The sequence below is a fragment of the Streptosporangium sp. 'caverna' genome, from assembly GCF_003203775.1.
In the GTDB taxonomy this organism is placed as follows: domain Bacteria; phylum Actinomycetota; class Actinomycetes; order Streptosporangiales; family Streptosporangiaceae; genus Streptosporangium; species Streptosporangium subroseum.
The window spans coordinates 6,053,446-6,976,191 of sequence record NZ_CP029711.1; the positions used below are offsets into that span (position 1 = coordinate 6,053,446).

The window sequence follows — 922,746 nt, forward strand, 5'->3', positions numbered from 1 at the left end:
CTACGGGGCGAGCCCCGACTTCTTCATGTATTCCAACATGCTGAAGAAGCTCGGGCTCCCGCACGCGCCGCCCGCCGCGTCGTGGTCGCCCGACTCCAGACGCGTGCTGACCCACCGGACGGTTCAGCGGGGAGTCCGGCAGACGCATCTGGTGGAGTCCATGCCGGACGACGGCGGCGCGCCCAGACTGCTGACGCTGCGGCAGCCGTTTCCCGGAGATGATCGGTTTCCCCTCGCCGAGCTCGTCGTGCTCGACCTCGCGGAGGGCAGGGTCGTACCGGCACGGGCGGAAGCGGTGGCGATGCCGGTGATGTCGCCGATTTTCATGAAGTGGGCGTGGTGGGCGGAGGACGGCTCCGCGGTGTACTACCTGAACCGGTCGCGCGACATGCGCACTCTCCGGCTGCACCGGCTCGATCCCGGCACCGGCGAGGTCGCGACCGTGCTGACCGAGACCGGGGACACCCGGGTGGAGCCGTCCCAGCAGCCGACGCAGCGGCCCATGGTGCGGGTTCTGTCCGGCGGGAAGGAACTGCTGTGGTACTCCCAGCGTGACGGCTGGGGCCACCTCTACCTCCACGACGCGCACTCCGGTGAGCCGCGCGGGCAGGTCACCTCGGGGCGGTGGGCGGTGCAGGAGATCCTGCACGTCGACGAGGCACGGCGCGTGGTGTATTTCGTCGCCTCCGGGCTGGTCGCCGCGGATCCGTACCGCCGGTCGGTGTGCCGGGTCGGGTTGGACGGCTCCGGCTTCGCGCGGGTCACCGGCGACGACCTGGACCACGTCGTCATCGTGCCGAACGGCGGGGAGTATTTCATCGACTCGGCATCCGTCACCGACTCACCGCCGTTGACCACCGTGCGCGGCTGGGACGGGCGAGTGATCGTCGAACTGGAGCGCGCCGACATCACCCGGCTCACCGCGACGGGCTGGACTCCCCCCGAACGGTTCCGCGTCAAGGCGGCCGACGGCCGGACCGACGTCTACGGTGTGCTCTACCGGCCGCACGGGTTCGATCCCGACCGGCGTTACCCGGTCGTCGATCACCCCTATCCCGGACCGCAGGCCAACCGGGTGAGCCCGTCCTTCGATCCCGGGTTCTTCGGTCCCGACGCCGAGGCGACGGCCGCGCTCGGGTTCGTCGTGATGGCCGTGGACGGACGGGGCACTCCCGGGCGGAGCAAGGAGTTCCATGACGCCTCGTATGGGCGGCTGGCCGACGCGGGCGGCCTTGCCGACCACGTCGCGGCGCTGGAGCAGCTGGCGGCGACCCGGCCGTGGATGGACCTCGACCGGGTGGGGATCTTCGGCCACTCCGGGGGCGGATTCGCCGCCGTCCGGGCGATGCTGGACTTCCCCGACGTCTTCAAGGTCGGGGTCTCCGAGGCCGGTACGCACGACAACCGGTACTACACCCTGGGATGGGGCGAGACGTACGACGGCCCGTACGACGAGGAGACCTACGCTCGCGCGTCCAACGTCGACATCGCCGACAGGCTGGAGGGAGAACTGCTGCTGATCCACGGCGGCCTGGACGAGAACGTCTCCCCCCACCTGACGCTGCGGCTGGTCGATCGCCTCATCGCCGCCGGCAAGGACTTCGAGATGCTCGTCGTCCCCGGCGCGGAACACATGTTCTTCGGCTACGAGAGCTACGTCGCCCGGCGCAGGTGGGATTTCCTGGTACGCCACCTCAGGTGAGCCGAGAGGAGCCGAGGGTGACGGCGGCGATCTCGCGCACCGTCTCGACGGTCGCGTCAGCGCCGCGCCGCGCCGCCTCGGCGAACTCCTCCTCGCCGAGTGCGGCCCGGGTGGCCGCCTCCACCCGGGCCGCGTCGGGCTGGGACAGCTCCGGCGTGCCGCGCACCGCGGCGCTCGCCGCCAGCAGCCGGGCGGCCTCGTGCGGCCTGCCCCGGTGCAACGCCAGGTCCGCGATGCCGACCAGCGTCTGACTGATCGTCGGTGCGCTCCTGGAGCGCAGCGCCCAGACGAGCGCGTCGGCGTGGTGGGCGCGGGCCGCGTCCAGGTCGCCCTCGCCCGCGTCCAGATATCCCAGCGAGCCGCGGATCATCGCGCGGAACTGCCAGTTGACGGTGAGGTGCCGCGACAGCTCCTCGGCGCGCGTCAGCTGTGTCCGCGCCGTGCGCGGCTCACCGGTCCAGCGGGCGAGCTCCGCCTTGGCGTAGGCCACGGCGACGAGCGCGTCGGGCAGCCCGATCCGCTCGGTGTCCCGCTCGGCCTGGGCCATGGCCGCCGCGCTGCCCTCCGTGTCGCCGAGCAGCCATCGCAGCTGGGCCAGTCTGAGCCGCATCAGCCACACGTCCTCGCCGGGCACCACCTCGGTGACGGCGGCGACGGCCTGCTCGTAGCAGGAGACCGCCGTGGCCAGGTCACCGCGCCACTCGGCCAGACCGGCCAGCGCCGTGAGCGCGGACGAGATCCCCAGTCGCTCGTCGAGGGCGCGAAACTCCGCCAGGGCCGCCTGAAAATCGGCCTCCGCCTCGGCGTGCCGGCGGCCGGCGGCGACCAGTGTGAGGGCTCGGTTCAGCCGGGCGGTCGCCCGCACCCACGGGTCCTCGTCGGCAAGCGGATCCACCGCGTCCACCGGCGGCGCCGTGGGAGTACGGGCACCCCACGGCACCCGGCCGAGCGCCCCGACGAGCCGCAGCACCGGATGACGGTGCTCCGTCCGCTCGGCGAGCCGTTCCGCCGTGGCCAGCCAGTCCCTGGCCCGGCTCTCGTCGCCGAGCCCGTTGAGCTCGAACAGCGCGGAGATCGCACAGGCCGTCGCCCGTACCTCGTCGTCGACCGCGCCCGGCATCGCCAGCGCCTCCGCGGCCAGCGCGGCGCCCTCCGCCTTGCGACCGCTGAGCGCCCAGTCGAGGTACCAGTACCAGCCGGCCGCCGCCACCAGCCGTACGGCGGTCCGCGCGTCGCCCGCCGCGATGGCGCCGCGCACCGCGGCGTTGATGTTGTCGTGGTCGGCGGCGAGCCGGGGCAGCCAGAGCAGTTGCCCGGCGCGGCGCAGGTGCGGATCGGCGGTCTCGGCCAGCTCGACGAAGCAGGCGGCGTGCGCCCGGCGGATCCGGTCCCGCTCGCCGGCCTCCTCGAGCCGCTCCAGGCAGTACTCCCTGATCGTCTCCAGCATCCGGTAGCGCTCCGTCCCGTCGCCGGAAGCCACCAGCAGGGACTTGTCGGCCAGCGCGCCGAGCAGGTCGGGCACCAGGTCGGCCGGGACGGCGCCGTCCATGCACACCCGCTCGGCCGCCTCCGCCGTCGCGCCGCCGGAGAACACCGCGAGCCGCCGCAGCAGCGTCCGTTCCTCCTCGGCCAACAGGTCCCAGCTCCAGTCCACCGCCGCCCGCAACGTCCTGTGCCGGGGCAGTGCCGTCCGGCCACCGCCGGTGAGCAGCCGGAACCGGTCATCGAGCCGGTCGGCCAGCTGCTCGGCGGTCATCGTGCGCAGCCGAGCCGCGGCCAGCTCGATGGCCAGCGGCATGCCGTCCAGCGCCCGGCAGATCCGCACCACGGCCGGTGCCGTGCGCTCGCTCACCGTGAACCCGGGACGGGCCGCGCCCGCCCGGTCGCTCAGCAACCGGACCGAGGGGTGGGACAGCGCCTCGGCGGCACCCGCGTCCCGTGGCGGCAGGCCCAGGGGTTCGACCGGCCACAGCGCCTCACCGACGATGCCGAGCGGTTCGCGGCTCGTCGCCAGGATCCGCAGCCGTGGGCACTCGCCGAGCAACCGATCCGCCAGCGCCGCGGCCGCGCCGATCAGATGCTCGCAGTTGTCCAGCACCAGCAGCGCGCTCCGGGTGCGCAACGCGGCCGCGAGCCGGTCGATCGGCTCGCCCACCGGCGCCCGGCCGGTCAACGCCTGCTCCCGAACCCCCAACGCGGACAGCACCGCCTGCGGCACATCGCCGCCGTCGCCGACCGGTGCGAGCTCCACCAGCCACACCCCGTCGGTCATCCGTTCGAGCAGCGCGCGCGCCGTCTCTCCTGCCAGCCGGGTCTTTCCGGAACCGCCCGGCCCGGTGAGTGTGGTGAGCCGGTGCTCACCGACCAGTTTTCCGACCTGGGCGACCTCGGAGTCCCGGCCGACGAAGCTGGTCAGCCCGGCACGCAGGTTCGTCCGCGACCGTCCGTCCGCCTCGGCCTCCGGCACCGGTCGCGCCGCGACGCCCACCTCACCGCGCAGCACCGCGGTGTGCAGCGCGGACAACTCCGGTGACGGGTCGGCGCCCAGCGCCTCGGCGAGTGTTTCCCGCGCGCGTTCGTAGACGGCCAGCGCCTCGGCCGGTCGCCCGGCCGCGCAGAGCGCACGCATCAACGCCCCGGCCGGCCGCTCCCGCAGCGGATGCTCGGCCACCAGCGACGTCAGCTCCACGGTCAGCTCACCGCCCCGCCCCAGCCGAAGATCCGCCTCGATGCGATCCTCCACCGCCACCAGCCGCAGCTCGGAGAGCCGGGCCACCGGCGCGGCGAAGAAGTCCGCGTCCGCCACGTCCATCAACGCCGGACCACGCCACAGCCCCAGCGCCTCACGCAGGATCCGCGCGGCCGCGGCGGCGTCATCGGCCAGCGCGGACCGGCCCGCGGCGACCAGGCGTTCGAAGCGCGCCACGTCCACCGCGTCCGGCTCGATCGCCAGGCGATATCCGGCCGGATGGGACTCGATCCGCGCCTCCGGCAGCACCCGGCGCAGCCGGGACGCCAGCGCCTGCAGGGCGTTCACCGCCTTCACCGGCGGGCGCGAACCCCAGACGCCGTCGACCAGCCGCGCCGTGGAGACCACCCGGTCCGGCTCCAGCGCCAGCACGATCAACAGCGTCCGCAGCCGGGCGCCCGCCATCTCCGTCACGGCACCGCCGTCGGCCCGGACCTCCAGCGACCCCAACATCCCGATCTGCACGTAACCGATTCTGCCGGAGCGGCGCCCACGCCGGTGAGAGCGACCTCCCCGGCATGGGCGGATGCGGTGCCACGCCGTCTCCTCGCGGCACCACGCCCCCGTTCCGCTCCGCACTCGCGGCGTCCTCGCTCAGTTCCCGTACAGGACCGCACGCTCGCAGCGTCCTCGCTCAGTTCCCGTACAGGACGCACGCTCGCAGCGTCCTCGCTCAGTTCCCGTACAGGACGCACGCTCGCAGCGTCCTCGCTCAGTTCCCCCACGGGACCGCACGCTCGCGGCGTCGTTCAGTTCCCGTTTAGGACCTCGCGCAGCCGGGGGACGAACCCTTCGGGGTCGTCGGCGAAGGCGATGTGGCCGCCGGGGAAGGCCGTCGGCTCCGTGCCGAGCGCTGCGGCGAGCGCGATCGACGTGCGATCGCAGAACTCGCCCGCCGAATCGTCCCCGACGCCGACCACGATGCGGGTCGGCCCGGCGCGCAGGGCGGCGATGTCGGGCTGCCAGCGGGCGGTCGCGCGCATCTCGTGCATGAACCAGAAGCGCTCGTCCGCGATCTCCTGCGGGTCGGGCTCGGCCGGAGCCTCCTGGGGCGCGCCGGCGGACTCCTCGAACTCGGGCATCGTGATGTTGGCGTTGACGAAGAACTTGCCCCAGGCACCCGGGACGTCGCCGGAGGCGTAGGTGGCGATGATGTCCTCGATCGCGGCGTCGCGTTCCTCGCGGTCGTCGAGCAGGCAGTTCAACGGGGCCTCGTGCGCGATCACCGTGTGCACCTGCTCGGGGTGGGCGAGGGCGAACGCCAGCGAGGTGACGGCTCCGCCGCTGGAGCCGAAGACCGCGGCCGGGCCGGCGTCGAGGTGGGTCAGGATCCGGGAGAGGTCGTCGGCGCGCATCTCCGGGGTCGAGTCCTGGTCGGGGTCGTCGAGGGAACTGCGGTTGACGCCCCGCGGGTCGGTGGTGAGCACGGTATGGTCGGCGGCGAGCAGGTCGGCCAGCGGCGCGAAGTGCGCGGCGTGCATCGGAGCGCCGATGAGCACCACGAGGGGGCCCTGGCCACGCACCTCGTAGTGCAGTGTGGCGTCGGGGACCTTGAGGGACCCGGCGGTGACGGTCGTCGTGTGGTTCATCAAAATCTCCTGGGGCGGCGCTGTGGTGCTTGGTCGAAGGGAAGACTCCCGCCGTGGGGCAGAATCGTCGTTTGTGAGCGAAGTTTTTTCCGCACGGACCGCCGGCCCGGCCGCGCCGGGCGTCGAGGACCCCGATCTGGCCCGGGCACGTGACGGAGACGACGCCGCGTTCACCCGCCTCGTCCAGCCGTTGCGCCGGGAGCTGCACGCCCACTGCTACCGGATGCTCGGCTCCACCCACGACGCCGACGACGCCCTGCAGGATGCCCTGCTACGGGCATGGCGGGGGCTCGCGCGCTTCGAGGGCCGCAGCTCGCTGCGCTCGTGGCTCTACACCGTGGCCACCCGCACCTGCCTGGACACCGTCGAGACCCGTGGCAGGCGGGCCCTGCCCGTCGACCTCGGCCCGTCCAGCGACCGCGCCGTGGTCGGCGACGCCCCGCTGACCGATGTCGCCTGGCTGGGCCCCTACCCCGATGCGGGCCTCGGCGACGGACCGGCCGGTCCGGGCGCGCGCTACGAGCAGCGCGAGGCCGTCGAGCTCGCCTTCGTCGCCGCGCTGCAGCACCTGCCGGGCAACCAGCGGGCGGCGCTGCTGCTGTTCGAGGTCCTCGGCTTCTCCGCCGCCGAGATCGCCACCACGATGAACACCTCGACCACGTCGGTGAACTCCGCCCTGGCCCGAGCCCGCAGGGTCGTCGCGGAGAAGATCCCTCCTGCCACCCAGCAGCGGACGCTGCGCCAGATCGACGACGCCCGGGTGCGGGAGATCGTCACCGGCTACTCCGCCGCTCTGGAACGCGGCGACGCCGACGCCCTGGTCGCGCTGCTCACCGAGGACGTCACCTGGTCGATGCCGCCGCTGGCGCACTGGTATCGCGGCCTCGAGGCCGTCACCGATTTCGCCGTACGGATCCCGCTGACCATATGCGGAAACTGGCGTCACCTGCCGACCGGCGCGAACGGCCAGCCCGCCGTGGCCGGCTACCTCCGGCACGGCGACACCGGCCCGCACCTCGCCTGGTCGATCGACGTGCTGACCCTGCGCGGTGGGCGAATCGCCGAGGTCACCTCGTTCATCGGCCCCGGCCACTTCACGCCCTTCGGGCTGCCCGCCTCACTGTCCTGACCCGGGAGCGGTGCCCGGCCGGACGGCGGGCGGTGACGGCCCGGACGGGCCTCCATTCGGCGCGGCCAGGCCCCGGCCCCGTCCTCCAGGCGAGGTTCCGATCCCGCCCCGGGCGGTGCGGTACCCCGGTTCGCGAGGAAGCTCCAGGGAGGTTCCGACCCCGCCCCAAGCGGTGCGTCAGTGCCCCGGTTCGCGAGGAACGTCCGGGGAGGGAGGGTCGAAGGGCGAGACCAGGCGCCCTTCGGCCATGCTCTGCTCGAAATTGTGCCGCATCGCCTCGGCATCGTGGAGGTGTGGGAAGGGCTCGTCGGCCGGGGGCTCGACGCCGAGGAAGTCGCACAGCGGTCCCCACCCCTCGGCGACGTCGAAAACGAGCAGGCGATCCGCGGGCAGGCTGTCCCTGACCGTGGCCACATGCCGGCGGAACACCTCGACGGCGTGCTCCTCGTCCGCCACGCCCTCGCCGAAGCGCCAGCCCTCACCGAAGGTGGACCTCCCTATCATGCCCAGCACCGGCTGGAGGCGCACGATCGCGTCCAGCCCCGGGGGAAGACCCCCCGGGGTGTCCGGGCCGGGGGCTCGGCCGATCAGATTCTGGAAACTGACGTACCACTGGTGAGGATCGCGGACGGTGAGGATGACCTTGGCCTCCGGGTAGGCCTCGGCCTCCTCCCGCCAGAAGTAGCCGGCCGGCCAGTCCATCGACGACCGGTAACCCTCGAACACCCGATCCCAGTCGACAGGCGTGCCGGAGACGACGGAGAGCCACCTGTCGACCTGCTCGGGGTGCGCCATCACCTCGAACATGTGATGGCAGGGTCCGAATCCCAGCCGTTCCAGGGCCGCCTTGAGCGAGGTGGTCCCCGTACGCGGGAATCCCGCGCCGATCACTTCCAGCATTTGTCGTGTCCCGTCGTCAGCCGTCATCCGGTCGGCACTGGCACATCCTCCAACGATCATGCGCCATCCAGGCTGAATGTCCCCCTATATCGAAGAATGTACGCGTCCCGCCGGATTCGGGTCAGCGGACGGCTCTCAGGGCGTCGACGATGCCGGAACCGTAGAAGCCGTTACGGGGCCCGCTGCCCTCGCAGACCTGCTTCTCGGTCACCGTGGCGTCCGAGAGTCTCCTGGTGTAGGTGGAGGCGGACGCGGTGGGGCAGGACATCCTGGTCGCGGAGTTCCTGAGGTGCTCCTCCACCACGGCCGGGTCGAGCGTCTTGCCCCCGTGCACCCGGTCGGAACGGCCGAACCTGCTGACGATCAGCGCGGCCACGCCGGCCGCGCGGGGCGACGCCATCGAGGTGCCCTGGAGATACTGGTAGTAGCCGCAGACGGTGCCCCTGCAGTCGCGGACCACGTTGGCGACCTTGGGCGTGCCGTCGGGGTTGAGCTGGCCGCGTGCCTCGGCCACCGCCTTGGGATAGGCCGCGAGGGTCGCCAGGGAGACGTCACGGGTGCCGGCCTCGGTGTCGAAGACGTCCCCACCGGGCGCGGCGAGGTCGACGTAGCCGTTGCCGTAGTCGGAGTAGTACGCCTTGCGCCCGCTGATGGCGGTCGAGGAGATCGAGATCACGTGGTTGCCCTCGGTCGGCATGGAGACGCAGCTCGGCGTGATCCTTCGCTTGTAGGGGACCTCTCCCGGTGCGCCGGCCACGTCGGGACTGGACGCGTCCGTGAGTTCCTTGGTGTAGTCGGTGGCGCCGTTGCCCGCGGCCGATATCAGGGTCACGCCTCTGTCGTGGGCGTAGTTGAGCGCCCGCTGGGTGGCCTTGATGATCGTGGCCTGCTCCAGCCGGTCGGCGGGAGAGTCGGCCGGATTGTCGGTGCAGTTGAACAGCCACGGATCGATGTAGTAGCTCATGTTGACCACGTCGACGCCGACGTCGCCGGCGTAGGTCAGCGCGTCCACGGTCGGCTGCAGGAAGAAGAGACCGGAGTCCTGACCGACCCGCAGGCTTACGATCGAGACCTTGGGAGCCACGCCCGCGATGCCGAGCTGGTTGATCGGGGATGCGATCGACGACGCCACGTGCGTGCCGTGGTCTCTCTCGTCGACGTCCGACGGGTCGTTGCAGGAGTGGTCCGGCTCGGCCTCGCATGAACCGTCGAGCGCCTTGCCGTTGGCGTCGACGGGGATGTCGACGGTGAAGTTACGGCTCAGCCTGTGGTTGAAGTTCGGGGCGATGTCGGGGTGGGAGGCGTCCACGCCGGTGTCGAGGATGCCGACCAGCACCCCCGGGTCACCCTGCTGGTGCCGGTAGGAACCGGCGACCGTCGCGTGGATCTGCTTCATGTCCCACTGCAGCTCCGACAGCGGCTCGGCGCCGGGTGCCGGCTTGCCCAGCGGTCTGTCCGGGGATCCGCCGGCTCGCATGCCCGGTGGCCTGCCCGAGGGTTTGCCCGATCGCATGGCCAGCGGCCTGCCCCGTACGGGACCGGCCGGGGCTCCGTCGCCCGCTCTCTCGACCGCCCCTTCCGGAGCGGCCTCGCGCGTCTCGGCCTGCCTCCGGGGAGCCGGCACACCGCTGATGGAACGATTGTGGGCGACTCCCTCGATCGAGCCGCTGTCGCGCACCGCGCCGGCGAAGCCCGCGTTCGTCGTGGTGATCGTGGCGACGCCGACCGCGCCGTTCTCCTTGACGATGGTCCCGCCCGCGGATTTCACGGCCCGCCGGGCGTCGGCGGCGCTGACACCTTTTTTGTAGAGGACGACGTACTCCGTCTCCACACCGGGTGCGGCTCCCACCTTCCAGGCTTGCGCCGGGGGCGCTGACCCGGCCGCCGCGAGAGCTACGACAGCGGCGATGACGATGACGCCTTTCACACACACCTCCGTATAATCGGAATATCTCCCCCACCAGCGTGAATTCACGCACGGCATTAATTCCTACATGAAGGAAATTGCCGTCAAGGCACGACAAAACCAGCGAATATTAAATATTCCACCGTCCGTATAACCTGTTCATCAACTACCTCCAGCGTGGATACCCGGTTCTTCAGGGCCGGGAGGAAACGCGGCACGGTGCCGCGCCTCCGGGTAGGTGGTGTAGGCGTAGCCGTCCGCACGTTGAAGCAGCCGGACGTAGCGGTGGTTGATGCCCTGCACGAGATCGTGTCGGGTGCGGATGTTAAAACTGCCGGTGGAGCGGACCGCGACCCGTCCGGTATGTGTTCCGGCTTTCTTACCGGTGGGCACGACAGCCCGGACCAGGTCACCGGTCTGGAAACCCCGAATGGTCTTGGTGCGGGGCAATGCCAGCCGCGGGAAGCCGTACTTATCAGCTCGGGTGCGGGCATACGTTCCGCGCCCGGTCGCCTTAACGACCAGTACCACGCGCGGCCAGGTCGTGACGGTGTCGGGGTGACGCCGCAGCGGATGGGTGCCGTCTGCTGCGATCTCCCCTCGCCCATGTTTCACGCCAGTGCCCGGCCGGGCCGGGAGTCGGTGAACCGTTTCGTCCCCATCCCCGGGGTTGTCTGCTCCCACCGATTCCAGAGCGGCAGGCTGAGGAAGCACCTGCCGGTGGGTCTTCTCACTCACGGGAAACGTAGTCAATCGAATGCACCTCCTTCACAATGATCGACTGGGGCTGGTCAACGCAGGGCTTCAAAGCGCCTGATGGCGCCTCAAGCCCCCTCCTTCAGGAGGGGATCGTTGACCACACCGAGGTAATCACGACAGAGAATTCCTACACCAGAATTGGGGCGACGGCGCCGAGTTTCCTCGGGTAAAAATCGCGTCAAAACGCAGACAGCGGCGCTTCCCTCGTCATTGCGGCCGGGAAAACGGCGTATGCGGCGGTATTAAATACACGAGACCGGCTCGGACGCCCGCTCCATTATCGCCCTTAGCCCCTCGGATGCCTGCCCCGTCGATAACCCGCCCCCTGGACATCCGGCTCATCACCGGTACGGTCGCCGGCTCCACGCCTCACGGCGCCCGTTCCACGCTCCTGCGCGGCCTCCGTCCCGCCGATGCCCGGCGCGCGAACGGAGGCCGCGCAGGCGATCAGCCGGGCGGGCCGACCTGCTCCTGCCGTCCTGGCAGTGAGCTCACGTATGAGATGAGCGCGCGGAGCGGGCCGGAGAGGTCCTGCTCGCTCACACGCACCGTGCGGGCACGGTCCTGATCCTCCACGGTCACCTCGTAGTCGAAGCGATCGGGCCGCGGGTCCGAGTCACTCTCCCGCCCCGGTGGCCCGAACAGCCCGGACTGTTCCACCTTGGCTCGCAGCGTCGCGGCGTCCTCGGGCGTCAACGACGCCGAGTCCACCGAAATTATCGTGACAAGACCGGCGAAACCACCGCCGCGCACAATCGTCACCTTCATACGGACAATCCTAGACGAATGCCTTTTAAAGGACTCCGACCTGCTGCCATGCGCCACGCACCTTCTTCTGTTCGTCACCGTCGACACCGAACAGTTCTCCGGCCACTTCCACGGTCGCCGCGGCCGCTTCCAGGAAATCGGAGCGGGGCCCCAGCCGCTCGGTGAGCGTGACGTACCAGATCCGGCCGGCGTGCTCCCAGGCGTTTCCTCCGATGGCGGTGGCCGCGAGGTAGAAGGCGTGGTTGGGGATGCCCGAGTTGATGTGGACGCCGCCGTGGTCGTTCGCGGGGTTGCCGTCGTCGGGCAGGTTGACGTAGTCGTCCATGTGCGCCGGCTGGTTGTCCCGTCCGCCGCCGGAGGTCGACCAGGCGGTCCCCGGCGCCCTCAGCGAGCGCAGGGCCGTCCCCTGTAGGGCGCTGCCCAGAATGCCCCCGCCGATCAGCCAGTCGGCCTGCTCGGCCGTCTCCCCCCGGCTGTACTGCTTCACCAGGGAGCCGAAGACGTCGGAGAAGGACTCGTTCAGCGCGCCGGGCTGCTTACGGTAGACCAGCTGCGCCGTGAACTGGGTGATGCCGTGGGTCAGCTCGTGGGCGATGATGTCGATCGCCTTCGTGAGAGATCCCTTGAGGAAGACCTGCCCGCTGCCGTCGCCGTAGATCATCTGAAAACCGATCCAGGCGGCGTTGTCGTAGTCGGTCTCGTAGTGGACCGAGGACACGATCTCCAGCCCGTTCCCGTCGATGCTGTCTCGCTTGAAGATCTCCCGGTAGAAGTCGTAGGTGGCGCCGGATCCGTCGTAGGCCTCGTTGACCGCGTCGTCGTCGGACGGCGAGTCGCCCTCCCCTCGCACCTTCCGCCCCGGCAGGTGGTAGTCGCCGGCGTTCTCGGCGTCGTAGATCGTCCGGACCTTCCCCGGCGCGGGGGCCACGTCCGCGATGGTGAGGCTGGACCGCAATCCGCCGGCGATCACGGCTCGTTGCGCTCTTCCGGTCTCCGCCATGTCCCGGGTCCTGAGCGCCGCCTCCCGCTCTTCGGGGCTGCCGTTCTCGGCGACCGCGTCGAGGAGGTCCGGCGGCGCGATGCAGCACATGGGCATGTCTTTGAAAGTGGTCATGGCTCAAGAATCGCCTCCGTTTTTGGCAGGCGCACGGGTATGGGGCTACTCATGGAGACCAGTTGATTACGGTTTTCTAAGGTCATGAGGACCGGGGTAAACAGGTCGCACCGAAAAGCAGGTCTCGACGGGCCGGTGAGCAGCGAGATGCTCGAGTGACAGATGCCGCGCCGGTGAGTGTGAGCGAGGCCGGACGCCGGGGCGGAGTATGCCTTCCGGATACCGGCATGAGAAGGTGCATCTGCTCGGCGACGGATTCGTGACCACGCCCAGGGAATCGGGCGGGACGGAGGCGGCGGTGCTGGAGGACGTGGAGGACAGGGCGTCAGGGGAGCCGGTCCCCCCGGGAGTCGGCGGCGACCACCGGGCGGCCGTGGCCGGAAGAACCATCGAGTCGACCGGGACGGTCCGCGCATGACGTCATTGCTGGCCATAAGCGATCTGCACATCGGCTACCAGGAGAACCGCCGCATCGTCGAGGAGATACGGCCCACCTCCGACTCCGACTGGCTGCTGGTGGCCGGAGACGTCTCCGAGAAGGTCTCCGACGTCGAATGGGCGCTGCGGCTGCTCGGCGACCGGTTCGAGAAGGTGGTGTGGGCACCGGGCAACCACGAGCTGTGGACCCATCCCAGCGACCCGGTCCAGCTGCGCGGCGAGGAGCGCTATCGCCACCTGGTCGAGGTGTGCAGGGACCTGGGGGTGGTGACGCCCGAGGACCCCTACCCGATCTGGACCGGACCCGGCGGGCCGGTCACCGTCGCCCCGCTGTTCGTGCTGTACGACTACACCTTCCGCATGCCCGGCGTCGCCACGAAGGAGGAGGCGCTCGCCCTGGCCTACGACAAGGGCGTGGTCTGCACCGACGAGATGCTGCTCCATCCCGACCCGTATCCCTCCCGGGACGCCTGGTGCGCGGCCAGGATCACCGAGACGGAGCGCCGTCTGGAGGCCCGCACGCCCGGCGTTCCCACGGTGCTGGTCAACCACTATCCGCTGGTCCGCGACCCCACGCTGATCCTGTACCACCCGGAGTTCGCGATCTGGTGCGGCACCGAGCGCACCGCCGACTGGCACCTGCGCTTCGACGTGCACACCATGGTCTACGGCCACCTGCACATTCCCCGGACCACCTGGTACGACGGCGTCCGCTTCGAGGAGGTCTCCCTGGGTTACCCCCGCGAATGGCGGCCCCGTTCGACCGTCCCCGGGCAGCTCCGCCAGATCCTGCCCGTACCGGAGCGCGCCTCATGATCGAGAAGATCCTGCCGTCCTGGGTGGCGAGCGCGGAGGCATTCGACGACCCGCCCGGCGTCACGCTGTTTCCCGAGGAGGAGGCCGTCATCGCTCGCGCGGTGGACAGGCGGCGGCGCGAGTTCACCACCGCGCGGCACTGCGCCCGCCAGGCCCTGGCCCAGCTCGGACTGCCCGCGGTGCCGATCCTGCCCGGCGAGCGCCGCGCCCCCGAGTGGCCCGACGGGGTGGTCGGCTCCATCACCCACTGCGCCGGATACCGCGCCGCCGCCGTGTCCCTGGAGGCCCTCGCCGTCGGCATCGACGCCGAACCTCATGAGCCGCTTCCCGACGGCGTCCTGACCGCCGTCTCCCTGGAGGAGGAGCGGGACGCGCTGGCACGGCTCGGCGGTCGGATCCACTGGGATCGGATGCTGTTCAGCGCCAAGGAGAGCGTCTACAAGGCCTGGTTCCCGCTGGCCAGACGCTGGCTCGGCTTTGAGGAGGCCCACATAACCCTCGATCCCTCGGGCGCCTTCACCGCCCGCCTCCTCGTCCCCGGCCCCCTGGTGGACGGCCGGGAGCTGACCGGCTTCACCGGGCGCTGGCTGGTGACCGACGGCCTGGTGATAACCGCCATCGCGCTCCCGAAAAGCCCCGCACACCAGACGTAGCCGGAAGATCCCGGTTCGCGCGAGGCGGGTGTCAGGGCCCGGCCCGGCGCCCGTGCCCTGATCTCACGGGCGCGGGCCCGCTCTCTGATCGCACGGGGTTCAGGCGCGGGCCCGCTCTCGCCTCGCGCGGTGGCTACGGCTCGCCGATGAATCGTTCGCCCGCCTGTTCGATGCGCTGGATCTCGGCGCGGAAGAAGCGGGCGAGTTCGGCGCACGCCTCGGGGTCGACGGGACCGCCTTCACGTTTGGGCAGGTCGGGGTAGGGGCTGCCGATGACGAAGATGTTCTCGTCGTTGAAGTTGTTGGCGGGCGCCGTGTAGTTGAACGATCCGGCGACGACGACGGTCTCGTCGATGACCATGAGCTTGTGATGGAGCTTGCCGAAGGCGGAGCTGCGTTTGGGGAAGTAGAGCTCGATGTGTGCCCGGTCCAGGTCGTGGGTGGCGGCCCACTTCTGGGCGCCCTGACCGGGATCCATCGCGCCGGTGACGGTGCGCTTCGCCTCGGCCAGCGCGATCATCGTGTCGTCGATGCCGGAGGATCCGGAGAAGGTGAAGATGGCGAAGTCGACGCGCTGGGTGGCCTTGAGCATCTGCTTCATGATCTCAAGCTCGGGGGCGTGGTCGGGGGCGAAGAGCACCTTCACCGGGATCCCCGCGAGGTTGTAGGCGGCGGGAACCTTGCCGTGGATGCCGCGGCCGAAGCTACCGGCCCGGATCTGCTCGAACTCGGTGCCGTACTCGTTGCAGATGCGGGCGTCGTGGAAGACGACGATGTGGTTGAGGTTGCGGTGGCAGTCGGTGTCGGTGAAGTTCGCCGACCCGGACAGGGTGGCCGAGGTGGGAAAGGTGCGCCCGCGGTAGTCGCGGATGACGAACTTCTGGTGGAAGATCGCCGGGTTGTAGTCGGCTTTGACGTCGACGCCGCACCGTAGCAGCGCGGCCAGGATCCGCCGGTTGGCCTCCAGGCTGCGGGTGCCGGGCTCGGCCCCCCACTGGACGCGGCGGCGCGCCGCCGCGTCGTCCTCTCCGGCATGCACGGTGACGACGGGCAGTTTGGCGGTGAGCAGGTAGTCCTGCTCCAGCACGATGCGGACGCTCACCCCGCGGAAGCGAGCGTCGAGGATGGCCTGGGCGATCGGTTCGGAGTCCAGCTCCTGGACCGCGATGTCCAGGGAGTGCCGGGCGCCGCCGATGAAGTCGACGATCACACCCTCGAGGTTGTCGGCCGCTCCGAGCTCGGCCGGCCCGACGAACGCCTCGATCTTGTTACCAGCGAATGCTGCCATGGCGTCAGAGTGACAGTCCGTTGAACTCCCATCAAGGTTTCACGAACCATCCCGCCCAGGTGTCGCGCCGACCTGCGACGCCTCCGGATCCTCATCGCTCATCCTGAAGATCGAGAAGCTCTCGTACGAGTGGCGGATTCCTTGAGCGAGCGTCCGGAGACTCGGGTCACCGCCCGCCACGCGCCCGCCGAGTCCTGGACGCACCCACTCAGGACGCAGCAGCGCTCCTACCACCGCCCCGGGGGCGAACAGTGATCGTCAAGCCCGAGATGTGAAGTCGTACAAAAATCGGGTATAGCGGGCTTAATGAATACAAAAGACTGGTTTCTCAACGGTAAGGAGCGTGGCAATCCGGCGTCCGGGATCGATGCCCGGAATGACGATGGGCTGGCCTGGTCGGACGGCAACACGGTACGGCCCATCCCGCACGGCGCGCCGTACTTCACCGAGTTGTTCGCCCGCGTCAAAGAACTGGGCGCCGGAGACCTGCTGCTGTTCACCGACTGGCGCGGCGATCCCAGCCAGAGGCTGGACGGCCCCGGCTCGGAGGTCGCCGGAGTGTTCGCGGCGGCCGCGCGGCGCGGGGTCGTGGTGAAGGGGCTTCTGTGGCGTTCGCACTGGGACCGGCTGCGCTTCAGCGAGGCCGAGAACCGCCATCTCGGGGAGGACATCGAGGCCGCGGGCGGGGAGTGCCTGCGTGACATGCGGGTCCCGCCCGGTGGCTCGCACCACCAGAAACTCGTGGTGTTGCGGCACCGCGCGGACCCGGAACGCGACATCGCCTTCGTCGGCGGGATCGACCTGTGCTGGGGCCGCCGTGACGACTCCGCTCACGAGGGTGACCCACAGTCCTCCCCCATGGCCAAGGTGTACGGCGCCCGCCCGCCGTGGCACGACGTCCAGGCCGCGATCCAGGGTCCGGCCGTCGGCGACGTCGAAGCCGTGTTCCGGGAGCGCTGGGAGGATCCCCAGCCGCTGACCCGCAACCCCCTGCACCGCCTGGCCGACCTGATGCGCCACGAGGACACCCTGCCTGACCCGCTGCCGCCGCAGTTTCCCGACCCGCCCGCCCGCGGGCCGCACTCCGTACAGCTCCTGCGGACCTACGCCCACCGCCGGACCCGTTACCCGTTCGCCCCGCAGGGAGAGCGCAGCGTCGCCCGCGGCTATCTCAAGGCCCTGCGCCGCGCCCGCGCCCTCATCTACATCGAGGACCAGTATCTGTGGTCTCCCCAGGTCGCCCAGTCCTTCGCCGACGCGCTGGAGGCCAACCCGAACCTGCTGATGATCAATGTCCTGCCGCTCCATCCCGACCAGGACGGGGCGCTCAACAGCACTCCCCAGATACTGGGCCGCGACCAGGCCCTCTCCATCCTCAAGCGCGCGGGCGGAGACCGCGTCGCGGTGTACGGGGTCGAGAACCGGGAGGGCACCCCGATCTACGTCCACGCGAAGGTCTGCGTCATCGACGACGTGTGGTCGACCATCGGTTCGGACAACTTCAACCGCCGGTCCTGGACCTACGACTCCGAGCTCACCTGCGCGGTGCTCGACGGGACGCCCGACGGCAGGGAGCCCCTGGATCCGGGAGGCCACGGGGACGGCGCACGCCGCCTCCCGCGCGACCTGCGGCTGACCCTCGCGCACGAACACCTCGAAGTGACCGACGCCTCCGACACGGATCTCCTCGACCCGAGCGCCTTCTTCGCCGCCTTCGCCGACTCGGCCGCCGCCCTCGAACGCTGGCACGCGCAGGGCCGCCACGGCCCGCGCCCGCCTGGACGGCTACGGCTGTACGAGACCTCGCGCATGTCGCCCTGGACCAAGGTCTGGGCCACCCCGTTCTACCGGCTCGTGTGCGATCCCGACGGACGCCCGCGCACCATGCGCCGCAGCGGCCAGTACTGAGGAGGTCACGGCGAGCCGTTTCTCCCCTTGTAGTTGTTCCATACCTGCACGCAGTAGGCGTAGCGCCAGTCTCCCGGGTCCAGATGCTGGCAGGCATAGGCCGCACTGACCCCGCCGCCACCTACCCGGCTCTCCTTCGCCCCGGGTGCCGGGACCCTGGTCCTCGGCGCCACGGGCGCCTGCGAAGTCCTCGGTCCGGCCTTCTCGGCCGGGGCGGTTCTGGCCTTCGCCGCCGGCGTGTTCCTGGTGTTCTCGGCCGGCGCGTTCCTGGCGCTCGCGGCCGGGGCGCTCCTGGCGTTCGCGGGCGGCGCGCTCCTGGCGTTCGCGGCCGGCGCGTTTCTGGCTCTGGCTGCCGGTGCGGTTCTGGTGTTCTCGGCCGGGGCGCTCCTGGGGTTCGCCGCGGGTGCGGTTCTGGCTTCCTCCGCCCGCGCGGGCCCGGCGCTCTCGACGTCCCTGGATCTCCCGGTGGTTTTCGGGGCCCTGCGCATCTCCCAGCGCCTCTCCCCCCGATCCCCCTGATTTCCACCGTGCGCTCCCCCGTCGGAGTTGGCGAGGGGACGGGACGCCCGCGCCGGGAGCGACGCCGCGGACTTCCGTCCGCGCGCGGTTCTCCTCTCCCGCTCACGCTCGGCCGAGGCCCTCGCGCCCGACGCGGGTGCCGGCGGGGCCGGAGCCCGCGAGTGGGAAGGGGCATTCGGCGTGGCCCCGGAGGTGGGCGGAACCGTCGCGTCATGACCGGTGAGGGAGCGCCGGGCGGTGGGTCCGGGCACCGCCTCGACCATGGGCGGGTCGGGCGACGGGGACCAGCCGGACAACCAGATGCCCGCGCCGGCGGCGGCGAGGAATCCGACGATCAGCGCGGGCCTCAGGAGCTGGTCACGTGAGATCTGTGACCACGGCCGGTCCCAGCGACCCGGTGGCGGAGGCATGGAGAACGGACGGCTCTCGATATCCACCCATGATCGGCGAGTGGACGGATCGGAGACGCCGCCCGTCTCGCCGGCGGTCTCGGCCCATGGCGGTTCGCCGAACGGGCACTCCCTGACCAGCGGCTCGACCGGCATGACCGGCGGAACCGGCATGATCGGCGGCTCAATCGGCCTGACCAGCGGCTCGACCGGTTCGACCAGCGGCTCGACCGGCGCGGGCGACGGCAGATCTCGTGACTCGGTGTACGGCATGCGGCCACGCTGTCTCACCCTCAGACCGTGGCCGTGGGTTCGATCATGCTCACTGTGCATCTCGCCTCCCGTATCACGTCTGATCTCCCCCAGCCTGACGAAAGTCACGCGCCGCATGGGGCTACTGACAGTGCGTCATTATCGATCCGTTACCAACAGCAGGTTCCAAAGAGGGAAAAATGCAGTGAAAGGCCGCCGTCATCGCCGGGGAACGTGACCGCTGTCCGGCCGGACGACCCACCACGCATTACCCGCAAGATGCCCGTCCCGCCGTGGAGAGCCGCTACTGATCTTGGTGCTGTGGCCGCAGGAAAGGCAAGGACCCGCGCGTTCCGACACGCGACCCGCCGGTCTCCGGCACGCGGCCTGTGATCGATCCGACGACCGCCACCGCCCGGCGCGTCGAGCCGTGACGGATCAATGCCCGGCCGCCGCGGGAATCCCCGGCGGGCACGCGTGTTGATGTGAGGGTGAACGCAGCACTGCAGGCGACGCGGCTGTCGGTCCTGGACCGCTCCCTCATCCGCCAGGGTCAAGATCACAGCCAGGCGCTACGCGACACCGTACGGTTCGCGCGGGAGGCCGAGTCCCTCGGCTATCACCGGTTCTGGGTGTCGGAGCACCACGGCGTGCCGGGGGTGGCGGGCTCGGCGCCGACGGTGCTGGCCGCCGCCGTCGCCGCCGCGACCTCGCACATCAGGGTCGGCACCGGCGGGGTGATGCTCCCCAACCATCAGCCGCTGGTCGTCGCCGAGCAGTTCGGAGTCCTCGAATCGCTCTATCCAGGCCGCATCGACATGGGCCTGGGCCGGTCGGTCGGCTTCACCGGTGGCATACGGCGCGCGCTCGGCCACGACAGGCGCGACGCGGAGGAGTTCGGCGCCCAGCTGGACGAGTTGCTCGGCTACTTCACCGGCGGTCAGAAGGTGTATCCGGGCGTGCACGCCTTCCCGGCCGAGGGGCTTCGGGTGCCCGTCTACGTGCTGGCCACGGGCGCCGGGGCGGACGTGGCCGCCGAGCACGGGCTACCGCTGGTGATTGCGGCGGTGGGCGGCGAGGAGCGAATGCTCCAGGCGATCGACCGTTACCGCGGGCACTTCCGGCCTTCGGTCTGGTCGCCTCGGCCGTACGTCATCGTCTCGGCCGCGGTGGCGGTCGCCGAGACCACCGAGCTGGCCGGTCGGCTGCAGATGCCCGAGGCCTGGTCGATCGTCCACTCCCGCACCCGCGGCTCCTTCCCGCCGCTGGCCCCGGCCGGGGAGATCCTCTCCTCGACCATGACCGCCAGGGAACGCGCTCTCTTCGAGGAGGCCTGGAAGGGACAGATCCACGGCACCGAGGACGAGGTCGAGGCCGCGCTGGGGTCCCTGGTCGAGCGCAGCGGCGCCGAGGAGGTGCTGATCACCATGAACACCTTCGACCAGGACGAGCGGCTCGACTCCTACCGTCGCCTGGCCCGCCTGGCCCATCCCGCCGGATACCCCGCGGTCACCGCTCCGGCGGCTGCGCGGGCGGCAACTCCGTAGACGAGGACTCTGCAGACGGCGGCTCGGGCTGAAGCTCGCCGAACGGCTCGGGCTGGAACTCGTCGAACTCGGCCTCGTCGAAGGACTCGTGCCGCTCAGACGGGTTGGCCAGGTCGATCAGGTGCCGCACCGGGGCGCTGTCGAAGAACGCCGTGAAAACACCGACCACCCCCTCCCCCAGGGGACGGAACGCCTCCATCGCCGTATGCGCCTGCGCGCCGACTTCCTGCAGCAGTTCCTCGAAAACATGAGGCATGGGCGGTGTCGGCAGCGTGAGCCGTGCCTTCGGCGGAGTTTTTTCAGGTGGTGCCCAGCGCATGGAGTCGTCACTCATGGCGAGCCATTCATCGACGACTCCGTCGATGGCGTCGAGCACGTGATCGGGATCGCTTGACATAGCGGCTCCCCCCGGTGGCTGAGTCCGATACAGACGACGTTACCGCGTCTCGTTCCGAGGAGGGATGGGAGCCCCGGACGGAAAACCCCGGGCGGACGCCACCGATGTGGCCGGTGAGAGCGGCGGTGCGGATGAAAACAGGGGTGACCCGTGCGCGGATGGGCCGACCATGCCCGGCGATCGCCGCAGCCGCTGAAAACGAATATGAATCTCGCCCGGGATAGGCGATAGTCGGCCGGTGACACAGACGGGGAAACCGGAGCGCGAGGCCGCGTCTCCGCTACGGCGAGACCGCAACTTCAACGTCTTCTGGGTCGCCCAGATACTTTCCGTCACCGGCGACTCGTTCGCGTACATCGCCATTCCCCTGCTGGTGCTGCACGTGACCGGGTCGGTCACCCAGATGGGTCTGCTGACCGGTGTGGCCGGTGCCGCGTCGGTCTTCGCCGGGATCTTCGCCGGGATCCTGGTGGACCGCCTTGACCGGCGGACCCTGCTGATCTGCTGCGACCTCGCCCGGATGGTGCTGTACGGGCTCATCCCACTGGCCTGGGCGTTCGGCCCGCAGATCTGGCTGCTGTACGTGGTGCTGCCGATCAGTGAGGCCGTCGGGACGGTCTTCCAGGTCACCTACTTGACACCCTCCTCTGCTTGAAAGCAGGGGATTCCAACGGCGACTATCCCCCATGAAGAAGGAGGTCGCGTTGAGGTTCGCGGTTCACCGGCCCGCCCAACAGCAAGCCTCCCCGCGCAGCCACCGCATGCCCCACGGCGGTATCTCGAACATTCTTCGCCGCATTAACGTCAGCATGATCCCGATGCCGGCAGGCCACCCACAGGAAAAGAGCTTGGCTCTCGCGACTCTCCCTGGCCATATGCCCACAAGCATTACAAGTCTGCGACGTATACCGCGGATCGATCATCCGAACCCGATCCGGAGCCTTGTCCTGCACCCGGGCCACCAACCGACCCCAGCCGTTGGCGAGAATGCCCCGATTCAACCCCGCCTTCTGCCGCACATTCGTCCCCGGCGCCTCAACGGTGCCCTTCGCCGACCGGGTCATGTTCGAGATCTTCAGGTCCTCGACCGCGATTACATCGAAGCGGCGGGCCAGATCGGTGCTGGTCTTCTCCACCCAGTCCTTACGCCGATCACCCTCCCGCGCCCTCAACCTCGCGATCGCGACCTTGACCGTGGCGCGCCGTTTCGATCCGCGCTGGGCCCGGGCCAGGCGGCGCCGCAACCGCAACAGCCGCTTCTCTTCAGCCTGGCTCAGGCCAGGCACGCTCAGCAGCTCACCGGTGGACAGCGCGGCCGACACGGTGACGCCCCGGTCCACGCCGACGGCCGCACCGGTCCCTGGAGCGGGGATCGGCTGGGGGACGATGGCGAACGCCACATGCCAGCATCCCGGGTGATCCGGAAGGACTTGGCGTCCTCGACGGGGCGCGACCAGCGAAACCGCACCCACCCCACCTTCGGGATCTTCACCTCGCCCACCTTGCGGGAGACGCGGCGCACATCGCCGGGCTTGACCGCGACGATCCGGAACCCTTCGCTTCGGCCGCGCCGTCGCCAGGTCGGTCTGCGGTGGGTTTTGCCGTAGAAGTTCGCCATGGCCTGGTGGAAGTCCTTCAGCGCCTGCTGCTGGACGATGATCGATCCAGCGGCAAGCCACGTGCAGGCGGCGCGCGCCTCAGTGAGCTGACGGCACTGCTCGGCAAACCCCGGCGCCGACGCGCGGCCGCGCTGCCAGTGGGCGTGCTGTTCTACGGCCAGGTTCCACACATATCGGGCATGTCCGCAGTGTTCCAGCAACGCCGCCTCTTGAGCGGGCGAGGGCTGCAGCCGGTAGCGCGACACACCGAGCAACCTACAGACCCCCACCGACAAAAACCGGAGACCACCATGCCCGCCGACCGTTCCGCGTTTCCTCCCCGCCCTGAGGGACGGGGCCTCCACGCTGCAGGTACTCGGTGAGTGGCGACCGACGCTCCGGCAGGTGACGGCCGAGCGTACGACGCCCCGCGAGAGGAGACGTCGGCCACCCCGGCGGATCATGCGGCTCAGGAGGGTGAGCCGCCGCCTCGTCATCTGGGAGAGCCCGCCAAGGCGTGGGAACGCTTCGGCCGGCGCCGAAGTGTCCGGCCCCTAGCGTTCTGGTCATGACTTCCGATTCACCGGTCGTGAGCCGCCACGCCGAGGTGCGCGCCGTGCTGGCCGACCCCCTGTTCACCGTCGATCCCGTACCCCGCCCGCCGTTCGCGCTGACCGTGGCGTGGCTGCGCGGCGCGGTCGGCCGCTTCGCCGAGGGTGCCGTGCACGACAGGCGCCGGGCCGCGGGCGTGGCGGTGTTGGCCCGGCTGGACCCGGACGCACTGCGCGCCGAGGCGTTCCGGCTCGCGTCGGAGGACCCCGAGTCCTCAGAGTTGGTTCCGGTGCGGGTGCTGGCCGTCGCGCTGGGGATCCGGGCCGAAGACGGGCCGCGGGCCGTGGAGGCCGTCGCGACGATCGCCCCGGCCTACCTGCCTGGACCGGGCGAAGTGGATACCGAGGCGGCCGACGAGGGCCTGGTACGGCTCTCGCATCTGCTGGGCGATCCGGATCCGGAGCGCCTGGCCGTACTGGCGGGGCTGCTCGCCCAGGCGTACGGCGCGACGGCCGGGCTGGTCCGCGGCGCGCTGGCCGCCGAGCCGGTGCCGTGCACGGTGGAGGAGTTACTGGCCGAGACGCTGCGCTTCGACCCTCCGGTCCGGGTGCTGCGCCGTACGGCGGCCGGGGAGGGGAGGGCCGTGGTCCTCGACGTGGCGGCAGCCAACCGGGATCCGGAGGTGTTCGCCGATCCGGACCGCTTCCAGCCGGGGCGCGAGCCGCAGCATCTGACGTTCGGGGCGGGTCCGCGGAGCTGCCCGGCTCAGCGGATCGCGCTGGCACTGGCAGCCGGGGCGGTCGAGGCGGCCCGATGACGTCCGTACAGGGGCACCGGGCCGTGGACGGGATCGAGCCTCCTGGCACGAGCGCGATCCGGGGCGGGGCCGTCAGGTCCTGGCGCTCAGCTGCGGATCGGTGATCCCACCGGGGCAGGCCAGTCCGGCGATGTCCCAGCCGGCGTGCCGGGCGCCGGCCTGGTAGGCGCTCTCGTAGAAGGCGAGTACGGCGGCGCGCGGGTCGGGTTCGGACCGGGCGTCGTCGTAGCGGAGCACGGCCAGGTGGTTTCCTCGTTGTGCGATCCACTGCGCGGCCTCCGGCAGCAGGGGCTCGCTGTCCAGCCCTTCGGGCTCGGGAGCGGTGTAGGAGTAGAAGGCCGGCTCACCGAAGGCGTCGTCGCCGAACCAGAACCCGGAGCTGATCACCTCCCGGGAGTAGGCCTCCCTGGTCACGGGGTCGACCGCGGGCGGCTGGTCGACCTGACGCTCGGAGAACCGGGTGCAGGCGATGTCAAAGGTGTGCCAGAAGTGGTGCACCGGACTGACCTTGCCCGAATAACCGGCCGCGAACTCCTCCAGCACCAGGTTCACCTGGCTGAGGACCTGCCAGTAGCGGGTGACCCTGGCGGGATCGTAGGCGGCGTGCTCGGTGTCCTCGGCGAACGGCCGTCCGGAGTCGGGCAGATCATACGGCCGGGGTATGTCCATGTTCACCCGCACGCCCAGGGCTCCCAACGCCCACAGGACACCCCGGTAGAAGGACGCCACCGACTGACCGTGGAGCGGAAACGACACCGCCTGGCCGTCCGCCGTGGTGACGATCAGTTGGTGACCGATGAAGTCGAAGTCGATCGCGAAGATCAGATTGCTGTCCGCCTGTCCCATGGGGCGAGTGGTGAGACCTCGCCCGGTGAGATGGAACGGCACGTTCCACCAGTGGTTACGCCGGACCCCCGCGGCGAGCCGGATCTTTCCTACCACCTGGCAGAACCGGTGCAGCGTGGCCTTGGTGTCCTGCCACTCGGCCAGCGGTATCGCGGGAAACAGCTCCATGACAGCAGCGTTCCCTCACCGTTCACATCGAAGACCTGGTCAGACCCACGTAAAAAAGATCTTCATACGATCATGCCGAGATCATGGATGGAGATCGGCGCTCTCTGTCCTGGCTCGCTGAAACTGAAACGGATCAGCTGAAGCAGATCAGCGAACCCGACGTGTCGGCTCAGGTGATCCGATGCGGCTCAGGCACCATGATGCGGGAAGCCTCCACGGCAGTAAGGGGAAGCGGTATGCCGATCTCTACTTACCTGCGGTGGTTGCGGAATCACGTCGGTCGCGATCTGGTGCTGATGCCCGGGGTGACCGGAATCGTCACCGATCAGGAGGGGCGCGTTCTGCTGGTCGAAGACATCAGCACCGGCTGGTGGGCTCTGCCCGGAGGGGCGATCGATCCAGATGAGCGGCCCGCCGACGCCATCGTCCGGGAGATGCGGGAGGAGCTCGGTGTCGAGGTCGAGCCGACAGCCGTGCTGGGCGTGCTCGGAGGGCCGGAACTGACCGTCGAGTATGGCAACGGTGACCGCGTCCAGTACGTGACCACGGTTTTCGCCTGCCGGGTCATCAGCGGTGAGCTGATGGCCGACGGAGAGGAACTGGCGCAGTTCCGCTTCGCCGCTCCCGAAGAGCAGGCCGAGATGCTCGTGGCACCCTGGGTACGGCACGCCCTAACCGTGATCAATCCAGGCGCCTCCGAGGCGTGGTTCGATCCACCCGCCTCTTCCACCGTGGTGGCGTAGGCCTCGTGGACGATATCCATAGGCATGCGCAGATCCGATCGAGGCCAAGCCGCCTTGGCGAGGAAGCATTCGCTGGGGCGAACGACTCGTCTCTTCAGCCGCGTGAGGGCTCCGTCTCATCGTCATCAGCACGGATTCGTGACCAGTGCTGGCGCGGCGCGAAGCCTTCCCGCCGCAGCCCACCCTGTGAATCCAGCCGATCACAGCACCGGTGAGCCTTTTAGAATCGGCGTATGACGCCTGACAAGCTGGTCGGTCTTGCCATCGATGTCGCCGAAGAAGGGTTGGTCGCGGGCGAGTTGCCGATCGGCGCCGTGGTCGTCATGGGAGATGTCGTCGTCGGCCGCTCCCATACGCAGGAAAAGGGCCAAGGGCGGCGTATCGCGCACGCCGAGCTCTTGACGATGGAGGAGGCGGATCGACGACTCGGCTGGGAACCTCGTTCCGCGCCGCTGCGACTGGCCGTCAATCTTGAGCCCTGCCTCATGTGTCTCGGTGCGGCGATGGCGCTCGGCGTCTCGGAGATCTACTACGGCCTTGAATCGCCCGGCGACGGGGCCGCAGGTCTGCCCGCGCTCTGGCAGCCGACCACCCCGGACATGCCCTTCTCGCATCCTCCGAAGCTGATCGGCGGCCTCCGGCGAACACAGTGCCGCGCCCAGTTTGCCCGTTACGCCGATACAGCGCGGGAGTCCGGGTTCCAGCGGTGGGCTCGCACCTTGGCTGATCTGCCGGAGTGACGATGACACCCGCGCCACCGCGCACCTCACCCGGGCCCGGCAGGGGATGAGCTACTTCCTCTCCCCAACTTCGCGCCAGAAGCAGGGGGGCGGGAAACCGGGAAATCCGAGTAATGATCTTTGGGCAAAAAAGCTGTTATCGTGACCGGCTTCGAGCGAGGGGCGAAACAGACACATGACATCGAGCACATTCCGCATCGGGGGCGAGCGCAGCGTACGGCGGCTCGGGTTCGGGGCCATGCGCCTGCCGACCGAGCCCGGACCGGGTCGGGAAGCGTCCATCGCGGTGGCCCGACGCGCCGTCGACCTGGGCGTCACACTGATCGACACCGCGCACCTGTACGGGTGGGGTGCCAACGAGGAGCTCCTCGCCGAGGCGCTGTATCCCTATCCCGACGACCTGCTCATCGCGACAAAGGTCGGGGTCGCGCCACCGAACCCCCCGCACGACGCGGAGATCTGCGGTCGGCCGGACTTCCTGCGGGATCAGGTCGAGCAGGGCCTGCGCCGGCTTCGGGTCGAACGGCTCGAGTTGCTCCAACTGCATCGCATCGATCCGAAGGTGCCGCTCGCCGACCAGCTGGGGGCGCTGCGCGAACTCCAGGTCGAGGGCAAAATCGGCCATCTCGGGCTGTCCGAGGTCACCGTCGCCGAGCTTGAGGAGGCGCGGCAGATCATCGACGTCGTGAGCGTGCAGAACCGCTACAGCATGCTCGATCGCGAGCACGAGGCCGTGCTCGACGCCTGTGCCGCGGCGGGGATCGCCTTCCTGCCCTGGCGGCCCGTCTACCCCGCGGTATCGGAGGCGACGGCCGAGATCGCCGCCGTGGCGGCCGAGCTCGGCGCCACCGCGGCGCAGGTCTCGCTCGCGTGGCTGCTCGACCGTTCGCCGGTCGTGCTGCCGATTCCAGGCACCGGCACGATCGCCCATCTGGAAGAGAACGTCGCCGCGGCGAGTCTGCGGCTGAGCGGCGATCAGTGGCGACGGCTCGATCGGCTCCAGCCGCGATGAACCATTCGGGGAATCGATGTTGAGCACGCCGCCAGAGCCCGGCTGATCGCGGCCCTCGACGAGGTTGCGCGGCCACAACAAGGTTCGTTGTGCTGGGCTCGTGCGTGGTTCTGGGCGAGGCGGTAGGGGTCGGTGCCGGTTTCGATGATGGTGCCGTGAGCAGATCAGGGCAGACCGATCCCGTCCAGACGGTGGCGTATCACGGCCATCGCATCGGCGACGCTCCGCTGCCCCAGCAGCACGCCGGTGCCCAGCCCGGCCGACATGGCAAGGAGGGCGGCGGCCTCCAGGCGTGGGTCGGTGCCCTCCGGTATGTCCCCGGACCGCTGTGCCCGCCGTACCTGCTCGGCGAGGAACTCCTCCAGCGCGTCGGGCGCGGCCATGAAGGGCTGCTCCCTCAGGTCGGCGTCGGTGACGGCCAGCACCGCGTACGAGGTGTAGACGAGATGGAGGACTCGGCTCTCCTCGTCGGTGGGCAGGGCCTGCGCCAGGACGGTCTCGATCACCTCACGCGGTCGCGGACCGGTGCCGAGCGTGTCAAGCCTCTCCTTGACCCGCAGGGCCAGCCGCTCGGCCAGGTGCCGCAGCGCGAACAGCATCAGCTGTTCCTTTGTCTCGAAGTAGTGCTGCACGAGGTGCAGTGAGACGCCGGCCTCGGCGGCGACCGCCCGCATCGTGGCGGCGTGCAAGCCGTGCCTGCCTGCGACCCGCAGCAGCGCCTCGGTGATCTCGCGGCGTCGTCTATCGCGGTCATCCCTGCGGACCATGGATCCTCACCTGTCGACACGCGTTCCCATATTTGGTACAAGTGTATAGGGTACAAATGTACCATTTTGATGAGCGACGTGAGGCGGGCTCATGACGGACGGCGGCACGCGCAAGCAGATCGGGCACTTCATCAGCGACGGACCCCGAAAGAAGTTCCTGGAGGCCTACGAGCAGGCGATGTCGCTGTGGCCCCGGCCGTACGACCGATTCGACGTCGAGACCGCATTCGGCACCACCCGCGTCTACCGGTACGGCACCGCGCAGGCGGAGCCGATCGTCCTGCTGCACGGGCACGGCGCCAACGCGTCCAACTGGTACCTGCAGATCGCCGCCCTCGGGCAGAGACATTCCGTCTACGCGATCGACACGATCGATGACCCCGGCGGCAGCGTGCAGCAGGCTCCGGTGACCGGCTCCCGGGACGCCGCCGCCTGGCTCGACGAGGTTCTCGCCGGTCTCGGGCTGGAGCGGGTCCACCTGGTCGGGATGTCGTACGGCGGATGGCTCGCCCTCAACCAGGGCATCTACGGCCCAGCCCGGCTGGCCACGCTCACCCTGCTCGACCCCGGCGGCCTGGAGAAGGTGCCGCTGAAGTTCATGGCCAACATGGCCGTGAGCGCACTCGCCATGGCCGCCCCGCGACGGTGGCGGCCGGCCCTGGCCCGGCTGCTGGCCAGCCACGCTCTGACCGAGCGTCCCGAGATCATGAAGCCAGTCATGATCGGCGCCCGTTCGTTCCGTCCCAATCGCGGTCCGGCGCGCCCCTTCACCGACGACGAACTGCGGCGTGTCACCGTGCCCGTGCAGCTGATCCTGGGAGGCCGCAGCACTTTCGTGCGGCCCGCCCGTGCCCTCGCCCGCGCCACGGAACTACTCCCCGTCGCCCATGCCGAGATCGTGCCGGGTGTGGGCCACGCCGTACCGCTGGAACGGCCCGGCCTCGTCAACGAGCGCATCCTTACTCTGGCCGAGAAGGCGGCCGTCTCCGATGCGGATGGCGGGTGAGCGACCCCGTCACCGTGTCGTCGCGATCCCGGGCCGCTACCGATTCACCACAGGAGATCGACTCCATGGAGCTCGGCGCCCACGCCTGGTGGTTTCAGGGATTCTCCACTCTTCGCCGAAAGCCGACAAGCCCTGTTCGTGATGGTCAGGTCAGCAGTTCCTGAACGGTGGTTTTCAGATCGGCCATGGCTGCGCGGTAGAAGCGGGGCCCGTAGGACACTCGCGCCACGCCCAGTTCCCGGAGCGTGGCCAGGTCCAGGTGTTCACCGGTGTTGCCGTTGACCGGGCCGGGCAGTTCGGTGACAAGGGTGGCGATGTCGCGCTTGTGGCGCACGCCGATCGGGTAGACGCAGTCGGCGCCGGCGTCCAGGTAGAGCCGGCCCCGTCGTGTCGCTTCCGCCATCCGATCCGTTTCAGGTATCCCGCCGGCAGGTAGGAAGGCGTCGACGCGGGCGTTGATGACGATCGGGACTCCGGCATCGTCTGCGGCGGAGCGGACGTCCGCGAGCCATTGGGCGTGCGCACCGGCCTCGACCAGGCCGCCCGCCCGATGGTCGGTGTCCTCCAGGTTGCAGCCGACCGCGCCGATGTCCAGCAACCGGTCCACCAGTTCACGCGGCCGCATGCCGTATCCCGCCTCGGCATCCACCGTGACCGGGACCGACACCGCCCGGGCGACCCGCCCGGCCGCGGCGAACATCTCCTGCCACGGCGCGCCCTCACCGTCGGGATAACCGAGCATCGCCGAGATGGCCGCGCTGGCAGTGGCGACCACGGGAAACCCCGCTTCGGCCACGATCGTCGCACTGGCCGCGTCCCACGCGTTGGGCAGCACGAGCATCTCTCCGCCGTGTAGCTCGCGAAGCCTTTCGGCGCGCGCCTTCAGATCCGTCACGTCAGCGGTCATCGATATCCTCCAGGTCAAACGTCATAGGGGTGGTATGCAGATCAGCGGGCATTTTCGGCGAACGCCTGTTCACCCGGTGGCATCGGCCGTCGGCGGAAGTCCGCACAGCGGGAACAGATCGGCGTCGAGGAACGCGACGATCCGCGCGATGCCCGTGGTGGTGACGGTCAGGACCTGAAGCGCGTGCGGCCGGTGGACGCCATCATGGTCGCGCGCGTAGGACCCGAACGCGGGCTGCCCGTTGATGCTTGCCGAGACCATCCGATAGTCGCCGGCGGCCACGATTCTGGCGGCGAGGAACCGTCCGACCGCCTCCCGGCCGGCGTACCAGGTCGGGATAGGCGGCATCTCCCACATCGCGTCGTCGGTCAGCACCCCCATCAGGGCGGCGATGTCCGCGTTCTCGAAGGCGGCGGCGTATCGGTCGAGCAGCGCCCGCAGGTCCGGGTCGGCCGGTTCGGCGATCCCGTCCTCGGTGGGCGCGATCTGGCTGAGTTGCGCCCGTGCGCGTTGCAGGGCGCTGTTGACGGCAGCGGTTGTGGTTCCGAGCAGGTCGGCGACCTCGACCGCCCGCCAGGCCAGAACGTCGCGCAGGATCAGCACGGCGCGCTGGCGTCCGGGCAGGTGCTGCAACGCGGCGATGAACGCCAATCGCATGGTCTGCCGCGCCTCGACGACGACGGCCGGATCGACGCCGAACAGCGTGTCGGGAGCGGGTTGCAGCCACGACACCTCCGGCAGTCGCGGGCCCGGCGGGTCGCCCGGGTCGTCGCTCGGGCCGCCCAGTCCGGAGGGCAACGGCCGGTGGCTCTTGCCCTCCAGAGCCTTCAGGCACGCCCGGGTCGCGATCCGGTACAGCCAGGTACGCAGCGAGGAACGCTCCTCGAAACCGCCGTAGCCGCGCCACGCCCGCAGGTAGATCTCCTGGACCAGGTCCTCGGCGTCGTGGATCGAGCCGAGCATCCGGTAGCAGTACGCCAGCAACTCCCGCCGGTACGGCTCGCTCAGCCGGGCGAACTCCTCGTCCGGCCTGGTGGCGGGCGGGTCCGTCCGTCGCTGTGCGGTACGCGTCATCGTCTCTCCACTCATCCCATCGGCCACATCATGACGACCATCGCCGCGGCCATGAGCGCGTGGGCCAGATGGGAGATCCGATCGGTGACGCCCGGTCTCGCGCCATCGGAGCCGGATCGTAGGCCGCGGAACAGGAACCACCCGCCGGCGCCCGCGAACACCAGGACGAGCGTCCACCTCAGCGGCATGGACTCAATCATTATCATCCGATGACTCCCGTGATTCGAGACAGAGCGGCGACGCCTCGATTCGGAGGCTCCGCCCGACCGGCCGTCAACGGCTCAGTGGTGGGCGCAGTGAGAAGGGCCCGCTTCGCTGCCGTACGTGTCGTGGTAGGGCCATTGGTTGACGTAGCGCGGGCGGAGCATGGGGGTCAGGTCGAGAAACTGGTAGGTACCCATCATGAACTCGGTGCCCCGCCCGTACGTCGTGTAGGTGTGGAAGACGGTGTCCTCGTCGCGGACGAAGACGCTCAGCGCCTGTCCGTCGCCGTTCACCACGAACGCGGTTTTCATGCTGCGCTCCAAGGTCGCCTTGTCCTTGTAGTTGAACTCGACGGGCGCGACGGACTCGTCGTTGGTGACGTGGAAGTCATAGTTGAACGCGCTCCCGGCCGAGGAGTACCACGGGATGGTCCAGCCCATCCGCGCCTGAAAACTCTCGATCTCCGCCAGTGGCGCACGGGAAACGAGCACCAATGTGGTGTCACTGGCGTGCAGATGCTCCAGGCGGCCCACGCTGTCGATGGTGAACGAGCAGCTCGGACAACCCTCGTCCAAGCTCTGAGTTCCACGTGCCCTGGCTGCCGAGTTGTTCCACATGAAGTGATAGACGATGAGCTGGCGGCGGCCCTCGAACAGGTCGACGAGGCGTGCCTTACCCGTCGGACCTTCGAAGACATACTCCTCCTCCATTCTGACCATCGGCAGTTCTCGGCGCTGTGCGGTGACCGCGTCCTGCGCCCGCATGACCTCCTTCTCCCGCTCGAGCAGCTCAAGCCGGGCTGCCAGCCACTCGTCGCGCGACCCTATCCGCGGGGATGCCATCGCCTTCTCCTTCTGCTCGGACGACCTACTCAGACGACGCGGACGGCACCGAAGTCCGATCCGCGCCGTTCGTGGTCTACCTGTACAGAGGCGGCCGGCCTCGAAAACTCATCGGACCCGGCTCCGATGTGACGCTCCTCACAGCGTGGAAGGACTCAACCGCCGTGAGCAAATGCTCATCTCTGTTCGCCGCGGCCCGGTTCGGCGAAGCTCACTCTGGCGTCGACCTGTGGCTCGGCGAGAATACGAAGGTCGAGGGCGTCAATTCCCTTTGGTTCGTATGCCCGCTCGGGTCTGATCTTTCGATTCGCCGTTCTCCTAAATTACGGGGTGGCCGACGATGGGGTCATGCCGTCCACCGGCCCTCGTGCCGTTCTCTCCGCGGCGCCTCCATGGACCTATTTCATCGGGAGCGCCGTCTTCCACTACCTTGGCCCCGCTTTCGCCGTGCTCCTGTTTGCCAGGCTCGCCCCGCTCGGGGTCGCGGCACTGAGGATCTGGAGTGCCGCACTCGTTTTCGCGCTCTGGCGTCGCCCCTGGCGGATCCTCGCCCGGCTCGACATCGAGGGCCGTCGTACGATCATCGTCTGGGGCGCGGTGCTCGCGGCCATGAACGTCTGTTTCTACCTGGCGATCGCCCGCGTGCCCCTGGCCACCGTCGCCGCGATCGAGTTTTTGCCGGTCATCGTGCTGGCCGCGCTCGGCGCCCGCACGGCACGCAACCTCGCCGCACTCCTGGCAGCCGTCGGCGGTGTCTACGTGCTGACCGGCATCCGGCTGGCCGGAGAACCGCTGGGGCTGGTGTTCGCCTTCGCCAACGCGGTGCTGTTCACCGTCTACATCGTGCTGGCCCACCGTACGGCTCGGCGTCTGCGCGGCATCAGCGGCATCGAGGGACTGGCCGCCGCCATGCTCGTCGCCTGTGTGTTCGTCACGCCGATGGGCATTTGGCAGGCCGCTCCCGCGGTGATCGAGCCGGTCACGCTCGTCGCCGGAATCGGGGTGGGGATCTGTTCGTCGGTGATCCCGTACGTGTGCGATCAACTCGCCATGGCACGCATGGCCCGTTCCACGTACGCGCTGCTGGTGGCACTACTCCCCGCCACGGCAACGGTGATCGGCATCGTGGTGCTCCGGCAGTTCCCCTCATTCGCCGAGCTCGCCGGGGTCGGGCTCGTGGTGCTCTCCGTCGCTCTCCACCGCGAGCTTCAGGCTCCTCCAGCCAAGAGGTGGTTCGGGGGTACGACTTTCGCTCAAGACCGGACAGCGCGACCTGCGCGTTGACAGGATGAATCGCGATCCGCTTTCCGGTGAACCCGTCGGATCAGGTTCGACGGCCGCGGACCGGTCCTCTGGCGTCGTAGTCCAGCCGAGCCTGCTCGACCTTGCCCAGATTGATCGACCACCCGGCGAGTGATGCGAACAGCGGCGCCAGGCTTCGCCCCAGTTCGCTGATCTCGTCTGCTCCTGCTGACCTCCCCCGACTTCATGGCGAACGGCGATCTCAGCAAGGTTATGAATGTCGCGCGAGCGGCCGACGTCCGGCGGGTCGTGTTGCTGTCCTCCCAGGGCGTGGGCACGCAACGCCACCCCTCGGATCTGGAAGACGCCGTCAGGCAGTTGGGCCTGGAATGGACGATGCTGCGGCCGGGCAACTTCAGCTCCAACACGCTCCAATGGGCCGATTCGGTCCGCACCCAACGGGCGGTCGCGGCGCCGTTCGGCGACGTCACGCTGCCGGCCATCGATCCGGCCGACATCGCCGAGGTCGCCGCCGTCGCACTACGCGGGCCGGGCCACGAAGGCAACATCTACACGCTGACCGGACCGGCGCCGATCTCACCCCGGCAGCAGGCCGCGGCGATCGGGGACGCGCTGGGCGAGTCGGTGCGGTTCATTGAGTAGAGCCACGCGGAGGCGCGGGACCAGATATGCCCGAGCCGGTCGTGGAGACCACCCTCGGCGCCCTCGGCGCACCGTCCACCGCCGAGCAGCGCGTCAGCCCTGATGTCGAGCGGCTTCTCAGCCGGCCGCCCCGCACCTTCGCCGAGTGGGCGACGCGCAATATCGCAGCCTTCAAATAACCCGGTCCGGAGAAGAAACCCTCACCGGACGCTCACGACGGCCCCGAGATCGTCGATGCCGACCTCGGGGCCGAGGAACGCGGGAACAAGGTACGGCCCCGTGGAACGGCGGCGCGACACCAGCTGGTCGTAGCCGAACTGGATGGCGTAGTCGGCCTGGCCGGTGTCGCTGACCACGCCGGCCGAGCGCACCTCGCTGTGCGAACTCCTCGAACGCGCCACCGCCGTCCTGGCCCAGCAGACCCCCCAGGCCGAATCCAGGTCCGCCCCATCGCTCAAATGATCGCTCTGTCCGAAGACCGACGAGAATGTCACCACCGTCAGGTGATGACAGACGATCCTTTACAACGATGAGCCGCAGCGCCAGGACGAAAAGGCTCATTGTCCTGGTCCGACGGACACGGATGCTCTGGACTCATCACGATGGAGATCAAAAAGGAGGTGCTTGGACAGACGCCTTGAGGCACGATCGAAGCCGACTTGTCCACGCCTGCTTACGGAGCTCCCATGACCGGTCCAGCCATAGATCCCGATGAGGTGGAAGTCGCGTTGACCGGTGGCGGCCGAACGGCAGTCAGCCGACGGGGCCAGACGGTGCTTCGGGGGACCGGCCCCTGGTCACGTAGCGTGCACGCCCTGCTGAAACACCTGGAGGAGGTCGGCTTTACCGGCGCGCCCCGCGTGGTGGGAGACGGGTTTGATGGTTCCGGCCGGGAGGTGCTGACGTATCTCGAGGGTGAGTTCGTGCATCCGGGGCCCTGGAGTGACGATGGGGTAGCGCGCCTGGGTGTTCTGCTCCGTGAACTCCATGAGGCCGCCGCTTCCTTTCGGCCGCCGCCCACGGCGGTGTGGCGACCCTGGTTCGGGCGAGCGATGGGCGGGGAAAGACGTGTCATCGGACACTGCGACACCGGACCGTGGAACATTGTCGCGCGCTCAGGTCACCCGGTGGGGTTGATCGACTGGGAAGTGGCGGGTCCGGTGGATCCGCTGGTGGAACTGGCGCAGATGTGCTGGCTCAACGCACAACTGCACGACGATGACGTGGCTGAGCGGGCCGGGCTTCCGCCTCTTGGGACACGTGCCGGCCAGCTACGGCTGATCGTCGACGGCTACGAACTGTCCGCGGAGCAACGGTCCGGGTTTTTGGACACGATCATCGAAGTGGCCGTGCAGGATGCCGCCGACCAGGCGATAGAAGCGCGGGTGACACCGGATAGCAAGGATTGCGAGCCGCTGTGGGGTATGGCATGGCGGGTCCGGGGAGCAGCGTGGATGATGCGCAACCGTCGGGCCCTGGAGCGCGCATTGCACTAATACTCATACACATCAGAGAGCCCATTTCATCCTGACGACACAGGTCGCAGGGTTGTCGTGGATTCCGGGCCGGAAAGCGACTGCCGTGTCGTGCCTGATTACAGAGCGATGATGCCGGCGTGCGTCGGCTGAAACTCGCAGGCCCCGAAGTAGAAGTCCTTCATGTCATCGTCGAAGTCGACGTGGAGCCATTCGCACTTGGCTGCGCGGGCCTCTCTGACGGCGATGGCGATGAGTTCGGTCCCGACACCGTGCCGCCGGGCTCTTCCCGTCACGAGGGTGTCGAGGATGAAGGCGTGGACGGCGCCGTCCCATGCCACATTGACGAAGCCGACGAGTTCGCCGTTCTCCGTGGCGCAGACCCATCCGAGGCTGTGCCGGTTGACCTGAGCCCACCAGTCGTCCTGCAGGGGCGCATGGCCGAAACCCTCCGCGTGGAGGGCGTTGATCGCCGTATTGTCGAAGTGGCCTCGCCATTCGTATGCAATCGTCACGGAGCGACCGTAGGAGGAGACCCACACCATCGGCAACGAGTTTTAAGTGATCTCATCCCAACCCGGTAGCGCAGGTCGCGGGTGCGTTGCGGGCCGCCGGACGTGGTGCCGGAATAGAGAAGCCTCTGGTAAAAGAGTTGCCAACTAAGATCAACTATCACGCCAGAGGCTCGTATGCTGTTTTATCATGCTGCGCTGCCATTGCCACCCCGGACCCTGACCTGCCGAGGCAAGCCGCCATCACAAAAGACGGTCCGGGTGTGCTCTCCAGCGCGCCACCTCACGATGGTCGAGCCACGTACGCTGTCTTGGCGTCGGCCGAGAACCCGCAGGCTCTGTAGAAGGCGTGGGTCACAGGCTTGCGCGAGCCCGTCATCAGCATCGTCTTGTAGCAGCCCGCATCCCATGCGGCTTGGAGTGTGCCGGCCATGATCTGCCTACCCAGGCCTGTGCCTCGCCGCGATTCCTCGACGACGACGTTCTCGATGACGGCGTAGGGCGATGCCGATCGGGTGATGTTGGGGATCACGTTGAGGTACGTCGTGGCGACGACAACCCCATCCAGTTCGAGCACGAAGAGATACAGCGCTGGAGAGCCCAGGATCTGCTGGAAAGCCGCTGCATCGGATCCGTCCTTCAGAACCGGATCGTCGGGCTGCAGTTGCCGGTAGAGGCGGATGATCTGATCGAAGTCGCCAGGCCGAGCCTCACGGAACATTCCTGAAGCGTAACCAACACGCTGAGCCTTTCCCATCGCGGGTAGCGGCCGGTCTCGGCCTGGTGCGGCACGAGGATGACCTGCACGATCGCGGTCGCGCGGTGCGGGCAGCGGCGCAGCTTGGCCGGGATCTTCCGGTGCTGCGCGGCTCCCGGTGGGGGCATCTGCTGTCTCACCGGAAGCCTCGTCTCCATCGATCTCCGGGCTACGGACACCCATTGTGACCAGCACGATCAGGATGGAAAAGCCTCACTGTCGGCTGACGTTACGACGTGGCCGGTTCCGGGACGACGCCCCACATCAACGTAGAGCCCTTCAGCAGTTGCTCCGTGGCCCTGATCCCGGTCAGGTGCTCGATGAGCAGGAAAGCCGGCCCTCGGTAGAGCCGGGGACCCGATGGGTAGAGCCTGTCGATCTCCGCCATCGTGTCCACGAGTTCGTCCGGGATCTCCGTCATATATCCGTCATCGCCGCCCCAGGCGAATCGGATCTCGCCGTCCTCACACCAGTAGAAGTAGTCCATGTCCTTGATGCCGAGTGCGGCTTGGGAGACGAGGCGGGTGCCCTCGGAGAGTTCAGTGATCACGTCTTCGCGGGTGCCGAGCCAGTCAGAGTCGAAAACGAACGTCCAATCGCCGATGGCGGTGACGCCGAGAGGCTTCTCAGAGCGTGAGTAGTAATCCGGGTCGTCGGGAAAGGGACCCGGCGTGAAGTCCTCCCATCGACCGCCGAGGCGGGCAACCACCTGTTCGGGCATGGCACGGATGTAGAGGAAGCTGTAGCACTCCTCGGCGTATTCGCCGCAGAGCCAAGAGACATCGAGGGGCTGCATGGTCATGTCGTCATGCTGCCAGCCGCCACCGACAGACACGGAACTCGGTCGTCACGGGCCGATGGGACTGGGCGCGATGCGGCGTGACGCATCCCCGGCCGGCGTGAACCCAGGATTCCAACGATCGGTGAGCTTTTTCATCCTCCCCGTCGGACGGCTCGGGAGCACCAGCGCTGCGATCCCGGCGAGCGCCCTGAGCGGAGTGGCGAGAAATGAGTATAACCCTACTCATGTCGAACTAAGCGGTGACAGTTACGGTGAATTACCAGAATGGGGATGCCATACACCAACATTTAAAAAGGAGAAAGATGGCGCTTTCCACCTCAAATGGATTGCGACGCAAGGGTCGCAATCCACGAATTGCAATATATGCCGCGATAGGGCTGCTGTTCGCTATGTTGCCGGCGTTGAATTCTTCGACGGCTTCCGCTGCCACAAGCGTCACGCTCACGCTTCGCATCAACAATGTGCTGCAGATCGAGAACCCGGACACCGCGGCGGGCGACGGAGACTACTTCCCCGAGGTCCGCATCGGTGACGGCCCACTGGAGCGGCGCGGTGTCGTCGAGGACGACGTCTTCTCCCCCGGCTGGCAGTTCACGCAGACGGTGAACCTACCCGCCGGACAGAGCAGCGTGCCGATCCTCATCCGGTTGTGGGACGAAGACTCCGGTCCCACCGAAGGTGGCGACGACAAGATGGACATCAGCCCTCTGAACGATGACGTCGATCTCGATCTCGTCTATTACGACACCGTCGAAGGCAACTCCTGGTCGGGCGATCTCCTGAACAGCCTCACCGTGGGCCAGGGCGACGGCGACCACGGTTTCCCCGACAACAACGACGGCAGGAAAGCCCGGATCGACTTCAGTATCTCCAACGGCACCAGCGTCGACATCGACGGCGACGGGATTCCCGACGCCGTGGAACAGCAGGACGCCGTCTACGGCCCGGACGGCTTCAAGGTGGCCGATCTCGTCGGCCTGGATCCGTGCCGGAAGTCGGTCGTCGTCCAGATCGACTACATGAGCGATTCCGGCCATTCACACGAACCCGACCCCAACGCGATCGGTGAGGTGAAAGCCGCCTTCGACGCCGCGCCGGTTGACGCGGTGTCGCCCTGCCCCTACCCCGGGGATCACAAGGCGACGGGAATGGACTTCATCCATGTCCGGGGCAAGGCGATCGGCGAGCAGCCGGTGATGAACTTCGAGGATGAGGATCTCGCCGACGACTACCGATCCGCGCGGAACGCCGATTTCAACTTCAGCCTCGCCATCTACGCCCACTACGCGATCTTCGCGCACGATCTCAAGGCCGGAAGCGACAGTTCGGGTCAGTGCTGCGAACCGGAACGCGGCCACAACAAGGACTTCCTCGTCACTCTCGGTTCGTGGACCGGCGGCGTGGGCACGACACGGGACCAGTCCGGCAGCATCATGCACGAGCTCGGGCACGCGCTCGGCCTGGATCACGGCGGAAGCGACGACACCAACTACAAGCCCAACTACCTGAGCGTTATGAACTACTCCTTCGATCCGGACGGCATCCCGACCGGCCCGGGGGGCGCGCCGGACCGCCTCGACTATTCCCGCGCCTCTCTCCCCACGCTGAAGAAGACCGCGCTGCTGGAGCCCAATGGGATCGGCGACGGCACCGACATGACCAGCTGGACGGCTCCCGATAAAAGCCCCCAGTTCGGGCGCGGCAACACAGCGCTCAACTGGAACAACAACGTCGACCCGACGACCATGCTGCCGGTAATCGACCCGAATCCGGTGGACGTCAACATCAACGCCGGAGACGACGCCGCCACCCAGCGGACCGAGCTCACCGGGCACGATGACTGGCGCAGCCTCAAGTTCAGAGCCGCCGCCGCGCAGACCGCCAACGGGGCCGGCGTCAACCACGGCCCCGATATCGGCTTCGACACCGTCCAGAAGCGGCGAACCGCCTTCCGTGACTTCTACGACCCCGACGTCACGGTGACCAAGACCGTCGACAAGGCCGATGCCAAGTCCGGTGACACCCTCGGTTACACCGTACAAGTGAAAAACGCCGGGAAGGGTACGGCGACCGCGGTCGGCCTCGCCGACGCCTTCCCCGACGCCACGACCGCGACGCGGTCGCTGCCCAACCTCAGCCCGTCCGCGACCGCGACCGAGTCGTTCACCTACCTCGTCCCCTGCGCTACCGAGGACGGGACGAAACTCACCAACAAGGCCACCGCGACCGCCGCGAACCTCGACGGCGGCCCCGAGGCGAACACGACGAACAACACCGGAACCGCCGCCACCACGGTGCACGCACCGCGACTGACCCTGACGAAGAAGGCATCCCCGACGGTCAACGCCGGCGAGGCGATCACCTCCACCATCACCTATGCCAACACCGGCAGTGACGGCGCGTCCAACGTCACCATCACCGACACACTGCCGGCCGGCGTCTACTACAGTCCGGCGCTCGACCTGGGCACCGGCCCGAAGCCGAACTCCGTGACGCTCAACGCCGACGGCACCCGGACGCTGGTCTGGAACGTGGGCAACGTGCCGGCCACGTCCGGCGACCGGACGATCGTCTTCACGGCGCGGCCGACGCTGCTGGCGCTGTCGGGCGCGACCTACATCAACAAGGTGTCCGTGAGCTACAAGAGTGCCGGTGGGGCATGCACCTTCGCCCCGGTCACGGCCTCGGCGCAGACCTCGATCACCGCGGTCGCGCCCAGCAGGCTGCCGCTGCTCTCGACGCTGTGGGGACTGCGGACGGACCTGAGGACGGCCGAGGTGCTGTCCCGTGTCCAGGCCACCGACACGCGCTTCGACGGGGCCGACAACTCCGCGGCCAACGGCGCGTTGTCCCAGCAGGAGGCCTCGGCCGTCCTGTTCCTGCCGGTGACGCAGCCGCGCACCGTGCGGGCGGAACTGCTGGCCACCATGTTCAACCTGGCATCCCGCCGGATCAACGCGGGCACCGCCGTCAGCACGCTCACCATCCGCGGCCTGGGCCTGAACACGGTCGGCGACGCCGTCCGCTACGCCCAGGCCACCCTGGCCCAGCCACCGACCCTGTCCAACCTCATCCGCTACACGAACACCACCCTGGTCCTCACCGAGATCAACTCAGGCGTGGCGGAACGCTACTAGTCAGTGCTCCAGACTGTCGGGTCTGTCCGGCGGGCGGCGAGTGGGCGCCCGCCGGACAGACCCATGATCATGGGAGCTTGGACGCGGCCGGGCGGGTGCCGTGATAGGCCACCTGCGGCCGGAGCGGATCACCCGGCGGGATCCGGGGGTGGTCGAACCGGTCAATCTCCGTCAGCCCCAGCCGGCGCATGACGGCCTGGGATGGTTCGTTGAGGACCGCGGTCAGGGACCAGATCTCGGGCAGGCCCATGTTGTCGAAGGCGACGCCGAGTGCGGCCCTGGCCGCCTCGGTGGCGTATCCGTGATGCCAGGCGTGCCTGGCCAGCCGCCAGCCGACCTCCAGGCCGCCGGCGCCGGGCACACCGTCCGGCAGCGTATTGAGGCCGGTGAAGCCGATGAACGTGCCGGTCGCAGCCACTTCCAGTGCCCAGAATCCGAACCCCTGCCGGTCGAAACGCGTCTCGATCGTCTCGATCATCGCGTCGCTGGCCTCACGGTCCAGCGTGTTCGGGAAGAATCGCATGGTCTCGGGGTCGGCGTTCAACTCGGCGAACGGTGCCCGGTCGGACTCCTGCCAGCGTCGCATGATGAGCCGCTCGGTCTCCATCCGATCGAATCGCACACTTGTCGTCATAGCTTGATCATGGACGGTACGCGGCGTATACCGCAGGCCCTGCCCATGATCATGGGAGGTCGGGCCGCCCTCAGGGCGATCTTCGGTCACGGGTCCACTCCGGCCTTCCCGGAAGCCGGCCAGGGCATCGGGCCGGCGGCCGAGCCGGTACAGCGCGGTCAGCCACCTCAGCCCTCAGCGGACGGCCGCTTGAAGGTTCCCCTCCGCTGCCGTTGCACTCGGGGTGAGGTGATGGGTGACAGCCCGCAGTTCCATGGTCAGCCGTATAGTCTGCGCCGATCTGATGACAGAGATCCGATGCAGCCGATGGCCCGCCGGCTCGGAGCGCAGGAAGGCAGGCTCCGCTCCGGGACCCGGTTTCTCCTCGCGCAACGGGGTGAAACCTGACATCACCGCAGGTGAAGCGGGGAAGGATCTCCGTTAGGCCCGATGGCGGATCCGGACAGTCCGCCGCGGCCGTCGTGGTGAGGGGATGCGTCATGGCCATACTCCGGGCGGGATCGGGCGTCCTTCGCCGTAAGCCCATCGAGCACATAGAGGAGCCCGAGGCCGTCGGGGGCGAGCAGCTCACCCGCGTGCTGGGACTGTGGCAGCTCACCGCGATCGGGGTGGGCGGCATCATCGGCGCGGGCATCTTCACGCTCGCGGGGGCCGTCGCCAACGGCATCGCCGGCCCCGCCGTCGTGGTGTCGTTCCTGATCGCCGGGGTGGCGAGCGCGGCGGCGGCGTTCTCCTACGCGGAGTTCGCGGGGCTCATCCCGAAGGCCGGGTCCGCCTACACCTACGGTTACGCGGTCCTCGGCGAGCTGGTGGGCTGGCTCATCGGCTGGGACCTGCTGCTGGAGTACACCGCGATCGTCGCGGTCGTCGCCATCGGCATCTCCGGCTACTTCTCGTTCCTGCTCGACGCTTTGGGCGTCGAGATACCCGCGTGGATGCTGGGGGCTCCGGGGACGGGTGCGGGGCACCGGGTGGACCTGATCGCCGCCCTGCTCTGCCTGCTGATCGCCTATCTGCTGAACCTCGGCATGAGAAACGCGGCCCGGTTCGAGATGGCCGTCGTCGCGCTGAAGGTCGTCGTGGTGCTGGTGGTCATCATCGTCGGATTCTTCTTCGTCAACCCGTCCAACTACACCCCCTTCTTCCCCTACGGCATCGGTGGTGCGTTCACGGGCGCGGCCACGGTCTTCTTCGCCGTCTTCGGCTACGACGCCATGAGCACCGCGGCGGAGGAGTCGAAGGACGCGAGACGCCACATGCCAAAGGCGATCATGTACTCGCTCGCCATCTCGATGGTCCTCTACGTATTGGCCTGCCTGGTGCTGACGGGCATGCAGAAATACACGGAGATCGACAGGGAGAGCGGCTTCTCCACCGCGTTCAGCTCGGTGGGCCTGTACGGCCTGGCGAACGTGATCGCGGTCGGGGCGATCATCGGCATCCTCACCGTCATGTTCACGTTCATGCTCGGAGTGAGCCGCGTGTGGTTCTCGATGAGCCGGGACGGGCTGCTGCCGAAGTGGTTCGCCAAGACGCACCCGACCCGGCACGTGCCGACCCGCGTGACCTGGATCGTCGGCGTCATCTCCGCGATCCTGGCCGGTTTCCTGCCCATCGTGCAGGTCGCGGAGCTGACCAACATCGGCATCCTGCTCGCCTTCGTGGTCGTGTGCGCGGCGGTGATCGTGCTGCACTACAGACGGCCCGACCTGCCCCGGACCTTCCGCTGCCCCGGCATGCCGGTCGTGCCGGCGGTCGGCATCCTGTTCTCGCTCTGGCTGATCACCTTCCTGCAGTGGCAGACCTGGGTACGCTTCGCGGCGTGGTTCGCGATCGGCCTGATCGTGTACTTCGCATACTCCTACCGGCACTCCGAGCTGGCCAGAGCCGAGGCGGCCGCGTCCGGGGGCGGGGACTCCGACGACGGGGCCCCGGCGAGCGGGACGCCGGCGGGCGGCTGAGGGCCGATGAGCCCGACGAACATGGTCTGGTGGAGCGTCTGGACGTGGCGGCGCGTGACGTCGACCGCCTTCAGCGGATCACGGCCGGCCAGGGCCGCGACGAGCTCGGCGTGCTCGCCGTTGGACTCCCGCAGGTAGTCCAGCGGGTACGGCAGGTAGTAGCGGTAGAGCTCCCGCAGGACCGGGCCGTACTGGCCCACCGCCGACGGCAGCCCGGTGGCCGCCGCGATCGCCGTGTGGAAACGCTCGTCGCACGTATGGAACTCGGCCCAGCTCGAAACCTGGTCCATCTGCGCCACGAGGGCCTCCAGCTCCTCCAGCTGCCGCGGCCCCGCGTTCGACGCCGCCAGGTGCGCGATCCCGCACTCCAGCAGCAACCTTTCGTCGATCAGCCGGTGGACCTCGTCCGCGGCCGACCGGTACGCCTCGATCTCGAGGACCCGGCCGGTGACGGGCCGGTGGGCCACCAGGGTGCCGCCGGTCCGGCCGCGTCGCCGTTCCAGGACGCCTTCGTCGCACAGCGACACGAGCGCGCGCCGGGCCGTGATCTCTCCGACGCCGAGGGAACGGGCGATCTCGTCGGTCGGCGGCAGCCGCTCCCCCGGCTTCAGCAGGCCGAGGTCAACGGCCATGGCGATGCGGGCGCGGACGGTGTCCAGCGCGTTGAGCCGGCGGATACCCGCGAGAACGGGGGCTTTCAGCGCGGTCAGGGGGCTACCAGGCGTCATCCCATCACCGTACTCGCCAGAAAACAGTTCATTGTGAACACTATTGATTTAACTGCTCAGAATGAGCTATTTTCACATCTCATAGCTCGGAAGCCAGAAATCAGGTGTCACGTGTCCCGCCCTCTTCCCGTCGCACTCGCCCAGGCGGCGCCCCACCCGATCGACGGGTCGATCTCGGATTTCGCCCGGGAGGTCGAGGCGCTCGTCGCGGATTTTCCCGAGGCCCGTTTTGTCGTCTTCCCCGAGCTGCACCTGCACGGCGCCCGGACGCCGCCCCGCCAGAGGACCGCGGAGCTGGAGGCCTCCGCGGAGCCTCTGAACGGGCCGCGGTCGAAGGTGCTCGCCCAGCTCGCCGGTGATCTGAACATCTGGCTGGTGCCCGGCAGCGTCTGCGAGCGTGGGGAGAACGGCGCGCTGTACAACACGGCCCTGGCCTTCTCCCCCGAAGGCCGGCTCGCGGCCTGGTACCGGAAGATCTTCCCCTGGCGACCGTACGAGCCCTACCGGCCGGGCGACCGTTTCGTGGTCTTCGACGTCCCCGGAGCGGGCCGGGTCGGCTTCGCGATCTGCTACGACGTCTGGTTTCCCGAGGTCGCGCGCCACCTCGCGTGGATGGGCGCGGAGGTCATCGTCAACCCGGTCATGACGACGACCTCCGACCGTGCCCAGGAGCTGGTGCTGGCACGCGCCAACGCGATCGTGAACCAGGTCTACGTCGTCAGCGTCAACACGGCCGCCCCCACCGGCACCGGCCGCAGTCTTGTCGTCGATCCCGAGGGCCGGGTCAGGGTCGAGGCGGGCGAGGCGCCCACCGTGCTCACCGACGTCCTCGACCTGGACGACGTCACGCGGGTGCGCAGGTACGGCACCGCGGGCCTCAACCGCATGTGGGACCAGTTCGGTCCCGCCGACGACCCCCTCGAACTCCCCCTGTACGGCGGGCGCATCGACCCCGCGCGCTGGAAACCAGCGGACAACTGACCCCTTCCGGAGGGAACCTCGCCATGCAAGCCAGCGAACCAACTTTGAGGCGAGCCCTCACGCTCAGATCCGTCGTCCTGTTCGGCCTGGCCTACATGACGCCGCTGATCGTGCTCGGCATCTTCGGCATCGTGGCCGAGACGACGAGCGGCGCGACCGCCGCCGCGTACGCCGTCGCCCTGGTGGCCATGCTGTTCACCGCCCTCAGCTACGGCAAGATGGCGGCGGCGTATCCGATCGCCGGGTCCGCCTACACCTACGTGCGGCGGACCATCGACTCCCGGGTGGGCTTCCTCGTCGGCTGGGCGGTGCTGCTCGACTACTTCTTCCTGCCCATGGTCATCTGGCTGATCGGCGGCGCCTACCTGTCCGCGCAGTTCCCCGGCGTCCCCTCCTGGCTGTGGATCATCGGCTTCATCGTCGTGACGACCGGGCTCAACCTGCTGGGCATCAAGGTGGCGGCCAGGGCCAACTCCCTGCTCATGATCTTCCAGATCCTGGTCCTGGCCTTCTTCGTCCTGCTGTCGATCGGTCACCTGGTCGGCTCGGACGGCGCGGGCGCGCTGGTCGACCCGGCCCCGTTCTTCAACTCGGCCACGACCGTGACCGGCATCTCGGCGGGCGCCGCCATCGCCGCCTACTCCTTCCTCGGCTTCGACGCGGTCACCACCCTCACCGAGGAGACCGTCGAACCCACAAAAACGATCCCGCGGGCCATCCTGCTCATCGCGCTCATCGGGGGCGCCATCTTCGTCCTCGTCGCCTACTTCACCCAGCTCGTGCACCCCGGCAGCACCTTCACCGACTCCTCCTCGGCGGCCTCGGAGATCGCCAAGACGATCGGCGGCAACCTGTTCGGGGCGGTCTTCCTCGCCGGTCTGGTCATCGCCCAGTTCACCTCAGGCCTCGCCGCGCAGGCCAGCACCTCGCGGCTGCTGTTCGCCATGGGACGCGACTCCGTCCTGCCCCGCAGGATCTTCGGCTACATCCACCCCAGGTTCCGCACGCCCGCGTTCAGCATCCTGCTCACCGGCATCGTCGGAATGATCGCCCTGCGCCTGGACGTCGCCACCTCGACGTCGTTCATCAACTTCGGGGCCTTCACCGCCTTCACCTTCGTCAACCTCAGCGTCATCGCCCTCTACCTCCGCGAACGCCGCGCGGGGCGCCGGCCCGGGATCCTGCCGTACGTCCTGGCACCGGCGATCGGCGCGATCGTCGACGTGTGGCTGCTCACCAAGCTCGACGGCAACGCCATCATGCTCGGCCTGATCTGGCTCGTCGTCGGCGTGGTCTACCTCGCCTACCTCACCCGCCTGTTCCGGCTCCCCCCGCCCGAGATGGAGTTCACCGAGGAAGAGCCCGCTCCCCCGGCCCACGTGAGCTGAACCGGCCATCCGACCGGCGCTCCGGGCCACGCGGACCGGAACCGGCCGGGCGAACGGCGCCGCCGGGCGCGGCGCACGAACGCGAGCGACCGGCTTCGCTCCGCCGTCGTCTCACCCGCCGGTGCCGATCGGCCGGTGCTCGGCGCCTCCGGGACCGGTCGACCGGTGGCTCGAATCACCTTCGAGATCGGTCGGCCGGTGCTCGGGTCCCCGCAGGGACCGGCCGGGGTCGTTACCGGGTCTGGCTAGTAGCCGGTACTACTGGCGCTCGGCGAGCTTCCGGGTGTGGTCTCGGCGCCCCGTGCCTGCTCCAGCAGCTTCAGGTGCTCCTGCACGACCGGCTTGGCGTCCGTGGCGACCTGCTTCACCTGGGCGGAGGAGCCGTCCTGCAGCTCGGTGTTCACGGCGGCGAGCGTCTCCCGGTGACCCATGATCTCCGTGGTTATCCACGCGCGGTCGAAGGCCGCTCCGTTCAGTCCCGACACCTTGTCGAGCACGGCGCGCTGCTTGGGGCCTGGCCTGTCGGGCAGCTTCACGTCGAGTGCCTTGGCCACCCTCTGCACGCTCTCGTCGAGCTTCGTGTGATCGGTGACGAACTTGTCGCCCAGGTCACGGACGGTCTGGTCGCTCGCCTTGTTCTGGGCGGTCTTCCCGGCCTCGATCTCGGCCAGGTTCGCCCGGTGCGCCTGGACCAGGAAATGCCTGTCCTGGTCGTTGGGAGCCGGTTGAGCGGCGACGGCGGCGGCGCCGCTGACCGTGCCACCCAGCACGAGGACGACGAGGGCCAGCAGGGCGAGCATTCTCTGAACCATGAGGACCTCCGGCGATCAGCTCATGAGTGGAATCAACTACCCCTCCCCTATGCACGCATATTTGCCGATATAGCGACATGAACTCGTAAATGATGCCCAAAACTCCCTGAAGCGCTTCACCTCCGCGCGGCAAAAGAACAGCGCGAAAAACGAGGATCCCGTACGGCTCCGCGGTCGAGGTCGCGGAGCCGTACGGGATCAGGGGCGGATGGCTCACGGCGCCGGTCGCGCCTCCGGAAGAGGTGATCCACGGCGCCGGATGCCGTCGAGCCGTACGGGATCGGAAGAGGGAGTCAGTTGTTGTCGACGAACTGCTGGGCGAGCTGCTGTCCGAGGGTCACCGCCTGCGAGTGGTTCTCCTCAGTCGCGATCTTGGTGCCCGAGCCGGTGAAGACGATGTAGGTGACACCCGTGTCGATGCCGCCGTTGCTCGGGTCGGGGTTGATGCCCAGGTCGGCGGCCGCCCGGTAGGACGCCTCCCCGATGATCTCGCTCGGCCCCGTGTCACCCACCACGGCGTACTCGATCTGGCCGTTGTAGATCATCGCCACGACCGTGCCGCAGCCGATTCCCTTGGTGGTGTAGTTCCAGATGCCGCTTGAGCTCGGCACCACCACGTACGGCAGCTGCGCGGCGTTGAGCGCGGCGCCGCCGCTCGTCTCGCAGGCGGTCTCCGGCAGGAAGCAGCAGTCGGTGTCCTCGTTGCACTGGGTGGTACGGACGCCGTCACAGTCGATGTCCATGTCCGCCTTCCAGAACACCGCCCCCGTCTTGTTGCACACGGCCACGGTCGCGCTGCCGACATCGGAGTCGGTCTTGTACTTGCCGTTGGAGATCTGACTGCAGGTGGTGACCTTCGCGAGCAGCTGGTCGGCGGTGACCCCGCCGCCCGCACCGCTCGTGGTGCCGGTGACGACGGCGCTGCGCGCGGACTCGTTCCCGGCGGCGTCCACCGCGGAGATCGTGTACGAGTGCGTCGAGGAGGCGGCCAGGCCGCTGACGGTCGCGCTGGCGGTGGCCGGGCCGGCCTTGAGCGCGGTGCCCTCGTAGACGCGGTAGCCGGTGACGGCGACGTTGTCGGTGGAGTCGTTCCAGGCGAGCGAGATGCTGCTCGCCGAGGTCCCCGTCACCCTGGGAGAGGCCGGGACGGTCGGCGCCTGGCCGTCGCTTCCGCTGGAACCGCTGACGGCGAGCCTGTCGACGTTGGGCCCGCCGAGCGCGTCCGTGCCCGTCGCCCGGATCGTGTTGACCCCGGCCTTGAGCGTGACCGCGACGGTGGCGTCGGCCCAGGTGTCCCAGTTGGCCGTGGCGGGGAAGGCCTTGCCCGCGGCCGACACGGTCCCGTTGACGGAGATGTCCATCGGGCGGGGCGCCGGGGTGCCGTTGGCGTACCGGAACGTGAGGGTGTGGGCTCCTGCCGAGGCGACGTTCACCGTCCACTCGATGGAGCCGCCGGGCGCGTTGACGTAGTCGACGAAGCCGCTGCCGGTGAAGCCGGTGTGGTTGGTGGCCACCGTCGCCTGCGAGAGGGTCGCCGCCTCGGCCTGGTAGTCCGAGGCCGGCGCGTCGGCGGCGACGACGTCGAGATAGTCGAGGTTGGGGTTGCCGTTGTCGGTCGTGGCGGAGATCCGGATCCTGTTGGACCCGGCGTTCAGCGAGGCGGTGAGGGTCGAGGTGGCCCAGGTGTCCCAGTTGCCGGTGCCGTTGAAGGCCCGGCCGGCCGAGACGACCGTGCCGTTGACCGAGACGTCGGCGGACCGGTTGACGGCGACGCCGTTCGCGTAGCGGAGGACCAGGGTCGCGCTGCCCGCCGACGGGACGTTCACCGCCCACTCGGTGTAGCTACCGGCGAGGTTGTCTCCGTTGACGAAACCGGTCCCCGAGAACCCCGTGTGGTTGGCCTCCACGAGTCCCTGGGAGACGGTCGCGCTCTCCGCCTCGTAGCGGTTCGTGGCGGCTTTCGCCGACGCGGCCGTGAACACCGGCGAGACGAGCGCCAGGAGAACGGAAAGTATCAGGACGGCACGGGGCGGGCGCCGGAGCGCCGATGTGGCTGGATACACGACTTGCCTTTCTGCCGAGCCGTACGCTCCGCTGCCCCCGAGCTGGGCGAGCCGGCCAAGCATCTTCGCTGATGGCGAGGGCCGATAGTCCGGCCAGATAGTTAGGAAAGCTTCCTAATGAAAAGAGATCTGACCACTCCGGCGTCATGGGAGTCAAGGGGTAATCAAAGACCTGAATCCGCTTCTGTCACGCAGGCGTCACTGACCTGCGGAGCAAGACCCGCGACGCTCGAAAAAAAGCTCTCCGGAGCCGCGGACGGCCTTCGCGACCCTCGATTCCCCCGGAATCCTCAGGCCGCCGTCTCATCCCAGGGCGGTCCCGAGCACGCTGGGCGCCTCGACCAGGGACGGGCCGTACCAGGTCAGATGCCGGCCGCTGACCAGCGCGGCCGGTATCGCGGGAAAGAATCCGGGGCCGTCCTCCGCGGTGAAACGGTAGGGCTCGTCGGGAAGGACGACGAGGTCGGCTCCCGCCGCCAGCAGGTCGGGCAGGGCGATCTTCGGATAGCGCTCGGCGTGGCCGGCGTAGAGGTTGCGGACGCCGAGCCTGAGCAGGAGGTCGCCCGCGAAGGTGTCGCGCCCGAGGACCATCCACGGTTTACGCCAGATGGGGATCACTGCCCGCCGTACGCCGGTGGTCCGCGGAGTCGGCCATGCCCGTTCCGCGGCGGCGAGCCAGTCCGGCTCGGGCAGGCCGCAGGCCATCGTCAGCATCCGGCGCAGGGAGGCGAAGGCGTCCTCCAGCGTACGGATCCTCGTCACCCAGACCGGCACCCCCATCGACCGGAGCGCCTCCAGGTCGGCGAGGCGGTTCTCCTCCTCGTTGGCCAGCACCAGGTCCGGCCGGAGGGCGACGATCGCGGGCACATCCGGGTTCTTGGTGCCGCCGATCCGCCGTACGCGCAACTCCGCGGGGTGGGTGCACCAGTCGGTCGCGCCGATCAGCAGCTCCGGGGCGGTCTCGGCGAGCGACTCAGTGAGCGACGGGACGAGCGACACCACGCGGCGCGCGGCACCGTGCGGCGTGAACGGAGTGCCGAGGTCGTCGAGCAGCATCGAGATCCTCCGTTCACGGAGCGGAACCGGCCTGGAAACGGCTCTGGGCTTGTCAGGGTACGACGCTTGTCAGGGTACGACTCAAACGATGCCGCGCCGTGTGCGAACGGCCGGTGAAGGCACCCCACCTCGCCCCCTTGGGTCGGAGCGCTGGGTCGGAGCCGGGAGCGCCCCTCTTGAAACGTCATCGTCACCGGAGTCGGCCCGCGAATCCGACCAGGCGGCGCGAGCGTCTGTCCGCAGGCGTCAGGGACCCGGGTCCGGGCTGCGAACGCGGCCCGGACTAGGGTCGTGGTATGCGCATCGTGTCGTTGCTGCCCGCGGCCACCGACCTCGTCGTGGAGCTCGGTCTGGCCGCCGACCTGGTGGGACGTACGCACGAATGCGACTGGCCCCCGGAGGTGGTCGCGTCCGTCCCGGTGGTGACGGCGGCCGTTCTCGCCGCGGACCGGATGAGCAGCCGGGAGATATCCGACGCCGTGGGAGGGGCATCCCACCGGGGCTCGTCGCTGTACACCCTCGACGTCGAACGGCTGGCCGAGCTTGCTCCGGACGTGGTGCTGACCCAGGATCTGTGCGACGTGTGCGCCGTCTCCTACACCGAGGTGTCGCGGGCGGTGCGTGTTCTCGACGCCGGACCCCGGGTGATCAGCCTGGAGCCGCACACCCTGACCGACGTACTGGAATGTCTCGAAAGCGTGGGAGAGGCGCTGGGCGTGCCGGAGGTGGCGACCCGGCGGGCCGATGAGCTGCGTGGCCGGCTCGCGGCCGTGCACGGCACGGTCACGGGCCTGCCGCGTCCGCGGGTGGCGGCGATCGAGTGGCTGGATCCGCTCTGGCCCGCCGGTCACTGGGTTCCCGAGCAGATCCGTCATGCCGGAGGCGAGCCGCTCCTGGCCGAGGCCGGAGAGCACACCAGGCCCATGGAGTGGCAGGCCCTGCGTGCGGCTCAGCCGGATGTGATCCTGCTGATGCCGTGCGGCTTCACCCCGGAGCGCACCGAGTCCGAGTGGCGGCTGCTGACCGGCCTGCCCGGATGGGCGGACCTGCCCGCGGTGCGCGGCGGGCAGGTGTGGGTGCTCGACGGACCGGCGTATTTCAACCGGCCCGGCCCGCGGGTGGTACGGGGGGTCGAGGTCCTCGCCCACGTCCTGCACGGAATCGCCGCCGACGTCCCCGTCACCCGCGCCGAGGCGCGGCGCGTACGCCTGGCCTGAGCACGTCCTGTGACCGTCGGCACGAGAAAGGGTGCGGCCTTGGGACACGTTCCGGGATGACGAAGCGCCCCCTCGGGTGATGTGGGTGGCGGCCCGGCCGCCACCCACACGTTCTACCTGATCGTTATCTTCTCGCCGGGCTCCCGGGCCTGACCAGGTGTCACGCGCGGGTCGGCGTGACGTGGTCGGACGAGGCGTGACCCGTCAGGCAAGTTCGGTACGGCGTCCGCCGGGGACGACGGATCAGACCCAGATGGGCGGAAGGTTGGGCTTGCACCCCGCGACCGTGCAGATGCCGGCCGTTTCGGCACACCACGGCCAGCAGCTCGCCAACCCGGTGGCGATGGTCACCGTGCACACCGGGGTGCTGTCGGCGCCTTCCGCGCCCATCAGCGTGAAGCTGATGTCGCCGGAAGGGTGTTCCACGCCGTCCTCGCGGAAGTCGGGGTCCTTCCAGGACCGGACCAGGTCTCGGGCTTCTTCCATCGACATGGGGTTCCTTTCTACGGTGGGTGGTGCTTTCAGGTCGCGCGACGGGCGCCGCGCAGCTAGGGGAGAGCCGGGTGCGCGACTCCGGCGTTCTCGAAGGTGGTCGCATCGGCGAAAAGCTCGTGGTAGGCGCCGGGCCGGTTCACCAGTTCCTCGTGTTTCCCGCGCTCGGCCACCCGGCCTTCCCGCATGACCACGATCTCGTCGGCGTTCCGGATGGCGCTGAGCCGGTGCGAGATGACGATCCTGGTCACCCGCAGCGCCGACAGCGCCGCGTCGACGCGCCGTTCGGTCTCGGGGTCGAGGTGGCTCGTCGCCTCGTCAAGGATGAGCAGCCTGGGCCTGTGGACCAGCGCACGGGCGAGCGCCACGCGCTGGCGCTGCCCCGCCGACAGCGATGCCCCGCCTTCGCCGACGGTGGTCCGATACCCCATGGGCAGGCGCAGGACGTCCTCGTGCAGTCCCGCCATGGTGGCGGCGTCGACGACGTCGGCGTCCGTGGCATCCGGGCTGCCGAGCGTGATGTTGTCGCGGATCGTGCCGTTGAACAGGGACAGCTCCTGAAGCACCGCGCCGCATCCACGGCGCAGCTCGCCGACGTCGAGGTCGTCGACGGCGATGCCGTCGTGGCGGATCGTGCCCGCCTCGGCTCGCAGCAGGCCGAGTACCAGCAGGGCCAGCGTGCTCTTCCCCGAACCGGTACGCCCGACGACGCCGAGCTTGGCCCCGGCGGGCACGGTGAACGACACGCTCCTGACCACGGGCGGTGACTCCGGCGCGTACCGGAAGGTGACGTCGCGCGCCTGTACGGAGACCGGCCTGCCGCCGGGGAGCAGTTGGTCGCCGCTGATCTCGGGAGCCGAGTCGAACACGTCGTAGATGCGCTCGATCTGGCCGCGAAGCATGGAGAGAAGCTGGATGACGCCCACGAACGCCATCAACGGCGAGAGCACCGACATGGCCAGCGTGTTGGCGGCGAGCATGGAGCCCAGGGACATCTGACCGCCCAGCACCAGCCATACACCGCACCACAGCAGGGAGAGGGGAGCGAGCATGGACAGCGCCGTCTGGCCGCCCTCGAACCAGGAGGTGGCCCGGCCTCGGCGCAGCATGGCCACCTGGTAGGCGCCGAACAGCTCGTGCCAGCGCCGCCGCGCCTGCGTCTCCACCCCGTTGGCCTTGACCGGAAGCATCGCCTGGAGTGCCTCGATCAGGTAGCCCTGCTCCTCGGCGCGGGCGGTCAGCTCCCGCTGCGTGAGTACGCTCACCCGGTTGTAAGAGCTGAGCATCAGGCAGATCTGCAGGGCCGCGAGCGTGCCGACGATCAATACGTACCAGGGGCTGATGAAGGTGAGGGCCGTGACGTACACGATGAGCAGCACCCCGTCCAGGCACATCGTCAGCGCGTGCTGGGTGACCGCCTCCCGGCCCGTCGACACGCTGCTGAGCCGCATCAACAGGTCTCCCCGGCTCCGTTGGAGAAAGAAGCCGAGCGGCAGGCGCAACAGGTGGGTGACGAACCGGCCGGTCAGCTGTTCGTCCGCGAGCGCCCGGAGCCTGAGCAGCATCCGGGACCGGAGGATGCTCAGCGCCCCCTGCATGACGGTGATCCCGAGGACCGCGGCGCCCAGCACCCCGAGCAGGTCGTGGCGTCCGTCGGGCACCAGATGGTCGACGACCACCTTGGTGGCCAACGGCAGCGACAGCCCGAACACCTGCAGGGCGGCGGCCAGGAGCAGGATGCCGAGCAGGATGCGGCGCCCGCCGGCCACGCCGATGAACTCGCGCAGGTATCGCATGAGCATTCTCTGCCGCAGCGGGGTGCGGCGCCGGACGAAGTCCTCTCCGGGCCGGGCATCGATCACGACCCCGCCGTACTGCTCGGCGAACTCCTCGCGGGAGAGGGAGCGCCGTCCTTTCGCGGGATCGACGACGCGGACCCGGGTCCGGCCGGCCCGCTCCACCACGACGTAGTGATGCTTCTCCCAATAGGCGATGACGGGGTTCTCCAGCGGCGTCGCGAGCGGGTCCTCGACGCGCTCCACGGTGGCCCGCATCCCGTGCTGTTCGGCCGCCGCGACGAGACTCGCCGGCGAGACGCCGTCGCGGCCGGGATCGAGCAGGTCCCGGCACCCGGAGACCGACGTGTCCCTGCCGTGGTGGCTGAGCACCATGGCGAGGCATGCCGCGCCGCACTCGGTACGGGTCATCTGGAGGCGGACGGGAACACGGTGGCGCACGGCTTCTCCTCGGGAAAAACGCGGGACGACGGCGACGGCGGCACGGCAGGCGGCGCGGGATCAGCCGATCGGCGGTTCGAGGAGGAGCACCGACGGCACCCGGTCCGGGAAGGCGTGGCGCAGCAGGCCGTGCCCGATGCCGGCGAGCCCGCTCATCAGGCCGGGAGTGGGCACTCCGGCAGGTGTGCCGCAACGCGGGCCGGATTCGAGCTGGTCCAGCACCACCCCGAGGCGACGGTCGCGCGCTTCGACCAGGTCGGTACGGCCGGCGGCGATCATCGTGGTGACCAGTTCGAGGTTGCCGAGCTCCCCGTGGCAGAGGCTGTGCCCGCCCAGCGCCGTCGGACTGGCCAGGAACGATGCCAGCGCGAGGTCGAGATCGGCCGTCAGCGCCCGGGCGTCGGCCGCGAGGCCACCGGTGACCCCCCGCCGCAGCAGGTCGGCGCGGGCCAGGCCGATGCCCGGCGCGCCGTGACACCATGCCTGCATGGAAGCGGGCGGCGTGTCGTCGGCGCGCTCTCCGGGAATGTCCCGATAGTCGGGCCAGTTGCGGACGTGCGGGTCGTACAGGTCACGTTCGTAGGCGAAGGCGGCACGCGCGGTCTCGGCGTAGCGCGCACCCGCCGTGGCGCCGTCCGGCGTCGCGGCGAAGCGTGCCAGCGCCCAGCCGATGCCGGCGCCCCCGTGCGAGAAGCCGGTGAGGGGCAGGGAGGACGATATCGCGCCCGGCCAGGCGACACCCCGCCGTTGCGGTCGGGCGGTCTCGACCAGGCGGTCGGCGCACGCGCGTGCCAGCCGTAGGGCGACGGGCAGCCCCGTCGCCTCGTGTACGGCCAGCAACACGCCGAGAGCGCCGGCGGCGCCGCCGATGACGTCGAACATCTCGTCGATCGGGATGGATTCGGTCAGTGAGGTCACCAGCGGTTCGATCGCGTCTCCCAGGGAGGGGTCGCCGAGTTCCCGCGTCAGGTGCGTGAGCGCGTACGCCAGACCGCCGTATCCGGAGAACGGGCCGCACGTCGTCATGGGGGTACCGGCCGGTGCGTTCACGACAGAGTCGACGATCTCCGGCAACGGTGTCAGGGCGCGGCGGGCCAGGTCGGCGTAGCGATCGTCACCGAGGACGGACGCGGCCTGGGCCAGGAACAACGCGACACCGGGAATTCCGCTGTAGAGGTCGAGCCGTAGCGGATTGACCATCCATTGGGATTCCTGAATGAGATCGATGCCGAGCCAGTTCACCCGCGAGCCGTCGGCGTGCGCGATCGCGGCCACCTGGTCCGCGATGCCTCGCACGGCGGCGAGGACACGCTCGTGGTCGAGGGCCGCTGGAGACGGGGAAACGGCCGGCTCCACCGGAAACGGGCCGGCGCCGACGAGGGCGGCCTGGTCGGGGCGGGTCGCCATCGACGCCTCGATGATCCACTCCTGCTGGGCCCGGTCGCGCGCCCCCATCGCCCGGACCTTGTCCATCGCATGCGTCAGGCTGTCGTGGTCCAGCACGCCGGGCATTCTCACGCCCCGGCCGTTCCACAGGTCTCGCGTCGCCGGGCGGGTGGTGAACATCGGGACGTCCCCCGACCACAGCTCCTCGCTCTCGACGGGCACCAGCGGGCGACGGATCGGATCGTCGGCCGCGAACCCCCAGAGGAAGTCGAAGACGCGCTCACGGTCGAGGGCGTCGCGCAGCACATCCGGATGGGTGGACTCCACGAGCAGCGTTCCGTAGAGCCGGGTCGCCCGCATCACCACGCGGATCTCGTCGTTGGCGAAGCGTTCCAGCAGGCCGCCGGGGCCGACCAGCTCGGAACGGTTGGAGACGATGGCCTCGTACCCGTCCCGGAACCCGGAGGTCAGCTCGCTCACGAAGTGCGCGGGGTTGACCACGTGGCCGTCGACGCTCGGGCGGTTCTGGCTGCCGGGGAAGAGGATGTTCTCGCGGGTGAGATGCATCTCGTCGGTCCCGGAGCCGCCCCAGCCGACGACCTTGAACGGCAGCGGCTGCCCCGCGTCGCCCCCCACCCCGCCCATGTCGATGGCGTCACCGTCCTCGCTCCACAGGACGGACGGCAGCAACCCGATACGGGAAACGGACTCCGCCAGCACGGAGACGGCCGGGTCGCCGTTCATCCAGTCCAGCCCCGAAGGGCGCGGAACCCTCGGGTGGAACACCGCCTCGAGATCCACCAGGACCGGCTGGTCCCCGTTCGCGATGAGGTTCTCGTAGTGGAAGTCGGCCCCGTCGAGGGCGTAGAGCAGTGCCAGCAGGGCGCCTTGGCGGCGGTAGAACAAGCGGGCCCCGTCGACGTTCTCACAGGGGCTGTGCTCGACGAACTCCACCCAGCCGTACCGGCCGCGGTCCACGACGACGAGGGACCGCAGGCCGTAGCCCGGAAGGCGCTCGTCCAGCCAGCGGATCACGTCGTTCACGTGCCGGTGCACCGCCAGCGGACGCGGCTTGTACACCAGGCGGGCACCGCCGGCGAACCGCAGCAGCCCCACCGCCCGCCCGCCCTGGTGCAGGTCGCCGATCCCGCCGCCCATGTGCACCTCCACCAGGCGGCCGGGGTCCTCGCCGCCGAGCACCGAGGTGACGATCTCGGCACGGTCTTCGGCCAGCCTGACCAGCAGCTCGTGGTACGCCTCCACCGCCTGGTCGCAGGCCTGGGCGAGCAGCCGCGCCAGGACCACGTACTCGGACATCAAGCCCACCAGTGCGTCCCTGGTGGAGAAATGCTCGACAAAGGACCAGAACCGTTCCCGCGCCGTCTCGCCGCGCAGCCGATCGGTGACGCGCAGCACGTTCAGCTCCAGAACCAGCGTGCGGCCTGCCAGCGTGGTCAGTTGCTGCCCCAGTTGCGTGGCCAGCTGATGGCTCAACTGGTGCACGTCGACCAGATCGTCCAGCCCGTCGGCACGTACGGCGGCGACGACGAAGCGGCCGACGGCGACACGAAGGAACGGAGAGACGATCTTCAGGAAACCGACCTGCCAGGCCGACTCCTCATCCGGCGGAGGAATCTCCTCGGGATGTATCGCGGACTCGGCGGGCATCGCGCGGAGCACCGCCTCGACCGTCTCGGCCCAGGCCGGTCGGTCCGTCGTCGGCGCCGCCCGGTCGGCGAGATCCCCCGGGTCCTCCGCGAGCAGCGCGAGCAGCCTGTCGACGTCCAGTCCGCGCTCGTCCAGCAGCCTGGCGAAGTGGCCGTCCTTCCCCAGCCCGGGAGAGCCCCTCCAGCGCTCCAGCCTGCGGCGTGCCCGCTCCAGGCGCTCGTCCTCCGCCGGTCGCGCGGGCTGCCCGGACAGCCGGAGCCGCTCCGCCAAGGTGAGACCCGCCGCCCACCAGTGTGGCGGCAGCCCTGCCGGCGTGTCCTGAGCCAGCGAACCGGGAGCAGCTGACCGCGCGTCGACAGAACCAGCCTGGGGCATGGCGATTCCTCACTGATTGATCCAGCAGAGCCGAAACCCCGGGCGGCATCACCTCCGGCCCAGGACCGAAATAAGCATGAATCCGCTGGTATCAGACAGCATCCGTTGAACTACGTAGTATCTGTTGAATTACGTAGTCGCTGTCACCGCCAGGCCGGTCGCCGCCACGGCTGTCGGTCCGCGCACCGGCGCCGCGCCCGGCAGCCGAGAATCCGACCTGGGGATACCGCGGAATCTCCGGGGACGGCCGGCATGGGCCGGCAAGCGGGCGCTTCCACGATCTGGAGGATCCTGCACGATGCCGGCGTCGATCCCGCCCCGTGACGGAGGCCGGGTTACGGGCACCCACAGGTCGTACGTCTGCGAGACGTCTTCCGCCGTCGCTATTTCCATCCGGTGCAGTACGTCTTGCCCGATCGGCTGGAACAGAGATCCCACTGCACGTCTTTCACGGGACCGCCGATGGACCACTCGAAGTCCGCGTGCTCCCCGTTCGAGACCTCGGCCCATGGATCACGCTCGGCGTAGTGAACCTTCCAGACGCCGCCCACGTTCTTCCGGTAGGCGATCCGCAGCCAGGAACGGGACTCGTACTGCTTGGTGTCCTGCGCGCTGCCACTCGCGGTGGCTGTCGTCCCATTCCAGGAAACGGATCCGCGAGCCCATGCGTAGTTGGTGCTGATGTTCAAGGAGTGTCCGCCGGAAGGCGGCGGCTGTGGAGCTTCGCTCGAAGCTTCCGGCTGCCGCGGCGAGTCCGACGCCGTGAGTGGCTTGTCCGTAGGCTGCGTGGTCATCGCCTTGCGCGTCGGCTTCGGCCGCCGCGACGGGGCCGACGAGGAAGACGACGTCCGCGGAGCTTGGTGCGTCGATTCCGGCCGCCGCGACGGGGCCGATCCCGTGGACGAGGACCCGCCCTTGGCCGGCTCGGACGCATCGGCGGACGCCGGCGCCGGTGCCGATGTGGTTGGCTCCGGCGCGGGAGGGGCGGTGGTGTTCGAAGCCATCGCAACCGGCGTCGAAATCAATCCGCCGACCACGATGTGATCCTTACGGGACTGTACGACCGCGAACACGATGCCGATGACAAGGACCGGTACGGTGACCGCCGAAGCGACGATCACCCCCCTGCCTCGGCCACGCGGCCGGACCGGGTCCGTCGGCGCCGAGGCGGCACCCGGACCGGGAACGTGGCTCGGCGGCGAAACCCGGCCGCCCGTGGTGCCAGGGTCGAGGCCAGGCTCCCCCGGTCCCGTGCCATGCGATGCCGGGCCGACGGCGTGGGGGTTGGGAGATCGCCGGTGATCGCCGGTTGCATCGGCGGGCCGGGCGTCCGCGGAGACCTGAGGGTTGTGCCGCGGTCGGAGGTGCCTGGTGGTGAGCCTGGCCAACAGCTCCTGGGGCGTAGGGCGGGCATCGGGGTCCTTGGCCAGGCAGGAAAGCACCAGGGACTGTAAAGGATCAGGGACGCCCGTAAGATCGGGATCACGGGTCATGATGGCGTGCATCACGGCGGGCGGGGTGACTCCGGGGTACGGGACCTGACCGGTGGCGGCGAACACCATGGTGGAGGCCCAGCTGAACACGTCGGAGGCCGGGGCGGCGACCTGTCCTTGGAACTGTTCAGGGGCCATGTAGGCGGGAGTGCCCACTATCCCGGAGCGAATGGTGACCTGGTCCAGCAGCCGGGCGATGCCGAAGTCGATGACCACCGGGCCTTCCGGCCCCATGATCACGTTGGCGGGTTTGAGATCGCGGTGGATGATCCCGGCCCGGTGGATCGCCTCCAGAGCGGTCAGCGTGGCGACCGCCAAGCGCTCCAGGCCGCTGCCGGTCCGCGGCCCCTCGCTTTTCACCAGCTCCTGGAGCGAGGGTCCGGGAATGTACTCGCTGACGATGTAGGGACGCTGTCGAAAAGTGCCCACGTCGAGGACGTTGGCGGTGCAGAAGGTGGCCACGAGACCGGCGATGTCCGTCTCCCGGGCGAACCGCCGGAGCTCGTCGGCGTCGGCGGCCATCCGGGCGTGCAGCACCTTGATGGCCACCGGTACTCCGGAGGGTGAGTGACCCAGGTAGACCGTGCCCTGCCCGCCCTCTCCCAGCACACCGGCAAGGCGGTAGGGCCCGATCCGCTCAGGTCCCTCGGGCTCCAGCGGGCTCGGACTGGACAATCGCCGACCCTTTCAACGACCAGCAGGATAATTCAGGCACTCCGCGGAAACCTCGTTGACAGAAGAGGCCCCCCGAGAACGGTGAAAGAGCGTCTGTCTCTCGCATGGCAAAGGTCCGCCCAACGAGAAACCGTCGCCACCCTACCGAACCGCGCAGCCTGAATGTGATCGCAATCCGCCCATTCGGCGGGTTCGTTGAGGTTCCGTTCGGCTTGATCGCAGAGCACGCTCCTCGTCCCCGATGACGGACGAGGACCGGCGGCGATATCGACATGCCACCGAATGTCATTGCGCCTAAGGTCTCCCAGATGATGCTTTCTCATGACGTGGCCGGCGATGGCCCGGTGCTGGTGCTGTTGCATTCCGGGGTGTGCGATCGGCGCATGTGGGATCCGCAGTGGGCGGCCCTGCTTGATGCCGGATACCGGGTGGTCCGCTGTGACTTCCGTGGGTTCGGCGAGTCTCCGGTGGCGGACCGCCCGTACGACGACGCCGAGGACGTCGCGGATCTGCTCGGGAGCCTCGGCGTCGAGCGGGCGGCGCTGGTGGGGTCCTCCTACGGCGGAAAGGTGGCCCTGGAGGTGGCCGCTCGCCGGCCGGACACGGTCACGGCCCTGGTGCTGCTCTGCTCCGCTCTACCCGGGCACGAGCCCGGCGACGTGCTGCGATCCTTCGCCGAACAGGAGGAGGCGTTGATCGAGGCCGGTGACATCGCGGGGGCCGTTGAGCTGAATGTGGAGACCTGGCTGGGCCCCGAGGCCGACGACGCGGCTCGAGAGCAGGTCCGCCGGATGCAGCGGCGCGCATTCGATGTGCAGTTGGCCGCAGCGGAGGAGTTCGCACCGGCCGAGGCGGAGGTGGATCTTTCGCTGATCACGGCCCCATGTCTGGCCCTGTCCGGCGGCCACGACCTGCCCGACTTCCGGGAGATCGCCGCCCGGCTGCCGAAACAGCTCGCCGACGCCCGTCATCGCGAACTGCCCTGGGCGGGTCACTTTCCCAACCTGGAACGGCCCGCCGAAGTGACGGACCTGCTGACCCGGTTTCTGCACGCAACGGTCCCGGCCCGCTGAGCACGATCGGCCTCACGCTGCGGGTGAAGCACAGCTCGACCTTGTTCTCTGGCCATCGCGACAGGGTCCGAGAAACGATCACGCGTAACCGGGGAAGCGGTCTTGACGTGGCCCCGCACCTGCCTGACCAGGCCTATCCGTGAATACCCCTGTCTCGACCTCGTGGTCAGGCCCGCGACGTGACCGGCGTGCCGTTCGGGTCAGCCTCTGACTGGAGCGGCCGTCCGTCTGACCGATCCTGCCCGCGATTGTCCCGGCCGGGGTCTTCCGGCGTTCAATCGGCATGTCGCGGATGTCGCGGCTGATGGAACGCCAGGAAGGTACGGCAGATGACCGAGTTCGTGACTCTCGACGGCGGGCGGATCGCCTGCGATGTGATCGGCGATGGCCCGTTGGTGGTGCTCTCGCATGGCATTGGTAGCGGGCGGCACGACTATCGCCATCTCGTACCGTTGCTGGCCGATGCGGGCTACCACGTGGTGAACGTGGACATGCGCGGGCACGGAGAGTCCAGCCTCGGCTGGCCGTCGGTGACCGGGAAGGCGGCCATCGGCCGCACCGATGTCGCCGGTGACCTGCTCGGGGTCATCCGGCACTTCGGCGGACCCGCGGTGATCGTCGGGCACTCGCTGTCCGGCGGCGCCGCCACCATCGCCGCGGCTCAGGCGCCGGAACTCGTCACCGCGATCGTGGAGATCAACCCGTTCACCAGGACCCAGCGACTGGACGTCGGCGCGCTGTTCACCGTCCGGCGGTATCGCCGCGGTCTGACGCGGCTGATGGGGACGCTGCTGTTGAAGTCCCCGAGGTTGTGGCGCGGCTACCTCGACATCGCCTATCCCGGCAAGCCGGACGAGTGCCGTCGTCACATCGACGGCCTGATGACGGCACTCCGGCAGCCCGGCCGATGGGAGGAGTTCATGAAGACCGGCAAAACCACTCCGGCCGACGCCGAGGCGCATCTGCCCGGAGTACGGTGTCCCGCGCTGGTGATCATGGGCTCCGAGGACCCGGACTTCCCTGACCCGGTGGCCGAAGGCGAGGCGATCGTCGCGGCCATGCCTCCCGGTATCGGCCGGGTCGCCGTCGTCGACGGCGGGCACTACCCGCACTCGCAGTTCGGCGATCAAGTCGCCGAACTGATCATTCCCTTCCTGCGGAATCATGCCGGCAAGCCGGTGCGGCAGGTTGGGTGATCGGCCCGGCCGACCGGTCTCGTGATTCACCGGGCGAGCCGTTCCGCCACGATCACACGCGTGCGACAGTCATGCCAAATTACGGCAAAGCCCTCAATAACAGCCAAGATAGGGACATGCCAGCGCTTCGCACCGTTGTCCTCGTGGTCTACGACGGCATTCAGCTGATCGAGCTGGCTGGTCCGATGGACATCTTCGGTGCGGCGAACACCGCGATCGGAACCACGGTCTACCGTCTGGTGACGGCGTCGCCACGTGCCGGCGCCGTCACCGTCGACAATGGCCTGACGGTGCAGGTCGAGCACTCGCTGCGGGAGATTGCGTCCGGCGACGACGAGATCGACACGATGATCGTGATCGGCGGCAACGGGGTCTTCGACCCGACGGTGTCCGCCGAGGTGGTCCGGGAGCTTCCGGCACTCGCTCGGCGGTCGCGCCGCGTGGCCTCGGTCTGCGCAGGATCGCTGCTCCTGGCCGCGGCCGGGCTACTCGACGGCTACCGTGCGACGACACATTGGTGGTCGACCCGGCTGCTCGCAGAGCGTTTCCCGCGTGTGCTCGTCGAACCGGACCGGATCTATGTGCACGACCGGAGCCGGTGGACCTCGGCGGGGGTGACCGCCGGCATCGATCTCGCGCTGGCCCTGGTCGAGGACGACCACGGCACCGAGGTTGCGCAGTTGATCGCCCGCTGGTTCGTCGTCTTCACCCGAAGGCCCGGGGGCCAGGCACAGTTCAGTACCCAACTGCGTGCGCAGCCCGCACGGACCCCGGCGATCCGGGCTGTGCAGCAATGGCTGCCCGACCATCTGGGAGAAGATCTGAGCGTGGCCGTGCTGGCACGGCGGGCGGGGATGAGTGAGCGGAGCTTCGCCCGTGCCTTCCGCGCCGAAACCGGCAGCGCCCCGGGCGCCTTCGTGGAGAGCCTGCGTGTCGAGGCGGCCCGCCGCCTGCTGGAGACGACGGACCTGACCGTCGGCGCCATCGCCAGGACGGTCGGCTACAAACACGGCGAGACACTGCACCGGGTCTTCGCCCGGCACCTGACCACCACCCCGGAGCGATACCGGCAACACTTCTCGACCGGCGCCTCGACCTGACCACCGCGGTCCGCCTCGGACATCCTTGGCATTCCGCTATGGACAAACGTGCGGACCGACGTGCAGCCGGGGTGGACGCGGTTGGCGTCCACCCCGGCGTTTCACGGTGTCGTACGGCCCGCTCGGGGGCTGACCTGAGCTACTCGCAGGGCCAGTCGCTCAGGATCCGTTCTTGACCTTGGCCGTGTCCGGACCGTCGCCCGCAGACGGCACGACCTGGATGGTCTTCGAGGTCGTGATCGGTGCGAGCGAACTGTCGTCGGTATAGGCACGCATCGAGTCATTGGTCACCGACACCGACACCGAACCGGCATTCAGCGCGGTGAGCGTCCGGGTCCGCGGATCGAAGATCGCGACCTTGCCCGCATCACGGGCCTTCTCCACGGCGTCCTTGCCACCGCCGATCGCCAGGGTGTCCGAACCGTCCCAATCGACCGACATCGGATAGCGCAACGGCACCACCCGCGTACCCGCCCCCACACCCTGCGGCTGCACGATACTGCCCGAAAGCTGCACCGCCTTACCCACCTCGACCGAGGCCGGAGCCTCCAGCGTGATGGACTGCGCGAACGCACGCACATTCGCCTCGATCCACTGCTCATCCGCGTTCTGCCGCGAATCGACCGACCAGTCGACCCACCCGGTGAAACCACCACGGTCCGGCGTACCGTACGGATCCTTACCCGACGACGGCAGCACCATGTACGGCACCCCCTCCACCCGGTGAACATTGGCGATCTGAGCGTGGGATCCGACCATCGCCGCACCCTTGCCGCTGACCTCACGGAAACCGGTCAGCATGCTCTCGATCAGCGCGACCTCGTCGCGGTCACCGAGCTGGCTGGACTTCGTCTCGGCCGGGTCATCCACCGGGTGATGGGCGAAGACCATCACGTTGTGCACCGAGGTGTCCTTCTCGGCGTCGGCGAGCGCCTGCTGCATCATCGGCAGCTGGTCCCACGCCGTGCCGCGCAGCGAGCCCAGGGAGCTGGCCAGCAAGATGAACCGGGTGCCCTTGTGATCGAAGGTCCGATACGGCCGGCCGAACTCGTTGGTGAAGTTCGTCAGGTCCGACTGGACATTGTTCAGACCGTAGGACTCGTGGTTGCCCGGCACGTAGTAACACGGGATCGTGCCGGTCTTCGCATCCGGCGTGCTGTTGGCCGCCGGCTCCTGACCGACCGCGATGAGGTCACAGCCGGCGTCGGTGAGCACCTGGCGGGCCAGCGCGAGGTCTTGGGGCAGGCCACGGTCGGTGATGTCACCGTTGAGCACCAGCAGGTCCGGCCTGGTGGCACGGATCCGCTTGATCGCCGCCGTCGCGACCTGGGTCAGCGCCGGGTTGTCGGCCGTGAACTGCACGTCCGACAGCGTGGCGAACTGCCAGGTCTTGTTGCTCTGCAGCAACGAGCCGTCCTCGGAGATCAGCGCATCGGGCTGCAGAGCGGGCTGAGCCGGCAGATCGATCGAGGTCGGGATGTCGGCCTCGACGCGGTCCAGGACGAAGGTGCCCGCCTTCTGCTGGGCGATGCTCGTGTTGATGCCCTGGATGCTATTGATCGCGATCGGGAACGCCGTGTTGGCCGGCAGCGTCCATGTCGCGTACTGCCAGTCGCTGCTCGCGGTCAGGGCGGTGCCGTAGATGCCGGTGCTCTTGCCGTTGGCGTCGTAGTAGAGCAGGTAGGTCAGGCCGTTCGGCACGCTGATGCTCGACTTGATCCGTACCCGCAGGCGCAGCGGCTGGCCGGGCACCGAGATGCGCTGGGCCGCCGACGCCGCCGAGATGCCCACGTTGCGCATCGCGTTGAAGTCGATCCGCAGCCCGTCGGGGTCGGCCGAGAGCGTCGTGGCCGCGGTGCTGTTGTTGCGCCAGCGGGCCAGCACGTCGTCGTCGAAGTCATACAGTGTCTGGGTCTGGACGCCGATCGTGATCGGGAGCTTCACCGACGTGCCGGCGACCGAGACGGTCAGGAGCGTGCTCGCGTTGACCAGTGGGGTGATCTTCAGTTTGCCGTCCGCGAACTGGATGTCGACGACGTTGTGGTCGTAGTCCAGGTCGAGGTCGCGCGGGTCGATCGGGGCCGTGTAGCCCTGGTCGTCGCGGCCGGTCACGGCGACGGTGGCCGCGGCGGCGGGCGTGGCGTCGGCGATCGACAGGCGCTGCGAGGACAGCTCCAGGCTGTCGAGCGGGTGCAGGACGGTGATCTGCTCGCGCCCGGCCTCCCGGCCCACGTGCGCTTCGACCTTGAGCACACCGTACGGCTTGGCGATCTTGGCCGGGGCCGTGACCGTGCCCTTCTCGACGGATGCTCCGGGCACGGCCCATCCGACGGACTTCGGATCGATCGTCACCGCCGTCTGGTGGTCGTCGATGCCCTGCGCGACGAGCGCGCGGCGCAGTCCCGGGAAGACCTTCAGGTCACCGTCGGCCGTGGCCGAACCCGGCGCGGGCTTGATGAGGACCTCGTGCGCCTTGCCGTCGCCCTTGGAGACGAACACGCCCACGCCGTTCGTGTTGCTGCGTTCCCCGCCGTCGGACGGGGTGTTGCGAATGGTCACCTGGTCCTCGCCGAGCGCGCGGGCGACCATCTCGCTCGAGCCGCCGCTGTCGAGGATGACCGCGGTCTGCACGCCCATCGCGACCATGCCACGGGCTACCTTGTCGACCGTGACACCGCCCTTGCCGGTGCCGCCCGGGCCGTTCCACTGGCCGAGCACGAGCGTGTGCCCGCCGTCCTTGAAGCCGAACGAGGTGCGCGGGGAGATCGCGGTGTTGTCCAGGCCGGCGCGGGGCTTGCCGTTGGAGACGACGATGCCCTCGCCGGTGCCGCCGTGGCCGAGCGCGAACTTCATGGTCCTGGCGACCGGATCGGCAAGCGCCCAGCTGAGCGTCACCGGGTCGCCGGGCTGCAGCGCGCGGATCGCGGTCGCCGCGGCGTCGCGTCCGACCAGGTAGAACCCGTCATCCGGGATCGTCCCCGAGCCCGCGGGGGCGTTCGGGGTGACCGAAACGACCTTGTTGTTCCGGACCAGCACCTCGGCGAGGTTCTGGTCCACGCCGATGAACGGGCGGTTGCGGCTGTAGGTGCCCCACGCGGACGTGAACGCGACCATGCCGTCCGCGGGTACCGGGTGGGGTTCGGGGTCCGCGGCGTTGACCGACAGGACCTTGTGGTCCGTGCCCGCGAAGTTCGCGGACGCGTTGACCGTGGCGTTCACGAGCTGGGCGATGCCGTCCTGGCTGACGCCGACGTGCGGGAGCACGTCGGCGGCTTCCGGGCCGCCGATGTTGGCGGTCTTGAGCAGTTGCCCGTTCTGGATCTCGATACCGTGCGCCGCGGTGGAGTTGCCCAGGTCGTAGAAGTCGCCGTTGACGCCCGCGACGGCGCCGGCCTTGTTGGCGGCCACGCTGAGCGGCCCGCCGGAAGCGACCGGTCCGGCGGTCAGCAGATCCGTACTGACCGCGCTGTTGGACAGATCAACGGTCAGGAACCGCGCGTTGTACCAGCCGTTCTGGTCGAGCGCCTGCACATGCTGCAGGTTGATCCCCGGACCGATCTTCTCGGTCGTGTTGGTCAAGGGAAGTCCGCCGGTGACCGGCGCGGGCTGACCCGCGTCCGCGTACGCGGCGGCCGGGAAGACGGCCAGCACGGTCGCTGCGGCGAGCGCCACCAGCAGTGGCCTCGCAGCCTGATGGTTCAAGACCATCGATCTCATATAAACCTCGGCTCAGGAGATGAGCGGAGGCAGTGACACCTCCGCTACACCCAATTGGATCAAGGGCGTATACCTGATCAAAACGGTCAATTCGGGCCTGCGGATGACGCCACTTCGAGCAGGTGGTGAACCCGGGCGGAATAGGCGGTCTCACCCACGGCGGCAGACTGCGGCTTATCCGCCGAGCGTTTCGACGATCTTGCCGTTGGCGCGTGCCCGCCGTCCTTCTATGCACTTGGCGTACGCGCGGAAGCGCATCGACGCCGTGCCCGGCCTCCTGGGCACCTCGGCCTTGGTCGGCAGGAAGGCCTCGGACAGGCTCGCGTCAGTGGTCCAGCAGGCGGTTGATCACCGAGCCACTACTCCGGCATGCCGTTTCGGGATGGTCATCGATCCGACCGATCCTGCTGACGCCGTTTCTGGCGACGTCCCCGGCCAGCCGGGTTACATCCTGGAAACGGCTATGGCAAGAGATCACGTGATAGATCCGCATCCTCGTCACGGCAAATGATGCGATCAGCCCGTCCTGCCGGGATACGTCAGTCACGATGCCGTCAACGGTAGCGGTCCAACTCCCACGGATCGTGAGCGCTGATGACCGAAACCTCATCGCCGTGGTCGCGGACGAGTTCGCGCAGCCGGGCCTGAGTGCCGAGCCGGAGGTCGCGGTGGACTTCCGAGCCGGTCTGCACGAAGTCGAGAAGGGGGTGCGGATGCGGATCTTTGTCGAGTTCCCGGTGGTAGTAGTAGGCGTCACCGCAGTGCAGGAGCCAGCGATCGCCTTCGCGCACGGCGACTCCGGTGTGGCCGGCGGTATGACCGCCGAGCGGGACCAGCCGTATCTCCGGCGGCAGGCCCTTCGGCTGAACGGAGGTGAATCCGAACCACTCCTCGCCCGGCTCGGCAGTGTAAGAAACCCACTTCGGGCCGTGTGCCCAGTGGGCCGGGCGGTAGCGGAAGCTGGGCGCCTCGGTGGTCGCCGCTTCGAGTTCGGCGGCAAGGACACGGACCTGGGCATCTGGAAAATCGGGCAGGCCACCGCAATGGTCTACGTCGAGGTGGGTCACGATGACGTGGCGTACATCGTCGGGCGAATATCCCAGCCGGGCGACCTGGCGAATGGCGGTCTCCTCCTCGGCCAGTACGGGCTGAGCCATCTCGACCCAGTCGGAGCCGAGGGTGCCGCCGGGGTCGCGGACGTCGTCGAGACCCAGGCCGGTCTCGACGAGGACCAGGCCGTCAGAGGCAGTCTGGCCTCGATGAGCTCTTCCGGCGCGCTGGTTCCAGTCATGGATCTGCCCTGCTTTGATTCCCTAGAGGGAATTGTCGCCATACCGCGGCAGATCACAGGATATGCGCCATGAACAACAACTATTCGGTGTCCATCGTCCGCCTGTACGCAGACAAAGACGGCGAGTCACACTTCAGTGATGAGAGCAGCCCCCTTGTCCTGGCCGAGTTCGCCCCGCCCGCTCCCGCCATCCTGGTCTCGCCTGCCGCTGCGGCAAAGCGGTCATTGTTCCTCGCCCTCCCGGACGAGTGGTCAGGCGCGGCGCATCCCGCACCTCACGGGCAGCTCATGGTGATGATGAGGGGCGCGATCGAAGTGACGGCCAGCGATGGCGAAAGCCGGACATTCGCGGCTGGTGACGTGATCCTGATTGAAGACACCACGGGCAAGGGGCACACGACCAGGAGCGCGGCCCCCGACGCACTCGCCGTGGTCATTCAGGCCTAGAAGACCAATGAAGATGCTGGGGGTCTAACTTCGCCGCAAATGATGGCGGGGTCAGACTGGGTGTTAGGCAAGGTCACTGGATTGTGGAGCTGGTCGGGCCGGATGTGTGGGTCACCTGCCGGGAGCTGATCCCGGCAGGCAGCGTGTTCGCGTTCCTGGCCGAGCACCGCGAGGAGTTGTTTCCCGGCGACATGTTCGCCGACATGTATCCCTCACTCAACGGGCGCCCGAGTATGCCGCCGCAGGTGCCGGCCGCGGCGGTGGTGTTGCAGACCCTGCAGGGGGTCTCAGACTTCGAGGCGGCTTGAGGAGTTGCGCTGTGACCTGCGGTGGAAGGCGGCCTGCGGGCTGGGCTTGCATGACAGCGCCTTCGATCCGTCACTGCTGACCTATTTTCGGCGCCGCCTGGCCCGCTCGGCCGATCCGAGACGGATCTTCAGCGCGGTCGGCGCGGTGGTCGCCGCGACCGGCGTGTTGACCGGACGGACGCGGCGAGCGCTGGACTCGGCGGTCCTCGATGACGCGGTGGCCATCCAAGACACCGTCACCCAGCTGATCGCCGCGATCCGCCGAGTGATCCGCGAGGTCCTCGGCGCCGCGCCGATCGCCGCCGCCCGGTGCACCGCCTGCGACTACACCGACCCGGCAAGCCGCGCATCGCCTGGAACGACGCCCCGGCCCGGACAGCGTTGGTGGATGCGCTGGTGAGCGACGCGATCGCTGTGCTGGCGAACTTGCCGGAGCAGGCACTCGGGGACAAGGCCGCCGACGCGGTCGGCCTGCCGGCCCTGGTCGAAATTCGGATCTTCAGGCAAGCTGCGGGCTTCGCGTCTACACGATGACACCGCGTAGGTTGAGCCCGGCCAGGTAGCCGCCCGAGGTCGTCGAAGCGAAAGGCCGGCCCCCGCCGCCCCTTGATGTGGCTGATGCAGCGCTCGGTAGGACCTCATCGTGGTGGACGGGAGGCCGCCGCGGGAGGTCCGCCTGTTGCGATGGGCCAGGCCACCTGTGGCCGAGACTGAGAGGCTCATCAGCATCTCTCAGTCTGATCACAGGCGGAGCCGTGGATCCTACGGCCATGACACAAACAACAGTTCCTCCGCCACCCCGCTGGGCGCGTGTCGCCGGAACGGTGGGCTGGGCGGCTCCCATTCTCGGATTCGTGCCGTTGCACATCCCCTGGATGCTCGGAATCCCGTTCCTGGCCAATGAGGCGAGCTTCGACGCCTGGTATCACGGCCGCGCTCACGGCACGGAAAGCTTCCCGGAGGACGGAATCCTGGGCATCCCCGCGGGTGCCGTGTACCTCGGGGTGCTGACGCTGCTCGCCGTCCTCGGCGGAATCCTGTCACTCGGTCTGATCAGCGGCTGGGGACTGGTCTATCCCCGGTGGATCCCCGTACTGGGCGGACGCCGGGTCCCACCATGGTTCCCGCTCACCCCGACCGTCCTGGGCTCGGCCCTGCTGGTGGGCTACTCGCTCACCCTGCCCGTGCAGATCCCTCGTGCCATCGCCGAGGCGAGTCCCGACGATCCGTTCACCCTGACGGGTGCGTTCGTCGGCCTGCCGGTCTTCCTCGCATGGATGATCGCGCTACCGGTCGCCGGCTGGTCGTACTACCGGCGCACCCGGCGGGTCACCACGACCGCCGCCGGCTGACCACCGGCGGCACCGCGGGGATGCCACCAGGGCAACGCGCTCCCCTTCCGTTTGACATGCGTCCCTCACCGGAGCTAGTTTTTTATCACTCACTAAAAAACGCGGGCACCGGCCGGCACCGCGAATCCGAAGGTCGTCAGAGGCCCCTGCCGTCTCCCCGGCGAAGTCTCTCGACGACGCGATGACACACCACTTCCGATGGGTATCCCTTGATGAGTTCCTTTGCCCTGCACGCCGGTTCGTTGTTCGACGGATTCACCGCCTCCGGTCCGGCCACGGTGTACGTCACCGGCGACCGCATCGTGCGTGTGGACCGCACGGGTGCACTGCCCGCCGACGGCAGCAGCGTCATCGACCTGGGCTCGCAGTCCTGCCTGCTGCCCGGCCTCATCGACAGCCACACCCACCTCGCCTTCGACGCCGGCCCGGACCCCGTGGCCTCGCTGGCCGCGACCGATGACACGGACCTGCTGACACACATGCGGGCCGCCGCCCGGTCCGCCCTGCATGCGGGCATCACCACCATTCGCGACCTCGGTGACCGCGACTACCTTTCGTTGACCCTTGTCGAAGAGCTGGCCCAGCACCCGGAGCAGGGCCCGGAGATCCTCACCTCCGGGCCCCCGCTGACGACGCGAGGCGGTCACTGCCACTTCTTCGGCGGTGAGGTCGAAGGCCCGGAGGCACTGCGAGCCGCCGTACGCGAACGCCACGGCCGCGGCTGCGCCGTCGTCAAGATCATGGTCAGTGGCGGCAACCTGACGCCCGGTTCGGTGCCGCCGCACGCCTCGCAGTACGGCTTTGAAGACCTGCGCGCGGTGGTGGACGAAGCACACCGGCTCGGGTTGCCGGTGGCCGCGCACGCCCACGGTCTCCAGGCCATCAACGACGCGCTCAGAGCGGGTGTCGACAGTTTGGAGCACGTCAGTTTCCTCACCCCCGACGGAGTGGGTTCCGACCCCGATCTACTCGACGCCATCGTGGAGAGCGGCAGTTTCGTCAGCCTGACGCTGGGCTGGGATCGCCGTATGGCGGTCGAACTCCCCAAGGCCATAGCCGCGCACATCGAGGAGATCCTCACGGTGTTCCGAGACCTGCACAAGCTCGGCGCCAAGGTCGTCATCGGTTCGGACGCAGGCATCGCCCCGGACAAGCCCCACAACGTCCTTCCCCACGGAGTCGGTGACCTGACCCGGCTGGGTGTCTCTCCCCTCGACGCGCTGATCTCGGTGACCAGCATGGCGGCCCGGTTGTGTCGTGTGGAGGGCCGCAAGGGACGAATCGCCGCCGGCGCCGATGCAGACCTCCTCGCCGTCAACGGCAACCCCTCCCAGGACCCCGCCGCTCTCCTGGATGTGCGGGCCGTTTTCCGGGCCGGTGTCCGCGTGCGATGACCACACGCATCGCGGCACCGCCCCGCCTCGCGTTCGATGGCCGGCCTTACGGCTGGTCAGATCGGGATGCGATACAGCGGCCGGGTGGCGTCGAGATACCGCTCATCGATGAGACGCCCCGAGATGCGACCCGCCAGGATGAGCCAGTTGTCCAGCCACAGTCCCAGACTGCCCACCGGACTGGCCGGACCTCCGGAGAATATGTCGACCAGGCCGGGGCGACTTCGCGTGAGGCCTTCGGTGTACGCGTGGAAGGGCCAACCGGGGTCGGCGATGTCGATCGGGCTCTGCCGCCCGTCCGTGCTCCCATCCGAATAGTACAGATCGTGCACACCCAAGCCATGGGGCTCCCACACCACCTGGACGAACTTGCGCCCGCCGGCGGCCAGCAGGTCGGTGCGCAGACGCGGCCCGGCGATGGTGATGGCGTGGCTCCAGCCGGGGGCGTGCTCACCGAGCCAGACGAGTTCCTTGAACGCGTACGGTTCGTACTGCCGCATCGCCTCGTCGAGCCCGCAGGGCACCGCCGTCGCCGGGTCGGAGCCCAGGATGCGGGCGATCTCGTCGGGATCGTCGCCCTCGATCCAGGTTCCGGCGAACATGTCATGGAACCCGCGCGCCGAGAGCAGGGGCCACTGCTCCTCGTACGTCATGAGGTCCTCGCTTCTACCGGGACCCGGCACAGGGTGCGTCGTCCGGCGAGCCAGTCCCGGTCGATGAACCGGCCGGTGATCCGCCCGACGGCGATCAGGTGGGGATCGAGGTCGTCCTCGTCGCCTTGGTCATCGTTGAGATCCAGGTCATCGAGCCCCTCCTCGCGGTAAATGCCGGCGATGCCGTAGAACTCGTCGATCTCCCTCACGTAGCAGAAGTCGAAGATCCTCCGCCCGGGCAGGCTCAGGTCGGATGCCGCACCGGCGAGCACCAGAGCGAACGTCCAGCCAGGCGCGTGCTCGCCCATCCAGAGGATGGGAGTACGCGCGTCCGTGCTGCTCCAGCGCAGCGCGGTGGCCAGGTCGCATTCGAGCGTCGCGGTGGGGTCGATCTTCAACTCGGCGGTGATCGCGGCGATGTCGTCACCTTCGATCCACGCGGCCTGGAAATCCCCCCGCAGCCCTGCGGCGGTCAGCAATCCCCACTGGCTCTCTTCAGGAAACAGTTCCACCCAGCACCTCAATCCAGAAAATGGTGGAAGGCATCGTATACCGATCAAGAAATGCGGGTGCGACGGAGCGCGAGGGGCTTTTCGGGCGCGGCCCATGAGATATTTCGATCGACCGTGGTTGGAGTTGCCGCAATTTCAAAAGAGCGACTTCCGGGAAGTGATGGAGCGAGAACTTCTGAATCGTGGGTGCCCAACCGGGCGGCCCGCCCAGAATGCGGTTCATGAAGTCCCGCTCCGCCGCGGCCAAGGGCCTCTGACCCCATGACCGCGGCTCCCGGCCTTCCTCATACGGTGGTCCGGCCGGACGACCGGGCGTCTCCCCCATGTTCAACCGGGTGAAAACCGTTCGATCATGAGGGATCGATCCTCCGTGCCGCCCCCTTTCGCGGGCGGGTCCCGGAGCTCGTCACCAGGCGACGGGCAGGGCGTCGACCCCGTAGACGATCGAGATCTTCCGGAACGGGATCTCCTCGAACGGCACGGCCAGGCGCAGCTCCGGGAAACGCCGCAGCAGCGCCGGCAGCGCGATGCGCAGCTCCATCTGGGCCAGAGGCGCACCGACGCAGCGGTGGATGCCGTGCCCGAAGGCCAGATGGGAGGCCGCCTCACGGCCGGGGACGACGGTGTCCATGTCGGGGCCGAGCGCCGGGTCGCGGTTGGCGCCGGTCAGGGAGCACAGCACCATCTCGCCCTTGGCGATCGGCTGCCCGGCCAGAACAAGATCCTCACGGGCGAAACGCGGGAAGGCGACCTGCACGACCGTCAGGTAGCGCAGCAGTTCCTCCACCACCTCCTCGACCTGGTCGCCGTCGCGGACCAGGGCGAGATGCTCGGGGTTGCGCAGGAGCCACAGGACGCCCAGCGCGAGCATGCTCGTGCTGGTGTCGTGCCCGCCGGTGAGCAGGCCGTCGGCGAGACCGGCCAGCTCCCGGTCGCCGACCTGGTCGCCGTGCTCGCGCAGCAGCATGCCGAGCAGTCCTTCGCCCGGGTCCTTGCGCTCGCGGGCGACCAGCTCCGTCAGGTAGGACATCGAGTCGTTGACCGCCTGCAACGAGGCCTCGGGCCCCGCCGACAGGTCGAACCGGTCGGTGCTCAGGCGCAGGAAGTCGGCACGGTCGGCGTGCGGCACGCCCAGCAGCTCGCAGACCACCAGCGAGGGGATGGGCAGCGCGAAGGAGGGCACCAGGTCGGCGGACGAACCTGATCTCTCCATCGCGTCGAGATGCTCGGCCACGATGGCCTCGATGCGGGGCTCCATCCTGCGCAGCCGCCGCATGGTGAACTCCGGCGTGAGCAGCCTGCGCAGCCGGGTGTGCTCCGGCGGGTCGCGAAAGCCGAGGCCGCCGGGGTCCTCCTGCGCGGACCCGACGGCCGTCACGTTGCCGAAGTCGTTGCTGAACCTGCCGGTGTCGCCGAGTACGGAACGTACGTCGTCGTAACGGGTGGCCAGCCATACCGTGGATCCGCCGGGCATGTGCAGCGGGCAGACGGGTTGTTCGTCGCGGATACGGCCGAGCTCGGCCACCGGGTCCAGGCCGTCACGCATGAACTGCATGAGCGGGAATTCTGTCTCTGACATCGGATCAGATCCTCATTGTCGCAGGAGGGAGGTTTTGTCATGCCAGGCGGCGGCGTGGATCCGCGCGGATCTCGGGCCGGCGTGAGGGGCGATCGCCTGGGGCGTCAGCCGTACGGTGTGCGAACCCCTGCTTTCCAGGGGTGCTGGTGGTTCCAGCCCGGCTTGTGGGTGTTCCTGGCGTCCGGGGCTCCGTGGAAGAGGAGCCCCGGACGGTGGAGGGCAACGGTCACGGCGGTTGCCGCGGCCGACGATCTGCGGTTGACCCTCCGGGATCCGGACGCGGCCGGTGAGAGCCGTGTGGGCGCCCCGGGTGAGAGGTCGGGCCTGTCAGGACAGCAGGGTCTCCCCGATCCATCCGCTGGGTGAGCATCCGGGTGGGATGGCGAACACGGCGGAGCCGATGGGTGTCGTCCACTGGTTGAGGAGGTCGGCTTCGGCCAGGCGTTTCTGGATGGGGAGGAACTGCCGGGTGATGTCGGCCTGGTAGGAGGCGAACAGGAGCCCGGAGTCGGCGTGTCCTTCGGGGGTGAGGCCTTCGTCGTAGTTGTAGACCCGGCGCAGGATGCGCAGACCCGGGTCCTGGACGTGGGCCCGGCGGATGTGGGCCTGTTCGGAGATGACGGGGAAGCCGGCCGGGGTGAGCCGGTCGAAGTCGGGTTCGTCGTGCTCCTTCCGGCCGGTGAGCGGGGCGCCGGTGTCCAGGCGGCGGCCTATGGTGAACTCCCTGGCGACCCGGTCGGCGGCGTCCCAGGTCTCCAGCTCCGCGCGGATACGCCGCAGGACCAGGGTCGTGCCGCCGCGGAGCCAGCCGGGGCCCTCGCTCACCCATACGGCCCGGTCGAAGTCGGGGGTGCCGGGCTGGGGGTTGACGGTTCCGTCGAGCTGGCCCATGAGGTTGCGCTGGGTCAGAGCGGGGGCCTGGGTCTGCGGGCTGTGCCGGAAACCCCGCTGCGTCCAGCGTGCCCGGGTGAAGGATCGGGCGTCCTTGATGATCATTCGTAGGGCGTGGGTGAGAGCGAGGGCGTCGTCGGCGCAGATCTGCAGCAGCAGGTCCGCGCCGGTCCACTCCTTCCTGAGCTTGTCGATCGTGAATGCCGGAAGGGGCGCGATCGACGCGGGGCGCCGATCCCGCACCCCGGCCGCCTCGAAAAGCCCTGGACCGAAGCCGAAGGTGACGGTCAGCCGGGAGGGCAGCACCGCCAGCTCCGGCTCGGTGTCGGCCAGCGCGGGCCGGCCCCCGGTCAGCCGCCGGGCGTCGTCGGTGAGCAGCTGCATCATCCGCACCACCGCCTCCCGATCGGTGCCCGGGAGCAGGTCGAGGCCGACGAAGACCGCGTGGGCCTGCGGCGGCGTCGCGATACCCGCCTGGTGGAGGCCGTGGAAGGGCTCCACCGCCAGGCCGCCGGCGACATCCGACGCGATCCCGGCGGGAGCCGTCCCGGAAACGGAACGGCCTGAGAAGACGGCCTGCTCGGGGGCGCACGCGGCGAGGGCGCCGACCGCGGTGGCGGCGCCCCCCGCGAGCAGTCCCCTGCGGGTCAGCTGGGGTTCTCGCATCAGCCGTCACCCATGCCGGGCTGGTAGTCCTCCTTGGCGCCGGCGAAATCCTTGCCGACCGCGGTGAACGCCACCTTCCCGCCGTCGGCGAGGGTGAGGGTGAAGGGGATCCGGGCTCCCGGCTTCACCTCTTCGGTGACGCCCATCAGCATGATGTGGTCGCCACCGGGCTGGAGCCGGTACGTGCCGCGGGCCGGGATGACAAAACCGCCTTCCTTGGGGCGCATGACCATCTTGCCGCCGGAGTCCGCGATCTCGTGCAGCTCGATCATCGGTGACAGAGGAGAGGTCGCGGAGACGACCGTCACGGCGGCTCCGGTGCTGTTGACCAGGGTGCCGAAGGCGGTGGTCATGCCCTTCTTGACGGTCTTCACCCACGGATCGGTGATCGTCAGCCCGGAGGCCGTCGCCGAAGGGGTGTCCGCCACGAGTTCCGGGCTTTCCAGGGCGGCCGCGGGTGCGGGGCCTTCCAGCGCGGCCGACGACGTGGTCGTGTTCTGGGAACCGCATCCGCTGAGCGCCGTCACGGCCGCGAGCAGGATTCCGGCAGGGGCAACACGAGGAGAAAGCACGTTGATGCCTTTCTTCTGGTCTTCTGGTCTTCTGGCTGGCGCCGGCAGGCCGCGGCCGAATACCGCCTCGATATGGCCGTGCCGGACGGACAGCCCGGGATTGTCACGCAGGTTCGATCCACCGAGCGGCCGGATGACGGCTCGGTCCATGCCCGCGCGTGCGGGCTCGGGAGCGAAGTGATGTCCCCCCGGCGACCTGGACGGTCAGCCGGAGGTGAAGGTGACGGACCGGGGAGGACCACGCCGGCTTACGGCGTGACGCAGGATCGCCGGACGGAGGATCTCCGGCTCGGCCGTGCATGGTGTGAGGAAAGAGGCGTACGCGGGATCGGCGTGCACGATGAGCACGAGGCGGAGCCGTACGCCGAGACGCCGCAGCATCGCCCAGAGAGCCGCCTCCCCGCGCGCCAGCCACAGGGAGGTCAGCCCGACGGCCCAGCCGTGCGTCACCAGCATGCCCAGGCCGGGCAGCAGCGCCGAGTGCGCGTGCCCGGCCATCTCAACGGGGGACGCGGCGTGTGCGAAGGAGAAAAGCAGGTGCAGTGCGACCTGCAGAGCGACAAGAACCGGCAGGATCACGGCCGTCGTGCGTTCGCGTCCCGACACGGCCAGGGCCGCCAGGAACGCCAGCGCCAGCCCGCCGGCCGCGCTCGACGCGGAGACCGAGCTTCCCGCGAGGACGTGTGCCGTCACGCTCAACCCGAGGCAGACCGCGGAGAAAGCGGCGGCGCGGGCGAGGCGGAACGTCAGGCCTGCCGGCGTGGCCGGGGGAATCACTCCGCGCTTCCGGACCGGTCCGGGCGGGAGGTCCGGAGCCAGACGCCCGCGCCGATTATCAGGATTACGGCAAGGGCGACCCACACCCAGCTCGAAAGGCCCTGGGCACTCTTCTGGTCACCGGCGGAGACCGGGCTGGGCAAGGTCTGCCCGGACGTCGACGCGGCGGCGGGCGGCGCGGAACTCGCGGCGGACGACGACGCCGAGCCGGTCACGGTGAAGGGGATCTCCCCTTCGATCGGGTGCCCGTCGGAGGAGACCACCCGCCAGGCGATCACATATTTGCCCTGGGGCAGCTTTTCCGGAACCTCGGAGGTGACCTTGGGCCCGGCAGCATGTGCTTTGCCGATGGCCACGGGCCTGCCCCCCGCCCCGCGCAGGACGATTGTGGGAAACAGGACGTGGGCGCTGAACTCCAGCTTGATCTGCCCGACGGTTGAGACCTCGGCGTCCCTGGCCGGGGAGCTGCTCTTCAGGCTGTCGTGGGCGAGCGCGGCGGGCGCGGCGAGCATGAGGAACAATCCGCAGCAGAGCGTCGCCAGAACCGTCCTGCGAATGAATCGTGGCACATATGCCATCACGGGCTCCAAAGGAAACTCCCGGTCCACGCCGTCGTCGCGGATCGGCAAAGCCTGGAGGACGCGCTTCGGCGGAGGAAGGAAGCGCCTGGTCACGGGGCACCCCGGCCGCCGGACCTTCCAAGTCCCTCAGCCGGCGTGTCGTGCCGGGGGCGGACCACGCCGCCGCAGCACGGGGAGGATCTCCCAGCCGCCGTACGGCCGGACGTCGGCGGCCGGTACGGCCTGCCACGCGGGCGGCGTCACCTCGGGGGCACCGGCGAGGAGCCGCCGGATCACCGGCCTCCGCCCGCCGTACAGACGGATCATGAGCCAGAGCGCGCTCTCGCCGCGATACAGCCACCATCCCGTGCCCAGCGCCACCACAAGGTGGATCGCCGCCATCCCCAGGCCGGGGTGAGCGTGATCGGCGGAGACCGTCATGTGCGGCGCGGGCGCGGCCCGGCTGAACAGCTCGTGCAACAGCACCTGGGAACCGATGGTCGCGGCGAGCACGACTTCCACGCCACGCTCACGTCCGTTGAGCGCGTACGCCACGCCGAAGGCGATCATCGCGCCGAGAACGGCCAGATGTGGCGGGAGCGGCCCCCCACCGGCCAGGGCGTGGCCGCCCGCGGAGACCACGATGCACAACGTCGCGAAGACGATGGCTCGTGGCACGCGCAGTGCCGACGCCGCAGAGGTCACAGCCGCCATCCTGCCAGTCGGGTGGCCCACCTGGAAAACCGGGATCGGGACCCGCGCTCAGGCACGCCGACGCGGATCTCCGAACGAATGGGCTCCATGCCCGGGGATCCACGAGGGATCCGGAGGGCTGCGCCGGCGTTCGAGGGGCCGGGTAAACCACATCTCCGCCTGTCGTCGGGATCATTACCGATGATCAATGAACGGAATCGTTTCGCGCGGGAAAATCCGCGCGGTTCAGACCTGGTCGCATAATCCGGAATCGCTCATTCGAGTTCATTAAGCAAGGTTGCCCATTTCGCAACCAGCCGTTTCAATGAGGTCATGGAGCTGCGCGCAGACCCGGTCTATCGACTGGGCTACGCCGTCATGGGATTGTTTCCGATCCTCCTGGCTCTTTGGTGCATACAAATAGCGCTTGACGTCGAGCTCCCTTTTCGATCAGCGGACTTTCGGAACCCTCCGCCGGAGCGTCTCCTGCCCGCCGCCCTCATCGGCGCGCCCCTGCTGGCTCTCGGTTTCCTCCTCGTGGCACGGGCCTGGTCAATAGGAGTCACCTGCACCGACGAGGTCATCGAGATAAGCGGCCGTCTCTGGACCCGCAACATCCCGACCAGCAGGGTCACCGGTATTCATCGCGGCTTCCTCGGAGGGGTCTCCCTCCGCTGGAAAGATCGGAAGGGGCAGTCGCGCCTGACCCGTGTCTCCGCGTTCTCCGCCCTCTCCTTCAGCGGGGAGGCGGCCCTTTTCGCGGAGCACAACACGCGGTGCGTCGACGCCCTGGAAAACTGGATCGATCAGCACACCTCGCCCCCGGATTCCCGGCCTCCTCGATATCGGTAGAGGGCGTCCGAGTGGTGGGCAGCGACTCGTGACGTCGTCGGGAAATGGGCGCAGTGGCTCGTTGTGCTCCTGATCTGGGGTGTGGGCCTGAACGCCGCCGGCGCGGCGTGGCTGAAGCGGGAAAGCCGCTTGGCACCGGCTCCGGCCTCCTCGGCTTCGCCGTCACCGCAGGACAGCAACGATGACAGCACTCCGAATGGGATGCATGCGACGCACGAGACCTGAGCCGGGAACGGGGGTGACGGCCTCCGACCGGTGACTCCCCGCCTGATGGGCCGGTGCCGGCGCGGCTACGGCGGCCTGCCCGCATGGGCGAGGATGGCTGCATGAAATGGACCCGCGCCGTACATCATGTGGAGTCGCTGGCGCAGGAGTGCGCCGAGATGGCCACCCGGCCATCCTCGATCTTCCCGTTGCGGGTGACCCAGATGTGGGCGGTCGCAGACCTCCTCGGTCCGCCGCGTGACCTGGAGACCGTGACGGTCGCCCTGTGCGTCGACCTTCCGGCCGACGAGGTCCCCTGGTGGAGCGAACCGCCCGGCGCGCAGCACTGGGCGAACGCCACCCGCCTGGCCAAGAACCCGGTGCTGGTCTGGTGGAGATCCGCACACGTGCCGGTCTGGAACCACCGCATCGATCGGCCGGCCCTGGTCTGGGACGACGCGGGCGGGGTGCGGGAGGAAACGCTGGCCGCCCTGCGCGACGGGCGCGGCGAGACCGTCCGCTCGGCCGCCCCCGCCGACGATCTGCTGTCGGCGCGGGTGCACGAGGAACTGGCGGTCAGCCTGCGCGCCCTCCGCGCGTGCACGCGGACGTACGAGAAACGGCGCTGGAGCCCGGGGAAGCTCGAACCGGTCGCGGACGCGCTGTGGCGAGCCGGCGACGGTTACCTCGACGTCCTCGACGCGGTGAACCGCACGTAGCCTTCCCCTGCCGGACGCCCGGATCCGGATGCGGCCGCCTCGGCTATGTCACCGGTTGGGCGTCTCGGTAGACACACGCACGGCGGGAAACGTCACCGGTTGGGGACCTCGGCAGGCACCCGTGCGGCGAGAAAGGTCGCGGAGCGGCGGAGCCGGAACCCCAAGGACTCGTACAACTTGATCGCGTTCGTGTTGTCGGCCGCGGCGTGCAGGAAGGGCGTCTCCCCGCGCTCCCGGATACCGGCGGCGACGGCATGCACCAGCCGGGTCGCCAGCCCCTGACCGCGGAAGGCCTCGTCGGTGCAGATGGCGCTGATCTCCGTCCAGCCCGGCGGGTGCAGCCGTTCGCCGGCCATCGCGACCAGCGCGCCGTCGCGGCGGATACCGAGGTAGACGCCCAGTTCGATCGTACGGGGCAGGAACGGGCCCGGTTTGGTGCGCTCGACGAGATCGAGCATCTCGGGCACGTCCTTCTCCTCCAGCCGGACGGCCTCGTCGTCCGGCGCGGCGGCGATACCGTCGTCGACCAGTTGGACACCGGCCAGGCGCATCACCACCTCCCAGTCGTCCGGCGGCGGGACCGCCACGCCGGCGAGCGGAACCAACGCCCCCGGACCGGCCAGCGCGGCGATGTCGTTCCAGTCGGCGGCGTCGGGCTCCAGCGGCAGCGCGACGAACGGCGAGACGTCGACCGGGTAGCGCAGCACGTTGCCGCGCCGTTCGGCGAAGTGGGCGTGGGGCCCCGTCAAGGACGACCACGCGGGGTTGTCCAGAGGATGCGGCTCGCTCACCGGGCCACCTCGATGACGAACGCCTCCGCCTCCGGGCCGCCGTACCGGGTGAACGCGTACGCCTTGGGCATCCGATCCTCCATATGCCTGCTATTCCTACATGAATAGGAGAAATAATCGCATCGCGCCGCCCTTTATTCCTCCGTTCTCCCTCTTGGCGCCGCGCGGCTCGACGCGGCCATGCCGCCCGCCGTCCGATTGCCGGGCCTGAGGTCATGGGCGCTCACGACGACCGCGCCTCACGGACCTCCCTCTCCCCGATCGGCAGCCGATTCGGGGTAGCGCGTGCGCAGCAGCCCGCGGCAGAGGTCGGCGTTGCCCTCGATGCCGACCCGCACGGCGCGGGCGAAGCGCAGCCGTGGCACGGCCTGCTCGGCGGGGATCGGCTCCCCGCGCTCGTCGAGAAGCAGCGGCGACCCCGGCGAGCAGTCCAGCCCGAGTTCGGCCCGGCGGCGAAGCAGCCGGGCCAGCTCCGGGGACTCCGGGGCGTCGCCCAGCCGTAGCCGCACGGGTTTCCGGCCCTCGGCGGCCAGCCGGGTGCACAGCCGGTCGAGGCTCGCCAGATAGGCCTTGCGCCGGAACGTCAGGCGCAGTCCGTCGAGTTCTTCGCACGCCTCGCCGGGAAAGGACCCGGCGAACCCCGCGGCCTCGGCCACACCCGCGTTGATCTCGTCGGACGCGAAGTGGTCCTCCAGCAGGATCTCCGCCGCGACCACGCCCGGGACCGCTCGCACCGCGTCACGGGCGTCGGCGACCATGAGGTAGGCGAAGTTCGGCGCGCAGAAGTAGGTCGGCAGCCGGAGCCGTACCGACACGCGCCCTTCGCGGACCTCGGCCTCCCTGACGAACCCGAGCTCGGTGATCGGCTCGTCCAGCTCCGGATCCCGCACGGTCGCCAACGCGTCCCATATCCCGTCGCGGCCGGGAAGCGGCACGCTCGTGCCGTCGCCTTCGACGACCCCGTCGCGGTCGGGAGACGACACGCTCACGCCGGCGCCTTCGGCCCGGATCCGACGGGCTCGCCGCTTCCCACATGGGCGTCCGCGACCTCCAGCCCGGGCGGCACCGGGATGTCGTAGAGCCGGGCGACGTTGAGACCCAGGATCTTCTTCTTCACCTCGGTGGTGATCTCGCCGTACTCCCCGCGCATGTCCTCCGGGATCTGGAAGTCCACGAACCGTTCGATGAGCCACTTGGGCGTCCAGATCGCGTAGTCGCTGGCGAAGGTGAGCCGGTTCTCGTCGAGCCAGTACAGCAGCTCGCCGAGGATCTGGGCGAAGTAGCGCGGCCTGGTGTGGATGAACGGCAACACGACCGCGAGCCCGGCGTAGACGTTGGGCTCCTGCGTGGCGATCCAGCAGAAGTCCTCCAGCCTGGGCAGCCCGCAGTGCTCGACGACAAACGTCAGCTCCGGGAACGCGGTCGCGACCTCGTCCACATCGGCCACGTCGAACGCGTCCCGGTTGAGCGGGTAGATCGTCGGCCCCTTGTGGACGTGGATGTTGCGGATCCCGAGCTCATGGCATTTTTCGAGGTACCGGTAGGACCACGGGTCGGACAGTTTCCAGCCCTTCGACGCGCCCTTCCACTCGGCGGTGTAGAGCTTGACGCCTTTGAGGCTCCAGCGTTCGGCCAGCGCCTCGAGCCTGTCGAGCCCCTCCTCGCCGTCGCGCGGATCCCACGACCCGTTCACGATGAACCTGTCCGGGTGTTTCTCCGCGAGCGCCCCGTTCTGCTCGGTGGTGTTGAAACCGTTCACGTAGAAGTCGGTGAGGTAGGTCGGTTGGAAGATCGCCTTGTCCACGTAGCCGACCTCGAACAGGTCGTGCAGGACCCGTTCCTCGCTCTGCCGCCAGAAATCCTCCAGCGACCAGACCTCCGACTCCGGCGAGAGATTGCGGTGGTAGTCGTAGAAGCAGTTGATGAAGCCCTCGCCGTAGCGATTGGCCTGGTTCGACGGTCTGGCGTCCCAGAAATGGATGTGCCCGTCGACGATGAAGTACTTCTGACCGTCCTTTTCGTACATCTCAACTCCTTGACGGTACGAGGATTCCGCGGCCCCGCAGGCGACCGCTCTCCAGGTCGTCCATGGCGTCGTTGACGGCTTCCAGCGGATACGTCTTGGTGTGCAGGCTGACCTTCCCCTGCGCGGTGAGGGCCATCAGCTCGTCCAGGTCGTTGTAGGAACCGATGAGGTTGCCGATCACGTTGATCTCGCTGGAGATGACGTCGATGGTGGGGATCTCGATGCGGCCGCCGTAGCCGATCACGAAGTACGAGCCCGCGCGGCGCAGCATCCTCACGCCCTCGGCTTCGGCGCCCCCTTCACCGACGAAGTCCAGCACCACGTGCGCGCCCTCCCCGCCGGTGAGGTCGGCGACCGCGTCGACCTGCCCGCCGTCGGCCTGAACGGTGTGCGTGGCGCCCAGCTCCCTGGAGAGTTCGAGCGCGTCCGGTGACCGGTCGACGACGATGATCTCGGCGGTCACCATCGCGGCCAGGCACTGCACGCCGATGTGGCCCAGCCCACCGGCGCCGATCACCACGACCCGCGTGCCCGGATAGAGCAGCGGCACCGCCTTGCGCACCGCGTGGTAGGCGGTGAGGCCCGCGTCGGCCAGTGCGGCGACGTCCACGGGCCGCAGGGAGGGATCCAGCTTGACCACGGTCCGGGCGTTGGTGAGCAGCAGCTCGGCCATGCCTCCGTCGGCGTCGATACCGGGAAGCTTCGAGTTGGCGCAGTGCACGTCGTCGCCCGCGCGGCACGCCCGGCACAGTCCGCAGGTGGCGACCGGGTGCAGGATGACCGCGTCACCGGGCTCGACGTTCGTCACGGCCGAGCCGACCTCCCGTACCCAGCCGGCGTTCTCGTGCCCGATCGTGTATGGCAGGGTCACCCCGGACTTCTCGGCCCACTGGCCTTCGACGATGTGCAGGTCCGTACGGCACAGGCCGGCCCCGCCGATCTCGACCAGCACGTCCAGCGGCTCGCCGACCTTGGGGTCCGGGACATCCTCGACGACCGGACGTTTGTTGTACTCATGTACTCGTACGGCTTTCATCGTCACTCCCCGGCCGCCGAAGGTTGTCATTCGATCGTTGGTACGGTCACCGGCGGCGGTCAAGGCTGAGATTTCACACAGCTGGATATTTGCCTGATATTTCACATAGCTCGAATTTCCGGGTGATTCCCGGACCGATTCACCACGCGGCTCCGGTAATCCTCGACGGACCGATTCCCGGCCCGCCGGTGTCAACGCCGGGTTCCGCGGCACGACCGCCCGGGGTCATCGGGAGGGGAGACCGGCATTGGCCGACCGGCCAGGACCTTGGAAGTGACAGGGTGAACAACGGAGAGTTACTTTAGATAAACGCAGAGCGATCGGGGTACGTCTCCTGTCCGTCCGTTCCCTTACCCCGGGAGATCTTTGATGCAGGTCAGCCGCCTACTCTCCGCCCTCTCCGTCACCGTGTTCAGCGCCGTGCTCATCGGATGCGGGGGCGGCGCGGACGCCGCCGCCCCGGCCGCGACCGTCCTCGCGCCCCCGGCCGCCGCCACGGCCGCGAATGACAACACGGCGAAATCCTCGAAGGTCGCCGAGCCCGATCCGGAGATGAAGACGCTGCCCAACGTGGTCGGCCTGAATCTGCAGGACGGGCAGAACGCCATGCAGACCGCGGGCTTCTCCCTCCTGGACGACAAGGACGCCACCGGCCAGAACCGGTTCCAGATCCTTGACCGCAACTGGGTGATCACCGAGCAGGATCCGGCCGCCGGCCAGGAGGCCTCTACCGACACGAAGGTCACCCTGTACGCCAAGAAGTACGGCGAGTAGGGCGAGGGGCCGTGCGGAGGCGGCACCTGCCGCCTCCGGCCCGGTCCGGGGACTTCGGGTCCCCGCACCGCGACGCCCGGACCGGGCCGGTCCGGGGTCCTCACCCCCGTCGGTCACCGCGATGTCAGAACGGGCCGATCTGGGATCTTCACTGCGACGTCAGGACCGGGCCGTTCCAGGTCAGCTCGTCGAGGTTGACCACGATGGCGTCCTGGGTGCTGCGGGCGATCACCACGATCGCCTCCAGGTCGGGGTCGGGGTTCTCCTCGCGATGCGGAACGTAGGGCGGCACGAAGATGTAGTCGCCCGGCTTGGTGTCGATGCGCACCTCCACGGGTTCTTCCCCCTCGATGTCGACGAAGACGAACGACGGGGTGCCGCTGACCACGTAGATGGCGGTCTCGGACTCGCCGTGGTGATGGTTGGCCGAGGCGGTGGCCGGGGCGACGTGGGTCTGGCCCATCCACAGGCGGCTGGATCCGACGGTCTTGCCGCTGATCGCCGCGCGGCGGTGCATGCCACCGGTCTGGGCGGTCTCCGAGGTGAGCCCGCCGGGCGCGATGTGGTGCAGTCGCCGGTGGAACGGGTCCTCGGGAATGGTGATCGGCATCAGGATCTCCTGGTCTCGTTGGAGGGGTGCGGCGCGAGCACACCGAAGTCTCCATCGTGGTACAGCAGCGGGGGGTGGGCCGAGTCGACGTGGCCCTCCACGACCCGGCCGACGATCAGCCGGTGGTCTCCCGCGATGAACCGCTCCTGGATACGGCAGAGCATCCACGCGGCCGTGCCGTACAGCAGCGGCTCTCCCGTAGGGAGGGATTCCCAGCGTTCCCGGTCGCCGAACCTGTCCGCCCCCTTCCGGGCGAACAGCTCGGCCACGTCCCGCTGGCCGCCCGCGAGGATGTGGACGACGAACCCGTCCGCGTCGCGGATCGCCGGCCAGCTCGACGAGCCGACCGAGATGCCGAACGACAGCAGCGGCGGATCGAGCGACATCGAGGTCAGCGAGGTCGCGGTGAATCCGACGGGCCCCGGGGCCGTGATGACGGCGACCCCGGCGGCGTGCCTGCGGAAGGCGGCCAGGAAGACGTCGCGCGGCCGTTCGCCGCCGTCGATCGTCTCGGCGCTCATCGGCCGCCCTCCTCTGCGCGACGTGCGGCCCACGGCGGCGTGCCCGCGACATCGCCGAACGGGGGCGAGGGATCGAGGCCGGCCGGGTGGGGGGTGAGCCTGACCTGCCCGCCTCCGGGGGTGACGTGGCAGGCGCCCCGGCGCGACGTGGTGGGTGTGTTCACGCGCCGACGCTCGCGGGTTCGCGCCGGACAGCGCCCTGCCGGAGCAGCGGGACCAGCTCCTCGCCCCACTGCACGACGTCGTCCACGGGCTCGAAGCCGCGGATGAGGAAGGTCGTGACGCCGAGGTCGCGATACTTCAGCAGTGCCTCCGCGACCTGCTCGGCGGTGCCGACCACGGCCGTGGAGTTGCCGCCGGGGCCGGTCAGGTTGGTCACGCCGTACCAGAGCCGCTCATCGTGCACCTCCTGGCCGGCCCCCTGCTCCTGGAGCCTGGCGGCCCCGACGGAGGTGGACTCGCCGCGGCCCTTGCCCCAGCTCCACGCGCCGCCGCCGACCCGCTCGGCGGTCGCCGCCCTGATCCGCTCGGCCCGTTCCCACGCCTCGGCCTCGGTGGCGGCGACGATGGGGCGGGTGGACAGGCTGAAGGTGATGTCCCGCCCGTGCCTGGCCGCCTCCGCCCGGACCTGCTCGATGCGCTCGGCGGTCTGGGCCAGCGGCTCGCCCCAGAGCATGTAGACGTCGGCCTGCTCGCCGCCGACCTGGACGGCCACCGGGGAGGCTCCGCCGAAGTAGAGCGGGATATCGGCCCTGACCGAGCTGTAGGCGCCCTCGAACCGGTAGAACTCGCCCTCGTGGTCGAAGGGTTCCGCCGAGGTGAGCGTACGGCGCAGCACGGCCATGAACTCGCCCGTGCGCCGGTAGCGGGCGTCGTGGTCGAGGAAGTCGCCGTCGCGGCGCTGGTCGGCCTCGTCGCCACCGGTGATGTGGTGGATGGCGACCCTGCCTCCGCCGGTGAGCTGGTCCAGGGTGGCGAGCTTCCTGGCCACCAGCGTCGGGGTCACGAAGCCGGGGCGGTGCGCGATCAGCACGCTCAGCCGCTCGGTCGCGTTCAGGACCGAGGCGGCGACGGCGAACCCGTCGGGCGAGGACGCGCCGTAACCGATCAGCACCCGGTCGAACCCCGCCTCCTCGTGGGCGCGGGCGAACCTGGTCAGGTAGGGCGGATCGATGGGCGGGCCGTCGAGGAAGGACCCGTGGGTCTCGGAGAACTCCTTGGTGCCTACCATGCCGAGAATCTCGATGGACATGTGAATGCTCCCTAGCGCAGAACGGATCGGGGGACGAGGTTGTCGTAGGCGGCGGGACGGGGCGGGTCGAAACGGACCCCGGCGGGCTTACGCATGGGGTCGGGCCGGACGAATCGCCCGTGGGCGATCCGGCTCTCCCGGGTGCTCACGAGACCGACGAACTCGACCATGGCCGGGCTCCTTCCGTCGTGGGGTCGATGCCGGCCTGTCCGGGCCAGGTGCCGGTGTGGTGGCAGGCGGCCGTGCGTCCGTCCCGGACGACCGGCAGGGGCACGACCGAGCAGGCCTCGGTGGCGAACGGGCAGCGATGGGCGAAGACGCACCCGTCCGTGGCACCGGTCGAGACCGCCCGGAGCCGGTGGAGGGGGTGGCGGGCGGTGCCGGTGACGCGGGGGGCGGAGGCCACCAGCAGGGCGGTGTAGGGGTGGCGGGGGTCGTCGAAGACCTCGCCGATGGGCCCCTCCTCGACGATCCGGCCCCGGTAGAGGACCGCGACCCGGTCGGCGACGCCCGCCAGGGAGCTGAGGTCGTGGGAGATGACGACCACGCCGACGCCGAGCCGGTCGCGCAGGTCGTCCAGGAGGCGCAGGATGTGGTTGCGGTTGGAGGCGTCCAGCGCGCTGACCGGCTCGTCGCAGATCAGCAGCGACGGCTCGCACACGATCGCGCGGGCGATCGAGACGCGCTGACGCTGCCCGCCGGAGATCTGGCCGGGTGTCCTGCCCAGGAGTTCCGGATCCAGGCCGACGAGCTCCAGCGCCGCCCGCACCTTCTCCGCGCGCTCCGCCGGGGGGACCCCCCGCACGGCCAGGCCCTCGCCGATGACGGTCTCCACGTCGTGGTCGGGGTCGAGCGAGCGCAGCGGGTCCTGGAAGACGAACCGCACCGTGCCCGTACGGCGATGCGCCCGCAGCGCCTTCCCGCCGAGCGAGGAGATCTCGGTCCCCTCCACCTCCACGGAGCCCGTGTCCGGACGGATGAGTCCGACGACGGTCCTGGCCAGGGTCGTCTTTCCCGAGCCGGTCTCCCCCACGATCCCGACGATCTCCCCGGCCCGGACCGTGAGGTCGACCTCCCGCAGGATCGGCACGGCGGGCCTGCCGAGCGACACGCTCACGCCCCGTACGGCCAGCAGCGGCGCGCTCATCGGACCGCCCTCCGCGCCTCGGCGCCGACGGCCACCGCGTCACGCCCCGCCGTACCGGACGACGGGCCGGCCGCGCCGTTCGAGGGAGCGTCGGTGAGGAAGACGTCCTCGGGCCGGGCCCCTCCGGAGGCGTCCTCGGGCCGGATCCCTCCGGCCGTCCCCGCTCGGAGGCAACGGACCTCGCGGCCGTCGGGGTGGACGCCGAGGGGAATCGGGGCCGACGAGCAGGCGTCGACGGCGAGGGCGCAGCGGGCGGCGAAGCGGCAGCCCGGCAGGTCCGCGCCGGCGGGTGGCGGCTGGCCGGGGATGACCTCCAGGGTGCGCCGGCCCCAGTCGCCGACCGAGGCGACCCGGAGCAGGGCCTCGGTGTAGGGGTGCCGGGGGTTGGCCAGCACCTCCTCGGTGGGGCCCGACTCGACGATCTCACCGCCGTAGAAGACGACGATCCGGTCGCACAGGGCCGCGATCACGGCCAGGTCGTGGGAGACGCACACGATCGACAGGCCGCGCTCGGCGCGGAGGCGGGCGAGGAGTTCGAGAACCTCGGCCTGCACGGTCACGTCGAGCGCGGTGGTCGCCTCGTCGGCGATCAGCAGCTCGGGGTCGCAGGAGACCGCGACGGCGATCAGGACGCGCTGCAGCATGCCGCCCGACAGCTCGTGCGGATACTGGCCGTAGACCCGGGCCGGGTCGTTCAGGCCCATGGCGGTGAGCAGCTCGACGGCGCGTTCACGGGCCTCGCGCCGCCCGAGTCCGAGCTTGACCCGGAGCACCTCGGAGAGCTGGCCGCCGACCGGCAGCGACGGGTTCAGGTAGGAGGCGGGGTCCTGGAAGACCGCGCCGATCCTGCGGCCCCGGATCGCGAGCCACTCCCGGCGGTTCGCCCGGTTCAGGTCGTGGCCGCCGAATTCGATCTCCCCGGAACTCACCGCGCATCCGGGGGCCAGCGCGCCGAGGACCGCGCGGCAGGTCAGGGTCTTGCCGCTGCCCGACTCGCCGACCAGGCCGACGGCCTCCCCGGGCGCCACCTCGAAGGAGACCCCTCGGACGGCCTCCGCCCGGCCTGCCGAGACGGTCACGCGCAGGTCGCGCACGCTCAGCAGCGCTTCCGGTGCTTCCGGTGCTTCGGCCGGTGCTTCAGCGAACATGGAGCTCCTCGCTCTCGGTGTGGAGGCCTGTCGTGTCGCGGACGGCGTCGGCGAGCGCGTTGAGCGCGCCCACGGTGATCATGATCACGAGGGCGGGCGCGAGCGGGGCCAGCGGCCTCTGGTGGAGGTATCCCAGGTCGCTGGCCAGCATCCCGCCCCAGGTGGGGGCCGGGGGTTCGACGCCGATGCCGAGGAAGGAGAGGGAGGAGACGACCAGCAGGGCCGCCGCGGACGCGCCGGCCGCGGTCACCGCGATCGTGGGCAGCACCTTGCCCGCGATGTGGGTGCGCAGGATCCGGGATCGGGACGCGCCCAGCAGTTCGGCCGCCTCGACGTACTGGGCTCGGGTGAAGCTCAGCGCCGCCGTACGGGTGACCCGGTAGAACACCGGCGCGAGCAGCAGGCCGATGGCGGCCATCGCCTGGTGCAGGCCGTTGCCGACGATCCCGGCCACGGCGATGGCGAAGATGACAAACGGCAGCGTGAGCAGCGCGTCCGCCACCCGCGCCGTCGCCCACTCGAAGCCCCTGCCGAAGAAGATCGAGGCGAGACCGGGGACCGCGCCCAGGACCAGCCCGACGGCGACCGCCTCGACCGCGCCGGCGATCGACAGGCCGGCGCCCGCGAGGAGACGGCTGAGCACGTCGCGGCCGAGGTAGTCGGTGCCGAGCAGGTGCTCGCCCGACGGCCCCAGCAGGCGGAGCCGCGGGTTCTGCGCGATCGGGTCGTAGGGGGCGAGCCAGCCGCCGAACACGGCGATCAGGAGCACGACGGCGAGGATTCCCAGGGACAGCTTGACCGAGGGCAGCCGCCACGCGCGGGAGAAGGAGGTCATCGCGCACCTCGCAGCCTGGCGACGACCCCGTTGACCACGAGGTTGGAGACGAGCACCAGCGCGATGGTGGCCAGCAGCGCGCCCTGGACCACCGGGACGTCGTGCTTGAGCGCCGCCTCACCGGTCAGCCGGCCCAGGCCCGGCAGGGCGAACACGGCCTCGGTCACCACCGCTCCGCCGATCAGGCGGGGGATGTGCACCCCGAGTACGGTGATCGCCGGACCGGCGGCGTTGCGCAGCGCGTGCCGCAGCAGCACCCGCCTGGCGGGGAGCCCGCGGACCACCGCCCCGGTCACGTAGTTCTCCCGCAGCGCGGCCACCAGGCCGGTGCGCAGCTGCCTGGCCAGGTCGGCGGCGGTGTCGAGGCTGAGCGCGACCGCCGGGAGGGTGATCAGCCGCAGCCACTGGACGGGGTCCTCGCCGGGCGGCACGTATCCGCCGGACGGGAACACCGGAACGATCACGGCGAACACCACGATCAGCCCGATGCCGGCGACGAACGCGGGGAGAGTGGAGGCGAGCGCGCAGACGGCGGTCACGATCCGGTCGAACCTGCCGCCGTTGCTCACCGCCGCGCCGATGCCCGCCGTACCGCCGGCCAGGACCGCGATGAGCACGGCCAGGCCGGTGATCGACAGGTCCACGGGGAGGCGCTCGGCGATGCTCTCGGCGACCGGGATCTGGGTGAACCAGGAGCGGCCCAGGTCGCCGGTGAGCGCGTGGCCCAGCCAGGTGACGTACTGCTCCAGGAACGGGCGGTCGAGCCCGAACTCGTGGCTCATCCTGGCGATGTCCGCCGGAGTGGCGGTCTCTCCGAGTACGGCGGCCGCCGGGTTGGCGTCGCCGAGCGCGCCCAGCCCGTAGGTGATGAAGGTGGAGGCGAGCGCGACCACCGCCAGGGCGGCGGCCCCTCCCGCCCATCCCCGCCACCGGCGGGGACCGCGGGTCACCAGGACGGGGGCTCCCAGGGCCGGGGCGCGCGTCTGCAGCGACGTCATGGGGTCGCCACCTTGACGCCGTCGAAGCGCTGCACGGCGAAGTTCGTCGGCAGCGCGCTCACCTTGGGGTTGCGGGCGAAGATCCGGGGTGTGCTGAACAGCCAGACGTTGGGCAGCTCCCTGACGCCGATGGCGGTCGCCTCCTGGATCGCCTTGGCGTAACCGGGGTCGTCCAGCGGCGTGGTGCGGATCTTGTCGAACTGCTCCAGCAGGGCCTTGGGCGTGTTGCGGCCGGGGTTCATCAGGCCCTCGGGCCCGTAGACGACGCCGAGCGCCTGCAGCGGCGACTCGCGGCCGACGAATCCGTCGGGGGCGAGGGCCACGTTGTGCCGGACGTAAACGAGCTGGGTGTGCTGCGCCGGGGCGATGAGCTTGATCGTGGCCCTGATCCCGGCGGCCTTGAGCTGCTCCTGCACCTGCTCGGGCAGTCCCTCGGGCTCCGAGGTGGTCAGCGGGATGTCGATGCCGCCGGGGAAGCCCGCCTCGGCGAGGAGTCGTCTGGCCTTGGCGGGGTCGTAGGGGTAGAGGTTCTCCAGCTCGGGGTTGTAGCCGGCGTGACCCTTGGGGAACGGCTGGACGTTGACCTCGCCCACCCCGAAGCCGGTGGTCTCGAGCAGGGCCTTCCTGTCCACCGCGTACTTCAGGGCCTCGGTCACCTTGGGGTTGTCGAACGGGGGGATCTTGTTGTTCACGTCGAGGACCCGGACGGTGAGCGACGGGATGAGGTCGACCTCCAGCCCGGCCGCCTTGGCCGCGTCGATCTGGGCGGCGGGCAGCAGCGCCACGTCGAACTGGCCGGACTGGAGCCCGGCGACCACCGTGGCGGGCTCGGAGATCGTCTTCAGCTCGAACTTGGCCAGGTGGATGCCGGCGACGTCGTAGTAGGACGGGTTGCGGTCCAGGTTGGCGTGCGACCCCGGCACGAGCTGGGTGAGCGTGAACGGCCCGGCGCCGGCGGGTTTGGTGCTGACGGCCTTGGCGTCCGCCTCGAAGGCCCGGGGATTGACGACCATGCCGGTCTTGCCGGCGAACAGGTTGGGGATCTGGTAGTCGGAGCGGTCGAGCAGGACCTCGAACTCGGTGGGCGAGACGACCCTGACGTCCGTCACGCCGTGGAGCTGCGAGGCGATCAGCGAGTCCTTCTGGTCCCGGCCGCGCAGGATGCTCTTGCGCACGGCGGCGGCGTCCAGCGGGGAGCCGTCGGAGAAGGTCAGCCCGGCCCTGAGGGTGAAGGTGACGCTCTTGCCGCCGTCACCGTACTTCCAGCCGCTCGCCAGGCCCGCGACGGCGCCGCCCTTGTCGTCCAGGCGCGTGATGGCGGCGTAGACCAGGGAGAGAGCGTTGACGTCGTTACCGGCGCTGGAGGTGACCGGATCCCACGTTGTGGGAAGAGTCCATCCCCATCTGAGGGTCCCTCCCTCGCTCCGATCTCCGGAGGTGGCCGACTGAGTGCCGCCACCGCAGGCGGTCAGCGCGAGAACAACCGATAGAAGCAGGGCCAGTGGTCGCAGAAGCCGACGGACAGACATGACGGGGTCCTCTCACGGGAACGAGTTAGATCCCACATGGCAAGATCTTCATTCCACATAGTAGTAATCCCCTAAAAACCCGTCAAGAGTGTAGGAAATAGGTTTTCGCCGTAAGGTGGACGGGTGGATCTGATGAAGCCGAAGCTGGAAGACGCCACCCGCAGGGGCACCCAGGCGATCGAACGCGCCATCGCGGTCCTGCGCGCGTTCGAGCGGTCGGCGACCCTCTCCCCCACCGAGATGGCGCAACGGCTCCATCTGTCGGTCAGCACCGCGCACCGCATCATCCGCGCGCTGCACTCCGCGGGGATGCTCGGCCAGGATCCCGTCACCGAGCGCTACCACCTCGGCATCACCACCGCCACGCTGGGCCGCCTGGCCCTGGAGCGACTCGGTGCGACCACGATGCTCCCGGAGCTGGAACGGCTCCGCGACCTGACCGGGGAGGCCGTCAACCTGGGGGTGCGGATCGGCGACGAGGTGGCCGTGCTGCTCCAGGTCCCGTCCCGGCAGCCGCTCCGCTACGAGCAGGAGCCCGGCCAGCGCAACCCGATCCACGTGTGCGCGATGGGCAAGGCGCTCCTGGCGTTCGGCGACCCCCGGGTGGGCATGGAGGAGCCGTTCGCCCGCTACACCGACGCCACGATCACCACCCGCGCGGGGCTGGACGCCGAGCTGGACCTCATCCGTGCCCGCGGCAGCGCCGTCAACCACGAAGAGCGCATCGTCGGCGTGCGGGCCGTCGCCGTACCGATCCGCGACGGCCACGGAAACGTGCTGGCCGCCCTGGCCATCCAGGGCCCCGCCGTACGGCTGGGCGACGACCGGCTCCCCGAGCTGACCGCCGAGCTCGTCGCCACCGCCCAGCGGCTCAGCGTCGGCCACCGCCTCTACGTCACCCCGCCCGCCCACGCCTCGGCGGCCGGCTCATAACCTCGTAACGGAGCGGGTCCCGCCGCCGCGTGTACGCCGACCGGCGTAGTCCGGACGTCACCCTGCGGCCGACGCCGGGCGGCGCGCCCCGTCGCATGATGAACGGGCAGGGAGCCCGGTACGCAGAACCAACGCCGAGACCACGCCTGAGCGCGGGCTTTCGGTGGGCTCCAACCAAGACTCGGGAGCCTGAGATGTCCGCACTGACAACGCCGCGGCTCGCGGCGAGCGGGATCTGGACCCGCGGACGGCGCATCGAGCGGATCTGTTTCGCCCTCGGCGCGGCACTGATCGGGGCGGGGATCTTCCACCTCGCGGTGTTCGCCGTCGACGGCGGCCCGTGGTACGGCCCGGTGTCCTGGCGGAAACCGTTCACTTTCGGGCTCTCCTTCGGCCTGACACTGATCACGGTCGCCTGGGTCGCCTCCTACCTGCGGATCGGTGAACGCCTCCGCGTGATCCTGCTCGGCGTCTTCGCGGCCGACTGTTTTGTGGAGGTCGGCGGGATCACCCTGCAGGCATGGCGGCGCGTGCCGTCGCACATAAACATGGAGACGCCGTTCGACACGGCGGTCTCGATGATGCTCGCGGTTGGCGGTGGCGTGCTCATCGTCATCCTCGGCACCCTGGCCGTAGCCGCGTTCCGTGCGAGCCCGAACCTCGCGCCGAGCATGCGCCTGGCTCTGCGCGCCGGATTCGCAACCCTGGTGATCGGCCTCGTCACCGGCGCGGCGATGATCGCCCGCGGGGTGACGCTGGTCAACACCGGACACCAGCAGCAGGCCTACGACGCCGTCGGTTTCCTCAAGGCCGTCCACGGTGTGAGCCTGCACGGCGTCCTGGTCCTGCCCGCCCTCGCCTGGCTCCTGTCCTTCACGCGTTGGGACGAGAGCCGCCGCACCCGCGCGGTGGCGATCGCGGTGGCGGGCTACGGCCTGGCCATCGCCGCCGCTCTGGCCTACTCCCTGCAGCGTGTCTGAGGCGCGGGGCGGCCCGGGGTGTCGATACAGCGTGCCGCTCCGCGTCCGGCAAGGCCGGGGATCACCACTGACGCGCCCGGCCGACGTCGTGTTCAGGACCGCTCGCTCCGGGATCCGATGGTGAGGTCTCAAACCCGCCAGCCCATCGTCGTGATCGCTGCTGGACTGGGCGCGTGCCCACAACCACCTCCCCCGCCCCCGCGTCCGCCCTGCCGACCCGATCGCCGCTGATCGGTTGGCTGGCCGTTGTCTCCGTGATGCTGGGGATCTTCTCGATCGTCACCGCGGAGATCCTGCCGATCGGCCTGCTGACGTCCATCGGGTCCGGTTTCGACATCTCCGACGGTGCGGCGGGCCTGATGATGACGACCCCCGGCATTCTGGCCGCGATCGCCGCCCCGACGGTCACCGTCGCGACCGGGCGACTCGACCGGCGCCTGATGCTGTGCGCCCTGATGCTCCTTCTGGCCATCGCGAACTTCCTCGCGGCCGCCGCACCGGCCTACTGGGTCATGATGATCTCCCGCGTTCTGGTCGGGCTGGTCATCGGTGGTTTCTGGTCGATCGGCGCCGGCCTCGCCGTGCGGCTGGTGCGAACGGAGCGGGTCGGTACGGCGACCGCGGTGATCTTCTCCGCCGTCCCGCTGGGATCCGTGCTCGGCGTACCCGCGGGCACCCTCATCGGGCACCTCGCGGGCTGGCGGACGGCCTTCGTCGTCATGGGGGTGATGACGGTGGGGGTGTTCCTCGCGCTGATCGTGCTGGTGCCGCCGCTGCCCGCCGTTCAGGTGACGCGGTTGAAGGTTCTTGGCGATCTGTTCCGCAGTGCCGGTGTCCGGGTCGGGCTGGTTCTGACGTTTCTCATAGTGCTAGCCCATTTCGGGACCTACACCTATGTGACCCCTTTCCTGCAGCAGGTCACCCGGGTAAGCCCCGGTCTGATCACCACGTTCCTGCTCGCGTACGGCGTCGCCGGCGTCGTCGGCAATTTCATCGCGGGCGTGACGGTGACACGTAGCCTGCGGGCCACGTTTGTCGTCAGCGGCTGCATGCTCGCCGGTGCGACCCTGCTGCTTCCGGTCCTCGGCGGGGGAGATCTCGGCGCGATCGTGCTGCTCGTCGTGTGGGGGCTGGCCTATGGCGCCGTCCCGGTCTGCTCGCAGACCTGGTTCTCCATCTCCGCCCCCCACGCGCCGGAGGCGGCCTCCATCCTCTTCACCTCATCCTTCCAGGCCACCATCGCCGTCGGAGCCCTGCTCGGAGGTGTCGTGGTGGACGCCGCCTCCCCCTCGACCGTCATGGTGCTCGGCGGAGCGATCGCGACCCTCATGGTGCTGACGATCACTGCCGGCCGAGCCGTACCCGAAGCGGCGTCACCACGTTCGGGTGTGAAGTGACCCGACGTCTGGATCCTCCCCCGCCGACCTGTTAATGCCTGAGTTCCCTCATGCCTAGTCCTCGCTGCCGGCCTTGCGGACGCCGAGTTCGTAGAGGCGGTCGAGCATGTCGGCGGGGTCGGCGTAGACCCGGAAGGCGCCGGCGCGCTCCAGCTCGTCGCGGCCGTAGCCGCCGGACAGCAGGCCGATCCCCAGCGAACCGGCCCGGCGGGCGGCCAGCAGATCCCACACGCTGTCCCCGACGACCATCGCGGCCCTCGGGTCGACCTTGAGCAGGGCGGCCCCGGCGAGGAAGAGGTCGGGGTCGGGCTTGGCGTGGCGCACCTGATCGCGGGTGATCATCGGGGCGTCCTCCGGAAGCTTGAGCATGCCGAGCGCGAGGCGCGCCGTGGCGGCGCGGCCGCTCGTGGCGATCGCCCACGGCACCCCGCGGGCGGTCAGCTCCGAGAGCAGCTCGATCGCCCCGGGCAGGGGGCGCACCGAGTCGGCCTGCTCGGCGTAGGCGGAGGCGTGCGCCTTCTGCAGCTCCTCGATCTGCTCCTGGTTCAGCGACAGGCCCGTCTCCCGGAGCAGCGCGGTGACGAACAGCCCGCCGCTCATCCCGATCCGCCGGTGGATGCGCCAGACCGACAGGTCGATGCCCAGCCCGGCCAGCGCGGAGCGCCAGGCGATCACGTGCTGGTAGACGCTGTCGATCAGCGTGCCGTCGAGGTCGAAGAGGAAGGCAGGCGTAGGCGGATCCGGATATGTCAGTTCCTGGCTCATACCGCCGATTGTCCGGGAGAACCCGCAGGTCACCGGAGGCCGGGTCCCGGAGACCGGACCGGCCGAAGGCCCAGGACCGGATGCCGGGACGGAGGCGAAGGTCCGGTGCCGATACTCGGGGGTGGAGCGGGGGCGAAGGCCGTACCGGCAACCTGGCTAAGCGGAAATAAAGCTCCGCTTAGCCAGGTTGCCCTGGTTATGGCTGAAGACAATATCCGCGGCGTGATTCGCGGCTCCGCCGAGGTTCCCCTGTCGATCCTCGAACTGGCCGTGGTCGGTGCCGGAGTGACCCCCACCGAGACCCTGAAGGCGAGCACCGAGCTCGCCAGGCGAGCGGAGGAGTGGGGATACCACCGGATCTGGGTGGCCGAGCACCATGGCATGCCTTCCGTGGCCAGTTCCTCCCCCGCGGTGCTGATCGCCCACCTGGCGGCCGCGACCAAGAGCATCCGGCTGGGATCGGGTGGCGTGATGCTTCCCAACCACGCTCCGTTGATCATCGCCGAGCAGTTCGGCACCCTGCACGCGCTGCATCCCGGCCGCATCGACCTCGGGCTCGGCCGGGCCCCCGGGACCGATCCCGCCACGATGCGGGCGCTGCGCCGGCACGGCCAGGACGCCGACGACTTTCCCCAGCAGCTGGCCGAGCTGACCGCCTTCCTGGACGGCGCGTTCCCCGCGGGCCACCAGCTGGAGAGGGTCGTCGCCACCCCCCGCTCGCCCGAGTCGGGACGCCCGCCGATCTGGCTTCTGGGCTCCAGCGGCTTCAGCGCCCAGCTCGCCGGCATGCTCGGCCTGCCGTTCGCGTTCGCCCATCACTTCAGCGCCGCCAACACCGTTCCCGCCCTGGATCTGTACCGGTCGTCCTTCCAGCCCTCCAACGTGCTCGACCGCCCGTACTCGATGATCGGTGTCTCCGCCGTCGCCGCGGACACGTCCGAGCAGGCGCTCCGCATGGCCCGCTCGGGAGGGCTGTCCATGATCCGCCTGCGCCGTGGAGCTCCCCAGCCGGTTCCCACGCCGGAGGAGGCCGAGGCCTACCGGTACAGCTCGATCGAGGAGGACTTCCTCCGCGACTACCTGTCCAACGTGGTGTACGGCGACGCCGCCGAGGTGCGGGACGGGCTGGAGGAGCTGCGCAAGCGCACCGGGGTCGACGAGCTGATGATCACCACGATGGTCCACAGCCCCACGGACCGGATCCGCTCCTACGAGCTGGTCGCCCAGGTCTACGACCTCCCCGGAGCCTCCGGCGAGCGCCCCGCGTCCTGAGCCGGAACCTCTGACGGAACGGGGCCCCGCCGCTCTGGGGCAGAACCTCCGACAAACGGGCCCCGCCGTTCCGCGGTGACGAGCGCTCGCCGCCCTGAGGCGGAATCTCCGACGAACGGGGTCCCGCAGTTCTGTGACGGGGCCCCTGGTGAGTGATCGCAGCCCTGATACGGCCCCCCGCCGGGGCATCCACCGCCCTGGAGGCCTTGTCGATCACCGCGTGCCGCCCCTGACGCCTCCTCGCATATGTGCGGATAACACCACCAATCTCCACAGAATCTGCACGGGAGGCCGCTACGCTCCCGGTTCATGATCAGATCAAGATGGCTGAGCCTGCTGGTCTGGCTGGTGGTGGCGCCGTTCGCGGCGTGGGCGGTGCTCAGGGTCGGTGGCTGGACACCGGTGTGGCAGTGGATCGCGCTGGTGGCGTTCACGCCGTACGTCGCGGCGGCCTCGGTGGTGGCCCTGATCCTGGCCCTGGGGCTGCGCCGCCGGGTGGCGGCGGCCGTCGCCCTGATCGCGAGTGTGGCGCTGGCGGTGACCGTACTCCCCCGGCACTTCGGCGACGGTGACCAGCCCGCCGCGGACGGGCGGCTCCGGGTGCTCGCCGCGAATCTGGCCGTGGGCGCGGGCGACACCGAGGCCCTGATGACGCTCGTTCGGACCCTCGATCCGGACGTGCTGACCCTTCAGGAGCTCACGCCCGCCGCGCGCGGGCGCCTGGACAAGGCGGGACTGCGCAAGACAATGCCCCATGTCGTCGACCGCGCGGTCGAAGGGGTGTCGGGGTCGGGCATCTACTCCAAATACCCCCTCACCGAGAAACCGCTGATCGCGCTGGGCAGGTTCCGGCAGGCGCGAGGGGTGCTCAAGCACCCGAGCGGCCACGAGATCGAGGTCGTCTCCGTCCACCCCTGCGCGCCGCGCGACGGCTCCAGGGCGCCGTGCTGGGCCGGCGGGCTCCGGGCGCTGCCCAGGGCGGGTGGGCAGCTGCGGGTGCTCGCCGGCGACTTCAACGCCACCCTCGACCACAGCCCGATGAACGACCTGCTCGGCAGCGGCTACCACGACGCGGCCGACGCCACCGGGAACGGCCTGACGGCCACCTGGCCGCAGCAGAGCTGGGAGTCCGTTCCCGGTGTGACGATCGATCATGTGCTGGCCGACTCAAGAATGGCGATCAAGGCCTACGGCGTCCACGCCCTGCCGGACACCGATCACAGCCCGATCTTCGCCGAACTCGGCCTGCCCCGGTTCACGGGCCGCTGAGATCGACGCGGCCCGTCTCCGTTCGGGGGCACCGAGATCAGTGCGATCCGCTCCCCGTTCACGGGCCGCCGCGACCCATGCGTGCGGCCCCCGGTTCATGGGCCACCTGGATCAGTGCGGTTCACCTCCATCCGCAGGTCGCCGAAACCGGTACGGTCCGCCTCCATACGCGAGCCGCTGAGATCGGTATGGTCCGCCTCCCTCTGCGGGCCGCCGAGATCGGTGTGGTTCACCTCCATCCGCGAGCCGCCGAGATCGGTGCGGGCGGCCGCTCTCCGCGAACGGAACCCCCCGAAAAACAGAACGAGGGCGACAACGGCGTACGGCACCGCGGAGACGGCGAAGATCGTGGAGTTCCCGGTCACCGTCGAGGCCGCGGCGTAGCCGCCGTAGAAGAGGATGGCGATCACGTCGACGCCCAGCCCCGCCAGCGAGGTCACGGTCGCGCGGGCCGGTCCCGTGATGCTCTGCTGTAGCCGCACGGCGGTCAGCACGCTCGCCATCTGGAAGGCGCAGAACGCCGCCGCGATGACGAAGAACCCCACCGCGAGCCCGCTGACCGCTCCCACGGCGAGCGCCAGCGCCCCGAATCCGAGGATTCCGGCGAGTTTCCGGTCCGTGAAGCGCCGCCCGGTCGCCGCGAGCACACCGCCGATCGCGGTTCCGGCGGAGACAAGCAGCAGCAGGAGCGGTACGACGTGCTCGGTGACGCCGGTGTCGACCGCGAGCAGGGGAACGTACTCCTCCAGCGCCCCCCACAGGGCCGTCACCACGGCCACCAGCAGCAGCGCCCGCCGTATCGACCTGCCCGCGCGCACCTCCCGCAGCCCGTCTCGCAGGATCGCGGCGTAGCCGCCCGGTGACGTCTCCTCCTCTCCCTCCTCGGTCTTCCCACCCCGCTCGCGATGCTCGGGAAAGGTCGTCGCGACCGCCGTGGCGAGCACGCATGACAGGACGCTGGCGGCGCCGACCAGCGGGTAGCCGCCCAGGGCGAACAGCGGGGCGGCCACGGCCATGGACGCCATGACGGCGGCGGTGGCGATCGCGTGGGCGCGACCGGTGATCGCGGCGTAGCGGTCGGCGGCGCCCAGGCGGTCGAGCTCGGTGTAGACCAGCGCCTCCGTCGCGCCCGACTGGAGCGCCCCCGAGGTGCCCCACAGGACGAAGCCCGCGGCGAACACCCAGTAGGAGGGGGCCACGACCCACAGGGCGAAGCCCGCCGCGGCCAGCAGCGGCGCGAGGGCGAGCAACCGGCGCCGCGAGACGACGTCGGCCCACACTCCGGAGGGGACCTCCGTCACGATGGCGGTGACCGACCAGATCACCAGGAGTGAGGAGATCTCCGCGGTCGACAGGCCCGTATCGACGAACAGCAGCGCATAGAACGGATAGAGCAGGATGAATTCATCGAAAAAGGTGTAGGCGTAGAACGTCGCGGCCAGGCGCTTCGCGCGCGCGTCCTGTGTGTCGGGCGCACGGAGAAAAGAGATGTTCATGAGGTCCTTCTCACGGGGACTGTGCGGACTCGGGATGCTCGGCATCTCCGGGGGGTCCGCGGCAGCGTGTCCCGCCTCGACCTCTGGTTGTGGATCAATGTCGCCAGGTCATGACGCCGACTTTACAAGCGACCCGCCCGCCCTGTCTCGCCCTTATCGGGATGAGAAGTTCGGCTCCGCGATCGGCCGGGGGCGGATCGCCGTGGTCACAGCGCCAACCGGCCATACGAAGACCACAAAGGATCGAGGCTATGTCACGTATTCAGTGAATGCGGCTGTTGTGGCTCGGGCGCGCCAGTCGGTGACGACGTTGACGAGCGCCGGCCGGCCCGAGTCGACCTCGGCCATGGCGCGCTCCAGGGCCGGTCGGATGTCATCCGGCTTCTCGACGTATTCGCCGTATCCGCCGAGTGCCTCCGCCATCTTGTCGAAGCGGGTGTAGCCGAGCTCGCGCCCCGGCCGCTCTTTCTCGGGGTCTCCCGTCCAGCCGCCGTTGAGACTGATGACGACAAGGATCGGCAGTTCGCACCGGACCGCGGTGTCGAACTCCATCGCGTTCATACCGAACGATCCATCCCCGTGGAGCACGATGACCGGCCTGTCCGGGCAGGCCACCTTCGCCCCCAGGCCGAGCGGCAGGCCCACGCCCATCGTGCCGAATGTTCCTGAATTCAGTCGATGTCGTGGCACGTAGGTTGGAATGACCTGCCTGCCATAATTGAGGATTTCCTGGCCGTCGACGCAGAGAATGACCTCGCGGTCCATGAAATCACGCAGCTCGCGGCAGAGCCGGAGCGGATGGATCGGCACGGCGTCGTCGGCGAGCGTTCTTTCGTGTTCGGCGAGCTTGGATCCGTTCTGCTCCGCCAACCGGTCGCGCCAGGCGGCGAAGTTCTTCCGGGTGACGCGGCTGCGGATGGCGCCCGTCAGCTGCGTCAGGGCGGTCCTCGCGTCGGCGACCACACCCACGTCCAGCCGGCGGGGGCTGGTCGCGATCTCCTCGGCGCTGATGTCGATACGGGCGATCTTCGCGTCGGCGCCGAACCGGGGCGGGGAGGCATGACCGATGATGTAGTTCATGCGCGTCCCGACGATGAGGATCAGGTCCGCTTCGCGGAAGGCCGTGGAGCGAACCGCCGGATAGCAGAGTTCGTGATCTTCCGGGATCGCACCCCGGCCCTGCGGCGTCGTGTAGAACGGGATTCCGGCGGCCTCGACGAACGTCTGAAGCTCGGCCTCCGCCTCGGACCACAGGACGCCCATGCCGGACACGACGACGGGTCTCTCCGCCTCCGCGAGCAGGTCGGTGAGCGCCCGGACCTCGGCGGGAGCGGCGGCCGGGCGCGGTCGCCCGGCCGGGTCCCAGGGTGCGGGCCATTCGACCCTCTCCTCGTCGACCTCCGCGAACAGCACGTCGGCCGGCAGGTCGAGATAGACGGGTCCGGGCTTCCCGCTCATCGCCTCGCGGATCGCACGGTCGAGAAGCTCGGGGATTCGCTCGGGACGGTGAACCCGATCAGACCACTTGGTGCAGGGCGCGAGCATCGCCAGCTGGTCGATTTCCTGAAACGTTCCCCTGTGGCTCTGCGACTCCGGTGAGGACCCGCCCAGCGCCACCACGGGTGTGCAGTCGGCGAAGGCGTGCGCGACCCCGGTGATCAGGTTGGTCGTTCCGGGCCCCGAGGCCGCCATGCAGACGCCGGGGCGGTTGAGCAGCCTCGCGTAGGCGTGGGCGGCCATCGCCGCGGCCTGCTCGTGCCGTACGTCGATGCCCCGCAGGCCGAGCGCCAGGGCGGCGGACTCGACCGACAACATTGGCGCACCCATAATGTAGAAGAAAGTGTCGACGCCCTGTTTCTGCAATGCGCGTGCGACCAGATCAGAACCGGTTAATGCCATTGATATCAGCCTCCACCCGATCAACTCCGTCGCCGGTCATCTGCGGCCGATCAGGCTTCCATGATACATTGGAGGGCCAAGATCATAATTTACGGAAGACGCTCAGTCATTATATGGACCGCCAATGACGGCCGATCCTTTTGACAACCGGATATCGCTTTCCCGTCTGCATTACGACATCGCTTTCTGCCGGTCCGGGCGGCGATCTCCTCCAGCGTCCCGTTGCCGGCCTCGCGTTCCGTTCTGGCTTCGGGAGGTAAAAGCGCGGCAAGGCGGAACGGGTCCGGCGATACGATGTTTTTGCCCGCCGGCGGAGCACACCAGAGAGAATCCGAACGCGGGAGGGTCGCATGGGTGATCTCCTCAATATCGGCGAAGTTCTCACGGCGAACGCCAGGTTCTTTCCGAAAAAGGTCGGCATTCGCGACCTGGAAAGAACTCTGACGTTCTTCCAGTGGAACGCGCGCTCCTGCCGGCTCGCCAATGCGCTTCTCGGGCTCGGCCTGCGAAAAGGCGACCGGGTGGCCGTCCTCGCCTTCAACTGCCTGGAGTGGGCGGAGATCTACGCCGCGACCGCGAAGGCGGGCCTGGTGGCCGTTCCCGTCAATTTCCGTCTTCTCGGGCCGGAGATCCGCTACATCGTCGAGAACTGCGAGGCCGCCGCCCTCATCGTTCAGGACGACCTCGTGGGCTCGGTCGAGGAGATCCGGTCCGAGCTCCCGATCGCGCCGCGCAACTACATCCATTTCGGCCGGAGCGTCTGCCCGCCGGGCTACCGGGGTTATGAGGACCTTCTCGCCGCGGCCCGGGACGGCGAGCCGCGCGTCCCGGTGCGTCCCGAGGATCCGTGGACGCTGATGTACACCTCCGGCACGACGGGGAAACCCAAGGGCGCCATCCGCAGCCACAGGGGCATCGCCCTGCTGTCCTTCACGACGGACATCGAGCTGAGCCTCCGCAGGGACGACAGCGCGCTGCTGGTGATGCCGATGTTCCACGCGAACTCGCTCTACTTCTTCAGCGCCTTCACCTGCCGCGGGGCCGCCTGCTCGATCTACAGCAGGAACAGCCTCGATCCCGAGCACCTGGTGCGGACGCTCGCCGAGGACGGGGCGACCTTCACGTCACTCGTGCCGACGCACTACGTCATGATGCTCGACCTCCCCGCGTCCGTCCGTGAGAAACACAACGTCGACCGGGTCAGCAAGTTGATGATCTCCTCGGCGCCCGCATCCCGCGAGACGAAGCTGGAGACCATGGAGTTTTTCAGGAACTCCGGTCTGTTCGAGCTCTACGGGTCGACGGAGGCGGGCTTCGTGACGATGCTCCATCCCGACGAGCAGTTCACCAAGCTCGGCTCGGTCGGCCGCGAATACGTCGGCTCGGCACCCATCAGGCTGCTCGACCCGGATGGCGACGAGGTCGCCGACGGCGACGTCGGCGAGTTGTACTCGTGCAATCCCCACACGTTCGACGGCTACTGGCGGCTGCCGGAGAAGACGGCGGAGGCGTTCAGGGGCGAATACTGCACGGTCGGCGACATGGCCCGTCGCGACGCGGACGGATACATCCATCTCGTCGACCGCAAGAGCAACATGATCATCTCCGGGGGCGAGAACATCTACCCCTCCGAGGTGGAGGCCCTGCTCCGCTCCAATCCGAAGGTGAAGGACGTGGCCGTCATCGGCGTCCCCGACCCCAAATGGGGCGAGCGCGTGCACGCCGTCGTCATCCTGCGCGACGCGGCGTCGTCCTCGCCCGACGAGCTGCTGGCCTGGTGCAAGGACCGCATCGCCGGATACAAACGGCCGCGATCGCTTTCGATCATCCGCGAGGAGGAGATGCCCAGGACCGCCACGGGCAAAGTCCTGTATCGCGAGCTGAAAGCCGGGTTCGCGGCGCTCCCTGACGTCCGGAACTCCCGGTCCTCGAGGTGAACCGGTGGCGGCCCCTGACGTTTCCGGCCGGCGTGCCGCGTTCGCGCACCGCCGAGGCCGGACCGCCGCAGGTGGCGGGAAATAAGGCAGAAAAAGATGATATGCCGGTGCTACTCTTCCGGAGCCGACCGCGGGACTCCGGTGCGACTTCCGGAACCCGCCTGTGAAGCGATGATTCGCAGTTCGTGCCCCCATTCCCCGGTCGGCTCCCAGATCAACCCGGAGACGGAGATCAAGGCTCACCTCGAGACCATGGCGGATCTGATAGCCGCCGACGACGTCCTGCTGTTCGTGAACGCGGCGATCACCTCCACGGGCCAGCGTGAGTTCCACTCCGGTGCGGGCGAGCAGGGCCTCTCGCTGGACTTCCTGCATCGCTACCTGCTGGGCAACTACCGCGACCTGTACGCGGCCACCCTCGCCCTGGACGTCAACGACCACAACGCCGTACTGATCGCCCGGAACCTGCTGGCCACGAGCGCGGAGGCGGACCCGGACCAGCGTCGCGCCGAGGGGCGCCTGATCGCCCGGCGGCTGGCCCTGCTGCCACCGCCCCGGGTGTACGGGCTGTTCCGCGAACTGCGCCGCGCCAAGGTCAACAACCGGCGTACAAGAGCGATCATGCGGGACTGGCTGGCCGCCCGTCCCGACCTCGCGTTCGACGCGGTGAAATACCGCGCCGCCGTCAAGGACGCCGTCCGCCATGCCCACCTGAGGCCGGGTGGAGAGCTGGGGCCGTTCCTGTTCACCCCGCACCGACCGGCCGCCTACACCACCCCGATCCTGGAGACCTGGCGGCGGGCCCACTACGAGCAGGCCGCGCTGTACAGGCTGCCCTACACGGTGGCGGAGGGGTTCGCGGCGAAGCACCACATCGCACGCGCCGCGTTCCTGGAGCGCATCGCGCCCCGGCTCACCCGGCTGGAGCGCCTGCGCCTGCAGGAGTCGGCGCGCACTCTGGGGGCTGACGCGGTGCGGGCAGACCTGGCCACGATGCCGCTGACCCGGTTGGCGTCATACGTACTCGCTCTCTCACCGGACGATCGCGTGCACCGCCGCGCCGAGCTGACGGCGGCGCTGCGCACGGCCGCTCGGCGCAGCGCGGGTGACCAGGCCGGGCGCTGGGGCGCGGTGGTCGCCGTCCTCGACGACAGCTTCTCCTCGTACGGCTCGGGGCACAAGCGCCGCCGTCCGCTCGCCGTCGCGCTCGCCTGCCATTTCCTTCTGGAGGCGCTGGCCTCCGAGTACACACCGCTGTGGCTTTCCGGCCGCTCGGACGCACTGCTCGCCCGGCCGTACGGGGCGACACCGCTCGGCGAACGCATCCTCGACGGCCTCGACCTCCGGCCCGAGCGCCTTCTCATCGTCTCCGACGGATGGGACAACTCACCGCCGGGGCTCGCGGGAGAGGTGCTGCGGATCTGGCGCACCCGGCTCGACCCCCACCACACCTGCGCCATCGTGCACCTCAACCCGGTGTACGACGCCGCCGACTTCGACGTACGGCGGCTGGCGCCCACCGTCCCGACCGCCGGGATCCGCGACGCCGAGAGCCTGGTCGCCCTGGTGGAACTGGCTCGGTTCGCGGAGGGGCGCACCGGGCTCTTCGAACTACATGCCCACCTGGCACGCCGCATCGAGGAGTTCCTGCGGGAGGACGACGCATGACGGATCTCGCCCTCACCGGGCTGCTCACCCGCCCCGCGCAGGCATGGGGCGGCGTACGGCTCGTCCCGCTGATCCGCGAGCAGCCGATCGAGGACCTGCGGCTCGACGTCCGGCTCTACGACGCGGAGTTCGGCGTTGTGAAGGTGGACTCGCGGACCGTGTACTCCTCCTACATCCCTCACGGGTTCGTGGCGAACTGGACGAGTGACGCCACCCCCGCCGCGGCGTACGGAACCCAGCTGCGGGGACCGGCGGAGCGTGACCGCACGCCCAGCCGGATGCCGCTGCGGTTCCACCGCCGTATGGCTCGCCGTGCCGACAAGAACCGGCTGCGTTTCCTGCCCCTGCACCTGGCGCTCGAGGGGTACCTGGCACTGCACTTCGGCGGACCGGAGATCGCGTGGGAGGAATGGTCACGCCGCGCGATCAACCGCGGGCTCTCCCCCCGCGTCGAGGAGGCGTACACCGGCGCGGCGGTCAGAGGCCTGCAGGACGCCCTTCGCGTCTTCGAGATCCACCCCGGCCAGTGCGGCGTCCTGGTCTACGCCGCGGACGCGCTCGCCGCCGCGTTCGTGGTACCGCACCCCGATGACTACCGTGCCCTGCACTCCACCCTCATCCATGACCTGTACGGCGAGCTGATCTACCACTACGCGATGCTCAGCATGCCGGTAGCCGATTTCCACGCCCGCATCGCGGACGCGACGGTACGGTCGCTCGCCGATCTGCGCGCCCGGGCCCGTCAGCAGCAACAGGAGTGGGCGGCCTTCCACGACCAGGTCATGGCGGGCGGGCTGCTGGGCACCGGCTACACCTATCAGCGCGTCTACGACATGGGCGACTACCGCCTGTCCCGCTTCCTGCCGCCCTTCGAACGGCAGCGCGAGAACCACATCGGCGAGCTCATCACCGACGGCACCGGCCGGCTCGCGTACCTCAAAACGTTCCGTCTGTCGGAGAACCAGGTTCGCCGCGGCCATCTGCTGACCCAGCTCGCCGCCGCCGACTGGAACCTCGCCGACACCGCCGCCGCACTCGGCGTGACCGAGCCCCAACTCGGCCTGCGCATCAACGCCGCGGGCTTCGGCCACCTTCTTCGCCAGGACGTCCTTGACCGCTACCGCGCTCAGGCCCGCCCCGGTCGCCGGTGACCCTCGATCCGACGGCTCGATCGGCTCACTGGTCGCGGACCGGAATCGGCTCAAAGCGGTGGCGTCGCAGTCTGGAGCGGGTGGGTGTTACCTCCGTCGACCTCCCGATCGTCGGAAATCCGGTTGCGGTCGCGCCACGCCGTACCGGACCATGAACGCATGTTCCGGCACGCCACTCTCGCGACGCCCGCCACCGCGGGCGCGCCGAGGCGTGCCTCGATGCCCGCCGTGCAGCGGCTTGACGGCGCGGAGCGCTGACCCTTTCCCGTGAGTCCTGGGTGACCCGGCGGGGAGGGGTCGGCCGAGTCCGGGTCACCGCCACAGGCGAGCGTCGAAGGAACAGAGATCATGGCCAAGCAGGCCTATGTGCGCAACAAGCCGCACCTCAACATCGGCACGATGGGACACGTCGACCACGGCAAGACCACGCTCACCGCGGCGATCACCAAGGTGCTCAGCGAGCGGGGCGGCGCGAAGTACGTGCCGTTCGACCGGATCGACCGGGCACCCGAGGAGGCGACACGGGGCATCACCATCAACATCTCCCACGTCGAGTACGAGACGGCCACGCGCCACTACGCGCACGTGGACATGCCCGGCCACGCCGACTACGTGAAGAACATGATCACGGGGGCGGCGCAGCTCGACGGGGCGATCCTGGTGGTGTCCGCGCTGGACGGGATCATGCCGCAGACCCGCGAGCACGTGCTGCTCGCGCAGCGGGTGGGCGTCGAGCACGTCGTGGTCGCGCTCAACAAGGCCGACGGGGCCGACCCGGAGCTGGCCGACCTCGTCGAGCTGGAGCTGAGGGACCTGCTCGCCGAGCACGGCTATCAGGACGTGCCCATCGTCAGGGTCTCCGGGCTGCGGGCGCTGGAGGGCGACCCGGAGTGGGTCGCCTCCATCGGGGCGCTGCTCCAGGCGGTCGACGACCACGTCCCGGTCCCGGTCCGATACACCGACGTTCCGTTCCTGCTGCCGGTGGAGAACGCGCTGACCGTCACCGGACGGGGCACGGTCGTCACCGGGGCGATCGAGCGCGGCACCGTCAAGGTCGGCGACACCGTCCAGGCCGTCGGGCTCGGCGAGGGCTTCACCGCGGTGGTCACCGGGGTCGAGACCTTCGGCAAGACCATGGAGCGGGGCGAGGCCGGTGACAACGCGGCGCTGTTGCTGCGCGGGATCCGGCGCGAGCAGGTACGGCGGGGTCAGGTGCTGGTCGCGCCCGGCACCCAGCGCGCCCACCGGCTGTTCGCCGCCCGCGTCCACCTCCTGACAGGTGAGGAAGGCGGCCGGAGTACGGCTGTCGCGACGGGCTACCGCCCGCAGTTCTATCTGCGGACGACCGACGTTCCGGGCCGGATGGACCTGCGCGGTGACGGTCTCGCCCTGCCCGGCGAGACCGTCGAGGTCACCGTCGAGCTCGGCAGGCCGGTGGCCCTGGAGACCGGGCTCGGCTTCGCCATCCGCGAGGGCGGCAAGACCGTCGGTGCGGGTACGGTAACGGCCCTGCTCGACTGATCCGGGCCCGCGGGGATCGCCCCGCGGGCCCAAGATCAGGACTTGCCCGTCCACGGGACCGAGGAGCAGTCGCGCAGGAATCAGCGGTAGCGGATCCGGGGGCTCAAGCTCGGGTCGGGAAGGATCCGCGCGGATCGAACGGTAAGCGGTGTGGTCGGCCGGTGGCCGGTCGTCGCAACCGATGCTGGATCGTGCGGCCTCCCCGAGGTGGGCGAGACGGCGCTGATGCCCTGTCCTGGCCAAGGGTGAATGTCATCGGTTGTAGAGCCTCCGTGCCCACAGGTATCCGGCCAGGGCGATGACCGCGCTCCAGACGGCCGCCTCCACGAAACTGGAGCCGGCGGGGCGGCCGGTGAGCAGCGCGCGCAGGGTCTCGATGACGGAGGTGAACGGCTGGTGCTCGGCGAACCAGCGCAGTCCGGTCGGCATCGACTCGGTCGGGACGAAGCCGCTGCCGAGGAAGGGCAGCGTCATCAGCGGCATCGGCAGGTTGCTGGCCGTGGTGACGCTCTTGGAGACCATGGCGAGCGCGACCGACAGCCAGGTGATGGCGAAGGTGAACATGACCAGCACGCCGACCACGCCGAGCCAGGCCGGCGCCGAGGCGGACGGGCGGAAGCCGATCAGCACGGCCACTCCGGTCACCACCGCGATCGCGATGAACGTCTGCACCATCGCGCCGAGCACGTGCCCGGTGAGCACCGAGACGCGGGCGATGGCCATGGTCTTGAACCGGGCGATGATGCCCTCGGCCATGTCGGTGGCCACCGAGATCGCGGTCCCCTGCGCGGCGCCCGCGATCGTCGTGATCATGATGCCCGGAGTGAGGTAACCGGCGTAGGCGGTGCGGTCGCCGCCGATGCCCGCGCCCATGGTGCCGCCGAAGACGTAGACGAACAGCAGCAGGAACACCACGGGAACGGCGGCGAACGTGAGGATCAGCGAGGGGTAGCGCCAGATGTGTTTGACCTGGCGGCGCAGCATCGTCGCCGAGTCGGTGATCGCTCTCATCGGGAGGGCTCCTTGGTCAGGGTGAGGAAGACGTCGTCCAGGTCGGGGGTGTGCACCGTCAGCCCGGCGACGTCGACGGCCTGGGTGTCCAGCCACTCCAGGAGGTTCCTCAGCGTCTTGACGCCGCCGGAGCCGGGGATCTGGGCGGTGAGCGCCGCGTCGTTGCGCGAGGTGGCTCCGATGTGCGGGACCGCCCTGCGGTAACCGTCGGCGTCGGCGAAGCGCACGACGATGTGGCCGCCGGGGACCAGCCGCTTGAGTTCCTCCGGGGTGCCCTCGGCCACCAGCTCGCCCTGGCTGAGCAGGGCGATGCGGTCGGCGAGCTCGTCGGCCTCCTCCAGGTACTGGGTGGTCAGGAAGATGGTCACGCCGTCCTGCTCGACCAGTTCCCTGACGATCTGCCACATGGTGCGGCGGCTGCGCGGGTCCAGGCCGGCGGTCGGCTCGTCGAGAAAGATGATCTTCGGTGTGCCGACCATGGTCATGGCGAGGTCGAGCCGGCGGCGCATGCCGCCCGAGTAGGCGGCCACCGGCTTGCGGGCGGCGTCGGTGAGGTCGAAGCGGTCCAGCAGTTCACGGGTGCGCCTGCTACCGCAGGAGCGGCCGAGGTGGAGCAGGTCGGCCATGAGCCGCAGGTTCTCCTCTCCGGTGAGCAGGTGGTCCACGGCGGAGAACTGGCCGGTGACCCCGATCGCGGCGCGCACCTTGTCGGGTTCTCCGGCCAGGTCGTGCCCGGCCACCCAGATCTCGCCGGCGTCGGCCTTGATCAGGGTGGACAGGATCTGCACCGTGGTGGTCTTGCCCGCGCCGTTGGGGCCGAGCAGGGAGAAGATCGTGCCCTGCGGGATGGTGAGGTCGATGCCGTCCAGGACGCGGTGCGAGCCGTATGACTTGCGCAGTCCCGTCACCGAGATCGCGGGGACGGCGTGGATGGGGCCGGGGGTCTCGACGGTGCGCATCGTGCTCAACCCCGGTCCCGGGTGACGGGCAGGCTGCGCACGCCGTAGATCTGCGAGGGGCCGGTGCGCAGCGGCGCCTCTTCCGCCGGTACGGCGAGCCGCGGCGCCAAAAATCGGGTGAGCAGCGCGGCGGCCTCGGGGGCGGGGGTGAAGGGGCAGGCGGGTGCGCGGTCGAAGGACGGGGCGACCGGCTCTTCACGATAATACGTGTTCGGCATATATTGAAAGCTACGTTGCATTCAAAATAAACGTCAATCAATGACTGCACGTAACAGCAGGTAAATGCGGGAAAATTGATGCAATGACGCTACGCCTGAATGCAACGAACTGTTGCAATGAATGGCGGCGAACGCAATAATGGCGTCATGCCAGGAGGAAGGTTGACCCAGCAGGATCGTCAGCGCATCGCGACCGGCCTCGCCGAAAGACTCTCCTACGCCGAGATCGCCAGGCGGCTCGACCGGCCGACCTCGACGATCAGCCGGGAGATCGGCCGCAACGGCGGCCCCGGCGGTTACCGGCCCGAGCGGGCACACCGGGCGACGGAGCGGCGGGCGCGGCGTGGCATGCCGGCTCCCCCGCCCTCGGCAGGGCCGCCGGACGGCAAGGCGGGCGAGGTGGGAGACGGGGCCATCGAGATGGCGGTCGGGATGGGGCTGCCGAAGATGATGGCGCGCGTGCTCATCGGCCTGTGGCTGAGCGAGGACGGCAGGCTCACCGCGACCGAGCTGACACGCAGGCTGAAGGTCAGCCCGGCCTCGGTCTCCATGGCCGTGAGCTATCTGATCCAGCAGGGGCTGATCAGGCGCGAGCGCGATCCGCAGCGGCGTCGCGACATCTACGTGGTCGACGACGACGCCTGGTACCACTCGATGGTGACCGGCTCGCGGCAGACACTCGAGGCGGCGCAGGCCGCGAAGGCGGGGGCGGAGGCGCTCGGGCTCGACACGCCCGTGGGGCGCCGGCTGGCCAGGGGCGGGGCGTTCCTGGAACGGATCAGCCTGGACACGCTGGAGTCGGCCGAGCGCTGGCGCGACCTCCTGTCGTGATCAGCCCAGCGGGCCGGCTGCCGGGCTTGCGCGGCCTTTACATTCGATGAGCCCTGGATCGATCATTGACTTTCCAGATCAGAACGGAACGTCACATCAGCTGACCGTCATCCGTGGTGACCTGTGAAAACGCCCTGCTCTGCGGCTGGGACGGCTTCGGAAGCACCGGGCCGGCACAGCGACGAACCGACGACAGATGGAGACGACATGGCCATCGCCTGGGACGTACCGGGCCTGCCCTTCACCCTCTCGCCGTCCTCCGAGGAGGCATGGACGATCGCCGGGACGCCCACCACGGTGACGGCCTCTGCGGCCCCCCACAGCGACATCTTCATCGACCCGGGGGCCGGCACCCAGCTCAACGCCGAGTCGATGCTCAACGCGGCGACTCTGCTCGGCGTTCCCCCGGACGGTGACTTCCAGTTCAGCGCCCGCGTCACCGTGGAGTTCGCCTCGACCTACGACGCGGGGGTGCTGCTCCTGTGGATCGACGACCGCCACTGGGGCAAGCTCTGCTTCGAGTTCTCCCCCGACGGCGAGCCGATGATCGTCTCCGTGGTCGCCCGCGGCGTCGCCGATGACGCCAACGCCTTTGTCGTCGACGGCCGGACGGTGTGGCTGCGGGTCTCCCGGATCGACCACACCTTCGCCTACCACGCCTCCCTCGACGGGAAGACCTGGCGGATGATCCGCTTCTTCGCCATCGACGGCACGTCCACGCCCGCCGCGATCGGCTTCGAGGCGCAGTCGCCGACCGGTGACGGGTGCGTCGTCACCTTCGACGACATCCGCTTCACGCGTGAGCGCCTGGGCGAACTGCGCGACGGCTCGTGAGCCGAGCGAGCGCGGCACACTCCCCGACGCGCCTCTTGGAGATCGTGGCCTCGACGTAGGTCGCTCACCGGGCTCGTCGGCGCGATCAGAGACCATGACTGATTTCGGTTTCCTCGCGCCGTTCACCTTGGCAGAACGCGCTGGGACCCGGAGCCCCCGTGCGAACTCAGAGGGTCGAACCGCGCCTTCCTCCCGCTCACCTCCGAGGGCTGACTCCCTCCATGGTCAGGCCGAGCAACCGGTGCGCCTCGGCCGCGGGGTCCGGGTGGTGTTCCGTGACCAGGACGATGCCCGTGACCAGAGTGATCAGGTCGGCTGTGGTCACGCCCGGCGCCACCGCGCCGGCCCGCGCCGCGTGCCGCAGCAGCGGGTCGGCCGCCCCGGTGAGCTTCGCCGAGCAGGCGTTCACATGTTCCGGGTCGTCCATCCCGTCCTGGACCAGCGCGTCGGCCATGCCCCGCGCGGAGGCGGCGTACGTGGTGAGCGCGCCCAGCCAGTCCAGCAGCGCGGCCCGCGCGTCGGCCGCCCCGGCCAACTCCGCGGCGCGGGCGCACAGGGCCTCGATCCGCTCGCTGAACACCGCCTCCAACAGCGCGCGTCTGCCGGGGAAGTGCCGGCGCACGGTGGCCGATCCGACTCCCGCGGTGCGGGCGATCTGTTCCAGGGAGGCGTCGGCGCCGTGCGCGGCGACCTCCTCCTCGGCCACGGCGAGGATCCGCGCGTAGTTGCGCCGGGCGTCGGCGCGCTGGACGGTCATGGCGTCATCTCCGAGCTTGCTAAATGGCGGGGCCCTCCGTATCGTACCGGAATATAAGTGGCGGGCCTCGCCATTTAGCTGTGCATCACCACCCGAGGAACACCATGACCACAAACTCCGCACCCGTCCTGGTCACCGGCGCCACCGGCCGCCAAGGCGGCGCCACCACCCGTGCCCTGCTCGCGATGGGCATCCCCGTACGAGCCCTGGTCCGTGATCCCGCGACCGACCGGGCGAAGGCCGTCGAGGCGCTCGGCGCCGAGCTGGTCACCGGCGACCTCGACGACCGCGACTCCGTGACCCGGGCCGCCGAAGGAGCTCGCGCCGTCTTCTCGGTGCAGATGCCCGACATGAACGGACGCGTCTTCGAAGGCGAGTTGGCCCAGGCCGTCAATCTGATCGAGGGCGCGAGGGCCGCCGAGGTGCCGCAGTTCGTGCACACTTCCGTCTCCGGCGCCGGGCAGCACACCGAGGAGCCCGGCTGGGCCGAAGGCCGCTGGGCCGCGATGGAGCCCTACTACACCACCAAGGCCGGCATCCAGGACCGGGTCCGCGAAGCGGGCTTCACGCACTGGACGCTCATCAAGCCATGCTTCTTCATGGAGAACCTCCTGCCCTCTGAGGCGTTCCTGTTTCCCCGCGGCGTCGAGGGCGGCCTGGTGAGCATCCTGAAGCCTGGGACCCGGATGTCCCTCGTCGCGGTCGACGACATCGGCCAGGCCGCCGCCGCCGCGATCACCGAGCCCGAGCGGTTCGACCGTGTCGAGCTGGAGCTGGCCGGCGACTACCTGACGATGACCGACATCGCCAAGATCCTCTCTCGCAGCCTGGGAACCGAGCTGGCCGCACCCGACATGACCCTGGAGGAGGCCATCGCCGCCGGGATGCCGGCCGCGGGCGCCAGCCACGAACGGACGAACGTGGTCGGCCAACCCGCTCGCCCGCAGTACGCGCAGGCCCTGGGCATCCCGCTCACCAGCTTCGAGGAATGGGCGGAGAAATACCTGCGGGCCACGGCCTGACGCCGTCCGGGGCCGGTCGCTCTGTTCGTTCCTCGTCCAGGCCGAGGTCTTCGGGCGCATCCCCATCCGCTCGGCCGAGCAGGCGAAGATGCGGACCGGCGCTCTCGTCGTAAGGGCACGGCCGGGATTCTGGGCGACGTCAACGAGTCACATGACCTGGATGACGTGCTTTCCGCGGACGCCGCCGGCTTCCAAGGCGCGGTGCGCGGCGGCAATGCGAGCGAGGGGATGGACGGTGTCCACGACGGGACGGATGTCGCCGTTCTGCGCATACCGGGTCAGTTCGGCGAACAGCTCGTGCCGGGGATTACCGCTGAAGAAACGCACCCGCCGGGAGCCATGGATGGTCGAGCCGAGGATGTATGAAACGCCGGCGAGAAGATTTTCGACATCGAAGGTGATGGCCACCATGCGTCCGCCGGGAGCCAGCAGCCGACGATAAGCGGGGTGCTGAGTGCCGACGGTGTCCATGACGACGTCGAACGTGCCCAGTCCGGACGTGTGGGTCGTCTTGTAGTCGAGGACCTCGTCCGCGCCCAGACCGCGGACGAAGTCGAGGTTCTTCGGGCCCGCGAGCGCGGTGACGTGAGCACCGAAGGCCTTACCGATCTGGACCGCGACACTGCCGACACCGCCACTGGCGCCGCGCACCAGGAGGCGTTCGCCGGGTTTGAGACGGGCCTTGTCACGCAGGGCGGTGATCGAGGTCGTTCCACCCGCCAGCAGGGAGACGGCCTGCACCAGGGTGAGGTCGCCGGGGGCAGGGGCTATCTGTCGAGGGTGGACCGCCACGTACTCCGCCGCGCTGCCGAACGTCGCCCGTCCCAGCAATCCCCACACCCGCTCTCCCTCCCGCATTCCGGTCACCGAGGGGCCGACCTCGGCGATCTCTCCGGCGAAGTCGAGCCCCGTGCGCTTGGGGAAGCGGCGCCCCGTCACCAGCCGCATTTTTCCGGCCCGGCCGGCCAGCTCGCCGCCGTTGACGCTGGCCGCGTGGACGCGGACCAGCACCTCACCGGGCTTGACGTCCGGCACGGGCACCTTGCCCTCGTACAGCACCTCCGGGGGGCCGTATCGGTCATAGAGGGCTGCGCGCATATCGTTCACGGCTTCGTCCTTTTCTGTCTCGGAAGCAGCGAGAGAAAAAGGATGTTTCTGCTCGCTCAACCACGTTAATGCCGTAAACGGATGACATCGTCCACTTACGCTAAAGTGAGAGACATGCCTGCTCAGCCCTCTCGGAAGCCGGACCGGTCACCCGCTTCCGCCGATGAGCCCCGTTCCCCCGCTGCGGCTACAGGGCTACGCGCCGACGCCCGGCACAATCGCGACCGCATCCTTGCAGCCGCCCGCGAGGCATTTACGACTCAGGGAATCGACGTACCCCTCACCACGATCGCCCGCCGCGCCGGAGTCGGCGCGGCCACCCTCTACCGGCGCTTTCCCACCCGCGCCCATCTCGTCACCGAGGCCTTCGCCGAACAGCTCGCCCTCTGCGTCACGGTCCTCGACGAAGGACTGGAGGACCCCGACCCCTGGCACGGATTCTGCTCCGTCATCGACAAGGTGTGCACCATGCAGGCCACCGACCGGGGCTTCACCGCCGCGTTCCTCTCCCAGTTTCCCGACGCCGTCGACTACGACCGCGAACGCACCCGCGCCGAGAAGAGCATTGCCCGTCTGATACAGCGTGCCAAAGACGTCGGGCAGTTGCGCGACGACTTCGACCACACCGACATCACCCTCCTGCTCTTGGCCAACAACGGCATCGTCGGAGAGTCACAGCAGGTCTCGCTGGCCGCATCCCGACGCCTGGTCGCCTACCTCCTCCAGTCCTTCCATGTCGGCCACACCGCACCCCTGCCTCCGCCCGCACCGCTCGGACTGCACCGGATCCATCAGCCCCCGCCCTGCGACTGATCCGGCGGATCCTGCGTCGCCTACGGCGCGCCAGTCTCGACGCACTGCTCTTCGGCACCGATATCCCTTGCCCATGTGCCCCTCGGCCGTTCGCCGACAGCGACCTGGACGTCGTACTCAGAGCGACATGACCGGCCCGGTTTCGTCGCTCGGCGGCGCCCGCCGTGTTGGCCCTCCACTCGGGACGGCTTACCGGTGTCGGCTCTCTCTCGGTTTTCCACCCGGGGTCATTCCCAGGTGCTCCAGCAGGAGTCCTTCCCGGGTGGACCAGGGGCAGATTTCCGCGCGGGTGGCCCCGCAGGCTTCCATCAGGGCTTCGGCCACCAGCGCGCCGGCGAGGGACTGCTCGGCGCGGTGGCCGCTGATGCCCGGCAGCTCACCGCGGCCGGCCGTGTCGGTGCCGGCCAGCAGGGCGAGCGACGCCCGCAGCCCGGGCAGGGTCAGACGCCGGCGTGCGTACGCCGGCTTGCCGCCGCCGGCGGCGGCGGCGAGCCGGGCGAGCTGCGTGAAGGTCTTGGAGCAGGCCACAACACGCCCGCCCCGCTGGGCCTGCGGCAGGTCGGGCAGTTCGCTCAGGACGTGGCGCAGGTGCTGTCGTACCTCCTCCAGGCGCCGTCTGGAGGAGGGGCCGCCGGGCAGCCATTCGCGGGTGATCCTTCTGGCGCCGAGCGGCAGCGAGTACACGATGCGAGGCTGCTCGCCGGTGCCGGCGGCGATCTCCACGGTGCCGCCGCCGATGTCCAGGACCAGCAGCGGGCTACTCGTCTGGTTCGCCCAGCGACGGGCGGCGACGTACGCCAGCCGCGCCTCCTCCTGGCCCGACATCACCTGCAGGTGGGTGCCGGTGGCTTGGGCGACCCGGGTGATGACCTCGTCGCGGTTGGGCGCGTCCCGGATGACGGAGGTGGCGAACGCGAACACCTCCTGCCGCGAGTCCGCCCCGCCCATCGCCTTGGCCACCGCCCGCTGCACGCTGCGCACCCCGCGTTCACTCACCCGTCCGTCCGGGGTGAGCATCTGGTGCAGCCCCAGCCGCACCTTGCAGGACACCATCGTCTCCAGCCCCGCCTTCTTCCGCGAGGGTCGGACCACGATGAGGAGAGCGCTGTGGCACCCGACGTCCAGTACTCCCGCTTGCCGCATCCGCACCGCCCTTTCCGTCCAGCGGGCCAACGTCCCGCACAGGGATGATCGTCCTCCATCAACCGCCCTCACGGGTCCAGCAGCGCGCCAAAGGACGGTCGAGTGTTCACACGGCGGACCGAGCACGAGGCCCCGGCCGAGCCGGCGAATGCGGCCCGTCTCCGGATCCGCCCCTGCCCTGAGCCCTGTAGATCAATCCACTCATCGGATGCGTCTGCCCTTCGCGGTATCCGCCGGGGACCGTGGAGAAAACGGCGCCTCTCCGATCCCGGCTGCTTGACATGGAGCAGTGCCATTGCCCTCCATCCGAATCAGGTGAGCCGCTGCCGACGCCGACGTGTGCTTCGGAAAGGTGCCGCGCTAGCCGTCCGGTACGGCGGAGCCGTACACCATGGTGTCGACGATGTCCTCGACGACGGGCCGGGTGACGCTGCCGGCAGGCGCGCTGACCAGGGCGAACAGGGCGCTGCCGTAGAGCGCGATGAGCGCGGGGACCTTCTCGCGCGCGATCCTCAGCCCCAGCTGGTCGTGATACTCGGCGGTGAAACGCACCGCGACCTCCTGCAGCCCCGCCAGCGCTGCGGCCAATGCAGGGCGGCGCACCGCCTCCAGTTGTAGCTCGAAGATCGCAAGGTAACGGTGGCGCAGGGTGGTCGCCGCCGCGAGCAACGACCCGGTCAGCATCTCCACCAGGTCGACGCCGCCCGCGGGTTGGTGCTCGGCCGCCCGGTCCATGTCGGCCAGGTGGAGCTCGACCACCCGCTCGGCGGCGGCCACCAGCAGCGCCTCGCGGCTGCGGAAGTAGTTGGACGCCGTGCCGGTCGGCAGCCCCGCCTCCTTCTCCACCGCACGATGGGTCACCCCGTGCACCCCCGAGGCCGCCAGCAGGTCGATGGCGGCATCCGTCAGGGCCTGGCGGCGGGCTGGATTGGTGGGCGGCACCCTGCCATGCTACCAATAACCGTAGTAGTACGGTCGTAGTGAATGGAGGGATGCCATGCGTGTCGTCGTGGTCGGTGCCGGGCTGGGCGGGGTGGTGGCCGCGGTGGGCCTGCACCGCCAGGGGCATCGGGTGACCCTCTACGAGCGGAGCGCCGAGCTCCGCGAGGCGGGCACCGGCGTGGTGATCATGCCCAACGGGCTCCGGGCGCTGGAGGAGCTCGGCTACGACACCGAGGGACAGTCCACCCCCGCCCGCAGCGCCGGGCTGCGCGACTGGCGCGGGCGGCCGCTGCTGATCACCGATGCCGTGCGGGCACAGCGAGAGGTCGGGTCGATGATCGTGGCCGACCGGGCGAAGCTGCACCGCACCCTGCGCGCCCCGCTGCCCGCCGAGGCGGTGCGGACCGCGACCCCGGTGGAGCGACTGGAGCCCGGCGCGGACGGAGTGGCGGTGTTCAGCGGCGGCGAGCGCGTCACCGAGGCGGACGCGGTGATCGTGGCCGACGGGATCGGCAGCAGGCTGCGCGGGCAGCTGTTTCCCGGTCACCGCGGGTTGCGCAGGATCGGCCGCATGGACCTGCGCGGCACCCTGCCTCACCCCGCGGGGCTGGACGTGGAGGAACTGCTGGCCGGCATCCTGCTCGACCGGCGCACCGGGGCGATGTTCGGGCTGTTCCCCATCGGCTCGGACCGGCTGTACTGGTTCACCGACTCCGTGCTGCCCGAACCCGTCCCGGGGCCGAAGGAGGCACGCGAGCAGATGCTGGCGCTGATGGCCGACTGGCACCCGGCCGTCCCCGCGCTGCTGTCGGCCACCGCGGCCGACGACGTCTACGTCGACCCGATCGCCTGCCTGGCCGAGCCGCTGCCGGCGTTCGCGACCGGCAGGATCGCGTTGCTCGGCGACGCCGCGCACGCCATGACGCCCGACCTCGGGCAGGGCGCCAGCCAGGCCTTCGAGGACGCCGCCGCGCTCGCCCGCCACCTGTCGGGGGCCGGGCCCGCCGAGGTGGCCGAGCGGCTGCTGGGTTACGACGCTCAGCGCCGCCCGCGCGCCAACCGGCTGATGCGGGCCGCGGAGCGGCAGTCGCGGCTGACCTCGCAGACCGGGGTCGCCGCCTGGGCGCGTGACACCCTGCTGCGCGCGATCCCGGCCCGCCTGGCCACCCGGCAGCTTGCCGCCATCTGGTATGCCTAGATGAGTGATGCCATGCATGACGTGCGGTTTCAGTGGTCATAGACGGTCAGGGACCGTAGGACGGGTGCTTCGATGCGGTCGTTTCGCCAGATCACTGTGGTCAGGGCGAGAAGGAGTCGGCCTCCTGCCGACATGAGTGGTCGACGTTCAGGTGCAAACGACGCCCGGAGGTCAGCCGGGCGGCTCCGCCAGCCGCTCCGGCCGGGTCCAACTGACCCAGCCACGCTCGCGCAGCAGGCCCAGAAGCCGCTCCGCCCGCGGATCGAACTCGACGGCGAGTGCGTCCAGAAGGTCAAACGGTAGACCGTCGTGCGCCACGTCGCCGGGGTTGATCTCGCCGGAGGTGTGTGCCTGCTCGGCCAGGCCGGCGGCCATGAGGTCTGCGACTTCCTCCAGACGCGGGTGGTCGTCCGCGTCGCTTTCAGAGAGCTCCGACAGGACCCGATAGAGCCAGACGCGTTGCGGGTCATCGAGCTCCGCGAGTTTCCCGGGCATGACCTCGCGGATGCTGTCGGGCCAGCGAGCCGCAACCAGGATCCACCCGTCCCGCTCACCCTCCACCACCCGCTCTGACACCCCGATCTCCCGAAGCCGATCGAGAAAGACGACCACCTCCGGCGGGAGCACCAGACTGTCCCCGGCAGCGAGCTGCGCGATCTGCTTGCGGCTGATCTCAAGCCGTTCGATCCCCTCGCGCAGGTGGCTGTCGATCCTTTGGACCGCTTCGGCAAAGGTCGAGGCGTCGGCTTCGAGCATCTGACCGATCTGAGACAGCGGCACGCCGGAGTTGGCGAGGGTGCGAATCTTGATGAGGGACACGACTGCCGTCGCGCCATACCGCCGGTAACCCGAGGCATCCCGCTCCGGCTCGGGCAGGAGTCCGATCTGGTGATAGTGCCGCACCGCCCGCACCGTGACGCCGGCATACGCCGCCAGTTGACCGATCGTCAGCATGCTCTGATTCTGCCCTCAACTCGCCCAGAACCGGTCGATCCGGCTCAGGAGATCCTGCGACGGTAGGAGATGCCGGCGAAGGTGTAGGCGACGACGAGGATGCCGACGCACCAGGCGAGGGCGATCCAGATGTCGGTGCCGACCGGCTGCTGGGTGAACAGGGCGCGGATCGTGTTGACGATGGAGGTCACCGGCTGGTTCTCGGCGAAGGCGCGCAGCGGGCCGGGCATGGTGTCGGTGGGCACGAACGCCGAGCTGAGGAACGGCAGGAAGATGAGCGGGTAGGAGAACGCGCTCGCACCGTCTACGCTCTTCGCGGTGAGGCCGGGGATGACGGCGATCCACGTCAGTGCCAGGGTGAACAGGATCAGGAGGCCGGCGACCGCGAGCCAAGCCGGCACCCCCGCCCCCGAGCGGAAGCCCATGAGGAGAGCGACGAGTACGACGGCCACGAGCGAGATCAGATTGGCGATCAGCGAGGTCAGCACGTGCGCCCACAGCACCGACGACCGTGCGATCGGCATGGACTGGAAGCGCTCGAAGATGCCGTTTTTCATGTCCAGGAAGAGCCGTAATGTGGTGTAGGCGATGCCCGAGGCAATCGTGATCAGCAGAATGCCGGGCAGCAGGTAGTTCACATACGAATCCGAACCTGTTTTGATCGCACCGCCGAACACGTAGACGAACATCAGCATCATGGCGATCGGCGTGATCGCGGTCGTGATGATGGTGTCCACGCTGCGCGTGATGTGGCGCAGGGACCGTCCCAGCAGAACGGTCGTGTCGCCGAAAAAATGCTTGGTCATCGTTGTTCCTCGCTCGTCCGTGCCGACGCCGCGGTCACTGCCCGGCGTTCGCCGTCCTTGCCGTCGGCACCGACGACGGCAAGGAAGACGTCCTCGAGGGAGGGCTGTTTTTCGACGTATTCGACCTTGGCGGGCGGAAGCATCTGCTTGAGCTCGGCCAGGGTGCCGTTCACGATGATCCGGCCCTCGTGCAGGATCGCGATCCGGTCGGCGAGATGTTCGGCCTCGTCCAGATACTGCGTGGTGAGCAGCACCGTCGTCCCCTGCCCGGCGAGTTCCTTGACGGTCTGCCACACCTCGATGCGCGCCTGGGGGTCCAGCCCGGCCGTCGGCTCGTCGAGGAAGATGACCGGCGGACTGCCGATGAGGCTCATCGCGATGTCCAGGCGGCGGCGCATGCCCCCCGAATACGTCGCCACCCTCCGCGCGGCCGCCTCGGTCAGCGAGAACCGCCTCAGCAGGTCATCCGCGATCGCGCCCGGGTCCTTGAGGTGCCGTAGCCTGGCGACCAGCGCTAGGTTCTCCCGCCCGGTGAGGATGTCGTCGACGGCGGCGAACTGCCCGGTGAGGCTGATGGACTCGCGGACGTTCGCGGGCTGTGTGGCGACGTCGAAGCCGTTGACTCGGGCCGTCCCCGTGTCGGCCTTGAGCAGTGTGGACAGGATTTTCACGACCGTGGTCTTACCCGCCCCGTTGGAGCCGAGCAGGGCGAAGATGCCGCCCCGCGCCACGTCGAGGTCCACGCCGCGCAGCACACGCAGTTCCTTGTACGACTTCTCCAGGCCCCGCACATGGATCGCAGGGCCCTGGACCTGATTGGTTGTCGGCGGGATGCTCATGGCAGCCAGCATCGAGGGTTGACGCAGCGTCAAGGTCAAGCCCGCAGGCGAGAATTCTGCGGCCAGGGCGAGGGTGAGCGGTGAGAGGTCGCTGACGGTCCGGTAGGCGATGTCGGGCCGAGGGTGGCGTCGGCGAAATCAACGGAAACAATTCAGTGTGAGCTGGGCGCGATCCGGGTTAGGATTGCGCCCAACAGCGACGACGGAGCCGAGTAACACCTCGACCACCGGAGTTGGAGAGAGCCGCCGGCAGCTGCGAAGGCGGACTCCGACCGGGGTGTGAAGACCCTCCTGAGCTGCGGGGAAGAACGGCCCTCGGGCCCAGTAGAGTCCCGCCGAATCGCCCACGTCAAGGGTTTGCAGAGGCTACGCCGCACGAGTCGGTGGCGTAGCGAAGGTGTGGTGGTACCGCGAGGATCCCGCTCGCCCACGCCTCTCAGGGGACGCGTTGCGAACCAGAGGAGGCACCATCATGCAACGCATCCTGTCCACCCAGCTGTCCGCGCATATCGGCGAGACCGTACGCATCGCGGGCTGGATTCATCGTCGCCGGCTGTTGAAGTCGGTCGCCTTCCTGATCCTGCGCGACGCCGCCGGCCTGACCCAGATCGTCGTGTCAGAAAAGGCCGCCCGCGCTCAACTGGAGAACCTGCCGGAAGAGACGACGGTCACCGTCGTCGGCACGGTCACCGCCGAGCCGTCCGCACCGGGCGGCGTCGAGATCACCTCGCCGGTGATCGAGGCGTTGACCGACCCCGCCGAGCCGGCGCCGTTCGACCTCTACCGGCCCGACCTGCGTGCGAGCCTGCCGACGATGCTCGACCACGCGCCGGTCGCGCTGCGCCACCCGAAGCTCGCCGCCACCCACCGCATCAGCGCGGCCGCGGTCGGCGGGTTCCGTACGGCGCTCGAGGCGATGTCGTTCGTCGAGATCCACACCCCGAAGATCGTGGGCACGGCGACCGAGAGCGGCGCCAACGTCTTCAAGCTCGACTACTTCGGCCGTCCGGCATACCTGGCGCAGTCCCCTCAGCTCTACAAGCAGATGATGGTCGGCGTCTTCGAGCGGGTCTACGAGGTCGGACCGGTCTTCCGCGCCGAGCCGAGCGACACCGCCCGCCACCTCGCGTCGTACACCTCCCTCGACGCCGAGCTGGGCTTCATCGAGGACCACCGTGACGTCATCGCCGCGTGCCACGCGACGGTCGGGGGCATGCTGGCCGGCATCCGCGCCTCGGCCGGTCCCTCGCTTGAGCTTCTCGACGTCACCATGCCCGCGCTGACGGAGAAACCCGTGGTGGTGCACTTCGCCGACGTGCTTGAGATGATCAGCAAGGCGACCGGTCAGGACGTGACCGCCGAGCCCGACCTCGCGCCGGCGCATGAGCGCTGGATCGGCGAATGGGCCTTGCGCGAGCATGGCTCCGACTTCGTGTTCGTCGAGGGCTACCCGACCGCGCATCGCGCGTTCTACACACATCCGGACCCGGAACGGCCCGGCTACTCACGCGCGATCGACCTGATCTTCCGTGGCCTGGAGCTGGTCAGCGGCGGCCAGCGGTTGCACCGGCACGCCGACTACGTGCGGGCACTGACCGCGCGCGGCGAGAGCGACCTGTCGGCATACTCGGGATACCTCGACGCGATGCGCTACGGCATGCCGCCGCACGGCGGCTTCGCCTTCGGGCTCGAACGGTTCATGGCACGCCTGCTCGACGTGCCGAACGTACGCCAGGTCACGCTGTTCCCCCGCGACCTGCACCGGCTCTCTCCGTGAACGACGCCGGTGAAGCCCTCGCGGATCGTTGAGCCGAAGACCCGCGGGCGCGGCGGCGACCGGGCACCGGCCTAGGGGGTTGAGCAGCAGTGGTACGGCGGTTGGCACCGAGATTGTTCTTGCGCGCCAACCGCCGTACCGCTGTTCCCCAAGGCCCTCCGCGGGCACTGCTCAGTGATCGGTGATGAGCGCGCCCACGGCGGCGCCGGGGCATCGCCACGCGCCCGGCGGGCATGTGCTCGCGCCGGCGCACGGTCTACACGCGGGGCGGCCGGCCGGTTACCGCCACACGATCTTCTTCGCCGAACGGCCGGGATAAACGACGATCAGGTGCTCCTCGACGGGCGCGTCCATGTCGTCCTCGTCCCACTCGAACGCGCGGGCGTAGACGCGCATCCGGTAGCGGCCGGGGCCGTCGACGGCCAGGTTGGGCAGCGGCCGGATCGCCCCGCTGTCGCCGCCCTCGGGGTACGACGGCACGACCAGGCGGCCGCTGCGGCTGACGACGCCCACCTCGACCACCTGCTCCCAGCCCTTGAGCCGGAGAGGCGGGGCGGCGCCGAACGCCTTGACCGTGACGCACATCGGCGCGTTCTCGCCGTAGGTCGTGATGGCGGCACTGCTGCCGGCGGCGTCGATGAACCCGTCGTCGATGGCCTCGAAGATGTCGCCGCCCGCGCCCTCGGTGTCGTCCCGGTCGTCGAAGACGGTGTAGCCGCCCCCTTCGAAGAGCAGGTACGCGGCCGTGCCCTGCCGCCTGGCCCGTAGCCTCGGCCAGGGGTCGGCGCATCGGGCGTTCATCTCCGCCTCCCACGCGACCTGCTCCCGCTCCCCCTCCCGCTCCTGCTCGGCCTGTTCACGCGCCCTGTCCGCCCGCTGCCGGGCGACGACGCCGGGGCACAGGAACTCCAGGGCGTCGCCGAGCTCGGCCACGTCCGCCGATCCGCCCGCCCGTTCGAGCAGCGCCTGCTGCCCCTCGACGCCGGGCACCGCGCACAGTTCCTTGCCGTACGCCAGGATGCGCCGGTCCGGCAGGTCCTCCGGGAACATCGACGTCCCCGTGTGGGCGCCGTCCCTGGCGAGGCAGAGGAACGCCTGTTGCCGGTCCTCCGGCCGGGTGTCGGCGTAGGAGCGGATCTGATCACGGCAGCCCTCGTCCGCACCGGTGAAGCTGAACCGGGCGTCTCCCTCGGCGCCGACCACGACGAGCGGCAGCACGAGCGCGGCGACGGCGGGCAGCCGCGGCCCGCGACCGGTGACGGGCCGCGTGGCGGTTTCAGCGGCGGGCATGTCGGCGGGCCCGGCGAGCTCGTGCGCGGTGCGCACCAGCCACAACGCGGTGAGCACGCCGAGCGCGTACGCCACGAGCCACGGGCCGTCGAGCAGCAGCCGCTCGCTCTGGAAGGCGAGGCTGAGCAGGGGGGAGGCCAGCGAGGCGACGAGGGCGATCCTCCCGATGTTGATCGTGGCGTCGCTCCACCGCCCGTCGCGGCGCTGCCCGACGAGGATCATCACCGTCCAGCCGAAGCCCGCCAGTCCCAGCAGGCTGGTCACCTGGAGGCCGGGGCCGTCGAGGAAGAACAGCGGCGCCGGGGACAGCACGCCGATCAGGCCGAGCGCGAGGGCGATCGCCCGGAACCAGGCCGAGACCCCGGAGACGACCCGCACCAGCAGGATCATCGTGGCGGCCCATACGACCAGGCTCGCGACGTCCTCCACGGTGTCGGACAGCTCTTCGACGAGCTCCCAGAGCGCCAGGTCACCGGCGACGCCCGCATAGAGCAGGCGCCGGAGCCAGACCACGTCGCGCGGCAGCCCCTCGGCGCGCGGCAGCGCGGGACCGCGCAGCATCTGCCAGAGCACCCATGCGTTGAACCCGCAGATCCCGGTGAGCAGGGGCCTCAGCCAGGGCCCTGCCTCCGCGAACATGGTCCACGTCGTGGCCGTCGCGGCCATCGACAGCGCCGACAGGTCGCCGGACACGGCGACGACGGCCACGGCGGCCAGGTAGAGCGCGACGACGACGGCGGCCACGCGCCCGAAGCGGTATCGGCCGGTGGCGGCCCAGATGTGAGTGAAGATGCGGATGATCTTAGCGGTACATCTTGGACATCCGTTATGTCGCGCCATTCATGAATGCAACACCGCGCGAGTTCCGGAGAAAGGTCCACCCCGTCGCCCTGCTCGCCCGCGTACGTGACAACGGCTTGCACCCGGGCCGGGGAGCGGAGATCATGGCCGAAAGGATGACCCACGAGAGAGGCCGTCGCCGCGGTCCGGGATCTTCTTGTTTCCCGATCATTACCCGACATGGCGTGTAATGATGTAAACATGGCCACACTCTTCGAACATGCCGGTGGGCTCAAGGGTCTCCGCCGGTTCAACGAGATCTTCTACAGCAGCGTCCTGTCCGACCCGCTGCTCCAGCCGCTCTTCGGCGAGGGTCGCCCCCATCACGTCGAGCACCTGTCGGCCTTCACCGCGGAGACCTTCGGCGGCCCCACGACGTTCACCGACGAGATGGGCGGGTTCCTGGGGCTGATCGCGGTGCACCGCGGCCTGAAGATCACCGAAGAGCAGCGACAGCGGTTCGTCGACCTGTACATGGCGGCGGCCGACGAAGCCGAGCTGCCCGATGACGCGCCCTTCCGGGAGGCGCTCCGCTCCCACGTGGAGTTCGGCACGCAGGTGGCCAAGCAGAACTCCCACGCCGAGACCGACGACCAGCTGCACCCCCTGCGCGAGGTCCCGCACTGGGACTGGCCCGCGCCCCACGGCGACCACGCGTGATCAAACCCTCTCTACTCCGTTAGCCGGACCGCGCCGTACGCGTGCCGTTCGTAAATCATGGCGTTCCGGGACAATGCTCTCCCTGGGCCGGATCGTCTCGACGAGGCGCTGGGCCAGGCGCCGCCGTACGGGGCCCCAGTCCCAGGGGCTCTGGTTGACGAACTGCTGGAGACACCGGCCGACGGGCCGGCCCATCACGTGGTCGGAGATCCGGCGAATGGATTTACGCCCCGGCACGGAGACCAGTCCCTGGACATAGACCTCGCCCCATCGGCGCTGATCCGATCGGAGGAAAGAATGGAAGAGGTCTTCACATAAAGGCGAAAACCATACGCCTCAAGAAGCCAAATCTGAGTATATGGCCATAAGGCCGTTCCTATATATCCGAATTACCCTCATTTACAATAATGGGCAACCTGCGTCCGGGTAACAGAAGGCGTTTTATGATGGCACCGCCACTTCTATTCAGCGGCCGGGCCCCGGCGCCCCACGAAAGAAGCCGCCCCCCGGCGTGGGGAGCGGCTCCAAGGACGGTCCGACCTGCTCACCTTCCCTCCGCGACACGATCGGCCGCGCGTCCCGCCGCGTCCAGGCGGGCGCCCTCCAGGAACTCCGGCGTCTGCAGGGACTCCAGCCGCTCCTGCCCGTTACGGAGCCAGATCTCCGCGACGCCGCTCCGCAGCGGCTCGTCCTCGTCCTTCCAGAAGGGGATCCTGGCGTCGACGAGGTACTTCCCGATCTGCGGAGTCTTGCCGCGAACGAGACGGCGTGCACCTTCAGCCAGTACTGCTGGAGTTCCTCTTCCGCCATCCCAGGTTTGGGTGCCGCGAAGATGAGTTGATGAATCACCGCGTACCTCCGTCACTGCCGACGTGGATCTCGACGGTAGGAGCGTGGGAGGGCGCGCGAGAAGCGCGCGGACCGCCGCCGTACTGACAAAGTCGAGTCGGCCCGGCACTTGTCCAGGTCCCCCGGGGCGGCGGCCTCCGGACCCGGCCGGGTTTCCGGCCCGGGGTTTCCGGCTCGGCGAGAACGGGCTTGCACGCGGGGCGGACGGCGTGCATCATTGCGGACATGATGATCTATGGAAAGGGCGACCACCGCCCCAGCCGGTGAAGCCCGGCACCTGGAAGCTGGGTGACGCCCCCGTCGGCGACGGCCCCACCTTCCTCGCTCACGCACTCGAGATGTCCCTGCGGTACGGCGCCGGCCCGTGGCCCGAAGAGGCTCAGCTGCTCCCCGACGAACCTCCTCGCGCCGACGACGGCGGGGTGTTCATCGGCACCGCCGTACTGGACGGGATAAGGACCCATCACTTCGCCCCCGGTTCCGACCTCGGAGCGGTCGGCGAGATCGCCGACCTGATGCAGTCCCTCGTCACCGCTCCACCGCGCCCGGGCGACCTGGCCCGGCTGCACGAGCGGGCGGCGGACCCACCCGCGCTGGACATCGCCGACGCTCTCCTCGACGAGCTGCGGCGCAGGCGGCTGCCGAGGGACCGGCTGCACGCCGTGGGACTGCATCTGGCCGAGCACGGCACCCGGCGCAACGCCACGAAGATCGGGCTCGTGCTCGTCGGCGCCTGCGGTGACAGCCGCGACCGCGGCCTGCTGCTCCTCCTCGGAGCGCTGGAGGAGTTCACCCTCTACGCCGTGGTCGCCCTGACGCGCACCCAGCCCGACCCGCGGCGGGCGGTATACGAGCTCGCCCGCCGCGTCCGGGACTGGGGCCGCATCCATGCCGTCGAGCGGTTGGAGGGCTGCGACGACCCGGAGATCAAAGCCTGGCTCCTGCGGGACGGCTTCCGCAACGGGATCATGGGGGAGTATCTGGCCCACCTCGCCGCGACGACCGGTGACCTGTACTCCGCGCTCCTGGAATCCGAGATCGACGACGACCTGCTCGACGGCGCGGGCGGGATCCTGTCCGCCCTCGCCCTCGGCGGCCCGGCCAAGGACATGACCGACTACGCGGACGCCGTACCGGCCCTGAGCCGGTACGCGGAGCTGATCGACTGGCACGAGGCGACCGTCGGGCGGCTCAACCACCTGCTCGGCATCGTCTGGTTCCTGCGGCGTCCCCTGGAGGGACTGGACTGGTCCGACGACGATCTTCAGGTGCTGCGTGACCGCTACGAGGAGTTGCTGCGGCAGCCTCGATGGCAGGACCTCGTTCTCGACCACCTGGCGGATCCGTTCCGGGAGGACTTCGCCGCCGCGCTGTGGACGGCCTCCCGGCTCGGGTTGCCGGTGGTCCCGCAGGCCATGGCGTACCTGGATCTCAACCCGCTCGACCAGCACGCCTGGTACGTCGCGATGGAGAACGCCACCCCCGCCGAGGCCGCGCTCCTCACCGGCCTGGCCGAACGGCTGCTCCCGCTGGAGGAACTCGCCGACGGTCCGGCCGACCACCTCGGTTTCGGCCCCGGCCACGAGGCGGACTGGATTCTCAACTCACTGGTCAGCAGTCTGGGCGCCTTTCCCGGGACCGGTCTGCCGCTGATCCGGGTGGGCCTCGCCACCCGGATCACCCCGATACGGCGGGCCGCGCTGAACGCCCTGTCCACCTGGCCGGCGGAGGCCGTACCCGAGGAGGTGCTCGGGTGGGTCCGGGCGGCGCTGCCCGGCGAGCCCGACGACGAGGTCCGCGAGCAGATGGCCACCCTCACCGCCGGGAGGACACGATGACCCACGGGGCGCGACGACCACGGGAGCGATGACGACCGCGGGGATGTGACACCGGCCGCGGGAGCACGACGGTCGCGGGCGGGACCCGGTGGAGGCACCGGGCCCCGCCCGCGCGGGAGCGGGCCGTCGCGGTCCGTACGGGCAGGCGCCGTTTACCGTCGGCCCCCGCCCGCGGGAGCGGGCTCCTGCGCGGAGTCCCCCGGAAGGGCGGACGAAAGCCAAGGTCGTAGGGGTTACCTGCCCCGGCGGTGACAACATGACCGCCTCGAAACAAGTTGTCAACGTCGTGCCCGGACACGGAAACTAGGTGGTCGCCCGCACCGCGGGTGACGGTGATCCGACGGGGCGTCCGGCCAGGAGCGGGGCACGGAAAACCAGTTGACGGGGGATCTAGCCTTAGCTGGCCCTTCATCCCGTAAGGCGATCACCTTAACTGAAGACCGTGAGGAGCGTGCTGCCTGCTGATGCCCCCTGATACAGCAGTCCCCGATCGAACGTCCGAAACACCACTGCCTGAGCCCTCCTCCCCGCACCGCAGCAGGATGAACTCGCTGTGGCGCATGAAGTCCTACCTCCGCCCCTACGCCCTCCGCCTGGCCCTCATCTGGCTGCCGTCCCTCGGCGCGGTCGGGATCGGCATCGTCATCCCGCTGGTCGGCAAGGAGATCATCGACGGCCCCGTCGCCCGGGGCGACACCGGGGCGCTCCTCCCCCTCTCGCTGCTCGCCCTGGCCCTGGGCGTGCTGGAGGCGCTGTTCGTCCTCCTGCGGCGGTGGTTCCTGGCCGATGCCGTCCTCGGCCTGGAGACCAGCATCCGCGACGACCTCTACCAGCACCTGCAGCGACTGCCGATGAGTTTTCACGGCTCCTGGCAGTCCGGCCAGCTGCTGTCCCGCGCGACGACCGACCTGTCGACGATCCGGCGGTTCCTCGGTTTCGGTCTGCTCTTCCTCGTCCTGATCACCCTGCAGATCATCACGGTGACCTGGCTGCTGCTGCAGATGTACTGGCCGCTCGGCCTGCTGGTCGTCGCCTCGGTGGTGCCGGTCCTGGTCACCTCCCTGAACTTCGAGCGTCAGTACATCACGATCTCCCGCCGGGTCCAGGACCAGCAGGGCGACCTCGCCACGGTCGTCGAGGAGTCCGCGGCCGGGATCCGCACGATCAAGGCCTACGGCCGCCGCCGGTACGTCTTCGGCACCTTCGACGAGGGAGCCCTCAAGGTCTACGAGACCTCGATGGAGAAGGTACGGCTGTCGGCCAGGTTCTTCACCTTCCTCGAGGTCATCCCGAACATCACCCTCGCGCTCGTGCTGCTGCTCGGCGCTCTCGCCGTCGGCTCCGGCTCGCTGACGACGGGCTCGCTGGTGGCCTTCACCACGCTGATGCTGCAGCTGGTCTGGCCCATCTCGGCCCTCGGCTTCATCCTGACGATGGGCCAGGAGGCGATGACCGCGGCGGACCGGGTCATGGAGGTGCTCGACACCGAACCGGACATCGTCGGAGGCACCGGGGTGATCGAGAACCCGCGCGGCCACCTTCGCTTCGAGGGCGCGGAGTTCCGCTTCCCCGGCGCCGCCGAACCGGTGCTCCGCGACGTCTGGCTGGAGGTACGCCCTGGCGAGACGGTGGCGATCGTCGGCGCGACGGGGTCGGGCAAGACGACGTTGACCGCCCTGGTGCCCCGGCTGTACGACGTCAGCGCGGGCCGGGTCACGATCGACGGGCACGACGTCCGGGATCTGTCGTTGCCCGCGCTCCGCTCGATGGTCGCCACGGCCTTCGAGGAGCCGACCCTGTTCTCGATGAGCGTCAGGGAGAACCTCACGCTCGGGCGGCACGACGCCACCGAGGAGGAGATCGCGGAGGCGGTGCGGATCGCCCAGGCCGGGTTCGTCCACCAACTGCCGTGGGGTCTGGAGACCAGGATCGGCGAGCAGGGCATGTCCCTGTCCGGCGGTCAGCGCCAGCGCCTCGCGCTGGCCCGCGCCGTCCTCAGCAGGCCCCGCATCCTCGTGCTGGACGACACCCTGTCCGCCCTGGACGTCGAGACCGAGGCCCTGGTGGAGGAGGCGCTCCGGCACGTGCTGCGCGACGCCACCGGGATCGTCGTCGCGCACCGGGCGTCCACCGTACTGCTCGCCGACAAGGTGGCACTGCTGCTGGACGGCACGATCGCACACGTCGGCCACCACCACGAACTGCTGGCGAGCGTGCCGGAGTATCGCGCCCTGCTCTCCAGCGACCCGGACATCGAGGAGGCCGTGCGATGAGCCAGACCAGAGCCGAAGCCGAGAACGAAGCCGAGGACGACGGGAGCGTCGGAACCGCCGCAAACGCCGGGAGCGTCGGGAACGCCGGGAGCAAGGCCGGACCGGAGACCGGGACGGAGGCAGAGACCACGACCGGGACCGGCCCCGAGACCGGTGAGCAGGACTGGCGCGGCGTCGCCGCCGAGGATCAGGACGAGCTGTCCGAGCAGGTGTCCTTCCTGCTCCGCAGCCGGTCCAGGCGGCTGCTCGGCGAACTGCTGCGCCCGTACCGCAGGGAGATCATCCTGCTCGTCTCGGTCATCGTGCTCTCCAACGTGGCCGCGCTCTCCATCCCCTACCTGATCAAGGTGGGCATCGACTCGGGCATCCCCCCGATGCTCGCGGGCAAGGAGCCGACCACGCTGGTGACGGTCGTCGCGGTGATCCTGACAGCCGCGATCACCCAGGCCGTGACCCGGATGGTGTTCCTGCGGATGGCCGGCCGCATCGGTCAGAACATCCTGCTGGAGTTGCGGCGCCGGGTCTTCGACCACTTCCAGAAGCTGTCGCTGTCCTTCCACGACAACTACACCTCGGGCCGGGTCGTCTCCCGGCTCACCTCCGACATCGACGCCATCTCCGAGATGCTGCAGTCGGGCTTCGACGGTCTCGTCACGGCCGTGCTGACGCTGGTCGGCACGGCGGTCCTGCTGCTCGTCCTGGACGTTCCCCTGGGCCTGGTCGCCCTGCTGCCGCTGCCGATCCTGCTGCTGTTCACCCGCTGGTTCCGGCGGCAGTCGAGCCTGATCTACCGCAGGACCCGCGAGACCGTGGCCCTGGTGATCGTCCACTTCGTGGAGTCGATGACCGGCATGCGCGCGGTCCAGGCGTTCCGCAGGGAGCCGCGCAACCAGGCGATCTTCTCCCAGCTGAACGTCGACTACCGGGACGCCAACAAGCAGAGCATGCAGCTGATCGCGGTCTTCATGCCGGGCGTCAAGCTGATCGGGAACGTCACGATCGCGGTCGTCCTGTTCTACGGCGGATGGCGGCACATCGACGGCCACATCGAGATCGGCGTGCTCGCCGCGTTCCTGCTCTACCTGCGCCAGTTCTACGAGCCGATGCAGGAGATCTCCCAGTTCTACAACACCTTCCAGTCGGCCGGCGCGGCGCTGGAGAAGCTCTCCGGCGTGCTGGAGGAGCGCCCGGAGGTGGCCGAGCCCCGCGACCCCGTGGCGCTGGAACGGCCACGCGGGGAGGTCAGGTTCGAGGCGGTGGAGTTCTCCTACCTGGACGGCACCCCCGTGCTGCCCCGGATGGAGCTGACGGTCCCGGCGGGGCAGACCGTGGCGCTGGTCGGCACCACAGGGGCCGGCAAGACCACGCTGGCGAAGCTGGTCGCCAGGTTCTACGACCCCGTGGCCGGCCGGGTCCTGCTGGACGGCGTCGACCTGCGTGACCTCGGCGAGGACACGCTGCGCAAGGCGGTGGTGCTGGTGACCCAGGAGAACTTCCTGTTCTCCGGCTCCGTCGCCGACAACATCCTGTTCGGCCGGCCCGGCTCCACCATGGCCGAGGTGGTCGAGGCCGCCCGGTCCATCGGCGCCCACGACTTCATCTCGGCGCTTCCCGAGGGGTACGACACCTCCGTCGGCAAGCACGGCGGACGGCTGTCGGCGGGTCAGCGGCAGCTGGTGGCGTTCGCCAGGGCCTTCCTCGCCGATCCCGCGATCCTGATCCTCGACGAGGCGACCTCCAGCTTGGACGTCTCCAGCGAGCGACTGGTGCAGCGGGCGATGCAGACGATCCTCGCGGACCGGACCGCTCTGATCATCGCTCACCGGCTGTCGACCGTGGAGATCGCCGACCGGGTGCTCGTGATGGACGGCGGCAGGATCGTCGAGGACGGCCCGCCCGACCGGCTCATCGCGGATGCCGGCCGCTTCGCCGGCCTGCACCGCGCCTGGCTGGACAGCATCTCGGAACACCAGGGCATGCCCGACTAGCTCGGTGCCCGGGGATGAGGGGTTCAGGGTATATCCGCACTTCAGTGCGTAAAAATGCGCGCTCGGTCACTTTTCCGGGCAAGCAGTGAACCCTGTCCGCGAGGTGCGCGTATTTCCCTGTGGAACGACACGGACGATCCTTCCACGGCCAGAGAAAAGGGACAGCATCCTCATGAGCACCCGGCGATCACACAGGCACCGGTCTCTGGCCGCAGTCGTGTTGATGTCCACCACACTGATCGCCGGGTGCTCGGCCGCGGCCGACGTGTCTCCGCCTCCCGCGGGCGCGGCGGCCAACGCGGCCGGTGCGCCCACCCGGGTCGAGGCGGACGTGCGTTTCTCCCAGGAGATGATCACCCATCACTGGCAGACGATCCAGCTCGCCGAGCTGGCGGCCGACCGGAGCACCGACACGTATGTGCGCGAACTGGCGGAGAAGATCAAGCAGGGCGAGTCGGCCGACATCGAGCTCATGTCCGGCTGGCTCCGGTCGTGGAAGGTCGAGGTCCCGGCCAGGAACGACGATGCCCTCCACGAGATGCCGGGCATGCTGTCCGCCACGCAGGTCTCATCCCTGAAGAGAAGGTCCGGCGCCGACTTCGACAAGCTGTGGCTGAGCGTGCTGGGCAAGCACCTCGGCAGCGGCGTCCAGATGGCGCAGGTCGTGGTCGCCCTGGGACAGCACGGTCCGACCGGTGACCTGGCGAAGAAGATGGTCGCCGACCAGAGCGCCCAGATCTCGGAGATCACCGAGCGGCTCGCCTGAGCCGGCGAGCCGCTCGGACTCGGCCCGCCGTCTCTGCGACCCGTTCGGCCGTCGGCCCCCGACCCGTTCGGCCGTCGGCCCGTTCAGCCGTCGGCCCCCGACTCGCCGCCTCTTCGACCCGCCGCCCTCGACCTGTTCGGCCGTGGGCCCGTTCAGCGAGTGGAGCCCGCCGCCCCCTCCGCGACCGGACCTCGGTCCAGACCCTCGATCGCCTCGACCGACTCGTTGTCGCGGTCGCGGCGGTACTCGCGGAGCGAGTAGGCGATGGACGCCGCCCAGATGACGGCGATGGCGAGGTAGGCGGCGGTCTGAACGTTGCCGGGGGCATCGATCATGTCGCTGCGCAGCAGGGTGCGCACGTTGGTCAGGATGATCACACCGCCCACCGCCGAGCCCAGGATGCGCGGCGGGATGTGGCGCACCAGCCAGGCGGCGATCGGGGCGGCGATGACGCCGCCGAGCAGCAGGACGGCGACCCAGGCGAAGTCGATGTTCTCGGAACCGAGACCGAAGAAGAAGCCGACGCTGGCGGCGATGGCGACGAGAAACTCGCTGGCGTCGATGGAGCCGATCACCTTGCGCGGCGCCAGGCGGCCGCTGGCCAGGATGGCCGGGGTGCCGACCGGCCCCCATCCTCCGCCGCCGGTGGCGTCGACGAAGCCCGCGACCAGGCCGAGCGGTCCGAGGAAGCGCTTGCGCAACGGCTTGCCCAGGTTGCCGCGCGGCAGGCCGAAGGCGGTGAAGCGGATCAGGACGTAGGCCCCGAGCACGAGCAGGATGATCGACATGATCGGGGCGGCGACCTCGGTGGAGAGGCTGGAGAGGAAGGTCGCCCCCGCGAACGCGCCGGCGGCGCCGGGGATGCCTATCTTGGCGACGACCTTCCAGTCGATGTTGTCGAAACGCCAGTGGGAGATGCCGGAGGCCAGGGTGGTGCCGATCTCGGCGAGGTGGACGGTGGCCGACGCGGCGGCGGGGTTGGTACCGACCGCCAGCAGCAAGGTCGTCGAGGTGACGCCATAGGCCATACCCAGGCTGCCGTCGACGAGCTGCGCCAGGAAACCGACGATGCCCAAGAGGATGAGTGCGCGCAAAACCGCCACCTTCCCGCTTTCCCTACTCCATTGATAGGAATTATCCTAAATTAGAGCCAGAGAACCATCAAGGCGTATCGCGGGTCAGCGATCTCATGCGTTGGCCTTTTTGCTCTGTAATTTGTCATCACTTGCTATAAAGCTCCCCGCCGCCCACCCCATTTCGATCATCGGTGACGACCGAGATGTCCACGGAGTGCCCCGTTGGGCGCGGAGCCGCCGTCACGCCTCCGTCACCCGGTGGCGAACTCCGCCTCATGACGCGCCGGCGCCGCCGTTCGATCGGAGACGGCGGTGGCGCGCCGGGCCCGCTGGGCATAAGCACCTAGGCGACGAACGAGCCCGCCCTCGACGGCGGCGACGCGAAGAGGGCACATCCTCGTCGTGGAGGACCAGGCGGATCCGGCAGGAAGGCACCACCGCGTGACGGCTCGAAACGACGATCGACCAGAAGGCCGGCCCGAGCCCACCCGGACGAGCGGGGGCACGGACGCCGGAAGTACGGGAGCCGGAAGTACGGATGCCGGAAGCGTCGCTCACCGCGGCGTGCGGGACGCCGGCGTGACGACTCCCGTGGTGCTCGCGAGCGGTCATCTGGTCGACAGACCCGATCGGCCGAGTCCCCGCTTTCCCCCCTCACGCGTTCCGTGGGTGACGGACCTGGTGGGTGGAGCCCTCGACGAATGGCGCGTCGGGCCGGGCGCGATCGTGATCTGCGGCGGCGCCCGCGGCGCGGACATCATCGCGGCCGAGGAGGGGCACTCCCGCGGCGCCCGCGTCGTGCTCTGCCTCGCGCTGCCACCCGAGGAGTTCGAACGACGCTCGGTGGACCTGCCGGGCACCGAATGGCGTGAGCGGTTCCGTCGCCTGCTCAAGGTCGCCGAGGTCAGGCAGTTGCCCGAGGGGGCAGGCGACGCGTCCGCCGACGGTGAGGTGTTCGACCGCGCCAACGAGTGGATGATCGACATGGCCCGCCGTCTCGCCCGCAGGCCGTACGCGGTCGTCGTCTGGGACGGACAGCCGGGCGACGGCCGCGGCGGGACCTCCGACCTCATCCGGCAACTGGGCTATCCGGCGGACGATCCGCGCATACGGGTGATCGACCCGACGCCGCCCGGATGAGCACGTCGGTGAGGGGTCAGTCCGCTCACTCCTTCAGAACTCCTTGAGTGCCCTGTTCGGGGCCTCGAATGCCGGCTTCGCCATGGAGGCGGAGATCCTCAGAAACAGCAGGGTGCTGCCACCGTGTAGGGCGGCAGGGCGGGAGAGCGCTCTCCAGAGAGAGTGGACCCAGGCATCGGGAGCTGTCAAGACTCAGCCCTCGACCAATCCGAAACCCGCTGTTCACGCGGGGGAAACGGGATCACGAAGGGAGTGGTGCCCCTCCGCCTTCCGCGGGCGTCGTCCACCGGGCGATCCGGCGGTCAGAGAGCGCTCCCTGAGCGTCCATCTTCCCCCGATTTTGCGCACCCAGTGGTTACACGGCGATAACAAGACGGAAAAATCCGCCCATTAGGGGATTTAATCCCTTCTAAGTGGGCTTCAAGACGGGGAACAGCCGGGAGGAGGCTTGACAGCCCCTGATGCACAGGGGCACTCTCCATCTGGAGAGCGCTCTCCCGTCACGCCGCCCTGCACCGCGGCAGACACCCCGCTCCAAGGAAGAGGCCGTGTACCCATCCCGAAGTCCTGGCAGGCGCCCCCGGGGCCTGCTCGCCACCCCGATCGCGGTGACCACATCCGGTCCCGCCGCCGTCGGCTTGGCCACGTCCGCCGGCAGGATGCCGGCGGCGGTCAAGGACGTGACGGCCTCCTCCTTCTCCGAAGACGCCGCGCACAGCCCGGCCGGCCTCCTCGGCGATCCCCACCAGACAGGACCACCGACCACCTCGTGCGGGCACCCCCGATGATCACTGAGGTCTGAGGCCTCCGGGCCCGTCCCCGCCGGGACGGGCCCCACAGCCCCGGAGGCCTCTCGCAGATACAGCGGTCATGCCGCTCACGCACCACGGAAAACCGGCTCCGGCCTCCACCCAGCCCGGGGTCACGACCGATTGAGAGAACGACTGTGCAGATACGAAAGCTCGGCATCATCGCGATAGCGGGAGCGCTCACGCTCTCCGCCGCCGCCTGCGGCGGCGACGACACCGGATCCGGCGCGGCCGGCGGATCCACGGAGGCCGCGCCCAAGACGCTCACCTACTGGGCGTCCAACCAGGGCACCAGCCTGGACAACGACAAGCAGGTGCTCCAGCCCGAGCTGGACAAATTCGAGAAGCAGACCGGGATCAAGGTAAATCTCGAAGTCGTTCCCTGGGCCGACCTGCTCAACCGGATCCTCGCCGCCACCACCTCCGGGCAGGGCCCGGACGTGCTCAACATCGGCAACACCTGGTCCGCCTCGCTGCAGGCCACCGGCGCCTTCGTCCCCTGGGACGACGCGCTGCTGGCCCAGGTCGGAGGCAAGGAGCGCTTCCTCGGCCCGAGCCTGGCCGCCACCGGCGCCGCGGGGCAGCCGCCCACCGCGCTCCCGATCTACGGGATGACCTACGGCCTCTTCTACAACAAGAAGCTGTTCAGCGAGGCGGGCATCGCGGAGCCGCCGAAGACCTGGGACGAGCTGATCGCCGACGGCAAGAAGCTCACCAAGGGCAAGCAGTGGGGCCTGGCCGTGGAAGGTGCCAGCGTCAGCGAGAACGCCCACCACGCCTTCATCTTCGGCCAGCAGCACGGCTCGGACCTCTTCGACGCCACCGGCAAGCCCCAGTTCGACTCTCCCAAGCAGGTCGCCGCGATCAAGCAGTACCTGGACCTGATGGCCGTACACAAGATCGTCAACCCGAGCAACGCCGAATACTCGAACGGCACCGAGGCCGTCCAGGACTTCACCTCCGGCAAGGCCGCGATGCTGATGTGGCAGTCCATCGCCAGCCAGACGAAGGCCGCCGGCATGACCGAGGACGACTACGGCCTCGCCCCCATCCCGCTGCCCGACCCCGCCCAGGGCGGCAAGCAGGTCAACGGCATGGTGGCCGGCATCAACCTGGCCATCTTCAAGAGCAGCAAGAACCAGGACGCGGCCCTGCAGTTCGCCAAGTTCATGACGAGCAAGGAGACGCAGCAGACCCTGAACAAGACCTACGGCTCGCTCCCCACCGTCACGGACGCCTATGACGACCCGGCGTTCCAGACTCCGATGATCAAGACCTTCCAGGAGATTCTCGGCACCACGGCGGCCCCGCTGCCCCAGGTGGCCGAGGAGAGCCAGTTCGAGACCCTGGTGGGAACGGCCATGAACAAGATGTTCGCGGACGCGGCCAGTGGCACGGCGATCACCGATGAGTACGTCAAGTCCAAGCTGACCGACGCGAACGAGCAGATGCAGGCCGGCGGCTGATCTCTTCGCTCCAGACGCGGTGCCGGGCGGCGATCCGCCCGGCACCGATAACCTATTTCACGAGATCGAGATGATGTTCATGGTCGTGTCCACCACGCCCCGCCCCGATGCGGGGCGCGGGGCCGGTCCGCCTTCCGGCGCCCCGCATCGGCGCAGAGGAGGGCTGTTCGCCCGGATCCCGGTGCGGTTTCGCCGTCTCAGCCTGCCGTACCTGCTGATCCTTCCGGCGATCCTCCTGGAACTCCTCATCCACGTGGTGCCGATGGTGATCGGCATCTGGATGAGCTTCCTCAAGCTCACCCAGTTCTATCTCCGGAACTGGTCGGCCGCTCCGTCCGTGGGGCTGTCCAACTACCGCATCGCCGTCGACTTCGACTCCGCGGTGGGCAGTTCCCTGCTCCACTCCTTCTTCGTCACCGTCGTCTTCACCGTGCTGACGGTCGCCCTGTCGTGGCTGCTGGGCACCATGGGGGCGGTCCTGATGCAGGGCGCCTTCCGCGGCAGGGGCGTGCTCCGCGCGCTGTTCCTGGTCCCCTACGCGCTGCCCGTCTACGCCGGGGTGATCACCTGGAGCTTCATGCTCCAGCGCGACTCCGGTCTGGTCAACCACATCCTCGTCGACCAGCTCCACCTGGCCGACGCCGGTGACCGCCCGTTCTGGCTCATCGGCGACAACAGCTTCATCTCGCTGATCGTGGTCTGCGTCTGGCGGACCTGGCCGTTCGCCTTCCTGGTGCTCATGGCCGGGCTGCAGAACATCTCCGGCGACCTCTACGAGGCCTCCGCGATCGACGGGGCCGGCTGGTGGCGGCAACTGCGCTCGATCACCATGCCCATGCTGCGCCCCGTCAACCAGGTCGTGGTCCTGGTGCTGTTCCTGTGGACCTTCAACGACTTCAACACGCCCTACGTGCTCTTCGGGAAGTCAGCTCCGGAGCAAGCCGACCTGATCTCCATTCACATCTACCAGAGCTCGTTCGTCACCTGGAACTTCGGCTCCGGCTCGGCGATGTCCGTGCTGCTCCTGCTGTTCCTGCTGGTGGTGACCTCCATCTATCTGGTGGCGACCTCGCGAAGGAGGAGCGATGCGTGAGCCCCGCTGGCTGCCCTGGGCCCGCTGGATCGGTCTCGGCTTCCTGAGCCTGTTCACGCTCACCCCGATCTACGTGATGGTGACCTCGGCGATCAAGCCGCTGAGCGACGTGCAGGGCGACTTCCACTGGCTTCCCACCACGATCAGCCTGCGGCCCTTCGTCGACATCTGGAAGACCATCCCGCTGGCCCGTTACTTCGGCAACAGCCTCGTCGTGGCGACGGTCGCCTCCCTGGCGTCGGTGACGGTGGCGATCTTCGCCGCCTACGCGATCAGCCGTTTCAAGTTCCCCGGCCGGAGGATCTTCTCCGTCACCGTGCTGTCCACCCAGATGTTCCCCGGCATCCTCTTCCTGCTGCCGCTCTTCATGATTTTCGTGAACCTCAGCAACGTCATCGGCATCAATCTCTACGGCAGCCTCACCGGGTTGATCATCACCTACCTGACCTTCTCGCTGCCGTTCTCCATCTGGATGCTGGTCGGCTACTTCGACTCCATCCCCATCGCGCTGGACGAGGCCGCCCAGGTCGACGGCAGCGGGCCGATCGGCGCCCTGATGCGGGTGGTCATCCCCGCCGCGATGCCGGGCATCGTGGCGGTCACCGTCTACGCCTTCATGACCGCGTGGGGAGAGGTGCTCTTCGCCTCGGTGATGACCGACGACTCCACCCGCACCCTGGCCGTCGGGCTGCAGGGATACGCCACCCAGAACGACGTCTACTGGAACCAGGTGATGGCCGCCTCCCTCGTGGTCAGCATCCCCGTAGTGGCCGGTTTCCTGCTCCTGCAGCGCTTCCTGGTGCAGGGCCTCACCGCGGGCGCGGTCAAGTAGCCCGCCGGGCGAGACCGCGTCACACCCGTTTTCACCTCAAGGAGAGCTCACATATGGATTCGCAGTCCGCCTTCGGCCCCGACTTCACCTGGGGCGTGGCCACCGCGGCCTACCAGATCGAGGGCGCGGCCCAGGAAGACGGCCGGCTGCCCTCTATCTGGGACACGTTCAGCCACGTCCCGGGCACCATCGACAACGGCGACACCGGCGATGTGGCCTGCGACCACTACCACCGCTGGCCCGAGGACCTCGGCCTGCTCGGGAAGCTCGGCGTGGACGCCTACCGCTTCTCGGTGGCGTGGCCCCGGGTGATACCGACCGGTTCCGGCCCGGTCAACCCGAAGGGGATCGCCTTCTACGACCGGCTGGTCGACGGCCTCATGGAGGCCGGGATCCGCCCGTTCGTCACTCTCTACCACTGGGACCTGCCGCAGGGGCTGCAGGACCTCGGCGGCTGGCCTGAGCGGGACACCGCCTACCGCTTCGCCGAGTACGCGGCCGTGGTCGCCGGTGCGCTCGGCGACCGCGTCACCGACTGGACCACTCTCAACGAGCCGCTCTGCTCCTCCTGGCTCGGCCACCTCGAGGGCTCGATGGCCCCCGGGGTGACCGATCTGACCGCGGCCGTGCGCACCTCCTACCACCTGCACCTCGGCCACGGTCTCGCCACCCAGGCGATCCGCGCCTCGGCGCAGCGCACCCCGTCGATCGGAATCGTCAACAACCTGAGCCCCTGCGAGCCCGCCACCGACAGCGATGAGGACCGGGCCGCCGCCGAGCGCGCCGACGGCCACATCAACCGCTGGTGGCTCGACCCGATCGCCGGCCGCGGCTACCCCGAGGACATGGTCAAGCTCTACGGCGTCGACCTGCCCATCCAGGAGGGCGACCTGGAGACGATCGCCGCCCCGCTGGACTACCACGGGGTGAACTACTACTTCCGCCAGATCATCGCCGACGACCCCGGCGGCCCCGCCCCGCACATCCGCCAGGTCGAGGTGCCCGGTGCGACGACCACCGCGATGGGCTGGGAGGTTCACCCCGAGGGGCTCGAGCAGCTCCTGCTGCGCCTGACCCGGGAGTACGGGGCCAGGCAGATCTTCGTCACCGAGAGCGGTTCCGCCTGGAACGACGTGATCGATCCGGCCGGTGTGATCGACGACCGTGAGCGCGTCACTCATCTGGAGGGCCACCTCGCGGCCTGTGCCCGCGCGATGGACCAGGGTGTCCCCCTGGCCGGATACTTCGCCTGGTCGCTCCTGGACAACTTCGAGTGGGCCTACGGCTACGACAAGCGCTTCGGCCTGGTCCACGTCGACTTCGACACCCAGGTCCGGACCGTCAAGGCCAGCGGCCACCGATATGCCGAACTGATCCGCGAGAGCAAGGCACGTTCCCAGCCGTGACCCCAAGGGATTTCCCGCCGTACGGGCGGAGCCTCGGGGGCATTAATAAGATCACATCTTGACAGCGGCGAAAGATCCGAACTACTAGTGGTAAAGGAACCTTTTAGCGTCCAATTCTTTCTGTACGGTAAACGCCGTTCCGGTCTTTCCGGATAAAGCCGCGAGAAGGGGGTCTCGTGCAAACCCCCTTCGCCGCCCTACGCGTGACGTTCGCGATCCTCGCGGCCGGCACTCTGGTGGTGGGCTATGTGGGAATGCATTCCTACCTGTCGCTCCACACCGAGTTGGCCCACTCCCCACTCGACGTCCTCTACGCCACGCTTCAGCTCTTCGTCCTCGATCCGCCCTCGTTCGAGGCGGCGGATCCACTCCCCTGGACGTTGCAGTTCGCGCGCTTCGCCGCTCCGGCCGTGGCGATCTACGCGCTCATCGAGACCACGCGCCTGCTGCTGACGGCCGAGATACGACGGCTGCGAGCACGTGAGTCCCGGCATCACACCGTCGTCTGCGGGGACGGCCCGGCCGCGCAGGCTCTGATCCAGAAGCTTCACGCCGCGGGCCGCCGCGTTGTCGTCGTCACCACGACGCCGGTCTCCATGACGGGTTATCCCCGGGTGCTCCACGTGACAGGAGACCCGCGCGATCCCAAGGTGCTGCGGGCGGCGGGAGTGCACCGCGCGGAAGTCCTCTACGCGTGCGAGGCGGGCAGCTTCACGAACACCGGGATCGTCATGGCCGCCCACACCCTGGCGGAGACGACGCCGGGAGTGCTCAGGGCGTACGCGCTGATCCCGGACCTGGATCTCTGCACGGCGCTGCGGGCCCGCCGGCTCGGCATGCCCGACCCGCCCGGCCTCCGCCTCGACTTCTTCAATCTCGACCAGCTCGCCGCGCGCGTGCTCCTCGACCGGTATCCCGTGGAGGAGTGCCTGCCGATCACGCTGATCGGCCTCGACGACTTCGGCCTCGCGCTGATCGTCGAGCTGGCCAGGCGCTGGCGGCTGCGGGATCCGTCCACGCGGCCCCCTCTGCCCGTGACCGTCGTCGACACCCGCGCGGAGACCATCCTGCCGGTCCTGCGCCGGCGGTACGAGTTCGTCGACGCGAACCTGGATCTCCGCACGGTGGATCCCGGCCGCCTCGACCAGGGCGTCTACGTCCCCGCCGACCCGCCCCACCGGGTGTACGTGTGCCATCACGACGAGGACCTGGCCCTGAAGACCGCGCTGACCGCCCTTCGGCTGTGGACGCGGGCGCCGAAATCGATGGTGATCAGGGTCGAGCAGGGCATGGTCGGCGACGCCTTCGACGGCCTCAACCTGCTGGAGAACCTCAACGGCACCCTTCACGTGTTCGCCGTCACCGACGAGGCCTGTGACCCCCAGCTGATCGGCGAGGACCTGATCGAGCAGCTGGCGAGGGCGATACACGAGGACTACCTCCACGAATGCCTGATCAGGGGCGACTCACCGCACGGCAACACCGCGATGGTCGTCTGGGACGAGCTGCCGGCGTCGTTGAGGAAGGCCAACTGCGATCAGGCCGCGGACATCGGACGCAAGCTCAAGGCCATCGACGGGGTCCTCGCTCCACGGGTCGATCCCGAGTTCGCGTTCGCCTTCACCCCCCAGGAGATCGAACGGCTCGCCGTCATGGAGCACCAGCGCTGGGTGCGCGAACGGGTCTCGGACGGCTGGACGTACGGCACTCTCCGCGACGACGACGGCAAGCGTCACCCCGACCTGGAGGACTGGAGCCGCCTGCCGGAACCCTCCCGGGAAAAGGATCGCGCCGCCGTCCGCAGCCTGCCCGGCATCCTCGCCACGACGGGTTTCCAGATCGTCCGCATGAGCGACAAGGATCGCTGAGGAACGGCGAGTCAGCGGCTCTCCCCGGCCAGCCATTCGGTGAATCTCCGCGTGAACAGCCCGGGCAGCCCGCCGGTGTGCATGAAGACGACGCGGGTGGTCCGGCCGATGCGCCCCGATCGGCGCGCGGCGAACAGGCCCGCCATCGCCTTCGCGGTGTAGACGGGGTCGAGAAGGAGCGCGTCCGTACGCGCCGCCGTGAGCAGGGCTTCGCGCGCCGCCTCGCTCGGCACGCCGTAGCCGCCCCCGGTCTGGCCGGTGTCGAGCTGGCAGGATCCGCTGGGCCGGGACAGCCCCGCCATCGCCGCCGCCGCCACCGCGAGGCCCTCCACCGCCGGGGCCAGGGCGGGACGCGCGCCGACGTCGACCCCCAGGACCCGGCAGTGCTCGCCGAAGCCCGCGACCAGGCCGGCGTGCGTCCCGCCCGAGCCGGTGGCCACCACGACGAGGTCGGGATCGATCAGGTTGTCGAGCTCCCGCGCCACCTCCGCGTACGAACGGGCGCCGAGGGCCGAGGAGCCTCCGATCGGGAGCGCGTACGGCCGGCGGCCCTCCAGGGCCAGTTTCTCGCTGTGCTCCTGGATGGCCGACTCCAGCTCGGCGTAGGGCAGGACGGCGCCCTCCACCCAGTGGATCGTGGCCCCCAGCACCCGGTCGAGCAGTACGTTTCCGCCCGGGTCGAACGAATCCGGCCGGCGGGTGAGCAGCAGCTCGCAGTCGAGCCCCGCGATGTTGGCCGCCGCGGCGGTCATGCGGGCGTGGTTGCTCTGGGCGCCGCCGCCGGTCACCAGGCAGTCGTACCCGCCTTCCAGCGCGTCGGCGAGCAGGACCTGAAGCTTGCGGGCCTTGTTGCCGCCACCGGCGAGACCGGTCAGATCCTCGCGCTTGACCCACAGGCAGCTCGGGTCCATGTCGAGTGCCTCGGCCAGCCGGGGCAGGCGGTGAACCGGCGTCGGCGACACCGTCATCAGGTGGGTCATCGCTCTCCTCCAGCGTGGACGGCTCGGCGTTCGCACCGGGGAGGCGACGCGGCACGGGGCCGCACCTGTGAGGTGGTGGCCCCCGCCTGCGGGTGGGGGCCGGTGGGCCGTCGTCGTCCGCCCTTCTGGGCCGTCGCGGGACCATCGGGCATCCGGATCCGTCCGGATGCCCGATGAGCGATACACACCGTCCTCCCGATCACGGATCCGGACGCCCGGTGGGCGATGTCCACACCGTCGCCCCGGTCACGGATCCGGATGCCCGGTGTCCATACCGTCTTCCCGATCACGGAGACGCCCACCCCGGCGAAAAGGCCGGACGCCCTACCTGGCCCCGGCGAGCATGCCGTGCGGGTCCAGCACGAACTTGGACGCGGCTCCCTGGTCGAACTCCTGGTACCCCTGGGGGGCCTGGTCGAGCGGGATCGGGATGGCGTTGACCGCCTTCGCGATCTGCACCCGGTCGTTCAGGATCGCCATCATCAACTGGCGGTGGTAGCGCATCACGGGACACTGGCCCGTGGTGAAGCCGAGCGACTTGGACCAGCCGAGACCGAGCCGGATGGACAGCGATCCGTGCTTGGCGGCCTCGTCCGAGGCGCCGGGGTCACCGGTCACGTACAGGCCGGGGATGCCGAGTGCGCCACCCGCGCGGGTGATCTCCATGAGCGAGTTGAGCACGGTGGCGGGACGTTCCGTCCCCGCGTCGGCACCGTGTCCGCGAGCCTCGAAGCCGACGGCGTCGACCCCGCAGTCCACCACGGGCTCGCCGAGGATCTGCTCGATCTGGTCCTTCGGGTCGCCCTGGGACACGTCGATGGTCTCGCAGCCGAAGCTGCGGGCCTGTGCCAGGCGTTCCTTGTTCAGGTCGCCGACGATCACCACGGCGGCTCCGAGAAGGATCGCCGAGGCGCCCGCGGCGAGCCCGACCGGACCGGCTCCCGCGATGTAGACGGTCGATCCCGGCTTCACCCCGGCGCTGACGCAGCCGTGGTAGCCGGTCGGGAAGATGTCCGCGAGCATGGCCAGGTCGAGGATCTTCTCCATCGCCTGTTCCTTGTCCGGGAACTTGAGCAGGTTCCAGTCCGCGTAGGGGACCAGGACGTACTCGGCCTGTCCTCCGACCCAGCCGCCCATGTCCACGTAGCCGTACGCCGAGCCCGGGCGGTCCGGGTTGACGTTCTCGCAGACGTCCGTCTTGCCCTCCTTGCAGTTGCGGCAGCGACCACAGGCGATGTTGAAGGGCACGGAAACGAGATCGCCGACCTTGATGAACTCCACGCCGGGACCGGTCTCGACGACCTCGCCGGTGATCTCGTGGCCGAGGACGAGTCCGTGGGGCGCGGTGGTCCGGCCTCGGACCATGTGCTGGTCGCTACCGCAGATGTTCGTCGCGATGGCCTTGATGATCGCGCCGTGCGGGACCTTACGTCCCACGTTGGCGGGATTGACCCCCGGCCCGTCCTTGAGCTCGAATTCGGGGAAGTCGGTGGTGTGCACCTCGACCTTGCCCGGTCCCTCGTAGACGACACCCTTATTGCCCGGCATAACGTTTTCCTTCCTTGCCGAAAGCGCCTGTAGGTCGGCCGTTTGGCCGCTGTCACGCAGTCCTGCGATCACCTCCCCGCCCCGGCGGCCCGGATCGCGGAAGCGTGCCGGACTCGACGTGATCGGAAAGATGATCGGCCCGGCTCGGCCGACCGCCGGCAGAGGACGGCGACGGAGAGGGACCCACCGACGAGCCGGGCCACGAGGTGGTCCGGAACCTCTCGCCAGGAGAACCGCCGGTCCACGGCGGGTGCGCCGGTGACGGCCGGATTGACACGCGCCGGAGGTGCCGCCGAATGCGTGGACGACCGGAACGACCACTACGAGGGAGAGGGACAGGGCCTGTTCCGGCGTGGTCCAACCGGCTTTTACCCACAAAGAGCGCGGCGACAGCGGAACCCGGGCCGAAGACGATGAGCGGCGTCGTCTCAATGGCTTCCGCGAACAGTCTCCTCAGCAGGTAATCTGCCATCGCTCCCTCCGAAGACGATGGTTCCCTTCAGGATCAAACATATACCTGTCGGTCATAGCGGACATTTATGGGCATTCTTTACTATTCGGGCGATGATATTCGGCAGCGGCGATGCGTCTCGTCCATCCGCTCGGTGAGGCCTTTGCGATCAAGGTGCTCCAGCAGCGGCACCGCGACCCTGCGGCTGGTGTTCAGGGCCTGCCTGGCCTGACTGACCGTGAACGGCTGCGGCAGGCGGGCGAGCAGTTCCACCGCCCTGGCGTCCGCGCCGGGCAGCAGCACGATCCCGTCGGCCACGCGGAACAGACCCCCCGCCCTGACGGCCGCCGCCAGCTCCCGGGGGCCCAGCCCCAGCTCGGCCAGCCGCCCGGCCTCCGGCGCCAGGAAGGGACGCGCGGACAGCTCCGCCCCGAGCCGCTTCACGGCCAGGGCCACCGGCGCGGGCAGCCCCGCGGGCCCGCTCATGATCCGCCCGTCGGTCACGGCGAGCGGTGACCGCACCAGCGCCGCGACCAGCCGCCGGTCGGGCAGGCCGAGCTCGTGACGGGCCGCCTCCAGCGGCAGTCCGGGCTCCAGCGGGTGCTCCGCGGCATGCCGCCGCACCTCCTCGGCCAGCCGCTCCCCCAGCCGTGCCCAGTACGCCGGATCGGCGTGCCAGTCACCGCACACCGGCGCCCCCGCGGGGGCGCACCCCATGGCCAGCAGATCGCCCGCGCGCAGCAGCCGGTGCGTGCCCAGCAGGAACGCCTCATCCGGTACGGCCGCCGCCAGCAGGGCCGCGCGATCCCGTGCCGCGCCCCTGCGGCGCAGCGCGGGCGGGCGCACGTCCAGCACGCTCGCCCCGGCGAGCACCCTCACCTCACCCTGGTCACGGCCCGGGTCACGGAGCAGCAGCACGTCGCCCACGTGCAGCGGCAGCGGCGCGGCCAGGCGTAGCCGTACGATCTCCCCGCCGAGCGGCCGTACCTCGCACACCACCGCCGCCGACCCGATGTGCGCGGTCAGCCGCCTCGGCAGGTCGCGCCCGTCGAGCGACGATGGGCCGCGGGTGGCGCGCGACCGTAGATCATGCTCGGCGGGCATCGGCGGGCCGTCCGGCGGACCTCCGCCCGCCCCTGCTGCTCCGGCTGCGGAGAGCCGTACGTCGACCAGGTCGGTATCCGTCCACGCGCCGGGTGTGACCAAGGCCTGGCCCCGCTCGGGAACGGCCCGGCCGCGAAGGTTGAGCGCCACTCGCGCCACACCCGTCGCCGAGGTCACCTGCTCCTTCAGGCACTCCAGCGCCCGGACCCGCACCGGCCCGCCGGGAAGCGCCAGCTCGTCTCCGGTCGCGATCGTGCCCGCGGGCAGGGTTCCGGTCACGACCGTGCCGCTGCCGCGCACGCTGAACGCCCGGTCGATCCAGAGCCGCACCGGCGCCCCGGGATCGGGCTCGGGCAGCGTGGCCACCAGCCGGTCCAGCGCCTTTCGCAGCTCGTCGAGCCCCTGGCCCGTGCGCCCGCTCACCGCCAGCGCCGGGGCCCCGCCCAGGCCGCTCGCGGCCAGGCGATCCTGTGCCTGCCGGACGGCGGGCGCGGGGTCGGCGAGGTCGGCGCGGGTCACCACGAGCAGGCCGTGCCGTACGCCGAGGGCCTCCAGCGCCACCAGGTGCTCCTCCGACTGCGGCATCCAGCCCTCGTCCGCCGCCACCACGAACATGACGGCGGGCGCGGGGCCGACCCCGGCCAGCATCGTGGCGAGGAACCGCTCGTGTCCGGGCACGTCCACGAAGGCCAGCCGCTCGCCCGAGGGCAGCGTCGTCCAGGCGTAGCCGAGCTCGATCGTCAGCCCCCGCCGCCGTTCCTCCTCCAGCCGGTCGGGCTCCATCCCGGTGAGCGCCCGCACCAGCGTCGACTTTCCGTGATCGACGTGGCCCGCGGTGGCGACGACGTGCATCAGTCACCCACCCCGAGAACCATACGCAGGACGACGTGCATCAGTCACCCACCCCGAGAACCATACGCAGGACGACGTGCATCAGCCGCTCACCCCGAGAACCATACGCAGGACAACGTGCATCAGCCGCTCACCCCGAGGACCGCGCGCAGCACGTCGCCGTCCAGGCCGGCGGGGACGGACCGCAGGTCGAGCAGGAGCCGCCCCCTCTCCACCCGTCCGACGATCGGGGGTGCCCCGGTCCGCAGCGGTACGGCGAGCCGCTCGGGCAGGCTGATCGCGGCGCTCGGCAACGTCACGCCGGGCGCTCCCCCGCCGCCCACGGTCGCCTCGCTCGCCACGGCTCTCGCCTCGACTCCGGCCGTGACCAGCTTCGCGGCGAGTGCCTCGGCGCGGTCGCGCAGCGTCCCCGGATCGGCGTGCAGCGCCTCCAGGACCGGGGCGGCGGGACCGCGCAGGGTGGCCTCCAGCGCGGCCAGGGTCAGCTTGTCCACCCGCAGCGCACGGGCGAGCGGATGCCGCCTGCACCGTTCGACCAGGTCACGGCGGCCGAGCAGCAGACCTGCCTGCGGCCCGCCGAGCAGCTTGTCGCCGCTGGCCGTGACCAGGTCGGCCCCGGCCTTGAGCGCGCTCACCGCGTCGGGCTCCCCGGGCAGCAGCGGCTCCCTGGCGAGCAGGCCGGAGCCGATGTCGGCCACGACGGGCACGCCGAGCGCCGAGAGCCTCGCGAGCTCCGCGATCTCGACCGAACCGGTGAAACCCTCGACCCGGAAGTTGGACGGGTGCACCTTGAGGACGAATCCCGTCTCCGGCCCGACCGCCGCCAGGTAGTCCGCGTACGAGGTGCGGTTGGTGGTGCCCACCTCGCGCAGCCTCGCTCCGGTGGAGACGAGCAGGTCGGGAATGCGGAACCCGTCCCCGATCTCGACCAGCTCACCCCGGCTGATCACGATCTCCCGTCCCGCGGCGAGCACGGTGGCGACCAGCACGAGCGCGGCGGCGTTGTTGTTGACCACGTGCACGTCCTCGGCGGCGGGGACGGCCCGCGCGAGGGCCTCCATCGCACCCCGTCCCCGGCGGGCCCTGGCCCCGGTGTCCAGATCGAACTCCACGTCGGTGAAGCCCGCGGCGGCCACCGCCGCCTCCGTCGCGGCGGCCGACAGGGGCGCCCGGCCCAGGTTGGTGTGGACGAGCACGCCGGTCATGTTGATCACTGCTCGCAGGCTCGCGGCGTACGGCGGAAGCGCCGCCACGGCCGCGTCCGCGACCTCCTCGGGGTCGAGCCCGCCCTGCCGTACCCTCCGCTGGGCCTGCGCCACGGCGTCCTTGACGACGGTCCGGCCCAACCGCCCCTCCGCCGCGACCAGCCGCGGATCGGCGAGCACGACGTCGGTGCGCGGCACGTGCCTTCGTGAGTTCACAGTTCGAAAATAGAGCGGAGGCGGACGGGAATCGAACCCGCCAGGCCGAGAATTTCGGGCCGCCGGTTCTGAGGGCCCCAGATCGGGCACTGGCCCTGCGGCCCGTTTACGGACGTACTTCGATCGTCCCCGCCGCAGCTTCAGCCTGCCGGGAGCGACCATTACCATCGCCGCTGCGCGGCGCTACCTTCGAGTACTCAAATATCAACATCAGAACGATTTGGTCGTTAAAATCATCCATATCGATAAATATCATTATTTTTAGTTTTATAAATCGCAAGGATCGACGAAGCGACTCTCCCAAGGGGAGGTGCATGCGAGGCGGATCCGGACGTCTCCTTTCCTCTCCTCAACCGGCGACGCGGCACTCCCCCGGCGGCAGCGGCCGGAGCCATTCACGCGTGTTCCTGATCTACCGCTGCCCCCCTCACACCCGGCATATGGCTGTGAAAGGAACGCATGAAGAGGCGATTATTCACCGTTGTGCTCGCGACACTCGCGCTGACGATCTCACTCTCCCCGCCGGTCCTCGCGGAGCCCTCCGCCACGCGGCCCACCACTTCGGGACGGCCTCCCTCCGCGCCGATCCGGTGGGCGGAGTGCGGCACCACCCACAAAGGCGAGTGCGCGACCCTGAAGGTGCCGATCGACGGGAAGAAGCCGGGCGGGCCGACCTTTGACCTGGCGATCGGCCGGCTCAAGGCGCTGGACCCGGCCAAGCGGATCGGCGTGCTGATCGTCCACCCGGGGGGCCCGGGCAGTTCGGGAATCGACTCGTTCATCCTCGACCGCGTCATCTCCGACAGCGATCCGATCCGGCAGTACTTCGACCTCGTCAGCCTCGACCCACGCGGCGTCGGCCGCAGCACCCAGGTGGTGTGCAGCGAGGACCTGGTCTACCGGACGCCGAACTCCTATCCGGCCGACGAGGCCGCGTATCAGGCGTTCCTGCGGTTCAACGCGGAGCTGTCGAAGGACTGCCGTGAACGGACCGGCCCGCTGTTCGACAGCGTGAACACCACCAACGCGGCCCGCGACGTCGACGCGATCCGGGTGGCGCTCGGCGAGCGCAAGATCAGCTTCTTCGGGATCTCCTACGGCACGCAGGTCGGCCAGCAGTACGCCGAGCTGTTCCCGGGGAACCTCCGCGCGATGGCGATCGACTCCAACATGGACCACAGCATCACCTCCGCGTGGCAGTACCTGAAGGCCTCGGCGGAGAACTTCGAGGGCAGCTTCCTCGACTTCGCCAAGTGGTGCGGCGAGACCCCGACCTGCGGGCTGTACGGCCGGAACGTCGTCGACGTGTGGGACTGGCTGCACGCGAAGGCGGCGGCCGGCGAGCTGACCTACTCCGACGGATACCGGGTCTCCGACGAGGAACTCCGGCGGGAGCTGTCCTACTACATGCGCGACCCGCGCACCTGGTTCGATGCCGCCGGCTGGCTGAGGGCACTCGCCAGGAACGCGCCCCTGCGGTCCGAGGCCGCCACCAAGGTGGAAGTGATCAACAACGCCTACTCCGCCATCCAGTGCTCCGACTGGACGTGGGACGTCAGGAGCTTCTCCCAGCTCGACCGGTATCGGCGGCAGCTCGAAAAGGTCGCCCCGCACACCAAGCTCTCGCCGTTCTGGTTCGACGTGGTGAGCTGCCTCAACTGGCAGGGCCCCGTGTCCAACCCGCAGCGCCGGCTCAAGATCAGCGGCAACCCGCCCGTCCTGATGGTCACGGCCCGCCATGACATCGCCACCCCGAACGCGTGGACCTACGCGGCCGCGCGGCAGATCCCGCGGTCGGTCGTGCTCGAGTACGAGGGCGTCGGCCATCTCCAGTTCCTCAACAGCGTCTGCGCCCACGACAAGATCGTGAAGTATCTGATCGAGCTCAGGACGCCGCCGCGTGGCACGCGCTGCGCCCCCGAGTATCCGACACAGCCGGCCGCCGTGGCGGACTCGACAGGGAAGCAGCCGCTCACCCGGACCGGCCACCCCGTTCACGCCCGCTGAAGCCGACTCTCGACATTTTCCCCGGTAGAACGTGCAGCGGAGGCGGACGGGAATCGAACCCGCCAGGCCGAGAACCTCGGCCTCGTCGGTTTTGAAGACCGCGGGGGCCACCAGGCGCCCAGACACCTCCGCGCGAGAACCTACCAGCAGCCGCGTAAAGACAGGCCGTTCCCCATCCAATGTGCACGGCTGATCCACAGAGCGAATGCGAAAGCTCAGTCCGCCTGAAAGCGGACGGTCATCCTGCCTCCGGCAGGTCAGCCATCTCCGTATGAAAGGAATCTCGTAGGCGGGTGGCCGACCGTCCGTCACGTCGGTCAGGTCGTCGCCGGTGAAACCGAGGATGAACCGGGGAATCCGCCGACGTGGATGACGGCCCTTGAGGATGGCGCGGAACGGTGGATCACCAAGGACCTTTCGCGCTCCCTCCATCGAGAAGTTCTGCAGCCCTGTCGCCACCACTCGGCCAATGGGCAACTCAGCCCCGCCGAGTACGAACCTCAGCAGAAACTCAAAAATACGCAAAAATATAATTATGCTGTTATATACCCCAAAATCTTATATAGCTACCAAACTAGGTCAATTCGGGATAGCACGGACGCCTAGCGCTTCGAGAGGTTGATCAATGAGCCACGACGCCGTATGGGTACGGAGCGTGACAGGCATACAAATGCACCACACCACAGACCTCCAGGATGCCGGCCGGTTTCTGGTCAACGCAGCGATGGCGCTACGGGCCGCGTACGTACGGACCGGCGACGATCGGTACTCCAGCCTCGCCGCTCAGCTCAAGGCCGTGGCGGTGAAGGCACGGATGCTGGAGACCCAGGCCCGGGCAAGCTTGCACGGACTGCATGCGGCGGATCCTGAGCAGTTCGTCCGTTGCCGCGAGGGAGAAGACCCGTGGCCCGACGAAATCCAGGCAGGATTCGTTCCGCGCCACACCTGCAGAGATCAGTGCCTTTACCACGACCACGATGTTCTCAACGCGATCATGCAGTGCACATGCGGACAGTCCCCGTGCCGGGCATGTGCCATCGGCGGTACCCCCTGAGGGGCGAACCGCACCGGGTTCGATACATCAGACCTTGGCAGACCATGAGATACCCCGGGCGACCTATGGGGCACCACGATCGACGCCGCCGGGCGTCCCGGCACCTCCGCGAGAGAACTCGCCCGTAAGTGGGTAGGGCTCGAGGTCGGCAGGCCGGACGGCGGCGCGCCGCTCTCCACCAGGGAGGATCCGACATGACGAGAACGACGGCGGAGTCGGGCGCCTCGACGAGCCCCACCCCATCGGGGCCGGGCGCCGTCCGGCTGACCCAGTACGCACACGGAGGCGGCTGCGCCTGCAAGATCCCGCCCGGCGAGCTGGAGGCCGTCGTCGCGGGTCTCCTGGACGGGGTTGAGGGCCGGGTTCCCCTCTCCTCCCCCACCGGCGAACTGATCATCGGGCTGGACGACGGGGACGACGCCGCCGTGGTCCGCATCGAGGGCGGCCGGGCGATCGTGGCCACGGCCGACTTCTTCACGCCCGTGGTGGACGACCCCTACGACTGGGGGCGGATCGCCGCGGCCAACGCCCTGTCCGATGTCTACGCGGTGGGCGGGGAGCCGCTGGTGGCGGTCAACCTGCTCGGCTGGCCCCGGGACGTCCTGCCGCTGGAGCTCGCGAAGGAGGTGCTGCGCGGCGGTCTGGACGTGGCGCGGTCCGCGGGCTGCCACGTCGCGGGCGGCCACAGCGTCGACGATCCCGAGCCCAAGTACGGCATGGCCGTCACCGGCCTGGCCGATCCCGGGCGGCTGCTGCGGATCGACGGCGGACGGGCGGGCCTGCCGATCTCCCTCACCAAGCCGCTCGGCATCGGCGTGCTCAACACCCGGCACAAGGCGACCGGCGAGGTCTTCCCGCAGGCCGTCGCCGCGATGACCACCCTGAACCGCGACGCCTCCCGGGCGGCGCTCGCCGCCGGCGCCGGGTGCGCCACGGACGTGACCGGGTTCGGCCTGCTCGGTCACCTGTACAAGCTGGCCAGGGCGAGCGGCGTCACGGCGGTGGTCGACGTGGCGGCCGTGCCGTACCTGGAGGGGGCTCGCGAGGCCGTGCGGGACGGCTACGTCAGCGGCGGAACCCGCCGCAACCTGGCCTGGGTGGAGCCGCACCTGGACCCGGGTGGCTTCGGCGAGGAGGACCTGCTGCTGCTCGCCGACGCCCAGACCTCCGGCGGCCTGCTGGTGGTGGGCGAGGTTCCCGGAGCCCCGGTCGTCGGCGAACTCATCCCCCTCGACGGCCCGGCCCTACGGCTGCGCTGAGCGATCCCGGAACCGTCACACTGCGTCTCCTCCCGGAGAACCGGTGCCCGTCGTCCAAAGCCGGAGCTTGTCGGGGTTGAGCACCGCCCAGATGTGCTTGATCCGGCCGCCCGCGACGTCGAATGCCAGCACCGACACGGTGACGCCACCTTGCTGGGCCACCAGACCGGGCTGACCGTTGACCGTACACTCCAGGATCGCCACGCCGGGCGCCGTACCGGCCCGATCGGCGAAGAAGCGCGCGACCCGCTCGGCGCCTTCGACCGGGTGGAGCTCGGCGCCGACGAGGCCGCCGCCGTCGCCGGTCGCCGTGGCGTCGGAGGCCAGCAGGCCGACGAGGGCGTCGATGTCCTTGGCCTCCCACGCCCGTTTGAAGGCTCCGACGATGTCGGCGCGCTGGGCCACCGGAATCGCGGGAGCCTGCGACGCGCGGATGCGGCGGCGGGCCGAGGAGGCCAGCTGGCGGCAGGCCCCCGGGGTACGGCCGACGATTCCGGCCACTTCGACGAAGGAGTAGCGGAAGACGTCGTGCAGGATGAACGCGACGCGCTCGGCCGGGGTCATCGAGTCGAGCACGACCAGGAAGGCCATACCGACCGACTCGTCCAGGGTGACCCGGTCGGCCGGATCGGCCGCGCCGCCCCACCGCCCGCCGACCCACTCCGTACGGTCGGGCAGCGGCTCGGGGATCCACTGGCCCACGTAGCGCTCGCGGCGGGCCCGTGCCGAGCCGAGCAGGTCGAGGCAGATGCGGCCGGCCACGGTCGTCAGCCAGGCGCCGGGGGATTCGACGGCCTCCCGCTGCTGTGGGGACATGGCGTACCAGCGGGCGTAGGTCTCCTGGATGACATCTTCGGCGTCGGCCAGGGAGCCGAGGAGCCGGTAGGCGAGATTGGTCAGCTGGTTCCGCTCGCTCATGATCGCGCTCAGGCTCGGATCGAGCCGGTCGTCTCCCGGCTCGGATGGGATGGTCATGGTGTCGCCGACTTTCCTTGGTCGCATCTTCCCTCACCCGGTTCGACGAGATATCGCACCGAACTGTGAGGCCGGCGAATCACCTGACATTCCGGAGGGTTGCGTCGTCGTATCGGTGAACCGAACGCGAAGGAAGGAAAACGATCATGGAACCCGTGAACGCCGCGATCATTTATTACAGTGCCACAGGCACCGTGCACGCCTTGGCGCAAGCCGTCGCGGAGGGCGCGGAGAAGGCCGGCGCCCACGTGCGCCTGCGTAAGGTCGCCGAAACGGCTCCACCGGAGGCGATCGGCGCCAAGCCGGCCTGGGCCCAGCACCTCCAGGACACCGCCGACGTCGCCGAGGCCGCCCTCGACGACCTGGAGTGGGCCGACGCGGTGCTGTTCGGCACCCCCACCCGCTTCGGCAACCCGACCAGTCAGCTCAGGGCGTTCATCGAGACCACCGGTGGCCTGTGGTACCAGGGCAAGCTCGCGGGCAAGGTGTATTCGGCCTTCACCGCCTCCAACACCGCCCACGGCGGACAGGAATCCACCCTCCTGGCACTGGGGAACACGTTCTACCACTGGGGCGGCGTCATCGTGCCCCCCGGCTACACCGACCCCGTCCAGTTCCGGTCGGGCAATCCCTACGGCACCTCCCACGTGGCCGGCGATGGCCCGCCCAACGACGTGTCCCTGGAAGCGGCCCGTCACCAGGCCCGCCGCGTCGTCGAGACCGCCGCCGCGCTCAAGGCCGGCCGCGCCGCCTGATCCGGCCCGGAACACCGGCGGGGCCGGCACCGGGGCGCCGGCGAGGATTCAAAATGCGAGGAACCGTCGAAGCGCCTCACATTTCAGAAGCCGCCTCGTCGGACCACCGAGACCACAGGGACCGTCTCCAGGCGAGCTGGTCGCGGTCGGATTTCTTGAACACGGAGGATGCGATGACTTCGAACGATTCCGAGGTTAGGGCGCTCTTGGAGAGTCGAGTCGATGCCTGCCAGGCAAAGGACATCGATCGACTCATGTCACTTTATTCTTCCAACATCGTTTATTACGATGTCGTCCCCCCTCTTCGGTTTGCGGGATCCGATGAGGTCCGCCGCAATTTTTTGCGGTGGTTCGATGAATACGACGGCCCCATCGGCCTGGAAACACACGGCCTGACCGTTACGACGAGCGCGGATGTCGCGTTCGCGCACATGCTTCACCTGGACACCGGGACGCGCAAGAACGGGCTTGGGGGCGCGGTGTGGCTACGGTCGACCGTTTGCTGCCGACGGTCAAGCGACACGTGGTTGATCACGCACGAACATATCTCGCTGCCGATCAACCCTGATCGTTCATGGGTCCTGGAGGGCCGGCGCACGGAGCCGGGCTGATGTGTGGTTATGGCGGGCCTCCTCTGAACAACGGGTAAGCCGTAGGCAACCGCCGTGAGCTCCATACGGGGTGTGGCCCTCTGGGGCGTGCGGCGCGATCCGGCTTTCGTCCGGCGCCGTTCAGGCCGGCCGGGTGTGCACCACGGTCCTTGCGAACAGCGCGGCGTGGCGCGTGGCGCGACCGCGCGCGGCTTCGCGCTGTTCGGGCGAGGCGTCGGCGTGCATCCACAGCATCCTGGCGTGCGCGATGGGGGCGAGCAGGGAAAAGGCGAGGTCGTCGGCCGTGCCGACGTCCGCGCGGACCTGGCCGTTGTCGAGCCAGCGCCGGCACACCGTGGCGAGGTGGGCGAGGGCGTGGTCGATGCCGCCGCTCAGTACGGGGTCGTGCATGAGGCCGTCACGGGCGCCGAGGCTGACGAGCTGCCGGGCTTCGGGTGTGTCCCAGGCGGCGAGGACGGCCGCGGTGAACTCCCGGATGTAGGAGACGGGGTCGCGGTCGGCGAGCTCCGCGTCCAGCGTCTCGATCGCCACGACCGTGACGTTCGGGCCGGCCAGAGCCATGGCCGCATCGAAGATCGCCTGCTTCCCGGCGAAATGGGCATAGAGCACGCTCTCGCTCAGCCCGACATCGCGGGCGATGGCGCGAATGGACGTGCCGGCGTAACCGTGCCTGGCGAACAGCTTGAGCGCCGAGCGGAGCAGGGCGGTCTTGGTGTCGCCCGCCTCCGCCTTGGGCGGACGGCCTGGGCCTCGCCGCACCGGAGTCGTGATCGGTCCTTCTGCGTGCATACCCCATGTCTATCAGCGCGACGATCTCTTGAAAATAATCGAACGATCGATTAATTTTCATCCATGACGACTCACCAGATCTTCGAGCAAGAGGTGTCCGAGCGACCGGAGGGATTCCGCGGACCCGACCTCACCCCGACCGGACTGGAGTTCCTGCCTCGCGAGCTGGGATCCGGCGCCTACGGGCTGGTGGCCGGCCGGCCGCCGAAGGACAACAGCGGCGTGATCTTCGGCACCGAGGCCGCACTCGTCGTGGACGCGGGAATCACGCCGGAGATCGCCCAGAAGCTGCAGAGGCTCGCCGGTGAGCTGACCGGCGCACCGGTTCGCTACCTCGTCAACACCACCTACCACGGCGACCACACATTCGGGAACATCGGCTTTCCCCCCTCCGTCACGATCGTCTCCTCGCGTGCGAACCGGGACAGCATGAAGGACCTTCAGCGCGAGAAGAACAACCGGTCCGAGAGCATGTACGGCGACGACGCGCTGCTGGACGCGGTCACCACCTGGCGCACACCGGATCTCGTCTTCGACTCCTCCTGCGAGATCGACCTCGGCGGCGGCCAGATCGTGCGGCTCCACTCCTTCGGACCGGGCAACGGGCCGGGCGACACCGTGGTCTATGTGCCCTCCGCCCGAACGGCGTGGACCGGCAACTTCGTCTCCCACGGCGGTGTGGCGATGCTGCTGCAGGGCGGCCCCGTCCCCTACATCGAGTCGCTGCGGCGGATGCGGGCGACGCTGCCCGAGCTGGAGACGATCGTGCCGGGCCACGGACCGGTGGGCAACGGCCCCGTCGCCGTGTCCGAGCTGATCGTCTACCTGGAGCGGCTGGACGCGGAGGTCCGCGCGGCCGTGCGCGGCGGGAGGAATCTGGAGGAGACCTACGCCGCATGCACCGACCCGTTCGCGGACGGCCTGCCGGAGTCACTGATCACGGCCCTGGCCGGCTACGACCTCCCGCAGGATCTCGTGCGCGCGGGTTTCCGCGAGGTGGCACGCCACCTGCACCGTCTCAACGTCCTGATCACGTACCGCACATACGAGAACCGGCTCGGCTGACCGAGCGCACACATTCGCTGCCCGGTCCGGCCCGCGCCGTGCGCGGACAGGCGGCGCGAGCGCCCACCCTATGGCCGCGCCGGGACCGAGGCGGGTTCTCCGGCTTCGAGGCGCTGCCGCTGCGGCACCACCGTGTACTTCGGATCCGCGGCCGACAGCCTGCCGGCCTCCAGCGCGCCGAAACGGACGCACAGGGAACCGGCGGTGAGGGCGAGGCCGGAGAGCGCGGTGAGGGTACGGCTGCGCCCGGCGACCGTGGCGAGCACGCCTCCACCGGCCGTGAGGACGCGGGCCGCCCGCATCAGGCGGCCCGCCCTGCCCAGCTGGTACGGCTCGCCGACCAGGCCCAGCCGGTGTTCCATCACCGTCCCGGCGGTCGTCTCCATGACGGCCCCCAGCGCGGCGACGGCACGGGCCGGGCCCGCCTCGACGCGGGGTGTGGCCAGCATGCCCACCGCGCCCGCGCTGGCCAGGGCGCTCCCCGCGAACAGGAACGGCAGTTCCCTGTGTGCCTCGTGCCAGGCGGGTACGGCGGTGTCCGCGAGGAGCACCGCGGTGTAGGTGGCCATCAGCGAGCCGGTCACCGCGGTGGCCAGGACCGCGGCGTCGCCGGCGGCGGGCAGGAGTGCGGTGATCGCGGAGGCGGCGGGCAGGGTGGTGGTGATCCTGGAAGTGGCCGCGGGCAGGGCGGCGGCGACCGCGGAGGCGGCCGCGATCGCCGCCAGCCCGCTGTGGGCGGTCAGGATCCACGAGCCCATGCTCATCGGCGAGGTGGGCTTGAACACCCGCAGCATGTTGAGGAACCGTTCCGGCCTGCCGAGCTCGGCGGTCAGGAAGCCGGCGCCGACGGTCGCGCCGAGGGCCGCCGTGACCCTGGCGGTGAGCGCGAGGCGGTCGCGCCCGGTGAGCGCGGCCATGGCGGCCATCACCGACGCCGCCCCGGACAGCCCTCCCAGATAGAGATAGACCGGCATGTGGGGTTCGTGCCAGACCGGAGCCTTGATCACCGGCTGCCCGTAGTAGGACCGGAACTCGGCCTCCGGCACCATCGTGTCCTCCCGCATCAACGCCCCCGTCCCCGGACGCCGGCCCGGCCGCGATCGATCACCTTGAGAGCCTCCCGGACAGCGACCCCGTGACCGCTCCGGCCGCGATCGATCTTCCTGAGAGCCTCCCCGACGGAGCCGAGGTGACTCCCCCGGGCCCCGACCTTCTCCACGATGCCCCCGGCGAGGAAGGACACGGCCATGGCGCCGACCAGGGAGACCGCGGCGCCTCCGGCCCACCGCCACATCGTGGGCAGGTCGCGGGTGGTCACCACCGGATCGGGCGGCAGGCCGTACACCTCGGGCTCGTCCAGCAGCAGGAAGAACGCGCCGTCTCCGCCCACGCCGTCGTCGGGACTCGCGCCGTAGAGCCGGGCCTCCGGCCTGCCCTCCTCGTGCAGCCGCTCCACCCGTTCCTCGGCGCGGAGCCGTAGCTCGTCCAGCGGGCCGAACTGGATGGAGTCGGTCGGGCAGGCCTTGGCGCAGGCCGGCTCCAGCCCGCCGAGCTGGCGGTCGTAGCACATCGTGCACTTCCAGGCCCGGCCGTCGCGCTCCCTGCGGTCGATCACGCCGTAGGGACAGGCCGGTACGCAGTAGCCGCAGCCGTTGCAGATGTCCTCCTGCACCACCACCGTGCCGAACTCGGTGCGGAAGAGCGCTCCGGTCGGGCAGACGTCCAGGCACGCGGCATGCGTGCAGTGCTTGCACACGTCGGACGACATCAGCCAGCGCTCGATCGAGTCTGGCCCCGGGACGTCGGCCTGTCCCTGACTCTGGCTCAGGTTACCTGCCGATCCCTGGCCGTGGTCGTGGCCGCTTGTCCGACCGCCGGCCTGTCCCTGGCTCTGGCCGCCTGCCCGGCTCTGGCCGTCGTCCTGTCTTACCGGCCTCTGCTGCTCGATGAAGGCCACGTGACGCCAGGTGTTCGCCCCCAGGCTCCCGGTGTTGTCGTAGGAGGTCGCCCGGAAGACGAACCCGTCGTCGGGCACGTCGTTCCACTCCTTGCAGGCCACCTCGCACGCCTTGCACCCGATGCAGACGCTGGTGTCGGTGAAGAAGCCGTACCTATTACCTGGTGCTATGTCCATCACGGGAAACCCTCGAATGATGAGTGTCCAAGTTATGGCCCTGACCTGGGCGAACGCTAAGGCGTCTCTGAGCGGCCTGCCCGGGTCGAAGCGGGACAAACCTTTCAACGGCCGTTGTGACGAACTCGGCCACAGATTCCCCTGACAACGCGAACGGCCCCAAGCCGGTGCTCGAACACCTGCTCAGGGCCTTGACCCCCACCTGCAACACCAGGAGAGGACCCATGACCATTAGTAGCATCCCCGAGCCGGAGGACGTCTCCGCGCTGATCAGCGAGGCCGAGGCGCTCCTGGCGGCCAATGCGCCGGTTGAGCAGCCCGCCACCACCGCCCTGTCAGCGACTGTGACCGGCGAGACCAAGCGCGTGCGCCAGCTGAGGGCCGAGGTGGCCGAGGCTCACCTTCTGGCAGACCTCCAGGACGACGACACCCCGCTGATGCTCGACTCCCCCAAGGTGCGCAAGCGCCGCCGGGCCGCCCACGAGGCCGCGCGGCTTCACGAGCTGGCCCAGGACCCGATGATGCGCGCCTGGCAGGCCTCGCGGATGCGCAAGCTGCTGGTGGGCGCGTCCATGGTGTCGCTGGCGCTCGCGCTGAGCTGGTCCACGGCCGGTGTCCAGGTGTTCGCCTCCGAGGGTGCCCCGGCCTGGTCTCCGGCCTGGGTGTTCGCCTGGCTGGTCGAGCCCTTCATGTCTCTGGCCCTGCTGGTCGTCGTCGGCGCTCGGGCCTACATGGGCACCCATGGCCAGCCGATCCAGTCCAAGACCTTGACCCGGATCGAAATGCTGTTCCTCGGGCTCACTCTCGGCATGAACGCGTGGAGGCACCTGCCCGGCGTGGCCGCCGATTTCAGCCTCTCCACCCTGGTGCTCCACATCCTCGGGCCGGTCGTTGCGGTGGCCATCGTGACCGCCCTGCCCATCATCCTGGCGGCCTTCACGACCCTGGATCACGGCGCCCCGAAGGCTGCCCCTGCCCTCTCCCCGGCGACCAGTCGGACCCCCTCCCCGAAGGTCTCCCGGAGGGTCCCCCCGTCTGTCTCTCCGACGGCCTCTGACCAGCAATCGGATAGGCGATCGGTGACCTCTCCGCGTGGCCGCTCCCTGGGCGACCACCGGACGGAGCTGACGATCCTGATCGCGAACGGTGCTCTCCCGGCGAAGCCGTCGGCGGAGGCCATCCGGAAAGCGCTCGGCTGCGCGCGGGAAACCGCCGCACAGCTCCGCGACGAGCGCCGTACCCCCTGACGAAATCGGCCCCGGTTGGTGCTACGAACACCGGCCGGGGCCTTGGTCCAACACCTGCGAAACCAGGAGTGAACCCAATGGCCATCATCCCGCGCCAGACCGTGAAGCGCAGCATCCTCGGCGGCCTTGTGTCCCCCTTCCCCTCCCCGACTGCTGAGCCGCATGACATGACGGTCATCGAGGGCCGGATCGTTGACGGGCCCGATTTCCCCGCCGGTCGGCCGCTGTCTCCGCAGGATTCGGGCGCCCTGGTCTATGCCGCCAGCGTGACCGGGCACGGTGCTCTCAAGACGCCGCTCCACACCTGGGAACGTGCCTGGGACTGGGCGAAGCTGGCCCACCTCCGGGAGGGCGGCACGCACCGCGGCCAGGTGGCCGAGCGGCACGCGGCGGCGTACACCAAGCTGCAGCAGGACCGTACCCGGCGAGCGAGTGTTGTGGCCAAGGCTGCTGCGCTCCCCTGGGTCACCCGGGCGAAGGTCGGCAGGTTCCCCGTCGCGCTCGGGACCTGGGGCGCGACCGCTGGCGAGGTCGTCCACATCGCGCAGCCCACGAACCAGTTCCTCGTCACCTTCATCGGTGGACTCAACGGCCTGCTCGCCGACGCGGTGGCCGCCGTCGCCAGCCTGGCCAGCCCAGTTGCTCTGCCCGCTGTCGGGCTCTTCGGCCTGGCCGCTGTCGGTGGCAGTGTCCGGCGTGAGCACGACCGGCGCCGCCGGCTGCTGCTGGTGCGGGACGGCTCCGACGTCGGCATCCGCGAGGGCGGTGGGCTGCTCACGGCCATCCCTATCGCCGACTGCTCGACTCCTGCCGTGGCCATGGAGGCCGTACGGCGTGCGCTGGCAGTCGAGAAGATCAACGTCCGCCCGCTGTCGGCCGCCACTACCCCGTGGGGTTGGGAGGTCCTGGTCCAGATGCGCCAGGGGCAGCCGGGCGACATTACCCGGGCCGCTGCTGACCTGGAAACGCTCCTGGACGTGCGTGAGGCCGGTGTGCTCGTCACTCCCCACCGCGACCGGCGGGCCCGCGTCACCCTTCGGATTGTCGAGTCGGACCCGTGGGCGGACATGCCGTCCGTGCCTGACTACGCAGGGGTAGACCGGTCCGTTCGCCAGCCGATCTGGCTCGGCCAGAGGCTCGACGGTGTCCAGGTCCTCACGGCGTTCGCCAGCAAGCACAGCCTGATCCTGGCCGCGTCCGGCGGCGGCAAGTCCATCATGCTGCGGCTGATCGCTGACGGCCTGGGCGCGGCCGAGGACACCCACATCTGGGACCTGGACCCCTCGGGCGTCGGGCAGGCGCCACAGGCGGCCGTCATGGGCCGGGTGGCCCTGGATCCGGATGACTGTGAGCGGGCCCTGACTGATGCCGTGGCCATCGCTGTGGCGCGTACGCGGCTGCTGCGCAAGCTGGGCATGGGGGACGCGTGGGCGACCTCGCCGGAGCGTCCGGCGCTGGCCGTGATTGTCGATGAGTTCCCGCGCTTGACCCCGGCCGGGAAGGCGGCGGCCGTGACACTGCTGCGGATCGGCCGGAAGGTGGCCGTCTTCCTGCTGTTTGCCTCCCAGGACCCGAAGAAGGACGTACTCGGGGACAGCATCGCCGGGCAGGTAGCGTTCCGCGCGGCTGGTCCTGGCCTGGCTGACTGGCAGGCCGATCTGCTGTTCGGCGCCGGGGCGAAGGCGCGCGGCTGGGACCCGGGCCGGTATGCCCCTGCGACCAGCCAGGACCAGCCGAACGATGCCGGGACGTTCTACGTGGCCGGTGCCGGGGATGAGCTGGCCCTGCCCATGAAGGTGGGTTACATGTCGGGCGCCGTGGCGCAGTCCCGCGCCGAGCGGTATGCGGAGCTGGGCCGGTGCCCTCTGCTGGACAGTGCGACGCTGGCCGCTGCTGGGCTGGACGCGGTCGACGTCTACGTACGCAGGGAGGCTGACGACGTCGTGGCCGCCCTGGTGGTCGAGCCGGAGCCGGTTCCTGACGAGGCTCTGGCGCTCCTGGAGTCGATCGCCGACGACGTCCAGGCCTGGCCTACGGAGTGGGTGCCTGCCTCCGAGCTCGCCGTGATGGCCGCGTCCCGCATGGGGCTGGCGCCGGGCAAGGCCACGGAGATGCGTGTGGCCGCGCTGCTGGACGGTGCGGGCATCCCGACCCGGCGCCGGTCGACGGGCCTGGTTCGACCACGTCCGGCGCTGCTGATGGCTGCCGGGCGGGACCTCGCCACCGTGGCCTAGAGCTACGGAGCGTGTCAGCCGGCAATCGGAGCGTCGGTCTGCACGGTGTCGACCACGTGTAGACCCTCGTGCAGACCGCATGACCTGGAAAAACAGCTCTTTGGGGCTGCCGTGCAGACCAGACACCGGGGAGAGGCCTGGGACCGGTGACCTGCAGAAACAGGCAGTGGCCACCCTCCCCTCTCCTGCGGGTGTCCATCGGAATGGCGACCACTCTCCGAAGCCGTTTTCCCCGTCCGGGAGAATCTCCCAAGACCTGAGAAGAGGACCGTGAGCAAGCTCAAGATTTTGTTCGGGGCAATCATCGCCCTCATCGCCCTGGGCGCCCTGACCGACGCCTGCGACGATCGGCCGCGCTCCCTGGCGAGCGTTCCCGCCATCCCAATGACGACGACGGCCGCCAGCCCGACGCCTGCTCTCCCGCCGGAGGCTGCGCGGTTCTACGCCAAGCACAAGACCATGCCGAACGTGTCCGGGTGGACGCTGACACGAGTGGCCAAGCTCTTCAATCCGGTCCAGGGCACGGTGTTGGTGGCCACGACAGCGGACGCCAAGATGGCCGTCGGCCAGCAGAAGGTCACGAAGCAGCTGCCGAAGAAGGGCGCCAGGCTGGCCGCTGGCCAGACGGTCAAGATCTGGGTTCGGTACGGGACCAAGCGGCCTACCCCCAAGAGGTCCATCACTCGGCCGGACGTCAACGTGCCTGACCGGGACAGCAACCGTGACCGTGGCGAGAGCAAGTTCTGTGGTCGCCACTGGTGGTGCTGAGCACCTGGCCTCGACCTGCTGCCGGACCCGTTACACACCAGATCAACCACACAACAGAAAAGCCCCGGCGAGTGCGGCAAACACTCCCGAGGCACGGCACCGGAGGGTTAACTCCTGATGCACGAACAGCGTAACAGCCGCGATTTAAACCGCACGGTTTCGTCCTTCGCGCCCACCCCGGTTCCCTTGGTGGTGGGCGCCTGATGGGCTACCCGATTTACCGCGAGGTTATGGACTTCGCGCCGGACACCCTGACGCACCGCGAGAAGCTGGTTGCGCTGGTCTTGGCCGACGACGCCAACGACAACACCCGCACGACGTGGAACAGCGTCGTGGACCCGAAGATCCTGCGCCGGGCCATGGTCAAGAACGACCGTGACATGCGGAAGATCCTGACCAAGCTCAAGGACGCTGGAGTCCTGGAGCAGGTAGTCAGCGGCCACAGCGGAAGCACCGCCAAGTTCCGCTTCCTGCCGCTCGCGCTGGCTGTGGATAACTCTGTGGACAGCGACGCTGAAGGCGGTTCGATTCGGACCGCCTTTGAGGGAGACACGGACGGGAAGCCGGTTCTTTCTGGACCCCCTTCTGAGGGAGAAGGCGGTTCGATTTGGCACGGAAGCCGGTTCGATTTGAACCGCCCTACTCCTCTTACTCCTCATAACTACTCTTCCTCTTCTTCGCCGACCGACACGAGCGCACCGCACCACCACGAAGACGAAGAGATCGCCAAGGGGCAGAACCTCGACAACCCCACCCCCACCTCGCCGCCAGTCGTTGATCTCGCGGTCGAAGGCGCGGCGCGGCACATCGTCGACAGGCAGATCGGCATCGACCGGGAACAGGCCCGTGCCGTCGTAGCTCTCCTCGGCAGGGAGGCGGCGGGTCGTGGAAACCCTGTCGGTGCTTGGTCCCGCTACATCACGCAGTTCAGCAACGACCAGCTCCGCGACGCGCACGCCCGCGCCGCCGCAAAGGTCGACAGGCCTGCCGCTGCCCTGACGGCGCCGAAGGTCGAGTGCGACGAGTGCAAGCGGCCGGTACTCCAGGCCGGTCTGTGCGGACCATGCCGGGGCGAACAGCAGCCGGAGCAGCGGTGGCCGGATGCGACGGATCGCGGCGTTGCCATGGCGCGGGCGCTGCTGTCCCGCGCCGCAGCAGCGGCCCAGTAGGCCGTAAAAGGCCCCAGAGTCGCCGCTGAGAGCCTCACGGTTATCAGCAGCCGAGAAGGCCACAAAGCCCCTGGAATCACGAAAAGAGGCTCCAGGGGCTGTAGGTCTAGCAGGGTCTGGTGTTGACGCCGAGGCGATTTCGAGGCTCAGGAAGCGCTGTCCAGTTCGTCAGCGCGACGCCTAAGCTCCTCGGCGCTGTCGTCCCAGTCAGGCCCGTGGAAGTAGAGGTCGTGGCTGGCCGCGCGCAGCAACTCAGCGTCATCAGGGCGCTGGAGGCAGGCCAAGCGGTAGGTGAGGTTCCTGGCCCAGACCGGAAGGTCCCCGGTGAGGTCCGGGATCGTTTCACGGATCATCATCATGATCGTGTCCGCGTCCGCGAAGGTCAGCGCCTCGATGAAGTCCCGGGTGGCGGCGTTGAGGTCGCTCCCCGGGCGGTTCGGGTGCTCCGGGGCGGGGCAAAGATCGAGGGCTAGCTCGGTGAGACTCTTCACGAAACTGATGATCCCAGGCTGGGATTTGGACCCGGGTGCCTGACCGACAACTGGCCGTTTTCGGGGACCGGGTGCCGCAGCTCAATGCCCTCGACGCACCCCGGACAGGAGACCTTCGATGACGGGTCAAAGGGGATCGGCCACGTCGGCGAGTGCACCGGCCGGACAAGCAGACTGCACACAGCCTCGGTAAGAGGTCGATCGGTCCTGGACGTCGGCACGGCATGCCGAACACCGTGGATCGCCCGGAGCTTGACCGGGTAGGCCTCGAATCCGACCGTGTAGGAAACCGGCTCCGGCTCCAGCTGTCCCGCGCTCGGCGTGGTCACCACGTACAGGTCGTCCACGTGGACAGACCACTTCGTCTGCCCCGGGAAGCCGCGTATGGACTCGTCCATCTCGACCAGGGCGTAGGTGGACGTCCCGCGCGGCACAAGGCGGTCGACGGTTCCAGGCTTGCCGATAAGGTCCCGGGCTGAGCGTGTCCTGGCGTGGCTGTGGAGCAGGGTGTCCACGATGACGCGGCTGCCTACCGATACCCAGCCAGTCATACGGGACCGCTGATCTCTGCCCATTCTTCGTCGGTGACCCGGCGCACACCGAGCTCGTCGGCCGCGCGGTTGAGCTCGTCTCTGGACACCTGCCAGCGACGGGCAAGGGCGATGGCGAGATCCCTCTGCGCCTCCGTGCTCATGGCGCCTGCAGCTTGGCTTGGATCCGGCGGACGGTCTCCACGATCCTGTCGAGAGCTTCCTCGACGTCCAGAGTCACGGCGGTTCCGTCGGGCCAGTAGCGCACCGGCCGAGGCAGCCACGGCGCGGGCGGCATCGCCTCGGGGATGTCGTCGGTCATATCGTGTTCCACGGGTCGGACCTCCAGTGCCCGATCAAGGGCCTGTCACGGCGTTCGCGCGCTGTGGCAGGCCCGTTTCTATGGGCCACCACCGTAAATCCAATAGATAGCCATGTATAGCCATACAGAGCTTCCCATGGGTTGATGCAGGCCAACGTGGCCATACGTTGACCGGCATGACCGAGGTCCCGCCGTTTGAACACGATCCGGAGAGCGCCGATTACGTCTACGTCGCGCTCGCGGATCACATCCAGGCGCGCATCGAGGCCGGAGAGCTTCGCCCTGGCCGCCGACTGCCAGCCGAGCGGGACATGGCATCTGAGTACGGCGTGGCCTACATGACGGTCCGCCGGGCCACGAAGGAGCTCCGAGATCGGGGCCTGATTCGAACCGTCGTCGGCAAGGGAACGTTCGTCGTCGACCGCAGCAGCTCGAAGGATGAAGAGGTCTGACGCAGACGAGCCGGATCCGCGTCACCGCCTGCTGAAACAGTTACTGGGTGCTCGGCCGCGGAATCGCCCCTGAGCGGCGCCGTGTCGACGGCCTAGCGGACGATTCCCCAGGTCAGACCGGCCTCTGTGAGCCATTGTGGGACCTGGCATCGGCAGAGCTCGGGAGAGTCGGCAGTTGGGATGTTGTTCCGCGTTCCGCCTGGCGTTATCCCAACTCCGCGCGGGGTGGTTTCCGGGAAAAGGCAGGGAGCTGCTCGGGCGAGATAGTAAGTACAAGGCCCTGATCGCGCAGTCCGCTGTCGGCCACATCGCCAGCTCCGAGTGGCGCAGGCGTGGCATCAGCGACGCTCAGATCCGGCTGAGCCTGACCGATGGCCTGCCTGAGCAGGTCCACAGCGCGAGGGCCTTCCTGACCCACCGGCTCACCGTAAAGCTGCCTCCAGCGCCCGTGCAGCGATCCAGTGCCGTGACCGTTTCGGCGATGCCGGAGTGCATCCAGTGCGGTCGCCCTGCCCCTCGCGGTGGCTCGTGCGGCTGGTGCTCCCGCAAGACTTCCGGCCAGGCGGCTGCGGCCGTCTCGGAGACGAAGGCGCGCGGGCCACTGCGAGATCAACATGCTGGCGGAGGGCATCCTGCTCGGCCGCGCCCGGTAGGCCAATTCACATTGAGCTGTCCGGCCCGTCCGCTGGATCATCACCAGGTCGCGCCATGCCACATGTTGAAGATCACGAATTAGCTCCAAATCTGGGCGTGCGGCTTGGAACGTGTGAAACTGACAGCCCGGATTACGCGATAAACGAGTGATTGGTCCACAACAAGTTCACATGGCTGCGACGAACCCCCCTAAGCCGCTGCTGGACAACAACCCCACGACCGGGGAGGATGCCGGCCTGTCGCCGGTGCCCGAGCCCGGTCAAGTGGTCAACGTGCGCGGCTCCATGTGGGCGGTGACTTACGTCCGTCCACAGGGCCTGCCGCGTAGCCCGGCCGATGAAGGCGTTGCCCACCTCACCCACGTCGTTGGGCTTCAGTCGTTGGAAGAGGACCGCCTGGGTGAGGAACTCGCGGTCGTCTGGGAGCTGGAGGTGGGCCACACCGTCGCCCCCGACCAGAGCCTCCCCGAAAAGATCAGTCCCGACGCCTTCGACGACCCCAACACGCTCGCGGCGTTCGTGGACGCCGTCCGCTGGGGCGCGGTCACCTCCGCCGACGCCAACTCCTACCAGGCGCCGTTCCGTAGCGGCGCCAACGTGGAGGCCTACCAGCTCGAACCGCTGCGCCGCGCCCTCCAGTCCGCCAGGACGAACCTGCTCCTCGCCGACGACGTCGGCCTGGGCAAGACCATCGAGGCTGGGCTGGTTGTCCAGGAGCTGCTGCTGCGACACCGCGCCCGCTCCGTGATCATCGTGTGCCCGCCGAGTCTCGCTCTGAAGTGGCAGGACGAGATGCGGGAGAAGTTCGGCCTGGACTTCGTTATCGTCAACAGCGACCTGATGGCCAGGGTCCGCCGCAGCCACGGGCTGAACGCGAACCCGTTCCGCCTCTTCCCTCGGGTCATCGTCAGCATGGCCTGGCTCCCGACACTCCGGGCGCAGCGCCTCCTTCGCAACGTCTTCGCCGACGTGCGGAACACGGCCCGCCGGTTCGCCTTCGACGTGCTCGTAGTGGACGAGGCCCATCACGTCGCGCCCGCCGGTCCCACCGCGTCGGCCGGAGGCCGCGGTTATGCGGTCGACAGCCAGCGCACGATCGCCACCAAGTCGCTGGCAGAGCGATGCGAGCACCGGCTCTTCCTCAGCGCGACCCCGCACAACGGCTACCCGGAATCCTTCACCGCGCTCATGGAAATGATCGACGGGCGGCGGTTCAGCCGGGGCGCGAACCTTGACGAACGGGCGCTGCGGGAGGTGGCGGTCCGCCGCCTCAAAGGAGACTTGAAGGACAAGGGATTCAAGACCCGACAACTGAAGAAAATCGTGTTCACGCCGAGCGCCGACGAGCAGCGGCACTTCGCCATGCTGGAGGAGATCCTCATCAGCAGCGCCCGCGCCAACGGCAAGGGCCGCTCCGGCGACATCGTGGCCATGCTGCTGAAGAAACGCTTCCTGTCCAGCCCGTGGTCGTTCGCCCTCACGCTGGGGCTGTATGAGGCGTCGGGCTCGGCCGGGCACCAGTTGCAGCTGGACGATGAGGACTCCTACTACGAGGAGGTCCTCGGCAGCCGGCAGTCCGACGAGGAGGAAGGCGAGGCCGAGCAGCCAGAGTTCACCGCCCTCCGGCAGAGCAAGGGCTCCGACCCGCTCGTCACCGGGACCAGCCAGGACATCGCCACCCTGGTCGAGTGGGGGCGTCGCTATGAACACCGGTCCGACTCCCGACTGGAGGCGTTGATCGGATTGCTCGACCCGGTCTGCCGTCCTGACGGCAAGGCCTGGTCCAACGAACGCGTCGTCGTGTTCACCGAGTACGCCGCCACGCTGGAGTGGATCGCCGGAATCCTCAGGCAGCGAGGCTACAAGGACGTCCTGGAGACCATCCAGGGATCAACGCCCGTTGACGCACGCGAGGACATCCGCGCCCGCTTCACCGAACACCCCTCGAAGCACAAGGTTCGGGTGCTGCTCGCCACGGACTCCGCTGGTGAGGGCATCGATCTGCAGGACCACTGCCACCGGCTGGTCAACTTCGACATCCCGTTCAACCCGTCCCGGCTGGAGCAGCGGATCGGCCGGATCGACCGCTACGGCCAGCAGCAGACCCCGGAGATCTACCACTTCGCACCCACCATCAACTCCACGACGTATGCGGCCGACATGGACTTCATGCGGCGGATCGCGGAGAAGGTCGGCAACGTCGCCCACGACCTCGGCTCGGTCAACCCGGTCATCGACGCCGAGGTGCAGAATCACTTCAGCCCGACGGGCACATCACGCCGGTCGCGGCCGTCTGCCCCCGACGACGGTAACGCGATCATCAACCGGGTGCTCGCGGGTGGGATCGAGCTGAACCGCCGCCTAACCGAACTGTCACGCACGTACTCCGACCGCAAGGCCGAGATGCATTTGACGCCCGCCAACGCGCGGCGGGTTGTGGACACCGCGCTGGCGCTCGCCGCGCAGCCGCCGCTCATCGAGGTCGGCGATGTGGACACCGACGCGCAGGTGTTCCAGGTGCCCGCGCTCGGCTCCGCCTGGCAGCACGCGCTCCGCGGCCTCGACACAAGGCTCAATCCGGGCAAACTCCGCCCGATCACCTTCGACGACCAGGCGGCGCAGAGCCGCTCCGACCTCGTCCATATCCATCTCGGCCATGCGCTGATGCAACGGTCGGCCCGCATCCTGCGCAGCGCCCTGTTCAGCGTCGACGCACCGGTCCACCGGATTACCGCGGTGGTGGTCGAGGACCTGCCCCAGTCTTGTGTCGCCGCCGTTTCCCGGCTCGTCCTTGTCGGCAGAGGCGGTCTGCGCCTCCACGAGGAGGTCTTCCTCACCGGCATCCGGGTCCACGGCCAAGCCCTGGCCGAAGCTAAGGCCGAGCAGGTCCTCGACGAGGCGCTGGACGCCGAGAACCTCGCCTTGGCCGGCGAGCCGCTCCGCGCGTCGCTGGCGGAGCTGTGGAACACCGACGTGTCCCGGCTCCGGACCAGGCTGCTGACCGCGATGGCGCGCAAGGCCGAGAACCGGCAGGAGAAGGTCACCGAGGCGCTGCAAGCCCGCAGAGACTCCGACATCACCCGGGCCCGGGAAATCTTCGCGGCGTTCCGCGTCAATCTCCGCGAGTCCCATGACCGGCTGAGCGCGGAGATCCGGGCCCAGGAGGAGGAACAGCTGTTCACCGACGATCAGCAGGCCCAGCGGCGGCGGGACCTGCGCGCCATGGAAGACCGGCTGGCCAGCCTCGACGAGGAAGAGCTCCGCGAGGTCGCGGCAATCGAGGAGCGCTACGCCGACATCAAGCCACATGTCTCGGCCGCGGCCGTCGTGTTCGCCCTCACCCCGCAGGACGCCGAAGCCGGGAGGATCCGGTGACCACGTTGACCAGAGACCGCAGGCATGCCCCTACCGTCGCCGATCTGCACCGCGCCTGGCTCGAACTCGTCGACGCCGACGGCCCTTTTCTCGCGGTGCCGCCGCTCAAGCGGGTCTGGCAGCAAGGCATGCCCCAGCCCGACCCCGACGCGGTCGCCGCGCTGAAGGACGCCAAACCCGCCTTCGAGAAGGCGTGGGAGAATTGGGACCGGCACCGCGACGACGCCGCGCTCGACTTCTACCGGGATGCCCGGGACACCTGGGTGGAGATAGTCCTCCGCGACGTCCTCGGTTGGGCCGACACCTATGTCTTCGGGGCCTCTCGCGTCGAGGTCCGCTCACCCAACCATGCCGTCACCGTGAGCCCGACCGGCGCCCTAGTGCACGGCGAGGTGACTGACGCGCTCGTCCTCGTTGTCGATCCCGTCGAGTCGCTCCGCGATCTGCTCGACGACGGCTGGGCGACCAGCCCGATCGACCGGATGGAGGAGCTGCTCCGCTCCGGCGGCGTCCCGATCGGCGTCGTCACCGACGGGCGCTGGTGGGCCATCGTCAGCGCCCGCGAGCAGACCATGGTCGCCTCCGGCATCGTGGACGCCCAGACCTGGATCGAAGAGCCCCAGACCCGCAACGCCTTCATCGAGCTGCTGCAGCGCCGCCGGCTGCTCGCGGGCAAGCCGGAGGACCGGCTGACCGCGCTGTTCGGCGAGTCGGTCGCCGCCGCCGAGGAGATCACCGAAGCGCTGGGCGTGGAGGTACGGCGCGCCGTTGAACTCCTCGTGCAGGCGCTGTCAGAGGCCACGCTGGACACGGTACGGCGCGGCGAACCCGACCCACTGCCCCGCAACCGGGCCGACGTCTACGAGGCCGCCGTCACCGTGATGATGCGGGTGGTCTTCCTGCTGTTCGCCGAGCAACGTGGCCTGCTCCCGCAGAGCCGCCTGTTCACCATGGGGTACGGCATCAGCGACGCCCTGGAAGAGCTCGACGCTCGCGCCCGCGAGGAGGGCACAGAGGCTCTCGACGCCACCCACCTGACCTGGCACCGGCTGCTCGCGACCTCCCAGGCGCTCTACCGGGGCGCCTCCTTCGAGGACCTGCGGCTACCCTCCTACGGTGGATCCCTCTTCGACCCCACTCGGTTCCGCTTCCTCACCGCGCGGAGCGAACAGGGCACCCTGTCCATCACCGTCAGCGACCGGATCATGCTCGAAATCCTGCGAGCGGTGCAGGTCGCCCAGCTCAAAGGCCAGCCCGCCCGGCGGATCTCGTTCTGCGACATCGACGTCGAGCAGATCGGCTACATCTACGAAGGCCTCCTCGGCTACTCCTGCGAGGAGGTCCGCGAAGTCACCGTCGGCCTGATCGGCACCCCCGGCGAGGAGCCGGAGATCCCGCTCACCGTCCTCGAAGACCTCGCCGCCGCCAAGCGGACCGACACTGCTCTGGCGGACGCCATCCTGGCCTGGGCCAAAGAGAACCAGCCCGCCGCCAAACCCCCGACCAAGGCCGCGCTCGCCAAGGCCATCCGCACCAGCGACCAGGTCGAGGACACCGAGCGCGCCCTCCGCGCGGTCACCAAGGACGAGGCGCTGCGCGACCGGCTCCGCCCGTTCATCGGGATCATCCGCCGCGACCTGCGCGACCGGCCATTCGTCGTCCTGCCCGACGGTGTGCTCGTCATCGAAACCCCATCGCGGGCCTCGGCGGGCGCGCACTACACCCCCCGCTCGCTCGCCGAAGAGGTGGTACGGCACGCCCTGGAAGCGCTGGTCTTCGACCCGGGCCCGCACCAGGTCGCCGACCCCCATTGCTGGCAGCCGGTGTCGTCCGACCGGATCCTCGACCTCAATATCGCCGATATCGCGTGCGGCTCCGGCGCGTTCCTGGTCGCCGCGGCCCGCTACCTTGCTGCCCGGCTCGTCGAGGCCTGGCACCGGGAGGGCGCAGCCGTCGGCACACCCCACGACCTGCACACCCACGCCATCCGTACGGTCATCGCGACCTGCCTGTATGGCGCGGACATTAACGCGATGGCTGTGGAGATGTGCAAGCTGTCGCTCTGGCTGGTCTCACTAGACCCGAAGTTGCCGTTCTCCTTCGTCGACGACAAGGTCCTGCACGGCAACTCGTTGCTTGGAGTGACTGACAAGCGTCAGCTCAAGGAGATGCACATCGATCCGGCCACGGCCAATGCACAGCTGTCGTTGCTCGGTATCGACATCGACGACGTGCTCGCCAAGGCAGCGAGGCTGCGGCGACAGCTTGCCACCGAGGTCGATGATGCAGACCCGCAGCGCTCGGCGACGACCAAGCGCCGCCAGTGGCGCGACTACCAGGAGCTGGTCGCCGACCTCACCGACATCGCCGACGGCGTGGTCGCTGCCGGACTGCGTTGGGGCGGCAAGCCAGGCAAGCTGCTCCGCGAGGCGTACGAGAACCTGCGCATCGCTATCGAGCTCGCTCACCCTGCCGGCAACGAGACTTGCGACCGGAAAATGCTCGACGCGATCGTGGCGGCTGGGCTCAACCCGACCGTCCAGACCGACTATGACCGCTGGAAGCCGCTCCATTGGACCATCGCCGTCCCCGACGTAATGGAACGTGGCGGCTTCGATGCCATCATCGGCAACCCACCGTTCCTCGGAGGCCAGAAGCTCACCGGATCGATGGGCACCAACGTCCGCGACTGGTTCGTCAACGTGCTGGCCAGCGGCCAGAAGGGCAGCGCCGATCTGGTGGGTTACTTCCTGCTCCGTGCCATGTCGCTGTTGACCGCACGCGGGAATCTCGGGCTGATCGCGACCAACACGGTCGCTCAAGGCGATACCCGGCAGGTCGGCCTCGACCAGATGGTCGCCGCCGGTTTCACCCTCACCCGGGCGATCCAGAGCCGATCCTGGCCGGCTGCGAGCGCGAACCTCGAGTACGCGGCCGTTTGGGGCACTCGGCGGCAGGTCCCGGCGTCCGTACCCCGCGTATCCGACGACGTTGAGGTGGAACGAATCTCGACGTTGCTTGAGCCCGACGGATGCGTCGAGGGCGCACCGGTCCGGCTGATCGAGAACACCGGTACCGCCTTCCAGGGCTGCATCGTCCTGGGTATGGGCTTCGTGCTTGAGCCCGAGGAAGCTTCCGCGTGGAAGGACGCCGACCCCAGGAACGCCGAGGTCCTGTTCCCCTATCTCGGTGGCGAGGACCTTAACTCGCGGCCGGATGCATCGCCGTCTCGCTGGGTGATCGACTTCAATGAGCATGCCGAGTCGGAGGCTCGGCGGTACCGCCTGCCATACGAGCGGGTACTGGAGCTGGTGAGGCCGGAACGAGCCAAGAAGCCGAAGGCAGTGCGGAACGCGCCGTGGTGGATCTTCTTGCGCTCACGTCCAGCCATGCGGAAGGCGATCGCGGGGCTGGAGGAGGTGCTCGTCATCGCCCTCGTCAGCAAGACAGTGATGCCGATGCGTGTCCCGATCGGCCAAGTGTTCAGCCACAAGCTAGGCGTCTTCGCGACGGACTCGTTCACGGATCAGGCGGTATTGTCATCGAGCCTGCACCAGATATGGGCGATCAAATATGGTTCCACGATGCGGGCCGATGTGAACTACTCGCCATCAGATGTGTTCGCGACCTTCCCGCGTCCGGAGCAGAATGAACAGCTTGCCGAGATCGGTAGGGCCCTCGACACCGAGCGGCGGAAGATCATGCTGCGCCGGGAGCTCGGCCTGACCAAGCTCTACAACCTGATCAATGATCCGGAGATCGAGGACTCGGCCGACGCTGATGTGGCACGGATGCGGGAGATCCATGTCGAACTCGACGAGGCCGTCATGGATGCCTACGGCTGGGGCGACCTCTACCTCGGTCACGGGTTCCATACGTACCGGCAGATGACGCGCTGGACGGTGAGCCCGGCGACGCGGGTGGAGATCCTAGACAAGCTGTTGGAAGAGAACCTTCGCCGCGCCGCGCTCCAAGGCGAGGCGCCCCCTCCGGCCGAGGACGAGGCTGAGGGGGATGGCGAATGAGCACGCCGCAGATCCCGCACCACGAGCAGCGGCAGTTCCGGCTGGCACATGAGCCGGACGATCAGTCGTGGACGGCTCGGGAGAACCTTGTCGACATCCTCGAACGTGAGCTGCTTGGGCCCGCCGGCGGGCCTGAGGAAATCCTGGACGGTGTCCCGGACTCCGCGTACCTGGTCGGCCGGATCGCGCCAGTCCGGCTGACGACGAGCAAGGATGATCCAGAGGACGCGGAGTCCGGTGAAGCCCTTACCGATGTCGGAGACGCGATCGACGCCGAGGAGAGCCGGGGCGTGCCAGTCACGGCGGTGGATGACAGCACCGCGGGCTCGGATGAGGACAACGTCGAGGACGAGCCGCAGAAGCGCGGGTTGATGATCCCGGCGTCGATGGGGCTGCGCTTCCAGGTCCCCTTTGACCTGGACTCGTTCACAGTCACGTGCACGTGGGGGATGTACGAGCCGGTCAAGGAGAAAACTGAGGACAAGTCAAATCTCCGCCGGTACAAGCGGATCCCCATCGAGATCCCGAACGTGGTCAAGGTCGCCGATCTCGATCAGGGGACGACGAAGAAGATCTTGTTGAAGGACAAGGTGGTCTTGCAGATCGACCGGTATGACGACACCGAAGGCGGGCGTCGACTCATCGAGGTGGCGCTCTGCAACGACCGGGAGACCCCGCGCAAGATCCCGGTCGAGGCGTGGCTCTACCAGACGAAGGTTTCGGTCCATGCCGATGGCGCCGAGGTTTTCCTGCCGGTCTGCGATGTACTCGAAGACGATCGACGTGAGCGCGATGACGAGCTTCGGCGGCTGAATCTGCAGTACCGGGACCGGCTGGAGTTCGCCATCGGGCGCACCTGCTCGGTCGACTGGAAGGTGGCCGCCGGGGTGCGTCGGGCAAGCGCGGTCTGGACGGCCTGGCTGCCCATCTGCGAGACGCCGCAGGTCACCGCCGAAGAGGTCGGCGAGGCGCTGCTGAGCATGGAGAGCCTGGCGACGGCCGGTATCGAGGAGTTGCGGGTGGGTCTGGAACCCATCGTCCGTGGCTACGCCGCCTGGCTCGACGGTGAGCAGCGCCGAGCGGAAGCGCTCCCCGCGCACCTGCGCGACGAAGGCCTGGACGCGGTCAGCGAGGCCCGCAAGGTGCAGAAGCAGCTCGCCGAAGGACTGGAGCATCTGCTGACTGACGCCGAGGCGCTGCGCTGTTTCCGGTTCATGAACCAGGTGATGGCCGACCAGCGCATCCACTCGCAGATCGCCCAGGGGCGTGCGGCGAATCCGAAGCTCAGCATCGAGCAGGCACGCGCAGTCGTACGAGAAGTACCCAAGTACGCGCACTGGCGCACCTTCCAGCTCGCCTTCGTGCTCATGCAGCTGCCGCTCCTGACCAATCCGGCAGCCGAGCGGCGCAGCGGCGACCTTGCCAAGGCGCAGTTGCTGTTCTTCCCTACCGGTGGTGGCAAGACCGAGGCATACCTTGGCCTCGCCGCGTACACCTTCGCGATTCGGCGACGTCAGGGGATGCTGGACACCCCGGATGGACAGCTCGATGGGCGATCCGGGATCGCCGTGCTCATGCGGTACACGCTGCGGCTGCTGACCGCTCAGCAGTTTCAGCGGGCTACGGTGCTGGTCTGCGCTGCCGAGATGGAGCGGATCAAGGACCCAGGCACGTGGGGGGCGGAGCCGTTCCGGATCGGGCTGTGGGTCGGCACCGACGTGAGCCCGAAGCGCTACGACGAGGCTGCGGCCCAGCTGCAAAAGGCTAGCCAGGGCCACGGCTACCGGCTCACTGTCTTGCAGATCCAGCGGTGTCCGTGGTGCGGCAGCAAGATCAGCGCTCGGAATGTCAGAGGCGTGGACGCCACACGGCGGATCTACGTCTACTGCGGCGACGATCTGTCCGGGTGCCCGTTCGCCGAGGGCGGCGAGGCGCGGGAAGGTCTGCCCGTTCTCACCGTCGATGAGGAGATCTACCGGCTCGCCCCAGCGTTCCTCATCGCCACGGTCGACAAGTTCGCCCGGCTCGCGCGGGAAGGAGAGGCGGCCTCGCTCTTCGGGTACGTCGCCAAACGATGCGACCGGCACGGCTTCGTTCACCCTGACTACCGGCACTGTGATCTGAAGGATGGCAGCAAGCACCCGGCCAAGGATGGCCAGCCCTCGGCTGCGGTGCGCCCTGTGCCACGGCTCAGGCCACCGGATCTGATTATTCAGGATGAGCTGCACCTCATCACCGGGGCGCTCGGGACTACCGTCGGCCTGTTCGAAGTCGCTATTGACGTGATGATGCGCTGGCGCACCGCTGACGGGCGTGCCGCACGACCCCTACTGGTGGCCTCAACGGCCACCGCGAGGAACGCACCCGACCAAGTGCGTGCCCTCTACGGACGGGATCTCACGATCTTCCCGCCGCAGGTCCTCGACTCGGGCAAGACGTTCTTCTCCAAAGAGGAGCTGGTCTCCGAAGACAACCCCGGACGCCGCTACATCGGCCTCAACACCACCGGTGTCCGGCTCACCACCGCGGAGATCCGGGTCGCGGAAGTCCTCATGGCCGCAGGCCAACTGCTCATGGACCGCTCCGGCGAGGCCGCTGATCCTTACATGACGCTCGTCGGCTACTTCAGCGCCACCCGGGAACTGGCGGGCATGGCCCGCTACATGGGCGACGACGTTCAGACCGCGCTCGCCAAGGGGCGGCCGTGGTCGCTGCTGCCGAGGCGTACCGGCACGAACTTCGGGGCGCTCAATCTCGCCGAGTTGACCGCCCGTGTGGCCAGTGCCGACATCACCCTGACGCTTGACCAGATGGCGCTGACCTTCAACCCGGTCTTCGACTCCACGGCGGGTAAACGGGAACTGCGCGCGCTTCGGGAGGCGGGCAAGCCTGTGCCCAAGCGGGAGATCCCCCCGTACGACGCGCTCCTTGCCACCTCGATGCTGCAGGTCGGCGTCGACGTCACCCGGCTGGGCCTCATGCTCATCGTCGGCCAGCCAAAGAACACCGCTGAGTACATCCAGGCGTCCTCGCGGGTCGGGCGCGACCCCGAGCGTCCCGGTCTGGTCGTCACCTTGGGCAACTGGGCCCGGCCGCGCGATCTCGCGCACTTCGAGCAGTTCCGGCACTACCACGAGACGTTCTACGCCCAGGTCGAAGCCTTGTCGGTGACTCCGTTCTCCGTCACGTCGATGGAGCGGGGGCTGGACGGCGTGCTCGTCAGCGCCGCTCGCGTCCTCCAGGCTGTCCAGCCGCAGGGGCTCTCCCCAGAGGATGGGGCCGGCCGGATCGAGGCACAGCGCGATTTCGCGAGTGATCTGATCGATGCCCTGGTCAGCCGTGTTCAGCTAGCCGCAGGTGAGGACGACGCGGACGTGGCCCGGCAGCGTCTGCTCAACCGTCTGGACCAGTGGGAGAAGCGGCGGAAGCATCTGGCCGATCTGCGCAAGGCGCTCGTGTACGAGAAGGTCTTCGACGACGCGAAGCACGGCCCACTCATGATCAGCGCGGAGAACGCCCGGTCGTTGGCCGACAGCCGGGACGCCGCCCCGTTCATCGTGGCGAACTCGATGCGCGAGGTGCAGCCAGAGATCAATCTTCTGGTGAGCCCCATCAAGGAGAACCTGATTTACATCGCGCCGCCCGGCGTGGCACAGTGGCGATTCCCCGAGGGGGACTAATGACCGCAGAACCGGTGACCACCTCGCGATTCGTCTACAACGCCTCGGCCCCCGTCGATCCGCTGGGCGACGTGGAGAAGGAGGCGGAGAAGGGAACCAAGCGCAACCGGGCCAAAGTCGGGTCCGGACGTCCGTCGTCCCTGCTTTACACCTATGGACCCGGCGCGATCATGGATTTGCCGCAGTTCACGGTGATGCCCGCGGGACTGGACGATTGGGATCGGATTTGGCGGCGGCGCGACGGTATCCCCCAGATCCGCGCCCCTCGTCTGCGCGACGTGGTCCGCATGCTGCTGCGCTCTCCCGACGTGCAGTTGCGGCCCTTCCCTTGGCAGGCCAAGAGGATCAGCATGTCGAACGAGGGAAACGACCTCGGCGTGCCCTCCCGCGTTTTCCCCCAGTGGCTCCGGTGCACCGGCTGCGACATGCTCGGCTCGCTCGCCCAGTTCGACTACACCAACACCCATCCCTACCGGACGGACCTCGCCTGCTTCGAACACACCAGGTGCACCGGGCGGCGGGGTGACAAGAACCGCAAGGCCGCCCGCCGCACGGCAGTACCGGCCCGCTATCTGCTCGCCTGCGTCGACGGGCACCTGGACGAATTTCCCTATGACCTCTGGACCCACCGGGGCAAGCTCTGCGATCAGGCGGAGTTTCCCCTGCTGAAGATGGTTGATCGAACGGCCGGCCGAGGAGCCACCGCCACGATCGAGTGCGCCTCCTGCGGGCTGAAGCGCCCGATGAACGAGGCCCAGGGCGAACGAGCAGCTCTCACGCTGCCCCGATGCCGGGGCCGCCACCCCCACCTGGACGCGTTCGAACCCGGTGGCTGCCCCAACGAGACCAGGCTGATCCTCGTCGGCGCCTCGAACCTCTGGTTCCCCGCCACGCAGTCGATCATCGTGATGCCGGAGTCTCAGCAGGAGAAAGTCAGCGATCTTGCTGACCAGATCCGCATCGCCCTCGGCAACAAACTGGCCAAGTACCGCGACGACCTCGACGTTCTCCGAGATGTGCTGGACGGCAAGGTGGATGTCACCATGCTCTCCGACGATGTACTCACCCAGGTGGTGACCGCCGCGTCCGCACCGCTGGTGCCGCCGGAAGATCAGGAAGAACGGCTCCGCACCTGGGACCCGGTGGATCTGCTCGTCCCGGAATGGCGCTATCTGCTGAGGGATCCGCTCGGGGCTAGGCACGAGGACGAGGCGAGCGGGCTCACCCTGTCCAAGCGAGAGCGTGATCCACAACTGCGCCCCGAAATCGCCAGGGTTCTCGCGGTCGAGCGGCTCCGGAAGGTCAACGCGCTCGTTGGCTTCACGAGGATCGATGCCATGGACCGAGCAGGCGACCTGCCACGTCGGCTGGTTCCGCTGACTCGTGCTGCTAGGCCGGCGTGGACGGTCGCCACCGAAGATCGAGGCGAAGGTATCTTCCTTCAGCTCGACGAGCAGAAGGTCGCGGCGTGGGAGGGGCGAATCTATGACACAGACCTTTGGCGTGCACACCGCGACGCCCACCGTCTGAACTTCGGACGCCGGTTCTCCGAAACAGCCGAGCTTGTCCACCCAGACACACGGCTCAAGCCGCCGAGGTACTGGCTGGTCCACACCCTGGCCCACGTACTGATCCGTGAACTCGCTATGACCTGCGGATATGCCGCAGCGAGTCTGAGCGAGCGGCTCTATGCCTGGCCCGAGGCGGACGAGAGAGCCGCTGCCGTGGGCCTGCTGATCTGCACCACCGCTTCCGATAGCGACGGCACCCTGGGCGGCCTCGTCCAGCTCAGCGAACCCGCCCGTCTGCAGCGCGTCGTGTCCGGCGCCCTGTACCGGGCGACGCGGTGCTCATCAGATCCGATCTGCGCGATGCGCACCCCGCAGGACCCGGAAGACTTCCTCCACGGCGCCGCCTGCCACTGTTGTGTCATGGCATCGGAGACTTCATGCGAGCGAGCCAACCGATTCCTCGACCGGCGTTTCCTCATCGACTTGCCCGGGAGCAGCGTTGGATTCTTCGGCCGCGTGGAGTGACTCCGAAGCGGCGAAATGGTTAGGTCAGCAGCTCACTGGTAGCGAGGCGAAGGGGATCGCCGACCGGCTGTGTGACGGCGACACGCTGACCACTGCCATCCGCGTTGTCCCGCCGGGACGCCGCGCTGAGATCAGATCCCTTCTGGAGGGCATCGACGCCGGTGCCGTGATCGCTGTCCTCCGGGCCGTGGAAGGCGCGAGATCAATCACGACGACGTTGGACCCGCTCTGGACCATGCCCGGCCACCTCGCCCAGGCCGGGCCACTGACCAGCTCGGTGGCGCATCTCGTGGACGGCGCTCGCCAATCCGTCACCTGCTCCACCTTCAACTTCCAGCGAACCTCCGGACTCTGGGAGGCGCTCCGGCGGGCGGCCCGACGGCCGGAGATCGCCCTGCGCGTCTACCTGGACACCAAGGCGGCAGATCAGGATTCCCGGCGTACCCCGACCACGTCCCAGGTCGCAGCTCACCTGCGACCTGGGACCATCCTCAGGACGCGAGAGTTCGACGGCAGCTACGTGCGCAACCACGCCAAGTTCTTGATCGTCGACCATCGATTCCTGCTGACGACGAGCGCCAACTTCTCATGGAGCGCCGAACACGGCAATCTCGAGTTCGGGGTGTTCATTGACAGCCGGAACCTTTCCGAAGCCGTCGAACGCGAGATGCTCCGAACTGAAGAGTTCCTGTTCGAACGCGTTCCGACCACATCTTCATGAAGAGTGACCGGCCGAGACAACCCCCGAAGGGACATGATCTTCTGGTCTCGACAGCTCAGAAGTTTTGGGGGACTGCACGATTGCCGGGCGGTAGCCGCTGCATGGATGACCGCAGGCGCTCCTTGCGTTCCTGGCGGGCCAGTTCCCGCTCCTCCTCCAGCGCCTCCTCAGCGCCCTCCAACAGCTCCATGACGGGGGTGTAGGCGTCCTCCTTGAGAAGGCTGCATCGCGTCGCGGACGAGCTGGGTGCGGACGGCCTTGGCAGCGTAGGCCGAGAGGCTCAGTTCCTGGCGAGCAGCCTCGGCCCCCGCGTGCTCTGCCAGGTATTCGGGGATGGTCACGCTGACCCTCTTCGTCGCCATAGCAGGCACGCTACCCGTCCACGGCCCGTGTGCCATAGGAGCTAGAGCTCGAACCCCTGCAATCCGGGGTTCCGGTGAGCGCCTTCCCTGCTGGGGCGCTACGCCGCAGGCAGAGGGCATCTCGCCGCAACTCTTGGTAACTAATTGCGACTCTATTTAAACTCAGCGCAATATTCCGCATGGCGGCCCTGAGCTGGAGGGGGCAGGACCGCCCAGACTTCAGGATGGTTCATCAAATAAATTTCCCCAGAACTCTTTCTGGATCATCCAGCATCCTGGATGCTGGCGGCATGGACACGTCAACGCCCTTTAGGGCTAAGGTCATCGACCTCCGAACCGGCGGCTACACCTACCTCGACATGCACAGGAAGTCCCAGGGGGTCCGCTCCGACAGCTGGTGGAACAGCGTCGCCCTCCATGGCGCATGGGGTGGCGGTCCGAGTGCCCGCGTCGCGCCGCCCGCTCCTGAGACCTTCGACGGCATCGCTGCCCTCTTCAAGGTGAGCCGCCAGGAGGTACAGGCGATGATCGCCGCCGATTGGTACGGCACGCAGCAGCAGGAAACGTCCGCCGCGGTACGTCGGCTCGAAGTCCCGATTAACCAGCTTGCTGCTCACGATCTCGATCTGGTCGAGGCCATCGTGCGCCGGCTGGTGGTCAGCAACTCCTGACCCCGAACACGACGAACCGCCCTTCAGCGGGAGGGCCTGGGTCTACGGGACGTTCCGGGAAGAGGCCGGAATAGGCTGCGTGGAAGTGGGACTTGGCAGCGTCGAGGTAGACGGCGGCACCGGGAACATGTGGTTGACGGCCGCTCTCACGTGGTGCGGCCGTCAGGCTCCTGGTGGACCTGCTAGGACTCCAGGAGGATCTGGTCCAGCATCCGGGCGTCGAGGAGGCGGCCGAGATCCGCGATGAACCCCTTAAGCTGCTCGGCCTGGCCGAAGGTAAGGCGGTATCGCACGATCTCGTCGGCCGCGTCCTCCTGGTCGTCGATGACGTGCGCCAGGGCCCTCGAGGGACCGGGCGGTGAACGAGCGCTGGACAAGGGCGCCGCCCATGCGACCGAGGAGCAGGCCGAGCCGCCCCAGGACCGGCCGGCGCCTCATGCCGAGGTCCTGGCGATGGGTGCAACGCTCGGCGAGTCCTGGCCGTTGACGGCTGCTGCGGTCGTGTGGCCGAGGGCCCCGTGCCGGAACGTGGCGTGCGAAGTCTGGGCGCGGGTTGCGGAGCTGGCGCCGTAGGCCGGTCTAGACGACGGCGTGCTGGCCACGGGTGGCTGATTTTCGGGGCGCTGCAGCAATAGCCGTGCCTGAAATATCCCACAAATTACCTGCTTCGAGCGCTATGCGGGTCCGCATTCGCGTAACCCCCACAATTGTCGGTCGGTGCCGCTAAATTGCGGAGCCTTCATGAACTTTAGGTTTCCCGAGGGAGCCCCCTATGAATAGTGGCCCGCAAGTCGGTGAGTTCAGCGAGTTCGTGGCCCGTGCAGTAGGCGAGGCGAGGGTTCCTTACCCCTACCAGGTGCGCCTCGCCGAGGAAGGACTACCGGATCTGTTGAGGGTTCCGACGGGGGCGGGGAAGACGCTGGCGGCCGTGCTGCCCTGGCTGTGGCGCACCTATACGTTGCCCGAGCTCACTCCTCGGCGATTGGTCTACGTGCTGCCGCTTCGGACGCTGGTGGAGCAGACAGCGCGCGAGGTGGCGGGGTGGCTTTTCAACCTAGGTGCACGTACATCTCGTAACCCGGAGGGCGTACGCGACGGGGACGAGGTGGTTCTGCAAGTCCTGATGGGTGGAGCTGACCGGAAGGATGACGCCTGGCAGTTGGCGCCCGATAAGCGGGCCATTCTGATCGGCACCCAGGACATGGTGTTGAGCCGGGCCCTCATGCGTGGATATGCAGAGACGCGGCCGAGATGGCCGATCTCCTATGCGCTGCTGCATTCCGACGCACAATGGGTGTTCGACGAGACGCAACTGCTCGGTCCTGCGCTGCCGACGAGCGCGCAACTTCAGGGATTTAGGGACAAACTGGGCACAGCGGCGCCGACCAGGTCAATGTGGATGTCGGCCACCCTTGCCGAGGACGGGCTGTCGACGGTCGACCACGACGTGACGACCCTGCGGACGGTCGAGCTGTCGGAGGAAGACCGCGCGGGCCCGTTGGCGAAAAGGCTGAAGGCGACCAGGACGATTGAGCGACTGGATCTCCCGACTGATCCAAAAAAGTATCCTGCGGCGTTGGCCCAGGTGCTGCTTGAGCGGCACCACGCGGGCACACGCACGATCGCTGTGCTGAACACTGTGGAGCGTGCCACTTCCGTGTGTGCGGCCGTTCGGAAGGCGGGTCAGCAGGCCGATGTGGTGCTGATCCATTCCCGCTTCCGGCCTGCGGAGCGTAGGAGATTGATGGAATTGGTGGTGGCCGACCCGCCTCCGGGCGGCCGCATCGTGATCTCCACCCAGGTTCTGGAGGCAGGGGTGGACATCACGTCCAGGACGTTGTTCACCGAGACCGCGCAGTGGAGTTCGATCGTGCAGCGAGCGGGGCGGTGCAACCGCGGTGGCGAGTACCTCGCGGCCTGCCTGCTGTGGGGCAATCCGCCGAACGGGCGGAACCCCGCAGCGCCGTATCAGCAGGACGATGTGGAGGCCGCGTCGGCGGCACTTGGCGAGCTGAAGGGGGTCGCGGTCACGTCCACCCTGCTTCAGCGGCATGTGGTGGAGCAGATGCCCGAGTTGCATGCCGTGCTGCGCCGCCGGGATCTGCTGCAACTGTTCGACACTATGCCGGACCTCACCGGTGCCGACATCGACGTCAGCCCGTGGATTCGCGACGGTGACGACACCGGCGTCTTCGTGGCGTGGCGGGATTGGTCCTCCCGCGGGGGGCGGCCAGCCGATGATGAGCTGCTGCCTTCCCGTGAGGAGCTGTGCCCAGCACCGATCGCGGATGTGAAGAACCTGGCTGGTCCTGATAGCGGCGCCCGCAGGGTATGGGTCCGCGACCGCGTAAGGGGGAACTGGCGGCCAGCTTCCCGGGCGGATGTCGTGCCCGGTGCAGTACTGCTGGCTGATGCGTCTGCTGGCGGATATGACCCCGTGCTCGGGTGGGCTCCGAGCAGCCGTACCGCCGTGACGCCGGTGCCGTCCAGGGATGCAGCGGCGGACGGTCCAGCCGAGGGCGATGCCATTGGCGACGACGGCCTGTCGTGCGGGTTGCCATGGGTGGGACTTTCCCAGCACCTCGAGGACGTGGAAAAGGATGTGGCAGCACTCGTCTGCGGACTGTGGCTGCCTGGACTGACCGCCGCCCAGATCACCGCGGCGAAGCTGGCAGGCCGCTACCACGACTTGGGCAAGTGCCATGAGGTGTTCCAGGAGACTCTCAGGAGCGCGGGGCCTAATCCCCCAGCGGGCCTGTTGGCGAAGTCGCCCAACCTCGGGACGCGGCATTCCCGAAAGTACCTTCGCCATGAGCTGGTCGGCGCGCTGATGCTGACACACCCGAAGTGCCGTCTGCTGGAGGGCCGGCAGGAGCGGAGCCTGATCATTTACCTGGTCGCCGCGCACCACGGCCGGGTACGCATCAGCGTCCGCTCTGTCGGGGAGGAGTCCTCGGAGAACCCACCGCTTGTGCTTGGAGTGGCAGAGGGAGACTGTACTCCCGGGTTCGACCCGACACCGGGTGAGCACATCGGTCCTCTCACCTTGTCCACTTCGTCGCTGCGGATCGGCGCCGCCGACGGCGACTCTTGGACTTCCCGGGCGGTCGAGTTGCGGGACCGCTCGGACCTGGGACCGTTCCGGCTGGCATACCTGGAGGCGTTGGTGCGGATCGCTGACATGCGGGTCAGCAAGGCCTACCGGGAGGGCAAATGAACCGGATTATTCTGCGAGGATGCCGAGCTGACGTGCTGGCGGGCTACCTTCAAGCGCTCGGCTTGCTGAGGGTGGTCTCCGCACAGATCGATCCCCGCGCACGGTTGCATTGGCGGGGCGACATCGCCGTGCTCGATTCGCTGATGAGTGAAAAGGAGCTGTCCACCTGGCTGGTGGATGCCTACATGCCTGCGCCGATTGTTTCGCCGTGGAACTCCGGTTCCGGGTTCGCGGGCAACGGTAAGAGCCGCACGGCGGAGAAGTCCCTGGCTGACGTTCGAAGTCTCAACGACACGCGCTTCCGTCCCCTGCAGGAGGCGATCGCCAAGAGCGAGCAGATCGTGGTGGAGGGGCAACAGCGTGGCTGGGGCGGGAGCAAAGGCGAGTTGTGGGCTAAGAACCACAAAATCGATGTGATCCGGCTCTGCCGCGCCCTACTCCCTGATGAGGCGCTGCCTTGGCTGGACGTAGCGGTCACACTGACGCTCGATGACCTGGCCTTCAATGCCTTGGCCGGGACGGGCGGTAACTTGGGCCGGCAGGAGTTGTCGGCGACGTACTACGACCGACTGCTGCGGCTCATGGGAGCCAAGGCGAAGGCGGCCGACAGCCGCGCATGGGCCGAGGCGGCGCTGTTTGGCCGAGAGGATGTCGCCTACCTCCGAGAAACGGTTGGTCAGTACGATCCGGGCAGGGCGGGGGGTATCCACTCGGCCGCCGACGAAAAGGCCGACGGCTTCGCCAACCCGTGGTCCTTCGTGCTGACCATGGAAGGAACGCTCCTGTTCGCCAGCGCCGCGGTGCGCCGCAACGGGACGGGCAGGGCGGGAGAGGCCAAACCGTTTTTTACCCGTTCGACCCCGCTAGGCCACGGCAGTGCTGCCGAGGCTGAGTCGGTCAAGGGCGAGCAGTGGGTGCCGCTGTGGGATCAGCCTGCCGGGGCGGGGGAAGTCGCGCAGTTGATCGGCGAAGGCAGAGCCCAGTGGCGGCACAGGCAGGCGACCTCCGGGCTGGAGTTCGCCCTTGCGCTGGCTTCGCTTGGGGTGGACCGTGGGCTGACCGGGTTTCACCGCTTCGTGATTGCCGAACGCCTGGGACAGAACCCGCTCGCGATCCACGCTGGGAAGATCACGGTGGCTTCTCGCCGCGACGAGGGGCTGCTCCGCGGGCCGTACGCGTGGCTCGAGCAAGTCCGCAGGGCCAAGCCGACCAACGCCGTAGCAACCGCGCTGCGCCGGGTCGAACGCGAACTGTTTGCCGTGGCCGCGGGTGATGGGCCGCGGGCCCTCTCCAGGTTTGTGATCGAGTTCGGCCGCCTGCATGAACTGGTCGGCCAGTCCGGTCGGATGCGCTCGGAGGTCAAGCCATACACTCCGCGACGTCCCCCTGACTGGCTCCAGGCGCTGGAACATCTCGACCAGGGCCGGGATGAGCTATGGCTGGCGGCCGGGTTCGCCAGCCTGCGTGACGACCCGAGAACCGCTGGGCCCAGCATCCGCACTCTGCTGACCCACGCTGATGGCGCACGCTGGCAGGACTCCCCACGCAGCGGCGTCGACCTGCTCGGCGCCACTCTGATCCGCGCACTTGCACAGTCACACCGTGTCCGCGTGATCGACGCCCAGGACGGCCGGCCCGGTCTGGACGGTGAGGATCCCGCGGCTCGAGGCGTGCAAACGGCCTTCGACTACGGGCTGCGGCTCCCGATGAGCCTGATCAGCCGGTTCCTGACCGATACCTCAAACGACGAACTCGTGGCCGACTATCTTCGAGGTCTGCTGGCGCTTGGATGCCTGTCGCGCTCGGAGGCCGCATGGCCGCAGCAACCGGAAGCCCTGGTCCCTGACTGGGCGTTGCCGCTGCTCGTGCCGTTCTTCGGAACCGGCCAACTGACCGTCCAGGTACGCGACCGGCAAGGCGGTGAAAAACGACTTCACCCCGTGCTGCTCTCACCGCAACCAGACTGGGTCAGTCGCCTGGCCGCCCGGGGGGTCAATGCAGTGTCCCGAGAGGCAGTCCTTCGACTGCGAATGGCCGGACTTGAGCCGCGGATAAAGGTCGTGCCCGCATCACGGGCCGATGGGGCACGGCTGGCCGCGGCACTCCTGCTCTTGGTCACAAAGCACGACCGGGAAAGGTCGCTCGCCCGGATATGCGTCGCTGAAACCGCCCGTTATGACACCTCCGACAAGCAAGGAGTACCCGCGTGATCCCCCTCGACCGGCCACGCCTGCGCTACACCGCTGACCTTCAGCCTGCGCTCGGCTCGACCTTCCAGGCCACCCACTTCCCCGACATCGGCTCAGCCAAGTTCCAGCGCGCTCAGGGCGGCGACAGCCTGCTGGTGGAGTCGGTCCAGTCAATGGCCAACCGTCTGGAGGGCATGGCCTGGGACAGGGCTTCTGGCCGCCCCGTCGCGCTGATCGAGGCCCTGCCGCATGTTCGGGTACACCGCCAGGACAACCCTGACGAATACCTCACCTCCTCCCGCGAAGAAGCCCACCGTCTCGCGTCGGCGTTCGTTCGCGAGGCCACCCTCAACGGCACCCCGATGATCGAGGTCATCCGTGACCGCCTCGGCCTGGCTGCGGACACCCCGCTCAACTACCCCCGCATGGCCCGCGCCCTCATGGAGCTAGACCCGTTCTGCCTGCTTCACGGGATCTTTTTCAGCCGCAAAGAGTGGCTCGGTCAGCCGAGGTTCACCCGGGCCATCTCGGCCGTCATCGAAGCACACGACGTGCGCGAGGTGATCAGCGGGGGACGTAAGTCCGACCATGTGCGTCACAAGCTCAACGAACAAAATGGAGAGGGCGGTGGCACCAGCGAAGGCTACGGATCGGTCCCCTTCCACCGGATCGAGTGGACTGCCGGGGAGATCAAGGCCATGTTCGTCGTCGACGTGGACCTGCTCACCTCCTATGGTCTTGGTCCGGCTGTCACCGAGTTGCTCGTCCTGATCGCGCTGTGGGAGATCCGCATGCTGCTGTCGCGTGGGCTTCGCCTGCGCACTGCCTGCGACCTGGAGGTCACCGAGGAACCCAAGGATCTGCCGCAGCAGGCCGAACTCGAAACCCGGATCGCCGAACTCATCACATCCCAGAGGGTCGGCGCCGAACCGATCACCGTGCTGTGGCAGGGCTGACATGGCAGTCGTCCTAGCCCTGCACTTCCCCTGGGGGAGATACCACGCCACCCCTTGGGGACGCTATGTCAACGAAGGAGCAGTAGAGCTGCCGCCGTCACCATGGCGGCTCCTGCGCGCCCTGTACGCGATCTGGCAGCTCCGAGCGCCCGAACTGGACGCCGGCGTGGTCCACGACCTGCTGGCCCGGCTCGCCGTCCCACCGTCGTACCTCATCCCGCCCTACAGGATCGCCCACACCCGGCACTACTACCCCGACAGCAAGCACCGCAGCGGATCGATCAGCACCGACAAGGCCATAGACGCCTTCGCCGTACTCGATGGCAACCAGACCATCTACGCACTGTGGCCAGTCGACCTCAACACCGAGCAGTCAGACGCGCTGGCACGGTTGGCCAAGTCGATTCCCTACATCGGCCGCGCAGACTCCACATGTGAAGCCGAGTTGCTGGACGGGGTCCCACAGGACGCGGCCGGGCACCAGCGGGTAGAGCCCATCGGCTTCGACGACGAGGACGCCCTCAGCGCTAGTCATGAGCGAGCAGACCTCCTGTGCCCCGAACTGCCGCTCAACTTGGACGCAGTAGTCCTCCGCCCAGTCGACGTACGCGCCAAGAAGTTGCTCTACCCGCCAGGCACCAGGAAGATCACTTACGCCGTGCCGGTGTCGACTCGGCCAGCGCGCCCCCTAAGGCGTACGAACAAGAAGACCACGGTGGTCCGACTGGCGATCAGCGGAATCGTGCAACCGCCCTTGGCGCAGACGGTTCCGCTGATGGACGCCCTACGCGGCGCTTGCATCAAGATCATCGCTGCCCAAGGTGTCGTGGCCGATAGCTTGCTCGCGGGCAGAACCGCGGCCGGGATGCCGCTCACCGACGGACATCGCCACGCACACTTCCTGCCCTATGACGCCAACGGTGACGGACGTATCGACGAAGTCATCGTCTGGACCCCCGCCGGCCTGTCCGCACACGAAGTCAAAGCGCTGGACAGCTTGACCAGGCGCAGCATCGGAGTGCCCGACGGCGTCTCCGGGCCGGCTAATCTCAACATGCTGCTCACTGCATCCGGCGACGAGACCCTACTGCCACCCGAATGGCACAATGCGGCACGACGATGGAAGACCATCACCCCCTTCGTGCCCTCCCGCCACCACAAGCCCAGGCAACCGGCCGCCGAATACCTCCACGGCGAGGTCGCCCGAGAATTGAAGTATCGGGGACACGACGCTCCCGACGTGAAGGTCGAAGAGAAGGCCAACCCCGACTTCGTTGGCTTTATCCGCCGTCGCTGGCGCGACAGAAAACCAGCCGCCATGCGCTCGAGTCACTGCCTGGAGCTGCACTTCGTCGAACCAGTTCAAGGACCCATTACCCTCGGACACCTGTCCCACTTCGGGCTTGGCCTCTTCACCCCGGTCCCCTAATAAGCTGCCGCTGCTTCTTGAAAAATCAACAGCGTGAACTCTCTGCGGGCTGGACCCCCCCTGTGACCGCTGCGCGTGGTTCGGAACCTCAAGTTCACACCCGGGCCTTAGGAGGTTCCGAAGCATAGAAAAGGAATCCAGGGGGCAAGGCGGACAGCGTGTCTGTATCGGAGTGAGCACTTTCAGTAATCGAGCCAGTTCACGAACCGTTTCACCCAGCCTTCAGGCTGGGCTCCATTGCGGCACCACGCCCGAGGTGCCGACCAGGCCGAGCACGGCATAGTTTCACCCAGCCCTCAGGCTGGGCTCCATTGCGGCCAGCCGGGCATCGGGGAGATCAAGCTGGCCGGACGCGGGTTTCACCCAGCCTTCAGGCTGGGCTCCATTGCGGCTCGACGGTGCCGTCCCAGGCGTAGACCGTCGACCCCCGGTTTCATCCCAGCCTCCTGGCTGGGCTCCATTGCGGCAGCGTGCGCGAGCCCATGATGCAGATGCCGTGGTGTTTCACCCAGCCTCCTGGCTGGGCTCCATTGCGGCCGCACCGTCAGCCGCGCCACGCCGAACTCCTCAGCCAGGTTTCATCCCAGTCTCCAAACTGGGCTCCATTGCGGCACGGTGCGGTCGATGCGTGGCCACCCTGCGGCCAGGGTTTCACCCAGTCTCCAGACTGGGCTCCATTGCCGCAGGTTGCCGGAGCTGCCGGCGCCGGTGCGGTAGGTGGTTTCATCCCAGCTTCGGGCTGGGCTCCATTGCGGCGGGGTGCCCTGATCCATGAACACGACCTGCAGGGCGTTTCATCCCAGCCTCCTGGCTGGGCTCCATTGCGGCTCCGACTGGGCCAACTTCCGCTGGCAGAGCCACAAGGTTTCACCCAGTCTCCAAGCTGGGCTCCATTGCGGCTACAACCACGGGCTGACCATCCACGGCACCCCGTCCGGTTTCACTCAGTCTCCAGGCTGGGCTCCATTGCGGCGCGATACCGGCGACCGCGCCCGCGAACGCGAGCGCTAGTTTCACCCAGTCTCCAGGCTGGGTTCCATTGCGGCGTCCGATCCGAAGTCGAAGCCCTACTGGGTCTGCTGGTTTCACCCAGGCTTCAGGCTGGGCTCCATTGCGGCACCGCGGCCAACTTCCCTGCGCGCGGCTCGCCTGCGAGGTTTCACCCAGTCTCCAGACTGGGCCCCATTGCGGCTTTCTGACCTGCTGGCCTTGGGCCGAGTAGCGAAGCGTTTCATCCCAGCCTCCTGGCTGGGCTCCATTGCGGCGACCCCGAGCAAGAAGAGGACTGCGTAGACATCTGTAATTTCACCCAGTCTCCTGGCTGGGCTCCATTGCGGCGGCGAGGCTGGCTGGGAAGCGTTCATCCCGCTGGATTGTTTCATCCCAGCCTTCAGGCTGGGCTCCATTGCGGCGCTGTGGATGGCGGCGCTGTGGGCACGATCGTGCTCCGGTTTCACCCAGTCTCTAGGCTGGGCTCCATTGCGGCGGGGTGCCCTAGTCCATGAACACGACCTGCAGGGCGTTTCATCCCAGCCTCCAGGCTGGACTCCATTGCGGCAGCATGTCGGCGGCCAACGTCACCCAGGCTCCGGCGTGTTTCATCCCAGCCTCCTGGCTGCCCCATTGCGGCGAGTGGACGCAGATCCCGATCGTCCAAGGCGGCGCCGTTTCATCCCAGCCTCCTGGCTGGGCTCCATTGCGGCAGCAGGGCCTCGACGTCGGAGGCGCGGAACCTCTTGTTTCATCCAGTCTTCAGGCTGGGCTCCATTGCGGCGTCCGATCCGAAGTAGAAGCCCTACTGGGTCTGCTGGTTTCACCCAGTCTCCTGGCTGGGCTCCATTGCGGCTACGACTGGGACGGCGATGGCCTAAGTGATCATGTGTTTCATCCCAGCCTCCTGGCTGGGCTCCATTGCGGCACCGTGCCGGCGAACGGGCGGATCGGGCAGGCCGGTGGTTTCACCCAGTCTCCAGGCTAGGCTCCATTGCGGCAGGACCCGCACATCGCCATTCGTGATCATCACCGGCTTGTTTCATCCCAGCCTCCTGGCTGGGCTCCATTGCGGCACGGTGTCGCCGATCCGGGCCGCGAACTCCTCTTCGTGTTTCATCCCAGCCTCCTGGCTGGGCTCCATTGCGGCTTGCCCGCGACCTGCTGCGCCTTCCCGATCGCGTCGGTTTTATCCCAGCCTCCTGGCTAGGCTCCATTGCGGCCCGGTGCGCGTGCTGTCGGTCGGCAAGCAGCGCAGCGTTCCACCCAGTCTCCAGGCTGGGCTCCATTGCGGCACGATGTTGAGCAGGTCACCGGTGCCGGCCGTGACGGTTTCATCCCAGCCTCCAGGCTGGGCCCCATTGCGGCCAGGCCATGGCCCCGCAAACCGCGGATGTCCTGACCGTTTCACCCAGTCTCCAGGCTGGGCTCCATTGCGGCAGGACCCGCATCCACTCGCGGGTGCACTCCAGCAGGGGTTTCACCCAGCCTCCAGGCTGGGCCCCATTGCGGCGAGTCCAACAACATCCCGTTCCCCCGCCCTGCCAAGTTTCATCCCAGCCTCCTGGCTGGTCTCCATTGCGGCGGCTACAACCTTGCGGTGTGTCCGCACCGCCGCGTATTTCATCCCAGCCTCCGGGGCTGGGCCCCATTGCGGCAGCTCGTGGCCGGTCCAGATCTGGCAGTCGCCGAACGTTTCATCCCAGCCTCCTGGCTGGGCCCCATTGCGGCAGGTTGTTGATCTGCGGCGTGGAGCGCCACCCCTCGAGTTTCATCCCAGCCTCCTGGCTGGGCTCCATTGCGGCGAGTTCATGATCCGCACGTACATTGCCCCGGACACGTTTCACCCAGTCTCCAGGCTGGGCCCCATTGCGGGGGCTCGAACACCGCCCAGCGGGTTTGGTCCATCAGCATTTCACCCCAGCCTCCGGGCCGGGGCTCCATGCGGGCAGATCTCGAACTCGAAACCAGCGCCGGGAATTCGCCTCCGGCGGCCATTCTTCGGCGGAGGCCACTGTCTCGTCTATAGGGCCGTCAGCTACGTGAAAGACCAGACGGGGTGCCGTACGGGAGGCCGGTTTAAGGGAGGGTGGGGTCGTTTTTCTAAGGCTGGAGGCCCGGCTGCCGACGGCGCCGCGCCGAGCTGGCGACGAGGCCAGGCAGCCGCAGGGGCCGGCAACGACGAGAGCGCCCACCACGCAGCAGGGGCGGACGCTCCCGGCGGCCGACGAGGCCGCGCGGCTACAGGCCGGTCACCGGGTTGTCGGTCTAGCGGTCGCCCTCCTCCAGGTAGCCGAGCAGGGCCTTCGAGCCGTCGGCCCAACCACCATGACGGCCGATCCTTTCCAGGGCAGCGCCAGCACAGCAGGCCGCCGTCGCGAAGCCGCGCTGCAGGGAGTGACCGGTCCAGCGGCCTTCCAGTCCGGCAGCCTCGGTGATACGGGCGACGACGTCGGCGATAGCATCCGAGGTCATGCGGCTGCTGGGGTCGCCAATCTCTTTGCCGCTCCTAGTCAGCGGCGGGGCAATACGGCCGTGGCGGGTGATGCGGACTAGGAGCGGGCCGGAGGTACGGCTAGCCTCGGCCATGTCGGTCAGAAGGTCACGCACCGCGCGGACGGGGCAGGTGGCCGGGATACAGCCGTACGGAACGGCCGTCTCGGTGGACTGCTTGATCTTGCGGCGGTAGATGGTGACGAGCAGGCCCTCGGGCGTCTCGCGGACGTCGGCGATGTCCAGGGCGACCAGCTCGGAGACGCGGGCGGCGCAGGCGTAGCCGAGCAGCAGGGCCACGGTGTCGCGCTTCCCGGCCAGGGTCGAGCATGGCCAGCATCGCACGCAGGGCGTCCGGCACGGCCGGGTCGGCCTTGCGGGTGCGGGCGGCGGGGTCCTTGGTCAGGGCGAGCCGCTCGGCGGTCAGTTCAACCGTTGACCGACCCACCGCGGCGGGGCCACGGCACGTAGGCGCCGTTCTGCTTGTGATCGTCGGCCTGCTCCTGCACCTCGGCCTTGGTTTCGAAGTCGTCGCCGCGCCATGCGCAGTTGTCGCAGGCCCCCTGGTACAGCCGGTCGGGCCCGTTGGTCGATCCGCCCACCCGCACGTAGGTGGAAAAGCGCGGACGGTGCTCGGTCATGGCAGAACCTCCCCAAACGTTTTAAGTCGGTAGCCATGCAGGAGGTCCATAGACCCACGCGCGGCGACTGGCGGGCAAGGATCCGGAGAACGGCTCTGCCCATGGGAATCGAAACCGGCAACTTCTTCCGGAACATCCACGACCTCGACGACCCGCACCCGGTGACGGCCAACGTCCACATGCACGACGGCGTGATCGGCCGGGGCGACCTGGAGCACAAGACACCCCGAGGCCTCGGCTCGCAGGGCCGCTACGACCTGTTCAGGACCATCGTCCGCGACGCCTCCGAGCGCACCGGGATGAAAACGGTCAACCAGGGCCAGGGCACCGCCTGGGTCGTGCACAAGGCGACCAAGCCGTCGCGCAACTCGTTCAGGATGCCCTACGACGACCTCAACTGGGCGTGATCAGGGACGCCATGAGGGCGAGCGCGGCGTCCTGCTTGTCCTCCAGCTCGTCCACCGCTTCCTTGGACGCGTCCAGGACGTAGACCGTGCGAAATAGGGCCTTGTAGATGTCGTAGGCCTGCTCGGCCGACAGCGTCACCGGCCCTTCCGGTCGCTCGAGCATCGGCGGCAGTTGCGGGGCCTGCATCAACGCCTCGGTATCCATACCCAAGATCCTATCGACCGGATGTGACATATCCCATGGTTCAAGGCCTCTGGGCCTCGGCCCCCGAGCGGCTGGTGTCTGACCGGCTGGCCGCGCTGATGAACGCCAACGCCGACGCGATGGCCTCAATCCGATCGCTGATCCTCAACATCGGGACGGTCGCGCTCCACTTCTGAACCCGGCCCAACGCTCTCACCATTTACGACGTCCTTTCGTGCCATTCCTCGGAAGAGGCCACTGTCACACGCGTAGGACTGATAACTACGCGAAAGACCAGGCAGGGATCTCCTGAGAGGGCCGACTTAAGGGTGCCCCCCTCTCGGCTTTTATTTGTGAATGTCAAGGGCAGGCCGACGCCGAGCACGTAGGCAGGGAGGCAGGTTAGCGACCGCGCCGATTTCGTGGGCATGTGCCACGGCGGAGCCGACGACGGCGGCGAGCTCGGCCACGCGGGCCAGGCCGATACCGGGCACCGTGGGCCAGGCCGACGCGCGTCATCGAGCCCGGCCGTGCTATCGACGGCATGCGTACGTCACCCGGTACGTGAAACGGAAGACGTACCGAGTCCCCGGCCGCCGGACACCCTGAACATCAGGGGACGAGCTCGACTACGCGAGAGCCTCGAAACCCCTTGTCTGCTATCAGGGTTGAGGTTCCTCAGGGCTCACCTGTCGCCATTCCACGGATAAGCCAATCACGCCGGTCAAGTCCGTATCGGTCAAGTCCGTATCGGTGAGGTTCGCGCCGGTGAGGTTCGCGCGGGTGAGGTCCGCGCGGCGGAGGTCCGCGCGGCGGAGGTACGCGCCGGTGAGGTCCGCGCGGTAGAGGTCCGCGCGGTAGAGGTTCGTGCGGTAGAGGTTCACGTGGCTGAGGTTCGCGCGGCGGAGGTTCGCGCGGCTGAGGTCCGCGCCAGCAAGGTCAATCCGGCGCACGGGCTCGTCGTCTGGGATGTCTCGGCGGCCGATGACGGTGAGGGCGGCTCGAATATCAGTGGCGGGAGACTTGGCAGTCGAAGACTCCTCGGCTTTGTCGTCATGGGAGTGCTCGCGGATGAATGCGGCCAGTACATCCATGATGGTGGGACGGTCGCGGGCCGAGTCGCGGGCGATGCGTTCGAGGGCGTAGATGCCGCCGAGGCGGATGTCGCGCTTGTCGGAGCCCAACTGTTCGATGGCCTTGGTGTACCGGTCGGTGACATGGCCTTGCTCGCTCAGGCGGTAGGTGCGGTCGCTCATCTCGACGGTGCTGCGGTAGTTCTGCTCGCTTAGTTCGAGCGTTCGGCGCGCTGTGGCGGCGTTGCGGGCTGTGTAATACACCGCGACCAGGGCGACCAGCCCAGTGGCGACGGTCAGTACACGCCCGCGCACCGCGTCGACTGCCGTGGTCAGGTCCTTGGGATCCAGTTTGGTGACATCGACGTCATCAAGAGTGGTCAGCACCCATTTTGCGCCGGGACCGAGCAACCACGCCAGAACCGCGACCAGGGCCAACGCCAGCAGGGTGACGACGAACCGAGGGGAGTTGCCTAGGAATCCCGGGACCTGGGAGAGGCTGCGCAGGAACCTCATGACCGCTTCGGAGACGCGCCGAAATCTCATGACTTCCACGGTGGCCGGTCATTGCGAACGCGGTGGGCGATGTCCGTTGGTGATGGCTAATCGTGATCGCGGAAGTGCTCCCTGGTCACCGTTTCCCACCTCGCTATGGTGCTGCACGATAACGATCGGGAGATCGACCAGCAAGGACTGGCGTCATCGGTTGATATGGCGGTATGCGCCTGCCTGAACGGCTCCGCCGTCGTCGTCCTCCCTCCCCCGACCTTTTGCCGGCTACCCCGCTGACATTGCGCGAGCCCCGGCCTGCTGGGTGGTGGATCGTCCCGGCTGCACTGCTGGTCGGTGGCGCCGTCTATGGAGTGGCCTGGTGGTTGCTGAGCGGCCTACCCCCGGTGCTGAAGCCCGCTGAGGTGGCGACCGCACGCCAAGGCGCGATCCAGACTGCGCTGGCGGCCGGTGCTGGGATCGGGGCGGCTATCACGGTGATGCTGGCCTTCCGTCGCCAGCGGCACCAGGAGCTCGCCACCCTGATCACAAGCAAGCAGGCCGACCGCGCCGCTGAACTGGCTGACCGCGTCGCCGAACATAACAAACAAGATGCGACCGAGCGCCGGATCACCGAGCTGTACATCAAGGCGGTCGAGCAGCTCGGCAGTGGTAAGGCCGCCGTCCGGCTGGGTGGGCTGTACGCCCTGGAGCGCCTGGCACAGGGCGATCCCGACCACCGGCAGACGATCGTGAATGTGATCTGTGCCTACCTGCGCATGCCGTATACCGTGCCTGGCACCGTCGTCCCTGGTTCACGACCTCCGGGCCCCAGGCAGACTGAAGCCGACTTCACCGACGCAGAGGGTGAACGGCAGGTTCGTCTTACCGCTCAGCGAATCCTGACGGAGCACCTTCGTGACGAATGCACCGTCGACCAGCGCGACACAGTGACCGCTGACTCGCGCTTTTGGAAGGGCATGCGGATCGACCTGACCGGCGCGACCCTCATCGACGCCGATTTCATGTCCTGTCACATCCACGATGGTCAATTCATCGGGGTGGCTTTCATTGGGGACGCCCGGTTCGGCGAGGCGACTTTCACCGGGAACGCCCGGTTCGGCGAGGCGACCTTCACCGGGCGTGCCCAGTTCGGCGAGGCGACTTTCACCGGGAACGCCCGGTTCGGCCGGGCGACCTTCACCGGGCACGCCGAGTTCGAGGGGGTGACCTTCACCGGGGACGCAGGGTTCGAAGTGGTGACCTTCACCAAGAACGCAAGGTTCAGCAGGGTGACCTTCTCTGGGTACACCTGGTTCCTCAAAGCGACTTTCGCCGGGCGTGCCGAGTTCTCGGAGGCGAGCTTCACCGGGGACGCCCGGTTCAACGGGGTGACCTTCACCGGGGACGCCCGCTTCAACGGGGTGACCTTCACCGGGGACACCTGGTTCAACGGGGTGACCTTCACCGGGCACGCTTGGTTCCTCGGGGTGGCCTTCATCGGAGAAGCTGTGTTCGACGAGGCGGCCTTCGCTTGGGGGGCCATATTCAACGATTCTCGTGTGCTCCAGCCAGCGGGGGCTCACTCTTGGCCAGCGGGCTGGACGGTCATTGCGGGGCCGGACGGCACCGGGATGCTCCATCGTGATGACGCGGTGCCGTCAGCTCCAACCACGCCTTAGCAGGCCCGCCGTAGGCATTAGGCCGATTTCTTGCCGCCGATCATCATCGTGACTCGAACGTGACCATACGGGATCGAAGGTAGATCATTTATGGCCTGGCTACTGATAAGCTGACTTCTCAGAAGCCAGAAACTGGTTGAGGATCTACCCGGAGGACACCCCCGTGACTGAGACCGCCTCCCGCACCGCCGAGCTCGTTGTGATCACCCCGGCCGAGATCGTGCCCGCCTACGCTCCGGCCGCCGGGATGGTCGCCCACACCGAGGCCGATTACTCCCTGAGCGCCGCCGCACAGGAGGCAGTCAAGGCCGGGATGCCCGCCAGCACCCTGCGCGCCTACACCAAGGACTGGAACGCGTTCGCCGTGTGGTGCGCGTCGACTGGTCGCGTCTCCCTCCCTGCCACGCCGCAGACCGTGACCGAGTACGTCACCCACCTGACGACCGCCATTTCCGCCCGGACCGGTAAGCCGCTGGGACCGGCGAGCATTGACCGGGCGCTGGCCTCGATCGCCACGTGGCACGGCTTCGCCGACGAGACGCCGCCGCAGACCAAGGGAGCTCGCCGGGTGCTGGCTGGCTACAAGGCGAAGCTGGCCACCACGCACAGCACGCAGGCAAAGACGCGGAAGGCCGAGCCCGCTGTCCCCGATGCCCTGCGGTCGATGCTGGCCGCCCTGGACCGGGGGACGCTGTCCGGGAAGCGCAATGCCGCCCTGCTGCTCCTCGGCTACGCTACGGCCGCGCGAATCTCCGAGCTGGTGGCGCTCAACCTCGATGACGTCCGGGAGACCGAGGACGGCCTGTTGATCAACGTCTACCGGTCCAAGGTCAAGACCTTCACCGAGACCGCCGTTCCCTACGGCAGCAACCCGGCCACGTGCCCCGTCCGGGCGGTGCGGGCCCTGCTCGTCGCCATGGTCGCCGCCGAGCGCACCACGGGCCCGCTGTTCATCCGCATCGACCGGCACGGGAAGGTCGCGGCGTCGATGACGCGGAAGGGCGTGGCGATCGGGGATGTCTCCGGCCGGATGACTCCGAAGGCCGCCGCCGACGTGGTCACCAAGGTTGCCGAGGGCGCGGGGCTGGAAGGGAGCTGGACCGGGCACAGCCTCCGGCGCGGGTTCGCCACGGCTGCCCGGCGGGCCGGTGCGAGCCTGGAGAGGATCGGCCGCCACGGTGGTTGGAAGGACGGCAGCACCGCGCTGCTCGGGTACCTGGAGGAGGGCGACCGCTGGACCGACAACCCGGTGGCTGGCCTGTAGCTCCAGACCCCGAACGCGTCCGGCCTTGAAAAATGGGGCTGGGCGCGTTGCGCATATCAGGGCACGAGCAGGTTGATAGCGATGCCGATCGGGATGGACACACCGACGCCGAGGAAGAAGAACATCCACTGCGTCCGTCGCTCGGCGCGGATCGTGGCCTTGGTCTCGCCGACCAGGATGTGTCGAATCTTCTCGGCCTGTTCCTGGTTGACCTCCAGGAGTCGCTGCTGGTCTTCGACCTTGGTGAGAAGGGCTTCGCGGGTAGCCTGCTGCGCCTCGAATTCGCGGTGGAGACCGTTCATAAGGGTGGTAGCCAGACTGAACGCCTGGTTCACGGCTTCTACCTGACGCTGCAGCCGCTTCCTGGTGTCTTCGCGCGCAAAGTCCATGCGGCGATCGTTCTGACGGTGCATGCTGCGCACGAGGATGATCAAGCCGCCAATAGTGGCCACTACGCTGAACACACTGACCGCAGACAGCCCGTTCTCAACCTCAGCCATAAGTATCATCCAGCCATTGCATCGCAATCAGTCCTTCAGCGGACCTAAGTGATCGAATCGCGACAGGGTGTGTGCGGCTCACGTTGCAGGCGGCATCGCTGACGGGTTCAGGCCACTGCTCCCAGACGCCGAGATGGTCTCTGCGCCCACGCCCCGACGAATGGGACATCACGTGTCCTGCGGAGTTGGTCAACGGCTACCGGTAGGTGGCGGCGTCCGGCTTTGAGTACGCTACGGCGGTCATGCCGACTGAAGAAGACGATCCCTTGTGGAGCGTCTGGAGGATCGCCGAATACCTGGACGTCTACAACCACTGGGTCCTCGCCTTCGCCCGGGAGTACGGCCTTGATCTTTTCGACATCGGTGGGGGCAACCTCCGGGCCCGCCAGAGTGATGTCATTCGCTTTGCCCTGCGGAACAGCCGTGCCCAACTCGGCCAGCCGGATTCTCGGCGGCAGGAGCGAGCCGACGACTCCCCGACGGTCGCCGCTCCGCCTGCTCAGAAACCTCCGCCCGATCTTGAGCAACCTCCGCCTGCCCAGAAGTCACCAGCAGATCTGCTGCGAGGATTCCGGCCGCAGGTCTCGCAGCGCGGCAGGGACTTCGATCTCTTCCGCATCGGGGCACTGGCCGTCGTTCTGAACCGCGCGACTGACACCGTTCGTCAGTGGGAGAAGTCCGGCGTCATCCCGGCCACTAAAAACCGGACCATCAGCGCTGACATACGCGGTACACGTCGTCGCTATACTCGCGCCCAAATTCTGGGCATGCACCGAATCGCTCAGGAGGAGGGTGTACTTGAGCCGTATGCCCGACGGCTTCGGGAGACCCAATTTGTCGAGCGAGTGCGAGCCCTGTTCACCGAGGACGTGACTGGCTCCGACACCTGATCTACCGGGAGTCGCTGGCGTGCGGCCTCGGCCGAGAGCTGGCGGCCGACGGTACGGGGTCGACAGCCAGCGCTTGGCAGAGCACTTGACTAAAAGTCAAGGGGCCGCAGGTTCAAATCCTGTCATCCCGACCAGGTTTTTGCTGGGCGGCATTCGCCTTCCGCCCTCGCAGCGTTTGGTTGGGCGATCCCTATTCCGGAGATCTGTTTTTCAGTTCAAATGTGACCACAGCCCAATCGTCCCCACCGATCAGCACCGGGTTCTTCATATCTACCACGTATCTGATCGAAGCGCCTCCGCGGAAATGCTGCGGAACGGAGAAGGAGAAGTTTTTCGAGTCTTCCAGCTCATTGGTGCTTTCCGAATCGCCCTCGTAGAATCGCGCCTGACCCCAGACATCAATGTTCCCCACGCTCGCGCCATCTCTCGGGGGCAGGAGCCTGGCATGCATGTCGATCTCCACCCTGCATTCCCCGCCCCATCTGTAGTCATGGACCTCGGGAATTAGCGTGTCCTGATTTTCGATGAGGAGCCGGTCCACCGCTCGTGGTTCGTGGATGTAATCGTCCTTGCCGATATCACTTTTATCCCTGCCGTCAACTCTGACGATGCCGACGAGGGCTCGGATGTTTTGCGCCGCCCGTAGCTTGGACTCTTTGGCGACGGCCGGAACGGCACATACCCCGGCCGTCACTGCGGCTCCGGCGAGACCAGCTGTCACACTAAGCGTCTGGGCCAAGAAGGCTCGTCGGTTTGAGTTTTCGATTCCGGCGTGCTGGTACGCGTCTTCCGGCGTCCTTGGGACATTCATGCGCTGCTCCTGCTATGAGTTCGTATGTGCGGAGCATGGCGCTGGAGGGGCTCCTTACTCTAAGTGTTTGCTTGAACGCTTCAGGTAGTCAATCACCAAGGCTGACGTGTTGCGCTTGTGTCTGTACCGGTATGCGGCCTCCAGCATCAGGCGAGCCTCCGCCCGCCTCCGAATAGACGAGCGGGGGCTCCTTGAAGTCCAGCTACGGCCAGTTCCCGGGGCCGGCCGTACGGAGCGCCACCAGGCGAGCCAACGACACCCGTCGCTCTGTGCCGTTGTCGCTCAGGTAAACCGCCTCAAAGCCCTCAACTGGGGGATCACCGTGGACCGTAGCTCCAGGTAGGGACTGGTACTGGCCCTGGCCAGGCGCGTGCTCAGGTTGCCTGGGGGTCACAGGGTTGCGGCTCAAATTCGGGGCGCTAACCCGGCCGACGCGGCCACGGTGGGCACCATGCGGCACATGACGTGACGGTGTCGCTGTAGGGGGATGGAACGGGACCGCATCGAGGGACGCCGATTTTCTGGCCTAGTCGCGCTCGACCGGGTCGCCGTCTCTGGTGATGAACGTTGCCCCACAGTTCGTGCACCGAAAGTCCCCGGTCTGCGTGCCTAGGTAATACTCCTTTGCTCGCTCGGCATGATCACACGGCTGCCTGCCGTTGGCGATCCACCGTTGGCGTATGGCGTCGGCGTCGTTCATCTGGACCACGGGGGGCGACCCTTCACACGGGGGATGACGTCGCATGGCTATCTACCCTCTGTGTGCAGCTGAGATGCATCGAGGGGCGCCGATTTCCTGCCCGGGGGTGTCCCCCCCGAAGGGTCTGTGCGGGATGTCGACGAGGGCCAGGTGGTGACGCTCGTATTTTCCGCGATTTTTTGACCTGCGGTTATGCGGTCATCGAGGGCTCAAAGCCACGGCGGTGAGCATTTGCCGGCGAAGTTGGGATGCTGGGCCGCCTGCTGGACGGTGCCCTGTCTGGTGGTGCTCTTGGACGTCCCGTCACCATGCAGGCCGATTTTCTGAGCCTGATGGGCGTCGCCGGGAAGGTGAACGTCGGCATGCAGGGCGTACCTGGTCAGCGCCGGGGAAGCGTGCGAAGTCCTCGCACGCCCCTGTCTGTGGGCCAGCTCTCGACGACGCCGATTTCCTCGCCCTGGTGGACGTCTCAGCCATGATTAATACCTGCTGAGGATGCTTTTTCCGACAGGCCGATTATTTTCCCGACAACTTTTCTACCTGCGGAAACGCCACGGGAGCGACAAATCAGGCCTGCCCAGAAAATACATCGGGAAAATAATTGGCAGGCTGATTCAAAGACGTAGGATTCTGTACGTGCTGATTTCGACCCTGCCGGATCTGGCCGGCCGCACCTTCGAGGTGCGCGGATTCGTGCTTGTGGATGCGCAGATCGCTGGCAGCTGGAGCACCGACAGGTTATACAAGAAAGTGGTGCAGCAACTGAGCGAGCAGGCTGGGCGGCTCGGCGCGGATGGCATCGTCGACGTCAAGACGGTGATGAGCGGCGGCTCGAGCACCTTCGTGATAACCGGCACCGCGGTCAAGCTGCAAGGTTAGAGCCCTTACCCCTCCGGGGATCCGTCGCTCGCCCGATTACCGCTGGGGTAGCGGGTCTGCCACCGATCCGCGCCAGAACGCTGCGTTGGGCTTCTGGCCTGCGTGTCCGCTGGGACGGGTGGCCGTCGTCGTCGGCGATTGCCACGGCTCGGCGAGGTCCTCGGCCCACTCCTTGACCTGCTCGACGGTCGGCATGCGCTGGAGCCGGTAGATGCAGGAACTGGGCACGCGTCCCTTGCTGGTCGTTACCCAGCCGTCGGCGGACAGGGCCCGCACGTGCCCGCCGATTTCGGCGGCTGGCCAACCGGTGTGCTGCTCCAGCTGGACCGTGGAAACCTCGACCTCCGCGTGACCCTCCGCTAGCCGGGCTAGTAAGAGCCATAGCCGGACCGCCCCGGGTGGCACGTCGGCCTCCACCAGGGCCATAGGAATGACCAGGAATTCGTCTTCAGGGAACACGACCGCTGAGTACGGCGCGGCCGGGAAGGCTGACATGGTGCGGTTCAATCTGGCTCCTCTTCCAGGCCTCTCAGTGGTTTCGGCTGTCGCTCGCGGCCAGGATGGCGTCAAACTCAGCGTCGCTGAATGGGTCGTGCTCAGGATCGGGATCGGAGAAATCCAGAACCTTGGTGATGAACTCCACCGGGTACCCGAGGCCGTAGGTCTGCAGGCCGTCTTCGAGCCGCTGCCGGACGAGGTCAGGATCTTCGGTGCTCAGCAGGGCCTCCTCGATGACCGCCATGGCGTCGTTGACCGCCTCGTCCTCGGCCACCAGCTCGGGATCTGTTGGGTAGAAGTCCAACAGGTCGTATCGCGGACGCGGCTTACCGGTCACCCCGACGACCCAAAGGTCCAGGAGGTCGAGGCAGAGGCTCATGTACTCGTAGCTGTACGGGGTGGGGAGCTTCCCGTAGCCGCCCATCTTGATCTCGCTGGCGGCCTTCGTGCTGCCGCCAGAGCTGGCGGAGCCGAGGGGAGCGTCCAGGATGATCCAGTACTCGAAGTAGCCGATCCGGTCTTCACGCTCACGGAGGTCGAGCAGCCCGTGGTGCTTCAGCTCGGCCACGTAGTCGCCAACCGTCCGGTGGGCCCGGCCGACGAACTTCGCGATTTCCTTCTCGGTGGTGTACGCGGTGGGGTTGCCCTGCTTGAACCGGTCGATGAAGATCAGAACGAGGAGCTTGATCGCCGCGAACTCCGAGGTGATCAGGTCGATCCCGATCTTGGTGAAGTCCTTCTCCCGGTACTCGCGACCCTTCAGGGTGTCCTCGATCGAGGCCCGCGCGCTGAGGATCATCCGGTTGCCGGTCTGGGTCTGCTCGGTGCGGAGGAATCCGGCGGCGCGGAGCCGAGCCAGGGACTTGTTCAGGACGGTCTTGGAGACTCCGAGGTCGGCCGCCATCTTCGACACCTTGATGACTGGCCACTTAATGCCGGTGCCGTCGATCTTTTTGAAATCCGACTTGAAGCAGTCGGCGTACGCCCACGCGATTACGTCGAGAGGCTGGAGGTGGTCGGAGAAACTGACCGACGCAGGGAGCTGCGAGTATCGGACCTTCGCGCTCTGACCTGGTAAACTCGTCATCAGATGAAGCCAATCCTTCGTCTCACAGGCCCGGAGTGTTAGCCGCACTCGCGGGCCTTTTGCCTGGTCGAATTTCGACCTACTAAAACCGTAGCAGGATCGGCGTTTGAGATCGTAGGCGCACAAATTGGCGAACCGCCGAGAGCCATTCCAACAGGGGCTGCGAGTTAGGCCATTGGGCAAATTCCTACAGCTTCGAGTTAGGAGGTCCCGGGAAGCTTTGGCAGGTATTCCGGCCGGGGTTTCCCCCCTTCCCGTGGCGTTGCTCACCTTGGGGGTGTCACTGGCCGCATGGGGGGTGTCGCTCACTGCATGGGAGGGGTGTCGCTCACTGCATGGGAGGGGTGTCGCTGGCTGCAGGAAGGGGGTGTCGCTGGCTGCATACATAGAGGAGAGACTTTGACGTGAGCCCTTGAAGTGAGCTTGAAGGTACTTCGTACCTTCCTCAGCACCTCCGGCGCCGAGGACGTAGGGCAGACAAAAAGCCGAGGAACCGGGGGTGAATATCTCCGGCTACCGGTACGGCCTCCGGCCGATTCATCAGCGGGATACCCGGCACCCCCGGCCCCATCTCTCACCCCCAGCCGCATTAGCCTCCACGCGGCCCTGAGAGCCATTCTCCGGCCCCATCAATGCCGCCCTGGGCGGATTACCCGTCAAGCGGCTGCAGGGCAGCCCTGTGACGTTCTGGCGGCGGCTTCGGGAAAACGCGGAACCTCCGGGGCGGATATCAGATGCGCCCGTGGCGTGGCAAACAACATCATAACTAGTAAAGCTGTAAATTTTAAATTCCTCGCAGGGCTTGCCCATCCCAACTAACCCCTCCCTAGCATCATGGCCGTGATCAACCCGGCAAATGCGGAAGCGGTGAATAGCTCCCCCGTGCGTACGATGAATGACCCGGCACCCGTGCGCGAGGACGAACGCAAGCGAGAGGCGTGGCTGGAGCGCCACGCAGCACTCGCCCCCCGGTTTTCCCCGGAGGATTGGGCGGCGGCCTATGCCTGCCTTGGCATCCGCGTAAGCGGAAGTCGTCCGTCCGCCCGCCCCAGGCGGCCTGCCGCCTGAGACCGGTGTCCTATCGGAACGGCGAGCCGTGGATCCACACCGGCTCGATCAGGTCCGGGTTGAACTTCGGGGATGGCACCATCTTGTCGCTGCTCTTGCTCTTCATGAGCGGGATCGGGTGGATGATCACCGCCTTCAGGAACCTCGCGAAAAACGCCTGCTTCTCATCCAGTGTGGCGTCGTCCCAGTTCCACCTGACCGCGTCGGCGAAGTCGGCGTCGGCGACAACCTGGGTCGTGGCGGCCCGGCTCGCCATCAACTCCCCCTTCTCGGCCTCCAGATCATCGGACATGGCGAAGTACCGGTCGGACGGCAGCCTCTTCGCCTTCCACCGCTCGTACAGGTCCTTCATCAACTCATCGATGTCGACGAGCCGAGCTTGCACGGCAAGCTCCTCCGGCGTGTCGCCGGGTTCCTCGACCACGCCGCCGCTCGTCTGCTGGTCGTGAACCCTGAAGATCAGGTCACGGATCAGCTCATCAACGGGCGGGCCTGTCCGGCGGTTGCCCGAACATTCGCCACGCTCCACGCCGGAGCAGTAGTAGAAGAAGTTCTCCACCGGGTATCGCTTGGTGGGGGGGACGGCGTTGCCTGCCATCTTCAGATGACCCTCGCAAACCCCACACCGGGCGAAACCGGTCAGCAGGTACTTCCGGGCGCTGGCCCCTCCGGCAAGCCCGGTCGGCTTCGCGTGCTTGCCGATCCTCTTGATCAGCCTGTCCCACTCATCTCGGGTAATGATCGGCTCCCACTGTCCGAGCACTTCCGTGCCGTCCGACCTGGTGACGATCTCCATCTCGTTGACGTACGCACCCTTGTCGTTGAGCCGCTGATTCACCCGTCCCCGATACCCGCAGAGGCGTGGATTCCGCAGCAACTGGAGCAGGTTGGTCCACACCCACCTGTTGCCGCGAGTCGTCCTGACCCCGCGCTCATCCCAGTCCGCCACGATGCCGCCGACACGGACGCCCGCCAGGACCTTCCGCACGGCCTCACGGATCAACTCCGCCTCGACAGGGTGCACGGTCGTCCTGTCCTCGTTCCAGCCGAACGGACGCCACGGGCCTTTCGAGATGCCCTTTTCAGCCAGCTCCCGGTGCATCCGCTTCACCCGTCGAGCCGTGTCAGCGGACGACTTGGACGCCATGGCCACCATGACGCGCGCCATCGCTACGCCGGAGTCCGTGTTGAGGTCGAGCGAGCCGGTCACGCCCTCGAAGCGCTTGCCCCAGTACTGGGCGATCTCAATCGCGTCTTCAAGGTCACGCGGGTCACGCGCTAACCGGTCGATGTCGTAGACCACGACCGCGTCAATCGCGCCACGGCGGAGGTCGGCCAGCATCTGCTGCCATACCGGGCGGATCACACGCCAGACGAAGTACGGGTCGCCGTCCTCGCTCCGGACCACTCGCCGCCGCTTCTTGTAGGCGCTGGTGTCGTTCTCCTCGTACACCTGCGTATGAGTCGCACCCCGACGCACAGTGTGGGCGGTTGCGTCTTCAAGCTGACGGGCCACTCCTCGGCCCAATTCCTCGCGGTCGTCGGAGATACGGACATAAAGGCCAACGCGCAGGCCAGATAAGGTGCGAGCACCCTCGGGGAGCAGGTCGCTGTCGCTCATGCCCACCAGTATATGGAGCCTATGGGTACACCATGCTAGTGTCGGTGAAGAATCCCATCCGCTCAGCCACGGCGATACTCCTCGATCAGGTCGAGCAGAGCCCTTCCCGTGGGGCGTCTGCCGGGTCGCAGGTCACAGGTCACGGCCTTGCCCTCCTGGATGTAGACGTTCGGATCGAGCACGATGGGCAGCAGGTCGTTGACGGCGTCGCCGGTCGTCAGGCCACCGCTGCCCCAGCCCCAGTGGTACGGCAGACCGATCTGGTGGATCACCCGGCCCTGGATGCGCAGCGGGCGGACCCGGTCGGTCACCAGGACGCGGGCCTCGATGGCGGTACGGGTCGTCACGATCGTCGCCCAGCCCCCGTTGACCAGTCCCAGCTCGGCGGCGAGCAGGGGGGACACCTCGCAGAACAGCGCGGGCTGCAGCTCGGCGAGGTAGGCCAGCGGCCGGCTCATGGCACCCGCGGTGTGGTGCTCGGTGAGCCGGTAGGTCGTGAGCACGTGCGGGAAGCGCGGCGACTCCGGCGGGTTGTAGGGACTCTCCGCGCGCGGGTAGATCTCACGCGCGGGGTTGGACTGCTGGCCGTACAGCGGGTTGTGCACCGGCGACTCGTGCGGCTCGTAGTGCGCGGGCATCGGCCCGTCGGCCAGTCCCGCTGGGGCGAACAGCCAGCCCCTGCCGTCGGGCTGCATGATGAACGGGTCGGTCCCGGCCAGCGCCGCCTCGGCCAGGGCCCCGTCGGGGGGCAGGTAGTCGGGCGGCTTGTTCTTCTCGAAGTCCGGCACGTCGAGTCCGGTCCACTCGCCCTTGTCCGCGTCCCACCAGATGTAGGCCTTGCGCTCGCTCCACGGACGGCCCTCGGGGTCGGCGGAGGCCCGGTTGTAGAGCATGCGCCGATTGGCCGGCCAGGCCCAGCCCCATTCGGGCGCGACCCGGGTCTGCTCGCTCCCCGGCTTGCGCCGGGCCGCCTGGTTGACCTCGTCGGCGTAGACCCCGCAGTAGATCCAGCAGCCGCACCGGGTGGACCCGTCGGCCTTGAGCTCGGTGTAGGCCGACAGCGTCCGCCCGTCGGGGCCGGTGCCGTTGATCTCGCGCAGCACCGCCTCCCCCGAGGGCTCCCGCTGCTCCCCGTGCTCGGGGTAGTCCCAGGTCAGCTCGCGCAGCGGCCGGTCGATCTCGTCGTCGCCCACCCGCTGCCTGATCCGCTTGCCGAGGTGGTAGTAGAACGACAGATCGCTCCGGCAGTCGCCCGGCGGCTCAAGGGCCTTCTCCCGCCACTGCAGCAGCCGCTGGGTGTTGGTGAAGGTGCCCTCCTTCTCCACGTGGCTCGCGGCGGGCAGGAAGAACACCTCGGTGGCGATGCCCTCGGTGCGCATCTCCCCGGTCTCCAGCTCGGGGCCGTCCTTCCAGAAGGTGGCCGTCTCCACCAGGGTCAGGTCGCGCACCACCAGCCAGTCGAGGTTGGCCAGCCCGAGGCGCTGCGCCTTGCCGCCCGAGGAGCCGACCGCCGGGTTCTCCCCCACCACGAAGTAGCCCTTCACGGTGCCGTCGATCTGTCCCATCACGGTGGTGTAGTGGCCGTGGTCGCCGGTGAGGCGCGGCAGGTAGTCGAAACAGAAGTCGTTCTCCTCGGTGGCGGCGTCACCCCACCACGCCTTGAGCAGGCTCACCGTGTAGGAGCGCTTCCTGCCCCAGAAACCCGTCTCGGGCCCGGCCTGGGACAGGTAGTCGTCCAGCCCTTCGTGCCGGTGGGCGTGGGGCATCGGCAGGTATCCCGGCAGGATGTTGAACAGCGTCGGGATGTCGGTGGAGCCCTGGATGCTGGCGTGACCGCGCAGCGCCAGGATGCCGCCGCCGGGACGGCCCATGTTGCCGAGCAGCAGCTGCAGGATCGAGGCCGTGCGGATGTACTGAGCGCCCACGGTGTGCTGGGTCCAGCCGACCGCGTACGCCCAGGCGGTGGTGCGCTCGCGGCCGGAGTTCGCGGTGATCGCGTCGGCGAGCTCGGCGAAGTCCTCCGGGGAGATGCCGCACAGCTCGGCCACCAGATCCGGGGTGTAGCGGGCGAAGTGCCGTCTGAGGACCTGGTAGACGCAGCGAGGGTGGGTCAGCGTCGGATCGGTGGGAGGCTTCGAGGGCGCGGGGGCGCCGCCCGAGCCGTACTGCTCGGCGCCCGCGGCCTCGGCGTGATGCCGGCCGCCCTCCAGTTGCTCGCCGCGCAACCCGGCGGCGGCCTCCTCCTCCGCACCCTCATAGGCCCAGCTCGACGGATTGTAGGTGTGCGTCTCCGGGTCGAAGCCGGAGAACAGCCCGTCCAGGTCCTCGGTGTCCTGGAAATCCTCGGAAACGATCGTCGAGGCGTTGGTGTAGGCCAGCACGTAATCGCGGAAGTCGAGCTCGTTGGTGAGCACGTGGTTGACCAGCGCGCCGAGCAGGACGATGTCGCTCCCCGCACGGATCGGGATGTACCGGTCGGCGATCGCACTGGTCCGCGTGAAGCGCGGGTCGATGTGGAACACCTTCGCGCCGCGCGCCCTGGCCTCCACCACCCACTGGAACCCCACCGGGTGGCATTCGGCCATGTTGGAGCCCTGGATGACGATGCAGTCGGACTCGACCAGGTCCTGCTGGAAGTCCGTCGCGCCTCCACGCCCGAAGCTGGTCCCCAGACCGGGGACGGTGGAGGAGTGTCAAATACGGGCCTGGTTCTCCACCTGGATCGCGCCCATGGCGGTGTAGAGCTTTTTCATCAGGTAGTTCTCTTCGTTGTCCAGCGTCGCCCCGCCCAGGCCGGCGATGCCCATGGTGCGCCGGACGACCTTGCCCTCCTCCTCCTGCTGCCAGGTCTCCCGCCGGGTGCGTATCACCCGATCGGCGATCATGTCCATCGCGGTCTCGAGGTCCAGCCGCTCCCACTCGGTGCCGTGCGGCCGCCGGTAGAGCACCTGCGTCTGCCGTCCGGGATGGGTGACGAGCTGCTTGCTCGCCGATCCCTTGGGACAGAGCCTGCCTCGGGAGATGGGCGAGTCGGGATCGCCCTCGATCTGGGAGACCCTGCCGTCCTTGACGTAGACGAGCTGACCGCAACCGACCGCACAGTACGGGCAGATCGACTTGGCGACGCTGTCCGCCTTCTCGGTGCGGGGCCTCAGCGCGTCGGTGCGCGCCGAACGCGCGGCGTCACCCCTGCCGCTCTCTCCCATGAGCTGCCGGAACACCGGCCAACGGGAGATCCAGTTCTTCCCCCCTGCCATGGCGGCGGTCCTACCCCGATCCGGCTGCTCTAACCGGGGAGGGAACGGCCTGACCCTGGAGCCGACCGGCCGCTCTCCTCGGAGAGGGCCCCGGTGTGAGTCTCGGGGTGACCGGCATGAACGGTGCATGTTCTCGCGTCGCGGATCACGGCGTCGAGCGTGTCCCGGGTGCGGATCAGGTCGGCGATCTGGGCGTTGATCCGCTCTCGCCCGCCGAGGAGGAACGCGATGGACTGCTCGGTGCCGGCATCCCCGGGAGCGTCGATGCAGGGCAGCATCTTTAAGATCATTTTGCTGGACAGCCCCGAGGCGTAGAGCCGCTGGATGAGCTGGACACGGTCCACGGCGCTCTCGGGGTAGTGGCGCTGTCCGCTCTGGCTGCGGTCCGCGGCCAGCAGGTTGTGCTCCTCGTAGTAGCGCAGCGCCCGGACGCTGACGCCTGCGCGGGCCGCCAGTTCGCCGATGCGCACGGTCCCTCCCGAAAGTGTTTCCGATCACAGTACTTGCCTCTGACGTCAACGTCAGGTTCTAGCGTAGCCCGTACATGGTTCGGGGCCCGACCAGGCGGCCCCGGCCCGCAAGAACACTCGTTCCCATCGGGAGGCTCCCTTGAAGATCTCCGGTTCCGTCGCCCTCGTGACCGGCGCCAACCGTGGCCTCGGCCGGCACTTCGCCCTGCACCTGCTGGAGCGGAGCGCGAGCAAGGTCTATGCGACGGCGCGCACCCCCGAGCTCATCGACATTCCCGGCGTGGAGGTGCTGCGGCTCGACGTCACCGATCCCTCGTCGGTGGCCGCCGCGGCGGCCGCGGCGGCGGACGTCACCCTTCTGATCAACAATGCCGGCATCGCCACCCATCAGAACCTCGTTTCCGGAGACCTTGAGAAGGTTCGGCTGGAGATGGACACGCACTACTTCGGCACGCTCAACGTGGTCCGGGCGTTCGCTCCCCTTCTGGCCGCGAACGGCGGCGGGGCGATTCTCAACGTGCTGTCGGCCCTGTCGTGGATCTCCTACGACGGGGCAGGCGCCTACAGCGCGGCGAAGGCGGCCGAGTGGAGCCTCACCAACGGCATCCGTCTCGAACTCGCGGGCCAGAGGACCCTGGTGACCGGCCTTCACCTGGGCGCCGCCGACACCGACATGATGGCCGGCTTCGACGTGGAGAAGAGCGACCCCGCCGACGTCGTGCGTGTGGCGCTTGACGGCATCGAGGCCGGGAAGCCGGAGGTCCTCGTGGACGACGCCAGCGCTCAGGCCAAGGCGGCCCTGGCCGCGGATCCGAGCGTGGTCTACCCGCAGACGGTCATCGCCGCCTGAACCCGCCGCTCCGTCCCGGCGGATGGCCGTCGAGGGCCATCCGCCGAGGCCCGCCGAACCCCGCGGACGGCGCAGCAGTCGCACCGGAGAGGGACGGACATGTTCTTCACATGGCCGTCACTTCGCGGAGAACGCGTAGATCGTCGTGGTCCGGTAGACGTCGCCGGGCCGCAGGACGGTCGAGGGGAAGTTCTTGTGGTTGGGCGAGTCCGGGAAGTGCTGTGACTCCAAGGTGAAGCCGGACCGCTTCGGGTAGAGATGCCCGCCGGTGCCGCGCAGCGTGCCGTCCAAGAAGTTGCCCGAGTAGAACTGCAGGCCCGGCTGGTCGGTGAAGACCTCCAGCACGCGCCCGCTGTCCGGCTCGACGACCCTGGCCGCCAGGTCGAGGCCGTGCCCGCGACGGTCGAGGACGTAGTTGTGGTCGTACCCGCCGCTCCGCACGATCTGCTGGTCCTTGCTGTTGACGCGCTCGCCGATGGCGGTGGGCCGGCGAAAGTCCAGCGGCGTCCCGCTCAGCTGGGCGACCTTCCCGGTGGGGATGAGCGTCTTGTCGATCGGCGTGTAGCGGGAGGCGTTGATCTGCAGCCTGTGGCCGAGGATGAGGCCGTTGCCCTCACCACGCAGGTTGAAGTACGCGTGGTTGGTGAGGTTGACGATCGTGGGCCTGCCGGTGGTGGCGCTGTAGTCCATCCGAATCCGGTTGTCGTGCGTCAGCGTGTAGACGACCTTGGTACGGAGCGTCCCCGGGTAGTGCTCCTCGCCGTTCGGGCTGGTGTAGGCCAGTTCGAGCCCCACGCTGTCGTTCCGCTTGAACGGCTGGGCCTGCCAGACCCGCTTGTCGAAGCCCTTGTCGCCGCCATGCAGGTGGTTGGGGCCGTCGTTGGTGGCCAGCTGGTAGGTCTTGCCGCCCAGGGTGAACCGCCCCTTGGCGATGCGGTTGGCGTACCGGCCGGCGATGGCGCCGAAGTACAGACTCTTATTGACATAGTCAGGCAGATTGTCGAACCCGAGGGTTACGTTGGCGAACTTGCCCCGGCTGTCGGGGACCTCGATCGACTGGAGGATGCCGCCATAGGTGAGGATGTTCACCCGCATCCCGTTGGTGTTCCGCAGAGTGTAGACATCGACCTTCTTGCCGTCGGGCAGGGTCCCGAAGTGCTTCTTGGTGATGCTCGGCCCGGTGGCGGCCTGTGCCGGGAATCCGGCCGCCAGGCTCAGTGCCAGGGCGACCACAGCCACGAGGACAACTCTGACGGCGGTGGCGAGCCCGTTTCGGGTGCGGGCGCTACTGGGCATGGATGACTTCCCTTCGATTGTGCTGATCCACGTCAGCATTGGCACGTCGAGGATCGGCCGATACAGGGCGGCCGGATGAAGCGCGAACCGAAGTGACGACCCCACCGGGACAGCGGCTCGGCCCCCACCCGCCATAGCTCGGTCTTCGACCGGCCGGGCGGGCCGGCCGGCGCATCGGCCACGCCGTGATCCCGGGCTGTTCAGAAATGGAGATCAGCGAGGAGCACAACCCCTCACGGCGCATCGGCGCGCCCCCGCCGGCCTTGTCCGGCCGGTCGCGCTCCTCCCGGATCCGGGCCTTGCAGGCGGGGGTGCAGCGGCACAGCGCTGTTCGCTCGCATACCTGAGGGCCGGGGATCTCGGGATCCCGTTCGCCTGCTTCTACAGAAGGACGGCTCCTTCCCCATCCCAACAGAGAGTTATATGCCTGTTTACTAACATATGTCGAGTTTTTCAGGAAGAGAGTCAACCCCTTCGCCGCTTCGCGAAAATCCCAAAAAGCGACAAAGTCCACCGCCTACCCTTTGCATAACACCATCAAAATGGGTATGACGGTGTTGAGAGCGAAGGAGGCGTCCAGATGCCCCGGTCCAGCGCCAACGGTTTGATCCTGGCGGTCGTCTCGGCCCTGTGTTTCGGCTTCTCCGGCCCCCTGGCCAGGTCACTCATCGACGCGGGCCTGTCGCCGTCGCAGGTGGTCTGGACGAGGCTCGCGGGAGCGGCGCTCGTGTTGCTGCTGGTGACCCTCGTGAGCAGGCCGAGGGCCCTGGTCGTTCCCCGTCACCGGCTGGTGTTCGTCGCCGCCTACAGCCTGCTGGGCTTCGCCGCGGTCCAGGCCTTCTACTACGCGACGGTCGCCCGGCTTCCCGTCGGCATCGCGTCGCTGCTGGAGTACGCCGCGCCGGTTCTGGTCCTGGCCTGGGTGGGGATCGTACGACGCGTACGGCTGCCGCGTGCCGCCCTGGTCGGCGCGGTTCTCGCGATCGGCGGGCTCGCCTGCGTCGTCGAGGTGTGGCGGGGCCTTCGCCTGGACGGACTCGGCCTGATCCTGGGATTCGCCACGGCCGCCTGCGCGGCGGTGTATTTCCTGCTCAGCCAGGATGCGGGAAAGGACGTCGACCCGCTCGGCGTGCTCACGTGGGGGCTCATCGGCGCGGTGGTCGCGCTCGTGCCGCTGGTCAGGCCCTGGTCTCTCCCCTGGCACCTGCTCACCGCCGACCTGGCCCTGGGAGAGCGGACGCTTCCGGGGCCGCTGGTGGTGGGATGGCTGGTCGTCGTCGGCACGGTGATCGCCTACATCACCGGCATCGCGGCGGTGCGCCGCCTGAGCGCCGCCATCGGAGCCACGATCGCCTCCCTGGAGGTGGTCGCCAGCGTGGTCATCGCATGGTGGCTGCTGGGCCAGTCGCTCGGTCCTTTCCAGCTGCTCGGAGGGGCCCTGGTCCTGAGCGGCGCTCTCTCCGCCCAGCTGGCCGTGGCCCGCACGCGCTCCGCCCGGCCGGGCGACGCCGGTCCAGGCGAAAGGGAATCTGACGGATCCACGCCGGTCGGAGTCGGGCTGGGCAGGATTGAGCCGGATGACGTCGAGTCGTACGAAAGAGGAACGCGCGGCGTCCGTGTCCGGATCGCCACGCGTTCTTCCCCGATCGACTGAGTTCCCGGGGTCTCGTAATCGGTCGGGACCCCGGAGTCGCTCAGCTTCCGTTGAGTTCCCGGGGTCCTGTAATCGGACAGGCCCTCGGAGTCGCTCAGCTTCCGTTGAGTTCCCGGGCCCTTCGAGGCCCCGGAGTCGCTCAGCTTCCGTAGACTTCGAACTCCCACAGGGAGTAGCCGTAGGCGGTGGCGCGCTGGGTGCCGTTGACCCGCACATAACGACCCGTACCGGTCAGCGCCACGTCGTCGATCCCGCCGTCACCGGCGGTGGTGGAGTAGACGTTCGTCCAGGTGTTGCCATCCGGTGAGGTCTGGATCTGATACGCCCTGCCATAGGCCGCCTCCCAGTTCAACCGCACCCGGCTGATCTGCCGTGAGGCACCCAGATCCACCCGGATCCACTGCGGATCGGCATACAGACTCGACCAGCGCGTGGCCGTGTTGCCGTCCACCGCGTTGGCCGCCACGTTGGCACCCGCCTCCACCGAGGATGCTGTCACCGGCCTGCCCTGCGACAACAACGACGACCCCGACGAGACCGGCGTGCCGAAAACGTTGAGATCAAAGAGCGAGTACCCCCACGCCGTCGCCCGCTGCGTGCCGTTGATCCGCACGTAACGACCGGTGCCGGTCAACGTCACATCGTCGACCCCGCCGTCACCGGCGGTCGTGGAGTAGACGTTCGTCCAGGTGCTGCCGTCCGGTGAGGTCTGGATCTGATACGCCCGGCCGTAGGCCGTCTCCCAGTTCAGCCGCACCCGGTTCAGGTTGTACGACGCCCCCAGATCCACCCGAATCCACTGCGGATCGGTGTACAGGCTCGACCAGCGGGTGGTGGCGTTGCCGTCCACGGCGTTGGCGCCCACGTGGGCGCTGCCTGCCTCCACGCTCGACGTCGTGACCGGCTTGCCCTGCGCCAGGTCGGCGGTCGGCGGGATCGGCGGTCCCGAGTCCTGCTTGATGCGGATGTTGCGGTAGCTGATGTGCGCGGCGTCGCCGTCGTTCTGCACGCCGATGTAGCCGTTGGCGATGTTCCGGGTGCTGGTGTAGTCGTTGATCTTCACGCCGTTGAGGTAGATCTCGACGTGCTGGCCGTGCACCCGGACGTCGTAGGTGTTCCACGTGCCGGGCGGGTTGAGGTTCGCGGCGCGCAGCGCGGAGTCCGGCGCCTGGAAGCTGTAGACGCTGCCCGTGGTGCGGGACGGATCGGCGTCGGTGGCGTCGATCTGGATCTCGTGACCCGTGGAGACCGGGGCCCACGGGTCGCCCGCGGGGTCGGGGAAGCCGATGAACAGGCCGCCGTTGTCATCGCCCGGCATCATCCAGTCGAGCTTGAGCGAGTAGTTGCTGAAGGTGCTCAGCGGATACCACAGCAGGCCCATGCCGCCGAAGGAGCTGAGGGTGCCGTTGGCGAGGGTGAAGCCCCCCGGTCCGGCCTGGCGCCACTTGTCCAGGCTGGCCTGGGTGCCGTCGAAGAGCGGCGTGTAACCGGCCTCGGGCCGGCAGTCGCCGTGTGCGACGCCCGCGGCCACCTGGATCCCGCCGAGCACCAGCTTGCTGAAGGTCGGGTCGGCGTAGGACTCCTCGGTGTGGCCCATGCCGGTGTACCAGGACCGGCCGCCCTCGTAGCCGTGGCACCAGGTGATCGGGTGGTCGGCGCCCATGGCGCCGCCGGAGTAGGTGGACTCGTCGACGGTGGCGAGAACCTTGACGTCGGTACGCGGGTTGGTGCGGTAGTCGTACCACTCGTCGGTGCGGTTCCAGGTCGGCGCCGTGTGCCCCGTCGAGGGGTTGGCCCGGTCCTCGAAGCGCACCGTCGCCGCCTGGGTCGCCGGATGCGACTTGAAGAAGGAGCCGACCAGCCCGCCGTACCAGGGCCAGTCGTATTCGGTGTCGGCCGCCGCGTGGACGCCCGCGTAACCGCCGCCGCCGCGGATGTAGGACTCGAACGCCGTCTGCTGGGCGGCGTTGAGCACGTCACCCGTGGTCGACAGCCAGACCACGGCCTTGTACTGCGCGAGGTTCGCGGTGGTGAACGCGGCGGCGTCCTCGGTCGCGTCGACCGCGAATCCGTTGTCGACGCCCAGTTGCCTGATCATCGCGATGCCGTTGGGGATCGAGGAGTGCCGGAACGCCGTGGTCTTGGAGAAGACCAGGACCTTGTAGGTGATCGGGGGGGCCGCGGCGGCCGCGGCTTTGGAGGACACCGCGGAGGCCGGTGACGCCATGGCGAGCACCATGGCGAAGACCGTGGCCACTGCGACTGCCATCCTGCTTCTGAACAGGTTATGCACGGGCGGTTTCCTCTCAGCTTCCGTAGACTTCGAACTCCCAGAGGGAGTAGCCGTAAGCGGTGGCGCGCTGGGTGCCGTTGACCCGCACATAACGACCCGTACCAGTCAGCGTCACATCGTCGATCCCGCCGTCACCGGTGGTGGTGGAGTAGACGTTCGTCCAGGTGTTGCCATCCGGTGAGGTCTGGATCTGATACGCCCTGCCATAGGCCGCCTCCCAGTTCAACCGCACCCGGCTGACCTGCCGCGAGGCACCCAGATCCACCCGGATCCACTGCGGATCGGCATACAGACTCGACCAACGCGTGGCCGTGTTGCCGTCCACCGCGTTGGTCACCACGTTGGCACCCGCCTCCACCGAGGATGCTGTCACCGGCCTGCCCTGCGACAACAACGACGACCCCGACGAGACCGGCGTGCCGAAAACGTTGAGATCAAAGAGCGAGTACCCCCACGCCGTCGCCCGCTGCGTGCCGTTGATCCGCACGTAACGACCGGTGCCGGTCAACGTCACATCGTCGACCCCGCCGTCACCGGTCGTCGTGGAGTAGACGTTCGTCCAGGTGCTGCCGTCCGGTGAGGTCTGGATCTGATACGCCCGGCCGTAGGCCGTCTCCCAGTTCAGCCGCACCCGGTTCAGGTTGTACGACGCCCCCAGATCCACCCGAATCCACTGCGGATCGGTGTACGCGCTGGACCAGCGCGTGGTGGCGTTGCCGTCCACCGCCAGGTTCGCGGTCCGGGTCGGATCGTCGGTCGACGAGGCCGTCACCGGCTTGCCGAGCGCCAGGTCGCCCTGTCCCGAGCCACCGCCGGTGAAGGTGAGGTTGTCCACGTTGAACAGTCCGCCGGCCCCGCCCTTGAAGACCAGGAACAGGGTGCCGGTCCCGCTCGGCGGGGTGATCGAGCCGGTGACGGTGACCCAGTTCTCCCAGCCGCCGGTGCCGGCTATCGCGACGGATCCGGCGAGGGGCCCGGTGGTCGAACCGGTACGGAACTCCAGCGTGCCTCCCGCGTTGGCCGACGAGACCCGCGCGGTGACGCCGGTGACACCGGTCAGGTTGTACGGGGTGAACGACAGCCAGTCCCCGTTCTCGATGGCGCCGACGTAGGTGCCCTCGGTGTTGGGGCTGGTGTACACGGTGACGTTGCCGCTGGAGTTGCCGAAGTGCTCGGCCTGGCGGTGCGCCGGCTGCAGGATGATCTGGGAGTTGCCGATCAGGCCGCTGTTGTCGGTGTAGGTCGCGTCGATGACGCCGAAGATGTTGTCGCTCTGGCTGTGCTCGCTGTTGGCCGTGGTCTGCAGGACACCGGTGCAGCCGGTCGCGCTGGTTATCGGGTGGCCGTGCTGGTCGTGCCCGAGGATGAAGTTGACCTTCACCTTCGAGCAGTCGATCGTGCCGTCCTCGGGATCGGTCACCGTCACCCGGTAGGGCACCGCGTCGCCGAACTGGAAGATCGCACCGTTCGACGGGCCGTTGAGCGTGACCGTCGGGGCGGTGTTGCCGACCGTGACGGTGACCGTCGCGCTGCCGACGTTGCCCGCCGGGTCCCTGACCGTCAGCTTCGCCTGGTAGGAACCGTTGCCGGTGTAGGTGTGCGACGGGTTGGCCGCCGTCGACGTGCCGCCGTCGCCGAAGGTCCAGGCGTAGGTGAGCGCGCCGCCCTCGGGATCCCTGGAACCGGCCGAGCTGAACGTCACCGCCAGGGGCGCCTGGCCGGAGATCTTGTTGGCCGTGGCGACCGCGGTCGGCGCCTGGTTGCCGGTGGGGGTGCTCTCCACGCGGTACAGCGCGGAGTTCTCGTCGCCGTTGAACCAGCCGGCGCCGTAGTCGAGGACGTAGAGCGCGCCCTCCGGACCCATCGCCATGTCCATGATGTGCGTGTGGGTCCAGGGGAACGCCGCGATGGTGCCGGCGCTGCCGTCCCCGGTGGCGGTGATCGTCTTGATCCAGTTCTGGGTGAACTCACCGGCGAAGAACTTGCCGTCGTAGCTCTGCGGCAGCTTGGTCGGGGAGTTCAGGGCCGCGTCGTAGTGGTAGACCGGACCGGCCATGGGGCCGCCGCCGGAGCCCAGCTGCGAGGGTGCGCCGCCGTCGTAGGCGATCCAGGCGGACTTGGCCGCCGGCAGGGTGGTCAGGCCGGTGTTGTGCGGGGAGTTGTTGACCGGCGCGGCGCAGTTGAACTTCGGCCCGGAGGTGTTGGTGGCGAAGTCGAAGTCGTTGTACGGGCTGTTGTAGCCCTGGCAGTACGGCCAGCCGTGGTTGCCGGGACCGGTGATCCGCTCGAACTCCTGGCGGCCGCCCTCGCCCCTGTTGGGGTCGGCGGTGTCGGAGTCGGCGGCGTAGTTACCGACGTAGACGACGCCGGTGGTCTTGTCGACGCTCATCCGGAAGGGGTTGCGGAAGCCCATCGCGTAGATCTCGGGGCGGGTCTTGGCCGTTCCCGGGGCGAAGAGGTTGCCGCTCGGGATCGTGTAGGTCCCGTCGGGCTGGGGCTTGATCCGCAGGAGCTTGCCGCGCAGGTCGTTGGTGTTGCCGGCGCTGCGCTGGGCGTCGAAGTCCCAGCTGAAGCCGGGCCTCTCGTCGATCGGCGTGTAGCCGCTCGACGACCACGGCTGCGTGTCGTCGCCGGTGGTCATGTAGAGGTTGCCCTGGGCGTCGAAGTCGATGTCCCCGCCGACGTGGCAGCACATCCCGCGGTCCGTGGCGACCTGCAGCATCTTCTTCTCGCTGGCCAGGTCCACCGTGCCGTTGGCCCTGACGGTGAAGCGGGACAGCTGGTTGTGGCCCTGCCAGCGGGCGAAGTCCGCGTCGGTGCCGTTGGACGGCGCGTCGCCGGCCGGCGTCGAGAGCACCGGCGCGTAGTACAGGTAGATCCAGCGGTTGGCCGCGAAGTCGGGGTCCGCGGCGATGCCCTGCAGCCCCTCCTCGTCGTGGGTGTAGACGGGGATGGTGCCGGCCACGCTGGTGTTGCCCGAAGCGTCGGTGGAGAAGATCCGTCCGTCCCGCGAGGTGTGCAACACGGTGCGGTCCGGCAGGACCGCCAGTGACATCGGCTCGCCCATGGCCGTCGGGCCCTTGGCGAGGGTGACCTCCTGCAGCACGTCAGCGGCCACCGCGGGTTGCGGGACGGCAACGAGCCCAGTGATCATGAGAACGGCGCTGGTGGCAAACGCGAGTACGCGTCTACGCATGCGTGCTCCTTCCAATAAACCTGGAAAAGAGGAGCGCGCCGCCGCACCTTTTGACTAACAGTCAGCGTAAGCCGCCGAGCTTTCGCTGTCGTCGATGGAACTTTGCCCGTCTGGTACAAAAGTGTCAATGCCTCGACGCGAATGTTTCCGTCTTGTCACGACACCCCCTCACAGCCCTCCGAAAAAATTCGCACAAGAGATTAAATAGAACGAATAGCCATAAAACGGACGTTTGGCATTTCACTCCGCAATAACAGTCGTCGTGCGACAAGGGTTGACAGCACCTGCTCTCAATGCAAACATCGCAAAAATCTTACAAATAAATGAAAATAGATTCGAGTAACTCGAATGAAGAGCGGAAGAAAGTCATCCAGCGTTGATAAGGCGTTTGAGCTGATTAATGCGGTATCCGAGTCCGGCAGGGCCGGTATCACATTGGGTGAGCTCGCCAATCGCGCGGGCGTAGCCGTCAGCACGGCCCATCGATATGTCACCTCACTCCTCGAACTCGGTGTCCTCGACCGTGACGCGGCGGGGGCCTTCCACCTTGGCGTCACCCTCATCACCCTCGCCGGGCAGTACCTCGAAGAGGACAACCTTCGCGCCGCGGCCCGGCCGTACCTGCTGGAGCTGGTCGAGCTGAGCGGCGAGACCGTGCACCTCGGGATCCCCGTCGGCGACCACATCGTCTACGTGGACAAGGTCGAGAGCGCCAAGTCCATCCGGCTGGTCTCACGGATCGGCAGCCGTGCCCCCATGCACTGCACGGCCATGGGCAAGGCCGTACTCGCGCTCCTGGAGGAGCGGCGCAGCGCCGAGATCCTCGCGCGCTCGCACGACCGGCACACGCCCCGGACGCTCGTCGGCGACACGTTGCTCGCCGAGCTCGCCACCGTACGGGCTCAGGGCTTCGCGATCGACGACGAGGAGAACGAGGAGGGCGTGCGCTGCGTCGGGTTGCCGATCATGAACACCTCGGGCCAGCCGGTCGGAGCGTTGAGCGTCTCCGCGCCGGCCAACCGGTTCAGCGTCGAGGACTGCCGGCGCCTGGCGCCGACCGCGCTCGCGATGGCGGCCGACATCGGCCGCAGGATCGGCTACACCGCGCCCAGGAACGGAGAGTTCGTCCCGCACTGAGCCGCGAACACATGCCAGCGCAGCAGTCGAATCACCCAAGGAGTGGGAACGGATGTCCGTCACATCGCCAGTAGGTTCCATCATCACCGTCCACAACCCCGGCACCGGGGAGTTGCTCGGGGAGGTCGAGGCCGCCACCGCTGAGCAGGTCGCCGCGGCCGTCGCCGACGCGCAGGAGGGCCAGCGGGCGATGGCCGCCCTGGCCGCCCACGAGCGCGCGGACCTGTTGCGACGCGTGTCCGACCTCATCGAGGCCGAGCAGGAGAGCCTCGCCCTGCTGCTCGCGGCCGAGAACGGCAAGCCGCTGCCGCAGACCCGCGGCGAGGTCGCGGCCGCGATCCGCATCTTCCGGGGGTACGCGGGCGAGACCACCCGGCTCTTCGGCCGGCAGATCCCGCTCGACGCCGTACCGGGCCTGGAACGCCACCTCGCGGTGACGATGCGCGAGCCGCTCGGCGTCGTGGCGGCGCTGGTCCCCTTCAACTACCCGGTCGAGCTGTACGCCCACAAGGCCGCCGCGGCCCTCGCCGCGGGTAACGCCGTCATCGTGCAACCGCCCGCGCGCTGCCCGCTCGCGCTCGTCCGGGTCGCGGAGCTCGTCGAGCAGGCGGGCGCGCCGCGCCACGCCCACCAGCTCGTCACCGGGGGGCTCCAGGTGTCCCAGGCGCTGGCCGAGCTGCCCGGGATCGCCGCGGTGAGCCTCACCGGCAGCACCGCGGCGGGGCGTGAGATCGCCCGCCTCGGGTCGCAGACCCTGAAGAAGGTCCTCCTGGAGCTCGGCGGAAACGACGCGCTCATCGTGTGCGACGACGCCGACGTCGACGACGCCGCCCGCGCGGTCGTGCTCGGCCGCCTCGCACGGGGCAACGGGCAGATCTGCTGCGCGGTCAAGCGGGTCTACGTGCAGGACGGCGTGCACGCCGCCTTCGTCGATTCGCTGCTGGAGCAGACCGCCAAGCTCACCGTCGGCGACCAGCTGCGGGAGTCCACCGACGTGGGTCCCCTCATCGCCGAGCAGGCCGCGGAACAGGTCGTGGCCGCCATCGGCCGGCTCGTCGAGGACGGCGCCCGGCTGGTCGCCGGCGGCGAGCGGCGCGGGGCGTTCGTCGACCCCGCCGTGCTCGTGGACGTCCCCACCGCCAGCGCGGCCTTCGCCGAGGAGATCTTCGGTCCGGTGGCACCGGTCGCCCGGTTCTCCGACCCGCTGGAGGCGGTGAGGATGGCCAACGAGTCCCCGTACGGCCTGCAGGCCGCGGTCTTCACGCGGGACATCTCGCGGGCCTTCGCCATCGCCCAGCGCCTCGACGTCGGCGGAGTGATCATCAACGGCTCGACCGCGCTGCGCGCCGAGAACCTGCCGTTCGGCGGCACCAAGGACACCGGCGGATACCGGGAGGGCCTGCACGAGACCGTCCTGGACCTCACCCGCCAGAAGACGATCGTGGTGATGGAGGCGTTCGGATGAGCCTTGAGCTGCGCGGCGTCCACAAGGACTTCGGCGGTGTCGAGGTGCTGCACGGCGTGGACCTCGCGGGGCGTCCCGGCGAGGTCCTCGCCGTGGTCGGCGCGAACGGGGCGGGCAAGTCGACCCTGATCAAGATTCTCTCCGGCGCGCTGTCCATGAGCTCGGGCGAGATGTGGATGGACGGCGAGCGGGTCGGCCTGCGCTCGCCGCACGACGCCCATGCCCGGGGCATCCGCACCGTCTACCAGGAGCTGACGCTGGTGGCCCAGCTCTCGGTCACCGAGAACCTGCTGATGGGCAACTTCCCGCGTCGCGCCGGCCTCATCGACTGGCCGGCGGCGCACCGGCGCGCCGGGGAGCTGCTGGAGGAGGCCGGCTTCGGCGCGATCGACCCGCGCACCCTCGCGGGCCGTCTCTCGGTGGCCCGGCAGCAGATGGTGGAGATCGCGAAAGCACTGGTGAGCCGCCCGCGTGTCCTCATCCTCGACGAGCCCTCGGCCGTGCTGGCCGGAAGCGACCTCGATGCGCTGTTCGCGCTGATCAGGCGGCTGCAGGAGCAGGGCGTCCTGATCATCTACGTCTCCCACCGGCTCGCCGAGGTCCTCGATCTGGCCACCTCGATCGTCGTGATCAAGGACGGGCGGGTGATCGAGACCACCGAGCCCGCCCGCACCGGCGAGGACGAGCTGATCCGCCTCATGGCGGGCCGCAGGCTCGAACAGATCTATCCCGGCAGGCGTACGGAACGCGGCGAGGCCAGCCTCACGGTGACCGGGCTCACCCGCGAGGGCGAGTTCGAGGACGTCTCGTTCACCCTGCACGCCGGGGAGATCGTCGGGCTGTTCGGCCTGGTGGGCTCCGGCCGCAGCGAGCTCGCCCGCTGCGTCTTCGGAGCCGAGCCCGCGAGCGCGGGCGAGGTGCGCCTGCCGGGAGGCGCCGGCGACTTCCGCACGCCGGGCGAGGCCATCGCGGCCGGGCTCGCGCTCGTCACCGAGGATCGCAAACGCAGCGGACTGGTGCTCGGCATGACGGTGCGGGACAACATCGCGCTCACCACGCTGCACTCGACCAGGCGGGGCCCGCTGATCGACGCGGCCCGCCAGCGCCGTGACGTCACCGAGATGATCGACCGGCTGAACATCCAGCCCGCGCACTGCGCCTCGATGACCGTGGTCAACCTCAGCGGAGGCAACCAGCAGAAGGCCGTCCTGGCCAAGTGGCTGCTGGTCGGCCCGCGCGTCCTCATCCTCGACGAGCCGACCCGCGGCGTGGACATGGCCACCAGGGTCGACATCTACCGCATGATCGACGAACTCGCGCGCGAAGGGCTCAGCGTCCTGCTCATCTCCTCGGATCTCACCGAGGTGCTCGGCGCCACCGACCGGGTGCTGGTGATGAACCAGGGCCGGATCAGCGGTGAGCTCCGCTCGGACCAGACCACGGAGGACGAGATCCTCGCCTACTCGATTGGACTCACCGTATGACCGGGCAGCTCACCAACACCAGACGGTACCCCCGGCTGGTGCTGGGAGGTCGCGACCTCACGGTCGAGGTCGTGTTCGTCACGCTCGTCGTGCTGCTCGTCGCGGTGGCGGCGTCGACCTCGGACACGTTCCTCACCCAGACCAACCTCACCAACCTGCTCAAGCAGATGGTCACCACGGGTCTGCTGGCCTTCGGCATGCTCGTGGTCATCCTCACCGGCGGCATCGACCTCTCGGTCGGATCGGTGGTGGCCTTCTCCGGAATCCTCAGCGCGGGCCTGGTCTCCGGCCTTCCGCTTCCGGTGGCGATCGTGGCGGGCCTGGCGGCGGGCATCGGGTTCGGCCTGATCAACGGCACGCTGGTCGCCCGGTTCGGGCTGGCGCCGTTCGTGGTGACCCTGGCGGCGCTGACCACCATCAGAGGTCTGGCGTTCGTCTACTCCGAGGTGCCCATCTCCCCCGAGAACGAGTCGTTCCTCACGCTCGGCTCGGCCATGGTCGGCCCCATCCCGCTGAGTACGGTGATCATGCTGGCCGTCTTCCTGGTGGGCGGGGTCTTCCTGACCCGGACCCCGGCGGGCCGCTCGATCGTCGCGATCGGCGGCAACGCCGAGACCGTACGGCTCGCGGGCATCAACGTGCGCAGGCACGTGATCCTCGCCTACGCGATCAGCGGCGCGTGCGCCGGTCTGGCCGGCGTCATCCTCGCCAGCCGGGTGGGCATCGCCCAGCCCAGCGTCGGGGTGGCGTTCGAGCTCGACGCGATCGCCGCGTGCGTGATCGGCGGGGCGAGCCTGGCGGGCGGGCGCGGATCCGCGAAGGCCACCTTCGGCGGGGTGCTCGTGCTCGTCCTGATCAACAACCTGCTCAACCTGTACGGCGTGCAGAGCTTCTGGCAGCAGGTGCTCAAAGGACTGATCATCATCGCCGTCATCCTCGTCCAGCGCACCAACCGGGCCCGCACATGACGCGCCCGCCGGACCGTTCACCGGTGTCCGTCACCCGCCCGCACGTGACGTGCCGTACGCCGGTGTCCATCACTGCCATCACCCCCCTGGGAGATCTTTTATGAACGCGAAAAAGCTCGGCATCCTGCTGGTCGCCGGCGCCCTCGCCGCCGGCCTGAACGCCTGCGCGTCCGACTCGGAAGCGCCCACCGGCACCACCGGCGCCACCGCCTCCGGCGACGGCTCCTACACGATCGGCGTCGCGAACTTCACGCTGGGCGGCCCCTACTTCAGCGGCATGGACAAGGCGATCGCCGCCCAGGCCAAGAAGAAGGGCAACGTCGAGATCATCAGCACCGACGCGAACGGCGACGCGGCCAAGCTCGCCTCCAACGTCGAGGACCTGCTGAGCAAGAACGTCGACGCCGTCATCATCTCCGGCGGCCCGCTCGAGTCCGCGCCCGCGGCGCTCAACTCGATCAAGACGGCGGGCAAGCCGGTGGTCCTCGTCGACCGCAAGTTCCAGACCGGGGAGTACACCAGCTGGATCGGCCCCGACAACAAGGCGATCGGCGTGCAGGACGGCCAGTTCCTCGCGGAGAAGCTGCCCGACGGAGGCAAGGTCGCCATCATCAAGGGCGGCCCCGCCGACAACAGCATCGGCCTGGCCCGCACCGACGGCGTGAAGTCGGTGCTCGGCAGCGCCAAGGGCATCACGCTCGTCGAGGCCCCCGACTTCGGCAACTGGGGCTCCGACGGCGGGCTGACGGTGATGGAGAGCCTGCTGGCGACCAACCCCGACCTCGCCGCCGTGTTCTGCGAGAACGACGCGATGTGCCTGGGCGCGCAGAGGGCCATCGCCGACGCGGGGAAGGCGAAGCAGATCATCATCGCCGGCGTCGACGGGCAGGCCGAAGCGCTCAAGGCGATCCTCGACGGCACCAACTACGTGGTGACCGGCCTGAACGACGCTGACATCATCGGCAGCCTCGGGCTGGACCGGGCCGTCGAGATCCTCGGCGGCGCCCAGGTCGAGAAGGACACCGTGGTGCCCTCCCCGCAGGTCACCAAGGACAACGCGGCCAAGTATCTCGACCCGAACGGCGGTTTCTAAACCGCCGGCGGGCAGCTCATGCCACCTCGACCCGAACGGCGGTTTCCAAGCCGCTTCCGGCCTCCGGGCCGGTAAGAGAGCAGGGCCGTTCACGGAGCGGGGCCGTTCGGGGGAACGGCCCGGGGAGGACCGGCCGTCCGAAGCCTTCGGTCGGCCTCACGGAACGCGGCCGCTCACGGGAGCGGTTCGTGGAGTACGGCCGGTTTGGACGGCGGCCGGGTGGCGGTCGGCGACGCCACCCGTGGTCGCCCGAGATCAGAGGGGAGGTTCACACACCCGCGGGGGACGCGGGGCGCGTTCAGGCACGAGCAACGCCTTACTCGTCGAGCGAAGGGCACTTACCCATGCGAAGAAACGTCAGAGGGGTCGCCCGCAAGGCGGCCCTCGCCACCGTCACCGTGACCGTCGCGGGGCTCGCCTCGTTCGGGGTCGGCACCCCCGCAACGGGCGACACCGCCGCGTCTGCCGGCGTCCGTACTCCCACTCCGAGCACTCCGAGCACCCCGAGCAGTCCCAGCGCATCGAGCACGCCGAGCGCGCCGGCCAAGCCAGGCACGGCGAGCAAGTCGGGTACGGCGGCCAAATCAGGTACGGCGGCCAAGTCGGGTGCGGCGAGCAGCGCCGCCGCCGGCTGGACCCTGCTGCACTCCGAGAACTTCTCGGCCCCCATCAACACGGGCAACGCGCCATGGGTCAAGGAGAACTACACCGCTCCGTTCGACACGATCATGGACGACGCCGGCCAGTGGTACCGCAACGACTACGGGCCCGCCTGGACCACCGCGTTCAACTCCTTCGCCACCTACCGCAAGGAGTTCCAGGTCGGCCAGGGCGGCTGGCTGACGGCATCGCTCTCGGCCCGCGACTGGAACAAGGACGGCGTCATCGAGTCGCCGCCGTCGATCACCACCGCGACGGTGGGCGGCGCGCCCGCGGCGGTGCTGAACGTGCCCGACCACACCGGTGGGGCGATCTTCCGGCCCACGAACAAGCTGCCCGACCAGTACCGCGTCGAGTACAAGCTCAAGACCATCGACTTCGGCGGCAAGCGGAACGGCTCGATCGAGTACAACGGCAAGGTCAACGGCTACAGCACCCAGGGATGCAAGACACAGCACCCCTGGGGCGAGGGTTCCAGGAGCCCCGGCTGGAGCGGCAACGCCGCCGCGCCCTACTGCGAGTGGCAGGACGTGCGGTCGGGACCGTACGGCTACAACGGCTTCCACTTCATGTCGATCGTGGACTTCGCCAACCCCGCTCCTCGGAACAACCACTTCTGGCACTACCGCCGCAAGGTCCTGATGGACTCCTTCTCCCAGCACCCCGACCGGGTCGGCACGGGCACCGGCGGGCGGGTCTGCAACTCCAACACCAACCAGTACTACAACTACCGTGACGGCAACTTCAACACGGTCAACATGTGGATCAGCGGCCTGCCCAACTGGACGCCGGGACCCGGCGGCCTCGCGGGCAACTCCCAGTGGTTCATGACAAGCTGCTCCGGCGGCGTCGCCGAGCAGCAGCTCTCGTCCGCGGCCGAGATCCAGCCCGAGCTGATGCCCAACCAGGACTACACCTTCGCGATCGAGCGCGACGCCACAGGCTACGTGCTCGAGGCCAGCGGCAACTTCGCCCGCGTCGGACAGAAGACGCTCCGCTTCCACCGCGACTTCATCGTCAACAACGCGCCGATCTGGCACTACAACGTCAAGCCCGGCGAGTATGACGGCCGCTACAACGCCACCCTCGTCCAGAACGACGTCAACGGCAGCACGTCCTGGCCGAACCAGTGGCCGGCCGGCTCCCAGTATCCCGACTACTTCGTGATCGGCGACCTCTACACCAATGTCTACGAGGGCAGCGCGAGCCTGACGGACATCCGCCTCTACGTGCCCGAGACGACGCAGCCGAGCGTCAACCTCGCGCTGAACAAGCCGGCCACCGCCAGCAACCAGTGCGCGGCGAACGAAGCACCCGCCAAGGCCGTCAACGGCAGCTGGACGGGCGGCAACTCCGACAAGTGGTGCGGGCTGGGCGCCAACAAGTGGCTCCAGGTCGACCTGCAGTCGAACACGCAGGTCGGGCGCTTCATGGTCCGTCACTCCGGGGCGGGCGGCGAGAAGGCGAGCTGGAACACCCGCGACTTCGACGTCCAGGTCAGTACCAACGGCACCACCTGGACGAACGTCGTGAGCACCCGCGGCAACACCGCCAACGTCACCACCCACACCATCACCCCCGTCAGCGCCCGGTACGTGCGCGTCAACGTGCTCACCCCGACCAGCGACAGCGACACCGCCGCACGGATCTTCGAACTGGAGGCCTACTCAAGCTGAGCCGGCCACCGGCGCGAACCCCACGCCGGACGACCGCCTGAATCCCTCCCCGGGTTCAGCCCCGGGGAGGGATACGGCGAATTCGCGATTCGTCCCGCGCCCTCCCCCGCTACCGCAAGACCGCGAGGGAATTCACAGGACACCGCCGGCTCATCACCGCCGTTGCGAGTCCTGGCGATCATCCGCGGTGGATTCAATGTCATCCACGGCGGCTGATCTACGGGTCGATGCTCGGCGAAATACGGTTCCCGCTATCCGCCGAATTTCCGACGGATACACGCTACTCACCGGTGAGCCCGTCCACCGACTCCCGGAGGAGGTCGGCGTGGCCGTTGTGCCGCGCGTACTCCTCGATCAGGTGGAACAGGATCCATCGCAGGCTGGGTGCCCGGCCGTCGGGCCAGGTGCGCCGGGCCGGCCGCTCCAGGCCGCCGTCTGCCAGCGCCTCCGCGACCAGGGAGCGGGAGCGGGCCACGGCGTCCTGCCAGAGCGCATGGAGCCGCTCGGGGGTGTCCTCGGCGGCCGAGTGCCAGTCCCAGTCGGGATCGGCCCTCCAGTCCACCGTGTCCCACGGGGGCAGCCTGTCTTGCCCGTGCAGCCACCGGGAGCACCAGTCGTTCTCGACGTAGGCCAGGTGCTTGAGCATCCCGCCGAGGGTCATCGACGAGGCCGCGACGGTCGCCCCCAGGCCGGCCGCGTCCAGTCCCGCGCACTTCCACGCCAGGGTGGCGCGCTGGTAGTCCAGGAAGCCCAGCAGGGTGGCGGTCTCGTCGCCCGCAAGGGGAGGTTCCGGACGACCCTCCTCGTCTAAGTTGATCATGGACGGCGAGTCTACCGGCGGGGCCACCACTGGGCCATGGGCTTCCCGCGCGGCCAGGGCTTCTGCGACCTCCCATCACCGCCGCCCTGCGCGAAGTCCTCGGGAGTGAGGCGTTCACCGCCGAGCCTTGGACGCGGCACGCGGATGGACCCCAAAGATACGTCCTGAATGTTTCAGACATCGGCCGAAATATTCGGGCACGGTCCGGTAATGTCTGCCTGGGCAAACAACCGAACCCCAGGTGACAATGCGCAAAGTCGTTATCACCTCAGGTTGTGTGGAACGGTCCGCCCGTGTTAGAAAATCGATTAGTTGCTCTTTAAGATAAATAAAGGCCGGTGACCGCGTGACACAGGGGGAGGAAAATTTCACCCGTCTGACGAGGGGCGGTGTCCAACCGGCGGGCCATGCCTCGCTGCGACGGGCGAATCTCTCCCTGGTCCTGCGGCACCTGCGCAACCACGGCTCCAGCTCCCGCGCCGACATCGCCGAGGCGACGGGCCTGCACCGTGCCACCGTCTCCAACCTGATGGCCGAGCTCCTCGACCGGAGACTGGTGCGTGAGGTCGGCATCGAGCACGCGGGAGCGGTCGGCCGCCCCCGGCGGGCGGTGGCGCTGGACGGCTCCCACATCGGGATCCTCGGCCTGGAGATCAACGTGGACTATGTCGCCGTCCACGGCACCGATCTCGGCGGACGCGTCCTGGTGGAGCGCCGCGTGGGCTTCGACGCGATGGGCAGCGGCCCCAACCAGTCGCTGCGCGAGCTCGGCCGGGTGGCCCGCACCGCCATCGACGAGCTCGTCCTGGCCGGGACCCGCCCCGCCGGCGTCGGGGTGGGCGTGCCGGGGCTGGTGGACGTCGGCCACGGTGTGGTCGCGCTCGCGCCGAACCTCGGCTGGCACGACGTGCCCCTCGCCTCGTGGCTGTCCATCGCGCTCGGCAACCTGGGCGTGCCGGTGACGGTGGACAACGACGCCAATCTCGCCGCGCTGGCCGAATACACCGCGGGCGTCGCCGCGGGGACCCCCGACATGGTCTACCTGACCGGCGAGGTCGGCGTCGGCGGCGGCATCATCGTCGACGGCCGCCTGCTGCGCGGCGCCGACGGCTTCTCCGGCGAGGTCGGGCATCTCCCGGTCGATCCGGGTGGTCACCGGTGCGGCTGCGGGCGCAACGGCTGCTGGGAGACCAAGGTCGGGCTCGCGGCGCTGGTGCGCATGGCGACGCCCGACCAGGCGTACGGACTGGGCGCCATGCCGGTGCTCGGTCCCGAGGAGCGGGTGGCGGAGATCGCCTGCGGGCTGGCCGAGGGCGATCCGCTGATGATCGCGGCCGTGGCGGAGGTCGGCCGGTGGCTCGGACTCGGCGGCTCGATCCTGGTCAACCTCTTCAACCCGCGGGTCATCGTCGTCGGCGGCTACTTCGCCACACTGGCCCAGTGGCTCCTCCCCTTCGCCCAGGCGGAGCTGGAGCACCTCGTCGTCGCCGGGTCCGCCGCCCGGTGCCGCTTCGTCGCCTCCGACCTCGGTTTCGGCGCCGCGTCCCTGGGCGCCGCGAACGTCGTGATCAACCAGCTCATCGACGACCCCGTCGCGATCGGCTCGGCGCCGAGCGTCAGGCCCGCGAACTCCGCACCCGGCCCCGGCCTGCCCCTGATCGGCCCGGACCTGATCAGCCCTTGATCGCGCCGACGAGCCCGTTGACGAAATAGCGCTGCAGGAACAGGAAGAGCGCGATGACCGGGAGCACGAGGATCAGCGACGCGGCCATCACCTCGTTGTAGCGCGGGACCTCACTCGAGATCAGGGACTCCAGCCCGAGCGGCAGCGTGTAGAGGGACGCGTCACTGATCGACACACGGGTCAGGACATACTCGTTCCACGTCGGCACCGCGGTCAGCACAGCGATCGTGATGTGCGCGGGCCTGGCCAGCGGCAGGTAGATCGACCAGAAGATGCGCGGCTCACCCGCGCCGTCGGCGCGGGCCGCCTCGCGCAGCTCCCGGGGGATCGAGCTGTAGCTGTTGGTCAGCAGCAGGACGGTCAGCGGGGCGGTGCCGTTGATGAACGGCAGCACCAGTCCGAGGTGCGTGCCGAGGACGCCCAGCTCCTTCTCCAGGATCACCACGGGCAGCAGCACGGTGATGCCGGGGACGAACAGCAGCGACACGAAGAACCAGAACAGCACCTTGCGCCCGGGGAAGTTCAGCACGGCGAAGGCGTAGGAGGCCAGGCTGTAGACGACCAGGACGCCGATGACGGTCGAGCCGGTGACGATGAGGCTGTTGCCGAAATACTGAACGAAGTTCAGCCGGCTCCAGGTGTCCACCAGCGTGTCCAGCGTGGGGTGCTGCGGGATGAGGTGGCCGCCCTGGAGGATCTCGGTGCGGCTCTTGAAGGCTCCCGACACCATCCACAGGAACGGATACACGCTGATCGCCGCGTAGACGGCCAGCGCCACGTACGCGGCGATCCGGGCCGCACGGGACCTGCTCATCGAATTCTCCTCAGCATGCGCGCGTTCACCAGCGTGAGCAGCAGGGCCGCGGCGAAGAGCAACCAGCCCAGCGCGCTCGCCACTCCCAGCGTCTGCGCGAGGCCCTTGAAGAAGGAGAGCCGGTAGGTCATCAGCCCGAGCACGTCGGTGTGCCCGCCGGGGCCGCCTCCCGTCATGATCAGGAAGATCTGGAAACCGTGCAGCGCGTCGCGCACGCCGAGCAGCACGATGGCCGCGGTGATGGGCCGCAGCAGCGGCCAGATGATGCGGCGCAGCACGTGCCGGGGAGCGGCTCCGTCGATCTGCGCGGCCTCGATCATGTTCGGGTCGATGGCCTGCAGCCCGCTCAGGTAGAGCAGGGTGGCGATGGGGACGCTCGACCAGACCAGGATCAGGATCAGCGTGGGCAGCGCGGTGCTCGGGTTGCCCAGGAAGCCCTGCGGCTGGGAGAGGCTGCCGAGCCCGAGCGCCCGCAGCAGCAGGTTGACCGATCCGTCGGGCTCCAGCACGTAACGCCAGGCGTAGTAGACGGCGATCCCGCTGGTGACGTAGGGCAGGAAGTACACCGAGCGCAGCAGGGACCGCAGCCGCCTGATGGAATTGAGCGTGACCGCGAGCGGCAGGGCGATCACCACGGTGAGCGCCGGAACAGCGATCATGACCTGCAGGGTGTTCCACGCGGCCCGGCGCATCTCGGGGGCGAGCGACGGATCCGCGTAGAGCAGGTCTTTGTAGTTCTGGATCCCGACCCAGATCCATTCGGGGGTGAAGCCGTTCCACTTGGCGAAGCTCAGCGCGAAGCCGCTGCCGATCGTGTAAAGCCCCATCACCAGGAAGAGCGCCACCGCCGGGAGGACAAACGCCCATCCGGTCAGGATCTCCTTCCACCGCCCCCTGGGGCGCCCGCCACGGGGCGGCTCCTCCCGGAGCCGCCCCGCGCGGTCCTTCACGGTGAGCGTGGTCACTGCGTGGACTTCCACATGGCGCCCATGACCTTGTCCATCTCGGTGCCGGTCTGCTCCGGGGTGGCCTCCTTCAGCGGGGTCAGTCTCACCATCACGTCGCCCGGCTTGACCTGGTCGTAATCGGAGGGGAAGAAGGTGACGTCAGCGGCGTCGTAGGCGCTCTCCGGTGCGCCGGTGAAGTACTTCTGCAGGGCGGCCAGATCGGCGCCGAGCAGCGACTCGGCCTCGGCGCCCAGGTCGGTCGCCGGCAGGTCGAGCGAGGACTTGGCCACGACCCCCGCGCCCTTGGGCGAGGTCACCCAGTCCAGCCACTTGAGCGCGGCCTCCCTGTTCTTGGTGGTCGACGTGATGCCGAGCGAGGTCAGCGCCAGCGGGGACATCGAGATCTCCTTGTTCTGTCCCTCGGCCGGCGGTGGGATCGGGAAGGTGAGCACCTTGTCCGGGCTCAGCCCGTTCTGCGCGAGGAAGGCCAGGGTGAAGGTGCCGCCGACGTCGAACGCCGACTTGCCCTGCGCGAAGGCGATGTCGGCCTCGTCGATGCCGAGCGTCGTCGTCCCCGGCATCCAGTACGGCGTGAGCCTGCTGTACAGCTCCAGCGACTTGACGCCGTCGGGCGAACCGAAGCCCTGCGCGGCGCCCTTGGCGAACAGCGCCTGGAACTTCTCCTTGCCCAGGTAGGAGTGGGCCATCGGCTGGTAGATCCAGTTGAACCCGGTCTGGGACGTCTTCAGGCCGAGGGAGAGACCGCCCTGCTTCGGGTCCTTGGCCGTCGTGGCCTTCAGCGCGTCGAGGAACTCCTCCCACGTCTTCGGGGGCGTGTCGGCGCTCAGCCCCGCCGCCTTCAGTTTCTCCTTGTTGGCGTAGACGATGCCGAAGGCGCCCGCGGTGAACGGCACGCTGAACCTCGTGCCCGGCTTGACCTGCTTGAAGGGCGAGTCATTGGCCACGATGTCGATCCGCTGCTGCGTCATCACCCCGGTCTCGCGGGTGGTGGGCAGCAGCCGCTGCTTCCAGGCGTCGTTCACGTCCGCCGCGAGGTCGCTCAGCAGTCCCGACGCGCCCATCTCGAGGTCCTCGCCGCCCGCGTGCAGCTCCAGCACGTCCGGCAGGCCGTTCGTCTGCGCGGCGCCCTGCACCTTGCTGACGAACACGTCGTCGGGGGTGACCGCCTCGATGGTGACGGCGATGCCCGTCTCGCTCTTGAACTGCGCGGCGGCCTTGTTCAGCGCGTCGGCGTGGGACCGCTTGAAGGTCCACATCTTCAGGGTCTGGCCTGCCGCCGGTGTGCCGGCTTCTCCGTCTCCGGACCCGCCGCAGGCGGCCGCGGTGAGTCCCACCGCGAGCGTCACGGCGACGGCCAGGATCCGTGTCCGTTTCCGTGCCGCCGTCATCTCGCGCCTTCCCGGATCGTCGTCATGATGGCGGGCAGCGGAATCGCGATGATCGTAGAGTTGCGACGTTTTGCACCAGTTGTCATCGGGATCCTCCTTCCTTAGGGGATGAGGGTTCCTTGGGGGTGAGGGTTCACTGAAGGTGAATCCAGGCTCTCGCCGTGCCGCGGGCGGGATCCAGATCACAAGGTGGCGCTGCATGCAAATCGTTAAGACTGGTTCCGAAATCTACACGTAACCCAGCGAGTGTCAAGGGACAAGGTCAGCCGAATCGGGCATGGAGGTGAGCCGCTCAGGCTGATCGACCGCGGACCGGACACGGTGAGACCGCCGTCTCACCGGACGACTCCGCGGCCATGCCGGACGCTCCCTCAGGCCGGGCGGACGCACCGGAACGGCCGTCCGTCATCGGACGGGCTCCCCGGCCATGCCGGATGGTCGCTCAGGCCGACTGGCGGCGGACCAGCCTGGCCGGGATGACCACCTCGCCGGATGACGCCGCGGCCGCGCCGGACAGTCGTTCGAGCAGGCGCCGGGCGCAGGCCTGGCCGATCTCCCGCGCCGGGTTGGCCATGGTGGTCAGCCGGGGCGAGACCAGGGTCGCCGCCTCGATGTCGTCGAACCCCATGACCGCCAGGTCCGCGGGAACGCGCAGCCCCCGCTCGTCGGCCGTGTCGAGGGCGCCGATGGCCATGATGTCGTTGGCGCACAGCACCGCGTCCGGAGGTTCGGGCAGGTCGAGCAGGCGGGCGGTGCCCGAGGCCCCGCCCGCCCGGCTGAAGTGCGTGTGCGCCACGAGACTCGGATCGACGGCCATCCCGGCGGCCCTCAGCGCGGAGCGGTAACCCGCCACACGCTCGGCCGCGGGGCCCTCGGCGTGCGGACCGCAGACGAAACCGACCCTGCGGTAGCCGCGCTCCAGCAGGTAGCGCGTCGCCTCGGCGGAGCCTCCCTCGTCGTCGCTGTGCACCACGTCGACGCCGTCCTGGACTAGGCGGCCGCCGAGCCGCACCACCGAGATGCCCGCCTCGATGGCGGGCAGCAGGTCCTCCGGATGGGTGTGGAACACCGCGAAGGCCAGGCCGTCCACCTGACGGGCGATCATCTGCTCTATCGCGGCGCGCTCCAGCCGCCGCTCGCCGTCGGTGTTGCTGATGATCTGGTCGTAGCCCGCCGGTCCGAGCACGTCCTGGAGCCCGCGCGCCAGCGCCGGGTAGAAGGGGTTGGTGATGTCCGGGATGACCAGCCCGATCGTCTGGCTCCTGCTCGTACGGAGACCGCGGGCGAGGGCGTTGGGCCGGTAGCCGAGCCGTTCGATCGCCTCCAGCACGCGTCTTCGTGTGTCGTCGGCCACCGGGCGCCGCCCGTTCAGCGCGTGCGACACCGTCGTCGCGCTCACCCCCGCGAGCTGCGCGACCCTCGTGATGCTCGGGCGGTCGCCCCGAGCCGGGCCCCGCGACCGCGCGCGCACCGGCTCCGCGCCGCCGTCGCCCTCCCCCGGACCCGTGAGGTCTCCCCGACCGGCGAGATCTCCCCGGTCGGGGAGGTCTTCCCTGGTCGCGAGGTCTCCCGGCGTCGCGAGATCTCCAGGAGCCGCCAGGTCTTCCCCGGTCGCAAGGTCCCCGGGAACTCCGGGGTCTCCCTGCGCCGCGAGACCCGCGCGCGAGGAGCCCGGCAGTCCCCGCGCCAGCAGGTCGAACGCCGCGTCGAGCTCCTGCCGCCCCTGTTCGGCGGCCTCGTCGAAAGCCGCGCCCTCGGCGATCCGGAGCATGGTCGCCTCCCACACCTCACGGACGGGCGCCAGGAGGATGGCCGCCATGATGCCCGGCTCGGGCCCGTCCTCGGCCTCGATCACCTCGCGCAGCGCACGCTCATGCCCGGCGAACATCTCGCGCGCGTAGGCCCGCAGCGCGGGGCTGTCGCGATAGATCCGCGCGTGGACGGCGACCGCCTCGGCGTCGAACGCCTCCGCGGCGGCCATGCCGGCGCCCGTTCTCGCCTCCGTGGAGAACGGGCCCGCGTCCCGCGTCGCCGCAGGCGGAGCCGTTCCCGGCCCCTCATCCGGGGGGCCGGCACCCGCGTCCGGCCCTCCGCGCGAAGAAACGACACCCGCGTCGACCCCCATGCCCGAAGGAGCCGCGCCGCCCACGTCCGGTATCCCGCCCGAAGGGGTCGGGGGACGGGACAGGGCACGGCGGACCGCGTCCATGACCGGCTCCCCCGCCGCTCGCTCCCGGACGACCTGCGCCGGGGTCCTCCACATGAGCGGGTCGTGCTCGAAGTGGAGCTGTTCCTTGGCCGGGAAGTGGTTGAAGACGGTCTTGGAGGAGACGTCGGCCAGCGCCGCGATCTCGGCCACCGTCACGATCTCGAAACCGCGCTCGGCGAACAGGCGTCGCGCGGCATGGGCGATGGCCCGCCGCGTCTCCGCCTTCTTCCGCTCACGCCGTGCGGGAGACCGCTCCGAAGAGGGTGACGAGGCCATGGGTCGATCTTACATCGACACACTCCTTATACTCACTGAACGTTTCAAGGACCTCAGAGCGCCTCGATCTCGCTCGTCCACGGACCTCGGGATGTCTCGATACCGCCGTCCACCGGCCCCAGGGCACCCCTCGGTACCCCCGGGCCCCGTTCACGGGTTCCTCCCCAACCCGATACCGCCGTTCACGGGCCTCAGGGCGCCTCGATGCCGCCGTCGGGGCGGCGTACGCGTGCCGCCCAGCGTTCGTGGAGATGAGCCGTCGGCGGATACTTCGCCGCCAGGTCCTCGTCCAGATCGATCCCCCAGCCGGGCTCCTGGTTCGGGTACAGGTATCCGTTCACCGGGCTGATCGTGCCGGGGAAGACCTCGTGGACCGCCTCGGCGTACAGGTGGCCCTCCTGGATCTGGAAGGCGGCGGTGGTCACATCCAGCGCCACGTTGGCGGCGGCGCCCACCGGCGAGACGTCCGCCGGCGAGTGCCAGGCCGTTCCCACGCCGGTCAGCTCGCAGAGCGCGACCAGCTTGCGGGCGGGGGTGAGCCCGCCCACCGAGGACACGTGCAGCCGGAGCAGGTCGACGCCCCCGTCGCGGACCAGCCTGACCGCGTCGGTGACGGAGCTGATCTGCTCCCCCGCCGCGATGGGCATCGGCGAGGCCTCCCGCACCTCGGGCAGCCGGTCGTAGAACTCCGGCGCGATCGGGTCCTCCAGGAAGAGGAGCCGGTACGGCTCCAGCGCCCTGGCCAGGACGATCGCCTGTTTGGGGGTGAGCCGCGAGTGCACGTCGTGCATCAGGCCCGGCTCCTCCCCCAGCTCCCGGCGGGCCCGCTCGAAGAGCCCGGGGGTGTCGCGCAGGTAGCGCTGCACGTCCCAGCCGTCGGGGTACGGCGAGCCGGGGTAGCCGCCGGGCGAGCCGGGCGAGCCGTAGTGCCCGAGGCCGGGCGCGCCCACCTGGAGACGGACGTTGCGGTATCCCGAGGCCAGGATCGCCTGGGCCTCCTCGATCGTCTCCTCGACGGTCGCCGCGCCCGCGTGCAGGTAGGTGTCGGCCGCGGCTCTCACGCGCCCGCCCATGAGCTCGTAGACGGGCATTCCGGCCCGCTTGCCCGCGATGTCCCACAGCGCCTGGTCCACGCCCGACAGGGCGCTGTTCAGGACCGGACCGCCCCTCCAGTAGGAGGAGAAGTGCACCATCCGGGTGATGTCCTCGATGTCGGCCGGGTGACGGCCGATCAGCAGGGGTCCGACGTGCTGCTCCACCGCGGCCGCCACGGCGTGGAAGCGCTGGGTGAAGGTCGCGCAGCCCAGGCCGTACAGACCGGGCTCGCTGGTGTCGACCCGGACGACCACCAGGGGCACGCCCTCGGGGGCGGTGACGATCGGCCGGACCGCGGTGATGCGCAGGGCGTCCCTGGCGGGCCAGGGTGCCTGGGTCTCGGGGAGGGGAAGAAGGCTCAAGTCGGCTCCGTGGCGTCGGGGTGAGGGTGTTCGATGGTGAGGCCGAGCAGCCGGTCGGCCTCACCGAGGTCGATCGGCACCGCCCGGCCAGGCAGCGAGGCCCGTCTCTCGACCTCCGGATGGAACCGGTCGAGGAGCTCCTCGGTGGGCTGCGGGGCCAGCGTGTCCCGGGCCGTCACGAAGATCGCATGGTAGCCCTCGATCGGCAGGGCGACGGCTCGCCAGCAGGCCAGGGCCGCGTCGCGGGTGTCGAGATAGCTCCACAGCTCCTTGGCGCCGGACCCGGGGTCGTCGGCGTATCGGGCGGCGGTCTTGTCGAACTTGTCGCCGGGCCCGCCGAGCAGGGGGAAGCGCAGCGCGACGACGGTCATGCCGTGGCGGCGTGCCATCATCGCCCCCGTCGCCTCGTCGGCCTGCTTCGACAGTCCGTAGGGGTCCTCGATCTGCAGCGGCAGCGCCTCGTCGACGGGCACGTACGCCGGGTGCAGCGGGCGCGCCGCCCAGGGCAGGCCGAGCACGGAGAAGCTGCTGGCGATGGCGGCCCGGCGCACTCCCGCCTGGCCCGCCTCCTCCAGCACCACGAAGGTCGCGCGGGTGTTGCCGCAGAAGACCTCCTCCGGCGTGCCCAGGACGGGGGCGGGGATCGCGGCGAGGTGGATGACCGCGTCCACCCCGTCGAGCGCGTCGCGCACCGCCACCGAGTCTCCCGCGTTCCCCGTGACGACCCGGTCGGCCGCCAGTCCGCCCGGGTCATGGAGATCGAGTGCGGTCGCGGGCACGCCCAGGCGCGCGAGCAGATCGAGCGTCATACGCCCCAACCTGCCCGCCGCCCCGGTCACCAGAACCCGGCGGGGGACATCGCTCATGCATTCACCACCGACAGGAGGAGACGGTACGGCTCAGGCCAGCACGATCGCAAAACGATTTGTGCAGCGCGAGCAGCTTGCCTCCCCCGCAGCTCATTGTCAATGACGGCTTGACTTCACTCACTATAAATTCGTCGCGGGAAGTCCACCCACGTTGACCGGAGAGGCGAGGAAGCCACCGAGGTGCCGGGCGAGCGAATGCGCGCGGCCGAGCCGCTCGATGTGGCGACGCGAGGAGACATCGAGCAAGGTTCCGAATACGTGCGAGCCACGCATATTTGCGAGACTCGCATCTTTGCGTGGCTCGCAAATATGAGTAGAGTGGTCGTATGGGGTTGAGAGAGCGCAAGAAGGAAGAAACCCGGATCGCGCTGAGCTGGGCGGCGATCAAACTGACCGTCGAGCGTGGCTTCGACAACGTCAAGGTGGAGGACATCGCCGCCGAGGCCGGTGTCTCACACCGCACGTTCAACAACTACTTCTCCAGCAAGGGCGAGGCGATCGCGGCCAGGCACTTCGACCGAGCGGTCCAGATCGCCGACGAACTGAGGTCCAGGCCGGACGGCGAACCCCTGTGGGAGGCCATCACCAACGCCGTGTTCACCCGGTTCGCGCTTGGCATGCAAGAGGCCGAGCGCCCGGCCGACGAGCGCTGGATCGCCGGGGTCAAGCTGATGACCCAGCATCCGGAGCACCGGGGCGAGTTCCTCAAGGCCCACACGGCCGCGCAGGATGCGCTGGCCGCGGCGGTCGCCGAGCGCACCGGCACCAATACCGATCGTGATCTGTATCCGCACCTGGTCGCCGGCGTGGTCGGCGCCGCCATACTCGCGGCCATCAACCTGTGGCTCCACGGCGATGCGCCGGCACCATTCGAGAAACTGCTGCGCGACGCTCTCGGCCAGGTCGCCGCCGGCCTGCCCACGCCCTGACCCTTCCCAGACCTTTCCCATCCCCTGTCGAGGATCAACCGGCCTGCCGCCGGTCGATCCGTCATGCCCACGCTCTGACCTTTCCCATCTTCCCCGTCGAAGATCAGCCGGCCTGCCGCCGGTCGATCCGTCATGCCCAGAAGGAGCACCATGATCGCCGATGTCGTCATAGCCGGAGCCGGGCCCAACGGCCTGATGCTGGCCTGCGAGCTCAGCCTGGCCGGAGTCCGCCCCCTGGTCCTGGAGCGCCTGCCGGAGCGCACCCAGGACAACCGTGCCAACGGCCTGGTCGGCCAGGTGGTACGGATGCTCGACCGGCGAGGCCTGTACGAGCGGCTCACCGGAAACCAGGATCCACCGCGGCCCGCTCCCGGATTCGTCTTCGGCGCGCTGCCCATCGACCTGAGCGTGCTGGACGACAACCCCCTCTACATCCTCCAGGTTCCGCAGCGCAGGATCGAGCAGATGCTGGAGGAACGGGCCGTCGAACTCGCCGTCGAGATCCGGCGCGGCCACGAGCTCACCGGATTCACCCAGGACGCTGATGGCGTGACCCTCCAGGTCAGCGGGCCGGCCGGACCGTACACGATCGAAACCCACTACCTGATCGGCGCCGACGGCGGGCACAGCGTCACACGCAAGCTGGCCGGGATCGCCTTCCCCGGCGTGACGACCGACGAGACGATCGTGCGCACCGCGCACGCCGTCGTGCCGGCCGAGCTCGTCGATCCGGTCACCGGCGGCCTCGACATTCCCGGGTACGGACCCGTCCCGCCGTTCCTGCACCACCGGACCGAGCACGGGTTGTTCGTGTACGCGCCCCTGCCGGGCGCCCCCGCACCGCTGATCTCCACCATGGAGTGGAACGGACAGGATGCCGAGGGACCGCTCACACTCGCGGAACTGCGGGCCAGCGCCCGCCGCGTGCTCGACGTCGGCATCGCCTTCGGCCCGCCCGACGGCCAAGGGCCGCACCTGATGCGCAAGCTCAACGGCGGCAACACCCGCCTGGCCGAGCGTTTCCGAGACGGCCGGGTGCTACTGGTCGGCGACGCCGCCCACGTGCACTCGGCGATCGGCGGGCCCGGGCTCAACCTCGGCCTGCAGGACGCGGTCAACCTCGGCTGGAAACTCGCGGCCGACGTACGCGGCACAGCCCCCACCGGCCTCCTCGACACCTACGAGTCCGAGCGACGCCCCGTCGCCGAGCGGGTGGTGATGTCCTCGCGCGCCCAGTCCGCACTGATCACCCCGGGCAGCGCGGTCACCGGCCTGCGCGCGCTGTTCACCGAACTCCTCGGCGACCCGGGCAACGTCCGCCGTATCGCCGACCTGATGTCGGGCGCCGACATCCGCTACGACGTGGGCGTCGACCATCCACTGGCCGGTCGGTGGGCTCCCGACCTGGACCTCAAAGACGGGGTCCGGCTCGCCGAGCTGACCCGGGACGGCCGCCCGCACCTGATCGACGTGACCGGCGGCGACTGGGGATACCCCGCAACCGCGGCACTGCCCGGCTCCGCCGTGCCGTGCACGGCGCTGCTGCTGCGGCCCGACGGATACGTGGCATGGGCCTCCGACGTCCCGCAGCCGGACGCGGAGTCCCGCGCATCGCTGCGGACGGCGATCCGACGATGGCTGGGATGACCGGATGGGAGCACCTGAGCCGGGCTTTTGCGATCGTGACTGTTCAATCGGAACCGAACCCGGTGCCGCTCGACTTCCCGAACGGGACGCTCACCACTCGCTGAGCCTTCGGCCTTCACGGGAAAGCGGGTGATGGCATTCGGCGCATCACCCGCTCAGACCGTTCTCGTGCTTCACCCAGCCGCGATCACAGAGTGGCCGAGGTCTTTTCCAGGATGACGGCGAGCTCCTTGTAGTCGACTTCCTGCTCTTCCTTGATGTCGACGGTCTTGCGATCGCCGTTGCCCATCGCCCGGATGAATCCGGCCACCGCGGGAATGTCCGTTGCATTGAACACCATGAACGAGACCTTGTCCTTGGAGACCGCGACGACCGCCGCGTAGTGCCCGTTCTTGAGATAGTGCGGCTTGCCGTACTGCAACCGTTCCTCGACGGTGGGAACGGTTTCCATGATCATCGCGCGCAGCTTCTCGAAAACGGCGATCTGCCAGGGCTTCTTGTCGTTTATGTATTGCGTTACTTCGTCGTTCATACCATCCCCATACGTCCGCGGACTCCCAATATAAGGTTCCGCGGACCGGGACCGCCCAGCCGTCGGATTTAAACTCTGTGCTCCCCGGAACCGGACGACGTCTCCTCGCCGGACCCGCACGCCCTCCCTCAGGTTCATGTCACCGACCGCGGTAAAAATCGCGCTCACGCCTCCTGCCCCGCTGACAGGCAGGGCAAAGAACCGTGACCGGGCAGGCGACCTCGTATCGCGCGATTCATGGCCGATCATTTTCCGCGGCCCGAAGCGTTCAAGATCAGAATGTGTGCGGCGCGCCTCGGATTGTCAGTGCGGTGGGCCATACTCCGCCAAGCCAGGATGATCACCAACAAGGCGAAGGCGTTGACATGGCACAGTTGCTGCGGAGGCTCGACGACGAGGTCTACGTCGAGTACAACACGTTCGGGCTGGACGGCACCGACCTGCCGGAGTTGAGCTCCCCCACCGACGAGATCTACCATTTCGTCGCGGCAGTGCGGCTGGAGTCCTGGGACGCCGAGCCGGGGCCCGCGGACGCCTCGTGGACGCCGGTCAGTTCGGCGACGTTCGTCGCGGAGAGCGGTGTGGTCGCGATCGTCGCGATGATGGAGGGCAGGGGGCATGACTTCCTGATCGGGCCGCCGCGTTTCGAGTACGGCGTGCACATGTACCTGCGTGAACCCGAGCCGGGCGACGGGCATGCCACGGGTGAGTGCGAGGAGACGTGGCTGCTGAGGTTCTGGCCGATCCGGGATGTCTTCGACCCGATCACGCACGCGGCGCCGTTCTCCTATATCGCGCGCGGAGTGCTGTACTACTCGATCGACCTCGAGCCCGAGCAGCTCGTGCAACCTCCGGCGCGGCGGGAGGCGCCGGTGCCGGTCTCGGCGGCGGCGGACTGGGCGTCACTGCGCGCGGACCCGGACCTGGACACCTTCGACGGCTGGCTGCGCAGGTTGCGCCGCAACGCCGAGGACAGGGGCGTCACCGTTCACGAGTTGCTGCGCGCGGCCGGGGTCGACATCGAGGACGGCGTGGACCTCACCCCGGCCTCCTGCACCCCGCCGCGGGCGCGTGCGGGGCGGTTCAAGGATCCGCTGATCGACCGCTACTGCGCCGAGCAGTCGCGGTGGGGCTCGTCGTCCGGGCAAGGCCTGAGCGAGGATCGGCTGCGCGAGTACGCCGACGGCGAGCGCATCGCCAAGGAGTTGTGCCGCGACGGCACGCGGACGTTCTCTGTGCCCGTCGAAGGCCGTGGCGCCCTGTATGTACCAGCGGGTGTCAGCCGCCGCGTGTGGCGGTGGGAGGACGACATGCTCGGCGGCGAGCTCATGGACGACGGGCTGACAGTGGATCGGCGGGTTCTGGCCAGGAACCCGTGGACCAGGCAGATCCTCGTCTCCGGCATCGTGACGGTCCTGCGCCGCGATCACGACAGGCGCGGCTCTGACGACACCGTCTGGTATGTGGTGCGCGACGCCGAGCCGCACGAGGCGGCCAGGGTCTTGTGCGCGGAGGCCACCTGGGAGGAGGACCAGGATCAGCGCCGGGCCTTGGACGAGGTGGCCAGGGAGAAGCTGATCGACCTGCGGGCCACCTACAGGAGCCGGGAGAGGTGAGGGCCGGGCCTCGTCGCGCGGCGAGGACCCCGGCACCGGATACGTTCAGGCCGGTTATGCCAAGGACGGTTCCTCCACCGACGGCGCGGAGGTATCGACGCAGCACGTGCGCCGGGCTCGCCACGGGCGCCACCAGGACCATCACGAGGACCCTCACCGGGACCCAGCAGACGGCGTACTCGTACGTGGTCAGCCTTGAGGTGACCGCTCTGTAACCGCCCCCGGAGCCGAGGCCGCGCTGCCGCCGCGGGGCAGCGCGGTTAGGGCGGCTCGCTCGGCGACCCGCGCCGAGCGGGCTCGGAACGGGCCGGCAGGTGGGCTGCTGTCCACGACCGGCTGAGGGCCGGGCGGGAAAGCAGCCCACCTGATTCCGTCTCCCGAGTCAGTTCAGGCCGAAGGCGCGCTCCACGGTCTGCACGACGCTGTTGCCGGCCGCGTCCCGGGCGGTGGTCCGCAGGCCGGCGTACCGGGCCTTGGACGGAGCGTCCAGGCGCACCCGCCAGCCGGTTCCCGAGCGGCTCGTCTTCAGCGTGCGCCACCCGGCGCCGTCGTCGTACGAGACCTCCAGCGTGACGCTGTTGATCTTCCCCGCTCCCGCGGCGCCGCCCAGGTGCGACGGGGTCACCGACAGTTCGGCACGCCGGTCCGCCCGGCCGGCGAGGTCGGTGGAGACTCCGTAGTCCAGCTGGATCAGCGGCAGGGTCTCCATCTCGGCGTAGTGAGCCTGGTCGGAGACGAAGCCCCACTCGGTGCGGGTGCGCGGCGAGTACGGCCACTTGGGCAGGCTGCGGGTGGCGTCCACGACCAGCCGGTACGGAAGCCGGTCGGGCGCCACCTCGGCGAACAGCATGTCGGAACCCTCGCCGACCAGCTTGTCGCCCTGGTACAGGGAGGTGTTCACGGTGATGCCGTCGAACACCGTGCCCTCGTGCGGGCCCGAACCCCAGGACGGCATCCCGAAGACGTTGATGAGGTCGCCGATCCGGGACGGTGGCGTCGACATCACGTTGTCGCTCAGCAGCCGCGGCCGCTGGATCCCCGCGAACCAGGTCTCCTCGGTGGTGCTGCGGGCCGGGTAGGACCGCGACGAGCCGAACTCCGACAGCTGGCCGGGTACCGCGGACTGGCTCAGCCACTTCACCTTCGGCCCGGCGGTCACCCAGACGGTGTGGTCGCCCTGCGCGAGCAGAGTGCTGCTCGCGGGACCCACCGCCCAGGTGAGGTCGGGCGACAGGTCGTAGCGGATGTCCAGCGCCTCACCCTGCCAGATGTTGCGGAACGACTGCTCGATCTTCGCCAGGTCCCGGGTGCCGGGCCGGTAGCCGGGATCGCGCGGGATCGCTCCGTCGTGATGCTGGACCAGGTCGTACAGGTACTCCGGGTACGGGTGCGAGGTCAGCTTCACCGTCTTGGAACCGTGGCGGAGCTCGGCGAGGAGCCGCTGTCCCTGATCGGTGCTCAGCGAGGCCACCGGCAGCTGCGGGGCCTCTTCCAGCGGCTTGTCGGCCCAGGCGTCCAACGGGCCGTAGCCGTCGTGGACGATCAGCAACTGCTGGGCGCCGGCCTCCGTCGCGGACTTGGCCTGCTCGGTGGCCGGGACCCGGTCGTTGCGGAGCACCACCGCGATCCTGCCGCGCACCGAGGCGCGCCGGAAGTCCTCGCTCGACCCGTCACCGACGTACACGAGCGAAGCCGACCGCGTGCCCGCCGCCAGCTTCGGCGAGAGGACCTGGACCTTCGGCGTCCACGAGTCCTTGCCCGAGGCGAGCGTCACGGCCGGCTGCTCCTGCCGCCAGCGGGTGGTGACCGCGTACGCCCCCTGGGTCACCTTCCTGGTCGGCGTCGCCCAGACGCTGTCGTAGAGCCACCACTCGAGCTGGTAGCTGTCGAAGAACGGGTACAGGTCGGGGTAGCTGCGCTCCTGGTCGATCCGCAGACCGTTGTTGCCTGTCGGCTGCGGCGCGATCGCCTCGACCTTGCGCAGCGTGGAGGCGTCCAGGGTCAGCGTGCGGTCCTTGCCGAGCACGACCTCGGGGTCGCTGAGCACGGCCCGGGCCAGCGAGTGCGGTCCGTCGAGCCCGCGTACGTCGGCGTACATCCACAGGGAGTACGTGCTCGGCCGGAGGGTCAGGTCCAGGCGGCCGCTCTCGTCGATCTCGTACGCCTGCGGCGCCGTGTCGCGGCGGACGTCCTTGAGGATGACCAGGCCGGGCAGTGTCGAGCCGTCGCGGTCCTTGGTGTCGACCGACAACGTGACCCGCTCGCTCTGCTTGCTGAGGGCGACCGGGGTGTGCAGTTCGCCACCGGGCCCGGTGGCGGTCAGCATGGCGCTGTACCCGCCGTCGTCGGCGGCCAGGTCCAGACGCCCCTGCACGCCGACCGTGGCGGTGCCGTGCGCGGGCACGGTCACCTGCGACGACGTGAGGGTGAGCAGGCCGTCGGGAATCCCCTGTGCGGTGATGGCCAGGTCCAGCGTGACCGGCTCCGCACCGGTGTTGGTGTAGACGATGTCCTTGCTCACCAGGCCGCTGGACGGGTAGGGCCACTTGGTGAACAGGAACGCCGATCCGGTGGCGAACACCGTGCTCTTGACCGCGGAGTCGATGTCGAGCCGCCCGCCGCCCCCGGCGTACGGGGCGATCTGGGCGGTCCGCTTGGTCGTGCTGACCAGGGCGTCCTTGAGCTGCGCACCGGTCCAGTCGGGGTGTGTCCTGGCCAGCAGTGCCGCGGCACCGGCGACGTGTGGCGTCGCCATCGAGGTGCCGTCCATGGCGACGTACGAGCCCTCGCCCTCCGGCGCGTACTGGGACCGGGCGGCGAGGATGCCGACGCCCGGCGCGGTCAGCTCGGGCTTGAGGCCGTTGTCGCCCAGGCGGGGCCCGCGGCTCGAGAACGACGCGAGCCGGTCCGTGGAGTCCACGGCTCCGACGGTCAGCGCCGCGTCGGCCACGCCGGGAGCGCCCACGCTGAACGGGGCCGGGCCGGAGTTGCCCGCGGCGATGACGAACAGGGCGCCGGTCTCGGCGCTCAGCCGGTTCACGGCCTGACTCAGCGGGTCGCTGCCGTCGGTCGGGCCCGCGCCGAGGCTCATGTTGATCACCTTGGCGTGCTGGTCCCTGGCGGCCCACTCCATGCCGGCGAGGATCCAGGAGTCCTGGCCGCTGCCGTCCTCGGCGAGGACCTTGCCGATGTGCAGGGATGCTCCCGGAGCGACGCCCTTCTCCTTGCCGCCGGAGGCCGCGCCGGTCCCGGCGATGGTGGACGCGACGTGCGTGCCGTGACCGTTCCGGTCGGTGATGTCCTGCCCGGGGATGAAGCTGGCGCTCGCGGCGATCTGGCCGGCCAGGTCCGGGTGGGCGGCGTCGATGCCGGTGTCCAGCACCGCGACGTCCACGTCCTGCCCGGTGTTGCCGCCCTGCCAGACCTGCGGGGCGCCGATCTGCGCGGTGGAGTCGGCCAGCGCGACTCGGGCCTTGCCGTCGAGCCAGACCTTGGCGATTCCGCCCGCCAGGGTCTTGGCCGTGCCGGTGCCCCGGGCGGCCGTCGCATCGGTGAGCGAGGTCCAGAAGGCGGTGGGGTCCTTGCGGTCGGCCACCATCGCGGCGCCCTGGATGCTGCTCAGCGTGCGGGTACGGCGTGCTCCGGTCGGCACGACCTGCTTGCGGGCGTCGGCGTACGACACGATCAGCGGCAGGTGGTCGGACTGCGCGTCGTCGTAGCCGTCCGCGAGCAGGTCGCTGACGTTGAACAGGCCTTCGTCGAGCACTCCGGAGGCGACGTACGGCATGGCCGCGTCCGGGTAGACGTAGGTGTCCTCGCCCACGGACATGATGTGCGCGCCGGCCGGGCCACCGGTCGGTTTCCGCACGGTCGCCGTGGTCCGGCCGTCCGCGGTCGTCGTCGCGGTGACCTTGTCACCGGTGATCAACGTGACGGTCCGGGTCCTGGCGCCCGGCTGGGCACCGGCTGCCGCGGCGGCCTGGGTTGCTCCGGCCGGGACTGCGCCCGCCGAGGATGCGCCCGCCGAGGATGACGGCCAGGCGGTGGTCAGCAACGTGAGGACGGCGCCGACCGCGAGCAGCCCGCGTCCTCGGGATGGAAATTGGGACAAGGGAACTCCAAAGGGGGGTACGGCCTTGCACAGAGGTCCCCCGCATTAGACGCGTGCTCTGCCGCCGACGGCCATCGATCCGCCGTGGCACAAAGTTGACACGGCCAACTCGGACACCGTGCCCACGCGGTGGACCCCCGGGGGTGGACGCGGTCAGAGCCAGCCGCGGTCGCGGGCGTGCCAGCCGAGCTGGAGTCGCGACCGCGAGTTGGTCCGCTCCATCAACAGCTGGACCCGGCGGGCGACCGTCCGCCGGCTGATACCCAGCCGGACCCCCGCCGCGTCGTCGGTGAGACCGGCCACCAGCAGTGACAGCAGGTACCGGTCCTCCGCGGACATCGTCTCCTCTGCCGAGAGCGTGTCCTCGGCCGTCACCGCCAACGGACTGGCCCGGGCCCACACGGTCTCGAAGAGTGCGACCAACGCGTCCAGCAGGCCGCACGGGTGGACCAGCAGGGCGGCGTCACGCGCCGGCGTGGCCCAGTCGAGGGGCAGCAGTGCCAGCTCCCGGTCCGCGACCGCCAGCTTCGTCGGCAGGTCGTCCACGATTCTCGCCTGCTCACCGGCCCGGACATGGCTGACCGCGCTGGCCGACAGCACCTCGTCGCTCAGCGCCGAGCTGTCGTAGACGACCCGGTAGGTGACCCCCTCGGCCTGCCGGGCGAGCTGGGTCCGGTTCACCTCGGCCGACGCGGCGTACGGCGGCGCGACCAGCTCCCGCATCTGGTCCCGGGCCGTCCGCTGCACTCGGTCGAAGGCCAGCCCGACCGCCGTCTGCCCGGAGACGATCTCGATGAGCTCCTCGGTCCGCCGGTCGCTGGCCTGGTTGTACGCCGCCGCGGTCAGCCGGTACGCCGCCTCGCGCACCCGCTCCAGCTCCTCCTCCTGCCGCTGGACCAGCTGCTCCACCGCGAGGTCGGGCGGTACCGGCACGACCAGCTCGCGCGGCGGCGGCGTACGGTGCACGAACCCCTCTCGCTGGAGCGCGTCGACGGCCCGCAGCACGTCCGCATCCGACAGCCCGACCCGCTCGGCCAGCTCCGCCACGTTCGCCGACCCCTGCCGGACCAGCGCCAGGTAGGTCGCCTCGTTCTCGGCCCCCAGCCCAGTGGATCTCAATATGCTCAGCCCCATCCGCCACGACTCCGATGACAACGACGCACCGGCCGGGGGAAGTCTAGGAAGCGCGCCGGTGCCGTGGACGCGCGGGGCGGCCGGCGTGAGGTCCCCCGTACCGGGCCGCGACCGTGTCCGGTCGTGTGGTCCAGGCCCCACCGGCGGACGTGGGCGGCCGCGAACCGGCGGGGATCGCTGGGGCGTCGCGGCTACGGATGCCGTCAGCGGGTCGGGGTCCGGGGGCGATTCCACCAGAGGGAGAGGGACAGGGCCGCGGTGATGAGAACGGCACCGCCGCCGGCGAAGGCGGCGGCCGTGTCGACCCGCTGGTGGATGACGGTGAAGCTGCCGGGGAGGGCGTCGAGGGCGTCTTGGAGCTGGTCGGCGTTCTCAGCGCGGTGGTAGGAGCCGCCGGTGGTCTGGGCTATCCGTTTGAGTGCGGGCTCGTCGATGGTGCTTCGGCCGCGGCCCCTGTCGAATCCCCCGCGACCGCCGCCGAAGCCGCCGCCCCAGCCGCCGAAACCGCCGTCGAACTGCGAGCTGTCGCACACCATCGGGCCCGGGTTCGTGGTGCCGAAGCCGATGGGGAAGACGCGGACCCGGCGCAGGGCCGCCTCCTGGGCGGCGAGCTGCGGGTCGACGCCCTGGGTGTTGGCGCCGTCGGTGAGCACGACGATCGCGGCACCGGCGTGTCCTGACCCGCCGTCTCCGGGGTTCGCCCCGGTGGAGGCGACCGACGGGTCGACCTCCGCGATCGCGTCGATCGAGGCGAGCACGGCCTGCCCGATCGCGGTGCCACGGGACACGGTGAGGCCCTCCAGCGCCTCGATCAGCGAGTCGGTGTCGTCGGTGGGTGGGACGAGCAGACCCGCGGTGCCCGCGAAGGTGACCAGGCCGATGCGCGGCCCACCCCGCTGCGACTCGATGAACTCCGCGGCGGCCTTCCTCGCGGCGGTGATGCGGTTGGGGTCGACATCCGTGGAGCACATGGAGCCGGAGGTGTCGAGCGCGAGCAGGATCGTCACCGACGTCTGTGGCACCGGGACCGACGCCTGCGGACGCGCGGCCCCGACCGCGAGCAGCGCGAGTCCGGCTGTGAACAGCGCTACGGGGATCTTCCGCGTCCAGCGCGTACCGCCGGGCAGGGCGCTGCGTACGAGCGCGATCGAGGTGACGCGCACGGTGGCCCGCCGGCGACGGCGCCGCGCCCACTCGCGGATGGCGAAGATCAGCGGGATGACCAGGATGGACAGCAGTGCCCACGGCCATGAGAACGACATTCAGATCACCCGTCCAGACCGGAGCACGGTGAGCGCCGCTCCCGCGGTGAGCAGCGCGAGGGCGAGCCCGATCAGCCCGCCGGCGAGAGGCAGCGGCTCGTCGGAGACGGTGAGCCGCAGATCGATCGTGTCGGCGATCCCGTCGAGCCGCGCGGCGTCGGAGGCGGGGTGGTAGCCGCCGCCGGTGGTCTGCGCGATCAAGGTGAGGGTGTCCTCCTCGAGCGAGGTCTGCAGATGGTAGCCGTCGACCTTCACCGTCGACCCGGCCGTGGTGCCGACTCCGACGGTGTGGACGTGGACGCCCGCCCGCTGGGCCACGGCCGCGGCCTGTTCGACGTCCGCGCCCTGGTTCTGGCCGTCGGAGAACATCACGATCGTCGCCGACGGCCAGTAGCCGATGTCGGGCGCGGTGCCGTCGCGGCCGACGGCCACCCGCTTGCCGGTGATCGCCGACAGGGAGGCCGTGATGGCCGCCCCCAGCGAGGTGCCACCGGCGATCTTCAGCCGGCCGATGGCCGCGAGCGCGACGGAGTGGTCGGCGTCGGGCCGTGCGGTGGTGAGCGCGCCCCGCTCGAACGCGACGACTCCGATGTCGACGCTGTCGGGCTGCGCCGCCACGAACGCGCGGGCCGCCCGCTGCGCGGCCGCCAGCCGGGTGGGCGCGACGTCGTCGGCGCCCATGCTGTTGGAGACGTCGATGGCGAGGATGACGGTGCCCGCGGTCCGCGGGACCGGCACCGTGGCCGCCGGTCCGGCGGCGGCGATCGCGAGTACCCCGACGCCGGCGATCGTCAGGCCGATTCCGAGGTATGCCCGGCGGCCGCCCGGCACGGCGACCCCGGCCGCGGTGAGGGCGGCCGTCCGGCGGCGCGCCGAGACGACGGTCGCCCAGGCGAGCGCCGCCGTGACGAGCAGTCCGACGACCAGCAGGAGCCAGGAGGACAGGGTCATGAGGCCTCCCTCGCCGGTCTCATGCGTCCGTCGACGGCCTCGGCAAGCTCGGTCATGACGACCGGTCCCGGGTTCGGGCGACGACCTCGACGAGCGCCTCGGCCAGATCACGATCGGTGTCGACGCGGTGGACGGGCACCCCGGCCCGGCGCATGCCCGCCTTGAGCCGGGCGTCGCGGGCGTCGACGGCGGCGCGGAAGCGGACCCGCAACAGCGGGTCGGCGGAGTCGACGACGAGTTGCTCGCCGGTCTCGGCGTCCTCGACCACGATCAGTCCGGCTTCGGGCAGCACGTCGTCGGCCGTGTCCACGATCCGCAGGGCGACCACCTCGTGCCGCCGGGCCAGGCGCTGGAGCGAGCGCTCCCAGTCGCCGTCGCCGATGAAGTCCGACAGCACGACGACGAGTGCGCGGCGGCGCGCGAGCCGTCCGGCCGCATCGAGCATCTCCGCCAGGTCGGTGGTGGTGCCGCCGCGCGTCGTGGAGGTGCGCTCCAGCTCGGCGCCGATCCGCAGCGCGTGCCGCCGGGAGGTGCCGGGCGGCACGACGCGCGACCTCCCGGTGTCGAACAGCAGTGCGCCGACGCGGTTGCCGCCCCGGCCGAACAGCCGGGCGAGGACGAGCGCGAGCTCGGCGAGCACGTCGTGCTTGCCGCGTCCCGGCCGGCCGGCCGTCATCGACGCCGACCGGTCGAGGACGAGCCACACCGTCAGCTCGCGGTCCTCGGTGAACACTCGCAGGTACGGCTCGTCCAGCCGTGCGGTCACGTTCCAGTCGATGTGCCGGGCGTCGTCGCCGTCGCTGTAGGCGCGTAACCCGGTGAAGTCGATCCCGGAGCCGCGGTGCGCGGTGCGGTGGGCGCCCTGGAGCCGGCCGTCGAGCCTGCGGACGACCTTCCACTCCAGGCGGAGCAGGAGCCTCTCGGGGGCGGTGGCCATGGCGGCTCAGCGTTTCTGCAGGACGACGTCGGGCGCCCGGACGGCCCCGAGCACCCCGGTGATGATCGTGTCGGCGTCGACGTCGTCCGCGAGGGCCTCATACGACAGCACGAGGCGGTGGCGCAGCACGTCGAGCGCGAGCTCGGACAGGTCGTGCGGCAGGACGTAGTCGCGGCCGCGCAGGAACGCCACCGCCCGGGCGCCCGTGACGAGGGCGATGGACGCCCGCGGGCTCGCCCCGTAGGTGACATACCGTTCCAGCTCGCCGAGCCCGGCCGTCGCGGGGGAACGTGTCACGGAGACCAGCCGCACCGCGTAGTCGACGATCGCCGGATCGACGTACACCTGCCGAGCGCGGGCCCGCATCGCGATCAGTTCCTCGGCCGTCACCATCGGCTGCGGCGGCTCGGGCGGACGCAGTGCCCGTCTGACGATCGCCTGCTCTTCGGCCTGCGTCGGATAGTCGACGACCACCTTCATCATGAAACGGTCGACCTGCGCCTCGGGCAGCGGGTAGGTGCCCTCCGACTCGATCGGGTTCTCCGTCGCCATGACCAGGAACGGCTCGGGCACCCGGAACGTCTCACGGCCGATCGTCACCTGATGCTCCTGCATCACTTCCAGCAGGGCGCTCTGCACCTTGGCGGGGGCGCGGTTGATCTCGTCGGCCAGCAGCAGGTTCGCGAACACCGGGCCGAGCTCGGTTCTGAACTCCCCGGAGTGCTGGTGGTAGACCCGCGTGCCCACGAGGTCGGCCGGTACCAGGTCGGGGGTGAACTGGACGCGCTGGAAGCTCCCGGCGATCGCGGCGGCCAGCGACCTCACCGCGAGCGTCTTGGCCAGGCCCGGCACGCCCTCGACGAGCAGGTGGCCGTCGGCGATCAACGCGACGGCCATGCGCTCCAGCAGGACGTCCTGCCCGACGATCGTACGTTTGACCTCGAACAGCACATGTTCGAGCGGATGGGCTGACTCGGAGAACCTGGTCGAGGTCATATGGTCTTCCTTCTCGGGACGCTTCGGTCAGATCAGGGGCCCGCCGCCCGGTGGTCCGTCGCCTTCGCCACCGCCCAGGGCCACGCCGATCGGCACCGCGAACGCGATGCCGGCGAACGCCTCGTCGCCTCCCGGGTCGGCGATCGAGACGACGATCCCGATGACCAGGCCGCGAGCGTCCAGGAGGGGACCGCCGGAGCTGCCCGGGTTCGCGGAGGCGTCGAACTGGATGAGCCCGTTCATGTCACCGTCTCTGGCGGTCCGGTCGGCGGTCCGGTTCAGGCCCGACACGACGCCGGTGGAGACGCTGTAGGTCAGGCCCAGCGGATTGCCGATCGCCACGACAGGCGCGCCCACGGTCGCGGCGCCGCCGAGCGTCGCCGGGATGACGATCTCCGGCAGCTTCGCGGGCCTGAGGGTCGCGACGTCGCGCTTGGGATCCGACGACGCGACGGCGGCCTTCGTCTTGGTGCCGTCGGCGAACGTCACGGTGACGTCCTCGGCGCCTTTCTTCGAAGCACCTTTGACGACGTGGTAGGCCGTCAGAATCGTCCCGTCCTCGGCCGCGATCACCCCGGTTCCGAGCGACTTCCCGGCCTGGATGACCACCACCGACGGCCCGACCCTCTTGAAGACGTCGGGCACCGTGAGCGTCGCGCTGGGCGTCGGCGTCGCGCTCGGCCTGGGCGCGGCCTCTTCGCCGTTCCCGCCGCCGCTTCCCAGCCAGTACGCGAGCAGCGCCACGACGACAAGTGCGCCGCCCCCGACGGCAAACCACCGGCCTCTCCCGGCCACGGCTCCCTGAGCCCCGGCCGCATCGGCCTCCTGCGGCGCGCGCTCCATTTCCCCATACTCATAAATTTCAGTTGAAAGTGCTACAAACTCCGGCTGAGAACTCCATGGGAACCGAGCCCACAGCCCCACGCGCGCAGCACGGAGACGAGGAGGGCGGCGCCGACCGCTCCGTCCGAACTTCGCTTTTAACCCGGTGGCGGGTGGTTTCCGATGTGGAACGGCCACCACGCGATGCTCCGAGTACGACCAAGTGCCCGGAGATGTGTGGTGGCCGTCGTTTCGAGTGCGCTCTCATCGAACCCGTCCCGCCAAGGGCCTGCCGGTTCGGCGACGTTCCGGCAGGAGCCGATGGGCTGCTTCACCCGTCGCCCGGATGCGTTTGTTCGAACGCACCGCCGCCGGGCCGGGGGGCTCATCGGGAGAGGTCCGCACGGAACCTACGCGTTCGGCGTGGCCAGCCCGAGCAGCAGCTCCTTGACCTCGACGGCCTCGACGTGTTCCCTGGCCGGAGCGGGATCGGAGCAGAGCAGCACCGGGGCGTCGCGCGGATCCTCCGGCAGCCGCCCGTGCGAGCCCCGTATGGCCCGCGCCCCGGCGTCGAGCCCGACCACGGTCATCATGTAGCGCATGCCGAGCTTCTTGCGCAGCAGCGCCACCCCGGCCCTGCGCTTGGCCGCGCCCGGCCCCGCGGGGTCGAAGAAGAGCTCCGCCGGGTCGTATCCGGGCTTGCGGTGGATGTCGACCAGGCGGGCGAAGTCGGGCGCGCGGGCGTCGTCGAGCCAGTAGTAGTAGGTGAACCAGGCATCGGGGTCGGCGACCAGGACCAGCTCCCCCGAGCGCGGGTGGTCCAGCCCGGACCGGGCCTTGCCCTCGTCGTCGAGCACCTCGGCCACCCCCGGCAGGGTGGCGCAGAGCTTGGCGACGGCCGGCACGTCGGCCGGGTCGCGCACGTAGACGTGCGCCACCTGATGGTCGGCGACGGCGAACGCCCGCGACGTCCACGGGTCCAGATACTCCATGCCCGCCTGGGTGTAGACCTCCAGCAGACCCTCGGACCGCAGGAGCCGGTTGACGTCGACCGGGCGCGAGACATCCGTGATCCCGTACTCCGACAGTGCCACGACCGTGGTCCCGCGCGCCGCGGCCGCGTCCAGCAGCGGCGTCAGCACCCGGTCCAGCTCCACGGCGGCCGCGGCCGCCTGGGGTGCGGAGGGCCCGTATCGCTGCAGGTCGTAGTCCAGGTGCGGCACGTAGGCGAGGGTCAGGTCGGGATCGTGCTCCGCCATGATCTGCTCGGTGGCCCGGCAGATCCACTCCGACGAGGCGATCCCCGCCAGCGCCCCCCAGTAGTTGAAGAGCGGGAACTCACCCAGCCGGGTGGTGAGCGCGTCGTGCAGCTCCGGAGGGGCGGTGTAGCAGTCGGGGTCCTTGCGGCCGTCGGCGTGGTAGATCGGCCGGGGGGTGACGGTCCAGTCGACGTCGGCGCCCATGGCGTACCACCAGCACACGTTGGCCACCGTGTAGCCGGGACGGGCCCGCCGGGCGGCGTCCCAGAGCTTGTCCCCGCCGACCAGCGCGTTGTGCTGACGCCACAGCATCACCTCGCCCAGGTCGCGGAAGTACCAGCCGTTGCCCACGATGCCGTGCTCCGTGGGGAGCTCGCCGGTGAGGAAGGTCGACTGGACCGAGCAGGTCACCGCGGGCAGCACCGTACCGAGCGACGCCTGGAAGCCGCCGTCGGCGACGGCACGCAGCCGGGGCATGTGCTCCAGGATTCGTGGGGTCAACCCCACCACGTCGAGGACCAGGAGTGATGTCATGCTTCCATCCCTTTGAGCAGTTCAGCGTGTGCGAAGGCCATTTCGGCGGCGATGCCGTCGGCGAGCTGACCGGCGTTCTGGGGGCGTTGCTCGGGCGGCAGCACGCCCCAGGTGTAGGTCTCGACGTCGAAGTGGTCGCACACGGCGTCGGGGCCGCCGACCAGCTCGCCGATCGCCGCACGCAGCAGTGGCGTGGTGGTGGCCAGCGGCGCGGACGGGCGGGAGTGCAGCGGCACGTGGTAGTGCACCCGCCAGGGGCCGGGCAACCCGGTCTCGAACGCCTCGTCGAGGTCGTCGACGGAGCCCCCGGCGGGGTTGCGCGTCTGGTGGAGGAAACGCGGCTCGACGTACTCGCGCAGCGCCTCGGGCTCGTCGGCCTCGATCGCGGCCGACAGCTGGACCTTCATGACGGGTATGCCCGCCTCCCTCAGCGCGCGCAGCGCGTCGGCCGGCTGCTCCCACGCGCACGCGAGGTGCGCGAGGTCCAGGCAGACGCCGAGCCGGTCGGTGTCCACGCCGGAGAGCATCGCGACGGCCTGGGCGGTGGTCTCGATCACGCATCCCGGCTCCGGCTCGAACGCCACCTGGATGACCCTCCCGGTCCGGGTCTCGATGTCGGCGAGCCCGGCGGCGAGCAGGTCCAGCATCCGCATGGAGGTGGCGGCGCGGGCGTCGTCCCAGGGATGCCGCCACGCCAGCGGCAGCGTGGAGACCGACCCCCGGGCCGCGTCGTCCGGGAGCAGGTCGGCCAGGACCCGCGCCAGGTCGAGGGTGTAGCGCAGGCGCTCGGGGGTGGTCCAGTCGGGGTGGTAGACCGCCTGCTTGACCACGGGGTTCTGGAAGGAACGGTAGGGGAAGCCGTTGAGCGTCACCACCTCCAGGCCGCGCACGTCCAGCTCGCGGCGGAAGCCCTTGCGGGCCTCGGCGTCGATGGCGAGCGCCGCCGCGACCGGCGCGGCCAGCCAGAGCCCGAGCCCGAGCACGTCGCTGCCGAGGCGCTCGCGGATCGGCAGGGCGTACTCGTCGAGCTGCCCGACGATGCCCTCGAGGTTCTCGGCCGGGTGCACGTTGGTGCAGTAGCTCAGGTGCAGGAGGCGTCCCGCCGGATGGAGCAGGCGCATCAGCCGCCTCCGCGCAGGATCGAGCTGCCCTCGAAGGTGGGCTCGGCGCCGCGGGCGCCTGCGTCGTCGAGGTCGGACAGGTCGAGCCGTCCCGACTGGCTGTAGAACTCCACCGGGTTGCGCCACAGCACCCGGTCGACGTCGTCCTCGGTGTAGCCGGCGGCGAGCATCGCCTCGGCGGTCTCCTTGGTCAGCAGCGGGTCCGAGACGCCCCAGTCGGCGGCCGAGTTGACCAGGATCCGCTCCAGCCCGTGGGTCTTCAGGATCTCCACCATGCGGGGCGGCGACATCTTGGTGTCGGGGTAGATGGAGAAGCCCATCCAGCAGCCGGAGTCGCGCACGAGGTCCACGGTGACCTCGTTGAGGTGGTCGATGGCGACGTGGCCGGGTGCGATGCCCGACTCCTTGACGACGTCGAGGCTGCGCTGCGTGCCGCGGGCCTTGTCCCGGTGCGGGGTGTGCACCAGGGCGGGCAGGCCGTGCTCGACGGCCATCGCGAGCTGCGCGGCGAACGCCTCGTCCTCCTCGGGGATCATCGAGTCGTAGCCGATCTCGCCGACCGCGACGACGCCGTCCTTGTCGAGGTAGCGCGGCAGCAGGTCGAGCACCGGCAGGCAGCGCGGGTCGCCCGCCTCCTTGGGGTTCAGCGCGATCGTGGCGTGGTGGCGGATGCCGAACTTCGCGGCCCGGTACGGCTCCCAGCCGATCAGCGAGTCGAAGTAGTCGGCGAAGGAACCGGGGTTGGTGCGGGGCTGGCCCAGCCAGAAGGCCGGTTCGACGATGGCGCGCACTCCGGCCGCCGCCATCCTCGCGTAGTCATCGGTGGTGCGCGAGGTCATGTGGATGTGGGGGTCGAATATGCGCATCATGCGTCCTTCTTCTCACCGGTGAGCGTGCTGAGCAGGGCGACGGCGTCGTCGGGGATCGAGCGTCCGGCCGCGGTGCGCTCTTCGGCCAGCGCGGCCAGCATCGTGGCCAGCTCGGCGTCGGCCCGCTCGGCCAGCCCGTCCACCGTCGCCAGCGACACGTCCATGAACACGCACTTGAGCACCGCCTGCCGCCACATCGCCTGGTCGAGGTGCCCGGCGTACGGCCCGAGCGCGGCGGTCACCAGGCGGGCGTCGTTGCTGCGGATCGCGTCGTGCAGCAGGGGTACGGCCGCCGCGCCCACCGGCAGCGCCGGCAGCGCCTTGAGCACCGCGCGTTTCTCGTTCGCGTCGCCGTACCGGTAGAGGGCGGCGACCTCGTCCCCGATCCGGTCCGCCGGCAGCGCGGCCAGCAGCAGCGCCCTGGCGGCCTCGTCCGCCGTCCAGTCGGGCGCGTCCGCCAGCGGCGCCCGTCCGACGGTGCGCCCGGCGGCGGCGAAGGACCTCCCGACGGTCTCCGGCCGTTCCGCGATCCGCGCGAGCGCGTCGGCCAGCCATTCCCGGGCCCGTACGTCATGCCCGGGTTCGGCCGCCAGCGCGGCCCGCAGTCGCTCCGATTCCGTCACGGTCGCCTCCCTTCCACGGTTTCCCTCACGTCTACGGTTTCCCTCTCGGCCGCGGCTTCCCTCTCCTCCACGGTTCCGATCTCGGTCACGGTTTCCCTCTCGGTGGCTTCTCTCTCGTCCGCGGTTTCCTTCTCGCCGGTTTCCTGTTCGGCCGCGGCTTCTCTCTCGCCCGCGGTCCCGGCCCCGGTCACGGATTCCCTCACCGCGGCGGCTTCCCGTTCGGCAGCGCGCAGGAAGTCGATCGAGCGGGCGGCCACGGAGGGGGCGGCGTGGGAGTGGCGGGGCAGTTCGACCGCGACCAGCCCGCGATATCCGGCGTCACCGAGCGCGCGGAGCACCGGCGGGAAGTCGATCTCCCCTTCCCCGAACTCCAGGTGCTCGTGCACGCCCCGGCGCATGTCGTCGATCTGCACGTTGACCACGTGGTCCGCCACGGCCGTCACGCAGGAGGGCACCGGATCCGGCTCAAGGCAGCGGCAGTGGCCGATGTCGAGTGTCAGGCCGAAGGCGGCCGGTGCGCCGAGCGCCTCCCGCAGCCGCCGCCATCCGGCGATCGACTCGACGAGCATTCCCGGCTCGGGCTCGAACCCGAGCGGTACCCCCGCGGCCTCGGCGGGTGCGACCAGCTGGGCGCAGCCGTCCACCAGGCGCTCCCAGGCGACGTCCTCGCTCACCTCGTCCGGACGCACGCCCGCCCAGAAGGACACCGCCTCGGCGCCCAGGTCCTCGCCTATCGCGATCGCCCGGCGCAGGAAGTCCAGCCGGGTCTCCCGCTCGTCGTGCAACAGCGTGGGGGCGTGCTTGTGCCAGGGGTCCAGCAGGTAGCGCGCGCCGGTCTCGATGACCACCCCGAGCCCGAGGTCGCGCAGCCGGTCGGCCAGCTCCGCCACCCGCCCTGCCAGTCCCGGGGCGTAGGGGTCCAGGTGGTCGTGGTCGAGGGTCAGGGCCACACCGGTGTAGCCGAGGCCCGCGATGATCTCGCAGGCGTCGGTCAGCCGGTGGTTGGCGAACCCGTTGGTCCCGTAGCCGAACCTGAGGCCGTCCACCGCGGTGCTCATACCAGCACCGTGCCGGGGTTCACGCCGATGTCCGTTCCGGTGTCAGGGATGGCAGTCATGCCGGGGCGCATGCCAGAACTCATGGTGGTGTTCATTCCGGTCTCCGTGATGGCATTCGTGCCGGTGCTCGTACCAGAACTCATGCCGGTGCTCATGTCGGGGAGATTTTCCTGGCGAGCCGGCGGCCGAGCGGGGCGGCCAGCGCCACGGCCAGTCCCGCGGGGACGGCGCCGGCGTGAACCGTGAGCGCGCCCTGCAGCGCGGGCAGCACGGTGATTCCGGTTCCCACGGCCTCGCGGATCCGGGGCGCGGAAGGCTCGTCGACGGCACGGGCCTGGGCCGCGCCGAACCGTGCGAGATACCAGGAGGCAAGCGTCGCCTGAACGGCCGCCCCCGGCCCCGCGCCACGTCTGCTCCCCGCCACGGTGACCCCCGCGGCCAGCGCCGCCGTACCCGCCATGGTCGTGGCGGGTACGCGGCGGTCCGCGCCCGAGACCTCCCTGCGCGACAGCTCGGTGATCATGTAGGTGTGGGCGGCGACCGCGAGGGCCGAGGGCAGCGCGTCGGCGAACGTCCGGGACGGCGAGCCCGCCCCTGCCGTTCCCGGCGGCGCGCCCGTCCCGCCCCGGGAGCCCGTACGGCCTCCGCCGAGGCCCGGGCTCGCACCGAGCAGCACGTCCAGGGCGCGGCAGGCGGCCATCACCGCCGGACCCGCGGGCGTGTTCTTCGCGCGCAGGTCGTATGCCCACACGGCCGCCGCGAGCGGCGCGGCGACGGCGAGGCCCCGGCGACCGGCGGCGAGCCCGGCGGCCGCGAGACCCGCGCCGGTGAGGCCCAGGGCCGTGGCCAGCGCCAGGTTCGCCGAGATCCGCCCCGACGGGATCGGCCGCTCCGGGCGTTCCACCTTGTCCAGGCGGCGGTCGGCCCAGTCGTTGGCCGCCATTCCCGCCCAGTAGAGGCAGACCGAGGCGCACGCCAGGGCCGGGGTCCGGCGGCCGAGCGCCCCGGCGGCGGCTCCGCCCGCCACGACGTCGCCCGGTACGGAGAGCGCCGCGGGCGCGCGGACCAGATCCATGAAGTCGCGCAACGAGGCCATCAGACCTGGTCTCCCGCGCCGAGCCCGGCGACGAAGCCGCGTAGCACCCGCCACTGCTCGGCCAGAGCGTGTGGCTCGGACCCGAACGGATCCTTGAAGAAGAAGGCGAGTTCGGAGAGCGGGCCGGAGCGCCCGGCCCGGTGCGCCGCCGCGGTGAGCCGCGCCAGATCCAGAACCAGGGGCGCGGCGAGGGCGGAGTCGCAGCCGTGCCAGGTGAACTCCATGCGCATCGGCACCCCGAGGAAGCCCTCGAAGGTCACCAGATCCCAGGCGGTCTTGAAGTCGCCGATGTCCTCGAGATAGTCGATGCGCGTGGTGCCCTGGGGGACGTAGCCGAGTGTCTCGGCCAGCACCCGCTGCTTGCTGGCGGTCTTCGCCGCGTTGGCAGCCGGCTCGGCGAGGTTGGCGCCGTCGCCGCCGCCCAGGAGGTTGATCCCGGACCACGTTCGCACGCGCAGGTTACGCAGGGCGAACATCGGCGCGAGCACCGACTTGACGAGCGTCTCGCCGGTCTTGCCGTCGTGCCCGCTGTACGGCAGGCGCTGCCGCCTGGCGAGCTGGTCCAGGGCGGGCAGTCGCGCGCCCGTCGAGGGGGTGAAGTCCACGTAGGGGCAGCCCGCGCGGAAAGCCGCGTACGCGAAGAGCGAGCTCGGGGGCAGCAGGGTCTGCGAGGTTGCCAGCTCGGCCTCCAGCGCCCCCAGGTCGGTGTGGGCCGGGTGCGGTTCGGGCACGGCCTCGGTGGTCGAGACGTTGATCACGACGACCCTGTCCAGGTCGTTCCGCCGCTGGAAGTCGATCAGGTCGGCACCGATGAGGTCGGCCGTGGCGGCCTGGTTTCCGGCTTCGGGCACCGGCCGTAGTTCTTTCTCGACCGCGGACAGCTCATCGGAGAGGGCCCTGACCAACCAGCCCGGGACGACGCCCGCGGCGGCCAGCGCGTCGGCCTTCTTCGCCAGCGGGTTCGAGGAGATATCGTGCCCGCCGAAGACGAGGTCTCCGAGGCCGGGTATCTCGGGGCTGTGTAGTTCGGGTAACTCGGTGACGCAACCGGTCGGATCGGTGAGACCCGCCCGCAGTGCGAGCGCTCCGATCACGCTGGTGGCGGCGACCGACCCCCGCGCTCCTATCAGCCACACTCCCGTACGCATCGGGCCTCCTGCTCAAACAGACGTTTCCTGGGATGTCGGGTCTTGGGAAATGACGGGCGGCGGCACACCTGACCGGCCGCCGCCCGGGGTCGGCGGCAGGGACTAGTCGACGGAGAAGGCGGGTGACATGATCGCCTTGCCCTTCGCCATACCCACCTGAAGGACCGCTGTCACGACTCGAATCCGAGCGGCAGGTACTTGTCGACGTTGTCCTTGGTGATGGTCTCCGAGGCCAGCGTGATCGACTGAGGCACCTGGTTCTCCACCAGATCGCTCATGCCCTTACCCTGCGCGATCAGGCGGGCGAGCTTGATCGCCGAGGAGGCCATGGTCGGGCTGTAGGTGACGGTGGCCTCCAGCACGCTGTTACCGGCCTGGATGTCACGCATCGCGTTGGCCGAACCGGCGCCGCCGACCATGAAGAACTCGCTGCGGTTGGCCTCCTTGATCGCGGCCAGCACGCCGATGCCCTGGTCGTCGTCGTGGTTCCAGATCGCGTCGATCTTCTTGTGCGCCTGCATCAGGTTGCTGGCCACCTTGGTGCCCGACTCCACGGTGAACTGCGCGTCCTGCTTGGCGGTCACGGTGAAGCCGAAGGTCTTCAGCGCGTCCTCGAAGCCCTTGCTGCGGTCCTGGGTCAGCGGCAGGGTGGCAATGCCCTGGATCTCCAGGATGACCGGGTTGGCCACGCCCTTTTCCTTGAGCTTGTTGCCGATGTAGGTGCCGGCCGCCACGCCCATGCCGTAGTTGTCGCCGCCGATCCAGGTGCGGTAGGACAGCTTGTCCGGAAACACCCGGTCCAGGTTGATCACCGGGATGCCGGCGTCACTGGCCTGGCGGGCGATCTGGTTGAGCTGCTGACCGTCGTTGGGCAAGATCACCAGGGCGGCGACCTTGGCCGCGATCAGCGACTCCACCGCGGAGATCTGCGCGTTGATGTCGTTGGTCGGCTCGACCGGCTTGAACTCCACATCGGAGTACTTCTTGGCCTCGGTCTCGGCGTTCTTGGCGATCGCGGCGATCCAGCCGTGGTCGGCCGCCGGTGCGGAGAACCCGATGACGACCTTGGTGCCGGGCGCCTCGTTGCCACCCGTCGGCGCCGGCGCCGCGGCCGGTGCCGAGGCCGCGACCGGTGCGGCGGCCGGCTCGTTGCTGGTGCATCCGGCGACCAGCGCGCCGGCGCCTATGACGGCTCCGCCGAGGAGGAACCCTCGACGAGCGACGTTTTCTGCCATGAACTTGCTCCTTTTGGGCTGAAACGCGTAGCGCTTCATGGGGGGTGAAAAGATGCGCATCCCGCGGTCCCCTGACCGGTCCGCGAGGCGCGGGTTCTGGGCTCCCGAGACGGGTCCCAAGTTCGTGAGGCGAGTCGCGCCTGAGCGTGTGGTTAGGTTCGTGATTCCAGGCTGCGGCGCTGCAGCAACACCGCCACCACGATGATCAGACCCTTGGCGATCAACTGGTCACTGGTGTTCAACCCGTTCAAAATGAACAAGTTCGTGATCACCGTGAAGATCAGCAGACCCAGGATCGACCCGATGATCGACCCACGGCCACCGGTCAGCAACGTGCCCCCGATAATCACCGCCGCGATCGCATCCAGCTCATACAGATCCCCATGCGTGGACGAGCCGGTCGTGGTCCGCGCCATAATCAACACCGCCGCGATGCCACAGCACAACCCTGAGAGCGCGTACAACATCATGGTGTGCCGGCGCACGTTGATCCCGGCCAGCCGCGCCGCCTCGGGATTGCCGCCCACCGCATAGGTGCGCCGCCCGAACGTGGTCCGGTTCAACACCACCCAGCCCACCACGACCACCAACGCGAAGATGTAGACCAGCACCGGCACCCCGAGCACCCGCGTGGTCGACAACTGAACGATCATCTCGTTGCCCTGCTGCACCAGCTGGGTACGCCGATCCGACATCCGCTGCGCCAGACCCCGGGCGGCCACCAACATGGCCAGCGTCGCGATGAACGGCACCATCCGCCCATAAGCGATCAGGAACCCGTTGACCAGCCCCGCGGCCGCCCCCACCAGCACCGCACAGACAATCATGATCAGCGGCCCGTAGGCCTGGGTGGCCAGCGTGGTGGCCCACACCGAGGCCAGCGCCATCACCGCACCGACCGACAGATCGATGCCCCCACCAATGATCACAAACGTCGCCCCGACCGTGATCACACCGATCGTCGCGGCCAGCGACAGAATGCTCACCAGGTTGGAGGTGGTCGCGAAGTTCTCCGGCACCGTCACCAACCCGACGATCGCCAGCAGCACCAGCGCCGCGACCAGTCCCAGGTGGCGGGCCTGGCCCAGCCGGGCCAGCGGGCCCAGCACCACCGGGGCCCGGCGCACCTGCGCCTGCCCCCGACCCTCCGAACCGTGACCCTCCGAACCGGCCGGCTCGCCGCCGGGCTGCTTCACCGTATCCACCGGGCTTGCCGGGCTCTCGCTCTTGGGATCGCTCACAGCGCACTCCCCTCCATGATCATGTCCAGTACCCGATGCTCATCCAGATCCCGCGCCGGCGCCTCAGCGATGATCGTGCCCTCCCGGATCACCAACACCCGATCGGCCAACCCCAACACCTCCGGCACCTCGCTGGAGACCAGCAACACCCCGATCCCCTCATCGGCCAGCCGCCGCACCACCGCATACAACTCCGCCCGCGCCCCCACATCCACCCCCCGCGTCGGCTCATCCAACAACAGCAACTTGCGGCCATTGACCAACCACCGCGCCAACACCGCCTTTTGCTGATTGCCCCCCGACAACGTCTTGATCGGCCGCTCTGGATCAGCGGGGCGGATATCCAACGCCGCCACCAACTCCGCCGCCTCGACCGCCTCCCGCCGCCGATCCATCCAGCCCAGCCGCGAGTACTTGCCCAAACTCGCCAAACTGATATTGCGCGTCACACTCTGATCCAGCAGCAACGCCTGCGCCTTACGCTCCTCCGGCGCCAGGCCCATCCCCCGACGCACCGCCCCCGAGGTACCAGCCCGGCTGGAGACCGCCCGCCCCTCCAACACCACCTCACCGGAAAACCGGCGCGCCCCGTAAATCGCCTCGATGATCTCCGAGCGGCCCGAACCGACCAGCCCGGCCAACCCCACGATCTCCCCCGCCCGCACCTCAAAGGACACATCCGCGAACACGCCCGGCACCGTCAGGTTCCTCACCTGCAGCACCTGCTCCCCGGCCGCCTCGGTGCGGCGCGGCGGAAACACGTACTCCACGCTGCGCCCGGTCATCAACGACACCACCTGCGCCGTCGGCGTACTCTTGGCCGGCAACCCCACCGCCGCGGTACGGCCGTCCTTGAGCACCGTCACCCGATCCCCGATCTCGCGGATCTCCTCCAGCCGATGCGAGATGTAGACCACCGCCACCTGTTGCGCGGTCAGCTCCCGGATGATCCGAAACAGGTTGCCCACCTCGTCATGGGCCAGCGCCGCCGACGGCTCATCCATGATGATCAACCGGGTGTCATGCGAGAGCGCCCGGGCCATGCTGACCACCTGCTTGGCCGCCGGCGACAAGCGGCCCACCTCCATCGACGGGCGGATCTCACCGTGACCCAGCCGGCTGAGCAGGGTGCGGGCGGCCCGGTTGGCCTCGCTTTGGCTGACAAAGCCCAGCCGGGAGATCTCATGGCCCAAGAAGATGTTCTCGGCCACGCTCAATCCGTCGACCAGATCCAGTTCCTGGTAGATGGTGGAGATGCCGAGTTTGATCGCCGCGGTGGGGGAGGACAGCCGGACCTGCCGGCCGCCGAGTTCGATGGTGCCCTCGTCGGGTTGGTGGGCGCCGGCCAGCACCTTGATCAGGGTGGATTTTCCGGCGCCGTTCTGGCCGAGCAGGCAGTGCACCTCTCCGGGTAAGACCTCCAGGTCAACGCCGTCGAGTGCGCGAACGCCGGGGAATTGCTTGACGATCCCCCGCATCAACAGCAGGGGTACAGAGTCGGGGGGTGACTCCGACATGAGAGCCTCCTGGATCATGTCCAGCCGAGTTCAAGAATTGGGACCCGTCCGTTCGGTGACTCGAAACGGCACCATCGCGTCGGAACCGAGGTCGGCGAGAACGGCTCCGTCGCGTGTCCGGTCAGCCGGACGGACGGGGGTCTTGGGAGTGGCCGGGCACGAGGCCCGCCACCGATGTTCACGGTTTCACCGGTTCGGCGAACTCACCGGTCCGACGGTTCCGTCGGTCCGGCGGATCTGCCGATCCAGCGGTTCTGTCAGTTCAGGGGATTCATAGCTTCAAGGGGGGAACGCCCAGCGGCATTCGATCAGCGCTCCTTCCCCGGTCTCGATGTCACCACGTGGCGGATGTCGATGGAGGTGGGGTCGGAGAGCACCCGTTCGACGACGATTCCGGCTGCGCCCCGCGAGGCCGCGCCGAAACCGAGATCGGAGGCGACGAAGGTGCAGCGGGACGCCGATCCCGCGACACTCAGTCGTTTCAGCTCGGTCTGCGCGACGGGGATGATCTGCCCGGCGAGCCTGGCGAAGTAGCCGCCGATGACGATCACCCGCGGGTTGAACAGGTTGACCAATGTGGCCGCGCCGCGCCCGAGCCAGCGGCCGACCTCGATGACGGCCGCGTCGACCCGGCGGTCGCCCGCGGCCTGTCGCAGCTCTATCTCGGCCAGTCGCTCCTCCGGATCGCGCACCACTCCGTCGCCGACACCGTAGGCGCGTTCCGGAGTGACCATCCGGACCAGCGCCGCCAGGCCGACCTTCGTCTCCCAGCAACCGATCCGGCCGCAACCGCACCTCTCGCCCGAAGGGTCCACCATCACGTGTCCCACCTCGCCGGCGAAACCGTCCGCACCGCCCAGCAGCCGTCCACCCGCGATGACACCGCCGCCGACACCCACCTCACCCGTCAGGTAGACGAGATCGGAGGTGCCCGCCGCGACTCCGGCGGTGAACTCCGCCAGTGCGGCGAGGTTGGCGTCGTTGTCCACGGTGATCGGCACGTTCGGTGCGACACCTGCCCGCGCGAGCACCTCGGCCACCGGCACGCCGTACCAGCCGAGGTTGGGTGCGACCTCGACGATTCCGGTGGCGGAGTCGATGAGGCCGGGAACCGCCACGGTGATTCCCGCGAGGGTGACCCCTAGCAGGTCGAGCTCGGCCACCGCCTCCCTGATCGTCCTTGCCAGTTCGTCGAGTGAGCGTTCCGGCCCGCCGCCCGTGGCGTCGAAACCGACGCGACGATCGATGAGCACCCGGCCGGCCACGTCGGTGGCGAAGGCCGCGACGTAGTCGACGTTGACCTCGGTGCCCAGCGCTCCCACGCCGGAGCCGTCCAGCGCGAGGGCGAGGCCTGGTCGACCGACGGCGCCGGCATGCTGCGGCCCGATCTCCTTGATCAGTCCGCGTGCCACCAGCTCTCCGACGAGGCTGGTGACCGTGGTCTTGTTGAGGCCCGTCTCCGCGGCGACGAGTGATCTCGACCGTGATCCTCGCTCGCTCACGTGGCGCAGCACAAGGGAGAGGTTGGATCGGCGAACGGTGGCCTGGTCCGCGGGAATACCCGCTGACCTGGCCGAACCCTTCTGGCCGCCGTTCCAACTACCGCCCTGGCCGTGTTGCACGTCACGCTCCCACAATTAATTTGCATGCCTCGCCGAATTAAAGGTGTCCGATACGCGGCGCACAAGTGTCGAAACGTTTCGCGCTATGTAACATTTTCGTAACCCAGAAGGTTTTTTTCTCCCACCTGCGACGGAATCGACGGTTGCTAATTCGTTACCTGACTCAGGGGTGCGCAACGTGTCATCTTTATGTTACAAAGCCAATTAATTGCTATCCAAGACAAATAAAGGCACCACGGCAATCAGCGCGGCGGCGCGCGCCTTGCCTGACTTACCCCCCAGGTCAGGAAGGGATTCCCTCATGTCTCCACGTTCGCGGCCCTGGGCCCGGATGTTCGCCACGATGTTGCTGGTCACAGCAGGCGGTGTGGTGCTCAACGCTACGTACAGCTCTCCCACGACCCCCGTGGCCTACGCCACCGATCTCAGCGCTCACGCCGGTCACGCCGGACACGCCGGACACACAGCCACGTCGGCTGCGGCCTCGGCGGCCGCGGCGGCCGCCATCCCTCCTGCGGACTATCAGCAGGTTCAGCTGGCCGTCGGCGGAGCCAAGCTCGGCGAGGCCATGTCCCTGGCCGTGCTGCCCAACCGCTCCATCGTCCACACCGCCCGCGACGGCACGCTGCGGGTCACCACCGCCGCCGGCGTCACCAAGGTCGCCGGCAAGCTCAACGTCTACACCCACGACGAAGAGGGCCTCCAGGGCGTCGCGGCCGACCCCAACTTCGCCACCAACCGCTACATCTACCTGTACTACTCGCCGGCGCTGAACACCCCCGGTGGGGACGCCCCCACCAGCGGTACCGCCGCGACCTTCGAGGCCTGGAAGGGCCACCTGAACCTGTCGCGGTTCACCCTCAAGACCGACGACACCCTGGATCTGGCCAGCGAGAAAATCGTCATGGAGGTGCCCAACGACCGCGGCCAGTGCTGCCACGTCGGCGGGGACATCGACTTCGACGCCGCCGGAAACCTGTATCTGACCACCGGTGACGACACCAACCCGTTCGAGTCCAACTCCTACTCCCCGTTGGACGAGCGCACCGACCGCAACCCCCAGTTCGACGCCCAGCGCTCCTCGGGCAACACCAACGACCTGCGCGGCAAGCTGCTGCGGATCAAGCCCCAGCCCGACGGGACCTACACGATCCCGTCCGGCAACCTGTTCGCGCCGGGCACGGCCAAGACCCGCCCCGAGATCTACGCGATGGGCTTCCGCAACCCCTTCCGGATGAGCGTGGACAAGCCCACCGGCATCGTCTACCTGGGTGACTACGGCCCCGACGCCGGCGGCCCCGACGCCAACCGCGGCCCCGGCGGCCAGGTGGAGTTCGACCGGATCACGGCCCCCGGCAACTACGGCTGGCCGTACTGCACCGGCACCAACACCACCGCCGAGACCTACAACGAGTACACCTTCCCCTCCGGCCCCTCCGCGGCCAAGTACAACTGCGCCGGCGGGCCGACCAACAACTCCTTCCGCAACACCGGTCTGGCCACCCTGCCCGCGGCCAAGGCCAGCTGGATCCGCTACGGCGGCGAGGCCGGCACCCCGCCGGAGTTCGGCGGCGGCTCCGAGTCCCCGATGGGCGGACCGGTCTACCGCTACGACGCCAACCTCAACTCCGCCGTCAAGTTCCCCGCCGCCCTCAACGGCCGTTTCTTCGCCGGTGAGCTGGGCCGCCAGTGGATCAAGGCCATCGAGGTCAAGGCCGACGGCACCCCCGGTGTGATCGAGGCCTTCCCGTGGACGGGCAAGCAGGTCATGGACATGGCCTTCGGTCCCGACGGCGCCCTGAACGTGCTCGACTACGGCACCGGTGCCGACAACCAGGCCATCTACCGGATCGAGTATCTCGGCGGGACCAACCGCAACCCGGTCGCCCGTGTCGCCGCCAACAAGACCTCCGGTCCCGCGCCGCTGGCCGTCACCTTCTCCTCGGCCGGCAGCTCCGACCCCGAGGGCGGTGCGCTGACCTACTCGTGGAAGTTCGGTGACGGCGGCACGTCCACCGCGGCCAACCCGACCTACACCTACAACACCAACGGCACCTACACGCCGACGCTGACCGTCACCGACTCGGCCGGGCTGACCGGAACCGCGAGCGTCATCGTGACCGTCGGCAACACCGCGCCCACCGTGACGTTCACGGCCCCCACCGAGGGGCAGCTGTTCTCCTTCGGTGACACCGTTCCCTTCACGGTCAACGTCTCCGACCCCGAGGACGGGGCCATCGACTGCACCAAGGTGAAGGTCACCTACCTGCTGGGTCACGACAGCCACCGCCACTCCATCACCTCCAAGAACGGGTGCACCGGAAGCATCGTGGTCCCGACCGACGGTGAGCACGACGCCGCGGCCAACATCTACGGCGTCTTCGACGCCGAGTACACCGACAAGGCCGGCCTGACCACGCACAGCATCCGTACCCTGCAGCCCCGCCACCGCCAGGCCGAGCACTTCGGCGCCCAGTCCGGCATCCAGGTCGCCGACCACGCCACCGCCGAAGGCGCCAAGACCGCGGGGTTCGTCGACAACGGCGACTGGATCTCCTTCCAGCCGTACGCGCTGGGCAACGCCAGGACGTTCACGGCACGGGTCTCCTCCGGCGGAGTGGGCGGCACCATCGAGGTCCGCGCGGGCTCGGCCACCGGCACCCTGCTGGGCACGGCGACCGTCCCGGTCACCGGTAGCTGGGACACCTTCGTCAACGTCAACGCGAACATCACCAACGCCCCCTCCGGCACCACCACCCTGTTCCTGGTGTTCAAGGGCGTGACCGGCCAGGGCAACCTGTTCGACCTGGACGCCTTCACCTTCGGCACCGCCACCGGCGGCACCACCCAGACCGTCGAGGGTGAGGCCTACACCTCCAACTTCGGCGTACAACCCGCCGACCACGGACCCGCCAGCGGCGGCAAGACCGTCGGCTACATCGAAAACGGAGACTGGGCCGGCTACTCCACCGTCAACACCTCCGGCGCCACCGCCTTCAGCGCCCGCATCTCCTCCGCAGGATCCGGCGGCACCATCCAGATCCGATCAGGATCAGCCACCGGAACCCTCCTCGGCTCGGTCACCGTACCGGTCACCGGAAACTGGGACACCTTCCAGAACGTCTCCACCACCCTGACCGGATCGGCCACAGGCACCCTGTTCCTCGTCTTCACCGGCGGCGCGGGCAACCTGTTCGACGTCGACACCCTCACCATCACCAAGTAACGCGACTCCCGGTGCGGCGGACCCCCGCCGCACCGGGCTTCACGGACGAAAGGACAGCCATGCGGAGCCTCATGCGAAGCGGGCTCACGGCCATGGGCGCGGCCACACTGGTCGCCGCGACCATGCTCGTCCCGACGGCCGCACACGCCGCCGACCCCGCTTACAAGGTGCTGGTCTTCTCCAAGACGGCCGGCTTCCGGCACGACGCGATCCCCACCGGCATTCAGACCATCCGGGATCTGGGCACGGCCAACAACTTCACCGTCACCGCCAGCGAGGACGCCGCGGTTTTCACCACGGCCAACCTCGCGCAGTACAAGGCCGTGGTGTTCCTCAGCACCACCGGTGACGTGCTCAACGCCACCCAGCAGACCGCCTTCGAGAGCTACGTCAACGGCGGAGGCGGCTACTTCGGCATCCACGCCGCCGCCGACACCGAGTACGACTGGCCGTACTACGGAAACCTGGTGGGAGCCTGGTTCAAGGGGCATCCCGCGATCCAGCAGGTGACGGTCAAGACGGAGGACCGCGCCCACGCGGCCACCGCCCACCTCGGGCCGACCTGGTCCAGAAGCGATGAGCTGTACAACTACCGCACCAACCCGCGGAGCACCGCTCACGTGCTGCAGACCCTCGACGAGAGCACCTACAGCGGCGGTGACATGGGTGACCACCCCATCACCTGGTGCCACCCGCAGTCCTCCGGCCGGTCGTTCTACACCGGCCTCGGCCACACCATCTCCTCCTACGCCGAGCCGGCGTTCCGCACGTTGCTGCTCGGCGGCATCCGGTACGCGGCCGGGATGGCGAAGGCCGACTGCCGCCCGGAGACCGGATACACCTCGCTGTACAACGGCTCGACCACCGGATGGACGCAGACCGGTCCGGGCAGCTTCACCAACTCCGACGGCACCCTCTCCTCCACCGGCGGCCTGGGCGTGCTGTGGTACTCGGCGAAGAAGTTCGCCTCGTACTCGCTCAAGCTCGACTGGAAGGCTCTCGGCGACGACAACTCCGGCGTCCTCGTCGGCCTCCCCGCCGCCGACCCCAACAACGGGAGCAAGGGCTACGAGGTCCAGATCGACGCCACCGACACCGCGGATCGCACCACCGGATCCGTCTACGCGGTCAAGAGCGCCGATATCGCCGCCCGCGACGCGGCCCTGAACCCGCCGGGTGCGTGGAACACCTACGAGCTTCTCGTCCAGGGCGAGCGGCTCCAGGTCTTCCTCAACGGATCGAAGATCAACGATTTCACCAACACCAACGCGGCGCGCAGCCTGCGCGAGGGGCACATCGGCATCCAGAACCACGGTACGGGTGACGACGTCGCGTTCCGCAACATCCGGATCAAGGAGCTCGGCGGCACCGGTCCCGTCACCCAGACCGTCGAGGGTGAGGCCTACACCTCCAACTTCGGCGTACAACCCGCCGACCACGGACCCGCCAGCGGCGGCAAGACCGTCGGCTACATCGAAAACGGAGACTGGGCCGGCTACTCCACCGTCAACACCTCCGGCGCCACCGCCTTCAGCGCCCGCATCTCCTCCGCAGGATCCGGCGGCACCATCCAGATCCGATCAGGATCAGCCACCGGAACCCTCCTCGGCTCGGTCACCGTACCGGTCACCGGAAACTGGGACACCTTCCAGAACGTCTCCACCACCCTGACCGGATCAGCCTCAGGAAACCTCTTCCTCGTCTTCACCGGCGGCGGCGGCAACCTGTTCGACATTGACACCTTCACCATCACCAAATAGTCGACTGCGATCCGACTAACCCGGCCTCCCGGTGCGGCGAGCCCCCCGTCGCCGCACCGGGTCACCGGAATGACGCGATTTCAGCTAGATAACAGCGAATATTCTCAAAAATTCTGAATTACCCCAAAAGCACCATATCGCCGTAAATCCCCGGAGAGACCGCAACGGGCCTTTCCGTGCAGCAGTGTGATTATCGACCGCTGTTGAGCGACGTGGTTGTGGCCGACGGCGCGGTGGCGGGCGACTCAGATCCTCTGCGGTCTTATCCGGTCAGGTGAGCGTGTTGGCGTGGCGATGCTCGTCCTGCATCGCGGACGTCGCGGGGACGGTCGGCTTCGCGGACAGCATCGGGCCGACGCTGCGGCGGTCAGCGGAAGTCCGCGAGGTGGTCACGGGCCCACTCGGCGTAGTCGCGCGGGGCTCGCCCGGTGACCTGTTCCACGTCCGGCCAGACGCGCATCAGCGCGGACCAGTCCTGGTCGGCGTAGCCGTCGGCGCCGGACGCCTCACCGCCGTCGTACTCGACGAAGCCGAGCATGAGGTCGGCGGTCTCCGCGGCGAATCCGCCCTGGGCCTTCATCAGCTCCCGGGCGCGCTCGCGGGTGACCTCCTCGTAGCGGACCTGCTCGCCGAGCGCCTCGCCGATGGCCTGGACCTGCTCGCGGACGGTGACCAGCGCGGGCCCGGTCAGGGTGTAGGCCCTGCCGTGGTGACCGTCGTGCAGCAGCGCGGCCACGGCGACGGCGGCGATGTCGGCCTCGTGGATCAGATTCATCGGCTCGTCCGCGAACGGGTGGCGCACCACGCGCTCGGCCCGGATGGACGGCGCCCAGATCTGCACCATGTTCGCCATGAACCCGCAGGGCCGCAGGTGCGTCCATTCCAACCCGGACTCCTCGACCGCCCGCTCAACCGGGTTGGTGTGCAAGCCGACGGTCACCGAGGCCGCCGACAGCACCACGATGCGCCCTACCCCGGCCTGCTCGGCCAGCGCGACGACCTCCCGCGCGGTCTGCTCCACCGAGAACAGGTACATCCGCTCCACGCCCCTCAGCGCGGCCGCCACGCTCCGCGGTGCGGTGAGATCGCCTTCGACGACCTCCACCTGCGGCGGCAGCTTGGCCGCCGCCGGGTTCCTGGTCAGCGCCCGCACACTCACACCCGCCCGCACGAGCCGGTCCACCACGTGACGGCCGACGATCCCCGTCGCCCCGGTCACCAAGATCTTCATGTGCGTTCCCTCCGTCGGCTGGTTCACGGAGGCGACGCTAGGGTCCATTCCGGCCACTTTCCGGCCGGAATGGAGTGGATCCTGGATTCATGGCGAACACGAGCGCGCGCATGCTGCGACTGCTGTCCCTGCTGCAGAGCCACCGCCACTGGCCCGGCCTGGAGCTCGCCGACCGGCTCCAGGTCAGCGAGCGCACCCTGCGCCGCGACATCGACCGCCTGCGCGAGCTGGGCTACCCGGTCGCCGCCAGCCGCGGCGTCGCCGGCGGCTACCAACTCCAATCCGGTACGGCCATGCCGCCCCTGCTGCTCGACGATGACGAGGCCGTCGCCATCGCGGTCGGCCTGCGCACCGGCGCCGGCGGCACCGTCGAGGGCATCGAGGAGACCTCGCTGCGCGCCCTGGCCAAGGTCGTCCAGGTGATGCCGCCCCGCCTGCGCCGCCGCGTCGACGCCGTGTCGACCTACACCGTCGCCCCGGCGGCGAACGGCCCCCGAGCCGGCGCGACCACCCTCACCGTGATCGCCCAGGCCTGCCGCGACGATGAACGGCTCACCTTCACCTACGCCACCCCCGCAGGCGAGCCGGCCACCCGGCTGGTGGAACCGCACCGGCTGGTCTCGCTCAAACGCCGCTGGTACCTGGTCGCCTGGGACCTCGATCGCGCCGACTGGCGCGTCTTCCGCCTCGACCGCCTCACCGGCCCGGCCACCACCGGAGCCCGTTTCCGCCAGCGGGAACTGCCGGCGGCCGACGCCGCCGTGTTCGTCCAGGACCGGCTCAACGCCCGCCCCACCCGCTACGACATCGTGGTCCACATCCACGCCCCGGCCGCCGACGTGGAACAGGTCGTCGCCGTCACCGGAGGAAGGGTCGAGCCCGTCGACGAGCACGCCTGCCGCCTGCACATGAGCGTCGACGCCTTCGACTGGCCGGTCATGATCCTCGCGGCGGTGGACGCCGAGTTCGACGTCGTCCAGCCCGCCGAGTTCCGCGACCACATCCACGCCCTGGGAGAGCTATTCCTGCGCGCCGGCGGACCACGCCAGGCCGCACCTCAGCGGCGCCGGTGATGATCGTACGGTGGGCCGAGGCGTCCTCACCAGCCCGAGGGCGCCGTCCAATCAGGCCAGATCTGACCTGTAGTCCCGTCAGCGTCGATCACGTTCCCACCCAACGCCAGGATGACGCCGGGAATCCTCACCGCGCCTCCAGCAGGGTTTTGCCCACGGTGGTCCGCGCCTGCATGGCCGCATGCGCCTCGGCCGCCCGGTCCAGCGGGAACCGCTGCCCGATCACCGGCCGCAGCCGGCCGGCCGCAGCCTCGGCCAGCGCTCCCTCCGTCAGCGAGCGCATCCTCTCCGGCGTCATCACCGGCCGCACCAGCGTCACTCCACGGTCCGCGGCGGCCTCGTCGGAGATATTCGCCCACTCGCCGCTCGCGAGCCCGAAACTGATCATCCGCCCACCCAGGCCGAGCAGCTCGAACGCCGACCGGCCGATGGCGCCGCCAACACCGTCGAAGACGACGTCCACCTCCTCCACGGCCTCGCGCACCCGCTCCGTCCAGCCCGGCTCCCGATAGTCGACCGCCACATCGGCACCCAGGTCGCGTGCCAGCTCGACCTTGCGCGTGCCACCGGCCGCCGCGACGACCTCGGCGCCGGCCGCCCGCGCGAGCTGGACCAGCAAGGTGCCCACCCCGCCCGCGGCCGCCTCGACCAGCACCCTTTCCCCGCTGCGCAGATCGACCGCCCCGGCCATCAGCATCGCCGTACGCCCGTCGGCCAGCAGGGCCACCGCGCTGTCGAGGTCCATACCGTCCGGCACCTCGAAGACTCCGCCGGCATCCACGACGGCGAGTTCGGCGTAGCCGCCCGAACCTCCGGTGCCGCTGACCACCCTCCTGCCGATCAGCCCCCGGTCCGCCTCCGTACCGACCGACGTGACCACACCGCCGACGCCGTTGCCCGGGATCATCGGCAACTCCACCTTGAACGGCCCGGCACCCGCGCGGATCTGGGTCTCCACGAAGGTGATGTTGGCGAACGCCACCTCGATCAGCACCTGCCCCGGTCCGGCCACCGGATCCGGTGTGTCCTCCGCGACGAGCACCTCCGGCCCGCCGAACTCCCTCAACCACACCGCGCGCATGAGATCCCTTCAGGTCGGCTCCAACTCCGCGGCCAAGCCTGCAACCTCGACCCAACTTGAGGTCAACCCCAGGGCTCTCCTCGTTCCGGTCCCTCACCCGGAGCAGGTCCAGCCCGCGGCGCCTCGTTCATCCTTCGGCCATGAAGGGCCGGCGTGGCACGGCGCTTCACTCGTCCTCCGGCCAGGACGAGCCGGTGTGGAGCTGCGTCTCGCTGCCTTCTGGCTGCGAAGGGCCGGTTCCCGGCTCCTATCCGGTGTCCGCCCGCCAGGGAAAGGCATATTTCTCGCAAAGAATCGTTGACCGGTTGATCCGATCGATTAGGGCAGGCCTCCGAAGAGTGCCTAACCTGGGGAAATGGCATTCATCCCACACCGCAGGCCGGCCGCGGCGGCACTCGTCCTGCTCAGCGTGACCGCCGTCGCCATGACGACGGCTGCGGCGTCTCCATCGCCGACCCCTTCTCCGGGCACATCGCAGGCGTTCACCGCCAAGGTGACACCGGTCTCGCCGGACCAGCTGCGCCATTCCTGGCGCCGCGGGTGCCCGGTGCAACCCGCCGACCTCAGGATGATCACCATGACCTACTGGGGTTTCGACGGCGCGCCCCATACCGGAGAGCTGGTGATCAACAAATCCGTGGCCGACCAGGTCGTCTCGGTCTTCAAGAAGCTGTACGGCCAGCGCTTCCCCATCCGGCAGATGCAGACGGTGGAGGCCTACAAGGGCAGCGACGCCGCCTCGATGAAGGCGGACAACACCTCGGGCTTCAACTGCCGGCGCGTCGGGACCAGCGGCAGTTGGTCGCAACACGCCTACGGCCTGGCGATCGACATCAACACCCGAGAGAATCCCTACATCCACCCCTATCCAGGCGGAACCCTCGAGCCCCCGAACGCGAAAGACTACGTTCGGCGGCCTCTGGACCGGCCAGGGGTCATCAACCCCGGTGACAACGTGGTGCGCGCGTTCAAGAAGATCGGCTGGGGCTGGGGCGGATCCTGGTCGACCGAGAAGGACTACCAGCACTTCTCCCAGAACGGGCGATGACGTCTTCGCGGCGAGGCCTCCCGATGCCCTGTCACCGCGAGCACGACCACCGGCCGTTCTGACCTGCAACCCTCAGCCGGCGAGATCGGCCGGATACGAGCCGGGGGCCGATGCACCGCATGGCGTGGCCGGGCACGCCTGACATGAGCGATTCTCCGGCCCATATCGCTCCTGAGCTGCGCCGCGACCTCCCCCCGGGAAACGGCGACCCACACCGAGCACACCTCCCCTCTGGCTAGCCTGACCTGTATGAACACCGCCAATCAGGGAGCGCCTACGGACACGAGAATGGCTTCCGTACGCGTGAGTGCCGTTCTGCTGGCACTCGTCATGATCTTCAGCGGAGCCGCCGGGGCCCGTGCCGTTTCCGCGTCCGCGTCCGCCCTGCCGCCCCCCTCGCAGGGACGGCAGCTCATCACCGTGACGGCCGACTCCTACCAGAAGACCACCGCCACGTTGATCGCCTACACCGCCGAGGGCGGCCGCTGGGTGAAGACGTACGGGCCGTGGACCGCGAACGTCGGCAAGAGCGGCATCGCCCCGCCGGGCCAGAAGCGGGAGGGCGACGGGCGCACCCCGTCCGGGACGTACGGATTCGACTTCATGTTCGGGGTCAAGCCCGACCCCGGTGTGAGGTTTCCCTACCGGCAGGCGTTCTCCTACGACAAGTGGAACGACGACTCCGCCAGCCCCCTCTACAACAAGTGGGTGGACTCCCGCCACGCCAATCCGGGGGTCGCTCCCGAGAACATGGTGACCCTCCCGGCCTACAACTACGGCGCCGTGATCGCCTACAACACCAAGGACCGCACGCCCCATCTGGGTAGCGCGATCTTCCTCCACATCAGCAACGGCGGGCCCACCACCGGCTGCGTCAGCCTGCCGGTCGACAGGCTTCTGCAGATTCTGCGCTGGATGGATCCGAAGCACTCCCCGCAGATAGACATCAGCGTCGCCTGACGCGGGAGCGACGACTCATCCGCGTGCCGGCGGAGGCTTCGAGCGAATCGCCGGCGTACGCCTTGGGCGCCGCATCGACAGACATCGCAGCCGCTCCGTAGAGCCCTTGGGTCTCGCATCGACAGAAACTGGGACGCCCCGTGGAGCCTTGGGCGCCACATCGACAGACGCCGAGACCTCCCCGTGGAGCATTGAGTGTCGCGTCGGCAGACACCGCGGCCGCCCTGTAGAGATGGAGAGGAAAGACTTTCGGCCCTCCCCTCGGCGGCGGGACGCCATGGCGTCCCGCCGGGAGACATCCGCGGAGGTTCATCATGACCATGAACGAACGCCCGGCGACACCCGCCGACCCGGATGCCCGGGACGTGCGGATCCCCCGGCCCACGCCGTATCCGCTGCGGCCCACGATCCCCGACGAGATGGATGCCTGGGTGGTCGCGCGGCCCGGGCCGATCGCCTCCGGGCCTCTGGAACGGGTCCGGCTCCCGGTTCCCGCGCCGGGCCCCGGAGAGGTGCTGGTAGAGGTCGAGGCATGTGGCGTCTGCCGTACCGATCTCCACCTCGCCGAGGGTGACCTGCCTCCGCGACGCCCGCGCACCGTGCCCGGGCACGAGGTCGTGGGCCGGGTGGCCGCGGCCGGTCCTGGTTCGGTACGGTTCGCGCCGGGCGACCGCGTCGGCGTGGCATGGCTCCGCTCGACCTGCGGGCACTGTCGTCACTGCCGCAGGGGCGCGGAGAATCTCTGTCCCTTCTCCACCTACACCGGCTGGGACGCCGACGGCGGCTACGCCGAATACCTGGTCGTCCCCGAGGATTATGCCTACTCCCTTCCCGAGGAGACTTCCGCCGAGAAGCTGGCGCCGCTGCTGTGCGCCGGGATCATCGGATATCGCGCCCTGCTCCGCTGTGACCTGCCGCCGGGCGGGCGGCTGGGCATCTACGGCTTCGGCGGCTCGGCCCACCTGACCGCACAGGTCGCCATCGCCCAGGGCGCGACCGTGCACGTTTACACCCGGTCCGCCGGGGCGCAGGAGCTGGCGAGAACCCTGGGCGCGGCCTCGGCGGGTTACGACACGGACGCCCCACCCGGATCGCTGGACGCCGCGATCCTGTTCGCCCCGGTGGGCGAGCTGGTCCCGGTCGCGCTGGCCGCCCTGGACCGGGGTGGAACGCTCGCGGTGGCGGGCATTCATCTGAGCGACGTTCCCCCGCTGAACTACCAGCGTCATCTGTTCCAGGAGCGGACGCTGCGCAGCGTCACCGCCAACACCCGCGCCGACGGCCGGGCCTTCCTGGACCTCACCTCGGCCCGTCCGCCCCGGGTGACGACCAATCCCTACCCCTTCGACGCCGCGGACCAAGCCCTGAACGACCTGGAGGCCGGCCGCTTCGAAGGCGCCGCCGTACTCATCGGCGAGCGTGAAGCCCTGGCCTGACCGACCTGCCGGCCGACTCGACCGGTCATGGCATCCGCCCGCGCCGCCCCCTTTCACCAGCATCGCGTGGCGCTTGAGCCACCTCAGCGAACTGCCGGCCCTTCGCGCCGACCACACGATCGGCACCCACCGGGCAGAGGTCGCGGGCCGCGCCATCTGCCCGTAGCGAGTCATGGAGAGGCCGGTGCCGCCATGCCGGATGCCAGCGCCGCCTGGACTATGCGGATCGCCTCGCCCGCGTCGATGCCGACGCTGGCGATCACGGCCGCGTAGTCGGCGGCGGCACGGCGTGCCCGTTCGCGTCCCTCCTCGCCGGCGGCCGACACGAACGAGCCCGCCCGCCCGCGGGTCTCGATCAGCCCCGCCTCCTCCAGCTCCCGGTAAGCCCGGCCGACCGTGTTGACGGCCAGGCCGAGGTCGGCCGCGAGGTGGCGGATCGTCGGCAGCCGGGAGCCCACGGCCAGCGTGCGGTCCTGGATCTGCCTGGCGAGCTGGGCACGCAGTTGCTCGAACGGCGGAACGGGCGAGGCCGCATCGATGACGATCATCGGGCGCTCATGGCTCGCCGCGCCATCGTCACGATCGACGGAGTCCTCGCATGGATCACGTGGCTCGCGACGAAGCCCAGGAGCGCCAGAACGAGCGCGGCGGCGTTCCACCATCCGAACGCCGTACCGAACAGCAACACCACGGGCAGCGCCCACGGCACGGTCGGTGCGGTGAGCTCGCGCGCGTCCTCGATGCGCATGATGACGTCGGCCGTCAGCGAGACCTCGTCCTCGGCCACGACCGGGCGCGTCAGCAGGTCGCGGAGCTGCAAGACGACGCCGACGGCGACACCGAGCAGGCCGACCAGCAGGATGAAGGCCGCATACCGCACGGTGGAGTCCGGGACGGTCAGGGCGCTCGCCGCCAGTGCCATCGCGCCGGCGAAGGTGGCGACCGTGAAGGCGGCGTACGGCCGGCCGAGCATGGCTCGCCAGCCGGGCTGGAGCGGATGGGCCGCCCGTCGCGACAGCGCCGCGCCGGCACGCCGGTCGACGCGTCGCACCCACTGATCAAGCAGCGACCGGACCAGCAGCAGCGCGACCACCAACACCGTCAGGACCAGCAACGGCGTCTGGCTGTGCGGCCCGAACCCGCCATAGGCGGAGGTGGCGAGCCGGTCGTAGGCCTGGGCGAGTGCGGCCGCCAGCATCAACGCGGCCAGCATGATGTGATCGGCCAGGCGTGCACGTCGCCGTGCCGCCAGACGCACGGCCAGCAACGGTGTCGGCCGGGCATCGGCCAGGCCGTGCCGGACCAGCCATGCGCCCGCCTGCCGGAGATCCGCCGGACGCACCGATGAGCCGGCGTCCGGTAACGCTTCGCTCGGCATAACCCCTCCCTAATGTCGCAAGCTTTGTCTCAACATGGTGCGTCAAACATTGGGACAAAGTCAATGCGGGAGATGCGGGGGCGGCCAGGAGCGGTCGTACCGGTCCTGCGGTGGTTCCTCGACGGCACCCCGAGCACCCCGACCGGCCCACGAGGTCGATGATGACGTCGAATCGACTCGGGCCTCGGGTTCGCCCTGTCAGGCAGGCAGTGCAGGGTCGCGGCCGGGCAGGCGGCGCAGGGGCTCGGCCGGGCAGGCGGCGCAGGGGCTCGGCGCGGCAATCCGTGGGGGGAATGAACGACCTCACCCACCCTGGCCGGCGGGATCAGCCGGTCAGGGTGGGTGAGCCGCGCCTACTGCTCTGTCGTGAGCCGTGCCTCCTGCTTTTTGGGCATCACATGCGCGTCGGGGCCGGGAAACACGAGCGTCTCCTGCTCGACGTGGAGCCACCGCACCACGTAGGGCGGAGAGCCGTCGTCGTTACGCAGCTCCACGATCACGCCCACCCGCCGGGCCTCGCCCTCGTGGGCGCTTTCGATGACCAGTTCGTCCCCTACCGCTGCCTTCATGTCAGTCCCCCCTCATGGATTCCGGTGGACGACCACCGGCAGGCCGCGCCGTACGCCTGCCGTCCGGACGAGCCCCTGTCGGGAGACGACACCATCCGGCCTGCGACGGCCGGCGGCATGTCCCTCATCACGGCGACCTGCGGCGCCTCCTCCTGAAATACCCCCTGAAAGGGGTCTCTACCAGCGGTTACGAAGGCTCTGCAGATCCGTCATGCCTCGTCCCTGGGGTTCACCACCGCGACGGGGCAGTGGGCATGATGCAGGACCCCATGACTCACCGACCCCAGAACGGCGGACTCGAAGGCGCCCAGCCCCCGTGAGCCGACCACCACCAGATCCGCGGTGGCCGAGGCGTTTCGCAGGGCCACGACCGGATGCTCACAGATCACCGTCTGCTTGACCTCCACGCCGGGATACCTCTCCCGCCAGGGGCTGAGGGCGTTCGTGGCGGTGCGCTGCTCCGCGGCCGCCATGTCCTCCAGCAGCGGAGCGTAGGCCACGGCGTACAGCCCCATTACCGGCATCTGCCACGTGTGGATCGCCTGCAGCCGGGCCTTGCGACGTGCAGCCTCCTCGAAGGCGTACTGCAGCGTCGTCACCGAATGCTCCGAGCCGTCGTACCCGACGGCGATCTCCCCCCGGACCCGTTCCGGGACGTCCCTGACGACCACGATCGGCGCCGCCACATGACCGGCCAGGGCTCGCGTGACCGACCCGAGCAGCAGACCGGCGAACCCTCCCAGGCCCCGGCTGCCGACCACGACCTGCTCGGCGTCCTCGGCCTCCCTCCGGAGGACCTCGGCCACCCGGCCGCTCACCAGTGAGGTGCTCACCTCGGTCCACGGGGCGCGGCCACGCGCCCGCTCGGCCGCCTTCTCCAGCACGTCCTGGCCGTACTCCCTCACCGAGTCCTGAAACTCCGGCGATGGCGCGTAATACTCCGTCGGTTCGTACACGTGGATGATACGGAGATCGCACCCACGCCTGGCGGCGTCCTCGGCAGCCCACTCGACCGCTGTCTGCGAGGGGGCCGAGCCATCCGCGCCCACCACTACATGCGCTGCCATATCGCCCTCCTACATGCCTCCCTCTACTACCCCGCTCCTTCCCAAGAATCGTCACGATGACCCAAAAGACCTGGTCATTGGGGTCTTTTGTCTTATGTGCCCATCGGCCTCCGCCCCGGATGAGGTGTGGCGGCGCGGGCCGTACGGGATCCTCACCCGTACGGCCCGCGCCGTCCGTCAGGTGCGGAAAGGTCCGGTCACGCAGTAGGTGATTCCCCCCGAGGAGGAGCCGGACGTGCCGCGCTGGGAGGAGAAGTAGAGGCGGTTGCCGGCGGGGGAGAAAGCCGGGCCGGTGATCTCCGAGGAGCCCTGGCCGTTGATCCGCAGGAACGAGGAGACCTTGTCGTCGGGGGTGATCAGGCAGATCTCCATGTTGCCGCCGTCCTCGGCGACGTAGAGGTCTCCGAAGGTCGAGCCGGTGACGTTGTCCACGCCGGTCAGCGGCGCCGTGCCGGGGCTGACGAGACTGTCGTCGTAGGCGAGCTCGTACGTGCCCGCGGCGAGGTTGACCTGCCAGACCCGGTTGTCGCCCTTGGTGGTGAACCACACCGTGTTGTTGGCGTAGTAGCAGCCCTCACCGCCGTTGAAGGACTTCGAGCCCGAGACCTGGCTACGGGTCACGGTCGGCGAACCGTCGGGATCGGGGATGTTCGCCCAGGTGAACGAGCCGCTGGTCGCCGAGCCCGCGACCAACACCTGCAACGTGCCGGAGGACAGGTCACCCCAGGTCGTCGGGACGAACCGGTAGAACCGGCCGTTGGTCTCGTCCTCGGTGAGGTAGATCACCTTGCGGACGGGGTCGGCCGCCGCCGCCTCGTGCTTGAAGCGGCCCATGGCCGGACGCCGTACGGCGGCGCCGCCGAAGGGGTAGGTCTCGTAGACGTAGCCGAGGCTGACCTCCTCACACGACAACCAGGTCTTCCACGGGGTCGCGCCGCCGGCGCAGTTCTGCCGGGTGCCCGACAGGATCGAGTTCGCGGAGACGACGGTGCCACCGGAGTTGAACCGGATCGCCGAGGCGCCGCCGCCGGGGTTGACCTCGGAGTTGGACACGTAGATCCAGCCGCTGCCGTCGGCGAAGCAGGCGCCGCCGTCGGGGGCGCTGTGCCAGGTGTAGGAGGTGCCGGGGACCGCCTGCCCCGAGCGGGCGATCACCTTGCTGGTGAACCCCGCCGGGAGCTGGACGCCGTTGGCGTCGGCGGCCAGCAGCGACCCATAGGGACCGGGAGCGTTCTGGGCGGGCGCCGCGAAGGCGTCCTGCCAGAGGCTCCCGGTGAAGGCCACGGTGCTCGCGCCGAGCACCGAGGCGCGAAGAAACGTACGGCGTTCCATCAACGAACCTCCTACATGAAGGATCAACCAGGACCGTTCTCCCCGACAGCGCCAAAGATTACAAGCATTGGTCAACATCTACCCGGTCATGTGGTTAACAGCGCATGGCCGCCCGCGCGGATCACGCGACGGCAACCCGGCGCACGAGGAGTCGCCGTGGGCGACGAGACATGCGCCTTCACGCTCACGGCCGGACGGGCCGTATACGGGGTCCCTCAGAGGACGTCCTCGCGCAACTGCGGGAACACCCTGGAGACCTTGCCGAGGAGGTATTCGCCGTAGGTGCCGGTGAAGGCGCGAAGGTCCTGACCGTCCCACCGGGCGGGGCCGCCTCCGGTCGCGTCCGGCGAACCGGCGGCCCGCGAGGGAAGCGGGGGCACCTCGGCGTCCCAGCCGGGATCGAAGAAGAAGGGGAACGACAGCCGCTCGCGACCGCTCACGTTCCTGACCCGGTGCGGGGTTGATCGGTAGAGACCGCCGGTGAGCCTGTCGAGCATGTCGCCGAGGTTGCAGACGAAGGTGCCAGGGATCGGCGGGGCCTCGATCCAGCCCGTCCCGGCGTGCACCTGCAGACCTCCGTGCCGGTCCTGGGCCAGCAGGGTGAGCAGGCCGTAGTCGGTGTGCTCGCCCACGCCCCAGTCGTCGGAGGCGGGCGGAGCCGGCGGGTAGTGGAAGATCCGGAACAGCACGGTGGGATCGGCCGTGTAGCCGGCCGCGAAGTAGTCCTCCGCCAGCCCGAGACTGAGCGCGACGCCGCGCATTACCGACTGGCCGAGACCCGTCAAGGTGTCGAGATATTCCAGGACCGCTTCACCCAGCTCGGGCACCCGCGCGGGGAAGAGGTTACGGCCGTGGAGCGGCAGACCGGCGCGTGGATCGTCCTCGGACAGTTCGGCGCCGAAGTAGACGCCCTCCTTCAGGTCCGGCCGGCCGGAGGTGAGCTCGCCCCCCACGGGGAAGAACCCCCGCCAGGCGCGGCCTCCCCGGTCCATGGAGATCTCCATCTTCTGGTCGAGAGGCAGCTCGAAGAAGCGGCGGGCGGCCCGGTCGAGGCGTTCGAGCAGCGAGGGCGGGACCCCGTGGCCGGAGATGTAGAAGAAGCCGCTGTCACGGCACGCCTGCCCGATCTCACGGGCCGCCCGTTCTCGCCGGGCATCGGACTCGCCGTTCACCAGGGCGCCGACATCGATCACAGGCAGCTGGTCCACACCGGCATTCTTTCGCACCTCGCCGCCCGAATCACAGGTCATCGCTTCCGGCGGCGCTTCTCGCCCGGCCGGGCATCTTCCGTGAACGCCTCGGCCCGGCGGCCAACGGAGCCGGACGGAGAGGGGGACCGGGCAACCAAGCGACAGGGCCAGGCAGAGACAAAGGCGGGCGCGGTGACAAGGCCGGGCGGAGAGGGTGGGATCCGAGCACCCGCTCCGCCCGCTGACCTGCGTTGTCCTACGCGCCCGGCCCGGTTGGCGTGAGCCGTACCGGACGCATGGTGGAACCGCCGACCTGGCGAGGGTCGCCACTCCCTTCGCCGAGTCCCGGTCCCGTGGCCCTCTTCTTTCAGGGCGGAGCCGCAGCGGGGGCTCGAACCCCGTCCTGCTGGGTGGAGACCAGCTGCCTTACCTGTTCGGCCTCTGCGGCGTGGCTTACCCGCCCGGCGGCGGGATAGGTCACGGGTCATGCCGGATGCCCGTCGCGCGGGGCGTCGAGAACCGGCTGCGACTGAAGATCCTCCCAGAATCGGCATATCCGGGAAGACCTTCGACCGCGAATTCTTTCCACGCTCGCCTTTCTGGATCGCGTGAACGGAAAAGCCGTTTCTCTTTCAGCGCGGACTTTCCGGTGTTCGTCGCGCCCGCCACCATGGATTCTCACGGCTACGGACAGCCGAACTCGAGCTTCATCCGATGTGAAAATTCGCCACCTTCCTTCCCGCTCAAATCTGCTTTCCGGCATTGAACCCCTGGTCTCCGATGACACCTCGCCGGCAGGCTGCCACGCTGGGGATCGAAGGAGTGTCTCCGTGCTGATCACTGTCTACGGTAGACCGGGCTTTAACCGGGCGCCACGCATTTAACAGGCCGACACATTTCCCTCGCCCCGGCCGTTTGTCCGAGCATCGAATTTCGGAAAGGATGCCTTCTTCCCCAACCCCGGCCAGGTCTTCCATCGGTCGCATCCGAGCCCGGGGGCGCCCGATATCGGGGCGTCGAGCATAGGACCGCCACCTGGCGGTCATATGCTCCCTCATCGTGGCCATGTTTCGGTTGTGAGAGGGGTCCGGATCCGCGCATGATCGATGGCAGGGCCGATCGCACGGACCGGCAGTACCGTCTTCCCGAAGGTGAGTGCCATGTCGCTTCATCCGAACATCGATCCCGGGCTGAAGGCCGCTCTCCTGGCCTCCCCCGTCCCCCTGGCCGACATGTCCACCGTGCGGCAGGAGGACCTGCCCGACATCCGCGCCCAGATGAACGCCATGCGTGCCGCGATGGCCCCGGTCGCACTCGACGAGCGGGTCACGATCGAGGACCGGATGGTGCCCGGCCCGGAGGGCGAGCCCGACATCCGGCTGCGGATCTACCGTCTCACCGACCAGGAGGGGGCCGTCCCGGGCGTCTACTGGATCCACGGCGGCGGGATGCTCATCGGTGACCCCGAGATGGATGACCCGCGAATGGTCGAATACGTCGTCCAGCTGGGATGCGTGGCCGTATCCGTCGACTACCGCCTCGCGCCCGAGCACCCGCATCCGGCGCCGGTGGAGGACTGCTACGCCGGCCTCGTCTGGACCGCCAAGAACGCCGCCGAGCTCGGCATCGACCCCGACCGTCTCGCGGTGGGCGGGCTCAGCGCCGGAGGCGGCCTCGCCGCCGGCACCGTGCTGCTGGCCCGCGACCGCGGCGGCCCGGCCCTGGCGTTCCAACTGCTCGTCTGCCCGATGCTGGACGACCGCAACATCACCCCGTCCAGCCGGGAGTTCACCGAGGCGGTCGTCTGGAACCGGGCCGCCAACCTCTTCGGCTGGACCGGGCTCCTGGGCGACGCCGCGGGCTCCGATGACGTCTCGCCGTACGCCGCCCCCGCCCGCGCGACCGACCTGTCCGGCCTGCCCCCCGCCTACATCGACGTCGGCGAGCTGGAGGTCTTCCGGGACGAGTGCATCGACTACGCCCAGCGGCTGGTGCAGGCGGGCGTCTCCACCGAGTTCCATCTGTATCCGGGAGCCTTCCACGGCTTCGACGGGATGATCCCGGAAGCCGAGATCAGCCGCCGGGCCGCCGCCGAGCGGGTGGTCGCGCTGCGCCGGGCGCTGCTGCGCTGATCTACGGGCGCAGCCGTACCAGCTGGAGGGCCAGGTGCGCACGGAGCCGGCCTGCGGAGTCGGCGAGGGAGAAGCCCAGAACGGCCTCGGCCCGTGCGATGCGCGCGGCCAGCGAGCTGTGATGCAGATGCACGGCGACGGCCGCCCGGCGCACCGACCCCTCCGCGCACAGCGCCCGCACCGCCTCCATCGCCTCGGCCCCGTACGGCCGGCGTGAGAGCTCCTCGACGGCTCGCACGTCGGCCAGGCCGGCGATCGCCTCCTGGGGCACATGTGCCGCGAACAGCGCGAGAGCCCCGAGGTCGGCCCAGTTCACCACCCGGTCCGCCGGGTGCGGGCCGGTGAACCGCAGGGCGATCCGCGCGCCCGCCCACGACTCCGCGACGGCCGCCCCGCGCGCCGACGGCCCGATGCCGACACGCCACGTGCCGGGCAGCCGGCCCACGATCTCAGGCAGCGGCTCCACCGTCTCGGACAACCGCTCCGCGCCGAGGCTCACCAGCACCGCCACGACGTCGCCCATCCGGGCGGCCCTCGCGTGGTGCCCGCCCGCGCGCAGATGGGTGATCGCCGAGGTGCCGTCGTCGCGGTCGTCGTCGGACGGGGTGGCGAGCACCCACAGCGACGCGGCCGGGCCGAAGCCGAGCAGCCGTAGAGCCCTTGTCAGTTCGGCCTCTCCGGTGTCGGCGGACAGGACCAGCTCCACCAGGGCCGGATCATCGCCTACCCGCGCCCGGGCGGCCGCCCGCTCGAGCGCGACCTCGGCCGCCCCGGCGAAGCGCTCCAGCACGATCTCGTCGAGCCCGTGCGCCTGTCCCTCACGCTCCATCCACACGACGCCGAGGGCCGAGCCGAGCGAGCGCTTGGCCGCCGACTCGGGCGGCGGCCCGGACCGCTCGGCGGCTCCGCCGGGCGACACCCGCGTCCGCCTGCCCGTGACCGAGTCGACAAGACCGACGGGGCACTGCACCAGCCGCGCGGTCGCCTGCAGCAGCGCCGAGACGCTCGCGTGGTCTCGCACCAGCGAGTCGAAGTACGAGATGACGCGGACGGCGCTCTCCGCGTCGGCGTCCAGAGCCGACAGACGCAGCAGTAGTCCCTGCACGGCTCCACACTAGGACCGTTTCCCCATGACCGTGCGGCCCGAAGGAGAGGCATCCGACGGCCGGTCGCGGGACGGGCGTGGTACGGCCCGGACTTTCCAGGCCTGCACCACGATCGACGGCCTCACCACGGCATCGCCGCGTTCGGCGCTTCCCGGGGAGCGGTTACCGCCGGTCGTCCCGCTCCCGGCGGACCGTCACCCTCTTGCCCTTGATGCTGCTCTCCCTCAGGGCCGCGACCACCTCGTCGGCCGCCGACTCCGGGACCTCCACGAGCGAGAACCGGTCGGCGATCTCGATCGCCCCGATGTCGCGCCCGCTGAGGCGTGACTCGTTGGCTATCGCTCCCACCAGGTCCTGCGGCCGGATCCTGCTGCTGCGCCCGGCACCGACGAACAGACGGGTCATCCCGCCCATCGGGGTGCGAGCGCGCCGATCATCGCGGCCGCCGGTCTCGCGGCGGCCACGCCCCTCCCGCTCGACCCTCGTGTCGACCTCCGGGATCTCCTCCTCGTCGGCCGTCACCCCGCTGGCCTCGTGCGCCAGCTTCACCGCGGCGAGGGCGACCTCCATGATGTCGAACTCATCGGCGAGCGTCTCGACCACGACGCGGAAGCGCTCCAGGTCGTCTTCCAGGAGGCTCTCGTGCAGCGCGGAGCGCGTCAGCTCCAGCTGCCGGGCATGCAGGTCGGCGACGGTCGGCACCTTCTCGACCGTGATCCGGCTCTTGGTCACCCGCTCGATGGTCTTGAGCATCCGGTGCTCCCGCGGCTCCGCCAGGGTGATCGCCACACCCTCGCGGCCCGCCCTGCCGACCCGGCCGATCCGGTGAACGTACGAGTCGGGCGCGGAGGGAACGTCGTAGTTGATCACATGGGTGAGCTGCTCGATGTCGAGCCCGCGCGCGGCCACGTCGGTCGCGATGAGCAGATCCGCCGTGCCGTTCCGCAGCCGCAGCATCACCCGGTCTCGCTGTTCCTGGCTCATCCCGCCGTGCAGCGCCTCGGCGCGGTAGCCGCGCCCGTTCAGGCTCTCGGTGAGCCGGTCGACCTCGTCCCGCGTGCGGCAGAAGACGATCGCGGCCGAGGGCGACTCGACGTCCAGCACGCGTCCGAGCGCCGCGGGCTTGTGCGCCCGCGGGACCACGTACGCGATCTGCCGTACCAGCGGGGCCTCCCCCGGGGCCGCCATCTCCCGCCCGGTCTGGATCCGGACCGGGTCCTGGAGGTGCCGGCGGGTGATTCCGTTGATCCGCGAGGGCATCGTCGCCGAGAAGAGCACCGTCTGGCGATCCGCGGGGGTCTCCTGGAGGATCGCCTCGATCTCGTCGGCGAACCCCATGTCGAGCATCTCGTCCGCCTCGTCCAGGACGACCATCTGGAGACCGTCCAGGCGAAGCGTCCCGCGGCCGATGTGGTCGAGGGCGCGCCCGGGGGTCGCGACGACGACGTCGACCCCGCTTTCGAGCGCCCGCAGCTGCCGGCCGATCGGCTGCCCGCCGTAGATCGGCAGGACGCGCGCGTCCAGGTCGCGGCCGTAGCGGTGGATCGCCTCCGAGACCTGGACGGCCAGCTCGCGCGTGGGCACGAGCACCAGGGCCATCGGCTCAGGGCCCCTGCCGTCCCGCGTCATCCGGTGGAGCACCGGGAGCGCGAACGCGGCCGTCTTGCCCGTCCCCGTCGCGGCCTGCCCCAGCAGGTCACGTCCCTCCAGCAACGGAGGGATCGCCTCACGCTGGATCGGCGTGGGTTCTTCGTAGCCGAGGCTGGAGAGCGCCTGAAGAAGCTCGGGTCGCAGCCCCAGGTCGGCGAAGCTTCCCGGGTCGTCGCCCGTGTTCAGGGTCGGTTCGTCGCTGGTGTTCAAGGTCATAGGTCGAGCTCCTCGTTCCCACCCGTCGCCGTCATGGGCCGCCGTAGCGTCCATGATCCGCCACGGGGCATGTCGATAGCGTTCTGTCTGTGGAAACGATTCCGCTTCCGTAACCGCCGCGCGCACCGGAGGGACGAGCGGCGGGCCCTTCGAGCGCCGCCACGCATCGAGCGTTCCTCCAGAAAAACACGGAGATTCTCGGCTTGCGGCATGAGAACGCAATCCATAGCGCGGAGCCGAAGAGTGTGTGTCATGAACATGTCGGGGGCGTTACGGTCGTCCTAACGTGCGCTGGTAAGAGCCGGTGAGCCAGGCCACAGCAAGGAGCACCCCCCATGACCGTATCTCTTCCAGCACCCCTGTCGCGAACCGCCCTGACCTTCACGACCCTCCTGACCCTCCTTCTCGGGCTGCTCGGTGCGACCACACTGGCGTCTCCCGCGCGGGCGGCATCGCTGGTCCAGGTCAGCTCGTTCGGCAGTAATCCCGGCAATCTCTCCATGTACGGCTACCGGCCCGACGGGCTTGCCGGTGGCCGCCCGGTCGTTGTGTTGCTGCACGGCTGCACGCAGAACGCCTCCGGATACTTCGCCAACTCGGGGTGGCGCAAGTTCGCCGACCAGTGGGGCTTCTCCCTCGTGGTGCCGCAGACCAGCAGCGCCAACAACTCCTCCAGCTGCTTCAACTGGTTCGAGACCGGCGACACCACCCGCGGTCAGGGTGAGGCGGCCTCGATCCGCGCCATGGTCTCCTACGCGGTCACGAACTACGGGGCCGACCCCGCGCGTGTCTACGTCAGCGGGCTCTCCGCGGGCGCGGCCATGTCGGCGGTCATGCTCGCCACCTACCCGGACGTCTTCGCGGGCGGCTCGATCGGAGCCGGGCTGGCGTACCGCTGCGCGGCCAGCCTGATCCAGGCGTCCACCTGCCAGTACGGCCCCGTCAGCAAAACCCCCCAGCAGTGGGGCACCCTGGTACGCAACGCCTACTCCGGATACTCGGGGCCGTATCCGCGCGTCGCCATCTGGCAGGGCCTGTCCGACTTCACGGTCGTTCCCGCCAACGCCGCGCAGCTGCGCGACCAGTGGACGAACGTACGGGGCGTCTCGCAGACCCCCACCTCCACGCAGAGCCTTCCCGGCGGCACGTCGCTGAAGGTGTACGGCAGTGACGACGTGCGCCTGTACGAGATCACCGGCATGGGGCACGGCCTGCCGATCGACCCGGGCAGCGCCGCCAACCAGTGCGGCACCGCCGCCGCGTACTTCCTCGACACCATCTGCTCTGCCTACCACGACGTGCAGTTCTTCCGCCTGAACGGCGGGACCCCGCCGACCGATCCCCCGACCACCCCCACGCCCACGCCGACCCCCACCCCCACGCCGACTCCGACCGTGCCCCAGGCCTGCGTGACCGCGAGCAACTACGCCCACACCACCGCTGGACGGGCCCACCAGTCCGGCGGCTACACCTACGCCAACGGATCCAACGACGCCATGGGGCTGTGGAACACCTTCACCAGCCACACGCTCAAGCAGACCGGCTCGAACTTCTGGGTCCTCGCCGACGGCCAGTGCTGACCCCCCTCCCACGGGACCGGGCCTCGGCCGAAGAGCCGGGCAGTACGGGGCCGTAGCCCCACCGCAGAGACAGAGTGAGGGCGTCCACACCCGGTTCGCGACGACCGGGGTGGGCGCCCTCGCGCGTTCCCCGCGCACGATCTACCGGAGGCACCGCTCCGTTTCCCCGGCGAGGCCGTACTCGCTTCGAAACGACATCGTGCGGCGATGCGGATGGGACACGGCCTGTGCCCACCGTTCAGGGCCGTGACCAGCCATCCGGGATCCGCGGATGAGCCGGGGCGGGCGCGACTGCTACCCCGGGCGTAGGGAGACTCTCACCCGCACGGAGGAGTGCACCAGACCTTTTGAACGATGGATAACCGTTCCGAAGCCGAGGATCCTGGAATCCGGTATTCGGCCGGGATTCCTTCCCAACCTGCGCAGGAATCCACGGGGGAATTCGACGAAAGCGGGGGCGGCTATGAAACACACGGTCCGACCGGTGCGGTGGTCAGGCGGGGCGGCGGTCGCGCTCGCCACCGTCCTCCTTGTCACCTCATGTTCTGGAACGGCGCAACCGAACGGTGCGCACACGACGAGCGCGACGGCCGGCACCGAGGGGCACGGCGCCCACGGGAAGGCGGCCGCGCCGCCGCCGGCGGCGGCACTGCGGGCCTCCGAACGGTTCGTCAATCTGACGTTGCCTCAGCCGTACAAGCCGGCGGCGCCCTCCGGGGCGACCGACGAATACCGCTGTTTCCTGGTCGACCCCAAGCTGACCGACCGGGCGTTCCTCACGGGCAGCCAGTTCCTGCCCCAGAACACCGACATCGTCCACCACGCGATCATCTTCCAGATCGGTCCCGACAAGGCCGAGGCCGCCCGTGGTCTCGACGCCAACACGCCCGGCGAGGGCTGGACCTGCTTCGGCGACGCCGGTATCGACGACGGCGCCTGGATCGGCCACTGGGCGCCGGGAGCCAACGAGACACTGCTCACCCAGAAGGTCGGCTATCCGATGCCGCCCGGCAGTCAACTGATCATGCAGGTGCACTACAACCTGCTCGCCACCGAGGGCAGGTCCGCCGATACGGATCAATCCGCGATCCGGCTGCGGCTCACCGACGGCAAGGCCGACCTCAAACCCCTGGTGACCGCCCGATTGGTGGCACCGATCGAGCTCCCCTGCACGGCCGAGGAGTCCGGCCCGCTGTGTGATCGTGAAGCCGCGGTCCGCGACGTCGTCCATCGTTTCGGGGACCAGGCCGGGAAGACCGTGGCCGGGCTCAACAGGTTCTGCAACGATGCCAAACCCCCGGCCGCCTCGACCACGCAGCACTGCGAACGGAAGATCGAGGGGAACGGTACGGTGTACGCCGTCGCAGGCCACATGCACCTGCTCGGACGTTCGATCAAGGTGGAGCTCAATCCCGGCACCCCTGGCGCGCAGAACCTGCTGGACATCCCCAACTACAACTTCGACGAGCAGGCCATCCGCCCGCTGGCCAAGCCCGTCACCGTCAAGGCCGGTGACACCCTCAAGGTGACCTGCACCCACGACGCCGGCCTCCGCAAGCAACTCCCCGCGCTGCGCGATCTTCCAGCACGCTACGTCGTCTGGGGCGAGGGCACCGCCGACGAGATGTGTCTGGGGCTGCTCATCATGTCGCCCTCGTCCTGACTCTCCGGCCGGCTCGTCCAACCCATGTCGCAGGGGCCCGGTGGCATCGACCGAATCCCCGCCGGGCTCGCTCTTCTCAAGCGCCGTCCGGGTCCACAACCAAGGCCGATTTCCGCCAGCGCATCACCTCGGCGGAGCCAACCATGGATCCATGAGCACTCTCCGTACATTCGCCATCGAAGCCGAGGTCGCCGCCGAGCTGCGCGTCCGCGACGACGCCGGGCGTCCGCCCCGCATGATCACCGACACCGAGGGCGGCTCCCCGCTGCGATGCTGCCTGCGCCGTAGCCTCCCGGGAGAGCGGCTCGCTCTGCTTTCGTACGCGCCGCTGCGCCGGTGGGGGGCGCGGACCGGGGGCGATCCCGGCCCGTATGAGGAGCTGGGCCCGGTGTTCGTGCACACCGAGCCGTGCGAGGGGCCTGACGGGACGGGCTTTCCCGTCGGCATGTGCGGTGAGCGGCGGGTCTTCCGCGCCTACGACGCCGACGGCAACATCCTCGGCGGACGGCTGGTGGATCAGCACATCAGCCGCGACGCCACCGCATCGGAGACCATCTTGGCCGAGCAGTTCGCGGACCCCGAGGTGGCGCTGGTCCACGTGCGGGCGGTTGAGTTCGGCTGTTTCCTGTTCGAGGTACACCGCGCCTGACCCACGCCTCGAAGCCCACCGGGGCTTTTCATCCTGATGACGCAGGTCACGGACCGGTTGCGGATCAGCGATCCGGCGAACGGGCGTTGGTGGCCGGTCCGGCTTTCAGCACATCGTCGAAGAACTCATCCCAGCCGGTTTTCCGCCGCAACTATGAGAACACGTAGCACTGGACCTCGGCACGCCGGTAAGACGTTCCCTCATTCACCTCTCGCTGCACGCATGCGCGTTCTTCCCTGCTGAGCTCCAATGTGCCGCATACACGGATGCTGGCGTATTCACGGCAGTCCAGGGCGTGATTCTCCTCCCCGATCTGATAGTTGTTCTTGACCCTGGCCTGGCAATCAGTGCGGGCCTGTGGGCTATCCGAATACCGGCATTGGTCGAGGAGGGCTTGATATTGCTCTCTGCTCACCTTTATTTTGTCCGCCGCTTGAGGTGGAACCCCGGTGATGACAGGTCCGGCCGCGGTGGCCGCGAGCAGCGCCGCCGCGACAATGATCCATTTCATGATGCCCCCCGGATCAGCGGTATCTGGCGGAACCCGAGAAAGGATCCGCGACGGATACGGAACCGGCTTGCGAGATCTTCACAGCCTGCCATAGCCGGGCAATTCTTCCGTAGCCGATTGTATCTGCCCCCTTATATCCGCACCTCACAGCCCCGCTATACAGGCCCTGGCGACACAGGGCTCCGGCGATGTCGCTGACAGATGTAATACCCGGTGCGGGGCTTGAGGAAGAGCACCCCCGGGAAGGTCTTCGGACAGGAACCGTCCCGGCCTGTCCTTCCGGTGAATCGCCGGCCGGGATCCGCCCTTCGGGCGGGAAAGAACGTCAAGGACCTTCCGCTGCCAGCCGGGCGGCCCGGCTCTCGAGATAGCGCTGTTCGGGGAGACTGGCGGTGCGGCGCGCCGCCGTCCGGTAGGCGGAGCGGGCGGCGTCATGGTCGCCGGCCATCTCCAGCAGGTGTGCGCGGACCGCGTCGAGACGGTGGTGCCCTGCCAGCCGGCCATCGGCGTCCAGCGTCCTGAGCAGATCGAGTCCGGCCCCGGGGCCCTCCACCATCGCCACCGCGACGGCGTGGTTGAGGGTGACCATGGGGTTGGGCGAGATACGGGTGAGCAGTTGGTAAAGGGCGAGGATCTGCGGCCAGTCCGTGTCCTCCACGCGTGCCGCCTCGGCATGAACCGCGGCGATCGCCGCCTGGAGCTGGTACGGGCCGATCGGCGCCCGGGCCAGCGTGTGCGTGATGTGCTCGATGCCCTCCCGGATGTACTCCCGGTTCCACCGGTCACGGTCCTGTTCGGCGAGCGGGATCAACGCGCCGTCGGGGCGGGTGCGCGCCGTACGCCGGGCGTCGGTGAGCAGCATGAGGGCGAGCAGTCCGGCGACCTCCCCGTCGTCCCGTAGCAGCCGGTGAACCTCCCGGGTGAGCCGGATCGCCTCGTCGGTGAGCTCGCCGCGCTGAAGTTCCGGGCCTGAGGTGGCGGTGTAGCCCTCGTTGAAGATCAGGTAAAGCACGTGCAGGACCACGCGCAGCCGCTCGGCCCGCTCGGGCTCGGGAGGCATCCGGAACGGGACGCCGGTCGTCTTGATGCGCTGCTTGGCCCGGCTGATGCGCTGGGCCATGGTGGCCTCGGGGACCAGGAACGCGCGGGCGATCTGCGCCGTGGTCAGGCCACCCACGGCGCGCAGGGTGAGCGCGACCTGGGAGGGGGGCGACAGCTCGGGGTGGCAGCACAGGAACAGCAGGGTCAGCGTGTCGTCCTGGTCCGGCGGGTGCTCGTCGCCGGGAGCCGGTGTCACGGACTCTCCGGGCGGCACCTGGGCCGCGGCGGTGGCCTCCCTGCGGCGGCGCGCCTGATCGCTGCGCAACTGGTCGGTCAGCCGGCGGGACGCGACAGTGATCAGCCAGCCCTGCGGGTTCTCCGGCATGCCCTGGTCCGGCCACTGGACGGCGGCGGCCAGCAGGGCCTCCTGGACCGCGTCCTCGCAGGCGTCGAAGTTGCCGTAGCGCCGGACGAGCGTGCCGAGGACCTGTGGCGCCAGCCGACGCAGCAGGTCCTCGACGTGGTTGTCCGTTCTCACATCTCCACCTCGGACGGGTTCGGTGGCGGCCAGGCTCCCACGCCGACCGGCTCCGGACTCACGGATCCCCTGGAACGCCGTGTCCCCCGCGATCGGAACGGCGGAGAACGTTCCCCGGGCCTCCTCATCGTCGCAGGCCGGCAGCGTGCACTCCATGTCTCCACCCTCCAGGGTCCGGCGCCCGGTGGTGGGCACCCCGAGGTAGGTCGGAGCGAGTGGCCCGGTCTCTACATCCGACGGGAAAAATCCCCGGCCGACGTGCGCCGGCCTGTGCGAGCACCTGGTGATGCGGGCGTACGACACAGAGAAGGCCCCGCCGTCTCCGAGGAGGAGACGAGCGGGGCTCCCTCATGTCCCGATGCGGCCGGTCCCCGGGGCTGTCACGCGGACGGGCACAATAGAGTCGGCCCTAGTTCGTGAACTGGCGGACGATCGCCAGGGGATCCTCGGCGAGCCCGTTGATATTGATGTCCCTGTTGTGGTGGTGCCTGCCGCATCTGATTCTCGCGTGGAATCTTTGGCCACCTCTCCAGTGGCATCCACTCGCGTGGAGGTGCCCGCCTCGGCGGGCACTTCCACAGCCCCACTCCCAGTCGCTCGTCCATCCCCGGACCGAACTCACCGTGTTGACCGAACCGACCGCACCGGCACCGGCCGCCATGGCCGCGCCGTCTAAACCGATCACGCCTCCCGCGAGTAGGCCGCCGAGAGTAAGCGTGGTGACGATATTCTTGATATTGGGCATTATGTGGTCCCCTTTGACATATCCGCTGAAGCGTTGAGCGCGAATGCTTGGCTGAATCGAACGGAAGTCATTGGCGCCCTCCGGTCGATGGACGTTGAGGCTCGGCTCACACCCGATGAGCCGCCTCATGGAGTGGCGGTGGTCGCGTCCGGCCTGGCCGAACGTCGGTGGTCACGTATGAACGGCCGAGAACTCGGAAATCCGGCTCGCCGCCCGACGGCAACGGCTCGGGGAGAGGATCCCCTAGCACCAGAACGATGGAACGTCGGCGAGAAGCGGCCCCTTTTCCGGTCTCGCCCGTAGACACATATGCCCCGCGCAGCTCGACGTTGCCCGGCGAACACGCGCCCAGAACCGAACAAATGATGCCACTAGGGACACATGGGCTTTAATGCCGAGTGCCATCGGAGCCATATCCCTCACATCCCCTCATTTTCCGACCGAAAAGGCCTCAGGCAATACCTCCCCACCACCCACCAAAAGGAACATCAGACACGTCAAAGCCATATCGTGTCATAGGTCAATAAATAACATATGCCGCCTAGCCGACATTGATACTTCCGATTTTTTCCATTCATCCACTTTTGGAGCATTGGCGACATTCATCAACGCTAACTTTTTTCATTTTTACCATTAAGACATGAAATGTACGTTATGCAATACAAAAAAGGCCCCCGCCGACCTGAAAGTCGGCGGGGGCCTCTCCGGATCTCTCCGCGTTCGAGCTCAGTGTCCCCTCAGCGTGAGCACCGCGCCGGACGAACAGAACACCAGGCCAGGCCGGAATTCCGGCCTGGCCTGGTGTTCTGCGAGTGAGACGGGATGCTCCGCTACGGCGGGGATCAGCCCCAGACCTCCTGCGCGGTTTCGACGATCAGGGCCAGCTTGGCGAACTGCTCATCGTGGGTGAGGACGTTCCCCTCGACCGTGGAGGAGAAGCCGCACTGCGGCGACAGGCACAGCTGGTCGATGTCGACGAACTTGGCGGCCTGCTCGATGCGGCGCTTGAGGGCGTCCTTGGACTCCAGCTCGCCCCGCTTGGTGGTGACCAGACCGAGGACCACCATCTTGCCCGGGGGGACAAAACGCAGCGGCTCGAACCCGCCGGAGCGCTCGTCGTCGAACTCCATGAAGAAGCCGTCCACCGCGAGCTCACCGAAGAGCGCCTCCGCGACGAAGTCGTAGCTGCCGGAGGCCGCCCAGGAGGAGCGGAAGTTGCCCCGGCACATGTGCGTGGTGACCGTCATGCCCTCCGGCTTGCCGGCCAGGGCGCTGTTGATCTGCCGGATGTAACGCAGGTGCATGTGCTCGGCGTCGTCCCCGCGCTCGTTGAGCTCCGCTCGCTGCGACGGGTCGTTCAGGTAGGCCAGGCTCGTGTCGTCGAACTGCAGGTACGTACAGCCCAGCTCACCGAGCCTGCGGACCTCCTCGGCGTAGGCCGCGCTGAGGTCGGTCCAGAACTCCTCGGTGTCGGAGTAGACGCCCGGGTCGATCGAGGCGGCTCCGCCGCGGTAGTGAACCATGCTGGGCGAGGGGATCGTCAGCTTCGGCACGGCCGTGGTGACGGTGTCGCGCAGGAAGGTGAAGTCGTCGGCGAAGATGGTCTCTTCGAGCCGGATCTTGTCGTGGACCCGCATCGCCGCGGGAGTGAACTCGATCTTTTCCTGCTCGTTCTCGAACTTGACCGTGATGTGCTCGTCGGTGGCCTGGCCGATGCCGCCAAGCCGGTAGATGAAGTCCATGTGCCAGGACGCCCTGCGGAACTCCCCGTCGGTCGCCGACTGCAGGCCCACCTCCTGCTGCCGCCGTACGACCTCGCGGATCGCCCCGTCCTCGATCTCGCGCAACGCGTCGGCGGGGATGCGGCCCGCGGCGAAGTCGTCCCGAGCCTGCAGGAGGGACGCCGGGCGCAGCAGGCTGCCGACGTGATCCGCACGGAAGGGGGGTGAGTTGCGCATCTAAACCATCTCCAAGTATCGGTTTCTCTCTGTTTCTACGCTAGATCACCTCGCGTGACCTCCTGACCGCTCCTCCAGCGAAAACGAAGAATCCATGGATTCGTGACCGTACTCACAGGTACCGCCGGAGGCTCGTGTCCGGCCGGGGAGCCGGGAGTCCCTCCGACCTGGTGACGGGCGCGGAACCACCCCGTCGGGACGCCTGGCGCACGGGCGGCCCCGGTCCGGCCGCCGGCCGCGGAAACGTCGCGGACCGCGCTCCCGGACGGCAGGCGCAAGAACCCCGCAAACCCGACTACTCGGTGGCGGGCATGGAAACGCCGCAGAGCCCTCGTCCTCTCGCACAGACGTCCGCCGTCGCCCGGAAGCCCTTACCCCGCACCACCGGATCAACCACCGGTACGCATAACGCATGGTCGGGGCATTTTGGCTCAGTCGCGGCTCAGTCACCGAGGCTAGAGCCGATTCGGCTGCGATTCATAAGGAACTAATCGCGCCCGGATCGCATTGTGCTATATGAAGAACTGCGTTATATGAGTAAAGGACATTCCCCCATTTGCCGGAGCTGATGAATCCGTGCCCGGACTACGGCTTCAGTTGGACGGTCTTTCCTGGGAGCACGACCGGGACCGGCGAGCGCTGAAGCCCGACCCCCTGGTCGTCGACGCCGGAGAGACCGCCGTCGTGCTGGCGAGAGACGCCGCCGACGCCAACGCCTTCACCGACGTGCTGCTGGGGCAGGTCTGGCCGGCCGACGGCAGGATCCGGATCGCCGGCCACGAGATCACCTCGCTGCCGCCGGAGGAGCGCGGCATCGCCCTGGTGCCCGCCGGAGGCGGCCTCTTCCCCCATCTGACGATCGAGCAGAACATCGGTTTCGGGGTGCGGAGGCGTTATCGAGACGACTTCCGCAGGGGGCAGGTGAACTACGTGGCCGGACGGCTGAACCTTCACGGAGTCCTCAGCTGGCGGCCGCACGACCTCTCCCCCGACGAGAGGCTCCGGGTGGCGCTCGCCCGTGCGATGTGCCACTGGCAGGCGGCGAGGGCCGTGGTGATCGAGGACCGAGCCGGATACACCCCCTGCCACGCGGCGGTGAGCGAGAGCCTGAAGGCCTATCCCGACCTGCCGATCCTGATCGTGAGTGATGACAGGCACCGGGTCGAGACGCTCCGTGCCCCCACCGTCTCCTGGGAGATCGTCGATGCCGATGGATCGTAGACGGGCTCTCGCCGTACTGTCGGGTCTGGCGGCGGCGGGGCTCAGCGGATGCGGCGGCGAGACCCCGCTGCGGATCGCGGTGGTGTGGAGCGACTGGGAGCTGAGCCGGTTCCACGAGATCCTGGCGGCCTACCCCCATCCCTTCGTCGTGTATTCGGCCGGGGACAACATCGCGGCCCTGCTCAGAAACCCGGTGGCTCAGGCGGCCACCCCCGACGTGGCGATCGTGCCGCGTCTGGGGCTGATGGAGGATCCGGACATCAGCGCGCGGCTGCGATCCGTCCCCTGCCCCGATCCCTCCCTCAACTTTCCCGACTGGCCGCGCCTGATGGACTGCGCGGCGGACAACTCGACCAAGGCCGTCTGGTTCAAGGTCACCCACAAGTCACTGGTGTGGTACCGGCGGGGGGTCATGCCGACGCCGCCCTCCGACTGGGAGGCGTGGGTGGGTCTGTGCCGGGAGCGGGCCAAGGAACACCCGCCGCTCGCCATCGGGGCGGCCGACGGCTGGGTGCTCACCGACTGGTTCGAGAACGTCCTGCTCGGGATCGATCCAGAGCTCTACGGAAAGCTGCACCTGAACCCGCCCGGCGGCTGGAGCCACGCCTCCGTCAAGGAGACGCTCCTGCGGCTGGCCACGCTGTGGTCCATCCCGGGGCTGGTGCCCGGCGGAGGCCGCCAGGCACTGACCACCCAGTTTCAGGACTCGATCCTCGACGTCTTCCGGTACGGCCGCGCGGACATGCTGGCCGCGCCCGACTTCGCCTGGCCGGTCATCGATCGCTACGGCTCCGGGTCGGAGGCGCTGAGTTTCCGCTTCCCCGGACCTCCCGGCACCCCGAAGCCGCCCGTACTGGTCGGAGGGGACGCCGTGGTGGCGCTGGAGTCGGGCGGAGCTCGCGGCACGGCGTTCGTGAAGTGGCTCACCGACAAGGGGCAGGCGGGAGAGCGGTTGAAGGGCTGGAGCACCAAGGGGGGTTTCCTGTCGCTCAACGAGAACGTCCTCTACCCGAACAGGGCGATGGGCGACCTGGCGAGTGAGCTGCACGGTGACGTCGCCTTCGATCTCTCCGACCGCCTCACCGGCGGCCTGGCCGGTGGGGACGGCCAGGGCCTGTGGCGGGTCCTGACCGAGCTTTTCGCCACGGTCACCGCCGAAGGACGCCGTCCCGACCTGGATCTGGCCGTGAACAACGCGATGAAGATGCTGACGGCGCTCAGTGAGACGGGGAGTTCCTCATGACGGGCGAGGACGCCCTCCTGTTCGACGTGACGCCGCACCACGACATGCGCGCACCGGCCAGGTGGCACGGTCAGGGCCGAGGGGGCGCCTGGTGGTATCTGCTGCCCGCGGCCGTGCTCGCCGTCGTCGTCCTGCTCGCACCACTGGTCGCCACGGTGGTGACGAGCGTGACCGGGGACGACGGCCCCGTCAACTATCTGGACGTCATCACCGACCGGGAGGTCTGGCTGGCCCTGCTCCACAACGCCGTCTGGCTGATGCTCGCGCTGGTGGTCTGCGGGCTCGGGCTCGGACTCGCCTGGCTCGCCCGGGACGCGGGGCCGCGCACGCGGGGGCTGCTGCTCATCGTGCTGGCGCTGCCCGCCGTGACCTCGCCGCTGACGGCCGGGGTGGCCTTCCGCCTGATCTTCGACGCGAATCCCAGCCGGGGCGTGGTGAGCGCTCTGCTGCCCGGCAACGTGATCTTCCTGGGTCCCGGCTGGATCTGGCTGGTCCTCGGCCTGGCGTTCGTCTGGCAGTGGACGGGGCTGGCGTTCCTGGTCTTCCATGTGGGCCTGGCCAACGTGTCCGCGAATCTGTTGCGCATAGGGCGCGTCTTCGGCGCCGGGAGGCTGCGCCGCCTTCGCACGATCGTGATCCCGGCGCTGTTTCCCACGGTGGCGCTGGTGATGCTGATCGTGCTCACCGCGGCCGTCCGCGTGTTCGACCTGGTCCTGGTGGGCGCGCCGGGCGCCATCCAGTCGGAGGTGGACGTGGTCGGGCTCTTCTGGTGGCGTCACAGCGACGACCTCGGGGAGGGGCAGGCGTCGGCGCTCGCGGTCCTGCTGGCCGCGCTGGCCGTCGCGGTGGCGATGCTCGTGCTGTGGCGGCTGCGCCGGGACCTGCCGGAGATGGGGCAGGGCCGGGAGAGCCTGCACGCGCCCCCGCGGGGGCGTCCCCGGTGGACCGTCCAGGTCATGTGCGCGGCGACAGCCGTGATCTGGGCCTTCCCCTTCGTCACCCTCCTGCTCACCTCGCTCCGGTCTCCGGAGGAGGCCGCCACATCCGGGTGGTGGACCGGAGGGTACGGCCTGGGTTCGTACGGCGAGGCCTTCGCCAACGGCTCCTTCGCGGGCGCGCTGGGCGCCACGGCCCAGCGCGGGCTGCTGGTCGCCGTCGTCGTCCTGCTGGTGGCCGTCCCGGCCGCCTATGCCCTGACCCCCGAGCAGCTGTCCCGCCGCGCGCGGCGGATCGTCGCGGCGGTGGCGGTCGTGCTCGCGGTGCTGCCTCCGCAGGTGCTGGCCGTACCGCTCGGGAAGGTGATGGGCCTGTGGCTGGGCGGCACCGTGGTCCTGAGCTTCGTGCACGCCGCGCTGGTGCTGCCCCTGAGCGTGCTGCTGCTGCGCAACGCGTTCATGTCGGTGCCGCGCCCGGTGGTGCTGCGGCCTCTCGCCGAGGGGCGTTCCGCGATGTTCCAGATGACGGTCGAGAGCGGTCCCGCGGTGGTGGCGGTGGCGGTGCTGGCCTTCGTGCTCGCGTGGAACGACCTGGTGGTCGGTCTGCTCCTGAACTGGCCGGCGGCGGATCAGGCGCCGCTGGTCATGCTGCAGCAGGCGCGCCAGTTCGCGACCTCGGCCGGCGGGCTGGCGGCCCAGGCCGTCGTGGTGACCGCCGTACCCGTGCTGCTGCTGTTCGCGGCGGGCAAGTGGCTGATCCGAGGACTGACGCAGGGAGTCCGCCGATGAACGCCCCTCTCCAGGAACCGTCCCGGAGGCGCCTGCCGCGACTGGCCGGGCTGCGCTCGGTGCTGCCGAGGAACCGCAAGGAGTTTCTGGCCGTCGCGATCTCCTTCGGCTCCACGCTGGGGGCGGCCGCCATCATCGACACGGCGTTCAACGTCATCCTGCCGGTGATCCCCATCGGGCTGACGATCGCCGTGGCGCTGTTCCTGCTCTCCGCCGGCTGGCTGCGCCGGCGCGAGCTGCCGCCGATACCCCCGGTGTCGGCGGCACACCGGGGATTCCCCCCGCCGGTCAACCCGTTGATCGGCAGGGAGGCGGAGGCGAGTGAGGTGATCGACCGTGCCCGGAAGCGGGGCCTGGTCGTGGTGCGGGGTGGGGCCGGAATCGGCACGTCCGCGCTGGCCGTCAACACCGGGTGGAGGCTGGCGCCGGAGACCGACCGGCAGCGCTACGCGGATCTCCGCGGACAGGACCGGGACGAACCCGAGGACACGCTGAGCGTGGCGGAGCGGGTGCTGCGGACGCTCGGCTGCCCGCTGGGGCCGATCGAGAGCGTGGAGGGGGCGGCGCATCAGGTCTTCTCCGCGCTCCGGGACAACGGCCACGTGCTGCTCCTCGACAACGTCGAACGGTGGAGCCAGGTGGCGTGGCTCCCCCGTCACGTGCCGGGGAGCTGGGTGATCGTCGCGGGAGAGCTCAAGGCGGACGCGGACGACACGGTCCCGCCGGACGTGTCGGTCGTCCAGGTCGGCCTCCTGGACGGCCGCGACGGCGAGGCGTTGCTGCGCTCCCAGATCGGGGCCGAACGGATCGAGGCCGATCCCTTCGCGACGGAGCGGCTGACGAACCTGTTCCTGCGCAGGCCCGCGATCACGGTCGGGATCGGCCGCTGGCTGACCGAGAACCCGCAGGTCACGATAGCGACGCTGGTGGCCGACCTGGAGCAGGGCCCCCACGACCACACCCTTCAGATGCTCCTGGCCATGCAGCTGCGGCGGGTGAGACCGGCGGCGCGGCGGCTGCTGGCGTTGCTCGCGCACGCGCCGCTCGCCGAGCTCGGGGTCGACGGGGCCGCCGCCCTCGCCGACGGGTCCGAAGACGACGTCGAACGGGCGATGGAGCAGCTGAGCGAGCACGGCCTGGTGGAGAAGGTACGGGAGTCCCGGGTCCGCGTGGTGGACGCCGCCCGCGCGATCGTGGCACCGCCGGAGGACTGGGACGCGGCGTGGCAACGCCTGGTGGAACGCTTCGCGGACCGGGCCGACTTCTTCGCCGAGCGGCTCCATCGGGATGAGGCGCGCCTCTGGTTCGGGATCGAGGACAAGGCGCTGCTGCAGATCCTGAAGACGCGCCAGCCGCCCCCGTGGGCGGCCGGTCCCCTGTGGCGGATCGCGGACGCCCTGGAGGTGTGGTTCGTGCTGGAGCAGCGCCACAAGGAGAGAGGGGAGGCCGCACGCGCACTGGCGCACGCGGCCAAGGCTCTGGGCGACACGGACGTCCGGGCGACCGCCGAGCTGCGGCTGTGCCTGATCACCTTGGCGCTGGGCGCTCCCCGCGTGGCCCAGGAGCACCTCAACAGCGCCGCGGCGCTGCAGGACGGCATCGGATCCTGGCCCGCCCAGCTCCATCTGGCGCGCGCGGCCACGCTGCTGGCCACCGGTGACGAGTTCGCCGCGGTGGAGTCGTCACTGGTGCAGTACGGCCAGTCCCTGCCCGGCGGGGACCTCGTCGGGCAGGCCACCCGGTGGATCAACATGGCCGTGCTGCAGATCCGCCGGGGACAGGTCTGCGGCTTCGAGGGCAGGGAGGACGAGGCGAACCGCTTGTACGCCGACGCCCTGGGCACCCTGGTCCAGGCCCTCGGGATCGCCGAGCACGCCGACGACGTGCACGCCCAGGCCCACAGCCGGGAGCTCCTCGCGCTTGTCCACTGGTACCTGGGCCGGGCCTACGACGCCGCGGCGAACTGGGAGGAGTCGGTCCAGCTGTACGAACGCGCGGGGGACACGATGGGCCAGGCCCGCTGCCAGGTGCACCAGGCGGCGGCGCTTCCGGAGCAGCGCCACGGTGAGGCCGCCAGGCTCCTCCGCTCGGCCCTGCCCCGGCTTCCCACGACGGGAGTGAGCACCGCGCTGGCGCGGCTGCATCTCACCCGGGTGGAGCCGCGGAACGCCCAGCGGCACCGGGAGAAGGGACTGGACGCGCTCGCCCCGTGGGACGGAATCGCCGAGCCCCTCCAGGTCACCGAGATCCGGCGGCGTCTGCGGAGCCTCCCTTCGCCTGAGCTCCCCGTGTCCGGAACGCTTCACGACCCGGCGTAAGCCCGCATCCGGAACCCTCACGCTCCGGCGAACCCCTGTCCGCTCACGCCCCGGCGTGGACCCGCCGAACCCTCCCCGCCCACGACCCGGCACGGACCCACGGAACCCCTCCCCGCCCACGACCCGGTACGGACTCGCGGAGCCCCTCCCCGTCCATGCCCCGGCACGGACGGGGAGGGGCAGCGTGGTCGCGACGGGGAGCACACCGGATTTTGCATGACCGTCATGCGGCCGAAACACCGGACGGTCACTGTGAAGCGACCCCCCCGATGATCATCGGAAGGGACATGTCCGAGAACCCGGGAGCGGCTTCGGTCGGGCCTGCGGTGCCCTTGTCAGCGATGGGAGTTCGACATTTCCACCAACCACTGGAGCTCGGCGAGTCGGAGGAGCCTGCTGGCCGCCGGTCTGGCCGCAACGTTCGCGGCCGGCGCCGCCGCCCCCGCACAGGCGTCGCCCGGTGACAAGGGCGGCCGCGGCGGTCCCAAGCCCGCGAAATGGAACCACCACCTCAAGTCCACCCCGGACAAGCTGCACTGGGGCGGCTACCCGATCGGCTGGAAGCCCGGCCTCACGATGAGGTCGGGTGAGACCGTTCGCGTCGACACCCTCTCTCACCAGGGCTTCACCAACCCTGACATCCACCCGCGCGACTACTTCGGTGCCTTCGGGGTCAAGCCGAACGAGATCCTGCCCGACGGGCTGGCGTTCTGGGAGACGCTGCCCGAGCGCCAGGCCACGGGCAAGCGGTACGGCGGGCACGTCCTGACCGGCCCGATCTACATTGAGGGCGCCGAGCCGGGCGACACCATCGCGATCGACATCCTCGACATCGACACCCGGGTGCCCTACGGCTTCAACAACACCGCTCCGACCGGCGGTGTCATGGCCACGTTCTATCCCGGTTGGCGCGAGGGCGACGAGGGCCTCGACATACCCGCCGAGATCCCGCCCGGCCTTCCAGCCGGCGTCTGGCCCGACGTCCGCACCCACCTCTACCGGACCGGCATGTACCGCGGTGAGGAGGTCGTCTTCTTCGCCGACGACATCATCATTCCGACCCAGAAGTTCATGGGGATCATCGCGGTTGCCTCGCCGACGGGCGAGTTCATCGGTAACACCGAGGGCGAGGCGCCGCCGGCCACCGGCGTGCAGAACTCGACGCCTCCGGGCAAATTCGGCGGCAACATGGACGTCCGCGACCTCAACGTCGGGACGAAGCTCTACCTGCCGGTCTTCCAGCCCGGCGCGCAGATCTTCATCGGTGACCCGCACAGCTGCCAGGGCGACGGCGAGGTCAGCGGCACCGCCATCGAGCACTCGCTCGCCGGCACGTTCCGCATCACCCTGATCAAGAACGTGGAAACCGAGCTGCCGTGGGCCGAGACCGACGATCACTGGATCATGATGGGCATCCACTGGGACCTCGACCGGGCCATGCGGATCGCGGTCGCGAAGACTGTCGACTTCCTCGTCACCACCCAGGGCCTGACCGCCCCGAAGGCCTACTCGTTCGCCTCGATCGCGGTGAACTACCACAACGCCGAGGTCGTCGACCGCACCCAGGTCGTGACCGGCCACATCCCGAAGAGCGTCTTCAAGCGCCGCCGCTGATCCGGCCCCGGCGTACAGCCGGATCTCGGACGGTGTCGAGGTATTCGGCGATTTCGTGCCCGTTGCGGGTCGAACACGCGATGCGTTCGGACAGCCGATCTTGTTCGCGTCGCAGTGTGACGATCATTTCGGGTGTCACGTCGGGGACGTAGATGGTCTGCGGCTTGTCCAGGCACGGCAGGAGCCGCTGAATGATCCGGGTCGGCGGTCCGGCATCGAGCGGTCCCTTGATCTGCAGCACGATGTCCACGTGTGACTCTCCGTACTCGCGGTAACCGTTGAGGGCGCGGCTGGGCGTGATCAGCCGCTGCTCCTCTTAGTGGCGCAGCAGCCGCCGGTACGCTCCGCGAGCTCCCCGATTCTCAGGCGCCCAAGCCTGCGCCTTGACCTTCGCATCAACATGAGTGTTCAAGACTTGACGTGCGGGCCGAGAGCAGTGGAAATCTGCACTCTGCCTGGATGGCAGGGGTATGTCTGAGGCGTGGCTCAGTTCCTGCGGCGGCCACGGCAATCACGACTACATCGAAGGTCTCACATGAAACTCGGACTTCGTCTACCCCAGAGATTGGGAGTGGACCTACAACGCGACCTGGTCGAAGCGGCCAGAACGGCCGAAGCGGCCGGATACGCCAGTCTGTGGACGTACGAACTGCTGCTCTTCCCGGAGACGCCCGTTGAACCATACGCTCCGCCGAACGTGCCGTGGCCGGAAAGCGGGCGGCAGGCCGCCGACCCCCTGGCGGTCCTCACGGCAGCGGCGGTGGTGACCGAAGAGGTGCGCCTCGGCACCGCCGTTCTGATCGCCGCACTCCACACCCCCGTCCAGCTGGCGAAGCAGCTGGCCACGATCGATCAGATCAGCGGTGGCCGCGTGGTCGCGGGCATGGGCGTCGGCTGGTCCAGCGACGGATTCCGGGCCACCGGCGCCACCCGAGCGGATCGCGGCCGGTTCCTCGACGAGACGCTGGACGTCTTCGATGCCGTGTGGGGACCGGACCCGGTGACCTTCCGGGGTCCTCGCGTGATCATCGACAACGCCTCGGTCCTGCCCAAGCCCGCTTCGAAAATCCCCGTGATGCTGGGCGGCGGTGGCAACAACCTGGGCCGTGGCACCAGCTCCAGGGCTCTGCGGCGCATCGCCAAACGCGCAGACGGCTGGCTGCCGCTCCTCACCACCCCCGGGCCGGCCGGAGCCGCAGAACTGCGCGAAAACTGGGACCGCATCCGGGAAATGGCTTCCGAGTATGGCCGGGACACGAGCCGGATGGAGATGGTCGTGGTGGGAAACGTCACCTTCACCGACCGTCCGGCAGGACCTGACCGATCGGCGTTCGCCGGCACCCTCGACCAGATCATGGACGACATCAACACGGCCGCGGAGGCGGGCGCGGACGAGCTGATCGTGGACCTGAATCTGCAGGACTGGTTCACCGGCACGGGGCAGATGCTTGAGACGGCGGTGGAGATCCGCGAACGGGCCGTAGCTGCCGGTGTTTGACCGCTGCGTTTCCTTGGCTCTCACTGACTTTGGCGTCCGAGTGGGGCCGACGCGTGCGAACCGGTCCTGCTTGGGTATGCCGGAATGATGCTCATCTTCGGCTTACGCACCGTGATCCACCGGCTCGGCGTGCTGACGCTCGTCTGCCGCAACTGTGGCAACCAGGCGGCACAGGTACTGTCCAAACGGGTCACCAAGTTCAGTCTGTTCTTCATCCCGCTGTTCCCCGTGCGGACGAGGTACGGAATGCAGTGCACCTTCTGCGGGGCGTCCTACGACATCTCGAAGGACGAGGCGAGCCGGCTGGCGGTCCACTGAGTATCCTTCCATCACTACCGGTGATTATCGCCACATACTTCCCTTTGGTCTCTATGTCGTGAAGAGTGCTGAATATGAGTTTTGATGTCGCGCACGTTCGCACGCTCTACCCCGCCCTGTCCGACGGATACGCCTGGCTGGACGCGGCAGCCGGAACTCAGGTTCCCCAGACGGTGATCGACGCCATCGTCTCCGCCTATCGGGGCGGCATCGGCAACAGCGGCGGTGCCTTTCCTGCCAGCGCTCACTCGGACGCCATCGTCGCCGAGGCCCGTCAGGCGGTGGCGGATCTGGTCGGTGGCGACGCCGATGGAGTGGTGCTCGGCCCGAACATGACAACCCTGACCTACCGGTTCGCCTACGCCCTGGCCAAGCAGTGGGGGCCGGGCGACGAGATCGTGGTCTCCCGCCTCGACCACGACGCCAACGTCCGTCCCTGGGTGCAGGCGGCCGAACGAGCGGGCGCCACCGTCCGGTGGGCCTCGGTCGAGGTACCCTCGGGCGAGCTGCCCGCCGGGCAGTACGACGACCTGGTCACCGAGCGGACCAAGCTGGTCGCGGTCACCGCCGCGAGCAACGTTCTGGGAACCATGCCCGACGTTCCGCGGATCGCGGCGCGGGCACATGCCGTGGGGGCGCTGCTCTATCTCGACGGGGTGCACGCGACCCCGCACACGCCCACCGACATGGTCGCGCTCGGCGCGGACCTCTATGCCACCAGCGCCTACAAATGGTCGGGCCCGCACATCGGGGCGGTCGTCGGCCGGCCGGAACTGCTGGAGGGGCTGCGGTCCGACAAGCTCGCCTCTTCCTCCGACGACGTGCCCGACCGGTTCGAAACCGGGACGCTGCCCTTCGCCGACCTGGCGGGCGTCACCGCCGCCGTCGATCACCTGGCCTCGCTCGACCCGCAGGCGGCCGGTACCCGGCGCCGGCGCGTCCTCACCTCGATGGCCGCGGTGGAGGCCCACGAGCAGGCCGAGCTGGCCCACCTGCTCAAGGGCCTGTCGGCCCTGCCCCACGTACGGCTTGTCGGTTCACCGGCTCGGCGTACCGCCACCGTCTACTTCACCGTGGCCGATCACACCCCGCGTCAGGTGGCCGAGCACCTCGCCCGGGCCAAGATCAACGTGTGGGACGGGCACTGCTACGCCTGGGAGGTGACGGAGGCGTTCGGCATCCGTGACTCGGGCTCCGCCGTACGGGCCGGCCTCGTTCACTACAACGACCGATCCGACGTGGATCGCCTGCTCAACGCGGTGGAGGACCTCTCCTCCGCCGGGTGAGGACATCGGCGTCCCCACGCACCGGTCGCTATATTTGTGAGCATGGAACCGCCAGGTATGGAGTCTCCGGGCACCGGCGCGACGGCGCCGTTGCGCCGGTGCCTTCTGGGCCGCACCCGCCTGGCGGTGACGCCGCTCGGTCTCGGCCTGGCCGCGCTCGGCCGCCCCGCCTACATCACGCTCGGCCGCGACGAGGACTTCGGCGACGACCGCAGCGTGTCCACGATGCGGTCGCGGACGTGGGCCGTGCTCGACGCCGCCTGGGCGGCGGGCGTGCGTTACCTCGACACGGCCCGCTCGTACGGGCGCGCGGAGGAGTTTCTCGCCGGCTGGCTGCGCGAGCGCGGGATCACCCCGGGAGCGGCGACGATCGGCTCGAAATGGGGATACGCATACGTCGGCGACTGGCGGCTGGACGCCGCGCGCCACGAGATCAAGGAGCTGTCCGCCACCCAGTTCCGCCGCCAGCTGGACCAGAGCCGTGCGCTGCTCGGTGAGCACCTGTCGCTGTACCAGATCCACTCGGCGACGGTGGAGAGCGGAGTGCTCGACGACGAAGGCGTGCTCGACCTGCTGCGCGAGCTGCGGGCCGAAGGCGTCGCGGTCGGGGTCTCGACCACCGGGCCGCGCCAGGCGGACACGATCGAGCGGGCGATCGAGACCGGGCTGTTCGACACCGTGCAGTCGACCTGGAACCTCCTGGAGCGCTCAGCCGGCGCGGCACTCGCCCGGGCGCACGAGGCGGGGATGGGTGTGATCATCAAGGAGGGGGTGGCGAACGGGCGTCTGACCGCCCGCGCGGCACCGGCCGCGCTCGCGGCCGCCGCGCGCGAGCGCGGTGTGACGCCGGACGCGCTCGCCCTCGCGGCCGTGCTCGCGCAGCCGTGGGCCGGGGTGGTGCTGAGCGGCGCGGCCTCGGTCGAACAACTGCGCAGCAACCTGAGCGCCGCCGAGGCCGGCTGGGACGCGGAGCTCGACGAACGGCTCGCCGGACTGGCCGAGGACCCCGAGACCTACTGGGCCACGCGCGGCGCGCTGAGCTGGTCCTGACCGGTGCCGGGCGCGGGCCGCGCGAGCTGTGCCGTACGGAGCCGACGGACACCGCGCCCGGATCGTACTGCGGCGGGTGATCAGTTGCGGGCGTGCGCGTCCAGGATGTGCGCGACGGCCTCGGTCACCCGCTCGGCGAACGCGATGTTCAGCCACTCGTCGGGAACGTGCATGTTCGAGTCCGCCCCCAGCGCGCCGGTGACGACGAACTGCGCGTCCGGATAGCGCAGGCCGAGCATCTCCATGAACGGGATCCCGCCGCCGATACCGAGGCTGCGGCACGGCCGGCCGAACACCCGATCGCCGATCTCCTCCAGCGTCGCGGCCAGCCAGGGCGCGGTCGCCGGGGCCTGCCAGCCGTTCAGCAGCATGAAGTCTCCCACCTCGACCTGCGCGCCGTACGGCACCTCGGTGGTCAGGATCTTCACCAGCGCGGCTCGCGCGGTCTCGGCGTCGACCGTCGGCGGAGTCCGGAAGCTCAGCCGCAGGGACGTCGAGGCGCGCAGCACGGCTCCCGCCACCGCGGGGTCGGGGAGCCCGGCCGCGCCGATCACCGACAGCGTCGGCCGCCAGGTGTTGTTGAGGATGAGTTCGACGTCGTCGTCCGAGGCCGCCCGCATCCCGTCGGCGAGCCGATACCGGCGCGCGGCGGCTCCCGGCTCCAGAGCGGCGAGCGCCTCGGCCTCGGCCCGCCGCTCCTCGGGGATCGGCACGTTCATCTCGGGGACGGTGACCTCGCCGGTCACGGAGTCCTCCAGCCGGTCGAGCAGGCGGCGCATGACGCGGAAGGAGCTCGGCACGATACCGCTGGCGAGCCCGGAGTGTGCGGAGGTCTCGAGGACCCGCACCGTGACGGTCGCCTGCACCACGCCACGCAGGCTCGCGGTCAGCCACATCCGCTCGTAGTCGCCACCGCCGGCGTCCAGGCAGACCACCAGGGACACCTCGCCGAGGCGGTCGGACAGGTGCTCCAGGTACGCGGGCAGGTCCGGGCTGCCGGACTCCTCACCGGTCTCCAGCAGCAGGATCGCCCGGGCGTGTTCGCCACCCGCCGCCTGCACGGCGGTCAACGCGGTCGTCGCCGCGTAGCCCGAGTAGCCGTCGTCGACCGCGCCGCGACCGTAGAGCCGTCCGTCACGCACCACCGGCTGCCACGGGCCCAGCCCGTCCGACCAGTCGCCGAGCGGGGGCTGCTTGTCGAGGTGGCCGTAGAGCAGCACGGTGCCGCGTGCCGCGGCGCCGGCGGTCGCGGGCACGTCCACGAGAAGCAGCGGGGCCCGGCCGTCGAGCTGGACGACCTCACACCGGGCGCCCGGCAGGCCACGCGACGCGATCCAGTCCCGCACGTGGTCGGCGGCGGCTCGCAGATGGCCGTTCCGCTCCCAGGCGGCGTCATAGGCGGCCGACAGCGCGGGTATCTCCACCAGCCCGGAGAGACTGGACAGCACGTCTTCGTTCCAGTCCTTGATGACCGCTTCGCGAACTTTTCCATAATCCATAGCCGAATCATGGCACCCGATATCGACGGGGGCCCCGCCGGGCGCTTGGTACGGCAACGGCGCCCAAGCGACGAGATGACCGTGTCTTCGACAGCGGGAGCGGCGGGTTCTATCAGCGAAGATCCCGTCGGGCGCTTGGTGTGACAAGGGCGCTCACGCCATGGGTGACCGCCTCTTCGACAGCGGGAGCGGTGGGTTCCATCGACGAAGGCCCGATCGAGCGCTTGGTAAGACAAGGGCGCTCACGCCATGGGTGACCGCCTCTTCGACAGCGGAAGCCGCGGGTTCTCAGGCGCCGGAGGGGAGTCTCGGCACGCTGTCGACCAGTCTGCGCGTGTAGGGATGGCTGGGAGAGCCGAGCACCGAGGCGGTGTCCCCCTGCTCCACGATGCGGCCCCGTTCGAGCACCGCCGTGTACCGGCACAGCATCGCGACCACCGCGAGGTCGTGCGAGACCATCACGACGGTCAGCCCGTAGCTCTCCCCCAGCTCGGCCAGCAGGTCGACGACGCGCACCCGGGTGGAGACGTCCAGCGCGCTGACGGGCTCGTCCGCGAGCAGGACCCGGGGCTCGCACACGATGGCGCGCGCGATGGCGATGCGCTGGCGCTGCCCCCCGGAGAACTCGTGCGGGTAGCGGAGTGCTGCGTCCGCCGGCAGCCCGACGACCTCCAGCGCGGCGGCGACACGGTGATCCACGAGCGAACCGCCGCGCCCGGACCGCCGGGCCCCGCCGAGTCCCGCCGGACGGTGATCGGCAGGCGTTCCGTCCGGCTGGACGGAAGGATGGTCGGCGGGCGAGCCATCCCTCTGGACGGAACGGCGGTCGGCGGACAAGCCGTCCGGCCGGACGGAGCCGCGGTCCGCAGGCGAGCCGCCCGGCTGGGCCGCCGTCAGGCCGAGCGAGCGGAGCGGTTCGGCGACGATCCTGCCCACGCGCTGCCGCGGGTCGAGTGAGGAGTACGGATCCTGGAACACGGTCTGGACGTTGCGCCGGAACTCGCGCATCTGCACGCGGTCCCGCAACGAGAGGGAGGCGCCGTCGAAGAGGACCTGGCCGCTGGTGGGCCGGGTCAGGCCGAGGAGCAGGCGCAGGAGGGTGGTCTTGCCCGCGCCGGACTCGCCGACCAGCGCCACGCTGCGTCCCGGGGTTATGGCGATCGAGACGTCGGTGAGTACGGGGGCCGTACCGCGGTAGGCGAAACCCACCTGGCGCGCCTCAAGGATGGCCGGCGCCGCCGAGGCCTCAGAGGTCGGCGGGATCTCCGGGGTCGGCGGGTTCCTCGGTGGGATCTCCGAGGCCGACGAGGTCGACGGGGACGGGGTCTCCGGGGTCACTGCGTGATCCGATCCAGTGCGCTGTCGAGCTCCCGGGCACTGTCCACCAGGGAGCGGGTGTAGGGGTGGCGCGGCGCGTTCACGATGTCCCGGACGGCCCCCGCCTCCACGGCCCTGCCGTCCCGCAGGACGAGGACGTGGTCGGTGATGCGGGAGATGACCGCGAGATCGTGACTGATGAACAGCAGGGCCATCCCCCGGGCGGAGACCAGGCCGTCCAGCAGGGCGAGCACCTCCGCCTGCACCGTCACGTCGAGGGCCGTGGTGGGCTCGTCGGCGATCAGCAGCGCGGGTTCGCAGGCGAGGGCCATGGCGATGGCGACCCGCTGGCGCTGACCGCCGGAGATCTCGTGCGGATACGCCCTCGCGATGCGGTCCGGTTCCGTGAGCCGGACCTCCTCGAGCGCCGCGACGACGGCGCGGCGCAGGGCGGCGCCGCGCAGCCTGTGCCTTCGCCCGAGGGGCTCGGCGAGCTGACGGCCGACCCTCATGAGCGGGTCGAGCGCCGTCAGGGGTTCCTGGAAGACGACGGTCACGGCCCGGCCGCGCAGGCCGTTCAGATCTCGCTCCGTCGCGCCGGCGATCTGGGTCCGGGTCAGTCCCGGGGCGTCCAGCACGACGCTGCCGGATACGCTCATCCCCGTCGGCAGCAGGCCCATGATCGCAAGTGCGGTCAGCGACTTGCCCGAGCCCGACTCGCCGATCAGGCCGAGTCTCGCGCCCGCTTCGAGCGTGAAGGACACGTCGGAGACGAGTTCGCGCCCCTGCCCGGAACGCACCCCGAGCCCCGTGACGTCGAGCAGGCTCATCGCGTTCTCCTCCGGGTCGGGTCGGCCACGTCCCTGAGGCCGTCGGCGATCAGGTTCACGCCGATGACGAACACGACCAGGAGCACGCCGGGGGCGATCGCGCCGACCGGCGACGTGAGCACGGTCGCCTGGGCCTCCTGCAGCATGCTCCCCCAGGACGCGTTCGGCGGTGGGGGGCCCAGCCCGAGGTAGGACAGGGACGCCTCGGCCAGTACGGCGAGACCGAGCTGCAGCGCGAGGTTGACCAGGAGCGTCGGCCAGATGTTCGGCAGGACGTGCTCGGTCACGACGCGCGGCCAGGAGGTTCCCGAGGTGCGCGACGCCGTGATGAAGTCCTGGGACAGCACGCGCTTGACGAGCACGCGGGTCAGCCTCGCCACGATCGCGGACATCGCCAGCCCGATCGCCAGGATGGCCGAGCCGAGGGACGCCTGCCGTACGGCGACCACGAGCATGGCCAGCAGCAGGGTGGGGAAGGCGATGAGGATGTCGAGCAGGGCCGAGATCGTGTCGTCGAGCCACCGGGTGGCGAAACCCGCCGCCAGGCCGCCCGCGACTCCGAGGAGGCCGCCGAGCACGACCGACCCGGCCCCGACCGTCAGGGCGATTCGCGCGCCGATCATCAGCTGGGTGAGCAGGTCCCGGCCGAGCTTGTCCGTGCCGAACAGGTGGGGCAGACCGGGAGGCATGAGCCGATCGCCCGAGGTGTCGGCCGGGTCGTACGGAACCCAGAAGAACGAGACGACCGCGACGGCGACGATCATTCCGACGAGCACGCAGCCGATCGCCAGGGTCGTGGACCGGCGCGAGCGCCGCGGGGCGCTGAGGGCGTCCACCTCGATCACGTCGGTCATCGCGCGTTGCCCGAGACGGTGCCGCGCAGCCGCGGGTCGATGAGCCGCTGGGCGAGGTCGGCGACGAACCCGATCACCAGGACCGCGAAGGTGCTGACGAAGAGGATGCCCTGGATGACCGGATAGTCATGCTGGGCGATTCCCTTGATCAGCATGCTGCCGAGTCCCGGGAGGGCGAACACGCTCTCGACCACGACGGCGCCGAGAAAGGTGGTGGCGAGCTCGATCCCGAGGATCGAGACGACGGGAACGGCCGCGTTACGCAGGCCGTGACGCCACATCGCCCCGGTGAAGGAGGAGCCGAGCGCCCTGAACGTCCGCAGGTAGTCGCTGCCGAGCACGTCCAGCGTGGCGGAGCGGACGTAGCGGATGAGCGACGCGGACATGACGAGGCCGATCGTGACGACGGGCAGGACCAGCGAGGTGAGGGCGTCGGCCGGATCGGCCCAGTCATCGCGCGGGAACCCTCCGGCCGGCAGCACCCGGAGACGGAGCGAGAACACGGTGATCAGCAGCATTCCCACCCAGAAGGCCGGCACCGCGATACCCAGCTGGGACAGCCCGCTGAGCAGCGAGCCGTACCAGCTGTTCGAGCGGTAGGCCGCGACGAAACCGATCGGCACGGCCACGACGACCGCCAGGACGAAGGACAGCAGGGTGAGGGGAACGGTGACGGCCAGGCGCGAGGCGATCTCCGGGCCGACCGGAAGGGTGCTGACGAACGACGTGCCCAGGTCGAAGGTCACCAGCCGGCCGAGCCAGGAGACGAACTGCTCCAGCAGCGGGAGATCCGACCCGATCTGGTGGCGAGCGGCCGCGATCTGCTCCGGGGTGGCCCCGATCGACAGCAGCGAGTTGGCGGGGTCACCGGGCAGCAGGCGCAGGAGGAGGAACAGCAGCACGCTGGCCAGGAACAGCGAGATGACGAGGAAGGCCGCTCGCCGCAGCAGGTAGGTGGCCACGGCGAATCAGGCCGCCCGCCAGGGGCGGGACGCCCCGCCCCGGACCGTCCGTACGGAACGGCGGACCGGAGCGGGACGGGGCGCGACCTGCGACGCGGACGCCGTCTCCTCGTGACGGCGCGGGCGCGGAGCGGACCGCCCTCTCGTACGCGAAGCGGACCGCTGTCGTGTACGCGAAGCGGACCGCTGTCGCGGGTGTGGAGCGGACCGCCCTCGCGGGTGTGGGGCGGGCATCAGCTCTTCTTGATGGCGTAGGCGTAGAACTGCGAGTTCAGGCCGTTGATCGGGTAACCCGACAGCGACGACGACGCCACGACGATCTGCGGATAGAGGTAGAGCCAGTCGCTGGCGGCGTCCGCGGCGATCTGCTGGTTGGCCTTCTTGAGCAGGGCCGCCTGATCGTCGGTCGTGTCCGACTGCTCGGCCTGGTTCACCAGCTTGGTGACCTCGGGGTTGTCGTATCCCCAGTAGAAGTCGGGATTGCCGTACCAGACGACGTCGCGGTCGTTGACGTGCTCCTGCAGCGTCGCGGCGAAGTCGTGGTTCTTGAACACCTTGGTGTACCACTCGTCGGCGGTGATGACGTTGATCGTGACGGTGATGCCGACCTTGGCCAGCTCTCCCTTGATGAACGTGGCCGCAGTGGGGTGCGGGTCGTAGTTCGGGGTGTCGAGCGTGAAGCTGAACCCATTGGCGTAACCAGCCTCGGAGAGCTGCTTCTTGGCCAGTTCCACGTCGTAGGGGTTCACCGTGGTGAGGTCCTCGTACCACGGGTCGGTCGGCGGGACCATCGAACCGATCAGGGTTCCGTAGTCGCCCCAGATCGAGTTGAGCAGCTTGCGGTTGTCGATGGCGGAGGTGACGGCCTTGCGGACGAGGGCGTTGTCGAACGGCTTCACCCGGTCGTTGAAGGCCAGCAGGAGCTTGGTCGTCGAATGACCGTCGTTGACCTTGTAGTCCTTGTTGTCCTTGAACTGGGCCAGGGCGTCCGGGCTCTGCTCGCTGGTCACGATGTCGACGGCGTTGGTCAGCAGCGCGTTGTTGAGGGCGGTCGCCGCCGTGAAGTAGTGGAACACCACCCCCTTGTTCGTCGGAGGCGTGCCCCAGTAACCCGCGAACGGGTCCAGGCTCAGCGAGGAGCCCCGCTTCCACGTACCGAGCTTGTAGGGACCGGTGCCGTCCTCGGAGGTCGTGAGGTCCTTCGCCTGGTCGTTGATGACCCACACGTAGCTGAGGTTGTAGACGAACGAGATCGACTTGGTCGACAGCTTCACGGCCACCGTGCTGTCGTCGGGAGTCGTGATGCTCTTGATCCCGGTGAAGCTGCTCTTACGGGCGGACTGCGAGTCCTTGGCGATGACCTTTTCGATGCTGTACTTCACGTCGGCGGAGGTGAGCGGATCGCCCGAGTGGAACGTGACGCCGCTCCGCAGCGTGAACGTGTAGGTGAGACCGTCGGGGCTGACCTTGTAGTCCTTGGCGAGGAGATTCTCGACCTTGCCGTCGTCGCCGAGCTTGAACAGGCCCTCGTAGACGTTGCCGTTGAACGCCTCGGTCACGCCCTGCCCGCCGCCGCCCGTGTTGTCGAGGTTCTGCGGCTCGTAGAGCGAACCGACCTCGATCGTCGCGTTCGGGTCGGCCGCGCCAGTCGATGATGACGTGCTCCCCGAGCCGGCCGACGGGGCGTTCTCCGAGCCGGAGCCGCAGGCGGTGAGGGTCAGCGCGACCATGAGGGTGGCGCCGACGAGCGACGTCATCTTGCTTTTCACTGTTTCTCCTGATCAGTGGCCATACGGCCGGATGTGACGGGCGACCTGAGCCTCACCGGCGCGGGGATGTCGTCCCCGCGCATCGGCTCAGCGCCGCCTCAGTGGATCGCGTAGCCGTCGAGGAACACCGGAAGCCTCTCGCCCGCGTCGACGGCGACGTGGAAGCGGTTCTGCGGCGGCGGCAACGGGCAGTTGTAGTGGGCGGAGAATCCGCACGGCGGGACGAAGGCCCGGTTGAAGTCGAGCACGACCTGGTCGCTGCCGGGCACGCGCGGCACGATCAGGAACCGGCCGGCGGCGTAGGTGCTCACGCCGTTGGTCTTGTCGCCGAAGACCAGGAGCAGCGTTCCGTCGTCGTCGAACGCGCTCAGCGAGTAGGCGACGTCGTCCAGGGTGAAGGTGATGTCGCCGGGAACGACAAGCTCGCGAGTGCCGCCGTTGTCGCGAAGGTGCTCGAACGGGATGCGACGCGCCCCGGGCACCTCCGTGAAGGTGGCCTCGATCACCCAGTCCGGGTTGAACGGGAACGCCTCGACGGTGTCGAAGTGCTGGATCGACGGTGCGTTCGCGTCCCAGAGGCGAATGCCACGTTCCAATTCGCCGGTGTCGATGTTCCGGCGTTCCAGCCTGGTCGCCGTCACGCTGCTCGGCCGGCCGGAGAGCGCGTCCTCGAGGGATTCGTCCTGGTCGCTCGCCTGCCAGCGGGTCTCGACGAGCGCGAGGTTGCCCGCCGGTGCGACGAGGGAGGTCAGCCGGGACGCCCGCCAGGCGTCCCAGCCGGTACGCGCGGAGTCGATGGTGCGCGCGGAAGCCAGTGCGGGCATGGTTGTGAACAGCTCACTTCGTTCTGGGCAGGCGGTGCCTGCCGATCGTGCTTGGGGTGGACGCGTCGCCGGTGACGGACACGGTGCACACCATTGACGATCTTCCGATTAAGCCTACCAAAATAGTCGGCTTTGTCCAATTTGGACAGTAAATCCGCTTTCGGGCAGTTACCGTCAATGCGATAAGGGTCCGGAATACGCTTCGCGACAGATGATCAGACCGCACGGGGTGCCGCGGGAGGCGGCGCCGCCGGGGCCTCGGGAGGTGGAGACGGCCGCCTCGGGGCCGGCGCGGGACAGCAGTCCGGCGGGAGTCCCGCCGATGAGTCCGATCTTCACTGTGTCACCTCCCCGCGGTCGTCATCCCTGTGGGAGACCGGCAACGCCGTGACCACGCCGGATATTTCCCCCTGCCACAGACCGGGCAGGGATCACGGGCGCCGATCAGAGATCACGGAGACCAGGCAGGCATCACGGACACCGCTCAGGTCAGGACCCTGCCGAGGAAACCGCGGATGTAGCCGGTGATCGCGTCAAGATGGCTCTCCAGCGCGAAGTGCCCCGCGTCGAGGAAATGGATCTCGGCATCGGGCAGGTCGCGCCGGAAGGCCCGGGCACCGTCCGGGCCGAAGATCTCGTCGTTGGCGCCCCAGACCGCCAGCAGGGGCACCTGGCTGGTGCGGAAGTACTCGTGGACGCTCGGATAGAGATCGACGTTGGCCGGATAGTCGTGAAAGAGTCGCAACTGGATCTCGGCATTGCCCGGCCGGTCCAGCAGGACCTGGTCGAGCGTCCAGGTGTCCGGGCTGACCAGGCTGGGATCGGGCACGCCGTTCAGATACTGCCAGCGGACGCTCTCCGGGGTCAGAGCAGCCCGTACGGCCGGTTCGGTGGCGGGGCCGGGCGCGGCGGCATAGGCGAAGAGCCCGCTCCAGAACGTGTCGACGAACCCGTCGACGTAGGCGTTGCCGCTCTGCGTGACGATCGCGGTGATCCTGTCGGGGAAACGGGTCGCCAGGTGCCAGCCGATGGGGGCGCCGTAGTTCTGAACGTAGAGCGCGTACCTGTCGAGCCCGAGGTGGCCGAGAAGGCCGATGGTGACGTCGGTGAGGGCCGCGAAGGTGTAGGGAAACTCCTGGAGCGAGGGCGCCGAGGAGTAGCCGAAGCCGATGTGGTCGGGGGCGATGACGTGATACCGGTCGGCCAGCGCCGGGATGAGGTTGCGGAACATGTGCGAACTGCTCGGGAAACCGTGCAGAAGCACGATGGCCGGTGCCTCGCGCGGGCCCGCCTCCCGATAGAAGACGTTCAGGCCGTCGATGCTCACGGTCAGATGGCGGACAGGAATCATCTCCGATCCCCCTGTTTCGTTGATCTGGCTCCTGCGTTCGGTCCGGCACATCATTCCTAACCCGCGATACGCCATATTACGGCTAGGAATTCGAAAAGAAATGCGGTCGAGCCACGACGACAATGCATTGCCCGCGCCACCCGGCATCCATCTCGACTCCGACGCGCCGTCACCGTCGATGACGAACGCCGGATAAAACCGTACCCTGAGGACCAGGGAGATGGCGAAGCTCACAGAACCACTCCGACGCTTTTCCAAGAACTGTCACATGGACCGCAAGGAGAGAATATGGCGGCGCGTTCCCCGCTCCCTCCGTTCACTCGCGATACCGCCATTGAGAAAGTCCGGCTGGCGGAAGACGCCTGGAACACCCGCAATCCGGAGCAGGTGGCTCAGGGCTACACGCTGGACTGTTACTGGAGGAACCGCGCGGAATTCGTGAACGGGCGCGACGAGATCATCGCTTTTCTCACGCGAAAATGGGCGAGAGAGCTGGACTACCGGCTCATCAAGGAACTCTGGTGCTTCGACGGCGACAGGATTGCCGTGCGCTTCGCCTACGAATCCCACGACGACTCCGGAAACTGGTTTCGCTCCTACGGCAACGAGAACTGGGAGTTCAACGAAGAAGGGGTGATGGTCGTGAGATACGCCTGTATCAACGACCTTCCCATCAAGGAGTCGGAGCGCAAATACCACTGGCCGCTGGGGCGCCGGCCGGACGACCATCCGGGGCTGAGCGATCTCGGTTTCTGACAGGTCGGTTTCTGACAGGCCGGTTTCTGACGGGCCGGGCTCCAACGGGCCGGGCTCCAACGGGCCGGGCTCCAACGGGCCGGGCTCCAACGGATCAGATTTTGACGGGCCGGGTCGCCGGTCGACGTCTCCCCGGCATGCCCTGACCGAGGACGCCGATCTCCACGACACCCGCCGGTCTCCGCGACAGCCGCCGGCCGCACCGGCCCTCTCAGCCGGTCGCCCGTGCCGGGCACAGCCGGTCAGGCGAGGAGGCGAAGGAGACGGGGCCACCGGGAGTGCCGACGGTCACCGTCGCACCGGACCACGAGACCTTCGGATCATCGGTGCCGGGCACGATCAGGGTCAGCACGGAACTCACCGGCGGGGAGAGCACCGTCGCCACCTCGGCCTTTTCGAGATAGCGGGGTGAGATCGCTCCGGACCGCACCGTCTGGCCGCTGATCGGCCGGCACGAGGGCATCGCGAACTGGAGCAGGGTCGCCCGCCAGTCCCCGTCGGCCAGCACCACCCTGCCGTCGTGGTTGGAGGTCAACCGGAGCGACGGGCCGAAGTGCCACAGGTTGCGCAGCCTCGATGAGGCCGGCACCGAGTCCAGCACGGCCATCAGATCGGCCCCGTGGCTGACCAGGACCGAGCGGGTACGGCTGACGCCGTACGCGTTGTCGGTGAGCAGGTAGGACTGCCGCGTGCGTTCGACCGACGAGCCCACGAGGTGCGTCGCCGTACCCTCTCGGAACTCGGCGCCCACCACGATGGGGACGTTGTGCGCCTCGGGCGAGGTCGTCCACCTCTGATAGGGCGTCTTCTCGTAGGAGTGGAAGCCCGCCTCCACGAGGATGTCGCGTCCCCGGGCGTGGTAGGTGACGCCCAGATGATCCTCGTGGCCGTGGAGCCGGCGCCCGGGTCCGAACCTGATCGAGTAATAGGCCGAGCTCGCGTCGTTCCACGCCGTCCTGCCGAAGACGTAACCGCCGTCGAACACCTTCACGGTGTCCTCCTCCTGCGGGAAACCCTCCGGGCGCACGTCGGCCGGACTGTCTCCGATCGGCACCAGGCGGCCGTCGGGCTGGGTGGCATGGCTGACGTACGTCTCCAGCGACCTGCGTCGCGCGGCGAGGTCCGCGGGGATCTCGGCCCCGCAGATCCTGATCGCCTCCATCGCCACGCCGAGCCGCCGGTGGACGTAGACGCCGTATCTCGGAGCCTGCTCGTGCAGCACGCCCTGCGCGTCGATGGCGAGCCTCGCCGACCTGGTCATCCGCCGGATGGCCAGGTCCTTCCACCGCTCGTGGCCGAGGCGGCAGCCGATTGCCAGCAGCGCGATGTCCTGGTCGAGACCGTGGTTGTGGCCCTCCTTGTAGAGCGCGGCATCGGACAGGATCCGGGCGTGCTCGATCAGGCTGTCCGAGAGCCAGCCGGACCGCACGTACGCGCTGAGGCAGACCAGCGCCGGCGCGCGCAGGGCGACCGGGTGCTCGGCCCAGGCCCAGGGGCTGAGGCCGGCCCCGCCACGGGGGTTCTTCCGCACCCAGTCCTCGGCGATCCCGGCGGCGCGGTCGAGATACTCCCGCTTCCCCGACCGCTCGTACTGCACGACCAGCCGTCCCATCCACCTCAGCGCGTGAAGGTTCAGCGCCCACGAACGGTTCCGGTACGGGTTGAGATGCCAGTCGACGTCCGTGCCCACGTCGACGGCCGGTAAGCCGACGAACGTGACCCTGCCCTCCATGACCTCGGACACCTTGATCTCAGGGAACTGGCCGGCCACGCGGATGACCGGGCCGTCGCTCGTCGCGAGGGAGGGCGCGACGGAACGGCTCGTGGTCAGGCCGAGTGCCTTGCGGGCATGCCAAAACAAGCGATTGCTCCAAAGAACGGTGCGGGCGGCCCGCGTACGCCCTCGCGAACCGGACGGCCAGGCCCGGCAGGGCGGACGAACGGAAGAAGGATGGACGGGCCCCGGAAAGGCGGACGAGCAGGAGAAGGAGGAACGGACTCAGGGAATGGTGCCGAGCGGGAGAAACAGGGACGGCCCGGGAAAGGCGGGTGAGCGGGGATGGAGGGACCGAGCCAGGGAAGGGGGGTGAGTGGGGACAGGGGGAACGGCCCCGGGAAAAGCGGGCGCGCTCGGGAAGGGGTCTAGGGAAGGTCGGGAACGGCCGGCTTGTCGTCCGTCCAGCCCGCGTCGAGGACCACCTCGACCTGATCACCGCTGACGCCCGGCCGCCCCGTGACGGTGGAGGACAGCACCTGGGAGCTGCCGGGGTCGATGATCAGCGTCCGCCGGACAGGCGGAGCGGCCTGCAGGGTGAAGGAGAACGCCGCCCCCGCCCTGCCCTGCTCGTCGGTCGCCTCACCCAGATACCGGACGTTCGGCAGCTCGGCGAGAGCCCGGTAGGCGGCCGCGCGCACGTCCGGCGGCGACGGCTTGCTCCACAGCAAACCGCTGAGCGCGTCCGCGACGACACCGTCGGTCGAGCCGCCCGGCACGTCCCGCACGGCCTCGGTCACCCAGTCCTTCAGAGCCGCGGTGTCGGCCGGGAGTGCCCGAAGCTGCTCGAAGGTCATCCGGTCGCCGGCCATGCTGAAGGGGACCTTGCCGGTGACCGCCCTGAGCACGCCCTTGTCCGGCGACGTGGACAGCACGTCTCCCTCGCTCGACCATTCGGTGGGAGAGCCGTCGCGACGCCAGGCCTCCTCGTCGGCTCCGCTCATCGGACGCGCCCCCAGCGCCCGAGAACCGGACCAGACCCGGCCGTCCCTGGCGACCCACTGCTCGGTGAGCCGTGACTCCACCACCCGGTAACGGTTCTCCCCCCGCCCCAGCCGCTCCGGGTACGTCTGCCGGTACAGCTTCCTGACGCGCCAGTAGGCGCCGGTCGCCGCGGATCCGGATTCGGCCGTGGTCGCCGCCGCGAGCAGGACCGACCGCCCGGAGATCGCCGTGGTCTGGTACGGCGACCCGGCGATCTCCGTGCCCCGGTTCGGCGGTCCCGCCTGCCCGATCACCGCGGGAACCGCGATCGCCGTCGCCGCGGCGACGGCGAGACCGGCCACGGCCACCGTCCACGACAACCGCCGGCGCCGCCGACGCAGCTCGGCCTCCAGCCGCTTCCGCACCCTGGCCTTGAGGAGCGGGTCGGCCTGCGGCTCGCCGTACAGCTCGCGGACCGTCTTCAGCTCATCCACGGCCGGCCTCCTCGGACTCGAGTATCGGGTTGGTGCCGCCCAGCGTGGCGCGCAGTTTTTTCCTGGCCCGGTTCAGCCGTGACCCGACGGTCCCGTACGGGATGTCCAGGGCCGTGGCGATCTCCTCGTGGCTCAGCCCGGCCAGGGCGACGAGGAGCAGGACGTCGCGGTCCCGCTGGTTGAGCCCGGCCATGGCCGCCGCGAGGCTCGGCCGCAGGCTCTCCGCGCTGACCTGGGTGGCGACCTGTTCCTCGTGCCCGGGGACGTCGGTGTCCACGCCGTAGCGCCCGAGCGCACGCAGGGTGCGCACCTCGAAGCGGCGGTGCTTGCCGATGAGGTTGGTGGCGATGCCGTACAGCCACGCCCGCACACTGGCCAGAGACGGGTCGTAGCGCGCCCGCTTGCGGAACGCGGTGAGAAACGTCTCGGCGACGACGTCCTCCGCGTGGTCGGCCCCGAGTCGCTGGGCGACGTAACGATGGATCTCTCCGAAGTAGAGGTCGAAGATCGCGCTGAACCGCTCGGACTCATCGAGGGAGAGCTGGATGACCTCGGCGTCCCCCACCGGATGAGCGGCCCAGGACATCGTCGTCACGATGGCCCCCCTGTCATGTTCAACGGTTCAAGCGCGAATGGCGGTCACCTCTTATCACCCGATCCACCGATTCGCTTTCACGGTCACAGACTGACATCTCAGGCAGTACGGGGTCCGGCTCCATCACTTCTTGATCTGTCACGGCCCCGGTCGGCCCGTTGGCGTCCGACCCGCCGGACGGCAAGCACGAGGACGGCGACCGGCCACCGGCGAGCTCTCAGAGCTCCGTCTACGGATAAAATCCCGTCATGTTCACGGTGGATCGACGTCGGCATGTGCGGACGCAACTGCTTGAGCGAGCTCGCGGGGACGAGCGGATCGTCGGCGCCGCGATCACCGGCTCCGCCGCACGCGACGCCGAGGACCGCTGGTCCGATGTCGATCTCTTCTTCGGGGTGGCAGCCGACATCGCGGTGGAGGAGACGCTGAGCGACTGGAGCGCGTTCGTGTACCGCGAGCTCGGCGCGATACACCACTTCGACCTCCGTGCGGGCTCTGCGATCTATCGCGCCTTCCTGCTCGAAGAGCTGCTCGAGGTCGATCTGGGGTTCACCCCGGCAGGCGCGTTCGGTCCGATCGGCGCCGGAGGCTTCCGGGTCGTCTTCGGTGACGCGGTGGATCGGCAGCCCGGGTCCGGGTCCGCCGATCCAGGACATCTGATCGGTCTTGCCTGGCACCACGTTCTCCACGCCCGGATCTCCATCGAGCGCGGAGCCCTGTGGCAGGCCGAACACTGGATCAGCGGCATCCGCGACCACATCCTGACCCTTGCCTGCCTTCGGCTGGGCCACCCCTCGGCCTATGCCAAGGGCGCGGACCGCCTGCCTCCTGATGTCACCGGGCCCGTCCAAGAAGCACTCGTCCGCAGCCTCGATGCCGGCGAGCTCTCCCGCGCCCTGGGAGCGGCGACTCGAGCCCTCCTGCGCGAGCTGCGTGAAAACGACCCCGGGGTCGCTGAAACCCTGGAGAAGCCGCTGCTCAACCTGGCCGCCGTCTCATAGCGTCCAGCCGCCGACCCGGGCGCCCGAGAGGATCTTCCTACCGGAGGCCGTCGAAGAGATCGTCCTCGTGGTCGGCGACCGCGGGGACGTGATTGATCTGGCGGATGAAGGACTCCGTGGCGAACACCCGGTGCCGGGCCTCGGCGGGCATGCGCAAGAAGCGGCGGCCTCGGCCGCATCGCGGCGATTCTGCTGCTCGGTCGAATGTCGTTCACATCCGCCGACAAGCGGCGCAGCTCGGCCAGGTCGTCCGAAGACACCTGATCAGAGGTGAACAGCGAGTCGAACGCGGCGGCAGCGCCCTCATCCAGGGTGGTGATGTCGTCGGGAAGCTCGAACCGCTCCACGGTCTCTCTTGCGTGGGTTGGAGAGCTCGGCCCACGTCTATGCACCCACCAGCACTGAGCTGCTCGTGCGCCTTGACGGCGTTCCCTGGCGGGTGACGGTCGTCCTCATCAGGTTCGAGACATGCCCGATCGATACGCCTAGGAGATCTTGCGGCGGTACGTGTTCATGGCGAAGGCGTAGGCGACGACGAGGATGCCGACGCACCAGGCCAGGGCGATCCAGACGTCGGTACCGACCGGCTGCTGGGTGAACAGGGCGCGGATGGCGTTGACGATGGAGGTCACCGGCTGGTTCTCGGCGAAGACGCGCACCGGGCCGGGCATGGTGTCGGTGGGCACGAACGCCGAGCTGATGAACGGCAGGAAGATCAGCGGGTAGGAGAACGCGCTCGCGCCTTCCATGGTCTTCGCGGACAGGCCGGGGATGACGGCGATCCAGGTCAACGCCAGGGTGAACAGAATCAGGATGCCCGCCACCGCGAGCCACTCCAGCGCTCCCGCCCCCGAGCGGAAACCCATCAGCAGGGCCATGAGCACGACGACCACGAGCGAGATCAGGTTGGCGACCAGCGAGGTCAGCACGTGCGCCCACAGCACCGACGACCGCGCGGTCGGCATGGACTGGAAGCGCTCGAAGATGCCGCCCTTCATGTCCATGAACAGCCGGTACGCGGTGTAGGCGATGCCGGAGGCGACCGTGATGAGCAGGATGCCGGGCAGCATGTAATTGACATACGAATCCGACCCCGTTTTGATCGCGCCGCCGAACACGTAGACGAACATCAGCATCATGGCGATCGGCATGATCGCGGTGGTGATGATGGTGTCCGGGCTGCGGGTGATGTGGCGCAGGGAGCGTCCCAGCAGGACGGCGGTGTCGGTGAAAAGATGACCGAGGCCGCCCTGGAGGCACTGGTCGAGGACGTCATCTATCCCGCGGTGCCCGGCGGCTACAAGACTCTGATGACGCTGCTGCACGACTGAAAGCCAATGGATCTTCGTACCGGCAGCACAAGCAGCGCGTGTCCAAGGCCTTCTACACCGACCACTACCGCACGGGCTTGATTCAGATCATCGAGGCGCTGGAGTCCGGGCCGACCAACGCCGTGCATCCGCCGATGATGCAGGCGCTGGCGCTGATCAAGCGGTACACGGCCGGCTCGACGGGTGTCACTTCTCGGTCGTGCCGGGTTTCCCGCTGATGGACTCCTGATAGACGTCCGCGTAGGTGCGCGTGTCCTTGACCAGGTCGTCGCAGAAGGCGGCGACGTCGTTGCCGATGAGCTCCAGGACTCCCTTGCCGGCCGCGACACCCTCCTCGAAGAAATCGACGATCCCTGAGAGCAGGGACCCGTCGAACAAGTCGACCGGTCCAACCTTGAAGATGTACCTCTGAATCTCCTTGTAGACGATCTGGTAGTCCGGCGGGAGCGCCTTGACCCGCGCCAGGTGCGCCCGCCACTGCTTCTTGCCCTCGATGATGTCCTGGATGCCCACGTCAGCCTCCTAGCCGGTTCAATTTCCTTGCGACGTTCCTGTTCAACTGCTCGCGCCACCGGTCGCGATAGCTCCGAGCCCCTTCTCCGCCGGCCATCGCCGTGCAGAAGCCCTTGACGTCGTCACCCAGTACCTCGTGAATGCTCTGCCCGTCGGCCGCTGTCTCTTCGAGCAGCCCCAGGGCACTGTCGAGAATCGGCATCAGGTTTCGACCGGTGAAGTCCCCGTAGGGAAAAAGGTGACACTTGATCTCTTCCCACGCCGCCCGATGGTCGGCCGGCAATGCCTGGGCCCGAACTTCGAACGCCTTGTATTCCCTGGTGAGATCGCTGCCGGTAATGGTCTCCCAGAAGTTCATCTCCCGCCCTCCTTGAGCCTGTCGATCCGTGATGTGACGTACTCCCATTTCGCCCAGAACGTCGCGAGTTCCTTGCGCCCGGCGTCGTTGAGCGCATAGAACTTGCGCGGCGGGCCCAGCCCGGACGGTCGTTTCGTCACCTGGACGAGTCCGTTCTTCTCCAGTCGCAGCAAGATGGTGTAAACCGTCCCCTCGACGACGTCGGCGAAGCCGAGTTCGTTCAGCCGACGTGTGATGGCGTACCCGTATGTCTCCTCGTTGCCGATGATTTCAAGCACGCAGCCTTCAAGCGTGCCCTTCAGCATCTCCGTCAGGTCGTCCATCGTGGGTCCTCTTCGATCTCTTGGTACTCCGTAGCACCGAGTACCACTATACAGTAGCACGGAGTACCGACCGCTCTGATACCGGGCCGTTTCCGTGCCGACGCGGCCGCTGACACGACACCGCATGGTCGACGGCGAGCGCGAGGGCCGGTCAGCTGGGGCGAGGACGTCCCTGAAGGGTTCAGCGGTGGGCTGGAGGAGCGGCAGGAGTGGATGCCGCCGCTCGGGCCGGAGCCGGTCCCGTATCACGAAGAGGGGCGAGGACGGGAGCGAGCCCGGCGACACCGGCGGCGGCCAACAGCGAGACGGCGCCGTAGGCGGCGGTCCGCCGGTGATCTTGTCCTGGTCGGTAAGAGTGAAAGACATGGCGGTGTGCTCCTTCAAAGCTGCTAGGAGTGCAGTTGCTCAGATCCGGGGGCCGAGGAAGCAGCCGCCGGAGGCGTCGATGACCTGCCCGGTCACCCAGCGGCCCGCCTCTGAGGCCAGAAAGGCCACCACATCGGCGACGTCGGCGGGCCGGCTGTACTACCGGATCCGCAAGCGCAACCGGGCCGCTGGTGCGGTCGGCGGGTTGAGCTCACTTGGGGCTGATCAGCCTGATATCCACGTGATCATTCAGACGCTGTCCTTGCGTTCGATGACCAGGATGCGCGCCTCCAGCGCGGGGTGTGCGACGTGCTCGTCGCCGGGTTCAACGCAACAGATACGCCCCGGAGTGAGCCGTTCGACGTGCTCCTCGCCATCGCGGCGGTAGTGCATGTTGACGACGCCGTCGAGAACGACGAAGACCTCCGGCCCGTCATTGACGTGCCAAACGTAAGGGTTCGTACTGTTTGCCCCGAACGCTACGTGAACCTCTGCGGACCTATAGGTCTGATAGGTCTCGTGCCGAGTGTTCTTCAGTATTTTTCTCGGGGTGGTGACCTGGAAGAAGACCCGGAAAAGTGCCGGCGGTGGCCGGTAACGTTTGTGACCGGTGGGGCTGTTCGGGCTGATGGTGACCGGCATGGGCTGGGGGTGGGCGGGGCATGGCGGCGCTGATGGCAACGGCACCCTGTACCGCCTACCGGGCAGCACTGGAGACCAGCGGCGAAGCAGTGGGCGAGCGGACACTGGTGCGGCGGGTGAGCTGGCTGGCCGCACTCGCCCAGACCATGGCCACCCAAGTGCTCACCGAGCGATGGACCGGCTCAGCCCTGACCGACCTTGCCTCCGGAAAAAGCAGCGACGGGCGGCCCTTGCCGACCAAGGGATGGATGGCCGTTCGCCGGTTGGGCTGGGGATGCACCGCCCCAGCAGGGGTGTACGTCCCCGAGCGGGTACGGCGCATCGCCGAGGAACAGGCCGCCCGGGCGCTGCGGCTGGCCTTACATCGCCGGGCGGTGCTGGCGGCGGTGCTCACGACCTGGCCGACCGACCCGGCCAGGCGCTCGGAGGCTGAATGGCGGGCGCTGCGCGCGGCGCTACCCGCCGGAGTGACAACGGCGCAGATCCGTAACCGCACCCGGCAGGTCCGCGCGCACCTGGCCGAACACAAGCAGCTTCCCGTGGATGTGACCAAACTGGAGGGTGTGCCGGTGGTGGCGGCGCAAGTGCTGCTGGCCGCAGCCGATAAGCAGCTCCTCACCCTGACCCGCGCCGGCGCGGCAGCCACCTTGGGCGGTGCGGTGGAGACGACGGTGCCCGGCGGGCCGGATAACGCGGTGTTGCGGGTGAAGCTGCCGCTGTGTGCGGCCCCGGCCTCGCGGGCTGATTGGGCGTGGCATGTGCTCGTGTTCACGGTGCCGCCGCACGTGCCCGCCCATGCCGACTGGTGTGCGCCCACGTTGCGGGTGGCCGCGCATCAGCTGCGGGTGGATCTGCCGTTCACGATCCCGGTCCCGGTGGCTGTGGCGGTGGGGCATCGCATCGGGTTGGGGGTGGATTGGGGGGGTGAACACGTTGCTGACCGGCACCGTCGCCCGCCTGACCGACCCACCCGGCGACTTGACCGCCACACCGAACAGCGGCTGTGCGGGCAGCGGGCGCAGCGCCGGCCTTGCGGGTGGGCGGGTGCTCTCCGATGTCGGGTGTCAGTGGGGAGGCATCTCGGCCCGTTGTATGGGCGGGACCAGGCCGAGGCGTACGGGTCCGCAACGGCGTCCCCGGGGGAACTCCTCGTCCGCTTCCACCTCGGCCGGGCCATCGCCCTCACCGACAGCGCAGACTGAGCGTCACCGCTGTTCGTCGGGCAGGTCCTCCACCTGGTTGACCTCGTCCCGAGGGAGGACTCCGCGCCCGTCGAGGACGGGCGTCGCCCCGCCCTGCCCGACGCCCTCGCCGAGAAGGACCACCCCAGACGTGGCGGGGACATTCACGGTTGGCGTGTCGGCGTCGCCGCGGATCACGCAGTCGAACACGACCTTCCAGTGGGTGTGGTGAAGGTAGACCACGTCCACCGGCTGGTGGTCGGCGTCCTCCCGGACGGCGACCAGCCACGTCCAGAACTCCTTCTCTCCACCGCATCCGGCCGGCGTCCAGTCGTCGAGGGCCGCCAGGCCGGGCCCGCCGGTGTGGCGGGGGTAATGAAAGGGGACCACCGGATCGTCCATCAATGAGATGGTGACAGGCGTGGCGGGGTCGGCCTTCTCGCGCGACTCGTCCCCGTACCAGCAGCCCTTGCGGGTGTCGCCGTCCCGCATGCGCTGCGGCAGCGTCGTGCGCTGCCGGGCGGAGCGCGCGCCGTTGCGATAGAGCACCCAGAAGTCGGCCGACTCGACGGTCTGCACCCAGCCGATCTTCCACGCCTCGTTCCCGACGAACCCTACGGTCGCGTTGAAGTCGACGCCAAAAGAACTGATCGCGTGGGACGGCAGTTCGGCGGCCTCGTCTCCCGACTCGCTCGACTCCGAGTCATCCGAGTCGGGCTGGTTCGCTTGAACGACCAGCCCGGACTCGAAGGCGAGGGCCAGGCTCCGCACCTGGAACCGCTGTCCGCGAGGGCCGACGACCTCTGGATACGGCACGGTGCTGCCCGCCTCCGTGCGCACGCTCTGCGGAGGCTGGAACGGCTGATCGGTCATGAGGCCCCTTCTCTTCGGTTTCGGCCCTCATGGCATCACAGCATGATCCGCGTCACAAGACCGCCGCCCGGCTCTGCCGCCCTACTCCCCTAAACTCAACCCCGTCGAACGGACCTGGGCCCATCTGAAGACCCCGCTGGCCAACCTCACCTGCCACACCAACGACCAGCTCCACCAGCTGATCCACACCCGGTTGAAACACATCAGCGCCGACCCGCACTGATCACCGGCATCCTCAACCGCACTCACCTGCAGATACCGGCAACCCTCGCAATTGAAGCTCTCTAACTCATGGCCTCTGCCGCTTCAAAATTGCCATCACCGGCTCGCGCGCAGAGCAGCCTGCGGCCAAGAAGTTCCACCGCCACCTGAATGCCTTGCCTACTTCAACGTGAGATCCGCCGAGCCGCTCGCGCACCATCTACAGGCTGATGTCGCCCAAGCGGAGCATCGCGCCTTCACCAGCGCAATCACGATGCCGGTTTACTTCTGCAAACCACGCAGTCCCTGGCAGCGAGGAACCAACGAAAACACCAACCGGCTCCTGCGCCAGTACCTGCCCAAGGGCGCGGATCTACGCACCTTCAGCCAAGACGACCTGGACGCCATCGCTGCCGAACTCAACAACCACCCCCGCAAGATCCACGGTTACCGCACTCCGGCAGAGATCTACGCTGAGATCCTGAACAACGGTGATGCATTGACCCTCTGAGCGCGCCTCTGTTTGCCGACGCACACGCCGCGAGGAACATCCGAACCGAAACGTGCGCCTGCGCTGTCAGTCACCTATGTTCCAGAGCGTGCTACCACTAATTCCTGCGTTCAGCCTCCTCGGAGCCCGGTCTACCTCACCAGGTTTGTCTACGGGGTCGGGGAAGAGGAACCGTCGTCGGCTGCGATTGGGCGAATCATACCCCCTGCCTCCTACGTCCGAAACGGGCGTATTCGGACAATCCTGTTCAATTGGATTTGACACGGATTGTCAAAGCCTTTGATGTGAAATTCTGCGATCTTCGACGCGCGGGGGAACCGCCAGGGATCCTCCGGCGTCGAGAGGAAACGGGATGAAGATGCGGAAAGCGCCGATCGCGTTTGCTGCCAGCCTTACGGTCGCCAGCACGCTGTGGATAGGAGGCGCCGCCAGCGCGAAGGCGCTCGACGAGTCATGCGGCACCGCGGGCTGCTCATCGTCTGTGAACGACAGCCCCTATGGGGCGACAGCTCTTTTTAACTGGTGCGCGGGCGGCACCACAGGCACCCTGACGACCACCCAGCCGACATGCGGGAATCAGAAGCCCATGAACCTCACCGCGGGGGGCGGGCACACTCCGTGGAACGAGGATTGGGACACGCTCCAGATCGACGGCGGCTGGTGTTACAGGGTGAAATTCACCTTGCCCGGCCAGCCGGACAACACCACCAATTACGACCGGAGAGGTAAGTCGGCGGCCTGGGTCAAGGTCGAAGACTTCTCGGATGCCCACGTGCTGTCCCAGTCGACGGCTTCTTGCCCGTGATCATTTAGCATCTACAAAGGATCTTAGAGTCTGGCGTCGCATCACGAAACAGGGCCTTATGACACCCCAAGCAACGTAAGGCCCTATTCGTGTTCCACGGCTTACCGATTTGCTCCCACAAGCTATATGCCCTGCAGCGCGAACAGCTCCGCCCCCGACTGCTCCAGCAAGAGGCCCACCACGAGGCCCGCCCGGTACGGCATGCCCTGTGGCTTCACTGCCCCGCTGTCTCGCGTGCCCGATTCGGCTCCACGCGCTTAGCGCGACGGTTCTCGGGCACATGCAGGGCATCGGCCGGAGGTCCAGGCCGATCACGGAGGCCCCTCCGGGGCAACATGCCGTAAACCATAGGATTCACACGTGTCTGCATACGAATTTCCAAATGATCTGATAGAGATTCAGCGCGACTACGAGCAAGCCAACGCCCGCGTCGAGAAACTGGTCGCCGCGCTCCCCTCGACGCTGGACGTCATGACCGGCAAACCGAAGACCACCGACAAGCAGCAGGACGAAGTACAGAAGGCCCGCGAGGTGCGGCTACAGGCGCAGGAGAAGCGCGACCAGCACCCGTGGCTGCAGGACATCGACGACCAGTACGCCGCCAGGATGCAACTGTGGAAGGCCGCGCGCTCCAGCGAGTGAAACTCCCGCACCCGGCCGCCCTTCTCCCCCGCCGCGCCGGCCTGCCCGTCGAGCAGCGGGGCGGGGTGTCATGGGCGCCGCTGAGTCCAGGTGCGGTTGTCCCTACCCCTGGAGGCGACGCGCCCGGCGTCGGCCACGACCGCCTTGGATGATCCACCGCACGTACGGTTCGTCGACTTTCGGCGAGCTGTCGCGCGGCTCGACCGTGATCCCACCGGCCTGGGCGTCGGCGAGGATCTTCCTATCGGAGGCCGTCGAAGAGGTCGTCCTCGTGGTCGGCGGCTGCGGGGACGTGGTTGATCTGGCGGATGAAGGACTCCGTGGCGAACACCCGGTGCTGGGCCTCGGCGGGCATCCGCAAAAAGAAGATGTTCTCGCCCTGGCTCGCGTGCGCCTCCAGCGCCTTGATCTTGCGGTCCACCTGGGAGGCCACGTCGACCACGGTGGTGATCTGCGCCTCCGGGACACCGAAGTCGTCGGGAAGCTCCATTTCAGGGGCGTCACCGGTCGAGCGGAGATACTCGAACAGTTCGGCCATGCGCTCACGGGGCACCGCGGTGTAGTAAAGCTTGCGGGGAATGCCGCTGGCCTCGGTCGCGGCCATGGCGATCCGGTGGGCCTGGATGTGGTCGGGGTGGCCGTAGGCACCGTTCTCGTCATAGGTGACGACAACCTGCGGGCGATAGCGCTCCATCAACTCGGCCAGCCGACCGGCGGCCACCTCGACCGGAACGTTGGCAAAGGCGTCCTCCGCCTCATTTCCGGACCAGCCGACCATGCCGGAGTCGCGGTAGCCGAGCAGCTCCACATGCGAGATCCCGAGGTGGGCCGCCGATTCGCGGAGCTCCTGCAGGCGCACCGCGCTCACCGCCGCCTCGTCATGTCCCGGCTCCCCCGGCTTCACCCCGCCGGGACCGTCACCCTGCTCACCGTTGGTGCAGGTGACCAGGACGGTGCGGATGCCCTCGTCCGCGTACCTGGCGAGGATGCCGCCCGTGCCGAGCACCTCGTCATCAGGGTGGGCGTGAACGGCCATCACTGTGAGTTCGTCATTCATGGATGTCAACCCCTCCGTAAAAGGGCCATACGGCCCCGCACACTCTACGGCGGCCAACGAGCACCCGAAATTTCGGTGCTTAGCTCGGAAAATCAACTACCTTCCATAGCGGCCGCAACCGCCGATCCACCGGCCGCTCGGCCCACACGTCGATCACAGACGTGCAGGCCGGCCGCCGGGCGGCAAGGGACCCGGCCGACAGGAATAAGTACGCCCACCCTGGCGCTAAGGGTAATTGAAAATTCAACGACATCAGTCGAGATGGAGAATGGTGAGCACGATGCAGTTCGGGATCTTCACCGTGGGAGACGTCACCCAAGACCCCACCACGGGCAAGACGCCGAGTGAGCAGGAGCGGATCAAGGCGATGGTGACCATCGCGCTCAAGGCGGAAGAGGTCGGCCTCGACGTCTTCGCGACCGGTGAGCACCACAACCCGCCCTTCGTGCCGTCGTCGCCGACGACCATGCTCGGCTACATCGCCGCACGTACCGAGCGGATCATCCTCTCCACGGCCACGACGCTGATCACCACCAACGACCCGGTCAAGATCGCCGAAGACTTCGCCATGCTGCAGCACCTGGCGGACGGGCGCGTGGATCTGATGATGGGCCGCGGCAACACCGGGCCGGTGTATCCGTGGTTCGGGCAGGACATCCGCCAGGGCATCCCGCTGGCCGTCGAGCACTACGCGCTGCTGCACCAGCTGTGGCGCGAGGACGTGGTCGACTGGCAGGGCAAGTTCCGCACGCCGCTGCAGAGCTTCACCTCCACGCCCCGGCCGCTGGACGGGGTCCCGCCGTTCGTCTGGCACGGCTCGATCCGCAGCCCGGAGATCGCCGAGCAGGCCGCCTACTACGGCGACGGCTTCTTCGCCAACAACATCTTCTGGCCCAAGGATCACTACATCCGCCTGATCGAGCTGTACCGGGAGCGTTTCGCCCACTACGGCCACGGCACCGCGGAGCAGGCCATCGTCGGACTCGGCGGTCAGGTGTTCATGCGCAAGAACTCCCAGGACGCCGTCCGTGAGTTCCGCCCCTACTTCGACAACGCGCCCGTGTACGGCCACGGCCCGTCGCTGGAGGACTTCACCGAGCAGACCCCGCTCACCGTGGGCAGCCCGCAGGAGGTCATCGACAAGACCCTGACCTTCCGTGACTCCTTCGGCGACTACCAGCGCCAGTTGTTCCTGATGGACCACGCGGGGCTGCCCCTGAAGACCGTGCTGGAGCAGCTCGATATCCTCGGCGAGGAGGTCGTGCCCGTGCTGCGCAAGGAATTCGCCGTCGGCCGGCCGAGCCAGGTGCCGGACGGCCCCACCCACCGGTCCCTCGTCGCCCAACGCGACGCCGAGACAGGCGACCAGCCCACGGTCCCCGCGGGATCCCCCGCCTGACCTCCGTCCAGGCACGAACAAGCAGTCGGCGTCTCCCCGGGCGCGAGCCCGGGGCGCTCCGCACGGAAGGAATTCGATGAGTCCCCTCAATCTCGTGGTCGTCTCGGCCGGTCTCAGCCAGCCCTCCTCGACCCGCCTGCTGGCCGACCGCCTGGCTGAGGCGACCAGGCAGCGCCTAGCGGAGGACCGCCCGGTCGAGGTACGCGTGGTCGAGCTGCGCGACCTGGCCGTCGACATCGCCAAGAACCTGGTGACCGGGTTCCCCAGCGCCGCGCTGCGTGAGGCGCTCGAGGCGGTGACCGAGGCGGACGGCGTCATCGCGGTGACGCCGATCTTCACCGCCTCCTACAGCGGACTGTTCAAGTCGTTCTTCGATGTGATCGACAACACCGCGCTCGTCGGAAAGCCCGTGCTCATCGCGGCGACCGGCGGAACGGCCCGGCACTCGCTCGCCCTCGATCACGCGCTGCGCCCGTTGTTCGTCTACCTGCGCGCGATCGTCGTGCCCACCGCCGTCTACGCCGCCTCCGAAGACTGGGGCACGAGCGGGGACGCACGCACCGACGGCCTCCCCACCCGGATCGCCCGCGCGTCGGGAGAACTGGCCGATCTCATCCTGCGCCGGCCCGCCGCCACCAAGCAGGTCGACACCGTCATCCCGTTCGAACAGCAGCTCGCGGCACTCCGCCCCTGACCCCGGGCGAGTGAGGGGCCGGGGCATCGCCCCGGCCCCCACGCCCTGGAATCACCCCGGCCACTACGGCGTCATCTCGACCACCGGCTCCTCACACCGTGGCCTCGGTCCGGCCAACGGTCCCTTTCACCGCGGCACCATCTCGGCCATCGGCTCTTTTCGCCGTGGCGTCGACTCCGGCGCCCGGCTCATCGTCCGCCGTTCAGCGCCGTAACGCATCTACCGGCCCCAGGCCTCGCGGTCTGTCGTGACACCGGTCCCGGTGCGCACCGACTCCTCGATCGCCAGGCTGAGCAGGTGGTCCTGGCAGCCGTCGGCCAGGGAGTAGGGCTCCGGGGCCTCCCCCCGGCACCACGACGTCATCTGGCACAGGAGCGAGACGACGGCCAGGTCGTCCTCGGAGAACCTCGCGCCCTGGTAGTCGTTGCGATAGACCACGCGCCCGTCGAAGCTGATGTGGTCCAGGTCGAAGCCCTCCAGGTTGAGGTCGATCCCGGTCTGGCGTCGCGTGAGGTGCGACTCCACCGGGCTCCTCGGGTCGATCATGCGCACCACGCGGTCGTCCACCAGCTCCCCCATGGATCCGCGGATGACGATTCGCCGGCTGCGCAGGGGGTTCCACCACTGGTTGTCGGTGAAGTCGTAGAGACCCATCCCCTCGGCGAACTCCAGGGTCGCGATCGTGGTGGCCGCCTTCTTCGGCGACGAGTCACCCGTCCAGCCGTCCCTGGACATGGGGTCGGCCAGCGGAGCGGTGAAGGACTGGGCCGTCACCTTGGTCTCCTCGAAGCCGGCCCCGAGCATGTGCCGGATCATGGACACGGCGTGGTACAGGTGCGTCGAGGAGACCTGCACGGAGGTCACCTCTCCGAGGATCCCCTCGCGGACGAGCGCCAGCCTCGCCGCGTGCCCCGGCATGTGCAGATACTGCTCCGCGACCTGCACCAGACCGCTGGTCCCGACGGCGGACCAGAGATCGCGCAGCCCCTCCAGGTCGGCCGCCGGCGGCGTCTCCGCCAGCACCGGGACGTCGAACCTCACCAGTTCCTTCGTCACCTCCGGGGTGATCTGCCACGGAACCGAGGGGATGACGAACTCGGGACGCTCCGCCGCGAGCATCTCCGCGACGGAACGGAACGTCGGCACCCCCCAGGCGGACTCGACCTCGGCTCCCCGCTCGCTCGACCTGGTCACCACGCCCGACACCGACAACCGCTCCGGCAGTTGCCTGGCCAGACGCAGGAAGAACTCCGAACGCCATCCGCTGCCGACCAGGCCGAAACGACCCGCTGACTGTGAACTCATCATGATTCCTCTTCGTGCGACGGACGCCGATGTGCTGGGCCACCCAGTCGTCCGGGCTGTCGAGGACATCATCTGCCATCGTCTTCTGGTCCTGAAGGCCGCATCTCATGAAGATGCGGCCTTCAGGACGGGAGCCGGAGGTCAGCGCTGTGGCGAGACGCCCGCCTCAGAAGCCCGGGAACACTCGCCTCAGGTCGTCCAGGGAGACGGCCTCACCGGTGATGTTCACGGAGCCGGGGGTGTTCGCGGCGTCCAGCCTGCCGCTGACCAGGCGCAGCCATGCCTCGGCGGGAATCGTCAGGACGGCGTCCGCCGACTCGGAGGGCTCTCCGAACTCGATCGTCTCGCCGATCGTGAGGCCGAGGGCACGCTGGGGGTCGCTCATCTCGACGCGGAGCGTGACCGGCCGGGACTCCAGGGCGCCGGGCTTGCCGATGAAGCCGACCAGGAAGCTGAGCGGTCCGGGAAGGAAGTCGACCAGTGCCTCGGTGGCCTCCGGGGCGATGACGGCCTTCGGGTCGAAGGTGGCCTCGATGTCCCAGGCGTGCAGGGCCGCCTCGTTCAGGCGCATGCCCGCGACCAGCGTGACGTTGGCGGGCGCCGGCATGAAGCCGAGCTTGATCTGCAGTCCTTCACGGGTCTCGGCGTCCAGGGACTCATAGGTGGCGACAAGTTCGGCGTTGGCGCTCAGGAAGTCCTCGGCGTGCTCCTTGGGGCCCTTGGCGTCCCAGCGAGCCCACACCGACTGGTTGAAGTCCTGGGCGGGCGCGTCCTCGCCGGTCAGCGCGGCCCGCAGCGACGCCAGGCCGATCTCGGCACCGCTGCCGAGGTGGCTGAGCACCTGGGCGACGGTCCACTCAGAGGCACTCGAAAGCCGTTCGAGCTCGGCGGCGTCGAGGCGGCGCACCAGGGCGGAAAGATCGTCATGATTGGTACGCAGGGCCGCGATGGTCCTGTCAATAAGCGTGGTCATCGTTTTCCCAACGGGAGGGGGTCTTGGATCGTTGCATGTCGAGCGCAGGGTCCGCCCGCGTCACCTTCCCGGGGACATCCGGGCGTTGCGACCGGCAGACCCGGAGCATACAAGCGTGCGATCCTGCTCTGTTGTTCCTCGCGCCCATTGCCCTCGTCGACATCTTCCCCACTGATCACCCGACCCGGCCTGGGCGCGGTCGGTCACACATGCAACAATCGGCAGATTCCACACAATTCGACGGAAGGATGACGCGCGGCGTGAAGGCCTACATACTCCATGAGAATCCCGAGTGGTATCCGCCGTTCGCCGCAGCCTTCGAAGCCGAGGGCGTGGACCACGAGCCCTGGCTGCTCGGGGAGGGACTGCTCGACCTCGACGCCCCACCGCCGCCCGGCGTCTACTGGTCCCGGATGAGCGCCTCGTCCCACACCCGCGGACACCTGCTCGCCAAGGACCACACGCGGGCGGTGCTCAGCTGGCTGGAGGCCTACGGCCGCCGGGTCGTCAACGGACGCCGCGTGCTCGAACTGGAGATGAGCAAGGTCGACCAGCTCACCGCGCTGCGCGCGGCCGGAATCGACGTGCCCTCCACGCTCGCGGTGATCGGGCACGAGGACCTGCTGGACGCTGCGACCAAGATGCCGGCCCCCTTCATCGCCAAGCACAACCAGGGCGGCAAGGGTCTCGGCGTCGCCCTGTTCGAGAGCGCCGACGCCTTCGCCGACCACCTGAACTCGCCCGAGTACGTGCCGCCGGTCGACGGCATCACCCTGCTCCAGGAGTATCTCCGCGCCGATCAGCCCCGCATCACCCGGGTGGAGATCGTCGACGGCAGCGTCGTCTACGCGCTGACCGCGGACACCGCCCGCGGCGGCTTCGAGCTGTGCCCGGCGGACGCCTGCGAGATCCCTCCCGCGGACAGCTGCCTGGTCGACGCGCCTCCGGGACTGTTCGCGCTCCGCGAGGACTTCGACCACCCCGTGCTGGGCCAGTACCTGGACTTCTCCCGCAGGCACGGGATCGAGGTCGCCGGCTTCGAGTTCATCGAGACCGAGGACGGCCGCCTGGTGACCTACGACGTCAACACCAACACCAACTACAACCCCGAGGTCGAGGCAGCGGCTCCCCGCTCCGGGCCGCGGCAGATCGCTCGTATGGTCAAGCGGCTCATCGAAGAAGGGAAGGACCTCTGATGCGGTTCGGCTACTGGATGCCGGTTTTCGGAGGCTGGCTGCGCAATGTCCCGGACGAGGACATGAGCATCGACTGGTCCTACATCCGTGATCTCGCCGTCGACGCCGAGGGTCAGGGCTTCGACCTCACCCTGATCGCCGAGCTCAACCTCAACGACATCAAGGGCCACCGCGCACCCGCCCTCGACTGCTGGACCCTGGCGCCGGCGATCGCCGCCGTCACCCGGCAGACGGAGCTGATGCTCGCCGTCCGGCCCAACTACCACTCGCCGTCGGCCACGGCCAAGGCCCTGTCCACGCTCGACACCATCGCGCCCGGCAGGACCAGCCTCAACGTCGTCTCCTCCTGGTGGAAGGACGAGGCGGCCCAGTACGGTGCCCCGTTCGACGTGCACGACGCCCGCTACGCCCGTACCCAGGAGTGGCTGGAGGTCCTGAGCCGGCTGCTCACCGAGGACACGGTGACCCACAACGGCGCCCTGTACAACCTTCAGGGCACGGTTCTGGAGCCCAAGCCCGCCCGCCGGCCCACCGTCTACATGGGCGGGGAGTCCCCCACCGCGAAGCAGTTGATCTCGGCCCAGGGTGACGCCTACGTCATGCACGGCGACTCGCCGGAGACCATCGCCGCGAAGATCGCCGACATGCGCGAGCGCCGCCAGGCCCAGGGCCTGACTCCGCTCTCCTTCGGCGTCTCCGGCTATGTGGTCTGCCGCGACACCGAGGAGGAGGCGCAGGCCGAGCTGCAGCGCATCCTGAACGTGCGCTCCTCTCCGGAGGCCTACGCCTCCTACCAGGACTTCGTCGAGGGCTCCCAGCTGGAGTCGCAGGTCTCGCTGGAGGAGTACAGCGTCTCCAACCGCGGGCTGCGCGCCGGACTGGTCGGCACCCCGGAGCAGATCATCGCTCGGATCAAGGCGTACGAGGAGGCCGGGGTCGACCTGATGCTGCTCCAGTTCTCGCCCCAGCACACGGAGATGGACCGCTTCGGACGCGAGGTGATCGCCGCCTACCCCCAGGGGTAGGCGAGCGCCCGTCGTGATGTGCCCGGCCCCACCGCGCGTTTCGAACGCGCGGTGGGGCCGGTTCTCTTTGCCAGGCCAACCGATCCCACGATCGCTCCGGCACCCGATCAGCGGATGGGTTTCCACGCCCGGTTCGAGCCGATCACCCGCCCGCGCGGTACGCGGAGAAAACGCGTTGCGGCCGGTTCCCGAAGTCCGGCATTCTCTACCCAAGCCAGTCGAGTACCTACACCGGTCGAGCTTCACGAGGAGGGGTCATGCGTCGTCATCACGGTCGAAACCGCCGCACCATGCGTGTTCATCGCCGTATGCGCATGCCCTGGGAGGCTCGCGTGTGACGTCCGCCGTCACGACGCGAGCCGTCTCGGACCACAGGGTCCGGGGCGGCTCTTTCCTTTGGAGCGGGTGAGGGCGCTGGTGTGCTCGGCGGTTTCATAAGCCGTTGTGGGCGGGTTCGATTCCCGCACCCGCTACCGAACCTCTGTGGCGCAGTGGAGAGCGCGCCCGCTTGCGGAGCGGGAGGTCGCCGGTTCGATTCCGGCCAGAGGTGCTGCGGCCGATCCCGAAGTGGACGAGGGGCCGGGTTGTGGTCCCGGCGCAAGCGGGTTCGAGTCCCGCCGGCCGCCCCACGTCAGTTGTTCAGACCCAAGAACGGCGGTAGGGCCCGCTTTCACCCGCCGGTATCTCACGGCGGCCGGACCGGTGTCGGTCCGGCCGCATCGGCTCGTTCCGGCGCCGGGATCTCCCGGAGCCGGGCAGGTCGCGCAGGGCCCTCGGAATCAACCGGGGAACAGGACCGCGAAAAGGTAGAGCCCGAGGAACAGGGTGACAGGCAGGACGCGCCACAGCCAGCGGAGGCGTGGTGCGGTGACCACGGCGGCGAGGGGATATGTGAAGCAACCGAGCACGATGAGGAAGGAGGAGTTGCTCCATCCGGCCTTGGAGAGTTGCCAGATCACCGCCAGGAAGAAGACGGCCAGGATCGCGACGGGCCAGGCCGGCCGTACTCGCAGGAGATACAGCAGCGGCCAGGCGAGGACGATCGCGATACAACCTCCTACAAACACGTTAGTAAAAAGGCCCGAAAGTTCAAAATGCCGATTGTATTCGTCGGTGTCATTGAAGAGGACGACCATCAGGACCACCCATGCCAGGACAATGAAAGGCATGATTACCCCGACCAGACCTGCGGCGACCAACCGCTCGGGGAGCCTGTCGCTCGTCGAGGATGCGCTCACCTTCGATTGGATCATTCTTAAATGGTGACACGCAGCCCATTATTCTCCCATAACAATAATGCCGCCAAAAGCATATCGATCCCGAATTAATGCCACTTGTCATATCCGTATCCCGAGGGGTCTCCGCCCCGGATCAAGGCTTACCGGCGCGGATCGAGTAGGTCAGCGGCCGATACTCCGGTGACATTTTGAGATCATGGTTGGGATCGGCGCCGGTAGCGGGCCTGATGTCGGCGTCGCCACAGCGACCAGCGCAGGTCTCGCCGACCGATCAACACCCCACCGGGGGTGACCCAGCTGTTCGATCACGTGACCTCGCACGTCATCGCGGATTTCATCGGCGTGCCGGCGGGTCGTGCGAAGGAGGCGTCGCATCGCCTCCGGTCCGGCATGCTCGACCGGCTTCGGTGATGGCCGCGCCGGTCTGGGTGATGGCCGAGTGGCCCTGGTCCCGCCGGTCGGCAGATCCGACGAAAACGGTTCGCCGCGGATGTCGATCCGGCCGGGTGTCCGATCGACCTGTCAGTGAAGGCGCGGCCGCGACGGCCTCGCTTCACCGCAAAAACATGCAGGAGCAGACATCATGGCCACCACCGCACCCCGCAGTGACTCCGCCGTGCCCGACCGCGCGGCCCGTCGTCATCCCGCGCTGATCATCGCGGGCACAGTCACCGCCGCGCTCGGCGTCAACCTGGCTATCTGGCTGATCGGCACCGCTGCCGGCGGCAAGTTCGAATACGTCAGCGACGGCAAGACCGCCTCATCCACGCCCTGGTTCGTCGCCGCCGAAACCGCCGTGCCGCTGGCCCTCGGGCTCACCCTCGCCGCCCTCATCGCGATCAAGTGGCGCCGCATCATCCCGATCGCCCAGGTGATCGGGGTGCTGCTGGCGCTGGGAACCGCCATCGGCCCCTTCGTCACCGACTTCGACTCCACCACCAGCACCGTCTCGCTGGCGCTGATGCACCTCGTCGTCGCCACCGCCGTCGTTCTCGGACTGGCCGCCGTCTCGAAGTCCTCGAACTCGATCGCCACGCCGAATCACCGCAACTGACGCTCCGCACCGTGAGCCCGCCGCGGAATCCACTGCGGCGGGTTCACCCGCGCGGGCGCCGATGGCCGATCGGATGCGGAGGCGGATCGCACGCCGGACGGGGCGAGACGAAAATTTCGAGAGGACAAGCCGGGCAAGGTGAAACGGTCTCATTTTCAGCTAGTTTCCGAAAGTTTCGATATCGGCATAGATATATTTCCAGCTCAGAGCCATAAGGAGAAACGGGTCTCTGAAATATTTCGATATCTGCGTTGACATGTTTCGAACGGATTCTCAGACTGATCGCCAACACCCCACCCGAAGGGAGAGCCCTAGTGATCATCAGCTTAGGCCGCTCTAAGATCCGTTCGACGGTCATCGCGCTGGCGGTAACAACGGCGCTCTCTATCACTGGAGCGGCAACGATCGTGCCCGCCCAGGCCGCCACACTTCCCATCACCGGTGCGACAACCATGGCAGCCGCCCCGGCCGCCGCACTCGCCGCACCCGGGGTCGAAGACGAAGGCGCCGACTGCGTGATACCCGCCCTGCCCGACGCCGGATCCCTGCCCACCAACGCCAAACTCCCCGACCCCTTCAAAAAACTGGACGGCACCCGCATCACCACCACCGCCGAATGGCGATGCCGCCGCGAAGAAATCAAAAAACTGTCCGAGAAATTCGTCTACGGCGAAAAACCCGGAAAGCCGTCCAGCGTCACCGGAACGGTCTCCGCCACCACCATCACCGTGAACGCCTCCAACAACGGCAGAAGCTCCAGCTTCTCCGCCAGCGTGCAGCTGCCCAGCGGCACCGGCCCCTTCCCCGCCGTGGTGGTCCTGGGCGGCTTCGGCGCCGACACCGCCGCCATCCGAGCCGCCGGCGCCGCCGTCATCAACTACGACCCCTACTCCGTCGGCCGCGAAGGCACCCCCCGCAACAACAAACAGGGCGCCTTCTACAGCATCTACGGCAACACCTCCAGCACCGGCCTGCTGATGGCCTGGGCCTGGGGCGTCAGCCGGATCATCGACGTGATCGAACAATCCAACGGCACCATCCTGCGCGCCGACGCCACCGGCGTCACCGGCTGCTCCCGGTTCGGCAAGGGCGCCTTCGTCATCGGGGTGTTCGACCAGCGCATCGCGCTGACCATGCCGATCGAGTCCGGCAGCGCCGGCGTTCCGATCTTCCGCGGCATCCCCGGCGAGGGCGCGCAGAGCCTGAGCAGCGCCTACGGCGAACAACCCTGGCTGGGCGATGCGTTCGGCTCCTTCACCTCCAGCCCCAACCGGCTGCCCATCGACACCCACGAGATGGTGGCCATGGTCGCCCCGCGAGGTCTGTTCATCATGGACAACCCGCACATCGCCAACCTCGGTCCCCGCTCGGCGAGCGTGGCGGCATTGGGCGGCGCGGAGGTCTACAAGGCGCTGGGTGCGGGGAGCAACATCACCTACTGGTCCGACATCCAGGACGGTAATCACTGCGCCAACCGGCCCGAGTGGCGGACTCCGCTGCAGCAGAACATCCAGAAGTTCCTGCTGAAGACCGGCAGTGCCGCGGGTGCGATCAGGATCTCGTCTCGGGCGCAGGGCAATCTGGCGGAATGGCGAGACTGGCAGACCCCCACCCTGGGCAGTTCCAGTGACACCACCGCGCCGAGCACGCCGGGCACCCCGGCCGCCTCCAACGTGACCGCCACCGGCGCCACGCTGACCTGGGCCGCCTCCACCGACCAGGGCGGCTCCGGCCTGGCCGGCTACACCCTTTATCGCGAGCAGGGCAGCACCGACCCGCAACTCGGCCAGCCCACCACCAACTCGATCACCCTGACCGGGCTGACCGCGAACACCCAGTACCAGGTGTATGTGCAGGCACGGGACGGCGCGGGCAACCTGTCCGGCAACTCACCGCCGGTCACCTTCACCACGACCACCGCCGGCGGCGGTGGTGGTGGTGACACCTCGGCGCCGACGGCCCCGGCCGGCCTGGCGGCCTCGGCCACCACCTCCACCGCCACCACCCTGAGCTGGACGGCCTCCACCGACGACACCGGGGTGGCCGGCTACGACGTCCTGCGTGCGCCCGGCACCAGCGGCGGCACCTTCGTCCAGGTCGCCACCTCCACCGCCACCTCGTTCGGCGACACGGGTCTGACTCCGAGCACCACCTACCGCTACCAGGTCAGGGCGCGGGATGCCGCGGGCAACGTCTCATCGGTCTCCAACACCGCGGAGGTCACCACCCAGCCCGGCACATCCACCGGAACCTGCACGGCCGTTCCGACCGTGCAGACCCAGTGGAGCACCGGGTACGTCATCCAGCCGCTGACCATCACCAACACCGGCACCTCGGCGATCACCGGATGGACGGTCACCTTCACGCTGCCGGCCGGACACACGCTGACCGGCTCGTGGAACGGCACCGCCACCGTCAGCGGGCAGACCGTGACCATCAGGAACGCCACCCACAACGGCTCCCTCGCCCCCGGCGCCGCCACCGCCGGCGTCGGCTTCCAGGTGAGCCGCCCGAACGGCAACACCGCCCTTCCGTCCGGATACACCTGCGCCTGACCGTCGGCACTTCCCGGTCCACCCATCCCTTGTGTGGGTGGACCGGGGATTTAGCGCGTCACCTTGTTGACGGCGGTGTCATCGGGGTCGAGCAGTCGCCCATCCGCCGAGCGGATCTCCAGCATGCGCAGAGGCTGCCCGCTCCGGCGGTCGATCATCTCCGAATGCGGTTCTTCGGGCTCGAAGAAATGTCCTTCGCCCCACTGCCGTAGCGCCACGATGACGGGGAAGAGGTCTTTGCCCTTCGGCGTCAGAACGTACTCGTGGTAGGAACTGCCGTCGGAGGCCGGGACGACGTCGAGGATGCCGCCGGCGACCAGGACGCGCAGACGCGTGGTGAGGATGTTCTTGGCGACGCCGAGGCTGCGCTGGAACTCTCCGAAACGACGGCTGCCGTCAAACGCGTCCCGCACGATCAACAGGGACCACCAGTCGCCGATCGCGTCGACTGACCGCGCGACGGGACAGTCGCTGTCGTTGAAACGCGTCCGCCTCACCATGACACCCTCCCTGTTTACTTTGGTTGCAACATGCTACCAGAATGGTTACCGTCCACCTAGTAGCAAGATGAAACCAATCTCTGGGGGACGCCGAGTGACCGGCAACGACGGGACCACAACACCGAGGACCGCGAGCACGGACGAGGGGGCTCCCGGCCTCGCGTTACCCCGAGGCATCACCCTGCTCTTCGCCATCGCCTGTGGGACCGCGGTGGCCAACGTCTACTTCGCGCAGCCCCTCCTGGTGACGCTGGGCCGCGACTTCGCGATCAGCCCGGCGACACTCGGTGCCGTCGTCACCCTCACCCAGCTTGGTTACGGGCTGGGACTCTTCTTCGTCGTGCCGCTGGGCGACCTGGTCGACCGCAGACGCCTCATCGTGACGCAGCTGCTCCTGCTGGCGGCGGCGCTGACGATGGTCGGCACCGCCACCATCGCGGCGCTCCTGCTTGCGGGCATGGCCGCCGTGGGACTCCTCGCGGTGGTGACCCAGACGTTGGTGGCCTTCGCCGCGTCGCTCGCCCCACCGGCGCAACGCGGACGCGTCGTCGGCCTCGTGACCAGCGGTGTGGTGACCGGCATCCTGCTCGCCCGCACCGTATCCGGCCTCCTGGCCGACCTCGCCGGCTGGCGCTCCGTCTACCTCGCCTCGGCGGCCCTCACCTGCGCGCTCGCCCTGGCGCTGCACCACGCCCTGCCGCCCCGCGACACCGCCGCACCCTCCATGCGCTACGGACAGCTCCTGCGCTCCACGCTCACACTGTTCGCGCAGGAGCGCCTCCTTCGGCTCCGCGCCCTGCTCGCCCTGCTCATCTTCGCCGCCTTCAGCACCCTGTGGAGCTGCATCGCCCTGCCGCTGAGCGCACCCCCGCTGTCTCTGTCCCACACGGCGATCGGCGCGTTCGGACTGGCGGGAGCCGCGGGCGCCCTGGCCGCGACCGCAGCCGGCCGCCTCAACGATCGCGGGCTCTCCCAGAGGACCACCGGCATCGGCCTCGCCCTGCTCGCCGCCTCGTGGCTGCCCCTGGCCTTCGCCCGGCAGTCACTATGGGCGCTGGCGGTCGGCGTGATCGTCCTCGACCTCGCCGTGCAGGCGGTCCACGTCACGAACCAGAACCTGATCTACGTACTTCGCCCGGACGCGGGCAGCCGTCTGATCGGCGGCTACATGGTCTTCTACTCGCTCGGCAGCGCCTTCGGAGCCATCGCCTCGACCGCTCTCTACGCGGCGGCCGGCTGGGGTGCCGTGTGCGCGCTGGGGGCCGCGATCAGCTGCCTCGCGCTCCTTCTGTGGGCGGTCGCCCGGCCCTGCATCCCGGCCGCTGCCGACTGAACAGGATGGAGGCCGGTCGCCGCCACCGATCCAGCCGGCCCGCGTCTCCGGACGACGGCGAGCGCTGCGGGCCGATGAGGGATGGGGACCGCCGCCCCCGGTAGAAGAGGTCTCACCACCGCCGACGGCTACCGCGTGCGGGAATGGACCGACGCGATTCAAGCTATGAGCAGGCGGAGGCCGAGATCTGCCACGTCGAGGTCGGCGAGGTCGCTGTTGCGCTCGGCCCACCGGCCGGAGTCAAGGTCGTCGCCGAGGCTTCGTACCGCCCGCTGCTCGGCCTTCGGCCCGACCCTCGTCCACACCGACATCGCACGGCGCACGTGATCCTCCAGATACGCCTCCGGTCGGCGCCAGTACGCCTCGAACAGGCCGTCAGCGCAGTCCCACGGGATGGGCACCGGCTCGGTGCGGGCGCCGATCGCGTCGGCCATCCCAGCAAGCGAGGGAAACTCCGCGAGGACGGCGGCGAACTCGGGCAGGTAGTCGCGGGTGAGCCAGAACCGGTCCTGCCATCCGGGCTCGTCGGTGTCGAACGTGAGCACCACCACGCGGCGGGCCACGCGCCGCATCTCGCGCAGCCCCGCTATCGGGTCCCCCCAGTGGTGGACTGTGGATACGGCCATCGCGACGTCGAAAGCATGGTCCTCGAACGGCAGGCTCTCCGCGGCGGCGGCCACGCACGGCGCCGAGCCGGCAGGCCGCTGCCCCCGCATGACCGCCGATGGCTCCACCGCGGTCACGTCGCGATCAGCAGGCTCGTAGGATCCGGTGCCGGCCCCGACGTTCAGCACCGTCTGCGCGTCCCCGAACCTGTCCCAGATCTGCGCGGCGATCCGCGGCTCGGTACGCCGTGTCGCGGTATAGGCGCCGCCGATCGCGTCGTACAGCCGTGCACCGAGCATCTCCAGCTGCTCCTCCGGTGTCACCTTCAGTCCCTTCGCCCGTGCCTCGAGTTCCCTGTCGATGGCCGCCACCATGGCGTCAGCGCGATCACGCCGCTCCAGCAGCAGGCCGCGCAGTCGGCGCAGGTGCGCGACCGCGTCGATGGACGGGTCGCCGACCAGATCCGCGACCTCCCGCAGCCCGAAGCCCAACCGCCGATAGGCCAGCACCTCCCGCAGCCGCTCCACGTCGCCCGCCGAATAGGCCCGATACCCGGCCACGGTCCGCGCCGACGGCCGAACGAGCCTGATCTCGTCATAGTGATGCAGCGTGCGGACGCTCACGCCGGCCAGTTCGGCCACGCGTCCCACGGTCCAGTGATCTTCCACGGTACCGACTATGGAGCCTGACGCCACGTGAGGGTCAAGAGCCTCACTCACGGCAGCAAGAGCCGAACGCGAAGCAACGTTCCGAGGCGACTCCTGCAAGCACACGCCACGGCCCTGCGCCGGGGAACTGGTCGACGGCAGCGGAATTTGTGTGCACAAGCCTTCGGTCGATCAAGATCTTTAACGCTAACGCCGGATGCTTTACATTGTAGATCAAAAATAGGAGCGCGCCGAATAAGGACTATCCCTTGCGTTCCGCAGAGCCTCTTCGGTCTCGCCAGCCGCAGTTGTCCGTGGATACCGGTGAGCAGTCTTCTTCAGGCCAGGCGACGACGCCCGGCCGAGAGGACTGGGTCACGTCCAGCGGGGTGGTGCACGAAGTGCTGGGTCCGTTCTTGTCGCCAACCTCTGTGGTCGGTACATCTGGTGCGGGGGCCGATCACGGGCACCGGCCGGCCGCACTCGTTCGTCGCCGGACTCCGATCAGATGCCGGGAATTCCGTCGAGGGCGGCCAGCACGGCATCGCCGAGACGGATGGAGCCGGCGGCGACGTTGGACTCGAGGTGCTCGACCCCGGCGGTTCCGGGGATGAGGAGCACGTTGGGTGCGCGGTGAAGCAGCCAGGCGAGGCCGACCTGGGACGGGGAATGTCCGAGGGCTTCGGCCGCGGCTCGGACGGCGGCTTGTTCCGCGACCTTGGGCAGACTGGGAACCGCACTGCCGAGCGGGAAGAACGGCACCCAGGCGATGCCTTCCGCCAGGCACAGGGAGAGAAGTCCCTCATCGCGTCGGTCGACGAGGCTGTAGGCGTTCTGCACACAGACGATGCCGGCGGGGATCGCTCGGCGCAGCCCGTCAAGGGTGATGTTGCTCAGCCCGATCGCGCCGATCTTGCCCTCGTCGCGCATCGCTGTCATCGCAGCGAGCTGATCATCGAGGTCGACGGCCTGATCGCCCTCGGCTCGAAGGCCCGGGCGGTCATCCGGACGTCGGAGGTTCATGACCGCGATCTGCTCACGTCCCAGGCTCTTGAGGTTGTCCTCGACGCTGGCACGCAGTTCCCCGGGTCGCTGAGCGAGTCGGAGATGGACAGGTCCGTCGGGATCGGCATCCGCGCCGATCTTGCTTGAGATGAGAATGTCGTCCTCGGAACGGAACGCTTCGCGGATCAGGTCGTTGACGAGGCCGTTTCCGTAGATGTGAGCCGTGTCGAAGTGGTCGATTCCGAGTTCGGCAGCGCGACGCAGGAGCATGACCGCTTGATCGGGGTTGTTCGCCAGGCGGGTCAGCTGCATGGCTCCGTATCCGATCCGGGAGACCGTTCGACCGGCGAAGGCGGCCGCGCCGCCGGGGCGCCGATCGTCGGTCGAAGTGCCTCGGATTTCCGGGGTGTCAGGGGTGGACATGCAGACCTCTTTCTTCTGCGATGAGAGTGAGACGAGATGCCGGCGCCGGGCCGTGATGGGCCTTCGCCGGGGCGGGGGCCGGTTCGGCCGTACGCGCGTCAGGCCCCTCGCGCCGGGCGGGTCGACTCATGCGACTCCGGCGCGGAGGAGGCCAGCAGGACCGGAAGCAGCACGTTGTCGATCACGGCAGCCGCGTAGTCGGGGTCCGGGCCGGCACCCGTGAAGATCAGGCGGTGGAGGCCCAGCGCCGGCAGGATCGCAGCCATCAGCGCCGGGTCGGCCGGGGCGGCGATCTCGCCGCGGGCCACCGCCCGGTCGATGATCGTCACTACCGCGCGCTCGGCAGGCGGTGCGAGCGTCGCGAAGGCTTGGCGCAGCTCCGCGTCGGCCAGCAGGGCCGACGCCATCCCGGTGATCAGCCGGGCCTTGTAGAACGGGTCCTGGCCGGAGAACAGGTAGCCGCCGAGCGCCGCCAGGTCCCCCCGCAGCGACCCGGTGTCGGGCACCTCGCCGTCGACGCGCTCGTGCGCCAACGCATCGCCCACCAGCTCCGCCTTGTTGGACCAGCGGCGATACACCGTCGCCTTGCCCGCCCCCGCCCGAGCCGCCACCGCGTCCATCGTCATGCGGTCGTAGCCGATCTCCGTCACCAGGTCGAGCGCGGCCCGGCGCAGGACATCATCGCGCGAGATGTCGCGAGAGCGGCCACCGTGGCCCCGTTCCGAACCCTGGCTGACAGACATCGCGCCTCCCGACACGTTCGAACGAAACTGTATAGTTCCGGAACGATACAGTTTCGTTTTGCCTTTGTCGAGGCTCGCCGGCGAGGCGTCCTCCTCTCGAACGCGTCCCCGGCCGTCAACTGGCGACGCGGTCCTCTTCCAGGAAGTGCCGAGCCGGGGTTTCGCCTCTCAGCCGTGCGTGTTCTCGGAAGTCATGGCCGTCTCCGCTTCCGAGAGCACGACCTTCTCGGAGCCCTGTGACCTGTGCAGATCAGCTCACCTTGGCCTGTCGTCAAGGAGGCTGTCACCAGCTCACCCGGCTTCGCGAGCGGCGCCTATGATCATGCGGATGAGCGACATAACCGGCCCCGATCGCTCGAGTGGACGTGGTGCGCGACGTCCACCACGGCATCACGCTCGACGATGCCTACCGGTGGATGGAGACGGACGGCGAGGAGTTCCACCGTTGGCTCGCCCGCCATGCCCGCGAGCAGCTGGACGCCCTGCCGCGCGGGAGGAGCCGCCGACCCGGATCCGCGAGCCGGGCGGCGCGCTCCCGCCGTGCTCGGACTTCACGCCGGCGGGCGACAGCATCTTCTACCTGGCGCGCGAACCGGACGCCCGCGCTCTCGCCCCGCAGCCCGGTCTCCTCCGCGAGTTCGGTCCGGGCCTCGTCCTCACGGATGGTCATCCAGGGGTTGGTGTAGACGACCCGGCAGGAGATCTACTCGACCATGATCCCCATCGTGGCCAATGGAAGGTCCCAGGTAGGCGGACGGCCGCAATAAACCAGTCGGTACGGCACGTTTCTCCCAGGGAACATATATGACATATCACCGTAATGGATGATCTATAGCGTCACGTGCAATGCCGGGTTCCTCAAGGAGCACGTGGTGCGCAAAGTCCTGATCTCCCTCATCTCCCTCTCCCTCACTCTCGTCGCCGTGCAACCCCAGCAGGCCAACGCCAAGGTCGAACTCGACCTTGAGACGTTGACCGGCGCCGAGGCCATCTCCCTCATGGCCGCCGGCAAGCTGACCTCGGTCGACCTGACCAAGGCGTACATCGACCGGATCACCGCGCTGAACAAGCGCGGGCCCGGCCTGAACGCCGTCACGGACCTCAACCCCAACGCGTTAAAGGAGGCCGAGGCGTACGACCGCCTGCGTAAGAAGGGCAAGTCGCTCGGCCCGGCCATGGGGCTGCCGATCCTGCTCAAGGATTTGATCGACGTCGAGGGCATGCCCACGACGGCGAACAACTGGTCGCTGCGTCAGTCCTTCCCGGCCTCCGACGCCGGCATCACCAAGAAGCTGAAGGAACGCGGCGTCGTGATCCTCGGCAAGGTGGGGCTGTCGGAGTACGCCAACAGCTTCGGCTCGCAGCCCTCCGGGTTCGGCAACTACGGCGGCCAGGTCATCAACGGCATCGACGCCGACCAGAACCCCTCCGGGTCGTCGTCGGGCACCGGCGCGGCCATGGCCGCGGCGCTGTCGACGCTGGGCATCGGGACCGAGACCTCCGGTTCCATCATCTCGCCGTCGAGCACGCAGTCGCTCGTGGGTCTGCGGCCGACCGTGGGTCTCGTGCCCGGTTACGGCATCGCGCCCATCTCGGCCTCGCAGGACACCGCCGGTCCGATGGTCCGCACGGTCTCCGACGCCGCGCTCACACTGGCCTCGATCGCCGGGCCCGACCCGGTGGCCGACGCCGGGTACAAGGCCATGTTCGGCGACGACTACATCGCCAAGGGCATCATCCCGCCGCTCCCCGCGACGCTGCCCGACTACACCAAGGCCATCGATCTCGACTTCGTGCGCGGCAAGAAGATCGGGTACAACGGCACCCTCACCGAGGGCAGCCCGCTCAAGATCGCGTACGACGCCCTGACCGCCGCCGGCGCCATCCTGGTGCCCCGCCCGCAGGCGACGATCCCCTCGCTGCCCGCGCTGCCCAGCGGCTATGAGCAGCACAAGAGCATCGACTCCTACTACGAGCGGCTCGGCCCGCAGGCGCCGATCAACTCGCTGGTCGAAGAGGTGCAGGTCAACCAGGCCGAAGCTCACCAGGCGCTCAAGTTCGGCAACGTCAACCACCTGAACTCGTCACAGGCGGACGTGACCCCGGGTGGGGCCAACGAGCAGGCGTACCGGACGAACCTCGCGGTCCGTAAGGCCGCCTGGCACAAGGCCATCGACGACATGGTGACGTACACCAACTCGGACCCGGCGCAGCCGGCCGACCCGGTGATCGCCATCCTGGGCAGCACGCCGAGCGCCCCGCAGGCCGGTTACCCGTCGATCACGATCCCGATGGGCTACACCGCGACCCAGCGGCGCGCCCAGAACGTGCAGGTCCACGGCAACGCCTACAGCGAGTTCAACCTGCTCGGCGTCGCCTACGTCATCGAGCAGGCCACCAAACTGCGCCAGCCGGCCAGCTTCGTGAACCCGAGCATGTACCGCTGCGCGAAGACGACCCCGGCTCCGCCGTTCGCCGAGCGCGGCGCCTGCAACCCCGGCTACGACGCCGTCCTCAAGGTGACCGGCTACGACTCCCGGCCGCTCGGTTTCTCGCTGGAAACCGAGACGGCGCAGAGCCTGATCCAGAAGCTGAACAAGGACGAGGTCTCGGCCGAGGAGCTCACCCGCGCCTACCTCGACCGCATCGCGCTGACCAACGCCGAGGGCCCGGCCACCCAGGCCGTCCGCGAGATCAACGCCGACGCGATCAAGGAAGCCCGCAAGCTCGACCAGGAGCGGTGGAAGTACCGCACCGGCGAGCCCACCAGCCCGAACGACACGCGCCCGCTGCGTCCCGCCCTCTGGGGCCTGCCGGTGCTGGTCAACGACACCATCGACGCCAAGTCGCTGTCGACCACGGGCGGCTCGATCGCCCTCCAGGGTCTCAAGCCGGCCGACGACTCCGCCCTCGTGGCGAAGCTGAAGGCCGCCGGCGCGATCGTGCTCGGCAAGACCAACGTCACCGAGCTGAACGGCGTCTTCGACGCCAACCTGCCGAAGGGCTACTCCTCGCTCGGCGGCCAGGTCCTGCTCCCGAACGACACCGACAAGACCCCGGCGGGTTCGTCGGCCGGCGCCGCGGCGGCCACCGCCTCGGGTCTGGCCGCGATCACGATCGGCATGGAGACCTCACTCGACTCGGCGCAGCTCCTCGCCCCGGCCGACGCGGCCGGTGTGGTGGGCCTCAAGCCGACCGTCGGCCTGGTCAGCACGACCGGTGTGCTCCCTGTGGCCAAGTCGCAGGACGTCCCCGGCCCGATCACCCGCAGCGTCGGCGACGCCGCGACGATCCTCAACGTGATCGCCGACCCGGCGAGCCCGGTCGACTACACGAAGGACCTCAAGGCCGGCGCCCTCGCGGGCAAGAAGATCGCCGTGGTGTCCAGCACGAGCGCCCCCTACCAGGAGGCGATCGCCAAGCTCCAGGGCCTCGGCGCGACCGTCACCCCGGTCTCGATCGCCACACCGGCCGCAACCGACAGCGTCGTCGCCACCGAGTTCAAGCGTGACCTGAACGCCTACCTCGGCGCGGCCAAGCCCGGCACGACGCTGCAGAGCATCATCGACTACAACAACGCCAACCCGGTCGAGGGCCTGAAGTACCAGCAGGGTCAGCTGCTGGCCGCCCAGGCGATCGACCTGTCCGACCCCGCGACGAACGCCAAGTACACGGCCGACCTGGAGGCCGGCAAGGCCGCCAACAAGGCCGTCCTGGACAGCGTCCTGAGCGGGTATGACCTGATCCTGGTCCCGAGCGGCAGCAACGTGATCGGCTACGCCGACCGCGCCGGCTACCCCGCGCTCACCATCCCCGCCGGGTATGGCGCGCAGCAGAGCTCGTCGGGCCGCAACCCCATCGGTGTGACGCTGATCGGCGGCGCCTTCTCGGAGGCGAAGCTGCTGGCCGGCGGCTACGCGCTGGAGCAGGCGATCGACGACCGCCTCGCCCCCAGCTACACCAACCCCAGCATGTGGCGCTGCGTCCCGGAGAGCACCTTCTTCACGGGCGAGTTCTGCCTGCCGGGCGACCGCCTGGCTCCTCGTTACAAGGGCTGACCACTAGTTGAAGAGAAGGGCCCGCGGTCTCCCCCGCGGGCCCTTCTCTCGTTGCGGGGGGTACGACCTGAGCTGCCCGTCTACTGCCTGACTTGGGCCGGGGTCGGCCCTCCGCAGGGAGGGGTTCGACCTGGTAGGAGCCGGTACCGCGGTTGACATCCAGCGGCAGGATGGCCACGCCTCGGCGGCGGGCATCGGCCAAGATCGGTCTTTTGGGGTACCGGCCAGGGTCATGTGTGAGAAGCCCGGCGTAGAAAGCGGCCGGATGGTGGGTCTTCAGCCACGCCGACTGCAGGGTGGGCTGGGCGAACGCCGCGGTGTGCGCCTTGGCGAACCCGAACGCACCGAACGCGGCGAACGTTCACCAGATCTCGTCGACGACCGCGCACTCGTAGCCGCGCGCGGTGGCCGCGCCCCGGATGACGGCGCCTCGCGACGAGACCGTTCACCGATGTGACGACCGCACCCCACCGGAGGCCGCGCGGGCGGCGGTGACAAAATCCCTGATGAGACCCGCGTCCTTCACCCCGGGCGCGATCTCCACGCCGCTCGACACATCCACCCCCCAGGGCTCGGCGGCGGCGATCGCCGCGGCCACGTTCGACGGGTCCAGGCCTCCCGCCAGCATCCAGCGACCCTCCGGACGCCCACGCACCGCCGCCCAGTCCCACGGCTCCCCCGAGCCCGGCCTGGGCGCGTCGACGATGAGCAGGTCCTCGTCGAAGGCGCCGCAGCGCAGGTCGGTGCTCGCGGCGCCGGCGCGGACCAGCGCGACGTCGAGGTCCTTCAACGCGGTGAAGTCTCCATGCGGGTGGTCACCGTGCAGCTGGACGGCACGCACCCCGGCCTCCAGCGCGGCCGCCCGGACCTCCTCGGGAGCCTCGCCGGCGAACACCGCCACGGTCAGCACGTGCGAGGGCACCGCCGAGGCCAGTTCGCGCGCACGCGCGGGGCTGATCCGCCGGGAGCTCCTGGTGAGGACGAAGCCGATCGCGTCGGCACCCGCCTCGACGGCGGCGGCGACATGCTCGGGCTCGCGCAGCCCGCAGATCTTCACATACATCCCGCCTACGCTAGCCGCGTTTTCGCCGGGACCGATCCTTCGGCGAGGATCTCACCGGCCCGCGTCCGGGAGGCGGCGGATCCGTCGCGGGGAAGGTACGGTCACTCGTCTCCGGACGCCGACCTGACGGGGGCGACGGCGCTGGGGTAGACGAACTCGACGTCCTCCTGGGGCACGGGCGCACCGCTGTCGTCGACGAACGCGACGCGCACCGGACGCCCGGAGGACCGGCTGCGATGCGGCATGGAGAGACCGTCCTCGTGGGGCCGGTTGGCGTCGCCCCACTGCTGCAGCGAGGCGAGCACCATCGTCAGCTCTCTGCCCGCCGGAGTCAGGTGATAGTCGTGGCGGAGCCGCGCCCCGGCCTCCTGATAGGGACGGCGCTCCATGACGCCGGCCTCGACCAGGGTGTTCAACCGGTTGGTGAGGAGGTCGGAGGCGATGCCCAGAGAGTCACGGAAGTCGGCGAACCGGGTGCGGCCGGCGAAGGCCTCCCTGACGATCAGCAGCGTCCACCGTTCGCCGAGCACTTGCAGGCTCCGGGCGATGGAGCACCGCGGCTCGGGCGGACGGTCCGTTTTCGTCGGCATGAGCCCAGTCTATGCGAAATTGGAATTTCCAACCCAGGATGCTAAGTTGGAAATAACAACCCACGAGTGGCGGGGTTGTCCGTACGACACCGCAGAACGGGAACCGTGCCGCGGTGTCGTCCTCGCCCACCTCCTATCCATAAGGAAAATCATGCAGATCAACGGTGCTGTGGCCCTCGTCAGCGGCGGCAATCGCGGGCTCGGCGAGCAGTTCGTCCAGGCATTGCTCGAGCGCGGCGCGTCAAAGGTCTACGCGGCCGCACGCAACCCCGACACGATCACCACGCCGGGGGTGGTGCGCGTCGCGCTCGACGTCACCGACCCCGCGTCCGTACGCGCGGCGGCCGATCTGGCGCAGGACGTCACCCTGCTGATCAACAATGCCGGAAGCTCCACCCGCGCCGGTCTTCCCGACGGCGACGTCGACGACTTCCGGCTTGAGATGGAGACCCACTTCTTCGGTACGCTCGCCATGAGCCGGGCCTTCGCGCCCTCCCTGGCCCGCAACGGCGGCGGAGCCGTCCTCAACGTCCTGTCGGTGCTGTCCTGGCTCACGTTCCCCGGCAGCGCGGCCTACTCCGCGGCCAAGTCGGCGGCCTGGTCTCTCACCAACGCCCTGCGCGTGCAGCTCGCCGAGCAGAAGACCTCGGTCACCGGGCTGTACGTCGGATACATGGACACCGACATGGCCGCGCACGTCGACGGGCCCAAGTCCAACCCCGCGACGGTCGCCCAGGCCGCTCTCGACGGCGTCGAAGCCGGGCGGTACGAGATCCTCGCCGACGCGACCACCGTGAACGTCAGGGCCGCGCTCTCCGGCGACCTCACCGCGCTCTACCCGCAACTGGCCGCGGCGCTCTGAAACGACCTAGTGGCCCATCTCTGACGGTCGCCACCGGATTCGCACCGGAACCGGCTTTACGGTCCCGGCCCTGGCCATACTTACCACGGCAAGGTGGTTCCGTCCCAGGAGAAGAACTGGCCGGTGGGGCCGTCGTCGGGCAACAGGGCCAGCCTGACGGCTCCGGCCGCGCCCTCGGCGGGATCTTCGCCGTCGGCGGCGGCTCGCCCGTTGAGGTCGGTCGCCCGGAGGCCGGGGGCCAGGGCATTCACTTTGAACCCTTCGGCTGCGAGCGTCTGGGCGTAGAAGAGCGTCAGCGCGTTGAGGGCGGACTTGGACGAGCGGTACGCCGCGGCGTTGCCGGCCGAGATGGCGAACGAATGCTCCGGGTTCGAGCTCCAGGTCAGCGACCCGGTCCCGCTGGAGACGTTCACGATGCGGGGTCGTGCGGAGCGGCGCAGCGCCGGTAGGAAGGCGTTGGTGACCGTGAGGACGCCGAAGAGGTTCGTCTCATAAGTACGGCGGAAGCTGTCGATGTCAGTCTCGGTCGCAGGCCGGCCGTCGACCATGATGCCGGCATTGTTGACCAGGATGTCCAGGTTCTCGATCTGCTGGGTGGCCCTGGCCACGCTCTTGTCGTCGGTGACGTCGAGGATCAGCAGCCGGGCGTTGCCGCCGATCTCCTCGACGGCCCGCTCTCCCCGATCGGCGTCGCGCGAGCCGACGTAGACGGTCAGGCCGGCGGCGGCGAACTGCCGGGCGATCTCCTTGCCGATGCCCTTGTTGGCACCCGTGACCAGTGCTGTGAAATGGTTCATGACATCTACGTTTTCGTAGCGGCATCGCCCTATCCAGGGACAACCGATCCCTGGCAGCTGGAAGGAAGCACCTGTGGCAAGGCAGGATCTGGCCGGTTTCCTGCGCGATCGGCGGGAGAAGCTGCGTCCCGCCGACGTCGGCCTGCACGCGGACAAGCGCCGTCGAACCCCCGGTCTGCGCCGGGAGGAGGTCGCCGATCTGGCCCACATGTCCGTCGACTACTACGCCCGCCTCGAACAGGCTCGGGGTCCGCGCCCCTCACCACGAATCCTGGACGCCCTCACCGGTGCGCTCCGGCTCACCCCAGCTGAGCGAACCCACCTGTTCCAGCTGGCCGGCACGAGCCCGACGCCGCCCGCGGGTCCGGTTCGCCAGGTCCGCCCCCACGTGGCGGACCTGCTGCGCCGCATCCCCGACACGGCCGCCATCGTGACCGACGCCACCTACGGCGTCATCGCCGGAAACCCGCTCGCGTACGCCCTGCTGGGAGACCTCGGCGCGGAGCCGAACCTGGCCCGCCGGCGGTTCCTCGGCCACCATTACGAGAGCTCGAGCTCCGAGGAGTTCGCCCACATCGTCGTCTCCCGGCTGCGCCGTGCCGTCGACCGTTATCCCCGCGACAAGACACTCGCCCGCCTGCTGGCAGAACTACGCACCGGTAGCGAGGAGTTCGTCCACATCTGGGACACCAACCCGGTGCACGATCCCGGCCACCGCGTCAAGTCCATCACCCACCCCCAGGTGGGCAGGCTGCGTCTGAACTGCGACGTGCTCGCGATCCCCAACGATGATCAACAGGTGGTCTTCATCACCGCGGACCCGGGCACTCCCGCCGCCCGAGCCCTGCGCCACCTGCTCCCCGCCGGCTGACCAGACGTCTCCACGGGGTGGTCGTCGTGCGCGCGCTCTTCGACCTGGGCAACACGCCGGTGAACTCGGACGAGGCGTTCAAGGCCCACCGTCATAGACGTCTGTCGGTTTCCCTCAACGGTGGCGCGCGTGGTCATGCCGTCACCATTGTCAATCGTCACAGTGATCCGCTTATGTCGCCCGCAGAGCCGGCGACGTGGTCCTGAAGGACGGGTGACCCTCGCGACAAGAGCGGAGCGATCGATGGATCGCCTTCCCGTCAAGCCCGCGAAACCCACGGCCTGACGGGATGGCGATCCACGGCGCGGATGACCCGGCGCCCCAGCGGGCCGGCTCGGCGGATCGGCGGCCCAGCAGCTCGGCAGCTCTACGGCTCAGCAGGCGATCGGCGAGGAGCCGAACGCGACGTCGTCGAACCACAGGGTGTCGGCCTCGCTGCCGTAGCTCTCCCAGCCAAGGCGCAGGGCGGCCGGGCGCGGCGGTGTCGTACGGCTCAGCCACTGGGAGTCGACGTCATGGGTACGCGTGCCGTCCAGATGCAGGCCGGCGACCTCCTGATTGTCAATCCAGGTGCTCATCTCCTGCTTGGTGGTGTCGATCTGGAAACGCAGGCAGACCCAGCGGCCGACGGGCAGCGGGGTGCTCAGCGCGACGCCCGCAGGGCTCTGCTCGGGGAGGGTGGCGTCATCCGACTCGCGATTCCACTGAAGGGCGCCGTTCTGGCCGCCGATCCGAAGATCCTTGCCCCCGTTGTTCGAGTCGGCCATGGTGATCATCGTGACGTGCGACTGGGGCAGCGCGGTGGTGTGCCGGACCCACATCCGCCCGTAGGCCACGGGGCCGACCGTGGAGACGTCACGGGTCGTGCCGACGAAGGCGTGGTTGCAGTATCCGCCTCCGCCGTTCACCCGGAGCGACTTGCTTCCGCTGTGGGCGACGGAGGCGTCGATGGTGGCCGTGCCCGAACCCTGGCAGTTGGGGGTGACCATCTGCCAGTCGCCCGTGGGCGTGGTGGTCGTCTGCTCGTCGAACCCCGAGCAGACCACGGCCCCCGAACAACCGGGCGTCGGCGTGGGGGTGACCGACGGAGTGGGGGTCGGCGTGGGAGTGACCGGGGGCGTGGGCGTAGGGGTGATCGGGGGTGTGGGAGTGGGAGTGGAGGAGCCGTTGCAGGCGAGGCCGTTGAGGGAGTAGTCCGACGGCACCGGGTTCGACGTTCCCCAGGTGCCCTGGAAGCCGAAGTCGGCGGCCGCACCCGTGGCCAGCGAACCGTTGTGCGCGACGTTCGCGGCCGTCACGACGGCCGCCGACTGGGTGACCTGCGCGTTCCACGCGGAGGTGACCCTCTGGTCGCCCCCGAACGTCCATCGCAACTGCCAGCTGGTGATCGCCGGGCCCAGGTTGGTGACCCTGAGCTGGGCGGTGAATCCGCCCGCCCACTGGTTCAGGGTGTAGGTCACGCCGCAGCGCGGGTCCGCGGCCGAGGCCATCCGGGGAACAAAAAGGACCGCGACGATCGCGGCCAGCGCGGCGACGGAGGCGAGCACCCGCCGGTTCACCGAGGATCGGGAGCTTGAGGCTGGAACGCTCATGGCATCACTCGCTTTCGTGGTAATGGGAGCGCTCCCACACATTCCTCGGCGACCGTCTGAGTGTCAAACAGCCTTCCCGCCCGCCGCGACGCCCCTCGCCCCGTCGTACGGTCTCTCCGGCGACCCGGCCGCCGTCGCCGCCCACGTGGACGGGCATCGCAGACGGCCTCGGAGCCCCTCGGCACGGTGCCGCCCACCCCCGTCGAGCGATCTCGGCCGCCCGGTTCAGCTGAAGCTTTCACGCAGCAAGGGGCCGCCACGATATCGAGTCCGGCACCGCCGGATTCGTCCCGGCATCAAGAGAGAACGCCCGGCGACCTTCGCCGGCCGCACCGTATCGGCGAGAGCGAACACGGAGCAGGCCTACGCCGTTGGACACGAACGGGGCATTCCGGTGGACAGAGACAGAGCGTTCCGGTAGTGATGATGATCTTCAATCCGTCTCTGATCGGAACCCTGCTTGTCCAAGCGCCTCGTAGCTCTCTGGTCGGCGGCGGTCGCGCTGCCCGTGCTGCCCTCGGCCGTCAACCTCGCCCATGGCCGGCCGCTCTGGATCGACGGTGATTCGACGAGCAACGCCTTCCTCGCCTTCACGACAGGTGGGCTACTGACGCTCTGGACGATTTTCAGCCTTGTCGTCGGAGCGGGCGGGATGGTCGCCCTCGTCCTGCTCACGGTCGCCCTGCGCCGGAGACGGTGGGTCATCCTTGTGAGCGCCGCGATCCTCCTGCTCGTGGCCATGATCGGCGTCCTCTCCGTCGTCCCGATCTCGAGGACGGCGGCCCGCCTCCTGGACGGCTCGGCCGGCGTTACGGCGGGCGGTCAGCCCGATTTCTACATGGGCGCCCTGGAGGGCAGCATCCGCATCCTGCCCTCGTCGATCAGTTGGACGGGCGAGGGCAGAGGCATATCCCCCCTGTGGTTCAGCGCCGCCTTCGCCGGATCCGCCGTGCTTCTCATCCTGTTGAGCCGGGCGATCCACCGGAGACGGCCCGACGCCATGGGCGTACCGCGACGTCCCGCGCCCCTCCCCGTTCGATGGCGGGCATCCCTGACGCTGTGGACGGCGGCTCTTATTCTGGTCTGCGCCCCCTACGGATTTCTCCTGTTCGCGGCGGAGACCGTCGAGTACGGCATGACCCCCTACCTCGTCGATGCATGCCCGGGATTCCAGCTGTACGCCGTTGCCGTCATGTACGTCTCGCCGCTGTTCCTGCTGTCCGCGCCGCTGTTCATCGCGATCGGGTTCGGCGTGTGGACGCTGCTGGCCCGTAGAGGACACGTGTGGTGGGGCCTCGCCGTCGGCTGGCTGTCCGTGATCCCGTTGACGCTGTACGGGACGATCATGTTCGGGATGGTCGGGCTGGACGGCGTCGTCGACCAGGGCTGTCAGGCCCCGTGGAACGAGTATCTCGATCCGCGTATGGCCGTCTGGCAGCTCTACAACCTGCTCGTCGCGGTCCTGGTGATCCTCGCGGTGCGGGTGCGCCGTGGCGGCCCGCCGTACAGGAGCAGGACTTCTCGTACGGTTGCCGCGCTGGCCGCCGGCGTGCTGCTCCTCACCGTGATGCGAACGGACACCGTACCGGGAAAGATCACCTCGGTCCCGTCGGAGACATGTGGGGCCTGGGACACGCATGGCCTCCCCGGCGAACAACCGGTGCCCGCGGAGTGGGAGATCGCCTACGCCTGCGCGACCCGGCAGTCGCCGATGCCCTGACGGAGGACGGAACGGGCTCCCGCACGGCCGGCTGGAATCGAACGTCAGCGGGACCCGAGGTCGAACGGATCCCAGTCGGTGGCGTAGCGCAGCAGGGACCCGGCGAGATCCTCGTTCTGGCCGACCCACACGTCGTCGAACAGGAACCACTGCTGGTGGCCGAAGAAGCCGTGCATGTGGATCGACATCTGCGCCAGATGCGCGCCGCTTCTCAGAAGCGTCCTGCTCGGGTCGCGCCCGTTGTCCGGCTCGCCGTTCCGCAGGGCTCGCATGGCGAACTCGTGGGCGGCGTGATGCCCGCCGGTGATTTCGGGCGTCGACGCCTCGTAGGAGGGCCAGTGGTTGCATCGGCCGAGCGCCGGGCCGAGGTCGTCGTCCTCCGGAGCCACCAGGGCGCGGAGCACGAGCAGCTCCCCCGGCCATTCCTTCGGGCCCGGCGTCGTGGCGCGCAGGTGCGCCGCCAGGTCCGGCAGCCGGACCCCGGGAAAGACGAACGGAGGTTGCCAGCAGATGCTGTCGCTGTCGTAGAAGGTCAGCAGGACCGCGTGGGTCATCCCCTCGCCGTCCGGAGACGGGGCTCCGGGAGCGTCGGGGAGCGGCCAGTCGTCGTGCAGCAGGTAGGCGACGGCGTCCGGGCGGGCGGCCACGAGGGTGTCGTCGAAGAAGAAGTAGGGCAGCTCCACCTCGTCGTCATCGGTGTGGACCCGGACGCTGTGCTCGTCGACCCGTAGGTCTCCTTCGAAGTAGAGGTGTTCCCGGAGGAGGTCTCGTAGCTCCTGCCAGCTGTTCGGGGCGGGCAGACCGTGTTCGCGAGCCCGCTCGAAGAGTGTGTGCAGGCCGTAGACGTCTCCGCCCAGCTCCGTCTGGATCCAGGCGGTCGCGTCCCACCGCCCGTCGTCCGCCACGGCCGCCCACGCCCGGCGGAACCAGTCGAGCACGGTGGCGTCGGGCAGGCGCCGGACCCGCTTGCTGAGCGGACCTTCGTAGTGGGTGCGGTAGACGAAGTAACTCATGTCCGCAACCTTTCAGACGCCTCCGACAGTTCCCATGTGCGGGCCGGCCCGGAGCGGCCGAGGCGCGACCCTCGCGCCGAATATCTCGCTGATCACCCGATCCGCCGCCTCCGCGCCGGAGGTCTCATGATCACCTGGTCTGCCGTACGACGCCGGGGATCCCCGCCCGAGGGGCCGTCGCGACCGCACGCGCGAGAACTGCCACGACCGCACGCGCGGGAACCGTCGCGACCGCACGCCCGAGAGACCGTCGCGACCGCATGAGCGGGGAACCGTCGCCGGAGGCTATCTGACGGGAACCACGCCAAAGGCCATGCAGATGTTTCTCAGCGCGCTGTTGGCGTCGACCGCCCGCGCGTAGTCGCCGGCCAGCAGAGCGGCGGCGCCTTCACGGCCCATGGCCTGGGCGATGGGATCCCGCGTCGCCATGGCGTATCCGGCGCCCCTGGCCACACCGATGACCATGCCGGGGCCGAAGGCGTCGGAGAGCGCCACCTCGGCGGTGACCGAACCGGCGGCGACGCAGGCCTGGACCGGGAGCAGGGGGCCCTTCGGGACCGCGTCGAGCTCGCGGGTCACCACGGCCCGATCGACGGCGACCCGTTCCCCCTGGGTTCCGGCGACCGCGGCGATGGCCAGGTAGCCGAAGAGGGTCACGGCCAGGGCGGTGGGGACGAGTGCCAGGAGCGCGCTGACCGGACGACGGGTGATGCCGTCCGGCGGATCCGATCCCCAGGGGCTGAGACTCCCGGTGGGCCCGGTGGACAGCGCCTGCGTCCCGCTTCGCAGCGCGCTGCCCGCCCACGCGGCGGCGGTGCCCGCGAGGATCAGTACGGCGAAGCCGATCGTGAATATCGGCCCGCTCCGCGACAGGTCGAGGTGGTCGGGTAGGGGCGCCAGGCACGACCACATCCCCTCGGCCCCGCACGCGGCCGCCGAGAGGTGTGCGAAGGCCAGCGGCACGATGCCGAAGACGGCCAGCAACATGAGAAGTCCGGCCCCCGCGACGGCCGACGACGTGTTGCCGCGGCCCCCGGCGACGAGGCCGAAGCAGAACGCGCCGAGCACCGCCACGGCCAGTCCCGCGACAAGAACGGGCATGAAAACGCCGATCATGACGGCCGGTGTGACGGTGCCGCCGAACGGTACGCGGCCGAGAACCGCGTGAAGCCGGGCGTAGAAGGGGATCATTCCCGCGGCGTACACCAGGACGATCGTCAGCGCGGTGATGTTGACGGCGGGCAGCGGCACGCGCGGGGCGGCCAGCCGGCTCGGTGGCGCGTCCCGCCAGATGGCTGCCGGAGGCCGGGGCGGCAGGCCGCGACGGGCGGCCCAACCGGCCAGCGGGAAAGCGCAGGCCAGTAACACGCAGAGCTGCAGGGCCGGGTTGAGGGTCGTGCTGAACAGGCTGACCCAGAGCAGGTTCCAGGTGGGCGCGCCGTCTGTCATCAACTCGATGACGCCGAACCAGAAGCTCAGCCACGATCCGAAGATCAGCGCTGACTGTATGGAGCCGATCAGCGCGGCCGAGCGGACCCGCCGGGCGAGTGGCAGCCAGACGGTCGCGCAGAGCAACGCCCATCTGAGCATGAGCTGGAAGAGCACCGCGAGCAGTACGGCCAGCGCGACCGCTACGGCGGGGTTCGCCCCGAGGATGGCGGACCACGAACCGCTGGTGCCCAGCGGCGGGGCGACGAGCTGGCCACCCAGGACCCCGGCCGTCAGGGCCAGGGCCGCGAGCAGGGTGGACGGCGGGCGGGTGCGGGTGGCCCGCGCAAGCAGTCCGGCTCGCCACGCGGTGCCCGCGACCGCGCCGGTGGCCAGCGCGCCGAACACCAGCCCGACGACCAGGCGGTGGGCGTTGAACGAGGTTGAACCCGTACCCCAGATCATCGCCACGAGATGGACGCACGGCGAGTAGCCGAGCCCCACCAGCATGCCGGCGGCCGCCGGTTCCGCGACGCCGATCCGGAACAGCCGGGGCGCGCCGCCGAGGACGCTCATCCGCTCGTCGTCCCCCGGATGATAGGAGAGCAGCCCCCACCGGCGTTTCCCCGCGTCCGGCCGCCGGGGACGGAGTGCGCTCAGCAGCAGCCTCTCGCTCTCCGGGGTGGAGCCGCTCCGCAGGTCGGCGTAGTACTCCCTGGTTCTGAGCACCGAGGTGCGGGCGAGCCAGAGCAGGACGAGCATGGCGGCCAGCCGCCACGACAGGCTGGCGAACAGGACCGGCTCGATGATCGAGACCACCAGGGTGGGCAGGGCGACGACGAGCACGTACGCCCACCAGATCGCGAAGGCGAACGTGGTCAGACCGGCGTCCCTGTTGCGCAGGTGGGCGAGTTCGTGAGCGAGGACGACGTCCAGCCGGCCGGGATCGGTGTCGGCCTCGCGCAGGAGGCCGAGGTCGAGGATGATCCGGTAGCGGGGAGAGCGGCCGAACGTCCGGCCACTCGCCGTCGCGCGCAGGGTGGCGACGTACACCTCGGCCTTTGGGGCGACGGCCCGTACGGTCTCCTCGACGCGACGCACCACGGCGGCCATGCCCTCGTCCACCGCCAGCTGGGCGAGCGGCCGCGGGCGGGAGAGCATGACCAGGCGCGGGTGGACGAGGTAGATCGCCACAGCGGCGGCGACCAGCACGAGCACCATGCCGATCAGGACGAACCCGTTGCGTGCCGTGACGCCCCGGACGCATCCGATGTAGGCGGCCACCAGATCCCGGTCGGGAATTCTCCCCGCGGTGGCCCGCGTGGTGAGCGCGCAGCCGTACGGTGCCGCGTTCACACGGTTGGTGACGGAGACGAACCAGCCGAGCAGCGCCACGTACAGGTGAATCGAGCTGGTGACCGCGACCACGATCATCAGCAGGAACCGCGCGGTGGTCGCCGCGGGCAGGGCGAACGGGTCCAGCCTCGGCGGGGTCGCGACGGGCGGGGTCCATGTGGCGAGCCGGCCGTGCTCGTTCGCCGGGGCCGGCTCGCCCCGCGGAGGGCCTCCGATGGTGGCCACGGTCAGGACCCCTGGCCGGTGAGGGCCGCGGCGAGCAGGGTGTTCACCCGCTGGGCGTCCTCCTCGGTAAACCCGGCCTGGCGGACGATCTCTCCCGCCTGGCGGCCGATCGCCGCCGCCTCGATCGCGCTGAGCCGGGGCAGCCGCGTGTGCTCGCCCAGCGGGGCGGTGGCCGAGGTCAGCGCCCCCCGGCGACGCCGGTCCTGCCACCAGGAGCGGATCCTGCCGACCCGCTCGGTGGCCATGCCGGTGAGCACCTCGCAGGCCACGCCGTTGAGCAGGGTCAGGACCACGCCGAGGACGAGTTGCATGTCCTCGCCCGTGACAAACCCGGTGGGCTGGTCGCGTTCGCGGCCCCGTAGCGTCGCGCGGACCGCGCGCCTGCGGGCGACGGCATTGCCGAAGAAGTCCACGCAGGCCAACGGGAGGAAGCGCACATCCGCCGGGGCTATCTCGAGCAGGATGAGCCGGGCGGCCTCTTCGATGGTCGGCGGCGTCCGGCGCGTACTGCCGGCGTCGAGTTCGGGAGAGCCTGACTCGGGCATGTTTCTCCTCACCTGATTGGGAACTGGCCCCCGAAACAACCTCATGACGGCATATTTATCACTTCGCGAGCACTTGATCACGGTAAGTAGCTGAATTGCGGCGGCCCATCCCCCGCGCAGATCGCCGTCCGCAATCGGACCACTCACACGATCGGTCCGCGGGGCCAGGCGAAGGTTCTACATTATTTCCGTATCGCCACATTCGGTTCACCGGGAAGGTCGGGATGATCGACACCGTCAAGGCGCAGTTCGAGGTGCTGGACGACCGCTTCCGCCGCTGCAACGGCGACGATCGGATGGAACGCCTCCACACGGGCTGCCGCTGGACCGAGGGCCCGGCCTACTTCCCCGCCGGCCGCTACCTCCTCTTCAGCGACATCCCCAACGAACGCATCCTGCGCTGGGACGAGACCACCGGCGCGGTCGGGGTCTTCCGGCAGCCGTCCGGATACGCCAACGGCCACACCGTCGACCGTCGGGGCCGCCTGGTCAGCTGCGAGCACGGCAACCGCCGCGTCACCCGCACCGAGCACGACGGCTCCATCACCGTCCTGGCCGACCGGGTCGACGGCAGGCGGTTCAACAGCCCCAACGACGTGGTCGAGCACTCCGACGGTTCCATCTGGTTCACCGACCCCGACTACGGCATCAGCAGCGACTACGAGGGCAACCGGAGCGACAGTGAGACCGGTGGCTGCCACGTCTACCGGATCGACCCCGTCACCGGCCTGGCCCGCATCGTCGCCGACGACTTCGACCGCCCCAACGGCCTGGCGTTCTCCGCCGACGAACGTCACCTCTACATCGTCGACACCCCCGCCAAGCACATCCGCCGCTTCGACGTGGGCGACGACGGCGCCCTGTCCGGCGGTGAGGTGTTCGGCACCTGCGACGCCGGAGTCTTCGACGGCGTCCGCGTGGACAGCGCCGGACGGCTGTGGGCCGCCGCCCACGACGGCCTGCACTGCTTCGACCCCGACGGCACCCTGATCGGCAAACTGCGCGTCCCCGAGGTCGTCTCCAACCTCACCTTCGGGGGCGTCAAGCGCAACCACCTGTTCATCACCGCCACCGGCTCCGTGTATGCGCTGCGCGTCAACTTCACCGGCGTCCGTTACCCCTGAGCGATCGCGAAGAGAGCCATCACCGCACCGGCGAGAAGCAAACCGGCCGGAGCCGCACCGGCAATCAGGGCTCACATCGTGCTCAAGGGTGTTCCTCCCGTGAAACGGGGTGCCGCTGTTGCGGCGCCCCTGACATTAGAGGATTCACCGCGCCCTTCCGCGCAGGAATGCACACCACCCGACACGCACTATTACGGGCTACGGCCCCCACGCTGAATATCGCCGCTTCACATCGGCCCGCGTCCAGGAACGGCTTACGAGCCACACCGCCGGGTGCACGACACCGATGTGACGAACCGGTCATTTCGGATGCGCCGTACGCTGATCCACGTGTTGCCGAACGCTCGTGAACGGGGCAGGGGCGAGCGCGTCGCGGTGTTGGTGCGCGGCGGCATGATCGGCGAATCCCGCTCCTGGCGGGAGACCGGCCCGGCGCTCCTGGCGGGTCTCACCGCCGAGACCGGACTCGAGCTCTCCGACCTGGCATAACCTCCGGATTTCTTTCTCGATGCGCAGTCATCCATTTCATGGCCCGCGAATATGGTGCGCGAACGCGACCGGCCGGAATTTCGATATCGCCTTGTCATATCTGCGAGATCGATTGGCCTGGAATAATTGTCTATTCTTGCGGCATGGCCGAATCGATGGGGGCGAAGTTGGCCTCCCGATACCTTCTCCTTCGCCCGCTCGGTTCCGGCGGCATGGGCACCGTGTGGCTGGCGAGAGACGAGATACTCGACCGCGAGGTCGCCATCAAGGAAATGCGCATCCCGAAAGACATCGGCGAGCAGGAACGTGCCGAGCTGCTGGCCAGGGTCATGCGGGAGGCCGAGGTCATGGCGCGGCTACGTCACCCGGCGATCGTCGCCGTGCACGACGTGCTGATGGAAGACGGCAGGCCGTGGATCGTCATGGAACGGCTGCACGGCCGCAACCTCGACGACGAGCTGGCGGCCCACGGCCCGCAGTCTTCCGTTCGGGTGGCCCGGACCGGAGTGCGCCTTCTGGAGGCGCTGACCGCCGCGCACGCGCACGACGTGCAGCACCGTGACGTCAAACCCGGCAACGTGTTCCTGACCAATGACGACCGCGTCGTCCTCACCGACTTCGGCATCGCCCGCTCCCCTGACCAGTCCACGCTGACCGGCGAGAGCCAGGTCATCGGAACGCCCGGGTTCATCGCCCCCGAGCGCCTGTCCGGCGAGAGAGGCGGTCCCGCCTCGGACCTGTGGTCCCTGGGCGTGACGCTGTCCACCGCGCTGGAGGGAGTCCCGCCCTACGGCGGCTCTCCCGCGGACGCGATCCGGGCGACACTCACGCAAGATCCTCCCCCACCGCGCGTCGCCGGTCCGCTGGCGTCACTCCTGCGGTGGCTGATGGCCCGCGCACCCGAAGCGCGTCCGGACGCCGAGACCACGCTGAGGCTGCTGCGCCAGATCGCCGACGGTGAGTCACCGCACATCACGGCGCCCCAGACGGTTCGCCGCCGACCGCGCCGATGGACCCGGGCGGTGCTGGCGGCCGCAGCGGCGACGGTGGCCACCGTCACGGTCGTCGTATGGACCATGGAAAAGCCCGCACCGGCGGCCAAGCCGGTGTCACCGGTGTTCCACCAGGCCGTGGATCTCTGCGGCGTGCTGCCCGCGGGACAGGTCACCAAGCTCCTCGGCGCCCCGGCGGATGGGCGCGACGCCGACGAGGGCGGGTGCCAGTGGACGATCAGCGGGGCGGGACTGGACCTCTCCCCCATCACCGACTCCGACACTCCGGACCCGTGGTCGCTGACCGTCGAGTCCGCTCACACGCTCTACCTCGCCCTGGAAAGGCAGCAGAAATCCAGCCTCCGCGAAGGAAGCTGGATCTGGTACGAGATCGGGGTGGACAACAAGCAGGCCACGGTCCGTTCCGCTCCCCGCGTGGTCGCGGACGTGGGAGACGAGGCCTTCTCCTGGAACTCGGCCAACGTCAGGGGACAGGCGCGGATGAGCGCGATCACCTTCAGGCTCGGCAACCTGGTGGCGACCCTCACCTACGCCGACCTGGACTCCGACTCCGCCGACGCCCTTCGGCAGGGGGCCGTCGAGATGGCGCGGTCGGCCGTGGCCGAACTACGGAGCCTGGGCTGACCGTGGAGCTGCTGGCCGGACGCTACCGGCTCATGACGCCGCTGGGCGAAGGCGGCTTCGGCATGGTCTGGCAGGCCACCGACGAACTGCTGCGCCGCGAAGTGGCGATCAAGCAGGTGCGGATCCCACCGGGGCTCGGCGAACAGGGGCTGGCCGAGTTCACCGCCCGCTCGATCCGCGAGGCCAGGGCCGCCGGACGGCTCAGCCACCCGGCCATCGTGCGGATCCACGATGTGGTCACCCACGACGAGCGGCCCTGGATCGTCATGGATCTCGTTCCCGGCCACTCCCTCGACAAGCTGGTCCCGCTGCCCACCCGGCGCGTCGCCCAGATCGGGCTGGCCATTCTGGACGCCCTGTCGGTGGCGCACGCCCATGGAATCCTGCACCGTGACGTCAAGCCGGCGAACGTCCTCCTCGACGCGGACGGCCGCGCCATGCTCACGGACTTCGGCATCGCCGTGTCCTTCGGCGCGGAGAGCCCCGACGAGCGGAGCCTGGTCGGCTCGCCCGGCTACATCGCGCCGGAACGGTTCCGTCAGGAGAGCGTGGGGCCGTCGTCGGACCTGTGGTCGCTCGGCGCGACCCTTTACACGGCGGTCGAGGGCGAAGGGCCTTTTTCGCGGAAGCATCCCGAAGCGATCATCGCGGCCGTGATCCTGCACGAACCCCAGCCGATGGTCCGGGCCTCGCCCGAACTGGCCCGGCTCGTCCTCGCGCTGCTCGACAAGGATCCGGATCGACGGCCCACCACGGCGGCCACGCGGGAGGTGCTCACCCGGCTGGCCGCGGGACTCCAGACCACCGACCGGCCCGCGCGGCGCCTCGCACCCCGGAAGCCGATCCTCATCGGGGCGCTCATCGTGGCTCTGGTCGTTGCGGGCGGGCTGGGTGCCTGGTACCTCGCGTTCCAGAGGCCCGGCGGCTCGGAGGAGTCGCGGTTCTCCGTCGCCCCCGACCCGTGCCTGAGCCTCACCACCACCCAGGTCCAGCGGCTTCTCAGAACCGATGCCGACGGCCGCCCCGTCGATGGCGGCGGATGCCGGTGGGTGGAACTGCGGAGCGGCCACAACCTGTCGATCAACGTCACCTACCAGGTGTCACCCACCGGCCGGGATGACTTCGCCACCCAGCGCACGGTCCGCGAAAAACAGGCCGGAACCATCCCTGCCACCACCACGCAGGTCCGTGACCAGCCGGGGCTCGCGGATGAGGGATATGCGCGCGACACGGTCGAGGCCGGGACGGGGACGGTCTCGAGCACGATCTGGTTCCGGCGGAGCAACCTCATCGCCGAGGTCACCGCCAGGCAGACGGGCGACGCCTCGGCTCTGCCGGAGCTGGGCGAGACCGCTGTCCAGGCGGCGGCGTTCGTCGATGTCGCTCTTGGTTGAAATCCGCTCCACCTTCCGGGAGGCCAGATGATCTACGGTCAGGACACCACCGAGCCCCAGGGTCCGCCGCCTCCGCCGGCGCAGCGGACCCGACTATGGATGGTGGTCGCCCTCGTCGGTGTTCTGGCGGCGGCCGGCGGAGGCATCGTCACCTTCCTCCTGATCCGCCCCGACGCCGCCGTCGTCGCCGTCCCCGACGCCGCCGTCGTCGCTCCAACGACGTCCCCAGGGCCTTCGGCCTCCGTCGAGGCGACCCTCGACGTCGATGTCTGCGCCATGCTCGATCCTGATGAAACCGATCGTCTGGTTCCGCAGGCGGAGATCAAGTCACGGTCGTTCGGCGACCAAACCGTCCTGACCAGCTACATCAGCGAAACATGCACCTGGGCCAACAGGGACATCTCCTACAAGGAGACCAGACGTATGCGCGAGATCACTCTCGATGTCACCCAGTACGAGGGGGTCGGCACCACCACCGCCGCGAAAGGGGCCATGATCCACTATGACAGCCGACTGCGGTCATACACGTTCGCCTCGGAACACCCCACCAAGGAGCGCTACCAGTCCAAGCCGGTGATGATCCCCGGCGTCGGAGAGCAGGCGGTGGTCAGTTACCAGTGGACGCAGGCGGCGGATGCCCGCTACGCCTTCGGCGAGGGCATCGGCCGGATCGGAGGCGTCACCTTCGAGGTGAAGTACCAGGCCAGCCAGCAGGACAAGGAAGCCGGCCTGTTCTCCACGGACACCAAGCAGTCCGTCACCGAGGAAAACGCCCTGCGTGAGGTCAAGAACCTGCTCACCCAGGCGAGCGCGTCGATCACGGCCTGGAAGGCGAAGCGGCCGCTGCCGTACGCGGGCAAGCCCCGGTCCGTGCCCACCCCGACGCCCACGCCGACGCCCGTACCGATCGTCCTGCCCGCGTCCTGCGTCACGATGAAGCCGCTGGCTGCGAAGCTGGTCCCCGGCACCGAAGGCGCCGCGGCCCGGAGCGAGGAGGGCAAGGCGAAGGTCACCGACTGCCAGTGGTGGAACGACATGCTGCCGGCGAAACCGGGCACCATCCGCTGGCGGAACCTCCGGGCCACCATCCGAGCCTTCCCCGACGCCGCCTCCGCGCGGTACTACCTCATCGACAGACGGAGCCGGAACGCCGGGACCAGCAACTCCTCGATCGGCGGCCTCAGCTGGGGCAAGCTGGACAAGTTCCCGGGGCTCGGGCAGGACGCGTTCGGCTACACGATCAAGCAGCGAACCGACACCGCCCACATCGCGACGTACACGATTTACGTACTCGACGGCAAGAACGTCGTTTCCCTGCTCTTCGGTGGCAGCGACCGTCCCACCGGCACTCCCATCAACTCCTCCAAGACCACGCTCATGAACCTGAAGGAGGCGACCGAAGGCGCCACGTCGGCGATACGGTCTGTGCTGGGCGCCCTCGACGACTGAGACGCACGACCAGACATCCTGAGATCGGAGTTCATTCGGTGGTGTCACGGCCGTTCCATCTCGGCGAACATTCCCGGCGGCTGTTTCTCCGGCTCAGCGCTGTCGCCGTGGCGGGAGCGCTGAGCCCGCCGCGTGCCGAGCGCGTGCGGGACGGCTCCTTCGCCCTGCTGCGCCGCCGCTGGCTGGACGTGACGGCGGGGTCGGGGTTCGACGCGGCGGCCGAGCCGTACAGGACCCGGCTGGTGAAGCTGGGGGCGACGGCGGCCGGATACCGGGACACCATGGCGCCGGCCGGCACATCACTCTGGCCCTCCCTGCCGTTTCCCTCGTTCATCGCCACCCCGACGCGATTGCAGACCATGGCCCGCGCGTACGCCCTGCCGGGGACCGGCCTGACCGATGACGCGCACCTGGCCGCGGCCGTCGCGGAAGGCATCGACCACTACCGGCGGCAGGTGTACGCCGCGGACGCCGACCAGGTCGGCAACTGGTGGCACTGGCAGATCGGCGTCCCCAGAAAGCTCCTCGACGCGGCCCTGCTGATCGGCCCGCACCTGACGGACGCGCAGAGCGGCGCGCTGCGGGACGCGGTGGACCACTTCGTCCCCGAGCGCCTCCTGGACGACTACAGCGGCACCAGTACCGGGGCCAACCGGGTGGACCTGTGCGTGGTGACGCTGCTGCGCGCCATCCTGCGGTCCGACCCGGGAAAGGCCGCGCTGGCCGTCTCGGCGCTCTCCCCCGTCTTCCCCTACGTCGACGAGGGCGACGGAATCTACCGGGACGGCTCGTTCGTCCAGCACACGTCGATTCCCTATCAGGGCACGTACGGGGCGTCGCTGCTGTCCGGCCTCGCGACGCTGTTCGCGGTGCTGCGCGGCTCGCCGTGGGAGATCACCGACCCGAACGGGCAGATCGTCCGCGACATGGTCGAGAGGTCGTTCGCCCCGGTCGTCCACGACGGCTTCTGCATGGACCTCGTCAGCGGCCGCGCGATCGGCAGGCAGCCGTACGGTGACCACGGGAGAGGCCGCGCGATCGCCTCCGCGATCCTGCTGCTGGGGGAGACGGCCTCCGCCTCCGAGCGGGCCCGCTGGCAGGCCATGGTCAAGGGATGGGCGCTGCGCGACACCTGCGAGCCCATGCTCAAGGCGGCCGAGAGCGATGACCTGGGGTTTCACGCCCGTCTCGCCGCGATCCTCGGCGACGACGCGATCCCCGCAGCCGGCGAACCCGCCGGGCACCGGCTGCTGGCGATGAGCGCCCGCGCCGTCCACCGCAGGCCGGGCTGGTGCGCGGGGCTCAGCATGGCTTCGGACCGGATCGGCCACTACGAGCACGGCAACGGTGAGAACCTGCGTGGCTGGCACACCGGATCGGGAATGCTCTACTGGTGGGGCGAGGGCCACGGCGACCAGTATTCCGACTCCTTCTGGTCCACCGTCGACCCCTACCGCCTGCCGGGCACGACCGTCTCCACCCTGCGGCTGGCCGACGGCGCCGGTGAGGGGTGGGGCGACACCTGCCCGCCGGGCCGCTGGGTGGGCGGCGCCACCGACGGCCTGTACGCGACGGTCGGCCAGCATCTGAACGGCTTCGAGAGCACGATGGAGGCCTTCAAGTCGTGGTTCTTCCTCGACGACGCGGTGGTCTGCCTGGGCGCCGGGATCACCGGCGGCGACGGCGTGCCGGTCGAGACCGTCGTGGACAACCGCAGGGTGGACGACCGCGGAACCGGCGCGCTCCTCACCGTGGACGACGAGGCGGGCTGGGCGCACCTGGAGGGGCACGGAGGCTACGTCCTGCCCTGCGCCCGCCTGCACACGCTGCGCGAGAAACGCACCGGCGGCCAGGATCAGGTGACCCGGAGCTACGTGACTCTCTGGCTCGACCACGGGGTCGACCCCGACTCCGCCGACTATGTCTACCTGCTCCTGCCGGGTGCGAGCCCGGCGCGGACCCGGGCCCGCGCCGCCGACCCCGGCTGGGCCCGCGTGCTCGCCAACACCGCACGCCTGCAGGGCGTCCGGGTCCCCTCGCTCGGGATCACCGCCGTCAACTTCTGGAACGAGGGAGCCGTCGGCGGCCTGACCGCCTCGGCCCCGTGCGCGGTCCTCGTCCGGGAGATCGGCGACGGTACGGCCACGCTGACCGTGTCGGATCCCCGGCGTGACCTGAGTGCGCTGACCCTGACCTGGGATCGGCCGGTGGCCGAGGTGCTCCACGGGCACCCGCTCCTGACCGACGCCGCGACGGGCCCGCGGCTCACGCTCGTCTTCGGACGGCTGGCGGACCAGGGTGGCGGTTCGAAGACGGTCACCGTACGGCTCAGCTAGATCACCTCTGCGGACATCTGACGCGCTGACACGACATTTCGTGATGCTAGGCGGCACTTTCGCCGATTGCAAGCAAAAGATGTCGCCTTCAGAGCTAAAAGGCGGTGAACTGCGCCTTTGTGGCGGACGCCCATCGAGTGACCCGCCGCTCCCCGGCCTCCGTCCGCCTCGTCCCGAACAGGACCCGGCCCCGCGCCCGGGGAACGGCGGCGCCGGAGTCTCCGGCCGCGAACGGCCGGGCAGGGTTGCCGCACGGGCGGCGCCGACGAGGGCACCGGCGACGTTCCAACAGGGACTTTTCCCGGCAAAAAGATAAAGATCGCGCAATAGTGACTAAACTTCTTCCAATTTTGTCAAAAGCCGCGTAACTTCCACGCCAAGTTCTCTGCACAGTCCCGAGGGGGCGTGGTGAGTCGTATGTCCGCATCCACGGTGGGGCGTCGGCGGGTGGCAACCGCCGCACGGACCCATCGGTCCCGCCGCGACAAGGAGGCGGCTGCGGCTCAGCCGAGGCAACGGGGGATCCAGCGATTCCGTCCACCCACATGGAGAAGAAGTCGATGAGCGCACACGAAGAAGAGCTCGAGATCGCCGGCGCGTTACGCCGCGGCCTGGGGCTGAACCGGCGCCAGTTCCTCGCGGCCACGACAGGCGTCACGGCGGTGGCCCTGGCGGGAGCGGGACCGCTCGCGTCGGCCGCGCAGGCGGCCTCGGGCGGCCACCCGAGGAGGAACCCGCTGGTGCCGGCGAGCAAGCGCGGCATCATCCTCTACACCGTCCGTGACGCGATCTCCAGGGATCCGCTGTCGACGGACCTGCCCTCCGGCTTTCAGCGCGTGTTCGAGGCGCTCTCGCGGATCGGCTACCGGCAGGTGGAGTTCGCCGGCTACAGCCAGCATGCGAACTCCAAGGGCGGCGCCAACCTGGAGACCGTCGAGGGCGCCCGGCTGCTACGCCGGTGGCTCGACCACAACGGCCTCGAGGCCGAGGGCAACCACGGCTTCATCCCCGGCTCCTGGCCGCTCACCCCTGCCGACCTCGATCAATTCAAGCTTCACCTGGAGATCGCCCACATTCTCGGTCTCGGGCACGTGGGCACCGGCAACGACCCCACGAGCAGTGCCTACAAGGACGACTGGGACATCGCCGCCGAAAAGTGGAACCATCTCGGCTCGATCGCCTCCCGCGCCGGGATCAAGCTGTACACGCACAACCACGACGCGGCGTACAACTTCCTTCTCGACAGCGGCCCGCTCGACGCGCTCGGCAAGCCCACCCGCTCATCGGGCATCCGCAAACTGGAGTACTTCCTCAAGATCACGGACCGCAGGGACGTCTACCTCGAGATGGACATCTTCTGGGCGCACGTGGCCCAGTTCAAATTCAAGACGTTCACCGCTCCCGACGGCTCCACGCAGACTGACCTCTTCGACCCCCTGGCGGTCGTGCGCGCGCAGTCGAGGCGGTTCCCCCTGTTCCACGCCAAGGACGGAAAGTCCAACCCGGCGACCGGGAACGGCTACGACATGGTGCCGTTCGGCACCGGTGACATCGACTACGCCGCGTTCTTCAAGGGCGCCGGGCCCAAGGGATCCTTCAACCCGATGTACGAGCAGGACAACGCGCCCGGCGGAACGGACAACCCCGGCCAGTCTCTCCAGTACGCCGACCTGAGCTACGACAACATGGCCGCGCTGCGCGGCTGAGAACACGAAGAGTTCGGCGGACCGCCGCGTGATCGAAGCCGTTGCAGCGGCGCGCGTGACGGCCCGCCATCCTTGCCTCCCCCGGAAGAGAAGGCGCAGTAAGTGAAGCGTACTCGCACGATGCTCGGCGGCATCCTCACCGCCCTGACACTCCCCCTGACGATGCTCGCCACACCCGCCCACGCCGATCCAGGGCATGATCCGGCGACCGAGTGGTCGAGCTACGAGAAGATCACGCTGACCAAGAACATCGGTGAGCCGATCGACATGGCGGTCCTGCCCGACCGGCGGGTCCTGCACACCGCGCGGAACGGCGACATCCGGCTGACCGACGCCGCCACCGGCGTCACAGAGATCGTCAGCACCATCCCCGTCTACGCGAACTCGGAGGACGGCCTCCAGACGATCGCGATCGACCCCGAGTTCGCCGAGAACAAATGGGTCTACGTCTACTACGCGCCGAAGACGATGACGGCGCCGTACCCGGCGACGACCCCGACCGGGTCGGCGCCCAACTCGCTGCCCGCCGGCGCGGACGCGTCGTACTGGGACCAGTGGAAGGGCTACAACCAGCTGTCCCGGTTCAAGTGGACCGGCGACGCCCTCGACCTGTCCACCGAGCAGGTCATCATCAAGGTCGAGACGCAGCGCGGGCAGTGCTGTCACGTCGCCGGCGACATGGACTGGGACGCCGACGGCAACCTCTACCTCGCCACCGGCGACAACACCCCGGCCAGCGCGCCGGGAGCCAACGGCTACGCGCCCAACAACGACGCGCCCGGAATGAACCCGGGGTTCGACTCGCGGCGCGGCGCGGGCAACACCAACGACCTGCGCGGCAAGATCCTGCGGATCACGCCGCGGGAGGACGGCTCCTACACGGTCCCCGCCGGCAACCTGTTCGCGCCGGAGACCGCCGCGACCCGTCCGGAGATCTTCGTGATGGGTGTGCGGAACCCGTTCCGCATGGACGTCGACCCCGGGACCGGCACGGTGTCGTGGGGCGACTACGGACCGGACGCCGGCACGCCGGACGCCGCCCGGGGGCCGCTCGGCTACGTCGAGTGGAACGTCACCCCCATCGGCAAACCGATGAACGGCGGCTGGCCGTACTGCACCGGCAACAACTTCAACTACAACAACTGGGACTTCGCAGCCGCGGCGGCGCGTGAGTGGTTCGACTGCGCGGGCGGGGCCGCGAACACCTCACGGTGGAACACCGGTCTGGCGAAGGTGCCGCCCGCGGTGCCGGCGGACCTGTACTACGGCGACAACAACACCCACCAGCCCGCCGAGTGGGCCGGGCTCACCGATTTCGATCCGCAGAGCGGCCAGGGTCCGATGGGCGGTCCCGTCTACCACTACGACGCGGCGAACCCGTCGACGACGAAGTTCCCGCAGTACTGGGACAAGAAGTTCTTCTTCTCCGAGTTCTCCCAGGACTATCTCGCGGCGTTCACCGTGACGCAGCCTGACGGGCCGGTGACCACGATCGAGCAGTTCCTGCCGAACAGCGCGCTGAAGACGATGGCGCAGCCGATCACCGACAGCCCGATGGACATCGAGTTCGGTCCCGACGGGTCGCTGTACGTGCTCGACTACGGCGACGGGTTCTTCCGCGCCAACCCCGACGCCGGGCTCTACCGCATCGACTACGCGCCGGGGAACAAGACTCCCCAGGCGAAGATCGCCGTCGACCGATCCTCCAGCAGCGCCGCACCCCTCACCGTCGCGTTCAGCGCGGCGGCGTCCCAGGACACCGAGCCGGGCCCGCTGGAGTACGACTGGGACTTCGACGGGGACGGCACCTTCGACGCCACCGGTGTGACGGCGTCGCACACCTACGCGGAATCCGGGCAGTACGTCGCCCGGCTCCGCGTGACCGACGCCGAGGGCAAGGCGGGCCTCACCTCGACCGAGATCACCGTCGGCAACACCGCACCCGAGGTGACCATCCAGACGCCCGGAAACGGTTCCTTCTTCGACTGGGGCAACACGGTTCCGTTCCGGATCGGGGTCACCGACGAGGAGGACGGCGACACCCCGGTGTGCAGCCGGGTGCAGTGGACCTTCGGCCTCGGCCACGACGTGCACGCGCACCCGGAGACGACCGGCACCGGATGCTCCGGCGGATGGCCGACACCGGTCAACGCTCCCGAGCACGGCGAGACCGAGAACATCTTCGGCGTCGTCGTCGTGAGCTACCGCGACAACGGCGCCGGCGACATCCCGGGAGCGCTCGGTGATGCCACGCTCATCCTGAACCCGAAGCTGACGCAGGCCGAGCACGCGGACGCGAGCGAGGGCGTCACGGAGACCGCGGACGAGAGCGCGTCCGCCCGATCGAAGATCACATCGTTCGACGCCGGAGACTGGATCGCCTACGACCCGGTGAACTTCGCCGGCATCACCTCCGTGAAGACCCAGGCCTCCGGGGCGGGCACCCTGTCCCTGCGGTGGAACTCGGCGACGGCGGATCCGTTCGCCACCGTCACCGTGCCCGCGGGGGCGGGCTGGCAGACGGTGAACACCGCGCTCGCCGATGCCCCGGAGGGCAGCGGCAGGCTCTACGTCACCTCCACCGGCGGCGTGGACGTCGACGCCTTCACCTTCGTGGGCGACGGGGTCGCGGACAGGACGCCGCCGACCGTCTCGGCGACGCTCAACCCGGCGGCGCCGAACGGGGAGAACGGCTGGTACACCGGAAACGTCACGTTGACGGTGACCGCGACCGACAACGCCACGGTGGCGAGCCGGCAGTACTCCCTCGACGGCGGCACGACCTGGCTGAACGCCGCCAACCCGGTGACGCTGAGCGCCGAGAGCGTCAACGAGGTGCGCTACCGGGCGACCGACGGCGGCGGCAACGTCTCGCCGATCGGCACCGTCACGGCGCGGATCGACAAGACCCCGCCGACCCTGTCGGTGAACGGCGTGGAGAGCAAGAAGTACGGAGACTCCGCGTCGATCAAACCCGTCTTCTCCGCGGCGGACGTGACGTCGGGCGTGGCGAGCGTCACCGCGACGATCGGGGACGACCGGATCACCTCCGGCAAGCCGATCAGCCTGTGGCGGCTGGGGCTCGGCAAGCACACGCTGACCGTCACCGGAAAGGACAAGGCGGGTCACGTCACGGAGCAGACCGTCGAGTTCGAGATCACGACCTCCTTCGCCGATGTGCGCGCGCTCATCGATTACTTCAAGAAGGCGGGTTCGGTGACGAGCCGGGGTGCGACCGCCCTGCGCGGTCAGCTGGACAAGGCCGTGAAGCAGGCGGACAGGGGCAGGAAGAAGGACGCGATCAAGGAATTGGAGCAGTTCGTGAAGCTTGCCCGCGAGTCGCGCAACGTGAGCGACAGGGCGGCGCGTGACGTACTCGTCCGGGATGCACAGGCGCTGATCGTTCAGTTGCGCGCCTGATCACTCCTGACGATTGAGCCGGGTTCCCCGGAGCCGGAACGCAAGGCCGTTGAAGACCTTGCGTTCCGGCTCCGTCCCGAATCGGGCCACTCCGGCTCCGTCCCGATTCGGGACGGAGCCGGAGTCGTCGGCGCGGCCCCCGCCCCGATTCGGGGGCCGGAATCGTCGGCGCGACCGCCTGTCCCGCCCGTCCCGTGGCGTCGGGGGCAGGGCGGCAGTGGCCTTGACCTGCGCGAATGTATGATCATGTCGTCCGCGTCCTTGACGATAGAACCAACGTTCTCTAATGTGGCGGTATAGGTGGAGAACGGTGGTTCTATAGCAAAGGGGCACGTACCCGATCCGGTGGCCCCGGCTCACACCGTCCCCGGCTCGCGTGTCGGCCGTCGGGCGTACAAGGGATGTCGAGGACGATTTACGTGCACGGCAATGGCATAGACGAATGGAGCCGGACGCTTTTTGTCGTCGGCGAGCTCCTTTTCTGGACCTTGTGCATCGGCGGCGGCCTGGTCCTGTTCCGTGACGTGCGTTACCGTGCCTCGACTCTGTGGATCTCCGAGGAACGGCTGCTCTTCAACAGGTTCGCGCGCGGCGAGATCGACGACGACGAGTACCGGCGCCTCCGGGAGGCCTTGCGCGACGTGACGCCGCGCCCGTCGACTCCGGCGAGTTACACTTCTTACCTCCGGCGGACCGCATACGCGCCGCCGGCTTCAACGCGATCATCAGCCAACAGCCTGCCGGATCGTGATCGGCAGCTTGCCGATCAAGAGCTTGCCCCCGTCAGCATGCACGACATGCCCTCGGCAACCAACTCCCTCGGCCGATCTGCGGGATGACGATCCTTCCTTAAAATCTGCTGAGGAGGTCAAGCAGAGCCGAGGCTCATCTGCCACCGATCACGGGGTGCCAGGTGAACGGCAACGCCCGTGTCGGATCCTGGCTCCGCTCAGGCGGCAGGTCGCGATCGCGACAGGGGAACGATCATGCTGCGAGGAGGACGCGTGGTTAAAATGCCCCCGCCACGCATCCGACTGCCCCGCGTCCGGCTGCGCCCGCGATCGATCCGCGGGCGAATCACCGTTCTGGTCGCCTTTCTGGCGGCGCTTCTTCTCATACCGGCGGCGGTGATCGGGAGCCTGGAAGTACGCAAGACGCTCAGCGACGCCGTGTGGCTGGACAGCCAGAAGCAGGCCACCCTCACCGCGGCGGCCGTTCGCGTGGGAAAGCTGACCGACCCCATCGTGCCCAGCGTCCCCGGGATCGAGCTGGTCCAGGTCGTGGCGCCCGGGCATCATGTCATCGCGGCCTCCGTCGCCGCCCGGGGGCTGCCGGCGATGACCGGGGCATGGCCGACACCGCGAGATCCGGCCCAGGACGTGCAGACCTGCGCACAGCCGCTCATCGGGTGCGTACGCCTTTCCGCGATACGGGTCCGCACCGCGGGGGATTCGCCGGTGGTCTATGCCGGCCGGCCCGCTCCGACGATGATTTCGACGGATGGATCCGACACCCTCTTCGCGACCCAGGCCGCCGTGCTGATCCTGCTTGCCATCTGGGCGGCCTGGAAGATCACCGGCCGGATATTACGGCCCGTCGAGGCCATCCGGGCCGAACTGGCCGCGATCAACGTCAACGACCTGAGCAGCCGGGTGCCCGAGCCGTCCGGTGAGGATGAGATCGTCCGGCTCTCCCGGACCGTCAACCGCACACTGGGACGGATCGAGAACGCCAAGCAGCAGAGCGAGCAGGCGCTTGAGCGGCAACGTCGGTTCGCCGCCGACGCCTCGCACGAGCTGCGAACCCCCATCGCAGGGCTGCGCGTGCAGCTGGAGGAGGCTCAGCTCCACCCCGGCGAGACCGATCTTCACGAGGTGCTCGACCGCGCGCTGAACGACGTCGACCGGCTGCAGAGGATCACCACGGATCTCCTTCTCCTGGCACGGGTGGGAGCGACGGCGCCCATGGCGCTGGAGAACCTTGATCTGACGCAACTGGTCCGGGTGGAGATCTCCCGGCGGACGGACCGGCTTGCGATCCAATCACGGCTCACCCCGGGAGTGAACGTCAACGCCATCCCCACACAGATCGGCCGCGTCCTCAACAACCTCCTGGACAACGCCCAGCGGCATGCCAGATACATGATCCGTATCGAGTTGCACCGCAACGGAGACCACGCGGAACTGGCCGTCACCGACGATGGAGAGGGGATCCCCGAAACCGACCGCGAACGCATCTTCCAGCGGTTCACCCGGCTGGACACCTCCCGCAGCCGTGACCAGGGGGGCACGGGACTCGGTCTGGCCATCGCCCGCGACATCGTCGAGGCGCACGAGGGAAGCATCCGGGTCGAGGAAAGCCCGGAGGGCGGCGCGCGTTTTGTGGTGCACCTTCCCCTGGCCGAACCCACCTGACCCGGCCGGCCCGCACACCCCCCGGACCTGCCACACCGGCAGAGCGGGACGGAACGGATCAGATCCGGCGATCCGCGCCCTCGACCGGGACGGGGCGCATGGCCATACTGATCCATCACGTCCGGATGATCCGGAACGCAGGGGGGCGCACGGTATGACCGAGCAACCACGGTTCATGCGAACAGGCCGGGCCATGGTGATGGCGACCCTGGCGTCCCGGGTGACGGGCTTCGGCCGTGTGCTGGCGCTGGTGGCCGCACTGGGCCTTCGCCGGGAGCTTGAGCCCGCGATCTCGGTTGTTCGCTGAGACGCGCTGCCCTTTCCCGGCCGCTCAGCCGGTGGGCCGCCCGGCGACGGCGGGGCGCCTGCCGCGCAGGAGACCGAGGGGAAGAAGGGCTCCGGCGGCGGCCAGCGCGGCCGCGACCAGCAGCATGGTGCGCACGCCGGCACCGTACGGCAGGGCCAGGATGGCCACGCCGACCGCGGTGCCGACCTGTTTGAGGGCGTTGATGATGCCGGTGGCCATGCCGAGCCGGTCCGCCGGAGCGGTCAGCGCGACCTGGTTGCTGATCACGTTTCCCGCGCCGAGACCCGCGCCGCTCAGCACCAGGCCGGCCATCAGGGGGATCCACGGATCCACCGAGGGGATGGTCATCACGAGCAGCGCCACGGCGATGAGACCGGGTCCGACCGCGATGAGCACGCTCATGGGCAGGCGGTGCACGAACCGCGAGATCAGGATCGCGGCCGCGACGGAGGTCGTGCTGAACGCCAGAAAACGGATTCCGGCCTCCACCGGCCCGGCGCCGAGCGGTCCCTGGACGTAAAGGGTCAGGTAGGTGAAGGCGCCGAGCATGCTCGCCAGCATCAGGAAGGTGGTGACGGCCCCACGGCGAAGGTGCGGTCACGCAGCAACCCGAAGTCCATCATCGGCCGGGTCGATCTGAGCTCGACGACCACGAACCCGCCGAGCAGCACCACGCCGAGGGCCACCAGCCAGGGGATCTCATGGATGAGGCCCGGGATGATCGCGAACAGGGCGGCGGTGACGGCCAGGGAGCCGAGCGGGTCGAGGTGGCCGCGCCCGACGGACTCGGGGATCCGCTGGCGGAGGGCTGCCAGGACGACCAGGCCGATCGGCACGTTGATCAGGAAGATGGCCCGCCAGCCGTACAGTCCGGCCAGCAGTCCGCCGATCACCGGGCTGGCGGTCATGGCCAGGCCGGAGACCGCGCTGAAGTGCCCAGTGCCTTCGCCCGCCCGGGGCCGTCGGGATAGGCGGCGGCGATCAGCGGGGTGCTCGTGCCGTACAGGGCCGCCGCGCCCAGTCCCTGCACGCCCCGGGCCACATCGAGGAGGATCGCGTTCGGCGCGAGTGCGCACGCCAGCGAGGCGAGGGTGAAGAGGGTCACGCCGATCGCGAGCATCCGGCGCCTGCCGTACCGGTCGGCGAGGACCCCGACCGGCAGCAGCATCGCGGCCAGCGTGATCGCGTAGGCGTCCACCACCCACTGCACCTCGGCCAGCCCCGCGCCCAGGTCGGCCTGGATGACGGGCAGCGCGACGGTGACTGCGGTGAGATCGACGACGACCAGCGTGATGGTCAGGGAGGCCAGCGTGAGCACCCATCCTCGTCGCACGGCGACCCCCGTTCCCTTGAAGTGACCCCCGGGGTATTGGTACTACGTCAGCCAAGCGATTGCTAGGTTCAGCCGCACGAAATGAGGATCTCTCCGGCGCGGCCGGCGATCGCTTCTGGCTGGATATTCGCTGTGCCTGGGCGACGTGCGTTCGTAGGATCCGTGCATGACGGACGAGGATGAGCGGGCAGTGCAAGCGGCCATCGATGGTGAGTTGCGGCTTCTCGATCCTGAGGTGCGTGCTTCTCCGGCCCTTTTTCGGGAGCTTCTGGATCCGGAGTTCACCGAAATCGGAGCCTCCGGACGCTGGTGGGACGCGGAGTCGATCCTCACGGTGATGAGTGGGGGAACGGTGTCTCCCGAGTCACCGGTCAAGATCAGCAAGATGTCGGGGGTCGTGCTGGCTCGGGGGATCGTTCACCTGACGTACTTTGCCGACAATCAGGGGCGCCGGGCATGGCGAAGCTCTCTGTGGCGCCTGACGGAGACCGGCTGGCGCGTCTACTTTCATCAGGGCACTCTGGCCGGACGCTCTGAGTAGTGATGCCCCCAGACCAGGAGCCCCAGGGTCTCGGGCGTTTCCCAGGCCGTCAGATGCCGCTCGGGGTCGGTTTCCTCCTGCACGGCCGGCGCGCGAGGGGCGCTGCCACGTCAAGAGGACCTCGAAGAAGATGTCGCAGAGGATGTCGAGAACGGCCTGGCAGCTCCGTCTCAGGGGCGGATGCGGCCACCGTGGCCGCACCACACCGAGGAGAGCCAGCATGACGATCCAGCGGATGGACAACGTCCTCATCGTTGTCGACGACCTTGACGCCGTTATTTCGTTCTTCGTCGAACTTGGCATGGAGTTGGAGGGCAAGGCGCCCATCGAGGGACGTTGGGTGGAGCGTGTCATCGGGATCGACGACGTCCGGCAGGACGTCGCAATGCTGCGGACCCCGGACGGCCACGGCCGAATCGAACTGGCGATGTTCCACACGCCGAAGGCGATCAGCACGGAGCCGAAGGACGCGCCGGTGAACACGCTGGGCATTCGTCGCATCATGTTCGCCGTCGACGACATCGAGGACGTCGTTGCCCGCCTGCGCGCCCACGGCGCCGAACTCGTCGGCGAGTTGGCGCAGTACGAGGACAGCTACCGGCTCTGCTACGTCCGCGGCCCCGAGGGCATCATCGTCGGACTGGCCCAACAGCTCGGCTGAAGGCCTCCGAAGGCGGCCTTCGCCCAAAACGGTGATCAAAGCTGCGAACCGCCGGCTCAGCTCAGGAACCCCGGATCAACAGCGGATTTGGGGCCTCTAGCCGGCCTGACGCGACTCGCGTGTATCTGGCAACACTTCCTTGACGACGGGCCGGTCAGCGCGGCCCTGGCGTGGCTGAACGCGCCGGGCGCGCGACCGTGCAACTGAGAATTTTCACGAGCGAGTTCCTCCCAGCGATTCGTGACAGTACTGAAATCGGAAATGGTCCGGACCCGGCGCATATCCTCGATCACAGGGATACATAGACCCATCAAACAAGTGGTGGGGCGAGTGGCAACGGCTAAATTTCCGGCGCTTCTCCCGGAAAAATTACTTGCCTTTATAAGGCCGTCAATGACAATGGCCATTTATTCAATTCTGCCTGGTGAAGTGCTTATTTATCGCCGATCAGCACCGGCGTGCGGTCTGCGGTGCCGGCCGTACGGAATTTTCAGAACGGCGTCGGCCGGCTGCTTCTCCACTGCTTGGACCTCGTGATGAGGCGCCGGGAAAATCGCCATTGCCGGACAGCCGAATGACCGTGTTTCAGCGCACACGACCGCGGAGCGATCCGGCCGGCACCGCCGCGGCCGTGGATAGTGTTGAGCAACCGGCCGGGCGATCCCCCCGACAAGCCCAGCCGAGATCGGGAGGGCCGGTGAGCGGATGGGTGGTCGCGGAACAGGCTCAGGTGCCCAAGCGTGCCGGCCGCGGCGAGGACCGGCTGGTGGTGATCGGCGACGACCGGGGCATCCGCTGCGTGGGCATCGTCGACGGAGCCACCGACACGTCCGGGCGCACCTATGAGGGGCTGAGCGGAGGCGCTCTGGCGGCCGAGTGCGTGGTGGCGAGCCTGCGAGATCTGGCGGCGGACACCGGCCCCGTGGCGGCGGTCGCCGCCGTCACGGCCGGGCTGGCGCGGCTGCGCCGCGACTGGGGCATCGCCGAGGACGACCCGCTCGCCCCGTCCGCGGTCGCCGCGGTCCTGCTCCCCCGCCGGCAACTGGTCTGGCGGGTCGGGGACGTGCACGTGGCCCTCGGCCGCGCCAGTGGCTGGGAGCACCATCGGGGCGACAAGGCGATCGACCGGGTGCTGGCCGGGGCTCGGGCCGCCTACCTGCACCGACTACTGGCCAAGGGGCATTCCGCGGCCGATCTGGCCCGCAAGGACATGGGGCGCGCGCTCGTACTGCCCGCTCTGAAGCGCCAGAGCCTTCTGGCCAACCGGGAGGAGGCCGGCCCGCTGGGGTTCGGGGTGCTGAACGGACGCCGTGTCCCGGACCGGTTCGTCGAGGTCTTCCCCCTCGATGAGGAGGTGCTCGAGGTGACCTTGGCCTCCGACGGGTACCTGTCGGCGGCCGGGCGCCTCGGGCAGGCCGAAGACGAGCTCGCGGCGTCCCTTCGCGCGGACCCGATGCGCATCGGTGCGCATCCCTCCACCAAAGGACTGGCCCCGGGCGCGATCAGCTTCGACGACCGCACCTACATCCGCGTACGGCGCTCAGCGGGCTGACGCGACGACGGGGTGATCGACCACCGTCAGGCGGGGACGACCGCGGGCCGCGCGCGACGACCGGGTGATCGACCGCTGCCGGAGATACGCGCCGGCGTGGCTAGGAGCCTGGAGGCGTTCGAGCCCCTCCGGGACCTGCCGACGCCTGGTCGTCGAGCACTCCGGGATCTGCTGACGCCTGGCCATTGACCCCCTCGACATCGCCTGTCAGCGGGAAGAGATCCGATGAATCCATATCGCCGCCCGGAAGACAAACGACCGACACCACCATGGACCGATCCATTTCCGAGCCGTGAACTGCGTTTTCTTGCTCGCGCTTATCTTGATATTTCCGAAACGTCTTGCACGTGTTGCGTTTACGTATCGGATCCTGCCAGGATGACCGCAAGCGGTCCGATGTTATGTCGGTGTTGACATATGCCGTTTCGTGTCTTCTGGTGGCGTTCCGGTGGACATGGAGCAAGATCCGGATGGAAAGGTCGTGGGGTTCTTCCTGGTGACGCGACGGTCGATTGTCGTCGTCCAGCCAGGTCCGGTTCCGGGCGTGGTCGGCGGTGGCCGACCCCACCAACCCCGACGACCCCCAACCCCCCAGCCACCCGGCACACCGGACCAACCGCGCGTAACAACCGCGCAGCGCAACAACACTCACCCCCCAGCAAAGGAGTTCAGGTGGCCGTCTCGCGTCGGAAATTCATGACCACGGTGGTATCAGGCTCCGCCCTGGCCGCGGTATCGGGATCCCAACTGATATCCGCCCTCACCAGCGGCGCCCACGCCGCCGCCGCCAGCCCCCCCGGCGACGTGGTCGGGAAAATCACCGTCGGCTACCAAGGCTGGTTCGCCGCCCCCGGCGATGGCGCCCCGATCAACGGCTGGTGGCACTGGAGCGCCAACATGGGCCAACCCCCCTCCCCCCCCAACACCACCATCGTGGCCTGGCCCGACATGCGCGAATACACCCACACCTACCCCACCGCGTATGCCAACCTCAACAACGGCCAGCCCGCCACCCTGTTCTCCTCCTACGACCAGCAAACCGTCGACACCCACTTCCGCTGGATGCGCGAAAACAACATCGACACCGCCGCCCTGCAACGCTTCAACCCGATGGGCGGCGAAGGCCCCACCCGCGACGCCATGGCCACCAAGGTCCGCACCGCCGCCGAGGCCAACGGCCGCAAGTTCTACATCATGTACGACGTCACCGACTGGACCACCATGCAGCCGGAGATCAAAACCGACTGGACCACCAAAATGAAGGCGCTGACCGCCTCCCCGGCCTACGCCCTGCAAAACGGCAAACCCGTCGTCGGCATCTGGGGCTTCGGCTTCAACGACCCCAAACGCCCCTGGGCCCCCGCCCCATGCCTGGAGGTCATCAACTGGTTCAAGGCCCAAGGCTGCTACGTGATGGGCGGCGTGCCCACCCACTGGCGCTCGGGCAACGAAGATTCGCGCCCCGGGTTCTTGGACGTCTACCACGCCTTCGACATGATCTCCCCCTGGATGGTCGGCCGGATCGGCACCATCGCCGACACCGACCGCTTTCTGGCCAACGTCAACACCCCTGATCAGGCCGACTGCGCCGCCCACGGCATCGACTACCAGCCGTGTGTGCTGCCGGGCGATGTGACCGGTAACCAGCGCGCGCACGGTGACTTCATGTGGCGGCAGTTCTACAACATGGTCAAGGTCGGCGCGGCCGGTATCTACATTTCCATGTTCGATGAGTTCAACGAGGGCAATCAGATCGCCAAGACCGCCGAGACCCTGGCGATGGTGCCGGCCAATTCCGGGATGCGCGCGTTGGATGCCGACGGCACGGCGTGTTCTTCGGATTATTATCTGCGGTTGACCGGTGATGGTGGCCGGATGCTCAAGGGTCAGATTGCGTTGACCCCGACCCGACCCACCCCACCCATGATCACCAGTGGTGACCGGCAGGCGCCCACCGTACCGGGCAACCTCACCGTGACGGCGAAGACTGCCACCAGCGTGACGCTCTCGTGGTCCGCCTCCACCGACAACGTGGGAGTGACCGGCTACCAGGTGCTCCGCAACGGCACCGCCGTGGCGACCGCCCCCAACACCCCCTACACGGTGACCGGCCTGACCCCGGCCACGGCCTACACCTTCACCGTCACCGCCCGCGACGCCGCCGGCAACACCTCGGCCGCCTCCAACGCCGTGAGCGTGACCACCGACACGGCGCCGGCCTCCTCGGTGATCGCCCTGCGCTCCCGGGCCAACAGCCGCTACGTCAGCGCCGCCAACGGCTCAGCGTTGATCGCGAACGGGACGTCCGTCGGAGCCGCGCAGCAGTTCGAACGCGTCGATCTGGGCAACGGCAACGTGGCGCTGAGGGCGAAGGTCAACAACATGTACGTGTGCGCCGAAGGCGCAGGAGCGCAGCCGCTGATCGCCAACCGGGCCACGGCCGGCGCCTGGGAGACCTTCCAGGTGATCACCAATCCCAACGGCTCGGTCAGCCTCCGGGCCCAGGTCAACTCCCAGTACGTGTGCGCCGACGGCGGTGGGGCACAGCCGCTGATCGCCAACCGCACAGCGATCGGCCCGTGGGAGCAGTTCGACCTCGTCGCCGGCTGAGCACCGATATCCGCGCCTGCGTTCGGCCTCGTCGCCGACCGAACGCAGTCGTCCGCGCCGGGCGAGCCGACAGGCTCGCCCGGCGCCCCGCCGACCGCGGTGAACGGCGGATCCGCCGGCGACGCGAGCGACCGGCGCCCCTGACGTGATGCCTCAGATGTGCTCCATGATGATCACCGCGGTGGTGTCCGGTTCGAGGGCCTTGAAGATGTGCGGCACGTCACCGGGATAGGCCACGTAGTCACCCGGGCCGAGTTCGACCGGCTCCTGAACCGGGCCGACCAGCGCCCGGCCGGAGCCGATCACGATGTGCTCCGTCGTACCGGACATGTGCGGGTCGGAGGTCCGGGGCTCGCCCGGCTGCGTCGCTATCCGGTAGATGTCCCGCCGTGCCTGGGGCGGGCAGGAGGCCAGCAGCGTGGCCGCGTAGTCGGCCCGCTCGGAGTAGGTGATCGGCCCCTCGCCCGCGCGGACCACCCGCACGTTCGGCCGCGGCGGGTCGACCAGCCGGCTGAACGGCACGCCGAGCGCGGCGCCGAGTCCCCACAGGGTCTCCACGCTCGGATTGCCCGCACCCGATTCCAGCTGGGACAGCGTGGACTTGGCGATGCCCGCCCGCTTGGCCAGCTCGGTCAGGGAGAGACCCGCACGGTCGCGCTCCCGGCGGACCGACGCCGCGATCAGCGCGATCAGGTCGTGAGAGGACCCGTCGCCCTCGCCCCGTGAGTCGTCTTCCATGCGTTCGCTCCAGACGTCGATTCGTTCGATTTGACGAACCCTGACCGATATGTTCATTCTAATGGACATGTATTCGTTATGGCGAACGCTTGATCGTGACACGCGTCGCGACATCGCCCTGGTCTGTCTCGCCGACGCGATCGTCGGCGCCTCCTTCGGCGCGATCGCCGTGTCCGGCGGCATGCGTCCGTGGGTCCCGGTCGTCATGTCCCTGCTGGTCTTCGCCGGTGGCGCCCAGTTCGCCGCGGTGGGCGTGGTGCTCGCCGGCGGCAGCCCGGTCGCCGCCGTGGTGGCCGGGCTGGTGCTCAACGCCCGACTCCTGCCCTTCGGCTTCACCGTCGCCGACGTGCTTGACGGCCGCTGGTGGACCCGGCTGCTGGGCGCGCACGTGATGATCGACGAATCCGTGGCCTTCGCGCTGCGCCAGCCCGACCGGCAGCGGCGCCGCGCCGCGTTCTGGACCTGCGGCCTCGGCCTGTTCCTGGTCTGGAACCTCGCCGTCGTTCTCGGCGCACTGGCCGGCGGGGTCATCGGCGACACCGATGCCTTCGGTCTCGACGCCGCCTTCCCCACCGTGCTGCTGGCCCTGGTGCTGCCCTCGCTGACCGGTCGCGGCACGCGCAACGCGGCCCTGCTCGGTGCGGTCGTCGCGGTCGCGGCCACGCCGTTCCTGCCCGCCGGCCTGCCGGTACTGCTCGCGCTGGCCGGGCTCGTCCTGGCCGGCCGGTCCGCCACCGCCGCAGAGACCACCTCGACGACACAGACCGGCTCGACCCGGGAGGCGCACTGATGTCCCTGCTCGCCATCGTCCTGCTGGCCGCCGGAACCTACGCGTTCCGGCTGATCGGCCCGGTGTTCCAGCATCGGTTGCAGATTCCGGACCGCATGCAACGGCTGCTGTCCGTCGCCGCGGTCGTCCTGCTGGTCGCCCTGGTGGCCACCGCCGCGCTCACCGAGGGGCACGGCTTCGCCGGCTGGGCCAGGCCGTCCGGTGTGCTGGTCGGCGGGGTTCTCGCGATCCGGCGTGCGCCGTTCCCGCTGGTGGTCATCGCGGCCGCCGCGACCACGGCGGTGCTCCGGTTGTGTGGTGTGCCGTGATCCGGCCCGGAGATTCCGGGCCGGTCGGGCAGGCCATGCCCCCGATCGGAGGCGACGACCGGTCTCGCGTCGCGGTCGAGGAGGTCCTGGCCGACGACCACGGCGACCTCCTCGACGGGCGGCCCGGGGAGGCGAGGAGAGCTCCGCGGGAGAACGAGACTCCGCGCCTACGGGGGCGGCGCGTGCAGCGCGGGCTGTCCGAAGGTGTCGGGGATGGACAGCGTGGTGGCTCGCGAGAACGGCCAGACGATGACAAAGGCCCGGCCGAGCACCTCGTCGATGGGAATCGTCCCGCCTCCGGCGTCGCTGCGATGCATCCGGGAGTCGTAGGAGACCGAGCGATGATCGCCCATCACCCAGAGGCGCCCCTTTGGCACCGTGACGGTGAACGGATCGTTCGAAGGTTTATCGCCCGGGTAGAGGTAGCTCGCCTCGTCCAGCGGGACGCCGTTGACAGTGACCCGTCCGGCGGCGTCACAGCATTTCACGACGTCGCCGGGAACTCCGATGACACGCTTGATGTAGTCCTTCTCCCCCGGAACGACGCCGAAGGCCACGCCGACCCAGCGGGCGAAAGCCGTGACGGGGTTGGACGGTTCCTCGACCTGGACCTCGGGGTCCCAGGACTCGACTCCGGAGAAGACCACCACGTCGCCCCGCTCGATGTCACGGACGCGGTAGACGAGTTTGTTGACGAGCACCCGGTCGTTGACGAGGAGGGTGTTCTCCATCGACTCCGACGGGATGTAGAACGCCTGAATCACGAAGGTCTTGATTACGAGCGCCAGGACGAGTGCGGTGACGACAAGGACCGGCATCTCCTTCCAGAACGACCCTCGCTTTCCCTTCCCCTCTGCGGCAGGTTGCTGCGCCTCTTCTGTGACCACGCCTACCCCATCCCCGACAGGCCGCCCCTGGATGCGCCCGTGATCTTCATCGTTGCCGCTTATCACTGAAGAGCCTAGTCCCGAACTCTCGTGATCTACGCGCAGTCGGCCGAGTTGACGCTCCTGTCGGCCTGACAATCCTGATGTCACGCCGGTCGAGCGAGGCCATGCGGTCCGGAATGCCGGGATCAGCGGGCCGCCAGGTTCAGGCCGATGTCAGCGAGGTAGCGGGTCAGCGACAGGCGCTGAGCCAGGGTCTCCTGGAGCTCGGCGGTGACCGGCTCCGCCAGCCGTTCGAAGGGGACGACCATGAAGCAGCTTCGGACGACCATGGAGGCGTCGAAGCCGTAGGTGATGTCGGCCGGGTCGGCGTCGTACCCCTCGTCGAGGAGGCCGGCGCGGTAGGCGGGAATCAGGGCGGCGTGGATCTGGGGAAGGTCCTGCGCGCGCAACGTGCCGGAGTCGGTGAGACCGACGAGGAGCTGTCCGAGGTCGAAGCCGATCGGGTGCGGATGCTGCCAGGAGACGTCGATCGCGACGAAGGCGTCCGGAGCGTCGGCGGGGACCAGGAGGTTCTGCGGGCAGGCGTCGCCGTGCCCGACGGTCTGGGAAGCGCGTCGAGCCGGTCGAGAATGTCGGGCACCCGTACGGCCAGCGTGAGCAGATCGGCGCGCAGCAGGGGATCGGCGGCGCCGGCCACCAGCGGGTGTGCCCACAGCTCGTCGTCCCTCAGCTGGAGGAAGGCCATGTTGGTGAAGGGACCGGCGGGCCGCTCGGGGATAACCACAACGTGCTCGCGTTGTCGCCTGGGGAACGCCTGACTCATCCCCTTCTATCCGGACAGAAACCCCGGTGCCCGCTTCCAGGAGAGGTGGCCGGCCATCGCCCGCACCGTTCGATGTCCGCGCGCTGACGGACGATCCGGCGTGTCCCGTTCGCCGTTCCTAAAACATCGAACGACGTATCATGACTTCATGAAGCACCCGCAGCAGCATCCCGATCTCGACCAGATGAAGCTCACCGAGGTGATGGCGGCGCTCAGTGATCCCATTCGGGTGGGGCTGGTCCGCCTGCTGTCCGACGGAGTGGAGCGCGGGTGGGGAGAGCTGCGGGCCCCGGTGGCCAAGTCGACCCTGAGCCACCATCTGCGGGTCCTGCGGAACGCGGGGATCACTCGCACCCGCGAGGAGGGAACGCGCTGCTTCGTCACCCTCCGTCGCGCCGACTTCGACACCCGCTTCCCGCACCTCATGGACGCGGTGCTGGACGCGGCCGGCAGTGAGGACGTGGGACACCACGTCGGGCTGGCGCCGACGGAAAAGCTCTCCGGCGTTCGCGCCGGAGCGGAGGTCAACGCCTAGGATCCCCGGTTGATGGGTTCCGGCCTTTCATGTCGGGAATCGTGCCGGTCCTTGAGCCTCACGGGACCTGTCCTGGTCCTTTCCCTGCCGCAGGATCTGCCGGTGGACGGGCAGATCACGGGAAGAGCGGCATCACGGGGAGAGCGGCGCCGATCAGCAGTGTGCCGATGACGATCGTGAGCGCGTACGCCTCAAGCGGGGCGAGATCACGCTCCCCGGAATGTGAGCGGCTGCCCGCGAACAGGGTGAGGAAGCACCGCATCACCGTCATCCCGTTCACGGCGACGGCCCCGATCAGCGCGAGCCAGAGCAGCGGAAACCCGACGACCGAGCCGTGAACCAGCAGATGCACGCCCGCGAATCCCAGGGACAGCGGAAACCCGGCCACGGCGAGCCCGCACAGAAGGAACGCGACGGCCAGCCGCGGGGTCCGGGAGAAGTTTCCGCCGGGCGTCGCCAGCGACAGCGTGCCCCGGCGCGCTTCCAGCGCGGCGAGGGCCATGGCGAAGCCTGACAGCGCGAGAGCCGACGCCTGCCAGGTTAGCACCGCACCGGACACCGTGAGCGGCGAGTCACCGCCGAGCCCGAATGTGATCAGTCCGGTCTGGCTCATCATCAGGAAGGCCAGCGCCCGTCTGGCCCTGTTCTGCACCACCGCGAACACCGCGGCCACGACGGCGGTCAGGCCGCCGAGCAGGGCGACCTCGTGCGCGAACGACGCGGGCAGCCGCGTGGACAGCAGTTCGAGCTGGGTGAGCATGCCGAAGGGCGCGGCGCAGAACACGACCACCACGCCCATCGGAGCCCGCTCCACGAATCGGGGATACCACCCGTGTACGGGCACGACCGCGAACCGGATCACGATCCCCAGCACGACGAGGACCGTTCCCGCCTCCCGCGAACCGGTCGCCGTCAGGACGGTGCCCGCGCAGAAGAGCAGAACGCTGGGCACGTGATACACGGCGAACAGGCGGTCGAGCCCGTCGTCACCGTCGCGCCGGCGGAGTTCGGCCCACACCAGCCAGGCCGAGAGCGACCACAGCACGGCGGCCGATCCCCCGTGCCGGACGGCCAGGAAACCACAGGAGATCGCCAGCAACCGCAGGATCCCGGCCAGGGTCGGCGGTGGATGGGAGGCGAGCGGGCTCATCGCGACCACCAGCAGGCCGACCACGCAGGTCACGGTGACGACGTGCCGGGCGGGGCCGTCCGGCACGGCCACCACGACCAGGCCCCCTGTCCGCCCGCCCGTGAACGGGGCGAACCGCTGCGTCAGGGAGAGCCCGATCGACAGCGCCGTGGCGGCCGTGGCGCAGGCCACCGCGGTACGGCGCGCGGCCCGCCGATCGGTGGTCCGGGCGACGACGAAGGACACGGACAGGAACAGGATCGCCACCGGCAGCGGGACCAGTGCGATCATGACTCCTGGCCCTTCCGCCGCGTGCCCGGCGATCCGCCGCGGCCGGCGGTCACCGCCTCGCGCCGATCCGCGAGGCCGGTACGGACCGGGGCCCGGCCGGCACTCAGCCGCTGCGCCCACCGGTCGTCCAGCGAGTCCGCCCGCCGGACCAGGCGGACGAACCCCCCGACCACGTGGTCCCGCAGCCAGGCGTCGAAGTAGCCCCGTTCCAGCGCGTACCGGTACAGCCACCCCTGCACCGGCCCGGGGACCAGGCGCTCCAGGTGCGCTCCGGTGCGGGGCAGCGGCCGGTTCATCGCCCGCTCGAGGTGGTGGTAGTCGTGGATCAGGCTGGGCGACCGCAGGATCTGGACGCTGCGCAACCCCGCGTGCGCGACCAGGTGCGCCAGCGCGAGATATCGCAGGCCGAGCCCGATCTCGACCAGGATCAATCCGACCTGGGTCATCGAGGCGTAGGCCAGCGCGCTCTTGATGTCCGTCTGGACGCGTCCCACCAGGGCGACGTGAACAACGGTCAGAGCGCCCACGACGACGATCGCGATCCGCACGGCGGGTGCTCCCGCCCAGATCGACTCCGTACGCAGCAGCAGGTACGGGCCCAGGCTGACGGAGATCGCACCGTAGAAGACGGCACTCGACGGCGTCGGACCCTCCATGGCCCGGGGTAGCCATCCGCCCAGGGGCACCTGCGCGGCCTTGCCCATCGACGCCCACAGCAGCAGGGCTCCGATCAGGACCGCGTCCCCCGTGGCGGCGGGCGCCGCGAACCCCGCCCATCCGCCGCCCGGAGTGCCGACTGCGGTGGACGTGCCGGTGGTGTGGTGCAGCCACACGACGGCCGCGAGCAGTCCCACATCGCATGCCCGATAGGTCAGAAACGCTCGCAGGGCGTGCTCCACCGGTTTCCTCCGCTCGTGGAAAAACGAGATCAGCAGCGCGGAGGTCAGGCCGGCAAGCTCCCACCCCACGAGGAGAAGGTCGAGGTCACCCGCCAGGGCGACGACTTCGACACCGGCGCCGAACAGGGTGAGGAGCAGGTAGAACCGGAGGTAGCCCGGTTCCCTGTGCAGGTACCGCTGCGAGAAAACGCCGATGAGGCAGACCAGGAGCGCCGTGAGAACGGCGAAGGAGATCGACAGCCGGTCACCCACGAGCAGCAGGTCGAACCTGTACTCCCCCGGGCTGGACCAGACGCCCGCCGATACCGTCAGAACCCGCTCTCCGCCGCACGCCATGACGCCGGCGAGCACGAGCGCGGACACCGTCGCGAGCCCGAAGGCCAGCGTGACGACCGTTGAGATGGTCCGCTCGGCCCATCTCCGGCCCCACCACGCGAGGACCGCGAGAACCAGGAACGCGCCGAGGGGCAGCCCGGCGATCGCGATCAGGAGATACCGGTGCACGGCGGCGCTCATGGCAGCTCCTGGATTCGCACCGCGCGACTCGCGAGCTCGCCGGCACTCGCACGTCCGTTCCCCGCACCGCTCGCGCCGGAGGAGGCCGTTTCAGGGAAGGAGGCCGTACCGGAGGAGACGGCTTCAGAAGGGGCCGCTTCCGAGGAGGCCACCACACCGGAGGAGACCCCTTCAGAGGAGACCGCTTCCGAGGAGGCCACCACACCGGAGGAGACCCCTTCAGAAGGGACCGCTTCCGAGGAGGCCACCACACCGGAGGAGACCCCTTCAGAAGGGACCGCTTCCGAGGAGGCCACCACACCGGAGGAGACCCCTTCAGAAGGGACCGCTTCCGAGGAGGCCACCACACCGGAGGAGACCCCTTCAGAAGGGACCGCTTCCGAGGAGGCCACCACACCGGAGGAGACCCCTTCAGAAGGGACCGCTTCCGAGGAGGCCACCACACCGGAGGAGACCCCTTCAGAAGGGACCGCTTCCGAGGAGGCCACCACACCGGAGGAGACCCCTTCAGAAGGGACCGCTTCGGAGGAGGCCACCACACCAGATGGAGTCGCACCAAAAGGAGCCGCTTCGGACGCGGTCATCACGTGGGCGCAGCCCAGATGCCCGCGCTTGCCCGCGTAGAACTGCGCGGAACGGCCCACGACCGGAAACTCGGTGATCTCCGGGGTGTGCGGCTGGAACGCGTTGTCGCGGAACACGTGCATCGCGCCGGAGCCGGGGCTCCACGCCACCAGCTGGATCCAGCCGTTCACCACGAGCCGGCTCAGGGCGGGATGCGCGCGCAGGATCGCCGCCAGGCGCTCCGGCTCCGCCTCGACGATCAGCAGCAGCCGTACCGGCTCGTGGATCTCGACCATCTGCCAGGGAAGTCCGGTCCGCAGGTCGGAGGCGTGCCCGTCCATCACCCCGAGCAGGCCGACGATGTTGTGGGGAAGCTTCGTCCCACATCCGTAGCCGGCCGGATCCACGTAACTGAAGTAGTACTCGAGGTTGATGCCGGCGCAGACCGGTCCGGCCGCGAGGAGCAGGTTGGTCAGCAGGTCCCCCGCGGGGTCGCCGTCCGGGTCGTAGGAGACGAGGAAGGCCCGCCGGTCGAGGAAGAGCCCGCGGGTTCGCGAGCGCCGTCCCACCACGCACGCCGCGTTCGTGGCGTGTCCGTACTCGGGCCGGGGCTGCCCGAGGTCGACGGTGCGGGTTTCGACGTGGGCGAGCGCGCCGCCGGGTGGAAGGTCCGCGGGCGCGGACTCGAACCGGCGGGACCGCTCGTGCGCGGCCAGGACGCACGCGGCGGCCACGGCCCGCTTCGCCCGGTCGGCCGCCGGGCGGCACCGCTCCGGTATCAGGTCCTCGTCGTAGTAGGTCATCGAGTCGTCGCAGGTGTTGTGGTAGGCGCCCAGGAACCACGAGCTCTCCGGCACGTCGATCCCCCGGTCGCGGAGTCCCGCGCGTACCGCCGCGTGGTTGGCCATGACGGCGAACGCGCGCGCGTTCGGGCCGCCGCGTCCGCCGCCGGTGGCGCCGCAGTCGTGCGCCGACTCGTGCGGGTTGTTGAGGCTGGACGAGCCGTGCCCGACGATCAGCACCAGAGAACGCGGGTTCAGCCCCATCGTCCGCATGACCGCCGACACCAGGTCGACCATCTCCGGCACGGAGTATCCCCGGAGCAGGCCGTCGCCGTGCTCCTCGGCCGAGGTCCGTTCGACGGCGAGGCGGGTGACGGGACCGGCGCCGGCGCCGTGGTGGAGCCGGCGGAGGCAGCGGTGGAACCGGAGGGGAAACAGGCAGCGGCCGATCAGGGAGAAGAAGGAGGCGAACCCGACGCCGAACGTGACCGCGCTCCCCCGCGCGACGGTCCTGCCGCCCACCGCGATCAGCCGGCTCCAGGCACCCCTCCGGCGGGCGACCGTGGACCGGCGGGACCGTACGGGGTTCGCCGCACCCACCGCCTCCTCCACGACCAGGTGCCGGGATGTGACGCCGACCGGGCACAGCGGGCGGGCGCGCACCTCGTCCAGCCCCCGGTAGGTCATGGCGACTCCGAAGAAACCGGCGTACCCGAAGGTCTCCACCTGCGGAAAGTGCTCCTCCAGGTGCCGGCGCAGGGACTCCTCCCGCTCGTCGATGCAGAACACGGCCTGAAACCGTGAACGCGGCGACGGCCCTGTCGCGACCCGCTGATGCGCGGCGAGCGCGTCGAGCACCCCGACCCGGTGGCGGCGCTCGTACGCGAGGTGCAGCAGGCGGCGCCGTTCGATCGCGTCGCATGACCTGACCGCTCCCAGCCAGGCCGTCGCGTGATGGGCGTCGGCGAGCACCGCCGTGTCGACCGGCATCACCTGGGCCAGGACGAACGCCTCGTACACCAACTCCAGGCCGGCCTCCGGCGGAGCGGCCGTCTCCTCGCGCCGGACGGAGAGCCGGTCGAGGTCGGCGAACGTGGCGTGCCCACCGAGGTGCTCCGCCACCGCGTGCCGTGCCGCGTACACGTCGAGGATGAGCTGCACGGCCAGATAGTCGATCAGCCGTGCGGGATGCGCCTCGACCGGCGAGCGATCGGGCCGATGCTCGAACTGGCGCATCATGCCCGCCCATCCGCGCAGCGACAGCAGGGTCGCCTGGATCGTGTCCGCCCAGTCGCGTTCGGGGAGGTCCAGCTCCGTGAGGGCCCACACGACGGTCCGCTCGGCCGTCCAGGACTCCGCCTCCTGCCGCCTCAGCTCGGGGCCCAGACCTCGGAGGAACCGGTCGGGCGGACCGCCGGGGCGGCCGTAGAGCCGTCGGAAGGCGCCGAGGAAGCCTCTGTGCCGTCCCGGCATCGGCCAGTAGGCGACTCCCTGGTCGAGGAACGCCGCCGAGAGCCGGATCAACAGCGGATGGACGAGCTCGTCGGGGTCCAGGCCGGTGACGGCGAGGATCTGGTCACGTCGGCGCGGCGTCGAGCGCTCGACGACCTGCACGCGGGGCGCCATCCTTTCGAGGTGGCTCCAGAGCCGGCACAGCAGCTGTTCCTGGAGTGCCCGCGCGGTCGGTTCGGGCGCCGTGGGCCCGGTCCAGTCCCGCCGGGCCTGTCGCAGCAGCTCGGTGTGCCGCCGCGTACTCAGGCGGTCGGTGAACCGGACCCTCTGGTCCGTCTCCTGGAGCAGATGGCTCAGCGCGGGGCCCCGCGGAACTTCGAGCAGGAACCGGAGCCGGATGGCGTGGAACCGGCGGCGTGTCGGGCCGCCCGGCACGAGGGGGACGTCATCGTCGGCGGTCATCGGCTCGATGACCGCGTCGAGATCCTCCTGCTGGATCCGTCCCGAGTCGACGCGGCTCTGGAAGGCGGCCTCGCTCTGGAACGGCTCGGTGCCGAACAACCGCGCCGCGTGAACGACGGCGTCGTCGAAGGGAAGGTGCTCGAAGGCGTGGAGGGTGTTGTGGTGGACGAACGCCTGCAGGGGCGACTGCTCGGGCAGCAACCTCGCCGCCCGCGCCACCAGGTCGGCTATGCCCGTCTGCCGGTCCTCGGTGGTCTCTCTCATCGGGCCCGCGGTGGCTTTCATGCCCGCCTCCTGCGTCGGGTGGCCTGCGGATGGGGTGAGACGGGCCGGAGCCGGTCGAGCCCGAGGAAGGTGAGGGTGGCGGTGGGCCACTGCTTGGCCATCGCGTCCATCCCGGCCAGGAAGGTGTGGTCGACCATGGCGGCGTTCTCGACGTCGATGACGATTTGTGTGATGTCCCCGCCGGCGGCGCCCGCGCTGTTCACCGCGCGTCGTACGGGCAGCAGGGCGGGGAAGATCGCGGCGCCGAGGATGCGGATGTGCAGTACGGGGCCGGTGCGGGTGGCCTGCGCGCGGGGGCGGAAGAAGGCGGGGAGAGGCACCCCGCGGAGCAGGTGCAGGACGAATTTGAGGACGAGTCCGGCCCCGACGCCCATGAGCAGGTCGGTGGCGAGCGTGACGAGCAGGGTGGTCAGGAACAGGGCGAGCTGGTCGAGGCCTATTTTTCCGACGTGGAGGAGTTCGCGGGGCGAGGCGAGCCGGGTGCCGGTGTACACGAGCATGGCGGCCAGGACGGCGAGGGGGATGGTCTGGAGGAGGCCGGGGACGAGCGTGACGAACAGCAGCAGGAAGGCGCCGTGAAAGAAGTTGGACCAGCGGGAGGTGGCGCCCGCGTCGATGTTGGCTCTGCTCCGGACGATCTCGGAGATCATCGGCAGTCCGCCGACCAGGGAGGAGAGGAGGTTGCCGCCGCCGACGGCGAGCAGGTCGCGGTTGAGGTCGGAGGGCCGCTTCCGAGGAGCGATGGAGTCGACCGCGAGCACCGTGAGGGTGGACTCGATGGTTCCGACCAGGGCGAACATCGCCACGTACTTCAGCGACGCCATCGTGAGGATCATGGAGAAGTCGGGGAAGGCGACGGCGTCGAGCAGGGTGTCGGGAAGCTGGACGAGATACTCCGGGCCGAGGTGGTAGGTCGTGGACAGGAACCGGTAGTCGTGCGGGTGGTCGAGGTGGAACCACAGGTCGATGGGCACGGTCACGGCGAGCACGATCAGCGGGGCGGGCACGGCACGGGCCCACCGGGCGCGGATCAGGGGCAGGCCGAACAGGATCAGCAGGGACAGCGCGCCCAGCAGCAGGATGCGGGGATTGGCGTGGACGAGACTGCGGGGGATCTCGGCGAGCAGGTCGAAAGGGCGTTCGGCCCGAGGTTTGACGCCCAGCACGACGTGCGCCTGTTTGGCGATGATGATGACCCCGATCGCGGCGAGCATGCCGTGCACGATCGAGGGGGGCATGGCCACCCCGGCGGTGGCCACGCGGCACAGGGCGAAGATGATCTGTATGCCCGCGGCGACGACACCGACGGCCAGCGCCCGCCGGTATCCGGCGGCGAGGTCGCCCTGGCCGAGTTCCTGGACCGCGCCCAGCGCGATCACGATCAGGCCGGCGGCCGGGCCCTTGATGGTCAACCGAGCGCCGCCGAGCAGGCCGGCCATCGTGCCGCCGATGATCGCCGTCAGGATGCCGGTGACCGGCGGGAACCCGCTCGCCAAGGCGATTCCCAGACACAGCGGGAGTGCGATGAGAAAAACCAGGAATCCGGACTTCAGATCCGCTGCGGGAAAAGCGCTACGGCGCGGGGTCGATAAATCGTCATGGATCTTCAGATCGTCTCGTTCGAGCATCGGCATGATCCTCACGGGTGCGTGGGCGGTCCACTCCGGCCGGATTCGGTCGGAGGCGGTGCGGACGAGGAACGCCGGGAAAAAGGCGTTCGGTACGCACGGGTGGACCGCGGGCCGTGCCCGCTCTCGGATTGGCCCCGGAGGACCTGGTTCGACGAACCACGACGGCCACGCTCGGTGCAGGGCGATGGAACCTGTTCGTTCCGACATCCGAAAGGTCGTCTATCTCATCTGAAAGGCCGTCTTCGAACGCGCACAGTTCGTCGTTGAGAACCGTGACGAAGTGCGGACCGGCCGCCAGGGCCGTTCCGCGCATCGCACCGCCGACACCGAGCCGGCGGAACGGGTCCTCAGGATCGAGCCGAGCGCTCGTGATCTCGCAGCGGGCGGGAGTCGCCCCCGACGCGCCGCCCTCCGGCGCGGCGTCCAGTGCCTTGACCGGTTCGTTCTGCGTCTTCGTCTCTTCCGCACCGGCCCGTGGCGCCGTATCCGAACCGTTGACACCGGTCCGGGACGCCGAGGACGCCGAGGACGCCGAGGACGGAGCCTCCGAACGAGGAAGCGCCTCCCGGAGCACTCCGGAGGCAAGGACGTCCGCACGGACGGCGGATTCGGCCTCAGCCTCGGAACGCGTGCTCCCCGTGGCCGGCAGCGCCACGAACATCACGCTCGCCAGCGCCGCTCCCACCGCACGACGCAGCGCTCCGCGCCTGCGGTTCGAAAGGGCCCTGGTGATCCGGAAAGACGGAGACTCTTCAGGTGATGGCATCATTCTGGCTCCAGGACAAAAATCCTGGCGGGGGCGGGACAAAGCCCGGCGATTGATTCGGAAATCAAAAAGGATCAATACTCATGAAGCGTGATCGATTTTTGTATCCGCTTCCATACTTACCGGGCGACTTCCCGCCGGCCGCAGAGATTCAGCAGACGCTCGCCTTACTCCATCTACCCTCGATGTAACTTTCCGCAAACAGCGCAGCCCGACAACAACGAAGCATTATCGAAGAGTTGCGAAAATCCACTTACCCATTGAGCTTTTCATGGCGCCCAAATAAGCATTTGCGGCAAACTCGCCGACAGGATCCTGAAAAATCCATTTTTATAGGTAGACGTCTAGGTTTGTCGGCATTCTTCTACGCGGTGATTTTTGATCGAGGGGCTTCCCGACGCTCGGTCCACAGGCGGACTCGGGCAGGGATCCGAGGTCGCGATCCCGGCGGGACCGCACCGCCTCCACGGGCGGCGCACCGGGCAGGCGCAAGGTCGTCGACCACGGTGACACTCCTGCCACACGGCTCACAAAGGGCGAGCCCCACCCCAGACCATCGATCATGGAGACGAGGTCGTCGCAGGTGACGGCCTGCCGAGCGCGTCACCCGAGGCGCTCTTCCCGGCATCCGGCGGGATCGTCATCACACCGTCCCGCCCGGCCGCCGACCGGATCACGCGGAACGACAGGTGCGGGATCCGCCGGCCGATCGGCACATGCCGGTCCGGCGAGATGGCCGTTCATGGCAGCGCGGGGTCCCGGGTCGAGGCCGTCGCAGTGCCGCGCTTTGCCGGCCTCTTACGTTCTCCATACCAACGATGAATACACTTCCTCCCAAAGGCCTGGCTCTGCCTGCCGAGTGGGCTCTCCTGTCGCGAGAACCCTCTGTCACCCCGTGCCCGCGGAGCCACTTGGGCACCTGCACACACGCGGGATTCAAGACAGGAGATCATCTATGGCCGACCTCGGACTCCCTGAGGTGCTCATCATTCTGGCGGTGCTCATACTGCTCTTCGGCGCGAAAAGGCTGCCGGACGTCGCCCGTTCGATGGGCCGCTCCCTGCGCGTCTTCAAAAGCGAGATCAATCGCCCGCAGGACGACGAAGGCACACCGCCCATACAGCCCTGAACAAGCTCACTCCGATGCGGGCGCCCGGTTCGGGCACACAGTAAAATGCCAGGAAAGGTAAGTACTCTGCTCTGCCATGAGCTGGCAGCGTACGGTCAACAACGCCCTTGTGAGGTTCACTGGATTCCAGTTTAACCGAGTAGGGAAAGAAGGATTTTCGCCCACCGTGACCCCCGCCGGCCCGGCGAGGGAGCCGGCCGCGAAGGAGCTGGTCAGGCCACCGGCCGACCCGGGGACGGATCGGCTGCTGACCGCACCGATCTTCATCCTCTCGCCGGTCAGATCGGGCTCCACGCTCCTGCGCTCGGTGCTCAACGCCCACTCGATGGTGCACGCCCCGCACGAGCTGCACGTGCGCCGGCTGACCGTGGGCTTCGGCACCCCGCTGTCGCGCAAGGCGATGGACGCGCTCGGCCACAACCAGGCCGACCTGGAACATCTGCTGTGGGACCGGGTGCTCCACCGGGAGCTCGTCCGCAGCGGCAAGACCTTCATCGCGGACAAGACCCCGGCCAACGCCTTCGCCTTCGAACGCATCGCCACCTGCTGGCCCGATGCCCGTTTCGTCTTCCTGCTGCGCCATCCCGCCTCCATCGCGAAGTCCTGGCACGAGGCCAGCCCGGACCGCCGCACGCCGGAGGAGGCCGCGCTCGACGCCCTGCGCTACATGAAGGCCGTGCAGCGGGCCCGTCGCGCGCTCACCGGCCTGACGGTGCGCTACGAGGACCTGACCGAGGACCCGGAGACCCAGATCCGGCGCATCTGCGACTTCCTCGGCGTCCCATGGGAGCCCCAGATGCTCTCCTACGGCGAGCAGACCGTGATCCAGAAAGGTCTCGGCGACTGGAAGGACAAGATCCAGACAGGGGCCGTTCAGCGAGGACGCGATCTTCCGAGGCCCGACCAGATACCCGACGTCCTGCGGCCGATCTCCATCACCTGGGGATACCTGGCGGCCACATGAAGATCCGTTACATACTCCTGCACGCCTACGGCATGGGCGGCACGATCCGCACCGTGATCAACCAGGCCAACGCGATGGTCGCCGCCGGGCACGACGTCGAGATCGTCAGCGCGGTACGCCGCCGCGACAAACCCCAGTTCCCCATCGACCCGCGGGTCGAGATCACCGCTCTGACCGACCAGCGCGACGGCGTGCTGCCCGACTCACCGGCCCGCAAGGTCTGGCGGCGGGTCCGCGGGAAGATCGTGCCGTACGGCGAGTTCGCGGCGGCCTATTTCACCGAGCGGGTGGAGAGGGCCGTCATCGACTACGTCTCCGGGCTGCAGGACGGCATCCTGGTGACCACCCGCCCCGCGCTGAACCTCATCTCCGCCCGCCGTACCCCGAGAAGCGTCGTGCGCATCGCCCAGGAACACATGAACCTCGCCACCCACCCCGAGAGTGTCCGGCGGGAGATCGCCCGTCACTACGGCCGGTTGGACGCGGTCGCGGTGCTCACCGCGACCGACCGCAAGGACTACCAGGCGCTGCTGCCCGGGACCCCGGTCGTACGGATCCCCAACGCGATCCACACCCTCGACCAGAAGGCCTCCACGCAGGACAGCCGGACCGTGATCGCCGCCGGCCGCCTCGTCCCGCAGAAGGGGTTCGACATGCTCATCCCGGCGTTCGCGCAGGTCGTGCAGCACCATCCGGACTGGCGGCTGCGCATCTACGGCACCGGTCCCAGAAAAACCGCCCTGCGCGCGCTCATCAAGGAACACCGGCTCGATGACAACGTCACCCTGATGGGACGGAGCAACCGGCTCGACGAGGAACTGGCCCGATCCTCGCTGTACGTGCTCAGCTCCCGGTTCGAGGGACTGCCGATGGTGATGATCGAGGCCATGTCCCACGCCCTGCCCGTCGTCGCCTTCGACTGTCCGACCGGCCCACGTGACGTCATCACCAGTGAGATCGACGGGCTGCTCGTGCCGCCCCAGGACGTCGACGCACTGGCCTCGGCCGTCAGCCGTCTCATCGCCGACCGGGAGCTACGGCAGCGGATGGGCCAGGCGGCCGTACGGACGGCGCGGGACTATGCCCCCGACACCGTCACCCCCATGTGGGAGAAGCTGTTCGCGGAACTCCTGCGGGCCGATCCCCCCGTCTCGGAGCCCTGACCTCGTATCCCCCGTCTCGCCCCCTCGCCTGGACAGCGAGGGGGGCGAGGTATCCGTACGGCGGATGCCGGTCAGCCGCGCAAGCCGTACAGGACGGATCGGAGGACGAACACCGATCACCCGCGCGGGCCGTACATGACGTATCGGAAGACGGATGCCGGTCACCCGAGCGGGCCGTACATGACGTGCCGGAGGAAAAAACGCCGGTCAGCCGCGCGGGCCGTACATGATGACGACCACACCGACCAGACAGATCCCCGCCCCGATCAGGTCCCAGCGGTCCGGGCGGAAGCCGTCGACCAGGACGCCCCACAGCAGGGATCCGGCGACGAACACTCCCCCGTAGGCGGCCAGGATCCGGCCGAAGTTGGGGTCGGGCTGGAAGGCGGCGACAAATCCGTAGGCACCCAGCGCGATGACGCCGGCGGCGATCCACAGCAGCCCGCGGTGCTCGCGCACCCCCTGCCAGACCAGCCACGCGCCGCCGATCTCCGCGACGGCGGCGAGGGCGAACAGCAGCAGGGATTTGGCGATCGTCATGAGCACGAAGCTACCGGGCGTTCTCCGCCCTTCCGCCGATCACCTCGTACGCTGGTGAGGTGACGTGCCGCTGCGACGACGTGGCCCAACGGGCCCGGTCGGCCGGGTGGGCGGTGCTTTCGCCGGGCGGCCCATGGCACCGGGCAGCCCACGGCAGCGGCAGGCCCCTCACGGCTGGAGGCGAACGATGAGCGACAGGTTATGGGCGACCTTCGACTGTTTCGGCACCCTCGTCGACTGGCGTCACGGCATCGTCACAGGCGCCGAGCTGGTGGCGCCGGGCAGGGGGGCCCGGCTGCTGGAGGCCTACAACCGCCATGAGCCCCAGGTGGAGCGGGAGACTCCCACGATGCGATACCGCGACGTGATGGCGGAGACCCTGCGGCGAGCGGCGGCGGACGAGAAGGTCGAACTGCTCGACGACGACGCCGGGGTCCTGGCGGCCGTGATCCCCTTCTGGCCGGTCTTCCCCGAGGTACGGCCCGCGCTGCGGGCACTCCGCGAACGCGGGTGGAACCTGGCGCTGCTGACCAACTGCGACCGCGACCTCATCGGCAAGACGCAGCGACGCCTCCGGGTCCCCTTCGACGCGATCATCACCTCCGAGGACGTCGGTGCCTACAAGCCCGCGCACCACCATTTCCACCGCTTCATGGACTCTCTGGGAGTGAGTCGCGACCGGTGGGTGCACGTGGCTCAGGGCTACTTCCACGACATCCTGCCCGCGAGCGAGCTCGGGGTGACCCGGGTGTGGATCAACCGGATCCAGGAGCCGAACGACCCGTCCCTGGCACACGCGGTCCGCCCGGATCTGAGCGATCTGGCCGCCACCGTGGCCCAGGTCCACCGATCGGCCGGCGGCTGATCCGCAGTCGTCCGGCGGCGAGACGATCGCGCTGGCCCAGATCATGCGAGGGCCGTGTCCGGCGGATCTCCTCGCCGCGTGTCACCTGGCCGGTCCGGGTCATTGAGCGGTAGACGGGAGAACACGCATGAGGGGTCCGGCTTGAGCCGGACCCCTCATGCGTGTTCACGGAGCGATCAGTGCGCGAACACCGGGATCGGCACGTCCTCCTGCCCTTCCTCGTCGGACGAGGCGACCGAGCCGCCCTGGTGGCCGGTGTTGACGAGGGTGATCACGATGACGGCGGCCAGGACCAGGATGCCGACCGCCCACCAGATCGCGGTGGCGTAGCCGTGCACCGCCGTCTGGTTGGCGAAGGCGACCTTGCCGAGGGTGCCCGCCTCGGCGGCGTGCGAGGTGGCCCAGGCGGTGGCGGCGCTGGCGGCGATGGTGTTGAGCAGGGCGATGCCGATGGCGCCACCGACCTGCTGCGAGGTGTTGACCATCGCGGAGGCGACCCCCGCGTCACGCGGCTGGACGCCGTACGTGGCCAGGCTCATCGCCGGCATGAAGGCCGTGCCCATGCCGAGGCCCAGCAGGATCTGCGCGGGCAGCACCAGGCCCACGTACGAGCTGTCGATCTCCATCTGGGTCAGGATCAGCATGCCGACCGCGGCGAGCAGGAAGCCGGGTGCCATCAGCAGCCGCGGTGAGACGCGGGTCATCAGGCGGGCACCGATCTGTGTCGAGCCAATGATCATGCCCGCGACCATCGGCATGAAGGCGAAGCCCGTCTGCACCGGCGAGTAGCCCTTGACGACCTGCAGGTAGTAGGTCAGGAAGAGGAACAGACCGAACATCGCGATGATGGCCAGGCCCAGTGACATGTACACGCCCCCGCGGTTGCGGTTGGTCACCACGCGCAGCGGCAGAAGCGGGGACCGTACCTTGCTCTCGACCAGTGCGAACGTGGCGAGCAGCACGACGGCCGCGACGAACAGGCCGATGGTCACGCCCGAGGTCCAGCCGTCGGACTCGGCGCGGGTGAAGCCGTAGACCAGGGAGACCAGGCCGAGGGTGACCAGGACGACGCCGGGGATGTCGAGGCCGCTGCCGTTGCGGCTGCCGGCGGGCTCGCGGATGACGAGGAAGCCACCGACGGCGGCGACGACGGCGAAGGGAATGTTGACAAAGAACGTCCAGCGCCAGTCAAGGTACTCGGTCAGAAAACCGCCGAGAATCAGACCGACGGCGCTACCGCCGCCGGCGATGGCGCCGTAGATACCGAAGGCTTTGGCACGTTCCCGGGACTCGGTGAACATCACGGCGAGCAGCGACAGCGCGGCGGGCGCCAGCAGCGCGCCGAACGCGCCCTGTAGCGCGCGGGAGCCGAGCAGCATCGCCTCGTTGACCGCGACGCCGCCGAGCGCGGAGGCCCCGGCGAAGCCGATCAGGCCGACGGTGAAGGCACGTTTGCGGCCCCACAGGTCCGCGATACGGCCGCCGAAGAGCAGCAGTCCGCCGAACGCCAGGGCGTAGGCGGTGATCACCCACTGGCGGTTGGTGTCAGAGATGCCGAGGTCCGTCTGGGCGGAGGGCAGCGCGATGTTCACGATCGTCGAGTCGAGCACGACCATCAACTGGGCTATGGCAATGAACGCCAGCGCTTTCCAGCGCTGGGGGTCCGGTCGGACCTGGGCTGTTTCAGACATGGGTGAACTCACTAACGGTATGGAGGAAACGAATTCAGCGCGAAATCGGCGCGAAAAAGTAAGGGGTGATGCGGTACCTGGAAGTACGGGGACTCAGCCGGTCGCCGTGATCGTCATTAGCGACGCCGTTGGAAGTCCTCGAATGTCGCGGCGGTTCCCGGCAGGGGAGAGCATCCTGGAGCACGCAGGCCGTCGAGGAAAAGCTGCAGATGACGATCCACGAACCGGTCGAGGTGCAGGTCCGTGGTACCCGGCAGGGGCCGGGTGAGCTGGTGCACTGCGATCACGATGTCAGCGGCGGCCACGTCGGGGCGGAGCAGCCCCGAACTGTGGGCCCGGTCCACGATGTCCTCCAGGGCGTGTTCAAGGCGGATGCGTTTTTCGGCGAGTTCGGCGGCGATCAGCTCACAACCGTCGGACAGAATCGGGCAGAGAGCCCCGATCCGTTCTTCGGCCGCGCCGTGCACGAAACGCTGCAGCGCCTCGAACGCGTCCGGTGCCTCGGCGAGCGCCGATTCGGTCAGCGCGACGATCCTGTTCATGACCTCCAGCGTCACCTGCCGGATCAGATCCGAGCGGTCGACGAAGTGCCGGTAGATGGTGGCGTTGCTCACCCCGGCCCGCCGTGCGACCTGGTCGAAGGCGACCTCGGCGCCGTACTTCACGAACTCCTCACGCGCGGCGGCCACGATCCGCTCCCGATTGCGTGACGCATCCGCCCGCAGCCGGGGAACGTGGCTCGGCTCGACGGTTGTGTTCGTGATGCTCACGGCGGCGCTCCCCTCTGTCGCCCGTCATACGAATCGGGGAATGACTCCCCGTTTTCCAAGGCGTACGTGTAAACGGGGAACTCATCCCCGGATATTTCGCAAGGCCCTATGAGCTGCATCACAGGCCACATGGCTAGGCCGGTGTCATGTCACCGGCCCAGGGTATCCGGAACTACATGGACATATGGGATAAGAGGGATGACATGGTGGTGCACGGGACCGATCCATATAACGCTGAGCCCTCGCCGTGCACCCTGGCCGATCGGACCCTCACCCCGCTCGACGCCTTCTACAGCCGCAACCACGGCCCCATCCCCGATCTGGATCCGGCCTCCTGGCGTCTGACGGTGGACGGCCTGGTCGGACGCCCGCTGACGCTGTCCCTGGAAGATCTGCGTTCCGATTTCTCCGAGCACGTCCTGGTGGCGACCCTGCAGTGCGCGGGCAATCGCCGCGCCGACCTGATCAGGGTCCGCGACATTCCCGGCGAGGACCCCTGGGGGCCCGGCGCCATCTCCACCGCCCGCTGGAACGGCGTCAAACTGGCCGACGTCCTCGCCCGCGCCGAGTTGCGCCCCGAGGCCGCGCACATCGCCTTCGCCGCCCCCGACGTCTCCGACCTCGCCGATCCGCCCCAACCCTACGGCGGCTCGATTCCCGTGGCCAAGGCCGTCACCGGGCAGGTCCTGCTGGCCTGGGCCATGAACGGCCGGCCGCTGCCCCGGGCCCACGGCGCCCCCGTCCGCGCCATCGTCCCGGGCTGGATCGGCGCCCGCAGCGTCAAATGGCTCCAGCGCGTCACCGCCCAGGCGGAACCCTCCGACAACTACTTCCAGGCCACCGCCTACCGCATCCTGCCCTCCGAGACCGACCCCGCCCAGACCGGCCCCGGCGACGGCATCTCCCTGGGACCCGTCACCCTCAACACCGCCATTCTGCGCCCCGACGACGGCGCCCGCCTGCGACCCGGCCTCACCCTGATCGCCGGCTACGCCTACGCCGGCGAGAACCGCGCCGTCGCCCGCGTCGACGTCTCCCTCGACGAGGGCGGCACCTGGATCCAGGCGGATCTCGACGAGCAGGTCAGCCCCTGGGCCTGGCAGCACTGGCGCACCACCGCCGACCTGGGCGAAGGCAAAACCGTGATCACCGCCCGCGCCTGGGACACCGCCGGGGCCACCCAGCCCGAATCGGCCCGGCACCTGTGGAATCCCAAGGGTTACGCCAACACCTCGTGGGCTCGCATCCGCGTCACCTGCCACTCCTGAGGAAGAAGGTCATCGGCCACCCGGCGCCGAGGCCGGGGCCGTAGGCGTGCGCGAGTTCGGCATCCCGCCGGGGCGCGGCGGTCCCCGGCCGCCGACGCGTCACACAAGAATGATAACTGATTTGACAATCATTTTCACTCGATGAAGAATCTGACCAAATCCTTACATCCATGCCTAAAAGGGACAATCTTCCGTGTTCTCATCTCGAAGCGGTCTTGTAGCGAGCGCCGGATTGATCGCGTTGCTGGCCACGGCCTGCGGGCAGGCCGACACCGCTCAGACGGCCTCGGCCGCATCCGACCAGGTCGCGACCTCGACGACGGCCGACGGCCCGCTCAAGGTGGTCGCCACCACCACGCAGGTCGCCGACTTCGCCCGCAACATCGGTGGTGACAAGGTCACCGTCACCCAGATCCTCAGGCCGAACGTCGACCCGCACGACTACGAGCCCTCGCCCGCCGACATCCAGGCCATCGCGGATGCCGACGTCGTGGTGAAGAACGGCGTGGGCCTGGAGAAATGGCTGGACCAGGTGATCTCCTCGGCCGGGTTCGAGGGTCAGGTCGTGGACGCCAGCCAGGGCGTGACCATCCGCAAGGGCGACGGCTCGGAGGAGGAGAGCGCGGGCGACCCGCACATCTGGCACAACCCGCAGAACGCCAAGATCATGTCGACGAACATCGAGAAGGCCTTCGCCGCCAAGGACGCCCCGGACGCCGCCGCGTACCAGGCCAATCTGGACACCTACGGCGCCAAGCTGGACGCCCTGGACACCGACATCGCCCAGCGCATCAACACGATCCCCGCCGCCCAGCGCAAGCTGGTGACCAACCACGACGCGTTCGGCTACTACATCGACCGCTACCACCTGACGTTCATCGGTTCGATCATCCCCAGCTTCGACACCTCCGCCGAGCTGTCGGCTAAGCAGATCTCCGATCTCGTCGCCAAGATCAAGGCAACCGGCGTGACCGCCGTCTTCTCCGAGTCCTCCCTGCCCCCCAAGACCGCCCAGGCCATCGGAACGGAGGCGGGTGTGAAGGTCGAGGCCGGCGAGGACTCCCTGTACGGGGACACGCTCGGCCCCGAGGGTTCGGCGGGCGCGACCTACCTGGACATGGAGAAGCACAACACCGATGTCATCGTCGGCACGCTCAATGGCTGACACCGCTCCCCCGGCCTCTCCCCCGGCCTCTCCCCCGGACGGCGTTCCCCCGGACGCCTCGCCCGAAGCCGTCCTGCCCGAAGCCGCCGGACCACAGGCCGCCGCGTCCGAAACCGCCGGACCCGAGGACGGCGCGCCCCGGGAGCGGGACGTCACGCTGCGGATGGAGCACGCCAGCATCGCGTACGGCGACGTGCCGGTGCTGGAGAAGATCCACGGCATCGTCCACCCGGGCGAGGCCGTCGCGCTGATCGGCCCCAACGGGGCGGGCAAGTCGACCCTCATCAAGGCGATCCTCGGGCTGGTCCCGGTCGTCCGAGGCAGGATCGAGGTGCTGGGCCGCACTCCCGCCCTGGCACGCCGCGACGTCGCCTACGTGCCCCAGGCCGACACGCTCGACCCCGACTTCCCCGTCTCGGTCGAGCAGGTCGTGATGATGGGCCGTTACCGGAAGATCGGCTGGCTCAGGCGCCCCGGCAGGGCCGATCGCACGGCGGCGGCGGAGGCACTGGAACAGGTGGGCCTCACCCAGCGGGCGCGCCACCGGTTCGGCACGCTGTCGGGCGGGCAGCGCCAGCGAGTGCTGCTGGCGCGGGCGATCGCCGCCCAGCCGCGGCTGCTGCTGCTGGACGAGCCGTTCAACGGCGTCGACGCCGTCAGCCAGCACGCTCTGCTGGAGGCGATCTCCGTCCTCAAGGGCCGGGGCGCGAGCGTGGTGATCAGCACCCATGACCTGGCCATCGCCCACCTGGCGTGCGAGGAGGTGTGCCTGCTCAACCGCTACCAGTTCGGCTTCGGCCCGGCCGAGGAGGTCCTGACTCCCGAGTGCCTGCGGGCGACCTACGGGGGGCACGCGCTGGAGCTGCGCGGGGACCGGGTCATCGTGGCCCAGTCATGAACCTCTTCGAGCCCTTCGCCACCCCGTTCATGGCCCGCGCGCTGATCGAGCTGATCATCCTCGGCGCGCTGGCGGGCACCGTCGGCGTGCTGGTCCTGCTCCGCAAGCTCGCCTTCGTCACCGACACCATGACCCACACCGTCTTCCCCGGCGTGGTCATCGGCTATCTGGCGGCGGGCGAGGGCGGCATCTTCTGGGGCGCGCTCGCCGCGGGCATGGTGACCGCGGCGCTGCTCACCCTCCTCACCCGCAGGCGCAAGGTGAGCGAGGACGCCGCCCTGGCCATGCTGCTCACCTCGCTGTTCGCGCTCGGCGTGGTACTGGTCTCCCGGCAGAGCGGCTACACCACCGACCTGACGGCCTTCCTGTTCGGCCGCGTCCTGACCGTCACCGGGGAGCAGCTGGCGCAGACCGCGCTGGTCTCCGTCGTCGTCATCGTCGTGCTGGCCCTGCTGCGGCGCCCGCTCCTGCTGCGCGCCTTCGACCCCGAAACGGCCGAGGCGGCCGGCTACCGTACGGGGCTGCTCGATCTGGCGACCAATCTGCTCGTCGCGGTGGTCATCGTGGCCGCCGTGCGCGCCGTGGGCACCATCCTGGTCATCGCGCTGCTGATCGTGCCCGCCGCGGCCGCCCGCGCGCTGTCCGACCGGCTCGCGCTCATCGTGCCGCTGGCCGTCGTGATCGGCGTCCTGGGGGGCTGGATCGGCCTCGCGGCCAGCTACGAGGCCTCCATCCACCACGGGGTACGGCTGGCCGCGGGCGGCACCGTCGTGCTCGTCCTGACCGGCCTCTACCTGCTGGCCGGGCTCGGCGGCGTGGCCCGCCGCCGGATCGTCCGGAGACGCGCGGCGGCCGGGCCCCTCGACCAGGCCACCGCCGGGATCTCGACGGGGGTGACCGGATGAGCTGGTTCGACTCCGCCATGCACCGAGCCCTGCTGGAGGCCGCCCTCGTCGGAGCCATGGGCGGGGTCGTCGGTGTCTTCGTGGTCGTTCGCAGGCTGTCGTTCTTCACCATGGCACTCACCCATGCCACCTTCCCCGGCATCGTCATCGCGGCTCTGCTCGGTATCAACCTGTTCCTCGGCGGCGGCGTCTTCGGCCTGATCATCGTGGCGGGCGTCGTGGTGCTGGGCCGGGGCAGGGGGCAGGACTTCACCGCGGCCACCGGGGTCGCCCTGGCCGGCGGTTTCGCGCTCGGAGTCGTCCTGATCTCCGCGCAGGCCGGCTTCACCAAAGATCTGACCGCCTACACCGTGGGCGACATCCTGACCGTCGACACCTTCGACCTGGCCACGACCGCCGCCGTCACCTGTGTGGTCCTGCTCACTCTCGCGATGCTGGGCAAGGAGCTGCTGCTGCGGGCCTTCGACCCCGACGGCGCCGCGGCGGCGGGGCTGCCCGTGGCGCTGCTGGACCTCGCGTTGCTCGCGCTCGTCGAGATGGCCGTGGTGGCGACCGTCCCCGCGCTCGGCGCCATCCTGACCCTCGCCCTGCTCGTCGGACCCGCGGCCACCGCCCGGCTGCTCAGCGACCGCCTCGCCCTTCTGTTCCCGCTGGCGGCCGCGATCGGCGTCGCCTGCGGGCTTGCCGGGATCTGGATCTCCATGGTCGCCGACGTCGCCGCGGGGGCGTCCATCGCGCTGCTCGTCGGCGCCGTTTTCGCCGTCGCCCTGCTCCTCCGCCGCGGCGTGAGAAGACCGCGACGATCCACGGCTCTCAGCGGAGCCGACTGATCGTTTCATCCGGCCCCCATGCCGCGCCGACCTGGGCACTTCTCCCGCGGGAGCGTTCCCACCTGGGAGTAATACGGCCACCCTGTCCGCCGATTTCTGACGTAACGTGCCGAAATGGACAGTGACAATCTCCTCGGTGAGTTTCTGCGTGCGCGGCGCGAACTCACCACTCCCCAGCAGGTGGGGTTGCTGCACTCCGGTCCTCGCCGGACGCCGGGGCTGCGCCGGGAAGAGCTGGCGATGCTGGCCTGTGTCAGCACCGACTACTACGTCCGCCTGGAGCAGGGACGCGAACGCCACCCCTCCGAGCGGGTGCTCGCCTCGCTGGTGGAGGCGCTGGGCCTCGGGCCCGACGCCGCGGCGCATCTGTACGAACTCGCCCACCCGAGGCCACGGCAGCCCAGGGCCGCCGACAAGGCCCGGCAGGTCAGCCCGGACCTGCTGCGGCTGATGCGCAGCTGGCCGGACACCCCGGCTCTCGTGTGCGGCCGCTGGATGGACGTGCTGGCCACCAACTCGCTGGCCGACGCCCTCCACAACGGCCACGAATACACGGACAACCTGCTCCAGCTGGTCTTCCTGGAACCCGCCGCGCGCGAGTTCTACCGGGACTGGGAGCAGGTCGCCCACAGCAAGGTCGCCCACCTGCGCGCCGCCGCCGGAGCCGACCTCGACGACCCGTACCTGACCGAGCTGATCGGTGAGCTCTCCGACGGAAGCTCGGAGTTCTGCCGGCTCTGGGCCCGCCATGACATATCCGGCAAGACCCGCGAGACCAAGCGACTCCACCACCGCGAGGTCGGCGACCTGACCCTTACCTGCGAGGTGTTCGACATCAACAGCGCCCCCGGCCAGCAGCTGATCGTTCTACAGGCCGAGCCCGCCAGTCCCTCCGAGCACGCCCTGGCCCTGCTGAGCAATCTCGCGGCCACGACCTCGTGACGACGTCCGGCCAGGACGATCCGGGCGGCGGCTCGCCGTACAGATCATCCTCGCGCGCTCGAACCTGATCGTCAGGGGCGGCGTGCCGCCGCGACGAACAGCGGAATCGCGAGGAAGAGCCGCCCGCTCCGTGCGCGGCCGGTCTGCTCCTCGATCCACGCGTCGGCCCGGTCCTGGGTGATCACCCCGGCGGAGCAGGCGGCGTGGGCGATCCCCGAGAGCATGGGCATCATCAGCCCGTCGGTGAACACGCCGGTGCGCACCTCCACCTCGACGTCGTCGAATCCGGCGTCGAGCAGCAGGTTGCGGTAGCCACGGGCGGCGCGAGGGCTCGCGACGCCGTCGGCGCGGGAATGCACGATGGTCCGGGTCAGGGCCGGGTCGTCGGAGTCGATGACAAAGGTGTCCCAGTCCTGGCCGATGAGGACGATGCGCCCTCCCGGGGCGAGCACCCGCCGCGCCTCGGCGAGTGCTTCGGCCGGGTCGTCGAGCTCGTGGTAGACCCTCTCGGCCCGATATCCGTCCACCTCCCCGTCCTGGAACGGCAACGCGTAGGCGTCGCCGACGCGGAGATCGGCCTCGGGCCGGCGCTGCCGGCCGACGGCGATCATCTGCTCGCTGATGTCGACGCCGATCGCCCTCACGTCGCGTTCGGCCATCTCCCCGACGGCCCATCCGGCGCCGCAGCCGACGTCGATCACGTGCGCACCGGGCACCAGGTGAAGCAGCTCGTAGGAACGGACGCGCAACTCGGCCGAGTCCGGAAGGGCGTCGACCATGTCGAGCTGCCGGATCAACCGGTTGGCCGGATCATCTTCATGGCCCGTGCCGTGGCCTGTAACGGTGATGTTGGACATGTCATCGAGGATGCGACTTAATGTCGACATGAAGTCAAGTGGAGACGTCACGTCGATGGCCATCGGGGAGATCGCGGAGCGGTTCGGCCTGGCGGCACACGTGCTGCGGCACTGGGAATCCATGGGCCTGCTGGCACCGGCACGGGTGGAAGGCGATCGCCGCCGTTACGGCCGCGATGACCTTTACCGTGTCGCGGTGATCCTGCGGGCGAAGGAGGCCGGATTCAGCCTCGACGACATCAGGGAGATGATCGCCACCGGCGATCCGGACGAGCGGCGCGACATCCTGCTCCGCCGGCACGCGGACCTGACACGGCGCATCGCCGAGGCGCAGGCCTCCCTCCACCTCATCGAATGCGCCCTGGACTGCGACCACGCGGACTTCACCGGCTGCACCCACTTCCAGGACATGGTGGCCGAGCGGATCGGAGTCGGCTCGCCCCTGCGGGTCCGGGCGTGACGGAATGCCGAACCCGGCCGGAGGCGGTGCCCACCGCCTCCGGCCGGGCTTGGCGCTCCCCTACGTGAAGCGGCGCAGGCGCAGGCTGTTGCCGACCACGAAGACCGAGGAGAACGCCATCGCGGCTCCGGCGATCATGGGGTTGAGCAGGCCGAGCGCGGCTAGGGGCAGGGCTGCCACGTTGTAGGCGAAGGCCCAGAACAGGTTGCCCTTGATGACGCGCAGCGTCCGGCGCGACAGCCGGATGGCGTCGGCGGCCACCCGCAGGTCGCCGCGGACCAGGGTGAGGTCGGAGGCCTCGATGGCGGCGTCGGTGCCGGTCCCCATGGCCAGGCCGAGATCGGCCTGAGCCAGCGCCGCGGCGTCGTTGACGCCGTCACCGACCATGGCGACCCTGCGGCCCTCGGCCTGCAGCCGCTTGACGACGTCGACCTTGCCTGCGGGCAGCACCCCGGCGATCACCTCGTCGATGCCGACCTCGTCGGCCACCGACCGGGCCACGGCCTCGTTGTCACCGGTGAGCAGCACCGGGGTCAGCCCCAGCGCGCGCAACCGCCGGACCGCCTCGGCCGAGGTCGGTTTGATCGTGTCGGCCACCACCAGGACCGCGCGGGCCTTGCCGTCCCAGCCGACCGCGACGGCGGTACGGCCCGCCGCCTGCGCCGCGGTGAGCGCCCGTTCCAGCTCGGCCGGCAGGTGCTGTGACCATTCGGCGAGCAGTGCGGGGCGGCCGACGAGCACGGCGTGCCCGTCGACGACGCCCTGGACGCCGAGACCCTCGATGCCGGCGAAGTCCTCGACGGCGGGCAGCTCACCCACGCGCTCGGCGGCGCCCCGGGCGACGGCCTGGGCGATGGGGTGCTCGGAGGCGTGCTCCAGGGCGCCCGCCAGGCGCAGCACCTCGGCGGCGTCCTCACCGTCGGCGAGGTGGACGCCGGTGAGGGTCATCTTCCCCTCGGTGACGGTGCCGGTCTTGTCGAGCACGACGGTGTCGACGGCGCGGGTGGACTCCAGCGCCTCAGGGCCCTTGATCAGGATGCCGAGCTGGGCTCCGCGGCCGGTGCCGACCAGCAGCGCGGTCGGGGTGGCCAGGCCCAGGGCGCACGGGCAGGCGATGATCAGCACGGCGACCGCGGCGGTGAAGGCCGCCCCGGCGCCGCCACCGGTGCCCAGCCAGTAGCCGAGCGTGCCGACGGCCAGTGCGATCACGATCGGGACGAAGATCCCGGAGATGCGGTCGGCCAGCCGCTGGACCTGGGCCTTGCCGGTCTGGGCGTCCTCGACCAGCCTGGCCATCTGGGCGAGCTGGGTGTCGGAGCCGATGCGGGTGGCGCGGACGACCAGGCGGCCCCCGGCGTTGACGGTCGCGCCGGTCACCGTGTCGCCGGGCCGTACCTCGACCGGCACCGACTCACCGGTGAGCATGGAGGCGTCGACCGCGGAGGAACCCTCCTCGACCACGCCGTCGGTGGCGATCTTCTCGCCGGGCCGGACCACGAATCGATCTCCGACGGCCAGCCGGTCGGACGGAATCCGCGTCTCGGATCCGCCGCGCATGACGGTGACGTCCTTGGCGCCCAGCTCCAGCAGGGCTCGCAGGGCGGAGCCCGCACGGCGTTTGGCGCGGGCCTCGAAGTAGCGGCCGGCCAGGATGAACGCGGTCACGCCCGCGGCCGCCTCGAAGTAGATGTTGCCCGAGCCGTCGGTGCGCTCGATCGTGAACGAGAACGGATGGATCATGCCCGGGGTGCCCGCGCTGCCGAAGAACAGCGCCCACAGCGACCAGCCGAGAGCGGCGAGGGTGCCGAGCGAGACCAGGGTGTCCATGGTCGCGGCGCCGTGGCGCAGGTTCGTCCAGGCGGCCTTGTGGAACGGCCAGCCGGCGTAGACCACGACCGGCGCGGCCAGGGTGAGCGACAGCCACTGCCAGTTGGTGAACTGCAGCGCCGGGATCATCGCCATCGCGATCACCGGCACCCCGAGCACCACGGAGGCGATCAGTCGCCGTCGCAGCGGCTGGAGCTCGTCCTGAGGCTCGTCCCCCGTCGCGTCGCCCCGCTGCTCCGGCTTCGGCGGGAGCGCGGCGGTGTAGCCGGTCTTCTCGACCTCGGCGATCAGCTCCTGCGGATCGACGCCCTCGCCGAAGGTGACCTTGGCCTTCTCGGTGGCGTAGTTGACGGTCGCGGTCACGCCGTCGAGCTTGTTGAGCTTGCGCTCGATCCGGTTGGCGCAGGAAGCACAGGTCATGCCGCCAATTGAGAGTTCGACCGTGCTCTCTGGCCTGTTATCGGTGAGGGAGGACATCACCTGCTCCTTTCGCTCATCGTACCGGATTCCTCTCGTCGTACCGGGCGTCAATGGTCGTGCTCGCCGTGCTCGGACGGACCGGTCGAGGGGCCGGGGGTGGATGCCGTCGTGGGTGCCGCGCCCTGACCGGCGTGGAGGGTGAAGTCCGCAGTGCGCACGACTCCCCCGTGCTGGAAGTCCAGGAACAGCCGGTAGTCGCCCCGGCTGGGCACCTCGGCGTAGAAGGTGATCTCCGGACCCGGCTGGGTCCTGCCGTCGCCCGGCTCCCCGTCGGGGTGCACGTGCAGGTAGGCCAGGTCTCCCGCGCGCAGCGCGACCAGGTGGCCGTAAGCGCCCAGGTAGGGCTGCAGGTCGGTGACCGGGCGGCCGTCCCTGCCGACCCTGAGGGTGATCCTGCTCGACTTTCCGGGGACCAGGTCGCCGTCGAGGGTGACGGTGTAGCCGTCGACCGTGGACGTACGGCTCGGCGCGGGCGGTTGCCCGGGTTCGTAGGCGCCGCCCGCCCGCAGGTCGGCGCCGAGGGTCAGGTCCGGGCCTCCCTCGGGGGCGAAGTCGGCGAACGCCCGGTAGGCACCCGCTTCGGGCAGGGTCAGCCTCACCGACCACACGCCGTCACCGGCCGGCTCGGGGTGCAGGTGCTGGAAGCCGCCCAGGTCGCGGGAGACCACGATGAAGTGCAGCTTCTTGTCGTGTTTCGTCTGGTAGCGAGTGACGGGCCCGCCATCGGGTCCGATCACGCTGAACCGGAAGTCCGTGGCCTCGCCCGGCTTGATCTCTGTCGTCTCGGGGGTCAGGGTGTAACCGTCCTGGGACACTTGGAGCCCTCCTGGGGCGGGTGCCGAGACCGCTGCCCGGCTGGGAGCCGTTTCCGCGTGGGCTCCATGATCGTTCGTTTCGCGGCCCGGGGACGGGGCCGGGTGGGCGCCGTGATCGTCCGCGATGGGCACGACGCCGGCGGAGCCCACCGCGCTGCCCGCTCCGAGTGCTCCACCGAAGATCACAGCGAGACCCAGGGCGTAGGCGCCGAGCTTGGCGGGCGTGTTCACGACACGGTCACCACTTCGTATCCGGCCTCCTTGACCGCGGCCGTGACGGCGGCGTCGTCGATCGGGCCGTCGCTTCCGACCGTCACCAGGCCCGTGGCCAGGTCGACCTCGACGCCCGTGACGCCCGGGATCTCGGTGACCTCCTCGGTGACCGAGCTGACGCAGTGACCGCAGGTCATACCCTTGACGGTGTAGGTGGTGGTGGTCATGATGATCGCTCCTCTTGCGTGGCGGTTACGTGTTGGTCGGTGCGATTGCGTGTTGATCCATGTGACGGTCAGGAGCGGACGAGGCGGGCGATGGCGTCGGAGGCTTCCTTGATCTTGGCCTCGGCCTCCGCGCCGCCCTTGGCGGTAGCCTCGGCCACGCAGTGCGCCATGTGCTCTTCCAGCAGGGAGAGGGCGAAGGACTGCAGTGCCCGGTTGGACGCCGACACCTGGGTGAGGATGTCGATGCAGTATTTGTCCTCCTCGACCATCCGCTGCAGACCGCGGATCTGACCTTCGATCCGGCGCAACCGCCGCACGTGGTCCTGTTTGTTGTCGGCGTATCCGTGCATCTCTCCCCCTGTGTGCAGCTTCTTCTCCTATAACACCTTACCCCCCTAGGGTATTCCGCGCCCGGCAAGCGAATCATCTTCCGACTCGATCCGAATGCCGGTCACACCCGTCACATCTGTCACGCCGCCGGCCCCGTCAATCCCGGCGGAGACCAACGAGACACGGTGTCCGCAGGTCATCCCGCCGAGCTCGCAGGCGTCCCCGCTCTCGGCCTCAACCCGCGAGGGGCTGTCGGCCGTGACGCCGCACGCACCTGCCAAGCTCATGGGACTTCGCTCTTACCGGTACCGGGATGGGGTATCCCAATACGACGACCTTAACATACCCCCCTAGGGTTATTTTCGATGGAAGTCCCAATTTCACCGGCAAGCGGCACGTACGGTCACGGCCCGCGGGCCCATGTCGATCTATTCGCGGAAACGGACGAGCGGACGCCTGCCCCTCGTTCCCCGCTCGACGTCGCGACCGGCCCGGTCTTCCGCTTCCGACGCCCCTCTCGGCGCCCTCCCGATGACCGTTCCACGGCCACGGGTCACATCGGTGCCCGGCAAGACGGGCACAGGAGTACGCCGGACGATACTGATCAAGTCCGGCGACCTTGCGGGCGTGGGCCGGCCCGCCTCACGGGCGTGGTGATCCAACGCGTTCCGGCCGGGCGGCACCATGCCACCCGGCCGGTGGGAGACGGGTCAGTTGTGGACCGCCACCTTCGAAGCCTCCCCGTCCAGGTGCACGCGGAGCTGCTCACCCTCGATGTCGACGTTGGGCAGGATCCGCGACAGCCAGCGGGGCAGCCACCAGGCCCTGTCGCTCAGCAGGGACATGACGGCCGGCACGATCGTCATCCGCACCACGAAAGCGTCGATGACCACGCCGATGGCGAGGGCGAACCCCATGGACTTGATGATCGGATCGTCGAGCAGCACAAAGCCGGCGAAGACCGAAGTCATGATCAGCGCGGCCGCGGTGACGACGCGGGCGCCGTGGCCCATCCCCGAGATGGTGGCCTGCTCCGCGGTGTTGCCGTGGACGAAGTCCTCCCGCATCCGGGAGACCAGGAAGACCTGGTAGTCCATCGCCAGGCCGAACAGGATGCCGATGAGCAGGATGGGCAGGAAGCTGACCAGCGGCCCGGGCGTGTCCAGCCCGAGGAGGCCGGCGAGCCATCCCCACTGGAAGACCGAGACGGTGATGCCGAAGGTGGCGCCGACGGTGAGCAGGAATCCGAGCGCCGCCTTGATCGGGACCAGCACCGACCGGAAGACCAGCATCAGCAGCAGGATGGACAGTCCGACCACGAGCAGCAGGTAGATGGGCAGGGCGTCGGAGAGCTTCTCGGAGACGTCGATGCCGATCGCGGTCTGGCCGGTCAGCGCCACCTCGGCGCCGTCGAGGTTCGCGACCTTGGCCCTGATGTCCTGGACCAGGGTCTCCGTGGCGGCGTCGGTGGGTCCGGTGCTCGGGATGACGGCGAGCAGCGCGGTGGTCTTCAACGCGTTGAGCTGCGGCGGGGTCACCGCGACGACGCCCTTGGTGCCCTGGATGAGGGTGGCGGCCCGCTTCGCGGCCAGGCCGGTGGCCTCGGGCGAGTCGCCGGTGACCACCGCGGCCAGGCGGCCGTTGAAGCCCGGTCCGAACCCCTCGGCGATGAGGTCGTACGCCTTGCGCGCCGCGCTGTTCTCCGAGGCGGTGCCCGCGTCGGGCAGCGCCAGACGCATGTCCTTGGCGGGTACGGCGAGCGCGGCCAGGCCCAGCACTCCGGCGATGATGAACACCGCCCGCCAGCGGGTGACGAGGTAGGCCCAGCGGAAACCGAAGCCCGCACGCCCGGGGGCGCCCGTCTCCGGGGCGGCACGGTGCCGGCGGGCCAGGATCCTGCGGCCGGCGAAGCCGAGCAGCGCGGGCTGCAGCGTGATCGCCACCAGCACGGCGACGGCGACGGTGGCCGAGGCGGCCAGGCCCATCACGGTCAGGAACGGGACGTTGACCACCGACAGTCCGGCGAGCGCGATGACGACGGTGGCGCCGGCGAAGACGACGGCCGATCCCGCCGTGCCGACCGCCTGACCGGCGGCCTCCTCGGGCTCCAGCCCGTCGAGCAGGTTCTGGCGATGCCTGGAGGTGATGAACAGCGAGTAGTCGATGCCGACGGCGAGGCCGAGCATCAGCGCGAGCACCGGAGCCGTGGCGGTCAGCTGCACGGCGCCGCTGAGCGCGAACAGCCCGGCCATGCCGACCCCCAGGCCGATGAGCGCGTTGAGCAGGGTCATTCCGGCGGCCACCAGCGAGCCGAAGGTGACGATGAGCACGACCGCCGCGACGGCGACGCCGAGCGCCTCGGTCGAGCCGATCTCGGGCTCGCCCGACATGATCTCGCCGCCGTGCTCCACCCGGAGGCCGGCGCTCTCGGCCGCACCGCCCGCCTTCTCGTACGCCGCGCGCTGGGCGTCGGTCACGTCGTCGCTACGGCCGGCGAACTGCACCTGGATCAGCGCGTAGCGGCCGTCAGGGGAGAGCGCCCCGATCTTGAACGGGTCGACGGCGGTCACCACGCCCGGGAGCGTTCCAGCCTCCTTGGTGAGCGCCTGGACGGCGGCCTGGTTCTGCGGGGTAGTCAGCTGCGTGCCCTTGGGAGCGGCGACGACGATGGTGCCGGTGGCGCCGGCGGCCTGGGGGAAGTGCTTGGCCAGGGAGTCGAGCGCCCGCTGCGACTCCGTTCCCGGCATGGTGAAGTTACTGGCCGTGGGGCCCATGAAAACGACGGCGCCGATACCCGTGACGGCCAGCACGGCGAGCCAGAGGGCCAGCACCAGCCGTCTATGGCGGAAGGAGGCGCGGCCGAGCCTGTACAGCAAAGTAGCCAATGGAGTGTCCCTGTCAGGGTCGAGGGGAGAAGAACGGTCGCCCGAGATCAGGCGCCGCGCGCGTTGAGGGCCCCGGCCGCGCTGCGGACCAGGACGTCGCGTAACTCGTCGTCGTTCATGGCGACGGGCTTCATGCAGACGATGGGGATGGCGCCCAGGACCATCAGCGCCGTGACCTGCGCCGAAGGATCGGACGAGCGGGCGGCCAGCGCGTCGAGCAGGCGGTCCACCATGCCCTGCACGTCGGCCAGGGCGGGATGCCTGAGCAGGGCCGGGATGTCGCCGTGGAGAATGGTGACCTCTCGCCGGAAGGACAGCACGAGGTCGACGTAGCCTTTCACGGCCGCGAGCTGGACGGTGTCGTCGTCGAGCTCCGCCAGCTGCCTGTCGAGCACGCCGAACGCCCCGACCGCGGGAGCGAGCATCTCGACGAGGATCGCGTCCTTGCCGTCGAAGTGGTAGAGCAGCGTCGCCTTGGAGCAACCCACCTCGGCGGCGATGTCCTGCAGGGACGTGCCCTTGAAACCCGCGACGGCAAAAAGCCCGGATGCGGCGTCGAGAATCTCTCGACGCGTACGCGAACGGACGTTTCTCGACAAGTCACCCACCCCCTCATCCAGCCTAGCTGACCGATCGGACAGCCTTTGACCGATCGGTCAGTTTTTGTGACGTCGATCACGTGCCGACGCCGTGGAGCGCTGGTAGACGTTGGGTAACCGCCGGGCCAAGAGCCGAGCACGGCGGCGTTTCCCCGCGCCGGACCTCGGGATCACCGCAGATAGTTGATCTCGGTTGATGGGGCGGAGGTTCCGCGGCCGTGGCGAGCGAGCGGTGGGCAGGTCAGGGGCCCCAAGGGCGCGGCCGGGCCGTACACGCCCATCTTGAGCCCGCAGGAGACACCCGGTGCCGTCGCACCGGACCCGAGCTGGAAAGAAGAAAGAAGGGGGCGTGATGGCGACCGGATCGGCCGAGACGGACGGGGTCAGGCGGCGGATCGCCGTACCCGGCACGATTCTGGGCATCGGGCTGGGTGGGTTCGTCGACGGCATCCTGCTCCACCAGATCCTGCAGTGGCATCACATGCTGTCCAGCACCGACAGCGACAACATCGGCGTGAAGTACTACCCGACGGACACCGTTCCGGGGCTGCGGATGAACACGCTGTGGGACGGGTTCTTCCACGCGTTCACCTGGCTGGCGGTGTTGATCGGCCTTGGCCTGCTCTACTCGCGCGTCGTCCACTCCCGTGGCCGGGTGTGGAGGTCACGGATGCTGTGGGGCTGGATCCTGGTCGGGTGGGGGGTGTTCAACCTGGTGGAGGGCGTCGTCGACCATCACCTCCTGGGCATCCACCACGTGCGCACCGGCCCGTACCAGATCTGGTGGGACCTGGGATTCCTGCTCCTGGGCGCCGTGCTGACGGCCGGCGGGTGGCTGCTGCAGCGCGGCGGCGCCCCGATCGACCTGTGCCGCGCGGACGGACGCGTCTCCGGAGCGCCGACGCCATGATCGCCCTGTCGCACGAGGCGCATCATCATGGCGGCGGCATGCAGGCGCTGCTGCCGCTCGCCGTCCTGGCCGTGGTGCTGGGCGCGTACGGACTACTGGCCGCGCGCCGGAGCAGGGAGGCGAAGGGCTGGAGCCGATGGCGGACGGCGAGTTTCGCCGCCGGCATCGCGCTGGTCGCCGGGGGCGTGACCGGGCCGGTCGCCGCCTTCGCCGAGACGGACTTTCGCGGGCACATGCTGCAGCATCTGCTGATCGGGATGCTGGCGCCGCTGGGCCTGGTGCTGAGCGCCCCGATGACGTTGCTGCTGCGCTCTCTCCCACCCGCGAAGGGGCGCCGTGTCGGCGCTCTGCTGCGCAGCCGGGTGATGCATTTGCCTGCCAACCCGTGGATCGCGCTCGTGCTCAGCGTGGGCGGCATGGTGGCGCTGTACTGCACCCCGCTGTATCGGATCGCCTCCGCCGACGCGCCGCTGCACCACCTGGTGCACGTGCACTTCCTGCTCGCCGGTTGCCTGTTCGCCTGGGTGATCGCCGGTCCGGATCCGGCGCCGCGGCGCCCGTCGGTGCCGGTCCGGCTGGTCGTGCTGGGGGTGGCGGTCGCCGTACACGCCACGTTGTCGCAGCTGATGTACGCCGGGCTGTTCGTTGACGTGCCGGTGCCCCCGGAGCAGCTGCGCGGGGCCGCGGAGATCATGTACTACGGCGGCGACATCGCCGAGCTGCTGCTGGCACTGGCCCTGGTGAGCACCTGGCGTCCCGCGCGCGCCGCCGCCCCGCGGCCCGCGCCTGCCGTATCCGCCCTTTCCTGAGCTCCGGTACGTGCCGCGCTCCGGCCCCGATGCGTTCATCGCCGAGCTCGGCACCGCCTTCGACGAGGCCGGAGGGCCCACGACCATGCCGTTCGTCCAGATCTACCGCGTCCCCGACGGGAGGATCACCCCGCTGCGCGCCGGAGCATGCGGACCGACCTTCTTTCCGGCTTCCAGCCGGGCGATCATTTCCTGGAGGCGGACGGCTCGACTGCCGGGTGTCCTCGCCGTCATGAGGCGGAAGAACACCGCATATTGATCTGTCCTGCCGAGCGTTTCGAAGAAGGCCCTCGCCTGCTCGTTCCGCTCCAGTGCGGCCGCGAGGTCGGACGGGATCGTGGCGTTCTTCTGCGATTCGTACGCCGCCTCCCATCTTCCGTCCGCCTGGGCGGCCAGGATTTCCGCGAGACCGGGTTCTCTCATGCGCCCAGCGGCGACAAGCACCTCGGTTCTGTCGACGTTCACCCTCGACCACCGGCTCCTCGATCGGCGGCGCGAATACTTCTGCAGAAAATACGCCTCGTCGTAGGACTTTCTTTGGCTGTCGATCCAGCCATAACAGAGGGCGACATCGAGCGCTTCCGTGAGCGTCACCGAAGCGATTCCCGAGCCCTTCTTCGCGATCTTCAGCCACACGCCGGTCGGCAGTTCGTAATGGTCGGCCAGCCAGGACTCCCACCGGGAGGCGTCGTCGAAGACGATGATTTCCGCACCGTTGAGTGCTGCCATGGCAGTCAGGGGGCACGGCGCCGTGAAGGCCGGCTCCCCTCCTCCTTTCAGTCGCGTACGTCGCAGGTCTTCCCGCACTTTTCCCATGAACGACTCGGCGGGCGGCCGGGGAGGTCAGGTCCTTGCCGGGCTCCCGAAGTCGGCGATCTTCGTCGAGCCCGGTCCCGATGATCCGGCGACGGCTCCGTGGCGGGGCTCGGGGAACCGTGTGACTTCCTGAGCCCCGCCACGACTGCGTCCGCCCGACGAGACCGGTCGCTTTCAGCCGGTTCTCGTCGCCTTCGGCCGGCTCTCACCACCGGCCGCTCGTCAACGGTGGCATGCCCCGACACGGGTCACGCCGGCCTGCTCGCGCCCAGGATCTCCAGGTAGTGCGGGTTGTACATGATGCCCAGGATGTTGCCGAACGGGTCGACCACGGAGGCGGTGACAAATCCGCTGTCTCCCCGGACGGTGAGTGCCTCGTACTCCTTCGCCCCCATGGACAGCAGCCTCTCAAGGGCCGCGGACACGTCGTCGACGTGCCAGAACATGACGGCGCCGCCCGTGCCGGGCGTCGCACCGTCCGGCGCGTAGCGCCTGTCGATCAGGCCCAGCTCATGCTGGTAGTCGCCGAGGCGAAACTCCACGTACGCCGGCGGGCCCTCCACGGGGCGCTGGAAGTAGGGGTCGATGCCCAGCAGTTCGGTGTACCACTTCGTCGCCGCCTCCAGGTCGTCCGCCCAGAAACTGACGGTGGCGAATCCTCGCAACATCTGTGTTCCCTTCGCTGTCGCGGATACCTGCCGGCTGTCGCCGGTGTGGTGCGTCTGGTGAGTACATTACGGACCCTTGTGGAACCTCCGGTTCCTCAATGCCTGGCAGACTTGAGCGATGTTGGAAACCTCCACGCGACTGCTGCGGCTGCTGTCGTTGCTGCAGGCACGACCCGACTGGTCCGGCGCCGAACTGGCCGACCGGCTCGCCGTGACCACCAGAACCGTCCGCAACGACATCGAACGGCTGCGCATCCTCGGCTACCAGGTCCACTCGACCACGGGGACGGCCGGCGGCTACCGGCTCGGCGCCGGAGCGGCCCTGCCACCGCTGCTCCTCGACGACGAGGAGGTGATCGCGGTCGCCGTCAGCCTGCACGCCGCCGCCGGCGGCACCGTGACCGGCATCGAGGAGACCTCGCTGCGCGCGCTCACCAAGCTGCAGCAGATGCTGCCGTCACGGCTGCGCCACCGGATCGACGCGGTACGCGCGGCCACGATCTCGGTGGCCGGACGCGGTCCCACCGTGGACGCCGAAACCCTGACGGTGATCGCCGCCACGATCCGTGACCACGAGCGGCTGCGCTTCGACTACCGCGGCCACGACGGGACGGCGAGCGCCCGCACCGCCGAACCACACCGCCTGGTCTACACCGGGCAACGCTGGTATCTGCTGGCCTGGGACAACGACCGCCGCGACTGGCGGACCTTCCGCGCCGACCGCATCCGCCCCCGCACCCCGAACGGCCCCCGCTTCACCCCTCGCGAGCCCCCGGGCGGCGACGCCGCCGCGCACGTCGTGCGCGGGTCGGGCTCGACGGTCTGGAAACACCAGGCACTGATACGGCTGCACGCCCCCTTCGAGACGATGGCCGAACGGCTACCCCCGCTGGCGGGCCTGTTGCGGAGCATGGACGATCAGAACAGCATCCTGGAGACCGGAGCCGACTCCCTCCACAACCTGGCCGCTTTCCTGGGCAACCTCGACGTCGCCTTCACCGTCATCGACCCCCCTGAACTACGCGCCCTCCTGCGCACCCTCGCCGACCGCTACACAAACGCGGCCCAGTAGGCCGGAGACCGGGTGCGCGCGATGAGTGACGATCGCGGCGTCCCCGGCCACGGCGTGGCACCGGGCAGCAGATCCAGCATGCCCGGTTCGGCCGCCGCGCCTGTTGCGACCTCGCCATAGCTCCGATTACGTGTCGCCGCCGACCGGCCGATCTGGTCGGCCAGGGCCCTTGAGGACGAAGGATCGGCTGACGGCGAAGGTCGATGGATGCGTCCGCGACGATTCGGTGCCCGACAACGGCTGTTCGACCGTGGGATCACTCGTATATTGATCGTCGCGGACTCCTCCTGCTCCAGAAATCCGGCGAAATCAGATCGTGAATCACATTGGCTGAGCGCGAACCAGGTTCGCTGAGCAACAACGCAGGAGCGCGAAAACCTGGGAAAACCAGACAAGGGACAACTCGCGGGAATGGGGAAATCGCATGACGCGGCTGATCCGCGCGCTCGACGATGTGATCTGCATCGACGAATGTCGATCCTTCCAGCTGGTCTTCGGCGACCCACATGACAACGAACCCGGCAAGCGTCACGGATGTCTGCGCGTCGACAGCGACCTGGTCTCTTTCGCCAGCCGTGCCGGCGACCACTGCGCCGCCATCCGCCTGGAAGCCTGGGATGCCCAGCCGCCCACGGCGGCCGAGCCGTGGAGGAAGGCCGGCGAGACGCGTTTCACCGGCAACAGCGGCGTGTGGGTGGAAACGAGGTTCGAACCACTCTGTTCCTTCCTGATCGGACCACCGCACTTCGAGTATGGTCTGGCCGTCTACACCGTCGGCGCCGACCACAAAACGGAGAAGTGGCTCCTACGCTTTTGGCCGGTCCGCGATGTGTTCGACCCGCTCAGACACGCGTTGCCCGCACCCTACGCCGACATCTACGAAGACGACGAGCCCCCGGTCTGGCGGGTGGAACCCGCCCGCGTCCCCGTCCCCGTGTCAGCCGCCACCGACTGGCCCAGCCTGCAGCCGTCCCGCTCCTACCGCCCCGACTTCCACGCATGGTTGCAAGGCAGAGGTGTCACCTTGCACCAGTATCTGCGGCGCAAGCGCGGTATCGACATCGAGGACGGCGCTGAGATCACTCCCGAACTGCTCGCCCTGGCCGAGGGCCGGCCCAACAGATTCACCGACCCGCTGGTCGATCGCCACTACGCCGAACTGAACATGGAGAACAGGCTTCCCGAAGGATTCGAGAATCGCTCGGCCCATGACCGGGAACGGTGGCTCCGCGGTGACCTCGCCGACCGGCAGCGGGTCGAGGGGCTCAACCCGCACCGCGAATCGGACTACTTGGTCCCCGTCCATGAGGGTTTCGTGGCGGTCGGCGAGAGCTTCCGCGCCTGGCGCTGGGTGGAGGAGCGATACCTGTCCAAGGACCACGGTCAAGAGGTCGTCGCCAGGGATGTGCTCCGCCGTCAGGTGCTCGTCACCGAGATCGTCACCGTCTTGGACAGCGAACAGGTCGCCGGATCCTCCTGGCCGTGCTACACGGTCAGGAAAGCAGCGCCCGTCGAGGTCGCCCGCGTGTTGTGCGCTGAGGCGACCTGGTGTGATGCCGAACTCGACGCCCGTTGACCCGTTCCGGGATGCGATACGGCCTGGACTCCGACGAGGTACGACGTCGGAAAGACCATCAAACGAGTGGGAAGGCGGCGGCGAGGATGGATTCGGCGACGGACGTGCGGGCGTAGAGCACCGAGCGACCGGCTCGGTGGGCGCTGACCAGGCCCGCGTCGCGCAGCGCGGTGAGATATTGGGACACCCCGGCCGGGGAGAGCCCCGTACGGTGGGCCAGTTCGGTGGTGGAGGCCGGAGTCTCCAGTTCGGTCAGCAGCAGGGTCCGCGAGCGACCGAGCACGGCGACGACGGCCCCGGCCCTGGTGATGGGCCGGGGTTCCCACAGCGAGCCGACGCCGCGCGCCGGGTAGGCCAGCTGCGGCGGCTCCGGCGGCGTCACCCGGGTGAGCGGGCCCGGTCCGGTGAAAGCCGAGGGAATCAGCAGCAGTCCCGCACCCGCCGTCTTCCGGGACAGGGGCCGTTGCCGGCGGGCCAGCCGTAGCGCGTTGTCGTCCCAGCTCACCGAGGGGTGCAGATCGTTGAAGAGATGGCCCGCGCCGTGCTCGGCGACCTGCCGGGCCCGGTAGAAGACGTCGGCGTCGAGCACCGCCCGGATCCGCGCCCAGTAGGGGGCGAGCGCCAGCTCCCAGTAGGTCTCGATCTCTTCCGAGACCCGGACCAGGCGGGCCTGCGGCTCGGCGTACAGGGTCCGCAGCCGGAGGCCGCGACGCCCCTGCTCGCGTTCCAGGCGGTCAAGGTCCTGGCGTATCCGGGCGACGGGAGCGGCCAGGATCCCGGCCAGCTCCTCCGCCAGCGTGGGGGCCGGTCCGGCGGGCGCCGGGTTGAGGAAGTCGGGAACGTAACCCGAGGGCGGGATCAGCTCGGCGAGCCAGCCCCGGTCGAGGCCGGCGGCCGCCACCCGTGGCCGTACCTGCTCCAGCCAGGTCCGGTGCACGGGATGCGCGGAGCCGGAGCTCAGCAGCCGGAAGCTGGTCCCGACCTCCCACATCGGCGAGACGGCGAACCGCGTCTGCGCCAGATCGCTCGCGGAAAACGCCAGCTCCTCCAGGAGGATCACTCCAAAGATTCAGACATGCCTTAATCAATGGCGGCCATCCTACATCGGGGAGATCATTCGACCATGACCATGGAGATGATTACCGCGGCCGCGTCAGGCACCTGGAAGCTCGGCGACCTGGAGGTCAACCGGATCGGTTTCGGCGCGATGCGCCTGACGCAGGACGGCGCGGCGTTCCGGGCCGACGCCGCTCCGAGCGATCGGGGCCGGGCGATCGGCGTGCTGCGCCGCGCGGTCGAGCTCGGTGTGAACCACATCGACACCGCCGCGTTCTACTTCTCGCCGCTGCGTTCCGCCAACGAGCTGATCAACCAAGCACTGGCCCCCTATCCGGATGATCTCGTCATCACCACCAAGGTCGGGCCGGGCCGAGGCCCGTCGGGCGAGTGGCTGCCCCATGCCACCCCGGAGCAGCTGCGCGGCCAGGTCGAGGAGAACCTGCGTCAGCTCGGCCGTGACCACCTCGACGTGGTGAACCTGCGCGTCCTCGGAACCGACTCGATCGCCGAGCGTTTCGGCGCGCTGGCCCGGCTCCGCGACGCCGGGCTCATCCGCCACCTGGGCATCTCCAACGTCACCCCCGAGCACCTCGCCGAAGCCCAGGCCATCGCGCCGGTGGTCTGCGTGCAGAACCAGTACGGCATCGGCGTGCGGCCCGAGTACGACGAGTTCCTGCGCACCTGCGGTGAGCAGGGGGTCGCGTTCGTGCCGTTCTACGCGATCGCCGGTACGAGACGCGAAGCCGGCGCGGGTGGCACCGACAGCGACGAGGTGCTCGCCGTCGCGCGGGCGCACGGGGCGAGCGCGGTGCAGGTACGGCTGGCGTGGACGTTGCACCGCGGGCCGCATGTGCTGGCCATCCCCGGCACCGGCAACCCGGATCACCTGGTCGCGAACGTGGCCGCCGGCGCGCTGCGCCTCTCCGAGGACGAGCTGGCCGTCCTGGACCGGCTCCACCGGGGCGAGGCCCGAGCTTGAGAATCCGGCCACCGGTATGGCGGACCGGCGCAGGCGCTCGACCACAGGATGCCCCTCGCCCACCCGGACCGGCGTGACGGCGCGGGCCGTCCACCGCTATCGGAGCCGCCTGCTCGGCGAACCCGGCCCGATCACTCCTCGTCCGCGTCCTCGTCGGGCCCCTCCCCCGGCTCCGGCGACCCGGCCTCCAGCAGCCCGGCCTCGATCGGCACGCGCCGGGTCGGGGCGAACCCCAGCAGCTCCTTGGCCAGCTCGTCGTTGCCGGAGAACCCCGCCCCGGAGTCGACGAGCTCGCCGCCATCCCACAGGACGAGCATCGCCGAGACCGTGTGGGAGGCCTTGTCGCTGTGCATGTCATAGTGCGCCGCCGCGGGGACCGTGGCGTACCGGACCCACAGGTCATGGCCCGTCATGAACACGTCCAGGTCGTAGCGGACGGTGAGCCCGAGCAGATCCGGCTTGTAGATGTCGTCGATGCCGGCGAACGCCTCATCGAGCGCGATCATCCGGGGGCAGGTGCCGGAGGCGGACGAGTAGATGGCGTTCGCCGCGGCGAACAGCGGCAGATGGATCGCGGCGGACTTCTCCCCGCCTGACATCTGGGAGTGACGCTTCTTGCTCAGCTTCACGTCGTCCTCTCCGGGAACCTTCAGCCGCAGCTCGAAGGATCGCCAGGTCCTGTAGTCCAGGACCGTGGAGAGCACCTCCTTGTAGGTCGCCCGGGGATGACCGGCCCGATACTCATGGATCATCTTCCGCAGGATGCGGCGCAGGCCGGCCAGCTGCTCGGGGCCGAGGCCGTCCTGCCCGAGGAGCTCGGAGACCTCCCTCTGCAGGTCGGTGATCCCGTCGGACACGACCCAGCGAATGCCCACCGTCGTACCGGTCGACATCGGCCTGGACCTGGTGTCGGCGTCCATGCCCCTGACGAGGTCGCGGGCCACGAGGACCCGGTCGAAGATCTGCTGCGCCAGCCCGGCCAGCAGCTCGTCCTCCAGGACCGTCCGCTCCCGCTCCTCCAGGAGGAACCCCTGTTCGGCCGCGCGCTCGGCGATGCGCCGCGCGAACGCGGCCACCGGGTGACGGCCGTCCGCGTCGAGGACCTGCACGACGACCACGGAGTCTCCGGGCTCCCAGTCCAGCCGGTAGTCCTCCTCGCAGGCGTTGAGCGCGTCGTTGAACTCCTTGAGCGCCTCCGTCATCCGGTCGCGGACGCCCTTGCGCGCCGTCTCCCCCGCCTGCCGGCCCGCGGTGGCCGCGTCGTAGAGGCCGAGGAGCTCGGCCACGCCGTCCGGCAGGACGGCCTGGACCGCCAGGGCGGCCTCCTGCTCGGACAGCCGCTCGATGATCTCCGCGGCGATCTGCTCGGGTGAGGCCCACCGGGTGCGGTCCGGCCAGAACGGCGCAGCGGTGATCGTGAGAACCGGCCGCAGGTCCGCATGGGCGAACGGCGCGAACGACGCGAGCTGATCGAGCAGCTCCTCCAGCGCCGCCAGGAGGGAGATCCCGCCGTGCTTGTGCGCCGACTCGGCCTCGACCAGGGCGTCGTGCTCCCTGCGAGCCCGCTCGTCCTCGGCCTGCCAGGTGGCCTTCGCCTCTCTCAGCGACTGCTCCGCCTCGCTGATCTGACCCAGGATCTCCTGGAGGGGCGCGCTCAGCGTCTCTTCGAGGGCGGCCAGCCGCTCCGCCGCGCTCAGGTGCGCCTCCTCCTTCTCCACGAGGGCCTCGGCCGCGCCCCTGTGCTCGGCGGTCAGGCGCGCGATCGTACGGCGGCGCCCGGCGAGGTCCTGCCCCAGGGTCTCGATTCCGGTGAGCCGCTGACTGAGCCCCTCCGCCGCCCTGGTGAAATCGGCGATCGCCCGGGCGACCACCTCGACCTCCTCCACGACGGCGGGCATGTTCCGGTCCGCGGCCGTCTGCCGGAGCCGGCGCCGCTCGGCGTCCGTCTCGGCCGTGGCGCCGTCCAGGGCGGTCGCGGCCTCGGAGCACTCCGTCCGGACGGCCGCCAGCAGCGTCGACTTCTCGGCCAGCGCCGCCACGGCCCGGGGAATGCCCTTGGCGATGGGCCGGAGCTCGTTTCTGGCCCGGCCGACGTCGTCCAGGCGCCGCTGGAGCGCGTCGCGCTCCGCCTCGCCGTCCGACCGCTCCTGGGAGCGGGCCCGCGCCTGCCGTTCGTACTCGGCGATCCTCGCCTTCCTGCGAGCCGCCCGGTAGGTGGCGCCGATGTATTCCGGTGCGGTCTTGGGCTGCGCGCCCAGGTGAACCCCGGAGCTGAACTGGCCCCGCCTGCTGATCGCGGGCGCCGGGGAGGCGACGGTGAGCTCGTCGGTCAGCGCGATCGAGTCGAGGACCTCGGAGATGACCTCGGCGGGGACCAGGTCGTGCTCCTCGGGAACCAGGACGCTTGACAGGGTCCGTCCCGCCGGCCGCCGTCCGGCCGGAAGCAGGTAGGCGTCGGGGTCGGCCTGTTCCAGGGCGACCGCGGTGAGCCGCGGATCGGGGTGGATCCAGGAGGTGAGCAGCCCGGCCGCGTCCAGGGCCCCTTCCACGGCGGCGGCCTCTCCGTCCGAGACCCCGTCGGCGAATCGGACGAGCTGCCAGAGCGCGGCTCCCTGCCGCTCGGTCCGGGCGGCCTGACGGGTGGCGGAGAGCGGCGGCGCGTCGTCGCGCTCGGCGGCGATCTCGTCGCGCAGCGCGGTGAGCCGTTCGAGCTCCGCCGCGGACTCGCGCAGCCCGGCCTCCAGCCCGGCCACGTGGGTGACGAGCGTCGTGCGCCGCGCCTCGGTCAGGTCTCCGAAGACCTCGGCGAGGCTCGGAGCCCCGGCCTCCCCGATGCGGGCCAGGCTCTCGACGAGCACGGCGACGTCGTCGACGCCCACCACCGGATCCGTGTGGTCCCCCGACCACCTGCCGGCCCAGGCCCGCAGGTCCTTCTCCGCCTGGGCGCGGGCCTCGCCGAGCTCCCGATCGGCGGTCTCGCAGGCCAGCTCGCCGGCCTCGATCCTCTTGCCCGCCTTCTGTACGGCCTGCTCCGCGCGCCCGCGCTCCCTCTCCGCCGCGTCGACCTTCTCGATTCGGCGCCGTACGTCCTCGACGTCCTCCGATCGGGCGGTGACCTGCGCCCGGACCGCCTGCGGGTCGCCGTCGTCCGTGGTCGTGAGCCCGGCGAGCCCGGCGGCCTCCGCCATGTCGGAGGCCTGCCGGTCGGCCGCCTCGCGCGCGTTCTTGAGCTGCTGATCGATCCCGTCGGCCTCGCGGCCGAGATCCACGATGTATCCGGCGGCCCTGGTGTTCGCCTCGCGCTCCCGGGCGATCTCCTGGGCTCCCTGGCCGACCTGCCCGCGCAGACTGTCGAGCTGGCCCTGAGCGGTGTAGGCCTCGTGCTTCTTGAGGCCCTCCAACCTGCCGGCGAACCTGTTCTGCTCGATGCCCGCGACCTTGCAGGCCTCCCTGGCCTCGTCCTGGGCGGCGCCCGCGCGGCGCATCTCGATCCGTGCCTCGCTGATCGCGGTGGCGTGTCTCACCACCTGCTCGGTGCGCGCCGCGATCCGGTCGAGGTGGAAGCGCGCGCCGACCTGGAGGTAGTCGGCGTAGCAGTCCAGGAAGGCACGGGCGGCGCCGTCCGCCGCCGTGAGGTCGTCGACCAGCCGCTGGACGGCCGCGAGATTCTCGAAGTCGCGTGCCGCCTGCTCGACGAGATCCTCGGTGACGGGGCTCAACCCCGAGGTGAGGGTGTCGGAGACCTTCCCGGGGTCGAGGTCCTTGGCCAGCAGCGGCCTGCGCAACGCGAGCAGCAGGTCGAGCAGCTGGGTGTAGCGCTCCCGCCCGAGGCCGAAGAGGGCGGCGTCGACGGCGTCCCGGTATTCGGTGGCGCTGTCGTGCCACGCCTCGGGTTCGAGCGCCCGCTTCAGCTGCTGTTCGGTCAGCGGCCGGGAGTCCTCGGAGAGCAGTCCGAAGTCGAGGCCGAGCCGTTTCGCCGTCACGAAGAAGGACGTCTTGACCGCGGGCCGGTCCTTGTGGGCGCGCAGGGCGATGATCAGCGTGACGGTCCGCTCGCCCGCCGCGAACTCCATCCAGACGAATCCGTACTCCGACTCCTGCCCCCGGTACAGGAGGTTGGACTTCATCGTGCGGTTCTCGCCGCTGAAGGGGTCGAGCCGGCGGGCGTCGACCACCCCGTCCAGGACGAAGGGGAACAGCACCTCCAGGGCCTTGGTCTTCCCGGAGCCGTTGTGCCCGCGCAGCACCAGCCTGCCGTCCGCGAACACGAACTCCTCGTCCGTGTAGTCCCAGATGTTGATCAGACCGGCTCGGGACGGCTTGAACCGCGTCATACGGAACCCTCTCCTTCGAAGACGTCGAGTTGGCCCTCGGGCGGTGCCGGAATCGCCAGGGTGATGTTGCGGTAGCGGACCGCGGCCGGAAGCAGCAGCACTCCGCCGGGAACGGGGCGCACCAGGCGCAGATCCGTGAGCAGGACGACCGCGGCGTCGAGCAGGCCGTACGGGTCCTGCTGCCAGGCGGCGGTGAAGGAGGCCGCGCCGAACTGTTCGTACAGCTCCTCGATCAGCGCCTCCAGCCTGTGCCGCTCCACCAGGACCAGCCGTTCGGGACGCTGCGGCGGCGCGGGAGGCCGCTCGGCCGACGACCAGGCCAGATCGTGGACGACACCGGCCTGCGGCAGCGCGGAGTCGATCCGTGCGAGCAGGTCCCGCTGCACCTCGGTCTCCACCGGCGGCTCGACCTCTGCGAGGGCGCCCGGCTCCTCAAGGACGTCGGCGATCTTGGCGATCAGGAGACCGGCCGCGCGGTTGACCGCCCCGCCCCTGCCCGGGAAGGGTTTGTCGGTGAACCTTCCCCCGGGGTCGGCGAGCAGGACGCCCTCCGCCCGGCGTTCCACGGCCAGGCCGGTGAGCCGGGCCAGGTTCTCGACGACGTCGTCGCGCCGGAGCACCGCGGCCGCCTCCGCGTCGAGGTCGGCGTAGTAGACCACCGGGTGCTCCAGCAGCAGCCTGCGCACCCGCCTCTCGGCGGAGGCGCTGAGGCCGTCCAGCAGCCCCGCCGCGCTGGTCAGGTGCTGTACGGGTCGAGCCGGCCTGAAGATCGCCGTGCAGATGTCGTGGTCGATGTCGTACAGGGCGTCGCCGTCGCCGCCGTCGCCCCGCGCCCACGCCTCGGCCGACCCGTCGGACAGGCGCAGCGCTCCACGCTCCACCAGCCAGCCGAGCACATCCACGACCGCCCCCTTGTGACCGGGGACCACCGGATCGAAGCCGAGGCCTTCGATGGAGTTGGCCACCGGCCCGAACAGGCGGACCAGGTCGGCCAGGCTGATCTCCACCCGCGACCTCTGGAAGGAGCCGAGCACCAGGCAGAGATAGGCCAGCCGCCTGCGGTCGAACGCCTTACCGGCCCTGTTCGTGAAGATCTTCACCCGTGACGGGTTCAGGGTGTCGAGCCGGCGGACCAGCCGCACCTGATGGGTCGTCGCGATCAGGGTGTAGCCGAACAGGTCGCGGAAGTCCCGGGTGAGCTGATCGGCCCAGAGCAGCACCCGGTCCAGGAGTCCCGGCCGGGGATGAACCGCTGTGATCAGGTCGCTGGTGAGCACCAGCCGCACCGCGTCCTGATAGGAGCCGAGGTCGCTGACCGGGACGTCCGCCGCCGCACGGGGCTCAGCCATCCGTCCTCCCGGAACGCGAGACGATCTCCAGGGCGAACCCGGGCAGGTGCAGCATGCCGTGCCCGGTGCGGACGCTGCTGCCCTTGGGCTCCGGCACCAGGCGCATCACCACGGTGTCGTCGCTGCCGGATCCGGTGGTCAACCGGCCGGCGACCACCGATCGGGCTTCCAGCGCGCGGGTCAGCAGGGCCAGCAGGACGCGGGTCTCGGCCTCGTTGAGGATCCGGTCGTGTGCTCCGTTCCCGGCGAGGTCCTGGGCGGCCTCGCGCTCGGCGGCCCTGGCCTCGAGCTGCCGCCGCCGCAGATCCGCCCGCACCCCCGTGTCGGTGCGGACCGGCTGCGGAAGACCGGGACCGGCCTGCCTGCCCGTCCGGAACGGGGTGAGGGCGACCTCGATGCCTGGCGCGTTCCACCAGGTGGCCCGCGGCGAGATCTGCTCGGCATCGTCGTGGGCTCCGCCGAGGTGCCGCGCCGAGCTCAGGTTGAACGCGGCCGTCGTCAGCGCGTAGGCGGCGTCCTCGTCCGGCGTGTTGTAGATCCATTCGGCGAGGTGCCGCAGCTCGGAGGCCCGGTTCACGCCACCGCGCTGGGCCTCGGTGAGCTGCCGGAGCAGCGCGATCACACCCGACACCGCGGACCTGGTCGCGCGGCGCAGATCCGCCGCCCCGGACGCGGAGCCGGGGGTCGCGGTGAACCACACGCGGAGCGCCTCCCACCGGCGCTTCCAGTCGTCGATCCGCTCGATACCGCTCAGGAACGGCCTGTCGTCGGCGTCGGCGGCCCTGATCAGCATCGTGTTGACGCCGCTCGCCTCGACCTCCCGCACGGCCCTGTCCAGCCGGGGCAGGTAACGGTCGAGCTCCGCCATGAAGTCGCTCATGTGCGTCAGCAGGGCGTTCTTGTAGCGGAGGAACAGCTCGGGCGAGGCCTCGGTCGAGGTGACGATCTCGCCGAGGGTCACGTGGAACCGGGCGGACCGGCGGACCATGTCCTCCATGACCTGGTCCAGCCGGGAGAGCCGCCGGTAGACCTGGTCCTCGTCGCCGCCGCGGTTCGCCGTGGCCAGCGACCGGAGGTCGTCGAGGATGTCGGAGAACACCAGCCGGGACAGGTTCACGTCACGGACCCTGACGGCGAGCACGTCCTCCACCGCGGTGAACGCCCGGTAGCCGAGCTCGCTGAACTGGTAGACCGACTGCCTGTTGCGATAGCGCGCCAGCGTCCCGGCCCGGGACGCGTCCTCGAGCCGATGGATGATCTTGTCGTCGGCCAGCGCGTCCAGCCGGTTCCGCAGGGCCGCGTCCAGCTGGGGGACCTCGTCATGGGCCGCCGCCAGCTCCCGTAAGGCCGCCGCGACGTCCTCGCTGTCCACCTGGACCCGGTGCACCGCCCGCAGACGGTCCATCGCCCGGAGCACCCACAGGTAGGAGACGTGATCGTCTCTGCGGGTGAAGTTGAACAGCTGGAACCTGTCGCCGACCGCGAGCGCGTCCAGATCCAGCGCTCTGCGGCTATCCGTTGAGTCTGTCATGTCAGCCAGCAAGTATTCCGTAACCGGAGGGCGCGCAGGGCCCGCACGCCTCCATCGGCGAACACACATTCGAAAAATAGAGAGCATACCAAACTCTCGTACCTCCGGCGGCGAACTCGCATTCGAATCGTGGCCAGTGGGCAGGAGCATGACGCCACGGTGAATGAAAGGATGCGCCACATGGGTGCAAGGAGTAGGAACAACGTCGTGCTGACCGGCAAAGAGGACGGGCCGGTGGTGATGCTCGCGCACGGGTTCGGCTGCGACCAGAACATGTGGCGCCTGGTGACGCCGACGCTGGCCGAGGAGTTTCGCGTGGTGCTGTTCGACCACGTGGGGGCGGGCCGGTCGGATCTGTCGGCCTGGCAGGCGGAGCGCTATGCGGCGCTGGACGGCTACGCCGACGACGTACTGCGGATCTGCCGGGAGCTGGACCTGCGGCAGGTGGTGTTCGTGGGACATTCGGTCAGCGCCATGATCGGGGTGCTGGCGGCGATCCGGGAGCCGGAGCGGTTCGCCAAGCTGATCCTGCTCACCCCCTCGCCGCGCTACGTCGACGACGGCGACTACCGGGGCGGCTTCAGCCGGGCCGACATCGAAGAGCTGCTGGAGTCGCTGGACAGCAACTATCTGGGCTGGTCGGCGGCGATGGCACCGGTGATCATGGGGAACCCGGACCGTCCCGAGCTGGGCGAGGAGCTGACCAACAGCTTCTGCCGCACCGACCCGCTGATCGCACGCGCCTTCGCGCGCACCACGTTCCTGTCCGACAACCGGGCCGACCTGGCCAAGGTGACCGTGCCGACGCTGGTCATCGAGTGCGCCAGCGACGTCATCGCGCCACCGCAGGTGGGCGCGTTCGTCCACGCCCAGATCCCCGGCAGCCTCCTGGTCACCCTGGACGCCACGGGACACTGCCCGCAGCTGAGCGCTCCGGAGGCGACCACCCAGGCGATCGTCTCCTTCGCGTCAGACTGGCGGTGATGGGTGACAGCGGGCACACCGTGAACCCGACCGGCTCCGGCGTGCCCATCGGAGACGCCCGCTTCAGCGCGCTGCTGGAGGACAGTGCCGAGGACCTGTACGAGCACGCGCCCTGCGGCTACCTGTCCACGCTCCTGGACGGCCAGATCGCCAAAATCAACACCACGCTGCTGACCTGGCTCGGCTACACCCGCGAGGAACTGGTGGGCCGGCGCCGCTTCGCCGACCTGCTCACCGTCGGCGGCAAGCTCTACCACGAGACCCACTTCGCCCCCCTGCTCCGCATGCAGGGCCAGATCGGCGGAGTGGCCCTGGAGCTGCGGGCCGCCGACGGCACCCGGCTGCCCGTCCTGGTCACCTCCACGCTCAAAACCGGCGCCGACGGCGAGCCCCTGCTGATCCGCACCACCGTCTTCGACGCCCGTGACCGCCGCGCCTACGAACGCGAGCTGCTCCACGCCCGCCAGGAGGCCGACCGCGAACGCGAACGCCTGCAGCGCCTGGTGTCCACCCTGCAGCGCAGCCTGCTGCCCCCGGCCCTGCCCGCGGTGCCGGGGATGGAGGTCGCCGCGTACTACCACACCGCCTCCGCCGACCAGGTCGGCGGCGACTTCTACGACCTGTTCCGCCTGGCCGACGACCGGTGGGCGTTCTTCCTGGGCGACGTGTGCGGCAAGGGCGCCGAGGCGGCGGCCATGACGTCGCTGGTGCGCTACACCCTGCGCGCCGCCGCGCACGGCGACCCCGACCCGGTCAGCGTGCTCGACAGCCTGAACGAGGCACTGCTGGCGGAGTACAGCCCCGCCTACCCCTTCTACTGCACCGTCCTGTTCGGCCTGCTGACGGTTGCCGCTCCCGGCGCCGGACCCGGGACGGTGGAGATCACGCTGACCGGCGGCGGTCATCCGCCCGCCCTGGTCATCCGCGGCTCGGGCGCGGTCGAACCGGTCCATCCGGACGGCGGGCTGCTGGTCGGGCTGATGCGCAACCCGCACTTCGCCACCGTCGCCGTCCGCCTGGAGCCCGGCGACGGCCTGCTGCTCTACACCGACGGGCTGACCGAGGCACGGATGCCCGACGGTGACCTGTTCGGCGACGACCGCCTGAAGGAGCTGGCCGCCACCCTGTCCGGAGCCCGCGCCCCGGACATGACCGAGGCCGTCGCGCGGGTGCTGACCGGCTTCGGACCCGGCCTGAACGACGACACCGCCCTCCTGGCCCTGACCGTCCCGCCCTCGTCGCCGAAGGCGTCCTCGTGACCGACGCCGTTCGACCCGCCCCGCACCCCGAGTAGCACGCCCCGAACCTCCTGCGCGCCCAGCCGCCCGCCCCGTAGACCCACCTCCCCCGTGGTCGGCGTCCGACCACTCGCCTGCCGCGACTCCCGGCCGCGAGACGGGGTGCGGGTGCGTCCGGGCGTGGGATCCGCCCGCCCCCTTTCTGCGAATCCACCGGGCTTCCGCGATGCGCCGTCGCGGATACGGCGCCCGCGACGGGCCGCGCTCCGTCACCTGGCGCGGTGCCTTGATGGCACGTAATCGACCGTTTACTTATGGTCGTTTTGATCTCAAATGATCACGTCAAAAACGATCATTTTGGTGCTACTCTCGCCCACGCCCTTATGTCACCTTTATATGGACGAGATCCCTCCGATCCCCGTAAATAGCCCATTCGGTGACACCCTTGTATGAAAGGCCCCCCTTGCGTCATCGTCTTGCCCGGATGGCGGCGGCCGCCGCCCTTCCGCTTCTCCTCGTCGGTTCCCCCGCTCCCGCACAGGCCCAGGACAGTCCCCGATGCCACAGCACCGGGACGGACGAAGCCGTCGAGAGTCCCATCGAGATCGACCGTTCGGCCGCGTGCCCCGGCAACCGGTCCACACTCTCCGTCCACTATCCGCACAGCGTCGACGGAACGGTCCTCTTCCAGGACAAACCGCCACTCGGCGGCCGGCCGAGCGAGCATGACGACGTCCGGTTCGTCATCGCGAGCCAGGGCCCCCAGCCGTACATCACCTTCAACGGCGAGCGGTACAACCTGAGCAACGTGCACTTCCACGGCCATGCCGAGCACAAGTTCGCGGGTCAGCCCTTCGCTCCACTGGAGGCGCACCTGGTCCACGAGAGGGCGACCCTGCCGAAGGCCTACGTGGTCTTCTCGGTTCTCCTCGATTCCAAGGACCAGCCGTCCCAGCACGACCGCCTGATCGCGTCCCCGCCCGCTCTCGGCGCGTCCAAGGACGTCCACCACGTCGACCTCGACGCGCTGCTGCCCGCCGACCGCGGCACCTACCGCTACACCGGCTCGCTCACCACGCCGGACGAGAACGGCGACTACTTCAAGCCGGTGAACTGGGTGGTGTTCGATCATCGGGCGCACGCCGGCCAGAAGAACGTCCAGGCGTACAGATCGCTGTGGGACTCCGCAGGCAACCACAGGGAACTCCAGGTCGGCGTTCCGGCCCCCAAGGTCTACGCCTACCGTTAGCGCCGGGCGGCGGCCCGGATCGAACCGCTCCGCGAAGGCGTACGTCATGAGGGCATGAAGCATCGGCTGCTCGTCATCCTGCTGCTCGTCACCGCGACCCTGATGATCGCTCCCGGTACGGCGTGCGCCTGCAGCTGCGCTCCGCTTCCCCCGGCGGAGCAGATGAAGAAGGCGGCGGCGGTCTTCACCGGGACGGTGACGGCCGCCCGCCGGCTCGACGGCGGCCCGCTCGGCCCCACGCCGCCGGTCGTCTACACCTTCCGGGCCGACCAGGTCTACAAGGGGAAGGCGAGCGCCGAGTTCGAGCTGGCCACCAACGCCGACGAGGCCGCGTGCGGGTACCGCTTCGTCACCGGATCGCGGTATCTGGTGTTCGCCTCCTCGGGCGAGTCCGGCCTGTTCGCGATCGATCCCGGTGTGGCCCTGCACACCTCCCTGTGCGCCGGCAACCGAATGCTCTATCCGGGCGGGGAGCCCCTGCGCGCGGGGGACGCGACCCAGAACGGGGAGCCGCTCACCGCCGACCTCGTCACCGCCCTCGGTACGGCCACCGGCCCCGCGGCGGCCCTCCCCGTTCCCCCGTCCGCTCGCTCGCTCGGCGAGCCGATCTCGCCCTGGATCTACGCGGGGGCGACCGTGGCAGGCCTCGCTCTCGCCTTCGCGGGATGGTGGTTCTTCAGGCGACGCAGGGCGTGATTCTCCAGGCGACGGTGAGGCGTGAGAGTGTCGGTCCGGCAGCGGGCCGGGAACGTCCGCGGCTACGGTTGATCTTTCGTTCTGCCCGTTTAGCTGGACCGGAGCGGGTAGGCGGACAGGTGTGAGGTCCCTTCCAGGTGAGAAGAGTTTGGACATGACGAGCGAAAATCTGTGGACCTACCGTTCAGATGTCTATGGCGGCGACCAGACGCTGGATCTCATCGGCTTCGACGTCGAGGCCACCGACGGGAAAATCGGCCTGGTGGAGGAGGAGAGCACGGTGGTGGGCGACAGCTACATGGTCGTTGACATCGGCTTCTGGGTCTTCGACAAGAAAATCGTGCTGCCCGCCGGCATGATCACCGGGATCGACCCGGCGGAGCGCAAGGTCTACGTCGGGTGCACCAAGGAGGAGATCGAGGAAGCTCCGGAGTTCAGCGTGACCACCTACAAGGAGCCCGGTTACCGCGAACGGCTCGGTGGCCACTACGGACGCTTCACCATGAGCTGATCATCAGGGTGGCGAGAAGGGGACCGTTCCGGCGCGGAACGGTCCCCTTCTCGTTTCTCGCCTCCGGCCCGAGCACCGGCGCGACCGGACCGCGAAGGGTTCGCAAGGGATGCCGCCACCGGGATGAGCGCCGAAGGCGGCTCCACGCCACGGCCTGCCGGGATCGACAACCTGATGCGGTGCCGGGCACGGCGGACGGGTCAGCCGGCCGGCCGGGAACGGTAACCGGGGACGGTGGTCATCGGTGGGCGTTCCGCGACGGCCACGTCGCGAACGGTCGCGTGGTGGCCACCCGATCCCTCCGAGCCACTCACACCGTCCGGCCCCCTGCGAAACTGGGCCAGGCGGGTGGAGGGCGTGTGCAGGGAGATCATCTTGTTCTGGCGTTCCAGCCGGAACCAGGAGGTCTGCAGGATCTGGGCGGCCATGCCGCCGAGAGCCTCGGTGGACTGGTGGGAGTGGACCCGGCGGCCCAGGTCGACCTGGGCCAGCGCGTCGAGTCCGGCCAGGTCGAGCAGGTCGATCAGCAGGCCCAGCTCCACGCCGTAGCCGGTGACGAACGGGACCCGTTCCAGCACGGATCTCCGCCCGGCGTACTCTCCCGCGAGAGGTTGCACGAACCCCGCGAGCAGCGGCCAGTGCAGGTTGAGCAGAGGCCGCGCGACGAGCTCGGTGACCCGGCCGCCCCCGCTCTGCACGTTCTGCAGGGGCCGGTCGTAGCAGCCCTTGACGTAGACCACGTCCGGATCGTCGAACAGCGGGCCGAGCAGCCCGGTCACGAAGGATGTGCGGAACTCGCGCAGGTCGGCGTCGATGAAGACCAGCAGATCGCCGGAGGTCACGGCGAGGGACTTCCAGAGCGCCTCCCCCTTGCCGTCCAGCGGCTTCAGGTCGGGCAGGATCTCGTCCTGCGCGATCACCCTGGCCCCGGCCCGCGCGGCGCGCGCGGCGGTGTCGTCGACGGAGCGGGAGTCGATGACCACCAGTTCGTCGACGAGGGGCGCCGCTTCCATCAGATCACGCCGGATCGCGGTGACGATCTCCCCGACCGTCTCCTCCTCGTCGCGAGCGGGGAGCACGACGCTGACCGTCATGTCTCCCTTGGCTTCCAGCAGCCACGCCAACGGCCAGTCATCCGATGATGATGTACGCCCACGCAACCATGCCCCCACTTCAGGCAGCACGGCTCATCCTTCCCATCACCTCGGAACTTACGGGTATCACCTTATGTGGCGCCGATTCACACTGAGCACCGGCTCCCGCCCCCATCGGAGAGGTGGGAAGATCGGTCTATATCGCAGCAAGGGGGCGGGATGAACCCGGTAGCCGTGGTGAGGGCGGCACACACTGTCCGTGACGAGCTCGACCATTTGATGGGCGGCACGTCCGAGGAACTCCGCGGCCGGTTGGACCTTCTCCTGGCGGAGGAGGGCAAGCAGCCTCCCGGGTCGCTCGCCGACGCCGTCATCATGCTCATCGCCCAGTACGGTCCCGCCTGGGAACGGCTCGCCATGCTGCTCCGCCTGAACAACCACGTCACCGCCGAGGAGCTGGTCCCGTCGCTCGCAGATTCCGCCGGTCCCGACTGGCCGCCGGCCACCCCGAGCCCCGGCTCGCCGTCGGCCGCCTCGTCACCGACCGAACCGTCATCGGCCGGGTCCACCGACCCCGGTCTGCCACATGCCGGCTCCAGAGGCGCCGACTGGCTGCTGTCCAGCGGGGCGCACGCGTCTTCGCCCGAGCAGCCTCCCTCCGCGCCCGCGGCTCCGGCCGCCGATCGCGGCCCCTCCATGATCGGCCGGCTGACCGACGCCTTCCGCAGGCGCCGGGGGGAACGGGACGCGGCCCCCGCCGATCGGCGGACGCAGGATGCGTTTCCGCTGATCGAGAGCCTGGCCGAGGTGGTCGGGGGCTGGGGGGTCGAGGTGGATGTGGGCCTCTCCCCCGGAGCGGGCCAGGACGGGGCGGCCCCGCCCTCCGGTGAGCCCGTCGACCTGGACGTCCAGATCATCGCGGAGGGGTTCGAGGCGCCCGGCGGGTGGCGCGTGCGGCTCCTGGCCGACGACGCCTCGCCGTACCCGAAGGCGACGCTCAACCTGATCGCCCTTCCGCAGGAGCAGCCGGAGACGGTCCGGCAGATCCAGACGATCCACTCGGTGCGCGGCCAGGTGACCGGCTTCGGCGTGCGTTCGATCTCGGTCCTCGACTCTCCCGGCAAGCTCGGCCAGAACGTCCCTCCCGAGCCGGTCGCGGGCACCCGGGTCCGGCTGACCGGCTTGGAGGAGCCCGCGGACATCACGGTGGTCATCGTCCACGGCGACCGGCCGGGGCGGCTGTGGTGGACCTATCAGTCCCCGCACTTCATCACCCCCGACCAGGCGGAGAGCAGCGATCTCGGCATGCGGACCTCGGAGTTCGGCCGGCGCCTCACGGAGCGGGGCCACCTCTCCGAGGACGTGGGCCGGCGGGTCGCCTCGAAGATCCCCCGGGGGTTCTGGGACCTGCTGAACGCGGTGGCCGGGCGGGTGGCGCCGCGCCGGCCGAGCGTGCTGATCCTCTCCCAGGAGCCGCATGTTCCCTGGGAGCTGGCCGTTCTGGAACAGCCGGTCGACCCCTCCGTTCCCCGCTACCTGAACTGCCAGACGATGACCGGCCGCTGGCCCATCGGCGGACGGCGTCCCGAGCTGCCCCCGCCCGTACGGGTGAGGGGCGACAGCATGGCGGTCGTGTACAGCGCGGCGGAGGCCCACTCGCTGGTCACCGCCTACGGTGCCACGCAGGTCGCTCCCCTGTTCGGCGACATCCTGAGCATGTTCGGCCGGTCACCGGACATCATCCATTTCGCGGCCGCCGACTCGACGCCCTCGGCCCCGGGCCAGGGTCTGGGCGGCGCGCCGTTCGTCTTCCTGGAGGGCAGCGGCGATCCCCAGGCGTTCCTGCTGGCGGGCGCGAGCGGGGTCGTCGCCCCGCTCTGGTCCGACGGCCCCGTCGGCGGCCGCCTGGCGCAGGGGTTCTACGGCCGTTGCTTCGGCGGCGAGCCCCCGGCCGAGGTCCTGCGCTCCCTGCGTTCCCAGTCACCCGCCACCCTGGCGGCCTACCAGTTCTACGGCCATCCGTCGCTCAGACTGACCCGCTCCCAGCCGGGCGCGTGACGGCTCGGGGAGGGCCCGTCGGGCGTGCGACGGCTCAGAAAAGGCCCGTCGCACTTCCGGCCGGGCGTGCGACGGCTCAGGGAGGATCCGTCGCACGCTCTAGCTGAGCGCGTGACGCTCCAGGAAGGTGTAGACGTCCGCCTCGTCCACGCCGGGAAAGGATCCGGGCGGCAGCGCGGCCAGGACGTGCGAGTTGCCGCGGGCCGACGGCCAGGCGTACCCCTCCCAGCGCTGGGTGAGCTCGGCGGGCGGGCGGCGACAGCAGTCGCCGGTCGGGCACTCCGACTTGGTGCGGTTGGTGGTCTCCCGCCCGCGGAACCAGCGTGACTCGCGGTACGGCACCCCCAGCGTGATGGCGAAGTCCCGCTCCCTCGAGGGGTCGACGTGGGCGACGCAGAAGTAGGTGCCGGTGGGCGAGTCGGAGTACTGGTAGAGGACGGAGAACCTGTCGGGCGACAGGAAGACCTGCCGTCCCGACCACTGCAGGCACATCCGCTGGCCCTCGATCGCGCCCTGCTCGTCGGCGGGGAAGACGATGCCGTCGTTCTCGTAGGCCTTGTAGATGATCCCGCCGGCGTTGTTGCGGACGAAGTGGCAGTTCAGGTCGAGGAACTGGGTGGCCAGGTTGGTGAAGCGGTGCGCGGCCATCTCGTAGGAGACGGCGAAGACGTCCCGCAGGTCCTCCACGCTCAGCGCCCGGTCCTGCTTGGCCTCCCTCAGGTACGGCACGGCGGTGGCCTCGGGCACCAGGATGGCCGCGGCGAAGTAGTTGGCCTCGGTCCGCTGGCGCAGGAAGTCGGCGAAGTCGCGGGGCTTGTGGTGGCCGAGGGAGAGGTGACCGAGCGTCTGCAGCAGGATCGTGCGCGGGGTGTGCATGCCGACCTGCTCGTGCTTGACGTAGATGCGCCGGTTGCGCAGGTCGGAGATCGAACGGACCGTGCGCGGCAGGTCCTGGACGGTCTGCACGGTGTAGCCGAAGTGGGTCACCAGCGCCTGGACGGTGCTCTGCGACAGCGCGCCCGTACGGTAACCGACCGCGGCGAGCGCCTCGGCCGCGGCCTGTTCGATCTCGGCGAAGTAGTTGCCCTGCTCGCGCTGCTTGCGCCGGAGCTCGGCGTTGGCGGCCCTGGCCTCCTCGGGGGTGGCGGTCCCCCTGGCCTGGCGCGCCCGCAGCTCGCCGTAGAGGCCGAGGATGTGTTCGAGCACGTCGTTGGGGACGCGGGCGGAGACCTTCAGCCTGGCCAGGCCGAGTCCCGCGTACAGCGGGTCGCGCTGCGCCTCCTCCAGGGCCATCTCCAGCTGTGCCCGCCGGTTGGGGGCCTGGCGGCGGAGCAGTTCCTCGACCGGCACGCCGAGGGCGGTGGCGAGGGACTTCAGGAGCGACAGCTTCGGCTCGCGCTTGCCGTTCTCCAGCAGGGAGAGCTGGCTGGGTGCGCGGCTGACGCGTTCGCCCAGGTCGGAGAGGGTGAGACCGCGTTGCTTGCGCAGGTGTCTCAGTCGCTGGCCGAACGCGATGAGATCGAGCTCCTGGGTCAAGGACAGCGGTTCTTCACCGACCAAAGATGCCATACCACGATGCTAAGCGAAATTTCGGGCGAAATTTCAAAGCCCCGCGAGCGCTGACGCCCGCCCCCCTCGGATTGGTCTAGTCCATAGCGAAAACTCTTACTTTCTTCTCCGCTGAATACCGAACGGTATTGACCTAAGAATAAAAATTTCGCTTCTTACGCGAAAATTGACCTATTCGCCCCTTTCGATGGGGGCACACACTCAGCACAAGGCACCCAGGGGACGAAAAGGAGTCAGCACATGAATGATCGCCTCAAGGGAGCCGCAGACGAGCTGCGGCACGAGTGGGAGACCAACCCCCGTTGGAAGGACATAGAGCGGACCTACACGGCCGAGGACGTGGTCCGGCTCCGCGGGTCCGTCCAGGAGGAGCACACCCTCGCCCGGCTCGGCGCCGAGCGGCTGTGGGACCTGCTCAACAACGAGGACTACGTGCACGCGCTCGGCGCGCTGACCGGCAACCAGGCCGTGCAGCAGGTCAAGGCCGGCCTCAGGGCGATCTACCTGTCCGGCTGGCAGGTCGCCGCCGACGCCAACCTCGGCGGGCAGACCTACCCCGACCAGAGCCTCTACCCGGCGAACTCGGTCCCGGCCGTCGTGCGCCGCATCAACAACGCGCTGCTCCGCGCCGACCAGATCACCTGGTCGGAGGGCGAGGAGAACGCACCGTACTGGCTGGCCCCGATCGTGGCCGACGCCGAGGCGGGCTTCGGCGGCGTGCTGAACGCCTTCGAACTGATGAAGGGAATGATCGCCGCGGGTGCGGCGGGCGTGCACTGGGAGGACCAGCTCGCCTCGGAGAAGAAGTGCGGCCACCTGGGCGGCAAGGTGCTGATCCCGACCGGCCAGCACATCAAGACCCTCAACGCCGCCCGCCTCGCGGCGGACGTGCTGGATGTCCCATCCCTGATCATCGCGCGGACCGACGCACAGGCCGCGACCCTGCTGACCAGCGATGTCGATCCCCGCGACCAGGCCTTCACCACCGGCGACCGCACCGCGGAGGGCTTCTACCGCGTCCGCAACGGCATCGACGCCTGCATCGCCCGGGGCCTGGCCTACGCACCCCACTCCGAACTGCTCTGGATGGAGACCTCCACCCCGGACCTGGATGTGGCCCGCGCGTTCGCCGAGGCCATCAAGGCCGAGTATCCGGACCAGATGCTGGCCTACAACTGCTCACCCTCCTTCAACTGGAAGCAGCACCTGGACGACGCCACCATCGCCAAGTTCCAGCGCGAACTCGGCCACATGGGCTACAAGTTCCAGTTCATCACGCTGGCGGGTTTCCACTCGCTCAACCACTCGATGTTCGACCTCGCCCGCGGCTACGCCGAGGAGGGGATGAGCGCCTACGTCGAGCTGCAGGAGGCCGAGTTCGCCGCCGAGGCGCACGGCTACACCGCCACCCGCCACCAGCGTGAGGTCGGCACCGGATACTTCGACCTGGTCAGCACCGCCATCGCACCGGACTCCTCCACGACGGCCCTGCGAGGCTCCACCGAGGAGGAGCAGTTCGCGGAGGCCCACTGAGGCCCGCTGAGGCCCACCTGGGTCCCTCCGGACCCCGAGCTCACCGAACGTTCCCGGGGAGCCTGAGGCGACTCCTCGGGCGAGTTCGATGACCGGCCGGTGAACGAGGCCCCGCCCTACGGATTCTCGGATCTCCGAATCCGTCCGGCGGGGCTTCTCGTGTTCCGCGGGCCGCTCCCGAACCCGTCACGGGAGCGAGGGCACGGCCCGCGAGAACGGTCTGCCCGGCCATCTCAGCTGGTGACGGCCTCGATCAGCTTGCGGCGCTGCTGCGTGCCGAGTCCGCCGAGACGGCGAGCCTCGTCCACGTCGGCCTGCTCCATCAGCTGGGCAGCCTTCACGTTGCCGATTCCGGGCAGGGCCCGCAGCGCCTGGGACACCTTGATGCGCTTGGCGATGTCGTCGTCCCGGCCAAGCAGCTGTTCGAGGCTGAGCGCACCTGCCTTGACCTCGGCCAGAAGCTTGGCGCGGGCCGTACGGGTCTCGGCCGCCTTAGCCAAGGCAGCCTGACGCTGTTCGGGGGTTAGCTTGGGCAAAGCCATGTTGATTTCTCCCTGATTACGTGAATTACAGCATTCTGTTACCCACAGCGACCCGATTAATCATCCCGGCCTGTGGGGAAGGCCGGACCTGTACCGAGCATCACGATATGCCCGTTTGGTTACCCCCGTCTTACCTGCCTCTCCGTAGCCTCGTGCTCATGGGTATCTGGCAGGGGCCGGGAGGCATCGAGGTGGAGGCCGTCGTGTTCGACGACGGTCCCTGCCTGCGGGTCACCCGGCGCATCGGCGGAGAGCGGATTCTGATGGCCTACTGCGCGGACGTGCGCGAGGTTGACAAGCTCGTCGACCTGGCCGAACTCGTGAAGACCCCGTGAGGCGGCCGCATGGACGATCAAAGTTGGGTCACCGCCGAGGCATGTTCGGTACACATGTGAACTTCTGAGCTCCTTGGGGCGTCCGAGTATGCAGGGAGGCTCGATGGAAGTTCTGGTCGGCCTCGTTGACGAAGACCTCCGTTTGGAGCTCATCCTCGTCGAGGCCTTACACACGGAGGCGGAACGGCTGGCCGCCCAGTCCGACCGCTGAACACGAGGGCGAGTGCCTGTCACCTCACCGCAGATGGCAGGCACTCGCCAAGCACGACGGCCCCGGCATCGCACCTCCCCCGCTGATCGTCGCCCGCCCGTAACACGGTGCCGAGCCGCGCGACACCACAACGCGTTTCCTCCATAAGCTGATCCCGAGGTCTCCATGCCGGAAGGATTCAGATGAACAAGCGCGAGCTGATCGAGAAGGCCGCGGCCGAGGCGGGGCTCAACCGGCGGCAGACCGCCGCGGCTCTCGAAGCGATCCTGGGGACCATCCAGACGGCCGTGGCGGCCGAGGACAAGGTGGCGATCCCCGGCTTCGGATCCTTCGAGATCGTGCACAAGCCCGCACGGACCGGACGCAACCCGCAGACCGGTGAGCCCCTGGAGATCGCCGAGACCTGGACGGCCAAGTTCAAGCCGAGCCCGGGGTTCATGGGTCTCATCCGGCAGCGCAAGAAGGACTGACGGTTCGATCCGCCACCAGGCCCTATCGGTCAGCTCGCCGCGGTTCACCATGACCGATCGCCCCACCGCACCAGCCGTGATCATTGATCGGGTGTGCTCTAGCGATCACGCAGCGCGCGAGCGGACCAGCGGCCGTCGTGGGCGTCGATCCGCAACGGCCTGCCGAAGCACTCCGACAGGCTCTCATCTGTCAGGATCTCCGTCACCGGACCGCTCGCCTGGATGCGGGCGTCGCGCATCAGCAGGGCGTGGGTCGTGGTGGCCGGGACCTCCTCCAGGTGATGGGTGACGGTGACCGTGGTCAACGCCGGGCGAGTCGTGGAGAGATCCTCCACCGCGCTGATCAGATCCTCGCGCCCGGGCAGGTCGAGCCCGGCGAACGGCTCGTCCAGCAACAGGATCACCGGGTCGACCATCAGCGCCCTGGCGATGCGGATCCGGGCCCGCTCGCCCTGGGAGCAGACGCGAAAGGGCCGGTCGGCGAGGTCCTTGCAGCCCATGTCGGCCAGCAGGCGGTGAGCGCGCTCGTGCTCGGCCGGGCCGTACCGGCCCCAGAGCGGGGCGCTGGTCCCGGTGTGGCCGGTCAGGACGACGGTGTGCGCCGTGGCGCCCTCCTCCTCCATCAGCTCCTCGTCGACGAGCCGCTGGCTGGCGGCGACCAGGCCGATGTGGCGGCGGAGCTCCCTCAGATCCACCCGGCCCAGCCGCTGGCCGAGCACCGTGACGGCTCCCTCGGTGGGATGCCGCACGGCGGCGACCAGCGACAACAGCGTGGTCTTTCCCGCGCCGTTGGGCCCCAGGATCACCCAGTGCTCTCCGTAGTTCACCCGCCAGTCGATGTCGTCCAGCAGCGTCCGCCCGACCACTCGGACGCCGACGCCGCTCAGCTCCACCGGACCCCGAACAAGCTCGCCCATCGGTCTCCCCCTCCGCCTTCGACCTGCGGCGTTCACTTTAACGGATGCACCAGTTTGTCCCACCTGGAACCGTCCGAGTAAGTGATCAATCTCCTATCTGTATCGAGGGGCCGGCGCTCGGTGGCGGCGTGACCACCGTCGACGAGGGAACCGGGGTGGTCGGCGTCGGGGACGGGCTCTCGCCGTCGCCGGTCTGCGGGATCTGGGTGAAGGAGGGCCGGGGAGTGTTCGACGTCGCCGGGCAGTCATTCTTCCGGGCCTTGGGCTTGTTCTTCGCGTTCGCGCCCGCACAGGTCTGCGGCTCGTCGTCGCCCCCGCCCCCGTTGCCGCCGCCGTTCTCGCCCTCGCCCTCGTTCTCGTCGGGCCGGCCGTCCGGTCCGTACGGCCGCCCGGGAGAGAGATCCTCGCGGTCACCCGCGTCCGGGGTGGGTGCCGGGACGGTCTGGGTCGTGGTGACCAGGACCGTGGCGGGGGTCACCGGAAGGGGCATCTGCGGCCTGCCCTCCGGCGGCCGGCTGCCCTGGAGGACCGAGCTCGGGGTCGTGCCCTCGCTCTGGATCACCATCGGCATCCGCTGGGGAACGCCCGCACCCGTGTCGGTGCCGGTCCCGCTCGCGGCGGCGACCACGGTGACGGCCGCCATGGAGACCGTGGCCAGCGCCGCGAAGCTCGCCTGCGACAGGTGCGCGCTCCTGCGCGGCGCCCGGCGGGAGACCTTCGAGGGGACCGAGAGCTGATCCCGCACCGACTCGACGGCCACCGGCCGCACGTGCCCGGCTCCCGGCGGGTAGGGCACCGGCGTCCAGATCTCGGCCAGCACCTCGGCGACCGCGACGCGGTGATCCCAGGGGTCGCCCACGCCACCTGCCGCGAGCAGCGCGCCGAGCAGCTCGCCGGCCCGGGGCCGGTGGTCGGGGTTCTTCGCCAGCGACGCCTCGACGGCGGGACGCAGCAGCGCGGGCACCGAGGCGACGCGCGGCGGCTCGACCAGGATGCGCCGGGTCAGCGCGTCGAACTCGCCGCCGCCGAAGGGGTGGTGGCCGGTGGAGGCGTAGGCGATCAGGCAGCCCCAGGCGAAGACGTCCGAGGCGGGAAGCGCGGGACCGCCCGTGAGCCGCTCGGGGGCGACCCAGCCGGGGCTGCCCATGACCTGCCCCGCCTGGGTGTGCGCGGCGAGGGTGTCCACGTCCCTGGCGATGCCGAAGTCGATCAGCCGTGGCCCGGTGTCGGACAGCAGCACGTTGCCCGGCTTGAGATCACGGTGAACCAGCCCGGCCTCGTGCACCGCCATCAGCGCGGCGGCCACCCCCAGGGCGGCGCCGTACGCCAGGTCCGGGGTGAGGGGGCCGTGGGCGGACACCACCTGGGACAGCGCGGGACCGCGGATGTATTCGGAGACGAGATAGGGCCGGTCCTTGTCGGTGCCGTCCTCCACCACCGCCGCGGTACAGAAAGGCACCACTCGCCGGGAGAATTCCACTTCTTCCGCAAAGCGGGCTCGAAGCGTGGCATCGTTGAGATGCATGGGATGTGGCGTCTTGAGCGCCACCACACCACCTTGCGGGTGTTCGGCCAGGTAGACGATGCCCATCCCGCCGACCCCGAGGCGGCCGAGCAGAAGGTAACGGCCGATGATGACCGGATCCCCGACGGTCAGGGGCCGCACACCGGGCGGCATGCCGTTCATGGGGCCGTTTCCGCCACGTGCCATCCTGGTTGAGCCTCTCGTGTGCGAGCTATGGCAAGCACACTGTGGCGGGAATCGAGGGGCCTTCGCTCCCGACCGCTCACAAGGGATATGACAGGTAAGGCGAATGATCCCTCAAGGTAAGGCACGCGTGGTGTGAAGAGTGCTTTCTGATACTGGATGTGACGCCGTGACCAGCTATGACAGTCCCCTGTCGGCCTCCGTCACAACACCGGTGAAATCCGGCCGCCGTCACGACATCGGCGGAATGCACCGACTTCGGGGATTCCGCCGCACCGGACGGCAGCGGCGGCCTCAGGCCGCGGCGGAGCCGGGTCGCACGGTCGGATCCTGGACGGACGCGTCGGACCGCGTGCCGGGATCGTCCGCGGCGGGGTCCTGGACGGCGGGGTCGTACGCGACGGACTCCCCTGCGGGGTCCTGACCCAGGAGACCGTACATGGCGGGGTCCTGGACGGCGGGGTCGTACGCGGCGAGATCCCGCACACCGGGATCGTCCGCGGCGAGGACCTGGGCCGCGCTGAGGAACCTGGCGATGTGCAGGAAGACCCGGCGGGCCTCGGGGACGACGTCGGCGAGGATGGCGAAGGCGTGGGGCATGCGGGGCCACTCCTCGTAGGTGACCGGCACCCCGCCCGAGCGGGCCTGCTCGGCGACGCGGCGGCCCTCGTCGCGGAGAACCTCGGTGGAACCGGTGACGATCATGAGGGGCGGCAGCCCGGTGTAGTCGCCGAACACCGGGGAGACCAGGTGGTGGCGGGTATCGAGGCCGACGGTCCAGCGGCGGGCGAGCCAGTCGACCCGGCCGGCCGAGATCATCGGGTCGAGCAGGCTGTTGACCTGGTGGGGCACGTCGGTGAGGTCGGTCCACGGCGACAGGCACACGGCGGCCGCGGGCAGCGGCAGGCCGCGGTCGCGGAGCGCCAGGAGCGTGGCCAGGGTGAGATGGCCACCGGCGGAGTCACCGGCGAACAGGATGTCGGCGGGGGCGTAGCCGCGCTCCAGAAGGCACAGGTAGGCGGCGACCGCGTCCTCAAGGGACTCGGGCAGCCGGTGGACCGGGCCCTGGCGGTAGTCGACGGCCAGCACGGGGCGCCGGGCCGCGGCCGACAGGCGCCAGGTGATCGGTCGATGGGTCGCCGGGGAGCAGGCGAAGTAGCCGCCACCGTGGAAGTAGAGCAGCACCTTGCCCTCGTCCAACCCCTGCCCGGCGCGGACCCACTCGCCGGAGCACGCCCCGACCTCGTCCCGCACGACACTCACGTGGGCGGGCAGGCGGAGCGGCACCTTTCCCGCGAGCGCGGCGATGCGGGAGACCGCCATGACGCCGATACCGGTCCTCAGGAGAATGCCGGACATCGGCTTGAAGGTGCGGCGCATGATCGCGCTGAGCGCCGCAGCCTGCCAGCTGAGCGGGTAGGTAGGACAGACGTCCACATCGATCTCATCGTGCATGAGCGCCTCCGCAGAGGGTTTTCCCTAGCCAGAACATGATTCTATCTGAATAGGACATTTCATGACGATTACGGATATATATCAACCTTCCCCAGTTTTAACTTGCCTCTCCTCCGTCAGCCGACCGGATACCCAAAAATCCATTGCCCGGGCAGGGTGCACCGAGGACGATAGGGGGGTTGCCCCGGCGTCCTCAGGAGGAAATCTTCCTGCTCTACATGCGTATCGCCGCGTATGGTTTCCGCCGCCACTCCACCTATCGCGCCGCCGCCATCGCCGGAGCCTTCACCAACACCGTCTTCGGAATCCTGCGTGCCTACGTCCTGATCGCCCTGTGGGAGGCCCGCCCGGGGCTCGCCGGATATGACATCGCGGACGCCGTCACCTTCTGCTTCCTCAGCCAGGCCTTCATCGGCCCCATGCAGGTCTTCGGCGGCGGTCTGGAGCTCTCCGAACGGGTTCGCACCGGCGACGTCGCCATCGACCTCATCCGCCCGGCGTCACTGCAGATGTGGAGCCTCGCCGACGATCTCGGCCGGGCCGCCTACCTGTTCCTGCTGCGCAGCCTGCCGCCGACGGTCGTCGGCGCCGCGCTGTTCGGCCTCGTTGTGCCGATCGACCCGGCGACCTGGGCCTTCTTCCTGGCCAGCTTCGTACTGGGAGTGATCGTCAGCTTCGGCTGGCGCTACCTGATCGCGCTGTCCGCCTGCTGGATCATCGACGACCGGGGCGTCCAGTCGCTGTCGCTGGTGATGACGTTCTTCTTCAGCGGCATGGTCCTGCCGCTGAACCTGTTCCCCGGCTGGCTCGGCACGGTGGCGGGCGCCCTCCCCTGGTCGGCGATGGTGCAGGTCCCCGCCGACGTCTATCTCGGCAAGCGGGACGTCCTCGAGGCCCTCGGCTTCCAGAGCGCCTGGGCGGTGGCGCTGCTGCTCCTGGGCGCCCTCGTCACCCGCTCGGCCCGCAGGAAGGTCGTGGTCCAGGGTGGTTGACGACGTGAGCGTCCCCGGGCCGGAGACCGCGGGGGTGGGCGCCTGATGGTCAGAACGTATCTCCTGCTGGCCTGGACCTGGCTGAGGGCCTCCGCGCAGTACCCCGGTCCTCTGATCATGATGGTGGTCGGCTCGTTCGTCGTCAGCGCGCTGGACGTGGCGGCGATCTGGGTGATCTTCGAACACGTCGGATCCCTGGGCGGGTTCGACCTGGCCGAGGTGATGTTCCTGTACGGCGCCGCCGGCCTGTCCTTCGCCCTGAGCGACATCCTCTTCGGCAACGTGGAACGCCTCAGCCAGCACATCAGGTCCGGCACCTTCGACACCATGCTGATCCGCCCGGCCGGCGCGTTCGTCCAGATGGCCACGGACCGCTTCAGCGTGCAGCGCCTCGGCAGGCTGACCCAGGCCGCCGTCGTGCTGGCCATCGCCCTGCCCCAGCTCGGCCTCGCCGCCGGCAGGGCTTGGATGATCCCGGTGATGATCCTGTGCGGGACGGTCATCTTCGCCTCGATCTTCACCCTCGGCGGGGCGATGCAGTTTCTGCTGACCGACGCCCCCGAGGTGGCCAACGCCTTCACCTACGGCGGCAGCGCGCTCACCCAGTATCCGCTGAGCGTGTACGGCAACGAGCTCGTCAAGGGCGTCACGTTCATCGTGCCGCTGGCCTTCGTGAACTGGCAGCCCGCCCTGTTCGTCCTGGACCGGCCGGACCCCCTCGGCCTGCCGTACTGGCTCCGCTTCGCCGCGCCCCTGGCGGCCGTCGTCCTGTCCGTCGCCGCCGCCCTCGCCTGGCGGGCGGGCATCCGCCGCTACCGCTCAACGGGAAGTTGAACATGATCGAACTCGACCGGGTCGGCCGCTCTTTCACCGTCGGCCGCCGCAAGGCCAGGAAGACCGTGCACGCCGTACGGGATCTGTCGTTCACCGTGGAGGCCGGGGAGTTCGTCGGCTACCTCGGCCCCAACGGCGCGGGCAAGTCCACCACCATCAAGATGCTCACCGGCATCCTGGCGCCGACCTCGGGCCGCATCCAGGTGGCGGGGCTCGACCCGACGCGCCGCCGCATGGCGCTGGCCCGCAGGATCGGCGTGGTCTTCGGGCAGCGGACGACCCTGTGGTGGGACCTTCCGCTCAGGGACAGCTTCGAGCTGGTCCGTCACCTTTACAAAGTAGATCAAATCGACTTCCGGCGGCGGCTCGCCGAGCTGACCGAGCTCCTCGGTCTCGCGGAGTTCATGAGCACGCCGGTCCGCCAGCTCAGCCTCGGTCAGCGCATGCGCGGCGACATCACCGCCGCCCTCCTCCACGACCCCGCCGTGCTGGTGCTCGACGAGCCCACGATCGGCCTCGACGTGGTGAGCAAGGCCGCGATGCGCGAGTTCCTCCGCCGTCTCAACGCCGACCGCGGCACCACGGTCCTGCTCACCACCCACGATCTGGGCGACATCGAGAAACTCTGCCGCAGGGTCATGGTCATCGACCACGGCCACCTCGCCTTCGACGGCACCCTGGACGACCTGCGCGCCACCGCCCCCGACGAGGAGTCCATGGAGGGCGTCGTCACGCGCCTCTACAGCGGCTGAACGCCGCGATCCTCGACGGAGGCCCCCGGCGGGGGTGCGTCCTGCCGGAAGGCGTCCTGCGGAGGGGTTTTCCGGGGAGAGGCTTCCCGCGGAGAGGTCTCCTGAGGGGAAGCTTCCTGCGGGGAGGGCGGAACGGTGCGCTCGGCGTCCATCAACGGCAGCCGGAGAACGAACCGGGCGCCTCGCGGCGAGTCCTCGATCCCCAGAGTGCCGTAGTGGGAGCGGACGATGTCGCGGGAGATGGCCAGGCCGAGCCCGCTGCCGCCGGAGTCACGGCGCCGCCCGTCGTCCAGACGGGTGAAGCGTTCGAAGACCCGTTCGCGATCGGCCGGGGCGATGCCGGCGCCGTCGTCGACCACCGCCACGACGGCCTGGCCGTCGACGGACTCCACGGAGACCTTGACGCTGACGTCGGCGTGACGCCGCGCGTTGCTCAGCAGATTGCCCACCACCCGGATCAACTGGATCTGGGAGCCGCAGACCCACACGCCGGAGGCCGCGTGAACGTACACCGGCACGCCGTTGGTCTGGACATCCGCCTCCTCCTCCACGAGTTTGCCGAGGTCGACCAGCTCGCGCGCCGCCGGGTCGGCGACGCGTAGCCGGGCCAGCAGCAGCAGGTCGTTGACGATCGCCTCCAGCCGGCCCGTCGCCGACAGCGCGCCCTGGATGGTCTCGCGCGAATCGACGTCGTCGGGGTAGAGCAGCGCCTCCTCCAGCTGCGTGCGCAGGCCGGCGATGGGATTCCTGAGCTCGTGGGAGGTGGTGGAGGCGAACTGACGCTGCTGCTCCACCGCCTCCTGCAGCCGGGCCAGGGTCTGGTTGGCGGTGCTGGCCAGCAGCGCGAACTCGTCCTCACCCGGCGGCATGGGCACCCGCAGGCTCAGATCGCTCACCGTGATCTCCGACATCCGCTCGCGGATAGCCGCCACCGGACGCAGCGTCCGGCCCACCACGGCCCACGTCATCCAGGCGGCGAAGATCAGGAGGATGAGGGCGCTTCCGGCGAAGAAGTACTCCAGGCGGTGCTTGCGCAGGATGGACGGTTCCTCGATGCCCGCGTAGACGACCGGAGCGTCCGCCGTGGGAGAGACCCGGATGGCCATCAGTATGAGACATCCGTCGGTCAGCCTCTGGAACCGATCGTCGGCGGGAGGCCGGATCGCGCTCAGCGGCGGCTTGCCCCACGCCTCCCTGCTGGCTCCGAGGACCTTGCCGCGGGCATCCACCAGCTGGATGAGATTGACGCCCGTGGAGGTGGGGATCACGCTCGGCATGTTGCCGTTGCGCACCGCCGCGCTCCACTGGCTGGCGACCCGTTCGGCGTCGTTGAAGGCGTCGTCCTGGATTCTGTATCGGATGGCCAGGTCGGAGCTCGCGCTCACCGCGATCAGGACGATCAGCAGGAGCGCGGTCGCGGTCGTCGTGTAGCGCGCTTGGATCGAACGCAGGCGCGGCACGAACCTCACTATGTCTTCCTTCCAGGATGTGTGCTGCTCACCACGGTCAGGTCATTGCGCGGCAGAGGCCTGATACGCGGAGGCACCTTCATGTTCACTCGTCACACGAGTCCCAAAAGAGGTAGAAGATGCGCAATACATCAAAATGAACAGGTGTCCGATCCAGGGGCGAGCCGGGAGCCGGGAGTCGCGGCGTGCGGGTACGACGTGTCATGCCGTCATGACGGAGAGGCTGCCCAGCAGGGCCAGGGCCTGCTCGGAGGGACTGGCGGGCTCGGCCTGGAAGATGAGCAGCTGCTGGCCGGGGGCGCTGTTGACGTTGAACACCTCGCCGATGAGGGTCAGATCGCCGACGTCGCGGTGATGGAAGCGCTTGGCCTCGCGGGTCTTGCCGGATATGTCGTGGCGGGCCCAGAGGCGGCAGAAGTCCGCGCTGTTGAACGAGAGCTCGTCGACCAGCTCGGTCAGGTACGGGTCGTCGAGGTCCGCTCCGGCGGCGGCGCGCAGGTGGGCCACCTTGCCTCGGGCGACCTTCTCCCAGTCGCGGTAGAACTCGCGCGCGGCCGGCTCCAGGAAGACCAGCCTGAGCAGGTTGTCCGCGTGCTCCAGCCCGTCGTAGAGTGCCGCGGCCAGCGGGTTGGTGGCCAGCACGTCCATCCAGCGGCCGAACACGAGCGCCGGGGTGTCCGGCCAGCTGCGCATCAATCGCAGCAGATCCGGGCTGACCCGCTCCACCTCACCGGCGGCCCTGCGCTGCCGGGGCCTTGGATGAGCGAGTTCGTACATGTATGCCGCGGCTTCGGGGCCGAGGCCCAGCACCCGCACCAGGGAAGCGAGGACCCGCTCGGAGGGGTGGCGCTCGCGCCCCTGCTCCAGGCGGATGTAGTAGTCGGTGCTGACCCCCGCCAGCATCGCCAGCTCTTCCCGGCGCAGTCCCGGCGTCCGGCGAGGACCGGAATGCAGCAGTCCCACCTGCCTGGGGGTGGTGACCTCACGCCGCGCACGCAGGAACTCACCGAGGAGATTGTCACTGTCCATTTCATTACGGTATGTCAGAAGTCGGTTGACAAGGTGGCCGTATCACTCCCAGGGTAAGTCTTTACTTTGACAAAAGCCCTGGCCAGCGTGGTCTCGCCATGACACACCCGGCACCTCGGCCGTCCGTGTCGGCGCCTCGCCGGGACGCCGCGGACCCTGTCTCACCCCCGGCCGGCGATCACATCTCCGCCAGGATCTTCGCCTTCGCCCGCTCGAACTCCGCGCGGGACAACGTGCCCGCGTCGAGCAGCGCCTGAAGCCTCCGGAGCCGGTCGAGCGGATCGGCACCGGACGCGGCGTTCCGGCCGGACGCCGGCGGCACCGGCGACACCGGCGACGCAGCCCCCCGCTCCTCGGGGATCAACTGCCCCCTCATCACGACCACTCTGCCACCGAAGAGGTCCGCCTGGCCGGACGGCGCCGCACCGGTGGCCGTACGGGCTCCCGTCCCGGCCGCGAACCCGGCAGGGCTCGCGTCGGTCCTGGGCGGCGGCCCGAAACCCTTGAACGTGCCCAGGAAGAAGCTGAGGAGCCCGCCGATGATCGAGCCGGGCAGCACCCAGGCCCACTTCTCCGAGCCCGGCGCGCACTGGCGCGCGGAGACGTAGTTGCCGCCCGAGGCACAGCTCCCGCCGCGGACCAGTTCGTACAGCGCGTAGAGCGCGAATCCCAGGCAGACCAGGGAGATCAGCGAACCAATGCAGACACGGACGTAGTACCTCACATCGCGAACCGTACAGCAGCGGCAGGCTCGGTATCAGGCCCATCTTCGGCACGGATGCGGTGATCGGTTCCCCCTGCCGGAACCTGCGATCACCGAGGCCCGCGGCGCGCCGGCCACGGCCGCCACCACCATCGTCGCGGACGGCCGACGTCCCCCGCCCGAGACCTGCCGTCGACGCAATATGGGCGGACGCCGCTTCAAGGGGCTCAGCGGCGTCCGAGCATCGCCACCCGGCACGACAAGACCGCCACCCCTACGGAGCGGCGGTCACATTCGCGTTGTTCCCGCCCGGGCGCGATCCGGTCGAAGACGGAGCCCCGTAGCTAGTAGTAACCCTGGTTGCCGGGCTCCTCATACGCCTCTTCCTCATCCGCGCGGACCCGGGAGGCCCAGCGGGAGGGCATGAGGACGGGCAGGAACAGGGCGATGCCGAGGAGGGCGTAAACACCCGTGGTGAGGAGCAGGCCCATACCGCGGCCGGCCTGCAGCAGCTCCTCGTGGAAGCTGGGGTCGTCGGGGATCAGGCCCATGGCCCGCCTGACGTCCAGGGCGTAGACCACGGTCCACGCGAGCAGGACCATCGACGGGATGAAGGCGGCCAGAGGGGAGACCCGGCCGGCGATCACCAGGCCGAACAGGAGTCCGATCGCGGCCATGACTCCCAGCGCGATCCAGGTCTTCGATCCGCTCTCCACCGGAAGCGGGGTCAGGCTCGCCCCGGCCTCCTGCACCGCCCATCCGCCGCCGAACAACAGCACCGCTGTCATGACCAACCCGATGAGCAGCCCAAAGAAGTGCCGCATAGCCACCACCTCGGCTTGAAGCGCTTGTCGTGGGCTTGAAGCGCTTGTCGCGGCAACCATAGCGACAAAAACCTCAGAACGGCAGGCGTTGGGAAGGCATGAGAGCATATGGGTCACCATGCGCGCCCACCTCCCCCTACGCCTCATGCGTGCGGCCGCCTTCTCGGCCGTTTGCGTGACGCTTGCCGTCCTCGGCCACGTGGCCGCGGGCGGTTCGGGGCCCGCGCCGTGGGCGGTGGCCGCCGGCGGGTCGGCGGTCATGTCCATGACGATGCTGCTCGCCGGGCGCGAACGCTCCACCGCGACGATCAGTGTCGGGCTCTCCGCCCTGCAACTGGCCCTGCACGAGCTGTTTGCCCTCGGCGGCCCCGTGGGGGTCTCGCTGGTCCCGCACTCACACGGCAGGGGTTTCGGCGAGAGCGTGGGCATGCTCGTCGCGCACCTCACCGCCACGCTGATCACCGGCTGGTGGCTGGCCCGCGGCGAGGCCGCCCTGTGGGCGCTGCTCCACTCGGCGCGGCACCGCCTCAGCGTGATGTTCCGGCTGCTGAGGCCCCCGCGCGTGGCCGTCGCCCTCCCGCGTGCCGTGCCCTCCCCCGTCACGCCCGTCCCGGTGCGTGACGTTCTCCTCCGGCACTCCGTCAGCCGGCGCGGTCCTCCACTGCCCGTCGCCTGACCTCCGTCACCGCTGTCGCAGCGGTCACCGCTGTGATCGTTGTGACCGCTGTGGGCCGGCATACGGTCACGGTCGCCGCGCGCTCCGGCGTACGGCCATCGCCGCCGCACAGCCCGGCGCCGGTCCGGCCTGCCCGATCCTCCCCGTCCGGCCTGCCCGCCCCCGGAGACCACGGTCTCCCGGAGCGCAGGGAGACCGGACGGCCCGGCCTGCCGTGATCGCGCGAGCCCGAAAACCCCCAGATTCCGAAGTGTCGAAGTGGAGAACTCCCATGTCGCTTTCCCATGCCTGCCGCCGCCTGGTGGCCGTCACCGCCGGTGTGACCGCCCTCACCCTCGGCCTGGCCCTGCCGGCCCTCGCACACGTCACCATCAACCCCGGCACCGCCGTGCAGGGCAGCTTCACGAAGGTCGCCTTCCGGGTCCCGAACGAGCGTGACGACGCCTCGACCAACAAGATCGAGGTCTCCTTCCCCCTCGACCACCCGCTGCCGTTCGTCTCGGTCAAGCCGGTTCCCGGCTGGAAGGTCAAGGTCGTCGAGGGCAAGCTGCCCAAGCCGGTCACCACCGAGTACGGCGAGGTCACCGAGGCCGTCACGACGATCACCTGGTCGGGCGGGAAGATCGAGGCCGGGCAGTTCCAGGAGTTCGAGGTGTCCATGGGCGCGCTGCCCAAGGACACCGACCAGCTCGTCTTCCCCACGACCCAGACCTACAGCGGCGGCGAGGTCGTGAAGTGGGCCGATGAGCCCAAGGCCGACGGCTCGGAGGCCGAGCGCCCCGCCCCGACGCTGAAGCTCACCCCCGCGCCCGCCGAGGGGAGTGAGCCCGCCGCCTCCGCGACTCCGGCGACGGCCCCCGCGGCGTCCACCAGCACGACGGCCCCGTCGGTGGCCCCGGTCGCCCTCGCGGCGGACAGCTCCGACGGCACCGCCCGCCTGCTCGGCGGCGCCGGCCTGCTGGTCGGGCTCATCGGCGTCGTGATCGGCGCGCTCGGCCTGCGCCGCGGCCGTACCTCCTGATCGATCCGATCGGTGAAGGCCCCGCGGAAGGAATCCGCGGGGCCTTCCCTTTGGGCCAGCCCCTTTTGATCCGGCTTCCGGCGGTTCCGGCATCGGCGATCGCCGCCCTCACACGTAGAAATGCCCTGCTCCGACGGCCGAATGAGCTTATGGAACGGTCCTTAAGAATAATTTAAGTCTTATATTTATCCTAGTATTGACACCTAAACTTGACAGTCATAGCTTCCTCTCGGTGGACGTACCGAGATCACCGGTCGCCGGCACGCCGGTCACGGGCCGGAACATCCCGGCATAAGCGGAGCCGGGTCCACCGGCGCGCCTTTCCATCAGAGGCCGCACCGGCGTCTCCGTCCGGAGACGGACGCTCCGCTCGCCGATGGACCTTCGACGTGCCTGCCCGCCCTGGCCGGCCCGTGCCGTTCGCGTGCGGGAAGACGGGACGAGTCCACCATCTGCGCACCGGCTACACCACTGGACAGCGATGCCGCACCGCGGCAGAGGAGGGTTTCGTGACTCTGGGACACAACGAGACAGGCGTGGTCCACCGCACACCACGCCGCAACCGGCGGCTCATCACGCTCACGTTGGTCTCGGCGGCGCTGGCCACGGCGGGTCTGACCTCAATGCCGATGGCGAGCGCGAAGGCGGCCGCCCTGCCCACCGGCTGGACCACCGTGGTGAGCAACAACAGCGGCAAGTGCGTGGACGCGGCGGCCGCGGCCTCCGCGAACGGCACCGCCGTACAGCAGTACGCGTGCAACGGCACGACGGCCCAGCTCTGGCAGCTCCAGGCGACCAGCGGCGGCTACTACCGCGTCAATAACAACAACAACGCCGCGCAGGTCTGGGACGTCACCGACGTCTCGACCGCCGACAGCGCCCCCGTCCAGCTGTGGACCTACTCCGGCGGCAACAACCAGCAGTGGCAGCCGGTGGAGGAGGCCGGTGGCTCCTACCACTTCGTCAACCGCAACAGCGGCAAGTGCCTGGACGTGGCCGCGGCGTCGACGGTTGACGGCGCGCGGGTCCAGCAGTACGCCTGCAACGGGACCGCGGCCCAGTCGTTCACCCTGGGATCGGGCGGCACCACCCCGCCGACCGACCCGCCGCCGGCCGGTACCCCCGACCTCGGCCCCAACGTCAGCGTCTTCGATCCCTCGACGCCGGCGTCGACGATCCAGAGCAGGCTGAACTCGGTGTTCAGCCAGCAGCAGACCAACCAGTTCGGCGGCAACCGCTTCGCGCTGCTGTTCAAGCCCGGTTCCTACAACGTCGACGTGAACGTCGGCTTCTACACGCAGGTGCTGGGCCTGGGCCTGTCGCCCGACAACGTCACCATCAACGGCGGCGTGCACGCCGAGGCCGACTGGTTCCAGGGCAACGCGACCCAGAACTTCTGGCGCGGCGCCGAGAACCTCTCGGTGAATCCCCCCTCGGGCACCGACCGGTGGGCGGTCTCGCAGGCGGCGCAGTACCGCCGCATGCACGTCCGCGGCAACCTCCAGCTGGACGACGGCGGCTGGTCGAGCGGCGGCTTCATCTCCGACTCCAAGATCGACGGCCAGGTGCGGTCGGGCTCGCAGCAGCAGTGGCTGTCGCGCAGCTCCCAGTTCGGCAGCTGGAGCGGCTCCAACTGGAACATGGTCTTCGCGGGCGTCGTGGGCGCGCCGTCGAACAGCTTCCCCAACCCGCCGTTCACCACGGTCGGCACGGTGCCGGTGGCCCGTGAGAAGCCGTTCCTCTACATCGACCAGGCCGGCGCCTACCAGGTGTTCGTCCCGGCGCTGCGGACGAACAGCCAGGGCACGACCTGGGCGAACGGCGCCCCCGCCGGGTCGTCGATCCCGATCGACCAGTTCTTCGTCGCCAAGCCGAACAACACGGCGGCCGACATCAACGCGGCACTCACCCAGGGCAAGAACCTGCTGTTCACCCCGGGCGTCTACCACCTCACCGACACGATCAGGGTCACCCGTCCCGACACCGTGGTGCTCGGCCTCGGCCTCGCCACCCTGCAGGCGGACAACGGCGTCATGGCCATGTCGGTCGCCGACGTCAACGGCGTCAAGATCGCCGGACTCCTCATCGAGGCCGGCACGACCAACTCGCCTCTGCTGATGCAGGTCGGCCCGACCGGCTCCAGCGCAAGTCACGCGGCCGACCCGACGTCGCTGCACGACGTGTACTTCCGCATCGGCGGCCCGATCGCGGGCAAGGCCACCAGGAGCCTCGAGGTCAACAGCTCCGACGTGATCGGTGACCACATGTGGCTGTGGCGCGCCGACCACTCCGACAGCCAGCACCCCAACACCGTCGGCTGGACGACCAACCCCGCCGACACCGGCCTGGTCGTCAACGGCAACAACGTCACGATGTACGGCCTGTTCGTCGAGCACTACCAGAAGTATCAGGTGATCTGGAACGGCAACGGCGGCCGGACCTACTTCTACCAGAACGAGCTGCCCTACGATCCGCCCAACCAGGCGGCGTGGATGAACGGCAGCACCCAGGGCTACGCGGCCTACAAGGTGGCCAACTCGGTCACCAGCCACGAGGCCTGGGGTCTGGGCAGCTACGCCTACTTCAACGTCAACCCGGGCGTGGTCGAGGCGCACTCCTTCGAGGTGCCGAACACCCCGGGCGTGAAGTTCCACAACATGGTGACGGTGTCGCTGGGCGGCGTCGGAACGATCAGGAACGTCATCAACAACACGGGAGGCCCGTCGAACTCCAGCACCAACGTCGCCAACCTCGTCAGCTACCCCTGAGTTCCACGGGCCCGCTCCATCGAACGACCCGGGCTTTTCCGTTGTAGGAGCAGCCACCGGAGCGGCTGTTCCCGGTCCCCCGATCTCCACTCGTCCCGCAGCCCCGTCTCACTCCGGGGCTGCGGAACGCGTCCGGCGAAACGGTGACCGAGCGTGAGGAGGGCCTTCCCCGGCCGTGGCACGGCCGGGGAAGGCCCTCCTCACGTCCCGATCCGGACGGTGGCCCAGGTCGGGAACCGGTCCGGCGCAGGGCGAAAGTCCACGTCCCGCCCCTGCTCCCGGCCCGATCCAGGCACTCCGGTTTCACGATATTTCAGCACCTCAGACCCACAACGAACCATGGAATGGTCAAGCGCTCGTCGGCGAAAGCGGAGATAAGCCGGACGGACGAGTGGGTAGGAGAGCGCCCGTGAAAAGCGAACCGAACACCCCAGGGCAAGAAGTCCCGGTCTCGGCTCCGGTCATGGTGGATCTCCGGCTGTCGGTCAACTGGGACAGCTATCCGATCACCGTGGACACCCGGGAGACCCTTCTGGACACGCTGCGTGAGCGGCTTGACCTGACCGGGGCGAAAAAGGGCTGCGATCACGGACAGTGCGGCGCCTGCACGGTGCTGGTGGACGGGCGGCGGATGAAAGCCTGCCTCGCGCTGACGGTCACCCTCGACGATCGTGAGATCACCACGGTCGAGGGACTGGCCGACGGCGACACACCGCACCCCCTGCAGGCCGCGTTCATCGAAAACGACGCCTTCCAGTGCGGGTACTGCACACCCGGGCAGCTCTGCTCGGCGGTCGGCATGCTGGCCGAGGCCTCGGCCGGGTGGCCGAGCAGCGTCACCGCGGACGTGACCACCGAACCCCGGCTCGACGACGAGGAGATCCGCGAGCGGATGAGCGGCAACCTGTGCCGCTGCGGCGCCTACGTCAACATCGTCGCGGCCATCGGGCAGGTGGCGCGATGAGACCCTTCGACTACAGGAGAGCGGAAGACGCGCGGTCGGCGGTGGCCGCGCTGGACGAGCGGCCCGACGCCATGTACCTCGGCGGCGGCACGAACCTGGTCGACCTGATGCGCCTGGGCGTCGCCTCACCCGAGATGCTGGTGGACGTCACGAGGATCTCCTCCTCCGCCGTCGAGGAGAGCGCGGACGGCGGCCTGATGATCGGCGCGGGCGTGCGCAACAGCGACCTGGCCTGCGATCCGCTCGTGCGGCTGCGCCACCCGATGCTCGCCGAGTCGGTGCTCGCGGGAGCCTCGGGCCAGATCCGCAACATGGCCACGGTCGGCGGCAACCTGCTGCAGCGCACCCGCTGTTCCTACTTCCAGGACATCTCCAAGCCGTGCAACAAGAGGCAGCCCGGCTCGGGCTGCCCTGCCCGCGAGGGCGACCACCGCAACCTGGCGATCATCGGCCATTCCAGCGGCTGCGTGGCCACCCATCCGTCGGACATGGCCGTCGCGCTCGCCGCGCTCGGGGCGATCGTCCACGTGGAGGGACGGCGGGGCCCCCGGACCGTGCCGATGCCCGGGCTCCACCGGCTGCCCGGTGACGAGCCCGACCGCGACACCGTGCTGGAGGCAGGCGATCTGATCACCGCGGTCGAGGTGCCCCCGCTGTCCTTCGCGACCCGGTCGCACTACCGCAAGGTGCGGGACCGGGCGTCGTTCGCGTTCGCCGTGGTGTCGGTGGCGGCGGCGCTCGACGTGGCCGACGGTGTGGTGCGGGACTGCCGGATCGCGCTGGGCGGCGTCGCCCACGTGCCGTGGCGGGCCGAGGTCGCCGAAGCGGCGCTGCGCGGTTCGGCGGCCACGGCGACGGAGTTCACGCGGGCCGCGGACCTCGAGCTGGCCCAGGCGCGGCCGCTGCGGGACAACGGGTTCAAGGTGCCGCTGGCCAGAAACGTCCTGGTCCGCACCCTCATAGATCTCACGGAGGCGTCATGACCACCGCGGCCATTCCGTACGTCGGTTCGACGATGGACCGGATCGAGGGCCCGGACAAGGTCACGGGCCGGGCCCGGTACGCCTTCGAGCACTCCCCGCAGGACCTGGCCTACGCCGTACCGGTGCCGGCCACCATCGCCCGCGGTGCGGTCCGCTCGATCGACGTCGACGCCGTGGTCCAGCTCCCCGGGGTGATCGCCGCCATCTGGCACGGCAACGCGCCCCGGCTGTCCACGCCGGAGAACGCCGAACTGGCCGTGCTGCAGTCCCCTCGGGTGGCCTACCGCGGCCAGTACATCGCGATCGTGGTGGCCGAGACGCTCCAGGAGGCCAGGGAGGCGGCCCTGCGGCTGCGGGTGGAGTACGACGCCGAGCCGCACGACGTCGGGCTGCGCATTGATCATCCGGGGATGTACCGGCCTGACCAGGTCAATCCGTTCTATCCGGCCGACACCGAGATGGGCGACCCGGACTCCGCGTTCGCCGCCGCCCCGATCGTGGTGGACGCGATGTACAGCACCCCGGCGGAGCACAACAACCCGATGGAACCGCAGGCCACGGTCGCCATGTGGGACGGTGACGGGCTGACGCTCTACGACTCGAACCAGGGCGCGTCGGCGGTCCGCGACACGCTCGCGCCGCTGTTCGGCCTGCCGCCCGAGAACGTCCGGGTGATCTCCCCGCACGTGGGCGGCGGCTTCGGGTCCAAGGCCGCTCCCAAGCCGCCCGTGGTGGCCGCGGCACTCGCCGCCAAGCAGGTCGGCCGCCCGGTCAAGCTCGCGGTGACCCGGCAGCAGATGTTCGCGGTGACCGGCTACCGCACCCCGACGATCCAGCGGGTACGGCTCGGCGCGGACGCCGACGGGCGGCTGACCGCGATCCTGCACGACGCGTTCGAGCAGAGCTCCAGGATCAACGAGTTCGCCGAGCAGACCACCACGCCCACCCGGGTGATGTACGCCGCGCCCAACCGGCGCACCACCCACCGGCTGGTCCGGCTCGACGTTCCGACGCCGTCCTACATGCGCGCGCCCGGCGAGACGCCGGGCATGTTCGCGCTGGAGTCGGCGATGGACGAGCTGGCCGTCGCCGGCAAGATCGACCCGGTCGAGCTGCGGATCCGCAACGAGCCGGCCGCCGACCCGGAGAGCGGCCTGCCGTTCAGCTCGCGGAATCTGGTGGCCTGCCTGCGCGAGGGAGCGCGGCGGTTCGGCTGGGCCGACCGCGATCCCGCGCCGGGGGTCCGGCGCCGGGGCAGGTGGCTGATCGGGACCGGGGTGGCGTCCTCCACCTATCCGACCTACCGCGTCGCCTCCCAGGCGAGTGCCAGGTGTGAGCCGGACGGCACGTTCACCGTACGGATCGCCGCCTCCGACATCGGCACCGGCGCCCGGACGGCGCTCACCCAGATCGCGGCCGACGCGCTGGGCACCTCACCGGACCGGGTCCGGGTGGGGATCGGCGACAGCGCGATGCCCAGCGCCATGGTGGCGGGCGGGTCGATGGGCACCGCCTCGTGGGGCACGGCCGTGGTCCGGGCCTGCCAGTCGCTGGCCGAGGAGCTCGACCGGCGGTACGGCGAGGTGCCCGCCGCAGGCCTGGAGACGAACGCCGACACCACCGAGGAGATCGGCGCGCAGCAGCGGTTCTCGCGGCACGCCTTCGGCGCCCAGTTCGCCGAGGTCGCCGTGGACGTCGACAGCGGGGAGACACGGGTTCTCCGGCTGCTCGGCGGGTTCGCCGTGGGACGGATCATCAACCCGAAGACCGCCCGCTCGCAGTTCATCGGCGGCATGACCATGGGCCTGTCGATGGCTCTCCTGGAGGAGAGCATCATGGACGACGAGTTCGGCGACTACCTCAACCACGACTTCGCCCAGTACCACATCGCGGCCTGCGCGGACATCCGGGACGTCGACGCGTTCTGGGTCGAGGAGGAGGATCCGCACCTCAACCCGATGGGGAGCAAGGGCATCGGGGAGATCGGCATCGTCGGCACCGCCGCGGCGGTGGCCAACGCGGTTTACCACGCCACCGGCATCCGTGTTCGCGACCTGCCGATCACCCTCGACAAGCTGGTGCGCTGAGCCCCGGCGCCGTTGATGCCCCGGCTCTTCCGGCGAGCCGCCGACCAGCTGGCCGGCGCCGCTCCGGGCTGGCTCGTGGAGACCGTACGGCCGGCGCCGGCGCCGCTGCGGTGGGGGCCGATGCTGCGCACGGCCGTCGCCGTGACCAGTCCCCTCATCCTGGGGGTCGCCGCCGGGCAGGTCGTGGCGGGTCTGCTGCCGGCCATGGGCGCCATGACCGCCTCAGTGGGCGACCGCGGCGGGTCGTACCGGGCCAGGACGATCCTGATGGGCGCGGCGGGCCTCGCCGGAGGGCTGGGATATCTCGCGGGGGCACTGGTCCACGGCCACGGCTGGTGGACGGTGCCGGTCCTGGTGGTCGTCTCGGTGGTTTCCGCGCTGATCAGCACGGTCGGGGCCACGGGTTCGATGGCGGGGCTCCAGCTGCTCGTGATGGCCGTGATCGGCGCCGGCATCGAGGTGCCGGGATCACCCGGCCAGAACGCGCTGATGTTCGTGCTCGGCGCGGGGTGGGCCGTCGCACTGGCGGTGGCCGGCTGGTTGACCCGTCCGCGGGCGGCGGAGGAGGCCGCGGTGATCGCGGTCTACCGGACGCTCTCCCTGCTGTTCTCCAGCCGCGACCCCGACACGCTCGTCGCGTTCGACATCACCCTCAAGAACGGCTACGAGACCGTGCTCGGCGCCCGCTCCAGGGCGGCGGGGACGGATCCCGAACGCCGCCGCCTGGTCGCCCTGCTGAACCAGGCGTCGCTGATCCGCAACGCGCTGATCTCGCTGGACCACGAGGGACGCGAGCCGCCCGGAGGGGCGGCGGAGACCGTCGAGGATCTCACGGAGGCACTCGCCGGAGGGCGTGAGCCGTCCAGGCCGCAGCCGTGTGAGTGCGACTCGCCCGCCCTCCGCGCCCTGTGCTCGGCCGTGCGGGAGGCCGTCGAGCTGGTGTCCGGCAGCGAGGTCGCGTCCGACCAGCTGCCGTACGAGCCGGTCGGGCACGGCCACCGGCTCCGCGCGATGTGGGAGAAGATGTGGTACGGCCACCTCACCCGCGTCTACACGGTCCGGCTCGCGCTCTGCATGGGGGCCGCCGCCGCGATCAGCGAGCTCGACCTGTTCGAACGGTCCTACTGGACGTCGCTGACCGTCGCGCTGGTGCTCAAGCCCGACTTCGGGTCGGTGTTCGCCCGCGCCGTACAGCGCGCGCTCGGGACCTTCGCGGGCGCGCTGATCGGCACCGCGGTGCTGCTCGTGGTGCCGTACGGCCCGGCGATCCTGATCCCGATCGCGGTGTTCGCGGCGCTCCTGCCGTACGGCATGCAACGCAACTGGGGCCTGATGTCGACCTTCCAGGCGCCGCTGGTCCTGCTCCTGGTCGACCTGCTGACCCACGGCGGGCCGAGGCTGGCGGAGATCCGGTTGCTGGACACCCTGATCGGGTGCCTGATCGTTCTCCTGCTGGGATACCTGCCGTGGTCGGCGAGCTGGGAGGCGCCGGTCGGGCCGCAGTTCGCCGAGGTGCTGTCGGCCGTCGCGGGCTACCTCCGGCACGCGTTCGACCCGCGGGACGGCACGAGGGCGACGCACCTCCGCAAGGCCTACGACGCCCTGGCCGACCTGCGGACGGTCTTCCAGCGGGCGGTGACCGAGCCCCCCGCGATCAGCGGGCGCATCACCACCTGGCTGCCCGCGCTGGTCTCGCTGGAACAGCTGACCGACGCGTCCGCCGCCACCGCCGCCCGCACCGACCACGGCATGCCGCCGCCTTCGGAGGAGGCCGTCCACGCCGTGGTGACGGCCCTGGAGGACATCGCCGCCGACATCCGCGCGGGACGGACGCCGGATAAGCCCGAACTCCCCGAGGAGGAGGCCCTCGAACGGGTGAACTCCGCCCTCTACCGCCTGCGCGACACCGTGTCGGAGAACCATTCCGGCTGAGTCCCGGTTTCTTTACCTAAAGAGACGGCACCCCGATCCACGCTCTTTCACCGGCCGTTACGAGGGTGCAAGGTTGCGAAAGGCTTACCCACAAGGGAAAACCGGCGACCGATGGTCATGGCGTACCTACCGAGGGGCTACCTACGCATTACGCAATAGGTATGAATGGGGGGGTTTATCCCGTTCCGTCGCCGCCCCTCGGGGACCATTCTGATCAGTGGTGAGAACTTCCACTGCAGTCATCGTTAAGGATCACAGGTACGAGTGATGTGTCAACACCAACCGCAATGCCCCCCCGCCGACGCTCCCGACCACGAGGCCGCGTTCCTCGTGGCCTTTCACCCGGAGCAGGGATGGGGTCTGCTGTGCAACGGTGTAGTGATCTTTGACGACACCGGCGAGCTCATGCCCGACGGGCGCAGCATCCCCGCTCACCATGACCCCTACGGGCAGGCCGCATGAACCGCGCCTCCGTCCCCGCCGACCTGCGAGCGGGAACGATGCGCCTGCGAACCGGCCCACCCCCGCCGATCGCGCCCGTCTTCGGGGGACGTCCCCTCTCCCGGAGCGCTCCCGTAGACGGGCACGGTCAGGCGCACGCCTGGCTCAGAGCGATCGTCAGCCGTATCGGTGAACTCATGTTCGGCTCCTCCCGGGAAATCTCCTGGCGGTTCTCCCCCCGGCCCTGCTCCGTGGGCAAGGCGCGGCATCTGGCCCGCTCCCAGCTGTCCGAGTGGGGAGTCGACAGCCAGAGCGGGATCACCGAGCTGCTGGTCAGCGAGTTGGTCACCAACGCGTTGTGCCACGCGCACGGGACGATCCGGCTCACCCTCTCCCTCCAGGACGGCCTGCTGCGCTGCGAGGTCGAGGACTCGGATTCCGCGCTGCCCTCCGTGTACCAGGCCGGCGAGGACGAGGACAGAGGGCGCGGACTGCACCTGATCGACCTGTTGTCCTGCTGCTGGGGCAGCATCAGGACCGCCACCGGCAAAGTCGTCTGGTTCGAGCTGCCCGTACACGCCCACCCCGAAATCTGAGCTCTCCCCGCCCCTCCCCGAACGGGCCTCCGTCTTTCGATGATCAGGTCAGGGAGTGCCCTCGGGAGGCCCCTCGTCGTCGGCGGCGCGGTTCCGTTCGCCCACCCAGACGGCGATCTGGGCGCGTGAATGGAAACCGAGCTTGCTCAGGATGTGCTCGATGTGCCCCTCGGCGGTGCGCTGGGCGATCACCAGCGAGGACGCGATCTCCTTGTTGCTCAGCCCCTGGGCGACAAGCTGGGCGATCTCCGTCTCCCTGGGCGTCAGCGGCGACGGCCGCTCGGCCTCCTCGGGCCGTTCGCCCACGGGCGCCTTCTCCTGCAGGGCGCACGCGAGCGCCCCGTCGAAGGTGAGCCCCGCCCCCTTGCGCAGGGCGGCGTCGAATCTCTTCGCACCGAGATGCCCGCGGGTCACCGCCTCGCACTGCGAGTGGTATCCGGCGAGGTAGCCGAACAGGGGCCCGCCGACGGATCGCCAGATCCCCCGTAGCGCGCCGAGCAGCTGGGCGGCGCATTCGTGGTCGCCCCTGCCCGCCGCGATCCAGGCCATCACCTCGACGCACAGGGCGAGGCCCAGCCGATCGTTGAAGGGCTGCTTGAGCCGGATGCTCTCGCCCTCCATCTCGATCGCCCTCGCCGTGTTGCCCTGCTGCCACATCTCGATCGCGAAGACGGACAGCACGTAGGACCTGAACCAGTGTTCACTGCGGGTCTCACACATCGCCAGACAGGTCTCGAACAACGTGACGGCCCGGCGGGAGTGGCCGAGGCACGAGTGCGCGGTGGCGAGGTACATCAGCGAGTTCACCTCGCCCACCTGATCGTCCACCGCCCGGTGACGGTCGAGCGCTTCCTCGAGAAGCGTCGCGGCCCTCGTCAGGTCCTGCCGGACCAGCGCGGCGAGACCGGAGACATACGCGATCTGAGCGCGGGTCGCCGCGTCGCCGAACTCCTTGGCCAGCGCCCGGCTCTCCTCCAGCATCGACTCCGCCGCGGCGAAGTCGCTCTGGAGGACCGCGAGCCGGGCGTTGACGCACAGTGCCCGGCCGCGGAAAACGCTCCGCTCCGCGTCGGCGGCGAGAAGCGGGTTGAGCCAGCACCGCCCCTCGTGCAGGAAACCGGCCGCGATCCAGTAGAACCGCATGGCCGTGGCGATGGCCAGCCCGCGCTCGACCTCGCCCGGTGCCGTGAGGCAGAAGTCCAGGGCCGTGCGGAGGTTGCTGTGCTCACCGCGCAGGCGCGTGAACCACATCACCTGGCTCGGTCCGAACCACTCCCGTTCGGCGCGGGTCACCAGATCCTGGCACCAGTCACGGTGCCGGCGCCTCAGCCCCTCCTCCTCCCCGGACTCCCGCAGCCGGTCGCGGCCGTACTGCCGGATCGTCTCCAGCAGCCGGTAACGCACCCCCGACGGATACTCCTCCCGGATCAGGACCGACTTGTCCACCAGCCCGATCACCAGGTCGATGATCTCCTCGCGGGCGATGCCGTCCCCTGAGCAAACCGTCTCGGCCGCCTCCAGGCCCAGACCCCCCGCGAACACCGAGACACGCTCCCAGAGCAGTCGCTCCTGGTCGGTGCAGAGGGTGTAACTCCAGTCGATCAGGGCGCGCAGCGTCTGGTGGCGGGGCAGCACCGCCCGCGAACCCGCGGTGAGCAGCCGGAACCGGTCATCCAGCCGGTCGAGCAGTTGCTGGACGGAGAGCGCCCGCAGCCGCACGGCCGCCAGCTCGATCCCGAGGGGGATGCCGTCCAACCGGCGGCAGATCCCCTCCACGGCCTCCCGGTTGTCGTCGGTGACGGCAAAATCGGGCAGGACGGCCCCGGCCCGCTCGGCGAACAGCCGCACCGCGTCGCACTGCGCGAGCGCCTCGACGGACGGCCGGGGAACATCGGAGTCCGGCAGCGCCAGCGGCGGCACGGCCAGCGTCTGCTCGCCGGCGATCCCCAGCGGCTGCCGGCTGGTGGCGAGGATCCGCAGGTCGGGGGCCACGCGTATCAACGTCTCCGCGAGCACGGCGCACTCGTGCAGCAGGTGCTCGCAGTTGTCCAGGATGACCAGCGCCTGCTTGTTCCGCAGGTGCTCGATGAGCACCTCGAGGCGTGGCCGGGAGGAGCGGTCCCGGATGTCCAGGGCTCCCGCCACGGTCTGGACGAGCAGCTCCGGCGTGTCCAGCGCGGCGAGCTCGACCAGCCACACGCCGTCCCGGAAGGCCCGCCGCACATCGGCCGCGACCCGCAGGGCCAGCCGGGTCTTGCCGACCCCGCCCGCGCCGGTGAGCGTCACCACGTGGGCCCCGGACAGGAAGCGTTTGACGTCGGCCACCTCGTGCCGGCGCCCCACGAAACTGGTCACCTCGGACGGCAGCCTCTGTGTCGGCGGCCGGTTCAAAATCGTCACATCACTCATCAGCACCCCGTGCCGGCGTCGATCAACGGTCCGCCCTGCGGCGAATCGGACCACCATTCGGTGAAATCGGGCCGACGGATTCCAGGTTATGCCCGGGCCGTTTTTAACGCCATACTGTATACAAGATCAGGTGGCCGGCAAGTGACGTCCCTGCCGGTGAGGCAGGTCCGGGAGCGGATGACGTCCCTGCCGGTGAGGCAGGCCCGGGGGCCGATGGTCAGCAGGTGATGTCCCTGCTGGTGAAGCGGGCCCAGGCGACCGAGCCGAAGATCACGACGTAGGCGGCGAAGGCCAGCAGCCCCTGCCCCATCTCCCCCGTGGCGACCGGGTCCCGCAGCACCCCGTCGAAGCCGTTCCACCAGCTCGTCAGCAGGTACGGGTGGAGCGCGGAGAGCTGGGGGAAGGTACCGAGGACCTGAGCCACGATGACCAGCACCACGGTGCCGGCGACGGCCCCGATCGCCACCTCGGTCAGCGTCGAGAGCGCCATCGAGACGGCCGCCAGGGCCGCCATGCCGGCCGTGACGTACAGCACGACGAGCCCGATCCTGAGCACGCCTTCGAGCAGGGAGATCGTCCCTCCCGACAGCAGGGTTATCGGGCCGACCGGGAACAGCGTCAGCCCGACGAGCAGCGAGGACAGCGCGACCACGGTGACGGCCGCCAGGCAGAAGAGGACCACGTTGGCGTATTTGACGGCCAGCAGGCGGGTCCGGCCCGCCGGTGCCACGAGCAGGTAGCGCAGCGTTCCGATGCCCGCCTCCCCGGCGACCGAGTCTCCGGCGACCACCGCGACGGAGACCGGAAGCAGCAGCTGCACCAGGACCGAGAGCGCGGCGAAGGTGAGGAACAGCCCGTTCCCCGTCACCTGCTCGAAGATCGCCACACCGCCCCCGCCCCCGTCCGGCCCGCCGAACGTCCGCAGCGCGACGCCGATCAGCACCGGGACGAGGGCGAGCACGGCCAGCATGACGATGTTCCTCGGCCGCCGGAAGGTCAGACCCACCTCGGAGCCGAGCAGCCGCAGCCACGCCCGGGGGGCGCCCATCACCCGCGCGGAGGAGACCTGCCCCACACCCCCGGCCGTCCCCACGCCCTCGGCCGTCCCCACGACCCCGGCCTCCATGACCCCGGCCGCCCCCACGCCCGTGTCTCCACCCGCGGCCCCGCCCACGTCTCCGTTCACGTCCTCGCCCGCGCCCCTGCCCGCGCCTCTTCGCGTGATCGGCTCCTCGCTAACCGTCGACATCAAAACCCTCCCCTGTCAGGCCCACGAACACGTCTTCGAGGCTCGGTCGCTGGACGGCCAGGCCGCGCACGGCGACGCCGTCCGCCACCAGCGCGGCGCAGACCCGCTCCGGAGCCTCGGCTCCCAGCTCGGCGCTGACCTCGGCGTCGCCGAGGCGGATCTCGTCCAGTCCGAGAGCCGCCAGTACGGCCGCCGCCTCGGCGGTGTCCGGGCTCTCCACCCGGATCCTGACCGCCTCACCGGCTCGGAGCTCGCGGAACTCGGCGATCGGGCCCTGCGCGACCAGCCTTCCCGTCCGCATGACGGCGACGTGGGAGCACATGTGCTCCACCTCGGCCAGCAGGTGGGAGGAGACGAACACCGTCGTCCCCTCGGCGGCGATCTCCCTGACCAGTCCCCGCACCTCACGGGTGCCCTGCGGGTCCAGGCCGTTGGTCGGCTCGTCGAGGATCAGCAGCTCCCTCGGGCCGAGCAGCGTGGCCGCTATGGCCAGCCGCTGGCGCATGCCCAGCGAGTAGGCCCGGTAGCGTTTGCGTGCGGCGGCGGCCAGGCCCACCCGTTCCAGGGCGAGCCCGATCCTCGTCCCCACCGTACGGGGATCCGCCGACGGGTCGGCGGCGTCGTAGCGGCGCAGGTTCGCCTCACCCGACAGGTACGGGTAGAACGCCGGCCCCTCGACCAGCGCCCCCACCCTCGGCAGCACGCCGGACACCCCGGCCGGCATCGGCGTGCCGAGCAGCTCCCAGCTGCCCGAGGTCGGCGCGACCAGGCCGAGCAGCATGCGGATGGTCGTGGTCTTCCCCGAGCCGTTCGGGCCGAGAAAGCCGAAGACCGACCCCCTGGGCACGGCCAGATCGAGGCTGTTCACGGCCACCTGCCCACCCTGGAACCGCTTGGTCAGCCCTCGGGTGACGATCGAGCAGTCCCCGGCCGAGGCCGTGCCGGCCGCCGACGGCTCGTCGGCGGTCAGCACGGCTCCCCCGGTGTTTCCCGGCATCCCGCTCATTTCTGCCCGGCCGCCTCGGCCAGCTTCTCGGGGGTGACCGCGCCGACCAGCAGGCGGCCGTCGTCGGTCAGCAGCGCGGAGACCAGCTTGGTCTGGATGACCTTGCCGCTGCCCCACGTCCCGCTGATCGGCTTGGCCGACTTCAGGAGGGCGTCGACGATGGCGTTCGCGTCCTGCCCGCCGGGGCCGCCCTGCTCCTTCGGCGCCTGACCCTTGAGGTCCTGCGCGGAGAAGGGGAGAACCGCGACCGTGGTCCAGCCGTCGCCGACGGTCCTGACCTTCTCCCTGAGCCCTTCGGCCCCCTTCTGCTCGGCCTTCGCCCGCTCGGCGGCGGCGAGGGCGTCCAGTGGATTCTCCTCGACGACCTTCGCGCCCGGGGGCGGGGTGAAGGCGAAGTTGTCGGCGGAGGGCGGGGTGAACGTGACCGAGGTGAAACCGACCTCGAAGGCCGGCTCGGCCGCGCTCTTGGCGTAGACCTGGACCCGCAGCGGGACGAAGGTCTCCCCGTCGAGTGCCAGCCTGACCTCCTTGACCAGGGACGAACCGTCCTTGGGCGCGAGGACGAGCTGGTAGGCCGCGCGGTCGGCGACCTTCTCGGTGTTGGTGACGCTGACCACGGTGTCGCTGCCGGTCTCCTTCAGCAGCTCCTGGGCGAGCTGCTGCGGGGTGGTCGCCGTGGGTAGTGCCTTCTGGGCCTCCCCCGCCCTGGCCTGGGCCGCCTGGGCGTCGACCTTGATCCGGGTGGCCTTGTTCGCCTCGCTCTCCCACAGCCAGGCCTGGTCGCCGTTGACGATCAGGTCGGTCTCGCTCATCCGCCCCGGCAGGGCTAGCCGGACCTGGTTCGTCCCGCCGTACCAGAGCTTGAGCTCGTGGGAGCCGGCCAGCAGCGCCACGGGCGAGGAGCCCCCCATGCCCAACACGGCGGGCAGTCCGGGAAGTCCGAAGGAGGCGGTCTGCATCACGGTGCCCGACATGGGCTTCAGCCCGGACCGGGTGGCCTGGGCGGCGTCCGCGAGCAGCTGCTCGGCGGTGCGCTCGGGCAGCACGGGATCCCCCTGAACCGCCGCGATGACCGGTCCGGAGGCGATGGCCCCGGCGACCAGCACGACCGCGGCGATCGGCACGGCCCACTTCACCGCGTGGCCCTGTCTGCTCTGTCTGCCCTGGCTGGCTTGATCCGGCATCTCATTCCTCCACGCTATGGCGTAAACCCTGTCACTCGTCAGCTTGCGCGACGGGTCCTGTGCCGAAGCTGAGACAGACTGAGAGGGCTCACAGGGTTCTCAGCCGCCTCTCAGGTCGGCTGGTCGAAGATGGGCGTCCACGGTGAAAGGGGCAGCTATGCGGGTTCTCGTCGTAGAGGACGAGCGGCGGATGGCCGCGGCGCTCCAGCGCGGGCTGCAGGCCGAGGGGTTCGCGGTCGATCTCGCGCACGACGGCGAGGACGGCCTGCACCTGGCCCGGCAGGGTGAGTACGACGTGGTGGTGCTGGACATCATGCTGCCCAGGCTCTCCGGCTACAACGTCTGCAAGCAGTTGCGGGCCGAGGAGAACTGGGTGCCGATCCTGATGCTGTCGGCCAAGGACGGCGAGTACGACATGGCCGACGGGCTCGACCTGGGCGCCGACGACTACCTGACCAAGCCGTTCTCCTACGTCGTGCTGGTCGCCAGGCTGAGGGCGCTGCTACGGCGAGGGGCCAAGCAGCGCCCCTCCGTACTGCGGGCCGGGGACCTGTCGCTGGACCCCGCGCGGCGCCGGGTCGCCAGGGGTGAGACACCCGTGGAGCTGACGCCCAGGGAGTTCGCGCTCCTAGAGTATCTGATCCGCCGCCACGACGAGGTGGTCTCCAAAACCGAGATCCTGGAGCACGTCTGGGACACCTTCGACACCGATCCCAACGTGGTCGAGGTCTACGTGGGCTACCTGCGTCGCAAGATCGACGTGCCGTTCTCCAAGAACGCGCTGCAGACCGTCCGGGGGTCGGGATACCGGCTGGTCGGCGATGGCGGCTGATCCGGCCGCCCACGGGGCGCGTCGCACGGTCGGCTGGTGGCGGCGTAAAAGCCTGCGCTTCCGGCTGACCGCGGTGGCCTCGGCCGTGCTCGCGGTGGCGCTGGTCGTCTCGGCCTACGTGATGCTCGGCGTGCTCGGAAGATCGCTGATCGACACCATCGACGAATCGATCTACCAGCGGGCACGGGAGACGGTCTCGCTCGCCGACGCCGGGCGGCTGCCGGACGGGATGACCTCGCCCGACGGCACCCTTCTGCAGGTGCTCGACGCGACCGGGCGGATCACCCACGCCACCACCGGCACCGACAGGCTGGTCCCGCTGCTGGACGCCGAGGAGCGGCGAACCGCGATCGGAAGGGGCGAGGCCCGATTCCTGGACGGCGCCCCCTACGGGATCCCCCACGTGCTACGGGTCCGGGTGCTCAGCGCCGACCGGGGGCAGGCGGTGATCGCCGCGCGTCCCTTCAGCGAGGTGCAGACCAGCATCAGCACGGCCGGGCACGTGCTGATCGTCGGCACGCCGCTGCTGCTGATACTGCTCGCCGCGGCCAGCTGGGTGATCATCGGCGGGACCCTGCGGCCCATCGCCGCGCTGCGCCGGGGCGCGGACGAGATCACCGGCACCGCCCGCTCCCGCCGCCTGCCGGTGCCCGAGGCCCACGACGAGGTCCACAGCCTGGCCACCACGCTCAACGCCATGCTGGCCCGGCTGGAGAAGGCCGACACCCGGCAACGGGCTCTGGTCTCCGACGCCGCGCATGAGCTGCGCAGCCCGCTGGCCAGCATCCGGCTCCAGCTGGAGGTGGCGCTCGGCTATCCGGAGGGGCAGGACTGGCGGGAGACGGCCGAGGGCGTGCTGGAGGACACTATGCGCCTGTACCGGCTGGCCGAGGACCTGCTCGCGCTGGCCCGCCTGGACGAGCGCGACGGCGCGCCGGCGCGCAGGGAGCCGGTGGAGCTGGACCAGCTGGTCCCGCAGACCGCCGAGCGGTACGGCGAGGCCGTCACCGTGAAGATCGCGGGCGCCCCGGCCGGCCGGCCGGAGGACGCGGGCCGGACGCCCGGGACGATCGAGTCGCCGGCAGAGGTGGAGCGGACCCACGAGGTGATCGAGCTTCCGGGAGAGGCGGGCCGAGCCCACGAGGCGATCGAGCCGGCGGAGGACTCTGGACGGGCGGCCGGGGCGATCGTGGTGACGGGGGACGCGCTGGACCTGGGGCGGGTGCTGGTCAACCTGGTCGACAACGCGCTGCGGCACACCACCGCCCCCGTGGTGGTCGAGCTGCGGACCGAGGGGGCCGACGCGATACTGACCGTCACCGACGACGGTCCCGGCATCCCCGAGCCCGACCGGGAGCGGGTCTTCGACCGGTTCACCCGGCTGGACAGCGCGCGCAGCCGCGACGAGGGCGGGGCGGGGCTGGGGCTGGCGATCGTCCGCGAGACGGTCCACGCCCACGGCGGCGCGGTCCATCTGGAGGACGCCTCCCCGGGCCTCCGGGCCGTCGTACGGCTTCCGCTATCTTGACCGAGGCTTGCCCATCAGGTTACGGCCGCCGTACTTTTCCTGGCCTAGCTTCTAGTCCATGACTTTCGCTGACATATCCGGCAGGCAGCGGGAGACGACCCTTCGTGACGGCGTCGCGGCCCGGCATCGAGGCAGGCTACCCCCGCAGCTTGGCGACGGTGGCCAGCGCGGTGCGGGCGGAGGCGGCGTCGTGCACCCGGAAGACCCGGGCGCCCTGCCAGGCGGAGACCGCGAGGGTCGCCAGCGTGCCGGCGTGGCGCTCGTCGACCGGGAGGCCTCCGAGGGTCTCGCCGACGAAGTCCTTGTTGGAGACCGCGACGAGCACCGGCCAGCCGGTGGCGACCATCTCGTGCAGGCGGCGGCTCACCTCCAGGGAGTGCCAGGTGTTCTTGCCGAAGTCGTGCGCCGGGTCGATCAGGATCGACTCCCGCGGAACTCCCGCCGCGACGGCGCGATCGGCCAGATCCGCGGTGTGGCCGATGACATCGGCGACCACGTCGGCGTAGGCGATGCGGTGCGGGCGGGTGCGGGGGGCGACGCGTCCGGCGTGCGCGCAGACCAGGCCGATGCCGTGCTTGGCGGCGACCCTCGCCAGATCGGGGTCGACTCCGCCCCAGGTGTCGTTGAGCAGGTCGGCGCCCGCCTCGGCGACGACCTCGCCGACCTCGGCACGCCAGGTGTCGACACTGATGATCAGTTGAGGGTGGCGCTCTCTGACCGCCGCGACCAGATCGGCCACCCGGCGGATCTCCTCCGCGGGGCTCACCTCGTCACCGGGGCCCGCCTTGACACCGCCGATGTCCACGATGTCCGCGCCGTCGTCGACGGCCCCGTTCACCGCGTCGAGTGCCGCCGCGAAGCCGTACGTCCTGCCTCTGTCGAAGAAGGAGTCGGGGGTGCGGTTTACCACAGCCATGATCGCGAACTCGCCGGGCCGGAACTCACGGCCACGCAGGCGCAGGATAGTCATCGAGACCGAGCCTATAACCCGGTGTCGGAGAGGCCGGCGCTCCCACCTGCGCCGCCTCTGGGGAAACAGAAAACCAGCACGTTCCTAGGCGGCCGACCCACTTTCGGCCACGGTCAGGAACTCTTGGGCGATGGCGGGCAGCCGCCGTCGCGCGTGGACAATGGCGATCACCCGGCGGACCGAGGGATCGAGGGTGCGAACCACCAGCCCTGCCCGGGTGGCCTGTTCGGCCATCCCCCGGTACCAGAGCAGCGAGGCCGTACCTGAGCGGACCGTGTTCAGCCAGTTGCCGCGCTCGTCCAGCTGCGCCGCCACCACCGGGGTGACGCCGTGCTTGGCGAACAGCGCGTCGAACTCCCTGCGCCGTGAACTGCCGGGAGCCGGCAGTATCAGCCGCATGCCGTTGAGCCTGCTCATCGGCACCGGGTCGGGCAGGTTCACGCCGGGCGGGGAGATCAGGACGATCTCCTGACGCTCGAGCGGGTGACTGATCAGGTCGGTGGGGACGGGCAGGTCCGTCAGGCCGAGATCGGCCCTCTGGTCCCTGATGGCGCTGATCACGCCGTCCCGTCCGTCACAGCGGACGATGTGGACACGAACACCGGGATGTTCGGCGGTGTAGGCGGGAAGGAGACGTCCGGCCAGCCCCGGCTCAAGGCTGGGGGTCGAGGCGATGCGGAGTTCCGCCTCGGACGAATGGCCATGCGTGGACAGTGCCTCGATCTCGCGAACGGCGTCGAGTGCCTCCCGGGCCAGCTTGACGACCCGGCGTCCCTGTGCCGTGACAACCACGCCACGTCCGGAACGGGCGAACAACGTCATCCCGAGCTCTCGTTCCAAGTCCCTAATCGCACGTGAAAGTGCAGGTTGTGCGATGTACAGCGACCTGGCCGCGTCGGTCATGGTGCGATGCTCCGCCGTCGCGACCACATAGCGGAGCTGCTGCAGATTCATGACTTTGAAGCTAGGACACAGCACCTGGCTGGGTCCCGCACATCGCGGAGATCACCTCGGATGATTTCGGAATGTAACCGAATGCAGCGACATTAGTGACGTATGAGAAATCAGTATCCTTACGCCCTAAATTCGACAAACGTCCAAGCCCTCGCGGCCATATCGGACGTCTGGGGCAACGGGGAGACAGCACGGCAGGCGGTGGACGATATCCCCCACCACCGCTTCCACCCTCGGGCCGCCCACCTCCCGCGCCCCGTCCCTCGTCAGGACCCGACTCCGGTGACGCCCCGGCCATGCTTCGGCGACCGCGTAGTGTAAGGGGCCATTAACCACAAATTGGTCATCTGTCTTCCATGTCCATGTATGAGGGCTAGAATCCTGACAATTCCGTGGAATCAGGGAACCTTGGCTGTTTTGCCAGGTGGACCGGGATAAGACGTAGTAGGAAGCGGTGTGACGATGCGCCTTGGGCAAGACTCGGGGGATCTCGCCAGTGAAGGTGGGAAACGGCGCCCCCGGCGGCGCAGCGCGGGCCACGGCCCGGATCCCGACGGCACGGACGGCTCATCCGACGCGCAGGGACCATCTGAAGTGCGAGGATCGGCCGACGCGCAGGACCCGGCCCTCCCGCGAGCCCCCCGGGACGGGCAGAGCCGACAGTCCGCGCAGGACCCGCAGGACCCGCCTCGTTCGCGAGCCCCGCAGGACGGGCAGAACCCGCCCGACGGGCAGGGCCGGCAGCCCGCGCGGGATTCGCAGAACCCGCAGGACGTACGGCCCGAGCAGGCACCGGGGGCCGCGGGGGACCCGTCGGCCGAGCCGGCACGGCGTCACGCGCAGGACCCGGCGGACGTACAGCCCGAACAGGTGCGGGAGACCGAGACCCGGCCCTCCGGCCACGCCCCCAAGGGGCGGATGCGGTTCGCCAAACCGCTGACCACCCCCGCACTCGTCGGCTGGACCGCCCTCTCCGCGATCCTCCCGGGCGCCGCCCACCTGCGCGCGGGCCATCGCCGTACCGGCTACATCCTGCTCGGGATCTTCGGCGCGCTCCTGCTGACCGCGCTGATCGGCGGGCTCGTCATGGGCACGGACATCGCCGGCTTCGCCGCCCAGGACGGCGCACTCCTGGGCGGGACGGTCCTGGCCGCGGTCGGCGCGCTCTGCTGGTTCCTGCTGGTGCTCTCGTCCTACATCTCCCTGCGGCCCAACCGGCTGAGCGGCAGAGGCCAGATCGTGTCCGGCATCGTGGTGGGCGTGCTCTGCGTGTCGGTGACGGCGCCGTTCGCGCTGGTCGCGAGCACCGTGCTGACCATCAAGGACGCGGCCAACAGCATCTTCCTGAGCGCCACGAACAACCCGGCGGTGGCCCCGGTCAAGGACGAGGACCCGTGGAACGGCCGCGACCGGGTGAACTTCCTGCTCGTCGGCGGCGACGGCGCCGGCAACAGGGAGGGCGTGCGGACCGACAGCATGACCGTGGCCAGCGTGCAGACCAAAACCGGCAACACGGTCCTGTTCAGTCTCCCCCGCAACCTGCAGCACGTCCGCTTTCCCCCCGGCACCCCGCTCGGCAAGCAGTTTCCCGACGGCTACATGAAGGAACTGCCCAACGGCGGCCTGCTCAACGAGATCTGGCAGTACGCCGAGGAGCACCCCGATGTCGTACCGGGCAAGACCGGGCAGCGAGGCCCCAAGGCCCTCATGGACGCCATCGGCTACACGCTCAATCTCAAGATCGATTACTACGCCCTGGTGAACATGTTCAGCTTCGCCCACCTGGTGGACGCCATCGGCGGGCTGAAGATCCGGGTGGACAGCGACGTCAAGTGGGGCGGCCACTTCGGCACCGCGGGCACGATCAAGGCCGGTTACCGGACGCTGTCGGGCGAGGAGGCGCTCTGGTACGGCCGCTCCCGCGTCGACAGCGACGACTTCTCCCGGATGGGCCGCCAGCGCTGCGTCATCGGCGCCTTCGCCCAGCAGGCCACTCCCCAGGTCGTGCTCACCAACTTCACCAAGATCGCGGGTGTGGCCAAGCAGGCCAGGACCGACATCCCCCGCGAACTGCTGCCGCACCTCGTCGAACTCGGCCTCAAGGTCAAGGACGCCAAGATCTCCAGTCTCCAGTTCGTGCCGCCGGACTTCTGGCCCGGCTCCGCCGACTGGCAGAAGATCCGCACCGCGACCGCCAAGGCGCTGCGGCAGCCCGTCCGCCGCCCCCAGGCCGCCGGTGTGACGGCCTCCCCCGGCGCGAGCGGCGTGACGCCCGCCCCCAAGCCCACCAGGACCGCGACGGCGCTGCCGAGTCAGACCCCCACCCAGAACGGCAGCAAGGCCGCCGCCCAGTCCCTCACCGACCTCTGCGGGTTCTGACCCGTCCCCACGCCTTCTCCCCACCACCGCCCGTAAGTCCTGTGGCCCGCACTCCTCGCGAGGAGTGCGGGCCACAGGTTTTTCACCGGGGTTCCGAGCCCGCCACCGGCACCCGCCCTACAGCCGGCGCGGGAGCCGGTGACAGCAGGTGTCCGCGCTCAAAGGAGGGCGGGCCACAGGGCTCTTCGGGGCTCCGGACCCGTCACCGGCGCTCGCCGTACGGCCGGCGGAGGGCCGGACTCACCGTACGGTCGGCGGCGAGTCCGGCGAAGGGCCGGCGGGATCCCGTGACGGCGGATGCCCGTGCTCAGCGGATGCCCGTGCTCAGGCGATCCGGGCCGTCCTGGGCAGCAGGGCGAAGGCCATGAGGTAGATCAGGCCGGCCACGATCAGCAGGGCCTGGTAGCCGACGACGAGCGCCAGATACTCCAGGCAGCCGCCGACCATCGCGCCCAGCAGGTTCGCGCCGAAGGCCAGCGTGCCGTTCTCCGAGTCGGCGAAGCGCTTGGCGAACACCACGTTGGCCGCGAAGATCGGCAGGAACGCCACGACCACGGCGACCACCGCGCGCACCGGCAGCGGCAGGCCCAGCAGCCAGGAGTTGGGCACCAGCCAGGCCAGCACCAGGCCGCCGAGGAGCACGCCGTACATCACGGGCAGGGATGGGACCCGGAAGCGGCGCGTCACCTCCACCGCGGCGAGCACGGCGACCAGCACCCCGCCGAACACGATCGCGTTCACCACCCAGGTGGTGCCGAACAGCAGCGCGAACCCGGTCACGTTCTTGGTCTCCAGCAGCAGGAACGCCACGCCGAGCAGGAAGAGGTCGGCGTAGGGGCGCATGCGCCTGTACGGACCGGCGACCGCGCGGACCGCGAGCATGCTCACGATCAGGATCAGACCGAGAGTGATGATGTAGATCTGCGGGATCGTCCGGTCCTTCAGGTAGAGGAAGGGCCGGTCGTCACCGGTCGGCGGCGGGGTCTCCGCGGTCGCTCCCGCCCACTCGGCGGCGCATCTCTGCGTTTCGTTGGTGAGCCCGGCGGTGATCACGGCCTGCTGGCCGGCCTCGCTGACGACGTCCACGCACGGCTTGTGGCCGAAGGCCGCCTGCATGGTGGAGCCGAGCCGGTCCACCAGCCAGTTCTCGCGGTAGTAGTTGTACATCGAGAAGACGCCGTCGGGCTTGAGGTGGTCCCTGGCCGCCTCCATCGCCTGCTGGGTGAACAGGTAGCTCTCCAGGCGCAGCGAGCTCGCCCCGGAGACCAGGGTGAGCGAGTCGGGCAGCGCGAAGAGGATCAGGTCGTACTTCTTGTCGGAGTTGCGTTCCAGGAAGGCCCGGCCGTCGGTGACGTGGGCGGTGACGCGCGGGTCGTCGTAGGGCTTGTCCGGGTGGTAGGTGCGGCCGAGTTCGAGCAGCTTGGGGTCGATCTCCACGGCGTCCACCCGCTTGGCGCCCTTGGACAGCGCGATCGACACGTCGGTGCCGCTGCCCGCGCCCACGATCAGCACGTCGTCCAGCTTGCCCGAGGCCGACCGCGCGTACGGCAGGCCGTACTGGCCCTCCCACTCCAGCTTGCTCTTGGCCGGGGTGGCCTGCTGGTGCGGGATGCCGTTGACGCTGATGTCCATCAGCGGCACGCCGTTCCACAGGGAGTTCTTGTAGGTCACCTTGTAGTAGGGCGACCACAGCGCCCCCGCGGTCAGCGTCTCCATGCCGAGCGCCCCGACGATGACCAGCGCCGGCACCGCCAGCGCCACCCGCGCCCAGACCGTACGGGGCCAGAGCAGCACCGCGTAGGCGATCGCGGCGATCGCTCCCCACACCACGGGGGGCGCGCTGAGGAACGACAGCGCGGTGAACAGCCCGATGCCGGTGAGGCTGCCGATCAGGTCGTAGCGGTAGGCCTCCAGCCGTTCCAGCTCGGGGAAGCACCGCCCGACCAGCTCCGCGGGGCCCATCAGCACGATCGCCGCCGCCGTGAAGATCACGGGCAGGATCAGCCAGGCCGGCGGACCACTGGTGCTCAGGCTCGTCCAGTACAGGATGCCCTCGGCCTGCCGGTCCACGGTGACCGGGAAGAGCAGGATGATCGGCACCAGGATGGCCAGCACGATCGGCGAGTAGTAAGGCTGCCGCGTAGTGCGCCCCACGCGAAGAAAACCGAGTCCGATGCCAAGGAACGAGCCGAGCAGGACGAAGTTAGTGAAATAGCTCAGGTGAACGATGTTCGATCCGGTCCACCGGATCAGCGCCAGCTCCAGGAAGAGCATGAAGGCGCTGGCCACGATCAGCCTTGGCCGGGTGCTCAGCCAGTGCGTGGGCCGGACATCGGGGTGTGGGGTTGGCGTCGTCTCCGCCGCTGCGGTCATGCCGTACAACGCTAGTGATCGTCACCTTCTCAGGGAAGGAAATTCACGCCTGCGGTTTGCCGTGTTTGAAGGACATGAGCACTGGTAGACGTGAAATGGACGGGTGGACATGATCAATGCCGATGAAGGAACGTAGGGGGACTGGTTCCCCCTGAATCCCGGTGGTGCGTCATGCGTGTCCTGATCCAGCTCCGCCCCTCCCCGGACGTCGTCGCGGCCGTGGCCGACCCCACCGTGACCATGACCACGGCCGACGTCTCCTCTCCCCTTCCCGGCGTCGTGCTGGACCCCTCCTTCACCCCGGTCGCCGTGCCCCGTCCCGTGCCCGGCGCCGGAGGCGATCCCCTCTCGCTGCACCAGCCGCTGACGTTCTCCTTCGCCGGCGACCAGGCCACGGTCCTGGTCCGCGGGGAGATCTCCGACGACGAACTGTCCACCCGGCTCACCCTTCTTCCCACCCGCCGTCGCGAGGTGGTGGGGGTGTTCGCCGATCCGGTGATCGAGCCGATCCTCACCTGCGGCGGTGACGCCCCGGTGGGCGACTGGCGCGACGTGGAGCGGCTGCTGCACGTCGCCGAGCTCGCGGGCGAGGGCATGGACGGGTCCGGCGTGGCGCTCGCGGTGCTGGACACCGGCATCAACGCCGCACACGTCGCCGAGCACCTCGGCCGGGACGTGATCCTGGACTCGGGCCGCAGCTGGAACCCCGGCGGAGTGAGCGGCACGGCCGGCACATTCAAAGTGGACCACGGCACGATGTGCGCGTTCGACACGCTCATCGCCGCCCCCCGGGCGACGCTGATCGACATCCCCGTGCTGCTCTCCGAGCGCCCGGGCGGATCGGCCCTGGACGGACTGCTGTCCGACGCGGTGGCGGCACTCGCCCACCTGCGCACCGTCCTTGAGGACCAGCCCCTGGAGTCGCGCTCCCTGGTGATCAGCAACAGCTGGGGCTCCTTCTCCCCGCGCTGGGACTTCCCCGTCGGCCATACCGGCAACTACTCCGACAGCCTGGCCCACCCGTTCAACCTGATCGTGTCCAGCCTGGACCAGGCGGGAGCCGACGTGCTGTTCGCCGCCGGAAACTGCGGACGCGACTGCAAGGACGGCCGGTGCGCCTACCCCGAGCGCCCGATCGGGGGCGCCAACTCCCACCCCGGCGTCCTGTCCGTCGGCGGCGTGGACACGCTCGGCAAGCGAGTCGGCTACTCCTCCCAGGGCCCCGGCCGTCTCACCGCCAACAAGCCGGACATCTGCTCCTACACCCACTTCTCCGGCTCGAAGGCCTTCGGCGACGGCGAGCCCGACTCGGGCACCTCCGCCGCCTGCCCGGTCGCCGCCGGCCTCGTCGCCGCCATCCGCACCCTGTGGCCCTCCTCCCGCCTCTCTCCCGCCCAGCTCCGCACCCTGCTCCGCCGTACCGCCGACGACCGCAGCGACGTCGGGTTCGACTACGACTACGGCTACGGGATCGCCGACCCCCTGGGAATGATCGACTCGTTGCGGCGCGCGGCTCGCGCGTAGCGTGAAATCATGCTTCTTGTCACCGTAAGACTCCCGCCCGGGGCGACGCTCGCGCAGGCCGTCAGCCACCTGGGGCTGACGGAGAAGGACGTCGACACCGGCTACGGCCTGGTGCTCATCGACCGCGTCGACCCCGACCGGAGTCTGTACGGCTTACGCGTGAGCGAGGCCGCCGCCCGCCGCATCGATCCCGCGGCGGGCGAGGGCCCCCACTCCGACCCCAGGATCGAGCCGTACGGCCCGCCGAGCTGAGAGTGTCACCGGGGCTCGCCCGTCGAGGACGGACCCCGGTGACACGGGCCGTCCGTGCCCGGCTTTTCCGCGAGGCGAGCGGTCCCGTGATGCGGCAGCCTCCGGGAACAGTTCGATGTCCCGGACGAAGAGGAGGAAAAAGCGCCGCCCCGGTCGCGTAGTGCCTGTCAACCGCCGTAGCCGTGTTCGACGATGTGCCTGGCCCTTTTCGCGTACGGCTCGGGGCCGTCGGGTGCCAGCGTGCCGAGCCCGTCGACATACCGGTTGTACATGCAGAACGCCGCCGCGATCAGCACGGTGTCGTGGATTTCCAGATCGGTGGCCCCCTCCGCACGCGCGGCCGCGACCATTTCTGTGGTGACCTTGCGTCCGTCGTCCCGCACCGCGCCGGCGATACGCAGCAGGGCGCGCAGCTTCGCGGAGATCGGCGCGGAGTCCAGATCCGCGCGTACCTGATCGACCAGGCTCATGCCCTCGTCGAGCTGCGCCGCGGCGGAAGCCGAATGCGACGCGCAGCAGAACGTGCACTCGTTCAGACCCGACACGTACGCGGCGATCAACTCCCGCTCTCCCGGTGCCGGCGAATGAGGCCCGCGCAGCAGAGCCTCCGCCAACTCGTTGAGCGGCTTGGCCGTCTCCGGCCGGAACATCAGGAGACCGGCGATACCGGGAAACAGACGCTCATCCACCCCAAGCTCGATATGTGCCATGACATCACCCTTCCAGGGGATCGGTAGCTATTGATCGCATGCTCGTCCCGAGCATCCACCCATCCTTGGTTGCCGGAGGCAATCGCAACAGAGGGTCGGATCGGTTACCGAGCCGGCTCGTCCGGCCTGAAATTCTGCCGTCGCTCGCGGACACGTATGAATCGAAACCCCCGGAGTGCTCGGAAGGCCTGACAAGGATGACGCGTGGATGAAACAGACGACCGGTCCCGGTTCGAGGCCGTGTACCGGCGAACGTACGAGCAGATCCTCGGTTACGCCATGCGTCGGTGTTCCTCTCCCGAGGACGCGGCCGACGTCGTGGCCGAGACCTACGTGATCGCCTGGCGGCGGATGGACGAGCTTCCTCATGGCGAGGCCGGCAGGCTCTGGTTGTACGGCGTGGCCCGGCGCGTCCTGGCCAACCACCGTCGTGGCGAGCGGCGCAGAACCACCCGGCACGCCGAGCTCACGGCCGAGGCCGAGCTCCTCTACCCTCCGCCCTCCCCTCAGAGTGGGCCCGACGAGGTGGGCCAGGCCATGGACACGCTCTCCGGCGACGATCGCGAACTGCTGGCCCTGGCCGTCTGGGAGGAGCTCGATCCCGGACAGATCGCCGAGGTGCTGGGCTGCTCACGCAACGCCGCCCGCATCCGCCTTCACCGGGCCCGCAAGCGCTTCGCCAGGGCCCTGGCGAAGATCCGCCCATCGGTCCGTCTCGAGGCACGGCCGCTCATCGAGAGGGAGTCACGGTGAACAACGACCAGATCTTGAGGAACCGGGCGAGGGTGCTGGACGAGGACCTGGCCGGCCGGGCGTCCACCGCGGGGGCGGACGCGCTGCTGGCGGAGATCGTCCTGCTGGAGCAGGTTCCGACCCGGCGACGACGCATGCCCTCTCCTCGCCGCGTCCTGCTCGGCGTGGCCGCGACCGCCGCCCTGACGGGAGTCCTCGTTGTCGGACCGTCCCTGTTCGGGGCATCCGAGCAGGTGTACGCCAGCCAGGCCGTGACGATCGACCGCGAGGGTGACCGGTACGCCTTCTACATCACCGACGGCGATCCCGACCCTTCCGAGCTGGAGAAGGCCTTCCGCAAGGTCGGCCTGGAAAACATCACGGTGAAGTTGATCCCCGTCTCGCCGCGGCAGCGATCCCCCGTCGTCGGAGTCGACCTCGGCAAGGCCGGCTCCGGTGCTCGGGCGTCGGTCACCGTGTCCGACTGCGCCGAGCGCGTCGAAGGATGCCTGACGGCCTTCCGCATCACCGCCGACCTCCAGGGTCCCGCGCAGTTACGCCTGGGCCGCCCGGCGAAGCCCGGCGAGAAATACGCCTACCCCGCCGACGCGAGCTGGCCGGGCGAGGCGCTGGCCGGAGTGACGCTCCAGGGCCGATCCGCAGGCGAGGCGACCCGCGTCGTGCGCGAACACGACCTGAAGGTGGCCTACGAGCTCGACTGGCCGCTGAGGAGTGGAGAGCGAGGCTTCCAGAGCGAGGAGAACGTGCCCGCTTCCCGCGTCGATCCCAGCTGGGCGGTGGCATCGGCTGAAACCTACAACGACGGCGTGATCACCCTGCACGTCGTGCCAGGCCCGGACGCGACCCCGCCGCCCGGATTCTGACTGATCCGGTCTGATCGATACGCATGCGCGGACCTGACGTTCCGAAGGAGCGGATTGAGCCCGGTGCGGGTGAGCGGTCGTTCGCGCGAACGACCGCTCACCCGCACCTCGGTCCCTGGCCGGTCAGTGGGGAGGGCTTTCGGCCGGACACCCGGCTACCGCCGCCAAGGAACGTCTGCGCATCTCTCAGGTTGATTTCAGCCTGACGGGCGCGCGACGAAAGGTCAGGCGTTCTCGCGGTTGAAGACCCGGGTCCCCACGGCGACGCAGATCCCCGAGAGGACCAGGGTCACGGCGACCCCCACGGCCACGGTCCCGGTCGCGTAGCGCCCGTCGAACAGCTCGCGGATGGCCTCGAGGACGTAGCGGAACGGGGTCGCCCGCGACAGCGCGTCCAGCCAGCCGGGAGCCATGGACATCGGCAGGAACGCGCCCGACAGCAGGAGCAGCGGGACGATCGCCGTGCTCATGATCGGTGCGAACAGATCCGGGTTCATGGTGAGCGCGATCGCGTTGGACAGCGCGGCCAGGCTGACCCCGAGCAGCGTCATGAGGACGAGCCCGGCCAGCACCCCGGGAAACCAGGCGCGCATGCCGAAGGCATAGCCCATGACGATCAGCATGACCGACTGGATCAGCAGTGTGAGGGAGCTGCTCAGCACCCGGCCGAGCAACAGGGAGACACGGTGGGCCGGGGTGACCCGAAGCCTCTCCAGCACACCGGAACGGGCGTCGAAGACGATGCCGAACCCGGCCAGGCCCGCGCTGAGCAGGCCCACCTGGATCAGCAGGCCGGGGACCAGCGTCTCCCAGGTGCCGATCGTGGCGAACAGCGGGCCGAACAGGATCAGGTACAGCATGGGCTGGAGCACGCCGAAGATGATTCCGGCTCGTTGCCGCAGGGAGATCCTGGTGTTGTGCCGGAAGATGAGCCAGGTGTCACGGACGATGTCCATCGGTTCGTTCATCCCTCTTCATTCGCCACGCGGGCGACGCGTACTTCGCTGACCGCTCCGTCCACCATGCCAAGCCCGCTCCAGCTCGTCGGGTCGCTCATCATGGTGAGCCCACTCCTGTTCATCGGGTCGCTCACCATGGTGAGCCCGCTCCAGCTCGTCGGGTCGCTCACCATGGTGAGCCCGTCCCTGCTCGTCGGGTCGCTCATCGCCGCTCACCCGCCGCACGGGCGGCTCGCCGCTCGTCCGCCGCTCCGCCGGCCGTCTGGGGTTCGCCGGCCGGGTCGTCCCTCAGGGAGCGGCCGGTGATCGACAGGAAGACGTCGTCGAGGGTGCCCGTGCCCTTGAGCTGGGCCGGAGTGCCCTCGGCGACGATCACTCCGTGGTCGATGATGAACAGGCGGTCGGCGAGCGCGTCCGCCTCGTCGAGATAGTGGGTGGTCAGGAAGACCGTGAGACCGTGCTCCTGGCGCAGGCTCCTGATGTGGTCCCAGAGGTCGGCCCGGCTCTGCGGGTCCAGTCCCGTGGTGGGCTCGTCGAGAAAGAGCAGGGACGGCCCGTGGACCAGGCCGAAGGCGAGGTCGAAGCGGCGGCGCTGGCCGCCGGAGAGCGCACCGCCGGGCCGGGTCTCCAGACCCGCGAGGCCGAGCAGGTCGAGCACCTCGCGGACCCGCTCGCGGACCCGCGCCGGGTGCATGCCGTACAGCATGGCGTGGAGTTCGAGCTCCTCCCCCACGGGGGTCGCCGGGTTGATCCCTCCGCCCTGGGACACGTAGCCGATGCGCCGCCGCACGCTCCGCGGGTCGGCGAGCAGGTCGTGCCCGGCGACGGTGGCGGTGCCTCCCGTAGGGCGGAGCAGGGTGGTCAGCATGCGCATGGTGGTCGTCTTTCCGGCTCCGTTCGGGCCGAGGAATCCCACGATCTCTCCGGCCTCCGCGGCCAGATCCACGCCCCGGACGGCCTCGACGCCGCCGGGAAAGGTCTTGCTCAAACCTGATGTCTTGATCACTTGATCGCCTCCATTTTTAAAGTAACACCAATTTTGGTGTCAGTCCAAAATTTACTCGGCACCATAGAATGAGCCCATGAGCGAGGGCCTGCGCGAGCGCAAGAAGCGGGAGACCAGGGAGCGCATCTCCGACATCGCGACGGGGCTGTTCCTGATGCGAGGCTTCGACAACGTGACCGTGGCCGAGGTCGCCAGGGCCGCCGACGTGTCGGTCAACACGGTCTTCAACTACTTCCCGACCAAGGAGGACCTGCTCTTCGACCGGCAGGAGGAGGTGGAGTCCCTGCCCGGCAAGGTCGTGCGAGAACGGAAGCCCGGAGAGAGCGCGCTCGAAGCGCTGCGCCGAGACTTCCTGGACGCGCTCGACACCCGCCACCACAGGTACGGCTTCCACGAGGGGAGCGACACCTTCCACCGCATGCTCAGCGCGAGCCCATCGCTCAACGCCCGGCTGCGGGAGATGGACGAGGCAAGGGAGCAGTCCCTGGCCGGAACGCTCGCCGACGAGATCGACGCCGATCCCGACGACCTCGCTCCCGCGTTCGTCGCCGCCCAGATCTGCGCGGTGCTTCGCAGGCTGACGTCGTATGCCGTGCAGCGCATGCTCGCGGGCGAGGCGGTCGACGCCATCGCTCCGGATCTGAGACACCGGGCCCATCAGGCCTTCGACCTGCTGGAGTCGGGCATCGGCGACTACGGTGTCCGCCGGGAGAGCGCCTCCCAGGTCACCGGATCGGGGAATTGACCCAGCGCTTGCTGGATTTTATCGTGAGGGCGGAAGCCGGATCAGGAGTGCACGGGATCTCGGATCGGGACCGCACGGGATTGCGAGATCGTTGTGGGTCGACGCCCCCTCGGGATGCTCAGGCCGTTCGTCCAGTGGCTGGCGGCGACCGACGCCTTCGCCAGGATCGGGCTGAAGACCGTGCCCCGGATGGACCTGGCCGTGCACCGTCTGACCAGGGGCAGGCTCCTGCCGAGCGACCAGGTGATCCCCACGCTCGTTCTCACCACGACCGGCAGCAGGAGCGGTGAGCCCCGCGTCGCCCCGCTCGCCTGCCTGCCCGAGGACGACGGCGGCTTCCTGATCGTGGGCTCCAACCTCGGCCGCGCGCACCATCCCGCCTGGAGCGGCAACCTGCTCAAAACCCCGGCCGCCACGATGAGCTTCCACGGCCGGGAGTTTCCCGTCACAGGCCGCCTGCTGGCCGGGGAGGAGCGGGCCGAGGCCTGGGCGCGCCTGCTCCAGGCCTGGCCGGTCTACAACCGCTACACACAAAAATCCGGCCACGACCTGCGCGTCTTCCGGCTCTCCCCCCGGCCGTGACCGCAACCGGGTGAGAAGATCCGACACTTCTCCCCTGGCCGTGCCCTGTGGGTCCTCCAGCCCTCCCACGACCGTGACCCGTGGGTCCTCCAGCCCTCCCACGACCGGGCAAGGAACTTCAGCGCTTCTTCCCCAGCCGTGACCCGTGGGTCCTCCGGCTCTTCCCTCAACCGTGACCGCAACCGGGTGAGAGGGTTCAGCGTTTCTCCTCCGGCCGGACTTGGGGCGTCGACGATGACCGGAGCGTTCCGGCCCGCCCGGTAGCACCGAGGCGATCCCCGGCATTTCGGTCATCCGTTATGATCTTCACCTGTACTCGGCCCTCCGACCCCCGGGAGTCTTCGTGCCGGTGCGCGAACGCGTTCGTGCCGCCCTCGAGACCTCACGTTTCCAGCAACTCATCATTGCGGTCATCGTGATCAACTCGGCGACCCTGGGCCTGGAGACCTCCGCCACCGCTGTCGAGAACTACGGCACGGCGCTCATGGTCGTCGACCACCTGGCGCTCTACATCTTCGTCGCCGAGTTGTGCGTCAAGATCTACGCCTACGGCTGGCGGTTCTTCCGGAACCCGTGGAGCCTGTTCGACACCGCGATCGTGGCGATCTCGCTGATGCCCATGGCGGAAGGGCTCTCGGTACTGCGGGCGCTGCGCATCCTGCGGGCGCTGCGGCTGATCTCGGTGGTGCCGAGCCTGCGCAAGGTGGTCACCGCGCTGCTCGTCGCGGTGCCGGGGATGACCTCGATCGTGTTGCTGCTCGGGCTGGTGCTCTACGTCACGGCGGTGATGGGCACGAAGCTCTACCACCTCACCGCGCCGGAGTATTTCGGGGACCTGCCCACCTCGCTGTTCACCCTTTTCCAGATGATGACCGGGGACGCGTGGTCCGACATCACCCGAGAGGTGATGGCCCAGCACCCGTCCGCCTGGGTGTTCTTCGTGGTGTTCATGCTGGTGTGCACCTTCGTGGTGCTGAACCTTTTCATCGCGGTGGTGGTCAGCGCCATGGAGGAGGAGCACGCGGAGGAGTCCGTGAAGGCGACCCAGGATCTCGGGGTGGCGGTGCTCACGGAGCTGGCAGAGCTCAGGGCGGAGATGCGCGAGCTGCGGGAAAAGGTCTCCACGACGTCCGGCGACAGCGATCAGCACCTGAACGGCTCGTCGCTGCCGGCGACCCGATCCAACCGCGAACGGCCCCGGCAGAAACGACCCCGCTGACACGCTCTCCGGGGCAGGCCTCCAGGCCGGGGTAAGCGAGGATTCCGGCGCGCGATCCGGCAGAGGCTGCTCCAGCGGAGGCCTTCGCCCTGATGGGACCTCGGCTCTGATGGGCCCCTGGGCCACGGCGAGGCCTCAGCTCGGACAGGTCTGTCCGATGGGTCTCGTCTCCGATAGGGTCTCCGCGGAGTGGGCCCGCCGCCCGGGTGGGCAGCGGGCCGGCGCTCCGGATCAGCGGGAGTAGAACTCCACCACGAGCTGCTCGTCCACCGGGACCACGATCTGCTCGCGCAGTGGACGGGCGAGCATGGTGAACCGGAGTTCGGCGTGGTTGACGTCCAGGTAGGACGCGACCCGGTCGTCCGCGTAGAGACCCTCGGCCGCGGCGACGAACGGCTGCATGCCGCGTGACTTCTCCCGGACCGCGATGACCTGACCGGGCTTGACCAGATAGCTGGGGATGTTGACCTTGCGGCCGTCCACGGTGATGTGACCGTGCGTGACGAACTGGCGGGCCGCGTAGATGGACGTCGCAAGACCGGACCGCAGGACGAGTGAGGCGAGACGCGTCTCCAGCAGCACCACCAGTTCGGCTCCAGAACGGCCGGTGCTGCGCAGCGCCATGTCCCAGTAACGGCGCATCTGCCGCTCGGAGACGTCGTAGTACCAGCGCAGCTTCTGCTTCTCCATCAGCCGCAACCCGTAGTCGCCTGTCTGCCTCCGGTTCGTCTTGCGACCGTGCTCACCCGGCGGGTAGGGCCGCTCCTCGAAGTGGCGGACGGCCTTGCGGGTCAACGCGACGCCTGCTCGGCGGGACAACCGCACCTTGGGTCCGGTGTAGCGCACAGTCACTCCTTTATGGTTAGGTTCACCTTAGTGAGGCAAGCCTAACCTTATACATAGGAACTCCACGACCTCAAGGAGAGCCGGTCCATGCCGCATCCCGTCACCGCCGCGCCTACCCCCGAGCGGGTCCGCACGCTCGCCGCCACCGCCGCTCCCACCCACGTGTCTCTCGTCGGCACGTCCCGGCCCGCGATGCCCGCCAAGGGCGGGGTGGACGGCGCGGGCCGTCCGGTGCTCCTCGTCCTGCCGGAAGACCCGCTCTACGGCATTTCGGATGAGTCGGTGGTGACCGTGGACCTGACGGCGAGCCGTTCCCTCGGGGATCACGAGCTCTCGCGTGGCCTGCTCAAGGTGCAGGGCTGGGTGCAGGCCGTACCGGCGGACGAGGCGAGGGAGACAACGGTGGCGATCGCCGAGCGCTGCCCGGATGAGGCGCTGTTCGAAGCGCTGGAGACCTTGGAGACCGCCACCGGTCCCCGGCTGCTCCGCGTCGACGTCGGCCGGGTGATCTATCTCACGGGACCGGAGTCAGGCGTGCTGGACGCCGAGGAATACCTCGACGCCACCCCCGATCCCCTGTGGGGCGAGGCCGAGCGCATGCTTCACCACGTCAACAACGCCCACCGCGGCCAGTTGGAGACAGCCCTGGGCTCCCTGCTCGCCGCCCCGGTCGCCGAGGCGTGGCTCTGGGAGCTCGACCGTTTCGGCGCGACCGTCCGCTCCGGCATCGACGACCCGACTCTGATCCGGCTCCCCTGGCCCGCCCCGATCACCGACGCCCGGTCCCTCGAACACGCCGTACGGTGCCTGCTCTGCCACCACTGAAGGGGCACGTCCTCCAACGCCCCCGGCCACCGGATGAACCGTCCCGCGTAAGGGAGACGTCCCGCGCCCCGCATGGTTTCATCCGGCCACCGCCGGAGGAACCGCCCTCAGCACCCCCCTGCCACCGTTGGAAAACGTCCCGTGCGAGAGAGCCGTCCCGCCCCCCACGGCCTCATCCTGCCGCCGAGGGAACTGCCCTCAGCACCCCCGGCCACCGTTGGAGAAATCATCCCGCGAGAGGGACCCGTCCCTTGGTATCCCCGGCCACGGTTAAGAGGCCGTCCCACATGAAGGAGCCGTCCCAGGCGGTCACCCCCCGCCGCGCCCGCAACAGACAGGCGTGACGCGCCGCTCCCTCCCCGGGGGAGACGGCCCGCCACGCCCTTGTCCGCGTCGCCCCCATGCTGCGCGACGAACTTCCCCGTGGCTCCCGGGAAAACTCCGCACCGGTTCGGCATGTGCCGCGTTGGGCGCGGGGCTCTCCTGGGAACGGAGAACCGCTAAACGTGTGACGCCACCTCGTTGGTGTTCTGGATGACCTCGTCGACGAGGCCGTAGTCCTTCGCCTCGGTGGCCGTGAACCAGCGGTCGCGGTCCCAGTCTTCCTCGATCCGCTCCAGCGGCTGACCGGTGTGGAAGGCGATCCGCTCACGCATCATCTGCTTGGTGTAGAGCATCTGCTCGGCCTGGATCGCGATGTCGCTGGCCGTACCGCCGAGGCCGCCCGAGGGCTGGTGCATGATGACCCTGGCGTGCGGCAGGATGTATCGCTTGTTGGGCGCACCGGCGCAGAGCAGGAACTGCCCCATCGAGCCCGCGATGCCCATACCCACGGTGGCGACGTCATTGGGGATGAACTGCATCATGTCGTAGATCGCCATCCCGGCCGTCACCGAGCCGCCGGGCGAGTTGATGTAGAGCCAGACATCACGCTCGTCGTCGTCTGCGGAGAGAAGCAGAAGCTCCGCGCAGATCCGGTTGGCGACCTCGTCGTTCACCTCGCTGCCGAGCACGACGATCCGCTTGCGCAAGAGCCGCTGGTAAAGCTGATCCTCAGGCACGAACTGTGGTGAGGTCATCTTTTCACCTACCCCGAATCAAGAGTTTACGAATAGCGAATACCAGCGACCCTAGCCCCGTCCGGCGCCACGGCTTCGGTCCGTTCGCTGTGAGCACGTTCCGCTGACAGCGCAGGACCGGTAAATTTATTTCACGTCCGGGACACGGCCCGGCTCCGGCGGGAAGACGCCCCCGCCGTGTGTGATCATTGCCGGATCATGCCCGTGACCTCGCCCTTTCGTCTCACCCGAGCCTCGGCCTTCGCCATGGTGTGCCTCGGGTCGAGCGTGACTCCTCCGGCGCTCCCGCGCGCCTGTCGAGCACGGCTCCGAGCGCGGCGCCGTACATCCGGAAAGGCCTTTTCATGATCATTCAACGTGCTCTTTCCGCCGGGCTCCTCGCGGTCCTCACCACCGCGTCGGTGAGTGCCTGCGGTGCCCAGGAAATGGAGCCCCAGTCCACCCAGCGGCCCGCCCAGCAGGCCACCGAGTCCACCCAGCAGGCTGCCCCGCCCGCCGGAAGCCCTGCCGCCGGCGTTCCCGCGCTGGCGATCACCGACCCGTGGGTGAAGGCCACCAAGCGCGGGATGACCGCCGCCTTCGGCACCCTGGTCAACAACACCGACGCCGACGTGACCGTCGTCTCCGGTGCCTCTCCCCTCTCGCCGGAGATCGAGCTGCACGAGATCGTCGGTTCTGGCGACAAGGCGATCATGCGTCCCACGAAGGGCGGCTTCGTCATCCCGGCCCGTGGCACGCACCGGCTCCAGCCCGGCGGCGACCACATCATGCTGATGGGCGTCACCAAAGCGGTGAAGCCCGGTGCCAGGATCCCCTTCACTCTTACCCTCGCCGGTGGCCAGACCCTGGAGTTCACCGCGGTCAGCAAGACCTTCGCCGGCGCCAGGGAGAGCTACCGCCCCGGCAAGAACAAGAGCGACCACGGCACGGACGAGGGCGACAACTGAGCGAAGCGCTCCCGCGAGAACCTCGCACCAGCCGGAGGAAACCGGCTCTTCACAGTTGTGGGTGTGGTTGCGGTCCGAACCCGCCGGCTTCGTGCAGGCTCCCGGCGATGTAGTCGGTGAGGTTGCGGAACCCGAGGGCATCCCCGGCCAAGCGCACGACATGAAAGGGGTCCATGACGGCGTCGGGGAGCACCTCGGCGGTGGCGGTCTTGAAGCCGGTGAAGCCGTCCATCGCGACGACTCGAGGTCTTCCCGATGGGTCCTCTGCACCCCTGCGCGGCCTCCCGATCTCGGCCGCGCACGGAGTGAACGGCCCCCGGGACGCCGCGGCCCCGGACGCCGGCATGAATGATCGGGGGGTTAGATGAACCGGACTTGTGCGGCCCTCAACGGCAAGCCGGTCGTCCACGCGTCGACGCGTCCGCGGTTCATTCGCCGAGCAGTAGTGCGGCGACCGCCTCCGGGGCCTCATGCATCGCGTCATGGCCGGTGGGGAGGTCGTGGACCTGCCAACCGGGATCGGCGTGGAGTCGGGTCCGGAGTTCGGCGAACGGCGTCCGGTCCTCCCATCCCGAGCAGTAGACGAACTCCCGACGAGGGACCCGGGCGAACGCGCCGGTGAGCCGGATCGTCTGCAGGAACGAGGCGAGGGGATGGGAACGGCGGCGAGGATCACCGCCGTCCGGCGGTCGGACGGCATAGCCGGTGGCCGCGGCGCCGACCGCGACCACTTCCCGGAAGTACTCGTTCGCCGACGACCACCACGACTCGCCATCGCGCGGTACGAAGGCGTCGAGATGCACCAGCCGTGAGACCCGGCCGCCGGCGCGATCGGCGGCGGCGGCGATCACCATCCCGGCGTAGCTGTGGCCGACCAGCGTCGCGCCGGTGATGTGGTTGCGATCGAGGTGCCGCAGTACGTCGTCGGCGTGCGTGTCGAGATTGGCGGTCGCGACCGTCGCGTTGTCGTCGTCTGGCCGCAGACCGGTCAGGGTCAGGGCGTGAACGGCATGACCGGCACGCTCCAGCAGCGGAACCACCATCTCAAACGCCCAGGAGCCCTTCCAAGCGCCGGGTACGAGGACGAACGTCGCCATGCGTTTCTCCTTCTCTCTCAAGCCGCGGCATCGAGGCGCACTGCCTCGATGCCATGTGGTTCGGCCAGGCGCTCTGCGCGACTGAAGACCGCTCCGCATGGAGAAAGTTTCACCGGATCACGGTGTGGCGTGCTACCGATAGGATGCCAACTGATGCCCGTTCGCCGCCAACCTTCCCTGACCGCCGGTGTGACGTCACATATCTGGCCCTCCGGCGGGCGCCACCTGTGGCCATCCGGCCAGGCAAGCGCGCAGCAGTCGCACGCACGGGGGCACCTGGTATACGCAGCCAGCGGCGTCTTGGCAGTTCACACCGAGCGCGGCACGTCGGTCGTTCCCGCCAACCGGGTCGCCTGGACCCCCGCCGAATTCACGCACCACCACCGCGCCCACGGCGACACCGACATGCGGATCGTCTTTCTCGCGCCGTCTCTGGCCCGGCTCCTACCCGAGCGTCCCGCCGTGTTCCTGGCCTCCGACCTCGCCCGCGAGGTCCTGCTCGCCCTGACCGGCTCCCGCAACTACGACGACACCGCGCCCGGCTACAGCCGCTCCGCGCGCTCTCGTCTCCTTCGGGTCCTCGTCGAGGAACTCCGCGAAGCACACGAACAGCCACTGCACCTGCCCGAACCACGGGATGACCGACTGCAGGCCATTGCCCGGATGCTGTACGAGACACCTGCGGACAACGCCACGCTGGCCGAACTCGGGAAGACGATCGGAGCCGGCACCCGCACCCTCAGCCGGTTGTTCCGCAGCGAGCTCGGCATGACCTTCTATGAGTGGCGCACGCAGCTACGCGTCTATCACGCGCTCGTGCTCCTCGCCGACGGCCACGACACCACCCAAACCGCCTCCGCCTGCGGATGGGCCAACCCCAGCAGCTTCATCGCGGCGTTCACCAACCTCATCGGAACGACCCCGGGCCGCTACCGAACCGGTCGCCGGTCCACCGCCCACGCATCTCAACTCCCGACCGTGGTCAAGCCTTCGGGGTGATCCGTACTCGCGCCCCGGGCCGATATGGTCCGCGATCGGGGCAGGAGACGACCCCCGTGTGCCTCGCGGCTCCCGCACAACTACAGCGGCCGCACCAACCATCGGCTTGACCACGCGATAAGCCGGGACCGCACGATCAGGCTCAAAGCGTCGCCCCACGACGACCCCACCGAGACTCGTCGAGCCCGGCGATCAGCCGGCAACGTCTACGCCCTCGGCCGCGAAGAGCCGGGAAACTCCTCGCGGAGCGCCGTCGCCTTGCGCGCCCCCAGCAAGTCGTCTTCCTCCAGAGCCGATACCGATGCCGGCCCTCGGCGTCACGCCACATCCGTGGTCAGCTCACCCCTGGTACGGATCCCACGCCACTGGCGTGTCTGCTTCAACGCACGAGAGGGGACCGTCTTCTCCTCCAACGGCCAGGACCTTGTGGAATCCCGGCAACCGACCGGGAGTTTCGCACGTCATCGGCTGGTCCGGCCCATCTCCGCCCAGAACCCGGCGGCAGGTTTCCCGCCTGCTCCGACGGCACGCGAGGTTCGCCTTCGGCACCTGCAGCAGAAATGTCGGTGATCACGGCTACCGTCCCGACCACGACGGGCAGTCGCCTGCCGTACACCCCCGAAGGGAATCCCGACGTGACCGCCTGGGACGACGTCCGCGACCTCATCGGCAAGTGCGACGCGGACGGCGTCACCGCGCTGGTGCTCACCCTGGATGCCGACGGACGGCGTGAGGTCGCCAAGCAGTTGCCCGGCCATCTCAAGGAGGTCCGGCGCCGTCTCGACTCGTGGCGGGGCGCGAGAGAGCACGCCGAGGCGCTGCGCGCGGCCGGTGCGGGGACGATCGCCACCGCTGCCTCGGTCGCCTCATGGCTGACCCGCCGTGGCCTCGTCGGAGCCGACTCCACCGTTGACGACACCCATCGACTGCTCCGTCTGGTCCGTACGCGGCCACACGCATGGCAGGCCGACCTGGCACAACGGCTGGCGGTCAGGCTTCGCGGCCGCGACCCGAGCTATGAGCTCACGGCGGCGCTGATCCGCGAGACCGGGATCGAGGCACCCACCGATGACGGCTTCGTCCTGGGCTGGGTCTCCAGGAGAACCGCCGGTCGGTCGCTGGTCGACGTGCTGGCCGACGATCCGCTGCTGGACACGCTCCTGCCACGGCTCTTCGAGGCCCAAGGCGTGGGCGAGGCCCTGAACCGGGAGGGCATCTACCCCTGGCCGAGCGTCCTGCACACGCTGGCCACCAGTGGCAGAGTCGACCGGAGCATGCTGCTCGACGGCTGTCTTCGCCGTTTCCTGCGCGGCGGCACCGTGCTCGAACTGCGATTCTTCGTCCGTCTTCACGAAGCCCTCGATCCGACCGCCGACGAGATCAAACTCCACACCTACGACTACCTGCGGCTGCTGCCCTCCGCGCCGGGCCCCGTCGCCGAGCTTGCCCTCAGCCATCTGCGGCGGCTGGACCCGCCGGAGCCGGAGGACTTCGGCGAAGCCGCCAAGGCCCTGATGTTCCGGCAGGAGAAGAAACTGGTCCGCGCGGGACTGTCCTGGATCGATCAGGTCGTACGGCATGCGCCCGGTCATGCGGAGGCGGCGGCCGAGGCCCTGGCGATGATCTTCGGTCACGAAATGCTCGACCTTCAGGAGCGTGCCGTACGGCTGGCCGTCAAACACTCCGCCGGCATGAGCGCCGACACTCTCCGCGACGCCGCCGGTGCCCTCCCTCCAGACCTGCGCGCCAGGCTGGCCACGGTCGTGAGCGGCGTCGAATCCGCGAATGACAAGGCCCCTGGATTACCTGCGACTCCTCGTCTATCTACGCGAATCGGCTGAGCGCAGAGCGGCGATGAACAGCATGCCCAACCCGAGCGGGCCGATCCGGATCCGATCCAGGACGCTCATTCCCCGCAACACCATCCGTCAGAATCCACGAGACCGACCCCGCGGAGCAGGATCCCGAAGCTCCGGTCACCCTGCTCCTGGAGCTCCGACCTCCGCGTGTTCCTCGCCTTTAACGATGACCTCACACCCATATTCCCAGGTCATCGGATGGTATCGGCGTCCGCCACCAGCGTGGGGGGCATGTTTACCCCTCCCTTTCACGGACAGGAAGTACCCCTGCACGGAAGCAGACTTCAGATCCGGGGAGGAACCGAATCATGGGCGCTGACGACAAGATCCGTAATAAGGCCGAAGAGGTCAAGGGCAAGCTCAAGGAGGGGACGGGGCGCGCCACCGGCGACAGGTCGATGGAGGCCGAGGGCCGGGGCGACCAGGCCGAGAGCCACGTCAAGCAGGCCGGCGAGAAGGTAAAGGACGCCGCGAAGAACGTCAAAGACGCCTTCAAGAAGAGCTGACTAAGCTCGACCTTTGCGGCGGGGCTCCGATTTTCGGAGCCCCGCCGCCGCCGTTTCAGGAGACGGATTTCTCAGGACGCGGGGCCGACCTCGGGTTCGGGTGCGCGCTTCTCCGACGCCTCGTCGCCCCCGTTCCCGTCACCGTTCTCGGCCGTGGAACGGCGTTCGTTGTCGGGGTCCGCCAGGAGCGGTCGTTCGGGGAAGGACGTGTCCGCCCCGGACCTCTCCGCCACGACACGGCTCTCGCCGTCGATGCCTCGTGGAGCCGGGGGCATCGAATCCTCCTCCGGAAGGTCGTCCCTGGCCGTTTCTTCGCTCACTTCAACCTCTTCGATCATGCTCACCTCCTCCCCCGCAAAAGGGCAAATATGTTGCCGACCAGGCATGGAGCCGGGCGTCCGGGTAGGGAGTCCTCCAGAGAGACCAGAGGGACCGGAGAGGGGAGCACCGTCATGACGGTGACGCAGTTTCACGACCTGCCGCTGGCCGACCGGGACAGGGAGTGGGACGGGGCGGCGGCGGAGAAGCGCGTCCGTAAGTGGGCGGGCGCCGAAAAGGAGCCGAACGCCAAGTACCGCGATGCCCATGTCTGGTACGACAGCGACGCGCCCGAGAACTTCGAAAGCTACAAACTGCCGATCGCCGACGTGATCGGAGGCAGGCTCATGGCCGTACCGCGTGCCGTGATGGCCGCCGGAGCGGTCATGCAGGGGTCCCGGGGCGGGGTCGACGTGCCGAAGAAGGACATCGACCAGATCAAGTCCTACCTGGCCAAGTACTACGACAAGATGGGCGACTCGCCCCCTTGGAAGGCCAAATGATCGGCTCACCTCCGGGGGAGGACTGAACCGTGCCGCGCTTCGCGTTCGACATCGATCCGGCGTGGAGGATCCCTCTCATGCTGCTGGGCGTGAGTCCCACCCGGGCCTTCGCCGCTGTCGAGGAGGACGAGTTCATGGTCCGATTCGGCCCCTGGGTGCTGCGCACACCCCTGTCCAACGTCATCGACGCCACCGTGACCGGCCCTTATTCGCCGCTGAAGGTCTTCGGGGCGCGCATGTCACTGGTCGATCTCGGGGTGAGTTTCGGGACCAACGCCCGGCGCGGCGTGTGCGTCCGCTTCCGTACCCCGGTGCCCGCGCTGGCGCCCGGCGGATTGCTGACCCATCCCGGTGCAACCCTGACCGTCTCCGATTCCGAAGGACTGATGAAGGCACTGGCAGGTTCGCAGGACGCATGACGGCCAGGCATCCGGGTACAGGGTGCGCCTGATCGAAGGAGGGGAAGATGGCTCCCGAAGGACAGCCGGAAGAGACGGACGCAAGGGGAAGGCCGATGGTCAACGCGACGCCGCGAGACGTCGTTCACATCCGCCTGGGCTCGTTCGGACTCATACCGATCATCATCCTCGGCGTGTTCGGCTTCGCGACCGGTGCCACCTGGCTGGTCGTCGCGATGGCGGTGCTGGCCGTGGTCGTGATCGTGGACATCGTCCTCGCGGTTCGCCGCCAGTCACGGAGCAACCCGGGCATGACAACGGAAGCGGGCTGAAGGTTCGGGCCCGCACCAGGGCCGACGGGCCGAACCTGCTGAAGGTCCGGCCAGGGCCGACGGCCCCGAACCAACCGAAGATTCGGGGCCGGGCCCGTACCGGGGGCTATTGGTTCAATCCGTACCCGACCAGCGGATCCCGCCTGGGAACTGTGGGTTCACGTCGTACCACGACCGGCGGATCCGGCCGGGGACAAGGCCGACGGGCTCAGGCCAGGTCAGGGCCCGTGGGCCGAGCCCCCGTCAGAGGAGAGAGTCGACGGCGTCGGGAGACAGGATGTGGTCGAGGACCATGTGCGCGCAGCCGACGGGCTCAGGCCAGGTCAGGGCCCGTGGGCCGAGCCCCCGTCAGAGGAGAGAGTCGACGGCGTCGGGAGACAGGATGTGGTCGAGGACCATGTGCGCGCAGCCGATGATGCCCGCGCCCGGGCCGAGGCGGCTGCGCTCGATCCTCAGGTTGCGGGTGGCCAGGGCCGTCGAGCGCCGGTGAACGACCTCCCGGACGCCTGACACCATCGGCTGGAAGGTCTCGGCCACGTCCCCGCCGAGGACGACCACCGCGGGGTTGAGCAGGTTGACCGCGCTGGCGACGACCTCTCCCAGCATCCGGGCGGCGTTGCGGACCACGGTCATGGTCTCGGCGTCGCCCGCCCTGACCAGCGCCACCACGTCGGCCAGGTTCTTGACGTCGTGCCCCCGGGCGCGGAGGTCGCGCAGGATGGCGGTGCCGCTCGCCACGGAGTCGACGCAGTCGATATTGCCGCAGCGGCAGAGCACTCCCCCGCCGTCCCTGACGGGGATGTGCCCGATCTCCCCGGCGGCGCCCAGCGCTCCTCGCAGGATCTCGCCGCCCGCGATGACCCCGGAGCCGATCCGGGTGGAGATCTTGATGAACAGCAGGTCGTCGGCCTCGCCCGCGTAGATCTCGCGATGCTCGCCGATCGCGATGACGTTCACGTCGTTGTCGAGGAAGACGGGGGCGGGAAAGCGCGCGGCGATGATCGGCGGGACGGCCACGCCGGTCCAGCCGGCCATGATGCGGGCGCTCTCGGTGCGGCCCGCCGCGAACTCCACCGTGGCCGGAACGCCCATGCCGACGCCGCGTACCGCCGAAAGCGGCCGGTCGCCGAGCAGTTCGCTCCAGGTCTGCATGACCAGGGGAAGGACGACGTCGGGCCCTTCCTCCACATCGACGGCCAGGCCCGTACGGGCCAGCACGGTCCCGGAGAGGTCGCAGACGGCGATCTGCGCACGGCTGGCGCCCAGGGAGGCGACGAGCACCACGCCGCCGGAGGCGTTGAAGACCAGGCGGGTGGGCGGGCGGCCGCCGGTGGAGGGGCCCTCGCTGTCCTCCACGACCAGGCGCCGATCCAGCAGTTCGGTGACGCGCAGGGAGACGGCCGGCCGGGACAGCCCGGTGACGCGTCCTATGTCCGCCCGCGTGGAAGCCTCGCCGGTGCGAATGAGGCGGAGCACCTCACCGCTGGTGGCCAGCGCGGTAGCGGGACGTCGAGGCATCGGCCAAGTGAACCACACCTACTTATGAAATGAAAACTTCGCACTTTCTCATCTCAGATTACAAAACTCGGCTTGTGTAGAGCGCAAGATGTAGCTAGTGTCCGATCTATCCCCAATTCCGGTAGATCAACGGAGCAATCCCCATGTCCGAGACCCCGCAATCCGCCGACCTGATCGTCTTCGGCGGCACAGGCGACCTCTCCATGCGGAAACTTTTTCCCGCGCTCTATCACTGCGACCGTGACGGCCGCCTGGCCCCCGAGACCCGGATCATCGCGATGTCCCGCGGCGGGCTCGACGACGCCGACTTCCGCGGCAAGGTGGACGCGGAGGTACGCGGCTCCGTACCGGTGGACGACCTCGACACCTGGCAGCGTTTCCTCGACCGCCTGCACCACGTCTCCGTCGACATCGGCGGCGAGGACACGACGGGCTGGGCGAAGCTCACCGCCCTGCTCGCCGGACATGAGCAGCGCAGCCGGGTGTTCTACCTGGCCAGCCCGCCCATGACGTTCGGCCCATTCTGCAGGGAGCTGCACCGCGCCGGTCTGGTCACCCCCGCCTCGCGGGTGGTGCTGGAGAAGCCCCTCGGCCGTGACCTCCCCAGCGCGCAGCGCATCAACGACGAGGTCGGCGCCATCTTCGACGAGGAGCAGATCTACCGCATCGACCACTACCTGGGTAAGGAGACGGTCCAGAACCTGCTCGTGCTCCGGTTCGCCAACGCGTTCCTGGAGCCGATCTGGAACTCCCTCTGGATCGACCACGTCCAGATCACCGTCGCCGAGACCGTGGGCACTCCGGGCCGCCGCGGTTACTACGACCACGCCGGCGCGCTGCGCGACATGGTGCAGAACCACCTGCTCCAGCTCCTGTGCCTGGTCGCGATGGAGCCGCCGTCGCGCAACGACCGCGAATCCATCCGCGACGAGAAGGTCAAGGTCCTGGAGTCGCTGAGGGCGATCACCGGCGGCGAGGTCGACCGGTTCACCGTCCGCGGCCAGTACACGGCCGGTGAGTCCGGCGGCGTCCAGGTCCCCGGATACCTCGACGAGCCCGACAACACCGCGCCCACCGACGCCTCGCACCGGGTGGAGACCTTCGCCGCGATCCGCGCCGAGGTGAAGAACTGGCGCTGGGCGGGCGTGCCGTTCTACCTGCGCACCGGCAAGCGCATGCCGAACCGGTACTCGGAGATCGTGGTGCAGTTCAAGGACGTGCCCCACTCGATCTTCCCCGGCAGCACGCCCAACCGGCTGGTGCTCCGGCTGCAGCCGAGCGAGGGCATCAAGCTGCACATCATGGCCAAGGAGCCGGGCGCGGGCGAGGTGGCGCTCAAGCCGGTCCCGCTCAGCCTGAGCTTCGCCGAGACCTTCACCACCCGGGTGCCCGAGGCCTACGAGCGGCTGCTCATGGACGTCCTCACCGGCAACCCGACCCTGTTCATGCGCCGCGACGAGGTGGCGGCCGCCTGGCGGTGGATCGATCCCATCCTCGGTGCGTGGGAGTCGTACGGCACGGCGCCCGAGCCGTACCCGGCGGGCAGTTCGGGCCCGGCGGGAGCCCACGAGCTCGTCAGCCGCAGTGACCGCGCCTGGCACGAGGAGTACCCCGCATGAGCGACCGGATCACGAGCGGTCAGGCAGCGCACGCGGACCGAGCGGAGCCCATAAACCAAACAGGGCACGCAGACCAAGCAGGACACGTCGATCGAGCAGAGCAGCGGGGCCGGGCGAAGCACGCAGACCGGCCCGGCGACAACAGAGGAGGCCGGGTGGATCCCGTCATCCAGGAGGTCACCGACCGCCTGATCGAGCGCAGCCGCGGCAGCCGTACCGCGTATCTGGCACGGCTCCACGCCGAGGCCGAGGCCGCACGCGAGCGCGGACCGGCCAGGGCCAGCCTGGGCTGCGCCAACCTCGCCCACGGCTTCGCCGCCGCGGGAGCGGCCGACAAGCTGGACCTGCGGGCCAACGTCAAGCCGGGCGTGGCGATCGTGTCGAGCTACAACGACATGCTGTCGGCGCACCAGCCGTACGAGACCTACCCGCCGATCCTCAAGGCGGCCGTCCGCAAGGCGGGCGGTGTCGCCCAGTTCGCCGGCGGCGTGCCCGCCATGTGCGACGGCATCACGCAGGGCCGGGCGGGCATGGAGCTGTCGCTCTACAGCCGCGAGGTCATCGCGATGGCCACCGCCATCGCGCTCTCGCACGACATGTTCGACACCTCCCTCCTGCTCGGCGTCTGCGACAAGATCGTTCCGGGCCTGCTGATCGGCGCGCTGCACTTCGGCCATCTGCCGGCGGTCTTCGTCCCGGCCGGGCCGATGGGCTCGGGCCTGCCCAACAAGGTCAAGGCCCGCACCCGGCAGCTGTTCGCCGAGGGCAAGGTCGGCAAGGGCGAGCTGCTCGACGCCGAGTCGAAGTCCTACCACTCCGCGGGCACCTGCACCTTCTACGGCACCGCCAACTCCAACCAGGTCATGATCGAGGTCATGGGCCTGCACCTGCCGGGCGCGACCTTCGTCAACCCGCGCACCGAGCTGCGCGAGGCCCTGACGAAGGCCGCGGGCAAGCGGGCGGTCGAGCTGACCGTGCACGGCGACGAGTACACCCCGGTCGGCGAGGTCGTCGACGAGAAGGCGATCGTCAACGCCTGCGTGGCCCTGCTGGCCACCGGCGGCTCGACGAACCACACCATGCACATCGTCGCCATCGCCGCGGCGGCGGGCATCGAGCTGCTCTGGGACGACCTGGCCACGCTGTCGAAGGTCGTGCCGCTCCTGACCCGCATGTACCCCAACGGCCAGGCGGACGTGAACCACTTCCAGGCCGCGGGCGGCATGCAGGTGCTCATCGGCGAGCTGCTGGACGCAGGGCTGCTCCACGGAGACGTGCTGACGATCGCCGGGCGCGGGCTCGACCACTACCGCTCGGCCGTCGAGCTCAAGGACGGCGAGCTGGTCTGGGAGGAGCGCACCGAGGGCAGCACCGACCCGGACGTGCTCCGTCCCGTCTCCAACGCCTTCTCCTCCGACAGCGGCATCCACATGCTCGACGGCAACCTGGGCCGCGCGGTCAGCAAGGTCTCCGCGGTCAAGGACGAGCACCTGGTCATCGAGGCGCCCGCGAAGGTCTTCGACGACCAGCTGGAGCTGCTGCGCGCCTTCGAGGCGGGCGAGCTGGACGGGCAGGACTTCGTGGCGGTCATCCGCTACCAGGGGCCGAGCGCGAACGGCATGCCCGAGCTGCACAAGCTCACCCCGCCGATGGCGGTGCTGCTGGACCGGGGGCAGCGGGTGGCGATCGTCACCGACGGCCGCATGTCCGGCGCGTCCGGCAAGGTTCCCGCCGCCATCCACCTGTCGCCCGAGGCCGCCGACGGCGGCCCGATCGCGCTGGTCCTGGACGGTGACCCGATCCGCCTCGACGCCGCCGCCGGCACCCTGGAGCTGCTGGTCTCCGCCGAGGAGCTGGCCGCACGCACGCCGCAGGGCGCGCCGCTCACCGACGCCCAGTGGGTGGGCACGGGACGCGAGCTGTTCTCCGCCTTCCGCCGTGCGGCGGGCCCCGCCGAGCGCGGCGCGGGCATCTTCGCTCTGAACGGCCACGCCGAGAGCGTCGCGGGCGCCCAGGCGGCCGAGAGCGTCTCCAACCTCCTGGTGGCCCAGGGCGCCTCCGGTGCCCGGGGAGCCCAGGGTGTCTCCGGCGCCTCGGCGAAGGAGGTTCTGTGAGCCTTCCCTGGCTCGTCGCCGACGTCGGCGGCACCAACGCCCGGTTCGGGCTGATCACCGAACCGGGTGGCCGGCCGGAGGCTGTGGCCGTACTGACAGGTTCCGATCACGATGGCCTTCCCGAAGCCGTAGCCGCCTATCTCGCAGAACATGCGGGCGGAGTTCAGCCGGGAGCGGCATGCGTCGCGATCGCGGGTCCCGTCAAGGGCGACCACTACCGTCTCACCAACGCCGAATGGTCGGGTTCGGTGCGCGACCTGGGCATCCCGAACGCCTGGCTGCTCAACGACTTCGAGGCCCTGGCGGCCTCCCTGCCGCACCTGCGGGGAGACGACCTGGTCTCCCTGGGCGGGCCGGAGCCCTCGCACGGTGTCAAGGCCGTGCTCGGCCCCGGGACCGGCCTGGGCGTGGGCGGTCTGGTGCCCGCGGCGGAGGGCTGGGTGCCGGTCCCCGGTGAGGGCGGTCACGTGACGATGCCGGTGCTGGACGAGCGGGACCACGAGATCGTCCAGGCCCTGCGCGCGGACGGACTCGGCCACGTGGAGGCCGAGCATCTGCTGTCGGGACCGGGACTGTCCCGGCTGCACCGCGGGCTCGCGCTGGTCCGCGGCACCAGCGCGCCGCGACTGTCCGCCTCGGAGATCGTGAGCAGGATGGACGACTCGCTGTGCGAGGAGACCGTCGAGGTCTTCTGCGGCATGCTCGGCACCTTCGCGGGCAACGTCGCCATGACCCTGGGCGCCCGCGGCGGCGTCTATCTGGGCGGCGGCGTGTTGCCGCGTATCGTGGACCGGGTCCTCTCCAGCGACTTCCGTCGCCGGTTCGAGGCCACCCCCACGTTGAACGATTACCTGTCCGGTATCTCCACGGCGCTGATCGTGGCCCCCCAGCCCGCGCTCGTCGGCGCGGCCGCGTGGCTGAGCCGGCGCCTGTCATCGGATACATCAGATATGTCGAATATGGAGTGCGCATGAGTCTGCTCGGCATCGCCCCGGTGATCCCGGTCGTCGTGATCGACGACCTGGAGACCGCGGTTCCCCTGGCACGGGCCCTGGTGGCGGGCGGCCTGCCGGTCATCGAGGTCACCCTCCGTACGGTCCACGCCCTCAAGGCCATCCAGCGGATCGCCGCCGAGGTCCCCGAAGCGGTGATCGGCGCCGGAACCGTCCGTACCCACGGCGACGTGCTGGCCTCGGTGGAGGCCGGCGCCAAGTTCCTGGTCAGCCCGGGGAGCACCCCGACGCTGCTGGACGCCATGGAGGCGAGCGGCGTGCCGTTCCTGCCCGGGGTGGCGACGGCGTCGGAGGTCATGGCACTCGCGGAGCGCGGGCTGACCGAGATGAAGTTCTTCCCGGCCGAGGCCGCCGGCGGCCTGCCGTACCTCAAGTCGCTCGGCGGCCCGCTGCCCGACGTCCGGTTCTGCCCGACCGGCGGGATCAAGCTCTCGACCGCCCCCGACTACCTCGCGCTGCCCAACGTCGGCTGCGTGGGCGGCACCTGGCTCACCCCCGCCGACGCGCTCGCCGCCGGCGATTACTCCCGGATCGAGAAGCTGGCCGCCGAGGCGGCCGCCCTCCGGTAGCCCGCGGACCTCAGACAGATCACGACCCCGCGTGCGGACCGTCTCCTCCCCTGGTCCGCATGCGGTCATGAGGCACCGTGACCCGGTGTGACGCTCATGGAATCCGGCCCGCGGCCGCCCTACCCGGCGGCCGCGGGCCGTCTTTTCGCCCGCCTCCCCGAAAGTGCCACTGAACCGCATCGGGATCCCGCGCGTATCTCGCGGCGACAAGCACTCCCGGTACAAAGGAGGCACGAATGCAAGTACGCATCGTCGCGATCGGCGTTACGGCGCTGGTTCTGGGCGTGGCCGGTACGGCGTCGGCCGGAACGACCGGCAAGGCATCGGCCGGTAAGGCCGATACGTCATCGACGGGTAAGCCCTCGGCCGCGACCTGGAACACGCAGAGCCGTTTCACGGTCACCAACCTGGTCTCGGACGTGAAGGGCCGGGCCGCGGTCACCGACCCCGCGCTGGTCAACCCGTGGGGGCTGGCCATGGGCAAGACCCTCTGGGTCTCGGCCGCCGGCACCGGCCTGGCCACCGTCTACTCCGGTGGCGCGGGCACGGTGAAGCAGGAGAAGACCCAGGTCCGCGTTCCCGGCGGCAGGCCCACCGGACAGGTGGTCAACCCCGGCGACGAGTTCGTGGTCAAGGGCCCGGGCGGTTCGGGACCGGCGACGTTCATCTTCGCCAGCCCCAGCGGGGCGATCACGGGCTGGAACGCCGAGGCCGACCCCGACGACGCCGTCATCAGCGCGTTCGTCAAGGGCGCCGACCTCAAGGGCCTGGCCCTGGCCCAGACCAACCGCGGGCCGATGTTGCTGGCCGCCGACTTCGCCAACAACCGCGTCCACGCCTTCGACGGCGACTTCGACCGGCTCCAGATGGGCCGCAACGCGTTCCGCGACCCGGGCATGCCCGCGGACTACGCGCCGTTCAACGTGGAGGTCGTCGGCCGTTCCATCCTCGTCGCCTACGCCAAGCGCGATCCGCAGACCGGCAAGGCCGTGGCCGGCAAGGGCAAGGGGTTCATCAGCCACTTCGACGGCTCGGGCCGGTTCGTCGACCGGTTCGCCGCGCGCGGCGCGCTGAACGCGCCCTGGGCCATGACGCTGGCTCCGAAGGGCTTCGGCGCCCAGTCGGGAGCCCTGCTGGTCGGCAACTTCGGCGACGGCTGGATCAACGCCTACAACCCGCGCAACGGCCGCTCGCTCGGCCCGCTGCGCTCCGCCGACGGCAAGCCCATCGCGTTGGGCGGCCTGTGGGACCTGGAGCGGGGCACCGCGGCGGTGGGCGGCGAGAACGCCCTGTGGTTCAGCGCCGGCAGCGACGGCGGCACCCACGGCGTACTCGGTGTGATCCGTCCGGCGGGGGCCTCCACCTCCGCCCCGGCGGCGTCCCCGTCCGCCACCCCCGCGCCGTCGGCCTCCCACCCCAGTTCCCATTCCAACTCGAACTCCAACTCGGGTTCCGGCTACTGAGGCGTCGGCCGATGCTCCGGTGTTCGCACCGGGGTGGAGGCCGGCACGCAGGAGTGCTCTCCGGGGCGCGAGTACGTCGGCGTGACCCTGGCGAATGGGCCGCGTGAGTTCTCCCGCGCTCGGTGACACGTTCGAAGTGCGGGGCGAAGGGTCACTCCGGAAGCTCCGAACCGTCACGACCGACACAGCGTGGCCGGCGCCGCCGGACGGGCGGACTCGCTCCCCGCCCGCAGCCATGACGCGGGCCAGGGGGCCGTCAACACCAGCCCAAGTGCTACCCGAACCTCGGTAGCCGCAGACGGACGATGGGTAGTCCCATCAGGGAAAATTGTCCGTCTTAGGAGGCTGGAGCATGAAACCTGTCCTTGTGGGCGCAACCGCGCTGGCGGGCATGGGGGTGGTGCGATGGCTTCGATCGCGTCGCCCCCAGGCCGGGCCCCAGAGTCAGCGGGGAATGCACCGCTGGCTGCCGATCACGATCAACCGCAAGCCCGAGGACGTGGCTCCGGACGGGCTCCTGCCAGAACCGCTCGCGATGCTGGGCGACGCCATCGAGGTGCGGATCCGCGAGGCGCCCGGCGACAAGGGCACCGAGATCGCCGCGCGGTTGCGCGCGCCGCTGTCGTGGGGATCCGGCGGGATGATGGGGCGTCTCAGCGGTGACGATCCCCGCCAGGCGGTACGGAACGCCCTCCGCGAGAGCAAGTCCCTGATCGAGACCGGGGAGGTGCTGCGCCCCGACGAACCGCCGACGACGCGACCTGCCCCGCAGGGAAACCTGCTGGACCTGGTGACGCACCGGGCGAGCGGGGAGGGGCGGCCGTGAAGGCGCTGTGCTGGCAGGGCGTGAACCGGCTCTCGGTGGAACAGGTGCCCGATCCCGGGATCGTCAACGCCCAGGACGCCGTCGTCAAGGTGCGGCTGAGCACGACGTGCGGATCCGACCTGCACCTGCTCGGCGGATACATCCCGGCGATGCGCGCGGGAGACGTGATCGGCCACGAGTTCATCGGTGAGATCGTCGACATCGGCCCCGAGGTCCGCAGGCACAAGGTGGGCGACCGGGTGGTGGTGTGCTCGTTCATCGGCTGCGGCCGGTGCTGGTACTGCTCGCACGACCTGTGGTCCCTGTGTGACAACGGCAACGCCAACCCGGAGATCGCGCAGATGCTCCTCGGTTACGAATCCGGCGGCGTCTACGGCTACTCGCACGCCATGGGCGGGTTCAAGGGCAGTCACGCCGAATACATCCGGGTCCCGTTCGTGGACTACGGAGCGTTCTCCGTACCGGACGGGGTTGACGACCAGAGCGCCCTGTTCGCCTCCGACGCGGCGCCCACCGGCTGGATGGGCGCGCACCTGGGCGGGGTGGGCCGCGGCGACGTGGTGGCGGTGTGGGGCTGCGGCGCGGTCGGCCAGATGGCGGCCCGTGCGGCGATGCTCCTCGGCGCCGAACGGGTCATCGCGATCGACCGGTATCCCGAGCGCCTGGCGATGACCGAGCGCCACATCGGAGCCGAGACGATCGACTACTCCAGCACCGACGTCGGCGCCGAACTCCGGGAGCGGACCGGAGGCAGAGGGCCCGACGTCTGTGTCGAGGCCGTGGGCATGGAGGCGGACAGCCTGGGCCCGCAGCAGATATACGACCAGGTCAAGCAGCAGCTATGGCTCGAGACGGACCGCCCGGTCGCGGTGCGGGAGGCGATTCACGCCTGTCGCAAGGGCGGATCGGTCTTCATCCTCGGGGTCTTCACGGGGACGGTGGACAAGTTTCCGCTCGGCGCGATGATGAACAAGGGCCTGACGGTCCGGAGCGCGCAGCAGCACGGGCAGCGCTACATCCCGATGCTGCTGGATCGGATGGCGAAGGGCCAGCTGGCGACGTCCCACCTCGCGACGCACTCGATGCCGCTGGACGAGGCTCCCAGGGGCTACGACCTGTTCAAGAACAAACTGGACGGATGCGTCCGAGCAGTATTCCGTCCTTGATTGTAGGTATTTGTGTGGAATTGTCCGATGATTCTTGGAGCGCATCGGACAATTCCACGGACGGCTTCCCCGCACGGCGTCGTTCGCGGGGGGCCCAATACCGCCTCGACGTGACGCCATGCGCCCGGATCCCTTAGCCTGGAACGACGAGGGGAGTACTTCCCAAGAACCGACCCGGTCAATACGGATGCTTTACAGCATCCCCGGACGGTCGCCCGCGAGGTGCGGGTGAAGGAGACCTCGAATGGCCTAGTGCATTCGAGGAGTACGCATGCCCGCTCACATATCCCCTTCTTTTTCCTCCCGCCGGGCCGCCCTGCTCCCCCGCCGACCCGACGTCCGCGGACGTGGCCGTGCCCGCATCGGGAGCCTGGCCGTTCTCGCCACCTGGCGCGCACATCGGCTGCCGCATACCTGAACGCGCGAAATCGCACCACGAGTGATCCTCGGTTCGATCTTTGCCAGGTTCGTCCTTCCGCTGTTCCACCGGATCTCCGACGAATTCGTTTTCGCCACCCGGAAGGCCGTGAGACGCATTATGAGAGAAATCCCCCACCCCTGCGAGGTGCACGCAATGGCCACCACACCGGCCAGTCAGGCTTCCGTCGAAGACCTGAACTATCCAGCCGGGTCGCTGGTACTGCTCGCGGGGCTTCCCGGCGCGGGCAAAAGCACACTGCTGGACCGGTTGTACGGATTACACGGCGACGAGCGAGAGCCGGTGGACACCGGCGAGGCGTGGGTGATCGACTCACGCCAGTCCCGCAACTGGTGGGCGCGCTATCTCGGCCCGATCCCCCCGCGGGCCCGCATCCCGATCGTGCACGCCACCCATGTGTGGCGGATCGCCCGCGCGCTGCTCGGCGGCCACAGCGTCGTCGCGCACACCCGGGGCACCTGGCCGCACATCCTGTACGGCTTCGCCTGGCTGGCCCGCCGGGTCGGCAGCGAGGTTCACCTGATCATGCTCGACGTGGAGCCGCGGATCGCGCGCGAGGGGCAGCGGTCCCGCGGCCGGGTCGTCACCGGCGCCACCTTCGCCCGGCACTGCCGGCGCTGGAGGGTGCTCATCGCCCGTGCCCGCGGCGGCGCCCTCCCCCCGGCCAGCGGGGTCGTCGTTCTGGACCGGCCCGCGGCGAACCTGCTCCGGGCCATCCGCTTCGACAAGCGGCGGGGCGGGGAGCAGGACGAGCGATAGATCAGGCGGCCGCGCCGAGCCGCCCGCCGGTCAGGGCCGGCGCCACCCCGGTGAGGGCCCCGCTCAGCCACGTCCCGCCAGGTAGGCGGCACCGGCTCCGACGACCGGCGTGAACGCCGGCTCCGCGCCGGCCGTTCCGCCCGCCGGGATCACGACAGCGCCCTGACGATCAGCTCGGAGCGTGGGTGGCTGTCCCGGAGCTCGGCGTAGCGGAGCGCCACTCCGCGTGCGGCGGTGGCCGGGTTGTCCACTCCGTAGACCGCGTAGAGCCGCCACCCGGTCCTCAGCGACACGCGCCCGGCCCACCAGCGGTAGACCATGCCGTCCGTCCAGACCACCAGGTCGGCCCAGACCGAAACCAGTGCCAGGCCGTAACCGTCGTGGATATCACTCTCGACGCCCTGCAGCGCCAGCTCGTCCCTGAGCAGACCGGCGGCGTGTATGGCGGGCGATCCCAGAAGCACCCCTTGGATGATCATGCCGTCCGCCCCCTCTTGGCATTCCACGGAAACGTTCAGCCGTTTCCCCTCCCAGAGTGCTTCCGAGTGATTACTTTTAGTAGTCGCACGGCTACGACGAGATACGTTCATCTCGATTCAGGTCGGCTGTGGAACCCACCCCGAAACATGTAGGACCGCGAAGGACGGGACCCCCCATGCCCGCACCGAAAGAGCTGGACCCGAGCACGAGCGTCACGGCCTATTGGGGCTCTGAGCTCCGCAGATTACGAGAGGCGATGGGCTGGAGCCAACAGGAGCTGGCGAAACGGACCTCTTACTCCACCTCCCTGGTCGGCCTGATCGAGACGGCCGCCCGCGCGCCGACCAGAAAGTTCGCGCAGAGGTGCGACGAGGTCCTGGAGACCGGCGGAGCACTCATCAAACTATGGCCGCTGATCGTCCGGGAGTCCTCACCCGCCTGGGTCCGCTCGCTCTTCGAGCTGGAGTGGGAGGCGCAGATGTTGCGCAACTACCAGTTCGCGGTGGTTCCGGGGCTGCTGCAGACCGAGGACTACGCGCGGGCGCTGACCCGGGCGGGCCGGCCCTTCGACACCGACAAACAGGTGGAGGAGATGGTTACCGTCCGTATGCAACGGCAGCGTCTGCTCGAGCGGCCGGACCCGCCGATCCTCTTCGTCCTGCTGGACGAGGCCGTACTGGCCCGGCCCATAGGCGGCCACCTGGTCATGCGCGAGCAGCTCGAGCACCTCCTGAGGGCGACGACGCGCCCGCGGATCACCGTCCAGGTGATCCCTTTCGAGGTGGGCGCCTACGCCGGCCTTGCCGGGCCCATATTGGTGCTCTCCTTCAAGGGAGCGCCCAATATCGCCTACATGGAGAACGCGGAAGACGCGCAACTCCTCACAGACCCCTCCAGAGTCGACTCCCTGTCGGCTCAGTTCGACGCCCTGCACTCCAGTGCACTGCCACAGGCCGCCTCGGTGGCCTTGATCGAAAAGAGGATGAACGCATGGACCTGAACGGTGCCCAGTGGCGCAAGAGCAGCCGCAGCAACGGCAACGGCGGTGAATGCGTGGAAGTCGCCGCCAATCTCCCCGGCGTCGTCGCCGTCCGCGACAGCAAGAACCCGGCGGGATCCGCCCTGTTGTTCGCCCCCGAAGTATGGGCCGACTTCCTGACGCGGATCAAAGCCGACTCCGTCTGACGAACATGCCGACCGGCCGGGGCCCCCTCGGCCGGATCGTGCGCGGTCAGGCCACGCCTGGCCATACCCGGCCGGGCCATGCTCGGCCGGAGATCGCCGTGGTGGCAGTGCTCCGAGGCCGCCGTCACGATGTCGCCGGCTCAGGCGAGCCGGCGCGCGGCGGTTGACGGCACTCGCCGGCAGGGCGAGGTTCCGCGCTACGACCAGAGTCTCGCGGCCATATGTCCTAATCTGTTATTTGTGGACCCAATTAGGCACTAGTGCGAACTCATGCCGGTCCGTGCGAACGGCCCGGCCAGGGAGCCGCGATGGAACCTGTCCGGAGGAAAAGGTCCAGCGGTCTGGGCCTGAAGGTGTTCGATCCAGCACCGGTCGCCGTGACGGTCAGCAGGGGACATGACCACCGGCTGATATACACCAATGCCATTTTTAGGTCGATCTTCGGAGACAGACCGCTCGGAATCCCCCTTCGCGAGACGTTCGACGACCTCATCGAGGAAAACTCCTCCGCTTACCTCGCGCTGCTCGACGAGGTCCTGCGAACCGGGAAACCGGTGAACGTCTCCGAAGCCTCCGTGACCATGGTCTACTCCGGAACGGAACGCCAGGAGCGTTTTTTCACCTTCGGGCTCTCAAGGATCCTCCTCGACGACGACGCGTTCGGGATCCTGCAGGTGTTCATGGAGGTCACCGCGCAGGTCACCTCCGCGCGGCGCGTCCAGGCGCTCTCCGAAGAACGGTTCCGCCTTCTCCAGCGCTATCAGAGCCTGGGAAGGGTCGGCACCCAGATGGTGTGGGTGGTCGGGCCCGCGACCGGGGCCACCGAGCCGAGCCCCGGATGGCAGCAGGTGACCGGGCAGTCATGGGAGGAGTCCCGCGGGGACGGGTGGCTGCGGGCCGTTCATCCCGACGATCGCGAACGGACCGTCGAGTCGTGGTCCCGGGCGCTCGAGGAGGTGCCCCCTCTCTGGGAGCACGTCTACCGGTTACGTCTCACGGACGGCACCTACCGTCACTTCCAGGCGCGGGCCGTACCCGTGCGCGAGGGCGACACCGTCGTGGAGTGGGTGGGCACCTGCGCCGACATCGAACAGCGGTGGCAGGAGGACCGGCGCCAGGAGCTGCTCAACCGCGCCGGCGATGCCACCGCCGACATCACGCGCCTGGAGGAGATGCTCGCCGCGCTGGCCCACGTGATCGTGCCGGAGCTGGCCGACGGGTGTGCCATCTACCTGCTCCCCGAGTCGATGGACCGCCCGGCGTACGCCCCGCTCATCGTCAACCGCGTCGCCGGCGCCGTACGGCCCGGTCTTCCCGAGCGGCCGGGGCGGCGCGAGGAGACCCTGGGCTCCAGCAGCGCGATCGCCGACGCGGTGCGCCGGCGCCGCCCCGTCCATCTCCTGTTTCCTCCGGGGCGGCCCCCGGAGGGGGTCGTGCCCGCGGACACCGAGTCGTGGCTGATCGCCGCCGCGGCCAACAGCATCGTCCTCGTGCCGGTCATCGTCGACGGCACCGTGGCGGCGGTGGTGTCCGCCTCCGTCTGCGGTGGGCGTCCGGCGATCAGCGCGGTCGACGCCTCCCTGATAGGCCAGGTGTTCGACCACGGGCACACCCCCCTCAGCAACGCCATCGAGTTCCGGCGCACGCAGCGTGTGGCGCTCGCCCTCCAGGACAGCCTGCTCCCCGATCCCCCGATCCTCCCGGACCTCCAGATCGTCGCCCGCTACCGGCCGAGCCCCGCGGCCGCCGAGGTGGGTGGAGACTGGTACGACTGCTTTCTCCTGCACGACGGCACCGTCATCCTGACCATCGGAGACGTGGCGGGCCACGACCTGCCGGCGGCCGTCACGATGAGCCAGATACGCAACATGCTCAGAGGGCTGTCCATCGACCGGCAGGAGCCTCCCGGAGAGATCCTGAGACGGCTGGACGGCGCCATCGGGACCCTGTACGGCGAGGAGACCGCGACCTGCGTCCTGGCGCGCGTCGAGAGGTCGGCGAACGGCCCGAGGCGGCTGAACTACTCCGTGGCCGGACATCCACCGCCGCTGCTGGTCACCCACGACGGCGGTGGCCGCTTCCTCGAGGAGGCGCCCAACCACCTTCTCGGGCTGCTCTACGATCGGCCACGCCTCAGCGCCGTCGAGCCGCTGCCGCCGCGCGGCACGCTGCTCCTCTACACCGACGGCCTCGTCGAGCGACCGGGGGAGGATCTCACCGACAGCCTGGAGCGACTGCGCCGCTACTCCGCGTCACTGGCCCGCGAGCCCCTGGAGGCGTTCTGCGACAAGCTGCTGGCCGGACTGGCCTTCGGGGGCAAGGACGACATCGCCATGATCGCGTTGCGACTGCCCCCCGCCCCTTCCACCGGGCTGGATCCGCCCCCGTACCAGTCGGCATGAGCGTCCTCTCGTGAGAAGACCCCTTCACGGCCTCCCCCGATGGGCACGGGCTCTCACCCTGGTCACGGATTCTCACGATGGTCACAGGTTCTCGCGGTGATCAAGCTCCGGCGAGCTCGCGAACCACCGCCATGTCGCTGAAGGGGATCAACTTCTCGCCGACGATCTGGTGGGGCTCGCTACCCTTCCCCGCGACCAGGACGACGTCGTCCGGTCCCGCGGCGGACAGGGCGAAGGCGATCGCCTGGCGACGGTCGACGAAGCGCCTGAACGGCGTACCGGTGCTCGTGAGACCCGGGGCGACCTGGTCCAGGATCGTCTCGGGATCCTCGTCGCGCGGGTTGTCGGAGGTGAGGACGCACAGGTCGGAGTAGGTTCCGGCGATCTCCCCCATCTCGGCCCGCTTGGTGGTGTCACGGTCTCCACCGCACCCGAAGACGGTGATGACCTGGCCGGAGGCATAGCTCCGGATGGTCGTCAGGACCTGCTCCAGGGAGTCCGGGGAGTGCGCGTAGTCCACGATCACGGATGTGCCGGCCGGGGTCTCGAAGCGTTCGAACCGGCCGGGGATCGGCGGCATCCGCTCCAGCGCGGCGATCAGCCCGTTCAGGTCGTGTCCCAGGGTGTGGCAGGCCGCCACGGTGGCCAGGGCGTTGGCCACCGAGTAGCGGCCCGGTACGGGGATCGCCGCCGGATACTTGCGGCCGTCGTGGTGCAGGGTGAAACGCGTGCCGTACGCGTCCACGGTGAGGTCGGTGGCCCGATAGTCCGCCTCGGCGTCGAGGGCGTACGTGGTCACCTCGCCCGGCATGAGCGCCTGGATGCGGGCGCTCACCGGGTCGTCGGCGTTGACCACCGCGCGGCGGCACAGTCCCTGGAACAGGCGCAGCTTGGCGGCCCGGTAGTTCTCCATCGTCCCGTGGTCGTCCAGGTGGTCCTGGGTCAGATTGGTGAAGACCCCGACGTCGATGAAGGAGCGGTCCACCCGGTGCGTCAGCAGTGCCATCGACGTGGCCTCCAGCACCACGCTCGCGACCCCGCTGTCGCGCATGCGTCCCAGGAGATACTGGAGGTCCGGCGACTCCGGCGTGGTCAGCACCGACCTGGGCATCGGGATCGGCTCGTCGCCGATCCGGCTGCCGGACGTCCCGATGACCCCCACCTTCGCGCTCTCGGAGATCCGGAGCACGGACTCGACCATGTACGACACCGAGGTCTTCCCGTTGGTGCCGGTGATCGCGATCATGTCCATCTGCCGTCCCGGCTCGCCGTGGTAGCGAGAGGTCAGGATCGCGGCCGTCGTACGGACGTCCAGCACCTGGACGACGCACACACCCGCGGCCGACGCCGGAAGCGCCGGCGCCTCACCGTCGACGATCACCGCGACCGCGCCGCGGGCAAGGGCCGGTCCGATGGACTCCGGACCGCCCTCGTGGTGGCCGGGCACCGCGATGAACAGCGAACCCGGTGTCACCCGGTCGACGTCGAAGCAGGCGCCCGCGGTGATCGGTGTCTCCGGGTCGCCCCGGAGTACGTGGTGGTCGTGCCCGGCCAGTAGTTCGCTCAGCCTCACGGCGATTCCTTCGAAGATGCGCTTGGCCCGGTCGCATGGTCGGCAGTGCCGACGGCTTACCGGGAAGTGCGGGGGTTACGGGAGGTGGGGACTCCGCTGCGAGCCGGAGATGACGGCTCGGCGTGGTAGACGGAGTCCTGCTGTGTTCTCGAAGAGGAGCACGCCGGAGACAGACGGCGGTGAGAGCCGCTGAAGATCGCTAACCGTGGCCGTGCAACACGCGGTGACCGGCCTCCGGCGTCTCCGCGTCGGCTGCGGTCGCCGGGCCGACACCCGTCGGGCCCGTGGTGGCCGAGCGCAACGTGAAGACCGCCTGCAGCAGGCACCCTCTCACGACGCTTGTACGACCCATGGACCCATTGTACGGCCGGTCGGGCGAATGAGGTCATATCCGGCTCACTTGCCTGGGAGGAGCCGTCACATCCCGGGTGGGCCTCCGCCGGAATCCCGGCACGGCCGGCGGAGCCCGGCCCACACGGCCGGCGCGGCGTCACAGCGACAGGACGCCCTACAGGGCCGACACCGTCGGCAGGGCGTCACAGCGGCAGGACGCCGCCGGGCTTGAGGGCCTTCATGGCGATCTGGGAGGTGAGCTTGTCGAGGCCGGGCAGGCGGCCGAGCTCTTCCAGGCAGAGCTGGCTGTACGCCTCCATGTCGGGCACCGCGACCCGCAGCACGTAGTCGGGGCGGCCGAACATGCGCAGGCACTCGATCACGTCGTCGATCTCCATGACGGCCGCCTCGAAGGCGGTGACGGTCTCGGCGTCCTGGCCCACGAGCTCGACGTAGGCGACGACCTGGAAGCCCCGCCCCACGGCGGCCGGATCGACCACGGCACGGTAGCCGGTGATCACTCCCGACTCCTCAAGATTGCGGACCCGGCGCAGGCACGGCGAGGGAGTCAGCCGCACGCGCTCGGCCAACTCCAGGTTGCTCAGCCGTCCCTCCACCTGGAGTAGGCCGACAATTGCGCGATCCGTCATATCCATGGCATTAGATGCTAACCGACCCCTTCCGGGCCGCAAAGATTGACATCGAATTTCGTTCGGTCTGACATAACCTTGCGGCAATCAAAGCTTGGCCGACCAGACGGGACAACGATCATGACGATCTTCGCCGACGCTCGCGAGGTGATGCCCGACGATCGGTACTCACTCGACGAGGGCCAGGTCTTCATGACCGGCACCCAGGCGCTGGTCAGGGTGATCTTCGACCAGATGCGCGCCGACCGCCTTGCCAGCCGTGACACCGGCGCGATGGTGTCCGGTTACCCCGGCTCCCCGCTCGGCGGCTTCGACCAGGAGCTGGCACGCTCCCGCAAGTACGCCGAGCCGCTCGACGTCGTCCACCGTCCCGGCCAGAACGAGGAGCTCGGCGCCACCGCCGTGTGGGGCAGCCAGCTCGTGCCGTCCCTCCCCAGTCCGCGGAAGGCCGGCGTCCTGGGCGTCTGGTACGGCAAGGCTCCCGGAGTGGACCGCGCGGCCGACGCGTTCCGGCACGGCAACTTCGTCGGCGCCCACCCCGAGGGCGGCCTGATCGCCCTGTGCGGCGACGACCCGACCTGCAAATCCTCCACCCTCCCCTCAGCCACCGAGAGCGCACTCGCCGCTCTCGGAATGCCGGTCGTCCATCCCGGCAGCGTCCAGGAGCTGCTCGACCTGGGCCGCCACGCGATAGCGGCGTCCCGGGCCAGCGGCCTGTGGGTCGCGGTGAAGGCCGTCTCCAACGTCGTAGACGCCACCGGCACCGTGAACGTCGGGCATGACCGGGTCATCCCGGTCATGCCCGTCGTCGAATACGAGGGCAGGCCGTACCGGCACGCGCCCAACGCCACCCTGCTCACCCCGTGGTCACTGGAGATGGAGCGCACGCTCGTCGGCCCGCGCCTGGAACTGGCCCGCGCCTACGCCCGCGAGAACGGGCTCAACCAGATCACCGCGGACCCCCGCGACGCCTGGCTCGGCATCGCCGCCTCCGGCACCGCCTACTACGACGTGCGCGAAGGACTCCGCAAGCTCGGCGTCACGCCGGAGGAGCTCGGCATCCGCCTCCTCAAGGTCGGCATGCTCTGGCCGCTGGAGCCCCAGATCGTCCGGACCTTCGCCCGGGGGCTGACGGAGATCCTCGTCGTGGAGGAGAAGACCCCGCTGCTGGAGGGTCAGGTCAAGGACATCCTGTACGGCACCGCCGACGCCCCGCGCGTCCTGGGCAAGCTCGACGAGAACGGCGCGCAGCTGATCCCGCACTCGGGGGCCGTCGACGCCGACCTGGCGGCCAAGGCCATCGCCTTCCGCCTGCGCCGCAGGGGCCTCACCGGAGGATCCACGACGGAGCTCGCCGTCCGCACCACTGCCAAGCTCAACGGCCTCGCCCTGGCGGGGCCGGCCGGCTCGGTCACGGCGGAGCTCACCGGTCCCGCCGGTGCGGAGCCGGGCACACCCGTGGCGGAGACCAGCGGTCCCGCCGGTGCGGAGACCGCCGGCCCGTTCACGGCGGAGCTCGGCGACCGGGTCGCCAGGGGCCTGTCCGTGATCTCGCGCCCGGCTCCGCTGAAGCTGCTCGGTCCCTCCCGCACCCCGTTCTTCTGCTCGGGCTGCCCGCACAACCGCTCCACCGCCGTCCCGGACGGCGCGCTGGTCGGCGCGGGGATCGGCTGCCACACGATGGTGGTGCTCAACCCCGAGAGCAAGGGCACGCTCACCGGACTGACCCAGATGGGCGGCGAGGGAACGCAGTGGATCGGCCAGGCGCCGTTCACCGACGTCCCGCACATCTTCCAGAACCTCGGCGACGGCACCTTCCACCACAGCGGCTCGCTCGCGGTCAGGGCCGCGGTCGGCGCGGGCGTCAACATCACCTACAAGCTGCTCTACAACAGCGCGGTCGCGATGACCGGCGGCCAGAAGATCACCCCGGCCCTCTCTGTGCCCGAGCTCACCCGCTGGCTGGAGATCGAGGGCGTCCGCCAGGTCATCGTCACCACCGACGAGCCCGAGCGCTACCGGGGTGTCAAACTGTCGAAGATCGCCGAGGTCCGCGACAGGACCGCGCTGGAGGACGCGCAGCGCGAGCTGGCCGCCGTTCCCGGCGTGACCGTGCTGATCCACGACCAGCAGTGCGCGGCCACGAAGCGCCGGGAGCGCAAGAAGGGCAACCTGCCCGATCCGGCCAAGCGAGTGGTGATCAACCAGCGGGTCTGCGAGGGCTGCGGTGACTGCGGGCAGAAGTCCGAGTGCCTGTCGGTGCTGCCGGTGGAGACCGAGTTCGGCCGCAAGACCGAGATCCACCAGTCGTCCTGCAACAAGGACTACTCCTGCGTGGAGGGCGACTGCCCGTCCTTCCTGACCATCCTGCCCGCCAAGGGCAAGGCCAAGTCCGGCAAGCGCGCCGTACCCACTCCCCCGGTCATGCCCGCGCCCGAGGCCCGCACCGGGGAGACCATGATCAGAATGGTCGGCATCGGCGGCACCGGCGTGATCTCGGTCGCGCAGATCCTCGGCACCGCCGCGATGCTCGACGGCAAGCAGTCACGCGGGCTCGACCAGACCGGCCTGGCCCAGAAGGGCGGCACGGTCGTCTCCGACATCCTGATCTTCGAGGGTGACGGCGACCGTTCGGCACAGGCCGGTACGGCCAGCGTGGACGCCTACCTCGCGCTGGACCTGATCGGCGCCACCGATCCCAAGCACCTGGGCGCCGCCGACCGTGACCGGACCGTCGCCGTGGTCTCCACCAGCCTGATCCCGACCGGTTCCATGGTGCTCGACCCGTCCACGCACGTCACCGAGGTCGGCTCGCCGATCGGCGCGCTGGAGTCGCGGACCCGGCGCGAGCTGAACGTCTACCTCGACGCCGAGGAGGTGGCCCAGGCGCTGTTCGGCGACCACATGCCGGCCAACACGATCATCCTGGGGGCGGCCTGGCAGCGCGGGCTCATCCCGCTCGGCCTGGAGTCGATCGAACGGGCCATCCGGCTGGGCGGCGGCAAGGCGGCCGACAGGACGATCGCCGCCTTCCACTGGGGCCGCGCCGTCGTCGCCGACCCCGAGGCCGTGGCGCGGGAGACCCATCCCCAGGTGCCGGCCGAGCAGCCCCCGAACCCCGAGACGACCCGCCTCGCGGACTCGATCGCCGCCCCCGGCACCGAGCTGCACCGGATCCTGACGGTCCGGATGGCCGACCTCGCCGCCTACCAGAACCACGGCTACGCCGTCCGCTACGCCGACGCGGTCCACGCGGTCCGCGCCGCGGAACGGCAGGTCTCCGCCGAGCGCTCCCCGATCACCGAGGCCTACGCCCTCCACCTGTACCGGCTGATGGCCTACAAGGACGAGTACGAGGTGGCCCGCCTGCACCTCGACCCGGCCGAGCGGGCGCGGATCGCCGCCGAGTTCGGCCCGGGGGCGAGGGTCTCCTACAACCTGCACCCGCCGGTCCTGCGCGCCATGGGCATGAAGCGCAAGATCCGCCTCGGTGCCTGGTTCGACCCGGCCTTCCGCCTGCTGTACGGCATGCGCGCGCTGCGCGGCACCCCGCTGGACCCGTTCGGCATGGGCGGGGTGCGCAGGACCGAGCGCGGGCTCGTCGACGAATACACCCGCGACGTGCATCTCGCCCTGGCCCACCTGCGCCCTGAGACCGAGGAGCAGGTCCGCGAACTGGCCGAACTGCCCGACGTCATCCGCGGCTACGAGCACGTGAAGCTCCGCAACGTGGCCACCTACCGCACCTCCGCCAAGGCCATCCTCGATCGCCTGACCGGCAACTGAGATCCACGCGTCCCTGGCGGGCGTTGATCTCAGACCATGGCCCCCGACCGCATCGTGAACGTCGGGGGCCATGCGCGCATACCGGCCGCGCCGGTTTGTCAGTGGGATGATCTACTGTCCCGGCCATGACTTCAGCGACGCAGGCGTACAGGTACGCCGCGCCCTCCTCCCTTGTCGACGGTCGTCTCGGATCGGCGACCTTCGGCGGCCGGGCCCTGTCCGGCCCGGCCGTGACCCCCCGGTTCTTCAGCGGCGTGGTGCCCCAGGCGGCCCCCGCCGGCTTCTCCGGTGAGGGCGCGGTGCTCGACCTGGCCACCGACGAGGCCGAGAACGACGCCGACGTGTTGGGCATGCTGCTCAACTTCGAGCCCGAGGTCGAGATCGGCCTGCCGGCCGACGGATCCTGCACCCGCGAGTGGTGGTGGGACCATCGCGGCTCCCGTGGGCCGTGCGAACACGTGCCGGCCGCCCGGATCGTCGCCCGCGCCGCCGTGGAGGTCTCCCGATGACCCTCTGGACGGAGATCTGTGATCTGGTCACCCGCAACCAGGTCACCCGCCTGACCGACCGGCTGGTCACGCTCACCGAGGAGGAGCGCGCCGAGCTGGGCGGACGGTTGCCCGGCCTCGTCAAGGAGCTGCGCCGTGTCCGCACCGAGCAGGTGCGCGCCCACGATCCCGACGACTTCGAGGAGACGGCCTCCTGGGAGGTCGGCGACCTGCTCGACGGACTGGCCGACGCGCTGCTGCTGACCGGTGTCGGCGTCATCACCGGCCCGGCGGCCGCGGTGACGTGGATGACCAGCCGCGACGTCAACCGCCGCTGGGCCGGGGACCCCAACGTCGCCCAGGTGTGCCGGGTGGCGGCCACCCGCCCCCGGGAGTGGCGTCGTGATGTCGCGGTCCGGCTGGCCCAGCGGGTGCGCCGTCCCGCCGACCGCATCGCGCCGCTGGCCGTGGCGCTGCTGCGTGAGTCCGGCGCCGTGCCGCCCGACCACGACCCGCTGGTGGCCGCCTGGCTGGCCGCGCCGAGCGTGGCCGGTGACCCGCTGACCCCCGTGCTACTGCCTCGGGTCTTCGACGCCGACGGCGCGGGCCGCGCCCTCCGTGACGAGCGGCTGGAGCCCCGGCCGACCCGCTGGCTGGCCGCCGCCGCCCGCGAGCTGCCCAGGGAGCAGGTGCTCGACGGTTGCGTGAACCGTTTCCTGCGCGGCGGCGAGGCGCAGGACCTGCGGTTCTTCGTCCGGCTGCACCTGCTCCTCGACCCCACACCCGCGGAGTCCGCGCCCCGCCTGCGCGACTACCTGCGGTTGTTGCCGTCGGCTCCGGGCACGGTCGCCGAGCTGGCCGCCGGGCAGGTGCGCGGGGCCATGCCGCTCGACCACGCCGACCTGGTCGAGGCGGTCGACGCGCTCACCTTCCGGGACGAGGCCAAGCTCGCCGCCACGGGCCTGCGCTGGCTCGACCAGGCGATCCGGGCCACGCCCGAGGCGGCCGCCGATTTTGTGACCGCGCTGACCACGGCGTACGCGCACAAGTCCTTCGACGTGCGCAACCGCGCGGTGGAGCTCACCCTGAAGCACTCCGACCTGTTCGCCGACCACACCGAGGCGATCCTCGACGCGATCCCCCAGCTCCCCGCCGACGTGGGCGCCAGGCTCGCCGCCCGGTTCGGCGGGGAGAGGCCCGTCGAGGAGCTGATCGAGGCCAAGGAGTTCCCGCCGCTGCCCGAGGTGCCCTCACCGGAGCGTTTCCCCGAGCCGTCGATCTCCCCGAACCACCACGAGCGGTGGACCGGACGGGAACGCTGGATGGCGGCGTTCGTCGCCGGGGTCGCGGAGAACCGCACGAACCTGCGCCGCAGGCTGAAGCCACACGTCGAGGTCGAGCAGCGGACGCAGTACCGGCGGGACAGGGATGAGATCACCGACCCCGGCGAATGGCAGGCCGTGCTGGCCGAGGAGCTCGTCGTGCCCGGCACCCTGCCGGAGATCCCCCCTGTCGGCCCGGAGAAGTTCTGGGACGACCCGAGTCGCTCGTTCTCGGTTCGCACGGTCGCCCGGGGCGAGGAGATCGAGCTGGAGCCGCCGAAACGGCGGATCACGGTGATCGGCGGCTGGCGCCCCGGCCGCTACCTCGACGACGACACCCCGCTCCGCGTCATCTTCATCACCTGGACCAGCGACGACGGCCCGGCCGGGGCCGTGGCCGTCGAGGCCGGCGAGCCGATCCCCTTCGCCAACGGCCGGGTCTACCTGTACGGGCAGCCCTCCGATGACGACCGGGCATCGGGTACAGGCCCCGGCGAGTCCGAGGAGTTCGAGGAGCATGAGGACTTCGACGACGACGTCCCGGATCACCACGAGCGCCGTCCGGTGGAGCCCGGAGTCCTCTACGACGACTCGGTGGCGGCCATGCCGTGGCACAGCCTGCATCGCGTCTACGAGCGCATGGCCGAGCTGGGAGTGAGCCCCGAGCGGATCACGGCCATGAAGAAGGGCCTGCCGGTGCCCCCGCCGGGTCCGGACGAGCCGCTCGTGGCGGTCACCGTCGGCTTCGTCCCGCCCCGGTTGCGCTCCTTCCAGCCCCAGCCGCTTCCGCCCCCGCACGAGTGGCGGCGGCGGCACCGGCTCCCGCACCCGAACCGTCTCTCGCCGCCGTCCGACTTCCTCGTCAACCGCTACGCGGAGCTGTACGGGGCCCTGCGCACCGGCACGCTGCCGCCGGTGCTGCTGGCCACGCCGACGTGGATGACCGGCCACCTCGATCCCGACGTGCTGGCCGACCGGCTGGAGACGTGTGCCGCCGCGGGCGTGGAACCGCTGCGGGCCGATCTGGCGCAGGCGCTGCTACGGCTGCCCCGGGGCAGCCACCCGGCCGCCGCCGACCGGGCCGCGAAGATCGATTCCGCGGCGGCGCGCAGGGCGGCCGAATGGCTGGCCGGGCGGGGGATGCCCGACCCGGAGTGCGGTCTCCGGTGGACCCACATGGTGGACGCGTCCATGGTCGAGTTCGGCGACGGCGAACCCGGGCACTTCAACGAGGTCTGCCTGAAGCCGGTGCTGCAGGCCACGCCCACCGGCGACGAGCTGATCGACGACGTCCTGCTGCGACAGCCGTTCGACTGGTCGGACGAGGGCCTGGGCAGCGGGATCGGCGGGTGGCCGGCCATGCTGCCCTCGCACCGCGAGGTGGTGGCCGTGAACATGCTGCCGTTCGTGCTCCGCAGCCGCTGGTACGCGACCGTGACCCCGGCGGAGCTGTCCCGCCTGGCCGCCTGCGACGGCCCCGTGGGCGAGGCGACGGCGGTGATCATCGCTTTTCTGCTGGGGAGCGGCGTGCCCGGGACGATCCCGGTGGTCCTGCGGATGGCGGCCAGAGGCGACCTGCCCGCCGAGGCGATCGGCCGCCAGCTCGCGCTGGTGCTGCGCCGCACCTGGCAGGAGACCCGCCCCGCCATCGCGGCCCTGACCGAGCTGGCCGACGCCGGCGGCCACCACGAGGTGTGGCGCATCCTGCGCACTCTGCTGCCCGCGATGTTGCCGGGCGAGGGGCAGCGCATCACCGTGACCCACACCGAGCTCGTCGCCTTCGCCGCCGACGTGGCACGCTGGACCGGCGCGCACGAGGAGATCCCGGTCGTCGCCGGGTTCGCGCGCAGCCGCCGGACGATCCGCTTCGTCCACGAGTGCAAGCGTCTTCACGCCCAGCTCACCGGGGCCACGTCATGACCTCCGACCACATCCGTACCGAGATCAGGAATCTCGTACTCAACCACGACGCCGAGGGCCTGGCGTTGCGTTGCCGAAGCTCACCAACGCCGAGACCGCACCGGCTGGTGAAGGCGGTCTCCGGATGCCCGGTGTGCCGAACCGGCCGCCCGGAACTCCTGACATCTCAGAAGGGCGGGAGCCACACGGTGACGACCAGGCCGCCACCGTGACGGGGAACCGCCTCCGCCGCGCCGCCGTGGGCGCGGGCGACGGCCCGTACGATCGACAGGCCGAGACCCGCGCCACCGGCCGAGCCCGTACGGTCGGTCAGCCGCCGGAACGGCTCGAACAGGCGGGGCACCAGTCCTAGGGCGATCTCGGGGCCGGTGTTCTCCACGCTGACGAAGGACCCCTCCCGGTCGTCGCCCGTACGCACCGAGACGAAAGCCCGCTCGTCGTTGTACTTGACGGCGTTGTCGACGAGGTTGCCGATCACCCGCTCCAGCAGGATGGCGTCGCCCATCGCCGGAGCGGGTTCGAGGTCGGCCTCGACCGTCCCGTGCTGCTGTAGCACCGAGCGGGCGAGGTCGGCCAGATCGACGGGCTCGCGCTCGGTCAGCTCCCGCTCGGTGTTGGCCAGCGTCAGCAGCCCCTCGATGAGCCGTTCCTGGCGGACGTTCGAGGCCAGCAACTCGTCGCGTACGGGCCGCAGCCCGCCGGGGAGCGAGGCGTCGGCGAGCGCCACCTGGAGCAGCGCCCTGTCGATGGCGAGCGGCGTTCTGAGCTCGTGCGAGGCGTTGGCGACGAAGCGGCGCTGCCCGTCGAAGGCGCTGTCGAGCCGTTCGAGCATGGAGTCGAAGGTGTCGGCCAGCTCTTTGATCTCGTCGTGCGGGCCGTCCATCGAGATGCGGCGGTGCAGGGTGCTGCCGGACAACCGCCGGGCGGTCTCGGTGACCCTGTGCAGCGGGGCGAGCGTGCGCCGGGCGACGAGCCAGCCGACGACGAGCCCGGCCGCCCCGACCACGACGGTCGCCAGGATCGACCACGCCAGCATCGAGCCGGTGACGACCGCCCGGTATGACTGCAGCTTGTCCTCGACCTGCAGGAGGATGATCTCGTCAGGAGGGGCGGGGTTCGGACCCGGCGCGACGGGCGCGACCGGAGACGTGATCGGCCGGCTGACGATCTGCTTGACGACCAGGTAGTTGACGATCACCAGGATGCCCGCGGTCAGGAAGAACAGGCTGCCGTACACGATGGTCAGCCTCCACCTGACCGGCAGCCGACGGCCGGTCACAGCCGGTACCCGACACCGGTGACCGTCTCGATCACCGGTGGCCCGCCCAGCTTCTTGCGCAGGGTGCCGACCGTGACCCGCACCGAGTTGGTGAAGTAGTTGATGTTCTCGTCCCACGCCTTCTCCAGGAGATCCTCGGCGCTCACCACCGCTCCCTCCGCGCGGAGAAGCACTTCCAGGACGGCGAACTCCTTGGGGCTGAGCGCGACGTACCTGCCGTCCCTGAACACCTCGTGGTGCGCCGGGTCGAGGGTGATGCCGGCCCTCGCCAGGACGGGCAGCAACCGCGCGGGCACCCGCCGGGCCAGCGCCCGCAGCCTGGCCACCAGTTCGGGGAAGTCGAACGGCTTGGCCAGGTAGTCGTCCGCGCCGATCGACAGCCCCTCCACCTTCGAGCGCAGATCGCTCGCCGCCGTGAGCATGATGATCCGCGCCGGGACGCGGCCGGCGGTCAGCCTGCGGCACACCTCGTCCCCGTGCAGTTTGGGCAGGTCCCGGTCGAGCACGATCACGTCGTAGTCGTTCGTCATCGCCCGCTCCAGGGCCGCGTCGCCGTCGTACACGACGTCCACGGCCATCGCCTCCTTGCGCAGCCCCATCGCCACGACATCGGCCAGGACGTGCTCGTCCTCCGCAATCAGCACCCGCATGTCTGAAGGATCTCCATTACGTAGTGGAAAGCGCCAGTGTGGGCGACATCTTGGCCGCCCGCATCGCCGGATATATCCCGGCCACCGTCCCGACGAGCAGCGTCGCGGCCAGGCCGCCGCCCAGCGCCCACACCGGGAGCACGGCGGGCAGTCCCCGCCAGGCGGCGAAGCCGTAGGTGACGGCCGTCCCGAGGACCGCGCCCGTCCCCCCTCCGAGTACGGCGAGCAGCAGCGACTCGACGAGGAACTGGATCCGCACCTGACCCCGGGTGGCGCCGAGCGAGCGGCGCAGCCCGATCTCGCGGCGCCGCTCCAGTACCGAGATGACCATCGTGTTGGCCACGCCGACCCCGCCGACCAGCAGGGCCACCGCGCCGATGCCGATCAGCAGGCTGGTGAACGCCCCCACCGTGGCGGCCCGGGCGGCGAGCAGGTCCGACGGGCGGCTGATGCTCACCTCCTCCGGCTCCCGGGGGTTGACCACCCTGGGCAGCAGGGCCCGCACCTCGGCGACGGACCGCTCGGCCGACCTGGTGTAGATGGTCGTCGGGTAGCCGTCGAAGCCCAGGAACTCGCCGGCGGCGGCGAAACCGGTCAGGGCGGAGGAGCCGATGTCCGCGGCCGGCGAGGACGGCTCCAGCACGCCGATCACCGTCCACCACTGGCCGCCGATCCACACCTGGCCGCCCGGGCCCGCGCCCAGCCGGTCGGTCGCCTCCGCGCCCAGGACCGTCGACCGCTGCGCCGCGGTCGCCGCGTTCAGCCAGGTGCCCTGCCGTACCCGGATCTGGAGCGTTCGCGGCAGGTCGAGAGAGGCGGCGCGGACCTGCAGGCCACCCGTGCGCGACGACGGGACGCGGTCGTTGCGGAAGAGCGGCAGTCCCGTGTCGCCGGTCTCGCCGGCCATCTGGACCTGGTCCATCGCCCTGACCATCGCGGTCGACTCCTTGGGCAGCCTGGAGTTCCCGCCGAAGAGGTCCGAGCCGGCGCTGACGGTCAGCAGGCCGGTGCCGTACCTGTCGAGGTCCGCCAGCAGCTTGGCCTGGCTCGACGACGAGATGCCGAGCACGGAGAGCATCGTCGCGATGCCGATCGCGATGCCCAGCGCGGAGAGCAGCACCCGCGTGGGCCGGCTGCGCAGCCCCGCCGCTCCCACCAGCAGTACGTCACCCAGGCTCAGCCGCGCCGGTTTCATACGACCCGCAGAGCCCGGGCTCGATCGCGCCGGTTTCATGACACGTCCCCCTCTGTCCGCCCGTCGCGCATGCGGATCCGGCGGGGCGCGGCCGACGCCACCTCGTTGTCGTGGGTGATGATCGCCACGGTGGTGCCCGCCGCGTTCAGCTCGCGCAGGATCCCGAGGACCTCGGTGCCCGAAACGCTGTCCAGGTTGCCGGTCGGCTCGTCCGCCAGCAGCAGCGCCGGCTCGCCGACCACCGCGCGGGCCACCGCGACCCGCTGCCGCTCCCCGCCGGACAGCTCCGCCTGGCGGTGGTCGAGCCGGTGACCGAGTCCGACCCGCTCCAGCGCCGCGACCGCCCGCCGCCCTCGCTCGCGCCGCGGCACACCCGCGTACAGCAGCCCGTCGGCCACGTTCTCCCTGGCCGACAGGCCCTCGGCCAGGTGGAAGTGCTGGAACACGAACCCGATCCGCCGCGCGCGGAGAGCCGACACCTCGCGGTCGCTCAGCGCGGCCACGTCGTGGCCGTCGATCAGCACCGTCCCGGTGGACGGCCGGTCGAGCGTGCCGATGAGATGCAGCAGGGTGGATTTCCCCGACCCGGACGGGCCGACGATCGCGACCAGTTCCCCGGCCCCCACCCGCAGGTTCACGTCGTGCAGCGCGCGTACGCCGCCCGGATACGTCTTTCCCACACCCGTCAGCTCGATCATGTCCTGGGCACCTCCACCTTCATCCCGGCGGCGAGCCCGGCGCCGGAGATCTCGACGCGGCTCACCGCGAACAGGCCGGTGGTGACGGTGACGACGCGGGCCGTCGTACCGGCCACCACCCGCACGCCGTACGCGCCGTCACGCAGCGCGAGCAGCGCCTCGACCGGCACGGACAGCACGTCCTCATGCCGTTCCGTCTGGAGCTCGACCGTCACCGGGGCCTGGTCGAGCCGGCCCATCCGGCCCGTCACGGTGGCCTCGACGCCGATGGTCGCCTCCGCGTCCTGCCCCTTGCCCGCCGTCGCGGTGGCCGCGATCGAGGAGATGCGCCCCTTGACCTTGCGGCCGTCCGGCGTCTCCACGGTCACCTTCGCGCCGATACGAGCGAATTGCTGGTACGAGGCCTGCAGGTCGATGTGCACCCGCCGGGTGACGTCGGTCGTGGTGACCACCGACGCTCCCGCGGGATCCCCCTTCCGCGCGGTGTTGTGACCGATGCGCAGCGGGCCGGCGGCGACGATCACCTGGGCCGCGTCGACCGTCCCCGTCCTCGTCAGGCCGTGATCGCGCTGCCAGGCCAGGACGGCCCGCGACGTCAGCCGGCCGAAGTGGCGATCGACGGTGCCGGGCCGGTAGCCGAGCGCGGCCAGGTTGCGCTCCAGCTGCTCGACGTCCGCTCCGCTCCTACCGAGGGTGAGCGTCCGGTAGACGGGCGTGGTGCCGTACATCAGGATGACGGGACGCTCGTCGACCCGATACAGCCACCCGCCCCTGCGCACCACGGAACCCTCCGCGCGCGTCCTGGTCACGGTGCCCGGCGCCCGGTTGGGCTGGACCCTGCTGCCGGAGTATCTCAGCGTGCCGCCGACCTTCTTGGTGTCCACGAGGTCGGACCGGGTGATCTCCGCGGTGGCCCGCTCGCCGGTGGCACCGGCCGCCGGCGTGGTCGTCTCGCCGGTGAGGGCCAGCGCGGCGACCGCCCCGCCGGCCACCACCACCGCCACCGCGCCGGCGGCCAGCACCCGGGAGGTCATCGCGGCGGGCCCATCAGCGACTTGCAGGCCTTCTCGGCCGCCTGGAGCGCGGGCGCGTCCTTGCTGACCGGCATCTTCATCTCGATGCCGCCGTCGGAGTTCTGGACCGGGTCTTTCGCGTCCACGCCGTGCTCGCGCAGGCATGCCGCGTACTTGAGCCCCTGGTCCATCATCCTCTTGCGGTCTTCGGCCGAGGCGCCTTCGTCGACGGGCGCGAACTGCTTGCAGGCCGCCCTCGCCTCCTCCCCCGTCTTGGCGTCGGGCCCTTCGATCCTGGTGGCGTCACCGTCGACGGTGACTTTCAGGCCGTGCTCGCGCAGGCAGGCGTGGTATTTCACCGGGTCTCCGCTGCTTCCCGCGAAGATGCCGGTCGTGCCGCAACCGGCGAGAAGGAAGGGGATCGCCATCAGCGCGGCGAGTCTCGTTTTCATATGCGATTTCTAACGAGAACCCGTTAAACACCCTTTAAGCGATTTCGTTTAACCAATCTTTATCTCCTGCTCGTCCGAGGCCCGGCGGGTGGCGTCGCGGGCCGATCGCCGCTCCTTCCAACGCGATCATCGGATGCGCACGTTTACTTTGCATCGATCGGCCAACCTCGATCCTGACCTACAGGGCATCATGAAGGCGTGGAGCTCGCCAGCCCGTACGACGCCTCGCCCCGGACGTGATCCGGCTCCTGTGCACATCACCTATGAGACCGCCGCGGCGCCCGGCCGGCCGCGTAACGAGGACTACGTGATCGGCGGTCCGACGTGGGTCGCCGTGCTCGACGGCGCCACCGCCCCGGCCGGGGTCGACTCCGGCTGCTGCCACGACGTCCCGTGGCTGGTCGCCCAGCTCGGCAGCGCGCTGGCCCGCCGGATCGCGACGCGGCCCGAGGAAAGTCTGTCCGACATCGTGGCCGGCGCCATCCGAACGACGATGGCGGCCCATGCCGGCACCTGCGACCTGGCCAACCCCGACAGCCCGTCGTCCACGGTCGCCGTACTGCGCGAGCGGGGAGGGCTGGTGGACTATCTGGTGCTGTGCGACTCGCCCATCGTGCTCCAGCGCACGGATGGCACGCTCACCCTGGTCGATGACGACCGGACCGACCATCTTCCCGGCGGACGTCCGTACAGTCTCGAACTGGTCCGGGCGTCGCGGAACCGACCCGGCGGATTCTGGGTGGCATCCACCGCGCCGGAAGCGGCGTACGAGGCGCTGACGGGGTCGGTCGGGCTGGACACGGTGAGCGGCGCGCTACTGGCCACCGACGGCGTGACACGGCTGGTGGAGTGGTACGACCACACCTGGGAGCAGATGGTGGCCACGGCCGCCGCCGCCGGACCCGGGGAACTGATCGGGCTCGTGCGGAAAGAGGAGCGCGAGCGAGGCACACCCGGCTTCGCGAAACGGCACGACGATGCGACAGCGGTGTGGCTCTCCTGGTGAAGCCCCCGCCATACGACGGCGAGGGACAAGCCCCGGACGGCGGAAAGCCCCGGCGCCGGGAAGACTTCCGAGGTTCTCGCACGTTCGGAGGCCAGGCGCGGGAACCGTGATCCGCCGAGCATCGATCCGTGGATCAGCCGCCGTGGGTGGCATCGAATTCACCGCGGGTGATCGCCAGGACTCGCACCGGCTGCCCGTGGGCCGGGACCACCGTCTCCCGTTCCTGGCGCATGCCCAGCTTCGTCATAATGCGGGCGGACGCGTGGTGGTCGACGTGGCAGATGCTGATGATCCGGTCCAGACCCACCTCGGTGAATCCGAAGCGCAGCGCCTCTCCGGCTGCCTCGGTGGCGATGCCCCGACCCCAGAAATGCCGTCCCAGCCGCCAGCCGATCTCCACCGCAGGCAGCACCTCGGGCAGGAAGCCGGGGACCGCCAGCCCAGCCCAACCGGCCAGCTCCCCGGTCTCGCGCAGTTCCACGGCGAATATTCCGAAACCACGCTCGTCCCACCCCCGCTCCATGGACGCGAGCGCGGCCGCGGTCTGCTCCCTGGTGCGGACCGAGCCGTCGCCGATGAAGCGCATGACCTCCGGATCTCCGTCGATCACGGCCAGCGGTTCCAGATCGTCCTCATGCCAGCGACGCAGCACCAGTCGCTCGGTTTCCAACTCCATCGCCGATCGATCCCTCCTCAGCCGGGCCGCCTTCAGGCATCCGATTCCGCGGATACAGCGAAGGCGCCCAAGATCCGTTTGCGGAGACGGACCTGGACACCCTCTTGATCGCACTATATGTGGAGATCGAGGGAAATCGGCGGGCGGGCGGATCGCCGCTACTCAGCGGCTCCTAGCCGGTCCGCCCGTCGGTGGCCCAGATGTGCCGGCTACCGTTCCGAGGCCCGCCGCGCGGCGCGCTCCCAGGCCATGACGGGGCCTCGCCGATCCGAACCAGAGCAGTCTCCTACCGTTGCCGATCCATTACCCATAGCGATGGATCATGGGTGCGTAGTGATCACCCCTCCAACCCCACGGGCATCGAAAGCCGCGTAAGCCGACAGTGCGGCCTTCGGTCGGACACGGCTTTCGGTGCCCTCTCACGACCGGTTGAGCGGATATGGGTGCCTACGACATTTCGTCGGCCACACCCCATGCGGCCTGGTCCGGCCCTTGCTGTCGCAGGACGCGTACCGTGTCTTCCAGGTTCTCCGCGACCTCGAAGTGATCCGTCATGCGCGTCACCTCAAAGAGGCGTCGAGGATTGCTTTCAGGAGCGAGAACCACGATCAGGCGCCCGCTGCGCTCCGCGACCCTGTCGCGCGTCTCCAGCAGAACGTTTATCCCTGTCGAGCCCATGAAGGTCAACCGTGTGAGATCCATGATCAGCGTGAGTGCGTCGAAGGTGAGCAACACCTCATCGAGCTGCACGCGAACGCGGGGGGTGGTGAGGGTATCCAGCTCGCCGAGGAGCCGGACAACCCGCAGCGAGTCCAGCCGCCAGGTCTGTATCTCCAGCTGCGTATCAGGATCATCATCCATGAGCGGAGACGGGAAGATCGGATCAGGAGACACCAGGCGCTCACCTTCGCGGGCATGGCGGAAAGATGGCCGCGTCTCTGGACCGAAACCCACTCTACCCGTCCCTGCCCGACGCCCCGGCCGGTGACCCCGACGGGCTGACCAGCGACTGGCCCGCACCCGTTCGACCGGTGCCCGCATGCCGGGGCAGCGTTGGGGCATGGACCGGACAAGGGCATACGTGACGAAGGATCGAGGGAAGGAGATCGTCATGCCTCGGGGATCCAGTCCCAAGCGGGAACGGCAGTACGAGCACATCAAGGACAGCGAACGCGAGCGCGGCGTGAGCGAGAAGCGGGCGACCGAGATCGCGGCCCGTACGGTGAACAAGGAGCGGGCCAGAGCCGGTGAGTCACGGACCGCGAGCCGTACCTCGACCCAGGACATCTCCTCATCGCGGCGCGGCGGGCTGCGCTCACACTCGGGAGCGGGTGGCCGGACGCGGGACCAGCTGTATGCCGAGGCCAAGCGTCGCGGCATCGAGGGTCGTTCGAAGATGACGAAGGCGCAGTTGGAGAAGGCGCTCGGCTAGAGCCTCCGGGGCGTGGACTCCTGCGCGCCCGCCACCGGTCGTGCGAACAGGCCGTCATCCCCGCCGGCCGAGCGGCGGGTGACGGCCGAGGTGAAGCGCTCGGCCGGGCCGTCAGTCCCAAGACAGCGCTTATCGCGTCCGGCCCCATTCATGGGCGGCGGCGGCCGGGTTATCCTGCACGCATGCCGATCATGGACGCGGGAACCGATGCGGAGCTGGCCGTGGCCGCAGCGCAGGCGGGAGCAGCCGTGGTTCGCGGCATGTACGGGACGCGGCTGGCGCGGTTCGAGAAGTCTGCCGGTGACTTCGCCACAGCCGCCGATCTCGAAGCGGAGAAGGCCATCCTTGACCTCCTTCGGACCGCTCGGCCAGATGATGCCGTGACCGGAGAGGAGAGCGGACGAACGGGCGCGGATGACACGGAGCGCATGTGGCTGGTCGATCCTCTCTGCGGCACGCTGAACTACGCCGTGCGGAACATGCTGGTCGCCGTGAACGTCGCCCTGCGCGTGGGGTCCGACATCACCGCGGCGGCATCGGCCGACCCGTTCGCCGAAGAGGTGTTCTGGACGGACGGCGAACGCGCCTACGTCCGCGCCGGCGGCGTGGATGAGAAACTCACGCCGTCGTCCGATTCGCGGTTGGTGGATGTCAACCTCGATCCACCGTTCCCGAACGGACCGGGCTTCCGGGCGGTCCGCCTTCTCGCCGACGCCGAGTTCTCTGGGCGGTTCCAGCCGCGGGTCGTCTCCACCACCCTGGCGGTGGCCTGGGTCGCCGCCGGCCGCAGGGCCGCATACGTCACCGACGGCCACCTCCGTGACAGCGTGCACTTCGCCGGTGGAATCGCACTGTGCCAAGCCGCCGGATGCGTGGTGACCGGCATCCATGGCCAACCGCTGCACACCGGTCCAGGCGGGCTTGTCGTGGCCGCCGACCAGGAGACGCACGCCGCGCTGCTGCAGATGATCGGCAATCAGGTCCCATCCGATCGATAGCCGGCCTGCCCGCCGTTCGGAGTGGCGTGCGTCCTGGGTGTACGGCAGGGCGAAGAGACAGCGGATCTCGTCCGTCCCGAGATATCGGTTTCAGCGCGCCGAGGCGCTCACGGCCGAGCGGAGCGTCGCCTACGGCGAGGCCTCACAGGCAGCGAGCCGCGCCGAAAAAGATCTTGCGGTTACGGCGGGGAAACACCCTTGTAATGTACGAACTAGTGAGTTAGTTTCGACCGCACGAGCTCTGATGGAGGGGCCGCCCGGCAGTCGGCGTACTGCGATCGCGAGCGTAGGGTGCGACGCCGGACAGGTGGCGACCTTCATCGCGAGATTCGCCGTCCCCGTAGTTAACTATCTAGTTCGTCCCTCACCGTCGCAGATCCGTCTGACGAATCCGCTCACGCGGGAGAGCCCCGCGGCCGAGCGATCGAACGGCACCCCCCGTCGCCCCCCGCACCCGGTCCGTGGAGGCTTGACCTGGTCATGCCCCCGCCACGACATCGAGCGGGCGTCCGCCCCCCGGCACCGATCGTCTCGCCGTCGACGCATCGGAGCATTCGCAGAGGAGAACCACCTTGACCACAGACCCAGCCGGCTCCGGCGCGGCCGTTCCTCCCATCGCGCAAGGCAAGCCCCGGAAGGCGGCGCTCGCCGCCTGGATCGGGAGTGCGCTGGAGTACTACGACTTCTTCATCTACGGCACCGCCGCGGCCCTGGTCTTCAGCAAGATCTTCTTCCCCTCGTCCTCCCCCGCCACCGGTACGCTCCTGGCTCTGGCGACGTTCGGCGTCGGTTACCTCGCCCGCCCGGTCGGCGCTTTTGTCCTCGGGCACGTCGGCGACAAGTTCGGCCGCAAGAAGGTCCTGGTCTTCACCCTGGTGCTGATGGGGATCTCGACCTTCCTCGTCGGCTGCCTGCCCACCTACGACCAGGTCGGGGTGCTCGCCCCGGTGCTTCTGGTCGTTCTCCGGCTGTTGCAGGGCTTCTCGGTGGCCGGCGAGCAGGCCGGCGCGAACTCCATGACGCTTGAGCACGCCCCGCCGAACCGTCGCGCGTACTACACGAGCTTCACCCTCAACGGCACCCAGGCCGGTCAGATCATCGCGACGGCGATCTTCCTGCCCATCGCCGCCCTCCCCGAGGAGCAGCTGCTGTCCTGGGGCTGGCGGGTGCCGTTCTGGCTCAGCATCATCGTCGCCGCGGTCGGGCTCATCATCCGCCGCACGCTCGAGGAGACCCCGGCGTTCGAGCAGGAGGTCGCGAGCAACAGCGTCGCCAAGCTGCCCCTGGCCGTACTGTTCCGGACGCACAAGGTCGATGTCCTGCGCGTGGTCGTGGCCGCGGTGATCGCCTCCGTCAGTACGATCTTCACGGTCCACGCCCTGTCCTACGCGGTCAACACGATCGGGCTGGAACGTTCGCCCATGCTGTGGGTCGGCGTCCTCGCCAACGTCGCGGCCGTGATCACGATCCCGCTGTGGGGCAGGCTGTCGGACCGGATCGGACGCAAGCCGGTGTTCATCGGCGGCTCCCTGGGCTGCGCCGTGCTGATGTTCGCCTACCTGGGGTCGATCGCGGCCGGCAACTACATCCTGATCTTCCTGGTCGGGATCCTCATGTTCGGCATCGTGCACAGCGCGACCAGCGGGGTGTGGCCGTCGTTCTACGGCGAGATGTTCAGCACCCGGGTCCGCCTCTCCGGCATGGCGATCGGCACCCAGATCGGCTTCGCGATCGCCGGGTTCGCCCCCACGATCGCGACCGCCATCGCCGGAACGGGTAAGGACAGCTGGCTCGGCGTCTCGATCTTCATCGCGGTCCTGTGCCTGATCAACGTGGCCGCGGTGGCGACCGGACGCGAAACCTACAAGGTCCCCACCGAGGATCTCGGTGTGAAGAGGGGAAGGACCTCATCGGAGCCCGCGGCGGCCTCCGCCTGACGACGGAGCCCGGCATCGGAGCCTGACGCCGAACCTGACAACCGCAGCCTGACGACCGCAGATTGACGGCCGGAGCCTGACGACCGGAGATTGATGTGAGCAGCATCGGGGCAGATGACGAGTTCCGCGTCTACGCGATCCGCTACGCGCGGCGAGACGGGCGGCGTGGCCAGCACTTCCACGGCTACGACGCCCGGTGGGACGAGCCGCATCCGACGGCCTACTACGTCTGGCTGGCGGTCTCCGCGAACCACACGGTCCTCGTCGACACCGGGATCCACCCCGACCGGGCCGCCGGCGTCGCGGGCCTGGAGTATCTCGCCTCTCCCTCCCAGACGCTGGCCGAGATGGGGGTGGCCGCTGAGTCCGTCGACCATGTCGTCCTGACCCACCTGCACTACGACCACACCGGTACGGCCCGCGAGTTCGAGGCCGCACGTTACGTGCTCCAGCGGTCCGAACTCGACTACTGGACCGGGCCGTGGGCGGAGCGCATCACCAGGGAGCGGTGGCTGCTCTCCGAGAGCGACCTGGCACACCTGCGGGCCGCTCAGAAGGAGGGCCGGGTACGGCTCGTCGACGGGGACGCGTCCGTCGTCCCGGGGCTGAGCGTGCATCTGGTCGGCGGGCACACCGCGGGCATGCAGGTGGTCCGGGTGCGGACGGCGCAGGGGCATGCGGTGCTGGCCTCGGACGCGAGCCACTTCTACGAGAACATCGAGGACGACCGGCCCTTCGCGATCCTGCACAGCATGACCGGCATGTACGGAGCGTTCGACCGGATCAAGGAGTTGTCCGACAGGCCTCACCTCGTGGTCGCCGGCCATGATCCGGAGGTGCTCGACCGCTTTCCCCCACTCTCGGCCTCCCTCGCGGGCCGGGTCGCGGTGATCGCATAAGGTCCGCGCGGACGCGGATCCGAGGCGGTGACGCCGGTCAGATCGGAGACCGGCCGGCGTCCGGCCGACGCGCCTCATCGAACGCGACCCAGGCGGGGCGGTCCTTTCCAGGGGACCGGCCGGCGTCCGGCCGACGCGCCTCATCGGACGTGACCCAGGCGGGTGGTTCTTCCCAGAGGCGAATCGCCGGACTATAAAGTAACGTACTAGTTCGTACATTCAGGAGTGGTCAATGTCCCGCGCCCCCGGCGCCCGCGTACTGGTTCTCAACGGACCCAACCTCAACCTGCTCGGCCGGCGCGAGCCGGAGCTGTACGGCATCGTCACGCTGGACGAGATCGAGTCCCTGTGCCAGGCGTTCGGCGAGAAGAACGACCTGCTGATCGACTTCCGGCAGAGCAACCACGAAGGCGTGCTCATCGACGCCGTACAGGAGGCCGGGCAGCACGCCGCGGGCATCGTGATCAACGCGGCCGGCTACACGCACACCTCGGTCGCCCTGCGCGACGCCCTGGCCAGCGTGGGCATCCCGATCGTCGAGGTGCACCTGACCAACATCCACCGCCGCGAGGCGTACCGCCGCACGTCGTTCGTCTCCGAGGTCGCTGACGCCCTGATCTGCGGCGCCGGAGCGCACGGCTACGTCCTGGCCCTCACCCATCTGTCCCACCTGCTGGAGAATCTGGAGAAGGGCGACCGATGACCTCCCACCTGGTCGGGCTGATCGGTGCGGGCGTCAGCCCCTCTCTCAGCCCTCCCCTGCACGAGCGAGAGGCGGACTTCCACGGCCTCCGCTATCTCTACCGCCTCATCGACATCGCCGATCTCGGACTGGACGCGGAGGCGGCCGGCGACCTCGTGCGCGCGGCCCGGCAGCTCGGCTACACCGGGCTCAACATCACCCATCCGTGCAAGCAGACCGTCATCAAGCACCTGGACGAGCTCTCGCCCGACGCCGCGATGCTCGGCGCCGTCAACACCGTCGTGTTCGACGGGGACCGCGCCATCGGGCACAACACCGACTGGACGGGATTCGCCCGGTCCTTCACCCGAGGGCTGCCGGACGCGTCCACGCGCCGGATCGTGCAGCTCGGGGCGGGTGGCGCGGGCGCCGCGGTCGCGCACGCGCTGCTGACCCTCGGCGCCGGCCGGATCACCCTCGTCGACGTCCAGCCCGACCGGGCGGTCTCGCTGGCCGCCGAGCTGGCGGACCGGTTTGGTGCCGGGCGCGCCGAGGCCGCGACCGAGCTGGCCGGGCTGCTGCCCGACGCGGACGGCCTGGTCAACGTGACCCCCACCGGCATGGCCGCGCATCCCGGACTGCCCCTGCCCGCCGACCTGCTGCACCCGGCGCTCTGGGTCGCCGACGTGGTCTACCGCCCGCTGGAGACGGAGCTGCTCCGCCGCGCGCGGACGCTTGGCTGCCGGACCCTTGACGGCGGGGGCATGGTCGTCTTCCAGGCCGCCCACGCCTTCCATCTCTTCACCGGATGCGAGCCCGACGCCGAACGGATGCTCGCCCACCTGACCGATCTCGTCAGTGCCTGAGAGGGAGAACCGACATGCGCAAGTCCATCGCCACGGTGTCGCTCAGCGGCACGCTGGCCGAGAAGCTGACCGCGATCGCCGGCGCGGGGTTCGACGGTGTGGAGATCTTCGAGAACGACCTGCTCGCCAGCCCCCTGTCCCCCGAGGAGGTGCGCGTACGGGCTGCGGACCTCGGTCTGAGCATCGATCTCTACCAGCCGTTCCGTGACTTCGAGGCGGTCCCCGCCAACGTCCTCGACCGGAACCTGCGCCGCGCCGAGCACAAGTTCGACGTGATGGAACGGCTCGGTTCGACCCGGCTGCTCGTCTGTTCCAGCGTTTCTCCCGAGGCCGTCGACGACGACGCGCTCGCCGCCGAACAGCTGCGCCTCCTCGCCGAGCGGGCGGCCGAGCACGGGATCAGGATCGCTTACGAGGCGCTCGCCTGGGGCCGCCACGTCAACGAGTATCTGCATGCCTGGCGGATCGCACGGATGGCCGACCATCCGTCTCTGGGCGTCTGCCTCGACAGCTTCCACATCCTGTCGCGGGGTTCCGACCCCGGTGGCATCGAGGCGATCCCCGGCGAAAAGATCTTTTTCCTGCAGCTCGCCGATGCCCCGCTCCTCGCGATGGACGTCCTGCAGTGGAGCCGCCACTACCGCTGCTTCCCCGGGCAGGGCGGCTTCGACCTGGCGGGTCTGGTGGCTCACGTCCTGCGAGCCGGATATTCCGGGCCGCTGTCGCTGGAGGTGTTCAACGACGTCTTCCGGCAGGCCGACACCGCCCGTACCGCGGTCGACGCCATGCGGTCTCTGATCGCCCTGGAGGAGTCGGCGGCGAGGCGCCTGCCGCAGGCCGCCGCCCTCTCCGTCCCGCCGCGCCCCGTCGTCCCCACCGGATTCGCCTTCGCCGAGCTGGCCGCCTCCGATACCGCCGAGCTCGGCGCGTTGCTGCGCGCCCTCGGACTCGCGCGTACGGGTGTGCACGGCGGCAAGCCGGTCGAGCTCTGGGAGCAGGGTCAGGCCAGGATCCTGCTGAACGCGGGAGAGCCGGCGGAGGATCCGTCCCTCGACGCGATCGGGCTGGAGACCCCCGATCCTGCGGGTTCGGTCAAACGCGCGCAGTCGCTGCTCTCCCCGACCCTTCCGCGCCGCCGCGCCCCGCACGACGCCCCGCTGGACTCCGTCGCCGCCCCCGACGGCACCGCGCTGTTCTTCTGCCGTACGGCGCAACCGGACCACACCAGCTGGACCGATGACTTCACCGGCGCCTCCGTGGAGCCGGTGCCCGGCGAGATCACTCACATCGACCATGTGGCGCTCACCCAGCCGTGGCACCACTTCGACGAGGCCTCGCTCTTCTACCGCAGCGTCCTCGGCCTGCGACCGCAGGAGAGCCTGGAGCTGGCCGACCCCTACGGCCTGCTCAGGAGCAGGGCGATGACCAACGCCGACGGCACGGTGCGCATAGCGCTCAACGTGGCCTACGTCGGCTCGCACGCCTCCCACCCCGACGTCTCCTGGCAGCACGTCGCGCTGGCCAGCCGGGACATCGTCGCCACGGCTCGCAGGCTTCGCGCTCTCGGCGGCGTGCTGCTGCCGATCCCCGGCAACTACTACGACGATCTCGAAGCCCGCCACGACCTGGGGCCCGAGCGGCACCGGATGCTCAGGGAGCTCGGGCTGCTCTACGACCGTGACGCCCGCGGCGAGTTCCTCCACCTCTACACGATCACCGTCGGGCGCGTGTTCTTCGAGATCGTCCAGCGCATCGGCGGCTATGACGGCTACGGCGCGCAGAACGCGCCCATCCGGCTGACCGCCCAGCACGCGGCCGCTGATCGGTGAGTTCGTGGCAATAAGATGAGGCCCGACCAGGACTCGTCATCCCCGTGGAGCCTCATGCCCTCGCAGCCCGCGACCCGCGCAGCCGGGGAACGTCAGCGTGACCCCGACCGTACCAAGGCGGAGATCCTCGCGGTCGCGCAGCGGGAGTTCGCCCGGCACGGCTACGCCGGCGCCAGGGTGGACGAGATCGCCGACCTCACGCGGACGACCAAGCGGATGATCTACTACTACTTCGGCGGCAAGGAACAGCTCTACATCGCCGCCCTGGAGAACGCCTACTCCGAGGTCCGGGCCGTCGAGCGCACGCTCGACGTGGAGCATCTGGCGCCGATCGAGGCGATCCGCACCCTCGCGGAGCTGACCTTCGACCACCATGACGCCCACCGCGACTTCATCAAGCTCGTCAGCATCGAGAACATCCACCAGGCCGAGCACATCCGCAAATCGGAGGCCCTGGCGAACCTGGGCACCCCCGTGCTCGACGTGATCTCCCAGATCCTCGACGCGGGCCAGGCCTCCGGCGACTTCGTCACCGAGGCCGACGCCGTCGACGTGCACATGATGATCAGCTCGTTCTGCTTCTTCCGCATCGCCAACCAGCACACCTTCGGCGCGCTGTTCGGGCGTGACCTGACCGCTCCCGAGCACCGGGACAGGCATCGCACGATGATCGGCGAGATGGTCGTCGCCTACCTCACGGGCGCGGGCGAGCGCACCCCGTCCTCCTGACACCGCCGAGGCCGGCGAAGCGGAACCCCCTCTCCTCCTGAACGGCGACGCCTCGGGTGCACGTTGGCGCTCCCCCGCCGTCCGATCGGGTGAGCGGAAGCGCCCGGCCCGGCACGGTGGTCAGGCGTTTCGGGCCTGGGCGACTCCGGCGGCGTCCATGTAGTCGCGGCAGTGGACGATGTGGCCGTCCCTGACCCGGAGAACCAGCAGGCCGGGCACCCTGAACCGGCCGCCGGTGGTGTCCACGACGCCCATCGTCTCGTGTTCGACGACGATCACCTCGGAGTCGGTGGTCTCGTAGGTGACCACGTTGCGGATCTCCTCCACCCGCGCCGGACTCGCGCCCCACATGGCCCGGTATCCGGCGCGGATCTTTTCGCGTCCCTCGAACCGGGGCGGCAGACCGGGGGTGGTGAAGGGGAACTCGTGAACGGCGTCCTCGGCGTAGAGGTCGGCGAGGGCATCGGCCGACTTGCGAAGCATCGCGTCGTGATAGCGGGCGACGATGGTCGTGATCTGCATGACTGCTCCATTCGCTCAACGTGTGTTGAGTGTACGAGTCGCGATCTCGTTGGGTCAACGGCTGTAGAGTCACGACGTGAACCTCTCCAGGGCCGACCGGCGCCGCCACTCCGAGCAACGGATCCTGGAGGCGGCGCGCGCGCTGTTCGCCGAGCGGGGCTTCGAGCGCACGACCATCAGGGCGGTCGCCACGGAGGCAGGTGTCGATCCGGCCCTCGTCATGCAGTACTTCGAGTCCAAGCAGGGGTTGTTCAGCCGGGCCGTCCAGGCCTCTCCCGTGCCCGAGGGAGAGTCGGAGCCGGGAGAGCTCATCGAGCGGATGCTGGAGACGCTCGGCGTGAAGCTGAGCGGGCTGCCCCCGACCTCGCTGGCGATGATGCGCTCGATGCTCACCCACCCCGAGGCGGCCACCTCCGCCCAAGCCGCGCTCGGCACGCAGATCGACCGGATCGGGTCGGCACTCGCCGGCGACGACGCCCGCCTGCGCGCGGCGCTGGTGACCTCGATCATGCTCGGTGTCACCATCGGCCACCAGCTGCTCGATCTCGAACCCCTGCGCGACGCGCCCCAGGAGGAGATCGACCGTCTCCTGCGGCCCTGCCTGCTCGCACTCCTGCACAACCCCGCCTGACGGCGCGGACCTGTCCTCGCGGCGACCTTGCGGGTTTCGCCGTTCGGCCGCTCATGGACGACCGCCGGATGTCCGGCGGACCTCCCGGGCTACTTCGTGGCCGCCGACAGGGGCGGAGTGAGGTCCTCCAGGGAGACCCGTTCGGCCTTGACGCCGAGCAGGATGGTGACGAGCCCGGCGATCACCATCATGGCCGCCGCGACCAGGTAGCCGTAGAACAGGCGGGTCGGGTCGGGGTTCTGCTGTTCGCCGATCAGGGCGCCGAAGATGGTCGGGCCGAGCGCGCCGAAGCCCTGGGCGATGGCGAAGAACACCGCGATGGCCAGGGCCCGGATCTCCAGCGGGAACAGCTCGCTGACGGTGAGGTAGCCGGAGCTGGCCGCCGCGGAGGCGACGAAGAAGATGACCGACCAGAGCAGCGTCTGGGTGGTCGCGGTCAGCAGGCCCTCCTTGAACAGCCAGCCGGTGCCCGCCAGCAGGAGGCCGGAGACGATGTAGGTGGAGGAGATCATGGGTTTGCGGCCCACGATGTCGAAGAGCGGGCCGAGGACGATCGGGCCGAGCAGGTTGCCCGCGGCGAAGGCGAGCAGATACAGCGCCGCGTCCGAGGGGCTCACCCCGTAGAACTGCGAGAGCACCAGCACGTAGGTGAAGGAGATCGCGTTGTAGAGGAACGACTGGCTGATCATCAGGGTGGCGCCCAGGATCGACCTCTTCGGATACTGCTTGAAGGCCACTCGGAGGACGTCGCGGTAGCCGACCTCGCCATGCGGCCGGACGACGAGGGCCCGGCTCTCGTCCACCGGCGGCAGCTCCCCGCCGGACTCGCGCACGTGGTCCTCGATCTCCCGGACCGCCAGCTCGGCCTCCCGTTCCTTGCCGTGCATGACCAGCCAGCGCGGGCTCTCCGGCAGGTGCCGCCGCAGGCCCCAGACCGTCAGGCCGAGCAGCGGGCCGATCAGCAGGCCGAGTCGCCAGCCCAGGTTGACCGGGAGCAGGTCGGGGTTGAGGAGGACGTACGTGGAAGCCGTTCCGATCATGGCGCCCAGCCAGTAGGTGCCGCTGATCGCCAGGTCGGCCCGGCCGCGGTATCTGGCGGGGATGAGCTCGTCGACGGCCGAGTGGATCGCCGCGTACTCCCCGCCGATGCCCACGCCGGCGAAGAACCGGAACAGCAGCAGCCACCAGTAGGAGAAGGAGAACGCGGTGATGCCGTTGGCGATGAGGTAGAGGCCGAGCGTGATGATGAAGAGCTTGCGCCGCCCGAACCTGTCCGACAGGCGCCCGAACACCAGAGCGCCGACGACCTCGCCGATCAGGTAGATCGAGGCGGCGAACCCCACCTGGACCGTGGTCAGCCCGAGGGTCTCCCTCTCGCGGAGGACGTTGCCGACGGCGCCGGCGATCGCGATCTCCATGCCGTCGAGCACCCAGGCCACCCCGAGCGCCACCACCATCCTGGTGTGGAACCGGGACCAGGGCAGCCGGTCGATCCGTGCGGGGATGAGTGTTCGGATGATCTGGTCCCTCGGCGCCCCCATGGTCACTCAGTGTAGTTATTCATGACCTGGAGTCACGTCTGGCGGCGTTGCGGGTGAGGTGAACGTCACGACGGAGGGGCCGGGGAGGATCGGCTCGCCGGCGAGGTCGTCCGGTGCAGAGGGCCAGGCGGCCCCGCCGCCGGGCCGCCCGCACCGATCCCCGCTTTCCCGGTCAGCCGGCCGAGGCGAGCTCGGCCGCGGCCGGTTCGAGATCTGCGCCACGTCTGTACACCCGCGTGACGGCGGCCACCCGTCGTCCGAGTTCGGCGGCGGTACGCAGGTCGGTGGCCGGCGGCGCGACCTCTGGGCCGACGTCGCTGTCGGACTGGGCTGTGGCGCCCAGCCAGCTGCCCAACCGGTTGAGGTCCTCCACCGAACCGCCGGTGCTCGACCATCCACCGGACCCGGCGAGCCCAACCCAGATCATGCCGTGCTGCACGGCGAACACCACAAGATCGACCAGAGTGTTGAGCTTGTCGCCGCTCATGCTGCTGCTGTTGGTGAACCCCGCAGCGATCTTGTTTTTCCAGCGCAGATCGTCCTTCAGAACGGCACTGGTCCTTTCGACGAAGATTTTGAACGCCGCCGACGGGCTGCCCATGTAAGTCGGAGCACCGAAGACGATCGCGTCCGCGGCGTCGAGGATCGACCACAGCGAGTCGTCGAGCCGGTCGACCGCCACCAGCTCCACCGTCGTCCCGCCCATTTCCCCGGCGCCGTCGGCTACGGCCTCGGCCTGACGGGCGGTGTGCCCGTACCCGCTGTGAAAGGCCACCGCGATCCGCACCGGAGCGGACTCCCGCGCAAGGGGACCGGTTGCTTCGAACATGTCGTCCTCCTGGTCGTTGTGCATTGCTTTCCTGCTCTGTTCATGTGGACGACCCCGTACGATCCGACAACCTTGGGCGGTTTCGGGGCCGGGGCCTGGGACTGATGAACCCACTGATTCCCGAGGTTCTCCCGGGGGGTTCTCCACGGGCCGTGATACCGGGCGCCACCTCGCTGCCGCCGGGGGCGAAGCTCCGTCCGGCGCGCACCGTTAGACTGACGGCCCTGGAGGTCAGAGGCACGGCACATGCCCCTGACCGGCGGACATCGCTTTACTCGACCATCGAGCACCCAACCTCACTCCATCGCTGGACATGACGAAACGCGACGAGGAAAGGTGACCGATGGACAGGCATGATCTTCTGGCGGAACGATTCGAGGCCCATCGCGGCCACTTGCTGACGGTCGCCTATCGGATGCTCAGCTCGCTGAGCGACGCCGAAGACGCCGTCCAGGAAACCTGGCTACGGCTCAGCCGCTCCGACGTCAGCGGCGTCGAGAACCTGGCGGGATGGCTGACCGCGGTCGTCGCCCGCGTGTGCCTCGACCTGCTTCGCTCCCGCAGAGCACGACTCGACGAGCCCGTGGGGTGGGACGTTCCCGAATCGATCACGAGCGGCCGGCAGACGGACCCCGAACACGAAGCGGTGATGGCCGACTCGGTCGGCCGCGCGCTGCTGGTGGTGCTGGCGAGGCTGGCGCCCGCGGAGCGGATCGCCTTCGTGCTGCACGACATGTTCGCCGTACCCTTCGACGAGATCGCCCCCATCGTGGGGCGATCACCCGTTACCGCCAAGAAGCTCGCCAGCCGCGCCCGCCAACGGGTGAAAGGCACGGCCGTTACCCCCAGCGCTGATCTCGCCTGGCACCGCCAGGTCGTCAACGCCTTCCTCGACGCCGCACGCGGCCGTGACATCAACGGGCTTCTCGCGGTTCTCGACCCAGGCGTCGTGCGCCGAGCCGATGCCGCCGCGCTGCCCGTGGGCGTACCGACGGAGATCCGCGGTGCGCGGGCCGTGGTGGAGGAAACGCTGCTTCTCTCGCAGCGGGCGAGGTTCGCGGAGGCAGCGCTGGTGAACGGAACCGTGGGAGTCGTCGTGGCCCCGTACGGACGCCTGCTCCTCGTCCTTGTCCTCACGGTCGAGAAGGGAAGGATCGCCGAGTACGAGGTGATCGCCGACCCGGCGCGCCTCCATCACCTCGACCTCGCCGTCCTCGGCTAGCGCTGTGATGCTGTGACCGGGAACGTTCGCCGGCCCGGGTCTGGATCGCACCTGGACGGGCCGGAACCCCCCGGCCGGCTCCGCTAGCGGCTCACCAGGGGGCCGGAGCCCGTCGAGCGGCGCACGACCAGCTCGGGCTGGAACATCAGCTCGACGTGCTTGCCCCGCATGCCCTTGATCTCCTCCAGCAGGGTCGCCACGGCCGCCGAGGCCATCGCGCCGATGGGCTTGCGCACGGTGGTCAGCGGCGGGTCGGTGAAGGCGATCAACGGCGAGTCGTCGAACCCGACGACCGACACGTCACCGGGCACCGACAGGCCGCGGTCCCGGCACGCCCTGATCACACCCAGCGCCATCAGATCCGAGGCGCACACGATGCCCGTGCAGCCCCGCTCCAGCAACTGCGCCGCGGCCGCCTGACCACCCTCCACCGAGAACAGCGAATGCGAGATCAGATCGTCCACCTCGCTGACCCCCAGCAACTGCGCCATCGCCTTGCGATAGCCCTCGATCTTCCGGATCACCGGCACGAACCGGCCCGGACCCACCGCCAGACCGATCCGCTCATGCCCCAGATCCACCAGATGCTGTACGGCCAGCCGCGCCGCCGCCCGATCATCCGGAGAGATGAACGGCGCGTCGATCCGGTCGCTGTAGCCGTCGATCAGGACGATCGGCAGCCCGCGGTCGGTCAGGCGGATGTAACGGTCCATCTTGGCCGTGACGTCGGCGTGCAGTCCGGAGACGAAGACGATGCCGCTCACTCCGCGGTCCATCAGCAACTCGGTGAACTCGTCCTCGGGGGCCCCGCCGGGCAGCTGGGTGCAGAGCACGGGGGTGTAGCCGTGCTGGGTCAGCGCCTTCTCGATGGCCTGGGCGAAGGCCGGGAAGATCGGGTTGTCCAGCTCCGGGGTCACCAGGCCGATCAACCCGTTGCTGCGCTGGCGCAGCCGCTGCGGACGCTCGTAGCCCATGAGGTCGAGCGCCGTCAGTACCGCCTGCCTGGTCAGCTGCGACACTCCCGGTTTGCCGTTGAGCACCCGGCTGACCGTGGCCTCGCTGACCCCCGCCTGCGCGGCGATGTCGGCCAGCCGGATTCCCGCCCCGTCAGGGCGGGGACGGGGGGTCCGCTCGAGTTCACCGGCCATCAGAAGCCACCCCACCATGCGCTGAATCGGGCGCGAACCAAATCCGCGTTCGACACCCTCGCGTGAAACTCATTTCCGAAACTTTTCGCAAACTGTAACATCCCAGGGTCTCCGGCCAGGGCTGCCACGTCAAACCGCGCATTCCTTAACCCACCCACACAGCATGGAACTCGAAAGTAACCGACAGATGTGCGATTTCTAACGACATCTATGGACACATGGGCAAGTGTCGCGATGTACTACCTCATCAATTACACGGCTGGGATCCGGGCAGCGGAGTCCGGGAGGAACGAGCGCGCATGAGTACCGTCGTCCTCGATAATGTGAGCAAGGTTTACCCCGGGGGGTTCCTTGCGGTTGACCGCATGAATCTGCGCGCCGAAAATGGGGAGTTTCTCGTCCTGCTGGGACCGTCCGGCTGCGGTAAGTCCACGCTGCTCCGGATGATCGCGGGACTGGAGGACGTCACCTCCGGAGACCTCTGGCTGGGCGGGGAGCTCGCCAACGAACTCGCTCCGCGCGACCGCGACGTCGCCATGGTCTTCCAGAACGGCGCGCTGTACCCGCATCGCACGGTGCGCGGCAACATGTCCTTCCCTTTGGAGATCGCCAAAGCCGACCCGGCGATGATCAGGGAACGCGTGATCGAGTTGTCCAAGGCCCTGCACATCGACGAAACACTTGATCGCCGCCCTGGAACCCTCTCCGGCGGCCAGCGCCAGCGCGTCGCGATGGGCCGCGCGATCGTCCGACAGCCCTCGCTCTTCCTGATGGACGAGCCGCTGTCCAACCTGGACGCGGGCATGCGCACCGAGCTGCGCATGGAGATCTCCTCGCTGGTCCGCTCTCTCGGCGTGACCACGGTCTACGTGACACACGACCAGGTCGAGGCCCTGACCCTGGCCGACAGGATCGCCATAATGAACCGCGGCGTCCTGCAGGACGTCGGCACCCCAGGCCAGGTCTACAACGACCCGGCCACCGCCTTCACCGCGGCCTTCCTCAGCTCCCAGCAGCTCAACCTTCTCGCGGCCACCGTACGCACGCCGCAGAACCAGTTCATCCTGCTGGACTTCGGTCCTCACCAGATAATGATTCCCTGGACCGATCCCAGGGCCTACGTCATCTCCCAGCACGTCGGCAACCAGATCATCGTCGGTCTCCGCCCCGACTGCCTGGCACCGGTTCCCGACACCTTCGAGGGCCCGACCTTCCTGGGCCGCGTCCGTGCCCTGGAGTATCACGGCCACGAGTGGCTCGCCTACGTCGAGAGCGGTTTGACCGCCATGGCCGTGCCCGAGCCCCCGGATCCCCGCCACAGGGCCAACGGCCTGGCGTCCTCCGTCCCGGGCGGCCGCACCCGTGCGATCATGCGCCGCCTGATGCCCCGCTCCGTCCCCGAGGAGGCCGAGCCCCACCAGACGCAGGAACAGGTCGGCGGCGGCACCCACCGCCGGGCCGATCTCATCGTCCGCGTGGGGTCCCGTCCGGTCTGGCGCTCCGGCGAGCCCGCCCGGGTCGGCATCGACGTCACCCGGCTGATGCTCTTCGCTCTCGACGGCTCCCGTATCGACCCTCCCCACCGCTGACTTAAACAGTCAATGCAATTCAACAAGCGGTTGTCAGATCGGGTGGATCGTCTTACCAATGCTGTCGAACAGTTCCTGCTTGCCATCCTGATCGGTGCTGAGGGTGACAATGCAGGTCTTATCCTGCGCGGGAACGTAATACTGCGTGCCTTTAACGGTGAGGCCGTTGGTCGTGAACGAATATATGACCCGCCCCGCGGAACCGGAATCGATCGGCATCTCCGCCGCCTCGGAGACCTTGGCGTTAAGCTGCTCCAACTCCGTTCTGGCGGAGGTCATCAGCTCGTCCACCGTGGTCCTGGGACCGGACTGGCAGTAGCCGTTGAGGTTGGTGGCGAACCTGTTCGGTGACGTCTCGGTCGACGCGGGATCGGACGCCCAGATGGCCCTGTTGTCCACCAGCGTCTGCAGGCTCTGCTTGGCCCGCTCCAGCCCGGGACCCGACAGCCCGATGCTCCGCAGACCCTGCTCCAGATCGTCCTTGCTCAGGTCCAGCGCGATCCACTTCTCGGGGACCGCGACGACGAGCCCGCTGGCGATGCTGCCGACCGGCTTGAACCCCTTGGGCATGTCGGTGGTCGCGGAGGTCTCGGGTGCGGGGGTCTCGGGCGCGGGACTTTCCGGCGCGGAGCTCCGCGGCGTGGGGGTCGTCGTCTCCACGCTTCCCATCGGGATCATCACGGTGTCCGCCCAGTAGGCGTCCCCGCAGGCCGTGGTCGTCATCAGGCACAGCCCCAGCAAGCCCGTGGTCACGATGAAGTGGCGCTTACGCATCACGCTGTCCTCCTCACGGCCCGGTGAAGGCCCGATCCCGATATGACCTGCGGCATCTATCGGGGGGACAACGGATGAGCCATCGGGTGTCGCGATGGCCGTCCTGCCTGACGGGGCGTGGTGAGCCGCTCGTGGCGGGCGGCGCTCCGGCATCGGTCACGAACCGTCCGGCAGCCAGGTCATGGGAGCGGCGCGACGCCGCGACGCTCCTTGATCTCCCATACCCCATGACCGGCATGCCGGAAACGTCCCAATTAGAGAAGGTCCGGGTCAGCGGCCGATGATGGAGACGATCTCCAGGACGCGCATGACACGGTCCAGTTCGGCGCGGTGGAAGGCCGGCCCCTCGGTGCGCGCGAGGATCAGATGCAGGCTCGCCCCCGGAACGGGCAGGCTCATCAGCTGGTGACGGCCCGAGCTGAGCGTCGAGGGGCGCAGGGAGGCGAGGTCGGCCATCTTGACGCCGACGAGACCTCCCGACTCCTCGAAGGACGGAGCCTGCCAGCTGTGATGGACGATCTCGTTCCGCTCCGAGGACACGATGACCGCCCACTCGGCACTCGCCAGGTCGGACACGGCGTCCACGAGGGTGGCGAAGGCCCGGCCCGGGTCGGCGGCGACGTGCTTGAGCAGGTCGTAGTCGGGCGCGGTGCCGGGAATCTCACGGGTGGGCCAGACGCCTTCGACCCGCATGCCGGGGACGACCGACAGGCGGTCCCTGACGGTCTCCGCGTCCGGGGTGCCTGGCCAGGAGACGGTGAAGTCGTCCACCGCCCGGCCCGTCTCGCGCTCGAGCACCGTCACCTGGAGGATGTCCGCGCCCAGCGTGCCGAGCACCCGGGCGGCCTGCCCCAGGGCTCCTGGTCTGTCGGGAAAGGACACCCGTAATCTCAACATCATGCCGATCACCTCGCTCTGGACACCAGGGTGTCCTAGACAGGTTTCACAGAGGTTCCGAGGAGATATCCAGGATAAAACCCGCCATCGGTAAGGGTCATTTCTGATAAGCGCCCGCGGCGGGAGCGGCCGGCAGGGGTGCGCCCGACAGATCGCGGGCCAGCGCGGCACCGCCGAACCACTCGGGGCCCAGCTTGAGGGCGCGGCCGAAGGCCGGGGAGCCGGGGCTCAGGTGCAGGTCCTCGCGGCTGCGGAAGCGGGGATCGGCGATGATCGACCCGGGGCCCAGCTTGAACCTGCGGGAGTGGCCCTGGTAGACGTTGCCGCCCTCGTCGGCTCCGCCCTTGCCGTCCTCCTCGCCGATCCGCCCTCCGACCACGATGACGTTGTTGCGCAGTTTGAGGATGGCGGGCGAGCAGCCGTCGCCGCAGGACCAGCCGATGGTGTCACGGGCGGGCAGGTAGACGGAGTTGTGCACCGCGATGGTGCCCCTCACCGGGCCGATGGGACTCCCCGGGCCGCGGGTGATCAGGAAGGAGCCCCGCTTACGGGAGGAGGTCACCACGTTCTGGGCGAACACGTTTCCGGCGGCGGTCTTGCCCTTCCTCGCGCCCAGCTCCACGAAGGTCTCGTTGTCCCTGGAGACGTTGCGGGCGACCCGGTTGCGGTCGCCGTTGTACACCTCGACGGCGGCGCCGTCGGTGCCGTAGTCCTCGCTTCGCGCGTAGCTGTCGACGATCACGTTTCCGACGACGAGGTTGTCGTCGCCGTTGAGCAGCACGCCGAAGGCGCCGGAGTCGTTGTCGCCTCCCTTGTCGTTGACGCTCATGCGGTTGTTGGCGCTCAGCACGCTGTTCCTGACGGTGTTGTGGGCGCCGATGAGCTGGACACCAGTGACGTTGTGGTCGGAGTGCACGCCGACCAGCTCGTTGTGGTCGCCCCTCACCTCGAAGCCGGCCCACTGGCAGCCGCTGGCACGCAGCCCGGCCACCCGCACATGCATACCCGCGATCACCACGCAGGCGGTGCTGCCGGTGATCCTCGGGTCCGCTCCCTTGCCGTACGGCTCGACGGAGATGGGGTCGGCGGCCGTGCCGCTGCTCCTGAGCCTCAGGGTTCCCGACCAGTCACCGCCGCGCTTGAAGCGCACGGTGTTGCCGGCGCGCAATTCGGCGGCGTTCACCCTGTGCAGGGAGCGCCAGGCCGTCGCCTCCGAGGTGCCCGCGGCGGAGTCCCTGCCGCCCTTGGAGTCCACGTAGTAGACGGTGCCCGCCGCGGCCGTTCCGGTGGCCGCGGCGGCCACCGGAACGGCCGCGGCGGGCACCCGCACGGCGACGAGGGGCGTCGGTACGGCGAGGAACATCCCGCTCACTGTGAACGCCCCCAGTACGGGAACAGCCCATCGCCTTGTCGAGTCCACCTGCACGCTCCATCGCCGTCGCCGTCAGCACGTCAGCGGGGATCGTCGCACGTCGACGGCGCTCGCCACGAGCTACAGGGCGGACCCACGGCAAGCCATTACACCTCTTTCACCTGGACGAACACCGGCGGCGGAGCGCCATCCGGGTGATCCACCGCGATCCGGGCGTACCGCCGGAAGGCGCCGGCGGTCAACGAACGATCTTGGGGCCGGAGCCCGTGGAGCCCCGGACGATGAACTCCGGCTGGAAGATGAGCTCGGAGTGCTTTCCCGGCGCACCGGCGACGGCCTCCAGCAGGGTGTGGACGGCGGCCGTCACCATCGACTGCACGGGTTGCCGGACGGTGGTCAGCGGCGGGTCGGTGAAGGCGATCAACGGAGAGTCGTCGAACCCGATCACCGACACGTCACCGGGCACCGACAGGCCGCGGTCCCGGCACGCCCTGATCACACCCAGCGCCATCAGATCCGAGGCGCACACGATGCCCGTGCAGCCCCGCTCCAGCAACTGCGCCGCCGCCGCCTGACCACCCTCCACCGAGAACAGCGAATGCGAGATCAGGTCGTCCACCTCGCTGACCCCCAGCAACTGCGCCATCGCCTTGCGATAGCCCTCGATCTTCCGGATCACCGGCACGAACCGGCCCGGACCCACCGCCAGACCGATCCGCTCATGCCCCAGATCCACCAGATGCTGTACGGCCAGCCGCGCCGCCGCCCGATCATCCGGAGAGATGAACGGGGCCGGGACGTCGGCCGCGTGCCCGTTGAGCAGGACGATCGGCACGCCCTGGCCGATCAGCTGGGTGTAGCGGTCCGAGCGCGCGGTGACGTCGGCGTGCAGCCCGGAGACGAAGATGATGCCGCTCACCCCTCGCTCCACGAGCAGTTCGGTGAACTCGTCCTCAAGCGCCCCGCCGGGCAGCTGCGTGCAGAGCAGCGGGGTGTAGCCGTGCTGGGTCAGCGCCTTCTCGAAGGCCTGGGCGAAGGCCGGGAAGATCGGATTGTCCAGCTCCGGGGTCACCAGGCCGATCAACCCGTTGCTGCGCTGGCGCAGCCGCTGCGGACGCTCGTAGCCCATGACGTCGAGCGCGGCCAGGACGGACCGCCGGGTGACGGCGGAGACGCCCGGCTTGCCGTTGAGCACCCGGCTGACCGTGGCCTCGCTGACCCCCGCCTGCGCGGCGATGTCGGCCAGCCGGGCGGAACCGTTGCCGAGCGGGCCGGCGTTAGGCGTCATCGCGTTCCCACCAGACGGCGGAGTCGGATGCGAGCCAGACCAGGTCGCCGCCGGCGATCGGTCCCGTACCGGGCGCGTCGCCGCGGGCGGCCGGCTCCGCGCTGGCCAGCAGGATCCGCCCGGGGGCGGGCAGCTCGACCGGCTCGCCGGTCAGGTTGACCGTGCAGACGAAATCGTCGCCCCGGCTGAAGGCCAGCGTGCCCTCGGGAGAGTCCAGCCAGGCCAGGGGGGTGTCGCCGAAGGCCTGCCGGTGCCGCCTGATCCTCAGCGCCTCCCGGTACAGGTGCAGCGTGGAGGCCTGGTCGTGGAGCTGGGACTGGACGCTGAGCGGACCCCAGGACTCGGGCATCGGCAGCCAGGACTCCTCGATGCCGGGCAGGCTGAAGCCGAAGTGCGGCCGGACGTCGGCCCACGGGATCGGCACCCGGCAGCCGTCCCGGCCGTGGTCGGGGTTGCGCAGCCGCTGCGGGTCGCGCAGAAACTCCTCCGGCAGGTCGAGGACCTCGGGAAGGCCGAGCTCCTCGCCCTGGTAGATGTAGGACGAGCCGGGCAGGGAGAGCGTCAGCAGGACCGCCGCGCGCGAGCGGCGCAGGCCGAGCTCGCCGCCGCCGTACCGGGTGAGGTGCCGCTTGACGTCGTGGTTGGACAGCACCCAGGTGCTGGACCCGCCGACCAGTCCGACCGTCTCCAGGGACTCCTGGATCACCGCGCGGAATCCGTCCGCGCTCCAGGGCGCCGTGAGGAACTGGAAGTTGAACGCCTGGTGCAGCTCGTCCGGGCGGATGTAGTTGGCCAGTCGCTGCGCGGTGGGCGCCCACGCCTCGGCGACGCCGATCCGCTCGCCCGGATAGGAGTCGAGCAACGTGCGCCAGGCCCGGTGGATCTCGTGCACGCCGTCCTGGTCGAAGAACGGCATCACCTCGGTGCCGAGCATCCGGACCTGGTCGGCGTGGCCGATGTCGGGCAGTCCCTCCGCCTTGACCATGCCGTGCGCCACGTCGATGCGGAACCCGTCCACGCCCAGGTCGAGCCAGAACCGCAGGACCGACTCGAACTCCGCGTGAACCTCGGGGTTCTCCCAGTTCAGGTCGGGCTGCTCGGGGGCGAACAGCCGCAGGTACCACTCGCCGTCGGGCAGCCGGGTCCACGCGGGGCCGCCGAAGACCGACTCCCAGTCGTTCGGCGGCAGCTCCCCGTCGGCGCCCTTGCCCTGGCGGAAGATGTAACGTTCCCGCGCGGCGCTGCCGGGTCCTGCGGCCACGGCAGCGTGGAACCAGGCGTGCCGGTCGGAGGTGTGGTTGGGGACGACGTCGACGATCACCCGCAGGCCGTGCCGGTGGGCGTCGTCGATCAGCGCCCTGGCGTCGGACAGCGACCCGAAGATCGGGTCCACGTCCCGGTAGTCCGCCACGTCGTAACCGAAGTCGGCCATCGGCGAGGTGAAGAAGGGGGTCAGCCAGATCGCGTCGACCCCCAGGTCGGCCAGATACCGCAGCCGGCTCCGCACTCCCAGGAGGTCCCCGATGCCGTCGCCGTTGCCGTCGGCGAAGCTGCGCACGTAGACCTGGTAGATCACCGCGTCACGCCACCATCGGGTGGCGGTCACGGCGGCATGGTCCATGTGGACAAGCCCGGTCATATTTGTCCCCCGATCAAGCGACATTTCAGATATGTCAGGACGTGATAGCACGGTGGTGTTACAACTTCGTGGCGCCGGCGGTAAGTCCGGCGACCAGATGGCGCTGCACGAGCAGGAAGACGATCGCCGCGGGCACCGCGATCAGCACCGCCGAGGCGGTGAGCAGGCCCCAGTCGGACCAGTGCTGCCCGACGAACTGCTGCAGGCCGATGCCGAGCGTGCGTTTCTCCTCCTGTGACATGAACACCGTGGCGTAGGCCACCTCTCCCCATGCGGTCATGAAGCAGTAGAAGGCGGTGACCGCCAGGCTCGGCCTGGCTAGAGGCAGGATAACCCGCCAAAACGTGCCAAACGGCGTCAAACCATCAACCATTCCCGCCTGGTCGATCTCGCGCGGAATGGAGTCGAAATAGCTCTTCATCATCCACGCGCAGAACGGCACGGCCACGGTCATGTAGGCGATGACCAGCCCGGCGAGCTGGTTGAGCAGTCCGAGGCCCGCCATCAGGTTGTAGAGCGGGACGATCAGGATGGCCACCGGGAACATCTGGGTGATGAGCAGCATCCACATGACCCCGCGATGCCCGGGGAAGCGGAAGCGGCTGATCGCGTATCCGGTCGTGGAGGCCAGGAACACCCCGATGACCGTGGTCAGTCCCGCGACGATCACCGAGTTGAGCAGCCAGGTCGGGAACTGCGTCTCGGTCAGCACCCGGGTGTAGTTGTCCAGCGAGGGCTGGTTGAAGAACTCCAGCTCGCTGGAGAGCCAGCCGTCGCGCGGCTTGAGCGAGGTCAGGACCAGCCAGACGATGGGGAACAGCGAGACGGCGACCGCGCCGAGAAGGGTCCCGTGCAGCAGGATCGACCTGCCGACGCTGCGATCCTCGCGACGACGGGGCCGCTTGGCGGAAACGGCGGAACCGGTGGGACCGGCGGAACCGGCGGTGACGGAGCTCACCAGACCTCCCCCTGCCTGCGCAGCGCGCGGCGGTAGACCAGGGCCAGCACGATGAGGAGCATGAGGATGATCACTCCCCAGGCGGCGGAGCCCGAGTAGTTGCGGATGCCCGTGAAGGCCTCGCGGAAGGCGTAGGTCACCAGGATCTCCGTGGAGCTCCCCGGGCCTCCCCCGCTGATCAGGAAGATCACCGGGAACATGTTGAACGTCCAGATCGTGCCCAGCAGGATGACCGTGCTCGACACGGTGCGCAGCCCCGGGACGGTGATGAAGCGGAAGCGCTGCCACGGCGTCGCGCCGTCGACCTCAGCCGCCTCGTAGAGCTCACCGGGGATCGACTGCAGACCGCCCAGGACGGCGACCATCATGAACGGCACGCCCATCCAGACGTTCACCGCGATCACCGCGATCTTCGCCGTGGTCGGGTCGTCGAGCCAGCCGACCGCCCCGAGACCGGCCGCCTTCAGCATGCCGTTGATCACGCCGTAGTCGCTGTTGTAGAGGTAGCGCCAGATGAACGCCGAGACGAATCCGGGGATCGCCCACGGCAGGATGAGCAGCAGCCGGTAGACCGAGCGGAACCTCACCTTGCGGTTGAGCAGCATGGCGAGGCCGAGACCGAGGCCGTAGTGGAGGGCGACGCACGCCACGGTCCAGGTGACCGTCCAGGTCAGCTTCTCCCAGAACAGGCCGCTGGTCAGGATCGAGATGTAGTTGTCGAGCCCGACGAACTCGTAGGTCGACGGGATGACGTTGACACCGATCGTGCGGCCCATGGTGGCCTCGGTGGCGTCGGTCAGGGACAGGTAGACGCCCCGGGCCAGCGGCCAGCCGATCAGCAGGGCCGTGACCAGGATCACCGGGGCGACCATGGCCCAGGCGTACCAGTGCCGGCTCATCGTGCGCCTGAGCGGTCCGGTCCCCTGGTGGCGGCCCTGACCGCGGGCGCCGTCGGCGCCCGCGGTCCGGTCCCTGGCCGTGCCGTTCACACGTCCAGTCGAGAGCGCCACGGATCAGCTCCAGTCCTTGAAAATGCCGTGATACTGGCCGTCGACCTTCTTGAGCATGTCCTCGGGGGTCGTCTGGCCGCCGACCAGCGACTGGTAGCCCTCGAGCAGCGGCTGGAAGAGCTGGCCGCCCTCGGGGATCCACGGCCGCGCGGTCGCGGTCTCCATGATGGGCTTGAAGACGGAGACGGCCTCGTTGGCCTGGACCTCGGGCCTGTCGTAGGCGGAGGGACGGGTCGGCAGGAGGCTGATCTCCTTGGCGACCTTGGCCTGGCTCTCGGCGGTGCTCATGAAACGGACGAACTCATAGGAGGCGTCCAGGTTCTTGGAACCGGCGTAGATCGCCAGGTTCCAGCCGCCGGTGGGGGCGCCGGCCTTGACCGAGCCCGCGGGGACGGGCGCGATGCCGAGATTGGCCTTGTCCTGGAACTCCTTGCCCTGGTAGATCTCCGACAGCGCCCACGGGCCGTTGTAGATCATCGCGGTCTTGCCGTCCTTGAGGGCCGTCATCGCGTTGGCGTAGCTGTCCTGGATGGCGGGCTTGGGCGCGGCACCGGAGGTGACCAGGTCCACGACCGTCGCCATGGCCTTCACGTTGGCCGGGGAGTTGACGGTGATCTTCTTGTTCTGGACGTCGAGGAGGTCACCGCCCTCGCCGTACATGAAGGGCAGCAGGAAGTAGGAGTCCACGTTGAGCGCGAGGCCGCCGGCCCCGGTCTTGGCCTTGACGTCGAGCGCGGTCTGCTTGAGCTCCTCGACCGTGGTGGGAGCCTTCTCGTGCCCGGCCTCTTTGAGGAGCCTCTTGTTGTAGATGAGCGCCAGGGTGTCGGTGACCTGCGGCACCGCGTAAGTCTTGCCGTTGTACTTGGTGCTGCTCAGGGGACCGGGCAGGAAGTCTGCCTCGTTCTCCACGGCCCGCGAGCCGTCCAGCGGCTGGAGGTAGCCGAGCGAGGCGAACTGGGAGGTCCAGGCCACCTCGGAGCGGATCACGTCCGGGGCTCCCGTACCCGCCTGCGCCGCGGTCTGGAATTGGTTCTGCGCCTGGTCAGAGGGGACGTTGACGTATTTGACCTTGATATTGGGGTACTTCGCCTGGAAGTCCTTGATGAGGGCCTGGAACGTCGGGCCCTCGCTGTCCGGCCGGACGGTGTCCCACCAGGTGATCTCGCCGCTGATCTTCAGCGGGTCCGCCGCCGTGGACTGGGTGGGGGCCGCCGTGCCGCCGTCACCGCCGCCGCAGGCGGCGACCGCCAAGGCGAGGGCTGCGACGATCGTCGCAGCTGAGAAGGCTCGCCGCATGTTTTCTCCTTGTGTTCAGGGGGGTCCGGCTTGATGTGCAGGCCGAGGTCCGGAGTACGCCGGACGTTACGCCGCCGCGAACCTCATTGGAAGAAATTTCTGCAAGAGTCTGCAAACTCGTTACAAAGTTGCCCACTGCCGAGACCCCGGTCGCTCCCACCCCGCATTCGCGGGGAAGAGTAATTGCAGGTCAAGCGATATATGACGTTCTTTGTATGGCTTCGGACGCAACAGAAACCAGCTTCCGGACATCGAGGAAACGTTACGATTCAGAAAGTTTCGGTAAGGGATTGCACAGATCATGTCTAGTGAGTAACTTCCGGGCAACACCCTCGAAACAACTTCCGTGGAGGCCCCCGTGGTCTGGCCACTCCCCCCACGGCGCGCGAGATCGACTCTCCTGACGGGCGCCGCCCTCGCGGCAGCCCTGATCGCCGCACCCCTCGCCGCGCCACTTCCCGCCCCCGCCCTCGCCGCCTCCGTCTCCCCTGTCTCCCGCCTCGCCGTTTCGGGCCTTTCCGGCGCGGCGGAGACGGCGGGGGCGGCGCGACAGCCGTCCGCCGAGCCCGTGGTCTCCGCGCTGAGCCGTACGGCGGAGCCGTCCGATCGCGACCTCGCCCGGGACGCGCTCCGCGACGACCTGACCCGCGAGCGCTTCTACTTCGCGATGACCGACCGGTTCGCCAACGGCGACACCGGCAACGACCGAGGCGGTCTGAAGGGCGACCGGCTCACCACCGGCTTCGACCCGACGCACAAGGGCTTCTACCAGGGCGGCGACCTCAAGGGGCTGCTCGGCAGGCTCGACTACATCAAGAACCTCGGCAGCACCGCGCTCTGGATCACCCCGGCGTTCCAGAACCGGCCGGTCCAGGGCACGGGCGCCAACACCTCGGCCGGCTACCACGGTTACTGGATCACCGACTTCACGAGAATCGACCCGCATCTGGGTACGAACGATCAAATGAAGCAACTGGTGCGGGAGGCACACAAGCGCGGGATGAAGGTCTTCTTCGACATCATCACCAACCACACGGCCGATGTGATCGACTACAGCGAGAAGACCTACTCCTACCGGTCGAAGGGCGCCTACCCCTACGTCGATACCAGCGGCGTGCCGTTCGACGACCGTCAATACGCCGGCAAGGACGACTTCCCCGCGGTGAACACCGGGTCCTTCCCCTACACGCCGGTCGCGCCGAAGGGCGTCAAGACCCCCGCCTGGCTGAACGACCCGACGATGTACCACAACCGGGGCGACTCCACCTTCAGCGGCGGTGAGAACGACCAGTACGGCGACTTCTTCGGCCTCGACGACCTCTGGACCGAACGGCCCGAGGTCGTCAAGGGCATGACCGACATCTACCGGACATGGGTGCGCGAGACCGGTCTCGACGGCTTCCGCATCGACACCGCCAAGCACGTGAACATGGAGTTCTGGGAGAAGTTCTCCCCCGCCCTGCACGGCTACGCGGCCCAGAACGGCAACAAGCGGTTCTTCATGTTCGGCGAGGTCTACTCCGGCGATCCCGCCCTCACCAGCCGATACTCCACGCGCGGCGGGATGGACGCCACCCTGGACTTCCCCTTCCAGGAGGCCGCCCGTTCCTTCAGCGGCGGCACGGCGGGCGCGGCGCGGCTGGCCCAGCTGTTCACCGGTGACGACTACCACACCGACGCCGACGGCAACGCGGCATCGCTGCCGACCTTCCTCGGCAACCACGACATGGGCCGCATCGGCCGTTTCCTCCAGCAGGACGTCCAGGCCGGCGCGCAGCCCACGCCGGAGACGGACGCGGAACTGCTGCGCAGGGACCGGCTCGCCCACGAGCTGATGTATCTCACCCGAGGTCAGCCGGTCGTCTACTACGGCGACGAGCAGGGCTTCACGGGCAAGGGCGGCGACCAGGACGCCCGCGCGTCCATGTTCGCCTCCGCGACCGAGAGCTACCTGAGCGACGACCTGATCGGCACCGAGGCCACCCACGCCCAGGACAACTTCGTCCAGACGCACCCGCTCTATCAGAGCATCTCCGCCCTGGCCAAGCTCCGGGACGCCCACCCCGCCCTGGCCGACGGCGCCCAGATCGAACGCCTCGCCACGGGCGGCGTCTACGCCTTCTCCAGGATCGACGCCAGGGCGCAGGTCGAGTATGTCGTCGCGATCAACAACGCCGAGCAGCCGGCCACGGCGAGCGTGCCGACCTTCTCGGCGAACGCCCCCTTCACCAGGGTGTACGGCGAGGCCGCCGCGAAGGTCACCACGGGCGCGGACGCCAAGCTGGCGGTGACCGTCCCGGCCCTGTCCGCGGTGGTCTACCGGGCGCCGGGCAGACTCGCCGCCCCACAGGCGGCCCCCGCGGTCTCGATCACGCTCCCCGGGGCCGAGATCAGAGGCACCGCCGAGGACGGCCGGATCCCGGTCACCGCGACCGTACCCGGGACCGGCTTCGACCAGGTGACCTTCGCCGCCAAGGCCGGCGACGGCGCCTGGAAGGTGCTGGGCACCGACGACGCCCCCAACGTCTCGGCCGCCGGCCGTACGTTCCGGGTCTTCCACGACCTGGGCGGCCTCGCGCCGGGCACGAAGATCGCCTACAAGGCGGTCGTGAAGGACTCGGCGGGCCGGTTCGCCGCAGCGACCGTGGAGGCCGTCGTCGGGGCCGAACCCGTTCCCGAGGAGCCCGGCACGGTCAAACGTGACTGGCTGGTCGTGCACTACCAGCGCGAGAACCCGACGGACTACGACGGCTGGGGGCTGCACGTCTGGGGCGACGTCGAGAATCCCACCGAGTGGACGGAGCCGCTCCCGCTGACCGGCGAGGACTCCTACGGCCGGTTCGCCTGGATCAAGCTGAAGCCCGGAGCCGCCGGCGTCGGGATCATCGCCCACAGGGGCGACGAGAAGGACGGCGGCGACCGGATCGTCAACCCCTCGAAGACCGGCGAGGTCTGGCTGGCGAAGGGCGACCCCGCGACCCACGACTCCCGCGCCGCGGCCCAGGGCTACGCGACCGTCCATTACAGCCGCCCCGGCAAGGACTACGAGGGCTGGGGACTGCACCTGTGGGGCGACGGGCTCGGCGACGGGGTGCCCACCGAATGGGTCACGCCGCGCCCCCCGGACGGCACCGACTCCTATGGCGCGTTCTGGAAGGTCCCGCTGAAGAACGCCTCCGCGTCGCTGAACTTCATCATCCACAAGGGCGACACCAAGGACCCCGGTCCCGACCAGTCGCTCACCCCGGCGCTCCAGCCGGACGCCTACGTCGCCTCGGGGGTGGCGAAGGTCCATCCGACCCGGGCCGCGGCCGAGAACGTCGCGATCCTGCACTACCACCGCCCCGACGGGAACTACGAGGGCTGGGGACTGCACCTGTGGGGCGACGTCGCCACTCCCACCGAATGGGGCGTCCCGCTCCGGCCCGCGGGAGAGGACGGGTTCGGGGTCTACTTCCGCATCCCCCTGACCGAGGGGGCGAAGACCGTGAGCTACATCATCCACAGGGGCGACGAGAAGGACCTGCCCGACAACCAGTCCCTGGACCTTCCCACCGTGGGCCACGAGGCCTGGCGGATCGCGGGCGCCGAGGGCTACCTGCTCCCCCAGTCCGCGTCCCACGAGGCCGACGCCGACCTCGGCACCTCGGCGGCGCACTGGATCGACCGCGCGACCGTCGCGTGGAAGGTCACCCCGTCCGCCTCGCTCCACCACTCCCTGGCCTTCTCCGCGAAGGGTGACATCGCCTACGCCAAGGGCGACCTGACCGGCGACCTCCGGATCATCCGCCTGAACCCGGGCACGCTCACCGACGCGCAGAAGGCGAAGTGGCCGCACCTGGCCGCCTACGCCGCGTTCACGGTGGACCCGCGCGACGCCGACCTCGTCACCGAGGCCCTGCGCGGCCAGGTCGTGGCGGTCGAGCGGGACACCTCGGGCACGCTGCTCACCGCCACCGGCGTGCAGATCCCCGGCGTGCTCGACGACGTCTACGCCAAGGCGGCGGAGGCCGAGCTCGGCCCCGCCGGGGGCGAGACGCCCAGACTGTCGGTCTGGGCGCCGACCGCGCGGAAGGTGGAGCTGGCGCTCTACTCCGGTTCGACGGGCGCGGGCCGTACGGTCCACGAGATGCGGCGCGACGACGCGACCGGCGTCTGGTCGGTGCGGGGGCAGCCCGGCTGGAAGGGCCGCTACTACACCTTCCTGGTCACGGTCTACGCGCCCGCCGCGGGCAAGGTCGTCACCAACGAGGTGACCGACCCCTACAGCCTGTCGCTCGCCGCCGACTCCGTCCGCAGCCAGCTGGTCGACCTCGCAGACCGGTCGCTGCAGCCCGGAGGCTGGTCCTCCCTGGTCAAACCCAGGCCCGTGCCGCAGCAGAAGGCGTCGATCTACGAGCTGCACGTGCGTGACTTCTCCGCCTCGGACTCCTCGGTCCCGGCGGCCCAGCGCGGCACCTACGCCGCGTTCACCGGGAACGGGAACGGGATGAGGGAGCTGCGCAAGCTCGCCCAGGACGGCCTGACCCACGTTCATCTGCTGCCGGTCTTCGACATGGCGACCGTTCCCGAGAGGAAGGCCGACCGCGTCGAGCCCGGCTGCGACCTGGCCTCGATGCCCGCCGACTCCGAGCTGCAGCAGGCCTGCGTCATGGGATCCGCGGCCAAGGACTCCTTCAACTGGGGGTACGACCCGCTGCACTACACCGTGCCCGAGGGTTCCTACGCATCGGAGCCGGACGGCTCCGCCCGGATCAAGGAGTTCCGGAGCATGGTCGGCGGCCTGAACGGGGCCGGGCTGCGGGTGGTGATGGACGTGGTCTACAACCACACCCACGCCGCCGGCCAGGACCCCACCTCGGTGCTCGACCGGATCGTGCCCGGCTACTACCATCGGCTGCTCGACGACGGCGCCGTGGCCACCTCCACCTGCTGCGCCAACACCGCGCCCGAACACGCGATGATGGGCAGGCTCGTCGTCGACTCCATCGTCACCTGGGCGAAGCAGTACAAGGTGGACGGCTTCAGGTTCGACCTGATGGGCCACCACCCCAAGGCGAACATCCTCGCGGTCCGCAAGGCCCTGGACGGACTGACCCTCGCCAGGGACGGCGTGGACGGCAAGTCGATCATCCTGTACGGCGAGGGCTGGAACTTCGGCGAGGTGGCCGACGACGCCCGCTTCGTCCAGGCCACCCAGACCAACATGGCGGGCACGGGGATCGGCACCTTCAGCGACCGCCTGCGCGACGCGGTGCGCGGCGGCAGCCCGTTCGACGCCGACCCCCGGGTTCAGGGCTTCGGCTCGGGCCTGGCCGGAGCGCCCAACGGATCACCGGCCAACGGCACCGCCGAGCAGCAGCGGGCCCGCCTCCTGGACTACCAGGACCTGATCAAGGTGGGGCTCACCGGCAACCTGCGCGACTACGCCTTCACCGCCTCCAGCGGAAGGCAGGTCAAGGGCTCCGAGGTGAGCTACAACGGCGCCCCCGCCGGATACGCCGCCTCACCGGGCGACGTCGTCACCTACGTGGACGCGCACGACAACGAGACGCTGTTCGACGCACTGGCCTACAAGCTGCCACAGGCGACGGCGATGGCCGACCGGGTGCGCATGCAGTCGCTCTCGCTGGCCACGGCCGTGCTCGGGCAGGGCACCTCGTTCGTCCACGCGGGCAGCGAACGGCTCCGCTCGAAGTCGCTCGACCGCAACTCCTACGACTCCGGTGACTGGTTCAACCGGCTGCTGTGGGACTGCTCCGCGGGCAACGGCTTCGGCGCGGGGCTGCCGCCCAAGCTCGACAACGAGAGCAAGTGGTCCTACGCGAAGCCGCTGCTCGCCGATCCGGCGCTCAAGGCGGACTGCGCGGCGATCGGCCGGGCGCGGGCCGGGTACGGCGACCTCCTCAAGATCCGCTCTTCCTCCCCGGCCTTCGCGCTCGGCTCCCTGGCCGAGGTGCAGAAGCGCCTGACCTTCCCGGCCAGCGGCGCCTCGGAGACCCCGGGTGTCGTGACCATGCACCTGGACGCCTCCGGCCTCGACCCGCGCTGGAAGTCGATCACGGTCGTCTTCAACGCGACCCCCGAGACGCAGCCGCAGACCGTGGCCGCGCTGAAAGGCGCCCGGGCAACGCTCCACCCCGTCCAGACGGCCGGCGACGACGCCGTCGTGAGGCAGTCGACCTTCGACCCCGTCAGCGGCACGCTGACGGTCCCGGCGCGCACGGTCGCCGTGTTCGTCCAGCCGTAGAACTGGAGAAACGCCGGGCCGGGTGTTACAGCACCCGACCCGGCACAAGGGAATCCGTCCATCGATCCTGGAGGCCCCCACCCATGAAATCCTACAAAGTCCTCGTCACTACGGTGGTAGGCGCTCTGGTGAGCGCCGCCGTGGTGGTGCCCATCGCGTTCGGCTCCCCCGCCCAGGCGGCCCCGCCCACCCCCGGCCCGATCGTCAAGCTGTGGAGCTGGAACTGGAAGTCGGTCGCGAAGGAGTGCACCGACGTGCTCGGCCCCGCCGGATACGGCGCGGTCCAGGTCTCCCCGCCGCAGGACTCCATGAGCATGGGCGGCTCGGTCTGGTGGGACGTCTACCAGCCGGCCCGCTACACCCTCACCAGCAAGTTCGGTGACGAGACCGCGTTCAGGAACATGGTGAACACCTGTCACGCCGCGGGCGTCAAGGTCCACGCCGACGCGGTCATCAACCACATGACCGGCCAGGGCAGCACCAGCTACGGCAACTACAGCTTCGGCAAGTACAACTACCCCGGGCTCTACTCCGCCGCGGACTTCCACTCCCCCACCTGCACGATCAACGGCTCCGACTACACGAACGACGCCTCGCGGGTGCAGAACTGCGAGCTGGTCGGCCTGTCCGACCTCAACACCGGCTCCGAGTACGTCCGCACCCAGATCGCCGGCTACCTCAACAAGCTGACCTCCCTCGGCGTGGACGGCTTCCGCATCGACGGGGCCAAGCACATCAACCCGAACGACCTGGCGGCGATCAAGAGCAAGCTGACCGGCTCGCCGTACATCCACCAGGAGGTCATCTACGGCGCCGGCGAGCCGATCACGCCGAGCCAGTACACCGGGATCGGCGACGTGCACGAGTTCGTCTACGGCCGCAAGCTCAAGGAGCAGTTCACCGGCCAGATCAAGAACCTGCAGTCCTTCGGCCAGAGCTGGGGCCTGTCGGTGCCCAGTGACAAGGCCGTGGTCTTCATCGACAACCACGACACCGAGCGCAACGGCTCCACGCTCAACTACAAGTCCGCCGACGCCTACAGGCTGGCCAACGTCTTCATGCTCGCCTGGCCGTACGGCACGCCGCGCGTCTACTCCGGCTTCGCCTGGAGCAACAGCGAGAGCGGCCCGCCCTCGGCCAACGGAGGCTTCGTCACCGACACCAACTGCGGCAACGGCCAGTGGACCTGCTTCCACCGCCAGATGACCGGGATGGTCGGCTTCAACCGGACCGTCGCGGGCACCTCGGTCGGCAACTGGTACGACAACGGCAACAACGTGATCGCCTTCAGCCGGGGCAACAAGGGCTGGGTCGCGATCAACAACGAGGGCGGCGCTCTCACCCGCTCCTTCACCACCGGCCTGCCCGCCGGGACCTACGCCAACGACCTGGGCTCCGGCTCGGTGACAGTGAACGCGAGCGGCACCGCCTCGGTGACCGTACCCGCCAAGGGCGCGGTCGCGATCCACGTGGGCGGCTCCACCCCGCCCGGCCCGACCCCGACACCCACCCCGACCGTCAACCCGGGCAACGTGGCCACCTCCTTCAACGCGAACGTGACGACCTACTTCGGGCAGAACGTCTTCGTCGTCGGAAACATCGCCGCCCTGGGCACCTGGAACCCGGCCGGCGCGATCGCGCTGTCGTCGGCGGCCTACCCCGTCTGGAAGGCCACGGTGAACCTGCCGCCCGGCACGGCGATCCAGTACAAGTACATCAAGAAGAACCCCGACGGCTCGGTGACCTGGGAGAGCGACCCCAACCGCTCCTTCACCACCCCCTCGGGCGGCACCGCGACGCGCACCGACTCCTGGCGCTGACCCCGTGATCCGGCACGACCACGCGGCCGTGCCGGATCAGTACTCCGTTCCTCAAAGCCGGGCAGGGCCCGCCGCCTCCCGTTCTCGGCGAACGTGCGGGGACTACGCCGGTTCCGTCGCCCGGACCGTGAGGTCCTCAGGCCACCGTCCCGCCGAACTCGCGCATCGCATCCTCGACGATCGAGCTGAGGCGGGCGTGGTGCGCGCCGCGCCAGTAGACGCGCGCGCAGGCGGTGCACTGGGCGAAAGCGTCGTACGCGCGCCGGGTGCCGTCCTCCAGGCTCGGGCGGACCGCGTCCTTGCCCACCTCTCCGAGGATTCCGTTGCACGCCGTACACCGGGTCCACGGCGTCAGCACCGGCGCGAACCGCCCCAGCACGTCGCGTAGCTGGTCGTCCGGCCGGTGACTGTAGACGTAGGCCCCCGCCCAGATCTCCCGCCGCTTCAGCAGGCCCCGGTCCCGGGAGAGCAGCACCCGCCTCTGCCCGGCCGAGAGCGTGGCGAGCGCCGGGTCGCCGATGTCCTCGCTCTCGTAGAGCGCGTCGATCCCGAGCAGGCGCATCCGCCGTGCCAGCGTGCCCAGGTGCACGTCGAGCAGGAATCGCAGCGGCGCCCCCGGCACCTTCTGGGGCCGTTCGACCCCGCTCACCTCGACGTGTTCGCCGCCGCGCGGCACGTAGGAGACCGGCACCTCCCGGCCGTCGGCGCGGAGCCGTCCCGACTCGGTGAGCGGAACCCCCAGCGACTCGACGATGTGCCCGAGCGTCGAGGACCCGTCGACGGCGACCGTCGTGCTACCGGCACGTCGCCGAGCCGCGACGAAAAGGTGCAGCTCGGGGGCGAAACTCAGGTGAATGCCGGGACCGTCCATACGACCAGCATGCCAGCGCCCGACGATCACCGGCCACGGGGTTTCACGCCCGTGGCCCCCGGCCTCGTCCCTCCGCCCACGTCTATCGGACCCGGACGCCCGCGCGGAAGACCGCTCGGACATCCCGGAGCCGGTCGAGATCGTCGAGGGGGTTTCCGGTGACGACGAGCAGGTCGGCGTCCGCGCCCACCGCGATCCGTCCCTTCCGGTCGGCGACCCCGCACGCCTCGGCGGCGAGACCGGTCGCCGAGGCAAGTGCCTCCAGCGGGGACGGGCCGTCCGCGGTGCTCTGGGCGATGGCGTACGGCAGCACGTCGTGTGGCTTGAGCTGCGCGATGCCGGCGTCCGTACCGCGCACGATCCTGGCGCCACGCTCGTACAGGTTCCTGAAGGCCTCATGCACGGCCTGCACACGCTTGGCGACCTCCGGCGGCAGGACCGGCGTCGAGTCGCCGGGCGCGATTCCGGTCGTCAGGCTCACGAAGACGTCGCTTTCGGCGATGGCGGCGAGCAGGGCGGGGTCGGCGTCGACCCCGTCCGCCGTCATGAAGGTCGCGTGTTCGATGCTGTCCACTCCCGCCGCCAGGGCGTCTCTGATCGCCGGCGTGCCGTGCGCGTGGGCGGCGACCGGCAGGCCGAGCCGATGCGCCTCGTCCACGACGATCCGCAGGTCGGCCAGGGAGTACTGGGCCTCGTGCGGCGCCGAGCCCGGCGTCATGAGGCCGCCACTCAACATGATCTTGACCACCGCGCAGCCCCGCTCGTGCCGCTCCCGCACCGCGGCGCGCAGTGCCGTGGCTCCTTCGGCCGTGCCTCCCATGAAATGGCAGTGGCCGCCGGGCGTGGTGATCGGGGGCCCGGCCGCGAGGATCTCCGGTCCCCTTCCGGGGTTCCGCTCCGACTCCGCGCCCAATGTCAGCGCCAGGTAGTCGCGGTCGCCGAGGTCCCGCACGGTCGTGACACCGGCCTGGAGCGCCCTGCCGGCCGCGGTCCGCATCCAGGCCAGCAGTTCCGCGTCGTCGGAGGTGGTGAACGAGGTCACCGGGTCGGGACCGGCGTTGAAACCGAGATGCATGTGGGGGTCGACGAGCCCCGGCATCAGGAACGCCTCCGGCCCGAGGTCGGCCAGGGCCATTCCCTCGGGGGGAAGCGCGCCGGAGGTGTCCACCCCGGTGATCCGCCCATCTTCCACAAAAACCGTCGTGGGCCCGGACACGCTCTTGCCGTCGAACATCAGTCCGGCGTGAATCGCGAAAGGCATCATGATCGGGGGGCTCCTGGTCTGGTCTCGGCAGGCTGGGATGGGAGGTCACGGTGCGGGACCACGGAGTCTCGGGGCCCCGGTACACAACGTGGCCGGGTGCGGAGGCGGTAGGACACGGCGGTGATCGCGAGGGCCCAGCCGTACCCCCCGAACGCCGTCATGGCCGCCGCTGCGAGCAGCAGCGTCTCGGTGTCATAGTGACCGACGATCCCGGCGGCGGCCAGGATCGTGTAGATCCCACCTCCCAATCCGTACAGGGCGAGCGTCGGGGCCACCACCCACACCGGCGTCAGCGGCAGGAACCGGGGCACCCGCCTGCCCGCCAACCATGGTGTCCAGCGCGGGAACACCATTCCCCACGGTCGTACCAGACCCAGCAGCAGAAAGACGGCGAGTGCGATGAGCACGCCGAAGAGGAACCAGCGAGACCAGGTCAGAGCGCCGCTCGGTGGGAACCGCGAGCCGTCCAGGGCGTAACCGGCCACGTGGACGCCGTGGACGGCGTAGTAGGGAACGAACACCGCGCAGCCGACGTAGGCGATCCAGCGCACGCGACGCGACGCGGCATGCGCCGCCGGATGCTCCAGAGCCGTCACCGCCCACGGGGAATGTGCCCGGCCGCAGCGAGGACAGGACCCAGCCGTACGGTGGCGCCACGACAGCGCGGTGGCGACCAGCAGGACGGCACCCACGGCGAAACTCCCGCGCTCGATGAAACCTGCCCAGTCTCCGTCACCGTGGCGGTCGCGGACGGTACCGGTCGTGGCCAGCTCGATCAGGTTCAGAAGCACGAAGGCGCTGCTCCCGAGGGCCAGCACGGCCGCGGTCCACACGGCGGCCGACACGGCACGGCGCGGAAGTCGCCGCCCCCACGGACGGACGGTGGCGGCCGCGGCGACCGCGGTGGCAAGCAGGAGGGGCGCGGCCACCCATGCGCCATGAGGAAGGCCGAACAGCGACCCGCCGTCGAACGCGATCGCCAGCAGTGCGCAGCCGTACAGCGCAGCCCACCCGCACGCCGCGTAACCCGCCCACACCGGCCATCGCCACCTCCCCGCCGGCGGCACTTCCTCGCGGACGGTGAACGAGTTCGTCATGGCGACCTCCAGATGAGTGCGGTGTCACCCGCCAGCCTCGTCCGCCCTCCGCCACACCGCCTCCCCCTCGCGGGTGAGGTCTCGACGCCGTTCGTGGGTTAACTTCACCATGAGGGAGGAACCGCGAACGGTAGCCCGACCGTTGCCGGCCCTGATCACCGACGCGGAGGCACCACATGAGGGATCGCACCGTCCGCGTACTGAAATCGGGGCTGTACCAGCTGCTGGGAGCCGCGTTGCTGACCCCCGTCGCCGCGGGTCTCGCCCTCCTGTTCCTGACTGATCCGTCCCTGACGCGCATCCTGCTGTTGTGGGCCGCCTGCCTGCCCGCCTCGGTTCTTGTCACGTCGGTGCCGCTCGTCCAGCGCATCGAGGTCATCGCCCTGTCCGAACTCCTCCAGGTGGACGTGCCGGAGCGCGTGGACCGTCTCTACCTCTGGATCCTCACGACCCTGCACCTTTTCCTCGGCGCCACCCTGAGCGCGGTGGCGCTCGTTCTTCTCCCCGGCGTCGTCCAGGTGGTCGACATCGGGCAGTGGCAGGAGGATCCCGCGCCGGTGGTCCAGTTCCTGGCCGTCCTCGTCGGCGCCGTCGCGGTGATGGTCGCGGCCGGAGTCGCCCAGCGATGGGCCGTGCGGAGAATGCTCCGGTCCGACCCCTCGCACACGATCGAGGACCTCGATCGCCGGCAGACCCTCGCCCTGGAGCTTCATGACTCCGTCGGTCACGCCCTCAGCGTCGTCCTCGTTCAGGGGATGGCCGCCCAGGCGGTTCTCCAGGGACGGGACGACGGGGACGAGGTGGCCCGGTCCCTCGACCATCTGGTCACCACCGCGCGTGACGCACAGCAGGATCTCGACGTCCTCCTGGGCGTCCTCGACGACGCGGACGCGGTGGGGGCGCCCACGCTGCTCTCTCTCGGCAAACTGACCCGCGGGCTCGAGGTGGAGTGCCACGTCGACCCGGTCGACAAGGTCCCGGAACATACCTCGCGGGTGGCGTACGCGATCGCCCGGGAGGCTGTGACCAACGCCCTCCGGCACGGCCGCGGGCGGGTCAGGATGCACGTCGCCGTCGGCTCGGACCTCGTCCTGTCCGTCGAGAACGAGGCCGCCGGCACTCCGTCCGTCTCCCCTTCCCGGGAGGGGCGCGGGCTGGTCGGGATGCGGATGCGGGCCCGCCTGGTCGGTGGGACCTGCGAATGGAGGGAGGTGGACAGCACATGGGGCGTACGGGCCACGCTGCCGCTCCGGGCGAAGTGATCCGCGTTGTCGTCGCCGACGACGAGAAACTCATCCGCTCCGGATGGTCGACGATGCTCTCCATGCATCCGGACATCGAGGTGGTCGGCGAGGCGTCGGACGGGCGCGAGGCCGTCGCGCTGGGTATCGACGCCGGGGTGGTCCTCATGGACATCCGGATGCCGTACATGGACGGGCTCACGGCGACCAGGGAACTCTCCCGCAGGTCCCCCGGGACCCGTGTCATCGTGGTCACCACGTTCGAGAACGACCAGCTCGTCTGGGGCGCCCTGCGAGCCGGAGCCGCCGCGTACCTCCTCAAACGAGCTCCCGCGAACGAGCTGGTGGACGCCGTCCGCCTGGTGCACGGCCGGGAGGCGGTCCTCTTCCCCGACGCGCTGCGCCGCATCGCGTCACCCCATCACGGGACGGCGACGTCACGGCCGTCATCGGACCTCACCCCGAGGGAGCTGGCCGTCCTGCGTCAGATCGCCCGCGGGCAGAACAACGCCGAAATCGCGGCGACGCTGTTCGTGTCCCGGGAGACGGTCAAGACGCACGTGCGCAACGTCCTCGACAAGCTCGACGCCCGCGATCGCACCCAGGCGGTGGTCCGGGCCTACGAACTGGGGATCGTGTTCGCCGGCGTGGAGCTTCCGTGATCATCGACGGAGGAGAGCGGTAGGCCACCGGCGAGAAACCATGAAGTCCCTCGACCGTCTCGCGTACGGCAGGCCGCGACGACGCCGGTCGTCACGAGCCGATCAGCTTCGCCAGGCCCGGATAGTCGGCGACGATCCCGTCGTGGTCGAAGGCGAGGTCCGCGCTGAAGCCCTCGCTCTCGAAACGCACCGATCCGGTGCTCAGATGCGTGTAGCGCTGGGCCTCGCGGGTCACCTGAAGGTGGGGAACCCGGACCCACGCCATGACGAAGTCCATCTGCCCCTCGCAGTCGTTGAGGCCGTGCCGGAGCACCGGCATGGTGTTCGTCAGCGGCGAGAGCCCGAGGTCGCAGTCGAGCGCGTCGTTCAGGATGTTCATGTCCCCGCCGGGCGGCGGCCCTTCGAGGTCGCCCTCCGCCTTCGTCTCGCACGACCAGGTGCCGTGCGTCGAGCGGCGCAGGTCGAGCGCCCGGTGCCAGCCCGCACCGTGAGCCCGTACGCAGAGCAGCTCGGTCACGTATCCGGGAAAGGTGCGCAGGGTGTATTCCAGCCGGTAGGGCACGGGGTCCGTCCCGAGCGCCACCCCGACCGCCGTCAACTCCGACGCGAGGTTGACCTCGGCGTATTCAGCGCCCTCATCCTTCATCCACACGAGCCCGCGCATCGGCCTCTCCTTTCGCCTGCCCTCTCTCATCCCCATGAGATGGCCGGAGATCCCCGATCACCCCAGAAAATCCACACGAACCCATTCGCCTTTCCGGACATTACCCACCGAGGCGGATCACTCCGGGGCACCTCTAGGTCGCTCTCCCCGCCGTGTGCGCTGTGATCCAGCTCCCCTGGCCTCTCCGGCCGTTGCGAGCCTGCCCTCTGGCCTCTCCGTCTGTCGAGGGCCCTCAGCCGAACAGGTTCTGCTGGTGAGCCATGGCCGCCGCCTCGCCTCGTGAGGCGGCGCCCAGCTTGGCGAGGATGTTGGAGACGTGCACGCTGGCCGTCTTCGCCGAGATGAACAGCTCGCCGGCGATCTCGCGGTTGCTGCGGCCGTCCGCCACCAGGCGGAGCACCTCGTGCTCGCGTGCGGTGAGCCCGAGCCGGACCTCCCCGGTGGACGGCTCACCCGCGACCGGAATCCTCGCCCGTTTGGCGAGGTCGCCGATCTCGGCGGCCAGCGGCGCGGCGCCGACGTGATCGGCGAGCTCCGCCGCCCGCGTCAGGTATAGGGCCGTCTCCTCGCGCTCGCCTCCGGCGACGGTGACCCGGGCGGCGCCGAGCAGGGCGCGGGCCTCCGCGTACGGCTGGCGCAGGGCCGCCCAGGCGGCGACGGCCGCATCCCACGCGCCCTGGTCGGGCGCTCCGGAGGCACGGGTCGCCTCGGCGGTGAAGGTGAGGCTCCAGGCCTCCTGGAGCCCTCCGTCCGCCTCGATCCTGCCCGCGAGCGTCCGCAGCTCGGGCAGCAGCGACTCGGCGGCCCGGACGCTCGCGACGAGCATCGGCCAGGCGTAACGAGGGGTGACCGTCAGATCGTGCTCGGCCAGAATCCGCTCGACCAGTGCGAACGCCTCGTCTCGGCGATCACGTGCCAGCAGCAGCTCGATCTCCCTGCAGTGGTGAGGCAGCGTGTTCTGGTCCCGGAAGTTGCCACGGGCGAGCACGGCCCACGCGCTCTGGAGGAGTGACTCGGCCCGGTCGAGGTCGCCACGGGCCAGCGCGATGTCGGTGGCCAGCCCCTGCAGGCTCGCCCGGTACGGCAACGGCGGCGCGGTCTCCAGGGCGCGCTCGACGACCTGGAGCGCCTCGCTCCAGCGGCCCAGCGAGATCAGGGGCTCGGCCAGGTTGATCGCCAGGAAGGCGCCCGACGTGCGGGCCAGGCCGTACGCGTCGGCGTCCGCGATGCCCCTGCGGGCGACCTCGGCGGCCTCCGTGTGCCGCCCGGCCCCTTCGAGCGAGTCGGACTCGGAGATGGCGGCCCGCAGCAGCGCGTTGTAGTTGCCGGCCCGGCCCGCGATCTCCCGTGCCCGTGTGTACGCCCCGACCTGGGGTTCCACTTCGGAGAAGCGGTAGCGGGACCAGGTGAGCGTGATGAGCGCGTGTGCCTCGGTGGCGGCGTCACCCACCTGATGGGCGACGCGAATGGCCTCTTCGGCCAGGGCTCCCCTCTCCGCCCAGGTGTCGGGGGCGTGGAGCATGCGGGCGAGGCTCTCCAGCACCCGGGCGCGTAGCGACGTCGGCGGGTCGGCGGGCACGAGCGGAACGGCGGCGCGCAGGTCGTCGACGAAACCCGGCCGGCTGAGGTCGTATCTGACGAGCCCTCGCTGTCTCAGCAGCCGGGCCGCGCGGATCGGGTCGGTGCCGGTGTCGATCTCGCGAAGGGCCGCCTTGGCGAGGGAGAGCCCGCGTTCGAACTCTCCCGCCAGGTGCGCCACGGTGATGGTCTGCCGCATCACGTCGACGTGGTCGGTCCCGATCCTCTCCGCCGCGTCGGGCACCCGCTCCCACAGCTCCAGCACCCTGTCGAGCATCCGCAACTGCTCACCGTAGGCCGCCGACTTCCTGGCGGCCGCGGCCGCACGCCACGCGCTGACGAGCGCCCAGAGCGCGTCGTGCGCGGCATGCCAGTGATGCGCCAGCTCGATGGCCCCCCGAGGGACGGGCAGGATGGCGAGATCCCTCTCCAGGGCCTCGGCGAAGCGGGTGTGCAGGCGGGTGCGCTCACCGGGCAGCAGGTCGTCGTGGACGGCCTCGCGGATCAGGGCGTGCCTGAAGGCGTAGCCCTCGCCGTCGACCACGAGCACGTTGCCCGCCACCGCCGGGCGCAGCGCGCGGGAGAGCGCGTCGTCGTCGACTCCGGCGACCGCGGCGAGCAGCGCGTGCTCGATCCTGGCTCCCCCCGCGCTGGCCACCCGCAGCAGCTCCTGGGTCTCCTCCGGCAGTCGCTCGACACTGGCCAGCAGCAGGTCGCGCAGCGAGTCGGGCAGGGTTTCGCCCGCGTCGCCCTCACTCAGCAGCGCCTCGACGAACAACGGATTTCCCTCGCTGCGCGCGTAGACCACGTCCAGGTCGACGGTGTCCGGCATCCTGTCGAGGATGCTCTCGGCCTGCTCGGCCACCTCACGCCGGCTCAGTCTGCGCAGCTCGAGGCGGGTGACCTGGTCGACCCGGCCGAGCTCGGCCAGCAGCGGGCGCAGCGGATGCCTGCGGTGGAGCTCGTCGGACCTGTAGGTGACGAGGGTCAGCAGACGCGCGTCGGGGCGCAGGTAGCGGACCAAAAACGACAGCAGGTCGCGGGTGGAGCGGTCGGCCCAGTGGGCGTCCTCGATGATCAGAACCGTCGGCTCGATCTCGGCGAGCCGCTCCAGCAGACCCAGGACCTGCTCGAACAGCCGGGAACGAGCCTCGGCGCCGTCCTTGTCGGGCTCGCCGAACTCCGGCAGCAGCCGGGCGAGACCCCCCGTCGTGCCTCCGGGCAGCAGCTCGGCGATCCCCTCCTGCCCGAGATCGCGCACGAGCTTGCGCAGCACCGCGGTGAACGGGGCGAACGGCAGGCCGTCGGTGCCCAGCTCGAGACATCCGCCGATGAGCACCCGGCACTCACCGGCCCGTCCGGCGAACTCCCTGATGAGACGGGTCTTGCCAACCCCGGCCTCGCCGCCGACGAGCACGGTCGACACCGACCCGGAGCGCGCCCGGGCGAGCCTCTCCTCCAGAACGGCCAGCTCATCCGCACGCCCGACGAACAGGGGGCTCACCGCATGGATCGTCACGTCCCCAGAATGCCACCGAGCACCGACAGATCATCACGTCCGCGGTCACCGGACCGGTGCTCATCGGCGATTCCCCACCCCGTCGCCCGGGCCGGGCCGGCATCCGGTCAGCGATGTCCGGCGCCCCTCGCCCCGGACCGTAACCGGTGCCACGGATCCTCATCGTGATTTCGAGGTGCCGCCCGGTCACCGGACGGTCGCGGGCGGGTTGACCCTGACACGGTGGTACGGCGTAGAACCGAATCATGAACAGCCACACACTCGCCGACCGCCTCGCCCTGGCCATCGAGCAGGGCCGGGTGCCCGGCCTCCATGCCGTCGTCGCCCTCCGCCGCGGCCAGGTGATCCTCGAACACTACGACCAGGGCGAGGACTACAAACTGAACGAGCCGCTCGGCCACGTGCGCTTCACTCCCGACACGCTCCACGACATCCGCTCGATCACCAAGAGCGTCGTCGGCCTCCTGTACGGCATCGCCCTGGCCGACGGCTGGGTGCCGGAGCCGCACGAGCCGCTGCTACGGCACTTCCCCGAGTATCCGGACCTCGCGGAGGACCCCCGGCGCGCCGCGCTGACGGTCGAGCACGCGCTCACCATGACGCTCGGCCTGGAGTGGAACGAGGACGTCCCCTATACGAGCGCGGCCAACAGCGAGGTCGCGATGGAGCTCGCCCCCGACCGCTTCCGCTACGTCCTGGGGCAGCAGGTCGTGGACGAGCCCGGCGTCCGATGGTCCTACTGCGGAGGCGCCTCGGCGCTGGTGGCCCGGCTCATCGAGAAGGGCACGGGGCTGGCGCTGGCGGACTACGCGCGCGCCAGGCTGTTCGAGCCGCTGGGGATCACGCGCTTCGAGTGGTCGACCGGCGAGGACGGGGTGGCCATGGCGGCCTCCGGGCTACGGCTGACCCCTCGTGACCTCCTGGCGATCGGACGGCTCGTGCTCGACGGGGGCGGCGGCATCGTGCCCGCGTCCTGGCTGGCGACGGCGCTGCGCCCGCACGTGCGGATCGACGAGGGCCTCCACTACGGCTACCAGTGGTACGTGGGCGACACCTGGACGGCCGGGTCCGGCAACGGCGGCCAGCGGATCTACGTGGCGCCCGCGCTGGACCTCGCGGTCGCCATCACCGCGGGACAGTACAACCAGCCCGGCCGGCCGACCACCGCCGTCGTGCTCGACGAGGTGATCCTGGCGGGAATCGAGCGCTGAAACACGCTCACGGCGGCCGGGCGCCGTCGGGGCCGTTCCCCCACGGCGCGCAGAATGACCTGATCGGTTTTCCTCGCTCAGCGGACGGACCTGACGCGCAGGGTGACGGTGAGGCCACCGATCACGGTGAGGGCGGCCGCGACAAGATACAGCAGGGTGTAGTTCTTCTCCCCGCCGGTCGCGCCGACCGCCAGGAAGGCCGGCGCGATGAGGGGCGCCACACCCTGCGGGATCGACGTGGAGAAACCGTAGAGGCCGGTGTATCGGCCGGCGTCGGTCTCGCGTTCGGGCAGCACGTCCAGCGCGAGCGCCTGATCGACGGCGGAGAACAGGCCGATGCCGAGGTAGCCGGTGACCATTCCGGCCGCGACCAGCGGCACGGCGGTCGACAGCGCCATGACGACGGCGCCGGCGGCGAACACGCAGGCGCCGAGAAGCACAAAAACACGGCGGCGGCGGAGCCTGTCGGACAGGAAACCGCCGCCGACCGCGCCGAGCATCGCGGCGACGATGCTGGCGCCCGCCAGGGCCGCGACCATGCCCGTCACCTGTTCCACGCTCACCCCCATCCGGGAGGCCAGGAAGAACGCGGTGAAGGTGGTGTTGAAGGTGAGGCCGCACATGAACAGGAACTTGCCGAGCCAGTTCCAGGCGAAGTCGGGGGTCTCGCGCGGGTTGAAGACGTAGGTGCGGGCCAGCGTCAGGACGGTCAGCGGCGCGCGAGCCGGCATCCGGCGGCTGTCTGCCTCGTGCACGAGGCAGACGAACAGCGCCATGGCCACCACCCCGGCGGCCCCCGGCACCAGGAACAGCAGGAGGTTGTCTCCCGCGAGCACGCCCACCAGAAGAACACCCGCTATGGGGGCGAGCTGCTGGACGACTCCGACCAGGCCCGCGACCTTGCCGCGCTGGGACTCCGGCAGGCGGTCGGCCTGCGAGGTCGCCAGGAGCGACAGGATCGTTCCCCAGCTGATCTGCGCCAGGACCCAGCCGAGGCCGAGCACGATGATGCCGGACGCCTGGGCCATCACCAGCAGCGCGACGCCGCCGACGACCGTCAGGCCGATCAGGAACGGGCGGCGGCGGCCGAGCCGGGTGCGGGTGCGGTCACTGAGCATCCCGAACAGCGGCGCCGCCAGCACCGCGGCGAGGCCGCCCGCGCCGATGATGTAGCCGAGATACTCCTCGTGGCCCGGAGCCAGCTGGGCGACCCTGATCGCCAGCGAGATCGCGATCGGCGTGACGAATGCCATGAACACGCCGAACACCGCGAGGACCATCAGCCAGATATAGGAGGCGCCCACCTCCGGCGGGTCACCGGAGACCGTTGCCACCGTGCCGGGCCGGCCGTCGGCGGCATCGAGGGACGGCCGGACGATCGGTGGCTGATCGGCGGGGGAGAACGCCATGAGCACCTCGCGGGGTGATGAGTATGCGGCATTCGGAGAGGGGAAGGAGTCTTGAGCGGATCAAGGGCGAATAGGGCTGTGGCTCCGAATGGTGATCCGGTCGAGGTGGGCACGCAAGGTGTGATCGGCGAAGGAGTGCGCGAGGAGCCCGATGTCGCCGTCCACCGGACGGCGACGAGGGTGTTCTCACGCGCACCGCGAGGCCTGTCCTCTCCCTGGAAAGGCCCCGTCTGGATCAGACCCCGAAAGGCTCCGGGTAGACGATGGTGCCGCTCGGTACCGGGAGGGCGTCGTCGAACACGAGCGCCATCATCGCCTCGTCGGGGACCTCGAAGGACGGGCGGATCCCGTAGGCGGAGGCCCGGGTGAACCCGAACCGCGGGTAGTACTCGGGGTGGCCGAGCACGAGGACGAGGTTCTCTCCCATGGCGCGGGCGGCCTCAAGACCGGCGCGGATCGCGGCCGAGCCCGCGCCCCGCCTCTGGCAGCTCGGCAGGACGGCGCAGGGGCCCAGGGCCAGGGCGGGGGCGTCGCCGACGTGGCAGCGGGTGAGCAGGGCGTATCCGGCGACGGTGCCGCCGGTGTCTTCCGCCACGATGGACAGGCCGGGCAGCCACGCCGGATCGGCGCGCAGCGCCTCGACGAGGTCGGCCTCCAGCGGGGTGGGGAACGCTCCGAGGTTGACCTCGCGGATCGCGAGAACATCCCGCTCGGTCTCGGACCGGGTGGTCCAGGTATGGGACATGGCCGGGGTGCTCCTTTTTCCCGTACAACCTGCGTTCCCGTACAACCTGCGCGATCAGGAGTGGGTGTCGAGGTCTCGGGCTTTCGGAAGTCATTGACGATCTCAGGCGATCACGTCGAGAGTAGCGTTCCCCGGCCGAAACCGAGTTCGGCGCCCTGTATGCCGTCAACGTCAAAGGCCCGTGCTTCCCGACCTCCCACCCTCACGCTCATCTGCGCGGTGTCTCCACGCGACGAGGCGGGACGGGGAGCGTCCGAAAGATAGGGCGAGCCCCGGCCCGGGGCCGGCTACATGGCACGCACCTCAAGGCCCAGTGCGGTGGCGAGCATGGCCGCCTGCTGGAGGTCGATCACCGCGCCTTTCAACGTGACGGTGGACGGGTCCAGTGCGGACAGCTCGCTCCCCCGGAGGTCGCAGCGGGAGAGGTCGGCGCCGTGGAACCACGCTCCGGAAAGGTCGGCCTGACGGAGCGAGGCCCCCTGGAACCGTGCGCCCGTGAGATCGGCCTCGCGCATCCGGACGTCGCTGAAGGAGGCGCCGCGCAGATCGGCCCCGGCAAGCCCGACGAACGACCAGTCACCGCCGACGACCTTCAGGAGGTTGAAGGCGCAGTCACTGAACACGCTGCCCACGAACTTGCATCCCGTGAAGGTGGCGTCGAAGAACGAGCACCGGATGAAGGTGCAGTTCGCGAACGCGGCGTCGGAGTGCACGGAAGCGTTGAACCGGACGTTTCGAAAGGTGCACTCGGAGAAGGCCGCGCCCTGCCCCGACGCCTCGGTCATGTCCACGTCGATGAAGGCGACCTGGCTGTGACTCTCCCCCGAGAGATCCCGGCTGTCCCAGTCTTCGGACCGGATGGTCGTGTGCGTCTCGGGAGCCGGCCTGCCGTGCTGGCGCTCAGGCACGCTCGACCCCCGCGGACACCTGCGACGTGCGGAACCGGCCGGGCACGGCGGCGCATGGCACGTGCCGGGCCCGCTCGCCGGGCACTCTCTCGTAACGCGTGCGGTGGATGAAATAGGTCACGTCCGCAACCTCCCACACGCCCCCGACAGAATCCTCTCGGCATGGGCACCGCGGTGACCGCCACCCGACCGGCAGAATCCTCTCGGCGTGGGCACCGCGGTGGCCGCCACCTGACCGTGGGAAGATTTTCAGGCATGCCGTAACCCCACCGACCGGAGGACGAGCGCCCATGCGCGACGAGAAGATCAGCGACTTCCTGAACCGGCTCGCCGATCGCGTACCGGCGCCGGGTGGGGGCGCCTCGGCTGCTCTGCACGCCGCCCAGGCCGCGGCCCTGCTCGGCATGGTCGCCCGCTACAGCACCGGCGAGAAGTACGACGAACACCGGGAGGCGATCGAGCGGATCATCGTCGAGACGGACGGGCTACGGGCCACCGCGCTACGGCTCGCCGAGGAGGACGAGGCGGCGTTCACCACCGTCACCGAGGCCTACAAGCTCCCCAGGGACACCGAGGAGGCCAAGGCCGCCCGCTCGGCCGCCATCGCGAAGGCCCTGGTCGGCGCGGGCAGGCCGCCGGCCGAAGTGATCGCCGCCGCACTGGCCGTGGTCGGGCTGGCCGAGGAGCTGCTGCCGATCGGCAACCGCAACGTCATCACCGACGTGGCCGCCGCCACCGAGGCCGCGCGCGCCGCGGCGACCACCGCCCGCGTCAACGTCGAGATCAACCTCGGCGGCATCAAGGACGAGAAGGCCCGCGCCGAACTGGCCGCCGCGGCCGCGAAGGTCGACGACATCGCCGCCCGCGCCGAGCAGGTCACCGCCGCCGTCCGGCGCGAGATCACCGCATGACCGCCGTTCCCAACCAGGAGATCACCAATTGACATCCTCCCCTGCCTGAAGGCAGGGGATTCCAACGGCAACTACCCCACAACGAGGAGGTCGCGTTGAGGTTCGCGGTTCACCGGCTCGCCCAACGGCAAGCCTCCCCGCGCAGCCACCGCATGCCCTGCGGCGGTATCTCGATGGTTCTTCGCCGCGTTAACGTCAGCGTGATCCCGATGCCGGCAGGCCACACACAGGAAGAGAGCTTGGCTCTCGCGACTCTCCCTGGCGATGTGCTTGCAAGCGTTACAGGTCTGCGACGTATACCGCGGATTGATCTTGTGGACCCGGCCCGGAGCCTTATGCTCCGTCCGGCTCACCAACTGGCCCCACCCATTGGCGAGAATGCCCTGATTCAGCCCCGCCTTCTGCCGCACATTCCTCCCCGGCGCCTCAACGGTGCCCCTCGCCGACCGGGTCATCGCGGAGATCTTCAGGTCCTCGACCGCGATCACGTCGAAGCGGCGGGCCAGATCGGTGCTGGTCTTCTCCACCCAGTCCTTACGCCGATCACCCTCCCGCGCCTTCAACCGGGCGATCACCACCTTGACCCTGGTGCGCTGCTTGGACCCGCGTTTGGCTCGGGCCAGGGTGCGCTGCAACCGCAGCAACCGCTTCTTTTCCGTCTCGCGCAGGCCGGGCACGCTCAGCAGTTCACCGGTGGACAACGCGGCCGACACGGCCACGCCCCGGTCCACGCCGACGGCCGCGCCGGTGCCCGGTCCGGGGATCGGCTGGGGGATGACGGCGAAGGCCACATGCCAGCGGCCCGCCGCATCTCGGGTAACGCGGAAGGACTTGGCCTGCTCCACCGGGCGCGACCAGCGAAACCGTACCCACCCCACCTTGGGGATCTTCACCTCGCCCACCTTGCGCGACAAGCGGCGCACATCGCCCGCCTTGACCGCGACGATCCGGAAACCCTCGTTTTTGCCGCGACTGCGCCAGGTGGGTCTGCGGTGGGTTTGGCCGAAGAAGTTCGCCATGGCCTGGTGGAAGTCCTTCAGCGCCTGCTGCTGGACGATGATCGAGCCGGCGGCCAGCCACTCGCAGGCGGCGCGCGCCTCGGTGAGCTGACGGCACTGCTCGGCAAACCCCGGCGCCGATGCGCGGCCGCGTTGCCAGTGGGCGTGCTGTTCTACGGCCAGGTTCCACACATATCGGGCATGTCCGCAGTGCTCCAGCAGCGCCGCCTCCTGGGCGGGCGACGGCTGCAGCCGGTAGCGCGACACACCGAGCAACCTACCGACCCCCACCGACAAAAAATGGGAGACCACCATGGCCGACCGCTCCGCGCTTCCTCCCCGCCCTGAAGGACGGGACCTCCACGCTGTAGGTGCTCGGTGAGCGCCACCGTGCTGTCCGGCAAGGAACCCGCCGCCGCGATCCGCGCGGAGACCTCCGCGGAAGCCGCCGAACTCGCCGCCGCCGGAACACCGCCGAAGCTCGCGGTCGTCGTCGCCACGGCGGACGAGTCCAGCGCCTGGTACGTCCGCTCGATCGCCAGGTCCGCGGAGAAGGCCGGCATCGCCTGCGACATCGTCGACCTGGGCGCCGACGCCACGGCCGGCGCGATCCGCGAGAGGCTGTCCGGGCTCAGCGCCGACGACGCGGTGCACGGCATCATCCTGCAGACCCCGCTGCCCGCCGGGGCCGCGCTGGAGGATCTGGCCTCCGCCATCGCGTTCGAGAAGGACGTGGACGGCGCCGCTCCCCTGTCCCTCGGCCGGCTGGTCGCCGGGCTTCCGGCGTTCGCCCCGGCGACCGCCGAAGCCGTGATGGCGATCCTGGACCACTACGGGATCGAGTTGACCGGCCGGCACGCGGTCGTGGTCGGGCGCTCCACCGTGGTCGGCAAGCCGGTCGCCCACCTGCTGCTGGACAGGAACGCCACCGTCACGGTCTGCCACTCGCGCACCGTCGACCTGGCCGCCGTCACCTCCACCGGCGATGTGGTGGTCGCCGCGGTGGGCCGGGCCGGGCTGATCACCGCCGAGTACGTCAGGCCCGGTGCGGTCGTGGTGGACGTGGGCACCAATCCCACCGAGGACGGCGGACTGGCCGGCGACGTGGACGCCGCCTCCGTCGCCGAACGGGCCGGCGCGCTGACGCCGGTCCCGGGCGGCGTCGGCCCGGTGACCACCGCGCTGCTGCTGCGTCACACCGTACAGGCCGCCGCGCGAGCCGCCGCCCGCTGAATCGCATGGACCGCCGTACGGGCCGCCACGCGCTGAACCGTACGGGCCGCCGCGCGAGCCGCCGCGCGCTGAATCGCATGGACCGCCGTACGGGCCGCCGCACGCTGAGTGGCGATCCGCTGACCGGTGATGTTCCCGGCAATAGGCCGTTACCCTTCCCGCGGTCACGCTGACACGCGAGGATTGGCCGTGTGAACCGTGCAACCGTACGTCTGGGAGTTCTCCTGCTGGCAGGGGTGGGGGTGGTGGCCGTCCTGCTGGCGCTGCTGTGGCCGTTCTCCTCCGGCGGCCTTCCCGAGGGGAGCGGCGAGACGGCGAGCGGCGTGCAGGTGAACCGCCTGAGCGAGCGCGATCACGAGCTCACCGTCACCTCCGCCGCGCTCGGACGCGAGGGCATGGTCCGGGTCCTGCTGCCCGAGGGCTGGGAGCCGGGTTCGGGTCCCTGGCCGGTTCTGTACCTGCTGAACGGCTGCTGCCAGTCCAGATACGACAGCTGGGTCACCGAGGGAGGGGCCGCGGATCTCACCTCGCCCTACCCGGCGATCGTCGTGATACCGGAGGGCGGCACCGTCGGCTTCTACTCCGACTGGCGCGACGGGCCCGGCTGGGAGACCTTCCACCTCACCGAGGTCCGTCAGATCCTGGAGCGCGACTACGGCGCCGGGGACCGGCGGGCCGTGGCGGGGCTGTCCATGGGCGGGTTCGGCGCGATGTCCTACGCGGCACGTCATCCGGGTATGTTCCAGGCGGCGGCGTCGTTCTCCGGTGTGCTGCACACCCGAGACGGCGAGAACGGCGTCGACAATCTGCTCAGCGACAACGGCGAGGACGCGAGCAAGCTCTGGGGCGACCACCGCAGTCCCGCGTGGGCGGCTCACAACCCGGCCGACCTCACCGGGAGACTTCGCGATGTGCGGCTCTTCGTCTCCAGCGGTGACGGCTCCCCCGGCCCCCTGGACGACTCCACCACCGTGGGGAACGACGGTGAGGCCTCGCTGCTCCGCCAGGCCCAGACCTTCGCCGAGCGTGCCAGGGCGAACGGCGCCGCCCTGACGGTCGACTTCTACGGTCCCGGCACCCATACGTGGCCCTACTGGCGCCGCGGTCTCGAACGCGCGCTGCCCCTGCTCATGGGCTCCATCGGCGCGGCCGCCTGACCACGTCGCCCGGCCCGGCGACGCCCCGTCACCGGCATCCGGTCCGCTCCGCTCCGTGATCGGAGCACGCCGGGTGCCGCCCGCGAATCCACCCGTCCTGGAGTTCCCGGTAGCGCGGAAAGTTAAGCAGGACGACTCTGGACGTTCAGCTCAGAACCCCCTTTCCGGTCACCCTCGTGGCTAGGTTCCTAAGACACCCCAGCTCAGGGGCGTTTGCCGTATGTCATGAGGAGCTACCTTGCGAGTCCTGGCCGTTGTTCCCGCCCGTGGAGGTTCAGTGGGCGTACCGCTGAAGAACCTGGCCGCGGTGGGCGGTACTCCCCTGGTCGCCCGTGCGGTGAGGGCCTGCGTGCGAGCCGAGCTGATCGACGAGGTCGTGGTCAGCACCGACCACGCGGAGATCGCCGAGGTCGCTCGCGCCGCCGGGGCCACCGTCATCAACCGGCCGGGCGAGCTGAGCGGCGCGACCGCCTCCAGCGAGTCGGCCGTGCTGCACGTGCTCGACCACCTGTCCGACGTTCCCGACGTGGTCATCCTCGTCCAGTGCACCAGCGCGTTCATCGACCCCGCTGACCTGGACACCGCGATCGCCAAGGTCCTGGACGGCACCGCCGACGTGGTGTTCTCCGGTCTGGAGACGCACGAGTTCCTGTGGAGCGCCGACGGCGCCGGTGTCAACCACGACCCGTCGTTCCGTCCGCGCCGCCAGGACCGCGAGCCGCACTTCCGTGAGACCGGTGCGTTCTACGTGATGCGCACCGAGGGCCTGCGCGAGCACGGCCACCGCTTCTTCGGCTCGGTCGCCGTGCAGCCCGTTCCGTCGCGGCACGCCATCGAGGTGGACAACCCCGAGGACCTGGAGATCGTCCGCGCGCTGGCGCCCTTCGTGGACCAGCCCGAGCCGATCGACGTCGACGCGGTAATCACCGACTTCGACGGCGTGCACACCGACGACCGCGCCTACATCGACCAGGACGGCCACGAGATGGTCGCGGTCAGCCGCTCCGACGGCATGGGCATCTCCCTGCTGCGCCGGTCGGGCGTCAAGCTGATGATCATGTCCACCGAGCAGAACCCGGTGGTCGCGGCCCGTGCCCGCAAGCTCGGCGTGCCGGTCCTGCAGGGGCTGACCGACAAGCGGACCGTGCTGCGCGACTGGCTGTCCATCGAGGGTCTGGACCCGGCCCGCGTCGCCTACATCGGCAACGACGTCAACGACCTGGGCCCGATGAGCGACGTCGGCTGGCCCATCACGGTCCCCGACGCCCACCCCAAGGTCCGCGCCGCCGCCCGCATCGTCCTCACCAAGGCCGGCGGTGCGGGAGCCGTACGAGAGCTGTGTGACCGGGTCCTCGCGGCCCGCCCGGCGAGCACGATCGTGACCGCGCCCGCGCCCCGCGCCGAGCTGCGGCTCACCCCGGTCGCGAAGCCGGTCCAGATCGGCGACGCGCTGGTCGGCGCCGGCCAGCCGGTTTACATGATCGCCGAGATCGGCATCAACCACAACGGCGACCTGGACATCGCGCGCAAGCTGATCGACGTGGCCGCCGAGGCGGGCTGCCAGGCGGTCAAGTTCCAGAAGCGCACGCCGGAGATCTGCGTGCCGCTGGAGCAGCGCGACCAGATCCGGCAGACGCCGTGGGGCGAGATGACCTACATGGAGTACAAGATCAGGACCGAGTTCGGCCTGAAGGAGTACACCGAGATCGCCAAGCACTGCCAGGAGCGCGGCCTGGACTGGTTCGCCTCCCCGTGGGACGTGCCGTCGGTGGAGTTCCTCGAGTCGATGAACGTGGTCACCCACAAGATCGCCTCGGCCAGCGTGACCGACCTGGAGCTGCTGCGCGCGCTCGCCTCCACCGGCAAGCCGCTCATCCTGTCCACCGGCATGTCCACGCTGGAGGAGATCGACCAGGCGGTGGAGATCCTCGGCACCTCCAAGCTGGTGATGATGCACGCCACCTCCACCTACCCGCTTCCCCCCGAGGAGGCGAACCTCCGCACGATCGTCACCCTCCAGGAGCGGTACGGCGTGCCGGTCGGTTACTCGGGTCACGAGCGCGGCCTGCAGATCTCGCTGGCCGCGGTGACGCTGGGCGCGGTGACCGTGGAGCGGCACATCACGCTGGACCGCACGATGTGGGGCTCCGACCACGCCGCCTCGCTGGAGCCGGCCGGTCTCGAGCACCTGGTCCGTGACATCCGCATCATCGAGACGGCTCTGGGCGACGGCGTCAAGCGGGTCTTCCCCGGCGAGGTGGCTCCCAAGTCGCGCCTGCGCCGCGTCACCGTATAAGCGACACCCCGTAGTCACCGTGTCGTCACCGTACAGGTGGCGACACGGTAGTTCGTAGATCGCGTAACCATATAGACGGCAACGCGTGGTTCGCAGGCCATGTCACTGTGCGGTCGGCGACACGTGGCCCCTGGAGGGTGACGCGTAGACGGCGGCACCACGTGTCGCGGCCGGCTCGACTTCGAGGAAAAGAGAAAATTGATCAAGTTGTCCATCGTCGTCCCGGTACGGGACGCGGAACTCTACATCTCCGATGCGCTCGCCTCGCTCGTCAGGAACGCGCACAGGGACTTCGAGTTCATCGTGGTGGACGACGGATCGGTGGACGCCACCGGGCAGATCATCGAGGATTTCCGCGGTGAACTGCCCGGCCTGGTCGTCCTGCGGAACGAGACCCCGGTCGGGCTGGCGGACGCCCGCAACCTCGGGCTGTCGCTGGCCTCCGGCCGCTACCTGACCTTCATGGACGGCGACGACTGGCTGGCGCCCGGCTACCTCGTCGACCTGGTCGAGGCGATCGAACGGCTCGGCTGCGACTTCGTCCGGGTCGACCACATCCAGGTCGAGGGCCGCAAGCGGGTCATCCACCGGGCACCGCTGGCCACCCGCGGGACGGTGCTGAAGCCCCGCGACCACATCCTGCCCGCCGATGTGAAGACCATGGTCGACTACCCCTACGCCTGGGCCGGCATCTACCGCCGCGACCTGGGCGACCTGCTGGCCTTCCCCGGGCACCTGCACACCGCCGAGGACCGGCCGTGGATCTGGCGGCTGCACCGCCAGGCGAGCTCGTTCGCGGTGGTCTCGCTGGCGGGGCTCTTCTACCGGCGGATGGTGTCCGGCTCGCTGACCCAGATCGGCGACGCCCGGCAGCTGCACTTCTTCGATGCCTTCGACATGGTCTTCGCGGACCTGGAGGAGGAGTTCACCCCCAAGGCGGTGCGCACGTTCTGCGCGCTTCTGGCCCACCATCTGGAGCTGGGCGAACGCTTCTCCCCCGACCTCCGTACACGCTTCGAGCAACGCGGCGTCGAGTCCCTGCGGCGACTGCCCCAGGACCTGCTCGCCGCGACCCGCCTGGACCCGGAACGTGACCAGATCCTGCAGAGGCTGCTGGAGGCCCGATGACGCAGTTGTTCTACGCCTCGACCCTGTTCGGCGCGATGACGCTGGCGGCGGCGATCGACGAGGGACGATTCGGGCCGCACGACGGCCGCCGGATCCTGCTGGTGTCCAACAACGCGGCCATCCCGGAGGTCACTCCGTCCCTGAACGAGGCGCCGGGCTTCGCCGCGCTGCGTCCGCGCTTCGACGAGGTCTGGTCGTGGAACGACATCGTGGCCCCGCTGCACCCGTCGGACTGGAAGGCGCGGATCATCGAGGTTCCGATGCTGGGCCGCTTCCTGCGGTCCCATCTCTCCCTCGGTGAGGGCCCCGACGAGCTGGTGATGGAGTCGATCGCGGTCCCCCCGTCCAGGACCATCGCCGGTCTGATCAAGGACTGCCCGATCACGGTCTACTCCGACGGCCTGATGAGCTACGGCCCCACCCGGGATCCCCTTCCCCAGGAGATCTCCGGCCGGATCACCCGCCTGCTCCACCTCGACCTCGTGCCCGGCCTGACGCCGCTGCTGCTCTCGGAGTACGGCGTGCCCGCGGAGACCCTTCCCGACCGGGCCTTCCTCGACGTGATCGAGCCGAACGCCGGAGGCCTGCCCGCCGGCCAGGCGATGATTCTCGGCCAGTACCTCTCCGCGCTCGGCATCGTCACTCCCGAGGAGGAGGCCGAGCTCCACGCGGACATGCTGCGCGGCCTGGTCTCCCGGGGATTTCGCACCGTGCTGTTCAAGCCGCATCCGGCCGCCGGGCGGCGGCACGCCCAGCAGTTGCGCGAGACGGCCAAGGAGCTGGGCGTCGAGCTGACCACCGTGTCGGAGACCGTCCCCGCCGAGTCGTGCTTCGCCGCGCTGCGGCCCGAGCTGGTGGTCGGCTGCTTCTCCACCGCTCTGATCACCGCCCGGCGCTACTTCGACCTGCCGGTGGCGACGGTGGGTGGCGAGATGGTCCTGGAACGGCTCACGCCGTATGAGAACAGCAACCGCGTCCCGGTCACGATCACCGATGCCCTGCTGCCGCGCATGTCGGCGGACGGATCGCTGGAGGAGCCGCCGCCGGTGGACCTCGAAGCCCTGGTCGGCGCGGTCGGCTACTGCATGCAGAGCGAGGTTTACCCGGGTCTGCGCGAGTCGGCCGCCGCGTATGTGGACGCCCACGGCCCCGCGCGCTACTTCAAGCGCCAGCGCCTGGCCGCCCTGGACCTGATCCAGATCCCCGCGGCCGCACCCGCTCCGGAGCCCGGCGCCCTGAGCAAGCTCCGCCGCCGTCTCGCCAAAACGCTCACCTGACCTCCTCTTCCTTGCGGGTCAGGCCTCATCCGTGATCTTCCGCGGGGACGCGCGGCGCGTCCCCGCGGAAGACCTTCGACCATCCGGCCGACGGTCATACAAAAAATCTTCGATTACCCGCTCGACGACCAGCCGGGCATCGCCGGGTCCTCGAACGAGGACCCGGCGACCTCAGCCGAGCACCTTCAGGTAGCGGCGCATGCGACGCTTGGCCCGGTAGCCGACGCGCAGCACGTTGGGCGGGACCTCCACGCGCAGGCGGGCGCGGCGGCGGGCGGCGGCGAACTGCGAGCCGTCGAGCAGGGACTTCGCGGGAACGAGGCGTCCCGAACGGGCCTGGCCGACCAGGGAGACCATCTGGGAGACCCAGTCGCTCTCGCCGCCGGGGTGAAAGTAGTTGGCCTGGCACCAGGCCACGTCCGGGGTCCGGAAACGCCCCCCGGCCAGGTCGTCGAGGGTTCCCAGCAGGCCGCTGCCCTCGAAGACCAGGTTGATCATCTCCGCGCCGACCCCGAAGTCCGACAGCACCAGCAGCGGCACCGACTGGGCGATCGCCTCCAGCGCGGCGGTCGAGCTGACCGTGACGAATCCCACCGCGTGAGCCAGGTGCTCGTGCATGGGACCCACCGCGAAACGCACCCCGTCGGGACGCACCTGACCGCTCTCGGCCAGTGACTGCCACAGGCGCTGGTAGTGGTAGCGCTCGTTGTGGGTCTGGCGCTCGGTGTCCAGGGCGCGGAGCTTGACCACCACGTCCAGGTCCGGCCGCCGCTCGGCCAGCGCGGCCAGCGCGAGCAGGATCCGCTCGCGCTCCTCCCTGCGCTTGGGCACCTTGGCCTGGGTCGCGAACACCACCCGGTTGCGCGGTCCCGTGACGGGAACCTCCGCACCTGTCCGCAGGAACGGCAGCCTGGCCAGCCCCACGGTGCCGCCCCCGCCCAGCTCACGGGCGACGGCCGAGAACTCCTCGACCTCCCGCCCGCTGTGCAGCACGAACAGCTCGCACCCGCTCCGGAACAGCCACGCCTTCTCGGTCGCGGGAATGGAGATGCCCGGCAGCCCGGAGACGAACACCGGCCTGGGCTGGAGTCCGGCGAGCACCTCGGCGACCAGGACGTCCACCACGGGACCGGTGCAGGCCACCAGGATCACGTCGGGCCTGAACCGTTCGGCGGCCCGGCGCAGCGCGCGGGCCGAGAGCACGGACGGATCGGCCGCCGAGCCGTCGACGGCGGCGTGAATCTGGGCCGGAGAGGGGGTGATGGGAGTTCGTATCACCGCTAACTCCGTCTCGCAGCCCGAGGGCAGGTCTCGGAGCAGGCAGGCCGCCCACTTCAGGTAGGAATCCGAGTCGGCCACGGCCAGGACCTTCAACCGGTAACTCCAGTGTCGTGATGGGCGAACATCGAAAGATGGGAACGGAGCGAAGGCGCCGCCTCGGCGGTCCACCACTCGTCGGGGACGTCCACGGTATCCACGGCGACTCCCCTGGCCGAGAGCAGAACCCGCAGGGAGGTGACGGCGGTGGACGGCAGGCTCAGCACCCGCTGCTCCGCGGCCAGCCCGCGCAGGGTCATCTCGGCGGGGACCCCGCCGTCGTAGACGGTGATCCCGGGCTGTTCCCCAACCCGGGCGAGATCGTTGGGGTCCTCCCGGCGGTGCGGGAAGTAGGCCACCGGTTCGGCCGAGCCGAGCCCGGCCAGCCAGGTGAAGTAGCTTTCGCGGTGAATCAGGCCGTTGCGGACCAGCGAGGTGCCGAGGACGATCGTACGTTCCTCGGGGCGCGGCCTGCGCAGCGGCTGCGACCGCAGCCAGGTGAAGTCATGGGTGACGAGTTCGGCGCCCTTGTCGCGTACGGCCTGCGCCAGCTCGGCGGGAACGGGCAGCGCCGTGAAGATCGACAGCCGGCCGGAGCGGGCGGCGGCACGCAGCCGTACGCCCGCGGCCGTTCCGAGAGCGGTCCTGAGCCGGCCCGCGCCGCCCCGGGCCCGCAGCAGAGGCGTCCACATCCGTCCGGTGAGCAGCTCCAGGAGCCTGATCGTGGCCAGCCCGTCGTCGACGATCACGATGCGGCCGGGAAGGGTGGTGAGCCAGCGGAACTGCACCTTGCCGGAGAAGGCGTCGCCCACGGCTCCGATCGTCCCCCGGCCGAGTCGGGGCATGTCCGCTTCCGGGGCGGTGAGCTCGAGCCCCGGAGGCAGGGCGAGCCGGGAGAGCTCACGGTGGGTCACCTCCAGCGGGCGCAACTTGGCCCGGGGTATGACACGGCTGCGAGCACCGAGCAACCCGGCATGGTGGGCCTCCACCGCGCAGAGCATCTGCAACGGGGATTCCACCCAGGCAACGGCCGAACCCTGCTCCCGCGCGTGGTCTCGACCGTCCTCCACGCCGGGCGATGACCCGTTCACGACTGCCTCAACCTAGCCCGGCGGCCTTAAGCGCCCGGGAACTGCGGATGAACAAGCAGCTATTCGCTCGCCCGCGCCCGCGCGCGAGCCCTTCTCCGGCGGCGGCTCCGGAAGGCGTCATTCGAGGCCCTTCGCTCCCGACCGGCCGTGCCGGTGCCGTCAGGTCAGCTGGAGGCGGCATCGCTCAACGGGCCGTATCGCAGGTGGGGGCGGCCGTCGGAGCCCGTGTCCACCGTCGCACGCACGCGGTAGACGCGTTCGATCCACTGCTCGGTCAGCACCTGGGCGGGGGAACCCGAGGCGACCACGCGCCCTGCCTCCAGCAGGAGCAGGTGGTCACAGTACTGAGCCGCGAGGTTCAGGTCGTGCAGGGCGGCGACGACCGTGGTCGGTGTGGCGGCCAGCATCCGCAGGAGATCGATCTGGTGGTGGATGTCGAGGTGGTTGGTCGGCTCGTCCAGGAGGAGCTCGGTGGGATGCTGGGCCAGGGCTCGGGCGATGTTGACGCGCTGGCGTTCCCCGCCGGACAGCGTCGACCAGTGACGGCCGCCCCACCCCGCCAGGTCGCACCGTGCCAGGGCGTTCTCGGCCTCCCGGGTGTCGAGGGAGTCGTCACGGCCCATCGAGGCCAGCCGTGTCCTGTGCGGAATCCGGCCGAGCATCACGACGTCCGCGACGGTCATGTCGACGTCGGTGGACACCTCCTGGGCGACCACCGCCAGGCGACGGGCGATCTCGCGCCGCGGCAACTCGCTCAGCCGCCGCCGATCCAGCAGGACCGCCCCCGCCCGAGGACGGAGCAGGCCGGCCAGAAGCCGCAGCAGGGTCGACTTCCCGCAGCCGTTGGGACCCAGCAGGCCGGTGAAGCCGCCCCTCGGTATGGAGATCGTGATCCCGTCGATGATGGGCGCGCCGCCGGCGGCCCACACGACGTCATGGGTCTCCAGGCTCATGATCCGGCGCTCCTTCCATGTCATAGGTGTCCAGGCTCATGACCCGGCGTTCCTTCCGCGCATGATGACCGCGAACGCGGGGACGCCGATCAGCGCGGTGAGCACGCCGACGGGTATCTCTCGCGGGGAGAACAGCGTGCGCGCGGCGGTGTCGGCCCAGAGCAGGAAGATCGCTCCGTACAGTGCGCACGCCGGCAGCAGCACGCGGTGGCGGCTGCCGACCAGGAAGCGGACCGCGTGCGGAACGACCAGGCCCACGAACCCGATGGCGCCACTCGCGGCGACGAGAGTCGCCGTGCTCAACGCGGTGACGACGAACAGGACGAGTTGCGTCCTGGCCGGAGAGACACCGAGTGAGGCGGCGGCCTCGCGCCCGAAGGCGAAGGCGTCCAGGGCGGGGGAGGCCGACCAGCAGACCGCCAGACCGATCCCCGTGGCCGCCGCGCAGAGGGCGGCGCCGGTCCAGCTCGCCGAGGCGAGCGAGCCCAGCAACCAGAACGTCACACCGCGGGTGCTCTGCGCGTCACCGGCCCAGATGACGATCAGGCTGGTCAGCGCGCTGAACAGCTGCGAGACCGCCACCCCCGCCAGCACGACGCGGATCGAGCCGCCCAACGTCACGCCGATCAGCGCGAGTACGCAGCAGAAGGCCGTCAGGCTGCCGGTGAAGGCGCCTGCCGTCAGGGCGGCCGCGGCCCCCGATCCCAGGCCGAGGATCAGGACGGCCACGGCGCCGGTGGAGGCGCCGGAGGAGATGCCCAGCAGGTAGGGATCGGCCAGAGGATTGCGGGTCAGCGCCTGAAGCACCGCTCCGCACACGGCCAGACCCCCTCCGACCAGCGCGGCCAGAAGCACCCGCGGCAGGCGGAGCTCCCAGACGATCGCGTCCTCCAGCGCGGGGAGAGGAGTCAGCGGGAGGCCCAGATGCACGGCGATCGTCTGGAACACCTCCCCGATCGACAGACCCGCGGCTCCGACGGTCACCGCGAACGCCACCGACAGCGGCAGCAGTATCAGCCCGCCGCCGGCCGCCGAGAGAGCACCGCGCCATCTCCTGTCCCGCGAGGCGGCGGCGGGTGGTTCCGGGCCGACGTGCCCGGCCACCCGTGGCGGCGCGTGAGATGTCATCGCCGGGCAAAGACGACGTAGTCGTCCAGGTACTGCCAGACGGTTCCCACCTCGGTGAAGCCCGCCGTACGCAGAGCCGAGAGGTGGAACTCCAGCGGTGCCGGCGACTGCGGCGGGCGATCGGCGAAACGTCGCTCACGCTCGGGCAGCAGGGGTCCCAGTTCGGGGTGACGGACCGCCAGGGCCCACCACTGATCCCAGGTGGCGGCACCGTCCGCGAAGGCCTCTCGCTGAACGGCGGCGTCGTGGGCGGCCGACAGCTGCCGCAGCGTCGGGTGGCCGGCGCCGAAGCGCAGGTGGTCGGCGTTGAGCAGTACGGCGCCGGGAGGCAGCATTTGCGCCAGCTCGGTGTAGACCTCCAGCAGCTGTCCGGGAGAGAGCCAGTGCAGCGCCGTGGAGGTCAGCACCGCGTCGAAGCTCCACTCCGAGAGAGCCGACGACCAGCCCGCACGTGCCAGGTCGGATTCGATCACGGTGGCGCGGCCGTGCCGTGCCAGGACCGATCGCGCGAGCCGCGCCAGCACCGGGTCGTAATCGGTGGCCACCGCGCGCGCCTGCGGGAAACGGCTCAGCACCCGGTCGGCGATCGAGCCGGGTCCGCAGGCCAGATCGAGCACGGTGAGGTCCGGGGGGCAGTTCAGGTCGAGCACGTCGAGCATCACCTGGAAGCGGTTTTCGCGGTGGGCCACGTAGGCGGACTGCTGCTCCTCCCAGCGGGAGAGCAGGTCATGCGAGGTCGGCGAGGTTGCGGAAGGGATCATCACGGTCTCCGGGGGAAGGCATCGGGCGGGCGCGTGTCATGTCGCGGGTGAGCAGGGGCCGCGTTGGGAGCGGGCGCGTGTCATGTCGCGGGCGGGCGCGTGTCACGGCGAGCGCGTGTCGTGTCGAGGGCGGGCGCGTGTCACGGCGAGCGCGTGTCGTGTGGCGTCGTGTTGAAGGCGGGCGCGTGTCATGGCGAGCGCGTGTCGTGTGGCGTCGTGTTGGGAGCGGGCGCGTGTCACGGCGACGGCGGGCGCGTGTCGCGCTGGGGGTGGGCGCGCGTCGCGTCGAGGGCGGGCGTGGCGGGTCGGGTCAGCCGTAGAGGTCCTGCAGTCCCTTGCCGACCTGTTCCACGGCGCTGACGCCTCTGATCGAGGGATCCATGGCCGATCCCGGCACGACGATGAAACGGTTGTTCTTGACCGCTGTGAGCTGGGAGGCGACGGGATCGGAGCGCAGGAACCTCATCTTGGCCTCGGCGCTGTCACCGTCGCCGCCACGGGTGAGATCGGCCAGCACGATCACGTCCGGATCGCGCTCGGCGATCTTTTCCCAGCTTCCCTCGGACCACTGCTGGGCGAGGTCGGAGAAGGCGTTTGTGGCACCGAGGAACCCGCTGATGGTGTCGGGCAGTCCTCCGCGACCGGCGATGGCCGGGGTCTTGGTGCCGGAGTAGTACCACATCAGTTTCTTGTCCAAGCCTGAGCGGGCCGCGTCCTTGGCCGCGTCAAGGCGCTCGCGCAGACCGGCCACCACGCTCTCCCCCCGGTCCTGAACACCGAAAATCTTGGCGATGTCACCGATCTCGCCGAAGATCGCCTCGAACGTGACAGAGGCGGGAATGAGCTTGGGATCCTCGCAGTCGTTGAAGGACAGGTAGGCCGGTATTCCCAGCTTGGCCAGATCCCCCCGTACGCCACCGGCGTCCGGAGCGTAGGCCGAGGCGCGCATCGAGTAGACGAAGTCCGGCTTCGCGGCCAGCAGTGCCTCGCGGCCGGGGTACTGGGCGGCCAGAACCGGGACCTTGTCATAGTCGCGCTTGAGCTCGGTGAGCACCGGGTCCGTCCGGTAGGCCGTGCCCACCATCCGGTCCGCGAGCCCCAGCGTCAGCATGATCTCCGTCGCGTTCTGCTCCATGGAGACCGCCCGCTGCGGCGGGGAGGTGACGCGAAGGGGCAGACCACAGCTCATCAGCTCCGTGGCGGTACGCGGGCTGTCAGGTGTGGCACCGGCGGCCTGGGACGGGGTGCCGTCCACGCCTCCACAGGCGGTGAGCGCCAGGAGGAGGCAGCTCGCTATGGAGATGGAAATCATTTTCATAATCGGCGATGGTACAGGAGGGATGAGATGACGCAAAAGCAACAAAAGTTCGCAGGTCACACCCGCCGGCGCCGTCTCCACGAGAACGACCGCCGGGGTTTCGGCCACATCCACCCAGGCGGTACGCGAGCCGTCGCCCGGCTACGGTGCAGGCGGTGCGCGAACCGTCGCCCGCCGATGGTGCGGGCGCGTACCGGACGCGCCTTCCGCCGGGCCTCACCGCCAGGACGCAACGGACCAACGGCAGCCGATCACCCGGCCAGACCCCTCCAGATCGCTTTCCGTGATCCGTTCGCCAACCCCGTCCGGCCACCGGGCTGCCGCCACCGGGCCATTGACCTTCAACCCATGAAGTCCGCACCGATGAATCGATCTCCGGCCATCTCGCTCGCCTTCACCGCGTCCTCGACTTTCAATTGGTAAAGTCCCGCGCACCTCAGCGGCGACCGACTCCGGGCGCGGCCCCAAACGCGAGCACGACTCTTCTCTCATCGCATAACCGCGCACTACATAAAGGGCGCCACAGGGGTTTCCGATTGGAGCGCCGGACGATGACCGCTCCGTGCGGCGAATGAATGTCAACGAGACAACAGGCCTGTCCCAGCCAGGCGTGAGCCGCCTGATACACGTGTGACGGATGCGAAGTCGGATGCGTCACGCCCACCCGGGCTAACCCCCGCGCGGGGAGTGCAGATGCAGGTCAAAGGTAAAAAATCCGCGCCTCGACCCTATTGCGGTCAAACCTTTACTCGACACTGTGTTCGAAAAAATCTGACTCCCTGCGGAGGCCCCCCAATGGATCCGATTCCACGCCGTCCCGGCCCCGATCCGATGATCCATCAATCGGCGACATCGCCCGGGATCCCCTTAAAAATAGCTGTTTTCGGCCCATGGACTGATCGCAGCCCATTGGATCGCAGCGAACGCGCTCGCCGCCGGACACCCAGAAAACCGGGCCTGGGGCGGTCCAGGAAAGCAGCCGTTTCTTTGCCTGATTTCAGACGTTGTCCCAAGCGAAGGCAATGTGTCGCATTTGTAATCGTCTGTCCGGATGGCGTAGGTTCGTCCTATTCGAAGGAAATGCCTAGTCCGATTAGGACCTAAGCATTGCCGTCACATTGCCCGACCGAACTCACCTGGGCGGATCCCTCCGCCCAACCGGTGAGCACGGCCGCCGAATCCGCGAAGTCAGCGGAACCGGGGAACCACGTTTCTGGGGTGAATCAACGCGTTCGCGCGTCGTAGGGCACTTCCCAGCCCGAACCCGTCAGCTAACCCGGTAGGCGGAATGGAAGCGACGCAAGGAGTCGAACCCCCGTATGACCAAGCATCGCCTTATACCCGCCCTCCGGCGTAACCACCTGGCAGGCGTCCTCGCGGGCGTCTCAATCGCCGTCGCCGGTGGGGCCCTCACAGCCTCCCCCGCCCTGGCGGATCCCCCCAGCTCCCACGCTCTCACCCCTCCCGCCGAGGCCGCCCAGGCTGCCCAGGCCGCCAAGTCTCCCCTCCAGATCGAGGCCGAACGGCTCCCCAAGGTCTCGGCCCAGCAGGTCCTGAGCATCGCCGAGAAGCAGATCGGCATCAGCGAGAACGCCCAGGGCGGTGGGACCAAGTTCCAGTCCTGGTATATGGCCTCCCCCCGCGCCAAGGAGACCCTCGCCCGTGACGGCGGCGGTACCGTACGCGCCTACGCCGACGCCCCCTGGTGCGCGATGTTCGTCTCCTGGGTCGGTGAGCAGGCCGGCATCCGGCCCACCATGGGCTGGGACGCCTACACCGTCGCCCACGCCAAGTGGTTCAAGGCCAACCACCAGTGGGGCGACGTCGCCAAGCCCGGCGCCGTCGTCTACTTCGCCTGGGACGGCAGCAAGAGCCTCGACAGCATCGACCACGTCGGGTTCGTGAAGAAGGACAACGGCAACGGCACGATCACCACGATCGAGGGCAACACGGGCAACGGCAAGGTCGCGGAGCGCGTCCGGCCCAAGTCCCAGGTCGTCGGCTACGGCTACCCGATCTACACCGGCTGATCCCCCTCAGACGGTCCACAGACATCCGAAAAGGAGCGCCGCTCATTCGAGCGGCGCTCCTTTTCGGATGTCCGCTCCCGGTGTCCGGCCGGCTGTCTCCACGGAGGCGGCGGAACCCGGGCCGTCACCGGTGGCGGCCCCCGGTCGGGGCACGGGCGATACCCGGTTGAACGCCCGGCCGAATCTCCGGCTGCGCCTCCCCGGCGAGGCCGTTCGAAACCGTACCTGAGCCCGGCACCGTACTCGAAAACCACCCCGATCCGGGCGCACGAGATCGGCGGCGGGCCTCCGGCGGCAGGGCGCCGCGACCGGAAACCATCCGATCAAGCGCCCTGGCCCAACACGAAGCGCGACGAAGGCCGTGAAAGATTCACAGATCGGCCATAAATGCGGCCACGATGCCGTCTCAGAATAGACACGAAAAGATAACGGTGAAGGCGGTCGACGCACGCCGTGCGAGCCCCGGAGGATGGGCACGAACGGGATCCCAGGGCCTTCACATGCCGGAATGCCCTGACTGTATGCGCATGAGATGGGAGCGCTCCCAACTGCCCGCTTGGGTGATTTGTCGGCTTCATACCCATTAATCACCCACAAACCGGCTGGATGTAACGGTTGAGTTTCGGCATATTGACGTCCAGGTTGCCTATCGTCCACTCTTCGTGGGAGCGCTCCCAAAGCATATCGAGGAACCGCTGCGTCGCAGGCCGCGTTTGTCGGGGGCCGGCCCCGCGCTGCCACCTCCCACTGATTCGGGCGACCACCTGAGAGGGGTCCGGAATGTTGAACAACACGCGACATGGCAAACTCGCCGCAGTCGCAGTCATGGCGGCCACCGCCCTGGCGATTACCTCCTGCGGTTCGAGTGAGTCCGCAACCCCCGCCGCGAACGCCGGGGGCTCCTCTGCCGCGGCCGAGCCGGTCACCATCACCGTGCACACCTTCGGCGGCGGTGAGAACTTCGGCTACGACAAGGCCGTGGAGACCTGGAATGCGGCACACCCGAATATCCAGGTCAAGTACCAGAACCTGACCGACCGCTTTGAGGACGTCTACCTGCCCCAGCTGCTCCAGCGCCTGCAGGCCGGCAGCGGCGCGGCCGACATCATCGCCGTGGACGAGGGTGCGATGGGCCTCATGAAGGCCCGTCCGCAGTTCTTCACCGACCTCGCCGAGTACGGCCTGGACAGCCGCAAGGCCGACTTCCCCGCGGCCAAGTGGGACAACGGCATCAACGCCGACAACAAGCTGTTCGCCCTCGGCACCGACATCGGTGGCATGACCATGTGCTACCGCACGGACCTGTTCCAGAAGGCCGGCCTGCCCACCGACCGCGAGGAGGTCGGCAAGCTCTGGCCCGACTGGAACGCCTTCATGGAGATCGGCAAGAAGTTCCAGGCCGCCAACCCCGGCAAGAGCGACCCCAAGTTCCTCGACGGCCCGAACACGCTCTACAACGTGATCCTGTCGCAGGAGGCGCCGAAGAACGGCAACGTCGCCTACTTCGACAAGAGCAACCAGCTCGTCCTCGAGACCAACCCCGCCATCAAGACCTCCTTCGACACGGTGAAGAGCTTCAGCGAGGCGGGCCTGACCGCCAAGCTCGCCTCCTTCACCCCGCCGTGGAACGCCGCCATCAAGAAGGGCGCCTTCGCCACCATGGGCTGCCCTGCCTGGATGCTCGGCGTGGTCTCCGGTGCGGCCGGTGAAGAGAACAAGGGCAAGTGGGACGTCGCGGCCGTGCCCGGCGGCGCGGGCAACTGGGGCGGTTCCTACCTCGCGGTGCCCAAGCAGAGCAAGCACCCCAAGGAAGCCGCCGAGGTCCTGAACTACCTCACCGGCAAGGAGGGCCACATCATGGCCTTCCAGGAGGCCGCGGCCTTCCCGAGCTCCATCCCCGCGCAGCAGGACCCGGCGGTCAGCGAGCTGAAGAACCCGTTCTTCAACGACGCCCCGACCGGTCAGATTTTCGGCGCCTCGGTCAAGGACCTGCTTCCCATGTTCCTCGGCGAGAAGCACGCCCAGGTCAAGACCTCGGTGGAGAAGGTCCTGGAAGGCATGGACCAGGGCTCGATCCCCTACGACCAGGCCTGGACGAAGTTCGTCGAGGCCGGCGTCAAGGCAGCGGGCTGATCCCGTCCCGATCCGTATCGGCCCGGCGGCGGTGACACCGCCGCCGGGCCGGTCGCCTGCCCCCCGGCTGAAAGGCTCCGACCGATGACCCTGCACGTCGACACCCCGGCTCCTCCCCGGCCCGGCCCCCGCCGGTCCGCGGGACACCGGGGACCGGGACGGAGCAGAGGGTTCGCCCGGTTCGACCTCCGCGCGACTCCCTACTTCCTCGTCTCCCCCTATTTCCTGCTCTTCGCGATCTTCGGCGTCTTCCCGCTCGGCTACACCTTCTGGGTGTCCCTGCACGAATGGGAGCTCGCCGGTGACAAGACCCTCGTCGGATTCGACAACTACGTCGAGCTGATCACCGACGGGGCCTTCTGGAACGCGGTGGTCAACACACTCGGCATGTTCGCCATGTCGACGATCCCGCAGCTCGCCCTGGCCCTGCTCCTGGCCAACGCGCTCAACAAGCGCATCCGGGGACGGCTCTTCTTCCGTCTCGGCGTGCTGCTGCCGCTGATCACCTCCGTCGTCGCCGTCGCCGTCGTCTTCACCCAGCTCTACGGGCGCGACTACGGCATGATCAACTGGTTCCTCAGCCTCTTCGACGTCGACGCGATCAACTGGCAGAACCAGAAGTGGTCCTCGTGGATCGCGATCTCCACGATGATCGACTGGCGCTGGACCGGCTACAACGCGATCATCCTGCTCGCCGCCATGCAGACCATCCCCAAGGATCTCTACGAGGCCGCCGCCATCGACGGCGCCACGGCCAGGCGGCAGTTCTGGCAGATCACCATCCCGATGCTGCGCCCGACGATCATCTTCACGGTGTTCATCTCCACCATCGGCGGGCTGACCCTGTTCACCGAGCCGGTCATGTTCGACGGCAACCCGACGATGGCCGGCGGTACCACCGGCCAGTACCAGACCGTGGCGATGTTCATCGTCAAGGAGGCGTTCCGCGACTTCGACTTCGGTTACGCGGCGGCCGCCGCGTGGCTGCTGTTCGTGCTGATCCTCATCGGCACCCTCATCAACTACTCCTTCACCCGCCGTATCGGGGGTTCCAAGTGACGGCCATCCAAGCCCGGCGGCGCCAGACGGCTTCGGCCGCGCGGAACCGTATCTGGGACGCCGGGCCGCTGACGAAGATCGTCCTGGCCTTCGCGCTCGTGATCTCGGCCTTCCCCATCTACTACATGTTCATCATGGCCACGCGGACCAACGAGGAGGCGATGGACGTCCCGCCGCCGCTGCTGCCCGGCGGGCACCTCGGCGAGAACGTCGCCCGGCTGTTCTCCACCGAGGACGCCTACTTCCTCACCGGCCTGATCAACTCGGCCATCGTCGCGGTCACCGTGACCCTGTCGGTCGTGTTCATCTCCACCCTGGCGGGCTTCGCCTTCGCCAAGCTGCGCTTCAAGGGCAGCAAGATCCTGCTGGGCCTCATCCTGGTGACGATGATGGTCCCGCTCCAGCAGATGGGCATCGTGCCTCTGTACGAGCTCATGGTCACCCTCGGCTGGACCGGCCAGCTCAAGGCCGTGATCCTGCCGTTCCTGGTCAACGGCTTCGGGGTCTTCATGATGACCCAGTACGCCACCCAGGCGGTTCCGGACGAGTTGGTCGAGGCGGCCCGCGTCGACGGCGCCTCCACCATGCGGATCTACGTGAACGTCATCCTGCCCGCGCTCCGCCCGGGCATGGCGGTGCTCGCGCTGCTGGTCTTCATGCAGACCTGGAACGAGTTCATGTGGCCGTTGATCGTCCTGAACCCGGACAACCCCGTGGTTCAGACCTCGATCGCGGCGCTCAACCAGGCCCACGGTACCGACTACGTCATGCTCTTCACCGGCACGGCGGCCTCGGTCCTCCCCCTGTTCATCGTTTTCGTGGCGTTCGGCCGTCAGATCGTCGGCGGCCTCATGGAAGGTGCGGTCAAAGCGTGACCACGCAAGAAACGCAGATTCAGACCCCGGATCTGGTGTTCCCAACGGACTTCGTCTGGGGCGCGGCCACCTCCGCCTACCAGATCGAAGGCGCCGTCTCCGAAGACGGCCGCGGTCTCTCCATCTGGGACACCTTCGTCCGGCAGCCCGGACGGGTGGTCAACGGCGAGCACGCCGAGGTGGCCATCGATCACTACCACCGCTACCGCGACGATGTTCGGCTGATGGCCGACCTCGGTCTCGGTGCCTACCGGTTCTCCGTCTCCTGGCCCCGGATCCAGCCCGACGGCAGCGGCGCCGTCAACGCCAAGGGCCTCGACTTCTACAGTCGCCTGGTCGACGAGCTGCTCGGCCGGGGCATCGATCCCTGGGTGACGCTCTACCACTGGGACCTTCCCCAGGCCCTGGAGGACGCCGGAGGCTGGCCTTCACGCGAAACGTCGAAGCGCTTCGCCGACTACGCGGCCGTCGTCCACGACGCGCTGGGCGACCGGGTCACCAACTGGAGCACGGTCAACGAGCCCTGGTGCTCGGCGTTCCTCGGGTACGCCTCCGGCGAGCACGCTCCCGGGCGACGCGATCCGGCGCAGGCCGTACACGCCGCCCACCACCTCCTCCTGGCGCACGGCCTGGCCTCGCAGGCCATGCGGGCCCAGCGGGCCGACACCAAGATCGGCGGCTGCGTCAACCTCTACGCGATCACACCGCAGACCGGCTCCGAGGCCGACCAGGACGCCGCACGCCGTATCGACGGCCTGCAGAACCGCTTCTTCCTGGATGCCCTGCTGAAGGGCAGCTATCCGGCCGACGTGCTGGAGGATCTTGGCGAGATGGGCGACTTCGTCCAGGACGGGGACCTGGCCGTCATCTCGACGCCGCTCGACAAGCTCCTCATCAACTACTACAGCCGCTTCACCGTCTCCGGAACCCCGGGCGGTGCCGCGTCGGCCGCGGCGGCGCCCACCGACGCCGGGTCGCCCTGGGTCGGCAGCGAGCACGTGTCGTTCGTCGAGGGCGGACGGCCGGTCACGGACATGGGCTGGGAGATCGACGGCTCGGGGCTGGAGGAGATCCTGCGGCGGCTGGTCGCCGAATATCCCCGGATCCCCCTGGTCATCTCGGAGAACGGCGCGGCCTTCCACGACGTCGTGGACGCCGACGGCGTGGTGCACGACCGCGACCGGGTGGACTACATCGATCTCCACCTGCGCACCTGCCACGCCGCGATCGAGGCGGGAATCCCGCTCGAGGGCTATTTCGCCTGGTCGCTGATGGATAACTTCGAGTGGGCATGGGGTTACGGTAAGCGATTCGGCCTGGTCCATGTCGATTATGAGACCCAGCTCAGAGTTCCCAAAGAGAGCGCTCTCTGGTATTCCGGGACCATCAGGCGTGGAGGCCTGAGCGGTCCGGCAGAATAAGAGCCAGCAAATCATCCATGGGGGCGAGAACATGAACGGCGACCGTCGTCCGACGCTTGAGGCGGTCGCGGCTCTGGCCGGGGTCGGCCGCGGTACGGTGTCGCGAGTCATCAACGGCTCACCGAAGGTGAGCGAGAAGGCTCGCGACACGGTGCTGCAGGCGATCCAGGAGCTGGGCTACGTCCCCAACCGGGCCGCGCGGGCGCTGGTCACCCGCCGCACCGACACCGTGGCGCTGGTCGTCTCGGAGTCGGAGCTGCGGGTCTTCGACGAACCCTACTTCGCCGGGACCATCCGCGGCATCGGCTCGGCCCTGTCCGAGACCGGTCTGCAACTCATCCTGGCGATGGCCCAGTCGAAGCAGGATCACGAGCGGCTGGAGCACTATCTGACCGGGCAGCACGTCGACGGGGTGCTGCTGATCTCGCTGCACGGCGCCGACCCGCTGCCCGGACGGCTGGAGTCCATGGGCGTGCCGACCGTCATCGGCGGGCGCCCCGTCGGGCTCACCCCCTACAGCTACGTCGACGTGGACAACAGGGCCGGAGCCCGGCAGGCGGTCAAATACCTGCTGGGCAAGGGCCGTCGGCGGATCGCCACCATCGCGGGCCCGCAGGACATGGGCGTGGGCGTGGACCGGCTCGCGGGCTACCGTGACGCGCTGCTGGCGACCGGCGTGGCCGAGATCGTCGCCTACGGCGACTTCAGCGAGGAGAGCGGCATGGTCGGCATGCGCAAGCTCCTCGCCGAGAACCCCGACCTGGACGCGGTGTTCACCGCCTCCGACCCCATGGCGCTGGGCGCGATCCGAGTGCTGCGGGAGGAGGGCAGGGCGATCCCCGACGACGTCGCCGTGATCGGCTTCGACGACTCGCCTGCCGGGGCGCACTCCTCCCCCGCGCTCACCACCGTGCACCAGCCCACCGAGATGATGGGCCGCCAGATGGCCCACCTCCTCGTCGCCCGCATCAACGGCGAGCACCTGGAGCAACCCGTGGTGATACTGGATACCCACCTGGTCGAGCGGTCCTCGGCCTGATCCGGAGGCCGGCGGCCCTTCACCCCGGACCGGCGGCGTCCACCCTCGATGCTCACCCTCACCGTCCTCCCCGGCGAAAGGACCCCCGTGTCCAGGCAGTTCACCCTCCGCAGCGGCATCATGCACGCCGAGATCACCGAACGGTCCGCGGCCCTGCGCGTGCTCCGTCACGGTGAGCGCGACCTGGTGACCAGCTGGCCGGCGGACGGGCCGATCCCCTACTACAGCGGCACCCTGCTGGCTCCCTGGCCCAACCGGATCGGCGGCTCCTCCTACACCTTCGCCGGTGAGGTCCACCGAGTGCCGACAAACGAGGAGGACCGGGGCAACGCCCTGCACGGGCTGGTCTCCGAGGTCGACTGGCAGGCGGTGGAATGGCTGTCCGTGGAGGACGAGCACGGTTTCGTACGGCTGGCTCACACCCTCGCCCCGACGCCGGGCTACCCCTTCACGCTGGACCTGCAGGTCCTCTACTCCCTCACCGCGGACGGGCTGACCACCACGCTGACCGCGGAGAACCTCGGTGATCTGCCCGCCCCCTACGGCTGCGGCCCGCATCCGTGGCTGCTCGCGGGCGGCGACGTCAAGGAGTACGAGCTGCACGTGCCCGCGTCCAAGGTGCTGCTGGTGGACGATCTGCTGCTTCCGCGCTCCCTGGAGGACGTCTCCGGCACGCCGTACGACTTCAGGACCCCGCGCACGGTCGGCGGCACCGCCGTGGACCACGCCTTCACCGAGCTCGCCCCGGACGCCGACGGGCAGGTCCGGATGCGGGTGACCGGCCCGGACGGCGGGGTCGAGATCCGCTGGGACGCGGCGTCCCTGCCCTGGGCGCAGGTGTGCACCGGGAGCAGCCTCGATCACCACGGGCTGGCCATCGAGCCGATGACCTGCCCGCCGGACGCCTTCAACTCCGGCACCGACCTGATCGTGCTCCAGCCCGGCGACAAGATCGAGACTTCCTGGACGATCTCCGCCATCTAAGGTGAGGCGATGGACAGTAAGACCAAGCGCTCGCTCACTCCCTCCGAGCTCGACGCCCTGGTACGGCGGGCCCTGGGCACCGGGGTGGCCACCTCGGCCGAGCTGACCGACGGCTTCGCCAACGCCGTCTGGCGGCTCACCCTGGAGGACGGGCGCGAGGTGGTTCTCAAGCTCTCGCCCCCGCCCGAGCTGAAGCAGCTCCGCTACGAACGCAACCTGCTGCGCACCGAGGCCATGGTCTACGGCCTGGCGGGGCCCGCCGGGGTGCCGATCCCTGAGCTGCTGCACGCGGGGTTCGACGACCCGGTGCTGGGCGGCGACTACCTGATCCTGTCCGCCCTCGGCGGGGTCTCGTGGAACCAGGTCAGGCCGGCCGAGGCGGACCAGCGCGCGCTCCGCCGGGAGCTGGGCGGTCACCTGGCCCGGCTGAACGCGATCACCGGCGACGTGTACGGCTACCCGCACGCCGGCCTGACCGGCGACACCTGGCGGACCGCCTTCCTGGCGATGACCGGGGCGATCCTGGCCGACGCGCGCCGTTACGCCACGCCGCTGCCCAGGCCCGCGGCGGAGATCGCGGCGGCGATCGAGGCGAACGCGGGCGCGCTGGACGAGGTGCGGACCCCCTGCCTGGTCCATTTCGACGTGTGGCCCGGCAACGTCTTCCTGACCCTCGACGAAACACCACGCATCCAGGCCATCATCGACCACGAGCGGGCGTTCTGGGGCGATCCGCTGGCCGACTTCGTCACTCCGACGATCTTCGAGGAGCTGGACGAGACCGATGAGATCGTGGCGGGCTACCGGGAGGCGGGCGGCGTCGTGGAGCTCACCGGCTCCGCCCGCACCCGCCTCGCCCTCTACCGGCTCTACCTCGCCCTGATCCTCCTGGCCGAGAACGGTCCCCGGCAGTATCCCGAGGAGGAGTACGCCTCCCTGCGCGACCGCTCCGCCGCCACCGTGCTCAGGGCGCTCGACGTGCTGGCCGCGCCGTAGCGGGACCATCGGGGCCCGTCCGCCGCCGACGCTTACAATCGTGAGATCGGACGCTGTCTCCGCAGGTCAGACACTGCATCCATCAGGTCGGACACCATAATCAACAGATCAGACACCGCATCCGGCAGGCCAGGCACCGGGTTCGGCAGGCCAGAAGCCGTATCCGGCAGATCAGACAACGCCGCCGGCAGATCGCGTGCCGAGGCGGCGCACGCCTCATACCCACCTGTTCGACACCGGTGACGACCGGATTGCCGGAAGAAGGTTTTTTTCGCGGGCGTCCTGTGTCAGAATTTCATTAGGTGATGAATTATGAATCAGAACACATGCGTGATCGCCGGGGGCGGCCCGGCGGGGGCCATGCTCGCACTGCTGCTGGCCCGGTCCGGCGTCCAGGTGACGCTTCTGGAGAAGCACGCCGACTTCCTGCGTGACTTCAGGGGCGACACCATCCACCCGTCGACCCTCCAGATCCTCGACGAGCTCGGCCTGGCCGAGGAGTTCCACAAGCTCCCGCACCGCAAGGCGTACAACCTGACGATCCGGACCGACGACGCCTCACTGACGATCGCCGACCTGTCCGGCCTTAAAGGCAAATATCAGTACATCGCCTTCGTCCCGCAGTGGGAGTTCCTCGATCTGCTGGTCAACGCCGCCAAGCGGTATCCGAACTTCCGCCTCGTCATGGAGGCCGAGGTGCTCGATGTGATCCGAGAGGGCAACGCCGTGCGCGGGGTCCGCTACCGCGACGCCTCCGGCGAGCACGAGCTCCTGGCGACGCTCACCGTGGCCGCCGACGGCCGGCACTCCGACGTGCGCCGGGCCGCGGGGCTCGTCCCCGTGGAGCACTCCGCGCCGATGGACGTGCTCTGGTTCCGGCTGCCGCGCGAGCCCACGGACCCCGCGGACCCGTTCCTGCGGGTCTCCACGGGCAGGCTGATGGTGTCGATCAACCGCGAGACCTACTGGCAGCTCGCCTACGTGATCCCCAAGGGGGGCTTCGACGCCCTGCGGGCCTGGGGCGTGGACGCGCTCCGCGAGCCGGTCGCCAAGCTGCTGCCCTTCCTCAAAGACCGGGCCGGGCTGATCACGAGCTTCGACGACGTCAGCATGCTGTCGGTCGCCCTCAACCGGCTGCGCCGCTGGCACCGTCCCGGCCTGCTGATCATCGGTGACGCCGCGCACGCCATGTCCCCGGTCTTCGGCGTCGGCATCAACCTGGCCGTGCAGGACGCGGTGGCCGCGGCCAACCTGCTGGCCGAGCCGCTGTCCACCGGAGCCGGCATTCCCGAGTCCCTGCTGGCCAGAGTCCAGCGCCGGCGCACCCCGCCCACCGTGATCACCCAGCTCGCCCAGCGCGTGGTGCAGAACCTGCTGATCCGTCCGGCTCTGACCGAGGGCGCCAAGCCGGTACGGATACCGGCCGTCTCCCGGCTCCCGGTGATCGGCCCTCTGGCCCGCCGTTTCATCGGTCTCGGCGTGCTGCCGGAACACGTCAGGAGTCCGGTCAAGTCTCACCAGGTATAAAGAGGTTCTCAGTCTGTGGACATTGGGTCAGTTTGGCGGCCCAATTGCAATAGCCTGGTATCTCGTGAGCATCAACCTCGATTCCTGGCGGCAACTGCCTGCGGCGCAGCAGCCCGAATGGCCCGACCGTGGCGAGCTGGACAAGGTCGTCAACCAGCTGGGGGGCCTGCCGCCCCTCGTGTTCGCCGGGGAGTGTGACAACCTCAAAGCGGATCTGGCCGCGGTAACGCGGGGCGAGGCCTTCGTCCTGCAGGGTGGCGACTGCGCCGAGACCTTCGCCGGCGCCACCGCGGACGACGTGCGCGACAAGCTCAAGACGCTGCTGCAGATGGCGATCGTGCTCACCTACGCGGCGAAGGTACCGGTCGTGAAGATCGGCCGGATGGCCGGGCAGTTCGCCAAGCCCCGCTCCAAGAACACCGAGGTCCGCGACGGCGTGGAGCTCCCCGCCTACCGCGGCGACATGATCAACGGCTTCGACTTCACGTCCGAGTCCCGCGTCCCCGACCCGTGGCGGCTGCTGCAGGCCTACCACTCCTCCGCGGTGACCCTGAACCTCGTCCGCGCCTTCACCAAGGGCGGCTACGCCGACCTGCGCCAGGTGCACGCCTGGAACCGCGACTTCGTGAGCGAGTCCCCCGCCGGCAAGCGCTACGAGCAGCTCGCCCGGGAGATCGACCAGGCGCTGGCGTTCATGCGCGCGTGCGGGGTCGAGCCCGAGGAGTTCCACAGCGTGGAGTTCTACTCCTCGCACGAGGCCCTGATCCTGGACTACGACCGGGCGCTCACCCGGATCGACTCCCTGAGCGGCCTGCCGTACGACGTCTCGGCGCACATGGTCTGGATCGGCGAGCGCACCCGCCAGCTCGACGGCGCACACGTGGAGTTCTTCTCTCGCATCCGCAATCCGATCGGCGTGAAACTCGGTCCGACGACCACCGCCGAGGAGGCACTCGCCCTGGTCGAGAAGCTGAACCCGGACAACGAGCCCGGGCGCCTGACCTTCATCACCCGGATGGGGGCCTCGAAGATCCGCGAGCACCTTCCCTCGCTGGTGGAGAAGGTGACCGCCAACGGCGCCCAGGTGGCGTGGATCTGCGACCCGATGCACGGCAACACCTTCGAGGCGCCCAGCGGCCACAAGACCCGCCGCCTGGACGACGTCCTGAACGAGGTGGCGGGCTTCTTCGAGGTGCACCGCGCGCTCGGCACCCACCCCGGCGGCATCCACATCGAGCTCACCGGCGACGATGTCACCGAGTGCGTGGGCGGCGGCACGGAGATCGTCGAAGACGATCTGGCCCGGCGCTACGAAACGGCCTGCGACCCGCGCCTGAACCGGAGCCAGTCACTGGACCTGGCCTTCAGGGTCGCGGAGCTCTACCGCTCGGCCTGATCGAGGATTCCGCTCCTCGATCGGTCAGGAATCGGCCTCTCGGTCCGGTCAGGAACCGGCGGGTTCCATCGCTCGGCCTGATCGAGAGGGTTCCGCCCCTCGGTCCGGCCGAGAGGCGGCGGATCTCCGCCGCCCGGTTCGACCGGGTGATCCATGTGAAAGCCCCGCGCCGTCACCGGCCGCGGGGCTTTTCGATGCGGGCGTCAGCTTTTCTGAACGCCCACCTCGTTGGCGAGCTCGGCCCGGATCGAGTCCATGTCGAGCGCGCGAACCTGACCGATCAGGTCCTCGAGGGCGGGCGCGGGCAGCGCCCCAGCCTGTGCGAAGACGACGATGCCGTCACGGATGGCCATGATCGTCGGGATCGAGGTGATCTCGAACCCCTGGGCCAGCGCCTGCTCAGCCTCAGTATCGATCTTGCCGAACTTGACGTCGTCGTGCTTCTCCGAAGACTTTTCAAAGATCGGCCCGAAGGTGCGGCACGGTCCGCACCAAGACGCCCAGAAGTCCAGCAGGACAATCCCCTCGTCGGCGATGTCGTTGAAGTTCTTCTCGGTTACCTCAATGGTCGCCACCGGTTGGCTCCTCTTGTCGTTCGTCTGTACGGCTGGCATAACCACTTCCCGGCCCTGGGCATTCCATCCCGCATCCCCGACGAAAAGATCAGGGCCGGGGGCGGCCCGCCGTACGGTGTGCGGAACGTCCCCGCCTCCTGCGGCGACGTTCCGCACGCCGTCGCCTCACGCGTCAGGGGCGCCCGTTTCGAGCAGACGTCCCTCGGACAGCCGCAGCCAGCGGTCCACCCCGATCTCGGCGAGGAACCGCTCGTCGTGGCTGACCACCACGAAGGCGCCCTCGTATGACTGCAGGGCGCCCTCCAGCTGGGCGACGCTGACCAGGTCGAGGTTGTTGGTCGGTTCGTCCAGCAGCAGCAGCTGGGGCGCCGGTTCGGCGCACAGGACGCAGGCCAGGGTGGCGCGTAGCCGCTCGCCCCCGGACAGCGCCCCGAGCGGAAGGTGAACGCGGGAGCCCCGGAACAGGAAGCGGGCGAGCAGATTCATCCGCTGCGCCTCCGGCATCCCGGGCGCGAACGCGGCCAGGTTCTCCGCCACGGTGCGGCCCGGGTCCAGCAGATCCAGCCGTTGGGACAGGTAGGCGACCCGGCCGTCGGCCCGCTTGGTCTCGCCGCCCTCCGGCTCCAGCTCGCCGTTGATCACGCGCAGCAGGGTGGACTTGCCGACGCCGTTGGGGCCGGTCAGAGCGATCCGCTCGGGCCCCCGGATCGTCAGGTCGGCGCCCTCCCCGGCGAAGAGGGCCCGCTCACCGTAGCGGACCTGCATCCGCTCTCCCAGGAAGACCGTGCGTCCGGCCGGGACGTTGGTTCCGGGCAGTTCCAGCGCGATCTTCTGCTCGTCGCGCAGGGCGCGGCCCGCCTCGTCGAGCCGGGCCCTGGCCTCGCCGAGCCGTGCGGCGTGCGTCTCGTTCGCCTTCCCCGCCGACTCCTGGGCGTTGCGCTTCATCGTCCCGGCGAAGATCTTCGGCAGGCCGGCGTTCTTGAGGTTGCGGGCGGCGTTGCCGGCCCGGCGCTCGGCCCGCTCGCGGGCCTGCTGCATCTCCCGCTTCTCCCGCTTGACCTCCTGTTCGGCGTTGCGGATGTTCTTCTCGGCGACCTCCCGCGCGGCGCGCACGGTCTCCTCGTACTCGGTGAAGTTCCCGCCGTAGGACTGGAGCTCGCCCCGATCGAGCTCGGCGATGCGGTCCATGCGGTCGAGCAGCGCCCGGTCGTGGCTGACCAGCAGCAGGCAGCCGTTCCAGTCCTCGAGCACGCCGTAGAGCTTGTGGCGCGCGTCGAGGTCGAGGTTGTTGGTCGGCTCGTCGAGCAGCAGGACGTCGGGCCGCTTCAGCAGCTGTGCCGCCAGGCCGAGAGAGACGACCTGGCCGCCGCTGAGGGTGTGCAGGCGTCGGGTGAGGGGGACGTCCACGAGGCCGAGCCGGTCCAGCTGGGCGCGAGTGCGCTCCTCGATGTCCCAGTCGTTGCCGATCGTGGTGAAGTGCTCCTCGCTCGCGTCTCCGGACTCGATGGCGTCCAGCGCCTTGATCACCGGAGCGATCCCCAGGACCTCGGTCACGGTCAGGTCGCCGGCGAGGGGCAGCGTCTGGGGCAGATAGCCCAGCGCCCCCTCCACCCTGACCGAGCCGGAGGCCGGGCGGAGTTCGTCGGCGATCAGCCTGAGCAGTGTGCTCTTTCCGGCACCGTTGGGCGCCACCAGGCCGGTGCGTCCCGCCGGAACGGTGAATGAGAGGTCCTCGAACACCGGGGTGTCGTCGGGCCAGGAAAAGGACAGGTTCGAAACAACGATCAGGGCGTCGGACATCGAATCGCTTCCGCGTTCGGCCGGCACGGCAGGAGGCCGCCCGGCGAAATGGTCAGGACACGAGGACATCGCCAATCGGCGATCACGCGATAAACACGTCACCGATGGTGATGAGATCCGGTGCTACCCGGAGATGTCGACGTCGCCTGCCATGTCATGCTCCCGTTCCGCCATTACTGCCCGGCTACGATACCAGCCGTTGGAGCACGGTCCCGTACCGGGCGAGGCGCGGGCCTTCGGGCTCCAACGGCCGACGATCAGCTTTCGGCGAGGGCCGGCAGCCTGGTGACCGTGTTCCGGTTACGCATCGTGGCGGGTGCCTTCGACCGCTTCTCCAGCAGGGGCGGCAGCCTGGGACGCCGCAGGCCGAGCCCCGCCAGCAACGCCCGCAGATCGGACATCGCGACTCTGCTCCGCGGATTGACATTGATACCGCGCAGCAGTGCTGCATATCGCATCGGGCATGTCCTTTCCCCGGCTGTCGACGGCCGACTTTACTTTCCTCGCCTGCCACCTCCTGTCAGGTATGCGTGGGCTTTACCGCGAAGCTGTCGGCGTAACTTACGTAATGGTGTGTTCGTCCGACTGGACGACCGAGTGGTTAGGGCGAGGAGCACAGGTGAGCCCCGAACAACGCATCGTTTACCGGCAGGCAGAACCGCAGGACCAAGAACAGATCGGCGCGATCGACGACTCGTTCACCACCGACACCGTCTACGAGGTCGTGGTCGGCGACGAGAGGTTCGCGCTGCGCCCGACCGTTGTCGATCCGCCGCTGGTCAAGACGTTCCCCGCCGATGAGGGCGACAGCGTGTCCGATGACCTGCACGTTGAGGTCGCCGTCGACGACGGGAAGGTCTGCGGCTTTGTTGTCATCGGGCTGGAGGAGTGGCATCACCGTCTGGTCGTTCACCAGATCACCGTGGCGCCGACGCACCGCGGATGTGGTGTCGGCTCGACTCTGATGCGGCGGGCCTGCGCGTACGGGCTCCGGCTCGGAGCACGAACGGCCTGGCTGGAGACGTCAAACGTGAATGTCCCCGCCGTCCGCGCCTACCAGCGGATGGGGTTCGTCCTCTGCGGCCTCGACACCACCTTCTACCGGGGTACGGCGAGCGAGGGTGAGACCGCCCTGTTCATGAGCAAGGCGCTCGACGCCGGATAGCCCGGCGCGGTGTCATCTCAGTCGAAATCCCCAGGCCTTGGGCCTGGGGATCCGATGGTGAGATGGGACCGGCGGCCGGTCTCTCGCATGCCGGGATGGCCGGAGCGCCGTACAGGTCAGATCGAGTGGCTCGGGTTCGCCGGCAGGATGAAATCCCAGCTCGGGCCGTGGTGCTGGCCGTTCGGCGAGCGATGCGGATTGCCCGCCGGCAGCAGGGTGGAGGGACAGGCGCCGTTGTCCGCCCGGCCGTTCCACCACAGGCCGCAGCAGTGCACGCAGAATCGCCAGTTGTTCTGGTAGGCCGTGACATCGTTGGGGATCGGAGCCGCCATGGGTATGCCCCTTGCGTTTGAGGTGTCTGAGCTCCCATGGTCAGCCCGGCCGTGGGACGACCACATGAGTAACCCTCTACTCATGTCCTCACGCCGGCCTAGGACCGTCGCCTTGGCGGAGGCCGGCGGTGTCCGGCGCGGGCGGGGCCGGGGCCGTTGTGAGGGCCGTGACACCGGCGGCGACGCCAGGGGGACGAGGGCGGCGAAGCCCCGGGATGAAGCACGTATGGCCGGGAGCGTAGAACCCTATTGACTGGACATTGCGTACCTATAGGTGGATAGGAAGCGAAGTCGGTAAATCTTTACATTTCACGCCTGCTTGACCCGTGAGATATGGCTTGCCTTGACCTGGAACTCGGTGCATCGGCCGTCTGCGGGTATCAACCGAGCATGAGAACTCTGGACGTGGGTTGGATCACCTGCGCCGTCTCCCCGGAGTGCACCGGATCGGCACGGCAACCGTACGGGCGCTGTCTGGCCCACCTGGACCCCGGCGAGCTGGACGAAGTCGTCCATCGCCTGTCCCCCGGCTCCGCGGTCGATCTGCGGGCCACCACCGTCAGCAGATGTCTGCTGGAGCGGATCCTGACCGCCACGAAGGGCTATCTGGGCCGGGCGAGGTTCGACTGGGCGTCCTTTCCCGAGAGTGCCAGGTTCGGCGACGTCGTGTTCGGCGGGGACGTCTCGTTCGACCACGCCCGCTTCCAGCGTCTCGCCTCGTTCTGCGACGCCCGTTTCGCGGGCAACGTCTCCTTCGGGGAGGCCAGGTTCGCCGAGGAGTTGTCCCTGCACGGTGTCACCGTCGCCGGTCACGCGGCCTTCGACCGGGTGACCATCGGCAGCGACGCGCTGTTCGGCGGGGCCGTGTTCGGCCGTACCGCGTCCTTCGAAAGTGCGGACTTCCACGGTTTCGTCGCCTTCGACGGCACCCGGTTCACCGGTGACGCGACCTTCAGGGGCTGCCGGTTCCGCCGGATGGTCTCGTTCAGGAAGGCGAGGTTCGGCGGGCTGGCCGGGTTCGAGGCGGCACGGTTCGCGGCGGGCGGCTACCTGACCCCGATCTCCGTCGGGCGCCACCTGACCCTCGCCGGCGCGTGGGCGGGCAGAGATCTCGACCTGACCGCCCACGGCTGCTCGGTGGACCTGCGGCGCCTGCGGGTGTCCGGCAGGCTGACCGTACGTCTCACCGACGCGGAGGCCGACCTCGAGGGGGCCACGCTCCGCGGTCCGGCCACGGTCAGCGGCAAGGGCGCGGCCAGGGTGACCTCGTTGCACGGGGTGGACTCCGAAGAGCTGGAGCTGGCCTGCCTGGACCTCAGCGCCTGCCGCTTCACCGAGATCCTCCATCCCGAACGCCTTCGCCTGCGCGACTGCGCTCTCGCCGCCGCCCCACGCGGGGCGCGAGCGCTGCGCTGGTGGTCCCGGCGGCGCTCACCGGACCATTGAGCCGGACCATCAGGAAGCCGGACCATCAGGAGTGGCTGCTCATCAGGAAGGCCGCCGGCCGGGCAGGAGCGGGCTGCGAGCCCGGGAAAGCCGTCTGCCCGACAGGGAAGAACGCAAGCCCGAGCGAATCGTCTGCCTGACAAGGAGGAACGCGAGGCTCTGGGAAACCCGGGCGGAGAGGGGACCCGAGCCGCCTCGGGGTCTTCTCAGGGTGGTCCCCGATGTGCCGGTCCCGAAGTGACGGCCAGGATGGGTGGTGATTACCCTGAATAGGGATCATGCGACTGGAGAGATCATGACGAGCGCCGGAGTCATCGACGATTACGTGACCGGGCTCAGTCATACCCTCAGAGGCCCCAGGGGCCCGAAGCTCGACATGATCACCGAGGCGCGTGACAGCCTGCTCGACACCGCCGAGGCGCTGGAGGGCGAGGGGCTGGACCGGGCCGAGGCCGAGCGGATCGCGGTCGAGGAGTTCGGCCCCATCGACGAGATCGCACCGGGTTACCAGGAGGGGCTCTCCATCTCGGCGGGACGCAGGCTGGCCTGCCTGTTGTTCCTCAGCGTGCCGCTCACCTCGCTCATGTGGAGCCTGATCTGGCGCGTCCTCCCCGTCGACCCGACGGCCTACGCGACCTGGCCCGTCTGGTTCGTCTCCGTCGCACGCGGCCTGGACATCCTTCAGCTGTCCGGCGGCGCGCTCAGCGGGGTCGCACTCGTCGCGCTGGGCCGCGGACTCCGCAGGATCCGGCGGCCCCGGCTCGTCACCCGGTCGCTGGCCGTGCTGGTCTATGTCATGCTGCCGGTCACACTCGCGCTGAGCACGGCGCTGGCGTACGGCTCGAAGCAGCCGGAGGGCTTCGCCACCCATCCGCTGGTCATCGTGGTCCTGCTGACGAGCTTCACGTCCTGGCTGCTGCAGCTGTACTGCGCGACCCGGTGCATGCGCCTCACCCGGCGCGAGCCCGTCACCACGCGGCTCAAGGACGCGGTCGCCGCCTGACCCGGGCTCCGGCAGGCCACCGAACCCGGCGTGAGCTCACCGCCGCGTAATCCCGAGGATCCGGCAGACCGCCGAATCCGGCCCGCGAACCCCGTCACCGCGTGGTCCGAGGCTCCAGAACGCTGCCGATCACCCCGGCGAACTCCCGCCAGGCGGAACGCTCCCCGGCCAGAGCCGTACGGCCCGCGGAGGTCAGCCGGTAGGTGCGCCGTTTGCGCCCGCCCACCGTGGCCCACTCGCTGGCGAGGTATCCCGCCTGCTCCAGCCGGCGCAGCGCCGGATAGACCGTGCCGGTCGGCACGGTCAGCGTGCCGCCGCTGCGCTCCTGCAACGCCTCGATGATCGCGTAGCCGTGCAGGGGGTCGTTCTCCAGCACGGAGAGCAGCAGGGCGTCCATGTGCCCGCGGAGCGCATCGGTGTTCATGCGCTCTCCTCTACCGGCCGTCCGAAAGCCGCGTCGCCGTGCTCGACGGCCTTTTCGCTTCGCTCACTCACGTCATCAGCCTATCTCTCGTATAGGCACTCTACATGTAGGCGCTCTACATGTAGAGTGCCTATAGGTAGGCAAACATAACAACGGAGGTGAAGCCGTGGACGTGCTCGACCTGGCCCGGACGCAGTTCGCCGTGACGGGGAGTCTTCACTTCCTGTTCGTCGTGCTGACCCTGGGCCTGGCCCCCCTCGTCGCGATCATGCACACCCGATACGCCGTGACCGGAAAACCGATCCACGAGCGCATGACCCGCTTCTGGGGCCAGATCTACGTGACCAACTACGCGCTCGGCATCTTCACCGGCCTGGTGATGGAGTTCCAGTTCGGTCTGAGCTGGAGCGGCCTCTCGCACTACGCCGGAGACATCTTCGGAGCACCGCTCGCGATCGAGACGCTCGGCGCGTTCTTCCTGGAGTCCACGTTCCTGGGCCTGTGGATCTTCGGCTGGCACCGGCTGCCCAAGTGGCTCCACCTGGCGTGCATCTGGCTGGTGACGCTGACCGCCTACGTCTCCGCCTTCTGGATCATGGCGACCAACTCGTTCCTGCAGAATCCGGCCGGGGCCGTGGAGCGGGGCGACCATCTGGTCCTGACCGACTTCGGCGCGCTGCTCACCAACCCCATGCTGACCATGGCGCTGCCGCACGTGATCGGCGCGGGCCTGTGGACCGGCGGTTTTGTGGTGATGGGGGCCAGCGCGTACCACCTGTTCAAGAGGACCTCCGAGCGGGAGTTCTTCACGCGCTCGCTCCGCCTGGGGGTGATCACCTCGTTCGTCGGTTCGCTGATCACGGTCGGCTTCGGCTACGCCCAGTTCATGCCGGTCTCCACGCTCCAGCCGGACAAGTTCGAGGCCTCGGCGCTGACCGGAGCCTCACTCGGCGCCATGATCGGGATTGGGCAGCTCCTCCAGTTCGTCATCATGTTCGTGCTGATGCCCGTCGTGTACTGGCTGCCGCACTGGCGCTGGGCGCAGCCGATCCTGATGGTGATCACCCCGCTGCCGTTCCTGGCCGCGATCCTCGGCTGGCTGGTCCGCGAGACGGGCCGGCAACCCTGGCTGATCTACGGCAAGCTGACCGTCGCCGACGCCATGTCCCCCGGGCTCACCTCCGGAATGATCACCACCTCGCTGATCGGTTTCGCCGGGGTGCTCGGCCTGCTCGCCGTCGTCGACTACGTCCTGATCGCCCGTACCGTCCGGCGCGGCCCGGACGCCGTCACCCTCGGCGCGGACGGTCCCGCCGACTCCACCGAGCGCGCGCACGCGCTCAGCTACTAGGGAGAGACCGTGGACATCCTCTGGTTCGGCGTGTTCGCCCTCCTGCTGATCGGCTACTTCGCCCTGGAGGGCTTCGACATCGGCCTGGGCATGCTGCTGCCCGTGCTCGGCAGGACGCAGAAGGACCGGGACAGGATCGTCGCCGCCATGGCGCCGTTCGTCCTGGCGAACGAGGTGTGGCTGGTGGCCGTGGCCGGCGTGCTGTTCGGCGTCTTCCCCTCCATCGAGGGAGACGTGCTGTTCGGCCTCTACCCGCTGGTGGTCTCCCTGCTGGTCTCGTGGATCCTGCGCGACGCCGGGCTGTGGTTCCGCCGCCGTCTCGACGGCCGCGCCTGGCAGGCGGGCTGGGACTGGATGATCTGCATCGGTTCGTACGGTCTCGCGCTGAGCTGGGGCATGGCGCTGGTCGCCCTGGCCGGTGGGCTGTCCGGGCCCTCGATCGGCCTGCTCGGCCTGGGCGGCGGGCTGGTGATCGCCGCGGCGCTCGCCTTCCACGGCTGGACCTTCGCCTCCTGGCTGCTGCCCGGCCAGGTGACCGGTGCGAGCCGCGGCGGCCGTGCGCTCCTGACCTCGGCGTGCGTGGCCGCCGCGCCCGTCACGGTGCTGCTCGCCGCGGCGGCTCCATGGCTGCTGGACCACACCGCGCCCACCGGGACGCTGAGTGTGTTGAGTGTCATCATCCTGCCCTTCGCACCGGTCATGGTGGGTGCGCAAGTATGGACATGGCGCACGTTCGGTCCTCGGCGTGCCGCCGACCGGATCCCGTCGTTCTTCTAAGGTTCACATGCACAAGGAGCTTGTACGGCTGGCGCGGGGCGAGCGGGCCGTCCGCCGTCACCTGGCCCTGTGCCTGGCCGCCGCCGTCCTCGCGGGAGTGCTCATCCTCCTCCAGGCGGAGCTGCTCGCCGGGGTGCTGTCCGGGCGCTTCGCGACCCCCGCCCTGATCCTCCTGGCACTGGTCGTCGGGGTCCGGGCGCTGTTCACCCTGGCGCAGGGCATCGCCGCCGGGCACGCGACCACCGGGGTGAAGTCGGTCCTGCGTCACCGGCTGCTGTCACGGCTGCAGGAGGTGGGGCCCACCAGGCCGGCCTCGCAGCGTTCGGGCGAGCTCGTGACGCTGACCGGCCGTGGCCTGGACGCTCTCGATCCCTACCTGTCGGGATATCTCCCGGCGATCGCGGTCGCGGGCGTCGTGCCGATCGCCGTACTCGTCCGGCTGTTCACCGCCGACCTGGCCAGCGCGGTGATCGTTCTGGTCACGTTGCCGCTCATCCCGATCTTCGGGGCCCTGGTCGGCATGCACACCAAGGCCGTCACCGAATGCCAGTGGCGGGCCCTGTCCCGCCTCGGCGGCCACTTCCTGGACGTGGTCCGGGGCCTGCCCACGCTGCGCGCCTTCGGCAGGGCCCGGTTCCAGGCCGAGGTGATCCGGCAGGTGTCCGACGCCCACAGGAGCGCGACGATGCGCACGCTCCGGGTGGCGTTCCTGTCGTCGCTGGTGCTGGAGCTGGCCGCGTCGCTGTCGCTGGCGCTGGTCGCGGTGCCGGTGGGCCTGCGGCTGCTGTCCGGATCCCTGGATCTCTCGACCGCCCTGCTGGTGCTGCTGCTCGCGCCGGAGGCGTATCTGCCGCTGCGCAACATGGGCAACAAGTTCCACGCCGCGATGGAGGGGGTCGCGGCGGCCGACGAGGCGTTCGCCGTACTGGACGGGCGGACGGCGAGCCCGTCGTCACGGAATGAGACCTCCGGCGCGAACTCCGGCGGCGTCCGGAGTACGGACGGCGCGGGCCCGAACGCGAGCACGGCCGGAGTTCCAGCCATGGGCACGGCCGGAGCCCTGGACACGGGCACGGCCGGGGTCCCGGGCACAGGCACCGCCGGAGCCCCGGACGGGGGAAGGGACGCGGGAGCGGCGCCGGAGATCCGGCTGGAGAACGTCACCGTGCGCTATCCGGACCGCGAGGAGACCGCGCTCGACGACGTCTCGCTGGTGATCGCGCCCGGCGAGCGGGTGGCGCTGGTCGGCGAGAGCGGCGCGGGCAAGAGCACCCTGCTCCACCTGCTGCTCGGCTTCGTCGCCCCCGCCTCGGGCAGGGTGCTGATCGACGGCGTCGAGCTCACCGATCACTTCTCCTGGCGTGACCGGCTGGCGTTCGTGCCGCAGCGGCCGCACCTTTTCGCCGCCTCCGTGGCCGACAACATCAGGCTCGGCGCCCCGGACGCGACGATCGAGGAGGTCAGGGCGGCGGCGAAGGCCGCGCACGCCGACGAGTTCGTGACCACCCTGCCCGAGGGCTACGACACGGTGCTGGGCGAGCGCGGCGCGAACCTGTCGGCCGGACAGCGGCAGCGGGTCGCGCTCGCCCGCGCGTTCTGCCGCCCGGCGGCCAGGCTGCTCCTGCTGGACGAGCCGACCGCACGGCTCGACGGCCGCAGCGAGGGCGCGGTCATGACCGCCACCCGCGATCTGGCCGAGGGCCGCACCGCCGTCATCGTCGCCCATCGGCCGGCGATGATCGACCTGGCCGACCGGGTGATCCGGATCGCCGACGGCCGAGTGGTGTCCGACCAGCCTGCCCGCCCCAGAGCCGGCCGGGCGGCCTACTCCGGGCGCGACCTGACCGGCGTTTCGACGCGGAAGACCGAGGAGGCCTCATGACCGGCGGCGGCGTTTCGACGCGGAAGACCCGGGAGACCCTCGTGAACCGGATGGGTGGACGGCTGGCGCTCGCCGCGGCGGCGGGTGCGGCGGCCGAACTGGCCGGACTCGGGCTGATCGGGTCGGCGGCCTGGCTGATCACCAGGGCCGCCGAACAGCCGCCGCTGGCGGCGCTGAGCGTGGCGATCGTCGGGGTCAGGGCGTTCGCGACGACCAAGGGCGTCTTCCGGTACGGCGAGCGCCTGTCGGGACACGAGGTGGCGCTACGCGCCCAGGCGACGACCAGGGAGCGCCTCTACCAGGCGCTCATCCCCGCCGGACCGCTGAACCACCGGGGGGCGGACCTGCTCAGCCGGATGGTCGACGACACCGACGCCGTACAGGACCTGCTGGTCCGCTGCCTGCTTCCGGCGGCGGCGGCTCTGGTGACCGGGGTGGCGGCGGTCGTGGTCGGGCTGTTCCTGCTTCCGGTGGCGGCGCTGGTGCTGCTGGCCGGGCTGCTGGTGGCCGGGGTGCTCGTTCCCGCCGGTGCGGCCGGCGCGGCGCGGCGCTGGTCGGCGCGGATCGCACCCGCGCGGGCCGATCTGGCCGCCCGGGTCGCCGACCTGGTGCACGGCTCCGCCGACCTGGCCGCCTACGGGGCCAACGACCGGGCACTGGCCGCCGCGGCCGAGGCCGACGCCCGCCTGGCGGCGCTGGAGCGCCGGCAGGCACGGGCGAACGCGGTGGCGAGCGGGCTGGGCATGTTCACCCAGGGCCTGACCGTGGCGGCGATCGTCTGGGTCGCCCAGAACGCCGGAACGGACCCCGTCGCCATCGCGGTGCTCGCGCTGACCTCGCTGGTGGCGTTCGAACCCGTCCTGCCGATGGCCGCCGCCGCCGAGCGGCTGACCGGGGTGCTCGCCGCCCTGCGCCGCCTGAGGGAGGTCCGCGCGACCCCGCCCGCCGTGACCGAACCGGCCACGCCCGCCTCCGTCCCCGAGGGGCCGCCGACCGTCGAGATCGAGGATCTGGTGGTCCGCCACAGCGCCGACCGCGCTCCCGCGCTGAACGGCGTCAGCCTGACCCTCACCCCCGGGAGGCGCGTCGCCCTGGTCGGCCCCAGCGGCGCCGGCAAGAGCACCCTGCTGTCCGCCCTGATGCGCCTGGTGGAGCCCGAGTCCGGGACCATCCGGGTGAGCGGCGTGGACATCACCGACCTGGCCGCCGATGACACCCGGCGGGTGATGACGGGGCTGACCCAGGATCCCTACGTGTTCCAGGCGTCGGTGAGGGACAACCTGCGGCTGGCCGGACCGGAGGCCACCGGCGAGGAGCTGGCGGAGGCCGTACGGCGGGCGCGGCTGGAGCGGTGGGTGGAGCGGACCGGGTGGGACGCCGTGCTCGGGGAGGACGGGCGGACGGTGTCCGGGGGGCAGTTGCAGCGGCTGGCGCTGGCACGGGCGCTGCTGAACGATCCCCCGGTGCTGCTGCTGGACGAGCCCGCCGAGGCGCTGGACGAGACGGCCGCGGACGCGCTCATGGCCGACCTGCTGGACGCGACCCACGGTCATACGACGCTGCTGGTCACGCACCGTCTGCGCGGGCTCGAACGGGTGGACGAGATCGTCGTGCTGGAGAACGGCTCGGTGGTGCAGCGGGGCACCCATGAGGAACTGGTGGACTCCCCCGGCTACTACCGCGACCTGTGGCGCTCGGAGGCGCTGACCGCCGGGCGATGACCCCTGCCCGCCACGCGCCGCGCTCCGGGATCCGGACGCCCCGCCGGTCTGCGAACCTCGCCCCGTGCCGCCGGTCTGCGAGCCTCGGCCCCTTGGCATCGGCCTCCGGCCCGTGGCATCGGCCTCCGGCCCGTGGCGTCGGGCTCCGGACGCGGGCGGCGCCGTCCGCCGCCGACGCCCCGTGACGAGGCCTCGCGGGAACATGAATGTGCCGCCGGATCCGCAGCGGCTCCGGCGGCACATTCGTCTGGTGGGACCTACTCGCCGGCCATCTCGGCGAGGGTCACGGTGACGGTGTGGGGCTGCCCGTCGCGGACGTAGGAGACGGCCACCTTCTCCCCCGGCTTGAACCCGCGCACCGCGCCGACCACGGTGTTGCCGTCCTCGACCGCGGTGTCGTTGATCTTGGTGATCAGGTCGCCCTGCTTGAGTCCCGCCTTGGAGGCGGGGCTGTTGTCGGTGACCTGGGCGATCAGGGCGCCGCCCGCGTCTCCGGTGGCGTCGGTGACGCTCACGCCCAGGAAGGCGTGGGAGACCTTGCCGCTGTCGATGAGCTGCTGGGCGACCTGCTTGGCGGTGTTGATCGGGATGGAGAAGCCGACACCGATGCTGCCCTCGCCGCCGTTGGTGGCGATGGCGGTGTTGATGCCGACCACCTGGCCGGAGGCGTTGACCAGCGCGCCACCCGAGTTGCCCGGGTTGATCGACGCGTCGGTCTGGATCGCGCCGCCGATGGTGGTGGCGCCGCTGCTCTGCTGCTGCATCTGCCCACCGTCGCCCTGGTCCTGCCCGCCGCCCTGGCCCGGCCCGTCCTGCCCACCGGGCCAGCCCGGAGGCAACTGCTGCTGGCCGCCGGGCCAGCCCGGAGGCATCTGCTGCTGCGGTCCCTGCTCGTCTCCGACGGTCAGCGTGCGGTTCAGAGCGCTGACGATGCCGGCGGTGACCGAGCCGGACAGTCCGAGCGGGCTGCCGATGGCGAGCACGTAGTCACCCACCTTGAGCGCGTCGCTGTCGCCGAGCGAGGCCTTGGTGAGGCCGGAGACGTTGTCCGCCTTGATGACCGCGAGGTCGGTGGTCGGGTCGGTTCCAATGATCTTCGCGGTGGCGGTCTTGCCGTCACTGAACTTGACGGTCATCTGGCCGCCCTGTCCCCCGGCCTCCACCACGTGGTTGTTGGTCAGGATCCGGCCGTCCTCCGAGAGCACGACGCCGGACCCCTCTCCGCCGCCGTTCGCGGTCTTGACCTGGATCGACACCACCGAGGGCTGTACGGCCTTGGCGACGTCGGCGACCGTCGTCACCCTGCTGACGGGGCTGACGAGCGTGCTGGAGGAGGAGGCGATCGTGGTGTCGTTGTTGAAGCCGGTCGCGGCGAAGGCCCCCGCCACACCACCGCCAACGGCCATCGCGGCCAGCGCCAGCCCGGTGCCCAGCTTCTTCGCGACGCCGATCCTGCCCCGCTGGGCAGGCACCGCGGGCGTCCCGAACGTCCCGGCGGCGAACGGCTCCGGCACCGGGTTGACCATCGTCGGCTGCGGTCCGGTCACTCCATCGGCCCGGTAGGCACCCGTGCGCGGCGGCACCTTGCCGAACTGGCTCCAGCCGTCGTTCCCGGGGGTCGCCGCGGCCGGCGTGATCTCCTGCTCGTCCTTGTTCGGGTCCATGTCTTCCCCCAAGTCCTACGTCCGCTCCTGCGTCACCGGAGCGGCGACCGGTGTCTCCCGGTACCCCAAACAATGCCTGAGGGCGTATAAGACCTGGTTAAGCGGATGATCGCGATGATCCATTTCCTCTGACAACCGCTTTATCAGCCGTGGTCAGGGGACGCTCCCGCGACCGGGAATCTCCGGGGAAATCTTCGTCGGGGCCGGGCTTCAGGGCCGGACCCCAGGACTCCGCCGGCCGATTCCCATCGGGCCACGTCCGGTATCGCCGTCCGGCGTCGAACACGCAGGTCAAGAAGAATCTATAACGAATCGGCCGGCGGAGTCCTTCAGGGCCGGGCTTCAGGGCCGGGCTTCAGGATTGGACTTCAGGGCTTGGCGGGCCAGTACTCGTCGCGGAGGAGGCGCTTGTAGAGCTTGCCCGTGGGCTGCCTGGGCAGCTCCTCACGGAAGTCGATCGACTTCGGGCACTTGTAGGGCGCCAGCCGGGAGCGGCAGTATTCGATCAGCTCGGCCTCCAGCCCGGGATCGGCCAGGTCCATGGAGACGGGCTGGACGACGGCTTTGACCTGCTCGCCCATCTCCTCGTCGGGGATGCCGAAGACCGCCACGTCCGCCACCTTCGGGTGGATCGAGAGGATGTTCTCGGCCTCCTGCGGGTAGACGTTCACCCCGCCCGAGATGATCATGTAGGAGCGCCGGTCGGTGAGGTAGAGGAAGCCCTCCTCGTCGACGTAGCCGATGTCGCCGAGGGTGGTCCAGCCCCGGCCCTGCGGGTCCTGCGAGGCCTTCGTCTTGTCCTCGTCACCGTGATAGGCGAACCGGGGGCCGTCGGAGAAGTAGACGGTGCCGTGCTCGCGGGGTGGCAGCTCGTTGCCGTCCTCGTCGCAGATGTGGGTGACGCCGAGCAGCGGCCGGCCGACCGTGCCCCTGTGCTTGAGCCAGTCCTCGGAGCCGACGTAGAGGAAGCAGTTGCCCTCGGTCCCCGCGTAGTACTCATGGATGATCGGGCCCCACCACTCGATCATCTGTTCCTTGACCGGAACCGGGCAGGGGGCGGCGGCGTGGATCGCGCACGTCAGCGACGAGAGGTCGTACCGCTCGCGGATCTCCCCGGGCAGCTTGAGCATCTTGATGAACATGGTCGGCACCCACTGCGAGTGGGTGACGCCGTACTTCTCGATCAGCGCGAGTGCCTGCTCCGGGTCGAATTTCTCCATGACCACAAGCGTCACGCCCATGCGCTGCATGCTCATGCAGTAGCGCAGCGGAGCCGCGTGGTAGAGCGGCGCCGTGGAGAGATAGACGCTGTCGGCCGACGGCGCGAACAGGAACTGGATGAGCTGCAGCAGTGCTCCCGGCGTGTCCAGCGGCACCTGGGAGAGCGTGGGCTTGACGCCCTTGGGCCGCCCGGTGGTTCCGGAGGAGTAGAGCATGTCCGCGCCCTGGCACTCGTCGTCGAGGGGCGTGACCGGATGGGCGGCTACCTCTTCCTCGTAGGAGGCGAATCCGGGGGCGACGCCGTCCAGCATGAGTCTGAGCTCGACCTTCGGCGTCACGTCCGCGATCGAGGTGGCCACGTCGGCCAGAGCGACGGAGGAGATGAAGACCCGGGCCTCGCAGTTGTCCACGATGTAGGCGAGCTCGTCGGTCTTCAGCCGCGAGCTGATCGCCGTGTAGTACAGGCCCGAGCGGTGCGCCGCCCACGCGACCGCCAGGAACAGCGGATGGTTCTCCAGCATGAAGGCGATGTGGTCGCCGGGCCGGAGCCCCGCGGCGCGGAACAGGTGGGCGAGCCGGTTGGACTCCTCGTCCAGCTCCCGGAAGGTCACGACCTTCCCGGAACTCGCCATGATCACAGCGGGCTTGTCCGGCAGCAGTGCCGCGATGGCTCCGGGGTGCATAAAACCGAACATTACTCGGTTTGATGTTCGGTGAGAAGTGCCCGATCACACGGCAGGGCCGCGACCTCAGGAGGTCGCGGCCCTGCATTCGGGGATGGATCCCATTACGTGCCAGATGGCGGCCGCAGGCGGATCGAGGGTGCCTGCGAGGTGATCAGGAGCTGTGGAGAGTGCCTACGGTCAGGCGCTGTAGACGGACTTCCAGCTGCTCCAGTGGCCCTTCGGCGAGCCGAAGCTGCCCCGGCTGACCCTGACGTCGATGTCCTTGGCGTTCGTGCCGCTGAAGGAGTAGGACACGGTGGACTTGCCGCAGTTCTTGAAGCTCTTGTAGGAGGTCGAACCGTTGAAGTTCACGATCCTGAAGGTCTCCCACGCACAGCGGTACCTGGGGTCACCCCACCACTTGGAGTTCTTGAGCGCGCTGCTGACGGTGTAGTTGTACTCGTGGACCCACTTCCACACGTGCTTCTTGTACGGCTTCTTGACCCAGCGGCACTTCTTCTCGCCGTCGTGCCACTTGCACACCCTGACGTTCTTGTACTCCGTCTTCCAGTACCACTGCTTGTGCGACTTCTTCTGCACTGAGACCTTGCCCCAGGCCTTCGCCTTGCCGTCGCTGGAGGAGTACGGCCCCCAGGCGTCGAAGGAGGCCGGGGAGCTGGGGATCACGCTGACGACCGTGCCGGGAACCGTTCCGGGAACCGGGGGGGTCGCGACGGTGGCGTTGGCCGCAACCGGAGCGCCTACCGCGAGGAGGGCGGCCGCGCCGGCGCCCACCATGATTCGGGTGGTGATTCTCATTTTCGGGGAGCCTCTCGGGGGTGAGGTTTCTGACACCCCCGTTGTATGACCAAGCGATTGACAACCACTTGAAACTCACTTAAAAGACGAGGCCACACCAATGATCAAATCAGAAATCTTTCCCGACAAACCGGAAGATTACCGAAAAGATCACCGATGTGGCCCGCAGATTATCAGCTTGAGGCGGAAGTGACCGTGTCAGCTCGTAGCGGAAATGACCGCTCCCTTGTACGTCTGCTCGATGAACTGCTTCACCTCGGGACCGGCGAGCAGCTTGGCGAGTTTGACCACGCGCGGGTCCTTCTCGTTTCCGGCCTTCACCACCAGGCCATTGGAGTAAGGGTTGCCCTCGGCCTTCTCCAGCACCAGCGCGTCGTCGGCCGGGTTGAGACCGCTCTCCAGCGCGTAGTTGCCGTTGATCACGGCCGCGTCCACGTCCTCCAGCGAGCGGGGAAGCTGCGCGGCCTCCAGCGGCTGGAACTTCAGGTCCTTGGGGTTGCCGGTCACGTCGCGCTCGGTGGCCGCGATGCCGACGCCCTCCTTCAGGGTGATCAGGGAGTTGTCGGCCAGCAGCTTCAGCGCCCTGCCCAGGTTGGTGGCGTCGTTCGGCAGGGCGACGGTCGCGCCCTGGCCCAGCGAGGCGGCGTCGGTGATCTTCTTGGAGTAGAGCCCCAGCGGCTCCAGGTGGACCGCCTGGACAAAGGTCAGCTTGGTGCCCTTGGAGGCGTTGAAGTCGTCCAGATAGGGCCTGTGCTGGAAGTAGTTGGCGTCAAGCTGGCCCTCGTCGAGCTGCACGTTGGGCTGCACGTAGTCGGCGAAGTCGATGATCTCCAGGTTGAGCCCCTCCTTGGCGGCGAGGTTGTCCTTGACGAACTTCAGGATCACCGCGTGCGGGATGGGGCTGACGCCGACCTTGAGCACCGCCTGAGCCGAGGAGGAGGCCGTCGCGTCGGCGCCGGTGGCGGGTTCGGACGATCCGCAGGCGGCGAGCGCCAGGACCAGCGCGGTCGCGACGGACGCGATCGCAGAGAATTTACGCACGGTGTGCTCCTTATGGATGAGAAAACGTTCGGGGTAGGCGGACGGAGGCCCCGTTCACGGCGGCGGCCTCTCGAGCGAAGAAGGGTCAGTGGCGTGCGAGACGGCGGGCGACGACGTCGCCCATGGTCTGTACGAGCTGGACGATCGCGATCAGCACGATGACGGTGATCACCATGAGGGTGGTCTCGAAGCGCTGGTAGCCGTAGCGGATGGCCAGGTCTCCGAGCCCCCCGCCGCCGATCGCCCCGGCCATCGCCGAGTAGGAGATCAGCGCGACCACGGTCACGGTGAGCCCCGCGACCAGACCGGCCATGGCCTCGGGCAGCAGGACCTTGTTCACGATGGTCGTACGGCTGGCGCCCATGGCCTGGGCCGCCTGCACCTTGTCCCTGCCGACCTCGCGCAGCGCGGTCTCCACCAGCCGGGCGAAGAACGGCGCGGCGCCGAGCGTCAACGGGACCACCGAGGCGATGGTGCCGATGGTGGTGCCCACGATCAGCCTGGTCAGCGGGATGACCGCGATCATCAGGACGATGAACGGCAGCGAGCGGCCGATGTTGACGATCACTCCCAGCACCCGGTTCAGCGCCGGCGAGGGGAACAGCCCGCCCCTGTCGGTGACGACCAGCGCCACCCCGAGCGGCAGCCCGATCAGCACCGTGAACAGGGTGGACAGCAGGATCATCTGGGCGGTCTGCAGCGTCGACTCCACGAGCAGCGGAGCCATCTCGTCCCAGGTCATGCGATCTCCTCCACCTGCGACGTGACCGAAATGCCGGATGCGCCGGCCCGCTCGGCCGCCGGGGCCTCCTCGACCAGCAGGCCGCGCTCGGACAGGTAGGCGAGGGCGGCGGCGCGCTCGGCGCCGGTGAGGCGCAGGCGCAGGCGCCCGGCCGAGACCCCGGCCACCTCCTCCAGGACCCCGCCGAGGATGTTCACGTCCACGTCGAACTTGCGGACCATCTGCGACACCACGGGCTCGTCGGCCTGCCCGGTGAAGGTGATCGTGACGGTGCCGGGCTCCGGCGCGGGAAGGGGGAACAGCTCCGCGGTGAGCCGGGATCCGGGCCTGGCGATCAGCTCGGGAATGGCCCCGGACTCCTCGATCAGGCCGTCGCGCATGATGGCGGCCGAGTCGCAGATCGACTTGATGACGTTCATCTCGTGGGTGATCAGCAGGATGGTCAGGCCGAGCTCCCGGTTGAGCCTCTTGAGCAGGGCCAGGATCGACTGCGTGGTGCCCGGGTCGAGCGCCGAGGTGGCCTCGTCCGACAGCAGGACCGAGGGGTTCCCGGCCAGCGCGCGGGCGATGCCGACCCGCTGCTTCTGCCCGCCGGACAGCTGCGCGGGATGCGTCCCGGCCTTGTCCGCCAGACCGACCAGCTCCAGCAGCTCGGCGACGCGCCTGGCGCGCTCCGCCTTCTCGACTCCCATCACCTCAAGGGGAAACGCCACGTTCCCGGCGACCGTACGGGAGGACAGCAGCGCGAAATGCTGGTGGATCATCCCGATCCGCTGCCGGGCCCTGCGGAGATCGCTCTCGCCCAGCCTGGTCAGCTCCTGTCCCGCCACGGAGACGGTGCCCGCGGTGGGGCGCTCCAGGAGGTTCACACAGCGCAGCAGGGTGCTCTTCCCCGCACCGCTCTGCCCGAGCACGCCGAAGATCTCACCTTCGCGGACATGAAGGTCGACGCCGTTGATGGCGACCACCTCGCGGCCCCGATCTCGATAGACCTTTCTCAGGCCCGACACATCAATCACAGCTGTTCCCAACGTCAATGGAGTTCCGAAAAGACCTCAGACAGGGAAACGGCTAGCGCGTGCCGGGGTGGAAAGGGAGATGGCTCAGACGGCGCAGAATGAGATGGTCCGCGGTGCAGGTCATGGTTTCGGGCCTTAAGGAGGGAACGGACAGGGGGCAAAATTCAGCACATTGGACACATGCGCCCCATGGCGCACATGTCGCATATTGCCCTCATACACACGTCCTGACACATGCCTTTACACATGACCCGGCCCTGCGGGGTCATGCCGACATCGTCTGCCACGTTCACGCCTGCCTCAACACGAGCCTTACTTACCCTAATTCCCTACATGTTATGTGATAACGGTCACGTTCCAGTAACCCTTCCCGGGGCTTTACCCGGCCGGGCGCAGGATCGCCTCGTGCGCCTGGCGCAGGTCGGGGCCGGGCTCGATGCCCAGCTCCTCCGCCGGCACCTGCCTGCCCTGCCGATACACCGCCAGCGCCTCCCCCCGCCTCCCGGCCCGGTTGAGCGCGAGCATGAGGTCACGGCGCAGATGCTCGTGCATGGGGTGGAGGCATCCCCGAAGATCTCCGAAACTGGATCGCGTTCGGGCGGCGCGCCATACGATTGATCAGGATTCGTCCTGGTTAGTTCCGATACGGATCGCGGAGCGGAACCACCCGCGCGCCGAACTCATCCTTGATCGCCTGCATCCTCGGACCGGGCGCGTAGAAGCGGCCCCTGGTCTCCCCGTACGGCGTGAGCCAGCCCTTGGCCGTCAGGTCGCGCAGGTCCCTGGCCGCCTGTCCCTGGCTGAGCGACTCGTCGAGCTGATACCTGCTCCGGCGTAGCCGCCGGTTGACGAACACCTCGTAGAGCGCCGACACGGTCCGCGCGTTCAGCCCGTCGGCGTCGACCTGCTCCTCCAGGATCACCCACACCTCTCCGGCCTCGGAGAGCCTCCGCTGAACCCGCTGCGCCTGCAGGTGATGGGCACGCAGGCAGAAACGCACCCAGCTCAGCGTGTCCCCGTGCGGGTTCCAGCGCCCGCCCTGCCTATCGGCCAGGGCGTCGTAGTAGTCATAGGTGTTCCTGGCCTGTCCGAGCCACTCCTCGATTGAGGAGAACTCCGGGGTGGTGATCTGGTCCCTGCCGAGCACCAGCGTCTGCAGGGCACGGGACATGCGGCCGTTGCCGTCCCGCCATGGGTGGATGCCCACCAGGTTGAAGTGAGCCATCGCCGCCCGCACGTGGCTCGGCGCTTCGAGGTCGCCCTCGTTCAACCAGTCGACCAGCTCACCCAGCAGCTCGGGCACCTCCTCGGCGTCCGGGCCTTCGTAGACGACCTCGCCGGTCGCGGAGTTGCGGACATAGATGGCGCCGGGCCGTACCGTGCCCGGGGTCTTGTCCAGATGATGGCCGATCATCATGAAGTTGAGCGCGTGGAGCAGGCCGGCGTCGAACCCGAACGCGGACGTTCGCGAGAGGATCTGGATGTAGGTCAGCGCCTGCTGGTATCCGGAGATCTCCCGGGCAACCGCGTCCGAGGTCTCCAGGGGGTCCTCACCGGCCATGATGGACTCGATGTCCTCGACGCCGGCTCGATAGCCCTCGATCGAGTTGGAGCCCTGGATGGCCCGCGCCTGGAGCTGGCGCCGGAGCTGACCGTCCCAGCGGTGGGTCTCCGCGAGGCGGTATCTCAGGTCGCGGCGCATCTCCTCGATCTCGCCGAGGACCACTTTGTCGATGGCCTCCAGGGAAGGCGTGCCGTACAGCATGGATCCATAACAGCATGGTCGAATCATTCGGTCAATTGACTTGATGATTCATCCATTTATGTCAGTGGAGATTGCGTTTCCTCCGGCCTTCGGGGCGAGGGGGATGTGGGCGCGACGCCGACGAGCTTGGTGAGGAATCGTTCGATCTGCTCCTCCAGTGGCGGCCAGGGGAGGTCGGGCTGGTTGACGCGCATCGACACGGTGCCGTGGACGGCCGCCCTCAGATCCAGCGAGACCGTCGCGGCGTCGTCGGCGGGTGCGAGCCCTGCGTCCATGCACCGCTGAACCGCGGCGGTGGTGCGTTCGGTCAGCTCCTGCTTGAACGACATGGCCGTCCGCTGGTTGAGAGTGCTCTCGTGGAGCACCTTGTACAGGCCCGGGTGCCGCTGGACCCACGTGCCGAGCAGGAGGATGCGGGCGCGCAACTTGGCCACCGGATCGGCGGAGCCGGCCTCGGCCTGGTCGATGGCCTGTACGAGCTCGCGGTGAAAGCGCTCCAGGGCGGCGAGCACGAGAGCGTCCCGGTCGGCGAAATGGATGTAGACGGAGGTCGCGGCGATGCCGATCTCGCGCGCCACGGCGCGCAGGGACAGGGCCTGGTCGTCGGCGAGCTCGTCGAGCAGCCGGATGGCCGCGGAGACGATGTCCTCGCGCAGCCGTTCGCCCTGACCTCGCGGATTGCGGCCCCGGGCACCGCCCCGGGCCGGAGAAGTCACGTCCATGATCCGCCATTGTATTGGAACACCCGTCGCGCTACAGTCGTAGCGCTACAGTCGTTCAGTCATGGAGGAGCACCATGGATTTTTCATCGCAGACCCAGGTGAGCAGGCTGGACACGGTGTTCGCGGAGATGAGCGCCGCCACCGACCAGCGCGTCTGGGAGGAGATACCGGAGCTGACGATGCGGGAGAAGGTCCTCCTGTGCGTCGTCGCCGACGTCTGCCAGCAGACCCTCGGGCTGCCGTTCGAGCTCCACGTGAGGATGGGACTGGAACACGGCGTGACCGCCGACGACCTGCGGGAGACGCTCCGTTTCATCTCCTACGACAGCGGCTATCCGGCCGCGCTGGCGGCACTGGACCGCCTGACCGGCATCGAGCGGGAGCAGGGCCTGCCGGGTCCCACGGGACAGAGCCATCAGGTGAACGCGGACGGCTCGGGAAGTCCGATCCCCGGGCCGGTCCGGGGGGTCGTCCGCGGCCTCGACGCCCACTTCGCCGACTACATGGACCTGCAGTCACGCATGCGCGCCGACATGAAACTGCTGAGCGTGCGCGAGCGCGCGTTCGCCACGATGACCGTCGACGTGCTCTACCAGACGCTGGAGGAGAGCTTCCGCATCCACGTGGCGCGCGCGATCGGTGCGGGCGCCACACCCGACGAGGTCCGCGCCGTCGTGCGGTTCACCGCCCAGTTCGGCATGACAAAGGCATGGCGCGGCCTCCGGGCGCTCAACGCACTGCTCTCCGCGAACCACACGGAATCCGTCTTCGCCTGACCCACCCGATGAACCGGTGGGCACCCGTTGCGGCCCTGCCTTCCGGGACCTGCCGGGTGAACCGGTTCCTGCGAGGGTGGGGCAGGGCACGGCCCTGCCCCACCGGGTCAGGAGGGCGTGGGGAAGCTGACGGGGCTGCGGTGCCCGGCTGTGTCTACGGCCCGTACACCGAAGAAGACGTTGTCCTTGGACAGGTCGATGCGCACTTCGGTGACGTCGCCGACCGGGATGACGTGGGTCCAGTCCGGGCTGGTGGTCTCGCGCCAGACGACTTCGTAGCCGGCGAGGTCGGGTTCGGTGCCACGGGGCCAGACGAGGTCGGTGTCGTTGGTGAGCTGATTGGTGCGGACCCTGGCGTTCTTGGGCGTGCCGGGGGCCTGGGCGAGTGACCAGAGGGTGGCGGCGTTGACGCGGGCGACGCGGGCGATGTAGGCGAAGTCGCAGAATTCGGGGAGGTCGCCGAACTGCTTGCCGTTCTCGACGCGTACGTCCTGGTGCTGGTGGTCGTAGTTCTCGTTGGGTTCGGTGAAGCGGGCGGCGGGATAGCCCTGTTCGAGGAAGCCGATGTGGTCACCGCCGCGGCGGTAACGGTCGCGGCGGTAGATGACCCGGACGTTCATGCCGGTGGCGTCGTTGTCAGCGACGTTCGCGACGAAACGGGCGAGCTGGCGGGCGGGCGAGTCGTTCTCGCCGCCGACCGAGCGGCGGGTGTTCGCCTGGGCGGGGGTCTCGGCGGTGGGCACGCCCTCGGCGAAGAGCCGGACGGTGCGGGGATCCCGGGTGCCGTCGTCGGCGGTGCTGCTGCCGACGATGTCGTTGGTGAACATCGCCTGCACGTCGGCGGCCGCGGCCTTGTACTGCCCGGCCATGTACCGCGCCCCGTACAGGTTCTGCTCCTCGCCCGCGACGGCGGCGAAGACGATGGTGGCCTCCGGCCTGCGGATGGCCATGACCCGGGCGAGTTCCATCGCGACGGCCACGCCCGAGGCGTCGTCGTTGGCGCCCGGCGCGTCCGCGGTGGCGTTCATGACGTCGGTGACCCGTGAGTCGTAGTGGCCTGACACCACGTATATCCGGTCGGGGGTGACGGAGCCGCGCAGGGTGGCGACGATGTTGGTGATGCGGGTGTCGGCGGGGATCCCGGAGGCGGGCTGCTGGATGTAGGACTGCAGTTCGACGGTCATGCGCCCGCCGGACGCCGCGGCGTACCGCGTCATCTCGGCGAATATCCAGTCGCGGGCGGCGCCGATACCGCGGTTCGGATCGTCCTGGGCGGAGAGGGTGTGCCTGGTGCCGAAGCTCACGAGCTTGCGGACGGTGGCCTCGATGCGTCGCTGGTCGATGTCGCGTAACAGGGCGCGCAGCTCGGCGTCGGGGTGCTGGTTGGTGGCGGGCCGGCCGGGACCGTTCGGCCGGCCCGAGTCCGCCGCTGCCGGATGGCCGTCGAGGGTTACCCCCGCGGTCGCCACGGCCGCCGCCGCGGAGATGGAGAGGAAGGTCCGACGGCTGGCTTGACTGGGCGGTTGAGAATCTTTGTTATCCACATAGCGGTTTTTATACAGACATGAAAGCTTTGTCCATGGTCTGATACGCCGCACCTGAGCTTCCCCGGTCGTTCGTTCTCACCGTTTGCGGATACTCATCACGGTGGGAGGAGCGGCTGCGCTGCGACTACTTCGCCGGCTCCGCGCCGATCAGCGACGAGAAAGCATCACGCAACTGTTGAACCCGCTGATAGTGGAGCCCGATCATCCCCGCCGAACTCGCCGCGGTGACGTTGGCGAGGGTGTCGTCGACGAACAGGCATCGCGGCGAGGGGACACCCGACCGGTCCGCCGCGATTCGATAGACGCGCGCGTCGGGCTTGGCCATCCCGATGCGCGCGGTGTTCACGACGGCGTCCACCGCGTCGGCCAGTCCCAGCCGGGCGAGGTCGGCTTCCAGCCGGGTGGTGGCGTTGGAGACCAGCACGACGGGAACACGCCGGCGCGCTGCGGTCAGCAGGCCCAGCACTTCCTCGTCGACCTGACCGGTCAGGGTTTCCCACTCGGCGACCAGGGCGCGAGCCCTGTCCGGCGATCCGCAAACGGCCACGAGGTCTTCCGCGATACCCGAACGCCACTCCTCATCCGTGACGACGCCCGTGATGGCCGGCAGGAGACGCTCAGGACGGAAGGCGGCCGCCGCAAGCGTCCCGGCGGGAAGTCCGTACGCTCGATCAAGCCCCGGCATCCCGTCCGGATCCCACAGCCGCAGGACCCCGTCGAGGTCGCACAGCACCGCGTCGAAGGACGGCAAACTCATGGACGGTGATCCTGCCAGGGGCTGTGCCGCCACGCATCTCCATGATTTACGGCACCGGCGCAATCGGCGACATCGTCAGAGCTGCCCGGCAACGCCGGCTTGCGGCTCGCCGTGGTCCCCGATCCCGCCAACGGGAAGGCCGGGCCGGACGGCGAATCCGCCCTGTCACTGCGCTGACCCGGGTGTGAACCACCAGCACTCATGACAGTTCTGTCGACGTCCCCGTCTCGATGCTCCGATGACACCCGTTGCTCTTTTGCGGTTCAGCGATCAGGTAAGTCCGATGTACGGGTGCCTACGGCCCGGCCGGAGGTTTGCGGGGGTCTCCGGGCAGGGTCAGGGTGCGGTCGACCAGCCGATGGAGATACCTGCGGAACCTGGCGACGACGATCGGCGTGCGGGTGCGGGCGCCGTTCTCGTCGAGGATGCCACCTTGGCAGAAGGAGTGGACGCACCACTGCATCGTCCAGAGCAGGAAGAGCAGGTCCTCCTCGTCGATGTAGCCGGCGGCCACCGCGGGCGCGAGAGCCTCGCGAATGAGCTGGATATGGGGGTGCATGTACTTGCGCTCCACATCCTCGATGTCCCCGGCGTCGTGGAGAACTCGCTGAAACGTCATCTTGACGGAGTCGGAGTTGTCGAGGCAGAAGTCGAGATAGTGGTCGGCCGCCCGGTGCAGGATGAGCACCGACTGTTCCGGATCTTCCGTGGGGCCGCCGACCACCTTTCCCAGCACCTCGATGCTGGGCCGGGAGAGCCGCCGCAGCGCAGCGAGGTAGAGGTCCTGTTTGTCGCCGATCAGGTTGTTGACCTGGGCGACGTCCAGCCCGGCGGCTTCGGCGATCTCGCCGATGGAGATTCCGTCATAACCGAGGGCGGAGAAGAGCCGGGTCGCGAGTTCCTCGAGCATCTCCGTCTGTCGAGCGACATCGCTCATGAGGCCGCCGGGAGCCGTAGGAACATAAGTCATAGAAGTGAAGATATGAGGGCAAAATCGCCTCAATAAACCACCTGACAGGCAAGGTTCGGCCAAGGGCTCGCATCACGATTCGGATCGTCAGGCCCGCCAGAGTGTCGGCTTCCGCCCACCGCCGTGTGGGCCGTACGGCAAACCCAGACGACCGCCGAGCCCTCGCAGGTGACCCATGCCGAGCTGGAGTACGGCTTCGTCAGGCCGGGATGGCGCCGAGCTGTCGCATCTGCGAGAAGACGTCGACGACCCCCCAGATCTCCGCGATTCGGCCACCGGCGAAGCGGACGATGAAGATCTCGTTGTACGTGATGGATCTCCCGGTTGGCGGGAGGCCCCTGTACTCGCCCTGGTGGGTCCCGGTAACCGTGTTCCTGCTGACGACCCTGTCCCCCTCCGCGATCACATCCTCGACCTCGACGTGAATGTCGGGGAACGCGCGAAGGAGCACCGCCCACACGTGCTTGATCGCCTGAGCCCCCGTCGCATCCATCGGCACCGGCGCGTGGAACAGCATGTCCGGCTCGACGACCTCGTCGATCGTCTTCGAGATGATCTCCGCATCGCCGGTGTTCATGGCGTCGTGGAAGCGGCGGAACGTCTCCTTGTTGCTTGTTTCCTGGGCTGTGGACATGTGGCCCCTCCTCGGGTCGATATGAACGTTCGGGTGGTTGTCGCCGCTCACAGCGGGAGACTCGGCCGCCGGTGTGCGGCGGCGCGTCCGGGCCGGGTCATTTCTGGAGGACGGCCTGGATCTCGAAGCCGATCGACACCTTGTCGGCGACCACGACGCCACCGCCGTCCATCGGGGCGGTGATGCCGAAGTCGCGCCGGTTGATCTGCGCGGTCACGGAGAAGCCGGCCCGCCGCCCGCCGGACGGGTCCGGGCCGAACCCGTTCACCTCGACGGCCAGCGGCACCGGCCGGATGACGCCGTGCAACGTCAGCTCACCGTCGACGGCCCAGCCGCCGCCGGTCCGGCGAATGCCGGTGGAGCGGTAACTCACCGTCGGGTACCTCCCGACCTCGAGGTAGTCGGCGGAGCGGAGGTGGTTGTCACGCCGTCTGTTGCCGGTGTCGACGGACGCGAGGTCGATCGTCGCGGCAACCGACGAGCCCAGTGGGTCCTCGCTCGTGACGATCGTGACGTCGTAGCCGGTGAACCGGCCGCGCACCTTGCCGACCATGAGTTGGCGGACGGAGAAGGCGACCTCGGAGTGCACCGGGTCGGCCTTCCAGGTGCCGGCCAGATAGCCCGGGATCGCGACGGTCGCGGCGGCGGAGTGCCTGGGTTCCTCCCAGGAAAAGTTGTCGCTCATACTCAGGCGACGAACGAGCACCCGCCCGAGGGACGGCTCGGGTCAGGGATGTTCGAGCCGCCGGGTCAGGAACCGCCGCTCGGGAGTCGAGGTGGCCAGCTCGAGCGCCCGGCGGTACGCCGCCCGGGCCTCGGTCTCCCGGCCGAGACGGCGCAACAGCTCGCCGCGGGTCGAGTGGAAATAGAGGTAGCCGTCCAGGTCGAGGCGGTCGACGGCGCGCAACGCCGCGGCGGGGTCACCGGCCTGGGCGACCGCCACGGCGCGGTTGAGCTCGACCACCGGGGAGCCGGTGAGTTCGACCAGCCGCCGGTACATCTCGGCGACCTGCGGCCAGTTGATCCGCTCGCGCGTCTGCAGCGACGCGATCACGGCCTGAACGACATAGGCGCCGCGCCCGCCCAGCTCGAGCGCCCGGTCGAGCGCCACCCGTCCCGCCGCGATCTGGCGCATGTCCCACAGCGACCGGTCCTGATCGTCGAGCAGTACGAGATCCTCGCCGGAGAACCGGGCCCGCCGCCGGGCGTGGTGGATCGTCATCAGTGCGAGCAGCCCGTACGCCTCCGGTTCGTCCGGCATGAGCGCGGCGAGCACCCACCCCAGGCGGACGGCTTCGGCACCGAGGTCGACCCGGCCGCGGTAGCCCTCGTTGTAGATCAGGTAGATGACGGCGAGCACCGCGTCGAGGCGGTCGGGAAGCAGATGCGCGCCGGGAACCGCGAACGGGATCCCGGCCAATTTGATCTTGTTCTTGGCACGGGACAGGCGGCGTCTCATGGTCTCCTCGGAGACCATGAAGGCCCGGGCGATGTCGGCGGTCTCCAGACCGCCGAGGGCTCGCAGCGTGAGCGCCACCTGCCCCTCCAGCGACAGCGCCGGGTGGCAGCAGGTGAAGATCAGCTCGAGCCGTTCGTCCTTGATCACGCTGTCGTCGAACTCGTCCATGACGGCCTCGGGTGCCGGTAGCAGGTGGATCTTCTCGGCCAGGGTGCGCTCCCGGCGGAGCCGGTCGATCGCCCGGTTGCGGGCCGTCGTCACCAGCCAAGCACCCGGGTTGTCCGGCATGCCCGATGCGGGCCAGCGCTGCGCCGCGATCGCGAACGCCTCCTGTGCGGCTTCCTCGGCCTTGTCGAAGTCACGGAGGAACCCGACCAGCGAGGCCAGCACCCGGCCCCACTCGTCGCGGAACACCTCCTCGAGCACGGTCAGCGCCACACCACCGGTCTGACCTCCACCACGCCGCCGAGCCGGGCGGCCGGGATACGCGCCGCCATCTCGATCGCCTCGTCCAGATCGGCCGCCTCGATCAGGCAGAAGCCGCCGAGCACCTCCTTGGTGTCCGCGAACGGGCCGTCGGTCATCAGCGTCCGGCCACCGGCCACCCGCACACTGGTCGCCGTCTCGGCGGGCTGCAACTGCGCGCCGCCGACGCACCGGGCGTCCTCGGTCAACGCGAAGTACTCCGCGTACGCCGCGTCGCGTTCCGCGTCGGACAGCGCCTCGAGGCGGCCGGGATCGTTGTAAATCATCAGGGCGTACTGCATCGCGACCTCCCGGGACAGTGGGCTCTCCCCTGCACGACGAACGAGCAGCCACGCAAGGGACAACCGCCGGCATTTTCCCAATTTCAGGACAGCCGAGACGCTAGCCGCCGAACCCGGAGTGGAACACCTCGACCCTGCGGGCCGGATGGACCGGCGTCTCCGCGACGCAACGACGGAACGGCCCGCCCCCGCGAGGGGACGGGCCGTTCCGGGTGGTGCGGGTCAGGCCGCGGCGTGCTCGGTGACCTGGGCCGAGGTGAGCGCGATCTCGAGGACCTCGCGCACGTCGCTCACCACGTGGATGGTGAGCTCGTTGCGGACGGCCTCGGGAACGTCGTCCAGGTCCGGCTCGTTGCGGGCCGGGATCAGCACGGTGGTGATGCCCGCCCGGTGGGCGGCCAGCAGCTTCTGCTTGACCCCGCCGATCGGGAGCACCCGGCCGGTGAGGGAGACCTCACCGGTCATGGCCACGTCGTTCCTGACCGGGCGGCCCGAGAGCAGCGAGGCCAGGGCCGTGATCAGCGTGACACCGGCCGACGGGCCGTCCTTGGGAACGGCTCCGGCGGGGAAGTGGATGTGCACCGAACGGTCCTTGAGGGACGCCACGGGCAGTTCCAGCTCCGCGCCCCGCGAGCGCAGGTAGGAGAGCGCGATCTTGGCCGACTCCTTCATGACGTCGCCGAGCTGACCGGTCAGGGTCAGGCCGGTGTCGCCGGTCTCCGGGTCGGCCAGGGACGCCTCCACGTAGAGGACGTCACCGCCCGCTCCGGTGACCGCGAGACCGGTGGCCACGCCGGGCACCGCCGTACGCTGGCGGGACTCCGGAAGCGAGGACTCCGGCACGTGGCGCGGACGGCCGAGGTAGGGGACCAGGTCTCCCACCGTCACGGGCAGTTCGCCCTCGCCGAGCGCGATGTTGGCGGTGATCTTACGCAGGACCCTGGCGATCGAGCGCTCCAGGGACCGGACTCCGGCCTCCCGGGTGTATTCGCCCGCCAGCCTGCGCAGCGCGTCCTCCTCGACGGTGACGTCCTCTACGGTGAGGCCGGCCTTGTCGAGCTGGCGCGGGAGCAGGTGGTCGCGGGCGATCGCGACCTTCTCGTCCTCGGTGTAGCCGTCGAGCGTCACGATCTCCATGCGGTCGAGCAGCGGGCCGGGTACGGACTCCAGCACGTTGGCGGTCGCCAGGAAGAGCACGTCGCTGAGGTCGAGCTCGACCTCCAGGTAGTGGTCGCGGAAGGTGTGGTTCTGCGCCGGGTCGAGCACCTCGAGCAGCGCGGCGGTCGGGTCGCCCCGGTAGTCGGAGCCGACCTTGTCCACCTCGTCGAGCAGCACGACCGGGTTCATCGAACCGGCCTCGCGGATCGCACGGACGATCCGGCCGGACTGGGCGCCGACGTAGGTGCGCCGGTGACCGCGGATCTCGGCCTCGTCGCGGACGCCGCCGAGGGCGACGCGGACGAACTTGCGGCCCATCGCACGGGCGACGGACTCGCCGAGGGAGGTCTTGCCGACTCCGGGAGGACCGGCCAGCGCGAGCACGGCGCCGCTGCGACGGCCGCCGACCACGCCGAGGCCCTTCTCGGCCCTGCGGCCACGGACGGCGAGGTATTCGATGATCCGGTCCTTGACGTCGTCGAGGCCGGTGTGGTCGGCGTCGAGGATCTTGCGGGCCTCGGCGATGTCGTAGGAGTCCTCGGTCCGCTCGTTCCACGGGAGGTCGAGGACGGTGTCGAGCCAGGTGCGGATCCAGCCGGTCTCGGGAGACTGGTCGGAGGTCCGCTCCAGCTTGTCAACCTCCTTGATCGCGGCCTCGCGCACCTTTTCCGGCAGGTCGGCGGCCTCGACGCGGGCGCGGTAGTCCTGCTCCTCGGTCTCCGGGGAGGAGCCGTTGAGCTCGGACAGCTCCTTGCGGACCGCGGCGAGCTGCTGGCGGAGCAGGAACTCGCGCTGCTGCTTCTCCATGCCCTCCTGGACGTCCTTGCGGATCGTCTCGGCCACGTCGAGCTCGGCCAGGTGCTCACGCGACCACTCGACCAGCATCGAAAGCCGGTCGGCCGGGTCGGCGGTCGCCAGGATCTCGGCCTTGCGCTGGGTGCTCAGCCAGGGGGCGTAGCCGGAGTTGTCGGCGAGGATCGACGGGTCGTCCATCTGGTTGACCGCGTCGACGACCTGCCACGCGCCCCGCTTCTGCAGGATGGTGGTGGCCAGCGCCTTGTACTCCTTGGCCAGCTCGTGGGCGCGCTCGTCGGCCTCGACGACGTCGATCACGGTCACCTGCACCCACAGGGCCGCGCCCGGTCCGGTCGTGCCGGAACCCACGCGGACGCGGTCGACACCGCGCACCACGGCCGCGGGCTCCCCTCCGGGCAGCCTGCCCACCTGCTCGACGATCGCCCTCACGCCGACGGGGCCGTATCTTCCGTCGATCCGGGGAACGAGGAGGACCTGGGGCTTGTTGTCAGCAAGAGCCTGAGCGGCGTCGATCGCGGCGCGGACTTCGGTCTCGGACAGGTCCAGGGGGACCACCATGCCCGGCAGCACGACCTCGTCGTCGAGCGGCAGGACCGGGAGGATCAAGCTCTCACTCATTTGAACTCCAAGGGTTGAGTTATACCGACTCAAGTAATGGGAGCCCTCAAATGTTCCCGAGATTGAGCGTGTTCGCTGTGAGCGATCGTAATTGTGTAATTAAAGCCGCGAAAGGCTCGCCGCCCACCACCCTTCGCGCTCCCCCTCACGCTTCGCCCGCTCCCGTCGCTCTCAGGGGTGACGTCGTGGATCACCCCGTGGTACGACGCGGATCCCGGCTCCGTTCCCTAGGCTGATCGGATGACCCGCAGCTCCCCGTGGCAGGTGCTCATACGGCGCGCGCGGCCGGTACGGGAGACCGTCATGCGGCTGGTCCATCCGCTCACCGAGGCCCTGGTGACCGGGTCACCCGATCCGGCGCGCCCCCGGTCGCGCCGCCTCCGCCGCCGCACGCCGCAGGCGCTGGGGCTACTGCCGTTCCGGGCGATCGACCTGGTCCTGGTGGGCGATCTGCTGCTTGCCCTCCTTCTCTTCGGCACCGGCCTGGCCTCCCTCCAGGACGCGGCGGCCGAGGCACACTCGCTCCTCGACCCGCAGGGGATCTTCTTCGCGGCCCTGGCCTTCTCCCTGCCGCTCGCGCTCCGCGACCGGTGGCCACTGGCCGCCTGGCGGTCGGCGGTCCTGCTGATTCCCCTGGGCACGGTCGTCTCACGGCAGCTCCTCGACGGCCTCCCCTACACCGCGGCCACCGCGATCACGTATGTGCTCGTGGTCTACACGGTCGCGGTCCGCTCCGAACGGCACATCACCGTGGGCGCGTGGGTCGTCTCGGTCCTCGGCGCCTGGATGCTCCATTCCGACTCGATGGCCGTCGCCACCGGCATCGTCACGGTGACCGTCCTGTTCGGCCACAACGTGCGCGCCCGGCGGCTGGCCATCGGCCTCCTGATCCAGGAGGAGCGGCGAAGCGAGCGGGCACTGGCCGGGCAGGCCGTGCTGGAGGAGAGAGCCAGGATCGCCAGGGAGCTGCACGACGTCGTCGCCCACCACATGTCGGTGATCGCCATCCAGGCGGAGGCCGTACCGCTGCGGGCGGCCGGGGACGCCACGCGCCTTGAGGAGGGGCTGGGAGAGATCCGGGCGCTCTCGCTCGCGGCCATGACCGAGATGCGTCGCGTGCTGGGCGTGCTCAGGGACGGGGACGGGCGCACGGACACCGCGCCGCAGCCGGGCCTCGGCCGCCTGGAGGAGCTCATCGGCACCGCACGCTCGGCCGGGCTCACCGTGACGCTCAAGCTGGGCGGCGACCTGACCGGGCTGCCCGAGGCGGTGAGCCTGTCCGCCTACCGGATCGCACAGGAGTCACTGAGCAACGCCATGCGGCACGCACCCGGCTCGACCGTCTCGGTGAAGATCACCCGGTCCGGCACCGAGCTTCACCTCCGGGTGGCGAACGACGCCAGACACCCCTCCCCCACAGAACCTGGGCATATAGGGCACGGCCTGATCGGGATGCGGGAACGGGTGTCGATGCTCGGCGGAAGCCTGTGGGCCGGACCGGTCGGGCCGGGTTTCGCGGTCACCGCCATACTGCCGATCATGGAGAAAGCGTGACGATCCGGGTGCTCATCGCCGACGACCAGGGCATGGTCAGGACCGGGTTCACCGTTTTCCTGGACTCCCAGCCGGACATCGAGGTCGTGGGCGAGGCGGCCGACGGCCGCCAGGCCGTGACCAGGGTCGCCGAACTGCGGCCCGACGTGGTGCTGATGGACGTGCGGATGCCGGTCATGGACGGGCTGGCGGCGACCCGGGAGATCCTCTCCTCCGGTGGCCTCCTGCCGAAGGTCCTGATCCTCACCACGTTCGACCTCGACGACTACGTCTACGAGGCGCTGCGGGCCGGGGCCAGCGGATTCCTGCTCAAGGACGCCTCGGCGCAGCAGCTGGCCGAGGCCGTCCGGGTGGTCGCGGCAGGTGACGCGCTGCTCGCCCCCTCCGTGACCAGGCGGCTCATCGCGGATTTCGCCCGCGTCGGGCCGCGTCGCCCGCGCGGCCGGCTGGACGACATCACCGAGCGCGAGACCGAGGTGCTCGTCCTCATCGCGCAGGGCCTGTCCAATCAGGAGATCGCCGGGGAGCTCGTGCTGTCGGAGCAGACGGTGAAGACCCACGTGGGCCGGATCCTGGCGAAGCTCAACCTGCGCGACCGCGCCCAGGCGATCGTCCACGCCTACGAGACGGGCCTGGTCCGGCCGGGCGAGTGATTCCTCTCCCTCCCGGTATCGGCCGATCAGCCCGGGGTTGAACGGCCCTGCTCCCCGGGGTGAAGCGGATGATCACGTGGAACGGCCCTGCCACTCCCCCGGGGTGGAACGGATGATCACGTGGAAGGAAGCGAGTGATCACCCGCAGAGCCTGCGCGCGGACGGGAGCCGTCCCAGAAGGAAGCGGACGGTCTCCCGGAACCCCGCAGGCGAACGGAGATCAGCCCCGAGGAGGGCGGACCGGGATCGTTCTCACTCCCGAGGGGGAGCGGGAAGGTGGCCTCTCCGGGGCGATGTGGGTGACGGACCGCGACTCCTAGCGTCCTGTCCGGTTCCTCCAGACCGGACAGGAGATCTTCATGTTCCGCCGCATACTCGCCGTGGCAGCCGCCGTCGCGCTCACCTACGTGATCGTCCCCCCGCCCCGGGGCGACCGGATCATCCGGGTGTACGGCGACCTCCGTACGGCCGAGCACGTCGCGGTCATCGTGCCGGGCACCGACACCACGGCCGCCACCTTCGACGGCGGCAGGGTCAGGCCGTACATCACGCCGGGGGGCGGCGCGCGGGCGGTGCTGGCCGAGGCCCGGGTGCTGGAGCCGGGGGCCAGGCTGGCGGTGGTCGCCTGGCTCGGCTATGACAGCCCGGCGACGGTCAGCCTTGAAACGGTGACCGTCGAGTCCGCCGCGAAAGGGGCCGCGGAGCTGCGGCGGTATGTCACCGAGACCCTTCGGGGCAGGCGGGTCAGCCTGCTCTGCCACAGCTACGGATCGGTCGTGTGCGCCAAGGCCGCTCCCGGATCGGGCGTCGCCGGCATCGCGGTCTTCGGCAGTCCCGGGCTCGACGTCTCCTCCGCCGCCGAACTGGGCGGCGCCCCGCTGTGGGTGGGGAGCGGCAGCCGGGACTGGATGCGCGACGTGCCCAAACTCCGGCTCGGCCCGCTCGGCTTCGGCCCGGACCCGGCGGATCCCGCCTTCGGCGCCCGCCTGTTCGCGACCGGAGCCGCCGGGCACAGCGACTATCTCAAACCCGGCGGCGAATCCCTGCGCAACCTCACGCTGATCGCCCTCGGACGGGCCGGCGAGGTGTCCCGTGGCTGACCTCACGCACCGTAGGGCGGCGCCCGCGAGAAGCGCCCCGGAGTCGCGCGGCGGATGGGTCCGGCGGATCGAGAGTGCGACTCCCCCGGCCAGGGACCGGGGGGTCGACGCGCTGAGGGCGCTGGCGATCCTGGGTGTGGTCCTGGGACACTGGCTGGTCACGGCGTGGGCACTTGCGCCCACGGGAGCGGTGCACATCTCCAGCCCGCTCAGTCATCTGCCGATGTTCACACCCCTCTCATGGGTGTTCCAGACGCTGGCGGTGTTCTTCTTCGTCGGCGGTTACGCGGCGGCTCGGAGCCGCCTGCCGACCTCGGCTACGGCTACGGCTACGGCTACGGCTACGGCTACGACGCGGAGCCTGCCGCCTGCCGCGACGCGTCCGGCCCGAACCTGGGTGCGGGTCAGGACGGCCAGGCTGCTGGGGCCTGTGGTGCCGCTGCTGCTGGTCTGGGCCGGGATCGTGGCGGGGATGGCACTGCACAGGATGCCGTTCGGGACGATCAGGGCGCTGACGCTCCCGGCGGTCGGACCGCTGTGGTTCCTGGCGGTCTTCGTCGCGCTCACCGCGGCCACTCCCCTGCTCCTGCGCTCGCGCCCGCTCGTGACGGCGGCCGTGGCGGGCGCGGTCGTGCTCGGGGTGGACGTGGTCAGGTTCTGGCTCGACGGTCCCGCCTGGCTGAGGTGGGCGAACCTGGTGGCCGGGTGGCTGGTGCCGTACGCGCTGGGGGCCGCCTGGGCGAACGGGGCGTTCGCCTCGCGCCGGGCCGCTGCGGGACTCCTGGCCGGCGGTACGGCCGGGGCGGTGGTGCTGATCGCCGGGTTCGGGTATCCGGCGAGCATGGTGGGCGTGACGGGCGCGGAGGTCTCCAACCTCAGCCCGCCCACGCTCGCCGCGGTCTGTTTCGGAATCGCCCAGGTAGGGCTGGCGCTCCTGGTCAGGGACCCGCTGACCCGGCTGATGCGGCGACCCGGGCTGTGGGCGGTGGTGGCGCTGGCCAACGCGTCCGCGATGACGATCTTCCTGTGGCACCAGACCGCGCTGACCGTGACCGCCGTGGCCGCGCTGCGCTTCGGCGATGTCCCCGGGCTGCTGTCCACGCCCGACGAGCCGATCTGGCTGCTGCACCGGCTGGCCTGGTTCCCGGTGCTCACCGCGCTTCTGTCGATCATCTGGATGTCCGTTTTCGCCAAAAGAAGGTTTAATGACAGGGTGTCGTCATCAGCTTGACGAGGTCTCCCAATCTTTGTGACACTGTGTCGTGAAAGAGCCCTTCGACGCGGAGTGATCATGAGCGAGTCGCCGTTCTCCGAAGTACTCAGGAACGCCACCTGGAGCGACCACGAGTCGGCCGAGGACGACAGCTACCTCAAGGCGCTGATGGCCGGGCAGCTCAGCCGCGAGGCCTACGGCGAGATGGTCGCCCAGCACTACTTCGCCTACCTGGCCCTCGACGGCGCCTCCAAGGCGCTCGCCGGCGACCCGATCGCCGCGCCGTTCGTCTTCCCCGAGCTCTACCGCGAGGAAGCACTGGTCCGCGACCTGGAGACGATCTACGGCGTCGGCTGGCGGTCCCGGATCGAGCCCTCCAAGCCGACCCTGACCCTGGTCGCCCGCATCAACCAGGTCGCCGACCGGCCGGGCGGCTACGTCGCCCACCACTACACCCGCTACATGGGCGACCTGTCCGGCGGCCAGTTCATCCGGATGGAGCTCCAGAAGATCTACGGCTACGGGCCGGGCGGCGGCGTCGACTTCTACCTCTTCGACGAGGTCGGCAGCCTGCCCCGATTCAAGAACGAGTATCGCGCCCGGCTGGACGCGCTGCCCCTGAGCGACGCCGACAAGCAGCATCTGATCCGCGAGACCAAGCTCGCCTACCAGCTCAACACCGAGGTCCTGGGCGAGCTCGGCCGGGTCGTTCGGGCCGAGGTCGCCGCCTGACGGGAGTCCCCGGACCGGCCGATGGGCAGGCTCGGTGCCCGGTGGCCGGCGACCTCGCGTCATCAGGTGCCGTCTGCCCGCACCCCGCTGCCGCGAGAGTCCCGGCAAGCGGCCGGCCCACCGCTCAGCGACCCGTCTGCGGCGTGAGGTGGCGGAGAAAGGCCTCGGCGATGGTTCTGAGCCGGTCGGGGCGCCAGACCAGGGCGTAGTCGAACGTGGCGTCGCCTCCCACGGGGATGCAGACCAAGCCGGGACGCGGGTAGAGGTTCGACGTCTGGGCGCCGACGAGGGCGACGCCGTGGCCTGCGGTGACGTAGGCGAGGATCTCTTGGAAGCCGGGCAGGGACGCGGTGAGACGGTCGGGCACCGGTAGGTGGTGGTCGATCCAGTAGCGGGGCAGGGCATCGGCGAAGAAGACCCTCTCGCGTGCGATCTCATCGTGGTCGACGCGGGTGCGGTGCGCCAGCGGATGGTCCGCGGGCACGGCGAGCATCGCCGGCTCGGACAGCAGCGTCGGCCCGACGGCGAGGTCCGGCTCCTCGACCGGCAGGGGCAGCACCGACAGGTCGACCTCCGCCCGGCGAAGGGGGCCGAAGAGGTCGGCGAGCGTGGTCTCGCGGATGGCCACCCGGCGGCCGGGCACGCGGTCGCGGAAGGCGTCGGCGAGCGGCAGGACGACCTGGGCCACCGCGGCCGACATGTAGCCCAGCTCCAGCGTGCCGGTGATGCCGTGCCCCGCCGCGGTCGCCCGTTCGATCGCGGCCTGGACCTGTGCGTGCGCGGGCCGCAAATCGTCCAGAAGCTGCCTGCCGAGCGAGGTCAGCTCGACCCGGCGGGTGGTACGGCGGAACAGCGGCGCACCGAACCGGCGCTCCAGTTTGGCGATGGTCTGGCTGATCGTCGCAGCCGAGACATGGAGGCGCTCGGCCGTGCGCGCGAAGTGCAGTTCCTCGGCGAGTGCGAGGAACACCTCGATGTCCTGACGCTCCATCGCTCCCTCATTCTTCAGTGTGGCTGAACAATTGTTCCAGATCTTGTCATTGATGAGTCTCCGCGGTGAACGCGATGATGTGTCGGCAGGCCGACGACCAAAGGGGAAACGATGGCGAACACGAGCGCGGTGGACAGACCGGCGCCCACGGGCGGGCAGGTGAGCGTACCGACCACGGAGCTCACCGCCGACAGGGCGATCGCCGAGCGCCTCGTCCACCGGGTCCGCGGCCGGTGACCGACATGTGGGCGATGGTTCCCCGGCTGCTCGGCGACAGTCGATACCTCGTGCTCGCCACCGCCGATCGCCAAGGGCGGCCATGGGCCACTCCCGTCTTCTTCGCCGCCCGCGACGAGGACCGGCTCGTCTGGGTGTCGTCACCGGACAGCAGGCATTCCCGCAACCTCGTCGAACGCCCGGAGGTGGCCATCACGGTCTTCGACTCCCACGCGCCCGTGGGCGGTGCCGAAGCGCTCTACCTCGAGGCGACCGCCGGCCCCGCCGACGATCCCGTCGCGGCCCTGACGGCGCTCAACGCCCGCCTCCCCGCGGGCAAGGAGCTCACCGGCGACGACCTCGCGCCGTCCGGCCCCATGCTGGCCTACTGCGCCGACGTGCGGCGACACTTCGTCCTGATCCGGGGAGGGGACTCGCGCTTCGACAACGTCACCGACGCACGGCTCCGCGTCACACGCACCCAGCAGGAGGGCTCACCGTGACCGCGAGCCTCACGCGCGGGTCGTCGGCGACAAGCCGCACACCAATCTTGAGATCCACCGCCCGGACAGGCAGGGAGGCCCACCGTGGGTAAGCTCATCTACTCGATGATCACGTCACTCGACGGCTACGTGAGCGATACGAACGGCGATTTCGGCTGGGGCGGCCCCGAGGAGGAGTCGCACGAGTTCATCAACGAGCACGGGCGATCGATCGGCACGTACCTTTACGGCCGCCGGATGTACGACACGATGGCCTACTGGGAGACCGCGCACACGGTGCCCGGCCAGCCGCCGTTCATTCTGGAGTGGGCGCGGATCTGGCAGGCCGCCGACAAGATCGTCTACTCCACGACGCTGCACGAGGTAGCCGGCGAACGGACCCGGATCGAGCGGACGTTCGACCCGGAGGCGGTGCGGAAGCTGAAGGCCGAGACCGACCTCGACATCGCCGTCGCCGGGCCGCACCTGGCGGCGCAGGCGATCCGGGCCGGGCTGGTCGACGAGTACCACCGCTTCGTCGGGCCGGCGATCGTCGGCGGCGGCAACGCGTTCTTTCCCGGCGATGTGCGCGTCGATCTGGCACTGCTGGACGAGCGGCGCTTCGGCAACGGCGTGGTCTATCTGCGTTACGGCGTCAAGGACATCGCGCAGGGGTAAGGCGACCGCGCCCGAGCGATGCGGTTTCACGCCACCGGCCCCCCGGCCTCGATGTCCTGGCCGCTCCGCCTTGAGGTCGGCCCGCATCGTCCGCGCGCGGCGGATCCGGCCACTCTCGGCTCCCCCGCGATCCCGGTGTCACGGCGCCGGGGTGCGGTGGCCGCGGAAGGTGGCCTCCAGGGCCAGACGCCAGTGGCGGTCGGCCTGATCGCCACCGGCCAGGGCGCCCCGCAGCTCCAGGCTGGCCAGTCCGTGCACCAGGGCGTTGAGGTGGACCGCGATGTCGTAGGGGTCGGACGGGGCGAACCGGCCCGCGTCGACGCACCGCGCGACGGCGGCGACCAGGGTGTCGAACGTCCCCTGGATCTGCGCCAGGGCCGCCTCGTCGGGCCGGAAGTCCGCGATGGGACGCCCGAACATCAACTCGTACAGGTGGGGATTGGCCAGGGCGGCGGCCCGATAGGCGTATCCGAGTGCCATCAGGTCGGCCTCGGGGTCGCCGTCGCGAGGCACCGCGGCGAACTCCCGGGCGAGCCGGGCGAACCCCTCCAGGAACATCGCCCGTAACAGGCCGGTCTTGTCGCCGAAGAGGTTGTACACGGCGGTCGTGGAGCTGCCCACCTCCTGGGCCACTCGTCTGGTGCTCAGCGCCTGCGGGCCCTCCTCTGCGAGCAGCCGTCCGGCGGCGTCCAGAAGGTCTCGGCGCAACTCGTCGTAATCGCGTTTTCGGGGGCGTGCCATTTGACAAGCATACCGTAACGCTGTTTCATAACACCATTACCAAATGGTTCCCCTCCTGCGGCCCACCAGGCGCCCCGGGAAGAGCCGCATCGGAGGCCCCCCCATGTCCGCTCCTTCCAACCTGCATGTCGTCCTCGGTGCCGGAGGCGCCATCGGCAGCTCCGTGGTCCGCGAACTCGCCGCCCGCGGACACCGCGTCCGTGCGGTCAACCGCAGCGGCCAGGTGCCGGCGCTGCCCGGCGTCGAGGCCCACCGGGGAGACATCACCTCGGCCGAGGGCGCCAAGGCCGCGTGCGACGGCGCCCAGGTCGTCTATCACTGCGCCGCCCCCGCCTACCACCGATGGGTGGAGGAGTTCCCCCGCATGACCGACGCGGTGCGCGAGGGGGCGGCCGCCTCGGGCGCCAAACTGGTCTTCGCCGACAACCTGTACATGTACGGCCCCGTCAGCACGCCCATGACCGAGGACATGCCGTACGCCGCCCGCAATCCCAAGGGCCGCGTCCGTGCTGAGATGTCCGAGGCGCTCCTGGCGGATCACCGTTCCGGCAGGCTGCGCGTCGCCATCGGCAGAGCGTCCGACTACTACGGTCCCGGCGGCGTCAACACCGTCGTCGGCGCGACGGTGTTCGGCGCCGCGCTCCAGGGAAAGGTCGCCCGCTGGGTCGGGCCGCTCGACCAGCCCCACTCGTTCAGCTACCTGCCCGACATCGCCAGGGGACTCGTGACACTCGGCGACGACGCGCGGGCGGACGGCCAGGCCTGGCACCTTCCGGCGGCGGAACCGCTGACGGGGAGCCGGTTCCTCGACCTGGTCTTCGCGGAGCTGGGCCGTCCCGTCAAGGCCGCGCCCCTCGGGCGCTTCATGCAACGCGCCCTCGGGCTGGTGAATCCCACCGTCCGCGCCCTCGGCGAGACCTGGTACCAGCGCGATCGCCCCTTCGTGACCGATGCCTCGAAGTTCACGCGCACCTTCGGCCCGTTCACCGTGACGCCGACCCCCGACGCCGTCGCCGCCACCCTCGACTGGTACCGCGCGAACTCCACGTCGTGAAGGAGCTCCGAAATCGGTTCGGGGAGAGGTTCCCGAAAGGTGTCCAGCGGGGCCCGCCAAAGCGGATGTCCAGCATGGAGTTGACCGAGCTGGGTCAGCGCGCCAAGAACCGGCTCCCGATCATCCCGAGCCGGCTGCGTTCCAAGAGCGATGCGCTCTCGGTGCTGCGGTGGCCTGCTCGGCCCCCGGCATCGCCCACCACTGAGTCAGCCGACCATATAGACCTGCCCGGTCTGGTGGCCCTCGATGGAACGCACGTAGGCGTTCGCGGCCTGGCGCACCGGGACGGGCTCGAAACCGACGAACAGGTCGCCGTACACGTCGACGGATTCGGTGAAGATGGTGGGGCTCACCGCGTTGACGCGCTGTGGCAGTTCGATTGCGGCGGCACGCACGAAAGCCTCGATCGCGCCGTTGGCCAGGGACGCGACGGCTCCGGTGCGCAGAGGCTCGCGGGCCAGCACGCCGGTGATCAGGGTGAACGATCCGGCGACGTAGGCGGCGCCCTGGCGGACCAGTTCGACCTGGCTGACCACCTTGCCGGCGACACCGTCCAGCACGTCCTGGTAGCGGAGTTCGCCGAACGGCAGCCACGGCACGCTGCCCGCCGCCGAGGCCACGGCGTGCACCTTGCCCACCTGCTCATACATCGCGCGAATCGACTCGGGGTCGGTGATGTCGACTGAGACGTCCGAGCCTTTACGGGAGGCCGTGACAACTTCGTGGCTGCGTTCTCGCAGAACCTCCCGAACGCTCTGACCAAGGGTTCCGGTCGCTCCGACCAGCAGAATTCTCATGGTGATAGCTTGATGGCCGAGACATCATGAAGTCCAGCTACCTATACTTCAGAGTCTTTTAAGATGTACTCATGCTTGATGTGAAACGGCTCGTCCTGCTCAGAGATCTCGCCGGGTACGGCACCGTCACAGCCGTGGCCGAGATTCACGGCGTCACCCCGTCCGCCGTGTCACAGCAGCTTCGGGCCCTGGAGGCCGAGGCCGGTGCCGCACTGCTGCGCCGGGAGGGACGCACGGTGCGGCTCACCGCCGCCGGATCCGCGCTCGCCGCGCAGTGCGAGCAGGTGCTGGCAGCGCTGGAACGAGCCCACAGTGCCGTACGCACACTCGACGGCGAGGTCGGCGGCGAGCTGATGATCGGTTGCCTGCCCAGCGGCCTGGAGGTGCTGGCCGCACCGCTGGCCGCGGCACTGGTCCGCGCGCATCCGCGACTGCGGCCCCGAATCGTTGAGACCGAGCCCGAGGAAGCGCTGCCCCTGCTCAAACAGCGCGACCTCGACCTGGCCCTGACATACCGATATCCCCACCTCGGTAGGCCGCTACCGGACGGTCTGACCGCGCACGAACTGTTCGACGATCCGCTCGTCCTGGCCGTACCGGAGGATCTGCGCGGGATCGAAGGGCTCGCCGCGCTCCGGCATCATCCGTGGATCACCACGCCGGCGCCGAGCGCGTGCCGCGACGTGATGGTGCATGCCTGCCAGAGCGCCGGATTCACCCCAGCCATCGAGCACAGCTATCGCGACCTTCGATCCGCGCTGGCTCTGGTCGCCGTAGGCCGGGGGGTGACGATCCTGCCGATGATGCTGTGCCGCACCCCGCCGCCCGGCCTCGCCCTCATCCCTTTACCCGGCAAGGGCCGTACGATCGAAGCCGTGATCCGCGCCGGGACCGAATCCCACCCGGCCATCGCCGCCGCTCTCCATGTGGGGTTCTCCAGCGGTACGTTCGATCTCTCCCGCGAAGGCTGACCGAGCCGTCAGAACGCGTAGGGCCCGAACCGGCCCCAGGCCACGAAGGCGGCCATCGCCAGGAGCACGATGTTGGCGGCGATCCCGGGATACTCCCCGCGCCGGGCGTGCACGATCGCGGCGCCGATCATCGTGATCACCAAGCCGGCGGCGGCGAGCGGGGTCAGCACGGTCAGGATTCCGGTGAGGGCGGGAAGGATCAGCCCGACCGCGGCCAGCACCTCCACGATGCCGATCGTCTTGACCTGGCCGTCGGAGAAATCCTCCACCCACGACATCTTGCCGCTCAGCTCGCTGCGGGACTTGGTGGCCTTGGTCAGACCGCCCATGAGGAAGGCCGCGGCGAGCAATGCCTGCACGACCCAGAGGATGACGTTCATTATGAGCTCCGAGGAGATAAGTGAAGGCAGCCCTTCGTTTGTCGGAGACCGTAGCATAAACGCAGGTGTTCCTTAACTTTGTAGGATCACCGTATGGAAGCGTGCAAACGGCGGGGGCTGCGCAAGGATGCCGAGATCAACCGGGAGCGCATCCTGCTGGCGGCTCGCATCGCCTTCCGCGAGCGCGGCCTCGAGGTTCCGCTGGAGGAGATCGCCCGCCGGGCCGAGGTGAACATCGCCACGCTCTACCGGCGCTTTCCCGACCGCGAGACCCTCATCGAGGCGATCATGGCCGACCGGATGGCGGAGTTCGCCGAGGTCGCCAGGGCCGCGGAGCTGGCCGCCGACCCGTGGGAGGGTTTTCGCGGGCTGATCGAGCACCTCTGCGGCATGCAGGCCGAGGATCAGGGTGTGACCGAGGCCTTCACCTCCTGTTTCCCCACCGCCCAGGCGCTGGAGGACCCGCGGGCGCGGGCGATGACGGCGGTGGACCGGGTCATCAAGCGCGCCGGGGACGCCGGGGCGCTGCGCGCCGACTTCACCGGCCAGGACCTGATGCTGATCCTGATGGCCAACGCCGGCGTGCTCGGCTCGACGCGTTGCGCGGCGCCGGACGCGTGGCGGCGGCTGGTCGCCCTGATCCTCGACGCCTGCCGCGCCGACCGGACCGGAGACCCGCTCCCCCCCGCCCCCACGGCGGAGGACCTGCACACCGCGATGCTCACGGCCCGCCCACAGCGCTGACCGCCTCCGGTCTTGATGGGTCTCAAGGGGAGGGTCACGACCCTGACCGCCACGTCGGCGTTGTGCGACCATGGAACGGTGCCCCGGATCTCAGCCGCGACCATCGGCGAACATCGTGCCCAGACGCGAGATCGCATCCTGCGCGCGGTTTCGCGGCTCTCCCGCGACCAGGGTATCGACGCCATTTCCATGACCGACGTGGCAGGCGAGGCAGGGATCACCCGGACCGTCCTCTACAACTACTTTCCCGACAAGGCCGCGCTGCTGCTGGCCTTCACCGAACGGGTGACGCACTACTTCATCGAGAGCTACCGGCGGGAGCTGCCCGAGCAGGCCTCCCCCGCCGAACAGCTGCGGGTGTTCGTCAGGCTCCAGCTCACCGGGCTGCTCGCCCACCCCCACCCCGGCCCCGCCGACCTGTCCGCGGCCCTGGGCCCCGATGCCTACCAGCGCCTGGCCGACCATGTCGCGCCGATGCAGCGCATCCTGACCGGCATCATCGACAGCGGCGTGGCCTCGGGCGACTTCCAGGCCTCCGACGTGGCCGCCACCGCCCGGATCATCCTCACCGTCATCGGCGCCGAACGGTTGCCGCTGCTCAGCGGCTCCGTCACGCCGGAGAAAGCCGAGGAGATCGTCTCCGGCTTCGTGCTCCGCGCCCTGGGCGCCTGACCCACGTCCGTCCCGCCCCACCGGCGCCCCGGCCGGCCGCCGGGACACGGGCCCGTGCTCCGATGTTCGCGCCGGAGCGGAGGTCAACGCCCGGAAGGCGTCTCAAAGAGAGCCGCGAGCCCACCGGGTGAGATCTAATCGACGGGTGAGCGTCGGGACGGCACCTCGTGGATGGCCATCTGACGAACACCCGCCGAAAGGTGCGTTTCGGCTGTTGCCGAGGGGCGGACCCCGGCTGCTACGGTCCGCCCATGTCCGCCGTGAAGGTACAAATCACTCCGCGATCGCTCGACCGGATACCCGGCTGGTTCTGGATCACGGACCAGCTGCTCTTCGAATGGTTCCTCTCGGCGAAGGCCGAGGGAGAGCCGCGAGGCGACCTGCTCGAGCTCGGGACGTATCTGGGCAAGAGTGCGGTCATGGTCGGCAGCCATCTGCGCCCCGGAGAGACCTTCACCGTCTGCGACCTCTTCGAGTCCGACGCCCCCGAGGCGGCGAACGACGCCGAGACGAGCCGCTCCTACTCCACCCTCACCCGTGAGAAGTTCGAGCAGAACTACCTGGGCTTCCATCACACGCTCCCGGGCATCGTCCACGGACCGACCTCGATCGTCCTCGACCACGTCACGGCCAAATCCTGCAGATTCGTCCACGTGGACGCCTCGCATCTCTACATCCACGTCCGGCAGGATGTTCTCTCGGCGCGGGAGGTCCTGCAGGACAACGGGATCGTCGTCTTCGACGACTACCGGAGCGAGCACACTCCGGGCGTGGCGATGGCGGTCTGGGAGGCGGTGGCGAACCTCGGCCTGGCGCCGATATGCGTCAGCAACCACAAGCTCTACGCAACCTGGGGAGACCCGGCGCCGATCCAGGCCCGCCTGCTGCGATGGCTGGAGTCCCGGCCCGACCTGTGGCACACCACGGACGCGTTCGACGGCTGGCAGCTCGTCCGGGTCAACGAGCGCAAGAAGCCCGCGGCCCCCGCCCCCGGCGGCGACCCCGCCGCGCTGAAGAAACTCAGCGGCGAGCTCCAGCGCACCACGGCGGAGCTGAAGAAGGCCGTGGCCGAATCGCAGGCGGCCACCCAGGCCCTCAGGAAGGTCACCTCGGAGATCAGCCTGGCGGGTCCCGTGGTCCAGCGCGCCGTGCGATGGACCCGCAGGATCACCCGGGGCAAGAGCTCCTAGGGACCTCTGGCGTCCCCATGACGCGTCGGGATCTTCCCGGATGAGGTCGCGGGGTTTCTGTCATACGCGGCGCGCCGGGGGTGTTCCAGAGAAACGAGGGCGAGCGCCGGCAGGGGCGATCACCCACCCGGTACTCATCCGGCCGGGGCGCCGCCACGTGATTCCCACCCGGCGCTCATCCGGCCGGGGCGCCGCCACGTGATTCCCACCCGGCGCTCATCCGGCCGGGGCGCCGCCACGTGATTCCCACCCGGCGCTCATCCGGCCGGGGCGCCGCCACGTGATTCCCACCCGGCGCTCATCCGGCCGGGGCGCCGCCACGTGATTCCCACCCGGCGCTCATCCGGCCGGGGCGCCGCCATGTGATTCCCACCCGGACAGGCCCGGGACGGCCCGGTCGCCATTTTTGCCGGGCATTTGGTTGAAAGATTGAATATCGCGGCCCCGCCAATAATCACCCCGCCATTTGTCAGACGGTGAATTCAATCGGGGTGCCGTGGGAGAGGTCGGGGAGGAAGTAATATCCGCCGCCGACGGTGAGCATGTATCTGTCGAGGCTCTGCCCGGCCAGGCGGCGCTGGACCCCGGCGAACCCGACTTCCAGGTCGCCCTGGAAGGCCATGAACAGCATGCCCTGGTCCTCGGGGCCGTCGTGGTAGGAGTAGCCCCGCCGGAGCATCCTTGGGGCGGCGACCCCGGGCGTGCCCGGGTTGGCTCGGCGGGTGTGGGCGTCCAGGGGCGTGATCCGTCCCTCCGGATCGGCGTCGAACGCAGGCCTTCCGGTGGGGCGGGTGCCGTCCAGCCAGGTTCCGTCACGGCGGCGTCCCATCACCCGTTCCTGCACGGGTACGGGCTCGAGGTCCCAGAGCCGGGTGGCGAAACGGACGATGCGGATGACCTGGTAACTGCCGCCCACCGCCCATCGCGGTTCGCCCGAGCCGGCCGCCACGCAGGCCATCTCCGCGGCGTCCGGGCTGCTCCGGAAGGACGGGTTGCCGTGTCCCTCCACGAAGCCGAACAGGTTGCGGGCCAGCGCCCGCCCCTCGCTCAGCCGGCTGTCCGCCCGGAAGCCGCGCTTCTCCCATCGGACTCCCGCTCCGGGCACCGCGCGCAGCAACGAGCCGCTCACCTGCCGGGCGAGTTCGGCGGTCGCGGCGCTGACCTGGAGGAGCAGGTCGCCGTGGACCAGGGCGGCGTCGAGCACTTCTCCGACGAAGGACGGCATCGGCGTGAGCCCGAGAGGCCGGGACGCCGCCAGGCCGGCCTTGTCGAACCACGACGATCCGAGGGCGATGGCCGCCCGTGCTCCGCCACCGGGTTCGCGCGCCAGGCGGGCCAGCGCGGCGAGGGAGCGTACGGCGTCGGCGCCGGGTGGTACGTCGAGCGCGGTGAGGACGACGTGCGGAGCGGGCGGCAGGAGCACGTCGGGCAGCGGAGCGACGTCGGCGGCGGCGAACGCCGGCTCGTCGCCGGAGTCGGCGGCGGCCATCGCGCAGACGGCCGCGAGGCCGCCGAGGGCCATGGCGCCGCGCCGGGTCACGGCTCCCGGGTCACCGCCGGGAGCGGTGACCCGTTCGGCGGGGGTGTCGTCGGCTCCGGTGTCCTGGGTCGCGGGACACCGACCGTCGCCCGGGGTGACGGTCCGCTCGGGAGACATGCCGTCGCGGGGGCCGGTGAGCCGTCCGACGAGGCCGGGGGCTCGTCCGGTGGGACTGGGAGGTGAGGCGCCGAGTTCGGGTGTGCTCACTTCTGGGGCGCCGGCCGGCGTCGTGTCACAGGCTCTCCGTACTGTTCGGCCCTGAGTTCGACAAGCTACGGAACCGCAGGTTTCCGGATCATGTCAAGATCCGTTACCGCACTGAGACACTGTAAATAATAAGCCTTGTTTTCAGTGATCATCCGGCTTAATGTTCCCAACTGCTGAGTAAAGCCCATATAAATCGGAAAGTTGGGACGCTTCCGGACTTTCCTCGGGCATTATCACGGGGAGCAATATATGTCCGGTTTTGCCCGTGGAAAGTTCATTGCGATCCTGATCGGTCTTAGCGTCGCCATTTCGCCGCTTCCCGCGCTGGGCCAGAACGCCACACCTCCGGTCGCCTCCCGAACCATCGCCTCCGCGGCCTTTCCCGATCACGGTGGCAGCTCCGGGTCACCGCTGAGCACCAAGGGGGCGGGTCCGCCCGGAAAGACCGCGGCCACGTCCGCGGCCGCGGACGTGGCCGGCCCCGCCGTCTACGCCTATGACGCGGCGGGCATGCTGACCGGCGTCACGCACTCCGGCGGCGAGGCCGCCAAGTACAGCTACGATCAGGCCGGCAACCTGACCGGCATCCAGCGGTATCCCGCGACGCAGCTCTCCGTGATGAGCGCCGTCCCGATCTCCGGCAGGCCCGGTTCGACCGTGCGCATCTCCGGCACCGGCTTCTCCGCCACGCCGTCGGGCAACGCCGTCTCGTTCAACGGCGCCGCCGCCACCGTGACCGCCGCCACCGCCACCACGCTCACGGTGACGGTGCCGTCGAGCGTGACGACCGGCGCGGTCACCGTCACCGTCGGCGGCACCACCGCGCAGGCCGGGACCTTCACCGTGGCCGCCCCCGGACCGGCCATCACCACGATCACTCCTGTGGCCGGTCCGCCGACCACCGAGGTCACCGTCACCGGGTCCGGCTTCGCGAGCGCGCTGCCGGAGAACATCGTCAGCGTCAACGGGATACGCGCCGAGGTGACGTCCGCCACGGCCACCCAGCTGAAGTTCGTGGTTCCCCAGGGCACCACCACCGGCAAGCTGCTGGTCGCGACCCCCGCCGGAGAGACGACCTCATCCACGGACTTCCTGGTCCCGCTGCCCTCCGTGGACCCGGCCACCATCGAGAGCACGACCCGCGTGCAGGTCGGCGGCCCGGCGCAGCCCGTCCTCATCTCCGGCGCGGGCAAGTCCGCGCTCGTCGTGTTCGACGCCCCGGCGTCAGGCGAGGTCGACCTCGGCCTGACGGGGAACACCCTGGGCTCGTTCACCGCGACCGGCTACAGCTACATGGGCAGGAAGCTCGACAGCATCTTCGTCAGCAGCGGCGAATCGCTGCGGCTCAGCGGCCTGGCCGAGGGGCGGACCTACGAGCTTCTGATCGATCCGAGCTCGGCGACGGCGACGGGTCAGGTCACGGTGACGACGTCCGAGCCGATCGGCGGCGTCCTGTCGCCCACGGGCGCCGGAACGGTGCTGAACCTGGCGCGACCGGGTCAGCGCGGGGTCCTCACCTTCTCGGGTACGGCGAACTCACTGGTCAGCGTGGGGTTCTCGGCCGCCTCGATCAGCTCGCTGCTGCACGTGTCCGTACAGGCGCCGAACGGCTCGATGCTGGTGAGCAACCAGTTCATCTCCGCCGGGACCGCGGGTGAGGTCGACCTGCCGAAGCTGCCGATGTCCGGCGTCTACCAGGTCCTCGTCGAGCCCAGCCTCGCCGGCACCGGATCGGTCACGGCGACGCTGTCGACTCCGGTGGCCGGCGGGGTGCTCTCGCCCACGGGTGCGGGATCGACCGCGACGATCGCCAGGCCGGGCCAGGACGCGGCGTTCACCTTCGCCGGAACCCCGGACGCCACCGTCAGCCTGGGATTCACCGGCAACACGATCGACAAGTTGTGGTTTGTCAACGTCGTGGCCCCGGACGGCACCATGGTGGTCGACGGCCGGATCTACTCCGCCGGGGGGTCGGCCGAGCTCGATCTGCCGAAGCTGCCGATGTCCGGCACCTACCAGGTCATCGTCGACCCCACCGCCGCCGGGACCGGCGCGATCACGGTGACGCTGTCGACCCCGGTGGCCGGCGGAGTGCTGTCGCCGACGGGAACGGCGTCGGTCGCGACGATCGCCCGGCCGGGGCAGGACGCGACGTTCACCTTCGCCGGTACGGCCGACACCGCGATGAGCCTCGGTCTCACCGCGAACACCTTCGGCAAGACGATCTATCTGGATGTGGTGGCGCCGGACGGGACCGTCGTCGTGGACAACCAGTACCTGTCCGCGACGATCTCCGGTGAGATCGACATCGAGAAACTGCCGCAGACCGGCACCTACCAGGTGCTGATCGACCCGGACCAGGCGAGCACGGGGGCGGTCACGCTGACGCTGTCCAAGCCGGTCACCGGGACGCTGACACCCACCGGCGCCGGAACGGTGGCGGCGATCGCCCGGCCGGGGCAGGACGCGACGTTCACCTTCGCCGGTACGGCGGACGGCGCCGTGAGCCTGGGACTGACGGCGAACACGCTGACCAGACTGACCTACGTCAACGTGATCGCGCCGGACGGCACGATCATCGTGAAGAACTTCTTCGTGTCGTCGGCGTCCGCCAACGAGATCGACATCGAGAAGCTGCCGCAGACCGGCACCTACCGGGTGCTGATCGACCCGGACCAGGCGGCCACCGGTTCGGTCACGGTGACGCTGTCGACTCCGGTGGCCGGCGGCCTTCTCTCGCCGACGGGCGCGGCTCCGGTTGTGGCGATCGCCCGGCCCGGCCAGGACGCGACGTTCACCTTCGCCGGAACCGCGGACGGCGCCGTGAGCCTGGGACTGACCGCGAACACGCTGACCAAGTCGGCCTACGTCAACGTGATCGCACCCGACGGCACGATCACCGTGAAGAACTTCTACCTGTCGTCGGCGGCGGCCGACGAGATCGACATCGCCAAACTCCCGCAGACCGGCACCTACCGGGTCGTCATCGACCCGGACCAGGCGGCCACCGGTTCGATCACGACCACGCTGTCCAAGCCGGTCACCGGGGCGCTGACGCCCGCCGGAGCCGGAGTGGCGGCGGCGATCGCCCGCGCCGGCCAGGACGCGGTCCTCACCTTCGCGGGAACGACCGGCGCCGCCGTCAGCATCGGACTCACTCCCAACTCCGTCAACCAGGCGACGTACGTCAACGTGCTGGCGCCGGACGGCACGATCGCGGTGAAGAACTACTACGTGTCGTCGGCGGCGGCCGACGAGATCGACATCGCCAAACTCCCACAGACCGGGACGTACCAGGTCGTGATCGACCCGATGAAGGCGGGGACGGGCTCGGTCACGGCCACCCTCTCCAACCGGGTCGCCGCAGGCACGCTCGCCCTCGGCGGCGCCGCCGTCAGCGCGACGATCGCCCGCGCCGGGCAGGACGCGGCCTACACCTTCACCGGCACCGCCGCCCAGAAGGTCAAGCTCGCCGTCACCGGGGTCCCGAGCTTCACCGCGGCCGTCTACGTGGGTGTCATCAAGCCCGACGGGACGCAGCTCAGCAACTCCTACGTGTCCGCCAACACGACCCTCAACGTCGCGGACCTCCCCGCGGCCGGCACGTACACGGTCGTGATCGACCCCACCAAGGGCCTGACCGGGCAGGTCGGCATCGCGCTCGCCACGAGGACCACCGCGCTCGCGCCGGCCGGCACCGCCTCGGCGCCCGCCCCCGCGAACACGGCGCCGAGTACGGCCGCCGCGCCGTCCCCAGTCCCGTCAGCCCAGCCCGCCTCCCTCGCCGGTGAGAAGCCGGCGGACGGCGACGCCGCCTGGAAGCCCGACCGGGACAACCTCGAAGGCGTCGACTGGAACGCCCGGCGAGCCGCACCCGCGAAGGTCGAGCCGCTGCGGGCTCCCGCCGGGGTCACGGCGCTGTCAGGCGTGATCCGGACGATCGACGGCAAGCCGTTGCCGAAGGTCGCGCTGACCGTCGGCCGGGTCACGGGGACCACGGACGGCAAGGGACGCTTCCTGCTCTCCGGTCTGCCCACCGGGACCTCGACCCTCGACGTCGACGGCGCCCCGGCCGGCGCCAAGGGCCGTCGCTACGGCTTCTACTCGGTCAAGGTGGACCTGGAGGCCGGGCGGACCACCGTGCTCCCGTACACCATCTGGATGCAGCAGATCGACACCCAGCACATGGTGAGGTTCGACTCACCGGCCGGCAGGGAGGTCGTGCTCACCACACCGAAGATCCCCGGCCTGGAGGTGCGCATCCCGGCGGGGTCGGTGATCCGCGACAAGGCCGGCAAGGTCATCACCGAGCTGGGCATCACTCCGATCCCGATCGACCGGCCGCCCTTCCCGCTGCCGCCGAACGGCATCGTGCCCGTCTACTTCACCGTGCAGCCCGGCGGGACCTTCGTCTTCCCCGACGGCGCCCGCGTCGTCTACCCGAACTACACCAAGCTGCCGCCCGGCGAGACCGTGGACTTCTGGAACTACGACCCCGAGCGGCAGGGCTGGCACGTCTACGGCCACGGCAAGGTGAGCGCCGACGCGACGCAGGTCGTTCCGGACCCCGGGACCAAGGTGTGGTCGTTCTACGGCGGCATGTTCAACACCTCGATCACCCCCAAGTGGCTGCAGGGCTGGTTCAAGGACATCTGGGACTGGGTCAACGGCGACCCGGTGCAGCTGTCCACCGGCCAGCTCATGGACTCGCGCACCGACCTCGCCCTCGACGACGTGATGCCGATCGAGGTCACCCGCACGCTCTACCAGGGCGACACCGCCAACCGCGACTTCGGGATCGGGCAGATCGGGGCCTACAACGCCTTCCTGTATTCGGAGGAGCAGTACCAGGAGGTCGACCTCTACCTTCCGGGCGGCGCGGTCATCCACTACGACAGGACCTCTCCCGGAGTGGGCTTCGGGGACGCCGTCTTCGGCGCCGTGAACACTCCCGGCGAGTACAGGGGCTCGACCATCAGCCGCGACAACACGCGCGACGGCTGGGAACTGCGGCGGCGCGACGGCATGCGGTACTTCTTCCCGCAGTACCAGCCGCTGGCGGAGATCAGGGACCACAACGACAACACGATCACCCTGACGCGTGACAGCGACCTCAACCTCATCCAGATCACCTCGCCCAACGGCAAGTGGATCAAGCTGGCGTACAACGCGCAGAAGCGGGTCACCGGGCTGCGCGACAACATCGGCCGCACGGTGGGCTACACCTACAACGCCGGCGGCCGGCTGGAGACGGTCACCGACACCGGCGGCAAGGTCCTGAGATACACCTACGACACCGCCGGCCGGATGCTGACCGCGACCGACGCCCGGGGCATCGCCTACCTGACCAACGAGTACGGCACCGCGGGCCGCGTGGCGAAGCAGACCTTGACCGACGGGCAGATCTACACGTTCGACTACGTCACCGACACCGCCGGGAAGATCACCGAGACCCGGGTCACCCAGCCGAACGGCGCCGTGCAACGGGTCACCTTCAACGCGGCCGGCGCGGCGACCAGCCAGACCGAGGCGTACGGCACGGCCGAGGCGAGCACGACGACCTTCACGCGCGGCACCGGCGAGCGGCTCGACGCGATGACCGACTCCGCGGGACGGGTCACGTCCTTCTCCTACGACGGCGAGGGCAGGCTTACCCAGTCCACCCGGCTGGCCGGCACCGCGGGCGCGGTGAACGGTGAGAAGACCGTCTACGGCGGGCCCTTCGACCTGCCCTCCGCCGTCACCGACGAACTGGGCAAGACCACCACGTACACCTATGACGACAACGGCAACCTCATTGAGGAGACCGACCCGCTGGGCCGGGTCAGCAAGACCCGTTACAACTCCGCCGGGCAGGTGCTGACCGCCACCGACGCGGCGGGCAAGGTCACCGTCAACACCTACCGCCTCGGCGACCTGATGACCTCCACCGACCCGACGGGGCGCGTCACCCGGTTCTTCACCGACAACGCGGGGCGGGTCACCCAGACCGCCGACCCGGCCGGAGCCGTCTCGACGATCGCCTACGACGCCCGCAACCAGATCGCCTCCGCGACGGACCCGCTGGGCCGGACGTACGGCTTCGGCTACGACGAGAACGGCAACCGCACCAGGCTCACCGACCCGCGTAACAACTCGATGTCCTGGGAGTACGACACCTCGGACCGGGTCACCAAGGTCACCGATCCGCTCGGCAGGTCGACGGTCACGACCTACGACAGGGCCGGGCAGGTCGCCACCACGACCAACCGGAACGGCAAGCTCACCAAGTTCGCCTACGACGCCCTCGGCAGGACCAAGCAGGTCGACTACGGCGTCAGCGGCACCACCGCCGAATCGACCGTCGTCTTCACCTACGACGAGGCCGACCGGCTCAAGCGCATCGCCGACACGGCCGCCGGGGGCGACACGGTCTTCACCTACGACGACCTCGACCGGGTCACCCGGGTCACGCGCCCGGCCGGGCAGGTCGACTACGGGTACGACGCGGTGGACCGGCGGACCAGCGTCACCGTCCTCGGGCGGGCGCCGGTCACCTACGACTACGACGACACCGGCGCGGTCAAGCGGATCGCCCGCGGAAACGTGGCCGTGACCCCGCACTACGACGACGCGGGACGGGAGGACCGCCTCGACCTGCCCGGCGGCTGGAGCCAGAGCTACGGCTACGACGACGCCGGCCGGGTCACCGGGATCACCTACCGCCACGGCACGGCCGACAAGGGCGGCCTGGCCTACGGCTACGACCCGCTCGGCCAGATCTCCGACGTCACCGGCTCGTTCGCCAAGGTCGCGCTGCCGTCGGCGGTCAGCGGGATGGTCTACGACGCGGCCAACCGGCTGACCGGCCGCTCGGGGCAGACCCTGTCGTACGACCTCGACGGCAACCTCACCGGCGACGGCACCGCCACCTACAACTGGAACGCCCGAGGCCAGCTCACGGGCCTCAGCAGGGCCGGCCTGACAGCCGGGTTCCGTTACGACGCCGAGGGGCAGCGAGACCGCCGCACGGTCAACGGGGCCGTCACCGGCTACCTGTCCGCCGGGGACAACCCCATCGCCGAGACCGACGCGTCGGGGAACGTCACGTCCGAGCTGATGTCCGGCGCGATCGACCAGTGGTTCGGGCGCACGACCTCCTCCGGGACCCAGACCTACCTCACCGACCTCCAGGGCAGCACGCTGGCGCTCGGCGCCGACGACGGCAGCCTGCGGACGGCCTACTCCTACGACCCCAACGGCGGCACGACGGTCACCGGCGACCCTGCCGGCAACGGATTCACCTACACCGGCCGCGAGGACGACGGCACCGGCCTGCTGTTCTACCGCGCCCGCTACTACAGCCCGACGCTCGGCCGGTTCATCAGCGAGGACCCGATCGGCGTCGACGGAGGCGCGAACCTCTACGGCTACGCGGCGGGCGACCCGGTCAACGCGACCGACCCGAGCGGCAACAACCCGCTGCTGGCCGCCTGCGCGGGCGGCGCGCTGTTCGGCGGCGGCATGGAGTATCTGACGCAGCGGCTCTCCGGCCGGAAGGTCGACTGGGGCAGCGTCGGCACCCAGGCGGTCATCGGCTGCGGACTCGGGATGTTCGGCAAGGCGTTCCAGCTCGGCAAGGCCGCGCAGTGCGTGGGCAACAGCTTCACCGGCGACACCCCGGTCCTCATGGCGGACGGGACGCGCAAACCCATCAGCGACGTCCGGGTCGGCGAGCTGGTCAGGGCGACCGATCCGGAGACCGGGACCACCCGCGACGAGCCCGTCACCGCTCTCATCCAAGGCGTCGGCTCCAAGCGCCTCGTCCGGCTGACCGTCGATCTGGACGGTGATCGAGGCACGGCCACGGGTACGGTCACCGCGACCGACGGGCACCCGTTCTGGGTCCCGGACCGCAGGGACTGGGTCGAGGCCGGCGACCTCGTCCCCGGAACGTGGTTGCGGACCTCCGCCGGCACCCATCTGCAGGTCGGCGCGGTCCGGAAGCTCTTCAGATGGGACCGCGTCTACAACCTCACGGTCGGCGAGACGCACACGTACCATGTGGCCGCCGGCGCGGCGGATCTCCTGGTCCACAACGGCGCCTGCCCGAAGGCCGCCTGGCTCGGCAAGGCCAACTTCACCAGCCAGAAGACGATGAGCAAGAAGTTCGACGCTCACGCCGTCGACTTCGGCATCACGGGCAACCGCAACAAGGCCTCGCTGCAGGCGTTCGAGAAGGCCATGCGGGACCACATGACCGCACCGGGAACCAAGATCTACCGGTTCGACTACCGGGGACAGGGCACGGCGGTCGGCTTCATCGACCCCGGCTCTGGAAAGATGGTCATGCTCCACGCAGACGGGACGTTCTGGTCCGCGTGGAACCTCGGGGCCAAGCAGCTCGCGGGCATCATAGACAAGGGCTTCCTGTATTGAGATCGGGCGGGGACGGCCCCACGACGAGTGGGGAGCTGGCCGGGGCGCTCCTCGGCGACCCGCACCGGTTCGGCGGACGGTGGCTGGACGAGGACGCCAAGACGGTGGTGGCGGTGCCCTCGTCCTGGCCACCGGACGGGAAACTGACGGCCCGGATCTCCGCGGGCGCCAGGGAGGCCGGCGTGGACCACGTCCTCGCCGGGCAGGCCGGTGAGCGGCACGCCGCCGAAGACCTCATCGAGGTCCGCGTGCCGGAGACCGGGCCGCTCGCCGGCCTGCCCCGGTCCGACGACGATCTCCTCCTCGCCCTTCCCGGACTCTCCGGCGCCGTCCTCGTCACAGGGCAGGGATACGCGCTGGTCGCGGGCGACGCCCGTTTCGTACGGGCGTGCCTGGACACCGGGATCGACGAGGCCCGGGCGAGGTTCGCCCGACACGCGAGGAGGCTGGCAGGCTCACGGCCGGAAATGCTGGCGGTCTCCGAGGAGCTCCCTCCGCGGCATCCGCCGGCGTCCACGCCCGCCGAGGTCGCCCCGGGATCCGGCGTGGCCGAGCAGCTGGCTCTCATGGGGGCGCTGGCGCGGGGAGAACTGCCCGCCGCCGCCTTCGCGCCGGCCTGGCTGGCCGCACGCCGGCGCGCGCTCACCGAGGGAGAACGGGTTCGCGACGCCCTGGAGCGGGCCCTGCTGGACGTCTTCTACGCTCTGGAGGACTACGCGGCCGACCCGAGCCTGCGCGAGCCCGGCGATCTGTCGGACGAAGAGCTGACCTCCCGGGTCCGCGCGTCCCTCGGCGCTCTGACCCCGCCCGGCGGGTCATGACCCCCTGCCCGGCCCACCGGGATGCCGGGGCCGTCCGTGACGATGTGCGCGCCTCGGTGATCGGGCGGCCGCGCCATGAACCGACGAGTCCGGCCCCGCATCATCCGATGCGGGGCCGGAGGGTGAGACCTTCAGCGTGTCTCTAGATGATGAAGCCGGTCGCGACGAGCTCGCCGGAGGGCAGGGCTCCGGGGATGCGTTCCAGGATTCCGCCGGCGAAGACGTCGTAGAGGCCGGTCCGCTCCAGGTGGACGTAGCCGATGTGGCAGTCGCACAGGGCCGCCGGGCACGCCCTGGCCCCCGGGCGGAACGTCCCGTCGTAGAGGTTGCCGAGCACGGCCGGGACGAAGTGGCAGCGCCGTACGGTGCCGTCGCCGTCCACCGAGATCACCGTGTCTCCCGTGCGGCAGGGCTGTCCGCCGCTGCGGTGCGGCGTCCGGCTGTAGGCGAACAGCGGGTCGATCGCCGTCCAGAGGGCCGCCTCCGGATCGGTGTACGGGTGGCCCTCGGCGGCGTTCACCCACAGATACACCTCCGCGGGCAGGTCGGCCCGTAGTTCCCGTGCGCGCTCCAGGTGCTCGGGCAGGCCGACGACGCCCACGCTGAAGCGGACACCTCGGGCGACCAGGTCACGGCACCTGGCGAGAAACCGCTCGTAGGCGACCTGGCCGGGGTGGTAGGTCACCCAGAGCGCGAGCGTGTCCAGATCGGCCTCGGCCAGCCAGTCGGGGCGGCAACTGAAGTTGGTCTGGATGGCGACCCGCCGGACATGCGGGAGGTGACTGAGCTCCACCATCGCCCGCCGGTACCAGGATCGGACCAGGCCCTCGCCCCACGGCGTGAACAGCACCGAGACCGGGTGATCCCGCCCGGCCACCCATCCGGTGAACCGCTCCAGTGCCATCCGGTCCTGCCGCAGCCGGTCGGGGTTGTCGCGGCGCTTGGCGAACGGGCAGTAGGGGCAGTCGTAGTCACAGCTCGACAGCGGCCCCCGGTAAAGGATCGTCAGATGGTCCCGATCGCGGTCCTGATCACGGTCGCGGTCCCGATCACGGTCGCGGTCCCGATCACGGTCGCGGTCCCGATCACGGATCCGGCCATGGCCGTAGTCCTGATCACGGACCTTGTCCCGGCCTTGATCAGGAACATTGCCACAGTCGTGGTCTTGGCCCTGTCCCCGGTCACCACCCTGATCCTGGTCACAGCCACAGCCCTGGCCACCGTTCTGTCCGCGATCGCGGACATGACCGATGGAGACGGGAACCGGTGCGTTTCCCATCCTTCTCACCGCTCCTCGTATCCGGCCATCAGCTCGCGGACCCGGCCGGAGAACAGCGCCGGGCCGATCGCGTCGGAATGGGCCAGACCCTCCGGGGTCAGCCGCAGCCACCCGGCCCCGGCCGCCGGGGCGTCCCCCTCCAGCCAGCCCCGATCCGCCAGGCGCTCGAGCTCCTCGCGGAAGCCGGCCACGACCTCGACGCCGAAACGCTCGCGGTAGGAGGCCAGGTCGAGCCCCTCGGCCTGGAGCAGCGACTGGATCAGGTGACGGCGCCGCCGTTCGTCCTCCCCCAGCCGGAATCCCACGTTGGCGACGTCGAACTCCTCGGGAGCGAGCCGTACGTAGTCGTCGATGATCGCGCGCACCTGACCGGCGCCGACCGCGTACTCGTAGGAGTAGTGGAGCCGGGAGGTGTAGGAGCGGGCGCCGCAGCCGAGGCCGACCATGCCGTCGCTCTGACAGCGGTACTCGGCCACGCCCACCGATCCCGGCAGCCGGAACATCCGCATCGACACCTGCTCGTATCCGGCGGCCAGCAGGTGGTCACGGCCCTGACGGTAGAGGGCGAGCCGGTGGTCGTCCCAGTCGCGGGCGCGACGGCCGAGGCCGGTGAGCGGGCGGACGTACAGCGGGTAGAGGTAGATCTCCTCGGGCTTCCAGGCGAGTGCCGCGTCCAGCGAGTAGCGCCAGGACGTCTCGGTCTGCCCGTCGATCCCGTAGATCAGGTCGATGTTGAGCGCCTCGAAGCCGACCTCCCGGATCGCGCCGAGCGCCGCCTCGACCTCCTCCCGTCTCTGCGGCCTGACCGCCGCGCGGGCCTCGGCGTCGATGAAGCTCTGCACGCCGATCGAGATCCGGGTCGTGCCCCGTTCGGCCAGAACGACGAGCCGGTCGGTCGTCGCGGTCGCCGGCGAGGTCTCCACCGAGAGCGGGACGGCCCGCAGGTCGGCACCCATGATCCGCTCGGTGAGGTCGAACATCCGGGTGAGCTCGGCGGCGCTCAGATAGGTCGGCGTGCCGCCGCCGATGGCCGCGGTCACGAACCCGGGATCGTCCAGGGCGTCCCGTACGGCCCTCGCCTGGTGTTCGAGGGCGTCCAGGTAGGCGGCGACAAGCTCCTCGGGGGCACCGGTCCGGGTGAACAGGTTGCAGAACCCGCAGCGCATCTCGCAGAACGGGATGTGCAGGTAGAGGAACAGGTTCGTGTGCGACTCCCCCGCCCACACCTCCCGCAGCGACGGACGCGGGTCCAGCGGACGGTACGACGTCTTGTGCGGATAGGCGTAGACATAACCCTGATAGGGACTCACCGAGACGGATGAGGACACGTCTTCCTCCTCGGCTCGCTCCTCGCCACGACCCACCGGCCCGCCGACCACCATGCCCCTTGCCCCTTCGCGACGACCCACCGGCCCGCCGACCACGATGGCCCCTTCGTCTTCGTGACGACCCGCCGGCCTGTCGACCACGGTGATTCCTTCGTCTTCGCGACGATCCACCGACCCTCCCGCCACGGTGATCCCTTCGTCTTCGTGACGGCCCACGGGCTCGCCCGCCACGGTGACCCCTTCGCCCCTCGTATTCCGGATCTCCGCCGGCGCGTGGCGGGCGAGGATCGCGCGGACCTGGGCGCCGTAGGTGTCGAGGCCCTCGGCGCCGCCGCCGGGCAGGCCCTCCAGCCGGGGAAGCAGGTCGCCGAACGCGTTGACCTCGGCCACCGCGAGGCTCCGCCAGTCGACCCCGATCATCAGATCGACCCCCACGGCCAGGCTCCCGGGGAAGCGGGCAGCCGCCCGCGCGCAGACGTCCAGGGCCCGCGCCCAGCCTTCGGGGCCGAGCCCGGCCATGACCTCGCCGAGGTCACCCCTGCCGCCGCCGAGGTGCAGGTTGGTCATGGGACTCCGACCGGCGCGGACGACCGCGTGGGTGGGTGTGCCGTCCACGACGACCACCCTCAGATCGATCACGTGTCCGTTCAGGCTCGCCTTGGGAAACCAGCGCTCGACGTGAAGCCCGTCCACGGCCAGCAGATCGACGATCGCCGCCAGGTCGGACTCGTCCTCGTAGGACCTCACCCGCAGGGAGTTGTACAGCCGGCCGGAGACCAGGTCCGCCGAGGTCACCGCCTTGACCCGGCCGCCCCAGGAGTGCAGGGCGATGACCCCGGACGCCGACGAGCCGTGAGCCGGTTTGACGAACACCCGGCCCCAGCGGGCCTCGTCCATGCGACGGCGCAGCTCGGCGTAGTCGCCGATCGGCCCGGGGAGCGCGGGCGGCACCGGCACCCCGGCCGCGGACAGCCTGGCGTGGCACAGCCGTTTGTCGAACATCACCGCGATCTCGCCGACGTCGGCGAGCAGCACGGCTCCGGGCGTCCGGTCGACGGCCTCCCGGACCCGTGCCGCCCCGGCGGTGAACGCGGCGTGCCAGCGCGCCCCGCCGCCCACCCGGGACGGCTCGCCGGGACCGCGCAGCAGCCCGTCCGCCTCCGCGTCCTCGCCGGGTGAGTCGATCCGCACGAGCGTCCCCGGCTCCAGCCGGATCTCCTCTCCGCGCAGCACTGACGTCCAGGGGACGACCGCGGGCTCGCGGACGCCGTACCGGACGCAGGCATCGGCGAACATGGTCACCCGCCGATCCCCCGGCGTGCCGACGACGGCCAGCACGCTCATTCGGACACCGCGACGTAGCGATCGTCCGGATCCGGTCCGTACGGCGTCGCGGTTGGTCCGGTGATCAGCCGCACACCCGGCAGGGTCGCGAACCTGCTGAGGCCGTTGCCGTGGTGGCTCATCCGGCTACTCCGCGACCGCGACGTAGCGCCGGTCTTCGTCTGGCTCTTCCTGTTCGGAGAGGTCCGGCTCGACGCCCGAGTCCGCGAAGGCGGCCCGGACCCGCTCGACCATGGCGTCGGTCAGGAAGTGATGGTGCAGGTCCAGGCGCTCCAGGTGGGTCAGCGACTGCCCCGACAGGAGTGCCTCGGCCCCCTCGTCGCCGAGCATGCCCATGGAGAGGGAGAGCGACTCCAGTCGCTCCACCACCGGCGCGGACGCCACCGCGGACGCGATCTCGTCCTGGATCTCGCTGTCCTGAAGACCCAGGTGCCTGAGCGCGGGCAGCCGCTCACCGGACAGGATGGGCTCCAGGGTTTCCACGGTGGTGTCGCCGCCGTAATCTTCCGTGCCGAGCCAGAGCTCCAGGTATTCGAGCGCGGGGAAATCGCTGTCGCCGACCCCCCGGGCCACCGCGGCGGGCAGCCCTCCCGTCTCGAACCGGAGGATTTTAAGGCTCTCGTGCCGGATCGGGAGGAACTCCAGCCCGGACCCGCCGCGGACCTCGAAACGCTCCAGCGAGGGAAAGGCCTCCAGCAGCGGCGTGACGTCGCTCTGCCGGATCCAGGAGATCTCGCACTCCTCCGACGGCATCGCGCCGAAGAAGAGCGAGCGCAGCGCGGGAAACCGCGCGGCGTTCTCCGCGAGCAGCCGGACGGGAACCGCGGAGTCCTCCTCGTATGCCTCACCCCATCCGCCGATGATGATCGCCTTGACCTCGCCGACGTCGACGGTGTCGAGGAAGCGGGCGAAGTGCTCCTCGAAGGTCTCGTTCGCGTTGTAGACCTTCACCGAGATCCGCCACGCCGCCTGGTCGGCGGCGGGCATCGGCGCGCCCGGCGGACGCAGGCGTACGATCGGCAGACCGGCGTAGTCGCCGCGGTAGAGACCGTCGACCTTGTCGTTGAACTCGGTGTAGTCCATCCGGGCTCCCCTCAGGCTGAACATGACGGGATACGTCCTACCAGAGATCTCCGACACTTCCAGGACCATGTGCCCGGGTTATGTTCCCACTGAGGGTCGGCGATGATGAAACCCATGGACAATGGTCACATAAGGTTTAATTCCGCAACGGGACGTTGGATTCTCCTCACCACCATCCTTGGTTCGGGAATCGCGCTGCTGGACGGCACGGTTGTCAATGTGGCCCTGCCCGCCCTCGGCGCCGACCTCGGTGCCGACATGGCGGGCCTGCAGTGGACGGTCAACGCGTACACCCTCACCCTGGCGGGCCTGATCCTGCTGGGCGGCTCGCTCGGCGACCGGTTCGGCAGGCGCAAGATCTTCCTGATCGGTGTGGCCTGGTTCGCGCTCGCGTCGGCCCTGTGCGGGCTGGCGCCCAACGTGGAGACGCTGATCGGGGCCCGCGCACTCCAGGGGGTCGGCGGAGCGCTGCTCACGCCCGGATCCTTGGCGATCATCCAGGCGTCCTTCGCCCGTGAGGACCGCCCGAAGGCGATCGGAGCCTGGTCGGGGTTCGGAGGGGTGGCGGCGGCCGTCGGCCCGCTGCTGGGCGGCTGGCTGGTCGAGGCGGCGGGCTGGCGGTGGGTGTTCCTGATCAACCTGCCGCTGGCCGCGCTCGTGCTGGCGATCGCCCTGCGGCACGTGCCCGAGAGCAGGGACGCGGAGGCCACCGGGCGGTTCGACGTGCTCGGCGCGGCGCTGGCCGCCCTGGCGCTGGCCGGAATCACCTACGGCCTGATCGGCCTGCAGCCCGTCCCCATCGTGGTGGGGGTCCTGCTGGGCGTGGCGTTCGTCTGGCTGGAGATCAGACGCTCGCCCCACGCGCTCGTGCCGGTCGGCATCTTCGCCTCGAAGGTCTTCACCGCGGTCAACGTCGTCACGTTCATCATGTACGCCGCGATGGGCGTGGTGTTCTTCCTGCTCGTCGTCCAACTCCAGGTCTCGGCGGGCTTCTCCCCGCTGCTCGCCGGGTCCGCCATGATCCCGGTGACGATCCTCATGCTGCTGCTGTCCGCCCGCTCGGGCGAGCTGGCCAAGCGGATCGGGCCCCGGCTCCCCATGACGGTCGGCATCCTGATCTGCGCCGGGGCCCTGCTGCTGATGTCCCGGATCGGTCCCGGCTCGTCCTATGTGATGGATGTGCTGATCCCGACGGCCCTGTTCGGCCTGGGGCTGTCGGCGACGGTCGCGCCGCTGACCGCGACCGTGCTGGCCACCGCCGACGAGCGTCACGCGGGCGTGGCCAGCGGCGTCAACAACGCCGTCGCCCGGACCGGCGGGCTGCTCGCGGTCGCCGCGATCCCACCGCTGGCCGGCCTGACCGGGGATGCCTTCGCCTCCCCCTCGATGTTCACCAGCGGGTTCCACATGACGATGCTGATCAGCGCGGCGATGCTGGCCCTCGCCGCGCTGATCACCTTCCTCACCATCCGTGTGAACGTCCTGCTCGACGTGGAGCCGAAGCTGACCTGCCCGGTGACGGCCCCGCAACCGGGGAAGTGACGGGGCTCCTCCCGCGGCCGCCGAGCCCTCGTGTCACCGGGTGGGGGCCGTCGTGGACGCGTTCCTATGGCGGCCAAAATGGAACGGTCTATTCCGTCATAATCAGATAGGGTTTCGCATCAAGACTTAGTTCATGCTCTGTCGATCCCGCCGGGGGGCGGGATCGGAGGTTCTGCCGGATCGGGCCCGAGTGCTTCATCGGGGTCCGCCGGAGGCGGGAGCGCATGCTCTGTCCGTCCTGCCGAAGGCGGGAGCACCTGCTCTGCCGGGTCCTGCCCGGTGCGGGAGCGCGTGCTCCGTCCGTCCCGCCGGGAGGCGGGAGCACGTGCTCCGCCGGTGCTGCCCGGTGCGGAGAACGAGCGATCGAGGAGCGGGCACATGGACGGCAAACGCACGACCGTACGGGACATGCGCCGCCGCAACCGCTCGGTCCTGCTCTCGAAGCTGTACTTCGACGGCCCGCTCAGCAGGTTCGAGCTCGGCCAGTCGACCGGCCTGAGCGCGGCGAGTGTGAGCAACCTGACCGGGGAGCTGGTCGAGGAGGGCCTGGTCGTCGAGGCGGGTTCGGTCGACTCCGACGGCGGGCGGCCCCGGATCCTGCTCCGGGTCTCCCCGGGATACGGGCACGTGGTGGGGGTCGACGTCGGCGAGACCCGCGTGCGGGTGGAGCTGTTCGACCTGTCCATGGCGGCCCTGCCGGCAAAGGCCGATCTGCCGTTCGACTCCCCCCTCCCGACCCCGGAACAGGTGGTGGAGCACATCCTGTCCGGGCTGGCGACGGTGACCGCCGGGGCCGGAGTGAATCCGGCCGCCCTGCTCGGCGTCGGCATCGGGGTGTCGGGGACCGTCGAGCAGGGTGCCCAGGTGCTGGTGCACGCCCAGACGCTGGGCTGGGACGCCGTGCCCCTGGAGGCGATGGTGCGCGCGGGGACCGACGCGGCGATCTACGTCGACAACGGGGCCACCGTACTCGGGCAGGCCGAGATGTGGTTCGGCGCGGGGCGGGGCGCCCGGCACGCCGTGATCGTGCTGGTGGGCTCCGGCGTGGGCGCCGCGGTGGTCACCCACGGCCAGAGCTATCGGGGCGCGACGAGCGGCGCCGGCGAGTGGGGCCACACCACGATCGTCCACGGAGGGCGGCAGTGCCGGTGCGGGGCGCAGGGGCATCTGGAGGCCTACGTGGGAGCCGGGGCCGTGCTCGACCGCTACCGGGCCGCGCGGGGCGGCCACCCGGTGCCCGGCCTCGACGAGGAGTCCGCGCTCGCGGCGCTGATCGCCGCGGCCGACCACTCGGCGCCCGCGGCGAAGGTCCTCGACGAGACGGCCGACTATCTCGGCACGGGCATCGCGGATCTCATCAACCTGTTCAACCCCGAGAAGATCGTGCTGGCCGGCTGGGCCGGCCTGGCCCTCGGCGCGCGCCTGCTTCCCCGGATCAGGCGGGCCGCCGCCGCGCAGGCGCTGCGCCGGCCGTACGCGCAGACGTCCATCGAGCTGTGCGAACTGGGATCCGACGCCGTCGCCTACGGCGCGGCCACGCTGCCCATCGCGAAGCTGCTGCGCGAGGGCGGCATGCGGGCGGCCGTGCCCCTCACCGCCCCGGTCACCCGGCGCGGGACCGTCCCACCGCTCGCCACCGAACCCGCCTGAGTCCGCAGCGCCCCGACCGAACACGGCCTTGAGCCCGGAGCACCGCGACCGGACCCGCCTCGGCCCGGTGACGGCCGTGTTCCGTATCGGCCGTACTCCGTGCCGGCCGTGCCCCGTGCCGTTGCCGAACCGTCTCGGCCGGGCTCCGTCAAGGGCCGCCCGGCCTGGGCTACGACGTCGTCCGCCCTCGTGACCCGCGAACCTCATCCTGCGAACCTCAGGTGAAGCGGCCCCTTAAATTACCCTTAAATCGAGGGGCCGCTCCCGAGGGCGCGTCTTCCACCGCAAGGATCCGGCTCGCGCTCGCCACTCTTGTGAGCTGCCAAGCCCGGGATCGCTCCCCCGCCGGCGCACCTTATGGGGAGCTCATGTGGCCTGACAGCGCGCCTTCACTTTTTTTACTTCTTGTATTGACCGAAGAATCAAGTCTGATCTAGTGTCCCGGCAGGACGGGGCCTCGGCAGGCCGGCGCCACATGGCCGCCGATGGCAGAACCCTGCGAACAGCGTCCTCATCTCGTTGGCTGGATCACCTTCAGCCGCACCCCTCACCAGAAGGAGACGCCTATGGACACGACACAGTTGCGCCCATCCAGTCCTCGCATCCCGCTGCTGGCAGCCCTCGGCTGCCTGCTCGTCGCCGTGCCCGCCCTGATCGGCGTGACGAGCACATCGGCCTCCGCCGCCACCGGGCAGATCACCGGTCTCGACGGCAAGTGCGTGGACGTGGCCGCGGCCAGCAGCGCCAACGGCGCCGCCGTGCAGCTCTACGACTGCAACGGCTCCGCGGCCCAGCAGTGGACCGTCGGCACCGACGGCACCATTCGTGCCCTCGGCAAGTGCATGGACGTGACCGCCGCCTCGACCGCCAACGGAGCGAAGATCCAGCTCTACGACTGCAACGGCTCCGCGGCCCAGCAGTGGCAGTACAGCGCGGCCCACGACCTCGTGAACCCCGCCGCCAACAAATGCCTCGACGCCACCGGCCCGTCAAGCGCCAACGGCACCCGGCTCCAGATCTGGACCTGCGGCGGCGGCAGCAACCAGAAGTGGACCGTCTCCGGTGACGGTCCCACGACGCCTCCGGTCACGCCTCCGCCCAGCGGAAGCAAGATGGCCGGCGCGCCGTACCTCTACATGGGCTGGGGCAACCCGCCCAGCCCGGTCACGGTCATGAACGCCACCGGTGTGAAGTCCTTCACCATGGCGTTCATCCTGTCCGGCGGTGGCTGCGTTCCCCGCTGGGACGGTTCCAGGCCGCTGACCGGCGGCGTCGACGCTCAGGCGATCTCGCAGATCAAGGCCGCGGGCGGCAGCGTCCAGGTCTCCTTCGGCGGCTGGTCGGGCAACAAGCTCGGCCCGAACTGCGCCACCCCGGCGGCCTTCGCCGGTGCGGTGCAGCAGGTCATCAACGCCGTCGGTCCCGCGGTGGTCGACTTCGACATCGAGAACAGCGACGAGTTCGAGAACAACACCGTTCAGGACCGGATCCTCAACGGCCTGAAGATCGTCAAGCAGAGCAACCCCAACGTCAAGATCGCCGTTACCTTCGGTACCGGGATCAACGGCCCGAGCGGCGCCGGCATTCGCCTGATCAACCAGGCCAAGGCGCTGTCCGTGCCGATCGACAACTACACGATCATGCCGTTCAACTTCGACGGTACGAACATCTACAACAACACCGTCAGTGCCTCCGAGGGCCTGAAGAACGCGCTGAAGTCCGCCAACGGCTGGACCGACGCCCAGGCCTACTCCCGGATGGGCATCTCCGGCATGAACGGCCTGTCCGACCAGGGCGAGCTGACCAGCCCGGCGACCTGGACCCAGATCACCAACTGGGCCAAGTCGAAGGGCCTCACCCGCCTGGCCTACTGGGCGGTCAACCGCGACCGTTCCTGCCCCGGTGGCGACGCGTCCTCCGAGTGCAGCGGCATCTCCCAGGGCACCTGGGAGTTCACCAAGATCACCGCGGGCTTCTAGGGGCCCGTCACCGATCTCCCGGCCAGGCGCTACCCCCTGATCATGGCGCCTGACCGTCCGGCCACCCTCAGACCGGAGCTCCGGCGGTTCCCTTGAGAACGGGAACCACCGGAGCGGGAGGAACCGGAAGCCGCTCGGGGCACCGCCCCGAGCGGCTTCTGTCCGTCAGGCGGCGCGGCCGACGCGGGACGACCTCGATCAGGAAGATCGCGAAGTGTCATCGGGGTGTGAGCCAAGGGATCGGTCAATGGAGCTGCACGCCGATGAGGCAGGTGTCGTCGTCGGTGTCGGAGTTGCAGTGGGTCAGCAGATGATCGAGCCGGTGATCGAGGGTGGCGGTGGGGTGTTCGGCGATGACCAGAAGCTCGGCCTGTGAATGCTGCAGCGCGTGGTCTCTGCGCTCGATCAGGCCATCGGTGTACATGAGCAGGGTGTCGCCCTGTTCGAGCTGGATCTGCTCTTCGGCGTAGTCGGCCTCGGAGAACGCGCCGAGCATGATGCCGTCGATCGTGGGGAGTTCGGCCGCGCGGTTCTGCCGGATGAGGACGGGCGGCAGGTGACCGGCTCGTGCCCAGCGCAGGATTCGGGTGGCGGGGTCGTAGAGGCCGCAGACCGCGGTGGCGGTGACGCTCTCCGTCAGGTGGTGGGCGACCAGGTTGAGCCAGGTGAGCAGCTGGGCCGGTCCCGCGCCGGTGGCCGCCAGGCCGCGCAGGGCGTTGCGCAGGATGACCATGCCGGTGGCGGCTTGGATGCCGTGCCCGGCGATGTCGCCGACCGACAGCAGGATCTGCTTGGAGGGCAGGATGAAGGTGTCGTACCAGTCGCCGCCGACCAGGTGGCCCTTTTCCGCCGGCCGGTAGCGTACGGCGATGTGCAGGCCGAACGCCTCGAGGGGGCCTCGGGTCGGCGGCATGATGGCGTGCTGGAGTTGCAGGGTCAGGCGGTTGCGCTCGTTGACCTGTTGTTCGGACAGGGCCAGCTGGTCGCGGGTGGCGGCCAGGGCGACCTCCGTCCAGTGCTGGGCGGAGATGTCCTGGTAGGCCCCGCGGATGGCCGCCATGCGCCCGTCGGCGTCGAAGACGGGTTCGGCCACGACGCGGATGTGCCGGATGATGCCGTCGTCGCGCTGCAGGCGGAAGGCGGTGGCGCCGGGGTGCCGGTGGTGCAGCACCGTGCGCAGGAAGCGGCCGATGGTGGTGGCGTCGTCGGGATGCGCCCGCTCGCGCAGGTGCTCCAGCGGGATCGGCCGGTCGGCGGGGGTCAGGCCGTACAGCTCGTAGAGCTGGCTGTTCCAGGTGATCTCACCGGTCTGGGTGTTCTCCTCGAACCCGCCGATCCGGCCCAGCCGCTGGGCGTGCTGCAGCAGGCTCGCCAGGCGCACCACCTCGTCCTGCAGCCGCCAGATCAGCAGGATGCAGTCGCCGTGCCGGGTGAGGCTGATATCCGCGAGGGTGGTCAGCGGCACCTGGTCGGCCAGGGCGGTCAGCGTCATGCCTTCGGCGCGGAAGGGCTCGCCGGTCGCGTGGACGTGCTCGATCTTCTCCAGCAGACCGCTGTCGCCGGCCGCCAGGGGGTAGGCCTCCAGCAGCAGCGCGCCGGTGACGCTGCCGCGCGGGCGGCCGGCGGGGTCGGCGAAGCGGCTGTTGGAATGGTGGATGCGGAAGTCGATGAGCCGGCCTCCGTCATCGAGCTGGGGGCTCAGCACCAGCGCCGGGTCGGGCAGCGCGTCGACGAGGTCGATGAGCTCGGCCATGTCCGACGCCGCGGTGCGCCGGTCGGCCGGCGCCTCCAGCGTGTGCGCGCACAGCTCGGCCAGCGCGTCGACCTGCTTGTGGATCTGGGGCGGTTGCGGTTGCAGCGGGTGCGGCCAGCCGATTTCCAGTACGCCCAGAATGCGGCCCCCCGTGCCCGCCGGGACCGTCACGCGGCCTCCGCCGGACAGCTGCCGCTGCCCGATGGAGGGCAGGCCCTGTTCGGACAGGGAGGCGAACCAGACGGTGCGCCGCTCGACCAGGGCGCGGCGGGCCGGGGTGGCCACGCCCGGCGGCACGTAGCGCCACCGCCTGGCCTCCTCGGCGCTGAACCCCGCGTATCCGGCCAGCGTCAGGGAGGCGTCAGGGCCCGCCGCCCACACCGCGACCGCCGTCGCACCGAGAGGTGCCAGCGCGTGCTCCAGGAGTGACTCGGCGACCATCTGGCTGTCGGCGGCGAACAGCACGCCGCTTTCTGCGATGCGCAGCCGTACCGCCACCGATGGAGCATCGGCGTCGCGGGTGCCCGCGCCGGCCTGCGCCAGGAAGTCGCGGGCGGCGTCGCTGAGGCGGTCCTGGGCCGTCTGGTTGATGATGTCGGCGGCCAGCTCCAGCTGCGAGAGCCCCGCCTGCTCGGCGAGAGCCGTCAGCTGCCGGGCGGCGTGGGTCGGGCCGCAGTGCAGTCGTTCGACCAGGATTCCCCTCGCCAGCTCGATCAGCGCCCGGCCCTCGGCCGCGAGCTGGGCGTCCTGGATCTCCTTGCGCAACCGGTCGATCGTGGCGGCCAGCCTGCCCACGTTGCTGGACGCCTCCACCTGCCCGATGAGGTCTTCGGGGCGCTGGGACATCTGCACGGTGCTGCTCCTTGCGAGGCGGAAAGGGATGCCATGGGCGCCGTGCTGGGTTAAAGGGCCAGCCAGTGCTGGATGAGCCCCATCAGGTGGTTGGCGTCGACCGGCTTGGTCACGTAGTCGCTCGCACCGGAGGCCAGGCTTTTCTCCTGGTCGCCGGGCATCGCCTTGGCCGTGACGGTGATGATGGGCAGGTCGGCGTAGGCGGGCATCGCGCGGATCGCCGCAGTGGCCGCGTAGCCGTCCATCTCCGGCATCATCACGTCCATCAGGACGATGTCGATCTCCGGGTGGACGACCAGGGTGTCGATGCCCTTGCGGCCGTTCTCGGCGTGCAGCACATGCATGCCGTAGATCTCCAGGATGCTGGTCAGCGCGAACAGGTTGCGCGTGTCGTCGTCGACGACCAGCACGGTGCGCCCGGCCAGCGTGACGTCGGCCTGCTGGGCCATCGCCTCGCCCACCTTCTCCGGCCGCACCAGCGGCAGGACGTCGCCCGGCTGGTCGGCGGTCAGGTGAAGCGCGATGCGCTCGCGCAGCTCGTCCAGGCTGGACAGCAGCTCCAGCGGCTGGGAGCCGGCGCGCGACTGCAGGATGCTCTCCTCCTGCGAGCCGATGCGCCAGTTGTTGTAGGCCAGGACCGGCACGCCGTTCAGGGCGGTGTCGCCGTTCATCGCGTCCAGCAGGCCGAAGGACGCCCTGTCGGCCATGTCGAGGTCCAGCACGATGCAGTGGCAGGGCTGCGAGGCCAGCGAGGTGGCCGCCTCCTGCGCGCCGGCCGCGGTGACGATCTCCACCGATCGCCCGATACCGCTCACGTCGCGGTTGGCCAGATCGGTCACGACGCTCTCGGCGACCAGCGACAGCAGCCCGTGGGCGCGTTCTTCGATCACCAGCAGCCGTCGCCGCTGCGGCGCCGGCGCCGTGACGGCGGCCGGCCGGTCGCTGTCACGGCCGACGGAGTCCTCGTTCCGTACGTCGGAGGGCACCGCCTCGGCCGGCTGCTCGGCGAAGTCGGGCCGGGCCACCGGCAGGTACAACGTGAACGTGCTGCCCTGGCCCAGCGCGCTCTCCGCGGTGATGGCGCCGCCGAGCAGATAGGCGATCTCGCGGCTGATGGACAGACCCAGTCCGGTGCCGCCGTACTTCCGGCTGGTGGTGCCGTCGGCCTGCTGGAAGGCGCCGAAGATCGCCTCCAGGTGCTGCTCGGCGATGCCGATGCCGGTGTCGACGACCCGCAGGGCGATGGCCGGGCCGTACGGGCGCACCGACGAGGGGAGCTCCGCCGGTGAGGTCGGCTCGATCCGCAGCTCGACGCTGCCGGTCTCGGTGAACTTCACGGCGTTGGACAGCAGGTTGCGCAGCACCTGGCGCAGCCGGGAGTCGTCGGTGAGCAGGTCGGACGGCACCCCCGGCGCGCTCGTGATGCGGAACTCCAGGCTTTTCTGCGTGGTCATCGGCTGGAAGGTGGCCTCGACGTAGTCCAGGAGGTGGCGCAGCGAGACCAGCTCGGGGTTGAGGTCCATCTTTCCGGCCTCCACCTTGGACAGGTCGAGGATGTCGTTGATGAGCTGCAGCAGGTCGGAGCCGGCCGAGTGGATGATGCTGGCGTACTCGACCTGCTTGGCGGTCAGGTTGCGGGTGTGGTTCTGGGCCAGCAGCTGGGCGAGGATGAGCAGCGAGTTGAGCGGGGTGCGCAGCTCGTGACTCATGTTGGCCAGGAACTCGCTCTTGTACTTGGACGCCAGCGAGAGCTGCTGGGCCCGGTCCTCCAGCTCCTGACGCGCCTGCTCGATCTCCAGGTTCTTCGTCTCGATGTCGCGGTTCTGCGAGGCGAGCAGGGCCGCCTTCTCCTCCAGCTCGGCGTTGGAGTGCTGGAGCTCCTCCTGCTGGTTCTGCAGCTCTTCCGAGCGCGCCTGCAGCTCGGCGGTCAGCCGCTGCGACTCCACCAGCAGCTCGTCGGTACGGGCGTTGGCGACGATGGTGTTGACGTTGACGCCGATGGTCTCCATCAGCTGGTCGAGAAAAGCGCGATGAACCGGCGTGAAGGCGTACAGGGAGGCCAGCTCGATGACGCCCAGCACCTGGTCCTCGACCACGATGGGCAGCACGATCAGCGACGAGGGCGCGGTGTGGCCGAGCCCGGAGGAGATCGTGACGTAGTTCGCGGGCACCTCGTCCATGGCGATCGTCCGGCGGGTCCGGGCGGCCTGCCCGACCAGGGACTCACCCATCCGGAACCGGGTGGAGCCGTCACCGGCGGGATAGCCGTAGGCGCTGATGAGCTTCAGCTCGGCGCCCCCCGGCGACTCCTCGGCCAGGAAGAACGCGCCGAACTGAGCCGACACCAGCGGGGCGAGCTCGTTCATGACCAGCTCGGCGACCACGTCGAGGTCGCGGTGGCCCTGCATGAGACCGGAGATGCGTGCCAGGTTGGTCTTGAGCCAGTCCTGCTCCTGGTTGGCGCTGGTGGTCTCGCGCAGCGACTTCACCATCGAGTTGATGTTGTCCTTCAGCTCGGCCACCTCGCCGGAGGCGTCCACGGTGATGGAGCGGGTCAGGTCACCGGAGGTGACCGCGCTGGTCACCTCGGCGATGGCACGCACCTGCCGGGTCAGGTTCCCGGCCAGCTCGTTGACGTTCTCCGTCAGGCGCTTCCAGGTGCCCGAGACGCCTTCCACCTCGGCCTGACCGCCCAGGCGACCCTCCGAGCCCACCTCCCGGGCCACGCGGGTGACCTCGGCGGCGAAGCTGGACAGCTGGTCGACCATCGTGTTGATCGTCGTCTTCAGCTCCAGGATCTCCCCCCGCGCGTCCACGTCGATCTTCCTGGTCAGATCGCCCCTCGCCACGGCGGTCGTGACCTGGGCGATGCTGCGCACCTGGTTGGTCAGGTTGTTCGCCATCGAGTTGACGTTGTCGGTGAGGTCCTTCCAGGTGCCGGCGACGTTCGGCACGCGGGCCTGCCCGCCCAGCTCGCCCTCGGTGCCCACCTCGCGGGCCACCCGGGTCACCTCGTCGGCGAAGGCGCTCAGGGTGTCGACCATCGTGTTGATGGTCTGCGCGAGCGCGGCGACCTCGCCCTTCGCCTCCACATTGATCTTCTGCGACAGGTCGCCCTTCGCCACCGCGGTGGCCACCTGGGCGATGGAGCGCACCTGCCCGGTCAGGTTGGAGGCCATGACGTTGACGTTGTCGGTCAGGTCCTTCCACGTGCCGGAGACGCCCCGCACCGTCGCCTGCCCGCCGAGCTGGCCCTCGGTGCCGACCTCTCGGGCCACGCGGGTGACCTCGTCGGCGAAGGCCGACAGCTGGTCGACCATCGTGTTGATGGTCTCCTTCAGCTCCAGGATCTCCCCCCGCGCGTCCACGCGGATCTTCTGCGACAGGTCGCCCTTGGCCACCGCGGTGGTGACCTCGGCGATGGACCGCACCTGGGCGGTGAGGTTGTCGGCCATGACGTTCACCGACTCCGTCAGCGCCTTCCAGGTGCCGGAGACGCCCTTCACATCGGCCTGCCCGCCCAGGCGGCCGTCGGTGCCGACCTCGCGGGCCACGCGGGTGACCTCGTCGGCGAAGCTGGAGAGCTGGTCGACCATCGTGTTGAGGGTGTTCTTCAGCTCCAGGATCTCACCCCGCGCCGAGACGGTGATCTTCTGCGACAGGTCGCCCTTGGCCACCGCGGTGGCCACCTGCGAGATGTTGCGCACCTGGTCGGTCAGGTTGCCGGCCATGTAGTTCACCGAGTCGGTGAGGTCGCGCCAGGTGCCCGCCACGCCCTTCACATCGGCCTGCCCGCCGAGCTGGCCCTCGGTGCCGACCTCGCGGGCCACGCGGGTGACCTCGGCGGCGAAGCTGGAGAGCTGGTCGACCATCGTGTTGACGGTGTTCTTCAGCTCCAGGATCTCGCCCCGAGCGTCCACGGTGATCTTCTGCGACAGGTCGCCCTTGGCGACCGCGGTGGTGACCTCGGCGATGGAGCGGACCTGGCCCGTCAGGTTTCCGGCCATGGCGTTGACGGATTCGGTGAGGTCCTTCCACGTGCCCGAGACGCCCGGCACCTCGGCCTGCCCGCCCAGGCGGCCCTCGGTGCCCACCTCGCGGGCCACCCGGGTCACCTCGGAGGTGAACAGCGACAGCTGGTCCACCATGCCGTTGAAGACCGAGGCGATCTCCCCGAGCAGCCCGTCGGTGTCGCCGGGCAGCTGAGTGCCGAAATCGCCGTCCCGGACCGCCGTCAGCCCGGCCAGCAGCTGACGCAGCTCCAGTTCCCCGCTCTCACCGGCACCGAGCACGGCCCTGCCGCGCCCCGCCGAGGGTGAAGCGCTGACCGTCGTGTCACTCATGTCCACCCTCGCTCCGCTTCGATGCCCTCGCGCTCAAACAGCCACCGCCTGCTGTTCGCGCGCCGCCCATATTTGGCCTATGGCAAATATAGTGTCGGTTCGTGAGGCCGCTTCAGGGCTGTCGCGCGCCTCCCCCGTTCTCGCTTGAACGCCTCCTGCCGGTCGACGCCGAGGTGGTTCGAGGCTCACCGCATCCGATCTTCACGTGACCCGTCGAGCCGCGGAGACGTTGGCGACGCCGTCGGGCATCGGAAGGTCGGCAAACCGACAACCGTCACCAATTACCCTCTTACGGTGAGCGCAAGCAAATCCCCCGAGCGGCTCGTGTTCTTCAGCGATGCCGTCGTCGCGATCGCCCTGACCCTGCTTGTGCTGCCGCTGGCCGAGACGGTCCCGGAAGCGGTGGGCCGGCACATGACCTCGCTGGAGGTCATCACTGAAAATCAGTGGCAGATCTACAGCTTTCTGCTCAGTTTTGTCGTCATCGCGCGACTGTGGATATCTCACCACCGCGTTTTCGCACAGGTCACGTCCTACAGCACTCCCCTGGTGGTGGCGAATCTGTGCTGGCTGCTGACCATCGTGGTGCTGCCGTTCCCCACCGAGATGATCGGCGCATTCCGCGATGACAGGTTCACCACCCTGTTCTACATCGGCACGATGCTGGCCAGCAGCATCTGCCAGCTGGCGATCATCCTGATCATCCGTGGCAATCCCGAGCTCGGAGGGGGTCCGGGCGAGCCGTCCGATCGGCAACGCTTCGGAATCGTGGTCAACACGGTGATCATGATGCTGGCCCTGACGTTGACGGCGCTGGTGCCCGGAGTCGGCTACTTCTCGATCCTTCTCCTCGCTCTGACTCCCCTGGTCTTCCGGCTGGGCTACCGGCGACCGGCCACGGGCGGCCCGCGGATCTGACCCAGTGCCGTAGCAGGCAATGCCTGCCCTGTTGGCGTACGGGTTCGACTCGCTGTATCCGTAGTACGCAGGCGGTCGTCCGCGCACGTTCAACCGGCCGGAACGCCGGGAGATCACGAAGATCGCGAAGTCCAAGCCGGTCGAGCACGGTCTGCCGTCCTCGACTTGGCGTCTGCTGAAACCACCACGCCGACGACACCCGCCTACGTCAGGTCATCGCCCAAGCCAACCGGGCCCGAATCACCGTACGCTCGAGGTCCGCCGCCGTACCGTCGTACCAGTCGATCACCTCGTCAACCAGCCCGGCGTGGTCGGGATGGACCTGATACGCCAGATAGGCGCCGGTGACGTCCTTCACCGACCCGTCGCTCCGCCTCACCCGGTGCGGAAGATGGGCCCAGCCCCACACCACCAGATCCCCAGCAGAGAACCACAGCCGACGCGGCCGGCTTGCGCCGTCGCCGGCATGCCCCCTGCCCCAGTTCCAGGCCAGCTCGCCGAACGACGCGTCGCTGTTCACCAGGTCCGGGCGGGTGGCGGTGACACGCTGCGCCAGACCCTGTATGAGCTGCACGTCCGCGGCGGTCACCAGCTCGAAGTTCGTCATGGTGCGCCACTGTGTCAGGGCTCCACAGAGCCGTCGAACCGTTTTCCGGGGCCGCCGATCGCGGCGGTCAACAGCACAACGCGTGAAGCGCATCGTCGTGGCGGCGGATCCGATGGCGGGCCGGGCAGCCTGTCCCTCGATCACGCCGGCCGACCACGGATATCGACCGACGCGCGTCACGCCCTACATGGCGAATGTTGCCTGCTAGGGCGCTAGAAGGTGTACGGCTGGCTGCGCACGCTGTTGTCGAAGTTGGACACCAGCAACTCCGGCTCGCCGACCGAACGGACCTCGGGCAGCCGGGTGAACAGCTCGCGGAACATCGCCCTGATCTCCTGGCGGGCGAGGTTGGCCCCCAGGCAGAAGTGCGGCCCCGGGCCGCCGAAGCCCACGTGCGACTTGGCGTCGCGGGTGATGTCGAACCGGTCTGCGCCCGGGAAGACCGACTCGTCCCGGTTGGCGGAACCGTAGAAGAGCACGACCTTGTCACCGGCCTTCAGATGCAGGCCGCGCAGGTCGTAGTCCTCGGTGACGGTACGGCGAAACTGCATGATGGGCGAGACGTAGCGGACCATCTCCTCGATCGCCCCGCCGATGTGCGCGTCGAAGTCCTCGGTCAGCAGTCGCCGCTGCTCGGGGTTGTCGGTGAGCAGCTTGAGGCCGTGCGCCATGGTGTTGCGGGCCGTCTCGTTGCCCGCCACGAGCAGGAGCGTGAAGAACGAGCCCAGCTCGCGGTCGGTCAGTCTCTCCCCGTCGACGTTGGCGGTGACCAGCGCCGAGACGAGGTCGCCCCGCGGCGTCGCCGCCCGCTCCCTGCCCAGCTTGATCACCAGGCGCTGGAGGGCGAGCAGGGCGAGCGTGTTCTGGACGGCCATGCCGACCGAGTGCAGCAGGCTGGGCCGTACGCCGGAGTAGGCGGTGGAGACGTCGACCCGCGCGTGGACCTTGACCCGCGTCTCGTCGGGGACGCCCATCATGTCGCAGATGACGTGGATGGGCAGGCGGGAGGCCACCTGGCCGACGAAGTCGCCCGGCCCGGCGGCCACCGCGTCGTCGACGATCCGCGCGCACGCGGCGTCGATGTCGCCCTGCAGGTTGCCCAGCATCTTCGGGCTGAACGCGCGGGAGACGATGCGACGCAGCCGGGCGTGCCGGGGGTCGTCCATGTTGACCATGGACTCACCGAACACGTGCCTCACCCAGCCGGGCGGCTCGGGGCTGGTCACACCGGGCTCGCTGGAGAACACCCTGGCGTTGCGGCCGGCCTCCACCACGTCGGCGTGCCGGACCAGGGCGTAGAACCCCCCGCCCGAGCGGAGCAGCGGCACCCGCTTCTCCTCGAAGAACACCGGCAGGTCCAGATCCCGGAGACGCGCGAACGCCTCATACCGCTCCTTGAGCGGACGCCGCCAGAATGTCAGGTCGGCCAGGTCGATTTCCATGTCCCCGATCCTGGCATGTTCCCTTCCTCATTCCTGGCACATTCTTTACTGCGCTGGTCATGTGGATTTCATGTCCCTGTGGGCAGGGTGTCCGAATCTACGTAAACCATTGCAAGTATGAGAGCCGCGCTCCTCGCCTCCGCCGTCCTCGCCTGTCTCCTCGTCCCCGTCTCTCCCGCCGCCGCGAACGCCTGCTCCGGCCTCCCCTCCGACTTCGACGGTGACGGGCGGGCCGATCTCGCCGTCGCCGCCCCGTACACCGAGGTCGGCGGGCACGCCCGCGCCGGATCCGTCACCGTCCTGTACGGCATGCGGACCGAAAAGCAGCTCACCCAGGACAGTCCCGACGTGCCCGGTGAGGCCGCGACCGGGGACTCGTTCGGTTCGGCGCTGGCGACCGGGGACTTCGACGGCGACCACTGTGCCGACCTGGCCGTGGGCGTCTCCGAGAAGGACCGCTCCCGGACGGGCGACGACGGTGACGGCGTCGTGCAGCTGTTCCACGGCTCGCCGGACGGCCTGCGCCCCGGCAAGGTGATCGACGCCGGGGACCTGGGCCGCGAGCGCGGCGCCGGACGGTTCGGGGCCGCGCTCGCCGCCGGGGACCTGGACGGCGACGGGGAGGACGAGCTCGTGATCGGTGCTCCCGGGCTGGACGGAGGCGCGGTCGGCGTCTACGGCTTCAAGGGACGCAAGCCGTACATGATCACGCAGAGAACCGGCTGGGTCCGGCAGCCCGAGCTGGAGACCGACCAGTTCGGCGGGGTGCTCGCCACCGGTGACTTCAACGGGGACGGCCGGGCCGAGGTCGCGGTGGGCGCGCCCGCCGACACGATCCTGAAGAACGGCGGCCAGGGCTCGGTCACCGTGCTCGACGTCCGGGGCAAGAAGGCGAGCCTGCTCACCCAGGACAGCCCCTCGATCGCCGGCCTCGGCGAGGCCTGGGACTCCTTCGGCGCCGCGCTGGCCACCGGTGACTTCAACGCCGACGGCCGCGACGACCTGGCGATCGGGGTGCCGGGCGAGGGACTGACCGACAACCAGCGGGCGATGGACTACGGCGACGGCACCGTGGACGTCGTCTACGGCTCCTTGAGCGGACTGCGGACGGCGAGCACAGAGGCCTGGTCGCAGCGCTCGCTCAAGGGCGAGCCGCGCTACTACGACCGGTTCGGCGCGTCCCTGGCCGCGGGAGACCTCAACGGCGACGGGGACGACGAGCTGACGATCGGCGTGCCGGGCGAGAACGCCGTCCAGGTGCTCGCCGGTGGCCGCTCCGGTGGCCTGACCAAGGACAACAACCTGCTGATCACCGGTAAGGGCGGCGACTTCGGGGCGGCTCTGGCCACGACCCCGGACCGCGGGCTGGTCGTCGCCGCTCCGGGCGACGGCAAGCTCACCCTGCTCCGCGGATCCGCGAAGGAGGGCGCGTACCCGGGCGTGCGCCCGGGTACGGCGAAGACCTTGGCCACCGGCGCCGGGCACACGCTCTTCGGCTACGCGCTCACGGGATCCTCCGCCTCACGCTGACCAGGGGCGAGACCGTACGGAAGTCCTCGGTCTCACCGCTGACGCCCTTGCGAGACCTCCGTGCGGAAGCCGTCCTGGGGCTGACCGACCTCGCGAGAACGCCGCACCTGGCCGGCGCCAGGGCGGCTCCGCGCGTCGGCCCGTCGCCGGGCACCCGCAACGGGGAGGCCCCGTCCTTCAGATCGGGGAGGAGATCAGAGGATTCTTGTCGTCGCCTTGATGTTGAGGCGGACCTTCTTCGCAAGCTTGCCGAGGCTCGCGCCGGGATCCTTGGTGGCCAGCACGCCGAACCTGACCGTGGCGGTGCTGCGGCGTGAGCCTGCCCAGGCGCGAATACGGACGGTGGTCGAGTCGCCCTTGTCGAGGGAGGTGATCCAGCAGGACAGGTCCCGCTGCTTGACGGAGCATTTGACGCTGCGCGGCTTGGAGATCACCTTGATCGTGCGGAACCCGCTGGGGAAGTCACCGAGGAGTGCCACGTAGTGCTGGCCGCTGGCCTTCCTGTTACGGATCTTGACGGTGAAGACGATGGACCCGCCCCGGCGGACGTGCTTGGGGAAGGAGATCTCGTAGCCGAAGTTGGCGACGGCCGCGGCGGACGACACCGTCCCGCTGGATGCCGACGAGAGCGACACTGCGGCGGTTGGGACGGTCACGGTGGCGGCGGATCCCGCGGTCCCGGTGGGGATCGCGGCTCCCGCGGCCATGGCTGGGCTCTGAACGAGGAGGGGGCTGCCCAACGCGACGGCGAGAGCCGCAGCGGTGAGCCTCGTGGGGAGACGACTCATATGCCGCATCATGCAACAAATATCCGAGAAATCCCCCTGCAGTTTTTAGACCGGTGAAAATTGTCCCCTTTAGGCCACTGATGACTGGCCCACTTTTAGGTCGTTGACGGTCGCCCCGTCTATGGATGACGACCATCCCGCCTTTGGGTGACGACCGTTCGGTCTATAGGTGACGACCGTTTCGTCTTTGGATGACGCCCGTTTTAGATGACGACCGTTCCGCTTTCAGGCCGGTGACGGCCGCCTCGCCTTACGACGGCCGCCTCGCCCTCGTCGGTGACAATCGTCCCGTTTTCAGAGCAGTGCCGACTGTCCCGACGGGATGGTGAACCGGGCACCGGTCTTCGCGGGGGCGCCACGGCGGCTGATGTAGTCCAGCGTGCGGAAGTCGGCCTGCAGTTCCTCGGAGTCGATCCGGCAGATGATGTAACCGCGCCGCTGGTCGATGTAGGAGATGTGCGGGTTCTCCTCGATCGTCTCGGCCATCCGGCCCTTGTCCCGGTAGCCGTCACCGTCGCTGGAGATCGAGGAGGTGACGAGCTCCACCGCCACCTGGGGCGAGTCGGGATCGTTGAAGTCGAGCCTGAGGTCGGCCGCGTGGTGCATGTGCGCGTCACCGGTCAGCACGACCGGGTTGGTCGCCCCGGAGTCCCGGAAGCCGGTCAGCAGGCGGGTGCGCTCGGCGGCGTAGCCGTCCCAGGAGTCCATGTTGACCTCGATGCCCGGGCCGACCTTGGAGTCTCGCTGGGCCATCAGGACCTGCTGGCCGACCAGGTTCCAGTGAGCGTCCGAGGAGGCCAGCCCGTCGAGCAGCCAGTGCCGCTGGTCCTCTCCCAGCAGGGTGCGCTCGGTCGCGAGCCGGTCGTCGCAGCCCGACCTGAGCCCGTCCTCGCACGCCTGGTCGTCGCGGAACTGCCGGGTGTCGAGCAGGTGGAACCGGGCCAGAGGGCCCCAGTCCACCCGCCGGTGGATCCGCATCGACGCCCCGCCGGGCAGGCTCGCGCGGCGCAGCGGCATGTTCTCGTAGTAGGCCTGGAAGCCGTGGGCCTTGCGCTGGTCGAACCCCGGGAGGTCATAGTTGGAGTCGTCACCGGCCCAGTTGTTCTCGATCTCGTGGTCGTCGAAGGCGACCAGCCAGGGCGCGACCAGGTGCGCCGTCTGCAGGTCGGCGTCACTCTTGTACTGCGCGTGCCGCAGCCGGTAGTCGGCCAGCGTGTCGCACTTACCGGGGGTGTGGCGGCGGACGTTCCCGCCGGGAGCGGTGTATCCCTTGGGCGCGTACTCGTACATGTAATCGCCCAGGTGCACGACCAGGTCCGGGTCCTGCTCGGCCAGCCTCTTGTACGCCGTGTAGTAACCGTGTTCGTACTGGGCGCAGGCGGCGATGGCCAGGGTCATCGAGGACATCACGGCCGGGGCGGTACGGGTGCGGCCGACCCGGGACAGGTGGCCGCCGGCGCGGAAGCGATAGAAGTACTCGGTGCCGGGTTCCAGCCCTTCCGGCTCCGCGTGGACGCTGTGTGCCTGCTTCCAGCGCGCGGTCTCCGTGCCCTTGCGAACCACCTTCGAGAACCGCTCGTCGAGGGCCAGCTCCCACTCGACGTCCACGTCCCGGGTCGGCATCCCGCCCTGGCCGTCCGGTCCGAGCGGGTCGACGGCGAGCCTGGTCCACAGCACGACCCCGTCCCTTGACGGATCGCCGGAGGCGATGCCGAGGGTGAACGGATCGCGTGCGAGCTTTCTGGCCGGACTGACGCCGGCCCCGGTGAGCAACAGGCCGCCCGCACTCGCGGCGGCGATGGACATGAACACTCTGCGCGACGGCATCTGCTCCACGTCATCAGTGCAACGGTTCCAGCTGTCCCCACCGTGGCCTGCGAATCAAGGCAGGATGAACAACCGTTGCACAGGCAAGCGCATTACCCACCGTCATGAACACCGCCCGACCGGCAGGCGACATTCCGGCGAAGGCCTGCCCCCTCTCCGGGAGGCGCCCCGGCACCAACGGTGACGCCCACGCCGGCACCGGCATTGACACCGGCCCTGACTTCCGGGCCCCGAGGACTCCCCCGGGACACGCTCCGATGTGCCCTCACGGAAGCGGCGCTCCACCACGGGTGCGGATGGCGACCTCGCGGGAGGGTGATCCCACGGAGCTCAGGGGCGCGGGTTCACAGGTAGGGCTTCAGGTGGCTGTTGAGCGCGCCGCAGCCCAGATATTTCTCCACGGTGTGGAAGTCGAGCCAGTCCAGGTTGACCAGCGCCTCCTGGTCGACCCCGGTGAAGCAGCCCCGCAGGCCCGGCGGGATCGCCACGATGTCGTCCTTGTCGGCGATGTTGACCCAGCGCTTCACCTTCCGCGGACGTTCGCCCCAGCCGTTGACCGGTGCGGGCATCAGATGCTCGAAGATCACGTTGCGCATGCCGAGCGGGCTGCCGAGAGTGATCAGCAGGTCCACCTCCAGATCGGGATTGGCCCACAACGTCTCGTAGGTCACCACGCTGCCCAGCGAGTGCGCGATCACGACCTTCGGCCGGTTGCGCCTGATCACCTCGGCCACCGCCGCGCGCGACTTCGCCCGCGCCTCGCCGCCGGCGGCCATGTAGGCGGCGACCTCCGGGCAGAAGAGCTTGGCGAAGTCGGCGGCGTTGGCCTGCATGTGGTCCAGCAGCCAGCCCGTCATCCGGTGCAGGGCTCCGGTCAGCCCCTCCGCCATCGAGTCGACCTGCTTGGCCCAGGCGACGAAGACCTTCTGGGCGCCGACGTCCATGGTCTGCACGGCGAGGAGGGCTTCGTCCTTGCTCTCGCCCAGCAGGTGGGCGTAGTAGGCGACCTCGGTGACGTAGCGCTCCTTGGCGTACGGCTTGCCGCCGGTCAGGCCCTGGTGCAGGTAGCGGTCCCACTTGTCGCGCATCGCGGCGGCCGCGCCGGCGACCGAGTTACCGCTGTCGCGGTAGTAGTGGTATTTCCCGATCCCGTGCACACCAACGATCTTGTCCATGCACCCCCGCCTCCCGTTCATGGATGTGTACGACAACCGGAGTCACTGTGGCGGAAGGAATCGGGCACCACAAGACCGCGGCGCGTCCGGCGGGAACAGCGGCGACCCGAAACTCGTCAGGGCGGATCAAACGGGGCATAAATCATTTGATCGATGGGTGTGTCCCCTCGCTATTCTGAATGCACATCCCCTGCGAAAAGGAAGTCATCGCCATGCCCGGTCCGCTCCAGATCAGCGGTTCGGTCTCCGTCCCCGAGGCCGAGCTCAACTGGCGGTTCTCCCGCTCCTCGGGTCCCGGAGGGCAGGGGGTCAACACCACCGACAGCCGGGTCGAGCTCAGCTTCGACGTGGCGGCCACCGAGGCACTCGGCCCGCTCTTCAAGACCCGCGCCCTCGAACGCCTCGGTTCCCGCCTGGTGAACGGCGTGATCACCATCGCCGCCTCGGAGTTCCGCTCCCAGCTGCGCAACCGTGAGGCCGCCGAGATGCGTCTGGCCCAGATCCTGCGCGAGGCGATCGCCCCGCCCCCCAAGAAGCGCCGCCCGACCAAGCCCAGCAAGGGCGCCATCCAGCGGCGCATCACCGCCAAGAAGCAACGCTCCGACCTCAAGCGCCTGCGCAGGGACGACCACTGACCCCGTTTCCCGCACGGGCCGCCGTGGGAAGTCACCGCGTCCCGGCCGGGGGCGCGTGCGGACTACGGGACCGGCGATCGACCCGGATTCTCGGCGCGACCGGAACGGAGTGCCACAATGGGAAGATGTCCTCTGTCTCCACCGTCCGTGCCGTTCCCAGTGTTCGTGCCGTACTCCTCGACGACGACAAACTCGTGCTGTTCCGGCGCACGGTCCCCGGCAAGGAGCTCTACTGGTCGATCCCGGGCGGCCACGTCGAGCCCGAGGACGCCTCCCTGGAGGACACCCTTCACCGGGAGGTCCTGGAGGAACTCGGCGCCATCGTCTCCGACGTCACCCCGTTGACCACCCTGGAGTGCGCCCGCGACGAGGGGGTCAAGACCCAGCACGTCTACGGCTGCCGCCTGGTCTCCATGGATCTCGCCCTGCGCTGCGGCCCCGAGTTCGTCGACCCCGCGCGCGGTCTCTACGAGGTGGTACGGCTCCCCCTCGACCCCGCCGAGATCATCGCCATCAACCTGGTCCCCCTGGAGCTCGGCGACTACCTCGCCGACCACATCACCCGCCTGCCCGACCTGATCTCCTAGGGCGTGTATCGGAAGTAGATCTTGGACTGCAGTGATCTTGGTTTGTGGCACGTGGAGACCTGACGGACGCGCAGTGGGCCCGGCTCGAGCCGCTGTTGCCTAGGGGCAAGAAGCCGGGCCGGCCTCCGATATGGATCCGGCGGCAACTGATCGATGGCATACGGTGGCGAACCCGGACCGGGGCGCCGTGGCGGGATGTCCCAGGGCGCTACGGGCCCTGGGACAGGGTGTACGACCTGTTCCGCCGCTGGCAGCGGGACGGGACCTGGGCCCGCATCCTCACGCAACTCCAGGCCCAGGCTGATGCAAAGGGCCTGATCACCTGGGACATCAACGTCGACTCCACCGTCTGTCGAGCCCACCAACACGCCGCCGGGGCGCGTAAAAGGGGGACCTGCAGAAGGAACCGCCCGGCGGCGGCGCGACCGAACCGGACGACCATGGCCTCGGACGCTCACGAGGCGGCCTGACCACCAAGCTGCACCTGGCGGTCGAGCAGGGACAGAAGCCCATGTCGATCGTGATCACGGCCGGGCAGCGTGGCGACTCTCCGCAGTTCGAACCCGTCCTGAAGGCGATCTGTGTGCCCCGCATCGGACCGGGAAGGCCCCGCGTCCGGCCCGACCGCGTGCGCGCCGACAAGGCGTACGCCTCGCGGAAGAACCGGGCCTACCTGCGCAAACGCGGGATCCGCTGCACCATTCCTGACAAGGCCGATCACGTCCGAAACCGCAAGAGGCTCGGCTCCCGAGGCGGCCGTCCGCCGAAATTCGACAAGACCGACTACCGCCAGCGTCACGCAGTCGAGTGCGGCATCAACCGCCTCAAGAAGCACCGAGCCGTGGCCACGAGGTACGACAAACTCGCGGTCCGCTACGAGGCGACCGTTCGCATCGCGGCCATCGACGAGTGGCTGTGACCAGCAGCCATGCGAAACCGGCCAGGATGGCGCGTGAGCTTCAGGAACTCATCGCGGCTCGGTCGGACTCGCTGCGAAGAACACAGAATTCGTTACCTTCAGGATCAGCAAGGACTACCCAGCCAGAGCCATCAGGATTCCGGTGATCGGTGACAAAGGTGGCACCGAGGCCCAGCAGCCGTTCCACCTCCTGCTCACGCGAAGTCTCAGGGCACAAACACAGATGGATCCGGTTCTTGATCTTCTTAGACTCGGGCACCTGGTTGAAGTACAGCACTGGACCCTCCGCCAGCAGCACCTGAGTCTCCCGGTCACCCGGTTTGTCCTCCGGGTGCAGTGGACGGCCAGTCACCCTGCTCCAGAACCGGGCCAGCTCGTAGGCATCCGCACAGTCAATCGCCACGTTCTGCAATACCGAAACCATGCGCGTAAGCCTTCCTGACTTCCACTCCAGACGCCACCGAGTTGCGCTTAGCCTTCGCGCACACAGCTCAGGCGCATGGCAGCACTTTCGATACACGCCCTAGCGGCGGCGCTTCTCCCGGCCCCGTGCATCTCATCGCGGCCGTACGGATCCGCAAGCCAATCCGAGGACCGCTCAAAACCTTAAACACCGACAGACGTTTCCGGAACGGTCCAGCTTGATCTTAGATGCCCGTCGATTCCAACTCGGCCGGACCTCGCTCCAGTTCGACCTTAGCCGTTGTTCGTCCAGCCGGCGCTTTCTCTCGCCTGGCCACTGGAGACCAGCGCCTCGATCCCGCGGACCCGTCAGGCTCGCAACCGGCAATTGGCCGACATACTCGCGATGTGGAATCTGCCGTACCGTATTAGTACTCCAGCCGCACTTAGTGATCTCTGAGGCGTTGTCGCTGGTAGTGGCATCGGCCTGCTCGGCTTTGATGGCGTAGCCGCCACGTCGACCATTGGTGGACGTGGCGTTCATCGAGCGGTGGCCTGGTCAGTAGGCGAACAATCGACGGATCTTGTTGGCGGAGATCGCGATTGATCGGTATCGGCCTTCTTGTCCTTGCCCGAGGACCCTGTTTGCTCATCTTGGTCGGCCGTGTTGTGTGCTTCCAGGAGCATGGCGCGGTGACGGCCAGGAAGGCCCTATCCCCACAGACTCACATGCGCACGAACCTGCCCAGCCTCACGATCTGCAGTGGAGTACTAGGGGCTCTACTTCTGGATCATGTTCAACGATCTCCACTCAGCTCATGACCTGCGACATCAGGGTGAATTGGGTTCACTGATCGCAATTTAGCCGCAACCACAGCCAGGAACCCGCACCAGGATTCCGACGGATCGATTCTCCGCATCCAGTGACATCGCAATTGATTCGGTATATAAGTGACGACATGAGCGAATTAGAGAGCATGAGCGTAGAGCTTCGACACCTCCTCGACAGAGCCGAAAAATGGTTACATATGGGACTTGCGTTCGAACTCGATACGGGAGCAGGACAGATAGAGCAAACCGAGTACGTGGAGACAGCGCTAAGGGCCATCAGCGAGATGAAGGCACGTACGGCTTCTTCATTACTCAACGTTGCTTTTCTTGGAGGATTTTCTTCCGGAAAAAGCTTTCTTATCAGCGGGCTTCAAAAATGCCTGGAATACGCTCCGATACCGGAAGCCGGCGGGATGATTTCGGATCAATACATAGGTTTGCTGCACTCTGCGGCAAAAGCTTCAACAGCTTGCCCCGCAACAGTTGTCCCTGTCGAAGAAGACGGCGAGAAATTCTCACATAGAGGCTTCATGCAGGTGAGATTCGAAGGCGAAAGCAATTGGGAAGAGATCGGAAATTCGCCCAGCCCAGGAACCGTAGCAGCATATACCACCCAAGATCCAAGGGTTATCGCCGATTGGCGTCCCCCGCGGCATCGTCAACTCAGAGTCGCCGAAGTAGAGATCCTCCTGGGATCGGCGTGTTTACCTGCGAAACTCTACGATCTTCCCGGACACGGAGCACTGAACCCAGAACACGAGAGGATCGCGAACGCAGCTTGGGCCACAGCCGACTGCTTCGTTTACACGATCCAGGCCACACATACTCTTTCACCGGTCGACATGGAACTTATACGTCGCCTATATCATCACCATCTCGACTCCGGAAAGCCCGTCATATGGGTGATGAGTGGAATTGATCGAGCTGCCATGATGAACGTTTACAAAAAAGCCGAATGGAAGGATGCAATCGAAACAAACAACGCCTTCCTTCGCAATGAATTTCCGCTGAAGCCGGGCCAGGCCGACACGTTCATCGGTGTCGACGGATTCATTCCCGTCTCACCGGCATGGGAAGCGCTCAGCAGATGGCACGAGAAACAGGGTGAGCGCAATGCGAGTATCAGCCGGGAATCAATGAGTCGAATGGATAAATTACGGAAGGCACTGACCGACATTATTGAGGCCGGAGCCGGTCGCCAACATCTCACCTCGATGGCTCGAGAGACACGTACACATGTTCTACGACGCCATCAGGCGTTGACGACACTTCTCGCCTCGGCCCAGACACCACTGAACGAACTGTCTGATCGGAAGAATGATCTCAGCCGCAGACTGACTCAGCTTCGGGTCGCGATGGCTGTCGTCCGCACTCATCTGGAAACCTCCTTGGAGGGCCATGCCCGTCGGGTCGACCGCAGTTTTGAAGGACTCGAAGCCTACTTACACCACGAATTGGATGCCGAGATTCGCAGTGCGGACCTTACAAAAGAGAAGGAGGCAATTAAAATTGAGACACGCAAGGAGAAGTTATTGAGAGAATGGGCAAACGATCGAGGACCCCGCACGATATGGGAAGATGAATACAAGGATTTCATGAACAGCGCGTTGAGTTTAGTGCGTGAAACCATTAGCGAAACCAGCTCCCCCGAAGGGCTGGCTACGGCAACATCTAAAGTCGACCTTCAGCAACTCACAATCCCTCCTTCGCAAAGGTATCGGACAAGCGCGCAGGATTTAGTGCAGACGATCTCTGGGATTGTAGGAGTCTCGACACCGGTATTGACGGCTATCGCTACAGCAGCCGGTCTAGTCGGAAGCCCGGCCCTGATAGTATCCGGCGGAGTCGCCGTGTTAGCTGGCATTATGTACGGAACCATTCGTAGAAACAAGAGCAAGTCCACAGCCCTTGACCATCTCCGCAAGGAATGGATCGAGAATCTCGACAAGACAGCTGAGCATTACCGGGGAGCCTACGCATATGCGGTCGGCGGCCGTGGCACACTCATTATCGACCGTGTAGACGAACTCCTTTCCGAGCGCCGAGATGAATTATCGCGAGAGATTATCCTTATCGAGCATCGGCTTGCGGAACCGCAAAACGCTGATCGTAGTGATCTCGTGAGCCGGCTTGACCCGCACTGCCAGGCAGGAGAAAAGGTATTGGCTGCGTTGAAGGAGTTCATCTGAAGACGAAGGCCGCCTTCTCGTGGACACACGGCAACGGCTGAGTCTTATGGACGAATCACAGACCGTCTCATCAAAACCCACACGGGACTCATTCCCCGGTGAGCCACCAGGCAGACCTCGGTTGTCGACGGGACGCGCCAGGGAGTTCGGGCGCTTCAAGGCCGCGCCGGTGAAGACCACGCAACTGTCGGGGTCCCGCACGCCGGTTCGGGGCGGTCAGGTCCGGCGGTCCTCCATCTCCCAGAGATGGTCGACGACGTGCCAGACGATGCGCCGGGCGGCGTAGCGGGCGGGCCAGCCCCCGTCGACCACGGGGGCGCCGCTCGAAGGTTCGGCCAGCACCCCGGCGATCTCCGCCCGGATGGCCGCCAGCCCGGCGGCGTCGTGGAACGGCCTGTGCCGGACACCGATCTTGCGGGCGTAGGCGCGCTCGGCGTTGATCACGTGGGCGACCATCTTGTCCCGGTCCCTGCCGCCGCCGCGCGGGCCCTTGCGCAACTCCTCCGGCGAATCGGCCGTGGCCTCGTCGAAGAGCTGCCACGCCGCCCTGACCAGCGCGACGGTGCGCTCCGCCTCGTCCGCCCCCACCGGCCGCCCGTCCAGCTCGGGGATCGCCTCGATCGCCCCGAAGTCGGTCGTCGATCCCCCCTTGGCCCGTTCCTCGACCACCGGGTCACCCGGCTCGAACACCAGCCCGGCCCGCTCGGCGACCACCCGGTAGCGCGGTGCGTAGTCCACCAGCGCCTCCAGGGCGAGCTCCTCCGATTTGCCGATCCGGCACCATCCCGGCCACTCCACCGAGCAGGCGAAGACCTTCTTCGGACCGATCTCCAGATAAGTGCGTGTCATGTCCGGCAGCATTCCAGCAGTAGATGACAGCTGCCGTCAGGTACCGCTGTCGATCATCGGGATCAGGTCGGCGACCGAGTCGACCACCTGGGACGGGCGGAACGGGTAGCGGTCGATCTGATCCTTGCTCACGACGCCGCTGAGCACCAGGATCGTGTGCAGCCCGGCCTCCATGCCGGAGACGATGTCGGTGTCCATGCGATCACCGATCATGGCGGTGCTCTCGCTGTGGCCGTCGATGGCCCGCAGCGCGCTGCGCATCATCATCGGGTTGGGCTTGCCCACGAAGTAGGGCTCCACACCGGTCGCCTTGGTGATCATTGCCGCGACCGCGCCGCAGGCGGGCAGCGAGCCCTCGTTGGACGGGCCGACCGGGTCGGGGTTGGTGGCGATGAACCTGGCGCCGCCCTCGATCAGCCGGATGGCCCGGGTGATCTGGGTGAAGCTGTAGGTGCGGGTCTCGCCGAGCACCACGTAGTCGGGGGCGATGTCGGTGAGGATGTAGCCGCTCTCGTGCAGGGCGGTGGTCAGACCGGCCTCGCCGATGACGTAGGCCGAGCCGCCGGGCCGCTGGTCGTCCAGGAACTTCGCGGTGGCCAGGGCTGAGGTCCAGATCGACTCCTGCGGGATGTCGAGGCCGGCCGCGCGCAGCCGTACCGCCAGGTCACGCGGGGTGTAGATGGAGTTGTTGGTCAGGACCAGGAACCGCTTGCCGGACTCGCGCAGGCGGCGGATGAACTTGTCGGCGCCGGGCACCGGCTGTCCTTCGTGGACGAGAACCCCGTCCATGTCCGACAACCAGCACTCGATCGGCTTGCGTTCCGTCACCGTTCCCCCGTGTTCCAGTCCGAATAGGTACGGGACCAAGGATGACAGGTGCGAGGTGAACGGCACATCATCAGCTCGCACATCATCTGATTTCACCAGAAAACGGAACACGGTCATTCGCCCTGGGCCACGACAGGCTCCCGCCGGACGGGTGTCCGGCCGCACGGGTGTCCGGCCAGACGGTCGTGCAGCCAGACGGGTGTCCGGCTGCATGGGCGTCCGGGCGGTCGGTCAGGGTGCGAGCGCCTCCAGCGCCGCCTCGGCCCGGTACATCGACTCCTCGGGGTCGGCGTCGGGCGAGCCGATCTCCGGGTCGAAGTTGAGATCGTGGAAGACGTCCGTGACCCCCTTGGCCTCAAGCCGGGCGACATCCTGCCGGATCTCCTCGAACGAGCCGGTCAGTAGAGCGCGGCCGGGCAGGTCCGGCGGCCGGACCCGGGTGACGGCCCGGGTGATGAAGCGCAGCGCCTCGGGGTCGCGCCCGGCCTCCCGGGCCGCCTCCTTTACAATGTAGATTTTTTCGTCGATGCGGTCGAGGTTCTCGCTGCTCGCGCTGACCCAGCCGTCCGCCAGCCGTCCCGCGCGCCGCAGCGCCACCTCCGCGGATCCGCCCAGCAGGATCGGCGGCGCAACGGCCGGCTTGGGATCCTGGTGCACGGGCGGCAGCTGGTAGAACTCGCCCTGGTGCTCCACGGTCTCCTCCGACCAGAGCCGCCTCAGCACGTGGATGAACTCCTCCCCGCGCCGCCCCCGCCGCTCGAACGGCACCCCCGACGCGGCGAACTCCTCCCGCATCCAGCCCAGCCCGAGGCCGACGTCCAGCCGGCCCTCGGACAGCAACTGGAGGCTCGTCAACTGCTTGGCCAGCAGCGCCGGAGAGGCGAACGGCATGTTGAGCACCGCCACCCCGAGCCGGACACGGCTGGTCACCCCCGCGAGATAGGCCAGCGTGACCACCGGGTCGTGCACACTGCGGTAGACCGGGCCCATCGAGTGCCCCTGGGGGTACAGCAGGCGCTGGAAGGTCCACACCTCGTGGTATCCGAGCTCCTCGGCCCTGCGGGCAATTCGCATCATGTTGCCGGGCGTCGCCCATGATCCCGACACCGGTACCGCGAATCCGATCCTCATACCTTGCACTTTACGGCCCTACGGCACGGCCGTGATCAGTGGTTCACTTACCCGATGAGTCACAGCGACCCCCTGCTTGACGAGCTCCGCCGGATCGCCGTCCAGTACGGCGGAGCGCCCGCCGAGGTGCTGCCGACCCGCCCAGACGTGATCATTGTCCGGGCCGGGCCCGTCGTGGTGAAGGCGCACGCCCCCGGCGCCGAGCGAGAGCCACTGGTGGAGCGGATGCGCGCCACCGCCCACCCCTCGCTGCGCGGGATCGTGCTCGAACCGGTGACCGAGGAGGTCATGGTCGTCGGCGACCGGCTGGTCACCGTGTGGCCGGCCGGGACTCCGGTGAACCCCCTGAATCCGGATGCCGCCCCCTGGGAGGCCGCCGCTCGGCTGCTGGCGCGGCTGCACGCCGTACCGGCGGGGGCGCTGCTCCCGCTGCGGGCGGCGGGCGGCCCCGCGAAGGTGGCCTCGATGGTCGCCCGCCTGGACGGCGACTCCGCCGCCGAACTGGTCGTGCTCCGGGCGTTCACCTGCCTGCCCGACCTCGACGCGGAACCGGTCTGGGAGCCCTTCTCGGAATCGTTCTCCCTGGCCCACGGCGACTGGCACATGGGCCAGATGGTCCGCGCGCCCGACGAGTGGATTCTCATCGACGTCGACGACCTGGGCGTCGGCGACCCGGCCTGGGATCTGGCCAGGCCCGCCGCCTGGTTCGCGGCCGGACTGCTGGAGCCGGAGGTGTGGAACCGCTTCCTGGACGCCTACCGCGCCGAGGGCGGGTGCGCCGTACCGCGGGACGGCGATCCCTGGGAGCGGCTGAGCCTGCCGGCGCAGGCGACGACCGTGCAGCTCACGGCGGGACTGGTGGCCACCGCCAAGCGGGAGGGGCTTCCGCTGGGCGAGGCGGAGCAGACGATGATCGACGCCTGTCTGAGGATTATCCGGTTCCGAAGCGCCTGCCACAGCGTATCCACGCAGTAGGTTGTGGATACAGAAGCACCAGCCCCAGGACAAGGAGATCAGCCAGATGCAGTGCCCCAAGTGTCGGGGCGCCATGCGTACGTATGAGCGCAACGGCGTCCACATCGACCAGTGCGAAAGCTGTCGCGGAATCTTCCTGGACTACGGCGAGCTCGAGACCCTGACCCGCATGGAAGGCCAGTGGTCCCAGCAGCACCAGGCCGCTCCCCCGCCGCCTCCGCCGATGCACGGCGCTCCCGCCTGGGGTGCTCCGCAGCACGGCGGCCACTACGGCCATCGCCCGCGTCGTCAGCAGGGCTTGTTCGGGATGCTCTTCTCCTCCTGATCCAACCGGAGGACACACAAGACCGCGATCTCGTTACGAGATCGCGGTCTTCGCCGTCCCGGCGCCTTTCGGCGCCCCGGACCGCCGACGGCCGTTCGGCGGGACGCTCCGCCCGGGAGAGCCGAGCGCCCGTTCGCCGCGGCCGCGCTAGCCCTCGGGGCGGACCACCAGCAAGGACCGGGGGCGCTTGACGAACTCCACGTCGCCGGACACGGTGAACGTCTCGCCGTCGCATGCCACCCGCACCGCCCCCGAGGGCGAGGAGACCTTCAGGGTGTCGGCCTGCCACTGCTGGTAGTGCCTGGACAGGCCGACCCCGCCCAGCAGCACGCTGGCGAACGCGCGCAGCCGGGGCAGCCGGGAGGTGGCGGTCAGCACCCGGATGTCCAGCAGCCCGTCCTCCAGTCTCCGGCGCAGGCGCGGGGCGGCTCCGCGCGAGTCGTAGCGGCAGTTGCCGACGAACAGCGTCCAGATCCGGCGGGGGACCCCGTCGATGACCACCTCCTCGGGCTCGGCGGTGCGCAGCACGCGGCTCAGCGCCCACAGCAGCGCGGGCCACTTGCCGGCACGCTGCTCGATGGACTCGCGCCGGTCGACGACCTCCGGGTAGACGCCGAGACCGGCGCTGTTGAGGAAGACCCTGCCCGCCACCTCCCCCACGTCCACCGCGACCATCCCGCCGGAGCGGTAGGCGGTCATCGCGTCCTGGGTGTCGCGCAGGCCGAGGGCCCCGGCGAAGTGGCCGGGCACGGGCGCCGGGATGATCAGCAACGGTCTGCGGTGCTCCAGCGCGGCCCGCGCCCCGCGGCTGACCGTGCCGTCGTCCCCGGCGACGGCGAGCACCCGGGCGCGGGCGGCGGCCTCGCCCATGAACCCGCTCACGTCCTGCCCGTCCGCCCCGGGCACCTCGACCACCTCGGCCTTGGGCAGCGAGGCCCGCACCGTCTCGGCCGTGACCGGATCGCCGCCCGCCGCGGAGCCGATCACCGCCACCACGCCCTGTCCGTCGAGGTCGTGGCCTGGCATCGGCGGCGCGGTGACGACGCGCGGCGCCCCCGTCACGGCCTCCGGCCACAGACGCCGGGTGACCAGCCCGGTCGCCACCCCGATCCCCGCCCCCACGAGCACGTCGCCCGGATAGTGCACCCCGGTGTAGACCCGGGAGAAGCAGACCGCGGCCGCCAGGAGCGCGACGGGAGCGGCGACCACGAGGGGCGCCTCCATGGCCACGGCGGTGGCGAAGGCGGCGGCCGAGGCCGAGTGTCCCGAGGGGAACGACGCCGACACGGGCACCTTGACCCTCCGCGCCATCGGAAATCCGTCCAGCGACGGCCGGTTCCGGCCGAAGGCCTGCTTGCCGACCAGATTGACCAGCGGGCTGGCCAGGCTGACCGCGAGCAATCCCCTGGTCGCGGCACGGCGCAGCGGCCGGTGGCCGCTGACGGCCAGCGCCCCGGCGACCCCCGCCCACAGCAGCGAGTTGTCGGCCACGCGTGACAGCGCGGGCACGAAACGTTCGAGGCCGTGAAGCCTCGCGCCCGCCACCATGGCGAACAACCGCCGGTCCAGCCTGCCCAGCCGCGAGCTCAACCGCATGGCCGTCCCCTTTTCACATGACGAGTGATCGGACAAGAACTTGATTCTGCCGCGTACCCCGTTCCTCGGCGCACGCCCCCTTTGTTCTCCCCTCATCATCCAAGCAGAGGGGGCGTGCACGGAAACAGCGAGGACATGGATGAGCTGGGACTATCCGGTCCCCGTGGGATCCGGGCCGGGCTTCACCGCCTGCCGGGCTCGCCGCGGCGGGCCCGTCCCCGGGTTATCGGCGGCCGCGGAAGGTTCGACGCAGGTCGTCGACCCATTCGTCGGGGATTTCCCAGGGGATGAAGTGTCCGCCGTGGTCATGGGCGGTGATGTTGACGTGGTTGTACCAGGCGGCGCGGTCGCCGTTGAGGAAGTGTTCCACGCGCTGCCGGTCGGTGCTGAGGTCCTCGAGCGCATCGTCCCGGACACGGATCGGAGCCGTCTCCGCATCCGCCCGTACAGCATGCGCGAAACAGTACCTGCCGGACTACCTATCCAAATGCGATCATGGCCAGCCGAATTGCCTAAGAGTGACAGATTCCCCGTCCTGTGGATCTCCGTACGTTTGTGACCAGTAAGAACACATCACGGAGGAGTTCCCCATGAATCACGTCGACCAGCTTGTCGCCCGGTACATCGCCACCTGGAACGAGACCGACCCGGTCGCCCGCCGTGCGGCGATCGAGCAGATCTGGGCCGAGGACGGCGCCTACACCGACCCGATCGCGGTCGCCGAAGGCCTGGAGGCGATCGACGCCACGATCGCCGCCGTGCAGGGCCAGTTCCCCGGCTTCGTCTTCACTCTGGCCGGGCCGGTGGACGCCCACCACGACATCGCCCGCTTCACCTGGGAGCTGGGCCCGGCCGGCGGCGAGAGCCTCGTGGTCGGCTTCGACGTCGCGGTGCTCACCGAGGACGGCCGCATCAGCAGGGTGCACGGTTTCCTCGACAAGGTCCCCGCCCAGGCCTGACCCCCGGTGCGGCCCGCGGAACTCTCCGCGGGCCGCACCCCCACGCCGCGTCCCCTCACGCCGCGTCCCCCCACGCAGCATTCACCCGCACAGAAAGACACTCCAAACGATGACAACCCTCAGCATCCGGGAGCCGGTCGCCCCGGCCCCGGTGATGACGGCAGGAGGTCTGATCGTCCTCCTGGCGGGCACCTTCATCACCACTCTCGACTTCTTCATCGTCAACGTCGCGATCCCCGCCCTGCAGCACGACCTGCACGCGAGCCCGTCGGCGATCCAGCTCATCGTCGCCGGATTCGGGATCGCCCTGGCGGCGGGACTCGTCACCGGCGGACGGCTCGGTGACCTGTACGGCCGGCGGCGCCTCTTCGCCACCGGCCTGGTCGTGTTCACCCTCGCCTCGGCGGCCTGCGGCGTGGCGCCCAATGCGGCGTTCCTGGTCGGAGCGCGCGTCGTCCAGGGGATCGGCGCGGCGTTGCTGATGCCGCAGGTGCTCGCCATCATGAACACCGCCTACACCGGTGAACGCCGCGCGAAGGCGTTCAGCGCCTACGGCATGGCCCTCGGCCTGGGCGGTGTGTTCGGACAGCTCATCGGCGGTGTTCTGATCAAGCTTGACATCGCGGGGCTGGGCTGGCGCAGCATCTTCCTGATCAACGTCCCGATCGGTGCGGCCGCCCTGGCCCTCGTCCGGCGTTCGATCCCCGAGTCACGTGCCACCGGCGCCCGCCTCGACCTGCTCGGCACCGCGCTGGTCTCGCTCGGCCTGGTCGCCATCGTGCTGCCCCTCATCCAGGGTCCGCAGCAGGGCTGGCCGGAATGGACCTGGCTGTGCCTGGCCGCCTCCGCACCGCTCCTCGCCGCCTTTGTCCTCTATCAGCACCGGCTCACCGTGCGCGGCGGCTCACCACTGATCGATCTGAGCCTGTTCCGCCGGCGGGCGTTCTCGGCCGGGGTGGCCATCGGTCTGCTCTACTCCATGACAACGGCGTCGTTCTTCCTCATCCTGGCGCTCTATCTCCAGGACGGCCGCGGCCTTTCCGCCCTGGAGTCTGGCCTGGTCTTCCTGCCGCTGGGCATCGGCTACTTCGTCTCCTCGGCCTGGTCGGGCAGGGTCACCGCCCGGCTCGGCCGCCAGGTCGTCACCGTGGGCATCCTGGTGGCCGCCACCGGATACGCCGTCCTCGCCGCCGTCTCCGTCCTCGGCACCCCGCACACCACCGCCTGGGTCATCCCCGGCCTGTTCATCGCCGGGGCGGGGTTGGGGTTCGTGATGGCACCGCTCCCCGCCATCGTGCTGGCCGGAACCGCCCCCCAGCACGCCGCCTCCGCCTCCGGTGTCCTCAACACCTCCCAGCAGGCCGGCAACGCGATCGGTGTGGCCGTCATCGGGGCCGTCTTCTACAGCGCCCTCGGCGACCAACCCGGCCCCGGCCTCTACCCGCACGCCTTCGCCCTCGGCCTCAGCCTCCTGGTGGGACTCTGCGTCGTCGTGGCCGCCACCGTCCAGATCCTCCCGAGAACCACGACCGGCTGAGTCCGGCCCCGGCCGCCCCCGTCACGCGCGGACTGCCGAGCATCCCCCTCTTCGGCGATTCCCATATCTGGGATATGATCTCGAATGTGAGAATCGCCGAAGAGGGTCCGGTGACACCGCCGCAACCGGTGCGAGCCGGCGTCGCCTCGCGCTCCCCCGACCGCCCCTCTCCCCGCGCAGAGAAGGAACCTCGCGATGCACACCATTGCCCGCCTGTCCCCCGATGACTTCCGCGGCAGCGTGAAGAGCCTGGCCGACCTCCTCGTCGACGTCGTCACCGACGGGGCCTCCCTCGGTTTCCTCGCCCCCTTCGACCAGAAAGCGGCAGCGGCCTGGTGGCACGCCCGGCAACCGGCCGTGGACGACGGCAGCCTCACCGTCTGGGTCGCCCACGGACCCGGCGGCATCACCGGCACCGTCAGCCTCGTCCTGGAACGCAAGCCCAACGGCCGGCACCGCGCCGAGATCGTCAAGCTCATGGTTCACCGCGACGCCCGCGGCCAGGGGCTGGCCCGCGCGCTCCTCGCCACCGCCGAGCAGGCCGCCGCACGGGCCGGGACCACCCTCCTGCTCCTGGACACCGTGACCGGCACCGCCGCCGACCACCTCTACCGCGGCACAGGCTGGACGAGGTACGGCATCGTCCCCGGCTACGCGGCCGACCCGGGCGGCACCCTCGAAGACTGCAGCTTCTACTACAAGCGGCTCACCCTGTCCCCGTCCCAGGCCGACGGAGCAGCCTGACCGGACGCCCTTTTCCACCCGCCGTCGCGATGGCGGCCGGGCCGCCATTTCTTATCTGGGATAATCTCTCAAATATGGGAAAGCCCGAAATCCAGAATCCCGGCTCGGACCAGATGGAGGCCCGCCTGGCGGATCGGCTCTCGCGGTTGCGGGTGGATCACGGCTGGTCGCTGGAGGAGCTGGCGGGCCGCACCGGCGTGAGCCGTTCGACGTTGTCGCGGCTGGAGCGGATGGAGATCAGCCCTACGGCGGCGCTGCTCAACAGGTTGTGCGCGGCGTACGGGCGGACGATGTCGCAACTGCTCGCCGAGGTGGAGTCGGAGCCGCCCCAGGTGGTCCGGGCCGGCCGGCAGGCGGTGTGGCGGGACGAGACCTCGGGCTTCGTCCGGCGGTCGGTGTCCCCGCCCCACCCGGGGCTGCGCGGCGAGCTCGTCGAGGGCGTCCTGCGCCCCGGCGCCGACATCTCCTACGACAGGCCGCCCGTCCCGGGTCTGGAGCAGCACATCTGGGTCCTGGAGGGAATCCTGCAGGTCACCACGGGCGAGACCGTCCACGAGGTCCGCACGGGAGACTGCCTGCGGTTCCGGTTGTGGGACCGGTCGCGGTTCCACAACCCGGGCCTGGATCCGGCCCGGTACGCCTTGGTGATCGTCCTCCCCTGAGCTTCTCGCCGCGCCGAACGGACCCTAGTCGTCCCGTACCGGCGTGGACGGAGGGTCCAGTTTGTGCCCGCGAGCGGTGAGCTCGGCCTCGATCGCCGCGCACACCGTCTCCACGACCGTGACGCGGGCCAGCCGCTTGTCGTCCCCGGCGACCACGTGCCAGGGCCCCTGCGGGTGATCGGTCCGGGAGAGCATCTCCTCCACCGCGATTTCGTACTCCTTGCGCTTCTCGCGGTTGCGCCAGTCCTCGTCGGTGAGCTTCCAGGCCCGCAGCGGATCGTTCGCCCGGTCCCGGAAGCGTTTCAGCTGCTCCTTCTCCGAGACGTGCATCCAGAACTTGACCATGATCATGCCCTCGGCGGCCAGGGTCCGCTCGAACTCCACTATCTCGCCGTAGGCCCGGGACCACTGCTCCTTGGTGGCGAACCCCTCGACCCGCTCCACCAGCACCCGCCCGTACCAGGACCGGTCGAGCACCGCCATCCCTCCCCAGCCGGGCAGCACCGGCCAGAACCGCCACAGGAAGTGGTGGCGTTTCTCGTCGTAGGTCGGCGCCGCGAACTGGGCGACCCGCACATGGCGCGGGTCGAGCGGGCGCACCAGCCGCTTGATCGCCCCGCCCTTGCCCGAGGCGTCCCAGCCCTCGAACACCACGCACAGCGGCGGGCCGATGCGCTGCTCGCCGACCTGCCCGCCGAGGATGAGGCGCAGGCGCAGCAGGCGGTCCAGCGCCGCCTCGAGCCGCTCCGCGCCCTTTTTCTTGGACAGCTTCTGCGACAGATCAACCTGAGACAACCGTTTCATGCCGACAGCCTTGCATGCCGACGCGGAAGGATCGCGGCGACATGCGCCTTTTGACCACCCATCCACCCGGGCGACGCCCGTCCGCCCGTCCCGGCACGCCCGCGCGCCCACTCGCCCGAACGTCGCTCCGGGCGAGTGGGCGCGCGGGGCGGACCTCAGCCCAGGCGGGAGCGGTAGACCTCCCTGGCCCGCTCGATCAGGTCCAGATGGTCGCCGAGCTGCCCGGGGGTCTCGAACCTGCCCTCCTCGCGGAGCATCGTCTCCGTGTGGTCCAGCCATTCCAGGCACCAGCGGATGTCCTGCTCCCTGGCCACGTGGCGGCCGCCGACGTCGAGGTAGACAGGGCTGGTGTGCGCGTAGGCCCCGGTGCCGGTGAAGACGCGCTCGTGCGAACCGCCGACGGCCACGGCGACGACGTAGGTGGGATCGCCCACGACCAGCTCGGCGGTCAGCGCGCCGGGCGGTCCCTCCGCCAGGACACCGTCGGCGGTGCGGATCTCCAGCCGCTCCACCTCGGGGCCGACCGATCCGACGGTGATCGTGACCCGGTCGCCGGGCGAGACCTCCAGCGTGGAGCCGGGCCCGTGCCCGGCGACCAGGAGCTCCAGCCAGGGCCCGGTGGTGCCGAACGTACGGCCCCGCCTGACGGCCTCGGCGAACGACTCGGCGCTCAGCGGCCCGTCCACCTGGGCGTAGACCCGCTCCCAGCCGGGCGGGTTGGACTGGTTGCCGCGCCGGGCGAAGGAGACCATCGCGTCGGTCCCCGCGGTGACCGCGATCCGGTTGCCCGCGCCGATCAAATGCCGGTAGACGACGGCGGTCGTGCCGACCGCGGTCTGGCTGAGCACGTCGAGGGTGTCCACCAGGCCGAGCGCGGCGTCGGCGACGATCTCCCTGGAGGAGCAGTTGCGGTTCCGCCACGGCAGCACGCCCGGGCCGTCGGTTTCGGACATCGGGTTGTGGAAGGGGTGGCTGTAGCCCAGGATCGCGCCGAGACCGCGCAGTTCCTCGCAGGCCACGCTGTTGGGAGGCCAGTCCGCGGTTTTCAGGAAACCGGTGTGAAATCGCGAGGGCGGTGCCGAGACGCCGAAGGCGTAGAAGTGCCCGAGCAGGTCGTTGCGGTATTCGACGCCGATCCTGGCCAGGTGCGTGTCGTCGGACCACGGCAGGTCCTGCCCCGCCCAGTGCTCCAGCGCCTCGGAGTCGTAGACCCGCATCGAGGAGACGTTTCCCGCGACCAGGTTGAGCACGTGCAGGTCCTCGCCGTGCTGCATGGCCGCCGCGAGCTCGGGCGTGCCGACCATGTCGCCCGCCCAGTTGAGATGGACGTGCATGTCCCCTCCGTACCAGCCGCGCGCCGCCGCGTCGTAGAGCCGCCGCGGGGCGAGCGTCAGGAGGGTCTCCTCCCCCGCCGCCGGGGTGATCTCGACCTCGGCGGAGTCGTACTCCATCCCCCGCGACACCCGTACGGTCAGCGGCTCCGCGGGCACGTCCAGCACCAGGTCGTCACCGTGGAAGTAGGGCCGCAGGTGGTAGTCGCGCCTGGCCGGGGCGGCCTCGGGGTACCAGCCGTGCCCGTCCTCGCCGTACACGCTCCACTTGCACGGGATTCCGGCGCGCACCCGGAGCCGGGCGGCGGGGGCGGGGCGGGTCAGGGCCGCGAGGTCCACGCGCGCGCCGTCGGCGATCACCTCGCTCCCGCTGGTGATCGCGATGAGCCGGGCGCCGTGCGGGCCGATCTCGTGAGCCCTGCCGTCCACCAGCACGGTGACCGGCTCCTCGCGCGAGGAGTCGGCCAGCAGCGTCGTGCGCACGGGCTCGCCGTCGAGTACGGCCCGCGCCCGCGCCTCGATCGAGACGCCGTCGGCGGTGAGACGGAGCGCGGCGAGGTTGTCGAGAACCTTGCCCGCCAGGACGTTCCGTACGACCTCGTCCATGTCCAGCTCGGTGAGGTGCTGCCCGGTCTGCTCCGGGGGGATGCCCGGATAGCGCTTGGTGATCATACTGTCGCAGACGTCCCAGAACGTCGTCTCACGCATCAGGTAGGCGTTGGTGGCCATTGACTTGACGTATGAGATTGGATCCTCCCCCCAGGTGACCCCGTACTCGGCCAGCAGCGCCCGATACTCCCCGAGCGCCCGCGCCACGGCGGGAGGAACGGCCGGATCGTCACACATGTATTTCTCCCCATGTAGAGCCCCCATGATCACCGTCATCGTGACATGCCGAACACAGGTAGTTATGGGACCGCTTCATGCGATGTGGTGATTTACCACTACAGAGGAGAAGAAAAGTGATTCAGGGGCGGACAATATCCGCCCCTGAACCACCGTGAGGCTCCCGGAACCCGTGGAAACGGGGTCAGATCATCGGGCCGCGGTCCCCTCGGAGGTCGGCGTGCCGAGCCGCATTCTCATCGCGTGCTCCACGAGGGTGATGAGGACCTCCTTGCCCGACTCCCGCCGCCTGGCGTCGCACAGCACGATCGGGATGTCCGGGTGGAGGGTCAGCCCGAGCCGGACTTCGTCGAGGTCGTAGCGGCGAGCTCCGTCGAAGCAGTTGACCGCGACGATGAAGGGCGTCTCGCGCCGTTCGAAGTAGTCCAGGGAGGGGAAGCAGTCGGCCAGCCTTCGAGTGTCGGCGAGGACGACCGCGCCCAGGGCGCCCAGGGCCAGCTCGTCCCAGAGGAACCAGAAGCGCTCCTGCCCGGGGGTCCCGAACAGGTACAGCCGGTAGGCGTCGTCGATGGTGATCCGGCCGAAGTCCATGGCGACCGTGGTGGTCTGCTTGGTCTCCACCCCGGACAGGTCGTCGACCCCGATGCCCCGGTCGGTCAGGGTCTCCTCGGTGCGCAACGGCGTGATCTCGGAGACCGCGCCGACCAGGGTGGTCTTACCGGCCCCGAACCCGCCGGCGACCAGGATCTTGATCGCTCTGGGCAGCTTCACCCGCCCGGCGTCACGGCTAGAGCGCACGGAGTCCATCCAGCACCGCCCTGTACAGCCTCTCGTCGTGCATGTCCGTCTCCGAATGAGGTTCTTGCAAGGCGATGAATCCCTGGTCGAGCAGGTCGCTGAGCAGGACACGGATGGTGCCCGCGGGAAGGTTCATGTGCGCGGCGATCTCCGCGACCGACTGGGGTTGGTGGCAGTACCGCGCGATGGCGAGACATTCCGGATCCAGACCCGGCTCCTGCGGTGAGACGGAACGCACCGTCACCGCCAGGGTGATGAGGTCGAACCTGCCGCTGGTCGGTTCGGTCCTGCCCCGGGTGAGGACGTACGGCCGGACGATCGGCCCCGCCTCCTCACCGACCCACTGCGTGTCGTCGTTCTCGTCGAAGCGGCTCATCGTGGAGTGTCGCCCTTGAACGAGGATCCCGCCGCCCGGGTCGGCGAGGTGAGGTACTGGCCGACCCGGGTGACGAGCATGGCCATCTCGTACGCCACCAGGCCGACATCGGCCTCGGCCGTGCAGAGCACCGCCAGGCAGGCTCCCTGCCCGGCCGCGGTCACGATCAGATATGCCGACCGCATCTCGATGATGGTCTGGCGCACCGGCCCGCCCTCGACCCGGTCGCTGACCCCGCGGCCCAGGCTCTGGACCGCCGATCCGACGGCGGCCAGGTGCTCGGCGTCCGCCTGGGAGAACCCCGCCGACGTGGCCAGCAGCAGGCCGTCGGTGGAGAAGACGATTCCGTGCTGAGCTTCCTCCACTCGCCCGACCAGGTCGTCCAGCAACCAGGCCAGGTCGGTGAAAGATCCTGTTCCCTGCACCACTCGTTCTCCTCTTTCTGCCGACCGACGTTCGCTCGCCGGCCGCTCGCGGCTCATCGGCGCCAACCTGGCACGCGCGAATCAAGATCATAAATAGCGTCACACGGCTGGATCACCGTCGTTCACGGGATCGCCACCCCGATCGAGAAGTTGTGCCGCTTCGGAACGGCCGCGGCGCGTGCCGTCCTGGAAGGACGACATCGCGGCGCGGATCATGTCCGGCGAGCGTTCGTCGGTGTCGCCATCGGATTCGGGCGCCGGCGTGGAGCCGTCGTCCTGCAGCGGAGCGGCGAGGTGCGTCTGGGGAACGCGGCGCGGGAGGCCGCCCGGCGTATGGCTGGTGTCGGGCGGAGGCATGACGGGCGGCATCGGTGACCCGGCACCGCCGGAAGGGCCGGAAGAGCCGGGGGAAGCGTCGGAACCGCCGAAGACACCGGGACCGCCGGGGCTACCGCCGTCGCTGTGCACCCCGGACCCGGCGAGGGACTCGTAGTGGCTCACCGCCGGGTGCGTGGGCTCCCGCCGCTCGAGCGGCACCGCGTGCACGGGCTCGTCGATGGCCTTCTCCCTCCTGCCCGCGGGCATGGAATCGCCCGTGCCCCCCGGACCGACCGCCTCCCTGCCGGGCATCGCGGCGACGGGGAGCATCGCGCCGGTCATCGAGCCGCTGCCCGCCGTACGGGCCTGCGGGACATGCACGCCGGCGCCGACGACGCTCTCGGGCTCCTGCTCGGTGACCAGCGCCTGCGGGATCAGGACGATGACCGTCGTGCCACCGTACGGCGAGGCCTTGAACGTCACCCGGATCTCGTGCCGCTCGGCCAGGCGGCTGACCACGTACAGTCCCAGGCGGGCGTTGCCCGAGAGCTTGAGCTCCGGAGGGTTGGCGATCCGCTCGTTGGCCGAGGCGATGTTCTCCGCGCTCATGCCCAGGCCGCGATCCTCGATCTCCAGCGCGTATCCGTGGGCCACGGTGTGCCCGCTGACCTGGACCGTCGTGTAGGGCGGGGAGAAGGAGGCGGCGTTCTCGGCCAGTTCGGCGACCAGGTGGATGACGTCGCTGACGGCCCGGCCGTCCAGCGCCACCTGGCCGAGGGGCATCACGTCCACCCGGGTGTAGTCCTCGATCTCCGCCAGAGAGCCGCGGACCACGTCGATCATCGGGACCGCGTCCCGCCACGCGCGGCCCGGCGCCGCGCCGGACAGCACGAGGAGGTTCTCCGCGTAACGGCGCATGCGGGTCGCCAGGTGGTCGAGGCGGAACAGGTCCCGCAGTTCCTGCGGGTCGTTCTCCCGTCGCTCCATGACGTCCAGCACGCTCAGCTGGCGGTGGACCAGCGATTGGGTACGGCGTGCGAGGTTGCGCAGGATGTCGGCGATGTCGCGCCGCAGCTGGGCCTGTTCGGCCGCGACCTTGATGGCGGTCTGCTGCACGGCGTTGAACGCCTGGCCGACATGCCCGATCTGGTCGTCGCCGAACTGCAGCGGCGGCGCCTCGGCCTCGATGTCGACGTTCTCGCCCCGGCCGATCCGCTCCACCACGCTGGGCAGCCGCTCGTTGGCGAGTTCCCAGGCCGCGATCCGCAGTTTCTCCAGCTGCAGGACCAGTGCCCGCGTCGTGGTGATGGCCAGGACGATGGAGGCGATGACGGCCAGCAGGCCCAGGCCGCCGGCGAGCGAGAGCCGCACGATGACGCCGACCGTCACCGGGGTGGCCCGCTCGACGACTTCGTCGCCACCGGTCACGATCGTGTTCTGCAGTTCCGACAGCACGGGCTGGACGGCGGCGTTCCACTGTCCGGGGTCCACCAACCTGGTCAACTGCATCTCGGAGCCCTGAATCAGCCGGTTCTCCATGGTGTGCAGGCGGGTGAACGCCTGACCGCCCTCCAGTTTCCGGTAGGCGGCCTGTTGCGCCGGGGGCAGCTCGGCCATGGCCCGACCGGCGAGGAATCGCTGCGCGCCGACGGTCTGTGCGAACAGGACTCGCTCGGCCTCGGTGAGACGGCCCGTCAGCAGGGCACCCGCCACCATGGCGTCTTCCTGGGCGAGCAACTCGCGGGCCTGGCTCAGCTGGATGAGGGTGCGGGCGTCCTTGGCGATCGCCTCGTCGTCCAGCGTCGCCACCGAGGCGTAGACGTGGTAGAGGAGATCGACGGCGTCGGTGAACAGCGCGGCGGCCCGGGTTCGGTCCACCCGCCGCTCGTCGATGGCTCTGCGGCCGGCCTGGAGGCCGTCCAGCTTCTGGTTCATCTCACTGACGCGCCGTTTGAGGACCGAACTCGCCATCAGCTGCACGCTGCCGCCGCTCGCGAGCTCGCGGAAGCTCGCCATGGTCTTGTCGGTCCGCCCGCGCTGGACCTCCAGCGCCGCACGCTGCTGGCGGCCCGCACCGGGCTCGCCGAGGACGATCAGGCTGAGCCGCCGCTCCACCTGCAGCTCGACCAGGAGCTGCTCACTCGGCTGGACGATGCCCGAGTCGAGCGTGGCCACGCCGAGCATGTTCAGTCCATCACGCACCGTGACCCATGCCGTGAACGCCCAGAGCGCGGTAAGCGACACCAGTAGCGCCGTGACCTTGGTCCGCAATCGCCCGTTGCGCACGCGCATCGCATCCATCCCGGAGAAAGTGAAAAAAAATCACAGTGCGTTTCACGGCGATTAACTTATGTGAATCCATCAACGCCGCATCACACCGATCGGCATCCCGCGTCACACCCGGTGAACCCTAGCAACGTCATCAAATACACTCAAGCCGACATTGAACACATAAGTTCTCTTGCTCCTTTTCCGGACAATTTTTCCGAATTGAATTCCGGTGACCCTCCGTCACGGAGCGATGGCGACCCGACTCGGGGACGGTGACGGAACGCACACGGGAAGCGTGTCCCGCCTGGCGAGATGGAGGGCGCCCAGCACGGCCGCCCGCACGATCCCCGCCGGGAAGTAGAGGTCCTTGTCGTGCCAGAGCGGCCGCGGGTCGACGGGGTCGCCGCGATCGGTGACGGAGCCCAGAAGGTAGCGGTATCCGCGTTCCACGGCCTCCTCGCACCGCCCGTCACCCGCCTGCCCGCCGGCCAGCAGCAGGATCTGCAGCGCGTACGCGGTCTCCTCCGCCGTCCCCTCCCAGCGCCCCCAGGATCCGTCCTCGCGCTGGCTGCCGAGTACCCATCCCACGGCCCCGCGCACCGCGTCCGCGGACTCCTCGCCTCCGAAATCCTCCAGCGCGAGCGCGCAACACGCCGTCGCGTAGTACGGCGAGGCGTGCCAGCGGTCCAACCAGCTCCCGTCGGCCGCCTGCCGGCCGCACAACCAGGCGCTCAGCTTGCGCACCGCCGCCACGTAGCGGGGCTCGGCGCCCGTACCGCGGCGCAGATGCTCACCGAAGGCGTCCAGCACGTGCGCGTTGACGGTCGGGGAGGCGCCCTCCTCCCCGCGCCAGGTGCAGAAATGGGTGTCCGTCTCGTACGGCCACAACCCGACGGGTTCCAGGGGCGCCTCCAGCAGGACCAGCGTGTACAGCGCGACGGAGGTCGTGTCGGCGTCCGGCGGCAGTCCGGGGCCGGCCGCGACGCCCTCCGGGCCGAGCGCGCCGCTCAGACTCGCCGTCAGCTCGGGCGGCACCACCACGGGGACCCCGGCGCGCAGCAGCCAGCTCAGCGCCCAGCCCCGCTCGAACACCGTGATCGGCGTCGCGCACGGCACGGGACCGCCGGTCCTGTCCGCGATCTCCTCCAGGTATCGCAGCACGGGGTCCGCCGGATCGGAGGGTCCCTCCGCCCCGAGCCATGCCGCCCCCGCCGCGGGCGACGCCCCGATCGCGCCCATGGCGCCGATGTCGCCGAAGATCGCGGCGCTGATCGGAACCGGGCTGACATCGGCGGCTCGCACCGCGGCCTCACCCGCCACCTCCAGCGCGTGAAGCAGCTTCTGCGGTACGGTCCCGCCCGACGCCAGCCAGGCTCGGATGGCCGTCAGCTTCGCGCCGTCCATGCCCGCGGGTGCGCCCAGGCGCTCGCCGGCCGGACCCGTACGAGCGTTGATCATGGAGATCAGGGCCGGGACGATGAGCTCGATCGCGGGCATGTCCGGCAGGGGGAAGCGCTCGGCTCCTTCGCCGGACCAGCGCTCCAGCGCCCACAACCCCCGCCTCGTGGCCCCGGCGAGAACGCCGGGGTTCGGGACTCGGTGCTCCGCGTCGCCGCCTTGAGGGGAGCCGTCCGGATCCGTACCGTCATGGCCTGTACGCCGCAGTTCCGCCAGGAGAGCCTCGGTCGCGCTGAGGGTGGGGACGAGGGCGTAACCGCCGGGAGCGCCCCAGGTGCCGTCCGGCCTCTGGGTGTCCAGCAGGAACCGCACACGCCCGGCGTGGCCCGACAGCCACGGCGCCAGGCTCACCAGCCGGCCGGTCTCGTAGGCCGAGGCGGAGACCTGGCCCCACGGGTCGGCCACCAGTCCGGCGACGAGGTCGCGCGCCTCGGCGGGCACGTCGACGCGGGCGTCCGCCCGGCCCGGTCCCGTACCGGACACGAGGAGGTCGGACACGCTCACAGGGCGCCCCAGTAGTCGCCGACCTGGTAGAAGCCCGCGCAGAAGTCCATCTGACGCTCCAGATAGCCGGCCACCTCGGGATGGTCCTCCCGCAGCGGGACGATCAGTTCTCGGCTGACGGCCGCGAGCTCGGCGATGCGCTGCTCGACCTCGGGACGGGTGACGTCGAGCAGCAGGGCGTTGAGGTCGCCCCAGCTCAGGTCGCGCTCGTAGGTGGCCAGGTCGTTGAGGAGACGGATCACCCGCTGCACCGCCCTGCTCGCCTGGCGAATCCGGTCCAGGTCGGCGACCTGCGGCCCCGAGGTCCTGATCCAGTGCGAGGTGAAGGCGAAGGTGAAACCGAGGTTGTCGGCGTTGCCGAGATACTCCTCGAACGAGGGTCGTCTCTCCTCGCTCTTCCAGTGCCACTCGCGCAGCATGGCCTCCAGCATGAATCGCAGTTCCTCGCGCCAGACGGATCCGAGTACGGGGAAGGCGGGCGAGGCGGCGAGCTCGTCGCGGATGTCGGCGAGCATGCGGGTGAGGTCGTCGCCGGAGACCGGCGGGGCGCCCTCGGACGTGGCCACGCACCGGCGGGCGATGTCCTCGGCCTCCGCGGGCGACGTGGCGACGTAGTCGACGAGCCAGTCCAGGCCGAACGCCCACAGGCAGACCTTGTTCGCCATCCGCAGCTGCTTGGCGTCGAACCAGGGCCCGCTGAACGCCATGGCCAGCGAGAGCGTGCTGTAAAGGGCGGCGTCGAACGGCTTCGCGGAGAACAGCCCGGGATACTCTCCCGCCCACCCGCGCATGTCCCGCTGGGACTGGCCGGCCACGGCGCAGATCGCCCCGGCCTCGATGACGGCCGAACGGCTATCGGGATCAACAGAGCCGATCATCGGGCCACACCCCCGGCGCGCTCGACGCGGACGAGGCCCAGCTCGATCTTCTGCCGGGAACGCAGCGAGGCGGCCGGAGCCTGGGTGAACGGTCCGGAGGTGCGGAGCACCGGCCGGAAGCGGCTGAGGAACGCCGCGACCACGAGTGACGCCACGAGGTGGAACAGATGCTGGCCGAGACACTGGTGGGGGCCACCGCCGAAGGGGAAGTAGCCGTATCTGTGCCGGCGCTCCCGGTTCTCGGGCGCGAACCGCTCGGGGTCGAACTCCAGCGGGCGATCCCAGAACTCCCCCAGCCGGTGCGTGGCGTAGGGGCTGATCAGTATCTGGGAACCCGCCTTGATCTGTACTCCGCCGAGTTCCGCGGACTCCATGGCCATCCGCGGGGAGATCCAGCCCGCCGGATACAGCCGCAGCAGTTCCTGAAGAACCATGCGGGTGTATCGCAGCTCGGGAACATGCGCCGGTACGGCCGGGCCCGCGCCGACCACGCGGCCGACCTCGTCCTGGAGCCTGGCCGCCACCTCCGGATGTGCGTCCAGCAGCGGCCACAGCCAGCTCAGGGTCGAGGCGGTGGACTCCGCCGCCGCACCGTAGACGCTGACCAGGTCGTCACGGATCAGCCGGTCGCCGATCTCGCCCGCGTCCTGTTCCCGGGTCCTGCAGAGCGCGGAGACGACCTCGAAGCCCTCTCCGGGATCGGCCCGCTCCTTCCGTATCACCGGCAACACCACGTCGTCGACCGTCTCGACGGCCTTCAGGAAGGCCCGGTCACCGGGTATCCGAACGGAATAGGGCATGAACGGCATGAGCAGCCGGAAGTTGACCGAGATGGAGGCCGTGTCGTAGGCGGAGGCGAGACGCTCGCCGTCCTCGTGGGTGATCCTGTCTCCGAAGAGCACCCTGACGATGGCCCGGTTGACGATCACCTTCATCTCGTCGGCGGCGTCCACGGATCGGTCCGTCCGGGCGTATTCGTCCAGTTCCTCGACGCGCGCGGCGATCGTCCTCGCCATCTCCTCACCGAGCGCGGCGACGTATCGCTCGGTGAACAGAGGCTGCAGCGCCTTCCTGCTGCCCTCCCAGCCCTCGTCCTCGCTGAGAACACCGGCGCCGAGAAGCCGCCGCAGCGGTCGCCAGAACATGCCCTCGCGTCTGTAGTTCGTCCAACCGCCCCGCAACACCTGCTGAACGTGGTCGGGATGCGTCACCAGATAGGGGCGGACCGGTCCCAGGCTCAGACGGACGACCTCTCCCCCGGCCTGCCTGCCGAATTCTGCGAGCGCGTTCGCCGGATCCCTCGCGAGACGCGGTAAGGCGCGATGGACGGGGACGGTTCTCGTCCGCCGGGACATGCGGGCACCGGCATCGATCGACATTGCTGTGCTCTCCCACCTCGCGCGGCGCGAACCCACGCGGCGTGACGGCCGTCCGTGGCGGAGCTCACGGACGGTACGGCGCCATCCGGGGACGGGCCACCTCGTTGTGGCCGCGTTCCCACGCGGAAAAGGCCGGGACCGGTTGGCCGGCGATCCCTGGGGAACCCTTCCGCGCCTCGCCATGCGCCTTCTCACACACTGCGCATCTAAAGGGTGATTTACTGCAATAATTCCTAATCCTTCTGGCGAAGTATCACATGATCGTCTATGGACGATCAACCTCCCAGTCGTCCAAGATTTCTATCTAAACTCGGATCAACAATCCTATTTAGTTATAATTGACTATGTACATTTCTCCGATTCACCGTGACGGTCAAGTCGATTACGGATCGTGACAATCGCCTATGTCGTCACCGCCACCTCGACGCCCCGGACGCCCCGACTCGATGCCCCGGGCGTCCCGGGCGCATCAACGGCCTCGGGCGGCCCGGCGTCGGGCACGGGGAGGGCGACACCGGATTCGAACCTCCCGAGCCGTCAGCCGTAGACGGCCCGCTCCACTTCCCTGTGGATGACGGTGCCGTGGTGCTCGCCCTTGCAGATCGCCGCCATGAGACCCGGCTGCTCGATGTCGAAGACGTGCAGCGGCACGCCGTGGTCCCGCGCCAGGATGAAGGCCGACTGGTCCATCACTCCGAGCCGGTTGTCGAGGACCTCGTCGTAGGTCAGCATCTCGAACCGGCGCGCGCCGGGATTGACCCCGGGATCGCTGTCGTACACTCCGTCGACGCCGTGCTTGGCGACGAGCAGCCCGTCCGCGTCGAGCTCCAGCGCGCGCTGGACGCTCGGGTAGTCGGTCGTGAGAAACGGCTGACCGATGCCGCAGGCAAGAATGAGCATCGCGCCCTTTTCCAGATGGTGTACGGCGCGCAGTCGTATAAACGGTTCGGCCACCCTGTCAATGGGAATGGCGGTCATCACCCGCACGTCCCGCTCTCCCAGGGCATTGAGTTTGCCTCGCAGGAGAAGGCTGTTGATTACGGTCGCCATCATGCCGATATTGTCGGCCTCGATCCTGTCGATTCCCCATGAGTCCGACCTGCTTCCACGAAATACATTTCCACCGCCGACGACGATGGCGATCTCCACGCCGAGCTTGCGCACCTCGATGACCTCGGTCGCCAGGTGCTGCAGGGCCGCCGCACTGAACCCGTAATCGTCTTCTCCGGCGATCGCCCGCCCGCTGAGCTTGATGACGATCCTCTTGTATTTCATGCCTGCTCCCTGCCCTTGAGAAGCGTTGCCGACCGGCTCTCACAAGGATAATGGGTCATATCGGACTTCCCTTGGAGGCCTCAACCCACCGGGTAAGGCCATGAAAAAGCAAGCCCACCCCAAAGTGTTTTCACCGCATCCCCGCCGGGATTATCCGGCGCCCCATGGACCGGTCACCGATAAACGGTCACTCCGTAAACCCGCCGCTCATTTCGGCGCGCGCTCACCGCACACGGCACACGGTGCGGGCGAAGGGCACCCCGGTACGGCGAGCGGCGGCCCGGGCGCTCCCGCGACGCACGGGCGGGCGCCTCAGCGCCGGAAAGCGGCCAGCAGGCGGTCGGCGGCGAGCGAGGGGGTGAGGGTGCCCTCCTGGACCTCGCGCTCCACCTCGGCGGTGATCGCCGCGACCTCGGGATGCCCGCGGAGCCGGCTCAGCAGCCGATCCGTGATCAGGGACCAGGTCCAGCGGACCTGCTGGCGCCGGCGCCGCTCGGCGAGCTCACCGGAGGCCTCAAGGGCGTCGCGATGGTGGACGACCTGCTCCCAGAGCTCGTCCAGGCCCTTTCCCGTCAGCCCGCTGCAGGTGAGCACCGGGGGCGTGCGCTCCGGGCCCAGCAGGCGGAGCGCTCCGGCCAGCTCCCTGGCGGCCTTGCGGGCGTCCAGCTCGTGGGGACTGCCCTCCGAGCCGTCGGCCTTGTTGATCGCGATCACGTCGGCCAGCTCCAGCACCCCCTTCTTGATGCCCTGCAGCTGGTCGCCGGTCCTGGCCAGGGTGAGGAGCAGGAAGGTGTCCACCATGTCGGCGACGGCGGTCTCGGACTGGCCGACGCCGACGGTCTCCACGAGCACGACGTCATAGCCGGCCGCCTCCACGACGACCATCGCCTCCCGGGTCGCCCTGGTGACGCCGCCCAGCGTGCCCGAGGTCGGCGACGGACGGATGAAGGCGTCGGGGTCGACGGCCAGACGGGACATCCTGGTCTTGTCGCCGAGGATGCTGCCGCCCGTCCTGGTCGAGGACGGATCGACGGCGAGCACCGCCACCCGGTGGCCCTCCGCCGTCAGGCGCACGCCGAGCGCGTCGATGAACGTGGACTTGCCGACGCCCGGCACGCCGGTGATGCCGACCCTGCGCGCCCTGCCCGCGAGCGGGGTCAGCTCGACCAGCAGGCGCTGCGCCAGGTCCTGGTGGTCGGGCCTGGAGGACTCCACCAGGGTGATCGCGCGGGCGATCCACGCCCGGGAGCCCTCCTTCACCCCCTGGACGTAGTCCTCAAGCGTCCGCGTCATGGCCCAGCCGGGTGAGCAGGTCCGCCAGCAGCTCACGGGCCGCGTCGGCGATCACGGTGCCGGGCGGGAAGATCGCGCTCGCGCCCGCCGCGCGCAGCTCGTCGAAGTCGCCCTGCGGGATGACCCCGCCGACCACGATCATGACGTCGCCCGCGCCGAGGTCGGTCAGCGCCTCGCGGAGCGCCGGCACGAGCGTGAGGTGCCCGGCGGCCAGCGAGTTCACGCCGACCACGTGCACGTCGGCCTCGACCGCCTGGCGGGCGACCTCCTCGGGTGTCTGGAACAGCGGGCCGACGTCCACGTCGAAACCGAGGTCGGCGAAGGCCGTGGCGATCACCTTCTGGCCCCGGTCATGGCCGTCCTGCCCCATCTTGGCCACCAGGATCCGCGGACGGCGGCCCTCCAGGCGCTCGAACTCGGCGCACGCCGCACGGACCTCGTCCACGCCGGATCCCACCTCCTCGCGATACACCCCGGAGATCGTGCGGATCTGAGCCGCGTGCCGCCCGAACACCCGCTCCAGGGCGTCGGAGATCTCCCCGACCGTGGCCATGGCGCGGGCCGCCTCGATCGACAGCGCGAGCAGGTTGCCGTCGCCCTCCGCTCCCTTGGTGAGCGCGGCGAGCGCGTCCTCCACCCGCCTGGGGTCCCGTTCCTCGCGCAGTCGCCGGAGCTTGTCGAGTTGCTGGGCGCGGACGGAGGTGTTGTCGACCTTGAGCACCTCGATGGGCTCGTCGGCGTCGGGCCGGTATTTGTTGACGCCGATGACCGGCTGGCGCCCGGAGTCGATGCGCGCCTGGGTCCGGGCGGCGGCCTCCTCGATGCGGAGCTTCGGGAGCCCCTGGTCGATCGCCCTCGCCATGCCTCCGGCGGCCTCGACCTCCTCGATGTGGCCCCAGGCCCTGCGGGCCAGCTCGTGGGTGAGCCGCTCGACGTAGTAGGAGCCGCCCCAGGGATCGATCACCCGGCAGGTGCCCGACTCCTGCTGGAGCAGGAGCTGGGTGTTACGGGCGATCCGGGCGGAGAAGTCGGTGGGCAGGGCCAGCGCCTCGTCGAGGGCGTTGGTGTGCAGCGACTGGGTGTGGCCCTGGGTGGCGGCCATCGCCTCGACGCAGGTGCGGACGACGTTGTTGTAGACGTCCTGGGCGGTGAGCGACCAGCCCGAGGTCTGCGAATGGGTCCGCAGCGAGAGCGACTTCGGATTCTTCGCATCGAACCCGGACACCAGGCGCGCCCAGAGCAGCCGGGCGGCCCGCAGCTTGGCGACCTCCATGAAGAAGTTCATGCCGATGCACCAGAAGAACGACAGGCGCGGTGCGAAGGCGTCGATGTCCAGGCCGGTCTCGACGCCCGCCCGCAGATACTCCACCCCGTCGGCGAGGGTGTAGGCGAGCTCCAGGTCGCACGTGGCCCCGGCCTCCTGGATGTGGTAGCCGGAGATCGAGATCGAGTTGAACTTCGGCATCTTCTGGCTGGTGTAGGCGAAGATGTCGGAGATGATCCGCATCGAGGGGCCCGGCGGGTAGATATAGGTGTTGCGGACCATGAACTCCTTGAGGATGTCGTTCTGGATGGTCCCCGCCAGCTGCTCGGGCGCCACCCCCTGCTCCTCGGCGGCCACGACGTAGAGCGCGAGCACCGGGAGCACCGCGCCGTTCATGGTCATCGACACGCTCATCCTGTCGAGGGGGATCCCGTCGAACAGCTGCCGCATGTCGTAGATGGAGTCGATGGCCACGCCCGCCATGCCGACGTCTCCGGCCACCCGCGGGTGGTCTGAGTCGTAGCCGCGGTGGGTGGCCAGGTCGAAGGCGACCGACAGCCCCTTCTGCCCGGCGGCCAGGTTGCGCCGGTAGAAGGCGTTCGACTCGGTGGCGGTGGAGAACCCGGCGTACTGCCGGATGGTCCACGGCTGGTTGACGTACATGGTCGGGTACGGCCCGCGCAGGTACGGCGCGGCGCCCGGATAGGTCTCCAGGAAGTCGATCCCGGCCAGGTCGTCGGAGGTGTAGAGCGGCTTGACGTCGATTCCCTCCGGCGTCTCCCACACCAGATCCTCCGGGCCCTTCCCGGTGGCGTCCCGTACGGCACGCGCCCAGTCGTCCAGGTCCCGGCCCTGGGCCGAGGCCGGGGTCACGGACTCAGGCTTGAGCCCGATCTCGGAGAAGTCGGGAATCATCGGGTCACCCCCAGGTCGTCGAAGGTCGTGCGGAGCACCCCGAGCGCGTCGCACCCGGCGTAGAGATCGGCGTCCACGCCCGCGAACTCTCCCTTCCTACCCGCCAGCCAGACCTTTTGCGCCCCGGCGCGTCTCAGCGCGGCGGCCACCGCCTCGGCGTGCTCGCCGTACAGCCTGTCGCTCGAGCACAGGCAGACGACCGCGCCGCCGCCGGCGGCGATGAAGTCGGCGGCGATCCGGTCGGGATCCACGCCGTGCCCGCCGGGCACGGTGGCGATGCCCCCGGACTGGAACAGGTTGGCCGCGAACGACGCCCTGGCCGTGTACGCGGCCACCGGGCCGATGGTCGCCAGGAACACCTTCGGACGGGTCTCCTGGGCATCGGCCAGATCGCGCAGCGCCTCGAACTCCTGGGCGTAGTGCACTCCGGCGACCTCGCCCGGCCGGGGCGCCCGGGAGGGACGCCTCTCCCCGATGTTCGGGAACTCGCTGACACCGGTGATCGGGTCGCGACGCCGGGCGATGTTGGCCGCGCGCCTCTTCCAGGTCGCGGCGAGCCGATCGGCGACGAGCCCGGACTCCCGGGCCGCCGCCATGCCGCCCGCGCGCTCGATCTCCTGGAACCACTCCCAGGCCTTGGCCGCCAGATCCTCGGTGAGCCGCTCGACGTACCAGGAGCCTCCGGCCGGGTCGATCACCCGGGCCACTCCCGCCTCCTCCATCAGCAGCGCCTGGGTGTTGCGCGCGATACGGCGGGCGAAGGCGTCCGGCAGGCCGAGGCGCGCGTCGAACGGCTGAACCGTCACCGCGTCGGCCCCGCCCGTCCCTGCCGCGAAGCAGGCGAGCGTGGTGCGGAGCATGTTCACCCACGGGTCTCGGGCGGTCATCATGGCCGAGGAGGTCACGGCGTGCTGCCGCTGCCCGGCGTCGGTGCCGCACACCTCGGCGACCCGCGCCCAGAGCCTGCGCGCGGCACGGAGCTTGGCGATGGTGAGGAACTGGTCGGCGGTGGCCGCGTAGCGGAACTCCAGCTGCCCGAACGCCTCCTCGACCGTGAGACCGGCCCCGGTGAGGGTCCGCAGGGCGGCGACTCCGGCGGCGACGGAGCAGCCGAGTTCTTCGGCGTCGCTTCCGCCCTCGTCGTGGTACGGCGTGCCGTCCACGGTGATCGCCCTGAGGTCCGGGAAGCCCTCGGAACAGAGGCGGGCCAGCTCGATCGCGGTCTCCGGGTCGGCGAGAGCGTCGGCGCCCAGGTTTCCGGCGAGCGCGCCGGACCCCTTCCGCTCGGCCAGCTCGAACAGCACCCCGGCCGCCTCGCGGGTCCGCCCGCCCGCGTCCAGGGTGACCGAGATCAGCTCCAGATAGACCCGCTCCAGGACCCGTGGCAGATCCTCGGGCTCCAGGGCGAGCCAGAGCGAGGTGACGCCGTTCTCCAGGTCGGCCAGGACCGCCTCCGGGTCGGCCACCTCGTGCCGCTGCCTCACGTCCCAGCTTCCGCCCTCGGGGCGGGAACCGCGGATGTAGGGGGCCGATCCCGGCAGGCCGGGATCACCGGGAAGATCGGAGGCGTCGTAGAGCGGCGCGATCGTCACGCCGTCATACGTGATGGAGGCCAGCGCCTCCTCGGGGGAGCCGGTCTCGACTCCCGACTTGCGCAAGACCCCGAGCGCGAGCTCACGCCACCGTTCACGCGTGACCGACGGGAACACCGCATCCGGCCGGGATCCATCAAGCGGCACCTTCATGCACCGGATAGTAAGCGCCACGGCCGCAAAATATTGTCCCGGGGTCCCCCTACGCGACCGCGATTCTCGCGCCCGGCATCAGCTGACGGGCTCCTCCCAGGTCGCGTTCCAGGTGGCGCGGTCGACGGTGCCGGTGACGGGTAGGTCCTTCTCCTGCTGGAACGTACGGCAGACGTCGCGGGAGCCCGGGCCGTACAGGCCGTCGACGTCGATGTCCCAGCCGCGCTTGTCCATCTGCGCCTGCCAGGTGCGGACGTCCTCGCCGCTCATGACCGGCGGGTATTTGAGGACCCGGCCGGAGAAGGAGGGGTGCGGCTCGGGCGGTCCGACGGGGCCGCTGCCGGGGCGCGGGGCGCCCTGCTTGATCCAGGCGTACAGGGGCTCGCCCGGGCAGCTGGTGGCGTAGCCGTCCCGGTGGCCCTTGATCTCCTTGCCCGCGCCGCCCTTGTCCCTGAGATATTCGATGGCGTCGAGGATGCCGTGCAGGATGTTGTCGGTCGGCCTGGTCAGCCCGGACGAGCCGACCAGGCCGAGCACGGCGTAGTGGCCGCTGTTGAGCCCGGCGCCGTTGGCGGCCGGCAGGTGGTTCAGGCCCCGGCCCTCGAACACCTTCCGATGCGGGCAGACCAGCAGCGAATAGCCAACGTCAATCCATCCGTTTCCATCCATGTGCTGGTTCTGGATTGATTTCACCAGGGCGACGCACTTAGCGTGATCGTTAACGATGCCCGGGCTGATCTGGCCGCCGGTGTAGTGAACCTTCACACCCTTGGTGGAGCTGAGCCGGCTGTAGGAACCACGTGGCTCCCGGGCGCCCCACTCCCGACGGGTAACAAGATCGATGGCCACGAGATGTCTCCACGGTTTGGTGAGATGGCTTACCGGAGCGTAATAGGCGACATGGCGCAATATGGCTGGGTTCGCCAATTGGTCTGTCAGCGGATCGTCACGTGACGCGTCTCCAGGTAATCGCCGGGTAGATAAACAGCCATTTTCTTACCGGGATAGAAGCCCCTAAACCGGCCGCGAGATCAGCGGCCGGGGGCGCACGCTCGAAGGCGGCCTCGATCGGCGGGGTCCGGCCTGGGCGGGGATACGCCGTCGCGGGTGACGAGAAGGGCCGGGAGCCGAGCGGTGTGCCGCGACCCGTTCAACGTGCGGAAGGGTAGGGAGGCACCGGCCACCGCTTGGTCGCAAATCGGGCAAGAGTGTACAATTTCGTACGGTTGCGCGACTGACGGGAACCACGCCCGCCACACCGTGGATCGGGATGATCGGCCAGGAGATTCCAGCCGCCGACGCCGAAGCTCCACACCGAGATCGTGGCCCCGCCGGGAAACGCGCCGCCGGACACCCCTGATGCGCCGCTGGAGGCCCGACTCCCGCGGCTGTTCCGGCTCACTCCCGAGCGCGACCTCAGCAGGCGACGCATCGGACCCGAGGAGCCGCACCAGGCGATCGCGGCCACCGCCCGCGCGGTACGGCACGTCGCCGACGACCGGAGCCGATCACAGCGCCGGCCCCGCCACAGACCGTCGACATAGAACCCGCCAAGACCACCCGTACGCGCCGTCGCAGAGCCGTCGCCTGGTTTCACATCCTTAAAGTTCCTCAAAATCCTTCGAAGAGTTTTGTACACGTAAAACCCTTCGACCGGCAGGCGACCAGAGAGGATCATTGCCGCCATGTCCGTTCTCAAGGAGGTCAACTTCACGCCGGAGCCACGCCCGACCGAGCTACCGATGAAGATCTGGCTCGACGACGGCGACTCGGCCGTGGACGTGATCGACGCGCTCGCGCTCTCGCCCTTCGCCACGGGAGCACAGCCCTGGTCGTGCACGGCGAGCCTGGAGCGGGTCCGCCCCGAGGCCTCGCTCACACCGGCCTCGGGGACGCTGATCCGTGCGGCGCTGGAGGAGGACGGCCGAGACTCCCGGCTGACGTGCGGAGAGGGCTGGACGCTGCGCGTGGTCCGTTACCGCAACCGGGCCGCCACGGTCAGCGTGACGGCGGTCGACGAGGAGCTGGCCCGTTCGGTGGTCAAGGAGGTCACCAAGGACGCGGTGGAACCCGCGCCCGAGAGCGACCACGTCGAGATGGGCTTCTGGTGGCAGGGCGCCCACGGCGGCCGCCGTTCGGAGAAGCCGATCACCGCGTCCCCCTGGCAGGAGATCAGCGGCAACTACGCCAAGTCCCTCAACGACCCGATCTCACGCCTGATGTCCGTCACCCCCGCCGACGTGCACGGCCGCCTGGTCCTGCTGCACGGCCCGCCCGGCACCGGAAAGACGACGCTGCTGCGCACGCTCGCCCACGAGTGGCGGTCGTGGTGCCAGGTCGACTGCGTGCTGGACCCGGAGCAGCTGTTCAACTCCCCCGGCTACCTGATGGAGGTCGCGGTCGGCTCGGACGACGACGGCAAGAAGTGGCGGCTCCTCGTGCTGGAGGACTGCGACGAGCTGATCAGGTCCGGGGCCAAGGAGGCGACGGGGCAGGGCCTCTCCCGCCTGCTCAACCTGACGGACGGCCTGCTCGGCCAGGGCCGCGACGTGCTGGTGGCCATCACCACCAACGAGAACCTCGCCCGTCTCCACCCCGCCGTGGTCCGTCCCGGACGCTGCCTCACCCAGATCGAAGTGGGCGCCCTCCCCCACGAGGAGGCGGCTCACTGGCTCGGCACCTCCGAGGGCGTGCCCTCCTCCGGTGCCACCCTCGCCGAACTGTTCGCCATGCGCGACGGCTTTCTCAACCACTCGACGGTCCAGGAGAACACCGGCCTCTACCTCTGATGCCTCCGAGGACCTGACGCGCCGCCGTCGGCCCGCCGCCACCTGGCGGCGGGCCGAACGACGTACCAGGTGATCAGCTCAGAGGACGGCTCGTACGTGTCCCCGACCGCCAAGTAGGCCCCATCCTGGTCCGCCCGCCCCGACGCCGGTACCAGGCCCGCACGTGGACGCGCCGCCTCCGACCCTTGATGGCGGCCTTCGGCGACTGTTACGGTCATGATCGCCAATCCGTACATCTAGCGAGGTTTCTTCACATGCGACGGAAGATCACGATCAGCTTCATCGCCCGGCTGGTGGCGCTCGTCACGCTCGTCGTTCCGTTGGCGGTGCTCGGCACGTCCACTGCGGCGAGCGCGGGCGAAGTTTGGGATTTTGTCATCGCCCCCTAGCACTGCTGATCACCAGCGGATAGAGCCGGCGATCGCAGTGGAGGAGCACCTCGGGTCCCGGCCGGTACAGACCTCTGGGAGTCGGCGGCCGATCGGCCGCGCCGCCGAGTAACGCCGCGGACCCGGCGGGGTTCATCGGCAGGCCGGTCTTGGGGCAGGTCCCTGAGCGCCGGCGCCTTTGGGCACGTCGTAGCCGATGAAGGTGAACCTGCGCTCCCCCGGGACCAGCGACCGCGGTCGGCCGGCACCGTGCCCTGGTAGTGGCCGGTGAGCGCGGCATCGGCCGTCACCACCTCGACCCGGCCCGGCCCGGCAGATGCAACCACGGCCTGGGCGATCGCGGTGTTGCGCGGATCCGGCTCGACCAGGCGCGCTCGGACGTCATCACGACGCGGATGATGGACGGGGCCGCCCCCTGCGCGTAGTACAGGACCTCCTCGACCACGTATCACCCGGCGCCATGACCGCTCCCGTGCCTACGAACTCGGCCAAATCTTCACCGAAGGCGCCACCCACCGCAGCGCACCGAAGGGTAGGACATCCTCATGGCGGCCCGAGACCACGAACTTCTGCAAGCTGCCAAACACATCGCCACCGCGCTGGGCTTCACCCCCGATGAGGTCATGCGACGCGTCGTAGAACTGGGCCGCGGCGACCGCGCCGACTGGTCCAGCAGCGAACTTCTCCTGCTTGCCCTCGCTCAACTGGTGACCGAGCGGCCGACCCCTCCGGGAACGGGCGGGCGCGCTGAGACGGTCGAGAACATCGAGGCGCCAAACCTCGGCACCGACCAGGTCGGCAAACGCGGCCTTGGCGCAGGCAGGCAGTCGCGGTAGCCGAAGGCCTGACGGTCGCCACAGGTTGGAAGAGCTCACCCTCGCCTTCATCGGCGACTGCCTCTCATAGCGCTTCCCCATCGCACACGAGAGCACGGACCCCGCGCATACCGCCTAACAGGGTCAGGGCAGGTCGGGCAGCGGTCCGGTCGCCAGCTCGCGCGCCTCGTCCGCGGCGACGCCGAACATTCGCAGCAGCTGCTCGGCGAGTTGCTCGTCCACCGGCTGGGCGGCGAAGTCGGGATCCACGAGCGTCAGTTGCAGTGTGCCCAGCACCGAGCCGAAGGTGGTGGCGAACGCCAGCCGGGGGTTGTCCACCGTGAACCGGCCGGCCTCCACGGCCCGGATGATGTCCGGCAGGATGCGCGGGGTCAGCCCGTGCCGGCCGTCCAGATAGGACAGTCCGTGGCGCACCAGGATGTGGGCGACCTGCGGGCGCTTCCGGGCCATCCGTACGGCCAGCCGGACCGACTGCGCGAACCCGGCGGCGGGGTCGGCCAGCTCGCGGTTGAGCCGCTCCAGCAGCGCGCCGACCTCCTCCAGCACGTCGGCGACCGCCGCGACGAACAGATCGTCCTTGCTGGTGAAGTGATTGTAGAACGAGCCGAACCCCACGTCGGCGGCCTCGGTGATGTCCTGGATGCTCGCCCGCTGCGCCGTGCCGTCGGCCAGCATCGCGCGCGCCGCGTCGACGAGCTTGCGGCGGGTCTGCGCCTTGCGCTGTTCCAGCCTGGACGCACTCATAGGCGTCACCATAGACGCACTCATAGGCCTCGCCATAGTTGACCGAGCCCGCTGTTGATGATTTCATCAGTTTTGTGATGACGTCACAGCCCATCAGGATCGACTGGCTGGACGTGCACGCGCACTACGTCGCGGACCACTACGCCGAGGCCCGCCGCGCGGCCGGGCACGGCCGGCCCGACGGCACGCCCGGCCTGCCGGGCTGGAGCTCTGCCGCGGCCCTGGAGGTCAGGGCGGCGGCCGGCGTGGACGCCGCGGTGCTGTCGGTCTCCTCACCCGGTGTGCGCTTCGGCGCCGACTCGCTCGGGACGGATCCGGCGGCCTCCGTCCTGTTTCCCCGACTGCTCTCCGCGACGAAAGGTTCCCCGTGACCTACATCGAGTACAGCGACCACCCCGAGATCTTCGAGACGCACGCCTTCCCCGAGCACATCGTGGACCTCGGCGAGATCCGGATGAACTACGCCGTGGCCGGGGATCCCGCGAACCCCGCGATCCTGCTGATCCCCGGCCAGACCGAGTCGTGGTGGGGCTACGAGGAGGCCATGCGCCTGCTCGCCGAGACCTACCAGGTCTATGCGGTCGACCTGCGCGGGCAGGGCCGGTCCACGTGGACCCCGGGCCGCTACAGCCTGGACATCTTCGGCGGCGACCTGGTCCGGTTCATCGACCGCGTGATCGGCCGGCCGGTGGTGGTCAGCGGGCTGTCGTCCGGTGGGGTGCTTTCCGCCTGGCTGTCCGCGTACGCCGCTCCCGGTCAGATCCGCGCCGCGGTCTACGAGGACCCGCCGCTGTTCTCCTCGGAGACCACCCCCGCGATCGGCCCGTCCATCCGCCAGGGCCCCGTCGGCCACATCTTCCGGCTCCGATACCGGTGGCTCGGCCCGCAGTGGTCGATCGGCGACGAGGCCGGCCTGCAGGCCGCCATGGCCCGCGAGGTCCCGGAGTGGCTGCCCGCGGCGATGCGGTCGGTGCCCGGAGGGCTGCCGCCCGCGGGTCCGAAGCAGAACCTGCGCGAGTACGACCCCGAGTGGGGCGACGCCTTCGTCTCCGGCCGGGTCGGCCTCACCTGCGACCATGAGGCGATGCTGCGGCAGGTCAAGGTGCCGGTGCTGTTCACCCACCATTTCAACCACGTCGACCCGGACACCGGGAACCTGATCGGCGCGATCTCCGACGAGCAGGTCCGCCACGTCCGCCGGCTCGTCGAGGGCACCGGCAACTCGTTCACCTACCGAGCTTTCCCTGCCATTCCGCACTCGATGCACGGCCACGACCCGGCCACCTTCGTCGCCACCGTCGTCAAGTGGCTCGCCGACCTCTCATGAACCGGCCGGTCGATCCCCGGCCGCCGGCAGCCGCTCCGCCGGCGCACGGAAACGCGTCGGCGTCGGCGTCGGCGGGTCGACGATGGAGTGCGAGGTGGCTCCAGCAGCCGAGCCGGGGCCACCTCACCGACCGAGCGCGCTGACCGGTCGGCTCAGCGGACTCGGTCGTAGATGAGAGCCAACGTGCCGTGCTCCCCCGCGGTCTGGCTGACGAGCGCCCACTGCCCCGCGGGCAGACCGTCGTCGAAGAGGCGCGGCCCGCCGCCGAGGAAGATCGGAAAGATCACGATCGCCAGCCGGTCGACCTTGTCTGCCGCCAGCAGCGCCTTGATGACGCTCGCGCTGGAGAGCACCAGAATGTCGCCGCCCTCGGTCGCCTTGAGGTCCGCGACAACCTCGGCGGCCGGCTTGTCGACGATCGTCGTCCGCTCCCACGGAGCCTCGCCGAGGGTGGAGGAGAGGACCACCTTGTCGGCGTCGACGAGCCACTTCGCGAAGCCCTCGTCGCGCGGGTCGGCACCCTCCATGCCGATGACGGTGGGCCAGAAACCGAGGAACCCCTCGGCGTTGACCCGCCCGAGCAGGGCCGTCGTCGCCGGCTCCCAGAGGCTGGTCAGGTGGTCGCGGGCGACGTCGGTGACGGCGTACGGCATCACCCAGCCCATGTCCAGAGCGTCGCCCGGCCCGGCGTAGTGGCCGTCGAGGGAGAGGCTCATGTTGGTGACGACCCTGCGGCTGCCGGTCTGCTCTGTCATTTTGTGCTCCTTGTGTCGGTGTCGTGCTCGGTGCTGCCGGAATTCGCGGCGAGGGCCGCCTCGAGCTTGTCGAGGCTCTGGCCGAAGCCGACCTCGATGCCTGCGATGAAGTCCGCGGAGTCGACCGTGCTGTCGGTGATCCGGTAGTGGACGTCGAGGTCCGTGCCGGTGTCGGTGGGCCGGAGGCCGAGGTCGACGTGGGCGGTGAAGGCGAGGCCGCCGTCGGGAAGCAGCGGAGAGAGCCGGTAGGCGAGGCGCTCACCGGGGCGTACGTCGTCGACGACTCCCTCCGCGCGCCCGGCGACCAGGTCGGAGCCGTCGGCGTCCTCGGCATCGCGGTACTCCTGGACGATCCGCCCACCCGGTCTCGCCTCGAAGACGAGCTCGGAGACGCGGAGGTCGTCGGGCGTCCACCATCGGGCGAGCAGGGAGGTCTCGGTCAGGTGGCGCCAGACCAGCTCGGGGCGCCCCGTCAGCGACCGGAGGAACCTCAATGAGCGGTCGTCGGCCCACCCCGGCTCCTCCGCGGCGAGCCGCTCCGCGTGGAGGCTGAGCCCGTAGCGGTCGTAGGTCTCGCGCAGGCCACCGGCCTGGTCCGCGGTATCGGCGAGGCGGCTGAGCACCGCCGCCAACTCCCGCAGAGGACCGGGCTGGAGCACGTAGATGCGGCGCTGACCGGTGCGCTGGGAGGTGACGACCCCGGCGCGCTCAAGGGTTTGCAGGTGCTTGGTCGTCTGTGGCTGGCGTGCCTCGGCGAGCTGGGCGAGGACGCCGACCGAGCGGGGCCGCTCCGCCAACAGGTTCAGGAGCCGCCAGCGGGCCGGGTCGGCCAGTGCGGTGAGGAGTGCGTCCATGGACATGATTATTCTCCATCGAGAATATTCGTGTCAAGGAATATCTAAGGATCGGCCGGACAGCGTCGGGATCGGCCGGGCCGGGTCCGGGCGGGAACTCTCCCGGCCGTCACAGAACGGCGGCCCCAGGCCGCGACGACCGCCTCGATCTCGTCGGCGACGACGGTGATCGAGGCGGCCTCCGCCCGAGTGCGACGGCCCTCCTCCACGGCCAGGACCAGTTCGTCTCCGTCCTTGCGTAAGTCGCCAGGACCGATCTCCAGCCGTCGGCGGCGGGCCGCCAGGGGTGTGCCAGCGGCATGTGCGGGCGATGACAGAGGGCCGCGGCAGTCTGCATGTCGAGGGCGGAGCCTGCACGGCCCCGGCCCGAGACGGAAGGACGGAGATATGGGCGATCTTGTGATGCACGACGTTGTCATCGTCGGCGCCGGCCCGGTCGGGCTTTTCCTCGCAATCGAACTCGAGACCGCGGGCGTGAAGCCGCTCGTGCTGGAGCGGCTCGTGGAACCCGACCGTGGGATCAAGGCCGCCGCGATCGGCGCGGTGGGAGTCGAGGCGCTGAGGCGACGCGGGTTCGCGCGTGCGCTCGACGAGGAACAAGTGACGATGCCGATGACAGAGGCGGCGCGGGCCGGAGCCGGACCGGTGAAAAAGCCGGGAGGCCATTTTTCCGCGTTGTTCGTGATCGACCAGGACCTCCAGCGCGACCCGGCGCGTCACAGCCGTATGGTGCCGCAGGAGGCGCTCGAGAGGATCCTGACCACGCGCGCGAGCGAGCTCGGGATCGAGATCCGTCGCGGCGTCACGGTGGAAGGTTTCGAGCAGGACAACGACGGCGTGACCGTGCAGACGAGCGCGGGCCCGCTGAGCGCGAAGTACCTGGTCGGCTGCGACGGTGGCCGGAGCCGCGTCCGCAAGCTCGCCGGCTTCGAGTTCCCCGGCACGGATCCGACCATCACCGGCTATCAGGCTCTCATCGAGTTCGACGCGCCCGAGAAGCTCTCGAAGGGCTGGCGGCGAACGCCGCGCGGCCTCATCACGTCGATCCCGGGGCGTGTCTTCACGGCGGAGTTCGACGGCCCGCCGCCGGATCGGGATGCGCCGATCACGCAGGCCGAGGTCGAAGCGTCGGTCCAGCGCGTGAGCGGCACCGACGTCAAGATCCTTTCGATGTCGAAGGCGACGCGCTGGACCGACAACGCGCGGCAGGCGACGACCTACCGCATGGGCCGCGTCCTTCTCGCCGGCGACGCCGCGCACGTCCACTCGCCCTTTGGCGGCCAAGGCTTGAATCTCGGCCTCGTCGATGCCGCGAACCTTGGCTGGAAGCTTGCCGCGGCGGTGAAGGGGCGCGATCATCTCCTCGACTCCTACACCGCCGAACGCCATTCCGTCGGTGCGCGCGTCCTGGAGAACACCCGCGCGCAAGTCGCGCTGGTCCGTCCTGACCCGCTCACGAGCGCTCTCCGCACCATCGTGAGCGACCTGATCACGCCGCCCGAAGGCAATCGCCACATCGGCGAGATGCTCTCGGGTGTCGGCATTCGTTACGACCTCGGCGACGACGACCCGCTCGTCGGCACGCTCGCGAAGGATCAGCTCCTCACACTCGCCGACGGCGGCGAAGAGCGGCTCTACGCGCTGATGGAGAAAGGCGGCGGCCTGTTCGTCTCGCCGTCGGAACGGTCACTCCCGCACGACGTGCACCACGCACGCACCAAGGAAGGCCCGTCGATGCTCGTCCGTCCCGACGGCTGCATCGCGTGGACGGATGCGTCGTCCGCGTCACTCGACGAGGCGCTCGCGCGCTGGTTCTGAACGAGAGCGACGTGCCCGTCGCCGCGCCGCCCATCCGGCGGCACCTCGGCACGAGGCGTCCACGGTGGCACAGGCCGGCTCCGAGGGCCTGTGCCACCCCCGATGCGGTAGACGGGAACCACGTCGGCCGGGCCCGGACGGAGACATCGATCCGCGCTGTGACCACGAGACTCATTTCGATTTTGGAGGTTGGGTTCATGGACGAGGTCCGCGAAAGCACGAGGACAAGCACTGCACGTCAGGGAAACTGGATCGCCACCTGGGGTACGGCGCAGCAGCTGGCGCAACCTGCCGAGCCCGGTGGAGGGCCGCAGATGCCGGACGACGCTCCGCCGCCCGGCGACGCGTCGGCACAGGGTTCCACTCCCCAGCCGGCCGAACCGCCGGCCGCGCCGACGGAGGTCAGCGCGCAGACCGTGCGCATGGTGGCACGTGCCACCGTGGGCGGCACGGCCGTGCGCGTCGCGCTGTCGAACTCCTTCGGTTACGCGCCGGTGCGCATCGATGCCGCACAGATCGCGCGGCATGACAGCGGCTCGGCGATCCGCGCGGGCAGCGCGCGCAACCTGACCTTCGGCGGGCGCGACGCGGTGGTGTTGCCGACGGGCGCGCAGATCTACAGCGACCCCATCGAGTACGACGTGCCCGCGCAGACCGATCTGGTCGTTTCGCTGTACATCCCCGACGAGAAGGTCACTCCCACGACGCACGAGGTCGGACTGCGCACGGCGTGGCTCGCACCGGGCAACCAGGCCGCCACGCGGAACCTGCGGAACGCCACCGGGTTTCAGTCCTATTTGTGGCTCGCCGGCATCGACGTGCTGGCGCGGCCCACGGCCGCCACCATCGTCGCCTTCGGCGATTCCATCACCGATGGCGCCGGCACCACGCCCGATGCGGACACGCCGTGGCCTTCGTTGCTGGCGCGCCGGCTGGCCGCGCGGCAGGACCTGCCGCCGCGCGCGGTGATCAACATGGGGATCGCCGGCAACCGCGTCCTGCGCGAGACCGACGGCTTGGGCGCCGGCGCGCTGGCGCGTTTCGACCGCGACGTGCTGGCCCGGCCCGGCGTGCGCTGGGTCGTACTGTCCGAGGGAGGCAACGACATCTGCTTCGGCTTCATGCCGGGCATGCCGGAGAGCGAGCGGGCGACGGCGGAGGACATCATCGCCGGCTACCGCATGCTGATCGGCCGCGCGCATCTGCACGACCTGCGGATCATCGGCTGCACGATAACGCAGTTCGGCGGCACGTTCGTCTTCACGGCGGAGAGCGAGCGCATGCGCCAGGACGTGAACCGCTGGATCCGCGGCAGCGGCGAGTTCGACGCGGTGGTCGATCTTGACGCGGCCACCCGCGACCTGGCCGCACCGACGAAGCTGCGCACCGAGTTCGATTCCGGCGACAACATCCATCCGAACGACGCGGGCAACCAGGCGATCGCCGAGGCCTTCGACCTGGAGCTGTTCCGGGGATAGGGCCTACGCCCGCACCGGGCCGTCCGGCTCCCGGCGCAGGCGCGCCGGATCGACCCGGAGCGAGGCCGTCTTCCCGTCCAGCTGCCAGCCATCCTGGTACGCCGCGGCGAAGACGTCCTCGCCCAGCGCCGTGCGGCCGCGGGCGACCATCGACTGGATCTGCCGGTCGCTGAGGTCGTGGGTGCCGCGCAGGCGAGCCGCCGCGCCGAGCAACAGGGCCACGTCCCGGTGCCGCCCCAGCAGCCCGGCCAACTCGGCCCCGGTCACCGCGACCATCGCCATGATCGGCAGGTCCCGGCTCTCCAGGGCCGCCCCGTACGCCCGGGCCAGCGCCACCTCGGCGCCCTCGGCGTCGCCCCGCCGCAGGCACAGCGAGGCCCGCACCGAGCCGACGATCGCCTGGCCGTGGTCGCCGCCGGTCGGGGACTCGCCGGCCACCTCCGCCTCGGCCGCCTCGATGCGGTTCTGCGCGCGGTCCAGGTCGCCGAGCCGCAGCCACGTGTCGGCCTCACGAGCGGTGACGATGACGACCAGCTCCGGCGACGCCGATCGCTCCGCCCGCTCGCGGACCGCGTCCAGCATCGCCCTCGCCCGGGCGTCCTCGCCCCGCCGCAGGTAGAGGTCGATCCAGCGCATGTCGAGGAAGATCTCGTCGGCCAGGCTCAGCGAGCCGAATTCCTGCGCCTGTGCCCGAGCCTCGCGCAGGTCCGCCAACGCGCCGTCGAGGTCCCCGTCGTACTGCCGTAGCAGCGCGCGCATCGGCAGCGCGGTGGCCAGGCCCCAGCGGTCGCCGGCCCGGCCGAAGGCGTCGAGCGCGGCGGCCACATCGGCGCGTACCGAGTCGAGGTCGCCCTCGTTCTCGGCGAACGAGGCCCGGAACATGTGGGCCAGCCCGGACATCCAGACGTCGGGGCCGTCGACGAGGTGCTGAACCAAGGCGAGCGACGCCTCGTGCTCCCGCAGGAAGTGGAGCGCGATCGCGGCCAGGACACCGGCGAATCCGGGCAGCGACGGGTGGGCGAGCAGGCGATCGGCCAAGGCCCGCAGCGCGGATTCGTTCTCCTGCAGGCCCTCGACGGTCAGCGGGGAGCGGGCGTTGATGCGGTTGAGCAGGAGCACCGCCTCGGCGAAGTCGCGGTCCAGCGTGTGCCCCGCGGCAGGTAGCGCCAGCGCCTTCCCCTGCCAGTACGCCGCGTCGGCATGCCGGCCGAGCATCTGCCAGTACCAGGAGAGGTCCATGGCGAGCCTGACGGCCGCGGTGGCGTCGCCGGTGTCGCACAGATGGCGCAGGGCGGCGAGCGCGTTGTCGTACTCGGTGCGCATCACGCGCAGCGCGGCGAGCTGATCGGGGCCGCGCAGCAGCGGCTCCTCGCGGGCGACCAGATCGGCCAGGTAGCGGGCGGCGAGATCGCGGACGGCGTCGAGCGCGCCCCGATCGGCGAGCCGCTCGATCCCGTACTCGCGCAGGGTCTCGAGCATCCGATAACGGCCCGCGTCGGGCGCCAGGTGCAGCAGCGACTTGTCGATCAGGGCGGCGAGCAGCTCGGGGACCTCGGCCGGGAGCACCGCGGTGCCGGCGCAGACCGCGACGGCCGACTCACGCGTCACGCCACCGGGCAGGACCGAGACCCGCTCGGCCACCGTACGCTCGTTCTCGCCGAGCAGATCCCAGCTCCAGGCGATGACCGCGCGCAGCGTGCGGTGCCGCGGCGACGCGGCCCGGCTGCCCGTGGTGAGCAGCCGGAACCGGTCGGACAGCCCGGCGGCGAGCTCGGCCAGCGACAGGGTCCGCAGCCGGGCCGCGGCCAGCTCCAGCGCCAGCGGCATGCCGTCCAGGCCGCGCACCAGCCGGACCACGTCCGCGCGCGTCCGCTCGTCGACGTCGAAGCCGGGGCGCACCGCCGCGGCCCGTTCGGCGAACAGGCGCACCGACGCGCTGCGGCGGATGTCCTCGAGACCGTCGCCGGGGCCCGGCAGCTCCAGCGGACCGAGCGGGACCAGCGCCTCGCCGTCGATCGCGAGCGGCTCGCGGCTGGTCGCCAGCACCCGCAGCCCGGCGCAGCGCGGCAGCAGCGCTGCGATCAGGTGCGCGACGGCGTCGATCAGGTGCTCGCAGTTGTCCACCACGAGCAGGCTCTCTCTGCCGTTGAGCTGGTCGGCGAGCACGTCCAGCTCGCTGCCCCCGGCTCGCATCCGGCCGGAGGCCTCGAAGAGCGCGGCGCCGCGCAGCCCGATCGCGGCCAGCATCGCCGCGCCGGCCTTGGCCGGCTCGGTGACCGCGGCCAGGTCGACCAGCCAGGTGCCGTCGCGGTACTCGTGGCGGTGGCGGCGGCCCGCCTCGACCGCGAGCCGGGTCTTGCCGGCCCCGCCCGGCCCGACCACCGTGACGAGGCGCCCGCGGGCGAGCAGCGTGTCGATCCGGGCGAGGTCGTCCTCGCGCCCGATGAAGCTGGTCAGGGCGGCGGGCAGATAACTCGCGGGCGCCTCGCGCCGCGCCTCGGGGGCGGGAGCCGGCGACCGCAGCAGGCGCAGGTGGCGCTCGCGCAGGGCGGCGCCGGGATCTGCGCCGAGCCGGTCGGCGAGGGTCTCGCGCACCCGCTCGTACAGGTCGAGGGCGTCGGCCTGGCGGCCCTGGGCGGCCAGCGTGTCCATCTGCAGCGCGGCCAGGCGCTCGTCCGCCGGGTGCTCGGCGAGCAGGGCGGTCAGCCGGGTGGCGGCGTCGGCGGCGCGGCCCAGCGCCAGCTCCGCCTCGGCCAGATCCGCGCCCGCCTCGACCGCGATGCGGGCCAGCCGCGTCGCGACCGCCGGGGCGACCGCAGCGATCACCGACGGTTCGCCCCAGAGCGCGACCGCCTCGCCCAGCGGCCCGGCCGCCGCCCGGGGATCGCCCGCTCGGAGCCGGTCACGGCCGTGCGCGGCCAGTCGCTCGAACCGCAGCGCGTCGACGTCGTCCTCCGTGACGTCGAGGCGGTAGCCGCCCTCGGATCGGGTGACCGCGCCGGCCTCGCCGAACAGCAGGCGCAGCCGGGAGACCAGCGACTGCAGCGCGTTCGCCGGGTCGGCCGGGAGCTCCTGCGGCCACAGCGCATCGACCAGGACGCCCGGTCCGACCGGCCGTCCGCCGGCCAGCGCCAGCCGCGTGATCAGGCCGCGGAGCCGGGCGCCGGGAACGGCCACCACGGCGTCGCCGCGGCGCACCTCGAGGGTGCCGAGCAGCGTCACCCGCAGGCGCGTCCCCTCGTTCCCGTGCACCGCCCGATCCTCCCCCAAACAGCCCGCAAGCGGCGTGATGGGAGACTAGCGTGCCCACATGGGGCCGAGGTACGCGCCACCGGTGGCGTCGAGCACGTTGCCGGTGATCCAGCGGGCGTCGTCCGAGGCGAGGAACGCGACGGCGTCGGCGATGTCGGCCGGCCGGCCGATCCTGCCGAGCGCGGTCAGGTCCGTCAGGACGGTCCGGACCTCGGGGTTGTGCAGGAGGTCGGTCACATCGGTGTCGGTGCTGCCGGGGCTCACCGTGTTCACCGTGATGCCGCGTTCGCCGAGCGCGTTCGCCAGCGTCCGGCTCATGACCTCCAGGGCGCCCTTGGTCATCGCGTAGGCGATCTGGCCGGGCAGGGCGACCCGCGTGGCGAGCGAGGAGATGTTGACGATGCGCCCGCCGTCGGGCATCAGCGGCAGTGTCGCCTGGATGAGGAACAGCGGCGCCTTCACGTTGATCGCGAAGACCTCGTCGAACTGGCCGGGGGTCAGCCGATCGACCGACCCGGCCCGCACCGTCTCCTGGTTTCCGCAGGCGGCGTTGTTGACCAGGATGTCCAGCGGCCGCCCGCGCAGGCCCGCGGTCAGGCCGGTGAGCAACGTCCGCACGTCGCCGTCCGTGCTGAACTCCGCCTGGACCGGGAAGGCCTCACCACCGGCCTGTTCGATCGTGACCACCGTCTCCTTGGCCGCGTCGGCGTTGCGGCTGTAGTGCACCGCCACCAGCGCGCCGTCCGCGGCCAGCCGCTGGGCGATGGCCCGGCCCATTCCCCGTGAGGCGCCGGTAACCAGCGCGGTCTTGCCCTTCAGATCCGTCATCTCGGTCTCCTGTCGGTGCTGGGCGATGACCACGAAGCTGACAGGGACCGCTCACCACGCACTCACCGTCCACACACCGGCCCTTCACCGTCCATCGGCGTCGAACACGTCCATCGCGGCCAGCGCCTCAGCCGAGGCGGCGACGGCCGTACGGTCTCCGTACGCGCGCGCGGCGGCGAGGGCCTGCCGGTAACGGAGGCGGGCCTGGCCGGTGTCCTGCTCGGCCTCCGCGACCCGGCCGAGGCCGGTGAGGATCCGCCAGCGCGTCCGCGCGGCGCCCATCGATGCCCGGTCGCAGCCTCGCAGCGCCCGGTCGTACAGCTCGCGGGCGGCCGGCAGATCGCCGCGCAGGCGCGCGACGTCCGCGAGCCCGCGCCGGGCGTCGGCCCGGGTCTCGGGCGTTCCGGCACGGCGGGCGAACTCGATGGCGCGCTCGTACTCCGCGCGAGCGGCGAGCAGCCGACCGGCGTCGGCCAGCCCGTCGGCTTTCCCGACGAGCAGCCTGGTGAGATCCTCCACCGCGCCCAGCCGTCCCGCCAGGTCGATGGCCTCCGCCATCAGCGCGGCGAACTCCGTCTCGTCCGCGAGCCCGGCCATCTGTTCCAGGGCGGCGAGGACTCCCCAGCGGTCCCCCGTCCCGCGGAACCCCTCCAGCGCGGCGCGGAACGCCCGCTCGGCGGCATCCCGCTCGCCGTCGAAAAGGCTCTTGGCCCCTGACTCCAGGCGGGTGAACGCCTGGGACCACGGATCGGCGGAGATCTCCCCGTCCGCATGGCGGGGGCCATTCACCATGAGCCGCAGGACGCGCAGGAACGGGTGGCGGAGACGCCGATCGGCAAGGCGCTCCAGCTGATCGCGCAGTCGCCGGTCGTGCGCGTTGTCGGCGGCCGCGGCGTGCGCCAGGCACAGCGCGTACTCCTCTTCGAGACCGGCGGGCGGCTCGTCGCCGACTGTCATGAGCAGGCCGGCGGCCACCGCGGCTCGCTCGCCGGGCAGTCCCCGCACCTGCCCCTGCCACGACAGGGCGGCGAGCAGGCGGAGCCCGAGCGTGGGGTCGGCCCCCGCCGCCCAGTGGAGCGCCGCGTGGAGGTTGCCGCGTTCGGCGTCGAGGCGGGCCAGCCATTCCAGCTGGTCGGGGCCGCGCAGGTGCGGCTCGGCGGTCCGGGCCAGTTCGAGGAAGTACGCCGCGTGGGCCGCTCTCACCCGTTCTCGCCCGCCGTCGCCGGCCAGCCGCTCGGCGCAGAACTCATGGACGGTCTCCAGCATGCGGTACCGGCCCCCGCCGGCCTCCACCAGGGACTTGTCGACGAGGTCGGCGAGCAGTTCGACGACCTCGCCCTCGGACGGCCCGCAGACCCGGGCGGCCGCATGGAGCGATGCGCCGCCGCTGAAGACCGTCAGCCGCGCGGCCAGCGCCTGTTCGGGGTGGCTCAGCAGGTCCCAGCTCCATTCGACGACCGAGCGGAGCGTCCGGTGCCGGGGCGCCGCCGAACGATCGCCACGCGACAGGAGCCGGAACCGGTCGTCCAGCCGGGCCTCGATTTCCTGGAGCGTCAGCGACCGCATCCGCGCGGCCGCGAGCTCGATCGCCAGTGGCAGTCCGTCGAGCGCCCGGCAGACCCGCAGCACCGCGTCGGCGTTGGCCTCGTCGATCAGGAAACCGGGCCGCACGGCGGCGGCCCGGTCGGCGAACAGCCGCACCGCCGGATGGCCGGGCGCCTCCGGGCCGCCGTCCAGGGGCAGCGGCGGGACCGGGTGCAGCGTCTCTCCGGTGACACCCAGCCTCTCCCTGCTGGTGACCAGGATCCGCAGGTCCCGGCAGGCCGCCAGCAGCCGGCGGGCGAGCACGGCGATCTCGGCGACGACGTGCTCGCAGTTGTCCAGGACGAGCAGCACCCGCCGATCGGCCAGCCCCGCGATCAGCCGTTCCACGGGGTCGAGCGGACCGGACAGCGCGGGCACCAGCCCGGCCTCACGCAGGCCCAGCGCGTTGATCAGGACCTGCGGGGCGGCCGCGCCGTCGGTGAGCGGGGCCAGGTCGACGAAGCGGACCTCATCTCGCTCCCGCCCGGCGGCCTCGACCGCCAGCCGGGTCTTGCCGACCCCGCCCGGCCCGGTGAGCGTGACCAGGCGTCGCTCGCCGAGCAGCGCGCGGACGCGTTCGAGGTCGCCGTCGCGCCCCACAAAACTGGTGAACTGGGCCGGAACGCCGCCTCCCGCCTCGGCGGGAGAGGGCCCGGCGCGCAGCACCGCCAGGTGCACATCGCCGAGCTCAGGGGAGGGATCGACCCCGAGCTCCTCCGCCATCGTCCGCCGCGCGTCTTCGAACACCTGGAGCGCCTCGGCCTTCCGGCCGCTTCCGTACAGGGCTCGCATGAGCTGTCCGCGCAGCCGTTCCCGCAGCGGATGCGCCACCACGATCTCCGGCAGCTCCGCCGCCAGGTCGCGGTGCTCACCGTGCGCCAACCGCGCCTCGACCAGGTCTTCGAGTACGGCGACCCGCAGCTCCTCCAGCCTGGCGGCCTGCTCCCCGGCGAAGGGCGCGTCGATGACGTCGGCCAGCGCCGGCCCCCGCCACAGTCCCAGGGCCTCGCCCAGGAGCCGGGCGGCGCCATCGTGATCTCCGGTGGCGAGCACGTGCCGTCCTTCGCCGGCGAGCCGCTCGAATCGGTGCACGTCGACGTCGTCGGGATCGACGAGCAGCCGGTATCCGGCGGGACCGAACTCGAGCAGGTCTTTCGTTTCACCCACGGCCCCGAGCCGGCGACGCAGCCGGGACACCTGGGACTGCAGGGAGTGCGCCGCACCGCTCGGCGCCTGCGGGCCGTACAGTCCCTCGACGAGCCGCCGCACGCTCACCGTCTGGCCCACGTTCAGCAGCAACATCGCCAGCAGCGCACGCAGCCGCGGTCCGCCGACGGCGACCGTCTCGCCATCGTCGGACCACACCCCCAAGGCCCCCAGGACACCGAATCGCACGGCAGACAGGATGGTCAGGAGCCGGTGAGGGTGAGCTCGTGCGGGCCCTCGGAGATGCGGCGCTCCGACGTCTGGGCCCTCGGCCTGCGCTGCGCGATCACCACTCCCCCATCACCTCGATCTCTTTTGCGGCAACCCTATGCTCCTGGCGTTCGCGACCGGCCGTAGACTCCGGCGCTCAGTCACGACGCTGCGTTGTGGTCTGGACGGCGAAGACGTTCTTCTCCGTCTCTCAGCGGTGGCTTCCAGCAGCGCGAAGTCACCTGCCGAGGCACGCCGGAGCGATGTATCCCGGGTCTCCATGAATTCCGGGCACTTCCGTCGACGCCAACAGGACAAAAAGGGCTCAGCGGTGTCAACCGGATGCCCTCACGCCCCGTCTCTCCTGTGCCCCATCTGTCGCAACAGGAGTCACCTTGCGCATCCGCTCGATTCTCTCGGCCACCATCCTGGCCGGCAGCCTGACCTTGCTCTGCCAACCGGCGTATGCCGCCGTCTCCGAGGTGTCACAGGATGCGGTCGTCGTCACCGACATCGTTGACTACCAATGCACCGTGACCGGCGCGACCGGCGTGGCCGAGAAACAAGACATCAAGGTCAAGGTCGAGCTGACGATGCCGACCGACGCGACGGCGGGCACGCAGACGACCATCGGCTGGCACGGAACCTACGCCGACGACGCCACCGCGCTGAGGGCGCCCACCACGGGACTGGCCGGCGGCACCAAGCTGTACGCCTACGCGTCCATCAGCGGACTCGCCAAGCTGACCTCCGCCACCGGGGTGGGCGAGCTCACCCCGGTCAGCGCGGGTCAGATCATTCCCCTGCCAATGGTCCCGGTCTCCCTGAAGACCACCCCGTCCATCGCGGGCACCGCGACGGTACGGCCGGCCGCCATCAACTTCGGGACCAAACCCGACGAACGATCGATCGAGTGTGAGGTACGGAACGCCACAACCCTGACGACCTACCCTCTCACTGTCGCTTCCGCGGGCGGCCGACCGGCCGATTCCGTACCGGTATCCCCGAGTCAACAGCCGACCACTACCGACCCGGCAACCGCCGACGATCAGTCTGCCGATTCCGTCCCGGTGACTTCGAGTTCGCAACCGTCCCAGACCATCGAGGCCGAGACCTTGGCGGAGGGGAACGGCAGAGTGATCAAGACCCCATCGGGGGGAGCCGCGACCGGAGGCGGCGGTGAGTCCGGCCCCGATGGGCGAGTGCTCATGCTGACCGGCTTCCTGCTTACCCTCGCCGCCGCCGGACTCCTGCTACGCCGTCGTCGCCTTTCCTGGGGATGACCACCCAGCGCTCGCTCTTCGCCGACCGCAGCAGGACAGTCACGCCATGGCCCACTCGTTCGGCCATGGCGGGGGCGGACACGCCCGCATCGTCATAGGTCAGCCGCTCGCCGTGCACGATCCAGCGCGTCTGCTCCTCGTTCTGAGGCTTGCCACATCCGTCTCCCCTGATGCGGCGGCATAATCCCGAGAATCGGCGTAGTCAGACGGGCGCTCGTCGTGAGCCGCCCACCGGTTTTTGGTTCGGATGCTGTCAGTGCCGTGGCCTACAGTCGGCATGTGCCGTCACTCGCCACACCCGCGGTGCCGCCCGGCTCGATGGCGGCGCTGACGCAGCCCGAGATTCGTGCGGACGACATGGTGCTTCGGCCCTGGCAGCCGTCGGATCGTCCGGCTGTCGTGGCGGCCTACGCCGATCCTGCCATTCAGCGCTGGCACTGCCGGTCGATGACCGACGACGAGGCTCGCGATTGGATCGATGCCTGGCCGGGCCGGTGGCGCGGTGAGACCGGCGCCGGGTGGGCCGTGCTCGACGCGGGAGAGGTCGCCGGGCAGGTCAGCCTACGTCGGGTCGACCTTGGGGAAGGTCTGGCCGAGGTGTCGTATTGGGTGCTGCCGGGCGCGCGCGGTCGTCGCATCGCCCCGCGAGCGCTGGCGGCGATGACGGCCTGGTCCTTCGAAACACTCCGGCTGCACCGCGTTGAGCTGTGCCACTCGACGGTGAACGTCGCATCCTGCCGGGTCGCGCAACATGCCGGCTTCGCCGTAGAGGGTACAAAACGGAGCGAGGCCCGCCATGCCGACGGCTGGCATGACATGCACCTCCACGCCCGCCTTGACAGTGACGCCCGATGTGGGACGAGCCGCGGGTAGAACAAGCGCATGTAATCCATCGCTCGCACCGGCCCTGACCCGATGGTCGCCCACGCGTTGATCGCCACCGTTCTCGAACGGTGCGAGCGGGCCACCAACGTCTCTCGCCGTGCGCGCGAGACCGTGCAGGCGTGCCGGCCGATCCGGCTCCCGAAACGCGCTACCCGCAAATGACACACGAAAGACCGGCCGGCATCGGCACCTGTCAACCATGTCCTGGGACTGAAGCGTCAAGCAGGTGTAATCGATCATGTACGTTCCCCGATTACACATCCCGTGGGACGGTTCGTGATCATTCGTTCGGGGGTACTTGCCGACCCGGCGGAGGTTTCCGGTCACGGCATTGGCGGGCCATTGAGGGCGGTCAACAGAGGGCACTCGCAGTCACGCACGGGCTGCCACTCACCCAGGCAGGTGGGGGCTGTTTCGCCTGAAGATCAGGCCGATTTGCAAGATGGGGCCTTTCCCTGACGAATACCCAATATGTCAGTCTTCGCTGCGATGATCACTTCGATTCGGTCGTATGCAGGAGGGGATCACTGGTGAGCGGTGCGACGGTGGCGGACTACACCTGGTTCATCGAGGAGTACATGAACGGCGATCACTTCCTCGGGGTGACGTTCGTGCGGGGCCTGTCTCCAGCGGAGGCTCTGCACCGGATCGGCGCCACTCCTGGCGACGTCTCCCGGGATTGGGCCATCGAGGCCTACGCGGCAGACGGTGGGGCGGTCCTGCTCGACCTTCACTGTTACGAGATGCCGGAGGCGCTCTCCCGGGGGACGGAGACTGCCAGGCTTGTCACCGGCACCACCATGGATGAGGAGTTCGTCTGCTCGGTCGACGGAGTGGTGGCCACCAGGTTCGAACCGTCCTTCCCCGACGATCGAGAGGGCGCCGATCCGGACTATCTGCTGACCCAGATGCGGGATCTGGGCATGCCCTTGGACGGGGAGGAGTTCACCGACACGCGGACCGCCAGGGATCTCGCCCTCGTCCTGGCAGTACGGGCCACAGGGGTGAGCCTGACACCGGCCCACCACGCCGTACCGTCCATCACCGGATCCACCGACTGCCCGAGCTGACCAGACGACCGGTCACCCGTTGTGGCCGCAGCGGTTCAAGGCCGTTCGTGACGGCCTGCAGACACCCTGGCCCACATCGATCGTGGTGTGTTCAGCCTCGCGGGGGCGACAATGCTTTTTTCCTGGTCAGATGGTGTCGTGGTGAGCGGTCAGCGCGGAAGGGCGCGCATCACCATGGAGGCGGTTGCCGTTCAGGTCGCCGTGCATATGCTGCTGGCATGCAAACCGGTCCCCTTCTCGGCTCTGGCCGTACCGCGGATGTGTTCGCGATCGACGACGCATGGGTGCTGCGCCGATATCGGGACGGCGGTGACGCGTCCGCCGAAGCGGCCGTGATGTCCTACGTCTTCGGCCAGGGTTATCCGGCGCCGCGTGTCGCACCGACCGTGGGTGAGGATCTGATCATGGAGCGGTTGTTCGGCCCGACCATGGTCGAGGCGCTCCAGCAGGACGTGATCACGCCGGAAGAAGCCGGTGCGATCCTCGCGGAGCTGCTGCGCCGTCTGCACGCTCTTCCGCCACGGGTCTCGGCCGATTCGACGGATCGTGTCCTCCACCTCGACCTGCATCCGGAGAACGTGATACTCACGCCCGAAGGGCCGGTAGTGATCGACTGGGCCAACGCCGAGGAGGGTCCGCCCGCGCTGGACTGGGGGCTATCCGCTCTGATCCTGGCGGAGGTCGCGGTGGGCCCGCGGGCCGAGGCGTCTATGGCCCGCACGATCCTGGTTTCCCTGCTCAGTGAGGTCGACCATGCGATCGACCTTGAAAGGGCCCTGGCAATACGGGTCGCCAACCCGACTCTGAGTCAGGCCGAGAAACAACGCCTTGACGAGGCCGTGGCGCTGGTGTGGGCAATGTCCTGAGACCGTGGAGGCTTTCATGCGGCGATGAGTTGATGGCGTCTCGCCGTGGTGACCGCTCTGGCGGCCGTGCGGCCAACGTGTTCGCCGCCGACCACGGCACCAAGTGACCCAAGGCGGCCGCCAAGATCACCGACGACCTCGACGTGCCGCCGGCCACCCGCACCGAGGAGTCGTTCCACCTCAGCACGCTGCTCACCCATCGCCCTCCCTGCCCGCCGCCGTCGCGCGTGCCGTCTCCGGGATACGCGTTTCCGCAGCCGCCGACAAGGGCCACGATCGTCGTCTGACAAGACCCGCCTGATTCCCCCGGTTTTACACATGCCGATATCGGCATATGATGATGCCATGGCACGAGCAGCGACGACGTCGGATGTCTTCAACGCGATCGCCGAGCCGCAGCGCCGGGAGATCCTGATGCTGCTGCGGGCGGGTGAGCGGCCGGTGACCGAGTTGGCCCAGGAGTTGGGGATGACCCAGCCGGGGGCGTCCAAGCACCTGCGGGTGCTCCGGGAGGTCGGGCTGGTCCGGGACCGCAAGGCAGGCAAGCAGCGCCTGTACGGCCTTGACGCCCGCGGGCTGCGACCGGTCCACGAGTGGACCGGCGGGTTCGAGCGGTTCTGGAACGAGAGCTTCGACCGGCTGGACGCGTACGTGCAGGACCTTAAGCAGGCAAGGAAGGAGGAGTAGCTGATGAGCGAGATGGGACGAGGAGCGTCGGCGCAGTCCGCGACGGCCGACCGCGAGATTGTGATCTCCCGGGTCATCGACGCCCCGCGGGAGCTGGTGTTCGAGGCGTTCACCGAGGTGCGGCACCTGTCGCGGTGGTGGGGGCCGGAGGGGTTCACCACCACCACGCGGGCGTTCGAGTTCCGCGTCGGAGGGGAGTGGGACTTCGTGATGCACGGGCCGGACAGGACGGACTACCAGGAGTGGATCTCCTGGACCGAGATCACCCCGCCGGAGCGGATCGCGCTGCTGCACGGTGAGTCCCGCGGCGACCCGAACGCCTTCGAGTCGGTCCTCACGTTCGCGCCCGACGGGGCGGCGACCCGGATCGAGATGCGCACGGTGTTCCCCACCAAGGAACTGCGCGACGAGGCGGTCGAGAAGTACCACGCGATCGAGGGCGGCCGGCAGACCCTGAGCAACCTGGCTGCCTACGTCACCGAGATCGTTCAAAAGGGAGCTGAGGGCTGATGGCCGGGAAAGTGTTCTTCAGCGTGTCGATGTCGCTGGACGGTTTCATCGCGCCCGGGTCCCTCGGGGATTTGATGGGGCGGCAGTGGATGGAACTGCAGGCGTGGATATTCCCGCAGCGGTTCTTCCGGGAGAATCTGAAGCTCGGCGGGGGCGGTGAGGAAGGGCGCGACAACGACATCGCGCGGGAGACGTTCGAGCGCACCGGCGCGAGCGTGATGGGCAAGCGCATGTTCGACGCCGGCGAGCAGATGTGGCCGGAGGAGGCGCCGTTCCACACGCCGGTCTTCGTCGTGACGCACGAGAAGCGTGACCCCTGGGAGCGGCCGGGCGGGACCACCTTCCACTTCGTCAACGACGGCATCGAGACCGCGCTCGACCAGGCCCGCGAGGCCGCCGGCGACCGAGACGTCCGCATCGCGGGCGGCGGCGCGACGATCCTGGAGTACGTGAACGCCGGCCTGATCGACGAGTTCTCGATCGCGCTCTCACCCGTGCTGTTCGGCTCCGGAATCCGCCTGTTCGAGGGCGTGGACGCCGGCCGCGTGGCCCTGGAGCAGGTCCGCGCGGAGCCGACGCAGCGGGTGACCCACCTGACCTACGCAGTCCGGAAGCGGTAACCGTCTCGACCCCTGTACTCCCCCGCCGAGGTCGGCAGCGCGGTGAGATCCTCGATGCTCTGAGCGTCGGGAAGGGCGAGCGTTCGGGCCGCGATCTCAGCCGCGCGCTCCTCCGGGAGTGACCTCACGGCGTTGTCGTGGAACTTCCTCGTCGGCTCCTCATCGGACAGGGGGTTGCCGGGGCCGCCGCGGTTGACCTCGACGCGGGCCTCGAGTTTCTCGCCCGTGCGGGTGGTCACGTGGCCCTACCAGTCGTGATCCATACGATTCCCAAGCTGACGGCGCGGGTTTGATTCCCGCCACCCGCTCCACCAGCGAAGGCCCAGGCCAGGAGGCGATGCCTGGCCTGGGCCTCGACAAGACAAGGTCCGAGATTTTTTCCGTTGGCCTCTCGCCGTACTCTGATCGCCATGATCCAGGTGAACGCCAAGCAGGTGGATGATGAGGATCCGCTCTGGGTGACGACGCTGGGTGGGCCGCACATCGTTGTTCCAGAGTCGGCCTGCCGCTACTGGAACGGCTCACCGAAGAACTACCCGGACGACGAAGGAGACTACGGCCGCGCATGCGAGGTGAGCGGCTATATAGGGCTCATCGATGTCGGACCGGATAAAGCCCTGGTCCTCGGCGACCACCCCTCCGACACCACGTTTCTGCCCGGGTCCAACCTCTTCGTCAGCTGGATCGCCGCAGACTCCACCGCCGACATTCTCAAAACCACCGCCGAGGCGGTCGGCTCCTTCCCGTGGGAGGAGGAACTGACGTGGGACATCCGCGAGTCTGTGATTCTCTTCGACTCCGTCCGCAGCCACCAGCACATCACCACCGAGGAGCACCTACGCGTAGATCTTCCACCGGGGCGCTACACCGTTCGGGCCGCCCATGTGCAGACCGAGGCGGTAGAGGCAGTCATCGTTCAGCTTGTCCAACAACCGCGGTCACCGATCTCCACATAGGCGACCACTTACACCGTGGCGTGCGTCCGCGCTGGACAAGGCAGGATCGACTCGTTCTGCAATATGCGCGTAATGATCATGAGGGCGAGAGCAGTGCAGAGGTGACGCGCCGCAGGCCAGAAGCCGTGCGATGGCGGGAACAGGCGTGGCCTGCAAAACCGTCGGCAGTTCAATTCCGTGTCCGTTGCATGCCCAACCGGACGGAAAACGAGGAGAACAGCGGGAGCCACGGGAAACGCACTCAGTACGTTGAGCTGCGCCTTCTCTGGCCGAGCAGGAGCATGCCCGCTGTCGTACGGCCTGGAGGTTCAGGCCCCGCCCCACCAGAAGGGTGTTTGTTGTATGCCGGGCGTCGGGGGCAGTCCGGTTCCGGAGTCGAGCAGGAGCCGGTCGCCGAGGGGCTGGCTGAGCGTAATGGCGATCTGGTCGATAAGGCCCACGCCGAGGCAGAGTTCGGCGCTGGACCTCACGTCCACGTCGACCACCACCAGGTCCCGCGTCTCGTAGGCACGGGTGCCATGGGTGTGGTCGCAGCTGTCGTGCTCATACTGGAGAAGTAGCTCCCGGGGCTTCTTCGGGACGTGCTCGAAGGCCATCACCTCCCTGTACTCGCCTTCCGGCGGAGTGGGACTCGAGGTGGTCACCGACGGGGATATCGCCGCGTGGATGAACTTCTTTCTGACGCCCTTCACGGTGAAGTGCCAGGCGGGCACCTGAATTATCCCCCGGCTGGTGAGAAACGGTATATCCCTGAGTTCGGCGCCGGTGACCCGGAGGGTGGTGCAGCCGCCCGGTGGGCAGTCCTCCTCGACGAAGTCGTCGGGCTTGCTCCGCTCCGCGTATGCCGCCGCAGCCGTGATCAAGGGGACCGTCAGGGTGGAGCCGTCGGGCCAGCGCAGTCGGGTGCCGGCCGGGGATCCCGTGGGCAGGTCGACGTCAAGGGCCCAGGCTCCGTTCGTCTTGCTCACGCCCACCCAGCCGGGCATGCCCATCCACTCTGGCTCGACATCGAGTCCGTTCAACGGTACGAAGCCGTCCCGCCAGGCGCGGTCCATTTCGGAGCCGCGCCAGCGGTCTATTACCTCACGGGCGCGATCCTGGAATTTTTCCAACGGCATACGGCTGCGGCTGCCATCCGCGGAGAGCAGCAGCACCAACGAGAGGAACCAGGCGAGTTTGCGCAAGACGGCTCCTGAATCACAAAAAGAGAGGCTCCACGGGCCCGTGAGAGGTGGTCAAGCGTCCCACTTTGAGTGATTTTTTACAGTAAAAAATGAATTGTGGAGAAATTCTCCACAAGATCTAGACGCGTGCCTTTACCCGGGTGACAATTCCAGCGTCAATCGAAGATCGTGGAGCCGCCGGGACGTTGCACCCGCGCGGAGCCCAGCATGACAGGGCGTGACGAATGCTGGCACTTCGTGGGGTTGTTGCGGTCTCCCTGGTGGGCGCGGTCCTGGCCGCGACCGCACCGGCCCCGGCTCTGGCGGCGCTCGCACCGGCCCCGGCTCCGGCGGCGCCCGTACAGAGCCCGGCCCCGGCCGTCGAATCGCCGGCCGCGACGGGGGGTCGTACCGCGGACCCCGCACTCGTCCGCGCCCGTCAGACCGGGCAGCCCGCCGAGGTGGAGTCGCTGCGCAGCGAGACCCGGCAGGTCTTCGTCAAGCCGGACGGCACCTACCTGCTGGAACAGAACGTCCGCCCGGTGCGGGTGCGCCAGGCGGGCGGCTGGGTGCCCGTGGACACCACGCTCCGCGAGCAGCCCGACGGCACGGTGGCGCCCGCCGCCACGGCGGTCGGCCTGGCCTTCTCCGGCGGCGGCAACAGCGGCGACGGCGGCACTCCGCTGGCCCGCATGTCGCGCGGTGGCAAGGCAATGGAGCTCGGCTGGTCGGGCACGCTGCCGAAGCCGGTGCTGAACGGCGACACCGCCACCTACCCCGAGGTCATGCCGGGCGTGGACCTCCAGGTCACCGCGGACGTGGACGGCTTCTCCCACATCCTGGTGGTCAAGTCGCGAGCCGCCGCCGCGAGCAGCGCCCTGTCCGAGCTGACGTTCCCGCTCTCGACCAGCGGCCTGTCGATGGAGTCGGACCAGGCGGGCAACCTGGAGGCGGTCGACGACAACGGCGGCACGATCTTCGTCGCGCCGACCCCGATGATGTGGGACTCCGAGGGGGCCACGAGCCCGCAGGCGTTCAAGGAAGGCCGCGCGCCCGAGGCCCGGCAGGCCCAGATGGGCGTGAAACTGGCCGGCAGAACGCTGCGCCTGCGGCCGGACCGGAAGTTGATGACGGACCCGAAGACCCGGTTCCCCATCTATCTGGACCCGTACTTCTCGGCCGCCCGCGGCTCGTGGACCGCCGTCTGGAGCAACTGGCCCGACTCCAACTACCTGAACTCCAGCGACGTCGCCAGGGCGGGCCACGTCGAGTCGCAGAAGAACCGCTCGTTCTTCCAGATGAGCACCGGCTCGACCATCCACGGCAAGCAGATCATCAAGGCGACGCTGCGCACGTACGAGACGTGGTCGTACTCGTGCAGCGCCCGCACGGTCGAGGCCTGGGCGACCAACAGCATCAGCAAGAGCACCACCTGGAACAAGCAGCCCGCGTGGGTCACGAAGCTGTCCACGGTCAATGTGGCCAAGGGCTGGGGGCCGTCCTGCCTGCCCGGCGGCGTCGAGTTCGACGTCACCCCGCAGGTCGTGGACGCCGCCGCCAAGAAGTGGCCCACCGTCACCATCGGCATCCGGGCCACGAGCGAGACCGACGTGTACGCCTGGAAGAAGTTCAAGAACAACCCGACCCTGGTCATCGAGTACAACTCGCTGCCCGCGGACCCGGTGGCCGTCGACGCGTGGTCGGACCCGGGCGGCCCCTGCGTCTCGGGCACCGGCCGGCCGGTCATCAGCACCGCCACCCCCAAGCTGTGGGCCAAGCTGAAGGACGTCGACAACTCGGTCAGGGGCCGGTTCGAGTGGTACAACGAGGCCGGGACCAAGACGGGCGAATACCTCACCGCGCTGGGCTCGACCGGCACGGCCTTCTCCGCGACGATCCCGCAGAGCCTGTACTCCGACGGCGCGCTGATCCGCTGGCGCGTCCGCGCCGAGGACGGCAAGGCCAACAGCCTCTGGAGCCCCTGGTGCGAGGCCACCGTGGACGCCACGGCCCCCGGCAGGGAACCGACCGTGACCTCGCCCGGGTTCACCGAGAACGGCTGGAGTGACGGGGTCGGTCTGGCGGGGTCGTTCACGTTCGACCCCAACGGGGTCTCCGACGTCGCCGCGTACGTCTACGGACTCGACAGCTCACCCAAGACGGAGGTCGCCCCCGGCACGGACGGCACCGCCACGATCCAGCTCACCCCGCGCCACGACGGCCCCAACGTGCTGTCCGTACGCAGCAAGGACCGCGCGGGCCAGCTCGGCCCGATCCGCACCTACGTCTTCAACGTCAACGCGGGAAGCGCGCCCAGGGGTCACTGGCCGCTGGACGAGGGCCAGGGCACGGTGGCCGCCGACACCGCCGGCGCCCACCCCGCCACGCTGTACGGGGCCACCTGGGCGAGCGGCAAGACCGGCATGGGCCTGCGCCTGGCGAACGCCTACGCGCAGACCTCCGGCCCGATCGTCGACACCGGACGCAACTTCACCGTCACCGCCTGGGCCCGCCTGACGGGTACGGGCGCCACCGCCACCGCCGTCACCCAGGAGGGCGGCAGGACCGGGGCCTTCTCCCTGCAGTACTCCAAGGCCGACGACCGCTGGGCGCTGACCCGTACCGGCTCCGACGCCGACGCCGCGACGACCGTGCGCGCGCTCTCCGCGGCCGCGCCGAGGCTGAACGAGTGGACCCACCTGGTGGGCGTCTACGACTCGGCGGCCCGGCAGCTCTCGCTGTACGTCAACGGCAAGCTGGAGTCGTCGGCCGCCTTCACCACCCAGCCGTGGAACGCCACCGGCCCCCTCACGATCGGACGAGGAAAGGTCAACGGAGCCGCCACCGAGTTCTTCCCCGGCGACATCGACGAGGTCCGCGCCTACGGGCGGGCCATGTTCGCCGACGAGGTCGCCGACCTGGTGAACAGCGCGGCCACGCTGATCGGGCACTGGCGGCTGGACGAGGAGTCCGGGCTGTCCGCCGCCGACTCCTCGGGCAGGTCGCCGGCGGCGCCGGCGACACTGGCCGGCGGCGCCTCGTGGACCGCGGGCTGGCTGGACGGCGCGCTCGCGCTCAACGGGGTCAACGGCTACGCCCAGACCACCGCGCCGGTCGTCAACACCAGGTCGGGCTTCACCGTCGCCGCCTGGACCCAGCTCGACTACCTGCCCACCGGTGACACCGCCGCCGTGGCCCAGCCGGGCAGCCGCGCCGCCGGCTTCCAGCTCGGCTACGACAAGGAGAAGGGGCGGTGGGCGCTCGGCATGGCCGCCGCCGACACCGACACCGCCGCTCTCGTACGCACCCGCTCCGACGCCATTCCCGCCCCGCTGGAGTGGACACACGTGGCGGGCGTGTACGACCCGCTGGCCGGCCAGCTCCGCGTCTACGTCAACGGCCAGCTGTCCACCACCACCGTCACCAGCCACACGAGCACGTGGAACGCCACCGGCCCGCTGCAACTGGGCCGGAGCAAGACCGCGGGTGTCTTCACCGGTTACTGGCCGGGGACCGTGGATGACGTCCGTACCTATGACGGCGTGCTGAAGGCCGAGCAGATCGCTCAGCTGGCCGCCCAGTAATCCCTGGCCACCCAGTAAGTCCCCTCTGACCAGCACCCCCCGACTGGGAGAGTTCATGGAACCGCCGGATGAGTTGGACCTGCCCGAATCCCGCTGGAATCGTTTACAGCAACGCCACGAACGGCCCGCACCCGACGTTCCGGACCCCTCCTGGAACCGATTCCAGACGCCCAAGGCCGAGTCTCCCTGGCCCCGCCGGCTGGCGACCGTCTTCTCGATCGTCCTCGTCCTGCCCCTGGCGTACGCCATGCCCGCCTACGCCGAGCCCCGCTCCGCCCCGTCCGTGCAGAAGGAGACGCCGGTCAAGGGAGAGAGGGTCCCGGTTCTGCCGCCGATGACCGATCCGGTGCAGAAACAGGCGTGGAAGGCGCCACCGGGAGTCACCTGGCCGAAACCCCAGACGGCCGAGCTGGGCGGCGCCGAGGCCAGGACCCTGGCGACCGGCTTCCCGGTGAGGCCGGCCCCGCAGGAGGGGAAGACCGCCAAAGCCGCCGACGCCGCCGATGCCGCCACCGCTCCGGTGAAGGTCGAGCTCCTCGACACCGCCTCGACCGGCCGGCTCGGTCTGACGATGCGCGTCTCCCCCGGCCAGGGCGCCGCCGCGGCCACCTCGGCCGCGAAGGATCAGGGCGTCGCCGCGGCCAAGCCGGGCGCGAAGACCCGGCTGGCGATCGACTACTCCGGCTTCCGCTACGCCTACGGCGGCGACTACGGAGCCCGGCTCCAGATCGTCAAGCTGGAAGAGTGCGCACTCGACGCCGGGGCGACCGGCTGCGCCCAGCCCCAGCCGGTCAGGAGCGAGAACAACACGCAGACGGGCACGCTGACCGCCGAGGTCGCGACGACCGGCCTGTACGCCGTGACCGCCGCCGCGTCGGGCTCGACTGGCGACCACGGCGCCACCTCCCTGGCCCCCTCGTCCGACTGGAGCGTCGGGCCCCAGTCCGGGGACTTCAGCTGGGGCTACGAACTGCGCACTCCCCCGGCGCTGGGCGGCGAGGAGCCGGAGCTGTCGCTCGGCTACTCCTCCCAGAGCGTGGACGGCCGCACCGCCTCCACCAACAACCAGCCGTCCTGGGCCGGTGAGGGCTTCGAGCTCAACCCCAGCGGCTTCATCGAGCGCCGCTACAAGTCCTGCATGATCGACGGCAAGAAGACCGGCGACCTGTGCTGGGACGGGGAGAACGTCACCCTGTCGCTCGGCGACTCGGCCGTCGAGCTGGTCAAGGACGCCACCTCCAAGCAGTGGCGGCCCAAGCGCGACGACGGCACCCGGATCGAGTCCCTCACCGGGGCGACGAACGGCGACAACAACGGCGAGTACTGGCGCGTCACCACCGCCGACGGCTCCCAGTACACCTTCGGCCTGAACCGCCTGCCCGGCTGGGCCACAGGCAAGCCGGAGACGAAGTCGGTCCTGAGCGTGCCGGTGTTCGGCAACAACAGCGGCGAGCCCTGCTACTCCAGCACCCCGGCCAACGCCTGGTGCCAGCAGGCCTACCGGTGGAACCTCGACTACTCGGTGGACACCCACGGCAACGCCACCACCTACTGGTACGCCCAGGAGAAGAACTACTACGGCCGCAACATGAAGCCCGAGCTGGGCACCGTGTACGACCGCGGCGGCTACCTGACCCGCATCGACTACGGCTACCTCCAGAGCGAGCTGTTCACCAAGGCCCCCGCCGCCCGCGTCGTCTTCGACGTGGCCGAGCGCTGCCTGCCCAGCGGCACGATCACCTGCGCCGCCGACCAGCTCAAGAAGGAGACCGCCGGCAGCTGGCCGGACGTCCCGTTCGACCAGGTCTGTGACTCCGGCGTGAAGTGCGTCGACCGCCTGTCGCCGACGTTCTTCACCCGCAAGCGCCTGACCAAGGTCACCACGCAGATCCTCAACACCGACACCGCCAAGTGCGCGGCGGCGCAGTACTGCGCGGTGGACTCCTGGACGCTGACGCACCAGTTCCCCGCCACGGGTGACGGCCTGAGCCCGTCGCTGTGGCTGGCCTCGATCCAGCAGGCCGGCCACGTGGGCGGCACCATCACCCTTCCCAAGATCACGTTCGCCGGCGTGCAACTCCCCAACCGGGTGGACGCGAACGAGGGCCGCGCTCCCCTGGTCAAGTGGCGCGTGCAGGCCGTGAACAACGAGACCGGAGGCGAGCTGCGCGTCAACTACGCGCCCGCCGAGTGCAAGCCGGGCGAGCTCCCCGCCCCCGACAAGAACACCAAGCGCTGCTTCCCGCAACGCTGGGCACCGCTGAACGAGGCGGAGGTCGTCGACTGGTTCCACAAGTACGTGGTCACCCAGACGGTCGAGGTGGACCGGGTCGCGGGCTCGACGAACGTCGTCACCGACTACGAGTATCTCGACGGCGCCGCCTGGCACTACGCGGACAACATCCTCGTCAAGCCCGAGCACCGCACCTGGGCGGACTTCCGCGGGTTCGGCCGCGTACGGGTGCGCGAGGGCGACGGCCAGGACACCAAGCGCACGCTCACGGAGTTCCGGTACTTCCGCGGCATGCACGGCGACAGACAGGCCGACGGCTCCAAGCGCACCGTGCAGGTCACCGACTCCGAGGGCGTCAAGCTGGACGACCTCGACCAATATTCCGGCCTGGAGCGCGAGGAGATCCTGTACGACGGCGACGGCGGGCCCATCTTGAAGGCGACCGTCGAGCAGCCGTGGTCGCTGAAGACCGGGGAGTCAACGCAGGGCGGCGTCACCAAGGCCGCGTACATCGTCGAGGCCAAGTCCATGGTCACCCGTAACGCGCTGCCCGGCGACAAGTGGCGGCGTACCGGCGAGGAGCGCGTGTACGACGCCCAGGGCCTGCTCACCCAGGTCGAGGAGAAGGGCGACCTGGCCACGGCCGACGACGACCAGTGCACCCGCTACACCTACGCCCGCAACGACACGAGCTGGATGCTCGACTACACGAGCAGGATCCAGAAGGTCGCCGCGAGCTGCGGCACCTCCGTGTCCACGCTGGCCGCCGCCGAGGTGCTCTCCGACGAGAAGGTCCAGTACGACGGCAAGGCGTACGGCCTGGCCCCGAGCAAGGGCGACGTGACCTCGGTCCAGCAGCTGGTCTCCGGGGACGGCACGACGATCACCGACAGCACCCACACCTACGACGCCTACGGCCGCGAGCTCACCGAGACCGACGCCGTCGGCACCAAGTCCACCACCACCTACACCCCGGCCGCGGGCGCCCCCGCGACCGAGATCAAGGAGGTCAACCAGCTCGGCCACGTCGAGCGCACCCTGCTCGAACCGGCCTGGGACGAGCCCGTCGCCGAGATCGACGCGAACAACCGCCGCGTCGACATGGAGCACGACGCGCTCGGCCGCCTGGTCAAGGTCTGGCAACCCGACCGCAGCAAGGCGGCCGGACAGTCGCCCAGCACCGAGTTCTCCTACGTGATGCGCAGCGACGGCCCCAGCATCGTCACCACGAAGACACTGGACGCCGACGGCGCCTACACCACCAGCCACGAGCTGTACGACGGCCTGATGCGCGAGCGCCAGACCCAGGAACCCGCGCCCAGGGACGACCAGACGACCGACCCCGCGCTGCGGGACGGCCGTACGATCACCGACACCTTCTACAACTCCCAGGGCGAGCCGTCCAAGGCCAACACCGGCTACTTCGCCACCGGGACGCCCTCCACCGACCTCCTGGCGGTGGCCGACACCGACGTGCCCACGCAGGTCGTGTCCTTCTTCGACGGCACGGGCGACGTCAACGCCCAGGCCCTCAGGTCGAAGGGCGCGGAGAAATACCGGGTCACGAGCAAGCAGGAGGGCGACAGGGTCCACGTGACGCCGCCGGCCGGCGAGACGGCGACCACCCGCATCGGTGACGCCGAGGACCGCCTGATCGAGCTGCGCCAGTACAAGGGAGCGACCCCGACCGGCGAGTACGACTCCACGAAGTACACCTACGACCACGCGGGACGGCTGTCCACGGTGACCGACTCCGCGGGCAACGTGTGGCGCCACCACTACGACATGCGCGGCCGGGAGATCAAGGCCGAGGACCCCGACAAGGGCGTCACGACGATGGCGTACAACGACGCCGACGAGCTCGTCAGCACCACCGACTCCCGCGGCAGGACCCTGTGGTACGTCTACGACGAGCTGGGCCGCCAGAAGGAGATGCGCGAGAACTCCGCGACCGGCCCGCTGCTCGCCGAGTGGAAGTACGACGCCCTGGCCAAGGGTCATATGAACGCCAGCATCCGGTACGTGGGCGGGCAGGCGTACAGGGCCGAGATGAACGCCATCGACGCCGACTACCGCCCGCTGCGCGAGACCGTCACCATCCCCGCGCGGGAGGGCAAGCTGGCCGGCTCGTACGTGCTCAACACCCGCTACACGCTCGACGACCAGGTCCAGTCCGTCAGCTTCCCCGCCGGGGGCGGGCTGGCGGAGGAGTCGGTCGTCTACAGCTACGACGAGCTGAACCAGACGACCAAGGTCACCGGCCTGTCGTCGTACGTGACCGCGGCCCGCTACTCCAAGCTGGGCGAGGCCCTGCAGTACGAGCTGGGCACCGGAGGCAAGAAGACCTGGCTCACCTACACCCACGACGAGTCCACCCGCAGGATGACCAATATGCGGCTGGACAGGGAGGGCGCGGCCGCGACCGACCTCGACCTCAACTACACCTACGACGCCGCCGGCAACATCACCAAGATCGCTGACAGGGCCGGCGGCCAGGACACGCAGTGCTTCAACTACGACCATCTGCGCCGCCTGACCTCGGCGTGGACGGCCACCGACGACTGCGCCAGTCGTACCCCGCAGTCCGGCAAGATCGGCGGCGTGGCCCCGTACGCGGTCAGCTACGCCTACGACGCCATCGGCAACCGGACCAAGGAGACCAAGCACGCCTGGGGCGGCGGGGGCGAGACGGCCCGCACCTACACCTACCCGCAGCCGGGCGGCAAGCAGCCGCACGCGCTGCAGAGCGTCGGCGCGGACCTCTTCGAGTACGACGCCGCGGGCAACACCACCAGGCGCAAGGTCGGCACCGCGGACCAGGCCCTGGTCTGGGACTCCGAGGGTAACCTGGAGTCGGTCACGGAGGCGGGCAAGACGACGTCGTACGTGTACGACGCGGAGGGCGACCGGCTGATCCGCAAGACGCCGACCGACGCCACGCTCTACATCGACGACATGGAGCTGCGCTTCGACTACGCCGCGGACGTCGTCGAGCAGACCCGCTACTACACCGTCAACGACCAGGCCATCGCGGTACGCACGCCGGACAACCAGGTCTACTTCCTGGCCGGCGACCACCAGGGCACCGCGCAGGCCGCGGTGAACGCCGGGAACGGACAGCTGGCCGTACGGAGGATGACGCCCTTCGGCGAGGACCGGGGTTCGCCACCTTCATGGTGGCCGGGGCAACGCGGATTCGTCGGCGGCACGAAGGACACGACGACCGGGCTCGTCCACCTCGGCGCCCGCGAGTACGACCCCAAGTTCGGCCGCTTCATGTCGGTGGACCCGATCATCGACGATGTGGACCCGCAGCAGCTCAACGCCTACGCCTACGCCAACAACAGCCCCGTCAGCATGAGTGACCCCGACGGGCAGTGGGTCTGGGTCGTGGTCATCATCGCCGTCAAGGTCGGGGCCCGCTACGCCGCCAAGAAGGCGGCCCAGCGTGCCATCAGGCGGGAGATAATCCGCCGCGCCAGGGAGGCGGCCAAGAAGCGGGCCCTGGAGGCGGCCAAGAAGAAGGCCAGGGAGGAGGCCAAGAAGCGGGCGCTGGAGGCGGCCAAGAAGAAAGCCCTGGCCGAGGCGAAGAAACGGCGGCTGGCGGCGGCCAGGAAGAAGGCCGCCGAGAAGGCCCAGAAGGCGCGGGAGGCCGCGGCGAAACGACGGGCCGCGATGGCGGCCCGCAGACAGGCGAGGAAGGCGGCTCGCGAGGCGGCGGCCAAGAAGAAGATGGCGCTGGCCGCTCAGCGGCGCAACCACCGGGCCGGCAGGGTCCCCAGGGGGATCCAGCACGCGCGCTCGACCCCGGCGCGGCGCCCGACCAGCCACAGGGCGGCACAACGACCTGCGCCGCCCAGGGCGAACCGGCAGCCGGCACAGGCGAGGCCGAGTCAGGTCTACCGGAACGACGGCACCGCCCAGCCGACCCAGTCCTACACCGTCTACGGCAACGGCCGGATGTACCCGCAGGGGCGGCCACCGTCGAATCTTCCGCGGCCCGGCTCCGGCCAGGGTGAGAAACAGATCTTCAAGCCGGAGAAGATCGAGGCGGAGAACACCAGAAGAGGAGCCACTGCGGAACTCGGCGCCCGGAGCCAGAAGATCGCGGACAACTTCATCGACCTGTTCGACACCTGGTTCGGTGGGATGGGCTGACAGCACCCCCTTCGGCTGACGTCCGCCGAGCACGAACGGGCGCGGGACCCTCGTGGTCCCGCGCCCGCGCGTGAATTTCCCGACGGCAGGCCGGCGTGGTCTCGCGCCCGCGCGTGAATTTCCCGACGGCCGCCCGCCGTGGTCTCGCGCCCGCGCGCGAGCCTTCAGGATGCCCAGTTCCGCACGGCCGGGGCGTACCCGGCCGGCTTGTCCCCCACCTTGACGCCGGCACTGATCAGCCAGCTCTGGTAGTCCGGCGTGAACATTCTGTAGACCCCCCGGGGTGGCACGGCACTAGCCTCGTCGAGCTTGGCGCGCAGCTCCGCCGGCAGCTCGAAATCGAGTGCGGCCAGGTTGGCGTCAAGCTGGTCCGCACTGCTCGCCCCCATGATCGCCGAGGCGACCCCGGGCTGGGTGGCGACCCAGTTGACCGCGACCTGAGCCATCGTCACACCAAGCTCGCCGGCGACGCTCTCAAGTGTCGCCAGAAGCCGCCAGTCCCTGTCCGTCCACGAGAACCCGGACACGCCTCCGCCGCTGAGCCGCCCTTCCCCGGTCAGGCCCTGGTCGGCATTCCGGTACTTGCCAGTGAGGAAGCCGCCGCCGAGCGGACTCCACGCGGTGATGCCGAGTCCCAGGCTCTGCCCCATCGCGACGTGCTCCAGCTCGACCGTCCGCTCGATGAGGGAGTAGGGCAGTTGCAGGTTGACCACCGGTACGAGGGAGTGGGCCTCGGCGTAGGTCTGAGCCCGTGCCGCGTACCAGCTGGGCACGTCGGACAGGCCCGCGTAGCGGATCTTTCCCGCCCTGGTGAGGTCGTCGAAGGTCCGCATGACCTCCTCGACGGGTGTGATGCGGTCCCAGATGTGCAGCATGAACAGGTCGATGTAGTCGGTGCGCAGGCGGCGCAGTGATGCCTCGACCGCTCTGATCATGTGTTTGCGGCCGTTGCCCCCCGCGTTCGGATCTCCGGGGTCGACGCTGTTGGTGAACTTGGTGGTAAGTACCACCCTGTCGCGCACCTTGGCCTCCGCGATGAGATTGCCGAGGATGGTCTCGCTCTCACCGGCGGTGTAGAAATCCGCGGTGTCGATGAAGTTCCCGCCCGCTTCGAGGTAACGACCGAAAATGGGACGGGCCTCCTCCTCGGTCTTGCCGTACGCGGCGTGGAAACCGCCGGTGCCGAAGTTCATCGTGCCCAGTGCCAGCCGGCTGACGCGCAGCCCGGAACGGCCGAGCAAATAGTATTGATCGAGAGACATGAAGCATTACCCCGTTCGGAAGCGGACTCGCGGAGACCGGCCTTTCCCGGCTCCTCCGAACGGCCGAGGCGTGCATACGGTGAACACCTCCACGAACGCGTGGACCAGGGTGTTGTTGCCGATGACCTGGGGCTCACTCGCTTTCTCAGCCGTGCGGTCCAGTCAGCGTGCCCATCGAAAATTGGACTGTCAAGTCCAATTTTCGATGGGCCGGCGAGTCCGTCCACTGACGATGGAGACATGCCGGGAAGACCGGGGCGGCGACCAGGGTGCGCATCGCGCGCGGCGGCACCCGTCGCGATCGACCGGGATGCCCGGTGTGGGTGGGCATGGCCTCGGTGAAGGCACTCAGCGCCGGACCGCCACGCTCACCGAACGAGCAGGGCGGCTGACAACCGGGCAGCCCGGCTTGGGTCACACCCGCGGTCAGTGCGGTGTTGCGGCGTCAAGCAGCTCCTGCAGGCGCAGGCCCCGGGCCGCGTTCAGCTCGCCCGAGCGGCCCGACCGCACGGCGGCGGCGAATTCGGCGCGCAGGATGGGCCAGCACTCCTCATGGTCGATCTCGGAGGTGTCGAAAACCAGTTCCCCGGCCGGGCCGAGCAGCTCGATCCGGGTGCGCGCCCGGGGCAGCAGAACACTGCCCGAGAGGGACGCCTGGCTGACGGCGCCGTTCTCGTGCTCGCAGGTCAGCTCCACCCAGCGGCGGGGATCACCCGTCCCCCGGATACCGGCGATGGGGCCGATCGCGGCGTCCAGGAGGTCCAGCAGGTGCGGGCCGAGGTCGAGCAGCGCTCCCTGCTCCAACCGCCAGTCGGTGGCGAACTCCCCTCCGAGGAAGGCACCGTGCAGGTAACACGAACGGGCCCCGGTTATCTCCAGCTGCGCCGCCCGGCGCAGGAAGTCTCGCGTGGAAGGGTGGTAACGCTTGGTCAGCACCATCTGCGAGACGACGCCGGCGTCGGCGACGGCGACGGCCACCGCACGCGCCGACGCGAGGTCGGGCCCCAGCGGCTTCTCCAGCAGCAGTGCCTTGCCCGCCTTGGCCGCACGCACGGCGAGCTCCGCCTGGACCGCCGGAGGCACGGCGAACGCGACGGCCTCACACCGGTCGAACAGCTCTTCCAGCGTGCCGGCGACAACCGCCCCATACGGTTCGGCAACCTCCCGGGCCGCGGAGGCACGGCGCGCCCAGACAGCGGCGAGCCGTGTCTCCGGGCCTGCGGCCAGCATCCGGGCGTGCATGGTACGGGCCCACGGGCCGGCGCCGATCAGGCCGACCTCGACGGGCGTGGTGGTACTCACAGACTCTCTCCAGCGGGTAGGAGCGGTGGGCGGGCCGCCGCCAGGCGGGCGTCGGCCTGATCGGGCGCGTACAGGTGCTCGACCACCATCGCGGTGGCCCCGGCGAGCCCGGCGCGGTCGCCGAGCTGCGAGGTGACGACCTGCAGGTTGCGCGTGGCCCGAGGCAGGGCGCGCTGGTACAACAGTTCGCGCACCCCGGTGACGAAGTGGGTCTCGGCCAGATCTCCGGCGATCATCAGGACGCCGGGGTTGAGCAGGGTGACGACGGTGACAAGCACCTCCCCGCAGCGCCGACCGGCCTCGCGGGCCAGGCGCACCGCGTCGGGGTGGTCCGCGTCGAGGTAGGCGCGAACGTCCGCGCCGGACGCGGCGGGCACCCCGAGGGCGGCCAGCTGCCCGGCCAGTGCCCGGCCGCTGGCGATGGCGGCCAGGCAGCCGTAGGAGCCGCACATGCAGCGGACGTCCGGCTGGTCACCGAGGCGGATATGGCCGAGGTCCCCGGCGCCGCCGTCGATGCCGCGGAAGACTCTGCCGTCGATGACGACCCCGGCTCCGATGCCGGTGGAGACCTTGACCAGCACGAACGCGGAACAGTCGGCGAACGAGTCGCGCTGCTCGCCCAGCCCCATCAGGTTGGCGTCGTTGTCGACCAGGACCGGGACGGCGGGGCCGGTGCCGACGTGCCGGCCGAGAGACCGCTGCATCCGTTCGGGAACCGGGTATCCGTCCCAGCCGGGCATGATCGGCGGTCGCACGACCCTTCCCGACGACCAGTCGACGGGCCCTGGGAGCGACAGACCCACTCCGCAGACCGCGGTCGGGGCGGTCCCGGACGCGGTCAGCAGGTCGGCGAACCAGACGCCGAGCCGGTCGAGGACGAGCTCGGGGCCGTCCTCGATCAGCAGGTCCCCGGAGTGCTCGGCGAGGATGCCGCCGGCCAGGTCCAGGACGGCGGCGCGGGCATACGTGGTGTCCAGGTCGGCGGCGAGGACCACGGCGTGCCGGGTCTCGAACTCCAACCGGGTGGAGGGGCGTCCTCCGGTCGGCTGATTGCCCGGGACCTCGCGCAGCCAGCCGGCGGAGAAGAGCTGGTCCAGCCGCTGGCCGACGGTCGACCGGGAGAGTCCGGTGACGCGCTGGAGCTCGCCCCGGGTGCCCGCCTGCCCGGTGCGGATCAGTTCCAGGAGGTGGCCTGCGGTGTTCCAGGGCGTTGCCATCCGGTGTGTCGCTCCTCGTCTCAGCTTTTATCCGCGCCGCTGGTGAGGCCCTCGGTAAGGAGTCGTTCAGCGGCGTAGAAAAGAAGTACCACGGGGATCGTGAGGACGACGGAGCCGGCCATGAGAATGGTCTTGGGAACCTCAATGCCGTTGGCCAGTTGCTGGAGACCCAGCGAGACGGTCCACTTGCCGGGCTCGGCGGCGAGGAAGAGCAGGGCGAAGAGGAACTCGTTCCAAGCGATCATGAAGACGTACAGGCCGGTCGCCATGAGCGAGGGCGCGGCCAGCGGCAGCACGACCCGGCGCAGGGTCTGCAGCCGTGAGCAGCCGTCCAGCGCCGCTGCCTCCTCGATGCTTCTGGGGATGGTGATGAAGTAGTTCTTCAGCATGTAGATGGAGACGGGCACGGTCTGCGCGATGTAGACGACGGCGAGCCCGACCAGGCTGCCCTGCAGGCCTATCCGCGCGAACATCACGAACAGCGGGATCGCCAGGAGGGTGGCGGGAAAAAGGTAGACGGCGAGGAACACCGCGCTGACCTGACGTCCGCCGAAGAACCTCAACCGGCTGACGGCGTAGGCGCCGGGCACGGACGCCAGCAGGGTCATCGCCACGGTGGCGAGGGCGACGAGCGCGGAGTTGCCGAGCATTCCCAGGAATCCCTGGCCGCCGTCGTCGACCGACTGGAGGACGTTCTGGTACGTGCTGAACGTGAGCTCGGAGAAGCCCACCCACAGCCGGCCGGGATCGAGCAGCAGCTGGTCGATGGGCTTCACCGACAGCAGCAGCATGTAGTAGAAGGGGAAGAGGGTAATGACCGCGAGAAAGGCGATCACGACCCACTGCAGGACGCCGAAAATCCTCTTCTCGACCTGTGCGCGGCTCATGACGCCTCCTCCTGGACCCTCTTGGCGAAGAACTTGAAGTAGATGCCGAGCAGCACGGCGAGGATGAGCGCGAGGACCAGGGCCTGTGCGGCTGCCGCGCCCACGTCGTAGCGGGCGGTGAGGAAGTCGTAGACCCGTACGGCGACGACGTCGGTGCCGGAGCCGCCGCCGGTGAGGAGATAGACGTCGTCGAATTTGTTGAACGTCATGATGAACCGGAGCACCGACAGCAGCGCGATCACCGGCATCAGCTGGGGCAGCACGATGTGCCGGAAGCGCTGGGTGTGCGTGGCGCCGTCCACCGTGGCGGCCTCCTCCAGCCCGGCGGGGACGGCCTGGAGCCGGGCGAGCAGGAAGAGGAAGGCGAACGGGAAGTAGCGCCAGATCTCGAAGGCGATGACGGTGAGCAGGGCGAGCGGCAGATGCACGTGCCAGCCGAGGAGGGAGATCTCCTGGGAGCGGGTCGACAGGAAGGCGATCGGCTTGTCCCAGCCGAGCAGCTTGCCGCCCCACTCGTTGACGATGCCGAACTGCGGGCTGAGGGCGATCTCCCAGACGAACGTGACGGCCACCACGGGCGCGACGTAGGGCAGCAGCATCGAGCCGCGCAGCAGAGCCCGTCCCCGGAAGGGGCGGCGCAGGGCGAGGGCGGCGACCAGCCCGAGGGCGATTGAGCCGACGGTGCTGCCCGCGGTGTAGACCAGGGTGGTCCACAGCGAGGTCCAGAAGCCGGGCGAGGTGAAGACCTCGGTGAAGTTCTCCCAGGTCCAGTTGGACAGGAAGCTCATGCTCTGGATGTCGACCAGCCGCGCGTGCTGGAAGGCGAGCAGCACGGTCCAGGCGATGGGCAGGATGACGACGACCAGGACCACGAGCGCGGTGGGAGACACGAAGGCCAGCCCGGTTCGGTTCTCGCGCTGGGCCAGGGTGGGGGTTCGGCCCTGGCGGGCCTTGCGCCCCGGGCTAGGCGCGGGGGATCGGCGCTGCTCGGCGCCTTGTACGGTGCTCATCGTGGGTTCCTAGGGAGACAGGGCCGGGGGCGGCTCACTGGAGGGACTTCTGCAGGGCCGTGACTTCCTCGGCGGCTTCCTTGGCGGCCTGCTCGGGGGTGCTCTGGCCGGCGGTCATGGCGCCGACTGCCTTTGGTATGGGCAGTTCGCCGAGCGTCGCGCCGACCAGCGCGCCCTGGCCCTCGGTGATGCCCCAGCGCTGCATGTTGCTGACGCCGGCGGCGAGTTCGTCGAGCAGCGTGGCGGAGTAGACGGACTGCAGGGGCTTCTTCGTGTCGACGCCGATGTCGCTGGCGCGCCAGGCCTCGCGGTACTTGTCGGGGTCGGTGGCCGTGCCGTTGCGGACCGGGATCTTGCCCTCGGCGGCCATGCCGAACCAGCCCTCGTACCCGGTGCTCATCATGTATTCGACGAACTTCTCCGAGGCCCCGGTCTCGGCGGCCCGGGTGATCATCCAGGAGGCGATCTCCCCGAACTGTGCGGGCTTGGCTGCGCCCGGACCCTTCAGGGCCGTGACGATCCCGCTGTTGTCCGAGAGGTATTGCGGGTCCTTGGCGCACTGCGCACAGCTGGGCAGGGCATCGGCGCGCAGGCCCGCCAGCTCGTCCAGCAGGAAGGTGGACCAGACGATCATCGAGGAGCGGCCGGCGAAGTAGGTGGCGCGAGTCGAGTCCACGCTCTGGGTGCCGGCGGCCCCGTAGTCGGCGGCGAGTTGATCGTAGGTGGTGAAGGCCTGCCGGCACTGGGGGCTGTCGAGGGCGACCTTGCCGTCGGAACCGACGAGTCGGCAGTCGTTGGCGAGCGCCAGATCCTCGAAGCTCTGCTGGGTGAAGACGTCACTCGGGTCGGTGGCGAGTGACATGCCGCTGATGCCGCCGCGGTTGAGGGTCTTGGCGGCCTGGAGCATGGCGGCGTAGGAGTCGGGGGCGGCGAGTCCCGCATCGGCGAACAGGTCCTTGCGGTAGACGAGGATCTGCATCCAGGCATCGCTGGGAACGCCGAGACGGATGGCCCCGTCGCTGGTCAGCCCCAGGGCGTTGCCGTTGAAGGTGCCGACGCCGAGGTTGTCGACGACCTTGCCCGTGGCCGCGGTGTCGAGCAGCCCGTTGGTGTACATCTGCCAGGCCGGGGCGAGCGGGACACCACCGATGACGTCGGGGAGGGTCCCGGCGGCGGCTGCGGACATCATCAGCTGCGGCAGTTGGCCTTCGTCGACCCCGACCAGCTTCACCTGGACACCGGTCTCCTTCTCGAAGGCCGTGACGATCTTCTTGGTCGCCTCCATGCGCGGAGTGAGGTTCTCCAGACTCCAGACCGTGATCTTGTTGTCCGGGCTGCTCTTCCCCTGCGCGGCGCAGCCGGACATCAGCCCGACCCCCAGCGTGGCGGCCAAGCCGGCCGCCAGCGCCCTCGACCTTCGGGACCACATTCGTATGAACCGTCCTCACTGCCGCCTTGTGTTTCGTACGTGTTGCATCAGAACACCACTTTTGCGTAATGGCAAGACCTAAGCCTAGGATGCCTTAGACATAAACCAGGCTGATTTGCTTAACAGCCAGCCATAAACAATCTTCCGGAGTCCTCCTGTGGAACGCGTCGTCCAGTTCACCGGTCCCCGCCAGGTGGAGGTCGCCACCGGCGAATCCGCCCCTCTGCCACCCGGTCACCTACGCGTCCGGACCCGGTACTCCGGCATCTCCGCGGGCACCGAGCTCACCGCCTACCGGGGGACCAACCCCTACCTGACCCGCACCTGGGACCCCGAGGCTCGGCTCTTCCGTGACGGCGGGCCCGGCATCTCGTACCCGGTGGTGGGCTGGGGATACTCCGAGGTCGGCGAGGTCCGCGAGGTCTCCCCGGAACTCGCGGGCACCCCCGGTATGCCCAAACCCGGGGAACTGGTGTGGGGCATCTGGGGGCACCGCAGCGAGGGCATCGTCCCCGCCGAGAGGATGATCGGCCACCGGCTTCCCGAAGGGCTGGCCCCGCTCGCCGGTTCCTTCGCCCGGGTCGGGGCCATCGCGTACAACGCCGTACTCGCCGGCGACATCCACCTGGGCGAGGACGTCGCCGTCTTCGGTCAGGGCGTGATCGGCCTGCTCACCACCCGGCTGGCACAGCTGAGCGGCGCCCGCGTCACCGCCGTCGACGCACTCGACTCCCGGCTCGCCAGAGCGGTGGAGTACGGCGCCGTCCGTACCCTGAACGCGCGCACCGACGCCGTCGCGGAGCGGATCCGCGAGGCCACCGACGGGCGCGGCGCCGACGTGGCCGTCGAGATCAGCGGCGCCTACCCTGCCCTGCACGAAGCCCTGCGCTCGGTGGCCGTGGGTGGTCGGATCGTCGCCTCGAGCTTCTACCAGGGCGACGGTGTGGGCCTGCGGCTCGGCGACGAGTTCCACCACAACCGCGTGCAGCTCGTCAGCTCCCAGATCGGCGGGGTCCCGCCGCAGCTCGCCGGGCGCTGGAGCGTGGACCGGCTCCAGCAGACCTTCCTGCGGCTCGTCGCCGACGGCCTCGTCGACGTGAAGTCCCTGGTGAGCCATGTCATACCGGTCGCCGACGCGGCCGAGGCCTACGTCCTTCTGGATGAGCGTCCCGCTGACGCCCTCCAGGTCGTGCTGGAATTCTGAGAGAGCTGACGACCATGTTCAAGACCGCCTGCCAAGAGCAGCTGCTTCCCGGCGAGACCCTCCAGGAGAAGTGGGAGTTCGCGCAGAGCGCCGGCTACGACGCCATCGAGCTGCGCGCCAAGGGCGACTTCCATTTCCGCGACCGGCTGCCCGAACTGCGCAAAGCCCTCGCCGACGGCGTCGTCATGCCGACCGTGTGCGTGGACATGCTGCACTTCTTCGGCGCCTTCGACGACGACCTGCGCCGCGACGCCGTCGAGCAGATGAAGTCCCAGCTGTCCGTCATCGGCGAGCTCGGCGGACTCGGCGCCCAGACCCCCGCCTCCTACGGCATGTTCTCGCGCCGGCTGCCACCGTTCGAGCCGCCGCGCGGCGAGGAGCAGGATCGCGAGGTGCTGCTGGAAGGGCTCACCGAGCTGGGCGAACACGCCCGCTCCGAGGGTGTCGCGCTCTTCCTCGAACCGCTCAACCGCTACGAGGATCACATGGTCAACCGGCTGGAGCAGGCCGCCGACCTGATCCGCGCCGTCGGCCTGGACTCGGTCCGCATCGGCATCGACAGTTACCACATGAACATCGAGGAGGCCGACCCCGGGGCCGCCATCCTCGCCGCCGCGCCCCTGATCGGCCACGCCCAGGTCAGCGACTCCAACCGCCTCCAGCCCGGAGCCGGCCACCTCGACTGGCCCGCCTGGCTGGGCGCGCTGAACGCCATCGGCTACGACGGCTACCTGGCCGTCGAGTGCCGGCTCTCCGGGGACCCTGCCCAGGCCGTGCGCTCGATCCCGTCCCTCCTTCACCGAGCCGCCGGATGATCACGGTCCCCGAAGCGGCCGTGCCAACCCCTGACGCCGGCCGCCGGGCACACCTGCGCCAAGCCGCCACCCATGTCCTCTTCGACAACTGGACCGGGGCGGCGACCGTTCCCTCGCGTGCCCTGTACCCGCACCAGTGGAGCTGGGACTCGGCCTTCATCGCCATCGGGTTGCGCCACATCGCCCCGCGCCGGGCCCAGCGCGAACTGGAGACGCTGCTGGGCGCGCAGTGGGGGGACGGCCGGATCCCGCACATCGCCTTCAACCCGTCCGTACCGCTCGGCGCCTATTTCCCCAGCCCCGACTTCTGGCGCTCCTCCACCGCCGGCCGGAACGCCGGGGCGCCCTCCACCACCCAGACCTCGGGGATCGTCCAGCCGCCCGTCCACGCCCTGGCCGCCTGGCAGGTGCACCTCGCGGATCCCGCCGAGTCGCGCCGCCGCGGCTTCCTGCCGCGCGTGTACCCCCGGCTCGCCGCCTGGCACCGTTACCTGTCCACCTCCAGGGACCTGGCCGGCGGCTCGCTGGCCGCGGTGGTACACCCCTGGGAGCCGGGGCTGGACAACAGCCCGTGCTGGGACGAGGCCCTGGCCCGGGTGGAACCCGCACCGCGGCAGTCCTTCCGCCGGGCCGACCTCGACCACAGCTCCGCCGCGGACAGGCCCACCGACCTGGACTACGCGCGGTACGTGCGCCTGGCCACGACCTACCGCGACCACGCCTACGACGACGCGCGCACCCCGCACGCCTTCGCCATCGAGGACCCCTCCTTCAACGCGCTGCTCATCGCGTCCGAACACGCGCTCGCCGCGATCGCCCGAGCGGTCGGCGCGGACGCGGGGGCGCACCTGCGGCGGGCCGAGACGGCGACCGCCGCCCTGATCGACCGGTTGTGGGACCCGGCCGGAGGCATCTTCCTCGCCCGTGACCTGGTGACCGGCGAACCCATCGCCGGGCACAGCGTGTCCGGGCTCGTCCCCCTGATCGTCCCCGGCCTGCCGCAGGACATCGCGTCGGCTCTGGTAGGAACCGCCCACGGCCCCCGTTTCCGCCTGGGACAGGTGCATCTCGTGCCCAGCTACGACCTGACGGCGAAGAAGTTCGACGCCAACCGCTACTGGCGCGGGCCCAGCTGGTTCAACACGGCCTGGCTGATCCACCACGGACTCGTGCGGCACGGCGAAGCCGGAGCCGCCGGCCGGCTGCGCGCGCAGTTCCTGACCGCGGCGTACCGCTCGGGGTTCGCCGAGTACCTGGAGCCGTACACGGGAGAGGGACGCGGCATCCGGCGCTTCAGCTGGACCGCCGCTCTGGCACTGGACCTGCTCCACGCATGCGACGAAGGGGACTCCGCCCGATGACCACCGGCCGCCTGCTGGTCAACAGCGGCACCTTCGCCGCAATGACCTCTCACGGGGACATCCACGGCACCCGGGGCACCTCGACGGACGGACTGTTCATCCGCGACGCCCGGCACCTGAGCCGGTGGCTGCTGACCGCGGACGGTGCGGCCCCGACCCTTCTGACCTCCTCGGAGGACGGCTGCGTGCTCACCCCGGCCGGCACCCGTGACCATCCCCCCGCCTACACCCTCTTCCGGGAGCAGGCGGTGGCCCCGGGCGCCCTCACCGAGCACATCCGGCTGGTGAGCAACCGAGGCGCGCCCACCGTCGTGGAGGTCGAACTCCAGGTCGACGCCGACTTCGCGGACCAGTTCGAGCTCCGCGCCGACCACCGCACGTACGAGAAACCCGGCGCGCACCGCACGGCGCACAACACGCCGAACGGGGTCGCCTTCCACTACCGGCGTGGCGAAACCTGGTCCTCGCGCACCGCCGTCACCGCCTCACCCCCTCCGCACCGCACCCGCCCGGCGGACGAGGACGGCACCGCCCGCGTCCTGATCTGGCGGTTGGCGCTGCCGGCCCACGGCACGGCCGATCTCGCGCTCACCGCCCGGGCCGTTCCTCACGGTGCGCCGGAACCACCCCTGCCCGGTGCCCCCGCCACCGTGCGGAACCGGCAGGAGGCCGACACCGGAGGATTCGTTCACGCACGGCCCCGCCCGCGTGACCTCACCTCCTGGGAGGAACTGGCCCGAGCCTGCGAGCAGGGCCTGGCCGACCTGGCGAAGCTGCGCATCCCCTTCGCGGGACCCGGCGGTGAGGCGCTGCGGGTGCCCGCGGCCGGCGTTCCCTGGTTTCTCAGCCTTTTCGGCCGTGACTCCCTGCTGACCTCGCTCTTCGCCCTGCCGTACCGGCCCGGGCCGGCCGCCGACACCTTGCTCGCCCTGGCCGCCACCCAGGGGACGCGGAACGACCCGGCGCGACTGGAGCAGCCGGGGAGGATCGTGCACGAGGTACGGTACGGCGAGCTCGCGCACTTCGGGCAGGTCCCCTACGGCCGCTACTACGGAAGCGTTGACGCCACCCCACTTTTCCTGGTGCTGCTGGAGGCCCACGCCGCGGTCACCGGCGACCCGGCTCTGGCCCGGCGCCTCGAACCGCAGGCACGCGCGGCGGTGGAGTGGATGTTCCGCGACGGCGGCCTCGGCGAGAACGGATACCTTCGCTACACCTCCGACGCGCCACACGGCGGCCTGGCGAACCAGAACTGGAAGGACTCGCCCGGCGCCGTCTGCTTCTCCGACGGGCACCAGGCCGAGGGCGCCCTGGCGGTCTCCGAAGTGCAGGGATACGCCTACGACGCGCTGGTCCGCACGGCGCGGCTCGCCCGCACGGTGTGGGAGGACCCGCGCGAGGCCGACCGCCTGGACGAAACCGCCGCCGACCTGCGGACCCGCTTCCGCCGCGACTTCTGGATGCCCGCACAGGCCTTTCCCGCACTCGCCCTGGACGGCCGGGACCGGCAGGTCGACGCGCTCGCCTCCGATGCCGGGCACCTGCTGTGGTCCGGCATCCTGGGCCCGGAGGAGGAGCAGGCGGTGGGTCACCGGCTTCTGCGGCCGGACTTCTTCTCCGGCTTCGGCATCCGTACGCTCGCCGCGGGCCAGGCCCCCTACCACCCGCTCTCCTACCACCGGGGCAGCATCTGGCCGCACGACAACGCCGTCATCGTGCTCGGCCTGGCACGCTGCGGGCTCGTCGAGCAGGCCGGCGCCGTCGCCCGAGGCCTGATCCGGGCGGCGGCCCTCCACGACTGGCGACTGCCGGAGGTCATGGCCGGATACGGGCGCGACGACCACCCGGCCCCGGTGCCCTATCCGCACTCCTCCTCTCCCCAGGCCTGGGCCGCCGCGACGCCACTCGCCCTCCTCACCGCTCTGAGGGAAACCGCCACCGCTTCCGCGGATCCCTCCGGCGATGTCGGAGACACGCGCCGCCACACCGACGGTCACCGGGAGAGCGCCGCCCGCTGAGAATCTCTGTCACGTCCGCCGACCCGCCCACGTCCCGGTGAACGGTCGCCGGTCCTCTGTTTTCCCGAACCCAAGTCCCTCCCCCGATGCCGCACACTCCTACACGGCCCCGTCATGATTTCCCGCCACAAGCTTCCCCGCCACACTGCCGCCGCGCGCATCGCGGCCACCCCCGGCGGCCCATCCCCCATGACCGCGTACTCGGTTCCCGCCATGAGTACGGCTTCACCTACCGCGGAAGACCTCGACCTGGCATCGGCCGCAGCCATTTCACCGGCCCTACTACGTCGCCAGCATCTACCCGTACAGCAGACAGGGGGAGTACTCGTCTGCGAATCGGATGCGGGGCTGCTCTGCCCTACCCCGCCCCGCTCGCTGAGAGCCAACGGAATACAGGGCCGATCTCCTACAACCAGAACGTCAACAGCTATCTCAAGAGCATCCTTCAAGACCAGCTGACGGCAAAATGCGGCCGACCGGCTGACAAGTCCGTGAGCCTGAATCGCGTGGTCGAAGGCGATAGCATCGAACCAAGTGCGAGCGGAAGGGGAAGAGGATGGTTTACCGCCCGATGGCACTTTCCGATCTTGCCCCGCGCCTGGCAGCGAATACCAGCGACAAGATCCGATGGAAGCTTGTATGGGAGTTCCTGGAGGAATACCGCTGGGAATCGCCGAGCCTTCAGCCGTCGTTGCTGCAGTCCGAACCCGAACCCGTGGGCGACGAGCGATGGGATGCGCTTCTGGCCGCTCTCGCGGAACACCTCGCCGCCAAGCATGATCTTGCCCCACCTCCATGGACGGCTCTACGAGTGTTGCGACGCCCCTGGTTCCCGGCGGAACTGGCCAGCCAGCGAACTGACGCTCTCGTCTGGGCGCCGGCGGCATTTCGCAAGCACGGCGTCTACCTTTCGAGTAAGGATCTAGAGGCCGCGTGAGCGACGACGGACTACTCGGCCGGGCTGAGCTTGAGCATGCGTTCACGGCACTGGGAGAGCGTTTGGTGCGCCGTGGCGTCGTAGCGGATCTCTTTGTCGTGGGTGGAGCCGCGATGGCACTCGCCTACGACGCTGTCAGAGTCACCCGCGACGTCGATGCACTCTTCGTGCCGCATGGGGTGGTGCTGGAGGAGGCCCGTCGGGTCGCCGAGGACCTCGATCTGCCCCCCTGGTGGTTGAACGAGCAGGCCAGTGTCTATATCTCCGGCAAGGACGACCCGGGAAAGCGGAGGGTCTTCGACCACCCGGGGCTACGGGTGATGGCGGCTTCGCCGGAACACATCTTCGCGATGAAGGCGATGGCTGCCCGTACACGTGATGTGGACGACCTCCGGCACCTGGCCGGCCTCGCCGGCATCGCGTCATCGGAGGACGCGCTCCGTCTGTGTGAGCAGTTCTTTCCTGGCGAAGAAGTTTCCCCGCGAGCGCGTGCGGTGCTGGCCGATCTGTTCGACTGAGCCGGAACGTCGATCTCACCCGCAGATGATCACTCGGCGAATACCATCCAAACCGACGATCTGAACATTCCGGGGAATCAACGGCAAAACCGACGTCCGAAAATCACAGCCTTAACTCATGTTGTGCCCGGAGAGTGTCACCGTCGGTTTTCCTGTTCGCGAAGCTCACACCCGGTTGGTGAGGTTCTAGGGCCGTCTCCGGATCGAGCAGGGTGGCGGCGTCCGCGCCACTGGGCGGGCCGAATTCACCGACATGCGGTGTGGAGGCCCCGTCGTTCATGTCGGGAAGGAAGCACGAAACGATGCCGCCTGCTGGCACTGAATGACATGCTCAACGCATGTTGGTGACGGAGATGGTGAAGCTCGCCCCGAGCGCTGAGCAGGGCGAGGCCCTGCTGGCGACGATGCGCGCCTGCAACGCCGCCGCCAACCGGGTAGCCGAAGTCGCGTTCAAGCAGCGGACCGCGAACAAAATCGCGATCCAGAAGCTCCTCTACGCCGACCTACGCGCCGACTTCAACCTGTCGGCGCAGATGGCCATCCGGTCTATCGCCAAAGCCTGTGAGGCATACAAGAGAGACAAGAAGATCAAGCCGGTGTTCCGGGAGCTGGGTGCGGTCGCCTACGATCCGCGCATCCTCACCTGGAAGGGCCGCGACACGGTCAGCATCCTCACCCTGACCGGCCGCATCATCGTTTCGGTCGTCTACCAAGGCCGGTGGCTGAAAACGACCGGCACGACCGTGCGCGGACAGGCCGACCTCATCTACCGCGACGGCATGTTCTTCCTCGCCGTAGTAGTTGATGTCCCTGAACCTCCGGCCGGACCCGAACCGGACGAGTGGCTGGGCGTGGACCTCGGCATCGTGAACATCGCGACCGATTCCACCGGTCAGGCCCACTCCGGCGCGGGTGTGCGGGCCGTACGGCGGCGCAACCGCATCTTGCGTGCCAGGTTGCAGTCGAAGGGTACGAAGTCCGCCAAACGGCTGCTGAAGAAGCGCCGCCGTAAGGAGTCCCGGTTCGCCCGGGACGTCAACCATGTCATCTCGAAACATCTGGTCGGCAAAGCCAAAGGCACCGGCTCTGGAATCGCCCTCGAAGATCTTGAGGGCATCCGGGATCGGGTAACGGTTCGTAAGGCTCAGCGTGCCGACCTGCACTCCTGGTCGTTCAACCAGTTGCGTACGTTCCTGATGTACAAGGCCGCCATCGCCGGGGTAACCGTGCGAGCGGTGGATCCGCGTAATACCTCCCGCACCTGTCACCGGTGCGGGCATTGCGAGAAGAAGAACCGTCCCACCCGAGACGATTTCCGGTGCGTCGCGTGCGGGTTCGCCGGCCCCGCCGACCACAACGCTGCGATCAACATCGGTCGCAGGGCTGCCGCCAACCAGCCCAACGCCGGGGACTCCCTCGGTAGCGCAGCCTGACACCTGGCACCCAGTCAGGGCGATGAGCCGCAAGCTCCGGCCTTCAGGCCCGGGTAGTTGACTACAGTCTTGTATCTCGTTGGATCAAGAGCATCAGGGGTGCCATGCCTGTCGACGATCTCCGGCGGCTTCTCCGCGGGCTGCCGGTGTTTCCCGATTCCATGCCCGCCTTCGACACGGCCGCGACGCCCGGCGATCCGGGCGAGCTGTTCGCCGCGTGGCTGGAGGAGGCGATCTCTGCGGGGGTGCCCGCGCCGCACGCGATGACGCTCTCCACCGTGGACGACGGGAACCCCACCGCGCGCGTGCTCATCCTCAAGAACCTGACCGGCCACGACTGGCAGTTCGCCACCGGTTCCGGCAGCCCCAAGGGCCGTCAGATCGCCGCGCACCCGCACGCGGCGCTGACGTTCTTCTGGCCCACGGTCGGCCGCCAGATCCGGATCCGCGGAGCCGTACTTCCCATGAGCCCGGACGACGGCGCCCGTGACTTCCTGGCGCGTCCGCCCGGCTCGCGCGCGGAGGCGCTGATCGGGCGGCAGAGCCAGGTGCTGGCCGACCCCGCCGAACTCGACGCGGCCCTGGCCGAGGCGTACGCGAGGGTCGAGGACGACCCCGATCTCGTCGCCCCGCACTGGACCCTGTACGGCGTGCGCGCCGAGCAGGTCGAGTTCTGGCAGGGAGACGCCGAGCGGCGGCACACCCGGCTGCGCTACTCGCGCACCGGCGACACCTGGTCGAAGGAGATGCTCTGGCCCTGAGAGGTCAGGGCCGGACGAGGAGGTCGCGCAGGCGGCGGCACTCGCGGGCGAACAGGCTGGAGCTCTTCCGCCCGGCGACCGCCGTGACCTCGGGAATCTCTCCGCGCGCCCCGGCCCACTGTGCGACCGCCGCGCCCAGGACGACGAGGTCGGTCACGCCGGTGGCCGGTCTCTCCCCCGCCTTCGGCAGCAGGTGCGGCAGCGCCGCGCGGATCACCGCCCAGACCTCCCAGTGGGCGCCCTGCCGTGCGGCCTGCTCCAGCCCGGCCGTCGCGTGGGACAGCTTCGCCTCCGTCCGGGTGGTGAGCAGGGCGAGCTGCCTTCCGAGCGCGACCACGGGCAGGTCGCCCCTGGCCGCCATCCGCAGCAGGAGCCGTACGCCCTCGTCCGGGTGCTGCCGGGCCAGGAAGAAGGCGAGCAGCAGCGCGGTGGCATCGCCCGCCGGCCCGTCGGCCGCGGCGAGCATCTCCACGTACGCCGGTTGCACCATGGGCTGCTCCCAGGAGTGGGTCAGGTGCGGCACGTAGTGCGCGGCGACCGCGTCGCGGTGCGAGGGTAGGAAGGCGGGCCACCAGTCCATGTGGCCGCCGTGCTTTCCCCAGCGCTCGCCGGACGCCTCGCCGAGCAGCTCGTCGACGAACGCCAGCCCGGTGGGCTCGACCCTCAGCTGCGCGATCATGCTTCCCTGGAAGTCGCCGCCGGGTTCACGCTCGCCGAAGGAGTTCGTGCGCCCGTTCTCGTGATATTTCCAGTAGACACTCGTCTCGGGGTCGGCCGGGCCGTCCGCCAGCCAGCGCGCCGCGCGACGCCCGGCTTCCGAGGTCAGCCGGGCGGCCCGTGCGACGATCTCGGGGTCCGTGGTCCGCGGCAGCCGGAGCAGCGCCTGCTGGAAGTCGGCGGGCATCGGCTCGGCCCCGGTGGCCTCGACGGCCTCCAGCCGGGTCAGGAACTCGGCCGGGTCGAGATGGCCGGTGTCGTGGGTCGGGGTGGCCAGCAGGGTGGACGGGAGCCTGTCCTCCTTGAGCGCGGCGAGCACCTCGGCGCATCGCCGCAGCAGGAACCGGTGCGGCACGGAGACCCGGCTCGCGTCGGGCAGCCGGTCGGGCGCGGCTCTCCGGGGAGCGGGCCCCCTCCCGCCGACCTCTCTGACCGAACCCCTCGTCATCGCGGCCGGAACCTCCCTGAGGAACCCCCTCATCGCCGTGGCCGGAACCTCCCTGCCGAACTCTCTGAGGAACCCCCTCGTCACCACGGCCGCGAACTCCCCCGCGATCGAGAGCACGTTCCTGAACTCGCGCGCCTCCTTCATGTCCGCTCCGCCGCCGTCGGGTTCGGCTCCCGGGGTGACCAGCTCCGCGGCCATCGCCGTGAACCAGTCGGAGACCTCGTACCACTTGTCCTTCCTGTAGACGTTGGGAGCGTGGCGGGTCTGCCGGCCAAGTGCGGTGCGCAACGTCTCACGGTCCTCGGTCGCGAACCGGGCGAAGCTCGCCAGCCAGCTCTCCACCGACTGCCAGGTGGAGAACCACGCCGTGTTCGTGAACTCGGCGACCGAGGCCGGCAGCGCGGGTAACGGCCCCGGCGGCTCCGGTGCGGTGAGCTCCGGCGGGGTGAAGGCCTCCGGCTCCTCCTCCGGTCCGGCCTCTCCCCCGACCGCCCCGGCCAGCTGCCGGCCCAGGTCGGGCGGGAGCGTGGCGAGCGCCGCCCGCAGCGTCTCCGCACCCAGCGGGGTGAGGTGCCGGGCGTGCTTGACCGCGAGACGGACGGCCCGTTCCTGTACGGCGTGCGCTCCGTGGCCGAGGGCCGTGGCCAGGGCCGGGGCGAGCTCGTCGGCCCTCTCCGGCGCCTGCCGTACGATCTGGTCGATCCAGGTGAGGCCGGTGCGCACCAGCCCGCCCTCCGCCCGGAACAGCAGGCCCTCCAGTGCCTCGGTCACGTCGGCGGGATCGAGGTGGTCCAGGCGGCGCAGGTGCTTGAGCGACAGCTCGGCCACCGGGCCGGGCGCGACCGGCAGCAGCCGCAGATAGTCGCGGGCACGGGACTCCGTCTCGGCGGGGGAAGGTTCGAGCAGCTCGTGCAGCCGGGCGAAGAACCTCAGGTCCTGGGCGTCTCCTCCGCGCAGGAAGCGGCTGACGCAGCCGTCCAGCAGCATCCCGCGCGACACCCTGCCCTCGCCGCTGAGCACCGTCAGAACCCCGAGCCAGGAGGTCTCGCTGAGCGGGGAGCTCCGCTCGTCGAGCAGGGCCCGGCCGACGCCCTGAGCCTCGAAGATCCTCGGCAGCAGGGCGTCGAGCAGCGGATCCTCACGCAACCGGGAGGCGCTCGGGGTCACCCCGAGCCAGGCGACCACGAGCGGGTCGTGCTGCGGCGGGGTCACGCCGGTACGGCGGAGCAGGGTCATGACCAGTGGCGCCCCCGGGGATTCCCCGTCGCGGATCCGGAGCGTGAGCCTGGCGACCAGGTCGGCCTGCCACTGCGGCTCCCGCGCGGAGATCACCTTGATGAGCGCCTCGGTGTCGCCGGGCGCGTCCCACGGGAAGAGCACGAGGTCACGCCGGTTCAGCCAGGCGGCCACGGCCGCCGCGCCGCCGAGCGAGCCCGCGCCCGCCACCCGCATCGGCTCGGCCCAGTCGCCCTGCCCCTCCCAGAGGTTCCGCGCGCGGCGCACCAGCTTGAGGTGGCCGGGGAGTTCGCGGGCGACCTCCCGCCGCTCGGCGTCGTCGAGCCCGGCCAGGCGATTCCCCAGCCCGGCGATGTCGCGGGCTTCGATGAGGCTGCGGACCTCGTCCCAGACGGTCACTGGGAGGCCTCCTGAGTCTGCGGGCTCTGCGTGGCCGACGCTGTCTCCTGGGTCCGCAGGCTCTGCGGGGCCGGAGCGGCCTCCTGAACCTGCGGGCTCCGCGAGACCGAGGTGGTCTCCGGGGACGGGAGCTCCCGCGCTGCGATGCGGGCGGCGAGGACGTGCTTGCAGGGACCGCGCGATCCCCGGTGGTCGTACCACCAGGGGCAGGTGCACGACCCGGCCTGCAGCCTGACCTCGCGGACGCCGCCGTCCGTGGTCACCTCGGCGGAGTCGGGGCCGGTCGGCCGGACTGCTCCCCTGTCCACCAGCGTCCGGGCGGAGGTCAGGCGGGGGTTGAGCGTGGCGACGTGGTCACGGTCGTAGGGCAGCTCGCGGTGGAAGTGGGCGGCCTCGGCGAGGTCGTATCCGACCCGGCCGGCCGTGCCGAGCTGGGTGAGCGCGGCCCGGACCCGATCGAGGGGAAGGCCCGAGCGTTCGGCGAGCAGGCCGAGCTCCAGGGTGGGCTCGAAGTTGAGCAGGACGCCGACCAGGTCGGCGTCATCGGCCACCTGGTCTCCGGAGAGGTCGTCGAGGACCGCGCCCTCTCCGGAGAACCCGCGCCAGGTCTGCGGGGACAGGGCCAGCGTGTAGCGCATGCCGGGCAGCTCCACCTCCCAGGCGCTGGACCCGGAGCCGTCGGACGGGCCGTACACGCGCAGGACCTTGACGAACCGGAGCAGCGGCATCAACGTCGCCAGCCGCCCGACCCCGGCCAGGTGGACCCCGCCCGGCGCCGACCGCTCCGACAGCCGCAACTCCTTGCCCGCCGGGATGGCCCACACCTCGGCCGCCGCCCGCTTGGGCAGGCCGCGCAGGAACCGTACGGCCTGCGGCCCCGCCAGCTCGGCGCGCAGGTCGAACCCGGCGGCGATCACCTGGACCTCGGCGAAACCGCGCAGCCACCGGCTGGGCAACGGCACCTTCTTCTCCACCACCGCGCCGTCGAGCGTGGTCACGGTGAGCTCGTCGGGTCCGACGCCGAGGTGCAGCGGGTCGCGCCCGCCGACCCTGGCCAGCGCCTCACGCAGCGGGTTGTTCACGTCCACGTTGGTGGTGCCGCGGTCGAACACCTCACCGTCGAGGCCGGGGCCCAGCACGTCCAGCCGGGAGTAGACGCCGCCGCAGGCGGAGAACGACTCGAAGCGGAGCCGATCGCCGCCGCAGGTCACCACCGGGTCGCGGGTGAAGCCGGGCTGCGGCCGGTGGTAGCGCGCCAGCGCCACGTCGGCGACGGCCAGCAACCCCGCCGCGGCGGGCGCGGCCTGGGTGAGCAGCCCGCTGAAGAACCGGGGATGGTCGAGAAAGCCGGTGGCCGTCCGGCCCCCGGATGTCGACAGTCCCAGGTGGCCCTCGGAGAGGGTGGATAGGCCCGCGTATGAGTACGCCTGCACTGCATTCGTCATGTGGCGGACGTTAGAGATCACTACCGACAAAATCGCGCCGACCGCGCTGAGCAGCCGGATCCGGACGAATGCCAGAATGAGATCATGGGCATGGGGGAGCTGCACGGGAGGAAATCCGAAGAGGACGCGATCGCCGAACTGCTGGCGAGAGCCCGGGCGGGCACCAGCTCGTCGCTGGTGCTGCGCGGTGAGCCGGGCATCGGCAAGACGGCGTTGCTCGACCACGCCGCCGCGGCCGCCGGTGACATGCGGCTGGTCCGCGGTACGGGGGTCGAGTTCGAGGCGGAGCTGCCGTTCTCGGGGCTGCAGCTGTTGCTGCGCCCGGCGCTCGGATCCCTCGCCGCGCTGCCCGACCCGCAGCGCGAGGCTCTGGAGGCGGCGTTCGGGCTCGGGCCCGCGGCCGGCTCCGAGCCGATGCTGGTGGGGCTGGCGGTGCTCTCCCTGCTGGCGGAGCACGCGGACGAGACAGGGCTGCTGTGCCTCGTCGACGACGCGCAGTGGCTCGACCGGGCGTCGCGGGACGCGCTCCTGTTCGCCGCCCGGCGCCTGCACGCCGAGGGCGTGGTCATGATCTTCGCCGCCCGGGACGGCGAGGGGTCCTTCCCCGCCCCCGGCCTTCCGGAGCTGCGCCTCTCCGGGCTGGCCCCGGAGGCGGCCGCGGCCCTGCTCGACCGGCATCCGCTCGCGCCCGCCGTGCGCTACCGCCTGCTCGCCGAGGCCGGCGGCAACCCGCTGGCTCTGCTGGAGCTGCCGGTCGCCCTGGCCGCGGAGGGCGGCAGCGTGTTCTCGCCCGGGGCGCTCCCTCTCACCAGCCGCCTCCAACTGGCCTTCCACGGCCAGGTCAGCCGGATGCCGGAGGCTTGCCAGAGCCTGCTCCTGGTGGCGGCGGCCGACGAGACCGGCGAGCTCACCGTGATCCTGCCCGCCGCCGCCGCGCTGGGGGCGGCCGTCGAGGACCTGTCCCCCGCCGAGCGGGCGGGCCTGGTGCTCCGCGGCGACGCCGACGGCACCACGATTCGCTTCCGCCATCCTCTGATTCGCGCCGCCGTCTACCAGCGGGCGCCGCTCGGGCAACGCCTCGCCGTCCACCGCGCGCTCGCCGCCGCCCTCGGCTCGCCCGAGCACGCCGACCGCAGGGCCTGGCATCTGGCGGCCGCCGCCACCGGAGCCGACGAGGAGGCCGCCGCCGCGCTGGAACGCACCGCCGCCCGCGCCCGCGAACGCAGCGGCCACGAGGCGGCCGCGGCGGCGTACGAACGGGCCGCCCGCCTGAGCGCCGAGCCCGCCGCCAGGGCTCACCGAGAGGCCCTGGCGGCGGAGGCGGCCCTGGAGGCGGGCGATTTGGAGCGTGCCAGGGCCTTCGGAGACCGCGCGGCCCGGCGGCTGGACGAGGCCCCGGCGGTGAACGCGCGGATCGCCCAGGTGCGGGCGCTCGCGGACTTCTGGCAGGGCTCCTACCCCACCGCCCACCGGTTGCTGCTCGACGGCGCCGAGTTCGTCCGCGACACCGATCCGAGCCAGGCCGCCGTGTTGCTGATCCATGCCGTTCACACCTCCTGGTACCTGGGGGAACGGCAGCTCGCGGAGACGCTGGACCGGCTGGTGGCGCTGCCGCTGGACGATGCGGATCCGCTCGCGCCGGTGGGGCCCTACCTCGTCCACCTCGACCGGGGCCGTTCCGAGCGGCCGCCGCCGCTGGGCGACACCCTCGCGGCGGTGCGGAGGCGGGGCCGGGTCCCCGACCAGGCATTGACGATCCTCTGCGGAGCGGCACTCGCGTTGGGCCAGGACGCCGACGCCTACGAGCTGGCGACCGCGCTCGCCGCCGAACACCGCGCGCGGGGCGGTGCCGGGCGGCTGCCGACGGTGCTGTTCTTCATGGCCGAGGGCGAGGTGTTCACCGGACGGCACCTGGACGCGCTCGCCACGGCGACCGAGGCCCTGGGGCTCGCCCACGACACCGGCCAGCAGCAGTGGGTCAGCCAGTTCAGCAGTGTGCTCGCCTACCTCGACGCGGCCAGGGGGGAGGAGGCGGCCTGCCGGCGTTACGCCGAGGAGGGGCTGGCGGGGGCCACCGCCGGGGCCATCTCCCCCGGAGCGCCGTGGGCGCACTGGGCGCTCGGGCTGCTGGACCTCGGCCTCGGCCGCGCCGAGGCGGCGCTCGCCCGTTTCGAGCGCCTGACCCGAGAGCCGATGCGGCATCACATCTGCGCCACTCGTTCCACCCCCGACCTGGTGGAGTCGGCCGTACGGGTGGGGGCGCCGGAACGCGCCGCCGAGCCTCTGGCGCGCTTCGAGCGGTGGGCCGGGTCGGTCCGGCAGCCGTGGGCCGACGCGCTCGTGCTGCGCTGCCGTGGGCTGCTCGCCGACGACGACCAGGCCGAGGCGTTCTACACGGAGGCCCTCGAACTGCACGACCAGGACGGCCGCGCGCTGGAGTACGCCAGGACCGCGCTGCTCCACGGCGAATGGCTGCGCAGGGCTCGGCGGAAGGCCGAGGCGCGAGGGTCGTTGAACGATGCCCTGGAGATCTTCGACCGGCTCGGCATGCGGCCGTGGGCCGAACGCACCCGCGGCGAGCTCACCGCGACCGGCTCCCAGAACCAGGGCGCCAGGCCCGCCGAAGGCGTGGCCGCCGGCCTCACCCCGCAGGAACTGCAGATCGCCCGGCTCGCCGCGCAGGGTCTGTCCAACCGCGACATCGCCGCGCGGCTCTTCCTCAGCCACCGGACGGTCGGCTACCACCTCTACAAGGCCTATCCCAAGCTCGGCGTCGCCTCCCGGAGCGAGCTCAAGGATTTCGCCGATCAACTGGGGCTGTGAGATATTTTCTCGATGATCGCTCCGGAACAGGTGCTACCTGGACAGATACTCCCCGTGGACGTCGACGAGGTCCCGCCGGTCGAGCTGGGCCCCGGTGTCCACGTACGGATGCTCCCGGGCATGCCGGGGATCAGGACGTGGGTGATCGACATCGCCCCGGGCGCCGAATGGCCGGACCTCGACGTCCACGAGACCTACGGCGAGGCGTACTTCGTCGTGAGCGGCGAAGTCATCGAGGGCGACCGCACCCACGGCCCGGGCACCTACGTCGCCTTCGGCCCGGAGACGAGCCACCGGCCCCGTACGGAGACCGGTCTGCGCGCCTTCGGATTCAACTACGACGTCACCGCCTGACGAACTCCAGGAGATCGGCGTCGAGCCGGTCCCCGTCGCCCGCGAAGAGCCGGTGGCCCGCCCGTCCTGCCGCGACGGGACAACGGTGCGGGCCCTTCGCCTTCACACGGGCTCACAGCGCCTCGTGGCGCACTCAACGGATGTGACGGTTGCCGGTCCCGGCGGCGCCGGGACCGGCCCGAGCCCGAGGGCTACCCGGCGGGCAGCGCCTCCCGGATCGCCTTCGCGGTGGAAGCCGGGTCGTAGCCCTCGGGGATGCCTCCGACCAAGATGATGTCGCCCTCGATGTGCCGCGAGCGCAGCGGCGCGATCTCCTGGTACGCGGGTGAGTCCCACCAGGCCCGAGCCTCGGCGACCCCGGGGAAGCCGATCATCACGACGTGCCCGGGCCAGCCGCCCTCCTTCACCTCGTGCTGCGTGCCGTGCACGAGGAAGCGTCCGCCGTACGGCTCGAAGGTGGCGGTGATGCGCTCGATGTACTCAGCGATCTCCGGATGCGGAGCGGCTTCCTGCAGGTGAGCTATGACGTAGGCGGTCATGGTTCCTCCTCTGTTCCTCGGATGAGCGGGGCGGACCGGTCCGGTGATCCGCCCCGAGGTGTTCAGACTCCGGCCGGCACCTTGTCGAGGAAGCCGAGCACCCGGCTGATCCGCCCGTCGTCGCCGATCACCGCGACGTCGAAGCCGATGGCGACCGGCTCGGCGCCCTCGGGTCCCAGGTGCCAGGTGAACCGCGCGATGTCGTGGTGGGCGTCCACGGCGCCGCCGAGGCTGAAGACCAGCCCGCCGAACTGCCCCTGGATCGCCGCGATGGCGGCGTCGAGCCCGTCCCTGCCCTGAACGGAGACCAGCGGGTCGGTGTACACCGCGTCCTCGGCGAAGACCTCCGCCAGAACGGCCTGCCGCGCGGCGGCGTCGGTCTCGTTCCACGCGGCGAGGTAGCGCTGGACCAGATCGTTCGTGTCGCTCATGTCTCTCCTCAGTGGTCGTGCTCTCCTGTGACCACCAACTTAGGAAGACGGGAACGACGGGGAATCTGACACGCTTAAGTACTTTCGCCCCCATGAGACCCGTACCTGCTCAGACCATGCACCGGTCGTGGTGGCGGTGGAGGCCGGCCCGCTCCTGCCTGCCGGACTCGGGGAGGGCGATGGGAGCCGGGCCGGCGTTCCGGCGTTTCAGGGTTCGGAACGGGCGTTCGTCGGAGAGCCCTCCGCCGGGCGGCGGCGGCCGGACTCGGACTCGGACTCGGACTCGGACTCGGACTCGGACTCGGACTCGGACTCGGACTCGGACTCGTCGAGGATCCTCAGCGCGTTCTCGTATTTGCGCCTGAGCGAGGCGGCCTTCTCCGGATCGAGCACGGCCAGCCGTTCTTCGGCGGTGTTGTGGCCGATGTCGGCGCGCTTGACGAGCCGGCCCAGGGGGTGCGCCGCGGCCCGCCGGACGAAGTCGTCGTAGGTCTCGCCCTCGTTGCGGGTGACGGCCATGATCGCTTCCACCGTGTACGGCTCGACCCCGGCCTCCAGCAGGTCCTCGGGCGTCAGGGCGGTGTCCTCGACGACGTCGTGGAGCATCCCGGCGATCTGTGCCTGCAGGCCGTGGGGCTCGAGCGCCCTGGAGACCGCCGCCGGATGGTGGATGTAGGCCAGCCCGGCCTTGTCCGTCTGCCCTTCGTGAGCGCGATCCGCCAGTCGATGGGCGTCGTCAAGGGTGAAGGTCATCGTCAGCTCCTCGGGCCGATACTGTGATCTTACTCGTGGCGTCGCCGTCTTCGGCGGGCGGCCCACTCGCGTGACGGATATCCCATGGACCCGATCCCGGCCGGCGCGTGGATTGTCATCCGCTCTCCACCATCACGGGGGCAATTCGAAGAGTATCCATTGATCTCTCGGGACGGTGGAACGGGCCAATCGGTATCGAAGGCACAAACGGCGGCGACGCCACGCTCCTCACAATGCGCGACGGCCGGAATCACGCGCACCGCCGAGCGACTCTTCCCTTACCGGAGAGCGTCGGAGGTGAGACCCGAGGCGATCGGCTCCACGCCTTCACGGGCACCTTCGAAGCCATCTGACCGGCCCCGGTCAAACCCACGGGCAAACAGGACGCATTCTGGGCCACGAGTAAACCATTTGTCCCCTGAATCACCGGAATGCGTTCCGTTGCGAGCCTCAACGCATGGAAATTACCTTCCGAGCCTCCGCGATGGCCGGAACGGCCGTTCTCGCTCCGCCGGGACCGCACCCCCCTCTTGTCGCCCGTCGCGACCCCTACGGTTTTCACCAGCGGAAAAAGGTCGCCGACGTCGGCCGAACATCCGGGGCCGCCCGCTCGGCCCCGCCACGCGACACGCCCGGGAGAACCGGCAGAGGAGCGATGGACCCTGGTGACCCAAAGTGGCAGAAGTCGATTTTTTTCGTGGCTACGACCACGGAACCCGACCAGAGGTCACGAAAGTTCAAAGCACCCCCTTGAGGTCATCCGGAAAGACCATCACTGACATGCCGCGGATGCAGTCATGCGAGGTGTCAAGGCACCTCCAAGCGAGCCGCTGTTTTTAGCCCGTCAAGAGCGGGAAGCATTTATCAATGACGTCAAGGCACCGGAGTTCAACCTTGAGTAATTAACCCGGGAGCCTGGACCATCAACGGACAGGGTTTCTCATGCGCGGCGGCGAAAGGAAGGACTAGAGTTTTACACGCGGGGAAGAGACGCGAGAGCCATCGTCGGCCGGTTCACAGCCGCACACTCTGACGCCAAGATTAAGGAGTGACACAATGGCACGTCAGCAAGTTGTCACGTTCACCGATGACATCACAGGGAAGCAGGCGGACGAGACTGTCTCGTTCGGCCTGGACGGAACCACTTACGAGATCGACCTGAGCACGAAAAACGCCACGAAGCTTCGAGACGCCCTCCAGCCCTTCCGGTCGGCGGCGCGCAAGGCAGGCACTCCCCTGACCCGCAAGGGCCGGGCGAAGAGCTCCACCGGCAACCGGGAACGGAGCGCCGAGATCCGGGCGTGGGCCAAGGCACACGGGATCGAGGTGAGCGAGCGCGGGCGCATCGGAGGGAAGGTCGCGGAGGCTTTCGCCGCCGGTGACCCCAGCATGGCCAAGGCCTCGGGCAAAAAAGCACCGGAGGCCGCGTTCAGCAAGTAAGAAACGCAGGAACGGAACTCCCGGACCTTGCAGGGGTGCCGGCGTCGTAGCCGACCGGGAGTGCTGGAGAGGGGCCCCCTCCGGTGGGCGTGTCGACCATGGTTTCGTATGTCGGATACGTAAACCATCCGATGCGCCCCCACCGCCCCGAAACCACAATCAACCAGGTGGTCACCCTGTTGCCTGCCCATCTGAGCCCCGTCGTCCTCCATCGGTGGACGAGCGTGGACCCGCGTGAGATCGGATCGGCCGAGTATCACGATCCTTTCGGCGGCACCACCAGGACCTGGGAATACACCCGCTGGACCAGCGAGGAGAGGACCATCGGGTTCCCCGCCACCGAGCTGGTGCCGTCCTGGGCGGCGAGCACCCCTCCGGGGACCTGGCTGGAGGTCGGGCTCCAGGCCCGCACCGCCTCCGGCGCCCTCACCAAGTGGTACGTGATGGGCCGCTGGGCCGAGGACGACACCGACGTCCACCGGACGTCCCTGCCCGGTCAGGGCGACTCCGACGGCGACGTCGCGGTGGACACCTACGTGGCCGCCGGAGCCGTCACCGCCTACCGGCTCAGGTTCACGCTGTACGGTTCGGGCGCGAAGGTGCACCGGGCCGGGGTGATGGCCTCGGCGGTTCCCTCCCGGACCACGGTGCCGGTGAGCCCGTCCGGGGATAACGGGGGCGTCGAGCTGGACGTGCCGCGCCGGTCGCAGAGGGTCCACGCGGGACACTTCCCCCAGTGGGACGGCGGCGGGGACAACTGGTGCAGCCCCGCCTCGATGACCATGGTCCTCGACTACTGGAAGCGCGGGCCGCGCCAGGCCGACCTGTCGTGGGTCACGCCCGGCGACCCGTGCCCGGCCGTGGACCACGCCGCCAGATACATGTACGACCACAGCTATCAGGGCACCGGCAACTGGCCGTTCGGCGTCGCCTACGCCGGCCGGTACGGCATGGAGGGCTTCGTCACCCGGCTGCGCTCGCTCACCGAGCTGGAGCGCCTCGTCCACGCCGGGATCCCGGTGCTCACCTCACAGTCGTTCCGGGAGCACGAGCTGCCCGGTTCGGGATACTCCACCGGCGGCCACATCATGGTCGTCGTCGGTTTCACCGCGGGCGGTGACGTCATCGCCAACGATCCCGCGGCGCCGGACGACCACTCGGTGCGCCGGGTATATCCGCGGGCCGCGTTCGAGAACGTCTGGCTCCGCGGTTCCGGCAGCGGGGGAATCGTGCACGTCGTCCACCCGCCCGACATTTCCCTGCCCCCTTCCGACGGCAATTGGTGATCATGCTCAACGACTCTCCCATCCGTCCCGTCGATGTGGCCAGGGTGGACGACCGTCCGCTCTGGGTCGAGATCCTCGGGGAGGAGGTGTGGTGGGACGAGCCCCGTCCGCATGAGGGCGGGCGCAGATGCGTGGTCCGGTGCGGGCCTGACGGCGTGCCGCGCGACGCGATCCCCGCGGGCTGGAACTCCCGCAACCGCCTCATCGAGTACGGCGGGCGCTCCTGGCGGCCGCTGCCGGACGGCCGGATCGTCTTCACCAACTGGTCCGACCAGCGCGTCTACCTGTACGGCGAGCGCCCCGCCCCGGCCTCCGGCGGCGGACCGGGCCGAGCCGAGCGGGCCGAGCAGGTCGCCCCCGCCACGGGCCCGGGCGGCCCCAAGGCGGCCGAGCCGGTCGCTCTGACCGCGGATCCGGGCGGCCCCGAGCCGGTCACCCTCATCACTGATCCGGGCGGCCCCGAGCCGACCACCCTCACCGAAGGTTCGGGCGGTTCCGAGCCGATCGCCCTCACCGACGACGACGGGGCCCGCTACGGCGACCTGTACCTCCCGCCCGGCCGCGACGAGGTCTGGGCCGTCCGCGAGATCCACCCCGCCCAGGCCGGCCCCGGCTCCCGCGTCCCCCCCCGCCGTGACCTGGTGGCGGTGCCGCTGGACGGCGGGCCGGTCCGGGTCATCGTCACCGCCCAGCACTTCCTGACCAACCCGCGGATCTCCCCCGGCGGGACCCACGTCGCCTGGATCGGCTGGGACCACCCGGCCATGCCCTGGGACGGCACCGAGCTGTGCGTCGCCCCCCTGGACGCGAACGGCTCCGCCGGGCCGTACCGGGTCGTCGCCGGCGGCCCGGACGAGTCGGTGATCCAGGCCGAGTGGCGCGACGACGGCGCCCTCTACGCGCTCACCGACCCCGACGGCTGGTGGAACCTGCACCTGATCCCCCTCGACGGCTCCCCCGCCCGCGACCTGGCCCCGCGCCGGGAAGACTGCGGCGACGCCCTCTGGCGGCTCGGCAGCACCTGGTTCGCGCTCGCGGGCGAGCGGATCGTCCTCGTGCACGGCACCCCGGCCCACCGCCGTCTCGGCGTGCTCGACCCGGCGGGCGGCGAGATCGTCGACGTCGACACCCCGGCCACCTACTGGAACCCCACGCTCTCGGCCTCCGGTGATCTGGTGGCGGGCGTGGCGGCCTCGCCGTACACACCGTTCGAGGTCGTGTCGGTGGACCTGCGGACCGGCGCGCACGCCGTACTGTCGGCGAAGAAGGACCTGCCCCCTCGCGACGCGCTGCCCGCGCCCGAGGCGGTGACCTTCGACGGCGTGCACGCCCATCTCCACCCGCCGCGCGGCGCCACCGGACCGGCCCCCTACGTGATCTTCGTGCACGGCGGGCCGACCAGCGCCTCCGCGATGGTCCTCGACCTGGAGATCGCCTACTTCACCAGCCGGGGCATCGGCGTGGCCGACGTGAACTACGGCGGCTCCACCGGGTACGGCCGGGCCTACCGGGAGCGGCTGCGGCACCGATGGGGGGTGGTGGACGTGCGCGACTGCGAGACGGTGGCGCGCGGGCTGATCGCCGCCGGGCGGGCGCATCCCTCCAAGGTCGCGATCAGGGGCGGCAGCGCGGGCGGCTGGACGTCGCTGGCCGCGCTGGTGCACAGCGAGGTGTTCCGCGGCGCGGTGGCCCACTACGCGATCACCGACCCGGAGAGCTGGGCGGCGGAGACCCACGACTTCGAGTCGCGCTATCTCGACGGCCTGATCGGCCCGCTCCCGGAGACCCGGCAGCGCTACCTGGATCGTTCTCCCACCCTGCACGCCGATCGCGCGTCCGGCCCCGCCCTGCTCATGCACGGTCTGGAGGACGCGATCGTCGATCCGGTCCAGGCGGAGCGGTTCGCCGCCGCGCTGGAGCGCGGGGGCACGCCGTGGGCGTATCTGACCTTTCCCGGGGAGCAGCACGGCTGGCGGCGGGAGGAGACCATCGTGGCCGCGCTCGAAGCCGAACTGGCCTTCTACGGTCTGATCTTCGGTTTCCCGACGCCCGAGGTGCCGCCGCTGATTCTGCGCGGCCTGTGAACCGTCCGCGTCCTCGTCGAGGGTCGTCCACCCCCGCCAGGCCGGGGGCGCGGGTCTCCACGCGCCGAGCCGTCCGGCCTTCTCCTGCTCCTGCGGGACTCGGGGGAAGGCCTCGGGCGTGGGTGAGGGTACGCTGCATGATTCTGAGCCCGGGACCTATTTCTTACCTGGCCGTATAAGCATTGAAACACCCCCAATGTAGACTCAAAGTAATCGGCCGAGCACCGTGAGCAAGTGTCGGAGAGCTGAGCGGGAGTCCGCCACGCCCCGGCTCACCCCCGGCACGCACCTTGACCCGTCGTTTCCAGGAGGGCTTTCTTCAATGAGCGAGGTCGCACGGATCTGCTCGGACCTGATCAGGTTCGACACCACCAATCCGGGCCCCGGCGAGCGGCCGGCGGCCGAATACGTCGCCGAGCTGCTGGCGGAGACCGGCGTCGAACCGGTCGTGTTCGAGTCGGACAGGCACCGCACCAACGTGGTCGCCAGGATCCCGGGCGACTCGGACGAGGCCCTGCTGATGCACGGCCATCTCGACGTGGTCCCGGCCGTGGCCGCCGACTGGCGGATTCACCCGTTCTCCGGGGAGATCGAGGACGGTTGCGTCTGGGGCCGGGGCGCGGTGGACATGAAGGGCACCCTCTCCATGACGCTCGCCCTGGTCCGCGACTGGGCCCGGCGCGGGGTACGGCCGAAACGGGACCTCGTGCTGGCGTTCCTCGCCGACGAGGAGGCCACCGGCGAGTACGGCGCGAAGCTCGCGGTGCAGCAGCACCGCGAGCTGTTCGACGGCTGCACCGAGGCCATCAGCGAGTCCGGCGGCTACAGCGTAGAGGCGACACCGGACGCGCGGATCTACCCGGTCTCGGTGGGCGAGCGCGGCACCGCCTGGATGAGGCTCACCGCCCACGGCATCGCCGGGCACGGCTCCCGCCCGCCGGCGGACAACGCCGTGGCCGAGATCTGCCACGCCCTGTCCAGGGTCGCCTCCTACCAGTGGCCGATACGGCTGACGCCCGGGGTGGCGGCCCTGGTCGAGAGCCTGTCGGACATCCTCGGCGAGAGCATCGACGCCGACCGCCTGGAGAAGGAGGCCGAACGGCTGGGCCGGATCGGCAGGCTGTTCGAGGCGCAGATCCGCAACTCGGCGAATCCGACGATGCTGGAGGCCGGCTACAAGGTCAACGTGGTCCCCGGCACGGCCACGGCGTACATCGACGGGCGGTTCCTGCCCGGATACCGCGACGAGTTCCTGGAGACGATCGACCGCCTGCTCGGCCCGAAGATCACCCGGGAGTTCGTCAGCTTCGGCGACGCCCCGTCCGCGCCGCTGGACTCGCCGTTCTTCGAGCAGCTCTGCGCCGCCCTCGTCGCCGAGGATCCGGCCGCGCGGCCGGTGCCGTACGTGATGTCCGGCGGCACGGACGCGAAGTCCTTCGACAAGCTCGGCATCAAGGGCTACGGCTTCGCCCCGCTGATGCTCAGCCCGGATCTGGACTACTACGGCATGTTCCACGGCGTGGACGAGCGTGTCCCCGTCGAGGGCCTGGAGTTCGGCGTGCGCGTCCTGGACCGCCTCCTCGCCTCCTGACCTTCGCTCTCGGCTCCACTCCTCTCACCTCCGCCCGCCGTTTCCCGTCCCTTCTCGCCCCCCGATCTTCGCCCTCCTGCTCCGATTCTCGTCTCCGCCCTCCGCTTCCCGTCCCTTCTCGCCTCCTGCTCCCTTGCCCTCCGGCTCCAGCCCTCTTCGCCTCTTTCCCCGTCCCTTTCTTGCCCCTTGCCCGCTCTCCTCCCGCTTTCTCGCGCTCTCCCGGCCTGCTCTCGACCGATTCACAGCGGACTCTGAGCAAACTCACAGCCGGGCCGCCCCAGGAGAAGAAAGCGGTTTTCATCGGGGCATTCCGCACGCCGGAGAACGCCATGGGGGAAGGCAAACACCCTGGTCAGGAGGCCGCCACCACGATCGGCCCGCCCCGGATCCCAGGGAAAAGCAGCCGGACGCCGCCTCCCTGAAACTTGGGCATCATGACTCACGTGCCGATCCTGATGTACCACTCGGCGTCCGGCCGGTCCGGTCATGAGACGCGATCACCGGCGGCGCGCCCGCCGGTCCTCGCCGGGCCGCCGCCGATCCGTCCGAAGAAGCGGATGCCGGCCGAGGGCCAGGCCAGGGCCGCCCATCACCCGGTACGGCCTGCGCCGGGTGCGCGGGGGTGAGTGAGAGGGACGCGGAGCGGCGGGTCTGGCCGCCGGGCGAGGGTCTCGCCGCCGACGCCCGGCGAGATCGACGGGAGCCCGAGGCGAGTGCGGCCTCCGACCTGGTGAAAGTCGCCGGCAAGGACGATGCAACCGCTCCGTTCGATGCTGACGGAGCGATGACCGACCCCACGATGGCCCAAGGCTCGAGGACCGGCCTCATGGATCGCCTGCGGGCGGACCTCCGCAACCCGCTGTTCCTCCAGGGCTACGCACTGATGATCAACACGGCGATCACCGCCGTGCTCGGCCTGGGTTACTGGGTCCTGGCCACGCATCTCTACTCCGCCTCCGCCTTCGGCGAGGGGCAGACCATGATCAGCGTTCTGCGCCTGTTCGCCTCGCTCACCGGGCTGGCGTTCGTCGGCGCCCTGGCCAGGTTCATTCCGGTGGCGGGCCGGCGCACCGCCGAGTTCGTCGTGCGCGGTTACGTGATCGCAGGAGTCGCCGGTCTGGTGGCCGCGCTCGGATTCCTGCTGACCCTCCCTCTCTGGGGACCGGTCTACGGCCACCTCGGCGGGTTCGGCCCGGGGCTGTTCTTCCTGGTCTCCGTCCTGGTCTGGACGGTCTTCACCCTCCAGGACGTGACGCTCGCCGGGCTGCGCAGGGCCATCTGGGTGCCGGTGAACAGCCTGGCCTTCGGCCTGGTCAAGATGGCCATGCTCGTCGGGCTGGCGCGCGCGCTGCCCGACGGCGGGCTCTTCGGGGGGATCTTCATCTCCTGGATCGTGCCGACCGCCCTGGCGCTGATCCCGATCAACTGGTTCATCTTCACGATCGTCATCCCCCGGCACGTCAGGGAGACCAGGGAGTCCGCCGCGAACCCGCCGCCGCTCCGCGAGGTCGGCCGGTTCCTGGCCGGAGACTTTCCCGGCACGCTCTCCGTCCTGCTGATCGTCTACCTGGTCCCGGTCATGGTCGCCGCCTGGCTCAACGACGCGGCGATGTTCGGCTACTTCTCGATAGCCCACACCCTGGGCTGCATGATCGAGCTCCTGGCGGCGAACATGGCGGTCTCGCTGACCGTGGAGGGTTCCTTCAACGCCGCCCGGCTGGCGCAGAGCGTGCGCAACGCGCTCCGCCGCACCTTCCTGATCGTCGGGCCGATCATCGTGATGGTCGTCGTCGCCGCCCCGCTGATCCTGAACATCTTCAGCCCGGAGCTCTCCAGGGAGGGCACGCCGCTGCTCCGCCTGATGGCGCTGGCCGTACTGCCCGGCACACTGATCGAGATCTACCTCAGCATGCTGCGGGCGCAGAGCAGTGCCCGGAGCCTGGCGGCCGTCCAGATCGGGATGGCGGTGCTGGTGCTCGTCTCCGTCGCCGCGATCTTCCCCTCCGCCGGCATCGTCGGGGTGGGGTACGGGATGCTGGCCAGTCAGCTTCTGATCGCGCTCATCATCCTCCCCGGTCTGCGCAGAGTGATCAAGGTCGGCAAGGCCTCGCCGACCGTCGCCGCGTAGGACACGATGCGACCCTGCGATCCACCGCCGCACGAGCTTGCCGCCGTGTCGGGGGCAGTGATGGACGGTCACCGGTGACTCCAGAGGACGTCGTGGCGAAACGTACGGGTCGCCGCTGCCTGGCGCTGCCCTCCAACCGCCTGGGCCTGTATCTGGCGCTGCGGCACTGGTGCCGTCCCGGCCAGCGGCTCTTGATGTCACCGCTGTCGGCCGACGAGATCCTGTTCCTGGTGCTGGCCGCCGGGCTGCGCCCGGTCATCGCCCCGCTGTCGCCCCGCGACGGCAACATCGACGCGGGCGCCGTCGACCTCGACCGGATCGACGCCGTGCTGACCACCAACCTGTACGGCCTGCCCGACCGGGTGGCCGCCTTCACCGGCAAGATTCTGATCGAGGACGTCGCGCACGCGATCGAGACCACCGTGGACGGCCGGCCGCTGGGCGCCTTCGGGGTGGCCGGGGTCTTCAGCCTGTCCAAGCACGTCGGCGCCGGATCCGGCGGGGTCCTCGCGGTCGAGCACGAGGCCGACCTGCGGGCCCTGCGGCGCGAGCGCGACCGGCTGCTCCGGCCGGGCGCCCTCCACCGGGAGATCATCACCATCCTGACCTCGGCCGTCCGGCACACCGCGCTACGCCTGAACCTGGTGCGGCCCGCCCTGCGCGCGATGCGCGCGCTGGGCATGGAGGAGCCTCGCGACGGTCACCGCATCCCGCCGCGTCTCGGAGACCTGGTCGCCGCGCTGCGCACGGCCCCCGGACTCCCGGCCTTCGACTCCTGGGTCCGGGCGGACCTGCACGACTACCGGACCCGGCTCGGCCCCCTGTCGCAGTGGTACCAGGTGCAGCGGCTGTGCGCCCTGCCCCACCGGCGCGCCGAGCGCGTCGCGGGGGTCCGGATGCTGTCCAGACTGCCCATCGTGGCCCCGGCCGTCCGCGACCACCTTCACCAGCCTCTCTTCCGGGTGCCGCTGCTGGTCGCCGACCGGAACGCGGCGATCGCCGCGCTGGAGCGCCGCGGGGTGGCGACCGGATATCTCTACGACCCGCCCTACGACGGCTACCTGCCCGGCTTCACCGATCCCTCGCCCCGCCCCGAGATCGCCCTCTGGTGGGGCAGGCACGTACTGCCCGTCGACCCGCTCCACGCCCACCGCGCCATGCCGGTCCTCGAGAGGCTCACTCCGGCGTCCCCGCTCCTTCCCACGGTCTCCTCCGACATCTCCTAGCGCTGAAAACAGCACCCGGAGCCTGTCGTCCTCGAAGGCGGCCGAACGCGCCCAGGCCACGGTGCCGAGCTGGTGGGCGATGAGCAGCATGGCGCTGTCTCCGGACGTGAAGAGCGTGAAATGTCTCCCTTTTGGGCGTGGGGTTATCGGGGCGGGCCGAGGATGACGCCGCCGTACAGCTCCGAGGCCTCGGTCAGGAGTTCCTTGGGGATCTGGAAACCTTCGGGCCGGGGTGTGCGGAGGTCGCGCCCGGCATGGCGAAACATGCCCTCGATGCCACCGGGGGTAGTGATCAGCAGCAGGTCCGCGCGCTCGGAGGTGATGCGGTAGGAATGCGGGATGTTGCGCGGCAGGAAGACGATGCCGCCTTCGCGCAGATTGGTCTCCTCATCACCGGCCCACACCAGGGCGGTGCCCTTGATGAGCAGGAAGATCTCGTCCTCACGGGTGTGCATGTGGTACGGCGGAGCCTCACCCTTGGCCACGTCGAAGCGGCCCACGGTCAGCTGCCCCTCGGTTGCGTCCTTGTCGAGCAGTACGGAGAAGATCCCGCCGTCGATCCACTCGAGTTGCTGCTGCTGGTCGCGTTGCGCGAGATAGGCCGAGCTCATGCGACGGGCAGCGGGCTGTTGGCGATCAGCGTGGCGAACTCGGGGTCGTACGGCGGGCGGGCGGGCGCATGGGTCTTCACAGGGTGCTCCTTGCGGGATGACCATTTATGTGGCTGGCCACATGAAGGTATCTCCCATTTATGTGGCTGGCAACATAAATCGGCGTTTCGTTGGCCGGCCACAGAACTCGTGCTAATTTATGTGGCCAGCCACGGAACTGGAAGGTGGAACACTATGGCAGCGACCCCGCAGTCGCCCGGCTCTGTCCATGGCGGCCGCCTGAGCTACGCCATCTTCGCCCTCGCGCGGGCACACCGCGGCGTCGCCGCCGGGATGCTGCGCGACCTCGGCCTGCATCCCGGCCAGGAACTGCTGCTGATGCAGCTGTTCGACCAGGACGGCCAGACCCAGTCCGAACTGCTGGACAGCGTTGGCCTGGACCACTCGACCGTCTCCAAGTCGCTGCGCCGCATGCAGGAGGCCGGGCTGGTCACCCGCCGGCCCAACGAGCATGACCGGCGGGTGCTCAACGTCTGGCTCACCGAGCGGGGCCGGGAGCTGCGCCGGCCCATCGAGACCATGTGGGCCGCCCTTGAGGAGATCTCCACCCGGCACCTTGACGAACAGGCGATCCGGTCCTTCACCGCCACCGCCGCCACCATCGAGAGCTCGATCACCAACCGCACCCGCCCGGCTCCCGAGTCTCGTCACCGCGGACACCGTTCCACCTGACCGCTCTAAGAACCAGGAAACACCAGGAAACAGAGCACTGGACGAGTGCTCCGATCCCGTTGGGGGTGCGGGATCGACGAAGGGTGCTGACGATCGATGTGTGACCAACGATCGTCAACACCCTTCTCACCGCACTCCGCGTGGAGCGCGCGGGTGAACCTTCCCGGTCACGGCCCCTAGCTGTAGACGCCGAACTCGTAGAGCGAGTAGCCGTACGCCGTGCCGCGCTGGGTGAGGTTCAGCCGGACGTACCTGGCCGACGCGTTGAGCTCGATGGCGTCGAACCCGCCGTCACCGGTCGTGGTCGAGTAGGCGGTGCTCCAGTCCGAGCCGTTGGCCGAGGTCTGGAGCTGGTACGCCTTGCCGTACGCGCTCTCCCAGCCGAGCTGGACGCGCTTGATCGCGGTGGACGCGCCGAGGTCCACCTGGATCCACTGCGGGTCGGCCCACTCGCTGGCCCACCGGGACGTGAAGCTGCCGTCGGTGGCCCGGCCCGGGGTGAACGGGCCGCCGTCGCCGGTCGGCTGATAGGTGGAGGCGGTGGTCGGCTTGCCGAGCGCCACGTTGGTTCCGGTGAGCACCGGGGGGACCACGCGGAACGACCTCTGCTCGATGCCGACGTTGCCCTGCCCGTCGAAGGCGTACACGTAGACCTTCCACACGCCCATCTGCTCCGGCGCGGTCACCGTGAACCTGCCGGGGCCGGTCTGGGTGAACCGGACGTTGTCGAGGCCGCGGTTGCCGTTGATGTGCTTGTTGCTGAACATGAGGTTGTAGCGGATCAGGTCGCTGTTCGGGTCGGTCGCGGCGACCTCGACGGTGAAGGCCTTCCCGGCCTGGACGGCGGTCTGCGAACCGACCGTCATCGAGGTGATCTCCGGGGGTGTGTTCGCCGAGGCCTGCCCGGTGTAGGCCGCCCTGAGCGCGTGGTAGCCGTGCCGCCGCCAGCCGCCGGTGGTGGTGTTGAGCCACACCCCGCCGAAGTCGTTCTCCAGGCCGTAGTGGAACTCGGTGGCGCCGAGCGCGACGCCCGGATGACTCTTGATCGCGTTCCAGCTGGCGGTGTACTGCTGCCGCTTCTGCAGGTCGGTCGGCTCGTTCGGGACGCCGTTGACGTCGTTGGGGACCTCCCACTCACCATCGGGTCCGGCCTCGGTGACGATGTACGGCTTGGTGTATCCGCCGTTGATCCAGTCCTGCTTGACGGTGTGAATGGCGCCGTAGGAGTTGACCGCGAGCAGGTCCAGCGCCGGGGAGTAGGCCTTGTAGTAGGTCCAGGCCTGGGTGTAGGCGTCGGTGGAGGTGACCGGGTGGCCCGGGTCGGCGGCGTGGATCGCCTGCGCCACCTCGTTGACGAACTTCGCGTACGCCACCCGCCGCTGCTCGACCACGTCGGCCGGCAGGCCGTGGTCCTGCATGGTGAGGATGACCTCGTTGCCGACGTCCCACATGAGCACGCCCTGGCGGCCCTTGAGGCTGTTGACCCGGGCGACGATCTCGTTCTTCACGCTGGTCTTGTACGCGGTGTCGTTGACGTAGTCGGCGCCCTGGTTGAGCCAGTGCCCGACGATGACCTTGATGCCCTGCTGGGCCGCCCTGTCGAGCAGCGCCGGGGTGTTGGCGTCGTCGACGCCCCAGAGGCGGATCGTGTTGACGCCCATGGCCTTGAGGTCACGCATGTAGCCGTCGGCCGCGGCCTGCGGCGGGCCGTAGGTCATGCCCTTGATCTCGTAGGGTGAGCCGTTCACCTGGAGCTGCCAGTTGCCCTGCGAACCGGTGACCCTGACCGTGCTCGGCCCGGCCGGGGTGGCGGGGTCGGTCATGGCGGCGGGGACGGTGCCGGCCTGCCTGGAGACCGAGACCTGGTCCACGCTCAGCACTCCGCCGGAGGTGGTGGCGGCGGTCGGCGTCGTGACGCCCGCGAGAGCGTTCGGCAGCGAGCCGCCGATGGCCAGGTCGAAGCGGAGGTAGAAGCCGTGGTGGAGGGCGGCGTTCCAGGCGGCGACGCCGACCTGGCTCTCGCGCACGACCCAGGTCTGCCTGCCGTCGAGATAGAAGCGGACCTCCTCGTCGGTCTTGGTCCGGTCGATGACCTGGCTGTATTCGTGGTAGCCGCTCTGGCAGCCCTCACAGGTGGCGAAGCCGCCGGTGCGGCCGTTGTACTCGTTGCACACCCCGTCGGGGGCGGTGCCGCAGTGCAGAGCGTTGGCCAGCTGGTCGCGGCCGTTGACGTCGGTCATGATGTCGGTCTCGCCGACGGACGGCCAGTTGTTGTAGTTGCCCCGGTAGGCGGCGCCGGTCGCCCGGAAACCGGGCCAGTAGCCCAGGGCGTTCGCGACGTCGGGCTGCTTGAGCCGGGCGCTGAACCTGAGCATCTCGCCCGGCTGAGGCGTGAAGTCGGTGCGCTGGGTCTCGATCCGGCCGGAGGTCCAGTTGCCCGCGCCGTCCTTGATCGCCTTGATGTTCAGGTAACCGCCGCCGTCCAGGAAGACGTTGGCGGTCGAGGCGCTCATGGTCTCGACCTCGCCGGTGCCCCAGTTCGCGGCGCCGCCGGGATACTGCTTGCCGGTGCGCAGGATCCAGTTCGCGGCCGAGGGGGAGGTGCCGGCGGCTCCGGTGAAGTCGTCCTTCCACACCTCGGTCCAGGCGCCGGGCTGCTCGGGCCCGCCGCCGCCACCGGTGCCCGGCTGACCGTAGATCTGGAACTCCCACAGCGAGTAGCCGTAGCCGGTGCCGCGAACGGTGCCGGACATCCGTACGTACCGGCCGGAGCCGGTCACGTCCAGCGTCTGGGTGCCGCCGGTGCCGGTGGTGGTCGAGTAGATGTCGGTCCAGGTGGAGCCGTCGCCGGAGACCTGGAGCTTGAACGCCTTGCCGTAGGCGGCCTCCCAGGTCAGCACGGCCCTGCTGATCGTCGCGGTGGCGCCCAGGTCGACCTGGAGCCACTGTGGATCGCTGAACGAGCTGGCCCACCGGGTGCCCGTCAGGTTTCCGTCGACCGCCGCCGCCGCGCTGTAGGCGGCGCCCTCGGACGACGAGGCCGTCGCCGTCTTGCCCTGCGACAGCAGGCCGTCGGCAGCCGCCGCCGGACTGATGAATGCCAGACCGGAAACGACCAGGCTCGCCAGAGCGGCGATGACCAGGCCCAACCGGAACCGGCCCGAACTACGAGCTGGATGCACGATCTCTCCTCGAAAAGGGGGTGCCTGCCGTACGAGGACGACAGAGGAGGAGAGCGCTCTCCGTAATCGAGGGTGCTCCTGGAGATCGAGCAGTGTCAAGGCTCTTCCCTTCACGGGTTCGAAACGCGCCGCTCACGCACCGGAAGAACTCGGCTCGGCGAACATGCCTCTGAGGCGTGTTTCCGCAGGACCGGGGCCTACAGCGGGCGTCGGAGACCTGCGGGAGGCCCGTGTCAGGGACATGAACAACAGGTTTCGGTTCGAGTCAGACTCCGTCTTGACAGTCGTGAGGGCAGGGAACAAGCTGAAAGGAGAGCGCTCTCCCATCCTCCGTTTTCCCAACGGTCACCCCCCACCGAAGGAGAGGGCATGCACTCAGCCCGAAGCCCAGTGCGACTACGCCTGGGCCTGATCGCCGCCACACTCACCGCGCTCGTCGCGGCCGGTCTGGCGATCATCACCCCCGCCGCCGCGGCGGACGCCCTGCTCTCGCAGAGCCGTCCCGCCACCGCCTCATCCTCCGAAGGAGGCGGGTACGCCGCCGGAGCCGCCTTCGACGGCAGCACCGGGACCCGATGGTCCAGCGCCGCCGCCGACCCGCAGTGGCTCCAGGTCGACCTGGGCGCCACCGCGACGATCTCCCAGGTCGTCCTCAACTGGGAGGGCGCCTACGGCAGGGCCTTCAAGATCCAGGTCTCCGGCAACGGCTCGTCGTGGACGGACGTCTACTCGACCACGACCGGCGCCGGCGGCACCCAGACCCTCGGCGTCTCCGGTTCCGGCCGGTACGTGCGGATGTACGGCACCGCCCGCGGCACCGGCTACGGCTACTCGCTGTGGGAGTTCAAGGTGTACGGCACCGGCGGCGCCGGGAGCACCCCCCGGCCGAAGCCGACGTTCACCGACGAGGTGACGCACCACGAGTTCCAGGCCAACTGCTCCCTGACGGCGAACCGGCCCGACGACCCGATCGTCTACCCCGGCCTGCCCGGCGCCTCGCACATGCACACCTTCGTCGGCAACAGGACGACCAACGCGAGCAGCACGGCGTCGTCGCTCCTCGGCGGCGGCACCTCGTGCACCAACCCGCACGACAGGTCGGCCTACTGGTTCCCGAGCTTCTACAAGGGCACCCAGCTGGTCGAGCCGACCGGCAACCAGGTCATCTACTACAAGTCCGGCATCCTTAACTACTGGGAGGTGCAGCCCTTCCCGCAGGCCCTGCGCTTCGTCGTCGGCAGCCCGACCGCGACGCTGGCGGAGTTCCGCGACTCCCCCGGAGCCGTCGAGGGCTTCGAGTGCGGCGACATCTCCCGCAGCTGGGACATCCCGACGTCCTGCGTGGCGGGCAGCCAGGTGAACGTCCGCTACCAGGCGCCAAGCTGCTGGGACGGCGTCAACCTCGACAGCCCCAACCACAAGAGTCACATGTCCTATCCCGTCGGCGGCTACTGCCCGGCCACCCACCCGGTGGCGGTGCCGATGCTGGAGTTCAAGATCGCCTTCCCCGCGAGCGGTGATCTCTCTCAGGCTCGGCTGGCCAGCGGTCGCGGCTACACCTGGCACTACGACTTCTTCAACGCGTGGGACAACCCCGCCATCCTCGACGCCCTGGTGACCCACTGCATCAACGGTGGACTCCAGTGCAACCCGCGCGGATACGACCTGTACAAGCCGCATCGCGGCGCCGCCCTCACGGAGAACTTCGAGCTCCCCTGACCGCGCGTGCCCGGCCCCCGGACCCTCCGGACGGGGCCGGGCACGTGCCCCTCGACGCGGGAGGGTTTCCCATGAGACGTGCCGGCGTGATCCTCGCCCGCTCTCCGAGACGTGCCGGCGTGATCCTCGCCCGCTCCCTGAGCTCCGTGAGACGTGTCGGCGTGGTCCTCGCCCGCTCCCTGAGACGTGCCGGCGTGGTCCTCGCCCATTCCTCGTCTTCGGTCCTCGCGTTCGGTTCGGCCGTCGGCCCGCGGACCGGTCCGGTGACGGGATCCCTCCGTGCCCGCCGCCCCGCCGCATTCCGGCATTGACAGCGCCCATCGGGGCGGTGACGCTAGAACGTGTCGGAGAGCGCTCTCCACCAGTGATCTTCACCAGTGAAGGGAAACCATGTGATCATCGACGAGCTCGACCGTCTGGTGGAGAAGCTGGACCTGGAGCGGAAGGTACGGCTGCTCACCGGGGCGACCGTCTGGTCCACCCACGCCGAGCCGGACATCGGGCTGCGGGCCATGGTCACCTCCGACGGCCCCGTCGGCGTGCGCGGGGAGGGGTGGGACGAGCGGAGCCCTTCACTGACCCTGCCCTCGGCGACCGCACTGGCCGCGACCTGGGATGACGACCTGGTGAGACTGCTGGGCGGGCTGCTCGCCGCCGAGGCACGGCGCAAGGGCGTGCATGTCCTGCTCGCTCCGACGCTCAACCTGCACCGCTCACCGCTCGGCGGCCGCCATTTCGAGTGCTACTCCGAGGATCCCCTGCTGACCGGCCGGATCGGCGCCGCCTACATCCGCGGCGTCCAGGCGGGCGGGGTGGCGGCCACCGCCAAGCACTACGTCGCCAACGACTCCGAGACCGAACGGCTCACCCTCGACGCCCGCGTCGACGAGCAGACCCTGCGCGAGCTGTACCTGGCGCCGTTCGAGGCCGCGGTGGAGGCGGGCGTCTGGGCCGTCATGTCTGCCTACAACGGGGTGAACGGGACCACGATGTCGGAGAACCCCCTGCTCGCCGACCCGCTCAAGGCGGCGTGGGGCTTCGACGGAGTGGTCGTGTCGGACTGGGGAGGCGTCCGCTCCACCGGCCCCGCGGCCCGCGCCGCGCAGGACCTCGCGATGCCGGGGCCCCAGGGCTCCTGGGGGGAGGCGCTGGTCGCCGCGGTGCGCGCGGGCGACGTGCCGGAGGCCGCGATCGACGACAAGGTCCGGCGCCTGCTCCGGCTGGCCTCCAAGGTCGGCGCGCTGGATCCCGGGGATCCCCGGGATCCCGGCCTCCCGGCGGACGGTCCCGCCTTTCCCGCCCTCGCGGGGCGGGAAGACCATGGCCCTGTCCTCGTGGAGCGGGAAGATCACGACCTTGCTCCCGCAGAGCAGGGAGATCACGGTCCTGCCCCTGCGGAGCGGAGAGATCACGGACTCGCCCGCGCGGAGTGGGAAGATCACGGTCCTGTCCCCGCGGAGCGGGGAGATCACGGCCCTGTTCTCGCGCTGCTGCGCCGGGCCGTCGCCGCGGGCACCGTGCTCCTGCGCAACGAGGGCTCGCTGCTCCCCCTGGACCCCTCGCGCCTGCGCAGGGTCGCCGTGCTCGGGCCGAACGCCGCCACCGCCCGGATCCAGGGCGGCGGCAGCGCGGGTGTGTATCCCGTCTCCGTGGTGTCCCCCCTCGACGGCATCCGCGACGCGCTGTCCGGCACGGCGGAGGTGCTCCACTCCCCCGGCGTGCATCTCGACGACCGGCCCACCCCGCTGGGCACGGACAACGCCCGCAACCCGCTGACCGGCGAGCCCGGCGTCCTGGTCCGGCTGCTGGACGCCGCCGGCGTGGAGATCCACGCCGAGCACCGGCTGACCGGCCGCATCCTGGAGCCGGCGCGGATCGACTCCGCCGCCGCCGTCGAGATCCGCGCGCTCCTGAGCCCGGAGGCGGACGGCCTCTGGGACCTGGCCGTCGCCGGATGGGGCCACGTCTTCCTGGAGGCGGACGGCCGCGTCCTGGTCGACGAGGAGGTCGAGCGCGACACCGACGACCCCGCCACCGTGCACCTGTCCCCGCCCTACCGGCGCGCCCGGCTCACCATGGCCGCGGGCCGGGACGTGGAGCTCGTCTCCCGGCGGCGGCTCGACCCCGGCAGCGGAATCGCCTCCGTCCTGGCCGCCGACCCGCCCTGGCGCGACGACGAGGTGGAGCTGGCCGCCGCGGTCGAGCTCGCCCGGACCTGCGATGCCGTCGTCGTCGTGGTGGGCACCACGGAGGAGATCGAGAGCGAGGGCGTCGACCGTACGCACCTGGACCTGCCGGGGCGCCAGGACGAGCTGGTCCGCGCGGTGGCCGCGGCCAATCCGGCCACCGTCGTGGTCGTCAACTCCGGCGGCCCCGTGCTCCTGCCGTGGCGCGAGGAGGTGCCGGCCGTACTCCTGAGCTGGTTTCCCGGGCAGGAGGCCGGGAACGGCCTCGCCGACGTCCTGTTCGGCCACGCCGAGCCCGGCGGCCGGCTGCCCACCACCTGGGCCGACCGGGCCCTCGTCTCCACCGTTCCCGCCGACGGGACGCTCGCCTACGCCGAGGGGCTGGACATCGGTCACCGTGCCTGGCTGCGGCAGCCCACGCCGCCCGCGTACTGGTTCGGGCACGGGCTCGGCTACACCTCCTGGTCGTACGAGAGCCTCTCCGCTCCCCCGGACGCCGTCCCCGGCGAACCGTTCTCCGTCCGCGTACGGCTGCGCAACACCGGCGAGCGTGCCGGGCGCGAGGTCGTCCAGGTGTATCTGTCCCGGCCGGAGACCGGCGTGGCCCGCCCCGCGCGCTGGCTGGCCGGCTACGCCACGGTTGACGCGGGTCCCGGCGAGGTCGTCGACGTCACGGTGGACATCCCCGCGCGGGCCTTCCAGCACTGGTCGGCCGGCCACCGCACCTGGCGGGCCGAGGAGGGCGCCTTCACGGTGCTCGCCGGACGCTCGGTCGCCGACCTGCCGCTCCGCGGCACGGCGCTCCTCGGTCCGGAGGCGCCGCGGCCCGAGCTGGTCGGAGAGCGCTCTCCCATGCTACTGAAGGCTCCATGAGCGAAGGCCTCCCCCGAGTGTCGGGACCCCCCACCCTGGAGGACGTGGCGTGTACGGCGGGGGTCTCCCGCGCCACGGTCTCCCGCGTGATCAACGGAATTCGCAACGTCGATCTCGCGATCCAGGAGCGGGTGCAGCAGGCGATCATCCTCACCGGCTACGTTCCCAACCAGGCCGCGCGTTCACTGGTCACCCGGCGGGCGGGGTCGATCGCCCTGATCGTCTCCGGAGCCGGCGGCGAGGAGAACCTGTTTCCCCATCAGGTCTTCGCCGATCCGTTCTTCGGGCGCGTGGTCGGGGGCGTCGTCGGCTTCCTGCGCCCGCTGGGCATCTATCCGACCCTGATGTTCGCCGACACCCCGGAGACCCGCGACCAGGTCATCGCCTACCTGCGCCGGGGCAACGCCGACGGGGCCATCCTGGTCTCCATCAGCACCGAGGACACGCTGCCCCGGCTGCTCGCCGACGCCTCGCTGCCCGCCGTGCTCTTCGCCAGACCGGTCCGGCCGATCCCGATCACCTACGTCGACGTGGCGCACCGGACCGGGGGCAAGCTGGCCGCCGACCATCTCGTGGCCCGCGGCCGCCGCCGGCTGGCGACCATCTCCGGCCCGCTCGACGTGCCCGCCAGCCAGAGCCGCCTGGCGGGATTCCAGGACGCGATGGCCGTCCACGGCCATCCATACCTTCCCAGCGCGGAGGGCAACTTCACCCTCCCCAGCGGCGAGACGGCGATGGAACGGCTGCTCGCCGAGCACCCCGACATCGACGGCGTCTTCGCGGCCAACGACCTGATGGCCCAGGGCGCCCTGCTGGTGCTGCGCCAGCACGGACGCCGCGTGCCCGACGACGTGGCCGTGGTGGGCTTCGACGACAGCAGCGCGGCGCTGGCCTGCCGCCCGCCGCTCACCACCGTCCGCCACCCCGTCGAGGACATGGCCGCCGAGATGGGACGGCTGCTGCTGGCCCACATCGAGCAACCCGACCACCCGGTGACCTCACGGATCTTCGAGCCCACCCTGGTGATCAGAGAGTCGGCCTGACGGCCCACGGAACCTCTCATTGCCGAACCCGTCGACGGCCAGCGCCCTGGCGCGCTGGGCGTCCAGGAAGGCGATCAGTGTCCTGTCCGGCGTATCCGTGGCCCGAGTATGTCGCAGGCGGGTAGCCGGTCGGCCGTCGAGAATCGGCTGCCGTTGGTGGGGCGGGTCCGGGTGCGGCCGGCAACAAGAACAGTCGCCGCTCTGGACGTGCTTCCGGCAGCCCAGGAACACCTGGCACCTGTCCTCGCAGGCCCGCAGCGCCTGCGGTTGACACCTGTGGGCTGGAGGACCGATGAGTTTTCGCCGTCCGGCGCCTCTGTACCTGTAGACGGTCGGTTCCCATCGTCTCTTCACATGATCGACTTCCGGCAGAAAGAGAAACGATGACTTTTCCACGGACGGTGTCCCGAGACGAGTGGCTGGCTGCCCGGCTGCGGCTGCTCGACCGGGAGAAGGCGGCCATGCGGGCGCAGGACGCGGTCACCGTCGAGCGGCAGCGGCTTCCGATGGTGAGAATGGACAAGGAGTACACGTTCGAGAGCCCGGCAGGCAAGGCGGGCCTCGGCGATCTGTTCGAGGGCCGCCGCCAGCTCATCATCTACCACTTCATGTGGAACGAGGACTGGGAGGACGGCTGCCCGAGCTGCTCCTACGCGGTCGACAACGTGGGCCGCCTGGACCACCTGCACGCCGGCGACACCACGTTCGCCCTGGTCTCGCGCGCACCTCTAGCCAAGATCGAGCGGTGGAAGGCGCGGATGGGGTGGACGATCCCGTGGTATTCCTCGGCCGGCAGCGACTTCAACTACGACTTCCACGTCACCAACGACGAGTCGGTCGCCCCTGTCCAGTACAACTACAAGGACAGGGCCACCATGGAACGGGAGGGCCTGGGGTACGCCGTCCACGGTGACGCCCAGGCCCTCAGCGTCTTCGTCCGCGAGGACGAGACCGTCTTCCACACCTACTCGACGTACGGGCGCGGCGCCGAAGTGCTGCTGAGCACCTACCACTACCTCGACCTGACGCCGCTGGGCCGGCGGCGCTACGTCAACGAGTTCCCCTACCACGACACCTATGACGGCGGCGCGGCCCCCGTCCACCAGCACGCACACCACTGAACACCCGGGTGGCGTCCAGCCGGCGGGCGCCACCCTCCTACGCAGGGAGTTTCCGGAATGATCGAGTCAGTCCCATTGAGTTTCGTTTTCGCGGTCATGAGCCTGTGGTTCCTGTACCGCGGCGTGCGTCGCGGTTCCGGCGGCGCGTCTCCCGGCCTTGCCGAACGGATCTCCCACCTCGCCCATGTCCTCATGGCCGCGACCATGGTGGCCATGTGCCGGCCGATGGGCTGAGGACGATGGCACCTTCGACGCAACGACGCGCGGACACCACGACCGACACGCCCGGCGACGTCTTCGCCCGGTTGAGCGAACCCTACCGGCGCGAACTCCTGGCGTACTGCTACCGGATGCTCGGCAGCATCCACGACGCCGAGGACGTGCTGCAGGAGACCTACCTGCAGGCGTGGCGCGGATACGACGGCTTCGAGGGGCGCGCCTCGATACGCACCTGGCTGTACCGGATCGCGACGAGGGCATGCCTCAAGGCGCTGGAGGGCAACGGCCGGCGGCCGCTGCCGTCGGGGCTGGGCGGCCCGAGCGAGGACCCCGAGCAGCCACTGCGCCCCAGCCTGCTGGAGACGCCATGGCTGCAGCCCGCACCGGACACCCTGTTCGGCACCGCGCCCGCCGACCCGGCCGCCGTCGTCGAGGCACGGCAGAACATGCGGCTGGGGTTCGTCGCCGCGTTGCAGTACCTGCCCGGCCGGCAACGCGCGGTGCTGATCCTGCGGGACGTGCTCGCCTGGAGGGCCACCGAGGTCGCCGCCCTGCTCGGCACCACGACCGCCGCGGTCAACAGCGCGCTGCAGCGCGCCCGGACGCAGCTCGGCCAGGTCGCCCCCACCCAGGACGGCATCACCGAACCCACCGAACCCGACCTGCGGGCCCTGCTCGACCGGTACGCCACCGCGTTCGAGACGGCCGACATCGCCACCCTGACCGGGCTGCTGGCCGCCGACGCGGTCTGGGAGATGCCGCCCGTCCCGACCTGGTTCGCCGGCCGCGAGACGATCGGCCGTTTCCTCGCCGCCAAGATCCTCTCTGCCGGCGCCTACCGGCTGGCCCCGGCCACCGTCAACGGCGAGCCCTCGTTCGGCTCCTACACTCGCGACCACACCGGCGTGTATCGCCCTCACGCCCTCCAGGTCCTCTCCGTCACCCCGGCGGGCATCACCCACGTCGTCGCCTTCCTGGACCCCGGTCTCTTCCCCCTCTGCCATCTCCCAGCGTCACTCCCGGACACCCCAGGACGGTGAGGCAAGGCCCGCGCTCGGCGAAGGATCACTTCCCGGTCGCTTTCCGGCCGAACTCGGCAGCCATGATCTTCTCACCCGGATGAGAGGGCACAGCGGATCGGTCATTGGCCCGCTGACCGCGTGGCTGCTGTCCAGAACGGCACGAATGCCGCGTTGATTACCGAGGCGGTTGCACGGCAACCCAATGATCTCTGGAGGATGAGATGAGTTCAGATCTTCACGGGCAAGCGGCGCCGGGCGGCGCCTCATCGGCGCACGACGGGGAGCGTGCCGTACTCGCCTTGTTCGACGCGACCTCGAGCGCGTGGAGCGACGGCGACGGCGGCGCGTTCGCCGACCGCTACGCCGAGGACGCCACGGTGATCCTGCCCGGAGTCCACCTGCGGGGCAGAGCCGAGATCCGGACGAGCATGGGCGAGGCCTTCGCCGGGCCGCTGAAGGGATCACGGCGCATCCACACGCCGCAAAGCGTGCGGTTCCTGGCTGAGGACGTGGCCGTCGTGGTCACCCGAAGCGCCACCGCCTTCCCGGGCGAGGCCGAACCTCCGTCCGATCGGTGGGAGTGGGCGACCTGGGCACTCGCACGACGCGACGGCCGATGGCTCGTCGAGACGTACCACAGCTGCCCCGCCGGGTGATCGAGGTTTCATGACCCGCCATGCACAGCGAAGGAGCCCGCCTCCACAGGGCGTTCCCGTCGCCTCCAGGGTCTCGGCATGGCCGTCGGCGGAGCAGTCGCGGAGGTGTTCCCTCCGTACACGGTGATCTGCGGGGCCGGGCTGATCGGCACGTTGGGTGTGCCCGGCGTACCGCGATCGGTACGCGACCCAGGCGAGCGCGTCGGTGACGACACCTTCCTGATCACTCAGGTGAACCCTGTCACGCCGGCACCGGACCTGGAACAGAATGAAGCCTATGCAAGACCCACAGGACTTCCAGCCCGCGGGGACGCCCCATCAGCCGGTCGGCCCGCCTCAGCACCACTTCCCGCTCCCGCCGCGGCCCGCGGCGTGGATCGTGCCGGCTCCGCCCGGCAGCCGTTACGACCGGCTGGCCCGCACTCCCCTGCACGCCTGGTGGCGGCCCGTGCTGGGCACGCTCCTGGTCGCCGTGGGGTTCGTCGCGATCGGGGTCGCGATCGTCATCGGCGGTAGCCTGATCGGTCTGCTCGCGGGCGCCAGGAGGGGCGACTCCGGTGGTCAGATCTTCGCCGACCCGCTGCTCGATCTGACGATCAACCTGCTCTCGCTCGCCGCCGTGATACCGGTGGTGTACGGCGTGGCGGTGTGGATCCAGCGGCGCCCGCCGGGCACGCTCTCCTCGGTCCTCGGGCGTCTGCGCTGGCGCTGGATGGCCCTGTGCACGGGGGTGGCGGTCGGCGCCGCGGCGCTGGGCCAGGCCGCGCTCGTCGCCACCTACGCCGTCACCGGGGAGGATCTCGGTCAGCTGTTCGGCTGGGTGGGATGGAGCCGTTTCCTGCCCGCCCTGATCGTCACCCTGCTGCTGGTGCCCTTCCAGGCCGCCGCCGAGGAATACATCTTCCGGGGCTGGCTGATCCAGGCCTTCGGCGCGTTCTTCGCCAACCCCTGGCCCGGAATCCTGCTGGGCGCGACCGTGTTCACCGCGATGCACGCGTATGTCGACTGGGGCATCGTGGACGTCTTCACCTTCGCCGTGCTGATGGGCTGGCTGGTGGTGCGCACCGGCGGCCTGGAGGCCGCCATCGCCCTGCACACGGTCAACAACGTGCTGGCCTTCGGTCTCAGCGGCGCCGACGGAACGCTGGACGAGGCGCTGAAGCAGGGGTCCGTACCCTGGCAGGGCCTGGCCGGAACGGTGGTGCAGCTCGGCGTCTTCGGGATCGCGGTGGTGATCCTGGCCAGGAGGCGGGGGGTCGCGACGCTCTCCCCGCGACCGGCGGGCTCCGGGTCACCGGCTCTGCCGCAACCGGCCTCGTGATCCTGGGCGCCATCCGCCCGCGGACGGCGCCCCGCGCATGAGCGGGGCCGCCCTCCGCGGGCCGGTTCCCGGCCCCGGACAGACCGATGTCCCGGGGCGGGGATGACATCCGCGGACGTCATCCCCGCCACGGGGCGGCGTCAGCGGAGTTTGGGGTCCAGGGCGTCGCGGACGACGTCGCCCAGCAGCAGGAAGCTGAGCACCGTCGCGGTGAGGAACAGCGACGGGAAGACGAGCAGGTGGGGGTGTTCGGCGAAGAACACCTGGGCGATGTTGAGCTGCAGGCCCCAGGAGACGTCGGGATACTGCAGGCCCACGCCCAGATAGTCGAGAGTCGCCTCGCCGGCGATGACGTTGCCCACGTTGAGCATGGCCACCACGAAGACCGGGGCGATCGCGTTGGGCAGGATGTGCTTGAACATGATCCGCCGGTCGCTCGCGCCGAGCATCCGGGCGGCGGCCACGAAGTCCATGTCGCGGACCGCGATCACCTGGGCGCGCATGAGACGGGTCATCGTGGTCCAGCCCAGCACGACCAGCACCAGGGTCATCGCCCAGATGCCGTGGTCGGGGAAGGCCACCAGGATGACGGTCGCCCCCAGGACGAAGGGGATGCCGAAGAACACGTCGGTGAGCCGGGAGATGACCGCGTCCAGCCAGCCGCCGTAGTAGCCGCTGATCAGACCGAGCACGACCGAGATGAGCAGCGCGAAGACCGTCACCGCGATGCCGATCATGACGGAGGCGCGGGTGCCGTGCACGATCTGCGACCAGTACTCGCAGCCCTGCAGGTCGTAGCCGAACACGGCCGCGTCGGCGGGGCCCTTCTTCGACATGCGCAGGTTGCAGCCCTCGTTCGGGCCGAAGCCGGTGAACAGGCCGGGGAGGAGGGCCATCGCGACGGCGATCACGAGGATCACCGCCGAGAGCCAGAAGATCACCCGGCCGCGCAGTTCCAGCCAGGCGTCGTACCAGAGCGATCCCGGCTTCATCCGGTCCGCCCCCGTCTCCGCGATCTGGGCCTCAAGCACGGCGGATCCTCGGGTCGAGCACGCCGTACAGGAGGTCGACGAGCAGGTTGACCACGATGAAGATCATCACAAGCATGGTGACGATGCCGACGACGACGGGGCCCTCCTGGAGCTGGATGGACTGGAAGACCTGCTGGCCGATGCCCGGCAGGTTGAAGATGCCCTCGGTGACGATCGCGCCGGCCATCAGGTTGCCGAAGTCCACGCCGAGGAAGGTGACCACCGGGATCAGCGAATTGCGCAGCGCGTGCCTGCCGATCACCCGTCTTCGGCGCAGTCCCTTGGCGCGTGCCGTACGGACGTAGTCGGCCCGCACGTTCTCGATCAGGCTGGTGCGGGTCAGCCTCGCCACGTAGGCCAGGCCGAACGAGCCCAGCACCATGCCGGGCAGCAGGTAGCTGACCGGCCACCCCTCGTCCACGCCCGCGGTCGGGAACAGCGAGAGGTTCAGGCCCAGCAGGATCTGCGCGGTGTAGCCGACGACGAAGACCGGCACCGCGATGACGAACGTGGTCCCGGCCAGCACCGCCGTGTCGGCGATCCCGCCCCGGCGCAGTCCCGCGATCACGCCGAGGCCGATGCCGACCACGAGCTCGAAGATCCAGGCGGTGACGGCGAGCTGTGCGGTCACCGCCCACCGCCCCTGGAGCAGCTCGCTCACCGGCTGCCCGGTGAAGGTCTGCCCCAGATCACCCTGGACGGCGTTCAGCATGTAGCGGCCGTACTGGACGATCAGCGGGTCGTTGAGGTGGAAACGCTCCCGGAGCGTGTTCAGGAGCTCGGGAGACAGGGGCTTGTCCCCCGCCAGTGCCACGATCGGATCGCCGGGCAGCGCGAAGACCATCGCGTAGATCAGGAACGTGGTGGCGAAGAAGACCGGGACGGCCTGGAGCAGCCGCTGGATCGTGTATCTCACGGTCGCGCCTCGGGGGGAGACCCCGGAGCGGTGCGCTCCGGGGTCGCGAGTGCCTCGTGGATCAACTACTTCACCGTGATCAGGTCGAGGTTCGGGCTGTAGGCGTCGATCTGGACTCCGGTGATCTTGTCGGAGTATCCGCCCTGGTCCTGCCAGTTCCAGAGCGGGGCCATCGGCATCTCACGCAGCGCCACGTCCTCGGCCTGCTGGTAGAGGGGGATGCTGGCCTCCATGCCGGCCGCGGAGTTGGCCTGGGCGATCAGGTCGTTGAACTCCTTGCTCTCCCAGCCCATCCGGTTGCCCTCTCCCCACATCGACTGCAGGTAGTTCTGCGGGCTCGGGTAGTCCATCACCCAGTTGTTGCGGTACGGCCCGTCCTGCTTGTGCTCGCGGAGCGTCGACAGGTAGTCGGCCGCCGGGACCTTGCGGAACTGGATGTCGGCGATCCCGAGGTTCTCCTTGAGCTGGTTGGCCACCGCGGTCATCCACTGCTCGTAGCTGGGGTCGGCGTTGGAGAAGTAGAGGTTCATCGTGCCGCTGAACCCGCCGGCCTTGTCGAAGAGCGCCTTGGCCTTGGCCACGTCGTAGACGCAGGCCTCGCCGCAGGCGCCCTCCCGGTAGCCCGGCACCAGCGGCGCCACCAGCGAGCTCATCGGTTTGAAGGCGCCGTTGAACACCGCTTCCACGATCCCCTGCCGGTCGATGGCCATCGAGATGGCCCTGCGCAGGTCGGCGCTGGCGAAGCGCTTGTCGTAGACGGGGAAGCCCAGGTAGTCCATGGTCCCGCTCGGCGTGGCCACGAACCTGTCACCGAGCAGCTTCTTGGCCTCGGAGGCGCTGGCCGGCGGAATCGTCTGGATCAGATCCACCTTGCCGGCCCGCAGGTCCACGTAGGCGGTGTCGCGGCTCTCATAGATCTTGAAGTTGATCGAGCCGGACTTGGCGGGGCGAGGCCCGGCGTAGCCCTCGAACTTCTTCACCTTGATCTGCCGGTTGCGCACCCAGGCGCCGTCCAGGGCGAACGGTCCGTTGCCGATCGGCTTGATGTCGTAGGCCGCCAGGTCGGTGAAGGCCGCCTTGGGCATCGGGGCGAACCCGGTGTAGGCCAGAGTGATCGGGAACTGGCTGAACGGCCCGGTCAGCGTCACCTGAAGGGTGTTGGGGTCCACGACCTTGAGCCCGCTCAGCTTGTCGACGGTCGGCTTGGGCGCCTCCTCCGAGCCCTCGGGGGCCTCCGGGTTCAGCTCGTCGTAGCCCTCGATGTTCTCGAAGTAGTAGTTGTTGGTCCACGCGTTGGGACCGTAGGCCGCGGCGTTCCACGCGTCGGCGAAGCTCTCGGCGGTCACCGGCTCGCCGTTGTGGAACTTCTGCCCCGGCTTGATCTTGATCGTCCAGACCTTCTGGTCCTCGCTGGTCACCGACTCGGCGGCCCGCATCTGCGGCTGCCCCTTCGCGTCGATGACGACCGGAAGGTCGAACAGCGCCTGCAGGACGGTGATCGAGTAGCTGCTGGAGGTGTTGCCGGGGGTCAGGTGGTCCGGTTCGGTCAGCGCGACCGAGAACTCCTTGGCGCCCGGCTGCCCGCCGCCTGCCGCCGGCGGCTCCGACCCGCCACACGCGCTCACCGCGAGCGCCGTCGCCAGGAGGACGGCGAATCCTCGTATTCTCGTCAAGACCGTCACGTGTTCCTCCCGGGGGGTATTGCCGGAGAGGGTAAAGATGCTGACAAGCCGTGACATCGGAGAGTTTACGTATTCCCTCCGCCGGGGGGCATACGGCACTCTGGGCATGGAGGAGACCATGGACCAGATCACCCTGAGCCCGCGCCACCTCCACGCGTTCACCGAGGTGGGTTTTCAGGTCGCCGGACGCAGCGGCGTGTCCGGCGCGATGCGCGCGCTACGCGAGATCGTCGCGCTGGAGGCCTACGAGTTCGTCGCCTACGACCCGGCGACCGGGAAGCACCGCAGCCTGGTCTCGGACGGCTACGCGCGGGTCGACGGCGACGCCGCCGAGGAGTACGTCCGGCTCGATCCCTACCGCCGGGCGATGGACACGCGGACGCCGCTGGTCATGGGCGCCCCGGGCACCGAGCGCTACTTCCGGCGCCACCTCGAGCCGTACGGCTGGCGTGCCGGGCTGACCACTCCCCTGTTCCTGACCGAGGGCCGCTACACCGGCCTGCTCCATCTGAACGCCCGCGACCCCTCGGCCTTCCTGGGTCAGGCCGGAACGCTGATCAGCGCCGTCTCCCCCACCCTGGCCCACGTCACAGACCTGAGCCGCTGCGTGATCGACCCCGTCGGCCTGCCGCCGGGCTTCCACGCCGTGGCCTTCGACCGCGGCGGCACCCGCAGGGACGTCGCCGACACCCCGTCCTCGGAGACCGTCGCCGCCGAGCCTGCCATGGCGGAGCTCGCCAGGGAGTTCATCGACTCCCGCGAGCTCAACCGGCGCGGGCTCTGGCAGGACGGGACCGGGCGGTGGCATGAGGTGCGGTTGCTGCGCGCCGGCGTCGGACCGCACGGCGCCCTCCAGGGCGCGGTGATCGCCGAACGCCCGTGCTCCCTGCCGTACGAGCTGACCGCCAGGGAGATCGATGTGATCACCCACGTCGCGCTCGGCGACTCCAACCCGCAGATCGCGGCGGCGCTGGTGCTGAGCGTCCGTACGGTCACCACCCACCTGGAGCACATCTTCGCCAAGCTCGGCTGCGAGAGCCGGACCCGGCTCACCACCAAGGCCCTCGCCGAAGGTCTGTGCCGGCTGCTCATCTGAGGTCCGTCGGCGCCCGGCGGGAGCGGTGTACCGGGGTCCGGTCGGCCCGGGTCCGGCTGAAACCGAGCCGTCCGAGGTCCACAGCGGTCCGCAGCGGTCAGCCGAGATCCGCCGGGCCGAGTTCAGCCGACACCGGCCAGCGTGCCCTTGCGTACGGTGGCCAGCTCCAGCGCCAGCTCGAACCAGACCTTGTTGGAGCCCGCCTCCCTGATCAGGCCCCAGCGGTGCGCCAGCGCCTCCAGCAGGGGCAGGCCGCGGCCACCCGTCGCGTCGGCCGACGCGTGACACACGCAGGGAGCCTCCGACGAGCCCTCGTCCTGGACGCAGACCCGCACGCCCCCCGCCGAGTAGGAGACCGTGACGGTGAACACCCCGCCGTCTCCCGACCGGGAGTGGATCACCGCGTTCGTGGCGATCTCGCTGGTGAGCAGAACGCAGTCGTCGTGAAGGGGATGATCGCGCCCCAGGGACATCGAGACCAGGCGACGAGCTCTCGCCACCTGGTCCGGGGAACCCGCGAGGCGGAGAACCCATTCGCTTCCGTCATACTCCGACGTGTCCATACGACCCCTCCGATACTGTTCACGCCTTTGGAAGACGCGGGGCTCGAGAGGGTCGATGTCTCGGAAAAGTAGGAGTTCGATCACTTACCAGATAGACAGGTCGAGCTTGCCAGAAGGGCTTTCACCTGCGTGCTCGCATCTGCCGCCACGTGCGGTCGCACCTGTCACACCCGGTGCCAGCGAGCCTCGAAGAAACAGTAGACCGCGAACAGCAGCAGACAGATCGCGACGATCCCGAGCAACCACGGACCGGCCGAGGTCTCGGCCAGCGAGCGCAGCGTCGAGTCGATGCCCTTGGCCTTGTCGGGGTCGTAGGTGATCGCCGCCTGGACGATGAAGACACCGGCGACCGCGGCGATCACGCCGCGGGCGAGGTAACCCGCCATGCCCAGCTTCTCGGCGAGCTGACGCGCCTTCGGGGGCATCTCGCCGGTGCGCAGGTCCTCAAGGAACTTCTTCTTCCAGCCCTTGTGAATCCAGTAGGCGCCCAGGGCGATCAGTCCCAGCCCGATCAGGCCCACGAGGAACTGACCGGCGGGCAGGTCCATGAGCTTGCCGGTGATGTCCTTGGAGCTCTCGTCGGTCGAGGCTCCCGCGTCACCCCGCAGCAGCAAGCCGAGCAACGTCGCGACGATCACTCCGTAGACCACCGCGCGCGACGCCGCCTCGATCCGGTCCTTGGCCCGGCCCCGGCCGATGATCGCTTCCGACAGCTGCCAGAGGGTCAACGCGATGAAACCGACCACCATCAGCCAGAGCAGTACGGTGCCGAACGGTTGCTCGGCCACCGTCTCGAGTGCGCCGGTCTTGTCGGCCTCCTTGCCACCGCTCCCGCCGCCGAAGGCGATCTGCAGGGCCAGGAACCCGATCAGCCCGTACAGGACGCCACGGCAGGCCATGCCGAGCCGGGCCAGCCTGTCCAATGTCTGACTGTTCGCCGCTCTGCGCGCGGCGCCTTCCACCTGAGCGCTATTCATACCAATGCGCTCTTACCGCCTGATGGGCAGGTAAACCTCAGGTCGAGGTCGTCGCCCGGTTCCCAGGCTCCGGTCGATCCTCGGGCACCGCCCGACTCCGCAGCCTCTCCTCGTTGCCAAATAACGGCCAATTTTCGGACATAAGCCACATTTCAGACAGGAGCAATTGGGGGTGGATACCTACCCGCTCTCGGGCGCCCGGTCCTCGGACCTCGGCCGCTCTCCGGACGCCGGCCCGCTCCCGGGCACCCGTTCCCTGCATCGGACGCCCGTCGCTCCTGTGCGCCCGGTTCTTGGACATGGGCCGCTCCCGGGCACCGCCCGATCCCTGGATCTCGGCCTGCTCCCGAACGTTCGTCAGTTCTCGGGCATCGCGTCCAGTCGCCGCAGGATGACGCCCTCCCGCAGCGCCCACGGGCACACCTCCAGCTGCGTGACCCCGAACAGGTCCATCGTGGCGTCCGCGACTATCGCTCCGGCCGGCAGCTGCGGCGCCCGCCCCTCCGAGACCCCCGGCAGCGCCGCCCGCTCCCGCACGCCCATCTTGGCCAGCCGATCGGTCCATCCGACCAGATCGGCGTGCCTGAGCACCCGGCGGACGTACGGCCCCTCATGCGAGGGGGCGGCCCCGGCGATCCGCGCGAGCTGCCTGAACGTCTTCGACGTCGCCACCGCGTGATCGGCCTGGCCGTACCGTGCCACGTTTCCCACCGAACGGGCGATCTCCGCCCGCACGTGCCTGCGCAGCGCCCGCGCCTCGTCGGCCGGAGGCGGATCGGCGCTGAAGCAGTCGCGGGTGAGCCGGCCCGCTCCCAACGGCAGCGACACCGCCACGTCGGGCTGCTCGTCCATCCCCGAGGCGATCTCCAGCGACCCCCCGCCGATGTCCAGCACCAGCAACCGGCCGGACGACCACCCGAACCACCGCCGCACGGCCAGGAACGTCAGCCTCGCCTCGTCCTGACCCGACAGGACCTGGATGTCCACCTGCGTGTCGGCCCTGATCCGCGCGAGCACCTCCTCGCCGTTGACGGCCTCCCGGACCGCCGAGGTCGCGAAGGCCATGAGGTCCTCGACGCCCTTGTCCTCGGCGAGCCGCAGAGCCTCCTCGACGAACTCCCGCAACCGCGCCGCCCCCCGCTCGGAGAGACGGTTGCCGTCCTCCATGTGCTCGGCGAGCCTCAGGTCCACCTTGTGGGAGTACGCTGGCAGCGGCCGAGCCCCACGATGCGCGTCCATCACCAGCAGATGAACCGTGTTTGAACCTATGTCGAGAACGCCCAGTCGCATGGGATGAAGTTACTACCCTCCGATGGCTCATCCACCCGGGGTACGGCGATGAACGCTGACCGCGTATCCCCCGCCGTCGTAGGCGGCGCCGTCCCAGGTCGCCAGGCGCCGTTCCAGAGCCAGCCCGGACGCCTCGCACCAGGCGTCGTAATCGGCGAGCGTGACCGTGGCGGAGGCGAGCGGGAGGTGCGCGGCGTCCAGCCCGAACCCGCTCACCAGCAGCCCCCCTGGTCGCAGCCGCACCGCGAGCCCGGCGACGGCCCGCGCCTCGGTCCCCTGAGCGAGCAGGGGGATGACGTTGCCCGCGGCGACGACCATGTCGAAGGACCCGACGCCCACCGAACCGAGATCGGCCGGGTCGCTCAGGTCGGCCAGGATCCAGGTCAGCTCCGGCGCGGCCCGCCTGGCGACCTCGAGCATGGAATCGTCGAGATCGACGCCCACGCAGTCGTATCCCAACTCGGCCAGCCGGATCGCCACCCGCCCGGTGCCGCATCCGGCGTCCAGGACCCGCGCGCCCGGAGGCAGCAGCTCCGCGCACAACCGCGCCTCGCCGTGCATGTCCGCTCCCGACTCGGCGAGCTTGGCGAACCGCGCGGCGTACCGCTCCCCTGCGTCGTCCCCCGCGATGTCCGTCCAGCGGCTCCTCGACTCACTCATCGCACCAGGGTCCCACCCCCTCCGGCGGCTCCCGCACCGAGGTCCGAGCCGGCTCACCCCATGGCGGAAGCCGGCCCTGTCCGACGGCCCCGCTCCGAGCCCGGGCCGACCCGTCCACGGTGACCCGCGAGCTCGTGATTCCCGAAGGACTAACCGTCGACGGCGAGCTTGGGGGCGACCTCCGCGACGCGGTCCAGCAGGCCGATCAGCTGGGCATAGTCCTTTTCTGTCATCGCTTCGCGCAGTCCGGCTTCGACGCTGCCGGACAGCTCACCGGCCGCCGCGGCGCGATCGACGCCGGCGGCGGTGAGGGAGACCAGCATGACCCGGCCGTGGTCGGGAGAGGCGTGGCGGTCGACCAGACCCTTGGCCTCGAGGTTCTTCACGATGCCGGTCATGGTCTGGGACGTCACGAGCGCTTCTCGGGACAGCTGGGTGCAAGACTTGGCGGCGCCTCCTGCGAGATAGCCGAGGACCTTACACTGGGATTCGGTCAGGTCCAGGGCGCGCACCGCGTCGGCCTTGCGGGCGATGAGCGACTGCTCCGCGCGCTTGAGATGGAAGCCGAGTGTGCCGGGCGATTCGCCGGGTGTCGCCTCCTGCGGCCGGCCGGGCCGCACCAAGCGCGGGGCCGGGGTGTCCGAGTTGGTAGCCATGCTGCCGCCCACCTGCCTTACGTCGCTTCCTGCGACCAAGCATACCACTACATCGATTTAGGACCCTTCAATCATGAAGGCTTCCTTCGGCCATACGGACCGCCACAGGCCGCGACCAGCGTGGAGCGCGCGAACCTGGCGGTTTACACGCTCAAGTCCATCATCGATACAACCATTTTAATCAATGAAGGTTCCTTCATTGATTATGTTACCATCATGGAAGTAGTAGGTTGAGTTCTGGTCGATGACGCCGCTGCGGTGCTCACCGGCCCCCGCCCAGCCCTCGTGGCCGGACATGAAGGGACATCAACGCTTGAGCCGAGCCGCACTCGGCTCCCTTCCGATAGGAAACGACATGGAAATGTCCGGACTCACCGCCCTCGTCACCGGTGCCACCGCCGGCATCGGCCGGGCCGTGGCCATCCAGCTGGCACGGGAGGGAGCCGAGGTCGTCGTGCACGGCCGCGATGCCCGCCGCGGCCTGGAGGTCGTCGCCGAAATCGAGGCCGCCGGCGGGACGGCCCGCTTCATCCCGGCGGATCTCACCAACACCGACGACGTGCTGCGCCTGGCCAAGGAGGCGGGCGAGGTCGACGTCCTGATCAACAACGCCGGCATCTACAAGTTCCTGCCCACGTCGGAGATGACAGACGAGCTGTTCGACCTGCACATGGACCTCAACACCAAGGCCCCCTACCTGCTGGTCCGCTCGCTGGCCCCCGGCATGGCCGAGCGCGGGCACGGATCCATCGTCAACATCAGCACCCTCGCCGTCGCCGTCACGACCAAGGGCACCGGCATGTACTCCGCGTCCAAGGCCGCCCTGGAACAGCTGACCGCGGTCTGGGCGGCCGAATACGCCGGCAGGGGCCTCCGCGTCAACGCGGTGGCGCCGGGCCCCATCCACACCCCGGGCACCGACGAGATGGACGCCGCCACCCTCAAGGCCGTCGCCGAGACCACCGCCATGCGCCGCATCGCCGAGCCCGAGGAGGTGGCCGAGGCGGTCGTCTTCCTGGCCTCCCGCCGCGCCAGCTACATCACCGGAGTCGTCCTGGAGGTAGCCGGTGGACGACTCGGCATCAGCTGACCGCCTCAGCCCGGCCAAGCCCGCCCGTAGGCCGGCCGGTACAGTGTCTGACCGGCGGAAATCGCAATGACGTCGCCCAGCCCGTGCCCCCCTCATGCGATCCCGTCTGTCCGCGGCCGGCCTCGTCGACGTTCCAGGGTGCCGTACGGCAACCGTGGTCATGATCGCGACGAGTACCGCCTCGGAAACGGCTTTCCAGCTCGGTCGCCGCTGGAGGGAGACCGGGAGGGAAAGAGAGACTCCCGGGAGTCGAGCCACCGGGATCCGGCTTTCGCCGGACGGTGAAAGATAGCGTCGTCGATGTCGCCCGCGAGGGGCGGCATCCGGTAAGGAGAGATCTCGTGACCCTCATGCGTGCGATCAGCCAGGACACCTTCGGCGGGCCGGAGGTGCTGCACCCCGTCCAGGTCGAGCAGCCGGAACCGCTGCCGACCGAGGTGCTGGTGCGGGTCGTCTCCGCGGGGGTGAACCCGGTGGACGTCAAGACCAGGTCGGGCGGGGGCATGGCCGGGGTCCTGGGGGATCCGCCCTTCATCCTCGGCTGGGACGTCTCCGGTGTCGTCGAGCAGATCGGCTTCGGCGTGAACACCCTGCAGGTGGGAGACGAGGTGTACGGCATGCCGTGGTTCCCCCGCCAGGCCGGGGCCTACGCCGAGTTCGTGACCGCTCCCTCCCGGCAGTTCGCCCACAAGCCGCGTTCCCTGGGACACGACGAGGCCGCCGCCATGCCGCTGGCCGTACTGACCGCGTGGCAGAGCCTGGTGGACGCCGCGGACGTCAGGCCCGGCCAGCGCGTCCTCATCCACGCCGCCGCGGGCGGCGTCGGGCACTTCGCCGTCCAGGTGGCCAAGCACCTCGGCGCGTACGTGATCGGCACCGCCCGCGCCGCCAAGCACGCCTGGCTGCGCGAGCTGGGGGCCGACGAGCTCATCGACTACACCGCCACCCGCTTCGAGGACGCGGTGAGCGACGTGGACGTGGTCCTCGACCTGGTCGGCGACGGCCACGACGCGACGAGCACCCGCTCCCTCGACGTCCTCCGCCCCGGCGGGCTGATCGTCCCGGTGCCCTCCGGTTTCTCCCCCGAGCTGCTGCGCGTCGTCGAGACCCGGGGGCTCCGCGCCCGCCCGTTCCTGGTGGAGCCCGACGGCGCCGCGCTGACCCGCATCGCCCAGCTCGTCGACGACGGGAAGATCGCCATCGGAGTCGAGGAGGTGCTCCCGCTGGAGAAGGCCGCCGAGGCCCACGAGCGGGTCGCCACGGGCCGCACCAAGGGCAAGCTCGTCCTACGGGTCGCCCCCTAGACGGGATGATCCCGCCGGCGTCACGGACTGACGTACTGGTCGGCGTACGCCGCGGCGGGCGCGATGGGCGTGATCACGTCGATCAGGACCCCGTTGGGGTCGGCCACGATGAAATGCCGCTGCCCGAAGTCCTCGCTGCGCAGTTCCAGCTCGGCCCGCAGCCCACCGCGGACGACGAGCCGTTCCCACTCCGCGCCCACGTCCTCCACCTCGACGTTGAGCAGCAGTCCCCGGACGGGAACGCGATAGGCCTCGGGCAGCGTCGGGTGGTCGTGGTCGAGCAGGGCGAGCTCGTACGGCAGCGGCCCCGGCCGCCGCAGGCTCACGTACCAGTCGGCCTCGAACGTCGGCTCGAACCCCAGCAGCCCCGTGTAGAAATCGCGGGACTCCTGGAGCCTTGCGGTGCAGATCACCGGATAGAAGCCGGTCAGCTTCATGCGAACTCCTTCACATACCGTTGGTATGTGAAGGTAATGTATTGACGTACCACCGGTATGTCAACGGACGGGAATGCGATGCCGAACGACGGCAGGGCACGGCAGAGAGAGCAGACCAGGCAGACCCTCCTGCGCGAGAGCAGACGCCTGTTCGCGACCCTGGGCTACGGCGCGGTGGGCCTGTCGGAGATCGTCCGTGCCGCCGGGGTCACCAAGGGCGCGCTCTACCATCACTTCGACAGCAAGGCCGCCCTGTTCCGCGCCGTCCTGGAAGAGGTGCAGCAGCAGGTCGCCCAGACGGTGGCCGCGACCGCCGAGGCCCACGACGATCCGTGGACGCAGTTCACCGCCGGATGCCAGGCGTTCCTCACCGCCGGCACCGATCCGGACGTCCAGCGGATCATGCTCGTCGACGGCCCCTCGGTGCTGGGCTGGAACGAATGGCGCGCGCTGGACGAGGCCGCCTCGGCCCGCCACCTGGCCGAGGCGCTCACCGCCCTGATCGAGGGAGGAGTGATCGCCCCGCAGCCGGTCGCGCCACTGACCCATCTGCTGTCCGGCGCGATGAACGAGGCGGCCCTGTGGCTGGCGGGCTCGGCGAACCCCGATGATCTGACCGACGCCCGGGCCGCCCTGTCTCGGATGCTGGAGGCGCTGCGCGTCAGATGAGCCCGGCGTGCGGCGGGGCGAGCCCCACCCGCGAAACGCGGCGGCGGTGAAGGGGCGGATCCACTCCCGGGATCCGTCACGCCGACGGCGTCCTTCACCGCGAGACAGGATCGGCGACGCGCGGGGCGATTGCTCATCTACCTGACATCGGCGAGCTACTCTTATAGCAACTCGTCGTCATGAGCGGCTGTCAAGTTCGAGGCATAGGACCTTCTCCCCACGTTCGAGGAGACCCATGTTCCGACGGCTCGGCCTCATCATCACGACCACTCTGGCGACTCTGGCGGCATCCGTCTCCACGGCGGTCGCCGCACCACCGTCGACGATCGCCAATGTCGCCCATCGCGGGGCCTCCGCGTACGCGCCGGAGAACACCATCGCCGCCTTCGAACTGGCGCAGGCGCAACACGCCGACGTGTTCGAGCTTGACGTCCAGGAGACGAAGGACCACAAACTGGTCCTGATGCACGACACGACGCTGGCCCGCACCACCAACGTCGAAGGGGTCTTTCCCGACCGGGCTCCCTGGAAGGTCGGCGACCTCACTCTGGCGGAAATCCGGAAGCTGGACGCGGGCTCGTGGTTCGCCTCGAAGTACAAGGGTGAGCCGGTGCCCACCCTTGGAGAGACGCTTCACGCGATGAGCGGAAGCCGGCTCGGCCTCCTCCTGGAGATCAAGGCGCCAGAGCTCTACCGGGGAATCGAGGCCCGCGTCGCCGACGAGCTGCGCGACAACCCCTCGTGGCTGAGCTCCGACCGCGTCACCGTGCAGTCGTTCAATTGGGACTCGATGCGGACCTTCCACAAGAACCTGCCCCAGGTCCCGATCGGCCTGCTCGGCACGCCGACGACCGCGGAGCTCCCGGAACTGGCGGAATTCGCCGGCCACATCAACCCGCCGTACAACGCTCTCACCCCGGAGTACGTCAAGCGCGTCCATGCCCTTCGGATGGAGGTCTTCGCCTGGACCGTGGACAGTCCGGAGACCATGCGCCGCCTGATCTCCTACGGGGTGGACGGCATCATCACCAACAAGCCCGACGTGCTGCGCAAGGTCATCCCCGCATCGAAGCGACACGCTTCCTGACCGGTCGTCACCGATCCCGCTCGGAGCGGTGAGCCCCCTGGAGGTTCGGGGCGGCTCTGCTCGTCGCGGGCGACGGATGCCTCGCGGGCACGGCCATGATCCGGTGGCATCCGCTCGTCACGCGGCCCCTGCCCGAAAGCCTCAGTGGGCGGGCCGGGTCGGATGCGGGTCGACGGGAACCTCGCTGAACATGGTGTTGGTGATGGCCCACCGTTCGTGATCCCGCCAGGCGCCGTCGATGAACAGCAGGTCGGGTGAGCAACCCTCGTAGCGGAAACCGTGGCGCTGGACCAGCTTCAGGGAGGCGTGGTTGCCGGGCTGGATCTGGGCTTCCAGCCGGTGGAGCCGCAATTGCTCGAAGGCGTGGCGCAGCACGAGGCCGAGGCCCTCTGACATGTATCCCCGGCCGGCGGTGGGAGCGAAGGCCGCGTAGCCGAGGGAGCCGTTCTGGAAGCGTCCGCGGATGATGCTGTTGATGTTGATGTTGCCCGCGATGGCACCGGTGTCCCGCACGCAGACCAGCAGGCCTTCGGCGGACAGCGGGTTGTCGAAGGTCCGGAGATAGGTCTGGAACGCCTGCGGCGTGGTGGGCAGGGACATCCACGGGTGGTGCAGGTCGACGCTGGCCCGGACCAGTCCGATGAACTCGTCCTGGTCGTGGTCGGCGATCGGACGCAAGATCACGCGGGAGAGGCCTCCCTCTCCGCCGGTGAGAAACGTCTCGCCCGCCGCCCGTTCGGTTCCTTCGGCCCCATCGTTCTGAATCACGGAGGAAACGGTATCGCGGCTCGTCGGCGTGGACTAGTTGATCAATACCGACGAATGCCCCGAGCCCATCCGCGTACGGACGCGCGGTCGGGACCGAGCGCGCCACACCCGCTCCCCGGGCGGACCCCGTCCGCAGCAGAGCGATTCGGGGCGCTCCGCGTCGGGGCGGTCAGGGCAGCAGCTCTCTCCGGATCGCCCGCATCGCCTGCTCGTGAGCCCACCCGGCATCGCAGCCGGGCAGTCCGAGCAGCACGTCGCTCGCGAGGCTGTCCATGATCCGGCACATCCGCATCGCGTGGTCCTCCGGATCGTCCACCGGCCGGAACAGCCCCTCCCCCACCCCCCGGGCCACGATGCCGGCCAGCTCGCGCGCCCAGGCGCCGGTGAACCCGGCGATCCTGGTCAGCGTCTCCTCGTCCTGCGGCGGGCGGGCGACGATCTGGGCCCACAGCCGCCAGCGGACGTCGCTCGCACCGGCGGGCAGGTACATCTCCACCAGACGGCCGACCGCCTCGCGCGGATCGGCGACGGTCGCGAGCTCGGCGGTCCGGCGCTCGGCCAGCTCGTCCTCGCTGAGCAGCAGCGTCGAGACGAGGATCCGGTCGCGCTTGCCGAAGTAGTACATGACATGACCGCTGCTCATGCCGGCCCGTTCCGCGATGTCGCGCACGCGCAGCCGATCGGGCCCCACCTCGTCGATCGCCAGCAGCGCCGCCCGCAGCACGTGCGCCCGCACGTCGGGACGCTCCAGCTTCACTGTCATGCCTCATAACGTACCGGTTTAGAATGCTAATCTAACTTTGAAAGCCATTCTAAAAAGGGAGCGGCAGTGCGGCTGACACCTACGGAGCGCGACCGGCTGCTGCTGTTCACCGCGGCCGAGCTGGCGCGCGCCAGGAGTGCGCGAGGGCTGCGCCTGAACGTGCCGGAGGCCACCGCCCTGATCGCCGACACGGTCTGCGAGGCCGCCCGGGACGGGGCCAGGTTGGCCGAGGCGATCGCGGCGGGCCGGAGCGTGCTCGGCCCCGATGACGTGCTGCCCGGGGTGGCCGACATCGTCACCGAGGTGATGGTCGAGGCGGTCTTCGACGACGGCACCCGGCTGGCGGTCGTCACCGAGCCCTTCGGCGGCGGCTCGCTCGGGGACGCGGCCCCGGGCGCGGTGATCGAGGCGGTACGGCCCCTCCCGCAGGAGAGGACGGCGCGACTCCCCGCGGAGGAGGACGCGATCGAGGTGCCGGTGCTCAACACGGCGACCGTGCCGATCAGCGTCACCTCGCACTTCCACTTCTTCGAGACGAACCCCCGGCTGCTCTTCGACCGGGCCGCGGGCTACGGGCGCCGCCTGGCCGTCCCCGCGGGTTCCACCCTGCGCTTCGATCCGGGCGAGAGCCGCGTCGCCAGGCTGGTCCCGATCGGCGGGGCGCGGGTGGCGATCGGGTTCGCCGGCCTGGTCGACGGCCCGCTGGACGCGCCGGGCGCCTTCGAGCGAGCCATGGAGAAGGCCCGGGCCTGCGGTTACCTGGGAAGTGAGCCGGTGCCCCCGACCTCGGTCACCGGTGATCCGGCGGCGAGCGGCGGCGGTGTGCCGAGGGCCGAGGAGCCCGGCGACCGCGTGGCGGGTGGGCGGTGAGCGTCCACGGACCGCGCCGGGGAGATCGGGTCAGGCTCGGCGACTCCGGCCTGGTGGTCGAGGTCGAGCACGACTCGCAGAAGCCCGGAGAGGAGTTCCTCGTCGGGTTCGGCAAGACCGCCAGGGACGGCCTGCACCTGAAGGCCGCCTCCATCGCGGACACCTGCGACCTGGTGATCAGTAACGTGCTGATCCTCGATCCGGTCCTGGGGGTGCGGACCGCGTCGATCGGGATCCGCGAGGGACGCGTCCACGCGGTCGGACGGGCGGGAAACCCCGACACGCTGGACGACGTGGACGTGGTGGTCGGCACCGGCACCACGATCGTGTCCGGCGAGGGGCTCATCGCCACGGCGGGCGCGATCGACACCCACGTGCACCTGCTCAGCCCGCGCATCATGGAGGCATCCCTGGCCTCCGGCGTCACCACGATCATCGGCCAGGAGTTCGGGCCGGTCTGGGGTGTCGGCGTGAACTCGCCGTGGGCGCTGCGGCACGCGTTCAACGCCTTCGACGCCTGGCCGGTGAACATCGGGTTCCTGGCGCGCGGCTCGTCGTCGCATCCGGCGCCGCTGGTCGAGGCGCTGGTCGAGGGCGGTGCGAGCGGCTTCAAGGTGCACGAGGACATGGGCGCGCACACCCGCGCGCTGGACACCGCGCTGCGGGTGGCCGAGGAGCACGACGTGCAGGTCGCGCTGCACACCGACGGCCTGAACGAGTGCCTGTCGGTGGAGGACACCCTCGCGGTCCTCGAAGGCAGGACGATCCACGCCTTCCACATCGAGGGCTGCGGCGGCGGGCACGTGCCGGACGTGCTCAGGCTGGCCGGGGTGGCCAACGTCATCGGCTCCTCCACCAACCCGACGCTGCCCTTCGGCCGGGACGCCGTCGCCGAGCACCACGGGATGATCGTCTCGGTGCACGGCCTCGATCCCGGCCTGCCGGAGGACGCGGCGCTGGCCGGGGACCGGATCCGGGCGGGCACGATGGGCGCCGAGGGCGTGCTGCACGACCTCGGGGTCATCGGCATCACCTCCTCCGACGCGCAGGGCATGGGCCGGGCGGGCGAGACGGTCCGCCGTACGTTCGCGATGGCCGGGAAGATGAAGGGTGAGCTGGGCGCGCCCGAGGGTCACGACAATGAACGGGTGCTGCGCTACCTGGCCAAGCTGACCATCAATCCCGCCATCGCGCACGGCCTGTCCCACGAGGTCGGCTCGCTGGAGCCGGGCAAGCTGGCCGACATCGTGCTGTGGCGGCCGGACCACTTCGGCGCCAAGCCGCAACTCGTGCTGAAGGCCGGGTTTCCCGCCTACGGCGTGACCGGCGACCCGAACGCCTCCACCGACACCTGCGAGCCGCTGGTGCTGGGCCCGCAGTTCGGCGCGTACGGCGCGACCCCCGCCGATCTGTCGGTGGCCTTCGTCAGCGGGGCCGCCGCGGACACGGGCAACGACCACATGACGACCCGCCGCCGGCGCGTCGGCGTGCGCGGGACCCGCGGCATCGGCCCGGCGGACATGGTGCGCAACTCACGGCTCGGGTCCGTCCAGGTGGACGCGCTCGGCCGGGTCACACTCGACGGCGACCCCGTACAGTCGGCTCCCGCCGAGTCGATCTCGCTCAACCGTCTGTACTTCCTGTGAGCCTTCCCGGCCTCCACGCCTCCCGATCCCTACGCTGCTCTTCGTGTATCTCCTCACCTGGGCTGTTCCCGACCTCTGGGCGGCCTTTCGATCCCTGAGCCTCTCCCGTTCCTGAGCCGCCGGCGCCGAGCCGTACCCGGCCGGGCCTCTTCCGGCTTCCGGCGACTCGCCTGGCCGGACCTCCTCCAACCGCCCGACTTCCGACAAGGATCACCACCGTGTTCTTCATGCCGCCGGAGTGGCACCACCACACTCGCACCTGGATGTCCTGGCCGGTCGCCGGTTACGCCCTGGCCGACCCCGAGGCCTCCTACCGCGCCTGGTCCAGCGTGGCCAACACGATCGTCCGCTACGAGCCGGTCACCATGGTGGTCGACCCGAGCGAGCGCGGCTCGGCCGCCCGATGGCTGTCTCCCGGGATCGAGCTGATGGAGCAGCCGCTGGACGACTGCTGGATGCGGGACAACGGCCCGACCTTCCTGGTGGACGGCCGGGGCGCCCTGGCCGGGGTCGACTGGACCTTCAACGGGTGGGGCTGGCACCCGTACGCCAAGGACGACCTGGTCGCCGCGGCGGTCCTGGAACGGGCGGGGGTGACCAGGTTCCGCTCCGAGATGGTCAACGAGGGCGGCGGCATCCACGTGGACGGCGAGGGCACGGTCATCGTCACCGAGACCGTCCAACTCGGGGAGAAGCGCAATCCCGGCTGGACCAGGGAGCGGGTCGAGGCCGAGCTGCGCGCGCGGATCGGCGTGGAGAAGGTCATCTGGCTGCCGCGCGGCCTCACCGCCGACTACGGCAGGTACGGCACGAGCGGCCACGTCGACCTGCTCGCCTCCTTCGCCCGTCCCGGCCTGGTGCTCTGCCACGTCCAGCCCGATCCGGCCCACCCGGACCACGAGGTCACCCGGGATAACCTGGCGATCCTGCGGTCCTCCACCGACGCGAAAGGCCGCTCCCTGGAGGTCGTGGAGCTGATCGCCCCGGAGACCCAGGAGGCCGGCGGGGAGCCGGTCGACTACTCCTACATCAACCACTACCTGGCCAACGGCCTTGCCCTGCTCTGCTCCTTCGACGATCCGCGCGACGCCGCGGCGGCCGAGATCTTCACCAGGCTCTTCCCCGGACGGGTCGTCGAATCGGTGGACGCCCGCGACATCTTCGCCCTCGGCGGCGGCATCCACTGCATCACCCAGCAGCAGCCCCGGCCGTGACCCATAGCGGGAAGGGCGATTTGTCCATAGGGCTGTCCGGATCCGGCCACGATAATAGCTAGAGCTTGTCAATCGGGGCAATTGTTGCGAATACTTGCAAATTGTTCTTATTTACAAGAGAGGCCTGAAATGAAGCAAGTTATTGTTCACAAGCCCGGCACCGTTACGCTCAGTGGCGCCGCCAGTCCTAAGCACGTCGGCTGAGGCCAAAGTCGTAGAACCGGCGCCCAGCAATGGGCGCCGGCTCGTAACATGAGATTGCTCAAATAAGTTGACGGTTTGATGTAAAGGAGACTGGTGAGTCGGGGACCGCACCCATCGGGAAAGCCGCATCTTCCTGCCCTGCTCCTGCCCCCCGTGGACGCGAATCGGCGCCTGCGCGGACCGTACACCGCGGGAGGTGCGATCGTCTCCGCCCTGGCGCCCATCGCTCGGCCGGAGCTGATCGCCCGGTATGACATAGAGCTGCGTGCCATGGCACCCGACATGCATGAGCTGGTCCCCGCCCGGCGTCAGTCGGCGGCCATGCACCTGCCCAGCGCCGAACGGATCCTGGTTCACGCGCCACGCCGCACGCTGCGCCTGTCCAATGGACTGGCCGAGTTCATCCGCGAATACCTGGCCGAAACCGGGCCTCGGACCCTTGTCGTCGAGAACATCCACGAGGCCGACCCCACCGACCTCGAGCTCCTGGCGGTGCTGAAGCGCCGGATCGGCCCGAAACTGCTGACCGTGGTGACCGGTGGTCAGGCCGTGCCCGACGAGCTCCTCGGACAGGACGAGCACGATGCCCGCGCCGACGAGCTGGAGCGGGAAGGAACGATCGGCGCACGACTCGGCGCGATTCCCTACCATCGCGAGCACGGCAGCGACCCGCAGAGAGCCTTGGAGGCCTACAGGTTCGCGGTGGAGTGGTGCCTGGAGGCCGGCTGTCACGACGCCGTGGTGGAGCTGGGCCGGCGCGCGCTGCGACTCGCCGACCCGTCCACGGAGCATGATCTCTGGTGGCGCCTCCTGCACAGCACCGCGACCGCGCTGAGCTCCCTGGACCGCGAGGAGGAGTCGGAGGCCCTGTTCGAGCTGGCCAGGCGCGAGAGCATCTGCCCCAGCGTCCACGCCTCCGCCGCCTACTCCACCGGGATGCTGAAGGTCCGCCACCACGATCCGGTCCAGCGCGACCTGAACGCCGGGCTGGCCTGGGTGAACCAGGCGATCGCCATCTCCTCGCTGCTTCCCGACCCGCGTGAGCGGGCGTTCAAACTGGGTTTCGACCTCAACGGCCGGGCGCTCGTGGAAGTACGGCTGGGCCGCCCCGCGAAGGCTCTTGAGCTGGTCCAGGAGGCCGTCGAGCTGGCCGAGCGCGACCTTCTCCCCGACGAGCATCCGATCCACCGGTTGGTGCTACTGGCCAACAGAGCGCAGCTCACCGTCATGCTGGGCCGCCCGGAGGAGGCGCTGGAGGACCTGAACGCGGTGATCGCCGCCGATCCCGGCTACCCCGACTACTACATCGACCGGGGCAACCTGCTGCACCGGCTGGGCCGCCTGGACGCGGCGATCGCCGACTACGAGACCGCGATGCGGGTCGGCCCGCCCTTCCCCGAGCCGTACTACAACCGGGCCGAGATCCGATTCTCCACCGGAGACCACCGGGGCGCGCTCGGCGATCTGGACCACGCGCTGGAGCTGGACCCGGAGTTCGTGGACGGGCTGGCCAACCGAGCCGGGCTGCTCGTCGCATTCGGGGAGTACGGCAAGGCCAGGGTGGACGCGGAGACCGGGCTCGCGCTGGATTCGGCCAACCCGTACCTGCTGTGCGCTCTCGGTCAGGTGGAGATGGCCGAGGGCAGTCACCGTAAGGCGCGGGTCGCCTTCGACCAGGCGCTGGAGCTCTCCCCCTCGCTGGCCGCGGCCTGGGCCAACCGGGGAATGCTGGCCTTCGAGATGGGCGACCCCGAGGGCGCCGTCTCCGACTTCACCCATGCCCTCGAACCGGGCGCGGACCCCGCGCTGCTTTTCAACCGCGCGATGGCGCTCCGCGCCACCGGACGCGACGAGGAGGCGGTGGCCGACCTCACCCGCGCGATGGAGCTGGCTCCGGACGACGACGACATCCGCCGCGCGCTGACGTCCTGAACCGCACGGCGTCCCTCCGCGCTCCCGGCGAGATCATCGGGGTGAGTGCGGAGGGAGGAAACTCCGGGTGACACGGAGGTTCCGGTTAGTGCGCCGGGGCCGGACCGTAAACAATTCATTAACCTGACCAAGCGTATTGAAGCCAACACCGAAGACCCATTCTCCGAATTGGGGACGCGCCCCGGAGAAGGACCCGTACCGGTGAATTCAGCGATCCGCCGGCGGCCTGACGCACGGCCCGCGAAGGAATGTTCATCGGATATCCCGTGACACCGCGTATTGATCGGTGAAGTTTCGGTGAACGCCGCCCGTGAGAACGGGGACGGTGACACGGGAACGCGGGAGAGAAGGGGAAAGGCGACACGGGGACAGGAGACGAGAAACCCGGGCGGGAGAGGGTCACACGGAGACGGGAGGGCGGCGAACCGGGACCCCGGGGAGCGATCGGCGAGGATGCGGGGAACGATCAGCGGGACGGGCCGCTGAGATAGCGTTCGGCCAGCTCACAGGTGCCCTCGGTGTAGCCGGCACCGAGTTCGGCGGCGATCTCCACCCCGGTGTGGGTACCGATCCAGGCGACCAGCAGCAGACGGCGGAACATAATGAATGTCCAGATCTCGGCCTCGTCCTCGGCCGGAAGGTCCAGCACGGTCCGGTAGCCCCGCACCCATGACGCGATCATCTCGGGGACCCGCGGGTGATGCTCGACGAAGCTGACCGCGGCGGCCAGGTCGTAGAGGTACCAGCCGAAACCGCAGTCGTCGAAGTCGATGACGCTGGGCGGATCGTCTCCCGCCACCAGCAGGTTGGCCGGCCGCAGGTCGGCGTGGATCAGGCCGTAACGGCCGGGATCCCGGCCGAATCGGTGCAGCCGCTCGCGCAGTTCCTTGTCCAGCCGGCCCAGTACGGCCAGCGCCTCGACTCCCACCCCCGCCCCGTCCTGCCAGCGACCCCACCGCGACTCGGCCCCCAGCGCGGCCTCGTAGTCCCAGTGGAAACGGGTGAATCCCGCCGGACGCCGCCAGTTTCGCGCGTGCCGGTGCATCCGCGCGGTGATGGCGCCGAGCCGCTCGAAGTCGGGCACCAGCCGGTCCTGCGACGGCTCGGTCCCCGGCAGGAACTCGAACATCACGCAGTCGCGGGGCTCCGCCCCGAGGACGGTGAGCACCCGGGAGCCGCCGGGGGACGGGAGCACCCTGGGGGTGCGGACCCCGGCCTCCTCGCGGAGCGCCTCCAGCCAGTCGAGCTCGGAGAGGATCGCCTGCGTGGAGTGATAGCCGAGGCGGTGCACCCGCAGGACGAACCGCTCGCCGGTAGCCGGGTCGTCCACCCGGTAGGTGGCGTTCTCCGACACGTTGATCAGCGTGATCTCGGCACCGGGCAGGCCGTGGATCCGTACCGCCTTCCGGGCGGCCTCGTGCACGCGGGCCAGTACGTCATCCCCTGCGGACAGGTCGTGGGCCCGCATCGGTCCTCCAGGTGAATCACCCAAAGCGTCAGATCTTATCTGAGATCTTGCATGACCCGGTCTGCCATGGTGTGCCGCTGCTCGTGCTGCTCGTTCTGGGGACGCACCACCGTGACCCGCTCCGCGGCGGGCTCCGCGCCGAGGAGCGTGATACGGATCTTGGACTGCCGGTGCCGGAGCCGCTCCCAGTCGTCCATGAAGGTCCCGCGGAGACCGTGCTTGTCGGCCAGCGCCATCAAGGTCTCCGTGCGGTAGTAGAAGTCCTCCCGCAGGACCTGGTGCTCCTTGCCCTCCGTACGGTCGAAGGTGAAGTCGAACCACCCGCCCGGCTTCATGATCCGGCCGATGTGCTGGAAACACTCCTCGATCACGTTGATCGGGGAGTGGGAGAAGACGCTGTGGGCGTGGATCACGTCGAACATCTCATCGGGCAGGAAGGCGAAACGCAGGTCCCCGACCGGCATGAGGCGGGGGAGTTTGTCACGCAGGCCATGGTCGACGAGGGTCTTCTGGGCGGTCATCAAGACGTCGGGAGAGATGTCGAGGCCGTAGTAGTTGCCGGTGTTCAGGTAGTCGATGAACAGGCGTCCAGCACGCAGGTTGCCGCAGCCGATCTCCAGCATGCGGTGCTCCGGCTTCAGGCCGTGCCGCTCCAGATAGTCGAACTGCATCTGGCCGAGGGCGAGCCAGCGTCCGTGGGACTTGCTGCCCACGGCCCTCTCCGAACCTCGGGAGACGTCCGACTTCATGACGGCGCGGTAGTAGTCGACGTGGTCACGCGTGCTCAGGCGCAGCCATGCGTTCCTGCCCAGCCGTCTTATGTGTCGCGGGATCCGCTGAGGACGGCGGAGGGCGTATTTGATCTGGTGGCCGATGCTTGCGCGGTTGTGACTGTGCATGCCTCTCCTGAGTCAGATCGATACCTCGACGATCTCGCCGATGACGGGATCGTATCCGAAGGCATTTGCGACATCACTCAACGTAACGACGGCGAGAATGGTGATTTCATCACCCGTTGACCTTGACCCCTCTGGCCTCGACGACCCTTGACCTTGGCCCTCCGGATCTTGGCATCCTTGCCCTCGCCGTCCCGAACCTTGACCCACCGCGAACCCCGATGCCCCGGGTCTTGCCATCTCCACCTCGGCGACACCCCGGACCTCGCCGTCTCCGGCCCCGGCGGCCCGGCCTCGTCTACCCTGACTTCGACGCCGGGGTCCGGCCGACCTGCGGGTTTCCTCTGAGCGGACGGGTCGCGGACCCGCGCCGTCCTCCGCGCGGGCACGCAAGGCGTCAGTTCTTACATGAGACTTCGCATCGTCTGGTCGGCGGCGGATACGGAGTGGACCGCCCGGTTCGGGGCTTTCAACGCTGTAAGGGGGCCCGATGAATCTCGAACTCGCGCTGCGCATGTGTGAGGCCGCGGTGAAGCAGGCCGGGCGAGAGGGAGCCCTGATCTCGGTCGCGGTGGTCGACGCGGGCGGGCATCTGGTCGCGTTCCAGCGGATGGACGGCGCGGAGATCGCCGGCCCGGTTCTCGCTCCCGGCAAGGCCTACACGGCGGTGGCCCACCGCATGTCCACCGCCGACCTCGCACCGCTGGTCGTGCCGGGCGGAGAGCTGTACGGCCTCGCCGGGGACCGATACGTGTGCTTCGGCGGCGGCATTCCGCTCAGCGAACCCGGCAAGGACCACCGGGTGGTGGGCGCGGTCGGCGTCAGCGGCGGCACCGTCGCCCAGGACGTGGCCTGCGCCGAGGTCGCCACCGCGCTCTGGGAAGGGGCCTAGCTCGGCGGTCGAAAACGCCGAATCCCCTGGAACCAGGGGGATCCATGTTATCTCCGGGTCTGGAGGGGCAGAGGGGGTTCGCCCCAGGCGGTGATCGCCTGAAAGGTTTCACTCCTTGGAGGATTTTGATGGACGTTATCGTGCTGCTCGCCCTGGTCTGTTTTCTCGCCGCCACCATCTGGTCCGCCATCAGCCGATCCTGGCCGATCGCGCTGCTCGCCGCCGGCGCGTTCCTGCTGACGCTCTCCAGCACATCGCTGATCAATTAAGCCCTGACCCCTGGGGCTGCTTCAACGCCGACGTACGGCTCGGAGTGCTGCGTAAGATCGCGTTCATCGACGGCCGCTCCGGGCCGTCCCCCGCCCCGGGAGTTCGACCGGCCGCCTCGATGCCAGGGGCCGCACAGGGCTATATTGCTTGACTTATATAAGCGATGTTTAATATTTTTACGCCATGCATGCTTCCTACCTCCCTGGCGACCCGATGCGTCTCGCCGCCCTCGAACCGTTCGCCGACGGTGAGACGACCTCCGGCGCGGTGTGCGCGCCTATCCGGGACAGGTGAGGAGAACCCCATGATCGACGTTACCCAGCAGATCAACGCCGTACGGCGGCAGGTCGGCAAGCGCGTGCTCGAAGCGGGTGAGGCGCGCGTCGTGACCATCAGCCAGGCGTACGACGCCACCCTCGACGACCTCTGGGACGCCTGCACCGATCCCGAGCGCATTTCCCGATGGTTCCTGCCCGTCTCGGGCGACCTGCGCCTCCATGGTCGCTACCAGTTCGAGGGCAACGCGGGCGGAAGGATCGAACGCTGCGATCCGCCGAAGGGCTACGCCGCCACCTGGGAGTACGGCGAGGAGGTCAGCTGGGTCGAGGTCCGGCTGACGGCCGAACCCAACGGCGGGACGCGGTTCGAGCTTGAGCACACCGCTCACGTCGACGACGAACGATGGGCCGAGTTCGGTCCCGGCGCGGTCGGCGTCGGCTGGGACATGGGATTCCTGGGTCTGGCCATCCATCTGTCGTCCGGACAGGACATGGGCCCGCAGGAGGCCGCGGCGTGGTCGGCGTCCGACGAGGGCAGGCAGTTCATGACGCTCAGCAGCCAAGCATGGTGCGACGCGAACATCGCGGGCGGCGAAGACGGGGCCGCCGCGCGGGCGGCAGCGGATCGGACCACGGCCGCCTACACCGCCACCGCCCCCGACGAGCCGGCCGAGCCCTGACGCCCCAACCGGCCCGCTCGCGGTGGCGGCCGCTACATCAGTCGAATCTTTTCCTGATTTCCGGATCTATATAGCGATGCCATCGAGCGAATTCCGTGGACTCGTGCTTGGTCTGAATTGTCGTATCAGTTCTTGTCTTCAGCCATTGCGACACGGGATCTGCATCTATTGAGGGACAGGTCCGTCCTTCAGGAAGATGACATGGTTGGAGCGCCTGCGAATCGGATATGCCCTGAATGCCTTGCGGACCGATCGGGCCATCGAGTCCTCGGAGGCCCGTCAGACCCTGGAGCCCTTGCGGACCCAGTATTCCTTTGAGAAGGGGACCGACCAGACCGTCGATTCCCTGCGAACCCGTCAAACCTTGGAGTCCGGTTAGACCCAAAAGGCTCAGAGCCCCATTCGAGCCGTTCAGACCGTTCAAACCATTCAGGCTCTGCTGGCTTTGCCGGCCGGTGACGCCGTAGAACTGGCTTCGCCGGTCGATGACGTCCTGGAATCCCTGTGGACCGGTCAGGTCCGAGGCGCTCCGCGGCACGGCGACGTCCTGGAATTCTTGTGACCCGGCCGCTTCTGGCACCCCAACGGGCCCGGGCGCTCCGGCCGGCCCAGGCATTCCAGCGGGCCCCGGCACTCCGGCAGGTCCGGGAATTCCAGGGGGCCCGGGCTCTCCGGCAGGTCCGGGCATTCCAGGGGGTCCCGGTATTCCAGCGGGCCCCGGCACTCCGGGGGGTCCCGGCATTCCAGCAGGTCCGGGCACTCCGGGGGGTCCCGGTATTCCGGGAGGCCCGGGCACTCCAGGGCGCCCCGGCATTCCGGGAGGCCCGGGCATTCCAGGGCGCCCCGGTATTCCGGCGGGTCCGGACATTCCGGGTGCTCCCGTAAGCCCGGCAGGTCCGACCGGACCCCGGAGACCGTCTCTGCCGGCCGGCCCCTGCGGGCCACGACGGCAGGAATGTCTGTGGCACTCACAGGAACGCCCGCGACAACCACAGGGCTGCCTACGACACTTGCAGGAAGGCCTCCGGCATTCGCAGTGATCCCCGGCTTTGGAAATGCGGTTGTTCTGCGAATAGGGGTGGGCGACTTCCGCTTTCCAGGTTACGGCGTCTGCCGACGCCTGGTTCGACGGCATCAGAAGGACGCCGACCACCGCCGCGACGGATAAAGTCCCGACGCGACCGCTGGAGAGGTTACGTGGTGCCCATCTACTCTTGCAAGAAAGCAATCGATTTCCCATGCTGTTCCCGATTCCGAAAATATCGGATCCACCGTACCGCCACGGAAATGGTAGCGATCAGGAGGGTACCCCGAGGGCTCGGCCATAGCGCGTCGACGCAGTTCCAGAAGGGCAAACAAGTGGTACCGCCGAAGAAAAACGTTGACCGCTTCTGACATTTAATAATCTTTATGGCAACTATTCAGGCTCAGTGTGAAATGGGCCCGAATCTACTGTCCGTGAGCACAAGTCCCACGGACCGGCTCGCCCTGCTCCCCTGCAGGTTCCCCTGGCTCCGGCATGGCGATCAGCGGGCCTCGGGCGCCGGGGTCGACGAGGCTTCGATCGATCTCGGCGCGGGTGGGTGGCGGGCCTCAGGCGTCGGAGCCGACGAGGCTCCGGTCAATCTCGGTGCAGGTGGGTGGCGAGCCGTGTCGCGGGCCTCAGACGTCGGAGTCGACGAGGCTCCGGTCGATCTCGGCGCGGGTGGGCATGGAGGTGCTGGCGCCCGCCCGCTGGACGGACAGGCCCGCCGCCGCGGTGGCGAAGCGTACGGCCAGATCTGGGGACTGCCGCTCGACGCGGGCGGCGGCGAGAGCGCCCACGAAGGTGTCGCCCGCGGCCGTGGTGTCCACCGCGGGCACCTTGGGCGCCTCCACATGCACGGCCGGGCCGTCACCCGAGGCCGTGAGCGCGCCGCGCGACCCCAGGGTGATGATGACCCAGCCGACCCTGCCCCTCAGCTCCTGCAGGGCACGCGCGTGGTCCGCCTGACCGGTGATCTCGGCGGCCTCGTGCTCGTTGGCCACCAGGATGTCCACGGCCTCCAGCAGCTCGGCGGGGAGCGGCTGGACGGGGGCGGGGGTGAGGACCACGGTGGTCCCGGCCCTCCGGGCGGCCCTGGCGGCGGCGGTGACGGCCTCGATGGGAAGCTCCAGCTGGAGCAGGAGCACGTCCGACCGGGAGATGACCTCGATCTCGGCCTCGGAGGGAGCGGTCACGGCCCCGTTGGCGCCGGGGACCACGATGATCGAGTTGCCGCCCCCGTCGTCCACCACGATCTGGGCGATGCCGGACGGGCCGGGAACCGTCCGCAGGTTCGTCACGTCGACTCCGGCCTCGGCGAGCGTCCGCCGCAGCTCGGCCCCGAAGGCGTCGTCCCCCACCGCGCCGAGAAAGGCCACCTCGGCCCCCGCCCGCGCGGCGGCGATGGCCTGGTTGGCGCCCTTGCCTCCGGGGATCGTGCGAAACTCGCGTCCCGTCACGGTCTCACCGAGCGCGGGCGCGGCCTCGACGTAGGCCACCAGGTCCATGTTGGCGCTGCCGAACACCGAGATCATGATTCCTCCACCGGGGCCGGCGGCCGGCCGGTCAGCTTGTCCGGGCCGATCCCGTCGGAGCCGGTGGCACTGCCGGCCGGTTCCTCGGAGACCGTTCCTGCGGGATCCTCGACGCGCCGGGGAGCACGCCGATGATCGAGCCTACGGTCACGCCCACGGGTCCGGCGCCCCGGCCTCCCGTCACACCCAAGGGTCCGGCACCCCGGCCCACGGTCACGCCCACGGATCCGGCCCCCCGGCCTCCCGTCACACCCAGGAGTCCGGCGCCCCGAGCTCCCATCACCCCCAAGAGTCCGGCATCCCGGCCTCCCGTCACACCCCCGGCGGTCAGCGCGGCGAGAGCGCCGCCGCTCTCATACGACCAGCAGCAGCGAGACGGAGGCGTGAAGGCTGACCTCGTGGCTGACGCTGGCGCCGAGCAGGGCGCCGAGCCTGCCGTGGTGGCGGGGACCGAGCACGATGAGGTCGCTGCCCAGCTCACGGGCCCGCGCCAGGATGTTGTCGGGCACGCCCTCGCGCAGGACGTGGATGGCCTCACCCTCGGCGGTGATTCCCGCTCCGCGCAACCGCGCAACCGCCCGGTCCACGATGGCGCGGGCCTCCTCGTCGGTCTCCAGGTCGACCACCTGGTCGGCGAAGATCTCCCTCTCCTCCGCGTGCAGGACCTGAACATCCGCACCGGTGACCCCGGCCAGATACTCCACGGCGTCGAGCACCCGGTCCCCCCGAGGAGAACTGTCAATCGCAGTGAGAATGTGCTTGTACATGGATTCCTCCGGTCACGACACAATGATGGCGATACAAATCCGCTGGAACGGCGCGACGGCACGGGCGAGGCATGCGGAGTCGCGGGCAGCCACGGACTACGAGCGGTCCCCCTCACCGTCGGACAGCGGCGCCCCCCGACGGTCCGGCCGATGGAGAGAGCCGCAGCGAGCGGGGCGATACCGACGGTCCGGCCGCACCGCCGCAGCATACGCCTGGTGATTTCACCCCGATCGCGGGGGGCGTCCATCGGCTTCCGGCCATCTGACCGTGCCTTATCCGATCCCGCCGGAGCCGCGGGGCGTTCCGCCCGCGGCCGGTGATCTCAGCCGGTGATCTCCCGGGCCCACGGCAGGAGAAGCCGTTCGACGGTGACCACGAGGTAGAAGAGGATCACGCTCATCGCGCTCAGCAGCGTCATCGCGGCGAACGCCAGCGACGTGTCCGCGGACGCGCCGGACGCGACGATGACATAGCCGAGTCCCTGGTCGCCGCCGGCGAACTCCCCGACGACGGCGCCGACGACGGCGAGCGTGACGGCGACCTTGAGCCCGACGAAGATCTGGGGCAGCGCCCAGGGGATGCGCAGCTTCACGAAGGTCTGGCTACGGGACGCGGACAGTGACCTCGCCAGCTCGGTGAGCTCCACGGGGGTCGAGGTGAGCCCCGACATGGTGGCCACGACGATCGGGAAAAGGGAGATCAGGACGACCATGCTGATCTTCGGCACCGAGCCGAAGCCCAGCCAGACCACCAGCAGCGGCGCCACCGCGACCTTCGGGACGGCGTTCGCGGCGACCAGCAGCGGGAGGACCGCGCGTTCGACGGTCCGCGAGGCCGTCAGCAGGATCGCGGACAGCAGCCCGATCACCATGGCGAGGGCGAATCCGGCGACCGTCTCGACCAGCGTCGCCCAGGCCTGGCTCATCAGGTAGCCGGGCATGTCCCTGAACGAGCGGACGATGTCCGGGGGCGCGGGCAGGATGAACGGCTTGATGCCGAACACGACGGTGGACAGCCACCACACCGCCACCACCGTCGCCCCGGCGAGGACGGGCAGCACCGCCGGCAGGTAGGTCCGCGCCGGCCGGACCCCGGTGCCGCTCGCCACCGTCAGCCGCCCGGCCTGCGGCCGATGGTGGAGTAGGTGAACGGGTTGCGGACCACCAGCCGCGGATCCCTCGTCAGACGGTCGAGTTCGTCCAGCTGGGCCGCGCTCATTCCGGCGTCGAGGAAGGCGTCACGCGCCTGGGCGATGTTCGCCGCGATCAGCAGCGCCCCCGCCGTGCCGCCCTGCCATGACCGCGCGTGCACGATGGTGTCGACGTCGACCAGTCCCTCGGCGAGCATCGCGGCGTGTATCCGTCCGGCCCAGGTGGGATCCATGCCGTGGGCGGGGAAGGCCGACCTGACGACGCTCTCCTGGTAGGCGTCGATCAGCGCCTCGGCCTCCGGTGTGGGAGCCGCGAGGAGACCCTTGCGGAACGTGGTCTCGAAGTCCTCGACGACCAGTGCCCCGCCGGGGGCGAGGGCGGCGGCGAGGCGGCGCAGGACCTCGTGGCGCTCGGGGAGGTGCACGAGCAGCAGACGCGCGTGGATCACGTCCCACGGCCCATCGGGGACGGGTTCCGAGACGATGTCGTGGCGCAGCACCTCGAACCCGGCGTCGAGCGGCAGGTAGCGGGTGTTGACGTCGGTCGCCAGCACCCGGCCCGTCGGTCCGGCCCTGTCGGCCAGCCAGCGGGCGATGCTTCCGGCCCCGGCGCCGAGCTCCAGGCACCGCCGCCCGGCCAGGTCGCCGAGTTCGGCGAGCCGTGACTCGGTCGGCCCGTCGAGCATCGTCGCGAGATAGTCGTGCCGGTGCGCGGCTTCCGGGTCGTTGTTGTCGAAGGCGTACGACGGCGCCTCGGGATCGGTTGACGCGGCCAACGAGCGCTCCTCTGGTCCAGGGTTTCGGGGGAGACCGGAAGTCAGCTGCCCGGCATGGCGGCGAAGTCGACGACGTCCTCGGGGGTCATGGCCGATTCGACGAGCCCGGCGCTCCGCAGGCTTTCGATGGCGCCGAGCATGCGGGTCTTGCTGATCAGGCCGATCGACGCACCCGTGCCCTCCGCCGTCACGGACGGCGTCATCAGTTTGATCTCCTGGCTCGCGGCGTCGGCGGCGGTCTCCGGCTGCTTCTGGTGCAGCAGCGCGGCGGCCTCGTCAGGGTGCTCGACGGTGTAGACCAGGGCCTTGCGCATCGCCTCGCGGAACCGCTTGACCAGGTCCGGGTCCTTCTTGGTGAGTTCGGTCGTGGTGAGCACCGCGTTGCCGAACAGGTCGGGCAGGTATTCGCTGTAGGGGAACACGACCAGCTTTTTCTGCTTCGCCTGCATCGTGGCCTTCTCGATGGTGGGCCGGCCGATGAGGAACGTGCTCAACGCGTCGACCTTGCCACTGGCCAGGGTGCTTCCCAGCTGGACCGGTTGCACGGCGACCCAGCTGACCCCGGCCGCCTCGATGCCCGCGAGCCGGGCATAACCAGGGAAGAGCAGCTGGTTCACCGAGTTGGCGGCCGCGGCGATCTTCTTGCCCGCGAGGTCCTTGGGCGTGGTGATCCCGGTCCCCTCCATGCTCATGATGGAGACCAGGGTCTGCTGGTGAATGGCGAGGATGGCGCGAAAGTCCTTGTATCCCTTGCCCCCTGCGGCCCCCGCCGAGATCATCGCGCCGGTGAGGTCCAGACTCGCGAACTGCACCTGCCCCGAGGCCATGGCCTTGAGGTTCTCGCCGGCCGCCTTGCCCAATTCGATCCGCACATTGAGACGGGCCTCACGGAAATAGCCCTTTTCCTCGGCGATCCATGCAAAGGCGTCTCGCCCGGCCGCGCCAAAAGCGGTGATGTACGTGACGCTGTCTGCGGATTCTGCGGATTCTGTGGGTTTTCCCTGCGTTTCGCCTCCGCAGCCGGTAGCGGCCGCCAGCGTCAAAACTGTCAGTAGTGCCGTCAACGTGCGGGCTTGCCTCATCCTGTGCCTCCTGCGGAGGGGCGTTGACAACGCCACGGACAGCTTGATCGACAGGATCTTACTCCGACATGTCATAGTTAAATAGATCTATTTAACGAGATCTGAAATCTTCACATATTCGACTGCACGGCGCGTCGCGGTAGTCCGTCAGCCGAAGGGGCGTTGTCGAGGTATTTGACCGGTATCGACCCGAACGAGCCTGAAGCTCGTCGTGCTCTGGGAGCGGAACGTCGGCGGCGAGGACACGGGCCCGAAACGGGCGAAAGGCCAGCACGAGCCCGTACCGGCATTTCGCGATGTGCTATTTCACGCTGTAAGCGCGGATAGACGCTCTATTTCACGCTGTAGGCGCGAATGGGCATGCTATTTAACGCCGTAGGCGCGAATGACGATCTGCCCGACCTGACCACCGGCGTTGTCCCCGGCCGTGACGCGCGGTGACCGGTGGCGTGCGTCCATTCCTCCGACGATCGTTTCATCGGAGGTTCCAGGCGGTATTCGGCGCTCTCGGGCACGGTGGGAAAGACCCCGCGGGCGTTCGCCCGTTCCTCGACCGGCCGACCGCTCCGGTAGAACCTGACGGCCGTCGGGTCCGCCTCGTCGCTCCCTCCCGCGCAGCCGTGGTGCCCCGAGGAGTCGACGAACTCCGGCGCCTGGATCGCCGGCGCGTCCCCGGTCCTTCGGGAGGTGGAGGCGGGAACGCCGTGCTCGCGTCAGGAACGCAGGTAGGCCAGCACGGCGAGGACGCGGCGGTGCTGGTCGCCGTCCTCGGCGTACAGGCCGAGCTTGGCGAAGATGCTGCGGATGTGCTTCTCGACGGCGCCGTCGCTGATCACGAGCTGGCGGCCGATGGCCGGGTTGGACCTGCCCTCGGCCATCAGGCCGAGCACCTCGCGCTCCCGCGGGGTGAGCAGGGCGAGCGGGTCGTCGCGGCGCCGCCGTACCATCAGCTGGGCCACCACCTGCGGGTCGAAGACCGTCCCTCCGGCCGCGACCGTGCGCAGGCCACCCAGGAAGTCCTCCACGTCCACGACCCGGTCCTTGAGCAGGTATCCCACCGCTCCCCTGGCGTCGGCGAGCAGGTCGTCCGCATAGGACACCTCCACATACTGGGACAGGATCAGCACCGGCGCGCCCGGAACCCTCCGGCGCGCCTCGACCGCGGCCCGCAGTCCCTCGTCGGTGAAGCCGGGCGGCATCCGCACGTCCACCACCGAGACGTCCGGCCGGTGTTCGGCGACGGCCTCGACCAGGCTGTCGCCGTCCCCCACGGCGGCGACCACCTGGCAACCGAACTCCTCGAGGAGCCTGATCAGACCCTCGCGAATGAGCACTGCGTCATCGGCCACCACTACCCGCACGGAACCTCCGCAACTATCACCGTCGGTCCTCCGACGGATGAGTCGACCGTCAGCTCTCCGTCCACTGCCTTCAGACGGTCGGCGAGTCCGGACAGACCATGTCCTTTGGCGACATGTGCGCCGCCGACCCCATCATCCCCGATTGTCAGCATCAGGTAGGCACCGGTTCTGGTCAGCGACACGGTGCAGATCGTGGCGTGACTGTGCTTGGCGACGTTGGTGAGAGTCTCGGCGACGACGAAGTAGACGGTGTTCTCCACGGCGGCGGTGAAACGACCGGTCACCTGGACGTCCAGCTCGACGGGGATCGTGCACCGGCTGGCCAGCGCGGCGAGCGCGGGAGTCAGGCCCCGGTCGCTGAGGATCGGCGGGGCGATGCCGCGGGAGAGGGCCCGCAGCTCGTCCAGGGTCTCGCGGGTGGAGGTGATGGCCTGGCCGAGCATCCGGTCGACCGCCTCGGGGTCGCGCTTGAGCTGGCGCTGGGCCCGCGACAGGTCCATGGCCAGGGAGACCAGGCGCTGCTGCGGCCCGTCGTGGATGTCACGCTCCAGCCGGCGCAGCGCGTTCGCCTCGGCCGACACCGCGGCGGCCCGGCCCTGGGCCAGGTCGTCGATGCGTTCGTGCAGCTCGGCGACCCCGGTCAGCATGGCCCGGCCGAGCCCGGCCTGGAACAGCGCCGCGCCGCGCACGAACATCGGGAGGGTGAGCGCGAACAGCAGGCCGATGACGAGGTTGATGATCATGTCGAACCAGAACCTGTCCCCGAATCCGAGCAGGTGGGCGAGCCCTCCGTCGTTGCCGGGGATGGCGGCGATGATCCATCCGTAGAGCGGGTAGGTGAGACCGGCGATCGCCCCCGCCCACCAGACCACCGTCACGACGAAGGTCACGATGGAGATCGGGAAGGCCACGATGCCGTAGAGCAGGTCCAGCCACGACTGCCCGTTGATCATGGGGTTCACCAACCGGCGGAACCAGCCGGCGTTCGCGGGCGAGGGCTGGTAGCGCGGCCGGGCGACCGGGCGGCCCAGCACCTCCGGTAACCAGCGCCGCTCGACGTCGGCGAAGCCCCGTGCGACCAGCAGCGTCGCCGCCAGGATCGGCAGGCCCACGAACGCGATTATCGAACCGACTCCGGCGGCGAAGCCGGCGACCATCAGCGCGAACCAGATGATGGAGAGGGGGAAACCGACGATGAGGTACCGGGTGTCGGTACCGATGCGGCGCATCAGGGTTCTCATGCCCCTAACGCTACGAGCGAAGAGCCCGGCCATCTAACCGGTACACCGGCGTGCGGGGGTGAGGCAGGCACTACCTCCCGCGGTGAGGTGATCTCGTCGCGAAGACTGCTGTGTGCGTGACTGCGTCGGCGAAGCCCGAACGGGAGGCTCGAATCACCATCTCCTGAGGAATCGAGGCCCCGGTGACCGCAGTCATCTCCCGTCCGGCCGTACGCACCGCTCCGGCGTCACCGGGCCGCGATCCGTTCATCGACGTGTTACGCGTGTTCGGCATGGCGCTGGTGGTGCTGCAGCACTGGAGCATGCCGGTGCTCTCCTTCACGGAGGGCCGGATCGTGACCGGCAACGCGCTGGCCACCGGGAACGCCTGGATGATCACGTGGATCAGCCAGGTGATGCCGCTGGTCTTCTTCGCGGGAGGCGCGGCCAACGCGATCAGCTGGCGGGGTTCGGTCCGGCGCGGCGGCACCCCTCCCGCCTGGATGGCGGTACGGCTGCGCCGCCTCGCCTGGCCGGTGCTGCCGCTCGCGGCGGTGTGGCTGCCCCTCCCCCACCTGCTCCTGCGGCTCGGCGTGCCGGAGCAGCCGGTGGAGACGGCCTCGCGCCTGGCCGGGCAGTTGCTCTGGTTCCTGGCGGTCTACCTGGTCGCGGTGGCGATGACCCCGCTGATGCTCAGGCTCAACATGAGGTACGGCTGGCGCGTGCCCGCGTTGCTGGCGGTGGCGGCCGTGGCGGTGGACGCCGCCCGGTTCGGCACCGGCCTGGAGGTGATCGGATACCTCAACATCGGGCTGGTCTGGCTCGCGGTGCACCAGCTCGGCTTCCTATACGCCGACGGCCGCCTGGGCCGCCCCTGGATCATGGCGCTCACCGGGTACGGCCTGGCCGCGGCGCTGGTGGCCTTCGGGCCCTACCCGGGCAGCATGATCGGGATGCCGGGAGCGGCCGTCTCCAACATGGCGCCGCCCACGGTCGCGCTGCTCGCGGTGGGATTCGGCCAGATCGGGCTGGCGCTGGCGCTGCGCGGGCCGATCGTGGCGTTCGCGCGGTGGCCGGGGGTGTCGCGGGTGCTCGGCTGGGCCGGCCGGCGGATGATGACCGTCTACCTGTGGCACATGAGCGCGCTGTTCGTCATCACCTCGGTGGTCGTGGTGGGTCTGGGTGTCTCCACCCCCGAGCCGGGAACCTCGGCCTGGCTGTCGGGCTGGCCGCACTGGCTGCTCATGCTCGCCCTGGCGATGTGGCCGCTGCTGCGGAGCTTCGCCCGGTTCGAGGAGCCTCCGGTGGCCTCGCCGTACACCGGGGGGATGGTCAGGATCATGGTGGCCGTCGCGCTGGTCGGGGTGGGCCTGCTCACGTTCACGGTGATCGGCTTCGTTCCCGGCCCGGCGCCGGTGTTCGGCGCGGGCGCGATCCTGGTGGGCCTGGTGCTCACCTGGTCGGCTCCCGCTCCCCGGCCCGGCTCGGCCGAGGCCGTGACGTCGTCGGGCGGCCCGCGCCGCGCTCTGGATTAAATCTTCTTAAATCGCTTTTTAGTGCGATTAGGAGGCTTAAATCGCACTATGCGACATATCTGGCGCGGAACGTAGGCACATCCGTTGCCGAGGCCGGTCCGACCACCGTCAGTTCTTCGGCAGTATGGGACTGTGAGCCTTGTAGATCGCCTGCCAGAAGAGATCGATGCCGACCCCGACGCCATCTTCGACGCGTTCGTCGAGTGGAACTCCGAACGGGGGCTCACTCTCTATCCTGCGCAGGAGGAGGCGCTGATCGAGGTGGTCTCCGGAAACAACGTGATCCTGTCCACGCCGACGGGGTCGGGCAAGAGCCTGGTCGCGGCCGGAGCGCACTTCACCGCGCTGACCCGGGACGTGCGCACCTTCTACACCGCGCCGATCAAGGCGCTGGTGTCGGAGAAGTTCTTCGATCTGTGCGCCGTCTTCGGCACCGCGAACGTCGGCATGATGACCGGCGACGCGAGCGTGAACCCCGGTGCGCCGATCATCTGCTGCACCGCCGAGATCCTCGCCAACGTCGCGCTGCGTGACGGCGCCGCCGCCGACATCGGCCAGGTCGTGATGGACGAGTTCCACTTCTACTCCGAGGCCGACCGGGGCTGGGCCTGGCAGGTGCCGCTGCTGGAGCTGCCAGGAGCGCAGTTCATCCTCATGTCCGCGACGCTGGGCGACGTCACCAGGTTCGAGGAGGACCTGACCCGCCGCACCGGCAGACCCACCGCCGTGGTCAAGAACGCCGAGCGTCCGGTCCCGCTGGTCTACTCCTACCGCCTCACTCCCCTCCACGAGACCCTGGAGGAGATGCTCACCACCAACCAGTATCCCGTCTACGTCGTCCACTTCACCCAGGCCTCGGCCATGGAGCGGGCACAGGCGCTGATGAGCATCAACATGTCGACCAAGGCCGAGAAGGAGGCGATCTCCGCCCTGATCGGCCACTTCCGGTTCACCACCAAGTTCGGCAAGGCCCTGTCCCGTCTCGTACGGCACGGCATCGGCGTCCACCACGCCGGGATGCTCCCGAAATACCGCCGCCTGGTGGAGCGGCTCGCCCAGGCGGGCCTGCTGAAGGTCATCTGCGGCACCGACACGCTGGGCGTCGGCGTCAACGTCCCGATCAGGACCGTGCTGTTCACCGCGCTGTCCAAGTACGACGGCAACAAGGTGCGGCGGCTGCGCGCCCGCGAGTTCCACCAGATCGCCGGCCGGGCCGGCCGGGCGGGCTTCGACACCATCGGCTACGTCGTCTGCCAGGCCCCCGAGTACGTCGTGGAGAACGAGAAGGCGCTGGCCAAGATCGGCGACGATCCCAAGAGACGCCGCGGGTTCGCTCGCAAGAAGCCGCCGGAGGGCTTCGTCGGCTGGAGCGAGGAGACCTTCGAGAAGCTGCAGACCGCCGAACCCGAGCCGCTGAACTCCCGCTTCAAAGTCAGCAACGCGATGCTGCTCGCGGTGATCAACCGCCCCGGCAACTGCTTCGCGTCCATGAAACACCTGCTCACCGACAACCACGAAGACCGCAAGTGGCAGCGCCGGCACATCAGCCAGGCCATCGCGATCTACCGCTCGCTGCTGGACGGCGGCGTGGTGGAGAAGCTGGACGAGCCCGACGAGCAGGGCCGGATGGCCCGCCTGACCATCGAGTTCCGGGAGGACTTCGCGCTCAACCAGGCGCTGTCCACCTTCGCGCTGGCCTCCCTCGAACTGCTGGACCGGGAGTCGCCGACCTACGCCCTGGACATGGTCTCGATCATCGAGTCCATCCTCGACGACCCCCGCCAGATCCTGTCCGCGCAGCTCAACAAGGCGCGCGGCGAGGCCATCGGGCAGATGAAGGCCGACGGCATCGAATACGAGGAGCGGATGGAGCTCCTCAACGACGTCACCTACCCGATGCCGCTCGCGGAGCTGCTGCTGGCCGCCTACGAGACCTACCGCCAGGGCCACCCCTGGGTCGGCGACTACACGGTCAGCCCCAAGGGCGTCGTCAGGGACATGTACGAGCGGGCGATGACCTTCGCCGACTACATCCAGTTCTACGAGCTGACCCGGTCCGAGGGCACCGTCCTGCGCTATCTCGCCGACGCCTACCGCACCCTGTCGCGGACCATCCCCGACAACCTCAAGACCGAGGACCTGATCGACCTCATCGAGTGGCTCGGCGAGCTGGTCCGCCAGGTCGACTCGAGCCTCCTGGACGAGTGGGAGCAGCTCCAGAACCCGACCGGCGAGCTGGAGGCTCCCTCGCTGGAGGAGACGACCAAGCCGGTCACCGCCAACACCCGCGCGTTCCGCGTGCTGGTCCGCAACGCGATGTTCCGCCTGGTCGAGCTGGCCTCCCTGGAGAAGGAGATCGAGCTGGCCGAGCTGGCGCCCGACGTGGACTGGGGCGCCGCGCTCGACGCCTACTACGCCGACCACGAGGAGATCGGCACCAGCCCGGCCGCCCGCGGCCCCGGCCTGCTCCGCATCGAGGAGGAGACGGAGTTCTGGAGGGTCCGGCAGGTCATCGCCGACCCCGCCGGCGACGGCGACTGGGGCATCGACGCCCAGGTGGATCTGGCCGCCTCCGACGAGGAGGGCCGCGCCATGGTCCACGTCATCGGCCTCAACCGCCTCTGACGAATAACCGCCGGGCCGGGCCCGATGGAGGAAGGTCGCACCATGGCCCACGTCATCGGCCTCAACCGGGCCCGGCGGATCCGATGAAAAGGACCCGCGCCATGGGTCCGACGTCATCGGCCTCGGCCGCCTCCGGCAGGAGCCGCCAGGCCCGGCGGACCGGATATCCGGTGGCGCGCCTCCCGCCTCTGGACCGATCATGGGTCCCGAGGTAGGACCGCGCCCCCGCCGGGTGCTTTCACCCTCCTCCCGGGCAGGTCCGGTGCGCTCCCCGGACGTTCCTCGGGACTCCCCCATGAACGTTCATGAAGGAAGGCGCCGGACGGGTCCGGCAAAATAGAGATCGGCATTCTTCCCACGGCCGAGGCCGGGGCTCCCACCGAAGGAATTCCATGAACGACGACGCGATCAAACAGGTGCTGGGCCTGCTCTATCAGGAGGACACGCTGCGGGTGCTGGCGGCGTTGGTCCTGAACGGCGACCCGGAGGGGTCCGGGCTGGACAAGGACGCGACGCGGCGTGCGCTGGACCGGCTCGAACGCGGCGGGCTGGCCGTTCAGGAGGACGACGGACGGTGGCGGGCGCGGCGGGAGCGGTTCCGCGAGCTGCTGCACGCCACGGCCAAGCCCGTGCCCTCGGCCTCCCCCGAGGAGAAGGTGCTGCAGTCCTTCCTCGTCGAGGGACGGCTCCGGGCGATCCCCAGCAAGCGCGACAAGCAGCTGATCGTGCTGAACTACGTCGCCCAGGTCTTCGAGCCGGGAATCCGTTACTCGGAGAAGGAGGTGAACGTCGCGCTGCGGGCCTTCCACGACGACTACGCGGCGCTGCGCCGCTATCTGGTCGACGACCGGCTGCTGAGCCGGGAGAACAACGTCTACTGGCGAAGCGGCGGCTCGGTCGAGGCCTGAGAAGGCGCCTTCGGTCCCCGCCGGCAGGCCATCGCCCCGGCTCGGACGCACGTGGCGCCCGGGCGGTACGGGGGCCGGCCTGCCGGCGCGTCTCCTTCGGCCGCGGTGTGACGGCCAGGGCGGTCGCGGCGCTGCCGGGATCGGGCCGTACCACGGTCTTCGGCGGCGACGCCGCTAGAGGACCTTGAGCAGTTGTTCGGCCAGGACGGCTGCCGAGGCAGGGTTCTGGCCGGTGAACAGGTTGCGGTCATCCACCGTGTAGGGCTTCCACATCTCACCCTTGACGAAGTCGGCGCCCAGGGCGACGAGCTCGTCCTCCAGCAGCCAGCGGGCCTTCGGGCCGAGCCCGACCGCGTTCTCCTCCTCGTTGGTGAACTCGGTGATCCGGTAACCGGCGAAGGGCGACACACCGTGGATCCTGGTCGCCAGCATCGCCGCCGGGGCGTGGCAGACGATGGCGAGAGGTTTGCCGGAGGCCAGCGCCGCGGTCAGCAACCGGCCGGCGTCCGCGTCGACGCACAGGTCTTCCATGGGGCCGTGGCCGCCCGGACAGTAGACGGCGTCGTAATCGTCCAGGCGGGCGTCCGCCAATCGGATCGGCCGCCGCATCACCTCCGCCGAGCGGATGATCGCCTCCAGATCGAGAGCGATCTGAGCGCTGCCGGCCATTTCAGGGCGCAGGCTCATCATGTCCACGGTCGGGACCACCCCGTCGGGAGTGGCGACCACGATCTGGTGACCAGGAGCCCCCTCCGAAGCCGGTCGGAACCCACCCCTTATGGGGACTTTTACATAGGCCCCGAGCGCGAAGCCGGTTACGTTGCCGCATAACCGCAAGCTCCGACATGCCCACCCGGCCCAGGTGGCCCCGGGCCGGGGAGTTTCGGCATTCGTCGTGACACGTAGTCACCCAGGTTCAGGAGACAACGCTTTGAAGCTCATCTTTGTCATCTCCTTGATGATGATCGCCGCCGGCGTCGTGACGTGGACGCAGGACATCAACGGCTTCGCGACGATCCTGTTGCTCATCGTGGGAGCCTTCGGCGCGCTCACGGCCCTGTTCAGCCGCTTCGGCGGATCGGAGACCTTCGTCGACAGCGGCGGAGGCGAATAAAGGGGGCGGGCAGGGATCACGCCATGAGCCCCGGCGCCGCTCGCCGTCCTCACCGCTCGGCGCCGGTGTCGCCTTCCGCCGGAGCGACCGGAGCAGGACCGTGACGACAACGCGCGCCACGGCCCGATGCTCCCCGTGTCGTCAGGCGCGAGGGGTCACCTCGGATTGTCGAGCCGGGGCTTTTCATGCGGGACGCCCTTGAGCTCGTGGAAGCCCGGTGTGCCGGCCACCAGTAGCGTCCCGTCCCACAGGCGGCCGGCCTGCTCGCCGGTGGCGATCCGTGAGGTGACGGGGCCGAAGAACACGATCCGCTCACCGCCGGCACCGGTGACGGCGACCACCGGGGTGCCGACATGCTCGCCGATCAGACCGATGCCCTCGGCGTGCGAGGCGCGTACGGCCTCGTCGTAGGCCGTCGACATCCCGGCCTCGGCCAGCTCAAGCGGCAGTCCGGCGGCGGTCAGGGCATCGTGCAGGGACCCGATCCAGTCCTGTTCCCCGCGATCACAGGTCCACATCGCGGTGTACAACCTCTTGAGCGCCTCCTGGCCGTACTCCTGCCGTACGGCGGCGCAGATGCGCACGGGCACCCACAGGTAGCCCTCCGGGTCGCCTTCCGGATCCTCCTCACGGCCTTCGTTGAGCACCGACAGGCTCATCACGTGCCAGCGCACCTCGACCGGCCGGACCTTCTCCACCTCCAGCAGCCATCGGGAGGTGATCCAGGTGTACGGGCAGGAGGGGTCGAACCACAGGTCCGCGATCATCTTGTCCGTCATCACAGGCTCTCCGATCCTCGTTTCCCGGCCGCGACCGGGTGATGCGCCACTTTCGTCTCCTCGTTCTCCGGCCGTGGCCGAGTGCTGAGCCACCTTTGCCTCCTCGTTCTCCGGCCGCGACCGGGTGCTGCGCCACCTTTGTCGAGCCGCGCGCCATGCCCACCGGCCACCGCGTCGGTCCCATGAGTCCGCCCCGCCTCTTCCACCGGATTGCCGGGGATTCCGGCGATGTGGAGCCGCCGACCCCCCGGGGGAGGGAGCGATCACAGGGTCGCGCGGCGCATGGCTCGCGTCCCGAGCGCGAGACCCACCACGGCCGTGGCCGCGGCGGCGATCACGCCGTACAGCACCGGCTCCGAGGACAGGTCACCGGCGAACAGCGCCCGTTCGGCTTCGACGATGTAGGTCACCGGGTTGGCCTGGGAGAGGACGGACAGCCAGGAGGGAGCCGCGTCCATGGGCATCAGCACTCCGGACAGCAGCAGGAGCGGGAAGAGCACGACCTGCTGCACGCCGTAGAAGAGTTCCTCCCGCCTCTTGGCGGCGATCGCCAGCGCGAAGGTCAGGCCGCCGAGCCCGAGGCCGAACACGGCCAGGATGAGAAGTCCCGTCAGCGCGCCGAGGGGATGGAGCCGGAAGCCGAACGGCAGCAGGGCGACGACGATCAGGACGGCCTGTGCCAGTAGCGTCACCACCTCCTTCAGGTTCCGGCCGATCATCATCGCGGTCCTGCTCAGGGGGGTCACCAGCATCCGTTCCAGGGAGCCGGAGGCCATCTCGATGAGCAGGAGGTATCCCGCGCCCCCCGTCCCGAACAGGGCCAGCATGACCAGGATCCCCGGTACGAACCACTGCCACGGCGACCCTTCCCCGACGCCCGGCGTGCCGGACAGCAGCGGGCCGAACAGCAGCAGAAAGATCAGCGGTTGCGTCATGGTGAAGGCGAGACCGAGAGGGTTACGCAGACTGGGGGCGATCTCACGGGCGAACACGGTGCCGGTGTTGCTGATGACGTTCACGGTCACACTCCTTGGGCGGAGATCGATGCCGGTGTCGCCGATGACGTTCACGTTCGAGCTCCTTGGGCGGGGGTCGGTGCCGGTGTCGCCGATGACTTCACGGTCGCGCTCCTTGGATGGACGTCGGTGTCACCGGTCGCCGTCACCCTCGCGCAGGCTGCGGCCGGTGAGCGCGAGGAAGACGTCGTCGAGCGTGGGGCGCCTGACCTCGGCGGTGAGCACCCGGACACCGGCGGCGTCCAGGGATCGCAGGAGATCCGGGAGCAGCGCGTTGCCGCGGGGCGCGCGCAGGCTCATCGTCGTGGCGTCGACGGTGATCTCGCGGGCCGAGGGCATCCGGCCGGCGATCTCCGCGGACCGCCCGGCGTCCGCCTCGTCGGCCGTGGTGACGGTGACGCCGTCACCGGCCAGGTTCGCCTTCAGATTCTCCGGGGTGTCGTCGGCGATCATCCGTCCGTGGTCGATGACCATCACCCGCTCGGCCATGGTGTCGGCCTCGTCCAGGTAGTGAGTGGTCATGAAGATCGTGATGCCGTGCTCCTCGCGCAGCCGCAGGATGTGCTTCCACAGGTTGGCGCGGTTGTGCGGATCCAGTCCGGTGGACGGCTCGTCCAAGAACAGCAGCCGCGGCCGGTGGACCAGTCCAATGGCGATGTCGAGGCGCCTGCGCTGACCGCCGGAGAGCGTGCCGGCCTGCCGTCCGGCCAGGGATTCGAGGTCCAGTACGGCGAGCAGTTCGTCCGCCCGTCTCCGTGACTCCGCCCGGCTCAACCCGTAGCAGCGTCCTTGCGTCACCACCTCGTCGCGGACCCGGAAGTGGCTGCCCGCGCCGTTGCCCTGGCCGAGATAGCCGATGTGCCGGCGCGTGCCGGCGGGATCGGCCAGCACGTCGCACCCGGCGACGGTCGCGCTGCCCGAGGTGGGCGGGAGCAGGGTGGTGAGCATGCGCAGGCTGGTCGACTTGCCGGCGCCGTTCGGGCCGAGGAAGGCGACCAGCTCTCCCTCCTGGACGTCGATGTCGAGGCCGCGTACGGCCTCGACGGTCTCTCCTTTGACCCGGAAGTGACGGGTCAGTCCGCGAGTACGGATCATCTGTTCCTCCAGCGCGGGTGAGTTCGGGCATGGCGAGGCCACACCCCGGCGGGGTTGATCAGGTGTTTCGGGCATGACAGGGCCACGCTCGGGCGGGGCGGATCGGGCGTTCCGGGCATGGCGGAGCCACACTCGGGAGGGGCTGAACTGGCGTTCCGGGCATGGCGGAGCCGCGCCCGGGCGGGGCTGTTCGGGTGTTCGGGATGCTCGCGTCGGTCGGCACCGGATGTTGCGGCTGGAAAAGCCTAGACGGAAACACGTCTAAATCGTCAGGGTCCCTGACATTGCCGGCCGGGCTCCGGAGCGTGCGGACCGTATCGTGAGGGCGTGGATCAGCCGCCGAAGCCCCCCATCCCGTATCTGCTGGCCTATGCCTTCACCCTCGCGGCGCGCCGGGCGGACGAGGAGCTGAGACCGTACGGCCTCAGCGTGCGGAAGTTCGGTCTGCTCGTGCAGCTCCAGCTTGAGCCGGAGCTCACCATGTCCGAGCTGGCACGGCAGCTGGGTGTCTCACGGCAGTCCCTGCACGAGCTGGTCGGCGAGTTGGAGCGGGCCGGTCACCTGAGCCGGCTGCCCGGAGCGACGGGCCGGACCCGCAGGCTTGTCCTCTCGCGGAGCGCCAGACGACTGATCGCCCACGCGGAGGAGCCGCTGACGCGGATGGAGGCCGACTTCCTCGGCGACATGGATCCGTCCGAGGTCGAGACGCTGCGCACGCTCCTGCAGCGGCTGCTGGCCCACGCCACCGACGACGAGACCTGGCTGGCCGGGACCTGAGGTCCCGGCCAGGACGTGGAATCCGGGCCGCGACGCACCACGGCAAAAAAGCGAACCGGGTTTGATTTTGAACCGAGTTCGTTTATTGTCGTGATGTGACCGGACTCAGGGAGCGCAAGAAACGGCAGACGCGGCAGGCGATCGCCGAGGCGGCGATGCGGCTCTTCGCCGAGCGGGGCTTCGAGGCCGTGACCGTCAACGAGATCGCCGAGGCGGCGGGGGTCGCGAAGGTGACGCTGTTCACCTACTTCCCGACCAAGGAGTCCCTGGTCCTGGACGCGGTGGCCGACGACGACGTGGTGAAGGCCGTGGCCCAGCGGCGGCCGGGGCAGTCACCCCTCGACGCGCTGCGCGAGCACTACCGGACGTTCACCGCCGATCCCGGCGACGTGGAGCCCGAGGCCCTGGTCACGATGATGCGGGTCATCTTCGAGAGCCCGACGCTGGTCGCGGGGGTCAACCAGATCCAGTACGGCGAGCGGGTCGCTCTCACCCACGCCCTGATGGGGACCGGCGAGCGCCAGGCGGACGACCCGACCGGCGAATGCCAGGCGGACGACCCGGCCGCCGACCTGACCGCCAGGCTGATGGCCGCGCAGATCTCCGCGGCCACCCTCACGCTCAAGGAGACCTTCTTCAACCACCTGGCCTCGGGAACGCCGCTCTCCGAGGCGGGACGCGGGCTCATGGAAGACCTCGAACTCGCCTTCGACCTGATCGAACACGGGTTCGGCGACCGATTCACCCGTTGAGGAGTTGCGATGCGTGCCAGAGGAATCAACTACGACACCGCCTTCCACCCGGATGGCAACAGCTCCCGCAAGACGTTCGATCCCGAGGTGGTGCGCCGCGAGATGCGGGTCATCGCCGACGAGCTGCACTGCACCGCCGTACGCATCTCGGGAGGTGACCCCGACCGGCTCGGCGTCGCCGCCGAGCTCGCCGCCGCGGCGGGCCTGGAGGTGTGGTTCGCGCCGTTCCCCTGCGAGCTGACGACCGGGGAGATGCTGCCGTACTTCGCCGAGTGCGCCGCGCGGGCGGAGGCCGTACGGCGGACCGGAGCCGAGGTCGTCTACGTCATGGGCTGCGAGATCAGCGGCTTCGCCAAGGGCTTCCTGCCGGGAGACACGCTCATGGACCGGCTGAACGCCCTGATGTCCTACTCCACCCCCGAGGACTGGGCGGCGTTGGGGACGGTGCTGGAGCGGTTGAACGCCTTCCTCGCCGAGGCGGCGGCCGGCGCGCGGCAGCGGTTCGACGGGAGGATCACCTACGCCTCCGGACCGTGGGAGTTCGTCGACTGGAGCCCGTTCGACGTCGTCGGCGTGGACGCCTACCGCGCCGACCACAACGCCGTCGTCTTCCGCGAGGAGGTCCGCGCGCACGCCAAGCACGGCAAGCCGGTCGCGGTGACCGAGTTCGGCACCTGCGCCTACCGGGGCGCGGGGCAGCGCGGTGGCATGGCGTGGACCGTCCCCGACGGCGCCGTGCGGGACGAGGGCGAGCAGGTCCGCTACTTCACCGAGCTGCTCGACGTCTTCGAGGAGGAGGGCGTGGACAGCGCGTTCTGGTTCACCTTCGCCGGATACACGTATCCGGGCGAGCTCGACCTCGGCTCCTACGGCGTCGTCAAGATGATCGACGACACCCGGTGGGAGCCGAAGGAGGTCTTCCACGCCATGGCGGCGAGGTACGCGCGCGAGTGAGATGTTCGTGTCGGTATGCCCCAGGACCTGGGCGGTGGCCACATACGCGCGCAGGTGAAAGCAGCCGTGCCCGCGGACGGCCCCTCCCCGCGAAACGGGCTCCGCCCGGCTGCGGGGCGGCGATCGCCTTGGGGATGGAGTCCGTGAGCGCGGGACAGGTGCGCGGCTGCTACGGCTTGCGCGCAATCCCTCCCCAGTAGTAGGCGCCCACATCGCCCCGCGGGTTCTCGTCATCGGGGCGCCAGTCCATCACCGGCACCACGCCCGGCTCGATGAGCTCCCAACCCGCGAAGAACCGCTCCACCTGCTCACGCACACGCGGCACCAAGGTCAGGTTGCCCTGCTTCGCGGCGGCCGCGGTAGCGGCCATGGCCTCGGGGTCGAAATCCATCCCGGGGTGAGTGATGGTCAGGTAACTGCCGGAGGGCATGGCGTCCATCAACACCCGCGCCTTGCCCCACGGGTCCTCGTCGTCGTCGAGCAGCATCAGGATAGCCACCATCATCAACGCCACCGGACGCTTCAGATCCAAGGTGGCGCTCAGCGCCGGATCGGCGAGGATGGCGCGCGGATCGCGCAGGTCGGCGTGAACGTAGGCGGTCTGCCCGGGACCGTGGCTGACCAGCAGCGCCCTGGCGTGCGCGAGCACGATCGGGTCGTTGTCGACGTAGAGCACGTGCGCCTCGGGCTTGGCCTTATGGGCGATCTCGTGCACGTTGCCCTCGGTGGGGATGCCGGTGCCGATGTCGAGGAACTGATCGATGCCCGCCTCACCGGCCAGGTAACGCACCGCCCTGCCCAGGAAGCGCCGGTTCTCCCGAGCCATGGTGCGGATGTTGGGAATGACCTGCATGAAGGCCTCGCCCATCGCCCGGTCGGGAGCGAAGTTGTCCTTGCCACCCAGCCACCAGTCATACATGCGTGCCGAATGCGGCTTCGTGGTGTCGATGCCCAGCGGTGTCCATCGGTCGGCGTTGTCCTGGCCCATGGAAAGCTTGGACGTCGATGCGTCATCCGCCATCGCCATCACCCATCCTGTCCGGTGTCCGCCCGATTCAATCCCTCGGCAGCAGGGTAACAGGCAAAAAGATCTTGCGTAAGATACGCACAGCGACAGATCGAACATGGCGTTGACGGCCGCCATCGACCCTTCGGCCGAGCAGCCCAAATCGATGCTGCCCGGCGTGGTGGACCATCACGCCCTTCGCGCGGGCGGTCGTGCCGTACCGGCCTCGTCGTGCCACGGTGACGCCCCGTCACGGGGCCGGGAACGGTCGGCCTCGGGGGAGCGGCGGTCAGCCGTAGTATTTCTTCGCACCGTCGTGCAGGGGCACCGGGTCGGTCCTGGAGGCGTTGTCGCGGGTGATCTCCTTGGCGGACGGGTGGACCTTCTCCAGGTCGGCCTTGTGGTCGAAGAGCAGCTTGGCCAGGCTCTCCGCGAGGGCGGGATCCATCTTCTCGTTCACCACGAGCAGGTTGGGCACCGCGATCGTGGACACGTCGGCGGGGGTCTTGTAGATGTCCTTGGCGATCGTTCCCGTGGCGTATACCGGGCCGTGCTCACGTCGCATCGCGGGCAGCACGGCGTCCAGCGGGACGAAGGAGACCTTGTCCCCCAACGAGGTCACCAGATCGGTGATACCCGGGGTCGGCAGGCCCCCCGACCAGACCAGGGCGTCGAGGTTGCCGTCCTTGATGCCCTGCACGCTCTCGGGCAGGCCCAGCGACTGGCGGGTGACGTCCTTGTCCGGGTCGAGGCCCGCCGCCTTCAGCAGGCGCAGCGCGATGACCTCGGTGCCGGAGTTCGGGGAGCCGGTGGAGACCCGCTTGCCCTTGAGGTCGGCGATGGACTTCACCCCCGACTCGGTGGTGGCGGCCACCTGGGTGTAGTTGTCGTACAGGCGGGCGATGGCGCGGATCGGCTGGGGAGAGGTGAAGGAGCCCTTGCCGGCGATGGCGTCGGCGGCGGAGTCGGCGAGGGTGAAGGCGATGTCGGAGTCGCCCCTGACGACCCGCTGGATGTTCTCCACGGAGGCGCCGGTCGCCTCGGCCGTCGCCTGGTAGCCGGGGATGTTCTTGCCGATCTGGTCGGCCAGCCCTCCACCGAGGACGTAGTAGACGCCGGTGGTGTTGCCGGTGGCGATGGACAGCCGCTTACCCGCGGCGGTCTGGCCCGCGCTCTGCTCGGCCGATCGGTCACCGCCGCAGCCACCGAGGAACAGCGCCCCGGCGGCCAGCAGGACGGCCACGCGTTTGACGGTCATTGATTTCCTCCAGCGTGGAAGCCCCCTCCTTCAGGAGGGAGTCGTTGACGGCGTTGCCTCTCGTTTTCTCATGACCAGGTGCAGGGCGATGGCGAGGATCAGGACGACCGCCCCGGCGAGCGCCGGAAGGGGCGAGAGGAACAGCAGCAGGATCGCGGCCACCCCGCAGAGGACCCGCTCGAAGAGTCTCGCCGGGCCGAGCAGCCAGCCGCCGGTGGTGGCGGCCAGCGCCGCCACCGCGACCGCCGAGACCGCGGTGGCCGCCAGGATCTCCCCCGCCGTCCCCTGGGCCAGCAGCGCCGACCCGCCGGGAGTCAGCACGAAGGCGAAGGGGACCAGGAAGGCCGGCAGCGTGTATTTCCAGGTGGCCATCATGGTCCGGTAGGCGTTGCCGCCGGTGATGGCCGAGGCCGCGAAGGCCGAGAGCGCCGTGGGCGGGCTGACCTCCGACAGCACGGCGTAGTAGAAGATGAACATGTAGGCCTCGGCCTGGCTGACCCCGAGCCCCATCAGCGCCGGCCCGATGATGACCGCCGCGATGACAAACGACGCGGTCACCGGTACGGCGAGGCCGAGCACGAGCACCGCCAGCGCGCACATCAGCGCGGTGACGACGAGGATCCCGCCCGAGGCTCCGACGATCAGCGAACTCGCCTTGAGGCCCAGCCCGGTGAGCGTGACGACGGCGACGATCAGGCCGGCGGCGGCGCAGGTGGCCGCGACGGGCAGCACTCCCATCGTGCCCGCGGCGAGGGCCTTCGCCGCCTTCACGGGTCCGAGGCGGTGCTCGGCGTCGAGGAAGGAGAGCGCGAAGGCCAGCACCGTGGCGTACACCACCGCCCGGAACGGCGACTGGCCCAGGGCCATCAGGATGACGATCACGAACAGCGAGCTGAAGTGGTATCCGAACCGGCGCAGCAGCGGCCAGAACCTCGGCGCGTCCACCTCGACCGCCCGCGTGCCGTACTTGCGGGCGTCGATCTCGATGGCCAGGAAGATGCCCAGGTAGTACAGGATCGTGGGGATCATGGCGTAGATCAGCACGGTGAGGTAGCTGACCCGCATGTACTCGGCGATGATGAACGCCGCCGCGCCCAGCGTGGGAGGAGAGAGGATCGCGCCGATGCCCGCGGCCGCGAGCACTCCCCCGCCCTGCTCGGGCGGGTAGCCGGCCCTGCGCAGGATCGGCCAGGCGACGCTGCCCACGCTCACCGTCGTCGCGACGCCCGAGCCGCTGACCGTGCCGAGCAGGAAACCGGCGAGGGTCACCGTACGGCCGGGCGCCGAACGCGAGCGGCGGAAGGCGGCCAGGGAGATGTCCACGAAGAACTTCCCCGCCCCCGAGTGGTCGAGGACCGCGCCGTAGATGGTGAACAGGATGATGTAGGTGGCCGCCACGTCGAGCGGCACGCCGTACACGCCGTCGGTGCCCATCACGAACGAGACGATGATCCGGTCGATGCCGTAGCCGCGGTGCCCGATGACCCAGTCGAAGGGCAGGTAGCCGCCGTAGTAGGCGTAGAGGAAGAACCCGACGCAGACCGCGGGTAGGATCCAGCCGACGGTCCGGCGGCAGGCCTCCAGCACCAGCAGCACGATGGTCGCCCCGGCCACCACGTCGAGGGTCGTCGGCTCGAACGCGCGCCGGATGAACTCGTCGAAGACGACCAGCGGATAGAGGCAGGCCACGAACGACAGTCCGGCCGGCACCCAGTCGGCGATGCCCGGACGGTCGGTGCTCCGCCTCCCCTGCTTGTAGCAGACGAAGGTGAGCGGCAGCACGATCGCGAGGAAGAGCATCCGGTACGGGACCACGGGACCGGGCCAGAACGTCCAGTACAGGACGTAGAGCGACAGGCCGAAGGCGATCACGGTGACGATCTGCGCCACGCGGCCGGAGAGCCGCCGGGAGGGCCGTTCCGCGTCGAACTCCGCGATCAACTCATCTGCCGCCGTGGTGCCCGTCAACCGCCGTCTCCACCTGTGAGCCGCGTCTCCTGACCGCAGGGTACCCAGATGTCTGACGTGATCCAGTTAGAACTGGATCACATTCTCGTCACGTCGGGCGCCGGCGGCCGACTCATGCCGAATGTCGGAACGACCGGCCGTGGCGGCCGTAACGATCGGCCGGGTGCCCACGGGGCGGGATGATCGACTGAAGCGGCCGGGGTGATCAGCCGAGGTATCGGTTGAGGCGATCAGCCGCCCGAGGTTTCGAGCTCCGCGTCGGCGCCGGGGACGGCGAGATCGTAGGGGTCGTCCAGCCAGCCCGCGGGCAGGTGAACGCGGTCGCGCGGATTGGTCTTGCCGCGCGGCGCGTCCACGCCTTCGGGCCACGGCTGGTCGGGATCAAGCTCGGCGAGGCCCTCCCGCAGGCCGGCGAGGGTCTCCGAGGTGGCCAGGCGACGGCGGAGGTCGGAGCCGACGACGAAGCCCTTGAGATACCAGCCGACGTGCTTGCGGAAATCGGCCACCGCATGCCACTCGCTGTCGAAGCATTCGACCATCAGCGTCGCGTGCCGGTCCATGGTCGCCGCGACCTCGCCCAGCCCGGGGCGGAGTCGCTCGTCGCGCCCGTCGCACATGGCCGCCAGGTCCGCGAACAGCCACGGACGCCCCAGGCAGCCCCGGCCCACGACGACCCCGTCGCACCCGGTCCTGTCCATCATCCGCCGCGCGTCGTCGGCGCTCCAGATGTCGCCGTTGCCGAGCACCGGGATCTCGGGAACCGCCTCCTTGAGCCGGGCGATGGCCTCCCAGTCGGCGGTCCCGCCGTAGTGCTGGATGGCGGTGCGACCGTGCAGCGCGATCGCGGAGACGCCCTCCTCCACGGCGATCCGTCCCGCGTCCAGGTAGGTCAGGTGGTCGTCGTCGATGCCCTTGCGCATCTTCATGGTCACCGGCAGCGTCCCCGCGTTGCCCACGGCCTCGCGCAGGATCGCCCGGAGCAGGTTCCGCTTGTACGGCAGGGCGGATCCGCCGCCCCGCCGGGTCACCTTGGGCACCGGGCAGCCGAAGTTGAGGTCGACGTGGTCGGCCAGATCCTCTTCGGCGATCATGCGGACGGCCTTGCCGACGATCGTCGGGTCGATCCCGTAGAGCTGGATGCTGCGGGGTTTCTCGCTCGGCTCGAACCGGATCATCTTGAACGTCTTGGCGTTCCGCTCCACCAGCGCCCGCGTCGTGATCATCTCGCAGACGAACAACCCGCCGCCCTGCTCGCGGCAGAGGGTACGGTACGGCGCATTGGTGATCCCCGCCATCGGCGCGAGCACGACGGGCGGCCAGACCTCGAGCGATCCCAGTTTCAACGACTCCACCTGCTGTTTCTACCGCACCGCGATGAGCAGGACGAATCGCCCCTCGATATGGTGGTATTTGCGCAACCAGACGTGACAGGGGGGCCGCGGATGCTTCTGCGACTGCGGATCACACTGCTCGACCAGCCTGGCTCCTTGGGCAGGATCACCCGCGTGCTCGGCGTCGCCGGAGCGGACATCACCCAGATCGTCGTGCTCGACCGCGGCGAGGGCCGCGCGCTGGACGACATCACCGTCTACTGGCCGGACGCCGCTCCGAGGCAAACTCTGGTCCAGGCGCTGGAGAGCGTGTCAGGGGTGATCGTCGAGGGCGTGTGGAACACGCGCGAGGGCCCGGACACCTATCCGGAGCTGGAGATCCTCAAATACATCACCACGGCCGGAGATCGCGCTCTGGCCACCCTGCTCGACTCCATGCCCGTGCTGTTCAGCGCCGACTGGGCCGCGGCCGGCACCGAGAAGGCGCCCCGGATGGTCATCCACTCCAGCTGGCGCGCCCCCGACGAGGTGCCCTTCCCCGAGGACACCCCTCCCCGCCCGGCGGCCTTCACCCTCGACTCCGGCCGTCACTCCGGCCTCCACGTGATCACCGCCCCGCTGCCCCCGCTGGCCCTGACCTTCCTGCTGGCCCGCGCCGACGGCCCCGCCTTCCACCGCACCGAGGTGCACCGCCTCACCCGCATCCTGGAGATCTTCCTCACCCTCCCGGCGGTGGAGCGCGGAGTCGCCCGCCAGTCGCAGCGGCCGGACTGATGCACGGTTACGCGACCACCCGGAAAACCCGCTAGAGTTCTCTCGTTGCCGCAGGGGAAACATCCGGCGGAAACATGCGGAAGTGGCTCAGTGGTAGAGCATCACCTTGCCAAGGTGAGGGTCGCGGGTTCGAATCCCGTCTTCCGCTCGAAGGGTCTTCGGGCTCTCACTCCGGTGGAGTGGCCGAGAGGCGAGGCAACGGCCTGCAAAGCCGTGTACACGGGTTCAAATCCCGTCTCCACCTCTGGTCTTCGACGCGGACGATTAGCTCAGCGGGAGAGCGCTTCCCTGACACGGAAGAGGTCACAGGTTCAATCCCTGTATCGTCCACCACGCTTCATGGCAGACCTGGTCGAACAAGAGTCAAAGCCCCAGCTCGCGGCACACGCCGAGGGTCTGGGGCTTCTTGTTGTTCCGAGTTGGTCGGGGTACTTGTCAGCACCGGTGCTGACGTTGTGCCGACCCTCGAAGCCCGACCCCGCCAATGCTCACCTGTCACAGCATCCCGCTTACATGAGTCCGAGAAGTCCCAACTCACCCACTCTGCTCAACCCTGTTGAATAAGGCGCCAGGGAAGGTACGGGCGGCCCAGCAAGGCCGCCATCACCCACTACCTTCAGCACCACACCAACCCCCAAGGGCACCAGCACCAACCACCTCTTGAGTTGGATAGATCATCCAAGGTGGTTGGAGACCACATGACAAGGAAAGCCAAGCAAGGTACGACAACCACACATCGAATGATCACAGAGCCCCCTCAAGCAGGCCCGACTTGGTGATTTCAAAGTGGAGCTTGTCGGTGCTGTGGGTATCGGTGGCCGTAGCCATCACTGGTTCAATATCTGCCGTGTGTGCTCCCGGCATACCGAGCGCGGCTCAAGTTCCTTGAATTCGCTCTGAGTGCGCCAGTCACGTCTGTCTGCGCGAGGATATGACATCGCGGGGCATCAGTTACGGATTGGGACAAGCATGCGAATTGTTGTCATCGGTGGAAGCGGGCACATCGGCACCTATCTGGTCCCCCGACTGGTACGGGCCGGCCATGAGGTCATCAGTATCAGCCGTGGCTTTCGGGCCGCCTACACCGACGCTCCAGAATGGTGGCAGGTGCGCCACGTCGTCGTCGACCGGGAACAACAGGACCGCGAGGCCACCTTCGGGGACACGGTGGCCGGCCTGAACCCCGAGGTGGTCGTCGACCTCGTCTGCTTCACCCTGGAATCGGCCACCGCGCTCGTCGAACGCCTGCGGGGCGAGATCGGCCACCTGCTGCACTGCGGTTCCATCTGGCGGTACGGCCCCAGCCACGCGCTGCCGATCTCCGAGACCACGGGCACCGCCCCTATCGGGGAGTACGGAATCCAGAAAGACCGGATCGCACGGATGCTGAAGAACGAGGCCGCCGACGGCGGACTGGTCACCACGTCCCTGCACCCGGGGCACATCGTCGGCCCCGGCTGGCACCCGATCGGCCCGCTGGGCAACCTCGACCCTGCGGTGTGGGCCACACTTTCAGCCGGGCTGCCGCTGCGGATCCCGGGAGTCGGCGCCGAACTCATGCACCACGTCCACGCCGACGACGTCGCCCAAGCCTTCGAACGGGCCATCCAACGCCGGGACGCGGCGGCGGGCCAGGACTTCAACATCGTCGCCCCCACCGCGCTGAACGTTCGCGGCTTCGCGCACCAGGCGGCCGCATGGTTCGGGCAGACCGCGTCGCTGGAACCGGTGACCTGGGAGGAGTTCCGCCACAACACACCCCCGGAGCACGCGCAGGCGAGCTGGGAGCACCTCTACCGCAGTCATTTCTGCTCCATCGAGAAGGCTATGACCCTCCTCGGCTACGCACCGAGCCACCAACCGCAGGCCGCCGTCCTGGAGTCCGTCCGCTGGCTGATCGACCACGACGAGCTGAAGGTAGCCAGCCCGCTCATCGCCTGAGATGGCGGAACACCTCTGGGCATCAATCGCCAACGGCGATACAGCCTGCCGACCCAGCAGGACAAGGAACAGGCCGTCCTGCACATCCCCGTCGACGAGTAGAGCGCGGGGTGTTGGGTCGGGCAGGGCCCCGACCCAACACCCCGCTGCCTCCAGCACGCCAGAATTTTCCTTCAGCAAATCTCTTGTACTCATTCAAAATTTTGTGCATTCTTCAAATATGACTTCGCGAGACCTGCTGAACGACCTTGTCGCCATCCGCTACCCGGCGCCGTACTTCTCCGAGGACGACCAGACCCCGCCGGCCGAGCGCGCTGCCGCGTCCGCCGACACTTCGAAGGCCCGCAGCGCCTTCATCTTGAAACTGGGAGCCGCGGCGGCAGAGCAGGGCCCGGACCACGATCCGCTCCTCGCCGCTCTTGAGGACCTCGTCACGATCAAGAAGGCCGCCGATGAACAGATCCGGCTGCTCCTGGCCTACGGCCGGGTCTACGTCACCCCGCGCCCCCACACCCTGGAAACCCTCGGCCGGGCCGCCGGCCTCACCCCCTCCGGCGTCAGCCGCGCCTTCGGCGCCAAGGAGATCCTCGCCGTCGGAGACCTCACCGGTCGGCGCCCCGCTGCGGCCGAGATCAAGGATCACGACCCCGATCTCTTCTCCGGCGACGACAGCCGAGGGCGATGCACCTGGGGAGGCAGCAAGAACAACCCCTGCACCGACGAGCCCAAGTATGCCGTCACCGACAAGTCCGGCACCAAGTGGGCCTGCTGCGACAGCCACCTGCCCGGCTATCTCCGCTCTCGTCCCCGTACCTGAGCCGAACGGACGCCCCCCGTACGGGCTGGGGAACCCACCACGAGCAACCCCGGCAGGGCGCCCAGGCCCGGCCCAATCCGACGCCCCGGAACACCCCGAATCGCGACTGTTTCACGTGCTTCGATCCATCAGATCGGTACCGGGCAGTGGATACCGCACCAGAGCAGGAGCGGCTTCGGGATACCGGTTCCTTCGGCGGTCCGGGGTAGTTGATGTTGTTGGTCATGTGGCCGCCTCCCCTGCCTTGGGGGAGCCAATCTGAAGAGCCAATGCCTTCTGACTCCCCCAGACCCACCGTGACCCCCTCAGGGCGTTGATACAGGTGAGAGGCTCACGAAACGACTCAGCGCGACCTAGATCTACCCGCGAGATTTCCCTGATGCGGAAGAGGTCACAGGTTCAATCCCTGCATCGTCCACCAGGTTTCATGGCAGACCTGGTCAAACAAGAGTCAGAGCCCCAGCTCACGGCCGATGCGCCCTCTCCCAGCATGTGGAACGGGCAGCCGCCATGAAGGTCGCTTCACAGGCCGAAGTCGGGCAGGCAGGCGTCCAGGCCGTGAAGCTCGACGGGGACCGGGCGGACGAAGTCGTGGCGATTCACGCGGAGCCGCTGGTCGACGCGGCGCCTGCCCTGAACCACCCGGGTGGTGATGCCGTCCGGTTGGTAGCCGAGCTTGCGGGAGACCGCCAATGACGCCGGGTTGTCCACAAACGCCGACGAGGTGGCCGTCTCCGCGCCCAGCCCGTCAAAGGCGAAACTCAGGACGGCGGCGCGCATTTCGGTGCCCAGGCCCTTGCCGTGCCAGGCACGCCCCAGCCAGGAGCCGGTGGAGACCTCCCGGCTGGTCGCGAAGTCCGTCGCGGCGATGCCTTGGGAGCCGATGACCTGGCCGTCGTGCACGACGACGAAGTTGGCCCGCCATTCCTCGGGCTGCCACGCGGCAAGCACCCCGAGATGGTATTGGATCGTGTTGCGCGGCAACTGATCGGCGGGCGCCTCGGTCCACGGCTGGAGGAACGGCATGAAGCCGGGCTCATGCACCCCTTCCAGTGCCCGGGCGGCGAGTTCGTCCAGGTCTGCCAGAGAGGGCAACCGCAGCTCCAGGCGGGGAGTGGTGAGGCGAAGATCGAAGAGAGGCCAGTGGCGCATACCCCGTGATTATCCCCGTGCGCCCGCCGTACGGCATCCGGATTAATCCCTGACCGATCCTGGTGGACCCCCGTCTCGTGACCGGCTGTGAAGCTCCCCAGGCCGGGAACGGTCATGATCAGCCCGGGAGGGGGTCGGGATCAGGTGATCGTGAAGCGCGCCGATCTCGGCACCCCTCAAAATCTGCCCACCAGGCACTTCTGCCTCCGCCGGGACAAAACCGCATCTCTCGCCATACGTTTGCTCGAGCCAGAGCGTTTTTCCGGCCTACGTTCTGTACTTTCTGAGCGGGTTTTCAGGGGCAGGGAGAGAAAATGGGAGAGCCGGACGAGCGGCGCGTGCTGCGAATCTCCAAGTTCCTGGCCAAGCACCTGCGCCACGAACCCGGGCGGATCGGGATCACCCTCGACGCCCACGGCTGGGTCGAGGTGGAGACACTGCTCGCCGCGGCGGCCGAGCACGGGTTCACGATCTCCCGGACCGAGCTGGAACGGGTCGTGGCCGGCAACGACAAGCAGCGCTACCTGATCGAGGACGGAAGGATCCGGGCCAACCAGGGTCACTCGGTGCCCGTGGACCTGGAGCTGCCGACCGTCGAACCACCGCCGTTCCTCTTTCACGGAACCGTGGCCCGCAACCTGGCCGCGATCCGGGCGGAGGGGCTACGGCCGATGACCCGCCATCACGTCCACCTGTCGCCGGACCGGGAGACCGCGACCCGGGTCGGCGCCCGTCGTGGCGCGCCGGTCGTCCTGGCGGTCGACGCCGGGGCGATGCACGAGGCCGGGCACGCGTTCCGCCTCAGCGCCAACGGCGTCTGGCTGGCCGAGCGGATCCCGCCCGCGTTCATCCGCTTCCCCGGCTGATCCATCGCTTCCGAGGAGAAGAGAACCGTTACGGCGTCAGAGCTGATCGGCCACCTCTTCATGGAGAGTCAGGGCTGATCGGCAGCCTCTTCGCAGAGGAGCGCACCGGACTTGGCGGAGACTCCGATGTGCTCCGGGAAAGCCGGGGCAGGTCAACCACCGTCTGCGGCCGCCTGGACGAGGTCGTTGCCACCGACGGTGAAGTGGATTTTGACGTCCTTGGAGTAGGTCGTGCCCTCGATCGCGCCGGAGAACCCGCGCACCTCAAGCGGGCCGGTGCCGCCGTTGACGACGATGTCGGCGCCGAAGACCTTGATGAAGACGGCCGTGTCCTCCGGCACGTCGAGGACCAGATCGATGCGGCCCTTCTGGCGGAAGTAGCGCAGCGCGGACGACGAGCCGATGTGCAGGACGTCGCCCTTGACGGAGGCCTCCGCGCCCAGCGTCGCCGTGTCGCCGAGCGCCCTGACCGTCACCGTCTCGGTCTTGACGGCGTTGATCCTGATGTTGCCGCCGACGATGCGAATCTCGACCCGCTTGATCAGGCCGGCCTCGGTGGAGCGGAACACTTCCACCGAACTGTCAGACGACACGGCGGTCTCCTCTGGATCTGCGACGGGGGTTCGTGCTTCCGACTGTCGCACGATGATCCAGAAGAGTGAAGATGGCCACGGTTACCGCCGCACAGGAAACCATGGACATCTCCGTCAAGGTGCCCCCCGGCACCTCCGCGGCCAACGCTATCCGGTGAGGACATGCTCAGGTGAGCACTTGAGCACAAGGAATCAGCGCCTGGCCGAATCCTCCGGAGGCGGTGCGCTGCCGCGAGGCGACCGTACGACGCCAGGTCCGGCCATCCGCCGAACACCGGCGCGCTGCCGCGAGGTGACCATATGCCCTCGGAGTCTCCGCCACCCCTTTTCGGTCACGGATCGCGTAGGGGCCCGCGGGCGACCTCGCACGCCGCTAACCCCAGGTTGAACGTTTGCCGACCTGCCTGCTCCTAACGTTTCCATGGCCGGCAGAGAGCCGGCGTCGGATCGAAGGAGTGGGTCGTGCGGCGGCTGAGAAGTGAGCGGCGACGGCGCGGCGTGATCGTCCCCCTGATCGGATTGATGGCGTGCGTGCTGTCCGCCTGCGAAGGCGGGAAACCGGTGTCGGCGCCGAGTCCGTCTCCGCCCATCGGGATCGCCGCGACCACCCCCGCCCCCCGTGGTGGATCGAGCACCCCGACCGGATCGGCCGCGCCGGTGGACGTCTACGCGCACGACCGGCCCGGCATGCTCAGCCCCGTCGTGGCGGGGTTCCCCGAGCGGGTCTACGTGCCCAACAGCGAGAGCAACACCGTCAGTGTGATCGACCCGCACACCTACCAGGTGGTCCGCACCTTCCCTGTGGGCCGGCGACCGCAGCACGTCGTCCCCTCGTGGGATCTGAAGACGCTCTGGGTCAACAACAACGACGGCAACTCCCTGACACCGATCGACCCGATGACCGGCAAGGAGGGCAAGCCGGTGTCCGTCGACGACCCCTACAACCTGTATTTCAGCCCGGACGGCCGCTCCGCCCTGGTGATGGCCGAGCGGGAGAACCGGCTCGACTTCCTCAACCCGCGCACCATGCAGCGCCGGTACTCGCTGCCCATGCCCTGCAGGGGAATCAACCACGCGGACTTCACCGCCGACGAGACCCTCATGCTCGCCAGCTGCGAGTTCTCCGGCCAGCTGGTGGTCATCGACATAGCCGACCGTAAGGTCCGCGCCGTCATCGACCTGGCGGACGGCGTCACGCGGCGCAAGGGCCTCCGGCGCGCGATGCCGAAGGACAGGAGCATGCCGTCCGGCATGGGGCACGACAGCATGGAGCACGACCTCATGCGGCACGGCCGCCTGGAGCACGACTCCATGGGGCATGACAGCATGGATCACGACTCCATGCATGGCCGCATGCCGTACCCCAACATGCCGCAGGACGTCAAACTCTCCCCGGACGGCACCACCTTCTACGTCGCCGACATGGCCAAGAACGGCGTGTGGGTCGTCGACGCCGGGAAGTTCCGTGTCACGGGTTTCATCCCGACCGGCGCGGGCGCTCACGGGCTCTACGTCAGCCGGGACTCGAAGGTGCTGTACGTCTCCAACCGGGGCGCCGGATCGGTCTCCGTCATCTCCTTCGCCCTGGGCCGCCCGATCGCCACCTGGCCCATCCCCGGCGGCGGTTCGCCGGACATGGGCGGCGTGTCAGCCGACGGCCGCAGCCTGTGGCTGTCCGGACGCTACAACGGGGTCGTCTACGTGTTCGACACCGGCACCGGCCGCCTCATCCGCACGATCAACGTCGGCGCCGGCCCGCACGGCCTGGCCATCTACCCCCAGCCCGGACGCTACTCGCTCGGCCACACGGGAGTCTTCCGTTGAAGTACGGCGACGGCCCGCCGGGGACCGGCTCCCCCTCCGCCCCGGATGACGCGGGTACGGCCGCCGCCATCGGGCGGCGCCCCGTTCTGCGCCTGGGAGCCGCCGCCACTCTGGGAACCGTGATCGGTTGCTCCGGAGAGCCCGGAGGGGCAGCCCCGGAGCCGGCCGCCCGGACGTCGGCGCCGACACGTCCCGGGACCGTCACGCCCTCTCCCCCGGGAAACGCGGCCCCACCCGTGCGGCTGCCCGCCGAGGTTCGGCACGGCCCCCGTGACCGGCCGCAGGTGGCGCTGACCTTCCACGGCGCAGGGCCGGTACGGCTGGCGGAGGACGTGCTGGCCACGGCCGAGCGGTCCGGCGCGCGCCTCACGGTCCTGGCGGTCGGCAGCTGGCTTGAGCGGTATCCCGGTATGGCCCGCCGCGTTCTGAGCGGCGGCCACGACCTTGGCAACCACACCCAGAACCACCTGGACATCTGCGGCATGGACGAACGGGCCGCTCACGCGGAGATCGCCGGATGCGCGACCCTGCTGCGCGAGCTCACCGGCTCGATCGGGTCCTGGTTCCGGCCGTCCGCGACCCGGCAGGCGACCCCACTGGTCCGCAGGCTCTCGGCCCGCGTCGGCTACCGCACCTGCCTGTCCTACGATCTCGACTCCCGCGACCACACCGACCCGGGACCCGCCGCGGTCGTGTCCACCGTTCTCGACGATGTGCGGCCAGGCTCCATCGTGAGCCTGCATCTGGGTCATCCCGGCACCGCCAAGGCGCTACCGGAGATCCTGGACGGCCTGCGGCGCCGCAGGCTGCGCGCTGTCACGGTCACCGAACTACTGGCCCGCTGACGGACGCGGCGGCGAGCTGCCCGGCAGGAGAAATGAGGGTGCGTGCCCTGCGATCAGCTGGATACCCTGCCTGAACAGACCACGGATATCGACGGTGCGAGAGTCATGGCGTGAAACAGCGGATGCGGGTCAGTCGCGTACGGCTCGGCACCGATGCCGCCCGGCGGTGCTACCGGGCCGCCCTTCGGTCCTAGTGCCGGTCGCCGCGGTTGTGGTCGCGGCGGTTGTGGTCGCGGTCGTAGTCGCGGTCGCGGTGGTTGCGGTCGTAGTGGTGGGAGCGGGCGTAATCGAAGGACACGGCCCTCCAGCCACCGTTGAACCACCGGTAGAAACGGTGCCCGTCGAAGCGGTAGCGCTCGCCGCGGTTGGATGTGCTCACGGCCACGGTCTGACTCGCGCTGACCGTGGCGGCCGAGACGGCCGCGGTGCTCGCGGTGGCGGCCGAGGCGGCTCCGCCGGTGGAGGCGATGATGCCACCGGCGATCGCCAGAGTCGCGGCCGCCGTCGCCAGGCTTCGTGTGATCTTCATGTCATTTCCCCCTTGAGTGGTGCGCGCTGTTCTCAACGCGCACCCTCAAGCTAGATGGGTGAAATGTTCTTTTCTGCGTACAAAGTCACATATAAGCCCTAGTGCGCACTATGACACACAAACGTCCTTTCCTGGGGTGTGACGTCGGCGACCGAGCCGGCCGCACCCTGGCCGGCGCCAACGTCAGCGACGGCACTGATGCGGGGCCTATCGGAGTGAAGTGGTTGTGGGATGCGGCTACCCGCGAGCAGTCCGGCGCCCCGCTCGCCGACCCCATCGGTCGGATGGCGTTGGCGTTCAGCCCGGATGGACGCACTCTGGCCGGTGTCATGTTCGGTATCGACGGCGAGCGAGACAGCGGTGTGCCTACAGCACCGGTTAGGCAAGATCGATGAGAGTAACGCCGCCGGTGAACCCGCCCTGCGACGAACGCCCCGAGGCCACTCGGCCTAAGTTGATCATGGGGACACGATGGGGTGTACTCGAGCGGCAAGCAGCGTCCTGGTCGCGCATTCACGTCCACTGCCGGATAGGGAAGTCTCGTTGAGCGATATACCTGATCTTGGTCCGATGCCCCAGCGCCTCACGGTCGACGCGGAGCAGGTCCATCGGCTCATCGCCGAACAGTTTCCTCAGTGGGCGGACCTCCCGATTGAGCCCGTGGCCAACGGTGGCTGGGATAACCGGACCTTCCACCTAGGCGACGGAATGCTGGTGCGTTTGCCCAGTGCATCCGAGTACGCCTTGGCGGTTGAAAAGGAACACCGGTGGCTTCCGCCGCTCGCCTCCCGGCTTCCGCTGCCCATTCCTGTCCCGCTGGCGAAGGGCGAGCCAGGTGCGGGCTACCCCTTCTCGTGGTCGATCTACCGGTGGCTTGACGGCGAGCCCGCGAGCGCCGACCGGATCGCCGATCCGGTCCGATTCGCGGTCGACCTGGCCGGCTTCGTCACGGCCTTGCAGAGCATCGACACCGCTGACGGCCCCCGGCCGGGAAAGCACAACTGGTTCCGGGGCGCCACACTGCGCACCTATGAGGGGCAGCTCGAGAGCGCGCTGGAGAAACTGGACGGCCGCGTCGACGTCAGCCTGGTGCGCGAGATCTGGAAGACCGCACTGGACGCGCGCTGGGACGGTGTGGACAGTTGGTTCCACGGTGACCTTGCCCAGGGCAATCTCCTGCTCAAGGACGGGCGATTGGCGGCGGTCATCGACTTCGGCACGTGCGGCGTCGGCGACCCGGCCTGCGACCTGGCAGTTGCATGGACGTTGCTGACCGCTGACGGCCGTCAGGCGTTCCGCGAGCGACTGTCCGTTGACGATGCAAGGTGGGCGCGCGGGCGTGGCTGGGCTCTCTGGAAGACGATGGCCACCTGCTCTCACACCCTGGGCGATACCGACGAGCCGGCGCTGAACGCACGGCGCGCCCTGACCGAGATCTTCGCCGAGTACTCAGCGGGGAGCCATCCCGCCGACCACTACTTGCGGACGGCAGAGTACGAAGGCGAACAGCACCTGCCGGCCGCCGGAAGTGACCACTTGAGCGGCCGGCAGGAGATCCCGTAACGGGCCGCCACACCGGTCAGGGCTTGCAACGGGCCGGGTCGCCGTGCAGGAAGTCGTCCCGGCCCGTTTTTGTGTTCTTGTCCCCTCCGGCCCAGGTCAGCACTTCCCCGCTCTTGAGACCCTCCAGGTCCTCGACCGTGAACGGCACCCGTCCCTTCAGGCCCCTGTTGCCCATGCTGCCGCTGACGTTCGCGACGTACGGGACGCCCTTCTGCAAGGCGGTGAGCTGGTCGCCCGTGGACCGCCAGCCCTCGGGCGGGTCCTGGAAGACCCGGACGTCCTGCACCGAACCTGTCCAGCCGTCGTTGTGCACGCTCCAGCCGACCGGCTCGCCGTCGTCGTCGGTGTCGGCGACGACGGAGAAGTCTCGCGTGACATAGCCGGGGCAGTCGGCCGACAGCAGCCTGAGGCCACCGTCCTCGACCCGTTCGACGGCGAGGACGCCTTTCGGCTCGGGTGTGCACCCCGTGCCGAAGAAGACCAGAGCGATCGACGCGACGGCCGCGTATCTCAGCCCCGGCCTCCTTCTGCGAATCATCGTTCCATCATCCTCTCTACTGCCTGGGCCTGTATTCCAGCGGCGCCCAGTTCAGGTAACCGCCCCACCACAGGTTGGCGTCCATCTCGAAGCGGTTGGAGACCGCGGGGTCACCCACGCTCATCCGGGAGTGCAGGGAGGCGATGCCGTAGTCGGTGATGAAATCGGTGGCGTTCCGGTAACGCGACCACTGCTGCGAGTGCACCGCCTCGTGCTTCTCGATGTTCGGCCCGTACTCGTCCGCCACCTTGCGGCCGGCGACCTTCGCGATGTCGTCCCGGGTCTGCTTCTCCTCCCGCAGCTGGTCCTTGAAGTTCTTCTTCGCGTACGGGTAGAAGTGGACGTCCCCGACCGTCATCGGCTGGTCGCCTCCGGGAGAGCCGCCGTAACAGACGTACTGCAGGGAACGGCGTTCGCAACTGCCGTCGCTGAGTCCCGGCAGCGCGTGGTACGCCATGGCCAGCTCGTTCGCGCCGTTGAAGTTGTTTCCCCAGTGGAACGGGTTGGTGAGGAGCGCCTTCACCAGGTTGACCCCGTTGTCACGGTTGAGCGGCGGCTTGCAGAAGCACCCGCCGGGCGGGGGCTTCGGCGACGGGCCCGGAGACGGGGACGGCCTCGACGCGGACTTCTTCTTTTTCTTCTGCATGTAGGGCGGGGTGGCGATGTGGGTCTTCGGGTTGTAACCGACCTGCTTCTGCACCTTCTTCGAGCAGTACTTCAGGTCGTACTGGCAGGAGTTGGGCCTGGACCCGATCTCCTCGCCCGTCGGGTCGCTGAACGTGACGGGGTTGCTGTTCCCGTACGAGTAGCCGTTCAGGGACTGGCTCTGGTCGGTGGAGAGCACGGGGTCCACGCTCAGGAACCTGCCGATGAGCGGGTCGTACATGCGGGCCCCGACGTAGGTGAGCCCGGTGGCGTCGTCGGCGGGTTTGCCGAGGAATCCCTTGTCGTCGAGCCACTCGCCGCCGACCGTCGTGCCGCGCGGCGCGCCGAACGGGGTCGTGTAGCGCTTGCTGATGGCCTGGCTGCTCGCGTCGACCGCCAGCGAGGACGTGCCGTGCGCGTCGCCGGCGAGGAAGGAGACCGTGTTCGTCCCCGTCTCCCTGCTGCGCACCGCGATCACCTGGGCGTTCGCCGTGTAGAAGCGGCTGCCCCAGGTCTTGACGGTGCTTCCCGTCTTCTTCGAGTGGATCTCGGTGGCGCCGAGATAGAGCACGCTTTCACCGTCGCCCACCGCGCGGCGGATCAGCAGCGACCCGTCGGCGTCGTACAGGTAGTCGGTCTTCTGCGTGCCCTGCGTCAGGGTGGCGATGCGGCCCTGCGCATCCCAGGTCAGAACCTGGCCGCCGCGCCCCGTGGTGTTGCCGGACTTGTCGTAGGTGTAGGTGGCGGGTGCGCCCGTGCAGGAGCCGGTGGCCGTGATCGCGGTGAGGGCGTGCCGCTTGGCGGTGTCGCCGTAGCAGTAGGCCGAGGAGGTGGCGGTGGAGCCGTTGTACTTCGTCTCCGCGGTTCGCAGGCCCGCGCCGTTGTAGGCGTAGCCGGTACGGTACGGGGCCGCGCCGCCGAGTGTCCTGCCGGTGCAGTCGTCCGTGGCCGGCGTCCAGGCCTCGGACAGGCGGCGCTGCCCGTCGTAGGCGAAGCACTGGATGTCGCTCATGCCCGCGCCGTCCTGCGTCGGGGTGTCGGCGATCCCGGTGACATTGCCCGCGTCGTCGTAGCGGTAGGTCAGGTCCTGCGGTTTGACCGGCGTGGACTGGGTGGTGACGAAGGACCTCTTCAGCCGGTCGGTCCCCTCTTCGTAGCTGTTGTTGATGAAGGTCTTCTTGGCGCCGGCGGCTCCCGACAGACCGAGGGTGAACTGCTCGGCCAGACCGAGGGCGTTGTAACTGGCCGCCTGGAGATAGTCGTTGGTGCCGGTGACCCCGACGACCTGTCCGGTCGGCGTGTAGGTCAGGCTGACGGTCTCTCCGGCGAGGCCTCCGGCCGCGGGCTCCGTGGAGTTCTTCAGGGTGCCGTCGAGGTTGTACGTGCTCGCGAAGGTGTAGCCGGCCTGTGCCGCTCCCGACGTGACCATCGGGTCGTTCGGGTCGATGGCGATCTCGGTGCTGGTCGCACGGTACTGAAGGTCGTAGGCGAGGACCTTCTTGGTGTACGCCCTGCCCGAGACCCCGCCGTCGTAGCTGGTCGACGAGGTCAGCTGCCCCTTCGTCAGCGTGTCGTACGTCCAGGCGGCGAGTTTGCCCGCGTCGGTGCGGGACCCGGACCACAGCCCGGTCTTGCGGCCGAGCTCGTCGTAGCCGTACAGCAGCACGGTGCCGTTCGCGCCGGTCACCGTGTCGGTCTGGTCGAGCGCGGTGTAGCGGACGGTGCTGTCGCCCTTGTCGGGGTCGGAGATACCGGTCTGCCGCCCGTAGAGGTCGTAGGTGGAGGACCATTTGGCGCCGTCGGGGCCGGTGACGGTCCGCTCCCGGCCGTCGGGCGTGTAGGTGAAGGAGGTGGAGACGTAGCCGCTGGACGTCGGGGCGCCGTACTGGGTGTCGGCGGGCGAGGTCGAGTTGTACTCGCGGCTCTCGACGGTGCGTCCCAGCGCGTCGGTGATGGTCCGGGTCGCCTTGCCGCCGGCCGGTGCGCCGACGGCGGTGGAGTCACCGGTGTAGGAGGTGGTGGTCGTCCATTTCTGCACGCCGTACGTGTGCAACGTGCTGCTGGTCTCGCGGCCGGCGCCGTCGAAGACGATACTCGTCTGCTTGGGCGCCTCGCCGTACTCCTCGCGGGTGTAGGTCGCGTTCGGCGTGTTCTTCGCGTCGAAGATGTCGGCGTACGTCTCGTAGGCGAGGCCCCGCGAGTCGTAGCGGGTGTCGGTCAGCAGCCGTCCGCCGTTCGGCGTGGGCCGCTGCGTCTGCATGGGCCGCAGAAGCGAGTCGAAGATCTGGTACGACCAGGTGGCCGTGGTGGACGACTTGAGGGTCGAGGTGCCGATCGCGGGCGCCTTGCCGCGTTCGTACACGTAGGAGTAGGCCATGCTGGCGGTCTGGCCGCCGTCCTTGCTCCGGTCGGGCAGCCACACCCCGGTCAGCCTGCCGAGGCCGTCGTAGGTCTGCTCGGTCTTGGCGTTGTTCGGATCGTAGGTACGCAGCGGCAGGCCGCGCATCCCGTCGAGGAAGGTGGTGACCTTCTGCTGCTTGGCGTTGGTGACCGTCGTCCCGGTGGGGACGCCGGCGCCCGTCGGCGTGTACCCGGTGACGGTGCCGTTGCCGCCCGCGTCGGTGACGGTCAGCGGCCTGCCCAGCATGTCGTAGGTGGTCTTGGCCGTGCGCTGCCAGCCCGCCGGTGGCCGGTCGTCGCCGGTGACGGCGGCCGGGTAGCCGGTGGGCCGCCCCGTCCAGGTCGAGTCGCCCTTGACCGGCTTCTGCCCGGCGGACCAGCCGGTCGCGGTGGCGTTGTCATAAACGGTGGCCGTGTCGGACAGCACGTCGCCGGCGGCTCCGCTGCCGGTGGGCAGCGACAGGTCGGCCTCGGCCACCGAACAGGGCCGGCCGACTTCGCGGGTGCGGGAGACGAGCGAGTTGATGCCCCTGGCGTCGTCGCGTGCGTACCAGGTGCGGGTGCACGCCTCGTCGCCGCTCTTGGCGATGTCGCCCGTGCTGTCCTGCTTGACCGCCATGCCGTAGCCGTCGAACGTCGTGGAGGTGGTGGAGGTGCGCCAGGTCTTGGGGACGGTGAGGTAGGTGTGCTCCGACGTCTTGCCGATGCGCACGTAGTAGGCCTCGGTGTCGGCGTACGACTTGTGCTGGGTCGCGGTCTTCGCCGACCAGAAGTCGTTGACCGTCACGTCGACGGGATCGGCCCCGTTGTAGCTGATCTCCTCGCGGGTGAGGCTCGCGTACTGCTCGGAGTCGACGAGGTCGGGAACGTCGAGCCCGGCGATGTCGAGGCCGGGCACGGAGACGGCGCGCCGCCTGTCGGGGTCGACGGCTCTGGGGGTACCGGCCTTGAGCAGCCGGTCGCCGTTCATGCCCTGGAGGTAGACGGAGACGTTCTTGGTACGGGTGCCGTCGGTGTCGCCGACGTACGTGGTGACCTTCTGGTAGCCGCGCCAGATCGACCAGGTGCGCTCGTCGGCCGGGGTGAACGGGCTGTCGTTGTAGTGCCAGGCCGGCTTCTCGTACTCGTAGGTGTATTCGGTGAGCGGGTTGTACCCCGCCGGATCGGCGGTGTTCACCGCGAGCACGCGGTACTTGTTGAACCAGTCGATGGCCGCGTCGGTGGCGCCGTTGATGTGCCAGAACTGCGGATAGCAGGACAGGGAGTTGTCGTCCTCGGCCTTCGGCATCAGCGATCCGCGCACGCATTCGGGCTCGTTGTAGCTGACCGTGGTGATCGCGCCGGTCTCCGAGGTGATCGTCTCGATGCGCGGCCTGGTCAGCGGCAGGATGTTGCCGCCGCCCGGCTGGGTGCCGCCCGCGACCCGGTTGGGCCGCATCAGATACGTGAAGGAGACCGGGTCGAGCGTCAGGGGCGTGCCCGAGGCGCCGGTGCGCACGATCGACATCAGCGACAGCGACTGGTCGGAGGAGGTGCCGATGTCGCCGCCGTCCAGATACTTCTGGGTGAACGCCCAGGAGTCGACCGGCTTGTACGCGGTCCCCGACAGCACGGACGACTCGATCTTCACCAGCCGCTTGCGCGAGAAGAAGGCGGGGCTCTCCGCGTGGCAGTCGTCCTTGTCCTCGTCCTTGGTGCAGATGGCGTCGAAGGGGACGTCGGGCCAGTTCTGCGCGGTGGCCTTGGTCAGGCTGCCGCAGTCGGAGGCCGTGCAGCGCTCGGCGTAGGAGAAGGTCACCTTGTCGGGGGCGTCCGCGGTGAAGAGCGTGTCGGACCGCTGCCCGTAGAGGATCCTTTCGAGGTAACCGCCGCGCGTGTAAAGGGTGGTCGCGGTGTCGGCCTTGTTCTTGCGGTAGTAGTTGGTCTCCGTCGTGTACCAGTACGACATGGCGTTGCCGTGGGTGTCCTCGACGTAGTCGAGGTTCCACCGCCACGCCTGGGTGAGGGAGCGGTCGGCGAAGGCGTCGCCCTTGTCGTAGCCGGGCTCGCCGGAGTCGTCGCCGTACACCGGGACCGTCCACACCGCGTTGGTGCGCTGCGTGCCCGCGCCGGTCAGCTTGTTGAGGCCGAAGACGTACTTGGTGCCGTCGCCGGTGATGACGGTCCAGTACTCGCCGTCGTTGTCGCCGTTGTCGGCGCCCGTGGAGCGGGTGACGGTGGAGGCGTCGTCGTTTTTCAGGCGCCACTTGCCCGTGCTGTCGTCCTTGACGAGTTCGCTGGACTTGCCGTTGAGGACGAGCGAGGCGTTGTCGTACTTCCAGCAGATGTCGCGCTGCTTGTCGTGGCCGTCCTCGTCGCAGGAGCCGTACTGGCGGTCGACGTAGGAGGTGGCCGCCAGCTCGAAGCCCTCACCGGCCGAGGTGCCCTGGTTGTTGCTGGTGGACGTGCGCCCGTCCACGCCGCCCGAGTCGTAGGACAGGTCGAGCGAGGGCGCGGGTCCCGCCGCGGGCTCCACCGGGGCCATCGGATACGACCAGGTGAAGGAGCCGGAACCGCCGCCCGCCTCCCAGGTGGACGACGAGGCCAGCGGGGTGGCCGCGTAGTTGCCGCTGCCGTCGGGCGCCTCGCCTTCCGCGCCGGGGGTCTCGGCGGTCAGGGCCAGCACGGCCGGAGCCGCCCCCAGGGTGACCGGCGCGGAGAGGGTCTGCGCGGTTGCGGCGTTGTCGGAGTCCAGCGGGGTCTGGGTGCGGCACCCGTCCTGCTCGGGCGTGGTCAGCGCGCAGGCGGGCAATTGCACGAGGTGGAGGCGGCCGCTCCATCCGCCGCCGTACGCCGAGGCGAAGGCGGCGTAGCCGACGCTCAGCTTCGCGCTGCCCTCGGTCGGTGCCGACGCGGTCAGCAGCACGCCGTCCACCCCGGCCGCTTCGGTGGCGGCGCGGTCGAGGACTCGCACGCGAGCCGGCTCCGAACCGGCCGCCGTGCCGGGGCCCGTTCCGTCCGCCGTCAGGGCGACGGGCAGCCCGCCCACGGTGGCCCTGCCGCCGACCGGAACGTCCGCCTCGCCGGCCTCCGGCCACCGGCCGGCCGTACGCTCCCTGTCGGCCCGCTCCGCCGAGGAGTCGTTACGCGCCTTGGACGCGGCGACCTTCTCCCGGGCCTCCCTGGCACCGGTCGCGTTCATGGCCCTGACCTTGCTGGACCGTTGCTTCGGTACGGCGGGGGCGCCGGGTGGCCCGTCCGCCGCGAGCGCCATGGGCGTCAGCCCCATGGGTAAGAACACCACCACCGCCACCGCGGTCACCAAGGCAGCGCGTATTCCTGCCGGACCCATGACCCAACTCCCTCAAGAGGACAGAAAGAAAGAACCAGCTGATCAACCGGGAGAAACCAGACGTGCGGGGACCGGGGTGCCGGTCCCCGCACGTCGTCAGTCGCCGACGACTGCGTCGATCTGGTCGGAATCGGACATGGCGCCCGCCCAGAGCCTCAGATCGGTGATCCGCGCCGGCAGGAAGTGGCCCCAGGCAGTCGCGCTGAAGCCCTTGCCGACCGCGAAATCACCGGATCCGGCCGTCGCGGTGTACGCCAGGTCGAGGTCGTTCTGCTCGTGGCCGACGTAGAGCCGTACGACGGGCCCGCCGGGTGCCAGGGCGTCGTAGACGCCGGTCAGCCGGACCGGGCTCTGCAGGCTCGCCGAGGCGTCGGAGCTCACCCAGCTCTTCGTGCCGTCCTTGTTGACCCGGCCGAAGCGCCAGAAGCCGACCGGGACGGTGATCTCGTTGCCGTCGTCGTCGAGCTGCGTCTCCTTTCCGGTCAGCTCGAACCAGATCCCCCACGAAGATCCGTCCGCGGTGCGCTGCCCGGCCACCTGGCCGACGGATCCGATCGCCATCGCAAGAACCTTGTCCTGGTCGAGCTCGGCCTTCACGGTCACCGTGAAGGAGCCGGTGTCGTCGACGACCGAGCCCGCGGTGGTGGCCGCGTCATCGGTGCCGTCCAGCACCAGGGCCTCGCCGTCCAGTGACGCGCCGCCGGCCAGCGCCAGCGAGCGGCCGTATCCGGAGAGCGAGTCGGGCAGCGCCGTTCCGGTGGCGCCCGCGGGGTCCCAGTCCGCCACCAGCTCCACGTCGTTGCGCCCCGACGCGGCGGACTCCGACCGCGCCTCCGTCGCGACCTCGTCCGGGGTCAGGATCCGCTGCCAGGCGGCGACCTCGTCGATGGAGCCGGAGAAGTAGTACTGGAAGACATTGGCCCACTTGTAGCGGCCGATCTCCAGCGGGCCCGTCGCGGACCACGAACCGGCGACCGTGGCGGTGCCCTGCGGCAGGCCGTTGACGTAGAACTTCAGTTGCTGCGTGGTCGGGTCGTAGGTGCCGGCCAGATGGGTCCAGGCGTTCACCTGGGCCGCGTTGTTCTTCGCGCAGACCCCGAAGTACGCCTTGCCCGTCGCCTCGTCCTTGTCCTTGACACCGAAGCAGTAGGACACGCGGGCCTTGTCGTACCAGATGATGAAGGGGCTGTATCCCCCGGCGCCGTCCTGCGACACCACGATGGCGTCCGTGGTCATCTTGTCGGGCCGTGCCCAGGCCGCGACCGTGTAGGCGGAGCGCGTTTCCAGCACGGGTCCCGAGGTCGCCGCGTATCCCGACGTGCCGTTCAGGCTCATTCCCCTGTCGGTCCGCGGGGCCTCCAGCGGCCGGCCGCCGTCGTCGTACCAGAGCTCGCCGCGGCGTCCCCTGTCGGTTCGCACGGCGCCGGTGGAGAGCGTGGCGCCGTGGCCCGCGGTGCCGGACGCGTCGACGGCGACGCCGGAGTCCTCGTCGAAGTGCCACCTGCCGACAGGCCCCGCTCCCGCGGCGACCAGGAAGTCGACGACGGTGGTGGCGCCGTACCGGCCCACGTTGTCCTTGGCCCGTACGAACAGGCTGTACGTGCCGGAGGCCTGCGGAGTGATCACGGGTTTGACCGTGGCGCCCGTGACCGCCGCCGACCAGGTCGGGGTGGTGGACGGACGATACTCGTACGACACGTTGTTGGAGTCACCGGACGCCGGCGCGAACGTGAACGTCGCGCTCTGCCCCGGGCCGCCGGCCGGCACGCAAGCGGTGGCGGTGCACGCGGTGTACGGGGCGCCGAGCGTGACCACGGGGGCCTTCGGCGCGGTCGGGTCGACCTTGAAGTAGCAGTAGCCGGTGGTCGAGCCGTTCGAGGGCCCGGGCAACTGCTTGGTGTAGTTGCTGTAGTACGAGCGCGTCCATGACCTGTAGCGGTACAGCACCCCTTCGGAGAGCGTCGGCGTGGACGCGGTCACCTTCGTGTTGTCGGCGACGTGCCCGGTCGTCGGCCGCTCCATGGTGGTGAAGGCGTCCGGCCAGGTCCCGTCGGCGAGCTTCTTGTCGACGTCCATCGCCGCCCGCAGCATCGCCCCGGACTCACCGCCCGAGACGGTCTGCGGGGTGGACGCCAGGGTGGGCGTGGGGTCGGAGACGACCGCCGGCGCCGTCTCCTTGGTCTCGCAGACCGTGCCGGAACCGGTCACGAGGCCGATGCCGGTCGGCTTCGCCGGAAGCCCCACGTAGTCCACGGCCAGCACGGCGTCGTTCCTGAACCGCTTCCAGGCGGAGGTGTCGCCCTCGTCGTGCGCCCGCAGCTCCAGCGTGAGCTTGGCGAACTTACCCGCCGCGAAGTCCTTCACGGTCGGGGTCAGGTTCTCGTTGGTCTCCTCGGGGTTGTCCCTGAAGTCGATGGGCGCGGTCGACTGGTCCGGGTCGCACGCCGAGCCACGGCCCGCCGACACGTTGCGGTCGACCATCCAGTCGAGCTCCTTGGGCCGGCCCGACCAGGTCGTGGACGACGAGACGTTGTTCGTGCGGACGAGGTCGACCCACCGGGGAGAGCACTGGAACGCCCATGGCTCGGTGACGCGGAACGTCGCGCTCAGCACCTGCTTGCCCTTGAGGCTGGCGGGCGAGAACTGGAAGTACAGCCGCTGGGTGTAACCGGGTCCGCAGTAGTAGCCGCTCCAGGTGCCGCAGTGGCCGACGCCCTCGCCCTGGTTGCTGCTGCCGTTGCCCCAGTTGTACGACTTGTAGCCGTCCGAGCGGAGCAGCGTCCTGTCGGTTTCGCCCCAGGTGACGGTCGGGTCGATATAGACGGGGTAGGCGGCCTCGTCCTTCTGCTGGAGCAGCTTGACGTCAGGGACGAGGGTGAGACTGTCCTGGTCGACCTGGATGGGAAGTTCGGCGTGCCCGGCCCCGGGGGCCGGTCCGTCGGCGGCGTCTCCCTCGCCCGCGGTGGCGGCGTCATACGGGGCCGCGGTGGCGGCGTCATTCGGGGCCGCGGCCGATGCGCGCCCGGTGAGCGACGAGGCGGGCTTCTTCTCCGCGCCGGCCTGGCCCGCGGTGATGTCACCGGTGGAGTCCCACATGGCGGCGGGCGGCGAGGAGAAGACCTCGGTGGCGTTGCCGTCGGTCGCGGACATGCCGCCGTCCTCGGTCTCCTCCACCTTCAGTCCGGACGACGTGACCGCGTACTCGATCCGCTCGAGCGCGGGGTTGCCTGCGGCCTCCGGAGTCTTGACGACCAGAACCTGACGGAAGCCCTCGGTCGTCGCGGTCATTCTGAGGTCGACGTCCGGCAGCACATCGCGGTAGGTGGCATTCGGTCCGTCCAGCACCGGGGCCGGCAGTCTCTGCGGCCATCCCAGCGCGAGGACCCGGCCGTCACGGGTCATCGTCACCAGCTGGGCACCGTCGCCGCCTCCGGAGAAGGCGATCCCCACGGCGGCGGCCACCGGTCCCACGCTTCCGTCGGCGCGCCGCTCAAGCGTGGCGTCGGGCGCCACCCACGCGCCATCCGCTCCCTTGACCCGGACGGGCACGGTCGACTGCTCCAGATGGAACGAGCTGCCGTCGGGATTGGCGTATGTGGTGGTGAACTCGGTCCGGGCCTCGGTCACCTCGACCGGCTCCCCGGTCTTGGCCGCGTCGCTCGACGCCTGCTGCCACTCGCCGAGCCGAACGCCGCCGGACGCGGCCTGACCTCTGTCTGCCGCCCTCGCCGCCGAGGGCGCCCCTGCCCCTAACAACACACCCACCATGACCATGGCAGCGGGCGTGCGCCAACCCCGGAGGCCGGGACACATTAACATATTTTGTCTCCAGGATTAATGACATCTTCAAGATCGCCACATCCTGGCATCGGGTGTCAGTTCACGTCAACGAATAGCCCGATCCCTTACTCCTGTAAATAAACTGTAAACAAACGGTTATATCACCCCAAACATCTCATATCGCAATATGTTGCCTGTCAGGTGGACACCATTGCACATCGGCCGCCTCATCCCAGAAGCCACGTCAAGGGTGGCGACGACCGCCCTCGGGAAGGGCGACAATGTCCCGTGGACCGAGACGTCCGCCTTCCGACGCCCGGAGCGCCGACGAACCCGCCCGAGCCGCCGACGGGCACCGCCGGGCCGGCGACCGGTGATGGCGTTTCTTCACTTCTCACTCGATGCAGAGGAGGAAACGCGCAAGAATTTCAGCCGGGCCACGCCTTCCGCCGATTCTTTCGGCCGCTATAAATCCCTTACCCGGACTATCCGTATTTTCCTTCTTCCCTCGATCGGCCGATCCCCGTTCCCGCATATCAACCGGTCGGAGCAACTGACAGCAACTTCCTTGAACCATTTCTCGCTGGTTTCTTACCGTTATAGTCATGACGACCGGACACACAACAGAAGAGTGCCTCGACGCGGAGCATGAGGACGAGCATGAGGTGACCGAGGCGACGGCGGAGAGACACGGCAGGACACTGGCCGACGTGCAACGCCTTTTGAAGGCCCGGGGAATTCACGCCTATACCGTTCACACGGTCGGCCTCAAGCTGTTCGGCGACGGCAGGCCGTACCCCCTGGGAAAACGCGAGCGGCACGCCCCCGAACTGGTCGCCTACTGCGACACGGGATGGGCGGTCGCCACGGTGACCGTGGGCCGGCGCTCGGGCTGCTACCTGGTCTCCGTCCGCGACAGCACCGATCTCCAGGTGGTGCGGAACCCCCAGCAGGTCGCGGACCTCATCCTCTCGACCTGCCCGAAGGTGGCGGCATGACGGTGCGGCGGGCCATGACATGACGGTGCGGCGGAGTGCCTTCTCGGGCACCCGCCCTCTTATAAGCCTTGACAGGAATATGCCGCTATGAGCATATTAGCCAGGTGCCCGTAGACGCGTTCGCCGTACTCGCCGAGCCGACCCGGCGCCGGATCCTCGACCAGCTGCGAAGGTCGGAAAGCAGTGTCGGCGAGCTCGCCGACGCTCTCTCGATCAGCCAGCCCACGATGTCCAAGCACCTGAAGGTGCTGCGCGAAGCGGGCTTCATCTCCTGCCGCACGGCGGCGCAGCACCGCATCTACCGGATCGAGGCACGTCCGTTCGAGGCCTTCGACGAGTGGCTCGAACCGTACCGCCGCCTGTGGATCCATCACCTCGACGCTCTCGAGCGTCATCTCGACAATCAGGAGTCGTGATGAACCGGACCACCTTCGAGCCAGGCCCGCTCGCCGAGGTCGGCTGCCACGCCGACGAGGATCGCTGGGTCCTCGTCTTCGTCCGCGACCTGCGACACCCGCCCGAGAAGGTGTGGGCGGCGCTGACCGATCCGGCTCGGTTGAGCGAGTGGTCGCCCTACACCGCCGACAGAGACCTCGGCGCCGTCGGCGACGTGACCCTGACGATGATCGACGCGGACAGGCCCGAGGACCTGCCCGCGTCGGTGATCCGCGCCGAACCGCCGACGCTGCTGGAATACACCTCGGGGAACAACGTCATGCGCTGGGAGCTTCTCGCGACCGATCACGGGACCCGGCTGACCCTGCGGCACACGGTCGAGGACCGGGAGTGGATGCCCAAGGTGGCAGCCGGCTGGCACCTCTGCCTCGTTGTCGCCGAGCACCTGCTCGACGGGCATCCCATCGACCCGATCCGCGGTGAGGACGCGCGCAATTACGGGTGGGAGGAGCTGCACGAGGCGTACGCCAAGAAGCTGTCCGGCTGACCCTGTGCCGCCGACCCGCTCCACCCGGCATCGGTACGGGCGGCATGCCGGTGGGAAGAGCGGGACCTGATCGGGTCGTGCGCCGATGTCGATGTGCCCGTCGGCCGTTCGTATAGGGAGTGAGAGGCCGGCGCGGTGCCGGCTCCACCTTCCGTGAGGACCGGGCATGCGCAAAATAGTCGTGACCAGCAACGTGACGCTGGACGGGGTGACGCAGGCGCCGGGACGCCCCGACGAGGACGCCCGCGGCGGGTTCGAGCACGGCGGCTGGGCGCTGCCGTACGACGACGAGGTCAAGGCCGAGGCGATGGGCCGGGGCATGGCCCAGACCGGCGCGATGCTGTTCGGGAGGCGGACGTACGAAGATTTCTTCAGCGTGTGGCCACACCGTACGGACAACCCGTTCACCGGCTTTCTGAACGGCGTCCAGAAATATGTCGCGTCGACGACGCTCACCGGGCCGCTTCCGTGGAAGAACTCGACGCTGCTCGACGGTGACGCCGCGGATGCCGTGGCCGAGCTCAAGCACCTGCCGGGACCGGATCTCGCGGTCATCGGCAGCGGCGAGCTGGTGCGGTCGCTGGCGCGCCGCGAACTGGTGGACGAGTATGTGCTTCTCATCCATCCGCTGGTCCTCGGCTCGGGTCGGCGGCTGTTTCCCGACGGCGTGCCGCCGGCACGCCTGCGGCTCGTTGACAGCGTGCCGACCGGCACCGGGGTCATCATCGCGACGTACCGGCCCAGGTAAGACGTACCGGCCCAGGTAAGTGGAGAGGACACGGACAATGACGCAGTATCTGCTCAGCATCTACCAGCCGGACGGATCGCCTCCGGGGCCGGAGGTGCTGAAGGCGGTGGGAGAAGACCTGCACGTGTTGAACGAGCAGCTCAAGGCCGCCGGATCGTGGGTCTTCACCGGAGGGCTGCACGCTTCGAGCTCGGCCACGGTGGTCCGGCAGCGAGGCGGCGACGTCGTCATGACCGACGGACCATATCTCGAGGGCAAGGAACACATCGGCGGATTCTGGATCATCACCGCGCCCGACCTGGACGACGCACTCGAATGGGCGGCCAGGGCGACCCGGGCCACCGGACTGCCGATCGAGGTGCGCCCGTTCCAGAACGTCGCCGAATACTGAGCCGCACGTGACCGTCGTTCCCCTCGCGGAGATCGAGCGTGTGTTCCGCGCCGAGTACGGCCGCGCGGTGGCCGTCCTGACCCGCGTCTTCGGCAGCATCGACATCGCCGAGGACGCGGTTCAGGAGGCGTTCACCGCCGCCACGCACCGCTGGCCGTCGAACGGGCTGCCTCCGAGTCCGGCGGGATGGATCATCACCACCGCCCGCAACCGCGTGATCGACCATCTCCGCCGCGAGGCGTCCCGCGACGACCGGCACGCCCAGGCCGCGCTCATCCATGCCCGCGACGAGCCGATCGAGGAGGGTCCCGTGCGGGACGAGCGTCTACGGCTGATCTTCACCTGCTGCCATCCGGCACTGGGCCGCCCCGCTCAAGTGGCCCTGACGCTGCGACTGCTCGGCGGGCTCACCACCGCGGAGATCGCACACGCGTTCCTCGTTCCCGAACCGACCATGGCGCAACGGCTGGTCCGCGCCAAGAGCAAGATCCGCGACGCGAACATCCCCTACCGCGTCCCCCGCGAGGCCGAGTTGCCGGACCGTCTCCGTGCCGTGCTGGCCGTCGTCTATCTCATCTTCAACGAGGGATACACGGCCAGCTCCGGCGAGCGGCTGATCCGCGAGGATCTCTGCACCGAGGCCGTCCGCCTCGGCCGGCTGCTCGCCGAGCTCATGCCCGACGAACCCGAGGTGATGGGACTGCTCGCGCTCATGCTGCTGACCGAGTCGCGGCGCGGCGCCCGCACGACCGGTGACGGCGCCCTGGTCCGCCTGGCCGACCAGGACCGGGGTCGCTGGGATAAGGATCTGATTCGTGAGGGCCAGGCCCTCGTCCGGCGCTGCCTGCGCCGCGATCGGCCCGGGCCCTACCAGATCCAGGCGGCGATCAACGCCGTCCACAGTGACGCCCCCACCACGGGGGCGACCGACTGGACGCAGATCGTACGGCTCTACGACCTGCTGCTCGCCGACGACCCCAACCCGGTCGTCGCCCTCCACCGCGCGGTCGCCGTCGCCGAGGTCGACGGACCGGAGGCCGCCCTCGCCCTCGTCGACTCCCTCGACCTCGGCTCCTACCATCTGCTCCACGCCGTCCGCGGCGAGCTGCTGCGCCGCCTGGGCCGCGAGGAGGAGGCGGCGGCCGCCTACGAGGCGGCCCTCGAACGGACCGCCAACACCGCTGAGCGAGACCACCTGAGACACGTCCTCCGATCGCTCGGCGAACGCTAGAACAACCGCCTCAGTCGGCCTCTGGTCGGCTGTTCGTCTCGGGGGCGGGAACCGCGTAGCCCGGAACGGAGGGCCAGCGGACGGTGAGCACCACGGATTCCTCTTCGGCGTACCAGGAGTGGTCGACGCCGTGACCCCACACGACGTAGTCACCTCGCTCGGCCAGCAGCACGCTACGTCCTGGTAGCTCCACCCGGAAACGGCCGCTGATCAGCATGAGCAGCGCCGTACGTTTCTCACCGGTGACCCACTGCGCACGCTCGTCGCCGCGCTGGTGCACGCCCCACTTGATCTCGACGTCCTCGCTGTGCCGGACGTCGTCGGCCGGCTTGAAATGCCCAAGGAGCCAACCACGATCACCGGCCGCGTCCACGTCCGCACTACCCACGTATACGTTCTCCACCACGAGCCGCGACGCTAGCACGACGATCCCCACCTCGGACCGATGAGGTGAGTGGACCACACTCCTGACTCCGCACGGCATCGGACCGTAGACGGCTGAACACACTTTGTGGATCCGACAGCCCGGAAGGCCTGCCTCCTCAGACCTCGATCACCGCCGGCTCGGACAGGCGACGCGATCGCCCCGGGCGAGTGGTGAAGACTGATGCCATGCCCCCGCCGAAGATCCAGCGCGACGCCACGGTGACCGTGGAGCTCCTGCGCCGTACAGGTGCGTTGTCCATATGCCTGACGGCGTTGCTGTGCATGTGGCTGTTCGGCAACCTCTACGAGGCGCTCGTCTGGAACCTCCAACTGATCGCCGATCCCCGGCCGGGCGCCCTCGTCGGTGCGTTCGCCGTGGGAAGTCCCGTCTACTACTACCTGCCCTGGGCTCCGCTGAGCGTCGTTCTGGCGGTCATCCTGCAGTCGCGGTTCGGCGCCATCGTGCCGGTGCACGTGCGGCGCGCCTGGACCGGCGGCATCGGGTGCCTCGTGTTCGCAGTGATCATAAAGGTTTTCCTGATCACCCAGGTGAACCCCACTTTCCGGGACCCCACGGTGTCCAGCGGGGTTGTCCACGACCGGGCGGTGATGTGGGCCTTCGCCAACGGAACGGTCATCGTCGCGGTGGCGGCGGCCCTCCTCCTGCTCACCAGGTGGCGTCGCCCCCGGAGTTGACGAATGGCGGAGGGTCGTTACCGATCGATCGGTGAGCGATGAGCAGGCCTCCCGCCAGGAGGCACGCTCCCTGCCGGCTTCGCCGATCGCCGGCACGACCTCCCGAGCCGCATCGGAACCGACCACTCGGTGGCCGTCAAATCCTCTGGTAGGCGGTGAGGACCCGCAGGGCTCGCAGGGTCTCGACTCCCCGGTACTCAAGGGTGGAGGCCGCGCCCGGCGGTTCCCAGGTGATGGCCCATCCTCCGTCCGGCTGCTGGTCGCCCGTCAACCGGTCGAGATGGCCTTCGATCACGTCGTCGGCGAACAGCCGGCGCCAGCGACTGCCCGGCGTGGGGGCGAGGTGCAGCGGGGTGACGCCGTAGGACGGGTCCGCGGGATCGGCCCGGTAATGGCTCAGCTTGGGGAGCCACTCGCCCACCCGCTGGGCGAGGCGTTCGGCCCGATCACGGTCGGGGACGTGCTCCAGGAACACGAGCGTCTCGGACATGGCGTGCGCGTCGCCGGGGAAGCCGTCCTCCAGCGCCGACCAGCACCAGTCGGTGGCCCGGGTGAGCCAGGGGTGGTCCGCTCCCATCTGGTGCAGCAGTCCGGCCAGTCCGGCGGTGGGGTTCAGCCCCGGCGTGTACGTCCAGTCCGACCAGTGCTCGGCTCTCGGGTAGGCCTCCATGACCGGGAAGGCCAGGGGCACCGCTCCGTCGGGCGCGGCGACCGTCGCCAGCCAGTCGCACGCGCGCGACACCATCTCCTCGGCCGGCGGGCCGCCCGCAGCCGGCAGCGTCTGGAAGGCGATCTCCACGTCGATGGGCAGGCTGTCGGGGCAGCGCTTGTCAGGTTCGAGTCCGTGACCGAACCCGCCGTCGGGATTCTGGTAGGCGCGCAGGGAGTCCACCACCCCTGCGGCGGGCGCCGCCTGGAAAAGGGTGGCGAACAGGCGCCGTTCGAGCAGGCGTCCCTCCCGGAGGATGAAGGCCCGGGCGTTGTCGAGGATGCTGTCGGTCATGATGCCCATGGTGGCCCGGAAGCGGCCCGGTTGTCTTGAACGAATCGGACACCGACCCGCGTCACACCCCCTCGCCTGATTCCACGACGCCGATCCCCAGGACGGAGGAACCCCAGGTTCGGACACCGACCCGCGTCGGCAATGCCGTTCCCAGGACGAAGGGACCCCTGACATCGACCCGCGTCGCGCCCCCTCGCCTGATTCCACGACGCCGCTCCCCAGGACGGAGGAATCCCTGGTGAGGGCCGGATACGAGAGCCGCGGCACGTCGGATTCCCGGCCGGCAGGGCTCGGCCGATAGAGGAGCGATAGGGCACGGATATCGGGCCGTCCTACGGTCCGGATATGAGCACTCCGATCTTCGCGCTTTGCGATGAGTACGTCACCCGCTGGGCCGCACTCGACCCGATCGCGGCAGGTGCCGAGGGCATCGTGTCCGATTTCGTCGCCGCCTCCGACCACAGCCCCGCCGGGAGCGCCGCCCGTGCCGAGCTGATCCGTACGACCCTGAGCCGTCTTGACGCGATTGTCCCCACCGGGGAGTCGGACGTCCGGGCCGCCACCCATCTGCGGGAGCGGCTGGAGGCCGAGCTCGCCTGGCATGACACGGGCGAGCCGCTCCGCTGGGTGGCGGCGCCCTACGGGCTGCCCTACCGGGTGCGTTCCAGTGTCGTCCTCCTCCCCCACGGCAACGACGACGAGTGGCGCGACGTCGCCGCCCGCCTGGCGGCGATCCCCACGATGCTCGCCGGGTGGCGGGAGAGCCTGGAGGCCGGTCTGGCCGCGGGCCTGCGGGGCGCCCGCAGGCAGGCCCTGGCCATGGCCGACCAGTCGGACCAGTTCGCCGGCGCGGGCGACACCCCTCCGGCGCACGACGCCTTCGTCGCCACCTACGGCGAGGGCCCGGTCAAGGATGAGCTGGTCAGGTCGGCGGCAGCGGCCCACGCCGCCTACGCCGACGCCGCGCGCTATCTGCGCGAGGAGTACGCCCCCAGGGCGACCGAGGTCGACGCGGTGGGACCCGAGCGCTACGCGGTCGCGGCCAGGATCAGCCTGGGCGCCGACATCGATCTACGCGAGGCGTACGAGTGGGGCTGGGCCGAACTGGAGCGCATCGGGGCCGAGACGGCCGCCGAGGTCGAGCGGATCAGGCCGGGCGCGACCATCGAGGAGGCGACCGAGATCCTCAACGACACCCAGTCCGTCGACTCCGTCGAGGAGTACCAGGCCTGGCTGCAGCAGCGTCACGACTGGGCGATCAAGCAGCTGCACGGCACCCACTTCGACATTCCCCTGCCGCTGCAACTCATCCTGGCAGAGGTCGACGTGAGCTCCACCTCCGGTGCGGCCTCCTACAACGCGCCCAGCGAGGATCTGTCCCGGCCGGGCCGCACCCTGTGGCCGGTCGGGGGACGGACGCGCTTCGCCACCTGGAGCGAGCTGACCACGATCTTCCACGAGGCCGTGCCCGGTCATCACCTGCAGTTCGGCGCGATGCGCATGGCCGGGGACAGCCTGTCCAGGTTCGCCAAGGTCTCCTGGGTGGACGGCCACGGCGAGGGGTGGGGCCTGTACGCCGAGCGGCTGGCCGACGAGCTGGGCTGGTTCACCGATCCCGGTACCCGGCTGGGCATGCTCAACTGGTCGGCCCTGCGCGCCGCCCGGGTGGTCATCGACCTGGGTGTCCACCTCGACCTGCCGCTCCCCGACGGCTCGAAGTGGACCTTCGAGAAGGCCTGCGAGGTACTGCGCGACCAGGGCCGTTGCGAGCCGCACCGGGTCGAGGCCGAGGTCGTGCGCTACTTCGGCTGGCCGGCCCAGGCCATCGCCTACAAGCTGGGCGAACGGGCCTGGCTGGAGGCTCGCGAGGAGGCCAGGCGGCGCCTGGGCGCCGGCTTCGACCTGCGCGCCTGGCACACCGCCGCGCTGGAGCTCGGACCGGTCGGCCTGTCCAGCCTGGCCGAGGCCCTGCGCCGGATCGCCTGACCCCCGGTACCAACGTTCGAGGGCGTCCGGACACCCGGACGCCCTCGGCTCGTTTCCCGGAAGGATTCCTCTCCGGACATCCTCAACTTGTTTCGTGAGAAGGGCTTTCCCGGGATGCCCTCGGCTCGTTTCACGAGGGGGGTTCCTCCCGGACGCTCTCAGCTCGTTTCGCGGGAAGAATCCCTCCCGGACACCCCGACTCGTTTTACGAGAAGGGCTCTCCCGGCTCGTTTCACGAGGAGAGCTCCCCGTCGACGTACGGCTGCTGAGATGCGGTCCGGAGCCCCGGTCCTCAGGGCTGGGGGGGAGGTCACATGCCGTCCTCGGTGATGGGGAGCAGAAGGAGCGCCGCCTCGCTCACCTGCTCGGGTCCCTCGGCGAGGAGACCGGCCAGCTGCGCCCGTATCCGGGCGGCGATCGCGGGTGGCATCGTGCCGACCAGTTCGAGCGCCTCCTCCGAGACGGTCCGCGCGGCCTCGATCTCGCCGACGACGCCGTACGCCTCGCTGAGCATCACCAGGACGCGGACCTCGTAGAGCGGCGCGTCGATCTTGCGGAACATGCCGAGGGCCTGGTCGAAGCGGCCGATGGCCTGCTCGATCTGGTCGGAGGCCAGCGCGAGCTCGCCGAGCCCGAGCACGATCCTCGCCTCGGCCACCCGCTCCCCCACCGTGTCGGCGAGTTCCAGCGCGCGGTGAAGCGTGAGTCCGGCCTCGTCCAGTTCGCCCTGGCGCAGCTGCGCGACGCCCAGGCCGTGCAGGGCGTACACCTCGCCGGTCGGGTCCCCGATGTTGCGCACGGTCGTGAGCGTGCTGTCGAACGCCTCGACCGCCAGTGAGGGCTCCTGCGAACGGAGGTAGGTCTCGCCCAGCCGGTGCAGGACCTGCGCCTCGACGCGCCGGCTGCCACCGATCCTGCTGAGCTCCAGCGCCTCGCCCAGCAGCCGCTTGGCCTCGTCGAGGTCTTCGCAGTCGAGCCTGATCTGGGCCATGCTGTGGAGCACGTAGGCGGAGGCGACCTGGTCGCCGGTCCCGCGGAAGATGGCCAGCGCGCGCTCGTACCGTTCCACGGCCTCGTCGAGCCGGCCGCTCATCCGGTCCAGGAAGGCGATGTTGCGGATGACGAGGGCCACCCCCAGATCGTCTCCCGCCTCCTGGAACAGCTCCGCCGCCGCCTCGAAGTCGCGGCGCGCGTCACCGAACCGCTGTTCGGCGATGTACAGGGAGCCGATCGAGTAGAGCATCGCCGCCTGCCCGCGGCGGTCCCCCGCCTGCCGGGCGGCGGCCAGGGCGATCTGGTGGGTCTCCCGCCAGTCGTCGAAGTAGATCCTCGACTCGAACAGCGTCACGGCGCTGAGCGCCAGATCCCAGCAGAGTTCCACGAATCCCGCCTGCGCCGCCTGGCGAATGCCCGCGACCAGCGTCAGCCGCTCGCGTTCGTACCAGGGAAGGGGGGCCATGACCAGCTTCTCGACCAGTCGTTTGGGCAGCGGCCAGCGCGGGGCCTCGCTGTGGACCTGCACGTAGTCGCCGCCGTACTCGCGGCGGTGCGCCTCGCCGGTCAGGAAGAGCAGCCCGCCGAGCACCCTCTCCAGCGCGGCGTTGCGGTCCCCGACCGCCTCCTCCGCGGCGAGCCGCTCGCGGGCGAACACGCGGATCAGGTCGTGGAAGCGGTACTGGCTGTGCACGCCGTACCCGCCGTCCGTCGTCTCGATCAGCTGGGTGTCCGCCAGGTCGTCGAGCAGGTCCTGCGCGTCGGCGGGATCGATGTCGAGCAGCCCGGCGGCGACCCAGCCGGAAAAGTGCCGGAACTCCAGGATGGCCAGCCGCCTGAACAGCCGCCGCGCGTCCTCGCTGACGCTTTCGTAGGTCAGGGAGATGCTTGCCCGGATCCCCAGGTCCCCGTGCTTGAGCTCGTCGAGCCTGCGGGTCTCGTCCTCCAGCCGTCCCACCAGCTGATCGATCGACCAGTGCTGCCGGGCCGCGAGCCTGGCGCCCGCGATGCGCAGTGCCAGGGGAAGGTGACCGCAGAGCTCCGCCAGCGCGACCGCGGACTCCTGCTCGGCCTGCACCCGTTCGACGCCCGCGATGCGGGCGAGCAGATCCACCGACTGCCTGGAGTCGAAGACGTTCACGTCGAGGTGGATCGCACCGGGCAGGCCGGCGAGCCGGCTCCGGCTGGTGATCAGTACGGCGGCCTCGGGATTGCCCGGCAGCAGGGGCAGCACCTGGCTCTCGCTTCTGGCGTCGTCCAGGACGATCAGCATCTTGCGCCCGGCGAGCAGCCCGCGGTACATCTCCGCCCGTTCCTCCACCCCCTCGGGTATCGCGGTGCCCGGCACGCCCAGCGCCCGGAGGAACCGTTCGAGCACCTGTCCCGAGCCGAGCGGGCGGGACTCTCCCCCGTGCAGGTCGGCGAAGAGCTGGCCGTCCTCGTAGCGACCGGCGACGCTGTGCGAGACGTGCACGGCGATGGTGGACTTTCCAATTCCCGGCTTGCCGACGATGGCGATGACCGGTACGGCGAGCCGCTGCCGATCCTCCGCGGCGAACGTGAGCTGCCCCCGGATGGCCTCGACCAGCTTGATCCGGCCGGTGAAGTCCGCGATGTCGGTGGGGAGCAGGCGGGGGACGACCCGGTGGGGGGCCGGTACCTCCTTCGCCTCCTCACGGCGCTGCTGCGGTTGCCGCCCCAGCGGCGAGTCGAGGCTCTCGTCGGAGGTGAGGATCGCGTATTCCAGCTGCTGCAGGCTCTCGTTGGGCTCGATGCCCAACTCCTCGATCATCGTCTGACGGGCGCGGCGATACACCGTCAGCGCCTCCGCCTGACGCCCCGAGCGGTAGAGGGCGAGCATCAGCTGGCCGCGTAGCCGTTCCCGGAGCGGGTGCTCCTCGACGAGCTCGCTGAGCTCCCCCACCAGCTCGTGATGCCTGCCGAGTTCGAGCTCCAGCTCGACGCAGTCCTCGTTCGCGGTGATGCGGCGCTCGTTCAGCCTGCCCACCGCCGTCTGTACGAGCCGGCTCTCCTGGCCGTCGAGGGCGGAGCCCCGCCAGAGCGCGAGCCCGTTCCGGTAGTGCTCGACGGCCTCCTCGATGCGGCGGCCCTCACGGGCCTGGCGGGCCTGGCTCAGCAGGCTCTCGAAGCTCTGGGAGTCGAGCTGCCCGTCGGCGACCCGCAGCGTGTATCCCTGGGAATGGGTCGCGATGGCGTCGGGATCGCCGTGGGCGGCGAACAGCCGTCGCAGCGAGGATATGCAGATCTGCACCTGCGCGCGGGAGGTGGTGGGGGAATCCTCACCGTAAATCGCCTCTGTCAGGCGCCCGATGGTGACCAGGCGATTGGCCTCCAGGAGGAGACAGGAAAGGACGACTTGCTGCCGGGGCGCTCCCAGATCCAGCCGCTGGGCACCGACGGCTACTTCCAGAGGACCGAGAATCCGATACTCCACCCGCATCTCCCTACAGAAATCGCGGCCTGTCGAGAAATCCACCGCACGTTTTGGTGTAAGAGAGGAATCAGGCGTCTGACTTTTTAAGTGAAGTTAGGTCAAAAGTATATCCATCTCCAACTCCTGCAATCTCGGGCGTATAACCCAACGATCACGGAGAGTGGTGTTATACGCATGAACCAGCACTCGCCCGGCGAGCATACAACGCCACTGGGTGGAGAACCAGGGGTGTTTGTAATGGTCTGGCCCAATTTACACCCAACAGGGGGGTTTTAGATAGAAAGAAGCGGCCGGAAACCGTGGACGGTTTCGGCCGCTTCGGCGGGACATCCCCCCGACCAGCATCGGAGGGAGAAGCGCGGGTCATCCCCAGGGAGTGTTGCCGGCGACCACGGTGACCCCCGCGCCTTCCGCGGTGACGACTGAGGGGGCGAGGCCGGCGGCGATCCCGAGGCATCCGAGAATGGCGGCGGCGGCGATGAGACGAAGGGCTTCGAAGCTGGTGAAGTTCCGCATTTTCTGCACCTCTTTGCTGTTTCTTTCCCGGCTGTTCATTACCGTTCCCCTGCTTGCTCCACCAACGTATTGACTCGGCCCATCCACCCATTATCGAATCTCTTCTGATCCGGTATCCGACCGGCCGGCGGCGGCAATATCGACCGCGGTGGCCGGCGAATAGCCGACCGAAGGCGGACCGATAGCGCCCTGGTGAAACCTGATGGAACGAGGCCGGTCGATACAGGTCGCCCGGCCTCGATCAGACAGATGGGTCACTCACCATGAGCATCGCCACGCAGGCACTGGACGGCGTCTACGGCCGATCCGCAGCCGGTGTCCCAGCTCGCCTGGAGCGAGCCGTGGGCACCGACTGGCAGTGGGTCTTCGAAGGGGAGACCGACACCAACGGAAATGTGAAGGAATGGACGGACGAGTACATCGAGCGCGGGCTCTACCGCCTCGTGTTCGCCACCGACCACTATTTCGCCGGGCTCGGCATGACCGCCTCCTATCCAGAGATCATGGTCATGTTCCGGATGCACGACGAGCGCACGCCGTATCACATTCAGGTAGTGCTGACGCCTTACTCGTATTCGACGTATTTCGGCATCTGCGGTTGACCGAGTCCGTTCTCCCGAGGGAAAAAATCATGTCTGTTCAAGAATCAGTGACGCTCGACCCCGATTCCCTGGGGCAGGGCGAGAGCGCTTTCCCGGTTGTCGCCCGCTGCCTGAGCCAGTTTCGCCTGGAGGTCGACGGGCAGCCCGTGTCGCACTGGCGCGCCGGCAAGGCCAGGGCCCTGTTCCAGTACCTCCTGGTCAACCGCGGGCGGCTCGTCCCCAAGGACCGGCTCCACGAGGTGCTGTGGCCGGAAAGGGACGACCACGGCTCCAGCTCGCTCAAGGTGGCCGTGCACGCCGTACGGCGGGTGCTCACCGAGGTCCAGGACGGAGACGGGTTCACCCTGCTCCATCAGGATCGGGGATACCTGCTGCGGACCGACGGCGCGTGGGTGGACATCGAGGAGTTCGAGCGCGCCTTCGAGCAGGGCCGGGCGGCGTGGGTCGCCAAGGACCACGACCGGGCCATCATGTGGTTCCAGCGCACCGCCGACCTGTACACCGGGGACTTCCTGGCCGGCGAGACCGGCGACTGGATCACCGAGCAGCGGCAGTGGATGCGGGGCACCGCCCTGCGCGCCCTGTCGGCGCTGCGCACCGAGACGCTGGAGAGCGAGGACTGGCCGGCCGCGATGCACTGGTGCCGACGGACCCTCGACCTCGACCCCTGTCACGAGGCCACCTACCAGACCCTGATGATGATGCACGGCGAGCTCGGCGAGCTGGGCCGCGTCCTGAGCTGGTACGAGGTCTGCCGTCACCGGCTCCGCACCGACCTCGGCATCGAGCCGAGCGAGCGCACCGAGCGGCTGCTCGCCGCGCTCATGCAGGGCCGGAGCCGGATGCCCCTGACCAGCTCCCGACGCCGATGACCTCATGACGAGCGACCACGACGGCCCGGGGACAGGCGACCACGACGGTCCGGTGACAAGGTGACAAGCGGCCACGACGGTCCCGCTCCCTGTGGCAGGCTCGCGACCACGACGACCCCCGCCCGGAAGGTGTGAACCGACACGTGGAGATCCATACCGTCACCTCCGGCCGGCGAGACGAGCACACGCGCTCCCTCTCCGGCCGGGGCCCCGACCTGGAGCGCCTGCGCGCGGCGGTCGGTGAGTTCGCCGGCTACACCGCGGCCGACAGGTCCTGGGAACGGCTGCTGCTGGCGACCGGGCCGCGGATCGATCCGGCCCTCCCGGCCCATCGCCGCGCACTGCTGGCCTGGCTGAACGCCTGGGGCTGCCGGATCCGCTACCCGCGCGACGGCGAGCACGACGTCTTCTGTGCGGAGGCCGACGCGTGGTGGGCCCGCTGGGGTGAGCGCCTTCCCGGCCGGGACGCCGTGCTCGCGGGCCTGACCGACACCGAGATCGACCTGCTGGGCGACTGTTACGCGGACCTCTCGGCGATGCCTGCGGCCCCCGGCGCCAGACCCCGCTCGCTGGGATCGACCGCGGCGACCAAGATGCTGCACGCGCTCCGGCCCCGGGCGCTGATGCCCTGGGACGCGGCCATCGCCGACGCCCTGCACGGAGCCCGTACGGCCGACGCCTACCGCGCGCACCTGCGGCTGGGCCGCCGGTGGGCGCGGCGCCTCCTCGCGGAGTCCGATCTCGGCGAGGAGGCGCTGGCGGTTGAACTGGGCCGGCCGGGCCGGCCCCTGGCGAAGATGCTGGACGACTACTGCTACCTGGAGTTCACCGCGGGGACCTGACCGGGCTCCCGCTCCCCGATGCTCACGGGAACCCGACCGGACCCCTGCTCCCCGACGTTCGCCGCGGGGACCCGGCCGGGCTCCCGTTCCCCGGTGTTCACCGCAGGGATCTGACCAGGCTTCGCGCGGCCGTACGGCTCGCGGCGAGCACGGTCTTCCCCGCGCCGCCGCTCCCCCCGGTGAAGGTGTAGACGCCCTTCGCCAGGGGGCGCAGCGAGAGCCCGCCCGTGGGGTGGTAACACTCGACCGCCGTGACGGCCTTGACCTTTCTTCCGGGCGGCCGGTATCCGATCCGCGTCTCGGCGACGTCCAGGATCCTGGTGGTGAGGACGGGGTCGGGCGGTGCGTCTCCAGGGGTGATGTCCCATCTGTCGGTAGGAAGTCCGAGCAGGAGCCGCCCTTCGGCGTACACCCTGCCGTACAGGCCTGACGTCTCGTCGACGAACGCGCCCGGGCCCGTCCCGGCGAACGGGCCCAGCACGTACTGGATCACCTTGGTGCGCAGCCCCGCGTCCGCCAGGTCCGTGCGGGCGAGGAGGTCCTGGGTCCAGGCTCCGGCCGCCACGACGACGGCGTCGAACCTCATCGGGCTGCCGTCGGTCGGCCGGACCTCGGCCTCGCGGGTGATCGCGTCGACCTGCCCGTCGGTGACGAACGCGCCCGCCCGGGCGAGTTCGACCAGGAGCCGGTCGCGCAGCGCGTTCGGCGAGACGTAGCCGGCGCGCTTCTCGACGACGGCCACGCTTCCCTTCGGCATCCCGCGGAACGTTCCCCGGGAGCCGAGCTCCCCGGCGGTGAGGATGGAGATCGAGCCGGGGATGCGGCTGCGCACCAGGTCCACCAGGCCGGCGGTCCCCGGCTCCATGCCGGGGAGCAGGTATACCGAGCCGGTCTCCCGGTAGGACGCCCACTTCCGCAGCTCAGGACTCGACTGGAGCTCGGCCAGGCTGTCGGCGGCCTCCAGGCAGAGGGCGGCGTCCGGCTCGAAGGCCCTGGTCAGCCCCCCGGAGGCGGCGCTGGCGTCGGCCCTGCGGTACGGCTCTCCCGTGAACAGGTGAACGGCGGTCCCTCTGATGACCTCGCACAGGCGCCAGGCGAGCATGGCCCCCGCGATTCCGCCACCCACAACGGCGATTCTGGGCATCGCACACCTCCGTTCATGTCGCCGAGGCCGCCGCGGTCTGCGGCTCCTCGGACCGGTCGGGGTTCTGGTTCTGCATGCCGATCAGTCCCGCCACGGTCGCCACCGCGGAGACCAGGGCCGCCCACAGCCACACCGAGCGTCCGACCTGGAACCACACCAGGGTTCCGATCACCGGTCCGATCGCGGTGCCGAGGCCGAAGACGCTCTGCATGGCGCCGATGTAGCGTCCGCGCAGCCGCTCGGGGCCGGCCAGGGCCGGGTAGGCGAACGTGGTCGGCCCGCCGATGATCTCCGAGAGCGTCCAGACCAGGGTGCCGACCATGAACCAGATCGGCAGCGGGGAGATCGCGTAGATGGCGTAGCCGACCGAGACGAGGCCGAGGCCGAGCAGGGCGGTCAGCCGGATCGGCCATTTCTGCACGACCTTCGTCATCGCCAGCTCGCAGGTGATGACGATGAAGCCGTTCAGCGAGACGGCCGCGCCGTACCACCACAGGCTGATCCCGGCGGCGGCGATGTCCAGCGGGAGGGTGGCCGTGTACTGGCAGTAGACGATGGAGGTGAGCAGCATCGCGACCAGGTAGACGCTGTAGCGCCAGTCGGCGAGCACCGCGAGATACCCGGAGCGGCCCTGCGGCTCCGGCTGCTCCGTCGCCTCCTGCTCCTTCTTGACCCGTACGGTCCGGCCGGGCAGCGCGAACATCGCGATGGCGCCGAAGGCCAGCGCCGCGGCGGCCTCGCCCCAGAAGAGCGCGTTGTAGGAGAAGGAGAGCAGCGCGGCGCCGATCAGCGGGGCGGCGGTCATCCCCAGGTTCAGCCCCAGCCGGTACATCGCCGTGATCATCACCACCCGGTGCCTCGGCGTCAGCTCGGTGAGCAGCGTCTGGGCCGCCGGCCGGTAGAACTGGCCGATCGTGCTGACCATGAAGACGGCGGCGAGCAGCATCGCGTAGGTCGGGGCGTAGAGGATCGACACGATCAGCACGGCCGATCCGCCCATGCTGATCAGCGTGACCGCCCGGGCGCCGAGGCGGTCGGAGAGCGATCCGCCGGCCAGCGAGCCCACCACCGCGCCGCCGCCGTACACGCCCAGCGCGAGCCCGGCCTGCGTGGCGGAGAAGCCCCGGTCGGTCAGGAACAGCACCAGGTAGATCTGGATGAACGCGGCGAGCCTGCTGATGAAACCGCCGAGGAGCAGCGCCTTGACGGCGCGCGGGGTCTCTCTCAGCGTGACGAACACGCCGTCGTCCGGCTTGTCCACGCGGGGGGTTTCCTCGGTCTCGAGTACGGCGGTCATGCTGCTGCCTTCACCTTCAGGTTGGCCTCGGCGGCGTCCAGCGCGGCCCGGCATTCGTCAACGGTCGAGGCAAGCGCGGTGGCGTAGGCGATACGCCCCCACAGGGTGCCCTTGGGCGGCGGCGAGACGATCGATCCCGGAGCCACCACCGCGATCGCCCGGTCGATCTCCGGGGGCAGGGCGGTCTCGTCGAACGCGATCGACTCGATCGTGGTGTCGTCCTCGGCGACGTAGAAGAAGCGCACCCCGCCCACGAGCTTGCGCTCGGGGACGAGCGCGGGCGGGAGCCCGCAGGCCGCGGCGGCGGCGGCAAGGCCGGGGTCGATCCCGGTGGTGAGCAGTCCCAGGTAGGGGATCATGTCCCCGCCCAGGCGGCCGTTCACCTCGATGACGCGCAGTCCCCTGGAGGAGAGCTTGATCTCGGTGTGGGTGAACCCGTCGGTGAATCCGAGCGCGGTGTGCGTGTCCTGCAGGACCCGGCAGAACTCCGGGTCGTCCAGGAGCGCGTCCTGGGCGTCGACGAAGTGACCCACCTCCTCGCAGTACGGCTCGTAGCCGAGGACCTTCCTGCCGACGAAGAGCGGGGTCACCACCCCTCCCTGGACGACGGCGTCGACGCTCACCTCGGGCCCGTCCGCGAACTCCTCGACCAGGACGGGGACCTCGAACGTCGCCCCGCCGGGGACGGTCAGGTCGCGGACGAAGGCGAACCTCTCCGCCAGGTCCAGCGGGTCCTCGACCTTGATGACGCCCAGGCTGCCGCCGAGGCCGCGCGGCTTGAGGATGGCGGGGTAGCCGAACTCGGCGGCGGCTTCCAGGGCCTCGTCGACCGTGGAGACCGCCAGCGACCGGGGCTGCGGCACGCCGAGCGCGTCGAGGGCGACGCGGGTGAGGTGCTTGTCGCGGCACCGCCGTACCATCTCGGGGTCGCCGCCGGGCAGGCCGAGGGCCTCGGAGATGTACGAGGCGGCCAGGATCCTGGCCTCGTCCCAGCACAGCACCCCCCGCACCGGTTCGCGGGCGTCCAGCTCCAGCGCGACGGCGGCCATCGCGGGGCCGTCGTCCAGGTCGGCCACCACGGTCCAGCCGGTGACGTGCTCGCGCTCCCAGCCGGGCTCGGCGGTCACGAAGAGGTGGACGCGGTATTCGGTGCCGATCGAGCGCAGCAGGTATTCGCGGTAGTGCCGCATTCCGGTGGCGACCACCAGAATCAACGGCCTGGTGTCTGTGGTCATCTCACGTCTCCTTGGCGGTGGTCACGAATTCCCCGGCGGGGGCCTGCAGGGCGTCGAAGAACTCCTCGCGGACGGACTCCTCCTCGGTGGTGGCGATCCGGGAGGCCGCGAAGCGGAGCAGGGGCGGCGCCATCATCGAGGTCACGACCGCGACCAGGACGATGACCGTGTAGGACGCCGTGGTGAGCACGCCCAGGCGGAGTCCCACCATCGCGATGATCACTTCGATCACGCCCCGGGAGTTGAGGCCGGCTCCCAGCGCGAGGGCCTCCCACCGGCTCCGTTTGGCGATGCGCGCCCCGAGGTAGGCGCCGGCGAACTTGGCGGCGATGGCGACGGCCAGCACCACGATCCCCGCCACGAGCACGGGTGGATTGGCCAGCTCGGTCAGGTCCATGCGCAGGCCCGCCGTGGCGAAGAAGATCGGTGCGAGCACCGCGGCGACGAGCGTCTGCAGGGGCGCCAGCCTGGCGACCCTCAGATCCGGCGAGGAGCCGACGAGCGCGCCGCAGATGAAGGCTCCGAGGATGGCCTCGAATCCCATCGCCTGCGTGGCCGAGGCCGAGAGCAGGATCATGACCACCACCGCGGCGATCGTGGTGGCGCTCCCGCCGCGGTCGGCGGCGCGCAGCACCTTGGCGACCAGCCTGCGGCCGAACAGGAGTGCCACCAGCACGAGCCCGGCGAGCATGGCGACCGCGGTCAGCGCGGCCTGCCCGGTGCGTGCCCCCGCGGTGGCGAGCGCGGAGACCACCGACAGGAGGAACCAGCCGACCACGTCGTCGATGACGGCGCTGCTCAGGATGAGCTGGCCGATGTCGCGGTGGAGCAGGCGCATCTCCATCAGGATCTTGGCGATGACGGGGATGGCGCTGACGCAGAGCGCGACGCCGAGGAAGAGCGCGAAGACCATGTGGTCGACGCCTTCGGCGATCATCTCGGGAGGGGCCAGGAACCCGATCCCGACGCCGAGGGCCAGCGGGATGACCAGCCCGGTGCCGCTGATCCAGGCGGCGGCCTTGCCCTGGCGCCGGATGAAGCCGAGGTCGAGGTGCATGCCGGTCAGTCCCACCAGCAGCAGGACGCCGAGCTGGCCGACGGCGTCGATCATGTGGAATCTAGCCGGGTCGGTGGGCAGCAGCCAGGCGGAGAACTCGGGGGCGACGTTGGCGAGCAGCGAGGGCCCGATCAGGATGCCGGCGCAGAGCTCGCCGAGCAGGGCGGGCATCCCGAACCGGACGGAGATCCGGCCCAGGACGGTGGCCAGGCCGAGGAGCAGCCCGAGTTGCAGGAGGAGGACCATGAGGTCGGGGGCGGGGATGACGGCGACGGGCGCCGTGGCGAGAACCATCGTTCAGTTGCCCTTCTCGACGTAGTACCAGTTCTCAGGGCTGATCATCCCGAAGGGGTTGATCGGCTCGAAGCCGCGGAGGTTGTTGGCCACCTCGAACAGCCGCAGGGAGAAGTTGGGGATGAAGATGACCGGGACCTGCTCGGCGATGTAGTCCTGGTACTCATGGAGCGCGCCCAGGTCGTCACTCGTCAACGTGCGGGCGATGAGCTCGTCGGCCTTCGGGTCGGTGTAGTGGCCGAAGTTGCCGCCGGCGTCGGTCTTGAAGAGGATCTCGCCGCTCGGGTAGTGGTACACCCAGCCGCCTCCCCAGGTGCTCAGCTCCCACAGGCAGGGGCTGTCGGGTCCCACGACGCAGGGGGCGTCCTCGGCCACCAGGATCGAGCCGTAGACCTCCTGGAGCCGCAGCTCGATGCCGGCCTTGAGCGCGTCGTCGCGGAACTGCTCCATCACCCGGGTGAGCGCGGGACGGCCCTCGGCGTACCTGAGGGAGAAGCTGAGCTTGGTGCCCCCGGGGATGCCCGCTCCGGCCTGGCCGGGGCCCTCGCCGGGGTTGACGCAGACCGCCGGCGTCGTGCTGGTGTCCCAGCCGTTGGCCTCCAGCAGCTCGCGGGCGCGGTCGGGGTCGAAGGGCAGGACCGGCCCGCACTGCAAGGCCGGCGAGACCAGGTCGCTGACCGGGTAGCGGGGCACCGGGCCGTCCTGGCGGTAGGCGTAGCCGTGGTAGATGTCGCGGGACGCCCGGTCCTGGTCGAGCGTGTGCTGCATCGCCTGCCGGATGTAGGTCTGGGCGAGCATCTTGCCGGCGACGGTCGGGTTGTTGTAGTTGAGCGGGATGTAGCGGATGCAGAAGGCGGCCTGCGGGACCAGCGTGTAGTTCTCGCCCAGCGGGTTGGGCCCGCCCTTGGTGGGGTCGTCGGTCGGCTCGGTGCTGAAGCTCAGCGGCAGGTAGCCGACCTGGATGTTGTCGGGTCCCTCCGGCCCCTCCAGCAGCTTCTGGTACTCCTCGCCGTCGGACATGAACGGGATCTGCCGGAACTCGTCCAGGTGCGCCTTGTTCGGCCCGGAGTAGTGCTCGTTGGGGACGAAGGTGACGACGCCCTCCATGGTGTAGCTCTTCAGCCGCCACGGGCCGCTGACCACGCTCCACACCGGGCTGTCGGCCCAGTGCACGCGGTCGGAGTTGTCCTCCTCGATGACGCCGCCGTTCTCGCCCATCAGGAAGTCGTAGACGGCGGCCACGTTCTCCAGGCCGAAGGAGGCGTCGGAGGGCCCGTCGGCGGTGCGGTCCCAGGCCTTGGGCATCGGGGTGATGGTGCTGAGCTGGTTCATCAGCACCCAGCGCTTGGAGTAGACCTTGTCGAAGGTGAAGTAGACCTTGTCCTCGGCGAGCTTGCCGTAGGAGATCAGGTTGTCGGGGAAGCAGCCGGGGACGTACTCGCCGTAGCGCTCGCCCTTGACCGCCATCATGTTCACCCAGAACAGGACGTTGTCCGCGCAGATCGTCTCGCCGTTGGACCACTTCCAGGGCTTGACGGTGACGGTGACGGTCAGGCCGTCCTCGCTCCACTCCGGCGGCTCGCCGATGCTGAGGTCGTAGTCGACCTCCGGCCTGCCGTGCGTGCCGAAGAAGAAGAGCGGCCGGTACATCAGGATCTGGAACTCGAGCAGGTTGCGGGTGCCGAAGCGCTCCGGCGGGGTGAAGGGGAAGATGATGGACGGGGGGAATCCGGGCGCGCAGGCCCAGGTCACGGTGCCGCCCTTGACCGGCGTCTCCGTGGTCGGACGGTCGATGGTGTTCAGAGTCATGACGTGACCTCAGCTGTCTGGGGGAGCTCTGCGAGAGCTGCCTGGTGGAACGCTTCGAGAGCTGCCGGGGTGAGCTCTTCGAGCAGGGAAACGCCGCTGGCGGCGTGCTCGCCGTACCGCTCCCACGTCTCGTGGAGCAGGATCCGGCCGTCGTGGAGCACCTCGGGGGTGCTGTGGCAGCGGCCCGACACGATGGCGCCGGTGTCGAGGACCATGCAGTAGGCGAAGTCGAGGGTCCCGTCGGGGGCGCAGACCCCGGTGAGGGTCCCCCGGCGGGCGTGCCCGCCGGAGAACTCGCCCCACAGGAGGTCACCGGACTGCCGGTACAGGGCGATCGGGTGCTTCTCCCCCTCGGGAACGCCGCCGGTGGTGAAGCGGCGTCCGTCGTAGTCGATCATCGGCGGGCCGCCCTCAGTTCGAGGGTGCAGCACTTGGCGCTGCCACCGGACTTCAGCAGTTCGGAGAGTTCGACGCCGATGGGCTCGTAGCCGCGTTCGCGCAGCTCGTCCATCAGGTGGGTGGCCGCGGGCGGCATCAGGACGTGGCGGCCGTCGGAGACCGCGTTCAGCCCGAACACCTCGGCGTCGGCCTCGGTGGCGATGACCGCGTCGGGGTACAGCACGCGCAGGACGCCCTGGCTCTCCTTGGCGAAGGCGCCGGGGTAGTACATGATCTGGTCGTCGTCGAGGACGGCCAGCGCGGTGTCGAGGTGGTAGAAGCGTGGGTCCACCAGCCGGAGCCCGGCCACCGGCATGCCGAAGAATTTCTCGGCCTCGCGGTGCGAGCGGATGTCGGTACGGAATCCGGTGCCGGCCAGCAGGTATCTGCCGGCGTGGAGGTAGTCGCCCTCGCCCTCGTTGACGAACACCGCGTCGCGGGTCTCGTAACCGCGGGAGCGGAACCACTCCAGGTAGGCGGGGCCCTCGGCGGCCCGTTCCGGGTGCCGGAACCTGGCCGACAGCACCTTGCCCTCGATGACCGTCGCCCCGTTGGCGGCGAACACCATGTCGGGGTAGCCGGGCAGCGGTTTGATGAACTCCACCTGGTGTCCCAGCCCGTGGAAGGCGCGCAGCAGGCCCTCCCACTGGAGCTGGGCCAGCGCCCCGTCGACCGGCTTGTCCGGTTCCATCCACGGGTTGATGGAGTAGACGACGTCGAAGTGGGTGGGCGGGCACATCAGGTAGCGGCGGGTGCGGGCGACACGCTGGAGGCGCCTCGGCGCCTCGACGGCCAGCTGGGTCATGACGTCTCTCCGTCCTGGACGAAACTGACGTTGATCTTGGACGCGTAGTCGAGCATCGTCTCCCTGGCGTCCTCCAGCGAGGTGCCGGTGGTGCCGAGGAAGCCGAGGATGCTGTTGCCCTCCGGCGGGCGCCGGATGACGTCGCCGGGCTTGGCCGTGACCTTGAGGAAGAAGACCCGCTCCGACTCGGCGACGTCGACCGGGACGTCGACCGAGGCGATCCGGCCGGCGTCGCTGATCAGGCACATCGCGGTGACGTGGACGCCGGTCGGCCGGTAGTGGCGCACCCGCGGCGTGGAGCCGCGCGCCACGTCCATGACGGCGCGGATCGGGTTGTGGGAGGCGGTGATCTGGGCGATGAGGTCCAGGCCGCCGCCGCCGGGCCGGATCGCGATCTCCAGCAGGTACGGCTCGCCCCGGTGGAAGCGGATCTCGGCGTGCATCACGCTGCGCCGCAGCCCCTGGGCGTGCGCGCCGGCCCTGACCACACGATGGACCGCGGCCACCTGCTCGGGGGTGAGCGAGGTAGGCGCGTGGTGCATGTCGTCGTCGAAGGTGCCGCCCTCGACGGTGATCCGGTCCACGATCGAACCGAGGTAGACCTCGCCGTCCCAGGCCACGGCCTCGATGAGGAACTCCTCACCGTCGAGAAACGACTCCACCAGCAGACCGTGCGGGCCGAGGTCGAGGCCGTGAGCCTCCATCGCGAACCACGACATCTCCTCGATGCCGGAGAGTGCCTGCGGGAACAGCTCCTCCATCTCCTCCCTGTCGTCGATCTTGAAGACGAAGTTGCTCGCGGCGCCCAGGGTGGGCTTGAGAATGACGGGGTAGCCGAAGTCCACGGCCGCTCCGAGCGCCTCCTCCAGGTCGGCGACGAAGCGGAAGTCCGGGTGCGGCGCGTTGTGCGCGCGGTGCGCCTCGCGCATCAGCAGCTTGTTGCGGCTGGTCCTGGCCGCCTCGGCGCCCACACCCGGCAGGCCGAGCGCCTCCGCGACGGCCGCGACCGTGGTCACGGCCGACTCGGAGAAGGTGATGATCCCGTCGAAGCGCTCCTCCTCGTGCCAGGACTTGGCCTCGGTGATGAGGTCGTCGATCTGCTGGGAGCCCACGACGCGGTAGCGGTCGGCGGGCCAGAAGTCGGGGGTGCCGATCCCGTTGAGCACGTAGAGCTCGGCGCCGAAGTCCTGGACCTGCTGGTAGCGGGACTGGTAGTAGGTGGCGTTCTGCCTGGCTTCCAGGGCGAGCAGTTTCATCGGGTGCTCCTGTCTGAGCGGACGCTCCCGGGCAGGCGCGGGAGGAGGAAGGCGTCGATGGTCTCGGCGCCGGTGTCGAGGGTGAGCTCGACGCCCCGCGCCTCGGCCTCGGCCGTGACGTCGATCAGGATGGGCGCGGCGCAGGCCAGGAAGGTGCGCACCTCCATCAGGAGGTCGCCGGGCTCCGCGCGCTCGGTGGTCAGCAGCCGGGCGAGCTGGGTGATGATGCCGTCCGCCGCCCTGGTGAGACTGAACGAGGTGAGGTCGTAGCAGGCCTGGAACCTCTCGACGATCACCGCTGCCCGGCGACGGCCGGCGTCGGTGACCTTGAGCTCCTCCCCCGGGTCGGTGACGAGGGCCTCGATGCGGTCGGCGAGGGCGTTCCACGGGTCGCGCAGCCGCTGGGCGGTTACCTTGTCGAGCCCCTCCCTGGTGAAGTTGGCCCGCTGGTCCTCCGGGCAGGTGAGCGCGAGGTAGAACCGGACGAGGTCGCGCGGCACCTCGGCGACCAGGTCGGCGCCGCGGATCAGGTGGTTGCGGCTGGTGGAGAACTTCTCGTTCTCCAGCTCGTAGAACTCGTTGCAGACGTTGGCGTCGGGGGTGAGGTAGCGGTCGCCGTGGGCGAGCAGCATGACCAGGTCGACCATGCCCCAGAAGTAGACGTTGTCGAATCCGTGGAAGTAGACCAGGCTGTTGCCGCTCTCGGCGCGCCAGGCCTGGTCGACGGGGCCCTCGGGCTCGCCGTCGGCCTTCCAGGTGCTGTAGATCGAGGCGGGCATCGCCTCGATCCAGGGGTAGAGGATCTGACCGGGGGTCTCGGCGAACGGGGCGTCGATACCCCATCCGGGCGACGGCACCGTGATCGGGATCTCGGGGAGCGGGCGGGCCAGGATCTCGCGGATGAGCTGCCTGCTGTGCTGCCTCCAGGTGTTCTCGCGGGCGGCGTAGTACGCGGTGAGCTCCTGCCTGTAGTTCTCGATGGGCAGGACCAGGACGGTGACCTCACGCGAGGTCACCGGGTCGGCGGGGTCGAGGACCGAGCGCGGGTCGCCGAGGTCGTCGAAGTGGTTGGGGTGGCCGCAGCCCTCGCAGGAGCCGCCGCAGCTCTCGGTCAGGCAGGCCGGGCACTCGCCCTTGACCAGGCCGTCGAACAGGTAGGTGCCGGCGTTCGCGGCGTACGGCATGCGCACCGTGCGGAGCTCGAAGCGGCCCTCCTCGTAGAGGGGGGTGACGAAGTCGAGCACGGCCTGCCGGTAGGCGTCGTCGATGGGCGGCATGGGGGCCAGGGAGATGCCCATGGCCTCGACCGACCGCTGGATCCGGGCGGTGGACGTCGCGCACAGCTCGGCGGGCGTCGTACCGTGCTTGGCCGCGGTCGAGATCATGTAGGACTGGCTGTCGTCGGTGCAGGTCGCGTACGTCACGGGGCGCCCGGCGGCCCGCAGGTAGCGGGCGTGGATGTCACCGGCCAGGTAGGGGCCGGCCATGTGGCCGACGTGCAGGTCGCCGTTGGGGGTGGGGGTCGCGGCGATGACGATCGTCCCCGTCATTTCTCCTCCAGGTGACGGGCCTCGAACGTGCGGGTCATGTCCTGGTCCCACCAGATGCCGTACATCTCGAAGTCGGCGGCGCCGTCGTTGACGACCTGGTGGTCGGTGCCGGGCGGGAAGTAGGCGACGTCCCCGGCGACGAAGGGGGCGCGCTCGCCCTCGCTCTCCAGGGCCGCCTCACCGGAGACCGCGATGAAGATCTCGTACTCGTGGTGGGAGTGCCGGGTCGAGACGGTGCCGGGCCGGATGACGCACCAGGCCCCCTCGAACGGGGCGTTCAGCGTCTCCCAGGGCAGCAGCCGCTTGGCGAGCAGGCCGTTGTCGGGGCGGAGTTGGGCAGGGTCATAGGAACGGAGGTCCACGGGGAGTCTCCTCAGAGGGTTTTGGTGTGGGGATCAGGAGGCGATGGGCAGGGCGAACGGCAGCAGCAGTTCGGCGGTGGCGCGGGTCTCCTGGATGTCGCCGACGATCTCTTCCGCCCGGTTGGCCAGGGCGCTGAGCAGGGAGTCGGCGATGCCGTGCGTGTCCTCGTTGACGCCCTGCAGATAGCAGGAGGCGCTCGAACCCTCGGGGAGGGCCAGCTTGTAGAAACGGTCGACCGCGATCTCGTCCATGCCGGCCTTGGTGGCCAGGTCCCGGACCAGCGAGGGCATCCGGCGGTCGAAGCCGGTGCCGAGCAGCAGGACGTCGCAGGGCAGTTCCCGGCGGTGGCCGCTCTTCCTGTCGGAGAGGGTGAGGATGATCTCGTCGTTCTCGATCCTGGCCTCGGGGACCTCGGTCATCGTGATCATCCGGATTCTTTCCTGCCCGGTGAGACGCTCGAGATAGATCTGCCGGTAGAGGTTCTCGAGCAGGCCCGGGGACAGGCCGGCGTAGTTGGTGCGGTGCATCTCGCCGAGAAGCTGGCGGCGTGCCTCGGGGCGCGATCCGTAGAACTCGTCGATGAAGGAGGCGTAGAAGAGCTCGTTGGTGAACTTGCTGCTCTCGTAGCCGTTGAGGCCGATGGAGCGCATGACCATCGTGCACTGGGCGTTGGGCATGTTCTGGTGGGTGGCCCACAGCATCTCGGCCGCGCTCTGCGCGCCGCCGATCACCGCGACCCGGTGGGGGGCGTCGTGGTCGAGCCCCGCGATTTTCCGGCTGTACTCGGTGCTGTGGATGATCCGCTCCCTCGGGAGCGTGTCGAACACCTCGGGGATGTGCGGGTCACGGCCCGCGCCGACCACCAGGGTGCGGCAGGCGATGGTCGAGCCGTCGCCGAGCCGGACGACCCACCGCTCGACCTCGCCGCCGTCGGACAGGACGGGCTCGATCGCCACGCAGCGCCGGCCGTACTCGATGCGCACCTGGGCCAGCGAGTTCGCCACCCAGAGCAGGTAGTCCGATATCTCCATTCGATAAGGGGTGAAACTGCCCAGGTTGACGAATTCGTTGAGCCTTCCCACGGAGTGCAGGTAGTTCACGAAGGAGAACCTGCTCTGCGGGTTTCTCAGGGTGACCAGGTCCTTGAGAAAGGAGACCTGGCTCTGTGTCCAGGGCAGCAGCATTCCGCGCTGCCAGACCACGTCCTCGTGCTGTTCGATGATCAGCGTTCTGGTTGCCAGTTCGGGGGAGAGCTCTTCGAGGGCGACGGCGAGGGCGAGGTTGGACGGCCCTGCGCCGAGTGCGAGCAACTCGACTTCTTGGTGCATCACAGTGGTCGCCTTCCGGACGACTTCTCGGGCGCTGTGCCCGTAGCGGATGGGTCTCTCCTGCTCAGATCACTGCCAGCCGGCTCCCGCGGTCAGAGCGGAGGCCGGCATGGCCATCGGGGCGGGGGTGCCGCCGGTCATCGCGCCGGCCATGGCGGTGGCCGCCGTGGCGGTGACGGTGATGCCGGCGATGACGGCGAGCGAGAGGGCGCCGAGTGCGGTGGCGACTGAGCGGATCATGGTGTTCATCGTTTCTTCCTTTCGATCGGAGCTTTTCGGCACCCTTTTCGCTTTTCGCGGGATCAATATGTCCGTTTAGTTTTTCCGGACATTTCCCGTTTTCTTCTGCCACTTCGATTCTTAGTCAACGTCTCGGGGTCCGGAAGACCTCCGGGCTGTCAGCGCGCTGCAATGGCAGGACGCTGACAGGCCTCCCCGTCGGACGCCTCAAGCCGGATGAGCGCAAGGGTGAGATCGGTGCCGCAGTCCGTCAGCGACCAGCCGTCGAGCTCGGGCGCCGTGCCGAGAAGGCGCAGGAACAACCGGATCGCCACGCCCTCGGCGGCGTCGAGGGTGGGCTGGCGGAGGAAGAGGCCGAAGTCGACGCCGACGGGGCTCGCCTCGCTGTAAACGTGTTCGATGTGGTCCTGGGGCCTCGCCAGCGCCATGAGCAGGCGCCGGAGCTCGGGGGCGGGCATCCGCCCCTCGGGCGGAGCCGGGCGGCCGTCGATCTCGGGGGCGCGTAGTCGCGCGTTGATGAGGTACATAAATCGACCCTGGTCGGCGCAGGGCGGATAGAACAGGGATCATCCCTGGCATGCCCCTGCCTGGCAGGATCCTGACAGGGGGCCGGAGACCGGCCCGCAAGCTGGCAGCACCCTGCCAGCGACGCTGTCACCAGCGGGTTCGGCACCCGGGGCGATCACATAACCCCGTCATCACTCCGCCGGGTTAGCGTCAGGCCGCGACCATCGCGGGCCCGGCCCACGGTCGCGTTGGTCATGCTCGTACCGTGGAGGGGTCGTGCTCATGCTGCTTGGCATCGGGTCCACCGAGGAAACCGTCTACCGAACCATCCTGGAGAACCCCTCCTATGGGGTGACGGAGCTGAGCCTGGAATTGGGATGGCCGGTCGACCAGATTCGCAGCACCCTGGACGAGCTGGCCAGGCTGTCGCTCCTGCGCCCCTCCTGGGAGGAGCCGGACGTGCTGCGCCTGGTCCGTCCCGAGGTGGGGCTGGCCGCGCTGCTGGCCCGCGAGGAGGCCGCGCTGCTGGCCAGGCAGCAGGAGATCGAGCGCAGCCGGACGACCGTCGCCCAGATGATCGCGACCTACGCGGACCAGAACCCGGCGCGGCCCAGCGAGGACTCCGAGACGCTCGTCGGCATCGACATGATCCGTAGCAGGATCGAGGAACTGACGGCCGACTGCCGGCAGGAGCTGCTCGGGTTCGAGGCGCAGGGCGCCCAGACCCCCGACAACATCGAGGCGAGCCGTCCCCTGGACGAGGCGCTGCTACGGCGCGGCGCCGCGATCCGCACCGTCTACCTCGACAGCGTCCGCAACGACCAGCCGACCACCGGGTACGCCCTCTGGCTCACCGAGCACGGTGGCCAGGTGCGCACGGCTCCCAGCCTCCCGCTCCGAATGGTCATCTTCGACCGGAGGACGGCCCTGCTGCCGATGGACCCCGAGGACAGCGGCGCCGGGGCCGTCCTGCTGCGCGGCGTGGGCACCGTCGCCGCCCTGGTCGCCCTGTTCGAGAAGACCTGGGAGACCGCCAATCCCCTCGGTGAGGAACACCGGCGCGACGAGAAGGGCCTCAGCAACCAGGAGCGCGAGATCCTCCGCCTGCTCTCGATAGGGCTGACCGACGACGCCGTGGCCCGCAGGCTCGACGTCTCGGTGCGCACCCTGCGGCGCGTCACCGCCGCCCTGATGGAGCGGCTCGACGCCCGGAGCCGGTTCCAGGCCGGATATCTCGCGGCCGCCCGGGGATGGCTGCCGACCTGTCCGTGACAGCGTCCGAACGACG

The 922,746-nt window shown here is 69.3% G+C and carries 766 protein-coding genes, 8 tRNA genes, 7 pseudogenes and 1 riboswitch (1 of these 782 only partly in view); of the genes and pseudogenes, 382 read left to right on the plus strand and 399 right to left on the minus strand.

Annotation, left to right across the window (positions count from 1 at the left end; translation table 11 throughout):
- On the plus strand, positions 1 to 1,702 hold the 3' portion of the coding sequence (locus DKM19_RS26560; protein ID WP_110699154.1) for a DPP IV N-terminal domain-containing protein. Its footprint begins 515 nt before the window's first position; the window shows 1,702 of its 2,217 coding nt (coding positions 516–2,217); its start codon lies off the left edge, out of view; it ends in the stop codon at positions 1,700 to 1,702.
- Here the strand turns inward: DKM19_RS26560 and DKM19_RS26565 are convergent.
- Together DKM19_RS26565 and DKM19_RS26570 are read right to left on the minus strand one after the other, a co-directional pair.
- Entirely contained in the window at positions 1,695 to 4,916 is a 3,222-nt protein-coding gene (locus DKM19_RS26565; RefSeq protein ID WP_110699156.1) for a BTAD domain-containing putative transcriptional regulator, read from the minus strand. The genes DKM19_RS26560 and DKM19_RS26565 overlap by 8 nt on opposite strands.
- Before the next feature lie 284 nt (positions 4,917 to 5,200).
- Positions 5,201 to 6,040, minus strand: a complete 840-nt coding sequence (locus DKM19_RS26570) for an alpha/beta fold hydrolase (protein ID WP_110699158.1) — start codon at positions 6,038 to 6,040, stop codon at positions 5,201 to 5,203.
- 73 nt (positions 6,041 to 6,113) lie between these two features.
- Between DKM19_RS26570 and DKM19_RS26575 the strand changes: the two genes are divergently transcribed.
- Complete coding sequence (locus DKM19_RS26575; RefSeq protein WP_239513603.1) at positions 6,114 to 7,169, plus strand: sigma-70 family RNA polymerase sigma factor; 1,056 nt, start codon at positions 6,114 to 6,116, stop codon at positions 7,167 to 7,169.
- A 177-nt stretch (positions 7,170 to 7,346) separates the two neighbouring features.
- On the opposite strand, the gene DKM19_RS26580 is transcribed toward DKM19_RS26575, so the two are convergent.
- The 5 genes from DKM19_RS26580 to DKM19_RS26600 all read right to left on the minus strand — a co-directional run bounded on the left by DKM19_RS26580 (position 7,347) and on the right by DKM19_RS26600 (position 12,616).
- Positions 7,347 to 8,069: a sulfotransferase family protein gene (locus DKM19_RS26580; protein WP_162641782.1), complete on the minus strand. Its 723-nt coding sequence runs from the start codon at positions 8,067 to 8,069 to the stop codon at positions 7,347 to 7,349.
- Positions 8,070 to 8,190: 121 nt separating this feature from the next.
- Positions 8,191 to 9,996 carry a S8 family serine peptidase gene (locus DKM19_RS26585; RefSeq protein WP_239513604.1) on the minus strand — a complete coding sequence of 602 codons (1,806 nt, stop codon included), beginning with the start codon at positions 9,994 to 9,996 and terminating at the stop codon, positions 8,191 to 8,193.
- A 141-nt stretch (positions 9,997 to 10,137) separates the two neighbouring features.
- Positions 10,138 to 10,713, minus strand: coding sequence for a hypothetical protein (locus DKM19_RS26590; protein ID WP_239513605.1), 576 nt, complete (start codon positions 10,711 to 10,713; stop codon positions 10,138 to 10,140).
- A 468-nt stretch (positions 10,714 to 11,181) separates the two neighbouring features.
- Positions 11,182 to 11,502 carry a protealysin inhibitor emfourin gene (locus DKM19_RS26595; protein WP_110699162.1) on the minus strand — a complete coding sequence of 107 codons (321 nt, stop codon included), beginning with the start codon at positions 11,500 to 11,502 and terminating at the stop codon, positions 11,182 to 11,184.
- Between the two features lie 25 nt (positions 11,503 to 11,527).
- Complete coding sequence (locus DKM19_RS26600; protein WP_204358241.1) at positions 11,528 to 12,616, minus strand: M4 family metallopeptidase; 1,089 nt, start codon at positions 12,614 to 12,616, stop codon at positions 11,528 to 11,530.
- 208 nt (positions 12,617 to 12,824) lie between these two features.
- Between DKM19_RS26600 and DKM19_RS26605 the strand changes: the two genes are divergently transcribed.
- Genes DKM19_RS26605 through DKM19_RS26615 form a run of 3 tightly spaced genes read left to right on the plus strand, consistent with a single transcriptional unit; the run spans position 12,825 to position 14,523 of the window.
- Positions 12,825 to 13,034 carry a hypothetical protein gene (locus DKM19_RS26605; protein WP_110699164.1) on the plus strand — a complete coding sequence of 70 codons (210 nt, stop codon included), beginning with the start codon at positions 12,825 to 12,827 and terminating at the stop codon, positions 13,032 to 13,034.
- The gene (locus DKM19_RS26610) at positions 13,031 to 13,870 is read left to right on the plus strand and encodes a metallophosphoesterase (protein ID WP_110699166.1); all 840 of its coding nucleotides are present in this window, start codon (positions 13,031 to 13,033) and stop codon (positions 13,868 to 13,870) included. Before DKM19_RS26605 ends, DKM19_RS26610 begins: the two co-directional genes overlap by 4 nt.
- Entirely contained in the window at positions 13,867 to 14,523 is a 657-nt protein-coding gene (locus DKM19_RS26615) for a 4'-phosphopantetheinyl transferase (RefSeq protein WP_110699168.1), read from the plus strand. The genes DKM19_RS26610 and DKM19_RS26615 overlap by 4 nt, the downstream gene beginning before the upstream one ends.
- Positions 14,524 to 14,656: 133 nt before the next feature.
- On the opposite strand, the gene DKM19_RS26620 is transcribed toward DKM19_RS26615, so the two are convergent.
- Complete coding sequence (locus DKM19_RS26620; protein ID WP_110699169.1) at positions 14,657 to 15,811, minus strand: phosphatidylserine/phosphatidylglycerophosphate/cardiolipin synthase family protein; 1,155 nt, start codon at positions 15,809 to 15,811, stop codon at positions 14,657 to 14,659.
- A gap of 306 nt (positions 15,812 to 16,117) precedes the next feature.
- Here DKM19_RS26620 and DKM19_RS26625 point away from each other — a divergent pair, with 306 nt between their 5' ends.
- Complete coding sequence (locus DKM19_RS26625; protein WP_110699170.1) at positions 16,118 to 17,719, plus strand: phospholipase D family protein; 1,602 nt, start codon at positions 16,118 to 16,120, stop codon at positions 17,717 to 17,719.
- Between the two features lie 5 nt (positions 17,720 to 17,724).
- Here DKM19_RS26625 and DKM19_RS49785 read toward each other — a convergent pair whose 3' ends face one another.
- Positions 17,725 to 18,900: a hypothetical protein gene (locus tag DKM19_RS49785; protein ID WP_162641783.1), complete on the minus strand. Its 1,176-nt coding sequence runs from the start codon at positions 18,898 to 18,900 to the stop codon at positions 17,725 to 17,727.
- Between the two features lie 470 nt (positions 18,901 to 19,370).
- On the opposite strand from DKM19_RS49785, the gene DKM19_RS26640 reads away from it, so the two are divergent.
- The gene (locus DKM19_RS26640; RefSeq protein WP_110699175.1) at positions 19,371 to 20,426 is read left to right on the plus strand and encodes an MsnO8 family LLM class oxidoreductase; all 1,056 of its coding nucleotides are present in this window, start codon (positions 19,371 to 19,373) and stop codon (positions 20,424 to 20,426) included.
- On the opposite strand, the gene DKM19_RS26645 is transcribed toward DKM19_RS26640, so the two are convergent.
- Positions 20,389 to 20,802: a hypothetical protein gene (locus DKM19_RS26645; protein ID WP_162641784.1), complete on the minus strand. Its 414-nt coding sequence runs from the start codon at positions 20,800 to 20,802 to the stop codon at positions 20,389 to 20,391. The two genes, DKM19_RS26640 and DKM19_RS26645, sit on opposite strands and share 38 nt — an antisense overlap.
- Before the next feature lie 259 nt (positions 20,803 to 21,061).
- Between DKM19_RS26645 and DKM19_RS26650 the strand changes: the two genes are divergently transcribed.
- A complete protein-coding gene (locus DKM19_RS26650; protein ID WP_204358242.1) occupies positions 21,062 to 21,478 on the plus strand; it encodes an MFS transporter in 417 nt (138 codons plus the stop codon).
- 22 nt (positions 21,479 to 21,500) lie between these two features.
- Here the strand turns inward: DKM19_RS26650 and DKM19_RS50975 are convergent, their stop codons facing one another.
- The gene (locus DKM19_RS50975) at positions 21,501 to 22,223 is read right to left on the minus strand and encodes an RNA-guided endonuclease TnpB family protein (RefSeq protein WP_204358243.1); all 723 of its coding nucleotides are present in this window, start codon (positions 22,221 to 22,223) and stop codon (positions 21,501 to 21,503) included.
- Positions 22,112 to 22,687, minus strand: a complete 576-nt coding sequence (locus tag DKM19_RS50980) for a helix-turn-helix domain-containing protein (protein WP_204358244.1) — start codon at positions 22,685 to 22,687, stop codon at positions 22,112 to 22,114. Before DKM19_RS50980 ends, DKM19_RS50975 begins: the two co-directional genes overlap by 112 nt.
- Before the next feature lie 302 nt (positions 22,688 to 22,989).
- On the opposite strand from DKM19_RS50980, the gene DKM19_RS26660 reads away from it, so the two are divergent.
- Complete coding sequence (locus DKM19_RS26660; RefSeq protein WP_110699182.1) at positions 22,990 to 23,790, plus strand: cytochrome P450; 801 nt, start codon at positions 22,990 to 22,992, stop codon at positions 23,788 to 23,790.
- 72 nt (positions 23,791 to 23,862) lie between these two features.
- Here DKM19_RS26660 and DKM19_RS26665 read toward each other — a convergent pair whose 3' ends face one another.
- Complete coding sequence (locus DKM19_RS26665; RefSeq protein WP_110699184.1) at positions 23,863 to 24,804, minus strand: DUF5996 family protein; 942 nt, start codon at positions 24,802 to 24,804, stop codon at positions 23,863 to 23,865.
- 236 nt (positions 24,805 to 25,040) lie between these two features.
- Here DKM19_RS26665 and DKM19_RS26670 point away from each other — a divergent pair, with 236 nt between their 5' ends.
- The 3 genes from DKM19_RS26670 to DKM19_RS26680 all read left to right on the plus strand — a co-directional run bounded on the left by DKM19_RS26670 (position 25,041) and on the right by DKM19_RS26680 (position 27,299).
- A complete protein-coding gene (locus DKM19_RS26670) occupies positions 25,041 to 25,547 on the plus strand; it encodes an NUDIX domain-containing protein (RefSeq protein ID WP_162641785.1) in 507 nt (168 codons plus the stop codon).
- Positions 25,548 to 25,780: 233 nt separating this feature from the next.
- Positions 25,781 to 26,287 (plus strand): deaminase, encoded by a 507-nt coding sequence (locus tag DKM19_RS26675; RefSeq protein ID WP_110699188.1) that lies wholly within the window; start codon positions 25,781 to 25,783, stop codon positions 26,285 to 26,287.
- 175 nt (positions 26,288 to 26,462) lie between these two features.
- Positions 26,463 to 27,299: an aldo/keto reductase gene (locus DKM19_RS26680; protein WP_110699190.1), complete on the plus strand. Its 837-nt coding sequence runs from the start codon at positions 26,463 to 26,465 to the stop codon at positions 27,297 to 27,299.
- Positions 27,300 to 27,463: 164 nt separating this feature from the next.
- Here DKM19_RS26680 and DKM19_RS26685 read toward each other — a convergent pair whose 3' ends face one another.
- Positions 27,464 to 28,066, minus strand: a complete 603-nt coding sequence (locus DKM19_RS26685; protein WP_110699192.1) for a TetR/AcrR family transcriptional regulator — start codon at positions 28,064 to 28,066, stop codon at positions 27,464 to 27,466.
- A 91-nt stretch (positions 28,067 to 28,157) separates the two neighbouring features.
- Between DKM19_RS26685 and DKM19_RS26690 the strand changes: the two genes are divergently transcribed.
- Complete coding sequence (locus DKM19_RS26690) at positions 28,158 to 29,072, plus strand: alpha/beta fold hydrolase (protein WP_204358245.1); 915 nt, start codon at positions 28,158 to 28,160, stop codon at positions 29,070 to 29,072.
- A 145-nt stretch (positions 29,073 to 29,217) separates the two neighbouring features.
- Here DKM19_RS26690 and DKM19_RS26695 read toward each other — a convergent pair whose 3' ends face one another.
- The 4 genes from DKM19_RS26695 to DKM19_RS26705 all read right to left on the minus strand — a co-directional run bounded on the left by DKM19_RS26695 (position 29,218) and on the right by DKM19_RS26705 (position 32,099).
- Positions 29,218 to 29,979 (minus strand): isocitrate lyase/phosphoenolpyruvate mutase family protein, encoded by a 762-nt coding sequence (locus DKM19_RS26695; RefSeq protein WP_110699194.1) that lies wholly within the window; start codon positions 29,977 to 29,979, stop codon positions 29,218 to 29,220.
- 69 nt (positions 29,980 to 30,048) lie between these two features.
- On the minus strand, positions 30,049 to 31,053 hold the full coding sequence (locus DKM19_RS26700) for a sigma-70 family RNA polymerase sigma factor (RefSeq protein ID WP_110699196.1): 1,005 nt from the start codon (positions 31,051 to 31,053) through the stop codon (positions 30,049 to 30,051).
- Positions 31,054 to 31,064: 11 nt separating this feature from the next.
- Positions 31,065 to 31,241 (minus strand): hypothetical protein, encoded by a 177-nt coding sequence (locus DKM19_RS49790; RefSeq protein ID WP_162641787.1) that lies wholly within the window; start codon positions 31,239 to 31,241, stop codon positions 31,065 to 31,067.
- A gap of 93 nt (positions 31,242 to 31,334) precedes the next feature.
- Positions 31,335 to 32,099: a DUF899 domain-containing protein gene (locus DKM19_RS26705; RefSeq protein ID WP_110699198.1), complete on the minus strand. Its 765-nt coding sequence runs from the start codon at positions 32,097 to 32,099 to the stop codon at positions 31,335 to 31,337.
- A 348-nt stretch (positions 32,100 to 32,447) separates the two neighbouring features.
- On the opposite strand from DKM19_RS26705, the gene DKM19_RS26715 reads away from it, so the two are divergent.
- From DKM19_RS26715 to DKM19_RS51995, 3 genes are all read left to right on the plus strand, one after another.
- Positions 32,448 to 33,383 carry a DMT family transporter gene (locus DKM19_RS26715; RefSeq protein WP_110699200.1) on the plus strand — a complete coding sequence of 312 codons (936 nt, stop codon included), beginning with the start codon at positions 32,448 to 32,450 and terminating at the stop codon, positions 33,381 to 33,383.
- Between the two features lie 231 nt (positions 33,384 to 33,614).
- A complete protein-coding gene (locus DKM19_RS26725) occupies positions 33,615 to 34,004 on the plus strand; it encodes an SDR family oxidoreductase (protein ID WP_239513606.1) in 390 nt (129 codons plus the stop codon).
- 26 nt (positions 34,005 to 34,030) lie between these two features.
- On the plus strand, positions 34,031 to 34,183 hold the full coding sequence (locus DKM19_RS51995) for a hypothetical protein (RefSeq protein WP_239513607.1): 153 nt from the start codon (positions 34,031 to 34,033) through the stop codon (positions 34,181 to 34,183).
- Between the two features lie 21 nt (positions 34,184 to 34,204).
- On the opposite strand, the gene DKM19_RS49795 is transcribed toward DKM19_RS51995, so the two are convergent.
- Entirely contained in the window at positions 34,205 to 34,462 is a 258-nt protein-coding gene (locus tag DKM19_RS49795; protein WP_162641788.1) for a hypothetical protein, read from the minus strand.
- Positions 34,463 to 34,810: 348 nt separating this feature from the next.
- Between DKM19_RS49795 and DKM19_RS26735 the strand changes: the two genes are divergently transcribed.
- Positions 34,811 to 35,500: a phosphotransferase gene (locus tag DKM19_RS26735; protein ID WP_204358246.1), complete on the plus strand. Its 690-nt coding sequence runs from the start codon at positions 34,811 to 34,813 to the stop codon at positions 35,498 to 35,500.
- Positions 35,501 to 35,598: 98 nt separating this feature from the next.
- Here the strand turns inward: DKM19_RS26735 and DKM19_RS26740 are convergent, their stop codons facing one another.
- From DKM19_RS26740 to DKM19_RS26750, 3 genes are all read right to left on the minus strand, one after another.
- Positions 35,599 to 35,994, minus strand: coding sequence for a GNAT family N-acetyltransferase (locus tag DKM19_RS26740; RefSeq protein ID WP_110706000.1), 396 nt, complete (start codon positions 35,992 to 35,994; stop codon positions 35,599 to 35,601).
- A 280-nt stretch (positions 35,995 to 36,274) separates the two neighbouring features.
- Positions 36,275 to 36,712 carry a GNAT family N-acetyltransferase gene (locus tag DKM19_RS26745; protein WP_110699204.1) on the minus strand — a complete coding sequence of 146 codons (438 nt, stop codon included), beginning with the start codon at positions 36,710 to 36,712 and terminating at the stop codon, positions 36,275 to 36,277.
- 265 nt (positions 36,713 to 36,977) lie between these two features.
- A complete protein-coding gene (locus DKM19_RS26750; RefSeq protein ID WP_110706001.1) occupies positions 36,978 to 37,550 on the minus strand; it encodes a DUF6461 domain-containing protein in 573 nt (190 codons plus the stop codon).
- 302 nt (positions 37,551 to 37,852) lie between these two features.
- Between DKM19_RS26750 and DKM19_RS26755 the strand changes: the two genes are divergently transcribed.
- Positions 37,853 to 40,687, plus strand: a complete 2,835-nt coding sequence (locus tag DKM19_RS26755) for a CARDB domain-containing protein (RefSeq protein ID WP_110699206.1) — start codon at positions 37,853 to 37,855, stop codon at positions 40,685 to 40,687.
- A gap of 67 nt (positions 40,688 to 40,754) precedes the next feature.
- Here DKM19_RS26755 and DKM19_RS26760 read toward each other — a convergent pair whose 3' ends face one another.
- Positions 40,755 to 41,321, minus strand: coding sequence for a GNAT family N-acetyltransferase (locus tag DKM19_RS26760; RefSeq protein WP_239513608.1), 567 nt, complete (start codon positions 41,319 to 41,321; stop codon positions 40,755 to 40,757).
- 479 nt (positions 41,322 to 41,800) lie between these two features.
- On the opposite strand from DKM19_RS26760, the gene DKM19_RS26765 reads away from it, so the two are divergent.
- Positions 41,801 to 43,282, plus strand: coding sequence for an amino acid permease (locus DKM19_RS26765; RefSeq protein WP_110699210.1), 1,482 nt, complete (start codon positions 41,801 to 41,803; stop codon positions 43,280 to 43,282).
- Here the strand turns inward: DKM19_RS26765 and DKM19_RS26770 are convergent.
- On the minus strand, positions 43,183 to 44,010 hold the full coding sequence (locus DKM19_RS26770) for a FadR/GntR family transcriptional regulator (RefSeq protein ID WP_110699212.1): 828 nt from the start codon (positions 44,008 to 44,010) through the stop codon (positions 43,183 to 43,185). The genes DKM19_RS26765 and DKM19_RS26770 overlap by 100 nt on opposite strands.
- Before the next feature lie 111 nt (positions 44,011 to 44,121).
- Here DKM19_RS26770 and DKM19_RS26775 point away from each other — a divergent pair, with 111 nt between their 5' ends.
- Both DKM19_RS26775 and DKM19_RS26780 read left to right on the plus strand, forming a co-directional pair.
- A complete protein-coding gene (locus DKM19_RS26775; RefSeq protein WP_110699214.1) occupies positions 44,122 to 44,991 on the plus strand; it encodes a carbon-nitrogen hydrolase family protein in 870 nt (289 codons plus the stop codon).
- Between the two features lie 44 nt (positions 44,992 to 45,035).
- A complete protein-coding gene (locus DKM19_RS26780) occupies positions 45,036 to 46,379 on the plus strand; it encodes an APC family permease (RefSeq protein WP_239513609.1) in 1,344 nt (447 codons plus the stop codon).
- A gap of 245 nt (positions 46,380 to 46,624) precedes the next feature.
- Here DKM19_RS26780 and DKM19_RS26785 read toward each other — a convergent pair whose 3' ends face one another.
- From DKM19_RS26785 to DKM19_RS26795, 3 genes are all read right to left on the minus strand, one after another.
- Entirely contained in the window at positions 46,625 to 47,191 is a 567-nt protein-coding gene (locus DKM19_RS26785) for a DUF4142 domain-containing protein (protein ID WP_110699218.1), read from the minus strand.
- Between the two features lie 293 nt (positions 47,192 to 47,484).
- Positions 47,485 to 49,254: a CBM35 domain-containing protein gene (locus tag DKM19_RS26790; RefSeq protein ID WP_162641789.1), complete on the minus strand. Its 1,770-nt coding sequence runs from the start codon at positions 49,252 to 49,254 to the stop codon at positions 47,485 to 47,487.
- A 303-nt stretch (positions 49,255 to 49,557) separates the two neighbouring features.
- Positions 49,558 to 50,310 (minus strand): helical backbone metal receptor, encoded by a 753-nt coding sequence (locus DKM19_RS26795; RefSeq protein ID WP_110699222.1) that lies wholly within the window; start codon positions 50,308 to 50,310, stop codon positions 49,558 to 49,560.
- 296 nt (positions 50,311 to 50,606) lie between these two features.
- Here DKM19_RS26795 and DKM19_RS26800 point away from each other — a divergent pair, with 296 nt between their 5' ends.
- Positions 50,607 to 51,527 carry a cobalamin-binding protein gene (locus DKM19_RS26800; RefSeq protein WP_110699224.1) on the plus strand — a complete coding sequence of 307 codons (921 nt, stop codon included), beginning with the start codon at positions 50,607 to 50,609 and terminating at the stop codon, positions 51,525 to 51,527.
- A gap of 243 nt (positions 51,528 to 51,770) precedes the next feature.
- On the opposite strand, the gene DKM19_RS26805 is transcribed toward DKM19_RS26800, so the two are convergent.
- From DKM19_RS26805 to DKM19_RS26820, 4 genes are all read right to left on the minus strand, one after another.
- On the minus strand, positions 51,771 to 52,019 hold the full coding sequence (locus DKM19_RS26805; protein WP_110699226.1) for a hypothetical protein: 249 nt from the start codon (positions 52,017 to 52,019) through the stop codon (positions 51,771 to 51,773).
- Between the two features lie 56 nt (positions 52,020 to 52,075).
- Positions 52,076 to 54,256, minus strand: coding sequence for a peptidase domain-containing ABC transporter (locus DKM19_RS26810; RefSeq protein ID WP_110699228.1), 2,181 nt, complete (start codon positions 54,254 to 54,256; stop codon positions 52,076 to 52,078).
- A 60-nt stretch (positions 54,257 to 54,316) separates the two neighbouring features.
- Positions 54,317 to 57,685 carry a type 2 lanthipeptide synthetase LanM family protein gene (locus tag DKM19_RS26815; protein WP_162641790.1) on the minus strand — a complete coding sequence of 1,123 codons (3,369 nt, stop codon included), beginning with the start codon at positions 57,683 to 57,685 and terminating at the stop codon, positions 54,317 to 54,319.
- Between the two features lie 383 nt (positions 57,686 to 58,068).
- Positions 58,069 to 59,853, minus strand: coding sequence for a serine/threonine-protein kinase (locus DKM19_RS26820; protein ID WP_110699232.1), 1,785 nt, complete (start codon positions 59,851 to 59,853; stop codon positions 58,069 to 58,071).
- 308 nt (positions 59,854 to 60,161) lie between these two features.
- On the opposite strand from DKM19_RS26820, the gene DKM19_RS26825 reads away from it, so the two are divergent.
- The 3 genes from DKM19_RS26825 (at position 60,162) to DKM19_RS26835 (ending at position 63,222) form a co-directional block, all read left to right on the plus strand.
- The gene (locus tag DKM19_RS26825; protein WP_110699234.1) at positions 60,162 to 60,926 is read left to right on the plus strand and encodes an alpha/beta fold hydrolase; all 765 of its coding nucleotides are present in this window, start codon (positions 60,162 to 60,164) and stop codon (positions 60,924 to 60,926) included.
- Positions 60,927 to 61,255: 329 nt separating this feature from the next.
- Positions 61,256 to 62,122, plus strand: a complete 867-nt coding sequence (locus DKM19_RS26830) for an alpha/beta fold hydrolase (protein WP_110699236.1) — start codon at positions 61,256 to 61,258, stop codon at positions 62,120 to 62,122.
- Positions 62,123 to 62,238: 116 nt separating this feature from the next.
- The gene (locus DKM19_RS26835; RefSeq protein ID WP_110699238.1) at positions 62,239 to 63,222 is read left to right on the plus strand and encodes a GlxA family transcriptional regulator; all 984 of its coding nucleotides are present in this window, start codon (positions 62,239 to 62,241) and stop codon (positions 63,220 to 63,222) included.
- 159 nt (positions 63,223 to 63,381) lie between these two features.
- On the opposite strand, the gene DKM19_RS26840 is transcribed toward DKM19_RS26835, so the two are convergent.
- From DKM19_RS26840 to DKM19_RS26850, 3 genes are all read right to left on the minus strand, one after another.
- Positions 63,382 to 66,930 (minus strand): phosphodiester glycosidase family protein, encoded by a 3,549-nt coding sequence (locus tag DKM19_RS26840; RefSeq protein WP_162641792.1) that lies wholly within the window; start codon positions 66,928 to 66,930, stop codon positions 63,382 to 63,384.
- A 334-nt stretch (positions 66,931 to 67,264) separates the two neighbouring features.
- Positions 67,265 to 67,486: a hypothetical protein gene (locus DKM19_RS49800; protein WP_162641793.1), complete on the minus strand. Its 222-nt coding sequence runs from the start codon at positions 67,484 to 67,486 to the stop codon at positions 67,265 to 67,267.
- 7 nt (positions 67,487 to 67,493) lie between these two features.
- Positions 67,494 to 68,249, minus strand: coding sequence for an MBL fold metallo-hydrolase (locus tag DKM19_RS26850; protein ID WP_110699244.1), 756 nt, complete (start codon positions 68,247 to 68,249; stop codon positions 67,494 to 67,496).
- A 50-nt stretch (positions 68,250 to 68,299) separates the two neighbouring features.
- Between DKM19_RS26850 and DKM19_RS26855 the strand changes: the two genes are divergently transcribed.
- The 4 genes and pseudogenes from DKM19_RS26855 to DKM19_RS26870 all read left to right on the plus strand — a co-directional run bounded on the left by DKM19_RS26855 (position 68,300) and on the right by DKM19_RS26870 (position 71,731).
- A complete protein-coding gene (locus tag DKM19_RS26855; protein WP_110699246.1) occupies positions 68,300 to 68,677 on the plus strand; it encodes a hypothetical protein in 378 nt (125 codons plus the stop codon).
- 80 nt (positions 68,678 to 68,757) lie between these two features.
- Positions 68,758 to 69,471, plus strand: a pseudogene (locus tag DKM19_RS52000) (transposase); the annotation flags it as partial.
- A gap of 284 nt (positions 69,472 to 69,755) precedes the next feature.
- Positions 69,756 to 70,337 (plus strand): hypothetical protein, encoded by a 582-nt coding sequence (locus DKM19_RS26865; protein WP_162641794.1) that lies wholly within the window; start codon positions 69,756 to 69,758, stop codon positions 70,335 to 70,337.
- A gap of 212 nt (positions 70,338 to 70,549) precedes the next feature.
- Entirely contained in the window at positions 70,550 to 71,731 is a 1,182-nt protein-coding gene (locus DKM19_RS26870) for an amidohydrolase family protein (RefSeq protein WP_110699250.1), read from the plus strand.
- Positions 71,732 to 71,787: 56 nt separating this feature from the next.
- Here the strand turns inward: DKM19_RS26870 and DKM19_RS26875 are convergent, their stop codons facing one another.
- The 8 genes from DKM19_RS26875 to DKM19_RS26910 all read right to left on the minus strand — a co-directional run bounded on the left by DKM19_RS26875 (position 71,788) and on the right by DKM19_RS26910 (position 78,646).
- Positions 71,788 to 72,384, minus strand: a complete 597-nt coding sequence (locus DKM19_RS26875; protein WP_110699252.1) for a hypothetical protein — start codon at positions 72,382 to 72,384, stop codon at positions 71,788 to 71,790.
- Positions 72,381 to 72,896: a hypothetical protein gene (locus DKM19_RS26880; RefSeq protein ID WP_110699254.1), complete on the minus strand. Its 516-nt coding sequence runs from the start codon at positions 72,894 to 72,896 to the stop codon at positions 72,381 to 72,383. Before DKM19_RS26880 ends, DKM19_RS26875 begins: the two co-directional genes overlap by 4 nt.
- A 406-nt stretch (positions 72,897 to 73,302) precedes the next feature.
- The gene (locus DKM19_RS26885; protein WP_110699256.1) at positions 73,303 to 74,475 is read right to left on the minus strand and encodes a cytochrome P450; all 1,173 of its coding nucleotides are present in this window, start codon (positions 74,473 to 74,475) and stop codon (positions 73,303 to 73,305) included.
- Between the two features lie 327 nt (positions 74,476 to 74,802).
- The gene (locus DKM19_RS26890; RefSeq protein ID WP_110699258.1) at positions 74,803 to 76,032 is read right to left on the minus strand and encodes a Dyp-type peroxidase; all 1,230 of its coding nucleotides are present in this window, start codon (positions 76,030 to 76,032) and stop codon (positions 74,803 to 74,805) included.
- Positions 76,032 to 76,604 (minus strand): copper chaperone PCu(A)C, encoded by a 573-nt coding sequence (locus DKM19_RS26895; RefSeq protein ID WP_239513610.1) that lies wholly within the window; start codon positions 76,602 to 76,604, stop codon positions 76,032 to 76,034. Before DKM19_RS26895 ends, DKM19_RS26890 begins: the two co-directional genes overlap by 1 nt.
- Before the next feature lie 204 nt (positions 76,605 to 76,808).
- Positions 76,809 to 77,381 (minus strand): MFS transporter, encoded by a 573-nt coding sequence (locus tag DKM19_RS26900; RefSeq protein WP_110699262.1) that lies wholly within the window; start codon positions 77,379 to 77,381, stop codon positions 76,809 to 76,811.
- Entirely contained in the window at positions 77,378 to 77,959 is a 582-nt protein-coding gene (locus DKM19_RS26905; RefSeq protein ID WP_162641795.1) for a copper resistance CopC family protein, read from the minus strand. Before DKM19_RS26905 ends, DKM19_RS26900 begins: the two co-directional genes overlap by 4 nt.
- A gap of 129 nt (positions 77,960 to 78,088) precedes the next feature.
- Positions 78,089 to 78,646 (minus strand): hypothetical protein, encoded by a 558-nt coding sequence (locus DKM19_RS26910; RefSeq protein WP_110699266.1) that lies wholly within the window; start codon positions 78,644 to 78,646, stop codon positions 78,089 to 78,091.
- A gap of 321 nt (positions 78,647 to 78,967) precedes the next feature.
- On the opposite strand from DKM19_RS26910, the gene DKM19_RS26915 reads away from it, so the two are divergent.
- Positions 78,968 to 79,486 (plus strand): hypothetical protein, encoded by a 519-nt coding sequence (locus tag DKM19_RS26915; RefSeq protein ID WP_110699268.1) that lies wholly within the window; start codon positions 78,968 to 78,970, stop codon positions 79,484 to 79,486.
- A 326-nt stretch (positions 79,487 to 79,812) separates the two neighbouring features.
- Positions 79,813 to 80,409, plus strand: coding sequence for a hypothetical protein (locus tag DKM19_RS26920; RefSeq protein ID WP_162641797.1), 597 nt, complete (start codon positions 79,813 to 79,815; stop codon positions 80,407 to 80,409).
- Between the two features lie 92 nt (positions 80,410 to 80,501).
- Here DKM19_RS26920 and DKM19_RS26925 read toward each other — a convergent pair whose 3' ends face one another.
- From DKM19_RS26925 to DKM19_RS26940, 4 genes are all read right to left on the minus strand, one after another.
- Complete coding sequence (locus DKM19_RS26925; protein ID WP_110699272.1) at positions 80,502 to 81,200, minus strand: GNAT family N-acetyltransferase; 699 nt, start codon at positions 81,198 to 81,200, stop codon at positions 80,502 to 80,504.
- Between the two features lie 239 nt (positions 81,201 to 81,439).
- On the minus strand, positions 81,440 to 82,189 hold the full coding sequence (locus DKM19_RS26930; protein ID WP_204358250.1) for an iron-sulfur cluster assembly protein: 750 nt from the start codon (positions 82,187 to 82,189) through the stop codon (positions 81,440 to 81,442).
- Positions 82,186 to 83,226 carry an amidohydrolase family protein gene (locus DKM19_RS26935; protein ID WP_110699274.1) on the minus strand — a complete coding sequence of 347 codons (1,041 nt, stop codon included), beginning with the start codon at positions 83,224 to 83,226 and terminating at the stop codon, positions 82,186 to 82,188. The genes DKM19_RS26930 and DKM19_RS26935 overlap by 4 nt, the downstream gene beginning before the upstream one ends.
- A gap of 1 nt (position 83,227) precedes the next feature.
- Complete coding sequence (locus DKM19_RS26940) at positions 83,228 to 84,262, minus strand: NAD(P)-dependent alcohol dehydrogenase (RefSeq protein WP_110706003.1); 1,035 nt, start codon at positions 84,260 to 84,262, stop codon at positions 83,228 to 83,230.
- A gap of 369 nt (positions 84,263 to 84,631) precedes the next feature.
- Between DKM19_RS26940 and DKM19_RS51000 the strand changes: the two genes are divergently transcribed.
- Positions 84,632 to 85,036: a PASTA domain-containing protein gene (locus tag DKM19_RS51000; RefSeq protein WP_204358251.1), complete on the plus strand. Its 405-nt coding sequence runs from the start codon at positions 84,632 to 84,634 to the stop codon at positions 85,034 to 85,036.
- A gap of 148 nt (positions 85,037 to 85,184) precedes the next feature.
- On the opposite strand, the gene DKM19_RS26950 is transcribed toward DKM19_RS51000, so the two are convergent.
- From DKM19_RS26950 to DKM19_RS26985, 9 genes are all read right to left on the minus strand, one after another.
- Complete coding sequence (locus DKM19_RS26950) at positions 85,185 to 85,646, minus strand: cupin domain-containing protein (protein WP_110699276.1); 462 nt, start codon at positions 85,644 to 85,646, stop codon at positions 85,185 to 85,187.
- Entirely contained in the window at positions 85,646 to 86,167 is a 522-nt protein-coding gene (locus tag DKM19_RS26955) for a flavin reductase family protein (protein WP_110699278.1), read from the minus strand. The genes DKM19_RS26950 and DKM19_RS26955 overlap by 1 nt, the downstream gene beginning before the upstream one ends.
- Positions 86,168 to 86,327: 160 nt before the next feature.
- Positions 86,328 to 87,419 (minus strand): LLM class flavin-dependent oxidoreductase, encoded by a 1,092-nt coding sequence (locus DKM19_RS26960; protein ID WP_110699280.1) that lies wholly within the window; start codon positions 87,417 to 87,419, stop codon positions 86,328 to 86,330.
- An 11-nt stretch (positions 87,420 to 87,430) separates the two neighbouring features.
- Positions 87,431 to 87,589 carry a hypothetical protein gene (locus DKM19_RS49805; protein WP_162641798.1) on the minus strand — a complete coding sequence of 53 codons (159 nt, stop codon included), beginning with the start codon at positions 87,587 to 87,589 and terminating at the stop codon, positions 87,431 to 87,433.
- Complete coding sequence (locus DKM19_RS26965; protein WP_110699282.1) at positions 87,565 to 88,566, minus strand: ABC transporter ATP-binding protein; 1,002 nt, start codon at positions 88,564 to 88,566, stop codon at positions 87,565 to 87,567. The genes DKM19_RS49805 and DKM19_RS26965 overlap by 25 nt, the downstream gene beginning before the upstream one ends.
- Positions 88,563 to 89,714 (minus strand): ABC transporter ATP-binding protein, encoded by a 1,152-nt coding sequence (locus DKM19_RS26970; RefSeq protein ID WP_204358252.1) that lies wholly within the window; start codon positions 89,712 to 89,714, stop codon positions 88,563 to 88,565. The genes DKM19_RS26965 and DKM19_RS26970 overlap by 4 nt, the downstream gene beginning before the upstream one ends.
- Positions 89,704 to 90,549: an ABC transporter permease gene (locus DKM19_RS26975; RefSeq protein ID WP_110699284.1), complete on the minus strand. Its 846-nt coding sequence runs from the start codon at positions 90,547 to 90,549 to the stop codon at positions 89,704 to 89,706. The genes DKM19_RS26970 and DKM19_RS26975 overlap by 11 nt, the downstream gene beginning before the upstream one ends.
- Entirely contained in the window at positions 90,546 to 91,547 is a 1,002-nt protein-coding gene (locus DKM19_RS26980) for an ABC transporter permease (protein ID WP_110699286.1), read from the minus strand. The genes DKM19_RS26975 and DKM19_RS26980 overlap by 4 nt, the downstream gene beginning before the upstream one ends.
- Positions 91,544 to 93,076, minus strand: coding sequence for an ABC transporter substrate-binding protein (locus DKM19_RS26985; RefSeq protein WP_110699288.1), 1,533 nt, complete (start codon positions 93,074 to 93,076; stop codon positions 91,544 to 91,546). The genes DKM19_RS26980 and DKM19_RS26985 overlap by 4 nt, the downstream gene beginning before the upstream one ends.
- 132 nt (positions 93,077 to 93,208) lie before the next feature.
- Here DKM19_RS26985 and DKM19_RS26990 point away from each other — a divergent pair, with 132 nt between their 5' ends.
- The 3 genes from DKM19_RS26990 to DKM19_RS27000 all read left to right on the plus strand — a co-directional run bounded on the left by DKM19_RS26990 (position 93,209) and on the right by DKM19_RS27000 (position 96,386).
- Entirely contained in the window at positions 93,209 to 94,009 is an 801-nt protein-coding gene (locus tag DKM19_RS26990; protein ID WP_239514486.1) for an IclR family transcriptional regulator, read from the plus strand.
- Positions 94,010 to 94,203: 194 nt separating this feature from the next.
- On the plus strand, positions 94,204 to 94,989 hold the full coding sequence (locus DKM19_RS26995) for a hypothetical protein (RefSeq protein WP_204358253.1): 786 nt from the start codon (positions 94,204 to 94,206) through the stop codon (positions 94,987 to 94,989).
- A gap of 173 nt (positions 94,990 to 95,162) precedes the next feature.
- Positions 95,163 to 96,386, plus strand: a complete 1,224-nt coding sequence (locus DKM19_RS27000; RefSeq protein WP_110699292.1) for an MFS transporter — start codon at positions 95,163 to 95,165, stop codon at positions 96,384 to 96,386.
- A 54-nt stretch (positions 96,387 to 96,440) separates the two neighbouring features.
- Here DKM19_RS27000 and DKM19_RS27005 read toward each other — a convergent pair whose 3' ends face one another.
- Positions 96,441 to 97,151: an HAD family phosphatase gene (locus DKM19_RS27005; protein ID WP_110699294.1), complete on the minus strand. Its 711-nt coding sequence runs from the start codon at positions 97,149 to 97,151 to the stop codon at positions 96,441 to 96,443.
- 198 nt (positions 97,152 to 97,349) lie between these two features.
- Between DKM19_RS27005 and DKM19_RS27010 the strand changes: the two genes are divergently transcribed.
- Positions 97,350 to 98,423, plus strand: a complete 1,074-nt coding sequence (locus DKM19_RS27010; protein WP_110699295.1) for an LLM class flavin-dependent oxidoreductase — start codon at positions 97,350 to 97,352, stop codon at positions 98,421 to 98,423.
- A gap of 309 nt (positions 98,424 to 98,732) precedes the next feature.
- The gene (locus DKM19_RS27015; protein ID WP_110699297.1) at positions 98,733 to 99,692 is read left to right on the plus strand and encodes an endonuclease/exonuclease/phosphatase family protein; all 960 of its coding nucleotides are present in this window, start codon (positions 98,733 to 98,735) and stop codon (positions 99,690 to 99,692) included.
- A gap of 95 nt (positions 99,693 to 99,787) precedes the next feature.
- Here DKM19_RS27015 and DKM19_RS27020 read toward each other — a convergent pair whose 3' ends face one another.
- Both DKM19_RS27020 and DKM19_RS27025 read right to left on the minus strand, forming a co-directional pair.
- A complete protein-coding gene (locus tag DKM19_RS27020; RefSeq protein ID WP_204358254.1) occupies positions 99,788 to 101,188 on the minus strand; it encodes an MFS transporter in 1,401 nt (466 codons plus the stop codon).
- A gap of 249 nt (positions 101,189 to 101,437) precedes the next feature.
- The gene (locus DKM19_RS27025; protein ID WP_162641799.1) at positions 101,438 to 103,111 is read right to left on the minus strand and encodes a thiamine pyrophosphate-binding protein; all 1,674 of its coding nucleotides are present in this window, start codon (positions 103,109 to 103,111) and stop codon (positions 101,438 to 101,440) included.
- 326 nt (positions 103,112 to 103,437) lie between these two features.
- Here DKM19_RS27025 and DKM19_RS27030 point away from each other — a divergent pair, with 326 nt between their 5' ends.
- The 4 genes from DKM19_RS27030 to tuf all read left to right on the plus strand — a co-directional run bounded on the left by DKM19_RS27030 (position 103,438) and on the right by tuf (position 109,364).
- On the plus strand, positions 103,438 to 105,024 hold the full coding sequence (locus tag DKM19_RS27030; protein ID WP_110699304.1) for a class I adenylate-forming enzyme family protein: 1,587 nt from the start codon (positions 103,438 to 103,440) through the stop codon (positions 105,022 to 105,024).
- 171 nt (positions 105,025 to 105,195) lie between these two features.
- The gene (locus tag DKM19_RS27035; protein WP_239513611.1) at positions 105,196 to 106,692 is read left to right on the plus strand and encodes a hypothetical protein; all 1,497 of its coding nucleotides are present in this window, start codon (positions 105,196 to 105,198) and stop codon (positions 106,690 to 106,692) included.
- On the plus strand, positions 106,689 to 107,843 hold the full coding sequence (locus tag DKM19_RS27040) for a hypothetical protein (protein WP_110699306.1): 1,155 nt from the start codon (positions 106,689 to 106,691) through the stop codon (positions 107,841 to 107,843). The genes DKM19_RS27035 and DKM19_RS27040 overlap by 4 nt, the downstream gene beginning before the upstream one ends.
- A 348-nt stretch (positions 107,844 to 108,191) precedes the next feature.
- Positions 108,192 to 109,364, plus strand: a complete 1,173-nt coding sequence (gene tuf / locus DKM19_RS27045) for an elongation factor Tu (RefSeq protein ID WP_110699308.1) — start codon at positions 108,192 to 108,194, stop codon at positions 109,362 to 109,364.
- Positions 109,365 to 109,616: 252 nt separating this feature from the next.
- Here tuf and DKM19_RS27050 read toward each other — a convergent pair whose 3' ends face one another.
- The 3 genes from DKM19_RS27050 to DKM19_RS27060 are packed head-to-tail and all read right to left on the minus strand — an operon-like array spanning position 109,617 to position 111,552.
- Positions 109,617 to 110,375 (minus strand): ABC transporter permease, encoded by a 759-nt coding sequence (locus DKM19_RS27050; protein WP_110699310.1) that lies wholly within the window; start codon positions 110,373 to 110,375, stop codon positions 109,617 to 109,619.
- Positions 110,372 to 111,334 (minus strand): ATP-binding cassette domain-containing protein, encoded by a 963-nt coding sequence (locus DKM19_RS27055; protein WP_110699312.1) that lies wholly within the window; start codon positions 111,332 to 111,334, stop codon positions 110,372 to 110,374. The genes DKM19_RS27050 and DKM19_RS27055 overlap by 4 nt, the downstream gene beginning before the upstream one ends.
- 5 nt (positions 111,335 to 111,339) lie before the next feature.
- A complete protein-coding gene (locus DKM19_RS27060; protein WP_110699314.1) occupies positions 111,340 to 111,552 on the minus strand; it encodes a hypothetical protein in 213 nt (70 codons plus the stop codon).
- Between the two features lie 162 nt (positions 111,553 to 111,714).
- On the opposite strand from DKM19_RS27060, the gene DKM19_RS27065 reads away from it, so the two are divergent.
- Together DKM19_RS27065 and DKM19_RS27070 are read left to right on the plus strand one after the other, a co-directional pair.
- On the plus strand, positions 111,715 to 112,383 hold the full coding sequence (locus DKM19_RS27065; RefSeq protein WP_239513612.1) for a helix-turn-helix domain-containing protein: 669 nt from the start codon (positions 111,715 to 111,717) through the stop codon (positions 112,381 to 112,383).
- A 207-nt stretch (positions 112,384 to 112,590) separates the two neighbouring features.
- Complete coding sequence (locus DKM19_RS27070) at positions 112,591 to 113,217, plus strand: DUF1349 domain-containing protein (RefSeq protein WP_110699318.1); 627 nt, start codon at positions 112,591 to 112,593, stop codon at positions 113,215 to 113,217.
- A gap of 196 nt (positions 113,218 to 113,413) precedes the next feature.
- Here the strand turns inward: DKM19_RS27070 and DKM19_RS27075 are convergent, their stop codons facing one another.
- Positions 113,414 to 113,974 carry a TetR/AcrR family transcriptional regulator gene (locus DKM19_RS27075; RefSeq protein WP_110699320.1) on the minus strand — a complete coding sequence of 187 codons (561 nt, stop codon included), beginning with the start codon at positions 113,972 to 113,974 and terminating at the stop codon, positions 113,414 to 113,416.
- A 104-nt stretch (positions 113,975 to 114,078) separates the two neighbouring features.
- Between DKM19_RS27075 and DKM19_RS27080 the strand changes: the two genes are divergently transcribed.
- A complete protein-coding gene (locus DKM19_RS27080) occupies positions 114,079 to 114,996 on the plus strand; it encodes an NmrA/HSCARG family protein (protein WP_110699321.1) in 918 nt (305 codons plus the stop codon).
- A gap of 147 nt (positions 114,997 to 115,143) precedes the next feature.
- Here DKM19_RS27080 and DKM19_RS27085 read toward each other — a convergent pair whose 3' ends face one another.
- Positions 115,144 to 116,094, minus strand: a complete 951-nt coding sequence (locus DKM19_RS27085) for an NAD(P)-dependent alcohol dehydrogenase (RefSeq protein ID WP_110699323.1) — start codon at positions 116,092 to 116,094, stop codon at positions 115,144 to 115,146.
- A 123-nt stretch (positions 116,095 to 116,217) separates the two neighbouring features.
- Between DKM19_RS27085 and DKM19_RS27090 the strand changes: the two genes are divergently transcribed.
- Positions 116,218 to 116,916, plus strand: coding sequence for a TetR/AcrR family transcriptional regulator (locus DKM19_RS27090; protein ID WP_110699325.1), 699 nt, complete (start codon positions 116,218 to 116,220; stop codon positions 116,914 to 116,916).
- Between the two features lie 189 nt (positions 116,917 to 117,105).
- Here DKM19_RS27090 and DKM19_RS27095 read toward each other — a convergent pair whose 3' ends face one another.
- Positions 117,106 to 118,059 carry a hypothetical protein gene (locus tag DKM19_RS27095; protein ID WP_110699327.1) on the minus strand — a complete coding sequence of 318 codons (954 nt, stop codon included), beginning with the start codon at positions 118,057 to 118,059 and terminating at the stop codon, positions 117,106 to 117,108.
- A 360-nt stretch (positions 118,060 to 118,419) separates the two neighbouring features.
- Positions 118,420 to 119,001, minus strand: a complete 582-nt coding sequence (locus tag DKM19_RS27100; protein ID WP_110699329.1) for a TetR/AcrR family transcriptional regulator — start codon at positions 118,999 to 119,001, stop codon at positions 118,420 to 118,422.
- Between the two features lie 55 nt (positions 119,002 to 119,056).
- Here DKM19_RS27100 and DKM19_RS27105 point away from each other — a divergent pair, with 55 nt between their 5' ends.
- Positions 119,057 to 120,199, plus strand: a complete 1,143-nt coding sequence (locus DKM19_RS27105; protein ID WP_110699331.1) for an FAD-dependent monooxygenase — start codon at positions 119,057 to 119,059, stop codon at positions 120,197 to 120,199.
- A 171-nt stretch (positions 120,200 to 120,370) separates the two neighbouring features.
- Here DKM19_RS27105 and DKM19_RS27110 read toward each other — a convergent pair whose 3' ends face one another.
- From DKM19_RS27110 to DKM19_RS27120, 3 genes are read right to left on the minus strand one after another with little or no spacing between them, the layout of a single operon-like run.
- A complete protein-coding gene (locus DKM19_RS27110) occupies positions 120,371 to 121,153 on the minus strand; it encodes a MerR family transcriptional regulator (RefSeq protein ID WP_110699334.1) in 783 nt (260 codons plus the stop codon).
- A 44-nt stretch (positions 121,154 to 121,197) separates the two neighbouring features.
- Complete coding sequence (locus DKM19_RS27115) at positions 121,198 to 121,959, minus strand: ABC transporter permease (protein ID WP_110699335.1); 762 nt, start codon at positions 121,957 to 121,959, stop codon at positions 121,198 to 121,200.
- A complete protein-coding gene (locus tag DKM19_RS27120; protein ID WP_204358257.1) occupies positions 121,956 to 122,798 on the minus strand; it encodes an ABC transporter ATP-binding protein in 843 nt (280 codons plus the stop codon). The genes DKM19_RS27115 and DKM19_RS27120 overlap by 4 nt, the downstream gene beginning before the upstream one ends.
- A gap of 472 nt (positions 122,799 to 123,270) precedes the next feature.
- Between DKM19_RS27120 and aspS the strand changes: the two genes are divergently transcribed.
- Positions 123,271 to 124,575 carry an aspartate--tRNA(Asn) ligase gene (aspS, locus tag DKM19_RS27125; protein ID WP_110699339.1) on the plus strand — a complete coding sequence of 435 codons (1,305 nt, stop codon included), beginning with the start codon at positions 123,271 to 123,273 and terminating at the stop codon, positions 124,573 to 124,575.
- A gap of 279 nt (positions 124,576 to 124,854) precedes the next feature.
- On the opposite strand, the gene DKM19_RS27130 is transcribed toward aspS, so the two are convergent.
- Positions 124,855 to 126,609 (minus strand): hypothetical protein, encoded by a 1,755-nt coding sequence (locus tag DKM19_RS27130; protein WP_110699341.1) that lies wholly within the window; start codon positions 126,607 to 126,609, stop codon positions 124,855 to 124,857.
- A 297-nt stretch (positions 126,610 to 126,906) separates the two neighbouring features.
- On the opposite strand from DKM19_RS27130, the gene DKM19_RS27135 reads away from it, so the two are divergent.
- Positions 126,907 to 127,365 carry a group II truncated hemoglobin gene (locus DKM19_RS27135; protein ID WP_110699343.1) on the plus strand — a complete coding sequence of 153 codons (459 nt, stop codon included), beginning with the start codon at positions 126,907 to 126,909 and terminating at the stop codon, positions 127,363 to 127,365.
- Here DKM19_RS27135 and DKM19_RS53090 read toward each other — a convergent pair.
- A pseudogene (locus DKM19_RS53090) lies at positions 127,366 to 127,662 on the minus strand (transposase); the annotation flags it as partial.
- A 247-nt stretch (positions 127,663 to 127,909) separates the two neighbouring features.
- Positions 127,910 to 128,230: a hypothetical protein gene (locus DKM19_RS49810; RefSeq protein WP_162641800.1), complete on the minus strand. Its 321-nt coding sequence runs from the start codon at positions 128,228 to 128,230 to the stop codon at positions 127,910 to 127,912.
- Between the two features lie 247 nt (positions 128,231 to 128,477).
- On the opposite strand from DKM19_RS49810, the gene DKM19_RS27150 reads away from it, so the two are divergent.
- The 4 genes from DKM19_RS27150 to DKM19_RS27165 all read left to right on the plus strand — a co-directional run bounded on the left by DKM19_RS27150 (position 128,478) and on the right by DKM19_RS27165 (position 135,079).
- Positions 128,478 to 130,052: a hypothetical protein gene (locus DKM19_RS27150; protein ID WP_110699349.1), complete on the plus strand. Its 1,575-nt coding sequence runs from the start codon at positions 128,478 to 128,480 to the stop codon at positions 130,050 to 130,052.
- A 560-nt stretch (positions 130,053 to 130,612) separates the two neighbouring features.
- Positions 130,613 to 132,325, plus strand: coding sequence for an ABC transporter ATP-binding protein (locus tag DKM19_RS27155; RefSeq protein ID WP_239513613.1), 1,713 nt, complete (start codon positions 130,613 to 130,615; stop codon positions 132,323 to 132,325).
- Entirely contained in the window at positions 132,322 to 134,313 is a 1,992-nt protein-coding gene (locus DKM19_RS27160; protein ID WP_110699353.1) for an ABC transporter ATP-binding protein, read from the plus strand. Before DKM19_RS27155 ends, DKM19_RS27160 begins: the two co-directional genes overlap by 4 nt.
- Positions 134,314 to 134,536: 223 nt before the next feature.
- Entirely contained in the window at positions 134,537 to 135,079 is a 543-nt protein-coding gene (locus DKM19_RS27165; RefSeq protein ID WP_162641801.1) for a DUF305 domain-containing protein, read from the plus strand.
- A gap of 152 nt (positions 135,080 to 135,231) precedes the next feature.
- Here DKM19_RS27165 and DKM19_RS27170 read toward each other — a convergent pair whose 3' ends face one another.
- Positions 135,232 to 136,173 carry a sulfite exporter TauE/SafE family protein gene (locus DKM19_RS27170; RefSeq protein WP_110706007.1) on the minus strand — a complete coding sequence of 314 codons (942 nt, stop codon included), beginning with the start codon at positions 136,171 to 136,173 and terminating at the stop codon, positions 135,232 to 135,234.
- A 561-nt stretch (positions 136,174 to 136,734) separates the two neighbouring features.
- On the opposite strand from DKM19_RS27170, the gene DKM19_RS27175 reads away from it, so the two are divergent.
- The 7 genes from DKM19_RS27175 to DKM19_RS27205 all read left to right on the plus strand — a co-directional run bounded on the left by DKM19_RS27175 (position 136,735) and on the right by DKM19_RS27205 (position 144,769).
- Positions 136,735 to 137,295 carry a hypothetical protein gene (locus DKM19_RS27175; protein WP_162641802.1) on the plus strand — a complete coding sequence of 187 codons (561 nt, stop codon included), beginning with the start codon at positions 136,735 to 136,737 and terminating at the stop codon, positions 137,293 to 137,295.
- 548 nt (positions 137,296 to 137,843) lie between these two features.
- Positions 137,844 to 138,083: a hypothetical protein gene (locus DKM19_RS27180; protein WP_110699359.1), complete on the plus strand. Its 240-nt coding sequence runs from the start codon at positions 137,844 to 137,846 to the stop codon at positions 138,081 to 138,083.
- A 158-nt stretch (positions 138,084 to 138,241) separates the two neighbouring features.
- Positions 138,242 to 139,570 carry a sugar ABC transporter substrate-binding protein gene (locus DKM19_RS27185; RefSeq protein WP_110699361.1) on the plus strand — a complete coding sequence of 443 codons (1,329 nt, stop codon included), beginning with the start codon at positions 138,242 to 138,244 and terminating at the stop codon, positions 139,568 to 139,570.
- 70 nt (positions 139,571 to 139,640) lie between these two features.
- A complete protein-coding gene (locus tag DKM19_RS27190; RefSeq protein ID WP_239513614.1) occupies positions 139,641 to 140,663 on the plus strand; it encodes a carbohydrate ABC transporter permease in 1,023 nt (340 codons plus the stop codon).
- Positions 140,656 to 141,495, plus strand: coding sequence for a carbohydrate ABC transporter permease (locus tag DKM19_RS27195; protein WP_089207259.1), 840 nt, complete (start codon positions 140,656 to 140,658; stop codon positions 141,493 to 141,495). Before DKM19_RS27190 ends, DKM19_RS27195 begins: the two co-directional genes overlap by 8 nt.
- Positions 141,496 to 141,548: 53 nt before the next feature.
- The gene (locus tag DKM19_RS27200) at positions 141,549 to 142,901 is read left to right on the plus strand and encodes a GH1 family beta-glucosidase (protein WP_110699363.1); all 1,353 of its coding nucleotides are present in this window, start codon (positions 141,549 to 141,551) and stop codon (positions 142,899 to 142,901) included.
- Between the two features lie 176 nt (positions 142,902 to 143,077).
- Positions 143,078 to 144,769, plus strand: a complete 1,692-nt coding sequence (locus DKM19_RS27205) for a RyR domain-containing protein (protein ID WP_110699365.1) — start codon at positions 143,078 to 143,080, stop codon at positions 144,767 to 144,769.
- An 11-nt stretch (positions 144,770 to 144,780) separates the two neighbouring features.
- On the opposite strand, the gene DKM19_RS27210 is transcribed toward DKM19_RS27205, so the two are convergent.
- From DKM19_RS27210 to selA, 4 genes are all read right to left on the minus strand, one after another.
- Positions 144,781 to 145,749: a 1-aminocyclopropane-1-carboxylate deaminase/D-cysteine desulfhydrase gene (locus DKM19_RS27210; protein WP_110699367.1), complete on the minus strand. Its 969-nt coding sequence runs from the start codon at positions 145,747 to 145,749 to the stop codon at positions 144,781 to 144,783.
- A gap of 324 nt (positions 145,750 to 146,073) precedes the next feature.
- Complete coding sequence (gene fdhA, locus DKM19_RS27215; protein WP_110699369.1) at positions 146,074 to 147,297, minus strand: formaldehyde dehydrogenase, glutathione-independent; 1,224 nt, start codon at positions 147,295 to 147,297, stop codon at positions 146,074 to 146,076.
- A 553-nt stretch (positions 147,298 to 147,850) separates the two neighbouring features.
- The gene (locus tag DKM19_RS27225; protein ID WP_110699373.1) at positions 147,851 to 149,704 is read right to left on the minus strand and encodes a SelB C-terminal domain-containing protein; all 1,854 of its coding nucleotides are present in this window, start codon (positions 149,702 to 149,704) and stop codon (positions 147,851 to 147,853) included.
- Between the two features lie 122 nt (positions 149,705 to 149,826).
- Positions 149,827 to 151,107 carry an L-seryl-tRNA(Sec) selenium transferase gene (gene selA / locus DKM19_RS27230; protein WP_239513615.1) on the minus strand — a complete coding sequence of 427 codons (1,281 nt, stop codon included), beginning with the start codon at positions 151,105 to 151,107 and terminating at the stop codon, positions 149,827 to 149,829.
- A 477-nt stretch (positions 151,108 to 151,584) separates the two neighbouring features.
- Here selA and DKM19_RS27235 point away from each other — a divergent pair, with 477 nt between their 5' ends.
- Positions 151,585 to 153,132 carry an alpha/beta fold hydrolase gene (locus DKM19_RS27235; protein WP_110699376.1) on the plus strand — a complete coding sequence of 516 codons (1,548 nt, stop codon included), beginning with the start codon at positions 151,585 to 151,587 and terminating at the stop codon, positions 153,130 to 153,132.
- 35 nt (positions 153,133 to 153,167) lie between these two features.
- Here the strand turns inward: DKM19_RS27235 and DKM19_RS49815 are convergent.
- Positions 153,168 to 153,262: transfer RNA gene (locus tag DKM19_RS49815), tRNA-Sec, on the minus strand.
- A gap of 495 nt (positions 153,263 to 153,757) precedes the next feature.
- On the opposite strand from DKM19_RS49815, the gene DKM19_RS27245 reads away from it, so the two are divergent.
- A complete protein-coding gene (locus DKM19_RS27245) occupies positions 153,758 to 154,186 on the plus strand; it encodes a hypothetical protein (protein WP_110699380.1) in 429 nt (142 codons plus the stop codon).
- A 194-nt stretch (positions 154,187 to 154,380) separates the two neighbouring features.
- A complete protein-coding gene (gene selD / locus DKM19_RS27250; RefSeq protein WP_110699382.1) occupies positions 154,381 to 155,445 on the plus strand; it encodes a selenide, water dikinase SelD in 1,065 nt (354 codons plus the stop codon).
- 15 nt (positions 155,446 to 155,460) lie between these two features.
- Here selD and sigJ read toward each other — a convergent pair whose 3' ends face one another.
- Positions 155,461 to 156,420 carry an RNA polymerase sigma factor SigJ gene (gene sigJ, locus DKM19_RS27255; protein WP_110699384.1) on the minus strand — a complete coding sequence of 320 codons (960 nt, stop codon included), beginning with the start codon at positions 156,418 to 156,420 and terminating at the stop codon, positions 155,461 to 155,463.
- A 146-nt stretch (positions 156,421 to 156,566) separates the two neighbouring features.
- Between sigJ and wrbA the strand changes: the two genes are divergently transcribed.
- Entirely contained in the window at positions 156,567 to 157,175 is a 609-nt protein-coding gene (gene wrbA, locus DKM19_RS27260) for an NAD(P)H:quinone oxidoreductase (protein WP_204358259.1), read from the plus strand.
- A 173-nt stretch (positions 157,176 to 157,348) separates the two neighbouring features.
- Positions 157,349 to 157,786, plus strand: coding sequence for a nuclear transport factor 2 family protein (locus DKM19_RS27265; protein WP_110706009.1), 438 nt, complete (start codon positions 157,349 to 157,351; stop codon positions 157,784 to 157,786).
- 120 nt (positions 157,787 to 157,906) lie between these two features.
- On the opposite strand, the gene DKM19_RS27270 is transcribed toward DKM19_RS27265, so the two are convergent.
- Positions 157,907 to 158,575 (minus strand): TetR/AcrR family transcriptional regulator, encoded by a 669-nt coding sequence (locus DKM19_RS27270; protein WP_110699388.1) that lies wholly within the window; start codon positions 158,573 to 158,575, stop codon positions 157,907 to 157,909.
- A 63-nt stretch (positions 158,576 to 158,638) separates the two neighbouring features.
- On the opposite strand from DKM19_RS27270, the gene DKM19_RS27275 reads away from it, so the two are divergent.
- A complete protein-coding gene (locus DKM19_RS27275; protein WP_110699390.1) occupies positions 158,639 to 159,640 on the plus strand; it encodes an MBL fold metallo-hydrolase in 1,002 nt (333 codons plus the stop codon).
- A 68-nt stretch (positions 159,641 to 159,708) separates the two neighbouring features.
- On the opposite strand, the gene nrfD is transcribed toward DKM19_RS27275, so the two are convergent.
- A complete protein-coding gene (nrfD, locus tag DKM19_RS27280; RefSeq protein ID WP_239513616.1) occupies positions 159,709 to 160,704 on the minus strand; it encodes an NrfD/PsrC family molybdoenzyme membrane anchor subunit in 996 nt (331 codons plus the stop codon).
- On the minus strand, positions 160,704 to 161,774 hold the full coding sequence (locus DKM19_RS27285; RefSeq protein WP_110699392.1) for a 4Fe-4S dicluster domain-containing protein: 1,071 nt from the start codon (positions 161,772 to 161,774) through the stop codon (positions 160,704 to 160,706). Before DKM19_RS27285 ends, nrfD begins: the two co-directional genes overlap by 1 nt.
- Positions 161,775 to 161,998: 224 nt before the next feature.
- Here DKM19_RS27285 and DKM19_RS27290 point away from each other — a divergent pair, with 224 nt between their 5' ends.
- From DKM19_RS27290 to DKM19_RS27305, 4 genes are all read left to right on the plus strand, one after another.
- On the plus strand, positions 161,999 to 163,021 hold the full coding sequence (locus DKM19_RS27290; protein WP_110699394.1) for a conjugal transfer protein TraI: 1,023 nt from the start codon (positions 161,999 to 162,001) through the stop codon (positions 163,019 to 163,021).
- A gap of 77 nt (positions 163,022 to 163,098) precedes the next feature.
- Positions 163,099 to 165,255, plus strand: coding sequence for a hypothetical protein (locus DKM19_RS27295; RefSeq protein ID WP_110699396.1), 2,157 nt, complete (start codon positions 163,099 to 163,101; stop codon positions 165,253 to 165,255).
- A 270-nt stretch (positions 165,256 to 165,525) separates the two neighbouring features.
- A complete protein-coding gene (locus tag DKM19_RS27300) occupies positions 165,526 to 166,023 on the plus strand; it encodes a PASTA domain-containing protein (RefSeq protein WP_110699398.1) in 498 nt (165 codons plus the stop codon).
- A gap of 203 nt (positions 166,024 to 166,226) precedes the next feature.
- Positions 166,227 to 167,192, plus strand: coding sequence for a hypothetical protein (locus tag DKM19_RS27305; protein ID WP_110699400.1), 966 nt, complete (start codon positions 166,227 to 166,229; stop codon positions 167,190 to 167,192).
- Positions 167,193 to 167,338: 146 nt separating this feature from the next.
- On the opposite strand, the gene DKM19_RS52005 is transcribed toward DKM19_RS27305, so the two are convergent.
- Genes DKM19_RS52005 through DKM19_RS49825 form a run of 4 tightly spaced genes read right to left on the minus strand, consistent with a single transcriptional unit; the run spans position 167,339 to position 168,535 of the window.
- Complete coding sequence (locus DKM19_RS52005) at positions 167,339 to 167,683, minus strand: hypothetical protein (protein ID WP_239513617.1); 345 nt, start codon at positions 167,681 to 167,683, stop codon at positions 167,339 to 167,341.
- Complete coding sequence (locus tag DKM19_RS27315) at positions 167,680 to 168,234, minus strand: hypothetical protein (RefSeq protein WP_110699402.1); 555 nt, start codon at positions 168,232 to 168,234, stop codon at positions 167,680 to 167,682. Before DKM19_RS27315 ends, DKM19_RS52005 begins: the two co-directional genes overlap by 4 nt.
- On the minus strand, positions 168,231 to 168,377 hold the full coding sequence (locus tag DKM19_RS49820; protein ID WP_162641803.1) for a hypothetical protein: 147 nt from the start codon (positions 168,375 to 168,377) through the stop codon (positions 168,231 to 168,233). The genes DKM19_RS27315 and DKM19_RS49820 overlap by 4 nt, the downstream gene beginning before the upstream one ends.
- The gene (locus tag DKM19_RS49825) at positions 168,374 to 168,535 is read right to left on the minus strand and encodes a hypothetical protein (RefSeq protein WP_162641804.1); all 162 of its coding nucleotides are present in this window, start codon (positions 168,533 to 168,535) and stop codon (positions 168,374 to 168,376) included. The genes DKM19_RS49820 and DKM19_RS49825 overlap by 4 nt, the downstream gene beginning before the upstream one ends.
- A gap of 176 nt (positions 168,536 to 168,711) precedes the next feature.
- On the opposite strand from DKM19_RS49825, the gene DKM19_RS27320 reads away from it, so the two are divergent.
- The 7 genes from DKM19_RS27320 to DKM19_RS27350 all read left to right on the plus strand — a co-directional run bounded on the left by DKM19_RS27320 (position 168,712) and on the right by DKM19_RS27350 (position 184,510).
- Entirely contained in the window at positions 168,712 to 168,987 is a 276-nt protein-coding gene (locus DKM19_RS27320; RefSeq protein ID WP_110699404.1) for a GntR family transcriptional regulator, read from the plus strand.
- Positions 168,988 to 169,811: 824 nt separating this feature from the next.
- The gene (gene drmD, locus DKM19_RS27325) at positions 169,812 to 173,015 is read left to right on the plus strand and encodes a DISARM system SNF2-like helicase DrmD (protein ID WP_110699406.1); all 3,204 of its coding nucleotides are present in this window, start codon (positions 169,812 to 169,814) and stop codon (positions 173,013 to 173,015) included.
- Positions 173,012 to 177,040 (plus strand): DNA methyltransferase, encoded by a 4,029-nt coding sequence (locus DKM19_RS27330; protein ID WP_204358260.1) that lies wholly within the window; start codon positions 173,012 to 173,014, stop codon positions 177,038 to 177,040. Before drmD ends, DKM19_RS27330 begins: the two co-directional genes overlap by 4 nt.
- Entirely contained in the window at positions 177,037 to 180,720 is a 3,684-nt protein-coding gene (gene drmA / locus DKM19_RS27335; RefSeq protein ID WP_110699408.1) for a DISARM system helicase DrmA, read from the plus strand. The genes DKM19_RS27330 and drmA overlap by 4 nt, the downstream gene beginning before the upstream one ends.
- Complete coding sequence (gene drmB, locus DKM19_RS27340; protein ID WP_204358261.1) at positions 180,696 to 182,756, plus strand: DUF1998 domain-containing protein; 2,061 nt, start codon at positions 180,696 to 180,698, stop codon at positions 182,754 to 182,756. Before drmA ends, drmB begins: the two co-directional genes overlap by 25 nt.
- Positions 182,731 to 183,477, plus strand: a complete 747-nt coding sequence (gene drmC / locus DKM19_RS27345; RefSeq protein ID WP_110699412.1) for a DISARM system phospholipase D-like protein DrmC — start codon at positions 182,731 to 182,733, stop codon at positions 183,475 to 183,477. The genes drmB and drmC overlap by 26 nt, the downstream gene beginning before the upstream one ends.
- A gap of 652 nt (positions 183,478 to 184,129) precedes the next feature.
- The gene (locus tag DKM19_RS27350; RefSeq protein ID WP_110699414.1) at positions 184,130 to 184,510 is read left to right on the plus strand and encodes a hypothetical protein; all 381 of its coding nucleotides are present in this window, start codon (positions 184,130 to 184,132) and stop codon (positions 184,508 to 184,510) included.
- Between the two features lie 182 nt (positions 184,511 to 184,692).
- Here DKM19_RS27350 and DKM19_RS49830 read toward each other — a convergent pair whose 3' ends face one another.
- Entirely contained in the window at positions 184,693 to 184,887 is a 195-nt protein-coding gene (locus DKM19_RS49830; protein WP_162641805.1) for a hypothetical protein, read from the minus strand.
- Between the two features lie 395 nt (positions 184,888 to 185,282).
- Here DKM19_RS49830 and DKM19_RS27360 point away from each other — a divergent pair, with 395 nt between their 5' ends.
- The 4 genes from DKM19_RS27360 to csb2 are packed head-to-tail and all read left to right on the plus strand — an operon-like array spanning position 185,283 to position 192,301.
- Positions 185,283 to 187,727 (plus strand): DEAD/DEAH box helicase, encoded by a 2,445-nt coding sequence (locus DKM19_RS27360; RefSeq protein WP_110699418.1) that lies wholly within the window; start codon positions 185,283 to 185,285, stop codon positions 187,725 to 187,727.
- Positions 187,724 to 189,937, plus strand: coding sequence for a type I-U CRISPR-associated protein Csx17 (gene csx17 / locus DKM19_RS27365; protein ID WP_110699420.1), 2,214 nt, complete (start codon positions 187,724 to 187,726; stop codon positions 189,935 to 189,937). Before DKM19_RS27360 ends, csx17 begins: the two co-directional genes overlap by 4 nt.
- Positions 189,934 to 190,872 (plus strand): type I-U CRISPR-associated RAMP protein Csb1/Cas7u, encoded by a 939-nt coding sequence (gene cas7u / locus DKM19_RS27370; protein WP_204358262.1) that lies wholly within the window; start codon positions 189,934 to 189,936, stop codon positions 190,870 to 190,872. Before csx17 ends, cas7u begins: the two co-directional genes overlap by 4 nt.
- A gap of 1 nt (position 190,873) precedes the next feature.
- Positions 190,874 to 192,301, plus strand: coding sequence for a type I-U CRISPR-associated protein Csb2 (csb2, locus tag DKM19_RS27375; RefSeq protein ID WP_110699422.1), 1,428 nt, complete (start codon positions 190,874 to 190,876; stop codon positions 192,299 to 192,301).
- A 3,258-nt stretch (positions 192,302 to 195,559) separates the two neighbouring features.
- On the opposite strand, the gene DKM19_RS27380 is transcribed toward csb2, so the two are convergent.
- Together DKM19_RS27380 and DKM19_RS27385 are read right to left on the minus strand one after the other, a co-directional pair.
- Positions 195,560 to 196,129, minus strand: coding sequence for a tyrosine-type recombinase/integrase (locus DKM19_RS27380; protein WP_110699424.1), 570 nt, complete (start codon positions 196,127 to 196,129; stop codon positions 195,560 to 195,562).
- Positions 196,130 to 196,212: 83 nt separating this feature from the next.
- Entirely contained in the window at positions 196,213 to 196,425 is a 213-nt protein-coding gene (locus tag DKM19_RS27385) for a DUF6349 family protein (RefSeq protein WP_110699426.1), read from the minus strand.
- Between the two features lie 101 nt (positions 196,426 to 196,526).
- Between DKM19_RS27385 and DKM19_RS27390 the strand changes: the two genes are divergently transcribed.
- On the plus strand, positions 196,527 to 196,832 hold the full coding sequence (locus tag DKM19_RS27390) for a hypothetical protein (protein ID WP_110699428.1): 306 nt from the start codon (positions 196,527 to 196,529) through the stop codon (positions 196,830 to 196,832).
- Here DKM19_RS27390 and DKM19_RS27395 read toward each other — a convergent pair.
- A complete protein-coding gene (locus tag DKM19_RS27395) occupies positions 196,819 to 197,037 on the minus strand; it encodes a hypothetical protein (protein WP_110699430.1) in 219 nt (72 codons plus the stop codon). The two genes, DKM19_RS27390 and DKM19_RS27395, sit on opposite strands and share 14 nt — an antisense overlap.
- 35 nt (positions 197,038 to 197,072) lie before the next feature.
- Between DKM19_RS27395 and DKM19_RS49835 the strand changes: the two genes are divergently transcribed.
- Positions 197,073 to 197,213 carry a hypothetical protein gene (locus DKM19_RS49835; RefSeq protein WP_162641808.1) on the plus strand — a complete coding sequence of 47 codons (141 nt, stop codon included), beginning with the start codon at positions 197,073 to 197,075 and terminating at the stop codon, positions 197,211 to 197,213.
- A 465-nt stretch (positions 197,214 to 197,678) separates the two neighbouring features.
- Here the strand turns inward: DKM19_RS49835 and DKM19_RS27400 are convergent, their stop codons facing one another.
- Positions 197,679 to 198,605, minus strand: a complete 927-nt coding sequence (locus tag DKM19_RS27400) for a pentapeptide repeat-containing protein (RefSeq protein WP_162641809.1) — start codon at positions 198,603 to 198,605, stop codon at positions 197,679 to 197,681.
- A 203-nt stretch (positions 198,606 to 198,808) separates the two neighbouring features.
- Between DKM19_RS27400 and DKM19_RS27405 the strand changes: the two genes are divergently transcribed.
- On the plus strand, positions 198,809 to 200,260 hold the full coding sequence (locus DKM19_RS27405; protein ID WP_110699433.1) for a pentapeptide repeat-containing protein: 1,452 nt from the start codon (positions 198,809 to 198,811) through the stop codon (positions 200,258 to 200,260).
- 163 nt (positions 200,261 to 200,423) lie between these two features.
- The gene (locus tag DKM19_RS27410; protein ID WP_204358263.1) at positions 200,424 to 201,524 is read left to right on the plus strand and encodes a tyrosine-type recombinase/integrase; all 1,101 of its coding nucleotides are present in this window, start codon (positions 200,424 to 200,426) and stop codon (positions 201,522 to 201,524) included.
- Positions 201,525 to 201,580: 56 nt separating this feature from the next.
- On the opposite strand, the gene DKM19_RS27415 is transcribed toward DKM19_RS27410, so the two are convergent.
- Positions 201,581 to 202,024: a hypothetical protein gene (locus DKM19_RS27415; RefSeq protein WP_110699435.1), complete on the minus strand. Its 444-nt coding sequence runs from the start codon at positions 202,022 to 202,024 to the stop codon at positions 201,581 to 201,583.
- Between the two features lie 242 nt (positions 202,025 to 202,266).
- Between DKM19_RS27415 and DKM19_RS27420 the strand changes: the two genes are divergently transcribed.
- The gene (locus tag DKM19_RS27420; protein WP_162641811.1) at positions 202,267 to 202,914 is read left to right on the plus strand and encodes a hypothetical protein; all 648 of its coding nucleotides are present in this window, start codon (positions 202,267 to 202,269) and stop codon (positions 202,912 to 202,914) included.
- Positions 202,915 to 203,104: 190 nt separating this feature from the next.
- Here DKM19_RS27420 and DKM19_RS27430 read toward each other — a convergent pair whose 3' ends face one another.
- A complete protein-coding gene (locus DKM19_RS27430; RefSeq protein WP_162641812.1) occupies positions 203,105 to 203,725 on the minus strand; it encodes a hypothetical protein in 621 nt (206 codons plus the stop codon).
- Between the two features lie 1,336 nt (positions 203,726 to 205,061).
- On the opposite strand from DKM19_RS27430, the gene DKM19_RS27440 reads away from it, so the two are divergent.
- Entirely contained in the window at positions 205,062 to 205,304 is a 243-nt protein-coding gene (locus DKM19_RS27440; protein ID WP_110699443.1) for a hypothetical protein, read from the plus strand.
- Between the two features lie 36 nt (positions 205,305 to 205,340).
- On the opposite strand, the gene DKM19_RS27445 is transcribed toward DKM19_RS27440, so the two are convergent.
- The 5 genes from DKM19_RS27445 to DKM19_RS27465 form a co-directional block, all read right to left on the minus strand.
- Positions 205,341 to 205,811, minus strand: coding sequence for a hypothetical protein (locus tag DKM19_RS27445; protein WP_162641813.1), 471 nt, complete (start codon positions 205,809 to 205,811; stop codon positions 205,341 to 205,343).
- A 22-nt stretch (positions 205,812 to 205,833) separates the two neighbouring features.
- Positions 205,834 to 206,889, minus strand: coding sequence for a hypothetical protein (locus DKM19_RS27450; protein WP_110699447.1), 1,056 nt, complete (start codon positions 206,887 to 206,889; stop codon positions 205,834 to 205,836).
- Between the two features lie 1,078 nt (positions 206,890 to 207,967).
- The gene (locus DKM19_RS27455) at positions 207,968 to 209,578 is read right to left on the minus strand and encodes a recombinase family protein (RefSeq protein WP_162641815.1); all 1,611 of its coding nucleotides are present in this window, start codon (positions 209,576 to 209,578) and stop codon (positions 207,968 to 207,970) included.
- A gap of 62 nt (positions 209,579 to 209,640) precedes the next feature.
- A complete protein-coding gene (gene fdh, locus DKM19_RS27460) occupies positions 209,641 to 212,835 on the minus strand; it encodes a formate dehydrogenase (RefSeq protein WP_110699451.1) in 3,195 nt (1,064 codons plus the stop codon).
- Positions 212,836 to 212,864: 29 nt separating this feature from the next.
- Positions 212,865 to 213,305 carry a MerR family transcriptional regulator gene (locus DKM19_RS27465; RefSeq protein ID WP_110699453.1) on the minus strand — a complete coding sequence of 147 codons (441 nt, stop codon included), beginning with the start codon at positions 213,303 to 213,305 and terminating at the stop codon, positions 212,865 to 212,867.
- 139 nt (positions 213,306 to 213,444) lie between these two features.
- Here DKM19_RS27465 and DKM19_RS27470 point away from each other — a divergent pair, with 139 nt between their 5' ends.
- Positions 213,445 to 214,155, plus strand: a complete 711-nt coding sequence (locus DKM19_RS27470) for an SDR family oxidoreductase (RefSeq protein ID WP_110699454.1) — start codon at positions 213,445 to 213,447, stop codon at positions 214,153 to 214,155.
- A 117-nt stretch (positions 214,156 to 214,272) separates the two neighbouring features.
- On the opposite strand, the gene DKM19_RS27475 is transcribed toward DKM19_RS27470, so the two are convergent.
- Positions 214,273 to 215,451, minus strand: coding sequence for an aldose epimerase family protein (locus DKM19_RS27475; protein ID WP_110699456.1), 1,179 nt, complete (start codon positions 215,449 to 215,451; stop codon positions 214,273 to 214,275).
- A 580-nt stretch (positions 215,452 to 216,031) separates the two neighbouring features.
- Here DKM19_RS27475 and DKM19_RS27480 point away from each other — a divergent pair.
- The gene (locus DKM19_RS27480; RefSeq protein WP_110699458.1) at positions 216,032 to 217,105 is read left to right on the plus strand and encodes a DMT family transporter; all 1,074 of its coding nucleotides are present in this window, start codon (positions 216,032 to 216,034) and stop codon (positions 217,103 to 217,105) included.
- A 139-nt stretch (positions 217,106 to 217,244) separates the two neighbouring features.
- Here DKM19_RS27480 and DKM19_RS27485 read toward each other — a convergent pair whose 3' ends face one another.
- Both DKM19_RS27485 and DKM19_RS27490 read right to left on the minus strand, forming a co-directional pair.
- A complete protein-coding gene (locus tag DKM19_RS27485; protein WP_110699460.1) occupies positions 217,245 to 219,374 on the minus strand; it encodes a ThuA domain-containing protein in 2,130 nt (709 codons plus the stop codon).
- A 37-nt stretch (positions 219,375 to 219,411) separates the two neighbouring features.
- Positions 219,412 to 222,594 carry a discoidin domain-containing protein gene (locus tag DKM19_RS27490; protein ID WP_110699462.1) on the minus strand — a complete coding sequence of 1,061 codons (3,183 nt, stop codon included), beginning with the start codon at positions 222,592 to 222,594 and terminating at the stop codon, positions 219,412 to 219,414.
- 348 nt (positions 222,595 to 222,942) lie between these two features.
- Here DKM19_RS27490 and DKM19_RS27495 point away from each other — a divergent pair, with 348 nt between their 5' ends.
- The 6 genes from DKM19_RS27495 (at position 222,943) to DKM19_RS27520 (ending at position 231,077) form a co-directional block, all read left to right on the plus strand.
- On the plus strand, positions 222,943 to 223,731 hold the full coding sequence (locus DKM19_RS27495) for an IclR family transcriptional regulator (RefSeq protein ID WP_110699464.1): 789 nt from the start codon (positions 222,943 to 222,945) through the stop codon (positions 223,729 to 223,731).
- Between the two features lie 52 nt (positions 223,732 to 223,783).
- Positions 223,784 to 225,196: an aldehyde dehydrogenase family protein gene (locus DKM19_RS27500; RefSeq protein WP_110699466.1), complete on the plus strand. Its 1,413-nt coding sequence runs from the start codon at positions 223,784 to 223,786 to the stop codon at positions 225,194 to 225,196.
- Positions 225,193 to 226,680, plus strand: a complete 1,488-nt coding sequence (locus DKM19_RS27505; protein WP_110699468.1) for a sugar ABC transporter ATP-binding protein — start codon at positions 225,193 to 225,195, stop codon at positions 226,678 to 226,680. Before DKM19_RS27500 ends, DKM19_RS27505 begins: the two co-directional genes overlap by 4 nt.
- Positions 226,677 to 227,648 (plus strand): ABC transporter permease, encoded by a 972-nt coding sequence (locus DKM19_RS27510; RefSeq protein ID WP_110699470.1) that lies wholly within the window; start codon positions 226,677 to 226,679, stop codon positions 227,646 to 227,648. The genes DKM19_RS27505 and DKM19_RS27510 overlap by 4 nt, the downstream gene beginning before the upstream one ends.
- Before the next feature lie 100 nt (positions 227,649 to 227,748).
- Positions 227,749 to 228,741 (plus strand): substrate-binding domain-containing protein, encoded by a 993-nt coding sequence (locus DKM19_RS27515; protein ID WP_110699472.1) that lies wholly within the window; start codon positions 227,749 to 227,751, stop codon positions 228,739 to 228,741.
- A 344-nt stretch (positions 228,742 to 229,085) separates the two neighbouring features.
- Entirely contained in the window at positions 229,086 to 231,077 is a 1,992-nt protein-coding gene (locus DKM19_RS27520) for a discoidin domain-containing protein (protein ID WP_110699474.1), read from the plus strand.
- Positions 231,078 to 231,357: 280 nt separating this feature from the next.
- On the opposite strand, the gene DKM19_RS27525 is transcribed toward DKM19_RS27520, so the two are convergent.
- Positions 231,358 to 231,897: a DinB family protein gene (locus DKM19_RS27525; RefSeq protein WP_110706015.1), complete on the minus strand. Its 540-nt coding sequence runs from the start codon at positions 231,895 to 231,897 to the stop codon at positions 231,358 to 231,360.
- A 346-nt stretch (positions 231,898 to 232,243) separates the two neighbouring features.
- Between DKM19_RS27525 and DKM19_RS27530 the strand changes: the two genes are divergently transcribed.
- Positions 232,244 to 233,581 carry an ROK family transcriptional regulator gene (locus tag DKM19_RS27530; RefSeq protein WP_110699476.1) on the plus strand — a complete coding sequence of 446 codons (1,338 nt, stop codon included), beginning with the start codon at positions 232,244 to 232,246 and terminating at the stop codon, positions 233,579 to 233,581.
- Here the strand turns inward: DKM19_RS27530 and DKM19_RS27535 are convergent.
- The 6 genes from DKM19_RS27535 to DKM19_RS27560 all read right to left on the minus strand — a co-directional run bounded on the left by DKM19_RS27535 (position 233,571) and on the right by DKM19_RS27560 (position 241,559).
- A complete protein-coding gene (locus DKM19_RS27535; protein ID WP_110699478.1) occupies positions 233,571 to 234,395 on the minus strand; it encodes a carbohydrate ABC transporter permease in 825 nt (274 codons plus the stop codon). The two genes, DKM19_RS27530 and DKM19_RS27535, sit on opposite strands and share 11 nt — an antisense overlap.
- A complete protein-coding gene (locus DKM19_RS27540; RefSeq protein ID WP_204358264.1) occupies positions 234,392 to 235,375 on the minus strand; it encodes a carbohydrate ABC transporter permease in 984 nt (327 codons plus the stop codon). Before DKM19_RS27540 ends, DKM19_RS27535 begins: the two co-directional genes overlap by 4 nt.
- Positions 235,357 to 236,751, minus strand: coding sequence for an ABC transporter substrate-binding protein (locus tag DKM19_RS27545; protein ID WP_162641816.1), 1,395 nt, complete (start codon positions 236,749 to 236,751; stop codon positions 235,357 to 235,359). Before DKM19_RS27545 ends, DKM19_RS27540 begins: the two co-directional genes overlap by 19 nt.
- 442 nt (positions 236,752 to 237,193) lie before the next feature.
- The gene (locus tag DKM19_RS27550) at positions 237,194 to 239,236 is read right to left on the minus strand and encodes a substrate-binding domain-containing protein (RefSeq protein ID WP_110699482.1); all 2,043 of its coding nucleotides are present in this window, start codon (positions 239,234 to 239,236) and stop codon (positions 237,194 to 237,196) included.
- A gap of 191 nt (positions 239,237 to 239,427) precedes the next feature.
- The gene (locus DKM19_RS27555; RefSeq protein ID WP_089213017.1) at positions 239,428 to 240,693 is read right to left on the minus strand and encodes an enolase C-terminal domain-like protein; all 1,266 of its coding nucleotides are present in this window, start codon (positions 240,691 to 240,693) and stop codon (positions 239,428 to 239,430) included.
- Positions 240,690 to 241,559 (minus strand): NAD(P)-dependent oxidoreductase, encoded by an 870-nt coding sequence (locus DKM19_RS27560; protein WP_110699484.1) that lies wholly within the window; start codon positions 241,557 to 241,559, stop codon positions 240,690 to 240,692. Before DKM19_RS27560 ends, DKM19_RS27555 begins: the two co-directional genes overlap by 4 nt.
- Positions 241,560 to 241,888: 329 nt before the next feature.
- Here DKM19_RS27560 and DKM19_RS27565 point away from each other — a divergent pair, with 329 nt between their 5' ends.
- Both DKM19_RS27565 and DKM19_RS27570 read left to right on the plus strand, forming a co-directional pair.
- Positions 241,889 to 242,491 carry a TetR family transcriptional regulator gene (locus tag DKM19_RS27565; RefSeq protein WP_162641818.1) on the plus strand — a complete coding sequence of 201 codons (603 nt, stop codon included), beginning with the start codon at positions 241,889 to 241,891 and terminating at the stop codon, positions 242,489 to 242,491.
- Positions 242,492 to 242,641: 150 nt separating this feature from the next.
- Positions 242,642 to 244,138, plus strand: a complete 1,497-nt coding sequence (locus DKM19_RS27570) for an FAD-dependent monooxygenase (protein WP_110699494.1) — start codon at positions 242,642 to 242,644, stop codon at positions 244,136 to 244,138.
- A 187-nt stretch (positions 244,139 to 244,325) separates the two neighbouring features.
- Here DKM19_RS27570 and DKM19_RS27575 read toward each other — a convergent pair whose 3' ends face one another.
- Positions 244,326 to 244,670 carry a DUF1801 domain-containing protein gene (locus tag DKM19_RS27575; RefSeq protein ID WP_110699496.1) on the minus strand — a complete coding sequence of 115 codons (345 nt, stop codon included), beginning with the start codon at positions 244,668 to 244,670 and terminating at the stop codon, positions 244,326 to 244,328.
- Positions 244,671 to 245,035: 365 nt separating this feature from the next.
- Here DKM19_RS27575 and DKM19_RS27580 point away from each other — a divergent pair, with 365 nt between their 5' ends.
- Positions 245,036 to 246,286, plus strand: coding sequence for a hypothetical protein (locus DKM19_RS27580; protein ID WP_110699498.1), 1,251 nt, complete (start codon positions 245,036 to 245,038; stop codon positions 246,284 to 246,286).
- Positions 246,287 to 246,668: 382 nt separating this feature from the next.
- Here DKM19_RS27580 and DKM19_RS27585 read toward each other — a convergent pair whose 3' ends face one another.
- From DKM19_RS27585 to DKM19_RS27670, 19 genes are all read right to left on the minus strand, one after another.
- Positions 246,669 to 250,397 carry a S8 family serine peptidase gene (locus tag DKM19_RS27585; RefSeq protein ID WP_204358265.1) on the minus strand — a complete coding sequence of 1,243 codons (3,729 nt, stop codon included), beginning with the start codon at positions 250,395 to 250,397 and terminating at the stop codon, positions 246,669 to 246,671.
- A 153-nt stretch (positions 250,398 to 250,550) separates the two neighbouring features.
- Positions 250,551 to 251,516, minus strand: coding sequence for a helix-turn-helix domain-containing protein (locus DKM19_RS27590; RefSeq protein WP_204358266.1), 966 nt, complete (start codon positions 251,514 to 251,516; stop codon positions 250,551 to 250,553).
- 218 nt (positions 251,517 to 251,734) lie between these two features.
- On the minus strand, positions 251,735 to 252,793 hold the full coding sequence (locus DKM19_RS27595) for a VWA domain-containing protein (RefSeq protein WP_110699500.1): 1,059 nt from the start codon (positions 252,791 to 252,793) through the stop codon (positions 251,735 to 251,737).
- Positions 252,794 to 253,744, minus strand: a complete 951-nt coding sequence (locus DKM19_RS27600; RefSeq protein WP_110699502.1) for a VWA domain-containing protein — start codon at positions 253,742 to 253,744, stop codon at positions 252,794 to 252,796.
- Between the two features lie 52 nt (positions 253,745 to 253,796).
- A complete protein-coding gene (locus DKM19_RS27605; protein ID WP_110699504.1) occupies positions 253,797 to 254,681 on the minus strand; it encodes a DUF58 domain-containing protein in 885 nt (294 codons plus the stop codon).
- A gap of 6 nt (positions 254,682 to 254,687) precedes the next feature.
- Positions 254,688 to 255,677, minus strand: a complete 990-nt coding sequence (locus tag DKM19_RS27610) for a MoxR family ATPase (protein ID WP_110699506.1) — start codon at positions 255,675 to 255,677, stop codon at positions 254,688 to 254,690.
- 27 nt (positions 255,678 to 255,704) lie between these two features.
- A complete protein-coding gene (locus DKM19_RS27615) occupies positions 255,705 to 256,520 on the minus strand; it encodes a S1C family serine protease (protein ID WP_110699508.1) in 816 nt (271 codons plus the stop codon).
- A 389-nt stretch (positions 256,521 to 256,909) separates the two neighbouring features.
- Positions 256,910 to 258,292: an alkaline phosphatase family protein gene (locus DKM19_RS27620; protein ID WP_110699510.1), complete on the minus strand. Its 1,383-nt coding sequence runs from the start codon at positions 258,290 to 258,292 to the stop codon at positions 256,910 to 256,912.
- Positions 258,289 to 259,413, minus strand: a complete 1,125-nt coding sequence (gene eboE, locus DKM19_RS27625) for a metabolite traffic protein EboE (protein ID WP_110699512.1) — start codon at positions 259,411 to 259,413, stop codon at positions 258,289 to 258,291. Before eboE ends, DKM19_RS27620 begins: the two co-directional genes overlap by 4 nt.
- Positions 259,413 to 260,279, minus strand: a complete 867-nt coding sequence (locus DKM19_RS27630; protein WP_110706020.1) for a TatD family hydrolase — start codon at positions 260,277 to 260,279, stop codon at positions 259,413 to 259,415. Before DKM19_RS27630 ends, eboE begins: the two co-directional genes overlap by 1 nt.
- Positions 260,279 to 260,905: an EboA domain-containing protein gene (locus DKM19_RS27635; RefSeq protein ID WP_239513618.1), complete on the minus strand. Its 627-nt coding sequence runs from the start codon at positions 260,903 to 260,905 to the stop codon at positions 260,279 to 260,281. The genes DKM19_RS27630 and DKM19_RS27635 overlap by 1 nt, the downstream gene beginning before the upstream one ends.
- Complete coding sequence (locus tag DKM19_RS27640) at positions 260,902 to 261,963, minus strand: sugar phosphate isomerase/epimerase (protein ID WP_110699514.1); 1,062 nt, start codon at positions 261,961 to 261,963, stop codon at positions 260,902 to 260,904. The genes DKM19_RS27635 and DKM19_RS27640 overlap by 4 nt, the downstream gene beginning before the upstream one ends.
- The gene (locus tag DKM19_RS49840; protein ID WP_162641819.1) at positions 261,960 to 262,118 is read right to left on the minus strand and encodes a hypothetical protein; all 159 of its coding nucleotides are present in this window, start codon (positions 262,116 to 262,118) and stop codon (positions 261,960 to 261,962) included. The genes DKM19_RS27640 and DKM19_RS49840 overlap by 4 nt, the downstream gene beginning before the upstream one ends.
- Positions 262,115 to 263,059: an SCO3242 family prenyltransferase gene (locus DKM19_RS27645; RefSeq protein WP_110699516.1), complete on the minus strand. Its 945-nt coding sequence runs from the start codon at positions 263,057 to 263,059 to the stop codon at positions 262,115 to 262,117. Before DKM19_RS27645 ends, DKM19_RS49840 begins: the two co-directional genes overlap by 4 nt.
- Entirely contained in the window at positions 263,059 to 264,207 is a 1,149-nt protein-coding gene (locus tag DKM19_RS27650) for an inositol-3-phosphate synthase (protein ID WP_110699518.1), read from the minus strand. The genes DKM19_RS27645 and DKM19_RS27650 overlap by 1 nt, the downstream gene beginning before the upstream one ends.
- 170 nt (positions 264,208 to 264,377) lie before the next feature.
- The gene (locus tag DKM19_RS27655) at positions 264,378 to 265,442 is read right to left on the minus strand and encodes an ABC transporter substrate-binding protein (RefSeq protein WP_110706022.1); all 1,065 of its coding nucleotides are present in this window, start codon (positions 265,440 to 265,442) and stop codon (positions 264,378 to 264,380) included.
- 152 nt (positions 265,443 to 265,594) lie between these two features.
- Complete coding sequence (locus tag DKM19_RS27660; protein WP_239513619.1) at positions 265,595 to 266,683, minus strand: ABC transporter permease; 1,089 nt, start codon at positions 266,681 to 266,683, stop codon at positions 265,595 to 265,597.
- The gene (locus DKM19_RS27665) at positions 266,680 to 268,200 is read right to left on the minus strand and encodes a sugar ABC transporter ATP-binding protein (protein ID WP_239513620.1); all 1,521 of its coding nucleotides are present in this window, start codon (positions 268,198 to 268,200) and stop codon (positions 266,680 to 266,682) included. The genes DKM19_RS27660 and DKM19_RS27665 overlap by 4 nt, the downstream gene beginning before the upstream one ends.
- A 308-nt stretch (positions 268,201 to 268,508) precedes the next feature.
- Positions 268,509 to 269,702: an ROK family protein gene (locus DKM19_RS27670; protein WP_239513621.1), complete on the minus strand. Its 1,194-nt coding sequence runs from the start codon at positions 269,700 to 269,702 to the stop codon at positions 268,509 to 268,511.
- A 421-nt stretch (positions 269,703 to 270,123) separates the two neighbouring features.
- Between DKM19_RS27670 and DKM19_RS27675 the strand changes: the two genes are divergently transcribed.
- The gene (locus tag DKM19_RS27675) at positions 270,124 to 273,048 is read left to right on the plus strand and encodes a carbohydrate-binding protein (RefSeq protein ID WP_204358267.1); all 2,925 of its coding nucleotides are present in this window, start codon (positions 270,124 to 270,126) and stop codon (positions 273,046 to 273,048) included.
- 71 nt (positions 273,049 to 273,119) lie between these two features.
- A complete protein-coding gene (locus DKM19_RS27680) occupies positions 273,120 to 274,808 on the plus strand; it encodes a ThuA domain-containing protein (RefSeq protein WP_110706025.1) in 1,689 nt (562 codons plus the stop codon).
- Positions 274,809 to 275,175: 367 nt separating this feature from the next.
- Here DKM19_RS27680 and DKM19_RS27685 read toward each other — a convergent pair whose 3' ends face one another.
- On the minus strand, positions 275,176 to 276,039 hold the full coding sequence (locus DKM19_RS27685) for an NAD(P)H-binding protein (protein WP_110706026.1): 864 nt from the start codon (positions 276,037 to 276,039) through the stop codon (positions 275,176 to 275,178).
- Positions 276,040 to 276,128: 89 nt separating this feature from the next.
- On the opposite strand from DKM19_RS27685, the gene DKM19_RS27690 reads away from it, so the two are divergent.
- Positions 276,129 to 277,112 (plus strand): YafY family protein, encoded by a 984-nt coding sequence (locus tag DKM19_RS27690; RefSeq protein WP_204358268.1) that lies wholly within the window; start codon positions 276,129 to 276,131, stop codon positions 277,110 to 277,112.
- A 127-nt stretch (positions 277,113 to 277,239) separates the two neighbouring features.
- Here the strand turns inward: DKM19_RS27690 and DKM19_RS27695 are convergent, their stop codons facing one another.
- The gene (locus tag DKM19_RS27695) at positions 277,240 to 278,193 is read right to left on the minus strand and encodes a zinc-binding dehydrogenase (protein ID WP_110699524.1); all 954 of its coding nucleotides are present in this window, start codon (positions 278,191 to 278,193) and stop codon (positions 277,240 to 277,242) included.
- A 355-nt stretch (positions 278,194 to 278,548) separates the two neighbouring features.
- On the opposite strand from DKM19_RS27695, the gene DKM19_RS27700 reads away from it, so the two are divergent.
- From DKM19_RS27700 to DKM19_RS27710, 3 genes are all read left to right on the plus strand, one after another.
- A complete protein-coding gene (locus DKM19_RS27700) occupies positions 278,549 to 279,241 on the plus strand; it encodes a M15 family metallopeptidase (RefSeq protein ID WP_110699526.1) in 693 nt (230 codons plus the stop codon).
- Between the two features lie 303 nt (positions 279,242 to 279,544).
- Entirely contained in the window at positions 279,545 to 280,201 is a 657-nt protein-coding gene (locus DKM19_RS27705) for a L,D-transpeptidase (RefSeq protein WP_162641820.1), read from the plus strand.
- Between the two features lie 314 nt (positions 280,202 to 280,515).
- Positions 280,516 to 281,637 (plus strand): zinc-dependent alcohol dehydrogenase family protein, encoded by a 1,122-nt coding sequence (locus DKM19_RS27710; RefSeq protein WP_369986511.1) that lies wholly within the window; start codon positions 280,516 to 280,518, stop codon positions 281,635 to 281,637.
- Between the two features lie 170 nt (positions 281,638 to 281,807).
- Here the strand turns inward: DKM19_RS27710 and DKM19_RS27720 are convergent, their stop codons facing one another.
- The 3 genes from DKM19_RS27720 to DKM19_RS27730 all read right to left on the minus strand — a co-directional run bounded on the left by DKM19_RS27720 (position 281,808) and on the right by DKM19_RS27730 (position 283,584).
- Positions 281,808 to 282,185, minus strand: coding sequence for a GntR family transcriptional regulator (locus tag DKM19_RS27720; RefSeq protein ID WP_110699530.1), 378 nt, complete (start codon positions 282,183 to 282,185; stop codon positions 281,808 to 281,810).
- Entirely contained in the window at positions 282,182 to 283,015 is an 834-nt protein-coding gene (locus DKM19_RS27725; protein WP_110699532.1) for a hypothetical protein, read from the minus strand. The genes DKM19_RS27720 and DKM19_RS27725 overlap by 4 nt, the downstream gene beginning before the upstream one ends.
- Before the next feature lie 353 nt (positions 283,016 to 283,368).
- Entirely contained in the window at positions 283,369 to 283,584 is a 216-nt protein-coding gene (locus DKM19_RS27730) for a DUF1918 domain-containing protein (protein ID WP_110699534.1), read from the minus strand.
- A 24-nt stretch (positions 283,585 to 283,608) separates the two neighbouring features.
- Here DKM19_RS27730 and DKM19_RS52580 point away from each other — a divergent pair, with 24 nt between their 5' ends.
- Entirely contained in the window at positions 283,609 to 283,740 is a 132-nt protein-coding gene (locus DKM19_RS52580; RefSeq protein ID WP_255415439.1) for a hypothetical protein, read from the plus strand.
- Positions 283,741 to 283,793: 53 nt separating this feature from the next.
- Here the strand turns inward: DKM19_RS52580 and DKM19_RS27735 are convergent, their stop codons facing one another.
- From DKM19_RS27735 to DKM19_RS27750, 4 genes are all read right to left on the minus strand, one after another.
- On the minus strand, positions 283,794 to 284,651 hold the full coding sequence (locus DKM19_RS27735; RefSeq protein ID WP_110699536.1) for a universal stress protein: 858 nt from the start codon (positions 284,649 to 284,651) through the stop codon (positions 283,794 to 283,796).
- Positions 284,652 to 284,828: 177 nt separating this feature from the next.
- Positions 284,829 to 285,983, minus strand: a complete 1,155-nt coding sequence (locus DKM19_RS27740; RefSeq protein WP_110699538.1) for an alkaline phosphatase PhoX — start codon at positions 285,981 to 285,983, stop codon at positions 284,829 to 284,831.
- Positions 285,984 to 286,198: 215 nt separating this feature from the next.
- Positions 286,199 to 287,191, minus strand: a complete 993-nt coding sequence (locus DKM19_RS27745; protein ID WP_204358269.1) for an isopenicillin N synthase family oxygenase — start codon at positions 287,189 to 287,191, stop codon at positions 286,199 to 286,201.
- A gap of 358 nt (positions 287,192 to 287,549) precedes the next feature.
- Positions 287,550 to 287,621, minus strand: a tRNA-Gly gene (locus DKM19_RS27750).
- 712 nt (positions 287,622 to 288,333) lie between these two features.
- On the opposite strand from DKM19_RS27750, the gene DKM19_RS27755 reads away from it, so the two are divergent.
- Entirely contained in the window at positions 288,334 to 289,305 is a 972-nt protein-coding gene (locus DKM19_RS27755) for an alpha/beta hydrolase (RefSeq protein ID WP_110706029.1), read from the plus strand.
- A 1-nt stretch (position 289,306) separates the two neighbouring features.
- On the opposite strand, the gene DKM19_RS27760 is transcribed toward DKM19_RS27755, so the two are convergent.
- Positions 289,307 to 290,410 (minus strand): CdaR family transcriptional regulator, encoded by a 1,104-nt coding sequence (locus DKM19_RS27760; protein WP_110699542.1) that lies wholly within the window; start codon positions 290,408 to 290,410, stop codon positions 289,307 to 289,309.
- Between the two features lie 163 nt (positions 290,411 to 290,573).
- The gene (locus DKM19_RS27765; protein WP_110699544.1) at positions 290,574 to 292,277 is read right to left on the minus strand and encodes a DEAD/DEAH box helicase; all 1,704 of its coding nucleotides are present in this window, start codon (positions 292,275 to 292,277) and stop codon (positions 290,574 to 290,576) included.
- A 335-nt stretch (positions 292,278 to 292,612) separates the two neighbouring features.
- On the opposite strand from DKM19_RS27765, the gene DKM19_RS27770 reads away from it, so the two are divergent.
- From DKM19_RS27770 to DKM19_RS27780, 3 genes are all read left to right on the plus strand, one after another.
- Positions 292,613 to 293,857 carry a PHB depolymerase family esterase gene (locus tag DKM19_RS27770; RefSeq protein WP_110699545.1) on the plus strand — a complete coding sequence of 415 codons (1,245 nt, stop codon included), beginning with the start codon at positions 292,613 to 292,615 and terminating at the stop codon, positions 293,855 to 293,857.
- Positions 293,858 to 294,320: 463 nt separating this feature from the next.
- Positions 294,321 to 295,520, plus strand: coding sequence for a monooxygenase (locus DKM19_RS27775; protein WP_110699548.1), 1,200 nt, complete (start codon positions 294,321 to 294,323; stop codon positions 295,518 to 295,520).
- 151 nt (positions 295,521 to 295,671) lie between these two features.
- Complete coding sequence (locus DKM19_RS27780; protein WP_110699550.1) at positions 295,672 to 296,169, plus strand: DUF1203 domain-containing protein; 498 nt, start codon at positions 295,672 to 295,674, stop codon at positions 296,167 to 296,169.
- Between the two features lie 151 nt (positions 296,170 to 296,320).
- Here the strand turns inward: DKM19_RS27780 and DKM19_RS27785 are convergent, their stop codons facing one another.
- The 3 genes from DKM19_RS27785 to DKM19_RS27795 form a co-directional block, all read right to left on the minus strand.
- The gene (locus DKM19_RS27785; RefSeq protein ID WP_239513622.1) at positions 296,321 to 296,680 is read right to left on the minus strand and encodes a hypothetical protein; all 360 of its coding nucleotides are present in this window, start codon (positions 296,678 to 296,680) and stop codon (positions 296,321 to 296,323) included.
- Positions 296,681 to 297,005: 325 nt separating this feature from the next.
- The gene (locus tag DKM19_RS27790) at positions 297,006 to 298,415 is read right to left on the minus strand and encodes an RNA polymerase sigma factor (RefSeq protein ID WP_110699552.1); all 1,410 of its coding nucleotides are present in this window, start codon (positions 298,413 to 298,415) and stop codon (positions 297,006 to 297,008) included.
- A gap of 1,431 nt (positions 298,416 to 299,846) precedes the next feature.
- Positions 299,847 to 300,962, minus strand: coding sequence for a 5-methyltetrahydropteroyltriglutamate--homocysteine S-methyltransferase (locus DKM19_RS27795; RefSeq protein WP_110699554.1), 1,116 nt, complete (start codon positions 300,960 to 300,962; stop codon positions 299,847 to 299,849).
- 576 nt (positions 300,963 to 301,538) lie between these two features.
- Here DKM19_RS27795 and DKM19_RS27800 point away from each other — a divergent pair.
- From DKM19_RS27800 to DKM19_RS27820, 5 genes are all read left to right on the plus strand, one after another.
- On the plus strand, positions 301,539 to 302,183 hold the full coding sequence (locus DKM19_RS27800; RefSeq protein ID WP_162641821.1) for an ATP-binding cassette domain-containing protein: 645 nt from the start codon (positions 301,539 to 301,541) through the stop codon (positions 302,181 to 302,183).
- A complete protein-coding gene (locus DKM19_RS27805) occupies positions 302,173 to 303,426 on the plus strand; it encodes a hypothetical protein (protein ID WP_162641823.1) in 1,254 nt (417 codons plus the stop codon). The genes DKM19_RS27800 and DKM19_RS27805 overlap by 11 nt, the downstream gene beginning before the upstream one ends.
- Positions 303,423 to 305,150, plus strand: coding sequence for a carbohydrate ABC transporter permease (locus tag DKM19_RS27810; protein WP_110699560.1), 1,728 nt, complete (start codon positions 303,423 to 303,425; stop codon positions 305,148 to 305,150). The genes DKM19_RS27805 and DKM19_RS27810 overlap by 4 nt, the downstream gene beginning before the upstream one ends.
- Positions 305,147 to 307,468, plus strand: a complete 2,322-nt coding sequence (locus DKM19_RS27815) for a hypothetical protein (RefSeq protein ID WP_110699562.1) — start codon at positions 305,147 to 305,149, stop codon at positions 307,466 to 307,468. Before DKM19_RS27810 ends, DKM19_RS27815 begins: the two co-directional genes overlap by 4 nt.
- A 576-nt stretch (positions 307,469 to 308,044) precedes the next feature.
- Complete coding sequence (locus DKM19_RS27820; protein WP_110699564.1) at positions 308,045 to 309,082, plus strand: acetamidase/formamidase family protein; 1,038 nt, start codon at positions 308,045 to 308,047, stop codon at positions 309,080 to 309,082.
- Here the strand turns inward: DKM19_RS27820 and DKM19_RS27825 are convergent.
- Positions 309,066 to 309,332 (minus strand): MerR family transcriptional regulator, encoded by a 267-nt coding sequence (locus DKM19_RS27825; protein ID WP_239513623.1) that lies wholly within the window; start codon positions 309,330 to 309,332, stop codon positions 309,066 to 309,068. The two genes, DKM19_RS27820 and DKM19_RS27825, sit on opposite strands and share 17 nt — an antisense overlap.
- 321 nt (positions 309,333 to 309,653) lie before the next feature.
- Between DKM19_RS27825 and DKM19_RS27830 the strand changes: the two genes are divergently transcribed.
- The 4 genes from DKM19_RS27830 to DKM19_RS27845 all read left to right on the plus strand — a co-directional run bounded on the left by DKM19_RS27830 (position 309,654) and on the right by DKM19_RS27845 (position 313,234).
- Complete coding sequence (locus tag DKM19_RS27830) at positions 309,654 to 310,580, plus strand: TIGR03619 family F420-dependent LLM class oxidoreductase (protein WP_204358270.1); 927 nt, start codon at positions 309,654 to 309,656, stop codon at positions 310,578 to 310,580.
- A gap of 84 nt (positions 310,581 to 310,664) precedes the next feature.
- Positions 310,665 to 310,898, plus strand: a complete 234-nt coding sequence (locus DKM19_RS27835; protein ID WP_110699568.1) for a zinc-ribbon domain-containing protein — start codon at positions 310,665 to 310,667, stop codon at positions 310,896 to 310,898.
- Between the two features lie 74 nt (positions 310,899 to 310,972).
- Positions 310,973 to 312,184, plus strand: coding sequence for a cysteine desulfurase-like protein (locus tag DKM19_RS27840; protein WP_110699570.1), 1,212 nt, complete (start codon positions 310,973 to 310,975; stop codon positions 312,182 to 312,184).
- A gap of 57 nt (positions 312,185 to 312,241) precedes the next feature.
- Positions 312,242 to 313,234, plus strand: a complete 993-nt coding sequence (locus tag DKM19_RS27845) for an aldo/keto reductase (protein ID WP_110699571.1) — start codon at positions 312,242 to 312,244, stop codon at positions 313,232 to 313,234.
- 80 nt (positions 313,235 to 313,314) lie between these two features.
- Here DKM19_RS27845 and DKM19_RS27850 read toward each other — a convergent pair whose 3' ends face one another.
- The 8 genes from DKM19_RS27850 to DKM19_RS27885 all read right to left on the minus strand — a co-directional run bounded on the left by DKM19_RS27850 (position 313,315) and on the right by DKM19_RS27885 (position 322,640).
- Positions 313,315 to 314,733: a M20/M25/M40 family metallo-hydrolase gene (locus DKM19_RS27850; protein WP_110699573.1), complete on the minus strand. Its 1,419-nt coding sequence runs from the start codon at positions 314,731 to 314,733 to the stop codon at positions 313,315 to 313,317.
- A gap of 288 nt (positions 314,734 to 315,021) precedes the next feature.
- A complete protein-coding gene (locus tag DKM19_RS27855) occupies positions 315,022 to 316,071 on the minus strand; it encodes an ABC transporter ATP-binding protein (RefSeq protein ID WP_239513624.1) in 1,050 nt (349 codons plus the stop codon).
- Positions 316,068 to 316,880 carry an ABC transporter ATP-binding protein gene (locus DKM19_RS27860; protein WP_110699575.1) on the minus strand — a complete coding sequence of 271 codons (813 nt, stop codon included), beginning with the start codon at positions 316,878 to 316,880 and terminating at the stop codon, positions 316,068 to 316,070. The genes DKM19_RS27855 and DKM19_RS27860 overlap by 4 nt, the downstream gene beginning before the upstream one ends.
- A complete protein-coding gene (locus DKM19_RS27865) occupies positions 316,877 to 317,734 on the minus strand; it encodes an ABC transporter permease (RefSeq protein ID WP_110699577.1) in 858 nt (285 codons plus the stop codon). The genes DKM19_RS27860 and DKM19_RS27865 overlap by 4 nt, the downstream gene beginning before the upstream one ends.
- Positions 317,731 to 318,696 carry an ABC transporter permease gene (locus DKM19_RS27870; RefSeq protein WP_110699579.1) on the minus strand — a complete coding sequence of 322 codons (966 nt, stop codon included), beginning with the start codon at positions 318,694 to 318,696 and terminating at the stop codon, positions 317,731 to 317,733. Before DKM19_RS27870 ends, DKM19_RS27865 begins: the two co-directional genes overlap by 4 nt.
- Before the next feature lie 233 nt (positions 318,697 to 318,929).
- The gene (locus tag DKM19_RS27875; protein WP_204358271.1) at positions 318,930 to 320,465 is read right to left on the minus strand and encodes an ABC transporter substrate-binding protein; all 1,536 of its coding nucleotides are present in this window, start codon (positions 320,463 to 320,465) and stop codon (positions 318,930 to 318,932) included.
- A gap of 98 nt (positions 320,466 to 320,563) precedes the next feature.
- Entirely contained in the window at positions 320,564 to 321,289 is a 726-nt protein-coding gene (locus DKM19_RS27880; RefSeq protein ID WP_110699581.1) for a DUF1684 domain-containing protein, read from the minus strand.
- A gap of 484 nt (positions 321,290 to 321,773) precedes the next feature.
- A complete protein-coding gene (locus DKM19_RS27885; RefSeq protein ID WP_110706033.1) occupies positions 321,774 to 322,640 on the minus strand; it encodes an alpha/beta fold hydrolase in 867 nt (288 codons plus the stop codon).
- Positions 322,641 to 322,928: 288 nt separating this feature from the next.
- Between DKM19_RS27885 and DKM19_RS27890 the strand changes: the two genes are divergently transcribed.
- Positions 322,929 to 323,396 carry a nuclear transport factor 2 family protein gene (locus DKM19_RS27890; RefSeq protein WP_110699583.1) on the plus strand — a complete coding sequence of 156 codons (468 nt, stop codon included), beginning with the start codon at positions 322,929 to 322,931 and terminating at the stop codon, positions 323,394 to 323,396.
- A gap of 211 nt (positions 323,397 to 323,607) precedes the next feature.
- Here the strand turns inward: DKM19_RS27890 and DKM19_RS27900 are convergent, their stop codons facing one another.
- The 3 genes from DKM19_RS27900 to DKM19_RS27910 all read right to left on the minus strand — a co-directional run bounded on the left by DKM19_RS27900 (position 323,608) and on the right by DKM19_RS27910 (position 327,174).
- Positions 323,608 to 325,257 (minus strand): heparinase II/III family protein, encoded by a 1,650-nt coding sequence (locus DKM19_RS27900; protein ID WP_239513625.1) that lies wholly within the window; start codon positions 325,255 to 325,257, stop codon positions 323,608 to 323,610.
- Positions 325,258 to 325,538: 281 nt separating this feature from the next.
- On the minus strand, positions 325,539 to 326,588 hold the full coding sequence (locus tag DKM19_RS27905) for a CU044_5270 family protein (protein WP_110699585.1): 1,050 nt from the start codon (positions 326,586 to 326,588) through the stop codon (positions 325,539 to 325,541).
- Positions 326,581 to 327,174 (minus strand): RNA polymerase sigma factor, encoded by a 594-nt coding sequence (locus DKM19_RS27910; protein ID WP_110699587.1) that lies wholly within the window; start codon positions 327,172 to 327,174, stop codon positions 326,581 to 326,583. The genes DKM19_RS27905 and DKM19_RS27910 overlap by 8 nt, the downstream gene beginning before the upstream one ends.
- A 284-nt stretch (positions 327,175 to 327,458) precedes the next feature.
- On the opposite strand from DKM19_RS27910, the gene DKM19_RS27915 reads away from it, so the two are divergent.
- Positions 327,459 to 328,184 carry a hypothetical protein gene (locus DKM19_RS27915; protein ID WP_162641824.1) on the plus strand — a complete coding sequence of 242 codons (726 nt, stop codon included), beginning with the start codon at positions 327,459 to 327,461 and terminating at the stop codon, positions 328,182 to 328,184.
- A 485-nt stretch (positions 328,185 to 328,669) separates the two neighbouring features.
- Here the strand turns inward: DKM19_RS27915 and DKM19_RS27925 are convergent, their stop codons facing one another.
- On the minus strand, positions 328,670 to 329,509 hold the full coding sequence (locus DKM19_RS27925) for an ABC transporter permease (RefSeq protein WP_305000266.1): 840 nt from the start codon (positions 329,507 to 329,509) through the stop codon (positions 328,670 to 328,672).
- A gap of 44 nt (positions 329,510 to 329,553) precedes the next feature.
- On the opposite strand from DKM19_RS27925, the gene DKM19_RS27930 reads away from it, so the two are divergent.
- Complete coding sequence (locus tag DKM19_RS27930) at positions 329,554 to 329,733, plus strand: hypothetical protein (protein WP_110699591.1); 180 nt, start codon at positions 329,554 to 329,556, stop codon at positions 329,731 to 329,733.
- Here DKM19_RS27930 and DKM19_RS27935 read toward each other — a convergent pair.
- The 5 genes and pseudogenes from DKM19_RS27935 to DKM19_RS51005 all read right to left on the minus strand — a co-directional run bounded on the left by DKM19_RS27935 (position 329,702) and on the right by DKM19_RS51005 (position 331,717).
- Positions 329,702 to 330,028, minus strand: coding sequence for a DUF1048 domain-containing protein (locus DKM19_RS27935; protein WP_110699593.1), 327 nt, complete (start codon positions 330,026 to 330,028; stop codon positions 329,702 to 329,704). The genes DKM19_RS27930 and DKM19_RS27935 overlap by 32 nt on opposite strands.
- Position 330,029: 1 nt before the next feature.
- A complete protein-coding gene (locus DKM19_RS27940) occupies positions 330,030 to 330,386 on the minus strand; it encodes a DUF1048 domain-containing protein (protein WP_110699595.1) in 357 nt (118 codons plus the stop codon).
- Complete coding sequence (locus tag DKM19_RS27945) at positions 330,383 to 330,709, minus strand: PadR family transcriptional regulator (RefSeq protein WP_110699597.1); 327 nt, start codon at positions 330,707 to 330,709, stop codon at positions 330,383 to 330,385. Before DKM19_RS27945 ends, DKM19_RS27940 begins: the two co-directional genes overlap by 4 nt.
- 405 nt (positions 330,710 to 331,114) lie before the next feature.
- A pseudogene (locus DKM19_RS27950) lies at positions 331,115 to 331,216 on the minus strand (short-chain dehydrogenase); the annotation flags it as partial.
- 108 nt (positions 331,217 to 331,324) lie between these two features.
- A complete protein-coding gene (locus tag DKM19_RS51005) occupies positions 331,325 to 331,717 on the minus strand; it encodes a hypothetical protein (RefSeq protein ID WP_204358272.1) in 393 nt (130 codons plus the stop codon).
- 20 nt (positions 331,718 to 331,737) lie between these two features.
- Between DKM19_RS51005 and DKM19_RS49845 the strand changes: the two genes are divergently transcribed.
- Positions 331,738 to 332,919 (plus strand): hypothetical protein, encoded by a 1,182-nt coding sequence (locus DKM19_RS49845; RefSeq protein WP_162641826.1) that lies wholly within the window; start codon positions 331,738 to 331,740, stop codon positions 332,917 to 332,919.
- Positions 332,920 to 332,922: 3 nt separating this feature from the next.
- On the opposite strand, the gene DKM19_RS27965 is transcribed toward DKM19_RS49845, so the two are convergent.
- Positions 332,923 to 333,771 carry a hypothetical protein gene (locus DKM19_RS27965; protein WP_110699601.1) on the minus strand — a complete coding sequence of 283 codons (849 nt, stop codon included), beginning with the start codon at positions 333,769 to 333,771 and terminating at the stop codon, positions 332,923 to 332,925.
- A gap of 73 nt (positions 333,772 to 333,844) precedes the next feature.
- On the opposite strand from DKM19_RS27965, the gene DKM19_RS53095 reads away from it, so the two are divergent.
- The 4 genes and pseudogenes from DKM19_RS53095 (at position 333,845) to DKM19_RS27985 (ending at position 335,930) form a co-directional block, all read left to right on the plus strand.
- Positions 333,845 to 333,994 (plus strand): hypothetical protein, encoded by a 150-nt coding sequence (locus tag DKM19_RS53095; RefSeq protein WP_110706036.1) that lies wholly within the window; start codon positions 333,845 to 333,847, stop codon positions 333,992 to 333,994.
- 219 nt (positions 333,995 to 334,213) lie between these two features.
- Positions 334,214 to 334,483, plus strand: a pseudogene (locus DKM19_RS27975) (IS30 family transposase); the annotation flags it as partial.
- Positions 334,484 to 334,835: 352 nt separating this feature from the next.
- Positions 334,836 to 335,288: a hypothetical protein gene (locus DKM19_RS27980; protein ID WP_110699603.1), complete on the plus strand. Its 453-nt coding sequence runs from the start codon at positions 334,836 to 334,838 to the stop codon at positions 335,286 to 335,288.
- Positions 335,289 to 335,648: 360 nt separating this feature from the next.
- A complete protein-coding gene (locus tag DKM19_RS27985) occupies positions 335,649 to 335,930 on the plus strand; it encodes a hypothetical protein (RefSeq protein WP_110699605.1) in 282 nt (93 codons plus the stop codon).
- Between the two features lie 241 nt (positions 335,931 to 336,171).
- On the opposite strand, the gene DKM19_RS27990 is transcribed toward DKM19_RS27985, so the two are convergent.
- Positions 336,172 to 336,987: a PIG-L family deacetylase gene (locus DKM19_RS27990; protein WP_110699607.1), complete on the minus strand. Its 816-nt coding sequence runs from the start codon at positions 336,985 to 336,987 to the stop codon at positions 336,172 to 336,174.
- 280 nt (positions 336,988 to 337,267) lie between these two features.
- Between DKM19_RS27990 and DKM19_RS27995 the strand changes: the two genes are divergently transcribed.
- A complete protein-coding gene (locus DKM19_RS27995; RefSeq protein WP_110706037.1) occupies positions 337,268 to 338,386 on the plus strand; it encodes an LLM class flavin-dependent oxidoreductase in 1,119 nt (372 codons plus the stop codon).
- Between the two features lie 76 nt (positions 338,387 to 338,462).
- Positions 338,463 to 339,080 (plus strand): FMN reductase, encoded by a 618-nt coding sequence (locus tag DKM19_RS28000; RefSeq protein ID WP_110699609.1) that lies wholly within the window; start codon positions 338,463 to 338,465, stop codon positions 339,078 to 339,080.
- 219 nt (positions 339,081 to 339,299) lie between these two features.
- Here DKM19_RS28000 and DKM19_RS28010 read toward each other — a convergent pair whose 3' ends face one another.
- Both DKM19_RS28010 and DKM19_RS28015 read right to left on the minus strand, forming a co-directional pair.
- The gene (locus tag DKM19_RS28010) at positions 339,300 to 340,385 is read right to left on the minus strand and encodes a Gfo/Idh/MocA family protein (protein ID WP_110699613.1); all 1,086 of its coding nucleotides are present in this window, start codon (positions 340,383 to 340,385) and stop codon (positions 339,300 to 339,302) included.
- Positions 340,386 to 340,551: 166 nt separating this feature from the next.
- Positions 340,552 to 341,358 carry a maleylpyruvate isomerase family mycothiol-dependent enzyme gene (locus DKM19_RS28015; protein WP_110699614.1) on the minus strand — a complete coding sequence of 269 codons (807 nt, stop codon included), beginning with the start codon at positions 341,356 to 341,358 and terminating at the stop codon, positions 340,552 to 340,554.
- Positions 341,359 to 341,618: 260 nt separating this feature from the next.
- Here DKM19_RS28015 and DKM19_RS28020 point away from each other — a divergent pair, with 260 nt between their 5' ends.
- The 5 genes from DKM19_RS28020 (at position 341,619) to DKM19_RS28040 (ending at position 344,208) form a co-directional block, all read left to right on the plus strand.
- Positions 341,619 to 342,554, plus strand: a complete 936-nt coding sequence (locus DKM19_RS28020) for a RimK family alpha-L-glutamate ligase (protein WP_204358273.1) — start codon at positions 341,619 to 341,621, stop codon at positions 342,552 to 342,554.
- The gene (locus DKM19_RS28025) at positions 342,554 to 343,579 is read left to right on the plus strand and encodes an LLM class flavin-dependent oxidoreductase (RefSeq protein WP_110699618.1); all 1,026 of its coding nucleotides are present in this window, start codon (positions 342,554 to 342,556) and stop codon (positions 343,577 to 343,579) included. Before DKM19_RS28020 ends, DKM19_RS28025 begins: the two co-directional genes overlap by 1 nt.
- 400 nt (positions 343,580 to 343,979) lie before the next feature.
- Positions 343,980 to 344,052 (plus strand) — tRNA-Met (locus DKM19_RS28030).
- Positions 344,053 to 344,056: 4 nt separating this feature from the next.
- Positions 344,057 to 344,129: transfer RNA gene (locus DKM19_RS28035), tRNA-Arg, on the plus strand.
- 2 nt (positions 344,130 to 344,131) lie between these two features.
- A tRNA-His gene (locus DKM19_RS28040) sits at positions 344,132 to 344,208 on the plus strand.
- A gap of 150 nt (positions 344,209 to 344,358) precedes the next feature.
- Here the strand turns inward: DKM19_RS28040 and DKM19_RS28045 are convergent.
- Entirely contained in the window at positions 344,359 to 344,817 is a 459-nt protein-coding gene (locus DKM19_RS28045; protein WP_162641828.1) for a hypothetical protein, read from the minus strand.
- Positions 344,818 to 345,400: 583 nt separating this feature from the next.
- Between DKM19_RS28045 and DKM19_RS28050 the strand changes: the two genes are divergently transcribed.
- Both DKM19_RS28050 and DKM19_RS52010 read left to right on the plus strand, forming a co-directional pair.
- Positions 345,401 to 345,871: a DUF6069 family protein gene (locus DKM19_RS28050; RefSeq protein ID WP_204358274.1), complete on the plus strand. Its 471-nt coding sequence runs from the start codon at positions 345,401 to 345,403 to the stop codon at positions 345,869 to 345,871.
- Positions 345,872 to 346,323: 452 nt separating this feature from the next.
- Positions 346,324 to 348,426: a fibronectin type III domain-containing protein gene (locus DKM19_RS52010; RefSeq protein WP_110706039.1), complete on the plus strand. Its 2,103-nt coding sequence runs from the start codon at positions 346,324 to 346,326 to the stop codon at positions 348,424 to 348,426.
- 50 nt (positions 348,427 to 348,476) lie between these two features.
- Here DKM19_RS52010 and DKM19_RS28060 read toward each other — a convergent pair whose 3' ends face one another.
- Positions 348,477 to 348,926 carry a helix-turn-helix domain-containing protein gene (locus tag DKM19_RS28060; protein ID WP_110699622.1) on the minus strand — a complete coding sequence of 150 codons (450 nt, stop codon included), beginning with the start codon at positions 348,924 to 348,926 and terminating at the stop codon, positions 348,477 to 348,479.
- 94 nt (positions 348,927 to 349,020) lie between these two features.
- Here DKM19_RS28060 and DKM19_RS28065 point away from each other — a divergent pair, with 94 nt between their 5' ends.
- The gene (locus tag DKM19_RS28065; RefSeq protein WP_239513626.1) at positions 349,021 to 350,259 is read left to right on the plus strand and encodes an MFS transporter; all 1,239 of its coding nucleotides are present in this window, start codon (positions 349,021 to 349,023) and stop codon (positions 350,257 to 350,259) included.
- A gap of 158 nt (positions 350,260 to 350,417) precedes the next feature.
- Here the strand turns inward: DKM19_RS28065 and DKM19_RS28070 are convergent, their stop codons facing one another.
- The 3 genes from DKM19_RS28070 to DKM19_RS28080 all read right to left on the minus strand — a co-directional run bounded on the left by DKM19_RS28070 (position 350,418) and on the right by DKM19_RS28080 (position 353,683).
- The gene (locus DKM19_RS28070; RefSeq protein WP_204358275.1) at positions 350,418 to 351,533 is read right to left on the minus strand and encodes a MerR family transcriptional regulator; all 1,116 of its coding nucleotides are present in this window, start codon (positions 351,531 to 351,533) and stop codon (positions 350,418 to 350,420) included.
- A gap of 483 nt (positions 351,534 to 352,016) precedes the next feature.
- On the minus strand, positions 352,017 to 352,940 hold the full coding sequence (locus DKM19_RS28075) for an aldo/keto reductase (protein WP_110699627.1): 924 nt from the start codon (positions 352,938 to 352,940) through the stop codon (positions 352,017 to 352,019).
- 98 nt (positions 352,941 to 353,038) lie between these two features.
- The gene (locus DKM19_RS28080; protein ID WP_110699629.1) at positions 353,039 to 353,683 is read right to left on the minus strand and encodes a TetR/AcrR family transcriptional regulator; all 645 of its coding nucleotides are present in this window, start codon (positions 353,681 to 353,683) and stop codon (positions 353,039 to 353,041) included.
- A gap of 872 nt (positions 353,684 to 354,555) precedes the next feature.
- On the opposite strand from DKM19_RS28080, the gene DKM19_RS28090 reads away from it, so the two are divergent.
- Positions 354,556 to 357,741 (plus strand): amidase family protein, encoded by a 3,186-nt coding sequence (locus DKM19_RS28090; RefSeq protein WP_162641829.1) that lies wholly within the window; start codon positions 354,556 to 354,558, stop codon positions 357,739 to 357,741.
- 445 nt (positions 357,742 to 358,186) lie between these two features.
- Here DKM19_RS28090 and DKM19_RS28100 read toward each other — a convergent pair whose 3' ends face one another.
- Positions 358,187 to 358,804, minus strand: a complete 618-nt coding sequence (locus tag DKM19_RS28100; protein ID WP_110699635.1) for a phosphoribosylanthranilate isomerase — start codon at positions 358,802 to 358,804, stop codon at positions 358,187 to 358,189.
- Between the two features lie 101 nt (positions 358,805 to 358,905).
- The gene (locus DKM19_RS28105; protein WP_110699637.1) at positions 358,906 to 359,394 is read right to left on the minus strand and encodes a helix-turn-helix domain-containing protein; all 489 of its coding nucleotides are present in this window, start codon (positions 359,392 to 359,394) and stop codon (positions 358,906 to 358,908) included.
- Positions 359,395 to 359,545: 151 nt separating this feature from the next.
- Between DKM19_RS28105 and DKM19_RS28110 the strand changes: the two genes are divergently transcribed.
- On the plus strand, positions 359,546 to 360,256 hold the full coding sequence (locus DKM19_RS28110; protein ID WP_110699639.1) for an SDR family oxidoreductase: 711 nt from the start codon (positions 359,546 to 359,548) through the stop codon (positions 360,254 to 360,256).
- Between the two features lie 80 nt (positions 360,257 to 360,336).
- Here the strand turns inward: DKM19_RS28110 and DKM19_RS28115 are convergent, their stop codons facing one another.
- Complete coding sequence (locus DKM19_RS28115) at positions 360,337 to 361,053, minus strand: SDR family oxidoreductase (protein ID WP_110699641.1); 717 nt, start codon at positions 361,051 to 361,053, stop codon at positions 360,337 to 360,339.
- Between the two features lie 73 nt (positions 361,054 to 361,126).
- On the opposite strand from DKM19_RS28115, the gene DKM19_RS28120 reads away from it, so the two are divergent.
- Complete coding sequence (locus DKM19_RS28120; RefSeq protein WP_110699643.1) at positions 361,127 to 361,924, plus strand: helix-turn-helix transcriptional regulator; 798 nt, start codon at positions 361,127 to 361,129, stop codon at positions 361,922 to 361,924.
- A gap of 26 nt (positions 361,925 to 361,950) precedes the next feature.
- Positions 361,951 to 362,130 carry a hypothetical protein gene (locus DKM19_RS49850; protein ID WP_162641831.1) on the plus strand — a complete coding sequence of 60 codons (180 nt, stop codon included), beginning with the start codon at positions 361,951 to 361,953 and terminating at the stop codon, positions 362,128 to 362,130.
- A gap of 168 nt (positions 362,131 to 362,298) precedes the next feature.
- Here DKM19_RS49850 and DKM19_RS28125 read toward each other — a convergent pair whose 3' ends face one another.
- Entirely contained in the window at positions 362,299 to 363,516 is a 1,218-nt protein-coding gene (locus DKM19_RS28125; RefSeq protein WP_110699645.1) for a cellulose binding domain-containing protein, read from the minus strand.
- 460 nt (positions 363,517 to 363,976) lie between these two features.
- On the opposite strand from DKM19_RS28125, the gene DKM19_RS28130 reads away from it, so the two are divergent.
- The gene (locus DKM19_RS28130; protein WP_110699647.1) at positions 363,977 to 365,236 is read left to right on the plus strand and encodes a hypothetical protein; all 1,260 of its coding nucleotides are present in this window, start codon (positions 363,977 to 363,979) and stop codon (positions 365,234 to 365,236) included.
- Positions 365,237 to 365,280: 44 nt separating this feature from the next.
- Here the strand turns inward: DKM19_RS28130 and DKM19_RS51015 are convergent, their stop codons facing one another.
- The 3 genes from DKM19_RS51015 to DKM19_RS28145 form a co-directional block, all read right to left on the minus strand.
- Positions 365,281 to 366,249 (minus strand): hypothetical protein, encoded by a 969-nt coding sequence (locus DKM19_RS51015; RefSeq protein ID WP_204358276.1) that lies wholly within the window; start codon positions 366,247 to 366,249, stop codon positions 365,281 to 365,283.
- 285 nt (positions 366,250 to 366,534) lie between these two features.
- Positions 366,535 to 369,258 (minus strand): M48 family metalloprotease, encoded by a 2,724-nt coding sequence (locus DKM19_RS28140; RefSeq protein WP_110699649.1) that lies wholly within the window; start codon positions 369,256 to 369,258, stop codon positions 366,535 to 366,537.
- A gap of 2 nt (positions 369,259 to 369,260) precedes the next feature.
- Positions 369,261 to 369,803 (minus strand): hypothetical protein, encoded by a 543-nt coding sequence (locus DKM19_RS28145; RefSeq protein ID WP_110699651.1) that lies wholly within the window; start codon positions 369,801 to 369,803, stop codon positions 369,261 to 369,263.
- A gap of 224 nt (positions 369,804 to 370,027) precedes the next feature.
- Between DKM19_RS28145 and DKM19_RS28150 the strand changes: the two genes are divergently transcribed.
- The 11 genes from DKM19_RS28150 (at position 370,028) to DKM19_RS49855 (ending at position 386,079) form a co-directional block, all read left to right on the plus strand.
- The gene (locus DKM19_RS28150; protein ID WP_162641832.1) at positions 370,028 to 370,927 is read left to right on the plus strand and encodes an SMP-30/gluconolactonase/LRE family protein; all 900 of its coding nucleotides are present in this window, start codon (positions 370,028 to 370,030) and stop codon (positions 370,925 to 370,927) included.
- Positions 370,928 to 371,236: 309 nt separating this feature from the next.
- Complete coding sequence (locus DKM19_RS28155; RefSeq protein ID WP_162641834.1) at positions 371,237 to 371,416, plus strand: hypothetical protein; 180 nt, start codon at positions 371,237 to 371,239, stop codon at positions 371,414 to 371,416.
- A gap of 155 nt (positions 371,417 to 371,571) precedes the next feature.
- Entirely contained in the window at positions 371,572 to 373,053 is a 1,482-nt protein-coding gene (locus DKM19_RS28160; protein ID WP_162641835.1) for a serine/threonine-protein kinase, read from the plus strand.
- Positions 373,054 to 373,055: 2 nt separating this feature from the next.
- Positions 373,056 to 374,447 (plus strand): serine/threonine-protein kinase, encoded by a 1,392-nt coding sequence (locus DKM19_RS28165; RefSeq protein ID WP_162641837.1) that lies wholly within the window; start codon positions 373,056 to 373,058, stop codon positions 374,445 to 374,447.
- Between the two features lie 27 nt (positions 374,448 to 374,474).
- Positions 374,475 to 375,896 carry a hypothetical protein gene (locus DKM19_RS28170; RefSeq protein ID WP_110699657.1) on the plus strand — a complete coding sequence of 474 codons (1,422 nt, stop codon included), beginning with the start codon at positions 374,475 to 374,477 and terminating at the stop codon, positions 375,894 to 375,896.
- 38 nt (positions 375,897 to 375,934) lie between these two features.
- Positions 375,935 to 378,232: a polysaccharide lyase 8 family protein gene (locus DKM19_RS28175; RefSeq protein ID WP_239513627.1), complete on the plus strand. Its 2,298-nt coding sequence runs from the start codon at positions 375,935 to 375,937 to the stop codon at positions 378,230 to 378,232.
- Positions 378,233 to 378,792: 560 nt separating this feature from the next.
- On the plus strand, positions 378,793 to 379,938 hold the full coding sequence (locus DKM19_RS28180; RefSeq protein ID WP_110706042.1) for a sugar phosphate isomerase/epimerase: 1,146 nt from the start codon (positions 378,793 to 378,795) through the stop codon (positions 379,936 to 379,938).
- Between the two features lie 102 nt (positions 379,939 to 380,040).
- Positions 380,041 to 383,358 (plus strand): PQQ-dependent sugar dehydrogenase, encoded by a 3,318-nt coding sequence (locus tag DKM19_RS28185; protein ID WP_204358277.1) that lies wholly within the window; start codon positions 380,041 to 380,043, stop codon positions 383,356 to 383,358.
- A 419-nt stretch (positions 383,359 to 383,777) separates the two neighbouring features.
- A complete protein-coding gene (locus tag DKM19_RS28190; protein ID WP_110699663.1) occupies positions 383,778 to 384,197 on the plus strand; it encodes a hypothetical protein in 420 nt (139 codons plus the stop codon).
- 174 nt (positions 384,198 to 384,371) lie between these two features.
- Positions 384,372 to 385,772, plus strand: a complete 1,401-nt coding sequence (locus DKM19_RS28195) for a cell wall metabolism sensor histidine kinase WalK (protein ID WP_239514488.1) — start codon at positions 384,372 to 384,374, stop codon at positions 385,770 to 385,772.
- A 154-nt stretch (positions 385,773 to 385,926) separates the two neighbouring features.
- Positions 385,927 to 386,079 (plus strand): hypothetical protein, encoded by a 153-nt coding sequence (locus tag DKM19_RS49855; RefSeq protein WP_162641150.1) that lies wholly within the window; start codon positions 385,927 to 385,929, stop codon positions 386,077 to 386,079.
- Between the two features lie 24 nt (positions 386,080 to 386,103).
- On the opposite strand, the gene DKM19_RS28200 is transcribed toward DKM19_RS49855, so the two are convergent.
- Genes DKM19_RS28200 through DKM19_RS28210 form a run of 3 tightly spaced genes read right to left on the minus strand, consistent with a single transcriptional unit; the run spans position 386,104 to position 387,412 of the window.
- Positions 386,104 to 386,628 carry an MFS transporter gene (locus DKM19_RS28200; RefSeq protein ID WP_162641839.1) on the minus strand — a complete coding sequence of 175 codons (525 nt, stop codon included), beginning with the start codon at positions 386,626 to 386,628 and terminating at the stop codon, positions 386,104 to 386,106.
- 11 nt (positions 386,629 to 386,639) lie between these two features.
- On the minus strand, positions 386,640 to 386,987 hold the full coding sequence (locus tag DKM19_RS28205) for a hypothetical protein (RefSeq protein ID WP_162641841.1): 348 nt from the start codon (positions 386,985 to 386,987) through the stop codon (positions 386,640 to 386,642).
- The gene (locus DKM19_RS28210) at positions 386,984 to 387,412 is read right to left on the minus strand and encodes an MFS transporter (protein WP_110699671.1); all 429 of its coding nucleotides are present in this window, start codon (positions 387,410 to 387,412) and stop codon (positions 386,984 to 386,986) included. Before DKM19_RS28210 ends, DKM19_RS28205 begins: the two co-directional genes overlap by 4 nt.
- 166 nt (positions 387,413 to 387,578) lie before the next feature.
- Between DKM19_RS28210 and DKM19_RS28215 the strand changes: the two genes are divergently transcribed.
- From DKM19_RS28215 to DKM19_RS52020, 4 genes are all read left to right on the plus strand, one after another.
- Positions 387,579 to 387,953 (plus strand): DUF4440 domain-containing protein, encoded by a 375-nt coding sequence (locus tag DKM19_RS28215; RefSeq protein WP_110699673.1) that lies wholly within the window; start codon positions 387,579 to 387,581, stop codon positions 387,951 to 387,953.
- A gap of 220 nt (positions 387,954 to 388,173) precedes the next feature.
- On the plus strand, positions 388,174 to 388,614 hold the full coding sequence (locus DKM19_RS28220; RefSeq protein WP_110699675.1) for a VOC family protein: 441 nt from the start codon (positions 388,174 to 388,176) through the stop codon (positions 388,612 to 388,614).
- 697 nt (positions 388,615 to 389,311) lie between these two features.
- Positions 389,312 to 390,166: a hypothetical protein gene (locus DKM19_RS28225; protein ID WP_110699676.1), complete on the plus strand. Its 855-nt coding sequence runs from the start codon at positions 389,312 to 389,314 to the stop codon at positions 390,164 to 390,166.
- A 696-nt stretch (positions 390,167 to 390,862) separates the two neighbouring features.
- Positions 390,863 to 392,776, plus strand: a complete 1,914-nt coding sequence (locus DKM19_RS52020) for a fibronectin type III domain-containing protein (protein WP_110706043.1) — start codon at positions 390,863 to 390,865, stop codon at positions 392,774 to 392,776.
- 153 nt (positions 392,777 to 392,929) lie between these two features.
- On the opposite strand, the gene DKM19_RS28240 is transcribed toward DKM19_RS52020, so the two are convergent.
- Positions 392,930 to 393,514 carry a helix-turn-helix domain-containing protein gene (locus DKM19_RS28240; RefSeq protein ID WP_204358278.1) on the minus strand — a complete coding sequence of 195 codons (585 nt, stop codon included), beginning with the start codon at positions 393,512 to 393,514 and terminating at the stop codon, positions 392,930 to 392,932.
- 67 nt (positions 393,515 to 393,581) lie between these two features.
- Here DKM19_RS28240 and DKM19_RS28245 point away from each other — a divergent pair, with 67 nt between their 5' ends.
- Together DKM19_RS28245 and DKM19_RS28250 are read left to right on the plus strand one after the other, a co-directional pair.
- Positions 393,582 to 394,304 carry an AzlC family ABC transporter permease gene (locus DKM19_RS28245; protein ID WP_204358279.1) on the plus strand — a complete coding sequence of 241 codons (723 nt, stop codon included), beginning with the start codon at positions 393,582 to 393,584 and terminating at the stop codon, positions 394,302 to 394,304.
- A complete protein-coding gene (locus DKM19_RS28250) occupies positions 394,304 to 394,612 on the plus strand; it encodes an AzlD domain-containing protein (RefSeq protein WP_204358280.1) in 309 nt (102 codons plus the stop codon). The genes DKM19_RS28245 and DKM19_RS28250 overlap by 1 nt, the downstream gene beginning before the upstream one ends.
- A gap of 167 nt (positions 394,613 to 394,779) precedes the next feature.
- On the opposite strand, the gene lepB is transcribed toward DKM19_RS28250, so the two are convergent.
- Together lepB and DKM19_RS49860 are read right to left on the minus strand one after the other, a co-directional pair.
- Positions 394,780 to 395,499: a signal peptidase I gene (lepB, locus tag DKM19_RS28255; RefSeq protein ID WP_239513628.1), complete on the minus strand. Its 720-nt coding sequence runs from the start codon at positions 395,497 to 395,499 to the stop codon at positions 394,780 to 394,782.
- A 188-nt stretch (positions 395,500 to 395,687) separates the two neighbouring features.
- Entirely contained in the window at positions 395,688 to 396,215 is a 528-nt protein-coding gene (locus tag DKM19_RS49860) for a hypothetical protein (RefSeq protein ID WP_162641842.1), read from the minus strand.
- 258 nt (positions 396,216 to 396,473) lie between these two features.
- Here DKM19_RS49860 and DKM19_RS28270 point away from each other — a divergent pair, with 258 nt between their 5' ends.
- Complete coding sequence (locus DKM19_RS28270) at positions 396,474 to 396,860, plus strand: helix-turn-helix transcriptional regulator (RefSeq protein ID WP_110699688.1); 387 nt, start codon at positions 396,474 to 396,476, stop codon at positions 396,858 to 396,860.
- A 115-nt stretch (positions 396,861 to 396,975) separates the two neighbouring features.
- On the opposite strand, the gene DKM19_RS28275 is transcribed toward DKM19_RS28270, so the two are convergent.
- The 4 genes from DKM19_RS28275 to DKM19_RS28290 are packed head-to-tail and all read right to left on the minus strand — an operon-like array spanning position 396,976 to position 404,868.
- The gene (locus tag DKM19_RS28275) at positions 396,976 to 398,280 is read right to left on the minus strand and encodes a proton-conducting transporter membrane subunit (protein ID WP_110699690.1); all 1,305 of its coding nucleotides are present in this window, start codon (positions 398,278 to 398,280) and stop codon (positions 396,976 to 396,978) included.
- Positions 398,277 to 399,695 carry a proton-conducting transporter membrane subunit gene (locus DKM19_RS52800; RefSeq protein ID WP_110699692.1) on the minus strand — a complete coding sequence of 473 codons (1,419 nt, stop codon included), beginning with the start codon at positions 399,693 to 399,695 and terminating at the stop codon, positions 398,277 to 398,279. The genes DKM19_RS28275 and DKM19_RS52800 overlap by 4 nt, the downstream gene beginning before the upstream one ends.
- Positions 399,692 to 403,240 carry a YbcC family protein gene (locus tag DKM19_RS28285; RefSeq protein ID WP_239513629.1) on the minus strand — a complete coding sequence of 1,183 codons (3,549 nt, stop codon included), beginning with the start codon at positions 403,238 to 403,240 and terminating at the stop codon, positions 399,692 to 399,694. The genes DKM19_RS52800 and DKM19_RS28285 overlap by 4 nt, the downstream gene beginning before the upstream one ends.
- On the minus strand, positions 403,237 to 404,868 hold the full coding sequence (locus DKM19_RS28290; RefSeq protein WP_110699694.1) for a SulP family inorganic anion transporter: 1,632 nt from the start codon (positions 404,866 to 404,868) through the stop codon (positions 403,237 to 403,239). Before DKM19_RS28290 ends, DKM19_RS28285 begins: the two co-directional genes overlap by 4 nt.
- A 1,724-nt stretch (positions 404,869 to 406,592) precedes the next feature.
- Here DKM19_RS28290 and tatA point away from each other — a divergent pair.
- The 3 genes from tatA to DKM19_RS28305 all read left to right on the plus strand — a co-directional run bounded on the left by tatA (position 406,593) and on the right by DKM19_RS28305 (position 408,893).
- Positions 406,593 to 406,766, plus strand: coding sequence for a Sec-independent protein translocase subunit TatA (gene tatA / locus DKM19_RS28295; protein ID WP_110699696.1), 174 nt, complete (start codon positions 406,593 to 406,595; stop codon positions 406,764 to 406,766).
- A 166-nt stretch (positions 406,767 to 406,932) separates the two neighbouring features.
- A complete protein-coding gene (locus tag DKM19_RS28300; protein ID WP_239513630.1) occupies positions 406,933 to 407,730 on the plus strand; it encodes a sulfotransferase in 798 nt (265 codons plus the stop codon).
- Positions 407,727 to 408,893, plus strand: a complete 1,167-nt coding sequence (locus tag DKM19_RS28305) for a glycosyltransferase family 4 protein (protein ID WP_110699700.1) — start codon at positions 407,727 to 407,729, stop codon at positions 408,891 to 408,893. Before DKM19_RS28300 ends, DKM19_RS28305 begins: the two co-directional genes overlap by 4 nt.
- A 207-nt stretch (positions 408,894 to 409,100) precedes the next feature.
- On the opposite strand, the gene DKM19_RS28310 is transcribed toward DKM19_RS28305, so the two are convergent.
- Positions 409,101 to 409,433, minus strand: coding sequence for a YnfA family protein (locus DKM19_RS28310; protein ID WP_110699702.1), 333 nt, complete (start codon positions 409,431 to 409,433; stop codon positions 409,101 to 409,103).
- A 187-nt stretch (positions 409,434 to 409,620) separates the two neighbouring features.
- Here DKM19_RS28310 and DKM19_RS28315 point away from each other — a divergent pair, with 187 nt between their 5' ends.
- On the plus strand, positions 409,621 to 410,298 hold the full coding sequence (locus tag DKM19_RS28315) for an HAD-IA family hydrolase (protein WP_110699704.1): 678 nt from the start codon (positions 409,621 to 409,623) through the stop codon (positions 410,296 to 410,298).
- A gap of 176 nt (positions 410,299 to 410,474) precedes the next feature.
- Here the strand turns inward: DKM19_RS28315 and DKM19_RS28320 are convergent, their stop codons facing one another.
- Both DKM19_RS28320 and DKM19_RS28325 read right to left on the minus strand, forming a co-directional pair.
- Complete coding sequence (locus DKM19_RS28320) at positions 410,475 to 411,989, minus strand: MFS transporter (protein ID WP_110699706.1); 1,515 nt, start codon at positions 411,987 to 411,989, stop codon at positions 410,475 to 410,477.
- 116 nt (positions 411,990 to 412,105) lie between these two features.
- Positions 412,106 to 412,759: a TetR/AcrR family transcriptional regulator gene (locus DKM19_RS28325; protein ID WP_110699708.1), complete on the minus strand. Its 654-nt coding sequence runs from the start codon at positions 412,757 to 412,759 to the stop codon at positions 412,106 to 412,108.
- Between the two features lie 203 nt (positions 412,760 to 412,962).
- Here DKM19_RS28325 and DKM19_RS28330 point away from each other — a divergent pair, with 203 nt between their 5' ends.
- From DKM19_RS28330 to DKM19_RS28355, 6 genes are all read left to right on the plus strand, one after another.
- Positions 412,963 to 414,027, plus strand: coding sequence for a sulfite oxidase (locus DKM19_RS28330; RefSeq protein WP_204358282.1), 1,065 nt, complete (start codon positions 412,963 to 412,965; stop codon positions 414,025 to 414,027).
- 232 nt (positions 414,028 to 414,259) lie between these two features.
- Positions 414,260 to 415,192 carry a metal ABC transporter substrate-binding protein gene (locus DKM19_RS28335; RefSeq protein WP_204358283.1) on the plus strand — a complete coding sequence of 311 codons (933 nt, stop codon included), beginning with the start codon at positions 414,260 to 414,262 and terminating at the stop codon, positions 415,190 to 415,192.
- Entirely contained in the window at positions 415,185 to 416,090 is a 906-nt protein-coding gene (locus DKM19_RS28340) for a metal ABC transporter ATP-binding protein (protein WP_204358284.1), read from the plus strand. The genes DKM19_RS28335 and DKM19_RS28340 overlap by 8 nt, the downstream gene beginning before the upstream one ends.
- Entirely contained in the window at positions 416,087 to 416,995 is a 909-nt protein-coding gene (locus DKM19_RS28345) for a metal ABC transporter permease (protein WP_110699710.1), read from the plus strand. Before DKM19_RS28340 ends, DKM19_RS28345 begins: the two co-directional genes overlap by 4 nt.
- On the plus strand, positions 416,992 to 417,825 hold the full coding sequence (locus DKM19_RS28350) for a metal ABC transporter permease (RefSeq protein ID WP_110699712.1): 834 nt from the start codon (positions 416,992 to 416,994) through the stop codon (positions 417,823 to 417,825). Before DKM19_RS28345 ends, DKM19_RS28350 begins: the two co-directional genes overlap by 4 nt.
- Before the next feature lie 114 nt (positions 417,826 to 417,939).
- Positions 417,940 to 418,767, plus strand: a complete 828-nt coding sequence (locus DKM19_RS28355; RefSeq protein ID WP_110699714.1) for a helix-turn-helix transcriptional regulator — start codon at positions 417,940 to 417,942, stop codon at positions 418,765 to 418,767.
- 71 nt (positions 418,768 to 418,838) lie between these two features.
- On the opposite strand, the gene DKM19_RS28360 is transcribed toward DKM19_RS28355, so the two are convergent.
- Positions 418,839 to 419,624, minus strand: a complete 786-nt coding sequence (locus tag DKM19_RS28360; RefSeq protein ID WP_110699716.1) for a methyltransferase domain-containing protein — start codon at positions 419,622 to 419,624, stop codon at positions 418,839 to 418,841.
- 28 nt (positions 419,625 to 419,652) lie between these two features.
- On the opposite strand from DKM19_RS28360, the gene DKM19_RS28365 reads away from it, so the two are divergent.
- Positions 419,653 to 420,084: a MerR family transcriptional regulator gene (locus DKM19_RS28365; RefSeq protein ID WP_110699718.1), complete on the plus strand. Its 432-nt coding sequence runs from the start codon at positions 419,653 to 419,655 to the stop codon at positions 420,082 to 420,084.
- 60 nt (positions 420,085 to 420,144) lie between these two features.
- Here DKM19_RS28365 and DKM19_RS28370 read toward each other — a convergent pair whose 3' ends face one another.
- From DKM19_RS28370 to DKM19_RS28400, 6 genes are all read right to left on the minus strand, one after another.
- Positions 420,145 to 422,388, minus strand: a complete 2,244-nt coding sequence (locus tag DKM19_RS28370) for a cation-translocating P-type ATPase (protein WP_110699720.1) — start codon at positions 422,386 to 422,388, stop codon at positions 420,145 to 420,147.
- A gap of 50 nt (positions 422,389 to 422,438) precedes the next feature.
- Complete coding sequence (locus DKM19_RS28375) at positions 422,439 to 423,437, minus strand: hypothetical protein (RefSeq protein ID WP_110699722.1); 999 nt, start codon at positions 423,435 to 423,437, stop codon at positions 422,439 to 422,441.
- Complete coding sequence (locus tag DKM19_RS28380) at positions 423,434 to 423,646, minus strand: heavy-metal-associated domain-containing protein (RefSeq protein ID WP_110699724.1); 213 nt, start codon at positions 423,644 to 423,646, stop codon at positions 423,434 to 423,436. The genes DKM19_RS28375 and DKM19_RS28380 overlap by 4 nt, the downstream gene beginning before the upstream one ends.
- A 68-nt stretch (positions 423,647 to 423,714) precedes the next feature.
- Positions 423,715 to 423,996: a metal-sensitive transcriptional regulator gene (locus tag DKM19_RS28385; RefSeq protein WP_089208255.1), complete on the minus strand. Its 282-nt coding sequence runs from the start codon at positions 423,994 to 423,996 to the stop codon at positions 423,715 to 423,717.
- A gap of 690 nt (positions 423,997 to 424,686) precedes the next feature.
- On the minus strand, positions 424,687 to 426,861 hold the full coding sequence (locus DKM19_RS28395; RefSeq protein ID WP_110699728.1) for an MMPL family transporter: 2,175 nt from the start codon (positions 426,859 to 426,861) through the stop codon (positions 424,687 to 424,689).
- Between the two features lie 47 nt (positions 426,862 to 426,908).
- Positions 426,909 to 427,460 (minus strand): TetR/AcrR family transcriptional regulator, encoded by a 552-nt coding sequence (locus DKM19_RS28400; RefSeq protein WP_110706048.1) that lies wholly within the window; start codon positions 427,458 to 427,460, stop codon positions 426,909 to 426,911.
- Positions 427,461 to 427,812: 352 nt separating this feature from the next.
- Between DKM19_RS28400 and DKM19_RS28405 the strand changes: the two genes are divergently transcribed.
- The gene (locus DKM19_RS28405) at positions 427,813 to 428,370 is read left to right on the plus strand and encodes a DUF2243 domain-containing protein (protein WP_110699730.1); all 558 of its coding nucleotides are present in this window, start codon (positions 427,813 to 427,815) and stop codon (positions 428,368 to 428,370) included.
- Positions 428,367 to 429,179, plus strand: coding sequence for a cytochrome c oxidase assembly protein (locus DKM19_RS28410; RefSeq protein WP_110706049.1), 813 nt, complete (start codon positions 428,367 to 428,369; stop codon positions 429,177 to 429,179). Before DKM19_RS28405 ends, DKM19_RS28410 begins: the two co-directional genes overlap by 4 nt.
- 102 nt (positions 429,180 to 429,281) lie before the next feature.
- On the opposite strand, the gene DKM19_RS28415 is transcribed toward DKM19_RS28410, so the two are convergent.
- On the minus strand, positions 429,282 to 429,995 hold the full coding sequence (locus DKM19_RS28415) for a YdeI family protein (RefSeq protein WP_239513631.1): 714 nt from the start codon (positions 429,993 to 429,995) through the stop codon (positions 429,282 to 429,284).
- Between the two features lie 248 nt (positions 429,996 to 430,243).
- Positions 430,244 to 430,663, minus strand: a complete 420-nt coding sequence (locus tag DKM19_RS28420; RefSeq protein WP_110699734.1) for a VOC family protein — start codon at positions 430,661 to 430,663, stop codon at positions 430,244 to 430,246.
- A 118-nt stretch (positions 430,664 to 430,781) separates the two neighbouring features.
- Between DKM19_RS28420 and DKM19_RS28425 the strand changes: the two genes are divergently transcribed.
- Both DKM19_RS28425 and DKM19_RS28430 read left to right on the plus strand, forming a co-directional pair.
- The gene (locus DKM19_RS28425) at positions 430,782 to 431,735 is read left to right on the plus strand and encodes a YafY family protein (protein WP_110699736.1); all 954 of its coding nucleotides are present in this window, start codon (positions 430,782 to 430,784) and stop codon (positions 431,733 to 431,735) included.
- A 424-nt stretch (positions 431,736 to 432,159) separates the two neighbouring features.
- Positions 432,160 to 433,311 carry a hypothetical protein gene (locus DKM19_RS28430; protein WP_110699738.1) on the plus strand — a complete coding sequence of 384 codons (1,152 nt, stop codon included), beginning with the start codon at positions 432,160 to 432,162 and terminating at the stop codon, positions 433,309 to 433,311.
- A gap of 58 nt (positions 433,312 to 433,369) precedes the next feature.
- Here the strand turns inward: DKM19_RS28430 and DKM19_RS28435 are convergent, their stop codons facing one another.
- Positions 433,370 to 434,371, minus strand: coding sequence for an ArsR family transcriptional regulator (locus tag DKM19_RS28435; protein ID WP_239513632.1), 1,002 nt, complete (start codon positions 434,369 to 434,371; stop codon positions 433,370 to 433,372).
- 63 nt (positions 434,372 to 434,434) lie between these two features.
- Between DKM19_RS28435 and DKM19_RS28440 the strand changes: the two genes are divergently transcribed.
- Positions 434,435 to 435,349 (plus strand): oxidoreductase, encoded by a 915-nt coding sequence (locus DKM19_RS28440; RefSeq protein WP_110699740.1) that lies wholly within the window; start codon positions 434,435 to 434,437, stop codon positions 435,347 to 435,349.
- A gap of 131 nt (positions 435,350 to 435,480) precedes the next feature.
- Here DKM19_RS28440 and DKM19_RS28445 read toward each other — a convergent pair whose 3' ends face one another.
- Genes DKM19_RS28445 through DKM19_RS28455 form a run of 3 tightly spaced genes read right to left on the minus strand, consistent with a single transcriptional unit; the run spans position 435,481 to position 442,563 of the window.
- Positions 435,481 to 439,683 (minus strand): SbcC/MukB-like Walker B domain-containing protein, encoded by a 4,203-nt coding sequence (locus DKM19_RS28445; RefSeq protein ID WP_110699742.1) that lies wholly within the window; start codon positions 439,681 to 439,683, stop codon positions 435,481 to 435,483.
- Complete coding sequence (locus DKM19_RS28450; RefSeq protein ID WP_110699744.1) at positions 439,680 to 441,032, minus strand: DUF2398 family protein; 1,353 nt, start codon at positions 441,030 to 441,032, stop codon at positions 439,680 to 439,682. The genes DKM19_RS28445 and DKM19_RS28450 overlap by 4 nt, the downstream gene beginning before the upstream one ends.
- The gene (locus DKM19_RS28455) at positions 441,025 to 442,563 is read right to left on the minus strand and encodes a TIGR02677 family protein (RefSeq protein WP_110699746.1); all 1,539 of its coding nucleotides are present in this window, start codon (positions 442,561 to 442,563) and stop codon (positions 441,025 to 441,027) included. The genes DKM19_RS28450 and DKM19_RS28455 overlap by 8 nt, the downstream gene beginning before the upstream one ends.
- Positions 442,564 to 442,743: 180 nt before the next feature.
- Between DKM19_RS28455 and DKM19_RS28460 the strand changes: the two genes are divergently transcribed.
- From DKM19_RS28460 to DKM19_RS28480, 5 genes are all read left to right on the plus strand, one after another.
- Positions 442,744 to 443,547, plus strand: coding sequence for an alpha/beta fold hydrolase (locus tag DKM19_RS28460; RefSeq protein ID WP_110699747.1), 804 nt, complete (start codon positions 442,744 to 442,746; stop codon positions 443,545 to 443,547).
- The gene (locus tag DKM19_RS28465) at positions 443,547 to 444,806 is read left to right on the plus strand and encodes a PP2C family protein-serine/threonine phosphatase (RefSeq protein ID WP_110699749.1); all 1,260 of its coding nucleotides are present in this window, start codon (positions 443,547 to 443,549) and stop codon (positions 444,804 to 444,806) included. The genes DKM19_RS28460 and DKM19_RS28465 overlap by 1 nt, the downstream gene beginning before the upstream one ends.
- A gap of 442 nt (positions 444,807 to 445,248) precedes the next feature.
- On the plus strand, positions 445,249 to 446,034 hold the full coding sequence (locus tag DKM19_RS28470) for a carbonic anhydrase family protein (RefSeq protein ID WP_162641843.1): 786 nt from the start codon (positions 445,249 to 445,251) through the stop codon (positions 446,032 to 446,034).
- Between the two features lie 54 nt (positions 446,035 to 446,088).
- A complete protein-coding gene (locus DKM19_RS28475; protein ID WP_110699753.1) occupies positions 446,089 to 446,730 on the plus strand; it encodes a hypothetical protein in 642 nt (213 codons plus the stop codon).
- A gap of 154 nt (positions 446,731 to 446,884) precedes the next feature.
- A complete protein-coding gene (locus DKM19_RS28480; protein WP_110699755.1) occupies positions 446,885 to 447,241 on the plus strand; it encodes a PRC-barrel domain containing protein in 357 nt (118 codons plus the stop codon).
- A gap of 200 nt (positions 447,242 to 447,441) precedes the next feature.
- On the opposite strand, the gene DKM19_RS28485 is transcribed toward DKM19_RS28480, so the two are convergent.
- Complete coding sequence (locus DKM19_RS28485; protein ID WP_110699757.1) at positions 447,442 to 448,425, minus strand: glucosyl-3-phosphoglycerate synthase; 984 nt, start codon at positions 448,423 to 448,425, stop codon at positions 447,442 to 447,444.
- Between the two features lie 129 nt (positions 448,426 to 448,554).
- Here DKM19_RS28485 and DKM19_RS28490 point away from each other — a divergent pair, with 129 nt between their 5' ends.
- On the plus strand, positions 448,555 to 450,393 hold the full coding sequence (locus tag DKM19_RS28490) for a hypothetical protein (RefSeq protein ID WP_162641845.1): 1,839 nt from the start codon (positions 448,555 to 448,557) through the stop codon (positions 450,391 to 450,393).
- 99 nt (positions 450,394 to 450,492) lie between these two features.
- Here DKM19_RS28490 and DKM19_RS28495 read toward each other — a convergent pair whose 3' ends face one another.
- Positions 450,493 to 451,962, minus strand: coding sequence for a helix-turn-helix domain-containing protein (locus DKM19_RS28495; protein ID WP_369986512.1), 1,470 nt, complete (start codon positions 451,960 to 451,962; stop codon positions 450,493 to 450,495).
- A 240-nt stretch (positions 451,963 to 452,202) separates the two neighbouring features.
- Between DKM19_RS28495 and aceA the strand changes: the two genes are divergently transcribed.
- Positions 452,203 to 453,495 carry an isocitrate lyase gene (gene aceA, locus DKM19_RS28500; RefSeq protein WP_110699761.1) on the plus strand — a complete coding sequence of 431 codons (1,293 nt, stop codon included), beginning with the start codon at positions 452,203 to 452,205 and terminating at the stop codon, positions 453,493 to 453,495.
- A 233-nt stretch (positions 453,496 to 453,728) separates the two neighbouring features.
- On the opposite strand, the gene mihF is transcribed toward aceA, so the two are convergent.
- A complete protein-coding gene (gene mihF, locus DKM19_RS28505) occupies positions 453,729 to 454,037 on the minus strand; it encodes an integration host factor, actinobacterial type (protein WP_089208239.1) in 309 nt (102 codons plus the stop codon).
- Positions 454,038 to 454,195: 158 nt separating this feature from the next.
- Between mihF and DKM19_RS28510 the strand changes: the two genes are divergently transcribed.
- Positions 454,196 to 454,372, plus strand: a complete 177-nt coding sequence (locus tag DKM19_RS28510; protein WP_162641846.1) for a hypothetical protein — start codon at positions 454,196 to 454,198, stop codon at positions 454,370 to 454,372.
- Between the two features lie 393 nt (positions 454,373 to 454,765).
- Positions 454,766 to 455,053, plus strand: coding sequence for an HU family DNA-binding protein (locus DKM19_RS28515; RefSeq protein ID WP_110699763.1), 288 nt, complete (start codon positions 454,766 to 454,768; stop codon positions 455,051 to 455,053).
- Positions 455,054 to 455,151: 98 nt separating this feature from the next.
- On the opposite strand, the gene DKM19_RS28520 is transcribed toward DKM19_RS28515, so the two are convergent.
- The 3 genes from DKM19_RS28520 to DKM19_RS28530 form a co-directional block, all read right to left on the minus strand.
- A complete protein-coding gene (locus tag DKM19_RS28520) occupies positions 455,152 to 455,970 on the minus strand; it encodes an ABC transporter ATP-binding protein (RefSeq protein ID WP_110699765.1) in 819 nt (272 codons plus the stop codon).
- Between the two features lie 85 nt (positions 455,971 to 456,055).
- Complete coding sequence (locus DKM19_RS28525; RefSeq protein WP_110699767.1) at positions 456,056 to 457,681, minus strand: serine/threonine-protein kinase; 1,626 nt, start codon at positions 457,679 to 457,681, stop codon at positions 456,056 to 456,058.
- Positions 457,682 to 457,972: 291 nt separating this feature from the next.
- Positions 457,973 to 459,133 carry an alpha/beta hydrolase gene (locus tag DKM19_RS28530; protein ID WP_239513633.1) on the minus strand — a complete coding sequence of 387 codons (1,161 nt, stop codon included), beginning with the start codon at positions 459,131 to 459,133 and terminating at the stop codon, positions 457,973 to 457,975.
- Positions 459,134 to 459,312: 179 nt separating this feature from the next.
- On the opposite strand from DKM19_RS28530, the gene DKM19_RS28535 reads away from it, so the two are divergent.
- The 3 genes from DKM19_RS28535 to DKM19_RS28545 are packed head-to-tail and all read left to right on the plus strand — an operon-like array spanning position 459,313 to position 461,711.
- The gene (locus DKM19_RS28535) at positions 459,313 to 460,125 is read left to right on the plus strand and encodes an ABC transporter permease (RefSeq protein ID WP_369986513.1); all 813 of its coding nucleotides are present in this window, start codon (positions 459,313 to 459,315) and stop codon (positions 460,123 to 460,125) included.
- Positions 460,126 to 460,170: 45 nt separating this feature from the next.
- Positions 460,171 to 460,959 carry an ABC transporter permease gene (locus tag DKM19_RS28540; protein WP_110699769.1) on the plus strand — a complete coding sequence of 263 codons (789 nt, stop codon included), beginning with the start codon at positions 460,171 to 460,173 and terminating at the stop codon, positions 460,957 to 460,959.
- 2 nt (positions 460,960 to 460,961) lie between these two features.
- On the plus strand, positions 460,962 to 461,711 hold the full coding sequence (locus DKM19_RS28545; RefSeq protein ID WP_110699771.1) for an ATP-binding cassette domain-containing protein: 750 nt from the start codon (positions 460,962 to 460,964) through the stop codon (positions 461,709 to 461,711).
- Here DKM19_RS28545 and DKM19_RS28550 read toward each other — a convergent pair.
- The 4 genes from DKM19_RS28550 to DKM19_RS28565 all read right to left on the minus strand — a co-directional run bounded on the left by DKM19_RS28550 (position 461,699) and on the right by DKM19_RS28565 (position 465,736).
- Positions 461,699 to 463,180 carry a HAMP domain-containing sensor histidine kinase gene (locus DKM19_RS28550; protein WP_239513634.1) on the minus strand — a complete coding sequence of 494 codons (1,482 nt, stop codon included), beginning with the start codon at positions 463,178 to 463,180 and terminating at the stop codon, positions 461,699 to 461,701. The genes DKM19_RS28545 and DKM19_RS28550 overlap by 13 nt on opposite strands.
- 201 nt (positions 463,181 to 463,381) lie before the next feature.
- Complete coding sequence (locus DKM19_RS28555) at positions 463,382 to 464,209, minus strand: helix-turn-helix transcriptional regulator (RefSeq protein WP_110699773.1); 828 nt, start codon at positions 464,207 to 464,209, stop codon at positions 463,382 to 463,384.
- A 178-nt stretch (positions 464,210 to 464,387) separates the two neighbouring features.
- On the minus strand, positions 464,388 to 464,933 hold the full coding sequence (locus tag DKM19_RS28560; RefSeq protein WP_110699774.1) for an SHOCT domain-containing protein: 546 nt from the start codon (positions 464,931 to 464,933) through the stop codon (positions 464,388 to 464,390).
- A 323-nt stretch (positions 464,934 to 465,256) separates the two neighbouring features.
- Entirely contained in the window at positions 465,257 to 465,736 is a 480-nt protein-coding gene (locus DKM19_RS28565) for a hypothetical protein (RefSeq protein ID WP_110699775.1), read from the minus strand.
- A gap of 118 nt (positions 465,737 to 465,854) precedes the next feature.
- Here DKM19_RS28565 and DKM19_RS28570 point away from each other — a divergent pair, with 118 nt between their 5' ends.
- The 9 genes from DKM19_RS28570 to DKM19_RS28610 all read left to right on the plus strand — a co-directional run bounded on the left by DKM19_RS28570 (position 465,855) and on the right by DKM19_RS28610 (position 477,204).
- A complete protein-coding gene (locus tag DKM19_RS28570; RefSeq protein ID WP_110699777.1) occupies positions 465,855 to 466,412 on the plus strand; it encodes an MFS transporter in 558 nt (185 codons plus the stop codon).
- A gap of 271 nt (positions 466,413 to 466,683) precedes the next feature.
- Positions 466,684 to 467,433: a YcnI family protein gene (locus DKM19_RS28575; protein ID WP_110699779.1), complete on the plus strand. Its 750-nt coding sequence runs from the start codon at positions 466,684 to 466,686 to the stop codon at positions 467,431 to 467,433.
- Between the two features lie 509 nt (positions 467,434 to 467,942).
- A complete protein-coding gene (locus tag DKM19_RS28580; protein ID WP_204358285.1) occupies positions 467,943 to 470,201 on the plus strand; it encodes an RICIN domain-containing protein in 2,259 nt (752 codons plus the stop codon).
- A gap of 463 nt (positions 470,202 to 470,664) precedes the next feature.
- Positions 470,665 to 471,165: a 2Fe-2S iron-sulfur cluster-binding protein gene (locus DKM19_RS28585; protein ID WP_110699781.1), complete on the plus strand. Its 501-nt coding sequence runs from the start codon at positions 470,665 to 470,667 to the stop codon at positions 471,163 to 471,165.
- Positions 471,162 to 472,148, plus strand: coding sequence for a xanthine dehydrogenase family protein subunit M (locus DKM19_RS28590; protein ID WP_110699783.1), 987 nt, complete (start codon positions 471,162 to 471,164; stop codon positions 472,146 to 472,148). Before DKM19_RS28585 ends, DKM19_RS28590 begins: the two co-directional genes overlap by 4 nt.
- Positions 472,145 to 474,235, plus strand: a complete 2,091-nt coding sequence (locus DKM19_RS28595) for a xanthine dehydrogenase family protein molybdopterin-binding subunit (RefSeq protein WP_110699785.1) — start codon at positions 472,145 to 472,147, stop codon at positions 474,233 to 474,235. Before DKM19_RS28590 ends, DKM19_RS28595 begins: the two co-directional genes overlap by 4 nt.
- A gap of 15 nt (positions 474,236 to 474,250) precedes the next feature.
- Positions 474,251 to 476,167, plus strand: a complete 1,917-nt coding sequence (locus DKM19_RS28600; protein ID WP_110699787.1) for an FUSC family protein — start codon at positions 474,251 to 474,253, stop codon at positions 476,165 to 476,167.
- Between the two features lie 267 nt (positions 476,168 to 476,434).
- Positions 476,435 to 476,629, plus strand: coding sequence for a DUF5999 family protein (locus DKM19_RS28605; RefSeq protein WP_089208290.1), 195 nt, complete (start codon positions 476,435 to 476,437; stop codon positions 476,627 to 476,629).
- A complete protein-coding gene (locus tag DKM19_RS28610) occupies positions 476,626 to 477,204 on the plus strand; it encodes an ATP-binding protein (protein WP_162641848.1) in 579 nt (192 codons plus the stop codon). The genes DKM19_RS28605 and DKM19_RS28610 overlap by 4 nt, the downstream gene beginning before the upstream one ends.
- 48 nt (positions 477,205 to 477,252) lie before the next feature.
- Here DKM19_RS28610 and DKM19_RS28615 read toward each other — a convergent pair whose 3' ends face one another.
- The 4 genes from DKM19_RS28615 to DKM19_RS28635 form a co-directional block, all read right to left on the minus strand.
- Positions 477,253 to 479,559, minus strand: a complete 2,307-nt coding sequence (locus tag DKM19_RS28615) for a LuxR C-terminal-related transcriptional regulator (protein WP_239513635.1) — start codon at positions 479,557 to 479,559, stop codon at positions 477,253 to 477,255.
- A 271-nt stretch (positions 479,560 to 479,830) separates the two neighbouring features.
- Positions 479,831 to 480,862, minus strand: a complete 1,032-nt coding sequence (locus DKM19_RS28620; RefSeq protein ID WP_239513636.1) for an ABC transporter permease — start codon at positions 480,860 to 480,862, stop codon at positions 479,831 to 479,833.
- Positions 480,849 to 481,859 carry an ABC transporter ATP-binding protein gene (locus tag DKM19_RS28630; RefSeq protein WP_110699790.1) on the minus strand — a complete coding sequence of 337 codons (1,011 nt, stop codon included), beginning with the start codon at positions 481,857 to 481,859 and terminating at the stop codon, positions 480,849 to 480,851. The genes DKM19_RS28620 and DKM19_RS28630 overlap by 14 nt, the downstream gene beginning before the upstream one ends.
- 5 nt (positions 481,860 to 481,864) lie before the next feature.
- Positions 481,865 to 483,052, minus strand: a complete 1,188-nt coding sequence (locus DKM19_RS28635; RefSeq protein ID WP_110699792.1) for an outer membrane lipoprotein carrier protein LolA — start codon at positions 483,050 to 483,052, stop codon at positions 481,865 to 481,867.
- Between the two features lie 157 nt (positions 483,053 to 483,209).
- On the opposite strand from DKM19_RS28635, the gene DKM19_RS28640 reads away from it, so the two are divergent.
- Together DKM19_RS28640 and DKM19_RS28645 are read left to right on the plus strand one after the other, a co-directional pair.
- Positions 483,210 to 483,884, plus strand: a complete 675-nt coding sequence (locus tag DKM19_RS28640; protein WP_110699794.1) for a response regulator transcription factor — start codon at positions 483,210 to 483,212, stop codon at positions 483,882 to 483,884.
- A complete protein-coding gene (locus tag DKM19_RS28645) occupies positions 483,874 to 485,412 on the plus strand; it encodes a cell wall metabolism sensor histidine kinase WalK (protein ID WP_239513637.1) in 1,539 nt (512 codons plus the stop codon). Before DKM19_RS28640 ends, DKM19_RS28645 begins: the two co-directional genes overlap by 11 nt.
- Before the next feature lie 136 nt (positions 485,413 to 485,548).
- Here DKM19_RS28645 and folP read toward each other — a convergent pair whose 3' ends face one another.
- Both folP and DKM19_RS28660 read right to left on the minus strand, forming a co-directional pair.
- Complete coding sequence (gene folP, locus DKM19_RS28655) at positions 485,549 to 486,382, minus strand: dihydropteroate synthase (RefSeq protein ID WP_110699796.1); 834 nt, start codon at positions 486,380 to 486,382, stop codon at positions 485,549 to 485,551.
- A gap of 84 nt (positions 486,383 to 486,466) precedes the next feature.
- Positions 486,467 to 487,336, minus strand: a complete 870-nt coding sequence (locus DKM19_RS28660) for a LysR family transcriptional regulator (RefSeq protein WP_110699798.1) — start codon at positions 487,334 to 487,336, stop codon at positions 486,467 to 486,469.
- Between the two features lie 594 nt (positions 487,337 to 487,930).
- Between DKM19_RS28660 and DKM19_RS28665 the strand changes: the two genes are divergently transcribed.
- Complete coding sequence (locus DKM19_RS28665) at positions 487,931 to 489,715, plus strand: LCP family protein (protein WP_239513638.1); 1,785 nt, start codon at positions 487,931 to 487,933, stop codon at positions 489,713 to 489,715.
- A 324-nt stretch (positions 489,716 to 490,039) separates the two neighbouring features.
- Here DKM19_RS28665 and DKM19_RS28670 read toward each other — a convergent pair whose 3' ends face one another.
- Positions 490,040 to 492,088 carry a spermidine synthase gene (locus tag DKM19_RS28670; RefSeq protein ID WP_110706057.1) on the minus strand — a complete coding sequence of 683 codons (2,049 nt, stop codon included), beginning with the start codon at positions 492,086 to 492,088 and terminating at the stop codon, positions 490,040 to 490,042.
- Positions 492,089 to 492,259: 171 nt separating this feature from the next.
- Between DKM19_RS28670 and DKM19_RS28675 the strand changes: the two genes are divergently transcribed.
- Both DKM19_RS28675 and DKM19_RS28680 read left to right on the plus strand, forming a co-directional pair.
- Entirely contained in the window at positions 492,260 to 493,612 is a 1,353-nt protein-coding gene (locus DKM19_RS28675) for a S8 family serine peptidase (protein ID WP_110699802.1), read from the plus strand.
- Positions 493,613 to 493,621: 9 nt separating this feature from the next.
- Positions 493,622 to 493,864 (plus strand): hypothetical protein, encoded by a 243-nt coding sequence (locus DKM19_RS28680; protein ID WP_110699804.1) that lies wholly within the window; start codon positions 493,622 to 493,624, stop codon positions 493,862 to 493,864.
- A 167-nt stretch (positions 493,865 to 494,031) separates the two neighbouring features.
- Here the strand turns inward: DKM19_RS28680 and DKM19_RS28685 are convergent, their stop codons facing one another.
- On the minus strand, positions 494,032 to 494,574 hold the full coding sequence (locus DKM19_RS28685) for a carboxymuconolactone decarboxylase family protein (protein WP_110699806.1): 543 nt from the start codon (positions 494,572 to 494,574) through the stop codon (positions 494,032 to 494,034).
- A gap of 204 nt (positions 494,575 to 494,778) precedes the next feature.
- On the opposite strand from DKM19_RS28685, the gene DKM19_RS28690 reads away from it, so the two are divergent.
- Positions 494,779 to 495,327, plus strand: a complete 549-nt coding sequence (locus DKM19_RS28690) for an RNA polymerase sigma factor (RefSeq protein WP_110699808.1) — start codon at positions 494,779 to 494,781, stop codon at positions 495,325 to 495,327.
- A complete protein-coding gene (locus tag DKM19_RS28695; RefSeq protein ID WP_110699810.1) occupies positions 495,324 to 496,190 on the plus strand; it encodes a hypothetical protein in 867 nt (288 codons plus the stop codon). The genes DKM19_RS28690 and DKM19_RS28695 overlap by 4 nt, the downstream gene beginning before the upstream one ends.
- A gap of 224 nt (positions 496,191 to 496,414) precedes the next feature.
- Here the strand turns inward: DKM19_RS28695 and DKM19_RS28700 are convergent, their stop codons facing one another.
- From DKM19_RS28700 to DKM19_RS28710, 3 genes are read right to left on the minus strand one after another with little or no spacing between them, the layout of a single operon-like run.
- Complete coding sequence (locus DKM19_RS28700) at positions 496,415 to 497,158, minus strand: ABC transporter permease (RefSeq protein ID WP_239513639.1); 744 nt, start codon at positions 497,156 to 497,158, stop codon at positions 496,415 to 496,417.
- Positions 497,155 to 497,355: a hypothetical protein gene (locus DKM19_RS28705; RefSeq protein ID WP_110699812.1), complete on the minus strand. Its 201-nt coding sequence runs from the start codon at positions 497,353 to 497,355 to the stop codon at positions 497,155 to 497,157. Before DKM19_RS28705 ends, DKM19_RS28700 begins: the two co-directional genes overlap by 4 nt.
- Positions 497,352 to 498,155 (minus strand): ABC transporter ATP-binding protein, encoded by an 804-nt coding sequence (locus DKM19_RS28710; protein ID WP_110699814.1) that lies wholly within the window; start codon positions 498,153 to 498,155, stop codon positions 497,352 to 497,354. The genes DKM19_RS28705 and DKM19_RS28710 overlap by 4 nt, the downstream gene beginning before the upstream one ends.
- A 76-nt stretch (positions 498,156 to 498,231) precedes the next feature.
- Here DKM19_RS28710 and DKM19_RS28715 point away from each other — a divergent pair, with 76 nt between their 5' ends.
- The 3 genes from DKM19_RS28715 to DKM19_RS28725 all read left to right on the plus strand — a co-directional run bounded on the left by DKM19_RS28715 (position 498,232) and on the right by DKM19_RS28725 (position 500,701).
- On the plus strand, positions 498,232 to 498,900 hold the full coding sequence (locus tag DKM19_RS28715) for a TetR/AcrR family transcriptional regulator (protein WP_110699816.1): 669 nt from the start codon (positions 498,232 to 498,234) through the stop codon (positions 498,898 to 498,900).
- 93 nt (positions 498,901 to 498,993) lie between these two features.
- Positions 498,994 to 499,482 carry a nitroreductase family deazaflavin-dependent oxidoreductase gene (locus DKM19_RS28720; RefSeq protein ID WP_204358286.1) on the plus strand — a complete coding sequence of 163 codons (489 nt, stop codon included), beginning with the start codon at positions 498,994 to 498,996 and terminating at the stop codon, positions 499,480 to 499,482.
- A 349-nt stretch (positions 499,483 to 499,831) separates the two neighbouring features.
- Positions 499,832 to 500,701, plus strand: coding sequence for an ion transporter (locus DKM19_RS28725; protein ID WP_110706059.1), 870 nt, complete (start codon positions 499,832 to 499,834; stop codon positions 500,699 to 500,701).
- A 231-nt stretch (positions 500,702 to 500,932) separates the two neighbouring features.
- On the opposite strand, the gene rpsD is transcribed toward DKM19_RS28725, so the two are convergent.
- Positions 500,933 to 501,547, minus strand: coding sequence for a 30S ribosomal protein S4 (rpsD, locus tag DKM19_RS28730; protein ID WP_110699820.1), 615 nt, complete (start codon positions 501,545 to 501,547; stop codon positions 500,933 to 500,935).
- Between the two features lie 87 nt (positions 501,548 to 501,634).
- On the opposite strand from rpsD, the gene DKM19_RS28735 reads away from it, so the two are divergent.
- Positions 501,635 to 502,372: a DUF2470 domain-containing protein gene (locus DKM19_RS28735; RefSeq protein ID WP_110699823.1), complete on the plus strand. Its 738-nt coding sequence runs from the start codon at positions 501,635 to 501,637 to the stop codon at positions 502,370 to 502,372.
- Between the two features lie 500 nt (positions 502,373 to 502,872).
- On the opposite strand, the gene DKM19_RS28740 is transcribed toward DKM19_RS28735, so the two are convergent.
- The gene (locus tag DKM19_RS28740; protein ID WP_089208204.1) at positions 502,873 to 503,451 is read right to left on the minus strand and encodes a ClpP family protease; all 579 of its coding nucleotides are present in this window, start codon (positions 503,449 to 503,451) and stop codon (positions 502,873 to 502,875) included.
- Between the two features lie 344 nt (positions 503,452 to 503,795).
- Between DKM19_RS28740 and DKM19_RS28745 the strand changes: the two genes are divergently transcribed.
- A complete protein-coding gene (locus DKM19_RS28745; RefSeq protein WP_110699825.1) occupies positions 503,796 to 504,398 on the plus strand; it encodes a copper chaperone PCu(A)C in 603 nt (200 codons plus the stop codon).
- Between the two features lie 133 nt (positions 504,399 to 504,531).
- Here DKM19_RS28745 and DKM19_RS28750 read toward each other — a convergent pair.
- Together DKM19_RS28750 and DKM19_RS28755 are read right to left on the minus strand one after the other, a co-directional pair.
- Positions 504,532 to 504,642 (minus strand): annotated as a pseudogene (locus DKM19_RS28750) (transposase); the annotation flags it as partial.
- 184 nt (positions 504,643 to 504,826) lie between these two features.
- Entirely contained in the window at positions 504,827 to 505,495 is a 669-nt protein-coding gene (locus DKM19_RS28755; RefSeq protein ID WP_110699827.1) for an alpha/beta fold hydrolase, read from the minus strand.
- Positions 505,496 to 505,795: 300 nt separating this feature from the next.
- Between DKM19_RS28755 and DKM19_RS28760 the strand changes: the two genes are divergently transcribed.
- The 3 genes from DKM19_RS28760 to DKM19_RS28770 all read left to right on the plus strand — a co-directional run bounded on the left by DKM19_RS28760 (position 505,796) and on the right by DKM19_RS28770 (position 508,859).
- Positions 505,796 to 506,494, plus strand: a complete 699-nt coding sequence (locus DKM19_RS28760) for an AraC family transcriptional regulator (protein WP_204358287.1) — start codon at positions 505,796 to 505,798, stop codon at positions 506,492 to 506,494.
- A gap of 560 nt (positions 506,495 to 507,054) precedes the next feature.
- Positions 507,055 to 508,335, plus strand: coding sequence for a DUF6493 family protein (locus DKM19_RS28765; protein WP_110699829.1), 1,281 nt, complete (start codon positions 507,055 to 507,057; stop codon positions 508,333 to 508,335).
- Between the two features lie 326 nt (positions 508,336 to 508,661).
- Positions 508,662 to 508,859: a CsbD family protein gene (locus tag DKM19_RS28770; RefSeq protein ID WP_110699831.1), complete on the plus strand. Its 198-nt coding sequence runs from the start codon at positions 508,662 to 508,664 to the stop codon at positions 508,857 to 508,859.
- 71 nt (positions 508,860 to 508,930) lie between these two features.
- On the opposite strand, the gene DKM19_RS28775 is transcribed toward DKM19_RS28770, so the two are convergent.
- On the minus strand, positions 508,931 to 509,197 hold the full coding sequence (locus DKM19_RS28775; RefSeq protein ID WP_110699833.1) for a hypothetical protein: 267 nt from the start codon (positions 509,195 to 509,197) through the stop codon (positions 508,931 to 508,933).
- 114 nt (positions 509,198 to 509,311) lie between these two features.
- Between DKM19_RS28775 and DKM19_RS28780 the strand changes: the two genes are divergently transcribed.
- Genes DKM19_RS28780 through DKM19_RS28790 form a run of 3 tightly spaced genes read left to right on the plus strand, consistent with a single transcriptional unit; the run spans position 509,312 to position 510,410 of the window.
- Positions 509,312 to 509,680: a hypothetical protein gene (locus DKM19_RS28780; RefSeq protein ID WP_089208197.1), complete on the plus strand. Its 369-nt coding sequence runs from the start codon at positions 509,312 to 509,314 to the stop codon at positions 509,678 to 509,680.
- A 29-nt stretch (positions 509,681 to 509,709) separates the two neighbouring features.
- On the plus strand, positions 509,710 to 510,099 hold the full coding sequence (locus DKM19_RS28785) for a hypothetical protein (protein WP_204358288.1): 390 nt from the start codon (positions 509,710 to 509,712) through the stop codon (positions 510,097 to 510,099).
- 47 nt (positions 510,100 to 510,146) lie between these two features.
- Positions 510,147 to 510,410: a hypothetical protein gene (locus tag DKM19_RS28790; RefSeq protein WP_162641849.1), complete on the plus strand. Its 264-nt coding sequence runs from the start codon at positions 510,147 to 510,149 to the stop codon at positions 510,408 to 510,410.
- Positions 510,411 to 510,758: 348 nt separating this feature from the next.
- Here DKM19_RS28790 and DKM19_RS28795 read toward each other — a convergent pair whose 3' ends face one another.
- Positions 510,759 to 511,928 (minus strand): ROK family transcriptional regulator, encoded by a 1,170-nt coding sequence (locus DKM19_RS28795; RefSeq protein ID WP_110706061.1) that lies wholly within the window; start codon positions 511,926 to 511,928, stop codon positions 510,759 to 510,761.
- Positions 511,929 to 512,071: 143 nt separating this feature from the next.
- Here DKM19_RS28795 and zwf point away from each other — a divergent pair, with 143 nt between their 5' ends.
- The 8 genes from zwf to DKM19_RS28835 all read left to right on the plus strand — a co-directional run bounded on the left by zwf (position 512,072) and on the right by DKM19_RS28835 (position 521,896).
- A complete protein-coding gene (gene zwf, locus DKM19_RS28800) occupies positions 512,072 to 513,547 on the plus strand; it encodes a glucose-6-phosphate dehydrogenase (protein ID WP_110699837.1) in 1,476 nt (491 codons plus the stop codon).
- A gap of 155 nt (positions 513,548 to 513,702) precedes the next feature.
- Positions 513,703 to 515,661, plus strand: a complete 1,959-nt coding sequence (gene edd, locus DKM19_RS28805; RefSeq protein ID WP_239513640.1) for a phosphogluconate dehydratase — start codon at positions 513,703 to 513,705, stop codon at positions 515,659 to 515,661.
- Positions 515,658 to 516,635 (plus strand): glucokinase, encoded by a 978-nt coding sequence (gene glk / locus DKM19_RS28810; protein WP_110699839.1) that lies wholly within the window; start codon positions 515,658 to 515,660, stop codon positions 516,633 to 516,635. Before edd ends, glk begins: the two co-directional genes overlap by 4 nt.
- A complete protein-coding gene (locus DKM19_RS28815) occupies positions 516,632 to 517,243 on the plus strand; it encodes a bifunctional 4-hydroxy-2-oxoglutarate aldolase/2-dehydro-3-deoxy-phosphogluconate aldolase (protein WP_110699841.1) in 612 nt (203 codons plus the stop codon). Before glk ends, DKM19_RS28815 begins: the two co-directional genes overlap by 4 nt.
- A gap of 236 nt (positions 517,244 to 517,479) precedes the next feature.
- On the plus strand, positions 517,480 to 518,706 hold the full coding sequence (locus DKM19_RS28820) for a TIGR03118 family protein (RefSeq protein ID WP_110699843.1): 1,227 nt from the start codon (positions 517,480 to 517,482) through the stop codon (positions 518,704 to 518,706).
- A gap of 352 nt (positions 518,707 to 519,058) precedes the next feature.
- A complete protein-coding gene (locus DKM19_RS28825) occupies positions 519,059 to 519,532 on the plus strand; it encodes a hypothetical protein (RefSeq protein WP_110699844.1) in 474 nt (157 codons plus the stop codon).
- Positions 519,529 to 520,698: a zinc-dependent alcohol dehydrogenase gene (locus DKM19_RS28830; protein WP_110699846.1), complete on the plus strand. Its 1,170-nt coding sequence runs from the start codon at positions 519,529 to 519,531 to the stop codon at positions 520,696 to 520,698. Before DKM19_RS28825 ends, DKM19_RS28830 begins: the two co-directional genes overlap by 4 nt.
- Positions 520,699 to 521,272: 574 nt before the next feature.
- Positions 521,273 to 521,896: an AAA family ATPase gene (locus DKM19_RS28835; RefSeq protein WP_110706062.1), complete on the plus strand. Its 624-nt coding sequence runs from the start codon at positions 521,273 to 521,275 to the stop codon at positions 521,894 to 521,896.
- Positions 521,897 to 522,045: 149 nt separating this feature from the next.
- On the opposite strand, the gene DKM19_RS28840 is transcribed toward DKM19_RS28835, so the two are convergent.
- Complete coding sequence (locus DKM19_RS28840) at positions 522,046 to 522,375, minus strand: hypothetical protein (protein ID WP_110699848.1); 330 nt, start codon at positions 522,373 to 522,375, stop codon at positions 522,046 to 522,048.
- Between the two features lie 176 nt (positions 522,376 to 522,551).
- Here DKM19_RS28840 and DKM19_RS28845 point away from each other — a divergent pair, with 176 nt between their 5' ends.
- The 3 genes from DKM19_RS28845 to DKM19_RS28855 all read left to right on the plus strand — a co-directional run bounded on the left by DKM19_RS28845 (position 522,552) and on the right by DKM19_RS28855 (position 525,963).
- Positions 522,552 to 523,376: a helix-turn-helix transcriptional regulator gene (locus DKM19_RS28845; RefSeq protein WP_110699850.1), complete on the plus strand. Its 825-nt coding sequence runs from the start codon at positions 522,552 to 522,554 to the stop codon at positions 523,374 to 523,376.
- On the plus strand, positions 523,367 to 523,561 hold the full coding sequence (locus tag DKM19_RS28850; protein WP_110699852.1) for a DUF397 domain-containing protein: 195 nt from the start codon (positions 523,367 to 523,369) through the stop codon (positions 523,559 to 523,561). Before DKM19_RS28845 ends, DKM19_RS28850 begins: the two co-directional genes overlap by 10 nt.
- A gap of 554 nt (positions 523,562 to 524,115) precedes the next feature.
- Positions 524,116 to 525,963, plus strand: a complete 1,848-nt coding sequence (locus tag DKM19_RS28855) for a SpoIIE family protein phosphatase (protein ID WP_239513641.1) — start codon at positions 524,116 to 524,118, stop codon at positions 525,961 to 525,963.
- Between the two features lie 100 nt (positions 525,964 to 526,063).
- Here DKM19_RS28855 and DKM19_RS28860 read toward each other — a convergent pair whose 3' ends face one another.
- The 3 genes from DKM19_RS28860 to DKM19_RS28865 form a co-directional block, all read right to left on the minus strand.
- Positions 526,064 to 527,536, minus strand: a complete 1,473-nt coding sequence (locus DKM19_RS28860; protein WP_110699856.1) for a UDP-N-acetylmuramoyl-L-alanyl-D-glutamate--2,6-diaminopimelate ligase — start codon at positions 527,534 to 527,536, stop codon at positions 526,064 to 526,066.
- A gap of 199 nt (positions 527,537 to 527,735) precedes the next feature.
- Complete coding sequence (locus DKM19_RS49865; protein WP_162641852.1) at positions 527,736 to 527,888, minus strand: hypothetical protein; 153 nt, start codon at positions 527,886 to 527,888, stop codon at positions 527,736 to 527,738.
- Positions 527,889 to 528,072: 184 nt separating this feature from the next.
- Positions 528,073 to 528,519 carry an Lrp/AsnC family transcriptional regulator gene (locus tag DKM19_RS28865; RefSeq protein ID WP_369986514.1) on the minus strand — a complete coding sequence of 149 codons (447 nt, stop codon included), beginning with the start codon at positions 528,517 to 528,519 and terminating at the stop codon, positions 528,073 to 528,075.
- 120 nt (positions 528,520 to 528,639) lie between these two features.
- On the opposite strand from DKM19_RS28865, the gene DKM19_RS52030 reads away from it, so the two are divergent.
- The 3 genes from DKM19_RS52030 to DKM19_RS28885 all read left to right on the plus strand — a co-directional run bounded on the left by DKM19_RS52030 (position 528,640) and on the right by DKM19_RS28885 (position 536,035).
- On the plus strand, positions 528,640 to 532,305 hold the full coding sequence (locus DKM19_RS52030) for an indolepyruvate ferredoxin oxidoreductase family protein (RefSeq protein ID WP_239513642.1): 3,666 nt from the start codon (positions 528,640 to 528,642) through the stop codon (positions 532,303 to 532,305).
- A 125-nt stretch (positions 532,306 to 532,430) separates the two neighbouring features.
- The gene (locus DKM19_RS51025) at positions 532,431 to 532,814 is read left to right on the plus strand and encodes a hypothetical protein (RefSeq protein ID WP_204358289.1); all 384 of its coding nucleotides are present in this window, start codon (positions 532,431 to 532,433) and stop codon (positions 532,812 to 532,814) included.
- The gene (locus DKM19_RS28885) at positions 532,811 to 536,035 is read left to right on the plus strand and encodes a hypothetical protein (RefSeq protein ID WP_110699857.1); all 3,225 of its coding nucleotides are present in this window, start codon (positions 532,811 to 532,813) and stop codon (positions 536,033 to 536,035) included. Before DKM19_RS51025 ends, DKM19_RS28885 begins: the two co-directional genes overlap by 4 nt.
- A gap of 166 nt (positions 536,036 to 536,201) precedes the next feature.
- Here the strand turns inward: DKM19_RS28885 and DKM19_RS28890 are convergent, their stop codons facing one another.
- The 6 genes from DKM19_RS28890 to DKM19_RS28915 are packed head-to-tail and all read right to left on the minus strand — an operon-like array spanning position 536,202 to position 541,322.
- Positions 536,202 to 537,314: a HAMP domain-containing sensor histidine kinase gene (locus tag DKM19_RS28890; protein ID WP_110699859.1), complete on the minus strand. Its 1,113-nt coding sequence runs from the start codon at positions 537,312 to 537,314 to the stop codon at positions 536,202 to 536,204.
- A complete protein-coding gene (locus DKM19_RS28895; RefSeq protein WP_110699861.1) occupies positions 537,311 to 537,964 on the minus strand; it encodes a response regulator transcription factor in 654 nt (217 codons plus the stop codon). Before DKM19_RS28895 ends, DKM19_RS28890 begins: the two co-directional genes overlap by 4 nt.
- A 16-nt stretch (positions 537,965 to 537,980) precedes the next feature.
- Positions 537,981 to 539,159 carry an ABC transporter permease gene (locus DKM19_RS28900; protein ID WP_110699863.1) on the minus strand — a complete coding sequence of 393 codons (1,179 nt, stop codon included), beginning with the start codon at positions 539,157 to 539,159 and terminating at the stop codon, positions 537,981 to 537,983.
- A 35-nt stretch (positions 539,160 to 539,194) separates the two neighbouring features.
- On the minus strand, positions 539,195 to 539,857 hold the full coding sequence (locus DKM19_RS28905; RefSeq protein ID WP_110699865.1) for an ABC transporter ATP-binding protein: 663 nt from the start codon (positions 539,855 to 539,857) through the stop codon (positions 539,195 to 539,197).
- Positions 539,854 to 540,891, minus strand: coding sequence for a peptidoglycan-binding protein (locus DKM19_RS28910; RefSeq protein ID WP_110699867.1), 1,038 nt, complete (start codon positions 540,889 to 540,891; stop codon positions 539,854 to 539,856). Before DKM19_RS28910 ends, DKM19_RS28905 begins: the two co-directional genes overlap by 4 nt.
- Positions 540,888 to 541,322, minus strand: coding sequence for a hypothetical protein (locus DKM19_RS28915; RefSeq protein WP_162641854.1), 435 nt, complete (start codon positions 541,320 to 541,322; stop codon positions 540,888 to 540,890). The genes DKM19_RS28910 and DKM19_RS28915 overlap by 4 nt, the downstream gene beginning before the upstream one ends.
- A gap of 250 nt (positions 541,323 to 541,572) precedes the next feature.
- On the opposite strand from DKM19_RS28915, the gene DKM19_RS28920 reads away from it, so the two are divergent.
- Positions 541,573 to 542,328, plus strand: a complete 756-nt coding sequence (locus DKM19_RS28920; RefSeq protein ID WP_204358290.1) for a protein phosphatase 2C domain-containing protein — start codon at positions 541,573 to 541,575, stop codon at positions 542,326 to 542,328.
- A 133-nt stretch (positions 542,329 to 542,461) separates the two neighbouring features.
- Here DKM19_RS28920 and DKM19_RS28925 read toward each other — a convergent pair whose 3' ends face one another.
- Positions 542,462 to 543,004, minus strand: coding sequence for a GNAT family N-acetyltransferase (locus DKM19_RS28925; RefSeq protein ID WP_110699873.1), 543 nt, complete (start codon positions 543,002 to 543,004; stop codon positions 542,462 to 542,464).
- A 447-nt stretch (positions 543,005 to 543,451) separates the two neighbouring features.
- Positions 543,452 to 543,898, minus strand: a complete 447-nt coding sequence (locus DKM19_RS49870; protein WP_162641855.1) for an STAS domain-containing protein — start codon at positions 543,896 to 543,898, stop codon at positions 543,452 to 543,454.
- Between the two features lie 217 nt (positions 543,899 to 544,115).
- On the opposite strand from DKM19_RS49870, the gene DKM19_RS28935 reads away from it, so the two are divergent.
- The 8 genes from DKM19_RS28935 to DKM19_RS28970 all read left to right on the plus strand — a co-directional run bounded on the left by DKM19_RS28935 (position 544,116) and on the right by DKM19_RS28970 (position 552,376).
- Positions 544,116 to 544,436, plus strand: a complete 321-nt coding sequence (locus DKM19_RS28935) for a plasmid stabilization protein (RefSeq protein ID WP_110699875.1) — start codon at positions 544,116 to 544,118, stop codon at positions 544,434 to 544,436.
- Positions 544,437 to 544,627: 191 nt separating this feature from the next.
- Positions 544,628 to 545,434, plus strand: a complete 807-nt coding sequence (locus DKM19_RS28940) for an inositol monophosphatase family protein (RefSeq protein WP_110706064.1) — start codon at positions 544,628 to 544,630, stop codon at positions 545,432 to 545,434.
- 572 nt (positions 545,435 to 546,006) lie between these two features.
- Positions 546,007 to 547,371, plus strand: a complete 1,365-nt coding sequence (locus DKM19_RS28945) for an MFS transporter (protein ID WP_204358291.1) — start codon at positions 546,007 to 546,009, stop codon at positions 547,369 to 547,371.
- A gap of 95 nt (positions 547,372 to 547,466) precedes the next feature.
- Positions 547,467 to 548,270: an N-acyl homoserine lactonase family protein gene (locus tag DKM19_RS28950; protein ID WP_204358292.1), complete on the plus strand. Its 804-nt coding sequence runs from the start codon at positions 547,467 to 547,469 to the stop codon at positions 548,268 to 548,270.
- A gap of 232 nt (positions 548,271 to 548,502) precedes the next feature.
- A complete protein-coding gene (aroQ, locus tag DKM19_RS28955) occupies positions 548,503 to 548,973 on the plus strand; it encodes a type II 3-dehydroquinate dehydratase (RefSeq protein ID WP_110699879.1) in 471 nt (156 codons plus the stop codon).
- Positions 548,970 to 549,818: a shikimate dehydrogenase gene (locus DKM19_RS28960; RefSeq protein WP_110699881.1), complete on the plus strand. Its 849-nt coding sequence runs from the start codon at positions 548,970 to 548,972 to the stop codon at positions 549,816 to 549,818. Before aroQ ends, DKM19_RS28960 begins: the two co-directional genes overlap by 4 nt.
- Before the next feature lie 14 nt (positions 549,819 to 549,832).
- Positions 549,833 to 551,647, plus strand: coding sequence for a bifunctional sugar phosphate isomerase/epimerase/4-hydroxyphenylpyruvate dioxygenase family protein (locus DKM19_RS28965; protein WP_110699883.1), 1,815 nt, complete (start codon positions 549,833 to 549,835; stop codon positions 551,645 to 551,647).
- Positions 551,648 to 551,701: 54 nt separating this feature from the next.
- On the plus strand, positions 551,702 to 552,376 hold the full coding sequence (locus tag DKM19_RS28970) for a TetR family transcriptional regulator (RefSeq protein ID WP_089208174.1): 675 nt from the start codon (positions 551,702 to 551,704) through the stop codon (positions 552,374 to 552,376).
- A 120-nt stretch (positions 552,377 to 552,496) separates the two neighbouring features.
- Here DKM19_RS28970 and DKM19_RS28975 read toward each other — a convergent pair whose 3' ends face one another.
- Entirely contained in the window at positions 552,497 to 552,898 is a 402-nt protein-coding gene (locus DKM19_RS28975; RefSeq protein WP_110699885.1) for a nuclear transport factor 2 family protein, read from the minus strand.
- Positions 552,899 to 552,974: 76 nt separating this feature from the next.
- Here DKM19_RS28975 and DKM19_RS28980 point away from each other — a divergent pair, with 76 nt between their 5' ends.
- Positions 552,975 to 553,529, plus strand: a complete 555-nt coding sequence (locus tag DKM19_RS28980; protein ID WP_110699887.1) for a TetR/AcrR family transcriptional regulator — start codon at positions 552,975 to 552,977, stop codon at positions 553,527 to 553,529.
- A gap of 89 nt (positions 553,530 to 553,618) precedes the next feature.
- Here DKM19_RS28980 and DKM19_RS28985 read toward each other — a convergent pair whose 3' ends face one another.
- Together DKM19_RS28985 and DKM19_RS28990 are read right to left on the minus strand one after the other, a co-directional pair.
- Entirely contained in the window at positions 553,619 to 555,070 is a 1,452-nt protein-coding gene (locus tag DKM19_RS28985; protein ID WP_110699889.1) for an MFS transporter, read from the minus strand.
- A gap of 172 nt (positions 555,071 to 555,242) precedes the next feature.
- On the minus strand, positions 555,243 to 555,899 hold the full coding sequence (locus DKM19_RS28990) for a flavodoxin family protein (protein ID WP_110706066.1): 657 nt from the start codon (positions 555,897 to 555,899) through the stop codon (positions 555,243 to 555,245).
- A gap of 343 nt (positions 555,900 to 556,242) precedes the next feature.
- Here DKM19_RS28990 and DKM19_RS28995 point away from each other — a divergent pair, with 343 nt between their 5' ends.
- Positions 556,243 to 557,121 (plus strand): sigma-70 family RNA polymerase sigma factor, encoded by an 879-nt coding sequence (locus tag DKM19_RS28995; RefSeq protein ID WP_110699891.1) that lies wholly within the window; start codon positions 556,243 to 556,245, stop codon positions 557,119 to 557,121.
- Positions 557,122 to 557,204: 83 nt separating this feature from the next.
- On the opposite strand, the gene DKM19_RS29000 is transcribed toward DKM19_RS28995, so the two are convergent.
- Positions 557,205 to 558,269, minus strand: a complete 1,065-nt coding sequence (locus DKM19_RS29000) for a LacI family DNA-binding transcriptional regulator (RefSeq protein ID WP_110706067.1) — start codon at positions 558,267 to 558,269, stop codon at positions 557,205 to 557,207.
- A gap of 365 nt (positions 558,270 to 558,634) precedes the next feature.
- Here DKM19_RS29000 and DKM19_RS29005 point away from each other — a divergent pair, with 365 nt between their 5' ends.
- Positions 558,635 to 559,858, plus strand: coding sequence for an ABC transporter ATP-binding protein (locus tag DKM19_RS29005; protein ID WP_305000267.1), 1,224 nt, complete (start codon positions 558,635 to 558,637; stop codon positions 559,856 to 559,858).
- Between the two features lie 33 nt (positions 559,859 to 559,891).
- Here the strand turns inward: DKM19_RS29005 and DKM19_RS29010 are convergent, their stop codons facing one another.
- From DKM19_RS29010 to DKM19_RS29045, 8 genes are all read right to left on the minus strand, one after another.
- Positions 559,892 to 560,635 (minus strand): hypothetical protein, encoded by a 744-nt coding sequence (locus DKM19_RS29010; RefSeq protein ID WP_162641857.1) that lies wholly within the window; start codon positions 560,633 to 560,635, stop codon positions 559,892 to 559,894.
- A gap of 267 nt (positions 560,636 to 560,902) precedes the next feature.
- The gene (locus tag DKM19_RS29015; RefSeq protein WP_110706068.1) at positions 560,903 to 561,532 is read right to left on the minus strand and encodes an amino acid-binding protein; all 630 of its coding nucleotides are present in this window, start codon (positions 561,530 to 561,532) and stop codon (positions 560,903 to 560,905) included.
- A 94-nt stretch (positions 561,533 to 561,626) separates the two neighbouring features.
- Positions 561,627 to 562,949, minus strand: a complete 1,323-nt coding sequence (locus DKM19_RS29020) for a hypothetical protein (protein WP_204358293.1) — start codon at positions 562,947 to 562,949, stop codon at positions 561,627 to 561,629.
- Between the two features lie 190 nt (positions 562,950 to 563,139).
- Positions 563,140 to 564,189 (minus strand): LacI family DNA-binding transcriptional regulator, encoded by a 1,050-nt coding sequence (locus tag DKM19_RS29025; RefSeq protein WP_110699900.1) that lies wholly within the window; start codon positions 564,187 to 564,189, stop codon positions 563,140 to 563,142.
- Positions 564,179 to 565,828 carry an alpha-amylase family glycosyl hydrolase gene (locus tag DKM19_RS29030; protein WP_110699902.1) on the minus strand — a complete coding sequence of 550 codons (1,650 nt, stop codon included), beginning with the start codon at positions 565,826 to 565,828 and terminating at the stop codon, positions 564,179 to 564,181. Before DKM19_RS29030 ends, DKM19_RS29025 begins: the two co-directional genes overlap by 11 nt.
- Before the next feature lie 58 nt (positions 565,829 to 565,886).
- Positions 565,887 to 566,786 (minus strand): sugar ABC transporter permease, encoded by a 900-nt coding sequence (locus DKM19_RS29035; RefSeq protein WP_110699903.1) that lies wholly within the window; start codon positions 566,784 to 566,786, stop codon positions 565,887 to 565,889.
- Positions 566,783 to 567,796, minus strand: coding sequence for a carbohydrate ABC transporter permease (locus DKM19_RS29040; protein ID WP_204358294.1), 1,014 nt, complete (start codon positions 567,794 to 567,796; stop codon positions 566,783 to 566,785). Before DKM19_RS29040 ends, DKM19_RS29035 begins: the two co-directional genes overlap by 4 nt.
- A gap of 3 nt (positions 567,797 to 567,799) precedes the next feature.
- A complete protein-coding gene (locus DKM19_RS29045; protein ID WP_110699905.1) occupies positions 567,800 to 569,092 on the minus strand; it encodes an extracellular solute-binding protein in 1,293 nt (430 codons plus the stop codon).
- Between the two features lie 358 nt (positions 569,093 to 569,450).
- Here DKM19_RS29045 and pulA point away from each other — a divergent pair, with 358 nt between their 5' ends.
- A complete protein-coding gene (gene pulA / locus DKM19_RS29050; protein ID WP_110699907.1) occupies positions 569,451 to 575,342 on the plus strand; it encodes a pullulanase-type alpha-1,6-glucosidase in 5,892 nt (1,963 codons plus the stop codon).
- An 83-nt stretch (positions 575,343 to 575,425) separates the two neighbouring features.
- Entirely contained in the window at positions 575,426 to 577,162 is a 1,737-nt protein-coding gene (locus DKM19_RS29055) for a carbohydrate-binding module family 20 domain-containing protein (protein WP_110699909.1), read from the plus strand.
- 136 nt (positions 577,163 to 577,298) lie between these two features.
- On the opposite strand, the gene DKM19_RS29060 is transcribed toward DKM19_RS29055, so the two are convergent.
- From DKM19_RS29060 to DKM19_RS29070, 3 genes are all read right to left on the minus strand, one after another.
- The gene (locus DKM19_RS29060; RefSeq protein WP_110699911.1) at positions 577,299 to 578,033 is read right to left on the minus strand and encodes a Mut7-C RNAse domain-containing protein; all 735 of its coding nucleotides are present in this window, start codon (positions 578,031 to 578,033) and stop codon (positions 577,299 to 577,301) included.
- 82 nt (positions 578,034 to 578,115) lie between these two features.
- Complete coding sequence (locus DKM19_RS29065) at positions 578,116 to 579,297, minus strand: amidohydrolase family protein (protein ID WP_110699913.1); 1,182 nt, start codon at positions 579,295 to 579,297, stop codon at positions 578,116 to 578,118.
- Positions 579,294 to 580,394 (minus strand): hypothetical protein, encoded by a 1,101-nt coding sequence (locus DKM19_RS29070; protein ID WP_110699915.1) that lies wholly within the window; start codon positions 580,392 to 580,394, stop codon positions 579,294 to 579,296. The genes DKM19_RS29065 and DKM19_RS29070 overlap by 4 nt, the downstream gene beginning before the upstream one ends.
- Positions 580,395 to 580,570: 176 nt before the next feature.
- Here DKM19_RS29070 and DKM19_RS29075 point away from each other — a divergent pair, with 176 nt between their 5' ends.
- Together DKM19_RS29075 and DKM19_RS29080 are read left to right on the plus strand one after the other, a co-directional pair.
- Positions 580,571 to 581,656, plus strand: a complete 1,086-nt coding sequence (locus DKM19_RS29075; protein ID WP_110699917.1) for a sensor histidine kinase — start codon at positions 580,571 to 580,573, stop codon at positions 581,654 to 581,656.
- On the plus strand, positions 581,617 to 582,297 hold the full coding sequence (locus DKM19_RS29080) for a response regulator transcription factor (protein WP_239513643.1): 681 nt from the start codon (positions 581,617 to 581,619) through the stop codon (positions 582,295 to 582,297). Before DKM19_RS29075 ends, DKM19_RS29080 begins: the two co-directional genes overlap by 40 nt.
- A 91-nt stretch (positions 582,298 to 582,388) precedes the next feature.
- Here DKM19_RS29080 and DKM19_RS29085 read toward each other — a convergent pair whose 3' ends face one another.
- Both DKM19_RS29085 and DKM19_RS52805 read right to left on the minus strand, forming a co-directional pair.
- Positions 582,389 to 582,961 (minus strand): putative glycolipid-binding domain-containing protein, encoded by a 573-nt coding sequence (locus DKM19_RS29085; protein ID WP_110699921.1) that lies wholly within the window; start codon positions 582,959 to 582,961, stop codon positions 582,389 to 582,391.
- Positions 582,962 to 583,193: 232 nt separating this feature from the next.
- A complete protein-coding gene (locus tag DKM19_RS52805) occupies positions 583,194 to 586,043 on the minus strand; it encodes a LuxR family transcriptional regulator (protein ID WP_305000268.1) in 2,850 nt (949 codons plus the stop codon).
- A 260-nt stretch (positions 586,044 to 586,303) separates the two neighbouring features.
- Here DKM19_RS52805 and DKM19_RS29095 point away from each other — a divergent pair, with 260 nt between their 5' ends.
- Positions 586,304 to 587,269, plus strand: a complete 966-nt coding sequence (locus DKM19_RS29095; protein WP_110699924.1) for a serine hydrolase — start codon at positions 586,304 to 586,306, stop codon at positions 587,267 to 587,269.
- A 77-nt stretch (positions 587,270 to 587,346) separates the two neighbouring features.
- Here the strand turns inward: DKM19_RS29095 and DKM19_RS29100 are convergent, their stop codons facing one another.
- The 4 genes from DKM19_RS29100 to DKM19_RS52585 all read right to left on the minus strand — a co-directional run bounded on the left by DKM19_RS29100 (position 587,347) and on the right by DKM19_RS52585 (position 590,452).
- On the minus strand, positions 587,347 to 588,678 hold the full coding sequence (locus tag DKM19_RS29100; RefSeq protein WP_110699926.1) for an MFS transporter: 1,332 nt from the start codon (positions 588,676 to 588,678) through the stop codon (positions 587,347 to 587,349).
- Positions 588,679 to 588,913: 235 nt separating this feature from the next.
- Positions 588,914 to 589,423, minus strand: a complete 510-nt coding sequence (locus tag DKM19_RS29105; RefSeq protein ID WP_110699928.1) for a GNAT family N-acetyltransferase — start codon at positions 589,421 to 589,423, stop codon at positions 588,914 to 588,916.
- Between the two features lie 287 nt (positions 589,424 to 589,710).
- Positions 589,711 to 590,331 carry a pentapeptide repeat-containing protein gene (locus DKM19_RS29110; RefSeq protein ID WP_110699930.1) on the minus strand — a complete coding sequence of 207 codons (621 nt, stop codon included), beginning with the start codon at positions 590,329 to 590,331 and terminating at the stop codon, positions 589,711 to 589,713.
- Positions 590,324 to 590,452, minus strand: a complete 129-nt coding sequence (locus DKM19_RS52585) for a hypothetical protein (protein ID WP_255415440.1) — start codon at positions 590,450 to 590,452, stop codon at positions 590,324 to 590,326. Before DKM19_RS52585 ends, DKM19_RS29110 begins: the two co-directional genes overlap by 8 nt.
- Positions 590,453 to 590,621: 169 nt before the next feature.
- On the opposite strand from DKM19_RS52585, the gene DKM19_RS29115 reads away from it, so the two are divergent.
- Positions 590,622 to 591,242, plus strand: coding sequence for a cyclodeaminase/cyclohydrolase family protein (locus tag DKM19_RS29115; protein WP_110699932.1), 621 nt, complete (start codon positions 590,622 to 590,624; stop codon positions 591,240 to 591,242).
- Between the two features lie 71 nt (positions 591,243 to 591,313).
- Here DKM19_RS29115 and DKM19_RS29120 read toward each other — a convergent pair whose 3' ends face one another.
- Complete coding sequence (locus DKM19_RS29120) at positions 591,314 to 592,555, minus strand: RNA-guided endonuclease TnpB family protein (RefSeq protein WP_204358295.1); 1,242 nt, start codon at positions 592,553 to 592,555, stop codon at positions 591,314 to 591,316.
- Between the two features lie 63 nt (positions 592,556 to 592,618).
- Between DKM19_RS29120 and DKM19_RS29125 the strand changes: the two genes are divergently transcribed.
- The 5 genes from DKM19_RS29125 (at position 592,619) to DKM19_RS29145 (ending at position 599,331) form a co-directional block, all read left to right on the plus strand.
- Positions 592,619 to 593,473, plus strand: coding sequence for a bifunctional 5,10-methylenetetrahydrofolate dehydrogenase/5,10-methenyltetrahydrofolate cyclohydrolase (locus DKM19_RS29125; RefSeq protein ID WP_110699935.1), 855 nt, complete (start codon positions 592,619 to 592,621; stop codon positions 593,471 to 593,473).
- Between the two features lie 191 nt (positions 593,474 to 593,664).
- The gene (locus DKM19_RS29130; RefSeq protein WP_162641858.1) at positions 593,665 to 594,630 is read left to right on the plus strand and encodes an alpha/beta hydrolase family protein; all 966 of its coding nucleotides are present in this window, start codon (positions 593,665 to 593,667) and stop codon (positions 594,628 to 594,630) included.
- Between the two features lie 238 nt (positions 594,631 to 594,868).
- Positions 594,869 to 596,926, plus strand: coding sequence for an N-acetylneuraminate synthase family protein (locus tag DKM19_RS29135; protein ID WP_110699939.1), 2,058 nt, complete (start codon positions 594,869 to 594,871; stop codon positions 596,924 to 596,926).
- Positions 596,927 to 597,124: 198 nt separating this feature from the next.
- The gene (locus DKM19_RS29140; protein WP_110699941.1) at positions 597,125 to 598,054 is read left to right on the plus strand and encodes a glycosyltransferase family 2 protein; all 930 of its coding nucleotides are present in this window, start codon (positions 597,125 to 597,127) and stop codon (positions 598,052 to 598,054) included.
- Entirely contained in the window at positions 598,051 to 599,331 is a 1,281-nt protein-coding gene (locus tag DKM19_RS29145) for an alpha-2,8-polysialyltransferase family protein (protein ID WP_110699942.1), read from the plus strand. The genes DKM19_RS29140 and DKM19_RS29145 overlap by 4 nt, the downstream gene beginning before the upstream one ends.
- Positions 599,332 to 599,502: 171 nt before the next feature.
- On the opposite strand, the gene DKM19_RS29150 is transcribed toward DKM19_RS29145, so the two are convergent.
- The 6 genes from DKM19_RS29150 to DKM19_RS29175 form a co-directional block, all read right to left on the minus strand.
- Complete coding sequence (locus DKM19_RS29150; protein ID WP_239513645.1) at positions 599,503 to 600,690, minus strand: DUF6716 putative glycosyltransferase; 1,188 nt, start codon at positions 600,688 to 600,690, stop codon at positions 599,503 to 599,505.
- Between the two features lie 11 nt (positions 600,691 to 600,701).
- The gene (locus tag DKM19_RS29155; RefSeq protein WP_110699946.1) at positions 600,702 to 601,739 is read right to left on the minus strand and encodes a hypothetical protein; all 1,038 of its coding nucleotides are present in this window, start codon (positions 601,737 to 601,739) and stop codon (positions 600,702 to 600,704) included.
- A gap of 164 nt (positions 601,740 to 601,903) precedes the next feature.
- Entirely contained in the window at positions 601,904 to 602,692 is a 789-nt protein-coding gene (locus DKM19_RS29160; protein ID WP_110706071.1) for an ABC transporter ATP-binding protein, read from the minus strand.
- A 36-nt stretch (positions 602,693 to 602,728) separates the two neighbouring features.
- Complete coding sequence (locus DKM19_RS29165) at positions 602,729 to 603,820, minus strand: iron ABC transporter permease (RefSeq protein ID WP_110699948.1); 1,092 nt, start codon at positions 603,818 to 603,820, stop codon at positions 602,729 to 602,731.
- Complete coding sequence (locus DKM19_RS29170; protein WP_110699950.1) at positions 603,817 to 604,581, minus strand: trans-aconitate 2-methyltransferase; 765 nt, start codon at positions 604,579 to 604,581, stop codon at positions 603,817 to 603,819. The genes DKM19_RS29165 and DKM19_RS29170 overlap by 4 nt, the downstream gene beginning before the upstream one ends.
- Positions 604,582 to 604,891: 310 nt before the next feature.
- The gene (locus DKM19_RS29175; protein WP_162641859.1) at positions 604,892 to 605,893 is read right to left on the minus strand and encodes an ABC transporter substrate-binding protein; all 1,002 of its coding nucleotides are present in this window, start codon (positions 605,891 to 605,893) and stop codon (positions 604,892 to 604,894) included.
- A gap of 1,168 nt (positions 605,894 to 607,061) precedes the next feature.
- Positions 607,062 to 607,200: riboswitch (cyclic di-AMP (ydaO/yuaA leader) on the plus strand.
- A gap of 18 nt (positions 607,201 to 607,218) precedes the next feature.
- Between DKM19_RS29175 and DKM19_RS29180 the strand changes: the two genes are divergently transcribed.
- The 10 genes from DKM19_RS29180 (at position 607,219) to DKM19_RS29225 (ending at position 619,359) form a co-directional block, all read left to right on the plus strand.
- Positions 607,219 to 607,929, plus strand: coding sequence for a CHAP domain-containing protein (locus DKM19_RS29180; protein ID WP_110699953.1), 711 nt, complete (start codon positions 607,219 to 607,221; stop codon positions 607,927 to 607,929).
- Positions 607,930 to 608,709: 780 nt separating this feature from the next.
- Complete coding sequence (locus tag DKM19_RS29185; protein ID WP_110699955.1) at positions 608,710 to 610,062, plus strand: ABC transporter substrate-binding protein; 1,353 nt, start codon at positions 608,710 to 608,712, stop codon at positions 610,060 to 610,062.
- An 84-nt stretch (positions 610,063 to 610,146) separates the two neighbouring features.
- Entirely contained in the window at positions 610,147 to 611,121 is a 975-nt protein-coding gene (locus DKM19_RS29190; RefSeq protein WP_110699957.1) for a carbohydrate ABC transporter permease, read from the plus strand.
- Complete coding sequence (locus tag DKM19_RS29195) at positions 611,118 to 611,996, plus strand: carbohydrate ABC transporter permease (protein ID WP_239513646.1); 879 nt, start codon at positions 611,118 to 611,120, stop codon at positions 611,994 to 611,996. Before DKM19_RS29190 ends, DKM19_RS29195 begins: the two co-directional genes overlap by 4 nt.
- On the plus strand, positions 611,993 to 613,417 hold the full coding sequence (locus DKM19_RS29200; RefSeq protein ID WP_110699959.1) for a GH1 family beta-glucosidase: 1,425 nt from the start codon (positions 611,993 to 611,995) through the stop codon (positions 613,415 to 613,417). Before DKM19_RS29195 ends, DKM19_RS29200 begins: the two co-directional genes overlap by 4 nt.
- Positions 613,418 to 613,448: 31 nt before the next feature.
- The gene (locus tag DKM19_RS29205; RefSeq protein ID WP_089211643.1) at positions 613,449 to 614,456 is read left to right on the plus strand and encodes a LacI family DNA-binding transcriptional regulator; all 1,008 of its coding nucleotides are present in this window, start codon (positions 613,449 to 613,451) and stop codon (positions 614,454 to 614,456) included.
- Between the two features lie 87 nt (positions 614,457 to 614,543).
- The gene (locus DKM19_RS29210; RefSeq protein ID WP_110706073.1) at positions 614,544 to 615,440 is read left to right on the plus strand and encodes an aldose 1-epimerase family protein; all 897 of its coding nucleotides are present in this window, start codon (positions 614,544 to 614,546) and stop codon (positions 615,438 to 615,440) included.
- A gap of 9 nt (positions 615,441 to 615,449) precedes the next feature.
- Positions 615,450 to 616,436, plus strand: a complete 987-nt coding sequence (locus DKM19_RS29215) for a phosphotransferase family protein (RefSeq protein ID WP_110699960.1) — start codon at positions 615,450 to 615,452, stop codon at positions 616,434 to 616,436.
- A gap of 312 nt (positions 616,437 to 616,748) precedes the next feature.
- Complete coding sequence (locus DKM19_RS29220; protein WP_110699962.1) at positions 616,749 to 617,963, plus strand: FAD-dependent oxidoreductase; 1,215 nt, start codon at positions 616,749 to 616,751, stop codon at positions 617,961 to 617,963.
- Between the two features lie 64 nt (positions 617,964 to 618,027).
- Positions 618,028 to 619,359: a class II 3-deoxy-7-phosphoheptulonate synthase gene (locus DKM19_RS29225; protein WP_204358296.1), complete on the plus strand. Its 1,332-nt coding sequence runs from the start codon at positions 618,028 to 618,030 to the stop codon at positions 619,357 to 619,359.
- A gap of 203 nt (positions 619,360 to 619,562) precedes the next feature.
- Here the strand turns inward: DKM19_RS29225 and trxA are convergent, their stop codons facing one another.
- The 3 genes from trxA to DKM19_RS29240 form a co-directional block, all read right to left on the minus strand.
- Complete coding sequence (trxA, locus tag DKM19_RS29230) at positions 619,563 to 619,934, minus strand: thioredoxin (protein WP_089211639.1); 372 nt, start codon at positions 619,932 to 619,934, stop codon at positions 619,563 to 619,565.
- Between the two features lie 165 nt (positions 619,935 to 620,099).
- Positions 620,100 to 621,734, minus strand: coding sequence for a ribosomal protection-like ABC-F family protein (abc-f, locus tag DKM19_RS29235; protein WP_110699964.1), 1,635 nt, complete (start codon positions 621,732 to 621,734; stop codon positions 620,100 to 620,102).
- Between the two features lie 257 nt (positions 621,735 to 621,991).
- On the minus strand, positions 621,992 to 622,192 hold the full coding sequence (locus DKM19_RS29240) for a DUF1697 domain-containing protein (protein ID WP_110699965.1): 201 nt from the start codon (positions 622,190 to 622,192) through the stop codon (positions 621,992 to 621,994).
- Between the two features lie 161 nt (positions 622,193 to 622,353).
- On the opposite strand from DKM19_RS29240, the gene DKM19_RS29245 reads away from it, so the two are divergent.
- On the plus strand, positions 622,354 to 622,899 hold the full coding sequence (locus DKM19_RS29245; protein WP_239513647.1) for a GNAT family N-acetyltransferase: 546 nt from the start codon (positions 622,354 to 622,356) through the stop codon (positions 622,897 to 622,899).
- 116 nt (positions 622,900 to 623,015) lie between these two features.
- Here the strand turns inward: DKM19_RS29245 and DKM19_RS29250 are convergent, their stop codons facing one another.
- Positions 623,016 to 623,231 carry a hypothetical protein gene (locus tag DKM19_RS29250; RefSeq protein ID WP_110699969.1) on the minus strand — a complete coding sequence of 72 codons (216 nt, stop codon included), beginning with the start codon at positions 623,229 to 623,231 and terminating at the stop codon, positions 623,016 to 623,018.
- Between the two features lie 390 nt (positions 623,232 to 623,621).
- Here DKM19_RS29250 and DKM19_RS29255 point away from each other — a divergent pair, with 390 nt between their 5' ends.
- Positions 623,622 to 624,677, plus strand: a complete 1,056-nt coding sequence (locus DKM19_RS29255; RefSeq protein ID WP_162641860.1) for a pentapeptide repeat-containing protein — start codon at positions 623,622 to 623,624, stop codon at positions 624,675 to 624,677.
- A gap of 295 nt (positions 624,678 to 624,972) precedes the next feature.
- A complete protein-coding gene (locus DKM19_RS29260) occupies positions 624,973 to 625,680 on the plus strand; it encodes a permease prefix domain 1-containing protein (RefSeq protein ID WP_110699973.1) in 708 nt (235 codons plus the stop codon).
- Between the two features lie 94 nt (positions 625,681 to 625,774).
- Here DKM19_RS29260 and DKM19_RS29265 read toward each other — a convergent pair whose 3' ends face one another.
- Positions 625,775 to 626,104: a PadR family transcriptional regulator gene (locus DKM19_RS29265; RefSeq protein WP_089211633.1), complete on the minus strand. Its 330-nt coding sequence runs from the start codon at positions 626,102 to 626,104 to the stop codon at positions 625,775 to 625,777.
- Between the two features lie 166 nt (positions 626,105 to 626,270).
- Between DKM19_RS29265 and DKM19_RS29270 the strand changes: the two genes are divergently transcribed.
- From DKM19_RS29270 to cydC, 4 genes are read left to right on the plus strand one after another with little or no spacing between them, the layout of a single operon-like run.
- A complete protein-coding gene (locus DKM19_RS29270) occupies positions 626,271 to 627,455 on the plus strand; it encodes a cytochrome ubiquinol oxidase subunit I (RefSeq protein WP_110699975.1) in 1,185 nt (394 codons plus the stop codon).
- Between the two features lie 9 nt (positions 627,456 to 627,464).
- On the plus strand, positions 627,465 to 628,232 hold the full coding sequence (locus DKM19_RS29275; RefSeq protein WP_110699977.1) for a cytochrome d ubiquinol oxidase subunit II: 768 nt from the start codon (positions 627,465 to 627,467) through the stop codon (positions 628,230 to 628,232).
- A gap of 7 nt (positions 628,233 to 628,239) precedes the next feature.
- Positions 628,240 to 630,114: a thiol reductant ABC exporter subunit CydD gene (gene cydD, locus DKM19_RS29280; RefSeq protein ID WP_110699979.1), complete on the plus strand. Its 1,875-nt coding sequence runs from the start codon at positions 628,240 to 628,242 to the stop codon at positions 630,112 to 630,114.
- Positions 630,111 to 631,835: a thiol reductant ABC exporter subunit CydC gene (cydC, locus tag DKM19_RS29285; protein WP_239513648.1), complete on the plus strand. Its 1,725-nt coding sequence runs from the start codon at positions 630,111 to 630,113 to the stop codon at positions 631,833 to 631,835. The genes cydD and cydC overlap by 4 nt, the downstream gene beginning before the upstream one ends.
- Before the next feature lie 257 nt (positions 631,836 to 632,092).
- Here cydC and DKM19_RS29290 read toward each other — a convergent pair whose 3' ends face one another.
- From DKM19_RS29290 to DKM19_RS29330, 9 genes are all read right to left on the minus strand, one after another.
- Positions 632,093 to 633,499 (minus strand): S1C family serine protease, encoded by a 1,407-nt coding sequence (locus tag DKM19_RS29290; protein WP_110699981.1) that lies wholly within the window; start codon positions 633,497 to 633,499, stop codon positions 632,093 to 632,095.
- Positions 633,500 to 633,867: 368 nt separating this feature from the next.
- Positions 633,868 to 635,403 (minus strand): acyl-CoA synthetase, encoded by a 1,536-nt coding sequence (locus DKM19_RS29295; RefSeq protein ID WP_110699983.1) that lies wholly within the window; start codon positions 635,401 to 635,403, stop codon positions 633,868 to 633,870.
- A gap of 180 nt (positions 635,404 to 635,583) precedes the next feature.
- Positions 635,584 to 636,204 (minus strand): hypothetical protein, encoded by a 621-nt coding sequence (locus DKM19_RS29300; protein ID WP_162641862.1) that lies wholly within the window; start codon positions 636,202 to 636,204, stop codon positions 635,584 to 635,586.
- 198 nt (positions 636,205 to 636,402) lie between these two features.
- Positions 636,403 to 637,245, minus strand: a complete 843-nt coding sequence (locus DKM19_RS29305; protein ID WP_110699987.1) for a MetQ/NlpA family ABC transporter substrate-binding protein — start codon at positions 637,243 to 637,245, stop codon at positions 636,403 to 636,405.
- A gap of 85 nt (positions 637,246 to 637,330) precedes the next feature.
- Positions 637,331 to 637,987 carry a methionine ABC transporter permease gene (locus DKM19_RS29310; protein WP_110699989.1) on the minus strand — a complete coding sequence of 219 codons (657 nt, stop codon included), beginning with the start codon at positions 637,985 to 637,987 and terminating at the stop codon, positions 637,331 to 637,333.
- A complete protein-coding gene (locus DKM19_RS29315) occupies positions 637,984 to 639,006 on the minus strand; it encodes a methionine ABC transporter ATP-binding protein (RefSeq protein ID WP_239513649.1) in 1,023 nt (340 codons plus the stop codon). The genes DKM19_RS29310 and DKM19_RS29315 overlap by 4 nt, the downstream gene beginning before the upstream one ends.
- A gap of 378 nt (positions 639,007 to 639,384) precedes the next feature.
- Positions 639,385 to 639,558 (minus strand): BTAD domain-containing putative transcriptional regulator, encoded by a 174-nt coding sequence (locus DKM19_RS29320; RefSeq protein WP_110699991.1) that lies wholly within the window; start codon positions 639,556 to 639,558, stop codon positions 639,385 to 639,387.
- An 82-nt stretch (positions 639,559 to 639,640) separates the two neighbouring features.
- Entirely contained in the window at positions 639,641 to 640,771 is a 1,131-nt protein-coding gene (locus tag DKM19_RS29325) for a Fic family protein (RefSeq protein WP_110699993.1), read from the minus strand.
- A 56-nt stretch (positions 640,772 to 640,827) separates the two neighbouring features.
- A complete protein-coding gene (locus tag DKM19_RS29330; protein WP_110699995.1) occupies positions 640,828 to 641,493 on the minus strand; it encodes a TetR/AcrR family transcriptional regulator in 666 nt (221 codons plus the stop codon).
- Positions 641,494 to 641,567: 74 nt separating this feature from the next.
- On the opposite strand from DKM19_RS29330, the gene DKM19_RS29335 reads away from it, so the two are divergent.
- Positions 641,568 to 642,269, plus strand: a complete 702-nt coding sequence (locus DKM19_RS29335; RefSeq protein WP_110699997.1) for a carboxymuconolactone decarboxylase family protein — start codon at positions 641,568 to 641,570, stop codon at positions 642,267 to 642,269.
- A 107-nt stretch (positions 642,270 to 642,376) separates the two neighbouring features.
- Here DKM19_RS29335 and DKM19_RS29340 read toward each other — a convergent pair whose 3' ends face one another.
- The 8 genes from DKM19_RS29340 to lon form a co-directional block, all read right to left on the minus strand.
- Positions 642,377 to 643,738, minus strand: a complete 1,362-nt coding sequence (locus tag DKM19_RS29340; protein ID WP_204358297.1) for a M28 family metallopeptidase — start codon at positions 643,736 to 643,738, stop codon at positions 642,377 to 642,379.
- A gap of 202 nt (positions 643,739 to 643,940) precedes the next feature.
- Positions 643,941 to 644,573, minus strand: coding sequence for an HAD family hydrolase (locus tag DKM19_RS29345; protein WP_110699998.1), 633 nt, complete (start codon positions 644,571 to 644,573; stop codon positions 643,941 to 643,943).
- 295 nt (positions 644,574 to 644,868) lie between these two features.
- Positions 644,869 to 645,510 (minus strand): TetR/AcrR family transcriptional regulator, encoded by a 642-nt coding sequence (locus DKM19_RS29350; RefSeq protein ID WP_162641865.1) that lies wholly within the window; start codon positions 645,508 to 645,510, stop codon positions 644,869 to 644,871.
- A gap of 232 nt (positions 645,511 to 645,742) precedes the next feature.
- Positions 645,743 to 646,177: an ester cyclase gene (locus DKM19_RS29355; RefSeq protein ID WP_110700002.1), complete on the minus strand. Its 435-nt coding sequence runs from the start codon at positions 646,175 to 646,177 to the stop codon at positions 645,743 to 645,745.
- 97 nt (positions 646,178 to 646,274) lie between these two features.
- Positions 646,275 to 646,862 carry a YceI family protein gene (locus tag DKM19_RS29360; protein ID WP_110700004.1) on the minus strand — a complete coding sequence of 196 codons (588 nt, stop codon included), beginning with the start codon at positions 646,860 to 646,862 and terminating at the stop codon, positions 646,275 to 646,277.
- Positions 646,863 to 646,904: 42 nt separating this feature from the next.
- Complete coding sequence (locus tag DKM19_RS29365; protein WP_204358298.1) at positions 646,905 to 648,074, minus strand: RNA polymerase sigma factor; 1,170 nt, start codon at positions 648,072 to 648,074, stop codon at positions 646,905 to 646,907.
- Positions 648,065 to 648,403, minus strand: a complete 339-nt coding sequence (locus DKM19_RS29370; RefSeq protein WP_110700006.1) for a YciI family protein — start codon at positions 648,401 to 648,403, stop codon at positions 648,065 to 648,067. The genes DKM19_RS29365 and DKM19_RS29370 overlap by 10 nt, the downstream gene beginning before the upstream one ends.
- A 222-nt stretch (positions 648,404 to 648,625) precedes the next feature.
- Positions 648,626 to 650,995, minus strand: a complete 2,370-nt coding sequence (gene lon / locus DKM19_RS29375; RefSeq protein WP_110700008.1) for an endopeptidase La — start codon at positions 650,993 to 650,995, stop codon at positions 648,626 to 648,628.
- A 240-nt stretch (positions 650,996 to 651,235) separates the two neighbouring features.
- Here lon and DKM19_RS29380 point away from each other — a divergent pair, with 240 nt between their 5' ends.
- From DKM19_RS29380 to DKM19_RS29400, 5 genes are all read left to right on the plus strand, one after another.
- The gene (locus tag DKM19_RS29380) at positions 651,236 to 652,549 is read left to right on the plus strand and encodes a sensor histidine kinase (protein WP_110700010.1); all 1,314 of its coding nucleotides are present in this window, start codon (positions 651,236 to 651,238) and stop codon (positions 652,547 to 652,549) included.
- Positions 652,546 to 653,202, plus strand: a complete 657-nt coding sequence (locus DKM19_RS29385) for a response regulator transcription factor (RefSeq protein ID WP_110700012.1) — start codon at positions 652,546 to 652,548, stop codon at positions 653,200 to 653,202. Before DKM19_RS29380 ends, DKM19_RS29385 begins: the two co-directional genes overlap by 4 nt.
- Before the next feature lie 359 nt (positions 653,203 to 653,561).
- On the plus strand, positions 653,562 to 654,302 hold the full coding sequence (locus DKM19_RS29390; RefSeq protein WP_110700014.1) for an alpha/beta hydrolase: 741 nt from the start codon (positions 653,562 to 653,564) through the stop codon (positions 654,300 to 654,302).
- Entirely contained in the window at positions 654,295 to 655,533 is a 1,239-nt protein-coding gene (locus DKM19_RS29395) for an acyltransferase (RefSeq protein WP_110700016.1), read from the plus strand. Before DKM19_RS29390 ends, DKM19_RS29395 begins: the two co-directional genes overlap by 8 nt.
- Positions 655,534 to 655,593: 60 nt before the next feature.
- Complete coding sequence (locus DKM19_RS29400) at positions 655,594 to 656,247, plus strand: heme oxygenase (biliverdin-producing) (protein ID WP_110706078.1); 654 nt, start codon at positions 655,594 to 655,596, stop codon at positions 656,245 to 656,247.
- Positions 656,248 to 656,371: 124 nt separating this feature from the next.
- On the opposite strand, the gene DKM19_RS29405 is transcribed toward DKM19_RS29400, so the two are convergent.
- Complete coding sequence (locus DKM19_RS29405; protein WP_162641866.1) at positions 656,372 to 657,238, minus strand: LysR family transcriptional regulator; 867 nt, start codon at positions 657,236 to 657,238, stop codon at positions 656,372 to 656,374.
- Between the two features lie 111 nt (positions 657,239 to 657,349).
- On the opposite strand from DKM19_RS29405, the gene DKM19_RS52590 reads away from it, so the two are divergent.
- The 3 genes from DKM19_RS52590 to DKM19_RS29415 all read left to right on the plus strand — a co-directional run bounded on the left by DKM19_RS52590 (position 657,350) and on the right by DKM19_RS29415 (position 658,614).
- Positions 657,350 to 657,475 carry a hypothetical protein gene (locus DKM19_RS52590; protein ID WP_255415441.1) on the plus strand — a complete coding sequence of 42 codons (126 nt, stop codon included), beginning with the start codon at positions 657,350 to 657,352 and terminating at the stop codon, positions 657,473 to 657,475.
- Between the two features lie 5 nt (positions 657,476 to 657,480).
- Entirely contained in the window at positions 657,481 to 657,957 is a 477-nt protein-coding gene (locus DKM19_RS29410; RefSeq protein WP_239514489.1) for a pyridoxamine 5'-phosphate oxidase family protein, read from the plus strand.
- An 84-nt stretch (positions 657,958 to 658,041) separates the two neighbouring features.
- Complete coding sequence (locus tag DKM19_RS29415; RefSeq protein ID WP_110700020.1) at positions 658,042 to 658,614, plus strand: dihydrofolate reductase family protein; 573 nt, start codon at positions 658,042 to 658,044, stop codon at positions 658,612 to 658,614.
- A gap of 138 nt (positions 658,615 to 658,752) precedes the next feature.
- On the opposite strand, the gene DKM19_RS29420 is transcribed toward DKM19_RS29415, so the two are convergent.
- Positions 658,753 to 659,355, minus strand: coding sequence for a TetR/AcrR family transcriptional regulator (locus DKM19_RS29420; protein ID WP_110700022.1), 603 nt, complete (start codon positions 659,353 to 659,355; stop codon positions 658,753 to 658,755).
- Between the two features lie 103 nt (positions 659,356 to 659,458).
- On the opposite strand from DKM19_RS29420, the gene DKM19_RS29425 reads away from it, so the two are divergent.
- Complete coding sequence (locus tag DKM19_RS29425; protein ID WP_110700024.1) at positions 659,459 to 660,409, plus strand: NAD-dependent epimerase/dehydratase family protein; 951 nt, start codon at positions 659,459 to 659,461, stop codon at positions 660,407 to 660,409.
- A gap of 206 nt (positions 660,410 to 660,615) precedes the next feature.
- Here DKM19_RS29425 and DKM19_RS29430 read toward each other — a convergent pair whose 3' ends face one another.
- Positions 660,616 to 661,206, minus strand: coding sequence for a short chain dehydrogenase (locus DKM19_RS29430; protein ID WP_110700026.1), 591 nt, complete (start codon positions 661,204 to 661,206; stop codon positions 660,616 to 660,618).
- Between the two features lie 71 nt (positions 661,207 to 661,277).
- Here DKM19_RS29430 and DKM19_RS29435 point away from each other — a divergent pair, with 71 nt between their 5' ends.
- A complete protein-coding gene (locus DKM19_RS29435; RefSeq protein WP_110700028.1) occupies positions 661,278 to 662,177 on the plus strand; it encodes a LysR family transcriptional regulator in 900 nt (299 codons plus the stop codon).
- A gap of 8 nt (positions 662,178 to 662,185) precedes the next feature.
- Here the strand turns inward: DKM19_RS29435 and DKM19_RS29440 are convergent, their stop codons facing one another.
- Positions 662,186 to 662,557, minus strand: a complete 372-nt coding sequence (locus tag DKM19_RS29440) for a DoxX family protein (RefSeq protein ID WP_110700030.1) — start codon at positions 662,555 to 662,557, stop codon at positions 662,186 to 662,188.
- A gap of 93 nt (positions 662,558 to 662,650) precedes the next feature.
- Between DKM19_RS29440 and DKM19_RS29445 the strand changes: the two genes are divergently transcribed.
- The 3 genes from DKM19_RS29445 (at position 662,651) to DKM19_RS29455 (ending at position 665,163) form a co-directional block, all read left to right on the plus strand.
- A complete protein-coding gene (locus DKM19_RS29445; RefSeq protein ID WP_110700032.1) occupies positions 662,651 to 663,301 on the plus strand; it encodes a TetR/AcrR family transcriptional regulator in 651 nt (216 codons plus the stop codon).
- Between the two features lie 78 nt (positions 663,302 to 663,379).
- Positions 663,380 to 663,973, plus strand: coding sequence for a TetR/AcrR family transcriptional regulator (locus DKM19_RS29450; RefSeq protein WP_110706080.1), 594 nt, complete (start codon positions 663,380 to 663,382; stop codon positions 663,971 to 663,973).
- Between the two features lie 251 nt (positions 663,974 to 664,224).
- Positions 664,225 to 665,163 carry a class I SAM-dependent methyltransferase gene (locus DKM19_RS29455; protein WP_110700034.1) on the plus strand — a complete coding sequence of 313 codons (939 nt, stop codon included), beginning with the start codon at positions 664,225 to 664,227 and terminating at the stop codon, positions 665,161 to 665,163.
- Between the two features lie 469 nt (positions 665,164 to 665,632).
- On the opposite strand, the gene DKM19_RS29460 is transcribed toward DKM19_RS29455, so the two are convergent.
- Positions 665,633 to 666,910: a Dyp-type peroxidase gene (locus DKM19_RS29460; protein WP_110700036.1), complete on the minus strand. Its 1,278-nt coding sequence runs from the start codon at positions 666,908 to 666,910 to the stop codon at positions 665,633 to 665,635.
- 249 nt (positions 666,911 to 667,159) lie between these two features.
- Here DKM19_RS29460 and DKM19_RS52810 point away from each other — a divergent pair, with 249 nt between their 5' ends.
- Complete coding sequence (locus tag DKM19_RS52810) at positions 667,160 to 675,328, plus strand: RHS repeat-associated core domain-containing protein (RefSeq protein WP_110700038.1); 8,169 nt, start codon at positions 667,160 to 667,162, stop codon at positions 675,326 to 675,328.
- A complete protein-coding gene (locus DKM19_RS29470; RefSeq protein ID WP_110700040.1) occupies positions 675,325 to 676,149 on the plus strand; it encodes a hypothetical protein in 825 nt (274 codons plus the stop codon). Before DKM19_RS52810 ends, DKM19_RS29470 begins: the two co-directional genes overlap by 4 nt.
- Positions 676,150 to 676,291: 142 nt before the next feature.
- Here DKM19_RS29470 and DKM19_RS29475 read toward each other — a convergent pair whose 3' ends face one another.
- The 5 genes and pseudogenes from DKM19_RS29475 to DKM19_RS29490 all read right to left on the minus strand — a co-directional run bounded on the left by DKM19_RS29475 (position 676,292) and on the right by DKM19_RS29490 (position 681,183).
- Complete coding sequence (locus DKM19_RS29475) at positions 676,292 to 677,158, minus strand: STM4011 family radical SAM protein (RefSeq protein WP_110706081.1); 867 nt, start codon at positions 677,156 to 677,158, stop codon at positions 676,292 to 676,294.
- Between the two features lie 275 nt (positions 677,159 to 677,433).
- Complete coding sequence (locus DKM19_RS29480) at positions 677,434 to 678,756, minus strand: STM4012 family radical SAM protein (protein WP_239514491.1); 1,323 nt, start codon at positions 678,754 to 678,756, stop codon at positions 677,434 to 677,436.
- A gap of 297 nt (positions 678,757 to 679,053) precedes the next feature.
- Positions 679,054 to 680,100, minus strand: a pseudogene (locus DKM19_RS29485) (STM4014 family protein); the annotation flags it as partial.
- The gene (locus tag DKM19_RS52595; RefSeq protein ID WP_255415442.1) at positions 680,097 to 680,222 is read right to left on the minus strand and encodes a hypothetical protein; all 126 of its coding nucleotides are present in this window, start codon (positions 680,220 to 680,222) and stop codon (positions 680,097 to 680,099) included. The pseudogene DKM19_RS29485 and the gene DKM19_RS52595, both read right to left, overlap by 4 nt.
- Positions 680,223 to 680,226: 4 nt before the next feature.
- Positions 680,227 to 681,183 carry an STM4015 family protein gene (locus tag DKM19_RS29490; RefSeq protein WP_110706083.1) on the minus strand — a complete coding sequence of 319 codons (957 nt, stop codon included), beginning with the start codon at positions 681,181 to 681,183 and terminating at the stop codon, positions 680,227 to 680,229.
- Between the two features lie 114 nt (positions 681,184 to 681,297).
- On the opposite strand from DKM19_RS29490, the gene DKM19_RS29495 reads away from it, so the two are divergent.
- From DKM19_RS29495 to DKM19_RS52055, 3 genes are all read left to right on the plus strand, one after another.
- A complete protein-coding gene (locus DKM19_RS29495) occupies positions 681,298 to 682,725 on the plus strand; it encodes an MFS transporter (RefSeq protein WP_239513650.1) in 1,428 nt (475 codons plus the stop codon).
- Between the two features lie 378 nt (positions 682,726 to 683,103).
- Complete coding sequence (locus DKM19_RS29500; RefSeq protein ID WP_110700044.1) at positions 683,104 to 684,375, plus strand: ROK family transcriptional regulator; 1,272 nt, start codon at positions 683,104 to 683,106, stop codon at positions 684,373 to 684,375.
- A gap of 566 nt (positions 684,376 to 684,941) precedes the next feature.
- Entirely contained in the window at positions 684,942 to 686,354 is a 1,413-nt protein-coding gene (locus tag DKM19_RS52055; RefSeq protein WP_110700045.1) for a chitinase, read from the plus strand.
- Positions 686,355 to 686,598: 244 nt separating this feature from the next.
- Here the strand turns inward: DKM19_RS52055 and DKM19_RS29510 are convergent, their stop codons facing one another.
- A complete protein-coding gene (locus tag DKM19_RS29510; protein ID WP_110706084.1) occupies positions 686,599 to 688,953 on the minus strand; it encodes a SpoIIE family protein phosphatase in 2,355 nt (784 codons plus the stop codon).
- Positions 688,954 to 689,009: 56 nt separating this feature from the next.
- On the minus strand, positions 689,010 to 693,302 hold the full coding sequence (locus DKM19_RS29515; protein ID WP_110706085.1) for a HAMP domain-containing protein: 4,293 nt from the start codon (positions 693,300 to 693,302) through the stop codon (positions 689,010 to 689,012).
- A gap of 294 nt (positions 693,303 to 693,596) precedes the next feature.
- Between DKM19_RS29515 and DKM19_RS29520 the strand changes: the two genes are divergently transcribed.
- Positions 693,597 to 694,220 carry a TMEM175 family protein gene (locus DKM19_RS29520; protein ID WP_110700047.1) on the plus strand — a complete coding sequence of 208 codons (624 nt, stop codon included), beginning with the start codon at positions 693,597 to 693,599 and terminating at the stop codon, positions 694,218 to 694,220.
- Between the two features lie 238 nt (positions 694,221 to 694,458).
- On the opposite strand, the pseudogene DKM19_RS29530 reads toward DKM19_RS29520, so the two are convergent.
- Both DKM19_RS29530 and DKM19_RS29535 read right to left on the minus strand, forming a co-directional pair.
- Positions 694,459 to 694,827: pseudogene (locus DKM19_RS29530) on the minus strand (GNAT family N-acetyltransferase); the annotation flags it as partial.
- A 212-nt stretch (positions 694,828 to 695,039) separates the two neighbouring features.
- A complete protein-coding gene (locus tag DKM19_RS29535; RefSeq protein ID WP_110700049.1) occupies positions 695,040 to 696,269 on the minus strand; it encodes a cytochrome P450 in 1,230 nt (409 codons plus the stop codon).
- Positions 696,270 to 696,386: 117 nt separating this feature from the next.
- Between DKM19_RS29535 and DKM19_RS29540 the strand changes: the two genes are divergently transcribed.
- Positions 696,387 to 697,799: an FG-GAP repeat protein gene (locus tag DKM19_RS29540; RefSeq protein ID WP_110700051.1), complete on the plus strand. Its 1,413-nt coding sequence runs from the start codon at positions 696,387 to 696,389 to the stop codon at positions 697,797 to 697,799.
- 194 nt (positions 697,800 to 697,993) lie between these two features.
- Here DKM19_RS29540 and DKM19_RS29545 read toward each other — a convergent pair whose 3' ends face one another.
- From DKM19_RS29545 to DKM19_RS29555, 3 genes are all read right to left on the minus strand, one after another.
- Positions 697,994 to 698,587 (minus strand): hypothetical protein, encoded by a 594-nt coding sequence (locus DKM19_RS29545; RefSeq protein ID WP_162641869.1) that lies wholly within the window; start codon positions 698,585 to 698,587, stop codon positions 697,994 to 697,996.
- Positions 698,588 to 698,881: 294 nt separating this feature from the next.
- Positions 698,882 to 700,414, minus strand: a complete 1,533-nt coding sequence (locus DKM19_RS29550; RefSeq protein WP_239513651.1) for an alkaline phosphatase — start codon at positions 700,412 to 700,414, stop codon at positions 698,882 to 698,884.
- 344 nt (positions 700,415 to 700,758) lie between these two features.
- Positions 700,759 to 701,589 carry a hypothetical protein gene (locus DKM19_RS29555; protein ID WP_110700057.1) on the minus strand — a complete coding sequence of 277 codons (831 nt, stop codon included), beginning with the start codon at positions 701,587 to 701,589 and terminating at the stop codon, positions 700,759 to 700,761.
- Between the two features lie 212 nt (positions 701,590 to 701,801).
- Here DKM19_RS29555 and arfB point away from each other — a divergent pair, with 212 nt between their 5' ends.
- The 3 genes from arfB to DKM19_RS29570 all read left to right on the plus strand — a co-directional run bounded on the left by arfB (position 701,802) and on the right by DKM19_RS29570 (position 703,730).
- Positions 701,802 to 702,224, plus strand: a complete 423-nt coding sequence (arfB, locus tag DKM19_RS29560) for an alternative ribosome rescue aminoacyl-tRNA hydrolase ArfB (RefSeq protein ID WP_089206816.1) — start codon at positions 701,802 to 701,804, stop codon at positions 702,222 to 702,224.
- 125 nt (positions 702,225 to 702,349) lie between these two features.
- Complete coding sequence (locus DKM19_RS29565; protein WP_089206817.1) at positions 702,350 to 702,811, plus strand: NUDIX domain-containing protein; 462 nt, start codon at positions 702,350 to 702,352, stop codon at positions 702,809 to 702,811.
- 44 nt (positions 702,812 to 702,855) lie between these two features.
- Positions 702,856 to 703,730, plus strand: a protein-coding gene (locus DKM19_RS29570; protein WP_369986515.1) for an IS5 family transposase whose coding sequence is annotated in 2 segments (ribosomal slippage) — positions 702,856 to 703,200 and positions 703,203 to 703,730 — 873 coding nt in all. Because the reading frame shifts where the segments join, the coding sequence is not laid out codon by codon here.
- 40 nt (positions 703,731 to 703,770) lie between these two features.
- Here DKM19_RS29570 and DKM19_RS29575 read toward each other — a convergent pair.
- Complete coding sequence (locus DKM19_RS29575; RefSeq protein ID WP_110698020.1) at positions 703,771 to 704,154, minus strand: VOC family protein; 384 nt, start codon at positions 704,152 to 704,154, stop codon at positions 703,771 to 703,773.
- Between the two features lie 937 nt (positions 704,155 to 705,091).
- Between DKM19_RS29575 and DKM19_RS49875 the strand changes: the two genes are divergently transcribed.
- Positions 705,092 to 707,152 carry a GTPase domain-containing protein gene (locus DKM19_RS49875; RefSeq protein ID WP_162641870.1) on the plus strand — a complete coding sequence of 687 codons (2,061 nt, stop codon included), beginning with the start codon at positions 705,092 to 705,094 and terminating at the stop codon, positions 707,150 to 707,152.
- 216 nt (positions 707,153 to 707,368) lie between these two features.
- On the opposite strand, the gene DKM19_RS29580 is transcribed toward DKM19_RS49875, so the two are convergent.
- From DKM19_RS29580 to DKM19_RS29590, 3 genes are all read right to left on the minus strand, one after another.
- Entirely contained in the window at positions 707,369 to 708,001 is a 633-nt protein-coding gene (locus DKM19_RS29580; protein WP_110706086.1) for a hypothetical protein, read from the minus strand.
- 36 nt (positions 708,002 to 708,037) lie between these two features.
- Positions 708,038 to 708,829, minus strand: a complete 792-nt coding sequence (locus DKM19_RS29585) for an HAD-IIA family hydrolase (RefSeq protein ID WP_110706087.1) — start codon at positions 708,827 to 708,829, stop codon at positions 708,038 to 708,040.
- 231 nt (positions 708,830 to 709,060) lie between these two features.
- The gene (locus DKM19_RS29590; protein ID WP_110700059.1) at positions 709,061 to 709,960 is read right to left on the minus strand and encodes a TIGR03619 family F420-dependent LLM class oxidoreductase; all 900 of its coding nucleotides are present in this window, start codon (positions 709,958 to 709,960) and stop codon (positions 709,061 to 709,063) included.
- A gap of 54 nt (positions 709,961 to 710,014) precedes the next feature.
- Here DKM19_RS29590 and DKM19_RS29595 point away from each other — a divergent pair, with 54 nt between their 5' ends.
- Together DKM19_RS29595 and DKM19_RS29600 are read left to right on the plus strand one after the other, a co-directional pair.
- On the plus strand, positions 710,015 to 710,935 hold the full coding sequence (locus tag DKM19_RS29595; RefSeq protein ID WP_110700061.1) for a phosphotransferase family protein: 921 nt from the start codon (positions 710,015 to 710,017) through the stop codon (positions 710,933 to 710,935).
- Between the two features lie 46 nt (positions 710,936 to 710,981).
- A complete protein-coding gene (locus tag DKM19_RS29600) occupies positions 710,982 to 711,260 on the plus strand; it encodes a zf-TFIIB domain-containing protein (RefSeq protein ID WP_110706088.1) in 279 nt (92 codons plus the stop codon).
- A 147-nt stretch (positions 711,261 to 711,407) separates the two neighbouring features.
- On the opposite strand, the gene DKM19_RS29605 is transcribed toward DKM19_RS29600, so the two are convergent.
- Both DKM19_RS29605 and DKM19_RS29610 read right to left on the minus strand, forming a co-directional pair.
- Positions 711,408 to 712,856, minus strand: a complete 1,449-nt coding sequence (locus tag DKM19_RS29605; RefSeq protein ID WP_162641871.1) for a bifunctional phosphatase PAP2/diacylglycerol kinase family protein — start codon at positions 712,854 to 712,856, stop codon at positions 711,408 to 711,410.
- A gap of 223 nt (positions 712,857 to 713,079) precedes the next feature.
- Positions 713,080 to 713,226, minus strand: a complete 147-nt coding sequence (locus DKM19_RS29610; RefSeq protein WP_239513652.1) for a hypothetical protein — start codon at positions 713,224 to 713,226, stop codon at positions 713,080 to 713,082.
- A 220-nt stretch (positions 713,227 to 713,446) separates the two neighbouring features.
- Here DKM19_RS29610 and DKM19_RS29615 point away from each other — a divergent pair, with 220 nt between their 5' ends.
- From DKM19_RS29615 to DKM19_RS29630, 4 genes are all read left to right on the plus strand, one after another.
- Positions 713,447 to 713,815 (plus strand): nuclear transport factor 2 family protein, encoded by a 369-nt coding sequence (locus DKM19_RS29615; protein WP_110700065.1) that lies wholly within the window; start codon positions 713,447 to 713,449, stop codon positions 713,813 to 713,815.
- 109 nt (positions 713,816 to 713,924) lie between these two features.
- Positions 713,925 to 715,352: an MFS transporter gene (locus DKM19_RS29620; RefSeq protein ID WP_204358299.1), complete on the plus strand. Its 1,428-nt coding sequence runs from the start codon at positions 713,925 to 713,927 to the stop codon at positions 715,350 to 715,352.
- Positions 715,353 to 715,547: 195 nt separating this feature from the next.
- The gene (locus DKM19_RS29625) at positions 715,548 to 716,096 is read left to right on the plus strand and encodes a GNAT family N-acetyltransferase (protein WP_110700067.1); all 549 of its coding nucleotides are present in this window, start codon (positions 715,548 to 715,550) and stop codon (positions 716,094 to 716,096) included.
- A gap of 74 nt (positions 716,097 to 716,170) precedes the next feature.
- Positions 716,171 to 716,758: a helix-turn-helix domain-containing protein gene (locus DKM19_RS29630; RefSeq protein WP_110700068.1), complete on the plus strand. Its 588-nt coding sequence runs from the start codon at positions 716,171 to 716,173 to the stop codon at positions 716,756 to 716,758.
- A 24-nt stretch (positions 716,759 to 716,782) separates the two neighbouring features.
- Here DKM19_RS29630 and DKM19_RS29635 read toward each other — a convergent pair whose 3' ends face one another.
- From DKM19_RS29635 to DKM19_RS29700, 14 genes are all read right to left on the minus strand, one after another.
- Positions 716,783 to 717,562: a polyphosphate kinase 2 family protein gene (locus DKM19_RS29635; protein WP_110700070.1), complete on the minus strand. Its 780-nt coding sequence runs from the start codon at positions 717,560 to 717,562 to the stop codon at positions 716,783 to 716,785.
- A gap of 155 nt (positions 717,563 to 717,717) precedes the next feature.
- On the minus strand, positions 717,718 to 719,739 hold the full coding sequence (locus tag DKM19_RS29640) for a CehA/McbA family metallohydrolase (protein ID WP_110700072.1): 2,022 nt from the start codon (positions 719,737 to 719,739) through the stop codon (positions 717,718 to 717,720).
- Positions 719,740 to 719,928: 189 nt separating this feature from the next.
- Complete coding sequence (locus tag DKM19_RS29645) at positions 719,929 to 720,546, minus strand: ATP/GTP-binding protein (RefSeq protein WP_110700074.1); 618 nt, start codon at positions 720,544 to 720,546, stop codon at positions 719,929 to 719,931.
- The gene (locus DKM19_RS29650) at positions 720,527 to 720,913 is read right to left on the minus strand and encodes a DUF742 domain-containing protein (protein WP_110700076.1); all 387 of its coding nucleotides are present in this window, start codon (positions 720,911 to 720,913) and stop codon (positions 720,527 to 720,529) included. The genes DKM19_RS29645 and DKM19_RS29650 overlap by 20 nt, the downstream gene beginning before the upstream one ends.
- On the minus strand, positions 720,910 to 721,341 hold the full coding sequence (locus tag DKM19_RS29655; protein WP_110700078.1) for a roadblock/LC7 domain-containing protein: 432 nt from the start codon (positions 721,339 to 721,341) through the stop codon (positions 720,910 to 720,912). Before DKM19_RS29655 ends, DKM19_RS29650 begins: the two co-directional genes overlap by 4 nt.
- A gap of 96 nt (positions 721,342 to 721,437) precedes the next feature.
- The gene (locus tag DKM19_RS29660; protein ID WP_110706090.1) at positions 721,438 to 723,948 is read right to left on the minus strand and encodes a nitrate- and nitrite sensing domain-containing protein; all 2,511 of its coding nucleotides are present in this window, start codon (positions 723,946 to 723,948) and stop codon (positions 721,438 to 721,440) included.
- A gap of 219 nt (positions 723,949 to 724,167) precedes the next feature.
- Positions 724,168 to 725,889 carry a prenyltransferase/squalene oxidase repeat-containing protein gene (locus DKM19_RS29665; protein WP_239513653.1) on the minus strand — a complete coding sequence of 574 codons (1,722 nt, stop codon included), beginning with the start codon at positions 725,887 to 725,889 and terminating at the stop codon, positions 724,168 to 724,170.
- Complete coding sequence (locus DKM19_RS29670) at positions 725,886 to 726,767, minus strand: terpene synthase family protein (RefSeq protein ID WP_110700080.1); 882 nt, start codon at positions 726,765 to 726,767, stop codon at positions 725,886 to 725,888. Before DKM19_RS29670 ends, DKM19_RS29665 begins: the two co-directional genes overlap by 4 nt.
- Positions 726,764 to 728,146: a cytochrome P450 gene (locus DKM19_RS29675; protein ID WP_110700082.1), complete on the minus strand. Its 1,383-nt coding sequence runs from the start codon at positions 728,144 to 728,146 to the stop codon at positions 726,764 to 726,766. The genes DKM19_RS29670 and DKM19_RS29675 overlap by 4 nt, the downstream gene beginning before the upstream one ends.
- A 537-nt stretch (positions 728,147 to 728,683) precedes the next feature.
- The gene (pyrH, locus tag DKM19_RS29680; RefSeq protein ID WP_110700084.1) at positions 728,684 to 729,421 is read right to left on the minus strand and encodes a UMP kinase; all 738 of its coding nucleotides are present in this window, start codon (positions 729,419 to 729,421) and stop codon (positions 728,684 to 728,686) included.
- 312 nt (positions 729,422 to 729,733) lie between these two features.
- The gene (gene meaB / locus DKM19_RS29685) at positions 729,734 to 730,714 is read right to left on the minus strand and encodes a methylmalonyl Co-A mutase-associated GTPase MeaB (RefSeq protein ID WP_110700086.1); all 981 of its coding nucleotides are present in this window, start codon (positions 730,712 to 730,714) and stop codon (positions 729,734 to 729,736) included.
- The gene (gene scpA / locus DKM19_RS29690) at positions 730,698 to 732,893 is read right to left on the minus strand and encodes a methylmalonyl-CoA mutase (protein ID WP_110700088.1); all 2,196 of its coding nucleotides are present in this window, start codon (positions 732,891 to 732,893) and stop codon (positions 730,698 to 730,700) included. Before scpA ends, meaB begins: the two co-directional genes overlap by 17 nt.
- Positions 732,890 to 734,638: a methylmalonyl-CoA mutase family protein gene (locus tag DKM19_RS29695; protein ID WP_110700090.1), complete on the minus strand. Its 1,749-nt coding sequence runs from the start codon at positions 734,636 to 734,638 to the stop codon at positions 732,890 to 732,892. The genes scpA and DKM19_RS29695 overlap by 4 nt, the downstream gene beginning before the upstream one ends.
- A 78-nt stretch (positions 734,639 to 734,716) precedes the next feature.
- Positions 734,717 to 735,487 (minus strand): N-acetylmuramoyl-L-alanine amidase, encoded by a 771-nt coding sequence (locus DKM19_RS29700; RefSeq protein ID WP_110700091.1) that lies wholly within the window; start codon positions 735,485 to 735,487, stop codon positions 734,717 to 734,719.
- 836 nt (positions 735,488 to 736,323) lie between these two features.
- Between DKM19_RS29700 and DKM19_RS29705 the strand changes: the two genes are divergently transcribed.
- The 3 genes from DKM19_RS29705 to DKM19_RS29710 all read left to right on the plus strand — a co-directional run bounded on the left by DKM19_RS29705 (position 736,324) and on the right by DKM19_RS29710 (position 738,652).
- Positions 736,324 to 737,427, plus strand: coding sequence for a DUF5925 domain-containing protein (locus DKM19_RS29705; RefSeq protein WP_110700092.1), 1,104 nt, complete (start codon positions 736,324 to 736,326; stop codon positions 737,425 to 737,427).
- A 254-nt stretch (positions 737,428 to 737,681) separates the two neighbouring features.
- Positions 737,682 to 737,816 carry a hypothetical protein gene (locus DKM19_RS52600; RefSeq protein WP_255415444.1) on the plus strand — a complete coding sequence of 45 codons (135 nt, stop codon included), beginning with the start codon at positions 737,682 to 737,684 and terminating at the stop codon, positions 737,814 to 737,816.
- Positions 737,817 to 738,361: 545 nt separating this feature from the next.
- Positions 738,362 to 738,652, plus strand: a complete 291-nt coding sequence (locus DKM19_RS29710) for a hypothetical protein (protein WP_110700093.1) — start codon at positions 738,362 to 738,364, stop codon at positions 738,650 to 738,652.
- 123 nt (positions 738,653 to 738,775) lie between these two features.
- On the opposite strand, the gene DKM19_RS29715 is transcribed toward DKM19_RS29710, so the two are convergent.
- Positions 738,776 to 739,396 carry a TetR/AcrR family transcriptional regulator gene (locus DKM19_RS29715; protein WP_204358300.1) on the minus strand — a complete coding sequence of 207 codons (621 nt, stop codon included), beginning with the start codon at positions 739,394 to 739,396 and terminating at the stop codon, positions 738,776 to 738,778.
- A 77-nt stretch (positions 739,397 to 739,473) separates the two neighbouring features.
- On the opposite strand from DKM19_RS29715, the gene DKM19_RS29720 reads away from it, so the two are divergent.
- Complete coding sequence (locus tag DKM19_RS29720; RefSeq protein ID WP_110700097.1) at positions 739,474 to 739,767, plus strand: hypothetical protein; 294 nt, start codon at positions 739,474 to 739,476, stop codon at positions 739,765 to 739,767.
- Positions 739,764 to 740,723: an alpha/beta fold hydrolase gene (locus DKM19_RS29725; RefSeq protein WP_204358301.1), complete on the plus strand. Its 960-nt coding sequence runs from the start codon at positions 739,764 to 739,766 to the stop codon at positions 740,721 to 740,723. The genes DKM19_RS29720 and DKM19_RS29725 overlap by 4 nt, the downstream gene beginning before the upstream one ends.
- A 152-nt stretch (positions 740,724 to 740,875) precedes the next feature.
- Here DKM19_RS29725 and DKM19_RS29730 read toward each other — a convergent pair whose 3' ends face one another.
- Together DKM19_RS29730 and DKM19_RS29735 are read right to left on the minus strand one after the other, a co-directional pair.
- Positions 740,876 to 741,478: a dihydrofolate reductase family protein gene (locus tag DKM19_RS29730; RefSeq protein WP_110700099.1), complete on the minus strand. Its 603-nt coding sequence runs from the start codon at positions 741,476 to 741,478 to the stop codon at positions 740,876 to 740,878.
- Entirely contained in the window at positions 741,475 to 742,338 is an 864-nt protein-coding gene (locus tag DKM19_RS29735; protein ID WP_239513654.1) for a metalloregulator ArsR/SmtB family transcription factor, read from the minus strand. Before DKM19_RS29735 ends, DKM19_RS29730 begins: the two co-directional genes overlap by 4 nt.
- A 381-nt stretch (positions 742,339 to 742,719) precedes the next feature.
- On the opposite strand from DKM19_RS29735, the gene DKM19_RS29740 reads away from it, so the two are divergent.
- Both DKM19_RS29740 and DKM19_RS29745 read left to right on the plus strand, forming a co-directional pair.
- On the plus strand, positions 742,720 to 744,150 hold the full coding sequence (locus DKM19_RS29740) for an FAD-dependent monooxygenase (RefSeq protein ID WP_110700101.1): 1,431 nt from the start codon (positions 742,720 to 742,722) through the stop codon (positions 744,148 to 744,150).
- 197 nt (positions 744,151 to 744,347) lie between these two features.
- Positions 744,348 to 745,628: an SGNH/GDSL hydrolase family protein gene (locus DKM19_RS29745; protein WP_110700103.1), complete on the plus strand. Its 1,281-nt coding sequence runs from the start codon at positions 744,348 to 744,350 to the stop codon at positions 745,626 to 745,628.
- Positions 745,629 to 745,631: 3 nt separating this feature from the next.
- Here the strand turns inward: DKM19_RS29745 and DKM19_RS29750 are convergent, their stop codons facing one another.
- The 3 genes from DKM19_RS29750 to DKM19_RS29760 form a co-directional block, all read right to left on the minus strand.
- On the minus strand, positions 745,632 to 748,880 hold the full coding sequence (locus DKM19_RS29750) for a BTAD domain-containing putative transcriptional regulator (RefSeq protein ID WP_110700105.1): 3,249 nt from the start codon (positions 748,878 to 748,880) through the stop codon (positions 745,632 to 745,634).
- Positions 748,881 to 748,925: 45 nt separating this feature from the next.
- Positions 748,926 to 749,708, minus strand: coding sequence for an SDR family NAD(P)-dependent oxidoreductase (locus DKM19_RS29755; RefSeq protein WP_110706094.1), 783 nt, complete (start codon positions 749,706 to 749,708; stop codon positions 748,926 to 748,928).
- Between the two features lie 84 nt (positions 749,709 to 749,792).
- Positions 749,793 to 752,657: a BTAD domain-containing putative transcriptional regulator gene (locus DKM19_RS29760; protein WP_204358302.1), complete on the minus strand. Its 2,865-nt coding sequence runs from the start codon at positions 752,655 to 752,657 to the stop codon at positions 749,793 to 749,795.
- A 446-nt stretch (positions 752,658 to 753,103) separates the two neighbouring features.
- Between DKM19_RS29760 and DKM19_RS29765 the strand changes: the two genes are divergently transcribed.
- The 7 genes from DKM19_RS29765 to DKM19_RS29795 all read left to right on the plus strand — a co-directional run bounded on the left by DKM19_RS29765 (position 753,104) and on the right by DKM19_RS29795 (position 758,629).
- Positions 753,104 to 753,991, plus strand: coding sequence for a hypothetical protein (locus DKM19_RS29765; protein ID WP_110700109.1), 888 nt, complete (start codon positions 753,104 to 753,106; stop codon positions 753,989 to 753,991).
- Positions 753,992 to 754,252: 261 nt separating this feature from the next.
- Positions 754,253 to 754,864, plus strand: coding sequence for a GNAT family N-acetyltransferase (locus DKM19_RS29770; RefSeq protein ID WP_239513655.1), 612 nt, complete (start codon positions 754,253 to 754,255; stop codon positions 754,862 to 754,864).
- A 542-nt stretch (positions 754,865 to 755,406) separates the two neighbouring features.
- The gene (locus tag DKM19_RS29775) at positions 755,407 to 755,946 is read left to right on the plus strand and encodes a DUF6461 domain-containing protein (protein WP_110700111.1); all 540 of its coding nucleotides are present in this window, start codon (positions 755,407 to 755,409) and stop codon (positions 755,944 to 755,946) included.
- Between the two features lie 218 nt (positions 755,947 to 756,164).
- Positions 756,165 to 756,812, plus strand: a complete 648-nt coding sequence (locus DKM19_RS29780) for a phosphotransferase (protein ID WP_110700113.1) — start codon at positions 756,165 to 756,167, stop codon at positions 756,810 to 756,812.
- A gap of 345 nt (positions 756,813 to 757,157) precedes the next feature.
- The gene (locus tag DKM19_RS29785) at positions 757,158 to 757,499 is read left to right on the plus strand and encodes a helix-turn-helix transcriptional regulator (protein ID WP_110700115.1); all 342 of its coding nucleotides are present in this window, start codon (positions 757,158 to 757,160) and stop codon (positions 757,497 to 757,499) included.
- Between the two features lie 3 nt (positions 757,500 to 757,502).
- Complete coding sequence (locus DKM19_RS29790; RefSeq protein ID WP_110700117.1) at positions 757,503 to 758,009, plus strand: SRPBCC family protein; 507 nt, start codon at positions 757,503 to 757,505, stop codon at positions 758,007 to 758,009.
- Positions 758,009 to 758,629 (plus strand): dihydrofolate reductase family protein, encoded by a 621-nt coding sequence (locus DKM19_RS29795; protein WP_110700119.1) that lies wholly within the window; start codon positions 758,009 to 758,011, stop codon positions 758,627 to 758,629. The genes DKM19_RS29790 and DKM19_RS29795 overlap by 1 nt, the downstream gene beginning before the upstream one ends.
- Here DKM19_RS29795 and DKM19_RS29800 read toward each other — a convergent pair.
- Positions 758,608 to 758,868 carry a hypothetical protein gene (locus DKM19_RS29800; RefSeq protein WP_110700121.1) on the minus strand — a complete coding sequence of 87 codons (261 nt, stop codon included), beginning with the start codon at positions 758,866 to 758,868 and terminating at the stop codon, positions 758,608 to 758,610. The genes DKM19_RS29795 and DKM19_RS29800 overlap by 22 nt on opposite strands.
- Before the next feature lie 180 nt (positions 758,869 to 759,048).
- Here DKM19_RS29800 and DKM19_RS29805 point away from each other — a divergent pair, with 180 nt between their 5' ends.
- Positions 759,049 to 759,585 carry an Imm21 family immunity protein gene (locus tag DKM19_RS29805; protein WP_162641873.1) on the plus strand — a complete coding sequence of 179 codons (537 nt, stop codon included), beginning with the start codon at positions 759,049 to 759,051 and terminating at the stop codon, positions 759,583 to 759,585.
- 308 nt (positions 759,586 to 759,893) lie between these two features.
- Here the strand turns inward: DKM19_RS29805 and DKM19_RS29810 are convergent, their stop codons facing one another.
- Positions 759,894 to 760,769, minus strand: a complete 876-nt coding sequence (locus DKM19_RS29810) for a hypothetical protein (protein WP_110700125.1) — start codon at positions 760,767 to 760,769, stop codon at positions 759,894 to 759,896.
- A gap of 224 nt (positions 760,770 to 760,993) precedes the next feature.
- Here DKM19_RS29810 and DKM19_RS29815 point away from each other — a divergent pair, with 224 nt between their 5' ends.
- The gene (locus tag DKM19_RS29815) at positions 760,994 to 764,332 is read left to right on the plus strand and encodes a LamG-like jellyroll fold domain-containing protein (protein ID WP_110700127.1); all 3,339 of its coding nucleotides are present in this window, start codon (positions 760,994 to 760,996) and stop codon (positions 764,330 to 764,332) included.
- A gap of 55 nt (positions 764,333 to 764,387) precedes the next feature.
- A complete protein-coding gene (locus DKM19_RS29820) occupies positions 764,388 to 770,723 on the plus strand; it encodes an RHS repeat-associated core domain-containing protein (protein ID WP_110700129.1) in 6,336 nt (2,111 codons plus the stop codon).
- A 164-nt stretch (positions 770,724 to 770,887) separates the two neighbouring features.
- Here DKM19_RS29820 and DKM19_RS29825 read toward each other — a convergent pair whose 3' ends face one another.
- From DKM19_RS29825 to DKM19_RS29850, 6 genes are all read right to left on the minus strand, one after another.
- Positions 770,888 to 771,985, minus strand: coding sequence for an aldo/keto reductase (locus DKM19_RS29825; RefSeq protein ID WP_110700131.1), 1,098 nt, complete (start codon positions 771,983 to 771,985; stop codon positions 770,888 to 770,890).
- A 426-nt stretch (positions 771,986 to 772,411) separates the two neighbouring features.
- A complete protein-coding gene (locus tag DKM19_RS29830; RefSeq protein ID WP_110700133.1) occupies positions 772,412 to 773,287 on the minus strand; it encodes a Gfo/Idh/MocA family protein in 876 nt (291 codons plus the stop codon).
- Positions 773,284 to 774,504 carry an ROK family protein gene (locus tag DKM19_RS29835; protein WP_110700135.1) on the minus strand — a complete coding sequence of 407 codons (1,221 nt, stop codon included), beginning with the start codon at positions 774,502 to 774,504 and terminating at the stop codon, positions 773,284 to 773,286. Before DKM19_RS29835 ends, DKM19_RS29830 begins: the two co-directional genes overlap by 4 nt.
- Before the next feature lie 20 nt (positions 774,505 to 774,524).
- Complete coding sequence (locus DKM19_RS29840) at positions 774,525 to 775,391, minus strand: carbohydrate ABC transporter permease (protein WP_089206856.1); 867 nt, start codon at positions 775,389 to 775,391, stop codon at positions 774,525 to 774,527.
- Positions 775,388 to 776,401, minus strand: coding sequence for a carbohydrate ABC transporter permease (locus DKM19_RS29845; protein WP_110700137.1), 1,014 nt, complete (start codon positions 776,399 to 776,401; stop codon positions 775,388 to 775,390). Before DKM19_RS29845 ends, DKM19_RS29840 begins: the two co-directional genes overlap by 4 nt.
- Before the next feature lie 34 nt (positions 776,402 to 776,435).
- Positions 776,436 to 777,830 carry an ABC transporter substrate-binding protein gene (locus DKM19_RS29850; RefSeq protein WP_204358303.1) on the minus strand — a complete coding sequence of 465 codons (1,395 nt, stop codon included), beginning with the start codon at positions 777,828 to 777,830 and terminating at the stop codon, positions 776,436 to 776,438.
- A gap of 157 nt (positions 777,831 to 777,987) precedes the next feature.
- Here DKM19_RS29850 and DKM19_RS29855 point away from each other — a divergent pair, with 157 nt between their 5' ends.
- The 8 genes from DKM19_RS29855 (at position 777,988) to DKM19_RS29885 (ending at position 786,877) form a co-directional block, all read left to right on the plus strand.
- Positions 777,988 to 779,034, plus strand: coding sequence for a zinc-binding alcohol dehydrogenase (locus DKM19_RS29855; protein WP_110700139.1), 1,047 nt, complete (start codon positions 777,988 to 777,990; stop codon positions 779,032 to 779,034).
- 14 nt (positions 779,035 to 779,048) lie between these two features.
- Entirely contained in the window at positions 779,049 to 779,849 is an 801-nt protein-coding gene (locus DKM19_RS29860; protein WP_110700141.1) for a sugar phosphate isomerase/epimerase family protein, read from the plus strand.
- A gap of 20 nt (positions 779,850 to 779,869) precedes the next feature.
- Complete coding sequence (locus DKM19_RS29865) at positions 779,870 to 781,210, plus strand: trehalase family glycosidase (RefSeq protein WP_204358304.1); 1,341 nt, start codon at positions 779,870 to 779,872, stop codon at positions 781,208 to 781,210.
- A complete protein-coding gene (locus DKM19_RS29870; RefSeq protein WP_110700145.1) occupies positions 781,207 to 783,228 on the plus strand; it encodes a glycogen debranching N-terminal domain-containing protein in 2,022 nt (673 codons plus the stop codon). Before DKM19_RS29865 ends, DKM19_RS29870 begins: the two co-directional genes overlap by 4 nt.
- A gap of 571 nt (positions 783,229 to 783,799) precedes the next feature.
- Complete coding sequence (locus DKM19_RS49880; RefSeq protein ID WP_162641874.1) at positions 783,800 to 784,165, plus strand: hypothetical protein; 366 nt, start codon at positions 783,800 to 783,802, stop codon at positions 784,163 to 784,165.
- A complete protein-coding gene (locus DKM19_RS29875; protein ID WP_110700147.1) occupies positions 784,162 to 784,683 on the plus strand; it encodes a DUF6036 family nucleotidyltransferase in 522 nt (173 codons plus the stop codon). Before DKM19_RS49880 ends, DKM19_RS29875 begins: the two co-directional genes overlap by 4 nt.
- A gap of 338 nt (positions 784,684 to 785,021) precedes the next feature.
- Positions 785,022 to 786,116 (plus strand): RNA-guided endonuclease TnpB family protein, encoded by a 1,095-nt coding sequence (locus DKM19_RS29880; protein WP_110700149.1) that lies wholly within the window; start codon positions 785,022 to 785,024, stop codon positions 786,114 to 786,116.
- Positions 786,117 to 786,220: 104 nt separating this feature from the next.
- Positions 786,221 to 786,877, plus strand: coding sequence for a pyridoxal 5'-phosphate synthase (locus tag DKM19_RS29885; RefSeq protein WP_110700151.1), 657 nt, complete (start codon positions 786,221 to 786,223; stop codon positions 786,875 to 786,877).
- A gap of 4 nt (positions 786,878 to 786,881) precedes the next feature.
- On the opposite strand, the gene DKM19_RS29890 is transcribed toward DKM19_RS29885, so the two are convergent.
- Positions 786,882 to 789,677, minus strand: coding sequence for a DUF6493 family protein (locus DKM19_RS29890; RefSeq protein WP_110700153.1), 2,796 nt, complete (start codon positions 789,675 to 789,677; stop codon positions 786,882 to 786,884).
- Positions 789,674 to 791,122, minus strand: a complete 1,449-nt coding sequence (locus DKM19_RS29895) for an SWIM zinc finger family protein (protein WP_239513656.1) — start codon at positions 791,120 to 791,122, stop codon at positions 789,674 to 789,676. The genes DKM19_RS29890 and DKM19_RS29895 overlap by 4 nt, the downstream gene beginning before the upstream one ends.
- A gap of 84 nt (positions 791,123 to 791,206) precedes the next feature.
- Between DKM19_RS29895 and DKM19_RS29900 the strand changes: the two genes are divergently transcribed.
- Complete coding sequence (locus tag DKM19_RS29900; protein ID WP_110700155.1) at positions 791,207 to 793,945, plus strand: LuxR family transcriptional regulator; 2,739 nt, start codon at positions 791,207 to 791,209, stop codon at positions 793,943 to 793,945.
- Between the two features lie 12 nt (positions 793,946 to 793,957).
- Positions 793,958 to 794,299 (plus strand): cupin domain-containing protein, encoded by a 342-nt coding sequence (locus tag DKM19_RS29905; protein ID WP_110700157.1) that lies wholly within the window; start codon positions 793,958 to 793,960, stop codon positions 794,297 to 794,299.
- A gap of 191 nt (positions 794,300 to 794,490) precedes the next feature.
- Here the strand turns inward: DKM19_RS29905 and DKM19_RS29910 are convergent, their stop codons facing one another.
- The 3 genes from DKM19_RS29910 to DKM19_RS29920 all read right to left on the minus strand — a co-directional run bounded on the left by DKM19_RS29910 (position 794,491) and on the right by DKM19_RS29920 (position 796,022).
- Entirely contained in the window at positions 794,491 to 794,838 is a 348-nt protein-coding gene (locus DKM19_RS29910; RefSeq protein WP_110700159.1) for a DUF1330 domain-containing protein, read from the minus strand.
- 62 nt (positions 794,839 to 794,900) lie between these two features.
- Positions 794,901 to 795,269 carry a nuclear transport factor 2 family protein gene (locus DKM19_RS29915; protein ID WP_110700161.1) on the minus strand — a complete coding sequence of 123 codons (369 nt, stop codon included), beginning with the start codon at positions 795,267 to 795,269 and terminating at the stop codon, positions 794,901 to 794,903.
- 207 nt (positions 795,270 to 795,476) lie between these two features.
- Complete coding sequence (locus DKM19_RS29920; RefSeq protein WP_110700163.1) at positions 795,477 to 796,022, minus strand: HD domain-containing protein; 546 nt, start codon at positions 796,020 to 796,022, stop codon at positions 795,477 to 795,479.
- Between the two features lie 1,056 nt (positions 796,023 to 797,078).
- Here DKM19_RS29920 and DKM19_RS29925 point away from each other — a divergent pair.
- The 6 genes from DKM19_RS29925 to DKM19_RS29950 all read left to right on the plus strand — a co-directional run bounded on the left by DKM19_RS29925 (position 797,079) and on the right by DKM19_RS29950 (position 805,777).
- On the plus strand, positions 797,079 to 797,462 hold the full coding sequence (locus DKM19_RS29925; protein ID WP_110700165.1) for an Lsr2 family protein: 384 nt from the start codon (positions 797,079 to 797,081) through the stop codon (positions 797,460 to 797,462).
- A gap of 224 nt (positions 797,463 to 797,686) precedes the next feature.
- Entirely contained in the window at positions 797,687 to 798,748 is a 1,062-nt protein-coding gene (locus DKM19_RS29930; RefSeq protein ID WP_239513657.1) for a C39 family peptidase, read from the plus strand.
- A 2-nt stretch (positions 798,749 to 798,750) separates the two neighbouring features.
- Entirely contained in the window at positions 798,751 to 800,832 is a 2,082-nt protein-coding gene (locus DKM19_RS29935) for a prolyl oligopeptidase family serine peptidase (RefSeq protein WP_110700167.1), read from the plus strand.
- 322 nt (positions 800,833 to 801,154) lie between these two features.
- On the plus strand, positions 801,155 to 802,423 hold the full coding sequence (locus DKM19_RS29940) for a M20/M25/M40 family metallo-hydrolase (RefSeq protein WP_110700169.1): 1,269 nt from the start codon (positions 801,155 to 801,157) through the stop codon (positions 802,421 to 802,423).
- A gap of 622 nt (positions 802,424 to 803,045) precedes the next feature.
- Positions 803,046 to 804,551, plus strand: a complete 1,506-nt coding sequence (locus DKM19_RS29945; protein WP_110700171.1) for a lipopolysaccharide biosynthesis protein — start codon at positions 803,046 to 803,048, stop codon at positions 804,549 to 804,551.
- Between the two features lie 74 nt (positions 804,552 to 804,625).
- On the plus strand, positions 804,626 to 805,777 hold the full coding sequence (locus DKM19_RS29950) for a DegT/DnrJ/EryC1/StrS family aminotransferase (RefSeq protein ID WP_110700173.1): 1,152 nt from the start codon (positions 804,626 to 804,628) through the stop codon (positions 805,775 to 805,777).
- Between the two features lie 143 nt (positions 805,778 to 805,920).
- Here DKM19_RS29950 and DKM19_RS29955 read toward each other — a convergent pair whose 3' ends face one another.
- Positions 805,921 to 806,388, minus strand: a complete 468-nt coding sequence (locus tag DKM19_RS29955) for a cupin domain-containing protein (RefSeq protein ID WP_110700175.1) — start codon at positions 806,386 to 806,388, stop codon at positions 805,921 to 805,923.
- Between the two features lie 234 nt (positions 806,389 to 806,622).
- Between DKM19_RS29955 and DKM19_RS29960 the strand changes: the two genes are divergently transcribed.
- Entirely contained in the window at positions 806,623 to 807,120 is a 498-nt protein-coding gene (locus DKM19_RS29960) for a MarR family winged helix-turn-helix transcriptional regulator (RefSeq protein ID WP_110700177.1), read from the plus strand.
- Between the two features lie 176 nt (positions 807,121 to 807,296).
- Here the strand turns inward: DKM19_RS29960 and DKM19_RS29965 are convergent, their stop codons facing one another.
- Positions 807,297 to 810,302, minus strand: a complete 3,006-nt coding sequence (locus DKM19_RS29965; RefSeq protein ID WP_110700179.1) for a discoidin domain-containing protein — start codon at positions 810,300 to 810,302, stop codon at positions 807,297 to 807,299.
- A 369-nt stretch (positions 810,303 to 810,671) separates the two neighbouring features.
- Here DKM19_RS29965 and DKM19_RS52605 point away from each other — a divergent pair, with 369 nt between their 5' ends.
- The 8 genes from DKM19_RS52605 (at position 810,672) to DKM19_RS30005 (ending at position 820,462) form a co-directional block, all read left to right on the plus strand.
- Positions 810,672 to 812,021: a DUF1996 domain-containing protein gene (locus DKM19_RS52605; protein WP_110700181.1), complete on the plus strand. Its 1,350-nt coding sequence runs from the start codon at positions 810,672 to 810,674 to the stop codon at positions 812,019 to 812,021.
- A 392-nt stretch (positions 812,022 to 812,413) separates the two neighbouring features.
- Complete coding sequence (locus DKM19_RS29980) at positions 812,414 to 815,080, plus strand: glycoside hydrolase family 3 C-terminal domain-containing protein (protein WP_110700185.1); 2,667 nt, start codon at positions 812,414 to 812,416, stop codon at positions 815,078 to 815,080.
- Positions 815,077 to 816,123, plus strand: coding sequence for a LacI family DNA-binding transcriptional regulator (locus tag DKM19_RS29985; RefSeq protein ID WP_110700187.1), 1,047 nt, complete (start codon positions 815,077 to 815,079; stop codon positions 816,121 to 816,123). The genes DKM19_RS29980 and DKM19_RS29985 overlap by 4 nt, the downstream gene beginning before the upstream one ends.
- 383 nt (positions 816,124 to 816,506) lie before the next feature.
- Positions 816,507 to 817,244, plus strand: a complete 738-nt coding sequence (locus DKM19_RS29990) for a DUF899 domain-containing protein (RefSeq protein WP_110700189.1) — start codon at positions 816,507 to 816,509, stop codon at positions 817,242 to 817,244.
- Between the two features lie 57 nt (positions 817,245 to 817,301).
- Entirely contained in the window at positions 817,302 to 817,478 is a 177-nt protein-coding gene (locus DKM19_RS49885; protein ID WP_162641876.1) for a hypothetical protein, read from the plus strand.
- Between the two features lie 5 nt (positions 817,479 to 817,483).
- Positions 817,484 to 818,503 carry a sigma-70 family RNA polymerase sigma factor gene (locus DKM19_RS29995; RefSeq protein WP_110700190.1) on the plus strand — a complete coding sequence of 340 codons (1,020 nt, stop codon included), beginning with the start codon at positions 817,484 to 817,486 and terminating at the stop codon, positions 818,501 to 818,503.
- A 203-nt stretch (positions 818,504 to 818,706) separates the two neighbouring features.
- On the plus strand, positions 818,707 to 819,141 hold the full coding sequence (locus DKM19_RS30000) for an SgcJ/EcaC family oxidoreductase (RefSeq protein ID WP_110700192.1): 435 nt from the start codon (positions 818,707 to 818,709) through the stop codon (positions 819,139 to 819,141).
- Positions 819,142 to 819,418: 277 nt separating this feature from the next.
- Entirely contained in the window at positions 819,419 to 820,462 is a 1,044-nt protein-coding gene (locus DKM19_RS30005) for a CPBP family intramembrane glutamic endopeptidase (RefSeq protein ID WP_162641877.1), read from the plus strand.
- A 140-nt stretch (positions 820,463 to 820,602) separates the two neighbouring features.
- Here the strand turns inward: DKM19_RS30005 and DKM19_RS30010 are convergent, their stop codons facing one another.
- From DKM19_RS30010 to DKM19_RS30020, 3 genes are all read right to left on the minus strand, one after another.
- Complete coding sequence (locus DKM19_RS30010) at positions 820,603 to 821,493, minus strand: ABC transporter permease (RefSeq protein ID WP_110700196.1); 891 nt, start codon at positions 821,491 to 821,493, stop codon at positions 820,603 to 820,605.
- The gene (locus tag DKM19_RS30015) at positions 821,486 to 822,409 is read right to left on the minus strand and encodes an ABC transporter permease (protein WP_110700197.1); all 924 of its coding nucleotides are present in this window, start codon (positions 822,407 to 822,409) and stop codon (positions 821,486 to 821,488) included. The genes DKM19_RS30010 and DKM19_RS30015 overlap by 8 nt, the downstream gene beginning before the upstream one ends.
- A 65-nt stretch (positions 822,410 to 822,474) precedes the next feature.
- Positions 822,475 to 824,082, minus strand: a complete 1,608-nt coding sequence (locus tag DKM19_RS30020) for an ABC transporter substrate-binding protein (RefSeq protein WP_162641878.1) — start codon at positions 824,080 to 824,082, stop codon at positions 822,475 to 822,477.
- Between the two features lie 127 nt (positions 824,083 to 824,209).
- On the opposite strand from DKM19_RS30020, the gene DKM19_RS30025 reads away from it, so the two are divergent.
- Entirely contained in the window at positions 824,210 to 825,187 is a 978-nt protein-coding gene (locus tag DKM19_RS30025) for a LuxR C-terminal-related transcriptional regulator (RefSeq protein ID WP_110700201.1), read from the plus strand.
- Between the two features lie 122 nt (positions 825,188 to 825,309).
- On the opposite strand, the gene DKM19_RS30030 is transcribed toward DKM19_RS30025, so the two are convergent.
- The 5 genes from DKM19_RS30030 to DKM19_RS30050 all read right to left on the minus strand — a co-directional run bounded on the left by DKM19_RS30030 (position 825,310) and on the right by DKM19_RS30050 (position 829,333).
- Positions 825,310 to 825,750: an ATP-binding protein gene (locus DKM19_RS30030; RefSeq protein WP_110700203.1), complete on the minus strand. Its 441-nt coding sequence runs from the start codon at positions 825,748 to 825,750 to the stop codon at positions 825,310 to 825,312.
- Positions 825,751 to 825,914: 164 nt separating this feature from the next.
- Positions 825,915 to 826,727: a DUF1206 domain-containing protein gene (locus DKM19_RS30035; RefSeq protein WP_110700205.1), complete on the minus strand. Its 813-nt coding sequence runs from the start codon at positions 826,725 to 826,727 to the stop codon at positions 825,915 to 825,917.
- Positions 826,728 to 827,084: 357 nt separating this feature from the next.
- On the minus strand, positions 827,085 to 827,966 hold the full coding sequence (locus DKM19_RS30040) for a Ppx/GppA family phosphatase (RefSeq protein ID WP_255415446.1): 882 nt from the start codon (positions 827,964 to 827,966) through the stop codon (positions 827,085 to 827,087).
- A 78-nt stretch (positions 827,967 to 828,044) separates the two neighbouring features.
- A complete protein-coding gene (locus tag DKM19_RS30045) occupies positions 828,045 to 828,677 on the minus strand; it encodes a bifunctional 2-polyprenyl-6-hydroxyphenol methylase/3-demethylubiquinol 3-O-methyltransferase UbiG (protein WP_110700210.1) in 633 nt (210 codons plus the stop codon).
- A 149-nt stretch (positions 828,678 to 828,826) separates the two neighbouring features.
- Positions 828,827 to 829,333, minus strand: a complete 507-nt coding sequence (locus DKM19_RS30050; protein WP_162641880.1) for a MarR family winged helix-turn-helix transcriptional regulator — start codon at positions 829,331 to 829,333, stop codon at positions 828,827 to 828,829.
- 355 nt (positions 829,334 to 829,688) lie between these two features.
- On the opposite strand from DKM19_RS30050, the gene DKM19_RS30055 reads away from it, so the two are divergent.
- Together DKM19_RS30055 and DKM19_RS30060 are read left to right on the plus strand one after the other, a co-directional pair.
- Positions 829,689 to 830,423, plus strand: coding sequence for an SDR family NAD(P)-dependent oxidoreductase (locus DKM19_RS30055; protein ID WP_204358305.1), 735 nt, complete (start codon positions 829,689 to 829,691; stop codon positions 830,421 to 830,423).
- Between the two features lie 350 nt (positions 830,424 to 830,773).
- The gene (locus DKM19_RS30060; RefSeq protein ID WP_110706099.1) at positions 830,774 to 831,727 is read left to right on the plus strand and encodes an NADP-dependent oxidoreductase; all 954 of its coding nucleotides are present in this window, start codon (positions 830,774 to 830,776) and stop codon (positions 831,725 to 831,727) included.
- A gap of 20 nt (positions 831,728 to 831,747) precedes the next feature.
- Here the strand turns inward: DKM19_RS30060 and DKM19_RS30065 are convergent, their stop codons facing one another.
- On the minus strand, positions 831,748 to 832,164 hold the full coding sequence (locus DKM19_RS30065) for a VOC family protein (RefSeq protein WP_110700214.1): 417 nt from the start codon (positions 832,162 to 832,164) through the stop codon (positions 831,748 to 831,750).
- 78 nt (positions 832,165 to 832,242) lie between these two features.
- Here DKM19_RS30065 and DKM19_RS30070 point away from each other — a divergent pair, with 78 nt between their 5' ends.
- Together DKM19_RS30070 and DKM19_RS30075 are read left to right on the plus strand one after the other, a co-directional pair.
- Positions 832,243 to 832,833 carry a TetR/AcrR family transcriptional regulator gene (locus DKM19_RS30070; protein ID WP_110700216.1) on the plus strand — a complete coding sequence of 197 codons (591 nt, stop codon included), beginning with the start codon at positions 832,243 to 832,245 and terminating at the stop codon, positions 832,831 to 832,833.
- 235 nt (positions 832,834 to 833,068) lie between these two features.
- Entirely contained in the window at positions 833,069 to 833,920 is an 852-nt protein-coding gene (locus DKM19_RS30075) for a glycerophosphodiester phosphodiesterase family protein (protein ID WP_110700218.1), read from the plus strand.
- 141 nt (positions 833,921 to 834,061) lie between these two features.
- Here the strand turns inward: DKM19_RS30075 and DKM19_RS30080 are convergent, their stop codons facing one another.
- Positions 834,062 to 834,604, minus strand: a complete 543-nt coding sequence (locus DKM19_RS30080; RefSeq protein ID WP_110706100.1) for a GNAT family N-acetyltransferase — start codon at positions 834,602 to 834,604, stop codon at positions 834,062 to 834,064.
- 253 nt (positions 834,605 to 834,857) lie between these two features.
- Positions 834,858 to 835,451: a TetR/AcrR family transcriptional regulator gene (locus tag DKM19_RS30085; protein ID WP_110700220.1), complete on the minus strand. Its 594-nt coding sequence runs from the start codon at positions 835,449 to 835,451 to the stop codon at positions 834,858 to 834,860.
- A 66-nt stretch (positions 835,452 to 835,517) separates the two neighbouring features.
- On the opposite strand from DKM19_RS30085, the gene ureA reads away from it, so the two are divergent.
- From ureA to DKM19_RS30105, 4 genes are all read left to right on the plus strand, one after another.
- Positions 835,518 to 836,321, plus strand: coding sequence for an urease subunit gamma (gene ureA / locus DKM19_RS30090; RefSeq protein ID WP_110700222.1), 804 nt, complete (start codon positions 835,518 to 835,520; stop codon positions 836,319 to 836,321).
- Positions 836,318 to 837,967, plus strand: coding sequence for an urease subunit alpha (locus DKM19_RS30095; protein WP_110700224.1), 1,650 nt, complete (start codon positions 836,318 to 836,320; stop codon positions 837,965 to 837,967). Before ureA ends, DKM19_RS30095 begins: the two co-directional genes overlap by 4 nt.
- A gap of 227 nt (positions 837,968 to 838,194) precedes the next feature.
- Positions 838,195 to 839,181, plus strand: a complete 987-nt coding sequence (locus DKM19_RS30100; protein ID WP_110706101.1) for an agmatine/peptidylarginine deiminase — start codon at positions 838,195 to 838,197, stop codon at positions 839,179 to 839,181.
- A 297-nt stretch (positions 839,182 to 839,478) separates the two neighbouring features.
- Positions 839,479 to 841,317, plus strand: a complete 1,839-nt coding sequence (locus tag DKM19_RS30105) for a tetratricopeptide repeat protein (protein ID WP_110700226.1) — start codon at positions 839,479 to 839,481, stop codon at positions 841,315 to 841,317.
- 466 nt (positions 841,318 to 841,783) lie between these two features.
- Here DKM19_RS30105 and DKM19_RS30110 read toward each other — a convergent pair whose 3' ends face one another.
- Positions 841,784 to 842,785 (minus strand): phosphotransferase enzyme family protein, encoded by a 1,002-nt coding sequence (locus tag DKM19_RS30110; RefSeq protein WP_110700229.1) that lies wholly within the window; start codon positions 842,783 to 842,785, stop codon positions 841,784 to 841,786.
- A 35-nt stretch (positions 842,786 to 842,820) separates the two neighbouring features.
- Complete coding sequence (locus DKM19_RS30115; RefSeq protein WP_110700231.1) at positions 842,821 to 843,684, minus strand: class I SAM-dependent methyltransferase; 864 nt, start codon at positions 843,682 to 843,684, stop codon at positions 842,821 to 842,823.
- A 487-nt stretch (positions 843,685 to 844,171) separates the two neighbouring features.
- On the opposite strand from DKM19_RS30115, the gene DKM19_RS30120 reads away from it, so the two are divergent.
- From DKM19_RS30120 to DKM19_RS30125, 3 genes are all read left to right on the plus strand, one after another.
- Positions 844,172 to 844,573: a heme-binding protein gene (locus tag DKM19_RS30120; RefSeq protein WP_110700233.1), complete on the plus strand. Its 402-nt coding sequence runs from the start codon at positions 844,172 to 844,174 to the stop codon at positions 844,571 to 844,573.
- A gap of 128 nt (positions 844,574 to 844,701) precedes the next feature.
- A complete protein-coding gene (locus DKM19_RS49890) occupies positions 844,702 to 844,842 on the plus strand; it encodes a hypothetical protein (RefSeq protein WP_162641881.1) in 141 nt (46 codons plus the stop codon).
- 305 nt (positions 844,843 to 845,147) lie between these two features.
- Positions 845,148 to 845,801, plus strand: coding sequence for an SRPBCC family protein (locus DKM19_RS30125; protein WP_110700235.1), 654 nt, complete (start codon positions 845,148 to 845,150; stop codon positions 845,799 to 845,801).
- A 1,662-nt stretch (positions 845,802 to 847,463) separates the two neighbouring features.
- On the opposite strand, the gene rbsK is transcribed toward DKM19_RS30125, so the two are convergent.
- From rbsK to DKM19_RS30165, 7 genes are all read right to left on the minus strand, one after another.
- Positions 847,464 to 848,360 carry a ribokinase gene (gene rbsK / locus DKM19_RS30135; RefSeq protein ID WP_110700237.1) on the minus strand — a complete coding sequence of 299 codons (897 nt, stop codon included), beginning with the start codon at positions 848,358 to 848,360 and terminating at the stop codon, positions 847,464 to 847,466.
- 353 nt (positions 848,361 to 848,713) lie between these two features.
- Positions 848,714 to 849,127, minus strand: coding sequence for a universal stress protein (locus tag DKM19_RS30140; RefSeq protein WP_110700239.1), 414 nt, complete (start codon positions 849,125 to 849,127; stop codon positions 848,714 to 848,716).
- Between the two features lie 323 nt (positions 849,128 to 849,450).
- The gene (locus tag DKM19_RS30145; RefSeq protein ID WP_110700241.1) at positions 849,451 to 850,236 is read right to left on the minus strand and encodes an ABC transporter permease; all 786 of its coding nucleotides are present in this window, start codon (positions 850,234 to 850,236) and stop codon (positions 849,451 to 849,453) included.
- A 2-nt stretch (positions 850,237 to 850,238) separates the two neighbouring features.
- A complete protein-coding gene (locus DKM19_RS30150; protein ID WP_204358308.1) occupies positions 850,239 to 851,054 on the minus strand; it encodes a class I SAM-dependent methyltransferase in 816 nt (271 codons plus the stop codon).
- Positions 851,055 to 851,095: 41 nt separating this feature from the next.
- On the minus strand, positions 851,096 to 852,097 hold the full coding sequence (locus tag DKM19_RS30155; RefSeq protein ID WP_204358309.1) for an ABC transporter substrate-binding protein: 1,002 nt from the start codon (positions 852,095 to 852,097) through the stop codon (positions 851,096 to 851,098).
- Positions 852,098 to 852,849: 752 nt separating this feature from the next.
- Positions 852,850 to 853,497: a response regulator transcription factor gene (locus tag DKM19_RS30160; protein WP_089206911.1), complete on the minus strand. Its 648-nt coding sequence runs from the start codon at positions 853,495 to 853,497 to the stop codon at positions 852,850 to 852,852.
- Positions 853,488 to 854,726 (minus strand): sensor histidine kinase, encoded by a 1,239-nt coding sequence (locus DKM19_RS30165; protein ID WP_239513658.1) that lies wholly within the window; start codon positions 854,724 to 854,726, stop codon positions 853,488 to 853,490. Before DKM19_RS30165 ends, DKM19_RS30160 begins: the two co-directional genes overlap by 10 nt.
- Positions 854,727 to 854,920: 194 nt before the next feature.
- Between DKM19_RS30165 and DKM19_RS30170 the strand changes: the two genes are divergently transcribed.
- The 3 genes from DKM19_RS30170 (at position 854,921) to DKM19_RS30180 (ending at position 859,785) form a co-directional block, all read left to right on the plus strand.
- On the plus strand, positions 854,921 to 856,252 hold the full coding sequence (locus tag DKM19_RS30170) for an acyltransferase (protein WP_110700247.1): 1,332 nt from the start codon (positions 854,921 to 854,923) through the stop codon (positions 856,250 to 856,252).
- Positions 856,253 to 856,384: 132 nt separating this feature from the next.
- The gene (locus DKM19_RS30175; RefSeq protein WP_110700249.1) at positions 856,385 to 858,877 is read left to right on the plus strand and encodes an RNA helicase; all 2,493 of its coding nucleotides are present in this window, start codon (positions 856,385 to 856,387) and stop codon (positions 858,875 to 858,877) included.
- Positions 858,878 to 859,269: 392 nt separating this feature from the next.
- Entirely contained in the window at positions 859,270 to 859,785 is a 516-nt protein-coding gene (locus tag DKM19_RS30180; protein ID WP_110700250.1) for a DUF2087 domain-containing protein, read from the plus strand.
- A 174-nt stretch (positions 859,786 to 859,959) separates the two neighbouring features.
- Here DKM19_RS30180 and DKM19_RS30185 read toward each other — a convergent pair whose 3' ends face one another.
- The gene (locus tag DKM19_RS30185) at positions 859,960 to 860,514 is read right to left on the minus strand and encodes a type 1 glutamine amidotransferase domain-containing protein (RefSeq protein ID WP_239513659.1); all 555 of its coding nucleotides are present in this window, start codon (positions 860,512 to 860,514) and stop codon (positions 859,960 to 859,962) included.
- Between the two features lie 202 nt (positions 860,515 to 860,716).
- Between DKM19_RS30185 and DKM19_RS30190 the strand changes: the two genes are divergently transcribed.
- On the plus strand, positions 860,717 to 860,899 hold the full coding sequence (locus DKM19_RS30190) for a hypothetical protein (protein WP_110700252.1): 183 nt from the start codon (positions 860,717 to 860,719) through the stop codon (positions 860,897 to 860,899).
- Between the two features lie 155 nt (positions 860,900 to 861,054).
- Here the strand turns inward: DKM19_RS30190 and DKM19_RS30195 are convergent, their stop codons facing one another.
- The 3 genes from DKM19_RS30195 to DKM19_RS30205 all read right to left on the minus strand — a co-directional run bounded on the left by DKM19_RS30195 (position 861,055) and on the right by DKM19_RS30205 (position 863,789).
- On the minus strand, positions 861,055 to 861,678 hold the full coding sequence (locus tag DKM19_RS30195) for a DsbA family protein (RefSeq protein ID WP_110700255.1): 624 nt from the start codon (positions 861,676 to 861,678) through the stop codon (positions 861,055 to 861,057).
- 263 nt (positions 861,679 to 861,941) lie between these two features.
- Positions 861,942 to 862,748, minus strand: a complete 807-nt coding sequence (locus tag DKM19_RS30200; protein WP_239513660.1) for an ABC transporter permease — start codon at positions 862,746 to 862,748, stop codon at positions 861,942 to 861,944.
- A 78-nt stretch (positions 862,749 to 862,826) separates the two neighbouring features.
- Positions 862,827 to 863,789, minus strand: a complete 963-nt coding sequence (locus tag DKM19_RS30205; RefSeq protein WP_110700257.1) for an ATP-binding cassette domain-containing protein — start codon at positions 863,787 to 863,789, stop codon at positions 862,827 to 862,829.
- Positions 863,790 to 864,116: 327 nt separating this feature from the next.
- Here DKM19_RS30205 and DKM19_RS30210 point away from each other — a divergent pair, with 327 nt between their 5' ends.
- The 3 genes from DKM19_RS30210 to DKM19_RS30220 all read left to right on the plus strand — a co-directional run bounded on the left by DKM19_RS30210 (position 864,117) and on the right by DKM19_RS30220 (position 866,272).
- Positions 864,117 to 864,566: a MarR family winged helix-turn-helix transcriptional regulator gene (locus DKM19_RS30210; protein WP_089206918.1), complete on the plus strand. Its 450-nt coding sequence runs from the start codon at positions 864,117 to 864,119 to the stop codon at positions 864,564 to 864,566.
- Positions 864,567 to 864,661: 95 nt separating this feature from the next.
- Positions 864,662 to 865,318 (plus strand): TetR/AcrR family transcriptional regulator, encoded by a 657-nt coding sequence (locus DKM19_RS30215; RefSeq protein ID WP_110700259.1) that lies wholly within the window; start codon positions 864,662 to 864,664, stop codon positions 865,316 to 865,318.
- A 9-nt stretch (positions 865,319 to 865,327) separates the two neighbouring features.
- Positions 865,328 to 866,272, plus strand: coding sequence for a hypothetical protein (locus DKM19_RS30220; RefSeq protein ID WP_110700261.1), 945 nt, complete (start codon positions 865,328 to 865,330; stop codon positions 866,270 to 866,272).
- A gap of 169 nt (positions 866,273 to 866,441) precedes the next feature.
- On the opposite strand, the gene DKM19_RS30225 is transcribed toward DKM19_RS30220, so the two are convergent.
- From DKM19_RS30225 to dusB, 4 genes are all read right to left on the minus strand, one after another.
- Complete coding sequence (locus DKM19_RS30225) at positions 866,442 to 867,299, minus strand: SAM-dependent methyltransferase (RefSeq protein ID WP_239513661.1); 858 nt, start codon at positions 867,297 to 867,299, stop codon at positions 866,442 to 866,444.
- Between the two features lie 268 nt (positions 867,300 to 867,567).
- Positions 867,568 to 868,536 carry a TAXI family TRAP transporter solute-binding subunit gene (locus DKM19_RS30230; protein WP_110700263.1) on the minus strand — a complete coding sequence of 323 codons (969 nt, stop codon included), beginning with the start codon at positions 868,534 to 868,536 and terminating at the stop codon, positions 867,568 to 867,570.
- 30 nt (positions 868,537 to 868,566) lie between these two features.
- Positions 868,567 to 870,504 (minus strand): TRAP transporter fused permease subunit, encoded by a 1,938-nt coding sequence (locus DKM19_RS30235; RefSeq protein WP_204358310.1) that lies wholly within the window; start codon positions 870,502 to 870,504, stop codon positions 868,567 to 868,569.
- Positions 870,505 to 870,734: 230 nt separating this feature from the next.
- The gene (gene dusB, locus DKM19_RS30240) at positions 870,735 to 871,856 is read right to left on the minus strand and encodes a tRNA dihydrouridine synthase DusB (protein ID WP_110700265.1); all 1,122 of its coding nucleotides are present in this window, start codon (positions 871,854 to 871,856) and stop codon (positions 870,735 to 870,737) included.
- A 90-nt stretch (positions 871,857 to 871,946) separates the two neighbouring features.
- On the opposite strand from dusB, the gene DKM19_RS30245 reads away from it, so the two are divergent.
- The 6 genes from DKM19_RS30245 (at position 871,947) to DKM19_RS30270 (ending at position 875,367) form a co-directional block, all read left to right on the plus strand.
- Positions 871,947 to 872,609 carry an amino acid-binding protein gene (locus DKM19_RS30245; protein ID WP_110700267.1) on the plus strand — a complete coding sequence of 221 codons (663 nt, stop codon included), beginning with the start codon at positions 871,947 to 871,949 and terminating at the stop codon, positions 872,607 to 872,609.
- A 76-nt stretch (positions 872,610 to 872,685) separates the two neighbouring features.
- A tRNA-Gly gene (locus DKM19_RS30250) sits at positions 872,686 to 872,757 on the plus strand.
- Between the two features lie 25 nt (positions 872,758 to 872,782).
- Positions 872,783 to 872,853, plus strand: a tRNA-Cys gene (locus tag DKM19_RS30255).
- Between the two features lie 14 nt (positions 872,854 to 872,867).
- Positions 872,868 to 872,942: transfer RNA gene (locus tag DKM19_RS30260), tRNA-Val, on the plus strand.
- 636 nt (positions 872,943 to 873,578) lie between these two features.
- Positions 873,579 to 874,550 carry an NAD(P)-dependent oxidoreductase gene (locus tag DKM19_RS30265; RefSeq protein ID WP_110700269.1) on the plus strand — a complete coding sequence of 324 codons (972 nt, stop codon included), beginning with the start codon at positions 873,579 to 873,581 and terminating at the stop codon, positions 874,548 to 874,550.
- A gap of 220 nt (positions 874,551 to 874,770) precedes the next feature.
- Positions 874,771 to 875,367, plus strand: a complete 597-nt coding sequence (locus DKM19_RS30270; RefSeq protein WP_110700271.1) for a hypothetical protein — start codon at positions 874,771 to 874,773, stop codon at positions 875,365 to 875,367.
- Between the two features lie 522 nt (positions 875,368 to 875,889).
- Here the strand turns inward: DKM19_RS30270 and DKM19_RS30275 are convergent.
- A complete protein-coding gene (locus tag DKM19_RS30275) occupies positions 875,890 to 876,519 on the minus strand; it encodes a GNAT family N-acetyltransferase (RefSeq protein ID WP_110700273.1) in 630 nt (209 codons plus the stop codon).
- A 314-nt stretch (positions 876,520 to 876,833) separates the two neighbouring features.
- On the opposite strand from DKM19_RS30275, the gene DKM19_RS30280 reads away from it, so the two are divergent.
- On the plus strand, positions 876,834 to 877,385 hold the full coding sequence (locus tag DKM19_RS30280) for an RNA 2'-phosphotransferase (RefSeq protein ID WP_110700275.1): 552 nt from the start codon (positions 876,834 to 876,836) through the stop codon (positions 877,383 to 877,385).
- 152 nt (positions 877,386 to 877,537) lie between these two features.
- Here the strand turns inward: DKM19_RS30280 and DKM19_RS30285 are convergent, their stop codons facing one another.
- Positions 877,538 to 877,978, minus strand: a complete 441-nt coding sequence (locus DKM19_RS30285; RefSeq protein ID WP_162641883.1) for a hypothetical protein — start codon at positions 877,976 to 877,978, stop codon at positions 877,538 to 877,540.
- A gap of 462 nt (positions 877,979 to 878,440) precedes the next feature.
- On the opposite strand from DKM19_RS30285, the gene DKM19_RS30290 reads away from it, so the two are divergent.
- Both DKM19_RS30290 and DKM19_RS30295 read left to right on the plus strand, forming a co-directional pair.
- The gene (locus DKM19_RS30290) at positions 878,441 to 879,802 is read left to right on the plus strand and encodes a YncE family protein (RefSeq protein WP_239513662.1); all 1,362 of its coding nucleotides are present in this window, start codon (positions 878,441 to 878,443) and stop codon (positions 879,800 to 879,802) included.
- Entirely contained in the window at positions 879,799 to 880,647 is an 849-nt protein-coding gene (locus tag DKM19_RS30295; protein WP_110700279.1) for a polysaccharide deacetylase family protein, read from the plus strand. The genes DKM19_RS30290 and DKM19_RS30295 overlap by 4 nt, the downstream gene beginning before the upstream one ends.
- Positions 880,648 to 880,837: 190 nt before the next feature.
- Here DKM19_RS30295 and DKM19_RS49895 read toward each other — a convergent pair whose 3' ends face one another.
- Positions 880,838 to 881,176 (minus strand): hypothetical protein, encoded by a 339-nt coding sequence (locus tag DKM19_RS49895; protein WP_162641884.1) that lies wholly within the window; start codon positions 881,174 to 881,176, stop codon positions 880,838 to 880,840.
- A gap of 570 nt (positions 881,177 to 881,746) precedes the next feature.
- On the opposite strand from DKM19_RS49895, the gene DKM19_RS30300 reads away from it, so the two are divergent.
- Entirely contained in the window at positions 881,747 to 882,739 is a 993-nt protein-coding gene (locus tag DKM19_RS30300) for an aminoglycoside phosphotransferase family protein (RefSeq protein ID WP_110700281.1), read from the plus strand.
- A 16-nt stretch (positions 882,740 to 882,755) separates the two neighbouring features.
- On the opposite strand, the gene DKM19_RS30305 is transcribed toward DKM19_RS30300, so the two are convergent.
- The 3 genes from DKM19_RS30305 to DKM19_RS30315 all read right to left on the minus strand — a co-directional run bounded on the left by DKM19_RS30305 (position 882,756) and on the right by DKM19_RS30315 (position 893,412).
- The gene (locus tag DKM19_RS30305) at positions 882,756 to 883,277 is read right to left on the minus strand and encodes a hypothetical protein (protein ID WP_110700283.1); all 522 of its coding nucleotides are present in this window, start codon (positions 883,275 to 883,277) and stop codon (positions 882,756 to 882,758) included.
- A gap of 16 nt (positions 883,278 to 883,293) precedes the next feature.
- On the minus strand, positions 883,294 to 889,653 hold the full coding sequence (locus DKM19_RS52815) for an RHS repeat-associated core domain-containing protein (protein WP_204358311.1): 6,360 nt from the start codon (positions 889,651 to 889,653) through the stop codon (positions 883,294 to 883,296).
- A gap of 96 nt (positions 889,654 to 889,749) precedes the next feature.
- On the minus strand, positions 889,750 to 893,412 hold the full coding sequence (locus DKM19_RS30315) for a LamG domain-containing protein (protein ID WP_204358312.1): 3,663 nt from the start codon (positions 893,410 to 893,412) through the stop codon (positions 889,750 to 889,752).
- A 626-nt stretch (positions 893,413 to 894,038) separates the two neighbouring features.
- Between DKM19_RS30315 and DKM19_RS30320 the strand changes: the two genes are divergently transcribed.
- The 6 genes from DKM19_RS30320 to DKM19_RS30345 all read left to right on the plus strand — a co-directional run bounded on the left by DKM19_RS30320 (position 894,039) and on the right by DKM19_RS30345 (position 897,744).
- The gene (locus DKM19_RS30320; RefSeq protein WP_110700285.1) at positions 894,039 to 894,431 is read left to right on the plus strand and encodes a hypothetical protein; all 393 of its coding nucleotides are present in this window, start codon (positions 894,039 to 894,041) and stop codon (positions 894,429 to 894,431) included.
- 104 nt (positions 894,432 to 894,535) lie between these two features.
- Complete coding sequence (locus DKM19_RS30325) at positions 894,536 to 894,847, plus strand: helix-turn-helix transcriptional regulator (protein WP_110700287.1); 312 nt, start codon at positions 894,536 to 894,538, stop codon at positions 894,845 to 894,847.
- Positions 894,847 to 895,374: an SRPBCC family protein gene (locus tag DKM19_RS30330; RefSeq protein ID WP_110700289.1), complete on the plus strand. Its 528-nt coding sequence runs from the start codon at positions 894,847 to 894,849 to the stop codon at positions 895,372 to 895,374. Before DKM19_RS30325 ends, DKM19_RS30330 begins: the two co-directional genes overlap by 1 nt.
- A 166-nt stretch (positions 895,375 to 895,540) precedes the next feature.
- The gene (locus tag DKM19_RS30335) at positions 895,541 to 896,122 is read left to right on the plus strand and encodes a dihydrofolate reductase family protein (protein WP_110700291.1); all 582 of its coding nucleotides are present in this window, start codon (positions 895,541 to 895,543) and stop codon (positions 896,120 to 896,122) included.
- A gap of 37 nt (positions 896,123 to 896,159) precedes the next feature.
- Complete coding sequence (locus DKM19_RS30340) at positions 896,160 to 896,513, plus strand: YciI family protein (RefSeq protein ID WP_089206934.1); 354 nt, start codon at positions 896,160 to 896,162, stop codon at positions 896,511 to 896,513.
- A gap of 7 nt (positions 896,514 to 896,520) precedes the next feature.
- Positions 896,521 to 897,744 carry an RNA polymerase sigma factor gene (locus DKM19_RS30345; RefSeq protein WP_110700293.1) on the plus strand — a complete coding sequence of 408 codons (1,224 nt, stop codon included), beginning with the start codon at positions 896,521 to 896,523 and terminating at the stop codon, positions 897,742 to 897,744.
- 10 nt (positions 897,745 to 897,754) lie between these two features.
- On the opposite strand, the gene DKM19_RS30350 is transcribed toward DKM19_RS30345, so the two are convergent.
- On the minus strand, positions 897,755 to 898,132 hold the full coding sequence (locus tag DKM19_RS30350; protein WP_369986520.1) for a signal peptidase I: 378 nt from the start codon (positions 898,130 to 898,132) through the stop codon (positions 897,755 to 897,757).
- Between the two features lie 224 nt (positions 898,133 to 898,356).
- On the opposite strand from DKM19_RS30350, the gene DKM19_RS30355 reads away from it, so the two are divergent.
- On the plus strand, positions 898,357 to 898,866 hold the full coding sequence (locus tag DKM19_RS30355; RefSeq protein WP_110700295.1) for a hypothetical protein: 510 nt from the start codon (positions 898,357 to 898,359) through the stop codon (positions 898,864 to 898,866).
- Between the two features lie 136 nt (positions 898,867 to 899,002).
- On the opposite strand, the gene DKM19_RS30360 is transcribed toward DKM19_RS30355, so the two are convergent.
- Positions 899,003 to 899,869, minus strand: coding sequence for a hypothetical protein (locus DKM19_RS30360; RefSeq protein WP_110706112.1), 867 nt, complete (start codon positions 899,867 to 899,869; stop codon positions 899,003 to 899,005).
- 345 nt (positions 899,870 to 900,214) lie between these two features.
- On the opposite strand from DKM19_RS30360, the gene DKM19_RS30365 reads away from it, so the two are divergent.
- A complete protein-coding gene (locus DKM19_RS30365; RefSeq protein ID WP_110700297.1) occupies positions 900,215 to 901,855 on the plus strand; it encodes a DUF885 domain-containing protein in 1,641 nt (546 codons plus the stop codon).
- Between the two features lie 310 nt (positions 901,856 to 902,165).
- Here the strand turns inward: DKM19_RS30365 and DKM19_RS30370 are convergent, their stop codons facing one another.
- The gene (locus tag DKM19_RS30370) at positions 902,166 to 905,303 is read right to left on the minus strand and encodes a BTAD domain-containing putative transcriptional regulator (RefSeq protein WP_110706113.1); all 3,138 of its coding nucleotides are present in this window, start codon (positions 905,301 to 905,303) and stop codon (positions 902,166 to 902,168) included.
- Between the two features lie 363 nt (positions 905,304 to 905,666).
- Positions 905,667 to 905,858 carry a hypothetical protein gene (locus DKM19_RS49900; protein WP_162641886.1) on the minus strand — a complete coding sequence of 64 codons (192 nt, stop codon included), beginning with the start codon at positions 905,856 to 905,858 and terminating at the stop codon, positions 905,667 to 905,669.
- Positions 905,859 to 906,082: 224 nt separating this feature from the next.
- Between DKM19_RS49900 and DKM19_RS30375 the strand changes: the two genes are divergently transcribed.
- The 3 genes from DKM19_RS30375 (at position 906,083) to DKM19_RS30385 (ending at position 908,135) form a co-directional block, all read left to right on the plus strand.
- On the plus strand, positions 906,083 to 906,421 hold the full coding sequence (locus DKM19_RS30375; RefSeq protein ID WP_089206940.1) for a hydroxyisourate hydrolase: 339 nt from the start codon (positions 906,083 to 906,085) through the stop codon (positions 906,419 to 906,421).
- 29 nt (positions 906,422 to 906,450) lie between these two features.
- Positions 906,451 to 907,293 (plus strand): BTAD domain-containing putative transcriptional regulator, encoded by an 843-nt coding sequence (locus DKM19_RS30380; RefSeq protein ID WP_110700299.1) that lies wholly within the window; start codon positions 906,451 to 906,453, stop codon positions 907,291 to 907,293.
- Positions 907,294 to 907,436: 143 nt separating this feature from the next.
- The gene (locus DKM19_RS30385) at positions 907,437 to 908,135 is read left to right on the plus strand and encodes a hypothetical protein (RefSeq protein ID WP_204358313.1); all 699 of its coding nucleotides are present in this window, start codon (positions 907,437 to 907,439) and stop codon (positions 908,133 to 908,135) included.
- Between the two features lie 97 nt (positions 908,136 to 908,232).
- On the opposite strand, the gene DKM19_RS30390 is transcribed toward DKM19_RS30385, so the two are convergent.
- The 13 genes from DKM19_RS30390 to DKM19_RS30450 form a co-directional block, all read right to left on the minus strand.
- Positions 908,233 to 909,279: an FAD-binding oxidoreductase gene (locus DKM19_RS30390; protein ID WP_110700301.1), complete on the minus strand. Its 1,047-nt coding sequence runs from the start codon at positions 909,277 to 909,279 to the stop codon at positions 908,233 to 908,235.
- A 13-nt stretch (positions 909,280 to 909,292) separates the two neighbouring features.
- The gene (locus DKM19_RS30395; RefSeq protein WP_110700303.1) at positions 909,293 to 910,576 is read right to left on the minus strand and encodes an MFS transporter; all 1,284 of its coding nucleotides are present in this window, start codon (positions 910,574 to 910,576) and stop codon (positions 909,293 to 909,295) included.
- Positions 910,573 to 911,811: an acetyl-CoA carboxylase biotin carboxylase subunit family protein gene (locus tag DKM19_RS30400; RefSeq protein WP_110700305.1), complete on the minus strand. Its 1,239-nt coding sequence runs from the start codon at positions 911,809 to 911,811 to the stop codon at positions 910,573 to 910,575. Before DKM19_RS30400 ends, DKM19_RS30395 begins: the two co-directional genes overlap by 4 nt.
- Position 911,812: 1 nt before the next feature.
- Positions 911,813 to 913,162, minus strand: coding sequence for a cation:proton antiporter (locus DKM19_RS30405; RefSeq protein ID WP_110700306.1), 1,350 nt, complete (start codon positions 913,160 to 913,162; stop codon positions 911,813 to 911,815).
- 3 nt (positions 913,163 to 913,165) lie between these two features.
- The gene (locus DKM19_RS30410; RefSeq protein ID WP_110700308.1) at positions 913,166 to 914,971 is read right to left on the minus strand and encodes an ABC transporter substrate-binding protein; all 1,806 of its coding nucleotides are present in this window, start codon (positions 914,969 to 914,971) and stop codon (positions 913,166 to 913,168) included.
- Positions 914,968 to 915,369, minus strand: a complete 402-nt coding sequence (locus tag DKM19_RS30415; RefSeq protein ID WP_204358314.1) for a hypothetical protein — start codon at positions 915,367 to 915,369, stop codon at positions 914,968 to 914,970. The genes DKM19_RS30410 and DKM19_RS30415 overlap by 4 nt, the downstream gene beginning before the upstream one ends.
- Complete coding sequence (ddaH, locus tag DKM19_RS30420; protein WP_110700310.1) at positions 915,366 to 916,214, minus strand: dimethylargininase; 849 nt, start codon at positions 916,212 to 916,214, stop codon at positions 915,366 to 915,368. The genes DKM19_RS30415 and ddaH overlap by 4 nt, the downstream gene beginning before the upstream one ends.
- The gene (locus DKM19_RS30425; RefSeq protein ID WP_110700312.1) at positions 916,211 to 917,470 is read right to left on the minus strand and encodes an ATP-grasp domain-containing protein; all 1,260 of its coding nucleotides are present in this window, start codon (positions 917,468 to 917,470) and stop codon (positions 916,211 to 916,213) included. The genes ddaH and DKM19_RS30425 overlap by 4 nt, the downstream gene beginning before the upstream one ends.
- Entirely contained in the window at positions 917,467 to 919,020 is a 1,554-nt protein-coding gene (locus DKM19_RS30430) for a class I tRNA ligase family protein (RefSeq protein ID WP_110700314.1), read from the minus strand. The genes DKM19_RS30425 and DKM19_RS30430 overlap by 4 nt, the downstream gene beginning before the upstream one ends.
- A complete protein-coding gene (locus DKM19_RS30435) occupies positions 919,017 to 919,382 on the minus strand; it encodes a cupin domain-containing protein (RefSeq protein ID WP_110700316.1) in 366 nt (121 codons plus the stop codon). Before DKM19_RS30435 ends, DKM19_RS30430 begins: the two co-directional genes overlap by 4 nt.
- A 33-nt stretch (positions 919,383 to 919,415) precedes the next feature.
- The gene (locus DKM19_RS30440) at positions 919,416 to 920,711 is read right to left on the minus strand and encodes a SidA/IucD/PvdA family monooxygenase (RefSeq protein WP_239514494.1); all 1,296 of its coding nucleotides are present in this window, start codon (positions 920,709 to 920,711) and stop codon (positions 919,416 to 919,418) included.
- 69 nt (positions 920,712 to 920,780) lie between these two features.
- A complete protein-coding gene (locus DKM19_RS30445; RefSeq protein WP_110700320.1) occupies positions 920,781 to 920,960 on the minus strand; it encodes a hypothetical protein in 180 nt (59 codons plus the stop codon).
- 149 nt (positions 920,961 to 921,109) lie between these two features.
- Positions 921,110 to 921,478 carry a hypothetical protein gene (locus tag DKM19_RS30450; protein ID WP_110700321.1) on the minus strand — a complete coding sequence of 123 codons (369 nt, stop codon included), beginning with the start codon at positions 921,476 to 921,478 and terminating at the stop codon, positions 921,110 to 921,112.
- A gap of 262 nt (positions 921,479 to 921,740) precedes the next feature.
- Between DKM19_RS30450 and DKM19_RS30455 the strand changes: the two genes are divergently transcribed.
- Complete coding sequence (locus DKM19_RS30455) at positions 921,741 to 922,730, plus strand: helix-turn-helix transcriptional regulator (protein WP_239514495.1); 990 nt, start codon at positions 921,741 to 921,743, stop codon at positions 922,728 to 922,730.
- Positions 922,731 to 922,746: the final 16 nt, after the last annotated feature.

Coding starts and splice junctions, on each gene's coding strand:
- DKM19_RS26570 (WP_110699158.1), bottom strand. CDS start 6,040: ATGAACCACACGACGACCGTCACCGCCGGGTCCCTCAAGGTCCCCGAC.
- DKM19_RS26580 (WP_162641782.1), bottom strand. CDS start 8,069: ATGCTGGAAGTGATCGGCGCGGGATTCCCGCGTACGGGGACCACCTCG.
- DKM19_RS26595 (WP_110699162.1), bottom strand. CDS start 11,502: ATGAAGGTGACGATTGTGCGCGGCGGTGGTTTCGCCGGTCTTGTCACG.
- DKM19_RS26600 (WP_204358241.1), bottom strand. CDS start 12,616: ATGACCACTTTCAAAGACATGCCCATGTGCTGCATCGCGCCGCCGGAC.
- DKM19_RS26605 (WP_110699164.1), top strand. CDS start 12,825: ATGCCTTCCGGATACCGGCATGAGAAGGTGCATCTGCTCGGCGACGGA.
- DKM19_RS26610 (WP_110699166.1), top strand. CDS start 13,031: ATGACGTCATTGCTGGCCATAAGCGATCTGCACATCGGCTACCAGGAG.
- DKM19_RS26615 (WP_110699168.1), top strand. CDS start 13,867: ATGATCGAGAAGATCCTGCCGTCCTGGGTGGCGAGCGCGGAGGCATTC.
- DKM19_RS26620 (WP_110699169.1), bottom strand. CDS start 15,811: ATGGCAGCATTCGCTGGTAACAAGATCGAGGCGTTCGTCGGGCCGGCC.
- DKM19_RS26625 (WP_110699170.1), top strand. CDS start 16,118: ATGAATACAAAAGACTGGTTTCTCAACGGTAAGGAGCGTGGCAATCCG.
- DKM19_RS49785 (WP_162641783.1), bottom strand. CDS start 18,900: ATGCCGTACACCGAGTCACGAGATCTGCCGTCGCCCGCGCCGGTCGAG.
- DKM19_RS26660 (WP_110699182.1), top strand. CDS start 22,990: ATGACTTCCGATTCACCGGTCGTGAGCCGCCACGCCGAGGTGCGCGCC.
- DKM19_RS26665 (WP_110699184.1), bottom strand. CDS start 24,804: ATGGAGCTGTTTCCCGCGATACCGCTGGCCGAGTGGCAGGACACCAAG.
- DKM19_RS26670 (WP_162641785.1), top strand. CDS start 25,041: ATGCCGATCTCTACTTACCTGCGGTGGTTGCGGAATCACGTCGGTCGC.
- DKM19_RS26675 (WP_110699188.1), top strand. CDS start 25,781: ATGACGCCTGACAAGCTGGTCGGTCTTGCCATCGATGTCGCCGAAGAA.
- DKM19_RS26680 (WP_110699190.1), top strand. CDS start 26,463: ATGACATCGAGCACATTCCGCATCGGGGGCGAGCGCAGCGTACGGCGG.
- DKM19_RS26685 (WP_110699192.1), bottom strand. CDS start 28,066: ATGGTCCGCAGGGATGACCGCGATAGACGACGCCGCGAGATCACCGAG.
- DKM19_RS26690 (WP_204358245.1), top strand. CDS start 28,158: ATGACGGACGGCGGCACGCGCAAGCAGATCGGGCACTTCATCAGCGAC.
- DKM19_RS26695 (WP_110699194.1), bottom strand. CDS start 29,979: ATGACCGCTGACGTGACGGATCTGAAGGCGCGCGCCGAAAGGCTTCGC.
- DKM19_RS26700 (WP_110699196.1), bottom strand. CDS start 31,053: ATGACGCGTACCGCACAGCGACGGACGGACCCGCCCGCCACCAGGCCG.
- DKM19_RS49790 (WP_162641787.1), bottom strand. CDS start 31,241: ATGCCGCTGAGGTGGACGCTCGTCCTGGTGTTCGCGGGCGCCGGCGGG.
- DKM19_RS26705 (WP_110699198.1), bottom strand. CDS start 32,099: ATGGCATCCCCGCGGATAGGGTCGCGCGACGAGTGGCTGGCAGCCCGG.
- DKM19_RS26715 (WP_110699200.1), top strand. CDS start 32,448: ATGCCGTCCACCGGCCCTCGTGCCGTTCTCTCCGCGGCGCCTCCATGG.
- DKM19_RS26725 (WP_239513606.1), top strand. CDS start 33,615: ATGAATGTCGCGCGAGCGGCCGACGTCCGGCGGGTCGTGTTGCTGTCC.
- DKM19_RS51995 (WP_239513607.1), top strand. CDS start 34,031: ATGCCCGAGCCGGTCGTGGAGACCACCCTCGGCGCCCTCGGCGCACCG.
- DKM19_RS26745 (WP_110699204.1), bottom strand. CDS start 36,712: ATGTTCCGTGAGGCTCGGCCTGGCGACTTCGATCAGATCATCCGCCTC.
- DKM19_RS26750 (WP_110706001.1), bottom strand. CDS start 37,550: ATGACCATGCAGCCCCTCGATGTCTCTTGGCTCTGCGGCGAATACGCC.
- DKM19_RS26755 (WP_110699206.1), top strand. CDS start 37,853: ATGGCGCTTTCCACCTCAAATGGATTGCGACGCAAGGGTCGCAATCCA.
- DKM19_RS26760 (WP_239513608.1), bottom strand. CDS start 41,321: ATGACGACAAGTGTGCGATTCGATCGGATGGAGACCGAGCGGCTCATC.
- DKM19_RS26765 (WP_110699210.1), top strand. CDS start 41,801: ATGGCCATACTCCGGGCGGGATCGGGCGTCCTTCGCCGTAAGCCCATC.
- DKM19_RS26770 (WP_110699212.1), bottom strand. CDS start 44,010: ATGACGCCTGGTAGCCCCCTGACCGCGCTGAAAGCCCCCGTTCTCGCG.
- DKM19_RS26785 (WP_110699218.1), bottom strand. CDS start 47,191: ATGGTTCAGAGAATGCTCGCCCTGCTGGCCCTCGTCGTCCTCGTGCTG.
- DKM19_RS26795 (WP_110699222.1), bottom strand. CDS start 50,310: ATGCTGCTCGACGACCTCGGCACTCCGTTCACGCCGCACGGTGCCGCG.
- DKM19_RS26800 (WP_110699224.1), top strand. CDS start 50,607: ATGCGCATCGTGTCGTTGCTGCCCGCGGCCACCGACCTCGTCGTGGAG.
- DKM19_RS26805 (WP_110699226.1), bottom strand. CDS start 52,019: ATGTCGATGGAAGAAGCCCGAGACCTGGTCCGGTCCTGGAAGGACCCC.
- DKM19_RS26815 (WP_162641790.1), bottom strand. CDS start 57,685: ATGCCCCAGGCTGGTTCTGTCGACGCGCGGTCAGCTGCTCCCGGTTCG.
- DKM19_RS26825 (WP_110699234.1), top strand. CDS start 60,162: ATGATGCTTTCTCATGACGTGGCCGGCGATGGCCCGGTGCTGGTGCTG.
- DKM19_RS26830 (WP_110699236.1), top strand. CDS start 61,256: ATGACCGAGTTCGTGACTCTCGACGGCGGGCGGATCGCCTGCGATGTG.
- DKM19_RS26835 (WP_110699238.1), top strand. CDS start 62,239: ATGCCAGCGCTTCGCACCGTTGTCCTCGTGGTCTACGACGGCATTCAG.
- DKM19_RS26840 (WP_162641792.1), bottom strand. CDS start 66,930: ATGGTCTTGAACCATCAGGCTGCGAGGCCACTGCTGGTGGCGCTCGCC.
- DKM19_RS26855 (WP_110699246.1), top strand. CDS start 68,300: ATGAACAACAACTATTCGGTGTCCATCGTCCGCCTGTACGCAGACAAA.
- DKM19_RS26865 (WP_162641794.1), top strand. CDS start 69,756: ATGACACAAACAACAGTTCCTCCGCCACCCCGCTGGGCGCGTGTCGCC.
- DKM19_RS26870 (WP_110699250.1), top strand. CDS start 70,550: ATGAGTTCCTTTGCCCTGCACGCCGGTTCGTTGTTCGACGGATTCACC.
- DKM19_RS26875 (WP_110699252.1), bottom strand. CDS start 72,384: ATGACGTACGAGGAGCAGTGGCCCCTGCTCTCGGCGCGCGGGTTCCAT.
- DKM19_RS26885 (WP_110699256.1), bottom strand. CDS start 74,475: ATGTCAGAGACAGAATTCCCGCTCATGCAGTTCATGCGTGACGGCCTG.
- DKM19_RS26890 (WP_110699258.1), bottom strand. CDS start 76,032: ATGCGAGAACCCCAGCTGACCCGCAGGGGACTGCTCGCGGGGGGCGCC.
- DKM19_RS26905 (WP_162641795.1), bottom strand. CDS start 77,959: ATGGCATATGTGCCACGATTCATTCGCAGGACGGTTCTGGCGACGCTC.
- DKM19_RS26915 (WP_110699268.1), top strand. CDS start 78,968: ATGGAGCTGCGCGCAGACCCGGTCTATCGACTGGGCTACGCCGTCATG.
- DKM19_RS26920 (WP_162641797.1), top strand. CDS start 79,813: ATGAAATGGACCCGCGCCGTACATCATGTGGAGTCGCTGGCGCAGGAG.
- DKM19_RS26935 (WP_110699274.1), bottom strand. CDS start 83,226: ATGTACGAAAAGGACGGTCAGAAGTACTTCATCGTCGACGGGCACATC.
- DKM19_RS26940 (WP_110706003.1), bottom strand. CDS start 84,262: ATGAAAGCCGTACGAGTACATGAGTACAACAAACGTCCGGTCGTCGAG.
- DKM19_RS51000 (WP_204358251.1), top strand. CDS start 84,632: ATGCAGGTCAGCCGCCTACTCTCCGCCCTCTCCGTCACCGTGTTCAGC.
- DKM19_RS26950 (WP_110699276.1), bottom strand. CDS start 85,646: ATGCCGATCACCATTCCCGAGGACCCGTTCCACCGGCGACTGCACCAC.
- DKM19_RS26955 (WP_110699278.1), bottom strand. CDS start 86,167: ATGAGCGCCGAGACGATCGACGGCGGCGAACGGCCGCGCGACGTCTTC.
- DKM19_RS26960 (WP_110699280.1), bottom strand. CDS start 87,419: ATGTCCATCGAGATTCTCGGCATGGTAGGCACCAAGGAGTTCTCCGAG.
- DKM19_RS49805 (WP_162641798.1), bottom strand. CDS start 87,589: ATGGTCGAGTTCGTCGGTCTCGTGAGCACCCGGGAGAGCCGGATCGCC.
- DKM19_RS26965 (WP_110699282.1), bottom strand. CDS start 88,566: ATGAGCGCGCCGCTGCTGGCCGTACGGGGCGTGAGCGTGTCGCTCGGC.
- DKM19_RS26970 (WP_204358252.1), bottom strand. CDS start 89,714: ATGTTCGCTGAAGCACCGGCCGAAGCACCGGAAGCACCGGAAGCGCTG.
- DKM19_RS26975 (WP_110699284.1), bottom strand. CDS start 90,549: ATGACCTCCTTCTCCCGCGCGTGGCGGCTGCCCTCGGTCAAGCTGTCC.
- DKM19_RS26980 (WP_110699286.1), bottom strand. CDS start 91,547: ATGACGTCGCTGCAGACGCGCGCCCCGGCCCTGGGAGCCCCCGTCCTG.
- DKM19_RS26985 (WP_110699288.1), bottom strand. CDS start 93,076: ATGTCTGTCCGTCGGCTTCTGCGACCACTGGCCCTGCTTCTATCGGTT.
- DKM19_RS26990 (WP_239514486.1), top strand. CDS start 93,209: ATGAAGCCGAAGCTGGAAGACGCCACCCGCAGGGGCACCCAGGCGATC.
- DKM19_RS26995 (WP_204358253.1), top strand. CDS start 94,204: ATGTCCGCACTGACAACGCCGCGGCTCGCGGCGAGCGGGATCTGGACC.
- DKM19_RS27005 (WP_110699294.1), bottom strand. CDS start 97,151: ATGAGCCAGGAACTGACATATCCGGATCCGCCTACGCCTGCCTTCCTC.
- DKM19_RS27010 (WP_110699295.1), top strand. CDS start 97,350: ATGGCTGAAGACAATATCCGCGGCGTGATTCGCGGCTCCGCCGAGGTT.
- DKM19_RS27015 (WP_110699297.1), top strand. CDS start 98,733: ATGATCAGATCAAGATGGCTGAGCCTGCTGGTCTGGCTGGTGGTGGCG.
- DKM19_RS27020 (WP_204358254.1), bottom strand. CDS start 101,188: ATGAACATCTCTTTTCTCCGTGCGCCCGACACACAGGACGCGCGCGCG.
- DKM19_RS27030 (WP_110699304.1), top strand. CDS start 103,438: ATGGGTGATCTCCTCAATATCGGCGAAGTTCTCACGGCGAACGCCAGG.
- DKM19_RS27035 (WP_239513611.1), top strand. CDS start 105,196: ATGATTCGCAGTTCGTGCCCCCATTCCCCGGTCGGCTCCCAGATCAAC.
- DKM19_RS27040 (WP_110699306.1), top strand. CDS start 106,689: ATGACGGATCTCGCCCTCACCGGGCTGCTCACCCGCCCCGCGCAGGCA.
- tuf (WP_110699308.1), top strand. CDS start 108,192: ATGGCCAAGCAGGCCTATGTGCGCAACAAGCCGCACCTCAACATCGGC.
- DKM19_RS27050 (WP_110699310.1), bottom strand. CDS start 110,375: ATGAGAGCGATCACCGACTCGGCGACGATGCTGCGCCGCCAGGTCAAA.
- DKM19_RS27055 (WP_110699312.1), bottom strand. CDS start 111,334: ATGCGCACCGTCGAGACCCCCGGCCCCATCCACGCCGTCCCCGCGATC.
- DKM19_RS27060 (WP_110699314.1), bottom strand. CDS start 111,552: ATGCCGAACACGTATTATCGTGAAGAGCCGGTCGCCCCGTCCTTCGAC.
- DKM19_RS27070 (WP_110699318.1), top strand. CDS start 112,591: ATGGCCATCGCCTGGGACGTACCGGGCCTGCCCTTCACCCTCTCGCCG.
- DKM19_RS27075 (WP_110699320.1), bottom strand. CDS start 113,974: ATGACCGTCCAGCGCGCCGACGCCCGGCGCAACTACGCGCGGATCCTC.
- DKM19_RS27080 (WP_110699321.1), top strand. CDS start 114,079: ATGACCACAAACTCCGCACCCGTCCTGGTCACCGGCGCCACCGGCCGC.
- DKM19_RS27085 (WP_110699323.1), bottom strand. CDS start 116,094: ATGCGCGCAGCCCTCTATGACCGATACGGCCCCCCGGAGGTGCTGTAC.
- DKM19_RS27090 (WP_110699325.1), top strand. CDS start 116,218: ATGCCTGCTCAGCCCTCTCGGAAGCCGGACCGGTCACCCGCTTCCGCC.
- DKM19_RS27095 (WP_110699327.1), bottom strand. CDS start 118,059: ATGCGGCAAGCGGGAGTACTGGACGTCGGGTGCCACAGCGCTCTCCTC.
- DKM19_RS27105 (WP_110699331.1), top strand. CDS start 119,057: ATGCGTGTCGTCGTGGTCGGTGCCGGGCTGGGCGGGGTGGTGGCCGCG.
- DKM19_RS27110 (WP_110699334.1), bottom strand. CDS start 121,153: ATGCTGACGATCGGTCAACTGGCGGCGTATGCCGGCGTCACGGTGCGG.
- DKM19_RS27115 (WP_110699335.1), bottom strand. CDS start 121,959: ATGACCAAGCATTTTTTCGGCGACACGACCGTTCTGCTGGGACGGTCC.
- DKM19_RS27120 (WP_204358257.1), bottom strand. CDS start 122,798: ATGAGCATCCCGCCGACAACCAATCAGGTCCAGGGCCCTGCGATCCAT.
- aspS (WP_110699339.1), top strand. CDS start 123,271: ATGCAACGCATCCTGTCCACCCAGCTGTCCGCGCATATCGGCGAGACC.
- DKM19_RS27135 (WP_110699343.1), top strand. CDS start 126,907: ATGGCCACACTCTTCGAACATGCCGGTGGGCTCAAGGGTCTCCGCCGG.
- DKM19_RS27155 (WP_239513613.1), top strand. CDS start 130,613: ATGAAGTCCTACCTCCGCCCCTACGCCCTCCGCCTGGCCCTCATCTGG.
- DKM19_RS27160 (WP_110699353.1), top strand. CDS start 132,322: ATGAGCCAGACCAGAGCCGAAGCCGAGAACGAAGCCGAGGACGACGGG.
- DKM19_RS27165 (WP_162641801.1), top strand. CDS start 134,537: ATGTCCACCACACTGATCGCCGGGTGCTCGGCCGCGGCCGACGTGTCT.
- DKM19_RS27190 (WP_239513614.1), top strand. CDS start 139,641: ATGATGTTCATGGTCGTGTCCACCACGCCCCGCCCCGATGCGGGGCGC.
- DKM19_RS27195 (WP_089207259.1), top strand. CDS start 140,656: ATGCGTGAGCCCCGCTGGCTGCCCTGGGCCCGCTGGATCGGTCTCGGC.
- DKM19_RS27200 (WP_110699363.1), top strand. CDS start 141,549: ATGGATTCGCAGTCCGCCTTCGGCCCCGACTTCACCTGGGGCGTGGCC.
- DKM19_RS27210 (WP_110699367.1), bottom strand. CDS start 145,749: ATGACCCACCTGATGACGGTGTCGCCGACGCCGGTTCACCGCCTGCCC.
- fdhA (WP_110699369.1), bottom strand. CDS start 147,297: ATGCCGGGCAATAAGGGTGTCGTCTACGAGGGACCGGGCAAGGTCGAG.
- DKM19_RS27225 (WP_110699373.1), bottom strand. CDS start 149,704: ATGCACGTCGTCGCCACCGCGGGCCACGTCGATCACGGAAAGTCGACG.
- DKM19_RS27235 (WP_110699376.1), top strand. CDS start 151,585: ATGAAGAGGCGATTATTCACCGTTGTGCTCGCGACACTCGCGCTGACG.
- DKM19_RS27245 (WP_110699380.1), top strand. CDS start 153,758: ATGAGCCACGACGCCGTATGGGTACGGAGCGTGACAGGCATACAAATG.
- selD (WP_110699382.1), top strand. CDS start 154,381: ATGACGAGAACGACGGCGGAGTCGGGCGCCTCGACGAGCCCCACCCCA.
- sigJ (WP_110699384.1), bottom strand. CDS start 156,420: ATGACCATCCCATCCGAGCCGGGAGACGACCGGCTCGATCCGAGCCTG.
- wrbA (WP_204358259.1), top strand. CDS start 156,567: ATGGAACCCGTGAACGCCGCGATCATTTATTACAGTGCCACAGGCACC.
- DKM19_RS27265 (WP_110706009.1), top strand. CDS start 157,349: ATGACTTCGAACGATTCCGAGGTTAGGGCGCTCTTGGAGAGTCGAGTC.
- DKM19_RS27270 (WP_110699388.1), bottom strand. CDS start 158,575: ATGCACGCAGAAGGACCGATCACGACTCCGGTGCGGCGAGGCCCAGGC.
- DKM19_RS27275 (WP_110699390.1), top strand. CDS start 158,639: ATGACGACTCACCAGATCTTCGAGCAAGAGGTGTCCGAGCGACCGGAG.
- nrfD (WP_239513616.1), bottom strand. CDS start 160,704: ATGCGGGAGGACACGATGGTGCCGGAGGCCGAGTTCCGGTCCTACTAC.
- DKM19_RS27285 (WP_110699392.1), bottom strand. CDS start 161,774: ATGGACATAGCACCAGGTAATAGGTACGGCTTCTTCACCGACACCAGC.
- DKM19_RS27290 (WP_110699394.1), top strand. CDS start 161,999: ATGACCATTAGTAGCATCCCCGAGCCGGAGGACGTCTCCGCGCTGATC.
- DKM19_RS27295 (WP_110699396.1), top strand. CDS start 163,099: ATGGCCATCATCCCGCGCCAGACCGTGAAGCGCAGCATCCTCGGCGGC.
- DKM19_RS27305 (WP_110699400.1), top strand. CDS start 166,227: ATGGGCTACCCGATTTACCGCGAGGTTATGGACTTCGCGCCGGACACC.
- DKM19_RS27315 (WP_110699402.1), bottom strand. CDS start 168,234: ATGACTGGCTGGGTATCGGTAGGCAGCCGCGTCATCGTGGACACCCTG.
- DKM19_RS49820 (WP_162641803.1), bottom strand. CDS start 168,377: ATGAGCACGGAGGCGCAGAGGGATCTCGCCATCGCCCTTGCCCGTCGC.
- DKM19_RS49825 (WP_162641804.1), bottom strand. CDS start 168,535: ATGACCGACGACATCCCCGAGGCGATGCCGCCCGCGCCGTGGCTGCCT.
- DKM19_RS27320 (WP_110699404.1), top strand. CDS start 168,712: ATGACCGAGGTCCCGCCGTTTGAACACGATCCGGAGAGCGCCGATTAC.
- drmD (WP_110699406.1), top strand. CDS start 169,812: ATGGCTGCGACGAACCCCCCTAAGCCGCTGCTGGACAACAACCCCACG.
- drmA (WP_110699408.1), top strand. CDS start 177,037: ATGAGCACGCCGCAGATCCCGCACCACGAGCAGCGGCAGTTCCGGCTG.
- DKM19_RS27350 (WP_110699414.1), top strand. CDS start 184,130: ATGGACACGTCAACGCCCTTTAGGGCTAAGGTCATCGACCTCCGAACC.
- DKM19_RS27360 (WP_110699418.1), top strand. CDS start 185,283: ATGAATAGTGGCCCGCAAGTCGGTGAGTTCAGCGAGTTCGTGGCCCGT.
- csx17 (WP_110699420.1), top strand. CDS start 187,724: ATGAACCGGATTATTCTGCGAGGATGCCGAGCTGACGTGCTGGCGGGC.
- csb2 (WP_110699422.1), top strand. CDS start 190,874: ATGGCAGTCGTCCTAGCCCTGCACTTCCCCTGGGGGAGATACCACGCC.
- DKM19_RS27385 (WP_110699426.1), bottom strand. CDS start 196,425: ATGACCGAGCACCGTCCGCGCTTTTCCACCTACGTGCGGGTGGGCGGA.
- DKM19_RS27390 (WP_110699428.1), top strand. CDS start 196,527: ATGGGAATCGAAACCGGCAACTTCTTCCGGAACATCCACGACCTCGAC.
- DKM19_RS27395 (WP_110699430.1), bottom strand. CDS start 197,037: ATGGATACCGAGGCGTTGATGCAGGCCCCGCAACTGCCGCCGATGCTC.
- DKM19_RS49835 (WP_162641808.1), top strand. CDS start 197,073: ATGGTTCAAGGCCTCTGGGCCTCGGCCCCCGAGCGGCTGGTGTCTGAC.
- DKM19_RS27400 (WP_162641809.1), bottom strand. CDS start 198,605: ATGAGGTTCCTGCGCAGCCTCTCCCAGGTCCCGGGATTCCTAGGCAAC.
- DKM19_RS27405 (WP_110699433.1), top strand. CDS start 198,809: ATGCGCCTGCCTGAACGGCTCCGCCGTCGTCGTCCTCCCTCCCCCGAC.
- DKM19_RS27415 (WP_110699435.1), bottom strand. CDS start 202,024: ATGGCTGAGGTTGAGAACGGGCTGTCTGCGGTCAGTGTGTTCAGCGTA.
- DKM19_RS27420 (WP_162641811.1), top strand. CDS start 202,267: ATGCCGACTGAAGAAGACGATCCCTTGTGGAGCGTCTGGAGGATCGCC.
- DKM19_RS27430 (WP_162641812.1), bottom strand. CDS start 203,725: ATGAATGTCCCAAGGACGCCGGAAGACGCGTACCAGCACGCCGGAATC.
- DKM19_RS27450 (WP_110699447.1), bottom strand. CDS start 206,889: ATGACGAGTTTACCAGGTCAGAGCGCGAAGGTCCGATACTCGCAGCTC.
- DKM19_RS27455 (WP_162641815.1), bottom strand. CDS start 209,578: ATGAGCGACAGCGACCTGCTCCCCGAGGGTGCTCGCACCTTATCTGGC.
- DKM19_RS27475 (WP_110699456.1), bottom strand. CDS start 215,451: ATGCCCAGTAGCGCCCGCACCCGAAACGGGCTCGCCACCGCCGTCAGA.
- DKM19_RS27480 (WP_110699458.1), top strand. CDS start 216,032: ATGCCCCGGTCCAGCGCCAACGGTTTGATCCTGGCGGTCGTCTCGGCC.
- DKM19_RS27485 (WP_110699460.1), bottom strand. CDS start 219,374: ATGGCAGTCGCAGTGGCCACGGTCTTCGCCATGGTGCTCGCCATGGCG.
- DKM19_RS27490 (WP_110699462.1), bottom strand. CDS start 222,594: ATGCGTAGACGCGTACTCGCGTTTGCCACCAGCGCCGTTCTCATGATC.
- DKM19_RS27495 (WP_110699464.1), top strand. CDS start 222,943: ATGAAGAGCGGAAGAAAGTCATCCAGCGTTGATAAGGCGTTTGAGCTG.
- DKM19_RS27500 (WP_110699466.1), top strand. CDS start 223,784: ATGTCCGTCACATCGCCAGTAGGTTCCATCATCACCGTCCACAACCCC.
- DKM19_RS27505 (WP_110699468.1), top strand. CDS start 225,193: ATGAGCCTTGAGCTGCGCGGCGTCCACAAGGACTTCGGCGGTGTCGAG.
- DKM19_RS27510 (WP_110699470.1), top strand. CDS start 226,677: ATGACCGGGCAGCTCACCAACACCAGACGGTACCCCCGGCTGGTGCTG.
- DKM19_RS27515 (WP_110699472.1), top strand. CDS start 227,749: ATGAACGCGAAAAAGCTCGGCATCCTGCTGGTCGCCGGCGCCCTCGCC.
- DKM19_RS27520 (WP_110699474.1), top strand. CDS start 229,086: ATGCGAAGAAACGTCAGAGGGGTCGCCCGCAAGGCGGCCCTCGCCACC.
- DKM19_RS27525 (WP_110706015.1), bottom strand. CDS start 231,897: ATGATCAACTTAGACGAGGAGGGTCGTCCGGAACCTCCCCTTGCGGGC.
- DKM19_RS27535 (WP_110699478.1), bottom strand. CDS start 234,395: ATGAGCAGGTCCCGTGCGGCCCGGATCGCCGCGTACGTGGCGCTGGCC.
- DKM19_RS27545 (WP_162641816.1), bottom strand. CDS start 236,751: ATGACGGCGGCACGGAAACGGACACGGATCCTGGCCGTCGCCGTGACG.
- DKM19_RS27550 (WP_110699482.1), bottom strand. CDS start 239,236: ATGGCCTCGTCACCCTCTTCGGAGCGGTCTCCCGCACGGCGTGAGCGG.
- DKM19_RS27560 (WP_110699484.1), bottom strand. CDS start 241,559: ATGAGCGATGTCCCCCGCCGGGTTCTGGTGACCGGGGCGGCGGGCAGG.
- DKM19_RS27565 (WP_162641818.1), top strand. CDS start 241,889: ATGGGGTTGAGAGAGCGCAAGAAGGAAGAAACCCGGATCGCGCTGAGC.
- DKM19_RS27570 (WP_110699494.1), top strand. CDS start 242,642: ATGATCGCCGATGTCGTCATAGCCGGAGCCGGGCCCAACGGCCTGATG.
- DKM19_RS27575 (WP_110699496.1), bottom strand. CDS start 244,670: ATGAACGACGAAGTAACGCAATACATAAACGACAAGAAGCCCTGGCAG.
- DKM19_RS27580 (WP_110699498.1), top strand. CDS start 245,036: ATGGCACAGTTGCTGCGGAGGCTCGACGACGAGGTCTACGTCGAGTAC.
- DKM19_RS27595 (WP_110699500.1), bottom strand. CDS start 252,793: ATGTCGTTCTCATGGCCGTGGGCACTGCTGTCCATCCTGGTCATCCCG.
- DKM19_RS27600 (WP_110699502.1), bottom strand. CDS start 253,744: ATGACCCTGTCCTCCTGGCTCCTGCTGGTCGTCGGACTGCTCGTCACG.
- DKM19_RS27605 (WP_110699504.1), bottom strand. CDS start 254,681: ATGGCCACCGCCCCCGAGAGGCTCCTGCTCCGCCTGGAGTGGAAGGTC.
- DKM19_RS27610 (WP_110699506.1), bottom strand. CDS start 255,677: ATGACCTCGACCAGGTTCTCCGAGTCAGCCCATCCGCTCGAACATGTG.
- DKM19_RS27615 (WP_110699508.1), bottom strand. CDS start 256,520: ATGGAGCGCGCGCCGCAGGAGGCCGATGCGGCCGGGGCTCAGGGAGCC.
- DKM19_RS27620 (WP_110699510.1), bottom strand. CDS start 258,292: ATGACATCACTCCTGGTCCTCGACGTGGTGGGGTTGACCCCACGAATC.
- eboE (WP_110699512.1), bottom strand. CDS start 259,413: ATGCGCCTGCTCCATCCGGCGGGACGCCTCCTGCACCTGAGCTACTGC.
- DKM19_RS27630 (WP_110706020.1), bottom strand. CDS start 260,279: ATGCGCATATTCGACCCCCACATCCACATGACCTCGCGCACCACCGAT.
- DKM19_RS27640 (WP_110699514.1), bottom strand. CDS start 261,963: ATGAGCACCGCGGTGGACGGCCTCAGGTTCGGCTACGGGACCAACGGG.
- DKM19_RS49840 (WP_162641819.1), bottom strand. CDS start 262,118: ATGAGCACCGGCATGAGTTCTGGTACGAGCACCGGCACGAATGCCATC.
- DKM19_RS27645 (WP_110699516.1), bottom strand. CDS start 263,059: ATGGCCTCGTTGCGCGACTTCATGGATCTGGTCCGCGCGCCCGCGGCG.
- DKM19_RS27650 (WP_110699518.1), bottom strand. CDS start 264,207: ATGCGTACGGGAGTGTGGCTGATAGGAGCGCGGGGGTCGGTCGCCGCC.
- DKM19_RS27655 (WP_110706022.1), bottom strand. CDS start 265,442: ATGGCAGAAAACGTCGCTCGTCGAGGGTTCCTCCTCGGCGGAGCCGTC.
- DKM19_RS27665 (WP_239513620.1), bottom strand. CDS start 268,200: ATGTCGGAGTCACCCCCCGACTCTGTACCCCTGCTGTTGATGCGGGGG.
- DKM19_RS27675 (WP_204358267.1), top strand. CDS start 270,124: ATGTCTCCACGTTCGCGGCCCTGGGCCCGGATGTTCGCCACGATGTTG.
- DKM19_RS27680 (WP_110706025.1), top strand. CDS start 273,120: ATGCGAAGCGGGCTCACGGCCATGGGCGCGGCCACACTGGTCGCCGCG.
- DKM19_RS27685 (WP_110706026.1), bottom strand. CDS start 276,039: ATGAAGATCTTGGTGACCGGGGCGACGGGGATCGTCGGCCGTCACGTG.
- DKM19_RS27690 (WP_204358268.1), top strand. CDS start 276,129: ATGGCGAACACGAGCGCGCGCATGCTGCGACTGCTGTCCCTGCTGCAG.
- DKM19_RS27695 (WP_110699524.1), bottom strand. CDS start 278,193: ATGCGCGCGGTGTGGTTGAGGGAGTTCGGCGGGCCGGAGGTGCTCGTC.
- DKM19_RS27700 (WP_110699526.1), top strand. CDS start 278,549: ATGGCATTCATCCCACACCGCAGGCCGGCCGCGGCGGCACTCGTCCTG.
- DKM19_RS27710 (WP_369986511.1), top strand. CDS start 280,516: ATGACCATGAACGAACGCCCGGCGACACCCGCCGACCCGGATGCCCGG.
- DKM19_RS27720 (WP_110699530.1), bottom strand. CDS start 282,185: ATGATCGTCATCGATGCGGCCTCGCCCGTTCCGCCGTTCGAGCAACTG.
- DKM19_RS27725 (WP_110699532.1), bottom strand. CDS start 283,015: ATGCCGAGCGAAGCGTTACCGGACGCCGGCTCATCGGTGCGTCCGGCG.
- DKM19_RS27730 (WP_110699534.1), bottom strand. CDS start 283,584: ATGAAGGCAGCGGTAGGGGACGAACTGGTCATCGAAAGCGCCCACGAG.
- DKM19_RS27735 (WP_110699536.1), bottom strand. CDS start 284,651: ATGGCAGCGCATGTAGTGGTGGGCGCGGATGGCTCGGCCCCCTCGCAG.
- DKM19_RS27740 (WP_110699538.1), bottom strand. CDS start 285,983: ATGGAACGCCGTACGTTTCTTCGCGCCTCGGTGCTCGGCGCGAGCACC.
- DKM19_RS27755 (WP_110706029.1), top strand. CDS start 288,334: ATGTCGCTTCATCCGAACATCGATCCCGGGCTGAAGGCCGCTCTCCTG.
- DKM19_RS27765 (WP_110699544.1), bottom strand. CDS start 292,277: ATGACCTTGAACACCAGCGACGAACCGACCCTGAACACGGGCGACGAC.
- DKM19_RS27770 (WP_110699545.1), top strand. CDS start 292,613: ATGACCGTATCTCTTCCAGCACCCCTGTCGCGAACCGCCCTGACCTTC.
- DKM19_RS27775 (WP_110699548.1), top strand. CDS start 294,321: ATGAAACACACGGTCCGACCGGTGCGGTGGTCAGGCGGGGCGGCGGTC.
- DKM19_RS27780 (WP_110699550.1), top strand. CDS start 295,672: ATGAGCACTCTCCGTACATTCGCCATCGAAGCCGAGGTCGCCGCCGAG.
- DKM19_RS27785 (WP_239513622.1), bottom strand. CDS start 296,680: ATGAAATGGATCATTGTCGCGGCGGCGCTGCTCGCGGCCACCGCGGCC.
- DKM19_RS27790 (WP_110699552.1), bottom strand. CDS start 298,415: ATGGAGTGCACGCTGCCGGCCTGCGACGATGAGGAGGCCCGGGGAACG.
- DKM19_RS27795 (WP_110699554.1), bottom strand. CDS start 300,962: ATGCGCAACTCACCCCCCTTCCGTGCGGATCACGTCGGCAGCCTGCTG.
- DKM19_RS27805 (WP_162641823.1), top strand. CDS start 302,173: ATGGATCGTAGACGGGCTCTCGCCGTACTGTCGGGTCTGGCGGCGGCG.
- DKM19_RS27810 (WP_110699560.1), top strand. CDS start 303,423: ATGACGGGCGAGGACGCCCTCCTGTTCGACGTGACGCCGCACCACGAC.
- DKM19_RS27815 (WP_110699562.1), top strand. CDS start 305,147: ATGAACGCCCCTCTCCAGGAACCGTCCCGGAGGCGCCTGCCGCGACTG.
- DKM19_RS27820 (WP_110699564.1), top strand. CDS start 308,045: ATGAGGTCGGGTGAGACCGTTCGCGTCGACACCCTCTCTCACCAGGGC.
- DKM19_RS27835 (WP_110699568.1), top strand. CDS start 310,665: ATGATGCTCATCTTCGGCTTACGCACCGTGATCCACCGGCTCGGCGTG.
- DKM19_RS27840 (WP_110699570.1), top strand. CDS start 310,973: ATGAGTTTTGATGTCGCGCACGTTCGCACGCTCTACCCCGCCCTGTCC.
- DKM19_RS27845 (WP_110699571.1), top strand. CDS start 312,242: ATGGAGTCTCCGGGCACCGGCGCGACGGCGCCGTTGCGCCGGTGCCTT.
- DKM19_RS27850 (WP_110699573.1), bottom strand. CDS start 314,733: ATGGATTATGGAAAAGTTCGCGAAGCGGTCATCAAGGACTGGAACGAA.
- DKM19_RS27860 (WP_110699575.1), bottom strand. CDS start 316,880: ATGAGCCTGCTCGACGTCACGGGGCTCGGGGTGCGTTCCGGGCAGGGG.
- DKM19_RS27865 (WP_110699577.1), bottom strand. CDS start 317,734: ATGACCGACGTGATCGAGGTGGACGCCCTCAGCGCCCCGCGGCGCTCG.
- DKM19_RS27880 (WP_110699581.1), bottom strand. CDS start 321,289: ATGCCCGCACTGGCTTCCGCGCGCACCATCGACTCCGCGCGTACCGGC.
- DKM19_RS27885 (WP_110706033.1), bottom strand. CDS start 322,640: ATGATTCCTGTCCGCCATCTGACCGTGAGCATCGACGGCCTGAACGTC.
- DKM19_RS27890 (WP_110699583.1), top strand. CDS start 322,929: ATGGCGGCGCGTTCCCCGCTCCCTCCGTTCACTCGCGATACCGCCATT.
- DKM19_RS27910 (WP_110699587.1), bottom strand. CDS start 327,174: ATGTCCTGGGCCGCTCATCCGGTGGGGGACGCCGAGGTCATCCAGCTC.
- DKM19_RS27940 (WP_110699595.1), bottom strand. CDS start 330,386: ATGAACTTCTGGGAGACCATTACCGGCAGCGATCTCACCAGGGAATAC.
- DKM19_RS27945 (WP_110699597.1), bottom strand. CDS start 330,709: ATGGACGACCTGACGGAGATGCTGAAGGGCACGCTTGAAGGCTGCGTG.
- DKM19_RS51005 (WP_204358272.1), bottom strand. CDS start 331,717: ATGCCGGTCACCATCAGCCCGAACAGCCCCACCGGTCACAAACGTTAC.
- DKM19_RS49845 (WP_162641826.1), top strand. CDS start 331,738: ATGGCGGCGCTGATGGCAACGGCACCCTGTACCGCCTACCGGGCAGCA.
- DKM19_RS27965 (WP_110699601.1), bottom strand. CDS start 333,771: ATGACCGATCAGCCGTTCCAGCCTCCGCAGAGCGTGCGCACGGAGGCG.
- DKM19_RS27980 (WP_110699603.1), top strand. CDS start 334,836: ATGAAGATGCGGAAAGCGCCGATCGCGTTTGCTGCCAGCCTTACGGTC.
- DKM19_RS27990 (WP_110699607.1), bottom strand. CDS start 336,987: ATGAATGACGAACTCACAGTGATGGCCGTTCACGCCCACCCTGATGAC.
- DKM19_RS27995 (WP_110706037.1), top strand. CDS start 337,268: ATGCAGTTCGGGATCTTCACCGTGGGAGACGTCACCCAAGACCCCACC.
- DKM19_RS28000 (WP_110699609.1), top strand. CDS start 338,463: ATGAGTCCCCTCAATCTCGTGGTCGTCTCGGCCGGTCTCAGCCAGCCC.
- DKM19_RS28010 (WP_110699613.1), bottom strand. CDS start 340,385: ATGAGTTCACAGTCAGCGGGTCGTTTCGGCCTGGTCGGCAGCGGATGG.
- DKM19_RS28015 (WP_110699614.1), bottom strand. CDS start 341,358: ATGACCACGCTTATTGACAGGACCATCGCGGCCCTGCGTACCAATCAT.
- DKM19_RS28025 (WP_110699618.1), top strand. CDS start 342,554: ATGCGGTTCGGCTACTGGATGCCGGTTTTCGGAGGCTGGCTGCGCAAT.
- DKM19_RS28050 (WP_204358274.1), top strand. CDS start 345,401: ATGGCCACCACCGCACCCCGCAGTGACTCCGCCGTGCCCGACCGCGCG.
- DKM19_RS52010 (WP_110706039.1), top strand. CDS start 346,324: ATGGCAGCCGCCCCGGCCGCCGCACTCGCCGCACCCGGGGTCGAAGAC.
- DKM19_RS28060 (WP_110699622.1), bottom strand. CDS start 348,926: ATGGTGAGGCGGACGCGTTTCAACGACAGCGACTGTCCCGTCGCGCGG.
- DKM19_RS28075 (WP_110699627.1), bottom strand. CDS start 352,940: ATGTCCACCCCTGACACCCCGGAAATCCGAGGCACTTCGACCGACGAT.
- DKM19_RS28080 (WP_110699629.1), bottom strand. CDS start 353,683: ATGTCTGTCAGCCAGGGTTCGGAACGGGGCCACGGTGGCCGCTCTCGC.
- DKM19_RS28100 (WP_110699635.1), bottom strand. CDS start 358,804: ATGTATGTGAAGATCTGCGGGCTGCGCGAGCCCGAGCATGTCGCCGCC.
- DKM19_RS28105 (WP_110699637.1), bottom strand. CDS start 359,394: ATGCCGACGAAAACGGACCGTCCGCCCGAGCCGCGGTGCTCCATCGCC.
- DKM19_RS28110 (WP_110699639.1), top strand. CDS start 359,546: ATGCAGATCAACGGTGCTGTGGCCCTCGTCAGCGGCGGCAATCGCGGG.
- DKM19_RS28115 (WP_110699641.1), bottom strand. CDS start 361,053: ATGAACCATTTCACAGCACTGGTCACGGGTGCCAACAAGGGCATCGGC.
- DKM19_RS28125 (WP_110699645.1), bottom strand. CDS start 363,516: ATGAGCGTTCCAGCCTCAAGCTCCCGATCCTCGGTGAACCGGCGGGTG.
- DKM19_RS51015 (WP_204358276.1), bottom strand. CDS start 366,249: ATGAGTTACTTCGTCTACCGCACCCACTACGAAGGTCCGCTCAGCAAG.
- DKM19_RS28145 (WP_110699651.1), bottom strand. CDS start 369,803: ATGCCCGAGTCAGGCTCTCCCGAACTCGACGCCGGCAGTACGCGCCGG.
- DKM19_RS28150 (WP_162641832.1), top strand. CDS start 370,028: ATGATCGACACCGTCAAGGCGCAGTTCGAGGTGCTGGACGACCGCTTC.
- DKM19_RS28155 (WP_162641834.1), top strand. CDS start 371,237: ATGCGCCGTACGCTGATCCACGTGTTGCCGAACGCTCGTGAACGGGGC.
- DKM19_RS28160 (WP_162641835.1), top strand. CDS start 371,572: ATGGGGGCGAAGTTGGCCTCCCGATACCTTCTCCTTCGCCCGCTCGGT.
- DKM19_RS28170 (WP_110699657.1), top strand. CDS start 374,475: ATGATCTACGGTCAGGACACCACCGAGCCCCAGGGTCCGCCGCCTCCG.
- DKM19_RS28180 (WP_110706042.1), top strand. CDS start 378,793: ATGAGCGCACACGAAGAAGAGCTCGAGATCGCCGGCGCGTTACGCCGC.
- DKM19_RS28195 (WP_239514488.1), top strand. CDS start 384,372: ATGCCCCCGCCACGCATCCGACTGCCCCGCGTCCGGCTGCGCCCGCGA.
- DKM19_RS49855 (WP_162641150.1), top strand. CDS start 385,927: ATGACCGAGCAACCACGGTTCATGCGAACAGGCCGGGCCATGGTGATG.
- DKM19_RS28200 (WP_162641839.1), bottom strand. CDS start 386,628: ATGCTCGGCGCCTTCACCTACCTGACCCTTTACGTCCAGGGACCGCTC.
- DKM19_RS28205 (WP_162641841.1), bottom strand. CDS start 386,987: ATGACCGCCAGCCCGGTGATCGGCGGACTGCTGGCCGGACTGTACGGC.
- DKM19_RS28215 (WP_110699673.1), top strand. CDS start 387,579: ATGACGGACGAGGATGAGCGGGCAGTGCAAGCGGCCATCGATGGTGAG.
- DKM19_RS28220 (WP_110699675.1), top strand. CDS start 388,174: ATGACGATCCAGCGGATGGACAACGTCCTCATCGTTGTCGACGACCTT.
- DKM19_RS52020 (WP_110706043.1), top strand. CDS start 390,863: ATGACCACGGTGGTATCAGGCTCCGCCCTGGCCGCGGTATCGGGATCC.
- DKM19_RS28240 (WP_204358278.1), bottom strand. CDS start 393,514: ATGGAAGACGACTCACGGGGCGAGGGCGACGGGTCCTCTCACGACCTG.
- DKM19_RS28245 (WP_204358279.1), top strand. CDS start 393,582: ATGTATTCGTTATGGCGAACGCTTGATCGTGACACGCGTCGCGACATC.
- DKM19_RS28250 (WP_204358280.1), top strand. CDS start 394,304: ATGTCCCTGCTCGCCATCGTCCTGCTGGCCGCCGGAACCTACGCGTTC.
- DKM19_RS28270 (WP_110699688.1), top strand. CDS start 396,474: ATGAAGCACCCGCAGCAGCATCCCGATCTCGACCAGATGAAGCTCACC.
- DKM19_RS28275 (WP_110699690.1), bottom strand. CDS start 398,280: ATGATCGCACTGGTCCCGCTGCCGGTGGCGATCCTGTTCCTGTCCGTG.
- DKM19_RS52800 (WP_110699692.1), bottom strand. CDS start 399,695: ATGAGCGCCGCCGTGCACCGGTATCTCCTGATCGCGATCGCCGGGCTG.
- DKM19_RS28285 (WP_239513629.1), bottom strand. CDS start 403,240: ATGAAAGCCACCGCGGGCCCGATGAGAGAGACCACCGAGGACCGGCAG.
- DKM19_RS28290 (WP_110699694.1), bottom strand. CDS start 404,868: ATGCTCGAACGAGACGATCTGAAGATCCATGACGATTTATCGACCCCG.
- tatA (WP_110699696.1), top strand. CDS start 406,593: ATGGCCGACCTCGGACTCCCTGAGGTGCTCATCATTCTGGCGGTGCTC.
- DKM19_RS28305 (WP_110699700.1), top strand. CDS start 407,727: ATGAAGATCCGTTACATACTCCTGCACGCCTACGGCATGGGCGGCACG.
- DKM19_RS28310 (WP_110699702.1), bottom strand. CDS start 409,433: ATGACGATCGCCAAATCCCTGCTGCTGTTCGCCCTCGCCGCCGTCGCG.
- DKM19_RS28315 (WP_110699704.1), top strand. CDS start 409,621: ATGAGCGACAGGTTATGGGCGACCTTCGACTGTTTCGGCACCCTCGTC.
- DKM19_RS28320 (WP_110699706.1), bottom strand. CDS start 411,989: ATGTCTGAAACAGCCCAGGTCCGACCGGACCCCCAGCGCTGGAAAGCG.
- DKM19_RS28330 (WP_204358282.1), top strand. CDS start 412,963: ATGGTGGTGCACGGGACCGATCCATATAACGCTGAGCCCTCGCCGTGC.
- DKM19_RS28340 (WP_204358284.1), top strand. CDS start 415,185: ATGGCTGACACCGCTCCCCCGGCCTCTCCCCCGGCCTCTCCCCCGGAC.
- DKM19_RS28345 (WP_110699710.1), top strand. CDS start 416,087: ATGAACCTCTTCGAGCCCTTCGCCACCCCGTTCATGGCCCGCGCGCTG.
- DKM19_RS28350 (WP_110699712.1), top strand. CDS start 416,992: ATGAGCTGGTTCGACTCCGCCATGCACCGAGCCCTGCTGGAGGCCGCC.
- DKM19_RS28355 (WP_110699714.1), top strand. CDS start 417,940: ATGGACAGTGACAATCTCCTCGGTGAGTTTCTGCGTGCGCGGCGCGAA.
- DKM19_RS28360 (WP_110699716.1), bottom strand. CDS start 419,624: ATGTCCAACATCACCGTTACAGGCCACGGCACGGGCCATGAAGATGAT.
- DKM19_RS28365 (WP_110699718.1), top strand. CDS start 419,653: ATGAAGTCAAGTGGAGACGTCACGTCGATGGCCATCGGGGAGATCGCG.
- DKM19_RS28370 (WP_110699720.1), bottom strand. CDS start 422,388: ATGTCCTCCCTCACCGATAACAGGCCAGAGAGCACGGTCGAACTCTCA.
- DKM19_RS28380 (WP_110699724.1), bottom strand. CDS start 423,646: ATGACCACCACCACCTACACCGTCAAGGGTATGACCTGCGGTCACTGC.
- DKM19_RS28385 (WP_089208255.1), bottom strand. CDS start 423,996: ATGCACGGATACGCCGACAACAAACAGGACCACGTGCGGCGGTTGCGC.
- DKM19_RS28405 (WP_110699730.1), top strand. CDS start 427,813: ATGGCGACCGGATCGGCCGAGACGGACGGGGTCAGGCGGCGGATCGCC.
- DKM19_RS28410 (WP_110706049.1), top strand. CDS start 428,367: ATGATCGCCCTGTCGCACGAGGCGCATCATCATGGCGGCGGCATGCAG.
- DKM19_RS28415 (WP_239513631.1), bottom strand. CDS start 429,995: ATGGGAAAAGTGCGGGAAGACCTGCGACGTACGCGACTGAAAGGAGGA.
- DKM19_RS28420 (WP_110699734.1), bottom strand. CDS start 430,663: ATGTTGCGAGGATTCGCCACCGTCAGTTTCTGGGCGGACGACCTGGAG.
- DKM19_RS28425 (WP_110699736.1), top strand. CDS start 430,782: ATGTTGGAAACCTCCACGCGACTGCTGCGGCTGCTGTCGTTGCTGCAG.
- DKM19_RS28430 (WP_110699738.1), top strand. CDS start 432,160: ATGACGCGGCTGATCCGCGCGCTCGACGATGTGATCTGCATCGACGAA.
- DKM19_RS28440 (WP_110699740.1), top strand. CDS start 434,435: ATGACCATGGAGATGATTACCGCGGCCGCGTCAGGCACCTGGAAGCTC.
- DKM19_RS28445 (WP_110699742.1), bottom strand. CDS start 439,683: ATGACGCGGTTCAAGCCGTCCCGAGCCGGTCTGATCAACATCTGGGAC.
- DKM19_RS28450 (WP_110699744.1), bottom strand. CDS start 441,032: ATGGCTGAGCCCCGTGCGGCGGCGGACGTCCCGGTCAGCGACCTCGGC.
- DKM19_RS28455 (WP_110699746.1), bottom strand. CDS start 442,563: ATGACAGACTCAACGGATAGCCGCAGAGCGCTGGATCTGGACGCGCTC.
- DKM19_RS28460 (WP_110699747.1), top strand. CDS start 442,744: ATGGGTGCAAGGAGTAGGAACAACGTCGTGCTGACCGGCAAAGAGGAC.
- DKM19_RS28465 (WP_110699749.1), top strand. CDS start 443,547: ATGGGTGACAGCGGGCACACCGTGAACCCGACCGGCTCCGGCGTGCCC.
- DKM19_RS28475 (WP_110699753.1), top strand. CDS start 446,089: ATGAAGCATCGGCTGCTCGTCATCCTGCTGCTCGTCACCGCGACCCTG.
- DKM19_RS28480 (WP_110699755.1), top strand. CDS start 446,885: ATGACGAGCGAAAATCTGTGGACCTACCGTTCAGATGTCTATGGCGGC.
- DKM19_RS28490 (WP_162641845.1), top strand. CDS start 448,555: ATGAACCCGGTAGCCGTGGTGAGGGCGGCACACACTGTCCGTGACGAG.
- DKM19_RS28495 (WP_369986512.1), bottom strand. CDS start 451,962: ATGGCATCTTTGGTCGGTGAAGAACCGCTGTCCTTGACCCAGGAGCTC.
- aceA (WP_110699761.1), top strand. CDS start 452,203: ATGAATGATCGCCTCAAGGGAGCCGCAGACGAGCTGCGGCACGAGTGG.
- mihF (WP_089208239.1), bottom strand. CDS start 454,037: ATGGCTTTGCCCAAGCTAACCCCCGAACAGCGTCAGGCTGCCTTGGCT.
- DKM19_RS28510 (WP_162641846.1), top strand. CDS start 454,196: ATGGGTATCTGGCAGGGGCCGGGAGGCATCGAGGTGGAGGCCGTCGTG.
- DKM19_RS28515 (WP_110699763.1), top strand. CDS start 454,766: ATGAACAAGCGCGAGCTGATCGAGAAGGCCGCGGCCGAGGCGGGGCTC.
- DKM19_RS28520 (WP_110699765.1), bottom strand. CDS start 455,970: ATGGGCGAGCTTGTTCGGGGTCCGGTGGAGCTGAGCGGCGTCGGCGTC.
- DKM19_RS28525 (WP_110699767.1), bottom strand. CDS start 457,681: ATGGCACGTGGCGGAAACGGCCCCATGAACGGCATGCCGCCCGGTGTG.
- DKM19_RS28530 (WP_239513633.1), bottom strand. CDS start 459,133: ATGCACGATGAGATCGATGTGGACGTCTGTCCTACCTACCCGCTCAGC.
- DKM19_RS28540 (WP_110699769.1), top strand. CDS start 460,171: ATGGTCAGAACGTATCTCCTGCTGGCCTGGACCTGGCTGAGGGCCTCC.
- DKM19_RS28545 (WP_110699771.1), top strand. CDS start 460,962: ATGATCGAACTCGACCGGGTCGGCCGCTCTTTCACCGTCGGCCGCCGC.
- DKM19_RS28555 (WP_110699773.1), bottom strand. CDS start 464,209: ATGGACAGTGACAATCTCCTCGGTGAGTTCCTGCGTGCGCGGCGTGAG.
- DKM19_RS28565 (WP_110699775.1), bottom strand. CDS start 465,736: ATGCGGCACTTCTTTGGGCTGCTCATCGGGTTGGTCATGACAGCGGTG.
- DKM19_RS28570 (WP_110699777.1), top strand. CDS start 465,855: ATGCGCGCCCACCTCCCCCTACGCCTCATGCGTGCGGCCGCCTTCTCG.
- DKM19_RS28575 (WP_110699779.1), top strand. CDS start 466,684: ATGTCGCTTTCCCATGCCTGCCGCCGCCTGGTGGCCGTCACCGCCGGT.
- DKM19_RS28585 (WP_110699781.1), top strand. CDS start 470,665: ATGGTGGATCTCCGGCTGTCGGTCAACTGGGACAGCTATCCGATCACC.
- DKM19_RS28590 (WP_110699783.1), top strand. CDS start 471,162: ATGAGACCCTTCGACTACAGGAGAGCGGAAGACGCGCGGTCGGCGGTG.
- DKM19_RS28595 (WP_110699785.1), top strand. CDS start 472,145: ATGACCACCGCGGCCATTCCGTACGTCGGTTCGACGATGGACCGGATC.
- DKM19_RS28600 (WP_110699787.1), top strand. CDS start 474,251: ATGCCCCGGCTCTTCCGGCGAGCCGCCGACCAGCTGGCCGGCGCCGCT.
- DKM19_RS28605 (WP_089208290.1), top strand. CDS start 476,435: ATGTGTCAACACCAACCGCAATGCCCCCCCGCCGACGCTCCCGACCAC.
- DKM19_RS28610 (WP_162641848.1), top strand. CDS start 476,626: ATGAACCGCGCCTCCGTCCCCGCCGACCTGCGAGCGGGAACGATGCGC.
- DKM19_RS28620 (WP_239513636.1), bottom strand. CDS start 480,862: ATGTCGACGGTTAGCGAGGAGCCGATCACGCGAAGAGGCGCGGGCAGG.
- DKM19_RS28630 (WP_110699790.1), bottom strand. CDS start 481,859: ATGCCGGGAAACACCGGGGGAGCCGTGCTGACCGCCGACGAGCCGTCG.
- DKM19_RS28635 (WP_110699792.1), bottom strand. CDS start 483,052: ATGCCGGATCAAGCCAGCCAGGGCAGACAGAGCAGACAGGGCCACGCG.
- DKM19_RS28640 (WP_110699794.1), top strand. CDS start 483,210: ATGCGGGTTCTCGTCGTAGAGGACGAGCGGCGGATGGCCGCGGCGCTC.
- DKM19_RS28645 (WP_239513637.1), top strand. CDS start 483,874: ATGGCGGCTGATCCGGCCGCCCACGGGGCGCGTCGCACGGTCGGCTGG.
- folP (WP_110699796.1), bottom strand. CDS start 486,382: ATGACTATCCTGCGCCTGCGTGGCCGTGAGTTCCGGCCCGGCGAGTTC.
- DKM19_RS28660 (WP_110699798.1), bottom strand. CDS start 487,336: ATGAATCTGCAGCAGCTCCGCTATGTGGTCGCGACGGCGGAGCATCGC.
- DKM19_RS28670 (WP_110706057.1), bottom strand. CDS start 492,088: ATGACCGCAGCGGCGGAGACGACGCCAACCCCACACCCCGATGTCCGG.
- DKM19_RS28675 (WP_110699802.1), top strand. CDS start 492,260: ATGCGTGTCCTGATCCAGCTCCGCCCCTCCCCGGACGTCGTCGCGGCC.
- DKM19_RS28680 (WP_110699804.1), top strand. CDS start 493,622: ATGCTTCTTGTCACCGTAAGACTCCCGCCCGGGGCGACGCTCGCGCAG.
- DKM19_RS28685 (WP_110699806.1), bottom strand. CDS start 494,574: ATGGCACATATCGAGCTTGGGGTGGATGAGCGTCTGTTTCCCGGTATC.
- DKM19_RS28700 (WP_239513639.1), bottom strand. CDS start 497,158: ATGAACGAACCGATGGACATCGTCCGTGACACCTGGCTCATCTTCCGG.
- DKM19_RS28705 (WP_110699812.1), bottom strand. CDS start 497,355: ATGAGCGACCCGACGAGCAGGGACGGGCTCACCATGGTGAGCGACCCG.
- DKM19_RS28715 (WP_110699816.1), top strand. CDS start 498,232: ATGAGCGAGGGCCTGCGCGAGCGCAAGAAGCGGGAGACCAGGGAGCGC.
- DKM19_RS28735 (WP_110699823.1), top strand. CDS start 501,635: ATGCCGCATCCCGTCACCGCCGCGCCTACCCCCGAGCGGGTCCGCACG.
- DKM19_RS28740 (WP_089208204.1), bottom strand. CDS start 503,451: ATGACCTCACCACAGTTCGTGCCTGAGGATCAGCTTTACCAGCGGCTC.
- DKM19_RS28745 (WP_110699825.1), top strand. CDS start 503,796: ATGATCATTCAACGTGCTCTTTCCGCCGGGCTCCTCGCGGTCCTCACC.
- DKM19_RS28755 (WP_110699827.1), bottom strand. CDS start 505,495: ATGGCGACGTTCGTCCTCGTACCCGGCGCTTGGAAGGGCTCCTGGGCG.
- DKM19_RS28765 (WP_110699829.1), top strand. CDS start 507,055: ATGTCGGTGATCACGGCTACCGTCCCGACCACGACGGGCAGTCGCCTG.
- DKM19_RS28770 (WP_110699831.1), top strand. CDS start 508,662: ATGGGCGCTGACGACAAGATCCGTAATAAGGCCGAAGAGGTCAAGGGC.
- DKM19_RS28775 (WP_110699833.1), bottom strand. CDS start 509,197: ATGATCGAAGAGGTTGAAGTGAGCGAAGAAACGGCCAGGGACGACCTT.
- DKM19_RS28780 (WP_089208197.1), top strand. CDS start 509,312: ATGACGGTGACGCAGTTTCACGACCTGCCGCTGGCCGACCGGGACAGG.
- DKM19_RS28790 (WP_162641849.1), top strand. CDS start 510,147: ATGGCTCCCGAAGGACAGCCGGAAGAGACGGACGCAAGGGGAAGGCCG.
- DKM19_RS28795 (WP_110706061.1), bottom strand. CDS start 511,928: ATGCCTCGACGTCCCGCTACCGCGCTGGCCACCAGCGGTGAGGTGCTC.
- zwf (WP_110699837.1), top strand. CDS start 512,072: ATGTCCGAGACCCCGCAATCCGCCGACCTGATCGTCTTCGGCGGCACA.
- DKM19_RS28815 (WP_110699841.1), top strand. CDS start 516,632: ATGAGTCTGCTCGGCATCGCCCCGGTGATCCCGGTCGTCGTGATCGAC.
- DKM19_RS28820 (WP_110699843.1), top strand. CDS start 517,480: ATGCAAGTACGCATCGTCGCGATCGGCGTTACGGCGCTGGTTCTGGGC.
- DKM19_RS28825 (WP_110699844.1), top strand. CDS start 519,059: ATGAAACCTGTCCTTGTGGGCGCAACCGCGCTGGCGGGCATGGGGGTG.
- DKM19_RS28835 (WP_110706062.1), top strand. CDS start 521,273: ATGGCCACCACACCGGCCAGTCAGGCTTCCGTCGAAGACCTGAACTAT.
- DKM19_RS28840 (WP_110699848.1), bottom strand. CDS start 522,375: ATGATCATCCAAGGGGTGCTTCTGGGATCGCCCGCCATACACGCCGCC.
- DKM19_RS28845 (WP_110699850.1), top strand. CDS start 522,552: ATGCCCGCACCGAAAGAGCTGGACCCGAGCACGAGCGTCACGGCCTAT.
- DKM19_RS28850 (WP_110699852.1), top strand. CDS start 523,367: ATGGACCTGAACGGTGCCCAGTGGCGCAAGAGCAGCCGCAGCAACGGC.
- DKM19_RS49865 (WP_162641852.1), bottom strand. CDS start 527,888: ATGGGTCGTACAAGCGTCGTGAGAGGGTGCCTGCTGCAGGCGGTCTTC.
- DKM19_RS28865 (WP_369986514.1), bottom strand. CDS start 528,519: ATGACGGATCGCGCAATTGTCGGCCTACTCCAGGTGGAGGGACGGCTG.
- DKM19_RS52030 (WP_239513642.1), top strand. CDS start 528,640: ATGACGATCTTCGCCGACGCTCGCGAGGTGATGCCCGACGATCGGTAC.
- DKM19_RS51025 (WP_204358289.1), top strand. CDS start 532,431: ATGACTTCAGCGACGCAGGCGTACAGGTACGCCGCGCCCTCCTCCCTT.
- DKM19_RS28885 (WP_110699857.1), top strand. CDS start 532,811: ATGACCCTCTGGACGGAGATCTGTGATCTGGTCACCCGCAACCAGGTC.
- DKM19_RS28895 (WP_110699861.1), bottom strand. CDS start 537,964: ATGCGGGTGCTGATTGCGGAGGACGAGCACGTCCTGGCCGATGTCGTG.
- DKM19_RS28900 (WP_110699863.1), bottom strand. CDS start 539,159: ATGAAACCGGCGCGGCTGAGCCTGGGTGACGTACTGCTGGTGGGAGCG.
- DKM19_RS28905 (WP_110699865.1), bottom strand. CDS start 539,857: ATGATCGAGCTGACGGGTGTGGGAAAGACGTATCCGGGCGGCGTACGC.
- DKM19_RS28910 (WP_110699867.1), bottom strand. CDS start 540,891: ATGACCTCCCGGGTGCTGGCCGCCGGCGCGGTGGCGGTGGTGGTGGCC.
- DKM19_RS28915 (WP_162641854.1), bottom strand. CDS start 541,322: ATGAAAACGAGACTCGCCGCGCTGATGGCGATCCCCTTCCTTCTCGCC.
- DKM19_RS28925 (WP_110699873.1), bottom strand. CDS start 543,004: ATGGAGTTGGAAACCGAGCGACTGGTGCTGCGTCGCTGGCATGAGGAC.
- DKM19_RS28935 (WP_110699875.1), top strand. CDS start 544,116: ATGCCTCGGGGATCCAGTCCCAAGCGGGAACGGCAGTACGAGCACATC.
- DKM19_RS28940 (WP_110706064.1), top strand. CDS start 544,628: ATGGACGCGGGAACCGATGCGGAGCTGGCCGTGGCCGCAGCGCAGGCG.
- aroQ (WP_110699879.1), top strand. CDS start 548,503: ATGTCCCGCGCCCCCGGCGCCCGCGTACTGGTTCTCAACGGACCCAAC.
- DKM19_RS28960 (WP_110699881.1), top strand. CDS start 548,970: ATGACCTCCCACCTGGTCGGGCTGATCGGTGCGGGCGTCAGCCCCTCT.
- DKM19_RS28965 (WP_110699883.1), top strand. CDS start 549,833: ATGCGCAAGTCCATCGCCACGGTGTCGCTCAGCGGCACGCTGGCCGAG.
- DKM19_RS28970 (WP_089208174.1), top strand. CDS start 551,702: ATGCCCTCGCAGCCCGCGACCCGCGCAGCCGGGGAACGTCAGCGTGAC.
- DKM19_RS28975 (WP_110699885.1), bottom strand. CDS start 552,898: ATGCAGATCACGACCATCGTCGCCCGCTATCACGACGCGATGCTTCGC.
- DKM19_RS28985 (WP_110699889.1), bottom strand. CDS start 555,070: ATGGGGGCGCCGAGGGACCAGATCATCCGAACACTCATCCCCGCACGG.
- DKM19_RS28990 (WP_110706066.1), bottom strand. CDS start 555,899: ATGTTCGAAGCAACCGGTCCCCTTGCGCGGGAGTCCGCTCCGGTGCGG.
- DKM19_RS28995 (WP_110699891.1), top strand. CDS start 556,243: ATGGACAGGCATGATCTTCTGGCGGAACGATTCGAGGCCCATCGCGGC.
- DKM19_RS29000 (WP_110706067.1), bottom strand. CDS start 558,269: ATGGCCGGTGAACTCGAGCGGACCCCCCGTCCCCGCCCTGACGGGGCG.
- DKM19_RS29005 (WP_305000267.1), top strand. CDS start 558,635: ATGAATCTGCGCGCCGAAAATGGGGAGTTTCTCGTCCTGCTGGGACCG.
- DKM19_RS29015 (WP_110706068.1), bottom strand. CDS start 561,532: ATGATGTTGAGATTACGGGTGTCCTTTCCCGACAGACCAGGAGCCCTG.
- DKM19_RS29025 (WP_110699900.1), bottom strand. CDS start 564,189: ATGACGCCTAACGCCGGCCCGCTCGGCAACGGTTCCGCCCGGCTGGCC.
- DKM19_RS29030 (WP_110699902.1), bottom strand. CDS start 565,828: ATGACCGGGCTTGTCCACATGGACCATGCCGCCGTGACCGCCACCCGA.
- DKM19_RS29045 (WP_110699905.1), bottom strand. CDS start 569,092: ATGCGGCGAGCCTTCTCAGCTGCGACGATCGTCGCAGCCCTCGCCTTG.
- DKM19_RS29055 (WP_110699909.1), top strand. CDS start 575,426: ATGAAATCCTACAAAGTCCTCGTCACTACGGTGGTAGGCGCTCTGGTG.
- DKM19_RS29060 (WP_110699911.1), bottom strand. CDS start 578,033: ATGGACGGTCCCGGCATTCACCTGAGTTTCGCCCCCGAGCTGCACCTT.
- DKM19_RS29065 (WP_110699913.1), bottom strand. CDS start 579,297: ATGATGCCTTTCGCGATTCACGCCGGACTGATGTTCGACGGCAAGAGC.
- DKM19_RS29070 (WP_110699915.1), bottom strand. CDS start 580,394: ATGACGAACTCGTTCACCGTCCGCGAGGAAGTGCCGCCGGCGGGGAGG.
- DKM19_RS29075 (WP_110699917.1), top strand. CDS start 580,571: ATGAGGGATCGCACCGTCCGCGTACTGAAATCGGGGCTGTACCAGCTG.
- DKM19_RS29080 (WP_239513643.1), top strand. CDS start 581,617: ATGGGGCGTACGGGCCACGCTGCCGCTCCGGGCGAAGTGATCCGCGTT.
- DKM19_RS29085 (WP_110699921.1), bottom strand. CDS start 582,961: ATGCGCGGGCTCGTGTGGATGAAGGATGAGGGCGCTGAATACGCCGAG.
- DKM19_RS29095 (WP_110699924.1), top strand. CDS start 586,304: ATGAACAGCCACACACTCGCCGACCGCCTCGCCCTGGCCATCGAGCAG.
- DKM19_RS29100 (WP_110699926.1), bottom strand. CDS start 588,678: ATGGCGTTCTCCCCCGCCGATCAGCCACCGATCGTCCGGCCGTCCCTC.
- DKM19_RS29105 (WP_110699928.1), bottom strand. CDS start 589,423: ATGTCCCATACCTGGACCACCCGGTCCGAGACCGAGCGGGATGTTCTC.
- DKM19_RS29115 (WP_110699932.1), top strand. CDS start 590,622: ATGCGCGACGAGAAGATCAGCGACTTCCTGAACCGGCTCGCCGATCGC.
- DKM19_RS29120 (WP_204358295.1), bottom strand. CDS start 592,555: ATGGTGGTCTCCCATTTTTTGTCGGTGGGGGTCGGTAGGTTGCTCGGT.
- DKM19_RS29145 (WP_110699942.1), top strand. CDS start 598,051: ATGACGCAGTTGTTCTACGCCTCGACCCTGTTCGGCGCGATGACGCTG.
- DKM19_RS29160 (WP_110706071.1), bottom strand. CDS start 602,692: ATGAGCCTGGAGACCCATGACGTCGTGTGGGCCGCCGGCGGCGCGCCC.
- DKM19_RS29165 (WP_110699948.1), bottom strand. CDS start 603,820: ATGACATCTCACGCGCCGCCACGGGTGGCCGGGCACGTCGGCCCGGAA.
- DKM19_RS29170 (WP_110699950.1), bottom strand. CDS start 604,581: ATGATCCCTTCCGCAACCTCGCCGACCTCGCATGACCTGCTCTCCCGC.
- DKM19_RS29175 (WP_162641859.1), bottom strand. CDS start 605,893: ATGATTTCCATCTCCATAGCGAGCTGCCTCCTCCTGGCGCTCACCGCC.
- DKM19_RS29180 (WP_110699953.1), top strand. CDS start 607,219: ATGACCAAGCATCGCCTTATACCCGCCCTCCGGCGTAACCACCTGGCA.
- DKM19_RS29185 (WP_110699955.1), top strand. CDS start 608,710: ATGTTGAACAACACGCGACATGGCAAACTCGCCGCAGTCGCAGTCATG.
- DKM19_RS29190 (WP_110699957.1), top strand. CDS start 610,147: ATGACCCTGCACGTCGACACCCCGGCTCCTCCCCGGCCCGGCCCCCGC.
- DKM19_RS29205 (WP_089211643.1), top strand. CDS start 613,449: ATGAACGGCGACCGTCGTCCGACGCTTGAGGCGGTCGCGGCTCTGGCC.
- DKM19_RS29215 (WP_110699960.1), top strand. CDS start 615,450: ATGGACAGTAAGACCAAGCGCTCGCTCACTCCCTCCGAGCTCGACGCC.
- DKM19_RS29220 (WP_110699962.1), top strand. CDS start 616,749: ATGAATCAGAACACATGCGTGATCGCCGGGGGCGGCCCGGCGGGGGCC.
- abc-f (WP_110699964.1), bottom strand. CDS start 621,734: ATGTCCGACGCCCTGATCGTTGTTTCGAACCTGTCCTTTTCCTGGCCC.
- DKM19_RS29240 (WP_110699965.1), bottom strand. CDS start 622,192: ATGCGATATGCAGCACTGCTGCGCGGTATCAATGTCAATCCGCGGAGC.
- DKM19_RS29250 (WP_110699969.1), bottom strand. CDS start 623,231: ATGGCGGCTCCGATCCCCAACGATGTCACGGCCTACCAGAACAACTGG.
- DKM19_RS29255 (WP_162641860.1), top strand. CDS start 623,622: ATGAGAACTCTGGACGTGGGTTGGATCACCTGCGCCGTCTCCCCGGAG.
- DKM19_RS29260 (WP_110699973.1), top strand. CDS start 624,973: ATGACGAGCGCCGGAGTCATCGACGATTACGTGACCGGGCTCAGTCAT.
- DKM19_RS29265 (WP_089211633.1), bottom strand. CDS start 626,104: ATGAACACCGATGCGCTCCGCGGGCACATGGACGCCCTGCTGCTCTCC.
- cydD (WP_110699979.1), top strand. CDS start 628,240: ATGCACAAGGAGCTTGTACGGCTGGCGCGGGGCGAGCGGGCCGTCCGC.
- cydC (WP_239513648.1), top strand. CDS start 630,111: ATGACCGGCGGCGGCGTTTCGACGCGGAAGACCCGGGAGACCCTCGTG.
- DKM19_RS29290 (WP_110699981.1), bottom strand. CDS start 633,499: ATGGACCCGAACAAGGACGAGCAGGAGATCACGCCGGCCGCGGCGACC.
- DKM19_RS29295 (WP_110699983.1), bottom strand. CDS start 635,403: ATGCACCCCGGAGCCATCGCGGCACTGCTGCCGGACAAGCCCGCTGTG.
- DKM19_RS29300 (WP_162641862.1), bottom strand. CDS start 636,204: ATGAGAATCACCACCCGAATCATGGTGGGCGCCGGCGCGGCCGCCCTC.
- DKM19_RS29310 (WP_110699989.1), bottom strand. CDS start 637,987: ATGACCTGGGACGAGATGGCTCCGCTGCTCGTGGAGTCGACGCTGCAG.
- DKM19_RS29320 (WP_110699991.1), bottom strand. CDS start 639,558: ATGCACGAGCATCTGCGCCGTGACCTCATGCTCGCGCTCAACCGGGCC.
- DKM19_RS29325 (WP_110699993.1), bottom strand. CDS start 640,771: ATGCTGTACGGCACGCCTTCCCTGGAGGCCATCGACAAAGTGGTCCTC.
- DKM19_RS29330 (WP_110699995.1), bottom strand. CDS start 641,493: ATGGACGTGACTTCTCCGGCCCGGGGCGGTGCCCGGGGCCGCAATCCG.
- DKM19_RS29335 (WP_110699997.1), top strand. CDS start 641,568: ATGGATTTTTCATCGCAGACCCAGGTGAGCAGGCTGGACACGGTGTTC.
- DKM19_RS29345 (WP_110699998.1), bottom strand. CDS start 644,573: ATGAGTTTGCCGTCCTTCGACGCGGTGCTGTGCGACCTCGACGGGGTC.
- DKM19_RS29350 (WP_162641865.1), bottom strand. CDS start 645,510: ATGAGCGATGTCGCTCGACAGACGGAGATGCTCGAGGAACTCGCGACC.
- DKM19_RS29355 (WP_110700002.1), bottom strand. CDS start 646,177: ATGTCCACAGCCCAGGAAACAAGCAACAAGGAGACGTTCCGCCGCTTC.
- DKM19_RS29360 (WP_110700004.1), bottom strand. CDS start 646,862: ATGAGCGACAACTTTTCCTGGGAGGAACCCAGGCACTCCGCCGCCGCG.
- DKM19_RS29370 (WP_110700006.1), bottom strand. CDS start 648,403: ATGCAGTACGCCCTGATGATTTACAACGATCCCGGCCGCCTCGAGGCG.
- lon (WP_110700008.1), bottom strand. CDS start 650,995: ATGAGTGAGAGCTTGATCCTCCCGGTCCTGCCGCTCGACGACGAGGTC.
- DKM19_RS29380 (WP_110700010.1), top strand. CDS start 651,236: ATGACCCGCAGCTCCCCGTGGCAGGTGCTCATACGGCGCGCGCGGCCG.
- DKM19_RS29390 (WP_110700014.1), top strand. CDS start 653,562: ATGTTCCGCCGCATACTCGCCGTGGCAGCCGCCGTCGCGCTCACCTAC.
- DKM19_RS29400 (WP_110706078.1), top strand. CDS start 655,594: ATGAGCGAGTCGCCGTTCTCCGAAGTACTCAGGAACGCCACCTGGAGC.
- DKM19_RS29405 (WP_162641866.1), bottom strand. CDS start 657,238: ATGGAGCGTCAGGACATCGAGGTGTTCCTCGCACTCGCCGAGGAACTG.
- DKM19_RS52590 (WP_255415441.1), top strand. CDS start 657,350: ATGGCGAACACGAGCGCGGTGGACAGACCGGCGCCCACGGGCGGGCAG.
- DKM19_RS29410 (WP_239514489.1), top strand. CDS start 657,481: ATGTGGGCGATGGTTCCCCGGCTGCTCGGCGACAGTCGATACCTCGTG.
- DKM19_RS29420 (WP_110700022.1), bottom strand. CDS start 659,355: ATGGCACGCCCCCGAAAACGCGATTACGACGAGTTGCGCCGAGACCTT.
- DKM19_RS29425 (WP_110700024.1), top strand. CDS start 659,459: ATGTCCGCTCCTTCCAACCTGCATGTCGTCCTCGGTGCCGGAGGCGCC.
- DKM19_RS29430 (WP_110700026.1), bottom strand. CDS start 661,206: ATGAGAATTCTGCTGGTCGGAGCGACCGGAACCCTTGGTCAGAGCGTT.
- DKM19_RS29435 (WP_110700028.1), top strand. CDS start 661,278: ATGCTTGATGTGAAACGGCTCGTCCTGCTCAGAGATCTCGCCGGGTAC.
- DKM19_RS29440 (WP_110700030.1), bottom strand. CDS start 662,557: ATGAACGTCATCCTCTGGGTCGTGCAGGCATTGCTCGCCGCGGCCTTC.
- DKM19_RS29445 (WP_110700032.1), top strand. CDS start 662,651: ATGGAAGCGTGCAAACGGCGGGGGCTGCGCAAGGATGCCGAGATCAAC.
- DKM19_RS29455 (WP_110700034.1), top strand. CDS start 664,225: ATGTCCGCCGTGAAGGTACAAATCACTCCGCGATCGCTCGACCGGATA.
- DKM19_RS52810 (WP_110700038.1), top strand. CDS start 667,160: ATGTCCGGTTTTGCCCGTGGAAAGTTCATTGCGATCCTGATCGGTCTT.
- DKM19_RS52595 (WP_255415442.1), bottom strand. CDS start 680,222: ATGAGCCACCACGGCAACGGCCTCAGCAGGTTCGCGACCCTGCCGGGT.
- DKM19_RS29490 (WP_110706083.1), bottom strand. CDS start 681,183: ATGGACTACACCGAGTTCAACGACAAGGTCGACGGTCTCTACCGCGGC.
- DKM19_RS29495 (WP_239513650.1), top strand. CDS start 681,298: ATGGACAATGGTCACATAAGGTTTAATTCCGCAACGGGACGTTGGATT.
- DKM19_RS29500 (WP_110700044.1), top strand. CDS start 683,104: ATGGACGGCAAACGCACGACCGTACGGGACATGCGCCGCCGCAACCGC.
- DKM19_RS52055 (WP_110700045.1), top strand. CDS start 684,942: ATGGACACGACACAGTTGCGCCCATCCAGTCCTCGCATCCCGCTGCTG.
- DKM19_RS29510 (WP_110706084.1), bottom strand. CDS start 688,953: ATGTCCCAGCGCCCCGAAGACCTCATCGGGCAGGTGGAGGCGTCCAGC.
- DKM19_RS29515 (WP_110706085.1), bottom strand. CDS start 693,302: ATGAGTGACACGACGGTCAGCGCTTCACCCTCGGCGGGGCGCGGCAGG.
- DKM19_RS29535 (WP_110700049.1), bottom strand. CDS start 696,269: ATGGAAATCGACCTGGCCGACCTGACATTCTGGCGGCGTCCGCTCAAG.
- DKM19_RS29540 (WP_110700051.1), top strand. CDS start 696,387: ATGAGAGCCGCGCTCCTCGCCTCCGCCGTCCTCGCCTGTCTCCTCGTC.
- DKM19_RS29545 (WP_162641869.1), bottom strand. CDS start 698,587: ATGAGTCGTCTCCCCACGAGGCTCACCGCTGCGGCTCTCGCCGTCGCG.
- DKM19_RS29550 (WP_239513651.1), bottom strand. CDS start 700,414: ATGCCGTCGCGCAGAGTGTTCATGTCCATCGCCGCCGCGAGTGCGGGC.
- DKM19_RS29555 (WP_110700057.1), bottom strand. CDS start 701,589: ATGGACAAGATCGTTGGTGTGCACGGGATCGGGAAATACCACTACTAC.
- arfB (WP_089206816.1), top strand. CDS start 701,802: ATGCCCGGTCCGCTCCAGATCAGCGGTTCGGTCTCCGTCCCCGAGGCC.
- DKM19_RS29565 (WP_089206817.1), top strand. CDS start 702,350: ATGTCCTCTGTCTCCACCGTCCGTGCCGTTCCCAGTGTTCGTGCCGTA.
- DKM19_RS29575 (WP_110698020.1), bottom strand. CDS start 704,154: ATGGTTTCGGTATTGCAGAACGTGGCGATTGACTGTGCGGATGCCTAC.
- DKM19_RS49875 (WP_162641870.1), top strand. CDS start 705,092: ATGAGCGAATTAGAGAGCATGAGCGTAGAGCTTCGACACCTCCTCGAC.
- DKM19_RS29580 (WP_110706086.1), bottom strand. CDS start 708,001: ATGACACGCACTTATCTGGAGATCGGTCCGAAGAAGGTCTTCGCCTGC.
- DKM19_RS29590 (WP_110700059.1), bottom strand. CDS start 709,960: ATGAGGATCGGATTCGCGGTACCGGTGTCGGGATCATGGGCGACGCCC.
- DKM19_RS29595 (WP_110700061.1), top strand. CDS start 710,015: ATGAGTCACAGCGACCCCCTGCTTGACGAGCTCCGCCGGATCGCCGTC.
- DKM19_RS29600 (WP_110706088.1), top strand. CDS start 710,982: ATGCAGTGCCCCAAGTGTCGGGGCGCCATGCGTACGTATGAGCGCAAC.
- DKM19_RS29605 (WP_162641871.1), bottom strand. CDS start 712,856: ATGCGGTTGAGCTCGCGGCTGGGCAGGCTGGACCGGCGGTTGTTCGCC.
- DKM19_RS29615 (WP_110700065.1), top strand. CDS start 713,447: ATGAATCACGTCGACCAGCTTGTCGCCCGGTACATCGCCACCTGGAAC.
- DKM19_RS29620 (WP_204358299.1), top strand. CDS start 713,925: ATGACAACCCTCAGCATCCGGGAGCCGGTCGCCCCGGCCCCGGTGATG.
- DKM19_RS29625 (WP_110700067.1), top strand. CDS start 715,548: ATGCACACCATTGCCCGCCTGTCCCCCGATGACTTCCGCGGCAGCGTG.
- DKM19_RS29630 (WP_110700068.1), top strand. CDS start 716,171: ATGGGAAAGCCCGAAATCCAGAATCCCGGCTCGGACCAGATGGAGGCC.
- DKM19_RS29635 (WP_110700070.1), bottom strand. CDS start 717,562: ATGAAACGGTTGTCTCAGGTTGATCTGTCGCAGAAGCTGTCCAAGAAA.
- DKM19_RS29640 (WP_110700072.1), bottom strand. CDS start 719,739: ATGTGTGACGATCCGGCCGTTCCTCCCGCCGTGGCGCGGGCGCTCGGG.
- DKM19_RS29645 (WP_110700074.1), bottom strand. CDS start 720,546: ATGGACTCCGTGCGCTCTAGCCGTGACGCCGGGCGGGTGAAGCTGCCC.
- DKM19_RS29650 (WP_110700076.1), bottom strand. CDS start 720,913: ATGAGCCGCTTCGACGAGAACGACGACACGCAGTGGGTCGGTGAGGAG.
- DKM19_RS29660 (WP_110706090.1), bottom strand. CDS start 723,948: ATGCGCGTGCGCAACGGGCGATTGCGGACCAAGGTCACGGCGCTACTG.
- DKM19_RS29670 (WP_110700080.1), bottom strand. CDS start 726,767: ATGATCGGCTCTGTTGATCCCGATAGCCGTTCGGCCGTCATCGAGGCC.
- DKM19_RS29675 (WP_110700082.1), bottom strand. CDS start 728,146: ATGTCGATCGATGCCGGTGCCCGCATGTCCCGGCGGACGAGAACCGTC.
- pyrH (WP_110700084.1), bottom strand. CDS start 729,421: ATGAAATACAAGAGGATCGTCATCAAGCTCAGCGGGCGGGCGATCGCC.
- meaB (WP_110700086.1), bottom strand. CDS start 730,714: ATGACGCGGACGCTTGAGGACTACGTCCAGGGGGTGAAGGAGGGCTCC.
- scpA (WP_110700088.1), bottom strand. CDS start 732,893: ATGATTCCCGACTTCTCCGAGATCGGGCTCAAGCCTGAGTCCGTGACC.
- DKM19_RS29695 (WP_110700090.1), bottom strand. CDS start 734,638: ATGAAGGTGCCGCTTGATGGATCCCGGCCGGATGCGGTGTTCCCGTCG.
- DKM19_RS29705 (WP_110700092.1), top strand. CDS start 736,324: ATGTCCGTTCTCAAGGAGGTCAACTTCACGCCGGAGCCACGCCCGACC.
- DKM19_RS52600 (WP_255415444.1), top strand. CDS start 737,682: ATGCGACGGAAGATCACGATCAGCTTCATCGCCCGGCTGGTGGCGCTC.
- DKM19_RS29710 (WP_110700093.1), top strand. CDS start 738,362: ATGGCGGCCCGAGACCACGAACTTCTGCAAGCTGCCAAACACATCGCC.
- DKM19_RS29715 (WP_204358300.1), bottom strand. CDS start 739,396: ATGAGTGCGTCCAGGCTGGAACAGCGCAAGGCGCAGACCCGCCGCAAG.
- DKM19_RS29720 (WP_110700097.1), top strand. CDS start 739,474: ATGACGTCACAGCCCATCAGGATCGACTGGCTGGACGTGCACGCGCAC.
- DKM19_RS29730 (WP_110700099.1), bottom strand. CDS start 741,478: ATGACAGAGCAGACCGGCAGCCGCAGGGTCGTCACCAACATGAGCCTC.
- DKM19_RS29735 (WP_239513654.1), bottom strand. CDS start 742,338: ATGTCCATGGACGCACTCCTCACCGCACTGGCCGACCCGGCCCGCTGG.
- DKM19_RS29740 (WP_110700101.1), top strand. CDS start 742,720: ATGGGCGATCTTGTGATGCACGACGTTGTCATCGTCGGCGCCGGCCCG.
- DKM19_RS29745 (WP_110700103.1), top strand. CDS start 744,348: ATGGACGAGGTCCGCGAAAGCACGAGGACAAGCACTGCACGTCAGGGA.
- DKM19_RS29755 (WP_110706094.1), bottom strand. CDS start 749,708: ATGACGGATCTGAAGGGCAAGACCGCGCTGGTTACCGGCGCCTCACGG.
- DKM19_RS29780 (WP_110700113.1), top strand. CDS start 756,165: ATGCAAACCGGTCCCCTTCTCGGCTCTGGCCGTACCGCGGATGTGTTC.
- DKM19_RS29785 (WP_110700115.1), top strand. CDS start 757,158: ATGGCACGAGCAGCGACGACGTCGGATGTCTTCAACGCGATCGCCGAG.
- DKM19_RS29790 (WP_110700117.1), top strand. CDS start 757,503: ATGAGCGAGATGGGACGAGGAGCGTCGGCGCAGTCCGCGACGGCCGAC.
- DKM19_RS29795 (WP_110700119.1), top strand. CDS start 758,009: ATGGCCGGGAAAGTGTTCTTCAGCGTGTCGATGTCGCTGGACGGTTTC.
- DKM19_RS29815 (WP_110700127.1), top strand. CDS start 760,994: ATGCTGGCACTTCGTGGGGTTGTTGCGGTCTCCCTGGTGGGCGCGGTC.
- DKM19_RS29820 (WP_110700129.1), top strand. CDS start 764,388: ATGGAACCGCCGGATGAGTTGGACCTGCCCGAATCCCGCTGGAATCGT.
- DKM19_RS29825 (WP_110700131.1), bottom strand. CDS start 771,985: ATGTCTCTCGATCAATACTATTTGCTCGGCCGTTCCGGGCTGCGCGTC.
- DKM19_RS29835 (WP_110700135.1), bottom strand. CDS start 774,504: ATGGCAACGCCCTGGAACACCGCAGGCCACCTCCTGGAACTGATCCGC.
- DKM19_RS29840 (WP_089206856.1), bottom strand. CDS start 775,391: ATGAGCCGCGCACAGGTCGAGAAGAGGATTTTCGGCGTCCTGCAGTGG.
- DKM19_RS29845 (WP_110700137.1), bottom strand. CDS start 776,401: ATGAGCACCGTACAAGGCGCCGAGCAGCGCCGATCCCCCGCGCCTAGC.
- DKM19_RS29850 (WP_204358303.1), bottom strand. CDS start 777,830: ATGTGGTCCCGAAGGTCGAGGGCGCTGGCGGCCGGCTTGGCCGCCACG.
- DKM19_RS29860 (WP_110700141.1), top strand. CDS start 779,049: ATGTTCAAGACCGCCTGCCAAGAGCAGCTGCTTCCCGGCGAGACCCTC.
- DKM19_RS29870 (WP_110700145.1), top strand. CDS start 781,207: ATGACCACCGGCCGCCTGCTGGTCAACAGCGGCACCTTCGCCGCAATG.
- DKM19_RS49880 (WP_162641874.1), top strand. CDS start 783,800: ATGGCACTTTCCGATCTTGCCCCGCGCCTGGCAGCGAATACCAGCGAC.
- DKM19_RS29880 (WP_110700149.1), top strand. CDS start 785,022: ATGTTGGTGACGGAGATGGTGAAGCTCGCCCCGAGCGCTGAGCAGGGC.
- DKM19_RS29885 (WP_110700151.1), top strand. CDS start 786,221: ATGCCTGTCGACGATCTCCGGCGGCTTCTCCGCGGGCTGCCGGTGTTT.
- DKM19_RS29895 (WP_239513656.1), bottom strand. CDS start 791,122: ATGACGAATGCAGTGCAGGCGTACTCATACGCGGGCCTATCCACCCTC.
- DKM19_RS29900 (WP_110700155.1), top strand. CDS start 791,207: ATGGGCATGGGGGAGCTGCACGGGAGGAAATCCGAAGAGGACGCGATC.
- DKM19_RS29905 (WP_110700157.1), top strand. CDS start 793,958: ATGATCGCTCCGGAACAGGTGCTACCTGGACAGATACTCCCCGTGGAC.
- DKM19_RS29910 (WP_110700159.1), bottom strand. CDS start 794,838: ATGACCGCCTACGTCATAGCTCACCTGCAGGAAGCCGCTCCGCATCCG.
- DKM19_RS29915 (WP_110700161.1), bottom strand. CDS start 795,269: ATGAGCGACACGAACGATCTGGTCCAGCGCTACCTCGCCGCGTGGAAC.
- DKM19_RS29920 (WP_110700163.1), bottom strand. CDS start 796,022: ATGACCTTCACCCTTGACGACGCCCATCGACTGGCGGATCGCGCTCAC.
- DKM19_RS29925 (WP_110700165.1), top strand. CDS start 797,079: ATGGCACGTCAGCAAGTTGTCACGTTCACCGATGACATCACAGGGAAG.
- DKM19_RS29935 (WP_110700167.1), top strand. CDS start 798,751: ATGCTCAACGACTCTCCCATCCGTCCCGTCGATGTGGCCAGGGTGGAC.
- DKM19_RS29940 (WP_110700169.1), top strand. CDS start 801,155: ATGAGCGAGGTCGCACGGATCTGCTCGGACCTGATCAGGTTCGACACC.
- DKM19_RS29955 (WP_110700175.1), bottom strand. CDS start 806,388: ATGAGCTCGGCCTATCTCGCGCAACGCGACCAGCAGCAGCAACTCGAG.
- DKM19_RS29960 (WP_110700177.1), top strand. CDS start 806,623: ATGGCAGCGACCCCGCAGTCGCCCGGCTCTGTCCATGGCGGCCGCCTG.
- DKM19_RS52605 (WP_110700181.1), top strand. CDS start 810,672: ATGCACTCAGCCCGAAGCCCAGTGCGACTACGCCTGGGCCTGATCGCC.
- DKM19_RS29985 (WP_110700187.1), top strand. CDS start 815,077: ATGAGCGAAGGCCTCCCCCGAGTGTCGGGACCCCCCACCCTGGAGGAC.
- DKM19_RS29990 (WP_110700189.1), top strand. CDS start 816,507: ATGACTTTTCCACGGACGGTGTCCCGAGACGAGTGGCTGGCTGCCCGG.
- DKM19_RS49885 (WP_162641876.1), top strand. CDS start 817,302: ATGATCGAGTCAGTCCCATTGAGTTTCGTTTTCGCGGTCATGAGCCTG.
- DKM19_RS29995 (WP_110700190.1), top strand. CDS start 817,484: ATGGCACCTTCGACGCAACGACGCGCGGACACCACGACCGACACGCCC.
- DKM19_RS30000 (WP_110700192.1), top strand. CDS start 818,707: ATGAGTTCAGATCTTCACGGGCAAGCGGCGCCGGGCGGCGCCTCATCG.
- DKM19_RS30005 (WP_162641877.1), top strand. CDS start 819,419: ATGCAAGACCCACAGGACTTCCAGCCCGCGGGGACGCCCCATCAGCCG.
- DKM19_RS30025 (WP_110700201.1), top strand. CDS start 824,210: ATGGACCAGATCACCCTGAGCCCGCGCCACCTCCACGCGTTCACCGAG.
- DKM19_RS30030 (WP_110700203.1), bottom strand. CDS start 825,750: ATGGACACGTCGGAGTATGACGGAAGCGAATGGGTTCTCCGCCTCGCG.
- DKM19_RS30035 (WP_110700205.1), bottom strand. CDS start 826,727: ATGAATAGCGCTCAGGTGGAAGGCGCCGCGCGCAGAGCGGCGAACAGT.
- DKM19_RS30040 (WP_255415446.1), bottom strand. CDS start 827,966: ATGGACGCGCATCGTGGGGCTCGGCCGCTGCCAGCGTACTCCCACAAG.
- DKM19_RS30045 (WP_110700210.1), bottom strand. CDS start 828,677: ATGAGTGAGTCGAGGAGCCGCTGGACGGACATCGCGGGGGACGACGCA.
- DKM19_RS30050 (WP_162641880.1), bottom strand. CDS start 829,333: ATGGCTACCAACTCGGACACCCCGGCCCCGCGCTTGGTGCGGCCCGGC.
- DKM19_RS30055 (WP_204358305.1), top strand. CDS start 829,689: ATGGAAATGTCCGGACTCACCGCCCTCGTCACCGGTGCCACCGCCGGC.
- DKM19_RS30060 (WP_110706099.1), top strand. CDS start 830,774: ATGCGTGCGATCAGCCAGGACACCTTCGGCGGGCCGGAGGTGCTGCAC.
- DKM19_RS30065 (WP_110700214.1), bottom strand. CDS start 832,164: ATGAAGCTGACCGGCTTCTATCCGGTGATCTGCACCGCAAGGCTCCAG.
- DKM19_RS30070 (WP_110700216.1), top strand. CDS start 832,243: ATGCCGAACGACGGCAGGGCACGGCAGAGAGAGCAGACCAGGCAGACC.
- DKM19_RS30075 (WP_110700218.1), top strand. CDS start 833,069: ATGTTCCGACGGCTCGGCCTCATCATCACGACCACTCTGGCGACTCTG.
- DKM19_RS30085 (WP_110700220.1), bottom strand. CDS start 835,451: ATGACAGTGAAGCTGGAGCGTCCCGACGTGCGGGCGCACGTGCTGCGG.
- DKM19_RS30100 (WP_110706101.1), top strand. CDS start 838,195: ATGCCGCCGGAGTGGCACCACCACACTCGCACCTGGATGTCCTGGCCG.
- DKM19_RS30110 (WP_110700229.1), bottom strand. CDS start 842,785: ATGCGGGCCCACGACCTGTCCGCAGGGGATGACGTACTGGCCCGCGTG.
- DKM19_RS30115 (WP_110700231.1), bottom strand. CDS start 843,684: ATGCACAGTCACAACCGCGCAAGCATCGGCCACCAGATCAAATACGCC.
- DKM19_RS30120 (WP_110700233.1), top strand. CDS start 844,172: ATGAATCTCGAACTCGCGCTGCGCATGTGTGAGGCCGCGGTGAAGCAG.
- DKM19_RS49890 (WP_162641881.1), top strand. CDS start 844,702: ATGGACGTTATCGTGCTGCTCGCCCTGGTCTGTTTTCTCGCCGCCACC.
- DKM19_RS30125 (WP_110700235.1), top strand. CDS start 845,148: ATGATCGACGTTACCCAGCAGATCAACGCCGTACGGCGGCAGGTCGGC.
- rbsK (WP_110700237.1), bottom strand. CDS start 848,360: ATGATCTCGGTGTTCGGCAGCGCCAACATGGACCTGGTGGCCTACGTC.
- DKM19_RS30140 (WP_110700239.1), bottom strand. CDS start 849,127: ATGTACAAGCACATTCTCACTGCGATTGACAGTTCTCCTCGGGGGGAC.
- DKM19_RS30165 (WP_239513658.1), bottom strand. CDS start 854,726: ATGCGCCGCATCGGTACCGACACCCGGTACCTCATCGTCGGTTTCCCC.
- DKM19_RS30180 (WP_110700250.1), top strand. CDS start 859,270: ATGAACGACGACGCGATCAAACAGGTGCTGGGCCTGCTCTATCAGGAG.
- DKM19_RS30195 (WP_110700255.1), bottom strand. CDS start 861,678: ATGACGGACAAGATGATCGCGGACCTGTGGTTCGACCCCTCCTGCCCG.
- DKM19_RS30205 (WP_110700257.1), bottom strand. CDS start 863,789: ATGATCCGTACTCGCGGACTGACCCGTCACTTCCGGGTCAAAGGAGAG.
- DKM19_RS30220 (WP_110700261.1), top strand. CDS start 865,328: ATGCGTGCCAGAGGAATCAACTACGACACCGCCTTCCACCCGGATGGC.
- DKM19_RS30225 (WP_239513661.1), bottom strand. CDS start 867,299: ATGGCGATGGCGGATGACGCATCGACGTCCAAGCTTTCCATGGGCCAG.
- DKM19_RS30230 (WP_110700263.1), bottom strand. CDS start 868,536: ATGACCGTCAAACGCGTGGCCGTCCTGCTGGCCGCCGGGGCGCTGTTC.
- DKM19_RS30245 (WP_110700267.1), top strand. CDS start 871,947: ATGCTTCTGCGACTGCGGATCACACTGCTCGACCAGCCTGGCTCCTTG.
- DKM19_RS30265 (WP_110700269.1), top strand. CDS start 873,579: ATGCGAATTGTTGTCATCGGTGGAAGCGGGCACATCGGCACCTATCTG.
- DKM19_RS30270 (WP_110700271.1), top strand. CDS start 874,771: ATGACTTCGCGAGACCTGCTGAACGACCTTGTCGCCATCCGCTACCCG.
- DKM19_RS30275 (WP_110700273.1), bottom strand. CDS start 876,519: ATGCGCCACTGGCCTCTCTTCGATCTTCGCCTCACCACTCCCCGCCTG.
- DKM19_RS30280 (WP_110700275.1), top strand. CDS start 876,834: ATGGGAGAGCCGGACGAGCGGCGCGTGCTGCGAATCTCCAAGTTCCTG.
- DKM19_RS49895 (WP_162641884.1), bottom strand. CDS start 881,176: ATGAAGATCACACGAAGCCTGGCGACGGCGGCCGCGACTCTGGCGATC.
- DKM19_RS30300 (WP_110700281.1), top strand. CDS start 881,747: ATGCCCCAGCGCCTCACGGTCGACGCGGAGCAGGTCCATCGGCTCATC.
- DKM19_RS30305 (WP_110700283.1), bottom strand. CDS start 883,277: ATGATTCGCAGAAGGAGGCCGGGGCTGAGATACGCGGCCGTCGCGTCG.
- DKM19_RS52815 (WP_204358311.1), bottom strand. CDS start 889,653: ATGGGTCCGGCAGGAATACGCGCTGCCTTGGTGACCGCGGTGGCGGTG.
- DKM19_RS30320 (WP_110700285.1), top strand. CDS start 894,039: ATGACGACCGGACACACAACAGAAGAGTGCCTCGACGCGGAGCATGAG.
- DKM19_RS30330 (WP_110700289.1), top strand. CDS start 894,847: ATGAACCGGACCACCTTCGAGCCAGGCCCGCTCGCCGAGGTCGGCTGC.
- DKM19_RS30335 (WP_110700291.1), top strand. CDS start 895,541: ATGCGCAAAATAGTCGTGACCAGCAACGTGACGCTGGACGGGGTGACG.
- DKM19_RS30340 (WP_089206934.1), top strand. CDS start 896,160: ATGACGCAGTATCTGCTCAGCATCTACCAGCCGGACGGATCGCCTCCG.
- DKM19_RS30355 (WP_110700295.1), top strand. CDS start 898,357: ATGCCCCCGCCGAAGATCCAGCGCGACGCCACGGTGACCGTGGAGCTC.
- DKM19_RS30360 (WP_110706112.1), bottom strand. CDS start 899,869: ATGACCGACAGCATCCTCGACAACGCCCGGGCCTTCATCCTCCGGGAG.
- DKM19_RS30365 (WP_110700297.1), top strand. CDS start 900,215: ATGAGCACTCCGATCTTCGCGCTTTGCGATGAGTACGTCACCCGCTGG.
- DKM19_RS49900 (WP_162641886.1), bottom strand. CDS start 905,858: ATGAACAGCCGGGAAAGAAACAGCAAAGAGGTGCAGAAAATGCGGAAC.
- DKM19_RS30375 (WP_089206940.1), top strand. CDS start 906,083: ATGAGCATCGCCACGCAGGCACTGGACGGCGTCTACGGCCGATCCGCA.
- DKM19_RS30380 (WP_110700299.1), top strand. CDS start 906,451: ATGTCTGTTCAAGAATCAGTGACGCTCGACCCCGATTCCCTGGGGCAG.
- DKM19_RS30390 (WP_110700301.1), bottom strand. CDS start 909,279: ATGCCCAGAATCGCCGTTGTGGGTGGCGGAATCGCGGGGGCCATGCTC.
- DKM19_RS30395 (WP_110700303.1), bottom strand. CDS start 910,576: ATGACCGCCGTACTCGAGACCGAGGAAACCCCCCGCGTGGACAAGCCG.
- DKM19_RS30400 (WP_110700305.1), bottom strand. CDS start 911,811: ATGACCACAGACACCAGGCCGTTGATTCTGGTGGTCGCCACCGGAATG.
- DKM19_RS30405 (WP_110700306.1), bottom strand. CDS start 913,162: ATGGTTCTCGCCACGGCGCCCGTCGCCGTCATCCCCGCCCCCGACCTC.
- DKM19_RS30410 (WP_110700308.1), bottom strand. CDS start 914,971: ATGACTCTGAACACCATCGACCGTCCGACCACGGAGACGCCGGTCAAG.
- DKM19_RS30415 (WP_204358314.1), bottom strand. CDS start 915,369: ATGATCGACTACGACGGACGCCGCTTCACCACCGGCGGCGTTCCCGAG.
- ddaH (WP_110700310.1), bottom strand. CDS start 916,214: ATGACCCAGCTGGCCGTCGAGGCGCCGAGGCGCCTCCAGCGTGTCGCC.
- DKM19_RS30425 (WP_110700312.1), bottom strand. CDS start 917,470: ATGAAACTGCTCGCCCTGGAAGCCAGGCAGAACGCCACCTACTACCAG.
- DKM19_RS30430 (WP_110700314.1), bottom strand. CDS start 919,020: ATGACGGGGACGATCGTCATCGCCGCGACCCCCACCCCCAACGGCGAC.
- DKM19_RS30440 (WP_239514494.1), bottom strand. CDS start 920,711: ATGCACCAAGAAGTCGAGTTGCTCGCACTCGGCGCAGGGCCGTCCAAC.
- DKM19_RS30445 (WP_110700320.1), bottom strand. CDS start 920,960: ATGAACACCATGATCCGCTCAGTCGCCACCGCACTCGGCGCCCTCTCG.
- DKM19_RS30450 (WP_110700321.1), bottom strand. CDS start 921,478: ATGTACCTCATCAACGCGCGACTACGCGCCCCCGAGATCGACGGCCGC.
- DKM19_RS30455 (WP_239514495.1), top strand. CDS start 921,741: ATGCTGCTTGGCATCGGGTCCACCGAGGAAACCGTCTACCGAACCATC.